This window comes from Microbacterium sp. NPDC057407 (genome assembly GCF_042803895.1).
In the GTDB taxonomy this organism is placed as follows: domain Bacteria; phylum Actinomycetota; class Actinomycetes; order Actinomycetales; family Microbacteriaceae; genus Microbacterium.
Genome location: NZ_JBHVCA010000003.1, coordinates 1 through 676,184 on the forward strand (window position 1 = coordinate 1; position 676,184 = coordinate 676,184).

Genomic DNA, 676,184 nt, shown 5'->3' on the forward strand with positions numbered 1-676,184 from the left:
GCGTTCCTCGACGACGCCAACACTCTCTATCTGATCGGCTCCGCCTCAGGGGCATCAGCAATGGGCGGGTGGCTGTCCGCGGTGCTGGACGACATTGTCGAAGTCGCCCGCATCCGCGCCCTCGCCTCCCCCGGCTCGAGACTCCAACACCCGCTCGGACTGATCCTGGACGAGATCGTCAACATGTTCCGGTGGGGCAACCTCCCCCGCATCATGGCCGACGGCGGCGGCCGCGGCATCTGCACCTTCGTCGTCCTCCAAGCCCTCTCCCAAGCCGAGACAGCCTGGTCCCGCGCCGAAGCCGACACCATCTGGGCCGCCGCCACCGCCAAAGTCATCCTCGGCGGCGCGAGCCACGTCGACCACCTCCGCGACATCGAAGCGCTCCTCGGCACCCGCGAAACGCGCCGCACCACCCGGTCCTGGTCCACCCGCGACCCCGGGCACTCCACCAGCGAACAACGAGAGCGGGTCCCGCTGATGTCGGTCGACGAGATCCGGAGGATGCCGCACAACACCGGGCTCCTCGCCTACCGCAACCGCCGCGGCGTACTGCTCGAGCTCACCGGCTGGGACCAACGCCGGGACGCGAACGACATCCGCAGTACCAAAGCGGCCACCGAAGCCGAACAAGCTCAAGTGTTCCGCACGCCCACCCCAACTCCCGCGCCGGAGGCCGAGGAGGTGCCCGAATGAGCAACACCCGCCGACCTACCACCTCCGGCGATTCCTACCGCAGCGGCTATCTTCGATCGCCCGTGTGGTTCGCGCGGCGCGACCGGTGGTTCCGCGCGCACGCCCGGACCGGCATCCCTCTTGTCTGCCAAGGCTGCGGGCATCCGGCACCGGCGGCTGAGCTCGAGCTGCACCACACCGACTACCACGGCGTCTACAAGGTCGGCGGGCAGTGGCGCGCCCGAGAGCGCCACCGCGACCTCATGCCCCTGCATCCGGGGTGCCACGAACTGCTGCACCGGCTCATCGACCGGGACGCCATCCTGTCGCGCGGCCGCGACCGGCGGACCGCTTCGACTCTCGCCCTCAACCGTCTCCGCGCCAAACTCGCCCGACCGGACGGTGCCGCATGAGCGGCGACGACGACTTCAGCGACGCCGAGCGGGCCTTCGCCGCCGGCTTCACCGCGCCCTACACGAGCCGCGACGTCTCGTCCGAGGCGATCGGGGCGCACATCGTCGATTGGTACACCCTTCCCGACACCGACGCCGCCGCCGAGTGGGATGCGCTCCGCCGGTGGGTCGAGTGGGCGACGGTCCGCTACAACATCCCGCAAACAGTGATCCCCGCCTGCTGGTACCAGCACGGCGCCCTCGTCGAGGAACTCTCCGCATTGCACACCGCTCACCGTGCCGCGTTCGACTCCTCTGACGCCGGCTACGGGCCCATCGGATGGCACGAACGCCTCACCATCGCCGTCCCCCGCCTCGCCAAGGCCTACGGCGGCGGTTGCAACAACGGTCACCAAACCTCCAAGCCACGCACCTGGCTAGAACCGGGCGCGGACTGGGACGCGTGGACCAGCCAGGCCCACGCCCACCGAGACACCCAAGCGGGGTGACTCCCAACGAAAGGAAACCCACCCATGACGACCAAGATCCCGGTCACCATCGAGGGCAACCTCACCGGCGACCCCGAACACGGCACCGCAGAATCCGGCACCGACTACGCCCGGTTCACCGTCGCCGTCAACGACCGACGCCTCAACGAGACAACGCAGCGATGGGAAGACGCCGGCACCGTCTTCCACCGCATCGTCGTCTTCAACCAGCAGGCCCGCCACGTCGCCGACTCGCTCCGCAAAGGCGACAGCGTCCTCGTCGCCGGCGACCTGCGATTCGGCACCTACGTCGACAAGGACTCCGGCCAGACCCGCGAAACCCGCGACATCGTCGCGGACAACGTCGGCGCCTCACTGAAGTTCACTGGCATCGCCGTCGAGCGCAGCCCAAAAGCTGACGGCCCCGCAGCAGACACTACGGGGCCGTACACCGCACCGGTAGCAGCCGGCGCAGCAGTCACTCGCTGAACCCTCCACAAGGAGGAGCGGGTGGGAGTCACAGTACTCCCACCCGCTCCGCCATCTCCAGGACCGCGCTACGCCACACCCAACACCGCTGCTCCTCACACGCCACACGGAACCGGACTACGAACGCCCGACCGGTCCACGCACACGCCTCAGCCAGCACGCGCCCGAGTGTTCCCCCGAACGGTGCCCGCGCCTCCACCAACGCCGGCTGCGGATCTTTCGTCATCGGAAGACGATCAAACTCGAGCTCGCTGCCGGTCAGCGTCTCCAGGCGCCCCGACCTCGCGAGCCGTTCCAGAATGCTCTCAGACCTCACGCGAAGTTAAGGGATCGTCACGCAATTGAGTCGCCTCCTCCACCCAGGCACCCTGACGACCGGACATTCAGGCAGCGAAACGCTCCGGCGAGCACCCTGCGACAGCACCTGTCATACATCGCAGGCGGCCGGGCCTCATGTTGAGTGGCCGATTGCGCAGGCCGACGCGCGTCCTGTTCCGCGCTGACCCCGATGCCGTGCGGCTAGGCCGGAAACCGTGCCCGGGGTTTCGCCGCTTGTTCCTGTTCCTCAAGGAGCCCGGCACGTGCAGACCTGCGGCAGCTCAGAAGTGTATCGCCAATAGTTGGGCATCCAAGCATCTGTACGGGTCCGTTTTCGGGCTCACTGGGTTAGGGGGTGAATCGGATCGCCCAGTCCTCTATCTCCTCGAAACCACCCGATCTGAGCCAATGCTCTCGCCTCTTTCCGGACCACGCGGTAGTGATGAAGCCTGCAGTGGCCAGGTCGTCGAGATGCCGCGATGCGGCGAACCTGTCTATGCCGCAAACTGCGGCAATCTCCCCGATTGAAGCTCCGTTCGCGTTCCTGGTCGCGAGTAATGCTTCCAAGATGTAAAGGCGGTCTGGATGGCCGAGAGCTCGGAACGTCGAAGCGAGGGGAGTCACTTCGCCGCCCGCGAGGGGGCGTTACTTCTGACATGAGGGTGCGCCTGCTCCAGCCATTGCTCGATGCCCGCGATGTGCACCTGCGCGGCTGCCTCTGCCAACGCGAGGTCACGGTGCCTAATCGCCTCTAGAATGGCGCGGTGCTCGGCAAGGGTGCGCTCTAGAGCGCCTACCTGGGTGAGTCCCCGCCACACGCGTGCACGGACGGTTTGGCTCGTCAGGCTGTCCAGCAAGCTAGCGAGATAGTCATTGCCCGCCATTCGCGCAATTGCGCCGTGGAATCGGACGTCGTGCTGCACCAGTGTCTCAATGTTGGTGTCGACGCGTACGTCCGAGATCTCTACGGCCAGATCGGCAATGTCCTGGTCCGTTGCACGCTGGGACGCGAGACCCGTCGCGTGGGACTCCAGTAAGCGGCGTACGGAAAATATCTCCAGCAGCGAATGGTCGTCGTGAAGATCTACGACGAACGAAATCGCTTCAAGCAAGAGCCTCGGCTCGAGACTCGTGACGTAAGTCCCGTCACCCCTGCGCACGTCGAGTACGCGGATTACCTCGAGCGCCTTGACAGCTTCGCGCATGGAACTGCGGGAGAGACCCAGACGCTCCGCGAGGTCCTTCTCAGGGGGCAACCGTGAACCCGGGGCGAGTTCACCTCGAACGATCATGTCCTTGATCTTCTCGATAGCTAGATCCGTCACCGCCATACGATCATCATAAACATCGGATGAAAGATATGGTGTCGGGGGACGGGCAATTAGAGTGGGAAGGAGGCTTCATTGGAGATCGTTGACGCGCACCTCCACCTTTGGGACCCGAGCGTGCTGTCGTATCCTTGGCTTGAAGGCCCGCTCCTCCGACCATTCCACTTGCGGGATCTCGCAGAAGAGCTCTCCGGATCGAGAGTCCGGGCCGGCAGCTTCGTCTTCGTTCAAGCAGAATGCGCGCCCCATCAGTCCATCGACGAAGTGGACTGGGTGTCTTCGATCGCGACGGTGCAACCGGAAATACGAGGCATCGTCGCCTTCGCGCCGCTCGAGCGGCCACGCGCCACAGAGGACCACCTGACGGCATTCGCACAGAGACCGCTCGTGAAGGGAGTCCGTCGACTTCTGCAGGACCAGTCGACCGGCTTCTCTTCTTCCCCCGACTTCCGCATCTCCGCCCGCGCCGTGGCGCGGGCCGGTCTTGTGTTCGACGCCTGCGTGCGGTGGCCACAGATCGCGGACGTTTCTGCACTCGCCGATGCTGTGCCCGAGCTGCCGATCGTGCTCGACCATGTCGGTAAGCCCCCGGTGAGGTCAAGAGCAGACACGACCGCCGAGTTGAGTTCGTGGGCCGCAAGTCTCCTCGCCCTGGCATCACGGCCCAACGTCGTCTGTAAACTTTCGGGCCTGCCTGCCGAAGCCGGTCGCAACTGGGCGTCGCGCGACCTGGAGCCCTTCCTGGATGCCGCCCTCGCGGCGTTCGGGTCGGAGCGATTGCTCTTCGGCGGGGATTGGCCGGTTTCGGCCCCTTATGTGAAATGGATCGAGACGGTGCAACACTGGGTGGCGGATCGCCTCAGTGCTGCGGAGGGAGAAGCTGTCCTGTCCAAGAATGCCGAGCGAGTCTACCGACTTCCGCGTTCTGAGGCGACAGTGGAACGCAGCCTTAGCCCTGACATCCCCCCGTCCACCTCGATGAAGGTGCCGGTCGTAGAACCCGAGGCGGGGCCCACCAGGTAGAGGACTGCGCCGGCTACTTCCGCGGGCGTGACTAGCCGCCCGTGCGGCTGCCGCGACTCAAGGGCTGCCCGCTCCGCGATCGGGTCAGGAGCGCTCTGCAGGAGCCGCGCCACCCACGGCGTATCGACCGTTCCGGGGTTAACGGCGTTGACCCTGATCCCTTCGGCGACATGGTCCGCCGCCATGGCACGAGTCAGCGAAAGAACGGCGCCTTTGGACGCGCTGTACAGGGCCCGCTGGGGCAGACCAGCGGTGGCGGCGATAGACGAGATGTTGCACACTGCCGCGGCCGGAGAACGCCGAAGCCAGGGGAGAGCGGCCGAGGTAACGCGGCTAATCCCCGTGACGTTGATAGAGAGTACGCGCGCCCACTCCGCATCGTCATTCGCCGCGATGTCCCCTTGTGCACCGATCCCCGCGTTATTGACGACGATATCGATGCGTCCGAAGCGGTGACTCACCTCTGCGACTGCTCGATCGATGGCGGCACGATCTCCGACATCAGCCGACACCTCGGTCAGTCGAGAATCGAGCGAGCGAGAATCGCGATCGAGAACTGCGACCGTCGCGCCCGCATCCGCGAGGGTTGATGAAATAACCGCCCCGATGCCTGACGCGCCCCCAGTGACGATCGCGACGAGGTCAGCGAGTTGGTTCACCATCACAGCCTCTCCCACGCTCTGAATTGCTGCCGCTGTCGCCCTAACCCAGTGACCTCAATCTCTACGACGTCTCCTGGACGGAGGAACGGATATCGTCCCGACAAAGCAACTCCTTCCGGAGTCCCGGTTAGGAGCAAGTCGCCTGGCTCGAGCGTGACGAACTGCGACAAGTGCCACACGATCTGTTCCACCGAGAAGATCATGTCCGCGGTGGTCGAGTCCTGACGGACCTGACCGTTGACACTGCTCCGCAGCCCCAGGGCCCGATGATCCACCTCGTCGGGAGTAACTAGCCAAGGCCCAATCGGAGTGAAGCCTGGCGAACACTTTCCCTTCGACCACTGCCCACCGGAGACCTCGAGTTGAAATGTCCGCTCCGAGACGTCATGTGCCGCGACGAATCCGGCGACATGACCCATCGACTGGCCCGGGGAGTCTAGGTACGACGCGCGCCTGCCAATCACAACACCCAGTTCCACCTCCCAATCCGTCTTCTCGCTGCCTCGCGGAATCGTTACTGGATCATTAGGCCCCGCGACAGTGTTCGGCGTCTTGAGAAAGAGGACAGGCGTCGTCGGCGGCGGGGATCCGGACTCGGCCGCATGAGCTACATAGTTCATCCCTACGCACAGAACCGCGCTAGGTCGGGCGATAGGAGCTCCGAACCGCGTATATGGGCGCCAATCGAGCAGGGGTAGCTGCCCGCGTGAGATTGCGCGCGATGTTGTCGCCACCGGTTCGGACTTGAGGAACCCGCCATTTACATCGGATGTCAATGGCCTCAAATCCAGAAGACGATCTTCGTGGACGACGACGGGTATCTCCGCTCCCGCCTCACCAACTCGGGCGAACCGCATATCTCTCCCTCGATAGACCAATCGTGTGGACAAGCGTTGACAGTATAGACATCGGATGTTTGAATGCGATAGCAGCTCGCAGCTGAGCTGCCCCCAAGGAGAAATCGTGCCCCGGATCCTCGCGATCGAAACCACCGACATCCGTTTTCCGACGTCGACCCGACTCGACGGCTCGGATGCCATGAACCCCGACCCGGACTACTCCGCGGCCTATCTTGAGATCCTCACGGACGCTGCTCCGGCCCTGTCCGGACATGCGTTCGTCTTCACGATTGGCCGCGGAAATGACGTGCAGGTGGCGGCGCTGGAGGCGCTGAAAGGCCACCTCGTAGGTCGCGAACTGGAGTCCGTTGTGAGCGACATGGGTTCGACGTATCGAGAACTTGTCGGCGACTCCCAACTGCGATGGCTGGGTCCAGAGAAGGGCGTCATGCACATGGCGATCGGCGGTGCCGTCAACGCGCTCTGGGACATCAAGGCCAAACAGGCCGGCCTGCCATTGTGGCAACTCCTTGGGCGGATGACACCTGAAGAGATCGTCGACTTGGTCGACTTTCGATACCTGAGTAATGCGCTCACCCCGGAAGAAGCCTTGGCCATCCTCCGCGAGGCGGTGCCCGGGCGCCCGCACCGAGAAGCCCAGTTGCTCGCGATCGGGTACCCGGCATACACCACAAGCCCAGGGTGGCTCGGCTATTCGGACGAGAAGCTCGCGCGGCTGTGCCGGCAGGCCATCGCCGACGGGTTTCAGCAGATCAAACTCAAGGTCGGCGCGAACCTAGCCGACGACATTCGTCGACTTTCGGTGGCCCGCGACGTTTGCGGGCCTAACTTCCCGATCGCCATCGACGCAAATCAACGCTGGGAAGTATCCGAGGCCATCTCATGGGTGAAGGCGCTCGCCCAATTCCATCCAACCTGGGTGGAGGAGCCCACAAGCCCTGATGACGTACTGGGTCATCAGCAGATTGCGCGGGCCATCTCGCCGATTCGGGTGGCCAGCGGCGAGCACGCGCACAACCGCGTGATCTTCAAGCAGCTCCTACAGGCCGGCGCCATCGATGTCATGCAGATCGACGCTGTTCGAGTGGCGGGAGTCAATGAGAACATCGCCAATCTTCTGCTGGCCGCGAAGTACGAAGTCCCGGTATGCCCGCACGCCGGTGGGGTCGGGCTCTGTGAGGCGGTCCAGCACCTCTCGATGTTCGACTACGTCGCAGTCAGCGGCACCACCGAGAACCGGGCAATCGAGTACGTCGACCACCTGCACGAGCACTTCCTGGCTCCGACCGAAATCCGCCAGGGCAACTACATCGCTCCGCGCGCCCCGGGCGCCGGCTTCGAGATGAAGCCCGAAAGCCGCGCTCGATTCACCTGGAACCCCGATGATGTCGTCGCCTAACTCCCCAGCGCTTGAGCTACCCCGCCTGGGCTATGGCGCGGCGAATCTCGGCAATCTCTTCCGTGAGATTTCGGACGAGGCCGCGTCGGAAATACTCAGTGCTGCCTGGGACAGCGGTGTCCGCTTCTTCGACACCGCCCCCCACTATGGTCTGGGCCTGTCGGAGCGGCGACTCGGCGCGTTCTTGCGTACTAAACCCCGCGATGAGTTCGTGATTTCGACCAAGGTCGGAAGGCTGCTCCGGCCTAATCCGGATGACGACGGCGGACTGGACCTGGCACACGACTTCCACGTTCGGGCCGATATGCGGCGGGTTTGGGACTTCTCGGAGTCAGGAATTCGAGCGAGCCTCGACGAGTCTTTGGAACGCCTTGGCTTGGACCGGGTGGACGTCGTGTATCTGCACGACCCGGAACGATTCGACTTGGAGGCTGCCCTGCAGAAGGGCCTTCCCGCGCTTCTCGAATTGCGCACCGAGGGCCGAGTGACCGGCGTCGGTATCGGCTCGATGGAGTGCCACGCGATCACAGCGGCCGTCGCGCAAGCGGATCTCGACGTCGTCATGGTCGCGGGACGCTATACGCTTCTTGAGCAGCCCGCGAACCGCGATGTGTTGCCCGCGTGCAACGAACGCGGCACAGCCGTCGTGGCCGCGTCCATCTTTAACTCGGGTCTTCTGGCGAAGGATCAGCCGACCAAAGACGGCAGATACGAGTATGGTCGCGTCCCTGAGCAGCTGTGGCAGCGATTGCAGCGCATCGCGGACATCTGTCGCGCCTACGACGTGCCACTCCCCGCCGCCGCTACACAGTTTCCGCTCCGAAACTCGATCGTCACATCGATCGTTGTAGGCGCCAGCCGGCCGGAACAGATTCGCCGGAATGCGGAACTTCTCGCGGTCGAGATTCCGCACGAGATGTGGAACGAGATGATCGCCGAAAGACTAATCGAGTAACGAAGGAGCCGACGCATGCTCACCGGCATCAATCCATTGCTGAGCGGAAAGCTCCTGCTTCATCTGGACAGGATGGGTCACTCAGACGCCGTCGTTATCGCGGACGCTCACTTCCCCGTCTACCGGCTGGGTCTTCGCCAAGTGGAGTTGCCGAACGCTCACTCACCAGAGGTTGTGGCGGCCATTCGCTCGGTGCTCCCCCTTGATGCGGCGCCAGCTCTTGATCTCATGGCGACGCCTGGCGGAGAAGAGCTCGATATTCACCTGGAGCTGACGCGGGCCGCCGGCGCAACCGACAAAAGGCTCATCGAGCGTTACAGCTTCTACGCCTCAGCACGGGACGCTTACCTCATCGTCCGCACGGGGGAAATCCGTCAATACGGCAACGCGATACTTCGCAAAGGGATCGTAACCCCGAAGGCCTGAGCGACCTCCGCGTCCGGGATGGTCACTCTTTGGTGATTCATTCGTCCATATGATGACCCGATACTGCCGCAGTAGAGTGTGGAACCGCCCCATAGATTGTCCATATGACGATCGCTCGTGCTTTCACCTATAGTTCGTTCACCGACGCCACGACCTTGCTCGGCGACCCGCTCGCGCTGCGGGAACAGGCCGCCCGGGACGGATATCTGTTCTTCCGTGGGCTTCTACCCCGGTCCGCTGTGGAGGACGTCCGCGCCGACATCGCTCGGGTGCTGACGGACGACGGAACGCTGTCGGACCAGGACTCGGGCGAGGTTAACCGGGAGACGGTCGACTCAATCCCTTCAACCGCGATGCGCTTGGATATCGGGGTATCTGAGGCATCCTACGTACGGATCCAGCAGGTGGAGAGCCTGCATCTGCTTCCTCACCATCCCACTCTCGTGGGTTTGTATGAGCAGCTGTTCGGCGAAAGCGTCTTCGTCCATCCCCGCCATATTGTTCGCGCGATGACGGGTCATCCGGCACTCAGACCCACTCCGCCTCATCAGGACTTTCCACTTATCCAGGGGAGCCAGAACACCTGGACTGCTTGGTTCCCGCTGGCCGACACCCCTTTGTCCCGAGGTCCGCTGAGTGTCCTCCGCGGCTCCCATCGCGAAGGGTACATCCCCATCGCGCCGGCAGAAGGGGCCGGACTTATTGAGGCGCTTCTCTGCCGAGATGAAGACGACTGGATCACTGGCGCTTTCGAAGCGGGCGATGTGCTTACCTTCCCCAGCTTGACGGTTCACCGAGCCGTGCCCGCGACCGACCGCGCCCATATCCGGCTTTCGATGGACATCCGCTTCCAACCGGCATCCGAACCGATCGAGGCCCGGTCTCTGACGAATCACTCAGACCGTGACTGGGAGGAAATTTACGCCGACTGGACCAGTACTGACATGCAGTACTACTGGCGAGCCGATAAGCCATCCATCTCGCCGTGGGACGCGTCCCTCATTCAGCCGGGGCAGCGTATTTGCTAACGCCACGAGTTATTGCTGTTCAACCTCGGGGACAGGAAGGCTGGGCGCACTCCGGGATTGCGGTGCTGCCGGACGGCACCGTTGTTATGGCCAGCGCCGACGCGACGGAACTGCTCCTTATTCACCGCCGTATCGGTCTTATCGGTGTGGTGCCATTCGACGGCGCGGAGGCCCACTGCCTTGCCGTCCTCCGTGACGGTGGGCGAGATCTGCTATGGGTTGCCGACCCGGGGTTCAAGCACGCAGTCTCGGGCGGTCGAGTACGTGAACGGCTGCAGGACGGGCGGCTCGTCCTGCTTGATTTTGAAGGCAGGGTTGTCCGGCGCATCGCAAATCCCTATCGGGACGTCACGCAGCCCTTTCGTCCTACAGCCATCGCAGTCGAGGATCCCAGTCTCGGCGCGCGATCGCCGGTCTGGGTCGCGGACGGTTACGGGTCCAATAGCGTGCTCAGACTGTCTGCGGAAGGTGACGTTCTCTTCCGATTGGATGGAGCGGCGGGCAAACCGTTCGACTGCCCACATGGCATAGCGGTAAGCATCGGTGCGCATGGGGGCGAAGTCGTGATCGCTGACCGCGCTAATTTTCGTCTTGTAGTGCTCGATGGCACGGGCGCCGTCACTCGAGTGCTGATTCACCCTCTGTTCACAGCACCCTCCTCCCTGGCATATTGGCGGTCCGGCCTGCTGGTCACCGACTTGGATGAGGGTCTTTACTACGTCGAGGGCGGCGCAGTTGTTCCCCTTGTAGCCGGCGACGGCGAGCAAGGTCCAGGATGGCCGAACCGGGTGACAGATGCCGGCGTGGAGCCACCGCTATTGTTGGGCAGCGCTCCGCGCGCAGCGCACGGACTTGGCGTCGACGCTGCTGACGGAATCGCGTACCTCAGCGAATGGTGTCTAGACGGACGGCTGCTCGAGGTTCGACTCGAAACGATGCACCCCTGAGGCAACCTGCCTACCCGTGCCCCAACCCGGAAGCATGATTGTCGCAGTTGAAGTCGGCGGCACCTCTACCTCGAGGGAGAACACGCTTCCGTTGAGATTCCACGAGGTCGCGATCTGGCCGCGGCGAGACATGAATCGCGCGCGAGATGAGCTCAGGGTGCCACCTGGCTCAGGAGTGATAAGGAGCTGCCCATAACCGCGAGAACTTTCGGTCTGTTGGATTCCTCCGACTGTTTCGAAGATCCAACGGCCGATGCCTCCAAGAGCGTAATGATTGAAAGAATTCATCTCCGGATTCTGAAAGCCGCCGGTTGCCGTCCAGCCGTCCCAACGCTCCCACATCGTCGTTGCCCCCTGCTCTACCAGGTACAACCAGGATGGGAAGTCGCGCGCCTCGAGAAGCTGATACGCCGTCGCCGTTCGCCCCGCACGCGTGAGCGCGGTCAGCAAGAGCGACGTGGTGATGATCCCGGTGGTCAGCTTCCCGCCAGCCGCGGCGATGGACTCGTCGAACTGCTTTTTGACAGACGGCATCAATTCGTGGGGGATCAGATCGAACGCCACGGCGAGCGCGTATCCACCCTGGGACCCCGACCCTACCCGCCCCTCACGGGAAACGAAGCTTTCCTCAAAGGATCGGGCCAACTTCTCCGCCAGCTCGGCGTAGATCGCGGATTCCTCAGGACAGCCCAGCTCGGACGCGGTATGTGAAACGAGGCGCGTGCTGTAGGCCCAGTACGCCGTAGCGAGCAACTCGCGCGGAGTCGGTGTCCGCTCCAGCCAATCGCCGTAATCGTTTCCCCGGCGACGTTGCCATAGTAGATCCGGGTTGTTCCGGTACACGTAGTCGACCCAGCGTCGCATGGAGTCGAACGAGTCCGCCAGGATCCGTCGGTCGCCCCACCGCCGGTAAAGCTCCCACGGGATGATCACGCCGGCGTCGCCCCATCCGGGGGCGGCCGAATCGGGGAAGAAAGTCGAAATGTGGGGCGCGATGTCCTTATACGCGCCCTCTTCTGTTTGGGTTGCGCGTACATCCTGCAGCCATCTCGCCCAGAAGGATCGCGCGTCTGTGAGGAAGGCGGCCGTGGGCATGAAGGCACCCGCGTCTCCCAACCAGCCGAGCCTCTCATCCCTCTGGGGACAGTCTGTGGGAACGGCGACCAGGTTGCCGCGAAGACTCCATTCGATGTTCGAGAGGAGGCGGTTCACGCCGTCATGAGAGGTCTCCACCGAGCCCGTCCACTCGACGTCGTTCGACATCACGGCGGCCGACACCGCGTCCTCGGCCAAGGGGTCTTCAAGTCCCGAGATCTCCACGAACCGGAAGCCGTGAGTGGTGAAAGTGGGTTCGAAAGTGTCTGATAGACCTGCGCTGATCCAGACATCCGTCGCCTCAGCGTTGCGAAGGTTAGCAACATAGACAGACCCGTCTTCGTCGAGCATTTCGCCATGACGCAGGAGGATCCGCGTGCCTTTTGGCAGCGCGGGGAGCGCTAGCCGTACCCGTCCGGTGAGATTCTGCCCGAAATCGTAGATGTGCTTGTGGGCAGCGGAGGCGACATACCTGCCGCGCAGCCGCCTGACGACCCGGACGTGCGGCTCAATGCTTGAGCGCAGATGATCGAGATCGCTACCTACAGCGCGAGCGGGTCGCCATGATGCGTCGTCGAAATCGGGCGAGGACCAGGCTCCCGGGTCGAGTCGCCTATCGACATATTCCCCAATCAGCAGATCTGCGTAGACCCGATCGCCGGTGGAGACGTTCCAGGTTTCGTCTGTGGCGCACTGCAGGTGTTCGCCATCGATCATCTCGACCACGAGCTGGGCCCACAGGTGGGGAGAGTTGCCGTAGTGGACCGCTGGTTGCCTCGGGTCGAAGCCCACGTAACCGCTCCACCATCCGTGCGCGAGTTCGACTCCGATTGCGTTGCGCCCTTCCCGAACGAGGGATGTGATGTCGTAGGTCTGATACCGCTGGTGGACGCGATAGTCGGTCCAGCCGGGCGTGAGTTCGTCCGCACCGACTCGGGCCCCGTTGATCTGAGCCCGGTACAGTCCGCGCGCTGTGACGAGCAATCGAGCTCGGGCGACCGCGGCGCGTAGGTGGAACGACTTGCGCAGTAGAAGTGGAGCCGGCAGCAAACCTGCTCGCCACGAGAGACCGCGGAAGTCCGGCGGATCTTGCGGTTGGGTCTCTCGCTCGTCCACGGTGATCCAATGTCCCGCTCTCGTGGTGCGGGATAGGTATGTGGTCTCAAACCAGTCCGAGGCGATTGCCACACCGTCCGTCTCGTCCTCGACGCGAACGGACCAGCGGTACGCGGATCCAGGATCGAGACTTGGGCCGTCGTAGGTCACCTCCAACGTTTCAGCGGCAAGGCGGGGAGACCGCCAGATTTCCGTTCCGTGAGCGTCCTCCACGTAGACGTGTGTGAAGGTCGAGCCGCGCTGTGCTCCGTGGAAACGCCACTCGAATACGGGCCTTCCGGTGTCTACTCCGAGCGGGCGTGGCATGCGCTCGGTTCTGAGGTCACGCGGTGTCAGCACGTCAGCCCTTCGTGGCCCCGGCTGTGAGGCCTGCGACGAAGCGCTTTTGAAGCAGCAAGAAGAACACGAGGATCGGGAGAACAGCGAGCAGCATAAGGGCGAACATCGTGCCGAAATCTGTGTTGAACTGGCCGATCGCGACGTACAGACCCGTGGTTATGGTTCTTCCGCCCGAAGGACCGAGCAACACCAGCGGGTTCAAGAAGTCGTTCCACACCCACACCCCTATGAAGATCAGCACGCTCGCGGTAGTGGGCTTGAGAAGCGGAACGACCACCTGCGCGAACGTACGAAGTCTGCCGGCCCCATCGATGGCGGCGGCCTCCTCGAGCTCTCTGGGCACGCTCTGGATGAACCGGGCGTAGACGAAGGCAGCGAATGGAACGTAGAAGGCGACGTTGAAAAGGATGATCCCGAACAGCGTTCCCTGTAAGCCGAGTTGTTTGAGGACGATGGAGAGCGGAAGGAGGAGTACTTGGAACGGCAGCATCAACCCGATGAGCAGGATCGCTCCTGAGAGTCGTGAGACTAAGGAAGTGCTGCGGGCGAGGTAGTAGCCGCCCAGCGCACCGAAGACGCTGGTCGCCGCCATTGTCGGGATGACGATCACAAGACTGTTGAGGAGGCCCTGCCAGAACAGTCCGCTCGGGGCGGTGAGGACGTTGATGAAGTTGTCGACGGTGACGGGGTCGGGAAGCGCGGCTGGCGAAAGCTGAATCTGAGAGTTCGGCTTGAAGGCGTTCACCAGTGCAAGGTAGAGAGGAATGGCAAAGACAATCGTCACTACACACGCAATGACGACGCGCGCGGCGTTCTTCATCGTTCCAACTCTCTCTTTCGCAGGTACCCGACCACGATGAATGTGGCCACCGCGGTAACGACGAGCATCACGACGGCCATTGCCGAAGCGGACCCGACCCGGTTCAAGTTGAAGCCCACGCGAATCACCTCGGTGGCCACGGTCGACGTCGCCCCTCCGGGACCGGTGCCCGTGAGAACGACGGGGATGTCGTAGGTCTTGAATCCGTTGATCAACAGCAGCGTCGTGTTGATGGTGAGTGACGGGGCGAGCAGGGGCCAGGTCACGTGACGGAACTCGCTCCACGCGCCCGCCCCGTCGATCTTCGCGGCGTCGCGGAGCTCTGAGGGAATCGTTTGCAGCCCAGCGAGGTAGATCACTGTGCAGAGTCCGATCGCTTGCCAGGATGTGACAGCGATGACGGACCCTTGTGCGGTGACAGGGTTGCCCAGCCAACTCTGCGCCAAGAACCCAAGACCCAGGTTGTCCAGCGAGGCGTTGAGGAGACCCTGATCCGTGAGGATAGTCGACCAAATGAACGCGACCACTACACCGCTGAGGGCGACCGGGACGAAGAATGCGATCCGGAGCGCGCGGAACAGAAGCGCGGTGCGGTTCAGGAGCAACGCGATTCCTAGCCCGGCGGCGTTGACGACGATCACGGTGACGATCGTGAGGGTGGCTGTGAACGCAAAGCTTCCGAGAAAGGTGGGGTTGGTGAGCAGACGAACGTAGTTTTCCGCTCCGACGAATTGTTCTCCCGGGTAGAGAAGATTCCGGTTCGTGAATGAATAGTAGAAGCTCAGAACGAGCGGGACGAGCACAAAGACGAGGTACATCGCCCCACCCGGCACGAGGAAAGCCGCCGTGGATCGGGTGAGAGGCTTTCGGCGGGAAGGGCCGAACCCTCTCGTGAGGGTTCGGCCCTTCCCTACCCAGGTCTCGCTACTGGGCATTGAGCTCATCGAATTGCCTATCGATCTCGACGAGGAAGTCGTCAACGGAGCCTCCGCCGATGACTCGCTGCGCGGCAACGTTGAACTGATCCGCGAATCCGGAGGGCAGAGCGGCTCCTCCCTGCTCCCAGCCAAATGGAAGAACACGTGTCGCGTCGGCCGTGGAGTATGCGTCGACCGTTTGGGCGATCAGTGGCGCTACGTCGGCCGGGACCTCGTAATCGGACGCGACGGGAATGAGACTGTCGGACTCGAGCTGTGCGGTGATGGCGCCCTCTCCCGTGGCAAGCGCGACGGCGAAGGCCTGGGCCTGCTCCGGGAACTCGGAGGTCGCCGAGACAGCGAGCGCCTGACCGAAGTTCACTCCGAGGACCGTGTCCCCGGAGTCGGTGGGGAACGGAACCACGCCGGCGCTGAAATCGGTCTGTACCGCCCCCGCCCAGCTCCCCATGGGGTAGAAGACTCCCTCGCCGTTCTGGAACTTGGCGAGAAGTTGCGCATAGTCGACGGTCAACGCATCCGAGTTGATGTAGCCGCTCTGGATGAGCGAGGCCCACTTGTCCACCGCGCTGGCGAACAGATCATCTTGGAAGCTGACCTCGCCAGCCTTTCGCTTTTCCATCCACTCAGGATCCTGTCCGTACACATCCGCCGTGATGATGCCGTCCAGCAGCAGCGTCGATGCCCACGGGTCCGCGCCGCCGCCCACGAGGAAGGGAACCTCCCCAGCCGCCTTGGCCGTCTCGGCTGCATCCAGCAGCTCGTCGAATGTTGACGGCGGCTCGATGCCGAGTTCGTTCAGCTTGTCCTCGTTGAAGTACAGCATCGGAATCACCTGAGCACCGACAGTGATTCCGTAGTACTTGTCGTCAATCGCCAAAGCTGAGGCATCTGCATCGATGCCCGCGAGGTCCTCGTCGGAGTATGGCAGGATAGCGCCGGCCTCGGCGAACTCCTGAAGTGGCGCATCCCAGATCACGTCGGGAAGATTGCCTGTCGCAAGGAGCTGTTTGGCGTAACCCTGGCGGTCCAATCCCGGGGTGTACTGGATCTCCACGTCCAGGTTCGGATACTCCTCCTCGATAGCCGCGACCTGCTCCTCCCAGAACTCCTCGGTCAGCGCCGGGCTCGTGAAAGTGAGGAAGGTGATGTTGGCGGGCTCGTCCGGGTCACCGCTCGCATCCGGGGTGGCGGACTGCGAGCAGCCGGCAAGGACCGCCGCGCTCAATCCGAGCGCCATCACCGCTGCTAGTCGTGAAGTCTTCATGACACTCCTTCGTGATCATTGCCGCTATCGCAGCATCGGGCTGCCGCCATCATAAACATCCGATGTCTGAGCTCGCGAAAACCTGAGTCAAAAGTCCATGTTTTGAGCCAGCCCCACCGCTAGCAGTACGGACGACTTCTCTACGTTGTCTATTGCTCAGTCAATGACGAATGGGATGAGACATGAGAATGAAGACCGCAGGCGCCGCGCTGATCGCCTTGCTGCTGGTCGGCGCGAGTTCGGCCGCGACGCCCCCGCCTGCTCACGCCGCAATAGAGGTGGCGCGCGCGGATGACATCCTCGCAGACAAGTACGGAGTGTTTGTGCACTACGTGCCGGGCCTGACAGTGAACGGCTCTGGCGCTGTCGTCTCTGACGTCAACACGCTAGCGAACAACTTCGACGCGACTGGTTTCGCCGAAGACCTCGAAGACTTCGGGGTTGAGTACGTGAAGTTCACGGCCTGGCACGCCAACATGATTCCTCTTTATCCCAGCGCCGTCCAGACCGCTTGGCGAGGGTCGGGGACATCCTCAACCCGTGATCTTATCGGCGACATGATCGATGCCGTGGCGGCGAAAGGAATCAAAATCATCCTGTACACCCACCCGCGTGTGGGCCATTCATTCAGTGAAGCCGACATGGCCGCGACCGGCTGGGGAAGTGGAGGGACGACATGGTGCAGCCCTCCGTCAGGTCAGCTCTGCCCCAATCCGAACCCCTCGACCTTCAGCTTCGCGACCTGGAACGATTTCATCCTGGAGGCGTACGACGAACTGCTGGACCGTTACGGAGACGACATCGACGGAATCTATGTCGATGAAGGGGATGGCGCTGCGCAAAGCCAGAACGTGGTCGACTACCCAGCCCTGCGTGCACTCATCAAGCAGTACAACCTGCCCATGTTCCACAACTACTACGGCAACCTCTACTCTGCGGATATCGCCGACAAGGAGTACTGGAACTGGGAAGAGTTCGCCAGCACCGATGGTGACACATGGCCAGCAAGCGCCTATCGAAGCGTGTCCGCCACTGTCACCACGAACTGGTGGACCAGCCACTCCTCGACGGCGACCGCGTTGCGATACACCGCGGACGACATGTATCGCTATACAGTTCTCCAGGCCGCGACCAACCGAGTAGGCGGTGGCGTGGCATGGTCGGCGGGCGTCTATCCCGGCGGCGGATGGGAAAAGGATGTCGCGTCCGCGCTCACATCAGTCGGAACGCGAATCAAGGCCGTCGACCCGTCGATCCGCGGGGCCTTCAGCAGCCCTTCCTATCCCACCGCAGACGGAACAGCGGTGGAGGACTTGACCTGGGGAGTCGCGACCCGTAGCCCCGACGACCTGCGCACCTTTATCCATGTGCTCAACCCGCCGTCCGGCGCAACCTTGACGCTCCCTGTCCCGGCGGATGGCAAGCAATTCCTCAGTGCCCGACTCCTGTCAACCGGACAGGCAGTCACGCTGTCGCAAACGAGCACCGGCGTATCACTCTCCCTGCCTTCCGGGGCGTCCTGGGACCCGGTGGACACTGTGCTTGAACTCACTTCGACCACACCCTCGGTGGGTGGAAGCGCGACCGCCACGAGTTCCGTGGAGAACTCAGACTGGGGATTGAGTCGAGTCGTCGATGGGAATCTCCGCTCGGTGTCAGGCTCGCGAGGGTGGACAAGCGCGTCGAACCTCACGGTGTCCCACACGGAAGCCCTCACCATTGATCTCGGCTCTACGCAGTCCATCACCGATGTCGTCCTGTCCCCCCGGACAGACCCCAGCGACCTCGGCCAGGGATTCCCGGTCGACTTCACCATCGCGACATCGACCGACGGGTCCACGTGGACGACGCAGGTCACCGTCACGGGCGCTGCAGTGCCCTCCAGACCTCAGCAGTACGCCTTTGAGCGCGCTTCCGCCCGGTATGTGCGAATCGAAGGTACCCAGTTGCGGCCGAATCCCAACGACATGAATCAGTATCGGATGGTTCTCGCAGAGGTCAGCGTCAGAGATCGGCCGCCCACAGGTTCCGACCTGATCATTAACAATCTGTACCACCACCGGGACCTGCAGGGGACGCAAGTGGTGGTGTCCACGGGGGTTAACGATGTCGTTATCACCCCGGCACCCAAGTCGGGAGCCGAAACTACGTGGACGATTGCCCACAGCAGCGGGCAGTGGTACACCATCACCAATCAGTACAGCAATCGACGACTCACCGGCACATCCGACTACTTCCCAGGGCGAACCGACGTCAACATGGTAAGGCAGTCGTCGGCCACGGTCAGCGATGCGCAGCTCTGGAGGTTTGTGCCGGCTGGCGATGGAACCTACAGGATCGAGAACAAACAATACGGAATGGTCCTTCATGGGACTGGAAGCCGTTACCCCGGTTTGATTGATATCAACTCCGTTGTGATGGTTCCGACGTCATGGGACTCCGACGAGCAGCGCTGGACGATCTCGAAACAGTAGAGCACCAGAACCGCCGCGAGTCGGCGGCCGTCATCTCCCGGGATGGGGCCGTCGGCTTGCTGCTATGCGCGTGCTCCGAGCGAGTGGTCCAAGTTGATCGAGGTGAATTTCGCCGCACGAGTCTCGGCTCATCCGTTTCCGGGACCACAATGGTTGTCGGCCGAGTTTTGGGCTGACGGACGCCTAAGTGACCGTCTGCGCCGGCCGCTGTAAACCGTACCAGCATGGGGTGTGGGTGGGCATGGAGCTCGAACGCAGAAGAATGGACTTGCATACACGCCAGGGCGGGCCCGCCTTAGTCCAAGCGAACCGCTACCGATTCCGCGCGGGCGAACGAATTCGGCACCGGCTCGTCACCAGCGTCTCGATCGTGAGGTGCGCATCCGGGTCAGGCACGATTCTGACCGGCGATCGAAACATCCCAGTCCGCCCCGGGGTAGTCGTTCAGTTGCCCTGGAAGCACGATATCGAGTACGTGGCCGACACACAGGATCCCTTCGCAGTAGCTGCCGCGCACCTCCTTCCATGGCACGACGAGGCGAATACGATAGTTCGGCGGGCGGCCCACGGTTTCGATGACGAGCTCAACGAGAACCTCGCCCGCCAGGCGCCCGAGGGCACAACTCAACAGAATTGGAGCGGCCAACCTTCCGTTCACGAGGATGATGACCGCGTGGCTGCTTTTCTCGAGTTCGCGGTTCAATTGTTCGACGATCGCTCAACGACCGATCAGGCTTTGAGAGCGGCTGGCTACCTCGGTCTGCAAGAAGCGCACCGCCTCTCCACCAACCAGCGGGAGCGCCCCGTGCCCGTTCCCTTGCGGGATATGCAGGCGTTCATTCAGCGGTCCCTCGCCTCACGCCTCACGGTGCAAGACGTCGCAGCAGCCGGCGACTGCAGTCGAGCGACTGCAGAGCGACTGTTCAAGCGGCACACGGGCCACTCGATACAGACGTACGTCAGAAACCAGAAGATGGAGCGCGCGGCGCATCTCCTCCGATTCACCGGGCACCGAGTAAACGAAGTGGCTCGGATGGTCGGGTTCTCCGACCCCCTCTACTTTTCAAGGATCTTCAAGCAGACTTTTCACGCTTCCCCTCGGACATTCGCCTCGGAGCGTGTGAGGCCCTGAGACATGGAAGGCGGTTGGCGCGCCTTGCGTCCGATGGCGTTTGTAGTTTCAGCTCGATGAGTGTCCCCCCGCGCCCCGCGGCTGCATCCGCACATGTTCGCCGGCGCGATGAGATTAGCGATTGTCCTAATCTCATCCGTGAGTTCGGCTGGCCCGCAACATCCATCAGGTGTCGGAGGAGGTCACAGTGCTTGCGCTTTTCCATCCGTCAACTCATCTCTGTAGTGCGCCAGGGGCGGCTAGTTGTCCCCCGTGCCCCTCAGCTCCCTTGCCCCGTGGGAGCAGCGGCGCTCATCGGCGAACGGCCCAGCACTCTACGGCTGGAGGTTTCAAGCCACCGACGAAGACGGCGCCGCCTACTTGTTCGACGTCTGCAGCCAGGAAGCGGGCTGGCACGAAGAACGGCATCCTTTGAGCGGGCGAGGAACGGGCACGCCGCCGCTACCCCGGCTGACCTAGTCACTGTCAACCCGTCATGCCGCCAGCATCGCCTCGGCAATGGCGTTACAAGCCGAGACCCGGGGCGCGCGGAACACCGATCCCCCCAACGAACTCGGATGGCGTTGCGGACTCCGGTGCCGGGCTCGCCGTACGTGCCGCGCGCTGAAGATCGGTCCGCGCCGCTGCTCGCGAGTCTTCGACGGTCGATTCAGGGACGCCTCGGGCGAGGGTGTCTGCGATGGCCTCCCTTGCTGTGTCGGCAGATGCGGCGATGACGATCGCGTGGTTGTGCTGTCGTCCTCGCGTCAGGCCGACGTAGAGGCCGGCGGCATCCACGTCCGGGCCCACGAGGCATTCATCTGTCGTTTCTCCTTGGATGCCGTGAACTGTCGTGGCATAGGCGAGGTGAACGTGGTCGGCGACATAGTCCAGCGAGATCCTCCGACGGTCGGTGGAATCGTTGACGTTCCGGAGTTCAATCCGGTCGGGTCGAATCCGGCCGATGACCCACGTGGCACGGTTTTGAACACCCGCGTGAGTGTGGTTGCGCCGAGTTTGAACAACGTCGCCCTCGAGCAGGCGTTGACCGTTCTGACCGAATGCCACCCGGTTCGGTAGAAGCTGATCCGCCTCGACCCGTCGTTGTTGGATGGCTTCGTTCACTGCGTCGGCTTCGTCGTTGCTGCCGACGACGAGGGCTGTTCGCATCCTTGCGTGCTGGGCAGCGAGCCATGCGTCGACCATCGTTCCGCGGGCTTCGTCGGCGCTCTCGACTCGGACGACGTGGCCGCCGGCGTCGAGGTCGGCCGCCACCGCGAGGGCTTCCTCGTATGTTGCGGCGTTGCGGAGTCGGAGGGTGAGGTCGGCGTAGGTCGGGTCGTCGAACCGGTGAACGTCGGTGAGTTCGACGACTCTGTTGGCGTGTTGGTGCATGAGTGCCATCGCGCCGGCGTGGCCGACGGGTGCGGCTTGGTGCGGGTCGCCGACCATCGCGATCCCGGCGCCGGTCTGGAGGGCGAGCTCGGCGAGTGCGCTGGCCGACTGTAGGTCGACCATGCCGGCCTCGTCGACGATGACGCGGTCCCCATCTTGTAGCGGGAACTGTCGCGGGCCGGAGTAGATCGAGCCACCGTCGTCGACGTCACCTGAGGCTAGCTGGCTCCACACTTGCACTCCGGTCTCGTCATGTCTCCATCGGTAGCCGTGATCGTGGAGAAGGGCATGAAGGCTGGATGCGGTGGCGCCGATCTCGCGTTCGGCGACCGTGGCCGCCTTCTTCGTCGGCGCCACGACGATCATCCGTCGTTGCTGAGCGGCAAGGCCCTGTGAGGCGATCTTCAAGATGGTGGTCTTGCCGGCGCCCGCGGGACCGATCACGGTCACCAGACGGTCGGTGCCCACCAGAGCAGTGACAGCCTCCAGCTGTCCGTCGGTGAGTCCTGTTTCTGGCTGGAGGGCGCTCGCGAGCCGCCCAATCGTGTCGCGAGTGGGCACGCGTCCGGGCGTGGAGAGGTGGGCGAATAGTGCGGCGACGCGGAGCTTGAGCATGACGGTGCGCTCAGCCATGAGCGCTTTGATGTGCGCTGGCTTTTCTTCATCGTCCGGAATGAGGTCGATGGTCTGCGCGAGCGCGCGCTCGGTGATGTCATCGATCAGCTCCTCGACGACCGCGCGGTCGGCGACGATACCGCTTTGCGCAAGCGCCCTGGTCGCGCCGGCCCGGAGATCCCACAGGCTGAGTCTTCCGCTGCTGGATACCGAGCGATCGTCGGCGTCCACGAGCGCGACGCTGGCGAGCCGCGCGCGATCCACGCTTCCCGCGGGCACTGCCGGGGCGGACGTGGGAGATCTGCGACACAGCAATGTCGAGTCGATCGCGACGAGCTCCTCACGCACCCGCTCGGTCCAGCTGTTTTCGTCGAGACGGTCCGGTTTGTTTGGGCGGCCGATCGCCCACGCCCGTTCGTCGATGTGGTGCAACTCCTCCGCGCCCGGCTCGGCATCTGGATGCGACTCCTTCCACGCCGCGATGAGGGAGAGGCGGTTGGCCTCGATCTGGTTCGAGCGTCGGGAGAACGGTCTGACCGCTTCCATGAGTTGCGAGATCTCGCCGGCGCTGTTGAGCGTGTACCCGTGGGCCGCCAGGGCGGCGATCCATCGCGGGTCTGTCCGTGACGCCAGTTCACCCTCGGCGTTGATGACGGTGTGCAGCTTCATCGCGACCCGTGAGTCGACGTTCGACCACTTCCCGTCGGCGCCCTGGACTTTGATGTTCAGCCAAAGGTGTCGATGCACGTGCGGATCCAGGGCACGTGAGCGACGATGCTGCAGCTCGACCACTTCCAGCCTGGCAATATCTTCCCGGATGCAACCACCGGCACCACGTCGGGCGTTCAGCTCACGCTGCCAAATGGTGATGATGCGATCGCGAAGCCGGTCCTGCAGCGCCTCGAACTCCGCGGCGATCTCCGGATTGATGATCGCGGCGATGCTGTACGACTTAGGGAAGTTGATGGTCCCGTCGAGCATCAGGTCTGCGTTCGGCGAATGCATCTTCCGGCCGCGGGGTTCACCAGATGCGGGATCTTCCCCGGCGATCCAACGGCGCAGTGCGCCGACACTCAGCGCGTCGGTGCGGATCCCATCGCTGGTCGCGACGAACCGCGTGACGGCGGCGCCCCCGCCGTATCCGAGCGCTGCCTCGACACCCTGCAGAGTGCCAAAGTGTGCATCGCAGCTTGCCTCCGTTGCGTATGCGACCGCGTTGCTCACGCCGCGCGAATCAACCCCGCGCTTCCATCTCCGCAGCCCGCCGCGCATGCTGCCAGGCTACCCGCATTTGCTCACTCGCGACACACCTTCGCAAGAAGTGCCTACGTGCATTGCAGAAGTTGGACAAATGCATCTCTCGCGGCTAGCTGGGGGTCTGCGAGCGCGAGCTCAATGGGGACGCGCTGCGCGCGCATGTGGCGCCGCTATCGCGCGCGTTCGCGGTCGGGCCTTATGCAACCTCGCCAACCCGGCCCTCCTTCGCAGACTGCCGGCGCACGAGTCGCCCCTTCGCCGTAGGCGTGCGCCCACGTAGCCGATGCGGACCCGTGAAACCCTGCTCGCACAACGTGGGCGCTCGAAGTCGAGCAGTTCCACAGTCCGCATCGGTGAGCTATCCTGCGCCAAGCCTCCGACATCAAGCGAGTCGGTTGACCTTTGTCGACCGTTTAGTAGCCCTTGCGGTTGTCTTGCGTTTGTTTCGCCAGGATCGATCTTGCACCACGACAGTGGAACCGCCGGGGAAGCGGCTCAGACATGTCGAGGGGCGGATGAGGGCCGCGGTATCGGCCCGGACCGGTCGCCATCTGCTGGGGAGTAGGAAGACCGGTCTTCACCCGCGGATGGCTGCTTCTGGGGAGCGGCCATCCGCGGCCCGCCCCGAAGGCGTGGACACTCGATCCAGGTGACCTCCCTGCGCGGAGGTGGGAGCGCCCGCGCAGGGAGGGAGACACACGCACCATCCCCTCGGGAAAGAGAGGGTGTGTTCTCGCCGCAGACCGTAGCGGCGCCGCGGCGTTCTGTCGCTTGCTTCGTAACGTGAACGAAACTTTCGCCTCGGCGTTCATGTCTCGAACCGACCCATTCTCGAACAACGAATCGGTTGCGGGAACGGCTGGCGCCGCCGGGAGCGATCCTCAGCTTGTACAGGATCGGCGGGACTCTTCATGGCCCACCTGGCCGCAGGTACAACGGCGGAAGACCGCCGACCCTACGTGCGTTGCCCCAGCCTTCCGACTCAGGCGCCTCAGTGGAGCGGCCACCTTTCGACTGAGACGTGGGGCTCGGTCGGTCCAGGCTGCCGACTCTCCCGGGCGCACTTCAGATCGCGCGTGACTGTTCTTTTCGACGCACCAACGATTTCGCCGATAGCCGTGTGCTTGACTCTATGCTCTGCCAGCTCGAGGCATAGATTGCGCCGTCGATCTATGTCCACCATCAGCGGCGCGTCCCGCATAGCGGCAGTCACGTAGTCGGTCCAGACCCTCCTGTCGAAGCGGTTCATCAATCCGCTCTCGCGCGCCGCACGCAATGCGCCAGACACCTGCTCTGGCTGCACGCGAGTATCCGGGATGTTCACGAACTCGAACGGTTCGCGGCCTGTGTCGTCGAGGACGAGTTGCTGCGCGACATCGGGTTGCCAGACGATGTCGAAGCGCGCTGGATCGAACCGCCGGCCGCCGGGGATGCCCCTTCGTACCGCAATATGATCGATAGCTCTTCTCAGCAACTGGCGGCGTCGCTCCTTGCTGGTTTCGGCTTCTTCCCAGGCCGAGCGAAGAGTTTCACCGGCGTCGACCAGTTTCACCCGTGTTGAGGGTGCGTTGGCTTCGAGGTGGCGAATCCGTTGCCGCAGGTCGCGCTGCTGACGAGACAGTCGCTCAGCCTCCTCTTCGTCGATGTTCGCCACTCCAAGGCGCGCGGAAACGGCAGCGAGCGACGCCCGAGCGTCGGTGAGCTTGACGGCGGGAACCTCGACGACGATGGAGCGTCCAAGGGAGACATGACCCGCGACTCGGAGGAACATCTTCGCCACCCACGCTTCGAAGCGCACCGCGTGTATGGAGGGTGCGCCGGTGCCTCCGTCCTGCGGCACGCACGGCACCCCACGGTTCCGGCTGGAACACATGTAACTAGGGGTGCCGAACGAGCTCGTCACGTAAAACGGTCGCCCGCAGTACCCACATGTAAGGAGGTTCGCGAGCAGACGCCTTTCGGTCGGGTGCGCGACGGCAGGTGCTGACGTCAGCGGAACTTTGCTTCGGAGGACTGTCCGCACCGCCTGCCACAAATCAAGCGGGATCACGGGCTCCCAAAATTGCTTCGGGTCGCCATTCTCGTCTCGGAGCACGTCGAACACCCGCTTTGTCGTATCGGCGCTCGGAACCTGCACAGAGACGCGACCCACGATGGCGGTACCCGTGAAGGCGTTCTTTAGCGTCTGAACCGTCCAGAACTGGGATGCCGAAGGCTTCAGGTTGGTCGCGTTCAACATCTTTGCCGCAGCCCACAGAGACTCGCCGCCTGCGAGGCGACGCGCAGCCTCGGTGAGCAACTCCGCGGCGAGAGGGTCCGGCTCCAGAACCCGGCCCGCCCCACTCGGATGCGGCACCGACCGGTAGCCCACCGGCAACCTCCCACCCGGCCACCGCCCTTCCTCTTTCGCGTGACGCACGAACGACGACACCCGTAAGCGCGTGTTCTCCGACTCCATCCGCGCAACCTCCGCAAGAACGCTCGCGATGATGCGCCAGGCCGGTTGATCGGAGTTCAGGCCGTCTTGCAGTGCCACAAATTGCGTTCTCGGTGCCGCATCCAGTGTCTCGATGAGCCGGGCCACGGCAGAGATCCCTTGCCGGCTCCACCGGTCAAACTTCCACACCAACAACACTTCGGCCTCACCGTCGCGAAGCATACGCAACGCCTCGCTCGCGTTCGCGCGGTCCTTGCGTCCGCTGAAGCCGTTATCGACCTCCTCTCCGACGATCACCAGATCGCGTCGTTTCGCCTCGGCGGTGAGATCCGCGCGTTGGCGGACGATCGATGTGCTCGCTTCATCGCGAGCATCGCTCAGCCTCAGATACAGGACAGCCGTGCGTCGTGGTGACCGTGGAGAGGTTGCGGAACGTGTCATGACCGACGACAGTACGTGGCTCCCGACCGTCGCATAAGGGCACACCTGGTCGGCGCGCTCTCTGGATGCTACCGACACCGACACCGACGTCGGCGGACGGTCGCTATAGTGCTGGCCAGGGCGTTGGCGAACGCCTCAGCGGCCACCCTCGCCGTCGGACGGGCACTGCCCGTGGCCTGGGTGGCCGCGCTCAGGATCGCGCCTGACGGACTGCTATCTCACGCATATTTCACGAGACTTTGTCGGCGACATAAGGCTCCCGGATCTCCGGGGGTTTTGGTGTGCGCGATACCGGGATCGAATCAGCTCCGGATTGGCGACCCGGTTGCCTCGGCGACCTATCGCTCCCGAGAGCCGACTTCCCCGCACTGCCCGGAAAAGGACCGGCTTGGGGGCTGGGTCGTGGGGTTGGCGACCGCGCGGCTCTGGCGGCTTGGATAGCGTCGCGGGTCACCCGACCCGGAACTCTCCGATGACGGTGACACCGTCCGATTCGTACACGGGCACGGTCCATCCGTCCGGGTACTTCTCATCACGTTCCCTCTGCCATTCGACCGCCTGCGTTGGATTTTTCGGCTGGCCGGAGTGGTCCGGGCTGAAGTCAGTGAGATCGGAAGTGCGCGCGTAGCCGTCGACGAGGCCGCCGTCCGGGGCAAGCCCACCGACGAAGACGAGGTCGAGCTCTCCGTCCTCAGGGTTTCCGGCGCCGTAGGTCTCCCCATTCGCATTGACCTCGTAGCGGGTGGGAGTGATGGTGATGTACTGGACGGTGGCGATGGCCTCGAGCCCTGTGGGCTCCAGGTAGAGCTTGTCGACAGAGTCATTGAGCTGGAAGTCGTACCAGACGGGCGATGATGGCCCGCCCGCCACATCGGCTTCGCCCCAGGATCCGGATGGATTGTTGCCCCCGGCGTCGGTGCCCCATACGAGCGAACCGGGAGTGAGCGCGGTGATGGTGACACGAGCGTGCGTCGCGCCGTCCGGACGATCTCCCAACGGCACCTTCGTGGCCGAACTGAAGGGGATCGTCACCGGCTCACCGAGCAGGGCCGTGAGGGGTTCGCCGGGGATCACGCCTGGGGGAGCTTGAACGGCGTCAGGCAGGTCGGGCGTCGGCTGCGCAGAGGGCGGCACGGGAGCAGTGATTGGGGCGAGTATCCCGGTCGCTGCGAATGCACCCGCAGAAGCTCCGGCGCCCACGAGGACGCCGGTGAGCACGAGCCCGGTGCCCCACGCGGCGCGTCGCCGTCGTGACCTGCTCGCTCCGACGTTCTGGACCAAGATCGCTCGGATAGCCGCTGATCGTCCGGGAGTAAAGCTGTTCACGATGAACCTCCGTCGAGGATGGGCCGCGTCTCCAGTGACGATCGAAGATCTGCGCGCAGGCGTGACAGACGCATCTTGGCGGCGGATTCGGTCAGCCCAAGAGCGGTTGCGGCTTGACTGACCGTGAAGCCTTCGATGACCGTCAACGCAAGAAGTTGCGCGTCGGCCGGCTTCGCATCGGCTAGCCCCGCCCGCAACTTGGCTGTCCGCTCATCGTTCTGGTCGGCATACCGCTCAGCATGATCGGGCACGGCCGGGGGCGGTGGCAGCAGCGCCAACAGTCTCCGGTAACGACGCTGCGCACGCCCCGCGTTCCGGGCGACATTTTGCGCGGTCACGATAAGCCACGGCAGGAGCGAGCCGTCCACGAACCGGACCATGGCACGCCGCCGCCACAGCTCCAGGAACACCACAGCAGTGAGGTCTTCGGCGTCGGCAGACGAAATCACCCGCGAAGCCAGATGCCGGAAGACGCGGTCGCGATGCCGATCCCAGATCTCGGCGTAGGCGCGGTCCTCACCTGAGACCACCCTGCGCCATATCGCGTCATCGGACTCTTCAGTCACACTTCATCATGTCCGACCCCCACCGGAAGGTAACGAAGAAGTGCCGGGACGCACCGGGCCCGGGCAAGGTAGGCGACAACCTGGGCCGGACAATCAAATTCATAAGTCGCACGCTGAGCGAGCGCGCGAGGGCTCGCCTCGCAGATGCGACTCACCACCACTCGCTACGCGTGGCGCGTGTGGTGACCGCTGTCTAGCGGCGGGATCGAGTGCTGGTCAGTAGCAGGGCCCCACCAGCTGCGCAGACCAGCAGTCCGCCATACACCCAGGCGGTGGTGCTCCAGTCGTTCTCCGGAACTATCAGGATCTCGCCGTCGGATGTCTCGTACTCACACCGATGACCCAATGGCCACAACGTGACTTCACCAGTGGGCATCATTTGCAAGTCGTACTCGGCAGCGGGTGCCTCCCGAAACCACGTACAGTGAAAGCTCGGCGCAAATCAGGGCTTTGGCCACTCGGGCGGAATCTGCCCGACTGGGGTCAGCTCTGTGATGCCCTGAACCGGGCTTAACGTGCTCCAGCCGCTCTCGTTCTCGACGAGAAAGAGCCCTGAGCCGCTATGTCCAGTGGCAGCCTCGAGGGGATCACCGTCGCCGAGATACGGATCCGCGTCGCCGCCACATGCCTGCGGCGTTGAGAGAACGTTGATCCGCTGCGGACCGCTGCCCTTGCGCCAGTCGCTGACGTCGACGCTCCACACGTTCGCACTTGCCCCGTTGATGGTGGCCGTCGACACCTTCTCGACAACGCGTCCGGTGACGACAGCGTCGGCGCTCTTCGCTGCCTGAGCCGGCGAGTCGTACGCTGCCCAGCTCGGACACGCCTGCACGCTGACGCACCCGGTCAGTGCCAGCGCTGCGCAGAGCAGCACGATCCCTAACGCGAGTGATCTCATCGGCTGCCTCACGATCCCGACACCTCGAATGTAACGGGCGAGGCGGTGGACATGTTGTCGCACCCTGGCCCGTTGGGTCGGGTCGTGATCTGCCAGTTGACCGTGACGGGTGCGGATGAGAGTTCCGTCCCTTCCGCGTCGAACGCGGTGACTTCCGGCTCCGGCGGCGCCTCGAGCCCGAGGTCAAACCACCACTCATCCGGGTCGGCAGTGCGGGTTCCGTCGACGCACCCCGCATCGCTGCAGAGTCGAAGAGCGGTGACGTCGGCGGCCAGCTCGCCGGTGACAGTCACCCCAAGCACATTCGAGTACCCGATCTCGGTGCACGCTAACCCGCTCGTGCATGCGGAGGTCGCAACAACGACCGCCGCCGCGACGACGACCGACTTCACGAGGCGATCGCCGACTCCCATGGACGAAGTCTCGGGGGACACGCAACATCTCGCAACAGCCAGCTGAACCGAGTGCGCACTCATGGACTCTGCATCCCCGGGCGAGCTTTCTCAAAGCCCGAGGATGTACAGCGGAATGCGACGAAGCGCACCGCGATCACCCGCGGCCTCGCCGAGGACACTCTCGCGTCCTGGCCGCTCGAGGGTCACGTCTTCGACGAGCGTGACATCCGCGACGCTGAGGCGCTGATCGCCGGCGACATGACGCCCGCTCAGCTCATCGCCCAACTGCAGTCCGAGTACGCCGTCGCACCACGTATGACATCGCCATGAGCGCGCTCGCTCACCGCTCGTGTCGGCTGAGGCCGAGCGGAGCATGGCGGCCCGCGGGACGGTGTGTCAGGATGACGCAAAGGAGGCCGTCATGACCGCGAAGCCGTCACTGTGGACCCGCGTTCGCCACGCCCTGTTCGGCAGGCCGCTAACCCTCGAGGAAGGACGCGCCCGCCACGAAGCGCAGGTCGCCCGTTCACGGGGCGCGGCACCGGGACAAGCGCATTCGCGTTCCCAGTCGATCCTGCACCAGAGCTCGTTCGGGAATCACGGCTGACGCCGCCCGCTCGCACGCAACCCGGCCTAGCGGGCTTTCGCGTTCAGACCAGAATTCGTCGCCGATTGGCACTTCGAGCAGACGGCGCGTTTCCGCACCACCCGTCGACTCCGCCAGATGCTGTCGTGGAAGTGATCTCAAGCTTCATCACGCGTCCCGGATCCGTCCTGCAGTCCTCTCGGCGCCTTCTATGGTGCTCGACGGTCAGAGGATCCCGTCGAGTACTCCATCAGCCGCTGGGTACCTCGGCCTGCGGTCTGCATCGGCCACGGGGAAGCTTGCGCCAGCGGCCGTCAGCTGACTCATGGACAGCGGCGCAGAGGCCGCCATCACCTCAGCCAGAAGTACAGATTGCGCATCCTCGACCTCGGTCAGCCTGCGCAGGGCAGTGAGAAGCTCGATTAGTTCGACCGTCCACGCGTGCTCCCACTTCGTCGACTGGATGTCATCGAGAGGGCTGGTGCGCTTTCCGGCGGCCTCCTTGGAGCGGTACCCGACCCAGGACTTCAGCACATTGCGGCCGCCGACTTCGTAGTCGAACATCTTCTGCGTCACAGGGCCGAAGCGTCCCCCGCCGAGCTGGATGTGCTGCTCGGTGGCGTCGAACGTCACTCCGTCCGGCATCTCCGCGATCGCGATGTGGTTCAGTACGCGACGCGGATCTCCGATCGCATATGAGATGTCCGAACCGGAAATGCCCGGCGCAGAATGCTCGCCGTAGGTCTGCACCCAGATGACTTGCCGGCCGAGTTCGACCGCCCTCGCCCACAGCATTGGATCCGAGGTGATCGGGATTCGCACACCCGGGGTGTCGAGTTCGTCCTCGAATGTATCCCGGAAGGACGGGTGAGAACTGATCCCGGCGACATAGGCGAGCACGTCTTGGGCTGACACCTCGAGCCCGAGGATCTGACTCAGTGCTCCCGTCAGACCGAAGGCGAGATTGGCTGTTCCGTCCGGGTGCATGAACGGCAGAGTGCGGCCGCCTCGGTTATTGAAGTGGTGGAAGTCTGGCATCAGCGCACTGAAGACGAGCGCTGAGCCTTGGCGGAGGGTTTCGCTGTGTTGCTCGACCACGTAGACCTGACCAGGGACGGAGGCCGCCGCCCAGAGGCCTTCTCGAGCTCGGTGGATTAGCCGTGGATCCGCGATAAGCCACTGGCGGTCCAATGTACGGAAGCCGACGCGGACGGCTGGCTCCATTGCAGTGCCAGGCAAGAGCGACGAGATGCTGGGAAGCCGCGCTGCGTGTTCGTACCCGGGAAGATCTTTGAACTGGGTAGCTGCAGCGCCGATGTTGTCTTTCATGAGCGCTGCCCGCTTCTCGGAGTTCTGCTCAGCGAGGAGCCGAGCCCAGCGCTGCTGCAGGACCTCGGGGGAGGGATCGTAGACCCATGCGCGCGTCGGGAACACGCCTGGTGAGTACCAAGGGAAGAGGTGAGCAAGCGAGGGCCACTCGTCCCAGTCGGATGCCGCGGCAGCCGTCAGCGGGTCGGTCCACCCCACGCGGGCCGCCTCCCACCGCGCGCTGTCGGCCCCCAGCTCAGCGAGGGCCGCGAACTTCTCCGCTCGCGTTCCCCGCACCGCCGTGTACCGGATGTTCGCCGGGGTGTCAGTTGACGTGTCCGGGCGGCGCACGAAGATGCCGATCGCGAGGGTTTGGCGAACCCCGGGGAACACACGAGTGGGAACATCCGGCGTCTGCCCCTCGGGAGTCAGATCGATGATCCATCCGTCGGATGCCGTCTCTCGCAGGTATCGGCGCATGGCTGTGAAGGCCGAGCCGCGGAGGTATCCAGAAGTCGTGATGAAGCACACCACTCCGGTGTCATTGGCAGGTGTCGACTCCCAAACCTTCCACGTGGCCCAGCGCCAGAAGAAGACGTATAGATTCTTCAGTTTGGCCGCGAGCTTGCCGGGCACCCCGTCGAGGAAGCGCGCGAAGATCGGGGGTGCGCCATTGCCGTCGGCGTGCCCGGTCTCCACCCATGCGCCGGCGCCGGCGGCGAGTTCACGGTACGGAGGGTTGCCGATCACGACGTTCACCTTGCGGGAGCGCTTGAGCTCGTTAGCCTTCTCGCGGGACTTCGCGATCGTCTGCAGGCCCGATGCGATGTGGGTCAGGTCGGCGTAGGGGTCGTCGAGAGTGTCTGTGACGTAGAGCTGAAGGCCGCCCTTAGGGATGCTTGCACCCCCCTCCGCGAGGAGCTCGGTGACACGCATCTCGGCCACGGCGAACGGTCCCATCTGAAGCTCGAAACCGGCGAACCTGGTGGCAAGTTCGGTGAGCGCACCGGACGCCGCTCCCGCGCCTGCAGTCTCGGTGACACGGTTGCGCACTCTCTCGATGACCGACTGCAGGAAGGTGCCGGTGCCCATCGCTGGATCGACGGTGAAAACGTCGGGCGACGCGAAGCCCTCGGGGATACCGAGGGACTCTCGGAGCACGTCGTCCGTGAACCGCACCATCTCTTCGACGAGCGCGACCGGTGTGTAATAGGTGCCCGAGTCTTGCCTCAGCTGGTCGTCGTAGCGAGCGAGGAACTCCTCGTAGAGGTAGAGGTAGACATCGCGGCTTGTGCGCCGGATCCGGTCCCACCGCACTGCGCTGATGGAGGTCACCAGAAGGTCGAGCGAGACCCGGAAGTCGCTTGCGACGTCATTGGTGAGCAGCTGCAGCGCGCGACCCATCAAGGAATGCTCCACGCCAAGCTCGGCACCCACCTCGTGCAGGCTCCGGTGAACGAGGTCGATGCCGCTCGTGCGCGCTAGCAGGAGCGCAAAGGTCACAGACTGGGCGTACCCGTCCGCGAAAGTCTCGTCGGTCGCCAAGGGGAAAAGCAGGCGTCGCCAGTCCTTCGAGAGGCCGATGAACGGCTGCTCGCCCTCCGGCTCGCCCTGACGTACCTTGCGGCGCTCGCCCTCGAGCTGATCGAGGACCTCTCCGCGCAGCAGACGCGTGCGGGGCGCGATCGCGCTCACTAGTGCTGTGATCGAGGTGATGTCCGCGACCTTCCAGCCCAGGAACGCGCCGAGCAGCGTCTCGAAGGCGGGAGTGGAAGTGAGCGCTCCTCCAACCTCCTGTAGCGGCTGATCGGTCAGCGTCGCCTCGGCGACGAGCTCTCCGTCCAGATAGTGCCGCCATTCGGTCCCGTTCGTGTAGATGAGGTTCGGGAGGTCACGCTGTCGTTCCCACTGCTTGAGGTCGTGACCGGTCATCTTGATCGGATCGATGCCCACGCCGGGGGCCTTCACTTCGACGTATCCCATCACGACACCGTCGATGCTGACGCCGAAGTCGGGCCTAACGCGGCGATCGAAGTCGCTCACCTCGTCGTGCAGGACTGCAGGTCGGCCTAGGGCCTTGCCGATGGTCGATATCAGCACGTCGAGGGGTGCGCGAATTGCCGCTTCACGCTGGCCAGTCCCCGACAGCTTCGCTGCAGCCGTAGCCCCGAAGGTGGAGACGGCGGCTGTCCAGATACTTGGCGCGCTCACAGCGCCAACTCTATGGGTGGGCTACGACGAGTGTCGGCGACATGCACTAGGGGGCGCACGGGGTTCCGGGGAATCGGCGCCGCGCACGATAACTCCAGCATCGGCCCCGCGCCAGGGAACCTCCAGCTCCGACCGTAGGACAAGCCCGGTGAGTGCACGCGTGGCACGCTTCCCCTACCCGGCAGTCGCGACACGCTGAGCTCACGGCGGATTCCCGTTGCGATTTTCGCATCGTGGGGTATCGTTCAGCTGTATGGATACCGCAATCGCAGATCGGGTCCGCGCAATCATCACCAATCTCGGCGTGTCCGACAAGACGTTTGCCGTCACGATTGGCATGCCCGTTGACCAGCTATCAAAGTCGTTGAACGGCAAGCGGAAGTTCTCGGCATATGAGCTTGCCGTCATTGCTGAGGCCGGCAATGTGTCGGTCGACTGGCTTTCGACTGGCGTTCAGCGCCATCGCCTTGGCCTTGCCGCCCGCACGGTTGGGCTCGGGCTTCTGGATTACGAGTCAGAGGCGCGGGCGCTTGCCGAGCGATATGTTGACGCCTCCGATGTGCTTCTCGAACTTGACCGCAGGAGCCCTCTTCCACCGCTGCCAACCCTGCCCACGTCCGGAAGGTTTGTGGAGGAGGGGCGTAAGGCCGCAGAGTGGGCGCTCGGACGGATCGACGCGACCGTCTTGCTTGGTCCTACGGCGGAACTGGTCGAGGCGATTGAGACCAGCTTTGGCGTGGATGTCGCAAATGCCAGTGAGATGCCGGTGGGCTTCGACGGGCTGGCCTTCCAAGATGATTCAGTGCGACTCGTCCTCCTTCTGACGACCGAGAACTGGACCCGTAGGCGATTTACGATCGCGCACGAGCTGGGGCACATCGTTTGGGGCGACGCGCATGAAGTCATCGCGGAGTCGCTGAACCCCGGCGGAACGGCTGACTACAAGGAGAAGCGTGCCAATGCCTTCGCGGCGGCGTTCCTGATGCCCGAGACGCTGCTCAACGAGGAGCTCGCGGGGCGCGTGATTGACCACCCGGTCTTTCACGAGCTTGTGGTCCGATTCCGTGTCTCGCCGAGCTCTCTGGCGGTGCGCTTGAAGTCCCTTTCGTTCATCGACGAGGCGACGTTCAATCAACTGCGCCATTTCCGAACGCGTGACTCGATCGCGGCAATTGACGGTGCCGCGGCTATCGAGATCCATGAGATTGCCGGAGCGCAGGTCCCCCTAGCCCCGGCAAAGATGGTTACGGAGTTCCTCGCTGCCTATAGGGAAGGAATCATTTCGTCGGCGCACCTGGTCAACCTCACCGGTCAACCGGAGTCGAGCTGGCGCGAACTGCTCAACGACTCTTTGCCGAGCGATGACCTCGAAGATGGTACTTCCGGTCCGATCGACGCAGACACAGAACTTGCTTTTGCCCCGTAGGGGAGCTGCGTAGCCGTCGCCCTCGGATGTTTCAGTTCCCCGACACGACAGTCCTCTGCAACTTCGCAGCGGTAGACGAGATGGCGTTGTTGCGCGAGTACGTCGGGGACCGCGGCCGTTGGGTGCAGAGCATCGAGGCCGAACTCAAAAAGTCGGCGGGTATCCATCGCGCTCTTGAGGCGATCTGGCGCGATAACTGGTTCGGCGATGCCGTCGTGCTGAACCGGGGCGACGAGCCTGAGCGGGTAGACCGGTTTCGGCGGCTCAACATGGGTGGCATCAGGGACCGGCCAACGCAGCATCTCGGCGAGTCCGAGACGTTCATCGCGCTCACCAATCGTGACGACCTGCGTGGGTCCGTATTCCTGTCAGACGACCATGATGCGTTCCGGGTCTTTTCAAGGCTCGGAGTACGGGTCGCCGACACGTTCGACGTGCTCGCCGGCCTTGTGGGTCGCCACAGCATCTCAAGTCGGGACGGCGTCGAGCTCGCGATCCGCATGGATGCGGCCGGCCGTTGTCTCCGTCGAGTTCCCACAAGGCAGGGCGATCTCGAGACGTAGTTGCGATTATCGCAATAACGCTGGTACGGTTGCGATTATCGCAATCAACGTGATGGCGATCAACGGCACCGAGTGCGCCGTCGTCCTAGCAGTGCAAGGAGATGTGATGAGCGAAGCTGAGGTTTTCAGCAACGGCCGCGGGAAGCCGGCGACCACGATCTACGTGAACACTCGCGAGTTCGAGTGGTCGGAGAAGCAGATCTCGTACGAGCAGGTGTACGCGCTCGCCTTCCCCAATGAGCCGCTCAACGATGGCGACGTCGTGCGGATCGAGTACGCGCGTGGTCACAACGGTGGCGGCGCCGGCTCTCTTCAGCCGGGCGAGGAGGTCAACGTCAAGAAGGACATGGTCTTCGATGTCTACGTCACCGTTCGCAGCTGATCCCTCGACCTCGCGGCTACTCGCGGAAGACTACTGCCTCACATTCGAGGGCAACCATCTGATCGTCGAGCACGTCCCCTACGTCACGCCTGCAATGGTCGTGGCCTACGGGCGACTCGCCCTTCCCGTCGTGATCAGCGGCGAGCTTGTGCAGGATGAGTCCGGGGACCACCGCATCTGGTTCATTGGCGAGCAGCCATGCGATTCGCTCGGCAACGCGCTCCCAGGGCCGAGCCCAGAGGCGCACGCGATCACGCCTGAACTAGTGGCCAACTTCATGATCTCAAGCAAGCCAAAGGGTACTCAGGTCTTCGCCGACACTTATGAAAAGGTCGCATCCTACGTGCGCGTGCTGAGCCACCCCGCGAAGACACTCGATCCAACGGTGACCGCCACACCCGGCGCCGGGTGGAGTGAGGTGCCTGACGATCTCCCGTTCGTCTACCCGGACACGGGTACGGCACGAGCCGGCCTCGCTGCGATGAATGCGGTCTTCCGCGGACTCCGAATCGGCATCATCGGGCTCGGAGGAACTGGAAGCTACATCCTCGATCAGGTCGCGAAAACCTGGGTTGACGCGATCGAACTGTTCGATGGGGACACCTTCGACAACCACAACGCCTTCCGATCACCTGGCGCGGCGGATATCGTCGATCTTCAGTCGCGACCGAACAAGGCCGAGTACTTCGCCCGCCAGTACGCCCATATGCACACCGGGATCACGGCGCACGCCACTCACGTGACGGCTGACAACCTCGAGGAACTCACCGGCTGCACCCACGTCTTCATGGCGGCCGCGGACGCCGATGAGAAGCCGGAGATTCTTTCGTGGCTTCGGGCTCGCGGCATCCCCGCCGTCGAAGTCGGGATGGGGATCAGAGACGAAGGCGGACATCTGTCTGGTCTGCTTACTGTCGTGAATCACTCCCCCGCCGGGGATGAGCAATCAACCTCCACCGCCTCCGTCGGCGCCAACGAGTATGACCGCAACATCCAGGTGGCCGATCTGAACAGCCTCAACGCAATGCTCGCGGTCATCAGCTGGAAAAAGGACCTCGGCTACTACGCCAGCCCCCAGCCAATCAACGAAACCATCTACAAGGTCTTCACCGGCACGATTCGAAACGGAATCGGAAACGCAGCGGTCGACGCAGACGAGGCAGCAGCTTGAGTATCCAGAGTGTGGAACCCTGCTTCGTGAAGTCGTTTCCATCGAGCTTGGAGCCCGGCATCCTTTACGTCTCGCCCCAATTTGCCACGGCGGCGCACAGTTGCGCGTGCGGATGCGGACGAGAGGTCATCACGCCGCTTTCACGAGCGCAATGGGTTCTGACGTTCGACGGATCAGTTTCGCTGTGGCCGTCTATCGGTAACTGGGCGCTGCCGTGCAAATCGCATTACATCATCGACCACGGCCAGATCCGCTGGTCCCGCCGCTTCACCCCCGACGAGATCCGGAGCAATCAGGCCGAGGACCTTCGTGAACTTGAAGCAAGGCGTCCAAGGCGACGCAGCTGGTGGCGGCGCCTGCTCGGCAGCCTGCGCATTGCAGCACGAACGGAGCCGTCGGACCGTCCGACCCAGCCTCAACAGCGCGGCGGGAACGAGTAGAGAGACAAACAGCACGGTGAGCGCGATCCTCGAGTGGTGGGCGGACAACGGCACCCAGGTACTGACACAAGCCGCTGCCGCTGTGGGCGCGACGATCGCCATTGCGGCGCTCGCGATTGTCCTCCGGGTGGTCCGTACGCTCGTTGTGGGAATTGGTCGAGTCGCATACGTGCTCCTGATGTCCTGGTGGGTGGCGCCGCTGAGACGGTGGTTGACGGGTTCGCCGTGGTAGCTGGACGTGCTCCCAGGTGCGCGTCTACCCCATCCCAACGCCGCCTAGAAAGACGCGGCCGCCGGCTGGTTCGGACGCTTTCTAGCGTGGTCGTGCTCAACCCGATCTTCGCGAAAGCCATCGCTTCGCTTTCTCCACGGAACGATCCGCAAACGACGTCAGCCGTTCCTAGCCCAGCCTCTGGCCTACGCGATCGAAGCGACGACCCTCGGGGCCATCCATGCCCGAGGCGTCGGTGATCGCGCTGGTTGCTCGCTGCTTGATAGGCGGTTCTCATTTCGCCACGCTGGTCACGAGTCGCGCGAGTGGGTGCCTCTTCCGGACACTGCCCGTTTGGGGATCCGCCATGACGCGGCCTCGCACTCCGCTCTTGCTCCGACAATTGGCCATACAAGCGGGGAGCGGACGACGGAGTGCCCGAGGGAGCGGTTGCTAAGCGGAGCTCGAAGCGCAGCGGAGAGCGGAGTCTGCAAATAGCGAGCGAGAGGAACGAAGTCGTCCACGCCTCGCTATCCTCTCGCCGTCGGAGAAAGCATCCGCGCGCACAGCTCGGCTGGCGTGACTCACGACCCGCCATAGCGATGACCGTGCTCCCTGAGGTCCGCCGCGAGCCCGCGGCGTGGTGAATCGGACTGTGCAGATGAGCCCTTTTCGGGTGGCGGATAGACTTGGGACAGGAGGCATGATGCGACCCGATTCATCGGCCTGGCGAGTGAGTGATGCCGTCGCGTACGACGTCGCCCTCGATACCGCGGACGATGGTCTCGCCGCAGGTTTCGGTTCGAGTCGTGCGGTGGCCCACCGCTTGCGCGTCCTCCAGACGGACGGATTCGACCGCTCCGCCGTTGACTCCCTCGATGCGGCGCCTGACACACTGGCGGACACCGCGAGCACTAGCGACGATCCTCAGCTAATCCTCGACCAGCGGATCTTGCCCGCGGTCTTCGTTGATGCGCGACCCACGGATTCACCCCGTCTCGTGCTCCTCACGGGCCAGCCGGGGTCCGGGCGTTCTCGCGCGATCAGCCACCTCGTCCGTGAGGATGCGGGCGGGATGGCGGTGATCTCGGCCAGCCTGCTTCGCTCGTTCGTTCCGCGCGCGGAGAAGGTCGACGCCGACCCCGATCAGATCGCCGCGACCTCAGCTTCTTGGCTGATCGCTTGCATGCGGCATGCTCGGGAGCACCGATCCTCGCTCCTCCTGGACGGGCCGATCCCTGCGGCTGCGGCCGAAGGCATCCTGACGACATTCCGACAGGCTGGATACCGCACGCACGTCGCGGTCGTCGCTTCAGCGCGTGCGGAAAGCCTCTTGGCCGCGGCGTCGGCGTACGCGTCGAGCCATCGCGGGAGGCGCCCGTCAGAACTGTCCCCCGTCGAGCAGCACGATCGCGATCTGGAAGAAGCGCGCGCACTGCTGGCCAAGGCAGGGGCAGCGGGTGCCCGACTGACCGTGTTCGACCGAGACGGCGGCGTTTCCGCCGATCAGGTGGACGGACCTTCCGCGGTCCGGGCGTTCAATGGAGCGAGCCGCACCCCGATGTCCACCCTTCAATCGGTGCAGTGGTTGAGCGAGCTGAAGCGGGTGACCGCGTACGCCCGTCAGCCCTCGTCGCCTTTGCCGGAGCTGGCGCCGCATCTCCTCGCTCTCTATGAGGCAGCGATCCGGGAGGTCGTGCCGAGGCTTCGAGTTCCGAATGGCTCGGTCGTGACACACAACCTGGAGAGTCGTCTTGCGAGCGAACTCGTCGTACTCCGTCAGCCCATTGCGGGCGGGCTGGCGCAAGAGTCACCTGCAAATGTTCCCGCGCCCCAGCCCCCACACACTGACGGGCCGTCGCGATGAGCCGCTTGGTCGGATACTCGCGACCTTGGTGGCCGGGTGAAGACCTCACTGCCGATATCGAGCACCTCGCCGAGGCGGGTGCTACGGCAACTCTGACCGACGCTGGTGTCTTTGAGGCACCCTTGGATGACGGGAGCGCGCTGCGCTCGCTCGAGCCGGGTGACACCCTGCTGGTGTTCAGCGCGGCGCGGCTCGGATCCTCACTTCCGCGAGTCGTTCAGACCATCGCTGAGTTGGGTCGTCGCGGCATCGGATTTCGTTCGCTCGCCGAGCCCGCCCTGTCCACCGATGCTGGCCCGGCCGATCCCGCGCAAGTGTTTGCCGCATTGGAGGGTCTCCGCCGGAGGCTGGCGAGCGTGAGAACACGTCAGGGGATGCTGCACGCCGAAGCTGCCGGCCGGCGGCCCGGCCGACCCTCGGTGATGACTCCCGATCGCGTCGCCATCGCGGAGGAGTTGCGCCGCCAGCACCGTTCAATCGCACACATAGCTCGCGTCATTGGCGTCAGCCCGAGCGCCGTGCAGCGCGCCCTCGCTGTGCCAGCGTAATGGCGTGTGAGTCAGGTGGGGGGCATGAGTCCATCTGCGTGAGCGACGATCGTCGCTGCGACGAACGTCCCGACCGCGCAGACGGAAGAGATCACGGTCAGGAACGTAGCACGGCGAAACCCGCGACGAACAAGGGTGATCACAGCGACGACTCCGAAGATGATCGCCGCGCAGGGCAACACTATGGTCGCGATCATCGCCATCGTCGGCTCGAACGTCAGCATCTTCAGTACCTCCTCAGCGCCGTTTACCGATCGGCGAGGCGTTCGAGTTCCTTCGTGAGCGCAGTTCGGGTTGCGGTCGGGTCCACGATTGCGGTCGCCACGAGATCGGATAGCCGCCCAACAGCGGTGGGGTCAACCTCGCTGAGCGGCTCGAGGCACCATGCGACGTCCTCGCCGACCGTGTACCCGGGCTCGTCGATGTGCTTGGTCGGGTAGTAGCTGAACGCGGACACCGCAGTCCGCCAGAGCGTAGTTTCGGTGTGTGCTCGGTCGATCATGATGTGCCTTTCGAGAAAAGTCTTGCGGCTGAGATGTGAGCCTGCCGAGTCAGCGGGGGATGTGTGGACTGTTGGAGATCGCCCCGGAATGGTGTGGAGCGGCAGGATCAGGGAGCTGCGCGGCACTGCCGCGCTGGCTTCGAAGTCGCACGTTCACCGCTAGTCCGACTGCGTCCAGGCGGGCATCCTCTGCTGCCTTCGCCGTTAGTCGCGCGATCCTCAGTTCTTCGCGGGCGCTGGGCGGGGTCGCAGGATCCGCGGTCGCTAGGTAATGGGCCGCGCGTGCACGGAGACAATCCCGCTCCCATGCAGCGATGAGTCGGGGTGGAGTAGGTTCCATGCTGCCAAGCCGCATGTTGGCGACGGCCAACCGGTCGAAGCTGCGCGAGAAGAATTCGTCTGCAGCTCGCTGATTCGCATCACGCTCGGTCGGCCGGACGACGTGGAGCCGGTTGGGGGGCAGTCCCACTTCGCGGCGTCTCCGCTCCCGAGCCTCGTAGGCATTCGCCTTCGCGCGCGCGGTCTCATGATTGGCGGCATACCGCTGTCGCGCCCGCTCGAGGATCTGCTCACGATTCTCCTCGTAGTATCGCCGGGAGCTTTCTACGCGGGAGCCCGGGTTCTCCCGGCGCCGGTCGCGGACGCGCCGGTTGTATTCCTCGCGATTCTCGTCTCGCCACCGTTTCATCCGAGCGGCAGCCATCGCCCGGAAAGCTTCTGGGTCTTCCGCCTTGCGGCGTGCACGCGACTCTCGCTGCTGCTTGCCGTACCGCTCTCGATTTCGCGCGTACCAATCATGGGCATACGCACGTCGCCGCTCACGCTTCTCCTCCTCGCGCTTCCTCTTCTGGCTCTGTCGACGCATGGAGAGGCGGTTCAGCTCCCGAGCGCGCTCTAGGTTTCGTTCCCGCCATGCTCCGTTGTACGCCCTGAGATGGTCACGATTCCGCTCCCGCCACGCCCTCATCGCATCCTTGGCGCCGGGACTGTTGTTGCCTGCCGTCGGGTCGCCCTGTTCGTGGTCCGGCCGTCGGTCGCTCACTTGAGCGCTCCCGTGACGAGGCGATCGATAAGATCAGGCCGGAACCCGTACCAGTGGTTCTCCGGCTCGTCATCAACGACGACAACCGGCGCCTGCGAATAGCCGAGCTGATCCGTGACGTACTCAAGAGCCGCGACCTTCGTACGCAGATCGACCTTGGTGAACTCAACGCCGCGGCGCTCGAGGTGGTCGAAAGTCTGCTTGCACTGCACGCACGCCGGCCCCGCAGAGTAAACGGTCACGCTGGTCATGACTCACCGCCTCGCATCCGAGCCGTGCGCCTGCGATTCGACCCAGTCGTCCAGTTCGTCGAGCGGGTAGACGATCCGGGCGCCGAGCTTTCGATACGGCGGCCCGACCTGCCGGTATCGCCACATCGCGAGCGTGCGCAGGGTGATGCCCGGAAGCATCGCGACCACCTGCGCTGGCGTGACGAACGTGTGCGAAAGGCTCTGAATCGCCGTGTGATCCAGTGTGCTCATCCCGACCTCCGTTGCGTATTTGCGTCTCAACTTGACATGAGTGAAGCATTTAGAGATACACTCGTCAAGAGGAAAGCGCGAACCCCTGACGCGACTAGACATAATGGGGAGGTGAAGGTCGACGTGAAGACTCTCGATGGCAGCCCCATGTCCGCAACAGCGGCAGTCCAGCCGCTGGGATCCGGGCTTCGCATCGCGCCAGGGTTCGCTGCCAGCACCACCGATAAATCGACTGGCCTCGCGACGCGCATCGAAGCGAAGTACGTCCGCAGCACGGGCCGCTACGTCGTCAAGGCGGTCACCGTGGAAAGCACCGTCGACGCGGTCGAGGTGAACGCGAACACGCTGCGCCAGGTCACCGTGCAAGCGATCATGCAAGCGGCGGCACCACACTGCATCGCGCTGACGCTCGACGACAGCACCCACGCCACTTGGTTGAGCGTCTACGAACTCTCCACCCGAGACGGGCGCCTCATTCCCGAGTGGCTCGCGACCGACGTGGTCAAGCGCGGATCATCCGAAGCCCGTCTCGACGTCGTCGAGATCCTCTACGGCGTCGCGGCCCTTTCCGGGCAAGCCCCCCTCCGTATGATCATGAACGAACTCGGAATCCCCCACCGCACCGCCTCCGACTGGACCCGGAAGGCCAGAGCAGCAGGGCGCCTCGAAGGAATGACAGCAGCCGCCGGCCGAAAGGCCGATGGGTAGCATCCACAGCTACAACACCAAGGCAGGCAAGCGATACCTCGTCCGGTACCGGAAGCCCGATCGATCGCAAGCATCCAAGAAGGGGTTCGCGACCAAACGCGATGCCGAGCGGTTTCTCGCCTCCACATCGGTCTCAATCGCGGAGAAGCGATACATCGACCCCACGGACGCCCGCGCAACAGTGGGCGAGTTGGGAGCGATCTGGATCGCCGATCAACAGGCAGTCCTCAAGCCATCATCGGCGCACCCGTTGGAGTCAGCGTGGCGGATCCATGTCGAACCCGCGTGGGGCAATCGCCAGGTGGGCGACATCCGGCACAGCGACGTTCGTGCTTGGGTATCGGAAATGACCAGCACGCGAGGACCGACGACGGTGATCCGGTCGTTCGGAATCCTCGCCGCCATCCTCGACATCGCGGTGCGCGATCGGCGACTCGCCGACAACCCCGCTCGGGGCGTCAAGCTTCCCAAGAAGCTCCCCAAGCCCCGTGTCTACCTCACACACCGACAGGTCGCTGAGCTCGCTCAACGAGCCGCCCACCCTCACATCGTCTACTTCCTCGCCTACACCGGTTTGCGGTGGGGTGAAGCGACCGGACTTCGACTTCGAGACGTCGACCTTACTCGTCGACGCGTCACCGTCTACGAGAACGCGGTCCTCGTGAATGGACACATCCACGTTGGGTCGCCGAAGACTCACCGCACCCGGGCGGTGCGGTACCCGGACTTCCTCGATCCGATGATCCGATCCCTGTTCGTTGGAAAGGACTCCGCTCACCTTCTGTTCGGCGACGGGCTTCATCACCTCCGACTGCCCAACTCCAAGGACGGCTGGTTCGCCAAAGCGGTGCGACGAACTCAGAAGGAAGATCCGACCTTCCCCCGGGTGACGCCGCACGATCTCCGCCATACTGCGGCGAGCCTGGCCATCAGTGCCGGCGCGAACGTGAAGGCCATTCAACGGATGCTCGGTCACGCCTCGGCGGCGATGACCCTCGACACCTACGCCGACCTCTTCGACGACGATCTCGACGCCGTCGCAACCGCGCTCGCACAGGCCCGAAACCGATCGATCTACCCGCCTAGCGAGACGCCGATGGTGCTCCCGCCGGAGGTCCCCGGCATCGGGATCTGAGTCCGTTCCCGGGACCAGTTGTTCCCGATTTGTTCCCCCGTCGCCGCTTCACGAAAGAGAAGAGCCCCGCGATCCCAGTGTTTGCAAGGGTTCGCGGGGCTTCGACGTGGCGGTGACGGTGGGATTTGAACCCACGGTAGGGGGTTACCCTACACAACTTTTCGAGAGTTGCACCTTCGGCCGCTCGGACACGTCACCGCCGAAGAGTTTACGTCACGCCGCGCCGAGCCGCCAATCGACGGCGGATCGGTGCCGGCGCCCGGGCACCCGTATCCGACGTCCGAGGTCGGGGATAGGTTGAGGCCATGAGCCAGACCATGTCGGGGCGCGAGCGCACGATCCTCACCATCGCGGTGCTCGCGTCGTTCGTGGCGTTCCTCGACGGCACCGTCGTGAACGTTGCGCTCCCGGCGATCAGCGACGAGCTCGGCGGCGGTCTGGCGACGCAGCAGTGGGTTGTCGACGCCTATCTCATCACGCTCGGCGCGCTCATCCTCGTGGCCGGCTCGGCCAGCGACGCCTACGGCCGGGCCCTGGTGATGCGCATCGGCCTCATCGGGTTCGGAGTCACGAGTGTCGCGATCGCAGCAGCCCCGACGGCCGAGTTCCTCATCGTGGCGCGAGCTCTCCAGGGCGCGGCGGGCGCGTTCCTCGTCCCGAGCTCGCTCGCGCTGATCACCGCCACGTTCCGCGGCGCGGCGCAGGGTCGCGCGATCGGCATCTGGACGGCGATGACCACCACCGCGATGATCGCCGGCCCCATCCTCGGCGGTCTCTTCGTCGACTTCCTGTCGTGGCGCCTCGTCTTCCTCATCAATGTGATCCCGATCGCGATCACCCTGTGGCTGCTGGCGCGAGCGCGCGTGAGTGACGATCGAAAGCCGGATGCCGCGATCGACTGGTTGAGCGCGGCGTTGTGCACCCTCGGCCTCGGCCTGCTGGTGTTCGCCCTCATCGAGCAGCCCAGGCTGGGCTGGTCGTCGCCGCTCATCTGGCTGCCCCTCGTCGTCGGCGCCGTGCTGTTCACCGCGTTCATCGTGCGCCAGCGGTTCACGAGGCATCCCGTGCTCCCCCTCGATCTGTTCCGGGTGCGCAACTTCTCGGTCGGCAACATCGCCACCACGTTCATCTACGGCGCCCTGTCGCTGAACGGCTTCGTCGTGGTGGTGTACCTCCAGCAGGGTGCGGGACTGTCGGCGACCCTCGCCGGGCTCGCGAGCCTGCCGGTCACGATCCTGCTGATCCTGCTGAGCTCGCGGGCGGGCGCCCTCGCCGGAAGATGGGGCCCGCGGTTCTTCATGACGGTCGGCCCGATAACGATGGGGGCGGGCGCCCTGCTGCTGCTCACCGTCGCCCCCGACTTCAATTACTGGTGGCAGGTGCTCCCCAGCATGATCCTCATGGGTTTGGGGCTCGCACTCACCGTCTCGCCGCTCACCTCCGCCATCCTCGGCGCGATCGACACCGAGCGCTCCGGCATCGCCTCGGCGGTGAACAACGCGGTCGCCCGTGTCGCCGGGCTCGTCACGATCGCCGCCCTCGCCACCATCGCCGGCGGAGAACTCGACCTCGACGGGTTCCACCGTGCCGCCCTGTTCACCGCGGCGCTGCTCATCGCCGGCGGACTCGTCTCGTGGGCGGGCATCCGCAACACCGCGCCGTCGACCGCGCCGGCTGCAGACGCGTCGGGTCAGGCGGGCAAGAACTCCGCGTGACGGTAACCGTCCGGCTCGACCACCGCCACCGTCGACTCCGGCACCTCGAGAAACACCCCGGGCAGGTCGTTCAACGGCTCCGACACCACCACCCGCGCGTGATCCCCGAAGTCGTTCAGGCGCGCGACATCCGGATACATCTCGCGAAGCGTCGGGATGTCGGCCGAGTGGAAGAGACTCCGCGAACGGCCCTGCGTCGAGTAGCGGAACGCCCACACCGTGACCCCGTCGGTCACCGCGAGAGTGCCCTGCATGGGGAACTGCTCACCCGCCGCCTGGCCCGCCTTCTCCACCCTCCGGATCGCCGCACCCACCGCCGCCACCGGGTCATCCATCAGGCCGTAGGTCAGCGCGAGGTGGAACAGCACCTCCGTGTCGGTCGTGCCCTGGATCGACGGATACAGCGACGGATCGACATCGAGCACCAGCTCCCGCTTGAACGACTCGAAGCCGTGGATCGCGCCGTTGTGCATGAACAGCCAGTTTTCGTGCCGGAACGGATGGCAGTTCGTCTGCTGGATCGGCGGCGCCGCCGCAGCCCGCACATGTGTGAAGAACAGCGGGGTCCGCACCGCACGACTGATCTCGCGCAGGTTCTGGTCATTCCACGCCGGCTCCGTCGACCGGTACACCGCCGGACCGTCCGCGGCCGCGGCATCCGTCGAATACCAGCCCAAGCCGAAGCCGTCGCCGTTCACCGTCTCAGCACCCAGCGGCGAGTTCAACGACATCGCCACCACCGAATGCTTCGTGTCGAGAATCAACGACGAGGGCTGCAACGCCTCGCCGGAATACGCCAGCCACCTGCACATCTTCGTCCTCCCGTCGCCGCCGGAACGGCCCCAGGCTACGACCGGCCGATTCGACCCGGCATCAGCCCCGGCGGGTGACGTTCCCCGCGCTTCGCCTCCTCCCCAGGCGCAGGTGCGGTGCCGGACTACGGAGAGGGGCGGATGCCGGTGGTCGAGGCATCCGGCGACTGCAAGACTGGCGGCATGGCCGTCATCGAGAACTCGAAAGTCACCATCGTCGGAGCCGGAAGCGTCGGATCGAGCGCCGCCTACGCCTCGCTGATCCGCGGATCCGCCCGGCACGTCGCGCTCTACGACATCGCGACCGAGAAGGTGGAGGCCGAGGTGCTCGACCTCGCCCACGGCACCCAGTTCACCGGCACGAGCGACATCGTCGGCGGCAGCGATATCTCGGTCGTCGAAGGCTCTCACGTCGTCGTGATCACGGCGGGAGCCAAGCAGAACCCGGGGCAGACGCGCATCGAGCTGGCGGGCGTCAACGCCGGGATCATGAAGCGCATGATGCCGCAGCTGCTCGAGGTGGCCCCGAACGCGATCTACGTCATCGTCACCAACCCCTGCGACGTGCTCACGGTGCTGGCGCAAGAAGAAACAGGCCTGCCGCCCGAGCGGATCTTCGCGTCGGGGACCGTGCTCGACACGTCGCGCCTGCGGTGGAAGCTCGCCGAGCGCGCGGGCGTCTCGACGTCCAGCGTCCACGCGTACATCGTCGGCGAGCACGGTGACACCGAGTTCCCGCTGTGGTCCAAGGCGACCATCGGCACGGTGCCGATCCTCGAATGGGTGACCCCGCGCGGCGATCGCATGACTCCCGACGAGCTCGACCAGATCGCCGTCGACGTGCGCGACGCCGCCTACAAGGTGATCCAGGGCAAGGGAGCGACGAATTACGCGATCGGGCTCTCGAGCGCCCGCATCATCGAGGCCATCCTCCGCGACGAGCATGCGGTCATGCCCGTCTCGCCGGTGCTGCGCGACTTCCACGGGGTCGACGGCGTCGCGCTCTCGGTCCCGTCGGTCGTGAGCGCGGCCGGAGCGCGGCCGATCCTCGAGACGCGGTTCGACGACCGCGAGCTCGAGCTGCTGCACCGGTCGGCGGGCGCCCTGCGCGAAGTCGCCGACTCGCTTCGCGACTGAGCGGGCGCGTCGCCGCCGCCGCGCCGAGCGGGGGCCGGGGGATGTCGGGGGCCGCACGTACGCTGAATCCATGGCCGCCGCCCGACGACCCACGCAGACCGCGCCCTACCGCTGCACCGAGTGCGGCTGGACGACGATCAAGTGGGTCGGGCGCTGCGGCGAATGCCAGCAGTGGGGCACGGTGGTCGAAGCATCCGAGCCCCTCGGTCTCACCCGTTCGGTGACGCCGCTCGCTCCCGGCGCCGGCCGGTCGGCGCAGCCCATCACGAGCATCGACACGTCCGAGGCCCCGCGCCGCACGAGCGGCGTCGGCGAGTTCGACCGCGTGCTGGGCGGCGGGGTCGTGCCGGGTGCGGCCATCCTGCTGTCGGGCGAACCCGGCGTCGGCAAGTCCACACTGCTGCTCGAGGTCGCGGCGCAGTCCGCCAAGGCCGGCCGCCGGGTGCTGTACGCCAGCGCCGAGGAGTCGACGGCTCAGGTGCGGCTGCGCGCCGAGCGCACCGGGGCGCTGCACGACGAGCTCTTCCTCGCAAGCGAGACCGACTTGGCGACGATCCTCGGGCACGTCGACGAGGTACGGCCCGATCTGCTGATCGTCGACTCGGTGCAGACGGTGGCCTCATCGCTGTCCGACGGCATGGCGGGGCATCCGTCGCAAGTGCGCGAGGTGGCGTCCACCCTGATCCGGGTCGCGAAAGAGCGCGGTCTTCCGGTCATCATCGTGGGGCATGTGACGAAGGACGGGTCGATCGCGGGTCCCCGCATCCTCGAGCATCTCGTCGACGTCGTGTGTCACTTCGAGGGCGACCGGCAGACCTCCCTGCGGTTCGTCCGGGCGCTGAAGAACCGGTTCGGGCCGACCGACGAGGTCGGATGCTTCGACATGACCGGTGCCGGCATCGCCGAGGTTCCCGACCCGAGCGCGCTGTTCCTCGGCCACGGCTCCCCCGAGCCCGGCACCTGCGTCGCGATCGCCCTCGAGGGCCGGCGGGCACTGCCGGTCGAGGTGCAGGCACTGACGATCAAGGCGTCGTCGCCGAACCCGCGGCGCATCGTGAACGGCGTCGACTCCGCCCGTGTCGCCATGGTGCTCGCGGTGCTCGAGAAGAAGGCCGGCATCGTCACGAGCGACCAGGACGTCTACGTCTCGACCGTGGGCGGCGTCCGGTTCACCGAGCCGGCGGCCGACCTCGCGATCGCGATCGCCGTCGCCGGGGCGCTCCGCAACGAGTCCACCCCGAAGACTCTCGCCGCCGTCGGCGAACTGAGTCTCGCCGGAGAGGTGCGCCCCGTCACGCAGGCGACCCAGCGACGCAGCGAGGCCGCCCGGCTCGGCTACAGCGAGCTCGTCGACAACCGGTCCGGAACCCTCCGCGGGGCGCTCGGCGACGTCCGCGCCCGCCTCAAGCCCGGCCCGCGAGACGACGTTCCCGCGTTCTGAGCCCGCGCCCGAGCACGGCCGCCTGACGCGTCGAGGGCGACCGGCGTCAGGCGTCGAGCGCGGCGATGAGGTCAGCGGCCGACGCCTGCAGAGGGTGAGGCCCGGCGATGTCGAAGAACACCGTGGTGATCTCGTCCTGGTGCGCCCCGAGGAACGCGCGCAGCCACGCCGGCGACTGCAGCGCCACACCCGGAGGAAGGGTCGCCGGCTTGTGGACCGCGTCACTGAACAGGAGCAGCGCCACATCGCCGGTGCGCGGGTCACGGTAGGTCCACACCTCGCCGGTGTCGAGCGGATTGTCGCGCTGACCCGGCCGCATCAGCGGCACCACGGTGGGCCCGTGCCGCAGCGCGAAGGCCACCGCCGCCATGTCCTGCGTCTGCAGCGCGTCGGACAGCTGGGTGTTGCGGAACTCGAGTTCCTTCTTCGCGCGCTTCTTTCCGGCCATCGTTACAGGGTAGACCGGCGCCTCAGGTGAGGAAGCCGCGCAACAGCGCCTCCGACCCGGCCAGATGGTCGAGCATCGCCGACTCCGCGGCATCCGCTCTCCCCGCCATGATCGCGGTGACGATGTGCTCGTGCTGGGCGTTGGAGTGCTCGATGTTGCGCGGCAGCAGCGGGAAGGTGTCGAGCCAGGCGTTGACGCGGGCGCGGTTCTCGGCGGCCAGGGCGACGAGCGACGGGATGCCGGCGACCTCGGCGATCGCCAGATGCAGCAGGGTGTCGAGCCGGCGGTAGTCGGGTTGGGATGCCGCCGTCACGGCCTCGTACCGGGCCCAGAGCTCGTCGCGCTGAGCCGGATCGAGGGTGCGCGACGCCGCCGCCCGGGCGGCTCCGGCCTCGATCACCCGGCGCAGTCCGAGGACGTCGTCGAGTTCCGAGGCGTCGACGGTTCCGGGGTGGGGCGGCTGCGGTAGCGGGTCGGCGACGAACGTGCCGCCGTAACGGCCGCGGCGGCGGACCAGGTAGCCGGTGTCGGCGAGCTCGCGGATCGCCTCGCGCACCGTGTCGCGGCTCACGGCGTAGAGCGTCGCCAGTTCGCGCTCGGACGGCAGGGACTCGCCGGGCGCCACGACGCCCAACCGGATCGTCTGCACCAGGCGGGCGACGGTGTCTTCGAGCGCGTTCCCCTCGCGGACGGGTCGGTAGACGGCCCGGCGCACTTCCCGCAGCGGTGTCTCGGTCATGTCACCGCCGCTCCGCGGGCACACCGTCGGTGATCCGCGGCGAGGGCGCGGCCCCCTGCTCGATCCCGCCCCTGCCGGGCCCCGATCGCCGACGTTGTGCACACCCGGCGCTGCGGCCCGGCCCCGCCGCCCCGAGCCGCGGGCGGCCGCAACTCAGGCTGAACGGCCGCCGGCCCGGCAGAACCGGGGTGATTCCGGGACCGGGCCCGCGAGCCGGCCTGAGTTACGGCATCCACGACGAGCTCACAGCGGGGTCACGTACGCGTTGGTGATGCCTCCGTCGACGACGAAGGCGGTCGCGGTGATGAACGACGCGTCGTCCGAGGCCAGGAACGCGACCGCGGCGGCCATCTCCTCGGGCTCGGCGAACCGGCCCATCGGCACGTGCACGAGCCGGCGCTGCGCGCGCTCCGGGTCCTTCGCGAACAGCTCCCGCAGCAGCGGCGTGTTCACCGGTCCGGGGCAGAGGGCGTTCACGCGGATGCCCTGCCGCGCGAACTGCACCCCGAGCTCGCGCGTCATGGCGAGCACCCCGCCCTTCGAGGCGGTGTACGAGATCTGCGACGTCGCCGACCCCAGCAGCGCGACGAACGACGCCGTGTTGATGATCGAGCCCCGGCCCGCGGGAACCATGTGCCGCAGCGCCGCGCGCGAGCACAGGTAGACGCTCTTGAGGTTGACGTCCTGCACCCGATCCCAGGCGGGCAGTTCGGTGGTCTCGATCGAGTCGTCGTCGGCCGGCGAGATGCCGGCGTTGTTGAACGCGATGTCGACGCTGCCGAAGTCGGCCGCGACCCCGTCGAAGAGGGCGTTGACGGATGCCTCGTCCGCGACGTTCACGTGACGGAACACCCCATTCACCTCCGCCGACGCAGCCTCTCCCGCCGTCGGGTCGAGATCGGCGATCACGACTCGCGCGCCCTCTGCGGCGAAGCGGCGGGCGGTGGCGAGCCCGATGCCCGAGGCGCCGCCGGTGACGGTGGCGACGCGGTCCTTGAGGCGCTGGGTCAGGTCCATGGGTGGGAGGTTCCTTTCTGGGGGCAGGTCGCGCGTTCGCCGGTGAGGTCAGGCATCCGTCGCGAAGAAGACGTTCTTGGTCTGGGTGAAGTGCTCGGCGGCGTCGGGGCCGAGCTCGCGCCCCAGGCCGGAGGCCTTCATGCCGCCGAACGGCGTCCAGTAGCGCACCGACGAGTGCGAGTTGACCGACAGGACTCCGCTCTCGACGGCGCGCGACACGCGCACGGCGCGACCGAGATTCTCGGTCCAGATCGAGCCGGCGAGGCCGTAGATCGTGTCGTTGGCCAGCGCGATGCCGTCGGCCTCGTCGTCGAACGGCAGCACCGCGACCACCGGGCCGAACACCTCTTCCTGTGCGATGCGCGAGCCCCGGTCGGCGAGCACGACGGTCGGCGCGAACCAGAATCCGTCCCCGTCGGGCGCCTCACCGCGGAATGCGACGTCTGCTCCGTCGAGGAATTCGGACACGGTGTCGCGGTGCGACGCCGAGATCAACGGCCCCATCTGGGTCGACTCCGACCCGGGGTCGCCGACGCGCCAGGCGCGCACGGCGGGTTCGAGCAGCTCGAGGAACCGGTCGTACACCGACCGCTGCACGAGGATGCGGCTGCGGGCGCAGCAGTCCTGCCCGGCGTTGTCGAACACGGCCGCGGGCGCCGACGCGGCTGCGGCCTCGAGGTCGGCGTCGTCGAACACGATGTTCGCGCTCTTCCCGCCGAGTTCGAGCGTGACCGGCTTCAGCCCCCGGGCGCACCCGGCGGCGACCTCGACGCCCACCTCGGTCGAGCCGGTGAAGACGACCTTGCGCACGTCCGGGTGCTCCACGAACCGCTGGCCGACGACCGAACCCGAACCGGTCACCACCGTGAAGAGCCCGTCGGGCAGCCCGGCTTCGGCGGCGAGTTCACCGAGGCGCACCGCCGTGAGCGGGGTGAGCTCCGCCGGCTTGAGCACGACGGCGTTCCCGGCGGCGAGCGCGGGAGCGAAGCCCCACGAGGCGATCGTCATCGGGAAGTTCCAGGGCACGATGACGCCCACGACCCCGTACGGTTCATGGAAGGTCACGTCGAGGCCGCCGGCGACCGGGATCTGCTGGCCGCTCAGTCGTTCGGGCGCACCGGCCGAGAAGTTCAGCACCTGCGCGACGTGCGACGCCTCCCACCGCGCGGACTCGATCGGATGCCCTGAGTTGAGCACTTCGAGCTGCGCGAGCTCTTCGACATGATCCTCGACGACCCGCGCGAATCGTCTAAGCGCGTCCGCCCGCGCGACGGGCGCGAGCGCGGCCCACGACCTCTGCGCGACCTTGGCCCTCGCGATGGCCTCGTCGACCTCGTCTGCCGTGGCGCGCCCGACCTCGCGGATGGGCCGAGCCGTCGCGGGGTTGATCAGGGTGAAGGTGCTGCTCATCCGTGTCCCACTTCTGCGTGCATCGCGTCCCGCTTTCGCTCGGCACCGGGGTCGCCGGCCGCCGAAAAGTGGGACACCTCGGGCAAGCGGCGGGACTGGGAGAAGACGGATGCCTCGGCCACGAGCCCCGCGAAGAGCCGGCGGTCCTCGGCGTTCTCCTCCGGGTGCCACTGCACCCCGACGAGGTACTGGTCGCCATCGCCCTCGAACGCCTGCACGAGGCCGTCGTCGGTGCGCGCGCTGACGACGAGCCCGTCGCCGAGCCGATCGACGCCCTGATGGTGGTAGCTGTGCACGTCGAGCGGGCCGCCGCCGACGAGGCCGGCCAGCTTCGACCCGTCGTCGACCGTCACCTCGTTGGTGGCGAAGACCCCGCCGCCGATGCGGTATCGCTCGGTGCCGAGCGCCTCGGGGAGGTGCTGGTGCAGCGTGCCGCCACGGGCGACGTTGACGAGCTGCAGCCCGCGGCAGATCGCGAGCACCGGCATCCGCCGCTCTTCCGCGCCCCGGAAGAGCGCGAGTTCCCAGGCATCCCGGTCGGGGCGAGCGGGATCGGTGAGCGGATGCCGCGCCGCTCCGTACAGCTCGGGTTGGACGTCGAGCCCACCGGTCAGGATGAGGCCGTCGAGTCCGTCGAGAACGGCCGGGGCCGCGGCATCCGGATGCGGCTGCGGCGGCAGCAGCACCGCCACACCGCCCGACGCGCTGACCGCATCGAAGTACTGCTGGGGAAGGAAGGCGGCACGGACGTCCCACACTCCCTGCTTCGCCTGCTCGAGGTAGGTGGTCAGGCCGATCACCGGGCGATCAGAGCCGCTCAAAGCCACGCACCCTCTCCCAGTCGGTCACGGCGGCGTCGAAGGCTTCGACCTCGATGCGCGCCTGGTTCAGGTAGTGCTCGACCATGTCGTCGCCGAACGCGGCTCGAGCGATCGCGGACTGATCGAAGAGCTGGGCCGCCTCGCGCAGCGTCGTCGGCAGGTGCTCGACGCCGGCCGCATAGGCGTTGCCGGTGAGGGCATCGGGCAGGGGCAGCTCGTGCTCGATGCCGTGCAGCCCTCCGGCGATGATCGCCGAGATCGCGAGGTACGGGTTGACGTCGCCGCCCGGCACCCGGTTCTCGACGCGCAGCGAGCCGCCGTGTCCGACCACCCGCAGCGCGCACGTGCGGTTGTCGATGCCCCATGCCACGCCGGTGGGCGCGAACGTGCCCTTCGCGTACCGCTTGTAGGCGTTGATCGTCGGGGCGTAGAGGAGCGTGAACTCGCGCAGCGTGGCGAGGATGCCGGCGATCCAGTGCTCCATGAGCGGACTGAAGCCGTGGTCGCCGTCACCCGCCATGACCGGCTCGCCGCTCTCGGATCGCAGCGAAAGGTGGATGTGGCAGCTGTTGCCCTCGCGCTCGTTGAACTTGGCCATGAAGGTGATGGCCTTGCCGTGGCGGTCGGCGATCGACTTGGCGCCGCTCTTGTAGATCGTGTGCTGATCGGCGGTCTCGAGCACCTCGGCGTAGCGGAACGCGATCTCCTGCTGCCCGAGGTTGCACTCGCCCTTCACGCCCTCGGTGTAAAGGCCGGCGCCGTCCATGCTGAGACGGATGTCGCGCAGCAGCGGCTCCAGCCGGCCCGACGCGAGCAGGTCGTAGTCGACGTTGTAGTCGGTCGACGGGGTGAGGTCGCGATAGCCCTTGGCCCAGGCATCCCGATACGAATCGTCGAAGACGATGAACTCGAGCTCGGTTCCCGAGTAGGCGACGAGCCCCCGCTCGGCGAGGCGGGCGCGCTGGGTCTTCAGGATGTCGCGCGGCGACTGCACGACGGGTTCGCCGCCCTCCCACGCGAGGTCGGCCATGACGAGCGCCGAGCCGGGCTGCCAGGGCACACGACGAAGCGTCGCGGGGTCGGGCAGCAGCATCATGTCGCCGTACCCCTTCTCCCAGCTCGACATCGCATACCCGTCGACGGTGTTCATGTCGACATCCACCGACAGCAGGTAGTTGCAGGCCTCGGCGCCGTGGGCCAGCACCTCCTCCTGGAACAGGCGCGCCGACACCCGCTTGCCGACGAGGCGGCCCTGGGCGTCGGCGAACGCCACGATCACGGTGTCGATGTCACCCGATGCGATGCCGGCGTTGAGGTCTGGGACGGTGAGATTCCCGGGCATACGGCCATCCTCCTGTCTCACGCGTCGCGAGCGCGGTCGGTCGGCCGCGCTCAGCTCCACTGTAACGAGCAATTCACATCCAAAGGTAGACACAGCCCACCAATAAGCGCCACAATCATGCGCAAGACGCAGCCCCCGCGTCCTACCCGAGTGCACGGAGGACCGATGTCACAGTCGAGTAATGGTGCCGCCAAGGTCGCTGGGGCGACCTATACGCGTGCCGGCCAGGAGTACTTCCAGAAGCGGACGCTGAAGAGATCCGCCGGGGTATGGGGATTGTGGGGACTCGCCGTCGCCGCCGTCATCTCGGGCGACTTCTCCGGCTGGAACTTCGGCATCGACTTCGCCGGGTTCGGCGGCATGCTGATCGCCTTCGCCATCTTGGTGGTCATGTACTACGGCATGATCTTCTCGATCGGCGAGATGGCGGCCGCGATGCCGCACACGGGCGGTGCGTATTCGTTCGCCCGGTCCGCGATGGGCCCGTGGGGCGGCCTCGTCACCGGTCTCGCCGAGACGATCGAGTACGTCGCCACCACGGCCGTGATCGTCTACTTCTCGGCCTCCTACGCCGACGCGATCACGAGCGAGCTGCTGAACTTCTCGATGCCGACCTGGGTGTGGTGGATCATCCTGTACGCGTCGTTCATCGCGCTGAACGCGGCCGGGGCCTCGATCTCCTTCAAGTTCGCCATCGTCGTGTCGATCATCTCGATCGCGATCATCCTCGTCTTCTCGGTGATGGCGCTGTTCTCGGGCCAGTTCAGCTGGGACAAGCTCTTCGACATCCCGCCGGACCCCGGCCAGACGGCGTTCCTCCCGCACGGCGTGATCCCGATCCTGTTCGCGCTGCCCTACGCGATGTGGTTCTTCCTCGGCATCGAGGAGCTGCCCCTCGCGGCGGAGGAGTCGCACAACCCTCAGCGCGACATCCCGCGCGCCGGTTTCATCGCCCGCACCACCCTGATCATCACGGGCCTGCTCGTGCTGTTCCTCAACACCGGCGTCGTGGGCGCGGCGGCCACGGGGGTGGCGGGCGAGCCGCTCCTCGACGGGTTCCGGGCGATCGTCGGCGACGAGCTCGCCGCCGTGCTGGCGCTCTTCGCGCTGATCGGACTCCTCGCGTCGCTGCAGGGCATCATGTTCGCCTACGGCCGCAACATGTACTCGCTCTCGCGGGCCGGCTACTACCCGCGGTTCCTCTCGCTCACCGGCAAGCGCGCGACGCCGTGGGTGGCGCTCATCGTCGGCGCCGTGATCGGCTTCGTCGCGCTGGTGCTCGTCGACGCGCTCGGCGGCACGGGCGGCGTGGCCGGAGCGATCGTGCTGAACATCGCCATCTGGGGCGCGGTGATCGCCTACGCGCTGCAGATGGCGTCGTACGTCATCCTCCGCCGCAAGTTCCCGAACGTCGAACGCCCGTACCGCAGCCCCTGGGGCATCCCGGGCGCCGTCATCGCGGGCGCCGTCTCGGTGCTGATCTTCTTCGGCTTCTTCATCAACGAGCCGGCCCGTCCCGCGATCGTCGCCATCGCGATCGTCTACGTCGTGATCCTGATCGGCTTCGCGCTGTTCTTCCGCCACCGCCTCGTGCTGTCGCCGGAGGAAGAATATGCGATCTCCGGCGGCGAGCACCGCGACCCTCAGGCCGAGGGGTACGACGCCATGGAGTCGGAGGTCTTCGGCGGCGACAAGTCCGCGTAGCCAGGCGGGCGGGGTCGGAGCGATCCGGGGGGATGCTCCGACCCCGCCGCTTTCCGCCCACCCGGCAGATACTCTAGATCCATCCAATTTGTCCCCCATTTGGGGGACAAATATTCACTCGCATGGACGAATTTGCCAGGTTTTGTCCTCCGAAGTGGGGACAGACAAGGTTCAACCAATCCACGTAATCTTGTACGCGAGGTGTCCCCAGCACCTCAGAGAGTGGTGTCCCCAGCGCCCTCTCACATCATCGTCGAGGATCCCGCGCCTTGGGGGCGCCCGACTGATCGACGATGCCAGGCCCCCGGGAGTCCCCAACCCCGGGGGCCTTCTCTGTGCCCGTGCACAGCCGGTCTGCGTGGCAGCGCACCCTCAGAGGCGGCGCACGTACACCGCGACCTCATCGCCGTCGACGTCGAGTTCGTACTCCTCGCCTCGGTACCAGCTGTGCGGCGGCGTCGATCCGTCGTCTTCCCGTTCGCGCTGCTCGACGGCCAGGGTCACGCGGCGACCGGCGCGGTCGACCTCATCGAACTGCGCGCGGTACGACTCGACCCTGTCCATCCGCTCAGTAGAGCAGGAATTGGGCCGTCGTGGTGGACGGGATCCCGCCGACCTCGACCGAGAGGTGGTACGAAGCGCCTCCGCCGGGCGCGCGGGGCCGAGTCGTGTCCTCGCAGGTGCCGACCGCTGACCGCGTGCGATCCCACACCAGCGGTGACGCGCTCGACACGGTCTGCCCGGCGGAGAGCAGGACGACCATGTCGCTGGGCTTGCTCTGGCAGTCGGTCGACCGCCACCACGTGTCGGCGCCGCTCGTGACCGTGAACACCTGCGCGCTCGTTCCCACGTTGAGCGTGCAGTCCGTGGCGCCGTTGTTCGTGAGCTTGATGGTGAACGCGGGCTGCTGGTCGGCGGTGTACGAGTCGCGGTCGGTGACGGCCTCGACCGTCACATCCCCCGTGGCGCAGGCCTTCGCGGCTTCCTCGGCCGAAGCGGACGGGCTCGGCACGGCCCCTTCGACCGTGCCCGGGTCGGCGGTCGGGGTCGCGCTCGGGGTGGCGGCGGGAGTCGGCGAGGCGGAGGGCGAGGCATCCGCCGTCATCTGCACGACAGGCGGATTCTCGGTCGCCGACCCGCTCCACGGCTGGGCAACGAGCAGCCACACGACCACCGCGACGACGGCCAGCACAGCGAGCAGCGCGACCAGCCGGCGACGTCGATACACGGCCGGCGAGTGCCGCCTGCGACGCGTCGTCCCGCTCATGCTTCCAGGGTAGGCCGGGGCATCCGTCGTCCCCCGTCGGCGCGCCCGCAGCCGGCGCTTCCCAGCCGATGCCGAGGCTGCGCCGATAGGTTCGGGGCAGACCCCGAGGAGGACCCATGAAGTGCCCGACCGATGGCTCCGTGCTGGTGATGAGCGAGCGCTCCGGCGTCGAGATCGACTACTGCCCGACCTGCCGGGGCGTGTGGCTCGACCGCGGCGAGCTCGACAAGATCCTCGAGCGCGCCGCTCGCGAGGCGACGCCGGCGCCGGCAGCGCCCGCGGCCCCTTCGTACGGGACTCCGCAGGCCGCGCCGCAGGGCTACGCGCCGCCCGCGCAGGATCCGTACGGCCAGCGGTACGACCCGCGGTACGGCCAGTCCGGATACGACCAGGGACACCGCCGCAAGAAGAAGGAGCACTGGCTCAGCGAGCTCTTCGACTGAGCCGAGACCGCCCGGCGGTCCGCCCCCCCGCGGTCGCGTCAGAGGTTCTTGAGCATGCGGGTGTTGCCGAGAGTGTTCGGCTTCACGTGGGCGAGGTCGAGGAACTCGGCGACGCCCTCGTCGGGCGAACGGATGAGCTGCGAGTAGACGTCGGGGTCGACGACCTGCTCGCCGATGGGCGAGAAACCGCGCCGGGTGAAGAAGTCGACCTCGAACGTCAGGCAGAACAGGCGCGAGAGCCCGAGGGTGCGCGCGTTGCTCTCGAGCGCTTCGACGATCGCCCGGCCGACCCCGCGGTGCAGCCACTCGTCGACCACGATCAGCGTGCGGATCTCGCCGAGGTCCTCCCACATGACGTGCAGGGCCCCGCACCCGACGAGTTCGCCCTCGGAGGTCTCAGCGACGACGAACTGCTGCGTCGCCTCGTACAGCACGACGAGGTCCTTGCCGAGCAGGATGCGTCGCTGCACGAACGGCTCCAGCATCGCCTGGATCGCCCGCACGTCGCGCGTCGTCGCCGGACGCACCCTGAACTCGCTCATCCCTCCAGCGTAGAACGCCGACCTCGCCGTCCGTTCGCACCGAGTCGCCAAGACACGCCGCCCCGCATGCGAGGCGTCGGCGTGTCTTGGCGACTCGGGGGTGTGGAGGGCCAGAAACGAACGAAGAGCGGATGCCGCAGCATCCGCTCTTCGTCCAGTTCAGGGTCTACGCGTTCGCAGCCAGATCGGGCGTCGCGGTGATCTCGCCGTTGTGCACGACCCCCACCGCCACCTTCTCGCCGCGCGGACCGTGCTCGAAGACGAACTCGCCGCCGACCGCATCGACCTTCACGTGGTCGCCCGCGTCGAGCTCGCCGTGGAGGATCTTCTCCGACAGGCGGTCCTCGATCTCGCGCTGCATCGCGCGGCGCAGCGGCCGGGCGCCGAGCGCGGGGTCGAAGCCGATCTCGATCAGCTTGTCCTTCGCGGCATCCGTCAGCTCCACCGTCATGTCGCGGTCGAGCAGACGCTCGCCGAGGCGCTTGGTGAACAGACCCACGATCTGCCGCAGTTCGTCCTTGTCGAGCTGCGGGAAGACGATGATGTCGTCGACGCGGTTGAGGAACTCGGGCTTGAAGTTGCGCTTGAGCTCTTCGTTGACCTTGCCCTTCATCCGCTCGTAGGTCGTGCCGCTGTTGCCCTCGACCTGGAACCCGACCGGGCCCCCGGCGATCGCCGACGAACCGAGGTTCGTCGTCATGATGATCACCGTGTTCTTGAAGTCGATGACTCGACCCTGGCCGTCGGTGAGGCGACCCTCTTCGAGGATCTGCAGCAGCGAGTTGAAGATGTCGGGGTGGGCCTTCTCGATCTCGTCGAACAGCACCACCGAGAACGGCTTGCGGCGCACCTTCTCGGTCAGCTGGCCGCCCTCTTCGAATCCGACGAATCCGGGAGGGGCGCCGAACAGACGCGAGACCGTGTGCTTCTCACCGAACTCCGACATGTCGAGGGAGATCAGGGCCGACTCGTCGTCGAACAGGAACTCGGCGAGCGCCTTGGCGAGCTCGGTCTTTCCGACGCCGGTGGGACCGGCGAAGATGAACGAGCCCGAGGGGCGCTTCGGGTCCTTGAGCCCCGCGCGCTGGCGGCGGATCGTCTTCGACAGGGCGGCGATGGCCTCTTCCTGGCCGATGACGCGCTGGTGCAGCGCCTTCTCCATGAAGACGAGGCGGCTCGACTCCTCTTCGGTCAGCTTGAACACCGGGATGCCGGTCGCCTGGGCGAGCACCTCGGCGATGAGACCTTCGTCGACGACCGCGTGAGCGGCGACGTCTCCCGAACGCCACTGCTTCTCGAGGCGCAGACGCTCGGCGAGCAGCGACTTCTCCTCGTCGCGCAGCGACGCGGCCTTCTCGAAGTCCTGTTCCTCGGAGGCGACTTCCTTCTGCTCGCGCACCTTGGCGATCTTGTCGTCGAAGTCGCGCAGCTCGGGCGGGCTGGACAGGATCGACAGGCGCAGGCGCGCGCCGGCCTCGTCGATCAGGTCGATCGCCTTGTCGGGCAGGAAGCGGTCCGAGATGTAGCGGTCGGCGAGGTTCGCCGCGGCGACGATGGCGCCGTCGGTGATCTGCACCTTGTGGTGCGCCTCGTAGCGGTCGCGCAGCCCCTTCAGGATGTTGATCGCGTGGGGCAGGCTGGGCTCGGCGACCTGGATGGGCTGGAAGCGGCGCTCGAGCGCGGCATCCTTCTCGAAGTGCTTGCGGTACTCGTCGAGCGTGGTCGCACCGATCGTCTGCAGCTCGCCGCGGGCGAGGAGCGGCTTGAGGATCGAGGCCGCGTCGATCGCACCCTCGGCGGCACCGGCCCCCACGAGCGTGTGGATCTCGTCGATGAAGACGATGATGTCGCCGCGGGTGCGGATCTCCTTCGTGACCTTCTTCAGACGCTCCTCGAAGTCACCGCGGTAACGGGACCCGGCGATGAGCGAGCCGAGGTCGAGCGAGTAGAGCTGCTTGTCTTTGAGCGTCTCGGGCACGTCGCCCTTGACGATGGCCTGAGCGAGTCCCTCGACGACGGCGGTCTTGCCGACGCCGGGCTCGCCGATCAGGACGGGGTTGTTCTTCGACCGGCGCGACAGGATCTGCATGACGCGCTCGATCTCCTTCTCGCGGCCGATCACCGGGTCGAGCTTGTTGTCGCGAGCGGCCTGCGTGAGGTTGCGGCCGAACTGGTCGAGCACCTGGGATCCGCCCTGGGCGCCCGTGGTCTGCTGCTCGCCGGCTCCGGTCGAGACGCCCGCGGGCTCCTTGCCCTGGTAGCCCGACAGCAGCTGGATGACCTGCTGACGCACCTTGTTGAGGTCGGCGCCGAGCTTGACGAGCACCTGCGCGGCGACGCCCTCGCCCTCGCGGATCAGGCCGAGGAGGATGTGTTCGGTGCCGATGTAGTTGTGGCCGAGCTGGAGCGCCTCGCGCAGTGACAGCTCGAGCACCTTCTTGGCGCGGGGTGTGAAGGGGATGTGGCCGGTCGGCTGCTGCTGACCCTGGCCGATGATGTCCTGCACCTGCTCGCGCACGGCGTCGAGCGAGATGCCGAGGGACTCCAGCGCCTTGGCGGCGACGCCCTCGCCCTCGTGGATCAGGCCGAGCAGGATGTGCTCGGTGCCGATGTAGTTGTGGTTCAGCATCTTCGCCTCTTCCTGGGCGAGGACGACCACACGACGGGCACGATCGGTGAATCTCTCGAACATCGTTCACTCCTCCGGGGCGCTGCTGGTGCGCGGATGCACTCCTGGCGCCTTGTAAACGAGCGTAAGGGGAGCCCGGATGCCGCACGCCCGTGTTCGCCATGGGCATAGCGCCCGCGTTCGGCCGCCCGCGCGCGAAGACCACGAACGGAGCGGATGCCGGGGGCCGAGGCATCCGCATTGCCGGAGCGACGCTCAGTTCGGGAGGATCGGGATGCGGATGTTGTCGAACTCCGCGCCGGTGAGGATCGCGAACACCTCGGAGTCGTCGTCGGGTCCTTCGAGCACCGAGGCGACGGTGCCGCGCGGCGCCATGTCCATCGTGCACACCTGGTCCTCGGGCGGCGTGGCGAAGGTCACCGTGATCTCGGTGTCGCTGGTGGCCTCGGTGCTCTCGACCACGGGCGGGCATCCCGACGATCCCCAGGTGAGGATCACGAACTGGCCGTCGACCTCGGTCCAGCCGGCGCTGGGCAGGTAGTCCGTCTCGCCGCCGGTCGTGAGTCCCGCCACGCCGGAAAGCTCGGTGTCGCCGGTCCAGCCGTCGCCGGTCACGGTGATCTCGAGGTCCTGTGTCGGGTCGACGTCGCCCGGAACGCTCACCACCGACGCCCGCGGCACCAGATCGGCGGTGCACGCGGTGTCGCCGTCGACGTCGATCAGCGTCACGTTCAGCACCCCGTCGGCGTACGTGGCCTCCTCGGCCGTGGGGATGCACGTCGAACTGCCCTGCGTGACGATGCCGATCGCTCGCCCGCCGTCGAGCCAGGCGGCGCCGACCTCCTGCTCGCTGGTCTCGTCGCCGTCGTCGTCCGAGGCGGCGGACGCGGAGGGTGTGCCCCCGGTGGCGGTGGCACAGCCGGCGAGCAGGCCGGTGAGGAGCACGGCCAGGCCGAGCCCGGCGATCGCGTGGCGAGTGCGAGGGTTCATGCGAGGATCCTTCCTGCGGGGAGCGGATGCCTGGGACCGCGGCATCCGTCAGGACAAGAGTGTCGCAACCGGTCCACGCGTCTCAGGGTGCTCCCTCTTTCTCGGGTCACCATCACCCGCGCGGGGTGACTACTGCAGCGCGGACGTGAGCCGGGCGAGGTTGTCGAGGACGGTCGATCGCAGCGGCTGCTTCTCCCATTCCTCGAGCGTCAGTTCACGGCTGAGCGAGCGGTAGCCGTCTTCGATGGAGCGCATTCCGCGCACGAACTCCTCGCCGCGCACGAGCATCGAGATCTCCATGTTGAGACCGAAGGACCGCATGTCCATGTTGCTGGAGCCCACGATGGCGACCTCGTCGTCGATCGTCATCGACTTCGAGTGCAGGATGAACGGCCGCTGGTACATCCAGATCTTGACGCCCGCGCGCAGCAGGGCCTCGTAGTAGCTGCGCTGCGCGTGGTACACGAGCGCCTGGTCGCCTTCCTCCGACACGAACAGCTCGACGTGGATGCCCCGCTGGCACGCGGTCGTGATCGCGAGGAGGAGCGCCTCGTCGGGGACGAAGTACGGGCTGACCACGATGATCTTTCGCTGCGCCGCGTACAGCAGGCCGGCGAAGAGCTTGAGGTTGTTCTGGAACTCGAACCCCGGCCCCGACGGGACGATCTGGCAGTCCAGATCGCCCGGACCGGTCTTCACCGCGAACAGGTCGATCTCGTCGGTCAGCACCTCGTCGGTCTCGCTGTACCAATCGGACAAGAAGACCGCGTTGACGGATGCCACGACCGGCCCCTCGATCCGAACCATGAGGTCGACCCAGTGCAGGCCCCGCTTGATGTTCTTCTTCAGGTTGTACGTCGAGTCGGTGACGTTCTGGGAGCCGGTGAAGGCCACCGTGCCGTCGATGACGAGCAGCTTTCGGTGGTTGCGCAGGTCGGGTCGCTGGTACTTGCCCTTGAGGGGCTGGACCGGGAGCATCAGATGCCATTGGGCGCCCATGGCGTCGAGCCGTTTGAGGGTCGCCTTGTAGAAGGGTTTGCCGCGGTTGGCCCAGTGATCGAGGAGCACCCGCACCGTGACCCCTCGGGCGCTCACCTCTTCGAGCGCGCGGAAGATGGCGTCGGTCGAGTCATCCGTCTGGAAGATGTAGAACTCGACGTGCACATAGCGCTCGGCCGCCCGGATCGCCTCGGCCATGGCGTCGAGGCTCTCCTGGTACCCGCCGATGATGTGGGCGTGGTTGTCGCCCGCGAGCGGCATCGCGCCCAGGTTGCGGTTCAGCGTGACGAGCGAGGTGAACCAGTCGGGTGCGTGGGGGCGGAGGGTGCCGAAGTCCAGCGAGGCGCTGGTGTCGCGGATGTACTCGTTGATGCGCTCCTGCTTGCGGCGGCGCTTGCGCGGCAGGCGCGGGTTGCCGATCAGCAGGAAGAGGAAGACGCCCACGATCGGGATGAAGTAGATCGCGAGCAGCCACGCCATCGCCGCGGTGGGTCTGCGGTTGCGGGGGACGATGATGATCGCCGCGATGCGGATGGCGAGGTCGGTCACGAAGACGAGCACCAGCCACCACGTCGCGTCGAACGTGATGCTGATCACACTGGCTCCTCGCGCTCCGGGGAAGGCGTGAGCCCAGCGTAGCGGGGGGCGGGGTCAGCGCTCGGAGGCGGGGGCGCCCTCTGTGGACGGCGCGACCGGCGGGAGGCCGCGGCGCGCGCGCTCCTTCGCCTCGTAGCGCGCGTAGAGGCGGCGCTCGGTGCGGTCGGCCCGGATGATGCTGCGGAGCACGAAGAAGAAGATCGCGCTGACGACGAGGGTCGGAAGCAGCGTCCATATGACGGCGACCCAGTAATCGGTCATGCCTTCCAGGATACGCGCCCGCGCAGCCGCCCCTCCTTCACCGGGCCTCTCGCCCCTCGGCTTTCCCCAGACCTGCGGCCACCGCTCGATGCCGGGTCGAAGGCGATCAGAGTCGATCGACATGAACACCATCGTCAAGGCCGCGAGCGCCGCCGAGTTCCTCTCCCTCGTCCCCCGCATGCTCGGGTACGTGCCGACCCGCAGCCTGGTCCTGGTCGCCTTCGAGGGGTCGCGCAGCCTCGGCGCGCTGCGCTTCGACCTGCCCGACGGCTCCTCCGATTCGGTCGATCGCGTGGCGGCGACCGTCGTCGGGATGGTGTGCCGGCTGGCCGCGGCCGACGCCGTCGCGGTGATCGCCTACACCGATGAGAGCTTCGACGGGGGACGGATGCCGCACCTCGACGTCTTCGACGCGATCCATCGCCGCACCGATGCGTGCGGGCTGCGGACGAGCGACGCGCTGTGCGTGGCGGCCGACGGGTGGGCGTCGCGGTTCGACGCCGACACGCCTGCGGGCGGGCGCCCGCTGGCCGAGCTCGACGCCGTGCCGGTCGGGGCGGAGGGCATCGACGTGGCGGCGCACGATCAGGCCGGCGGTGCCGACCTGCCTGCCGTCGACTTCGCCGAGAAGGAGCGCGTCGGCCGCGCGCTGCGCGACCTCGAGCGCGCGGTCGCGGTGGTGTGCGGCGGCAGCGAACCCGGTGCCGCCGGCGTGACGGGCGCGCGCAACGATGTCGGCGACGAGTCGGAGGCGCCGGGCACGCTCGAGGAGGAGGACCGCGTCGACCCGCTGGCGCTTTCCGCCGTCGGCGCGCTCGACGACCTGCCCGCCCTGTTCGACGAGGCCCTGGAGTGGCGTCCCGACGCGCTCGATCCGTACGAGGCCGCGACGCTCGCGTGGTGCCTGGCGCGCCCGGCGCTCCGCGACGTCGCGCTGGTGCAGTGGACGGGGACGATCGTCGACGGCGACGAGGCCCTCGACGGGCAGCTGCGCTGGGAGTCCGGTGAGGAGTACCCGACCCACCTCGCGATGAGGCTGTGGGGTGAGGGCGACCGGCCCGATCCGGATCGGCTCGAGACGGCGCTCGAGCTCACACGACGTCTGGCGGCGTCCGCCCCGCGCGCGGCCAGAGCGGGAGCGCTGTCGATGTGCGCATGGCTGTCGTGGGCGCTCGGGCGCTCGACCCACGCCGACCGGTACGCCGCCGAGGCGTGCGCGATCGAGCCGGAGCACGGGCTCAGCGAGATCGTGCGGTCCTTCGTCGCGGCCGGGCATCTTCCCGACTGGGCGTTCCGCGCACCGTCCGCGTCGGGGGCGCGATGAGCGGACTACTTGACGAGCGGGAAGAGGATCGTCTCGCGGATGCCGAGCCCGGTGATCGCCATGAGCAGCCGGTCGATGCCCATGCCCATGCCGCCGGTGGGCGGCATGCCGTGCTCGAGCGCCCGGAGGAATTCCTCGTCGATGCGCATCGCCTCCAGGTCGCCCCGGGCGGCGAGCTTCGCCTGCTCGACGAAGCGCTCCCGCTGGATTACGGGGTCCACCAGCTCGGAGTATCCGGTGGCGAGCTCGAACCCGCGCGTGTAGAGGTCCCACTTCTCCACGACCCCGGGGATGGAGCGGTGCTCGCGGACCAGCGGGCTGGTGTCGACCGGGAAGTCCATGACGAAGGTCGGCCGGGTGAGCCCGCCCTTCACGAAGTGCTCCCACAGCTCTTCGACGAGCTTGCCGTGCGTGGCGTGCGGCGGAGCCTCTACTCCGGCCTCGGCCGCGAACGCCAGCAGCTCGTCGAGCGGCGTCTCGGGAGTGATCTCCCGCCCCGACGCCTCCGAGAGCGAGCCGTACATCGAGAGCCGCTCCCATTGGCCGCCCAGGTCGTACTCGGTCCCGTCGGCCCACGTGACGGTGGTCGAGCCCGCGATCGCGACGGCGGCGTTCTGGATGAGTTCCTGCGTGAGATCGGCGATGCCGTTGTAGTCGGAGTAAGCCTGATAGGCCTCGAGCATCGCGAACTCCGGGCTGTGCGTGGAGTCGGCGCCCTCGTTGCGGAAGTTGCGGTTGATCTCGAACACTCGGTCGATGCCGCCGACGACCGCGCGCTTCAGGAAGAGCTCCGGGGCGATCCGCAGGAAGAGGTCGGCGTCGAAGGCGTTCGAGTGCGTGACGAACGGACGAGCGGATGCCCCGCCGTGCTGCACCTGGAGCATCGGCGTCTCGACCTCGAGGAACCCGTGCCGTGCGAATGTGTCGCGCAGGCTCGCGTTCGCCTTGGCCCGCGCCACGACGGTCGAGCGGGCGCGGTCGCGCACAATCAGGTCGAGGAAGCGGCTGCGCACGCGGCTCTCCTCGTTCAGTTCGGAGTACATGTTCGGCAGGGGCAGGACGGCCTTCGAGGCGACCGCCCAGTCCGACACCATGATCGAGAGCTCGCCGCGGCGGCTGGAGATGATCTCGCCCTCCACGAAGACGTGGTCGCCGAGGTCGACGATCTCCTTCCACCGCTGCAGCGACTCCTCGCCGACCGCGGCGAGCGATACCATGGCCTGGATGCGGCTGCCGTCGCCGGACTGGAGGGTCGCGAAGCAGAGCTTCCCCGTGTTGCGGCTGAAGACCACGCGCCCCGCGACACCCGCGGTCTCCCCCGTCTCGGCGCCCGCCTCGAGGTCGCCGAATCGCTCGCGCAGCGACGGGATCGTGTCGGTGATGGGCAGGCTGACCGGGTAGGCGCCGCCCGCGGCATCCGCCCTCTCGTCGATCAGACGCTCGCGCTTCGCCAGGCGCACCGCCTTCTGCTCGAAGATGTCTTCTTCGGTCGGCTCGGCGGGCTCGGCGGGCGTGTTCGCCGGGGTGTCGGTCATCGGTGGGGGCTCCTCGCACAGGTCGCCGCCAAGTCTATCCGCGCCGTCCGGGGAGCCATCCGGCGGCAGGGGGCGGCCGACCCTTCGCCGGGGGTCGGCCGGCGGCGAGGGCCGACCGCGGGCTCAGCTGATGTAGATCTGCGCGTTGTCGATGAAGCGGTGCCCCGCCACGGTCGCCGCGATCAGCGCGAGCGCGCGCCCCTGGTGGCCCTCGTCGACGGGGAGGAACGTGTCGGGGTCGACGACGCTGAGGTACTCGAGCCGGATGCGCGGCTCGCCCATCAGGGCGGACTGGGCGGCGGCGATGCATGCGTCGACGCCGCGGTCGGCGTTGGAGGCGGCGGCGTCCAGAGCGGCGGGAAGGAGACCCGCCGCGGCGAGGTCGCGGTCTTCGAGCATGCCGACCCGGGTCGAGATGGGGAGGCCGTCGTCGCCGCGCACGGTCTCGACCGTGACGACCTCCACATCGAAGAAGAGATCCCGGATCATACGGCGCACCAGGAAGATCCGCTGCGGGTCGCGCTCACCGTAGACGACGACGTCGGGGCGCACGAGGTGGAGAAGCTTCGCCTCGACCGTGAGCAGGCCGTCGAAGTAGAACGGACGCGCGCGACCCTCGTACCGCAGCCCCAGGTCGCCGGCGCTCACTTTGGTGGTCGCCGAGCCGTTGGGCAGCAGCTCGGAGGTCTCGGGTGCGAACACGACATCGACCCCGAGGGACTCGAGCAGGCGCTCGTCTTCTTCGGGGGTGCGCGGATACGCCGCGAACTCCGCGGACGTGGCGAAGCGGAGGGGGTTCACGAACGACGAGACCACGACGATCTCGGCGACCTCCCGCGCCCGGTGCACGAGGTCGATGTGACCGTCGTGGAGAGCGCCGATCGTCGAGATGAGCGCCACCCTCGCGCCCTGCGGTGCGGCGGCGCGCGCCTCGGACAGGCGGGTGCGCAACTCGGCGACCGTGCTGATCATCCGTCGATCGTAGCGGTGGGGTCGTCCGGCGTCCCGGAACCCGCCTCGGCGAGCGCGTGGTCGATGGTCGAGTGCACGAGTGCCGAGAGGTACGCCCCGGGATTCGGCACGCCCGATTCGCGCAGCAGACCGGCCGCCTGGCGAACGATGGATCGCGAGAACTCGGTCGCCGCGCCGACCGCCTCGGCGTACGTGGGCCGATCCGCCTCGGCGACGACGACCGGCTCGCATCCCAGTTCGACCGCGAGCGCCTGCGCGATCGGAAGGACCGGACCCGGCGCGGTGACCGCGGCATACGCCGTCGAGAGCTGCCGCAGGTCCATCGACGTGCCCGTGAACACCACCGCGGGATGCACCGCGAGCGGGATCGCGCCGAGAGCGACCGCGGGAGCGAGCACGCTCGTGCCGAACGCGGGGTCGGTGTGCAGCACCAGCTGCCCCGGCTGCCACGCCCCCAGCGTCGCCAGGCCTGAAACGAGGCCCTCCAGCTGGTCGTGCGGCACGGCGACGATCACGAGCTCGCTTCGACGGGCGACCTCCGTGGCGTCGAGTGTCGGAACCCCGGGGAGGATCGCTTCCACGCGCTCCGGATCCGACCCAGGGGTGACGCCGACGAGGGCGTGCCCGGCGCCGGCGAGTGCCGCGCCCACCACCGGTCCCACACGTCCCGCGCCGATGATGCCGACGCCGAGGCGTCCGTCGCGCCTCACCGGTCGCCCTGCCTGTCTTCGACCGCAGGAGTTGTGCCCGAAACAGGAGCAACTGCGCCGGAACGTCCTGTCGCCGGCGGATCTCCTGGGGCGCGAGAACCACCGACCCCCGCCGCGACGCGCCCGGGCGCGGCACCCGCCTCGGCCGCCTCCGCCCAGCGGTGCGTGCGGTCGCTGGACGCTGCGCGCACGGCGCCCGCCGACACCTCCACGAACGCCCGCAGCGCCACCTCCCGGTCGATGGCGGAAAGGTTCGGCAAGACGGGGCCGCTCACGACGTGGGCGCGCAGCGTCGCGACGTTCGAGGCGCGGTCCAGGGGTCCCTGATGCACGGCGAGACTCTGCAGGCGCGCAAGCGGGAGGATGGTCAGCTTTCGCCACAGGATGCCCCGGCGCAGCAGCAGCAGATCCGGAGTCAGCAGCAGGCCGTTGCGGCGCCACGACAGCGGACGGATCCACCAGGCGCGCCGGGGCGTGTTCGTGAAGGGGTCCGTCGCCACCGGCCCCAGCACCCCCTGCTGGACGATGAGCGGCCACTCCGCCTCGGGCACGTGCGGCTGGAGAAGCCGGAGCACCCGTTCGACGTCCGTCCGCGTGCCGACCGGCAGCACGGTCGTGAACTGGTCGGTGGTGCCGTCGGTCGAACTGCGTCCGGTGAGCCGGTTGATGCGGATCGTCCACCACCCGGCGGGCCGCCACAGGATCGGCTGGGTCACCTCGAGCGCGTGCACCCGACCGGGCGGCACGATCTCCGTCACCGTCGTCAGCAGGCCGAACGTGATCCGCACGCCGTCGGCGGTCGGCGCGATCGAGTACCGCAGCGACCGCACGATCGAACGCACCCAGTACGCCGCGAAGCCGATGAGCGCGGGCACGAAGCCGAACAGCATCCACGTCGCGCCCATCGACGTGCCGACGACGACCGCGAGCGCGGCCAGCACGAGCATCACCGTCGAGAAGCTGACGACATGGGATGCCACGAGCCGCCCCACCGGGATGTCGACGACCGACTCGGGAACGTCGACGGGCGCCTCCGGGCCCTCGATCAGCCCTGTGATCTCGCGACCCACGGTCTGGCCCAGCGAAGCGAGACGACCGTCGGGCTGCGACGACGGCGCTGCGGCCGCGGCATCCGCCAGCCGTCGCCCCGACGCGAGACGCAGGATGTCCGCGCGGACGGCTTCGGCGTTCGACGTCGACAGGTACTCGAGCTTCACGTTCGCGTCGGCACCGGCGCCCACCACCTCGAGCTTGGCCGTGCCCAGCAGCCGCGCGATCATCGGGCGGGTCAGGTTCACGCCCTGCACGCGGTCGAGCGGAGCCCGGCGTTGTGTGCGGAACAGGATGCCGCTGCGCACCTCGACGTCGTCGTCGGTGATCCGGAAGGTGTGGAACCGCCACGACGTGTAGAAGACCGCGACGATCACGATGAGCGCACCCAGGACGGCCAGCACCGCCACCAGATACAGGTTGTTGGCGATGACGAAGTCGACGGGGTCGCCCGAGCCCTCCCACTCGGCGACCTCCTCCTCGATCTCGGGGTCGATGCCGGGAGCGAGCCACGGAAGGAAGAGGAAGATGAGGCGGTCACGCAGGTTCGCGACGACGACGCCGATCACCACGATGAGGAACAGCCCGCCGCGCAGCAACGGCGTCAGGGGGTGCAGCCGGTGCCACTCGCCGTCGCTGAGCGGAGAGCGCACCAGGTTCTGCGGCGGCGCGCTGGGCGAGAGCGAAGGGTCGGTCATAGTCCCGTGCGGCGGCTCTCGGCGACCGCCACCAGGTGGTCTCGCAAGGTCTCGGCGGTCGACTGATCGAGACCCGGGATCACCACGCCCGTCGACGCGGCCGCCGTGACGAACTTCAGCTGCGCGATCCGGAACCCGCGGTCCAGCGGACCGTGCGTGATGTCGACCAGCTGCATGCGTCCGTACGGCACGGCGACGAACCGCTGCCACAGGATGCCCCGGCGGAACACCAGGTCGTCCTCTCGCAGCTGGTACCCGATCGACCGCGCCTGACGCGGCAGGATCACGAGCGTCCACACGAGGATCACCGTGAGGATCCCGCCCGGGATCCAGGCCCACGTCTGCCCCATCAGCAACGCCAGGACCAGCGTCGCCACGATCACGACGAGAAGGAACGAGCCGGTCGAGATCAGCTGCACCCACACGTACTTCGGCGAGATCTGATGCCACACCCCCGGCTGGATCAGCCGGTTCGGCGAACGAGGCTCCGCCAGCCGGTCGAACGTCGGAGCCGGCGGAACCGTGCCCTCCGCGAGAGGCTCCGGCCGCACCGGCGCAGCCGGCGATCCGGGCGCGACTGCGTCAGGCAGCGCCTCCGGGCTGTTCGTCATCGTCGTCCTTCCGGATCGTGCACAGATGTTCCGCGACGAGCGCCGCCGCCACCAGGAGAGCGCCGCAGACCGCCGTCGCGATCACGGTCGCCATCGAGCCTAGCGAGGGAGTGACCGGCCGGCTCGTGAGGAACAGGAGCAACCCGACGGCCAGCCCCCCGATCGCCGCCCCCACGATGCTGGCAGCCTTCGCGAGCATCGCGACCCGTACCGCCCGGAACGGGTTGACCCCGCGACCGGAACCCCGGGTCGACCGGCGGATGGGTACCGCCAGCGCGACGACCGCCGCGCCCACGAGCAGGAGCAGGATCGGGAGCGACCACATCGGCGTGAACGTCGGCCGCCCGGCAGAGGTCAGCAGCTGGTCGACGAGGAAGCCGACCGCCGCCCCCAGCCCGGCGGCGACGATCAAGACCGCGGGACCGGTGCGCTTCACCGGTCCCCCCGCAGACGGGCCAGCGCCCGGTCGACACGGCCCACCCCGGGGAGCACCGCGTCCGGGTCCACCGCGAGCCACGGGCCGAGCACGAAGTCCCGTTCCCCCGCCCGCGGATGGGGCAGCTGCAGCGCCGGGTCGTCGCTGCGCAGGTCGCCATACGCGACGAGGTCGAGGTCGAGGGTGCGATCCCCCCACCGCACTCGCCGTTCCCGGCCGTGCCGCTCCTCGATCGCATGCAGGTAACCGAGCAGCACCGACGGGGCCAGACGGGTCGTCACGATCGCCACCGCGTTCAAGTAGGCGGGGGCCGAGGCATCCGGACCATCCAGTGTCACGGCGACGGACTCCACCGGCTCCGACGCGCGCACCCCGTCGACCAGCGGAAGTCGGCTCAGCTCGTCCACCGCAGCGGCGATCGTCGCGTGGCGGTCGCCCAGGTTCGCACCGAGCGCGACCACCGCCTCGACCGGGACGTGCCGCACGCGCGGCGCGTCGCCGTGGAATCCCTGAGCCAGTCGCCGGTTCACCGGTCACCTTTCGCACGATCGATCGTCACCGACACGTCGGAGAACGTCAGAGGGATCGGGGCCTCGGGCTTGTGCACGGTCACGCGCGCCGCGTCGACCAGCTCGTGCGACAGCACCTGATCGGCGATCCGTGCCGCGAGCGTCTCGAGCAGATTCACCGGCTCGCCCGCCACGATCGCGGCGATCTGCTCGGCCATCTCGCCGTAGTGAACGGTGTCGGCCACGTCGTCGCTCGCGGCCGCGCGACGCGTGTCGACCCGCAGCGTCACATCCACCACGAAGTCCTGTCCGTCTCGACGCTCCTCGTGGTAGACGCCGTGGCGTCCGAACACCCGCAGTCCGCTCAGCGTGATCTCGTCCGCGCCGCCCACCGGCTCTCCCCTTCCCACGCCTCGGCGACCCGCAGCGCGTCGCGTGTCGCGGCGACATCGTGCACCCGCACCGCCCACGCGCCCGCCTGCGCCGCCAGCACACTCGTCACCGCCGTCGCCAGATCGCGGCGACCCTCGTCGGGTTCGCCGTGCTCGGCGAGCCGGTCCGCGAGGAACCGCTTGCGGCTCGTGCCGACCAGCACCCGCGGGCCCAGACCGGCGATCCGCTCCGTGCCGCGCAGGACCGCCCAGTTCTGCTCGCCGCGCTTGCCGAAGCCGATCCCGGGGTCGACGATCACGCGCGACGGAGCGATCCCCGCCGCCGCCGCCGCCTCGACCCGCGCGGCCAGCTCAGCGAGCACCTCCGCCACCGGATCGTCGTACTCGGCCCGCGCGTACATCTCGGCCGACGGACCCCGCCAATGCCCGAGGACGACCTCCGCGCTCGTCGCGGCCACGGCGTCCAGCATCTCGGGGTCGGCCAGGCCACCCGACACGTCGTTCACGATCCGCGCCCCGGCCTCCACCGCCGCGACCGCGGTCGAGGCGTTCATCGTGTCGATGCTCACCGCGCACCCGGCGGCGGCGAGCTCGCGCACCACCGGCAGCACACGCTCGCGCTCCACCGCGGGGTCGACCCGCTCAGCACCCGGACGCGTAGACTCCCCGCCGACGTCGAGCAGGTGCGCGCCCTGATCGCGCAGCCACAGGCCGTGCGCCACGGCGGCCGAGGCATCCAGATACCGGCCGCCATCGCTGAAGGAGTCGGGCGTCACGTTGACGATGCCCATCACCAGCGTCATTCGCGACCCCCGCCGAGGCCGCTCGACAGCAGCGCGATCAGCTCGGCGCGGGCCACCGGGTTCGCCAGCTCGCCCCGCGCGGCGATCGTCACCGTCGACGTATCGGACTGCTGTCCGCCTCGCATCGTCACGCACTCGTGCGAGGCGTCGAGCACCACCAGCACACCGCGGGTGTCGAGGGATGCCGCGATCACGTCCGCGATCTGCTCCCCCAGGCGCTCCTGCACCTGGGGCCGCGACGCCAGGATCTCCACCACCCGCGGGAGCGCCCCGAGCCCCACGACCTTCTCGCCCGGCAGATAGGCGATGTGCGCGTGACCGCGGAACGGAAGCAGGTGGTGCTCGCAGACGGAACGGAACCGGATGTCGCGCAGCATCACCGCGCCGGACGGGAGCGTGTCGGGCGCCGGTCCGCGCGTCACCGAGATCGTGTGCGCGAGCGGTGCCGAAGCATCCGCCCCCACCCCCGCGAAGAACTCGCCGTACGCATCGGCCACCCGCTCCGGGGTCAGCCGAAGCCCCGGACGATCGGGATCCTCGCCGATCGCCTCGAGCAGCTCTCGGACGAGCGCGGCGATGCGCTCACGGTCGACGGCCACGGGCCGAGCCTACGCGGTCGCGGGACGCGCCTGACCGCTCGGCCGACGCTTGGGCGCCTTCTCGGGCGCCGGCTGCTCGGCCTCGGTCTGCGCCGCGGTGCCGATCGGCTCGCCGCGCACCGGCACCTGCACCGGAGGCAGCACCGACACCGGCCGCTGCTCGCTCGACAGCCACTGCGGGCGCGGGGGGAGGCGCTTGACGTCCTCGAAGATCTCGGCGATCTCGAGGTGGTCGAGCGTCTCTTTCTCGAGCAGCGCCAGCGCGAGCCGGTCGAGGATCTCACGGTTCTCGTTGAGCACGTGGTACGCCTCGTTGTGCGCCTGCTCGATCAGCCCGCGCACCTGCGCGTCGACCCGCTCGGCGATGCGCTCGGAGAAGTCGCGGCCGTGACCCATGTCGCGGCCCATGAACACCTCGCCGGACGACTGGCCGAGCTTCACCGGACCGACGTCCGTCGTCATGCCGTACTCGGTGACCATGCGCCGCGCGATGCTCGTCGCCTTCTCGATGTCGTTCGACGCGCCCGTGGTCGGGTCGTGGAACACGATCTCTTCGGCGACGCGTCCGCCCATCGCCCACGCCAGCTGGTCCTGCAGCTCGTTGCGGGTGACGGAGTACTTGTCGTCGAGCGGCATCACCATCGTGTACCCGAGCGCCTTGCCGCGGGGAAGGATCGTGATCTTCGTGACCGGGTCGCTGTGGTTCATGGCCGCCGCGACGAGGGCGTGACCGCCCTCGTGGTAAGCCGTGATCAGCTTCTCCTTGTCTTTCATCACGCGGGTGCGCCGCTGCGGACCGGCGATCACGCGGTCGATCGCCTCGTCGAGCGCGCGGTTGTCGATCAGCTGCGCGTTCGAGCGCGCCGTCAGCAGCGCCGCCTCGTTCAGCACGTTCGCGAGATCGGCGCCCGTGAAGCCCGGAGTCTTGCGCGCCACGACCTCGAGGTCGACGCCGTCGGCCAGCGGCTTGCCGCGACCGTGCACCTCGAGGATGCGCTGCCGGCCCTTGAGGTCGGGAGCATCGACACCGATCTGCCGGTCGAAGCGCCCGGGGCGCAGGAGCGCCGGGTCGAGGATGTCGGGACGGTTCGTCGCCGCGATGACGATGACGTTCGCCTTCGGGTCGAAGCCGTCCATCTCGACGAGCATCTGGTTCAGCGTCTGCTCGCGCTCGTCGTGCCCGCCGCCGAGACCCGCACCACGGTGACGACCGACCGCGTCGATCTCGTCGATGAAGATGATCGCCGGGGCGGTCTCCTTCGCCTGATTGAACAGGTCGCGCACCCGGCTCGCTCCGACGCCGACGAACATCTCGACGAAGTCCGACCCCGAGATCGAATAGAACGGCACGCCCGCCTCACCCGCGACCGCGCGGGCGAGGAGCGTCTTGCCGGTTCCGGGAGGGCCGTACAGCAGCACGCCCTTCGGGATGCGGGCGCCGACGGCCTGGAACTTCGCCGGGTCCTTCAGGAAGTCCTTGATCTCTTCGAGCTCTTCGATCGCCTCGTCGGCCCCGGCGACATCGCCGAACGTGACCTGCGGCATCTCTTTCGTGACCAGCTTCGCCCGCGACTTGCCGAACTGCATCACCTTGCTGCCGCCGCCCTGAGCCGACGACAAGAGGAACCAGAACAGCACACCCAGCAGGAGGATCGGGAGCAGCAGCGAGATGAAGCCGTCGAACCACGTCGCCCGCGGCACCGCGTCGTTGAATCCGTCGGCCGGCTCCGCCGCGTTGATCGCGTCGACGACCTCGTCGGCGCGCGCCGACACGTAGTAGAACTGCACGTCGGTGGCGCCCTCGTACTCCTCCGAGAGCTTCATGTCGACGCGCTGATCGCCATCGGTGTTCAGCACCTCGACGACCGTGCTGCCGTCGAGCAGCTCGAGCCCCTCCTGCGTGGAGATCTGCTTCGCGCTGTTCAGGCTCGAGATGAGCGAGAACCCCACGATGAGGAAGACCCCGATCAGCAGGACATAGAAGAGCGGGTTGCGGGTGATCTTCTTGAAGTCCATGGTGCGGGCGCCGGCCCGGTCCCTTTCGTCGAAAAGCCCGCTGCAGGGCGGACGGATGCCTCGGCAACGGTGGAATCAGGGTATCGCGGCGCTCCTATGACCAGTCTGTGCATTCGCCGACGGCGTAAGCCGCCGCCGAATCGGTTGTTGAGTAGCGCGAAGCGCGTATCGAAACACGCCGACGGCGTAAGCCGCCGCCGAATCGGCGACGCGGACCTCAGCTGTAGACGTGGGGCGCCAGCACCGCGACGTCGCGCAGGTTGCGGTAGCGCTCGGCGTAGTCGAGGCCGTAGCCCACGACGAACTCGTTCGGGATGTCGAACCCGACGTACTTGCAGTCGACCTGGACCTTCGCGGCATCCGGCTTCCGGAGCAGGGCGAACACCTCGATCGACGCGGCGCCGCGCGACGCGAAGTTCTCCAGCAGCCAGCTGAGCGTCAGACCGGAGTCGATGATGTCCTCGACGATGAGCACGTGCTTGTCGTGCAGGTCGGTGTCGAGGTCTTTGCGGATCTGCACCACACCGCTCGACTTCGTGCCGGCACCGTACGACGACACGGCCATCCAGTCCATCGGCGCGGTGGAGGGGAGGGCGCGGGAGAAGTCGGCCATGACCATGATGGCGCCCTTCAGCACGCCCACCAGCAGCAGGTCTTTGCCCTCGTAGTCGGCGGCGACGCGTGCGGCGATCTCGTCGAGCTTCTCCAGGATCTGCTCCTCGGTCACGAGGATGTCGGTCAGGTCGCTCTGGATGTCGGCCGCTCGCATGCAGCGATTCTAGGACGCTCCGCTGGGTGGGCCGTCCCCCGGTGCGCTGCGGGCGGTGAACTCGATCACGGCGCCGACGCGGCGGGCGCGGCACCCGGGCAGGTCGATGGGCCCCTGGCCCGACCAGTCCGTGACGAGCCTGGCGACCTCCAGCGTCTGCGACCGGGTGAGGCTCTCGTGGAACTCGCTGGCCACCACGTGCCGGATGATGCGGTGCCGCAGCGCCGCCGGGTTCGCGGCGAGCGCCCCCACCGACACCGCGATGCCCGCCTCGACGTGCTCGACGATGTCTTCGATGGTCTCCTCGATCATCTCGTCGAACGCCTCCGCGTCCTCGCGCAGCTGGGCGGCCGTGCGGGCCAGCGCCTCGGCGACGCCGGGGCCGAGTTCGGCCTCGAGCACCGGCAGCACCCTCTCGCGCACACGTACGCGCGCGAACCGCGGGTCGGAGTTGTGCGGGTCGTCCCACGGCGCGAGGTTCTGCGCCGTGCACGCCGCGCGCGTGGTCGCACGCCGCACCCCGAGAAGGGGGCGCAGCAGCTCGATCCCGTCGAGCTGTGCCGACGGGGCCATCGCCTGCAGGCTCGCGGCGCCGGCGCCCCGCGCCAGCCCGAGGAGGACGGTCTCGGCCTGGTCGTCGAGCGTGTGGCCCGTCACGATCGCCGCCGCGCCCTCCTGTCGCGCGGCTTCCCGCAGCGCTCGGTATCGGGCGTCGCGCGCGGCGGCCTCGGGACCGCCCGAGACGCCGACTTCGACGCGCACGACGCGAGCCTCGAGCCCGAGGGCGCCGGCGGCGCGTGCGGCGGCGGTCGCGGCATCCGCCGACCCTTCCTGCAGCCCGTGGTCGACGGTGACAGCCACCGCCCGCAAGCCGCGTTTCGGCGCCTCGAACGCCGTCGCGGCGGCGAGCGCCAGCGAGTCGGCGCCGCCCGACAGCGCGACGATCACCGTTGCACCCGCCGGGAGCGGGTCCAGTGCCGCCCGCACGGCGCGCCGCACCTCGGCGACCGCGGGGTCGAGTCCGGGGCGACGCTCATCCACCCGCCCACCGTACCGGCGGGATGGCGTGCACAACGTCGGCGTTCCGCCCACCGCGTGCCGCACCGGCCGCCGATGCGACCGGCCCGTCGACCAATCACCGACGTTGTGCCCGCGCCTGCTCCGCGACCATCGGCGCAGCGGGCGACGGGGCCGCCGCGACTAGGCTGGTCGGCGGCATCCACCGTCTTCAAGAAGGAGCACCACATGGGCGCTTACGACGCCGTCATCGAGATCCCGCGGGGCAGCCGCGTGAAGTACGAGGTCGACCACGGCACGGGCCGGGTGTTCCTCGACCGCATCCTCTACACCGCCTTCGGCTACCCGACCAACTACGGGTTCTTCGAGAACACGCTCGGTGAGGACGGCGACCCGCTCGACGTGCTGGTGCTGCTCGACTTCGACCTGGCCCCGGGCGTGCTCGCCTCGGTGCGGCCCGTCGGCGTCCTGAAGATGAGCGACGAGGCCGGCGGCGACGACAAGGTCGTGGCGGTGCTCGCCAAGGACCCGCGGTGGGCGCACATCCAGGACGTCGCCGACATCCCCGAGTACACCCGCAAAGAGATCGAGCACTTCTTCGAGCACTACAAGGACCTCGAGCCCAACAAGTGGGTCAAGGTCGACGAGTGGGCGAGCGCGGCCGAGGCGGAGCGTCTCGTGAGCGAGGCGTTCGAGCGCTTCGCGCAGCACGAGGGCGAGACCCGCACGCAGGGTGAGGGCGTCGCCCCGAACACCCTCTGACAAGCTTCAGATGCGAAGAGCGGATGCCGCGGCATCCGCTCTTCGTCGTTTCCGGCGTGGGACGACTCAGACCGAGATTCCGCGGTCGCCCATGAAATAGATGGGGTTGACGGTGCCGCCGTTGACGTAGACCTCGAAGTGCAGGTGGCAGCCGAAGGAGCTGCCCGTGTTGCCCTCGCTCGCGATGAGCTGACCGGCGCTGACCCGCTGGCCGTAGCCGACGAAGATGCCACCCGGGCGGATGTGGGCGTAGCCGGTGCCGATGCCGCCGCCGTGGTCGATCTTGATGTAATTGCCGTAGCCGCCGTTGCCGCCCGCGTAGACAACGACGCCCGCGGAGGCGGCGTAGATTCCGGCACCGCATCCGGCCGCGAGGTCGACGCCCGCATGGAAGCCGCTCGAGCAGTACCCGTTGCCGCACGTGACAGGACGGGGGCCGTAGCCCGAGCTCCGCCACCCCGCCGACGGCCGGGCCCAGCCGGAGCCGCCGACCGAACCGCCGCCACCGCCGCCGCCCTGGTTGAGCTTCTCGGCTTCTTCGCGCGCGCGGCGCTCGGCCTCTTCGCGAGCGCGGCGCTCGGCTTCTTCACGCGCCCTCACACCGGCCTGGTACTGCTTCACGGTGCGATTGGTGTTGTCGGTGAGAGCGGCGAGCTGCGCTTTGAGCTCGACCTGCTTGGCACGCTGCGCCTCGAGTGCGGCCTGCGCTTCGTCGGCGGCGCGCTGCGAGGCGATCATCTTCTCTTCGGCGATCTTCTGCAGCCGGTCGCGTTCGATCCGCTGCTCTTCGGCGAGGTTGCTGAGGCTCTGGGCCGCGTCACGAGCGGTGACCGCTTCGGCATAGACGGCCTGGTTGCGCTCGACGAGCTTGTCCATGGTGCCGAGGCGCGCGAGCAGGTCGTCGGCGTTCGCGGCCGATCCCGCGAAGAAGAGCTGGAGGGAGGTGTCGTCGCCGCCGTTGCGGTAGAGCTGCGCGGCGACGCGTCCCGCCTTGTTCGCCGCGTCGACGGCGGCGCGAGCCTGCTGGTCGGCTTCGCCCTGCAGCTGCTCGGCGCGATAAGCGGCGTCGAAGTACTCCTGCTGGGCGACGTAGAACTCGCCGGCGGCCTGCTCGGCGGCGGCCTTCTTGGCGGCGACGTCGTCGGCGAGGGCCCGGATGAGTCCCTGGATCTTGGTGACCTGAGCCTGCTTGGCGGCCTGGTTCGACTTGGCGCGCACGACGTCGTCCCACGAGGGATAGTCGACGGCGAATGCCGGGGCGATGAGCGGCCCGCCGATCGCACCCAGCGTGGCGAGGCCGATGGCGCCGAGCCCGAGCGCGCCGCGGCGGCTCATCGACGGCCAGAGCAGACGGCTTTCACGCGGAGACGGTGCGCAGCCGCACTCGTCGAGGGCGTCGTCGGTTTCCACCGGACCTCCCCTCGAGCCGTCGACGTGTTTCACAGTAGCAACATCAGTCACATCTGCAAACGGTCGGTTTCCACACCTGGTAGAGCCGCAGGCAGGCGGCCGTTCCGTCAGTGTCGCTCCGGAAAGGGCGGGATACAAGGACGCCACGCCCTCGATTGGCGCATTCGTTCGTCATTGCGTATGCTTGACCCTCGGTAAGCGTGAGCCCCTGGGGTTCATCCGGCCCCATCGTTTAGCGGCCTAGGACGCCGCCCTTTCACGGCGGTAGCACGGGTTCGAATCCCGTTGGGGTCACTCCGAAGCCCACAACTTAACAAGCATGGCCCTGTAGCGCAGTTGGTTAGCGTGCCGCCCTGTCACGGCGGAGGTCGCGGGTTCAAGTCCCGTCAGGGTCGCTCCAAGCGACGGGCCCTTTCTCGAGAGGGCCTTTCGTCTAGGACGCGGCGATCAGGTCGCCGCGCGGCTCTGTAGCTCAGTTGGTAGAGCGTTCGACTGAAAATCGAAAGGTCACCGGATCGATGCCGGTCGGAGCCACACGGGTGATCGTTACAATCACCCCAGGAACCCTCGCGTAGCTTCTACATCGCGGGGGTTTCGTCTTTCCCCGACGTTCCGTTGAGCGCTCCTGTCACGGCTGCGGGAGGTGCCCCGGAGAACCTGGCGAACGCCGTCAGCCCGCAGGCGCGTCCGCGACAGTCAGCACGATGAGCGGACTGTAGGCGATCATCTCGTCGACATCGTCCCTGCGCCACCGGCGGGCGGCGGCCTCGATAAGCGGCCGTGCCTCGCGGGGATCGGTGATGACCCGCGCTGTGGCAGGAACGTCGGCCGTGATGCCCTGCTTCAGATGCACGATGACGTGGGGGTCCGCGGTGATGTTGCGTATCCAGTCCCTGGTGCGGTCTCGCCGCGGCATCCCGGTGATGAACAGCACGCCATCCTCGTCGTGCAAGAAGATCTCGATGCGCCGCGGTAGCCCGGTACGCCGCCCGGTCGTCGTCAGGTCGATGAGCTGACTGCGGTGCAGAGCCTCGTTAACGTCGTTGTTCACACGTGGTGAAGCAATCTCGCCGCTGCGGGCATTCCAGTGGATTCGGGCCGCATGGCACCGCGAATCGGCGAAAACCCGCGCCGCACGGGAAGCGCCGTGATGACATCTGCTAGTCAGGACTGAGAATGTCGACACCCGAGAGACCCACGACGTCGCGCAGCACGCGACTGGCGAACGCCTTTGCGCTCAGCATCATCCAGGTGACGATCTGGCCGTTCGCGTACTTCTGGATGACCCTCCTCGGCATGTCCGTTGCCGGATGTGACGGGCAGTGCAACTACGTGGTGCTGGATCTCACTTACAACGGGGTCTGGTTGGTGTTTCTTCTCGTCGCGGCCCTCACGTTCGCTGTCCTGATGATCTGGCAGAAGCGAAGCCGGAAACTGTGGCCGATCGCGGTCTCCGGTTACGTCCTCGCGCTCCTCGTGGCATTTACGGCCGACAGGGTGATCTCCTGGGCGCTCAACGTCATCTGATCGCCGGACGAGCACCGAACCCACCGCACCCGAACAGCTCGGTTACGAGGACAGTCCGCGACCCATCGGTCCGAGTTCTTGACGGTTACATCGGACCGGCCGCCTTTCCCGAGGTGGAAAAGCATCAGCTGGGTGTCGCCGGCGGGCACGCCCTACGCGACCCGCACTTCCTTCCAGAAGGCGACGTAGTTCGAGAAGTCCTTCCCGACACGATCGAATGCCGTCGGATACGGCTCGGGGTAAGCCCACGCCCGGTCCTTGAGCGTCTCCCCGTCGACGACGACGTCGAAGTACTGGCACTCCCCCTTCCACGGACACAGATAGGGAGTGGGGCTTTCGACCAGCAGCTCGCGGTTCACCGCCTCGGGTGGGAAGTAGGCATTGCCCTCGATCCGGATGATCTCGTGGTCTGCGGCTTCCGCGATGACGACGTCACCGAGAGTTGCTTTCATCGTGAGCTTCCTTCCTCTGATCGATTCCTCCACGCTAAAGCGCGCCCAGACCGCGAGGGCCGTTCGGAGGAAATCGTCATCCTGAAACGCCAGAAGCGCCTCTCGCCGCAGCGGGAGGCGCTTCTCGATCGTGGGCGCTGCTTACTTGAAGGCGTCCTTGACGTTCTCGCCCGCCTGCTTGAGGTTGGCCTCCGTCTGGTCGGCGCGGCCCTCGGCTTCGAGGCGCTCGTTGTCGGTACCCTTGCCGACGGCCTCCTTGGCCTTGCCGGTGGCTTCTTCCGCAGCGTTGCGCAGCTTGTCGTCGAGTCCCATAATCGTTCCTTTCGTCACGGATCCGGGCCCCTCCCGGGTCACTTCACGGTAGAGCGATCCCGCCGTGCGGCCGAGGGCTTGCGCCGCGCGCGATAATGCGGCAGTCGGATGCGAGCGGTGGTGCGCCAGGGGCGGCCGGATGCCTCGTGAGACGATGCATCCGATGGACAACGCAAACCTCGCCGAACTGCACGAGCTCCGCGCTCGCGCGTACGGGCCGGCAGCCGATATCGCCGACGATCCCGCGGCGCTCCAGCGGCTCGAAGAGCTCGAACGGGCGGTCGGCACGACAGCTGGCGCCGCCCCCGCCGAGCCTGTCGCGGCGACCGCCGTGGAGGTTCCGGAGGCGGGGGTGGAGGCATCCGAATTCACCCGTCGACCGGCGCAGGAGCCTGGCTCGGCGCCGGAGGCCCAGCCGGAGGCGGCCCCGGCGAAGGAGCGGTCGAAGAGGCCGAGGTCGCGACGACTGAAGCTGTGGTGGGCGCTGTCGCTGGTCGCGGCGGCCGCGCTTGCCGCGGGCGCGACCTACGCCCTCACGTATGTCGCGCCGATCGCGACGTCGAACGACGCCGAGCAGGTCGCGACGCTCGAGCCCGGTGCCCCGCTCGATGTTCCGGCGGGCTGGTTCGGCATCGGCCCCAGTTCGGCGACCTACGAGTTCTACGGGATGACGCTCTTCCAGACGACGTACGGCCCCACCGGCCCCGGCAACGACTGCTTCACGGTCGTGCCGACCGCGTCGCTTCCCGAGCCGGACGCCGACCCCGACAACTGGTCGTACAGCGGGCAGATGTACTCCGGCTGCCGTGTGGGCGATTTCCCCGCCACGATCGAGATGCCGATCGACAGCAACGCCCCGCGCGAGCTGACCGACGTCTACCCGATGGGCGGCGCGATCCAGTTCGTGCTCGACGGCGAGCGCGTCGGGGTGTTCGTCGACCGCGGGTGACTGAGGAAACACGCCGAGCGCGACGGCTTCCACGCGTCCGACCGCGGCGTTTCTCCTACCTTTCCGACACCGGGGAGCGGGCACAGCGCTCCCGCACCCGCACGGGCGAAGACAACGGATGCCTCGGCCACCGCGGGCCGAGGCATCCGTGTTCTGCGGCTCAATCGCGAACCGGGGCGATCCCGATCGCTCTCTCGTGCAGCTTCTCGAGGGCACCGGCCGCGGGCAGGCCCTCCCAGTCACCGACGGTCGCCTCGAGGCCGATCGCGAGCCCCAGTGCGTAGTCCGCGTAGAAGTCGGGCACGACCTTCAGCGCGGTGCGCCACGGGATCGGGTCGGGCGGGTCGGGCAGCGGCGGCAGCGGCTCCGGCTCGGGCGGGCAGATGTCGGGGATGTCGTCGAGCGCCACCCCCAGCAGCCGGGCGATGCCGGCCGCGCGGACGACCGCGAAGGCAGTCTTGAGCCCGTATCGCACCCCGAGGGCCACATCCGCGGGCGGGTCGGTCTGCGGATCGAAGTCACCGGAGCGAACCGCGTACGCCCCGATCTCCTTCGGAGGGAGCGGCTGCGGGTTGAGCGCGACCTTGCCCAGCGGACCGCCCGGTCCGATGATCTCCTCCCAGAGACTGGGGTGACGGTCGGCGAGGATCGCCCAGAGGGCGGTGTTGCGGAGAGATGTGCGAGGTGCCATGGCGGCTCCCCCCTTCCGGGCCCTTTCCCGTGGGCCCACCCGGCCCTGTCGGGCCACGACGACCCGACCTGCTCGGGTCATGGGGGAAGAGAGCGTCGCGGGCGATCGAGATACAGCCGGCGTCACGAACGCGCGACGTCAGCCGCCGGCCCGACTCGCCTGCAGCGCACGCTCGAACGCGGCCACCGAGCCGTCGAGTCCACGCAGCAGCTCGGCGGTGAGCGCCACCGTCATCGACCCGTCGGCGCGGTGGGCGATCACGACGGGAAGAGGGATGCCTCGTGTCGCCGATCGCAGCGGCTCGTCCAGCTCGTTGCGGTGCATGACGACGAGCGGCACGCTCAGTCGGCGGACCATGCGATCCCATTCCGGCTTGCGGCGGAGCGGAGAGTGGGTGATGTCGCAGAGCGCGCACTCCGCCGACCCGAAGAGGTGGCCGAACACATAGCGGATCTCGCCGGCGAGCCCGCCGTCCGCGTTGTAGATGCCCGAGTACCGGGTGATCCGGGCGTCGTCGGGCGGCTGAGCCGCGTCACTGTTAGGCACACTCGACACGATACGGCTCCTACGCAGGGCGAGGGCGGTGGAACGGATGCCGCGGCCGACGCGCGACGGTCAGTCCCGCGCGGCTCGTTCCGCGGAAGAAGCGGATATCGCCGCACTGACGGCGATATCGAAGTCCTCGGCCGCCAGCATGCCGTTCGCGCCCGCGCCGGCCATCGATCCGGACCCCATCGATACCGGGACATTGGCGAAGGGCGCGATGACGTTGCCTGCGGCGAAGACACGCCTATGGCTGGTCCCTCCTCTGAGGTCGGCGGCGAGGGCGCTGCCCGGACCATCGACACGAGCCAGATCCAGCCCGTCCGCGAGTTCGATGTTCAGTACCGGCGAACCACCGGCGAACAGGGCGTCGACCAGGTGCTCCTCGCCATCGTCGGTCACGACCGCAAGCCCGTCCGGACGATGATCAACGCGGACCACCGTCGCGGAGACGACGCCCACTCCGCGCGCGGCAAGCCGTGAGTTCGCCGCGTCGTCGAGCGGCTCGACCGAGGCGGTGAACGCCGTCACATCGTCGGAGAGCTGTCGTACGAGTTCGAGCTGGTGCTTGCTCGCCTCTGACATCAGAAGCACTCCGAGCCGTTGCCCCGCGACCTCCCAGCCGTGGCAGTACGGGCAGTGCAGCACTGTCCGTCCCCACTGCCCCGCAAGTCCCGGCACGTCCGGCAGGTGATCGATGATGCCGGACGCGATGACGACCGCCCTGGCGCGATCCACCGAGCCGTCTTCGCGGGTCACGGTCATCCGGTCTCCACCGTCTGACAGCTTCGCAACGGTCCCCACTGCGAACTCGACCCCGTAGCGCCGGGCCTCGGCGCGACCGGTTTCGAGCAGAGCCATCGGGTCGACCCCGTCGTGTCCGAGCACCCCATGCATGCGGGCCGCGAACCGGTTGCGCGGCAGCCCCGCGTCGATCACGAGCGTGCGCCGCTTCGAGCGCCCCAGCATCTGCGCTGCGCTGAGCCCGGCGGCGCCGCCGCCGATGACCACCGCATCCCATTCATCCGTCATGTCTCCAGCGTTCGCGGGTCGGGGCCGAGGAGCAAATGCGCTTGCCGAAACAGCAAGATAGGTTCATGGATGCAGCATTGGCGCAGATAGGACCACGTCTCCGTGCCGCTCGGCGCAAGCGGGGCTGGACTCTCGACCACTTGGCCACCCGCGCCGGCATGTCGATGAGCACTCTTTCCCGGCTCGAGTCCGGCAAGCGACAGGCATCGCTCGAGCTGCTCCTGCCCCTGACGCGGGAACTCGGCATTGGCATCGACGACCTCTTGCCCGATCGCAACGCAGACCCGAGAGTGCGGCGAGCGATCGAGCGCCGCGCCGGCATGATCGTCGCGCCGCTCACGCTCGAGCATGCGCCCGTCCGCACCTACAAGATCACCTACGCCCCAACCGCGAGCGCACCGCCCTCCCGCGTTCACGAAGGCTACGAGTGGCTCTACGTACTGAGCGGGAGTCTGCGGCTCGTGCTCGACGACCGCGAGCACATCATGGAGCGGGGCGAGGCAGCGGAGTTCGATACGCGGATGCCGCACAGCCTCAGCGCGACAGCGGACGGCCCCGCCGAGGTGATCAGCATCTTCAGCGAATCCGGCGAGCGCATGCACACACACGCCACCCCGTGAGCGACGCGTCGCCGGTCAGTCGCGCGCGGGCAGCTGTTGCAGCGTCCAGCGGTTGCCGTCGGGGTCGCTGAAGGTCACGAACCGGCCCCAGTCCTGCTCGTCGACGCCGCTCGCGTCTACTCCGGCCTCACGAAGCTGCGCCAGCGCGGCATCCGCATCCGACACCACCACCTGGATGTTGTCGAGGCCGCCCGGCTCGATCGTGCTGCCGAGCCCCGTGCCGATGGCGATCGAGCATGCCGAACCCGGCGGGGTGAGCTGCACGAACCGAACGCCGTCATAAGGCACGGAATCGTGATCGGCGTGGAAGCCGATGCCGGTGTAGAAGTCCTTGGCACGGTCGACATCCGACACGGGCACGAAAATGAGCTCGATCTTCCAGTCCATGACGTCTCCTCCGATCCACATGGCGGCGCGGTGCCGCCTTGAGGCCAGGGTAGGAGGCGACCCGGACAGATCCTGTCCGCGAACGTACCCGTTACAGACCCGGCGGCAAGCCTTTCCCGCGGGGTGCTGACGGACTGCTACGCTGGCCCGACAGCCCCACCGCATCTTCGCCGGAACGGGTCCTGTTCTCCTCTCAGCGCATCACGGCCGACGGCATCGAAGCGGCCAACCTCAAGAAATGCGCAAGACCTTGAAAATGAGGCTGTCCCCCATATGGGGGACAAGGTACATTGTTCCTGTTGCGAATCCCGGGCATCTGGGGAAACGACTTCTGGGGAGTCAGCCCGGGTTCGCATCGACAATGGGGGAACGCGATCTGGGGTCGCGGAAACTTTCCGCAATGGGGATGCGGACGGCCTCCTCGGGAGAGACGGAATCACCGATCTCCCGGGGAGGTCGACATCGTTAACGCCATCACGGCGCCCGGCCGAGGCATCCGGAATCGGGGCGACGGCGACCGCCTACGAGACGCTGACGTCCACCTGGATCTCGGCCGCCAGCCGCTCGATCACCGCCGCGACGGCCGACACGTCCACGTCGGCGGGTGCAACGGCGACGACGGATGCCTCGAACAGGCGTCCACCGGCCATGGCGGCGTCGCGCGTCTCGGTCGCCATCCGCTCGATGCTCAGACCCTGCGAGCTGAGCGCCGACGACAACTCCCGCACGATGCCAGGGTGATCGTTGCCGAGGACGTGCAGTTCGAGGTGCCGGCCCTCGCGGGGCGGTCGGCCCTCGGCCGCGGGCACGGCCACCGTGTGCAACCCGTCGAGCGCCGCGAGCGCCTCACGCAGCGCGTCGGCCCGTTCGGCGGGCACCGCCACCTCGACGATGCCGGCGAACGCGCCCGCCAGTTCGGCGAGCTCGCTGTTCTCCCAATTGCCGCCGTGGGCTGCGACGACCTCGGCGACCGAGGCGACGATCCCTGAGCGGTCGCTGCCGACGAGCGTGAGCACGAGAGTTGTCATGCGCCACAGCGTAGCGAGCGACTCCGTCCCGGGTCAGGCCCGCTGCAGCTCCGCCGGCGCGGGAAACGGCAGGCGATATCGATCGAGGTCCGCGCCGACCGCGGAGGCTGCGCCGAACTCGTCCGCCACCACGGTGACTCCCCGCGGGCTGGCTTCGGCGATGCGCACCGGACGACGGGTGCCGTCGGGCAGGCGGAGCGTCCACCGCTCGGCCAGGTAGCCGATGCCCAGGTCGTCGAGCAGCTCCTCGGCGTCGAGCCAGTCGATCGGCTCACCGGTGAGCTCGCGGCCGAGCAGATCGTGCACGCGGAACCCCTCGCCGTCGGCCACCATCCACCCGAGGACCTCACCGTCGCCGCGGCGATGTTCGATCCAGTCGGAGGGGAGCACGGCGGCGAGCGTAGCAGGCGGCCGGGACGCCGGGCGCATGTTACAGCCTCGTGACCGCGACGCACCGCGTCCGTTACATCTCTTTCGCCCGTCTGGGATTTCTGGCTAGAATCATGGAGCGTTCACTGGCCGTTCATGGTCGGCGTGCGTCATCCGCTTTGGGAGCGAATGACGCGCTGATGTATCACCAGCGTCACCATGGTGTTCAGTGAATGCATCCGCGGGGGGGCCTGCGGATCACTGGGGAACAATCTGGGGATGCATCGATGATTCGATGGCTGCGCGATTTCGCGCTTTCGCAAATCGGGGACAGGCTGTGAGCGCCGTCGAGAGCGCTCTTCCGGCCACGCTGCGCCCGGTGCCGGCATTCGGCACCGTCGCGGCACCGCTGCCGTTCGACCGCGCTTCGACCGTCACGCGGGTCACCCCGCGCTCGACGCCGACGCTCGAGCGACGACTGCTGTGGGAACGGCGGTACGTGAGGCGTCTGCGCTTCACCGACACCGCCATCGTGGTACTGGCCACGGCGCTCACGCCTGTCCTCCAACTCTCACTCATCGCGCCGGAGCTGCTCGCCGCCGATCCCTGGATCGTCGCGCGGATCCCGCTGATGACCGCGGCCTTCTGGCTGCTGGTGCTCGCGGCGTTCCACACCCGCGACCTCGACATCACCGGGTCGGGCGCGACCGAGTACAAGCGCGTGGCGCACGCCTCGGGACTGACCTTCGGCATCCTGGCGATCGCCTTCGTCGTGTTCCAGTGGCAGGGCATCCGCGCACAGCTCATCTTCGCGGCACCGATCGGCCTGCTCGCGCTGCTCATCGGCCGCTGGTCGTGGCGTCGCTGGCTGCACCACCAGCGACGTTTCGGTCACTACGTCTCGCGCACGCTGGTCGTCGGCAGCCACGATGACGTCAGCTACGTCGTCCGCACGCTCCAGCGCGACGGGCAGCTGGGCTACCTGGTGGTCGGTGCGACCGTCGCCGACTCGGACGACGAGTCGATCGTTGTCGACGGGCGCGCGTACAACGCGGTCGGCGACATCGAGAGCGTGGCACGCACGGCCGTCGAGCTCGGCGCCGACTCCATCATCATCGCGAGCCGGCCCGACACCGACCCGCAGTACATCAAGCGGCTGAGCTGGGAGCTCGAGGGGACCGCGGCCGAGCTGATCCTGTCGAGCCGTCTGGCCGACGTCGCCGGCCCGCGCATCTCGCTGCGCCCGGTCGACGGCCTGCCGCTCATCCACGTCAAGATCCCGCGCTTCGAGGGCGGCCGTCTCGCGCTCAAGCGCACGATGGACATCGCCGTGGCGAGTGTCGCACTCCTGGCCTTCCTGCCGTTCGCCATCATCATCGCCGCGGCGATCCTGATCGAGGACGGCGGACCGGTGTTCTTCTCGCAGAAGCGCATCGGCCGCGACGGCCGGGAGTTCCGCATCCTCAAGTTCCGCTCCATGCGCACCGACGCCGAGCAGCAGCTCGACGCACTGCTCGCCGCAAACGAGGGCGCCGGGCCGCTGTTCAAGATGAAGGACGACCCGCGCGTCACCCGCGTGGGGCGCATCCTGCGCAAGCTCTCGCTCGACGAGGTTCCGCAGTTCTGGAACGTGCTCGTCGGCGACATGAGCATCGTGGGGCCTCGTCCGCCGCTGCCGCGCGAGGTGCGGGCGTACGAGGGAACGGTCTTCCGTCGCCTGTACATCAAGCCCGGCATCACCGGACTGTGGCAGGTGAGCGGCCGCAGCGACCTCTCGTGGGAGGAGAGCGTCCGGCTCGACCTGCGCTACGTCGAGAACTGGTCGGCGATGAACGACCTCATGATCATGTGGCGGACCGCCCGAGTGATGGTCCAGCCGAAGGGAGCGTACTGACCGATGGCGACCACGACGAGCGAGGCGGCCGCGCCTGCAGCCGCCCACCCGCTCACGATCGCGATGATCGGCACGCGCGGCGTCCCCGCTGCCTACGGGGGCTTCGAGACAGCCGTCGAGGAGGTGGGCCGCCGGCTGGTCGAGCGCGGCCACCGAGTGACCGTGTACACCCGCGGGTCCGCCCTGCACGACCGGACGTACCTCGGCATGGACGTCGTTCACCTGCCGGCGCTGCCGGTGAAGCAGCTCGAGACGCTCAGCCACACCGGTCTGTCGGCCCTGCACGCCCTGTTCCACCGTCGGCCCGATGCGGCGTTCGTGTTCAACGCGGCGAACGCTCCGTTCCTGCCGGTGCTGCGGGCTCGCGGCATCCGGACCGCCCTGCACATGGACGGTCTGGAGTGGCGCCGCTCGAAGTGGGGCGCGCGAGGCAAGGCCTACTACCGCTGGGCGGAGCAGTTCGGTGTGCGCACCGCCGATGCCCTGATCGCGGACGCGCCCGGCATCTCCGACTACTACGCCGACCAATTCGACGTGCCGACGGAGCTGATCCGCTACGGCGCTCCGATCCTCGAGACGGCACCCACCGAGGGAATCCGCGAGCTCGGACTCGAGCCCGGCGGCTACCACCTCGTCGTCGCGCGCTTCGAACCCGAGAACCACGTTCTCGAGATCGTCGAGGGCTACCAGCGCAGCAGCGCCACGAAGCCGCTCGTCGTCGTCGGGTCGGCGCCCTACAGCGCCGGCTACACGCAGGCCATCCGCGATGCGGCCGCCGACGACCCGCGCATCCGGTTCCTCGGCGGGGTGTACGACCAGAACCTGCTCGACGCCCTGTACCTCCACGCCTACACGTACGTCCACGGCCACTCGGTCGGCGGCACGAACCCGTCGCTCCTGCGGGCGATGGGTGCCGGGACCGCGGTGATCGCGTACGACGTCGCATTCAACCGCGAGGTGCTCGACGACGAGGCGTGGTTCTTCGCGGACTCCGGCGACGTCAGCATGCACTTCTCAGGGATCGAGTCGGATGCCGCGACCGTCGCGCGCCTCGGACAGCGTGCGCGCGCGCGTGCCCGCGACGAGTTCCGGTGGGACGACGTCGCGACGGCCTACGAAGACCTGGCACGCCGGCTCGCGGCCGGGGAGTCCGTGCACCGCCAGGCGCGCCGCGCCACCCGAGCGGCGGAGGAGTGGGACTTCGGGGTGCGGCAGCCGGTCCTCGTCGGGTGAACCGGGGAACGCGGTCCCGGCGAGCGGTGAGCGCACCGTCGTGCCCCTAGGCTCGGAGCACGGCGGGTCCCGGACCCGCGAGAAGGAGTGGCAGGCTTGATGAAGGCGGGCACCGACACGAAGCCGCTGACGTTCGTCACCATCACCTATCGCGCCGAGGACACCCTTCTGCTGCTGCAGGCGCGCTCTCTCGCGCTGTTCGCCCGGCCCGAGGACGTCGCATCTGTCATCGTGGTCGACAACGGCACGCCCGCGCTCTCCACCCGCGCTCAGCGCCGCCTGCGCGACGCGTACGGGCCTCTGGCCGCGCGGGTGCGGATTATCCGGCGCTCCGACCTTGGGGGCGACGTGGCATCGTCCGGCTGGATGAGCCAGCAGGTCATCAAGCTCACGGTGAACCGAGTGGTGCCCACCCCGACGTACGTGCTCCTCGACGCGAAGAACCACCTGATCCGCCCCGTCGGCGTCGGCGACTTCCTGTCGGACGACGGGCGCGCCCGCACCGGGTTCCACAGTTATCGCAGTCACCCGCTGCTCCCCCGACTGGAGCGCGTGCTGACCTACCTCCAGCTCGACCCGAGCGCCGCAGATCACTTCCCGCCCACGTCGACCCCGTTCGTCATGCACCGCGACGTTGCCGCTGCACTCATCGACGATGTCGAAACGTCGTCGGGGAGACCCTTCGCCGACGAATTCGTCAGCGCGGACCTCACTGAGTTCCCGCTCTATTCAGCCTGGCTGCTGCGCCGTGACGGCGGGTGGGACCGCACCTACGTCGACGCGGCCATCCAGGCTCCGACGGTGTGGGGCGGTGCGGCCAGCCGCGCCGGAGTGACGGCGGCGGTCGAAGAGGCGGAGCGATGGGATGCCCCGGCGTTCGGTGTCCACCGGCGAGCTCTTCACCGCCTCGATGACGACGGCGCGGCGTTGCTCGCCGACTTCCTCGCCGAGCGCGGCCTCGTCGCAGGCCCGGAAGACTTCCGGCGCGTGAGGCGCACCTTCCGCCGCCAGTACGGTGCGGAGATCCTTCGCGCCCGCGTCGCGTCGCGCCTGCGCCGCCCAGGCCGCTGATCAGGAAGGCTTAGGCGTGAGCGCCGACGGAGAGACGGATCTGCCGGTGGAGCGCACGCACGAGCTCGCGCGACTCCTTCAGCACGCGCGTGTGTCGTCGAGTCGAGTCGTGGTGGACGTCCGGAACGTCACGCGGGTCATCATGCGACGACCACGGGAATCGCGCCCGCGGTGCCGGAGCGAGTTGGATGCGTCCGCGCCGCTGGTCGAGGAACGCCGCAAATGCGGCGAGCGTCTCCAGGTGGAGGCCGTCGTCCGCGTCGAAGCGGCGACGCTCGGCGGAGTCGAGAGGCGGTTCGCCGAGCGCCACCGCCTCCTTCAACGTGAAGGTGCGGCCCCGCGCGTCAGGACGCATGCGAGCGATGAGGCCCCGTTCCTCGCGGGACGCGACGATGACGAGGTCGGCCTCCTCGAGGTCGGCCTGCGCGATCTGCGTGGAGACGTGAGCGGCGGCCGACGCCGAACCCGGCGTGTCTGCATCGAGCAGCGACGCCGCAAGCCGGCACATCTGGTGCTCACGAACCACGGAGATGCCCCTGCTGACGGCGATCAGGCCGGCGCCGCCGTCAGTGCCGGCACCACGGGAGTCCTCCTGGAGGAAGGTCGCCGCCATGAAGGGGGAACGACACACATTGGCCGCGCACACGAAGAGCACCCGATTCGACATGTTCCTCCTCTATGTCTGACGCCCACCGTACCGCCCCGCGACCGGAGCGCCATCGATGCTCTGGCAAACTGACTCGATGACGTCGTCCACCGTGCTCGTCGCCCATCCGGGGTCCGAACTCTACGGATCCGACCGCGTCCTCCTCGACAGTGTGATCGGCCTGGTCCGTTCCGGCGAACGGGTCGTCGTCACCGTGCCCGAAGCGGGTCCGCTCCGAGATGCGATTATCGACGCCGGGGCGGAGGTGGTCATCGCGCCGGCGTTCGTCCTGCGAAAGCGCCTGATGCGTCCGTCAGGCTGGGGCGAGCTCATCCGGACGTCCTGGGCGGGCGGACGCGCGGCCTGGGCGCTTCTCAGCGGAACGCGGCCGAAGGCTGTGTATGTCAGCACGATCACGCTTCCCCTCTGGCCGCTGCTCAGCCGCCTGCGCCGGGTACCGGTCGTGCTGCACGTGCACGAAGGCGAGGCGTCGGCGGGCCGCCTGACGAAGGGGGTTCTGTACGCACCGGCACTCGCCGCCGACCGCATCGTCGTCAACAGCGCATTCAGCTCGGCGGTGATGACGTCGACGTATCGGCGACTGGCGTCGCGCGCCGAGGTGGTCCCGAACGCGGTCCCCGGACCGGACGCCCCGTCGCCGCCGCGGGAGTCGACCGCCGACGGCGTCAGAGTCCTCTTCGTCGGCCGCCTGTCTCCTCGCAAAGGCGCCGACCTGGTCGTCGAGGCGGTGCGCATCCTCGACGAGCGGGGCGTGCGAGTGACGCTCGACATCGTGGGCTCCACCTTCCCCGGGTACGAGCCGTACGAGCAGTCGATTCGTGACGATATCGCCCGACACGGGCTGGACGATCGCATCACTCTCCACGGTTTTCATTCCGACATCTGGGGCTTTCTCGACCGCGCAGACGTCCTCGTCGTGCCGTCCCGACTCGACGAGCCATTCGGCAACACGGCGGTGGAGGGCATCCTCGCAGCGCGTCCGGTCATCGCCAGCGACACCTCGGGGCTGCGGGAGGCGACCGAAGGGATCCCCACAGCCACACGCGTGGAGCCCGGTTCGGCTGCCGCCATCGCGGACGCTCTGATCGACGTGGGCGTCCGGTGGGATGAGCTGCGCGGTCAGGTGGAGCAGTCGCGGGTCATCGCGGCCGAACGCCACTCACCGCGCCGTTATCAGGACCGGATCGCCGAGATCGTCACGAGTCGCCTCGGTCGGCGGTGATCCGGGCGTCTTCGATCGCGTCGTCACCCGCCGCGGCGTCGTCCTCATCGTCGAACAGCAGCCCGTCGCCGTCGGAACGCCGGGTGTCGGCGATCGACGCGTCGTCCGGGGCCGTCGCGTGCCGGTCGTCCGCCAGGGCCGCCTCGTCGATCGCACCGACCTGGGCGTCGCCCCGAACCTCCGCCGCCGCAACGGCGGCGCGGTCATCGGCGGGTGGCATCTCGACGGGGACCGACGCCGGTTTGCCGCCACGCCGTTCGCGCCGGCTCTGCGGCGCGGCCGTGCGCTGGCGCCGGCCGCCCGACGGGCCGTAGTAGTAGTAGTTGTAATCGTCGCCGCGCTGTCGCTTGACCCGGCTGAACAGCACTCCGGCGACCTGAGCGCGAGCCCGGTCCAGCGCCTCGAGCGACCGCCCGAGCTGCGCGAGGTGCACCTTGGTCACGTCCGCCACGACGATCGTCGTGTCGACGCTCTGGGCGATGATGGTCGCGTCCGAGACGCTCAGCAGCGGCGCGGTGTCGACGATCATGACGTCGAACTGCGCACGAAGCTCACGCAGAAGCTCGGTCATCGCGACGGACGCCAGCAGCTCGGCCGGGTTCGGCGGCACCTCGCCCGCGGGCAGCACCCACAGCGACGTGTCGCCCCAGGGCAATCTGGCGCCCTCGAAGTCGACGGCGCCGACGAGCATCGTGGTGAGGCCGACCGAGTTCTCCAGCCCCAGGGTCTCGGCGACCATCGGACGACGGAGGTCGGCGTCGACGATCAGAACGCGAAGCCCGGCTTCTGCGTACGTGAGCGCCAGATTCACCGCCGTGGACGTCTTGCCCTCGCCGGGGATCGACGAAGTGACCGCGATCGCGGAGATCTCATGCTCCACCGCGGCGAACCGGAGGCTCGATCGCACGCGCCGGTACGCCTCGGCGCTCGTGCTGTTGGGCTCGGAGACCACGAGAGCGCGGCGCGACTTGTCCTTGCGACGAGGGATGCCGCCGAGGACGGGAAGGTCGGTGATGCGCCGCAGGGCGTCCTCAGAGCGGACGCGCGTGTCGAGCAGCGTCCACACCGCGATCCCCAGCGCGGCGAGGAGCGCACCGGCGAACGCGCCCAGCACGGCGTCACGCTGCTTGTTCGGAGAGGACTGGAAGGCGGCGGGCGTCGCGGGCTCGATCACCCGCGCCACAACGGTGGCATTGCCCGCGTCATCCTTCGGCGAGATCTCGTCGACGACCTGCGCGAGGTTCTCGGCCACGCTGTTGGCCACCTCGGCCGCGAAGTCCGGATCGGTCGAGCCCGCCGTCACGTCGAGGATCACCGTGTTCTGCGGGATCGTGACCGTGGTCATGTTGCGGATCTGCGAGTTCGTGAGATCGGCGTCGAGGTCGGCGCGGACTTCATCGAGCACCACCGACGACATCGCGAGCTGCGCGAACGACAGCATCTGGCTCTGCGTGTAGGCGGAGCCCTGATTGATGTCGGAGCCGCTGCTGGCCGACCGCATCGAGAAGTAGGTCGACGCCGTCGACTGGTAGACCGGGGCGAGAGTGCTCGAGTAGCCGAAAGCGAGCAGTCCTCCGAGCAGGCCGGCCAAGACGATCACCCACCACGCGCGCAGAAGCACTCTGAAGATGCGCCCCGGCGTCACCTGCGTCTTGATGTCGGCCATTCGCCCTCGCTCCATCCACGCGCTGCGCGAGTACGCGAACGCACAGGGCGACACGGTGGTCGCCACTCCCCTGGGTACAGATTACCGACGACCGCGCTCATTTCCGTCTCTCACCGGCTCACTCCCGCTCGGAGGAGGCCGCGGGAGGGCGTCGGCGTGTACTCGATCCGCTCTGGCTCCACCGACAGCAGCCCGGCGTATGGCCCGTACCGCACGGCGTAGGCGCTCACCGCCAGCCCGGCGGTGAACCACACGAAAGCGGCGTACTGGGTGATCAGCGCGACCGTGGCGAACGCCGGGATCTGAGCGACCAGGGCGACGCTCGCCGGCGTCGCGCGCCCCAGCGCGACGCTGACCACGAGGATCACGAGGAGGAGCAGGACGACCGCGAGCGGGAGCATCCCGAATCGCAACCCGATGAGGATGAGGGCGCTGTCGATCGATCGGAAGCCAGCCCAGTAGTCCTCGCCGGTCGGCAGCACCTCACGATCGGGCGAGATGCCGAGCACGACCATCGAGTTGGTGAGTCCGAGGAGATCGACCCGGTAGTTCGCGCTGCCCTCCGCCTCGGACCCGGCCTCGCCGAACACATCGAGGATCACCGGGACGACGGCGACGGCGCCGACGACGAGCATCGAGAGGACACCGATCCGCAGTCCTCGCCCGATGTACCTGCCGAGGAAGATCACGCCGAGGACCACTGTGAGCGCGAAGCCGATGATCCCCAGACGACTGAACGTCAGCACCGTGGCCGCACCCACCACGACGAGGCACACGGCTCGAAGCCAGGGACGCCAGCGGGCGGTGAGGACGAATGCGGCCGAGATCGCCAGGGCGCCGCCTAGCGCGATCGAGTGCCCGAAGGCGCCCTCCACCCGCAGCAGGCCACCCCGCACCTGGACAGCGCCCCAGATCGACGAGGAGGCTCCCGGAAGGAGGAGGAAGAAATTCTGGCTCGTGAGGAACTCGAAGACGGCCAGAAGAGATGCGGCGACCGCCGCCGTGGCGATGCAAGCCGCCACCCAGTCCTCGGACACCCGTGAGAGGACGATACGGCCCCAGACGTATGGCAGGAACCACATCACCACCGTGTCCTGCACATGACCGGTGATGGATCCGCCGAAAGCGAAGGCCAGCAGGATCACCAGGAGCAGGACGAGCATCACGGTGTCGACCTGCGACCACCGAAGACGAGGGCCGACCCCCGAGATGATCGCGATCACCGTCATCGCCGTCAGACCGCTGACGAAGATGCTCATCACTCCGGCTCCCAGCCAGATGGGCGTGAAGAAGAAGGCGAGCGTCCACAGTGCCATGCCCCAGCGCGGATGCCGGCGGATCAGGAGCACGAGCCCCAGCACGGCGACCATCGCCGCCGCGGCGAGCGCCACGAGCTGTATCGGATTCGATCCCACGCCGGGCCCCCTGAACTCCGTCGCCCGATTCTACGGCGGAATCCCGCCCTGCAAGGGAGTGCGTCCCCCTCCCCATAGGATGGACGCGGGGAAGGGGCTCGGGTGAACGGGCCGAAGGGGGATAGAACGAGTGCGCGTACTCGTCGGCTGGGCGGGGGATTCATCTCCCAACCTCGGCGTGCGCGCGCTCGGCCGCGGTTCGGCCGACCTTCTGCGTGCCGCCCTCCCCGACGCCCGGATCGAGTTCATGGACTTCGGCGCCCGGCCGGCCGCCCTGCCGTGGGGTCGACCGCGCTCGCTGGTGCGGGAACGCCTCACCGGCCGCGCCGGGATGATGGAGTGGCTCGGACAGTTCGACCTCTACTGGGACACCCGCTCGGGCGACAGCTTCGCCGACATCTACGGCATCCAGCGTCACGCGAAGATGTCGCTGGTCCACGAGTTCGCCGCGCAAGCGGGAGCCGTCACCGCCCTCGCGCCGCAGACCATCGGCCCGTTCCGGACCAGACGGGGTCGTCTTCTCGCCCAGCGCAACCTCCGGCGGTCGGCGCTCGTCTTCGCTCGCGACCCCGCCAGCGCCCGGGCGGCGCAGGGCCTGGGCCGCCCGGCCGATCGCACGACCACCGACCTCGTCTTCGGCATCTCCCAGCCGGAGCCCACCGGCGACCACGACGTCCTGCTGAACGTCTCAGGGCTGCTGTGGAAGGCCAGCGACCACGTCGATCACGGCTCCTACCGCGCGGCAGTCCGAACGATCATCTCGCGGCTCCTCTCCGACGGTCGCAGAGTCACGCTCCTGCCCCACGTCCTCGACAGTCATGACCCCGACAACGACGTCCCGGTCTCCCGCGCCCTTCAGGACGAGTACGACGGGCGGCTCGGGCTGCACGTCCCGGCAGACCTCGATGACGCGCGGTCGGCCATCGCGGCCGCGCAGCTCGTCATCGGCGCGAGGATGCACGCGTGCCTCAACGCCCTCTCCACCGGAACGCCGGCCGTCGCGATGGCCTACTCCCGCAAGTTCCAGCCGCTGATGGCGGAACTGGGGTGGTCGCACGTCATCTCGCTGGCAGAGTCGACGGATGCCGCGGCCGACGTCCTGCGAGAAGTCGCGGCGCCCGGACTGTCCGAACGCGCGCTCGACGCGAGGGCGCGTGGCCAGGAACTCCTCTCCCCTGTCGGCGAGCTGGTGCGGAGCGTGATGTGACCGAGCTGCGCGATCGGGTTCAGGACGTCCTCGCTCGGGACGCCTGCTCGGGGTGCGGCCTGTGCCCGCGGCTCGACCGCGGACTGGAGATGCGCCTTGACGCGGCGGGGTACGTGCGGCCCGTGGCGGTCGGCGCGCCCGCAGAGGTTCCGGATGCCGCGCGCACGTTCGCGCGCTCCTGCCCCGGCGTCCGGGTCGATGCGCAGCGCCCGGCCGGCTCCCAACGCCATCCCCTTCTCGGCTCGTTCTTCGCGGTGTGGGAGGCGTGGGCGGTCGATTCCGACATCCGCCTCGCGGGGAGCAGCGGAGGCGTGCTCACGGCACTCCACGCCTGGCTGATCGACAGCGGGCGGGTTGCCCGGATCGCGGGCGCCGCGGGCGACGCGGCTCGGCCGCGGCGCAGCATCCCGGTCACGATCACTTCGCGCGAGCAGGCGCTCGCCGCCGCGGGCTCGCGCTACGCGCCCGTCGCGGCGCTCAGCAACCCGGACGCCTTCGCAGCCGGGACCGCGGTCACGGCGAAGCCGTGCGAGATCGCGGCCGCGCGCGCGGCGCAGGGTTCTCTCGGCGACGAAGCTCCACTGCTGCTGTCGTTCTTCTGTGCCGGGACCCCGAGCCAGCACGCCACCGACACTCTTCTCGACGGCCTGGGCATCGCGCCGGATCGGCAGGTCGACGCGCTCCGGTATCGCGGCAATGGCTGGCCCGGGCGCTTCGCCGCACGCTCCGGCGACACCGAGGTGAGCGCCGACTACGAGGAGTCGTGGGGAAGCACGCTGGGGCCCACGACCCAGTGGCGATGCAAAGTGTGCCCCGACGGTGTGGGGGAGTCGGCCGACATCGTCGCCGCGGACTCGTGGGTGACGGATGAGCGGGGTTACCCACAGTTCGTCGAGGAGGCGGGCGTCAGCGCGCTCATCGCCCGAACGCGGCGGGGTCTAGAGATGATCGAGGCGGCGATCGCCGCGGGCGTGATCGCGGTGCGACCGCTCGACATCGACGGCCTCGCCAGCGCCCAGCCGCTTCAGACTGCGCGCCGCAGGTATCTTCTGGCGCGACTGTGGGGATCGGCGCTCGCCGGCCGCCGGCCACCGCAGTACCGCGGCTTCGGACTGGCACGCCTCGGTCTCGCGCACCCTCGTCGGTTCGCCCAGGTGCTGCGAGGCACGCTTCGCCGGGTGCAGGCGGCACGCGGACGACGCGGATGAGCTCGGACCTCGCGCACTCCGCGGCCCGGGGCGTGTTCTTCACCCTCGCGGCGCAGATCGCCAAGCTCGTCCTGCAGCTGCTCTCGGTCGTCATCCTCGCCCGACTGCTGACTCCGCACGACTACGGCCTGCTCGCGATCGTCCTCGTCGTGGTCGGCGTGGGAGAGATCTTCCGCGACTTCGGCCTGACGACGGCATCCATCCAAGCGCCCGTGCTCACCACAGGCCAGCGTGACAACCTCTTCTGGATCAACTCGGCGATCGGTGTCGTCCTCACCGGAGTGATGTTCGCCCTCGCCTGGCCTATCGAGGCCGTCGTCGGGGAGCCCGAGATCGTGGGGATGGTCCAATGGCTGTCGCTGCTCTTCCTGCTCAACGGCCTCGCGACGCAGCACCGCGCCAACCTCGCGCGGGAGCTGAAGTTCAAAGGGCTCGCCGTGATCGACATCACGGCGGCAGCGGTCGCGCTCGCCGTCGCCATCGTCGCCGCCGTGGCAGGAGCGGAGTACTGGGCCCTGGTGCTGCAGCAGCTGGCAAGTGGTGTGGCCGTGCTCGTCGGCTGCGTCATCGCCGGCAGATGGCTGCCGAGGTGGTACTCGCGCAAGGACTCGGTCCGCGAGCTCATCGGGTTCGGCTGGAACATCGTCGCCACCAACCTCCTCGTGTACGGCGGGTCTCAGATCGACACGATCATCGTTGGACTCAAGTTCGGCACAACCCCTCTCGGCCTTTACAACCGGGCCTACCAGCTCGTGATGACTCCGCTGAGCCAGGTGCGCTCCCCGACCAAGAACGTCGCCCTCCCCGTGCTGAGCCGCGTGCAGGAGGACCCGCCGCGGTTCGACAACTACGTGACCTCGGCTCAACTGATGCTCGGGTACGGGCTGGGGATCCCGCTGATCCTCGTGACGGCACTGGCCGACCCGATCGTGCGCATCATGCTCGGGCCGCAATGGCTCGACGCGATCCCGATCGTCGCTCTGTTCGCCGTAGCGGGCCTCCTCACGACCCTCGCCTTCGTGGGCTACTGGGTATACCTGTCACGCGGGCTCGGCAAGCAGCTGTTCCGGTACACCATCGTCACCACGATCATCAAGATCACCTGCATCGTCGTCGGCTCGTTCTACGGCGTCCTGGGCGTGGCCATCGGCTTCGCGATCGCTCCGGCGATCTCATGGCCGCTGTCGCTGTTCTGGCTCTCCCGCATCACCCCGATGCCCACCGCGCGGCTCTACGGGGGCGCCGGCCGGATCCTCGCGGTCTGCGCGTGGACCTGCGCCGCCGCGTGGGGCGCGTCGATGCTCGTCGCCCGGTGGGGCGTCTGGGCGATGCTCGTGGTCGGCGTCGCGGCGGGCCTCGCCGCCGCAGCATCCGCTCTCGTCATCCCGATCTGCCGCCGCGACGCACGCAGCATCACCGCGTTCCTCAAGTTGATGATCAAGCGCCGTCCGCGCGCCTGACGCTCAGCGAACCTCGAGATCGTCGACCGTCACGACGACGGGGACGTTCGTGGTAGATCCCGACAGGTACGAGAGCACGCCCACCTGGCCCGCGCCCTGCAGCTCTGCCTGGGAGTCGTTCGCGGTGACGAACCACCCGCCCGGCTCCGCCGCCCCATCCGGCCACACGTTGGCGTTGAGGGTCGTGACACCACCCGCAGTGGACGTGACGAGGTGCAGCCGCAGCTTGCCGCCCGCCGTGTGGGTGTAGCCGCCCAGGCTTCGGTTGACGAGGAGCGTCTCGGTGGTGCCGACGAGCTTCGCGATCGAGACCGTCACCACTCCAGCGGACGAGATCCGCAGCTTCAGCCGGTACTCGCCTGCGGCTGTCTTGTGCACCTGGTAGTTGAAGTGGACCCCGCCGCCGTTCGCGACGCTGGCAGTGCTGAACAGCGCTCGGGCGTCGACGTTCTGCGCCGAGACGCCGGCGAGGGTGGCGCTGCGCGTCTGTCCTGCGTTCAGCGACATCGAGCCGACTCCGCCCCCGACGGAGAACGAGGCCGCGCTGTTGACAGTCCAGGCGCCGCCGACGACAGCGGAACCCCAACCTCCCGAGACGGTGCGCGCGAAGTCGTCCTGCGCCACGAACACCTGCGCGGATACCGTCACCGGCTGCGAGGCGGGTGCGCTCGTCGCTCCCATGCTGTCGGTCACGGTGAGCGTCACCGTGTAGGTTCCCGGTGCCGCGTACGTCTTCGTGGGGTTCGCCTGTGTGGAGGTGGAGCCGTCGCCGAAGTTCCACGCGTATCCGGTGATGGTCGCGCCTCCCGACGCGGTCGAGCCGCTCCCGCTGAAGTTGACCGTGAGTCCCGACGCGCTCGCGCCGATCACCGCCGTGGGGGCCTGATGCGGTCCCGAGGCGTTCACGGTGCGCGTCGTCGACGCGGTCATCCCCGCACTGTCGGTCACCGTCAGCGTGACGGTGTAGGTTCCCGGCGCGGCGTAGGTGCGATTCGCGTTGACACCGGTCCCGGTGGACCCGTCGCCGAAGTTCCAGGCGTACGACGTGATGGTGCGCCCGCTCGGCGCGGTGGATCCGCTCGCGTCGAACGACCATGCGAGGTTGGATCCGGATGTCGTGAACGACGCCGTCGGAAGGCTCTGGCCGCGCCCGATGGCGTAGTGAGACGCGATCTGCGAGGCGGTCAGGATGTGCGGGTAGATCGCGACCTCGTCGAGCGAGCCGTTGAAGAAGTTCGACGTCGGACGGTTGGGCCAGCCGTTGATGTTGTCGCCGCCGATGCGCCAGAAGCCGGTGAAAAGCCGCCCCGCGGTAGCCGACGGGTCGGATGCGACGAGCGACCCGTCCACATAGAGCTGGATGCCCGACCACGGGTTCAGCTGTGCGACGGCGTGATGCCACTGGTTGTCACGGTAGGTCGCCGGAGTGGAGATCACCTTCTGAACTCCGGGGAAGACACCGAAGGCCAGCGAGCCGTCATTGCGCATGTACAGGTGCCGGTCGAAGTTGCTCGAGTTGCCCGACGCGCCGTCGCCATAGCCGATCAGCTTCCCGCCCGTCGTCGTCGAGGTCTTGAACCAGAGTTCGACGGCGAACGCCTCCTCGACCACCGTGGTGTTCGTGGAGCGGGCGAATCCGCTCGTGGAGCCGTTGAAGGTGCCGGACCCGTTCGCCTCAGCCGCCAGCGAGTCGTCGGACGTCGTGCCCACGCCGCCGAAGGAGACCAGGTTGTTGCCTCCGGCGAGGTCTGTGCCGCCGCCCGAAGGGCCGAGTCGCCAATAGGTCGTCGCTCCATCGTCGAGGACCGTGTCGGCGTAGGACGATGTCGAGCTGCCGTTCACCGTCACGGTGACGTTCGCGCTCGTCGCGCTGTTGTCGTCGCCGTCCCGCGCGATGACCCGGTAGGTGCGACTGGAGCCCGCCGGAACACCCTCGGCGGCGAAGGTGATCACGGGAGTGAACCAGTAGGTCGACTTCACCGTCTTCGTGGCGATCGGCGCGGCTCCACCCTGCGCCCACAGCTCGTACGTCAAGTCGAGGTCGTCGCGGTCCCAGTTGGCCGGGATCTGCACGTGAGCCGTTCCGGCGGTCACGGAGCGGGCCGTCGGCGTCCAGTCCGCGCCCGACAGACGCGGACCCTGGTTCGCACCGGTGGACGGCGTCCGGGCGAAGCGCGCGATCCCCTGGTTGCGCTGTCCGTTGACGAGGGGGAACTCGCCGCCGAACACGACGTACTGGCTGTTGCCGGTGACTGTCCACGCAGCTTGACCCGAACCGGAGGCGGTCCCGGTCGTCCAGTTGGGATACCAGTTCACGGCCGCCGGAGCGGGGTATCCGGTCCAATCGGCGTAGATGCTGTTGACGTAGGGGCTGCGGGTCAGCGTCCCCTTCGCAGCCGCCGTGTACACGCTCGAGTTCCGCATGTTCCCCGGCGAGGGGTAGGCCTGCGGCATCCCGCCCGCCGTCTGGCAGTCATGCTCGTGACCGGTGGAGTACACGTTCGTACCGTCTGAGAAGACCCCGTAGTGGTCTCCGTGGCAGTCCGCGATCCAGCTGACCTGCCCGGTCTGTCCGTCCGCTGCGAAGAGTCCTTCCAGGTTGCCGATGGTCGCGTTGGAGAAAACCCATCCGGTGCCGTACACCTTCGAGCCGTCGGCTGCGAGAGCCCAGATTCCGGCTCGACCCGCGAGCGTCCCGGTGGCCATGCCGTTCTTCACGACAGACGTGACCGCCCAGGGAAGAAGGGCACCTGTGGTGAGGTCGAGGGCACCCAGACCGCGGGAGGTCGTGCCATTGATCGTCTCGAACCGGCCCGCGACGATGAGCTTCCCCCCACCGGGCGCCAGGACCATGGAGTCGACCTGCAGATCCGGAGTCGGCGCCCACCCGAGCACGGCACCGTTCGATGCGTTGACGGCTGCCAGGTTCTTGCGGGTGACGCCCCCCGCGGCGCCGATGAGCCCGCCGACGTACACCGTGCTGTTCGTGGCGACGATCGCGTTGATGTAGGAGCCGCCGATCGCCGGCTTCACACTCTCGAGAAGCGCCCCGGTCGCCGTGTCGAAGACGGCGAAGTTCCATCGCGTGAGGCCGTTCACCTGGTTGAAGGATCCGCCGACGTAGAGGCGCGAGCCGTCGGGCGAAACAGCGAGCGCCTTGACCGTGCCGTTGATCGTCGGCGCGAAGGAGGTCGCGACGCCGGTGTTGATGTTGTAAGCCAGGATGTTGCTGCGCGGGAAGAGGTTCTGGCCCGGGCTGGAACCCGCGGGGCGGGCTTGAGAGAAGCTGCCGCCCGCGTACACCGTCGTGCCGTTGACGACCTGCGTCCACACGATGCCCGAGTCGATCTGCACCGTGGGGAGGGCGTCGGCGGTGACGGTCTGCGCGTTGCGCTGCTCGATCGGTGCCGGTCCGGGGGCCGCCGCCGCCGGGCTCGCCACCGTTGCCACGAGTCCCGCGGCGACCAGGACGCCCACGGTGAGAATGCCCACGGCTCGGGTGCGCCGACGCCGAGGCGTGGTGGATGGTGCGTGGTGCATCGGGAACCTCCCCTGGTTCCGGTGCCGCAGAGCGGCTACCCCAGACTGCTCGCCAGCTCAAGAGGCGCCAGACTCCCCAGAGATACCAGGCGCTCTTCCGGCAGAGACTAGCACCGGGCCCCGCGGGACGCGAGGGGATCGGTCGGATCCGGGGCGTATTCCGCGGACGGAATAAGACACCCGCCTCCGACCTGGGACGGAGGCGGGTGCCTGGGTGCTCGATGTGCGCTGTGGGGCTGTTAGCGCACCTCGAGGTCATCGACGCTCACCACGAGGGGAGCGTTCGTCGCGGAGCCGGAGAGGTAGGCGAGCACGCCGATCTGTCCGGGGCCCTGCAGTTCGGCCTGTGCATCGGTCGCGGTGACGAACCAGTCCACCGGCTCGGTCGCGCCGTCGGCCCACGCCTTCGCGGTGAGCGTCGTCGCGCCGCCTGCCGTCGTCGCCTGCAGCCGCAGCCGCAGCTTCGACCCGGCGGCGTGCGTGTAGCCGGTCAGCGTCCGGTTCGTGATGATCGTCTCGGTCGAGCCGACCACCTTCGAGATGGACACCTGGACGACGCCTGCCGACGATACCCGGAGCTTCATCCGGTAGTCCCCGGCCGCGGTCTTGTGCACGAGGTAGTTGAAGTGCACACCACCCCCGTTCGCGACCTTGTCCGTCGAGAACACCAGGCGCGCATCGACGTTCTGGGCGTTCACTCCGGTCAGCAGGTTCGAGCGGGTCTGGCCCGCGGCGAGCGTGACCTTTCCGGCTCCGTCGGCGACCGAGAAGCCGGGGGCCGTGCCCCACGCGCCTCCGGTGACCGCCGTGCCCCACCCTGCGGCGACACTGCGCTCGAAGTCGTCCTTGGCGACGAACGCGTCTGCGCTGACCGTCACGGACTGCGACGTCGTCGCCGACGAGCCAAGGCTGTCGGTCACCGTGAGAGTCACGGTGTAGGTGCCGGGAGCCGCGTAGGTGTGCGAGGCTGTCGCGCCTGTGCCTGCGGCGGTGCTGTCGCCCCAGTTCCAGGAGTGCGACAGCGTCGCGCCGTCGGACGCGGTGGAGCCCGACCCGTTCACCGAGAGCGCGAGGCCGGTCGCCGAGGCCGTGAACGACGCCACCGGAGCCGCATGCGCAGCCGTGATGGAGACCGTCTTCGCCGCCGAGGTCGCCCCCGTGCTGTCGGTGACGACGAGCTTCGCCGTGTAGGTGCCGGCCGCATAGGTGTGCGTCGGCTTGGCCTCGGTCGAGGTCGCGCCGTCGCCGAAGTCCCACGCATAGCCGGTGACCGTGGCTCCGCCCGAGGCGGTCGAGCCGGTGCCGTCGAACGCGGTCGTGAGACCCGTCGTGTTCGCACCGATGACCGCGACCGGGGCCTCGTGCGGCGCAGGAGCGCCGAGCGAGGTGACGCGGATCTCGTCGACCGAGACCACGACCGGGCCGTTGGTGACCGTGCCGGTGGCGTAGGCGATGACTCCGACCTGGCCGGCGCCCTGGAGTGCGGCGACGTTGCCCGAACCGGTCACGGTCCAGTTGCTCGGCTCGGTGGTGCCATCGGGCCACACCTTGCCGCGCATGGTGGTCACGTCGCCAGTGCCCTCGGTCTCGAGTCGCACCCGCAGTTTGTCGCCCGCCGTGTAGACGTAGGAGGGAACGTTCTGCGTTGCGAAGACCGTCTCGGTCGTTCCCACCAGGCGGGTCATGCTCACCTGGACGACTCCCGTCGACAACGTGCGCACCTTGAGTCGGTACTCGCCCGAGGTCGACTTGTGCACCACGTAGCTGAAGTGCAGGCCACCGCCGTTCGCCACCTTGTCGGCCGAGAAGACCAGGCTCGCGGAGAGGTCGTCGATGGAGACGGAGCCGAGCGTCAGCGCGCGAGTGCGGCCGGCGACGAGCTCGATCTTGCCGGCACCGCCCGACACCGACGTGTTGGCCGCGGAACTCCATGCCCCGCCGACGGTGGCGCTGCCCCAGCCGGACCCTACGGTCCGGTCGAAGTCGTCGCTCGCGACCACCGTCTGCGCGGCCACGGTGACGGTCTTCGACGTCGTCGCGGTCGCACCCAGGCTGTCGGTGACGGTCAGCGTGACCTCGAAGGTGCCGCCCGCCGCGTAGGTGTGCGTCGCCGTCTTGCCCGATCCTGCCGCAGAGCCGTCTCCCCAGTTCCAGGAGTAGGCGAGAGTCGCGTCGTCCGCCGCAGCCGAGGCCGAGGCATCCACCGACACCTCCAGCTGGTTCGTCTGCGTCGTGAACGAGGCCGTCGGGTCGGCGTGGGTCGCCGTGACGGTCGCGGTCTTGGTCGCGCTCGCTCCGAGGCTGTCGGTCACCGTGAGGGTGATGGTCCGCTCGCCGGGAGTGGCGTAGGTGTGCGTCGCCGTCTTGCCGGAGCCCGCGGGCGAGCCGTCGCCCCAGTTCCACGAGTACGTCAGCGTCGCACCGTCCGAAGCCGCCGAGGCGCTGGCGTGGACCGAGACCGACAGGCCCGAGGCATCCGTCGTGAACGCCGCCGTCGGAGCTGCGTGTTCGACCGACACCTCCGCGGTGGCCACCGTGCTGGTCGCCCCCTCCGAGTCGGTGACCGTCAGCGACACCGTGTAGGTGCCCGCCGCGGCGTAGACGTGGGTCGGATCGGCCTGCGTCGAGGTCTGACCGTCGCCGAAGTTCCAGTCGTAGGCCGTGATCGTCGCGCCGCCCGACGTGGTCGAGTCATCCGAGTCGAAATCGACCGTCAGGCCCTTGACGTCGGCGCCGATCTTCGCGACCGGAGCCTGGTGCGGCGGATTGATGACCACGCTCGACGTCGCCACGCCCTTGCGTCCGGCCGAGTCGGTGACCGTGAGGGTCGCCGTGTAGGTGCCGGGCTGGTTGTACGTGTGCGACGCCGTCGCTCCGGAGCCGGTGCTGCCGTCGCCGAAGTTCCACGCGTAGTCCGTGATCGTCCGACCCGGCGTCGGCGTGGAGGCCGTGCCGTCGAAAGTGCGCGACGGGCCGGTGCCGGTGACCGAGAACTGCGCCTGCGTCGTGGCGAGACCCTTCGCGATCCGGTAGTGGTCGTCAACCTCGTCCGCCGACAGCGTGCGGCTGTACGCGGCGAAGTCATCGAGCTGGCCGGCGAAGTAGTACGACGCGGGCTGTCCCGGCCATCCGCCGATGTTGTCACCGCCGATGCGCCAGTACCCGTCGTACGGCTGCGCGCCGGTGACCCCGTTGTCGGATGCCACGAGCTGGCCATCGACGAAGAGCTGCTCGCCGTTCGCCCCGACCTGGGCTACCGCGTGGTGCCACTGACCGTCGTTGTACGAGGTCTGGGTCTGCACGATCGCGGCGAATCCGAGCCATACGCCGAAGACGAGGCGGCCGTCGTTCGTCATGTAGAGGTGCCGGTCGTAGTTGCCGGAGTTGCCCTCTGCCGAGCCGCCGTAGCCGAAGATCTTCCCGCCGTTGGTGGTGGTCGTCTTGAACCACACCTCGGCCGAGAACGGCGTGTTCGCCGAGATCGTGCGCGAGGTCCGGCCGAAGGCCGAGCCGCCGTCGAAGGTCGCCGATCCGTTGGTCGCTCCCTCGTAGACGTCGTCCGCCGACGAGCCCACACCCGCGGTGAAGATCGCGTCACGGTCGCTCACCCAGTCGACGTTCCCCGTCGCGCCGCCCAGTCCCCAGTAGACCTGGGCGCCGTCGTCGAGCACACGCTGCGTATACTTCGCCGCCGGAGCGGTCGGCGGGCCGACGGTGATCTGCTTGGTGACGATCTGGCTCGTCGACCCGAGGGTGTCGGTCACGGTCAGCGTGACCGTGTAGTCGCCGGCGGAGGTGTAGCGGTGGGTGGGCGTCGCCTCGGTCGAGGTTGCGCCGTCGCCGAAGTTCCACGCGTAGCTCGCAAGTTCCGCGTCGCCCGACACCGTGGAGCTCTTGCCGCTGAAGGTGACGGTCTGCCCCGCCGCCTCCTGTTCGATCACGGCGACCGGGGGCAGGTGCGGGCCCTTGCCGAGCTCGTAGTGCTCGCCGATCTGCGTCTCCGTCAGGGTCGACCCGTAGACGGCGAACTCGTCGATCGCGCCGCGGAAGTACAGCGAACCGGGCTGGTCCGGCCATCCGCCGAGGTTGTCGCCGCCGATGCGCCAGTATCCCGTGTAGGCCTGCGCGCCCGTGACCGTGGACGACCCCACGAGCTTGCCGTCGACGTACAGCTGCTGCCCGCTCGGACCCTGCTGGGCGACGAGGTGGTGCCACTTGTTGTCGTTATAGGACTTGCTGCTCTGCACCGTCGCGGTGTAGCCGGGGTAGGTGCCGAAGACCAGCTGCCCGTTGTTCTTCATGTAGACGTGGCGGTCGTAGCTGCTCGAGTTGTCGGTGTTCTTGTCGCCGTAGCCGACGAGCTTGCCACCCGAGGTGGTGTCGGTCTTGAACCAGAGCTCGGTCGCGAACGACGAGCCGACCGTCGAGGTCGAGGTCGTCGAGGCGAAGCCGTTGCCGCCCGGCATGGTCGCCGAGCCGTTCTCTTCGCCCGCGAGCGCGTCGTCGGTCGTGGTGCCGACGCCGTTGTTGAACACGGCGTCGTTCGTCCCGGCCCAGTCTGCGCCGCCATCGGCGCCGCCGAGGCGCCACAGCAGCGAAGCGCCGTCGTCGAGCACCGCGTTGGCGTAGTCGGATGCGTCGGCCGAGCTCACCGTGACGGTGACGTTCGCGCTGTTGGCGCTGTTGCCGTCGCCGTCACGGGCGACCACCCGGTAGGTCTTCGTCGCGCCGGCCGCGAGGCCCGTGGCGGTCAGGATCACGTTCGGGGTGTCCCAGAAGGTCGAGGACTTCTGCGCGGTCGCGACAGGCGTCGCCTTGCCCTGCTCGTAAAGCTCGTAGGTGAGGTCGCGGTCGTCGCGGTCCCAGTTGGCCTTGATGGCCACGCGCGCGGTGCCGGCGCTGACCGAGCGAGCGGTCGGCGTCCAGTTCGTCCCAGACAGCCGGGGACCGGACTTCGGCCCACCGGGCGGGGTCTTGGAGAAGCGGGTGATGCCCTGGCTGCGCTGGCCGTTCACGAAGGTCTGCTCGCCGCCGACGAGGAGGTACTGGCCGTTGCCGGTGGCGGTCCATCCGGCCTGCCCCGAGCCGGAGGCGGTGCCCGTGATCCAGTCGGGGAACCAGTTGACCGCGGCGGGTGCCGGGTAGCCCTGCCAGTCCGCGTAGATGTCGTTCACGTACGGGCTGCGCGTCAGCGTGCCCTTCGCGACGGCCGTGTAAACGGTGGCGTGACGGATGTTGCCCGGCGCGGGGTAGGCCTGGGGGAGTCCGCCGGCCGTCTGGCAGTCGTGCTCGTGACCCGTGCTGTAGACGTTGGTGCCGTCGGAGTAGATGCCGTAGTGGTCGCCGTGGCAGTCGGCGATCCAGCGGATGTCGCCGGAACCCGCCTCGGCGGCGAACATGCCCTCGAGGTTGCCGACCCACTTGTTGGCGAAGACCCAGCCCGTGCCGTACACGGCGTTGCTGTCGGCGGTCAGGGCCCAGATGCCGGCCTTGTTCGCGTTCGCGTCGGTCGCGGGAACTCCGTTCTGGACGGTGGCCGGCGCAGCCCACGGGAGGATGCTGCCGTTGGCCAGGTCGAGCGCCGCGAGGCCGCGCTGGGTGGTGCCGTTGAGCACGGCGAAGCGGCCGCCCACGATGAGCTTGCCGCCGCCCGGTTCGAGCACCATCGTGTCGACCTGAAGGTCCGCGGTCGGGGCCCACGACACGATCGCGCCGTTCGATGCGTTCGCCGCTGCGAGGTTCTTGCGTGCGATGCCGCCGGCGGCGCCGATGAGACCGCCGAAGTAGACCGTGGTGTCGGTGGCGACGATCGCGTTGACGTACGACCCGCCGATCGCGGGACGGAAGGTGTTGAGCAGCGCGCCGGTGGCCACGTCGAAGGCGGCTACGTTGTAACGCGTCTGGCCGTTCACCTGGTTGAAGGATCCACCCACGTACAGTGTCTTGCCGTCCGGCGAGACGGCGAGGGATTTCACCGTGCCGTTGATCGTGGGGGCGAACGAGGTCGCGACGCCGGTCTCGATGTCGTACGCCAGGATGTTGCTCCTCGGCATGAGGTTCTGCCCCGGGCTCGCTCCGGCGGGGCGAGCGTTGGAGAAGCTGCCGCCCGCGAAGACAGTGCGGCCGGCGATCACCTGCGCCCAGACGATGCCCGAGTCGATCTGCACGGTCGGCAGCGGGTCGGCCGTGACCGTCGCGGCGTTGCGCTGCTCGATGGGCGCCACCCCCGGAATGGGATCCGCTGCAGCGGCCGGGGCGGCGGCCCCGAGCGCGAGTCCGCCGATGACGACGGCGGTCACCGTCACGCCGGCGATGGCGCTCCTCAGTCTCGATCCCCAGCCCGTGGCAAACGACGTCCCACCCATGTGACTGCTCCCCAGATTTCTGACGTCTCCCCAGACGTCGTTCGTGTAAAGACTGCTTTGTCGTCCTGCAGCAGAGGCGGACCGCCGAGGGCCGCTCGGCGGTCCGCCTCTGCCTGTTACTTCACTTCGAGGTTGTCCACGCTGACCGTCACCGGCACGTTGGTCGCCGAGCCGGACAGATACGTCAGCACGCCCACCTGCCCGGCGCCCTGCAGCTCGGCCTGCGCGTCGGTCGTCGAGACGAACCAGTCCGTCGGCTCGGTCGTCCCGTCTGCCCAGACCTTGCCCTTGAGAGCCGTGGAGCCCCCGGACGTGACGGCCTGGATGCGCAGCTGGAGCTTTCCACCCGCGGTGTGGGTGTACCCACTGAGCGTGCGGTTGACGATCAGGGTCTCGGTGGTGCCGACCACCTTGGCGAGCGACACCGTCACCACGCCCGCCGACGAGATCCGCAGCTTCAGGCGGTAGTCGCCGGCCGTGGTCTTGTGCACGAGGTAGTTCATGTGGAGACCGCCGCCGTTCGCCAGGACGTCCGAGCTGAAGACGAGGCGTGCATCGACGTTCTGAGCCGAGACCGAGGTCAGCAGGTTCGTGCGGGTCTGGCCCGCGTTGAGCGTGGCTTTGCCCACGCCGTCCGCGACCGAGAAGCCCGTCGTGGTCCCCCACGAGCCCCCCGTGACAGCCGTGCCCCAGCCCGACGCGACCGTGCGCTCGAAGTCGTCCTTCGCGATGAAGACCTCCGGCGGAGCGGTCACCGTCACCTGCTGCGTCGTGGACGCGGTTCCGCCCATGGCGTCACTCAGGTTGAGCGTCACCGTGTACGTTCCCGGCGTCGCGTAGGTGTGCGACGCGGTCACGCCGGATCCTGCGGCCGTGCCGTCACCCCAGTTCCACGCGTAGGTGAGGGCGGCGCCCTCCGACGGAGTCGAGCCCGAGGCATCCACGTTCACACCCAGGTTGCTCGTGGACGCGGTGAACGCGGCCACCGGGTTGGGGTGGACGTGCTCGGTCACCGTCACCGACTTCGATGTGGTCGCCGTGCCACCCAGGCTGTCAGTCAAGGTCAGCGTGATCGTGTAGTCGCCCGCCACCGCGTAGGTGTGCGATGCGGTCGCCCCCGATCCCGCAGCGGAGCCATCGCCCCAGTTCCACGAGTAGGTGAGCGTCGCGCCGTCGGATGCGGTGGAAGCGGATGCATCGGCCGAGACCGCCAGGTCGTTCGGCGTCGCCGTGAAGGACGCGACCGGATCGGCGTGCACGGGTGCCGCCGATGCGACGGTGTCGATCACGACCAGCTCCTCGAGGGACACGGTCACGGGGACGTTGGTCGTCGAGCCGGACAGGTAGGACAGTACGCCGACCTGGCCCGCGCCCTGGAGCTCGGCCTGAGCGTCCGACGTCGAGAGGAACCAGGCGGAGGGCTCGTTCGTGCCGTCGGGCCAGACGTTCGCCGTGAGCGCGGTGCTGCCGCCGGCCGTCGACACCACCCAGTGCAGGCGGAGCTTGGCGCCGTCGGTGTAGGTGAAGCCGGCGAGGTTCTTCGTCACCAGCGTCGACTCAGTCGTGCCCACCACCTTCGTGATGCTCGTCGCCACCACACCGGTGGAAAGGGTGCGCACCTTCAGGCGGTACTCTCCCGCGGTCGACTTGTGCGCCGTGAGGTTGAAGTGAAGGCCGCCACCGTTCGCGAGTTTGTCCGCCGACACCAGCGCTGTGGCGTCGATGTCGCGCACCGAGACACCCGTCAGCGTGCTGGTACGCGTCTGGCTGGCGTTCAGCGTGACTTTGCCCGCCCCGCCGGATACCGAGAAGCCGGTCGTTCCGCTCCAGGCGCCTCCGGTGGGCGCGGAGCCCCACCCGGTCGCCACCGTGCGCTCGAAGTCGTCGCGGGCCGCGAAGACCTGAGCGGCCACCGAGACGTTGATGCTCTTGCTGGCCGTCGCCCCGAGGCTGTCGGTCACCGTGAGCACGACCGGGTAGATCCCGTTCGACGGGAAGGTGTGCGTCGGGCTGATTCCGGAGCCGGCGGCCGATCCGTCGCCCCAGTTCCATGAGTACTGGAGAGTCGCGCCGTCCGATGCGGACGAGGTCGCGGCATCGAACGACACCGTGAGGCCCGCAGCAGAACTCGTGAAGCCGGCGACCGGTGCCGCGTGCGTGACCGTGACGTCGTGGCTCACCGGGGTGCTGACCGCGCCGAGGTTGTCCGTCACGGTGAGCGTCGCGGTATATGTTCCCGCGGCGGCATACGTGTGCGTCGGCGCTGCCTCGGTGGAGCTCTCGCCGTCACCGAACGTCCACTCGTACGACGTGATGCTCGCCGCGCCGGACGCGGACGACGCCGAGGCGTCGAACGTGACGCTGAGACCCGCGACGTTCGGAGTGAACGCGGCGACAGGAGGCTGGTGCGGCGGCGTCGCGGTCACCGACGCCGTCTTGGTGGCGCTGAAGCCGGCGCTGTCCTTCACCGTGAGGGTCACCGAGTACGTGCCGGGGTTCGCGTACGTGTGGCTGGGCGTGGCGCCGTTGCCTGTCGTACCGTCGCCGAAGTCCCACGTGTAGGTGGCGATGGTGCGCCCGGACGGTGCCGTGCTCGCCGTGGCGTCGAAGGTCTTCGCCATCTCAGCGCCGCTCGTGGTGAACGACGGGGTGGGCAGCGGGATGCCCGCGCCGAGCGCGTAGTGCTCCGAGACCTGGGCCGCCGTCAGCGTCGCGGGATACACCGCGAACTCGTCGATGCGCCCGTTGAAGTAGCCCGAGCTCGGTGCGCTGGGCCAGCCGCTGACGGTGTCGCCGCCGACTCGCCAGTAGCCGGTGAGCGCGCGACCGGTGGCCGTCGTCGTGTTGTCGGACGCGACGAGCACGCCGTCGACGAAGAGCTGCATACCGGCCGTCGGGCTCAGTTGAGCGACCGCGTGGTGCCACTGGTTGTCGCGGTAGGTCGCGGGCGATTCGATCGTCCTGTTGCTGCCCTGCCAGACGCCGAACACGAGCGCGCCGTTGTTGCGCATGTAGAGGTGACGGTCGGGGTTGGTCGAGCTGCCCGAGGCCGCGTTGCCGTATCCGACGAGCTTGCCTCCGCTGGAGGTCGAGGTCTTGAACCACAGCTCGGTCGCGAACGACGTTCCTACCGGCGTGACGGAGGTCGTACGCGCCAGTCCGCTCGAGGTTCCGGTGAACGTCGCCGAGCCGTTGGCCTCGTTGGCCAGGGCGTCATCCGTGTTGGTGCCGACGCCGCTGCTCATGACGGCGTTGTTGGCACCGGCCAGATCGGTGCCGCCGGTGGCGTTGCTGCCGCCCAGACGCCAGTAGAGGCTCGCGTTGTCGTCGAGGACCGTCGTGGCGTAGGCCGAGCCCGCCGTCCCGCTGATCGTCAGGGAGACGTCGGCGCTTCGCGCGGAGTTTCCGTCGCCGTCCTTGGCGACGACATAGAACGTCTGCGTGGAGCCCGGCGTGAATCCGCCGGCCGAGAGGACCTGGGTCGGGCGGTTCCAGAACATCGACTGGGCCGTCGACGTGGCCAGCGGCTGCGTCCCGCCCTGCGCCCACAGCTCGTACGTGATGTTGAGGTCGTCACGGTCCCAGTTCGCGGGGAACTGGATGCGGGCGGAGCCGGACTCGACCGACTTGGCGGTCGGCGTCCAGTCGACGCCGCTCAGTCGCGGTCCCTGCTTGGCGCCGCCGGGAGGGTCGACGGCGAAGCGCGCGATTCCCTGGCTGCGGATGTTGTTCACCAGCGGGAACTCGCCGCCGACCAGGAGGTACTGGCTGTTGCCGGTGGCGGTCCAGCCCGCCTGGCCCTGGCCGGTTGCCGTGCCGGTCATCCAGTCCGGGTACCAGTTGATCGCGGCCGGTGCGGGGTAACCGCTCCAGTCGCTGTAGATCGATCCGGTGGACGGAGAGCGCGTGAGCGTGCCCTTCGCGGCTGCCGTGTAGACGGTGGCGTTGCGCATGTTGCCGGGGTTTCCGCTGGCCTGCGGGAAGCCGTTCGCGGTCTGGCAGTCGTGCTCGTGGCCCGTGCTGTAGACGTTGGTGCCGTCCGAGTAGATGCCGTAGTGGTCGCCGTGGCAGTCGGCGATCCAGCGGATCGAGCCGGTCTCGCCCTCGAGAGCGAAGAGGCCCTCGAGATTGCCGACCGTGACGTTCGAGTACACCCATGCGGTGCCGTAGACACCGCCCTCGGCGTCAGCGGAGATGTTCCAGATGCCCGCGCGACCGGCGAGGGTCCCCGTGGCCAGACCGTTCTTGATGGTGGCGGTGGCGTTCCAGGGCAGCAGGGCACCCGTCACCGGGTCGAGGGCCGCCATGCCGCGAGAAGTCACGTCGTTGGCCTTCTCGAACCGGCCTGCGGCGATGACCTTCGACCCCGACGGGTTGAGCACCATCGAATCGACCTGCAGGTCGGTGGTGGGCGCCCACGAGAGCACGGCGCCGTTGGATGCCGACACCGCGGCGAGGTTCTTGCGCGTCTGCCCACCGGCAGCACCGATGAGGCCTCCGAAGTACACCGTGGAGCTCGTCGCGACGATCGCGTTCACGTACGAACCGCCGATCGCGGGCTTGAACGTCGTGAGCAGAGCTCCCGTCGCGACGTCGAACGCGGCGACGTTGAAGCGGCTTTGACCATCGACCTGAGTGAACGACCCACCGACGTAGAGGGTGTTGCCGTCGGGCGAGACCGCGAGCGCCTTGACGGTTCCGTTGATGACGGGCGCGAACGAGGTCGCCACGCCGGTGTTGATGTTGTAGGCGAGGATGTTGCTGCGCGGCATGAGGTTGTTCCCCTGGCCGGCACCCGCGGGCCGTGCGTTGGAGAAGCTTCCCCCGGCGAAGACCGTGTCACCGGCGATCACCTGCGCCCACACGACACCCGAGTCGATCTGCACGGTCGGCAACGGGTCGGTCGACACCGTCGATGCGTTGCGCTGCTCGATCGGCGCCGGACCGGTGGTCGACACGGCCGACGCGGGCGCCGCGATCCCCACCACGGCCCCAGCGGCCACGACGGCCGAGACCGCCACGCCTGCAACGATCTTGCGCAGATTCCACGCCCCAGCGTTCATCTTCTTTTCCTTCACCCCAGTGGAAGTCCGTCAGCTCACACGTCGCCTGTGAAGAGCGCGATCGGCGCTCCGGCGATGTATTCGACGGTGACCTGCAGAGAGTCCCGCTCTTCGGCGGGGAGTCGGAACACGTAGATTCCGGAGGCCTCCTCACCCGGCTCGAGCGAGCCGAGGAAGGGGCTATACGGCTCCGACGTCGTCGCCTGGCCGTAAGAGTCCTTTGATCCGGTGACCGACACCATCGCCGTGCTCAGGTCGATGGACTCGCCGGAGTCGTTCTCGACGGTCAGCGTCAGAGCGACCGCGGGACCGGCGATCTCGCCGGGCGTCTCGGCCTTGACCTCGAGCTGCTCGACCTCGGAGACCGTGACGTTGACGCCCCCTTCGAGTTCGGCGGTGTCGCCGAGCTCCGCCTCCTGTGTCGGGCCCGGATCGACCGGCTCGACCGTCTCTTCGATCGAACCGCCGTTGGGCGCCGGAACGGTCGCCGTCGGCAGCGGATCGGAGTTCTGCGTGCCTGGCGTCGGCTCAGCCGGCGCGCACGCGGTGATCGCGAGTGCGCAGAGGGTCGCCCCCGCGACCACCGCACTCAAACGAATAGAAAGACGCCTCAGCGTCGCTCGCTGCCCCACGTTCATCCCCCAGATGCACTTCGCCACGTACGCACCCAACGCACGAGACGATCCCAGATGTGTCGCGCAAGCCAGTTCCCGCTGGCATGCGCCTATATCCCCGCGTTGACTATATCAGCGGAGGACACTTCGTGAACCTCAGGAATTGCGCAAGGAAATCCGGAGTTACACGGGCACGCGCACGGACGGACGCAAGGGGTCCGAGACCACCACCGGGTGATCGTCCACTCCGAACCGGGTGCTCGCGTCAGTCATCGAGGTCTCCAGTCGGAGCGTCGGACCGGCGAGCTGTTGCGCGATCTCGGGAAAGCTCGAGTAGTGCGGCGCGAGGAGGTGCGTGCTGCTCGCGAGGAGGTAGAGGTCGACGACCGATGAGATCAGGGCCGCCTTCGTGTTGTAGCCGCCCTTGTCACTGAGCGCGACCGTCCCCGGCACCGCGTCGAAGACCTGCTCCTGCGCTTCTGCGGTGTCGGCGGAAAGGAAGAACCGGATGCCGGGATGCTCGTCGCTGACCTGCTTCATGCGCTCGATGTACCAGCTCACGGGCGAGTGCCGGAGTGTCTCGGTGTTCGACACCGCGTGCGCGCGCACCATCACCCCGACGTAGGGACCACCCTCGAGGTGCTGCGAATAGAACGACTCGACCCGCCCCGCGATCGAGGGCACCGGAGTGAGCGACTGCAGCTCTTCTCCCCAGGCCGTCGCGCCGGGCGGAAGATGCAGCGCGTGCGCGGTTCGCACCTGCCAGACCCGATCATCGCGACCGGCTGCCAGCCAGGTCAGGTCGTGAGATCGATACGGATGCCGCGCCGAGAGCAGACGCGAACGGAGGGTGCTGATGCGCTTCTCGCCGAATTGCCACAACTCGTCGAAGGTGGCGCCGAATGTGTCGCCCGTAGGCCAGACATACGCGAAGTCCCGCTGCGCCCATCGAGCGAGGGAGCGCGAGCCGAGCGTGACGCGCAGCCGGTTGCCGAGGCCGTGACGCTTGCGCGTGACCGCGACCACCGTGCCGGCAGTCAACGCGTCACCGCCGGGACCCGCCGCTGATGCCGCATGTACGCGAGACCCGACAGGGTTCCGCGCGCCGCGGGGACGATCGTGCGCCCGGGGTGAAGCAGCTGACGGCGGCCGCCGCGCATCAGGATCTCCCACGCCGCCGGCACCGCGCGCCGGGTCCACCGGCGCTGCCCGGCACGGTCCAGATGCTGTGCGGCGAAGACGAGCCGATTGCGCACGTTATAGAAGTAGTACACCGCCGACTTGCCCTCGGCGCGGCCTTCCTCGGACTGCGTGCCGCCCGCGCTGTGGACGGCCCGCACCCCGTGGTCCACCCGCAGATGCGCTCCGGCACGTGCCGCCCGGACCGACAGGTCGACGTCTTCCCAGTAGAGGAAGTAGTCGTCGTCGAAGCCGCCGACCCGCTCCCACAGTTCACGGCTCACCGCGAAGCACGCGCCGCTCAGCCACAGGGCCGACTGGGCGTAACGCCGGCCGTCCCGGATGCGTCGCATCGACCCGGTCTCGAGGTCCAGCTCCATCTCGGACGAGAAGTGGCCTCCGTCGGGGCGCACCACGAGGGGGGCGATCACGGCGTCGGGCTCGGCGAGCACGGCGCTCGACAGGCGCTCGACACCATCGCCTTCGAGGTAGGCGTCGGGGTTCAGGAGGACGTAGGCGGAGGCATCCGATTCAGCCGCCCTCTGCGCGGCGGCATTCATGCCGGCGCCGAACCCGAGGTTGTGCTCCGGACACACGAGCTGCCATCCCTCGCGGGAAGCGATCTCGCGAATCGCCGCGCGCTCGTCGTCGGTCGTGTAGTTGTCGACGACCACCACGACGGCGTCGTCGGGCAGCGCGGTGCGGCGGAGATTGTCGAGCACCATCCCTGACGAGCCGTAGCTCACCACCAGGACGGCGGTCCGTCCGGCCGTCACGGCGCGACGGTCTCGCGGTCGAGGCGCACCATCTGCCGGAACCAGGTGACGGCGGCGAGCACGAGAAAGGCCGAGCACGCCACGAGCAGCAGCGAGTACACGCCGAAGAACACCACCGGCCAGCCCCAAAGAACGAACGCAAGCATCAGGATGCCGTAGTCGGTGGGTAGCAGGAGGACTGAGCGCAGTGCACCTCCGCCACCGGTGCTGTGCGCCGACGCCACACCTTGCTTGCCCTTCAGCAGGTCGTTGAGGATCATCGCGAAGAAGGTCGTGTTCGCCACGATCGTGAACGCCACCGGCACGAGCAGCCAGGTCTGCGGGATGTCGTCGGATCGGCTGAGACCCACCAGGACGGCGAGGTGCAGCGACGAGATCTTGATGGCGTCGACGAAGTGGTCGAGCCACTCGCCCGCGAGGGAGCCCCCTCCACGCAGGCGCGCGACCTGTCCGTCGGCCGAGTCGAGGGCGTACCCGATTGCGAGGAGCAGCCAGACGACGACTCCCAGCACGACCGAGGCCGGGACGATCGCGAGGAGAGCGATCCCCGTGAAGGTGAAGAGAGCGCTGATGAGCGTGACCTGGTTCGGCGTGAGTCCGATCCGATAGGCCACTGCCGCGAAGAGCCGGCCGACGGGCCGGTTGACGAACACCGAATAGGCGGGCGCCCCCCGCGCCCGGCCCTTCTGCGCGAGCCGCAGCCGCGCATAGGTCTGTGAGATGGATTCCACCCGGGACCTCCCCGAAAGTGACGGGCGTGATGGTGACAGTATGCCGGTTGCGCGCGGCGGCTCGCGCCACCGCTACATTGGCCTGGGGTGATGCGGATGCGGCAGATCAGGGTCATGCAGTCGTTCGGCGCACCCCGACCCACCACCAATCCGTACATCGTGATGCTCCAAGACGCCCTGCGGCGGACGCCCGGGATCGAGCATGTGCCTTTCTCCTGGCGCACGGCGCTGCTGGGTCGGTACGACGTCTTCCACGTCCACTGGGGCGACACGCTCCTCGCGGGACGCAACGCCGCCACCCGCGCCGGCAAGCGCGCAGCCTTGGCGGTGCTGCTCGGTCGACTGACCTTCACCCGCACCCCTGTCGTGCGGACCGTTCACAACATCACTTCGCCCCAGGGCACCCGCGTCGACGTCGCTCTGCTGAGGGCACTGGAGCGGAGGACGACACTTCGCATCCGCCTCTCGCCGACGACGCCCGACCCGCCGGGTGTCCCGTCCGTCCTGATCCTCCATGGGCACTACCGCGACTGGTTCGCCACGATGCAGAAGAAGGAGGCGGCGCCGAGTCGCCTCGCGTACGTCGGTCTCATCAAGCCGTACAAGGGCGTGGAGCAGCTGCTGGCGGCGTTCGAGGACGCGGCAGCCCAGCGCGAGGAGTTGCGGCTGACCATCGCGGGGCGGGCCGCCGACCCCGACCTGCGCGCGTCGATCCTGGCCGCGGCCGATCGCCTGCCCTCACTCGACACCGATCTGCGCTACGTCTCCGAGGAGGAGTTCGTCGAGATCGTCTCCGGCGCTTCCGCCGTGGTCCTGCCCTATCGGCACATGCACAACTCGGGGTCGGCCCTCGCCGCTCTCTCCCTGGACCGGCCGATCCTGGTCCCCGAGAACGAGACCACTCGGCTGCTCGCCGACGAGGTGGGGTCGGAGTGGGTGCACTTCTTCGCGGAGGACCTCACCGCCGACGCCCTGATCGGCGTCGCCGATGCCACGGCTGCGGGCATGGCCGGACGCCCCGATCTGTCGGGGAGAGAGTGGGACGCCGCGGGCTCGGCGCACGCCGACGCCTACCGCCAGGCGGTCGCCGTCCGTCGACGCTCGCGTCGGCCCGCCAGACCCGAAGGACACTGATGCTCGTCGTCGTCGCCATTCCGACTTTCCAGCGGCCCGCCGCTCTCCGCAGCGCGCTCGACGCCGTGGTGCCGCAGGCGCGAGAGGCGACCGGCGAAGACGTGTCCGTGCGAGTGCTGGTGGTGGACAACGACGCGGCGGCGAGTGGCCGAGCGGTCGCCGAGTCGTTCGCGGTGGCGTACGTCGTCGAGCCCACGCCGGGCATCGCGGCGGTCCGCAATCGCGCGGTCGAGGAATCGTCCGACGCAGACGTGGTGGTCTTCATCGACGACGACGAGGTGCCCGAGGAGTCGTGGCTGCACAATCTCCTGCGGGCCCACGCCGAGACGGGGGCGCACGCCGTCGCCGGACGTGTCGTGACCCGCTTCCCGGACGAGGTCGAACCGTGGGTGCGCTCGAGTGGCGCTTTCATCAGGCCGACGCGCGCGGATCGGCAGGCGATGACGGAGGCTGCCACCAACAACCTCCTGCTGGACCTTCGTCTGATCCGTCCGCTCGGACTTCGCTTCGACGAGCGGTTCGGGCTGACCGGCGGGAGCGACAGTATGTACACGCGACTGCTCGTGGCACGCGGGGGCACGATCAGATGGGCTGAGGACGCTGTCGTCGTCGAGCAGGAGGAAGCGGCGCGCTTCAACCGCGCGTGGGTGCTGATGCGGACGTTCCGTTTCGGCAACACAGCCGCCCGCGTCGACATCGCGCTGGCGGGCTCGCCGTGGCGTCGGCTCGCCGCGAGGGTGCGCATGTGCCTGCGGGGCGGGGCTCGGGTCTGCGCAGGCGGCGCCCGCTGGGCGTGGGGCGTGCTCTCGCGCTCGCTCGTTCATCGCGCCCGGGGTCTTCGCACGGCGTATCGAGGCGCGGGGATGATCGCGGCCGCCGTCGGATACGCACACGATGAGTACGGGCGTCGACGCAAGGCGACCGCCTGACGTGGCCGAACGCACTGATGGCCCCCGCTCGAGAGCGGGGGCCATCAGTCGCAGACGGAGTCTTTACCTCCGCACGTAGGTGTTCATCGGGAGGCCCGTCGCGCCCCACACGTTGGACGTGAGAGCGGGAGCGTTGGCCGAAGGAGCGATCACCGCGCACGACGCGTGCTCACGCTCCGGCCCGAACACGTTAGCCGAGAGAGCCGGTGACACCACGCTCGGGGTGGGCGCGATGTTGACCGTGCAGGCACCACCCTGGAGGTAGTTGTCGACGATCTTGATCGAGCCGAGCTTGGCGCGCGACGTGTCCTGCGAGATCATGATGGCCGCGTTGTGCGCGTCCTCCATGCGGTTGCCCTGGAGCACGATGTTGGTTCCCGCCTGGATCTGCACCGAGTCGTCATGCGTCGGCGTGCCGTCCCGCAGCGGATCGGTCGACGAGTACGTCGTGTCGTGGAGCCACGAGTCCTTGACGGTGACATTGCTGCCCAGCACGCGGATCGGGTCGACGACGCGATGCACGTCGACACGGATCGCCGTGAAGTTGCTGCCGAAGATGCCGTTCCAGGTGGTGTTCTCCACCGCCGCCGCGATCTCGGAGTCGACGATCGTGAACGGCGCACCCGACACGATGTTGTTGACCAGACCCACCGAGCGCGGCGTGGACGTGCCGACGATCTTGGAGTTCTTGATCACGACGCCGGGGGCGTTCACGGTGATGATCCCGCGAACCTCGAGACCGTCGATCACCGTGTTCGGTTCGTTGATCGTGAGGTCACCGTTGTGGACCTTCAGCGTGACTCCCGCGGGGACACCCGTGTTCGAAGCATCCGGATACCCGGTCGACGGAGCCGGAGCCGGAGCGGGTGCAGGCGCCGGGGTGGGGGTCGGCGTCGGGGTCGGCGTCGGCGTCGGGGTCGGCGTCGGGGTCGGGGTCGGCGTCGGCTCCTCGGGGGCGCTCGGCGACGGGGTCGGCGTCGGCTCCACCGGGGTCGTCGGCTCCGGCGTGGGGGTCGGCTCCGGGTCCGTCGTGGGATCCGGCTCCGGGGTCGGCGCGGGGGACGGCTCAGCCGGCGCGGCGGGCGCAGGCGTCGAGAGCGACGCGGAGCGATCCGTGACAGTGGCGGTCATGCCGGGCGTCGACGTCGAGACGTAGAAGCTGTAGTCCGCTTGTCCTGCCGCGGTGAGGGGCTTGTTGGAGTCGGAGTAGGTGACGACGGTCGTCTGACCCGCGACCTTCACGGCCCCCTTGAGCGCCGTCGCAGAGTCGCCGGAGATGCGGAAAGACAGCTTGACGGCCTTCCCGGCTGCCAGCTTGCCCGCCGCGAGCCGGGCGCTGCCGAGCGGAGTGAGCGTCTCGGTGCTGCCGCTTCGCGTGGACTTCTTCAGAGAGACCTGAACCACGCCGGTCGGGTAGACCCGCGACTGCAGGACGTATGCGCCGGCCGTGTTCGACCGAAGTCGGAGTGCCGTGTAGGTTCCACTCCCCGACTTCGGGAGCTTCGGGAGGACGTAGGTCACGGAGGCGACACCTTCGGTGCCGTTGCCTCCGATGGACACGACCTTCGTCGATCCGGGCTTCAGTGTGAGAGTCGTCGAGGCCGTCGCCGCATTCGAGATGCCGAACACACCGCCTGTCGCGAGAGCGACGGCGGTGATGATGGCGATGATGCGGGAGTTTCTCTTCTTCTTCTTCTGGATTTGGCGTAGGGACGATCGAGTAAGCACAGGCCACCTGGGGAGTCGTGCGCGAGGTTTCGGGTTCTGCCTGGGGAGCAGCTATCGCGCGTGGTCGGGTCGTGGAAGCGTAACTGAATCGTGACTGTTTTCCCGAATAGCTGAGAGAAATCTCATTGTCAAGCGTTTACCGCGCGCGCCGCAAGACATTCCTGAAAAATCGATGGGAATTCCTGAGGTAACCCCAAGGAAGTCTTCCTGTATCGCACGCCCCGTGGCATGTGTACGATGCTCGCCAATGGCATCCGGTCACCCTGGGGAGGTGCATCGATGCGAACGCATCCGATGTGGCGTGCACGTGCAGCGGCAACGCTGGGGACGCTGGCACTGAGTACGGCGCTGATTGCGGCGCCCGCGGCGGCCCAGGCGAGCGGTGCTCCACCGGCGACGCCGGTCCTGGTGGCACCGGCGAACGGCGGCACGTCCGCGCCCAGCTCGTCGCTCAGCGTGCGAGCGAACGACCCTGACGACACATCGCTCCAGGTCACGTTCCATGCGGCAGCCCGGGGCACGGTCGAACCGGGCGCGGGTGGCGCACCGTTCACGTTCCTCGTCATCCCCGACACGCAGAACTACGTGCTCACGACCACGAACACACCCCTGCTCCAGGCGCAGCTGCAATGGATCGTCGACAACAGGTCGTCGCTGAACCTCGCGTTCGCGGCAGGGCTCGGCGATATCGTCGACAACCGCCTTTCCGACGCACAATGGGGCCGCGCGACGACGAGCATGGCGATCCTCGACAATGCGGGCATCCCGCATTCCGTGATCCCGGGCAACCACGATTACGACCTCGCCACCGGCGACTTCTCGAAGTACAACCAGTACTTCCCGGTGAGCCGGTACCGGGATGCCTCGTGGAACTCGGCCAACGCCTCCTACGGCGGCTACTACGGGCAGAACCAGTTCGGCCCCGACGCCGCCGACCGCCAGAACATGAACAACTTCGCGCTGTTCCAGGCGGGCGGCATGAAGTTCCTCACCCTGAACCTCGAGCTGAACCCGCCCGATGACGTGCTGGCCTGGGCCCAACGCGTGCTCGATGCGCACACCGACCGGCGCGTGATCGTGAGCACCCACAGCTACGTCACCGTCGCGGGGGCCCTCAGCAACCAGCAGCTGCGAACGGATGTCGCGGGCAACAGCGGCGCGCAGATCTGGCAGAAGCTCGTCCGAAAGAACTGCAACATCTTCCTCGTCGTGAACGGGCACTTCACGGACGGCCTCGACGGCGAGGCGAACCGCACCGACCTCAACGACTGCGGGACGCCCGTGCAGGCTGCGCTGAGCGACTTCCAGGGGCGACCGAACGGCGGCGACGGCTGGCTGCGGTGGTACACCTTCACGCCCGCGGCGGGGACGATCACGGCCACCACCTACTCGCCGACGCTCAACCAGTACGAAACCGACGCCGACAGCGCATTCTCCTGGAACTACGACATGACCGCGCCGGCCGACCTGCCGGTCGTCGGTCAGCAGAACGTGTCCGCCGGTGCCGTCGCGTCGGCCCCCCTGCCCGACGTCCCGGCGGGCACCGTAGTGGACTGGTACGCGACGGTGAGCGACGGCACCAGCACCACCCGGGGGCCGACCTGGTCGACGACCGTGCAGAACCCCACGGCGGCGCCCCTCGTCTCCGACACCTTCACCCGCACCGTCGGCGCGGGCTGGGGAACGGCCGACACGGGCGGCGCGTGGACCGTCAACTCCACGACCAAGCTGACGGCAGCCGGGGGCGTCGGGCGGATCTCGTCGAACGCCGGCTCGACGCTCACCGCGACCCTGCCGGCCGTCGACACTCCGACGGTCGACGCGCAGGCGACCATCGCCCTCGACCGCATTCCCGATCGAGCTCTCACCCTGACGACGGCGGCGCGCCAGGTGGGCTCGAGCGCCTATGCCGCGCGGGTCATCGTGAACCCGAACGGCTCGTTCAGCGTCCACGCGATGCGCGACGGCACGGCACTCGCGGGCGGAACCGTGCTCGGGTCGACCCTCACCGCCGGCGCCAAGCTGCGCGTGCGGGTGCAGGCCGAGGGCACGAACCCGACGACGATCCGGGCACGTGCCTGGCTGGATGCCGCGGCCGAACCGACCTCGTGGACCGCAACCGCCACCGACGCAACGGCAGCCCTGCAGCAGCCAGGCGGTCTGCGAGTGACGAGCTACCTGAGTTCGTCGGCGACGAACGGGCCCGTGATCGTGTCGGTCGACGACGTCTCGGTGAAGCGGATCGGTGAGGAGCCGCCGCCTCCACCGCCGAACGTCCCCCCGACGGCCGACTTCACTTGGCAGGCGGACGGGCTCACCGTGACGGCGAACTCGTCGGGATCGTCCGACACCGACGGCACGATCACCGCACGCGCCTGGTCGTTCGACGGCGCCGCAGCGACCGGAACCACCGCGACGCACACCTTCGCGGCATCTGGAACCTACCCGGTCACCCTCACCGTCACCGACGACGACGGCGCCACCGGGACGATCACGAAGAACGTCAATGTGACCGCACCGCCACCGCCTACGGGCGCCATCGCGAGGGACCAGTTCACCCGAACGGTCGCGAGCGGCTGGGGCACCGCCGACACGGGCGGGGCCTGGACCGTCAACTCGACGGCGAAGCTCACCGTCGGCGGGGGTGGAGGTCGCATCTCGGCGAACGCCGGATCGACGCTTCTCGCCACCCTGGGCGGCGTGAGCTCCTCGGCCCTCGACACGACCGTGGCGGTATCGCTCGACCGGATGCCGAACCAGTACATCAACCTGTCCGTCGTGCCACGCGTGGTGGGCACCTCGTCGTACGGCGCACGGCTGCGGGTGAACCCTAACGGCACGGTCCTGCTGCAGAACGTGCGCGCTGACACGGCGCTCACCGGCAGCTCCAGCGCCGGTGGCCTTCTCGTCACCGCCAACGCGCGCGTCAACGTGCGGGTGCAGGTCGAGGGCGCGTCGCCGACGACCATACGTTCGCGCGTCTGGCTGGACGGCACGCCCGAGCCGTCCACCTGGCAGGTGACGAGCACGGACTCCACCGCCGGATTGCAGACCGCCGGGTCGCTGCGCCTCGGCGCGTACCTGAGCTCGTCGGCCACGAACGGGCCCGTCATCGTCTCGTTCGACGACCTGACCGCTTCTGCGATCCCCTGACCGGCGTCGGCCCGGCAGCACACGGCGAGAACAGTGCTGGCGGGTCGGCGCTTCCACCCGCTATGCTGGCGGAGTCGCGGTGGGGACCGCGGCATAACTGGGGAAACAGGCGATGGGGATCGCCGAGATGAGTTCTGGGGGCTCAATCAATGGCTCAGCGTATCGGCTATGCCGCGGGTGCATTCGACCTCTTCCACGTCGGGCATCTGAACATCCTTCGTCACGCGAAGGAGAACTGCGACGTCCTGATCGCAGGCGTCGTCAGTGACGAGATGCTCCGCGCGGTGAAGGGCATCGAACCGGTCATCCCGACCCTCGAGCGCGCTGAGATCGTCCGGCACGTCCGCTTCGTCGACGACGTCTACATCGAGACGGTGCCCGACAAGCTCGACGTCTGGCGCGACGTGGGGTTCACCCACTTCTTCAAGGGCGACGACTGGCGCGGCACCGAGAAGGGCGACCGTCTCGAGCGGGAGTTCGCCGAGGTCGGCGTCGAGGTCGTCTACTTCCCGTACACCGTCCACACCTCGAGCACCGCGCTGCGGCGAGCGCTCGAGACCATCTCCGGCCCCGATCGCGGCGAGCTCGCCGCGGCGGGCCGGCACTGACCTTCCGCCCCAGGCGGCGGAAGCCGGCAGAGTCCTCTCGCACGAACTGACTCGGCCCCAGACGGCTCCACCCCGACGCGCCCCGCGCCCCTCCCAGAGCGCGGCGGCTGATCCCCCACCGTCGGGGTGGGGCCGTTCTTCACGCGCTGGAGATTCCGGATGCCGCGGGCCGCGGCATCCGCTCGATCACAGCTCGCCGGGCGACATCGCCTGCGCGTCGAGCTCTTCGACGAACCGGCGGGCCCGCGTGGTGTCGGCCCCCGCCTTGCGCGGCGCGTACACGACGAGGGAGTGGAAGACGAAGCGCACCACGAACGCGACGACCAGCGTGAGGCCGGTGGCGAGCACCGCCGAGATGTGCCACGTCTCGACCAGCAAGGCCATGATCGGGATGCGGATGAGCGCCTCGGCGTTGTTGAAGCCGAACGACTTCGCGAAACGCATCCATCCGCCCGATGCCGCGGCCCTCATGTCGTGGAACACGAAGCGCTCCATCAGCAGGAAGTTGCCGATGATGGTGGTCTCGGCGGCGACGATCGCCGCGACGATGTAGTCCACGCCGAGCTGGGTCAGCGCCCACACGATCGCGAGGTTGACGACCGCCCCCAGCGCGCCGATGACGGCGAAGAGCGACATCTTGCCGAACCGCAGGGCGGTGAGCTGCGCCACGAAGTGCAGGCCCTGACGCATCGACGCCTTCGACTCGCCGGCGTGACGGTCGGCGAAGTCGAACGGCACCTCGGCCACGCGCAGGTTCTTGCGCGCGAGGATCTCGAGCAGGATCTTGAAGCCGCGCGGCCGGAGGTGGGCGGCATCGACGGCGCGGCGGTCGACGAGGAAGAATCCGGTCATCGGGTCGCTGACGTCGCGCAGCCGGATCGGGAACATCGCCCGCGTGAGGGCGGTCGCCGCTCTCGACACCATGATGCGTGTGCGGTCGGCCAGACCCGTCGCCGTGCCGCCGCCGGCGTACCGGGAGGCGACGACGACGTCGGCGTCGCCGTCGAGGAAGCGCCGGTACAGCACGGGGATCAGCTCGGGCGGATGCTGCAGGTCGCCGTCGATGACGACGCACACGTCGGACTCGGCCAGCGCGAGACCCTCGACGACCGCCGTGCCGAGGCCCCGCGTGCCTGACGACCGGTGAACGAGACGCACGGGAAGGGACGCGGATGCCGCGACCGCCCGGATCTCATCGGGAGTGTCGTCGGTGCTGTCGTCGACGAAGACGATCTCGGCCTCGATCCCCTCGATGGCCGCCGTGACACGACGCACCAGCTCCGCGACGTTGGGAGCCTCGTTGTACGTGGGAACGATGATCGACAGGTGCACCGCGTCCCATCGTCGCATGCCGCGGCTGAGAGGCGGATGCGGTGTGGATGGCCGTCGCGCCGTGGCGCGGGCGTCCGGCGCCCGTCCAGGCTGGGTCCGGGAGAATAGAGGTATGACTTCCCCTTCGACGATCACGATGTTCGGCGCCGATTGGTGCCGTGACTGCGTCCGCACCAAGCGCCAGCTCGACGACCTGGGCATCTCGTACGAGTACGTCGACCTGGTCGCCGACCCCGCGGCCGCCGACGTCGCCCGCGAGATCTCGGGCCGCACGAACATCCCCGTCGTGGTGTACCCGGATGCCTCGCACCACGTCGAGCCGTCGAACGCCGACGTCGAGGCCAAGCTGCGCGAGCTGTCGCTGATCTGACCCGTCCCGCACCGCTGCGGCCCTGACGAAGCCGGCGACCGCCTCGTTAGGGTTGTCTGCGTGAGCGAAGGCGTCGAGCGCAACACCCGGACCATCGAGGGAACGGTCGTCACCGACTTCGCCGACCGCATGAGCTACGGCGGGTATCTCGACCTCGACACGCTGCTGTCGGCTCAACGCCCGCTCAGCGACCCCGAGCACCACGACGAGCTGCTGTTCATCATCCAGCACCAGACCACCGAGCTGTGGCTGAAGCTGGTGCTCCACGAACTGGCCGCCGCCTGCCGACTGTTGCGCGGCGATGAGCTCGCCCCGGCCCTGAAGTGCATCGCGCGGGTCAAGCACATCCAGAAGACGCTCACCGAGCAGTGGTCGGTGCTCGCCACCCTGACGCCCGCCGAGTACGCGCAGTTCCGGGGTGTGCTGGGAAACGCCTCGGGCTTCCAGTCGGCCCAGTACCGCGCGGTGGAGTTCACCCTCGGCAACAAGAACGCCGCCATGCTGCGCGTGTTCGCGTCCGATCCGCTGTCCCACGAGCTGGTGGAGCGGGCGCTCCGGGCGCCGAGCCTCTACGACGAGTTCCTCGGGATGCTGGCCCGCTCGGGCTACCCCATCCCGGCGGAGGTGCTCGAACGCGACGTCACGCAAGCCTGGACGTTCACCCCCGAGCTCGTCCCGCTGTTCGCCGAGATCTACGCCGACCCGCAGTCGCATTGGGCGGCGTACGAGACGTGCGAGGAGCTGGTCGACCTCGAGGACAACTTCCAGTTCTGGCGCTTCCGTCATCTGAAGACGGTCGAGCGCATCATCGGCTTCAAGACCGGCACCGGCGGGTCGAGCGGCGTCCCCTTCCTGCAGCGCGCCCTCGAGTTGACGTTCTTCCCCGAACTCTTCGCCGTGCGGACGGAGATCCGATGAAGACGCCAGGATCGAGCCGGTTGTCGAGTAGTGCCGCGCAGCGGCACGTATCGAGACATGCGGTACGGACCGAGATCCGATGAGCGACCCACAAGCGGTGCGCGATCTGCTCGGTCCGATGGCGGCCCTGTGCCACCGCGCGATCACCGGCGAGCACGGCGTCTCGCTGCCGCCGCTCGCCGACCACCACGTGCACCTGCACCTCATCGACGAGCACGCGCTGCCCGGCGGCGGAATCGCGGCGGTCCTCGACCTGGGCGGCGACCCGGTGCAGCTCGCCCGGCGCGGGCACGGCCTGCCGCACGTCGCCTACGCCGGCGCGTTCCTCACCGCCCCGGGCGGTTACCCGTCGGGCCGTCCCTGGGCGCCCGACGCGATCTCGCGGTTCGTGACGGGACCCTCGACTCACCCCGGCGAGCCCGGCGGAGCGGCCACCGCGGTCGACGAGCAGGCGTCGTTCGGGGCATCCGTCATCAAGGTCGCCCTCCACGCGGCCGCCGGGCCGGTCTTCGACCCGACCACGCTCGCCGCCGTGGCCGCCAGCGCGCATGCGCGGGGGCTTCCGGTCGTGGCGCACGTCGAGGGCGACGGGATGACGCGGCTCGCGCTCGATGCCCGGGTCGACGTGCTCGCGCACACGCCGTTCAGCGAAGACCTCGACGCCGACCTGATCGCGCGGGCCGCGGCATCCGGTCAGCGGTGGATCTCGACGCTCGACATCCACGCCGGCGACCCCGCGGCCGCCGAGCGAGCCGTCCGCCACCTGTCGGCGTTCGTGTCGAGCGGAGGCTCGGTGCTGTACGGCACCGACCTCGGCAACGGCGACCGTCGCGTCGGCGTCCTTCCCGCCGAGCTGGCCGCGCTGCACCGGGCCGGACTGCGCGGCCCGGCGCTCGTCGAGACGCTCACCGACCCCTGGCCGGGCTCCGCCGTCGAGGGGGTCTCGACCTTCGTCCCCGGCCCGCCGCCCGCGACCCTCGACGACATCCCGGCGTGGCTCGGCGGCGCCGTCGTCGTCCCCACCGAGGAGCTCATCCATGACGACCACTGACCCGGACCTCGCGCTCACGATCGACCTCGAGCGCGAGGCATCCGCCCTCGACGCCGCCGACCCGCTGCGGCGGTACCGCGACGCGTTCGTCGGATCGGAGACGTCGCTCGTCTACTTCGACGGCAACTCGCTCGGGCGCCCGCCGCGCGCCAGCGTCGAGCGCCTGGCCCGCTTCGCGACGGAGGAGTGGGGCGGGCGCCTCATCCGCGGGTGGGACGAATCGTGGATGCAGCTGCCGTTCGAGCTCGGCGACCGCATCGGGCGCTCGGTGATCGGCGCCGCCCCGGGGCAGACCGTGATCGGCGATTCGACCACGGTGCTGCTCTACAAGCTCGTGCGGGCCGCGTTCGACGCGCAGCGGGCCGCCGACCCCGCGCGGGTCGAGATCGTGATCGACCGCGACAACTTCCCCACCGACCGCTACCTCGTCGACGGCATCGCGCGCGAGCGCGGCGGGCGGGTGCGGTGGATCGACGTCGACCTCGCGGCCGGGGTCCGACCCGACGCGCTCCGCGCCGCGGTCGGCCCGCAGACGGCGGTGGTGATCCTCAGCCACGTCGCCTACCGGTCGGGATATCTGGCGGATGCCGCGACCCTCACCGCCATCGCGCACGACGCCGGCGCGCTCGTGGTGTGGGACCTCTGCCACTCGGCCGGCTCCGTGCCGGTCCGCTCCGACGAGTGGGGCTTCGACCTGGCCGTCGGCTGCACCTACAAGTACCTCAACGGCGGTCCCGGGTCGCCGGCGTTCGTCTACGTCGCGGCCCGGCATCAGGAGACGCTCGCGCAGCCGATCCAGGGGTGGATGGGCGCCGCCGACGTGTTCGCGATGGGGCCGGACTATCGGCCCGCCGAGGGCATGCGCCGGTTCCTCTCGGGCACCCCGCCGATCGTCGGCATGCTCGCCATGGAGGACACGCTCGACCTCATCGACGACGCCGGCATGCCGGCGATCCGGCGGAAGTCCGTCGCGCTGACCGAGTTCGCGGTGCGGGTGACGGACGAGGTCCTGGCGCCGCTCGGGGTGACGGTGGCGTCCCCCCGCGATGCGGCGGAGCGGGGCGGGCACGTCACGCTGTCGCACCCGACGATGCGCGCGGTGACGGCCCGCCTGTGGGAGGGCGACATCATCCCCGACTACCGCGACCCGCACGGGCTGCGGATCGGCCTGTCGCCGCTGTCGACCAGCTTCGCCGAGACCCTCACCGGCCTGCGCGCGGTCGCCGAGGCGGTGCGCGCCGAGGCGGGCTGACGTCGCGGCGCCGCGGCGGCTGACGTCGCGCGTGGGCGTGAAAGCGCGGGGACGAACGGGCGGTTCCGCGGCTCGGACGGCCCCCGGACGCGCGGATCTCCCCGCCGTTTCACGCCCGGCGCCTCAGCCGAGGGCCGACTGCCACCCCGGCAGCGTCGGAAACCAAGGAGACACGCCGCCCCGAACCCGCCGGCGACGCGGCGCGGCGGCGTGTCTCCTGCGATCCCGACAGCACCCGGCCACCGGCATCGAGTCGCAACAGCCCTGAGATCGCGTGCCAGGCGCGGGTCGTAGACTGAGACCCCCGCCCGAAGGAGAGCGCCCGTGCCGAAGGCCGCCCCGGTGACACCCGCCCCCGCGAGCGCCCCCGCGCCTGCCCCCGCCGCAACGGCCGCGCCCCGCCGCGCCCCCGCACCCGGCCTTCCCGACAACACCCGGTCCGAGCTCGACGCGGCGATCGCACAGCTGCGCACCGGGTCGCGCACGTGGGCGCAGCTGACCCTCGACCAGCGTGCCCGGCTGCTCGAGCGGGTGCGCGCTGCCGTGGTAGCGGTGGCCGAGGAGTGGGCCGACGTCGCGGCCGTGTCGAAGGGGCTCGAGGCGGGCCACCCGCTTCGCGGCGAGGAGTGGCTGTCCGGTCCGTACGCGACCCTCGTGGCGCTCGACGCCTACCTCGACACCCTCGCGGCGCTCGCGCGGGGCGAGAGCCCGCTGAAGAACGTGAAGACGGATGGCGCGCCCGGCGGCCGACGGCGGGCGCACGTGTTCCCGCTGAACCCGATCGACGGCGTGCTGCTCTCGGGGTACACCGGCGAGGTCTGGTTCGAGCCGGGCGCGACCGAGGCCGAGGTGCGGCGGAGTGCCGGGCTCGCGCAGCTCACCCCCACCGTGTCGGGCGGGGTCGGACTCGTGCTCGGCGCGGGAAACGTCACGTCCATCCCGGTGCTCGACGTGATGTACGAGCTGCTGGCGCACAACCGGGTGGTGATCCTCAAGGTGAACCCGACGCAGGACCCCCTGGTGCCGGTCTTCGAGCGCGCGCTCGCGCCCCTCGTCGAACCGGGCTTCGTGCGGATCGTGCGCGGCGGCGGCGACGTCGGCGCCTACCTCGCGGAGCACCGCGGCGTCGACCACGTGCACATCACCGGCGCGGCGCCGACGTTCGACACGATCGTGTGGGGCCCGTCGTCAGGGCCCGGCGCATCGGCCACCGCCCGCCGTCGCCGCGAGAACCGTCCGCGGCTGAAGAAGCCGATCACGGCCGAGCTCGGCGGGGTGTCGCCGATCATCGTGGTGCCGGGAGCGTGGAGCGACGCCGACCTCACGTTCCAGGCCGAGCACGTCGCCACCATGCGGTTGCAGAACTCCGGCCACAACTGCATCGCCGGGCAGGTCGTGGTCCTCAGTTCGGACTGGCCCCAGCGCGCGGCCTTCCTCGCCGCGTTGCGCACCGCGATCGACGCCGCGCCCGCCCGGCCGGTCTGGTACCCGCGGAGCGACGAGAAACTGGCGGCCGCGGCATCCGACTACCCCGACGCCGTGTGGTCCGGCGACGGCACGCGCGCGATCGTCGAGACCTCACCGGGCGACGGGGCCAGCGCGGTGCAGACGACCGAGTACTTCGCCCCCGTGCTCGGGGTGGTGTCGCTGCCCGGCAACGGCCAGGAGTTCCTCGACCGGGCGGTGGCCCACGCCAACGACGAGCTCACCGGCACGCTGGGCGCGAACGTGCTCATCGACCCCGTGACCCAGGCGGCGCTGGGCGACGGCTTCGAGCGGGCGATCGCCGACCTTCGGTACGGCACGGTGTCGATCAACTCGTGGACGGCGTTCGGCTTCCTCACCCCGACGCTGCCGTGGGGCGGCTTCCCGGGAGCGACGCCCGTCGACGTGCAGAGCGGCATCGGCATCGTGCACAACGCCCTGCTGCTCGACCGCATCGAGCGTGCCGTCACACGCGGACCGTTCCGGCCCTTCCCGCGGTCGGCCGCGCCGCGCTCGCTGGGCGCGTCGAACGGCCGGGCGTTCTCGGTGCTGCCGAAGCCGCCGTGGTTCGTGTCGTCGCGCACGGGCGCGCGGGTCAGCGAGGGCTTCACGCGGTTCCGCATGGACGGCAACCTCGTGAAGCTCGCCGCCACGCTCGTGCAGGCGTTCCGGGCATGAGCCCGCGCCCAACCGGCGCGCTCGTCGCGGACTACGTCGTCGTCGGCGCGGGCTCGGCCGGAGCGGCCGTCGCCGCACGCCTCAGCGAAGACCCGTCGGTGTCGGTCCTGCTGCTCGAGGCCGGTCCGCCCGACACGGCCCTCGAGCTGCACGTGCCCGCCGCGTTCTCGAAGCTGTTCCGGGGCCGGTACGACTGGAACTACGACACCGTTCCCCAGCCGGCGCTCGACGGGCGCACGGTGTACTGGCCGCGCGGCAAGACACTGGGCGGGTCGTCGTCGCTGAACGCGATGATGTGGGTGCGGGGCTTCGCCGCCGACTATGACGAATGGGCGGATGCCGCAGGCCCGGCCTGGTCGTGGAACTCCCTGGTCCCCTACTTCCGCCGCGCCGAGCGCACACAGGACGCGGCCGACGACACCCAGGGCCGCGACGGTGCGCAGTGGATCGAACGCCAGCGCGATCCACGACCCCACACGGCCGCGTTCCTCGAAGCGGCGCGCGAGATGGGGCATCCGGTCACCGCACCCAACCTCGCGCACGGGCAGGGTTTCAGCCAGACGATGGTGTCGCAGCGCCGTGGGGCGCGGGCGTCCACCGCGGACGCGTACCTGCGACCGGCGCGGCGGCGGCGCAATCTGCGCGTCGTGACGGACGCGCTGGTGCGCCGGGTGACCTTCGACACCTTCGGCGACGAGCCGCGGGCGACCGGCGTCTACGTCGAGATCGGCGGCGTCACGCGGCAGGCCGTCGCAGCGCGCGAGGTGGTGCTGTCGGGCGGCGCCGTCAACACGCCGCAGCTGCTCATGCTGAGCGGCATCGGCCCGGCCGCTCACCTCGCCGAGCACGGCGTCCCGGTGCTCGTCGACGCACCCGGCGTGGGGTCGAATCTGCAGGACCACCTCGTCGCCGGGCTCGCCCCCGAGGCCCGCGGCGGAACCCTCCATGGCGCCGAGCGCGTCAGCGAGCTCGCGCGGTACCTGTCGTCGCGGCGCGGGATGCTCACCTCGAACGTCGGCGAGGCGGTCGGGTTCGTGCGGACCGCCGTCGCCGACCGGGCGGGCGTGCCCGACGCGCTGCCCGACATCGAGATCATCTTCGCGCCCGTGCCGTACGTCGGCGAAGGGCTCGTCCCGACGCCCGGCGAAGGGCTCACGGTCGGAGCGATCCTGCTGCGGCCGAAGAGCCGCGGCACGATCCGGCTCGGGTCGGCCGACCCGCACGCCAAGGCCGTGATCGACCCCGGGTACCTCACCGACCCCGACGGCATCGATGAGGCGACGATGCTCGCCGGCCTCGCCGAATGCGAGCGGCTGATCGGCACCCAGGCGCTCCGGGCGGTGACGACCGGACGGTGGGTCCAGCCGGAGGGGGGCGAGTCGATGACCCCCGCCGAGCGCGCCGAGCTGTCGCTGCGCCGCTACTCGCACACGCTGTACCACCCCGTCGGCACGGCCCGCATGGGGACGGATGCCTCGGCCGTCGTCGACCCCGAGCTCCGGGTGCGCGGGATTACGGGGCTGCGCGTGGCCGACGCATCCGTCATGCCCACCGTGATCCGTGGCCACACCAACGCGCCGGCGATCGTGATCGGCGAGGTCGCCGCCGACCTGCTCCGGCGCTGACCTGTCGGTCGGCGCAGGAGATCAGCCGACGACAGGATCATCCCGGCGACAACGTCCTGCACCGGCCGAATCTCCTGTCGCCGACGAACGGCGGCGGATGCCTCGGCCCGGCGTGGCGGGTCAGCGACCGGTGCGGCGGCCGTTCTGACGCACGACCGAACCCACCATGAGCTTGCCCGCGCCGGTGCCTGACGACGAGGCCCGGCGACCCGGCGTGCGCGGGTTGCCCTGCGGCTGCGCCGAGCGGGTGTGACCGGCGCTTTGGTCGGACCGCTGGTGCGCCGCACGCGAACGCTCGCCGCCCTGACCCTGACCCTGACCGCGACCCGAACCCTGACCGCGACCCGAACCCTGACCGCGGCCCGCGTCTGCGCCGCGGCCGGTGCCCGACGGCCGGCCCGAACCCTGACCGCGCCCGGCGTCGCCGCCGCGGCCCGAACCCTGAGCACCGCGGCCGCCCTGGGCCGAGGCATCCGTCGCACGACCGCCGCGCGCCGCGCCGCCGGCGTCGCGTGCGGCGCGCTTGCGCTGGGCGTTGGCGCCCTGGCTGCGTCCGCCGCCCTGGACCGGCTTCTGCACCGGCTCGGGCTTCACGTACGGCGCGACCTCGCCGACCAGTTCGGCGACGGCCGGCGACTCGGCGTCGACGCGCACCGGGGCGGCCGAGATCGCCGCCTTGCGCAACAGCTGGGCGACGTCCTTCTCCTGGCCGGGGAGCACGAGGGTCACGACCGCGCCCTCCGCCCCGGCGCGGGCCGTGCGACCCGAACGGTGCAGGTACGCCTTGTGCTCCATCGGCGGGTCGACGTGGATCACGAGCTCGACGTCGTCGACGTGCACGCCGCGGGCCGCGACATCCGTCGCCACCAGCACCTTCGCGGTGCCCGCGGAGAACGCGGCGAGGTTGCGGTCGCGCTGCGGCTGCGACAGGTTGCCGTGCAGGTCGACCGCCGGGATCCCCTGCGACGTCAGCTGCTTGGCGAGCTTCTTCGCGTGGTGCTTGGTGCGCATGAAGAGGATGCGGCGGCCGGTGCCCGAGGCGAGCGTCTTCACGACGTCCTTCTTCGCGTCGACGTCGGCGAGCGTGAAGACGTGGTGCGTCATCGCCGCGACCGGCGAATGGGCCTCGTCGACGGAGTGGAGCACCTCGTTCTGCAGGAAGCGGTTCACCAGCTTGTCGACGCCGTTGTCGAGCGTCGCGCTGAACAGCAGCCGCTGCCCGCCCGAGGGCGTCGCGTTGAGGATGCGCGTCACGCCCGGAAGGAACCCGAGGTCGGCCATGTGGTCGGCCTCGTCGATGACGGTGATCTCGATCGCGTCGAGGTGGGCGTAGCCCTGCTTCATCAGGTCTTCGAGGCGGCCCGGGCAGGCCACGATGATGTCGACACCGGCGTTCAGCGCCTGCACCTGGCGGTTCTGGTTCACGCCGCCGAAGATGGTCGTCGTGGTCAGGCCGTAGGCCTTGGCGAGCGGGGCGAGCGTCGCGTCGATCTGGGTGGCGAGCTCGCGCGTCGGCGCCAGCACGAGGCCGAGCGGACGGCCCTTGCGACGCGAGCCGCCGGCGAGCGCGCCGCCGAGCCGGGCGACCATCGGGATCGAGAAGGCGAGGGTCTTGCCCGAGCCGGTCTTGCCGCGTCCGAGCACGTCGCGTCCCGCGAGGGTGTCGGGCAGGGTGTCGGCCTGGATCGGGAAGGGAGCGGTCTTCCCCTCCGCCGCGAGCGCGGCGACGAGGGGCTGGGGCACGCCGAGCGTGCCGAAAGTGACGTCAGTCATTCGAGAGTGTCTCCGGGCACGAAGATGCGCCCTGGTCGGTGGCCGGTGGCGGATCTCGCCCACGGGTCGCCGTACGAAAGATTTCAGCCGACGGCGTCTGCGCGGGCGGAACCCGGTGACGGCGGCGAGATGAGCGTTCTACGACGCAAGAAGCGCGAAGTCGCGCTGCAAGTGCTCCCAGCCTACCAGCCGACCATGTGCGTCCGCCGCGAGCGGCGGGTCGGGCTCTCCGGCGGACGAGAATCCAGGAGAAACGCCGGGCGGCGGCACGCGCGGCGGGCCGTGCGCGGCGTGTCTCCTCGTTTCTCGACGCCGCGGGCGTCAGACGTCGGCCGAACCCCAGCCGACCGAGCCGGGCGGGGCGGGCCGGCTCTCGGGCACCTCGACATCGGGTCCTTCGAGCGGTTCGATGTCGAAGGCTTCGCCGGTGACGGATGCCTCGGCCCCGGCCCCGGCCCCGGCCCCTGCCCCGGCCCCGGCCTCGGCCCCGGCCCCGGCCCCGGCCCCGGCTCCGGCCCCCGCCCCGACCGCCCCGGCCCCGGTGGATCCGGCCCCCGCCCCGGCCGCCCCGGCGAACCGGTCGGTGGCGGCCCGCAGGGCACGGGCGATGCCGGGCTCGGACGCCGAGTGCGAGGCATCCGGAACCATCACCAGCTCCGCCTCGGGCCACGCGCGGTGCAGGTCCCACGCGGTCATCGGCGGCGTGCACATGTCGTAACGGCCCTGCACGATCACGGCGGGGATGCGTCGGATCGCGTCGACTCCGGCGATGAGCTGCCCTTCCTCGAACCAGCCGCCGTGCATGAAGTAGTGGTTCTCGATGCGCGCGAACGCGGTCGCCGTCGCCGGATCGGTCATCGTGTCGACCAGGTCGGGGTCGGGCAGCAGGGTGAGGGTCGAGGCCTCCCAGCGCGTCCACGCGACGCCGGCGGGCACGTGCACCGCCGGGTCGGGATCGAACAGCCGGCGGTGGTACGCCTCGATCATGTGCGACCGTTCGAGGACGGGGATGGGGGCGATGAAGTCCTCCCACAGGTCGGGGAAGACCGCCGACGCCCCGCCCTCGTAGAACCACTCCAGTTCGTGACGGCGGAGCGTGAAGATGCCGCGCAGCACCAGCTCGGAGACCGCGTCGGGGTGGGCCTGGGCGTAGGCGAGCGCCAGGGCGCTCCCCCACGAACCGCCGAAGACCTGCCACCGCTGGATGCCGAGATTGCGGCGCAGCAGCTCGATGTCGGCGACGAGGTGCCATGTGGTGTTGTGGCGCAGGTCGGCGCGGGGGTCGCTGGCGTGGGGCGTGGACCGCCCGCAGCCCCGCTGGTCGAACAGCACGATGCGGTAGACGTCAGGGTCGAAGAAGCGCCGATGCCACGCCGACGTGCCCCCGCCCGGACCGCCGTGGAGGAAGACGACGGGTTTGCCGTCCGGGTTGCCGCTCTGCTCGAAGTAGACGCGATTGCCGTCGCCGACGATCAGCTCGCCGGTCGCGTACGGTTCGATCGGCGGGTAGAGGATCCCGTCGAGCTGCTCGTTCACAGCTCGCTCCCCGAGATGCCGAAGGTGTCGCACGCGCCGGGGCCCGAGCGGTACCCGGTCTGGAACCAGCGCTCGCGCTGCTCGCTCGAACCGTGGGTCCAGCTCTCCGGGTTCACGACGCCCCCGGACTCGCGCTGGATGTGGTCGTCGCCCACCGACCCCGCGGCGTTGAGCGCGTCGGCGATCTGCTGCGCGGTCGGCGGCTCGAGGAACGGCACCCCGTTCTCGTCGCGCTGCTCGGTCATGTCGCCGACCCAGGCTCCGGCGAGGCAGTCGGCCTGCAGCTCGATGCGCACGCCGTTGCTGTCGGGCCCCGTGCCGTTGTTCGGGTATCGCTCCATCACCCCGGCGAGGTTCTGCACGTGGTGCCCGTACTCGTGGGCGAGGACGTACAGCTGCGCGAGCGGGCCGGCGGTGGCGTCGAACTGCTGCCGCAGCAGCCCGAAGAACGTCGGGTCGACGTACACCGTCTGCTCCGGCGGGCAGTAGAACGGGCCGGTCTGGTTCGACGCCGTGCCGCACTGCGTGCCGGTCGAGCCGTCGACGATGATCAGCTGCGGTGGCTGGTACCCCTCGGCGGTCTGCTCCCAGTACTGATCCAGGGCGAGGGATGCCGCGGCCAGCCGGCAATCGTCGCGGGCGTTCGCGTCGGCTCCGGTCTGGCAGTTCTCGATCTGCGTCTCTTCGCCGCTGCCCACGGGAGCCCCGCCGACCAGGCCCGAGATGTCGGTGCCGGTGAAGAGCTGGAAAAGGAGCACGGCGATCGCGCCGATCCCGGCGATACCGCCGCCGGCGACCGCTGCGCCGCGGCCTCGACGTCGCGCGGTGTTGCCCCCGACGCTGGCGTTGTCGTTGAACGTCATGCGCAAACCGTACCCCCGGCGCCCGATGCCCACGAGGACGCTTGACACGGCAATAGGCTCTGCTCATGGCGAGCGAACCCCCCACCGGAGCGCCGTAGCGCCCATGGAGCTGCTCATCCTCGCGATCCTGGGCGTGCTCGTCATCGCCCTGGCCACGGCGGTCGCCCCGAAGCTGAACATCGCCGGACCGCTGATCCTGGTGCTCATCGGCATCGGCGTCGGGCTGCTGCCGTTCGTGAGCGTGCCGCAGATCAATCCCGAGTTCATCCTCGTCGGCGTGCTTCCTCCGCTGCTGTACTCGGCAGCGGTGGCGCTGCCGGCGATCGAGTTCCGGCGCGACTTCCGTCCGATCGCGGGTCTCTCGTTCGTGCTCGTCATCCTGAGCTCGGTGCTCCTCGGCCTCTTCCTCATGGTCGCGATTCCCGGGCTCGACCTCGCGATCGCCGTCGCCCTGGGCGCGATCCTGAGCCCGACCGACGCGGTCGCCACCTCGATCGTGAAGCGCCTGGGCGTCTCGGGCCGCGTGGTGACGATGCTCGAGGGCGAGAGCCTGCTCAATGATGCGACGGCCCTCGTGCTGCTGCGGACCATGATCGCCACTGCGGCGATCGCGACCGCGAACTCCGCGACCGAGGACGCCGAGGTGGGCGTCGGCTTCCTGCCGGCCTTCGCGTGGGGAGTGCTGGTCGCCCTCGTGGTCGGCGCGGTCGTCGGCTACCTGAACCTGCGCCTGCGGTCGCTGATCGGCCACTCGGCGGCCAACACGGCGGTCGGGTTCGTGATCCCTTTCGTCGCGTACATCCCCACCGAGGAGCTGGGTGGTTCGGGCCTCGTCGCGGCGGTCGTCGCCGGCATCGTCACCGGTCAGGGGTCGGCTCGCTGGTTCACCCCGGAGCAGCGGATGTCGGACGAGCACAACTGGCGCACCATCGAGCTCATGCTCGAGGGAGCGGTCTTCCTCATCATGGGGCTGGAGCTCAAAGAGATCGTGACGGGGAACGTCGAGCGCCACAACGGCATCGGCACGGGGCTGATGATCGCGGCGGGGGCGCTCGCGATCCTGCTGATCGTGCGCGCAGCCTACGTCGCGGTGCTCGTGGCAGCGCAGGGCAGACGTGCCCGCGGCCGCCGACGCGAACGGCTGGAGCAGATCGGCGAGCGGATCGACGAGATCTCGGCGTCGCCGACGCTGCCCACGCGCCGCGGCCGGCGGTCGGAAGAGCGGTCCACCGACGACCCCCGCGCGCGGCGACGACTGGCGTCGATGCGCAACCGGGTCGCCCGATCCCTCAGCGACCTCGACTACTACCAGGCCTCGCCGCTCGGCTGGAAGCACGGCGCCGTGATCGTGTGGGCCGGCATGCGCGGTGTCGTGACTCTCGCGGCGGCGCAGACGCTGCCCCGCGAAACGCCCGAGCGCGAGCTGCTCATCTTCATCGCGTTCTCGGTCGCCGTCGGAAGCCTGATGCTGCAGGGGTTCACGCTTCCGTGGGTGGTGCGGATGCTGCGCCTTCAGTCGAGCGGAGACTCGCCGCTCGATCGCGCCGAGCAGTTGGAGCTCGACGACCGGCTGCGGGAGGCCGCGGCATCCGCTCTCTTCGATCCCGCGCTCCGGCGCCGCGACGGCCACCCGTTCCCCGAGGAGCTGGTGACACGCGCCGGCAGCCGGCTCATCGACCCGCCCGACGACGAGACGACCGCCGCCGCCCGCGACCTGCTCGAACTGCGCCTGGTGCTGATCGACGCGATGCGTCGACGGCTCAACGAACTCTCGTCGGGCGGCGAGTTCAGCACGGCCGCGCTGCGCCACGCGCTCGCCGAGCTCGACGCCGATCAGCTGAGTCTCGAGCTGCGTCTCGATGACGAGGAGTAGTTCTCACCCTTCCCTCGACTCGCCAAGACACGCCGGTCTAAAACCCGGCGAGCGGCGTGTCTTGGCGACTCGGCCCTTGCCGTACGCACGCTCTCTCGACTCGCCAAGACACGCCGGTCTGAAACCCGGCGAGCGGCGTGTCTTGGCGACTCGGAGCGCTGGGGGAGAGAATGGACGCGGCGAAGGAGCGATCACGATGAACGGTGCGGGAGTGCCTGCCGACTCGGTGGCAGAACGCGACCCCGCCGTGCGCGCCGCCGACGCGGAAGGGCACGTCGATACCGCGCTGACGAGTCCGCTGCACCTGCCGCACGCGGCCGCCGAATGCCCGAAGTGCTTCACCGAGCTGCAGCGCGACCGCGACTGGTGGCTCGCCCGTCCGTCGGGCGCCCGGCTGGTCGGCCTCGTGATCGCCCGGGACGACATGCCGTCGGTCGTCGAGCAGCGCAACGAGCTGACCCGTTTCGGCGTGCCGATCGAGGGTTTCCGGCATCCGGCGCCCGAGACGCTGGAGAGCTGGGAGGAGCGTCTCGTGCGCCTTTTCGGCACGCTCCGCCGCGGCGACGTGCTCGTCGTCGCGAACGTCCATGCCCTCGGCCGTGACATCGACGAAGAGACCCGCACGGTCGCCGAGCTGCACCGCCGCGGCGTGGTGGTGAAGGTGCTCAGCCACGGCGGGCGCCACCTGTACGACGCCGGCCGCTGACCCCGGCGCCGTCGACCGTCGCGCGACGGTTCAGGCCCCGACGTAGGCGCGCAGGTGCTGGGCGGTGAGCGAGTCGCCGCGTGCCACGAGGTCGGCCGGGGTGCCCTCGAAGACGATCCGCCCGCCGTCGTGCCCGGCGCCCGGACCGAGGTCGATGATCCAGTCGGCGTGGGCCATCACGGCTTGGTGGTGCTCGATCACGATGACGCTGTTGCCGGCCTCGACCAGACGGTCGAGCATGCCGAGCATGTTCTCGACATCGGCGAGGTGCAGGCCCGTGGTCGGTTCGTCGAGCACGTAGATCGCACCCTTCTTCGCCATCGAGATCGCGAGCTTCAACCGCTGGCGCTCACCGCCCGACAGGGTGTTGAGGGCCTGGCCGAGCGTGATGTAGCCGAGGCCGACGTCGATCATGCGGGCCAGGGTCGTGCTCGCCGGTCCTTTGGTGAAGAACTCGGATGCCTCGGCCGCCGACATCGCAAGCACCTCGGCGATGTTCTTGCCGTCGAGCGTGTACTCGAGCACTTCGTCGCTGAAGCCGGTCCCGTCGCAGGTCTCGCACAGCGTCTCGACGGTCTGCGTGAACCCGAGCGTCGTGATGATCACGCCCAGGCCCTTGCACGCGATGCAGGCGCCTTCGGAGTTCGCGCTGAAAAGCGCGGGCTTCACGCCGTTCGCCTTGGCGAAGGCGGCGCGGATCGCGTCGAGGATGCCGGTGTACGTGGCGGGGCTGCTGCGGCGGGAGCCCTTGATGGGCGACTGGTCGACGACGACGACATCGTCGAACGCCGGCACGTTGCCGTGGATGAGCGAGGACTTGCCCGAGCCGGCCACTCCGGTGACGACGGTGAGGATGCCGAGCGGGATGTCGACATCGACCTGCTTGAGGTTGTGCTGCGTCGCGCCGCGGATCTCGAGGTGGCCCCGCGCGCTGCGGGTCGAGTCCTTGAGCCTCGCGCGGTCGTCGAGGTGGCGGCCGGTGATCGTGTCCGAGGCCCGCAGCCCCGGGACGTCGCCGGTGTACTGGATCTCGCCGCCGTTGCGTCCGGCCCCCGGTCCGAGGTCGACGATGTGGTCGGCGATCTCGATCACCTCGGGCTTGTGCTCGACGACGAGCACGGTGTTGCCCTTGTCGCGCAGCTGCTGCAGCAGCCGGTTCATGCGCTGGATGTCGTGCGGGTGCAGGCCGGCGGTCGGCTCGTCGAAGACGTAGGTGATGTCGGTGAGCGCCGACCCGAGGTGGCGGATCATCTTCGTGCGCTGCGACTCGCCGCCCGAGAGCGTGCCCGACGAGCGGTCGAGCGAGAGGTATCCGAGCCCGATGTCGACGAACGACCCGATCGTCTGGCGCAGCCCCACCATGAGCGGTGCGACCTCGGGGTCGTCGATGGTGTCGAGCCACGCGGCGAGGTCGGAGATCTGCATGGCCGCGGCATCCGCGATGCTCACGCCCCGGATCTTCGACGAGCGCGCCCCTTCGTTCAGTCGCGTGCCGCCGCATTCGGGGCACGGCATGAACTTCACCGCCCGCTCGACGAACGCGCGGACGTGGGGCTGCAGCGCGTCGCGGTCCTTCTGGAGCATGGACTTCGTGATCTTCGGAACGAGGCCCTCGTAGGTCATGTTGATGCCGTTGATCTTGACCTTCGTGGGCTCTTTGTAGAGGAAGTCGGCGCGCTCCTGCTCGGTGTAGTCCTGGATGGGCTTGGCGGGGTCGACGAAACCCGACTCGGTGAAGACCTTCACCATCCAGCCGTCGACGTTGTAGCCGGGGATGGTCAGCGCGCCGTCGGCGAGCGACTTCGTCTTGTCGTAGAGCTCGTCGAGGTCGACGTCGCTGGTCTCGCCCAGCCCCTCGCACCGCGGGCACATGCCGCCGGTGATCTCGAAGCTGCGGCGCTCCTTGACCTTCTGCCCGCCCTTCTCGAACGTGACGGCGCCGGCGCCCTTCACCGAGGGGATGTTGAACGAGAAGGCCTGCGGTGACCCGACGTGCGGCTGGCCGATGCGGCTGAACAGGATGCGGAGCATCGCGTGCGCGTCGGTGGCGGTGCCGACCGTCGAGCGCGAGTTCGCGCCCATGCGCTCCTGGTCGACGATGATCGCGGGGCTGACGTTCTCGAGAGCGTCGACCTCGGGCCGGTTCAGCTGCCCCATGAACTGCTGCACGAACGTCGGGTACGTCTCGTTGATGAGCCGCTGCGACTCGTTCGCGATGGTGCCGAAGACCAGCGAGGACTTGCCCGAGCCGCTGACCCCGGTGAACACCGTGAGCCGGCGCTTGGGGATCTCGACATCGACGTTCTTGAGGTTGTTCTCACGGGCGCCGACGACGCGGATGACCTCGTGCGAATCGGCGATGTGGGGTGCCTCAGCCATGGCGTCCTCTCGATCGATGCTGACGCTACATTCTGGCGGGCATCGCGGACACCGCGCTTCCTCGATCCTGCTCGATTCGCCGACTAGAGGGCTCTGGGTCACCGTTCGGGGCGTCGTTCGCCCGCGACACGCCGCAGAGCCCCGCGTGTCGTGCCGGGTCCACGCCCCGAACGACAAAAGGACCCGGTAAAGCGGATGCCTTGGCTCAGCGCTCCGCGTCGCGCTCGCGGGCGACGAGCTCGCGGACCGCCGGCGCCACCTCGGCGCCGAACTCCTGCAGCAGGTTCGGGTCGTCGCCGGCGAGGATGAAGGTGCCGATGCCCTCTTCGAGCGCCAGCTGAGCCAGACGCTCGGCGAACACGCCGGGATCGGCGGCGAGGCGCCCCACGTTGAGCAGACGCCGGATCTCGCGCGGGTCGCGGCCGACCGAGGCGGCGGCCTCGTCGATCGCGGCGTTGCCGCGGGCGAGATCGCCGGGCTGCAGGTACCCCAGCGACGGCAGCCAGCCGTCGGCCTTCCGGCCGGTGAGTCCGAGCATGCGCGGTTTGTACGCGCCGATCCAGATCGGGATGTCGTGAGCGGGGCGCGGCCCGCGCTTGGCGCCGTGCACCCGGTGGTAGCGCCCCTCGGTGAAGACACCACGCCGCTCGTCGGTGTTCCACAGCTCGCGGATCACGTCGATCGCCTCTTCGAGCGCCGTGACCGACTGCCCCGCGGTCAGGCGCCCCCCGCCCATCGCCTCGATGGCATCCCAGAAGCCGCCGGCTCCGAGCGCCAGATCGAACCGACCACCCGAGAGCAGGTCGAGGCTCGCCGCCGACCGCGCAAGAACGGCGGGCGGGCGGAGCGGAACGTTGAGCACGTTGGGCGCGATACGGATCGACGTCGTGCGGGCCGCGACGAAAGACATCAGCGTCCAGGTGTCGAGGAACGCGGGCTGGTACGGGTGGTCCTGGAAGGTGACGAGGTCGAAACCGGATGCCTCGGCCGCCTGCGACAGCAGGACGGGAACCTCGGGGTTCGCGGCCGCCGGGGTGATGAATGCGCCGAATTCGAGGGAGTGACCGTAGTCCACGGGGTGTTCAACCGATCGCGGGGGGCGGTTGTTCCGGCGCGATCACGCCGCCCGCCAGCATCCGTCGACATGGTCGTCGACCATGCCCGCAGACTGCATGAGGGCGTACATCGTGGTCGGCCCGACGAAGCGGAACCCGCGCTTGCGCAGCGCCTTGCTCATCGCGTCGGACTCGGCCGTGGTCGCGGCGACCTCGGCGAACGTCGCCGGACGCCGCCAGGTCGCGGGCGCGAACGACCACAGGAACGCGTCGAGGTCGCCGTCGTCCATCTCGGCGACGAGCCGCGCGTTGGAGATCGTCGCGAGGATCTTGGCGCGATTGCGGATGATGCCCGCGTCGCCCATCAGTCGCTCGACGTCGGCATCGTAGTAACGGGCGACGACCTCCGGCTCGAAGCCGGCGAACACCTCGCGGAAGCGCGGCCGCTTGCGCAGGATCGTGATCCACGACAGTCCCGCCTGGAACCCCTCGAGGCTCATCTTCTCGAAGAGCGCCCGGTCGCCGTGCAGCGGGACGCCCCACTCCTCGTCGTGATAGCGGCGGTACTCGGTGTCGTCGCCGACCCACGCACACCGCGCGACGCCGTCGGGCCCCAACCGGATGTCGCTCACCGCGCCAGCCTACGGGCGGCCCGCGACATCGCGCCGGACGGTCGGCGCACTCGGCCGACGGACTACCTCTTCTTCAGCGCCTTCTCGGAGACGGGGGCGGAACCGGATGCCGCGAGCGCGGCGTAGTACTGCCGCGCTTCGTTCTGGCGCTCGAGCTCGGCGCCCGACGCGATCGGCGCGCGGACGTGCTCCGGCGCGAACCCGTACGCATCGACCAGATCCTGCGCGTGCGGACGCAGGCGGGCGGCCAGCCGGTCGATGTAGCGACCGACCGCGGCCGCGCGCTGCGCCGACAGGCGACCGTTGATGAGGTACCAGGCCAGATGCTTCTCGATGAGGTGCAGACCGAAGAGGTCGCGCAGCCATGTCAGCACCCGGCGGGTGCCCGGGTCTTCGACGCGGCGGACGCCGTCGGTGAACGCCTCCCACTGCAGCAGCTCGCCGTGAGCACGCGCGGCCTCGATGAGCTCCGCCTGGTGCCGGTTGAACAGGTCGGCGGCCTCGGCCGAAGACAGCTTCGCGGCCGGACGCAGGGCGGTCGCGACATCCGTCACCATCTGCTGCACGCGGCCGGCGAGCAGGTCGTGCTGCTGGTCTTCGCGAAGGCCCAGCTCGACCGACCGGGCGGTCGACCCGAGGTCGGCGACGGACTGGCCCAGCTGACGCAGGCCCGCGCCGTGGAAGACCTTGCCCGCCGTCTGGCCGACGGCGTAGCGGGCGAGCTTCGCGGCATCCGCCCCCTTGAACTGGGTCGCGAAGTCGGCGAGGAGCCGCTTGCCGACCAGCTGGAGCAGCACGTTGTTGTCGCCCTCGAAGGTGACGTACACGTCGAGGTCCTGGTGCAGACCGACCATGCGGTTCTCGGCGAGGAAGCCCGACCCGCCGCAGGCCTCCCGTGCCTCCTGGATCGTGTCGAGCGCGTTCCAGGTGCTGAGGGGCTTGAGGGCGGCGGCGAGCGTCTCGAGGTCTTCGCGCTCCTCCGACGTGTCGGTGCGGCCCGAGAAGACCCCGTCGAACTTCTGCAGCAGCTCGTCGTGGCTGAAGAACTGTGCGTAGTTCTGGGCGATGAGCGGCAGCAGCCGGCGCTGGTGCTTGCCGTAGTCGAGCAGCACGACCTCTGCCGTGCCGGCGCCCGAGTCGAACTGGCGGCGCTGGTTGGCGTACGTGACGGCGATCGTGAGGGCGAGCGCCGAGGCGGTGGTGGCCGCCCCGTCGAGCGAGACGCGGCCCTGCACGAGAGCGCCGAGCATCGTGAAGAAGCGGCGGCCGGGGCTCGGGATGTCGGAGCTGTACGTGCCGTCCGCGGCGACGTCGCCGTAGCGGTTGAGCAGGTTGGTGCGGGGGATCCGCACCGAGTCGAAGTGCAGGCGTCCGTTGTCGATGCCGTTCAGCCCGCCCTTGACCCCGTCGTCCTCGCCGCCGATGCCGGGCAGGAAGTGCCCGTCGTCGTCGCGCAGGGGAACGAAGAAGCAGTGCACGCCGTAGTTCACACCGCCGGTGATGAGCTGCGCGAACACCGTCGCCGCCTTGCCGTGCAGCGCCGCGTTGCCGAGGTAGTCCTTCCATGCGCCGCGGAAGGGGGTGTGGATGACGAACTCCTCGGTCTCGGGATCGTAGGTCGCCGTGGTGCCGATGGCCGCGACATCCGATCCGTGTCCCGTCTCGGTCATCGCGAACGCGCCCGGCAGGCTCATGTCGATCACCCCGGGCAGCCACCGGTCGTGGTGCTCCTTGGTGCCGAGCTGGAAGATGGCCGAGCCGAACAGCCCCCACTGCACGCCCGACTTGATCTGCAGGCTCGGGTCGGCAAGGACCAGCTCTTCGAAGCCGGCGATGTTCGCGCCGTTGTCGCCCTTGCCGCCGTACTCGGCGGGGAACGCCCGCCGCGACCCGCCGTGCTCGACGAGCAGGTGCAGCTGCGTGAGCACGCGCTCGCGGTGCTCGGCCATCGGAAGGCCGTTCACCTGCCAGAACGCGGGGTCCTTGATCATCTCGCGCGCCTCTCGGCGGGTGTCGGCCCACGTTCCGAGGAGCAGATCGGTGACCGCGGCCACATCGATGCGGGGCTCGGATGCCTCCTCCGGCGTATGCGGCGCGGTCGGGGCGCCGCCGGCGGGCGTGCGCTTGCTGGTGGCGGGCTTGCGTGAGCGGACGGCGGCGTCGGCCATGAGTTCACCTCTCGACAGCGAAGATGGAAGTCTGATCCGACGGTAGGACTCCCACAACGCGGGATCAAACGCCTTGGTGGGCAGACACAAATGGGATGGGCGACGGGTCGAGCGGCCATTGTGCGGATCCCACACCCGCCTGTTCTCCCCCGGGGTTTGGTGCGCGTTTGCGCGTTCGGGGCACGAAAGGGGGCGCCCCGAACGCCAGACATGCCCCGAACCGGGGCGGGCCGGGTTTGTAGCATGGCCGCGACGAGGAGGACGCGTGCGGGTGACACTCGAGCCGTGGACGGATGCCGATTTGGAGGTGCTCCGGCGGGCGAACACGCCCGAGCTGACGCGTCACCTCGGCGGTCCCGAGACGGATGCCGCGCTCGTCGAGCGTCACACCGAGTACCTGACCGGCGGCGACGCGGTGCGGATGTTCCGCGTCGAGGTCGATGGCGTGCCCGCGGGATACGCCGGGTACTGGGAGCAGGACCACGACGACGCCCCGGCCTACGAGGTCGGCTGCGTCATCGAGCCCGAGTGGCAGGGCCGGGGCGTCGCGACGGCCGCGCTGTCGGACGTCGTGGCGAGGGCGGTGGCGGCCGGCGGCGGCCGGCCCGTCGTCGGATACGGAGCGGTCGGGAACGAGGCATCCGCAGCCCTCTGCCGCCGGGTCGGATTCACCCTGGAGGGCGCCGGAACCTTCCCCGCCGGCCCGGACGGCGGCGAGCCCGTCGACGTGAAGGTGTGGGTGATCCGCCGGTAGGCAGTGGGCCGGGTGCGGTCTTCGGGGACCAGCTTGTCGGAGGGTACCGGCAGGATGGGGTCGACGAGAGGGCATCGGGATGGCGATCACACTCGTGCCGTGGAGCGAGCACGACCTGCCGGTGCTCGAGCGTGCGAACACCCCCGAGATGACGGTGCACCTCGGCGGGCCCGAGACGGGCGAGCAGGTGCGGGAGCGCCACGAGCGCTACCTGCGGCTGAACGCGTCGGGCGAGGCGCGCATGTTCCGCATCGACGTCGACGGCGAGCCGGCCGGTGCGATCGGCTATTGGTCGACGCAGCACGAAGGCGCTCCGGTCTTCGAGGCAGGGTGGAGCGTCGAGCCACGGTTCCAGGGCCGCGGCGTCGCCGCCGGTGCCCTCCGCCGGCTGACGCACCTGGTGGCCGCCGACGGTCGACGGCACCTGTTGGTCGCTTATCCGGGCGTCGACAATGCCGCCTCGAACGCCCTCTGCCGCCGCGCCGGGTTCGAGCTTCGCGGGTCGGGCGTGCAGCCGTGGCGGGGTGGCGAGCTGCGCTACAACGTGTGGGCGCTGGATGTGTCGCCGCTCGACGTGGCGGGTCGCACGGCTGACGTCGACGAGCGTTTCGCGGGCGGGCGGCTGGACGAGTCCCGGTGGTGGCCGTTCTACACCCCGCATTGGGCGAGTCAGGATGCCTCCGCCGCCCGCTACTCGACCGGCCAGGGTGGGCTCGAGCTGCGGATCGAGGAGGCAACGGCACCGTGGGCTCGCGACCTGGATGGGGATCTGCGGGTCTCGCACCTGCAGACGGGGCAGTTCTCGGGGCCGGCGGGCAGCTCGATCGGGCAGCACCGTTTCCGCTCGGGCCTGGTGGTGAGGGAGGAGCAGCCCGAGCACCGCGGCTGGCTGGTGCGGCACGGTGTCATCGAGGTGCGGATGGCGGCGATCCGTCATCCCGACGTGATGGTGGCGTTCTGGCCGATCGGCTTCGAGGATCGCCCCGACGACTGCGGTGAGTTGTGCGTCGCCGAGATCTTCGGGAGCGAGGTCGATCGCAGCGGCGGGTGGGTCGGCGTGGGCGTGAAGCCGCAGAACGACCCGAGGCTGCGGGAGGATTTCGAGAAGGTCTGGGTCGAGGGCGACCTGACCGGGATGCACGACTACGCGGTCGAGTGGACGCCCGACCGGGTGCGGTTCTTCATCGACGGGCGCTGGGTGAAGACGTCGGTGCAATCGATCGACTACCCCGTGCAGTTCATGCTCGACGTGTACGAGTTCCCGCGCGCGGACGGTACGCGCGACACCGCAAACCTGCCCCACGTGCTGCGGGTCGAGCGGGTGCGATCGTTCCCGCTCGGCTGAGTTCAGGCGTCGGGGCGTCCGCTCGCCCGGGCTCAGGCAGCGGCAATGACCTCGAGCACGGCCTCGCCGTACGCCTCGCGCTTCTTCGCCCCGATGCCGGTGACGCCGTCCAGGTCGGCGAGGCTCGCGGGACGAACCTGCGCGAGCGCGCGAAGCGTGGCGTCTCCGAACACGATGTACGCCGGGACGCCGAGTTCGCGGGCGACACCGGCGCGCCATTCGCGCAGCGCCTCGAACAGCGGACGGTCGCGCTCGGCGAGAGTGTCGGATGCCGAGACCTTGCGAATCCGCGGGGCCCCGCCCGCCCGCCCGAGGACGTCTCGGCGCAGGGGCACCGGTGTCTCCCCACGGAGGACGCCGGACGCCGGCTCGCCGAGCGCGAGCGTGCCGTACTCGCCTCGGGCCACGAGGATGCCCCGGGCCAGCAGCTGCCGGATGACACTGCGCCAGTCCTGCTCGGACAGGTCGGACCCGAGGCCGTAGGTCGACAGGGAGTCGTGGCCCTGCTGACGGATGCGTTCGGTCGACGACCCCCGCAGGATGTCGATCAGGTGCCCCGCTCCGAAAGCCTGACCGCGCTCGCGCTGCAGCCGGACGATCGTCGACAGCAGCTTCTGCGCGGGAACGAGTCCGTCCCACGTCTCGGGCGCTTCGATGCACGTGTCGCAGTTGCCGCACGGCTCGGAGGGTTCGCCGAAATAGGCGAGGAGGTTCTGGCGGCGGCATCCTACCGTCTCGCACAGCGCCAGCATGGCGTCGAGGTGCTGCCCCAGACGGTTCTTGAACACCCGGTCGCCGGGGCTCTGGTCGATCATGCGTCGCTGCTGCACGACATCGCCGAGGCCGTAGGCCATCCAGGCGACCGACGGGTCGCCGTCGCGTCCGGCACGGCCGGTCTCTTGGTAGTAGCCCTCGACCGACTTCGGCAGGTCGATGTGTGCGACGAAGCGCACGTCGGGCTTGTCGATGCCCATGCCGAACGCGATCGTCGCCACCATGACCACGCCCTCGTCGCGCAGGAATCGCGACTGGTTGGCAGCGCGGACGGATGCCTCGAGCCCGGCGTGATACGGCAGGGCGTCGAAGCCCTGCGTGCTGAGGAACTCGGCCGTCTGCTCGACGGACTTGCGGCTCAGGGCGTACACGATGCCCGCCGACCCCTCGGGCTGGGAACGGATGAACGCGGCCAGCTGGCGACGCGGGTCGGTCTTCGCCTCGATGCGGTACTGGATGTTCGGCCGGTCGAAGCTCGACACGAAGTGCCGGGCGCGGGGCAGCTGCAGGCGCTCGGTGATCTCTCGGTGGGTGGCGGGCGTCGCGGTGGCGGTGAGGGCGAGACGCGGCACTCCCGGGAAGCGCTCGGCGAGATCGCCGAGTGCGAGATAGTCGGGCCGGAAGTCGTGGCCCCACTGCGACACGCAATGCGCCTCGTCGATGGCGATGACGCTGAGCCGGCCGCGGCCGAGGAAGCGCAGCGTCGCCTCGGTGTTCAGCCGCTCGGGAGCGACGTAGAGCAGATCGAGCTCTCCGGCGAGGTAGGCCCGCTCGACCGCCGCTCGCTCGAAAGGCGCCTGCGTCGAGTTCAGGTAGGCGGCCCGGACGCCGTTGGCGACGAGCGCGTCGACCTGGTCGTGCATGAGGGCGATGAGCGGGCTCACGACCAGGCCGGTGCCCGGCCGGACCAGGGCGGGCACCTGGTAGCAGACGCTCTTGCCCCCGCCGGTGGGCATGAGCACGACCGCGTCGCCGCCGCCGATGACGTGCTCGACGATCGCGCCCTGTTCGCCGCGGAACGCGTCGTACCCGTAGACCTCGTGCAGCACCGCACGGGGGTCGGCCCCGGTGAAATCGCGACGGGGCGCCGACGAGAATGCCGGAGCCGAAGCATCCGTCGACCCCGCGTAGGTCGACCCGGGCCCGAACCGCGAGGGCTCGATGAAGGGCGGCTCGTCGAACTCGGGCGGAGGCGCGACATCGTCGGGGCTCCACACGAGGTCGGCGTACGGGTCGCCTGGGGGGATGCTCATCCCGTCCAGCGTAACCGCGGCCCCCGACGCCCGACCCCGGACGATCGCGGCTGTGGAGAGCCCGATAGGGTCGGGGTCATGCAATGCCGATGAGTCGACGATCCCCTGACCAGCGCCCGGCTGCGGCCACGGCATCCGAAAGGCATCGCATGCACCCCTCACACGACCTCCCCCTTCGCGGACGCACCGCCCTCATCACCGGGGTCTCGCGGCGGCGCGGCATCGGCTTCGCCGTCGCGCATCGCTTGGCGACCCTCGGCGCCGACGTCTTCCTCCACCACTTCTCGCCCCACGACACCTCGCAGCCCTGGGGCGGCGACGACCTCGAACTGGTCCGCTCCGAGCTGCGGGCCGCCCTCACAGACGGCGCCGCGCTCGGCGATGTCAGCGCCGACCTCACCGACGCGCGGGCCGTCGAGGAGGTGATCGCGGCGGCGCACGGGCTGACCGGGCGGCTCGACATCCTCGTCTGCAACCACGCGCGATCGGGCGGCGACGGATCGATCCTCGACATGACCGCTGAGACGCTCGACGGGTTCTGGGCGGCGAACACCCGCTCGACCCTGCTGCTCACCCGGTCTTTCGCCGCCCTGCACGGCGGAACGGCTCCGGATGCCCGACCCGGCGAGCGCGTGGAGCGCACCGGTCCGTTCGACGCACCGGTCGGCCGGGTGTTCTGGATGACGTCGGGGCAGATCCACGGGCCGATGCGGGGAGAGGTCGCGTATGCCACGAGCAAGGCGGCCCTCGCCGGGATCACCCCGACCGTGGCCGCGGAACTGCTCGATCTCGGCATCGTGCTCAACACCATCGACCCGGGACCGGTCAACACGGGCTATCTCGACCCGGAGACGACCGACCGGCCGCTGGAGGAGATCCAGGAGTGGATCCGCTCGACGCCGTTCGGGCGCGTCGGCCGTCCCACTGACCCCGCGAACCTCATCGGCTGGCTCGCCACCGACGGGGGCGCGTGGATCGTGGGCCAGGTCCTCACGTCGGACGGCGGCTTCTCCCTGGGCTGACCGGCCGACCCGCTCGGCCCCCGAACCCCTACAGCCGCACGACCTCGGTGATCCGCACGACGGCGGTGCCGGCCTCTTCCGACGCAGCGAGGTCGACGACGCCGCGAATGCGCCAGTCGTGGTCGCCGGCCGGGTCGTCGATCGTCTGCTCGGCCCGCCAGACGCCGGCCGCGGCATCCGTCTCGTCGATGGTCACCAGCCGCGGCGACCTGGCCGCCCCGCCCGTGAGGATCTCGTCGTGGTCGTCGAAGTACGCGTCGAGCGCGGCGGGCCAGTCGACGTCGGGATCGAGCGCGACGAGGTCGTCGTCTTTCTGCAGCGCGGCGAGCTGCACTCGGCGGAACAGCTCGTTGCGCACGAGCACGAGGAACGCCCGGCGGTTGGTGAGCACGGACGGCGGCGCCGGCGGAACCACCGGCTCAGACGGATCGATCGCCGGATCGACGAGCGCTTCCCACTCGTCCACGAGACTGGAGTCCACCTGTCGCACCAGCTCGCCGAGCCACGCGATGAGGTCGAGCAGCGGCTCGGTGCGCGCCTCCGCGGGCACCGTCTGACGGATCGCGCGGTAGGCATCCGACAGGTACCGGAGCACCAGGCCCTCGCTGCGGGCGAGCTGATAGAACGAGATCAGCTCCGAGAACGACATGGCCCGCTCGAACATGTCGCGCACGACCGATTTCGGCGACAGCTCGAAGTCGCGCACCCACGGCTGGCTCGACGCGAACACCTCGTACGCCTGCGCGAGCAGCTCGGCGAGCGGCTTCGGGTAGGTGACGTCCTCCAGCAGCTCCATGCGCTCGTCGTACTCGATGCCCTCGCGCTTCATGGCGGCGACGGCTTCGCCGCGCGCGAGGAACTGCTGCTGCGAGAGCACCGGCCGCGGGTCGTCGAGCGTCGCCTCGATCACACTGACGACGTCGAGCGCGTAATGGCCGGTGCCGGCGCCGCCCGAAACCTCGCCGCGCTCCTCGTTGGGGTCGAGCAGCCCGATCGCCGCGAGCGCGAAGGGCGAGAGCGGCTGGTTCAGGGCGAAGTCGGGTTGCAGATCGACGGTGAGGCGGATGCTTCCGCCCGGCCCCACCTCGACGACCTCCGCCGCGACGAGCGTGCGGAAGATCGCGAGCGCTCGGCGGGCCAGCTCGAAGCGCCGGGCCGGGGGCTCGTGGTTGTCGCGGACGAGCGACCGCACGTTCGCGAAGACGTCGCCGCCGCGCGCGATGACGTTGATCATCATCGCGGCGCTCAGCTGCAGCTGCGGGACGAGCGGCTCGGGCTCGGCCTCGACCAGGCGCTGGAAGGTCGACTCGCTCCAGTTGACGAACCCCTGCGGCGCCTTCTTGCGCACCACCTTCTTGAGCTTCTTCGGGTCGTCGCCGGCCTTGGCGAGCGCGGCGGCGTTCTCGATCTCATGGTCGGGCGCCATCACGACGACGGTCCCGGCGGTGTCGAACCCCGCACGGCCGGCACGCCCGGCGACCTGGTGGAACTCGCGGGCGCTGAGCTGCCGCATCCGCTGCCCGTCGTACTTGGCGAGTGCGGTCACGAGCACCGTCCGGATGGGGACGTTGATGCCGACGCCCAGGGTGTCGGTGCCGCAGATCACCCGCAGGAGCCCGCGCTGGGCGAGCGTCTCGACGAGCCGGCGGTAGCGGGGCAGCATGCCGGCGTGGTGCACGCCGATCCCGGCTCGCACGTACCGCGACAGAGTGCGGCCGAAGGCGGTCGTGAAGCGGAAGCCGCCGATCGCCTCGGCGATGGCGTCGCGCTGCTCGCGCGAGACGATCTTGATCGACGACAGCGCCTGCGCCCGCTCCATGGCCGCCGCCTGCGAGAAGTGCACGATGTACACCGGCGCCTGGTTCGTCTGCAGCAGCTCGTCGACGGTCTCGTGCACCGGCGTGCGGGAGTAGGAGAAGTGCAGGGGCACGGGTCGCTCGACGCCGGTGATGCGCGCGGTCGCGCGGCCGGTGCGCTTGGAGAGGTCGTCGGCGATCGCCGTCACGTCGCCGAGCGTCGCCGACATCAGCACGAACTGCGCCCGGGGAAGAAGCAGGAGCGGCACCTGCCAGGCCCACCCGCGGTCGGGGTCGCCGTAGTAGTGGAACTCGTCCATCACGACCTGGTCGACCGGGGCATCCGCTCCGCGCCGCAGCGCGAGGTTCGCCAGGATCTCGGCGGTGCAGCAGATGATCGGGGCGTCGGCGTTCACCGCCGAGTCGCCGGTGACCATCCCGACGTTCGCGGCGCCGAAGATGTCGACGAGGGCGAAGAACTTCTCGCTCACCAGCGCCTTGATGGGCGCCGTGTAGTAAGTGCGCCCCCCGCGCGCGAGGGCGGCGGCATGGGCGGCGACGGCGACCAGCGACTTGCCGGTGCCGGTCGGGGTCGACAGGATCACGTTCGACCCCGAGACGATCTCGATGACCGCCTCGTCCTGGGCGGGGTAGAGGGTGAGCCCGCGGTCGGCCGCCCACTCCACGAACCCGAGATAGGCCGCGTCGGCGTCGGCGCCGGTCGGCACGGCGTCGAGCAGGGCAACGGGCATCCCTCGAGTCTGCCAGCCCGGGCGGTCCCCGGCGGCGCTGGCGGAACACCCGGGCCCCGACGTACGTTGAGGGAGTCGACGAAAGGATGCCGATGCCCGCCTCCACCGATCAGGTCACCGTCACTCGCAACGACGACGACACCCGCTACGAGATCCACGTCGGCGACACGCTTGCCGGGTTCACCGTCTTCCGCATCGACGCGCGCGGGCGGCTGAACTTCCCCCACACCGAGGTCGACCCGGCGTTCCGCGGGCGCGGGCTCGCACAGACGCTGGTCGCCGAGGCGATGGCCGACACCGCACGACGCGGCGAGACGGTCGTGCCCCACTGCCCGGTCGTGGCGAAGTATCTTCGTGACAACGACGTGCCGGGACTGACGGTCGAGTGGCCGGCGTACGCGCGTCCCGAATGAGGCTGACATGACGAGGCTCGACACCGACGACGAGGTCGTGACGGAGGCATCCGCCCCCTGTGACGGGCCCCGGGCCCTGCTGCTCGATGCCCGCGAGGTGCCGCTGGGCGGGGTGCGCGCCATGAACGTACGGCGCGCCCTGCCGCAGCGCGACCTGCCTCTCGTGGGCGCCTGGTGCTTCCTCGACCGGTTCGGACCGCAGGTCACGACGATGCGGGTCGAGCCGCACCCGCACATCGGCCTCCAGACGGTGACGTGGCCGTTCGCCGGCGATGTGCGCCACCGCGACTCGGTCGGAAGCGACGTCACCGTCCGGCGCGGCGCGCTCAACCTCATGACGAGCGGTCGGGGCATCTCCCACTCGGAGTACTCGGTGGGGGCGGATGCCGCGCCCCTCGACGCGCTGCAGCTCTGGGTCGCCCTGCCCGAGTCCCGGCGCCACGGCGGTCCGGCGTTCGAGCAGCACGCGGTCCTGCCCGAAATTCCCGTGCCGGCGGTGTCGGGCGACGACGGTGCCGCGACGGTGGTGCTCGGCGAACTCGGCGGCGTGGCGTCGCCCGCGACCACCTACACGCCCATCGTCGGCGCCGAGGTGCGCGTACCGGCCGGCTCGCGCGTGCGGCTTCCGCTCGATCCCGCATGGGAGCACGCTCTCGTCACGGTCGACGGCGATGCCGACGTGCATGCGGAGGCTGAGGCGGGGGCCGTGTCGCTCGGCACGGAGCACCTGCTGTACCTGGGCGTCCGCCGCGACCACGTCGAGATCTCGAGCGCCGGCGGTGCGACGCTGTTCCTGCTCGGCGGTGAGCCCTTCGAAGACGACATCGTGATGTGGTGGAACTTCGTCGGCCGCAGCCACGACGAGATCGTCGAGGCCCGCGAGGCCTGGGAGGCGGGCGCCGAGCGGTTCGGTCGCGTCGTCGACCACGGGCCGGAGCGCATCCCCGCCCCGCCCCTTCCCGCCGTCCGGCTCACGCGCCGTCGCCGACGCGTCTGACACACCCGCGCGCGTCCGCCCTCGCGGCGCGCACGCGGAGACGACGAGGGCGCCCGAGCCGCAGCCCGGACGCCCTCGACGTTCAGATCACCTGACCAGGAACACCGTCAGCTGCGAGGACGACCACACCGTGCTCGATCCCGAATAGCTGACCGACACGAGGTGAACACCTCGGGCCTGCTTGGGCAGCGTCACGGTCACCGCGCCGTTGACGAGCTTGCCGGTGTACTTCTTCGAGTCCACCAGCACCGTCACGGTTCCCGTCGCGGGGGCACCGCCCGAGGGGGTCACCGTCACCGCCACCTTGTACGTGTAGTTGGTCGGTCCGACGTAGCGGTTCATGATCGCGACCGTGTTCGACGGGTACTTCACGCGGACCGGCGCACTGGTCGCCGTGCCCGTGTTGACGTTCCCCGCCTGCGTCGCGGTGACCCGCACGGTGAGCTTCGTCCCCAGGTCGGCCTTCGCCACCTTGTAGGTCGACTTCGTCGCACCGCTGATCGGAGAGCCGTCACGCAGCCACTGATAGGCGAACGTCACCTTCGACGGCTTCCACGTGCCCGGGCTGGCGGTGAGGGTGTTGCCCACCTTCGCCGTCCCGGTGATCTTCGGCGCCGTCGTGGCCACCGGCGCCGCAGCCCCGGAGTTGACGGTGAGGATCGTCCGCACGTCCGAGTCGCCGTACTGCACGACGCCGTAGTAGCGCTTCTTGGGTGCGAGCCCCGTCCACGACAGCGTGTAGCCCGTGGGCGTGGCCTCGGTCACGGCCAGCGGGTTGGGCGTCGCGGTGAGCGAGCCTTCGCCGCCCGTGCCCACGACCGCGGTGGTGAGGTTCCACACGAACGGGTCGGTGTAGCTGTACACGTTCGTCTCGACCAGGTAGGTGCCGGCCGTCGGGTCGTCGAGGACCACGGACTCGTCTGCCGACTCGGTGGCCGACGACCACGTCTCGTAGTACCGCAGGTCGTCTGCCGAGATCACGCGGTACACGAACAGGTCGAGGTCGGAGCCCTCGTCGTCGGACGAAGCGAGATCGAAGCGTGCCATCTTCGAGCTTTCGGGCACGTCGACGAGGTAGTACGAATAGCCGTCCTCGTCACCCGTGTTCTGGTTGCCGGTGTGGCCCGGGACGGGGTCTCCGTTCGGGAACAGCGGCTCCGTCTGCAGCACCGCGGGGGCGAGACCGCTGAGGTTCAGCGGCAGCTCGCCCGAGACGCCCGGGGTGATCGTCACCTCGGTGCTTCCCGAGATGCCCTTGCCCGCGACATCCGCCGGCGCATCCGCCGTCACCGGGTACACCGCGATCGGCGAGCGCACCGTGGTGGGTCCGGTCCAGGTCAGGAAACCGGTGGTCCACTGCTCCACGTCGGCCGTCGTCTTGGTGAACGTCACCGTGAACGTGGCCTTCTCGCCCTCGGCGAGCGTGATCGAGGCGGGCTCCACCACCGCGTCGAGACCGGGCACCGAGACCGACGCCGTGTAGGTGCCGGCGGTGGTCGCGCGCACCTCGCGCGTCACCGTCTGCGGACCCGACAGTGCACCGATGGCGATCGAGGCGAGGTTCAGGTCGCTGCCGTCGATCGGCGTCACGCCCTCGTCGTACAGGTTCTTGCCCTGCAGGTACTGCAGCCACTCGAGCGGACCGTTGTCGTACACGAGCCCGGCCTCGAAGAAGCGCGTCGGGTCGACGTGACCGGCGCCCTGCGCGAACGGATCGGTCACGGGCTGGCCTTCGCCGTCCACCGTGTCGTACGCGGTCGTCATCATCGCGGACTTGATCTCGGCGGGCGTCGCGAGCGGACGCTCCCCGAGGTACAGCGCGGCGAGTCCCGCGATGTGCGGCGACGACATCGACGTGCCGGACTTGAAGCCGAAGATCGGGTCAGCACCCTCGGCGTTGTGCTCGGCCGCGAGGATCGCGACGCCCGGCGCCGAGATGTCGGGCTTCAGGATGTCGCTGCCGTCGGCCAGCATGGGCCCGCGGCTCGAGAACCCGGCCACGACCGGAGTCGGCGTCTCTTCGACGGTGGTGTTCTCGCCGACCAGGGTGGCCGTGGCATCCGCCGTGTTCTGCACGTAGTCGAGGAGCGCGTCGCGGTACTGCGCGTCGAGGTGGACCGTCGGCACCGAGTGGAAGTCGTTGTCGAGCGAGCCCGCCGTGACGTTGACGAGGATCATGCCGACGCCGCCGGCCTCGCCGACCGCCTGCGACTTCTCGACGCGCGCGTTCCCGCCCCGGTCGCAGACCACGATCTTGCCGTCGACCTTCGCCGGGTCGAGCCGGTCGAGGTAGCACAGGGCAGCCTCGTCGGTCGAGGCACCGGCGAGCGCCACGTCACCCGCGTAGACGACGGGCGCGGTGATCGACTCGCCGAACGGGACGCTGACCGAGGCGCCCGCCTCTTCGAACCCGTTGGGCAGCTGCACGGTGCCCTCATAAGTCGGGATGGTGGATGCCGCGACCGTCGTGTACCACGGCGACGCGTGATCGGCGGTGGAGGCGTCCGGACCGTCGTTGCCCGCGCTGACGGCGACGAAGATGCCGGCCGCCGCCGCGTTGAAGAAGGCCGCGTCTTCGATCGTGAAGGTGGACGTCGCCGCCCCGCCGCCGATCGAGTAGTTGATCACGTCGACGCCGTCGGCCGCTGCGGCGTTGATCGCCGACATGAGGTCACTGAGGGCGCAGATGTCGTCGGTGGTGAGCAGCTCGTCGGGACCCACGTAGCAGGCCTTGTACGCGGCGACCTTCGCCGCCGGCGCCACACCCGAGATCTGCCCGAATCCGACGCCCTCGACCGATGCCTCGATGCCGTGGTTGCCCGCGGCGGTGCTGGCCGTGTGCGAGCCGTGGCCGTCGGCGTCGCGCGGCGACAGGTGGTCGCTGCTGAAGTCGTAGCCCGCCGCGGCTGCACCGGCGCTGAAGTACTTCGCGCCGATGAGCTTCGTCGAGTAGTCGTCGTTGTTCCACTGCTGTCCGGTGACCCGGGCGCTGCGGAACGTGTTGCCGTCGGCCTTGGCGAAGGTGACCGTGTTGCCGTCGAGGTACGGCTCGGCTCCCGCGGACGTGCCCAATGGCTCGCCGGCGAACGACGGGTTCTCGGGCGCGATGCCGGTGTCGATCACGCCCACGACGGTGCCCGCTCCGGCGGCTTCGATTCCGCCCACGGCGTTCCAGACGCCGGTCTCGCCCTCGAGACCGAGGAACTCGGTCGAGGGGACGGCGTCGGGGTGAAGGATCTCGTCGGGCACGACGGACTGCACGCCCTTCGTGCCTGCCAGCTTGGCGGCCTGCCGTGCGGTGAGGTTGGCCGTGAAGGCGTTGAGCGTGACGGTGAGGTTGCCGTCGGGCGTGACGCCCGCGTCGGCCGCGACATCCGTCTGCCGGTCCTGCAGGAAGCGCGAGTACTTCTTCGATTCGGTCGAGTTCGCGTCGAGCTTCGCGCCCTCATCGGGCTTCGTCGGCGCGAGCCCGGGCTCGCCGCCGTCGTACGTGGCGACGGGCGCTTCGTCGAGCACGACGATGTAGCGGCCGGCCGGCAGGTCGATCGGGATGGGTCTGTTCACCTCCTCCGGTGCCGCAGCAAAGCTTGCTGACGCTGTGCCGGTGAACAGTGCGGCGAGTGTGACGACCGCTACTGCTCTCCTGGAGGATCTACCCATTCGTGGCCCCTTACGAAGGTGTTGCAGGAGTGTTGTCGTGCGACTCCGTCGGCGCACAACGGATCCAAACCTAACTCTCAGCAGGTTTTCAGAAAGTAACGACTCGATGAGAATCGTTGTCTTTCGCGTGAGTACGCTGGGCACGTGGCGACCCGATCCCGACTCTCGACGAGCGTTCTGCTCACGTGCGCCGCGATCGGCGTCGGAACGGGCGTGCTCGGCGGGATCGCGGGCTGGCTCACGGTGCCGCTGCTGGCCGCCCTTCCGGTCGTCTACGGGTTCGTCCTCGGGGTGCACGTGCTGCCCGGGATCATCGCCCAGGAGGTGCTCCGGATGCCGTGGGTCGCGCTCGTGACGCACGTGCTGGCCGCGCTCGTCTCCAGCGCGATCGCGCCGATCTACGCGGCGCAGTTCATCGGCACGGCGATCCTGTTCGGCGGGGTGCAGGAGCTCGTCGCCGCAGCAGTGCGCTACCGCTCCTGGGCGCCGTGGCGGTTCTTCATCTCGGCCGTCGTCATCGGTCTCATCGTGGCCGCGGCGGTCTTCTTCGCGGCGCATCTGGGCGCGCTTCCGCTGTGGGCCCAGATCGTCTACCTGGCCCTCGCGGTCGCGGGCCCGGTCGCCTGGACCGCCGTGGGCCTCGCCATCGGCGCGGGATTGCGCCGAGCCGGCATCGGCCCCCGCACCGCCGCGCGCTGAGCTCCGACCCCGCGGCCAAGGCCTCCCGCGGGCGCGAACTCTTCCCGCTGAGCCCGGCCCGCGCCCATGTCCACTTTTCCCAGCCCATGTCCCGCTTTTCCGGGCCCATGTCCCACTTCTGCGCGCCTGCCGTCCGCGCGAGCGCGAGAAAGTGGGACACCGACCACCACATCGGGGCACCGCCGCCCCGCGCCCATGTCCCACTTTTCCGAGCCCATGTCCCGCTTCTGCGCGCCCGCCGTCCGCGCGAGCGCGCGAAAGTGGGACACCGACCACCAGACCGAGGCACCGCCGCCGCGAGCCGGTGCAGGCGCGCCGGTACAGGCGCGCCGGTGCAGGCGCGCCGCCGGGGTCCGCCGGCAGGTAAGGGTCTACTAAGTTGGGAGGCGATCAGCCCCTCTCCGCCAGGAAGCCCCGTGACCGCACCCGAGCGCGACCCTTCCGCCGCGCTCGCGGCGAACACCGGCAGCCCGCTCGTCCGGGTGCTCGACCTCGGCGTGACCTATGCCGGCGAGGGGGCGGCGGCTCCGGCATCCGTCTCGTTCGATGTGTCGCCCGGCGAGGTCGTGCTGCTACTCGGCCCGAGCGGGTCGGGCAAGTCGACGCTGACGCTCGCGCTCAACGGGCTGATCCCGCACGCGGTGCCCGCCGAGGTGCGCGGACGGGTCGAGGTCGCCGGCATCGACACCTCGCACACGACGGTCGCGCAGCTCAGCACCCGCGTGGCGATGGTGTTCCAAGACCCCGACGCGCAGCTCGTGACCGGAACGCTGCTCGACGAAGTGGCCTTCGGCCCCGAGAATCTGCGGATGCCGGTGGCCGAGGTGCTCGGTCGGGCCGAAGCCGCGCTGCGCAGGGTCGGACTGTGGAACCGGCGGAACGAGAACCCCGATCGCCTGTCCGGCGGCGGGCGGCAGCGGCTCGCGATCGCGTGCGCGCTGGCCATGGGATCGCCGCTCCTCGTGCTGGACGAGCCGACCGCGAACCTCGACCCGCGCGGAATCGAGGAGGTCTATGCGGCGCTCGGCGAGCTGGTCGCGGCCGGCGACCGGGCCGTGCTGCTGGTCGAGCACAACCTCGATGCGGCGGTCGACCTCGTCGATCGCGTCGTGGTCCTCGACCAGAGCGGAAGGTTGGCCGCAGACGGCACCGTCGACGAGGTGCTCCGCGGACGGGCCGACGAGCTGCACGCCATGGGGGTGTGGCTGCCCGTGTCGGCGATCGCCGCGCTGCGGCTGCGGAGGGCGGGTTACCCGCTCGACCCGTTGCCGCTGACTCCGGCCGAGCTGCGGGCCGCGCTCGAGGCGGCACCGGCGTCGGGCGCCATGCCGGGCGCCGTGCCGGGGGCGGGCGAGTCGACCGGACGGCCACCGGCGACCCCGGGCGCCGACCTCTCGGCGGGCGGGCGCGAGCGCACCCGCCGGGCGGAAGCATCCGTCCCCGTGGTCACCGTGCGCGGACTCACCCTCCACCGCGGGCGCACCGAGGTGCTGCACGGGATCGACCTCGACATCGGCCGTGGGGAGTTCGTGGCGATCGTCGGCCCCAACGGCGCGGGCAAGACGAGCCTCATCCAGGCGATCGCGGGCGTCGTGCCTCCTCCGCGCGGATCGGTGCGCATCGACGGGATCGACGTCGGCCGGGCGGACGCGCGATCGCTGTCGAGCCGCGTCGGCTTCGTGTTCCAGAACCCGGAGCACCAGTTCATCGCGCACACGGTGTTCGACGAGATCGCGCACGGGCTGCGGCTGCGCCGCCTGCCGCCGGACGAGGTGCGCGATCGCACCGTGGCCCTCCTGCGCCGGTTCGGGCTCGACGACCGCGCGGACGCTCACCCGTTCCTGCTGTCGGGCGGTCAGAAGCGGCGGCTCTCGGTCGGGACCGCGCTCGTCGCGGGCGCCCCGGTCCTCGTCCTCGACGAGCCCACGTTCGGTCAGGACCGCGCCCGCGCCGACGAGCTGCTCGGCCTGCTCGGCGAGCTGAACGCCGAGGGCACGACCGTCATCGTGGTGACGCACGACATGCAGCTGGTGACGGACCACGCGCACCGCACGGTGGTGCTCGCCGACGGCCGGGTCATCGGGAACGGGCCGACCGCGGACGTCTTCGCCGACGCCGACCTGATCGAGCGAGCGGGGCTGCGCCTGCCGCCGCTGCGTCGCGCTCTGCACGGCCTGGAGCGGCATCCGAGCCTCGCCGGAATCGCGCGTATCGGCGACCTTCCGGACGCGCCGGAGGCGGCGACGTGACCGGGCCGCTCACCGTGGCAAAGGGCTTCGGCGGGGTCGCGGACCCGTACGCGGACCGGGTCGCGGCGTCGCCCGTCCGCTTCCTGTACGGGCTCAACCCGCTGGCGAAGCTCGCCGCCCCGCTCCCGGTGATCGTGCTGCTCGTCTTCGTGCGGGATGCCGCGACCCCGCTCGCGTTCCTGGCGCTGAGCTACGCGATCCTGCTGATCGGGGTGAGATTCACGCCGCGGCTGGCGGCCGTGCTGGTCGCCCTGCCCGCCGCGGCCGCGATCATCGGCCTCGGCTTCGCCGTCTGGACCGACCCGGCCCGCGTCGATCAGACGGCGCCGGTGCTCCAGGTCGGGTCGTGGACCCTGTACTCGGGCGCCCTCGAACTGGGCTGGGCCACGGGTCTCCGCCTGGCCGCGATCATCGGGCTCACCCTCATCGCGGGGCTCTCGACGACCGGACCCGACCTCGTGCGCGCGACGGTTCAGCAGCTGCGCCTGCCGTACCGGATCGGGTACACGGCCTTGGCGGCCTTCCGGTTCGTGCCGCGCTTCGCGCACGAACTCGACGTCATCCGCCAGGCGCACCGCGTGCGGGGAGCGCACGGCGGACGCGGTCCGTTCGCCGCCGTCGCCCGCTGGTTCGGCTACATCGTGCCGCTGATGGCCGGCGCCATCCGCCACGCCGAGCGGGTCGCCCTCGCGATGGACGCGCGGGCGTTCGGCGCGTACCCGGACCGCACCGAGCGCCACCTGGTGCCGTTCCGGGCGCGCGACGTCGTCTTCATCGGGCTGTTCCTCGCGGCCTCTGGCGTCATCCTGTGGGTCTTCTTCCCGTGGGGTCTGGGCTGACGCTTCTCCGCGCCGTGCACAACGTCGGCGATCGGGTCGGCGGAGCGGCCGAGGCGGTGCCTCGCGCCGCGGCTCGCCACGGACGTCCGACTTTGTGCACACCGGTGCCTGATGACTGCCGAGAGCGCCGGCCGATGTCGGGGGTTCGGCCTAGGCTCCGAGGGTGCCCACCCTCGACGACGTGCGCCGTGCCGCGGCATCCCTCCCCGGCAGCGAGGAACGGGCGACGACCGGCGGCGCGGCGTGGTTCGTGCGCGGCAAGCTCTACGCGTGGGAGTGCCACCCCTGGCCGAGCATCCCCGAAGACATGCGCGAGGTCATCGCGAACGAACTCGTCGTCGCCACGAAGGTCGCCGATCCGATCGACGCGGTGGCGCTGGTCGAGATGCGGCCCGACGTGTTCCTGCGCACCACGACCCGGTGGAGCGAGCCCAAGATCGCGTTCCGCATGGCCGGGATCGACCCCGACCACCTCGTCGAGCTGGTGACCGAGGCCTGGCGCACGCAGGCCCCGCGCTACCTGCGTCGCGAGTTCGACGCCGGCTGATCCCACCGACCCGGCACGACGACGGATGCCGCGGCCCGGCGCCTGCGAAGAGGGCGGGGCCGCGGCATCCGTTCCGGCGATCGCTACCGCTTGCCGACGATCTGTCGCGCCACCAGGTCGCGCATGATCTCGTTCGTGCCGCCGTAGATGCGGTGCACGCGGGCGTCGAGGAAGGCGCGGGCGATGGGGTACTCGGTGATGTAGCCGTAGCCGCCGTGCAGCTGCACGCCGATGTCGAGCAGCTCCCACTCGCGGTCGGTCGACCAGTACTTGACCTTCGCCGCCTCTTCGGGGGTGAGCTTCTGGTCCTTGTAGAGCATCATCGCCCGGTCGTTGTAGGCCCACAGCACGTCGACGGTCGTCGCCATGTCGGCGAGCTTGAAGCGCGTGTTCTGGAAGTCGGCGATCGGCTGGCCGAAGGCCTCGCGGCTGAGGACGTAGTCGCGCGTCCACTCGAACGCCGCCTCGCCGGCTGCCGCCGCGGCGACGGCGATCGACAGGCGCTCGAGCGGCAGGTTCATCATCAGCTGGATGAAGCCGAGACCCTCCTTGCCGCCGATGAGGTTCGCCTCGGGCACGAAGACGTCGCTGAACGACAGCTCGGCGGTGTCCCACCCGTGGAAGCCCATCTTCTCGAGCTTCTTGCTGTGGTCGAAGCCCGCCATGCCGTCTTCGAGGATCAGCAGGCTGAAGGCGTCCGGGCGGTTGCCCTCGCCGGTCTTGACGAACGTGACGACCATGTCGGCGGTCTTGCCCGACGAGATGAACGTCTTGGCGCCGTTGACGATGTAGCCGCCGTCGACCTTCTTCGCGGTCGTCTTGATGCCGCGCAGGTCGCTGCCGGTTCCGGGCTCGGTCATCGCCAGAGCACCGAGGATCTCGCCCGTGGCCATGCCCGGGAGCCACTTCTCCTTCTGCTCCTGCGTGCCCATGTGCACGATGTACGGCACCGCCAGGTCGTCCTGGATGCCGAGGGCCCCCGCGAGCGAGCCGAGGCCGGCGCCGATGGTCTCTTCGAGCACGATCGCGCGGAAGCGGTAGTCCTGCAGCATCCCGGCCCCGCCGAACTCCTCCGGCACGGAGAGCCCGATGATGCCCGCCTCGCCCGCCGCGAGCATGGTCGCGCGGTCGACCTCGCCCGCCGCGTCCCACTGCTTGCGCTTCTCTTCGGTCGCGTAGCGCTTGATGAACTCCTTGACGACGTCGCGGAACGCCTCGTGGTCCTCGTCGTAGATGTCGCGCTCCATGCGCGCCTCCTTCTCGTCTTCGAGCGATGCGCCACGGCGGTCGGATGCGACCCGGCCGGGCGTGCCCGAGCTGAATCCTCAGGTCTCCCTCGAATCCTAGGACGGCCGGCGGCGCCGACCGCGCCGATGTGAGATCGGATCCGAAGAATCCTGGAACCGAGTGTCGGACTTTGTGGGATGCCTCCACCCGGCGTCAGGCGTCGGCTCAGCCGTAATCGGGGGCGGCCGGGAGGCCGAAGAACTCCTCGAGCGAGGTCCAGCCGCCCTCGTGGTAGGCGCGGGCGAGGTCGGGCCCGATGTAGCGAAGGTGCCAGGGTTCGCCGAGGTAGCCGGTCACGTCGGTGCCGCCGTCGACGTACCGCACGATCCACCCGTACTCCCACGAGTGGCCCGCCACCCACGCGCCCTGCGCCGTGGCGGCGAGGTCGTCGAGCGTGCCGCACGCGCCGGCGCACGCGACCACGTCGCCGGCGAGGCCGGACTGGTGCTCGCTGAAGCCGGGACGGGCGCTGACCTGGTCGGCCCCCTCGACGCCGCGGGCCGCGACCTGCCGACCGTACGACCCCTGCTGCGTCTCGTAGGACCGGAAGCCGCTCTCGAGGGCGATCTCGCCGACGCCCGCATCCCGCGCGGCCGTCACCATCGAGGTCAGGGCGGCGGCGGCATCCGATCGAAGCGACCCTCCCTCGACGCTGCGCACCCCGTCGGGCAGCATGAGCGCTGCAGGGCGGTAGTCGACCGGGGCGTACGGGCGCCGCTTGTTCACGACGACCCAGATGCGCGAGGGGTCGGCCAGGTCGACGCAGGATGCTGCGCCGGTCGCCACGGCGGCGCGGAACGCCTCCCCGCCGCCCGCCGCCGCGATCGCCGCGGAGTCGTCTCCGGCCTCGAGCGCGGCCCGCACGGAGGACTCGCCGCAGATGTCGGTCGAGGTGGTCGCCTGCTCGAAGGTCGGCACCGGCAGGGCGTCGATGTGAGGGGGAACCGCGAACAGCTTCGCGGAGCCCGCCTCGGGTCCGGAGGCCGATCCCGCGGTCAGCGAGGTGAGCGCCGGGATGCCGGCGAAGAGCAGCCCCGCCGCGACGAAAACGGTGACGGCTGCTCGCCCTCGCCGAGTGGGGCGGACGTGACGGGCCGGTGCCGAGCCCGCGCTCGCCGACGAGGACCGGGCGCCGTGCGCCTGGGCGGGGCGGGTGCGATGCGCCCCCGACCGGCTCGGATCGCCGGCGAGCGTGCGATCGTGCGACTCCGTCCCGACCCGGGCGCGCCTGTCTGCTCCCGCGCGAGCACGCCGAGCAGCCTCTTCGCGCAGCACGCGTGCAGCGCGGCGAGACTCCGGGGGGCGGGGCGGACCGGGGACCGTCACGCCTGCCATTGTGCCCCGTCGGCCGAGGCGGCGCTGGCACCGACCCGTCGCGGCCTGCCGTGTTCGATGCGGGCGCGCGCCGCCTTGACACACTCTCGAACATGTGTTCGCATGGAGTCATGCGTTGGCAAGGTCAAGAGCTCGGGGTGGCGGATGCCTCGGCCCTCCCGGGTCTCGAGCACCTCAACGGCCTCGTCCAATCCGTGACCACGCCCGAGTTCGCCGGGGTGACGTTCCACGAGGTGCTGTGCAAGACGGCCCTGAATCACGTGCCCGGAGCGTCGGCGATGCCCTTCGACTGGACCGTGAACCCCTACCGCGGATGCAGTCATGCGTGCGTGTACTGCCTGCATCCCGACACGGCCATCCTCATGGCGGACGGGCGCACCAAGCCGCTGAAGGAAGTCAGGGTCGGAGACGTCGTGGTCGGCACGCGGCGAGACGGTTCGTATCGCCGCTACACGTCGGCGACGGTGGGTGCCGTGTGGCCGACCCGCAAACGTGCGTATCGAATCCGACTGAGCGACGGCACTGAGGTCATCGCGAGCGGAGACCACCGCTTCCTCACCGAACGCGGGTGGAAGTTCGTCCAGCCTTCCGAGAAAGGGCAACGGCCGTACCTCACCACGAACAACCGATTGATCGGGTTCGGCACGGGCGGGGCGGGGCTCTCATCGGTCGAGACCGACGACTTCCGCGTCGGATACCTGTGCGGCATGGTGCGCGGCGACGGGATGATGCTGCGGCGCGACTATCCGCGAAGCACGGGCGGGACCTACACCGCTCACCGATTCCGCCTCGCACTCGCCGACGATGAGGCTCTCGATCGAGCCCACGCGTATCTGGTGGCCGCGGGGGTGACGCTTCGACGCAGCGCGTTCTCGCCCGCCTCGGCGTCGCGGCGTGCGATGACCGCCATTGCTTCGTCGAAACGGACGGATCACGAACTGATCACCTCCCTGATCGAGTGGCCATCTGAGCCGACCCTCGAGTGGTCTCGAGGGTTCCTCTCGGGAGTCTTCGATGCGGAAGGAAGCTGCAGCAGAGGCATCCTTCGAATCTCCAATAAAGACTCGAACATGCTGGCTGCGATCAGCGGCTGTCTGCGAGCTCACCGGTTCGAGTTCGCGACCGAGTCTCCGCGCGAGAACGGCGTCGTCTCGATTCGCCTTCTCGGCGGTCTGCCGGCTCGTCGACGGTTCTTCGATCTGACTCAGCCTGCGATCACTCGCAAGCTGGACCTGCTCGGAACCGCCGTGAAGGGCGTGGCTCCGCTGCGGGTCGTGGGCATCGACGATCTAGAAGAGTCGATCGACATGATCGACATCACCACCACCACCGGCGACTTCGTGGCGAACGGGGTCATCAGCCACAATTGCTTCGCCCGCGGCACGCACGAATACCTCGAGCTCGACGCGGGTCGGGACTTCGACTCCCAGGTGGTCGTGAAGATCAATGTGGCCGAAGTGCTCGAGAAGGAGCTGCGGCGCGGTTCCTGGACCCAGCAGCCGGTCATGCTCGGCACCAACACCGATCCGTACCAGCGGGCTGAGGGCCGGTACCGGCTGATGCCGGGCATCATCGGCGCGCTGACGACGTCGGGGACGCCGTTCTCGATCCTGACGAAAGGCACACTGCTGCGGCGCGACCTGCCGCTGTTGACCGAGGCGGCGGGTCAGGTAGACATCACCCTGGCCATGTCGATCGCCGTGTTCGACGATGCGCTTCAGAACCTCATCGAACCCGGCACGCCGACCGCGACCGCGCGCCTCGAGACGGTACGCGCCGCCACCGAGGCGGGGTTCCGCGTCACCGTCTTCCTGATGCCGATCGTCCCCCACCTGACCGACTCCATCGCGGCGATCGACGATGCGCTCGCGCGCATCAAGGCGGCTGGCGCGGTCCGGGTGATCTACGGTGCCCTGCACCTTCGCCCGGGCGCGAAGCAGTGGTTCATGCAGTGGCTCGAGCGGGAGCATCCCGAACTCGTGTCGTCGTACCTGGGTCTCTACCCCGGAGCATCCGTCACCGCGCCCAAGGCGTATCGCGCGTGGCTCGCCCAGCGCGTGCGGCCCCTGCTGCGCGCGCATCGGCTCGACGGCCGGGCCGAAGAGGAGAATCCGCGGGGCGGACCGGTGCCGGGGCTCGCGTCACGGGCCGATGCGCGCGCCGCCGGAATCGTGATCACCTCGCGGGGCCGGGCCGCCCGGGCGGCGCCGGCGAACGCGGGGGTGACCCCGTCGTCGGCAGCGGAACCCGCCCGTCTTTTCTGACCGGCGTCGTGCGCCGTCCCGATCAGCCGCGACGGCGCACGGTGCCGCGCTCGTCGCGGGTCACGGCCCGGTCGGGCCGGTCCTCGCTGACGAAGGCGACCACCGCATCGAGCACGGGATCCGCAGTGAGCAGGCGGTTGTGCCCGAACCCACGGGTCACGACGACGCGCGCGTCCGGATGCACGGCGGCGATCCGGGCGAGCTCGCCGAAGGGCACGACCGGGTCGGTCTCGTCGTGGACCGCGAGAAGGGGCACCGCCGCCGTGAGGCTCTGCTGCAAGGGCGACAGCCGCGCGAACGGGTCGGTCTCGCCGGGGAAGTACCGGCGCGCGAACCGGGCACGAAGCGCGGCCGCCGTGCGGTCATCGAACCCGAGCATCGCCTGGAACTGCGCGAGCAGCAGGTCAGGGTCACCGGGTGCCGCGATGGTGACGGCGCGGTCGACGTCGAGCCCGTGCGCCGTGGCGACGAGCGCTGCGAGTCCGCCGAACGAGTGGCCGACGACGGCGCGGAGCCGCCCGTACCGATGAGCCAGCTGCGCGAGGATGTCGGTCCAATCGACGAGGTACGTACCCCGGCCCGCGGTGTCGCCGTGGGCGGGTGCATCGAACGCGACGACCCGGAATCCCTCCGCGACAAGCTCGCGCACGAGGGTCGCGAACTGGCTCGCCCGACCGGTCCAGCCGTGAGCGAGCACGACGGCGTCAGGACCAGCGCCCCACTCGTACACCGTCACGTCGACACCGCGCCGGTCGAGCCCCGGGATGCGGATCGACGACCTGCGCGCACGATCCATCGTCGAGCGGTCATCGGCATGCACCGCCCGCGGGCGCGCGACATGGCCGAAAAGCGGGAGCGCCACCGCCGCACCCAGCCGGGGCGAGAGAACCCCGGCGACGCGGATGGTCGCACCCGCAGTGGATCGGACGGCGTTCATGGCAGCTCCTCGCGCGACTATGCGTACGGTCGTACGTACTTATACGAACGATCGTACGGTAACCTCGTCGCATGGCGCAAGCATCCGTCCGGGACGGCCGCCGTGAGCGCGGCGACGCGTCGCGACGCGCGATTCTGGCGCACGCGATCGACGCCGCTTCGGTCGATGGTCTCGAGGGCCTCACGATCGGACGACTGGCGGATGCCGCAGGCCACAGCAAGAGCGGCGTCGCGACGCTGTTCGGCTCGAAGGAGCAGCTGCAGCTCGCGACGGTGGCCGCCGCGCGAGAGGTCTTCATCGAGCGCGTCGTGGAGCCGGCGCGCGCCCGGTCGGGGCGCGGCCTCGCCCGGCTCTGCGCGCTCATCCCGTCGTGGCTCGACTACTCGCGGGAGCGCGTTTTTCGAGGCGGCTGCTTTTTCGCCGCGACGTCGGCCGAGTTCGACGCCAGACCCGGGCCGGTTCGCGACGCGATCATGGCCGCGTCGTCGGAGTGGGAGGACTACCTCACCATCTCCATCGAGCGCGCGGTGGAACAGGGCGAGCTGCCCGGGCTCGACGACGCCCGCCAGCTCACGTTCGAGATCGTGTCGTTCCTCGAAGCGGCGAACACGCGAAGCCTGCTGCACGGGAGCGATCAGCCCTACGATCGCGCCGCCATCGCCGCGCGGGCGAGGCTGACCGGACTCGGCGCCGATCCCGAGCTCGTCGCGCAGATCGGTCGCGGCTGACCCCGGCGCGCCGCGGCGAAGCCGCGCCCCAAACCCGAGGCATCCGGCCTCCCGCCGCGTTCGGGGCGCGAACCCCTCGCAACACGCCGCCCACCCCGGCGCGTCGCGGCGAAACCACGCCCCAAACCCGGGGCATCCGGCCCGCCCCGACCGTTCGGGGCGCGCTCTGTCGTTCGGGGCGCGAACCCCCCGCAACACGCCGCCCACGCCGGCGCGCCGCGGCGAAGCCGCGCCCCAAACCCGAGGCATCCGGCCCACCCCGACCGTTCGGGGCGCGAACCCCCCGCAACACGCCGCCCACGCCGGCGCGCCGCGGCGAAGCCGCGCCCCAAACCCGAGGCATCCGGCCTCCCGCCGCGTTCGGGGCGCGAACCCCTCGCAACACGCCGCCCACGCCGGCGCGCCGCGGCGAAACCACGCCCCAAACCCGGGAACAGAACGGGGCCCGTGACGGAACCACACCCCAAGCCCGCCGGAACGCCGGCAGAGAGGGCGCCACGCCCGCGCGCGGGGCGCGTGGGGTCAGGCGTCGACGTTCGACAGCTGGCGACCCGAGAGCTCCTCGAGGATGTCGTCGCCGGGACGTGCATCCTCGAACGGCGCGTCGATCTCGGCCCGGTCGAGCAGCTCGGTCATGCGGCGCCGGCGCTGACGCGTGATCAGCGTCACCACTGTCCCGGAGCGACCCGCGCGGCCGGTGCGACCCGAGCGGTGCAGGTACGTCTTGTACTCGTCGGGCGCGTCGGCCTGCACCACGAGATCGATGTCGTCGACATGGATGCCGCGTGCCGCGACATCCGTCGCCACGAGCACCTGCACGCGACCCGACGTCAGGCGCTCCAGGTTGCGCGTGCGCTTGGCCTGGTTCAGGTCGCCGTGAAGAGCGAGTGCGCGGATGCCGGCGTCGTCGAACTGCTCGGCCAGCATCTCGGCGTACGCGCGAGTGCGGGCGAACACGAGCGTCTTGGCGTCGCGGTCGACGAGCGACGTGAGGATCTCGGCCTTGTCGCGGTGGTCGATGACGAGAACCCGGTGATCGATCGTGCCCGACTCCTGGTCCTCGCCGGCGACCTCGTACACGGCGGGCTCGACGAGGAACTCGTCGACGAGCGCCGCAACCTCGCGGTCGAGGGTCGCCGAGAACAGCAGCTTCTGGCTGCCGTCGGCGGTGAGACGCAGGATCCGCTGCACCGGCTCGAGGAACCCCAGCTCGCACATGTGGTCGGCTTCGTCGAGGACGGCGACGCGGATGCCGGAGAGGTCGAGCTTGCCCTGTTCGACCAGGTCCTCGATGCGACCGGGGGTGCCGATGATGATGTCGACGCCCTTCTTCAGGGCGCCCACCTGACGCCCCTGGGGCACGCCGCCGTAGATCTGCGTCGTGAAGAGACCGACACTGCGGGCGATCGGCTGGATCGTGCGGTCGATCTGCAAGGCGAGTTCACGCGTCGGCGCGAGGATCAGCGCCTTCGGCGACCGGCCGAACTCGCGACGCTGCCCGGCCTGCGAGCGCAGCACGCTCTCGACGAGGGGGGCGCCGAACGCGATCGTCTTGCCGGACCCGGTGCGGCCGCGCGCGAGCACGTCCTTTCCGGCGAGGATCGGCGCGATCGTCGCGGCCTGGATGGGGAAGGGTGCGGATGCCCCGAGCTCGGCGAGCGTGCGGACGATGTTGTCACCCAGCCCGAGGTCGCCGAACGTCACGTCGGCGACCTCGCCGGCCCGCACAGCCTCGGCCTGGAGGCGCTCGTGAACCACGTCGACGTGCGCTTCGTGCGCGGCGGTGCGGGCGGGCCCGCGCTCGTCGCGCTGCGCCGGGCGGCCGGAACGGTCGTCGCGGCGGGGCGCGGAGCGGTCGTCGCGGCGGGGCGCGGGGCGGTCGTCGCGGCGGTAGGACGGGCGGGCGTCGCCGAACGACCGACGGTCGTCGCGATTCACGCGGTCGAGACGGGAGGCGCGAGGCGAGTCGTCACGGCCCTGGCGGTCGAAAGACCGGGCCGGACGTTCGGACGAACGCGACGGGCGGTCCGTCGAGCGGGCCGGACGGTCGTCGAAGCGACCCGAGCGGGCCGGACGATCATCGTACGAGCGGGCCGGACGATCATCGTACGACCGACCCGAGCGGGCCGGACGATCGTCGTACGAGCGGGGCGCCCGAGCCGGACGGTCGCCGTACGAACCCGCGGAGCGGGCCGGACGGGCCGGACGGTCGTCGAAGCGACCCGAGCGAGCCGGACGGTCCTCGAACGAGCGAGCCGGGCGGTCGTCGGCGGCGCGGTCGTCGCGCGCGCCGCGCGAGTGGGTGCGGATGCCTCGCGCCTGGTCGCGGCCGGCACGCTCCTGCTCGGTCCACCGGCGCTTGGGCGCGGCATCCGTCGTCTCGGCCCGGTAGCCGCGATGGCTGGGGCTCTTGCTTCCGGGCTTGCCGGACGACGACTCCCCCGGGCGTCGCTTGCGGTCCTGGTATCCGGACTTGGCGGCGTATCGGGGGTCGAAGTTCTTCGCCGGCCGGCCGCCGGCCGGCTTCTTGTTCTTGGGCATGAGGAGGTCCTTCTGGGTTGTCTCGCTGGAGAACAGCACTCCACAGGACGCGCGAGCACGCACGTACGATGCCGCGGCATGCGGCGGGAGAGACCCGGACTCTCGTCGGCCGGGGGCCATTCACGTGATGGTCGTCAAGGCGGAATCGCCTAAACCATCGGCCCCTTGGACTCACAAACCCATCCGCGCAACGGCGCGGTGTCCAGAGCCGACGCGGTCAACAATACCGGACAAGAGTGTACTGTCCGGCCTCAATGACGCGATACCCTATATGTTCTCAAGGTCAGAGCAGTACCATTGACCCAGCGGTGTACCCGCTGACCTGGGGAATCCCGTCCGCGTAGCGCGACGAGACCCCGTAGCGTACCGACTTTGGGGAGTCGGGGGTTGCGGGGGTATCGGCGCACCACCCAGAACGAGAGTCCGTTGAACGCCCTCGCCGCACCCGAAGCTCCGAGCGTCACCCCCAACGACCCGCAGGCCACACACCGCCCCGCGGTCCGTCACCATGCCCACCACTTCAGCCATGGCGCGATGGCGGCCCTGGCCGCCGGCGTCATCGTCGCCGTGCTCACCACCCGCGACCCGCTGTGGTGGCAGCTGCACTTCTCCCGCCTCGGCACCTTCGACGACCTGTCGGGCCATGTCTTCAACGGCACCGCGATCGTCTCGGGCTTCCTGCTCGCCACGTACGGGGTGCTCTCGGTCACCTCGCTGCCGACGAACATCGGTCGTCGCACGGCGCGGGGATTCCGCGCCTCGGTGATCTCGGCGGGCCTGCACCTGACCGTCGTCGGTCTCATCCCGATCCCGGTCAGCACCGTCCTGCACGACATCGCGGCCGCCGGGCTGGGACTGTCGCTGCTCTCGATCGTCGCGTTCAGCCTCGGCATCCCCGGATTCGGGCGGATCTTCCGCTCCGCGTCGCTCGTCATCGTCATCCTGCTCGCCGTCGGGATGGTCCTGCTGACGGCCGGATTCATCACGCTCGCGTGCTTCGAGTTCTTCGGATTCGCGTCGGTCGGCGCGTGGCTGAGCGTGCTTCCCCGCATGCTGGCCGGGTGCCCGCAGGCTCCGCGGCACGCCGACGACCACGACTTCGTGACCCTCGACGAGTCGGCGGATCGTGTGGAATGGACGTCATGGCAGAATCCGCGGCCCATCCCATCACTGTGGCGATCGAACGACGGATCGACCCGGCCCGCACCGTCGAGGCGACGAGTTGGATGCAGGCCGGAACGGATCTCGCGACCGGGTTCGACGGTTTCCTCGGCTCGGGCTGGGTACGCGCCGGCGAGGCGAGCGACCTCTGGTACATGCTCTACCGCTTCCGCGACATCCCGACCCTCGAGGCGTGGGAGCAGTCGACCCAGCGGGCGTGGTGGCTCGACTCGGGTCGCGCGTTCGCGAGCGAGGTTCGCGTCGAACGCCGCACCGGCATCGAAGGATGGTTCGACGCGCCCTTCGCGACACACGTCGAAGACCGCTCCTCGGGTCGCGCCGGCGACGCGACGCCCGACACCGGTCCGATACAGCAGCCGATCCCCGCAGCGCCGCCTCGCTGGAAGCAGGCCGTCGCGATCTGGCTCGGATTCTTCCCGACGAATCTTCTCGCGTCCTGGCTGCTGAGCTTCGTCCCCGGTTTCACCGACTGGCCGCTCGTCCTGCGCGTCCTTCTCGCGACCGTGCTGCTCACGCCGTTCATGACCTATCTCGTGCTTCCGTGGGTGACACGGATGCTGCGGCCCTGGCTGCAACGGGCGCGCTGACCTGACCCGACCGGCCCGCCTCGGGGCGCGGTATCCGCTCGTCGAACGGTCAAGGTCCTTCGGTCCTAGGGCGAGGCATCCGTCAGTCCTACACTGACGCCATGACCTCGCCACACGTCCGCACCGCCGCCGGCGAACCGGCCCCCGAGGGGCCGCCGGCACCGACCCGCCGCCTCGAATCCGAGGCCGTCTACCTCGCCTTCGCCGGCGGCGCCCTGGGAGCCGTATACGGCTACGTCGTCGCCCTCATCGCGACCCGGCTCACGCTCGCCGACGAGGATCCGTTCGCACTGTGGGCGGCTCTCGGCGCGGGGGTCGTCGCGGCGATCTCGTCCACGATCGGCTATTGGCGCGCCCGCGGTCGCCCCGGTCAGGAGTGGCGTCGCAGACTGCCGTCGTGGAAGTTCACGGTGAACACCGTCTCTGTGGTGATCGTGCACACGGCTCTGGCCTTCCTCGCCTGGTACGGGCTCTACCGTCTGCTCGCCCTCGGCTTCATCGGGCTGCCGGTCGTGCCGTTCTGGTCGGTGGTGCTGATGGCCGTCACGCTCGGGCTCACGACGTATGCGGTGTACCTGTCGTCGTCGAACATGACGACGCAGCGGATGTCGTCTCTGCTCATGGCCTTCATCGTGTTCGGCACGGTCACCGCGATGGTCACGACGCCCGACCCACAATGGTGGACGTACCACTTCAGCCAGCTGGGCACGTTCGACAACCTGTCGAGCTGGGTGTTCAACGGCACTCTGATCGCCGGCGGCCTGCTCGTCACCACGTTCGCCGTCTATATCGCGAACGACATGGGCGAGCTCGCCGCGGCCGGGGTGCTGACGAGCGCTCGCGGCGTTCGCGTGGTGCCGGTGCTGTTCGTGGTGATGGGGATCATGCTCGCGTGCGTGGGCATCTTCCCGGTCGACGTGAACATGCCCCTGCACAACCTGTCCGCCACCGGGATGGCGCTGATGTTCCTCGTGCTGCTCATCGCCGGGCCGGCTCTTCTGAAGGGGATGCCGCGCACCTACTTCGTGTCGTCGTGGGCGTTCCTCGCCGCGACGGTGGCGTCGGTGGTGCTGTTCGTCGTCGGCTACTTCTCGCTGACGGCGTTCGAGATCATCGTGTTCGCGCTCATCTTCGGCTGGATCGCCGTGTTCATCCGCTTCCTGGAGGCGTCAGGGCACCCCGACTGAGCGCGGCGGGGGGCCCGAGCGGTCGGGTTCGGGGCGCCGATCCGACCGGACGCGCCGCCCTACCCCGCGCGTCGCGCGGGTTTCGCGCCCCGAACCAGTGTGCGTGGGGGTCAGCGTCGCTCGCCGTGGTCGGGGTCAGCCGGGTCGTCGCCGTGAGCGGAGTCGGATGCCTCGGCCTGCGCCGCTTCCGGCTCGGGCTCCGGCCCCTGCTCTGACTCGGGCTCGGGCTCCGGCGTGGGCTCGGGCTCGGGCTCCGGCGTGGGCTCCGCGTCCGGCGTGGGCTCCGCGTCCGGCGTGGGCTCGGGCTCAGGCTCCGGCGTGGGCTCCGCGTCCGGCGTGGCCTCCGGCGTGGGCTCCCCGTTCGGCGTGGGCTCGGGCTCCGGCGCGGGCTCCGCGTTCGGGGTGGGCTCGGGCTCCGACTCGGGCGCCGCCTCGGATTCGGGCTCGGTCCCGTCGCCGGCGGCGGGCTCGGCCTCGGCATCCCCGCGGGCGGCATCACCCTCGGGCACCTCGATATCCGGCCCCTCCTCGATCACGGGCACGGAGGCATCGGGCTCGACCGCGTGCGACTCCGTGTCGACGCCGTCGGCCGTCGTCGACGCGCGGCCCTCGGGAACCTCGACGTCGGGACCCTCCTCGATCACCGGGACGGCGACCGTCGCCACTGCGACCGCGCCCGACGCCTCGAGCGCGCGACGCTCGCGGCGGGTGAGCGCGGGTGCCGACGCGACCGGCGGAGTCGGGGCATCCGTCAACGCATCGCCGGCGGGAGTCTCGAGGGCGTCGCCGCGCCGCCGCAGAGCCCGCCGCTCCTTCGCGCCCTCGACGAGGTTGTAGAGCGTCGGGAGCACGAGAAGCGTCAGCACCGTGGACGAGATGAGTCCGCCGATGACGACGATCGCGAGAGGCTGCGAGATGAAGCCGCCCTGCCCCGTGATGCCCATGGCCATCGGGGTGAGCGCCGCGATCGTGGCGAGCGCGGTCATGAGGATCGGGCGCAGACGACGCGATCCTCCGGCGATCGTGGCGTCGTGCGCCGACAGGCCCTTCGTGCGGTATTGGTTCACGAGGTCGACGAGCACGATCGCGTTGGTGACGACGATGCCGATGAGCATGAGCACGCCGATCATCGACGACACCCCGAGCGGAACGCCCGTGATGATCTGCAGCAGGATCGCACCGGTGGCCGCGAAGGGCACCGAGATGAGCAGCAGGAGCGGCTGGCGCAGCGACTTGAAGGTCGCGACCATCACGATGTACACGATCAGGATCGCGGCGAGCATCGCCAGGCCCAGCTGCGAGAAGGAGTCCTGCTGCTGCGACACGACCCCGCCCAGTGAGGCGTCGGCCGCTTCGGGAAGGTCGGCGCTCTCGATCGCCGCGGTGACCGAGGCCGATGCGGTCGCGAGGTCGTCGGTCGAGGGCGTCACCGTCACGGTCGCGGTGCGCTGGCCGCGCTGCGTCGTGATCGACGTCGGGCCTTCGCTCTCTTCGACGGTCGCGACGTCTTCCAGCGGAACGGGACCGGTCGCCGTGGGCACCGGCAGCTCGCGCAGCTCTTCCAGCGACGCCGGAGTCTCGGATGCCGCGAGGTACACCGTGAGCGCGGTGTCGTCGATCTCGACCGAGCCGATCGACTGCGGCTCCATCGTGTTGGACACGAGCGCGCCCACCGCCACCTCCGACAGTCCGAGCGCCGCGGCGGCCTCGCGGTCGACCGTCACCGCGATGTACGGCAGCGACGCCGACAGGTTGCTGCTGACCTGGCCCACGCCCTCCGCGCCGTCCACGGCGGCGACGACCTCGTCGGTCGCCTGCTGCAGGGTGTCGGAGTCGGGGGCCGTGATGTCGATCTCGATGTCGCTCGAACCGAATCCGCCCCCGGCCGTCGCGACGGTGATCGTGCCGGCGTCGTCGAGGTCGGCGACGGCCGCCTGCACCTCTTCGCGCAGCGCGACCTGATCGACCGAGGGGTCGGTCGTGATCGAGTACGTGATGCCGCTGCCGCCGCCCGAGAACGCGTCCCGGAGCGCGGAGCCGCTCGACCCGATCGACACCTGGACCGTCTCGATCCCCTCGATCCCGGAGAGGGCGTCTTCGACCTGCTCGGCGGCCGCGCTCTCGGCCTCGAGGCTGGGCGCCTCGCCGATCGACTGCGTCATGGTGAAGGTGTTCTGACCCGAGTCGCCGAGGAAGTTCGTCTTCAGGAAGCCCTGGTTCAGCCCGACCACCGCGAGCACCACCGTTCCGAAGAGAACGAGCGCGGCCAGGCCCAGCGAGATCCACGAGTGCCGCAGCGTCCACCGCAGGACGGGCAGGTAGCCCTTCTGCAGGCGGCTGGGCGGGGCATCCGGGTGCTCCGGGTCGATCTCCTCGCCGTTCTCGTCGAGGAGCGGCTTGCCCGGACGCAGGAACCAGTAGGCCAGCACCGGCACGATCGTCAGCGCGACGAACAGCGACGCCGTCATCGCGATCGTCACCGTCAGCGCGAACGGCCGGAAGAGCTCGCCGGTCACATCGCCGACGAACGCGATCGGCAGGAACACCGCGACCGTGGTGATGGTCGACGCCGTGATGGCGCCGGCGACCTCTCGCACGCCGAGAAGCACCGAACGCGTCTTGTCGGCGTCGCCTACGTAATGGCGCTTGATGTTCTCGATGACGACGATCGAGTCGTCGACGACGCGCCCGATCGCGATGGTCAGCGCCCCGAGCGTGAGGATGTTGAGCGAGTAGCCGAACGCCTGGATGCCGATGAAGGTGATGAGCACGCTCGTCGGGATCGAGATCGCCGTGACCAGCGTCGCGCGCACCGACAGCAGGAAGACGAGGATCACGAGCACCGCAGCGAGCAGGCCGAGCAGCCCCTCCTTGGCGAGGGTGTCGATCGACTCCTGGATGTAGGGCGCCTGGTCGAACACCACCGTGAACTCCGCACCGCCGAGCGATTCCTCGAGCTCGGGCACGATCGCGAGCACGCCGCGGGACACGTCGACGGTGTTCGCGTCCGGCAGCTTCGTGACCGCGATCGTGAGGGCGGGTTCGCCGTTGACCCGCGAGATGGTCGTGACGGGGTCGGCCTCCTGCTCCACCGTCGACACGTCGCCGACGGTGATCTCGCCCGCCTGCAGCTGAGCGGCGGTCGAGGGCACAAGCGGCAGTGCCGCGATCTCGTCGGCCGACGTGATCTTGGCCCCGGTCTGCACCGTGAGCGTCTCGTCGTCCTCGGTGATCTCGCCGCCCGGGAAGAGCACGCCGTTCTGGTCGAGCGCGTCGCGGATCGCCTGCTGCGAGTAACCGGCGGCCGCCAGCTCTTCCTGATCGGGCGTGATCGTCACGCGCTGCCCGACCCCGCCCACGATCTCGGCGGAGTTGACGCCCGCGACATCCTCGAGATCGGGGATGACGGATGCCTCGAGCTGCGCCTGGATCGTGGACTCGTCGTCGTAGCCGGTCACGGCGAGCTGGATGACGGGGAAGTCGTCGATGCTGGCCGAGATGACGTTCGGATCGACGCCCTCCGGCAGCTGCGAGCTGATGCGGTTGATCGCCTGCGTCATCTTCTGCTCGGCGGTGGCGAGGTCGGTGCCGTAGGTGAAGGACGCCTGCACGATCGAGGCGTTCGTCGTGCTGGTGGCGGTGGTCGACTCGAGCCCGGGGACGCCCTGGATCGCGGCCTCGATCGGCGTCGAGACGTCGTTGTTCACGACCTCGGGCGAGGCGCCCGGGTAGGTCGAGACGACGACGAGCGTGGGGAACTCGATCGAGGGGATGAGCTCCTGCTTGAGGTTGACGAGGGCCAGCGAGCCGAAGATGGCCGCGACGATCGTGACGAGCGCGATGAGGGCGCGGTTCTTGAGGCTGAGGACGGCGAGGTTCGACACGGATGCCTTCGCGGGAATGGTGCTGCGGACGCGCGCCGACCGACGCGCGGATACGGAGGTGTATCGGGTTCAGTATCTCATCCGGCCCGCAGCCCGGCGGCCGGATGTGGATCAGCGGAAAGCGTTCGCGAGGAGCCCGCCGAGGGCGACCCCGGCCGCTGCGGCGGCCGCGGCGAGCAGGAGCGTCCCGACCAGGTTGGCGGCGGCATCCCGCCACCGTCTGCGTTCGGCGAGCAGGACCGACTCCACCGAGACGGTGCTGAAGGTCGTGTAGCCGCCGAGAAGCCCGACGCCCACCACCGCGGCCACCTCGGGAGCTACCACCGCGCCCAGCCCGGTGAGCAGACCGAGCGCGAACGACCCGCTCACGTTGACGACCAGAACGCCCAGCGGGAACCCGCCCCGCGACGGCACGAGGCGGTCGAGCGCGTACCGGAGCCCCGCACCCGCGCCTCCGGCGAGCGCGACCACGAGCAGCAGCAGCGGGCGGCTCACTCCGCGGCCTCCGGCGTGGCGCGGCGTCGTCCGCCGAGCGCGCGGCCGATCGCGAGCCCGGCGACGGCTCCCGTGACGCCGGCGGCGACGGATGCCGCGGCCAGCCCTAGTGCCAGCCACGGGGTCGAGAGCCACAGCGCCGTCTCGACCGCGAAGGCGCTGTAGGTCGTGAAACCGCCGAGCACGCCCGTTCCGAGGAAGGCCCGCACGTGCGGACGGCTGTCGCCCAGAGCGCCGACGACCAGCCCGAGCGCGAACGACCCCGCGGCGTTGACGCCGAGCGTCGCCCACGGCAGCACCGCCGGGTCGGTGACGGGGTCCAGCAGCAGCGCCCGGGCGAGCACGCCGAACGCACCGCCCACGACGACGTACCCCAGCGCACGCACGTCGAGAGGCATGACCCTCACGCTACCGGCGCCGGGTCAGCGGCGCGGGTGGATCAGGCGGATGATCGCCGACTCGGGCGACACGGAGAGATCGAGGGTGTCGCCGTCGCGGTACCGGGCGAACACCCGCGGGTCGATGTACGAGCTGCGCGCCACCGCGGGCGTGTTGCCGAGCGCCTCGGCGGTCGCGCGCACGGCCAGCGTCTCGGCGCGCTTGAGGTCGCTCGCGGTGTCGACCGTGCCGATCCGCGCGAGCGCCTGCGCCGCGAAGATCGTGCCCCGGAGCGTGCGGAAGTCCTTGGCCGTGAAGCGTCCGCCGGTCAGCGACCGCACGTAGTCGTTCACCTCGGTCGGGGTGAGCGGCACCCGCCGACGCCCGCGCTCCCACGCCAGGAGCGGCGACCGCGGACGCCCCGCCGCGAGCAGCTCGACCACGGACGCGAGGTCGCCGTCGTCGATCTTCAGCAGCTGCCGCTTGCCGCTCTTGCCGGGGAACGAGAGCGAGACGACGGATGCCTCCACCGACGCATCGCGCCGCTGGAGGGTCGTGAGACCGCGACTGCCGTGCGCCGCCAGGTACCGCTCCGACCCGATGCGCGGCGCAGCCTGGTCGAGCAGGCGGAACGCGGCGGCGAGGACCCGCTCACGGTCGAGCGCCGACCGCCGCAGCGACGTCGTGACCCGCGCTCGTGCCCGGGGCAGGGTCTCGGCCAGCTGCAGGGCGCGGGCGTACTTGCGCCGGTCTCGTCCGGCGGTCCAGTCCGGATGGTAGAGGTACTGCTTGCGGCCGGCGTCATCGGTGCCGACGGCCTGGATGTGACCGTCGGGTCGCGTGCAGATCCACACGTCCTGCCACGCGGGCGGGATCACCAGTGCGCGGATGCGCTCGGCGTCCGCCTCCGGCGCCGGCTTGCCCTTCGCGTCGAGGTAGCGGAAACCGGAGCCGGCGCGCACACGACGGAATCCGGGGTCGTCGAACGGACGGACGCGCGCGAGTCTCGGCATCCGTCCCTCCCCCCCGGGGTCTTCGTGATCAGTGGTTGCGGAGCATGTCGATGAGCTCGGACTTCTTCTTGCCCGAGTAGCCCGAGATGCCCAGGTCCTTCGCGCGGGCGCGCAGGTCGGCGACGGTCCAGTCGTCGTACGACCCGGATTCGCCCCCGCGTCGGCCGACCTTCTTGCGGCCGTCCCTCGCGGCGGCATTCGAGATGCGCGCGGCTTTCTCCTTCGAGGCTCCGTCCTTGCGGAGCTCCTCGTAGAGGTCCGGATCCTTGAGGCTGTTCGAACCGCGTCCGGCAGGCATGATCCCTCCTCGATCGACGATCAGTGAGGCCACGCTAGCCGCCCGGCGCACGTGCGAACGGGGGGCTTGACAGCGGACGGCGACGGGAGACCGGGAGAAACGCCGACCGCGGGCCGCCGAAGCGCGGCGGAGGCGCGCGGTCTGCTGGGTTTTCGACCCATCGGCGCGCGACTACACCCGAGATTCGGCGGTCGTCAAGCCCCTCCCAGCCGACACACAGGCCTGACAACGTGGAGGCGTGCCCAACCCGGCACGGTACGCCCACCCCGCGTATCGCCTAAGGAGAAGGAGAACCTCCAATGAACCTCGCCCTCATCATCATCATCGTCGTCGCCGTCGTGCTCGCCATCGTCGGCGGACTCAACAGCGCCCTGCAGTGGCTGCTGTGGGTGGCGCTGATCGTCGGCGTCATCGCCCTGATCGCGTTCCTCTTCCGCGTCATCAGCGGAAGCCGGCGCGCCTGACGACGGAGAAGGACTCCGGGGCCCTTCCCCCGAGAAAACGGATGCCGCGACCCCTCCAGGTCGCGGCATCCGTCTGTCTGCGCGTCACAGGTGCGCCTCCGCGTAGATGCGGAGCGCGTCGCGCACGAACGCGGCGCCGGCCGTGCCGCCCGCGCTCGTGGCGTAGTTGGCGCCGAACCGGGGGTCGTCGACGTACATGTCGCCGAGTCCGATGACGTACGCCTTCACGTCGCCGCCGGGTTCCGCGGCGGGTGTGCCCGGGATCCCGGTCAGCCACGCGACGTGCCGCTCGGCCAGCCGCTGCGCCTCGACCGAGTCGGGGGCGACGCCGCTCTCGGCGGCGGCGACCCAGTCCCGACCGAGGTCGGAGACCCGCTTCTGCCACGCGGCCTTCTCGTCGGCGCTCATCGAGCGCCACCAGCGGTCGCCGTCGGCGTACGCCTTGGCGCCCCAGCGCTGTTCGACCTCGTCCTTGTACCGGGTGTGGTCGAAGCCGTCGAACATGTTCTCTGCCATCAGTCGTTCACCTCCTCTCAGTGCTGCGATGGTGTTCTCTACCGACGCGGCCTGCCGCGTCAGCCTCGCCTGCTCCTGCCGCAACCAGGCGAGATGGGTCTCGAGGGCGGGGATCTCGGATGCCTCGCGCTCGAGCACCTCCGCGATCTGCGGCAGTCCGAGTCCGAGGTCCCGCAGCAGCAGGATCCGCTGCAGCCGGACGAGCGCGGTCTCGTCGTAGTACCGGTAGCCGTTGCGGCCGACCCGCGACGGCGCCAGCAGCCCGATGTCGTCGTAATGGCGCAGGGTGCGGCTCGTGGCGCCGACGATCTTGGCGATCTGCTGGATCGACCACTCGTTCGCGTTCATGGAATCGACGGTAGAGGTTGACGCTGCGTCAAGGTCAAGCTCGGATCGCCGCATCCGCTTGAATGAACGCGATATATCGTGTTACGCTCGCTCAAACGCGATATAACGCGACTTCAACGAACTCGGAGAACACCATGACCCTGGAGAAGTGGATCATCCACCCGGGCGAGACGCGCGTCATCGACATCGAGACGGTGACCAGCCTGAAGGTCGGCCTCATCGGCGGGCAGATCGACGTCATCGCCCACGACGAGCCCGGAGCCCGCATCGAAGTGCACGGCGTGACCGTCAAAGACCTGCGCATCGAGGTGATCGGCGACGCCGTCGAGATCGACCATCCGCAGCTGCGGTGGGACAACTTCCTCGAGGTGTTCCGCAACTTCACCGCCAGCGGACCGAAGGCCGAGATCAGCGTGGCCGTGCCCCGCACCGTCGCCCTGAACCTCGGCGTGGTCAGCGCCAGCGCCCTCGTCGCCGGCCTGCAGAACGACGCGCGGCTCAACACCGTCTCCGGCGACCTCATGGTCGACGGGCTCACCGGCGACCTGACGGTGAACGCCGTCTCCGGCGACGTGCAGGTGCGCGACCTCGTCGGATCGCTCAACGCCAACAGCGTCTCGGGCGACGTCGCCGCCACCGGCACGCTGGCCAAGGCGACCATCGACACCGTGTCCGGCTCGACGCTCATCGACTCGGCCGGCGACCTCCAGTCCGTCAACGTCAACACCGTCAGCGGCGGGCTCACCGTCCGCATGGACGAGGGCCACCCCGCCAACTACGTCGTGCGCAGCGTCAGCGGCAAGGTGCAGGTCGACGGCGTCATGCGGTCCGGCATCGGGACCGGGCCGACCACGAACTTCGCCGGCTCCGCGGGCGAGCTCAGCGGCAGCTTCGCCGACGTGCGCGCCAATTCGGTGTCGGGAGACGTGACGGTGCTGCGGCGCCCGGCGGTCGCGGCATCCGCGCCCGACCCGCAGGTCGAGGCCGAGGCCGCCGGCACGTCCGGCACCCCCGGCACGACCGGCAGCCAGGAGGAGTGGCGATGAGCCCGGTCTTCTCCCACGGCGACCTGCGCCTGTACCTGCTGAACCTCCTCGACGAGGGACCCCGGCACGGGTACGACATCATGCAGGCGCTCTCGGACCGCACCGGCGGCACGTACACCCCCAGCGCCGGAACCATCTACCCGCGCCTCGCCAAGCTCGAAGAGGAGGGCCTCGTGACGAAGACCGTCGACGGCCGCAAGACCGTGTACTCCATCACCGAGGCAGGGCACGCCGAAGTCCAGGCGCGCGCCGGCGATCTCGAGGGGATCGAGGCGGGACTCGCCGACTCGGTGCGCCTCATCGCCGACGAGGTGCGCGGCAGCGTGCGCGAGGCGATGAAGAGCCTGCGCGCCGACCTCGCGGCCGCACGGTCGCAGGAGCGTGAGACCGCGACCGCGCAGGCCCCGTCGGACGACCCGCGCGTCCTCAGCCGTGAGCAGCTGCATCGAGCGGATGCCGCGATCAGCGAGTTCCGGGTCCGTGTGCGCACCGACCTCCGGTCGCACGTGGCCCGCGGCGGCGAGCTGGCGGCGGGGTTCGTCGACGAGCTCACGTCCGACCTCGACCGGATCGCCCGCGACGTCACCCGCGCGCTCCGAGGCTGACGCCCGTCGCCCGTCGCCCGTCGCCTGGCGCCCCTCGCCCGTCGCCCCTCGCCCCCAGGCCGATCCCCGCTTCCCGCGGGGGTCGGCCTTCGTCGTCCCCCCCGCGAGTCGCCAAGACACGCCGGTCGAACGCACGCGGAGCGGCGTGTCTTGGCGACTCGGCGGGAGTCACGGGCGCACGGGCGCGACGAGCGCACGGGCGCGCGGGCGCGCGGGCGGACGGGCGCGGGTACCCGCTCAGGCGGGCCAGATCTCCTCGTCGTCGGGAACCGGCTCGCCGAGCGGCACGACGAGGATCGGCCGAGGCTGGCGATGCGCCAGGCGTGCGGCGACGGATCCGGTGAAGAACTCGCGGATCGACTCGCCCAGGCCGCGCTTGCGGGTGCCGACGACGAGCAGCTTCGCGTCGACCTTCTCGGCGAGGTGCTTGATCGCCATGGCCGGGTCGCCCACGAGCTGCTGCACCGTCCAACGCACGTCGTGGCTGGCGAGGAACGAGCTCGCGGTCGACCGCACCTTGTCGAGGTCGCCCTCGCCCGCGGCGATGTTCATGTCGATGGGCGCCGAGTGCACGTAGCCGTCGGGATCCTCATAGGTGACGAACCGCGTCACGTCCACGTGCACGACGAGCAGCGGCGCACCGAGCAGCTTCGCGTACCGGGCCCCCTCGGCCAGCACTCGGGTGGACTGGTCGGGGACGACACCGACGATCACCGCTCCCCGCAGGTCCGCGTCCTTGGTGAGGGCCTCGGCCGGGTCAGATGCCTCATCGGTCATATGTCTCGCTCCTCTGCGCTGATGCCACACCCAAGGAGGAGCCCGCCGGGGTGCACAGGCTCCGTGTTATCCTGAATGCTACTCTTACCGGCCTCGAGCCGGCGTCGTTGCGGCGGGCACTCCGAAGCCCGCGACTCACAAATGAGGGGGTCTCGCATGGGGCGTGGCCGTCAGAAGGCGAAGCACACGAAGATCGCCCGCGAACTCAAGTACGACGTGCACAGCGTCAACTACGGTGCACTCGAGCGTGAGCTCGGGCACCCGAGCGACGACGCCTACGTCGACAAGTGGGCTGACCAGTACTCCGACGAGTACGAAGACGAGAAGGCGTAGCCCTCACGCGGCCGCGTTTCTCGCGGCATCCGTCCCCCCGCTTCGCGGGTGAGGCCGCTGTTCGGCGTGCCGTCGACGATGAGCGGATGCCTCACCACGCCCCGTAGCGACGCTCCCACTCGTCTTCGACCGTGCCCCGGCGCGCAGCGACGACACCCGCCGGTATGGCGGCGGCGATGACCACCGCCAGCATGAGCAGCGGCAGCGTCCACCCGTCCGTCGCATCGTGGACGAGCCCGATCCCCACCGGGAAGAAGGCGACGATCCCGTAGCCGACGCTCTGCACGAACGAGCTCAGGGCCACCGCTGTCTCGGGGTCGCGGGCGCGCAGGCCGAGCAGCACCATCGTGAGCGGGAACAGCAGCGGGGCGGTGCCGAAGAGCACCACCCAGAGCACCGGCGCCGCCGCGGGGGCGAAGAGCAGGCCGGCGACGCCCGCGAGGCCCGACACCACAGACACGCCGAACAGCACACCGGTCGCGTGATAGCGCACCACCAGGACGGGCACCAGCAGCGAGCAGGGCAGGCCCATCGCGGCGAACAGCGACAGGAGCGCGCCCGCCGTGGCCGGGCTGACGCCGGACAGGTCCTGGAGGATCGTCGGCAGCCAGGCGAACGCCGTGTAGGCGAGCACTCCCGACACCGTGAAGCCGACCACCAGCGCCCAGGCGGTCGTCAGGCGCCACATGCGCCCGAGGGCGGCGGGGCTCGCCTCCTCCACGTCGACTTCAGCGGTCCCGGAGCGGCGCCGCACCAGCATCGCGATCCACGGGATCGTCGCGAGCAGCGAGAACACCGACCACAGCCCCAGCGAGGCGCGCCAGCCCGCGGCATCCGCCACCGGCACCGCCACCAGCGGGGGCGTGAACGTCGCGACCGCCATCGCGGTCGAGTAGACCGTCGTGAGCAGGCCGATGCGGTCGGGGAAGTACTGCTTCACCAGCGGCGGCAGCAGGATGTTCCCCACCCCGACGGCGGCGAAGATCGCCGTGGTGGCGAGGAGGAGCGTGCCCGCGTCGACCGCCAGGGCACGGAACACCATCCCGGCGGCGGCGACGATCATCGCCGCGAGCGCGAGCTTCTCGAGCCCGAATCGCCGCTCGAGCAACGGCGTCAGAAGGCCGAACACCGCATAGCAGACGGGCGGCGCCGTGCCGATGAGCCCGACGACCACGGCAGGGACGGGGAACTCGCCCTGCACCTGCGGAAGAACGGGCGACAGCGACGCCACCGCCGTGCGCAGCGAGAAGGCGAAGAGGACGATGCCGACGAGGGCGAGTGCTCGCCCCTGCCACAACGGGCGAGAGGCGGAAGAGGTCACTCGATCAAGCCTACGGGCCGCCGAGACGCGCGGTGAGCGCGGGGTCAGGACTCCTGCGACCCTTCGACCCAGGCGAGGTATTCCTCCGACACCGTGCCGGTGACGTAGCGTCCGTCGAAGCAGCTCATGTCGAGGTCGTCGACGTCGGAGCCTTCGAGGATCGCGGCCTTCAGGTCTTCCACCTCTTGGTAGACCATGTAGTCCGCCCCCAGCTCCTCCGCGATCTCGGGGATCGTCCGCCCGTGCGCGACGAGCTCGTGCCGCGACGGCATGTTGATGCCGTACACGTGCGGGAACCGCACCGGCGGGGCGGCCGAGGCGAACGTCACCGTCTTGGCTCCGGCATCCCGCGCCATCTGGATGATCTGCTTCGACGTGGTGCCCCGCACGATCGAGTCGTCGATGAGGAGCACGTTCTTGCCCTTGAACTCGCTCGACATGGCGTTGAGCTTCTGCCGCACGCTCTTCTTGCGCACCGCTTGTCCCGGCATGATGAACGTCCGGCCCACGTAGCGGTTCTTGTAGAACCCCTCGCGGTACTCGATGCCGAGCTTGCGGGCCACCTGCATGGCGGCCGGCCGCGACGAGTCGGGGATCGGCATGACGACGTCGATCGCTCCCGGGGGCGTGTACTTCGCGATCGTGTCGGCGAGGCGCTCGCCCATGCGCAGGCGTGCCTCGTACACCGAGATGCCGTTCATGACCGAGTCGGGCCGCGCGAGGTAGACGTACTCGAACGAGCACGGCACCAGCTTCGGGTCGGTTGCGCACTGGCGCGTGTGCAGGTGCCCGTTGAGGTCGATGAAGACCGCCTCACCGGGGTCCACGTCGCGCACGATCTCGAACTCGCCGTTCTCGAGCACCAGCGACTCGCTCGTGACCACCCATTCGTAGGTGCCGTCGGCGTTCTTGCGGGTGCCGAGGATGAGGGGACGGATGCCGTACGGGTCGCGGAACGCCAGCAGACCGTAGCCCGCGATGAGAGCGATGGCCGCGTACGATCCCTCGACGCGCTCGTGCACCCGGCTGACCGCCTGGAAGATCTGGTCGGGCTCGAGCTCGACGCCCGAGATCGCGCCCTGCAGCTCGTTGGCCAGCACGTTCACCAGCAGCTCGGTGTCGGAGCTGGTGTTGAGGTGACGGCGGTCCTTGTGGAACAGCTCCTGCGTCAGCTCGCGGGTGTTCGTCAGGTTGCCGTTGTGCACCAGCACGATGCCGTAGGGCGCGTTGACGTAGAAAGGCTGCGCCTCTTCTTCGTTCGACGCGGTGCCCTTCGTGGCGTACCGCACGTGGCCGAGCCCCAGGTTGCCGAGGAGCGCGCGCATGTCACGCGTGCGGAACGCCTCGCGGACCTGGCCCTTCTCTTTGTGCACGTGGAAGACCCCGTTGGGCTCGGCCGTCGCGATGCCGGTGGAGTCCTGACCGCGATGCTGCAGCAGGAGGAGTGAGTCGTAGATCTCCTGGTTGACCGCGCCGCGGCCCACCATGCCGACGATTCCGCACATGGGGTGTCAGTTCGCTCCGTTGTTGTCGCCGAATGCGCCGACCAGGCGGACGGCCCCGCCGTCCACGCCCTTCGCGCCTTGCTCGAAATCGCCGTCGGGCCGCGCTCCGCCTCGCACGACTCCGACCTGCCACGTCGCGATGCCGGCGGCGGTCAGGACGGATGCCGCGGCATCCGCCTTCTCGGCGGAGACGACCGCCAGGAAGCCGACGCCCAGGTTCCACGTGCCTTCGGTGGACTGCAGCTCGAGGTCGCCCAGGTCGGCGAGTACGCGGAACACCGGCGGCGGCGACCACGTGGACCTGTCGACCTCGGCCCACGTGCCGTGCGGGAGCACGCGTGCGAGGTTGGCGGCGATGCCGCCGCCCGTCACGTGACTGAGGGCATGGACGGCGTCGCCGGTCTCGGCGATGAGCCGCAGCAGCGGCTGCGTGTAGAGACGTGTCGGCTCGAGGAGCGCCTCGCCCCAGGTCGTGCCGTGCGAGCCGAGGTCGGGGGCGCGGTCGCCGTACTGGATCCCGGCGCCCGCGACGATGTGGCGCACCAGCGAGTAGCCGTTCGAGTGCAGCCCCGAGCTCGCGAGCGCCAGCACCGCATCGCCGTCGCGGACCCGCTCGGCCCCGAGCACGCGGTCGGCTTCGACGATGCCCGTCGCGGCCCCCGCGACGTCGTAGTCGTTCACGCCGAGCAGTCCGGGGTGCTCCGCCGTCTCGCCGCCGACGAGCGCCGTGCCGGTCTCGGCCGCGCCCTGGGCGATGCCGCGGACGATGTCGGCGATGCGCTGGGGGAAGACCTTGCCGCATGCGATGTAATCGGTCATGAAGAGCGGCTGGGCGCCGACGACCACGATGTCGTCGACGACCATCCCGACCAGGTCGAGTCCGATCGTGTCGTGCTTGTCGATGGCCTGCGCGATCGCCACCTTGGTGCCGACGCCGTCGGTGCTCGTCGCGAGCAGGGGCCGCTCGTAGCTCTTGAAGGCCGACACGTCGAAGAGGCCGGCGAAGCCGCCCACGCCCCCGAGCACCTCCGGGCCGTGGGTGCGGCGCACCGCCGACTTCATCAGCTCGACGGCGAGGTCGCCCGCAGCCGTGTCGACGCCGGCAGCGGCGTAGGGGTTCACCGGGGAGGAGGAGTCGGGCGAAGAGGAGGCCACGCCTCCAGCCTACCGGCGGCACGCCCGGCCGGATGCCCGCTTCCGGGCCGCTCTCGGGCGGTCGAGGCCTGTGGAGAACGGCCGCAGCGGCGGGGGCGCCGGATTTAGAATGTGGGTCATGGGCGGCGCTGGGGCTCCGGAGTGGCTGATCCGCGAGGACGCGGGTGAGCCCGTGCTCGTCGCCCTCTACCTGCGCCAGGTGCTCGGCATCCGCTCCCCCGACGAGCTGCCGCATCTTCGCGGCATCCCTCCCCGCACGCATGCCCGGTCCGAGCAGGCGCACCCGTCCCCGGTCCCGCTCGAACTCGTCGAGGGCTTCGACACGCTGATGGCGCTTCCCGCCGAGGGAGCGGAAGAGCTGCACGAGGCGGTCGTCCCCCATGCCGCTGAGGCGCGCGCGTTCGCGCAGTCGGCGCACGCCCGCTACCGCCGAGACGCGAGCTCGGGCACGGGAACGGCCTATCGCGCGTACGCCAGCGCCATCGCCGAGCACGAGCGCCAGGTCGGGCGGCGGGCTCACTCGTTCGAGCTCAACGTGCAGGTGCTGCCGCTGGCTCAGCGGGGGGTGTGGTGGATCGGCTCGCTCACGGTCGCCGTCACCGATGGACTGCGGGGGGATGTGGCCGCGTTCGACGCGGCGATCCACCCGATCATCGCCGACCTCGCCTGACGTGGTCGCTCGGCCCGGTCAGAAGATGTCGGGGTCGGTCTGCACGGACTCGTGATCGACGGTCACCGACTTCGCCCGACTGCGCGAGCGTCGGTCGAAGATGAGGGCGATCACGGCCCCGATGGCGAGCCCGACCGGGATGCAGGTCAGCAGCAGGAACCCGAAGACCTGACCCTGCGAGTAGATCAGGCCGGTGTTCGGGCTGATCCACTGGCTGCCGTTGAAGGAGAACGTGAGGATCATGGCGCCGACGAGACCGAGCGCGGCGCCGGCCGCCAGGAAAACCCCGAACTTCGGCGCGCGGCGCACGCGCACCTTCTCGATGCGGTCCTCGTGGTGCTCGCCCATGCCTTCATTGTCCCACTCCCGGCCGCGGCCGAGGCCGCCGATCGGCACCCGCGAGGGAAGGGCCTGGTCGGTAGGGTGACGGGATGCCTCTCGACGCGACGACGCTGCTGGCCGGCCCCCGGGGCAGGCGCGTGGCCCTCGAGTACGCCCGTCTCTGCGCCGAGCGCGCGCGGGGAGCGGCTCAGCCGACCGCGGACCAGCTCGCCGATCCCTCGGACGCATGGTCGGCGCTGTGGTGGGCGGCGATCCGGCTCGACCCCGACACCCGCGCGCTCCTGACGACCAGCTCGGTCGGCCGGTATCACCCCGGCCCCGATGACGGCCCGATTGTCACCCCGGCAGATGCCGCCGCCGCCCTGGACCGAGTCGACCTCGCCGCTCACACCGCCGACGATCTGCGCGACATGCTCGCGGTGTCCGTCGACGTCGCGCGGTACTGGCAGGAACCGGACGCGGACGACATCCTCGTCGGAACCGATGAGATCCGGCACAGCTTGACGCGGTTCGCCCAAGCCATCGCCGCCGCCCCGCAAGCGCAGTGGTGGTCGACCGGGGTCGATGCAGCCGACCAGTGGACCGTCGGGTGGTCGCCGAGCGTGGGCGCAACGGATGTCGCGACGATGCTTCGCGAGTGGCGCTCGGCGGTCGCCGACGAAGAGTCGGCGGCCGGGCGTGATCGTCCTGCAGATCCGGCGGCCTCCTCCTCGGGCGAGTGGTGGTCCATTCCCTTCCTCCCCCTTGTGACGACGACGCGCTCGCTGCCGGGGTGGGGGCCAGCCGGCCTCTGGTTCGAAGAGGACTCTCTCGGCCCCCAGACAGCCGTCGCCCTCCCTGTGGACGTCTTCGCGACCCGAGTGATCGAGATCGATGCGCCCGAGGACTGGGTAGACCTCTGCCGGCGTCATCCGATCGACGTCACCGCCTCACGCCGTCACGACTGGTTCCGTGCGACGGGCCGCGCGGGACGCTGGGTGATCCCCGACTGGTCGCGCGTGGCGCAGGAGGCGGATGCCGTGCACCTGACCGTCCGCGGATACCTGTCGGCAGCCGGGGTCGCGGTTCCCGTGGCCGACGACACGGCGTCCGTCATCGCCGGGTGGAATCCCGACCAGACGTACTGGTTCCGCGGAGCCGCGGTCCGGCACTCCGACCAGCAACGCTGGGCGCGCGACGACGACGGCATCTGGCATCGCCGCTGACGCCTTCGCCTCGGCGCGCGGGCCGGGTCAGGGACGCAGCGGGAGCAGGTCGGAGATGTCGGCGCGCGTGCCCGAGGCGGCGATGCGGCCCTGGGCCGCGGCATCCGTCCAGTGCTCGGCGCCGGTCGCGAGCGCGATCCACGTCGCGGAATCGGTCTCCACGACGTTCGGCGGGGTGCCACGCGTATGACGCGGGCCTTCGACGACCTGCACTGCACCGAACGGCGGGACACGCACCTCGACGGAGTTGCCGGGCGCCTTCTCGGCCAGCAGCTGCAGCAGGTAGCGGACGGCGGTCGCCATGTCGGTGCGCGACGGGAGGGATGCCTCGCCCGCGGCGCGAACGGCCTCGAGGGCTGCTCGCCCTTCGTCCGTGCTGATCCTGCGGGGCATGTGTCCACGCTACGCCGTGCAGCGGAGGACGGACGCGCCGCGCGCGGTGCGGGGCATGTTCGTGTCGGAAATCCCGGAGAACCGCCGTCTCCCGGCCGGCGGGCGCGGCCGAATGCGTCGTTTCTCCGCGATTCTCGACACGACTCCACGCTGAAACGCGGAAGACGCCGTCGGTAGGCTGGGCGGGTGAAGATCCTGGTCCTCGGCTCGGGCGCGCGCGAGCACGCCATCATCCTCGCCCTCCGCTCGGAAGAGGCGGGCCACCAGGTCTTCGCCGCTCCGGGCAACGCCGGCATCGCCCAGGACGCGACCGTCGTCGACCTCGACCCGAACGACCCCGCGGCGGTGACGGTGTTCGCGAACGACCGCGCCATCGACCTCGTCGTCATCGGTCCCGAGGCGCCGCTCGTCGCCGGCGTCGCCGACGCCCTGCGCGAGCGCGGCATCCCGGTGTTCGGCCCGGGCCGGGCCGCGGCTCAGCTCGAAGGGTCCAAGGCGTTCGCGAAGCGGATCATGGACGCCGCGGGCGTGCCGACCGGCCGAGCGGTCCGCGCCGCCACCCGCGCTCAGCTCGATGCCGCCCTCGACGACCTCGGCTCCCCTTACGTCGTCAAGGCGGACGGTCTCGCCGCGGGCAAGGGCGTGATCGTCACCGCCGACCGCGACGCCGCGGTCGCGCACGCCGAGACCTACCTTCCCTCCGGTCCGGTGCTCGTGGAGGAGTTCCTCGACGGCCCCGAGGTGTCGCTGTTCTTCCTCAGCGACGGCGACCACGTCCTGCCGCTCAGTCCCGCGCAGGACTACAAGCGCCTGCTCGACGGCGACGCCGGCCCGAACACCGGCGGCATGGGCGCGTACTCCCCGCTACCGTGGCTGGCCGAGCGCTTCGGCGGCGAGGACGAGTTCGTCGACCTGGTCACCCGCGAGGTCGCGGAGCCCGTCGTGCGCGAGCTCGACGCCGAGGGCACCCCCTTCATCGGCCTGCTGTACGCCGGCCTCATCCTGACGGAGTCGGGCGTGAAGGTCATCGAGTTCAACGCCCGCTTCGGCGACCCCGAGACGCAGGTGGTGCTGCCGCGGCTGATCGACCCGCTCTCGGAGCTGCTGCTGGCCGCGGCATCCGGTCGTCTCGAATCCTGCCCGCGCCCCGCCTTCGCCGACGCGGTCGCCGTGACGGTCGTGGTCGCGAGCGAGGGCTATCCGCAGTCGCCGGTCACCGGTCGGACGCTGACGGGGACGGATGCCGCGGCCACCGTCGACGGCGTGCACCTCGCCCACGCGGCCACCGCCGCTTCCGAAGCCGGACTGGTCGCGACGGGTGGGCGCGTGCTCAACGTCGTCGGACTGGGGTCGACCTTCGCCGAGGCGCGCGATCGCGTCTACCGCGCTGTCGCCGAGATCGGCCTCGAGGGCGGCCAGCACCGCACCGACATCGCCGAGCGCGTCGTCGAGCGCTGACCCATCCGGCCGGGGTTCTTCCCGGGTCGGGGCGCGTCTCCGCCCCGACACGCCGGAATCGACGGCGCGTCGGGCCCGCCCGGCGCCCCGAACCGGTGGCTCTCGGGGGTTCGGGGAACCGCGCGGGCTACACCTCGGCTTCGGCCGCCTGCCACTCCGCCGTCGCCATCGGGGTCGGCCGCCGCAGGAACAGCACCGCGACGACCCCGATCAGGATCACGGCCGCGGGCAAGAGGATCGTCTGAGCCATGGCGGTCGAGAACTGCTCGGCGATCTGCGGGGGCAGGCCGCCCTCCCCGAAGCCGCCGGGAGCGTCCGCCGCTCCCGGGATGTTGGCCTCGAGCCGCGACTGCATGAACACGGCGATCGCCGCCGATCCCAGCACCGACCCGATGGTGCGGGTGGTGTTGTAGATGCCGGCGCCGGCACCCGCCTGGCGCGGGGGCAGGTTGCGGGTCGCGGTGGTGGCGAGGGGTCCCCACATCCCGGCATTGCCGACGCCCATGATGAACGACGGGATGAGGAACATCCAGATCGGCGTGTCGAGGTTCATCAGCAGCGAGTAGAGGACGAGCGAGGTCGCGACGAGCAGCAGACCCGGCACCAGGAGCACACGCGGGTCGATGCGGTCGAGCAGGCGTCCGGCGAGGGGCGAGAGCACGCCGGCCGCGATCGCCATCGGCACGAGCAGCAGGGCCGCCTCGGTCGGCGTCAGGCCGCGACCGAGCTGGATGAAGAACATCAGCGGCAGCGACATGCTGGTCACCGTGAACCCGACGGTCGCGATGCCGACGTTCGCGATGGAGAAGTTGCGGTCGCGAAACAGGTCCAGCGGCACGAGCGCCTCGCTCTTCGTCTTCGCCTGCTGCCAGATGAACAGCGCCAGCACGATCACCCCGGCGACGATCAGCCCCCACACGGTGATCGGACCCCAGATCACTCCCCAGTCGTAGGTCTCGCCCTCCTGCAGGCCGAAGACGATGAGGAACAGTGCGATGGCGCTCAGGAAGACCCCGACGAGATCGAACTTGTGCGGGTGCGTCTCGAGCTGGGGGACGAGGATCCACGCCAGCACGAAGCCGACGATCCCGACGGGGATGTTGATGAAGAAGATCCACTCCCAGCCGAGGCCGTCGACGAGCAGACCGCCCGCCAGCGGGCCCACGAGCATCGCGACGCCCGAGGTGGCGCCCCACAGGCCCATGGCGGCACCGCGCTGGTTCGGCGGGAAGGTGCGGGTGATCACGGCCATCGTCTGCGGTGTCATGAGCGCGGCACCCAGACCCTGCACGGCGCGGAACGCGATGAGAGCACCGAGCGTGCCGGACAGGCCGCAGGCCAGGGACGCGAGCGTGAAGACGGCCAGACCGATCAGGTAGATGTTCTTGGGTCCGAACCGGTCGCCCAGTCGCCCCGTGATGAGGAGCGGCACCGCGTACGCGAGCAGGTACGCCGAGGTGACCCACACGACGTTGTCGAGGTTGTTGGTATCGGGGTCGAGGGCCGCCTTGATGGCGGGGTTCGCCACCGAGACGATCGTCGTGTCGACCAGGATCATGAAGAACCCGATGACGAGCGCCCACAGGCCCGGCCAGGGGTTTCGCTGGGCGGTGGCGGTGGCGGTGGCGGCCTCGGCCGCCGTTTTCTGTTCGGTCACAGTCGTGCGGCCTCTCTCTGGGCGAGATAACGTTCGGAGGGCTCGGACTCGGGCCCCCAGGTGAAGTCGGGGTGACGCAGCCGGGCGAGGAGGCCGTCGAGCCAGGCGAGGTCGGCCGCGAGCATCGCGGTCTCACGGTCGACCTCGAGCAGGTACTGCGCGGGGACGCTCTTGAGCCGGGCGAGGCGATGCCCCTCCGCGAGCTCGTCTCGGGCCGCGGCGAGGAGGCCGCGGCGCTCGGCCAGCAGCCCGATCACCTCGTCGCGGTCGAGGTTGTGCGCCTCGGCGAGGGCGATGCGGAACTCGGCCGGCCGATCGATGCGCGGCAGCTCGCGGCGCACCCATTCGACGGCGGCGCTGGCCCCGGCATCCGTCACCGTGTACGTGGTGCGCTCGGGACGGTTGCCCGCGCGGTCGACGCCGACCTCGGCGACCATCCCGGCCCGTTCGAGCCGGGCCACCGTGTGGTACATCGTGCCGTTGGTGATCGTCACCAGGCGGTCCTCACGCCGCAGGCGCAGGAGGCGGATCATCTCGTACGGATGCATGTCGCCCTCGGCGAGCAGGGCGAGCACCATGAGCCCGAGGGGGGTCAGGCGGTCCACCGCGTCTCGCATGGGTCACTCCGTGTCGAATAGTCCACATGGACTATACACCCGCTCGCGCACCCGGGCTCTGCCGCGGGGGGCCGGATGTCGGCGGCCGGGCGTACCGTGTCGGCATGACGGATGCCGCGGCTGTCGCCCGAGCGCACGAGATCTTCGATCCGCTCGCCGAGGCGTACCTGGCGCGTCCCGGCGTCGATATCGGGCCGATGTTCGGAAGCGAGGGGCTCCGGGTCCGCGGCAAGGTCTTCGGCTTCGTCGGCTACCGCGGCGCCATGGTGGTGAAGCTCCCTGCGGCGCGCGTCGACGAACTCGACGGGCACGGCGGACTCGAGCGGATGGTCATGCGCGAGCGGGCGATGAAGGAATGGATGCTGGTTCCCGCGAGCGCCTCCGATCAGTGGCGGCCGCTGCTGGCCGAGGCATACGCCTACGTCGACGAACTGACGCCCTGAGCGGCGCCGGCCCTCGCGCATGCCGCGGGTGACCGGCGGATCCCGCGGGCCGGGATAATGGGCGGGTGACGAGCCCCCTCGAGCTGCCCGGCTGGCGCCATGTCTACTCCGGCAAGGTCCGCGACCTGTACGTGCCCGACGGCGCCGAGGACGCGGCATCCGCAGATCGCATGCTCGTCGTCGCGAGCGACCGGGTCAGCGCCTTCGACCACGTGCTGTCGCCCGGCATTCCCGGCAAGGGCGTGCTGCTGACGACCCTCAGTCTGTGGTGGTTCGACCGGCTCGCGGGCGCGGACGGCGGGCGCAGCATCCCGAATCATCTGGCCGCTTCGCACGTGCTCACGCTCGGTATGGACGGCGAGCCGAACACGCACGACGACCTGCGCTCCCTGATCCCCGACGAGGTCGCCGGGCGCGCGATGGTCGTGAAGAGCCTCGACATGCAGCCGATCGAGTGCGTCGTGCGGGGCTACCTGACCGGCTCGGGCTGGGCCGAGTACCGCGAGAACGCGACGGTGTGCGGCATCCCGCTGCCGGCCGGGCTGAACAACGGCGACCGGCTGCCCGAGCCCATCTACACCCCCGCGTTCAAGGCGCCGATGGGCGAGCACGACGAGAACATCACCTTCGAGCGCAGCATCGAGCTGGTCGGAGCGGAGCGGGCGACCGAGCTGCGCGACCTCTCGCTCGAGATCTACGGTCGCGCCGCGCGCACGGCCGAGAAGCGCGGGCTGATCCTCGCCGACACGAAGTTCGAGTTCGGCGTCGACGGCGAAGGCGTCATGACGCTGGCCGACGAGGTGCTCACGAGCGACTCGTCACGGTATTGGGATGCCGCAGCCTGGGCTTCGGGCACGACGCCCGAGGAGCGGATGGCGAGCTTCGACAAGCAGATCGTGCGGGACTGGCTCTCGGCGAACTGGGACAAGCAGGGCGAGCCGCCGGCGCTTCCGGACGGCATCGTCGAGCGCACCGCCGAGCGGTATCGCGAGCTGCTGGAGCGGCTCGCGTCGGCGTGACCCCGGCCCGACCCCGCGTGGCGTAGTGCGCAGCCGCGCAGTGGTCGCGTCCCGATCCTCGAGCGCGGCACTTTGCGGCGCACGCTGCGTCGCGCGACGGCGCGGTCGCCGGAAGATGCAGCGCCGGGGCCTGAGGCCGGGCACCCGGTGCAGGCCCGCGGGCGAGGCGCGGTTAGGGTGAGGGTCGCATCATCCTCGAGCGCAAGGAGCGCGGCATGCCCCTGTGGACCCTTCACGGCAACGGCCGGACCGTCGAGCCCGGCAGAGTCGTGGCTCCCGACGAGCGGCTGAACTGGCCGGCGACGGTCGCGATCGGCGCGCAGCACGTCATCGCGATGTTCGGGGCGACGTTCCTCGTCCCGGCGCTGACGGGCTTCCCCGTGTCGACGACGCTGCTCTTCTCGGGCGTCGGGACCCTGCTGTTCCTGCTGATCACGAAGAACCGCCTCCCCAGCTACCTTGGCTCGTCGTTCGCCTTCATCGCGCCGGTCACGGCCGCGACCGCCTCACAGGGCATGGGCTCGGCCCTCGCCGGCATCGTGGCGGTCGGCGTGCTCCTGGCGCTCGTCGGGTTCATCGTGCAGTTCGCCGGTCTCGGCTGGATCGACAGGCTGATGCCGCCGGTCGTCGCGGGGGCGATCGTCGCGCTCATCGGCTTCAACCTGGCGCCGGTCGCGTGGACGAACTACCAGAAGGCACCGCTCACCGCCACGATCACGCTGGTGGCGGTCGTGCTGTTCAGCGTGCTGTTCCGCGGATTCCTCGGCCGGATCTCGATCTTCCTCGGCGTCATCGTCGGGTACGTGGTCGCGCTTCTCCACGGTGAGGTGAACTTCGGGCCGGTCACCGACCTGGTCGAGGACGGCAAGTGGTTCGGCCTTCCGGAGTTCCAGCTCCCCGCGTTCGGCAACCCCGGCACGTGGAGCGTCATCGCGATGTTCCTGCCGGTCGTCCTGGTGCTGATCGCCGAGAACGTCGGCCACGTCCGCGGCGTGGCGACCATGACCGACGCCTCCGTCAACCGGTACACGGGCCGGGCGCTGATCGCCGACGGGGCGGCGACCGCCCTGGCCGGCACGTTCGGCGGTTCGGGCACCACGACGTACGGCGAGAACATCGGCGTCATGGCCGCGACCCGCGTCTACTCGACGGCGGCGTACTGGGTCGCCGGTCTGTTCGCGATCCTGCTGTCGCTGTCGCCGGTCGTCGGCGCGGTGTTCAACTCGATCCCGGCCGGCGTGCTCGGCGGCGTGACGACTGCCCTTTACGGCCTGATCGGCATCATCGGCATCAAGATCTGGGTCGACAACCGCGTCGACTTCTCACGGCCCGTGAACCAGTACACCGGCGCCGTCGCCCTGGTGATCGCGATCGCCCAGTTCACCCTGCAGTGGGGCGACTTCCAGCTCGGCGCGATCGTGCTCGGGGCGGCCGCGGCGCTGCTGATCTACCACGTGGGCAACGCGATCGCCCGCTGGCGCAAGACCGGCGCGGACGACGGCGGCCCCATCCCCGCGGTGGGTCCCCTCGGCGGAGACCCGCAGGGCCCGGACGTGCGCTGAGCCCGCCGGGGCTCACGCCCTGCGCCTCATGCGCGACAAGTTCCGGCGAGCGCTGCGTCGCGCGACGGCGCGTTCGCCGGAAACTGCAGCGGTCGGCGGTCAAGCCCTTCGAGGCCGGGCAGTCGCCCGTAGCCCGCGCGAGGAGCCGGGGCCGAGGGGGGACGGATGCCTCGGCCGAGGCATCCGTTCACACCGACGCGCGGACGACCAGCTCCGTTTCGAGGATGGTGACGTGGCGGGGGTGCTTGCCGGCGAGCAGGTCGAGCAGGATCGTCGCCATGCGCTCGCCCTGCGCGTAGGACGGCTGCCTCATCGTCGTGAGCTGCGGCTCGACCGACGTCGCGACGGGCGAGTCGTCGAAGCCCATGATGGCGATGTCGTCGGGGACGCGCAGCCCGGCCGCCGACAGCACGGCCAGCGCACCGCGGGCCATGAGGTCGCTCGCCACGAAGACGGCGTCGGGTCGCTCGCCCGACTCGAGGATGCGGCGCATCGCCTCGGCGCCGCCGTCGGCGGTGAAGTTGCCGTCGACCACCATCCCCTCGGGCAGATCCCACGCGGCGAGCGCGTCGCGATAGCCCTGCAGCCGGTCGATGCCGGCGGGCATCGTGATGGGGCCGGTGATCGTCGCGATGTTGCGGTGCCCGCGCTCGATCAGGTACGTCGTGGCGTCGTGCCCGCCCCGCACGTTGTCGACGTCGACGTAGTAGTCGCGCTCGCGGGAGCGGACGGGCCGGCCGCCGTAGACCACCGGGACCGCGTTCGCGATCCGGTCGATGAAGGTGTCGCTGGTGTGGTGCGACACGACGATCGCCCCGTCGACCGCGCCGCTGCGCACGTAGCTCGTCGTCTTGTCGCCGGGGTCGTCGCTGGCGATGAAGAGGTTCAGCACGTAGTCCGAACGGCTGAGGCGGGCGTTGATGCCCGACACGATCGCCGCGAAGAACGGGTCGCCGAAGAACCGCGTGGTGTCTTCGGGCACGATCAGCGCGATCGCGTGGGTCTGCCGGCTGGCCAGCGAGCGCGCGGCGCGATTGGGCACGTAGTTCAGATCGGCGATGGCGCGGGTGACGGCCTCGAGCGCCTCAGGACTCACCGCGGTCGACCCGTTCACGACCCGGGAGACCGTCGATCGCGACACGCCCGCGGCGGCGGCGACCTCTTCGATCGTCACCGTCCCGCGTATCGCCTCGGTCGTCATCTCCCCATGCCTTCCATCTCGGATGCTACGGCCCTCACCGGATGCTAGGGCAACCCCCGGACGCGCCGACGCGCGACAGGCGCTACGACGCGGTCGCGACCGTCGCTTTCGCACGGTCGAGGGCACGGGCGGCGATGATCCGGCTGTACTCGCGTCCGCTGTCCTTCACCGACCGCAGCTGCGTGTCGTAGTCGACGCGCACGATGCCGAAGCGCTTCTCGTAGCCCCACGCCCACTCGAAGTTGTCGAGCAGCGACCAGTAGAAGTATCCGCGCACGTCGACGCCGGCCTCGACCGCGTCGAGGATCGCGTTGAGGTGCGACCGGACGAACTCGCTGCGGTCGGCGTCGTGCACGCGGACCTCGCCGGCCTCCTCGACGCGCTCGTCGTCGTAGGCCGCACCGTTCTCGGTCACGTAGAGCACGGTGCCGGCCGGCTCGGCGTACTCGTCCGACACCCGCTTCAGCAGACGCGTGAGCCCTTCGGGCTGCACCTCCCAGTGCATGGGCGTGCGCGGGAGCCCGCGCTCGTGCCAGTAGATGTTCTCGTGCGACGGGAACGGCGACGCTCCCGGGCGGTCCGTCGGCGCATCGCCGCCGGTCGGGGCGACGACCGGCGGGTGTCCTCCCACGAACTCGCCGTGGTAATAGTTCACGCCCAGCGTGTCGATCGGCGTCGAGATCGCCTCGAGGTCACCCGGACGCACCGCGGCCTGCCACGCGTCGACGGCTGCGGCATCCGTCGTCTTGAAGTCCTCGACGATGTCGGCCGGGTACTGCCCCCGGAAGACCGGGTCGAGGAACCACCGGTTGAACTGGCCGTCGATGCGTCGGGCCGCGTCGAGGTCGGCCGCGTCCTCCGCGTCGACCGGGTCGGCCACCGTGAGGTTCAGCGTGAGGCCCAGGTTGAGCGACGCGTCGCGCGTCCGCAGCTCGCGCACCGCCTGACCGTGACCCAGCAGGAGGTGGTGGGCTGCCAGCATCCCCTCGCTCATGCTGTAGTGGCCGGGCGCGTGCAGCCCCGCCGTGTAGCTCAGGAACGACGAGCACCACGGCTCGTTCAGGGTGGTCCACACGTTCACGCGGTCACCGAGGGCGTCGTGCATGTCGAGCGCGTACTCGGTGAACAGGTCGGCGGTGTCGCGGTTGGCCCACCCGCCCTTCTCCTGGAGCGCCTGCGGCAGATCCCAGTGGTAGAGCGTGAGCCAGGGAAGGATGCCGGCACCCAGCAGCTCGTCGACAAGACGGCTGTAGAAGTCGACGCCCTTCGGATTCAGCGCCCCGCCGTCGGGGCGCACCCGCGACCACGAGGTCGAGAACCGGTAGGTCTGCAGACCCATCGTCTTCATCAGGGCGACATCGTCGGCGTAGCGGTGGTAGTGGTCGCACGCCACGTCGCCGTTGTCGGCGTTGATGACGGCGCCGGGGACCCGGCTGAACGCGTCCCAGATCGAGTCGCGGCGGCCGTCTTCGTGGGCGGCGCCTTCGATCTGGTATGCCGCGGTGGCCGCCCCGAAGAGGAAGTTCGGCGGGAAGGAGCGGGCAGTGGTCGCGGTCATGCGGACAGCGTCCTCTCTGAAGGTTGCGGAAGGGGGGAAGTGCGGGCGTCTCAGCCCTTGACGGCACCGGCCATGATGCCGCTGACGAGCTGCTTGCCGGCGAAGGCGAACAGGATCAGCAGCGGGATGGTCGACAGCAGCACGCCGGCGAGCACCACGGAGTAGTCGACGAAGTAGTTCGACTGCAGCAGCGACAGCGCCACCGGCAGGGTCGGGCTCTGGCGGTCGAGCACGATGAACGGCCAGAAGAACTGGTTCCACGCGCCGACGAAGGTGAACAGGAAGAGCATCGCCGCCGCCGGTCGGGCCGCGGTGGCACCCACCACCCAGAACGTGCGGATCATCGACGCGCCGTCGACCCGCGCGGCTTCGATGAGCTCGTCGGGCACCGACTGCTGCAGGTACTGGGTCATCCAGAACACACCGAAGGCGCTCGTGAGAGCCGGGATGATGATCGCGCCGATCTGGCCGGTCCAGCCGAGGTCGGCGAAGAGGATGTACAGCGGCACGACTCCGAGCTGCATCGGCACGGCCATGGTCGCGACGACGAAGACGAGCAGCGCCTTGCTGCCGGGGAAGCGCAGTTTCGCGAACGCCCACCCCGCCAGCGTCGACGTGATCACGACCGCGGCGGCGATGAGCGTCGAGCTGTAGATCGAGTTCCACAGCGCGGGCCAGAAGTTCACGGCAGGATCGTTGATGACCGAGGCGGCGTTGGCGAGGAAGTTGCCGCCGGGGATCCACGACATGTTCGGGTCGTTGATCGTCGACGAGTCGCCCGAGCCGATCAGGAACGACCAGTAGTACGGGAACACCGCCGAGAGGATCACGACGCCGAGTCCGAGGTAGAGCCAGAGCCCGGCGCGGTGGCCGCGGATCTTCGTGGTCTTCTCGCCGCGACGCCGCTTCTGCGCCTGGGGGATGTTCTCTTCGATGATCGCCAGAGGAGGCGGAGTGCCGATGCTCATCGACGGAATCCCTTCTTGCGCGGCGTGACGACCCCTCGGCCGCCCTCGTCTCGGACGAGCCTGCGGGTCACCGCGAGGTTGATGAGCCCGATGACCAGGATGATGAGGAACAGGATCCAGGCGAGCGCCGCTGCGCGGCCGAAGTTCCACTCCCGCCAGCCGATGTTGTAGAGGAACAGCGTGATCGTCAGCCATTGCTGCGCCGCGCCGCCCTCGCCGACGTTGTCGTACATGCGCGGCTCGTCGAAGATCTGCAGGCCGCCGATCGTCGAGGTGATGATGACGAAGATGAGGGTCGGTCGCAGCGACGGGATCGTGATCGAGGTGAACTGCCGGAAGGCGCCGGCGCCGTCCACGGTCGCCGCCTCGTAGTAGTCGCGCGGGATGGCCTGCATCGCCGCGAGGAGGATGAGCGCGTTGTAGCCGGTCCAGCGGAAGTTGACCATCGTGGCGATGGCGACATGGCTCCAGAACGGGTCCTTGTGCCACGGAATCGGCTGCAGCCCGAGGTCGGTGAGGATGTTGTTCACGAGACCGTGGTTGTCGCCGAACATGTTGCTGAAGATCAGGGCGACGGCGACCGGCGCCATGACGTAGGGAAGCAGGACGCCCATGCGCCAGAAGGTCTTGGCGCGGATGTTGCGGTCGAGCATCGCCGCGATGAAGATCGCGAGGATGAGCTGCGGCACGGTCGACAGCAGGAAGATGCTGAACGTGTTGCGCAGCGCGGTCCAGAACTGCGGGTTCTGGAGGATCCAGATGTACTGGTCGAACCCGACGAACTCGCCCGAGTTGCGGACGAGATCCCATTCCTGGAACGAGATCACCGCCGTGTAGCCGATCGGGAAGAGGCCCACGATCGCGAAGACGATGAAGAACGGCGAGATGTAGAGGTAGGGCGAGAGCTTGAGGTCCCAGCGGCTCAGGCGGTGGGAGAACGAGATCACGCGCGGCTGGCGTACCGGAGTCGGCCGGTCGGCCGGCCCGGATGCCGTGGGGCGGGTTGCGGTCGAGGTCACCGGTGGCTCCGATTCGGTGTGTGAGGTCGGGGTTGAGGGGGGAGGAGCGTGCGCGGGTTCGCGGAATCCGCGCACGCTCCCCTCCGGTGGCGGCGACCGGGCGAGCGGTCGCCGCCGTCATGCTCGGCCTATCAGAAGGCTTCGACCTCTGCCACCCAGGTGTCCCATGAGGTCTGGGCGTCCTCGACACCGTCGAAGACACGGGTGACCGCGTTCTGGAGTGCGTCGTGGTACTTGAAGTAGCTCGCGTCCTTGTACGGAGCGACCGTGACCGCCTCGGCACGGGTGCTGAGGATCTCGCCGGTCGGAGCGTCGTTGAAGTACTCGTTGGTCGCGTCGGTGAGCGCCGGGTCCTCGTACGCCTCGAGCTGGCTCGGGAACGTGCCGGCGTTGGTGAACGCCTTGACCTGCTGCTCGGGAGCGGTGAGCCAGTCGGCGAGCGCGAGGGCCGCGTCGACGTTGGCGCCGTTGGCGGGGACGGTCAGGTACGAGCCGCCCCAGTTGCCGCCGCCGTTCGGGAAGACATCGGCGATGTCCCAGCCGGTGACGTCGGGGGCGTTGCCCGAGATCACGCCGAGCATCCAGCCCGGGCACAGCATGGTCGCGAACTCGCCGTTGGCCATCGAGGCGAACCAGTCGTCCGACCACTGACCGGGGTAGGCCGAGTTCGGCACGGCGCGCTCGGTGACGAGCTCGTAGGCGTCCTGGATCTCGGGGTTCTCGGTGGCGATGACCGTGCCGTCCGGCTCGGTGTAGGTGTACTCGATCTGGTTGACGATGCCCTGGAGCACCGAGTTCGCCGAGTCGATCATCGGCTTGCCGGTGGCCTCGCGGTACTGGTCGGCCACGTCGAGGAAGTTCTCCCAGTCGCCGTCGAACAGCTCGGCGACGCCTTCGCGGTCGCTGGGCAGGCCGGCCGCCTCGAAGAGGTCGGCGCGGTAGCAGATGCCCTGGGGTCCGATGTCGGTGCCGAAGCCGACGAGACGGCCGTCGGGGTCGGTCGCGGCGGCTTCCTTCCAGTCGAGCCAGCGGCCCTTGACGCTGTCGGGCGCCTCGGCGAGGAGGTCGGAGTACTGCATCGCCTCGGCGAACCAGTCGATCTCGACCGCTTCGATGTCGGCGAGGCCTTCCTTGCCCAGCTTCTGGAAGTAGTTGGCGCGCGCGTCGCCGGACTCGGCGGCGCGGTTGTGGACGATGGTCACGTTCGGGTGCTCGTCCATGTACTCCTGGAGGAGCTCGTCGGTGTAGCCGAAGTCGTTGAACGTGGCGATGGTCAGCGTGATGGGCTCGTCGGGGTCGGCGGACGACTCGCTGCCGCCGCCACCGCCGGCGCAGCCGGCGAGGACGATGGCCGAAGCCGAGAAGGCGGCGACCGCCACGGCGCTCCGGCGGAAGGCACGTGAGTTCACTGTCACTCCTTTGTGTTGTCAGATCGGTGTGTGTTGCAGGGGTGCGGCTCGGGACGGGTCCGGCCGCGGTGCCGTGGGAGCGTTCCCACCAGACGAGGCCTCACGCTATGGGATCGCTCCCACGGATGTCAAGAGAGCGCTCCCACGAGCGTGTCACGGTTCGGTCACGGCCGCTTGGCTGGCGACGACGACGGACGGATGCCTCGGCCCGTAGACTGGACGGGACCCCTGCCCGCGACATCCGGAGCTCTCGAATGCCCACCATCGTCGTCGACGTCATGCCCAAGGCCGAGCTGCTGGATCCGCAGGGGAAGGCGGTGACCGGCGCTCTCGCGCGCCTGGGTCAGAGCACGTTCTCGTCGGTGCGCATCGGCAAGCGGTTCGAGCTCACCGTTGAAGGCGAGGTCGACGACGACGTGCTCGCCGCCGCCCGCAAGGTCGCCGACGAGGTGCTGTCGAACTCCGTGATCGAAGACGTCGTCGGCGTCGAGGTGGTCGAGTGACCGCCCGCGTCGGAGTCATCACCTTCCCGGGCTCGCTCGACGATCGCGACGCGCAGCGGGCCATCGCCATGGCCGGCGGTGAGCCGGTCGCCCTGTGGCACGGCTCGCACGACCTCGAGGGCGTCGACGCGCTCGTGCTTCCCGGCGGCTTCAGCTACGGCGACTACCTGCGTGCCGGTGCGATCGCCGCACTGGCGCCGATCATGGCCGAGGTGAAGGACGCGGCGGCCAAGGGCATGCCGGTGCTCGGCATCTGCAACGGCTTCCAGATGCTCGTCGAGGCGCACCTGCTTCCCGGGGGCCTGATCCGCAACGCGCACCAGCAGTTCATCCGCCGCGATCAGCGCCTGCGGGTCGAGAACAACGACACGGCCTGGACCAGCGATTTCTCGTCCGGCCAGGAGATCGTGATCCCCCTGAAGAACGCCGACGGCGGCTACATCGCCTCCGAGTCCGAGCTCGATCGGCTGGAGGGCGAGGGACTCGTGGCGTTCCGCTACGTCGGCGTCAACCCGAACGGATCGCTGCGAGACATCGCCGGGCTCACTAACGAGCGCGGCAACGTGGTCGGCCTCATGCCGCACCCCGAGCACGCGGTCGAACCGGGCTTCGGGCCCGACACCACGGCCGCGATGCGGTCGGGCGTCGACGGACTGCCGTTCTTCACCTCGGCGATCGCCGCCGTCGTGGGCGCCGCGGCCTGACCTCAGACGGTGCCGGCGGGGGGCCAGACGCCGATGATGATCGCCATCACGACCACCGTCACCAGCTCGTGCGCGATGTTCAGCACGGTGAGCGACGTCGGCCGGCCCTCGAACGCGTCGTGGGTGATGAAGCGGGCGGCGGTGAAGCCCGCCCACAGGATCACGCCCGTGCCGAGCGCGGCGAGCAGGTACCCGCCGCCGTAGAAGTGCCACGCGATGTTCGTGGCACCGGCGAACACCCACGCGGTCACGAAGCTGACGAACAGCGTCACGAGGAGCGGGATGAGCGGACTGGTGCCGCGGTTCATGTCGACCTTGGCGAGCTTCACCCAGCGTTTGCCGAATACCCGCATCGAGTACCAGATCGAGCCGACGACCATGCTCGAGAGGGTCGCGAGCAGCACCGCCCAGTAGTTGATCTCGGGGACCATGTCGCCTCCTCCGCCGGGCGGCCCGCGCTGCCCGGTCGTCGCGAGCGTAGCGCTGCCGCGCGGCCGACGCACCACAGCGCGCCGTTAGCGTAGGAGGGTGAGCCGAGGCATCCGGAATCTGATCGTGAGCGTCCCCACCGAGCAGCTGGCAGCCGATCTCGGCGAACTCCCCGCCGGGGTCGAGGTCGTGGTCTGGCCGATGGACGGACCGTCGCCTCGCGACCGGTTCGACCTGGTCGTGCCGCCGTACATGCAGATGGCGACGGTGCTCGAACGGCTCGACGGCGTCGAGGTCGGTCTGGTGCAGAGTCAGTCGATCGGATACGACGGGGTCGCCGACATCCTGCCGGCCGGTCTGCCGTTCGCGAACGCGGCCACGGTGCACGAGACCTCGACGGCGGAGCTCGCGGTCGGGCTCGCCCTCGCGTCGCAGCGGCGCATCGACGACTTCGCCCGCGACACCGCCGCCGGGCGGTGGGCGCCGCCGTTCGCGCAGAGTCTCGCCGACCGGCGGGTGCTGCTGCTCGGCTACGGCGGGGTCGGCAAGGCGGTCGCGGCGCGGCTGGCGCCCTTCGAGGTCGACCTCACCCTGGTCGCCAGCACGGCGCGGGAGGAGGACGGGATGCCGGTGCACGGCGTCGACGAGCTCCCCGGGCTGCTCGGGTCGGCCGAGATCGTGATCGTGACGCTCCCGGGCGGCGACGCGACCCGCCACATCGTCGACGACGCGTTCCTCTCGGCCATGCCCGAGGGGGCGCTCCTGGTGAACGTCGGCCGGGGGTCGCTCGTCGACACGGACGCGCTCGTCTCGCACCTCGAACGCGGGCGCGTGCGTGCGGCGCTCGACGTCACCGATCCGGAGCCGCTTCCTCCGGGGCATCCGCTGTGGTCGCTCCCCGGGGTGCTGATCGCGCCGCATGTCGGGGGCGCCACGAGCGCGATGCGCCCGCGCATCGCGCGGCTGGTCCGCCGCCAGATCGAGCACCTGCTCGCCGGCGAACCGCCCGAGAACGTCGTCCTCGGCGGCTGACCCGCGCTCCCCGTCGTCGAGTCGCCAAGCGCGCGCGAAGAGAGTCGCGAGTCGCCAGAACACGCCGACCGAACGAACGGGCGTCGGCGTGTCTTGGCGACTCGTCGATTCGAGCGGGAGCCGAGGCGGGGGCGGGGCGGGCGGGGTCAGCCGTGGAAGACCGAGTGCACGTCGCCCGCCAGATCGCGGCCGCCGAGCGCGTCGAGCTCCATGAGCACGGCGGTGCCCACGACCGAGCCCCCCAGCCGCTCGACCAGGCTGTGCGCGGCGACGAGCGTGCCGCCGGTCGCGAGCACGTCGTCGACGAGCAGCACGCGCATGCCGTCGCGGATGTCGTCGTGCGCCTCGATCGTCGCGGTGCCGTACTCGAGGGCGTAGTCGACGGATGCCGCGGGCCGGGGCAGCTTGCCGGCCTTGCGGATCGGCACCAGGCCGGCGCCGGCCTCCATCGCCGCCGCGCCCGCGAGGAGGAAGCCGCGCGCCTCGACGCCCGCCACCACGTCGAAGTCGCCGTCGAACGGGGCGATCAGCGCGTGGATCACGGTGCGGAGGGCCGAGGCATCCGCCAGCAACGGCGTGATGTCGCGGAAGAGCACCCCCGGCTCGGGGTAGTCGGGGATGGTGCGGATCAGCGACTCTGCGCGGGTCAGGGCTTCGGACACCGCCTCACGATACCCCCGGATCCCCCGTCTTTCCCGCGCACGGCGGGCGCCCAGGCCGCTCGCACGGTTTATGCAAGCGCTTGCAGTATTCTGGCCCGATGACTTCTTCCCCGATCGCCGAGCTCGCCGACGCGCAGACCACCGCCGCCGGCAGCGAATGGTGGCGCACCGCCGTCATCTACCAGATCTACCCCCGGTCGTTCTCCGACAGCTCGGGCGACGGCATCGGCGACCTCCCCGGCATCACCGCCCGCCTCGACGACCTTCGCGACCTGGGCGTCGACGCGCTCTGGCTGAGCCCGTTCCAGCGGTCGCCGCAGAAGGATGCGGGCTACGACGTCGCCGACTACTGCGACGTCGACCCCCTCTTCGGCACCCTGGCCGACTTCGACGACATGCTGGCCGCGGCACACGCCCGAGGCATCCGGCTCATCGTCGACCTCGTGCCGAACCACTCGTCCGACCAGCACGTGTGGTTCCAGCAGGCGCTGGCCGCCGGTCCGGGCAGCCGTGAGCGCGCGCGCTACATGTTCCGTGACGGAAAGGGCGTCGAGGGCGAGCTGCCCCCGAACAACTGGGAGTCCATCTTCGGCGGCCCGGCCTGGACCCGCGTCGTCGAGGCCGACGGCTCGATGGGCCAGTGGTACCTGCACCTCTTCGACTCGTCGCAGCCCGACTTCGACTGGTCGAACGAAGAGGTGCGCGAGGAGTTCCGCCGGGTGCTGCGCTTCTGGCTCGACCGCGGTGTCGACGGGTTCCGCGTCGACGTGGCCCACGGTCTGGTGAAGGCCGACGGCCTGCCCGACTACACGCCCGACCCCGAGGCGGGCTCGATGGGCGGCGAAGAGTCCGGTGTGCCGTACTGGGGCCAGGACGGCGTGCACGAGATCTACCGCGACTGGCACGAGCTGCTCGCCGAGTACGACGGCGACCGCGCGCTGTGCGCCGAGGCGTGGCTCCCCACCCCCGAGCAGACCGCGCTGTGGGTGCGGCCCGACGAGATGCACCAGGCGTTCAACTTCGCCTACCTCGAGACGGCATGGGATGCCGCGGCCCTGCGCTCGGTGATCGCCGAGTCGATCGCGGCCTATGCCGCGGTCGGCGCACCGAGCACGTGGGTGCTGTCGAACCACGACGTCGTGCGCCACGCGTCGCGTCTCGCGCTGACCGCCGAGAACCCGCAGGGCCACGGCATCGGCCCGGACTCCCCCGGCAAGCCGGTGCCCGAGGTCGGCCTGCGGCGCGCGCGCGCCGCGACCACGCTGATGCTGGCGCTGCCCGGCTCGTCGTACCTGTACCAGGGCGAGGAGCTCGGCCTGCCCGAGGTCATCGACATCCCCGGCGACGCCCGACAGGATCCGACGTGGTTCCGCACGAACGGCGAGCGCTACGGTCGCGACGGCTGCCGCGTGCCGATCCCGTGGACCGCGGATGCCCCGGCCTACGGCTTCAGCCCGACCGGCGCCTCCTGGCTGCCGCAGCCCGGCGAGTGGGCGGGGCTGGCGCGTGACGCGCAGGCCGGCGACCCGTCCTCGACGCTGTCGCTGTACCGGTCGCTGATCGCGGAGCGCCGTGCGCGGCACCTCGGAGCGGGCTCGCTCGAGTGGCTGCAGGGCTTCGGCACCGACGTCGTGGCGTTCCGCAACGGCACGATCACCGTCGTGGCGAACGTGGGTGACACGTCCGTCGCGCTGCCGGACGGTATCGTGATCGCGTCGAGCGGTCCGATCGACGGCGGTGAGCTGCCGGCCGACACCACGGTCTGGCTCGCGAACGACTAGCACACGCGGCCCCGCCACCCGAGGCCCAGGCCGCGGCGAAGGACGGGGACGACGTGGTCAGCATCGACGAGGTGGCACGCCACGCCGGCGTGTCGACGGCGACCGTCTCGCGCGCCCTGAGCGGGCGGGGCCATGTGTCCCAGGCGACCCGCGCTCGGGTGGAGGCCGCGGCGAAGAGCCTCGGGTACGTGGTGTCGGCGTCCGCGTCGAGCCTGGCGTCGGGGCGCACGCGCAACATCGGCGTGCTGGTGCCGTTCCTCGACCGGTGGTTCTTCTCGACGGTGCTGAGCGGCATCGCGTCGGCGCTCATGCGGCGCGGCTACGACATCACGCTGTACAGCCTCACCGCCGACCGCGGTGAGCGCCGGGACGTCTTCGACACGTTCCTGCGCCGCCAGCGGGTCGACGGCGTGATCGCCATCTCGATCGAGCTGGGCGAGGAGGAGACCCACCAGCTGCTCGAGCTCGATCTGCCCGTGATCGCGATCGGCGGCCCGAACCCGGGACTCACGACCCTGACGGTCGACGACCTCGCCGTCGCGCGACTGGCGACCGAGCACCTGCTGGCGCTCGGGCACCGCGAGATCGCGCACATCGGCGCGAGCCCCGAGTTCGACATCGACTTCCACATCCCGACGCACCGTCGCCGGGGGTTCGAACTGGCCCTCGCCGACGCGGGGATCCCGGTGAAGCCGTCGCTGTACGAGCCCGCCGACTTCACGATCGAGGGCGGGTTCCGGGCCGCGAAGCAGCTACTCGGCAAACCGGGGGGCCGCCCGACGGCGATCTTCGCGGCATCCGACGAGATGGCGATCGGCGCCCTGCTCGCCGCCCGCGAGCTCGGATACCGCGTGCCCGAGGATCTGTCGGTGGTCGGCATCGACGGGCACGAGCTCGGCGAATTCTTCCGTCTCACCACCGTCGACCAGTTCCCGATGGGCCAGGGCGAGCGCGCCGCCGACGCGATCCTCGCCGAACTGGAGGCGAAGGACGAGGCGCCGCCGGTGCACCAGCCCGGCGAGCTGCCGTACGAGCTGATCGTCCGCGGGTCGACGGCCCGCCTCCCCGGCTAGATCGGCGCCGGTCGCGCCGCGGATAGGCTCTGACGCATGACCGTCGACCTCGAAGCCCTCTACATCGACCTGCACCGGCATCCGGAGCTGTCCTTCCAGGAGACGAGGACGGCGGGTGTCATCACCCGGCACCTGGACGCCCTCGGCATCGAGTTCGAGGAGGGCATCGGCAAGACCGGCGTGGTCGGGGTGATCCGCAACGGCGACGGACCCGTCGTGTGGCTGCGCGCCGACATGGACGGGCTCCCGGTCCGCGAGCAGACCGGTCTCGCCTACGCCAGCACGGCGCGCGGCGTCGACCCCCACGGGTCGGAGGTGCCCGTGATGCACGCGTGCGGGCACGACATGCACGTCGCGGCGCTGATCGGCGCTCTCGAGCGGCTGCTCGACGCGAAGAGCGAGTGGGCCGGCACCATCGTCGCGGTCTTCCAGCCCGCCGAGGAGTACGGGCAGGGGTCGCAGGCGATGATCGCCGACGGCGTGCTCGACCGCTTCCCGAAGCCCGACGTCGTGCTCGGGCAGCACGTCACCCCGCTCGCCGCGGGCACGATCGGTGTGCGCAGCGGCACCCAGATGGCCGCGTCGGACGGGCTGACCGTGACCCTGCTCGGCCGCGGCGGCCACGGCTCGCGACCCCACTCCACGATCGACCCCGTGGTCATGGCCGCGGCGACCGTCATGCGGCTGCAGACGATCGTCTCGCGCGAGGTGGATCCGCGCGACGTCGCGGTGGTGACGGTCGGCGCGATCCATGCCGGTCTCAAGAACAACATCATCCCCGCCGAGGCCCGGCTCGAGCTCAGCCTGCGGTACCCCGACGACAAGGCGCGCGAGCGCGTGCTCGAGAAGGTCGAGCGCATCGTGCGGGCCGAGGCCGAGGCATCCGGAGCCGAACAGCAGCCCGTGATCGAGGTGCTCCACACTCTCCCGCCCACCATCAACGACATCGACGCCACCGCGCGGCTGCGCCTGGCTTTCGACAACGCGTTCGGCGAAGACACCGTCATCGACCCGGGCATGTTCACCGGCAGCGAGGACGTGTCGTGGTTCGCGCGCGAGTCCGGCGCGCCGCTCGTGTTCTGGTTCTGGGGCGGCGTCGACCCCGAGGCGTTCGCCGCCGCGACCGCCGCCGAGACCGTGGAGCGCGACATCCCGACGAACCACTCGCCGTTCTTCGCGCCCGTGCTGCAGCCGACCCTCGACAACGGCGTCGCCAACCTCGTCGCCGCGGCGAAGGAGTTCCTCGCACGGCCGTGACGCCCGCCGTATGGATTCCGTGAGGATGCCACTTTCGATGAATCCTCACGGAATCCGTGCGAGTAACATCGCCCGCCGTGACGATCGAAAACCGCGAGCCGACCGGCGAGCCGCCGCGCGCGAAACGCCTCATCCTCGGCGACCCGCTGACGTCTGAGGCGCTGGACGACCAGCTGCTGCCGAAGCGCCGCGCGCTGCCGATCTTCGCGTCCGACGCGCTGAGCTCCGTGGCCTACGCCCCGCAGGAGCTGCTCATGATCCTGCTGATCGGCGGCACGGCGTTCCTCACGTTCGCGCCGTGGGTCGCGACCGCCGTCGTCGCGCTGCTGGTGGTGGTGGTCCTCAGCTACCGTCAGCTCATCAAGGCCTACCCGTCGGGAGGCGGCGACTACGAGGTGTCGCGCAAGAACCTCGGTGAGATCCCCGGCGTCGTCGTCGCCGCGGCGCTGCTCGTCGACTACGTGCTCACCGTCGCCGTGTCGGTCGCCTCGGGCGTCGACAACATCATCTCGGCGATCCCCGAACTGAACCCCGCCCGCATCGAACTCGCGGTCGGCTTCGTCATCCTCATCGTCATCGTCAACCTGCGCGGGGTCCGTGAGGCGTCGTTCGCGTTCGCCATCCCGACCTACGTCTTCATCGGGTCGGTCGCCCTGATGATCGTCGTCGGCCTCGCCCGCACGGCGCTCGGCGACCCGCCCGTCGCGTCGAGCGCCGAGTTCGCCGTGCAAGGCGAGGAGCTCACGCAGGCGGCGATGATCCTGCTGGTGCTGCGCGCGTTCTCGAGCGGATGCTCCGCCCTGACCGGCGTCGAGGCGGTATCGAACGGCGTCCCGGCGTTCCGCATGCCGAAGGTGCGCAACGCGCAGATGACCCTGTCGCTCATGGGCGGCATCGCGATCCTCCTCTTCGCCGGGCTCACCGCCGTCGGGCTGATCTCGGGCGTCCACTACGCCGAAGACCCCTGCAACCTCGTCGGCTTCGACTGTGCGACGCAGCCGCAGCCGAGCCTGATGGCGCAGGTCGCCGCGGCCACCTTCGGCATGGGGTCGATCCCGTTCTTCGTCATCCAGGCCGCGACCGCCTGCGTGCTGCTGCTCGCCGCGAACACCGCCTTCAACGGGTTCCCGCTGCTCGGCTCGGTGCTCGCCCGCGACGGCTACGCGCCGAAGGCGCTGAACACGCGCGGCGACCGGCTCGTCTACTCGAACGGCATGATCATCCTCGGCATCGCCGCGATCGCCGTCCTCGTCATCTACCAGGCGAACCTCACGACGCTGATCCAGCTGTACATCATCGGCGTGTTCGTCTCGTTCTCACTCGGGCAGATCGGCATGGTCCGGCATTGGCGCCGCTCGCTGCGAGAGCTGGCGGCGCTGCCGAAGGATGCCGCCGTACAGGAGTCCGCGGCATCCGCCCGCCGCTCGGCCTACACGGGACTCGTCATCAACTCGCTCGGCGCGGCCATGACCGTGTCGGTGCTGCTCATCGTGACGATCACGAAGTTCACGCACGGCGCTTGGCTCGTGTTCATCGCGATTCCCGTGCTGGCGCTGCTCATGGTGGGCGTGCACCGGTACTACCGCGACGTCGAGCACGAGATCCGCGTCGACGACACCACCCACTTCGGGTCCGAGGGCGACGTCGCGCTCATCCTCGTCAACCGCCTGCAGAAGCCGGTGATCAAGGCCATCGACTACGCCCTCGCCGCCAAGCACGACAACACCTTCGCGGTGCACGTCGCCGTCAGCGCCGAGGAGTCCGCCGAGCTGCAGCGGCAGTGGGAGGAGCACCGCATCCCGGTCAAGCTCGTGATCATCGAGTCGCCGTACCGCTCCTACGCCGCACCCGTCGCCAAGTTCATCAAGCAGTACCGCGAGCTGCACGGGTCGTCGGTCGTGACCGTCTACCTGCCGCAGTACATCGTGGGGCACTGGTGGGAGTCGCTGCTGCACAACCGACGCTCCCGCCGGATCGCGCAGCAGCTCATGCTGGTGCACGGCGTCAGCATCACGCTCGTGCCGTGGCTGCTGGACTCGTCCGAGCTCATCTACGGCCGGCGGTCCCGCCCGCTTCCCGGCGAAGATCGCGCCGGACGGCCCTCGGCGCCCGAGATCCACCGCGCCGGTCGCCGTGCGACGCGGCCGGCCGGTCCCCCTCAGAAGCAGCCGGAGACCGCCGGGCGGTCGTAGACCCCTCGTCCGCCGGTTCTCCCACCCAGTCGCCAAGACACGCCGACTCCGCGGCCGCACGCACGGCGTGTCTTGGCGACTGGACGACCGCCGGGGAGGGCCCGGGCCCGGGGCCGGCCGGCACGGCGTAGCCTGGAAGGGTGACCCTCGTGCTCGATGTCGCGGCTGTCCGCGCCGATTTCCCGCTCCTCGGCGAGCGCATCGGCGACGCTCCCCTCGTCTACCTCGACTCGGCGGCGACGAGCCAGAAACCGCAGGCCGTCATCGACGCCGAGGTCTCGTTCCTCACCCGGGCGAACGCGGCGGTCCACCGGGGCGCCCACACGCTCGCGGCCGAGGCGACCGAGCTCTTCGAGGACGCGCGGGCGACCGTCGCCGGGTTCGTCGGCGCCCGGCCCGAGCAGCTCGTGTGGACGAGCGGTGCCACGGCCGGCCTCAACCTCGTCGCCTACGCGATCGGCAACGCGACGCTCGGCCGCGGCGCTCCGGCGAGCGCGCGCTTCGCCCTCCGTCCCGGCGACGAGCTCGTGGTGACCGAGAGCGAGCACCACGCCAACCTCATCCCGTGGCAGGAGCTCGCGGCCCGCACGGGCGCCGTCCTGCGTCATATCCCCGTGCGCGATGACGGGACGATCGACCTGGAGGCCGCGGCATCCGTCATCGGCGGCCGCACCCGCCTCGTCGCCTTCCCGCACGTCTCGAACGTGCTCGGGATCGTGAACCCCGTCGAGCAGCTGGTCGCCCTTGCCCGCGAGGCCGGCGCGCTGACCGTGCTCGACGCGTGCCAGTCGGCCCCGCACGTGCCGCTCGACCTTCCGGCGCTGGGCGTCGACCTGGCCGTGTTCTCCGGCCACAAGATGCTCGGACCCTACGCCATCGGCGGCCTCTACGGCCGTTCCGAGGTGCTGGCCGACCTGCCCCCGTTCCTCACGGGCGGCTCGATGATCACCACGGTGACGCTCGACGAGGCGTCGTACCTTCCGCCGCCGCAGCGGTTCGAGGCGGGCACGCAGCCGGTGTCGCAGGCGATCGGCCTCGCCGCCGCGGTGCGCTACCTCGACGGCGTCGGGATGCCCGCGGTGCACGCGCACGAGCGGGCGCTCGAGGCCCGCATGGGCGAAGGGCTGCGCGGGATCCCCGGCATCCGGCTCCTCGGCGACGCCGAAGGGGTCGAGCGGGTCGGGCTGTGGGCGTTCGAGGTCGAGGGCGTGCACGCACACGACGTCGGGCAGTTCCTGGACTCGCGGGGGATCGCGGTCCGCGTCGGCCACCACTGCGCTCAGCCGCTGCACCGCCGGTTCGGCCTGACCGCGTCGGTGCGGGCGTCCGCCGCGCTGTACAACACCGCCGACGAGGTCGACGCCTTCCTCGACGCCGTCTCGGGCGTGCGCGCGTTCTTCGGAGCCGGGTCGTGAGCGGCCTCGAATCGCTCTACCAGGAGCTGATCCTCGACCACTCCAAGCGCCGGGTGGGCTTCGGCCTCGCCGACGAGGAGGGCCGCTCGGCCACCTCGCACCAGCACAACCCGCTGTGCGGCGACGAGATCACGCTGCGGCTGCGGCTCGACTCCGACGGCGACGCGATCCGCGACGTCACGTGGGAGGGCAACGGCTGCTCGATCTCGCAGGCGTCGGCGTCGATGCTGGCCGAGTTGGTCGACGGGATGCCGCGGGCCGAGGCATCCGCCCTCATCGACGGCTTCCGCGAAGCCCTGCGATCACGCGGGACCATCGAGCTCGACGAGGATGTGTACCTCGACGCCGCAGCGCTCTCCGGCGTCTCGAAGTACGTCGCGCGCGTGAAGTGCGCGATGCTGGCCTGGGTGGCCCTCGAAGACGACCTCGCGCGCGCCTGACGGCGGGCCGGCCGCCGGGATCATCCTTCCGGCGTACGCAGATGAGACGCGGGACGGATGCCTCGCCCGCCGCCCGTTCGTAGCGTCGAAGCATGATGCATTCCGCGCCCTCGACCACCGTCCGTGCACGCTCGGCCGGGCGCGTCGGTGCGGCGCTGCTCGCCATCGCCGGCAACGCGCTCGTCGTGGTGATCCTCGGAGCCGCCGCCCTGGCCGCCGTCGCGGCGGCAGCCGTGGTCTTCGGGGGTGGCGTGCTCGAGCGCCTCTGAGGCCCTCCACGTTCCTCGAGTCGCCAAGACACGCCGATGCCGGCGGCACCGAGTCGGCGTGTTTTGGCGACTCGGGGGCTGGTGGGTGGGAGTGGGCCGGGGCGCGACGTGCGGCGGGGCGTAGGGGCGGCGTGAGGGCCGGGGCATCCGCCGCATGGAAAGCGTGAGGGCGAGCGAGCGGCATCGGGCACCGGTGTTGCATCGGGAGTCGCGGCCGTGACTCGGGCGGCCGCCCGCCCCGCCGGGGCGGCCCGCACACCACTGGAGTCCCCGTGCTCGACGTCATCTTCCTCGCAGCGACAATCGCGCTCTTCGCGCTCGTCGGCCTGATCGCCAAGGCGGTCGAGAAGCTGTGATGGTCCTCTCGCTGATCGCCGCCGCCCTGGGCGTCGCCGCGATCGTCTACCTCGTGGTCGCGCTCGTGAAGCCGGAGAAGTTCTGATGTCCGCCGACACCGTGGGGGCGGGCATCCTGCAGCTCGCCACCGTCGTGCTCCTCCTCGCTCTGCTGTACCGCCCACTCGGTGACGGGATCGCGCACGTCTACACCTCGGCCAAGGACTGGCGTGTCGAGCGCGGCATGTATCGACTGGTGGGCGTCGCGCCCGAGTCTGAGCAGACGTGGCAGGCCTACGCCCGCTCGGTGCTCGCCTTCTCGGCCGTCGGGGTCGTGTTCGTGTACGCGCTGCAGCGCTTCCAGGCGGTGCTGCCGTACTCGCTCGGGCTCCCCGCGGTGCCCGAGGGCCTCGCCTTCAACACCGCCGTATCCTTCGTGACCAACACCAACTGGCAGTCGTACTCTCCCGAGCTCACCCTCGGATACACGGTGCAGCTGGCCGGTCTCGCGGTGCAGAACTTCGTCTCGGCGGCGGTCGGCATCGCGGTCGCGGTCGCGCTCGTCCGCGGGTTCGCCCGCAGCGGCTCGGCGACCATCGGCAACTTCTGGGTCGACCTGACGCGCGGCGTCACCCGGCTGCTGCTGCCGCTGTCGGTCGTCGCGGCGGCCGCGCTCCTCGTCGCCGGCGTGGTGCAGAACTTCAACGGGTTCACCGAGGTCGGCACCGTCACCGGCGGAACGCAGCTGATCCCCGGCGGCCCGGCGGCGTCGCAGGAGGCCATCAAGGAGCTCGGCACCAACGGCGGCGGCTTCTTCAACGCCAACTCCGCGCACCCCTTCGAGAACCCGGCGCCCTGGTCGAGCGTGCTCGAGGTGCTGCTGCTCCTCGCGATCCCGGTCGCGCTGCCCCGCGCGTTCGGCCGAATGGTCGGCGACAACCGCCAGGGGTACGCGATCCTCGCCGTGATGGGCACGATCGCCCTTGCTTCGATCGCCGCTGTGACCTGGCTGGAGTCGCTCGGGCTCGGCACTGCCCCGCAGCTCGCCGGCTCGGCGATGGAGGGCAAGGAGGTGCGCTTCGGCATCTGGGGCTCGACCCTGTTCGCCGGCGCCACCACGCTCACCAGCACCGGCGCCGTCAACTCCATGCACGACTCGTACACGGCCCTGGGCGGCATGGTCCCGATGATCAACATGATGCTGGGCGAGATCGCCCCCGGAGGGGTCGGGTCGGGACTGTACGGGATGCTGGTGCTCGCGGTCATCGCGGTCTTCGTGGGCGGTCTGCTGGTCGGCCGCACGCCCGAGTACCTCGGCAAGAAGATCGGGCCGACGCAGATCAAGCTGGCGAGCCTGTACATCCTCGTCACGCCGGCGCTCGTGCTGGCGGGGACGGCCCTCAGCTTCGGCATCCCGGCGATCCGCTCCGACATCGAGTCGACGTCGATCTGGAACCCCGGCGTGCACGGTCTCAGCGAAGTGCTCTACGCGTTCACGTCGGCAGCGAACAACAACGGCTCGGCCTTCGCCGGGCTGACCGCCGACACGCCCTGGTTCAACACGGCGCTCGGCGTCGCGATGGTGCTCGGCCGGTTCATCCCGATCGTGCTCGTGCTCGCGCTGGCCGGCTCGCTCGCCGAGCAGAAGCCCGTTCCGGCCACTGCGGGCACGCTGCCGACCTACCGGCCGCAGTTCGTCGGCCTGCTCGGCGTGGTGGCCGTCGTCATCACCGCTCTCACCTACTTCCCCGTTCTCACGCTGGGTCCCCTGGCGGAAGGTCTCGTCTGACATGTCCACGTCGCTGTCCACCACCTCTCCCACAGCCCCGGTCGCCGGGTCGACGCATCCGTCGCCCCCTCGCCCCGCCGCACGCGCCTTCAGCTGGGCGCAAATCGTGCAGGCTCTGCCCGGGGCACTGCGCAAGCTGAACCCCGCCGCCCTGTGGCGCAACCCCGTCATGCTGCTGGTCTGGGCCGGCGCAGCGCTGACCACCGTGATCGCGATCGCCGAGCCGTTCCTCGGCGGCGCCGGCGACTCCGGCGGCACCCCCGTCCCCGCCGGGTTCACGTGGGGGATCGCCGTCTGGCTGTGGCTCACGGTGCTCTTCGCGAACCTCGCCGAGTCCGTCGCCGAAGGCCGGGGCAAGGCGCAGGCGGCGTCGCTGCGGAAGACCCGCACGACGACGACGGCGCGGCGAGCCGTGCGCTACGAGGGGCAGCCCGCCACCGCGAGCATCGAGACGGTCGAGATCGCCTCCTCCGACCTGAGGCTCGGCGACGTCGTGCTCGTCGAGGCGGGCGAGCTCATCCCGGGCGACGGCGACATCGTCGAGGGCATCGCGACGGTGGACGAGTCGGCGATCACCGGCGAATCGGCGCCGGTCGTACGCGAGTCCGGGGGCGACCGCTCGGCCGTCACGGGAGGCACGCGCGTGCTGTCGGACCGCATCGTCGTGCGCATCACCTCGAGGCCGGGCGAGACGTTCGTCGACCGGATGATCTCGCTCGTCGAAGGGGCGAGCCGGCAGAAGACCCCGAACGAGATCGCCCTCGGCATCCTGCTGTCGAGCCTGTCGATCGTGTTCGTGATCGTCGTGCTGACGCTCAACCCGATCGCGTCGTACGCCGCGTCGCCCGTCAGCATCGTGGTGCTGGTGGCCCTCCTCGTGTGTCTCATCCCGACGACGATCGGCGCCCTGCTGTCGGCGATCGGCATCGCCGGCATGGACCGGCTCGTGCAGCGCAACGTGCTGGCGATGTCGGGGCGTGCGGTCGAGGCCGCGGGCGACGTCACCACCCTCCTTCTCGACAAGACCGGCACGATCACCTACGGCAATCGCCGCGCCTCCGACTTCGTGACGCTGCCGGGCGTGGACGGCGCCGAACTGGCACGGGCGGCGGCGCTGTCGTCGCTCGCCGACCCCACGCCCGAGGGCGTCTCGGTCGTCGAGCTGGCGGCGGTGCGGGGCATCCGCGTCGAGGAGCCGGAGGGGTCGACGATCGTCCCCTTCACCGCGCAGACCCGCATGAGCGGCCTCGACCTGACGGACGGGACACAGGTGCGGAAGGGCGCCGCGTCGGCGGTGCTGGCGTGGCTCGAGGCATCCGGTGCCGCCGTCCCGGCGCGCACGCGAGCCGATGTCACCGCTGAGGCCGACGCGATCGCGCAGTCGGGGGGCACCCCGCTCGCCGTCGCCACCCTCGCGAACGGCGAGGGGACCGTGCTCGGGGTCGTGCACCTCAAGGACATCGTGAAGGACGGCCTGCGCGAACGGTTCGACGAGCTGCGCGCCATGGGCATCCGCACGGTCATGATCACCGGCGACAACCCGCTCACCGCCGCGGCGATCGCGAAGGAGGCGGGCGTCGACGACTTCCTCGCCGAGGCCACCCCCGAAGACAAGCTCGCGCTCATCATGCGCGAGCAGGAGGGCGGCAACCTCGTCGCGATGACCGGTGACGGCACGAACGACGCCCCCGCGCTCGCGCAGGCCGACGTCGGGGTCGCGATGAACACGGGAACGTCGGCCGCGAAGGAGGCCGGCAACATGGTCGACCTCGACAGCGACCCGACGAAGCTGATCGAGATCGTGCGCATCGGCAAGCAGCTGCTGATCACGCGCGGTGCCCTGACCACCTTCTCGCTCGCGAACGACATCGCGAAGTACTTCGCGATCATCCCGGCGATGTTCATGGGCGTCTTCCCGGGGCTCGCCGCGCTGAACGTCATGCAGCTGAGCTCGCCCGCATCGGCGGTGATGAGCGCGATCATCTTCAACGCGATCGTCATCGTCTTCCTGATCCCGCTCGCCCTGCGCGGCGTCGCGTACCGGGCGCAGAGCGCCTCGGCGACGCTCAGCCGCAACCTGCTCGTCTACGGGCTCGGCGGCGTGATCGCGCCCTTCCTCGGCATCAAGCTCATCGACCTCGTCGTGAGCCTCATCCCGGGCTTCTGAGCCCGAAAGGAGATCGGCATGTCCACCGACACCCGCGCCACCGTGCGCGTCACCGGCGTCGCCCTCCGTGCGATGCTCGTCTTCACCCTCGTCCTCGGGATCGGCTACACGCTCGCCGTCACCGCGATCGGCCAGCTCCTTCTGCCGTGGCAGGCCAACGGCTCGCTCGTCACCGACGCGCGGGGTGAGACGGTGGGGTCCGCCCTGATCGGGCAGGGATTCACGGATGCCGCGGCCCGTTCGCTGCCCGGATACTTCCAGTCCCGCCCATCGGCCGCCGGCGACGGCTACGACGGCGGCGCGTCGAGCGGGTCGAACCTCGGGCCCGAGAACGCCGACCTGGTCGCCGCCATCGAGGACCGGCAGGCCGCTGTCGCGGAGCTCGAGGGCGCCCCGGTCGCCGACATCCCGCCGGACGCGGTGACCGCCTCGGCCTCGGGCCTCGACCCGCACATCAGCCCGGCGTACGCCGAGCTGCAGGTGGCGCGCGTCGCCGCCGAGCGAGGCCTCGCCGAGCAGGAGGTGCGGGGACTCGTCGCGCAGTTCACGGAGCCGCGCGACCTCGGCTTCCTCGGCGAGCCGCGCGTGAACGTGCTGCGGCTCAACCTCGCTCTCGACGAGCTCGCGCGATGAACGCCGGCGATCCCTCTGTTCCCCTCGAGTCGCCAAGACACGCCGCTCCCGCGACGCGCGCACGGCGTGTCTTGGCGACTGGAGGCCGGGGCGGGGGGCGTCGAGTCGCGGCTGGGGGTCGGGGCCGCGAACTGGCGCGCCCGGGCCGTAGGGTGAGCACGTGAAGCGCGGAAAGCTCAGGGTGCTGCTCGGCGCCGCGCCCGGCGTCGGAAAGACCTTCGAGATGCTCGAAGAGGGCCGGCGCCTGTCGGCCGAGGGCCGCGACGTCGTGATCGGCTTCGTCGAGACCCATGGTCGTGCAGCCACCGCCGCGCAGGCCGAAGGGCTCGAGCTGGTGGCCCGGTCGCAGGTGTCGTACCGGGGGGTCGAGCTGCCCGAGCTCGATGTCGACGCGGTCGTGGCGCGGCATCCGGATGTCGCCCTCGTCGACGAGCTCGCTCACACCAACGCACCCGGCTCGCCGAACGACAAGCGCTGGCAGGACGTCGAGCTGATCCTCGACGCGGGCATCGACGTCATCACGACCGTCAACGTGCAGCACATCGAATCGCTCAACGGCGTCGTCGCGCAGATCACCGGCGTCGTGCAGCGCGAGACGATTCCGGATGCCGTGGTCCGAGGCGCCGATCAGATCGAGCTCGTCGACCTGGCGCCGCAGTCGCTGCGCGACCGGCTGTCGGGCGGGCTCGTCTACCCCGCGGAGCGGATCGACGCGGCCCTGTCGAACTACTTCCGTCTGGGCAACCTCACCGCCCTGCGCGAGCTGGCGCTGCTGTGGCTGGCCGACGAGGTCGACAGTGCCCTGCGCAGCTACCGCGCCGAGCACGGCATCGACGGCACGTGGCAGGCCCGCGAGCGGGTCGTGGTGGCCCTGACCGGCGGCGAAGAGGGCGAGACCCTCATCAGGCGCGGCGCGCGGATCGCCGCGCGCTCCGCCGGCGGGCAGCTGCTGGCCGTGCACGTCGCAGGGCAGGACGGCCTGCGGGGTGGCGATCCGGGTGCCCTCGCCGAACAGCGCGCACTCGTCGAGTCACTCGGAGGCACGTACCACCAGGTGATCGGCGACGACATCCCGCGCAGCCTCGTCGACTTCGCGCGCTCGGTCGACGCGACGCAGCTGGTGATGGGCACGAGCCGGCGCGGACGTCTCGCCGCCGCCCTCACCGGTCCGGGCATCGCCACGACGGTCATCCGCGAGTCGGGCGACATCGACGTGCACATGGTCACCCACGCCGCCGCCGCGGGCAAGAACCTGCTGCCCCGGATCAGCGGCGGGGCGTTGAGCGTCAAGCGTCGGCTGCTGGGGTTCGCGGTCGCGCTCATCGGCGGTCCGCTCCTGACGTGGCTGCTCGTGGTGACCCGATCGGCCGAGACCATCACGACCGACGTGCTCGCGTACCAGCTGCTCGTGGTCATCGTCGCGCTGGTCGGCGGCATCTGGCCCGCCGTGTTCGCCGCGGTGATGTCGGGCTTGAGCCTCAACTACTTCTTCGTCGAGCCGTACCGCACCGTGTCGATCGCCGACCCCCGCAACGCATGGGCGCTCGGGCTGTACGTGGTGATCGCGGTGCTCGTGAGCTTCATCGTCGACCGCGCCGCCCGTGCGGCGCGTGCCGCCCGCAGGTTGTCCGCGGAGTCCGAGCTGCTCGCGACGGTGGCCGGGAGCGTGCTCCGCGGTGAGAGCGCCCTGCCGGCGATGGTGAGCCGCACGCGCGAGTCCCTGGGCCTGGCCGGGGTGCGGCTCGTCTCGGCCGACGGACAGGTGCTCGCGACCGACGGCGAGCCGGTGCGCGACGGGCGCTACGAGGCCGTGCCCGTGGGATGGGTGAGCGGGGGCGGACCCCGGGCCACGCTCGAGCTGCACGGGCACACCCTGGACGCGTCCGAGCGGCGCCTCGTCGACGCGATCGTGGCGCAGCTCGCCGCGGCGCTCGAGCACACCGACCTCACCGAGACGGCCCGCGAGGCGGGAGTGCTCGCCGAGACCGACCAGGTGCGCTCGGCGCTGCTGTCGGCGGTCAGCCACGACCTGCGGCGACCCCTGGCCGCCGCGGTGGCCTCGATCGGAGGCATCCGTGCCGCCGGTCCGGGGCTCTCGGCCGCCGACCGCGACGAGCTGCTCGCGACGGCGGACGAGTCCCTCGCCACCCTCTCGGCGCTCGTCACCGACCTGCTCGACGTCAGCCGGGTGCAGGCGGGAGTTCTCGCGGTGTCGCTCACCGCGGTCGATTCGGCGGGTGTCGTCACGGCCGCGCTCGATGAGCTCGGCGCCGGACCGGACGCCGTCGAACTCGCCCTCGATCCCAGTCTGCCCATGGTCACGGCGGATCCCGTGCTGCTGCAGCGCGTGCTCGTGAACGTGCTGGCGAACGCGCTGCGGCACTCGCCCGAAGACCGGCGGGTGCGGGTCGCGACAAGCCATCTCGGCGGCACGGCCGAGGTCCGCATCGTCGACCACGGCCCGGGCATCGCCCCCGACCGCCGCGACGACATGTTCGCGCCGTTCCAGCGCTACGGCGACACCGACAACACCGTCGGCCTGGGCCTGGGCCTCGCACTGTCGAAGGGGTTCACCGAGGGGATGGGCGGCACCCTCACCGCGGAGGACACCCCCGGAGGCGGACTCACGATGGTCATCGCGCTTCCGGTCTCGGCGGCCGGGTCGGAAGCCCCCGCGGGACGGATGTCGCAGCCCGCCGATCCGGAAGGAGCCCGGTGAAGATCCTCATCGCCGACGACGACCCGCAGCTGGTGCGGGCACTGCGGATCACCCTCGCGGCCCACGGCTACGACGTGGTCGCCGCGCCCGACGGGCAGGCGGCCATCGCCCTCGCCGCGAAGGAGCACCCCGACATCGTCATGGTGGACCTCGGGATGCCGCGCCTCGACGGGGTGCGCGTCATCGAGGCGCTGCGGGGCTGGACCGCCGTGCCGATCATCGTCGTGTCGGGGCGCACCGGATCGGCCGACAAGGTGGAGGCGCTGGATGCCGGAGCCGACGACTATGTGACCAAGCCGTTCCAGATCGACGAGCTGCTCGCGCGGCTGCGGGCGCTGTCGCGGCGCAGCGCGGCGAGCGCGAACGAGCCCGTGGTGGTGTTCGGCGACGTGACGGTCGATCTCGCGGCGAAGTCGGTGGTCCGGGCAGGCGAGCGGGTGCACCTCACCCCGACCGAGTGGCGGATCCTCGAGTTCCTGTCGCGCAACGCGGGGGCGCTCGTGACGCGGCAGGCGCTGCTGAAGGACATCTGGGGCACCGAGCAGGTCACCGACACGGGCTACCTGCGCCTGTACCTCTCGCAGCTGCGCAAGAAGCTCGAGCCCGACCCCTCGCACCCCGTCCACCTGCTGACGGAGCAGGGCATGGGCTACCGCCTGGTGGTCTGACCCGCGGATGCGGCCCGGTGCTTCGCGGCATCCGCTGCGTCGCGGCATCCGCTGCACTTCGCGGCGTGGCGCGCGGCATCCGCTGCACTTCCCGGCATCCGCTGCGCCGCGCGACGGCGCGGTCGCCGCGAACTGCCGCGCCCGGCATCCGCGCCCCTCCCGGCGTCCGCGCCACTTCCTGGCCGGGCGCCCGGCATCCGCTCCACTTTGCGGCATCCGCCGCGTCGCGCGACGGCGCGGTCGCCGCGAGCTGCCGCGCGCGGCATCCGCATCACGTTCGGCGCCGGCGCCCCTTTCCGGCGTTCGCGCCCCCTCCCGGCATCCGCGCCCCTTCCCGGCATCCGCGCCACTTCCTGGCCGGGCGCCCGGCACCCGCTGCACTTCCCGGCATCCGCCGCGTCGCGCGACGGCGCGGTCGCCGCGAACTGCCGCGCGCGGAAGGTGGCGGGGGCGCTCGGGGCTTCCTCCCCAGGCCCGGCGCGACGGTCCCTGTCCACGGTTGCTGCGGGCGGCGCTGGTCGGACGACAGCTCTCGCCCACTCTGAGAGGGTGTGGCTTGAGAGACCTCCCCTTGACACCGTGTTCCGGCGTCGCGAGAACGACGGCGAGCCCGTCAACGACCGCAGGCTGCGCCGCCGGATCGCCTCGGGCGACATCGTGCGAGTCACTCGAGGGGTGTATGCCGACGCCCGCGATTGGCGCGGGTTGAGCCCGATCGCCCGGCACGCTCAGCTGGTGTGGGAGGCCGCTGCGCGCTCACGGGGCGCCTCGCTCTTTTCCCATTGGTCCGCTGCGGCGCTCCTCGGCATCGACATCCTCGGCCCGTGGCCGGACGCCATCGACGTCTCGGTCCCGGTCGCTTCCGGCGGACGGTCGAGCGGAGGAATTCGTCGGCACACCCGACGCCTGGCTCGAGTGGAGACGATGGGGTGGGGCGACCATGTCATCACGACATCGGCTCAGACCGCCATCGATCTCGCGAGCGCCCTGCCGTTCGCCGGAGGCACCGCCGTCGCGGATCAGGTGCTGTGGGCCAAACGCTCAGGTGGGCCGCTGTGCGAGGCATCCGATCTTCTCGAGAGAGCGCATAGCCGCAGGGGGCGGGGCGTCGCCCGCGCCATTCGGGCTGCGGAATTCGCCACCCATCTCGCCGACAGCGTGCGGGAGTCGCAGAGCCGAGTACTCACCGCGATGATGGGATTCCCCGAGCCCGAGCTTCAGGCGAGGTTTCAGCTCTCGAACGGGCAGCTCGCGTTCACCGACTTCTGGTGGCCGAGTACGCGGCACATCGGCGAGTTCGACGGCGTCGGCAAGTACATCGATCCGAACATGCTCAAGGGCCGCACCCCGGAGGAGGTGCTCATCGCAGAGAAGGACCGCGAAGACGACCTGCGTCGGCAGTGCGCGGCTTTCTCGCGGTGGCGCACACCGGCCCTGAACTCGCCCAAGCGGCTGTACGACATCCTCAGCGGCGCAGGGCTGCCCACCGCACGAAGTCGTCCTGGGCGATGACCCCCGGCAACAAGTGCGCTCGGCGCTGCATCACGACCGGAGCCACTCGCAGCACGCGGCACATTCCGGCGCCCGCGCCACATTCCCGCGCGCCCGCGTGAACCGCACCGGTCCGGCATCCGCGCCACTTCCCGGCATCCGCTCCACATGCCGGCTGCGGCATTTCGCATCCGCTGCACATCGCAGCATCCGCTGCGTCGCGCGGTGGCGCGCTCGCCGCAAGCTGCAGCGCTAACCGCCGCGCGAAGCGCAGACCGCGGCACGTGCGGCACGTGCGGCACGTGCGGCACTTCGCGGCACACGCGGCGCAAGCGCGAAGCGGTGAGCTCAGCCGAGGCCCTCGCCCGGCGCCAGCGCGAAGCGGTGAGCTCAGCCGAGGCCCTCGCCCGGCGCCAGCGCGAAGCGGTGAGGTCAGCCGAGGCCCTCGCGTTCGGCCGCGGGTGCTTCATCCCCGGCCACCGGTTTGCGCGACAGGCCCACCGAGCCGCTCGAGGCGCGGCCGGCGAGCGCCGTGCTCACGGCCACCGACTCGTCGACGTCGGGGTATTGCGGACGCAGCTGCACCGCGTGGGCGCGGGTCTTCTCGCGCTTCGCCTTGCGCGACGCCGCCCACAGGTTCAGCGCCTCGACGAAGATCGCGAACGCCATCGGACCGTAGATGAACGCCTTGTCGATCTTGATCTCGAAGCCCTCGGCGACGAGGAAGACGCCGATGAGCAGCAGGAACGACAGCGCCAGCATCTTGACCGTGGGGTGCTTGTTGACGAACGCGAAGATGTAGCGCGACGCGAACAGCATGATGCCGAACGACAGCACGACGACGGTGATGATGACGACGAGGTTCTCGGTCATGCCCACCGCGGTGATGACGGAGTCGAGCGAGAAGACGAGGTCGAGCAGCAGGATCTGCACGAGGACCGAGCCGAACGTGACGGTCTTGCGGCCGACGCCGCTGCCGTGCTCCTCCTCGGCTCCCTCGAGCTTGTGGTGGATCTCGGTGACGGCCTTGTAGACGAGGAACAGGCCGCCCGCGATGAGGATGAGGTCCTTCCACGAGAAGCCCATCTCGCCGATGAATAACACGTCGTTCTTCAGCGTGATGATCCACCCGGCGAACAGCACGAGGATCACGCGCATCACCATGGCGAGCGTGAGGCCGAGGTTGCGGGCCCGCGCCTGCTGCTCCTTCGGCAGCTTCGACGCCAGGATCGAGATGAAGATGACGTTGTCGACGCCCAGGACGATCTCGAGCACGAAGAGCGTGAGGAAGACGGCGATCAGGTCCGGGGTGAATTCGAGTGAGAAGTCCACGCAGCAATCGTAGGGGGACGGATGCCTCGCACCCGCCCCCCTTGCCCAGTTCGGGTCAGACCGTCGCGAGCACGCCCTCCAGGCGGGCGTAGCTCGTCTCCATGCCGTCGGTCATGCCGGTGGCGAGCACCATGTCGCGCGTCTCCTTATCGGGGTACTCGATGAGGAGCGTGATGAGCGTCGCGCCGTCCTCCTCCTCGAGGTTGAGGTCGTTGAGCGTCGACGGGTAATCCGTGCCCGTCATGTGCTCGGTCGTGACCGCGCGTCGGGGCGCGTCGGAGAGCAGCGTCTCGCCGTCGAAGCCGAACGGCTCGCCGGGCGTGCCGTCGACCGGCTCCCACGCGTACCGGTAGCGTCCGCCGACGGACGGGTCGACCTCGCACACCGACATCCGCCAGCCGTCGGGTCCGAGCATCCACTTCTCCAGCAGCGCGGGCTCCTGGTGCGCCCGCCAGACGAGATCGATGGGCCCTTCGACCAGCCGCGTGATCCGCACGTGGGTGTCGTCGAGGATCTCGGTCTGCGTGCCCTTGCCGGCGGCGTACTCGCGCAGCCCGGCCAGCACCCGGTCGAGCTGACCGATCGCCAGGGTGGCGCCTTCGACGGCACCCATCGCGACGACCTGCTCGAGCGCTTCGGCCGATGCGAAGTGCGACACGTTGCGCATGCGCGAGCCCGTGGCCGTCGGCTCGAACCGGAACACCATGCGCAGGACCGGCATGCCGTCGAGCGGTGCGCCGTCCTGGTCGGCGAAGGCGTCGAGCACCGTGAAGCCGTGCGGCTGGTCGATCTCGAGGAACTCCCATGAGCCGTAGGACTTCTCACCCTGGGGGCTGGTCATGAAGTAGACCGCGCGGCCGCCGACCTCGAAGTCGAACGTCGGGAAGGTGGCGGGCCAGCCGGGAGGGCCCCAGAACCGCTCCAGCTGACGCGGGTTCGTGTAGGCGTCCCAGAGCCGCTCGACCGGTGCGTCGAACTCGGCCTCGAGGGTCATCGTGAGGGCTTCGGGGTCGGTCGTGACCTCGGTGACGGGCATGTCATTCTCCTTCGGTGTGGGTCTTGCCGGTGTTGTCGTCGTCGGTGGGGTGGACGGATGCTGCGCCCCCGGCAGGCTGCGACAGGAGGGCGTCGAGCCGGTCGATGCGGGCGCGCCACATCTCCTCGTAACGGGCGAGCAGGGCGCGGGCCTTGGCGATCATGGCCGGGTCCGCTCGGACGAGGCGCTCGCGGCCCTCGGCGCGCTTGATGATGAGGCCGGCCTCTTCGAGGACGGCGACGTGCTTCTGCACTGCGGCGAACGACATGTCGTAATCGCGGGCGAGCGCCGAGACCGAGAGTTCGCCCTCGATCGTCCGACGCAGGATGTCTCGGCGCGTCGCCGCGGCGAGCGCGTGGAAGACGCGGTCGATGTGTTCATCGCTGAGCTCGTTTCGTACAACCATTTGGTTGTAGATTACGGCGGGACGCGGCATCCGTCAACCCCTTCATTTCTCGCGAGGTACTGTCCTGTCGGACAGTACTGTGTTATTGTCCTGTAGGACAGGATCCGCGAAGAAAGGAAGAACGATGAGCACGGAACTGAAGATCGACGAACTGCCCGCCGCGGTAGATGGCTTCGTCGAGGGATGGCAGGGCCGCGACCCGCAGAAGGTCGCATCGCTGTTCGCCGCGAACGCGAAGGTCTCGGACGAGGGCCGCACGCACGACGGGATCGACGAGATCCGCGCGTGGATCGACGAGACGATCGGCCTTTACACCACGACCCTCACGTTCCTGCGAGCGCGCGAGGTCGACGGAATGGTGGGCTCGTCCTACCGGCTGGAGGGCGACTTCCCCGGGGGCGTCGTCGAGCTGGAGTACCAGTTCACACTCGACGACGAAGGCCGGATCGTCCAGCTCGATTTCGCTTCGGCGTAGCCCCGACGATCAGCGCGAGAGAGGCTGCCCCCGGCAACGGGAGGCAGCCTCTCTGCGCACAGATGCTCAGGCTTCCGAGGGGAGAAGCCCCCGCTCGAGCATGCGGTCGGCGGACGCGATCGCGTCCTTCACGAACCGCTCGGTGAGCGCGGTGTACCGCCGGATGTCGGCCGGGGACCACCCCTCGAGCACCTCGGCGATCATCCGGTCGCCGAGGGCGTACACGCCTCGCGCCGCTTCCTCGCCGGCCGCCGTGAGGCTGATCAGGGTCGCCCGGCGGTCGGTGGGATCGGTCTTCCGCTCGACGAGACCGTCGCTCTCGAGCCGGCGCACGATCTTGCTGACGTACGAGGGGCCGGTGGCCAGCACCTCTGAGAGCGCGGACGGCCGCATCGGGCCCCACGCGAGCAGGTGGCGCAAGGTCTGGTGAGAGGGCTGGTCGATGCTCTCGCCGCTCTTCGCCAGGATCTCGCCCTGCAGGGCCGGGGAGTCCCAGAGCAGGATCAGAGCACTGAGGTTGGCGAGCAGCTGCGATCTGTAGGGGAAGTCGGCGGCGCTCAGCGAGCGCGAGCCCTGGCCCTTCACGCTGTCGTCCACGTCGCGAGTCTACTGACGCCAAGATCGCCGAGTGCCGGCATTCATCGGCGGTGAGCGCGCGGGGCCAGACAGGGCGTGCGCAAAAGTCGCTAGTTAACCTAGGCAACTAGGTTTACTCTGAGAGTGACGAGCAATCCCGGACTCGTTGCAGTGCTTCCTCGGCAGGACCCCCACATGCCCGTATTCCACGAACTGGTCATCGACGGCGACGCCGTTCCGGTGCCCACCGCGGAGGTCGACGCCGTCCGCGACTCCATCCTCGAACTGGTCCGAAGCGGCGAGCCGACCTTCCTCACGATCCGTCTCGGCGAGCGCCGCCACGTAGCGTTCCTCATCACGAGCAGCACCTCCGTGCGCATCGAGACGACCACGACCCCGGACGATCCCGTGCAGGCACTGGACAATCTCGAGGCGGAGTTCGAGCTCTGACTCCGGTCGACGGCGTCCCGTCGGCTGGCCGGGTCTAGGTCGTGCGGTCGATCAGGGTCAGGCGATAGCATCCCCCCACCTGATCCGATGGAGTGTCATGGCCCGTCTCGTCCCGAACTCGACCACCGATCTCATCGCTGCCACCGCGGCCGCGGAAGCACAGCTCGACGGCGAGGACGACGGCTTCCGCGAGCGCCTGGCGGAGGTGCTTCCGATCCTCCACCCGCTCTTCGCGCAGTTGTACGGCGAGCGCGAGGACGGACGTGAAGCCCTCGCCGCGGTCGTGGCCGCGGCCGCACGCAGCTGGCGCGCCAGACCCACAGACCTCAAGCAGCTCGATGCGCGGCGCACGCAGCATCCGGACTGGTTCCTGTCGGAGAAGATGCTCGGCGCCGTCTGCTACGTCGACCGGTTCGCGGGCGACCTCGCGGGGCTTCGGGATCAGATCCCGTACTTCCAGGAGCTGGGCCTGACCTACCTGCACCTCATGCCGCTGTTCGCCTCGCCCGAGGGCAACAACGACGGCGGCTACGCGGTGTCGAGCTACCGCGAGGTCCACCCGCGCCTCGGCACGATGGCAGAGCTCGCACTCCTGGCCGCCGACCTCCGCAAGGCCGGGATCTCTCTCGTGGTCGACTTCATCTTCAACCACACCAGCAACGAGCACGAGTGGGCGCGCAAAGCCGTCGCGGGCGAGCCCGGGTACGAGGACTTCTACCTCATCTTCCCCGACCGCACCATGCCCGACCTCTACGAGCAGACGGTGCGCGAAATCTTCCCCGACGACCACCCGGGCGCGTTCGTGCAGCTACCCGACGGACGGTGGATCTGGGCGACGTTCTACCACTTCCAATGGGACCTGAATTATGCCAACCCCGCGGTGTTCCAGGCGATGGCTGAGGAGATGCTCTTCCTCGCCAACCAGGGCGTCGAGGTGCTGCGCATGGATGCCGTCGCCTTCATCTGGAAGCGTCTCGGGACCGCGTGCGAGTCGCTCCCCGAAGCGCATCTGCTGCTGCGCGCGTTCAACCAGGTGCTGCGTCTGGGTGCGCCGTCGGTGCTGTTCAAGTCCGAGGCGATCGTGCACCCCGACGAGGTCATCGCCTACATCTCCCCCGAGGAGTGCCAGCTCTCGTACAACCCGCTGCAGATGGCGCTCGGGTGGGAGGCGCTCGCCACCCGCGACGGCAGGCTGCTGCAGAAGGCGCTGGACGAGCGGCACGCGCTGCCCGCCGGCACCTCGTGGGTCAACTACGTGCGCAGCCACGACGACATCGGCTGGACGTTCGCGGATGAGGATGCCGCGGCCCTCGGCATCGACGGATATCCCCATCGTCGCTTCCTCAACGACTTCTACGTCGGCCGGTTCGACGGCACCTTCTCGCGGGGCGTGCCGTTCCAGGAGAACCCGAAGACCGGCGACGCGCGCGTCGCGGGTACGACCGCGTCGCTGGCCGGTGTGGAGGCGGGGGATGCCGGCGGCGAGGACCGCGTGATCCTCGCTCACTCGCTGGCGCTGTCGACCGGCGGAGTTCCCTTGCTCTATCTGGGAGACGAGGTGGGGCAGCTCAACGACTACGGCTACCGAGATGACCCCGCGCACGCCGACGACAGCAGGTGGGTGCATCGCCCCCGCCGCGACGAGAAGGCGTACGCGTCGCGACACGACCTCTCGACCGTCGCCGGCCGCCTCCACTCGCGGCTGACGCAGCTCATCGAGACGCGGCGGCGCACGCCCGAGTTCGCCGGCAACGCGCTCGCGCCGTTCCATACGCCACATGCATCGGTCGTGGGCTATCAGCGGATCGGCTCGGCCCGCACGATCCTCGTGCTCGCCAACGTCGGCGACTCCGAGGTGCTCATCGAGCCGATCACGCTCTCGGGCTTCGCACCCGCGGCCACCGACATCGTGAGCGGCGCGGAGGTGCGCCTGTCGTCCGGGCTCATGCTTCCGGCCCACGGGTTCGTGTGGCTCGGCGTCGAGCCGGTGTAGCGCGGCAGTGACCGTGCGACGCAGGGGCGAGGCATCCGTCAACCCGCCCGCCCGCCCGAACTAGACTGGACCGGTCCGGCATCCCCTGAATTCTGGAGCTGAGCCGCGTGACCACCCCTTCCGAGACCACCGCCGCCGCACGCCCCGTCGCCGACACCGTCGAGAATGCGCAGGCGACGCCCGAGAAGGAGCAGCCCTACGCGGCGCTCGGCCTCAAGCCCGACGAGTACGAACGCATCCGCGAGATCCTCGGCCGCCGGCCCACCTCGGGCGAACTGGCCATGTACTCGGTCATGTGGAGCGAGCACTGCTCGTACAAGTCGAGCAAGATCTACCTGCGCCGCTTCGGCGAGAAGGTCTCCGACGAGATGAAGGAACGGCTCATGGTCGGCATGGGCCAGAACGCCGGCGTCGTCGACATCGGCGAGGGCTGGGCGGTCACCTTCAAGGTCGAGTCGCACAACCACCCCAGCTACATCGAACCGTTCCAGGGCGCGGCCACCGGCGTCGGCGGCATCGTGCGCGACATCATCTCGATGGGCGCCCGCCCCGTCGCCGTCATGGACCAGCTGCGCTTCGGCGCGATCGACAACCCCGACACCGCCCGCGTCGTGCATGGCGTCGTCAGCGGCATCTCGTTCTACGGCAACTGCCTCGGCCTGCCGAACATCGGCGGCGAGACGGTCTTCGACCCGGTGTACCAGGGCAACCCGCTCGTGAACGCGCTCGCGGTCGGTGTGCTGCGCCACGAAGACCTCAAGCTCGCCAACGCGACCGGCGCCGGCAACAAGGTCGTGCTGTTCGGCGCCCGCACCGGCGGCGACGGCATCGGCGGGGCATCCATCCTCGCCTCCGACACCTTCGCCGACGGCGGGCCGACGAAGCGCCCGGCCGTCCAGGTGGGCGACCCCTTCGCCGAGAAGGTGCTCATCGAGTGCTGCCTGGAGCTGTACCGCGGCGAGCTCGTCGAGGCCATTCAAGACCTCGGAGCCGCCGGCATCTCGTGCGCGACGAGCGAGCTCGCGGCCAACGGCGGATCGGGCATGCGCGTCGACCTCGAGAACGTGCTGCTGCGCGACCCCTCGCTGACGCCCGAAGAGATCCTGATGAGCGAGAGCCAGGAGCGCATGATGGCGATCGTCGCGCCCGAGAAGCTCGACGACTTCCTGGCCGTCACCGGCAAGTGGGATGTCGAGACCTCGGTGCTCGGCGAGGTCACCGGCGACGGGCGCCTCCAGATCTTCTGGCACGGCGAAGAGATCGTGAACGTCGACCCCTCCACGGTCGCCGTCGACGGACCCGTGTACGAGCGCCCGGTCGCGTACCCGACGTGGATCGACGCGCTCCGCGACGACTCGGCGTCGGCGCTCCCCCGCGACGTCGACCCCGACACGCTGCGCCGCCAGTTCCTGCAGCTCGTGGCGAGCCCCAACCTCGCCGACACGTCCTGGGTCACCAACCAGTACGACTACTACGTCATGGGCAACACGGCGCTGTCGTTCCCCGACGACGCCGGCATGATCCGCGTCGACGAGAGCTCCGGGCTCGGCTTCGCCATCGCCACCGACTGCAACGGCCGCTACTGCCAGCTCGACCCGTACCAGGGCGCCCGGCTCGCGCTCGCCGAGGCGTACCGCAACGTCGCCGTCACGGGCGCGGTGCCCACCGCCGTCACCGACTGCCTCAACTTCGGCTCGCCCGAGAACCCCGAGGTCATGTGGCAGTTCTCGCAGGCCGTCGAGGGACTGTCGGACGGATGCCTCGAACTCGGCGTCCCCGTCACCGGCGGCAACGTCTCGTTCTACAACCAGACCGGCGACCAGCCGATCTTCCCGACCCCGGTGGTCGGCGTGCTCGGGATCATCGACGACGTCGCGCGCCGCATCCCGTCGGGGTGGCAGGACACCGGCGAGAACATCTACCTGCTCGGCGTGACGGCGACCGAGCTGTCGGGCTCGCAGTGGGCCGGCACGATCCACGGCCACCTCGGCGGACGCCCCCCGGCGGTCGACCTCGCGCAGGAGAAGAAGCTGGCCGAGCTGATCCACGCCGCCTCCCAGCAGTCGCTGGTCTCGTCGGCGCACGATCTCTCGTCGGGCGGACTCGCGCAGGCCCTCGCCGAGAGCGTGATGCGGTTCGGCGTGGGCGCGCGGGTGTGGCTCGACGAGATCCTGGAGCGGGACGGAGTGGATGCCGCGACCGCCCTGTTCTCGGAATCGACCGGGCGCGTCATCGTGTCGGTGCCGCGCGAGGACGACGTGAAGTTCCGCGGGCTGTGCGAAGGCCGGGGCTACCCCGTCCTGCGCATCGGCGTGACCGACGCCGGCGTCGACGCCGCCGCTCTCGAGCTGCAGGGGCTTTTCACGGTCCCGGTGGCCGAGCTGCGCGAGCTGTCGACCTCGACCCTGCCCGACGCCTTCGGCCCCATCGTCACCGAGCACACCGCCTGACCGGCGTCGGACTCCGTGCCTAGGATGGAGGCATGGCGGCCGACGACGAAGAGTACAGCGGTTTCAACGACACCCGGCAGAAGCGCGTCAAGATCGTCGCGTGGGTCACGATCGTCGCCCTCATCCTGGTCGGCGGCGGGGCCACCGTCTTCGCGCTGCTGTTCGGCTGATCGGGCACCCGACCGCAGTCGGCGCTGGAATGCGCGGGCGCACAGCAGACTCCCCGGCACGGCCGGGGGTGACGCGACTACCATGACAGCGTGGAGCCTCTCATCCTGCTCGTGCAGGGCTGGTGGTGGGTCGCTCCGGCAGCCGCCGGCGTCGGAGCGGCGTCGTTCGCGGGCCTGACAACCGGCCGCCGCCGTGCCCGGCGGCTCGAACTCGACGCCGCCCGTCACGAGGAGAGCCAGGCGTATCGCGCCCTCGTCGCCGCGAAGGCGCAGGTGCGCACCGCCCAGGCCGACGTGCTCGCAGCCCGCTCGCAGTCAGCCTTCTCGTCGGCTCCGATGCAGGCCAGACGTGCGCTGCAGGCGGCGCGCGACGCCGAGCGCGCCGCTTCCTTCGCGCTGCGGGCGAGCCGCGCGCGAGTGAAGGCGGCCTACGCCGAATACCGCGCGCACTCCTCGAGCGACCTCCCGATCGAGCGGCTCTATGCCGCTCACGACGCGGTGAACGCCCGCTGGCTCGCGTACGAGACCGACATCGACAAGGCGCTCGCGTTCCCGCAGCTCACCGATCCGCGGCATCCGGCCACCGTCGCCTTCCTCCGCGCACAGCGTGAGGCCCAGTTCGCCCGACCCACGCCCGGTCGGCGCATCACGCCGGCGCAGTTCGTCGCCTACCGGTCGGCGGTCGCCGCGATGGACGCCGCCCTCACCGAGGCGGAGCGGCAGGCGGGGGTACCCGGCGCGGCACGGCCGCCGCAGCAGGCCGGCGTGGCTGGTGTGCTCGGGTCGGTGGCCGACGCGATCGACGCCGCGATCCCGGTCATCGAGGGACTCCGATCGGCCATCGTGCTGCCCCGCCGGTTCTCACCGAAGCCCCCGGATTCCGCGACCCGCTGAGCCCGGCAGCCCTCCCGTCGGGCGTTCGCTGGCAGGCCGCCGGGAGCCTGCCGCGTGAGGCCGCGACGCCGATACCATGGGCCTCGTGCAGCCGATTTTCGAGTTCATCGGCAACTTCTGGTGGCTCGCCTTCCCGTTCATGTTCATCGTGGGCGGTATCGGCAGCGCCTGGGAACGCGCCGCTCGACGCCGTCACAAGCGCCGCCTGGAGGTGCTGCACGCCAAGGCCGAACTGAAGGCGGCCGCTCGCGGCACGGCGCCGGTTCCGATTCAGGGCGCCGGTGCCACCCCGCCGGCGGCATCGATCCCGACCACCGGCGCACCGGCCGGCACCCCGCTCGAACGACTCTTCGCCGCGCACGATGCGGTCACCGCGCGCTGGCTCGAGTACGAGCTCGACGTGGCGAAGATCATCGCGTTCCCGGCGATGAGCGATGGCAGACAGCCGCTCACCGCGGCGTTCCTGCGCGCCAAGCGCATCGCCGACGGACTGCGCCCCGCCTCACCCAAGGCCCGCCTGTCGAAGGAACAGCTGGCCGAGTACCGCAACGCAGTGGTGGACTACGAAGTCGCCTTCGACGTCGCCGAGCGCGACGCCCGCCGCATCAAGGACTCGAGCTTCACCGAGGTCGAGCGCAAGCGCCTCGACACGGCCAAGCAGCTGCTCACCGTCGCCATCGACCAGGCTGCGACCCCGGCGGAGCGCCAGCTCGCGTATCGCCGGGTGCGGCAAGAGCTCGACGGCCTCATCTCGCTCTCGGACGAGGCGATCGAGGTGCTCGAGAACAAGGTCGCCCTCGAACTTCCGTCCACGACGACGGGACCGCGGGCGACGGATGCCTCGACCCCGGCCTCGTCATCGGGCGCCTCGGCATCTCGGCCGGTGTCCACCACCCCGCCTCCCGCCCCGAGCGGTTCGGCTTCCCCCGGCGGCGCGGCATCCCCCGCCGGTTCCGGGCCCGCCGCCCCATGGCCCGTGCCCGCACGGCCGACCGCCGATCCGGCACCGGGTCGCGTCGTGCGCCCCAAGACCCACCCCTGACACCGAGCGTCCGCGTTCGGGGCGTCGATCTCGCACGACTCGCCGTTCGTACCGCGCGTCGCGCCGGGCCGACGCCCCGAGCGCGAAGCGGCATCGGCCGGGCCTCGACGAGGGCTTGCGCCCGACGCGGTTCTGTGGTTACTTAGTCAAGTAGGTAACCGAGAAAGCGGGGCGGGATGATCGAAGAAGGACGGGCGCTGTTCCTCCAGATCGCCGAGAGCGTGGAGGACTCCATCGTCGACGGCAGCCTGCCCGAGGAGGCCCAAGCCCCCTCGACGAACGAGCTCGCCTCCTTCTATCGCATCAACCCCGCCACCGCCGCGAAGGGAGTCGCTGTGCTGGTCGACAAGGCCGTGCTGTACAAGCGCCGCGGAATCGGCATGTTCGTCGCGCCCGGCGCCCGCGAGCGCCTGCTCGCCGAGCGACGCGCCGCTTTCGCCGATCGCTATCTGGAACCACTGCTCACCGAGGCCCGCAAGCTCGGTCTCAGCGCCGAAGACGTGTCCGCGCTGATCCGCGATCGCGCGCTCGCGCCGGCCGCCCCGATGAACGAAGGAGACGCCCGATGACCCACGTGGTCGAGGTGAAGGGACTCACGAAGCGCTACCGCGAGACGACCGCGGTCGACGATGTGAGCTTCACCATTGAGAAGGACACCATCTACGGCCTCCTCGGCCGAAACGGCGCCGGCAAGACGACCGTCATGTCGATCCTCACCGCGCAGAACTTCGCGACGCGCGGGGACGTGCGGGTGTTCGGCGAGAACCCGTACGAGAACCACCGCGTGCTGTCGCGCATGTGCTTCGTCCGGGAGAGCCAGCGGTACCCCGACGACGCGCTGCCCACCCACGCGTTCAAGACGGCGCGCCTGTTCTTCCCGAACTGGAACCAGCACCTCGCCGAGCGCCTGATCGACGACTTCCAGCTGCCGCTGAAGCGCCGCATCAAGAAGCTCTCGCGCGGCCAGCTCTCGGCCGTCGGGGTCATCATCGGCCTCGCTTCCCGCGCCGAGATCACCTTCTTCGACGAGCCGTACCTCGGTCTCGACGCGGTGGCGCGGCAGATCTTCTACGACCGCCTGCTCGAGGACTACACCGAGCATCCGCGCACGGTGATCCTCTCCAGCCACCTCATCGACGAGGTCTCCAACCTCATCGAACGGGTGCTGGTCATCGACCGGGGCCGCATCATCATGGATGAAGACACCGACTCGGTGCGCGACCGCGCCGTCAACGTGGTGGGCGACACCGCCGCGGTCGATGCGTTCGTGGCGGGCCGCGAGGTCATCCATCGCGAGAGCCTCGGTCGCGTCTCGAGCGTGACCGTGCTCGGCGCACTGTCGGCGGGCGACCGCGAGCGCCTGTCATCCGCAGGGCTCGACGTGGCTCCGGTCTCGCTGCAGCAGCTCATCGTCCGCACGACCCAGCACGCCGCCGGCGCGCCGGAACACACCTCCGTCGACGAAGGAGCACTGCGATGAGCCGCACCCTGAACGTCGTTCGCATGCAGCTGATCAACAAGCAGACGTACGTCTGGGTGCCGCTCCTCGTGCTCGGGGGAGCGTTCGTCCTGACGCTGGCGGTGTACGCGATGCTGCAGAACGCGGGCATCACCGGGCCGAAGTACGGAGGCGGGGCACAGGCGCCACTGTGGTACTTCTGCGTCGTCGGCGTGCAGGCCCTCACCCTCACGTTCCCGTTCTCGCAGGCGATGAGCGTCACCCGCCGCGAGTTCTACGTCGGCACCCTGCTCACGGCGGCGCTCTCGGCCCTCGCTCTGGCGATCGTGTTCGTCGTCGGCGGGCTCATCGAGAGCGCGACCGACGGGTGGGGCATGAACGGGTACTTCTTCTCGCTCCCGTGGATCTGGGAGGGTGGCCCCGCTGCGGCCGGGGTGTTCTACTTCACCTTCGCGATGTTCGTGTTCGTCGCGGGGTTCTGGGCGGCCACGATCTACAAGCGCTTCGGTTCGGTGGTGCTCACGGCAGTCCTCGTCGGGATCGGCGCGCTGCTGGTCCTCGCGATGTTCATCGTGGGCCGGTTCGACGCGTGGGCGCAGGTCTTCACCTGGTTCGCCTCGCAGGGCGCCTTCGGCCTCTCCGCCTGGGGACTGCTGGTCGCGGCGATCCTCGCCGGCATCGCGTTCGTCACGCTTCGCCGCGCGGTTCCGTAGGGGCGGGACGATGGACGGATGCCTCGGCCGCCGCGCGCGGTCCGAGGCATCCGTCATTCGTTACCGGCACCCATTCGGGGCGCCGAACCGGCGCGACCCGCCGACGCACACGGCGCGTCATCGCAACATCGCGCCCCGAAACGAGACGCGGCGGTCCCGCCCACTCAGCGGCTGTCGGCGGCCTCGGTGTGGTGGCGGATGACCTCGGCGACGACGAAGTTGAACCACTTCTCAGCGAAGGCGGGGTCGAGGTCGGCTTCTTCGGCGAGGCGGCGCAGCCGCGCGACCTGTTGCTCCTCGCGTGCGGGGTCGGAGGCCGGCATGCCGTGCTCGGCCTTCAGCCATCCGACCTGCTTCGTGGCCTTGAAGCGCTCGGCCAGGAGGTACACCAGCGACGCGTCGATGTTGTCGATGCTGCTGCGCAGGCGCCGCAGCGTGGTCGTCGGATCCTCGGTCATGGCAACCTCCTCGGCCTCCGACGATACCCGAGGCACCGCGCCGCCCCGGCCCACGCGGCCATCGCCCGCGGCGGGTGAAATTGGGGGCCGACCTCCTGTCGCCACGGGGGCCCGGGCCTAGAGTGTCAGCCATGACCGACGCTGCCACCTCGCCCGCCGCGAGCGACGCCGAGACCCTCGCTCCTCTGGCCGCGCCCGCGACGGCGGGAACGGATGCCGCACACCAGTCCGGAGACGCCGTGCCCGACGGGGTCGCCCTGCGATCGGGCGAGGCACCGGTCTCGAAGACGTTCTGGGCCAACCTCAATCATCCGTTCAGCGTCGGCATCTTCCTGACCCTCGGCGGCCTCGTCGCGGTGCTGCTCGGCCTGGCCTTCTGGAACCTGTCGACGATCATCATCTACATCGTGTTCGCCCTGTTCGTGGCGCTGGGCCTCGATCCGGTCGTGCGCTGGTTCGAGCGGCACAACGTCAGCCGCGCGTGGGCGATCGTCATCGTCTACTCGGTGTTCGCCGTCATCTTGGCCGGAGTGGTGCTGCTGGTCGTACCGAGACTCGTGGAGCAGATCGGGCAGTTCGTGTCCGACCTCCCCGACCTGGTGACCCAGTTCCAGGCGTCGGACTTCTACGGCTGGCTCACCTCGACGTTCGGCAGCCAGTTCAGCGACATGGTGACGCAGGCGAAGACGTTCCTCTCCAACCCGGCGAACCTCGCGGCGATCGGCGGGGGCGTGCTGAACTTCGCGGTCGGCGTCGGAACGGCGATCTCGGGCCTCATCATCGTCATCGTGCTGAGCCTGTACTTCCTTGCCGGCCTCCCGACGATGAAGAAGTCGTTCATGCAGTTCGCCGCCGCGCGCAACCGCCCGAAGGCGACCGCGATGACCAACCAGATCACCGACTCGATCGGCGCCTACCTCATGGGCATGGTCGTGCTCGCCTTCTGCAACTCCGTCGTCGCGTTCCTGCTGCACCTGTTCCTGGGCCTGCCGTTCCCGGCGCTCATGGGCGTGCTGGCGTTCCTCATCACGCTCATCCCCCTGATCGGCTCGGTGCTGTACTGGATCACGGCGACGGTGATCGCCCTGTTCACCGGGTGGGTGCCCGCCCTGATCTTCGCGATCATCTACCTCATCTACATGCAGCTGGAGGCATACGTACTGACGCCCCGCGTGATGAACCGGGCCATCTCGGTGCCCGGGGCCCTCGTGGTGATCGGCGCCATGGTCGGCGGCACGCTCCTCGGGCTGCTGGGCGCGCTCGTCGCGATCCCGGTCACCGCGTCGATCCTGCTCATCATCAAGCAGGTCTTCATCCCCCGTCAGGACGCGAAGCTCTGACCCGGCGCGCCCGGATCAGCGCAGCGGCAGGAGGCAGGTCGGCGACGGCGCCGCGGTGCGGTGGCGCACACGCCCTGGCACGCCGGTGCGAAGGTCGAGCGTGAGCGACACGACCTCGTCGGACCGCTGGCCCGCGACGAGCAGGGTGTCGCGCACCACGAGGTGGTGCCGCGGCCAGTCCACACCGGCCTCGACGAGCGCGACCGGGCTCAGGCTCTCGCCCATCCCGCGCACGCGCAGCGTCGCGATGGTGTTGCTTCCGCGCACCCCTGCGTAGAGGAACTCGCCGTCCCGCGACGGCGTCAGCTCGGCGGCGGAGTCGCCCGGCAGCGCGCCGGCGAGCTGCGTGCCCCCGACGACTCGCCACCTACCGTCGGCCGAGGCGGCGAGCGCGAACACCTCGCACGACAGCTCGGTCACGACGTAGAGGTGCCCGCTGGGGTGCAGGACCATGTGCCGCGGCCCGCTCCCGCGGGGCAGCGTGACCTGCTGATGCGGGCGGAGCCCGCTCGGCGTCGACCGCCAGAAGCGCACGACGTCGAATCCGAGGTCGGTCGTCGCGACGAGCCCACCGGGAAGGAAGAGCGTCTGGTGCGCCCGGGAAGGGCGAGCGGATGCCTCGTCCCCGGCGTCGCCCGCCGGCTCGGCGTCGTGCGCGGGCACGAGGTGCGCGTACTCGTCGCCGGCCGCCTCGCGGAGGGCGCGCGCCGCGGCCGCCAGGTCGAGGTCGGCCGCCACCGGCGACCCGCCGGCGCCGCCGTCCCCGCCGTCCCCGGCGTACGGGTCGACCGCGGCGGGCGCGACCTCCGGCGCTGCCGGCCGGCCGTCGGCGGCGAGCGCCATGCGCACGACGCGTCCGTCGCCCCAGCAAGCGGCGACCAGCGAGGCGCCGTCGGGGGCGACGGCGACATGGCAGGTGGCCTCCCCGGCCGCGACCGGGTCGCCCAGTGCCACGAACGACTCTTCGCCGACGCGGCGGAACGCCTGGACGGCCCCACGCTTCTCGAGCGCGGCGTAGACGACGTCCAGCGTCGGGTGAGCCGCGACCCACGAAGGGGACTCGGCCTGCGCGACCGTGCCGGTGAAAGCGAGGGGTCCGCCGGCCGAGGCCTCGTCGACGGCGCCGGCCTGCAGCATCCCGATCCCGGCTGCGGCACCCTCCATGTCGGCGGTGTACCCGCCCAGCAGGAACCGCACGTCAGTCGATCAGGTCGTGGCGCGCGATGACGGCGTCGCGAGACGGGCCGACCCCGATGACCGAGATGCGCGTGCCGCTCATCGCCTCGAGAGCGAGCACGTACTCCTGGGCGGCGACGGGCAGGTCGTCGAAGGTGCGGGCGGACGAGATGTCTTCCTTCCAGCCCGGGAAGTACTCGAGGATCGGCCGCGCGTGGTGGAAATCGGACTGGTTGACGGGGACCTCGTCGAACCGCTCGCCGTCGACGTCGTAGGCGACGCAGACCGGGATCTGGTCGAGGCCCGTGAGGATGTCGAGCTTGGTGAGCACCAGGTCGGTGATCCCGTTGATGCGCGTCGCGTAGCGCGTGATCGGGGCGTCATACCACCCGACGCGGCGCGGGCGGCCGGTCGTGGTGCCGAACTCGAACCCCCGCGACCGCAGGAAGTCGCCGTTCTCGTCGAACAGCTCGGTCGGGAAGGGACCCGACCCGACGCGCGTGGTGTACGCCTTCACGATGCCGACGATGCGGTCGAGCCGGTTGGGGCCGACCCCGGAGCCGGTGGCGGCGCCGCCGGCGGTCGCGGACGACGACGTGACGAACGGGTAGGTGCCGTGGTCGACGTCGAGCATGGTCGCCTGGCCGCCCTCGAAGACGACGACATCGCCGGCGTCGAGCGCGTCATTGAGCAGCAGGCCGGTGTCGGCGACCATCGGTCGCAGGCGCTCGGCGTACGACAGCAGGTCTTCGACGATCTCGTCGACGGTGATGGCCCGACGATTGAAGACCTTCACCAGCAGGTGGTTCTTCTGATCGAGGGCGCCCTCGACCTTCTGGCGCAGGATGTTCTCGTCGAACAGGTCTTGCACGCGGATGCCGACGCGGTTGATCTTGTCGGCGTACGCCGGACCGATGCCGCGCCCGGTGGTGCCGATCTGGCGCTTGCCGAGGAAGCGCTCGGTGACCTTGTCGAGAGTGCGGTGGTAGTGGGTGATGAGGTGCGCGTTGGCGCTCACCCGCAGGCGGGACGTGTCGAGACCCCGCGCGTTCAGGGCCTCGAGCTCGGAGAAGAGCACCTCGAGGTCGATGACGACGCCGTTGCCGATGACCGCGTTGACGCCGGGGGACAGGATGCCGGAGGGCAGCAGGTGCAGCGCGTACTTCTCGTCGCCGATGACGACGGTGTGACCAGCGTTGTTGCCGCCGTTGAACTTGACGACCCAGTCGGTGCGGTCGCCCAGGAGATCGGTGGCCTTGCCCTTGCCCTCGTCTCCCCACTGGACTCCGACGATCACGATGCCTGGCATGGGCTACTCCCCCGTTATCGGACGGTTACACCCCATCCTATCGACGCGGTCCCGACAGCCGCCGATATGGTGACACCGTGCGCACCGCGCCGCAGGGGTGCGGTCAGAAGGGAGCGGCTCATGGGATGGGCTCGGACCTGGTCGGTGATGCGGCTCGCCATGGCCGCCCTGCTCGTCGTCGCGATCGTCGCGCAGCTCGCGGCATCCGTCTCCACCTCGCTGCAGCTGGGCCGCGACGTGCCCACGACGATCGCCAACTTCTTCAGCTTCTTCACAATCCTCTCCAACACCCTCGCCGCCATCGTGCTCGCGTGGGCGGGGATCTGGTACTTCGCGCGCGGGCGGCGCGCTCTCGTCGAACCTCCCGCGCTGGCGATGGCACTCGCATGCGTGACGACGTACATGATCATCACCGGCATCGTCTACAACACGCTCCTGCGCAGCATCGTGCTGCCGCAGGGCAGCCAGCCCATCCCGTGGTCGAACGAGCTGCTCCACCTCATCGGACCGCTCTTCCTCGCGGTCGACCTGTTCGTCGGGCCGCTGCGCCGGGCGCTCCCCTGGCGGGCGGTCTGGGGCATCATCGCCTTCCCCATCCTGTGGGTCGTCTACACGATGATCCGGGGGCCGCTCGTGGTGAACCCCGCCAACGGCGACCCGTTCTGGTACCCCTACCCGTTCCTCAACCCGAACCTCGGGGGATGGACCTCGGTCGTGCTGTACGTCATCGGGATCTCGATCGCGTTCGTCGTGGTCGCGTCGATCGTCGTGTGGTGGGGTCGGCGCGTGGGCGCGGAACGCGAGCTGGACCACGCCACCGGCGACCACCTCGAAGACGAATGGGAGCGTGCGCGCGAGACCGACGCCGACCGCACGTGAGCCGGCTCCCGGCGGCTACGGGAGCTTGCTGAGGTCGTCGACGTCGGATTCGTCCGCGTGACGCTCCTCGTTCGATGGCGCCTCCGCGCCCTCGTCGGGTGCATCGGATGCTTCCGCCTCGGCCTCGGTGACATCCGGGGCCTGGTCGGCCGAGGCATCCGTCTGCGCCTCTGAGTCTGCCGAGGCATCCGGAGCCGGTGCCGACGCCGGGCGATTCAGATCCCCGCGCCGGATGAGGTCGGGTGCCTCCCAAGAGCCGTCGAGGAACTCCGGCCGGGGCCGGTACAGCCGGATCAGGTAGTTCCAGCCCTCGGGGAGCGGGATGCTGTTCGGCGCGGTCGCCTCGCCGGGCGGTGTGAACCGCACCGTGATGGAGCCGTCCTCGTCGCGCACCCCCGTCACGCTGTTCACGCTGTAGCGGTTGTCGGCGTTCGGCTCGAAAAAGCCCTGCGCGTTGTACACCGAGATCGACCAGAAGGCGTCGACGGGGACGTCGCGCATCGTGAGGTCGTAGAACCCGACCGGCTGCTGCGGGTCGACGCCGACATACGACGCCTCGGTGATCGGAAGGCCGCCCCAGCCCGCCGCCGTGCCGATGAGGTGCCGCACGGGATCGACGTCGTCGCGGCTGCCGAACGTGCGGTCGAACCCGCGCAGGCCCGCGGCGAGCGTCAGCAGCGCGCCGCGCGTCGCGTCGAGCGAGGCGCCGTCGAAGTCGGTCCGCTCGAACGGACGACCCGCTCGCGCGTCGAGGTGGATCGCGTCCTGCAGCTCGGCCACCGCGGCGATGTCGTCGCGGTCGGACGGGTCGACGAGGGTGCGCACGGCCACCAGCACGTACTCGGCGCCGGGCGCGAGCTCGCCCAGCTCGTACGTGCCCGCGTCGTGCAGCACCGCACGGACGTAGTGGTCGGTGTCGAGCACCATCACCGACAGGTAGCGCTCGCCCGACTCGGGGACGACGAGGGTCGCACCTTCCGAGAGGTCGACGATCGCGAAGCTGTAGAGCGTGTCGCGGTTCAGGCGGATGACCGTCTGATTGTCGATGGCGGCCGGCTCGCGATTGTGCGTGAAGGTGTTCACGCCGCCCGCGTCGCGCTGGATGTCCGCGAACATGCGGTCCGTCTCCGCGCGCACGAAGTTGTCGGCGTTCACGTGGATGCTCATGGGTCTTACTCTGTACCACCGGCGATCCGGGCGCCATTCCCGGGTCGTCATGCGATCCGGGGGGCCGGATGGCGCTCAGTAGACTGGGGTCATGTCGAAGGTCCTCCAGTCCCTCCCCGTCGGCGAGCGCGTCGGCATCGCCTTCTCCGGAGGACTCGACACCTCGGTCGCCGTCGCATGGATGCGCGACAAAGGCGCGATCCCCTGCACCTACACCGGCGACCTCGGTCAGCCCGACGAAGACGACATCGCCTCGATCCCCGACCGTGCGCTCCAATACGGCGCCGAGGTGTCGCGCCTGGTGGACTGCAAGCCGGCGCTGGTCGAAGAGGGGTTCGGAGCACTCGCCTGCGGCGCGTTCCACATCCGCTCCGGCGGCCGCACCTACTTCAACACCACCCCGATCGGCCGTGCCGTCACCGGGACGCTGCTCGTTCGGGCGATGAAGGAGGACGGCGTCGACATCTGGGGCGACGGCTCGACCTACAAGGGCAACGACATCGAGCGGTTCTACCGCTACGGCCTGCTCGCCAACCCCGCCCTCCGCATCTACAAGCCGTGGCTCGACGCCGATTTCGTGACCGAACTCGGCGGCCGCAAAGAGATGAGCGAGTGGCTCGTCGAGCACGGCTTCCCGTACCGGGACTCCGCCGAGAAGGCCTACTCGACCGACGCGAACATCTGGGGCGCGACCCACGAGGCCAAGACGCTCGAGCACCTCGACGTGTCGCTCGAGACCGTCGAGCCGATCATGGGCGTGCGGTTCTGGGATCCGGCGGTCGAGATCGAGGCCGAAGACGTCAGCGTCACCTTCGACGCCGGTCGCCCGGTGGCCCTCAACGGCGTCGAGTTCGCAGACCCGGTCGCGCTGGTGTTCGAGGCGAACCGCATCGGCGGCCGTCACGGGCTCGGCATGAGCGACCAGATCGAGAACCGCATCATCGAGGCCAAGTCGCGCGGCATCTATGAGGCGCCGGGAATGGCGCTGCTGTTCACGGCGTACGAGCGCCTGGTCAACGGCATCCTGAACGAAGACACCCTCGCGACCTATCACGAGCAGGGCCGCCGACTGGGCCGGCTCATGTACGAGGGCCGCTGGCTCGAGCCGCAGTCGCTGATGTTGCGCGAGTCGATCCAGAAGTGGGTGGGCTCGACGATCACGGGCACGGTGACGCTGCGGCTGCGCCGTGGCGAGGACTACACCATCCTCGACACGACCGGACCGGGGCTGTCGTACCACCCCGAGAAGCTGTCGATGGAGCGCGTCGGCGACGCGGCGTTCGGCCCGACCGACCGCATCGGCCAGCTCACCATGCGCAACCTCGATATCGCCGACTCCCGCCTGCGACTCGAGCACTACGCGTCGGCCGGGATCATCGGCGGCGCCGCGGGCGAACTGGTCGGGCGTCTGCAGGCCGGCGATTCCGAAGGCATCACCGAGCACGCCGAAGCGTACGACGCGGCCCGCGAAGAGCTCGCCGAGGCGCTCGACGAGGCATCCGAAGGCGCCGCGTTCGACTCCGGCACGGACTGACCCGAGAGCGGGTGGTTCGCCGGGCGACCGGGCCCGGGATACGATGCCACTCGGTGCGCGCGACCCGAAAGCGCGAAACCGAGGCTCGCGGTGGTTGACACCGCGTACCGCCCTCCATCGATCTCGAAAGTCCTTCAATGCTGAAGCCCTCCCCCGCGTCTGACGCACCCGACGCCGAGGCATCGCAGCGCCGCCGTCCGCTCGGCAGAACGATCGGCATCACGGTGTACAGCGTGATCGCCGGCCTCGTCGTCATCGCGCTCATCGCGGTCGGAACCGTCGTGTTCACGATCCAGCGGTCGTTCCCGCAGCTCGACGGCGAGATCGCCGTCGCCGGGCTGACCGGCGAGGTCACGGTGCAGCGCGACGTGCTCGGCATCCCGACGATCACCGCCGACACCTCGGAGGACCTCTTCTTCGCGCAGGGGTTCGTGCACGCCCAAGACCGTTTCTGGGAGATGGACTTCCGCCGGCACGTGACCAGCGGCCGGCTCGCCGAGCTGTTCGGCGAGTCCCAGCTGCCGACCGACCGATTCCTGCGAACGCTCGGCTGGCGCGAGGTCGCGGAGCAGGAGGTCGAGGCCCTCGACGAGACCACCCTCGGCTACTACGAGGCGTATGCCGCAGGCGTGAACGCGTTCCTCGCCGAGAACACGGGGGCGGATGCCTCGTTCGAGTACGCCGTGCTCGGCCTGCAGAACAGCGAGTACGAGATCGAGCCGTGGACCCCGGCCGACTCCGTGGCGTGGCTGAAGGCGATGGCCTGGGACCTTCGGTCGAACATCGAGGAGGAGACCGAGCGCGCGGTCATCGCGTCCGACTTCTCCCCCGAGCAGATCCGCGAGCTCTACCCCGCGTACCCGTACGACCGGAACCCCGTGATCGTCCCGTCGATCTCGACACTGCCCGCGGTGGGCGCCTCGTCGGGCGGCACCGAGTCCGCCGAGACGCGGACGGCGGCGGCATCCGTCGACTGGGCGGAGGTGGACGGTGTCGTCGCCGCCGTGAGCGCGCTCGTGGGCGGCGTCGGCGAGGGCATCGGCTCGAACTCGTGGGTGGTGTCGGGCGACCTCACCGAGACGGGACGGCCGCTGCTGGCCAACGACCCCCACCTGGGCGCGTCGCTGCCCAGCGTCTGGCACCAGATCGGCTTGTCCTGCCGGGCGACAACCCCCGAGTGCCCGTTCGATGTCGCCGGCTTCGGGTTCTCGGGCGTTCCGGGCGTGATCATCGGCCACAACGACCGCATCGCGTGGGGCTTCACGAACCTCACGACCGATGTCACCGACCTCTACCTCGAGAAGATCGAGGGAGACGAGTACTGGCGCGACGGCGAACTCGTCCCGCTCGAGACGCGTACCGAGACGCTCAAGGTCGCCGGTGGAGAGGACGAGGAGCTCGTCATCCGATCCACGGTGCACGGCCCGATCATCTCGGGACTCACCGACGACTACACCGCGATCGCCGAAGACCCGTGGACGGGGTCGACGCGAGAGGTCGCGCAGCCCGAGGGCGCCCCGGACGGTGAATACGCGGTGAGCCTCCGGTGGACCGCGCTCACCCCTGCGACCACCCCTTCGGCGATCTTCACGCTCAACCGCGCGCAGAACTTCGCCGACTTCCGGGCGGCGGCGCGGCTGTTCACGGTGCCCGCCCAGAACCTCGTCTACGCCGACGTGGACGGGAACATCGGCTACCAGACCCCGGGCTCGCTCCCGATCCGCGGTGACGGCGACGGGTCGATGCCGCAGCCCGGCTGGGACTCGGCGTACGACTGGCAGGGGTTCATCCCGTTCGACGAGCTTCCCGTGGTCTACAACCCCGACGAGGGGTACATCGTCACGGCCAACAATGCGATCGTCGGCAAGGATTACCCGCACTTCCTCACTCGCGACTGGGACTACGGGTGGCGTGCCGCGCGCATCACCGACCTGCTCGAGCGCAAGGCGGTGAACGGTCCGTTGACGGCCGCCGACATGCTGGACATCCAGTCCGACGATCTGTTCTTCCTCGGTCTGCGACTGTCGGGCGCGTACGCCGAGTTCGAGACGGGCGACGAGGGGGCGGATGCCGCGCTCGACCTGCTGCGCACGTGGGACGCCCAGAACGACGCCGACTCGCCGGCGGCGGCGTACGCGAACGTGCTGTGGGAGGAGCTGGCCCAGAACCTCTTCGTCGAGGGACGCGAGCATCCGGTGCCGCTGACCGACCAGGCGCGCCTGTTCCTCGTCGTCGACGGACTGCTCGACGACCCCGAGTCGGAGTGGTGGACCAACGACGCGCTCGACGTCGACGGCCAGGAGCAGATGCTGAAGCGCTCCGCGATCGACGCCTACGAGCGACTGGTCCAGCTGCAGGGCGACAACCCCGCGCGGTGGAACTGGGGCTCGCTGCACGCGCTGCCGCTGGTCAGCGACACGTTCGGCTCGTCGGGGATCGCCCCCATCGAGTGGCTGTTCAACCGGGCCGCCGTCCCCGTCGGCGGGGGATCGTCGGTGGTCAACGCGACCGGCTGGTCGATGGGCGAGGGCTTCGAGACGGTGACGGTGCCGTCGATGCGCATGGTGATCGACCTGGCGGACTTCGACGCGTCGGGATGGAACCACCTCACCGGCACGAGCGGCCACACGTTCCACCCGAACTACTACGACCAGACCGAGACGTGGCGCAAGGCCGAGCTGACCCCGTGGGCATTCAGCCGTGCCGCGGTCGACGAGGCGACCACCAACACCCTGACTCTCACCCCCGCCTCCTAGCGTCGACGCCGCCCGCGAGGACAGGCGACGGGCGCAGGGTCAGCCGCCGGCGGCGGGGGGCGTGCGGCGCGAGTCGGCGAGTTCGTCGACGTAGAGCGCGGTCTCGTCGATCGTGCCGTTGCGGTAGGCCTGGCGGCCGACCATGTGCGCGGACAGGGGGGCGGTCGCGAGCTGGATGAGCACAATCGGCACCAGGAACGCGACGACCGGCCACGACCGCAGCGACAGTGCCACGGCGAGGCAGATCAGGATGAGGCCCAGCACCTGCGGCTTCGTCGCCGCGTGCAGGCGGGTCGGCACGTCGCGGAAGCGCAGCAGGCCGATCGCCGCGGTGAGGCACAGCACGGCGCCGATGAGGATCAGGATCAGCGCGGCCAGGTCGAGGGCGTCGTCGAGAGTCATCAGGTGTTGTCCCTCCGTGCGACGAAGCGGGCGATCGAGATCGATCCGAAGACGCCGACCGCCGCGATGATGAGCAGCACCGGCAGTGTGCGCGTGTGGTGGTTGATCGCCATCTCGGCACCCAGCACGCACATCACCTCGGTGAGGAGGACATCGGATGCCACGGCCCGGTCGAGGATCGACGGACCGATGACGATCCGCCACAGGGTCAGGAGCGCCGCGACGGCGAAGACGACGTAGATCGCGAGAAGCAGGACGTTCATCCGGCACCGCCTTCGATCGGAGCGGGGCGCCGGGTCGCGGCATCCGTCTTCACTGCCTCCACCTGCGCTCGGGAGCCCACCGCCATGACGATCCGCCTCTCCCAGTGCAGCACCGCCGCGCGCTGCGCCTCGACCCCGGCCTCGGTACGGACCCCGATGACGTGGAGATACAGGATGCGCCGGTCGCGGTCGGCGTCGACGATCAGCGAACCGGGGATGAGGGATGCCGTCACCGCCGTGTGCGTCATGATCAGGTCGTCGTCGGTGATCAGCGGCACCGCGATGATCGCCGCGCCGGGCTGGCGTCGGAGGTCGAGCACCTGCGCCGCGACGGTCAGGGAGCCGCGGACGAGAGCGATGACGAACTCCAGCACGAACAGCGCCCCGTAGAAGACGTTCACGCGACCCGACAGCTCGACCGGCGGCAGCCGGAAAACCCGAGTGACGAACACCGCGACGATGAGCCCGGTGAGGAACGCCAGCCAGGTGAGCTGCCCCCACAGCAGCATCCACAGGGCGATCAGCCATAGGAAGAAGGGCAGCTGCCGCCACAGCTGCGTGAGCAGGGTGCGCTTCACGGCGGTGCCCGGGGGAGGCGGCTCGGGAACATCGGTCACGGCGACACCTCCTCGCCCTTGAGGTCGGTGCCGACCTGCTGCTCGAGCTGCACGAGGGTCACCGGCTCGAGGAGCGCCGCGCCGATCCGCTCGCACACCGCATAGAGGGGGCCGGCGAAGACGGTGAGCGCGACGGTGACCGCCACCATGCCCGCGGTCGACGCCGTCATGATCTTGGGGATGACGCGACGCTCGGTGTCGACACCGCCCGGCGACGCGCCCAGGTACGAGATGCGGGCCTCGGTCTCGGCGGAGTCGTCCTCCTCGCGCCAGAACGAGAGGTTCCACGCGCGCATCAGGGCGTACAGCGTCAGGAGGCTGGTGACGATGCCGCCCACGATGAGGACCATCATGATGGGCGTTCCCACCTCGGCGGCCGCGTCGAAGAGGGCGAACTTGCCGATGAAGCCCGAGAACGGGGGCAGGCCGCCGAGGTTCACCGCCGGGATGAAGTACAGCACGGCGATCACCGGAGCGGCCTTCATCAGGCCCTTCACGCGCAGGATCGACGTCGACCCGGCGCGCCGCTCGACGAGCCCCACCGCGAGGAAGAGGGTCGTCTGCACCACGATGTGGTGGACCATGTAGTAGATCGTCGCGCCGATGGCCGCGGGCGTCGCGATCGCGAGCCCGAAGATCATGTAGCCGATGTGGCTGACCAGCGTGAACGACAGGATCCGCTTGAGCTCCGCCTGCGCGACCGCGCCGAGCACACCGACGATCATCGTGGCCAACGCGACGATCATCAGCAGGAAGTTCACGTCGTTGTCGAGGAACAGCTCGGTCTCGGTCCGGATGATCGCGTAGACGCCGACCTTCGTCAGCAGGCCGGCGAAGACCGCCGTCACCGGCGCCGGGGCGGTCGGGTACGAGTCGGGCAGCCAGAACGAGAGCGGGAAGACGGCCGCCTTGATGCTGAACGCGAGCAGCAGCATCAGGTGGAGCACGAGCTGCGTCTCCTGCGGCAGCTCGCCCATCCGCTCGGCGATCTGCACCATGTTGACGGTGCCGAGCGCGCCGTAGATCATCGCGATCGAGGCGAGGAACAGGATCGACGAGACCAGCGAGACCACGATGTAGACGACGCCCGTGCGGATGCGGGACTCGGTCGATCCGAGCGTGATCAGCACGTACGACGCGACGAGCAGGATCTCGAACCCGACGTAGAGATTGAACAGATCGCCCGCGATGAAGGCGTTGAAGATGCCGGCCGCCAGGATGAGGTACGACGGGTGGAAGATCGAGACCGGCGTCTCGTCGTCGCCGTCCGCCGCGCCCTGTCCCACCGAGAACAGGAGGACGGCGAGCAGGACCACGCTCGACACCACGACGAGCAGGGCCGCGAGGCGGTCGACGTAGAGCACGATGCCGAACGGGACCGGCCATCCGCCGACCGACACGGCGATGGCGCCGTCGGCGGTGTCGACGACGTACAGCAGGACGGCCGAGATCACCGAGACCACCGTGAGGGTCGTGACGGAGACGACGATCTGCACGCGCCGGTGCCGGCTCGCGATGAGGGCGATCGCAGCACCGAGGAGCGGCAGCGTCACGAGCAGCGGGACGAGCGCGGGGGCGAGCTGGTTCATGCGTCGTTCCCCTTCGGCGTGCGGTCGTCGCGGGAGTCGACCGGCGCGTCGTCTCGGAGCCGGGCGAAGTCGCGGCTGCCCAGCACGGTGATGGGGGACGTGTCGAGTCCGACGAAGTCGGTTGTGGCGTCGTCGTCCTCGTCTTCGATGCCGGTCTCCTCGTCGAGCGCGTCGTCCACCTCGGCGCTGCCCTCGCGGACGGCCCGGTCGGCCTCGTCGTCCTCGACGGTGTCGGCCTGGCCGAGCTGCCAGGAGCGATAGATGAGGGCGAGGAGGAACGCCGAGACGGCGAAGGTGATGACGATGGCGGTGAGGGTGAGCGCCTGCGGCAGCGGATCGGACATGTCGTCGGCGGAGTCCGAGGCGCCGAAGAACGGCGCGACTCCGGGGTCGCCCATCACGATGAGGAGCAGCAGGTTCGCCGCATTGCCGAGGAGCAGGAAGCCGATGAGCACGCGGGTGAGGCTGCGCTCGAGCATGGCATAGACGCCGCACGCGAAGAGCACCGCCATCACGACGATGAGGACGGTCGAGACGGTCACGAGACATCCACCCCCTCGCGCTGGCCCTCGCGGGCCTCGACCGCTTGGCGATCCACCTCGGCCCCGAGGCTTCGCAGCACGTCGAGGACGAGGCCGATCACCACCAGGTAGACGCCGACGTCGAACAGGGTCGAGGTGACGAACTCCACGTGTCCGAGCACCGGAAGCTCGGCTTCGAACCAGGCGCTCGTGAGGGGCGCGGCGCCGAAGAACAGCGGGACGATCGCGCAGGCGACGGCGATCGACATCCCGACCCCGAGCAGCCGGCCGGCGTCGGTCGGAGCCGCGGCGCCCAGTTCGTACCGCCCTCCCGCGACGTAGCGCATGACGAGGGCCATCCCGGCGACGAGGCCTCCGGCGAAACCCCCGCCGGGGAGGTTGTGGCCCGCGAACAACAGGTACAGCGAGACCACGATGATCGAGTGGAAGAGGATCCGCACCACGACCTCGAGCATGATCGCGCGGTTCTCGGGCCGCACCCGCTGACCGCCGACCAGCCAGGCCATCCGTCCGCCGGCTGCGCCACGGGGCTTCACGCCGTCGGCGGTCTCGACGAGCGGACGCCCGGTGCGCGCGGCGGCCTCGGGCAGCGGCGCGATGAACCGCGAGAGCGTGTCGGCACGGTGGGTGACGAAGACGAGGGATGCCACGCCCGTCGCCGCGAGGATCAGCACCGACAGCTCGCCCATCGTGTCCCAGCCGCGCAGATCGACCAGCGCCACGTTGACGACGTTCTTGCCATGGCCGAGCTCGTACGCGAGGTCGGGGAACCGGTCGGAGATCGGTTCCGCGGTGCGCGCAGAGGTGGCGACCAGCGCGACACCGGCCATCGTGGCTCCGACCGCCGCGGCGAGGACGGCGCGCGCGACCGGCCACACCGAGGCGTTGTGGTGTCCGAGCCGCGCGGGGATCCGGCGCAGCACGAGCGCGAAGGCGACGAGGGTCACGGTCTCGACGAGGATCTGCGTCAGCGCGAGATCCGGCGCGCCGCTGGTGGCGAACAGCAGGACCATTCCCAGCCCGGTGACCGAGACGAGGACGACGCCGGTGTACCGCTTGCGGGCGCGCACGGCGACGAGGCCGGCCGCGATCATGATCGGCGCGACGAGGAGCTGCGTCGGCGTCTGGAACGCTTCGAGCTGGGCACGCCACTCCGGACTCGCGAACAGCGCCGTCCCCTCCGCGGCGACGAACACCACGAAGATCGTGCCGACGTACACCGGAAGGGAGCCTCGCTGGGTGAGGCTCGTCGTGATGACGGACAGCCGCGCGATGCCCCGGAGCACCCCGTTGTAGACCTCGGCCGCCGTGAACGGCAGCATCCGCTTCGACCAGCCCGCGCGGGCGGTGTACCAGAAGACGGCGGCGCCGAGCGCGATGGTGCCGAGCGAGATCCACAGCGCCGGCTCGAAGCCGTGCCACAGCAGCAGGTGCGCCGGGTACTCGGCCGCGCCGGCCTGCGCCTCGTCGGCGTATCCGGCGAACGCGACGTCGAGGAGGGGCGCGGCGAAGCCGGCGACCACGGTCAATCCGGCGAGCAGCACGGGTGCGGCGAGGAATCCGATCGGAGGGTCGGGCCACTTCGTCGGCTCCAGCACGTCGCCGTCGGCGGTCTTCTTCGTCCAGAACGCGCCCCACAGGAACCGGATGCCGTAAGCCGCCGTGAGCACCGAGCCGATGACGACTCCCGCGAGGGCGACGATGCCCCACGGCTCGCCCGCTGCCGCCTCGTCGAGCAGGGCCGCGAGGGCGCCCTCCTTCGCCACGAAGCCGATGGTCGGGATGACGCCCACCATCGATGCGACGGCGATGAACGAGAACGTCGCCATGACCGGGGCCTGCCGGCCGACCCCGCTGAGCTCGGCGATGTCGCGGGTCGAGAGCTGGCGGTCGATGACGCCGACCACGAGGAACAGAGCGGACTTGAAGAGCGCGTGGCTGAGCAGCAGCGCGAGGCCGGCGAGCGCGGCGTTGCGCGTCCCGTAGCCGAGCACGACGGTCAGCATCCCCAGCTGGCTGACGGTGCCGAACGCGAGGATGCGCTTCAGGTCGGTCTCGCGGAGCGCCTGGTAGCCGGCGAGGATCATCGTGAAGGCGCCGAGCGAGATCACGATCGGCCGCCAGGTCGGCGCACCCGCGAAGACGGGCGCGAGCAGCGCGATGAGGTAGATGCCGGCCTTCACCATCGCCGCGGCGTGGAGGTAAGCGCTGACCGGAGTCGGGGCGGCCATCGCTCCGGGGAGCCAGAAGTGGAACGGGAAGATGGCCGACTTGCTCAGCGCGCCGACGAGCAGAAGCACGAGCGCGGCGTCGATCACCGGTCCCGCCGGGGCCTCGGCCAGGATCTGCGAGATGCTCGACGTGCCGGCATCCACGACGACGAGGACGACGCCGATCAGCATCACGAGCCCGCCCAGGGTCGTGACGAGCAGGGCCTGGAGCGCCGCGCGCCGACTCGCGGCGCGGCGGTTGTAGTACCCGATGAGCAGGTACGAGAGCACGCTCGTGACTTCCCAGAACATCACGAGCACGACGAGGTCGTCGGTCAGCACGAGCCCGTACATCGCGCCGGCGAACGCGAGCAGCACGGCGGAGAACTGCCCGAGTCCCTCGCTCTTGTTGCCGAAGTACCAGCGGCAGTACAGCATCACCAGCGCGCCGACCCCGGTGACGATCAGGGTCATGAGCCACGAGAGCGTGGTCATGCGCATCGAGAGCTCGATGCCGAGGGCGGGGATCCAGTCGTATGACTCGAACGGAATGTCTCCCGCCAGGACCGCGGGCGTGAGGACCGCCGCCTGGACGAAGGCGCCCAGCGGAAGGAGTGCGGCGACGTAGAAGGCGCGGGCGCCGATCCGCCCGACGAGCCACGGAAGCAGAAGAGGAACGACCGCGAACGCGCCGAGGAGGACCAGCATGGCGGCCTCCTCTTGGTCGTCGGCCGGGGGCTCACGCGCGCGGCACGGGCGATCAGGGTGTCATGGGCAGTCTACCGGCGGAGGCGTCCCTCCGGACGGCCGTGCCAGAGTGGAGCCGTGGCCGCCGTCCAACCCCGCACGCCCGCGTGGGCGCGCGAGCTGCTGGGCGTCACGACGGCGGTCGCGATCGCCGTGGCCATCGTGGCGTTCACCGCCTCCACCCCGCGAGCGGCGCTCCTCCTCGACGACGGCGACTCGCTCGTCACCACGCTCGTGATCCGGTCGATCGCCGCCGGCCAGCCGCAGGACTGGGCGATGTCGTCGGTGCTGTTCGTGCCCGAGACGTCGGTGCTCGCACTGCTGACGAGTCTCGGCCTGGGAGTCGACGGCACGTTGCTCCTCGCCGGTGTCGTGAACATGGTCGGGCTGTACGGGGCGCTGCGGGTCGCGTCCGGCGCCCGCGGTCGCGCCGGCGCTCCCGTGGCCGGAGCGCTGCTCGGGCTGGCGGCCTTCGCCGCGCTCGCGGCCACCGAGACGTCCCCAGACCGCGACGCCTTCGAGCCGGCGTCGCTCCTGCTCACCACGACCTATTACAGCGCCACGGTGATCGGCGCGGTGGTCGCGGTCGGCCTGGCGCGACGCGGGCTGGAATCCGGCCGTCGATCGCACGTGTGGCTGCTCGCGGCGGTGGCCGCGGCATCCGTCGCCACCAACCCCCTGTTCGCGGCGTGGGCGGCGGTCCCGCTGGGCGCGGTCCTCGCTCTCGTGGCGGTGCGTGCCGCGACCGCAGGGCCGGTGCGCGGCATCGCGGTGCGGCTGGGGGTCGCGCTCGTCGCCGGCTCGGTCGCCGGCTTCCTCGTTCGGATCCCGCTCGCCCCGCTCATCGCGAACTCCGGCGCGGGCTATGCCGACCCGTCGCGCGCGCTCGAGTCGCTCGGGTACTACGCCGCGCTGGCCGCGGAGCGGATGTCGCACCCGTCCGGCGCCGTCGCCGCCGTCGCCGGCGTGGGTCTGTGGGTGTGGTGCCTGACCGCCGCGGTGCGCCTCCGGAGGCGTCGGCGTCGCGGACCGGCGCTGGTGGCGACCTTCGGCTGGCTGGCGCCGCTCGTCGTCGCGATCGGCGCGGTCGTGCTGGGTACGGAGGCCACGCGCTACCTGCAGCCGATCGCGTTCGCCCCGGTTCTCGGCCTCGTCGTGGTGCCCGACCTCATGCCGCGCTCGCGCCGGTCGCGCATCGCCGTGCCGGTGCTCGCCGTCGCGTCGACGGCCGCCCTCGTCGCTGCCGCGGTGCTGGCGGGGCCGCGGCTCGTGACTTCGGCGACCACGCCCGACGCCGATCTGGACTGCGTCGTGGAGTGGACGGATGCCTCGGCCCGCACGGGCGCCGGACAGTTCTGGACGATCCGCCTGCCGAAGGCGCACGTGGCCGATCCCGGTTCGCTCGTCCAGGTGGATCACGAGCTCCGCGGCTACGCGTGGCTGGTCAACCGAGCGGACTTCGCGGTGGGCGAGGTGAGCTTCCTCGTGGTGGACGCGCAGACGGCCGCGTTCGCGCTCCCCGACGGTCGGGCGATGACGGATGCTGCGGCCGTCGTGCCGTGCGGCCGTTACACCATCGTGGACTTCGGCGACCGGCCGCTCCCGATCGGCCCGCTGCGCTCTTAGCCCTGGTGCGAGCCGGATTCGACGCGGGGCGCGGCGGTCGTATTCCCCTCGCGGAATTCGCAGGTGAAGCGGATGGACGCCGCTTCGGCCCCGTCGAGCATCGCCGCGACGGCCTGACCCGCGGCCCGGCCCTTGTCGGTCGCGGGCTGCACCAGGGTCGTGAGCTCGTAGGGCGCGAGGCCGTCGACGACGATGCCGTCGAACCCCGTGACGCTCACGTCTTCGGGCACGCGCAGCCCCGCCTCCTCCGCCGCGCGGATGACGCCGGCCGCCAGCAGATCGCTCTGCGCGATCACCGCGGTCGGGCGATCCGCCGGGTCGGCGAACAGAACGCGCCCCGCCGCGAGGCCCTCGTCGATGAAGCTGCCGGCGGCCGAGTACGCCGGCGCGTCGGGGTAGACCTCGAGCGCTCCCGCCAGGCGCTCACGCGTCACATCGACGGTGACGGCAGTGCCGTCGAGGATCCAGCCGGCCTGCCACCCGGCGCGGGCGGGCAGCGCGACGATCGCCACGCGGCGATGCCCGAGGGCTCGCAGGTGGCTGGCCGCCTGACGCTGCGCTTCGCGGTTGTCGAGCACGATGCGGGGGACGTCGTCACCGGCGTCCCCCTCGATGACGACGACGGGGATGCCGCGGGCCCGGACCGCGTCGAGAGATTCGCGCAGGTGGCCGCTGCAGCCGATCAGCACGGCGGCGTCGAGCGGTGCCGTCATCAGCGAGGCTCCGGTGCCGTCGTCGTTGGGGTCGTGGTCGCGCAGCAGCAGCAGGCCGGCGCCGAGCGGCGCGACGGCGTCGGACAGGCCGTCCATCATGAGCGTCTTGACCGGGTCGAGGAACGCCGTGCCGAGATGCTCCTCGAAGACGACCCCGACGATGCCCGACCGGCCCCGGCGGAGCGAGGCGGCCCGCGGATCGGGTCCGGTGTACCCGAGCGCGGATGCCGCGTCGAGCACGCGACGGCGCGTGGCGTCGGACACCGGGGTCTTGCCGCTGAACACGACGGATGCCGTCGACGGCGAGACCCCTGCCTCGCGGGCGACGTCCGAGATGGTGGCGCGGCGCATGCTCATTCCAGCGTCGATCGTACCCACCTTCGCCGCCGGCGTCGAATCGATTCGACACGACCGGGCGCCGTGCTCTACCGTTGTCGGGTGGATACGCCTCTCACCCGCTCCCAGCTCGTCAATTGGCGCACCGCGGTCTTCACGATCTTCTTCGTCACCGGCCTCGGCTTCGCGTCGTGGGCCTCGCGCCTTCCCGCGGTGAAGCGGGATCTCGGCATCGACGACCAGCAGATCGGCATCCTCCTCTTCCTGTCCGGCGCCGCGGCGATCGTCGGTCTCTCCATCGCCAACTTCCTCGTCGTGCGATGGGGGGCCCGGCGCGGCATGCTCGCGACGATCGTCACCTTCTCGCTCGGCGTCGTGGTGGTCGGCCTCGGCGTGCAGTTCCTCGGGTCCTATGCGGTCACCGCGGTCGGCCTCGCGCTGATGGGCATCGGGATGAGCGCGACCGACGTCATGATGAACGTCGAGGCCGCTGCCGTGGAGCAGGCCTTCGAGCGCACGCTGATGCCGCTCTTCCACGCGTTCTTCAGCCTGGGCACCGTCGCCGGCGCGGGACTGGGCGTGCTCATGGCCACCTGGGACATCGGTGTGGCCTGGCATCTCTGGGTCGTCGGTGTGCTCGTGCTCCTCGCCGGTCTCGTCGCGCTGCGCGCGGTTCCGGTGCGTGAGGTCGTGCTCGACGATCCCGCGACCACGACGAGCCGTCGCGATCGGCTGGTCGAGCAGCTCGCGGTCTGGCGCGACCCGCGCACGTACGCGATCGGCGCGATCATGCTCGGCATGGCGTTCGCCGAGGGCAGCGCCAACGACTGGCTCGCGATCGCCATGGTCGACGGGCACGGCGAGACCGAGGCCGTCGGCGCGATCGCCCTCACCGTGTTCTCGGTGTCGATGACGGTCTTCCGCGTGCTGGGCGGGCCGATCGTCGACCGGATCGGCCGCGTGTGGACGCTCCGCATCCTCGCGATCGCGGCCGGCGTCGGGCTCGTGCTGTTCATCGTCGCGCCCAACCTGCCGGTCGCCTTCGTCGGCATCGCCCTGTGGGGCGCCGGTGCGTCGCTCGGCTTCCCGCTGGGCATGTCGGCCGCCGCCGACGATCCGGCCAAGGCCGCGGCATCCGTCTCCGCCGCCGCCACGATCGGATACCTCGCGTTCCTGTGCGGGCCGCCCGTGCTGGGCTGGATCAGCCACCAGATCGGCATCCTGCCGACGCTGTGGATCATCGTCGGCCTCATCGCGCTGTCGGGGCTGGCCTCGGGCGCCGCGAAGCCGATCGCCGGCTCGAAGGTCGGCGCCGGCCACGCGCACGGCTGACCCGGCGGCACCGCCTCGCCGTTAGGCTCTTCGAGTGCGTCTCGTCATCGCCCGCTGCTCCGTCGACTACACCGGACGCCTCACCGCCCACCTTCCGCTCGCGACGCGGCTGCTCGTCCACAAGGGCGACGGCAGCCTGCTCGTGCACTCCGACGGCGGCTCGTACAAGCCGCTGAACTGGATGAGCCCGCCCTGCCGGCTGGATGTCGAGATTCCGGATGCCGAATCCGCCGCTGCCGGCGTGGTCGAGCACTGGCGGGTCACGCACGCCAAGACGGGGGATGCGCTGCTGGTGCGGATCTACGAGGTGCTGCACGACTCGTCGCACGAGCTCGGGATCGACCCCGGACTGCAGAAGGACGGCGTCGAGGCCGACCTGCAGCGCCTGCTCGCAGAGCAGGTCGACGTCATCGGCGAGGGGCTGACCCTCGTGCGGCGGGAGTTCCCGACCGCGATCGGTCCCGTCGATCTGCTGCTGCGCGACCCCTCCGGGGGCACGATCGCGGTCGAGGTGAAGCGCCGCGGCGACATCGACGGCGTCGAGCAGCTGACGCGCTACCTCGAGCTGCTCGGGCGCGACCCGCACCTCGCGCCCGTCACGGGGGTCTTCGCGGCTCAGGAGATCAAGCCGCAGGCGAAGGTGCTGGCGACGGATCGCGGCATCCGGTGCGTGACGCTCGACTACGAGGGCATGAAGGGCGTCGAGTCCGGCGCCCCCCGCCTGTTCTGACACGAGCCGCCCCCGCACGTTGGGGAGCCCGCCGCAGGCGGGCGTATCCAAACCTCGCCTCGCACGCCGAATAGGGTGGTCCCATGCCGAACCGATCGCCGTGGACCTGTGTGCTCTGGGACGTGGACGGCACGATCGTCGACGCGTCGGACGGCATCCTCCGCCGGCTCACCATCGCGCTCGAGCACTTCGGCAAGCGCCCGCCGACCCGCGCCGAGCTGGTGCACTGGATCGGTCCGCCGATGTACGAGTCCTTCCAGGTGAACGTCGGCATGACTCCAGAAGAGGCGACCGAGGCCGTCGCCTTCTACCGCGTGCTCGGCAAGCAGGACGGCTACACCACCGGCGCGAAGCTCTTCCCGGGCGTCGGCGAGCTCATCCGCGACCTCGCGACGGCCGGCATCCCGCAGGCGACGGCGAGCTCGAAGCCCGAGATCCAGGTGGCGGCTCTCATGGACCACTTCGACCTCTCGCCCTCGCTGACCGCGATCGTCGGGGCGACGCCCGATGAGAAGACGCTGAGCGCGAAGGCAGACATCGTCGCCGAGGCGCTGCGCCGACTGCGAGCCGCGGGTGCCGACACCAGCCGCCCGGTGCTGATCGGCGACCGCCACCACGACGTCGAGGGGGGCGCCGTCCACGGCGTTCCCGTCATCTTCGTGCGCTGGGGGTTCAGCTGGCCGCACGAAGCGGACGGCGCCCAGGCGGCCGTCGACGACGTGGCCCAGCTGCGGCACCTGCTGCTGTTCGAGGACCCCGATGGATGACGTCGCCGGTCCGATCCTGACGTGGCTCGTCCCCGCCGCGATCGTGCTCGGCGCGACTCTGCTCGTGATCGCGGCGCTCGTCTGGGCGGTGCGCCGCTCCCGGCGCTCGGCGCGTGCGCGAGCGGCTGCCGAGGCCGCGCGCCGCGCGGCCGGCGCCGCCCTCGTCCGGCTCGACGACGCGGTCACCGAGCTCGATCTCGAGGTCGGCCTCTCCGGGGCCCTGCAGGGCGGCGGCGCGCCGGTGACGCTGCGGCGAGCGCGTCTCACCGGACAGCACGCCCGGGACGAGGCGTTCGACGAGTACCTCCGCATCGGCTCGGCGGAGGTTCTCCCGGCGGAGATCCGCCGCTCGTCGCTGCGCATCGCGAAGCGCGCCGACGAGGCCCTGCGCACGATTTCGAACGCGCGCGCCGAACATGCGGCCTGGGTGGCGGCGAACGTCAGCGCGGCGAGCCAGGTGGCGTCCGCACAGCAGCACCTGACGCGGCTGCGCGAGACCATGGGCGACCCCGCCGCGCTGGTGGCCGAACTCTCGGCCCGCTTCGCCGAGGACGAGTGGCGGGAGGCCTCGCGCGCGGCACATGCCGCCGTCGCCGAGGCCGACGAGGCCGAGCGCCTGCTCGCGCGAGCCGCCGAGCACGCCGCCGATCCCGCCCGCGCGCTGGTCGAGTTGAGCGCGGCCGAGCGGGCCCTCCGGCAGTCCGAGGCCGACGCCCGCATCCTGGAGGAGTCGCACCGGCTCGTCATGCAGGCGGCCCAGGCCGTGCCGGGCGAGATCGACGCCGCGCGCACGGCGCTGCGCCAGGCATCCGTCGTCTGCGACCGCCTGGACGGAGCGGCCGCGGAACGCCTCCGCGGCGACCTCGGCGCCCTGGAGCGCGAGCTCGACGAGATCGAGACGGATGCCTCGCGCCGCCCGTCTCGCACGGTCGACCGGATCGCGCGCCTGCGCGAGCGGCTCGATGTCGCACTCGGCGACACGCGCACCGCGCAGCAGCGGGTGCGGGGGTCGCGGACGGCGCTCCCCGGCACGCTGGCAGCCGCCCGTTCGGCGATCGCGCAGGCCGAGGCATCCGCCGTCCATGCCGGGGCGGGAGCCGATGCGCGCGCCCGCCTCATCTCTTCGCAGCGGGAGCTCGCCGCTGCCCGCCAGGCGCAGGATCCGGTGTCGGCGCTGGCCGCAGCGCGGCGGGCGCTGCGCGACGCGGATGACGCGAGGTCCCTCGCCGACGCCGCAGATCACCCCTCGTCCTGACCGCCGCCGTCGGTATGGTGATGCCATGACCGACGCCGTCAAGGTCTCGCGCAATCCGGTCGTGTCCGTGGTGACCCGCATCCCGGCGACGCTGTCGCTGATCGGACTGCTGCTGGTGGTGGGCATCGTGTGGGGTGGGCTGTGGAGCCCGTTCTCGGCGAACCCGCTGTTCGACACCGTCGCGTACGGGTTGCCCGCTCTGGTCGAGGGACGCTGGTGGACGCCCGTGACCGGCACGTTCTTCGTCGACCACCCGCTCGTCTACCCCTTCGTGATCGCGAGCTTCATCGGGCTCGCGTATGTCGAGCACCGGCGCGGGTCCGTCGTCGCGCTCGCGTACTTCGGCATCGGCCAGCTCTTCGCCATCTTCGCCAGTGCGCTCTTCCTCTGGCTGGCCTCGATGCTGCCGTGGCCGTGGGCGCAGGTCGAGGCGACCGTGCTCGACGTGGGCCCCTCCGGCGGCACGATGGCGGGCATCGCGGCCGCCGCGGGTCTGCTGGTGTCGCCGTGGCGGGTGCGCGCCTGGCTGCTCGTGCTCGGGTTCGCGTTCGTGATGCTGTTCTTCTGGGGCTCGCTCGCCGACCTCGAGCACGCGTTCGCCGTGCTGCTCATCCTCTTCGTCGACCGGTCGCTGCGGATCCAGCGCACGACCGTGCGCGAGCAGCGACTCATCGCCTTCATCGCGGCGCTGGTGATCCTGGCCGTCGAGATCCTGACGCTGCTCGTGCCCACCGACGGTCCTTTCGGCCACACCGAAGCCGTCGGGGGTTCGTTCCTCGACGTCGCGATCGACGTCGCGGTGATCGCGCTTCTGGCCACCGGGCTCCGCCGCGGACGCCGCTGGGCGTGGACGTGGACGCTCGTGCTGTCGATCGCCAACGTCGCGACCGGGGTGCTGCTGGTCGTGCTCGTGGTGATCGTCGGACCGAGCGCCGTCGACGAGAACTGGGGCGACTTCAACGTCGCGATCGCCCAGTCGGCGATGTGGCTGCTGCTGCTGTTGTACCTCGTGTGGGTGCGCGGCGCGTTCCGGGCCCGCCGGAAGTCGGTGGTGGGGCAGACCCCGGTGCCGACCGTCGCCGACGTCAAGCAGGCGCTCCACGACCACGGCGGCGGCACGCTCTCGTGGATGACGACGTGGGACGGCAACGACTACGCCCGCACCCGCAGTGGCGGCATCGTCGCCTACCAGCGCCGCGCCGGGGTCGCGATCGTGCTCGGCGACCCGCTCGGGCCCGAGGCATCCCGCGCCGCCGCCGTCACCGAGTTCGTGCGCTCCGCGGAGCAGGCCGGGCTCGTGCCCTGCTTCTTCAGCGCGACCGAGCCCACCCGCGCTGCCGTGCCGTCGGGATGGCGCAGCATGGTCGTCGCCGACGACACGATCGTCGACCTGCCCGGTCTGGAGTTCACCGGCAAGCGGTGGAACGCGGTGCGCACCTCGCTCAACCGCGCCGGCCGCGAGGAGATGACGTTCCGCCTCACGCGGCTCGTCGACGAGCCGTGGGGCATCAAGCAGCAGCTGCGCGCCATCTCGGAGATGTGGGTCGGCGACAAGGGTCTCCCCGAGATGGGGTTCACGCTGGGCACGCTGGATCAGGCCGAGGATCCCGAAGTGCGACTGGCCCTCGCCATCTCACCGGCCGGCGACGTCGACGGATTCCTCTCCTGGCTGCCGGTGTACGGCGCCGGGGGCGCGGTCCGGGGCTGGACGCTCGACCTCATGCGACGGCGCGACGGGGGCTTCGGTCCGGTGATGGAGTTCCTCATCGGCTCGTCGGCGCGGCAGTTCTCCGACGAGGGCGCCGAGATCATGTCGCTGTCGGGTGCGCCGCTGGCGCACGAGTACCCGCCGGATGCCGGAGCCATCGCGCGCCTGTCGGACTGGCTCGCCGGCATGCTCGAGCCCGTCTACGGGTTCCAGTCGCTGCACCGGTTCAAGAGCAAGTTCCACCCCCGGTACGAGACGATGTACCTGCTCTTCCGCGACGAGAGCGACCTCACTCGGATCGGAGCCGGGCTGACCCGGGCGTTCCTCCCCGACGCGACGCTGCGTCAGTTCGCGGGCGCCGGCCTGGAACTCGTGCGCGGTTCCGGCGACTGAGAAGAGAAAGCGCCCGGCGGAAGCCGGGCGCGGCCGAGCCGCGGCATCCGTCCCCGCATCGTCGGCGGAGGCGACGGGGTACCGCGGCGCGACGTCGCATTCGCGGGCCCGGAGGCCCGGGAAGCTCAGAGGGGGCGGATGTTCTCCGCCTGCAGGCCCTTGGGGCCCTGGGCGATCTCGAACTCGACCCGCTGGTTCTCTTCGAGGGAGCGGTAGCCGCTCGCTGCGATGGCGGTGTAGTGCGCGAAAACGTCCGCGCCACCCTCATCGGGAGCGATGAAGCCGAAGCCCTTCTCCGAGTTGAACCACTTGACGGTGCCCTGCGTGCTCATTACTTGCCGTTCTTTGGGGGTGCCCGCGCTCATGCCACGGGTCGAGTCCCAACGTAACGGTCCACGCCTCGCACGGCGAGTGCGGATTTCGATGGTGACGGAAATGTTGCACAGTGCGTCGGCGCGGGGGCCATCGGACGCCCGGGCTGAGCATTGCTCGAAGCCCGGGCGTCGACGGATCCCCCCGGATAGGCCACGCGGAAGCGTGACAGCACCATGGTAGCGATATATCAGTGGCGCGGCGAGGGTCGAACACCGCTCGGGATGCGCCCGGCGATGTCCATGCGCATGAATCCGCGGACGTACACTGGTCGCACTGATGGAGACCCCCCTCGCCCCCCTCGCCCCGGGCGGAACGGTCCTCGGAGATCAGGTCTACGCCCGTCTGGGCGAGGCGATCCTCGACGGGACCCTTCCCCCCGGCTCGCAGCTGCGCGACCACGACCTCGCTGAGTGGCTCGGCGTCTCGCGCACCCCGGTGCGTGAAGCGCTGCAGCGGCTGGAACGCGTCGGTCTGGTCGAAGTCTCGCCGCATCGCTACACGCGCGTGTCGGCGCCGAACGACAAGTCGCAGTCCGACACCCTCGAGTTCGTGGCGTACCTCATGGGCAACGCGGCCCGCATGGCCGTGGCCCACGCCTCCGACGAGGAGCTCGACGACGCGCTGGCGGGGTTGGACGACGTGATCGCGGCATCCCGAGCCGACGATTATCCCGAGCTCATGCGCACAAGCCACGCCTTCTTCGCCCAGCTCACGCGGGCCACCGGCAACGTCGCCATCATGCGGTTCATGCGCGAGGCCGAGCTCGCGATCCGCCGCCACATCTCGACGTGGCGCCCGCTCATCGAGTGCCCCGTGAGCCGCACCGCGGCGTACGAGGACTTCCGCACCGCGATGCACGAGCGCGACGGTGTCCGGGCCGAGGCGCGACTGCGCGAACTGCACGGATTGGCCTGAGCGCAACCCTCTCTGCGCCGACGCGCGGATCGCTACGGTGGGCGTGTGAGTCACATCGAGCTGCGGGATCTGGACGACGACGACCTCGACGCCATCTTCGAGATGATGCGGGATGCCGAGGCCCGCGCCCTCGCCGCGTTCACGGCCGACGACCCCGACGACCGCGAGGCCTTCGACGCCTGGATCGCGCGCGAGAGGGCAGCCGACGACGTGCTCTACCAGGTGGTGACCGAGAACGGCGGGTTCGCCGGAACGGCAGCGGTCTTCACCGTCGACGGCGACCGCGAGGTCAGTCTGTGGATCGCGCGCCACGCGTGGGGCCGCGGCGTGGCGACGGCGGCACTGCGTCTCGTGATGTCGCGTGAGCCGGTGCGGCCGCTGTTCGCCCGGGCCGCCGGGCACAACGCCGCCGCGATCGCCGTGCTGCGCGGTTCCGGCTTCGCCGAGGTGTCGCGCAGCAGCGTGTTCGCCCCCGCGCTCGCCCGTGAGGCCGAAGAGGTGGTGTTCGCCCTCGTGCCCACCCTCGACGGGGTGTGACGACAGCCCACCCGGCGACTCTCCCTTCGCCGGGTGTTCACCCTGACGACACCGGGATCGGATAGCAACGGAGGGCGTGCGCCCGCGCGCAGTACCCGACTTCCGAGGACTCCCATGCCCCTTCGCCTCCGCAGAGCCGCGGTGCTCGTCGCCGCCGCCGCCACGACGTGCGCACTCGCGCTCGCTCCCGCCTTCGCCGCCTCGGCCGAGATCGTGCCCGACCCGGTCGAGTACTCCGCTCCCGACGCCGCCCTCTCCCTCACGCCGATCGGCAGCTACGACACCGGCGTCTTCGACGAGTCGGCCGCCGAGATCGTCGCCCATTACGAGGACCGCCTCTTCGTCGTCAGCGCGAAGGCCGGCACCGTCGAGGTGCTCGACTTCGCCGAACCCGGCGCGATCACCAAGGAGCACGAGATCGCATCCGAGGGGGTCGCGAACTCGGTCGCGATCCGCAAGGACGGTCTCGGCATCGCCGCGTTCGAGGCATCCGTCAAGACGGATCCCGGCCATCTGGTGTTCTTCGACGCGCGCGCCGACGAGCCGAAGATCCTCGGGACGGTGACCGTGGGCGCCCAGCCCGACAACGTTGTGATCACCCCCGACGGCCGCTTCGCCCTGACGGCGAACGAGGGCGAGCCGGCCGACGACTTCTCGACCGACCCGGAGGGGTCGATCTCGATCGTGCGGCTGTCGACCCCGAAGGTCGCGGCGGCGAAGCAGAAGGATGTGTCGACGGCCGACTTCCACGCCTTCGAGAACGGCAACCTGCCCGCCGGGGTGCGGGTGTTCGGGCCGACGCCCAACGGCGCCGACCATCCGGTGTCGCGCAACCTGGAGCCCGAGTACATCTCCGTCGTCGGCAACAACGCGTACGTCGCGCTCCAGGAGGCCAACGCGATCGCCGTCGTGCAGATCCCGTCCGCGCGGGTCACCGACATCCGTCCCCTCGGGTTCAAGGACCACGGCGTCGTCGCGCTCGACCCCAGCGACCGCGACAACCGGTTCGAGCTGCGCACCTACCCCGGCCTGTACGGCGTGTACATGCCCGACGGCATCGCGTCGTATCGCGCCGGCGGCGGCTCGTACCTGGTGACGGCGAACGAGGGCGACGCCCGCGAGTGGGGCTCGTACGTCGAGGGCGCGCGCGCCGGATCGCTGCCGGTCTGCACCACCAGCCCGCTCAAGGGCAAGACCGGGAATGCCGACCTCGGCCGCCTCAATGTGACGAAGGAGCTCGGCTTCGACGCGGCGCAGGGCTGCTACCAGAACCTCTACGCCTTCGGCGCCCGCTCGTTCTCGATCTGGACCACGGACGGCGCGCAGGTCTTCGACTCGGGTGCCGACTTCGAACGGATCACGGATGCCGCAGCCCCCGCCTTCGTGAACTCCAACCACACGGAGGCCAACCGCGAGGGCCGCAGCGACGACAAGGGCCCCGAGCCCGAGAACCTCACCATCGGCGAGATCGACGGCCGCACGTACGCGTTCGTCGGCTTCGAGCGGGTGGGCGGCGTGATCGTCTACGACATCACGGTGCCGGCCGAGTCGTTCTTCGTCACCTACCTGAACAACCGCGACTTCTCCGACAACAGCGGCGATCTGGGTCCCGAGGGCCTGTCCTTCATCCCGGCGGCCGAGTCGCCGACGGGTGAGCCGCTCGTCGCCGTCGCCAACGAGGTGTCGGGTTCGACCACCCTCTTCGAGGTGTCGGTCGACCGCTGATTCGCCCGGCACGAAGCCCCGGGCGACGGTCGGGTCGCCCGGGGCTTCGTCATGGACTCAGGCGACGCGGTCGCTGCGCCGCTCGGCGAGCTCGCGCCCGGACTGCACGGCGGCCGCCTCGGCCGTGCGCTTGAGCTCCGCCGCAGGCTCGGCGAACGCGTCGAGCGCGGGGTTCACGCCGACGAGGGTGAACGGACGGTGGACGACGCGCAGGTCGAGGCCCCACACGTCCTCGAGCACCCGGCGGAGCCAGGCAGTGGAGTGGTCCCAGCCCTCCTTGGGGGTGCCCTCGGCGTAGTTGCCGCCGAGCACCGTGACGAGGGTCGCCGGCTTGCCGCGCAGGTCGGTGCCCTGCGGGTCGACGCCCGGCACGGTGTAGGTGAGGTCGAACCAGGTCTTGAAGTGCTGCGAGACGCCGTAGTTGTAGAGCGGGACGGTGAACAGCAGCGCCTCAGCCGCGCGCAGCTCGTCGGCGAACGTCTGTGCGAGGGCGAGCGCCGCGCGCTGCTCGTCGGTGCGGTCGGCCTCGGGGGTGAACCCGCCCTGAACCGCGTCGCGCCATGCCGTCGCGGGCACCGGATCGGCGGAGAGGTCACGGCGGAGCACCGTGGAGTCCGGGTGGGCGGCGACCCACTCGGCTTCGACGAGGTCGCCGAGTTCGCGGCTCGCGGACGTCGCGGGAAGGATGCTGGCGTCCAGGCGGAAGAGGGTCATGGGGATGCTCCTGTTCTCATTCTCATAGTTGCTCTGTAATTCAGAGCGACTATGGCGAGGGTAGCACGGGTACGATGAGGGCATGGCGCAGGACGAGCACGGAGGGCCCGCGTGCGACGCGGCGGTCACGCTCGCCTTCAGCGTGCTCGGCAAGCGGTGGAACGGGATGATCCTCGACGCCCTGAGCGGGGGAGCGCTTTCGTTCGTCGCGCTCAAGCGCACCGTCGGGGGGATCAGCGACGCCGTGCTGTCCGACCGGCTCCCCGAACTCGTCGAGGCCCGGCTCGTCACACGTGACGTCGACCCCGGACCCCCGGTCACCGTCTCCTACGCGCTGACGCCCCAGGGCGAGCGGCTCATCCCCGTGCTGCAGCAGCTGGGGGACTGGGCGCGAGAGAACCTCGTGCTCACCGCGAACCGCTGACGCGGCATCCGTCAGCAGAGCCGGCGACCCGAGGATCGCCGACCCTGCGACAGGTCAGCCCTTGAGGGAGCCCTGCATGAGCGCCGAGACGAACTGACGCTGGAAGATCAGGAACACGATCAGCGTCGGCGTCAGGATGAGAAGCGACCCGGCGCACAGCAGCGGGATGTCGGTGCCGTACCGGCCTTGGAACGCTCCGAGCGCTCCGGCCATCGTTCGCTTGGCGGGGTCGTTGACCAGGACGATCGCGAGCAGGAACTGGTTCCAGGTCCAGAGGAACAGCAGGATCGCCAGGGACGACAGCGCCGGCACCGACAGCGGGATGTGGATCCGCCAGAAGAGCTGCCACGTCGAGGCTCCGTCCATGCGAGCCGCCTCCGACAGCTCGCTGGGCATCGTGACGAAGTGCGCACGCATCCACGTCACCGCGAACGGCATGAACAGTCCGATCAGCGGCAGGATGATCGCCCACCGGGTGTTCAGGATGCCGAGCTCGCGCACCTGGAAGTAGAGCGGCGTGATGATGCCCTCGAACGGGAGCGTGAGACCCAGGAGGAACACGATGAAGACGACCGACGCGCCGCGCGGCTTGAGGTGCCCGAGCACGAAGCCGGCGAGCGTCGCGATGAGCACGGCGACCGGCACGACCCCGGCCTCGATCAACAGGCTCGACATCAGCAGCTGCCACATGTCGGCCGCCTGGAACGCCAGCACGAAGTTGTCCCAGTGCGGGGTCTCGGGCCACTCCAGTCCGCGCGGATACGTGCCGGGCGGGTGCAGCGCGGTGATGAAGAGGCTCACGAACGGCACGATCGTGACCACCATCAGGACGACGAGGATGACGCGGCCGGCCCACGTCTCGCGGGCGCGGACGATCACGATTCCCTCCCCCGGAGGATCCGCTGCAGCGGGAGGACGACGACGAGCACCAGGGCCATGAGCACGATCGCGAACGCCGACGCCATGCCGATCTCGCGCTCGTAGAAGGCCAGGTAGAAGATCTGCAGACCGGGCACGAGGGTGCTGTCGCCCGGCCCGCCCTGCGTGGAGATGTAGATGATGTCGAAGCTCGCGAGCGCGGCGATGACCGTCACCGTGACGCAGACGGCGACCTCCTGGCGCACGCCGGGCAGGGTGATCGCGAAGAACTCGCGGATCGGACCCGCCCCGTCGATCCGCGCGGCCTCGTAGAGGGCGGTGTCGATCTTCGTCATGCCGGCGAGGATGAGGACGAGGCACAGCCCCACCTGCACCCACGCCCCGATGACGCCCACAGCGGGAAGCGCCGTGTCGAAGTCGCCGAGCCAGGCGCGGGTCAGGCCACCGAGGCCGATCAGGCGCAGGAACTGGTTCACGACGCCGTCGGTCGAGAACATCCAGCTCCACATGATGCCGGCCGCCACCAGCGGGATGACCTGCGGCAGGAAGAGCACCGTCCGCGACACTCCGGCGAGCCGGCCCGTCGCGATCGAGCGGATGAGGTTCGCCGCGAGGAGAGCGATCGCGACCGGGATCACCGAGAAGTACAGGATCAGCTCGAACGCGTTGAGGATCGCCCCGACGAGCTTCGGGTTGCTGAAGACCTGCAGGTAGTTGTCGAGGCCGACCCACGTCGCCGGGCCGATGCCGTTCCAGTCGTACAGCGAGTACTGAGCCGACAGCGCGATCGGACGCAGCACGAAGAACAGGTAGAACGCCGCGGCGGGGACGACGAGCAGGTACGCCCGCAGATCACGGAAGATGCGGGGCCGCCGACGCGCGGCGGGCCGGGATGACGCTGCTGCGCCGGTGGTGGTCACCGGCGCAGCAGCGGTTCGGGGGGATGCCATCTGAACTAGTTTCCGACCTGGCTCTCGTAGTCCGCCTGCACCGACTCGAGCAGACCCTCGGGCGTCTGCTCGCCGGCCACCATCTTCTGCAGGTTGGGCGTCCAGCTCTGCGCGTAGATCGCACCGGTGGCGTTGGCGATGAAGTCCATCGCGCCGTTCGCCTCGCCGATCGTGGCGCCGGCGTCGAGCGTCGCCTCGGTCGTCGAGCCGGGCTCGACCTCGGGCATGAACGCGTCCACGGCGCCCATCGGGTGCGAGCCGCCGACCTCGACGGTGATCGTGCGCGCCTCCTCGTTCGTGGCGGCCCAGTCGAGGAAGAACGCCGCGCAGTCCGGGTTCTCGGCGCCGGCCGCGATGCCGAAGGTCAACGGCGCGGACATCGCACCGAGCGAGCCGCCCTCTTCGAGCGGAGGCATCAGGAAGAAGCCCGCGTTGCCCGGCATCTGGGTGTCGAGGTTGCCCGACTCCCAGTCGCCGTTGAAGATGAACAGCGACTCGCCGCCGATGAACCGGCTCATCATCTGCGCGTAGTCCAGCGAGTTGATGTCGTCGGCGAAGTAGCCGGCATCGATCCACCGCTGGAGGTGCTCGGCGGCCTCGAGGTTCTCGGGGGTGTTGATCGTGGCATCCGGCTGCTGGAAGATCCACTCGTTGATCGCCGCGGGGTCGCCGTACGAGGCCATGAGAGCCTGGAGCGGGAAGGCGAGGCCGCCGGTCGCACCGCCGTTGAACTGCGCGATGGGCGTGATCCCCGCATCCTTCGCCGCCTGCAGGGCCGCGTCGAACTCCTCGAGCGTGGCGGGGGGCTCGGTCATGCCGATCTCTTCGGCCAGCTCCTTGTTGTAGAAGACGCCGGTCATCGAGTAGCTGAGGCCCTGGCCGTAGAGCGGGCCGGATCCGCGGCGCCCGTCTTCGTCGACGCGGAGCTGCACGAGCTGCGACGGCGGCCAGTCGGTCCATCCGAACGCCTCCGCGTACGGGTCGAGGTCGAGCAACAGGCCGTCGCTGGCCAGCTCCGACATCTGCGGGAGGCGCATGAGGTCGGGCGGGGAGTCCTGCAGCACGCGCGGCGCGTTCTGGGTGATGACCGCGAACTGGTCCTCGCGGATGTCGAACGTGACGTTCGGGTACTGCTTCGTGAACTCCTCGGTCAGTGCGGTGGGCAGCGGGAAGCCCGTCTCGAAGTAGGCGTTGAGGACGACGTCCTCGTCGCCGCAGCTCGGAGCTCCGTCGGCGAAGTCGCCGCCTCCCGACGCCGTGGGAGCGGCCGAGCCACCGGGGGGCGCACAGGCCACGAGTCCCAGGGCCGCCGTCACCATGACGCCCGCGATCGCGAGGGGCCGACCCACCCGCTTTTCCATGTGAGACACCTACGTCTCCTCTCTGCTGCAGTGCGATTGCAAACTCTCAGATGCGGTTCGTGCTTGCTGTACATGCTTTGCTAAACCGTGTTAGCAGGTTCATGATGCGTCACGTGGGCAGGCTTGTCAACTGATCGACGGATGCCGCGACCGGCGTCGATAGGATCGGCTCACCAGGAGGCGCCCGTGTCGCAGAACCGCATCACGCTGGCCGACGTCGCCCGCGCCGCGGGGGTGTCGCGCACCACAGCGTCCCTGGTGCTGTCCGACCGCGGCGACGAGCTGCGCATCTCGGAGTCCTCGCAGGATCGCGTCCGCACGATCGCCTCCGAGCTGGGATACCGCCCCAACAAGCTCTCCACGAGCCTGCGGAGCGGGACGAGCCGCACCGTCGGCTTCATCTCCGACACGGTGGCCACCTCTCAACTCGCCGGCGACATGATCAAGGGCGCCCTCGAAGAGGCCCGGTCGCGCGGGTACATGCTCTTCATCGGCGAGACGGAGGGCGACGAGGTCGAGCAGGACCGACTCGTCGAGACCATGCTCGACCACCAGGTGGACGGACTCATCATCGCCTCCATGTTCACCCGCGAGAGGTCGGTCCCGCGCTCGGCACAGGGGCGCAAGGTGGTCCTCCTCAACACTCTCCCCGCAGACTCGGGGCTGCAGGTGCCGGCGGTGATCCCCGACGAGTACCGGGCGGGACGCGACGCCGCCCGCCTCCTTCTCGACGCGGGCCATCGCGAGATCCACCTCATCGGCGCGGGCCCCGCTCCCGGCGATGTAGCCCCCCGCACCGTGGCGGGCCGCGAGCGTCTCGCGGGGATCCTCGACGAGCTGCAGGCTTCGGGGCTGGCCCCGGCGAGCGGCTCCACGTCGGGCGTGTGGCTGCCGGAGGAGGGATTCGAACTGACGAGATCACTCATCGGCCGGGGCGTCCGCGGCGGGGCGCTCATCACGTTCAACGACCGGCTGGCGTTCGGCGCCTACCAGGCGATCAACGAGGCCGGCCTCTCCGTGCCGACGGACTTCGCCGTCGTGTCGTTCGACGACCACCCGCTGGCCGGATGGCTGCACCCGGGACTGACGACCTTCGCCATCCCGCACCGGGAGCTGGGACGCCGCGCGGTGGCGGTCCTGCTCGCCGAGGACGACGCGGCCGAGCCGGCATCGCCGGAGCGCCTGCGGATGCCCCTGCGGTCCCGCGAATCGATCGCGTCGCCCGTCGGCCGGTGAGGCGCCGCCGTCGCCCGCGCGTTTGACACGGCGCGCGGCGTCCCGCACGATGTAGTGCTAACGCGATTTAGCACCGACACCTGCAGGAGCATGACTTGCCTGACGCCCCTGGCGGACGCACCGTCGACACGGCTCGCCGCCGTCCTCCCTTCGACCCCGACGTCGCCCATGCCCTGCAGACGCGCGACGACATCGTCACCACCCTGACGACCGCGGGGATCCAGCCGCTCCGCGCCACCGCCGTGCGGCCCGACGAGGATGCCATCACGCTCGGCGGGGCGTTCGACCTGTCCCGGCATTTCATCCAGGGACCGGACGGCGATCCACTCACGATCGTGCTGCTCCGCCCGACGTCGCCCACCGCCGACGTCCCGGTGATCTATCACGTGCACGGCGGAGGACTCGTCGTCGGCACCGCGTACGACGTCCTGCCCTCGATGGCGGCGTTGGCCCACCGGGTGGGGGCGGCCGTGGCATCCGTCGACTACCGGCTGGCACCCGAGCACCGGTACCCGGCGGCCGTCGAGGACGTCTACACCGGGTTGAGGTGGCTGGCCGATCACGCCGGCGAACTGGGTCTCGACCCGGAGCGCATCGTCATCGAGGGGGTGAGCGCCGGCGGTGGGCTCGCGGCCGCCGCGGCCCTCCTCGCGCGCGATCGGGGCGCTCCCGCGCTGCTCGGGCAGATGCTGATCTGCCCGATGCTCGACCACCGCAACGACTCGGACTCCGGCTGGCAGATGCAGGGCGCCGGCGCCTGGGACCGCACCGCGAACGAGACGGGCTGGGCCGCCTATCTCGGCGACCTGCCCCGTGAGACGGTTCCGGCCTATGCGTCCCCTGCGGTGGCGCCCGACCTCTCGGGGCTGCCGCCCACCTTCGTCGAGGTCGGCTCGGCCGAGACCTTCCGCGATGAGGACATCGCGTACGCCTCGCGCATCTGGGCTGCCGGAGGCGACGCCGAACTGCACGTGTGGCCGGGCGGGGCTCACGGGTTCGAGGCGCTCGTGCCCGAGGCATCCCTCACCCGCGACGCCCGTGAGTCGCGTGTCGACTGGCTCAGCCGGCTGCTGTCGCGAGCAGTGGACGGTCAGGCGGCGCCGGCCGAGCGGTAGTACTGCGCGACCGCACCCGACCGGAAAGGCCGCCGATCGACGAGCTCGAGCGCGATCCGCTCGCGAAGGCCGGCGAACAGCGTCGGTCCGTGGCCGGCGAGCACCGGGTGCACGACGAACACGTACTCGTCGATGAGGCCGAGATCCGCGAGCGCGAGCGGAAGGGTGACGCCTCCGACGAGGAGACCCGCCCCCGGCTGCTGCTTGAGACGCTCCACCGACTCGCCGAGGTCGCCGGGCAGGAGCTCGGCGTTCCAGTCGGGTTCCGCGATGGTCTGCGAGACGAGGTACTTCTTCTTGAGGTCGATCGCCTCGGCGAACGGGATGTCCCAGGGGCTCATCCAGTCGGGCCACGAGCCGGAGGACGGATGCCGCCACGCGGCCTCCATCATCTCGTAGGTCACTCGGCCGTAGAGCAGGGCGTCGGCGCGTGCGATCTCGGCGGTCCAGAAGTCCATCGACTCCTCGTCGGGAGGGAGGCCGGCCTCATGGTGGCAGCTGCCGTCGAGCGTGACGTTGATGGCGTATCGAAGCGGTCTCATCGCGTTGAACCTCCCCGGGGTGGCGCGGGCCCCAGCACGGCCTCAGGATACTTCGCCGGCCGGACGCTCGGCCAGGATCGAGTCCGCCCGAGGCATCCGTGGTGCCCGGCTACGTGTGCGAGGCGCGCAGCGCCGCGATGGGTTCGATCCTGCTCGCGCGGCGCGCGGGGATGCTTCCGGCGACGAAGCCGACCAGGGCCCCGACGACCACGCCACCGAGCGCGACGAGGGGATCGAGGATCGGCACCCAGCCCTGGGCGACCGAGACCCCGATCGTTCCCAGGACCCCGGCGGCGGCGCCGATGAGACCGCCGAGGAGCCCGATGATCACCGATTCGAGGAAGAACTGTGCGGCGATCTGTCTCCGGGTGGCGCCCAGCGCTCTCCGCAGGCCGACCTCGCCGATCCGCTCCATCACCGACAACGTGGTCACGTTCGCGATGCCCAGGCCGCCGGCCAGCAGGACCACGATCGACAGCACGACGAACACCAGATTCAGGTCCGACTGGATGTTCTCGCGGAGGGTGGAGCTCCCCTGCGGAGCGCTGACCTCCATCGTGTCGGGTGCCGCCGGGGCCAGCACCAGGGGCGCCTGCTCTTCGAGCTGTGGTCCGGCCCCGACCTGCACCTCGGCGAAGGCCTCCTGGGGCGACGACAGGGAGAAGTCCTCCCGCGCCGTGCCCATCGGGATGACGACCGACTGCAGCAGTTCGCCACGGTAGTCGACGTCGGCGAAGATGCCGATGACCGCGTAGGTGATGCCGTCGATGAAGATCGACGGCTGGGTGTCCACCCTCTCGATGCCGAGCTGCTCGGCCGCGCGCGCCCCGAGCATCGCCACTCGATCCGCGCGCTGGTCGTGCCCGGTGTCGAAGGCGCGGCCGCTGACGATCCTGCCCCTGAGCGTGGCGATGAGCTCGGGCGAACCGGCCACCAGAGGGGGCGGGGCCGCGGCGGGGGCCGATGGGTCGTTCACCGGGACCGCGGTGATGACCGACCCGCTGTCATTGAGTTCGCCGAGCGCGGCGGCGGACCGGACGCCCGCCAGTGTGACGAGCCGCTCGGCCGCGTCCCACGGGAGCGTTCCGATCGTCACCACACCGTCGCGGTCCTCCGCTTCAGCGGGCGTGACCGCCAGATGCGTGGCGGCCGTCGCGTCGAACTGCTGGCCGATCTGCCCGGCGGCCGTCTGCGCCAGACCGACGGTCGCGACCAGCGCACCGATGCCGAGCACCGTGCCGGCGACGGTGAGCACGAGCCGGACCGGGCGCGACCCGATGTCGGTCGTCGCTTCGGTCAACAGATCGGTGAACCCGAACCGGTCGGCCCGACGCACGGCGGGGCTGATGCGGCGCGCGTCCGCTGATCGCTCGCGCCGGCCCCCACGCCCGCGCCAGAGTCGGATCATGCGGCGACGACCTCGCTGAGACGTCCGTCGTCGATGCGGATGCTGCGGTCCGCGCGCGCGGCGACCCCGAGGTCGTGGGTGATGAGCACGAGCGTCTGCCCTTCCCTGTTCAGCTCCTCGAAGAGCGTCATGATCTCGTCGGTGGTGGCGTGGTCGAGGTTGCCCGTGGGCTCGTCCGCGAGCAGCACCTGCGGCCGCGTCACGAGGGCCCGCGCGACGGCCGCCCGCTGGCGCTCCCCGCCGGACAGCACACCGGGAAGGAACCCCTCGCGGTGCTGCAGGCCCACGCGCGAGGTGGCCGCGCGGGCCCGCGCCTCCCGGAGATGCCGAGGGGCGCCGCTGTACAGGAGGGGCAGCATGACGTTCTCGAGAACGGTCCGCCGAGACAGCAGGTGGAACGACTGGAAGACGAAGCCGAGCCGGTGCGCCCGTAGGGCGGCCCGCTGGTCATCGGTCAGGGTTGCCGTCAGTTCACCGTCGAGGCGGTACTCCCCGACCGTGGGGCGGTCGAGCAGCCCGAGGATGTTGAGCATGGTCGACTTTCCCGAACCACTCGGCCCGACGATGGCGATGTAGTCTCCGGCGTCGACTCGCAGACTCACGGACTTCAGGGCCTGCACCTCGGGGGGCCCGGGGAAGGATCGCGTCACGTCGCGCAGCTCCATGACCGCGGTCATCGTCCGATCACGACCTTGTCGCCCTGGGCGAGCCGACCCTTCACGGGGGTCACCTCGACGATGCCGTCGGCGGCGAGCCCGGTGGTCACGGTGACGAGCCGGGTGTCGGCGTCGGCACCATCACGCGGGTCTCCGTCCACGACCTGCAGCCGGGACTCGCCGGCCGGCCCGGCTGTCAATGCGGCCAGCGGCACCGACAGCACCTTCCCCTTGGTGGAGCTGACCGGAACCTTCACCCGCACGTTGGTGCCCTGCAGGAGCAGGAGCTGCTCGTCCGTCAGGGGCTCCGGCTCGAAGACGATCGACCACCGCTCGCCCTCTTCCGGCGAGGTGATGGTTGCCACCTTCGCCCGATGGGTGCCGCCCTCGGGGAGCTCGAGCTCGGCGGTCGCTCCTACCTTGAGCAGGGTGGCATCTGCTTTCGCCGCCGATCCCGTCACGGCGACCGTTGCCCCCGAGACGGTCATCGCCGGATTCTCGAGGATCGATCCGCGCTGGGCGTTGACCGCGTCGACGCGGCGCGGAAGTTCCGTGAGGTAGAGGACCTCCCCGGCGGGCAGGAACGGGAGCGCGTCCTGTCGCGCCCGCTCCAGCGAGCGCTGCGCATCCTTGACCGCGGTCTCGGCGGCCGCGACCGCTGCTTCTTGGGAACGCGTGTCGGGGGCGGCGTTGAGAGCCTCCCGTCGAAGCTCCGCGAGCGCGAGAGCGTCGGCGAGGTTTCCGATGAGCACCGGATCCTGTGGCGTCGCCGCGCGTGCCGCGTCGAGTTCGCGCCGTGCCGCGTTGACCGCGTTGTCGGCCTCGCGGATGTCGACCGCCGACCGCCCGGCGCGGGCCGCCTCGAGGTCCTGTCGCGCGGACTCCAACGACACCTCGGCGTCGCGCACGCCGGCCTCGGCCGCGCTGACCCCGTCCGCGGCGTCGTCGGCCGTCTCGGGCGGCGGGTAGCCTGCGTGCGCGTACAGCGTGGCGAGGGCGCTGGCGGTCGTGCCGTCGAACACGTCGTTCTGCGGGTCGCCCGCGTCCAGGCCGACGGCGCGCATCGCCTCCTTGAACTGCACGACGTCGGGGCCGGAGACGCCGACACGCAGGTCGCGATACGCCGGCAGAGCGCCCGGCAGAACGATCACCGGCCGTCCCGCGAGCTCCAGCACGACATCGAGCGGCTTCAGTTCGGCTCCGACCTCGGGCACCTTGCCGGTCACCACGGCCGGCCCGGCGAGCGCCGATGTGTCAATGCTCATCTCCACCGGGTCGCTGTATCCGAAATCGCCGCGGATCGTCACGTCGTTCGTCAGCTCGCCGTACTCGACCGGCACGGTCACCAGCCCGGGGTCGGGTGGTGCGGCGCTGGCGACGTCCTGCGGGACGACGAACCGTCCGACCAGCAGCCCGGCGGTCAAAGCGACGGTGGCCACCGCGGCGGTGATCCACAGTCCTCGATTTCGTCTGAGCGCCGACGCGATGGCCGACGTCCGGGCCTTGGCAGCCGAAGACGGGGATCGTTCGTCGGTCTGGGCTGCGCCCATGTCGGCCTCAGGCTCGGTCAGATCGTCGAGCAGCCCGGCGAAGCTCTCCGTCGACGTCGCGCGTGCCCGCGGCATCCGCTTCACTTCCTGCCCTGCTCCGCCGCCGCGACCATCTTGTCGAGCATGGGCTTGTGATCCTCGATGAACTCCTCTTCCACGGCGAACTGCACCCGCTGGAACTCGTCGCGGTAGTTCACCTTCTCCCGGCACTCCAGGTCGACCAGAGCCAGCTCGACCTCGTCTTTCGCGAGCTCGTCCATCGCCGACTCGTCGGGAATGCCCTCCGAGCTCTCAGCGAACAGCTCGTCCGAGCGCTTCATGATCGATTCCGACGCGTCACCCTGGGCGGTGTAGCCGGGGTGCCCGGCGTCGTCCATGCACGCGGCCCACTTCGCGTTGAGGTCGACGATCTCCTTGCGCGACTCGACCTCGGTGTACATCTCGGACAGCGCGTCGTAGACCGGTTGGAACTCCTCGGCCTGTGCGGGGTCGTCGCCCATCTGCGCGTCCGCCTGCCCGGAGCATCCGGCGCTCCAGTCAGTCTCGGACCCGTCGGCGGTCTGCGGGCCGTAGAGCGCCTCGTAGAAGGCGTCCTGCTCCGATTGTGGGAGGCTCTCGACGTAGTCCGCGTTCGGGTCGACGTAGGTCTCCTCGGCGCCAGGGTCCTCCGGCATGTTGACGTAGCCGTACCCGTATTCGGCCACCCATTTGCGGTCGTCCGGCTCCCAGCTCGGTCCCTCGCCGACCTGCCCGGCCTGCGTTTCGGGGATGTAGTCGAATCCCTGCTCGGTCATGCACGCGGCGACGAGTTCTTCGCGTTCGCGCATCTGCCGGGCGAAGTGCTCCTGCTGCTCTTCCTCGCTCATGTCGGTACCCCACACCGCGCCGAGGTACTTCTCCAGGGGCGACACCGGCTCGCCCTCCTCCGCCGCGGGCGTGGCGGCGCATCCCGACAGAACGAGCGCCAGCGCTGCGGAAGCCCACACTCCTGTTCGCCGAAGTCTCATGATCCTCATCTCCGTTTGTTTGCGCCGGTCAGCGCCACGCTGGACGCGTCTCCCGGTCGACACGGGGCGGGCAACGTCGCCGACGACCCCGAGCGAACATCCTGACGCGGCCGCCGGGGCCGAACGTCGCAGACCGGCGAAATGCAGTACTCGACGGCGGGAATTGCGTAGTGACGAGGTGGGATCTACGTAGTCGGGCGACGGTACGGAGAAGCGCTGGGTTGGACCGCGAGTCGCACGCACCTGCCTCTTCCTCGCTCGCAGACCATGCGCCCAGCGCGGTGTTGATAGGCGATCCCGATCTGCGCTTGGGCGCGTGCAGCTTCGCGCTGCCCGACGCTCCCGGCGCCAGTCCGCACGCCGAGCGCCGGGAGCGGTTCTGTCTCGTCGACACATCCTGGCGGCGCCACGCAAACCGGCGCCCTTTCCCCCTGCCTTCGACGGCGGTAGCACTCACGGCCGCCCTGTATGCACGGAAACGCCGCGGTTCGAGCACGTAACCCCTCGGCTTGTGCGCGTATGTTTGCCGCGGGGCTCCCATGATGGGCGATTGGGAAAGACGTCCCAGGGGTGACGCGCCCCCCGCGGGAGGGCCAATGCGGCCAGCGTCGGGATGGATGCACGTCCCCCCAACAGATTCCTTGTGCGGGAGGGACCCCCGATGCTGCTCGGACGCGACCGCGACATCGCATTGGCGTTGAACCTGATCCTCAGTGGCAACAGTGTGGATGTTGTTGGCGGCAGGTCGAGCGGGCGGACCGCGTTCGTGAGAGAGCTGTCCACCAGACTTGAGCAGCTGGGATGGTCGGTCACCCGGCTGCGAGGAGTCGCCTCGCTCCGGCAGCATCCGCTCGCGGCGCTCCAGCTAGTCGGCCTCACGGCTCCCAACGAACAGCGAATAGGGTTGCTTCGCAGTTTCGCGGAACTTCTCGAGAAGCGTCTTGCCGCTCCGCGCTCTGTCGTCGTCGTCGACGATTGGGACGACTTGGACGAAAGCTCATGGGGCATCGTCGAGGGAGTCCGCCGATCCCTTGCTGTCCCCGCCGTCGTGTCGCGCCTTGAAGAACGCGGCGCGAGGCACACTCCCTCCGGTCAGGAGTCATCGACCCTGGAGCCCGCCTTCGTGATCGAGATGTCGCCCCTGCGGTTCGATGACCTGGAAGCGGTGATTGCTGCAGAACTTGGCGGACCCGTCGAGTTGAGCACCATCAGCCGCATCTATGCGAAGTCGGCGGGCGTGGTCGGACTTGCGTTGGCTATCGCGACCGTCGCGGTGCAAGAAGGTCGTCTGCGCGAAGTGGATGGGGTGTGGTCGGCAGCACGCGATCTATGGAGCAGCGGGTTGCGAGGCATCGTGGAGGCTCACCTGGAGCATCTCGGCCCCGATGCGAAGGACGCCTTGGAGCTCATCGGGCTCGTCGGTGGGGCCGACATCGACACGATCCGGAAGCTGGTCGACTGGCCGCTGCTGGAGCTTCTGGAACAGCGTGGCATGATTCAACTGGTCAGCTCCGGTTCACGTCAGTTGGTGAGCGTGGTGCCTCCGTTGCTGGTGGAGTTCTACCGGCATGAGCCGCTGGCCGTGCGACGGATGCGGCTGATTGCCTTCGTCGACGCAAAGCTTGGCTCGGACAAGGGGTCCATCACTCCACAGCGCCCCCCGGAGGCACCGGAGCAAGACGCGGCACTGGTGAGACTCGTGCAGGAGCGTGCACGGACCGGGCACATCGTCGCACGCGCCCAATGGGAGGCGTCCCCCGACCCCGCGACCGCGTTGGACTACCTCCAAGCCCTGATGGCTGTGGCAGCTCCAGCCGACATGATTGAGCACGTCATTTCGACCACGGATCCGGGTACCGGTGACGCGCTGAGCAGGGCGCAGTACGCAGTCCTCCGGGCACGTTGGCGTGCCGCGGCCACGGCGTCTCTGGAGATGGGGCTTGCGGAGCTGAGAGCGCACGGCGACGCTCTCGGAGACTACGGGGGAATCGTCCGCGCCGGCGAGGTCACACTCACATGCGAATGGGCGGCGATCCCCGAAGATTACGCGGACCGGCTGGAAGTGAAGGAGGACATGCCCGACCCTGTTCGAGCAGCGCTTTGGGACGCGCAACTCCTTGTTCTGGTCATGCTCGGACGCTGCAGCGACGCTCTGCGGGTGTACGCCATGTATGAAGCCGATCGGCGGGCGGGTGCGTTGATGGCTCCGGAGACGAGAGCGCTTCACACCACCGCGCTGATGGGCGCGGGTTTTCCCAGTCAGGCCGTCCCACGTGCCATGCGCGACATGGACGAAGCGCTGGGGCTGCTGGACGTCGGCGCGGCGCGCTCGCACGGCGCCGTTGCCGCACTGTGTCAGCTAGCCGCCGGTGACAACGATGTCGTCGATGAACTGGTCGGAACCCTGTTCGCTGCGGGACCGTTCCCGCCCACGGCGGCAGGTCAGCGTCAGATGCTCCTCAGCACTGCAGCCGTAGCGGCGATCCGCCGTGGCAATGTCGGCACCGGAGAAAGCTATATCCGCGAGCTCAACGCCATGAACGCTCCCGACGGCCTTCTGCCCGCGCAGTCGCGCAGCTTCGCGGGAGCTCAGATTCACGCTTTCAATGGACAGCTCGGTCGTGCTGCCGAAATGCTCTGGGAAGACGGGAAGCGCCTGTGGGAGCGCGGCGGACGCTACGCCGGCACCATCAGCATGCTGAATTCGTGCGAGCTCGTTCCCCGTCGCAACCGGCTGCCGCAGGTGGTGGAGGCCGTCGCCGCGCAGGACAGCCCGCTTCTTCAGGCCCATCTCGCCTTCGTCAAAGCCCTCATCGAGGAGGACCCCGATCAGCTCGAGCAGGCGTTTCCGCTTCTGCGATCCACCGGCCGCAACGGCCTGGCCATCGCAGCGCTTCGCCACGCCGTCCGGCTCCACACAGCAGCAGGTGACGACACGCGAGCGGTCGCCGCGGAAGCCGCGCTCAACGACTACGTCCGCGGCCTTCCGCACCGCCGGTTCGATGTGGACCGTTTCCTCTCATCGGCAGTCGCGCTGACCGAGCGCGAGGAGGAAGTGGCGGGCCTCGTGGCAGCCGGATTGACCAACCCGGAGATCGCGAACCAGCTGGTGGTGAGTGTGCGCACGGTCGAAAGTCACATGCACCGCATCATTCGGAAACTGAACGTCGCCAACCGTCAGGGTCTGAAGGACTACATCGACGGCAGGGCCGCCGGTGGATTGCCGTGACCTCGCTGCCCGCTGCCTGTTCGAGGCTCCAGACCCCCGCCGTAGGGCAGCACCCCCTTCCGCTCGCAGCGCGGTGGGGGGGACGCTTGATATCGCGTCATCAGCGGCGTTTGCGCGCTTCCCAGACCGTGCCGTTCCTGCGCAGCAAGCTGGGCAGTTCGCGCTTGTCATCGCATCACGGCACGCGGAGCTCACGGATCGGTTCTCGCTTGGAGGCGACAAGCGCCGGAACCAGCGCGGCGAAAAGTGACGTGGCGATTGCAAGTACGGCAAGGGCGACCGTGAAGGTTGTTCCGGGGAGTGGGTCTCCCATGATGAGAACGCACAGCAGGGACGCCCCGAGCCCGACCGTCACCCCGAACAACGCGAGCACGGCTGTCTGGGTCAGGAGAAGGCTCACGATGAGTGCCCTCGTGGCGCCTAGCGCGCGGCGCCGGCCGAAGTCCTTGCGTCTCATCATTACCAGCCCGTAGAGGATCACGGCGACGAGTAGCCCGGTAACCAGGAGCATCACCAGCACGAGTCCGCGCGAGAACGTGGAGAGCTGCGCTTGCACGAGGGAGCGCAGCCGGGCGAGCGCTTCCGATGTATGAACGGTGACCTCCGACGGGTCGTCCACCGCGAGCACGGACGTCACTGCCGAAGTCAAAGGGGCCACCAGGTCCGGCCGCTCAGCGATAATCACGAGCACGCTGACGGTCTCCATCCCCGTCAGATCCTCCCGAGGCACAAGAACAAGCGGTTCGAACTCCCGGAGAAAGTCCGGCGTCCGGATGCGGCCGACGACCGAATACTCGGCACCGGTATCCACGGTGGTCAATGCACCCGACGAGTCGGTTAGCCCCAACAGAACGAGCGCTTCGGCAGACGCATACCCAGCGATACCTGACAGATTCGGGCCCGGAAGGTCACGAATGCCGAGTTGGTCAAACCCTGCCCCGTAAGCGTGTCGCACGGGCACCCGGGTTCCGTCGGGAACGAGAGCGTTCGTCGCATCCGTGGCCGATGAAAACGCCCCAGCCCACTCGATTCCCTCGATATCGGCTATTCGTCCCAGCACACTACTGGTCAAGCCTGCACCGGACTCCGCGCGCACCTCAATCATGCGAGTACCGGCATCGTCGATTGAGCCCAAGACCGCTTGCTCCGCCCCCACGGTTCGGCCGGTGGTCAGCATCACAGAGATCACCATCCCGGCGACCATCAGCATCGTCACCGCCGACGCGACCGGCTGTGACCGCGCTGCCGCTATTGCCTCCCGGACGACAGCGATTATCGACACCCTCCCCGGTTCGCGGCGGTTCATAACGGGATCACCCGGTCGCAGGAGTCAGCCAGACTCGGTGAGTGAGTAACGATGATAACGGCGGCCCCAGAGTCCGCGTGGTCCCGCAGCGCCCCGAATATCAGCGTAGATGTCTTGGGATCGAGATTGCCGGTGGGTTCGTCTGCCAACAGGATACGTGGGTTAGCGAGGAGCGCACGGCACAGGGCGATGCGTTGGGCCTGTCCACCCGAGACCTGACCTGGCCTTCTCATCTCGGGCACGTCGACCGCAAACCGTTCGAGCAGCTCGCGCGCGTCCCGTTGCGCCTCGCGCCGATTCGCACCGCGATAGAGAGCGGTTTCGGTGACGTTGTCCATCACGGAGCGCGTCGCGTCCAGCGCGGCATCCTGGAACACGAACCCGAAGCACGCCGCTCGCACCCGCGCACGGCCAGCGTCACTGAGTTGCCATGCCGACCGCCCATCGACCGTGATCCTCCCACCGCTGGGCTTGAGCATTAGTCCCAGCAGGTAGAGCAACGTTGACTTGCCGCGACCTGAGCGCCCGGTAATGGCCGTCAGCGACCCAGCCTCGAACGTAGCCCCCCAGCCATGAAGCAGAGGCGCAGCATCATCAGGCTCGTAAGTGAACGAGAGGTCGCGGACAGCGAGCAGCGGAGCAGGAGTCATTTCTCATCGACGGCGGGAAGGCGAACCGCCGTGCCCTTCATCGCGCCTTCGATGACGCTCATCCCCCGCGCGGCAGCGACGACTTTCACCGGGATGCGCTCACCGCGCCTATCGATGACGGCGAGCGCGCCACCCGCTCCCGTCGTCAGAGCGGCGGAGGGAACGACGAGGCCTCGCACGGTCTCCACCGTGACGACTCGGGCTGGCAGCACCGCCTCTCCCATAACACTCACCTCGCCGCACTGATCACCACAGATGCTTGCGTCCCCGTCCCCGACCAGCACGACGCTCACCGCGCCCGACTCGGTTCGGGGCGTGTGCTTCCCGGCTAGAGCAACCCACGTCGCTCCGCTGGGGGATGAGATCTCGACCCTGGTACCAGGAGGAGCCTTGGCCGCCTGCCCTTCAGTGAGCCGGACGGTGAAGCGCGGGGTTTTCGGCAGCCCGAGCAGCACATCTTCGCCGCCTCCAAGGGTGGCTCCACGCGCAACAAGTTCCCCGTTGAGCATGACGCGCGCTGGCAGCGCGTCGACGAAAATCACGTCTCCCGGTTCTACGACACCGGTGGGAGTCACTCCGAGTCCCCGCTGCCACTTCGCAATAGCGTCCACGGTGCCCCCTCCCGCACGCCCATCGGCTGGGCCGGCGTAGAGTCCCAGTTCAGCAAGCATCGTCTGCACTTGTTCGACGTCTGGACCTTCGCTGCCCCGCCCGATTTCCCGGAATGCCGGGACCTTCCCCTGCGCGACCACGACCGGCCTGAGTCCCACCGTGTAGAGGACCGCACCCTGGGTCACTTCATCGCCCGCCGTCACGTCGACACTGGTGACGATGCCTGCCGCCCGGTTCACACCGATGGGACGGGGATTCCACTGTGCGACCGCATTGAGCGCAACACTTGCCCCCACTTCACCGTCCGTGACTTTGACGAACGTGAACGGGGCGACGGCAAGAGCTTCCTCGGCGGGGTGGAGTGCTATTGACCCAGCCCATCCGACCGCGGCGGAGATGCTCGCCAGAAGGAGGGCGATGGCTACCCAGAACAGTGACGGACCGTGTCGTGGTCGTTCCACTCGAGCGCCGCTCACCACGTCTTCATCCTCATGCTCCTTTGTCCGGGGGACGGTATTCGTGAAGCTGGCGACGAACCGTCCATCCGCTCGCACCGCGTCCGCAGTGCGCGAGGTGTCGGGCGATCGTTGTCGCGCGTGATCCCGCTAGGGCTGGGGACAGCGTGTCTGCACCTTGTCGAAATCTGCGGGCGCGAGCTGCTCGGTCTCGAGTAGTTCACCGTACGGGTCAAACGGTGCACCGTCCCTGAACGCCTGCTCTGAGGGGATCCCCGCGACCGTGAATCCGCTGTCGCGGAGGCACTCAACCATCTCGGTGAGCGCGACGTAGAGCTTCCCGTATTGCGCGTCGGTCAGCACGACGGGTTTGTCGTATCCGAACACCGCCTCACAGTCGTGAACCGCGGCGTCGTAGGCACTCTCCGACTCCTCCGGGATGTTGATCTGCACTCCCCCATCGGAGGTGACATCAACATCCCAGCCCGCATCCGCCAGACAAGACTGCATGTTTGTTGCGAAGTCCGGATCGGCGCCAGTCAATCCGCCGGGCCCCGGCTCACTCGGGGCCGCCGGCGCACTCGCGCAGCCCGCCATGCCAAGCACAAGCCCCATCATCGCGGCCGCGAAGACCTGTCTCATCGGTCGTCGACTCATGGACCGATCGCCTTTCGCACTTGTGCCATGAGACAGGGGCGCCCGACCCCTTCCCGCTGGCCTCCGCCCACCGGAACCCTCATACGAAGCTGTAGCTGTGTGCGTACCCGACGTTGCATGCCAGCGAGGACTTCGTGCTGTACGTCGAGCCGTATTGCATTGTCTTGCGGTTCAGAGTCCCCCAGACGTCGGTGCTGCACTTCCAACGAAACTCCGGCGTGTTGATGCATCTGCCGACGAGATACGACGGCGCGCTCCCGCTTCCGCTGAACGAGCTGCATGAACCGGCGGCCGAGGCAGAAGAGGTTCCGAGAAGGAGAAGCGACGTCGCGAGTGCCACGACCGCGCCCCCGGCGCTCAGCTTCTTGAACTTCGTGGACGAGTTGCTCTTGCGTGACATCAGATCTCTCCTGGTCGGCGGTTACGGCTTGCACAGATGCTGTGCGCTCTGCGACGCTCCCACACCGGCGCGACGCCGCCACGAAGCTCAGTGCTCCGGCACGACCGTTTGCGTACCCCGGTCATCGAGTTTGCGTACCGACGGACCCCAGCACCGAGGTGCCACGGAAAGGTTCAGTGGCAAAGACTCAGGACGGCGCGTCAGGCGTCCGCCTCGATTCAGGTCCGCGATCAACACATGAAGGACGACGCGCACGCTAACCTCGGCTCCCCGGACAAGCGTCGCCTCCGCATCTACGCACTCCTCGAGCTGCCCGTCGCGTCCTCCGTGGTCGCGTCCAACATGCGCCCCTCCTCCGAGCTCGGCTCGCCGACATCGTCGACAAGCCCACGCAGCGAGCGCGCCGCCGGCGCGACGCGGCAGGCAACCGCCTGCCCCATCACCCACAGATGGTCAGCCTTCGGCAAGAGCGCCGTTGGCCGTGAGCCGACCCTCCGCACCGAATAGACCACGAGTAGCCCCACGAGGGGCTACTCGTGTTGGTGCGGCGAGCGCGGGGCAGCGGATCCTCCGCGGCTGAGGCGTAGATCACGGTGAGAACGAAGAAAGCCGGTCGGGGATTTCGCCTCCGACCGGCTTCGTCTTGCGCTCTATTCTGTGCGCGAGGGGGGAGTTGAACCCCCACGCCCTTTCGGGCACTGGCACCTGAAGCCAGCGCGTCTGCCTATTCCGCCACTCGCGCGAGCCGCGGCATCCGAAGATCCCGCGAAACTCAACTTCCCGAGGATATCACGCAGTTCACTCGCGCCCGAACGCAGGAGATCTCGCGCCGACAGGACGATTCGCGAGCGATGGTCCTGCCTTCGCCGGATCTCCTGATCCCGGCGGCTTCGACCGCGGCCGACGGCGTCCCCAAGGCCGCCGAACCGGGCGTTCCCGCCCCGCGTCCACCGGCATTCCAGGCTGTGCAACTAGCATGTACCAACCGGCACCCCCCGTCCGAGGAGCCCCGTGGGACTACTTGACAGCTTCGAGAAGGGTCTCGAGCGCGCAGTGAACAGCGCGTTCGCGAAGACCTTCCGCAGCGGCATCCAACCCGTCGAGATCGCTTCGGCACTGCGCAGCGAACTCGACAAGAAGGCCGCTGTGGTGAGCCGCGACCGCATCCTCGCGCCCAACACGTTCACGGTGCGGCTCTCGCCCGCCGACGACGAGAAGATGAGCGCGCTCGGGGGAGCGCTCGAGCACGAGCTCGACTCGCTCGTGCACAAGCATGCAAAGGCGCAGGGCTACTCGTTCGCGGGCCCGGTGACGATCTCGCTGGTGCGCGACGACCAGGTGTCGACCGGCACCCTGCGGGTCGAGTCGTCGACGGCGTCGGGGGGCAAGGTGTCGTGGCGGGGCGTCGTCGACATCGCCGGGAAGAGGCATCCGCTCGTCAAGGGCCGCACCGTCATCGGGCGCGGAAGCGACGCCGACATCACGGTCGCCGACGCGGGCACCAGCCGCAAGCACGTCGAGATCCTGTGGGACGGCGAGCGCGCGATGGTCCGCGACCTGAACTCCACCAACGGCACCATGCTCGACGGACGCAAAGTCACCGAAGCACCCCTCCCACCCGACTCGACCGTGACGATCGGCCGGACCGACATCGTGTTCCACATCGTCGCGCAGGCCGCCACGCCGCCGCGCCCGAACCTGTCGGCGCAGGACGCGACCCGGGTCTACGACCTTCGCGACGGGGGGCCGCTGCCGTGAGCGAACTGACACTGCTGCTGCTGCGCATCGGCTTCCTCGTCGTGCTGTGGGCCTTCGTGTTCGCCGTGATCTACTCCCTGCGGGCCGACCTGTTCGGCGTCAAGGTGCGGCGCATGCCCGAGGCCGCGGCGGCAGCTCCCGCCCCGGCCGCGCCGGCCGCCGCATCCCGCGCCGGAAGCCCGACCGCACCCGTCGCGCCCGTCGCCCCGCGTTCCGGCCCGAAGGGCGGACCGGCCACGATCGACTCGGTGTCGCGCATCGTCATCACCAGCGGACCCAAGGCGGGCATCGAGCTGCCGCTCGGCAACGAGCCGCTCACCATCGGGCGCTCGAGCGAGTCGGCTCTCGTCATCCGCGACGACTACACCTCCAGCCACCACGCGCGACTCGTGCTGTGGGGCGACCAGTGGATGATCCAGGACCTCGACTCGACCAACGGCACCTGGCACGACGGCGTGCGGGTCACCGCACCGGCGCCGGTGACCATCGGCGCCCCGATCAAGGTCGGCGCCACGACCTTCGAGCTGCGGAAGTAGCGGGCGGACCCACCACGTATGGTCTTCCAGGGCTCGAGCGCCGCGATCTCGCACACCGGCAAGGTGCGCTCCAACAACCAGGACTCGGGGTACGCCGGCTCCAACCTGTTCGTCGTCGCCGACGGCATGGGCGGGCACGCCGGCGGTGATGTCGCGTCGAGCCTGGCGATCGCACGCCTCGAGAGTCTGGACCGGCCGTACGAGTCGACGGCCGCCGCTGAGCGCGAACTGCGCGATGCGATCACGGATGCCGCGGCCGAGCTGATCGACACGGTGCAGGTGCGTCCGGAGCTGGCCGGCATGGGCACCACCGTGAGCGCCCTCGTCATGGTCGACGACTACGCGGTGATCGCCCACATCGGAGACTCGCGGATCTACCTGTTCCGCGACGGCGTGCTCACCCAGATCACCACCGACCACACGTTCGTGCAGCGTCTGGTCGACTCCGGCCGGATCACGCCCGAAGAGGCGCGCTACCACCCCCGGCGCTCGGTGCTCATGCGGGTCCTCGGAGACATGGACCCCGACCCCGAGATCGACACGTTCATCATGCCGACCCATCCCGGCGACCGGTGGCTGCTGTGCTCGGACGGCCTCTCGGGCGTCGTCGACGACCCGCACACCGCGAAGGCGCTCGGCGCCGGCCTCGCGCCCGGGCGCACGGCCGACAACCTGCTACGGCAGGCCCTCGACGGCGGCGCCCCCGACAACGTCACGATCGTCCTCGTCGACGTCGGGGGGCAGCATCCGGTGTTCTCGGGAACCCCGAGCGTGGTGGGATCCGCCTCGAACCCGGTGGGAGTCGAGGTGCCCGCCGCGAGGCCCGGTCGCACGAGCTGGCTGCACCCGAACCGGCAGGCCGCGAACGAACCCACCCACTTCGAGCCGGCGGCCGAGTTCCTCGAAGAGCTCATCGAAGAGGACCGGCGTCGCGCGCGCCGACGCCGTCTCGGCTGGATCGTCGGCGTATTGCTCGTGCTCGCGATCATCGCCGGTGCCCTGTGGGTCGGCTACCAGTGGACCCAGACCCGGTACTACGTGGGAGCGGACGACGACTCCGTCGTGATCTACCAGGGCGTGCAGCAGGGGATCGGCCCGATCGCGCTGTCGACCCCGTACGAAGACACCGAGATCCCGCTCGATTCGCTGCCGGAGTTCGCGCGAGCCACGGTCGAGCAGACCATCTCGGCGAGCTCTCTCTCAGACGCACGCCGTATTGTCGCCACGATCGTCGAAACGTCGGAGGGAGGGTGATGAGCAGCTCGACAAGCACCGCGACCGAGGCGGTCTCGGCAGACACGGCCGTCGTGCGCGCGCTCCGCCGCATCCGCGTCCCGCAGACGCAGCGCAACAGAGAGCTGGCGCTCCTGGTGTTCGCATTCGTCATCAACGGCTCCGCGGTCGCCCTCGTGCAGCTGGGCGCGGTCGGCGCGATCGACTGGACCTTCCTCGTCTACTGCGGGGGACTGACGGCGCTGGTGGTCGCCCTCCACATCGTGCTACGACTGCGGGCGAGGGATGCCGATCCCTTCGTGGTCCCGATCGCCACGCTGCTCACGGGTCTCGGCCTCGCGATGATCTACCGGATCGATCTGGCGCGCGACCGCCACGGCTGGGAGGCGTTCTCGACCCGGCAGCTGGCGTGGGCCGCGATCGCCCTCGTCGGAGCGGTCGCGGTCGTGCTGCTCCTGCGCAACTATCGGGTGCTGTTCCGCTACACCTACATCTTCGGGTTCGTCGGCGTCGCCCTGCTGATCCTGCCGATCATCCCGGGGCTGGGCACCAACGCCAACGCCGACGTGTGGGTGTCGCTCGGATTCTTCAGCTTCCAGCCGGGCGAGCTCGCCAAGATCGCGCTCGGCATCTTCTTCGCCGGCTACCTCGTGCGCACCCGCGAGAGCCTCACCTCGGTGGGGACGCGGTTCCTCGGCGTGACCTGGCCGCGGGCGCGCGAACTCGGCCCGCTGCTGGTCATCTGGCTGATCTCGCTCGGCATCATCGTCATGCAGCGCGACCTCGGCACCGGCCTGCTGATCTTCGGCATGTTCGTCGCCATGCTGTACGTCGCCACCGGCAAGACCAGCTGGGTTCTCATCGGTGTGGCGCTCGCGGCGATCGGCGCGTTCATCGCCTCGCAGGTGCTCACCTACGTCAACGGCCGCTTCACGAACTGGCTCGACGCGTTCAACCCCGCCGTCATCGACGCGCCCGGTGGAAGCTATCAACTCGTGCAGGGCATTTTCGGACTCGCCCAAGGCGGCCTGATCGGCACCGGCCTCGGGCAGGGGCGCCCGTACCTCACGCCGGTCTCCGAGAGCGACTACATCCTGCCCGCACTGGGGGAGGAGCTCGGACTCATCGGCGTGTTCGCGATCCTGTGCCTCTACATGGTGTTCACGAGCCGCGGCATCCGCATCGGACTCGCCGGCCAGGACGACTTCGGAAAGCTCCTCGCGACCGGCCTGTCCTTCACCATCGCGCTGCAGGTGTTCATCATGGTCGGCGGCGTGACGCGCATCATCCCGCTCACGGGACTCACCACCCCGTTCCTCGCTGCGGGCGGATCGTCGCTCGTGGCCAACTGGATCATCGTCGCCCTGCTGCTGCGCATCTCGGATGCCGTCCGCAGCCGCCCCCGGGTGGTGATCGGATGACAAAGGAGTTGCGAAGGCTCAGCATCCTGATGCTCGTCATGTTCCTCGCGCTGTTCGGCTCCACCAGCTGGATTCAGGTGATCAACGCCGAAGAGCTGGCGCAGAACCCGCGCAATACGAGGGCGCTGTACGACTCGTACGAAGTGCAGCGCGGCACCATCATCGCCAGCGGCGCCGCGATCGCGTCATCCGTCCCCTCCGACGATGTGTACAGCTGGCAGCGGGTGTACACCGACGCCGACATGTGGGCACCGGTCACCGGCTACATCAACCCGGCACTCGGCTCGGCCACCGGCATCGAGCAGGCCATGAACTCGTACCTGAGCGGCACGGCGGGATCGCAGTTCCTCTCGCGCATCGAGCGCATCTTCACGGGGCAGCCGCCGCGCGGCTCCAACGTCGCGCTCACCCTCGACGCGAACGTGCAACGCGCCGCCTATGACGCGCTCGGCGACCTCGAGGGGGGCATCCTCGCCATCGAGCCCAGCACGGGGCGCGTCCTCGCGATGGTGACCAGCCCGAGCTTCGACACCAATGCGCTCGCCGCGCACAACACCGCCGAGGTGAACGCGACGTACGACGCGCTGGTCGCCGACCCCGCCCAGCCCTTGTCGAACCGGTCGATCGCCGGCGATCTGAATCCCCCGGGCTCCACCTTCAAGCTGGTCGTGGCATCCGCGGCGCTCGCGTCGGGGGAGTACACCCCCGAATCGACGTTCCCCAACCCGGCGACGTACACCCTTCCCCAGTCGACCAGCGTCGTGCGCAACGCAAGCGGAGGCGCGTGCGGTCCCGGCGAGACCGTCACCCTCGCCGACGCGCTGCGGCTCAGCTGCAACATCCCCTTCGCCGAGCTGGCGGTGGAGCTCGGCGACACCGCGATCCGGGAAGAGGCGCAGAAGTACGGCTTCAACCAGTCCTTCGAGCTGCCGCTGGTGTCGACGCCGTCAAGCTATCCCCTCGCGCTCGACGCGCCGCAGACCGCCTTGACCGGATTCGGTCAGGGGCAGGTGACCGCGACGCCGCTGCAGATGGCGATGGTCTCGGCCGGCATCGCCAACGGAGGCGTGGTCATGTCGCCCCGCATGGTGGACAGGGTCATCGGGCCCGATCTGTCGGTGCAGCAGACGTTCGACGACGTCGAGTTCGGGCGCGCCCTCGACGAGGAGATCGCCGACGAGCTGGTCGCGATGATGGTCGCCAATGTCAGTGACGGCGCCGCGTCGGGTGCAAGAATAGACGGGGTCGACGTGGCCGGGAAGACGGGCACCGCCGAGAACGGAACCGGCCAGCCGTACTCGCTGTGGTTCACCGGGTTCGCGCCCGCGGATGACCCGCAGGTGGCCGTTGCGGTCGTCGTCGAAGGCGGGGGCGGGCAAGGGCAGTCGGGCAGCGGCAACACCATCGCCGCGCCCATCGCGAAGAAGGTCATGGAGGCGGTGCTGGGCAGATGAGACCGACGCAGGGTGTGACCTTCGGTGGCCGTTACGAGCTGGACTCTCGGATCGCGATCGGCGGCATGGGCGAGGTGTGGGAGGCGACCGACCACGTCATCGGCCGCACCGTCGCGATCAAGATCCTCAAAGACGAGTACATGGGCGACCCGGGCTTCCTCGAGCGCTTCCGCGCCGAAGCCCGCCATGCCGCGCTCGTGAATCACGAGGGCATCGCGAGCGTCTTCGACTACGGCGAGGAGAACGGCAGCGCCTTCCTCGTCATGGAGCTCGTGCCCGGCGAGGCCCTGTCGACGATCCTCGAGCGCGACGGGTCGCTGTCGACCGACAAGACGCTCGACGTGGTCGCTCAGACCTCCGCCGCACTGCAGGCAGCTCACGCGGCGGGACTCGTTCACCGCGACATCAAGCCCGGCAACCTTCTCATCACCCCGGACGGCCGGGTGAAGATCACCGACTTCGGCATCGCCCGCATCGCCGACCAGGTGCCGCTCACCGCCACCGGCCAGGTCATGGGCACGGTGCAGTACCTGTCGCCCGAGCAGGCGTCCGGCCACCCGGCATCCCCCGCGACCGACACGTACTCGCTCGGCATCGTCGCCTACGAGTGCCTCGCGGGCAAGCGCCCCTTCACCGGTGAGTCGCAGGTCGCCATCGCGATGGCGCAGATCAACGAGCAGCCCCCGCCGCTGCCGCCGACCGTGGCTGTGCCGGTGCAGAACCTCGTGATGGCGATGATCGCCAAGAAGCCCGAAGACCGCCCGGCGTCAGCCGCCGCTGTCGCGCGGGCTGCCACGGCCCTCAGGCGCGGCGACGTCGCCGCCGCCGCTGCCGCCGTGCCCGCCATCGCCGCCGGCTCGGCGGTCGGCGACGACATGACCCAGCTCCTCACGTCCGGTTCCGACACTTCGGCGGCGACGCGGGTGCTGCCCGCCGCGGCGGCGGTGCCGCTCGACGCCGACGGCGAGCCGATCGAGGGCGAGCAGACCGAGAAGAAGAAGCGCAGCCCGTGGACGTGGCCGCTGATCGCGCTGATCGTGCTGCTGCTTCTCGTGCTCGGCGGCACGATCTGGGCGCTGCTGGCGAATCAGGGCGGCGAGCCCGAGCCCACCCGATCGTCGACGTCGGCTTCCCCCTCGCCGTCGCGCACCCCGACCCCGACCGAGACGACCGAGACGCTCGTCGACGTCGGATCGCTCGGACTCATCGACAAGAGCTGCGACGAGGCTCGCGCGATCGTCGAGGGCGCCGACCTGGTGGCGAACTGCGTGACCGGCAACGCCGCCCCCACCGAGGCGCAGCAGGGGCTGGTGTACGAGGTGAACCCGACCGGACGCGTCGCACCCGGCACGACCATCAATCTCACCGCTTACGGTGCACAGATCGCGATGCCCGCGCCCGGCGCGCCGACCTTCAGCGCGGCGACGGTCGCCCCCGGCGGCACCATCCAGGTCAACTGGGGGCAGTACTCCTGCCCCGCGGGCGAAGGCTCGGTCAGCGCCTACAACCTCACCGCGACCAACGGCACGTTCGCCAACGGGCAGTCCACCTCCGCGTTCGGTCAGGCCGACCGCAGCGCACAGGTCACCGTCCCGAGCAACGCCACCGGCAACGTCACCGTCAGCTACACCGTCGACTGCACAGGCGGCCCGTCTCAGACGCGCACGTCGCCCGCCTCTCCCGAGGCGACGGCGACCATCCAGCCCGAAGACAACGGCGGTGACGGCGGCGAAGGCGGCGGCGGCGGCGACGGTGCCGGCGACGGCGAAGGCGGCGGGACGAACCCCTGACCCCGTGCGGAGCGGGCGGCCGTGACCGGCCGTCGGCCTCCGCTCGGATAGTCTGGCTGGAGATCCACGCAGGGAGTGACCGTGACAGCTGAGCCACGCGTGCTTTCGGGGCGCTATCGGATCGACGAGCCGATCGGCCGTGGCGGCATGGCCAGCGTCTATCGCGGCTACGACATCACCCTCGGCCGCGCCGTGGCGATCAAGATCCTCGACCGCGAACTCGCCAGCGACAACACCTTCCGCACCCGGTTCCGCCTCGAGGCTCAGGCGGCGTCCCGCATGGCGCACCCGACGATCGTGCGCGTCTACGACGCCGGCGAAGACACCGAAACGAATCCCGACGGCACGGTGCGCCCCGTCCCGTTCATCGTCATGGAGCTCGTCAAGGGCTCGCTGCTGAAAGACATCATCGCCGCCGGGCCGGTGCCGGTGACGGATGCCGTGCGCTACGTCGACGGGATCCTCGAGGCCCTCGAGTACTCGCACCGCGCCGGGGTGGTCCACCGTGACATCAAGCCGGGCAACGTGATGGTCACCGATGCCGGGCAGGTGAAGGTCATGGACTTCGGCATCGCGCGCGCGGTGTCGGACAGCTCTTCGACGGTCGCCGAGACCACTGCCATCCTCGGCACGGCGGCGTACTTCTCGCCGGAGCAGGCCAAGGGCGAGCCCGTCGACGCCCGCGCCGACCTGTACTCGGCCGGCGTGGTGCTGTACGAACTGCTCGCCGGGCGCCCGCCGTTCCGCGGCGAGTCGCCGGTCGCGGTCGCCTATCAGCACGTAAGCGAGGCACCCCTCCCGCCGTCCGAGATCAACGAGACGGTGCCCCGCTCGCTCGACGCGGTGGCGCTGCGCGCTCTCGCCAAGGACCCGTTCCAGCGGTATCAGGATGCCGCGAGCTTCCGCGAGGCGCTCGACGCGACCATCGACGGCCGATCACCGTCGAAGCGTCAGCTGGGCGCGCTCACCAGCGAGCTGTACGGGCCCAACCCGAAGCAGGCCGCCGAGACGGCGCGGTCGCTGCGACAGCTCAGCACCGACACCACCATGAAGCGGACGCAGGCGGGGCCGCCGGTCGCGTGGATCTGGGCGGGCGTCGGGCTGCTGGCTGTCCTGCTCATCTCGGTGCTCTTCTGGGTGCTGTCGATCGAGTCGCGCACCGACGTCCCGGCGAACGCCCGCATCGTGCCGGACGTCTCGGGCATGACGTACGACCGGGCGAACGCCGAGCTGCTCGACGCCGATCTGCTGGTCATCCGCGTCGACGAGCCCAACCCCGATGTCGCCGAGGGCAACGTCATCCGCACCGATCCCGAGGAAGGATCCTCGGTGAGCCCGGGCCAGGACATCACCGTCTACGTCTCGCTCGGACAGGAGATGGCCACCGTGCCCAGCCTCGAGGGCCTGGGGCAGGATGCCGCGGCGGCCGAGCTGAAGGCGGCAGGCCTCGAGCTGGGCAGCGTCACGCAGCGCAACGACCCCGCGCTGGCGGCCGGGACCGTCATCTCTGCGGATCAGGCGGCGAAGGCCTCGGTTCCGGTCGGCACGGTGGTGAATGTCGTGGTCGCGTCGGGGAAGGTCACGATCAACGACGTGCGCGGCTACACCGTCGAGGCGGCGCAGCGCGAACTGGAAGAGCTCGAGCTCACGGTGTCGACGCAGGAAGACCCGTCGTGCGCGGCATCCTCTCCTCCCACGGTGTCGACGCAGTCCCTGGCACCGGGCGACGTGCCGATCCATTCGCCGATCGTCCTCGGGTTCTGCTCCGGCACCTGAACCGGCTGAGCAACCCGGGTCAGCGCTCCGGCTCAGCGACGTGGACTGAGGGCCGCGCCGCGGGCCGCGGCATCAGTGAACCCCGCTCCGGCGAGCCAGTTGCCGAGAAGCCGGTGGCCGCCCTCGGTGAGCACGCTCTCGGGGTGGAACTGCACGCCGACGATGGGGAGCGTCCGATGCGCGACCCCCATGATCACCCCCGATGCGGTCGCCCCCGTCACGAGAAGCTCGTCGGGCAGGGTGTCGGGCACGATCGCGAGCGAGTGGTAGCGCGTAGCCGTGAAAGGGTCGGCGAGGCCGTCGTAGAGGGCGCTGCCGTCGTGGTGGACGAGCGACGTCATACCGTGCATCAGCTCGGGCGCCGTCGCCACGGTCGCGCCGAAGGCTTCGCCGATCGCCTGATGACCGAGGCAGACGCCGAGCAGCGGCATCCGCTTCGAAGCCGCCGCCCGGACGACGTCGATCGACGCTCCCGCGTCGGAAGGAGTGCCGGGACCGGGCGACACCAACACGGCGCGGTAGGGAGCGATGGCCGCAACGGGGTCGGTGACGGCGTCGGCCTCGACGAGGTCAGTGGCCACCCCCAGTTCGTGCAGATAGCCGACGAGGGTGTGGACGAAGCTGTCGTGGTTGTCCACCACGAGGACGGGCGCCGACGCCACGGGCGCGGAGCTCACGGCCGACTCATTCGACCGTGACCTCTTGCGGGTTCACGAACTGGCTGACCCACGGGAAGACGTAGAACGCGAGCCCGTAGAGCACCGCCGCCACGAGCACCACCAGGATCAGGACCCTCACCCACCACGGGCCGGGGAGCACATGCCACAACGCCGCGTACATCACGCGTTCCCTTCGGTGAGGGATGCCGGAGCCCCCGCCGACCGCGGCGTGAAGGACTCGAACACCCCGTAGGCCACGATGCGCTCCGTCATGGAGTACATCGGGCTGCAACTCGTCATCGTGATGTAGGCCGTGCCGGCGGGCACGTCGGTCTGCTGCGGGACGGGAAGGAGCACGTCGACCTGGTCGGGCCGCACGTACTCGAGCGTGCGGAACCGGTAGGTGTACCAGCCGTCAGGGGTCTCGACCACGATGGGGTCGCCGACGCGCAGCTCGGCGATGCGGTTGAACGGCTTGCCCCAGGTCGTGCGATGCGCGGCGACGGCGAAGTTGCCGGGCTCTCCCGGCATGCTCGTGCCGGGGTAGTGGCCGATGCCGATGGGATCGAGGGTGCGGGCGCGGCTGACGCCCCCCGCCATGGGCACGGCATAGTCCGAACCGAAACGGGGGATGTGCATGACACCGAACCGCTCCGCGTCGGAGGGCTCGGGACGGATGACGGGGTCCACGGCCGTCGGCTGCTCGGGCTCGTCGGGGTCGTTGGTGCTCGGGTACGCCTGCGCCCACTCCTGCGACAGCTGCTGCCCGGTGGCATTGCGCTCGGCGCCGTAGATGAGGTCGCCGACCCACAGCTGCCAGACGACGTAGAGCAGCACGATGACGCCCGCGGTGATGAGCAGTTCGCCCAGGACCCCGACCACCGTGGTGCGGCGACGGGGGCGTGCGGACGCGCCTCGGGTCGCGGCATCCCCCGTACCGCCGGCCAGCGCGTGCATCACACCGCGAGTTTAGCCAGCGCACGCTGGGGGCCGCCTGGCAGATAGACTTTCTGCCATGGCACGACCCGGCAGAGATGACGACCCGATCGTCGAGCGCGCAGAAGGCGAAGCGGCACCCAACCCGGTGTGGTTCAAGCCGATCATGATCGGCCTGATGCTGATCGGTCTCGTGTGGGTTCTGGTGTTCTACCTGAGCGGCATGCAGTACCCGATCCCGGGCATCGAGGGCTGGAACCTCGTTATCGGGTTCGGCATCGCCTTCCTCGGCTTCCTCATGACCACTCGCTGGCGCTGACCGCCCCGCACCCACTCTGAAAAGCCCCGGCCTTGCCGGGGCTTTTTCGCGTCCGGAGTTGTTAACAGGGTTCTTAACACCTGTGAATTACACACGTGTGATTCATCCCCACCTGTGGAGGGACCTGTGGATAACTCAGCCGAGCACGACGCCGGGCGCGGCGACCGGGACGAGCAGAAGCGCGACCAGTGCCGCGGCGACGACGGCGAGCAACGCGATCTGCAGACCTCGCTGCCGGGGCGACCGCGTGCGGGTGTAGATGAACGACACCAGCAGTCCGACGACCAGTCCGCCGACATGCGCCTGCCATGAGACGTTGAATCCCGGGACGAAGCCGATCACGAGGTTGATGCCGAGAACGATCGCGATGCCCCCGATGTTGGCGCCGATGTGCCGTCCGATCACGAGGAGCGCGCCGAAGAGGCCGAAGATGGCGCCGGATGCCCCGACCACCGGAGTTCCGAAAGACAAGATCACGACCGCGACCGAGCCGCCGAGCGCGCTCAGCAGGTAGAGGGTCAGGAAGCGCCACCGGCCGAGCAGAGGTTCGAGACTGCGGCCGATCATCAACAGCGCCAGCATGTTGAGAGCGAGGTGCACGAAGTTGCCGTGTACGAGCGACACGGTGAGCAGACGCCACGGCTCGAAAGCGCCGAACAACTGCGGGTACAGCAGCGGCGCGTAGAAGAGGAGTGCACTGCGGATCGTCTCGCCCACGCCGGGGATGAGGGTGACGAGGTACGCGAGCGCTGTGATCCCGATGATCGCGTACGTGACGAGCGGCCGGGTGTCGCCGATCGTCACGGCCTGCGGTCGCCGTGACCACCGACGCTCCGCCTTCCGCTGCGCGGGTGAGGCGGCCCTCTGCTGATCGGCGAGGCACTCCGGGCAGATCACGCCCACGGCCGCGGGGGTCTGGCACTCGGGGCAGATCGTGCGCAGGCAGCGCTGGCAGAGCACGAAGCTCTGCCGGTCGGGGTGCCGGTAGCAGAAGTTGTCGCGGTTGCGACTGAGGTCGTCGGTGGTCACGAAGGGGCGGGATGCCTAGGCCGACGTGATCGTGACCGACTGCAGCACGACGGGCTCGATGGGCCGGTCGCCCGCCGCCGTCGGCACCTCGCTGATCGTGTCGACCACGGCCTTCGACGCGTCGTCGGCGACCTCGCCGAAGATGGTGTGCTTGCCCTGCAGCCACTCGGGACCGCGACCGCCCTGGCCGGGAACCGTGATGAAGAACTGCGAGCCGTTGGTGCCCTCGGCCTGGCCGGTGATCGCGTTGCGGCGCAGACCGGCGTTCGCCATGGCGAGCTTGTAGGGCTCGGTGAACGTCAGCTCGGGGCTGATCTCGTCGTTGAACGTGTAGCCCGGACCCCCGACTCCCTGACCCAGCGGGTCGCCGCCCTGGATCATGAAGCCCGAGATGATGCGGTGGAAGATGACGTCCTTGTAGAGCGGCCCCTCGCCGGGCTGGCCGGTCGCGGGGTTCGTCCACGAGCCCGTGCCGTCGGCGAGTCCGATGAAGTTCTGGACCGTGCGGGGGGCGTGGTCTCCGAAGAGGTTGACGACGATGTCGCCGTAGTTGGTGTGGAAAGTGGCGACAGCGGTGGGAATCGGCATTGCTACATTCTTCCAGAGTTCTGTGCAACCCCTCCCGCGCCTCGGCAGGTCTGGCAAGATGGGTGGACCACGTCACCGCTCGATTGGGAGGACACCGTGAGCCTCAGCCGTAAGCGCAAGAAGGAACTCCGCAAGCTGCAGACCCAGGCGACGAGCCTGTGGGAGTCGCAGCAGGTCCTCGTCGGACAGGCCGCGAACGTCGCTCGCGAGGCCGGTCGCCAGCTGGGTCACCTCAACCGCGAGGAATTCCGTCCCCGCGTTCAGGCCGGGTACCAGACCTACGCCGCCCCGTACGTCGAGAAGGGCCGCAAGGTCGTCAACTCGACGGTCATCCCTGCAGCCGGTGCAGTCGTCGGGTCGGCGATGTCGGTGTGGGATGCCGCGAACGACACCCGCGCACGTCTGGCGTCGGGCAAGGGCATCAGCCTCCCGGCCGGCTGGGGAAAGCCGGCCCCCGAGCCCGTCAAGAAGGGCATCGGCGCCGGCGGTGTGATCGCGATCATCCTCGGCGTCGCCGCCGCCCTCGGGGTCCTGTACGCCGCATGGCAGACCTTGCGCGCCGACGACGAGCTCTGGGTGGCGGACGACCCGCTGCGCGCACCGGACGCCTGAGGTGACGCAGGCCGATCCCGCTCTCGAACGAGTGCGGGCCGCGGCATCCGCTCGTCATCTCGACATCGAGATCCGCGAGCGGCCCGCAGCGAAGAGCCTCGCTGAGGCCGCCGCGCTGCTGGGCATCGACCCGGCCGGGATCGTGAAGACCCTGGTGGTGAAGCGCAGCGACGACACCTTCCTCTTCGCTCTCGTTCCCGGCGATCGAGCCATCTCGTGGCCGAAGCTGCGCACCGTCGTAGGTGTGAACAAGCTGCAGCTGCCCGACGCGGACCGTGCGCTGGAGGCGACCGGCTATGAGCGTGGCACGATCGTCCCGATCGGCAGCTCTCACGACTGGCCGGTATTCGCCGATGAGCAGATCGTCGGCAAGCGCATCGCGATGGGTGCGGGCGCGCACGGCTACAGCCTGTTCGTCGACGCGGACGACCTGATCGCCGCGTACGGCGCAACCGTCGCCGACATCTCGCAGCCCACCGATTGACCCGACCGAGACGCCTCGATCGGGTCAGATCGCGCCGGCCATCTCGAGCGCGATGTCGACTAGCCTGACGCGCTGCAATTCGGGGACCTCTCGCAGCGGGAACCACTCGGCGCGGTCCGTGGAGCCGTCGATTTCGTTGCGCAGCCGCCCACCCGTCACTCGAGCGCGGTACACGATGCGCAGCGTGTGGAGCGGCTCGGTCGCTCCCGGCGTGAGCCGACGTCCCGCCGGGATGACACGGGAATGGATGCCGAGCAGCTGCCCGATCGCGACCTTGTAGCCCGTCTCCTCCCGCACTTCGCGGCGGACAGCGTGCTCGGGATCTTCGCCGGGCTCGAGGCCACCGCCCGGCATGGTCCACGCGGCGCGGCGACCCTCGTTCCAGTGCGCGAGCAACAGGCGGTCATCGTCGTCGATGATGACGGCATACGCCGCGACGCGAAGGTCCATGCTTCACCCTACCCATGCCGTCCCACCGCAGCCGGACAAGCGACGGCGGCCCGGCTTCCCCCAGAAGCCGGGCCGCCGCGTGGTGACCGTCACCCGTGCAGGACCATCAGGTCCTCCCGCGCCTCGCGGCGGGCGGCGCGGCGGTCGCGGTGGCGACCGATCGCGATGACGCCGGCGCCGATGCCGACCAGGCCGATGAACATCACCGCGATGTAGGTGGCGACCGATGCCCACCCTCCGGGACCGTGCGGGTCGAGGAAGGGGTACGGGTACCACCAGTCGGCCGCACCCGACGGGTCGGTGACCAGCTCGCCGCGGATCATCGTCATCGTCAGCCACGAGAGCGGGTAGACCGCGATGACCGGCAGACCCCACCAGGGCAGTCCCCGTCGCTTCGACGCGAAGAGCAGGTCGGCCAGGAAGTACAGCGGCAGCACCACGTGCAGCACCTCGATCGCATAGTTGTCGAGGAGTGCGATGCCGGCCGAGTCGGCCGCCGCGACCTCGGAGGGCACCCCGCGCAGCAGCACGTTGTACACGACCCCGAGGAGCAGCATCGGCCCGGTCACGATGGCCAGAGCCAGCTCGATCGTCAGCGGTTCGCGCTGGGCATCCGGGTGCATCCGGGCCCAGGTGGAAGCCGCGAACAGGGCCGCGACCGCCAGCATCGTCGTCACGATCGTGAACATGCTGAAGTAGTTGGCGAGAACGAGCTCGAGGCTCTGCCCTTGCCGAGTCGCACGGTCTACGTTGACGACGTAGCCTGCGGTGACCGCCGAGATCCCCAACCCGGCGGCAATGGATCTCATCGCTGTCCAGTGCATGATTTCCCTCCCAGTGATCGACATCCGTCTTCGGTGTCGGTGAGGAAGGTTTAGCGCCGTCCGTGCCGCGTTTGCAGGGATTCTGTCGTCGAGAAGAGAGCCGGATGCCTCGGCAAACGCGGTCCTTTGTATGAGACCTACACACTGTCCACCGTATGGGGGACGTTTTTGACAAACGCTTACATTCCGGGCCGGGAATCGCTTATGGAAGCGAAAGGACCGACCCTACGGGGCCGGTCCTTTTGACGATGTGGAGCCTAGGAGACTCCGTCGCCTGCGCTGCGCTCCGGCTCCTCCTCGAATCGCAGATCCTGAAGATCGCGAAAAGGACCGACCCTACGGGGCCGGTCCTTTTCACGATGTGGAGCCTAGGAGATTCGAACTCCTGACATCCTGCTTGCAAAGCAGGCGCTCTACCAACTGAGCTAAGGCCCCGAAGGGGGTATGTCGGTGGGGCTACCAGGACTTGAACCTGGGACCTCTTCATTATCAGTGAAGCGCTCTAACCGCCTGAGCTATAGCCCCGTCTCGATCGACGCTTCCGCGCCGATCAACCTCCAAGACTTTACCTGACGCTCGCCCTTTTCACGAATCCAGCGACGCGCGAAGGGCGACGCATCCGTCAGTTGGAGGTGAAGCCGACCAGTAGCCCGCCCGTGACCTTCACGGCCAGGTTGTAGATGCCGGCCAGCACGGCGCCGAGCACCGTCACGACCACGAGGTTCAGGATCGCGACGATCGCCGAGAACGCCAGCACCTGCGGCAGGCTGACGAACTGCGACAGCAGGATCGTGCCGTCGGTGAAGTTCCCGAAGAACTCGTCGGCCTGCGAGATGAGACCCGTGGTCTGCACCACCAGGAACACCAGCACGAACGAGACGACCGTGACCACGGCGAGCGCGATCGCCGCGAGGAACGACAGCTTGACGGCCGACCAGAAGTCGACGTACACCAGGCGCAGGCGCACCTGCTTCGCGCTCGTCTTGTGGCTGGACTTCTTGGCGAGCTTGTCGGCTACCGTGCTCATGCGTCAGTACTTTCCTCGGGGGTCTCGGGAGAGGATTCGGCGGTGCCGTTCTCGTCGGCGGCCTCTGCCTCTTCGGCCAGGCCACGCTCTCCGTTCCGCGCGATCGCGATGATGCGATCCTCGTCGGCGGCGCGGGCGAACACGACTCCCATGGTGTCGCGGCCCTTGGCGGGCACCTCGGCCACGGCAGAGCGTACCACCTTGCCGCTGGCAAGAACCACCAAGACCTCGTCGTCCGCCGAGACGATCAGCCCGCCCGCCAGATCGCCGCGATCCTCGCTCAGCCGGGCCACCTTGATGCCCAGGCCACCGCGGCTCTGACCGCGGTACTGCTCGACCGCCGTCCGCTTGGCGTAGCCGCCCTCGGTCACGACGAAGACGAATCCGTCGTCACGGACCACCGAGGCCGACAGCAGGCTGTCGCGCCCACGGAACGACATGCCCTTGACGCCCTCGGTCGCGCGTCCCATCGGCCGCAGTGCCTCATCGGACGCCGTGAAGCGCAGCGACATCCCGTGCCGGCTGATCAGGAGGATGTCGTCGCCCTCATCGACGAGCAGCGCACTGACCAGCTCGTCCTCCTCGCGCAGGCGGATCGCGATGACCCCGCCCTGCCGATTGGTGTCGTAATCGGTGAGGCGGGTCTTCTTCACGAGCCCGCCGCGCGTGGCCAGGACGAGGTATGTCGCGACGTTGTAGTCGCGGATGTCGAGGATCTGGGCGATCTCCTCGTCGGGCTGCAGCGCGAGCAGGTTGGCGACATGCTGACCCTTCGCGTCGCGGCCGGCCTCAGGCACCTCGTACGCCTTCGCGCGGTAGACGCGGCCCTTCGTGCTGAAGAACAGCAGCCAGTGATGGGTGGTCGTGACGAAGAAGTGCTCGACGACGTCGTCGGCCCGCAGCTGCGCGCCCTTCACCCCGCGGCCGCCGCGATGCTGTGAGCGGTAGTTGTCGCTGCGGGTGCGCTTGATGTACCCGTCGCGGGTGACGGTGACCACCATCTCCTCTTCGGGGATGAGGTCTTCGATCGACATGTCGCCGTCGAACCCCTGCAGGATCTGGGTGCGGCGGTCGTCGCCGAACCGCTCGACGATGGCGGTGAGCTCGTCGCGGATGATGGTCCGCTGACGCTCCGGCTTCACGAGGATGTCGTTCAGGTCGGCGATCTGGGCCTCGAGTTCGGCCGCCTCGTCGATGATCTTCTGGCGCTCCAGTGCGGCCAGGCGGCGCAGCTGCATCGCGAGGATCGCGTCTGCCTGCACATCGTCGATCTCGAGGAGGTCCTTCAGGCCCTCGCGGGCGTCGTCCACGGTAGGCGAACGCCGGATCAGCGCGATGACCTCGTCGAGCGCGTCGAGCGCCTTGAGGTAGCCGCGCAGGATGTGCATGCGTTCCTCGGCCTTGCGCAGCCGGTAGCGCGTGCGACGCACGATGACGTCGATCTGGTGGTCGATCCAGTACGAGATGAAGCCGTCGAGCGGCAGAGTCCGGGGCACGCCGTCGACGATCGCGAGCATGTTCGCGCCGAAGTTCTCCTGCAGCTGCGTGTGCTTGTACAGGTTGTTCAGCACGACCTTGGCGACGGCATCCCGTTTCAGCACGATCACGAGACGCTGTCCCGTGCGGCCGGAGGTCTCGTCGCGGATGTCGGCGATGCCGGTGATCTTGCCGTCGCGAGCGAGATCGCTGATCTTCACCGCGACGTTGTCGGGGTTCACCTGGTACGGCAGCTCGGTGATCACCAGGCACGTGCGTCCCTGGATCTCTTCGACGTTGACGACGGCACGCATCGTGATCGAGCCGCGGCCGGTGCGGTAGGCCTCCTTGATGCCGCGGGTGCCGAGGATCTGCGCCTTCGTCGGGAAGTCGGGCCCGGGGATGCGCTCCATGAGCGCCTCGAGCAGCTCTTCGCGCGAGGCATCCGGGTTGTCGAGAGCCCACAGGGCACCGGATGCCACTTCCCGCAGGTTGTGCGGCGGGATGTTGGTGGCCATGCCGACCGCGATGCCGACCGAGCCGTTGACGAGGAGGTTCGGGAAGCGGGCCGGAAGGACCGTCGGCTCCTGCGTCTGGCCGTCGTAGTTGTCTTGGAAGTCGACGGTCTCCTCTTCGATGTCGCGCACCATCTCGAGCGCGAGCGGAGCCATCTTCGTCTCGGTGTACCGCGGGGCCGCCGCGCCCTGGTTGCCGGGCGAACCGAAGTTGCCCTGGCCGAGCGCGAGCGGGTAGCGCAGCGCCCACGGCTGGACGAGTCGAACGAGGGCGTCGTAGATCGGGGCGTCGCCGTGCGGGTGGTACTGGCCCATCACCTCGCCGACCACGCGCGAGCACTTCGAGAACGACTTGTCGGGGCGGAAGCCGCCGTCGTACATGCCGTAGATCACGCGGCGATGGACGGGCTTGAGACCGTCGCGCACGTCGGGCAGCGCGCGCCCGACGATCACGCTCATCGCATAGTCGAGGTACGAGCGCTGCATCTCGAGCTGCAGGTCGACCTGGTCGATCTTGCCGTGCTCGTGGTACGGGGCGGGGCGTTCTTCGTCAGCCATGTCGGTGCTTTCGGTGATCGACGTCCGGCGCGGAGGACCGGGTCATCGAGGTCGGATCAGATGTCGAGGAAGCGCACGTCTTTGGCGTTGCGCTGGATGAACCCGCGTCGGGATTCGACGTCTTCGCCCATGAGGATCGTGAAGATCTCGTCCGCGGCGGCCGCGTCGTCGATGGTCACCTGCTTGAGCGTGCGCGTCTGGGGGTCCATCGTGGTCTCCCACAGCTCGTGGTCGTTCATCTCGCCGAGACCCTTGTATCGCTGGATGCCGTTGTCTTTCGGGATGCGGCGGCCCTGCGCGGCCCCTTCGGCCAGAAGCGCGTCGCGCTCACGGTCGGAGTAGGCGTACTCGTGCGGCGAGTTCGACCACTTCAGGCGATACAGCGGCGGCTGCGCGAGGTAGACGAAGCCGGCTTCGATCAGGCCGCGCATGTAGCGGAACAGCAGCGTGAGCAGCAGCGTCGTGATGTGCTGGCCGTCCACGTCGGCATCGGCCATGAGCACGATCTTGTGATAGCGCGCCTTGTCGATGTCGAAGTCTTCGCCGATGCCCGTGCCGAACGCCTGGATCATGGCCTGGACTTCCTTGTTGCCCAGGGCGCGGTCGAGGCGTGCGCGCTCGACGTTCAGGATCTTGCCGCGCAGGGCGAGGATGGCCTGGGTGTGCGGGTCGCGGCCCTGCACGGCCGAACCGCCGGCCGAGTCGCCCTCGACGAGGAAGATCTCGCTGATCGACGGGTCTTTGCTGGTGCAGTCCTTGAGCTTGTCGGGCATCGCGGCCGACTCGAACACGCTCTTGCGCCGCGCGGTCTCGCGGGCCTTCCGGGCGGCGAGGCGAGCCGTGGCCGCGTCGATCGCCTTGCGGATCACGTTCTTCGCCTGCACCGGGTTGCGGTCGAGCCAGTCGGCGAGCTGGTCGCCGACGACCTTCTGCACGAACGCCTTCGCCTCGGTGTTGCCGAGCTTGGTCTTGGTCTGGCCCTCGAACTGCGGCTCAGACAGCTTGACCGAGATCACCGCGGTCAGCCCCTCGCGGATGTCTTCGCCGGTGAGGTTGTCGTCCTTCTCCTTGAGCAGGTTCTGCGCCCGCGCGTACGCGTTGATCCGCGTCGTGAGCGCCGCACGGAAGCCCTCTTCGTGCGTGCCGCCCTCGTGCGTGTTGATGGTGTTCGCGAAGGTGAAGACGTTCTCGGTGTAGCTCGTGGTCCACTGCATGGCCAGTTCGAGCGAGATGTGGCGAACGGTGTCTTCGGATTCGATCTCGATGATCTCGTCGTTGACGACCTCGGCCTTGCGCACCTTGTTGAGGTATTCGACGTAGTCGACGAGTCCGCGCTCGTAGTAGAAGTCGTCGTGCGGCTGCCGCTCTTCGCTGCCGCCGTCCTCGGTGTCGACGACGTACGTCGAGTCGGGACGCTCGTCGCTCAGGGTGATGCGCAGTCCCTTGTTGAGGAACGCGGTCTGCTGGAATCGCGTCCGCAGCGTGTCGTAGTCGAAGTGGACGGTCTCGAAGATCGTGTCGTCGGGCCAGAACTGGATCGTCGTGCCGGTCTCGTCGGTCGCCTCCTCCTTCGCGAGGGGAGCCTGCGGCACGCCGCCGTCGCGGTAGGACTGCCGCCATGCGTGACCCTGGCGCCTGACCTCGACCTCGAGCCGCGTCGACAGCGCGTTCACGACCGACGAGCCGACGCCGTGCAGACCGCCTGACACGGCATAGCCGCCTCCGCCGAACTTGCCGCCGGCGTGCAGGACGGTGAGGACGACCTCGACCGTCGACTTGCCCTCGGTGCGGTGCATGTCGACGGGGATGCCGCGGCCGTTGTCGACGACGCGGATGCCGCCGTCGCGCATGATCGTGACGTTGATCGTGTCGCAGTATCCGGCCAGCGCCTCGTCGACCGAGTTGTCGACGATCTCGTAGACCAGGTGGTGGAGGCCGCGCTCACCGGTCGAGCCGATGTACATGCCGGGCCGCTTGCGAACGGCCTCGAGCCCCTCCAGCACCTGGATGGCGTCGGCCCCGTATTCGCTGGGAACCGATTCGACGGGTCGCGATTCGGGTTCCTCGGAAACGCTCTCAGGGGTATCGGACGTCATGAGTCAGGGCGCTCCACATCGGTAGGCGGGGGTACTGACAGTCTATCAACCAACGACCGCCCGAGCCGCCTCTGCGCCTCTGTGGCGCGCGGAAATGACCTCGGACGATATCTGACGTGGCTCAGCCGTAGGTATCGCGCGGACCACGCCCTGGAATCGTTCTGGGACCCCATTTCCAAGAGGGGACGTCCGGTCCTATGAAGCGGATGACGTCGACCCCCGCTTCGGGGAACCGGCGAACGATCTCCGAGAGGATGTGCGCGCGCATCAGCTGCAGCTGCTTCGCCCACGCCGTCGAATCCGCCTGGACCGTGAGAGTGCCCTCCGAGAACGCGACCGGGCGGGTGTGCCGCGCGGTGTCTTCGCCGGCGACGTCCGACCAGGCCCGCACGACGTCTTCGCGCGCAAGTTCCTTGTCCCAGCCCGCCTCCCGGGTCAGCTGCGCGAGCACGTCGCCCATTCCCCTCGGGTCGCGCCCCGGCGTGAACGGCTCGTTCTCGTCGTCGTCCGTGCGTCGCCGGCGCTTGCGGAACGACCGGGCCGAGGGCTCGAGCCCGCGCAGACGCAGATAGGTAGCGATCGTCTCGGGAACCGCGGGGTCGGATGCCGCACCCTCCGTCGCCGCGCCGGGCTCAGGCATCCGTCGCCTCCAGGATGGTGCCGGCCTCGACGCGCACGATGCGCGCACGCAGCCCGGCGGGGACATCCTCCTCCACCGCGGCCGTGACCACCACCTGCTCGTAGTCGGACGCCAGGAGCGCGAGCCGCGCCCGCCGGTCGGCGTCGAGCTCGGCGAACACGTCGTCGAGGATCAGCACCGGGTCGCCCAGGCGCGACTCGGCGCGCAGCAGCTCGGCCGACGCCAGGCGCAGTGCGAGCGCGACCGACCACGACTCGCCGTGCGACGCGTAGCCCTTCACGGGCAGGCCGCGCACGCGGAGGACCAGGTCGTCGCGGTGCGGGCCGACGAGAGTGAGTCCCCGATCGAGCTCGGCCGCCCGGCGCTCGGCCAGCGATTGGCGGAAGAGGTCGGCGATGCGGCGCGCGGATCCCTCGGACTCGGGCGCCGAGTCCCCCTCTTCGGGATCGGCACCCGACACCGACAGCGCCCACTGCGCCTCGGGCCGATGGTCGGCGCCGGCAATGGCCGAATACGCGGCGGCGAGCGGCGCGGCCAGATCGTCGGCGAGCGCGAGCCGCGCCTCGATCACCTCGGTTCCGAGCGCGACGAGCTTGTCGTCCCAGACATCGAGCGTGGTGAGGGCGTCGCCCCGGATGCCTCGTGCCTTCGCCGACTTCAGCAGCGCGGTGCGCTGCTTCAGCACCCGCTCGTAGTCGGCGAGCACGCCGGCCATGCGCGGGGCCCGCTGCACGAGGAGCTGGTCGGCGAACCGGCGGCGCGCTGACGGGTCGCCGCGGACGATCTGCAGGTCTTCGGGCGCGAAGAGAACGACCTGGGCGTAGCGAGGCAGCTCGGCCGGCTTGACCGGGGCCCCGTTGACCCGCGCCTTGTTGGAACCCTGGCGGTTGAGCTGCACCTCGAGCAGTACGTGTCGCTCACCGTGCGCCAGCCGCGCCCGGACGATCGCCGAGTCGGCGCCGTCGCGCACCATCGGCGCGTCGTTGGACACGCGGTGCGAGCCGAGGGTGGCGAAGAACCCGATCGCCTCGGCGAGATTCGTCTTGCCCTGTCCGTTGCGACCGACGAAGACGTTCGGACCGGGACCGAGCGTCACATCGGCGACCGCATAGTTGCGGAAGTCGACGAGACTCAGCTGCTCCACGATCACTGGTCAAGCCTAATCAGCGGCGGCGACAGGCCCGGCCGGTGCCGGCCGCCGGCCCTGCAGCGTCAGCGCAGGAGCAGGTTCGGCTGCAGCAGGTAGCGGAACGAGTCCGAACCGGCCCGGTCGACCGAGGTCTGCGGGGTGATGAGCACCGGGCTGAGCTTGTTGGCGTTCTCGCTCGACGTGAAGGTGATGCGCACGAACTCGCTCTTCACCGCGCCGAGGGACTCGAGCAGGTACTGCGGGTTGAGTCCGAGGGTGACGTCCTCGCCGACCAGATTGGCGTCGACGGACTCGGTCGCCCGAGCCTGCTCGGTGCCCGAGGCATCCATCGACACGCTGTCGGTGGTGAAGGTGAAGCGCAGCGGGGCCGACCGGTCGAGGACGAGCGACACGCGGCGCACCGCCTCGGCGAGCTCAGCCGTGTTCACGACCGCGTGGTGCTCGGTCGCCTCGGGGAAGAGACGGCGGACCGGAGGGAAGTTGCCCTTGATGAGCAGCGACGTCACCGTCTTGTTGCCGGCGGTGAAGGCGATGATCTCGCGGTCGCCCGAACCGGAGAACGCGATCGAGATGTCGCCGCCGTGGGCGAAGGTCTTGCCGACTTCGGTGAGCGTGCGCGCCGGAACGAGGGCCGTCGTCGTGTCGTCGGTCGCCGTGCCCCCGCCGTCGAACGGGATCTCGCGGAGCGCGACTCGGTAGCGGTCGGTCGCCACCAGGCTCAGCGCGGTGCCCGCGACCTCGAGCTGCACGCCGGTGAGCACCGGCGTCACGTCGTCGCGCGACGCGGCGAAGGCCACCTGGGCGATCGCGGTCGCGAAGTCGTCGGCCGGAACCAGGCCCGAGTCCCCCGTGACCTCCGGGATCGCGGGGTACTCCTGCACCGGCATCGACGCCAGGGTGAAGCGCGCCGAGCCGCAGGTGAGCAGGATGCCGCCGTCGTCGTCGACCTCGACCTGGATGGGGGCGTTCGGCAGCCGGCTGGCGATGTCGGACAGAAGTCGTCCGTGAACCAGGATCGTGCCCGGGTCGTCGACCGTCGCCTCGATGGTGGTGCGCGCGGATGCCTCGTAGTCGAACGCCGCCAGTGAGAGTCCTTCTTCGCTCGCCTCGATCAGCACACCGGCGAGGATCGGCTGAGGGTTGCGCTGCGGCAGGAGCTTGACCACGAACGACACGGCCTCGCTGAACACATCGCGGTTGACGTGGAACTTCACGAATGCTCCCTCGACTGCTGGCTGGGGGTTCTCATGCTAGTGCCAGGTCGTTCCGATGCTAGTGCCGGAGTGCGAGGCATCCGGTCCACCACTCTTTCCACCGTCAAGGTGATCGGAGCGGGTTTCATCAAAGAGATTCTTGTCATGGTGTTAACCGCTGTGGAATCTGTGGACAAGTCGGCCGACGCCAGGCGGGACACCGGAATCACACGCGTGTGAGATGTGGAACGGCTGCGGATGACGCGTCGGAGAGATTCGGCGTCGGGCGCGCACCATCCCCATGCATCCACAGGTCTGCACGCTCCGCCCACAGTGTTTCCGCAGGCCGCCAGAGTTATCCACAGGTTTTCCACACTGTGAAGAACCGGATCATGGCGTGACGCGGGGGCCGGTGTCAAGCACTTTTTGCGGCATATGACCGCGGGCGACATCAGCGGCCGTTGCGGCCCAGCTGGGTGGTGATCTCGGACACCTGGTTGTAGATCGAGCGCCGCTCTTTCATGAGGTCGCTGATCTTCTTGTAGGCGTACATCACGGTGGTGTGATCGCGGTTGCCGAAGAGCTGGCCGATCTTGGGAAGGGACAGGCTCGTGCGCTCCCGGCACAGGTACATCGCGATCTGCCGTGCCGTCGCGACCGACTGCGACCTGCTCGACCCGTACAGGTCGTCGACGGTCAGCTTGAAGTACTGCGCCGTCGCCGTGATGATGTCGGTCGGCGAGATCACGTTCGCGTCGTCCTGGTCGACGATGTCTCGCAGCACTGTCTGAGCGAGCGACATGTCGAGCGTGGAACGGTTGAGGCTCGCGAATGCCGAGACGCGGATGAGAGCGCCCTCCAGCTCGCGGATGTTCGACGACACCACCGTGGCGATGTACTCGAGGACCTCGTCGGGGATGTGCAGACGCTCGCTCTGCGCCTTCTTGCGAAGGATCGCGATGCGGGTCTCGAGGTCGGGCGCCTGGACGTCGGTGATCAGGCCCCATTCGAAGCGGCTGCGCATGCGGTCTTCGAAACCGGTCAGGTGCTTCGGAGGCACGTCGCTCGTGATCACGACCTGCTTGTCGTGGTCGTGCAGGGTGTTGAAGGTGTGGAAGAACGCCTCCTGGGTCTCGGCGCGACCCTGCAGGAACTGGATGTCGTCGATGAGCAGGATGTCGACGTCGCGGTATCGCGCCTGGAACGCCGAACCCCGGTTGTTGGCGATCGAGTTGATGAAGTCGTTCGTGAACTCCTCGCTCGACACGTACCGCACTCGGATGCCGGCGTACAGGCTGAGCGCGTAATCGCCGATCGCGTGGAGGAGGTGGGTCTTGCCCAGCCCGGAGTCGCCGTAGATGAACAGTGGGTTGTACGCCTTGGCCGGAGCCTCCGCCACGGCGACCGCGGCCGCGTGCGCGAAGCGGTTGGACTGACCGATGACGAAGTTGTCGAAGGTGTACTTCGGATTGAGGCGGGTGTCGCTGCGCGGCGCCGGGGTGGAAGCATCCGACGACTCCTCACGCGGCGGACGGACCACGGCCGCCGGGCCGGGGGCGGGGGCGGATGCCGCGGAGACATCCGCCTGCACCGCGATGGGCGCGGTGAGATGCGCGTCGACGAGGTCGGGGTTGACCACCACGCGGAACGTGTCGGCACGCTGCGGTTCGTCCTGCTCGACGCGTGCGAGGGCCTCCATGATCGGGGTGCGCATGCGCTTGGTGAACTGCGCGGCCGTCAGGTCGTTGGGCACATCGAGGTAGAGCGTTCCGCCCATCACGCCCTGCGGTACGGCAAGGCTCAGGAACCCGTGCAGCTGAGGCGTCACCCGCTCGTCGACGGAGAGCTCGTCGAGCACGCGGGACCAGACCGGGACATCTGGAATTTCGTGCGGTGGCATGGCCCCCCCGGGGTCGTCGATCGTTCCACCGGAGGGCCGCGGGAAAGGCCCGCCGGGGCCTGTGGATAACTGCCCGAGCCACGCTAGTCAGCGGGCGTCTCCGGAGCAAACTCCACTGTAGATCCGGCAGGTGTGTCGTTGCCAGGACGGATGCCTCGGCCCGTGGATAATGCCTGTCGCACTCCGCTCGGTTTGAGTTCTCAGGCGGCTCGGCGTACCCTAAATCGGTTGACTTATGCCTTCACGGCAGTCCCCCTGTACGAGCGTCCCCGGTCTCAGAGTCCCGGTGACACCTGATCCGGAAGTGATCCCATGAGCAAGCGCACTTTCCAGCCCAACAACCGCCGCCGCGCCAAGAAGCACGGCTTCCGCGCCCGCATGCGCACCCGCGCCGGTCGTGCCATCCTCTCGGCTCGCCGCGCCAAGGGGCGCACCGAGCTCTCGGCCTGAATCCGAGCGGTGCTCGCGAGGCCGAACCGACTCACCCGCGGAGCGGAATACAAGGCCGTTGTCCGTCGGGGTCGTCGGTGCGCCGGGGCGCACACCGTGACCTATCTGAAACCCGCCGTGGCCGATGGCCCGGCGCGTTTCGGTTTCATCGTGAGCCGCCAGGTCGGCGGGGCGGTCGTGCGCAACACCGTCCGTCGTCGCCTCAAGGCGCTGTGCGCCGAAGCGCTGCCGACGGTGGCGGCCGGCAGTGAGATCGTGATCCGGGCCCTCCCGAGCGCGGGGACGGCTCCCTTCGGTGAGCTCCGTGCCGACCTCGAGCGCTGCCTGGCCAGAGGTGCCGCATGAGCGTCCTTCCCGCCTACGCCCTCGGCGACGCCCGGCTCGAGGCATCCGACCTCCTCAGATCCGTGCCGCTGCTCCCCCGTAATGCCGTGCTCGCTCTGCTGCACGGATACCGGGCAACGATCTCGCACACGTACGGCGACGTCTGCAAGTACTACCCCTCGTGCTCCGCGTACGCGGTCGGCGCCGTCCAGCAGCACGGTGTGGTGAAGGGCGCGGCGCTCACGGCGGCGCGTCTGGCTCGCTGCCACCCCTGGGCTGCCGGCGGCGTCGACGACGTCCCCGCGCATTCGCACTTCCGGCACGCACTGACCCCGCACGGGTTCGTGGTGCCGTCCTCCACTGGAAAGGACTGATCCTCCGCATGGATCTCTTGCTGGCCTCCACTCCCACACCCGCGGCGTCCACCGGCGGTGGGTTCGACCTCATCGGGATCATCCTGTGGCCGCTGAAGTGGGCGGTCGAGGCCGTGCTGGTCGCCTGGCACTGGCTGTTCACCTGGATGGGGCTTCCGCCCGCGGCAGGTCTCACGTGGGTGCTGTCGATCGTGGGCCTGGTGATCGTCGTCCGCTCGGCTCTGATCCCTCTCTTCGTCCGGCAGATCAAGAGCCAGCGCAAGATGATGGAAATCGCCCCTGAACTGCGAAAAGTTCAGGAGAAGTACAAGGGGAAGCGCGACCAGCTCTCGCGGGAGGCGATGAGCCGCGAGACCATGGCGCTGTACAAGAAGCACGGCACCACTCCGGTGTCGAGCTGTCTTCCCCTGCTGGTGCAGATGCCGATCTTCTTCGCGCTCTTCAGCGTGCTGAACGACGTCACACGCCACTATCAGGCCGGCATCGGCGGGGTCGGTCTGCTGAACGCAGAGCTGACCGCCGAGTTCTACAACGCCAAGCTGTTCGGCGTCGCTTCGCTGCACGAGACGCTGATCCAGGCGATCGAGACGAACAACACCGCGGCGATCGCGATTCTCGCGACCCTGGTCGTGCTGATGATCGCGTCGCAGTTCTTCACGCAGCTCCAGATCATCTCGAAGAACCTGTCCCCCGAGGCGAAGACCGGTCAGGCCTACCAGATGCAGAAGATCATGCTCTGGGTCCTGCCTTTCGCATTCGTCTTCTCGGGCGTCTTCTTCCCGCTCGGCGTCGTCATCTACTGGTTCGTGTCGAACCTCTGGACCATGGGTCAGCAGTTCCTCGTGATCCGCGAAATGCCCACGCCGGGCTCCGAGGCGGCGAAGGCCCGCGAGGAGCGACTGGCGCGCAAGGGGAAGGCGATCGACTCATCGGGCAAGGTCGTCCCGATGGAGAAGTACCTCGCCGAGCAGCAGCGGCTCTACGAAGAGGCCGAGAAGGCCCGCGCCGCGGCACCGAAGCGCCAGCAGCCCGTCAGCAAGCAGCGCGCCAAGAAGCAGGCGCAGAAGCAGCCCCCGAGCCCCAAGAGCGCTGATCAGTCCGGCGCCGGCGGCGCGGCATCCTGACCCCCTCTCCCGTCACGCGAGGACACCATGACCAGCACTCCTGACTACGCCCCTGTCGACACGGCGCGAGGCGACCGTGAACCCGCTTCCGTCGAGCAGCTCGAGGAGGAGGGGGATGTCGCGGCGGACTTCCTGGAAGGCCTGCTCGACATCGCCGACATCGATGGCGACCTCGACCTGGATGTCCGCGGCGGTCGCGCGTATGTGTCGGTCGAGGCGCCCGAGGGCGGTTCGGTCGACCTGATCGCGCACCCGGATACCGTTCAGGCGTTGCAGGAGCTGACCCGGATCGCGGTGCAGAACCGCACGGGCCGCTTCTCTCGGCTGATTCTCGACGTGGGCGGATCACGCGACACCCGTCAGCGCCAACTGGCGACACTCGTCGACCGCGCGATCGACCGTCTCGAAGAGGGCGCGTCGCAGGCGTCCCTCCCTGCGATGTCGAGCTACGAGCGCAAGTTGGTGCACGACATTGTTGCGGAGCGGGGCTTCGTTTCGGAGTCGTACGGCGAGGGCGCCGACCGCCACACCGTCATCCGCCGCGCCTGACTCCGTTTCACGTGAAACATCGAGCGGTGAAGGCGGCGGAAGTCCATGGTTGACGTCGAGTCTGAGCCCGAGGCTGCGGCGCAGGTCTTCGGCGAACGCATCGGGCTGGCGCGACAGTTCACCGCAGCTCTGGCGCAGCACGGTGAGGAGCGCGGGCTGATCGGGCCGTTGGAGCCGCCTCGGCTGTGGTCGCGGCATGTCCTCAATAGCGCCATCATCGCGCCGCTCTTCCCCGCCGGCCGAGTCGGCGACGTCGGTTCGGGAGCGGGTCTTCCGGGTATCGTGCTGGCGATCGCGCGGCCGGACGTGCACTGGACGCTCATTGAGCCGATGGAGCGCCGGGTGGCGTGGCTCAACGAGCAGGTCGATGAGCTGGGTCTCGACAACGTCGACGTTCTTCGAGCTCGGGCGGAAGAGTGGAAGGCGGGGCCGGTGCTCGACGCAGTGACCGCTCGTGCGGTGAGCGCGCTGCGTACGTTGATCCCCCTGACGGCGCCCCTCGTGCGAGATGGCGGTGAGCTGATCCTGCTCAAGGGGGCCAGCGCAGCCAACGAGATCGACGCGGCCGAGAAGCAGTTGCGGAAGTACCGCGTCACGCAGGCGCGTGTTGAGGTCGTCGGTGAGGGCGTTCTCGACGAGCCGTCGCGCGTCATCCGCGCAACCGTCCGCTGACGTCTGCCAACCGTCCAGCGCCGCACCCCGCGCTGATCGAGTAGCGCGTAGCGCGTATCGAGATCCCGTCCGTCGACCTGCGCAGCCCCCGCTGATCGAGTAGCACGCAGCGCTTATCGAGATCTCGTCCATCACCATGTGAACTCCGCCGATCGAGTAGCGCGCAGCGCGTATCGAGATCGGGCGTCCTCTGAGCGCAGCCCCAACCTTCTCCCCCGCCCCGGATGCTCGCCATCGATCCACAGAACGCCGGCGACCGTCCCCCGCCCCAGCTGCCGCCAGGCAGAGTCGTGGGATGGCGTACATGTACATCCTCGAGTGCTCCGACCGTTCGCTTTACGTCGGAAGCCCAAGAAATCTCGAGCACCGCCTAGCGCAGCACGGCGACGGAGAGGGTGCGATCTATACCCGATCGCGTCTTCCCGTGCGCCTTCTCTACTTTGAACGGTTTGACCGAGTAGACGACGCCTATCGGCGCGAGAAGCAAGTTCAGGGCTGGGGTCGCGCCAAGCGGTTGGCTCTCATCAAAGGACAAGGAGAACGTCTTTCGTCACTGAGTCGCAAGAGGTTCTCGAAGCCAGATGTTTCACGTGAAACGACCGAGCGCGACTGACTGCCTGCGCAGCTCGGCTCATAACCCCATAAGGACCGTATGTTTCACGTGAAACGCTCACGACGGGGCGTCTTTGACCCGTGGGCGGAAAGCGCCGTCGAGTAGCGCGGAGCGCGTACCGAGACCCGGGAGTGGGGGGGCGGTCTCGATACGGGGGCTTCGCCGCCTCCCCGACCGGCGGGGGTGGCGTCTTGGCGCCGGTCGGGGAGCGCGGAGCCCGTATCGAGACCCCTGGGGATGCGGGGGTGTGGTGTGTCGCCGGTCGGGGAGCGCGGAGCGCGGATCGAGACCCGGGAGTGGGGGGGCGGTCTCGATACGGGGGCTTCGCCGCCTCCCCGACCGGCGAGGGTGGCGTCTTGGCGCCGGTCGGGGAGCGCGAAGCGCGTATCGAGACCCCTGGGGATGCGGGGGTGTGGTGTGTCGCCGGTCGGGGAGCGCGGAGCGCGGATCGAGACCCGGGGCTCGGTGGGGTCTCGTTACGGAGGCTTCGCCGCCTGCTCGACCGGCGGGTTGGTGTGGGGGTGCCGGTCGGGGAGCGCGGAGCGCGTATGGAGACCCGGTGATTCGGGGTGGTCTCGATACGGCGGCTTTGCCGCCTACTCGACCGGCGGGTGGGGTGTGGGCACAGGGGTCTCGGTACGGCGGCTTCACCGCCTACTCGACCGGCGGGGGTGGTGTGATCTGCCGGTCGAGTAGCGCGAAGCGCGTATCGAGACCCAGCATCCGGGGGGCGCTCTCGACACGGTGGCTTCGGCGCCTCCCCGACCTGCGGAGCGGGGGATGGGGGAGGGGCGGGATAGAGTGGGAGGCGTTGTTGCTCGGCGCGCGAAAGGGAGAGTGTTTCACGTGAAACAGCCCGACGAGACGGATGCCGCAGCATCCTTTTCGTTCGACGACACCCCCCTCGCCCGAGAACTGGCCGACCTCTCCGCGCGCCGCCGCGTTCTCGAGAACACCGAAGTCGCCCTGAGCGGCCGGACTCGAGTGCTGACCGTGTCGAATCAGAAGGGTGGCGTCGGAAAGACGACGACCGCCGTGAACACTGCGGCCGCTCTCGCTTCAGTCGGCGCTCGCGTGCTCGTGATCGACCTCGACCCGCAGGGCAACGCCTCGACAGCGCTCGGCGTTCCGCACACCGCCGACACGCCGAGCGTGTACGACGTGCTGATCGACGAGTTCCCGCTCGCAGACATCGTGCAGACGAGCCCTGAGTCCCCGAATCTGCTCTGCGCGCCGAGCACGATCCACCTCGCCGGCGCCGAGATCGAGTTGGTCTCGCAGGTCGCCCGCGAGCACCGGCTGCGCACCGCCCTCGAGGAATACCTCGCCACCACGCAAGAGCGCATCGACTTCGTGCTCATCGACTGCCCCCCGTCGCTGGGGTTGCTGACCATCAATGCGTTCACCGCGGCAGGCGAGCTGCTCATCCCTATTCAGTGCGAGTACTACGCTCTCGAAGGGCTCAGCCAGCTTCTCGGCACGGTGCGGATGATCCAGAAGCACCTCAATCCCGCGCTCACCCTGTCGACGATCCTCCTGACGATGTACGACGGCCGCACGCGCCTCGCGCAGCAGGTCGCCGACGAAGTTCGTCAGCACTTCCGCAACGAAGTGCTCGACACCGTCATCCCCCGATCCGTGCGCGTCTCGGAGGCGCCGAGCTTCGGCCAGACTGTCATCGCCTACGATGGGCAGTCCGCGGGGGCCGTGGCGTACCGCGAGGCCGCCATCGAGATCATCCGCCGCGACGGCACCGTCACGGACGCCGACGCATCGACAACCGAAGGGAACGCCTGATGGCCAAGCGCACAGGCCTGGGACGCGGAATCGGGGCTCTCATCCCCACGACGGAAGTGGCCGACGAACGGCCCACCGACGTCTTCTTCCCGAGGGCGGTGGTCACCGAAGAGACGCCCGCAACCGAGGAGCCGGCGCCGGACGACCTCGTCGAGGTGCCGGGAGCCCGCCTGACGCACATTGACCCGCACTCCATCGTCCCCAACCCCCGCCAGCCGCGCACCCACTTCAATCCTGAAGACCTCGCGGAACTGGTCCACAGCGTTCGCGAGTTCGGTGTGCTGCAGCCCGTGGTCGTGCGCGCCAATGACGACGGACAGTACGAGCTCATCATGGGGGAGCGCCGCACGCGGGCCGCCCGCGAGGCGGGGCTGACGTCGATTCCGGCGATCGTCCGCGAGACCGCAGACGAGCATCTCCTCCGTGATGCCCTGCTCGAGAACCTCCACCGATCCGAGCTGAACCCTCTCGAAGAGGCGTCCGCCTACCAGCAGCTGCTCGAGGACTTCGGCATCACACAAGAGGAACTCGCCAGCAGGATCGGCCGCTCCCGCCCGCAGATCAGCAACACCATCCGGCTTCTCAAGCTGCCCGTCCCGGTGCAGCAGCGGGTCGCCGCCGGGGTTCTCACCGCGGGTCACGCACGCGCCATCCTGTCGCTCGACACCCCCGAAGCGATGCAGCGTCTCGCCGACAAGATCGTCAACGAAGACCTCTCGGTGCGAGCCGCCGAAGCCGCCGCCAAGATGACGGATGCTTCGCCCACCCGCGCCCCGAAACCGCAGGCCGGATCCCGCCGAGCGCACCTGGACGAAGTCGCGGAACGCCTCGGCGACCGGCTGAACACGCGTGTCCGCATCTCCCTGACCGCCAGAAAGGGCCAGGTCAGCATAGATTTCGCGAGTATCCAGGACCTCAACCGCATCCTCGGCGAACTGGGCGAAACCGAATACGGCGCGGGAGCCGCATAGGGCATCTGTAGACGCGAACGCTGATTGGTGCCTTCGCGCCGCCCCTCACTGCGGTAGCGCTGAGACTGCCGATCCATCACCCTTGAACGCCTCAATCGCCTGACGCTTCCAGCCACCGCAAGACCCGGCGGATTAATCCGAACCTCCGGGCCAGCAAAACACCGCCCGTCCCGAACAACGCTGTCGCGGCGAGGAAAACGATGCTCGTCGCAAGACTCCAGGTGCCGCCGAGGATTTGCATCACTTTCACCGGCGAAGGTCCCAACTCAAAGATCCCGATGAAGCCAAGGCTGAGGGCGATGAGAGCGGCGCATACGCTGCTCTTCAAGGTGTCGGCCCGAATGCAGCAGATAAGGACTATGACGAGACTCGCCACCGCAACACCCAAGAGCAGCGCCATCATGATCAACGCGAGGAGCTCCATCATCGCTAGAGCGCCGCTCGGAGCAGGCTCATACAGCTTCCGATACCCAGGAGATCCCCGAGCATCGAAAGACCCACTGAGACGAACGAAGACAGTGCGAGACGTTGGGTGGAACTGAGGTACTTGCCAACGCGCCCCTCGATAAACCCCCTCGCGGCCTTGTGAATCGAGGCGAGTAGAGCCTTGGCGCCTCCGATCTTCTGGACGATCCTGGCGACCGTGGAGCTCTTTCGGACCAGGCTGTTGATCTTGGTGACTGCGTAAGCCAGTTTGGCCGCTCCAAAGACGAAGGTCGCAACGTTTGCGGCACATGTGGCTGCGGTCCACACCCACCAAGACCAGTGCGGGTCGATAGTGATGGGATACTCAGCGTTCCGGGTGTCGACTACTTGCGTGAGAGCATTTCCGGATAGTTCGTACCTCGTCGGCAACTCTGCGCCGTTGGCATCGACTGCCCAGGGAGTTGCGATCGTGGCGATGGTGTGAGTCTCCATTACCGAGTTGGTCGCCGCCGGAGCGATGGCCTCGAGCGCTTCGACTTGCGCCGGAGTGAGGTCATTCAGGCTCTCCAGATCGCCGACGACCGAGGCAACCTCCCGGTCCAGGCGTTCCTCCTCCCCAGCGCGGACTCTCTGCACCTCTACCTCGTCGGTAACTCGGATGGAACCATCGGCCTGCGGAAGAAGCTCCGCAGTCGCAGGCAGGTCGAACGCGAAAGAAACGCGATCGCCTGCGTCCTCGTCTGCGAGCACAGCCAAGATCTGCGCACCGTCAAGCGTTGCCCGTGTCACCAGGTCTGTGTCGGGAAGGACGCTGGTTTGAACGGCGACGCCGGCCACGATGGCGGGCTCGCCGGCTGCGCCGGCCTCTCCGGCGATGCCGACGCCGACCTGAACGCCGTCACCGGACGAGAGAAGGACGGAACCGTCGTTGGTCAACGAAACCGCAGGCACCGCGGCCCCTGTAGTCGACAAGACAGTATCCAACGGAACTGCCGACTCGGCCGACGCTGCCTCAACCAACGCGGCAGCCGCGACGGCATCGCCGGCCTCGTACTCTCGGGCAACGTCAGCAATCGCCTCGCGATCGCCTGATGGACCGCTCGTCGAACCGTCGTCCTCCACAGGGGAGCCCGGTGGCCGTACTGCAACCGGGAGCGGAGTGGACGCCTCGGCGGCCGTGCCTCCCGAGATCGCTAGGGAGACCGCCAGCGTCATCGCAATCATGCCTCGTCCGGTCGAAAGTATGTTCTTCACTTCAGATCCCTTCGAACGCATCTGAGACGTCAGTATTTCAGAACTACAACAGACGCCGCGTCCGCCAAACGGGGGACGCGCTCGGTTCGACCGCACCTCACACCACGAGCGCGGATCGCGGCCCTTCGCCGCCCACTCGGCGTACCCTTGATAGGTGCCGACAGAAGACAGGACTCCGCGCCGCCGCGCCAGTCTCGAGCTTCTGCGCGCCGAGGCATCCGATGAATTGGCCGTGATCATCGCCGAGCGGCTTCGAGCGGGCGAAGACCCGTGGGACTTCATGGAGGACCTGCCGACGGTCGATGAACTCGTCGTCTTCACCCTGCGCGCCGAGAACATCGAAGCCAACGGCGGGTCCCGCCCCAGCGCCGCTCGGCACTACCGTGTCCTGCGGCAGATCGCCCTCGACTACCCGCAGCTCACCCGCGCGGTCTGGCGTCTGCTCGGCGACGCGAACACGCACCGCCGCTGGGACGCCACCGTGCGTGCGGACGCGTCCTGACCCGACGGAACTGACCCGTTCCCACGGCATGCCGCGGTAGGCATGGAAAAATCCCCTGACCCGGGCACGAAACCCAGGTCAGGGGATGGAGGAGTCAGGGCTGACTCAGCCGATGTAGGGCGCGAGGTCCTTCTCGAGCGCGAACTTCGGCTTGGCGCCGATGATCGTCGTCTCGACCTCGCCCTTGTTGAAGACCTTCATCGCCGGAATCGACGTGATCTGGTACTTCATCGCGAGATCGGGGTTCTCATCGACGTTCAGCTTGAGGATCGTGATCTTGTCGGGGTGCTCCGACTGGATCTCGTCCAGAACGGGTGCGACCATGCGGCACGGTCCACACCACGCGGCCCAGAAGTCCACGAGCACGGGTCCCTCGGCCTGGAGCACGTCCTGCTCCCACGTGGCAGAGGTCGTCGCCTTGGCGGTCATGTTTTCTCCTTCGATGCGAAGCTGTCAGTGGGTCCAACGCCGAGCATGCGCGAGATGTTCCGGCGTTCAGGACTTGCTCAGGCGGCGCTGACCTCGGGCAGGCCCTCGATCTGGTCGCCGACCTGGTCGGGCGCGCCGGCCTCGCCGATCGACGCGAGGTAGTGCTCGACGTCGAGGGCGGCCACCGTTCCGCTTCCGGCCGCGGTGACGGCCTGGCGGTAGGTGGGGTCGATCACGTCACCGGCAGCGAACACGCCGGGCACGGACGTGCGCGAGGAGCGACCGTCGACCCAGATCGTGCCCTCGGGGGTGAGGTCGAGCTTGCCGTGGACGAGGTGCGTGCGAGGGTCGTTGCCGATCGCGACGAACAGGCCGTCCACCGCGAGCTCGCTGCGGCTGCCGTCGACCGTGTTCTCGAGCACGAGTCCCGTGACGGCCTCGTCGCCGAGCACGTCGACGACCTCGCTGTTCCACACGAACTCGATCTTCTCGTTGGCGAACGCCCGCTCCTGCATGATCTTCGAGGCGCGAAGCTCGTTGCGACGGTGGATCACGTAGACCTTCGACGCGAACTTGGTGAGGAACGTCGCTTCCTCCATCGCCGAATCGCCGCCTCCGACGACCGCGATGACGCGCTCGCGGAAGAAGAACCCGTCGCAGGTGGCGCAGTACGAGACGCCGCGGCCCGAGAGGCGCTCTTCGCCTTCGATGCCGATCTTGCGATGGGCGGAACCGGTCGCGTAGACGATCGAGCGCGCCTCATACTCCTTGCCGCTGCCCAAGGTGACCTTCTTGACGTCACCCTCGAGGTCGAGCGACACGACGTCGTCGTACAGCACCTCGGTGCCGAACCTCTCGGCCTGCTCCTGCATCTTGGTCATGAGGTCGGGGCCCTGGATGCCCTCGGGGAAACCGGGGAAGTTCTCGACGTCGGTGGTGGTCATCAGGTCGCCGCCGGCCTCGACGGAGCTCGCGACGACGAGCGGCTCGAGGTTGGCCCGCGCCGCGTAGATCGCGGCGGTGTAACCCGCGGGACCGGATCCGATGATGATGACGTGACGCACGTGCGCCCCCTTCTGTCTCAGGGCTTGATGACCCCGGATGCTTCAACACATGGTAACCGCGCGGCATTCCGTTGAGCGGGTCTGCGTCGGCCCGCCGACGTCAGCGGCGGCCGGGCAGCAACCGGCGCGCCAGCGAGGTCGCCGCCGACAGCTCGGGGACGCGGAACACCGCGAGCAGCGCGCCGTACACGACCAGCACGACCGCCCCGATGATCGCCGCACCGAGCGCCCCGAGGAACTTGTCGGACACCGTCCAGCCGTCCACTCCGCCGAGCAGCTGGAACACCACCCATCCCGCAGCCGCGGCGGGTACCGCCGCGACCGCGAAGAGCGCCAGCGCGCCCAGCCACCGCCGCACCCGCAGAGCGCCCACCTTTCGGCGGAGCAGCCAGGTCGCGAGCACCACCTGCACGATGCTGGCGAACGACTGGCCGAGTGCGACGGCAGCCGCCAGCCGCGAGACCGGCAGCACCTCCGCGGCGACCGCCCACTGGGCGGCGAGGGCCGTCGCGACCACGAGCGTGCACTGCACCAGGGTGAACCAGAACGGCGTGCGGGTGTCGTCGTAGACGTAGAAGGTGCGCTGTACGACGAACAGCACCGCGAGGGGCACGAGGGCGAGCAGGTAGCACAGCAGCACTTCGGCGGCGGCGACGGCCTCGGTCCGGCTGCCGGTGAAGATGCGCGACGCCGGCACGGCGGCCACGGCGAGGGCGGCGGTGGCGGCGACGACGAAGAGACCCAGGATCCGGATGCTGCGCCCCACGTCGACACGGACGTCGTCGTGACGTCCGGCGCCGGCGTGCTCGCTGAGCTGCGTGAAGTAGGGGGTCCCGATCGACAGGACGATGATCGAGTAGGGGAGCATGAACAGCAGCCACGCGTTCTGCGACACGAGGATGCCGGCGTCTCCCTCGGGCGTCGATGACAGCACGCGCGACTGGATCACCCCCGCGCCCTGCCCGGCCAGGACCATGAGGAACGTCCAGCCGGCGAGCCGCCCGATCTGTCCCAGGCCGACGCCGCGCCAGCCGAAGTCCGGCCGCACGTGCAGGCCCGTTCTGCGCCAGAAGAGGAACAGGATGCCGGTCTGGACGACGATGCCGAGGGTCGCGGTGCCGGCGAGCAGCGCGATCATCTCGGGCGTCCAGTCCGTGCCGGTGCGCCCGGGGCCGAAGAGCCAGATGAAGACGAGGAAGCCGGCGATCGACACGACGTTGTTGGCGATCGGCGCCCACGTGTACGGACCGTAGACCCGCCGCGCGTTGAGGGACTCGCCGACCAGCGCGAACAGGCCGTAGAACAGGATCTGCGGCAGGCACCAGTAGGCGAAGGCGGTCGCGAGGGCCAGCTGCTCGGGGGTGAAGTTGGGCGCGTACAGGCCGACCAGCCAGGGCGCCGCGACGGTCGCCACGACGGCGGTGGCGAGCAGCACCACCGTGCCGAGCGTGAACAGCTTCGAGACGAAGGCGCGGCCGCCGTCGTCGTGCGCGGCCGCCCGGACGATCTGCGGCACGACCACGGCGCTGAGCAGGCCGGTGGAGATGATGGCGTAGATGTTGTTCGGCAGCTGGTTGGCGACAGCGAACGCGTTGCCCGCCGAGGTGGTCGCACCGACCGCCCACACGAGCACGGCGGCGCGCAGGAAGCCGGTCAGCCGCGACGCGATCGTGCCCGCGCCGATGAGCAGGCTCGCGCGGCCCACGCTCACGGCTCGCCTCCGCGGTCGGCCGACGGGTCGGAGCCCGCGGGGGTCGAGGCATCCGTCTCCCCGGTGTCCTCGATGGATGCCCCGGACCGCCGGCGCGCCCGGAGGCGGAGCACGGTGCGCACCACCCCGAGCAGCAGAAGGCCGCCCACCACGACGCCGAGGATCGCGAGACCGACCGACTCCCATTCGGCGCGCACGGCGACGTCGACGGACTGCGGCTCGCCGATGGCGACGCTCGCTCGGCTGCGGAGCTGCAGCCCGAGCGTGACGTCGCCGTTGCCCACACGGGCCTGCACCGGCACTTCGACGCGGCTGTTGCTCGCGGGCTGTGCGACGAGCGGGTTGGCGCGCTGCACGTCGAGTCGCAGATTGTCGGGGGTGACGTACAGCACGAGGTTGACCGGGTACGGCAGGTCGTTGCGCACCCAGAAGCGGAGCCCCACGTTGGCGCCGTACAGGTTGATGGGTGCGCTCGGCACCAGCCCCACCGAGTCGAGCGTGCCGCGCGTCGCCGCACGGTGGTCGACGATCGCGGCGGTCCACGAGGTGTCGTCGGGCAGCCAGCCGTTGCCCAGCAGCTGCAGGATCTCGGCGCGCTCCGGTCCTGTCAGCAGCGACGGATCGTCGAGGATGGTCGCGAACCGGGCGAGCTCGCCCTCCTCCTCGAGGAGCGTCGACGTCACCTCGGCGCGCGCGGGCTGAGCGGCGGCCTCGCCGAGCTGCACCTCGCCCACGCTCGAGTTGATCAGGCCGCCGAGGGTGAACGGGGTGACGCCGGGAGCGTCGGTCGCGGCCCCGATCGTCGCGCCGATCGCGACCCGCGACCGGTCGGGATCGCGGCCCAGGGTCACCAGCAGCGGCGCACCGCCCGTCTCAGCGGCGGCGAACGAGAGGTACGCGGTCGCCTCGGCGAGGGCGGCACCCCGCAGGGAGGTGGCTTCGAGACCGGATGCCTCGGCCAGCGCGGCCGAGACCTCGGCGTCGAGCACCAGCACCGGGGACTCCCCGGCGGCGCCGTTCGCGGGGACGGTCTGACCCGCCGCGCCCGCCGACGTGCTCGCCGACGAGATCACCGTCGTGCCGGCTTCGTCGTCGGTGCGGACCCGCGACAGGCGCTCGACGACCTCGGTGCCGGCGGTCCCCTCGACGGGCCAGAAGATGCCCGGGCGCGCGTTGGGCCCGATGTCGAGGAGTGCCGGCAGCGACGGCAGCGCCGGAGCGGCATCCTCGTCGCCCTCGGCCGGGGGTGAGGGCGACGGCGTCGGCTCGGGGCCGGGCGTCGGCTCAGCCGCGAAGTCCTCGGGGTTCATGTACGCCGTCAGCGACGTGGGCACGAGCGGTGCCGACAGGCCGGATTCGAGCTGGGCCGACACGTCGGCGTCGCCGAACTGCAGCGCGAAGCGAGAGTTCGGGAGCGATTCGAGCCGCTCCAGCCACTCGGTGGCGGTGGCCGGTGCCGCCGTGCCGAGCACGCGGATCGACGCAGGCACGGCGGGGTCGACGGCGAGGATCGCCGGTGTGCCCTCGACGCCGTCGAGCTGCGCGGTCAGTGCGCCGTCCGGGGCGGTGAGCGCCGTGAGCTGATCGGCGGTGAGGAGCCCCTCGGTGAGCGCGCCCGCCGTGACGGGGACGAGCACGCCGACGCCGATCTCGTCGGCCCCGGCCCGCGGCACGACGATCGCGCTCGTGGCCGTGACCGGCCCCGACGGCCCTTCATACGTGGCCTTCAGGGGGTATACGCCGGGCGTCAGTCCTTCGAGCGCCGGATCCTCGGCTTCGACACGCGCCGGCGTGACCCGGAAGTCTCCGGCGGGAACCGGCTCGAGGGCGGCCGTCGCGACCGGCTCGGTGGTCACGCCCGAGGTGTCGCCGTCGAGCCAGGCGGTGAGCGCCGTGCGGCTGGCAAGAGGGGATCGGCCCAGCGAGACGGTCGCCGAGGTCGCGGGCGTGGACGTCGCGGTCTCGTTCTGCAGCGTCAGCGACACGGCCAGAGCGGTGCCGGCCGGGACGACGCCGTTCGAGATCGGGGCGAGCGTGAACGCCGTGGTGCCCGGCGCGATCTGCGGCGTGGGCGTCGGCGTCGGAGTCGGCGACGGTGTCGTGGTGTCGGCGAGCGCCGGCAGACCGGGGGTCGCGAGGACCGTCACGAGGGCCAGCAGCGCCGCGGCCACGCGCGGGGCGCGGCGGCGGGCGGGCTTTCCCGGGTGGGTCACGGTCATGGGGTGTGGTTCGCTCCTGTGCGATGTCCGGACCGCACGATCGAGTGCGATTCTACGGTTCGAGCCTCAGAGGTTCCGGTACAGGGCGCCGCGCGGCGACGCACGGTTGAATGGGTTCGTGCTCCCCGAACCCGACCCGGCGCTCTGCCGCGACCTCGCCGCCGACCTGCGTGACGCGGGCTTCACCGCCGAGGCCGTCCGCGGCGCGTGGGGCGGCGCCGCCGACGACGCCATCGCGCGCGGCCTCCGGTCGCCGGCTGCCCGCGCACTCGGCGACCGTCGCGACCCGCTCGCCGTGCTCGGCCGGCTGCTGGTGCTCGGGATGCCGGAGGCCGAGGCATCCGTCGATGCAGCCCTCCCCCGCACCGGCGCCGCAGGCCTCGCCGCCCTCGGACTCGTCGCCGTCTCGCAGGGCCGAGCGGTGCCGACCGCGCTCGTGCGCCCGCAGTCGTACGCCGACGCCGACGGCACCGGCCAATGGTGGATCGCGAGCGACCTCGACGAAGCGGCACTGGGCGGGCCACTCCCCGAAGACCACGTCCTCGGCGTCGGCGGCGCCTCGCTGACGCTGGCGTCGCTGCAACTGCCGACCCCCGCGCGTCGCGGTCTCGACATCGGCGCGGGGTGCGGCATCCAGGCCCTGCGCGCCCGGCGGAGCGTCGAATCGGTGACCGCGACCGACATCTCGCCCCGCGCCCTCGCGTTCACGCGGCTCAACGCACTGCTGAACGGCGTCGACGGCGTCGAGACGCGGCTCGGCAGTCTCTTCGAGCCGGTCGCGGGCGAACGGTACGACCGGGTCGTGTCGAACCCGCCGTTCGTGATCACGCCGCGCGTGGACGGCGTGCCCGTGTACGAGTACCGCGACGGCGGCAGGGAGGGCGACGACGTCGTCGCCGAGTTCGTCCGCGGCGTCGGCGCGCACCTCGAACCCGGCGGCGTCGCACAGCTGCTGGGCAACTGGGAGACCCGGGCCGGGCAGGACGGCCTCGACCGCGTGCGTTCCTGGGTCGAGTCGTCACCGGTCCCGCTCGATGCGTGGGTCGTCGAGCGGGAGGCGCTCGACCCGCTCTCGTACGCCGAGCTCTGGGTGCGCGACGGCGGCACCCTCGCCGGCAGCACGGGCTTCGCACGGCTCGTGGACGCGTGGCTCGACGACTTCACCGCGCGGCAGGTCACCAAGGTCGGGTTCGGATACATCCTGCTGCGCCGTCCGGCTACCGGCACCCCCACGCTGCGGCGGTTCGAGCGCTTGCACCAGGCGCTCGCCGGAGACAGCCTGGGCGGCCACCTCGCCGACGCGCTCGCCGTCCACGACCGGCTCTCGGTGCTCGACGACGCGGGGGTTGCGGCATCCGTCTTCGTCGTCGCCCCCGACGTCACCGAGGCCCGCCATCACGTGCCCGGCCAGGAGGACCCGACGGTCATCGAGCTGCGGCAGGGCGGCGGGTTCGGGCGCGCGCTCGCGGTCGACCCCGGCCTCGCCGCCCTCGTCGGCGCGTGCGACGGCGACCTCCCCGCCGGGGTGCTGATCGACGCGATCGCCGAGCTGCTCGGGGCGGATGCGGCCGCCCTGCGCGCCGATCTCCTCCCCCGCGTGCGCGAACTGGCCTTCACCGGGTTCCTGCGTCCGGCCTGAGCACGCCCAGGCTTCCCCGCTCGCTCGAGCGCTTGACGCGATCTCGCGTGAAACGGCGGGGACGAAACGGGCTCTCCGGCCCGCTGACCGCCGCGGGCAGGGCATCCGTCCCCGCGGTTTCACCCATCGGGCCGCGTCCGTCGTCGCAGAGTGGCCTCGGTAGGCTCGATGCATGCTCAACATGGCCGAGGGCATCGCGCGCCTCGGCGCGCTCGCCGAGTCACCCGTCGTCGCCACCCTGGCCGACGCGTTCGCCGCGGCGGGCCACGACCTCGCCATCGTCGGCGGGCCCGTCCGCGACGCGCTGCTCGGCCGCCCGACCAACGACCTCGACTTCACGACCGACGCGCGGCCCGACGACATCCTCCGCATCGTGAAGCCGGTCAGCTCGGCGCAGTGGGACATCGGCCGCGCCTTCGGCACGATCGGAGCCAAGGTGGCCGGCGAGCAGGTCGAGATCACCACGTACCGGGCTGACAGCTACGACGGCGTGACCCGCAAGCCCACGGTCGAGTTCGGCGACACGCTCGAGGCAGACCTCGGGCGGCGCGACTTCACGGTCAACGCGATGGCGCTCCGCGTGCCCGCCCGCACGCTGGTCGACCCCACCGGCGGCATCGAAGACCTGGTGGCGCGGCGGCTGCGCACGCCGACCGACCCGGCCGTCAGCTTCGGCGACGATCCGCTCCGGATGCTGCGTGCCGCCCGGTTCTCGTCGCAGCTCGAGTTCGACGTCGAGCCGGCGACCGTGCAGGCGATCGCCGACCTGCGGGCGACGCTGTCGATCGTCAGCCCGGAGCGCATCCAGGCCGAGCTGGTGCGCCTGCTCGCCACCGACGACCCGGTGCGCGGCATCCGCCTTCTCGTCGAGACCGGGCTGATCGAGGAGTTCCTCCCCGAGATCCCCGCGCTCCGGCTCGAGGTCGATGAGCACCACCACCACAAAGACGTCTACGAGCACTCGCTCACGGTGCTGCGGCAGGCGATCGACCTCGAGAAGAAGAGGCATCCGGATGCCTCGCCCGACGTTCCGCTGCGACTCGCGGCGCTGCTGCACGACATCGGCAAGCCGGCGACCCGCAAGCTCGAGCCGGGCGGCGGGGTCACCTTCTACCACCACGACATCAAGGGCGCGCGGATGGCTCGCAAGCGCCTGCAAGCGCTGCGGTTCGACTCCGACACGACCGGCGTGGTGGCCCGCCTGATCGAGCTGCACCTGCGGTTCTTCGGATACGCCGAGGGCGCGTGGACGGATGCCGCGGTGCGCCGGTACGTGCGCGACGCCGGCGACGAGCTCGAGCGGCTGCACATCCTGACCCGCGCCGACGTCACCACGCGCAACGCGAAGAAGGCCGGACGCCTCGCCCGGGCGTACGACGACATCGAGCGTCGCATCGCGGAGCTCGCCGCCCAGGAGCAGCTCGACGCCATGCGGCCCGAGCTCGACGGCAACCGCATCCAGGAGGTGCTCGGGATCGGCCCGGGGCGCGAGGTCGGCGACGCGTACCGCTTCCTGCTCGACCTGCGACTCGACGAGGGCATCGTCGGCGAACAGGAGGCCGAGCGGCGGCTGAAGGAGTGGTGGGCCGCGCGCGGCTGATCCGGCACGTTCGACCCGCCCGGTGACGGATCGACGCCTCTACACTGGACGCACGCTCCCCGACGTCGATCGGAGCCGCATGACATCGCCGTGGTCGTCCCGGCGCGAGGTGTCGCCCGAGACCTCGCGGCTGCTGATCGAGCGCGCGCACGAAGAGCTGCTCGCCGGGAACGCGGCCGATCGCCGGCTCGCCGATGTGCGGCAGCTGGTGCGGGACTCCTGGCGCCGGTCGCTCGAGAGCCTCGCGGGCGCCGAGTCGCTTCCGCCGCTCGACCTCGACGCGGATTCGCTCGCCGAGTACCGGCGCAGTCATCCGCTCGTCGGCGTGATCGACATGGTGCGGGGGCTGCTCCTTCCCGGCGGACCCGACGAGTCCGGCGTCATCGTCGCGGTCGGAGACGAGGCCGGCAGGCTGCTCTGGGTGGACGGCGATCGGCGCGTGCGCGCCCTCACCGGCGACATGGGCTTCGTCGAAGGGGCGAACTGGTCCGAAGCCGCGGTCGGCACGTCCGCGCCCGGCACCGCCATCGCACTGGACCGTTCCGTGCAGATCCGTGAGGCGGAACACTTCAACCGCCTCGTCCAGCCGTGGTCGTGCACCGCGGCTCCCGTCCACGACCCGGAGACGCGCCGCCTCATCGGGGTGATCGACGTCACCGGCGGAGTCGAGGCGGCGTCGCCTCAGGCGCAGCTGCTGGTCGACGCCACCGCCCGAGCCATCGAGGGCGAGCTGCTCGTCGCACGCCTGCGGGCCCGCGCCGAGCCGGTGGCGCCGCCGCGCCGGGCCTCGCGACGCGTTGAGGCCACCAGGGCCACCCTTCGCGTTCTCGGTCGTGACCGGGGGCAGCTCGAGGTGGCGGGTTCGGGAGTCGAGACGGTCTCGGAGCTCGCTCCCCGGCATGCCGAGCTGCTGCTGATGCTGGCCCTCCACCGCCAGGGCCTCTCGGCGGAGCGCCTCGGCGAGCTGGTCTACGGCGAACCGGACGCGTCGGTGACGCTGCGCGCCGAGATGGTGCGGTTGCGGAAGGTGCTGGAGAGGACCGCGCCTGCTCTCGTCCCCTCGTCGCGCCCGTACCGGCTCGGGGTGGAGGTGGAGACCGATGCCCAGCAGCTCCTGTCGCTCCTCGACCGCGGTGCCCACCGCGTCGCCCTCGCCGCCTATCGCGGCGACGTCCTGCCCGACTCGGTCGCACCGGGCGTCGAGGAGTTCCGGGAGACGGTGCGTTCGGCGCTCCGCGAGGCGCTGATGGCCGAGGCATCCGTCGACGTCCTGCTCGCGTTCGCGGAGACGGATGCCGCCGCCGACGACCTCGAGCTGCTCAGACTCTGCCTCTCCCTCCTGCCGGCGCGGTCGCCTCGGCGTGCGGGTCTGGTCGCGCGGATCGAGCGCCTCGAGACCGACGCCTGACGGGCGTCCGGAGGCGGTCGCAACGTCTTGCAACGTTCCGCGTCCTACCGTCGACCCACGCGACGACGACCGTCGCGAACGCGTCGAAGGAGACCACCATGACCATCGTCGAAGAAGGCGTCTCGAGCGTCTACGCCGCCCCGGGCCAGCGGGGTTCGGTCGCCGCCTACCGCCCCCGCTACGGCCACTACATCGGCGGCGAGTGGGTCGATCCCATCAAGGGCCAGTACTTCGAGAACATCTCGCCGGTCAACGGCAAGCCGTTCACGGAGGTCGGGCGCGGCACGTCCGAAGACATCGACCGCGCGGTCGACGTGGCATGGCGGGCGTTCGACAGCTGGAAGCGCACCACCCCCGCCGAGCGCGCGGTGATCCTCAACAAGATCGCCGATCGCATCGAGCAGAACCTCGAGCAGATCGCCGTCGCCGAGACGTGGGAGAACGGCAAGCCGGTGCGCGAGACGCTGGCCGCCGACATCCCTCTCGCGATCGACCACTTCCGCTACTTCGCGGGCGTGCTGCGGGCGCAGGAGGGCTCGCTCAGCCAGCTCGACGAAGACACGGTCGCCTATCACTTCCACGAACCGCTCGGCGTCGTCGGTCAGATCATCCCGTGGAACTTCCCGATCCTGATGGCGACGTGGAAGCTCGCGCCGGCGCTGGCCGCGGGCAACTGCGTCGTGCTCAAGCCCGCCGAGCAGACTCCCGCGTCGATCCTCTTCCTCTTCGACATCATCGGCGACCTGCTGCCGGCGGGCGTCGTCAACATCGTCAACGGGTTCGGCATCGAGGCGGGAGCGCCGCTCGCCCAGCACAAGCGCATCCGGAAGGTCGCGTTCACGGGCGAGACGACCACCGGCCGGCTGATCATGCAGTACGCCTCGCAGAACCTGATCCCCGTGACCCTGGAGCTCGGCGGCAAGAGCGCCAACGTCTTCTTCGAGGACGTCGCTCGTGCCACCGACGACGCGTACTACGACAAGGCGCTCGAGGGCTTCACCTTCTTCGCACTGAACCAGGGCGAAGTGTGCACCTGTCCGTCGCGCGCCCTGATCCAGCGGTCGATCTACGACCGGTTCCTCGGCGACGGCCTCGAGCGCGTGGGGAAGATCGTGCAGGGGAACCCGCTCGATCCGGCGACGATGATCGGCGCTCAGGCGTCCAACGACCAGTTGGAGAAGATCCTCAGCTACATCGACATCGGCAAGCAGGGCGGGGCGAAGCTGCTCGCCGGCGGCGAGCGGGTCGACCTGGGCGGCGATCTGTCGGAGGGCTTCTACGTCGCGCCGACCGTGTTCGAGGGCACGAACGACATGCGCATCTTCCAGGAGGAGATCTTCGGGCCGGTCGTGTCTGTGACGAGCTTCGACGACTTCGACGACGCCATCTCGATCGCCAACGACACGCTCTACGGCCTGGGGGCCGGCGTGTGGAGCCGGTCGGGAGACACCGCCTATCGGGCCGGCCGCGCCATCGAGGCTGGCCGTGTGTGGACCAACACCTACCACCAGTACCCGGCGCACGCCGCGTTCGGCGGGTACAAGCAGTCGGGCATCGGCCGCGAGAACCACCTCAAGATGCTCGACCACTACCAGCAGACGAAGAACCTGCTCGTGTCGTACGCGGAAGGCGCGATGGGCTTCTTCTGAGCCCACCGGTGAGACGGGCTCGGGCGGGCGACGGGTTCGCCCGCCCGAGCCGCGTCGGACGAGGAGATGCGATGGTCGATGTCGAGACACCCCGACGGGTCGAGATGACGGATGCTGCGGCATCCCTCGTTCGTGAACTCACGGCACAGCACGGGGCGTTGATGTTCCACCAGTCGGGCGGCTGCTGCGACGGCAGCGCCCCCATGTGCTACCCCGTCGGCATGTTCCTGACGGGACCGAGCGACGTGCGCCTGGGCAGCGTCGACGCGGGCCTCGACGAACCCGTCGAGGTCTTCATGTCGGAGGCGCAGTTCGAGTACTGGAAGTACACCCACCTCACGATCGACGTGGTGCCGGGGCGAGGCGCGGGCTTCAGCGTGGAGGGACCGACCGGCATGAGGTTCATCATCCGGTCACGGATGCTGCGAGAGAACGAGCTCGTGCATTTCGGGCTGCGGGAGCCGGGCTGACAGACGCATTTTGCGCAGGTGAGAGCGTTCTCCGCCGAGATTTCGGTCTCGTTACGAATCGTTCACCGGATTGCCCTTTGGCAGGCGCGGGGTCAGGATAGCCCGAGGGCCGCGCCACCTGGACGCGGCCGACTCGTTCACAGCAGAGGTAGCACTATGTCACTGCACCACAGCAAGCGCGGCCGCATCGGCCTCGCGATCGGGGCCTTCGGCGCCTCGGCACTCCTCCTGGCCGGCTGCGCCGGCGGCGGCGGGACCGACAACGGCGGCGACGCCTCGGGCGAGCCGCTCATCGTCGGCACCACCGACAAGGTGACCACGCTCGACCCGGCCGGCTCGTACGACAACGGGTCGCTCGCCGTCCAGACGCAGGTCTTCCCGTACCTCGTCAACACCGACTACAACAGCAACGAGGTCGTGCCCGACCTCGCCGAGTCGGCCGAGTTCACCTCGCCGACGCAGTACACCGTGACTCTGCCCGAGGGCCTGAAGTGGGCCAACGGCAACGACCTCACCTCGTCCGACGTGAAGTTCTCGTTCGACCGCAACCTCGCGATCGCCGACCCCAACGGCGCGTCGAGCCTGCTCTACAACCTCGACAGCGTCGAGACCCCCGACGAGACCACGGTGGTGTTCAACCTCAAGACCGCCAACGACCAGGTCTTCCCGTTCATCCTCACCAGCTTCCCGGGCGCCATCGTCGACGACGAGGTGTTCGCGGCCGACGCGCTCACCCCCGACGACGAGATCGTCGACGCGAACGCCTTCGGCGGCCCGTACACGATTACGTCGTACGACTTCAACAAGACCGTCGAGTTCACCCCGAACGAGGAGTACCAGGGCCTGCTCGACGCTCCGGTGAACTCGGGCGTCATCCTGTCGTACTTCGCCGAGTCGTCGAACCTGAAGCTCGCCGTTCAGGAGGGCGACGTCGACGTGGCCTACCGCAGCCTCTCGGCGACCGACGTCGACGACCTCAGCGGCAACGACGACGTCCAGATCATCGACGGCCCCGGCGGTGAGATCCGCTACATCGTGTTCAACTTCAACACGCAGCCGTACGGCGCGACCACGCCCGAGGCCGATGAGGAGAAGGCGCTCGCCGTCCGCCAGGCGGTGGCCGACCTGGTCGACCGCGAGGCGATCTCGGAGCAGGTCTACAAGGGCACCTACACCCCGCTCTACTCGTACGTGCCCGAGGGCTTCGCCGGCGCCACCGAGGCGCTGAAGGGCCTCTACGGCGACGGCGAGGGCGGCCCCGACGCCGAGAAGGCGGCGGCGACGCTCGAGGCCGCCGGTGTCGAGACGCCGGTCGCGCTCAGCCTGCAATACAGCCCCGACCACTACGGCCCCTCGTCGGGTGACGAGTACGCCATGGTGAAGTCGCAGCTCGAGGAGAGCGGCCTGTTCACCGTCGACCTGAAGTCGACCGAGTGGGTGCAGTACTCCGAGGACCGCACGGCGGACGTGTACCCGGCCTACCAGCTGGGCTGGTTCCCGGACTACTCCGACGCCGACAACTACCTCACCCCGTTCTTCCTCACGGAGAACTTCCTGGGCAACCACTTCAGCGACCCCGAGGTCGACGAGATGATCCTCGCTCAGGCCGTCGAGCCCGACGCGGACGCCCGCACGCAGATGATCGAAGACATCCAGGGAGCGGTGGCCGAGCAGCTCTCGACGCTGCCGCTCCTCCAGGGTGCGCAGGTCGCCGTGGCCGGAACCGGCGTCGACGGGGTCATCCTCGACGCGTCGTTCAAGTTCCGCTTCGCTCCTCTGACGAAGTAGCCTCTGAACGGTCGATGGGGCGGTCCGCACACGGGCCGCCCCATCGCCGCGATCAGCGGTCCCCCGCTCCATCCCCCACAGTTAGGCTCCCGCATGGTTGACGCAGGGCTCGCCGCGAGTGCCCCGGGCGGCGCACAGAGTCCGTCGCCCGTCGACGAACCGCCGGCTTTCCTGGCCCGCCGCCGCCCGAAGTCCGGCGGCACGCTGGGCCGGTTCATCCTGATCCGGTTCCTCCTCATCTTCCCGACCGTCTTCATCCTCGTCACGGTCGTGTTCTTCCTCATCCGCCTCACGGGCGACCCGATCACGGCGGCCCTCGGCGGCCGGCTCCCGGCCGACCAGCTGCAGGAGCGCATCGCGGCGGCCGGATACGACCGGCCGGTGCTCGTGCAGTATTTCGAGTACCTCGGCCAGATCGCGACCGGCAACTTCGGCACGACCATCACCGACAACCGGCTGGTCACCGAGGTCGTGGTGAACTACGGCATCGCGACCTTCGAGCTCGTCTTCTACGCGCTGATCGTCGCCTTCGTCGTCGGCATCCCCCTGGGACTCGTCGCCGCGGCGAGGCGCGACCGGGCACCGGATGCCGTGCTCCGCGTCAGCGCGATCCTCTTCTACGCCACCCCGGTGTTCTTCGCCGGTCTGGTGGCCAAGCTCATCTTCTCGGTCTGGCTCGGATGGTTCCCGGTGAGCGGCCGCGCGAGCGTTCGCACCGAGCTGGCGCTCACCCGCGAGGACGGCGCGACGGGCATCTACCTCATCGACGCCATCCGTTCGGGCAACCCGGCCTACGTGCAGGACGTCCTGCAGCACGCGTTCCTCCCGGCGATGGTGCTCGGGCTCGTGACGGCCGGCATCTTCCTGCGCCTCGTCCGCACGAACGTGATCGCGACGCACAACATGCCGTACATCGACGCGGCGCGGTCGCGGGGTGTGAGCGAGTACCGCCTGGTGCGCAAGCACGCGTACAAGCCCGCGCTGATCCCGATCGTCACCGTCGTCGGGCTGCAGATCGCGCTTCTCCTGGGCGGTGCGGTGCTGACCGAGACCACGTTCGAGTGGCAGGGCCTCGGGTTCCAGCTCGCGGCCTACCTCGGGTCGCGCGACTTCGTGGCGATCCAGGGCATCGTCGCGGTCATCGCGATCATCGTCGCCCTCACCAACTTCATCGTCGACATCATCGCGGCGTTCCTCGACCCGAGGGTGAGGTACTGACATGGCCGAGCGCCGCCTCTTCGACCGCCTGCCCGTCATCCATCAGCTGCGCCAGAGCGTCGGTCTGCAGCGGGGGATGCTCGTGGCGGGTCTCGTGCTCACCGGGCTGTTCCTGCTCATCGCGATCCTCGCGCCGTGGATCGCGCCCTACAGCTTCAACCAGCTGCGCGGCCCCGACGGCTTGTTCGGATCGCAGGTGCCGCCGAACCCCGAGAACCTGCTCGGCACGACCGTCGGCGGCTACGACGTGCTGTCCCGCACCCTCTGGGGCGCGCAGACGGCTCTCATGGTCATCGTCGTCGCGATCCTGCTGTCGGTGTTCATCGGCATCTTCGTCGGCCTGCTCTCGGGCTACCTCGGCGGCTGGGTCGACCGGGTGCTGGTCGTGATCGCGGACGCGATCTACGCCTTCCCCTCGCTCCTCCTGGCGATCGTCGCGGCGATCGCGATCAGCGGCGGCCAGTCGGGCCTGTGGCCGGGCATCATGGCGGCGGCCATCTCGATCACCGTCGTCTTCATCCCGCAGTACTTCCGCGTCGTCCGCGCCGAGGTCGTGCGGGTGAAGTCGGAGGCGTTCATCGAGTCCGCCAAGGTGATCGGCGCGTCGACCCCGCGGATCATGTTCCGCCACGTGCTCCGGAACGCCACGCGCTCCCTCCCGCTCATCGTCACGCTGAACGCGTCCGAGGCGATCGCCACGCTGGCCGCTCTCGGCTTCCTCGGATTCGGCATCGAGCCGACGGCCGCCGCCGAGTGGGGCTACGACCTGCGTCAGTCGATCGGGGACGTGTCGGCGGGCATCTGGTGGACGGCGATCCCGCCGGGCGTCGCGATCGTCCTCACGATCCTCGGCGTGACGCTGGTGGGCGAGAGCCTCAACGACCTCGCCGACCCGCGCCTTCGCGCCCGGCGCCGGGCGAGCAAGACCCAGACCCCGGCCGACGCCGTCGCGGCGACCCAGCCGGTGTCGCGCGAGTTCAGGGGAGAGGTGGAGTGATGGCGGCATCGACCGACACCGTGGCCGTCGACATCGACGACCTCAACGTCTCGTTCGCCACGGACGCTGGCGACGTCCACGCCGTCCGCGGCGTCACCCTCGACGTGCGCCACGGCGAGGTCCTCGCGATCGTGGGCGAGTCCGGCAGCGGCAAGACCGTGACCGCCCGCACGATCCTCGGCCTGCTGCCCGAGTCGGCGCGCACCGAGGGGACGGTCCTCCTCGACGGGACCGACGTGGTCGGTCTCGACAAGAAGCAGCTGCGAGAGGTGCGCGGCTCGAAGGCCGCGATGATCTTCCAAGAGCCGTCGACCGCGCTGAACCCCGTGTTCACGGTCGGGTGGCAGCTGGCCGAGGGTCTCCGCGCCCACGGGAAGTACTCCAAGGCGCAGGCGAGGGAACGTGCCGTCGAGATGCTGCGTCGGGTCGGCATCCCCGAACCGGAGCGGCGGGTCGACGACTACCCGCACCAGTTCTCCGGCGGGCAGAAGCAGCGCATCGTCATCGCGATGGCGCTCGCGCTCGAGCCGGCCGTCATCGTCGCCGATGAGCCCACCACGGCGCTCGATGTCACCGTGCAGGCCGAGATCCTCGAGCTGCTGCGTCGCCTGCGCGACGAGGACGGCACGGCGATCGTGCTCATCACCCACAACATGGGGGTCGTCGCCGACCTCGCCGACCGCGTCGCCGTCATGTTCAACGGCGAGATCGTCGAGACCGCTCCGGTGCGCGATCTGTTCGCCGCTCCGCAGCACGAGTACACGCGCAAGCTCCTCGCCGCGGTCCCGCGACTCGAGATCACCGACCGGCAGCTCCCGCCCTCAGCGGTGGGAACCGAGCCGGTGGTCGTCGCCGACGAACTGGTGATCGAGTACGCCGGCCGGTTCGGCCGCGCCGCGTTCCGTGCCGTCGACCGAGTGAGCTTCTCCATTGCACCCGGCGAGGTGCTGGGCCTGGTCGGCGAGAGCGGATCGGGCAAGACCACGATCGGCCGGGCCATCGCCGGTCTGACGCCGGTCGCGGGCGGGTCGCTGCGGGTTCTCGGCACCGAGATGCTGGGGGTGAAGGAGCGCCAGTTCCGGCCCCGCCGCAAGGAGCTCGGGTTCGTCTTCCAGGATCCGGCGACGAGCTTCAACCCGCTGCTCACGATCGCCGAGAACGTCGCCGAGCCGCTCATCGTGCACGGCGGCATGAAGAACGCCGGCGACGCGCGGCCGAAGGTCGACGAGCTCCTCGAGGCGGTGCAGCTGCCGAAGGCGTTCGGCGAGCGGTTCCCGCATGAGCTCTCGGGCGGGCAGCGCCAGCGGGCATCCCTCGCGCGCGCCATCGCGCTCGACCCGAAGCTGCTCATCGCCGACGAGCCGACCAGCGCGCTCGACGTCTCGGTGCAGGCGCGGGTGCTCGAGCTCTTCGGCGAGCTGCAGGAGCGCTTCGGGTTCGCCACCCTCTTCATCACTCACGACCTGGCCGTCGTCGACCTGCTCGCGCACCGGGTGGTGGTGCTGCACAAGGGCGAGGTCGCCGAGACCGGTCCCACCGCGAAGGTGCTCGGTGCTCCGACCGACGCCTACACGCGCCGGCTCATCGCCTCGCTGCCGGTGCCCGACCCCGTCGAGCAGGCCGCGCGCCGTGTCGCGTGGGAGGCGGATCAATCCTGACGGTGCATGAACTCCGCAGAACCGCGCCGTCTTCGGCACGAATCGGCCCGATTCTGCGGGCTGCGCGTATCCGGGGAGTCCGGGCGCGCTAGCGCGCGAACACCCCGAGCTGCGTGAGGATCCAGAAGAGCACGACGGCGCCGGCGAGCACGAACGACGCCCACGGGATGCCCTTCTGCAACCGGCGACCCCCCGCCGCGACGCCGGGCGGGGGTCGCAGCGATGCCAGCGGGGCCGCGAAGGGGACACCGGATGCTCCGCCCTCGGCCGGGCGGACCCCGGGGTCGCCCCCGCCGACGTGGGCGGAGGCATCCGGAATCGCGGCGCTCGCGGCCGCGAGGCGTTCGTCGCGCCACCGGCCCCACTGCTGCAGCTTGTCGAGCAGAGCCCCCACCACCGAGAACAGCCACGCCCAGGTCGCGGGGTCGAGCGTGGCGAAGTCGCGCTTGGCGTAGAGGAACAGCCAGTCGTCGACGATCTCGACGTCGAGGGCGGCGGCGTTGTCGATGAAGCGGGCCATGATGTCGGGCGTGAAGAGGTAGAGCGCATCGCGCTCGTAGCCCGCCGGGCAGTACAGCGAGAAGTGGCGGTCGAAGTCGCCCTCGAGGCTGAGCCGCTGATCCTTGTCGAACGTCTGGGGCAGGTTCGACCCGAAGAGCCCGTTGTTGCTCGACGCGTCGAGCACGATGTGCGGCAGCGGCACGTCGAGCCGGACGGCGACATACCCCCAGGTGTGGGTGGTGCGGTTCTTGCCCGAACCCGTGGTGTACCGGTAGTTCGCGAACTCGACGAAGCGCGGACGATCGCCGCGGACCAGATCGGATGCCTGCCGCGAGTCTCCGACCGAGAAGATCATGCCGGGCAGGGCCGGGCCGTCCACCCGCGGAACGTACGCCATGCCGTTGGCGCGCGCGAACCGGTCGAGGCGGTACATGCGCGTCGCGGCGGAGCGCGTCGCGGCGACGATCCCGACCACGACGAGAGCGACGATGATCGCGACGATGACGAACGGGACGAGCCCGAGCATCGCCCCCGCGAGCCCGCTCCCCTGCGACGACGCGACCGAGGCCACCGCGCTTCCCAGGATCGTCAGGAACACCGACCCGAACACGACGACGAAGACGCCGATGACGATCGCGAAGACCACGGTCGCCCCGGTGAACGCGCCCGGAACGCGCCCGGTTCGGCGCAGCTCCGTGACGAAGGCCCGCGCCGCGGCGGCATCGACCGGGTCGGTGAGCGGCCGGGCGTCGAACGGCAGCGTGGGCGTCGTCATGCCGCACACGCTACCGGCGTTCACCCTCCCGCGCCGGGCTCGTGCACAACGTCGGCGACACCGCGCCGGACCGCGACCGTCCCGGACCATCCGCGCGGAACACCGCCGCATCGCCGACATTGTGCTCACCGTCGCCCCGGCAGAATGAGACCGACGACACAAGAGGAGGCGGCGATGGAGCCCAGGAACCCCGACGATCTCGCGGCGCTGCGCGAGGCATCCGACGTCCTCGCGATCGACGGGCTGCTCACCTCCGACGAGCGAGCGACGCGCGATCGGGTGCGGGCCTTCGTCGACGCCGAGATCCGGCCGCACATCGCCGACTGGTACGACCGGGCGCACTTCCCCGTCGAGCTCGCCCGCGCCTTCGGCCAGCTGGGCGTGCTCGGGATGGAGCTGGAGGGGTACGGATGCCCCGGCCGCAGCGCCGTCGAATACGGCCTGGCTGCGCTCGAGCTCGAGGCGGGCGACTCGGGCCTGCGCACGTTCGTGTCGGTGCAGGGGTCGCTCGCGATGGGGTCGATCCACCGCTGGGGGTCGGAGGAGCAGAAGCAGGAGTGGCTGCCGCGCATGGCCCGGGGCGAGGCGATCGGAGCGTTCGGGCTCACCGAGCCGACCGCCGGGTCGGACCCGTCCAGCATGAAGACCTTCGCCCGGCGCGACGGCACGGACTGGGTGCTCACGGGATCGAAGCGCTGGATCGGCCTGGCCACCATCGCGCAGGTGGCCGTCGTCTGGGCGCAGACCGACGAGGGCGTGCGCGGGTTCGTCGTGCCGACCGACACCCCCGGCTTCCACGCCACCGTGCTCGAGCCCAAGGGGTCGATGCGGGCGTCGATCCAGACCGAGCTGCACTTCGACGACGTGAGGCTCGGGGCATCCGCTCTGCTGCCCGGCGCGCGCGGACTGCGCGGGCCGTTCTCGGCGCTCAACGATGCGCGATACGGCATCGTGTGGGGCGCGCTCGGCGCCGCCCGCGACAGTTACGAGGCCGCGCTGCGCCATGCCCTGCGCCGCACCCAGTTCGGCACCCCGATCGCCGGGTTCCAGCTGACGCAGAAGAAGCTCGTCGACATGGTCGTCGAACTGCAGAAGGGGGCGCTGCTGGCCCTGCAGATCGGCCGGGCCAAAGACGCCGGAACCCTCCGCCCCGAGCAGATCTCGCTCGGCAAGCTCAACAACGTGCGCGAAGCCATCGCGATCGCCCGCGAGGCGCGGACCGTCCTCGGCGGCGACGGCGTGCTGCTCGAGCACTCCCCGATCCGCCACGCCGCCAACCTCGAGTCGGTGCGCACGTACGAGGGCACCGACGAGGTGCACACGCTCGTGCTCGGCCAGCACCTCACCGGCATCGGGGCGTTCCGTTGACCGACCCCCACGAGTCGAATCCGGATGCCGCGCCCGGCCCGCTCTCGGGACTCGTGGTCGCCGACTTCACCCGCGTGCTCGCCGGGCCGTACTGCACGATGCTGCTCGCCGACCTCGGCGCCACCGTCATCAAGGTGGAGGGCCCGGACGGCGACGAGACGCGCCATTGGAGTCCGCCCGCGCGAGACGGCGAGGCGACCTACTACCTGTCGGTGAACCGCGGCAAGCGCGCGATCACCCTCGACTTCGAGCGCCCGGACCAGCTCGCGGTGGCCCGCCGGCTCGCCGCCCGCGCCGACGTGATGATCGAGAACTTCAAGCCCGGTGGACTCGAGCGGTTCGGTCTCGGCTACGACGCCGTGCGCGAGACGAACCCCGGCATCGTGTACGTCTCGATCACGGGGTTCGGTGCCGATTCGTCGCTGCCCGGGTACGACGTGCTGGCGCAGGCGATGTCGGGCCTGATGAGCGTGACCGGCGACGCCCAGGGTCCGCCGACGAAGGCGGGCGTCGCGATCGTCGACGTCGTCACCGGACTTCACGCCGGAATGGGAGCGCTCGCCGCGCTGCGGCACCGTGAGGCGACGGGCGAGGGGCAGCGGGTGCAGGTCGACCTGCTGTCTTCCGCGCTGTCGGCGCTGGTGAACCAGTCGGGCGCCTACGCGCTCGCCGGGGTCGTGCCGCAGCGCCTCGGCAACGACCACCCGAGCATCTTCCCGTACGGTCCTTTCCCGACGGCCGACGGCGACCTGGTGCTCGCGGTCGGCAACGACCGGCAGTTCGCGCGTCTGTGCGCGGTGCTCGAGATTCCGGATGCCGCCACCGACGCCCGCTTCGCCCGGGCTGCCGATCGGAGTGCCGGCCGCGACGCGTTGCGGCCGATTCTCGAGCGGGCGCTGGCTCGTCGTCCGGCTCGGGAATGGGAGGAGCTGCTCGTCGAGGCGGGGGTTCCGTGCGCTCGCGTGCTGGCGATCGACGAGGCGTTCGAGAAGGCGCGGGATCTCGGCCTGGACCCCGTCGTCCGCGCGGGCGACGCGCAGACGCCCGGGGTGCGGCATCCGATTCGTCTCTCGGCCACGCCGCCGGACTATCCCTTGGCTCCTCCCGCCGCCGGCGCCGACCGTGCGTGGGTGCTCGACTTCCTCCGCTCCGCACCCCCCTTGTGACGAGTCGCCAAAACACGCCGCTCGCGTGCACGGCAGGCGGCGTGTCTTGGCGACTCGGTGTGGGTCGGTGCGGGCGGGTGGGGCGGCGGGGAGAACGGGAAGGGCGGGGATTCGGCGGGTGACCAGGCATCCGGTACCATGGGAGGGTTGTCCGCACGCGCCCCTGCGCGCGATCAGTCGGATGACGTGCAACACACCCTCCTGCTGTCGGGAAATGCCCGGCAGCCGTTCAAGTCCGAAGGAGGTGGGTTAGTGACGCACCAGTACGAACTCATGGTCATCCTGAACCCTGAGATCGATGAGCGCCAGGTCGCCCCGAACCTCGACAAGTTCCTGAAGGTCATCACCGCTGATGGTGGCTCGATCGACAACGTCGACATCTGGGGTCGCCGCCGTCTCGCCTACGAGATCCAGAAGAAGACCGAGGGCGTCTACGCCGTCGTCAACTTCACCGCGACCAGCGCAGCCACCCAGGAGCTCGACCGCCAGCTGAACCTCAGCGAGCTGGTCATGCGCACCAAGGTGCTCCGCGCCGAAGAGGCGATCGCGATGATCGCGTCCGAGAAGGCCCGCGCCGACGAGAAGGCCGCCCGCAAGGCAGCCCGTCCCGCCAAGCCCGCCAAGCAGGACGCGTAACGACGATGGCCGGCGAGACGATCATCACCGTCGTGGGCAACCTCACGGCTGATCCCGAGCTGCGCTACACGCAGAACGGTCTCCCCGTCGCGAACTTCACGATCGCGTCGACGCCGCGCAACTTCGACCGCCAGGCCAACGAGTGGAAGGACGGCGAAGCGCTGTTCCTCCGCGCGAGCGTGTGGCGTGAGTTCGCCGAGCACGTCGCGGGCTCGCTGACCAAGGGCTCCCGCGTCATCGCGACCGGTCGCCTGAAGCAGCGCTCCTATGAGACGCGCGAGGGCGAGAAGCGCACCGCCATCGAGCTCGAGATCGACGAGATCGGCCCCTCGCTCCGCTACGCGACCGCCCAGGTCACGCGTGCGGCCGGCGGCGGCGGTCAGTCCCGTGGCGGTCAGGCGCAGGTCGCCGACGAGCCGTGGTCGACCCCCGGGTCGTCCAACGCCGGTGGCAGCACCGGTGGCGACGCCTGGGCCGCTCCCGGCGCCTACGGCGACGACACCCCGTTCTAAGAACATCCGGATGCCGAGGCATCCGTTGAATCTCATCTCTCAGTAAGGAAACACCCATGGCTGGAAAGGCAACCGGCGACCGCCGGAAGCCGCGGAAGGGCGCGAAGAACGCCGCCCCCGCGAAGGCGATCCGTGTCGGCGTCATCGACTACAAGGACGTCGCCACCCTTCGCAAGTTCATCTCGGAGCGCGGCAAGATCCGTGCCCGTCGTATCACCGGTGTCTCGGTGCAGGAGCAGCGTCTGATCGCCAAGGCGATCAAGAACGCGCGCGAGATGGCGCTCCTGCCGTACGCCGGCGCTGGCCGCTAAGGAGCACCGCAATGGCAAAGCTGATTCTCACGAATGAGGTCGCCGGGCTCGGTAGCGCCGGTGACGTGGTCGAGGTCAAGAACGGGTACGCCCGCAACTACCTCATCCCCCAGGGCTTCGCGGTGGCGTGGACCCGTGGTGGCGAGAAGCAGGTGGCGTCGATCCGCGCCGCCCGCGACGCTCGCGCGATCCACGACCACGAAGAGGCCGTGGCCCTCAAGGACGCCCTCGAGGCGAACAAGGTGCGTCTGGCCGTCAAGGCCGGCGCCGAGGGCCGCCTGTTCGGCTCGGTGAAGACCGAGGCCGTCGCCGACGCCGTCAAGGCCGCCGGTCTGGGCGAGCTCGACAAGCGCAAGATCCACATCACCTCGCCGATCAAGTCGGTGGGCGAGCACGAGGCGACGGTCCGTCTTCGCGACGATCTGACCGCCGTGATCACCCTGCAGGTGGTCCCCGCGAAGTAGGCGGAGCGCGCCCCGCCGGTCGAGTGCCGCCGGAGGCTGCCTTGCCGGTCGAGTGCCGCCGGAGGCGGTGTATCGAGACCCGCGAAATCAGAACGGATGCCGCGGACCTTCGGGTCCGCGGCATCCGTCTTTTCTGGGGAGAGGCGCTTTCGGTGAAAGCGCGGGGAGCAACCGGCCCTTTCCCGGCCTCGTAGCCGCTGTGTACCCCATTTCTTCCCCGCGGTTTCACCGCCGGGACGCGGCTATCGGGGCTGGGGGCCGTTCGAGCGTCGAGAAATCAGGAGACTCGCCGCCGCGATCCGTTGCCGGGCCGGGATCGGCGGCGTGTTTCCTGATTTCCCGACGGCGTTCGGGGGAGGGGCGGGAGGGCTGTCTGGGGAACGGCCCTCCCGCCTCGCTCGCGTCGCTCAGACCCGAGGCGCACTGGGGACGCCTCGGTCGAGGCTCACGCCGAGCGTCGCCGCGACACGACCGCGAACAGCCCCGCCGTGATGAGCATGAGGCTCATCAGCAGCGCGGGGAACGCGCTCGTCCCTCCCGTCGCAGCGAGGGGTGCGGCGCTGACAGCAGCCGGGGAGCCGATGACGTCAGCGCCTCCCGACGAGATCAGACCGTTGGGATCGGTCGGATCGGCCGGGGTGGACGGGCCCGCAGGGGAGATCGGGCCCGTGGGGTCGGTCGGGTCCGTGGGGGTACCGGGATCCGTGGGGTTCTCCGGCTCGGTGGGGGCCGCGGGATTCGTGGGGTTCTCCGGCTCGGTCGGGGCCGCGGGCGACTGCGTCGAGCTGTCGCCGATGACCGAGATGGCGTTGCCGCCGACCGTGACGGGTGCGCCGATGGGGGCGAGCACCTGGGTGCCGCCGGCGACGGAGTCCGTGCCGTCGGTGTCGCCGCCGGTGTTGCCCGGTGTGGTGGTCCCGGCGCCGGTGGTGCCGGTGGTGGAGCCGTCGGACCGGCTGTCGCCGATGACCGAGATGGCGTTGCCGCCGGCCGTGACGGGTGCGCCGATCGGCGCGAGCACCTGGGTGCCGCCCGCGACGGAGTCCGTGCCGTCGGTGTCGCCGCCGGTGGTGGTCCCGGTGCCGGTGGTGGAGCCGTCGGACCGGCTGTCGCCGATGACCGAGATGGCGTTGCCGCCGGCCGTGACGGGTGCGCCGATCGGGGCGAGCACCTGGGTGCCGCCCGCGACGGAGTCCGTGCCGTCGGTCTCGCCGTCGGTATCGCCGCCGGCGGTGGTGGTCCCGGTGCCGGTGGTGGAGCCGTCGGACTGGCTGTCGCCGATGACCGAGATGGCGTTGCCGCCGGCCGTGACGGGTGCGCCGATCGGCGCGAGCACCTGGGTGCCGCCCGCGACGGACTCCGTGCCGTCGGTCTCGCCGTCGGTGTCGCCGCCGGTGGTGACGGTCCCGGTGCCGGTGGTGCCGGTGGTGGAGCCGTCGGACTGGCTGTCGCCGATGACCGAGATGGCGTTGCCGCCGACCGTGACGGGTGCGCCGATCGGGGCGAGCACCTGGGTGCCGCTCAGGAGCCCGTCCGAGCCGCTCGTCGAGCCGCTCGCCGACGAGCCGGCGCCTCCACCGGTTCCCGTGGCGGTGCCGCTTGAGGCGTCCTCTGTGCTGCTGTCGCCGAGCACCGAGATCGCGTTTCCGCTGACCGTGACCGGTGCGGACACCGGCGCGACGACCTGCGTGCCGCCCGCGACGGAGTCCGTGCCGTCGGTCTGCGCCTCCGCGTCCGATCCGCTGCCGGCGGTGCTCGAGGACGGCGCGACGGTCGCACCCTCGCTCTCACTGTCGCCGAGCACCGAGATCGCGTTGCCCGTGACGTCGATCGGGACGTCCACCGACACGATCCCCTGGGTGCCCGACAGCAGCCCGTCGGAGCCGGAGGTCGTGGCGGGGTCGGAACCGCCGCCGGACGGCGCAGGAGCCGCGGTGGAGGCATCCGTCGTCGTCGAGTCTCCCGCGACGGACACCGAGTTTCCGGAGACGGTGACCGGCGCCGACACCGACACGAGGGCCTGGGTGCCCGAAGCCGTGCCGTCGCTGCCGTCGGTCGTGGAGGCAGCGGGCGCGGGTGCGGGGGCCGGAGCGGCCGTGGACGCCTGCGAGCTGCTGGAGTCGCCGACGACCGAGAGCGACGTTCCGCTGACGGTCACCGGGACGGTGACGTCGACGAGGGCCTGGGTGCCCGAGAGCAGCCCGTCTTCCCCCGTCGTCTCGGCCGCGTTCGCGACCGTCGCGCCGAGCAGCGTGATGCCGCCGGCCATGAGCGTGCCCAGGAGGGCGCGCGTGACAAATGTACGCATGGTGTTTTCCCCTAAGTCGACTGGATCGTGGTCAGCGCGCGACGGCGCGCCGATGGTGTGCCGCGTCGAAGACGCAGCGGCGATCGAGTCAGTCGGGGGAGACGTCGGTGGAGCGTGCGGGCGCTGCCGGCACGCGGTCGTCCTCGGGTCCGGCACGACGCCCCCAGGCACGGAGAGCAGCGAGTGGACCGAGGGCGACGAGCGCCCAAGCGCCGGAACCCGCACCGCCGGGTCCCGAAGAAGAAGCGGTCGGCGGGCAGAGTCCTCCCGCCGGAGAAAGAGGAGCCGGCGTTCCGCCGGGCGCGGCGTGCGCCACCGGGCCGATCGCGCCGGAAGCGGAAGCGGCCACAAGTGCCGGAACATCGGATGCCGCGGCCTCACGTGCCGCGTCGCGGAGGTCTGTCGAGCCGATGTCCGCCGGCTGGGTCGACGCCGCTGACTGTGACGCCGAGGCGCCGGAAATCGCGGGCAGCACGGGCGCTTCGGGAGCGGGCGGAGCGGGCGGAACGGTCACGGTGTCGGCTGTGTCGGCGATCGCTCCGGCCAGGTCGCGGACCGTCTCGTCGACGGTCGAAACCACCTCGGTGGCGGCGGTGTCGAGGCCGACAGCCGAGACCACGTCGCCGACGACGGGAATCCGGGTCACCGTCTCGACCACGGGGGCCACGACAGGGCTGACGACGCCGGACGGCGCGCCTCCTCCACTCGTCGGCGGGGTGACCGGCTGGACAGCCGACACGGCCTCCTGAATGGGCTGCTGCACCGGAGCCGGCGCGACGGCCACCACGGTCGTCACGACCTGCGTGACGCCTGTGGTCGCGGTCGCGACGGTGTCGGTGACGGTCGACGCAGTGTCGTCGACGACGGAAGTGATGGCACCCAGGACGCCCTGATCGTCATCGCCGTCAGCTGCCTGCGCGGTCCCCGAGCCGAGGCCGAGGAGCAGGGTCAGGACGATCCAGGCGAACGCGGTCGCGGCCCCGACAAGGGCCAGCCGCCAGATCCTCGAAAGCTGCGAGGCTGCGATCTCCACGTTCACCTCCCATGACGAACGAACGTCGCACGAACCGAGCGGATCATGCTGAGGGTGCCTGGATCTGCAAGGCTAGCGCTCTCCGCCCGGTCTGTAAACGGCCACTTCGGGAGTCTTCGCGAATTGGACCGCGGGCTCCGCCTGAGCCGCCGACCGTCCACAGGATGGGCGTCCGAGAGCAACCTTCAAGCCACACTTCAACCACATCCCCCTCCACAGGCTGTGGAACCGGAAAAGACTGGTAAAGCAGTAGATTCGGAAGCGGATTTCGTTTCATCCCCGGACTTTTCCACAGGAACTGCTCACAGGTCTGACGGCGTTTCTCGCAACTGTTCCACAGGGTTATCCACAGGCCGTGTTGCGAGTGTCAGAGGCCGTGCCTACCGTTGACCCGGTCGTCGGCGCGCCGCCGAGACGCCGCCGGACGACGTGGAGGAATCTGGATTTTATGTCGATCGCCGACATCTCCGAAGACCGGATGGGCCCGCCCCGCGAGTTCGAGCGGACGCCCCCGCACGACCTTCTCGCCGAGCAGAGCGCGCTCGGCGGCATGCTCCTGTCGAAGGATGCTGTCGCCGACGTGATCGAGACGCTCCGCGGCGTGGACTTCTACATCCCGAAGCACGAGCTGATCTTCGAGGCGATCCTCACCCTCTACTCGCACGGCGAGCCGACCGACGTGGTCGCGGTCACCGACGAACTCATCAAGACCGGGGAGCTTCAGCGCGCCGGCGGCGCGGACTACCTGCACACCCTCACCTCGATCGTCCCGACGGCCGCCAACGCCGGCTACTACGCCTCGATCGTCTCCGAGCGGGCGTTGCTGCGAAGGCTGGTCGACGCGGGCACGCGCATCGTGCAGATGGGGTACTCGGGGCAGGGTGAGGCGCTCGACCTCGTCAACAACGCCCAGGCCGAGATCTATTCGGTGACGGGAGCCGAGGCCGCCGAGGACTACGTGCCCCTGACGATCGCGGTCGACGCGGCCGTCGAAGAGATCGAGGCCGCCCGCGGCCGCGACGGTCAGATGACCGGCATCCCGACCGGGTTCTCGGGTCTCGATCAGCTCACCAACGGTCTGCACCCGGGTCAGATGATCATCATCGCGGCGCGTCCCGCGATGGGTAAGTCGACGCTCGCGCTCGACTTCGCCCGCGCCGCGGCGATCAAGAACGACATGCCGACGATCTTCTTCTCGCTCGAGATGGGGCGCAGCGAGATCGCGATGCGCCTGATGAGCGCCGAGGGATCCATCCCGCTGCAGGCGATGCGCAAGGGCACGCTCGACTCGCGCGACTGGACGACGATCGCCGCCACGCGCGGACGCATCAACGACGCGCCGCTCTACATCGACGACAGCCCCAACATGACGCTGGTCGAGATCCGCGCCAAGTGCCGGCGGCTCAAGCAGCGCGTGGGGCTGAAGATGGTGGTCATCGACTACCTCCAGCTCATGACATCCGGCAAGCGGGTCGAGTCGCGTCAGCAGGAGGTCTCGGAGTTCTCGCGTGCGCTCAAGCTGCTCGCGAAAGAGCTCGGGGTTCCCGTCATCGCCCTGTCGCAGCTGAACCGTGGTCCCGAGCAGCGCGCCGACAAGAAGCCGGCGCTCTCCGACCTGCGCGAGTCGGGCTCGATCGAGCAGGACGCCGACATGGTCGTGCTCCTGCACCGCGAGGCCGCCTATGAGAAAGACAGCCCCCGCGCCGGCGAGGCCGACCTCATCGTCGCGAAGCACCGGAACGGCCCGACCGACACGATCACGGTCGCCTTCCAGGGGCACTTCTCGCGCTTCACCGACATGGCCCCGGGCGGCGACTTCCAGTAAAGCCGCGTCGTGAGTCGCGGGAGCGCTTTGCGCGTCAGCGGCGTGTGTCGACGGTCACGATGAAGATGAGGTCGTGGGATGCCGCGTCCACCGGCTCGCCCGTGTACTGCTCGAGGATCAGCCCGTCGTCGTGGGGATCACACCCCCGCATCGCGTCCCCGCTCGGAATGCGATCGATCGCGACGCGGGTGCCGTCCTGGAGCACCGCCTCGATGTGGACGACGGTGCCGACGACCTCCTCGACGGAGATGCCTTCCAGATCGTGATGCGTCTCGAAGAGGCGCCCTTCGTGCGTCCCGCACGTCCACCGGACCCGCCGGTAACGCTCGATCTCGTCGCCGCAGCACTCATGCTCCCAGTCGCCCACCTCCACCTCGACACGCATCCGCTCACGCTAGCGCTCGGGGCCGCCGGTCCCGCGGAGCCTCGGCCCGCTTCACTCGGGAAGGGGGATGCTGCGATCCGGGATCCGCGCCGAGATCCCGGCGTCGTCGAGCAGCACGCCGAGCGCCCGCCGCAGCACCGCAAGCTGCTCTTCGCCCACGCTGGCGCGGAGCCGCTCTTCGAAAGACTGCCGAGCCTCGCGGGCGACGCGGATCGCCGCACGCCCGTCTTCCGTCAGCCCGACGAGCCGCGCCCGCCCGTCGTCGGGCGACACCCGACGCGCCACGAGACCCAAACGCTCCAGGTCGGCGACGTGCTTCGAGGCACCCTGCTGCGTCATGCCCAGGTCAGCCGCCAAAGCGGTCACGGTCTGGTCCCCCGCGAGGAGCCGCTGGAAGACGTAACCGTGCGCGCGCGTGACGTCGAACCCGCGGTCGCGCATCGCGGACAGAACCGCGGCATCCGCGCTCGCCCCGGCGAGAGACAAGAGGGTCGCGGTGTCGAGGTCGGCGGCGACCCGTGGGGCCGTGGGGCCGGTCGCCGGCTCACCTGACGAAACATCCATGCTCCTAGACTACACAACCAAGGTTGTGCAATCATGGCGACATGACCGATCACGCGCACTCGACCCCACCCACCGAAGACGTGGTCCGCCGGTACTACCGCGTCGTCTCCGACCTGACCTCCACCGAAGACGACCTCAGGCAGGTGCTCGCGCCCGACGTCACCGTGACGGAGCACCCGAACGCGCTGATCCCCGCCGGTGCCCGGCGCGACCTGGCTGAGACGCTCGAAGGCTTCCGGCGGGGCAAGGCGCTCCTCCGCCAGCAGGAGTTCGACGTGCACGACGTGATCTCCCAGGGTCACCGCGCCGCCGTCCGTGCGACCTGGCGTGGCGTCGTCGGGATCGATGCGGGGCCGTTCCGCGAGGGCCAGGAGCTCGTCGCGCATGTGGCCGCGCTCCTCACCGTGCGCGACGGCGTGATCACCGCCCACGAGACCTTCGACTGCTACGAGCCCTTCGCGAAGGCGCCCGCAGCATGAGCGACGCGGCATCCGGGCAGGGAACCGGCGACCTCCCGCCGCTCGATCGCGCGGAGCGCGTCACTCCGTGGACACCGACGACGAGCGCGCAGCAGCTCGACGATCTGCGGGCGCGACTGCGCCGATGGCGTCCGCCGGCGTTTGCGGACGAGGCATCCTGGACCGAAGGGACTGATCCCGGATACCTCGCGCACGTCGTGGACGCGTGGCTCGCCCACGTCGACGCGGCGAGGCAGCCCGACGCGCACTCGCACCCGTGGTTCGAAGCCGACCTCGCCCTCCCACGGACCTCGGAGTCGGCCTCCGGCGCGACGGCCCGTGTCCGCTTCATCCACGTCCGCGGCCGCCGGCAGCCCGGGGCGCCGGAGCCCGTGCCGCTGCTGCTCTGCCACGGGTGGCCGGACTCCGCGTGGCGCTACCAGGAGGTCATCGACCTGCTGGCCGACCCCGGCTCGCATGGGGGTGACCCGCGGGACGCGTTCGACGTCGTGGTGCCCGACATGCCCGGTTTCGGTCACTCCCCGGCACCCGCCGGCGACGCGCTCGACTCGGTCGCCGTCGCGCACCTCTTCGCCGGCCTGATGCACACGCTCGGCTACCGCCGCTACGCCGTCGCCGGCGGTGACATCGGCAGCTCGGTGGCGCGGTTCATGGCGCTGGACCACCCGCGCGACCTCCTCGCCGTGCATCGGATGGATGCCGGCATCCCGGTCTTCACGGGGGACCCCGCCACCCTTACGCCCGAGGAGCGCGAATGGCTCGGGACCGCCGCCGCGTGGGGGGCGACCGAAGGCGCGTATGCGGCTCTGCACCGCACGAAGCCTGCGACGATCGCCGCCGCGCTGTCGGACTCTCCGGCGGGGATGGCGGCCTGGGTCGTCGAGAAGCTCGAGGCGTGGAGCGACTCCCGCCAGGGCCGGTTCGGGGGCATCCCGCTCGACGCCGTGCTGACGCTGCTGACCACGACATGGCTCACCAACAGCATCGGGCCATCGATGCGCATGTATCGCGCGAATGCGCGCATCCCGGCCGCCGAGCACGCCCGCCGGGTGGAGGTGCCGTCCGGGTTCTCGCTCTTCCCCGCCGATCTCCTCAGCCCGCCGCGAACGTGGCTCGACCGGATCGCCGCCGTCACGAGCGTGCGCACCCCGGAGCGAGGCGGCCACTTCGCCCCGCGCGAAGTGCCCGACGTGTACGCGGCCGAGCTGCGGGACTTCTTCCGCCCGTTCCGCTGACCCGTTCCGTTCGTCGGTGCTCCTGACACGCGCGTGACCGTGTGTGGTTCGGATGGACGAAGCGGCAGCGAAGTCGGACCACAACCGCGTTTCCTCGGAGTCGATCCTCCGGGGTGAAGGACGCGAGATCCCCCACCCCGGTCGACGTCAGTCGCGTTCGACGGGAAGCCAGAGTTCGCATGTTGCCGTGCGGAATTCGGGCGAGCGGTCGAGGACGGCCACGATGGCGGGTCCGGGTCGGACTCGCCACGGGTTCGAGGGGAACCACTCGGTGGCCGCCACCCGACAATCGTGGCCCGATCCGATCGGTCGACTGATCCGTCCCCTACGTCTGCATCGCGCGAGCACGGTACTGTGCGAAAGATGCAGTTCACCCACGACTCTGCACTGCTCGCCGCGTTTCCCCACCTGGCCGTCGCCACGCTCACGCTAGACGGCGTGACCGATACCGCAGATGTCGAACGCACCAGCGCCCCCTTCCTCGAACGCGCCGCGGAGCGTCTCGCGGAGCGGCCGGAGAGCGAGCTTCCCGAGATAGCCGCCTGGCGACGCGCATTCAGTCAGATGGGCTTGAAACCCACCCAGTACCGTTGCGCGTCGGAGGCTCTGCTGCGCCGCCTCAGAAGGGAAGGCGAGATACCCGCGATCCACCCTCTCGTTGACCTCTGCAACGCCGTATCCGCCGCCTACGCGATTCCTATCGCGGTATTCGACCTCGACCAGGTGGTCGGTGATCTGACCGTCACTTACGCGGTCGGCACCGAGACCTACCGGACTTTCGGTGGAACCACCGAGACGCCCGAGCCCGGCGAAGTGATCTTTCGCGACGACGCCGGGAACGCCCACGCCCGTCGATGGACGAACCGACAGAGCGCCCTTTCGGCGATCCGCCCCGACACCCGCCGCGTTCTCATCGTGAGCGAAGCCCTCCACGACACCGCACCGGCGGACGTCCAAGCGCTGCGAACGGAGTTGGCCGGAGCCCTCGGACAGTACTGGTAGCCCGTCCCCATCGCGCACGACAGCGCCCCCGACCCTTCGGATCGGGGGCGCTGCACTCTCGCGGTCAGCGGTCGTCGGTGAAGGCGTCCTTCACGTCCTGTCCGGCCTTCTTCAGGTCGGCGCTGGCCTGGTCGGCGTGGCCTTCGGCCTCGAGACGCTCGTTTCCGGTGGCGTCACCGACGGCTTCCTTGGCCTTGCCCTTGATGTCTTCCACGTTGTGCTTGATGTCGTCTCCCACTCCCATGGGTTCTCCCTTCACTCGATGGACAGGTCTGTTGTCGCGGCGGCTCAGACGGCGCCGAGGCCGACGCGGTCCACCTTGCGGTGGTAGCGCATGCCGGCCGCGCCGCCGAGGATCGCGCCCACGAGCGTGATGATCGCCGCGCCGAGGGCGGTCAGGATGCCGGTCAGTGTGGCGGTCTCGGGAGTCACGGGGATCCGGGGGAATCCGTCGAGCGTCGCGAGAATGTCCCACTGCGAGCCGGCGATCGCGGTCACGATCGCCACGACCACGGCGATGATGATCGCCCACAGCCACACGGCGATGCCCTGCTTGACGCCGCTGAAGCGCGCCATCCGGCCGGCCACGTAGCCGCCGGCGAAGTACGAGATGAAGAGGACGAGCCCGATGGCGATGGCGCCGATGATCGTCGCGCCGCCGAGGTTGTCCTGCGCGGCCTGGGCCGCGTCTTCGACGGCTTCCGGGGCGGCGAGACCGAGCGCCCCGCCGATCGCGGCGACCAGCGCGGTCAGCAGCAGCGCCGCGCCCATGGCGGTGAGCCAGCCGAAGAAGGCCGAACCGAAGTGGAAGCCGCTGAAGCGCTCCTCTTCGCGCCGCCGGACCTCGTCGCGCAACGACCCGTCCGAGACGGGTGCCATCACGACGGTGTCATCGCGGTGAGTGTCGACGTCGTCCGCGCGCCGGTTCGCGTCGGTGTAGCTGACGTCCCGGTTGACGTCATCGCGGTACGCATCGGCACGCTGGGCGTCGGCGCGGTTCGCGTCGGCGACCGTCTCGTCGCGCACGGACGGATCGGTGCGGCGGGGCAGATCGTTGCTCATGCAAGGCACGGTAGGACGAGGCATCCGGTCCCGCAGCCCGGTTGCGGAGCAGGTGAGCGAGGCGTACTCTCTGGCCCCGCTCACCTGTGGCGGGGTCTCAGCCGACGGCTCTGCGCACCAGGTGAGTGACCTTCTGCTCGACGTCCGGGGTCCAGGCGCGCACCGCGAATCCCACGGGCCACAGGTCGCCGTCGTCGAGGTTCGCGCGGTCTTCGAAGCCGATGGTCGCATAGCGCGTCTTGAACTTCTTCGCCGGCTGGATGAACACGACGATCTTGCCCTCGTCGTTGGCGTACCCCGGCATGCCGTAGTACGTCTTCGGTACGAGACTCGGCGCCTCGGCGCTCACCACGCGGTGCAGGCCCTCGGCGAGCTCCCGGTCTTCGGGCTCGAGCTTCGCGATCGCGTCGAGCACCGACTTCAGCCCGGCCTCGCGGCTCTTGCCCGCCTTCTCCTGCGCGCGCAGCTCTTTCGCGCGCTCCTTGACGGCGGCGCGCTCCTCGGCGGACAGCCCGTCGGATGTCTTCGTCTCGGCCATGATCGGTTTCCTTCCACGCTCTCCGGTTGGTGTTCGACTCGTGAACGTCACGCTACGCGGGCCGCGCGGCCGGTGCTTCTCCGATCCTGACCGATTCGGCCCGGCATCCCCTGAGGTCTCGTCGTGACAGGCTGGGAGCGTGCTGACTCCCGATGCGCTGGCGTTCCTCTCCGAGTACCACCTCGGCATTCTGTCGACCGTCGGCCGTGACGGCCGGGTCCATGCGGTGCCGGTCGGCTTCACCTACGAGGACGGGATCGTGCGGGTCATCGGCACCCGCGGCACGCAGAAGTTCGTCAACGCCGCGCGCACCGGCCGGGCGACCATCAGCTCCGTCGACCGGATGCGCTGGATCACGTTCGAGGGCCCGGCCGTGGTGAAAGACGATCCGGATGCCGTGGCCCACGCGGTCGCGTTGTACACCGCCCGCTATCGGACGCCGCGCGAGAACCCGCAGCGGGTCGCCCTCGAGCTGACGGTCGAGCGCGTGCTCGGATCTGCAGGGTTCAGACACGCCGACTGACGCGGATGCGGGGGCGAGGCATCCGCTCGGCTTGTCGTCGGGGTCGGCGCCGCCTACCGTGAGGAGTCGGCCCGACCCGTGGAGCAGAGATGACCACCCCCTCGAATCCCGAGAGTATGCACGCGATCTCGGATGACACCCGCCACACCGTCGACGACGTGCTCGAGTACGCGCGTCGCCGCGCGCTGTACGAGGACATCCCGCTCGACAAGCCCATGCGTCCGAACGATCTCGCGCGTCTGGCGTCGGGATCGATCACCGCCGACGGCATCGGCGCTCGCCGTGCGATCGCCCTGTTCGAGAACGTGCTCGCCCCGGCGTGCATCTCGACCGACCATCCCGGATACCTCTCCTTCATCCCTTCGGCCCCGAGCAAGGCCTCGCTGGCGTTCGACGTGGTGGTCTCGGCATCCGCCATCTACGGCGGCTCGTGGATGGAGGGCGCCGGCGCGGTGTTCGCCGAGAACGAGGTGCTGCACTGGCTCGCGCGCGAGTTCGGCCTGCCGGCGACCGCGGGCGGGGTGTTCGTCCAGGGCGGCACGATCGGCAACCTCTCGGCCCTGGTCACGGCACGGGATGCTGCGCGCCGACGCAACGCGGAGGCGGGGCGTGCGAACCCGCCGCGGTGGATCGTGGTGTGCAGCGGCGAAGCGCACTCCTCGATCGTGTCGGCAGCCGAGGTCATGGACGTCGACGTGGTGACGGCCGCGCCGGACGCGAACGGCCGCCTGCACGGAGACACGGTCGCCCGGGCGCTCGACGAGCACGGGGATGCGGTGTTCGCGGTGGTCGCGACGGGCGGCACGACGAACTTCGGCATCGTCGACGACATCGCCGGCGTCGCAGCCGTGACGAAGGAGCGCGGGGTGTGGCTGCACGTCGACGGGGCGTACGGCCTCGCGGCGATGCTCGTTCCCGAGGTGCGGCCGGCGTTCGCGGGGGTGGAGCACGCCGACTCGGTGATCGTCGACCCGCACAAGTGGCTGTTCGCCCCGTTCGACGCGTGCGCGCTGATCTACCGCGAGCCGTCGCTCGCGCTGAAGGCCCACACGCAGAAGGCCGAGTACCTCGACACGCTGACCGACTCGCCGGACTGGAACCCCTCCGACCTCGCGGTGCAGCTCACCCGGCGCTCGCGCGGACTGCCGCTGTGGTTCTCGCTGGCGACGCACGGAACCGAGCAGTACCGCGCCACGATCGCGTACGGGATCGAGCTCGCGCGCCGCATCGGCGACGAGATCTCGCGGCGCGACGGCCTGTCGCTGGTGCGCGAGCCGCAGCTCTCGGTGGTCGTCTTCCGTCGTGACGGCTGGACCGCCGCCGACTACCAGGCGTGGTCGGACCGCCTGCTCGACGAGCAGCGAGCCTTCGTCGTGCCCAGTTCCCACGCCGGCGAGCCGGTGCTGCGGTTCGCGATCATCAGCCCGCTCACGACGTACGAGCTGCTGGTCGAGCTGCTCGACACGCTCGCCTGAGGGTCGTGCGTCGAGCGCCGCGCCCGGGCGATCTCGCGGACGGCCGGGGCTTCCAGCGGCCGGAACTAGACTGGGAGTGTCCCTCCCGATCGGCCAGGAATCCGTCGTGACCTCAGCTTCTTCCGCTCGCGCGTTCGACGTGCGCCACGTGCAGCTCGCGCGTGCCGCCTTCGCCGCGCTCGCCGCCGTCATGATCACGTTCTCGCCCGACCATTCGGCGCTCGTGGGCATGTCGGTGTTCAGCGGCTTCGCGATCGCGTCCGGACTGGTGCTGCTCCTCGCGGTGTGGCTGGTGTACCCGGCGGGGCGCCGCTGGCCGGCCGCCGCGATCGGCGGGGTCACTCTCGTCGCGGGCATGGCCGGTGGACTGACGCCGGTCCGTACGACGACGGGCTTCTTCGTGGTCGTGATCGCCTGGGCGGTCGTGGCCGGCGGGCTCGAACTGATCGCGGGGCTCCGAGGGCTCCGCGGTGCCCGCGCCCGTCGCGAGATCGCTCCGGGCGTCGCGGACGCCCGCCCGGCGATCGACCCGGGTCCGCGCTCCGACAGCCGTGACGCCGTCGTCGTCGGCGCAGCGGGCCTGCTTCTCGCCCTCGGGCTCTCCCTCGTTCCGGCCGGGTACTCGCTGCAGTACACCATCGAAGAGGCGCAGCAGACGCTCACCCTCACCGGCATCACCATCGCCGTCGGCCTGTTCGGCGCCTACGCCGCGATCGTCGCCGTGTATCTCGGCATCGCCGGGTTCTCACCGCGCCGCGATCCGGCCCTCCCCGAGGGCGAAGCATCCGTCCCCGCCCAGCAGAAGGACTCAGCGTGAGCGACGACCGCCCCACCCGCCGTGACTTGATGAAGCCCGTGCAGCTGCTCGGGCTGGCGTTCGGCGCCGCGGCCTTCGCCGGGATCGTCACGCTGGTCTCGATGGGCTTCTTCCAGGCAGGCGGCCCCGAGAAGACGCAGCCGGCACTCGTGCTCGCGCTCATCGTCGCCGGCGTCACCTTCATCGCCGTGCTGCTGATCGTGTCGCTGCTGCTGCTGGCCGTCGACCCGGCGCAGGTGACGAAGACGGTCGACAAGCCCGTGCTGCTCCCCGATCAGGACGACGAGGCACCGGATGCCGCGGCATCCGGCGACCCGAAGGCCTGAGCCGCCCTCAGCCCGCTCACGCGACTGGTAAGGCGGCCCCGCCTCAGCCGAGCTCGTCGACCAGCTTCGACGCGAGCCCGTCGTAGGTCGCGGGGGTGAGTGCGAGCAGGCGCTCCTTCGCGGCGTCGCCGATGTCGAGACCGCGCACGAACTCGGCCAGCTCGGTCGCGCCGACCCGGCGCCCGCGCGTGAGGTCTTTGAGCAGGGCATAGGGGTCGCTGATCTGCGACCGGCCGGCGGCGATCTCTGCGCGCACGACCGTCTGAATCGCCTCGGCGAGCACCTCCCAGTTCGCGTCGAGGTCGGCAAGCAGCACGTCTTCGGCGAGCGAGATCTCACCCAGGCCGCGCTGCAGGTTGTCGAGCGCCAGCAGCGAGTGGCCGAACGCCACCCCGATATTGCGCTGTGTCGTGGAGTCGGTGAGGTCGCGCTGCAGCCGGCTCGTGACCAGGGTCTGAGACAGCGTCGCGAGCAGGCCGCCGGCGATCTCGAGGTTGGCCTCGGCGTTCTCGAACCGGATCGGGTTGATCTTGTGCGGCATGGTCGACGAGCCCGTGGCGCCGGCCACCGGGATCTGCGTGAAGTATCCGATGGAGATATAGGTCCACACGTCGGTGGCGAGATTGTGCAGGATGCCGCCGGCATGCCGCACCCGGTCGTAGAGCTCGACCTGCCAGTCGTGCGACTCGATCTGGGTGGTGAGCACGTTGAAGCCCAGGCCGAGGCCTTCGATGAACTCGCGCGTCAGCGCGGGCCAGTCGACGTCGGGGTCGGCCGCCAGGTGGGCCGACCACGTGCCGGTCGCGCCCGAGAACTTGGCCAGGTAGTCGCCGGACTCGATCTGGTCGGCGACGCGCGAGAGCCGCCACGCGAACACGCCCAGCTCCTTGCCCATCGTCGTCGGCGTGGCCGGCTGGCCGTGGGTGCGCGAGAGCATCGCCGCATCCCGGTGCCGGACCGCCAGCTCGGTGAGGGCGCCGATCACGGCCCGCAGCTTCGGCAGCCAGACCCGCTGGACGGCGCGCTGCACCGTCAGCGCGTACGAGGTGGAGTTGATGTCTTCGCTGGTGCACGCGAAGTGGGTGAGCTCGGCGATCGCGTCGAGTCCCAGCGCCGCCAGCCGGTCGCGCACGAGGTACTCGACGGCCTTCACGTCGTGGCGGGTCACCGCCTCCTTCTCGGCGAGCCAGTCGATCTCGGCCTGGCCGAACTCGAGGTAGAGCGCACGCAGGCGGGCCTTGTCGTCGTCGCTCAGGGGTGACGTGCCGAACAGCGACCGGCCGGTGAGGGCGATCAGCCACTCGACCTCCACCTCGACCCGCGCACGATTGAGCCCGGCCTCCGACAGGTAGTCGGAGAGGCCGGCGACGGCGGCCCGATAGCGCCCGTCGAGCGGGCTGAGCGGCTGCGGCGGAAGGGCGGCGGCGGAGGGGGAAGAGGTCACGAGGCTCCCGTCGGAACGCAGGGGGCGAGGCCGGCGTCAGTGCACCGGACGGATCGCGGGTTCGAGCTGCCGGAAGAGCGCCCGGCTCGCGCTTTCGATCATACCGAGCACCTCGTCGAACATTCCGGGCCCGGCATAGTACGGATCGGGAACGTCGAGAGTGCTCGCGCTTGGGTCGAACGACAGCAGCAGCGCGATCTTGTCGGCGTCGCTCTCGCTGCGCGCCCATCCGCGCAGGATTCGCTCGTGGCTGCGGTCGAGCGCCACGACGAGGTCGCTCTGCGCGAAGTCGGTCTGGGTGAACTGGCGGGCGCGATGGCGCGTGCCGTCGTACCCCGCTCTCCCGAGAGCCTCGATGGTGCGCTGGTCGGCCCGTTCGCCGACGTGCCAATCCCCCGTGCCGGCGCTCGTCGAGGCGACGCGCGAGCCGAGGCCCGCGGCATCCGCGAATCCTCGGAAGACCACGTCGGCCATCGGCGAGCGGCAGATGTTGCCGGTGCACACGAAGATCACGCGGAAGGGATCCCCAGTGCTCGCCGCCATGCAGACCATTCTGACGTGCGACCGAGCGCTGCCCAAGAGCGGGAAGACAGACGCGGAGTGCGGGTGGCCACCGAACGTTAACGAACTCTCCTCCGGCGCGCCTTCCCAGGCGGATGCCTCTGCCATAGCGTGGCGGGGAAGGCCGATCCGGCCTTCTTCCATGTCCAGGAGGTTCCGTGCGCCGTCCCCACCGTGCCATCGTCGCCGTCGCCGCTGCCGGTGCCATCGCCCTGACCGGGTTGATCGCACCACCGGCGACAGCCGCTGAAGCCCCGGCCGAGCTCTTGCTGAGCGAGGTCGTCGAAGGCTCGAGCAACAACAAAGCCGTCGAGATCTACAACCCCACCGGCTCGCCGGTCGACCTGTCGGCGTACACCGTCCGGATGTACTTCAACGGCTCGGCGACCTCGACGCTGAGCGTCCCTCTCAGCGGCACGGTCGCCCCGGGCGACGCCTTCGTGCTCGTGAACGGGTCGGCCTCCGACGCGCTCAAGGCCTTCGGAGACCAGATCACGGCGGGCAACTGGTTCAACGGCGACGACGTCATCGCGCTGTTCCGTGGCGACACCGCGGTCGACATCTTCGGTCAGATCGGCGTCGATCCGGGCACCGAGTGGGGCTCGGGAAGCACCGGGGCAGCGGATGCCTCGCTCCGTCGTCAGGCGAACGTCTGCGTCGGCGACACCGACGGCACGAACCCCTTCACCCCCGCCGACCAGTGGGACGGCTTCCCGATCGACACCTTCGCGGACCTCGGCACGCATGCCGTGGACTGCGAGGGCGAGGAGGAGCCCCCTCCGACGGCCGGCTGCGACCTCGAGAACGTGACGATCGGGTCGGTGCAGGGAGCGGGCGCCGCGTCGCCGAGGGCCGGTGAGACGGTGCTCGTCGAGGGCACCGTGGTCGGCGACTTCCAGTCCGGGGGCTTCAACGGCTACTTCGTGCAGGACGCGGGTGACGGCGACCCGGCCACCTCTGACGGCGTCTTCGTCTACGCGCCCGGCGGCGACGCCGTGGCGGTCGGCGACGTCGTGAGCGTCGTGGGCGTCGTGACGGAGTTCGACGGACTGACCGAGATCGCGGCCATCGACATCGAGGTGTGCACGACGGGGGCGGAGCTGCCGGCGCCGGCCGAGCTCTCGCTCCCGGCCACGCCGGAGCAGCGCGAGGTGCTCGAGGGCATGTACGTCACCCTCCCGCAGAGCCTGGCGATCCTCGAATACTTCGAGTACGGCCGGTTCGGCACGATCGATGTCGGGCTGACCCGCCAGTCGACCCCGACGGCCGTGTACCTGCCGAGCGACCCGCGGGCGGCCGCGCTCGCGGAGTCGAACCTCGCCGAGCGCATCACGATCGACGACGGGCGCAGCAGCCAGAACCCCGACCCCGCGATCCACCCCAACGGCGAGGAGTTCACGCTCACGAACACGTTCCGCGGCGGCGACCTCGTCACCGAGGTGACGGGTGTGCTCGACGAGCGCTTCGGCGGCTACGTCATCCAGCCGACGCAGGGGGCGACGTTCGAGGTCGCGAACCCGCGGCCCGAGGTTCCGGATGTCGGCGGCAACGTGACCGTGTCGAGCTTCAACGTGCTCAACTACTTCACGACCCTCGACGACCCGAACACGAACGCCGACAACGACATCGCCCGCGGCGCCAACACGGTCGAGGAGTTCGAGCGGCAGGAGGCGAAGATCGTGGCCGCGCTCGCCGAGATCGACGCCGACGTGTTCGGCCTCATCGAGATCGAGAACAACGCCGACAGCCAGGCGCTCGCGACATTGACGGCCGCGCTCAACGAGTACCTCGGCAGCGACGTCTACGACTACATCGCGACCGGCAAGATCGGGACCGACGTCATCACCACGGCGCTGATGTACAAGCCGTCCGAGGTGACGCCGGTCGGGGACTTCGCACTCATGAACCAGGCGAAGGATCCGCGCTGGCTCGACAACCGCAACCGTCCGGGCCTCACCCAGACGTTCGAGGACGCGGACGGCGAAGCCTTCACGGTCGTCGTGAACCACCTGAAGTCGAAGGGCTCGGCGTGCACCGGAGAGGCCGCGGATCCGCTGCAGGGCGAGTGCAACATCGTGCGCACGAACGCCGCGAATGCGCTCGCCGACTGGCTGGCGACCGACCCCACCGGCCAGGGCACGGTCGGACGCGAGCTCATCATCGGAGACCTGAACGCCTACGACAAGGAAGACCCGATCCAGGCGCTCGTCGCGAAGGGCTACACCGACCTGATCCTCGAGCACGAGGGGGAGGATGCCTACAGCTACGTCTTCGACGGGCAGAACGGCTATCTCGATCACGCGCTCGCCGGGCCCGAGCTGGCCGCCGAGGTGACGGGCGCGTCGCCGTGGAACATCAACGCCGACGAGCCGAGCCTGCTCGACTACGACATGTCGTTCAAGCAGCCGGCGCAGGATGCGCTGTTCGCTCCCGACCCGTACCGCTCGAGCGACCACGACCCGGTCGTCGTGGGCCTCGAGCTCACGCCGCCCGACACGATCGCGCCGACCATCGAGGCGGTCGCCGTGCCGTCGTTCATCCTCGTGCCGAACAACAAGGAGCGCACGATCCGGGTGCGCATCGACGCCGAGGACGACCGCGGCGACGTGACGGTCGAGCTGACGGATGTCGCGGTCGACGGCAAGCCGAAGGCGAAGGTCACCCAGGTCGACGACCGCACCTTCACCGTCACGGCGGTCAACGGAGCGGTCTACACGTTCACCTATACGGCCACGGACGCCGCGGGCAACACCGCGACCGACAAGGCCTACGTGATCGTCGGGGTGAAGGGCCTGATCGGCTTGCTGTGAGCCGGGGCCGGTGATTCGAGGGGCGGATGCTGCGGCATCCGCCCCTCTCTCGTTCTGTTGCGGACGGGCTCGGTCCCGGTCGTGCCGCTTGTCGAGAATCTCGGAGAAACCCCGCGAAGCGACGCTCGAGCCGCCATCTCGTCGGCGTGTCTCCTGTTTTCTCGAACGTCGGGTTCACTGGCCGCAACTCGTTCACCGGCGAACGGAGCCCGAAGTGGACCAGACCGAATGGTGCGAGCGCTTCCTTCTGGAGATCGAGAAAGCATCGAAGGGCACCGTACTGCCCTTCGTCTACGTGGCAGGCGGCGTCTTCGACGGACACTATGCCGTCGTCATCTATCGCGAGCGACCGGAGTTCACTCCTTCCGGCCGTGTCTATGAAGCACGTGAGGAGATGCGGGCGTTCGAGGGTTCAACGCCCGAGGAGATCGCGGAAGCCGCGGTGGTCGGCGATATCACGGACCCGTCCGGCGTCGGCGAGTTCCACTCCTGGCCGTGGGCCGAGCAGCTGGCGGGCACCTCGGAGCCGATCGGGTGGCACGGGCCGCTGCCGATGGGCCGCTAGGCACTCTTCATGGCCAGCGCTACGGCAGGCGGCGAGTCGGTACGCGTGATCTGACTAAGCGGATGCTCCGGCAGCCGCCCAATTGTCGCCCCAGCGCGATCCCCCGCTCGGTTATCGCTCGCCTCCTCGCGCGTCGGCTACCCGCCAACGGTCGCTTCTCTCGAGGATGAACTCCGTGACATGCATCCTCTTTTCGCTCATGAAGGTCGCCTCTCCCTCAGCCAGCACCTTCAGGTCGCTCGTGTCCAACGTCACCGCGACGATCGCCTGTCGATCGCTGGCTTGAATCAGCACCGCTTCCGCGACGCGCGTCGGGCCCTCGTGCCGGACGTGCCCTTGAAGTTGCCACTGCTGGTCCTCCTCGATCGCGCGCTGCATCGAGTCGTCCACGCGAGCAAGGAGCGCTGCCGGAATGGGGGACGGATAGCCGTCTTGGGCCCAATCGCTGTATTCGTTCACGAAGGCGGTCGCTGTGTCGACCGGATCCTGACCCTGCGCTGGTTCACCACAGGCCGTCATCATCCCTCCAAGAAGAAGCAACCTCAGTGTTGTCGGGCAGCGCGGCCGCGCAAGAGATAGCCGGTCAATCTGTGGATAAGTTCGACATTCGCGCCGCGGCCTCCCTCCCGACGGATGGGCTGGCGCGGCCACTTCCTTCACATGACGGCCCCTTGCGGCGGAAGTGCACAGTGCGCCCGGTTTCTGCGGACCGCGGGCGATCCCCGCGGGAGCCTGGGGGCATGACGAACGACACGGCCAACGCGACGGCGGCTCAGCTCGACATCGTGGCGCGGGAGCTGAGCCTGCTTAGTGAGCGGTTGACCGACGCCGCCGCGCACGCGCGGGGACTCGCCGCCGCGACGGACTGGCGGGCGCGAGCGGCCGAGGTGTTCCACCAGCAGTCCGAGCGTTGGGCAGGCGCCGTGTCGAGTCTCGTGTGCACCGCCGAGACCGCGCGCATCGCCGCCGCGCGGGCGAGGGATGCCGCCGAGCTGCGAACGGCGGGGTGCTGGTGACCGCCGATATCGAGATCATCGGGGGCGGTGCGGTCGCTGTCGACACGACGACCCTCCGTCACACCGCTGCGCGCTTCGCCACGGCGGGCGTTGAGCTCGACGACATCCGATCCCGGCTCGGGGCGCTGCAGAACATGCTGCTGGTGGAGCGAGACGCCGCATGGGAGGCGGCGAGCGCGGCATCCGCCCTCTCTTCGCAGCTGCGCGACGCGTTCGACGAAGCGGACCGCATCGCGGCCGCACTGCGGGAGGCGGCCGCGATCTACGAGTTCGTCGAGCTCAACGCCGAGCACCGGGCCGCCGTCCTCGCAGGTGACCGCGAGGCGGTCGCCGAGCTGGATGCCGCTCGGGCCGCGCTACGCGCGAGACACCCCGACGCCGAGCTCGACGCGATGGGCGCCGAGTTCGAGCGGACGGTCATGTGGCCATCCGACCTCACTCGCCAGGCCACCGAGATCGGCTACTGGGCCGGCGACGAGGTCGGCCCCGAAGGGGCGATCATCGGAGGCGCCTCGCTCGGGCTCGCGACCCTCGGCATGGCGGCGGCGGCGGGGCTCACCGGCTCGGGAAGGATCAGCGCCGGCGCCCGGCTGCGCGGTTCCCCTCCGGACGTGACATTGGTCCCGGTCGCGCCCGCCACGGGCACGTCGGGCGGCCCGACCAGCCTCGCCGCCGTCACGCAGCGGATGCCGGGAGCCGGCGACTCCCGGGTACGCGTCGAGCGCTACACGATGCCCGACGGCTCGCGACAGTACGCCCTCTACGTCGCCGGCACGCAGAGCGCCGCCGTCGGCGGGAAGGACGCGTGGGACAACCGCTCGAACGCCGAGCTCTACACGGGCAACCGGTCGGCTTCGTACCAGGCGACGACCGCGGCGCTCGCCGCCGCGGGGGCGCGGCCCGGAGACACCGTCCACGCCTTCGGCCACTCGCAAGGCGCCATGATCGCGGCGCATGTGGCGATCGAGGAAGGGTACGACACACGCACCCTCGTGTCGTTCGGGTCGCCGGTCGAAGCCGACGTCGGCCGCTCGACCCTCAGCGTCGGCGTGCGCCACACCGACGACCCGGTCGCAGCCCTCGCGGGGGGTGGACACGTCGCCCCCGTCGGCGCACCCGGCAGCTTCGTCGTCGAACGCGAAGCCGACCCCGCCGCCGGGCTGCACGACGGGACGGTGCCGGCGCACCGCATGAGCGCCTACGCCGAGACGGCTGCCCTCGTCGACGCGTCGTCCGACCCGAGAGTCGGCGGCGTCAGGCAGGTTCTCGCTGAACTCGGCACCGCCGTCGAGGTCGACGTGGTCGAATACGCCGCGGTGCGCGAAGAGCGAACGGTCAGTCCTTGCGCTGCGGTCGCAGCAAGATGCCGAACACCCAGTTGATGAGCGAGATGATGACCGCCGCCACGAGGCCGAGCCAGAAGTCCTCGACCCGCAGGCCCCAACTCCAGAAACTCGTGATCCACGCCGTCAGCCACAACAGGAAGGCGTTGATCACGAGCCCGATGAGCCCGAGGGTCAGGATGTACAGCGGAAAAGCGAGCACCTTGATGACGGTGCCGATGAACGTGTTGACGAGGGCGAAGATCGCGGCCACGAGCAGCAGCGTGAGCACGAGCTGGAGCGTCTCGCCCGGCGGGAACGGGATGATCGTGACCTGCAGCGCCGTGATCAGGGTGACCACCCAGATCGCGAACGCGTTGATGACGACGCGAATGACGAAGCGCATAGTGCGCAGTTTGGCACGCCGCCGACCCCGGTGCGAGGACGACGGGGCGTGTGTTCGGACGTCCACGCATCCTCACGCCCGCGCTCGACCCGCTCGTAGACTCGGCAGGGTGACCGACGACTCCGACATTCCCATCAGGGTCCGGCCCGAGATCGCCGCGCTGCCCGCTTACAAGCAGGGCCGCCAGGCGGGGGCGGATGCCTTCAAGCTGTCGAGCAACGAGAACCCGTTCGACCCTCTTCCCGGCGTGCTCGAAGCAGTGCAGGCCTCGGCGACCGCGGTGAATCGGTATCCGGATGCCTCGGCCGGCCGCCTGCGTCAGCGCCTCGCCGAGCGGTATGGCCTCGACGTCGACGCCGTGCACATCGGGGCGGGAAGCGTCTCGATCCTCGCTCAGCTGGTGCAGGCCACGTCGGGCCCCGGAGACGAGGTGATCTACGCATGGCGCTCGTTCGAGGCCTACCCGTGGCTCGCTGTGGTCGCGGGCGCGTCCGCCGTCCAGGTGCCGCTCACCGACGACTACCGGCACGACCTCGACGCGATGGCCGCGGCGATCACCGACCGCACCCGGGTCGTCATCGTCTGCAGCCCGAACAACCCGACCGGACCGATCGTCACCCAGGACGAGTTCGACGCCTTCGCGCAGAAGGTTCCCTCGAACGTCCTCATCGTGCTCGACGAGGCCTACTCGGAGTTCGTCACCGACCCCGCCGCCGTCGACGGCACCCGCATCCTCTCGGCACGGCGCCACCCCAACGTCGTCGTGCTCCGCACCTTCTCCAAGGCGTTCGGTCTGGCGGGGCTCCGCGTCGGCTATGCGCTCGGCCACGCCCGCATCCTTGACGCGGCGCGCACCACCAGCATCCCGCTGTCGGTGACGGCTCCGGCCGAAGTCGCCGCACTCGCCAGCCTCGACGCCGAGGAAGAGCTGCTCGAACGGGTCCGCGCGATCGCCGAGCGGCGCGACCGCGTGGCGTCCGGCCTCCGCGACGCCGGCTGGGACGTTCCCGAGGCCCAGGGCAACTTCGTGTGGCTCCCCGCGCACGACGAGACGCTCGCGGTCGCGCAGGCCTTCGACGATGCGGGGCTGATCGTCCGACCGTTCGCCGGCGACGGCATCCGCATCTCCATCGGCGAAGAGGAGTCCGTCGAGAAGGTGCTGGCGATCGCGGCCCAAGCCGTGCGCGACCTCCCCTCGGGGCATCGCGGCGCGCGGGCGGGGGTGCAGTCATGACCTTCGCCGACCCCGCCGTCCCTTCGCCGACAGGACCCGAAGAGTCCGTCGTCCGCTTCCTCGCCGAGGACGGGTCGTTCACCCCCTCGCCCGCCGCCGAGCCGTACCGCGAGCTCGTCGACAGGCTGAGCGACGCCGACCTCGAGGGCTTCTACCGCGACATGGCGGTGATCCGCGCCTTCGATGTGCAGGCCACCAACCTGCAGCGCCAGGGTCAGCTCGCGCTCTGGCCCCCGAGCTTCGGGCAGGAGGCCGCGCAGGTCGGCTCCGCCCGCGCCGCCCGCCCGCAGGACCACCTCTTCCCGTCGTACCGCGAGCACGTCGTGGCGCGGATCCGCGGCGTCGACCCGGTCGACATCATCCGGCTCATGCGCGGCCTCACGCACGGCGGGTGGGACCCGACCGACCCCAAGAACGGCAACACGCACATCTACACGCTCGTGCTCGGGGCGCAGACCCTTCACGCCACGGGCTTCGGCATGGGCCTCGTCTTCGACGGGCGCTGCGGCACCGGCGACCTCGACCGCGACGAGGCCGTCATCGTCTACTACGGCGACGGGGCGTCGAGCCAGGGCGACGTGCACGAGGCCATGGTGTTCGCCGCGAGCTACCGCACACCCGAGGTCTTCTTCCTGCAGAACAACCAGTGGGCGATCTCCGTCCCGGTTGCCACGCAGTCCCGGGCGCCGCTATACAAGCGAGGCGAGGGGTACGGGATGCCGAGCATCCCGGTCGACGGAAACGACGTGATCGCCAGCTGGGCCGTCACCCGGGTCGCGCTCGATGAGGCGCGGTCGGGACTCGGGCCGCGCGCGATCGAGGCGATGACGTACCGCATGGGCGCCCACACGACCAGCGACGACCCCACCAAGTACCGCACCTCCGACGAAGAGGAGTCGTGGCGCCGCCGCGACCCGATCGCGCGACTCGCGACCTATCTGCGGGCACAGGGGGCGAGCGACGCCTTCTTCGCCGACGTCGACGCCGAGGCGAAGGCCGTCGCCGATGACGTCCGCACCCGCACCAACGCCCTCGGCGGAATCGAGGCCGACTCGATGTTCACCCACGTCTACTCCGAGCAGCACCCCGTGGTCGAAGAGCAGCGCCGCTGGCTCGCCGACTACGAAGCATCCTTCCAAGGAGGCGCCGCGTGAGCACCACGACCACCACAGTACGCGGGCCCGAGGCGACGACGGCGACCGCGCCCGTCACCATGCCGATCAGCCGCGCCCTCAACGCCGGGCTGCGGGCCGCGCTCGCCGCCGACGACCACGTCCTCCTCATGGGCGAGGACATCGGCCGCCTCGGCGGGGTCTTCCGGGTGACCGAAGGCCTGCAGGCCGAGTTCGGCGACCGTCGCGTCCTCGACACCCCCCTCGCCGAGTCCGGCATCGTGGGAACCGCGATCGGCCTCGCGATGGCCGGATTCCGTCCCGTCGTCGAGATTCAGTTCGACGGGTTCGTGTTCCCGGCGTTCGACCAGATCACGACGCAGCTCGCGAAGATGACCAACCGGCACGAGGGTGTCCTGCAGATGCCCGTCGTCATCCGCATCCCGTACGGCGGCCACATCGGCGCCGTCGAGCACCACCAGGAGAGCCCCGAGGCGTACTTCACCCACACGCCCGGGCTCCGGGTCGTCAGCCCGTCCACGGCCAACGACGCCTACTGGATGATCCAGCACGCGATCGCCTCCCCCGACCCCGTGATCTTCCTCGAGCCGAAGAGCAAGTACTGGCAGAAGGGCGAGGTCGACACGTCGGCCCCCGCGCTGCCCCTTCACGCCAGCCGAATCGTCCGCCGCGGCACCGACGTCACGCTCGTCGGTCACGGAGCGATGGTGACGACACTGCTCCAGGCGGCGGCGCTCGCCGAGTCCGAGGGCACGAGCTGCGAGGTCATCGACGTCCGATCCCTCTCGCCGATCGACTACGGACCCATCCTCGATTCGGTGCGTCGCACCGGGCGGATGGTCTACGCGCAAGAGGCCCCCGGCTTCACCAGCCTCGGCAGCGAGGTCGCGGCGACCGTCATGGAGAAGGCGTTCTACGCCCTCGAAGCGCCGGTGCTGCGCGTGTCCGGCTTCGACCTGCCCTTCCCCCCGGCGAAGCTCGAAGGCGCCTACCTCCCCGACGCGGACCGCGTCCTCGAGGCCGTCGACCGCGCCCTCGCCTACTGACCCAAGGAGTCCGCATGAGCACGCAGACGTTCGTCCTGCCCGATGTCGGCGAGGGTCTTACCGAAGCCGAGATCGTGTTGTGGCACGTCGCCCCCGGCGACGCGGTCGCCGTCAACGACGTCCTCGTCGAGATCGAGACGGCGAAGTCCCTCGTCGAACTGCCCTCGCCCTTCGCCGGCACGGTCGGCGAACTGCTCGCCGCCGAGGGTGCGACGGTGAACGTCGGTGCGCCGATCATCACGATCGCGTCGACAGCGGATGCCGCGGGCCCGGCGACCGTCGGGCAGACCGAGCACGGCGCACCTGCCGACGCCCCCGCGCCCGAGGGCGAGGGCGCGGTGCTCGTCGGATACGGCACCGGAGGCCCGGTGCAATCCCGTCGGCGCAAGCCGGTCGCGACGACCCCCCGGCAGCGCGTCCAGTCCTCGGTCGGCGTCATCGCGAAGCCGCCGATCCGCAAGCTCGCCCGCGACCTCGGCGTCGACCTCGCCAGCGTCGAGCCCACCGGGCCCGCGGGAGAGGTCACCCGCGACGACGTCGTGAAGCGCGCCTCGCAGGCCAGCGTCTTCCGCAACATCGAGACCCCCGCCTGGGGCGACGTGCGCGAAGAGACGATTCCCGTCCCCCCGGCGCCGGCCGCGGCATCCGTCACCCCCGCCGCTGCTCCGGAAGCCGATCCTCGCGAAGAGACGATCGCGGTGAAGGGTGTGCGCAAGGCCACCTCGTCGGCCATGGTGCAGTCCGCCTACTCGGCGCCGCACGTGTCGGTGTGGACCGACGTGGATGCCACCCGCACGATGGAACTGGTCAAGCGGCTGAAGGCCTCGCCGGACTTCGCCGACATCAAGGTCTCCCCGCTGCTGATCATGGCGCGCGCCGTGATCTGGGCCGTGCGTCGCACCCCGATGGTGAACGCCGCGTGGGTCGACGCCGACGGCGGTGCGGAGATCCGCGTGCGCCGATACGTGAACCTCGGCATCGCGGCGGCCACTCCTCGCGGATTGCTGGTTCCCAACATCAAGGACGCGCAAGACCTCTCGATGCGCGACCTCGCCCGCGCGCTCGAGAAGCTCACGCTGACCGCACGCGAAGGCCGCACCACCCCGGCCGATCAGCAGCACGGCACCATCACGATCACCAACATCGGCGTCTTCGGGATGGACGCGGGCACCCCGATCATCAACCCCGGCGAGTCCGGCATCGTCGCCCTCGGCACCATCCGGCAGAAGCCCTGGGTCGTCGACGGTGAAGTGCGGCCGCGCTGGGTCACCACGGTGGCGGGCTCTTTCGATCACCGCGTGATCGACGGCGACGGGATGTCGCGCTTCATCGCCGACGTCGCCTCGATCCTGGAAGAGCCTGCGCTGCTGCTCGACTGAACCCTCGCCACACGCGCGCGCGTTTGACTCGCCGGTCGGGCGTGTGTGCAATATGTTGCATGCCGATCCCCGCCGCGTCGCCGAAGAAGAGCCGATCGCTTCTGCGCGACGACGTCTACCGGCAGTTGCGCGACGCGATCGTCGACGGCACGCTCGCTCCCGGTGAGAGCCTCCGCGACGGCGACCTCGCCGAGTGGCTCGGCGTCAGCCGCACCCCCGTGCGTGAAGCTCTCCTCCGCCTCGGCGAGAGCGGCCTGGTCGTCGCGCAGCCCGGCAGGTCGACCGCCGTCGCGGTGGTCGAGGAGAGCGCGGTGCGCGGTGCCCGGGACGTCGTCGCCGCGATGCACGAACTCGCGGCGCGAGCAGGCGTCCCGACTCTCGACGCCGATCGGCTCGAGCAGATGCGAAGCGCCAACGAGCGCTTCACCGCCGCGATCGAAGAGGGCGACTCCGAAGCCGCCGTCGCCGCAGATGACGAGTTCCACGGCGTGCTCGTCGCCGCAGCTGACAACGCCGCACTGAACGCGGTCCTCGAGCTGTACACGCCCGTGCTCCGCCGAGCGGAGGTCCACCGCTTCGTGTCCGTCGACCGGTTCGCTGCAGCCGACCGGCACGCCCGACTCATCGACTTGTGCGCTGCGGGTGACGCCGAAGGCGCCGCGCAGCTGGCCTTCCACACCTGGCACAGCCTGCCGCTCAACAACGACGGCGCGTCCTAGCGAGACGCTCTCCCGGCCGGCCGAGGTTAGGGCCGGCCGGGACCGGTCTCAGCGAACCGCGACGAGCGCGTTCTCCGCGGCGGTCGCGATCACGTCCGCCACCACGGCGGACTGTGTCACGTACAGCGCGTGGCTGGCGGGAACATTCGTGATCTGCGCCCCGATGCGGGTCGCCATGTGCTGAAGCATCGCCTGGTCGAAGGCGCGGTCATCGGTGGCGATGACGGCCCAGCTCGGCTTGTCGCGCCACGCCGCGTTCGTGACCGGCGTCGCGAACACCGACATGTTGATCGGCACCTGCGAGTCACGCAGGAAGGCCGCGTCGGCATCCGTCGTGTCCGCCGCGAATCCGGCCTTGAAGGCGTCCGGGTTGAGATACCCGAACCCGTCGGCGCCGACGTCGATGACGAAGTCGGGCGTCGGTGCGAACCCCTCGTACTGCTGGGCGGTGTTCTCGCCGGCGTCGGGCGCGAGCGCCGAGACATAGACGAGCCCTGCCACGTTCTCGTGCGTTCCGGCCTCGGTGATGACGGTGCCGCCCCACGAATGACCGACGAGGATGGCCGGACCATCCTGCAGGTCGAGCACTCGCGTCGTCGCCGCCACGTCGTCGGCGAGCGAGGTCAGCGGGTTCTGCACGATCGACACGCGGTATCCGCGCGCCGTGAGGTTGTCGTAGACGCCCCTCCATCCGGAGCCGTCGGCGAAGGCGCCGTGTACCAGCACGACGTTCTTGATCGGTGTGGTGTCGCTCATGTCCGTTCCTTTCCCTGGAGAGCCGTTCCGGCTCGCTGGATGTAACGCAATATATTGCATGCAGTATTCCCCGGGGAAGCAGGCGACTTCAAAAAGCCATCGCGTCGCGTGCGCCCCGGTCGACCGACCGGATTTGAGAACGATTATCAATACCCGTAGGGTGGAGCCATGACCCGCCACCACCGCCTCTCGTACGCCGGCCTGGCCGCAGCTTCCGCTCTCGTCCTCGCCGGCTGCGCGAGCGGCAACGCTGCCGGGGGACAGCAGTCGGGCGACGACGCGATCTCGGTGGTGGCCTCGACCAACGTGTACGGGCAGATCGCCGAGGCGGTGGGCGGCGACCTCGTCGACGTCACGTCGATCGTCACCAACGAGTCGCAGGACCCGCACTCGTTCGAGCCGAGCGCACGCGACCAGCTCTCGGTCGCCGAGGCCGACCTCGTGATCGAGAACGGCGGCGGCTACGACGGGTTCATCGACGGGATGATCGAGTCGGCCGGCATCGACGTCCCGGTCGTGACAGCGGTGGAGTACTCGCACGCCTACCCCGAGAACGAGGGGCACGACGCCGAGGCCGAGGAAGACCACGCGCACGACCACGACGCCGACGGGCACGACCACGACCACATCGAGGGGTTCAACGAGCACGTCTGGTACGACCCGCACACCGTCGCCCATGTCGCGGAAGCGATCGCCGTCGAGCTCGGCGAGCTGAGCCCCGACGACGCCGAGGCCTTCACTGCGAACGCTACGGCGTTCGCCGCAGAGGTCGAGGGGCTCGAAGAGTCCCTGGCCGAGATCGAAGCCGCGCACGGCGGTACGGGCGTGTTCGTCACCGAGCCGGTCCCCGCGTACCTGCTTGAGGCGGCCGGCCTCGAGAACGTCACTCCCGAGGCGTTCAGCGAAGCGGTCGAGGAGGGGCAGGATGTCCCGCCCGCCACCCTCCTCGAAGCCATCGACCTCATCGAGAGCGGCGACGTCGCCCTCGTCATCACCAACACGCAGACCGCGGGCGCCGAGACCGCGCAGATCGTCGGCGAGGCCGACGGCCGCGGCATCCCGACGCTCGCGTTTTCGGAAACCGTTCCCGAGGGCCAGACTTACATCTCGTGGATGCAGGCGAACGTCGAAGCGCTCGGGGACGCGCTGGACGCGTGACCACCGCGCCCGTCGCTCTCGAGATCCGGGATGCCTCGCTCCGGCGCGGCGACCGCGAGCTCTGGGCGGGACTCGACCTCACGGTCCGGGCCGGCGAGCTGATCGCCGTGCTCGGACCGAGCGGTTCCGGCAAGACGACCCTGCTGCGGGCCATCCTCGGACTCGAGCCGCTCAGCGGCGGGTCGATCACCGTGCTCGGCGAGCCGGTGCGCACGAAGGGCAGCCGCCGCATCGGCTACCTGCCCCAGTCTCGCCCGCTTCCGCCCGACACGGCACTGCGCGGCCGCGACCTCGTCACGCTCGGGGTCTCGGGTCACCGGTTCGGGCCGCCGATCCCCCGCCGCGGCGACTCCGCGAAGGTCGACGCGCTCATCCACGCCGTCGGCGCCGACGACTTCGCCGACCGCCCGGTCGGGCAGCTCTCCGGCGGTGAGCAGCAGCGCCTGCGCGCGGGCCAGGCGCTCGCCGACGACCCCGGGCTGCTGCTGTGCGACGAGCCGCTCACCAGCCTCGACCTCGCCAACCAGCAGGCCGTCATCGGTCTCATCGATCGTCATCGACGAGAGAAGGATGCCGCGGTCCTGCTCGTCACACACGACATCAACCCCGTACTCAGCAACGTCGACCGCATCCTCTACCTCGCCAACGGGCGGTTCACGCTGGGCACCCCCGACGAGGTGCTGACGTCCGAGACCCTCAGTGAGCTCTACGGCGCCCCCGTCTACGTGCTGCGGGCCGGCGACCGGCTGGTCGTCGTCGGCGCACCGGATGCCGAGGCATCCCACCACCATCACCACGACGAGGACCACGAATGAACGGGGACGACGTCTGGGATGCCATGTTCGGCGGCCTTCCCGTCTACGGCGACATCCTGCTGCTCGTCTCGAACTCGGTGTGGGCGGGCGCCGTGCTCGGTCTCGTCGGGGGACTGATCGGCGTGCTCGTCATGCAGCGCGACATGGCGTTCGCGGTGCACGGCATCAGCGAGCTGTCGTTCGCCGGTGCGGCGGCGGCGCTCCTCATCGGTGTGGACGTCGTGACGGGATCGATCGTCGGCTCGCTCATCGCCGCCGCGCTCATCGGGTGGCTCGGCGCACGCGCGCGGGACCGCAATTCGATCATCGGCGTGCTCATGCCGTTCGGGCTGGGCCTCGGCATCCTGTTCCTGTCGCTCTACGACGGGCGGAGCGCCAACCGCTTCAGCCTGCTCACCGGGCAGATCGTGTCGGTGCAGTCCGGGCAGCTGGGCTGGCTCATCGCGATCAGCGCGGTCGCGCTGCTCGGCCTGCTGCTCATCTGGCGGCCGCTCCGGTTCGACTCGCTCGACCCGCAGTCCGCCGCCGCCCGCGGCGTGCCGACGACCGCGGTGTCGCTCGCCTTCATGCTGCTGCTCGGTCTCGTCGTCGCCGTCGCGGTCCACATCATCGGCGCCCTCCTCGTGATGGCCCTGCTCGTCACGCCGGCCGCGGCGGCTATGCGCATCGCGACCGGTCCGCTGTCGGTGCCGGTGCTCGCGGCCGTCTTCGGCCTGGTGTCGGCGGTCGGCGGCATCCTGCTCGCGATCATGGGCACGCTGCCGGTGAGCCCGTACATCACCACGATCTCGTTCGTGATCTATCTCGTGTGCCGCGTGATCGGCGCCCGCCGCGGCCGGGTGGTCCGCGAGCCGGTCGGCGCATGACGCCCGGGAACCGTCCAGGCCCCGCCGGTAGACTCCCCGGCATGGTCCAGCGCAACACGTGGCAGCGCGAACGCGTGCGCGAGGCGCTCGCCGACGCCCGCGGCTTCGTGAGCGCCCAGTCGCTGCACGCGATGCTGCGCGACGAGAACACGGGGATCGGTCTCGCCACCGTCTACCGCACGCTGGCCGGGCTCGCCGCCCGCGGCGACGCCGACTCGCTGCAGAGCCCCGAGGGCGAAGCTCTCTACCGCGCCTGCACGAGCACGGGCCACCACCACCATCTGATCTGCCGCAACTGCGGGCTGACGGTCGAGATCGAGGCGACCGACGTCGAGCAGTGGGCCAAGCGCACGGCCGAGAGCCACGGGTTCCGCGACGCCGCGCACATCGTCGATATCTTCGGGCTGTGCGCCACGTGCGCAGCCGCCCAGGACGAGCGTGACCCGGACTGAGGTCCGTCCCGCCGCGCCGTCGCGCACGGCCCGCACTCTCGTCGCGCTCTCGATCGGTGCGGCGGTCGTCGCGGCGCTCTTCGCGATCGACGCGTTCGCTCCCGCACTGTTCCCGGCTTCGCTGCCCACCCGCGCGCAGGACGGCCTGACGCTCGCGATCAGCGTCCTCATCGAGTCGCTCCCGTTCGTCATCCTCGGCGTGGTGCTGTCGATCGTCGTGCAGGTGTGGGTTCCGCCGGGCGTGATCGAGCGATGGATGCCTCGGCGCGCGTGGGCTCGCCGTGCCGTGCTGTCGCTGCTCGGGATGCTGGTGCCGGTGTGCGAGTGCGGCAACGTGCCGTTCGCCCGCGGACTGCTGATGCGCGGGTTCACGGTGCCCGAGACGATGACGTTCCTGATCGCCGCGCCCATCGTGAACCCGATCGTGATCATCACGACTCACCAGGCGTTCGGCTTCAGCGACGGGATCCTCGTCGCGCGGCTCGTCGGCGGCTACCTGATCGCCAACCTCATCGGATGGCTCTACAGCCGGCATCCGTCGCCCGACGCTCTGCTCACCGACCGGTTCCGCGACACGTGCGAGCTGGTGACCCACGAACCCGGCGGTCGCGGCCGGCGCACCCTCGCGCAGTTCGTCATCGAGCTGCGGGCCGTCATGCCGGCGCTGGTCATCGGCTCGGCGCTGGCGGGCGCCGTGCAGGTGCTGGTGCCGCGCGAGACGCTCGTCGCGATCGGGTCCGACCCCGCGCTGTCGATCATCGCGATGATGGCGCTCGCGATGGTGGTCGCCATCTGCTCGAACGTCGACGCGTTCTTCGCGCTGTCGTTCGCCTCGACCTTCACCCCGGGCGCGATCGTCGCGTTCCTGCTCGTCGGACCGCTCGTCGACGTGAAGATGATCGCGCTGATGCGCACCACGTTCACCACCCGCACGATCGCCGGGATCGTCGTGGTGGTCATCGTGTCGGCCTTCGCCATCGGGACGGCGGTGAACCTCCTTGCGTAACGCCGGATGGGTGGGCACGCGGTGGCTCGGCGTCGGGCTCGCCGCGATCCTCGCCGTCGTCACGATCTCGCTCGCGATCACTGGACGCCTGAACCTCTACATCAACCCCGACTCGACGTGGTTCGCGGTGTCGATGTCGATCGTCGCGCTCGTGGGCGCCGTGGCGTCGTTCGCTCTTCCGCTCGGCGCCGAGGCCGACCACGGGCACGACCACGGTCCATCCCCGTCGAGTCGCCAAGACACGCCGTCGGGGCCGGCCGAGGAACGGCGTGTCTTGGCGACTCACGCGCACTCGCACAGCGGCCGGATCGGCACCGCGGCGACCGTCGCCGGCGGGGTCGCGGCATCCGGTGTCGTCGTCTTGACGCTGGTGCTGCCGCCCGCGTCGCTGTCGGCCGACCTGGCGATGTCGCGCGACGTCGGCGCCACTCCCCTGTTCGCGGGATCGGATGCCGTCACCCTCGCCTCGAGCGGAGACACGTCGTCGTTCGGGGTCGGCGAATGGGCGACCGTGTTCGCTACGGCGACCGATCCCGACGCCTTCGACGGCGATCCGATCGAGCTCACCGGCTTCGTCACGCCCGGCGAGGACGGCGACTTCGATCTCACGCGCCTCGTCATCACCCACTGCGTCATCGATGCGCAGCCGGCCAGCCTGCCCGTGGCCGGCGGCTCCGCGCCCGCGACCGGCGAATGGGTGACCGTCACCGGCACCGTGCGGGCGACGTCCGACGGGCGGCTGCAGATCGACGCCGATTCCGTGGAGCGCATCGACGAGCCGCAGGATCCGTATGAGTACTGAGCCGGCGACCCGCCGCGCCCGCGGACGGCGGCGGCGGGGTCGGGCGTTCGCCTCCGCCTTCGCGATCGTCGTGGGGGTGCTCGCCGTGATCGGACTCGCCGGCGCGGCGGCGACGGTGGCGCTCGGACCGCGGGTCACCGACGTGCAGGTCGATCCGGCTGCGGCGGTCGAGGCATCCGGGTCCCGGCTCATCGTGACCACCACGCAGTCGCTCGCCGACGTCGACGCCTCTCAGGTCACGGTCACGCCCGACACGCCTTTCGCCGTCGACACAGCGGGGCGCAGTGTCGGTGTGCGGTTCACGCTGCCGCTGTGGGACGACACCGACTACCGGGTCGAGATCCGCGACGTCCAGTCGGTGGCCGGCGGCCCGTCCGCGACGATCACCGAGACCTTCCGCACGCCCGCCGCGCACATCGAGCTGCTGCAGCGCGGCGACGGCGAGGACACGATCTTCCGCACCGACCTGTCGGGTGAGAACGCCGAGCCGATCTTCACCCACGGGCACATCGAGGATTTCCGGGCGACCTCGACGCACCTCGTCATCTCGGTGCGCACCGAGGACGACCAGGCCGGGCTGATCATGACCGACCTCGACGGGGGGAACCCCCGCGAACTTCCCCTGCCCGGGGACGGGTTCGCGTCGAACCTGCAGAGCTCCGATCGCGGCGACGTCGTCGGGTACACCTTCTCGGATGCCGACCTCGACGCCGACAGCGGGCGGGAGAGCCGCCTCTACACGGCGTCGCTGAAGCAGCCAGACGCGGCGCCGCAGGCGGTCGAGGTGGAGGGCGCCGACCCTCGCATCGCCGAGTGGCGCTTCGTGCCCGACACCGACAGCATCCTGCTCCTGTCGTTCGACGGATCGCTGCTGCTCACCGGGTCGGACGGCGCCGGTGCGACCGCCCTCGGCAGCGCGGTCACGATCGAGGGCATCGCCCGCGGCTCGTCCGAGGCGATCATCGAGCGGGTCGACGGCATGGCGACGCTCGACCTCACCGACGCGACGGAGGAGCCGCTGGTGGAGCCGGCAGGTGATGTCGGGCCCGCGACCACCGTCACGCCGCTGCCCGACGGCTCGACGATCCGCACCGCGGCGGTGCTCGACGGTGAGACCCCGACCGGTCGCACGTCGATCTCGCTCGTCGCTCCCGACGGCGAGACGACGCTGCTGTCAGAGGTGCCCGAGACGGATGCCGTGCTGCAGGTGTGCGTGTCGCCCAGCGCCCGCTACGCCGCGGTTCTCGTCGCGCCCGACGCGATCTCGAACCCCTACGACACCTACCAGCTGCCGCTGCCCGAGCGCCCCGAGACCCGTGTGATCGACATCGCCTCCGGCGAGCCGCTCGTCGCGCTCACGGGTTCATCCGTCTCGTGGTGCCAGGTGCCCCCGGTCTGACCTCGGCGCGTTACGGTTCGTGGCTCTCGCGTCGTCGGGTTCGTGCGGTAGCGCCGTCGGTCCCGCGCGGTCGGAATCGGCATCCGCTCCTCGTTTGAGCAGCCGCGAACGCCGGTTCCGGCCGCGGGAGCCCGCCGACGAGGCAGGCACCGCGGGCCAGCTGCGCCAAGCCCGGCTCAGCCCGAGGTCGATCGCTTCGCGGGCTCGGGCACCGGGATCGTCGACGGCAGACCTCGGGCGAGCACGATCCCGATGAGCGTGAGCGCGAACACGAGGAACAGCGACTGACGCAGCGACTGCACCTGCGTGTCGGCGTACGTCTGCGCGACCTCGGTCGCGACCTCCTGGCTGCCGCCCGCGTCGAGCACGGCCTGCTCGGCCTGCTCCTGCGAGATGATCGGGGCCCCGTCGGCCGTGGCTTCGACGACCTGCCGCTTCACGTCTTCCGACAGCGTCGTGCTCGCCGACACAGCCGAGCCGAAGCCCGCCGTCATCAGCAGGATGAACACCGAGCCGACGATCGCGGTCCCGAACGACGACCCGAGGTTCTGGAACGTGCCCTGCAGACCGCCGACCTCTGACGTGTCTTCGGACGAGACCGCCGACATGTTGACGTTGCCGAGCTGCGACGCGAGCAGCCCGAACCCGGCGCCGACGACGAACATGCCGAGCGCGAACAGCAGATCGGTCAGCTCGGGCTGCACTGCGGCGAAGACGACGAACAGGCCGAGACCCAGCGTGAACTGCCCGATCCGTGCGATGTTGCGAGCCGACCGCACGGTCGAAAGGCGCGAGCCCACGACCGAGAACACGATCAGGCCGACCGAGAGCGGCAGGATCTTCAGGCCCGTCTGCAGTGCGTCGTACCCGAGGATCGTCTGCAGGTAGACGGGCACGACGAAGAACAGGGCGGCGATCGCGAAGTACTGGGCGAGGAACATCGTCAGCCCGCTCCGCAGCGCGGGGATGCGCAGCATGCTCACCTTGAGCAGCGGCATCCGTCCTGTGCTCTCGAGCTTCTTCTGCCTGCGAACGAACCACGCGAGCACGAGGATCGCCACGACGATGAGGTACGCGACCGGCGACACCCCGAAGGGCGCGAGGGGGACGCCGCCGATCTCCGGCGGCGCGAGCGGCACGATCCAGCCCCACGTCTTGCTCTGCAGCACCGCGAAGACGAGGATCGCCATCCCGCTCGCCGACAGCACGACGCTGAGCAGGTCGATCCGCAGGCTGCGGTCGCCGGGCTTGTCCTTCACGCGGCCCGAGAAGATCAGGACCAGCACCATGATGACCGTCTCGCCGACGAAGACGTACCGCCACGACGCATAGGTCGTCATCAGACCGCCGATGAGCGGGCCGGCTGCGGCGGCGAACCCCGTGATCGCGCCGAGCGCCGAGAAGGCGATGACGCGCTCGCGCCCGTCGTAGTTGATGGCGGCGAGGGCGGCGATCGCCGGGATCACGAGGATCGCCCCCAGGCCCTCCACGAGCGACCATCCGAACAGCAGCACGGTGAGGTTCGGCGCGAGCGCGGTGGTGAGCGACCCGATCCCGTAGACGATCGATCCGATGCGGAACGCCGCGCTCCGCCCCCACTTGTCGCCGAGCTTGCCGCCGGAGAGCATGAACGCCGCCATGGTGAGCGCATAGAACGTGATCGCGGCCTGCATGCCGCCGATGTCGGTGCCCAGGTCGGCGGCGACGGTCGAGATCGACACGTTCATGACGGTGCTGTCGAGCACCATCACGAACTGCGACACACCCAGCAGGACGAGCACGATCCACCGCTTCATGGCCGGATGCTAGCGACCGACGCCGTCCCGCGGAATCGCCTGACCCAGGTGAGATGCGCGATGCGTAGACTCCCGGCATGTCCGAGCACCGCCCTGCCACCCGCGACGATTTCCTCGGACTTCCCGCCGACGTCGCCCCCCGGCTGCTCGGCGCGCACCTCACCACCGAGGTCGGGGGCGAGACGGTCGTCGTGCGGCTGACCGAGGTCGAGGCGTACCACGGTCTCGGCACGGGCGACCTCGCCGACCCGGGCTCGCACGCGCGCATGGGTCCGACCGCGCGCAATGCGACGATGTGGGGCGAGCCCGGGCACCTGTACGTCTACCTCTCCCACGGCATCCACTCCTGCGTCAACGTGGTGTGCGGACCGGTGGGCACGGCGGGCGGGATCCTGCTCCGCGCGGGGGAGGTGATCGAGGGGACGGATGCCGCGTCCCGCCGCCGCCCCGCGGCGCGCACGCCGCGCGACCTGGCCCGCGGCCCGGGTCGCCTGGGCGATGCGGTCGGGCTGCGGCATCCGCTTCACGACGGCATCGACGCGATCACCGGCGAGCCGCGCCACGGGGCTGTCGCGCGTCTGACGCTGCCGGGCCAGCCCCTGACCGGGATCGCCCGCGGACCGCGCGTGGGCGTGGCCGGCGAAGCGGGAACTGCCGCGTTCCCGTGGCGGTTCTGGATTCCGGGTGAGCCGACCGTGTCGGCGTTCCGGTGGGGTCGTGGCGCCCAGGTCGCGGCCGAGGCCGCCCGTGTCGGGGCCGAAGCACCTGCCGTGCTAGACTGACTCTTTGTCTGCGCGCACTCCAGCACGCAGTTCGTATCCCACTCTCCTCCGGGCCTTCACGGGCCGGGTGAGACGCGGGGTGCAGACAAGGGATCTTGGGTGGGGCCGTCCGGCTCCACGGTACTAAGGAGACATCACTATGGCAGCAGTGTGCCAGGTGACTGGAGCAGTTCCCGGCTTCGGTCACAACATCTCGCACTCGCACCGCCGGACGAAGCGTCGCTTCGACCCGAACGTGCAGAAGAAGACCTACTTCGTTCCGTCGCTGGGTCGCAACATCAAGCTGAACGTTTCGGCCAAGGGCATCAAGGTCATCGACGCCCGCGGCATCGAGGCGGTCGTGCGTGACCTTCAGGCGAAGGGTGTGAAGCTCTAATGGCCAAGAAGGCACAGGACGTCCGTCCGATCATCAAGCTGCGTTCGACCGCCGGCACGGGCTACACCTACGTGACGCGCAAGAACCGTCGCAACAACCCCGACCGCATCGTGCTCAAGAAGTACGACCCGGTCATCCGCAAGCACGTCGAATTCCGAGAGGAGCGCTGATCCATGGCTAAGAAGAGCAAGATCGCGCGCAACCAGCAGCGCCAGGAGGTCGTCGACCGCTACGCCGCCAAGCGCGCCGAGCTGAAGAAGGCTCTCGTCGACCCCAACTCGACCGACGAGCAGCGCGAGGCCGCTCGCGTGGGCCTGCAGAAGCTGCCCCGCAACGCGTCGCCCGTTCGTCTGCGCTCGCGGGACGTCATCGACGGCCGCCCCCGTGGTGTCCTCACGAAGTTCGGCATCTCGCGTGTCCGCTTCCGTGACATGGCTCACCGTGGCGAGCTGCCCGGCGTGACCAAGTCGAGCTGGTAAGCATCACCGCCTGAAGGCCCGGAGTTCCTCGGAACTCCGGGCCTTTCTGCTGTGCGCGGCTCGTTCGCGAACATCGGGCGCGGCACTTTCCTGCGAGCGCTACCTCGCGCGACGCAGCGCTCGCAGGAAACTGGCGCGGCCGGCCGGGGCTCCGCCGGACCCTCGGACGGCGCCTGCTCAGCCGAACGTGTAGCCGTGGCTTCCGGCGACCGCGCGCAGCACCTCGTCGGTCGAGTCGCCCGTGACGTGCGGATACTGGTCCGTCAGCACGCGCCCGAGTTCGTCGAGCGTCTCGGCGAGCACCGCTCCCGCGAGGCGGACGTCGGCATCCTCGGCGCAGGCCGCGGCATCCCGCAGTTCCATCGCATAGCCGACCGCTCGTGCCGCCGAGAGTCGCTCGTCCTTCTCGGCGAAGTAGAAGATCTCGGTGTTCTGGACGAGGTCGGCGGTGAGCTCCGCGATCGCGCGGGCGACGGACGAGACGACGGATGCCGCGACCCCCGACGTCACCGCCGGAGGCAGCGTCGTCATGCCGGCGGCGTGCATGCTCGTCAGCTCGATCGCGAGTGCGCGACGCCGGGCGAGCGCGGGATACAGCTGCATGAACCATGACACCGCCCCCGAGAGCAGCACGAACCCGGTGAGCGCTTCGAGCGGTGACAGCAGCCGGATGAGCGGTTCGGCGGGCACGACATCGCCGAGGCCCAGCGTGGTCAGGGCCACGAGCGAGAACGTCAGCGACTCGAGGAACGGGTGGTACTGCTCGGGATCGACGCCGCTGTAGGAGAATCCATCGGGCACGTGCGGCAGGTAGACCAGCGCCCAGCCGAACGCGAGCAGGACGATCCACACCATGATGGTGAGCAGGACGGTGAGCGGCCCCCCGACCACGAGCAGGGTCCGGCGCCCCCGCGAGAGCCCCCACACCGAGCGGAAGACGAGGGTGGTGAGGCGCCCGGTGGACGCGGGTCGGAGCAGCGTGTGGAAGACGTCGTTCAGTGCAACGACGATCATGACGACGCCGACGACGGTGCTCACGGCTGCCATGGGCCCACAGTATCCGCGAAGTGTCGGCCCGGGGCCCCGGCGGCGGAGTCGATCAGTCGGTCAACCCCCGCCGGACGGTGGGCAGAGGAATCTAGAATCGAGCGCCTGGAGGAGGATGCGGATGCCGCTCGACCCGTTCTTCGAGGAGCGCCTGCGGGTTCACCGCCGGTACCTGTTCGATCAGGCGCTCGGATCGGTGCGCAAGCGCCTCACGGCGCTGTGGCCTTTCGGGCGGGCACCCGTGCCCGCGCCGCGTCCCGCCTCGGGGCCTGCCTCCGCGCCGACCTCGGCGGGCGCGAAGACGAAGAAACCCAAGCGGGCGCTGACGCCGCGCGAGAAGCACCGCCGGGCGGCGCTCGCGTGGGATCGAGCCGAGCTTCAGAACGTGGGCACCCCGGGCCCCGACATCCGCACCACCGAGCACACCGTCGAGGTCGCGGGCCGTCCTCCGGTGCGTGTCCGCATCTATCACCCGCCGGGCGGCGACGAGAAGCCGACGCCTGCGGTGCTGGCGTTCTTCGGGGGAGCCTTCCGCATCGGCGGCATCGACTATCCGACGACGGATGCCGCGTTCCGCCGGCGGGCGGTCGACGCCGAGGTCGCGGTCGTCGCCGTCGACTACGCCCTCGCGCCGGAGCACCGGTATCCGACGCAGGTCGAGCAGGGGTACGCGGCGCTGCGGTGGCTGTTCGAGCACGCCACCGACCTCGGGATCGACCGCGACCGGATCGGGCTGCTCGGCACGTCGGCCGGGGCTGGGCTGGCCGCCGCAGTGACGCTCATGAATCGCGACGGGGCGGGGCTTCCGCTGCGGCTGCAGGTGCTCGAGGTCCCGGTCGTCGACCTCACGGGCGGCAGCCTCGACCTGCGCGCGACCCGGGCCCTCCGCATCCCTCGGTTCCTGGTGCTGCGCGAGCTGCGCTCGGTGGCGCGCACCTACCTGCCGGGCAGGCGATCGGCCCGCGACGCGTACGCCTCGCCGCTGCGGGCCGCGTCGCACGCCGGGCTGCCTCCGGCGGTGATCCTCACGGCCGAGTTCGACCCTCTCCGGGGTGACGGCGACGCGTATGCCGCCGCGCTGCGTCGGGCCGGGGTCGATGCGAGCGCCGTGCGCTACCTCGGCGTCACGCACGACACGCCGATCTTCACGCGCGTCCTTCCCGCTGCGCGACGCTGGCACGACGACGTCGTGGCCGCGCTGCGCCGCCTGCACGTCTGACCGCAGACGGTGGACGGCGCGAGGCATCCGCTCTAGGCGGCGGTCTCCTTCACGGCGTGGGTCGTGGCCCACTCGAGCGCGAAGTCGGCGATCTCCTCCCAGCCGGCCTGGCTGACGAGGCGGTGGGTGCGACCCGGGAAGGTCTTGTAGTCGACGACCGCCGGGCTGCCCGACTTCTTGTACTTCTTCACGATCGCCTCGCCGATGGCCGGGGGGACGACGTGGTCGATCTCACCCGTGATGATGAGCAGCGGCGCGCGGTCGGTGCGGCCGTAGTCGACGTGGGTGACGCCGCCCTTCTCGTTGACGACGGACGTGACGCCCTCGAAGAACACGCGGTTGTAGGAGTTGACCGCGTACTCGTCCCAGAGCTTGTCGGACTCGCTGCGCGGGAGGTCGTTGCCGAAGGTGAAGTGGAAGTGGCGCTTGCTCAGCGGCTTCGCGCCGTTGATGTCGAAGGGGTTCGAGAGGATCGGGGTGCCCGTCCACAGCGTGGAGAGCGGAAGCGTGGTGACTCCGGCGGTCTGTCCGGGCGCGACCCCGACGTATGCCACCCCGAGTCCGCGGTCGGCGAGCATCTGGGTGAGCACTCCACCGAAGGAGTGGCCGATGATGATCGGCTTCTGCGGCAGGTCGCGGATGATGCGCTCGTAGTTGTCGGCGATCTGCTTCAGCCCGATCCCCTTGAGCGCGGCCGGGTTGCGGCGGATGTCGTCGACCGAGCGGTCGTCGATTCCGGGCCAGCCGGGGACGATGACCGGGTGGCCGGCGGCGCGGAAGCGCTCGGCCCAGGTGTCCCAGCTCTTCGGCGTCATCCAGAGGCCGTGAATGAGGACGATGGGGGTCTTCGTCGTGGTGTCCATGTCGATCTCCTGTCGGTGTCTTCGTGATTCTGGGTCCGGCTCGTGATCGCCGGTGTACCCTGATGGTAGACCGAACGTTCTATCTACGCAACGCTATTCCCGTTGACATCCGCAATCGCACGAGGTGGCACGATGGACCCGGAGAACACACCATGAGCACCGCCCCCACCCCCACCGCGACGACGCGCCCTTCATCCGCACGACAGCGGCTGCTGGATGCCGCGACCGAGCTCTTCTACGGCGAAGGCATCCACTCCGTCGGGGTGGACCGCATCATCGAGGCCGCCGGGGTGACCCGCGCGACGATGTACAAGCAGTTCGAGGGGAAGGAAGGGCTGGTGCTCGCCTACCTGCGCGGTGAGGACGACCAGCTCCGGGGGCTCTTCGACGCCGCGGGCGCGGCATCCGACGACCCGGACGTGCTGCTCGAACTCGTGATCGAGGGGATCGCCGAAGACATCCGGCTGCGCCACACGCGCGGGTGCCCCTTCATCAACGCCGCCGCGGAGTACCCCGACGAGGGACCCGTGCGCGACCTGATCGCGGAGCACCGGGAGTGGTTCCGGTCGACGCTCGAGCACCTGGCGACCACCGCCGGGCTCGATGACCCGGCCGGGCTCGCCGCCTCGCTCGTACTGCTGCGCGACGCCGCGCTGGTGGGCGGCTACCTCGACGGTCAGGACCGCGTGGCTCCGGCGTTCGCGCGCACCGCGCGCGGCGTGATCTCGTCGCACCGCCCCTGAGCAGGTCGAAGGTTCGCCGAGGGGTCGCGGGCGACGATCGCCCCCCGCGGACGACGGTCCTCTGCGCCCCTTTGCCGCCCGCTCGGAGGCGCGCCACATCGTTCACACCGGTCACTTTCGTCCCGACACGCCGTGTGGAACGGCCCGAAACCCCGGAAATACGCGGATCTGCGGCCGATGTCAGGTACATTCGAGGCGGTCGATCCGACCAGCCGGGGGGCTTTCGCCGTCCGGTCCGAGCAATGAACAGGGCGGCGTCCCGTCGCCTTCGGAGGACAATCCCCATGGCCGACAAGTCCATCACCAAGACCGAACTCGTCGCGAGCATCGCCAGCGCGACCGGGCAGAGCCAGTCCGCCGTCTCGGGCGTGCTCGACTCCCTCTTCTCCACCGTCTCGGAGGCGGTCGCCAAGGGCAGCAAGGTCTCGATCCCCGGCTGGATCTCGTTCGAGCAGGTCGCGACCTCCGCTCGCACCGGCCGCAACCCGCAGACGGGTGAGGAGATCAAGATCCCCGCGGGCAAGCGCGTCAAGGTGACGGCCGGCTCGAAGCTCAAGGCTGCGGTGAAGTGACGCGAGTCGGATCAATGCCGCGCATGCGGCGTTGATGCGATTCGGGTCAGGTTGAGTAGGGCGCGCGAGCGCCCGTATCGAAACCTCATCGAATCGGGGGATGCCGCGAGCCGCGGCATCCCCCTTCTGCATGCGTGCGCGGGTCGACGGATGATCACGCCGACGTAGGCTGGACGGGTGACCCAGACGCCCACTCGCACCCGCGCCGACGCGCCGCGCGAGACGTCTCGGCGGGCCGACCCCGCGTTCGCGCTGCGGGTCGCGGGGCCGGTGATCCTCGTCGTGACGGCGCTCGTCGTGCTCGTGTGGGCACTGGCCTACGGCGGAGGCGCCGCCCCGCTGGCCATCGGCGACCCCGGCCCGCTCGCCCGGTGGGGCCTGCCCACCGCGAAGCTCTTCGTCAATCTGTCAGCGGCGGGGATGGCGGGCACGCTCGTCACGGCGCTCTTCGCGCTGCGGGCGGGGGAGCGCGAGTTCGACGTCGCTCTCGACACCGCATCGATCTCGGCCGCGATCTTCACCGTCGCGGCGGCCGCGACCGGCTTCCTCACCTTCGTCGACGCTTTCAACCCGCAGGTCGACGCCGGCCCCGAGTTCGGCGCGCAGCTCGGGCGCTTCCTCGTCGAGACCGAGGTGGGGCGCACGTGGCTGATCACCACGGTGGCGGGGGCCGCGCTCACCGTGCTCACGTTCGCGGTGCGCTCGTGGACGGCGACCTTCTTCGTGGCGATCCTCGCACTGGCCGCGCTCGTCCCGATGGGAACCCAGGGCCACTCCGGCGACGAGGCGTTCCACCACGAGGCGATGGCGGCTCTCATCCTGCACATCATCGCCGCGGCGGCGTGGCTGGGCGGACTGCTGCTCATGGTGCTCGTGCGTCCGCTCCTCGGCCGGGATCGACTCGCGGACGTCCTCGCGCGCTATTCCAGCATCGCCCTGGCGGCCTTCGTGGTCGTCGCCCTCTCGGGAACCGTCCGGGCGGCCATCGGACTGCGCGACTGGCAGGCGCTGTTCTCCCCGTACGGCCTGATCCTGATGATCAAGGTCGTCGCGCTCATCGCGCTCGGCGCGCTCGGCGCCTGGTACCGCGCACGGCTGATCGGCCGGCTGCGGGACGATGCGGCATCCCGCACCTTCTGGACCCTGATCGCCGTCGAGCTGGCGCTGATGGGTGTGGCGAGCGGCGCCGCGGCGGCGCTGGCACGCACCCCTCCGCCGGTGGCCGCCGCGCCCCCGGCCGCCCGCACGCCCGCGGAGATCCTCAGCGGAGCGCCGCTGCCGCCCGCGTTGACGCCCGACCGCTGGCTCACCGCCTGGAACGTCGACATCCTGTGGGCGGTCGCCGCGGGCTTCGGGGTGTTCTTCTACCTCGTCGGCGTGTGGCGGCTGCGTCGCCGCGGCGACAGCTGGCCGGCCTATCGCGCCATCATGTGGGTCGCGGGACTGCTGCTGCTGGTGTGGGTGACCGGCGGCGTCATCAACGTGTACCAGGACTACCTCTTCAGCATGCACATGGTCGGGCACATGCTGCTGACCATGGCGGTCCCCATCCTGCTGGTGGCGGGCGCGCCCGTGACGCTCGCGGCCCGAGCGATCCGCAAGCGCGAGGACGGCACGCGCGGCGGGCGCGAGTGGATCCTGTGGGCGGTGCACTCGCCGGTCGCGCGGGTGCTGACGAACCCCTTTGTCGCCGCCGGCCTGTTCATCGGCTCGCTGTGGGTCTTCTACTACACCGACCTGTTCCGCTGGTCGCTGTACGACCACCTCGGGCACGAGTGGATGGTGGCGCACTTCCTCTTCACCGGATACCTGTTCGTGCTCACGCTCATCGGCATCGACCCGGTGCCGTACCGTCTGCCGTATCCGGGGCGGCTGCTGCTTCTCATCGGCATCATGGCTATGCACGCCTTCTTCGGCATCGCGATCATGATGCAGAGCGGGCTGATGGTCGCGGAGTGGTTCGGGTCCATGGGCCGGACGTGGGGTCTGCCGCCGCTCGAGGACCAGTACTTCGGGGGCGGCGTGGCGTGGTCGATCGGCGAGATCCCGACGCTGATCCTCGCGATCACCGTCGCGATCCAGTGGAGCCGCAGCGACGCGCGCGACCAGAAGCGCCGTGACCGCCACGCCGACCGCACGGGTGACGCCGAGCTCGAGGAGTACAACGCGCGGCTCGCCGAGCTGGCGGCGCGTGACGCGCGCACTCTCGGCTGACCGCGGCGCGGGACTACTGCGTGTCGGGTCCGGTCACGACGATCGAGGCCGTGCCGTCCGGGAGGACCGAGATCCGTCCGCCCACCACGAACGGGACGTCCTCGCTCACCTGGCTGACCGACCCGTCGAAGAGCGACCGGATGGCGACGTCGATGTGAGCGACGGCCTGAGCCGGGACGATGCTCCACCCGGCGCCCTCCGGTTCGACCTCGACCCTCGGCTGCTGCGCGATCGACCACTGGGGCAGCGAATCGATGCGGTCCTGCACGACGTATCCGAACGGGCAGGCTGTCGGCTGCAGCACCTGCTGGGTGGCGCACGCGGTGAGGAATTCCTCGACCTTCTCCTGCACGACGGCGACGAACTCCTCGGTCGCCTGCGCCTGGACCTCAACGGGGATGCTGTGAAGCGGCGCGTCGGACAGTACCGCGACCCCCGGGGTCGCCGAGATGGCCGTGTCGACCGCGACGGAGTACACGCCGGGGGAGAACACCAGGAGGGGGAGCGGAGCGAGGGGATCGGCATCCGCCCCCTCGGCGGAGACCTGACGCTTGTCGAGCTCGAAGCCGTTCACGGTGAACTGCATCGAGCCCTTCACCACGAGCTGCATCACGGCGAGCGGGCTGGTCGAGAAACGCCACGTGGGGGCGATCCCGACCGAGCCGTCTCGTTCGACGTGGAAGGTGGTCGTGCCGGGGTACCCGCCGGCCTCGTACCGGACCGTGACGGCCGTGATCGCACCGTCGACGGTCTCCGACACCACCTCGGCGTCGGTGAGCGGAGCCAGGGCGGCCTTGCGGAGCAGGGCTTCGGAGGCGGTGGCGGGAAGCCCGGCCGCCTCCAGCTGCGCGGAGTCGACCCGCACGCCGGGGACGGTGAGCGCTTCGGCCGCGCGCCCGGACGACAGCATCCCCAGGTAGCGCTCGACGAACGCCGTCGGACTGTAGAACTGCTGCTGGATCGCACCGAAGGCCGCGACGGCGGCCGCGATGAGGAGCACGCCGACGATGGCGAGCATCGTCATGTCGAACGCGAGACCGCGCCGGCGACCGCGGGTCGGTGCGGTGTCCACGGCGCCTTGCTCCACGAGCCCAGTCTAGGAACACCCGTCCGAGCGGCTTCTCCCGCCGTCACGGAGGGTGATGCGCGTCCACGGATCGGCGGGGAGGCGCCGGCTCGCGGCATCCGCTGGTTAACATGAATCGGTGACCACGCCCCCGCTGTCCGCCGAACAGGAGGCGCTGTTCCGGCTCATCGAAGACACTCGCGAGCACGTCTTCGTGACCGGTCGTGCGGGCACCGGCAAGTCCACGCTGCTGCAGCACCTGGCGTGGAACACGAGCAAGCAGATCGCGGTGTGCGCGCCGACCGGCGTGGCGGCCCTAAATGTCGAGGGGCAGACGATCCATTCGCTGTTCCGGCTGCCGATCGGGCTCATCGCGAACAGCGAGATCGAGCAGTCCGATGCGGCCCGGAAGATCCTGAACGCCATCGACACGCTGGTCATCGACGAGATCTCGATGGTCAACGCCGACCTGATGGACGCGATCGACCGCTCACTGCGGCAGGCCCGCGGGCGGCGGGCCGAGCCGTTCGGCGGCGTGCAGATCGTGATGTTCGGCGATCCCTACCAGCTGGCACCCGTGCCGCCGCGCGGCGACGAGATGCGGTACATCCGCGATCACTACCGCTCGTTCTGGTTCTTCGACGCGAAGGTGTGGGTCGGCGAAGCGGCGGGTGACGGCATCATCGACGTCGGCGCGTACGGGGCCGACCTGCACATCCGCGAGCTGGTCGACATCCACCGCCAGTCCGACCCCGCGTTCAAGGCGATGCTGAACGCCGTGCGCTACGGGCGGGTCACCGCCGACATCGCGCAGGTGCTGAACGACACCGGCGCCCGCACACCTCCCGACCCGAAGGACGGCGAGCACCCGATCATCACGCTCGCCACCCGCAACGACATCGTCAACAACATCAACCGGCGTCACCTCTCCGAGCTCGTCGGCCGAGAGCAGACCGCGGTCGCCGAGATCAACGGGGATTTCGGGAGGGGGGATGCCGCGTACCCGGCCGACGTCGAGCTCAAGATGAAGGTCGGGGCCCAGGTGATGTTCCTGCGCAACGACACCCAGTCCTACGGCGAACCGCCCCGCTGGGTGAACGGGACGATCGGCACGGTGACCCGGATCGCCGGCGGAACCGTGCGGGTGGAGGTCGACGGTCAGGAGTTCGACGTCGAACCGGCCGTGTGGGAGAGGTTCCGCTACGCGTACGACGCAGGGTCGAAGTCGCTGTCGCGCGAGATCGTCGCCGAGTTCACACAGTTCCCGCTGCGGCTCGCGTGGGCCGTGACGATCCACAAGTCACAGGGCAAGACCTACGACCGCGCGATCGTCGATCTGGGATCCGGTGCCTTCGCGCCGGGGCAGACGTACGTTGCACTGTCGCGTCTGACGTCGCTCGAGGGCCTCTACCTCTCACGTCCGCTGCGCCCGAGCGACATCCGCGTCGACCCCGACGTGATGAGGTTCATGTCCGCCGTCTACCGGGAGCGAGCGCAGGCCAAGCTTCAGGCGACCTGAGCGGCCTTCGCGTCGGCGAGATCGGCGAACAGCTCGGTGTTGAAGCGGTACGCGAGCAGCACTTCGTCGATCACGCGCTCCTGTTCGGCGGCATCCCAGGGCGCGGCATCCAGTTGATCCCGATAGACGTCCTTGAACGCCTTCGGGTCGGCGATGTCCTCGAAGAGGTAGAAGCCGATGCCGTTGGTGTCGAACCCGAACCGCCGGGCCATGAGCCGCCCGATGAACTGGCCGCCGGACAGGTCGCCGAGGTAGCGGGTGTAGTGGTGGGCGACGAAGCCCCCTGCCCACGTCGCGCCGACCTCGTTGATGCGGGCGACGTAGCGCTCGGTCGTGGGGAGCGGCCGGATCGCCTCACGCCAGTCGGGTCCGACGAGGAATTCGAGGTCGGCCTCGAGCGCCGGAAGGCGTGTGAGCTTGTCGCTGATGAACACGGCCGCGACGGGATCGTTCCGCATCTGCTCGGCGGTGCGCTCGAGCGCCTCGTAGATGAACCAGTGCTGGGCGACCAGAGCGATGTAGTCGTCGCGCGTGCCCTGACCCTGCACGAGATCGGCCATGAAGCCGGAGTGCTCGCTGGACGAATGCGCGCGGCTGGAGCGCTCTCGAAGGGCGGTCGAGAACGGGATCGGGTCGCTCATGGCCTCATTGTAGGAGATTTAGGGTCACCTAACCTCTGCGGATTTCGATCAGCCGTGGGGGCGCGGCTCGACACCACGCCGCCGGCACGCCTCGTCGTACAGGGCGACGATCTCGCGCCGCACCTCCGGCCGCTGGGTGATGGCCCCGCCGAGCCACGCGGCGCGGACGATGGTGCGCGAGCCGTCGAAGAGGTGCGCCTCCCAGCTGCCGCCGTCGCCGTCGAAGCCCGTCATCGTCGCGGACACCACGTCGTCACCCGGTCCGAAGGCCTGCGCGATCAGGAGATTGTCGTCACCGTGGTCGCCGTTCATGTGGGCGAGGACCGCGTCGCGCACCGACATATCGAAGACGTGGGTCATTCCACAACCCTACGAGTACCGACTTCTGCCCAGGTCGGCGTGTGTTTGAATCTATGGAGATCATCGGGGGAAGTATGCGGATCCATCGCAGAAGTCGGCGCGCTGTGGCAGCCGTCTCCGCCGTTCTCGTCCTCGGCCTCGCTCTGATCGGGTGCGCCCCGGAGCGCAGTGTCGAGATCGACATTCCTCCCCAGGCCGACGCCTCGCTGCCCGACGCGACGATCGAGCAGCTTCGGGGCGCCGTCGAGAACGCGATGGCTGCGACCGGTTCATCCGGGGCGATCGTGGGCGTGTGGGCGCCGTGGAGCGGCAGCTGGGTCACCGGCCTCGGTACGCAGAAGGTGGGCGGCGGCGACGAAGTGACCGCCGACATGCAGTTCCGCGCGGGTCGCTTCGCGCGCTCGATGACGTGCGACGTGCTCTACGCGGCCGCAGCCGAGGGCAAGGTCGAACTCGACGATCCGGTCTCGGACTGGGTGGCGAGCGTCCCACTCCTCACCGATGTGACGCTCGAGCAGCTGTGCGACGGGACGTCGGGCATCGGGTCGTACACGAATCAGCTTCTCCGCACGTGGCTGGTCAACCCTGATCGTCGCTGGAACCCGCGCGAGCTCGCGAGCTTCGGGCTCGGCCTGCCGCGCACCGGCGAGCCTGGTGCCGCCTACCGCGACTCGGACGCAGGGTACGTGCTCCTCGGCCTCGCCCTCGAACGGGCTCTGCAGGCGCCGGCGGCCGACCTCTTCGAGGAGTACGTGGCGCAGCCCCTCGGCCTCGATGCCACGCGACTCGGAGGGTTCACGAGCGAGAACGTGCTCGAGGGCCTGCACTCCCGTACCGGCGAGGGCGGCAATCTCAACTGCTTCGAACCCGTCGACATCACCGACCTGTCGCCGACCACCGGCTACACCGACAGCGGTGTCGTGAGCGACATCGACGACCTCGCCACCTACGCCCAGGCGCTCGCCACGGGCGCGCTCCAGCCCCAGGTCGACGACCGCTTCGCCGATCCCAAGCCGCCGCGCTCCGGACTCCCGTCCTGGTACACGGTGGCCGGGGGCGCCGTGCAGGCAGGCTCGCTCATCGGCCAGTTCAGCTCGGTTCCCGGGTACACGAGCGCGGCCTTCGCCGACCCGGCCACGGGCCTCACGGTGGCCGTGGTGCTCAACAACTCCGGCGCCGGCGCCAGCTTCGGCGGCTACCTCGCGTGGGAGCTGGCGGCGATCGCCTCGAAGGCCCCGGCGGCGGCCGGCGAGACCGCCCCCGAGGCGGGCCTGCCGTGGACGGCTGAGCAGTACCACCAGACCATCTCCGAACGGGCACGCTGCGCCCCGGCCGCGTGAGCACGCCCACGCCCCGCACGGGGGCGGGCCCCGCGACACTGCTTGTCGTGGCGGGCCTCGCCTGCCAGGAGGTGGGCGCGTCTCTCGCCGTCCTGCTCTTCCCCCAGGTCGGCCCGCTCGGCATGGTGATGCTCCGGCTCTTCTTCTCCGCGCTGGTGCTCCTCGCCATCGCGCGACCGTCCCTGCGCGGACACTCCCGCGCCGCCTGGGTCGCGGTGGTGCAGTTCGGTCTCGTCCTCGCGGTGATGAACGGACTCTTCTACCTCGCGCTGGAGCGACTGCCGCTCGGTGTCACCGTCACGATCGAGGTGCTCGGTCCGCTGGTGCTGTCGATCGTCGCGGCGCGCCGCGCATCGGCCTGGCTGTGGGCGCTCCTCGCTTTCGCGGGAGTGGTGGCCCTCGGCGGCGGGGGATGGGACGACCTCGACCTGGTCGGCGTGCTCTTCGCCCTCGGTGCGGCCGCCAGCTGGGCGTTCTACATCCTCGCCTCGGCACGGGTCGGTCGCGCCTTCCCGAAGCTCGACGGGCTGGCCCTTGCGATGGCGGTGGGCGCCGTCGTGTCGCTGCCGTTCGGGATCCTCGATGCGGGTCCGGCACTTCTGCAGATTCAGCTCGTCGCGCTGGGCGCCGCCGTGGCCGTGCTGTCGTCGACGATCCCGTACGCCTTCGAGCTGATCGCCCTGCGCCGGCTCCCGGCATCCGCTTTCGCCATCTTGATGAGCCTCGCCCCTGCCACCGCGGCGCTCGCGGGCTTCGTGCTTCTCGGGCAGGAGCTCGCGTGGCTCGAACTCGTCGGGATCGGCCTGGTCATCGCTGCGAGCATCGGGGCCGTCCGCGCCTCGGCGCGCGCCGCCCGCGGCACGGCGGAGCCGCTCGCCTGACCGGGGTGCACTCGTCGGTCAGCGCGCGGCGCGCTCGGAGGCGCGAGCCTCGCGCCGCCGCCCGGCCCGGGCGATCAAGAACAGCACCGATCCGACGACGACGTACGCCGCGGCGCCCAGCCAGACGATCCCGGTCTGCTGCGTGAGGAGCACGATGCAGGCGATGATGCCGAGCACGGGGACGATCCGCGGCACCGTGAAGTGCGGGTGGTCGACCTTGTCCTTCTTCAGCACCAGCACGCTGACGTTCGCCGACAGGAACACCAGCAGCAGGAGCAGCACGGTCGTCTCGGCGAGGGTCGACACGTCGCCGACCACGGTCAGCGCCATGGTGACGCCGGCGACCACCAGGATCGACACCCACGGCGTGCGGCGCTTGGGCAGCACGCGTCCGAACGCGCGGGGCAGCAGGTCGGCTTCCGCGAGTCCGTAGCCGACGCGGCTCGCCATCACCATGAACAGCAGGGCGCCGTTGGCGATGGCGACCAGCGCGATGAGGCTGAACAGCCAGGTGGGCACGGCGATGCCGCTCGCGGCGACCACGTCGAGGAGCGGTCCGGTCGACTCCGCCAGTTCGGCCGGCGGCACCACGATCACCGCGCCGAGCGCGATCAGCAGGTAGACGACCGCTGCCGTGGCGATCGCCCCGAACAGCGCCCGGGGGTACGACTTCGAGGGATTGCGCACTTCTTCGGCCATATTCGCGGCGGCTTCGAATCCGAGGAACGAGAAGAAGGCGATGACGGATGCCGCGAACGCGCCCTGCAGCGGAGGCACGTCCGGTGCGAACTCGAGCACGCGCGACGGGTCACCGCCGCCGCTGCCGAAGACCATGGCGGCGAGGACGATGACGATCACGAGCCCGGTCACCTCGATGATGGACGCCACGAGGTTGGCGGTGAGCGACTCGCGCACGCCGCGCAGGTTGATGAGCGTGAGCACGGCGATGAAGGCGATCGCGGTGGGGATCGCCGGCAGGTCGATGAGCTCGCTGAGGTAGTCGCCCGCGAAGGCGTTCGCCAGCGCCGCGGCCGTCGTGATGCCCGACGCCATCATGAGGAATCCGACGAGGAACGACAGGTACGGGATGCCGAACGCACGGTCGACGTAGCGGGCGGCACCGCCCGCATGCGGGTACTTCGTGATGAGCTCGGCGTACGTGCCGGCAGTCAGCAGCGCGACGACGAGGGCGATGAGCAGCGGCAGCCAGATGACGCCGCCGACGTCGGCCGACATGGAGCCGACGAGGGTGTAGATGCCGGCGCCGAGCGTGTCGCCGACGATGAACGCGAAGAGCAGCGGGGTGCCGATGGCGCGCTTGAGGCCGACGGGGGCGGCGTCGGGAGAGGCCGTGGCGAGATCGTTGTTCATGAGTGAAGTCCTTCCCGCCTCTCACCCTGCGGCACCGGTCGGCCTTGCGGGGAGGTCTTGACATTGCCGTGCTCGGTCCGGTCGGGGTCCTCGGCGGGGCTGGCCGCCCGGTTCGGGGCGGGATGCTTCGGGTTCGGGGCGCGGCGGATGCACGGCACGCCGATGCGTGCGGCGGGTCGAAGCCGTTTCGCGCCCCGAACCCCGTCCGCCCGATAGTCTCGCGCCATGACCGCTGCTGACGGCGCCGCTGAGGAGTCGAGCACCCGTCCGGGCGCGTCCTGGCGATTCTTCGTCGGCCTGGCGCTGTGGATCGCGGCCGTTCCGCTCGCCGCGTTCTTTCTGCACACCTCGCTGGTCGCCACGAGTGTCGTGTTCCCGCTCGGGCTGTTCAGCTCCGTCCCCGAGCCGAACCTCGCCGAGACCCTGTCAGGGCGGTTCTCGTGGATCGCCGGCCTCGCCGTCGCCGTCGCCGTCGTCGCCGCCATCGCGCAGCGCTGGGTGCTGCTGTGCCTGGCGGTGCTGCTCGCGGCAGGCGCTGTTCTCGGGGCGACGGTGCTGTCTGCGGTCTAGCTGTCCCCCCCCTCGGCGGAGCGGGACCGCCCACTGCGGACCGGTTCCTACGGCACCCACTCGAGCAGCCGGTGACGACGCGCGAGGTTACCCCCGCGAATTCAGCTTCACGTGAGCCGCCTCAGCGTCGAGCGAGACGCGCTCGCCGTAGACCCACGCCTGAGACCGATCGTTCACCAGATGGCGGAAGACCCAGCGCAGCACCGCGTCTTGGAACACGCGTGCGACGGGACCGGCTGTCTTGCTGCTGCTCGAGCGCGCGCCCGCGGCGACGATCCGCTCGACCCGCCGCCGGCGTTCGGCCTCGAAGGCGGCGAAAGCGGAAGGCGGCGTGCCGGCGTCGCGCAGGCACCGCGCCAGCACCACGGCATCCTCCAGCGCCATCGACGCGCCTTGCCCGGAGCTCGGCGCCGGGGCGTGCAGTGCATCGCCGATGAGCCCCAGGCGACCCCGGTGCCAGCGTCGCACGCGCGGCAGGTCGTACGTGGCGTCGCCCGCGAGCTCCAGCTCGCCGGCCGCGATGAGCTCGGTGAATCCGGAGTGGTCGGGCTCGGCGAGGCTGCCCAGGTGTGCGAGCCAGTCCGCCGGTGAGGTCGCGGATCGCTCCTCGCGCGTGACCGGCGGTCGCGGTTCGTTGACGAACCACACGACGTCTCCGTCGGGTGTCGGCAGAGCCCCGAAGAACGCGCGCCGACCGAAGACGAACGTCCACGCCCCCGCCGGAAGGCCCGAGCTGGTCGCGGCCCCCGGCGAGATGCCGCCGAAGTTGGCGAGCCCGAGGTAGCGGGGGGTTGCGGCATCCGGATCGATCGCGGTGCGCACGACGGAGTGGATGCCGTCGGCGCCGATCACCAGATCGCCTTCGAGACGGGTTCCGTCCCGGAGGGTGACCCGCGCGCGGTCACCGTCATCATGGACATATGCCACGCGCGCGCCGTACCGCACCTGGATTCCGCGGCGCTGCGCTTCGGCGCCGAGCGCAGCCGCGAGGTCAGGCCGACGGAAGGACAGCGCCGGCGTGCCGTCGTCCAGCGTCCCGCCGAGCCCCAGCCGTCCGAGTTCGCGTCCGGTCGCGCCACGCATGAGGTTGTGCCGGGTCGGAATGCCGAGGGCGCGCACCGGATCCAGCGCTTCGATCGCCCCGAGAGCTGCGAGCCCGTTCGGGGCGACCGTGAACCACGAGCCGGCGACGCGCGTGCCCTCCGCCGCCTCGAGGACGATCGCGTCGACGCCCACGCGCTGCAGGGCCATGGCCGCAGCCGGACCGGCGATGCCTCCGCCGACGATGATCGCTCGCATGTAAACTCCGTTCGTCGGTACGAATGTCGTACAGTTCGATAATCGAAAGATACACAATGTCGACGGAACGTCAAGAGGCCATCGGCGAGGCCGGCTCGGCGATGCAGCGTTATCAGCGCAGCGTGCAGGCCTTCGACGACGCCGTCGGCCGCGCGTTGGGTGTCGGCCCCGCTGACATGCGATGCCTCGACTGGCTGAGCGACGGCGCGCGGACGGCGGGAGAGCTGGCGGTCGCGACGGGGCTGCGGCCCGCGGCCACGACGGCGCTGATCGATCGACTGACCGAGCGTGGCTTTGTGCGTCGCGTCCCCTCCCCGGACGACCGCCGCAAGGTGCTCGTCGAACTCACCGAGGAAGGACGCGCGAAGGTGTGGTCGGCCTACGGACCGCTCGTCGATGAGGGCGGCGCGGTCTTCGACGGCGTCGGCGTGGCACAGTTGCGCGCGTGGAGCGCCCTCCTCGACGAGATGACGGCGCTCACCGACCGTCACCGCGCTCGGATCGAAGCAAGCGACTGACTGGCATCACTGGCAAGAGATTCCCACGGCGCCTGCGCCAGGGGGGATGACGGGAATCGGCCACTCCGCCCCTCCACCCGCCGCTGCGCGGCGCGCGGAGCCTCCGCGGAGCGGGACCGCCCGCTGCGGGTCGGTTCCTACGGCACCCACGCGAAAGGCCCCGAGCCGGCACCTGCGGTGCCATCTCGGAGCCTTTGGAGGGGATGACGGGAATCGGCCACTCCGCACTCCACACGCCGCTGCGCGGCGCGCGGAGCCTCCGCGGAGCGGGACCGCCCGTTGCGGGTCGGTTCCGACGGCATCACCACGAAAGCTCCGGCGCACCGCCTGAAGGCGGTCCGTCGGAGCTTTGGAGGGGATGACGGGAATCGAACCCGCGCTATCAGCTTGGGAAGCTGAAGTTCTGCCATTGAACTACATCCCCGAACGCCTGCGGCGCCTGGCCAGGATAACAGAGCGGATGCCGCGAGCCGAGCCGAACGCCGAGCCGAGGCATCCGATGGCCGCCGCTAGGCTGGCCCCGTGCTGCTCAGTGACCGCGACATCCACCTCGAGATCGACGCCGGCCGCATCGGCCTGACGCCGTGGGAGCCCGACATGGTGCAGCCGTCGAGCGTCGACGTGCGGCTCGACCGGTACTTCCGGCTGTTCGACAACCACAAGTACCCCTTCATCGACCCGGCGCAGGACCAGCCCGAGCTCACGCGGCTCATCGAGGTGGCCCCCGAGGAGCCCTTCGTGCTCCATCCCGGCGAGTTCGCGCTCGGTTCGACGTTCGAGCAGGTGTCGCTTCCCGACGATGTCGCGGCCCGGCTCGAGGGCAAGTCGTCGCTCGGACGCCTCGGTCTGCTCACGCATTCCACCGCCGGCTTCATCGACCCCGGATTCTCGGGGCATGTGACCCTCGAGCTGTCGAACGTGGCGACCCTGCCGATCACGCTCTGGCCGGGGATGAAGATCGGGCAGCTGTGCTTCTTCCGCCTTTCGTCGCCCGCCGAGAACCCCTACGGATCCGGGCCCTACGGCAATCGCTACCAGGGCCAGCGCGGACCGACGGCGTCGCGGTCGTTCCAGAACTTCCACCGCACGGATGTCGGATCCACCGACGCCGGAGCGCCCGGGCGCTGACGCCACGACTGCGGGCGATCGGGGTGGCGCCGGCCGAGGTGGCGGCGCCACCCCGATGGCTGCCCCAGCGACATCGGGCGCAGGCTTCGACCATCGGCCGCGCCCGCCCCAGTCTGCGGCCCGTGTCCCCACACGTGCGCGGCCGCATCGACCCGATGGCTACTGCAACTTGCAGTATAGGCACCGGTACCGACGGAGTCGACTATCGTTTTCGGTGTCGGACGACGCCCCGCCGAAAGGCCGCCGTCGACGGCCCGAACGGACGCTGGGGTGGCGTCGCGCGACGCCCGAGGGGACGGCGATGACGCCTGAAGACGAGCAGGAACTGCGGAGGCTCCGCGAGCGCGCGTACGGTCCAGCCGCCGACATCGTCGACGACCCCGCCGCCCTCGCGCGGCTCCGCGAGCTGGAGCGGGAGTACGAGGCGCACGCCGCGGCGAGCGTCAGTTCCGGATGGCCGGCACCCGACGTCGACGACGCCACGGCGAACGGCCGCGACCCGCAGGGTGAGGGGGAGGACCGCGATGAGGCCGCCTCGGCGGAGGAGGCCGACGCCGACGTGCGCGGAGACGACGGCCTCAGTGCGCCGCGCCACCCGGCCGACCCCGCCGACGCCGACGATCCGCCGACCGCGGGGGATGCGGCATCCGGAACCGGCGAAGCCGACGATCCCGAAGACGCTCCCTCCCGCGCGCGACTCGCGATCTCGCGGCGCACCGCCTGGCTGTGGGCGGGCTCGGTGGTGGTCGCCCTCTTCGTCGGGGCGGCGCTCAGCCTCGCGATGTCGTCGTGGTCGGGAGAGCGAGCGGCTGTGCTCGCCGAAGCCGACATCGAGGACTGGCCTTCGCTCAGCTTCGGCGAGCCCGAGGAAGGCTCGCGCATCTTCGAGGACTACTTCGGCCTCACGCCGGTCCTCGTGCCGAGCGCACTCGGATCCGACAACCAGCAGCGGGTGCCGTGCATGTTCGTCGTGATCCTCACCGACTACGACGGCGGCGACCCGCCGGGCACGGCAGGGTCGACGGTGTCGGCCGGGTGCGCGGACGGGGCCTTCCCGCCGGTCGCGTCGTTCACGGTGACGGATGCCTCGCCCGAGGCCCTCCGCGAGGAGCTGCCCGTCGGGACCAGCGTGCAGATCACGATCGACGGCGACGAAGCGCACGTGTCGGTGCGCCGGCCCTGACCTCTCCCGCGGGTCAGGTTCCGACCACGAGGGCGAGCGACGTGTCGCCGCACGGCACCACCGCGGCCCCGCCGGGGAGCGCCGTGCGCGGACCCACCGGGCGGCGCAGCGCGTCGCCGAGGCCGTCCGCCCGCAGGATCGATCCAGGTTCGCGCCGGGCATCCGTCGAGGTCACGACCCGTCCCGACGCGTTGACCAGGGTCGCGGGCGTCGCGCCGGTGCGCATGACCGGAAGCAGCGTGCGCTCCAGGCGGTCGACGAGCGCGTCGGCGCCGACGACGCCGACGATCCGATCCCCGATCCGCACCGGCGTGGTGATCGTCACGGTGTAGTCGTCGGTGCACACGTAGTCGACGTAGGGGCCGGTGAGGTGCCGCGTCCCCGTGGCCGTCGGCACACGCCACCACTCCAACGCCGTGTAGTCGCGGAACTGCTCGTGCGAGGGGTCGTCGATCGTCGCCAGCCGGCGCACCGAGCGGTCGGCACCCGAGCCGCCCAGCCACCAAGCCAGGTGCCACTCGGCGTCGGCCAGGGCTCCGGGCGTCGCGACGAAACCGGCGCCCGTGAGCAGCGTGTCTCCCGAGACGGCGGGCACGGCGAAGGCCTCGACGACCGGGTCGACGCGCACGGCGCTGAGCGAGGCATCCGCTCTCCATCGATCCTCGAGGAGGTCGCGCCAGCCGTCGATCATGGCGAAGATGCCGTCGATGGTCGCGGCGACATGGGTGGCGACGTCCAGGTGCGAGCGGGTCGCGATCGTGGTCATGAGCCCTCCTCCGGCGAGAGTGGAACGGATGCCTCGTCCTGCGCGAGCGCATCGATCCTCGCTCGTTCGTCGACGAGCCATTCGAAGGCGCCGTCGATGTGCGCGATCGTCGCTGCGCGGGCCGCTTCGGGTGCGACATCTCGGATGGCCTCGATGATCCGCGTGCGCGCGAGGGCGCTGCGGTCACGGTACTCCTGTTCGCGCAGGCACATCCAGAGCAGGGGGCCCGCTTCGCTCTGGAGTCGCATCTCCTCGTGCACCAGGCGGGGGGACTGGCTGACGGCGGCCACCTCGAGCTGGAACCTGCTCACGGCACGGCGCGCGCCCCCGGCCGTCTCGAGGTCGGCGCCCGCAGCGATGCGGTCGAGGTTCTCGAGGTCGTCGTCGCTCGCGCGGTTCGCGGCCGTCTCGGCGGCGGTGCCCGCGATCGCCGATACGTGCAGAGCGAGGTCGCGCAGCTCGATGCGGCTGATCTCCCGCAGCCGGCGTTCCAGCATCCGTGCTGCCGTCTCGCGGTCGAAGGTGACGAAGCTGCCGCCGTCGCGGCCGCGCCGCGTGCGCACGAGTCCCTTGTCGCGCATGACCTCGAGTGCTTCGCGGGCGGTGACGAGGGCCACTCCGAGGCTGCGGGAGAGGTCGGACTCGCTGGGCAGCCGCTCGCCGTCGCGCAGCACACCGCTCACGATCGCGTCGGTCAGGCGCTGCTCCACGAGCTCCGCGCGGCCGGTTCCGTCCAGCGGTGAGAACACGACGGCGCGTGCGGCGTCGACGCGTCCTGTGGCATGCGGCATCCGGCGTCCCTCCCGGTCTGAAGGGGCTCCTTCGCAACCGTGACATGACCGTAACACGATGGGTCATCTTTTGACATATGGATCCATATGATTTAGTTGCATCGACGCGAAGGAGCGGTCCATGACCGAGCAGCAGCCCGCCATCCGGCTGACCGGACTCACCAAGGAGTTCGGCACCGTCACCGCGGTCGACCATGTCGACCTCGAGATCGGCGCCGGGGAGTTCTTCTCGATGCTCGGCCCGTCGGGGTCGGGCAAGACCACCGTGCTGCGGCTCATCGCCGGCTTCGAGCAGCCGACCAGCGGCACCATCGAGCTGTTCGGGCAGGACGTCACCAAGAAGGCGCCCTTCGACCGTGACGTCAACACGGTGTTCCAGGACTACGCCCTCTTCCCGCACATGAACGTGCTCGACAATGTCGCCTACGGGCTGCGCGTCCGCGGGGTGGGGCGGTCCGAGCGGCGCGCGCGGGCGATGAAGGCCCTCGAAGCCGTCCGACTCGAGCAGATGGCGTCCCGCAAGCCCGCGCAGCTCTCGGGCGGTCAGCGGCAGCGCGTCGCCCTCGCCCGGGCGACCGTCGTGCAGCCCAAGGTGCTCCTGCTCGACGAGCCGCTCGGCGCACTCGACCTCAAGCTGCGCGAGCAGATGCAGGTCGAGCTGAAGCAGATCCAGCGCGACCTCGGCATCACCTTCATCTTCGTCACCCATGACCAGGAGGAGGCGCTCACGCTGTCCGACCGGGTCGCCGTCTTCCACGACGGACGCATCGAGCAGCTCGGCACCCCGTGGGAGCTCTACGAGCAGCCGGCGTCCCGCTTCGTCGCCGACTTCGTCGGCACGTCCAACCTGTTCGATCCCGACCGGTCGGCGGCGCTCATCGGCCGGGCAGGAGAGCACTCGATCCGGCCCGAGAAGCTCACGCTGCGCTCCGAGGCCGCGAGCGAGCCCGGCCAGCGCTCGGCCCCCGGAACCATCGTCGAATCGATCTACGTCGGCAGCGGCATCCGTCGTGTCATCGACCTCGATGCCGGCATGCGCGTGACCGTCCTCGAACGCAACGACAGCAGCCGCGACGCCGACGACGCGCGCGGCGACCGCGTGCACGTCACCTGGCGCGACGCCGACGTGGTGTCGCTGATCCCGCCCGGCACCTGAGCCGGCGCAAGACCTGGGCACCCGCCCCGGAGAACACAGCAGTTCCACAACACCGAGAGGAACACCCATGATGCACACATCACGCGGCCGCCGGATCGCCGGCACCGCGCTGGCGATCGGAGCGATCGCCGTCCTCGCCGGCTGCGGCACCGCCAGCGGAGGCAGCGCGGCGCCGTCCGAGCAGGTCGACGAACTCGGCGAGTACGAAGGGTCCGTCTCGATCCTCGCCTGGCCCGGCTACGTGGAGGACGGCAGCAACGACCCGGCCGTCGACTGGGTCAGCGGTTTCGAGGAGGAGACCGGCTGCGAGGTCACGTCGAAGACGTACGGCACGTCCGACGAGGCCGTCAACCTGATGAAGACGGGCGACTACGACGTGATCGCCGCGTCGGGCGACGCGACGCTGCGCCTCATCGCCGCGGGCGATGTCGCGCCGGTCAACACCGACCTCATCCCGAGCTACGAGGGCATCTACGACTTCCTGAAAGAGAAGGAGTGGAACTCGGTCGACGGCCAGTCGTACGGCGTGCCGCACGGGTACGGCGCGAACCTGCTCCTCTACAACACGGAGGTCGTCTCGCCGGCGCCCACGTCGTGGGACATCGTCTTCGACAAGGCGAGCGAGTACTCGGGCAAGATCACCGCGTACGACTCGCCCATCTACATCGCCGACGCGGCGGTGTACCTGATGGCGCACCAGCCCGAGCTCGGCATCGAGAACCCGTACGCGCTCGACGAGGAGCAGTTCCAAGCCGCCGTCGACCTGCTGAAGGAGCAACGACAGCACATCGGCGAGTACTGGTCGGACTACCTCAAGGAGATCCAGGCGTTCGAGACCGGCGACTCGGTGGCAGGCACCACGTGGCAGGTCATCCAGAACGTGCTCGCCGGAGGCGACGCGACCACCGAGGTCGTGCTGCCCGAAGAGGGCGCCACCGGATGGTCGGACACCTGGATGATCGCGTCCGAGGCGAAGAGCCCGAACTGCGCGTACGCGTGGCTCGACTGGATCGCCAGCCCCGAGATCAACGCGCAGGCGACCGCCTACTTCGGCGAGGCGCCGTCGAGCCAGGAGGCGTGCGACTACCGCGACGACTGCGAGGCGTACCACGCGGGCGACGAGGAGTACGCGTCGCAGATCTGGTACTGGACCACGCCGATCGCCGACTGCGTCGACGGCCGCACCGATGTCGAGTGCGTCGACTACGCGAAGTGGACCGAGGCCTGGACCGAGATCAAGGGCTGACGCCCTGACGAACCGCCGGGGGCGGCGACCGCGAAGCCGCGCCGCCCCCGGTCTTCACACCGACTCCGCGAGGAACCCCATGACGACGACCGACCTGCAGCGTCCGGATGCCGCCCCGCCACGCCCCGACTCCCCGGCAGCGCGTTCGACGCGCTCGCGGTCGTCGCGGCGGATTTCGTCGTTCCTGACGACGCACCCGCGCACGCGGCTCGCCCTGCTCTTGAGCGCGCCGCTGTTCTGGCTCGTCGTGGTCTACATCGTCGCCCTCGCGCTGCTGCTGGTGACGGCGTTCTGGCGCGTGGACCCGTTCACCAACGAGATCGTCATCGACTGGACGCTCGACAACATCATCACCGTCGTGACCGGCACGCTGTACCAGACGGTCACGCTCCGCACGGTCGGGGTCGCGCTGCTCGTGACGCTCATCGACGTGGTGATCGCGCTGCCGATCGCCTTCTACATGGCGAAGGTCGCGTCCCCCCGCATGCAACGGATCCTGGTGATCGCCGTGCTCATGCCGCTGTGGGCCAGCTACCTCGTCAAGGCGTACGCGTGGCGCTCGGTGCTGTCGCAGGAGGGGATCCTGGAATGGATGCTGGCGCCCTTCGGTCTGCACACACCGGGGTACGGTCTGCCGGCGACCGTCGTGACGCTCTCGTACCTGTGGCTTCCGTACGTGATCCTGCCGATCTACGCGGGCCTCGAACGCGTGCCGGACTCGCTGCTGGAGGCGTCGGCCGACCTGGGCGGCAAGACGTGGCGCACGCTCGGAAGCGTGGTGCTGCCGCTCGTGTTCCCCGCCATCATCGCCGGCACGATCTTCGCCTTCTCGCTGTCGCTCGGCGACTACATCACGGTGAACATCGTCGGCGGAGCCAACCAGATGCTCGGAAACCTCATCTACGCGAACATCGGCGCGGCGGGCAACCTGCCGCTCGCGGCGGCGATCGCGCTCGTCCCGATCGTCATCATCTTCGGCTACCTGGCCCTCGTGCGTCGCACGGGCGCCCTGAACAACCTCTAGGACCCCGCATGCGACTCTCCACGCCGGCCCGGGTCATCCTCGGGATCGTGACGGGCGTCATCCTGCTCGTCGTCTACCTGCCGCTGTTCGTCGTGCTGGTGAACTCCTTCTCGACGTCGACGTCGCTGACCTGGCCGCCGCCGGGTCTCACCCTCGAGTGGTGGGGCAAGGCGTTCCAGAGCGCCGGAGCTCTCGACGCCGTGCTCACGAGCGTGCAGGTCGCGATCATCGCGACGCTCATCGCGCTGGTGCTCGGCACCCTCATCTCGTTCGCGCTGCAGCGGTTCGCGTTCTTCGGGCGTGAGGCGATCTCGTTGCTCATCATCCTGCCGATCGCCCTGCCCGGCATCATCACGGGCATCGCGCTGAACAACTTCTTCCGCACGATCATGGGCGTCCCGCTGTCGATCTGGACCGTGGTCATCGCCCACGCGACGTTCTGCATCGTCACCGTGTTCAACAACGTCATCGCCCGGCTCCGCCGCACCGGCACGAACCTCGAGGAGGCATCGGCCGACCTGGGCGCGGGCGTGTGGACGACGTTCCGGCTCGTCACGTTCCCGCAGCTGCGCTCGGCGCTGCTCGCCGGCGGCATGCTCGCCTTCGCCCTGAGCTTCGACGAGATCATCGTGACCACGTTCACCGCGGGCTCGGGCGTCACCACGCTGCCGATCTTCATTCTGAACAACATGTTCCGGCCGAATCAGGCGCCGATCGTCTCGGTCATCGCCGTGGTGCTGGTCCTGGTCTCGATCATCCCGATCTACCTCGCGCAGCGTCTCTCGGGCTCGGAGCAGACCCGGCGCTGAGCCTTCCCGGCGTCTCCCGTCGTTCGCCCCGAAGCGGATGGGGGAGCGGATGCCGCGGCGCTGCATGTCTCCTGGCGGAGACGAACAACGGCGCCGCTCCCGCGAGGGGAACGGCGCCGTCCAGCGAAGCCGGGGTCAGGCGGCGGTGCCGGGCGCGTGCGGGTCGGCGGGACCGGCCTGGGCCGCACCGAACCCGGCGGCGAACCCGCGTTCGTACGCCCGCTCGGCCTTGCGGTGCCCGCGGCCGTGCCCGTGGCTGTGACCATGCCCGCGGCCGTGCCCGTGGCCGTGGCCGTGGCCGTGGCCGTAGCCTGGCCAACCCGCCGCGTCGGCGTGGCCGTGGCCGTGGCCGTGACCGCCCCAGCCGTGGCGCCAGCCGGGCCCGTGCCCGAAGCGGCCGTGGTGGGTGTGTGGGCCCGGGGCGGGGCATCCGTCGTCGAACGCTTCACCCGCCCACGCGTCGCCGTGCGAGGTGCTGCGGCGAGGGTCGCCGGGCCGACCCGGCCGGCCGGGCCCGAACCCGTGGTGGAGGTTGGGCCCCCACCCGAAGCGGAGGTCGGGGCGGAACGGCCGCGGGCCGCCGAAGCCGCGACCCCAGGGGCCGCGGCCGGGAGGGAATCCGGATGCCTCGTCCCAGCCGAGCTCGCGGGCGATGGCCTCGAGTGAGGCCATCGTGGTGGCGTAGTCCTCGGGCGAGACGGCCCCGGCGACGCGTGCCCGGATGCTGTCGACCGCGGTCGACAGGCGCTCGCGCGCCGCGCGCCCTTCATCGGTCAGGGCCCACGTCCCGTCGCCCTGCTCTTCGACCCACCCGAGGTCTTCGAGGCGGCGCAGACGCTTGCCCTTGCGGGCGAGGCGCTCGGCGGCACCCGGTGCGTCGACGTCGCCCGAGAGCACGTTGAGGATCATCCAGTCGCGGCGCGTCACGCCTTCGCTCTGGAAGGCGGCGGCGAACTCGCGGGTGAGGAGCGCGTCCACGGCACGCAGCCAGTAGCCCAGCGGGCGGCGCTCGCCGGGAACGGGGCCGGGATCGGGATCGTTCTGAGGGAGGTCGTCGTCGTTGTTCATGAGTGGTCCTTTCAGGAGCGGCTGGCCGCCGCGTTATATGTCCAAGTGCATGCATATGCAGTGTGACATGTAATCAGGATCTATGTCAAGACACATGTAAATTGGAGGGCGTGCCCCAGAACCCCGCCGACCCGGTCGACGCGATCGCCGCCGCCCTCGCGCGCCTCCGCGGACGACGGATGCCTCGACCCCCCTGGGACCAGTCCGGTCGGCCGCCGTGGGACCAGGCCGGAGGTCCGCACCCCCACGGCCACCACGGCGGCGGTCCGCACGGGCACGGCGATGCTCCGTGGGGCCGAGGCGGACCGCACGGCCGCGGGCACCTGCCCCCGCCCTGGGCAGGGCCGGCGCGCATCGGCGGGCCGGCGCGCATCCGGCTGCTCGAGGCGTTGGCCGCGGCATCCGACCCCCTCTCGATCGGCGAGATCGCCGACGCCGTCGGGGTCGATCAGCCGCGGGCGTCGCGGCTCGTCCAGCAGGCGGTCGGGATGCAGCTCGTGCGCCGCGAGGTCGACCCCGAGGACGCCCGCCGCACCCGCGTCGCGTTGACGGATGCCGGAGCCGCCCTGGTGCGGGGGTTCCGCGGCGAGCGGCGCGACGCGGTCGACACGGCCCTGTCGGGGTTCACGGCCGACGAGCGGGCCGAGCTGGCCCGGCTGCTCACCAAGCTCGCCGACGCCTGGCCCGGCGCCTGACCCGGAGCGCGCGGGCAGGCGGCGCGACGAGGCGACGCGGCCGGTCGAGGCGCGCGTCGGTGAAACGGCGGGGACGGTTGCGGCGATTTCGCTCTCCGCGGGCCGCAGACCCGGGGTTCGTCCCCGCGGTTTGACGGGGATCCCGTCCCGGCCAGCCCAGCCGGGCTCGCCGTCGGGCCGCGGGCTGCCCGTGCCGCAGGCTGCGGGTGCCGCCGGGCTGCGCGCGCCGCCGGCGCTACCTCCGCGCGGAGAGCCGCTGGTGCTTGGGCAGCCTCACGAACAGCAGCAGCACGAGGCCGAGCACCAGCACCACCGTGATGCCGAGGATGCCCCAGTACGTCGCGCCGAACCACGCGATCATGAGCGACCACAGCAGGGGCGACAAGAAGCTCATCACCCGGCCGGTCGTCGCGTAGAGGCCGAAGATCTCGCCCTGCATCCCGTCCGGGGTGACCCGCGCGAGCAGCGATCGGCTCGAGGCCTGCGCCGGTCCGACGGCCGCCGATAGCACGATGCCGCCGATCCAGAAGATGAGCTTGCCCTCCTCGCGGAAGAAGAAGACGAACAGGCAGCTCACGATCAGCACCGAGAGCGCCGTGATGATGACGGCGCGGGCGCCGAAGCGGTCGTCGAGGCGTCCGGCGAGGATTGTCGAGACGCCCGCGACCAGGTTGAGCGCGATGCCGAAGATGATGACCTCGTTGGGGGAGAAGCCGAACGCGACGGCCGCGAGCACGCCGCCGAACGCGAACACGCCGGCCAGCCCGTCGCGATAGACGGCGCTGGCGATCAGGAACCAGAAGGTCGAGCGGTGCTCGCGGAACAGGGCGACGATGTCGCGTCCGAGGCGGCCGTAGCTCGCGAAGAAGCCCACCGGCTCGACCCCGGCGTGCGCCGGCGCCTCGGGCACGTTCACGAAGAACGGGATGGCGAAGACGAGCGTCCACACGGCGCAGCCGACGGCGATCAGCCGGTACGCGAGACCGCCGGAGGTGTCGAGCCCGAACCACTCGAACTGGTTGAGCACGACGACCAGCACGAGGGCGAGGATGCCGCCGATGTATCCGAGCCCCCACCCGAGACCGCTGACGCGGCCGATCGTGCGCGGGGTGGACACCTGCACGAGCATGGCGTTGTAGTTGACGCCCGCGATCTCGCTGGTCACCGCGCCGAGCGCGAGCACGATCGCGCCGTACCAGAAGAACGCCGGGTCGGCGTAGGCGAAAAAGAGCGCGAACTGCAGCAGGGCGAGCACGACGGTGGCTCCGACGACCCACTTCTTCTTGCTGCCCCGCGCATCGGCGCGCTGGCCGAGCACGGGTGCGAGCACGAGGATCAGCAGCCCGGCCGCGAACGTCGCCCAGCCGTACCACTCCGACAGGTCTGCCAGGCCGCGGCAGTAGGCGGTCGCCTCGTCGGCCGCGGTCGAGCACGCGAGGTCGCCGTTCGCGCCCTGGGCCGCGACATCCGCCGGCAGGAAGTTGGCCGACACCAGATAGAGGGTCGCGAAGACGAAGGTGAGGAGCACGGAGTTGAACGGCTGGGTCGCCCAGTCCCACAGCGCCCACGAGAACACCTGCTTGCGCGGCACGACGCGCTCGTCGGCGGGGACGGCGACGACCGCGGCCGTCGAGAAGCGCGGATCGGTCACGCCGTCGCCCGTCGGGACGGGGTCGGCGGGAGGTTCGGGCGAACTCATGTCGGTCACGCTAGGACCCTTCGGTGAACGGCGCGTGGCGCCGACGGGCGCGTCGCCGCATCGCGACGCCACGCCAGGGTACCGGCTCGCTGTCGTGCGACGACGCTGCGCTCGGCGCGCATCCACGACCGAGCCGCGGCGAAACTTGAGCCGGGTCGTATCAAGTTCATTTGACACGCTCACCACCCGGGAGTAGCCTTGAGTCCCTGCGGCTCAACTCCGTTTCGAGCGGATGCCGCGGCCCAGACTTTTCCATGACCGCAGGGCGAGGCATCCGTCCTCCGCCCAATAAAAGGAGAGATACACATGGCACGTGCTGTCGGAATCGACCTCGGTACGACCAACTCGGTCGTCAGCGTCCTCGAGGGCGGCGAGCCGAAGGTCATCGCCAACGCCGAGGGCTTCCGCACGACCCCCTCGGTCGTCGCCTTCACGAAGGACGGGGAGGTGCTCGTCGGCGAGACCGCGAAGCGCCAGGCCGTCACCAACGTCGACCGCACCGTCTCGTCGGTGAAGCGTCACATCGGCACCAACTGGACCTTCGAGGTCGACGGCAAGAAGTGGACGCCGCAGGAGATCTCGGCGCGCATTCTACAGAAGCTCAAGCGCGACGCCGAGCAGTACCTCGGAGACACCGTGACCGACGCGGTCATCACGGTCCCCGCGTACTTCAACGACGCCGAGCGTCAGGCCACGAAGGAGGCGGGCGAGATCGCGGGCCTCAACGTTCTGCGCATCATCAACGAGCCGACGGCCGCGGCCCTCGCGTACGGCCTCGACAAGGGCAAGGAAGACGAGCTCATCCTCGTCTTCGACCTCGGTGGCGGCACGTTCGACGTCTCGCTGCTCGAGGTGGGCAAGGACGACGACTTCTCGACGATCCAGGTGCGCGCGACCGCCGGCGACAACCGCCTCGGCGGCGACGACTGGGACCAGCGTCTCGTCGACTACTTCATCAAGCAGTTCAAAGACACGACCGGTGTCGACGTCTCGGGCGACAAGATCGCGCTGCAGCGCCTCAAGGAGGCCGCGGAGCAGGCGAAGAAGGAGCTGTCGTCGTCGACCTCGACGAGCGTCAACCTCCCCTACCTGTCGCTGACCGACTCGGGCCCCGTCTCGCTGTCCGAGACGATCACGCGCGCGAAGTTCGAGGACCTTACGAAGGACCTCCTCGACCGCACGAAGAAGCCGTTCGAGGACGTCATCCGCGAGGCGGGCATCAAGGTCGGCGACATCGACCACGTCGTGCTCGTCGGCGGCTCGACCCGCATGCCCGCGGTGTCCGAGCTGGTGAAGCAGGAGACCGGCAAGGAGCCCAACAAGGGCGTCAACCCGGACGAGGTCGTCGCCGTCGGCGCCGCCCTGCAGGCCGGTGTCCTCAAGGGCGAGCGCAAGGACGTGCTTCTCATCGACGTCACCCCCCTGAGCCTCGGCATCGAGACCAAGGGCGGCATCATGACGAAGCTCATCGAGCGCAACACCGCCATCCCGACCAAGCGCAGCGAGACCTTCACGACCGCCGACGACAACCAGCCGTCGGTCGCCATCCAGGTCTTCCAGGGCGAGCGCGAGTTCACGCGCGACAACAAGCCGCTCGGCACGTTCGAGCTGACCGGTATCGCCCCGGCTCCGCGCGGCATCCCGCAGATCGAGGTCACCTTCGACATCGACGCGAACGGCATCGTCCACGTGTCGGCGAAGGACAAGGGCACCGGCAAGGAGCAGTCGATGACCATCACCGGCGGCTCGTCGCTGCCGAAGGAAGACATCGAGCGCATGGTGCGCGAGGCCGAGGAGCACGCCGCCGACGACAAGAAGCGTCGCGAGGCCGCCGAGGTGCGCAACCAGGCCGAGACCCTGTCGTACTCGATCGAGAAGCTCATCAAAGACAACGACGACAAGCTGCCCGAGAACGTCAAGACCGAGGTGCAGGCCGACGTCGACGCGCTCAAGACGGCGCTCGCCGGCGACGACGACGAGGCGGTCAAGACCGCGTTCGACAAGCTGAACCAGAGCCAGGGCAAGCTGGGCGAGGCGATCTACGCGTCGAACCAGGCGTCGCAGGAGGCCCCGGCGAGCGGCTCCGAGCAGCCCGCGGGCGACCAGGCGCCGTCCGGCTCCGATGAGGATGTCGTCGACGCCGAGGTCGTGGACGACGAGGACGAGCGGAAGTAATCATGGCCGACAAGGACTTCGAACAGCCCGACGGCGAGAACGAGGTCCGGCCCGGTGAGGCGGGGTCGGAGGCGCAGGCCCCCGGCCCCGACCCGCAGGACGGATCCGCCGCCGACGGCGACGAGCTGACGGTCGACGACATTCTCGGGGCGACGCAGAACGCGGATGCCGCGGCCGAGGACGCCGTGATCGCCGACCTCGAATCGCAGCTGCTGAACGACCTCAAGCGCCTTCAGGCCGAGTACGCCAACTACCGGCGTCGCACCGAGGAGCAGCGCGAGGTCGAGATCGAGCGCGCCAAGGGGGCGGCGGCCAAGGGCCTGCTCCCGGTGCTCGACGACCTCGACCGCGCCGAGAAGCACGGCGACCTCGAGGTGGGCACGCCCTTCGCGGCGATCGCCGAGAAGGTGCGCGGCGTCGCCGAGCGCATGGGGCTGACCACGTACGGCGAGGCGGGCGAGACGTTCGACCCGCAGCATCATGAGGCGATCTTCCAGGCGCCGACTCCCGGGGTCGACACCCCCACGATCCTCGAGGTCGTCGAGATCGGCTACCGGCTCGGGTCGGTGGAGCTCCGTCCGGCGAAGGTCGTCGTCGCCGTGCCGGCCGAGTAGGCCGGGAAGGAGCATCCATGGCCAGTCAGGACTGGTTCGACAAGGACTTCTACGCGATCCTCGGTGTGTCGAAGGACGTCAGCGACGCTGATCTCAAGAAGACGTACCGCAAGCTCGCGCGGAAGTACCACCCCGACTCCAACCAGGGGAACGCTGCCGCCGAGGCGAAGTTCAAGGAGGTCAGCGAGGCGTACTCGGTGCTCTCCGATGCGGAGCAGCGCAAGGAGTACGACCAGATCCGGGCGATGGGCTCCGGGGCTCGATTCACCGCCGGTGGAGCGGGCGGCGCGGGCGGCTTCGAGGACGTGTTCAGCATGTTCAACCAGGGCCGCGGCGGCGCTCGCTACCAGAGCGAGGACTTCGACGACATCTTCTCGATGTTCAACCAGACCCAGGGCGGCGGGTTCGGCTCCGGCCGGTTCGGTCAGTCGACGGGCGGGTACCGCGGCTTCGGCGGCCCGACCCGCGGCGCCGACGTCACGGCCCGCACGACGATCGACTTCGTCACCGCGACGAAGGGCGAGACGATCACGCTCCAGGGCGAAGACGGCAAGCCGTTCAAGGTGAAGATCCCCGCCGGCGTCGCCGACGGGCAGAAGATCCGCCTGCGGGGCCGGGGCCGCCCGTCCCCCGACGGCGGTGAGGCGGGCGACGTCGTCGTGCAGGTGACGGTGCGGCCGCATCCGGTGTTCACGCGCGAGGGGCAGAACCTGCGCGTGACCGTGCCGGTGACCTTCACCGAGGCCGCGCTGGGCGCCACCATCGAGGTGCCGACGCTCGGCGGCGACCCGGTCAAGCTGCGCGTCGCGCCCGGCACACCGTCCGGCCGCGTGCTGCGCGTCAAGGGCCGCGGTGTCGAGAACGCGAAGGGAACCGGCGACCTCCTCGCCGAGGTGCAGGTGGCGGTTCCGTCGCACCTCGACGACGCCGCCCGCGAAGCCCTCGAGCGGTACCACGAGCTCGAGCCGAAGGAGAACCCGCGCGCCGACCTCATGTCGAAGGCGCGCGGCTGAGGCATCCGTCGCTCATCTCCGTCGAATCGACCCGATTCGCTGGGTCGATGGTCGGTTCGACGGAGCTCAACCCGGATGATGAGAACGAGGAGGTGGATGACATGGGTGAGCAGCACGACATCGACGAAGATGCACCGATCTTCGCCATCGCCGTCGCCGCCGAACTCTCGGGCATGCACCCGCAGACCCTCCGGCAGTACGACCGGCTCGGGCTCGTCGTGCCCGCCCGCACTCCCGGCGGCTCCCGCCGCTATTCGCTGCGTCACGTCGGGCAGCTGAGGGAGGTCGCGCGGATGTCGGCCGACGGCATCGGCCTGCCGGCGATCGCGCGGATCCTCGAACTGGAAGACCGCGTGCGCGAGCTGCACGGCCGCGTGCGCGACCTCGAAGAGAGGGTGCGCGTCGAGCTGGAGCGCCGACCGGGCGCCCGGGTGTTCGCGGCCGGCGCCACCGGCGCGGTCGTGACGCTCCGCAGCGGCACGCGGGTGCGCCGCGCAACCGAGCTGGTCGTCTGGCATCCGCGTCATCAGCTCGAGCGCGCCGACGACGCCGACGACGCCGGCCGGTCCCCTCGGTCGGGTTCCTCGGCCTCCTGACGCCGGCAGCTGCAACCTGGTCGCCCGAGACCCGCGGTCTCGCCGAGCCATCGGGCGTCGGCTTCGATGTCGGCACGAATCCCCGGTTTCGCGATGCGGACGGGGGTGGCGGATTCCGCGGCCCCGAGTCACGATGAAGCCCATGGTGACTCTCGACGACGTACGCCAGATCGCGATGGCGCTCCCCGGTGTGGAGGAGCGGGTCGACGGCCATCGCGGCGGCGCGACCTGGCGCACATCCGCCGGATTGTTCGTGTGGGAGCGGGGCCCGAGCAAGGCGGATCTCGTCGCCTTGCGAAAACTCGGCCGCACCTGGCCCGACGGCACGGTGATCGGGGTGCACACGGCCGGGATGGACGAGAAGCAGGCGCTGCTCGAGACGTATCCGGCGGCGTTCTTCACCATCCCGCACTTCGACGGCAGCCCGGCGGTGCTCGTGCGCCTCGACGCCATCGACCGCGGCCACCTCGAGGAGGTCATCACCGACGCCTGGTTGCTGCGGGCGCCAACCTCCGTCGCGCGGGAATGGCTCGAAACCCACCCTCAATAAGTCCGGTCGGGCGCGGTCGCATCCCGTCGGTGTGCACAACGTCGGTGATTGTCGTCGTCGGGCTGGCCGAGGCATCCCCCGCCGGCCCGCCGAGCCCTTCTCACCGACGTTGTGCACGCGCCGCGGGGAAGCCGCCGCACTCGACCCGGAGCGGGCGGCCGACTCTGCTCAGAGCGCGTCGAAGACGGGCTCGCCCGCGACCACGGTCCGCAGCACCCGCGCCGTGAGCAGCGACTCCGGGCCCTCGGTGAACGGGTCGACGTCGATCACGGCGAAGTCGGCGGCGAGGCCCGTCTCGAGCCGGCCGCGGTCGTCGCCGTCGCCGACCGACGCGGCGGCGTCGCGCGTCGCGTGCCCGATCGAGTCCTCGAGCGGCAACGCGAACTGCGGATGCCTCGGCTCGAACGACGGGTCGAGCGCCGACTTGCGCGTTGCGGCGATGTACATGTTCGGCAGCGCCTCGAACGGAGCGGTCGGGGCATCCGTCGAGAAGGCCAGCAGCGCACCGGCCTCGCGGTACTCCGGCCACGCGAACGCCCGGTCGACCCGGTCGTCGCCGAGCATCGCCGCCCAGTTGTCGAAGATCGCCGGGTCGGCGTGCACGGGCTGCATCGACGCCGTCACCCCCAGCCGGGCCATGCGCTCGGCCGTGCCCGGAGCGGCGTACTCGAGATGCTCGATGCGGTGCCGCCGGACGCCGGCGAGGCCGGGCCGGTCGGCTCGCGAGCCGTTGACGGCAGCTGCCTGCTCCAGCGCGTCGAGGGCGATGTCGCTCGCGAGGTCGCCGATCGCGTGCAGCGCGATCTGCAGCCCGGCTGCGTCGGCGGCGACGACCACCGGCGTGATCGCCTCGAGCGACCAGATGGGGTCGGCGTTCGAGCCGTCGGCATACGGATGCCGCATCGCGGCCGTGCACGCATCGATGACCCCGTCGATCACGAGCTTGATGCCGACGATCCGCAGCCACGGCGAGTCCACCTCGCGCGCCAGCTCGGCCGCACGCTCGACCTGCGCGAGGTTGGCTTCGGCGTCGCCGGTGTTCTCGACGAACCAGTGCGCCGCCACCCGAAGGGGGAGCCGTCCGCCGCGGGCGTCGAGCGCCCGCCGCAGCGCGGCGAGGCCGAGGTCGTCGAACGCCATGTCGATCGCGCCCGTGACGCCGCTCGCCGCGTAGGCCTGCAGCATCCGCTCCACCGCCGCATCGCGGTCGGCGTCGCTCGTCTGCTCGGCGAGGAACGTCCAGACGTGCTGCTGGGCGGCCGTCTCGTACAGCATGCCGTCGGGCTCGCCGTCGGCGTCGCGGCCGATGCGACCGCCGTGCGGGTCGGGGGTGTCGCGCGTGACGCCCATCTCGCGCAGCGCCGCGGTGTTGACCCACACCGAGTGGTAGTCGTTGGCGTCGAGATACACCGGGACGTCGGCGACGGCTTCGTCGAGCATGTGCCGCGTCGGCGTGCCGGCGGGTACGGAGTCGAAGAGCCAGCCCCGGCCGAGCACGCGCCCCGCCGCCGGGTCGGCGGCCCGGGCGCTTCGCAGCCGCTGCTGGATCTCCGAGATCGTGCGGGCGTCGGTGAGACCGACCCGGCCGAGGGCCTCGCCCATCATGACGAGGTGCGTGTGCGCGTCGGTGAAGCCGGGAACGACGAGCCGGCCGTCCAGGTCGACCACCCGGGCGTCGGGTCCGGCGGCCGCGCGGGCCCGCGCGGCGTCGCCGACGAACGCCAGCCGGTCGCCGTCGACCACGAGCGCGTCGGCCCATGGCTCGGCGCCGGCCGTGAAGATCCGGCCTCCGACGTACAGCTGCGCGGTCATGCCGGCACCTCCTCGGTGACGAGCTCGGGCCGGGCCGCGGCATCCCGCTCCACCCGCGATGAGATCGCGGCCACACCGAATGCGGGAACCGCCAGGACGAAGCTCGCGACGCCGAGCGCGATCGCGAAGCCCTCGAAGCCGAGCAGGTCGACCAGCGCGGCGCCGATGACGGGGGTGAGCGCCGAACCGACGAGATACACCGCGAGCAGCGGACCCGACCAGCGCCCGTCGGCGTCGAGGGCCGCCGACGTCGACACGAAGTACATGAAGGCGATCGCGTAGACGGTGTTCCAGGCGATGAACACGACGATGAAGGTCGTCGGGTCGGCGACGAATCCGAGCATGATCTTGAGGGCCCCGCCGACGACGAGCAGCACGGCCAGCGGCACGGCACGACCCAGGCGGTTGCCGACGGCCATCAGCAGCAGCGAGCCGACGAGGCCGCCCGCGGTCGCGCCGCTGAGCGCGAGTCCCAGACCCTCGGGGGTGAGGCCGGTCTGCTCGGCGCCCATGACTCCGGCCATCGCCCACAGCGAGTCCTCGCTCACCGCCCACAGCGCGAAGGTCACGAGCAGCACGAACCCCGCGATCGTCACGAGGCGAGAGGCGCTGCGGGGCCGACGCGCGGCGCGCAGCGCGGCCGTCTCGGGCACCTCGACCGGCATCGCCTCGGGCACGGCCGCACCGGCCTGCGGGTCGGCGACCGGCGCGGCGGGCATCCAGCCGACGGCGACCAGACCGATCAGGCCGAAGAGCGCGAGCGCGCCGAACACGTCGATCGGCGCGAGGCCGATGAGCGGGATCACCGCCAGCACGATGGTGATGACGCCGCGGTTGGCGAGACCGTTGAAGCCGGCGACGCGGTCGGGGTTGCGGAACGCGGCCAGCGCGGCGCCGGCCGACGACACCGCCCCGCCCGCGCCGATGCCGCCGACGAGCAGTCCCGCGATGACGACGGCGGGCGCCGGGGCGAGCGCTGCGGCGAGGAAGCCGATGACGGATGCCGCGAGCCCGACCCGGGCGACCAGTCGCCGGTGGACCCCGGCGCACAGCGGCGCCGTCGCGAGGCCGGTGATCGCGGTGGCCAGCAGTGTGGCGGTGACGATCCAGCTCGCCGAGAGCACATCCATGCCGAGCCCCGTCTGGAGGGCCGTGATCATGTACGGCGAGAGGTTGACGCCGAGGTAGCCGGCGATGCCGATGGCGAAGGTGGCGGCCGCGGTCGGGAAACGCAGCGGCACGCGCGCGGAGATGTCAGTCATGGCGGGTGTCTTTCCTGTCGTTTCGTGCACGACGGTGTGCGGGGGCCAGGCGGCGCGGCCTGGTAAACGAACGGTATTCGTTTATTGTTGCACGCGTGTGACGGCCCGGGGAAGCCCCGATTTCGGCGGCGGACGCCCCGTAGGCTGACGACGAGGAGGAACGGATGCCGCGCCCCAAGGTCGGACTGCTGTCGGTGGACCTCATCGCCGACGCCGCGATCGAGCTCGTCGACTCTGGCGAGCGCTTCGGGGTGAACGCCCTCGCCCGCCGCCTCGGGGTCACGCCGTCTTCGCTCTACAACCACGTCGACGGTCTCGACGGGATCATCGAGCTCATGCGGTCGCGCCTGGGGGAGCGCTACTTCCCGGATCGCGTCGAGGGGGACTGGGAGCAGGTCGTGCGCGTCATCGTCGGCAACCTGCGGTCGCTGTACGCCGACCATCCGCTCATCGTGCCGCTGCTCGTCGGGAAGACGATCACCGCGCCCGTGGTGATCGAGAGCTACGACCTGCTTGCCACCGCCCTCGCCGAGGCGGGCTTCCCCGACGACGAGGTGCTCGCCATCGTCGCGATCGTGGATGCCTTCGCCATCGGCTTCGGGTTCGACGTCGCGTCCCCCGACGAGATCTGGCGCCCCGAGACGCCGACCCGTACGCTCGGCCGGCTCGTCGCCGACGCTCAGCGCGGCCGCGAGCGCAGCGACCGGGCCTTCGACATCGGCCTCGAGATGCTCCTCGACTCGCTGCGCCGGCAGCTCGTGGCCGGCCGGGCGAGAGGCTGACCGCGCACAAAGTCGGACATCGGTCGGCGACGCCGGGCGGCGGCATCCGGTTCTCTTCTCACGCCCGCGCTCGGCACCCGCCGTGCACCGTTATCCCCAGGGCTACATGTCCCACTTTGCGGCGCCCGCGCTGAGCGCAGCCGCGCTAAAGCGGGACATGGCTGGAGTGGGCGTCCCCTGGGGTTTGGTGTCCCACTTTCGGGCGCCTGTGCGCGCGGCAGCCGCGCAAGAGTGGGACATGCCGGTCGAATCTGCACCCGGGGATGCCCTGCCCGGAAGACCGACGTTGGGCACGGGCGCTCCGGGATGCCGGCCCGGAATGCCGACGTTCTGCACGGGCACCGGGCCCGGTCGAGACCGACCTCAGCCGGCGTCGACGCCGCGATGGCGGCGGAACAGCTCCCAGTCGGCGCGTGACAGGTCGGCGTACGCGTACGACCACTCGAGGATCGCCTCGCCGGCCACCCGGCCCCCGCCGACGTACCCCGCGACGACCGACGCATTGGGCGACTGCCCGTGCGCGCGGGCGAGGGTGGTCGCACACGCGTCGGCATACCAGCGGAACGCCGGATCTTCGAGCGTGTCCATGTCGAACCCGCCCTTCTTGTCGTGGAACTGCCGCACGTAGAAGGACCGGTCGGGCCCTCCCTCGGGCGGCGGTCCGCTCAGGTACCCCAGGAACGGGTCGGACACCGCCTGCAAGATCCGCTGCATCCCCACCACGCGACCGCCTTCGCCGTTGCGGTCGATGAAGCGCGCAACCGCCTCGGGCTGCTCGGCTCCGCCGTACTCGATCAGCACGCTCTGCCCCGCCTCTTTCGCCTGCAGCAGGAGGGCGTTCCCGTCTCCGTCGGCGAGGGCGACAAGGTAGCAGCGGGTGCCGACGCTGCCCACCCCGACGACCCGTCGCGCCATGTCGGAGAGGTGATACTTCTGCAGCAGCACACGGATGTCGATGTTCGCCGACTGCTGATACTCGAGCAGCGCCCGCCCGATGAGCTCCTCGATGCGCGGGTCTACGTGCGTCATGGTGGGCGGCTGCTCGACGAAGACGAGGCGACCGGATGCCTCGACGGTGGTGAGCTTGCGGACCGCCCGGACTGCGGTGCGCTTCTCGGCGTCCTTTATCGCCTGGCGCAGGGCATCCCCCGACTCCGGATCGATCGCAGCGGCGGCGGCGTCGGCGTCGAAACGGTCGTAATAGCGCTTCAGCGGGGAGCGCTTCGCGCCGCTGCCCAGGGCGCGCGCGTAGGTGCGGACGGCGCTGAGCGCGGCATCCCGCACCACCGTCTCGTCGCGCGAGGTCGACTGCCCGGCGATGACGATGCTCGTGACGAGGCGCTTGACGTCCCACTCCCAGGGCGCCCAGGCGGCTTCGTCGAAATCGTTGAGGTCGAACACGAGCGTGCGCTGCGGGGAGGCGAACAGGCCGAAGTTCGACACATGCGCGTCGCCGCACGACCCGACGGCCAGGCCGCTGCTGGGGGAGCGAGCGAGGTCGGCGGCCATGAGCGCCGCGGTGCCGCGGTAGAACGCGAACGCGCTCGCCGCCATGCGCTCGGTGCGCAGCGGCACGAGCTCGGGGACGCGGGTGGAATCCTGCCGGTCGAGGATCCCCATGGGGTCGCGCTCGCCCCCCGGGAGCACCGCGAGGTCCTCGCGAGGAGCGAAGGCGCGCGCCCGGCGTCCGTCATCGAGGTGGTCCTTGAGCGTGGGCGGCGCCGACCATGCCTCGGCGATCGGCCGGATGTCTGTCGTCGACATGCGCCCAGTGTGGCACCGGCGCTGCGCGGGCAGGGGGTGACTTCCGGGGTGAAATCCGGTGGCCGGGGTTCGGGCGTGGATACCCTGGCGGCGTGAAGCAGCCCCCTCCGTCGCCTCCGGCTCCGGCTCCGGCCCTCTCCCCGGCGCTTCGGACGCTGCTGACCCTCGCCGCAGCCGTGATCGTGCTGGCGGGCATCTCCTTCGCCCGCGAACTGGTGGGCCCGCTCGCCCTCGCGATCGTGCTGGTCGTGATCTGCGAGCCGGTGCGTCGCCCGCTCGACGGGCGAGGCTGGCCGCGGTGGGCGGGCACGACGGCAGTGATCGCGGTGGCGTACCTGGTGCTCGTGGTGATGGGGCTGCTGCTCTGGCTGGCGGGCACGCAGTTCGCTCGGCTGGTCGGCGAGTTCGCCGACGAGCTGCAGGACACCGTGCGGACGTTCCTCGGGTGGCTGCAGTCGGCGGGACTCGATCAGGAGGCGTCGGATGCCGCGGCCTCGGTGCTCGACCCGCAGACGCTCGCGCGCCTGGCCTCGAGCCTGGGCGGCGCGGTCCTCGGGGTCGCGACCGCCCTGTTCTTCGTGGTCGCGTACATCATCTTCATGGCCGCCGACGCGGCCCGGTACCGCGACGCCGGACGCATCTTCGGTCGAGCGAAAAGCCCGACGCTCGCGCGCATCCGCCGCCTCAACACCGGGGTGCGCCGGTACTACGTGGTGAACGCGACCTTCGGGGCGATCGTGGCGATCATCGACGGGCTCGCGCTGTGGTGGCTCGGCGTTCCCGCGCCGCTCGTGTGGGCGATCCTGGCGTTCGTGACGAACTTCATCCCGAACATCGGCTTCGTGCTCGGGCTCGTCCCGCCGGCGGTGCTCGCGTTCGTCGTCGGCGGGTGGCCCTTGCTGCTGGCGGTGATCGCGATCTACTGCGTCGTCAACGTCGTGCTGCAGGTGCTGGTGCAGCCGAAGTTCGTCAGCGACGCCGTCGATCTGAGCCTGACGCTCAGCTTCTTCTCCGTCATCTTCTGGACCTTCGTCATCGGACCGCTCGGCGCGATCCTCTCCATCCCGCTCACCCTGTTCGTGCGGACGCTCGTGCTCGAAGGCGACCCGGGGTCGCACTGGCTGAGATGGCTGTCGGGTGACCGCACCGCCGTCCCGCCGCCGGCCGACGCCGGCTCCGAGGCATCCCGGAGGAATCGATCATGACGACCACCACCCCGGCAGACCGCACCACAGCAGATCGGCCACTGGCGCGGCTGTTCGACACGACCAGCGAACGGTCGCTGGAGTCCCTCGCCCTGGGCGCAGGGGCCGTCGCCTTCGTCGTCGTCGCGCTCGCCGCGCTCGTCGCGTTCCGGTTCGAGTCCGCCCCGATCTCAGGACCGGGTTCGATCGGCCAGTTCGCGGCGATCTCGTCGGCCGTCGTCGCGTTCGCCGCGGTGCTGGCCGGCCGCTACCTGCTGCACGTCCGAGGTCACCGAGGGCGCCTGCATCCGCTCGACCATCTCGACATCGTCGCGCTCGGGATCGCGCACGCCGTGATCGCCCTGCTGGGGTGGACGCTCATGGCCGTCATCCTCGAGCGCGCGTTCATCGGGGCCGAGGTGTTCGCCCTGCCCGTGCTCATCCTCGCCGGTGCGGCGGCGGGCATGACCGCCTACCTGTGCTTCTACTCCGCCACCCACATGGACCTGCAGCTGCTCGCCGTGGTGCTGGCCGTGTTCCTCGTGTTCGGCGTGCTGGCGAGCATGCTCACCGCGAGCGACCCGAACTGGTGGAAAGACAACCTCAGCGCGCTCGGCATGACCACCAACGTGTCCGCGCTGGCGTTCAACCTCACGCTCATCGTCGCCGGGTTCCTCGTCACGACGCTGGCGCGCTACGCGACCCGCGGCATCCCGACCGACAACCCCGCCGGGATCGGGCGCGTGCGCACATGCCTCATCGTCGTCGGGGTGTTCCTCGCCCTGGTCGGAGTCTTCCCGGTGAACCTGTTCTTCGCGATCCACACCGGCGTGGCATCCGGAATGGTGGTCGCGTACGGCGTGCTCGTGATCGGCCTGCCGAGATGGATCACCGGGATGCCGCGTCCCTTCGTCGTGCTGGGCTGGCTGTTCCTCGCGGTGACGCTCGTGCTCGCCGTGTTCTTCGCCGTCGGGTATTACACGTTGACGGCCGTCGAGCTCGTGGCCGGCATCCTCGTCTTCACGTGGATCGTGCTCTTCATCCGCAACGCGGCGGCCCTCGAGCAGGACGCCCGCACCGCCTGATCCGCGCGCCCTCACGGTCGCGGCCCGCACGGTGCGGCACAATGCGCGTGTGGACGAGACGACCTGGCACCGCCATACGCAGGTGGTTCTCATGGTCGCGTCGCTCGCCTACCTCATCGCGTACTCCTGGCGGGTCATCGCCGACCTGACAGGACCGGCGTTCGTGATCGCGACGCTCGTCATCCTGATCACCTGGGCGGTGTTCATCGTCGACTACCTGGTGCGCTTGTCGCTGGCCGCCGACCGGTGGAAGTGGTTCCGCACGCACCTCGGCACGCTGGCGATCGCGGTGATCCCCGTGTTCCGGCTCGTGCTGCTGCTGCGAGTCCTCACGCGGGTGCCGGGCATGCGGCCGTCGGCGGGCACCCGCCTGCGCACCCAGATCATGGTCTACGGCGCGGGCGCAGGAACGCTCCTCATCTACATCGCGTCGCTCGCCGTGCTCGAGGCGGAGCGGCGCGCGCCGTCGGCCAACATCCACACTTTCGGCGAGGCCGTGTGGTGGTCGTGCGTCACGATCACCACGACCGGGTTCGGTGATTTCTACCCGGTCACCGCCGCCGGACGGCTGGTCGGGGTCGCGGTGATGTTCTCGGGCATCGCGCTGGCCGGCATCATCACGGCGACGCTCGCATCGTGGGTTCTCGAGCGAGCCGCCCGCAACCGCGACGACGCCGAGCCGGCCACGCGGGGCCAAGTGCGCGAGCTGCTGGCGAAGGTCGACGCACTCGCCGAGCGCCCCGGCGGCGCGGCCGACGCCGACTGAGCCCTCGTCGGTCGGGGCGCGCAACACCGCGCCCCGAACGCGGAGGACACACGCCGTGCACAGCGTCGGCAACCCGCGAGCAGAAGCGGGGTGGCGGCATCCCATCTCGCCGGCCACCGGGGCGTCACCCGACGTTGTGCACACGAAGAAGCAGGCACACGACGAAGGAGGCCGCTCCCGAAGGGGTGCGGCCTCCTCGACGGGGCGCGTCAGGACAGGAGCTTGGCCTTGGCGGCCGCGAACTCCTCGTCGGACAGGATGCCCTGCGCGTGCAGCGTCCCGAGCTGCTGCAACTGTGCCATCAGGTCGTTCCCGCCGCCGGCCGCCGGCGCCGCCGGCGCCTGCGCCGCCTGCGCCGCCTGGGCGTTCGCGACGGCCTGAGCGGCGGCGGCGTCCATGGCCGCCTGCTGCTGCTGAGCCTCGTACGCCTGAGCCTCGTACTGCTCGTTCGCCTTGTTCTGCTGGTGCCGGGCGACGCTCCCCGACACGGCCGTGGCCGTGCCGGCGACGACCGCCGTCCGCGCCGCCATCCCGATGAGGCCGGGGCGGCCCACTCTGCGCATCATGTCAGTCTCCTTACTCGGCGTCCACGTTCTCGGCGAGGAATGCGTTCACGATCGGCGCGGGGATGCCCTCGCGGGCGATCACCACGCCCCCGGCGTCGTAGAGCGCGCCGGCGAAGGCCTTCGCCCACAGCAGCTCGACGACGAGGATCGCGGCGGACGAGCCCGGCGGCACCTCGGCGGCGAGCGCCTCGATGTCTTCCAGTCCGGCGAGCCCGGCGAGGTCGAGGGCGGGGACCCCGCCGTCGTCCGTGGTGTCGGACAGCTCCACCACCGTGAGCTCGCCCTCGGGGGAGCGCGTGGCGTAGACGAGGTCGAGCACGTTGATCGTGCCCGCGGCGACCAGGTCGTCGATCGCCTGCAGCACACCCGGTCCGGGCTTGTCGCCGTCGAACGCGATCGCGTAGAACTCGATCGGCCCGTAGTCGAACGTGGTCATGTCATCCTCCCGATCGGATGCCTCAGCCGGCGAGGGCCTTGGCCTTGAGGCTGTCGAACTCGGCCTGCGAGATGGCGCCCGAGTCGAGGAGCGACTTCGCCTTGGCGATGTCGTCGGTCGGGCTCGACGTGCCCGCGGTCGCGCGGATGTAGGCATCCTGCTGTGCTCGGAGCTCCTGAGCCTGCTCGATGCCGCGCTTCTGCATGCCCTGTCCGCGGGCGATGAGGTAGATCAGGGCGGTGAGGAAGGGGACGAAGATCAGGAAGATGATCCAGACGGCCTTCAGCCACCCGTTGAGCGTGTGGTCGCGGAACAGGTCCCCCAGGATCGAGAAGAGCACCATCAGGTAGGCCACGAACACGAAGACCCAGAAGAACCAGGCGAGCCAGTTCCAGAAATCCATTGCAGTCCCAATCGTCGATGGACGGGCCCAGAACCCGTCTCACTCGAAAGCTACGAGCGTCGGGAAACCGCTACGTCACCCGCACCGGGTGAGAATCAGGCGCCTGCCGGATCGTCGACGAAGTTGACCGAGACCACCTCGATGTGCAGCTCGTCGAGCATCCCGAGAAGGCCGATCAGGCGGGCCTGATCGCACACCTGCCCGGTGATGCTCGTCCACCCGTCCGGGGTCACCTCGATGGCGTAGTCCGACAGCGCGGCCACCAGATCGGGCCCGAGTCGGCCCCGCACGATGACCTCCACCGTCTGCGGTCCGGTCATCGATCCTCCTGCGGCGGAGTCGGAGCCGACGTGGTCGAGCCGCCGGCTGTGAGTCATTGTGAAGCGCTGGCTCTCGCGCCAGCGTCACCCCTGTGGAATGATTCCCCCGAAGCCAGCACCCACTCGCCAGGAGGCTGCTCGTGACCGATATCCGTCGGATTCCTCCGCACGCCGTCGACAGGCCGGCGCTGCGGAGACAGCTCGACGCGGGGCTCACCGCGCCGCTGTCGCTGGTCGTCGCGCCCGCGGGGGCGGGCAAGACGGTGCTGCTGTCGCAGTGGGCCCACTCTCGGCCCGACCTCGCCGTGGCGTGGTTCGACATCTCGTCGGCCGACGACGCCGCCCCCACCTTCGCGCGCCGGCTGGTCGCCGGGGTCGGGGCGGTCGCGCCCGACCTGCACCCGCCGGCTGCGCCGGTCGAGGCATCCGTCAACCGTCTCGGCGACGCGTTCCTCGAGGACTTCACGGGGGCGATCGCGGATGCCGGACCCCTGGTGCTGGTCTTCGACGACCTCGATCGGCTGGCGGGGAGCGCGATCCTCGCCGACCTGTGGCGCATGGTCGACCTGCTGCCGCCGAACGCGCACGCCGTGTTCTCGTCGCGTGTCGACCTGCAGCTCGGGTGGAGCCGGCATCGCCTCGAGCACGGGCTGGTCGAGATCCGGCAGCGCGAGCTGGCGTTCGACAGCGCGACGACCGCCCGCGTCATCGCCCGCATCGCCGGCAAGCCGGTGTCGGAGGAGGCGGTCGCGGCGGTCACCGCGCGCACGGAAGGCTGGGCCGTCGGGGTGCAGCTGACGGCCCTCTCGATGCGATTCGCCGAGGATCCGGGTCGCGTGGTCGACACCCTCGCCGACACCGACCGGCTCGTCGTCGACTATCTCAGCGAGGAGGTGCTGGACGCGCTCGATCCCGACCGGCGTGACGCGCTCATGCGCCTGGCTGTGGTCGACGAGGCGTCGGCCGGACTGGCGGAGACGCTGGCCGACGTCGACGGGGCCCGTTTCCTGGCCGACCTCGAGCGTGACTCGATGTTCATCGTGCCCATCGGCGGACGCACGGGCTGGTACCGGTTCCACCGGCTGTTCCGCGACCTTCTGCTGTACCGGCTGCGCGCCCAGGATGCCCACGTCGAGGCCCGACTGCTGGAGGCCGCCGGGGACTGGTACCTCGCGGAAGGCGACGGCGAGACCGCGATGCGCTACTTCCTGCGCGCGAAGCGCTGGGATCGCGTCATGGAGCGGGTGCTCGCCAGCGGACGGGATGTGTTCGAAGACGTGCGCACGGCGACCGTGGCCGCGTGGCTCCGCGAGGTGCCGGCGGAACTCCGTGCCGGCAACGCCGACGTCGAACTGCTCTACGCGATCACCGAGGGGATGAGCGGACGCGCGCTGGTCGCCGTCGACGTGCTCCAGACGCTGATCCTGCGCACCCCGCTGACGACCGGCCAGCGGCAGGTCGCGCTCGCCTACCTCTCCGCGCTCGTGCAGTTCCACCCTCACGCGGAGCTCTTCGTCGACGCGGCGCACGAGGCGCTCGGGCTTCTCGCCCGCGAGCCCGACGCCGAACTGCCCGATCTGCTCGGCCTCACGACCCGGCCCCTGCTCGAATACCTCAGCCAGGGGTCTCTCGGGAGGGCGCTGCTCTTCCTCGGAGACCTGCCCGCGGCGCGGCGCGAGCTGGAGCGCGCGCGGGCGATGGCCGGCTTCTCGTACGCCCCCTACCGCGTGCACCTGCTCGGCAGCATCGCGCTGGCCAACGCGGTGCTGGGCAACCTCGTCGTCGCGGCCGAGCAGGCCGACGAGGCGCTCGCGACCGCCCGTGAGTTCCACCTGCTCGCCCATCCCGCGCCCGCGGACGCCTACCTGGCCCGGGCTGTCGTGGCGATCCAGCGCGGCGAGTCCGACGTGGGCGCACTGGCGCTGGCGGAGGGCACCGTCCGCGCCGGCGCGAACCAGCGCACCCAGCTCATGTGGGTGTCGCACGCGATCACCCTCATGATCGACCCCGGTGCCGAGCATCTCGCGGGAACCGAGCCGCCCGGACCGCCGCCGCCGCTCGTGCGGCAGACGCTGACGGCCGCCGGGCTGCGCCGGGCCCGACTGCGTGGCGCTCCGGCACCGCCGGCGCCCCCGGCCCCGGTCTGGTCGTCGATCGCGTTCGAGGAGGTCGCGCGCCTCCTCATCGACGGTCAGCCTGCCGCGGCGCAGGTGCGCCTGTCGCAGCTGCGTTTCGCTCCGGATGCCTCGGCCCCCGATGCGGCGGTCTCGTTCGGTCTGCTCCAGGCCTGGACCCTGGCGAGCGAGGGCCGCCGCCCGCAGGCGCGGGAACACCTGGTCGCCGCCCTGGAGCGCGCGGAGCCGGAGTGGCTGGTCGACCCGTTCGTGCGCGCCGGCCCGGCCGTCGCGGATCTCATCGAGGAGCTGCTCGGGGCACGCACCGGCTTCACGCGCGTCGTGGTCTCTCGCGTCCGGGCCGCGGCCGCCGCACCGGATCGTGCGCTCGTCGATGAGCTGACGCCGCGCGAGCTGGAGCTGCTGGCGTTCCTGCCGAGCCGCCTGACCATCGCCGACATCGCCGGGCGCTGCTTCGTGTCGACGAACACGATCAAGACGCACCTCGGGCACATCTACCGCAAGCTCGGTGCGTCGGGAAGGGACGCCGCGATCGAGCGCGCGGTCGAACTCGGCCTCCTCGATGCCCGCGACATCGCCCGCGTCGGATGACGACGGGCCCCGGCCGCGCGGCCAGGATGTGCGCATGAGCGTGAACCTCCCGCCGACGACGGGCCCGGTGCCGGACGCGGACGCGGACGGAGTCGTCGTGATCGCCGGGGGCGAGGCATCCGTCCCTCCCGCACGCCCGCGCCGGTTCGCCGGCGTGCTGGCCGCGCTCGATCGGCCGCTGGCGCTCGGGTTCCTCACGACGCTCGGCGTGCTGGGCGCGCTCGTGCTGGGCAGCGCCCTGGTGTCGATCTCGACGATCCTCGTCTACATCGTGCTCGCCATGTTCCTCGCCGTCGGCCTCGACCCGATCGTGCGGATGCTGGAGCGGCATCGGGTCAAGCGCGGCGCGGCGATCGCGATCGTCTTCGGGGCTTTCCTGCTGCTGTTCGCTGCGTTCCTGGTGTGGGTGCTGCCTCCGGTGCTCGCCCAGATCGGCGAGTTCGTCGCGGCCATTCCGGCGACCATCGCGTCGATTCCCGACTCCGACTGGTTCCAGGCCCTCGACCGCGACACCCAGGCGGCGATCCTCGTCGCGCTGGACGAGCTGGCGACCTGGGTGTCGGCCCCCTCGACGCTCGCCTCGCTCGGCGGCGGGGTTCTCGCCGTGGGCGTGGCGTTCGTCAGCGGCATCTCGGCCTCGTTCATCGTCGTCGCCCTCACCCTGTACTTCCTGTCGTCGCTGGCGACCATGAAGAAGGCGTTCTACGCCCTGGCGCCGGCGCACAGCCGGGCCCGCCTGGAAGACCTCACCGAGCGCATCACGGCATCGGTCGGGGGCGCGCTGATCGGCTCGGTGACGCTGTCGTCGCTCAACGCGGCGACGGTGTTCGTGCTGCACCTGCTGATCGGTCTCCCGTTCCCGGCGCTCATGGCGGTGGTCGCCTTCGTGATCACCCTGATCCCGCTCTTCGGCTCGGTGATCTTCCTCGTGATCGGCACGGGCGTGGCGCTCTTCACCGGCCCGACGCAGGCGCTGATCTTCGCGATCGCGTACCTCATCTACATCCAGCTCGAGTCGTACGTCATCAGCCCCCGCGTCATGAACAAGGCGATCGCGATCCCCGCGGCGCTCGTGCTGATCGGGGCGCTGGTGGGCGGTGCGCTCATGGGCGTCATCGGTGTGCTCGTCGCGCTTCCGGTGATGGCGTCGATCCTGCTGATCATCCGCGAGGTGGTCGTGCCGAAGCAGGACCTGAAGGTCTGAGCCGGGGCTGGGCGGTGCCGCCCAGTCGTCGCCGAAAACCGGGGGGCGTGCATCCGACGCCCAGGCGTGTTACACGCATGGGCACAGTGTTACACTATCGTCATGCCCACGAAGCACCACCGCACGTTCGTGACTCACACGCCGCAGGTCGCCCGGGCGCTCGACATCGCGCGCCGGCACTGGCCCGACGAGAAGCGGGAGAGCGCCCTGCTCGTCCATCTGCTCGAAGAGGGGATGAGAGCCGTCGAGGCGACCGAAGCCGCAGAGAGGTCAGACCGTATCGCCCGCCTTCGAGGGCTTGCGCGGCACTCGGACTCTTACGGCGAGGGCTACCTCGAACAGGTCCGCGAGGGGTGGGCCGAGTGATCGTGCTCGATGCGGGCGTCCTCATCGGAGTCCTCGACTCGAGGGACGCCCACCATGGGGCCGCGCTCCGGCTGCTCGAAGACGAGGCGCCGCCCTACGTCGTCCATCCCCTGACGGCGGCCGAGACGCTCGTCGGTCCCGCGCGCACCGGCAAAGAGGACGAGGTGTGGAGAGACCTCACCGCCGCGGGGGTCGTCCGCGCGGATCTCGGCGCCGACGATCAACTGACGCTGGCACGCCTGCGCGCCGCCCATAGCCTCAAGATGCCTGACACCTGCGTGCTGGCGACGGCCGAGCACTACGCGACCGGGCTCGCGACGTTCGACCGCAGACTCGCTCACGTCGCGGACACTCTCGGCTTGCTGCACCCTGCGTCGCCGAGGTTCTAGGAACCGCCCGGATCAGTTCAGCGCGGACGTGAGGCGCGCGAGGCCGTCGAGGAACGTCGCCTTGCCGGGCTGGTTGCGCCACTCCTCGAGGGTGAGCTCGCGGCCGGCGTCGCGATACCCCTGCTCGACCGCACGCATGTCGGCCACGAACGACGCGCCGCGCACCAGCAGCGAGACCTCCATGTTGAGGCTGAACGACCGGATGTCCATGTTGCTCGACCCGATCACCGCGATGTCGTCGTCGATCGAGAAGTGCTTCGAGTGCAGGATGAACGGCGCCGGGTAGAGGAAGATCCGCACCCCCGCTTCGAGCAGCGCCGTGTAGTACGACCGCTGCGCGTGGTAGACGAGCCCCTGATCGCCGATCTCCGACACGAACAGCTGCACCTCGAGTCCGCGCTGGCACGCCGTGGTGATCGCGTAGACCATCGCCTCGTCGGGCACGAAGTACGGGCTCGTCAGGATCACCTTCTCGGTCGCGCCGTAGATGAGCGACAGGAAGAGGCGCAGGTTGTTCTCGGTGGCGTACCCGGGACCGCTGGGCACCACCTGGCACACGAGGGAATCGGATGCCTCGGCCCGCGGCAGCTGGGCGGCGGGAACGTGTTCCGACCCGCTGAGATCCTGCCCGGTCTCGATGAGCCAGTCCGACAGGAACACCGTGTTGACCGCCGAGACCACCGGCCCCGTCAGGCGGGTCATGAGCTCCTGCCACTTCAGCCCGCGCTTGATGTTCTTGGGGGAGTCGTAAGTGCGGTCGATGAGGTTCTGCGAGCCCATGAATCCGACGCGACCGTCGACGACCACGATCTTGCGGTGGTTGCGCAGGTCGGGACGCTGGTACTTCCCCTTCAAGGGCATGACCGGGAGCATCCACGCCCACTGCACGCCGATCCGGTCGAGCTCGGCGAAGGTGGCCTTGCTGTTACCCAGGCGACGGGTGGCGACGTAGTCGGCGAGAAGACGCACCGACACTCCGCGGGCGACGGCGCGCTCCATGGCGGCGAAGAAGCCGCGCGTGGTGTCGTCCCACGCCACGATGAAGAACTCCACGTGCACGAAGCTCTCGGCGGTGTCGATCTCGGCCGCCATGGCATCGATCGACTCCTGGTAGTCGCCGTAGAGGGTGGCGGCGTTCCCCTCGGTCGCCGGGAGGGCGGTCAGGTTCTCGTTCTGCTCGACCACGCGCTGGAACCACCGCGGCCAGTCCGCTCTCATCATGCCGAGGCTCGCGGCATCCACCCGCTCGCGGATGAGTCCGTCGATGCGCTCCTGCTCGTAGCGCCGCTTCCGGGGCAGCCGGAAGCTGCCGATCAGCAGGAACATCAGGATGCCGACGAACGGGAGCAGGAAGATGAGGAGCAGCCACGCCATCGCCGCCGTCGGCTTGCGTCCGCGCGGGATGACGATGAGGGCGACGATGTTGATCGCCACGATGACGACCAGGACGATCGGCCACACGGCGGCGCCGTCGAGCACGCTGACCACAGGGCTCCCTTCCTCAGGCGGGGGTGACGCGGTTCACGGAGACGACTTCGATGTCGAGCTCGTCGAGGAGCTGCATCAGTCCTCGTAGCTCGGAGCGGTCCTCGAAGACCCCGGTGATGCTGGTGGTGCCGTCGTCGCGGGTCGTCACGTCGTAGCGGTCCAGCGCCGAGCGGAGCGTCGGGCCGAGATGACCCGTGATGACGACTTCGACGATGTGCGAGGACACGACGACCCTTCCGTGGCGAGGGGACCGGACACTGCCCAGCGTGGGGCAGGGCGCCGCCGGTTCCGTCACCCGAGGGGGATGATTCCGTTCAGGCGCCGTTCATCGCGGTCCGCCGCCCGGCTCGATCCGGAGCACGGTCGGGGACTCACCCAGTTCGAGGTCGTCGACCACCCGGAGAGTCCGCGCGAGGTCGTCGACGGAGCCGATCACCGTGCCGAAGCGCTCCCGGTCGGGGCAGACCGCGGTGAGCGTGACGAAGTGGGTGCCGGTGTCCCACGTGTAGGTGGCGAAGGGCGGTGTGCGCGGATCGGCGGGGAGCGGCATCTCGAGCTTCTCGCCCGAGCCGAGATACGGATTGCGGAAGTCCTTGGTGTCGTCGTACTCCATCGGCATCATCGCCCGGGCGGTGCGCAGCTGCGGTGTCGCCGCCTGAATCTGCGCCATCACGACGACCAGCTCGGGGTCGGCCTTCCACACCCAGACCAGCACGCGGCCGGCCGCCTTGCGCATGAGGAACGGGGCCGCCTGGCTCACCGCCCACGCCGCGACGCCGCTGCCGGGACGCGCGGATGCGCCGACCGCCGTCCCCGCCTGCGACAGCAGCATCCGGATCGCCGCCTTGCGGTGCCGCCTGCCCCGGAAACCGAAGGACTCGGTCACGGGCACCCACAGAGCGGGGTCGGCGTCGGCCTGAAGTCGAGGCATGCCTCCAGGGTACGGGGCTCGTCGAGGGCCCTCGGGTACAGTGGGGGACGCGCGATCTCCTCCCCCTTCATCGCGCACCCGCCGCACAGACAGGCCTTGCCCCCCGTGACCGAGTCCGCGACGCCCGACGACCATCCCGCCGAAACGCCGGCCCCCGCGCCCGCTGCCGCCCCCGAGCCGGGCGCCGGTACGCGCCGTCCCCTGAAGATCCTCATCGGGGCCGACACGTTCCTCCCGCACGTGAACGGGGCCGCCCGCTTCGCCGAGCGTCTCGCCGCCGGACTCGTCGCCCGCGGGCACGAGGTGCACGTCATGGCGCCCAGCGAGACGCACCGCAAGAGCGGCCGCTTCACCGAGGTCATCGAGGGTCAGCCGATGACGATGCACCGCATCCCGTCCTGGCGCTGGTACCCGCACGACTGGCTCACCTTCGTCATGCCGTTTCGGTCGAAGCACTACGCCCGTCGGGTGCTCGACGAGGTCCAGCCCGACGTCGTGCACAGCCAGTCGCACATCGTGATCGGCCGCGGGCTCACGCGCATCGCCCGGCAGCGCGGCATCCCCGTCGTGGCGACCAACCACGTGATGGCCGAGAACGTGCTCGACTTCACCGTCCTCCCCGCCCCGATCACGAAGTACGCCATCAAGCTCGCGTGGGAGGACGCCAAGCGCACCTTCGACATGACGCGCGCGGTGACGACGCCGACGCGCAAGGCCGCCGAGTTCCTCGAGCACACGATCGACATCGAGAACGTCATCCCGGTGAGCTGCGGCATCGAGGCATCCAATTACACCGCCGACCTCACCCCCCGCGACGCCCACCGTCTCGTGTTCGTCGGGCGGCTGACGACCGAGAAGCAGATCGACGTCGTGCTGCGGGCGGTCGCGCGCCTGGACCCGGCGCTCGACGTGCGGTTCGACATCGTCGGCAAGGGCGACCAGCGCCGCAATCTCGAGGAGCTCACCGCCGAGCTCGGCATCGGCGACCGCGTCCACTTCCACGGGCACACGACCGACGAGGAGCTCCGCGGGCTGCTCACGAACGCGAGCCTGTTCGTCATCGCGTCGATCGCCGAGCTGCAGTCCATCGCGACGATGGAGGCGATGGCGTCGGGTCTGCCGATCGTCGCCGCCGACGCGGTCGCACTGCCCCACCTCGTGCACGACGGCGAGAACGGCTACCTCTTCCGCCCGGGCGACGTCGACGACCTCGTCGAGAAGCTCACGACGGTCCTCACCCAGTCGCCCGAAGAGCGCCTGCGCATGCAGCGGGCGTCGCTCGAGGGCGTCAAGGTGCACGACATGAAGCGCACCCTCGACACGTTCGAAGCGCTCTACCGCGACGAACCGCTGCCGGAGTAGCCCGCGTGCACGTCGTGATGTTCGGCGACCAGCACGTCGAGACGCTCGGCGGCGCACAGGTGTCGATGCGGCTCCAGCGCCGGTTCCTCGAACGCGCCGGCCACACGGTGTCGATCGTGGCCCCGCGCGTGCACGGGCCGCGAGGTCGGTCGTTCGCTCCGGATGCCGCGTACCTCGACATCCCCTCGATCCCGATCACGTCCGACCGCGAGTACTCGATGTCGTGGCCGGGGCGGCGCACCGATCGCTGGGTCGACGCCGCCCTCAGCCGGCGCCCGCCCGTCGACGTCGTTCACGTGCAGGCCGACTTCTGGGGCGCGTTCATCGGGTTGCGGTATGCGCGCCGCCATCATCTGCCGGTGGTCATCACCATGCACAACCGGGTCGAGGTCGGCATCGAGGCGACGGCGCCCTTCCCGCGGACCGTGCTGCGGGTGCTGAACGCCTGGCAGCGTCGCGTGATCGGATCGCGCGCCCGCGGGGCGGACGGCTGGGCGTACCTCGCCGGGCTCGCCGCCGATGCGTCGGCAGTGACCGCGCCCTCGGCGCACTTCGCCCGGCGGCTCGAGCGCCACGGGGTCTTCCCGCGGGTCGACGTCTCGTGGAACGGCATCGACGACGACCTGCTCGATGCCACGCTGGGCGAGGCATCCGGTGTCCGTCCGCCGGGGCGGCCGCGCTTCGTGTGGCTCGGCCGCATGAGCCCCGAGAAGCGGCTGCTTCCCTTCCTCGAGGCCGTCGCCGAGTCGGCCGTCGACGCCGACGTCGAGGTCATCGGCGGGGGCGGTCAGCTCGACGCCGCCCGGCGTCTCGTGGAGCGACGCGGACTCGCGGGCGGGCCCGGGACGACGGGCCCGAGGGTCGTGTTCGCGGGACGGCTGCCCTACGCCGAGACGCTGCGCCGCATCGCCGACGCCGACGCCGTCGTGCAGACCTCGATCGGCTTCGAGACCCAGGGCATGACGCCGTTCGAGGCGGCGTCGCTCGGGACGCCGTCGATCATCAGCGACCCCGACATCGCCGACGAGCTGGGGTCGGGGTTCTGGGCGGTCGGTCAGGACCCGGATCCGGCGGGCGGAGACGCGGCCGTCGCGGTCGGACCGGCGTCGATCCCCGCGCTCGCCGCGGCGCTCCGGCGTGCCGCCGCCGACATCGCCGCGGGCACGCCGGTGCCGGTCGACCCGACGATCCGCGACCGTTTCCGTCAGTCCGCGCGCACGGCCGCCATGATCGACCTCTACCGCCGGGTGACGTCCGCCTGACCCGGCGCCGCCGCCGGGGTCACGTCAGTCGCTCGGGGTGGCGCCGGGGCGCGGCATCCGTCCCCGTGTCGGTCGCGCGGCCGATAGCATCGCACGCGCCCGTCGACGGGGAGAGCGGATGACGCGAAGGACCGCGCGAGCCGGTGGGGCTCACGCGGTCCTCGGTCTCGAGCGAGAGGCTCATCACGGAAGGCGGGCGGGATCGGTGGGGAGACGGTGGTAGCCGTCGTTGCGGAGTGCCGAGATCGTCGAGGCGATCGCGACAGCGGATAGTGCTGCGAGAAGAATCACCATGAACATGGCAGAAACGCTACGCTTGCGTCATGACTGCCACGAGTGGCAGGATGGACACAGCCCGTAGGATTACTGCCACGCTCGATCAGGGCACCTTTATTGGGCCCGACACGGACAGGAGAGGCCGATGCACACCGTCGCCGTCATCGTTCAGGACGGCTTCGCGCCGTTCGAATTCGGGGTCGCCTGCGAGGCGTTCGGTCTCGACCGCACCGACGACGGCATCCCGAACTTCGACTTCCGCATCGTCACTCCCGATCCGGGGGTGGTCCAGTCGAAGATGGGGTTCTCGATCAACGTCGACCTCGACCTGTCGTTCGCGTACGAGGCCGATCTCGTCGTCGTGTCGCCCACGCCCCGCCAGTACTGGTCGCGGAGCGCGTCCGACCACCGGGTGCTCGACGTCATCCGCCAGGCGGTCGAGCGCGACGCGTGGGTGCTGAGCGTCTGCAGCGGATCGTTCGTGGTCGCGGCATCCGGTGTGCTCGACGGCCGCAAGGCCACCACCCACTGGATGTACGCCGACAAGATGGCCGAGATGTACCCGCTCGTCGACGTCGACCCCGACGTGCTCTACGTGCAGGACGGGCGCATCATCACGAGCGCGGGCACGGCTGCGGGGCTCGACGCCTGCCTGCACCTGCTGCGCCAGGAGCTCGGCGCCGAGATGACGAACAAGATCGCCCGGCGGATGGTCGTCCCGCCGCAGCGCGACGGCGGGCAGGCGCAGTTCATCGACAAGCCGCTCCCCGACGTCGCCTCGCTCTCGCTCGCTCCGGTCACGGACTGGATGCTCGAGAACCTCCGCCTCGACCTCACCGTCGACCAGCTCGCCGCCAAGGCCCACATGTCGCCGCGCACCTTCGCGCGACGGTTCAAGGCCGATTTCGGCGCGACGCCCGCGGCCTGGCTCGCGCGGCAGCGGATCATGCACGCCCAGCGCCTGCTCGAGAAGACCGAACTGGGGCTCGACCGCATCGCGTACGAGAGCGGCTTCGGCTCGGCCGCGGTGCTGCGGCAGAACTTCGCCCGCGTGCTCGACACCACGCCCACCGCCTACCGCGCACGGTTCTGCTGCACCCGCGAGGCGATGGACGCGGCCGGCGTGGAGCGCCAGGCCGTTCTCGAGCCCGTCGCCTGACCCTGGTCGCGACGCCGAGTCGCCAAGACACGCCGTTCATCGCGCGCCGCGCCGGCGTGTCTTGGCGACTCGGGTGTGGGTGGGTGGGCGCGCCGGGAACCACCCGCGGCGGGCGACGCGGCCAGGGCGACGGGGTCGGTACGGTACCGGCGTGCGGATCGATCCGAGGCGGTGGTTCTCGCGGAAGACCGTGGGGAAGGATGCCGCGGCCGGCCTCGTGCTGGGGATCGAAGCCGTCCCCGATGGCCTCGCGGCCGGGCTGCTCGCGGGGGTGAACCCGCTCGCCGGGCTCTACGCGTACCTGTTCGGGCTCGTGGGCGCCGCCTGCTTCACGAGCAGCGCCTTCATGGCGGTGCAGGCGACCGGGGCGATGGCGCTGGTCGTCTCGGATGCCGGGCTCGACGCGCGGCCCGATCCGGAGCGCGCCCTATACACCCTCGCCATTTTGACCGGCATCGTCATGATCGCGGCGGGCCTCCTGCGCGCGGGGCGGCTCGTGAGCTTCGTGCCAACGGCGGTGATGACCGGGTTCATCACGGCGATCGGCGTCAACATCGTGCTCGGGCAGCTCTCGAACCTCACCGGCTACACCGCCCGGGGACCGAATCGGCTGCTGAAGACGATCGATGTGTTCGTGCATCTCGGTCAATGGAGCGTCGCGTCGGTCGCGGTCGGCGCGATCACGGTGCTTCTCATCGTCGTGCTGCGCACCACGCGCATCGGCAGCCTCGGGCTGGTGATCGCGGTGGTGGTCGGCTCGGTCTGCGCCCTGCTGCTGAACCTGTGGGTCGCGGATCCCGTGATCCAGCTGCGCGACATCGTCGACGTGCCGCGGGGTCTGCCGGCGCCCGCCCTCCCGAGCGTCCCCGACATCCCCTACCTGATCGTGCCGGCGATCTCGCTCGCCTTCATCGGCCTGGTGCAGGGCGCGGCGGTCTCGGCCGGCATCCCGACGGCGGACGGTCGCCCGGCCGACACCAACCGCGACTTCATTGGCCAGGGCGCCGGCAACATCGTGTCGGGGATCTTCCGCGGCATGCCGGTGGGCGGGTCGATGTCGGGATCGTCGATCATCGTCCAGTCCGGCGCGCGCACGCGGCTCGCCCTGTTCGTCGCCGGTGCCGTGATGGCGGTCGTCGTGTTCGTGGCATCCGATCTCGTCGCCTATGTCGCGATGCCGGCGCTCGCGGGACTGCTCATGGTGGTCGGCGTCGGCGCGATCAAGCCCAGCCGCATCTACTCGGTGACGAAGTCGGGGCCGCTGCCGACCGCGATCATGGCGGTGACGTTCGGCCTGACCCTGCTGATCCCGCTGCAGTTCGCGGTTCTCGTCGGGGTCGGCCTCGGGATCATCCTGTACGTGGGGCAGCAGTCCAATCGCGTGCGGGTGCGGGCGGTCGAGATCGCGCCGGACGGACGGATGCGCGAGGCCGATCCTCCGCCGGTCGTGCCGGGCGGCGAGGTGCTCGTGCTGCAGCCCTACGGCAGTCTCTTCTTCGCCAGTGCGCCGACGTTCGCGGCCCAGCTGCCCGAGGTGGTGCCCGAGTCGGCCGGCTCGATCGTCATCCTGCGGCTCCGCGGCACGGACGAGATCGGCCTGTCGCTCGTGGACGTCCTCCGTCGCTTCGCGCGCGACCTCGCCGCGGTCGGATCGAGCCTGCGGGTCGTCGCGACGGAGGACCGCGTGATCTCGCAGCTCGACGCCGGCGGACTCACGTCCGACATCGGGCCGGACAACGTCCACAAGGGCACGGAGTGGGTCGGCCAGACCCTGCGGCGCGTGCACGCGGACGCGGTCGCCGAGCTCGCCCGCTGACCGGCTGGAGCGGGCGGCGAACGCGGTGCGGGGTGGGATTGCCGCGGCATCCGGTATCGTATAAACTTGAGTCGCAGCGGCTCAAGTTTTGCCGCCCACAGATTTCAGGAGACACATGAACGCCACCCAGCAGCCCGGACAGGAGGACGCGCGGAGCGCCCTCGAGCAGTTCGGCATCAACCTCACCGACCGCGCCCGTCAGGGCAAGCTCGACCCCGTCATCGGGCGTGACAGCGAGATCCGGCGCGTCAGCCAGGTGCTGACCCGACGCACCAAGAACAACCCCGTGCTCATCGGCGAGCCCGGCGTCGGCAAGACCGCCGTCGTCGAGGGCCTGGCCCAGCGCATCGTCGCGGGCGACGTCGCCGAGTCGCTCAAAGACAAAGAGCTCGTCACCCTCGACATCTCGGCGCTGGTCGCGGGCGCCATGTACCGCGGGCAGTTCGAGGAGCGCCTCAAGAGCGTGCTCAAAGAGATCACCGAGTCCGACGGGCGCATCATCACGTTCATCGACGAGCTGCACGTGCTCATGGGCGCCGGCGGCGGCGAAGGGTCGGTCGCGGCGTCGAACATGCTCAAGCCGATGCTGGCCCGAGGCGAGCTGCGGCTGATCGGCGCGACCACGCTCAACGAGTACCGCGAGTTCATCGAGAAGGATGCGGCGCTCGAGCGCCGCTTCCAGCAGGTCTACGTCGGCGAGCCCTCGGTCGAAGACACCGTCGCCATCCTGCGCGGACTCAAGGAGCGCTACGAGGCGCACCACAAGGTGGCCATCGCCGACGCCGCACTCGTGGCCGCGGCATCCCTCTCCCATCGCTACATCCCGAGCCGCCAGCTGCCCGACAAGGCCATCGACCTCATCGACGAGGCGGCGTCGCGGCTGCGGATGGAGATCGACTCGGCACCGCTCGAGATCGACGAGCTGCGCCGCCACGTCGACCGGCTCAAGCTCGAAGAGCTCGCCCTCAAGAAAGAGAAGGACGACGCGTCGAAGGAGCGGCTGGCGACCCTGCGCGAAACCCTCGCCGCCGAGCAGTCCCGCCTCGCCGACCTGCAGGCCCGCTGGGAGCAGGAGCGCGCGTCGCTCAACCGCGTCGGCGACCTCAAGACCAAGCTCGACGCCGCCCGCATGGAGGCCGAGCGCGCGCAGCGCGAAGGCAACCTCGAGAAGGCGTCCCGCCTGCTCTACGCCGAGATCCCAGCGCTCGAGCGGCAGCTGATCGAGGCCGAGCGCGACGAGCCCGCAGGCGACCGGATGGTCAACGACCAGGTCACCGACGAAGACATCGCCGCGGTCATCGCCGCGTGGACCGGCATCCCGGTCGGCCGCCTGCTGCAGGGCGAGACCGAGAAGCTGTTGCACCTCGAGTCCGAGCTGGGCAAGCGCCTCATCGGGCAGCGGGACGCCGTCAAGGCGGTGTCCGACGCCGTGCGACGCTCGCGCGCCGGGATCAGCGACCCGAACCGTCCGACGGGGTCGTTCCTGTTCCTCGGGCCGACCGGTGTCGGCAAGACCGAGCTCGCCAAGGCGCTCGCCGAGTTCTTGTTCGACGACGAGCACGCGATGGTGCGCATCGACATGTCGGAGTACGGCGAGAAACACTCCGTCTCGCGACTGGTCGGTGCCCCTCCCGGATACATCGGCTACGAGCAGGGCGGTCAGCTCACCGAGGCGGTGCGGCGTCGTCCATACAGCGTCGTGCTGCTCGACGAGGTCGAGAAGGCCCACCCCGAGGTGTTCGACGTGCTGCTGCAGGTCATGGACGACGGCCGCCTCACCGACGGTCAGGGGCGCACCGTCGACTTCAAGAACGTGATCCTGATCCTGACGTCGAACCTCGGCTCGCCGATCCTGATCGATCCGACGCTGTCGACCGAGCAGAAGCGCGAGCAGGTGCAGGGTCTGGTGCGCCAGGCCTTCAAGCCCGAGTTCGTGAACCGTCTCGACGACATCGTGATCTTCCAGGCGCTCAGCCAGGACGACCTGGCGCAGATCGTCGAGCTCGCGGTGTTCGCTCTCCAGCGACGCCTGAAGGACCGCCGCCTCACCCTCGCGGTGACGCCCGACGCCCGCGCCTGGCTCGCCGAGCGAGGCTACGACCCGGTGTTCGGCGCGCGTCCGCTGCGACGGCTGATCCAGTCCGAGATCCAGGACCGCCTCGCGATGGCGATCCTCGGCGGCGGGGTGCACGACGGCGACATCGTGCGGGTGGATGTCGCGGCCGACGCCTCCGGCCTCACCCTCGTGAGCGAGGGGCCGGCCCCGGCGCCCGAGGTTCCCGACGACGACGACGTGATCGAAGCCGTGCTCGAGGACTGAGTCCCGCGGTCGGGTCGTCCGAGCGCAGGACTTTCGGCCGGGGCAGGACGCTGTGGCCGGTTTCGTCCTGTCGCGGCCGGATGCCCTGTCGTCGGCGAGGCCAGGGCGGGGGGGCACTGCGCACGCGGGGAAGAGAGCGCTGCGGGAGCGTGAGAGCATCGTGGGGTGCGCACCGTCCGGGCCCTGTGGGGGTCGACCCATCCTGGGCCCACCCTGGTGGTCAGCGTCCTGGCGCTCACCCTCGGCATCGCCGTCGGACTGGATGCCTGGCGGATCGCTCTGCTGACGCTCGCGGTGTTCGCCGGGCAGCTATCGATCGGGATCTCCAACGACGCCCTCGACGCCGCCCGCGACCGCGCCGTCGGTCGCACCGACAAGCCCATCGCACGCGGCGACGTGTCGGTGCGGACGGCGTGGGTGGCGGCATCCGTCACCCTCGCCCTCGCGCTGGGACTGTCGGCGCCGCTCGGCTGGCGGATGCTCGCGGCGCACGCGCTGTTCCTCGGGTCGGCGTGGTCGTACAACGCGGGACTGAAGTCGACGCCGTTCTCGGTGGTCCCCTTCATCGTCAGTTTCGGCCTGTTCCCCTCACTGGCGACACTCGCCGCGCCTCAGCCGACGTTCGCGCCCGGGTGGGCCTGGGTCGCGGGGGCCGCGCTCGGCACCGCCGTGCATCTCACGAACGTGCTTCCCGACCTGGACGATGACGCCCGCACCGGCGTGCGGGGTCTGCCCCACCGGCTGGGTCCGCGGACCTCCGCCCTGATCGCCGCGCTGGCCGTGCTCACGGGCGCGGTGGCGGTGCTGCTCGGTGCGGCGGGCGGCTACCTCGGTGCGGTGAGTCCGCTGTCGTGGGTCTTCTTCGCCGCCGTGGTCGGCGTCGCGGTGGCCACGGTGGTGCGGGCGCTCGCGCGTCCGCCCGCGCGGGTGCTCTTCCGATTCGTGATGCTCGCGGCCCTGCTGCTGGCCGCCCAGCTCGTCGCGTCGGGGTCGGCGCTCACCGCCTGACTCTCGGGCGTGTTGGTCGGGGGCCGGATTCGGGGCGCGGCGGCGGCCGGGTTCGGGGCGCGTGCCCGTCGGGACTCGCCGGGCGGTCCGGCGCGGCGTGTGGTTTCAGCGCCCCAAACGGAACGAGGTCGGGTTTGGGGCGCGATGTGGTGTTTGGGGCTCTCAAGGTCACGCCCCGAACGTCGTTTCCCGCCCCAGAGGGACGAGCCCGGGCGGGGTGCCGGGTTTGGGGCGCGTGCCGGTCGGGACTCGCGGGGCGGCCCGGCGTGTCGTGTGGTTTCTGCGCCCCAAGACGGGGGGAGCTCCACGCCCTCACGCGTCGCGGTCGAGGCCCATCGCGTACGCGCGGGCGAAGCCGCGGTCGATCGGCGGGCGCAGCATGATCCGCACCGCCGCGCGGCGCAGCGCGTCGGCCGGCCCCGGCAGCGGCCGGCCCAGCGCCGTGTTGACGGAGGCCAGCCGGGCCGCGACCCGGGCGGACGCCACCCGGCGGCGCTCCCATGCGCCGAGCGCGGCGTCGGGCGCCGACCCGGTCCGCACCCACTCGGCGAGCAGCGGGGCGAGGCGCACGGCGTCGAGCAGGCCGAGGTTCATGCCCTGCCCGCCGATGGGGCTGACCTCGTGCGCGGCGTCGCCGATCACGAGCACGCGACCGTTGCGCATCCTCGGCGCGAGCACTCGGCGGACTCCGAACGAGCTCGCCTCTGTGACGGCGACGGATGCCTCGGCCTCACCGCGCGCCGCGAGCGCGGCGCGCAGCCGCTCCGTGCGGGCGGCGGGGTCGGGGTCGGCGCCGGGTGCGTCCCAGGCGACGAATCGCCGCCTGCCGCCGGGGAGGGGGAACGACTCGAGCACGCCTCGGCGATCGAGGTGGACGACCGCGACGTCATCCGCCGCCGAGGCGCCGGGGTCGGCATCCGTCATCAGGTACCGGTCGCGGTACTCGTGCACCGGCACGGCACCGTCGCGGAAGACGAGGCCACGCGACCCGGCGCCGCCGGCGACCACGACCACCGGCGCGAAGGTCTCGGTCGCCCGCCCGTCGACGCCGTACTGCACGCGCACCCCGTCGCTGCGGGGGATGACCCGGAACACCGTCGCCCCGCGCAGGGGGATCGGGGCGCGGCCGGCGAGCACCTTCTCGGTCGCGGCCTGCGGCAGCGTCGCGACGAACGGGAACCGGGTCGACAGGCGCTCGAACCGCACGACCCCGACGAGCCGCCCGCCGGACCGCGCCTCGCCGCGCGCGACCCGCACCGCGTCGGTCAGCAACTGCTCCGCGATCCCCGACGATTCCAGCGCTGCGAGAACGGGGGAGTGGATGCCGATCGCCCGCGTGCCCTCGCCGGCGGCCGGCCGCTTCTCGAGCACCTGCACGTCGACGCCTCGGGCCGCCAGGTCTCCGGCCAGCAGCAGGCCGACCGGTCCGGCGCCGATCACGACGACGTCAGGCATGCCCCGGTCCCGCCGCGAGCACGCGGAAGGGCACGGGGGCGTGCACGGTCCACGTCCCCGGAGCGGCGGCGTCCAGCTCGGACTGCAGCTCGAGCGGCGTGAAGCTGCGCCGGATGGACCGCAGACCGTCCGTGCGCAGGAACGTGCCCGGCGCGAACGGCGTCACCGCCACCGCGTACAGCCCGTACGCCAGGCGGCTTCGCGCGATGTCGCCGTGCAGCACGATGCCGCGGGAGAGGAGACGGGATGCCTCCGCGAATCCGCCCACGTCGTGGCCGAGGTGGTGCAGCACATGGTTCGACAGCACGGCGTCGAACACCTCGCCTTCGCTGGCGAGGTCGGCGGCGTCGGCCCGGCGGAAGACCACCCCGGGGGGAGCGTCGCGCGCGACGGCGACCTCGTGCGCGCGAGGGTCGGGGTCAGCGCCCGTCCAGTGCACCTCGAAGCCGTCGCGTGCGGCCAGCTCGGCGAGGCGCACGACGAGGTCGCCGCCTCCTGCCCCCAGGTCGAGCACGCGCGCCGGCCGGTTCAGTGACGCGAGGTGCGGGCGCAGGAATCGGCGGTAGACCGTGCCCCACCCCGACACCACGCGGTTGACCGTGTCGAAACGGCGGAGGGTCGCCGCCAGGCGCTTCGGGTCGCAGTCGGGATCGTCCATGAGCTCTTCGAGCTCGGGATCGCGGGCGGCAAGGCTCATGCCACGGCCACGCCCGACACGACCTCGTCGGTCCGTTCGGCGTCGAGAGGCGGTGCGAGTTCTTCGCGCCCGGCGACCTCGGAACGCTCCGCGCCCTCCGACGCGGGCTGCCCGAGCTTCGTCAGGAGCGCCGATTCGACCGTCAGTCCGGGCCCGAACGCGAGGCCGCCGATGCGGGCTCCGTCTGCGACCGCCTCGTCGTGCAGCAGTCGGCGGAGGATGAACAGCACCGTCGCGCTCGACATGTTGCCGAAGTCGCGCAGCACCCCCCGCGAGGCGTCGAGCGCGGTCGGGTCGAGGTCCAGGCCGGCCTCGACCCGGTCGAGCACGCTCCTGCCGCCGGGATGCACCACCCACGTGTCGGGGGCCTCGTCCGCGCCGAGGAAGGCATCGACGGCGCCGCGGATCTCACGCCCCACGATGCGCGGCACCTCGGCGGAGAGGATCATCTCGAACCCGTGGTCGCCGATCGTCCACACCATGTCGCGCTCGCCCTCGCTGGTGAGGGTGGTCGCGAACCGGTCCAGGCCCAGGCCGCCGGGGCGGCCCACCGACGGGTCGGCGGTCACGATCGCCGCGGCTCCGCCGTCGGCGAAGACGGAGGCGGCGACGATCTGCTGCGGGTCGGCCGACGGCCGGATGTGCAGCGTGCACAGCTCGACGCACACGACGAGCACGACGGCGTCGGGTTGGGCGGCCGTGATCCGGGCGGCCAGCCGCAGGCCCGGCATCGCCGCGGCGCAGCCGATGAATCCGAGGTGATACCGCTCCACGCGGGGCGAGAGGCCGAGGTCGCGCACGAGCCGGTAGTCGGGGCCGGGGGCGAAGAATCCGGTGCACGACACCGTGACGACGTGGGTGATCGCGGACGCGTCGAGCGCGGCATCCGTCAGCGCCGCTCGCGCCGCCCGCTCGTAGAGTTCCGGTGCGGCGGCGATGTAGAGGTCGTTGCGTTCGCCGGTGGTGGGGCGCAGCATCCGCCCGTCCGCCTCCGCGAAGCGGATCTCCCCGTCGTGGCGCACCGCCCCTGCCGGGGTGTCGCCGGGCCCGCCGAGCTGGGAGAGGACCGTGTGCCGCCGCTCGATCGCCGCGGCGTCGAACGCGGCGTGGATGAGGCGCCGGGTGAGCCGGTCGACGTCGGGCTGGCCGGCGAACAGCTCCCGGGCGCTCGCCTGGTCGACGCAGGTCGGCGGGACAGCGGTTCCGATCGACACGATGCGCGGGGTCATGCTCACACCTAAGCACTCCTCGGGGTGTCACGGGGCCGCCTTGCGTCATCTTCTCAGGCATGCTGCACCGGGGCCCGGCGATGGGCGACGCTCGCCCCGCATCTCACCGCTGCGGCTCGATCAGCTCTCGCTTCGCTCCGCGGGGACGGATGCCTCGGCCGTGTGCACGTCGGGGAGTTCGCGCATGCGCCAGAACGGCGCGAACACGACGAACGCGGCCGACAGCAGCTGGCCGACCGCGCCGATCCACATGGTCGCGACGACCCCGAGCCAGGTGCCGAGCGCGCCGGCGAGAAGCGCCGCGATCGGCATGACGCCCCACACGACGAACCGCACCGACGCGTTCATGCGGCCGAGGAGTCGCGGCGGGGTGATGCGCTGACGGAAGGTCACCTGCGTGATGTTGTAGAGCAGCACGGTGAAGCTCGCGACGAACGACTGCGCGACGAGCAGCGGAAAGGCGAAGGCGGGCACCGCTGCGGCGATCGGCAGCAGCATTGCGACGACGCTGAAGCCGATCGCGCTGACCGGGATCGCCCGGGCCTCGCCCAGCAGGCCGACGATGCGCGGCGTCGCGATCGCGCCGAGCAGGCCGCCGACCGCGCCCAGCGAGAAGATCACTCCCATGGATGCCGGCGACAAGCCGAGTTCTCTCAGCAGGAAGATCGGCAGCAGGGTGAACGACATCGTGCTGAAGAAGTTCGACACGGAGGTCGTGCCGACGATGCGGCGCAGCAGCTTCTCGGAGAAGACGAAGTGCAGGCCTTCCCAGATCTCGGTGAGCAGCGGCGCGTGGTCCTCCGCGGGCCGGCGCTGCTCGTGGTCGCGCGTGAAGGCGAGGGCGATCGCCGAGACCACATACGTCACGCCGGTGGCGAGGATGGCCAGCGGGGCGGTGACGAGGGCGATCAGCCACCCGGCGAATCCCGGCCCGGCGATGTTGGCGAGCTCGTAGGTCGACTGCAGCTTGCCGTTCGCCTCGCCGATCTGCGAGGGCTTCACGAGCGACGGGATGATGCTCTGGTACGACACGTCGAAGAACACGGTGGCGATGCCGAGCACGAACGCGACCGCGACGAGATGCCAGATCTGCAGCACCCCGCTGACCCACAGCACCGGCACCAGCGACAGCGCGATGGCGCGTACGAGGTCGGCGGCGATCATGACGTGGCGCTTGCGCAGACGGTCGATCCACGCGCCCGCCGGCAGACCCACGAGGAGGAACGCGGCGACGTTGGCGGCGTTCAGCACCCCGACCTCGAATTCGCTCGCCTCGAGCAGCAGCACCGCGAGCACCGGGACGGCGAGCTCGCTGATCTGGGCGCCGAATTGGCTCAGGGTCTGGCCGCTCCAGAACGTCAGGAAGTTGCCGTTGCGCCAGAGCGAGGGCCCGCTTCTGCGCGTGGCCGCCGCCGGCTCCGATTGGGACATGCCAATCAGTGTGCGCGACTGATCGAGGACTGTCAATCAGTGATCTACGCTGGACGCGTGAGCGACCGCGAAGCGCCTCGTGATGACGCCGAGGCCGAGGCCCGGCTCCGTGCCCTCAGCTCGCCGCTGCGTCTGCGGGTCCTGCGGCTGTGCGCGTTCGAGGCCCGCACGAACAAAGAGCTGGCCGAGCTGCTCGGTCTGAACCCGGGCACCATGCTCCATCACGTGCGCACCCTCGTGCAGACCGGCTTCCTGGCGGCCGAGCCCGAGCGCGCGGGAGCGCAGGGCGCGCGCGAGGTGCCGTACCGTGCCACGGGACTCTCGTGGCGGTCGCCGCTCCCCGAGCGCAGCCGGGTGCTCGTCGAGGTGTTCCTCCAGCAGATCGAGGGCGTCGACCCCGCCGACCTCGACACGACCTGGCTGGGTCTCAAGCTCAACGACGAGCACAGGGAGGAGTTCCAGCGACGGCTATTCGAACTGCTGGTCGAGTTCAAAGACAGGGGGGCGGATGCCGACGGCCAGGCCTACTCGGTGTTCACCGCGTTCCATCCCGATCTGAATCCGCCGTCCCCGCAGCCCTGACGCAGGCGGATGCCTCGGCCCCGGCGGTGGCACGATGGGAGGGGTGCCGCGTGAGCACCGTCCGCCGAAGGAGGCGCCATGACCGAGGCATTCGTGTACGACGCGGTCCGCACTCCGCGGGGACGCGGCAAGGCGACGGGCTCGCTCCATGGCGTCCAGCCCCACAGGCTTGTCGTGGGGCTGATCGATGCCCTTCGTCAGCGGCATCCGGAGCTCGACCCCGCCGCGGTCGACGACCTCATCCTCGGCTGCGTCACGCCGATCGGCGACCAGGGGTCCGACATCGCGAAGGTGGCGGCGCTCGCCGCAGGCCTGCCCGACACCGTCCCCGGGGTTCAGCTCAACCGGTTCTGCGGCTCGGGGCTCGAGGCTGTGAATCAGGCGGCCGCGCGCGTGCGGTCCGGGTGGGAGGACCTGTTCTTCGCCGGCGGCGTCGAGTCGATGAGCCGCGTGCCGATGGGCAGCGACGGCGGCCCGTACGGCCGGGACTCGGCCGCGGCCGTGGCGCCCGATGCGGTCCCGCAGGGTATCAGTGCGGACCTGATCGCAACGCTGGAGGGGTACACCCGCGAGGACGTGGATGCGTTCGCCGCGGCATCCCACGAGCGCGCCGCCCGCGCATGGGCGGAGGGCCGCTTCGACCGGTCGGTGGTGCCGGTGGGGGCGGCGGACGGTTCGGTGCTGCTCGACCGTGACGAGACGATCCGGCCGGGGACGAGCGTCGAGACGCTGGCGGGACTGCCGCCGGCCTTCGCCGAACTAGGTCGCGCGGGCTACGACGAGATCGCGCTGCGGAAGTACCCCGAAGCGGGTGCGATCGACCACGTCCACCACGCGGGCAACTCGTCGGGGATCGTCGACGGCGCCGCCCTCGTCGTCGTCGGCAGCGAAGCGGCGGGCGCCCGGCACGGCCTCGTTCCCCGCGCGCGGATCCGCTCGGCCGCTGTGGTCAGCACCGAGCCGACGATCATGCTGACCGGCCCCGGTCCGGCGTCGCGTCTCGCGCTCGAACGCGCCGGCCTCAGCATCCACGACATCGATCTGGTCGAGATCAACGAGGCCTTCGCCTCGGTCGCACTCAAGCTGATGCGCGACCTCGGCGACTTCCCGCATGAGCGCACCAACGTCAACGGCGGCGCGATCGCGATGGGGCACCCGCTCGGCGCCACCGGTGCGATGATCCTCGGCACGCTCCTCGACGAACTCGAGCGGTCGGGCGGCCGGTACGGTCTCGCCACGCTCTGCATCGGCGGCGGCATGGGCGTCGCGACGGTGATCGAGCGGCTCTAGCCCGGCGTGCCGCGGGGTGTCACCCGGCCGTCCCGGTGTGATGACTCCGGATGCCTCTGGACAACGCGGCGCCGAGGTCCGAGGCTTGGGCGCATGTTCACCTCCGCGCACGCGTTCAGCTCCTTCGCCGTGAAAGACCTCGATGAGGCGACGGCGTTCTACGGCGAGACCCTCGGGCTCCCGGTCGAGAAGCTCGACATGGGGATCATCGAGCTCACCCTCGGGTCGGGCGCGAAGGTCATGGTCTATCCGAAACCCGACCACGAGCCCGCGGTCTTCACGGTGCTCAACTTCGACGTGGACGACGTCGAGACCGCCGTCGACCAGCTCAACGCGCGCGGCGTCGTCACGAAGATCTACGACGACGCCGACTTCCCCACCGACGCGAAGGGGATCGCGAGGGGCAACGGTCCCGAGATCGCCTGGTTCCGCGATCCGTCGGGCAATGTGCTGGCGGTGCTGAAGGCCGGCTGAGCCCCGGCACACCGCTCGGCGTCGAGAAAACAGGAGACTCGCCGCGCCGGCCGCCCCCGGCGACGTCGCCGCCGGCGTGTTTCCTTCGTTTCCGACGGCGCGCGCTCGCCTGGCGCGCGCGAGGCCCCCAGGAGAGCGAGCGGATGCCTCAGCCGCCGATGTACGACATCTCCACGCGGGATCGTGCGAGGCGCAGCTCAGGGGTCAGGCTCGACCGGATCTCGGAGTAGCGGTCGTCGCGCGATTCCCAGATGCCGCGCATCGCGCGCGCGAGCGCGTCGTCGTCGGCACCGCCGCGGAGCAGGGCGCGCAGGTCGTGCCCCTCCGACGCGAACAGGCACGTGAAGAGCTTGCCCTCGGTCGAGACGCGGGCGCGGTTGCAGGTGCCGCAGAAGGCGTTCGTGACGCTCGAGATCACGCCGATCTCGCCGGCCCCGTCGGCGTAGCGCCACCGCTTCGCCGTCTCACCCGCCACGAGCGAGCCCACCGGTTCGAGCGGGAAGACGTCGTCGATCCGCTGCACGACCTCGGCGGAGGGCACCACCTCGTCCATCGACCAGCCGTTGGTGTTGCCGACATCCATGTACTCGATGAAGCGCAGCGTGTACGGGGTGCCGCGGAAGCGGCGCGCCATGTCGACGACCTCGTGGTCGTTCACGCCGCGCTTGACCACCATGTTGAGGCGGATCGGTCCGAGCCCGGCCTCGTGCGCGGCGTCGATGCCGGCCAGCACCCGGTCGACGGGGAAGCGCACGTCGTTCATCTGCTGGAACAGGTCGTCGTCGAGCGAGTCGATCGACACGGTGACCCGTGTGAGCCCGGCCGCCTTCAGCGCCGCCGCCTTCATCGCGAGAGCCGACCCGTTGGTCGTCAGCGCGATCTCGAGCGGCTCACCGCTCGGGGTGCGCAGAGCGGCCAGCCGGGCGATCAGGTCCTCGACCCCGCGCCGCAGCAGCGGCTCGCCCCCGGTCAACCGGATCTTCCTGACCCCGTGCCCGGCGGCGACGCGCGCGATGCGCGTGATCTCTTCGAAGGTCAGCAGCTCGTCGCGGTCGAGGAAGGCGTAGTCGCGACCGAACACCGTCTTCGGCATGCAGTACACGCACCGGAAGTTGCAGCGGTCGGTGATCGAGATGCGCAGGTCGCGCATCGGCCGACCCAGCGCATCGGCCATCGCCGGGGTGACGCCCGTCGAGGGCAGGCGGGTGGCGCGCGGCACGTCGACCTCCGGCATCCCGCTCACCCCCTCACGGTCCGAAACCTAGCATCCCCAGAGGTGTTCGGCGCGGGAACGGAAACGGACGGGGCGAGCCCGAGATCTCACCCCGTCCGCCGGCCGCGTCAGGAAGCGAGCGCCTCCCGCAGCTTCACCCGGCCGCCCATCCGCAGCAGCGAGTTCTCGTAGATGCGCGCGCCGACCAGGATCGCGGCGGCGCACGTCGCGATGAGGATCGCGAGCGACAGCAGCGGCTCCCACCACTGCGCCTCGCCGAGGAACAGGCGCATCGGCATGCCCACCGGCGCGGAGAACGGCACGTACGACATGATCCCCAGCACGAGCGGGTTGTCGAAGAAGAAGATGACCAGGAAGTACGGCGCCATCACGAGCATCGTCAGCGGAGTCGTGGTCGACCCGATGTCTTCCATGCGCGACACCATCGACGCCGCCGCGGCGAACAGCGACGCCAGCAGGATGAACCCGAAGAAGAAGAACACCGCGAACCACGCGATCGGACCGCCGAGCCCCTGCAGGAGCGCCGTCTGGTCGGTGATCGTGAGCCCGACGACCGCGATCGCGGCGAGCAGCAGGATCTGCCCCATCGCGAGGACGGTGTTGCCGATCACCTTGCCCGCCAGCAGCGACCGCACCGGGATCGCCGAGATCAGCAGCTCGACGACACGGGTCTGCTTCTCTTCGACGACGCTCTGCGCGATCGTGCCGCCGAACATCGACGCGGCGAAGAGGAACACGATCCCGAAGCCGATCGCCACGACGTAGCCGAGCGCGTCATCGCCCGAGTCCGGGTTCAGCAGCTCGACCGTGGGCGTCTGCGCGAGCTGCAGGATCAGCTGGGTCGGCGGGCTCGAGTCGGCGATCACCGCGATGCCGACCGGGGACTCCGGGTCGGCCACGAGCGCGGCGTCGACATCGCCGCTCTCGACGAGAGCCTCGGCCTCGGCGCGGTCGGCGACCTCGGTGACGTCGAGGTTCTCGACGTTCGCGACGGCGGACGAGGCATCCGGAGTCACCGCGACCGGGGTTCCCGTGTTGTTCGCCGCCGCGAAGCCGCCCCAGATGACGAGCGCGAGGGCGCCCAGGAGCAGGATCGCCGTCGAGATGACGAACGCCTTGCTGCGCAGCTTCGACCCGATCTCGCGCTCGGCGACGAGCCACACGCTCTGCGCGGTGCTGGGGGAGTGGATGGTGGCGCTCACTGGATGACCTCCTTGAAGATCTGGGCGAGGGTCGGATGCTGCGGCGCGAAGCTCGCGACATCTCCCGCCGCCACGGCCCGGCGCAGCACCCGCTGCGCGGTGTCGTCGCTGTCGGCGTCGAACACGGCATACCCGCCGTCGAAGTCGAGCACGGTGACGCCCGGCTCGGAGCGCAGCCAGCCGGCGTCGCCCGCCGAGACGAGCTCGAAGCGGCGCGTCGAGTGCTCGGCGCGCAGGGTGTCGCGCGGACCCGCCGCGCGGATCGTGCCGCCCGCGATGATGACGAGGTCGTCGCAGAGCCGCTCGACGACGTCGAGCTGGTGAGACGAGAACAGCACGGCCGCTCCGGCCGCGGCACGCTCCTGGAGCACGCCCGCGACCACGTCGACCGCGAGCGGGTCGAGGCCCGAGAACGGCTCGTCGAGGATGAGCACCTTCGGGTCGTGGACGAGCGCCGCGGCGATCTGCGCCCGCTGCTGGTTGCCGAGCGACAGCGTCTCGACGTTGTCGCCCAGGCGCTCGCCGAGTCCGAGCTGCTCGAGCAGCGCGGTGGCGCGGGCCGTGGCATCCGTCTTCGAGAACCCGTGCAGCCGCGCGAGGTACACGATGTGCTCGAGGACCTTCATCTTCGGATACAGCCCCCTCTCCTCGGGCATGTAGCCGAAGCGGCGGCGATCGGATGCCGTGACCTCGGTGCCGTCGAGCGTCACGGTGCCCTCGTCCTTGGCGAGCACGCCGAGCACGATGCGCATCGTCGTGGTCTTGCCGGCGCCGTTTCCGCCGACGAAGCCCGTGAGGCGGCCGGGCCGGACGTCGAAGGAGACGTCGTCGAGAGCCCGCCTGCCCCCGTAGCTCTTGGTGATCCCGCTCAGCTGAAGCATCCGCTCCTCCTGGTCCGTGGTGTGGGGTTCACGCTACGGAACCGGCGCCGGCGCGGCCTCCCCCGTGCGGGGGAGATCGCGTGTCCGCCGGGCGACGGGGTCCGACACATTCCGACACATTGCATTCAATGGAATAGATGTGGCGGCGCGGAGATTGGAGGTGTGTGGAACGTCCACGGTGGTCCCCGCCGGGGACCCCTTTCATTTCCGGAGGAAAGAACCATGACCGATCGGACCATCGGCTACATCGTCGGCAGCATCTCGTCGACGTCGATCAACCGCCGCCTCGCGAAGGCGCTCGAGCGCCTGGCGCCCGAGGGCACGACCCTCGTCGAGATCCCGATCAAGGACCTGCCCTTCTACTCTCCCGACCACGACGCCGACTACCCGCAGGTCGCCCGCGACTTCAAGCAGGCCATCGCCGACGTCGACGGCGTGATCATCGTGACGCCCGAGTACAGCCGCTCCATCCCCGGCGTGCTGAAGAACGCCCTCGACTGGGCGGCGCGTCCGTGGGGCCAGGGCGCCTTTAACGGCAAGCCGACGGCCGTCATCGGCACCTCGGGCGGCCCCATCGCGACCGCCGCGGCGCAGCAGCACCTCAAGGCCGTGCTGAGCCACTACAACGCTCCGACGCTCGGCCAGCCCGAGGGTTACGTGCAGTCGACGCCGGGTCTGTTCACCGACTCCGGCGAGGTCACCAACGACCAGACGGCCGAGTTCCTCGTCGGCTACCTCGAGGCGTTCGGCGCTCTCGTCGACCGCTACGCCCACGTGCCTGTTGCGGCCTGACACGCTGCCCCTCTCGGAACGCCTCGGCTTCGGCCGGGGCGTTCCGCCGTTTCGGCGAAGGCGTTCGCCGTTTCGGCGGGGGCGTTCCGCTGGTTCGGCCGGGGCGTGTCCCACTTCTCTGCGGGGCGTGTCCCACTTCTGCGCTGCCAGTGGGCCGCCGGGCGACGAAAAGTGGGACATGCGTCGCCGGGCCGCACGGCGGGTGCGGAAGGCGCGCGCAGCGGGCGCAGGGCGGCGATCAGGCGAGGCCGTGCCGGTGGGCGTAGACGACCGCGGCGACCCGGTCGCGGGCCCCGAGCTTCTGCAGCACGTTCGACACGTGCGTCTTGACCGTCGCCTCGCCGATGTAGAGGCGCCGGGCGATCTCGGCGTTGCTGAGCGCCTGGGCCATGAGCCGCAGCACCTCGGTCTCGCGTTCGGTGAGGTCGACCGTCACCGCCGGCCCCAGATCCCCCGCGGCGCTTCCGCTGACCGCGACCGGCGTCGCGGGCGATCCGACGGCGGAGGGGGCGGATGCCTCGGCGAAGCGCGCGATCACCCGCCGCGTCACCTCGGGCGAGAGCAGGGCGTCGCCGGCGGCGGCGACCCGCACGGCGTTGACGAGCTCTTCGGGTCCGGCGTTCTTGAGAAGGAAGCCGCTCGCGCCCGCCGTCAACGACGTGAACAGGTAGTCGTCGCGGTCGAACGTGGTGACGATCACCACGGCGGCCGACACCTGGGGGTCCGCGACGATCCGCCGGGTCGCCTCGAGCCCGTCCATGTCGGGCATCTGCACGTCCATGCAAACGACGTCAGGGCGCAGAGCGGATGCCGCGGCCACCGCCTCCGCCCCGTTCGACGCCTCTCCGACGACGACGATGCCGTCGCCGGCCTCGAGGATCATGCGGAACCCCGCCCGCATCACGGCGTGATCGTCGACGAGGAGCACGCGGATCGGCGAGGTCGTCACGCGCCCACCCGCTCGCCGAGGGGTACCCGAAGCCGCACGAGGTAGCCGCCGCGTGCGCGAGGACCGGCCTCGAGCGTGCCCCCTGAGGCGGCGGCGCGCTCCCGCATGCCGACGATCCCGAGGCCGGGGCGCGCCGGCGGTGCGCTGCGGCCGGTGTTGACCACTTCGAGCTCGACCGCGTCGGCGCCGTAGCGCAGCCGGACGTCGGCCTCGGCATCCGGACCTCCGTGACGCCTCGCGTTGGTGAGCGCCTCTTGGGCGACCCGGTAGATGTTGACCTGCGCGACGTCGGGCAGCGGCCGCTCCTCGCCGATGACGGAGAGGGTGGTGGGCAGGCCGTTCTCGGTGGCGTGGGCGACCAGCGCAGACAGGTCGGACAGCCGCACGGTCGAGGCGTCGGGCGCCTCGGCGGGCGACGTGCGCAGCGTCTCGAGCAGGTGCCGCAGCTCGTCGAGCGCGACCCGCGCGGAATGCTCCACGCCGGCGAGGGCGCTGCGCGCCGCGTCGGGGTCGCGGTCCATGACCGCCCGGGCGGCGCCGGCCTGCACTCCCATCGCCGACACATGGTGAGCGACGACGTCGTGGAGCTCGCGCGCGATGCGCACGCGGTCGAGCGCGACGGCCTGCGCGGCCGTCACTTCGCGCTCCGCTTCGAGCTCGCGGGTGCGGTCTTCGAGCGTTGCCCGCTCGATGGCCGACGCGTACGCCCGGTCGCCCATGTAGTACGCGCCGCCGAAGAAGGCCGCGTTCACGAGGAACTGGATCAGCATGAAGGCGACGAAGGGTGAGAAGAGCCCCTCGCGCGACAGCCCCTCGTCGGTCGGCGCGGTGGCCGACTGGAAGGTCGTCACGAGCAGCCAGACGAACATGCCGAGGATGATCGCGACCCGCACATACAGGGCCCGGCGGCGGTCGTCGACCCAGGCGCCGATCGTGTACATGCCGATGAAGACGGCGATGTTGCCGACGTAGAACTCGGGGATGCGGGCCGAGACCCCGACGAAGAAGACCACCGAGACGGCCACGCCGACGAGCTCGGGGAAGCGGCGGCGCACGGCGAGCGGCGCAGTGAGAGCGACCGAGTACAGCAGCGACCACTGCAGCCCCTGCTGAGTGTCGGATCCGTAGACGCCGGCGACCGAGCCGAGCGCCGCGCTGAGGATCGCGCCGAGCAGCAGCCCGGCCGCCAGCCACACATCGCCGCGCAGCTCGGAGGCGGACGGCGGCCGGCGGCGCCGGGCGGGGGAGGAGACGGACATCCCTCCACGGTAGGGGCGAGCGGATGCCGCGGCATCCCCCGCGCGACGGAGACGTGTCCACCGCGGGGTGCGCTCACTCCGGAAGATCCGGCGCGCCGGCCGTCAGGCGCGAAGCGTGTCGCGGACCGTCGGGGTGAGCTCCGCGGTGAGGTCGCGGGCGAGGAAGCCCAGCCCGATCCGGTCGGTGAGCCTCAAGCCGGCGACGGCGTGAGTCCACGCTCCCCACACGACCGCGCGGTGCAGCGGCATCCCCCGTGCGGCGAATCCCGCGATCGCCCCGGCGAGGACGTCGCCGCTCCCGGACGTGCCGAGGCCCGCGCCGCCCTCGTCCACGAGCCAGGTTCGGCCGTCGGGATCGGCGACCGTGCCGTAGCATCCGACCACCGCCTCGTGTTCGCGCGCCGCCTCGCGGACGTCGTCGGTCTCGTCGCCCGGATCGCGCCCGAGCAGAATCTGCAGCTCCTCGCGGTTGGGGCTGAGGATGAGCTCGTCCGGCAGGCTGCGCCGCGGCACATCGGGGAACACTCCGAGCGCGTACGCGTCGAGCACCACCCGCTGGGCCCCCGCGTCGGCCACCGTCCGCAGCGTGGCGCGGGTCTCGTCCGGGTCGGTGAATCCCGGACCGACGAGCACGGCGTCGGCGGAGGCGATCCGCCCTGCCAGCGCGGCGGGCAGGGGGTCGTCGGCCCGATCGGGCAGCGCGAACACCCCCGCCTCGGGCAAGGCGACCCCCACCTGGGCGTCGATCGACGCCGGAACGACCAGCGCGACACGGCCGGCACCGACCCGCAGCGCGGCCTCACCGGCGAGCAGCACCGCGCCCGGGGCGCTGCGGGATCCGCCGACCACGACGACGTCGCCCCGCGCCTTCTTCGAGTCGCCCGGGTCGGGCAGGCCCCATGAGCGCAGCAGTTCGGCGGTGACCGGTTCAGGCCGGTTCGACATCGGGACTCCCGGGATGGACGGTGATGTCGGCGCCCTCGCGCTGCAGGTGAGCGACGTCGGAGAACACCGCGAGGTCCCAGCCGCCCTCGCGACGGACGAGGTGCGTGACCGACGCGTTGAGCACGGTGTGGTCGGCGGCGAAGTCGAGCAGCTCCTGCTCGCGCAGCGGCAGCAGCACGTACAGGATCAGCATCACGACGGCGTCATGGGCGACGACCAGCGCCCGGTCGCCCGGGCCGTCCAGGTGGTCGCGCAGGAACGACCGCAGCCGCAGCGCGACATCCGCCCACGACTCCCCGCCGGGAGGCCGATGGTAGAACTTGCCGAGATGCAGCCGTCGGGCCATCTCCTCCGGATGCCTCGCCGCGGCGCCGCGACGGGTGAGCAGGTCGAGGATCCCGAGCTCGCGATCGCGCAGCCGCTCATCGGTCACCGGCGGCGTGGGCGTGGCGCGGTCGCGGAGGGCGATGCGGAGCGTCTCCTGCGCGCGGAGGTACGGCGAGACCCAGTAGGTGTCGATCGACCCGTGATGGTCGTCGAGCCACTCGCCGAGCGCGGCGGCCTGCTCGCGACCCGTGTCGGAGAGCGGAACGTCGGCGTCGCGGATGTCGAGCGGGATGACGTCGAGCCCCTCGAGCTCGGCCCTCGTCGCCGCCACGTTGCCGACGCTCTCACCGTGCCGGACGAGGAACAGTTCACTCACCGCCATGCGGTCAGCGTAGGCACGGAGCCCCGCCCCGTGACAGCCGTTGACAAGGTCAAAAGATCATCGGGCGATCGTCGTCGTCGGGGCCCTCGAGGTCGAGGTCGACCACCACCGGCACGTGGTCGCTGGGGGCCTCGCCCTTGCGTTCGTTGCGGTGGATCTGCGCCCCCGTGACCGCGTCCGCCAGCGCGTGGGAACCGAGGATGAAGTCGATCCGCATGCCCTCGTTGCGCGGGAACCGGAGCCGCTTGTAGTCCCAGTACGTGAAGCCGGTGGGCACGAGCGGGCGCACGACGTCGGTCACCCCGGCCGACTGCAATGCCGCGAAGGCCTCGCGCTCCGGCGGCGACACGTGGGTCGAGAAGCCGGGAACGACAGCCGGGTCGCCGTTGTCGGCGTCGGTCGGCGCGATGTTGAAGTCGCCGACGAGCGCCAGCGCCTTGTCGGGGTTCGCTTCGAGCGACTCCCGCGTGTACTGCTCCAGCGCCGCGAGCCAGTCGAGCTTGTAGAAGAAGTGCGGGTCGCCCAGCGACCGGCCGTTGGGTACGTAGAGGCTCCAGACCTCGACCCCGCCGACCGTCGCGCCGAGCGCGCGCGCCTCTTGCGGGGCATCCGGACCCTGGTGGTCCTTGTCGAAGCCCGGCATGCCCGGGAAGGCGGTGCGCACATCGGACACCGGCTCTCGGCTGGCGATCGCGACGCCGTTCCACTGCGAGAAACCGTGCGCCTCGACGTGGAAGCCGGCCTCTTCGAACCGGTCGAAGGGGAATTGGTCGACCTTGCACTTGATCTCTTGCATCGCGAGCACGTCGATGTGCTCGCGCACGGCGAAGTCGACGATCCGGTCGACGCGCGCGCGGATCGAATTGACGTTCCAGGTGGCCAGCCGCATGGACTCCAGCCTAGGCGGGGCCGGGGACGCCCTACGCCGTCCGGTCCCGCGACGGCGGCGCGACGCGCTCGAGCCGTTGCGCCCGGGCAGCACGCACGAGCGCCCACGCGATGTCGCTGCCCTCGGCTAGCGTGCGATCGTGCAGTCCGTGGTGTTCTTCCGCAACGTGAATCAGGGGCAGCGCGGTCATCCGGCCGCCGTCGACCTGCGGGGAGCGCTCGCCGACTGCGGCTTCGCCGAAGCGACGCCTTTCCAAAGCAACGGGACGGTCGTTGTGAGGGGTGTCGTCGCCCCCGATGCCCTCGGCGACATCGAGTCGGCGCTCGCCGGGCGCACCGGCCTCCTGCGAGAGGTCTTCGCCCTGCCGCTCGCGCAGGCCATCGAGATCGTCGAAGCCCATGGCGACACCCCCGATGCGTCCCGGCGCGAACTCACGCTCTACGGCGGGGATGCCCTCGACCCGGAAGACGCCGCGACCGCTCGCGAGGCGGCGCACCGTCGCTGCAGGCTGATCGCGTCCGGGGTCGGCTGGGCGGTCTCGGTGAACGAGCGCGAGCGCGAGTCGAACGCGACGCCCGTGATCGAGCGGCTGACCGGTACGCCCGCGACGTCGCGCGGGTTCCCGACGCTGAGGCGCCTCATCGAGCGTTTCGCGTCCTGAGCCCGCGTCGCGATCTCGGACGCCGGAAGATCCTTGCCATCCCGGGCCGTGGATGGCAGGCTCACAACTCACACCCAGGGAGAGGGGTACACCAATGCGCCACAAAGCGCTTGTCGCAGCCGCTGCGGCACTTCTGCTGATCGGACTCGGATCGGCACCGGCACAGGCCATCACCGACGGCCAGCCAGACGGAGACGACCACCCGTACGTCGGGCTCATGGTCGCGCAGACCGCTGACGGCGACCCGCTGTGGAGGTGCAGCGGCACGCTCATCTCGCCGACGGTCTATCTCACCGCCGGTCACTGCACGTTCGGTGCCGAGCACGTGGAGATCTGGTTCCAGAGCGACCTCGAGCCTGACCCGGCGTCGCTCGGATACCCCTACGACGGGCAGGTGGGCGGCACCCCGTACACGCACCCGCAGTACGACGACAACGCCTTCTACCTCTACGACCTGGGTGTCGTCGTCCTCGACGAGCCGGTCTACCTCCCCGAGTACGGCGAGCTGCCGACGCTCAACCAGCTCGACTCCTACGCCAAGAGCACCAAGAAGGACGCCTGGTTCACGGCGGTCGGGTACGGGCTGCAGAAGAGCTTCCCCGACGCCGCGTCGTGGAAGGACGAGGCACTGCGCACCCGCTACGTCTCGACTCCGAAGCTCACGTCGATCAACGGCGGCTACGCCGGTGACTACGCGCTCATCCTGTCGAACAACGCGAACACGGGCGGCACCTGCTCCGGCGACTCGGGCGGGCCGAACTTCATCGGCGACACGAATGTGATCGCCGGTGTGACCTCCTTCGGCAAGAACGTCACCTGCGCGGGAACCGGCGGCGTGTACCGCGTCGACCGCGCCGACGACCTGGACTGGATCTACGCCACCTTCGGCGACCAGCTCTGACAACAGACCGTGTCGTCGACGGATGCCTCGGCCCGGTGCCGTGGCCGAGGCATCCGTAGACTCGATCCCATGACCGCCGCCTCGTCGCCCGAACTCGAGATCGACCGCCAGAACCTCATCGCGCTCATCAAGGCCGAGGCCGTGTTCCACGGAGACTTCACCCTGTCGAGTGGCAAGAAGGCGACGTACTACGTCGACATGCGCAAGCTGACCCTCGACCACCGCGCCGCCCCCGCGATCGGGCGCGTGATGCTCGACCTCATCCGCGACGTGGACGGCGTGGTCGCGGTCGGCGGCCTGACCCTCGGCGCCGACCCGATCGCCAACGCGGTCATGCACGAGTCGGCGCGCACGCCCGCTCCGCTCGACGCGTTCGTGGTGCGCAAGGAGCCCAAAGACCACGGCCGTGGGCGCCAGGTGGAGGGGGCGGATGTCGCGGGCAAGCGCGTCGTGGTCCTCGAAGACACCTCGACCACGGGCCAGTCGGCCCTGAAGGCGGTCGAGGCGCTGCGCCGCGAAGGCGCCGCGCCGGTCGCCGTGGCTGTCATCGTCGACCGCAAGACCGGCGCCCAGGCCGCCGTCGAGGCCGAGGGCCTGCAGTGGCTGGCCGCGATCGACCTCGACGACCTCGGCCTCGCCCCCCAGTAGCCCGCCTCGCCCGGCCGGAGCCCGCCTCGCGCTGCAGTTCGCGGCATCCGCTGCGTCGCGAGACGCCGCGCTCGCCGGAAAGTGCAGCGGTCGCTCGCCCGGGACTCGAGCAGGATCAGTCGTCGCCGCGCCGGCGGCTGCGCACCCACTGCCAGAGGATCACGACGAGCGTGGTTCCGATGGTGAGGGCCGAGATGGCCAGGAGCACGTTCTGCTCGAACTCGGTCATGCCGGACGCTTCCCTTCCGCGGCATCCGCCACGATCTTGGCGATACGCGCGGCGCGGGTCTCGGGGCGCCGCGCCGAGTCGACGGCGGTGATGCCGAACTTGCGCGCCGACGGCGGGAAGCCGTCCCAGGCGGTTCGCGCGGCCGGAAGCGCGTCGAGCGCCGCCCGCAGGTCGTCGGGCTCGATGCCCGCCTCGGCGTTGTCGAGTACCGTCCACGATCCGTTCGCCTTCGCGACCTCGACCGCCCTGATACCGGCCTCGGTCATGAGTCCGGCGGCCTCGAGCTCGATCAGCCGGGCCTTGTTCGTCGCGGCCCAGCCGCTCGAGGGCCGCCGCGGCGCGAACCAGAGCCCGCTGGTCTTCTCGTCGAAGGTGCGCACCGGCCCGTCGATCCAGCCGAAGCACAGCGCCTGACGGATCGCGTCCTCGTACTCGACGAACGTGAGGCCCGAGCCGGGCCGCGCCCGCACGAGCCAGGCGCCGGTGGACGTGCGGTGGTTGGCCTCGAGCCATGCACGCCAGGCCGCGGCATCCGCGACTTCCACCTTCTCGCCGTCATCGAGCGCTCCCATGCCGCGACCCTACCGCGCGCTGCGGACGCCTCCTGTCCGCATCTCGGGGTTGCACTTCGCGACGTTCGCGTCGGAGGATGCCACGAGGGTCGCTCCGCGCGGATCGACGGCGCGGCACCGTTCCCGTCCGGTTCGGGACCCCCAACCCCCGGACGAGCTGTCACCGAGCGAAGGACGCCATGCCTCTCACACTCACCGACGCGACGACCGTCCTTCCGGACGACGGCACCGCGGGCACGCTCGTCGGCCGGGCCTGGGATCCGTCCGTCGGCGGCCCGAGCGTCGTCGTCGTCCGTGCCGACGTCGTGGTCGACCTCAGCGCCGGCTTCGCGACGATGCGCGCGCTCACCGAGCTCGACGACCCGGCCTCCGCCGTCGCGGCCGCCACAGGTCCCGTGCTCGGCACGCTCGCCGAGCTCGTCGGCAACAGCGATCCCGACACCCGCGACCCGAGCCGACCGTGGCTGCTGTCGCCCATCGACCTGCACGTCGTCAAGGCGGCGGGCGTCACATTCCCGGTGTCGATGCTCGAGCGCATCATCGAGGAGCGCGCCCGCGGCGACAAGAACGCCGCGCTCGACATCCGTGCCCGGATCTCGGCCGCCCTCGGCGGCGAGCTCGACACGCTCGTGCCCGGCTCGCCCGAGGCGATGCGCCTGAAGGAGACGCTCCTGGCGCAGGGCCTGTGGAGCCAGTACATCGAGGTCGGCATCGGACCCGACGCCGAGGTCTTCACGAAGGCGCCCGTGCTCGCGACCGTCGGCACCGGGGCGGATGTCGGCGTGCACCCCGCGTCGGAGTGGAACAATCCCGAACCCGAGCTCGTGCTCGTCGTGTCGTCGCGCGGCGACGTGGTGGGGGCCACGCTCGGCAACGACGTGAACCTGCGCGACGTCGAGGGGCGGTCGGCGCTGCTGCTCGGCAAGGCGAAGGACAACAACGGCTCGGCCGCCGTGGGACCGTTCCTGCGTCTCTTCGACGAGACCTTCGGCATCGACGACGTGCGCTCCGCGGTCGTCGAGCTGCGGGTCGAGGGCGAGGACGGGTTCGAGCTGACCGCGACGAGCCCGCTCTCGGCGATCTCGCGCGACCCCGTCGACCTCGTCGCTCAGGTCGTCGGCCCGCACCACCGGTATCCCGACGGCTTCGCGCTGTATCTCGGCACGCTCTTCGCGCCGGTGGACGACCGCGACGCCCCCGGGCGCGGCTTCACCCACCACGAGGGCGACCTCGTCCGCATCGCCGAGCCGCGCCTCGGCGCCCTCACGAACCGCGTGCGCCCCACCGACCGGATCGAGCCGTGGACGTTCGGCATCGCCGCGCTGTTCGACAACCTCAGCGAACGAGGACTGCTCTCATGACCCTTCTCACCACCACCGATCCCCGCTCGGGCGAGACCCGAGACACGACGATCGCCGAGACCGACGACGCGGCCGTCGACGGGATCGTGCGGGCCGCGGCATCCGCCTTCGAGATTTTCCGCTCATCGGACCGCGCATGGCGGGCCGGGCTGCTCGACGCGCTTGCCGACGCGCTCGAGGCGCAGCGCGACGACCTCGTCGCGATCGCCGACCGCGAGACCGGCCTGGGCGTCCCGCGCCTCACCGGCGAGGTCGGCCGCAGCGCGTTCCAGCTGCGCCTGTTCGCCGAGGCGGTGCGCGAGGGCGGCTATCTCGAGGCGGCGATCGACCACGCCGGCGAGACGCCCATCGGGCCCGGGCCCGACATCCGCCGCATCCTCGTGCCGATCGGGCCGGTCGGCGTGTTCGGGTCGAGCAACTTCCCCTTCGCCTTCTCGGTGGCCGGCGGCGACGTCGCGTCGGCGCTCGCCGCGGGCAACCCGGTGGTGATCAAGGCGCACGGGTCGCACCCCGAGACGTCGGCGGCGACCTTCGCCGCTCTCGACCGCGCCGCCCGGGCGCACGGCGCTCCGGATGGCACGCTCGGCATCGTCTACGGCCTCGACGCGGGGCGCGCCCTCGTCTCCGCCCCCGAGCTGCGCGCGGTGGGCTTCACCGGGTCGCTCAGCGGCGGCCGGGCTCTGCTGCGCCTCATCGAGCAGCGCGACGACCCCATCCCCTTCTACGGGGAGCTGAGCAGCCTCAACCCGCTGATCGTGACGCCGGATGCCGCCGCGGCCCGCGCCGATGCCATCGCCGAGGGTCTCTTCGGCTCGTTCACGCTCGGGTCGGGTCAATTCTGCACGAAGCCCGGCTTCGCGTTCGTCCCGCTCGGCCCGGCGGGTGATGCGCTGGTGGCCGGCCTCGTGGACCGCGCCGAGGCCGCGCCGGCCGGCGTGCTGCTGAACGAGCGCATCGCCGAGTCGTTCGGTCAGATCCGGGCGCGCCTGGTCGAGGCCGGCCGTGCCCGCATCGCCGGGGGCGGGGCGGATGCCGCGGAGCCCGGCTTCCGAGCGACGCCGACCGTGCTCGAGCTCGACGTGGCCGACGTCACGGCCGAGGTCGCCGAGGAGGCGTTCGGGCCGCTCGTGGTCGTGGCGCGCTACTCCGACACCGAGGACATCGCTCGCGCGCTCGCCGCCCTGCCGGACTCGCTGACCGCGACGATCCACTCCCAGCCGACCGAGGAGCCGCTGACGCAGCGACTCACCCGCGTGGTGCTGCCGCGCGTGGGCCGGGTGGTCTACAACGGGTATCCCACCGGCGTGCGGGTGGCGTGGGCGCAGCACCACGGCGGCCCGTGGCCGGCGACGAACACGCTCCACACGTCGGTCGGGGTGACCGCGATCCGGCGGTTCCTGCGGCCGGTGGCGTTCCAGGACGCGCCGTCCCACGTGCTTCCCGAGGAGCTGCGCGACGACTACCGCGGCATCCCGCGGCGCGTCGACGGGGTGCTGGTGCTCGCGGGCTGAGCCCAGCGCTCGTGGGTGAACTCGGTGCTCGCGAGGGGCCCGGGCGGCTCAGGTGCGCGGTCGGACGCGGAGGCGGGTGAGGCCGCCGTCGACGTCGAGGGCGGTGCCGGTGGTGGAGCCGGATTCGGGGTGGGCGAGGTAGAGGATCGCGCCGGCGACTTCTTCGGGCGTGACCATGCGGCCGGTGGCCTGGCGGGCATCGAGCGCGGCGCGCTCGGCGACGGGGTCGGGGAAGCGCTGCAGCATGCGGTCGACGAACGGGGTGGAGACCGTGCCGGGGTTGACGCAGGTGATGCGGATGCCTTCGGCGACGTGGTCGGTGGCCATCGCGAACGTGAGGGCGAGGACCGCGCCCTTGGAGGCGGAGTAGACGGCGCGCTGCGGGAGGCCGTTGAGCGCGGCGATGGAGCAGACGTTCACGATCGCCGGATGGCGCGAGCTGCGCAGGTAGGGCAGCGCCGATGCGCACACGCGGGCGGTGCCGCGGACGTTGATGTCGAGCACCCGGTCCCAGTCGGCCTCGGTGGCCTCTTCGACGGTGCCGACGGCGCTCACTCCCGCGCTGTTGACGACGATGTCGATGCCGCCCAGGCTCTGCGCGATGGCGGCGGTCGCGGCATCCACCGACGCCCGGTCGGTGACGTCGGCGCGGAAGCCGGCGAGGCCTTCGTCGAGCTCGTCGACGTTGACGTCGAGCACGGCCACGGTCGCGCCCTGGCCGGCGAACGCGCGGGCCGTCGCCAGTCCGATGCCGGATGCCGCGCCGGTCACCACGACGACGAGGCCGTCGAAGCCGCTCATGCCTGCACCAACCGCTGGCGCGCCCGGCCGAGGCCGTCGATCTCGAGCTCGACCACGTCACCGGCCCGCAGGTAGGGGTGATCGGGCAGCCCGAGCGCGACGCCGGCGGGGGTGCCGGTGTTGATGAGGTCTCCCGGCCGCAGCACCATGAACTGCGACAGGTACCAGACCACGTGGGCGACGGGGAAGATCTGCGACCCGGTCGACCCGTCCTGCCGCAGCCGCCCGTTCACCCACAGCCGAAGCCCGAGCCCCTGCGGGTCGGGGACGTCGGATGCCGCCACCAGATCGGGCCCCAGGGGATTGAACGTCTCGCAGCTCTTGCCCTTGTCCCACTGCCCGCCCCGCTCCAGCTGGAACTCGCGCTCCGACACGTCGTGCGAGACCACGTACCCGGCGACGTGGGCGAGCGCGTCGTCGGGCGAGTCGAGATACCGCGCCTCGCTGCCGATCACCACGCCCAGCTCGACCTCCCAGTCGGTCTTCACCGACCCGCGCGGGATCAGGACGTCGTCGAACGGGCCCACGATCGTCGAGGGGTCCTTCATGAACACGACTGGTTCCGCCGGCACTGCGGCCCCGGTCTCGGCCGCATGGTCGTGGTAGTTCAACCCGATGCACACGATCTTGCCCGGCGACGCGATCGGCGCACCGACTCGCAGACCCGCTGCGCCGGCCAGCTCGGGAAGCTCGCCGGCGGCCACCGCCGCGGCGGAGCGGGCCAGGCCGCCCGAGGCCAGGAACGCGCCGTCGATGTCCGCGGTCAGCGGGCGCAGGTCGTACGTGCGACCCTCGTGCCGCACCACCGGAATTTCGCGGCCCGGGTCGCCGAGGCGTCCGAATGTCATGAACTCTCCTTCACACGAGGATCGGCGCGTCGCTGCGGGCGCCGCGCGCAGGGCGGCGGGCGGGTCAGAGGATGTCGGGCTCCTCGGCCTCGAACGGCTCCGTGGCGAGCAGATCGGCGACCGAGTCGAGCACCTCGTCGGGCCGGAACGGATACCGCTGGATCTCGGCCGGGTCGCTGATGCCGGTGAGCACGAGCACGGTGTGCAGCCCGGCCTCGATGCCGGCGACGACGTCGGTGTCCATGCGGTCGCCGATCATGCCGGTGTTCTCGGAGTGCGCGCCGATGCGGTTGAGGGCCGAGCGGAACATCATCGGGTTGGGCTTGCCCACGACGTACGGCTCCATGCCGGTGGCCTTGGTGATGAGCGCCGTGATGGCCCCCGTCGCGGGAAGCACTCCGTCGACCGACGGCCCGGTCGGGTCGGGGTTCGTCGCGATGAACCGCGCCCCGGCCCCGATGAAGCGGATCGCCTTCGTGATCGCTTCGAACGAGTAGTTCCGGGTCTCGCCGACGACGACGTAGTCGGGCTCGGTCTCGGTCATGATGAACCCGGCCTCGTGCAGGGCCGTCGTGAGCCCGGCCTCGCCGATCACGAACGCGGTGCCGCCGGGCATCTGGCTGCGCAGGAAGTCGGCGGTCGCGAGGGCGGACGTCCAGATCGACTCCTCCGGCACGATCAGGCCCGATGCGCGGAGCCGCGCCGAGAGGTCGCGCGGCGTGAAGATCGAGTTGTTCGTGAGCACCAGGAACGGCGTCCCGGTGTCACGCCACTGCTCCAGCAGCGCGGACGCCCCCGGAATCGGTGTGTTCTCGTGGACGAGCACGCCGTCCATGTCGGTGAGCCAGCATTCGATATCGGCACGCGTCCGCATGCCGCCAAGCCTAGGCCCGCGGGGGTTATGGTCGAACTCGTGCGCACGACGTGGGACCCCCGCAGCCTTCCCGAGCTCAGCGGCCGCACGTACCTGGTCACCGGCTCGAACGCCGGCCTCGGGTATTTCTCGTGCGAGCAGCTCGTCCGCGCCGGGGCCCGCGTTTTCATGACGGGGCGGCATCCGAATCGGCTGTCGGCCGCGCGTGCCGCCTTGCGGCGGCGGGTTCCGGATGCCGCGCCCGACGCCGCCGAGATCCTCGTGCTCGACACGAGCAACCTGGGGTCAGTGCGCTCTGCGGCCGCGAGCGTCCGCGGCCGCGGCGGCCTCGACGGGGTGCTGCTGAACGCGGGTATCGTGCACCCGCCGAAGGAGCGCGAGACGACCGTCGACGGGCACGAGGTCGTGTTCGCCACCAACGCGCTCGGTCACTTCGCGCTCGCCGGCGAGCTGCTCACGAGCCTCGCGGCGCGCGAGGGCCGCATGGTGTGGGTCGGCAGCATGTCGACGTCGCTCACCCCCTACGATCCGGTCGACCCGCAGCTCACCCGCGGCTACTCCGCCTGGCGCGCCTACGTGCAGTCGAAGGTGGCGACGACGGCGCTGGGGTTCGAGGCCGACCGGCGCCTGCGGGCGGCCGGGGTGCCGGTGTCGAGCGTCGTCGCTCATCCCGGGTACTCCACGAGCGGGCGCACGCCGGGGATCGTCGGCGTCAACGCGCCGTCGAAGGGCACCCGTTTCGCCGACAACCTCCAGGCCTTCGTCACCCAGTCGAAGGAGCACGGCGCCTGGCCGCTCGTCCGGGCTCTCGTCGATCCCGACATCGAGGGCGGCGAGTTCTGGGGCCCCCGCACGATCGCGCGCGGCGAACCGCGCCGCCAGAACGCCTCGAGGGTCACGCGCGACGAAGACGTCGCCGCCCGCCTGTGGGCTGCCGCCGAAGCCGCCACCGGCATCCGCTGGCCGTTCGACCGCGCCGCCGTCCCGAGCGGCGGCTGACCCGGCACCCGCAGCACAGCGGCTGACCTGAGCCGCGGTCGACCCGAGCCGCGGTCGACTCCAGCCGCTCGCGTGCGGGCTCCCCGCTTGCCGGGGGCCCTGAACCCACCCCGGCCCATTCATGTCCCACTTTTCGGCGCGAGCGGCACCTCCGCGCGACCAGAAGTGGGACACCCACCGCGGATAGTGGGACACCGCCGCGGCTCGGTCGGACCGACGCGCCGGCCCTGAACCTACCCCGGCCGATCCATGTCCCACTTTTCGGCGCGAGCGGCACCTCCGCGCGACCAGAAGTGGGACACCCCCCGCGGATAGTGGGACACGGCCCCGGATCGGGCGGACCGCCGCGCCGGCGCGGCTCGATCTCCTGTTGCGAGCGAGTGTCGGGGTCAGGCGCTGAGCCAGACGGCGCCGGCCGCGGCGGCGGGAAGGTCGACCTCGGAGCCGTTAATGCGCAGGGTCGCGGCATCCGTCACCGTCGCCTCGGCCCCCACTTCCACCCCGGCCGACTCCAGCGCGCGCAGCAGATCGGGATCACGGTCGCTGACGCGCAGCACCCGGCCCACGTGGCCCGGCGCGGCCTGGGCCAGCAGCACGAAGGCGACGCGCTCGACGTGTCCCGAGGCATCCGGGATCGCATCGCCGTGCGGGTCGAACGCCGGGCGTCCGAGGCGCTCGTCGATGCCCTCGAGCAGCCGGTCGCTGATGGCGTGCTCGAGCACTTCGGCCTCGTCGTGCACCTCGTCCCACGCGTAGCCGAACTCGCGCACGAGCCACGTCTCGATCAGACGGTGGCGGCGGATGATCGCCGCCGCCCGCAGCTCGCCCGCCTCACTCAGCGCGATCGGCCCGTACGGCCGGTGGGTGACGAGCCCCTGTGCGGCGAGCTTCTGCACCATCTCGGTCACGCTCGACGGCGCGAGGCCCAGCTCGGCGGCCAGCTGGGACGGCGTGATGCGCTCGCTCTGCCACTCGGTGTGGTGGTAGATCGTCTTCAGGTAGTCGTCGACGGCGGGGGAAGCCACCGCCCCAGGCTACCGGCCGAGCCTCACGCTCCCGTGAGCACCAGCCACAGCAGCACCCCGTTGAGGACGATGAGGAAGACGGATGCCGCGACCCCCGCCGCCGTCGTCAGCACGCGGTTGCGGTACCGGCCCAGCACGTCGGTCTTCGCGGTCAGCGCGACCAAAGGGATGAGGGCGAACGGGATCCCGAACGACAGCACCACCTGGCTGAGCACGAGCGCGAGCGTCGGGTTGACGCCCGCGGCGAGGATGATCAGCGCGGGCACCAGCGTGACCAGTCGACGGGCGAGCAGCGGCACGCGGATGTGGAGCAGCCCGTGCATGATCTCGGCTCCGGCGTACGCGCCGACCGAGGTCGAGGCGAGGCCGCTCGCGAGCAGCCCCACGGCGAAGAGCGTCGCGACGGCCGGTCCGAGGTCGACGTCGAGCGCCGCGTACGCGCCCTCGAGGGTCGCGGTGCCGGGCACCCCGGCGAGGTTCGCGGCCGCCAGCAGCAGGATGCAGAGGTTCACCGTGCCCGCGATGAGCATGGCGATCGTGACGTCCCACTTCGTCGCCCTGAGCAGGCGGGACGTGCTGATGCCGCGCAGCTGGTCGAGCGGCGCCGGGACGCGAGGGCCGGGGCCGCTGTCGCCGAAGGCCGTCGGCCGTGCGGACGGCGCGAACCGGTCGCGGGCGAGCGCGCTGTGGGCATAGATCGCGTGCGGCATGATCGTCGCGCCCAGGATCGACGCGGCCAGCAGCACCGATGCGGCGTCGTCGAACCGGGGCACGAGCCCCGAGACGATGCCGGCCGGGTCGGGGGGAGCGACGAACACGCCGTACGTGAACCCGATCGCGATGATCGCGACCAGCCCGATGACGACGAACTCGAACGTCTTCGCGCCGCGGCGCGACTGCACCAGCAGCAGCACGATCGACACGGCGCCCGTGATCAAACCGCCCCACAGCAGCGGAACGCCGAACAGCAGGTTGAGGGCGACCGCACCGCCGATCACCTCGGCGATGTCGGTGGCCATCGCGACGAGCTCGGCCTGCAGCCAGTAGGCGCGCCGCGCCCATGGATTGCGGATGCGGCTGCCCAGCGTCTCGGGAAGGCTGCGACCCGTGACGATCCCGAGCTTGGCGGAGAGGTACTGGATGAGCCACGCCATGACGTTGCCGACGACCACGACCCACACCAGCAGGTAGCCGTAGACCGCGCCGGCGGTCATGTTGCTGGCGACGTTGCCCGGGTCGAGGTAGGCGACCCCGGCCACCAGCGCCGGTCCGATCAGCCAGGCGGCCCGGGGCACCGAGCCCGCGCCTCGGCGGGGGCGTCGCTGCGGGGCGCGGTCGATCGTCGTCGAACTTTTCGGCACACCGAAACCGTAGCGTGTTTTCGGTACACCGAAAAGTGGCGTTTCGAGGTGTGTGACTCAGGTGCCGCGGTGGGCTCGGCGCAGGCGCCAGGTGTTGCCGCCGTCGCGCTCGTGCACGAGGTCGTCGAGCGTCGCGAGGGCGATGGCGAGACCGCGACCCGATTCGGCGTCCTCGCCCGGCATCGACACCGCGTCGAGGTCGATCAGGGCGGGGTCGGCCGTGTCGGTGAAGACGGCCGAGAAGGCGTCGGCATCGGCATCCAGCTCCACCGTCACGTGGATGGGCTCTCGCGCCGCGGCGTGCTCGACGACGTTCGTCGCGACCTCGCTCACGGCGAGGCGGAACAGCATGCGGTCTTCCTCGCCCGCGGCCGGAGTGTTCTCGAAGAGCCGGTCGAGCGCTTCGTGCACGCGGTCCACCAGGAGGGGATCGGCGATCCCGGCGAGCCGCTCCGTCGATTCAGTCGACATCGAACGCCGACTCCGGCGTCGGGTGATCGCGCAGCACGCGGTCCAGGTTCGTGAGCTTCAGCACCTTGCGCACCGCTTCCGTGGTCGCCGCGATCCGCAGGTCGCCGCCCGCCAGACGTGCCGCCTTCAGTCCTCCGATGAGGGCGCCGAGGCCGGACGAGTCGACGAACTCCGTGCCGCCGAGGTCGACCACGATGCGCGCGCTGCCCGATCCGACGAGCTCGTCGACGGCCTTGCGCAGCTGCGGCACCGCGGTCGAGGTCAGGCGGCCTTCGGGGCGGATGACGGCGTAGTCGTCGCCGGGGGTGACGGTGAGATTCATTCGGTCTCCTTCGGAGCGGGGGCGGCCGGCCCGCGGTAGAGCGCCGCCTGGATGATCACGCTGAGCACGACCAGGTCGTACACGACCCAGATGGTGTTCACGAGCGTCCCGGTGCCGTCGGCCGTGCCGACCGCGAGCCGCGCGAGCCCGATGAACAGCGCGACCACGAGGATCGCCATCGCGGTCAGCTGCGGCCAGATCTCGCGCCACGGCGGCCCGAGTTCGCTGCGTCCGTCCTTCTTCGTCACGGCGAATCCGAGCGGCCGGCGCAGGACGACGTTCGAGAACGCCGACGTGCAGGCCTTGATCCACACCGGGAAGAGGGCGAGCGAGTATTGCTGGCCGCGCCAGGTCTTGAGTCCGCGCGCGACCACCAGGAACAGCAGCTGGTTGACGATGAAGTACGGCAGGAAACGCGCGAAGAAGTCGACGCTCCACGCCGTGACGGGCATCACGCCGAACACCAGATAGATCACCGGCGCCGCGAGGTACACGACCGCGGTGAAGCCCGAGAGGTAGCTCCACATCGTCGCGAAGTACATGAGCCGCTGGCCCGCCGACAGGCCCTTCTTCAGCAGCGGGTTGTCGCGCAGCATCACCTGCAGGGTGCCCTGCGCCCACCGCAGCCGCTGCGTCAGCATGGTGCGGAGGTCCTCGGGGGCGAGGCCCCGCGCGAGGATCTCGTGGTGGTACACGCTGCGCCAGCCGAGGGCGTGCAGCTGCATCGCCGTCGCCATGTCCTCGGTCACCGAGATGGTCGCCATCGGCTGCAGCGGCTGCGCCTCGTCGGGACGGTCGACCCGGATCGCCTCCATCAGCGCCGACACCGACTCGACGGCGCCGAGGGGCGACAGCTCGCGCGCGGCGAGGGCGTCGAGCCCGGCGTCGTCGACGACGAACGCGTCGAGCTCGGCATCCCGCTGCACCGGCAGCTCGCCGATCGCGGCGAGATCCGCGCGGACCTGCGCGAGGTCGGCATTGACGAGGCGACGGGATGCCGCGTCCACCGCGGAATGCACCCGGAACGTCACATCGGCGATGGGCTCGCCGGCGGCGATGTCGGCGCGTGCCGTCGACACCTCCTCGTGCAGGACCGTCAGCTGGTCGCGCACACCTTGATCGGCCAACCTGTCGCGCGCGGCCTTCGCGAGAAGCGTCTCAGCCGCGCGAAGGGCCCGGACGGTCGACTGCTCGACGCTGCGCACGTAGCCCACGATGCCGAGCTGCATGAGCGCGTCGCGGCGCAGGACGGCGTTCGAGCCGCAGAAGAACGCGGCATTCCAGCCGTCCTTGCCCTGCTGGATCGGGCCGTAGAAGAGCGGCGCCTGGCTGCCGAGCGGGTCGGCGTCGTCGACGTTCACGAACCACTGGGGCGTCTGCACGAGCGCGACCTCGGGGTCGTCGGCGAAGTAGCCGAGCGTCCGGTGGAGGATGAGCGGATCGGGCACCTGGTCGGCGTCGAGGATGAGCATGAACTCGCCCTCGGTCGCGAACAGCGCGTTGTTGAGGTTCCCGGCTTTCGCGTGGCGCGGCTTGCCCTCCCAGTCGCCCGACCGGGTGATGTAGCCGATCCCCGCCTCGCGGGCGGCCGCGGCCATGTCGGGCCGGGCGCCGTCGTCGAGGATCCACGTCTCGTGCGGGTAGGCGATCTGCTTCGCCGCGCGCGCCGTGGCGAGCACCATGTCGACGGGCTCGTTGTAGGTCGTGATGAGCACGTCCACGGTGCCGGTCGGAGGAGACACCGGTGCGGGACGCTCCCGAGCGCGCCACATCGTGAGGCAGAAGAAGAAGGTGTCGATGAGGCTGTACGTCTCGGCGATCACCAACGGCACGGCGATCCACCACGCCGACCAGTTCACCGAGTCGAGCCAGCGCCAGACGACGTAGTTGACGCCGAGCAGCACCGACAGGAGCGCGAGGATGCGGATGGTGACGAAGCGGGCGGTCATCGGTCCCTCCTGACGACGACCACGGTGACGTCGTCCGGTGCTTTCTGGGCGCGCGCGATGCGTGCGGCCTCGGCGACGGCGCCCGCGGGATCGAGCGTGGTGAGGACCCGGTAGACGTGGCCGTACGGGTCGTCGGGGTCGAGCACGTCGATGAGGCCGTCGCTGCACACGAGGTAGCTGTCTCCGACGTCGAGGTGGTTGTCGGCCGGCTCGCGCACCTCGTCGAAGCCCATGCCCAGCGGGAGGCCGGTCGACTCGAGGAACTCCCACCGCCCGTCGGCGCGGAGGATGAACGCCAGGCTGTGCCCGGCGTCGACGAACGACAGCCGCCCCGTCGCGACGTCGATCTCGGTGTGCACGGCGGTGACGAAGATGTTCGACCCGCCGATGTCGTCCTCGAGCATGCGGTCCACCTCGGTCACGGCATCGCCGAGCGACCGCGACGGCGCGGTGCGCAGCGACGCGCGCACCTCGGCCGCGATGATGGCGGCCCCCGCGCCCTTGCCCATGACATCGGCGAGCGTGACGCGCAGGCGACCGTCGTGGATGTACCAGTCGTAGACGTCGCCCATGAGCTGTCCGGCCGGGGTGGCCGACGCGGCGAGCGTGTAACCGGGAACCTCGGGGGTGCGCGCGCTGTACAGGCTGCGCTGCACCAGCGACGCCTGGTCGAGTTCCTGCACCTCGGTGAGCTCGTTCTGCACCCACTGGGCGAGTTCGCGCAGCAGTTCGAGCTGTCGGTCGTCGAGCGTGCGCGGCTTGGTGTCGAGGATGCACAGCGTGCCGAAGTGCTCGCCCCCGGGCGCCGCGAGCGGGTGGCCGGCGTAGAACCGCAGGTGCGGGTCGCCGGTCACGAACGGGTTCTCGGCGAAGATCTCGTCGGTCGAGGCATCCTCTACCACCAGCGTGTCGCCCTTGCGGACCGTGACGTCGCAGAACGCGCCTTCGCGTGGAGCCTCGTTGCCCCCGAGCCCGATCTCGGACTTGCGCCATTGCCGGTCGCGGTCGATGAGCGTGACGCTGACCATCGGCACGTCGAACAGTTCCTGAGCGAGACGGGTCACCCGGTCGACACGGGCGTCAGGCGGCGTGTCGAGAACACCGAGCGCTTCGACGGCGCGCTGGCGCCTTTCGTCGTCAAACAATCGGCCCCTCCTGATCAACGGCGACCCTCCCAGTATGTGCGGCCGATCCTGCTCCGTCGAGCGAACCGCGCCGGGGAGGACGGGAAGTCCGGCCGCTGGCCGGATTGCGTCGGTCCCTGTTCGGAACCGAGCGTCGGACGGATGCCTCGTCGACGGTCTCCGACGCCCGGTGTGCACACCGTCGGTCTTCCGCGCCGGCGGCGACGGGAACGCATGCCTCGTCGCCGAAACGCCTGGGTTTCTCCGACGTTGTGTACGGCGGGGGTGCGCGACCGGCCCGCCGGCTCGACAGCCCGGTACCCTGAGCCGGTGACCGGCACCCCCGACGACCCCCGCTCGGCCGGCCCCGCCCCCGCCGCCGCCGCCGAGCCGACGCTGCCGCATGGCGTGGGCCCCTGGCCGGGCGGTCCGGCGGCATGGCCGGACGACCCGCGCTACGACCGCGAGCTCCTCGCGCACGGCGACACCCGCAACGTCGTCGACGAGTACCGGTACTGGTCGATGGAGGCGATCGTCGCCGACCTCGACCGCCGCCGGCACGGGTTCCATGTGGCGATCGAGAACTGGCAGCACGACATGAACATCGGCTCGATCGTGCGCAGCGCCAACGCGTTCCTCGCCGCCGAGGTGCACATCGTCGGCCGCCGCCGCTGGAACCGCCGCGGCGCCATGGTCACCGACCGCTACCAGCACGTGCGGCACCACGAGGACGTCGCGTCGTTCAAGGAATGGGCGGATGCCGCGTCCCTCCCGATCATCGCCATCGACAACGTCGACGGCTCGGTGCCGCTCGATCGCGCCGAGCTGCCCGAGCGGTGCGTGCTGCTGTTCGGGCAGGAGGGCCCGGGTCTGTCGCCGGAGGCGCTCGCCGCGGCATCCGCCGCCGTCGAGATCACCCAGTACGGCTCGACCCGCTCGATCAACGCCAGTGCGGCGGGCGCCGTGGTGATGTACGAGTGGTGCCGGCGCTGGGCCTAGCCCGCCGTCACGGGTTCAGGCTCCGGCGGTCATCCAGGCCGCGCCGCGCACGCGCCACCCGAGGGTCGCCAGGCGGGCGAGCATGTACACGCCGAAGAAGGCCACCGAGAGCCAGGCCAGTCCGGCCGCGCCGGTGGGCTGCAGCAGAGCGACGACCACGAGCGCGGGCAGGTACGGGACGAGGTTGAGGCCGCCGGCGATGGCGAGGTATCTCGCGTCGCCCGCGCCGATGAGCACCCCGTCGAGCACGAAGACCACGCCGCACAGCGGCTGCGTGATCGCGAGCACGATGAGCGCCGGCTGCACGAGCGCCGCGATCGCCGGGTCGCCCGTGAAGAGCAGTCCGATCGATCCGCTGAACGCGCCGATCACCGCGCCGACGACGACACCGAACCACGCACCCCACGCCAGCGTCCGCCCGAGCACGCGCCGGACCGTCGCCGTGTCGCCGGCGCCGAGGCCCTTTCCGATGAGCGCCTGGGCGGCGATGGCGAGGGCGTCGAGGGCGAAGGCGGCGGTCGAGAAGATCGTGAACGCCACCTGCCACCCGGCGAGCTCGTCGGTGCCGAGGGCCGTGGCGACGCCGACGGTCGCGAGCAGCGCCACCCGCAGCGACACGGTGCGCAGGAACAGCCACCCGCCCGATCGGGCAGACCCGCGCACGCCCTCGCGCTGCGGACGGACGGATGCCTCGTGCCGGCGCGCCAGCCGGCCGACCACGACCACGTACGCTCCGACCATTCCCCACTGCGCGAGCACCGTGCCGAAGGCCGAGCCGGCGATGCCCCAGCCGAAGCCGTAGATGAAGAGCCAGTTGAGCAGGGCGTTGGCGCCGAAGCCGAGGCCGGCGATCCACAGGGGGGTCACGGTGTCTTGCATGCCGCGGAGCAGGCCGGTCGCGGCGAACACGACGAGCATCGCGGGCAGGCCCCACATCGAGATGCCGAGGTAGGTCTCGGACTGCTCGGCCACGGCCGGGGCGGCTCCGAAGAGACCGACGAGGAACGGCGTGGCGAACGAGCCGAGGAAGGCGAGCACGGCGCCGATGCCGAGGGCCAGCCACATGCCGTCGATGCCCACGCCGACCGCGCGGGACAGATCGCCGGCCCCGAAGCGTCGCGCCACCGCCGGGGTGGTGGAGTACGCGAGGAAGACCATGAGCCCGACGATCGTCTGGAGCACCGCCGAGGCGATGCCGAGGCCGGCGAGGGGAGCGACGCCGAGGTGGCCGACGAGAGCCGAGTCGACGATCAGGAAGAGCGGCTCGGCGATGAGCGCGCCGAGCGCCGGGACGGCGAGCCGCAGGATGTCGCGGTTCAGCGTCTGCGGGCGGCTCGTCACGCCTCCGAGCGTAGGCGAGGGCCGCGACGTCATGGCCCCGCGTCGGACCGGACGCCTATTGTGGAACGCATGACCGACGCCCCCCGCTCCGGTCTCGCGCTCGACGAGCTGAGCGACGAGATCCGCCCGCAGGACGACCTCTTCCGTCACGTCAACGGCGCGTGGCTGGAACGCACCGAGATCCCCGACGACAAGGCGCGGTGGGGCTCGTTCCACCTCATCGCCGAGCAGGCCGAGAAAGACGTCCACGCGATCGTCGAGGAGTCGCAGTCGGCCGAGCGCGGCACCGAGGCCCGCAAGATCGGCGACCTCTACACGAGCTTCATGGACGTCGACCGCATCGCCGGGCTCGGCGCCACGCCGCTGTCCGGCCCGCTCGCCCGCGTCGACGCCGTCACCGACATCCCCTCGTTCCTGCGCACCGTCGGCGAGCTCGAGCGCGACGGGGTGGCTGGCCTGATCCACCTCTACATCGAGCCCGATCCGGGCAACCCGCAGCGCTACGTCCCGTTCTTCATCCAGGGCGGCCTGTCGCTCCCCGACGAGAGCTACTACCGTCTCGACAACTTCGAGGCCACCCGCACGGCCTACCGGGCGCACGTGCAGAAGATGCTCGAGCTGGCGGGAGTGGCGGATGCCGCGGCATCCGCCGATCGCATCTTCGCGCTCGAGACCGAGCTCGCCACCCACCACTGGGACAACGTGAAGAGCCGCGACGCGGTCGCGACGTACAACCTCAAGACATGGGACGAGGTGCAGGCGCTGATCGGCGTCGATCTCGACCCGTGGCTCGAGGGCACCGCTCCCGAGCACCGGGCGGCGTTCGCCGAGGTCAACGTCTACCAGCCGAGCTTCGTCGAGGGGCTGGGCTCGCTGCTCACGCCCGAGCGGCTCGAGGACTGGAAGGCGTGGCTCCGCTGGTCGATCGTCCACGGCTCGGCGGCATTCCTGTCCGACGAGTTCGTCGACGAGAACTTCGCGTTCTACGGCACGCAGCTCACCGGCGTGCCCGTCAACCGCGAGCGGTGGAAGCGCGGGGTCGGGCTCGCCGAGGCCGCGATGGGAGAGGCGATCGGCAAGGTCTACGTCGAGCGGCACTTCCCGCCCGCCGCGAAGGACGCGATGGACGAGCTCGTCGCCAACCTCATCGAGGCGTACCGTCAGTCGATCACCGGCCTGGAGTGGATGAGCCCCGAGACGCGTGAGCGCGCGCTCGCCAAGCTCGACGCCTTCACGCCGAAGATCGGCTATCCGGTGAAGTGGAAGGACTATTCGGCGCTCGAGATCGACCCGACCGACCTCGTCGGCAACGTGCGCCGCGCCCACGTGTGGGAGCACGACCGGCAGCTGTCGAAGGTCGGCCAGCCGATCGACCGCGACGAGTGGTACATGACGCCGCAGACGGTCAACGCGTACTACAACCCCCTCATGAACGAGATCGTCTTCCCGGCGGCGATCCTGCAGTACCCGTTCTTCGAGGCCGACCGCGACGCCGCCGCCAACTACGGCGGGATCGGCGCCGTCATCGGTCACGAGATCGGGCACGGGTTCGACGACCAGGGCAGCCGCTTCGACGGCGACGGTTCGCTGCGCGACTGGTGGACCGACGACGACCGCGCCGCCTTCGAGGAGCGCACCAAGAGCCTCATCGCGCAGTACGACGCCCTGACGCCCGCGGGACTCGACGGCGAGCACAAGGTCAACGGCTCGCTCACCATCGGCGAGAACATCGGCGACCTGGGTGGCCTCGGCATCGCACTGAAGGCGTACCGGCTCTCGCTCGGCGGCGCCGAGGCGCCCGTCATCGACGGCTACACGGGGGTTCAGCGCCTGCTGCTGAGCTGGGGTCAGATCTGGCAGCAGAAGGGGCGGGATGCCGAGACGATCCGCCTCCTCACGATCGACCCGCACTCGCCGAACGAGTTCCGGTGCAATCAGATCGTGCGCAACATCGATGCGTTCTACGATGCATTCGGCGTCACCGAGTCCGACGCTCTCTGGCTCGACAAGGAGCAGCGCGTCACGATCTGGTGAGCGTGCGGGGCGCGAGCCCCCGTCGCCCTCCGTCATCCGTTCTCCACCCCATTCTCCGAAAGGAACCTCGCCGTGGGCACCGAGCCCCGAAAGGATGCCGAGTCGTTGCGGGGGTCGCGACGAGGCACCAGCAGACGGCTGCCGAGGAGGGCGGCAGCCGGACGCCGATCGTTCACCGCGACCCTGAAGGCACTCGACGACCTCGCCGCGTCCGGCGCGAAGGTCTCGGTGCGGCTCACCGACCTCGATCGCGGGCATTCGGTGCTCGCCGGCGACGACTTCGTGACGCTGCCCGTCGGTGGCCTCGGGGTCGTCCCGCTGCTGATCGAGGTGGCGGCCGGATTCGAGTCCGGCCAGCTCGACCCGCTCGAGATCGTCGACCGATCCGGCCTCGAGGCGGTGACGGTGGCCGGCGTCTGGCAGCACCTCAAGGCTCCGGCGCTGCCGCTCGCCGACCTCGCCGTCCTCACGGCGTCGACCGGCGACGCGCTCGCCGCGAACGCGCTGCTCTCGCGCGTCGGCCTGCCCGCGGTGCGCGCGCGGATCGAGCAGCTCGGGCTGACCCACTCGGCGATGCTCGATCGGTTCCGCGACGTGCGCGGCCCCGACGACGCGCCGCACGTCGCACTGGGCTCGGCCCGCGAACTGGCCGAGGTCTTCGCCGCCCTGGTCAACTCGAAGGTCGTGTCGCCGGGGGTGAGCGCCCAGGTCGCCGAGTGGCTGAGCCTCAACCACGATCTGTCGCTGGTCGCGTCGGCGACCGGGCTCGACCCGTTCTCGCACGACGACGACGTGCACGGGCTGCTCTTCATCAACAAGACGGGCCGGGATGCCGGCATCCGCGCCGAAGCGGGAGTGCTGGCGGGCCCCCGTGCCGGTGTCTCGTACGCGCTGATCGTCTGCTTCGACGACCTGTCGATCATGCACCGGATGCGCGCGCACGAAGCCTTCCGCACGCTCGGCATGGAGCTGATGGAGTACGTCTTCTAGCGAACCACGCGCGCGCGGAGGCGCGGCGGCCGAGGTGAGCCGCCGCGCCTCCGTGCGCGTCACCCGCCGACGAGGCTGATGATGAGCCGCACCGAGAGGGCGAGCACCGACAGCAGACCGATGACGCCGAGGACGTTCTGCCACCACTTGTTGCGCAGCGGGCCCATCAGCGTGCGGTTGTTCGCCATCACGATGATGAGGACGGCGAGGATCGGCGCGAACAGCACCGTCAGAGCCTGCGCGATGATGATCAGCTGAACCGGCGACGAGCCGGAGAAGATCATGGTGATCACGATGCCGAAGCCGAGGATGAAGGCGGTGCCGAGGCGGGCGGTGAGGGTGTCCGCCGAGGCGCCGCGGCCCACGGCATCCGACAGCATCGTGCCGCCGGCGATGCAGTTGGGGATCATCGACGAGAACGCCGCCCCGAAGAAGCCGAGCGCGAAGATCCAGGCGCCGACCGGCCCGGCGATCGGTTCGAAGATCGCCGCGAGGCCGCCGAAGGCTCCCGGCGCGTCGGTGCCGGTCGCGTTCAGCACCGCCGCCGCGACGACGATCACGAGCGCGGTCATGATCCCGGGCGCGATGATGCCGGGGACGGTGTCGACGACGGTGATGTCGCGGTACTCGTCCTCGGTCCGCTTGCGTGCCTTCGTGCCGTACGAGGTGTAGAACGCGGCGTTGATGGAGAAGTTGGTCCCCACGAGCCCGATGATCAGCAACCAGGCACCGTCCGGGACGACCGGGATGAGCCCGGCACCGGCCGCCGCCCAGTCGGGGTTCGCGGCGAACGCCGAGACGATGAAGCAGAACGCCATGAGGGCCACGATCACGATGAGGATCTTCTCGACGATCCCGTAGATGCCCTTGAACAGGAGGATCGCTCCCACCGCCACGGTGCAGATCACGGTCCACATCACCGGGGAGGTGCCGGGGATGAGCATCGCGAGCCCGACGCCCGACCCGACGGCGTTGCCGACCGAGAAGCACAGCGTGATCAGGAAGACGCCGATCCCCGCGACGACGCCGACCCAGCCGCCGAGGGTCTGCTTGATGGAGCTGATCAGCGACACGGGGGTGCGGATGCCGAGCCGCACGCTCATGTCGGTGAGGAAGATCATCAGCACCGTCGAGACGATGATGACCCAGATGAGCGCGTAGCCGTACAGGGCCCCCGCGTTCATGGCCGTGGTCAGGTTGCCCGGACCGAACTGCCAGGCGCCCGCGACGAAAGCAGGGCCGATGAGCGCGAGCTGCTTCCAGAAGCTGCGGCGTGTGTTCTTGGTCTCGACGATGGTTCTCACTGTCTCGGTCGAGATGCGTCCGTGTCCAGTGCCGGGGGTGGCGGGCGGGCGCGTGGCTGAGGTGCGATTGCTGGTCATTGCTGTCTCCTTCGTTGGAGCGGCCGGATGCCGGACGTCGTCGTTGACGGATGACCCCGCGTGCTGCGGGGGAGTGCCGGGGCGGCGGCCGGGTTGTGCGGCCACCGCCCCGGGCGCGATCAGGCGGGGACCGCGACGCTGCCGAGCTCCGCGGAGGCGAAGGCGGCGGCGATCTCGGCGTCGGCGCCGGCGGGCAGCGGCAGGAGCGGCTCGCGGACGGTGGCGTGGTCGAGGATGCCGCGGTTCACGAGTCCCCACTTGAGCGCCACGGTGCCCTCCATGTGCGATCCGCGGTGGTAGACCGCCTTCGTCACGGGGAGCAGGCGCTCGTGGATGGCGTGGGCGGCGGCGTAGTCCTTCGCCTTGCCGGCCTCGATGAGGTCGACGAGCAGCTCGGGCGCGATGTTGCCGTAGCCCACGAGCAGACCGTCGACGTCGAACATCGTGGGCAGCAGGTACTCGTCGTGGCAGGAGAGCACCTGCAGGTCGGGGTACGCGGCGCGCAGAGCCGGGATCTCGGTGTACCAGCGGCGCATGTTGCGCACGCCGTTCTTGGTGTGGTTCACGCCCTCCTGCCCGGCGATCTCGAGCTGGGTGTCGAGGTCGTACGACGCCTTCGTGTTGTCGGGGTACTGGAACAGGATCTCTTCGAGACCCGACTCCTCCCAGATCGCGCGGTAGCGGGTCTGCGGGGCGCCGGGCTGGAACCCGAAGCGGAGCCAGCCGTGCGACGGGTAGACGAGCGCACCCTTCGCGCCCGCCGCCGCGGCATCCTTCGCCTCGAGCGCGGCGGTGAGGTTTCCCTCCTTGGTGATGCCGGCGATGATCGGCAGCCGGTCCTCGACCGAGTCCCGGAAGGCGCGGATCACGTCCAGCTGCTCGGCTTCGGTCAGGAAGGTGCCTTCGCCCGCGTGGCCGAGGACGACGAGGCTCTTGACGCCCTCGATCGATCCGAGCCACGAGCCGAGTCGCTGGATGGCGGCGTAGTCGACGGCGCCGTCCTCGGTGAAGGGGGTGACGGGGGCGGGGTTCAGTCCGCGAAGGTCGAGAACCATTTCTTCTTCTCCTTGTCTCCTCATTGAGGCGGTCGATACTCGGGATCGTTCCCGGGAACGTTTGCAAGAACGATTGCAAGTATGCGGAAAGCACGAGAGGATGTCAAGAGTCGAAAAGGAGCGTGCAGCGCCGATGGAGTCCGGAGCACAGGCGGAACGTCGATCCGTGGTCACCCTGCGGGAAGTCGCGGAGGCTGCGGGAGTGAGCGTCTCGACGGTCAGCCGCATCCTCGACGACCGCGCGGCGCCGTCGAAGTCGGCCACCGCGGAGAGGGTGCGATCGGTCGCCGAGCAGCTGGGGTATCGCCGCAACGTCTTCGCGTCGAACCTCCGCCGCGGCGCCACGGCCACGATCGGCGTCCTGGTGCCGCGGCTCACCGACGCCGTGATGGCCCTCATGTTCGAGGCGATCGAGCGCGCCGCTCGCCGGCAGGGGTACTTCGCCGTCGTCGCGACGTGCGGGGACGACGCCGAAGAGGAGCGCCGCGCGACCGAGACCCTGCTCGACCGGGGCGTCGACGGCGTGATCCTGGCGACCGCCCGCCTCGACGACTCGCTCCCCGCGTCGCTGCGCGAGCGAGGCGTGCCGCACGTCCTCGTGCTGCGCACCGACGGTGTGAGCGCGTCCGCTCTGGGCGATGACGAGACCGGCGGATACCTCGCCGTGCGGCATCTCCTCGATCTGGGCCATCGCGACATCGGCGTGGTCACCGGCCCGTCGTTCACCTCGAGCGGTCAGGATCGGCTGCGCGGCGCCGAGCGTGCGATGGCGGAAGCGGGCGTCGACCTGCGACCCGACCGGGTCATCTCGACCGGTTACGGCGTCGATGACGGCAACGCGGCGGGCCTCGCGCTCCTCGGCGCAGACGACCGTCCGACCGCGATCTTCGCGGCGAACGACAACCTCGCGATCGGCGTCATCGGCGCCGGACGCCGGCTCGGCATCCGACCCGGTCTCGACTTCTCGATCGTCGGCTACAACGACATCCCGCTGGCCTCGCGGCTGTCGCCGCCGCTCACCTCGGTCGCCACGCCGTTCGACCAGATCGCCACGACCGCGCTTGACCTGCTGTTCGCGCCCCGCTCGGCCGATCCGATCCGCCGCGCCCTGCCCACCCTGATCCCGCGGGCCTCGACCGCCCGCAGGGAGGCCTCCGCGGCGGGCGCTTAGCCGGGCCCGCCGTCCGCCGGCGGGACGGTCAGCCGCGAGCCGCCGAACGCCACGCGTCGAGGTAAGGCGGCAGATGAATCGTGAGCGTGTCCCAGAACAACTCATCGTTCATGGATCGATAGCCCGAATGCGACACGATGTCGCGGGTCGTGACGATCCCGCGCACGACTTCCTCCGGCACGTCACCGCGAAGCTGCTGGAACTCGTCAGCCTCGAACAGAGCGGCTGTGCGGATGATCGCCATCGATCCCGAAGCGTAGGCGGGAGAGTTGCGACCGAACGCCGCTCGGCCACCTTCTACCGCATGGTCGAGAAAGGTCTGTATCGCGTCCAAACTGTCGTTGAACTTGACGCGCGAGATTTCTTCGGCGCCGCCATCAGCGGCAGCGCGAGGTACGCGGGTGAATCGACTCTTGCGCCTGGCGCCTTGATCACTCAAAGGGACACCACCTGAGCGTGGTCCAGGAATGCCGGCCGAGACGAATCGTCGACGATGAGATCAACGGGGAACCCAGTAAGCGACTCGACAGCGTTCTGAAACATCGCGATGTCGAAGTATCCGCGACCTCGATCTACGCGCGCCAAGAGATCGATGTCTGACGAGAAATGGTCTGCGCCCCGCGCGATTGAGCCGAAGACCCGGATGTCATGTATGCCATGCCTCTCGCCTGCGGCGATGATGGCGTCCGCAGACTCTTCGAGAGGAATGCTGGGTCGGTAGTCCGCTGCCCGAAGCAGACGTTCGAGCACCTCAGCGCTCACGGTTCGGCGCCCGGCCTCGATTGCCGCGACATTCGGCTGGCTCATGCCAGCGGCGCGCGCGAGCTCCGTCTGGGACATCCGGCGGTCAGCACGCGCGGCAGCAACGAGCTCGCCAGCGCGGTCTGTGTCGAATTGGTGAGCCACGAGATATACCTCCGTGATATAGCCTATCTCCGCTCGAGCCCGTTGGCAGAGATCGCTCGACGAGTCGATGACACTCGTTGCTGTCAACTCCATACCCTGATCGCGCGGGGCATGGGAGCATCGCATGGCGGAGCAGACAGCCCTTGCCCCGTCCCGCATTCGGGACTCCACGGACTACTTAGGCCACGCCCACGATAGATCAGGGACTCTATTCTCATGAGTGCACAGCAGGATTCACCCGCCGGCCCCTACCGAACGCTGGGTCGCAGCGGTGTGGTCGTCTTCGAGCAAGCGTTGGGGACGATGACGTTCGGCGCCGAGGCGGATGAAGCGACGTCGCACGAGATCATCGACGCTTACGTCGCCGGCGGGGGAAACTTCATCGACACCGCAGACGTCTACAGCGCCGGCGCCAGCGAGGAGATCATCGGTCGGTGGCTCGCGACGCACCCGACGGACGCGGCCGGGATCGTGCTGGCCACGAAGGGCCGGTTTCCGATGGGCGCGGGGCCGAACGGTCTGGGAACGTCTCGACGTCATCTGCGTATCGCGCTGGATGACTCGCTTCGACGTCTCGGTGTCGAGCACATCGATCTTTATCAGCTGCACGCATGGGACCCGATCACGCCGCTGGACGAGACGCTGCGATTCCTCGACGATGCGATCCGTCAAGGCAAGATCGGGTACTACGGCTTCTCCAACTTCCTCGGCTGGCAGCTTGCGAAGGCGGCAATGCTCGCCGAGCGGCACGGCTGGAGTCCACCGGTGACTCTGCAGCCGCAGTACAACCTCCTTGTGCGTGGCATCGAGCACGAGATCGTGCCCGCGGCACTCGACGCGGGCGTCGGACTGCTGCCCTGGTCACCGCTCGGTGGGGGCTGGCTCAGCGGCAAGTACCGTCGCGACGTGCCGCCCACGGGTAGCACGCGGCTGGGCGAGAATCCTCAGCGCGGCATGGAGGCATGGGAGCAGCGAAACGCGGACGACCGCACCTGGCACATCATCGACACTCTCACCGATGTCGCGAAGGCCCATGACGTTTCGCCGTCGCAGGTCGCGCTCGCTTGGCTCGGAGCGCAGCCCGCGGTCACGTCGGTGATCCTCGGCGCACGATCGGTCGAGCAGCTTCGCGACAACATGGGGGCCGTGGAGTTGGTCCTTGAGCCGGCCGACCTCGAGAGGCTGTCGCTGGTCAGCGCTCCGCAAGCAGACGACTACCCGTATGGCGCGCCCGGCGTCGCACAGCGGCATCGCGAGATACAAGGAGGCCGTTGAGCGCCTGCGAGTCAGCCACGGGCGCCTAGCCGCGGGTCAGGCGCATCCTCCGGGAGAATCCCGGCGAACTGCCGAACTTCGCGAGACGATCCTCGCCGGATAGCCACCCGCGGAGCGCCCGTCGCCCGGTCCTTGCCCGCGCTCTGAGCGGTACCGTTTACGTACTACCCAACCGGGGAGTCAGCATGTCAGCCATCACCGCATCCGAAGCCCGAAAGCGCCTGTTCGGGCTCATTCAGCAGGTCAACGATGACCACACCACTGTCGAGGTGGTCTCCCGCCGCGGCAACGCCGTGATCATGTCCAAGGATGACTTCGACGCACCGACTGAGACTGCCTATCTCCTGCGCAACCCTGCGAATGCCCAGCGGCTGCTCGAAGCCGTCGAGCGCGCCCGTCGGGGAGAGTTCGAGCAGCACGATCTGCTCGACGCGTGACCCGCGCTTGGCTTCGACCCGAACGGGTGGGAGGACTATGTGTACTGGCAGACCCAGGACCGCAAGACCCTGAAGCGAATCATCCTCCTGATTGCAGACATTCTTCGCGATCCGTTCGAGGGCATCGGCAACCCGGAGCCTCTCCGGCACGTGCTATCCGGCGCCTGGTCTCGGCGCATTGACGAGAAGAACCGACTCGTCTACTACGTCACCGACGAACAGATCGTCATCCTGCAAGCACGGGACCACTACTGACGTGACCCCGCTTGGCGACGGGTCGTCGCGCGCTGCCCGGTCCCTCTGCGAAGCACGTGAAGGCGGTGAACACGCCTGTCACCGAGAAACCGAGCAAGGGAAGCACTGCGCTTCGGGCGCGTCGTACGCCCTGGCTCGCGGCGGGCGAGTGACAGGATGATGGCGATGAGCAGCTCCAGTCCGCGCCGGGTGCCCCGTCGAAGGACACGGCGACAGGTGGTGATCTGGACTGCTGTTGCCGTGGCGATCTCCCTGTGCGCCGCGGTACTCCCCTTCCTTGAGATTCGCGGGGTGGCCGCTGTTCCGGTGGCGCAGGCGCTCGTGCCGGTCGGTGCGATGGGTCTCGTCGCGCTCGCTCTCATCGCGGGGGTCTTCCGAATCTGGGCGGCAGCAATTGTCCTCCTCATCGGCGCCGTGATCAGTGGAGTACCCACGCTCACCCCGGTACGCGCCGTGGAGGCGTGCAAGATGAGCGGACAGCTGACCGTCATGGCGTTCAATGCGAAGTTCGCTGGCGCCGATCCTGCTGAACTCTCCGCACTCATCCGCACCACCGGTGCGGATGCCGTCGTCCTGCTCGAGACCGACGAGGAGCTCATCGACGTGATCCTCACCGACCACGAGCTCGCCGACATCCTTCCGTACCGCACTCGCGAGGTTGATCCGCGACCGGCAAGCGGGAGCGTGATCTTATCCGCCTATCCGCTGTCGCTGGAGGAGGACATTCTAGGGAGCGAGTTCGACCAGGTAAGCGCCGTCGCGACGATACCTGGCGCCGGGGGAGTGCGGCTGGCCGCCGTCCACCCGCCTCCGCCGACCTGGCAGCCCAATGGTTGGCTCAACGGCCTCGACGACATCGCAACCTGGGTACAGGAGACTCCCGACGGCAGGCTCATCGTCGCGGGTGACTTCAATGCCTCGTTTGCTCACCCGGTGCTGCGTCGGCTGGCGTCCGACCTACGGACCGGCGCTGAAGCGGCAGGTCCCATTCCCTGGCCGACCTGGCCCGAAGAGAAGCCCGTCCCCGCCTTCACGACGATCGATCACATCTTCGCCCGGGGTGCTACGCCCACGGACTGGGACAGCGCCTACATCGAAGGCAGCGATCACCGAGCCGTCGTCGCGCAATGGAGTCTCTGCGCAGACAACCGCGACGACTGAGCGGGGCCAGTCGAGCGCGGACGCGTGGGGTGGCTGGCCGCGCGAGGATCAGTACTGCTCGCGGGATCTGTTGCTTCGGCCGCTTAGCCGCGTGAGTCGTTGTCGCCGCTGAGGTGCACAAAGTATTCAGGCTCAGGGACGGCGTGAGCGGCATCCGCCGGAGGTTGTTCAGGCTGGATCCAGGCGGCGCTGGAGTCGGCCTCGCCATGCGCGATGATCTCCACCGCGACGGAATCCCAGCGGTACGCTTTCGCCCCGGCCCCGGGGCTCTGTGAGGTGATGTAGTACAGCCCGGGCCACGCGAGTGCGCCGATGGGTGGGCCATCCGGGTCCGGGTTTGCGAGGGTCACGCCCGCGTCGGCGGCGATGTCACGACCAACGTGGAAGGGCAACCCGACGACGTCGGGCACCACGACCACGTCTGCGATTCGCTCGACCATGAGGCCGACAGTACGCCGATAACGACAATCAAGATACGTCCGGAAGCGGGTCCTTTTCCGTTCAGGCGGTGAGCTCGTGGTATCGCCCAGTGTCCTAGTGTGATTCGCGTGATTCGCGACCTGATGAGAGATACGGCGCGCTCATTCCCGATCGATGACTTGGACAGCGAAGTCGTCGCTCTGAGGATCTGGCGCTGCTCCTATCGGTCGCTCAGGTGGCACTGGAACGCTTCAAGTCCGTCCGGACACTGGTCATCGCGAGCTATCCGGAAGAGGATCTGACTCCGGTGCAGGGCCTCACCCAGCTCGAATACCTCAGCGTCACTCACCTCCCCAAGGTCTCGGATCTTGCACCTCTGGACGCTCTCAGTGCCTTGAGGACACTGCGCCTCGCAACCCTGCCTTCGTGGGACTCATACGGCAGGGTGACTTCAATCCGCTCGCTCCGCCCGCTGGCGCACATGCCGGCACTCAAACACCTTGAGTTGTTCGGAGTCGTGCCGGAGGACAGATCGCTGTCACCACTCGAGGGCTCGGGCACGCTGCGATCGGTCCGCGTGTCGAAGTATCCGGGCGAAGAGGTGCAGCGATTTCGGAACGTGACATCGATTGAGGATGCCTGGGCGCCGAAACCGTCTATTGCCGACTGGCGGGTGGCAGTGGAGCGCGTCGATCGCGCCCGCCACGGTCGGTGAACGTGCCAGTTGACGCAGCCGATGAGAGCATGGCGTCGTGGCCGAACTATGCCGCACTCTTCTGATGAGCACCTGGAGGCAGCGAGTCGATGATTCAGTACCCGTGGGCTGACGACGGACTCGTGGCGTGCATCACCGTCACTGCCATGCCTTCAGCGGATGCAGCTATTCACGCTCCTCAGCCGGGCGCGCAGGAGGTGGCGACCTCCGAAGCTGCACAGGAGGCTGCGTGGCCAGCTGATGGTCTGGTCAGCCACACGATCACGATTCAGACTGACCGGCACGTGATCGTCTGGGAAGACAATGGGTTTCTCGGGGCCAGCGAAGAGCAGTTCCTCCGGCTCTGTGAGCCTGGCCCCGCCGGTTCGGTGTTCGTCAACGTGAATGCGGTTTCGCGGCTCCTCTTGGGCGATGAAGGACGGATCGTACGAGAGTTTGACCCGCTGTTCCGCAGCGAGACGGACGAAGGCGAAGGCGATCCCCTGCCCGCAGAGGCAGCCCTGGACTGGCGCATGGGTCGACACATCTCGTCGTCGCTCATTCTGATCGCCAGCTACACCGGCCTCAGCGAACCGTTCGACCCAGGCTGGTTTGAGTCACCGCCCGCTCGGCACTGGCTCCTGCGTTACTGAGCGTGGATCGAGAATCCGCGCAGGGTTCGCAAGCCGGTCCCTGACCGCTCAGCTCAGTGGGCCATCCCATTGTGAGCGTCGGTTGCCTCAACGCAGGACAAAAGACGGGTCACGCCGAGCGCGGCATCCGGAGCACCATCGCCGTCGTGACGGCGAGCACGACCACGCCGACGGTCTCGATCGCGACCGTCTCGGGCACCAGCGTGAAGTCCCAGGTCGATCGGATGCCGAACAACCCCACCGTCAGCGCCAGCAGGAGCGCGCCGAGCGTCGCGACCAGGAACAGCAGGCCGAGCACGGTCGCGATCTGCAGTAGCCGTCCCCGCAGCGCCACCACGGCGACCGCTAATACGAGGCCAGCGACGAAGTTGAGTGTGAACAGCACGCCGAGCATCCCGCCCACGCCGTTGAAGACGAGGTACAGGTGGATGCCGCCGGCCGCGAGCAGGAACAGGGCGCTGAGGATCCGCATGATCCACAGGGCGCGCGAGGGTCGATCGGTCATGTCATTCACTCCTTGCGAGGCCCGCTTCGGCGTGGGCGCGGGGAATCCGTTCGTGGCGGACGAGCCACAGGATGTCGCGGGCGAAGGACTCCACGAGCAGGGCGAGCGCGATCAGCACCACGACGAACTCGGCGGGCAGAGGTAGGAGCGTCGACACCGCGAGCGTGAGCGCGATGCCCGCGACCGCCGTCACCACCTTGCGCCAGTGGCGCGGCGGAAGCGTCGCCCGCATCCACGGCAGTGCCCATCCGGCGGCGACGAAGGCGTAACGGAGCAGCCCGATGGTGAGCACCCACCAGCCCAGCACCGGGGCCACCGCCGCGCTGAGCACCAGCAGCAGGAACGCGTCGACCTCCATGTCGAACCGCGCGCCGAACGCGGTCTCGGTGCGGGTGCGGCGCGCGATCCAGCCGTCCACGGCGTCGAGGGCGAGGGCGATGCTCGTGACCGTGACGAGCAGCGGCACCGACACGGACGCGGTGAAGGATGTCGCCACCACCGCGGTCACCAGCCCGACGAGCGTCGAGCGGGTCGCGGTCGTCGCGTTTGCCCATCCGAACCTGCTCATGTCGTCCCGCCGCAACCCCCTGGCGACGAGGGCGTTCGACACGACAAGGTAGACCACACCGGCCGCCCACCCGGCTGCCGAGAGCGGCGAGACTCGATCGACGGCGATCAGTCCGGCCACCCCCGCGAGCAGCGACGAGAGCGGAGCGAGATGAACCTTCGGCATAGCGTGCTCCGTTTCTCTCTCATAGGTACCACCCGAGAAACGGGTCGGGGGCCGCTTTCGGTTCACTGGGCACCGGTTCCGGTTCGGCGTGGAGGGGCGATCGGGTGAGGGAGGCGACGGCGTTCTGGGTGGAGGCGCCCCTACGCGGGTCGCTGCGCAGCACACCGCTGCCGCCTTCGGGCCCCGGCGAGGTGAGCGTGCGCACCCTGTGGACGGGCATCAGCCGCGGCACGGAGACGCTCGTGTTCAGTGGCCGCGTTCCCGAGAGCGAGTGGCAGCGGATGCGCGCGCCGTTCCAGGAGGGCGACTTCCCCGCCCCGGTGAAGTACGGCTACCTCAACGTGGGCACGGTCGAGGAAGGCGCCGACGACGTGGTGGGCTCCACGGTGTTCACGCTCTACCCGCACCAGTCGGCGTTCGTCGTGCCCGCCGAGGCGGTGGCGGTGGTGCCCGGCGACGTGCCTCCGCGGCGCGCGGTGCTGGCGGGGGCGGTCGAGACGGCGGTGAACGTGCTGTGGGATGCCGCACCCCTCGTCGGCGACCGGATCACCGTCGTCGGGGCGGGCATGATCGGCTGCGCGGTGGCCCGGCTGGCCCGCGGCATCCCGGGCGCCGATGTCGTGGTCGTCGACGTCGATCCCGGCAAGGCCGCGGTGTGCGAACGGCTCGGGGTCGCGTTCGCCGCGCCTGAGGAGGCGCCGGTCGATCGCGACCTGGTCATCGACACGAGCGCGTCCGCCGAGGGCCTGCAGCTCGCCGTGGACACCGCCGCGGTCGAGGGCGAGATCGTCGAGGCCAGCTGGTTCGGCGACCGGCCGGTTCCGCTCCTGCTCGGCGGGGCGTTCCACTCGCGCCGCCTCACCATCCGCTCGAGCCAGGTCGGCGTCGTCGCGCCGCGCCGTCGAGCGTCCCGCACCACGCGGGACCGCCTCGCGCTCGCGCTGGGACTGCTGCGCGACGACGCGTTCGACGCGCTGCTGACGGGGGAGTCGTCGTGGCGCGACCTGCCCGCCACGATGGCGGCCGTCGCGACGGGCGAACTCCCCGGACTCTGTCACACCATCGACTGGAGGGACCACGGATGACGTACTCGCTGACCGTCCGCGACCACATGATGACCGCCCACAGCCTCCGCGGCGAGGCGTTTGGTCCCGCCCAGCGCCTCCACGGCGCGACCTACGTGGTCGACGCGACATTCCGTGCGGGCGCGCTGAGCCACGACGGTGTCGTGGTCGACATCGGACGGGCGGCCCACGCGCTGCGCAGCATCCTTTCGTCGCTGTCGTACCGCAATCTCGACGACGAGCCGGCGTTCGCGGGCGTCAACACCACCACCGAACGGCTGTGCGGCTGGGTCGCGGAGCGCCTCGCCGACACGGTGCGCAGCGGAGGGCTCGGCGCAGCCGACCTGTCGGCGATCGAGGTCACCCTGCACGAATCGCACGTGGCGTGGGCGTCGTACGAGGTCGAGCTGTGAGTCGCGGCCCGCTCTGGCTCGTGGTGCCGGAGGGCATCGACGATCCGGCGCGGGTCAGCGGCGGCAACGTCTACGACCGCCGTGTGCGCGACGGGCTGGCGGCGCGGGGCTGGGACGTGAGAACGCTGGCGGTGGCTCCGGATGCCGAAGCCGACGCGCTCGCGCACGTTCCGGACGGCGGGCTCGTGCTGCTCGACGGACTGCTCGCGATCGCCTCGCCGACGGCGGCCGTGGCGGAGGCCGGGCGGCTGCGCATCGTGGGACTGGCGCACATGTCGGTGGGCGCCTTCCCGCGCGCGTCGGAGGTCGAGATCGACGCCGAGTCGTACGCGCTGCGGGCCTTCGAGCGGGTCATCGTGCCGAGCGGGTGGCTGCGCGACGACCTGGTGCAGCGGGGCGTGACCCGGGCCGAGCGGGTGGTCGTCGCCGAACCCGGAGCGGACGAGGCATCCGTCGCCCGCGGATCCGGAACAGGCGGCGCCTTCCTGTGCGTCGGAGCAGTCTCGGAGCACAAGGGGCACGACACGCTGGTCGAGGCGCTCGCCGGGCTGGCCGCGGATCCGGGCTGGTCGTGCACGTTCGCGGGCTCGGCCGAGACCGAGCCGGTGTTCGTGGCCAGGATCGCGAGCCGGGCGCAGGAGTCCGGGGTGGGCGACCGGATCGCGTGGACCGGGGTGCTCGACCCGGCGGCGCTCGCCGCCGTGTACGACCGCACCGACCTCGTCATCGCGCCGTCCCGCACCGAGAGCTACGGCATCGCGGTGGGCGACGCGCTGCGCCGCGGCATCCCGGTCCTCGCGTCACGTGTGGGCGGGCTCACCGAGGCGGTGCGCCCCGCCGAGGCGGGGATCCTCGTGCCGGCGGGTGATCCGGCCGCGCTGGAGGAAGCGCTGCGGGAATGGCTCACCGACGGCGGCCTGCGCGAGGCGATGACCCGTGCCGCCCGTGAGGCGGCTCCCTCGCGACCACGCTGGAGCGACACGGCGGAGACGATCGACCGAGCCCTGCGGGAGCTGCCGTGAGCGCCGTCATCCCCGTGTCGGCCGATTGGCTCACGCTGCGCGAGCCCGCCGACGCCGCGGCGCGCTCCCGGGCGCTCGCCGATCGTGCGGCGGGTCTCATCGGTTCGCCGGTGACGGTGCACGACCTCGGCAGCGGCACGGGGTCGATGATGCGCTGGCTCGCCCCCCTCCTGCCGACGCCCCAGACCTGGGTGCTGCACGACTGGAACGCCGCGCTCCTCGAGCGCGCCGCACGCACGGCGCCGCCCGGAGCGACGGTGTCGTCCCGGGTGGGCGCCCTCGGCGATCTCGGTGTGGACGACCTCGCACCAGGTGCGCTGGTGGTCACCTCGGCGCTGCTCGACGTGCTCACGGCGGCCGAGGTCGAGGCGATCGTAAGGGCCTGCGTCACCGCGCGCACGCCCGCGCTGCTCGCGCTCTCGGTGGACGGACGCGTCGGCTTCGATCCCGTGGACGAGGATGATCGCGTGTTCGAGCGGGCGTTCAACGATCATCAGCGCCGCGAGGTCGACGGCCGCCGGCTGCTGGGCCCCGACGCGCTCCCGCTCGCGGTCGCGATGTTCCGCGAGGCGGGCTGGTCGGTGGCCGAAGACGAGTCGCCCTGGCGGCTCGGGTCCGCCGACGGTGCGCTCGTCGTCGAGTGGATGGACGGATGGCTCGGCGCAGCCGTCGAGGAGACACCGGCGCTGCGGGCCCGGGCCGAACAGTTCTCGCGCCGGCGCGCGGCGCAGCTCGCCCGCGGCGTCCTTCGCGTCGAGGTCGGTCACCGCGACATCCTGGCGTGGCCGACATGACGGCGGCCGACCTGACCGCCCCTGGGGCCGAGCGCGCCGGGTCCCCGGGGGCGCCTGCCGCTGTCCGCCGCCAACGGCTCGGCCCGCGGGCGGTCCGGTGGATCCGGTTCGCGGCCGGCGGGGCCGTTCTCGCGGGAGTGATCGCGGTCGCCGGCGCCGAGCCGTTCCTCCGCGGTCTGCGCTCGATCTCGCCCGAGGCGATCCTCGCTGCCGCGGCGCTCACCGCGCTCGCCACCGTCGCCGCCTCCTGGCGATGGCGCGTGATCGCGCGGCGACTCGGTCTGCGGCTCGGGTGGGGCGAGGCGGTGGCCGCCTACTATCGCTCGCAGTTCCTCAACACGGTGCTGCCCGGGGGAGTGGTCGGCGACGTGCACCGCGCGGTCGCCCACGGCCGGTCGGTGGAGCAGCTGGCGCAGGCGGGCCGCGCGGTCGCGGGGGAGCGCGCGGCCGGACAGGTGGTGCAGCTCACGGTGACACTGGGGGTGCTGGTGGCGCTCGGAGCTTCGGCCTACGCTCCCGCTATGGGCATCGTGCTCGTCGCGATGGCCGGCGCCACCGCGGTGGCGGCGATAGCGACGGTGAGCAGACGGGCTCGCGCCACGATCGCGCGCGAACTGCGTCTCGTCCGCGATGCCCTCGGCACGCCCGGCGCGGTGGTCCCCGTGGTGGCGGCGTCGGTGCTCGTGATGGGCGCGCACGTCACGACATTCGTGGTCGCCTGCCTGGCGGTCGGTGTGACCGCGCCGTTCGAGACGGTCGCCTTCGCCGCGCTGGTGGCGATGCTCGCCTCGTCGATCCCGCTGAGCGCGGCGGGGTGGGGGCCGCGCGAGGGAGCCGCCGCCTGGGCGTTCGGTGTCGTGGGCCTGGGCGCCGCCGCGGGGATCGCCGCCGCGACCGCCTACGGCATCCTGTCGATGATCGCACTCCTTCCCGGCGCCGTCGTCGTCGCTGCGTCCGCCCGGCGCCGCCCTTCCCCGACCGCCGCTGAACCCGGGAGGGTGTCGTGACCCGACCGTATGTGACCCTCAGCTGCGCCATGTCGCTCGACGGCTACCTCGACACCGAGGCTCCGCAGCGGCTGGCCCTGTCGAACGCCGAGGACTTCGACCGGGTGGATCGCCTGCGCGCGCAGTGCGACGCGATCATGGTCGGTGCCTCGACGGTGCGCCGCGACGATCCGCGGCTGCTGGTCCGGAGCGAAGATCGACGGATGCTCCGCCTCGGCGCCGGACGGCAGGCATCGCCGCTGAAGGTCACGGTGACCGCGAGCGGGAAGCTGTCGCCGGAGTCGTCGTTCTTCCGCGCCGGCGACGTCGACAAGATCGTCTACTGTCCCGGGCCGGAGGCGGACCGCATTGCGAGCGACCTCGGCGCTGTCGCGACCGTGGTCGGCCTCGGCGACGAGGTCACCATGCGCGCGCTCGTCGACGACCTCGGCGCGCGCGGTGTGCGGCGACTCGTCGTGGAGGGCGGCGGGCGCATCCACACCCAGTTCCTCGTGGAGGGTGTCGCCGACGAGCTGCAGCTCGTGGTCGCCCCGTTCTTCGTGGGCGAGCCGCGGGCGCCGAGATTCGTCGCCCCCGGATCGTTCCCGTGGACGGCCGAGCGGCGCGCGCGGCTGGCCGAGACCCGTCAGATCGGCGACGTGGTCCTGCTGCGATACGCGCTGTCGGACCGGTTCGAGGCGGAGGGGATGCTCGACGCGCGCGAGGTCGAGCCGCCGATCCCCGCCCTGGCCCGCCACCATGGCCACGAGAGCTGATCGAGCCGCACCGCGCGGAGGTCCTGCGGCAGCGACCGCGCTCGCGGTGGCCGCCGTCGCGCTGGCCCCGCTCGTGCCCTCTGCACTGGCCGCGCACACCGCGGCGGGTCTCATCGGCCTCGCGGCGGAGTCCCTCGTCATCGTGCTCGTGCTGCTGGTCGTCGAGCAGCGCTGGCTGCGGGGCATTGCCGCCGCGGTCTTCGGCGGCCTGGTGGTCGCTGCGATCGTCCTCGCGGCGCTCGACGTCGCCTTCCTGGCGACGGTGGACCGCGCCTTCAACCCCGCGGAAGACGTGGGCGCCATCGCGGACGGGCTGGGGGTGGTCGCCGACGCCGTAGGCGGCCCCGCCGCCGCGATGGTCGCCGCGCTCGCCGTCGCGGTGTGCGGAGCCGGGGCGTACGGGCTGGCCCGGGCGGCGCTCCGTGTCGGGCGGGCGACGCGAGCGCAGGGCGCCCGGGGCCGCGCGCTGGTCTCGGCGCTCACCGCGGTGTGGATCGTCGCCGCAGCCGCGCACGCGGAGGTCGAACCGGGAGCGCCGGTCGCGGCATCCGGAACCGGCGCTGTGCTCGTCGCCGCGTCGGAGCGCGCGATCTCCAGTGCGCACGAGCTCGAGGCGTTCGAGTCGGCGCTGACCCACGACCCCCTCGCGGACGTTGACCGCGCGGGCCTGCTCGCTGCGCTGCAAGGGAAGGACGTCGTCATCGCGTTCGTCGAGAGCTACGGTCGCGTGGCGGTCGAACCCGCCGGCGTCGCCGACCCGATCACGAAGACCCTCGACGACGGGGCGGCCTCGCTCGAACGCGCGGGCTACTCGGCGCGCAGCGCCTTCTTGTCCTCGCCGACGTTCGGGGGTGTCAGCTGGCTCGCGCACTCGACGCTGCAGACCGGGGTGTGGGTCGACTCGCCCCGCAAGTACGGGCGGCTGCTGGCCGGCGAACGCGCAAGCCTCAGCTCGCTGTTCGGCGCGGCCGGCTGGCGCACGGCCGCCGTCGTGCCGTCGAACACGCGCGACTGGGACGAGGGGACGGCCTTCTACGGGTTCGACACCGTGCTCGACTCCCGCAGCATGGGGTATCGCGGACCCTCGTTCGGGTACGCCGCGATGCCCGACCAGTTCACCTGGCGGGTGGTGCACGATCGCCTGCTCGACGACTCGGCCGCGCCGGAGCCGGAGCCGGGTCCGGTGATGGTCGAGGTCGACCTCGTGTCGTCGCACACACCCTGGACGCCGTCGCCGCGGATGGTGCCGTGGTCGCAGCTCGGCGACGGGGCGGTGTTCGCCTCCCAGCCCGCCGAGAGCGATCCCGCCGGCGAGGTCTGGGCCGATGCCGACCGCGTGCGAGGGGCCTACGCCCGGTCGATCGCGTACTCGCTCGAGGCGACGTTCTCGTACCTCGAGACCCTCGGCGGCCCCGACCTCGTGCTCGTGCTCGTCGGCGACCACCAGCCGTCTCGGATCGTCAGCGGTCCCGACGCCGGCCCCGAGGTGCCGATCACGATCATCGCGCGCGACCGGGCGGTGCTCGACCGCATCGACGCGTGGGGGTGGAATGCCGGGGTCCGGCCGTCACCGTCCGCTCCGGTCTGGCGGATGGACGCGTTCCGCGACCGTTTCGTCGCCGCCTTCAGCGACTGAGGCGAGGAAGCACCGTCAGAAGACGATCGTGTGGTTGCCGTGACGGATGACGCGGTCCTGGGCGTGCCACAGCACCGCCCGCGACAGCACCTGGCGTTCGACATCCGCCCCCCGCCGCACCAGCTCGTCGACGCTGTCGCCATGGGTGACCCGCACCGTGTCCTGCTCGATGATCGGGCCCTCGTCGAGGTCGTCGGTCACGTAGTGGCTGGTCGCGCCGATGAGCTTCACCCCGCGCTCCTTCGCCTTCTTGTACGGCTCGGCGCCGATGAACGCCGGAAGGAACGAGTGGTGGATGTTGATGACGGGCACGGCCAGCTTCTCGAGGAAGTCGGCCGAGAGGATCTGCATGTAGCGCGCCAGCACCACGAAGTCGACGTTGCCGGTGAGGAGCTTCAGGATCTCGGCCTCGGACGCCGACTTGTCGGGCCCCGCCACCGACGGCACATGGAAGAACGGCACCCCGAACGAGCGGACGTCCTCGGCTGCCGTGGTGTGGTTCGAGATCACCATCGGGATCGTGACGGGAAGGTCGCCCCGGCGGTGGCGCCACAGCAGGTCGAGCAGGCAGTGGTCCTGCTTCGAGGCGAGGATCGCCATGCGCTTGGGCACGGACTGGTCGGTGATCGACCACTGCAGGTCGAAACCCTCGCCGAGCGTGCGGGCCAGGTCGTCCTCGATGGCCGGGAGTGCGGCCGCCAGATCAGGGCGGTGGAACACGACGCGCTGGAAGTACGCCCCGCCCGTCGGGTCGTCGGAGTACTGGTCGAAGGCCACGATGTTGCCGTTGTTGCGCGTGATGAGCGCCGACACCGCCGCGACGATCCCCGGCCGGTCGCTGCCGTGCACGATGAGACAGGCGTGATCGGGGCGGATGTGCGGGGAAGCGGCCATGTGTCGATTCTGCCCTGTCGCTGCGGTGCGCACGGGTCAGCGCCCCGCACGAAGATCGTGCGGGGCGCTGGTCACGTCTCACCGGCCGGTGGTCGGGTTCCCGTCGCCCTCGAGGGCGATCTCCTCGCGAATCCGGCGGCGGTGCTGAGGGCGACGGCGGGCCCGCCGTGTTCGAATCCTCTCGTTCGTCCTCTCGCTGGCCTGACCCCCGCCCGGCGGTCCGGACGCTGGCGCACGTCGGCACGTCGCCGCGGGGGCCGCGGGATACCGCACGCCGTTCTATGCGGGGCTCTGCCCCGCACCCCGCGGGGGCGTGCGGTCGTTACCGCACGCCCCCCATCAACCCCAGCACAGGCCTCGTCGCGAACAGGAGCCCGGCGCCCACGAGGATGGCCAGGCCGCCCAGGACCGCGAAGTACGGCACCTCGTTGTCGGGGTTGTAGAGGCCGGCCACGATGCCCGACACCGACGTGCCCAGCGCGACCGAGAGGAAGAACAGCGCCACCATCTGCGTGTGGAACCGCTCCGGCGCGAGCTTCGTGGTCACCGACAGCCCGATCGGCGACACCAGGAGCTCGGCGACCGTGAACACCAGGAGGATGCCCACCATCGCCAGCAGCGGCGTCGAGTTCGGTCCACCGCCCGCGAAGGGCAGGAACAGGAGGAACGCGCACCCCATCAGGATCGTGCCGACACCGAACTTCACCGGAGTCGACGGCTGACGGTCGCCGAGCTTCGTCCAGATCGCGGCGAACACCCCCGACAGCACGATGATGAACACGGGGTTGATCGACTGCACCCACTCGGGCGGCATCGTCCAGCCGAAGATCGTGCGGTCGAGCTTGCTCTCGGAGTAGACCGGCACCACCGTGAACTGCTGCTGGTACAGCGACCAGAAGGCGGTGGAGGTGATGAACAGCGGGATGAAGCCGAAGACCCGTGACCGTTCGTCTCCCGTGATGAGCCGGCTCGTGAGGATCACCGCGAAGTAGGCGATCGCCGCGGCGACCGTCACCAGCGCCACCGTGACCGAGAGGTTGTCGGCCGTGATCACCCCGGTCACCACCAGCACGGCGACGACGGCCAGAGCGGCGATCGCGAGACCGATGATCAGCGGGAACCGCTGCCTTGGGAGCGGGTTGGGCACCACGCGGGACTGCGGCGGCAGCGACTTCCGGCCGAACGAGTACTGCAGCAGGCCGAGTCCCATGCCGATCGCGGCGACGAGGAACGCCCAATGGAAGCCGGCGACGTCGCGCACGGCTCCCGTGATGATCGGCCCGAAGAAGGCGCCCAGGTTGATGCCGAGGTAGAAGAGCGAGAAACCGGCGTCCCGGCGCGGATCCTTCGCCGAGTACAGGGTGCCGACGACCGACGTCGCGTTCGCCTTGAGGCCGCCCGACCCCAGCGCGACGAGGATCAGCCCCACGCCGACGCCGCCGAAACCCGGGATCACCGCGAGCGCGACGTGCCCGGCCATGATCACGATCGCCGAGAAGAACAGCACGCGCTCCGAGCCGAGCAGGCGGTCCGCCAGCCACGCGCCGAGGATCGTGCACAGGTAGACCGTGCCGCCGTACGCCCCGATGATGCCGAGGGCCGTCGACTGCGGCAGCCCCAGTCCGCCCTCGCTGACCGAGAAGTACAGGTAGTAGGTCATGACGACCTGCATGCCGTAGAAGCTGAACCGCTCCCACATCTCCACCCCGAAGATGTGCGCGAGAGCCCACGGCTGTCCGAAGAAGCGGGTGTCGTGGTCGCTCTCGTCGGCGGCGGTGGCCGCGGCATCCGTCCCGCTCGCCTTGGCGGCCGCGGCGCGGCGCCGACCGCGCGCATCACCCGCGGCGGTGGTGCCGTCCGGCGGTCCGACCGGAACCTGCTCGGGCTCTCGCTCGTCGCGGTGGTCCATCGTCGCTCCCGTCGCCGGTCCCCTGGGTTGACGTCAGGCTAGCGCCGGGGCGCACCGCCACGACAGGGGCACGGTCCGGGGAGACGGATGCCTCGGCCCGGCCGTCGCCGAACGCAGGTCACTCGGGGAGGGACGGATGCCTCTCCTTCGCCGCGTGCCGACGCGGGATGAACAGGGCGACCACGAGCGCCACGACCGCGGCCGCGCCGCCGAGCACGAACGACAGCTGGAACGCGGTCGGCGAGGGCACCGCCGCGTCGCCCGCGCCCACGGTGAAGGTGGCGAGCACGGCACCCACCACCGCCGCCGCGGTGCTCGTGCCCAGAGATCGGAAGAGGGCGTTGAGGCCGTTCGACGCGCCGGTCTCGGACTGGGGGACCGACCGCATGATGAGCATGGGCATCGCCGCGTAGCCGAACCCGATGCCTGCGCCGATCAGGAAGTTCGCCACGACGAGGTGCCACACCTCCGACGAGAACAGCAGCGTGAACCCGTACGCCACGATGAGCGAGATCGCCCCGAGCACCAGCAGCAGCTTCGGCCCGACCGTTCGCGCCATGCGGCCCGAGAACGGCGAGAGCACCATCATCACGACGCCCGCCGGCATCACCACGAGGCTGGCGGCCAGCAGCGACAGGCCGAAACCGCCCGTCGCCACCGGCAGCTCGAGCATCTGCGGATAGACGACGTTCGACGCGAACAGCGAGAACCCCATCGCGACCGAGGCGATGTTGGTCAGCAGGACGGGGCGGCGGGCGGCGACCCGCAGGTCGAGCAGCGGCTCGGCGATGCGCAGCTCGTACCACCCCCACGCGACGAGCACGGCCAGTCCGCCGATGCCCAGGCCCAGCACCGCCGGCGACGTCCACCCCCACTCGTTGCCGCGCGACACGGCGAGGAGGATGCCGAGCAGACCGGCGCTGAGGCCCGCCGCGCCCACGAAGTCGAAGCGACCGGCGGTGCGCAGCACGCTCACCGGCACGATCCACACCACGAGCCCGAAGACGACGACCCCGAGGCCGGCGGCGACCCAGAACAGCAGGTGCCAGTCGGCGCGCTCGGTGATGAGGGCGCTGATCGGCAGGCCCAGGGCGCCGCCCACGCCGAGGGTCGCGCTGATGAGGGCGATGGCGGTGTCGACACGGTTCTCGTGCAGCACGTCGCGGAGGATCGAGATGCCCAGCGGCACGACGCCCACGACCGCGCCCTGGAGGGTACGGCCGACGATGATGCCGATGATGCCCGGCGACAGCGCCGCGATCACCGATCCGACGACGAGCAGCGCGAGCAGCACCAGCACGATGCGCCGCTTGCCGTACATGTCGCCGAGGCGCCCCGAGATGGGCGTGACGATCGCCGCGGCGAGAAGCGTCGACGTGACGACCCACGCCGTGTCCTCCCGGCTTGCGTCGAGCAGCTCGGGCAGCTTCGACTGGATCGGCACCACGAGCGTGAACATGAACGACGACGCCAGGCCGGCGATCGCCAGGACCGCGACGATCGCGCCCTGGCGGGGCATCCGGGTGAGTCGTCTTCTCGCGTCCTCATCCGAGCCCATCGTTCCAGGCTATCCGCGGTTCGCCCGGGGTCGGCCCGCGCCCCCACCTCGGGATGAACCACCGCCCGCGCGGTGCCACACTGGGGGCATGGCCGACAGTCCGACACCGCCGGGGATCGACATCCGCCCGCTCGACACCGTCGACGAGGTGCACACGGCGTCGCAAGTGCTCGCCGACGTGTGGGGCGGCGACCGCGGGGGGATGCCGCCGAACCTGCTGCGCGCGCTCGCGCACAGCGGCAACTACGCGGTCGGCCTGTACGACGGCGACCGCATGGTCGGGGCATCCGTGGCCTTCTTCGCCGCGCCCGCGGCGCGCTCGATGCACAGCCACATCACCGGCGTGCTGCCCGGCTTGCAGAGCAAGGGTCTCGGCCGGCTGCTCAAGCAGCACCAGCGCGAGTGGGCGCTCGCCCGCGATGTCGGCCACATCACGTGGACGTTCGACCCGCTCGTGGCGCGCAACGCCCACTTCAATCTGCGCGTGCTGGGGACCCGGGTCACCGAATACCTCGTCAACCACTACGGGCCGATGGACGACGGCGTGAACCGCGGCGACGAGACCGACCGCGTCATGGTGTCGTGGGCGCTCGCCGCTCCGCCCGTGCCGACGCCCCCCGACGAGCGCGTGGTCGCGTCGGTCGCAGTGCCGCACGACATCGAGACGATGCGTCGCGAAGCGCCGGCGGATGCCGCGGCCTGGCGCGTCCGCGTGCGGGAGCAGGTGCTCGCCCTGCTCGCCGACGGCCTGGTCATCGGCGGGTTCGACGACGACCGCGGCTACTTGTTCGTCGCGCGGTCCTGACCCAGGGCGCACCTCGCGGCTGGCCGGAATCCGACGGACCGCGGCAGTCGGCCGCGATCGGCCGGCTCTAGGCTCGGCGCATGCCCGACTTCCGCGCCCACTTCGACTTCGACATCCGCTTCGCCAACGGCGGGGGCCTCTCGGGGACCGGGTTCCGCCTCGACCTGCCTTCGGCCGACGTCTCGGAGGACGAGGTCGGTCGCCTGCTCGTGCAGCACCTCGGCCTCGCGCTGGTGGACGAGGTCGAGCTCCGCGGCCTGCGCATCGTCGAGGAGCCGCACCGCGGCAGCCGCGGCATCGAGACGGCCGCCCCTCCCGTGGGGTCGCGCGTGGTCGACCTCAGCCACCCGATCCGCGCCGGGCTGGTGACCTACCCGGGGCTGCCCGCGCCGACCATCACGCCGCACCTGACGCGCGAGGACTCCCGGTCGAGGTACGCGCCCGGCACCGAGTTCGCCATGGACGTCGTCACGATGATCGGCAACACCGGCACGTACCTCGACAGCCCGTTCCACCGTTACGCCGACGGACCCGACCTCGCCGGGCTCGACCTCGCCACGCTGGTCGGGCTGCGGGCCGAGGTGTTCCACCTCGAAGACGCCTGGACGCCCGAGCGCCGCGGCATCCGCCCCGAGACGCTCGCCGACCGCGACGTGCGCGGCGCCGCCGTGCTGCTGCACACCGGATGGGATCGCTTGTTCGGCCGCCCCGCGTACGGCGCCGGAGCGCCGTTCCTCACCGGCGAAGGCGCGCAGTGGCTGATCGACGCCGGCGCGGTGCTCGTCGGCATCGACTCGGTCAACATCGACGACACCGAATCCGGCGGCGAGCGGCCCGCGCACTCGCTGCTCCTCGGCGCCGGCGTCCACGTCGTCGAGCACCTGACGAACCTGGGCGAGCTGCCGCCGCGCGGCGCCCGGTTCACCGCGGCCCCGCCCGCCTTCGAGGGCTTCGGCACGTTCCCGGTGCGCGCGTTCGCCGAGATCCCCGCCTGACCCCGCGCGTCGAGGTTCCGCGCGACGGCGCACGCGCCTGACCGCTTCCCGCAGTCAGGCCCGGGCCCGAGCGCGCCACTTTCCTGCGAGCGCGCCGTCGCGCAACGCAGCGGTCGCAGTGAACTGCAGCGCTCGCGGTCCGACCGTTCCCAGGAGCTCGTGCCGCGCGGACGTATCTGACGCCCGGGAGTCGGCTCCTTCCCTGCAGACACGCAGCCGAGGAGACCCGACCATGCACGAGCACATCGAAGCCCTGATGACCGCACTGGCGCGCGCGATGGACCGCGGCGACCGCCCCGCCAAGCGCCGCTCCCGCCGGGGCGGACCGCGGCGGGCACGGGGCACGTTCGTCCCCGCCGCGCGCCACCTCGCTGCGAGCCGCGAGGCCCACGGCGTGGCCGTCGCCCACTGACCCGCGCGGACGAGAGCGGATGCCGCCACCCGGCCACGACGGCGGGCGTAGCCTGAGCGCATGCCCATCGCCTCTCCCGCGGCATCCGTCGCCCTCGAGGGATTCGAGCTGCGCGTGCTGCACGTGCCGCTCGTCTCCCCGTTCACCACGTCGTTCGGCACCGAGACGGTGCGCGAGGTGATCGTCGTCCGCGCACGGACGTCGGACGGCGACGGCTGGGGCGAGGTGGTGACCGGAGCCGCCCCGCTGTACTCGAGCGAGTACACGCAGAGCGCGTGGGACGTGGCCCTGCGGTGGCTCGCCCCCGCGCTCCTCGACAGGGGACGCGTCGCCCCCGAGGAGGTCGCCGGCGCGCTGCGGCCTTTCGTCGGTCACCGGATGGTGAAGGCCGGCCTCGAGCTGGCGGTGCTCGACGCGGCACTGCGCGCCGAGGGGCGGGCGCTGGGGGAGTACCTCGGGGCCGTCCGCGACCGGGTGCCCAGCGGCGTCTCGGTCGGCATCCAGCGCGACCCTGAGACCCTGGTCGAGGTCGTCCGCGGCTATCTCGACGAGGGGTACGCCCGGATCAAGATCAAGATCAAGCCCGGTCGCGACGTCGACGACACCGCTGCGGTCCGCGACGCGTTCGGCGGGATCCCGCTGCAGGTCGACGCGAACTCGGCCTACACGCTCGCCGACGCCGACACGCTCGCCGAGCTCGACCGCTTCGATCTCCTCCTCATCGAGCAGCCCCTGCAGGAGGACGACCTCGTCGACCACGCGACCCTCTCGAGGCGCCTCCGCACGCCGGTGTGCCTGGACGAGTCGATCGTCTCGGCGAAGGCCGCCGCCGACGCGCTCGCGCTGGGCGCAGCATCCGTCGTCAACATCAAGGCGGGGCGGGTGGGCGGCTACCTCGAGGCGGTCGCGATCCACGATCTGTGCCGGGATGCCTCGATCCCGGTGTGGTGCGGCGGCATGCTCGAGACCGGCATCGGCCGTGCGGCGAACGCGGCGCTGGCCGCGCTCCCCGGGTTCACGCTGCCCGGTGACGTGTCGGCCGCGAGCCGCTTCTACGCGCGCGACATCGTCACCGAGCCCGCGGTGCTCGAGGACGGCCACGTGCGGGTGCCCACCGGTCACGGCCTCGGCGTCGAGATCGACCCGGTCGCCCTCGACGACTTCACGATCGAGCGCGAGACGATCACGCGGTGACCACGGTGGCGACGGGGTGGAGGCGGCGCGGCGCGGCGGTGACGGCCGCGGCCGCGCTGCTGGTCGGCATCACGGCCGGTGCGCTGACGGCGTGCGCGCCGCAGGGCCCCGGGTCTGCGCAGCCGTCCCCCTCGGCGACGGACCTTCCCGAGGGGGTGTCGGCCGAGCTGCAGCAGGGGCGGTCCGACGTGGCGGCGCGCCAGGCGCAGGTCGTGATCGCGAACGCCACCGACGAGACGCTGGTCGTGGGCGACCTCGAGGTCGCCGACCCGCGCTTCGACGGCGCGATCGTGCGCGTCAACGACCGCGACAGTCGCATCGGCCCGGGGCGATCGGTCGGGGTGCGCGTCCAGCTGCCGGCGGTCGCGTGCGGCGACGACGTCCCGTCGGACGACGCGGCCGAGTCGGTGCTGACCCTCGCCTACGTCCTGGGCGAGGTCTCCGGCGTGGCGACGGCGACGGTCGACGACCCGCTCGACTTCGTCGGCCCTCTTCACGAGCGCGACTGCCGGGCGGCAGCGGTGGCGGATGCCGCGAACGTCACCCTCAGCGACTTCGACCCTTCCCCGCCCGGCGAGCCCGCCACCCTGACCATGAGCGTCGCGCCGACGGGGCGCGGGGCCGTGACCATCACCGGGATCCAGACGACGAACCTCCTCACGTTCGGGACGGTGTCGCAGACGACGGTGGAGACGTGGCCACTCGACGAGGCGGTTCGTCCGGGCGACACCGGCCGGGTGGACATCGCCCTCCCGCTCCTGCCGCTGCGCTGCGACCCGCACGCCGTGCAGGAGGACAAGCGCGGCACGATCTTCGACGTCGAGGTGGAGCTCGACGGCGAGCCGGGCGAGTTCGAGCTCGCGGCATCCGAGGACCTCCGCGGGCAGATCCTCACGTGGGTCGCCGACTGGTGCGGCTTCGGCGGCTGAGGACCATCCCCCGTCGCGGCCGTTTGTCAACCCTCCGCCGCGCGCGGCCAGACGGGTCCAGGGTGGAGGCATGACCGGACTCGCAGTCATCCTCCTGATCGTCGGCATCGTGCTGCTCCTCCTCGGCGTGTTCATCGAGGCGGCCAAGTTCCTGCTGTGGATCGGGCTCGTCATCGTCATCATCGCGGTGATCGCCTGGCTCATGCGCTTCATCCGCCGCCAGACGTGACCCCCTAGAGTGGCGGGATGACCTCCCCCTCCCCGCACCCCTACGCCTCCGCGCCCGCGCCGCAGCCGATGAGCCCGGCCGACGAGAAGACGTGGGCGACCGTCGTCCACATCGGCGCGCTGTTCTTCAGCTTCCTCGTGCCGCTCATCGCCTTCCTGGTCCTGAAGGACCGGGGACCCTTCGTGCGCGCGCACACCGCGACGGCCCTCAACTTCCAGCTCAGCCTGATCATCTACGCGTTCGTCGGCGTGATCCTCAGCTTCGTGCTCGTCGGGGTCGTCGTGCTGCTCGCCATCGCAGTGGTAGACGTCGTGTTCTCGGTGATCGCCGCCGTCAAGGCCAGCCGAGGCGAGTGGTACCGCTACCCCCTCTCGATCCGCTTCGTCTCCTGACTGGACCGACGGGTCCGGGGTCGTAGGCTGGCCCCATGCCAGGCCGACCGCGGCAGGTCCTCGCCGCACCCTCGTCACCGTCGTTGGAGCGCACTCCGAAAGCCGTGCGCCGAAAGCTCGGCGTGGCGGCGCTCGCCGCGGCGAGCATCGTCCTGTCGGCCTGCACCGCGAGCGGCGACCAGGGCGGCCTTGGCGACGGAGGCGACTGGGTCGACGACGGCTGCACGAGCGTCGTCGTCGCGACGTCGTCCGAGAAGGTCAACATGCTCGACGCGCTCGCCGTGGCCTTCAAGGAGTCGCCCGAGCACGAGGCACTCGACGAGTGCGCGACGGTGCGGCCCATCAACGTCTCGTCGGGCGACGCCACCCGGTTCCTCACGTCCGGACAGGACTGGCCCGACGACGACCAGCGCCGGTGGCCGACCATGTGGTCGCCCGCGTCGACGGTGTGGACCGAGCGGGTCGCGGCCGCGGCATCCGCCTCCCTCGTCGGAGAGCCCGAGTCGTTCACCCGCACGCCCGTCGTGTTCGGAGTGCCCGAGACGATGGCCGAGGCGCTCGGCTACCCCGAGACGCCGATCGGGATCAGCGACTTCGAGGCGCTGTGCGAAGACCCCGAGGGGTGGGCGAGCGTCGGCAAGCCGCTGTGGGGTTCGTTCAAGATCTCCAAGACCAACCCGAACACGTCGACGACCGGGCTGTCGGCGATCCTCATGCAGTCCTACGAGGCCGCCGGCAAGACGGAGGGACTCACCGCCGACGATGTCGCTACGGCGGCGGACTTCTCGCGCGTCTTCGAGGAGTGCGTGATCCACTACGGCGACACGACCGGCAAGGTGCTCACGACCCTCTACGACGAGACGCAGAACGGCGCCGGCGGCTCGGGGTACGTCTCGGCGGTCGCCCTCGAAGAGACGTCTCTGCTCAACTACAACCAGGGCAACCCCGACTCGCACACCGTTCAGCCCGGCGAGGAGCTCGAGCCGCCGAAGGAGAAGCTCGTCGCGGTCTACCCCTCGGGCGGGTCCATGTGGTCCGACAACCCGATCACGGTGCTCGGTGCCGACTGGGTCGGCGACGCTCAGGCCGAGGCCGGCGCCGCGTTCGCCGCGTTCCTGCAGACCGAGCCGGCGCAGCGGATCCTGCCTGAGTTCGGCTTCCGCCCGCTCGACGAGTCGGTGCCCCTCGGCGATCTCTTCACCGCCGAGTACGGCGTCGACCCCGCGGGCCCCGCGATCACCCTCCCCCGGCCCGAGGTCGAGGTGGTGTCGGCCGCGATCGACCAGTGGACGCAGATCCGCAAGCCGTCATCAGTGCTCGAGGTCATCGACATCTCGGGGTCGATGGACGAGCCCATCGGCGACGGACGGTCGAAGCTCGACGGCGCCATCGAGGGCGCCCAGGCGACGCTCGGCCACTTCCGGTCGACCGACGAGGTCGGCGTGTGGGCGTTCACCACGGGCGTCGAGTCCGAGGCGGGGCAGAACATCGTCGTGCTGCGCGACGTGGTGCCGCTCGCGTCCGAGCGCGAGTCGGTCGAGACGTCGCTCGACGACCTGCGATTCGCGACCCGCGAGGGCACGCCGCTGTACGACGCGATCGCCGCCGCGTACGACGAGATGTCGGCGCGCGCCGAACCGGGGCGCATCAACGCCATCGTCCTCCTGTCGGACGGTCAGGACACCGATTCGTCGATCTCGCTGGACTCGCTGATCGCGAAGATCGGCGCCGACTCCGACGAGGGCGGCGCGGAGGCGCCGGTGCGGATCTTCCCCATCGCGTACGGCGAAGGAGCCGACACCGGGGCGCTGCAGCGCATCGCGGAGGCGACGGGCGGGCAGTGGTTCGACGCGTCCGACGCCGCGAAGATCGACCTCGTGTTCGCCTCGGTGATCAACAACTTCTGAGTGGCGGCCGCAATGCAGCATGCGACGGATGCCGGTGGCTACATCGACGAGGCGGAGGCCGCTCTCGCCCAGGCGAACGTCTTCGTCTCGTCCGAGGTGGCCGACGCGGACGCGCTGCGCGACCAGCTGTCGCAGCAGGTGGGGGACGCGTCGGTCGCGGTCGCGGTGTTCTCGGACAACGCCGCGTTCGAGGCATCCGGTCCTGAGATCGTCACCGAGCTCGCCACCGCGGATCTCGGATACGACACCATCATCGTCGCGGTCGGCGACGACCTGTCGGCCGGATCGGGCGTGCTCGACTCCGGGCAGGCGATGCGGATCGCCAACGAGGCCGAGTCGTCCGCGGGCGATGTCGAGGGCGCGCTGACGCAGACCGTCCAGGAGGTGCTCGCGGCGACGCCCGTCGAGGCGTCCGGCGGCATCGACGCCGGGCCGTTCGTGGGGATCGCGATCGCGGTGGCCGCCCTCGCCGCCGCGGGCGGGACTCTGTTCGCCGTGGTCCGGTCGCGACGCCGGCGCGGCGCGGGGCACCGCCCCATGCCGGACCGCGTCCGCCCTCTCGTCTCGCGGCTGCGGGGCCTGAGCGCCGAGTACGCGGCGGCCGGGGCATCCGGCGATGCCGTCGCGACCGCGGTGGCGCAGGACATCGTGACCATCGCGAACAACACCGCCGAGCTGTTCGAGCGCCTCGACCGCAAGGGCGACGAGAGCCAGCGCGACACCGCCGCGATCGAGTACGGCGAGACGCTGCGCAAGCTCACCGCGGCCCTCGACCGCGACTACCTGCTCGACATCCTGCGGCACCCCGACCTGTGGGACGACCCCGCCGACCGGGTGCAGGAGGTGCGGGCGGCGGTCTCGGCCTTCTCCGTCGAGCTCATCGAGAACATCAAGCAGGTCAATGCTCGACGCGGCCTGCACTTCCAGGTCTCGCTCGACGGACTCATCGGCCGGCGCAAAGAGCTGCAGGAGTGGGATCGGGCCTTCGATCAGGCCGCGGCCCCGGACTCCGACCCGCGTCCCTGACCCGGCTGCTGCGCGGAAAGTGATGCGGGTCGCCGGATAGAATCGACGGATGCCGCGATCCGCGGCGATCTGCCGGATCGCGAATCCGCACCCCCTCTCCCGACCATTGGAGCCACCGTGGCCGAGCAGTCCCGCCTCGACAAAGTCATCGCCCTCGCCCGTCACCGCGGGTTCGTGTTCCAGGCGGGCGAGATCTACGGCGGATCCCGGTCGGCGTGGGACTACGGTCCGCTCGGCACCGAGCTCAAGGAGAACATCCGCCGCCAGTGGTGGCAGACCTTCGTGCGCGGCCGCGGCGACATGGTCGGTCTCGACTCGTCGATCATCCTGCCCAAGCGCGTGTGGGAGGCATCCGGTCACGTCGCGACGTTCACCGACCCGCTCGTGGAGTGCCTGCAGTGCCACAAGCGGTTCCGAGCCGACAACCTGCTCGAGGACTTCGAGGCGCGCAAGGGTCGCCCGGCCGAGAACGGCCTGGCCGACGTGCCGTGCCCGAACTGCGGCACGAAGGGCCGCTACACCGAGCCGAAGGCGTTCTCGGGTCTGGTGAAGACCTACCTCGGCGTCGTCGACGACGAGGCCGGCCTGCACTACCTGCGCCCCGAGACGGCGCAGGGCATCTTCGTGAACTTCTCGAACGTGCTCACCGCGAGCCGCAAAAAGCCGCCGTTCGGCATCGGCCAGGTCGGCAAGGCGTTCCGCAACGAGATCACGCCCGGCAACTTCATCTTCCGCACGCGCGAGTTCGAGCAGATGGAGATCGAGTACTTCACGCCGCCCGCCGAGGCCGACACCTGGTTCAAGGCCTGGGTCGAGGACTGCTTGAACTGGTTCATCGAGCTCGGCATCGACCCCGGCAACATGCGCCGCTACGACGTTCCCGAAGAGGACCGCGCCCACTACTCCGCCGGCACGATCGACGTCGAGTACCGCTTCGGCTTCCCGGGCAAGGAGTGGGGCGAGCTCATGGGCATCGCCAACCGCACCGACTACGACCTGCGCAGCCACACCGAGGCCTCCGGTCAGAGCCTCACGTATTTCGATCAGGCGTCGGGCGAGAAGTACATCCCCTACGTCATCGAGCCGTCGTTCGGTCTGACCCGCGCGATGATGGCGTTCCTCGTCGATGCGTACCACGAGGAGGAGGCGCCGAACGCGAAGGGCGGCACCGACACCCGCACGGTGCTCAAGCTCGACCCGCGTCTGGCGCCGGTGAAGGCGGCGGTCCTGCCGCTGTCGCGCAACGAGCAGCTGTCGCCGATCGCGCGCGAGGTGGCCGAAGACCTGCGCGGCGAGTGGAACATCGACTTCGACGACGCGGGCGCGATCGGCCGCCGCTACCGCCGCCAGGACGAGATCGGAACCCCGTTCTGCGTGACGGTCGACTTCGACTCCCTCGACGACCGGGCCGTGACCGTCCGCGATCGCGACACCATGGGCCAGGAGCGCGTGCCGCTCGAGGGCCTGCACGCCTACCTCGCCGAGCGCCTGCGCGGCGCCTGACCTTCCGGTCGCCGGACCGGGTCGGTCGTCGAGAACAGGAGATCGGCCCGACGCAGGACAGTGCGGGGCGGATAGTCCTGTTTCCGGCGAATGCCCTGTGCTCAGTTCGCGTCGCGGCTCAGCCCGCGTGGCGCGGTGCGTGGCCCTGGTGGACGACGATGCCACCGGATGCATCGGCCGCGGCATCCAGGATCGCGACGCCCACCGCACCCTCCGCGTGCCACGGCATGTAGGCATCCGTCCACCACCGGGCGCCCTCCGGCGCCTCGGTGCCCGGGAGGAGTCGGCCGACCTCGCCGAGGCTGGGGAGGAGCCGCGGCCGCAGGACCGACAGGACGACGGCGTCGCCGGCGACGAGCTGCAGCACGGCTCCGTCGTCGAGCACTCGGGCTTCGAGCGGTCGTTGCTCGCCGCCCAGCTGCTCGGTCCAGACGCGGCCGGCTGCCGCGACGACGGCGTCCCCGCTCAGTGGCTCGGCGGTCAGTGCGACGCTGCTGCGAGGCATCCGTTCTCCCTGCTGTCGGTGTGGCGCGAAGTGAGTCTACGAAGTCTCCGTCGGCTTCTCGTCGCCTTCGCGCTTCATGGACAAGATGGCCGCGCGGTCAGCGCGCGGAGAAAGGGCGGTACCTGCGCTCCGCGACCATCTTTTCGAACTCTTGCGCCTGTGCGGCGCTGATGGGCTCGACGTCGGACTCGAGCGGATTCGCGAACGAGGACCATACGACCCGGTTGCGATCCTCCCGCCAGGTCCCGACATCTTCGAGCACCGAGTCGACGATCGACGTCCCGTCGTCTTCGCGGCGGTATAGGGCCGAGGGCACCTGCCGGCCGTTCTCGTTCGCGAATCGCGCGAAGTATCGGACCCGCGGATGCTTCGCCTCGGCGGGGAGCCCGAGCCACAGTCGACGGTAGAACCATCGGTTCGCCAGCGCGGCGATCGCATCCCCCGTGAGGTCGGGGCGGAGAGAGTGGAGGCGCGAACGGTACGCGTCGCCCGCCGTGTCGCTGGGGATGGGGATGTCGCTCATGTCGAGAGCTTCCGCGTCCTGCAACGCAGCCTCAACCGCGGGAAACACTTCGACGCCCCGCTCCACCGAGAGCCGGTCGACGGCCTCGCGGTCGTCGACCGGCCGCTTGCTCGTACCGTGACCCGTGTACGCCACGATCGCCTCGGCGAGCAACTGCGGGTCGATGCCAGCGGACATAGGAACTGAGGACCTCCTCGGTCTCTGCACTAGCCGGTCGCCCGAACGCTCCGTGCCCAAGATATGCGGCCCGTGCGGCGACCGGGCACGGCACTGCGGTGGATCCCGACGGCCTTCTCCACTTCACTCGAGAGCTGGCCGTTCACCCCCCCGCCCGGTGTGCTCAGCTGACGAATTGCTCGAGGAGCGGAGCCCCGAGCGGGTGATCGAACGACGCGATGAGGTCGGTGATCGGGGCCGAGGCTACGTAGGAGAACATGATGACGGGGTGCACCACTTCTTGGTCGACCATTGAGACCACCAACGCTCCCGTCGTGTCGTGTCGCAGACCCGCCCACCCGTGTTCCAGTTCCAGGGGGGTGTAGCCAGCGGCCGGCGCCGACCAGTCGAACGGCAGCCGGATCGTCGTCAGACCATTCGCCGCCCGGTGGTCGTAACCGAGCACCGTCACCAGGTGACGCACCGCATCGTCGACGTCGGCGGCAACGAGGACCGGGGCCGGATCGTCCGCGCGCTCGGCTCTCAACAGCTCCACTCCTCCGGCCCGCTCCCTGAAGGAGTACCTCAGCTCGCCGCCCTCGTTAGCGAGGACGAGCGTGGCTCCGTCGGCAGAGGCGGAGTATCCGAGCCTCGCAGCCCACTCGACGAACACCGTCGGCAGCGACACGGTCACGGGGTCACGCTCCGGTCGACTTTGAGCACACCGGCCGCATCGAGGGTGCTCACCGGCAGCTTGTTTCCCGCCGCGTCACGGATGAGGAGCTGCAGTCCGCCCCCTGGCTGGCCGAAAGCCGGCGCGATCTCGCTGATTTCGATGCTCCAGTTGTCTGGCAGGTACCCGGTAAGTTCGCAATTGAAGACCTGCTTCTTGAGCGAGCTCACGGGCAGGCCGCGCTGCTCGAACGTCGCGGGAACCCCGTCTGGCCGTAGTCCGAGATAGTCACCGGACGGAGGGCCGATACGGTCGAGCGAAACGCCGTAGTCGCGCACGAATGCGTCGATGTCGGTGTACTGCACTCGGGAGCCTCGCACCGCTCCGGCGTTCGGCGGATAGTTGTCCCAGTTGTTGCCCGCGAAGACGTACCGGGAGTCGTAGTCTGCCTGCGTGAGCGGCGCCCCGCTGGCATCGCGGCCATAAGGGGCCGCCGGGTCGTCGACGAGCGCGAACCCGGTGTGGCCACCGGGATTCGCCGGGTACGTGGACGTTCCGTGCGCGGACATGGGTTCACCGTAGTGCAGGTCTTTCGGCGTAAGCGGGTCGTCGGCGACTCGTTGCCACTCGCCCGGGACCCCGGATGATGCAGAGTGGACGGGATCGGTGCCCGCGGCGATGCGCTCCGCGACCGTGGCCGGGGCGGGCTCGTCCGCACCCGTCGGGCCGTCGCCCTCACCGGTCCCGCCGGAGTGACCCGAACCGTTGCCGTGGCCGAACTCGCCGGCGCCGCCGCTTGTGGAGTCGCCCGAACTCTCGGCGCCCGAGTCGCCGTCGCCGAGCCTGCCTGAGCCGCCGTGCCCGGAGACGCCGTCGCCCCCGGACCCGCCCGAGCCGCCCGTCGTAATCTCCGGGTCGCGGACGGGCGCCGTGCCCGAGGCATCCGCCCCTCCGTCGCCGGACCGGCCCGTCTCAGTGCGCACGGGTGCCTCGTCGACCACCGCGTTCGCCGCGCCGGGCCCCGTTTCGCCCCGCACACCCCCGGCCGCGATCAGCTCGGGCTCGCGAACGGGCGCCGTGACCGAGGCATCCGCCCCTCCGTCGCCCCCGCGCACGCCACCGAGGTTGTCGAACGACCCGGGCGGCAGCTCGACCCGCCCGCCCGGGAACTCGAGCACCGGCACGCCGTCGTCGACGCGGGCCGTGACGGAGTTGAGGTCGACGCCCCACCCGTCGAGGGTGTCGAGAGCGGATGCCGCGTCCGTCGCCGTGTACACCTCGATGTTCGGCGCGTCGAGCTTCGAGCCGAGGTCGAGGTTGCCGATGAGGTTGTCGAGCGATCCGAGCCCGAGTCCGCCGAGCCGCACGGTGCCGTTGAGCGCGAGCGCCGCCGGGTCGACCAGGTCGACCACGCGCGCCATTTTGGAGAGGACGGATGCCGCGGTCCCGGCCGTTTTCACGCCCGCGACCGCCGCGCCGCCGGGGATGAGGATCGTGCCCACGTTGAACACGGACTCGCCGAGCGCGGTGCCCGGGTCGTCGGCCCACTTGTCCCACGCGATGAGGGCCTTGCCCGTGTTGATCGCGGCTTCATCTGCCTGCGCCTTGAAGTCGCGCACCTCTTGCGGGAGGAATCCGCCGCCGCCGAAGGCCTCCATGCCCTGGTCGGCCAGCAGGATCGGAGCCAGCACGGGCGAGTTCATGACCCCGGAGGCCGCGAGCAGGCCAAGGTTACCCCAGGCCGCACCGTAGGCGTCGCCCGAGAACCAGTCGCCGGTGGCGGGGTTGTAGCCGAGCACGAGGGTGCCCAGGCCCTCGATCGTGCCCCAGATGCCGCCGACGACGATGCCCTCCCACAGGAAGTCCTTGACGACGAAGTTGACGGTCGCCTCGCCGCAGCCCTCGGTGCGCTCGACGGGAGCGCCCCACGGCATCTCGGTGCCCTCGGGGATCTCGCCGAGCCCGTAGCCGAGCGGGTCGTTCTCGGACTCGTACGCGCGGAGCGGCGCCCCGCCGAACAGTGCGCGGATGGCGTTGGCGCACGTGCGCTCGGCCTCCCACAGCGCGACCTGCTGAGCGTTGACCTGGCTGAGCAGCTCGTTGTTGCGGTCGACGTACTCCTGGACCTCGTGCCACTCCTTCGTGACCGTGCGGTACTGGGGGATGTCGCTCGCCGACGCATCGGTGCCGGCCGCGCCGTACGCGTTCCACGAGCCCTGATAGGTCTGCGTGTTGACGTACGCGGGGTTGAGCTCACGGACGCTGACGCCGCCGTCGATCTCGGCGCGGAAGGACTCGGCCTGAAGGCGCAGGGAGTCGAGCTCGACCTTGATCGGCCGGACGTCGGACGCGAACCGGGTGAGCGCGCCGGAGACGACCTCGAGGTTGTCACCGGCCGTCGTCGCCTGCGTCGACACCGGCTGCATGAGCCCGAGCAGCGTGCCCGACTCGGGCGCTTCGTAGACCCCGGCCATTCCCTGCCACTTGAGGTGGACGTCGGAGCCGTTGTCGCGCACCTGTCCGCCGATCGTGCGGATGGTCGCGGCGTGGGCGTCGATCGCGTCAGGATCGATGTCTTTGCCGGGGATCTGGGTGGGGTCGATGGCGGACGGCACCTACCTCACCCCCGGTGGCAGGTGCGGCGGGTAGACGGCCGCGACGGAGGCGGACTGCGCGTTCGCCGCCATCTCGAGATCGCCCGTGACGTACGCTTCGGTCGCCTTCACGACGCCGGATGCCGCGGCCCCGATGCGCGTGTTCATCGCCTCGAGGCGCGGCCCCTCCTCAAGCGTGAAGTACGACTGGATCGCCTCGGCGATCGCGGGCGACTGGCTCGCCGTGGCGGCCCCCTCCATGGCGGGAGAGAGCCCGTTGAGTGCCTCGCCGAGGGCGGTCGCGGAGGTGTTGACGTCCGTCAGCACGGCCACGACTCCCGACGGCTGGATGCTCCAGTGCGTCATCGATCAGGAAGCGGCCGGGATCAGCCGATCGACTCGACGGCCGCGCGCGCCTTGCGCAGCGCGTCCTGCGCCGACTCGTCGTTGCGCTCGAGCGAGGAGCGGAGGGTCTGGATGATGCCGCGGACCTCGGCCGCGGCGTTCTTCCAGCGCGTCTCCTTGGCGCGGTAGTCCTCGGACACGCCCTCGGCGGCGTAGTCGGCCATCGCGGCCTGCACGTCGCGATCACGCTGGTCGATCAGCGCTTCGAGCTGCGCCGCCACGCGGTTGAAGTTGTCTTGCGCGTTCTGAGAGGCCGCGATGTCGTAGTCGCGACGGTCGCCCTGGTTGGCCATGGTGTTCGTTCCTCTCGACTCAGCGGCCCGCGCCGAAGCGCGCGGCGTCGAACGACGAGCCTGCTTCGAGGCTCTGGGTCTGGTCGACCATCGCGGACTCGCCCTCGATGAACGAGCGGTTCATCCCGCCGATGCCGGCGAGGACGCCGTCGAGCGCCGCCTTCAGCTCGGCCGAGATCGCGTCGGTGCGGCCCTTGAACCGGTCGAACGCGGCGCGGACGGCACCCTGGAAGCGGCCCTCCAGCGGCTCGGCCGCCTCGAACAGCTGTCGCACGAGCACCGACAGCTCGTCGCTCGACCCGGAGGTCGCCTTGGTCAGAACGGTGAGGGTGTCAGCACCCATCGCGAACTTCATCCGTCGTCATCCCTTCCTGGCGGTTCCCGATCCCGCCGGCCTGATTCGACCCTGGACCCGAACCAGGGTAACCGATTCCCCGCTCGTTCCACGGGGCCTTGCGGAATCTTCCCGCGGCACTACGATCCGTCTCACCGGCGGCGGCGCCGGGTGGTAGGTGGGACGGTGACGGGTGCCGGCGGGGCCGAGGCATCCGTCCCCTCCGTCGCGGGGAAGCGCGCGACCTGCACCAGCGTGGGGCGTTCGCCGCGGCGGGCGAGGCGGCCGCGGCCGGCGACCATCGGCTCGGCGTACAGCTTCGGCAGGAGCTGCCCCTCGGCGCGATCGCCGGACATGATCAGGGCCGTCCCGCCCGTGTCGCGCACGCCCTGCAGCGCAACGTCGAACATCGCCCGCGACGCCCCCGCGACCGGCCGGCTCACGACCACGTTCAACCGCAGGTCGCGGGCCGACGCCAGGTAGGGCAGCAGAGGACGCAGCGGCTCGGAGCCGCCCGCGGCGAGGATGTCGAAGTCGTCCGCGATCACGAGGATGCGCGGTCCGCTCGCCGCGCGGTCGGCGGCGCGCTTCTCGAGCTCGGACGCGATCGACTCGGCGAGCAGCCGCGCCTGCCGGCCCGATGTCGCGTGTCCGCCCAGATAGTCGTCGGGGATGTCGCCGGCCAGGTCTCCGCGGGCGTCCATGAGCCCGATGACGAGCTCCTCCGGCGAGTGCCGGTCGATCGCGCCCTGGATGAGCCCGCGCAGCACCGTGGACTTGCCGCAGCGCGAGTCGCCGAGCACGAGCAGGTGCGGGTCGCGGCCGGCGAGGTCGATCGTGACCGCCGCCATGGTGTCCTGCCGCAGGCCGAAAGGGATCTCCTCGGGCTCGTCGAGCGCGTCGGGGAGCTCGGATGGCGCGAGATCCTCCGGCAGCAGCCGGATGGGCGCGGCGCCCGGGCCGCCCCATTGCGCGGCGTTCTCGCGCGCGATGCGCTCCAGCGCCTCGCCGATATCGGTGTCGTCCACCTCTTCGAGGAGCGGCAGCGCCACCTGGGCGAACAGCTTCTCGTCGGTGAGCACCCGGCCGGGTTCGTCGGCGCGGAGGGCGGACGACAGCTTGCGGGCCACCTGCGAGTCGGCGGGGTCGTTGAGCTTCAGCTCGAGGCGCGTGCCGATGAGGCCCTGCAGGTTGAGGCGCAGCTCGTTCCAGCGCGAGAGGGTCACGACGACGTGGATGCCGAAGCTGCCGCCGCGTTCGAGCAGCTGGCCGAACGCCGGCTCGAGGTCTTCGAACTCGGTCCGGAGCGCCCCGAGGCCGTCGACGAGCAGCACGACGTCGGCGCTGGGAAGCTCCGGGAGCCGGCCGTCCGCGTGCTGGCGGCGCATGTCAGCGAGCGAGTCCAGGCCGTGCTCGCGGAACACCCGCTCGCGCACGGCGAGCATCGACGTCAGCTCCTCGAGAAGACGCGACAGGCGCTCGCGGTGACCGCGGGTCGCGACACCGCCGACGTGGGGGAACGCCTCGATCCGGGTGAGGCCGCCCCCGGTGAGATCCATGCCGTACACGCTCACCTCGCGCGGCGAATGCGTGAACGCGAGCGAGGCGGCGAGGGTGCGCAGGAACGTCGACCGTCCCGACTGCGGGGCGCCGGTGATCGAGATGTGGCCGCCCGAGCGGGTGAGGTCGAGCAGCCACGGTGCCTGCCGCTGCCGGCTCGGGTCGTCCAGGAGCCCGAGGGGCGCACGCAGCCCGCCGCGCTCCTCGGTGGCCGACAGCACACCGCCGAGGGTCAGCGACGGCGGCAGCGGCGGCAGCCACACCGGGCGCGTGCGGGCCACCCCGCGCGACAGGCGCGCGGCCGCAGCCTGCACGAGCGTGCGTCCCGTCGCGGGGACCGCCGGCTCCCGCGGCACGAGGTCCTCGTCGCCTGCGGGCTCGACGAGGTCGTACGGCGGCAGCTCGACCAGGGGCGGCGCGTCGGGCCGAGCGGGGCCGGCGTCGGTCGGCACCGGTGCGGGACCGGAGACGTAGCCCGCCCGGAACCGCGTGTACACGGACGTGTCCACCTTGAGGTAGCCGTACCCGGGGATCGCGGGCAGGTGGAACGCGTCGGGGGTGTCGAGCACCACGGCCGATTCCGACTCCGAGAACGTACGCAGTCCGATGCGGTACGACAGGTAGGTGTCGAGGCCGCGAAGCCGGCCGCCTTCGATGCGCTGGCTCGACAGCAGCAGGTGCACGCCGATCGATCGCCCGATGCGGCCGATCGTGAGCAGCAGCTCGACGAAGTCCGGTTCCGCGGTGAGAAGCTCGCCGAACTCGTCGATGACGAGGAACAGGTGGGGGAGCGCGGGAAGATCCTGCTGCTCGCGCCGCAGCTGACGATAGTGACCGATGGACGCCGCGTTCCCCGCGTCCTTCAGCAGCCGCTGGCGGCGCACCACCTCACCCTGGATGCTCTCGCGGGCGCGCTGTGTGAGCTGCGGGTCGTCGGCCAGGTTGTCGATGATGCCGGCGACGTGCGGCAGACCGGCGAACGGTGCGAAGGCCGCGCCGCCCTTGTAGTCGACGAGGATCATGCTGAGGTCGTCGGGCGAATGGGTCAGCGCCAGTCCGAGGATCAGGGTGCGCAGCAGCTCGCTCTTGCCCGAGCCGGTCGCCCCGATGCAGATGCCGTGCGGACCCATGCCGAGCTGGGCCGACTCCTTCAGATCGAGCAGCACGGGAGCGCCCCGGTCGTCCACCCCGATCGGCACCCGGAGGAAGTCGCCGCCGGGTCGGGGCCGCCACGCGTCCGTCAGGTCGATCGCGTCGACGTCCGCAATGCCGAGGAGCTCGGTGACGTCGGGGGCGAGCGTGGTCTGCGCGTCCACGGCGGCCGTGCGGGTCAGCCGGAGGCCCGCGAGAGGGCGGGCCACGACTTCGAGGAGCTCCGGCGACACCGGATCGGGCGCGACGTCGTCGACGGCGTCGATTCCCGAGCCGGGGTATTCGATCACGGCCGACGCCCCGGTCACCGTCACGCGCGCCATGACCGCCGACGGCTCCTTGAGCCGGTCGTCGACGACGTGCACGACCGTGATGCCGAGGTCGGCGAGATCGAGCGCCGAGTCGAATCGGGGCAGCGGGGTCGCGGCATCCGTCCCCTCGTCGATGAAGAGGATCAGGCGACCGGGCTTCGTGCGCCGGCCGCTGCGGCGGCTCGCGGCGGCCGCGGCGATGCGGTCGCGCAGCTCATCGCCGATGAGACCGAGCAGGTCGGGGAGCGTCGGCGCCACCCGGCGGGCGGCCACCGCTCCCGGCGCCGGGACGGCGGCCGAGGCGTGGGGGAGCAGGTCGAGTCCGCGCCAGGAGTCGCGGGCCGATTCGGGCACCACCGCCGCGACGTGGACGTCGTCGGGTGAGTGGAACGCCCCGATCTGGGCCGCGATCGCCCGGCACACGCGCACGGCTTCGGCGCGCTCGCCGACGATCGAGACCTCGCCGCCGCGCTCCAGGTCGAGGACCGCAGGCATGCCCTGTGCGACCCCGGCGAGCTGCACCAGCCGCTGGGCGGCGCCCTTCATCACCGGGTCGAACGGCTGGACCGGGTTCTGCTCGGGCGGCAGCCGCACGTCGACCGCCCGCAGGTCGGCGACCCCGATCCGCACGCGGAGGAAGTCGGGATCGCCGGGCCGTCGTTCCCAGCGCCGCGCCGGGTTCGCGCCGATCTCGACCAGCGCGCCAGGCTCGGGCTGCAGCGCGAGCGTCGCGGTGCGGTGGGCGTCGGCGACGGCGCGCACCGTCGCCCGGGTCTCTTCGAGGTAGTCGAGGTAGCGCTCGCGCTGGAGGCGGCGCTGTCGGGCGGCGTTGCCGCGGGCGGTGAACGCCATGCCGACGCCGCCCACCAGCGCCACGACGAGGATGACGGCGCCGACCACCACCATGACGGGGTTGTTCCGCAGCAGCACGATCATCGTGATGGACGACAGGCTGCCGACGATCGGCAGCAGCGACTGGAGTGGGAACCCGGTGGTGCCCTCGCCGATCGGCGGGGGCGGCGCGAGCACGACCTCGGCCGGCGGCTCGACGGGCTTTGTGATGCGCGCGGGCCGGTGGACGATGCGCACGGTCACGAGGGCACCGCCTCTCCGCCCGACACGAGGGTGGCCGCCAGGCGGAGCACCGCCTGACGCGTGGCTGAGCGCCGCGGGGTTCTCCCGGCATGCAGCCCGGCATCGAACGGGATGCCGACGACCGGCCACGGGTCCCCGGCGAAAGCGCGCGCGACGCCGCCTCCGTCGCGGCCGTGGTCGACCAGCGCGAGAACCGGCCGGGGCCGCTCGGGCAGCGCGGCGATCGCGGGAGCCACGGCCCGCGCGAGTTCCGCGGGCGTGCGGCGGGCGTCGGCCACGAGACACACCACGTCGGTCAAGGCGGCGCACGCGGCGAGGTCGACCCCCGGGTGGCGCGCGCCGAAGTCGGTGATCGAGACGTCGAAGAACCGGGCGATCGGGGCGGCCTCGCCGAGCCAGGCGGCCACGGGACCGTCGGCGACCGCCGGCCGCAGGGCGCGCCAGCCCGGCCCGGTGGGGAGGCCCGCGAGCGCGTCGGCGGTCGTGCGGGCGCCGGCGCGAGTCTCGTCCGGCGCCGTCACTCCGACCCCGAGCCGGGCGCCGAGGTCGTCGGCGCCCCCGGCCGCGTCGACGGCGAGCAGCGGGTCCGCCCGCCTCCCGGCGACCGCGGTCAGCACCTCGCGCGCGAGAGTGGTCGTTCCGACGCCGGGCGCGAGCGAGACGAATCCGATCCGCCGGGCGGTGGGCAGGATGCCGCGGATCGCGGCATCCCATCCCGTCAGCGCCACTCGGCGGGCGACGCCGCTGCCGAACACGGCACCGGGCAGCTCGCGCAGGTCGAGTGCGCTCACGAGCCGCCGCCGAACATGCCCAGGAGCTCGCCGTACACGCCGAGAGTGCCCAGCAGCAGGGGAAGGAGCGACACCACGGCGAGCGTCTCGATCACGTTGCCGATGCCGCGCAGCCGCGCGCGCACGTGCGGAGCCGGCCGAGCGAGCACCGCGCCCGCGATCGCGACGGCGGCGAGCAGCGCGACCGCCGCGCCCACCCAGCCGGAGGAGCCGCCGAGGTGCGCCGCGATCGCGACCGCGGCGATCAGGGCGACGGCGGCCCACAGCGCCCAGATCTGGGCGCGGAGGGGGAAGGCGCGCGAGCGGAGCGCGGCGGTGAGCGCGAGAGCCAGGGCGAGAAGCCCGCTCCACAGCTCGTCCGCCAGCACCAGCGCGACGCCGCACGCCGCGATGACGGCCGCGAGTGAGGCGACACTCCAGGTCAGCGCGGCGTAGGCGTCGTCGATGGACGAGAGCGCGCGAGGTCGCGTGACACGCTCGCCCTCCGCGACGCGTCGGTCGAGCGCCGTCAGCCCGGCCGCCGACAGTGCGATCCACGGCAGCGGCCCCGTCGCGAATGCGGCGACCGTCCCCGCTATGGCGGCGGTGGTCGCCGCATTGAGCCCCGCCACGACGAGGGCGACGATGAGCGTTCCGGCGACCGCGCCGACCGCGCCGCCCGCCGCGGCGCCGGGGCGCCGCAGCCCCACGCCGAGGCCGAGCAGCACGACCGTCGCGCCCGTCGCGATCACGACTCCCGCAGCCAGCAGAGCCGCTTCGCCCACCCCGTAGCCCGCGCCACCGGCACCGGACAGCGCCGTCGTCGCGAGAGGCAGGGTGAGACCCGCCGCAGCGGCCGAGAGGCAGGCGGAGACGCGGTGAAGGCGCAGGAGTCCGAGTGCGGCTGCGACGACCAGCAGCACGGCGACTGCGCCGAGCAGCGCCCAGCCCGCGACGAGCGGGTCGCGCCACGGGGGGAGCCACCCGGCGAGGGCGGTCGTCGCGGCTACGCCGACCCCTCCGGCGACGGCGCGCGCTCGATCGTCCCAGCGGTCGGCTCTCGCCCCGTGGGCGTCCGCCGCGGCATCCGTGACATCGATGACGACCGGCGGTGGAGGCGCCGCGTCCAACCGCACGAGTCGCAGGACCGAGCCGTCGGCGAGGTCGAGCTGCTGCGGTGACCGCGCGATGTCGAGCTGCTCGCCGTCGGCGGCCACCAGGACCAGCGGCCGCGCGACGGTGCCCGATGTCTCTCCGAGCAGGTCGAGCAATCGGGGCAGTGCGGTTCCCAGCGGCTCGTCGCTCGCGACGACGACCTCGCTGCGACGCGTGGCGCCGGCCACGGTCAGGCGGGTGTGGATGCTCATGACACCTCCGGGAAGGTCCAGACGACCGCGGACGGCGTCGGAACGGTGGCCGCCTGCTGCTGGCCGGACAGCAGTTGGACCACGAACGACACGCCCACGCACACTGCGCAGGCGACTGCGGCGACGATCAGCGAGCCGATGAGCCGTCTCAGGTGGTCGTTGACGACGCGGCGCTCGTCGATGCGGCCGTACAGAAGGGCGGCGCCCAGCCGCATGCGCTGGAGCTTCGCCTGGTCGACGAGGACGGCATCACGCTGGTCGGGCATCACGCACCGCCTGTTCTCTCGGGGGATCCGCCGAGGCCCCGAGTGCGAAGACGTGCCGCGACGGAGGGCGCGATCGCGAGCAGCTGGGCGAGTCGGTCGGGGTCGAGCGTGCCCAGCACCTCGGACAGGCGCGCCCACCCGCCGCCCGACGCTCCGCCGAGCGACACGAGAACGCCCGGGAGCCGCGGGCTGCCGACCATCGCCGCCCCGAAGTCGGTCGCCCAGCGGCGGGGGTCGAGATCCAGCGCCCGCACCCCGGCGGGGCCCACGAGCAGCGCCAGGGGCTCGGGCGGTGGCGTCGCGATCGGCCGCCGCGTCAGGTCGGGTGCACCGATCGCCGCGAGCGAAACGCCGAGCAGAGGCATCCCGATTCCCGCCGCCTTGGCCAGCAGCGCGCGTGCCTCGGCGCCGACCGCGTCGATCCGCGCGTCGCCCGCGCCGGCGACATCGGCCCACACGTGCGTCGTCTCCTCGAGCCCTTCGCGCGTGCGGGCAAGGTGCATCGTGCCGATCAGCGGGCGCTCGCCGTGCGCCACCGCCGCCCAGCGGCTGTCGGACGGCATCCGTCGTCGCGAGTACTCGGTCAGCTGGTCGCGGTCCCACGGGGCGACCAGCGGCTCGGTGGGCCCCCACGCGTCCGGCGCGTGTCCGGCGAACGCGTCGGCGGCGGCCTCGAGCACCCCGCCGAGCCGCACCGGCCGGCTCACGCGATGGCGCGTCGACACGGTGGTGACCACCTGCAGGCGGGTGGCGACGGCTCCGCGGAGGAACGCCGGGTGCACGTCGGTCGCGCGCGGTCCGAGCACGTCCTCCGGTCGGCGGAGGCGTGCTCCGGTGGCCGCGTCGTAGCATCCGTCGTCCGAGGTGCGGATCACCCAGTGGCCCTGCAGCGCCGACAGCACCTCGGCGAGCGGCCGGGTCATCCTCGAGAACTCGCCGGAGACCACGAGGGGCCGGTCGCCGTCCGACGCGACGCGGCCGAGCAGATCGCTCATGCCCACGTTCAGCCCGACGATGTCGGCGCGCGTCTCGGTCGCCACCCATCCCGGCCCCGAGCCGTCCACCAGAGGGTGGGCCGCGGTCGCCGCAGTCATGCGGGAACTCTCACGGTGACGATCCGATCGCCGAGCTCGAGCACGGCGTCGCCGGGGATCGGCGTCCGCTGATGGGGAAGCAGCGGCTGCGGCGCGCCGTCGGTGCGGAGCACCGTGCCGTTGGTCGAGGCGAGGTCCGTGACCCACACGAGCCGGCCGTCCCATTCCAGCCGGGCGTGCGACTTCGACAGGGTGCGCGACAGATCGGCCCACTGGTACACCGTGGCGGGGGCATCCGCCGGTGCAGACGGGCTGCGGCCGAGCACCAGCGCCGTCTCGAGCGAGAAGCGCTGCCCCGAGTCGAGCTGCACGGCCGGTGCCGCACCGCGCAGCGACGTGCGGGCGGGGGGTGCGGCCTCCGCCGTGTCGGGGAACGCGAACGGCGACAGCGCCGGGGCGAACGGGTCGCGGCCACGGCGCAGGTCGCGGATCCGCAGGCGTCCGCCGAGAAGGGCCGGGAGAAGGGATGCCCCGGCCGCCGCTCCGGTCGTCGCATCGACCACGCGCGTGGCCGCCGCCACGCCGCCGAGCGACTGACCGGTGCGAGCGAGCAGCGCGATGTCCGCGCCGACGAACGCGACCGCGAGCAGCACGACGACGACGCCTGCGGCGGGGAGGCCGGTCGCGAACAGCACCGCCGCGATCGCCCCGAGCGAGACCGGGACGAGCACGTCGACCGCCAGGGCGCCCAGCGTCTGGCCGGCGCGGGCCGGGGCGGTGAGCACGAGCGGGTCGACGTCGGCGGTGCGCGTCTGATCCGGTGTCGTCATCCTGTTCCCGTTCCCCCCAGGCCCGGTCGAGTCTAGACGGAGAGCGTGTGCCGACGCGGCGCGTTGCGCGAGCGCGCCACTTCGCGGCAGGCGCTATGTCGCGCGACGCAGCGTTCGCCGGGAACTGGCACGCCGCATCCGGCTGGGGCGCTCGCCGGTCAGTCGGTCACGGTGTAGGTCGCGTAGCCGGTGTCGCCGTCGAGCACGCGGCGGTAGTCCGTCTCGATCACGCCGCGCAGCACGTCGAGATCGACCTTCTCGAGGTCTTTGAGGTAGAGGCATCCGGCCCCCGTCTCGTGGGGACCGAGCTCGGCCAGCTCCGCCGCGTGCGCGCCGGCGTCGAGGAGGTAGACGGTCGTCGCCTGCTTGCGGGGGGCGAAGGCGGCGATCGGCACGTCGCCCTCGGTGCCCGTCGGGTAGCGGTAGTGGCACGACCCGAAGCCGACGATCGTGCCCCACAGCTCCGGCTCACGGCCCGTGATGTCGCGCAGGAGCGCCACCATCGTCTCGGCGTCGCGCCGCCGCTTCTCGGGAGCGACGTTCGCGATGAACGCCGCCACGCTGCCGCCGCTCTTCTTCATCGGACGCCGCCGTCCCCGGATTTCGCCGCCGCCTTCATGGCACGTTTGTGCTCGCGCACCTTCGCCAAGGAGTCGGGCGAGACGATGTCGGCGACGCTGCGGTAGCTGCCCTCCTCGCCGCAGGGCGCGGATGCCTCACGCCACCCCTCGCCGTCGAAGCCGTACTGCTTGCCCAGGAGCGCGAGGAAGATCTTCGCCTTCTGCTCCCCGAAGCCGGGAAGTCGCCGCAGCCGGGCGAGCACCGTCGGACCGTCGGGAGAGTCCTGCGTCCAAATCGCCGCGGCCTGGCCGCCCCAGTCCTGTTCCACCGCCGCGCACAGCGCCTGCACGCGCGCAGCCATGGATCCCGGGAACCGATGCACGGCGGGCGTCGCCTTGAACAGCTCGGCGAACGCGTCGGGGTCGAAGCCCGCGATCGCCGCGGCGTCGAGGGTGCCCGCGCGCTCCGAGATCTTCAGCGGACCCGCGAAGGCGGTCTCCATCGCGACCTGCTGATCGAGGAGCATGCCGATCAGCAGCGCCAGCGGGTCGTCGGTGAGGAGCCGGTCGGCCGTCTCGTCGCCCGTGATGTGCAGCGTCATGCGCCCCATCCTGGCACTGCGTCCGCACGTCGGCGACCCCGCGTGCACCGTGCCCGCGATGGGAGGATGGGGGCCATGGATGCCGCGTCCGAACCCCTCGACGAACTCGTCTCGCACGCCCGCGCGACGCGGGTGGTGGTCGTCGGCGGCGGGATCGCCGGGCTCGTCGCGGCCTGGGAGTGCGCGAAGGTGGGCATGCCGGTGACGCTGATCGAGGCGGACGACCGGTTCGGCGGGACGATCGCGGCGGCCGACCTCGCGGGACTGCGGACCGACCTGGGCGTGACGTGCTGGTCGGCGGGATCGGCGGCGCGCGCCCTCGTGGACGAGCTGGGCCTCGCCGGCCGGGTCGTCACCCCGCGCACCGACCGCACGTGGATCGCGGGTGTCGGGCGGGGCGGCGCCGCGCCGGTGCCGCCGGAGACGGTGGTGGGCATCCCGGCCAACCCGTGGGACGAATCGGTCCGCCGGTTCATCGGGTGGTCCGGCGCCTGGCGCGCCTATCTCGACCGACTCCGCCCGCCGCTGACGATCGGCAAGGAGCGCAACCTCGACCGGCTCGTGCGGACGCGCATGGGCGCTCCGGTCGCCGACCGCATGGTCGCGCCTCTCAGCGTCGGCCGGTTCGGGATCGCGCCGGCGAAGGTCGACGTGTCGGCGGCCGCCCCGGGACTGAGCACGGCACTCACCCGAACCGGATCCCTCGGCGGCGCGGTGGCCGAGCTGCTCGTCGACCGGGGTGACCGGCCCGCGGTCGAATCGCTGGAGGGCGGCATGACGGTGCTCGTCGACGCCCTCGTGACCCGATTGGCCGATCTGGGCGCGGAGCTCCGGCCGTCGACCCGCGTGGCGTCCCTCGCTCGCGCCGACGACCGCTGGACGGCGACGGTCGAGGGTGCCGACGATCCCGACCTGCTTCCCGCCGAGATCGTGATCGTGGCCGCGGGACCGCATGAGGCGGCGCGCCTGCTGACGCCGCACGTCGGCGAGGCGGTGGCCGAGATGACGGATGCTGCGCTCCTCCGCGAGATCGTCACGCTCGTCGTCGACGCGCCCGCGCTCGACGCGGGCCCCCGGGGAGCGCAGGTGTACCCGCTCCCCGCCAGGCGCCGAGCGTCCGGGCTGGTGCACGAGACGGCGCGATGGGAGTGGCTGGCGCGCGAGGCGGGACCCGGGCGCCACGTGCTGCACGTCGCGTTCGACCGCGCTGCGGGAGATCCGGAGTCGGTCTTCTCGGACGGCGACGACCCCGCGGTGATCGCGAGGCAGGAGGCATCCGCTCTCCTCGGTGTCGCACTCGAGCCGTCGGCCGTGCGCGCGTCGCACCACGCGGTCTTCCCCCTCGCGCTGCCCGCCTCGGCCCTCGGCCACGACGACCACGCCGAGGCGGTGCGCACCGCGGTGGCCGGCGTGCCCGGCCTCGCCGCGACGGGCGCCTGGTTCGCGGGGAGCGGGCTCGGCCGGGTGGTCGCTGCGGCGCGGGACGAGGCCGAGCGCGTGCGAGCCGCCGCACTGTGGGGACCGCCCTCGTCGCCGTGAGCTCGTCGCGAGCGCGGCGGCGCCCGTCTTGTCAAGCGGATGCCGGAATCGGCATACAGGGCTAACCTGGGACAGTCATTAGCGCACCACCGAGCGTGAGGAGACCCCATGAGGGGCAAAGCAGGACTCGTCGTCGGACTCGCCATCGGCTACGTGCTCGGCACGCGGGCGGGCCGTGAGCGCTACGAGCAGATCAAGACGCAGTGGCTGAAGGTCTGGAACCTCGACCCGGTGCAGGAGCAGGTCGGCAAGGTCAAGGACTTCGCGAAGTCCAGCGCCATGGCGCTGCCCAGCACGCTGTGGGACTCGGCCGTGAAGGTCACCAAGGCCGCGACGACCCGCGGCACGCCCGGCGAGCGCCTCGACGCGGCGCTCGAGGTCGGCAAGGATCAGGCCGACGAGGTCGGCCGTGCGGCCAAGACCTCGGCCCAGGCCGCGAAGGACGCGGTCGACGATCTCGTCGACGACGCGTCCGAGACGCCGGGCCCCGGCCGCGGCGGAGCGTGACGTGAGTTCGCCGCGTGGGTTCCGCGACCGCGCCGACGACAGCCTCCTGACGCTGCTCGGCGAGGTTCCGGAACTGGTTCGCAACCTCGTCGTCGCCGAGATCGAGGCCGCCAAGAAGTGGGCGGCCCGCACCGCGAAGGACGGCGGGTGGGGCGCGCTGTGGATGTTCGCCGCCCTGTTCGTGCTGTTCTGGTCGGTGCCCGTGCTCGGCACGTTCGTCATCGCCGGGCTGTCGTCGTGGTGGCCGGTGTGGCTGTCGGCGCTCGTCGTCTTCTTCGCCATGCTCATCATCACCGCGGTGCTGGCGCTTCTCGGCGTCGTGCGGTTCCGCAAGATCGGCGAGCGCAAGAACCCGGTGCAGGCGATCGCCCAGGATGTGAAGGAGGTGCGCGATGAGCTCTGACGCGCCCGTGCCCGTCTCCCGCGACGCCGTCTCGGGCGCCGCCGTCCCGATGCCGCGTACGGCCGTGCCCCTGGGCATCTCCGACCCGGTCGAGAAGGCTCGTGCCGAGCTGAAGGCGGCCCTGGCCGCGATCGAGGTCAAGGCGAACGTCCCGCGACGCCTCGCCGTGTCGATCGACAACGGCGTGGAGAAGGCCCGCACCTTCTCGCGTCGCAACCCCGTGGCGGCGGTCGCCGCCGTCGTCGCCGGTGCAGCCGCCGTGGGTGCTGCGGTGTGGGCGTTCGTGCGCTCGTACTCCCGCTGACGTCCGTGGCCCGCCGCGCGGGCGGCGAACGCGGGGCAGGCGGCGCACGCCGGGCAGGACATACTCCCGAAACCTGGGGGTATGCTCGAACGAAGGCAGTGCAATGGTGCGAATGCTGCCGAGAGCGCGAGCCCGATTCGAATCGCGCATCGGCTGCTCGACGTCAAGGGCGGCCGACTGAGCACCATCGAGAGTCGACCCCATGAACACAGCCTCACACCCCGTGACCGTCAAGCCCCTCGCGGGTTGGCGCGTCCTGGTGCCCCGCGGCGGCCCCTGGGGCGACGGCGTGGCCGCGAGCCTGCGTCGCCAGGGCGCGACGCCGGTCATCGCGCCGCTCATAAACTTCGCGCCGACGAACGACCAGGAGACGCTGGAGCAGTCGCTCGCCGATCTCGCCGCCGGGGCGTTCGACTGGCTGACCGTCACCAGCGCCACGACGGTCGACGTGCTCTACGCCTACCGGGCGGTGGTGCCCCCGACGACGAAGATCGCCGCCGTGGGCGAGACGACCGCGGCCGCGCTCCTCGCGGTCGGCTACCGGGTCGACCTCGTCCCCGAGCAAGACAACTCGGCGGCCGGCATGGCCGAGCAGCTCATCGCGCTCGAGCCCGAGCCCCGCGACATCCTCACCCTGCGCAGCGAGATCGCCAAGCCGGTGCTCACCCGCATGCTGGCCGAGGCGGGCCATCGGGTCCGCAGCGTCGTCGCGTACCGCACCGTCGGCGTTCCGGTCACCGACCGCATCGCCGAAGACGTCCGGTCGGGTCGGATCAACGCGATCCTCGTGACGAGCGGGTCCGTCGCCGAGCAGGTTCACCTGCAATTCCCCGAGATCCCGGCGGCGACGCTGATCGCCGCGATCGGCCCGCGCACCGCGAAAGACGCGCGCCGCGCCGGCCTGCCGGTCGACGTGGTCGCCGAAGCTCAGACGGTCGACGCGCTCATCGACGCGGTCGCCCGCTTCTCGCTGCCGCACGCCGCCGACGAGTTCGCGCCCCGCACCGGCGCCGTGCCGCTGCCGCGGCGGGACTGACCGGCACACGATGACCCCGGGCCCCGACCGGTGACGCCGCCGCCGCGCATCGTCGTGCTCGCGGGCGGCGTCGGCGGATCGCGCTTCGTCCTCGGCGCACGCGAAGCCCTGCGGCGTCGCGGGGTCGATGACACCGCCGCTGCCCTCACGGTCGTGGTGAACACGGGCGACGACCTCTGGCTCTCGGGGATCCGGCTCCAGCCCGACATCGACTCGATCACCTACGCGCTCGCGGGCGTCAACGACACCGAGCGCGGGTGGGGGCGCGCCGGCGAATCCGAGCGCGTCAACGCGGAGCTCCAGGCCTGGGGCGCCGGGTGGCCCTGGTTCACCCTCGGCGACCTCGACCTCGGCACCCACCTCGCGCGCACCGGCTGGCTCCGCGAGGGTCTGACGCCCACTCAGGTGCTGGAGCGGATGTCGCGGCGCTGGCATCTGGGAGCCCGGCTGCTGCCCATGACCGACAGCGAGGTCGACACCGTCGTGACGGTGCGGGAGGGTGGCGGCATCCGCTCGATGCATTTCCAGGAGTGGTGGACGCGTCACCGTGCGACGCTCGAACCGGTGGGCTTCGAAAACCCCGGCATCGCCGAGGCGGTGCCTGCCCCCGGGGTAGGGGAAGCCATCGCCACGGCCGACGTCGTCCTGATCGCGCCGTCGAATCCCGTGGTGTCGATCGGTCCGATCCTCGCCGTGCCGGGTGTCCGCGATGCGCTGCGCGAGACGGGAGCGCCCGTGGTGGGCGTGTCGCCGATCATCGGCGGCCGGGTCGTGCGCGGCATGGCCGACGTGTGCCTCACCGCGATCGGCGTCGAGACATCGGCGTCGGCGGTCGCGGGACTGTACGGCGCCCGCGGCGACGGCGGGCTGCTCGACGCCTGGCTGCTCGCCGAGGAAGACCGCGGGCTCGCCGACGAGGTTGCGGCACGAGGCATCCGTCCGTCCGTCGTTCCGCTGTGGATGACGGATGCCGCAGCCTCGGCCGGCATCGTCGAGGCCGCGCTCGCGGCGGCTCGGCGCTGACGTGCCCGATCTGCTCTGGTACGGGTGGGCGCTGCTCGCCTTCGCGTCGATCGTGATCGGGCTGTCGAAGACCGGAATCCCTGGCGCGGGGACCGTGGCGGTCGCGATCTTCGCGGCGGTCCTCTCAGCGCGCCAGTCGACCGGCACGATCCTCCTGCTGCTGATCGTGGCCGACCTCTTCGCGGTGACGATGTATCGCAGGCACGTGAACTGGCGCGAACTGCTGCGGCTCGCGCCGGCCGTCGTCGCCGGCGTGCTCGTGGGGGTCGTGTTCCTCGCGTTCGCCGACGACACGTGGGTGAAGCGGGCGATCGGGGTGATCCTCCTCGCGGTGATCGCGATCACGCTGTTCCGCCGCCGGATGAGTGCGGGCGTCGAGGTCGACCGGCCGCACCCCGTCGCGGCCGCGGCCTACGGCTCGACGGCCGGGTTCACCACGATGGTGGCGAATGCGGCGGGCCCGGTGATGTCGATGTACTTCCTCGCGGCGAGGTTTCCGGTGAAGGAGTTCCTCGGGACGGCGGCCTGGTTCTTCGCGATCATCAACGTGTTCAAGGTGCCGTTCTCCGTCGGCCTCGGGCTCATCACTCCCGCGGGGCTGCTGATCGACCTGCTGCTGGTGCCCGCCGTCGTGGCCGGGGCGCTGCTCGGCCGCTGGATCGCCGGACGCATCGACCAGCGCGCGTTCGAACGCTTGGTGATCGGCTTCACCGTCGTGGGGGCGGTGTACCTGCTGGTCGGGTGAGGCGGGGCCGGATGCTGCCGGCCGGATGCGGTCGGGGCTGTTGTGGGGTGTGGGTTCCGCGGTCTCCGCGCCAGCGGTCGTCGGAAATACAGGAGACACGCCGCGCAGTGGCGCTCGGCCGTGCTCCGGGGGCGCGCATCTCCTTGCTTTTCCGTTCCGCTCACGGGTGGGCGCCCACAGGTCGGACGAGCCGGTGGAGGGCGACCGAGTGCTGTGCGGAGAACATATGCACGAATCTTGTTCGACCGCGCGTCCCGCAGGTCAGAAGGAATGTCGGACGCCCCTGCGACAATGGACTCATGCTCGCCCCCGACCCCGACACACTCGACCCCGACGTCGAGGAGTTGCTGTGGGCTGAGCGCATGGCGATCGCTGATTCGTGGGACGAGCCGGCGGAGCACGCCCCGGTGGCCCTCGCGGTACCGGCGGCGGAGTACCGCCATCGGTGGGATGTCGCGGCCTCCCGCCGCGAGGAGCTCCTGTTCGAGTGGGAGAACGCCGCCGAGCAGCTCGCCCGATGGCAAGGGGTGCAGGTGCGGCTGCTCGCTGAGGCGCTCGAGCTCGCGCTGGAAGACGGCACGCGGCGCGACGACGCAGCGCTCTCGGTGCGGAGCGCCGCGGCTGAGCTCGCGTGCGCGGTGGGTCTTGCCGACCGCACGGTCGAACAGCGGATGAACGATGCGCTGGTCATGCGCGACCGCTTCCCGCAGACGATGGAGGCGCTTGCGAGCGGTCGGCTCTCGTTGCCCCACGCGCGCGTAGTCGCCGATGGCGGCGCCCGCCTCGACTCAGACGACGCCCGTGCCTGGTACGAGACGGCGGTCCTCGATCGAGCGACCGGACTGACGACAGGCCGGCTGCGGGTGGTCGCTGCGTCGATCGCAGAGGAGGCGATGCCCACCTCGATCGCCGAGCGTCACGTCCAGGCAAGGGGCGCGCGCCGCGTGACGGTTCGCGACGTCGAGGACGGCATGTCCGAGCTGTGGGCGCTGCTCCCTTCTGTTCTCGCCCACGGCATCCACGATCGCCTGACGCGCATCGCGAAACCCCCGTCTGCCTCTGCCGATGAGATGGACCTGTCAGCGACGAGAGAGGGTTCCTCGTCGACGCGCATCGGTTCTGAGCAGTCCCCGAGCGACGCCCCGCACGATGTGCTCGACGACCGCACCACGGATCAGCGTCGCGCCGATGCCCTCTGCGACCTCCTGTTGACGGGCCTCCCGACGATCGCAGACATCGACCGCCACGGCGGGGAGGGGGTCGATGCGCTCAGGGCTGTCGTGCAGGTCACCGTGCCGTTCGAGTCGCTCGTCGGCGACGCCGGCCCGGCGCCGGTGCTCGCCGGGCGGTCGCCGATCGACCCCGCGACGGCTCGGCGCCTGCTCGGCGCGGCCACGCTGTGGGATCGGGTGCTCACCGATCCGGTAACGGGCGACGTCCTCGCCGTCGACCGGCGCTTTCCGACCGAGGCGCAACGCCGCCACCTCCGCGCACGTGACGAACACTGTCGCTTCCCGGGCTGTCGCATGCCGGTGTGGCGCTCCGACGTCGATCACACGGTCGACCATCAGCACGGCGGGCCGACTGCCGCCGAGAACCTCGCGCACCTGTGCCGTCGGCATCACACCCTCAAGCACCACACCGCCTGGCAGGTGAGGCAGGATCCAGGCGGCGTTCTGGAGTGGACCAGTCCGTTGGGCCGCACGTACATCGATCGCCCACCGCCTCGGACGAGATTCGTGCCAGCTCACCACCGGCCCCCTTGCGGCCGGTCCGCGGCGGGCGCGCCTTCCAGCGGATGAACGAAGCGATGGCTGAACCAGGTCGCCGGGGCGGCGGCCTAGCGGCGGCCTAGCGGCGGCGGCCTAGCGGCGGCGCGGTCGGCGCGGCCGGCGTGGGCGGCGGGGCCGGCGTGGGCGCGCCCACAACCACGTCCCCGCCACCAGCACCGTGGTCGCTGCGAGCCAGAGCCAGATGCTGGTGTCAATGCCGACGATCGAGCGCGTCCATGTCTCGCAGTAGCTGGCTTCGGCCAGCGGAGCGTCAGCGCACCACCCGCCGCCCAGGACTGGGGCGAACAGAACCGCGGCAGCGACCGCCGCCAGAAGGCACCAGAGAACGGTCCGCTTCACAGAACAGTCCGCATCACAGAACAGTCCGCATCACAGCACAGCACGCATCACAAGACAGCACGCATCACAGCACGGCCCAGATCACGCCCAGGGCGACGGGCGGTCGGGGTCGCGCCGGCTGTCGTCGGGGAAATGCGGAAGCTCCTCGCCACCCGCGCGGATGCACAGCCAACGAAGCTCCTCCGGGCTGTCGGGAACCGCCCGCCAGGTGCGCCATACCCGCTGGCCCACACGCACAACCGTCCCCGGCCCGACCTCCACGATCTCGTCGTCGAGGCCCATCTGCCCACGCCCCGCGAGGAAGACGTAGAGCTCCTCGACCCGCGCGTGAGTGTGCCAGTAACCGGCCTCTTCGCCGGGCGCGAAGGCGTTGGCCGTCATCCCGATGAACTGCATGGTCAGCTCGTGATCGACGACCCGGCGCCCCTCGCGCGACGTCTCCGGCTTGAATCCGCCGTGATGCGAGCGCCACTCGTCGAGCCCGCCGATCCTCAGAACCTGGTAGTCAGCCACCCGCTCAGGCTAGCGCGGCAGCCGCACACGGCGACCCCGCCGTCCGCTGCGCGTTCAGCCGCGCAGTCCCGCCGTCCGAGGACCCAGGCCGAGCGCCGCAGCCGCCCCGAGCTGCTCGGCGGTGTCGACGTCGCGGCGGAGGGTCGAGGCATCCGGAATCTCCAGCGCGGTGCACCCGAGCGCGACGTGCCGTGCGAGCGACCCCTCACCGAACGACGACGCCCACTCGACCCCGGCGCGGGCGGTCACCAGCGTCGAGCCGGTCCCCTCGGCGTCGGCGACGACGGCACGGTCGACGGATGCCGCGGCCCGCAGCGCGTCGGCGAGATCGGCCGGTCGCAGCGCGGGCAGGTCGCCGAGGAGTGCGGCGCGCGGCATCCGTCCTCCCGGGTCGATCGCCGCGATCCCGGTCGCGACCGCGGCGTCGAGGCCGTGCGGCTCGCCCTCGGGCACGAACCGCAGCGCCGGGATCGTCGCCGACTCGCGCGCGAGCTCGGGATCGTCCGACACGACCACGACCTGCAGCACGGCCGCGCACCGGCTGGCCGCGTCGATCGTGTCGAGCGCGATCGCCCGCGCGAGCGCCGCACGGTCGAGCCCCGGCACATCCAGCCGCGACTTGCCGCGCGACGAGCGCTTGACCGGCACCACGACCACCCACCGCCGCGACACCGACTCCTCCGTCCCGGCGGCGGCGCCCGCCGAAGAGGCACCAGCTGCCGCCTTTCGCTCCGACTCGGCGGAGTTCGCGCTGCGCCGCCGCCCGAACAGCGGCGTCACGCGCCGTACTTCGCCCGCAGCCGCGGCAGGATCTCGTCGCCGTACCGCCGCAGGAACGCCTCCTGGTCGTGCCCCGGGTCGTGGAACACGAGGTGACGGAAGCCGAGGTCGATGTACCACCCGATGCGCTCGACGTGCTCGTCCGGGTCGTCCGACACGATGAACCGCGAAGCGGCGCGCTCGATCGGCAGCTGCTCGCCCAGGCGCTGCATCTCGATGGGGTCGTCGACGCCCATCTTCTCCTCGGGCGACAGCGCCAGCGGCGCCCAGAACCGGGTCTTCTCCTTCGCCGCCTCAATGGTGTCGTCCAGCGAGACCTTGATCTCCATCAGCGTGTCGATCGCGTCGGGGGCGCGCCCCGCCTTCTCGAGACCCTCGTGCAGCGCCGGGAGCAGCGTGTCGGTGTACAGCTCGCGCTTCTTGCCGCTGGTGGTGATGAAGCCGTCGGCGATCCGTCCCGCCAGGCGGGTCGCCGCGGGGCCGGCCGCGCCGATGTAGATCGGCACCGGCTGGTCGAGCTTGTCGTAGATCGTGATGTTCTTTGCGTGGTAGTACGTGCCGTCGAAGTTCACCCGGTCTTCCGACCACAGGCGCCGGATCAGGCCGATCGCCTCCTTCAGCCGCTGGAAGCGCTCCGGCGGGTCGGGCCACGCGATGCCCAGGTTCGCCTCGTTGAGCGCCTCGCCGGTGCCGACGCCGAGGATCACCCGCCCCGGATACAGCACGCCGAGGGTTGCGAAGTCCTGCGCCACCACCGTCGGGTTGTACCGGAAGGTCGGCGTCAGCACCGAGGTGCCGATCAGCACCCGCGACGTGCGCGCGCCCAGCGCCCCGAGCCACGGAACGGATGCCGGGGCATGCCCGCCCTCGTGCAGCCAGGGTTGCAGGTGGTCCGAGATGAACACCGAGTCGAAGCCCACCTCTTCGGCGAGCACGGCGTAGTCGAGCAGCTCCGTCGGGCCGAACTGCTCCGCCGACGCCTTGTATCCGAACCGCAGGGGGATCATGCCAGTCTCCTCTCGAGGGGGGCGGGAAGCGCCTCGAACTCCGAGCCGTCGGCCCGGGCGAGGCGCGCACGGAACGCGTCGACGGTGTCCGGCCACAGCAGCGTCAACCGCCCCGACCGTTCGTCGACGTACCAGTTTCTGCAGCCGCCGGTGAGCCAGGGGGTGGATGCCGCGGCCGCCGCGATCTCGTCGGTGTACGCGGCCTCGGCGGCGGCCGACACCCGCAGGACGCCGCCGCGCTCGGCGCGGTCGGCGAGGGCGCGCGCCACGTACCCCGCCTGCTCCTCGATCATGAGGACCGACGAGGAGTGGCCGAGCGACGCGTTGGGCCCGTTCAGCACGAACAGGTTCGGGAACCCCGCCACCACCGTCGACGCGAACGACGTCATGCCGAGCGCCCAGTGCCGCGACAGCGTCTGCCCCTGCTCCCCGCGCACGAGCTCGGCGTACGGCTGCTGCGTCGAGGCGAAGCCTGTGGCGAGGACGATCGCGTCCACCTCGTGGCGGCTTCCGTCCGCGGCGATCGCGGTCGGCCCGTCGACCGCGGTGAGCGCGGCGGGCACGAGTGTCACGGCGTCGGACGCCACGGCCGGGTAGAAGTCGTCCGACAGCAGCACGCGCTTGCAGCCGAACGCGTAGTCCGGGGTGAGCGCGGCGCGGAGGGCGGGGTCGGGCACCGACGAGGCCAGGTGCGCCAGGGCGAGGCCTCGCGCCGAGGCGGCGGCCGCGGCATCCCCCGATCGCGACGCGAAGCGATCCTCGCCCTCGGCGTACAGGCCCGCGCGGAGGGCGGCGAGCGTCTGCGGGTCGCGCGCGAATCGGTCGCGGTCGGCCTCGCTGTAGGCGCCGCCGCCGCGCGGAACGATCCAGGCCGGGGTGCGCTGGAACAGGGTCACGTGGGCCGCCGTCTCGGCGAGGCGGGGAAGCAGCTGCACGGCGCTCGCGCCGCTCCCGACGAGCGCCACGCGCTTTCCGGCGAGGTCGGCCGTGTGGTCCCAGCGGGCCGAGTGGAACAGCGGCCCGCCGAACGTGCCGAGACCGACGATGTCGGGGATCGACGGCTCGGTCAGGCGCCCGCACGCGAGCACGAGCGCGTCGGCGAGCACCGTCCCGCTGGACGTGCCGACACGCCAGGCCTCGTGCTCGGCATCCCAGTCCGCCGACTGCATCCCGGTGCCGAGGCGCACCTTCGGCCACAGGGCCTCGGAGGTGACGACGCTTTCGAGATAGGCGCGTATCTCGGCCCCCGGCGCGAAGGTCTGCGACCAGAACGGGTTCGGATGGGTGGCGAAGCCGTACAGGTGCGCGGGCACGTCGCACGCGACGCCGGGATACGTGTTGTCGCGCCACGTGCCGCCGATCGACGGCGCTCGTTCGAGCAGCATGAAGTCGCCGCGACCCGCCCGCTGCAGCGCGATCGCCATGCCGATCCCCGCGAACCCGGCGCCGACGATCGCGACCTCGACCCGCGTCGTCGACGGGATCACGTCGCGTCCTCGGGGGTCGCGCGAGAAGCGGGTGCGGCCGGGGATGTCCGGAGCGTGCGGTAGTCGGTCGTGCGCAGGCGGAACGGCCGGAACATCCGCGCGGCGAGGGCCGCGGCATCCGCCACCGGCAGTTCGAGGCCGTGCTCGATTCCGGCTTCGGGCTTCACGCGGCCGTCGAGCAGGGTGCCGCCGAGGTCGTCGCCGCCCGATCGCAGGAGAACAGCGGATGCCTCGAGCCCGACGCGCGTCCACGGGATCTGCACGTGCGGGATGCTGCCCGACAGGGCGAGCCGTGACACGGCCACCATCGCGCGGTGCTCGTCGAGGGGTGCCCGGCCCGGCACGAGCGGGACGCCGCCGGACGGCCCGGGGAGGGGGATCGGTACGAACTCGGTGAACCCGCGGGTCTGGTCCTGGATGTCGCGCAGGGCCCGCAGGTGGGCGATCCGCTCGGCCGCCGTCTCGACGTGCCCGTAGAACAGCACCGACGTGGAGCGGAAGCCGGCGCGGTGCGCGGCCGTCATCGCCTCGACCCAGAGGTCGATCTCGAGGTCGCCGGGCGCGACCAGTCGCCGCACGCGCTCGCTGAGGATCTTCACGCCGGTGCCGGGGACGGTGTCGACGCCGGCCTCGCGCATCGCCGCGAGCGCGCCGTCGAGTCCGAGCCCGCCGCGGTCGGCGAGGTCGCGCACGTCCTGCGGCCGGAACGCGTGCAGGTGCAGTTCGGGGGTCGCCGCCTTCACAGCGCGCGCGATGTCGAGGTACCCGCCCGGCTCGAGCGCGGCCGGGAGCAGCCCCTGCACGCAGAGCTCGGTCGCGCCGAGCCCGGCCGCGTCCGCGGCGATCTCCGCCACGTCGTCGAGCGTGAACGTCGCCGGATCGTCGTCCGGCGTCGCCCGCAGGCCGGACGAGGTCAGGTTGCGGTTCACGACGAGGGTGACCGCCTCGCCCACCGTGTACCGGCGCACGTCGTCGGCGGTGGCGGCGAGGTGGTCGAGGTCGGCTCCCGTCGCCTCGAGCAGCGTCACCCACTCGGCGTCGTCGAGCGCGAGCGGATCCGACGCGGCCTTCTCGGCCAGGTGCCGGACGCCGGTCGGTGAAACGGCGGGGACGAACCGGGCTCCGGACGGTCCGGAGGAGCCGTCAGAGGCAGTTCCTCCCGCCGCCTTGACCGCAGGCCGCCGAGAATCGAGGAGATCCGTGGTTCCGGCCGTGCGGGCGAGGCCCGACTCGGGGTCGGCGAGCGCCGCGACGGGTGCGTGCATCGCCGGGTCGAGCCAGGTCCGGGGATCGCGGACGTACTCGGGGTGGGCGGTGAGGCGCTCGCGCAGCTCGAACCCGAGCTCGGCGGTCCGCGCCGCCAGGTCGTCGAGGTGCGGCCAGGGCCGCTCCGGGTTGACGTGGTCGGCGGTGAGCGGCGACACCCCGCCCCAGTCGTCGACGCCGGCACGCACGAGCAGCTCGAGCTCGGCCGGGTCGGAGAGGTTCGGCGGCACCTGGATCCGCATGCGCGCGCCCATCACCAGCCGCGCGACGGCGACCGCGGTCACGTAGTCGAGCAGTTCGGCGTCGGGCGCGCCCTGCATCGCGGTGCGCGGCTTCGCGCGGAAGTTCTGCACGATCACCTCCTGCACGTGCCCGATCCGCTCGCCCTGCTCGGTGTCGATCGCGTGGCTCTCGTTCAGGTCGCGCAGCGCGATCAGCGATTCGGCGCGGTCGTGCAGCGTCTCGCCGATCCCCACCAGGATCCCGGTGGTGAAGGGGATCCGCTCGCGCCCGGCGTCGTCGATCACTCCGAGACGCAGCGCCGGGTCTTTGTCGGGCGAGCCGAAGTGCACCTGACCCGGCTCCTCGAACAGCCGCCGCGAGGTCGTCTCGAGCATCATGCCCATCGACGGTGCGGTGGGGCGCAGCATCCGGAGCTCTTCAGCGCTCATGACGCCCGGGTTCAGGTGCGCGAGCATGCCGGTCTCGGCGGTGACCAGCCGCGCGATGTGGCCGACGTACTCGAGCGTCGACGCGAACCCGTGCTCATCGAGCCAGGCGCGCGCCTCGGGCCAGCGGTCCTCGGGGCGGTCGCCGAGCGTGAGCAGCACTTCCTTGCAGCCCAGGGCGCGACCCTGCCGCACGACGGCGAGCACCTGGTCGGGCGACATGAACGCGGGCTTGTGCTTCTTGAGCAGCTGGCCGGGGGTGTCGACGAACACGCAGTAGTGGCAGCGGTCGCGGCACAGGGTGGTCAGCGGGACGAAGACCTTGCGCGAGTAGGTGATGACGCCGGGGCGACCGGATGCCGCGAGCCCCGCATCCCGCAGGGACGACGCGATCTGGAGCAGACGCTCGAGATCGTCGCCGGTGGCCGCGAGGAGCGCGACGGCGTCGACGATCCCGAGGCGCTCGCCGGCGGCGGCGCGGTCGAGGGCCCGGGCGGTGTCCGGCGGCGAGACGACGGAGGATGCCACGGAGGTCACCGGTCAAGTCTTGCACCGTGCGGCACCGTGCGGCGCCGTGCCGGGCCGCCGATCGTTGCTGTCCCGTAAGCAAATCGTCCCGCGCGCGCCCGTGGGCGCTGGCAGACTAGTCGCATGGTGACCCTGCTGCTCGATTCGACGCGGCTCGAGGTCGTGCTGTCGGGCGCCGAGCGGGTGCTGGCATTCCGCAAGGGGAATGTCGAAATCGAGCGCTCCGCGATCAGCAAGGTGCAGCTCACCGACGACGCGTGGACGTGGCTGCGCGGCGTGCCGAGCCCCGGCACGCACGTGCGCGGCGTGATCGCGATGGGAACGTGGCGGTCGGCGGGCGGCGACGACTTCGCGATCGTGCGCCGCCGACGGCCGAGCGTCGTGATCGACCTGGACGGTCATCCCGAGTTCGAGCGGATCATCCTCACGACCCGGCACGGCCTCGCGCTCGTGCAGGCGCTCCGCGTCGAGGGCGCCGACGAGCCGGCCGACGTCGTCGAGATCGCGGCAGAGACCGGGACGACGCCTGTACAGCCCGCGGCCCCGGTGCGCAAGCCGCGCACCCGCAAGGCGCCGACCGCGGCGCCGGTGGTCTAGGGGGTCCTTCAGCCGTCGGCGCGCACGCCGACCTCGGCCAGCCAGGAGGCGATGACCTCGCGCTGCGCGGCGTCGCACACGCGGCCGTAACCGAGATCGTTCTCCCAGTACTCGTACGAGTTGATCCACACCTGGCGGTGCAGGCTCCACGCGTTCAGCTCGCGCAGCGCGTAGCAGTCGGCCATGAACTCCCAGTCGTCGTCGAACGACGACTCGACGGCGGCGGTCGCCACGGGGTTCGTGTACTGCAGCACGTGCGCGAACTCGTGGAGGGTCACGTAGTGGCGGGCCCAGTCGTCCATCGACGGGTGGAACATGTCCGCCTGGTCGAAGTGGACGACGTACGGGTCGTCGGAGGTGACGCAGCCGACCACGTCCCTCTCGCAGAGCGCGTCGACGTCGTCGAACGTCAGGCGCGCGTACCCGCGACTCACCTGATCGAGCACGCTCTCCATGAGGGTTCCCGAGGCGTTGGTGGCGGCCTCGGCCTCTGCGGCCGTGCGGAGCTCCGCGATGTCGGCCGACAGTGCCCGCAGGCGCTCGGCCCTCGCCGTGCCCGACCCGGCGGTGCGGCGCTTCTCCCACGCCGTCTCGCTCAGGGCCTGCACCTCATCGGCCGGGACGATGTCCGCCATCGGCACACCCTGCACCGAGGCGACCGTCTCTCGGTACTCGTCCATCGCGGCGGAGAACGCGTCACGCTCGTCGACGAGGTCGTTGAGATCCGAGATCTCGTCCTCCTGCTGCTCGATCCGCTCGGTCTGGCGCTCGATGACGTCCTGCAGCTGGATCACCGTCACCACGAGCCAGGCGAGCGCAGCGATCACGACCGCGCCGATGAGCGCGAGCACCACGATGAGCAGGGGCGAGCGCCGGCGCCGGCTGCGCGCCGGGGGCTCGGCGGCCGGAGCCGGGCCGGTCGGAAGGGGGTCAGCTGACGTCACGACGCCAGCTCAGCAGGTGACCGAGGACGACCAGCACGATCGCGTACCCCAGCAGCACGGCGCCACCGGCCCACCACTCGAGGCCGCCCGTGGGCTCGGTCCCGGCGCCCATGGTCAGCACGCTCGCACCCACGAGGGCGTCGCTGGCGGCGCCGGGCAGGTACTGCGTGACCTCGGAGAGGCCGTCGACGAACGAGGCCGCCGTGCGTCCGACCGGCTCCAGGAACTGGGTGAACACCAGCACGCCGACGATCGCGCCGACCTGGTTGCGCACCAGCGCCCCCACGCCGATGCCGATCAGCACCCAGAGGACGTAGGCGAGCAGCATCCGTCCGATCTGGGCCCACGTGTCGGCCGTGGTCAGCTCGGTCTCGAGGCCGTACCCCGACAGCAGGCCGGCGGCGGGACCCACCGATGCGGCGATGCCCACGACGCCGTAGATCACGCCGAGCAGTACGCCGACGAGCAGCTTCGCCCACAGCACCAGCCCGCGCCTCGGAGTGGCGAGGAACGTCGGGGTGAGCGTCTTGTGACGGAACTCCGCCGTCACCATGAGGGTGCCGATGAGCAGCGGGAACACGTACCCCACGGAGGTCGCCACGCTGTAAAGGGTCTCTGCGAGGCCCTCTTCGGGAAGCTCGGGCGCGTTGCCGGGGAGCGTGCCGGTCGCCGACGCCGCGAACACGAACGCGAGCACGGCGGCGGTGAACCCGACGTAGACGGCGAGCACGATCGCCAGCACCCACCACATCGCCGTGCTGAACTGCTTCGTGGTCTCGGAGCGGGTCGCAGCGGTGAGGCTCATCGCGTCTCACCCCCTTCGTCGTCGCGGTCGGCATGGTCGTCGTCGGAGTGCGCCGCTTGATCGTCGTCCCGGGGTTCGCGATCGTCGGTGTGGTCGGACGGGACGTCGTCGGGTGCCCGGTTCGCGGCGTCGTCGAACGCCGCGAAGAACCGGTCGGCGTCGAGGTCGGCGTCCGTCTTGACGTACGGGTCCCAGGGGCGGTCGTCGACGGGATCGGATGCCTCGCCCCCGGCGGAATCGTCACCGCTCGCGGACTGCTCGGTCGAGGCCTGCGCCTGCTGCTCGGCGGTGACGATGTCGATGACCCCCGTGCTCGCGACCGCGAAGGCGGGATGCTCCGGCTCGGGAGTCGGCTCTTCGTCGTCGACCGTGACGATGTCGATCACGCCCGTGCTGGCCACGGCGAAGCCCGAGTGCCGCGACGCGGGGGCGGGCCGGTCCTCCGCCCCCTCGGCTCCCTCGGCCCAGTCGGCTCCCGCGGCGGCGCCCATCGCGGCAGCGGGAGCGGCGCCGGAGCTCTCGGCGTCGAGTTCCGCAGCCACGGACGAGACCGCGTCGGCATCGGCGACCGGTGCGCGATCGGAGTCGGATGTGTCGTCCGAGCCGGGCTGGGAGTCGGGGGTGTCGTCCGAACCGGGCAGGGAGGCGGGCTGGGAGTCGGGGGTGTCATCGGAACCGGGCAGCGTCTCGGCTGCGGCATCCGTCCCGCCCACGGGCAGCGCGGGGATGGTGTCGCCGGCCGTCGCGCTCGTGTGCACGCGCGTGCCGTTCACCAGATCGAGGAAGACCTCCTCGAGCGCGGGGCCGCGCTTCTGCAGCACCGTCAGGGCGACTCCGGCGGCGGCCGCGGCACGACCCACCGATGCGGTGTCGATGCCGCGCACGGTGAGACCCGACCGCAGCACCTCGAACGGGATGCCGTCGGCGGCCAGGGCATCGGCGAGCGCCTTGCGGTCGGTGGAGTCGACGACGGTCGCCTGCTCGGCCGGGTCGGACAGCTCGTCGAGGCCGCCCTGGAACACCAGGCGGCCCTGCGAGATGATCAGCAGCGAATCGACGGTCTGCTGCACCTCGGCGAGCAGATGAGACGACACGAACACCGTGCGCCCCTCGCGCGCGAGCTGGCGGAGGAAGCCGCGGATCCACCGGATCCCCTCGGGGTCGAGACCGTTGGTCGGCTCGTCGAGCACCAGCACGCCCGGGTCGCCGAGCAGCGCGTACGCGAGGCCGAGGCGCTGCCGCATGCCGAGCGAGTATCCGCCGACCTTGCGGCCCGCGGCATCCGACAACCCCACCAGTCCGAGCACCTCGTCGACCCGCGCCCGGGGCAGCCCCGCGGCCTGCGCGTAGACGGTGAGGTGCGCTGCTCCGGAACGTCCGGGATGGAAGCTGGATGCCTCGAGCACCGCACCGACCGTCTGCAACGGCCGCGGCAGCTTGGCGTAGGAGACGCCGCCGATCGTCGCGGTGCCCGCCGTCGGGCGGACCAGGCCGAGCAGCATCCGCAGCGAGGTGGTCTTGCCGGCGCCGTTCGGGCCGAGGAATCCGGTCACCATTCCGGGCTGGACGCGTGCGGAGAGCTCTGAGACTGCGGTGACGCCGCCGAAGCGCTTGGTGACCGCGGAGAATTCCAGCACCTGTCCTTCGGGCATGCCGAACCTCTCGTCGTCGTGAGCTTTTCCCATATCTTTGCCGAAAGTTCGCCTCGGAAGTGAGCAGATGTCTCCGACGCGCCGGACGACGCCGCCTCTCCGGCCGCCGAGACAGGCGCCGAAGGTAACCTTGCCCGCGTGACAGACGACTCCGAGCCGACCGTCCTCGCCCGCACCGCCGGAGGTCTCGGCCGCCTCACCCTCAACCGCCCGCGCGCCCTCAACGCGCTCGACCTCGACATGATCCACCGCCTGCACGCGGCGCTGGATGCGTGGCAGGACGACAGCGACGTCGACCTCGTGCTGCTCGACGGCGCCGGCGAGCGCGGGCTGTGCGCCGGCGGCGACGTGCGCGGACTGGCCGAGCGGGTCTCGAGCGGCCGAGCCGCCGACACCGCGCAGTTCTTCCGCGACGAGTACGCGCTCAACGCCCGCATCGCCGAATACCCGAAGACGTTCATCGCGCTCGCCGACGGGATCACGATGGGCGGCGGCATCGGGGTCGCCGGGCACGCGGCGGTGCGGATCGTCACCGAGCGGTCCCAGCTCGCCATGCCCGAGACCCGCATCGGGTTCACCCCGGACGTGGGCGGCACGTGGCTGCTCGCGCACGCTCCCGGACGTCTCGGCGAATACCTCGGTCTCACCGGCGCGGTGATGGACGCCAGCGACGCGATCTACGCCGGCTTCGCCGACCACTTCGTGCCGTCGGAGCGCCTCGACGGACTGCGCGACGCCCTCGAGACGCGCGCCGACCCGTCCAGCCCGACCGAGCTCGTGCTGCTGTTCGACGAGACGCCGCCGCCGTCGAAGCTGGAGCGCGCGCGGGAGTGGATCGACGTCGCCTTCGCGGGCGAGACGGTGCTCGACATCGTCGAACGGCTGCGGGCACGACCCGAGGCCGAGGCATCCGCCACCGCCGACCTCCTCGGAGAGCTCGCGCCGACGGGGCTCGCCGTGACTCTCGCGTCGATCCGCCGGTCGCGCGGGCTGCCCGGGCTCCGCGCCGCGCTCGAGCAGGAGTACGGGCTCGTGATGTGGTTCGCCACCACCCAGCCCGACCTCGTCGAAGGCATTCGCGCGCAGGTGATCGATAAGGACCGGTCGCCGCGGTGGCGGCCGGCGACGCTCGCCGACCTGCCACCGGACGTCGCGGCATCCGCTCTCGGCCATCGTCCCGACATCCCGCTCTGGAGCTGACCCGGTGTTCGACAGTCCCGTCTCTGCCTCCGCGTACGAGGTGCTCGGCGTCGCCCCCGACGTCGACGACGAGGCGCTGCGCCGTGCCTACCGCCTGCGGCTGCGCCAGACCCACCCCGACACCGGCGGCGACGCCGCGGTCTTCATCCAGGTGCAGCGGGCATGGGAGCTCGTCGGCACGCCGGAGGCGCGCGCGGCGTACGACCGCGGCCACGGCTTCGGCGACGCGCCGGCGCCCGAGTGGTCCGGGTGGCGCGCCCCCGCCGCTCGCCCCGACACCCGCCCCCGGGCCCGCTCCTACGGGCACCCCGGCGGCTGGCGTCGGGAGCGCTATCTCGCGCTGATCCGCGAATGGGCGGGCCGCGGGGTCACCCTCGACGATCCGTACGATCCGGCGCTCGTACGGTCGGCGCCGCAGCACCTGCGCCGTCTGCTCGCCGACGCGCTCGCCGAAGAGGCGACGGCCCGCATCGTCGCCGACCTCGGCATGGGCTACACGGTCTGGCACGATGTGGCGCCCGCGGGCCGCGACAGCGACCCCGACGCGAAGATCGACCACATCGTCCTCGGGCCGAGCGGGGTGTACGGCATCCTGTCGGAGGACTTCGGCGGCCCGGTGGGCGTGCGCCGGGGCGAGCTCGTCGGGGACGGGGTGGTCGGCACCCCGATCGCGACGCTCGTGGCACGGATGCGCGGGCTCGCGCGGGCCGCGGGGGTGCGCTTCAGCGGCGCGATCGTCGTGCTCCCCGACGACGACGTCCTGCAGGTGATCGACGAGATCGGCAAGGTGCGCGGCACGCCGGTCGCGGTCGTGGCGCGCGGGGCGCTGTCGACCGTGCTGCGGCGGGGCATCACCGGCGGCCGGCCGATCGGCGGCAACGAGGTCTTCGACGTGCGCACCCGCCTGCAGCAGGCCGTGCGGTTCGCCTAGACGCCGGCGTCGGCTCGGGCCTCGGACACGGCCTCCGACCACACGGCGAGCTCATTACCGGCAGGGTCGGCGAAGTGGAAGCGGCGCCCGCCCGGGAATCCGTAGATCTCGTGCACGATCGTGGCACCGGATGCCTCCACCTTCGCCCGCGCCGCTTCGAGGTCTTCGACGTAGATGACGGTCAGAGGCATGGCCTGCTTGTGGGCGTCGGCGACACCATTGAACCCGGCGACGACCCCGCTGTCGTGGGTGTCGTAGTAGTCGCCGTAGTCGGTGAAGCTCCAGCCGAAGGCGGACTCGTAGAAGCGCCGCGTCGCCTCGAGCGACGCGCTGTCGCTCGCGGGGAACTCGATCAGGTCGATCCGGTTGTGCGTGGGCATGCGACCGGTCTACCAGCGGGGCCCGACACCGGGAAGCACGGAGGCCGACCGGTCCGTCAGTCGGTGATGCCGAACAGCTCCAGCGGGTGCGTCAGCCGCCACCAGGCGTCGGGACCCTCGACGTCCTCGGCCAGGCGCAGGTCGACCGTCATGTCATCGAGGGGCCCGGTCACCGTGAGATCGCCGACGACGTCGCCCTCGTCGCGGTTGTCGCCGAGAGCGTACGTGCTCGTCACCTCGCCCGCGCCGCCGTTCCACAGCACGACCGACGCGTCGTCCGAGACCTCGATGTCGACCTCTTCGCCCCAGGCCGTCTCGACGATGCCCGCCACCGTTCCCGCCGTGACCGACGGCTCGAGCTGAAGCTCCTGCTCGAGCTGGGCGTACAGTGCCCGCGAGGCGGCCAGGCGGCTCGCGTCGTCGGGCTGGCCGAGAACCGACGCGAACAGGCGCACGGGCGTCTCGCCGACGGTGATGTCCTTCGCCGACAGCAGGTTCCAGGTCGCGAGGGTGCCGGTCTTGATCCCCACCACCCCGGGGTCGGCCAGAAGGCCGTTCGTGTTCTGCACGAGGCCCGCGCCGGGCAGTTCCACCGACGGCTTCGCGACGATCTCGGCGATGACCGGGTTCGCGAGCGCCTTCTGCGCCAGCACGATGAGGGCCTCCGGCGTCGCGGAGTTGCCCGGGTCCATCCCGGTCGGCTCGACGATCGTGATCCCCGGCACGCCGTGCGTCTGCAGCCACGACATCGCAGCCCGCGCGAACACCTCGTCGGACGGGAAGAGGTTGCCGGCCAGCCGGTCGGCATAGTTGTTCGCCGACCCGATCAGCATCCCCTCGAGCATCTGGTACTGGGTGAGCGCGCCGCCCACGGGCACGTCGAGCGCGGACTCGCCGGCGTAGCGGTAGTCCCAGTACGACACCGAGTCGCCGTAGCCGAAGCGGAACTCCGGACCCTGCTCGCCCACTGCGAGGGGCATCTCATCGAGCACGACGAGCGCGGTGACCACCTTCGTGATGCTGGCGATCGCGTCCGGATCGGCCGCCGACGCCAGCGTGCCCGGCACGCCGCCGACCGAGATCGCGGCGCTTCCGGCGGCCGGCCAGGCCGGTTCGGCGGCGGCCGCCGCGACCGGCTGCACCTGGATCGCGGTGACGGTCGGGGCCACGGCGTGCAGCGGCCACGCGAGAGTCGTCGCGGCGTAGGCACCGAGAACGCCCGCGATCACCAGGGTCGGCACGATGACGCCCGCCCGCAGGGGGGAGCGGGGCGGCAGGTCGGAGAGCAGGTCGCGCTCGACGGGGACGTAGGCCGACGACGCTGCCGTGAGGTTCTCGGGCGCCGGCGGTCGCGCAGCGGTGCGCTCGTCGACCCACGCCAGCGCGCCGGTCGGCGCAGACGTCGCGGCCCCAGCGGCCGGGGCCGCGGCATCCGGAGCGGAAGCCGACCCGAGGGGCGTGGCCGTGCCCGGCACGCCCGCTTGCGTCGGGCCCGCCGCCACCGAAACCGCGGCCGGCGAGCCGGCCGCCGACATCGACGGCACGTCCTGAGGCGCGAGGGTGAGCACGCCGTCGGATGCCGCACCGCGCGGTTCGGTGACCGGGAACTCGCCCGTGTTCCCCCGGCGCGCGCGGCGCGTCGGGGCGGGGGCGTCGTCCAGGGTCACTCGCACAAGATACCGCGCACCCCGGCGTATACTCATGCGCACAACCACGGGAGTCCGGTGAGCCGGGCTGAGAGGAAGCGACCCACGCTTCGACCGTCGAACCTGATCCGGATCATGCCGGCGCAGGGAGGAGTTCACATGCACGCATCCGCGTCCGCCCCCACGTCCACGCCCACGACCGCGTCCGCACCATCGCGGAACTTCCGCTGGCGCGTCGTCGACATCGTCGTCGCCAGCGTCGTCGGCGTCGCCTCAGGCCTCATCTTCCTGTTCTGGAACATCGGCTACCTCGGTCCGAAGACCCTGCTCGAACCGCTCGCGCCCGGACTGCAGGGTCTGCTCGACGGCCCGTGGCTGTTCGCCGGGGTGCTCGGCGCGCTCATCATCCGCAAGCCGGGAGCGGCGATCTACACCGAGACGCTCGCCGCGGTCGTCTCGGCCCTCGTCGGCAACACCTGGGGCGGATTCCTCACCATCGAGGCGGGACTCGTGCAGGGACTGGGCGCCGAGCTCGTCTTCCTCCTCTTCTTCTACAAGCGGTGGAGCCTCCCCGTCGCCGTGCTCGCCGGTGCGGGGGCTGCCCTCGCCGGCGGCATCAACAACCTGCTGCTGTGGTTCGCCGGCGCAGACACCCTCTTCGTCACGATCTACCTCGCCAGCACGCTGCTGTCGGGAGCGGTCATCGCCGGCGCCGGGTCGTGGCTGATCGCGCGCGGCCTCGCGGCGACCGGGGCGCTCGACCGGTTCGCGGCGGGCCGCGAGGCCCGCGCCCGAGTCTGACCCGTGGGCTCGCCGGCGGTTCGCCCCGCCGCGGTCGAGGCGCGCGGGTGGGGCTGGCGGCACGCGTCGCGTCACGCGTGGGCGGTGCGGGATGCCACGTTCCGCATCGAGCCCGGTGAGCGCGTCCTGCTGCTCGGGGCGTCGGGATCGGGCAAGTCGACCCTGCTGCACGGCCTCGCGGGTGTGCTCGGCGGCGACGAGGAGGGCGAGGCCGAGGGGTCGCTGCTCATCGACGGCGTGCCGGCGGCGCAGGCGCGCGGCCGGGCCGGACTGGTGCTGCAGGACCCCGACTCGCAGGTGATCCTCGCCCGGGTCGGCGACGACGTCGCCTTCGGCTGCGAGAACCTGGGGGTGCCGCGCGACGAGATCTGGCCGCGCGTCTCGGCCGCGCTCGACGCCGTCGGACTCGACGTGCCGCTCGACCGGCCCACGAAGGCATTGTCGGGCGGTCAGAAGCAGCGGCTGGCGCTCGCCGGTGCGCTCGCGATGCAGCCGGGCCTCGTGCTGCTCGACGAGCCCACGGCCAACCTCGATCCCGTCGGCGTCGCCGACGTGCGGGATGCGGTCGGCAGGATGCTCGACGAGCGCGGGTCGACGATGGTGGTCGTCGAGCACAGGGTCGACGTGTGGCTGCCGATCGTGACCCGGGTGATCGTGCTGGGCGATGGCGGGGTGGTGGCCGACGGCTCGCCCGAAGCGGTGCTCGGCGCCCGCGGAGCCGAACTCGCGGCCGGCGGCGTCTGGGTGCCGGGTATCCGGCCCGCGTGGCCCGACCCGCCTCGGACCGCGGCCGGCGAGGTGCTGCTCCGGGCGGAGCGGCTCGGGGTCGCGCGGGTCAGGGGTCACACCGTCGCCCGGGGGATCGACCTGGAGGTGCGGGCGGGTGCGGCGACGGCGATCACGGGACCGAACGGCGCCGGCAAGTCGACGCTCGGCCTGACCCTCGCCGGGCTGCTGCCTCCGGCGGAGGGCGTGGTCGCGGCATCCGCTTCCCTCGCCGCCGGCGCCGGGACGTCGCCGATCCGGTGGCGGTCGCGCGAGCTGCTCTCCCGCATCGGCACCGTGTTCCAGGACCCCGAGCACCAGCTGCTCGCCCGCACCGTGCGGGACGAGCTGGAGGTTGGGCCGCGCGCCCTCGGGCTGGCGGACGCCGAGATCGGGCCGCGGGTGGAGGAACTCCTGGAGCGACTGCGCCTGGACCGGCTTGCGGCCGCCAACCCGTACACGCTGTCGGGCGGAGAGAAGCGACGGCTCACGGTCGCCGCGGCGCTGGCGACCGCCCCGCGCGTGCTCGTGCTCGACGAGCCGACGTTCGGACAGGATGCGCGCACCTGGTCGGAGCTCGTCGCGCTGCTCGCCCGGCTCCGTGACGAGGGCTCCGCGATCGTCGTCGTCACGCACGACGCGGACGTCGTCGCGGCGCTCGCAGCCCGGCGGTTCGAGCTGCGCGGAGGCGAGGCATCCGGATGACCCTCCTCGACAGCCATGCGCGCACCGGCGCCGTCGCGCGCATCAACCCGGTCGCGAAGCTCGGCGCGAGCGCGGCGGTCGCGCTGCCGCTGATCCTCACGCTCGACGTCGTGTCGGCGGCGGTGGCACTCGGGCTCGAGCTGCTGCTCTTCCCGCTGGCCGGGCTCACATGGCGCGAGTTCTGGGTGCGCACGTGGCCGGTCTGGCTGGCCGCGCCGCTGACCGGCCTGACGATCGCGCTCTACGGCGAGACGAGCGGGACGGTGTACGTCGACTGGTTCGTGGTGCGCATCAGCGAGGGGTCGCTCGAGCTCGCCCTCGCGACCACCCTGCGCGTGCTGGCGATCGCGCTGCCGTCGGTCGTGCTGTTCGTCACCGTCGACCCGACCGACCTCGCCGACGGGCTCGGCCAGGTGCTGCGGCTGCCGGCACGGTTCGTGCTCGGCGCACTCGCCGGGCTGCGCATGGTCGGGCTGTTCCTCGACGACTGGCGCGCGCTCGAGCTCGCGCGCCGGGCCCGGGGCGTGGCCGACCGGGGTCGACTGCGCCGGTTCCTCGGGATGGCGTTCGCGCTGCTCGTGCTGTCGCTGCGCCGCGGATCGAAGCTCGCCACCGCGATGGAGGCGCGGGCCTTCGGCGCGCCCGGCGAGCGCACGTGGGCGCGGGAGTCGACCTTCGGCGGACGGGAGTGGGCGCTGATCGGCGTCGGCCTCGCGGTCGCGCTGGTAGCGACCGCGGCGGCCGTGGCCGCGGGAACCTGGAACTTCATCCTCGGCCCGTCGGCGTGACCGGCCCGAGACGTCAGCCCGCGGCGACCAGGCGCTGATACGCCGGCTGCAGGGCGGGGAAGTACGCGCTCCACGGCACGGTCGCCGCATCCCGTCCCTTGTGCACGGCGACCAGCCGGTCGAGGTAGTACTCCCACCCCGGACCGATCGAGCCGACGTCCGCGGTGGGATCGAGACGCTGGCCGAACACGAGCAGCGTCGACTCGCCCTTGTCGACGAGCTCGAACCACAGGTGCCACGAACCCGTCGCGGCCGACGTGTCGCCGGCGAACCGGCGGGGCGGGTCGCACTCGAGGATCGTGTACTCCTCGGGCGGGGCATCCTCGTCCTCCGCCGTCATGAAGAAGGCGATGCGGCCCGACCGCGGGTCGCCCTCCCATCGGCCGATCCAGCGTTCGAGTCGCGCCGACTCGGTGAGCTCGCGCCACACCTCGGCCGCCGGGGCGGCGAAGACCCGGGTGAGCACCAGGTTCGGGTGGCCGTCGATGTCGGTCACGGTGCCCGTGATGTCGGTGCGTTCGGTCATGTCGCGTTCCACAGCTCCCGGTAGTACGAGAGGCGCTCGCGGTCGGGATCGACGCCGTACGCCTCGATGAGCGCGTCCTCCCATCCCGGTCCATAGTTCCACTCGGTGCTCATCGCCGCCACGGCGATGTCGGCCCAGCGGTCGGCGACTCCGAGGGTCCCGAGGTCGACGTGGGCCAGCCAGCGGCCGTCGTCGCCGATGAGGGTGTTCGGGCAGCAGGCGTCGCCGTGGCAGACGACGAGCCGGTCGACGGATGGCGGCGTGCCGAATCGCCTCGGGAGCCGGATGCCTCGCCCCGCGGCGTTCTCGATGCGCGCGGCCACTCCCCAGTCGAACGGGCAGTCCTCGACGGGGAGCGCGTCGTGCAGCGCACGCAGACCTTCGCCGACCGCGCGGACGGCGATGTCGGGCTGCGCGACCCAGCGCGGGGCGACGGCGCTTTCGCCCGGCAGAGCCCGGGTGACGAGCCACTCGTGGGTGTCGTCGTGGCCGACCTCGATCACCTGCGGCACGCGGCTGTGGCGTCTGGCCCACTCCAGCCTCGCCGCCTCCCCGGCGAGCGACGACTCGGCGTTGCGCGGTCCGTGCTTGATGTAGCGGCCGTCGTCGGTCGCGAACGTCAGCCCGCCGTAGTCGTTGCGCCAGACGGGCGCCAGCGAGGCGCCGCGCGCGAGCGCGCGCACGCGTGCGGGTGGTTCGACGAGGTCGGCGGGGATCGACATCCGTCACTCGTCCAGCACCGCGAGCAGGATCGCCGCGTGGTTGCGTTCGGGGTCGTGCGCACCGTACAGCAGGGTGGCGTGCGGATGCTTCGCGAGTTCGGCGCGCAGCGGCTGCAGCGCAGGCGCCGCGGTCAGCTCGGCACGGTACGCGTCGGCGAACTCCTCCCACGGCAGCCCGTCCTGGTGGAAGGCCCGTCGCAGCTGCGTGGAAGGGGCGACGTCCTTGGCCCACAGGTCGACCGCCGCCCGGTACTTCGTGAGGCCGCGCGGCCAGAGCCGGTCGACCAGCACCCGGAACCCGTCGCCGGGGGCAGGGTCGTCGTACACACGCTTGAGCCTGAGCGCCATGTGCCCATTAGACACCGTGGAATGTGCAGTCGGTCTAGCCTGAGTTGCGGCACCCCGCGCCGCGCTGCCCTCGGCGGCGACCGGCGCATCTGACACTGAGTCCCGCGTAAGGTGGGATGCAATCTCGCAGTTCGAAGGAGAACGCATGGATCTGACGGCTCAGACGGATGCCTCCGCCCTCGTCACCGGCGGCGCCAGCGGCCTCGGCCTCGCCACCGCCCGGCGCCTGGCCGCCGCGGGCGCGCGGGTGACGATCGTCGATCTTCCGACGTCCGCCGGAGCCGACGTCGCCGCCGAACTGGGCGGGACCTTCGCCTCGGCGGACGTCACCGACCCGGCGCAGGTCGCCGCCGCCGTCGAGGCGGCGGCCGCCGCCGGGCCGCTGCGGGTGGTCGTGAACTGCGCGGGCATCGCGCCGCCGGCGAAGGTCCTCGACCGCGAGGGAGCGCCCACGCCGCTCGACGGCTTCGAGCGCATCGTGCGCGTCAATCTCATCGGCACCTATAACGTGCTCTCGCAGGCGGCGGCGGTCATGGCCCGCACCGAGCCGACCGAGGACGGCGACCGCGGCGTGATCGTGAACACCGCGAGCGTCGCCGCGTTCGACGGGCAGATCGGCCAGCCGGCCTACGCGGCGAGCAAGGGCGGTGTGCACGCGATGACGCTTCCCGTGGCTCGCGAGCTGGCGCGGTACGGGATCCGGGTGCTGACGATCGCGCCCGGCATCATGGAGACGCCCATGCTGATGGGACTCCCGCAGGCCGCGCAGGACTCGCTCGGTCAGCAGGTGCCCTACCCGCAGCGCCTCGGACGCCCCGACGAGTACGCCCGGCTGGTGATGGCCATCGTCGACAACGGCTACCTCAACGGCGAGACGATCCGCCTCGACGGCGCCATCCGCATGGCGCCGAAGTAGCGCCACGCGATCCCGCCCCGAAAACCGACCCGACCTTCAGGAGAGACATGAGCGACTCGATCCTCGTCACGAGAGACGGCGCCCTCGCCCGGGTGACGTTCAACCGTCCCGCATCGCTCAACGCGATGGGCTTCGAGATGGGCCGGCGGTGGCGCGACGTGGCGCACGAGCTGACGTCCGACGACTCCGTCGGCGCGGTGATCCTCGATGCCGCGGGGCCGGCCTTCTGCGCCGGCGGCGACGTGCGCGAGATGGCCACGTCGGGGGCGTCGGGTGCCGACGTGACCGGCGCCGCGCAGACGATCCACGACGGCATCCGCACCTTCGTCGAATCGTCGATCCCGATCGTGGCCGCCGTGCAGGGCGCCGTGGCCGGCGGAGGACTCGGCCTGATGCTCACCGCCGATTACATCGTCGCGTCGGACCAGGCTCGTTTCGTCAGCAAGTACGCCAACATCGGGCTCACCCCCGACCTCGGTGTCTCGACCCTGCTCCCGGCCGCGATCGGGCAGCGCCGGGCGCTGCAGCTGCTGCTGCAGGACGTGACGATCGACGCCGCCACCGCCCTGGACTGGGGTCTCGTGAACGAGGTCGTCGCCGCGGATGCGGTCGCCTCGCGCGCGGCGGAGGTCGCGGCGTTCTGGCTCGGAGGCGCCACCGCGGCCTTCGGGCAGGCGAAGCGACTGGTCCGCACCGGGGCGGCCCGGTCGTTCCGCGAGAACCTCGACGATGAGGCGGCGTCGATCGGCGCCCGCTTCGACACCGACGACGCGAAGCACCGCATCGCGGCGTTCGCCGCCGCGCGACGGCCCCAGTAGGCGCGACCCCGCAGGCCGCCACCCCCGCGACGCCCCGCCCCCGACCCTCCCTCACATCCACCGGAGCAGCACAGTGACCGATTCCCCGAACTCCGCGCCGACTCTCGCCGGCAAGACGATCCTGATGTCGGGCGGCAGCCGCGGCATCGGCCTCGCCATCGCCCTCCGGGCAGCACGCGACGGTGCGAACATCGCCCTGCTCGCCAAGACCGACACCCCCCACCCGAAGCTCGAGGGCACCGTGCACTCGGCGGCCAAGCAGATCCGCGCCGCCGGAGGGCAGGCGCTGCCGATCGTGGGCGACGTTCGCAACGACGACGACGTGACGGAGGCCGTGCTCAAGACGCAGGGCGAGTTCGGGGGCATCGACATCGTCGTGAACAACGCCTCGGTGATCGACCTGTCACGCTCGCTCGATCTGCCCGCGAAGAAGTACGACCTGATGCAGGACGTCAACGTGCGCGGCACGTTCATGCTGAGCCGCGCGGCGGTGCCGATGCTGAAGGATGCCCCGAACCCCCACATCCTGTCGCTGTCGCCGCCGCTCAACCTGTCGCCGACCTGGCTCGGCGCCCACACCGGCTACACGCTCGCCAAGTACGGCATGACGATGGTGACGCTGGGACTGGCGGCCGAGTTCGGCAAGGACGGCATCGCCGCGAACACCCTGTGGCCCGCGACGACGATCGCCACGGCGGCGGTGCAGTTCGCGCTCGGCGGCGACGCGATGATGAAGGTGAGCCGCACCCCGGAGGTGTACGCGGATGCCGCGTACGAGGTGTTCGTGAAGCCCGCCGCCGAGTACACCGGCCAGACGCTGATCGTCGAGGACGTGCTCCGCGATGCGGGTGTCACCGACTTCTCGCGCTACGCCGCCGTGCCCGGGACCCCCGACTCCGCGCTCTTCCCCGACATCTTCTTGGACTGACCCGCTGGTTGAGTAGCCGCGCCAGCGGCGTATCGAAACCCCCACCGAGCAACCTCGACCCCCGACCCCCGACCCCCGACCCTCGCCCTCTCGCCCGCTCGGAACGGCGGGCGTAGGGTGACGGCATGGCGGTGCGCAGCCTGTTCCCGATCCTGCTGACGCGCGATCTGCCGCGGCTCGTACGGTTCTACGAGCATGCGCTGCACGGCCGTGTCACGTACCGGTTCGGCAGCCCCGATCAGGACGACTACGTCTCGCTCACGATCGGTGAGGCGTCGCTGGGGATCGGCCGCGACCCGGTCGCGCCGACGGCCGGCGACCGGGTGGCGCTCTGGTTCTACGTCGACGACGTCGATGCGGCGTACTCCCGCTGGGTGGCGGCGGGCGGCGACGCGGTGCAGCCGCCCGCGGAGACGCCCTGGCGTGAGCGCGTCGCCCAGGTGCGGGATCCCGACGGCCATCTCGTCAACCTCGGGGCCGAGGCATCCGTCTCCCCTGATTGATCCGGGGGAGAAAAGGCCGATGGGTCAGTGCTCTCCGCCGGTGAAGAGGAGGATGCCGCCCAGACCGATCATGAGGCCGCCGCCGGTCGCCGAGAGGCGCGCGATGCGCTTCGGCGATTTGCCGAACCAGCTGCGGGCTCCCGCGGCCGCGAGCGCCCAGATGCCGTCCGAGACCAGGGCGATCCCGAAGAAGACGAGCCCGAGCTGGATCATCTGCAACGGCACCGCGCCGGCCGACAGGTCGACGAACTGGGGGAGCACCGCGACGAAGAACGCGATCGTCTTCGGGTTGGTGATGCCGACGAGGAAGCCTTCGCCGAGCTGACGCCACGCCGACCGCGGCACCACGCTTCCGCTCGCCTCGGCGGCGGCGCGGTTGCGGTGCCGGATCGCCTGCACCCCGAGGTACACGAGGTAGCCGGCGCCCACGACCTTCACGATCGTGAACAGCACGACGGACTGCGCCACGATCCCACCGACGCCGAGCGCGACGAGCGCGATCACCGGCAGCAGGCCGAGGGCGTTGCCGAGCACGCTGAGCAGCCCGCCGATGCGGCCGAGCGCGAGGGCGCGGCCGATCGTGAAGAGCACGCTCGGTCCGGGGATGACGATCAGCACGAGGGACGCGAGGGTGAAGGCGAGGAGGTTGTCGGCAGGTACCACGAGCAAACCCTAGCGGCGCCGGGTCACGGGGCGTCGCCCAGGATGATCGTGACCGAGCGGTCGTGGTGCCACCAGAAGCCGAGCCGCTGGTCGGCGGTCATCCCGACAGGGCGCTCGTCGGCGCTCACCGACGCGAACGGCACCGAGACGAGCAGCGCGCTCTGGGCGCGGACCGCCGCCGGAACGCAGCGGCTGTGCGCGGCGTCGTCCCGCTGGATGAGGATGCAGTGCTCGCGCTGCAGTCCCGTGGACTCCACCGAGGCGCCCGCGATCCAGACGTTCCACCCGAAGTAGGTCCCCAGATCGGCGACCCACTTCACCGAGCCCGTCGAGGGGAACCCGGGCACCGGCTGGCCGGTGGGAAGGTCGATGTAGGTGCCGAACGACCCGTCCAGCGGGATGTTGAGCAGCGTGACGACATCGCGATCCCACGCGAACGAGTACGCCGCGCGCGCGTCCAGGACGGCGGGGGCGAGTCGGGCGGGGCCGTACGGCGCCGGATCGGGTGCGGCGGTCGGTCGCACCAGCCCGAGCGCTCCGATGACGACGGCGACGAGCGTCACCGACGCGGCGGAGAGGAACGCGAGGCGGCGCCGCGCGGGGGGTCTCGGGGCGCGCGCGGCCGCGGCGGGGGCGGACGCCTCGGCGGCGGGTGGTGAGGCCGGAAGGGCGGATGCCTCGGCCGGCGCGGCATCGGCGGGCGCCGGGTCGGCCTGCGCGGGATCCGACGCCGAGGGTTCGGTCGGCGCGGGCTCCGCATGCGGTATCGGCGCCGGTGCGCCTGCGCGGGCTTGCACCAGCGCGTCCTCGAGTTCGATGAGGCGGCGGAGCGCGCGCGGGTCGGCGGCGATGTCGGCTGCGCGGCCGAAGGCGCGGCGGCGCAGGTTCGCCAACTCGGCGCGGGTCGCGGCATCCCATCTGCCGCTCTCGCGGACCACGGTGTCCACACCACCACGGTACGCCCGATCCGGGCATCGTTCAGGTGCCGTCCCCTACCCTCGAAGGATGGACACTCAGCCTCCCGTGCGCGCCACGAAGCCTCGCCAGGTTCGTCCGGCGACCGAAGGCTGGACACAGCAGAAGGATGCCGAGGGCCGACCCCTCCTCCAGTTCGCCTCTCCGAAGCGCGGCAAGCCGCCCGTGCACCTCGCCGACCTCACGCCTGACGAGCGGGTGGCGAAGGTGAAGGAGCTCGGCATGCCGGGCTTCCGTGCCAAGCAGCTCGAGAAGCACTACTTCCAGCACTGGACCCACGACCCGGCCGAGATGACCGACCTGCCCGCCGCGGGGCGCGAAGAGCTGGTGCACGGCATGCTGCCGCCCCTGCTCACCGAGGTGCGACGCCTCGAGACCGACCGGGGCGACACGATCAAGTTCCTATGGAAGCTGCACGACGGCGCCCTCGTCGAGTCGGTGCTCATGCGGTATCCCGGCCGCATCACGCTGTGCGTGTCGTCGCAGGCCGGGTGCGGCATGAACTGCCCGTTCTGCGCTACCGGTCAGGCCGGCCTCACGCGCAACATGTCGGCGGCCGAGATCGTCGAGCAGGTGGTCCGTGCGAACCGGCTGATCGCCGAGGGGCAGCTGGGCGGCAAGAAGAAGGACGACCACTCCGCCGAGCGCGTGTCGAACATCGTGTTCATGGGCATGGGCGAGCCGCTCGCCAACTACTCCCGCGTGATGCAGGCCGTGCGCGTGATGACCGACAAGACGCACGGGCTCGGCATGAGCGCGCGCGGCATCACCGTCTCGACCGTCGGACTGGTGCCGGCGATCACGAAGCTCGCGAACGAAGACATCCCGGTGACCTTCGCGCTCTCGCTCCACGCGCCCGACGACCGCCTCCGCGACGAGCTCATCCCGGTCAATTCGCGGTGGAAGGTCGACGAGGCCCTCGACGCGGCCCGCGCCTACTTCGACAAGACCGGCCGGCGCGTGTCGATCGAGTACGCGCTCATCAAAGACATGAACGACCACGCCTGGCGTGCCGACCTCCTCGCCGAGAAGCTCAACGCCCGCGGCCGCGGCTGGGTGCATGTGAACCCGATCCCGCTCAACCCCACGCCCGGCTCCATCTGGACCGCCTCCGAGGTCGAGGTGCAGAACGAGTTCGTGCGCCGGCTCAACGAGGCGGGCATCCCGACGACGCTGCGCGACACACGCGGCAAGGAGATCGACGGCGCGTGCGGTCAACTGGTCGCCACCGAGGACGACCAGGCCGTCGCCGCAGCGACGCCGCTCGAGGTCTGACGGCCCGGGACGCAGCGCCTCGCCGGGGCTCAGCGGTCGGGTGACGGACGGCGGTCGGGATCCGCGCGGACGAGGATCGACGCGGATGCCGCGTGCCCGGCGGTGGAGCCGTCGTGCGGCGTCACCACGACCGTGAGCACGTCGCCGGAAGCGACGACCCCGGAGAGGTCGAGCGTCGGATCGTCCGCCCCGCGGATCGGCACGCCGTTGCGCGACCACCGGTACGTCAGCGCCACCGAGTCGCCGTCGGCGTCTGCGCCGGCCGCGGTCGCGGTGACCACGCCCGACGCGCTCGCATCGCCGTCGAGGGCGACCGTCGCCGTCGGCGCGGTGTTCGAGGGGAGCACCGTCAGCCCGAACTCGACCGCGTCGCCGCACAGCGATCCGCTGCAGACCGAGAGTTCGACGGTGTACCGCCCGGGCGTCTCGACCACGGCATCGAGCTCGGCGCGCATCTCGCCCTCGCCCGCCGGCTCGACGGCGAGGGCACCGGTGCCCCGGACGGCCGGGGCGTGCGCGGCGCCCTCGTCCTCGCCCGGAACCGCCTCGCCGCGCTCGTCGTCTCGTGCCAGCAGCCGGTAGACGCCCGTGACCTGGGCGCCGGGAGCCGCGGTGACCGACAGTGTCCGGCGGACCGGCTCCCCGGCGGTCACCGTGAGCTCGGCGGGGTGGGCGTCGCCTTCAGTCGCGTCGTCGTCCGCGCCGAACTGCGGGGCCTCGGCGGGCACCACGCCGATGCGACCCTGCGCGGTGTCGACGGCGACGTTGCCCGCGGCATCCGCCACCTGCACGATCCAGCGGTAGCCGGTGCTCGCGAGGTCGGCCGGGATGTCGGCCGCCCACGCGCCGTCGGCGTCGAGGGCGAGGTCGATCGCCTGCCAGGGCCGCTCGGTGCCGGCGGCAGGGGCCGCGGCTTCCTGGATCAGCAGGAGCGCCCGTGAGATCGACCCCGACCCGGCGTCGTCGGCGTGCACCACGACGCGGTCGGCGCTCGCAGCGGTCGAGCGGATCACCGGCGCGACGGTGTCTTCGGACGAGCCGTACAGCACCTCGAGTTCCATCGCGGGGAACAGCTCGACCCGGCCCTCGCCGCCGGCGGCGGTCTGGACGCTCGCGGGCGTCGTGACGAGGGTGCTGTGGAGTCCGCCGGGCGTGCGCTCGCGGCCGATGGCCGTGAAGGTGGACGGGAACGCGATCCCGTCCGCAGGAGCAGCATCCAGCACGGTGCCGGTCGTCGGGACGGCGACGGCGGGACGGATGCTGTCGCTCCAGGTCGACGTCAGACCGGTGATGAGGGCGCCGCGGGGCACGCCGCCGGCTCCGTCGGTCGAAGGGATCGGTGTCACCACCTGTGGCAGCAGCGGCCGGCCGGCCGCCGCGAGGGGAAGCTCGCCGTCGGCCGCGACGTAGGTCACCTGCCCGCCCGACGCGTCGGAACGGGTGATCGTGGCGAACGAGGGCGCGAGGCTCACCGGCGCGCTCGCGGGACCGGCGCCCGCTTCCGCGGGGGCGAGCTCCGGCGGGGGCCCGCTCGTGGGCTGCTTCGTCGAGTCGGCGAACGCATACATGGGGAGGCCGTAGTACACGGTCTGCAGGAGGGCCTTCTCGTCGTACCCGGTCGACATCGCCGCGCGGCCCAGGTACGCCTGCTTGGCGAACATCAGCGCGCTTCCCGCGGAGACGGGGCCATCGCTGCCCTGCACGCCGATCCCTTCCGCGTACAGGCGGAACAGCCGCTCGCTGAGCGCCGTGGTCATCGGGTCGGCCAGCCCGTATCCGCTGTGCGCGATGAGCGCGCCCGCGGGAGAGAACACGTCGGCCCAGTCGGTGGCGTCGCCGTAGACGGTGCCCGGCAGGTGAGTGCCCGCGTGGCCGCCGAGCAGGAAGACGATCGAGCCGTCGAGGGAGTCGACCGCCGCGTTCGGGTCGAAGGGGGCGTCCGCCGACGGGACGGTCGGAGGCTCGTGGTCGTCGGCCTCCCATAGCTCGGCACTGAGCCCGCCGGCTACGGCATCGTCGGCACCGGGAAGCAGGCGGCGCTCGTCACCCTGCACCCCCAGCGCGATCAGCCGGGGAGCCGGGGTGCCGGCGGAGAACAGGAGGGCCTCCACATCCGCTGTCGTCCACGGCTCGGCCAGCTCGACGTCGCCCGACCCGAGCCGCCACGCGAGCGTCTCGCTCACGACCTGCGGCAGCTCGGACCATGCACCGTGCCCGGCCGACACGGCGGAGTCGCCGTCGAGCAGCCCGTCCGCGAGCCGGAAGCGGTCCAGCTGCCCCCGGATCTGGTCGGCGCCGTCGACCAGCCGTCCCACCGCGACGGAAGGCACGTACACGTACCCGCCGACCGTCCGGTAGGCGTCGGCGAGGCCGTACGGGTCGTCGGTGAGGATCTGGTTCGCGGCGGCCGCCGACGACAGCGGCGTCGCGCACGGGTCGATCGCGTCGGCGGCGACCGTCGCGGGGCACGCGGTGCCGTCGGCCTGCTCGGCCCGGCGGAGCGCGTCGGCGTGACCCGCTTCGACGAACCGGTCCGCTCGCTGCGGAACGGGCGCGAACGGGATGACGTCGTCGCCTCCGACGATGACGATCGACGCGATGTGGTCGCGCTCCGCTCCGATCGCCCGGGTCACGTACCCGGTGATCGCCGCGGCGAGCGCCCGCCGGCCGCTCACAGAGCACGGCTGCGCGTCGAGGGCGGTGCGCGCCGCGGCGACAGCGGGGTCGCTGTCGACCGAGAGGATGGCCCCGGCGACGGCGTCTCCGCTGACCGAGCCGGAGCCGTCGAGGGCGCGGATCGCTGCGATCACCTCCTCGGCCGCGTCGAAGCCGTGGATCGCCCGGAAGCGTGACGTGTCGACGACGAAGACGGTGTTGGTGGCGTCGGTGACGGGATCGCTCGCGATGGGCGGCGGCGCGATCGGCGCGAGCGGATCGGTGAGCAGCGGGTCGACGCCGAGGGGGTCGGTGGGCGCGAGCGGCGGGGGAGCGAGCGGGTCGAGCGGGTCGATCGGGTCGATCGGGCTCAGCGGGCTGAGCGGGCTGATCGGGGAGGGTGCCGGATCGACGCCGGCGGGCGGCGCCCACGGCGCGCACCGCTGGTCCTCACGCTCGCGCTCGTACGTCGCCCGCAGAGCGTAGAGGCCGCCGCTCGTCTGCCCGTCGGCGCTGCGCACCCGCACGAGCCACGCCCCGGAACCCTCGATCTCGGACGAGGGCGCCTCGACGGCGACGGTCCCGTCCCGACCCGTCGTGCCGTGGGCGACCAGCGCGAGCCCGACCACACCCGGCTCCGGGCCGGGCCCCGCCTCGGGCAGGGGCGCGCCGGGCAGCTCGCCCGAGACCGGCACGCCGAGGGGGGTGACGGATGCCGCGGGCCCGAACACCGCCACCGCGACGCGGCCTCCCGAATCCGCGTCGCCGCCGGCGTCCGCGGTGACCATGAGGCGCTCGCCGGGCTCCGGTGGCGCGACGGCGTACCAGTCCTCGTCGTCGGCCGCGCCGACGACCGGCCGTGCCTCGGCGTCGGGCTCGACCGGGGCCGGCGAGATCGACTCGTACCGGACGATCCCCGCGGGCAGCGTCTCGGCGTCCGCCGGCGCGTCGGCCGCGGCATCCGGATCCGCATCGCGCGCCTCCGGGGCGGCCACGGGGATCTCGTCGCGCGCCGTACGCGCCCCGCTCGTGAGGACGGCGCGGGAAGGGGCGGCCGACGGTTCGCGGCTCGCCGAGTAGCCGACGGTCACCGACCGCACCGTTCCGGCGGGGGTGTCGGCGAGCGGCAGGCGCACGAGCGACCCGTCGATCTGCAACGAACCGCGGTAGGAGGCATCCGTCGCACCGGCGTAGCCCGGACCCGATCCGCCGACCCTCACCGACTCGGGCTCCGTCGCGGCGGGCAGCTCGATCGCCGCCGTCGGCGCCGTGAACGAGGCCGGACCGGCCGGGCCCGGGTCGAATGTGAACTGGAAACGCACCGCCGCGGGGCAGCCGTCGGCGCAGTCCGGTGCCTCGGTCTGCTGCACGTCGACGGTGCCGGGGATGGCGCCGGGGTCGAGCAGCTGCCACGGCAGCGACGCCGGGTCGATCAGCGAGACGAGTTCCGTGTCGTCGAGCCCGGCCTCCTCGCGTGGGCTCTCGTCGAGCCTGGCCGCGCCGACGGCGACCGACGAGAGCGGCAGCGCGTCGAGAGCCGTCGCGTCGGCGATGTCGGCGAGGGTCAGGGCGCGGATCCGGCGCGCAGCCTCCGCCTCGTCGCCGCCGGTCGCGTCCGAGGCCGCCTGTTCGGCCCACGTCAGCACCTCGGCGAGCGTCACGGTGTCGGCGCTGCGGTCCGCGAAGTCGGTGCGGGCGAGCAGTTCCGTCCACCCGCCGGGGTCGTCGGCGCTGCGGACGGGCAGGTCCGCGATCGTCGCCCCGCGGAGGACCGGCGTCGCCTGATCTTCGCCCCGGGCCGGTTCGGCCGGCGGCTCGCCGAGCGCCGGGAGCAGCGTGCGCAGCGGCAGGCGGGTGAGGGGCGCGTCGCCCGACAGCAGGCGCGACACCGGCGTTTGCGCGAGCTCGGAGGCGGACTCGGCGAGGGCTGCCACAGGCACGTCGTCGGTGGCCACGCCGGTGATGCGGCCGGGCGCGGCGAGGGTCCCGAGCGTGTTCGTCACCGACAGCCCGTCGTTCGTGCGGCGGTCCACCGCCGTGACGGAGCGTTCGGCCGAGGTCATGTCGCTGGGTCCGCTGAAGATGACGGTGCGCCCCGACGCCGAGATCCCGGATGCCTCGCCCGCACCCAGTTCGGCGGTGCCGGCCCCGACCCCCGGCTCCGTGCACGCGTCCGACGGGGCGGCGTCGCGCCAGGCGGGCTCGGCCACACGCACGACCGGCTCGGCGAGCTCTGCCGCATCGCCGGGGGAGGGCTGCGTCGACGACCAGGCGACGGTCGACCCGTTGGCCGAGATCACCGGCGACTGCACCTCGCCGACACCCCGGACGACGTCGGCCGATCCGAGGCCGACCGCGAGGACGACGCCGTTCGCGTCGAGGGTCGCCGCCGCGACGACCGGCCCACCATCGCAGCCGTCGACGACCGCCGCGAAGGCGTTGCCGACCGCATCGACGGCGCCGCCGTGCGCGCGGTCGAAAAGACGGACCGAGTTCCCACCGGCGCGGTCGCTGCGGTAGACGGCCGAGGTCGCCCCCGGGTCGGCGGCGCCGCCACCCGTCCACCCCGTGAACACCACCCACGCGCCGTTGCCGCTGATGGCGGGCTGCGACATCCCGCCCGTGACCCCGGGCGGAGCGGGGAGACGTGTGAGCGCGAGGTCCCCGCGGGTGCCGTCGCCGTCGGCGTCGAGGTCGGCGACGAACACACCCGCGCCCGCGGCGCCGACGCCGGCGACGAGGTTCGTCGCCTCCGACGTGAAGACGACGTACCGGCCGTCGTCGCTGATGTCGGGCTCGGTCGACTCGCCGTCGGGCTCGACCCCGGCGTCGAGGCGGACGGTGGTCCCCCGCACCGTGTCGCGCACGTAGACGCTGGCCCGGTCGGTCGTCCCGCCGGCCGCGACGAGGTTGGTCGCACGGCTGACGAAGGCCACCATGCGGCCGTCGGCGCTGAGGGCCGGACCGTAACTCAGGCCGTCCGCCGGTTCGGCGCCGAGCGAGGCATCCGGTCGGCTCACCAGCATCGGCGAGCCCGAGAACGGGTCGCCCGACCCCGCGACCGCTTCAGCGAGATACACGTTCGCCGTGTCGTCCCGCGCGCCCCGGGCCAGGTCGCGGGCCGTCGACACGTAGGCGACCTTCTGCCCGTCCGGAGTCATCGCGGCCTGGGTCGACGCGCCGTCGTCCGTGCGCGAGACGAGGTACACACCGGCGTCCGCGGGGAAGGAGGACGGCAGGGCGGATGCCGTGGCCGGCGGCAGCGCGACGAGTCCCGTCGCGACGACGGCCGCGCCGGTGAGAGCTGCGAAGAGCGCGCGCCACCGACCGCTCGTCGTGCCGCCGAGACGACGGCGGACGAGCGTCTGCGCTGCGTCGCGAGCTTCCATGCGACCCGCCCCCAGGAACGCGCTCCGACCACCGCCCCGAAACGGGACCGTGGTGCAGTCACTATGCCACCGCGACGACCGATCCGCCATGGGGGTTGCGGAGGACCGACGGGGCGCCCCGCAACCCCCGTCCGAGGCATCCGTCCCGCCGCTAGCGTGGAGTGATGGTCAACTATCGGTATCTCGGCAACAGCGGACTCAAGATCACGGAGATCACGTACGGCAACTGGGTCACGCACGGCTCGCAGGTCGACGACACGGCGGCGATCGCCACCGTGCACGCGGCTCTCGATGCCGGCATCACCACGTTCGACACGGCCGACGTGTACGCGAACACCGCGGCCGAGACCGTGCTCGGCAAGGCGCTCGAAGGGCAGCGCCGCGAGTCGCTCGAGATCTTCACGAAGGTGTACTTCCCGACCGGCCCCCGCGGGGCCAACGACACGGGCCTCAGTCGCAAGCACATCATGGAGTCGATCAACGGCTCGCTCCAGCGCCTCGGCACCGACTACGTCGACCTCTACCAGGCGCACCGGTTCGACTACGAGACGCCGCTCGAAGAGACGTTCCAGGCGTTCGCCGACATCGTGCGGCAGGGCAAGGCGCTCTACATCGGGGTCTCGGAGTGGACCGACGAGCAGCTGCGGCACGGACACGCCCTGGCCCGCGACCTCGGCGTGCAGCTCATCTCGAACCAGCCCCAGTACTCGATGCTGTGGCGGGTCATCGAGGGACGGATCGTGCCGACCTCGAAGGAGCTCGGCATCTCGCAGGTCGTCTTCTCGCCCATGGCGCAGGGCGTGCTCAGCGGCAAGTACCTGCCCGGTCAGCCCTTGCCCGAGGGGTCGCGCGCGACCGATGAGAAGAGCGGCGCCGGCTTCATCAAGGGATTCCTGCGCGACGAGGTGCTCACCGCCGTGCAGCGGCTCAAGCCCGTCGCCGAGCAGGCCGGACTCACCCTGCCGCAGCTCGCGATCGCCTGGGTGCTGCAGAACGACAACGTCGCGTCGGCGCTGGTGGGGGCGTCCCGTCCCGAGCAGCTCGCCGACACCGTCAAGGCCTCGGGCGTGAAGCTCGACGCCGACACGATGTCGGCGATCGACGCCGCCGTCGGCGACGTGGTCGAGAGCGACCCCGAGAAGACCCACGAGTCATCGCCGAAGCGGCGCCTCACCTGAGGCGGGTCCGGGGTCTCGGATGCCGGTCCACAGTGCGGGGCTGCTGCTGTATCGGGTGACGGATGCCGCGCCCGAGGTCTTCATCGCGCACATGGGCGGTCCGTATTGGTCGTCGAAGGACGAGGGGGCGTGGTCGGTGCCGAAGGGCGAGTACGACCCCGACTCCGAGACGGCGCTCGACGCCGCGCTCCGTGAGTTCGAGGAGGAGCTCGGGGTGGCGCCGCCGCCCGAGCCGTACGCGGAGCTCGGGACGTGGTCGTACGCGTCGGGCAAGCGCATCACCGTCTTCGTCGCCGATGGGGCGGGGTTCGCGCCGGACGAGTTCGTGTTCGGCGAGTTCGAGCTCGAGTGGCCGCCGCGGTCGGGCCGCACGGCGTCGTTCCCCGAGGTCGACCGGGCCGAATGGATGCCGGTCGCCGACGCCCGCGCGAAGCTGGTGAAGGGTCAGCGGCCCGCCCTCGACGCCCTCGAGCAGCGGCTGTCGGCCGCCGGCGCCTGATCCCGGCGCCTGACCCGAGCCGGTCAGCGCCCGTTCTTCGGAGCGACCGAGACGTCGATCGGATCCTGCGCGCCGAGCGACGACCACGCGCTCTCGATGCCCTTCGCCGCGTGCTCGGACGCGCGCACGGCCCGCTCGTCGGCCCACGCGTTGAGGACGTGGCCGGAGTGTCCGCGCACGTGCTCGAGCACGACGTCCGGCAGGCCCGCGGCCCGGCGGGCGTCGCGCGCCGCGATGAGCTGCTCGAGCAGGTCGACGTTCTTCGTGGGCGCACCCGTCGAGGTCTTCCAGCCTCGGCGGCGGTGGCCGTCCATCCACTTCTCGTAGGTGTCGATCGCGTACCGCGAGTCGGCCTGCACCACGAGGTTCTCGACGTCGCGGTGATCCTCGATGGCCTTCAGCAGGCCCATGAGCTCGCCGATGTTGTTCGTGCCCACGGCGATCGACCCGGCCGCCCACTGGCCGTCCTCACCGACCCACGCCCACCCGGTCGGTCCCGGGTTCCCTTTGCAGGCTCCGTCGGTGGCCACGATGTATCGGGGGGAGGCGTCGGTCACTCGGGCAAGGCTACCCGGGTCGGGTGGGCTGACGCGGCCTCGACCCCGGCTCGCGCTCGGCCCGCCACTCGTCGGCGAGGCGCGGCATCCGCTCGGCCAGGTACCGCAGGAAGTCGGCGACGTCCCTCGCCCGGGCGACCGACACCGGAGCCCCGTCGTTGTCGTCGGCGATGGCGTCCATGTGCGCGGCGAGCCCGGCGTACAGGGGAGCGTTCGCGGTGATCATGCCGGCCCACGCGTCGTCGACGAGGTCGTAGCGGTCGCGACGGTCGCCCGGCCGCGACACCCGCTGGATGAGGCGCATCCCCACGAGATACCGCACCGCGCCCGACACCGCCGCGGCCGAGACGCCGAGGCGCTCGCCGAGCTCGGCCGCCGTGTAGCCGTCGTCGGGCGAACCCACGAGCGCCATCATGACGCGGGCCGGCATGCGGGCCATTCCCGCGGCGGCCAGCATCGCCGCCGCCTGCTCGGCCGCCTCGACGCCCGGATGATCGCTCGCCATCGTCCCCCCGCCCTCGAACCTATCCCGCCGGCGCGAGCTCGCGGCGCTGCATCAGGCCGAGCGACAGCGCGGCGCCCGCACCGGTCGCGGCGACGAGCCACCACAGTCCCGCGAGGTCGACGTCGTCGCCCTCGACGACGGGTGCGACGGCGACCGGCGAGAGGTTCGTCACCCACTCGGGGAAGCCGAACAGCGGCCCGAAGAGGCCCAGCGTCATGGCGAGCAGCACGAGCGTCCAGCCCAGGCCGATCGTGAGCCGCGGTGCGATGACGAAGATGAGCGCGGTGATCGCGAGGAACACGGATGCCGCGACCACCTGCCCGCCGCCGGTCACGAGCACGTCCCGCATGAGGTCCCAGTCGCCGTCCTGCCCCGCGATCCCCGCGGCGGCGCCGACGACGGCGGCCGCGACCACGAGCACGATCGCGAGCAGCGCGACGACGAGGTAGTCGGCGAGCCACCGCACCCGCGCGACGGGGGCGGCGAGCACGGGCTCGGCGGTGCCGTGCGCCTCCTCCTGCCGGGCGTGGCACACCACCTGCACCGCGGCGCACGCGGCGAGGATGCCGAGCATCGTGAAGAACACCGTGACGGTCGCCTGCGTGATGTCGCCGCCACCCGCGATCCGGTCGAGGATCTGCTCGACCGACGGGTTCGAGGCGCCGACCTCCGCGACGATCGAGGCCAGCGACGTCGACAGCAGCCCGGTCAGCAGGCCGCCGACCGCCCACCCGAGCACCGCGCCCCGCGTGAGGCGCCACACCAGGCCGGTCGTCGACGACAGCACGGCCGACGCGTGCTCGCGCCCGTGCCGTTCGGCGACGAAGCCCTCGCCGACGTCCCGCGCCGACGTGAGGGCGAGCGACACGACCGCGAGCGCGAGCCCCACGCCCAGGCACACGAGCGCCGGCCACCAGGCGTTCTCGTCGAACGCCCGCGTGTTCTCGCCCCACCCGAACGGCGACAGCCACGTGAGCCACGAGCTCTCCATGCGGGTGAGGTCGTCGCTCGGAGTGCCGATGGCGTTGCCGATGCCGGCGAGGACGAGAGTGCCCACCGTGATCCACACCGCCAGGCTGTTCGCGCTGCGCGCGGTGCGCATGAGCTGCGCCGCGACCAGCCCCACGCCGAGGAAGGTCACGCCCACCGCGCCGACCGCGAAGCCCGCGAGCAGCGAGCCCTCGACGGGAAGCCCGACCGCGAGGTACGCCAGCGCGACGAGCGTGCCGAGCACGGCATTCGCCGCGAGCCCCTCGACGGCGGTCGCGCCGGCGGGGAGCAGGCGGCCGGCCGGCGTCGCGCCGACGACCTCCGCGCGACCGGTCTCCTCCTCCGCGCGCGTGTGCCGGACGGCGAGGAACGTGCTCATCATGGCGGCGAGGAACGCCAGCCAGGGGAAGATCAGGAACACCATGAAGGCGCCCTCGTCGGTGCCCGACGGCAGTCCGCGGAACAGCAGGATGACCGGGTTCGCGAGGGCGGCGGCCAGCAGCGAGGTGCGGTCCTGCTCGGTGCCGTACGACTCCGAGACGCCCACGAACGAGCTGTAGGCGAGCAGCGCCGTGCCCGCCGTCCACAGCACGAGCTGCACGCGGTCGCGGCGGACCCGCTGCGCCAGCAGCGCGCGGAAGCGGCTCATCGCCGGCTGCCCTCGAGCGCGGCGAGGTCGTCGCCGTAGTGGCGCAGGAACAGCTCCTCGAGCGAGGGCGGGTTGATGCGCAGGCCGGCCACCTGGTGACCGGCAAGGTCGGGCAGCATCGCCGGGACGGCGTCGCTGTCGACGGTGAACCGCACCCGCCCCTCCTCGACCAGCAGGTCGTGGACTCCCGGGATGCCGGCCGCGGCCGAGGCATCCGTCCCCTCGAACGAGACCTCCGTGCGCGTGAGGTGCCGCAGCTCGGCCAGGGTCCCCGACTCGACGATGCGGCCGGCGCGGATGATCGACACCCGGTCGCACAGCTGCTCCACCTCCGACAGGATGTGGCTCGACAGCAGCACGGTGGCGCCGGCATCTCGCACCCGCGCGATCTCGCGCCGGAACATCACCTCCATGAGCGGGTCGAGGCCGCTGGTCGGCTCGTCGAGGATGTACAGGTCGGCGGGCACCGCGAACGCGGCGATGAGCGCGACCTTCTGCCGGTTGCCCTTCGAGTACGCGCGGCCCTTCTTGCGGGGGTCGAACTGGAACGCCTCGCACAGGCGGTCCCGCTCGGCGCGGTAGGCGGCGCTGCTGCGGGGCGTCCCGCGCAGTCTCGCCATGAGGTCGATCGCCTCGCCGCCCGACAGGTTCGGCCACACGCTGACGTCGCCGGGCACGTAGGCGATGCGCCGGTGCAGCGCGACGGCCTCGCGCCACGGGTCGGCGCCGAAGACGGATGCCTCGCCCCCGGTCGCTCTCGCGAGCCCGAGCAGCACGCGGATCGCCGTCGACTTGCCGGCGCCGTTGGGCCCGAGGAACCCGTGGATCTGCCCTTCGTCGACACGGAGGTCGAGACCGTCGAGCGCGTGGACGCGGCCGTAGAACTTGGTGAGTCCGGTGGTCTGGATGACGGTGCTCATAGCGCCGGAGCGTACGCCCGTTTCACGAATTTCTGAATCGGCCGTAACAAAATCCTCACGCCGCGTTGCTCAATGGATACGCTCGGCCGATGGGAAAGGGGCCGGATGCCGCGATCATGCGGTTTGTGTATACAATAGCCTCGCACGGTGATCGGAGGTGAGGCGATGCGAGCCAGCGACCGCGCGTACGCCACCCTCCTCGACGAGATCCAGCACGGCACACTGCCGCCGGGCGCCGTCCTCGCCGAGGTCGAGCAGGCCTCTCGCCTGGGGGTCAGCCGCACCCCGCTGCGCGAAGCGCTCAGCCGGCTCGCGTCCGACGGGCTCGTCGCACAACAGTCGCCGCGGGTGACCGTCGTGACGCCCATCGACGCCGACGACATCCGCGAGATCTTCGAGGTGCGTCGCGCGCTCGAGGAGTCCGCGGCCCGCCTCGCGGCCGAGCGGGGGGACGCCGCCGCCTTCCGCGAGCTCGCGCGCGAGTTCGCCGCCACCGACGTCGAGGCCGAGGACGGGCGCGAGGCCTACTACGCTCTCATCGGGAGGTTCGATCGACGACTCGACGAGTCCGTCGCCAACGACTACCTCACCTCCGCGCTCCGCACCGTCCGCACCCACCTCGTCAGGGTGCGACGACTCGCGCGCGACAATCCCGACCGGCTCGCGGCATCCGTCGCCGAGCACCGGCTGATCGCCTCGGCGATCTCCGCGCGGGACGCCGACCTGGCAGCGCACGCCACGCACGTGCACCTGCACAACGCGCTCACGAACATCCTCGAGTCACTGAAGTAAGGACGACCATGACCGTCACCCACCACCTGCGGGTCCACCGCAGCGACGAGAACCTCGCGCGCGAAGGCCAGCTCGCGTGGCACATCGCGCAGGTCGCCGCCGACCCGGTCGAGGTCGACCCCGACGTCGTCGACATGATCATCAACCGCGTCATCGACAACGCCGCGGTGGCCGCGGCATCCCTCACCCGTGCGCCGGTGAGCGCGGCCCGCCAGCAGGCCCTCGACCACGCCGTGTCGGTCGGCGGCTCGGGAGCCACCGTGTTCGGGTGCTCCCTCGACCGCCGCACCTCGCCCGAGTGGGCGGCCTGGGCCAACGGCGTCGCCGTGCGCGAACTCGACTACCACGACACCTTCCTCGCCGCCGACTACTCGCACCCGGGCGACAACATCCCGCCGATCCTCGCCGTCGCCCAGCACGTCGGCGCCGACGGCCGGGCCCTCGTGCGCGGTCTCGCGACCGGGTACGAGATCCAGATCGACCTCGTGCGGGCGATCTGCCTGCACAAGCACAAGATCGACCATGTCGCCCACCTCGGCCCGTCGGCGGCCGCCGGCATCGGCACGCTGCTCGGCCTCGACGTCGAGACGATCTACCAGGCCGTCGGGCAGGCGCTCCACACCACCACCGCCACGCGCCAGTCCCGCAAGGGAGAGATCTCGACCTGGAAGGCGCACGCCCCGGCCTTCGCCGGAAAGATGGCGGTCGAGGCCGTCGACCGCGCGATGCGCGGCGAGACGTCGCCCAGCCTGATCTACGAGGGCGAGGACGGCGTGATCGCGTGGCTGCTGGACGGTCCGGATGCCTCGTACGACGTGCCGCTGCCCGCCGAGGGCGAGCCGAAGCGCGGCATCCTCGACTCGTACACGAAGGAGCACTCGGCCGAGTACCAGGCGCAGGCGTGGATCGACCTCGCCCGCCGCCTGCACGGCCAGCACCCGGTGCTTCGACAGGCTCAGCAACCGGGTTCTGAGGTGAACGTCGAGTCGATCGTGCTGCACACCTCGCACCACACCCACTACGTGATCGGCTCCGGCGCGAACGACCCGCAGAAGTACGACCCGACGGCGTCGCGCGAGACCCTCGACCACTCGATCCCGTACATCTTCGCGGTCGCGCTGCAGGACGGCGGCTGGCACCACGTCGACTCGTACACGCCCGCCCGCGCCGGCAGGGAAGACACCGTCGCGCTGTGGCACAAGATCACGACCGCCGAAGACCCGGAGTGGACCCGCCGCTACCATTCCGACGACCCGAACGAGAAGGCGTTCGGCGGACGCGTGGTCATCACGCTCACCGACGGCACGGTCATCGAGGACGAGATCGCCGTCGCCGACGCGCACCCGCTCGGCGCCCGGCCGTTCGTGCGCGAGGACTACGTGCGCAAGTTCCGCCTGCTCGCCGAGCCGGTGCTGTCGGCCGATGAGATCGAGCGCTTCCTCGCCCTCGCCGAGCGGCTGCCCGAGCTGACGCCCGAAGAAGTGCAGCAGCTGACCGTCGTCGCCGAGTTCGGCGTGCTGGCCTCGGCGCCCGCGCCCAAGGGGCTGTTCTGATGCTGTACTCCACCGTGCCGGCGCACGAGAAGCGCCGCCTCTTCCGGGAGCGGCTCGCTAGCGGCGAGCTGCTGCGCTTCCCCGGCGCGTTCAGCCCGCTGTCGGCCCGGCTCATCGAGCGGAAGGGCTTCGAGGGCGTCTACATCTCGGGCGCCGTGCTGTCGGCCGACCTCGGCCTGCCCGACATCGGCCTCACGACCCTCACCGAGGTCGCCGGGCGCGGCCAGCAGATCGCGCGCATGACCGACCTGCCGGCGATCATCGACGCCGACACCGGCTTCGGCGAGCCGATGAACGTCGCCCGAACGATCCAGACCCTCGAAGAGGCCGGCCTCGCCGGCACGCACATCGAGGACCAGGTCAACCCGAAGCGGTGCGGCCACCTCGACGGCAAGGCCGTCGTCGACGAGGACACCGCGATCAAGCGCATCCGCGCCGCCGCCGACGCGCGGCGCGACCCGAACTTCCTCATCATGGCGCGCACCGACATCCGGGCCGTCGAGGGACTGGATGCCGCGATCGACCGGGCGAAGGCGCTGGTGGATGCCGGAGCCGACGCGATCTTCCCCGAAGCCATGCGCACCCTTGAGGAGTTCGCCGCTGTACGCGCCGCCGTCGACGTGCCGATCCTCGCCAACATGACCGAGTTCGGGAAGTCCGACCTCTTCTCCGTCGACCAGCTGCAGGGCGTCGGCGTCAACATCGTGATCTGGCCCGTCTCGCTGCTGCGGATCGCGATGGGCGCGGCATCCCGAGCGCTCGACACCCTGAACGAGGAAGGCCACCTCACCTCGAGACTGGGGGAGATGCAGCACCGCGCCGACCTCTACGATCTGATCGACTACGAGCAGTACAACCACTTCGACCAGGATGTCTTCACCTTCACGCTCGACGCACCCGGCCGCTGACCATGTCCCGCATTTTCGGTTCCATGTCCCCATCTGCGTCGCGTGAGCATGGCTTGAGCGACAGATCGTGGGACATGCTTCACCTCGAAGGAGAGCAGCAGTCATGACCGACATCAAGAAGGGGCTCGCCGGAGTCGTCGTCGACCACACGGCGGTCTCGAAGGTCAACCCCGAGACGAACTCGCTGCTCTACCGCGGCTACCCCGTGCAGGAGCTCGCCGCGACCCAGCCGTTCGAGGCCGTCGCGTACCTGCTGTGGCACGGCGAGCTGCCTACCGACGTGCAGCTCGCGCAGCTGCGCGCCACCGAGCGGGCGTACCGCGCGCTGCCCGCCGACGTCCGCGCCGCGATCGACCTGGTGCCGATCGACGCGCACCCGATGGACGAGGTGCGCACGGCCGTCAGCCTCATCGGCGCCCGCGACCTCGCCGGGGGCGGCTCGGTGCTCGATGCCAGCGGGAGTCCCGAGGAGAACCTGGCCCGCAGCATCCGCCTCTTCGCCGTCCTACCGGCGATCGTCGCGTACGGCCAGCGGCGCCGGCGCGGTCAGCAGCCCATCGCCCCGCGAGACGATCTCGACTACTCGGCGAACTTCCTGTGGATGACGTTCGGCGAAGAAGCCGACCCGGTCGTGGTCGACGCGTTCAACCGCTCGATGATCCTCTACGCCGAGCACTCGTTCAACGCGTCGACGTTCACCGCGCGGGTCATCACGTCGACCCTCAGCGACCTGTACTCCGCCGTCGTCGGAGCGATCGGCGCGCTCAAGGGGCCGCTGCACGGCGGTGCCAACGAAGCCGTGCTGCACATCTTCGACGAGATCGGCACGGCCGAGAACGTCGGGCCCTGGCTCGACCAGGCCCTCGCCGAGAAGCGCAAGATCATGGGGTTCGGCCACCGCGTGTACAAACGCGGCGACTCCCGGGTTCCGACGATGAAGGCCGCGCTCGACACCCTCGTCGCGCACTACGACCGCCCCGACGTGGCCGCGCTGTACGACGCGCTCGAGTCGCAGTTCGTCGAGCGCAAGGGGATCTATCCGAACCTCGACTACCCCTCGGGTCCCGCCTACAACCTCATCGGCTTCGACACGCTCACCTTCACGCCGCTGTTCGTCGCCGCCCGGGTCACCGGGTGGACGGCTCACGTCATGGAGCAGCTCGCCTCGAACGCGCTGATCCGGCCGCTGTCGGAGTACAACGGGCCCGACGAGCGGCACATCGAGGGTTACGTCCCGGACGAGGCGGCGCTCGCCGCCGCCGACCGCGCGGAGGAGTCGGACGCGTGAGCGTCTGGTTCGGCGACGTCTCCGGCATCGCGCTCAACGCCATGTCGGAGTCGACGCTGATCGCCACCCTCGGGATCGAGATCACCGAGCTGCGCGACGACGCCCTGGTCGGACGGATGCCGGTCGACCCGCGCACCGTCCAGCCGGCGGGGGTGCTGCATGGCGGGGCGTCCGTGGCGCTCGCCGAGACCCTCGCCTCGTGGGCCGGCTACCTCGCCGTCGATCGCGAGCGGTTCCACGTCGTCGGTCAGGAGATCAACGCCAACCACATCCGGCCGGTGTCGTCGGGGTGGGTGACCGCGACCGTCACCCCGGCCGCGATCGGCCGGCGGTCGCAGGTGTGGGAGATCCGCATCGTCGACGAGGCCGGGCGCCTCGTCTGCATCTCGCGCTGCACCCTCGCCGTGATCGAGCAGCGCTCGACCTACGCGACGGCCGCCGAGCGCGGTTAGGCCGGGGCGCTGGGCGCCAGCCTCGCCTCTCCCGCCTCGCCGAGATCAGGACATCTGGCCGGTACAGGAGAATCCGCTCTGATTCGTCCTGCGTCGGCGAGATGTCCTGATCCGGCAGAACATGCGGCCTGCAAGCGGTTGCGAACGGAACGTTCCAAGGCGGATGCCGCGACCCGCGGCATCCCTCGAAGATGAGCGCATTCTCATCTGTGTAAGCGCTTGCAGTTTCGCACCCCTGCCTGCTAGCGTCGGCCGAACACTGCAACCGGCACGTCGTCGTGCCAGCTTTCCCCAGGAGCAATTTTGTCGAAGCCGACATCCGCACGTGTCCGTCGTTTCACCGCCACCATCGCCGCCGCGGCGCTGGTGCTCACCGGAGGCCTGATCGCCACGGCGCCGGCCGCAGCCGCCGAGCGCACGTTCGCCCTCGTCGGCAGCCTGCAGAGCGAGCTCGGCTGCTCGGCCGACTGGCAGCCGGAGTGCGCCGCGACCGAACTCGCCGCCACCGGCACCGCGGGCGTCTACGCGGCCGAGTTCGAGGTGCCCGCCGGCACGTACGAGTACAAGGTCGCCGTCGACGACGCCTGGACCGAGTCGTACGGCCTCAACGGCGGCGGCGACAACATCCCGCTCACGGTCGCCGGGCCGGCGACGCTGCGCTTCGTCTTCGACGACAACGTCAAGCGGGTCGGCGTGGAGGCCACGGCCCTCGCCGGCGAGTACACCGGCGCCGACGACGCGCTCGTCGCCGCGCCCGTGCGCCAGCCGGGCAGCGCCGAGCAGTTCTACTTCGTGATGACCGACCGCTTCGCCAACGGCGACACCTCGAACGACACCGGCGGCATCGCCGGGGACCGGCTCGCGAACGGCTTCGACCCGACCGACAAGGGCTTCTACCAGGGCGGCGACCTCGCGGGCCTGCGCTCGCAGCTCGACTACATCGAGGGCCTCGGCACGACCGCGATCTGGCTCACCCCGAGCTTCAAGAACCGGCCCGTGCAGGGCACCGGTGCGAACGCGAGCGCCGGATACCACGGCTACTGGATCACCGACTTCACCCAGATCGACCCGCACCTCGGCACCAACGAAGAGCTCGAAGCACTCATCGCCGACGCCCACGACCGCGGCATCAAGGTCTACTTCGACATCATCACCAACCACACCGCCGACGTCATCGCCTACGAGGGAGGCCAGTACACCTACGTCGACCAGGCCACGAAGCCGTACAAGGACGCGGCCGGCCAGGTCTTCGACCCCGCCGACTACGCCGGCACCGACACGTTCCCCGCCCTCGACCCGGCGACGAGCTTCCCCTATAAGCCGGTCGTCCCCGACGCCGACAAGGACGTCAAGGTCCCCGCGTGGCTGAACGACCCGACGCTGTACCACAACCGCGGGGACTCGACCTGGGCGGGCGAGTCGGTCACGTTCGGCGACTTCGTCGGTCTCGACGACATCATGACCGAGCACCCGACCGTCGTCGACGGCTTCGTCGACGTGTACCAGGGCTGGGTCGACCTCGGCATCGACGGCTTCCGCATCGACACCGCCAAGCACGTCAACTTCGAGTTCTGGGAGACCTGGTCGACCGAGGTGCTCGACTACGCCCACAGCAAGGGCAAGGACGAGTTCTTCATGTTCGGCGAGGTGTACGACGCCGACCCGGCCAAGCTGTCGCCGTACGTGCGCAAGACCGACATGAACTCGGTGCTCGACTTCACGTTCCAGAGCGCCGCCACCGCCTACGCGAAGGGCACCGGCGCCGCCGCCAAGCCGAGCGGCCTGCAGACCCTGTTCGCGGGCGACGACATGTACACGACGCCCGACTCGTCCGCCACGGCACTGCCGACCTTCCTCGGCAACCACGACATGGGCCGCATCGGCTACTTCCTCGCCGGCGCCGACGCGCTGCCCCGCGACGAGCTCGCCCACGAGCTGATGTACCTGACCCGCGGCCAGCCCGTCGTGTACTACGGCGACGAGCAGGGCTTCGCCGGGACCGGCGGCGACAAGGACGCCCGCCAGACGCTGTTCGCCACGCAGACCGTCGAGTACGCGAACCAGCCGCTCGTCACGGGCGGCCAGCTCGGCCAGGTGGACCGCTACGACACCGACGCGCCGCTGTACCAGCACATCGCCGGCCTGGCCGAGCTCCGCGCGAGCCACCCCGCGCTCGAGACCGGTGCCCAGATCGAGCGGTTCGTGGACGATGCCGCGGCCGGCGTCTACGCTTTCAGCCGCGTCGACCGCACCGAGAAGATCGAGTACCTCGTGGCGACGAACAACGCCACGTCGGCTCGCACCGTCTCCATCCCGACGCTCACCGCGAACGCGTCGTTCGCGCCGCTGTACGGCGGCGGCCAGGCCTTCAGCACCGACTCCGCCGGGGTCGCCTCGGTGACCGTGCCCGCGCTGTCGGCGCTGGTGTTCACCGCCGACAAGACCGTGACCGCCCCCGGCCAGGCCGGCGAGCTGACGGTCACCGTGCCGGAGGCGGGCGCGGGCGTCACCGGCGTCGCGCCGGTCTCGGCCGACATCGCCGACGGCGTCTGGGCCGAGACGAGCTTCGCCTGGCGGGTCGTCGGCGACGACGAGTGGCACGCGCTGGGCACCGCCGAAGACACGTCGCCCCGCGTCTTCCACGACACGGCCGGCCTCGCGGCGGGCACGCTCGTCGAGTACCGGGCGGTGTCGACGGATGCCGCGGGCAACCGCTCCGCCGGATCCACCTACGCCTCGATCGGCAACCGCGTGAACGTCTCGGTTCCCGAAGAGCCGGAGGAGCCCGCCGAAGAGCCCGAGCCGCAGGAGCCGACCGACTACGAGTTCGTCAGCGTCCCCGGCAGCTTCAACAGCGAGGCCGGATGCCCCGGCGACTGGCAGCCCGACTGCCAGAACGTGCAGATGGAGCTTGTGAACGGCACCATCTGGCGCCTGAAGCTCACCGACCTCGCGGCGGGCGACTACGCCTACAAGATCGCCGTCGAGAAGTCGTGGGACGAGAACTACGGCGCCGGCGGCGTGGCCGGCGGACCCGACATCGTGCTGAACCACGACGGCGGACCGATCACCTTCTACTTCGACCCGCGCACGAAGAACATCTGGTCCACCGCCGACGGCCCCGTCATCACCCTGCCCGGCTCGCTGCAGAGCGAGCTCGGCTGCCCGGGCGACTGGCAGCCCGACTGCCTCGCGACCATGATGTTCGACCGCGACCGCGACGGGGTGTTCCAGTACACGACCGACGACCTGCCGACCGGCTCCTACGAGGTCAAGGTCGCCCACAACCTTTCGTGGGACGAGAACTACGGCGCCGGCGGTGCCGCGGGCGGTGCGAACATCACGTTCAGCGCGAGCGAGGGCAAGGTGACGACGTTCCGCTACGACCTCGAGTCGCACGTCCTGACCGTGAGGTCCAGCGACCCGCCGCTCGCCGGAACGGGCGAGCTGCGCGCGCACTGGATCGACGTCGACACCATCGCGTGGCCCGCCGACCTCGGCAGCACCGCCGCGGACGCCACCTGGCAGCTGCACGCGTCGGACGAGGCATCCGTCGCTCTCGAGGACGGGGCGATCACCGGTGGTGAGGCGATCGACCTCGCGCGCATCGACGGTGGGCTCACCGCCGACCAGAAGGAGCGCTTCCCGGCACTCGCCGGCTTCACGGCGCTGCGCGTCGAGGGCGTGGACCGGGATGCCGCGGCCGACCTGCTCAAGGGCCAGCTCATGGTGTCGCAGCGCGACGCCGCCGGCACCCTCCGGGCGTACACGGGTGTGCAGATCCCCGGCGTGCTCGACGCGCTCTACGCCGACGCCGTCGCCGACGCCGACCTCGGAGTCGCGTTCACCAACGGCAAGCCGACGTTTCGGCTGTGGGCGCCGACCGCGCAGACGGCGACCCTGCTGACCTGGGACGCCGGCACCGACGGCGACCCGACCCGCCACGAGGCGGCCTGGGACGAGGCATCCGGTGTCTGGACCGTCAAGGGCGCGAAGTCGCTGAAGGGCGACGAGTACCTGTGGGAGATCGAGGTCTACGCGCCCAGCACGGGGAAGATCGAGACGAACCGGGTGACCGACCCGTACTCGGTGGCGCTCACCGTGAACTCGGAGCGGTCGGTCGCCATCGACCTCGACGACAAGTCGTGGAAGCCGAAGCAGTGGGAGAAGACCAAGGCGCCGGTGATCGACCGACCTGTCGACCGGGCGATCTACGAGCTGCACATCCGCGACTTCTCGATCACCGACACGTCGGTGCCCGAGGCGGAGCGCGGCACCTACCGGGCCTTCACGCGCGACAGCGCGGGCACGAAGCAGCTGCGCCAGCTGGCCGACGCGGGCATCAACACGGTGCACCTGCTTCCGTCGTTCGACATCGCCTCGATCGAGGAGGACCGCGCGAAGCAGGCCGTGCCCGACTGCGACCTCGAGTCGTACGGGCCGGCGGGCACCGAGCAGCAGGCGTGCATCGAGAAGATCGCCGACGCCGACGGGTTCAACTGGGGCTACGACCCGTACCACTACTCGGCGCCCGAAGGCTCGTACGCCGTCGACCCCGAGGGCGGAGCGCGCGTGCACGAGTTCCGCGAGATGGTCGGCGCACTGCACGGCATGGGCCTGCAGGTCGTCCTCGACGAGGTCTACAACCACACCGCCCAGTCCGGGCAGGGCGACAAGTCGGTGCTCGACCAGGTCGTGCCCGGCTACTACCACCGCCTGAACCTGGCCGGGAACGTCGAGACCTCGACGTGCTGCCAGAACGTGGCCACCGAGCACGAGGTGGCGCAGAAGCTCATGGTCGACTCCGTCGTGCTGTGGGCGAGCCAGTACAAGGTCGACGGCTTCCGCTTCGACCTCATGGGCCACCACTCGAAGCAGAACATGCTCGAGATCCGCGCGGCGCTCGACGAGCTCACGCTCAAGCGCGACGGCGTCGACGGCAAGAGCATCTACCTGTACGGCGAAGGCTGGAACTTCGGCGAGGTCGCGAACAACGCCCTCTTCGAGCAGGCCACGCAGGGACAGCTCGGCGGTACCGGCATCGGCACGTTCAGCGACCGGCTGCGCGACGCCGTCCACGGCGGCAGCCCGGTCGACGGCTCGTCGATCTTCTACCAGGGCTTCGGCACGGGCCTGTACACCGACCCGAACGGACGCCCGGGCGTTCCCGGTGACCCGGCGGGCGACCTCGCCCGCAAGACCGACCTGGTCAAGCTCGGGCTCGCCGGCAACCTGCGGGACTTCTCGATGACGGCGGCCGACGGCACCGTCAAGGCGGGGAAGCAGTTCGACTACAACGGCTCGCCCGCCGGCTACGCCGACCAGCCCGACGAGGTCATCACGTACGTCGACGCGCACGACAACGAGACGCTCTACGACCACCAGGTCTTCAAGCTCCCGGTCGACACGTCGATGGCCGACCGCGTGCGCATGAACACGCTGTCGCTCGCGACGGTGACCCTGTCCCAGACGCCCTCGTTCTGGCACGCCGGCACCGAGCTGCTGCGCTCGAAGTCGCTCGACCGCAACAGCTACAACTCCGGCGACTGGTTCAACCGCATCGACTGGACCGGCACCGAGTCCACGTTCGGCTCGGGTCTGCCGCGCGAATCCGACAACAAGGACAAGTGGCCGATCATGAAGCCGCTGCTGGAGAACCCCGCCCTCAAGCCGCAGGCGGCCGACATCGCCCAGGCCGAGGCATCCGCTCTCGACCTGCTGCGCGTGCGCGAAGAGGTGGGGCTGCTGCGCCTGGGCTCGGCGGAGCTGATCGAGCAGAAGGTCTCGTTCCCGAACAGCGGGCCGAGCGCCACGCCGGGCGTCATCGTCATGCTGATCGACGACCTCGTGGGCGACGACGTCGACCCCGCCCTCGAGGGTGCGCTGGTGGTGTTCAACGCCTCGCCCGAAGCCACGACGCAGACGGTGCCCGACCTGGCGGGGCGCGGGTTCGCGCTCACGGCGGCGCAGGCGAAGGGCTCCGACCCGGTCGTCAAGACGACGACCTGGGATGCCGCGACCGGCGCGGTCACCGTGCCGGCGAGGTCGGTGGCGGTGCTGGTCGACAAGGCCGACGTGCGCACGGCGGTGCTCGCGGGGCCGGACACGCTCGTCGCGAAGGCGGGCGCGACCGTGAAGGTCACGGGACGGATCGCGGCCGCCGACGGGACGGCTCCGGTCGGCACGGTCACCGTGACCGATGGCGGGAAGGTGATCGCCACCGCGCAGCTCACCGAAGCCGCCAAGGGCAAGGTGTCGATCACACTGCCGAAGCTGTCACGCGGTCTGCACCTGATCCGCACGACCTTCGACGGCACGTCGGGATACGCCGACTCCCGGTCGGTCGTGCCCCTGCCGGTGCTGATCCGCTGACCGCACACGACGGAAGGGCCGCCCGGTACGATCCCGGGCGGCCCTTCCGTATGTCTGCGCTTTCGGCGTCAGGCGACCGTTGCCAAGCGCTCGCGCGGGTTCACGGCCAGCTCGTCGAAGGTCACGACGAGCCCGCTGGCCGACGTGGCGCGCTGAGCCATGTCCTGCAGCGCCGAGCCGTCGAGCTGCTCGGGCTCGGCCTGGTCGAAGACGAAGCGGAGCGGAATCGATTCCTGCAACCAGATCGACGAGCGGCCCGCGGGTCCGTCGTCGGGGTGGCGCCAGCTGAGCGTGAAGCTCTCGGCGCGGCGGAGCTTCGTGGTGATGACCACCTTGAGGTGTGCGAGAAGACGGTCGGGAAACTCGATCGGTTGGTCCGTATCGCCGTAGTAGAGGTATCCCATGGCTTCACTGTACATCTACTTCACCGATCTAGATAAACAATTTAATTTCTCGCTCATCGAAGCGTATGAGTAGGATGTCACGCAGGATTGACGACGGAAGGGGTTCTCGTGCGTTCCAGCACCGGCCGCGCCCGCGTCCGTGAGGCGCTCCTGCGCTACGTCGAGGCCAGGGCCGACGCGCTGGCGTCCGCGCGACGCGAGCTCGGACTGGGCGAGGGTGACGCCCGGGCGCTGCTGCACATCTCCGACAATCCCGGCATCCGCCCCACGCAGCTGCGCGACCATCTGGGCATCACGTCGGCCGGCGTCACGGCGCTGATCGACCGGCTCGCCGAACGCGGCATCGTGCGACGTGAACCCGACGAAGACGACCGGCGCGTCAGCCGCATAACGCTGACCGTCGACCTCGCCGAGGATCCGTGGTCGGTGCTGACCCGTTTCGACTCCGACTTCGACGTCGCCGTGGATGCGGTGGCCGAAGACGAGTGCGTGACCTTCAGCGATCTTCTCGAGTCCCTGACGAGCGCGACGCTCGAGCGCAGCCGGGCCTAGCGGCGATCGAGGGTCAGGCGCGGCCCTCTTCGAGCAGTGCGGCGGATTTCGCCTGAAGGAACGCGCACAGCGCCGAGACGGTCGCCAGTTCGTTGGACAGCTTGAGCAGCCCGGCCGAATCGAGCACCACGGCGACCTCACGGGGCTCCATCGTGACCACCCACCGCGTCGACATCGGGGACTCGGGCTGCACATAGGTCACGGTGGACGCGTGGGCGAGCTGCACGCCCACGAGGCCCGCATCGCCGCCGTCCTCGTTGTCCTGCTCCATGACCTTCAGCGAGCCGGCGGTGGGGTAGCCCAACCGCTCGAACTCCTCGAGCCACGTCTCGAGGGTGCGGCGACTGCGAAACGGCATTCCGTCCCCTTCTGACGATCGGTTCGCTTCTCCGGCAAATGTAATTCACGGGGGCCCGGATACCTATCCGAACGCACTAACCCCTACGGAAGGCGCGCGCAACACCCTGACGTTTACGGTCCACGCGGGCGTACGGTGCTGGTCATGGCGTACGTGCTGCGGGGAGGCCCCAGGGATCGACAGCTCGTCGACGACCTCCCGATCGGGTACCGTGCGGTGGGGGATGCCTCACCCGAGGACGGCGTACGCGTGCAGGGCATGCCGTTCGACGCGGCCGAGTGGATGCCGAGCGAGGCGCGCATCCGCACCAGCGATCCGGTCAGCTCACCGCCCCGGCTGACGGCTCTCTGATTCGGCGGGTCCGCCTCGTGCTACGCAGCGGGTCGGATCGCTGTAGCCAGGTAGCGGCGCACCTCGCCCGACTCCAGCGCGACCGTGACGACGCGGACGATCGTGTCGTCGTCGAGTGCGTCGAAGAACTCGACCGGTGGGCCCACCATCGGCACGATCACGCGACCCGGAGTCCCTTCCGGCGTGAGGACGCGCTCGCCGTGCTCGTAGAGGGGGACCGATTGCATGCCGTCGATCCTCGCCCGCCGGCGGACCGTTGTCGACGGGTCGACCGGAAAACTCAGCAAGTGCTGAGGAAGTCAGATCCACTCGTCGATGAACTCCCCGCCGGCGGCGGGCCTCAGCCGGCGGATGCGGGCCCGCAGCTCCTCCGTGACGGCCTCATCGACGAGCTCGTCCTCTTCGGGTGACGGAACCCGCTTCGCGACGAGCTGGCTCGCGGGCCCGACCAGGAACACGGCGGAACTCGTCTGGCCGTCGTCGTCCCGCACGGGGACCTCGACGCTCTCGGCGGTGTTGACCCGAGCCAGTGCCTGGCTGTAGTCCACCAGGGCGAGCGCAATGTCGTCCCCGGTCCGGAACTCGTTCCCCGCGTAGACGATCACCATCACCCTTCCAGGAGTACACCTCGCACTCGCACTCGTCCTGACCGTTGTCCGTCAGGAAACCGGGTGCTACCGTCCGCCCCCGCCGGCCTCCGCCACTTCCTTGGAATGCCTCGCAGATACGTGGACGTCCATGTAAAATCACCAGTGTGCCAAAGGCGGCACGGTGACTTTCATCAGGATGCCTCACAAGGGCGTGCCGGTGAGGCCGAAGGAGCAACGATGTCCATGACGATCACCACCCCCAGTGCGCAGCTCACCGACGAGGAACGCGCAGCCATCCTCGAAGCGGTCCGCGACTTCGCGGACCAGGAGCTCGCTCCCCACGCCCTCGAGTGGGACGAGACCAAGACGTTCCCCGCCGACACGCTCCGGCGCGGCGGCGCACTCGGGCTGGGCGGCATCTACATCCGCGAGGACCTGGGCGGCAGCGGCCTGAGCCGGCGCGACGCGGTCGCGATCTTCGAGGAGCTCGCCGCCGGGGACCCCGCGATCGCCGCGTACATCAGCATCCACAACATGGTCGCGTGGATGATCGACACCTACGGCTCCGATGAGCAGCGTCGGGCCTGGCTGCCGACCCTCACCTCGATGCAGGGCTTCGGCAGCTACTGCCTCACCGAGCCGGGCGCCGGCTCCGACGCCGCCGCGATCACCACGAGCGCCATCCGCGACGGCGACGAGTTCGTGCTGACCGGCGTCAAGCAGTTCATCTCGGGTGCGGGCGCGGCATCCGTCTACATCGTCATGGCCCGCACGGGAGAGCCCGGCGCTCGCGGGATCACGGCGTTCCTCGTGCCGGCCGACACCGCCGGACTGTCGTTCGGGGCCAACGAGAAGAAGATGGGGTGGAACGCCCAGCCCACCCGGCAGGTCATCCTCGACGAGGTCCGGGTGCCGGTGTCGAACGTGCTCGGCGTCGAGGGCCAGGGCTTCAAGATCGCGATGTCGGCGCTCGACGGCGGGCGCATCAACATCGCGGCCTGCTCGCTCGGCGGCGCGCAGTGGGCCCTCGACCGTGCGGTGCGCTACGTGCACGAGCGGTTCACCTTCGGCGAGCCCCTCGCCGAGAAGCAGTCCGTCGTCTTCACCCTCGCCGACATGGCGACCGAGCTGCGCGCCGCGCGAGCGCTGCTGCGGGATGCCGCCGCCGCCCTCGACGCGAAGACTCCGGATGCCTCCACCCAGTGCGCGATGGCGAAGAGATTCGCCACCGACGTCGGCTTCCGCGTGGCGAACGACGCGCTGCAGCTGCACGGCGGCTACGGCTACCTGCACGAGTACGGCATCGAGAAGGTCGTCCGCGACCTCCGGGTGCACCAGATCCTCGAGGGCACGAACGAGATCATGCGGGTCATCGTCGGCCGCGATCTGCTGGGAGCCTGACATGCGCATCGCGTTCCTCGGCCTCGGCCACATGGGCCTGCCGATGGCGACCAACCTGGCTAAGGCCGGTCACGACGTCGTCGGATTCGACGTGTTCGAGGCAGCGACGGATGCCGCGGCCGCCGCCGGTCTCACGGTGGCGTCATCCGGACCGGACGCCGTGCGTACGGCATCCGCCGACATCGTGATCACGATGTTCCAGAAGGGGTCGCAGGTGCTGGACGCCTACCGCGGTGCGGACGGCGCCGACGGACTGCTCGCCGCCGCGGCGCCCGGCACGCTGTTCATCGACTCGTCGACGATCGCCGTCGACGAGGCCCGCGCCGCCCACGCCCTCGCGACGGAATCCGGCCACCGCGCTCTCGACGCCCCGGTGTCGGGTGGTGTGGTGGGGGCCGAGAATGCCACGCTCGCGTTCATGGTCGGGGGCGGCGCCGACGATTTCGAGGTCGCGCGACCGGTGCTCGAGGCGATGGGCCGCCGGATCGTCCACTGCGGCGGCGCCGGGCTCGGGCAGGCGGCGAAGGTGTGCAACAACATGATCCTCGCGGTCTCGCAGATCGCCGTGGCGGAGGCGTTCGTGCTCGGCGAGCGGCTGGGGCTCTCGCACCAGGCGCTGTTCGACGTCGCCTCGAACGCGTCGGGGCAGTGCTGGGCCCTCACCACCAACTGCCCCGTGCCGGGCCCCGTGCCGACGAGCCCCGCCAACCGCGACTACCAGCCGGGCTTCGCGGGTGCGCTCATGGCGAAAGACCTCGGCCTCGCCGAGCACGCGATCGGGTCGACCGGGGTCGAGGCGCGCATGGGCCTCCTCGCCCGGGAGATCTACCGCGAGTTCGCCGAAGGCGACGGCGCCCGGCAGGACTTCTCGGGGATCATCCACACCATCCGGGATCACAGCACCTGATCTGGTGAGATGTCAGAGACCCGACGAGGAAGCAGGCACGCGATGACCGAGTACGAGACGATCCTGGTCGAGACGCGGGGACGCGTCGGCTGGATCACGCTGAACCGCCCCGAGGCACTCAACGCGCTCAACACCCAGGTCATGCGGGAGGTGGTGGCCGCGGCATCCGCTTTCGATGCGGACGAGGGGATCGGAGCCATCGTCGTCACGGGGTCGGATCGCGCCTTCGCCGCCGGGGCCGACATCAAGGAGATGGAGTCCAAGTCGGGCCTCGACATGCTGATGGCCGACCACTTCGGCGGCTGGTCGCAGTTCGCGGCAGTGCGCACGCCCGTCATCGCCGCGGTGGCGGGGTATGCCCTCGGCGGCGGCTGCGAGCTGGCGATGATGTGCGACATCATCCTCGCCGCCGACACGGCGCGGTTCGGCCAGCCCGAGATCAACCTCGGCGTCATCCCGGGGATGGGCGGCTCGCAGCGCCTCCTCCGCGCCGTCGGGTACTACAAGGCCGCCGACCTCATCCTGTCGGGACGCATGATGGACGCCTCGGAGGCCGAGCGCTCGGGCCTGGTGTCGCGGGTCGTGCCCGCCGCCGACCTCCTCGACGAGGCCGCGAAGCTGGCCGAGGGCATCGCCGCGAAGTCGCTGCCGTCGCTCTACGCCGCGAAGGCCGTGCTGGATGCCGCGATGGAGGTGCCGCTCGCCGAGGGTCTGCGCCTCGAGCGCCACGTCTTCGCGAGCCTGTTCGACACCGCGGACCAGAAGGAGGGAATGGCCGCCTTCCGCGAGAAGCGGTCACCCGACTTCACGCACCGGTGACCCGGGTGGCATGGGGTCAGTGGGGGTCAGAGGGGGTCGGGCTGGGGTCGCGGATCGGTGAAATCGCCCGCGTCCTTGCGGAACCGGGCGATGATGCGCACGAGTTCGGCGGTGTCGTCGTCGCTCAACCCCACCTGCTCGAAGACCTGCTCGTTCAGCGCGGCCGTCGCGTCTTCGACCAGGTGGACGCCCGCCGGGGTGATCACGAGCATCGCCGCGCGGCCGTCGATCGGGTGCGGCTCGCGCGACACCAGCCCGTCGCGCGCCAGCCGGTCGACCGTGTTGGTGACGCTGGTCGGATGCACCTGCAGTCGCGCGATCGCGCTGGCCATCGGCATCCGTCCCGTGCGCGTGAAGGCGAGGAGCCGCAGCATCTCGTACCGCGCGAACGACAGGCCGAAGGGCTTGAGAGTCGCGTCGATGCGCGCGAACAGGAGCTGCTGCGCGCGGATGATCGACGTGACGGCGGTCATGCCCGCGGCGGCGGGCTCCCAGCCGTGCGCCACCCACTGGCGCTTGGCCTCGGCGATGGGATCGACGGGCAGTCGACGGGGCGCAGACACAGGGAACCTCCTGCGTCCACCGTATCGCCGCGCCCCCGTTCGGGTGCGCCGTTTGGCGGGTCTGTGGACAACCCGGAAGGTCGCCGCGGCCGCCGTTGTGGGCGTTCCACCGTCGATTCGGCGCGCGAACGGGCGCGCCCTAGACTCGTGCGCATCGTGAGGAGATGGCAATGAAGATCGTCGTCCTGGTCAAGGAAGTCCCGGATACGTACGGGGATCGCAAGCTCAGTCTCGAGACGGGCCTCGCCGACCGCGCCGCCAGTGAGTCGGTTCTCGACGAGATCGGCGAACGCGCTCTCGAGGTCGCCCTCTCGTACGCCGACAACACCCCCGGAACCGAGGTCGTCGTCCTGTCGATGGCGCCCGAGTCGGCCGTGACCACCATCCGCAAGGGCCTGGCCATGGGGGCGGCGTCGGCCGTGCAGGTGGTCGACGAAGAGCTGCTCGGCGCCGACATCGGACTGACCGCCGAGGTCATCGCCGCCGCGCTGCGGCGCACCGGCTTCGACCTCGTGATCGCCGGGAACCAGTCGACCGACGGATCGGGCGGCGTGCTCCCCGCGATGGTCGCCGAGCTGCTCGACGTCCCCGCCGCCACGTACCTCAGCTCGATCGAGATCGCGGAAGGCTCGGTCACCGGTGTTCGCGCCTCGGACGGCGCGACCGCGCAGGTGTCTGCCGAGCTGCCCGCGGTCGTGTCGATCACCGAGGCGCTGCCCGACGCCCGGTTCCCGAACTTCAAGGGCATCATGGCCGCCAAGAAGAAGCCCTTCGAGACGGTGTCGCTCGCCGACCTCGGCATCGACCCGCACACGGTCGAGAGCTCGCGGTCGATCGTCCTCGCCCTGAGCGAGAAGCCGCCGCGCCAGGCCGGGGTCAAGATCGTCGACGAGGGCGACGCCGGCGAGAAGCTCGCCGAGTTCCTCATCCAGAACCGCCTCGCCTGAAGGATGCCCGACATGACGTATGCCGACGACTCGATCCTCGTCCTGCTCGACGTGACGCCCTCCGGCGCCCTCGCCAAGTCCGCGGCGGGCCTCCTCGGCGCGGCCGCCCAGGTCGGCACACCGGTGGCGCTCATCGTCGGGGATGAGAAGCTGGCAGCCGACGCGGCGGCGCTGGGCGCGGCATCCGTCATCGTCGCGTCTCCCGGTGAGGGACTCGTGGTTCCCGTGGTCGACGCGCTCGTGGCCGCGGCCGACGTGGTGCGGCCCGACGCCGTGGTGGCGTCGCACTCGATCGAGGGCCGCGAGGCGGCGGCGCGGTTCGCGGTGCGGACGCGGTCGGGGCTCGCGTACGACGCGGTGGGACTCTCGCGCGACGCCGAAGGGGTCGTCGCGCAGCACTCGGTCTTCGGAGGCGCGTACTCGGTCGACTCCGCCGTGACCTGGGGCGCGCCGGTCATCACGATCCGCCAGGGTGCGATCGACGCCCGCGCCGAGGCGGTCGCGTCGGCGCCGGTCGAGAAGCTGTCGGTCACCCCGTCGGGCCGCAAGGCTGCGGCGGTCGCGTCGGTCGAAGAGGCGGTGGTCTCGTCGTCGCGTCCCGAGCTGCGCGGTGCGGCGAAGGTCGTCTCGGGCGGCCGGGGGCTCGGATCGGGCGACGGGTTCGCGCTGGTCGACCAGCTCGCCGATGTGCTGGGCGCGGCCGTGGGCGCCTCCCGCGCGGCCGTCGACGCCGGATACGTGCCGCAGTCGTACCAGGTCGGGCAGACGGGCGTGTCGGTGTCGCCGCAGCTGTACGTCGCCCTCGGCATCTCGGGCGCGATCCAGCACAAGGCGGGCATGCAGACCGCGAAGACCATCGTGGCGATCAACAAGGACGCGGATGCCCCGATCTTCGAGATCGCGGACTACGGCGTCGTCGGCGACCTGTTCACCGTGGTGCCGCAGCTGATCGCGGCCCTCGAGGCGAAGAAGGCGTAGGGCGCGTGGCGACCTTTGGAGCGACCCTTCGCCGCGGGCTGCCCCGGCGTCCCGGCGGCGAGCCCTGGCCGCCCGCCGCCGACGCGCCCGAGGCTGCTGCGGCGGTTCCTGCGGTTCCGGCGGACGTGGCGGTTCTCGGCGACGAGAGCGCCGATTCGCGGCATTCGCTGCAGAAGCAGACGCCGCAGTTGCAGGAAGGTGCAGCGCAGCCGCATCCCGCGCCCGCCGCCATCTCCGCAACGCCCGTGGGTGCCGGGGGTCCGGGTGCTCGGACGCTGCGTCGCGGCTTGCCCCGTGTGCCCGGGGGCGAGCCGTGGCCCCCCGCCGCGGCTGCCGCGGCGGCGGTTTTCGAGGCGCCGGCATCCGAGGCATCCGTCGCCCCCGCTGCTGGCGAGGCGCTGGGTTCTCGCGACGAGGCGCAGGTGCCACCGCACGAGACGCCCGATCCTGCGCCCGTTGCCACCCCGATGGGTGCTGCCTCGACCGGCACTGCTTCGACCGACGCCGCCGCGGCAGGTGCGCGGCCGCTGCGGCGAGGCCTGCCCCGCGTCGCCGGCGGCGAACCGTGGCCAGCCGCGGGGACGGCTCCCGTCGCCCACGCCGCGCGCGGGGCGCTTTCGGCGGGGGGTGCCGTGGTCAGTGACGTGGCCGAGGCATCCGTCGCCGTGGCCGCCGAGGGGCGTGCTTCTCGCGAAGCGGCGCAGGTGACGGAGCGTCAGACGGCGGATGCTGCGCCCGCAGCTCACTCGACGCGCGCAGCCGACGAAACCGTCGCCGTGTCCTCGGCTTCGCCCGGCGTCGCTGCAACCGCTGCGTCACCGGATGCGCCGCGGGCCGTCGTCGTCGCGGCGGACGGACCCCGCGCGCCCCTTCCGTTCACGCCGACCGTGTGGCCGGGAGCGGCGGCTCGGTCGCGGCCGGAACCCCGTCCCGAGCCGACCCGCATCGGGCCGTTCACCCGCCTGCAGTGGGCGGGCGCGGTCATCGTCGGCGGCGCGGGCCTGCTGTACGCCGCCGCGCTGGCCGTCTTCGCGGTGCGGTGGCTGCTGAGCACGGGGTGGGGAATGGACTTCCTCGCCGCCTATCCCGGCGAGTACCACCTGCCCGAGGGCGCCCCGGTCGGATTCCCCGCCTGGCTCGGGTGGCAGCACTTCTTCAACGTGTTCCTGATGGTGCTCATCATCCGTTCGGGCCTGCAGGTGCGCACCGAGAAGCGGCCCACCGCGTTCTGGTCCCCGCGCCGCGACGCGAAGCGCAAGATCAGCCTGAACCTGTGGTTCCACCAGTCGCTCGACATCCTGTGGATCGTCAACGGCGTGATCTTCGTGATCCTGCTGTTCGTCACCGGTCAGTGGATGCGGATCGTGCCGACCTCGTGGGAGGTGTTCCCCAACGCGGTGTCGGCGGCGCTGCAGTACGTGTCGCTCGACTGGCCGACCGAGAACGGGTGGGTCAACTACAACTCGCTGCAGCAGCTCGCGTACTTCGCGACCGTGTTCCTCGCCGCGCCGCTCGCCATCGTCACCGGGGTGCGCATGAGCGGCGTGTGGCCGAAGAACGCGACGGCGCTGAACAAGGCCTATCCGGTGGAGTGGGCTCGGGCCGTGCACTTCCCCGTGATGATCTACTTCGTCCTGTTCATCTTCATCCACGTCGTCCTCGTGTTCGCGACCGGGGCGCTGCGCAACCTGAACCACATGTACGCGGCGACGGACGAGGTGAACTGGGTCGGGTTCTGGATCTTCGCCGTCTCGATGCTGGTCATCGCGGCGGCCTGGGTCGCTGCGCGCCCGCTCGTCCTCGCCCCCATCGCGAGACTGTTTGGGAAGGTCAGCGGCCGCTGACCGAGCCCGACCCGGATGCCGCGCCCGCCGCGAAGCCCTCGGCGTAGGCCTCATCGGTCCCGAGCCGGAACATGTCGCGCTCGAGCGGCCTGACGATGGACCGCGCACCGGGAAGATCGAGCGACCCGACGAGGTCGCCGCGTCCGCGCACGACCGCGACCGGCAGGCGGGCGGCCTTGCCCTTCACGAGGTCGGCGGCGGCGGCGAGCTCGTCGGCCACGCACGGCATCGTGACGACGAGCGCGCGGCCCTCCGCGTCGGTGCCTCCTCGCAGGTCCTCGAAGACGTGCACGCCACCGGCGCCGATCGCGTGGTCGGTCTGCCCCTCGCGCCAGGCCCGGCCCAGCGTGTCCGACACGAGGACGCCCACCTCGACGCCGAGCCGTTCCCGCAGGCCGGCGGCGATGGCGCGGGCCGAGGCATCCGGATCCTCCGGCAGCAGCAGGATCGTGCCCTCCGGCGTGTTCGACGCGTCGACCCCCGCCGCCGCCGACACCATGCCCAGCCGGTTCTGCACGATGCGGGTCACGTGACCGCCCGGCGTCGGCCGCGTCGCCACGACCCGCACCGTCTCGGCGGTGATCGCGTCCTCGCGGTCGTCGGCGGCGACGATGCGTCCCTCGGCCTTCGACACGATCTTCGACGTCACGACCAGGATGTCTCCGTCGGCGAGGCCGCCGGCCGCGGCATCCGCGATCACGGACACGAGGTCGGTGCCGGGCGTGATCTCGGGGATCCCCGCGAGCGGCCACACGGTCAGGGGAGCGGACGTCGAAGACACCCTCCCAGCATCGCTCACCGGAGCGCCGGCGGACGAACCGCGACGGCCGTCAGCGGACGAACCGCACCTCGGTGAGGGTCTCGCCCAGGAACGGCTCGGTGTGCGTGGCGCCGTCGAGGGTGAACCCGTTGCGCGTGTAGAACCGGTGCGCGCGGGGGTTGTCTTCGGCGACCCACAGGTACACCTGCTCGTCGGCGCCGATCACCGCGTCGAATAGCTTCTGGCCGATGCCGGTGCCGTGGTACGCGTCGAGCAGGTAGATGAAGTACAGCTCGCGGAAGCGCGGCGCATCGCGATCGCGGGCCGGACCCGACCCCGCGAAGCCCACGATCTCGCCCTTCACGAGGGCGGCGTACATCTTGAACTCGGGACCCTGGACGGCCCAGTGGGTCCACAGCTCCGCCATGCGGCGGGGTGAGACGGCTTCGAGCGCCGCCTTGCTGATGAGGTGGTCGTAGGTCTCGTGCCAGCAGGTGGCGTGCACCCGCCCGAGGGCTTCTGCGTCGACGTCGCGCACCGGACGGACGACGATGTCGGTCTGGAGTTCCGCTTCCATGGCCAGACTCTACGCTCGGCGTCCCGCGACGCGAAATCGAGCGGACACCGCTTGACGTGCGGGCCGGCAAGGGTCCGGATGCCGCGCCACGGGCCTGTCGGGAATTTACAACGGAATGTCGATCACGGTCGAGGATCGCTACCATCGCTCGTCGTGAACGTGATCTGGCGCACCATTCTCGTGATGCTGAGCGCGCGGCGACGGACGCGCCGCGAGGGCCGGCTCGGACCGACCGCGATCAGCCGCATCCGCCTGACCACGCTCCCCACCGACATCGACCTGCTGCTGCACATGAACAACGGCCGCTACCTGTCGCTGTTCGACCTCGGGCGGTGGGACCTGCTCGTGCGGACCGGCCTGTGGGACGTCATGAAGGCGAAGGGCTGGTACGCGGTCGTCTCCAGTGAGACGGTGACCTTCCGCAAGTCGCTCCAGCTGTGGCAGCGGTTCGACATCGAGTCGCGCATGGTCGGCCACGACGACAAGGCGGTCTACCTCGAGCATCGAGCGGTCGTCGACGGCGAGGTGTACGCGCGGGTGATCGTGCGCGCCCGCATGATGAAGCGCAGCGGCGGGACGCTCTCGCACGAGGAGCTGTTCGGTGCCGTCGGGTACCCCGACGGGATCCCCGAGGTGGAGCCGTGGGTGCACGACTGGGCCGCGGCATCCGCTCTCCCGCCCACCCGTGCAGAGGCGCCGAGCGTCTGGAACTGACCTCGGGCTAGCGCACCCCCGGCGGGCGCGCAAGGCGTTTGCCGGTAGCCGGCCGGCCGGGTTGCCTGGGTTACGGGAGCGTCGGCACCCTCGCCGGCGCGGGAGGGACAGGGTCGTGGACACCACAACTCTCATCTGGATCATCGTGGGCGTGCTCGTGGTCGCCGTCATCGTCGTCGTGGTGCTGCTGCTCACGGCGCGCGGCCGCAGGGAGAAGAGGGCCGCCGCCCAGCACGAGCGGGCCGAGAAGCTGCGCGCCGAGGCGCGCGAGGCCGAGATGGCCGCGCGGGAGCGCGAGGCGCAGGTCGCCCAGGCCCGAGCCGATTCGGTGTCGGCCGCCGCCGCGGCGGAGCAGGCGAAGGCGCGTGCGGCGCAGGCGTCGATCGACGCCGAGAAGCGGGCCGCGGCCGTCGACGAGCACGCCGCCGACGCCGAGAAGCACCGCGCCGAGCAGGCCGAGCGCCTCCGCAAGGCGGACGAGGTCGACCCGTACGTCACCGACGAGCGGACGGATGCCTCGGGGACGCAGCGATCGGGAACGGATGCCTCGGCCCCGGTCTCGGCGAGCGACGACCGGCGCTCATACCGCGAGTCGGCGCAGGACCCGCAGGAGCGGGTCGTGGAGCGTACCGAGGACCGCACGCAGGACCGGTCGGGGACCGATCGGGTCTGAGTCCGCGATCAGGTGCGGCGGCGCCGGAGGAGGGCGTCGCCCAGCAGGAGGATGCCTCCGAGCGTGAGGGCGAGCCCGCCCGCATAGGGCACCCAGCCCACGACCCCGCCGCCGGTCGCGGGGAGGGCCGGGCCGGTCGGGCCGTCCGGTCCGACCGGGGGGTTCGTCGGGGACTCCGGGCCCAGCGTGGGGTTGGGCGTCGTGGTCGGGGTCGGCTGCGGCGAGAGCGTCGGCGTCGGCGTCGGCGTGAAGGTCGGCAGGGGAGTCGGCGAGACGGTCGGGGTGGGCGTCGGCGAGATGGTCGGGGTGGGCGTCGGCGTCGGGATCCCGTCCTCGACACAGCTCACTTCGGCGGAGAAAGGGAAGTCGTGCACCTCGCGCGGAGCGCCGACCGGAGTGATCACCGGAACCCCGTGGATGAACTCGCGCGCGATGACGTTGCCCTCGATGTTCTGGGTCACCTGCCAGTTCACGGTCGCCCGCGGAGCGTACAGCGTGCCCTCCATCGTGTCGCCACCGGTCACGACCACGGAGGCCGCGTCGACGAAGTTCCACAGGATGAAGGGCGCCTGGGCTCCGCCGATCCCCGCGCTGTTGGGGAAGGTGCCGTTGTAGTCGCCGGTGATGTTGACCACGAGCGGCGAGGTCGCCGTGAGCGGCGCGCCGGCGAAGGTGATCTCCGAGAGGTTCGCCAGGTCCTGAGCGGTGATGTTCAGCACGTTGGTCTGACCGGCGACGATCTCGACCCGTCCCGCGGCGCCCGGCGGTACGGGCGACTCCAGTGGTGGGAAGGGGTTGTCGCGCGACTGCAGCTGGAGAGTGGGCGCACACGTGCCGAGAACCGTCGCCGTCTGCTGATACAGCTCGAAAGCGGCCGGGATGTCGATGAGCCCGTCCGGAACGAGGCTCGCGATCGACGCCGGCGTCTGCGGCTCGGTGCCCTCGATGCGCGGCGTCGTCTCGTAGTTCCCGCCCGGAGGCACGATGCGGAAGTCGCGCACCGCGTTGTTCTGGTCGGTGTTGAAGGCGACGTACGTCGACGTGTCGCCGACTTTCGCGTAGCCGTCCTGCAGGATCTTCAGCACCGACCCGTTGGCCGGCCACTGGATGCCGCCGCCGACGTACAGGAACACCGGCCGCGCATCGCCCGGCACCGTGAACGTGTCGCGCGAGCTGAAGATGTTGTACGACGAGTTGAAGGCGAGGTCGCCGCCGACGGCGACCGTCCCCTCCGCCTCGTCGGCGTTGAGCTGGGCGTCGCCCTCCACGAAGACGAGGAAGTTGCTGTTGGCAGCGTGACCGTCGACGAGCTGTCCGAGGGGATCGATCACGGGGTTGAACGGGCCGATCGGATCACCGGGTGCCGCGAGGGCCGGCGCCGAGACCGCGACGAGTCCCAGCCCGAGCGCCAAAGCGCCCGTGCCCGCGATGATTCTCATGCCCGTCTGGTGAGGGCCGCGCATGGATACAGCCTGACACGGAATGGGGCCGACCGGACCGGATCGCTCCCCCTTAGGCTTGTCGCATGGTGACCGACCCTTACCGGGGAGACACCGACCTCACGGCATCCGGCGACGACCTCGCAGCGCGTGCCGTGGTGCTCGCGCAGCGGTGGACCACCGAGAGCGCACAGGTCGACGTGGACCCCGCCGCCGAGCGACTGGCCGGCGTGCTGAAAGACCCCAACGGACTTCCGTTCACGATCGGCTTCGTCGACGGGGTGATGCGGCCCGAGAGCCTGACGGCCGCGGCATCCAATCTCCGTCGCGTCGCCCCGCTGGCGCCGGAGTTCCTGCCCTGGTACCTGCGGGGCGCGGTGCGCCTCGGCGGCACGGTCGCCCCGGTGCTGCCGTCGCCCGTCGTGCCCATCGCGCGCCGCGTGCTGCGCGAGATGGTCGGGCACCTCGTGGTCGACGCCCGCCCCGACAAGCTGGGCCCGGCGATCGCCGCGATCCGCGAGACGGGCGCGCGCCTCAACCTCAACCTGCTCGGCGAGGCCGTGCTGGGCGAGCAGGAGGCGCTGCGCCGCCTCGACGGCATCCACGAGCTGATCCGCCGCCCCGACGTGGACTACGTGTCGGTCAAGGTGTCGGCGATCGCGAGCCACATCTCGATGTGGGCGTTCGACGAGGTCGTCGACAAGGTCGTCGAGCGGCTGCTGCCGCTGTACGTCACCGCGGCTTCTGACGGCACCTTCATCAACCTCGACATGGAGGAGTACCGCGACCTCCACCTGACGATCGCGGTGTTCACGCGCATTCTCGAAGACCCGCGGCTGCGCGACCTCGAGGCGGGCATCGTCCTCCAGGCGTACCTGCCCGACGCCCTCCCCGCGCTGGAGCAGCTGACCGATTGGGCGCGCGGACGCGTCGGGTCGGGCGGCGCCCGCATCAAGGTGCGGCTCGTGAAGGGCGCGAACCTCGCCATGGAGCGGGTCGACGCGGTCATGCACGGGTGGTCGCTCGCCACGTACGACGCCAAAGTCGACTCGGACGCCAACTACGTGCGGTGCCTCGATTTCGCCCTGCGCCCCGAGAACGCCGCGGTCGTCCGGGTGGGCGTGGCCGGCCACAACCTCTTCGACATCGCGTACGCCTGGCTGCTCGCCGGCGAGACCGGGGTGCGCGAGCACATCGAGTTCGAGATGCTCCTCGGCATGGCCCAGGGCCAGGTGCAGGCGGTGGCCCGCGAGGTCGGGCACGTGCTGCTCTACGTGCCCGTCGTGCGACCCGACGAGTTCGACGTCGCGATCAGCTACCTCGTGCGCCGGCTCGAAGAGAACGCGTCCAGCGACAACTTCCTCTCCGCGGCATTCGAGCTGGCCGACGACCCGGCGATGTTCGCCCGCGAGCGCGACCGCTTCCTGGCGTCGCTCGACCGCGCGGCCGACCCGGCGCTCGCGTCGGGACCGCACCGCACGCAGAACCGCGACGCCGAACCCGGCGGCGAGGGGCTCACGCGCTCCCGCGAGCCCGGCCAGGCTGACGAGACGCCCGGGCTCACGCAGGCGGTGCTCGGCATCGCCCGGTCCGCCGCCGCCGACCCGGCCGACACCACCCCGATCGCACCGTCGGCCGAGGAGCAGCTCTTCGCCGGCGCGTCCTTCGTCGAGACGGCCGTGTTCGCCGCCCGGCAGACGTCGGGCCCGGCATCCGGAGCTCCCGGGTTCCGCAACGCCCCCGACACCGACCCGGCGCTGCCCGCCAACCGCGCCTGGGCCCGCCGCATCCTCGACCGCATCGCCGACTCCCGTGCCGGCGACGACACGATCGCCGCGGCCCGCATCGACGACGCCGAGGCGCTCGAAACCGTCGTGACGACGGTGACGGATGGCGCGGCCCGCTGGGGCTCGCTGCCCGCGGCCGAGCGGGCCGACGTGCTCGCTGCGGCCGCGCGCGCCCTCGAGGCCCGCCGCGGCGAGCTGATCGAGGTCGCCGCCTCCGAGACGGGCAAGGTCTTCGCCGAGGCCGACGTCGAGGTCAGCGAGGCCGTCGACTTCGCCAACTACTACGCCGCGACCGCGCGCGAGCTCGACCGGGTGAGCGGGGCGGTCTTCGAGCCGGCACGGCTCACCGTCGTCACGCCGCCGTGGAACTTCCCCGTGGCGATCCCCGCCAGCGGTGTGCTGGCGGCGCTCGCCGCCGGATCCGGCGTGGTCTTCAAGCCGGCCCCGCAGGCGCGGCGGTGCGCCGCAGTCGTCGCCGAGGCGCTGTGGGAGGCCGGTGTGCCGCGCGACGTGCTGGCGCTGGTCGACATCGACGAGGGCGGCCTCGGGCGGGCGCTGATCTCGCATCCGGCCGTGGACCGCGTCATCCTCACCGGCTCGTTCGAGACGGCCGCGCTCTTCCGGTCGTGGCGTCCCGATCTGCCGCTGCTCGCTGAGACGAGCGGCAAGAACGCGATGATCGTCATGCCGTCGGCGGACCTCGACCTCGCGGCATCCGATCTCATCAAGAGCGCCTTCGGGCACGCCGGCCAGAAGTGCTCGGCGGCGTCGCTGGCGATCCTCGTGGGTCCCGTCGGGCATTCCAAGCGGTTCGCGCGGCAGCTGGTCGACGCCGCCACGTCGCTGCGGGTGGGCCCGCCGACCGACCCGCTCTCGGAGGTCGGACCCGTGGTCGAGCCGCCGCGGGGCAAGCTCGAGTGGGCGCTCACCACCCTCGACGCGGGCGAGAAGTGGCTCGTCGAGCCGAAGCCGGTCGACGCCGGCCCCGAGTTCGCGGGTCGCATGTGGTCGCCCGGCATCCGCGCCGGGGTGCGCCCGGGTTCGCGCTTCCACCAGGAGGAGTTCTTCGGGCCGGTGCTCGGCGTCATGCACGCCTCGTCGCTGGCGCAGGCGATCGAGCTGCAGAACGCCGTCGCCTACGGCCTGACCGCGGGCCTCTACACCCAGAACCCCGACGACCTCGCCCTGTGGCTCGACCGGGTCGAGGCCGGCAACCTCTACGTCAACCGCGGCATCACCGGCGCGATCGTGCAGCGCCAGCCGTTCGGCGGGTGGAAGCGCTCCTCGGTCGGACCGGGTACGAAGGCCGGCGGGCCGAACTACCTCATCGGGCTCGGCTCGTGGCGGGCGACCTCGGGTGCGCCCGCCTCGGCGACCCTGCACCTGCGCGGACTCGACTCGCGCATCACGTCGGTGATCGAGGCGGCGCAGCCGTCGCTCGACTACGAGGCGTTCGAGTGGCTGCGCCGTGGGGCGCTGTCCGACGCGATCGCCTGGGACCGCGAGTTCGGCCAGGTCAAGGACGTGTCGGCCCTCGGGGTCGAGCGCAACCTCTTCCGGTACCGGCCCGTCGAGTCCGTGGCGCTGCGGGCGACCGGCGACGCCGCGTGGCAGGCGGTGCTGCGCGTCGTGATCGCGGGAGTCCGCGCCGGCACGAGCCTCACCCTCAGCGCACCCGTCGGGCTGCCGGCCGGGGTGCGCCGGGCCCTCGGCGACCAGGGGGTGACGGTCTTCGTCGAGTCCGACGACCAATGGCTGCAGCGCATGGCTGCGCCCACGCCGGACATCGTCGCCGCGGCGGCGGACGAGGCATCCGCTCCCCGTCCGTCGCGGGTGCGACTCATCGGCCCGCGCGGATCGGTGGGCGCGCTGCACCGGGCGCTGGCCGAGGCCGTCGCCGGTGATCCCGACCTCGCGGTGTACGACAACGAGGTGACCACCGCCGGTCGGCTCGAGCTGCTGCCGTTCCTGCGGGAGCAGTCGATCACGATCACCGCGCACCGGTTCGGCAACCCCGACCGGTGGTCGGAGTCCGTGATCTGAAGCCGGGCGATGTAAAGAATCCTTGACACGGTTCCGACCCCGACGCTAGCCTCGGGATGTCAAAGATTTTAGACATCGACGGAGGGCGGCGGTCATGGCCTACGAAGAGCGGAACGCGTGGGTCGGGCTCGTCATCAGCGTCATCGCGATGACCGTGTACACCGTCATCGTGCTGCAGCAGGCGTCGAGCGGACCCGTGGACGAGATCGACTGGGTGCCGCTCATGCTCTGGATCATCGGCGCCGGCATCGTCGTCTCGATCCTCGTCAGCATCGCGTGGGGACTCATCGCCGCCCGACGCGACCCCGACGGCATCGGCAAGTCCGACCAGCGCGACCGCGACATCAGCCACCTGAACAACCGCGTGGGGCAGGCGTTCCTCGTCCTCGCGGGACTCGCCGTCATCGTGCTGTGCGCGCTCGAGGCCGACTGGTTCTGGATCGCGAACACCATGTTCTACGGCTTCGCGCTGTCGTCGATCGTCGGCGGCGTCGCGAGCGTCATCGCCTACCGCCGCGGGCTCGTGTGATGGTCAAGCCCACGCGCGTCACCAACTCCATCCGCGCGCTGCGCGAACAGGCCGGTCTCACCCAGGCCGACCTCGCCCGGCAGGTCGGCGTCACCCGCCAGACCCTCATCGCCATCGAGCAGGGGCGGTACTCGCCGACGCTCGAACTGGCGTTCCAGATCTCGCGCGTCTTCCGCGTGGGACTCGACGACGTCTTCCACTACCCGGAGGCCTGACATGTCCGAACTTCCCGGCGGCCCCGCCGCCACGCCCGCGCTGGGCACCGACACGATGCCGGCCTGGAGCCAGTCCCGGTACGGGGGGCCCGACGTCGTGGGGCTCGCCCGCATCGACATCCCCGCCCCGCGCCGCGGCGACGTGCTGGTGCGCCTCCGCGCCACCGGACTCAACAACGGCGACACCCGGGTGATGCGCGGCGAGCCGCTCGTCGTGCGCACCGCGTTCGGGTGGCGTCGGCCGAGACAGCCGGTGCGGGGGATGGATGCCGCGGCCACCGTGGTGGCGCTCGGCGACGCCGTCTCGGGGTTCGCGGTGGGCGACGAGGTCGTGTGCGAGCTGCCCGGGGGCGGCGGTCTGGCGACCTATGCGGTCGCTCCGGCGAAGCGGCTCGTGCGGCGGCCGGCGGCTCTCGATCCGGTGGTCGCCGCATCGCTGCCCATCGCCGGCGGCACGGCGTGGCAGGCGCTCGAGAAGGGGCGGGTCGCCGCGGGTCAGCGGGTTCTCGTCATCGGGGCGTCGGGCGGCGTCGGCTCGTTCACGGTGCAGCTCGCAGCCCTGCGGGGCGCGACGGTGTGGGCGCTCTGCGGCGAGCGTTCGCGCGGCACCGTCGAGGGCCTCGGGGCAGAGCGCACGTTCGACTACCGAGCCGTCGCCCCGGGCTCCGCCGAGCTCGGGGGCGGGTTCGATGTCGTCATCGACATCGCGGGCACGGCGCCGCTGCGCACCCTGCAGGGGATGGTGCGCGACGGTGGATCGGTCGTGCTCGTCTCAGGCGAGGGCGGACGGGTTCTCGGTCCGATCGGGCGGATCGCCGCGGCATCCGTTCGCTCCCTCGGCTCGAAGCGCCCGCTGCGTCCCCTCGCCGCCGTCGCGAAGCCGGACGTGCTGGAGCGGCTGCTGGGGCTCGCCGCCCAGGGCGCGCTGCGTCCGCTGATCGACCGAATCGTCCCGTTCGCCGAGGCCGGGGACGCCCTGGCGTACGTCGACGACGGCCATGCCGTGGGGAAGGTCGTCGTCGCGGCGGCCTGACGCGAGTCGGGTTCCGGGGGCTTCGTGAGACAATGGGTGGCGGCGTGCCCGGTTGCCGGCTTCTCGCAGCTCCGCCGGGCCTCAGGACAGCGTCCGCCGCCCCTTGTCGAGGAGCAGAATGTCCACGCAGAACACCGCGCCCGCCACCGAGGTCGAGGCATCCGCCACCCGCATCCAGCAGCACCGCAGCTACCTGATGTGCCGCCCCGAGCACTTCACGGTCAGCTACACCATCAACCCCTGGATGGAGCCGGCGAACCCCACCGACACGGCCAAGGCGGTCGCGCAGTGGCAGACGCTGTACGACACCTACATCGCGCTCGGCCACGACGTGCACCTGATCGACCCGATCGAGGGCCTGCCCGACATGGTCTACACCGCCAACGGCGGCTTCCTCATCGACGGTGTCGCGTACGGCGCGAAGTTCCGGTTCCAGGAGCGCGTGCCCGAGGGACCGGCCTTCATGGACTGGTTCCGGGCGAACGGCTTCACCGTCGCCGAGCCCGTCGAAGTCAACGAGGGCGAGGGCGACTTCCTGCTCGTCGGCGACACCATCCTCGCCGGCACCGGCTTCCGCTCGACCGGCGACAGCCACCGCGAGCTCGGCGAGGTGTTCGGCCGCGAGGTCATCAGCCTCAACCTGGTCGACCCGCGGTTCTACCACCTCGACACCGCCATCTCGGTGCTCGACCCGGTCGAGGGCCCCGGCGGCGTCGACAAGGCGAACATCGCCTACCTGCCGGGCGCGTTCGACGACGAGAGCCGCCGCATCCTCGAGGAGCGCTACCCCGACGCGATCCTCGTCGCCGACGAGGACGGCGCCGTGTTCGGCCTGAACTCGGCGAGCGACGGCTACAACGTGATCATCTCCCCGCGCGCGAAGGGTTTCGAGGCCCAGCTTCGCGAGCGCGGCTACAACCCGGTGCTCGTCGACCTGTCCGAGCTGCTGCTCGGCGGCGGCGGCATCAAGTGCTGCACCCTCGAGCTGCGCCGCTGACAGGAGCCTCCCGCATGTCCGCCACCTCGCCCGACGTCGACACCGCGATGGCCCGCATCATCGCCGACGAGCACGACCACGTCGCCCACAACTACCACCCGCTTCCGGTGGTGATCTCGCGCGGCGAAGGAGCCTGGGTCACGGATGTCGAGGGCCGGCGCTACCTCGACCTGCTCTCGGCCTACTCGGCGCTGAACTTCGGCCACGGGCATCCGGCTCTCCTCGCCGCCGCGCACGAGCAGCTGAACCGCCTGACCCTCACCAGCCGCGCTTACCACAACGACCGGCTGGGCCCGTTCGCCGAGGCGCTCGCCGAGCTGTGCAAGAAAGACCTCGTGCTGCCGATGAACACCGGCGCCGAAGCAGTCGAGACGGGCATCAAGGTGGCGCGGGCGTGGGGCTACCGCGTGAAGGGGATCGCTCCGGATGCCGCGACCGTCGTCGTCGCGCACGGCAACTTCCACGGCCGCACCACCACCATCGTCGGCTTCAGCGACGACCCGCAGTCGCGCGACGGGTTCGGCCCGTTCGCGCCCGGGTTCGTGCACGTCCCCTTCGGCGACGCCGCGGCGATCGAGGCCGCGATCACGCCCGAGACGGCGGCGGTGCTGATCGAGCCCATCCAGGGCGAAGCCGGCGTCGTGATCCCGCCCGAGGGATACCTGCGGGCGGTCCGCGACATCTGCACGGCGCACGACGTCCTCTTCATCGCCGACGAGATCCAGTCGGGCCTCGGCCGGGTCGGCGAGACGTTCGCGTGCGACCGCGAGGGTGTCGTGCCCGACGTCTACCTGCTCGGCAAGGCGCTCGGCGGAGGCATCCTGCCCCTCTCGGCGGTCGTCGCCGACGCCGACGTCCTCGGCGTGATCCGCCCGGGCGAGCACGGGTCGACGTTCGGCGGGAACCCGCTCGCGTCGGCGGTCGGGCTGCGGGTGGTCGAGATGCTCGCGAGCGGCGAGTTCCAGAACCGCGCCAAGGCGCTGGGCGAGCACCTCGAGGCGCGGCTGACGGCGCTCGTCGGGCACGGCGTCACCGGCGTCCGGGTCGCGGGGCTGTGGGCCGGCGTCGACATCGACCCGGCCGTCGGTACGGGCCGTGAGGTCGCCGAGCGGCTGATCGCGCGCGGTGTGCTCGTGAAAGACACGCACGGCCACACCATCCGCATCGCCCCGCCCCTCGTCGTCCGTGCGACCGAGCTGGACTGGGCGATCGAGCAGCTGCGGGTCGTGCTCGCCGACTGAGGGTCAGCCGTTGACGGTCCGGCGCTCGGGCTGGTCGTCGGCGATGCCGAAGTGCCGGCGCATCGCGTAGCGCGCGGCTTCGGGATCGCCGGCGACGATCGCCTCGACGATGTCTTCGTGGGAACGATCGAACGCGATGCCGGCCCGTTCCCGTGCGGCCGACTCCCGACGGGCGCGCATGTCGTCGGCCAGAGCGCGGCGCAGCCCCTCCTGCAGGAACTTCAGCACCGGGTTGTCGACGATGTCGAGCAGGCGCCGGTGGAAGTCGGCGTCGGCCTCGTGGATGCGGGCCGCGTCCCCGTCGCGCTCGCCGGCGTACATGCGGTCGAGCGCCTCCCGCAGACCGCCGATCTCCTCCTCGGTGGCGCTGCGGGCGGCGGCCTCGGCGACGGCTTCCTCGACCATCACCCTCGCCTCGGTGACGTCCGAGTCGGCGATGTAGCCCAGCGAACGCGCGATGGTGAAGTACGTGCGCACGAAGCCGTACGACGGGGTGTCGAGGTAGGTGCCGCGGCCCTGCGTCCGATGCAGGAATCCGAGACGCTCGATCACGGCGAGCTGCTCCCGCAGCGCGCCCCGGCTCATGCCGAGGGCCTCGCACAGTTCGCGCTCGGGCGGCAGTCGTCGCGCCCCCGTGTCGCCGTCGACCGTGGCCAGCGCGAGCAGGCGCTCCACGAAGCTGTCGAGCGAATCCGCCACCGGGCCTCCGTCTCAGGTAAAGGTTTCCCCGCATGCTACAGGCCAGATTGCGCAATCGCCGTTCACTCGAAGACGGTGAGGAATCGCTCGTGCCACCCGGTCGCGCCGTCGGGCGCGGGACGGGCGCGCTCGGAGGTCTGCACCTCGCCGTCCGCGCTCGTGGCCCGGCAGCGGATGAGGTGGTCGCCGACGGTCGCCGTCCACGGCAGGCTCCACTGCACCCAGGTGTCGTCCGAGATCGCCGTCGCCAGCTCCGCCGGCACCCACTCGCCCTCGTCGATCTGCACCTCGACACCGCTCACGCCGACGTGCTGGTGCCATGCGACCCCGGCGATCACGGTGTCGCCGGCCTTGAGCCCCTGCCCGCGCCGGGGCACGTCGATGCGGGACTGCAGCTTGATCGGTCCGCGCTCGGACCAGCCGCGGTCGGTCCAGTATGCGCGGGCGCGGTCGAACCGGGTGACCTCGAGCTCGGTGACCCACTTCGTCGCCGACACGTAGCCGTACAGTCCGGGCACGACGAGCCGGGCAGGGAAGCCGTGCTCCTGCGGAAGCGGCTCGCCGTTCATGCCGACGGCGAGGATCGCCGCCCGATCGTCGGTGAGCACCTCGAGCGGCGTGGAGGCGGTGAATCCGTCGATCGAGCGCGAGAGGACCATGTCGGCCTCCGCCGTGGGCCGGGCGCGGGCCAGCAGCTCCCGGACCGGGTAGCCGAGCCACAGCGCGTTGCCGATCAGGTTCCCGCCGACCTCGTTCGACACGCAGGCGAGGGTCGTGTAGCTCTCTTCGAGCGGAAGGGCGAGCACGTCGTCCCACGTGAGCGTCACCTCCTGCTCGACCATCCCGTGGATGCGGAGAGTCCAGGTGGCGGGGTCGATCGAGGGGACGATGAGGGCGGTGTCGATACGGTAGAACCGCTCGTTGGGCGTGATGACACGGGCGAGTCCCGGGATGCCGAGCTCAGCCGTCGATGGGACGGGCGGCGCCGTCGCCGCCGGGCGGGGGAGCACGACCGTGCGGAGCGCCGTCACCGCGGCGTTGCCCGCCCGGATCGCGCTCCCGGCGATCGCCGCGAGCACGCCCGTCGCGGCGGCCGCCCCCGTCCACACGAGGAAGGTGCGCCGGCTGGGAGCGGCGCCCGGTGTCTCGCCCGGTGGGCCGCCCCGCGCAGCGTCCGTGCCCGCGGGCGCCGGGAGCAGCATCCGGAGCAGCCACCACAGGACGACCGCACCGACCACGCCCGCGATGATCGACGGGAGCCATGCGAGCGGGCCGGCGTCGGCGCGGGTGATCGCGGTGATCGCGCCGACCGCGCCGAAGGCGACCACGATGACGCGGCCCCACGGCGGGCGGCGCGACTCGACCCAGCCCGCGAGGGCCGCGAGCACGGTCACCACGATCGCCATGCCCGTGAGGAGCGCGATCTTGTCGGCGGTGCCGAACAGCGCGATGGCGGTGTCCTTCGCCCAGGCCGGGGCGAGATCGATGAGCGCGCCGCCGACGGTGGCGAAGGGTCCGGATGCCGGTGCGACGACCGCTCCGAGGAGCTCGCCGAGGCCCGCACCGAGCGCGACCGCGCCCACGCCGGCCGCCCAGGTCAGGGGAGCCGCGATCCGGGTGTCGCCGCGGGTGACGCTCACGTTCACAGCGTACGACCCGGGTGAGGGGTGAGGGCGGGTCGGGTGAGCGCCGATCGGCTGCGCCGGCGGGGACGGGTGAAACATGGCGGCAACACGGCCGCGACTAGGCTCTTCGCATGGGTGATCTGTTCGACGGCTACGGCTCCACGTTGGCGCCGCGCAAGACGCCCTCCGGGGTTCCGGCGTTCGACGAGATGTTCGGCAGTCCCGCGCACCCGGGTGCGCCCGCCGAGTCGCGCGAGGCGTACCGCGAGCTGTATCAGGCGCTCGCCCAGATGACGCAGGAAGAGCTGCGCGGCCGCACCGATTCGCTCGCCAGCTCGTACCTCGCGCAGGGCGTGACGTTCGACTTCGCGGGCGAGGAGCGCCCGTTCCCGCTCGACGCGGTGCCGCGGGTCGTCGCGTACGACGAGTGGTCGCGCATCGAGGCGGGCGTGAAGCAGCGGGTGCTCGCGCTCGAGGCGTTCCTCGACGACGCGTACGGGCATCAGCACTGCGTGCGCGACGAGGTGCTGCCGGCCGGGCTGATCGCGTCGTCGCAGTACTTCTATCGCCAGGCCGCCGGCATCCACTCGGCCAACGGCGTGCGCATCCAGGTGTCGGGCATCGACCTCATCCGCGACGAGCACGGCGAGATGCGGGTGCTCGAAGACAACGTGCGCGTGCCGTCGGGCGTCAGCTACGTCATCTCCAACCGCCGGGTGATGGCCCAGACGCTCCCTGAGCTGTTCGTCTCGATGCGCGTGCGACCGGTCGGCGACTACCCGAACAAGCTCCTCGCCGCGCTCCGCGCGTCGGCCCCGGCGGGCATCGAAGACCCGAACGTCGTCGTCCTCACACCCGGCGTCTACAACTCCGCGTACTTCGAGCACACGCTCCTCGCCCGCCTCATGGGGGTCGAGCTCGTCGAGGGGCGCGACCTGCTGTGCGTGGGCGGCAAGGTCTTCATGCGCACCACTCGCGGACCGAAGCGGGTCGACGTCATCTACCGCCGCGTCGACGACGACTTCCTCGACCCGCTGCAGTTCCGTGCCGACTCGATGCTCGGTGCTCCGGGGCTCATGCTCGCCGCGCGGCTCGGCAACGTCACGATCGCGAACGCGGTCGGCAACGGCGTCGCCGACGACAAGCTGCTCTACACGTACGTGCCGGACCTGATCCGGTACTACCTCGCCGAAGAGCCGATCCTGAAGAACGTCGACACGTGGCGCCTCGAAGACCCGAACGCGCTCGAAGAGGTGCTCGACCGCCTCGACGAGCTCGTCGTGAAGCCGGTCGACGGCTCGGGCGGCAAGGGTCTGGTGGTAGGGCCGGATGCCTCGCCCGCCGAGCTCGAGAAGCTCCGGCAGCGGCTGCTGGCCGATCCGCGCGGCTGGATCGCGCAGCCGGTCGTGATGCTGTCGACGATCCCGACGCTGGTCGAGGACGGGATGCGCCCGCGCCACGCCGACCTGCGCCCCTTCGCCGTCAACGACGGGGAAGACGTGTGGGTGCTGCCGGGCGGCCTGACCCGCGTCGCGCTCCCCGAGGGGCAACTGGTGGTGAACTCGAGCCAGGGCGGCGGGTCGAAAGACACGTGGGTCATCGGCGGATCCGCGCCGTCGCACGTCGAGTACGGCCAGGGGCAGGGCGTGTCGGGGCTCGTCGCCGACCAGGCCGCCACCATCACCGCGTCGATCCCGATCATCTACGACGGGCAGCCCGAGCCCGCCCACTCGCCTCGCGATCCCGCCCGCGGCGATCGCGAGCAGCACGAGCAGCAGCAGCAGGAGCACGCGACCGGGATGCCGCACGCCGCGCAGTCCGAGCAGCAGCAGCAGACCCGTGCCGAGGCATCCGCTCTCCCGACCGACGATGTCCGTGTCCCACCTTCGGCGGAGCGTGTCCCACTTTGCAGCGAATCCGAGGAGCTGGGGCGACGAAAAGTGGGACATGTCGGCCGTCACGGGTTCGGATCGGGGCGTGATCACGCATGCTGAGCCGCATCGCAGAGTCGCTGTTCTGGATCGGGCGCTACATCGAGCGCAGCGACGGCACCGCCCGGATCCTCGACGTGCACCTGCAGCTGCTGCTCGAAGATCCGTGGATCGACGAAGACACGGCGTGCCGGTCGCTGCTGAGCGTCATGGGCTCGCTGCCGCCCGAGGGCGTCGAGCACGTCCGCCGGTCCGACGTGCTGGCGCGGCTGGCCGTCGACCGCATGAACCCGTCGAGCATCGCGTACGCGCTGACCGCCGCGCGCGAGAACGCCCGCCGCGCGCGCGAGATCGTCTCCACCGAGCTGTGGGAGACCCTCAACACCACGAACGCCCGGATGCCCCGCAGGCTTCAGGCCGACCGGGTGCACGAGTTCTTCCAGTGGGTGCGCGAGCGCGCGGCGCTCGCCGTCGGCATCGTCGACTCGTCCACGAGTCGCGACGAAGCGTGGCAGTTCTTCACCCTCGGCCGCAGCATCGAGCGCACCGACATGACGGCGCGTCTGCTCGCCACGCGATCGCTGACCGAGGCATCCGGACCCTCGTGGACGACCATCCTGCGATCGTGCGGCGCCTATGAGGCGTACCTGCGCACCTACCGCGGCATGCCCAGCGCACGCAACGCTGCGGAGTTCCTGCTGCTGGACCGGCTGTTCCCGCGGTCGATCATCTACTCCATCCAGCGTGCCGAGGAATGCATGAGCGCCATCGATCCGCGCGCCGACCGGGTCGGCCATTCCAACACCGTGCTGCGCGCGCTCGGGCAGATCCGCAACGACCTCGAGTACCGGCCGGTGTCCGAGATCCTCAGCGAGCTGCCCACCCACATGGACCGCGTGCAGAAGGTCACCCGTGAGGCGTCGGAGGCGATCCGCGGCCGGTTCTTCCCGACCCAGGCCGAGCCGAGCTGGATCGGAGAGATCTCATGACGGTTCGCGCGATCCACGCCGCAGGATGCAGCGCCGATGAGCGGGGGTGGCGTCGATGAAACGGCTGCGCATCGAGCACCAGACCGGCTTCAGCTACCAGGGCGACGTGTCGGCGTCGTACAACGAGGCGCGCATGCTGCCCGGGTCGACCGACAGCCAGTTCGTGCTCAACTCGTCGCTCGACATCGAGCCGTCCACGTCAGTGAACCAGTACGTCGACTACTTCGGCACCCGCGTGGCCGCGTTCGATGTGCTGTCGCCGCATTCGGCGCTCACCATCACCGCCAAGTCGCTGGTCGAGGTGCGTCCGCGTCCGCTCGAGCACGTCGACATCACCTGGCACGAACTCGCCCGCGAGTCGGGACGCTCCATCGAGACCGTGGAGCAGCTGACCCAGACCGGGCGCACCCGTCCGCACCCCGAGGTCGCGGAGCTCGCGCGGTCGATCGCGTCGCAGCACGACCATCCCGGCCGGGCGGCGCACGCCATCGCGACGGGCATCGGCGACGCCGTCGAGTACATGCACGGCATCACCGGCGTGCACTCCACCGCGCAGGAGGCGTGGGAGGCGCGCAAGGGCGTCTGCCAGGACATCGCGCACATCACCCTGGGCGCGCTGCGCGAGGTCGGGATCCCGGCCCGGTACGTCTCGGGTTACCTGCACCCGCGCCCGTCGGCTGAAGTGGGCGTCGCGGTGACGGGCGAGTCCCACGCCTGGGTGGAGTGGTTCGCCGGCGAATGGCAGGGTTTCGACCCCACCAACAACATCGAGATCGGCGACCGGCACGTGCTCGTCGGACGCGGCCGCGACTACGGCGACGTCCCGCCGCTGCGCGGGGTGTACGCCGGCCCGTTCAAGAGCCACCTCCACGTGAAGGTGACGATCACGAGAGAGGCGTGAGCCTGTCTCGTGAACGGCGGATCGGTTCCCGCGGAGTTCTAGGCCGGCGGCGCGCCCGGATCGAGGGTCTTCAGCATCTCCTCTTCCGCCGGGTTGTCGGCTTCGAGCTGCTCCTCGGTCGTCTCGTCGCCGCCGAGCGGCGAGTCCTGCTCGACGGGCTGGTCGCCGGGTTCACCCTCGGCGGGGTCGGGTCGGTCGTCACTGTGCGATGCATCCATGGTCGTGACGCTAGGCCCGCCGGCCGCCCACGCACAGGGGTTGACGAACGTCGCGTGAGGGGAGACGGATGCCGCGGCATCCGTCTCCCGGCCGTGCCGCCGCCGAACGGCGGCACTTTGCAGCAGCCGCTGCGTCGCACGACGCCGCGCTCGCCGGAAAGTGCCGCGCCGCGCGGGCTGCAGAGGATCGCGCCCTCACGTCAGCGGCCGCGCGGGACACCGGCCCGGAGCGTGTACAGTTCTGCGCGGACGCAGAGGGGGCGGTCATGACCCGCAACTGGGCTGGGACGTACGAGTACACCGCACCCATGATCGTGACGGCGCGCACCGAGGACGAGGTGCGCCGGGCGCTCGCCGGCGGAGGACCCGTCCACGCGCTCGGCACCCGTCACTCGTTCACCGACCTTCCCGACACCGGCGGCACCCTCATCGACGTGTCCGGACTCGAAGGGGGCTTCGAGCTCGGCGACGGCACCGTGCGCGTCGCCGGCGGGACGCGCTACGGGGTGCTCGCGTCGTGGCTCGATGAACGCGGACTCGCCCTTCACAACCTCGGCTCGCTGCCGCACATCTCCGTCGCCGGCGCGACCGCGACCGGGACCCACGGCTCGGGAGACGCCCACGGCGTGCTCACCACCGCGGTGCGCGGCATCCGGTATCTCGACGCCCACGGCGCACTGCACGAGGTCCGCCGCGGCGACCCCGACTTCGCTGCGGTCGCGGTCGGCCTCGGCGCGTTCGGGGTGGTGGTCTCGCTCGACCTGGCGACCGAGCCGACGTACCGGGTGCGCCAGGACGTGTACCGCGACGTGACGTGGGATGCCGCGCTGCACGCTCTCCCGGCGGTGACGGGCGCGGGGTACTCGGTGTCGGTGTTCACCCGGTGGGACCCCGAAAGCATCGGGTACGTGTGGGTGAAGACCCGCCTCGACGACGACCGGCAGCCGGTGCCCGAGACGCTGCTCGACGGGGTGCGCGACGTCGACGCCGAACCCCTCGGCGGCCTGGCCGACGTCACCGAGCTGCGAGGAGTGCCGGGACCGTGGATGTTGCGGCTGCCGCACTTCCGACTCGACGGCACTCCGTCGTTCGGCGACGAGATCCAGAGCGAGTACTTCGTGTCGCGTGAGCACGCGGTGACGGCGCTGCTCGCGATGCGCGAGCTCGGCGAGCTCATCCGTCCGGTGCTGTTCGTGAGCGAGCTGCGCACCGCCGCCGCCGACGACCTCTGGCTCAGCCCGGCGTACGGGCGCGACATCCTCGCGATTCACTTCACCTGGCGCAACGATCCCGACGCGGTGGGACGGGTCATCCCCGAGATCGAGCGCGCGCTGGAGCCGTACGCCGCGCGCCCGCACTGGGGCAAGCGCCACGGGTTCGGGCGCGAGCGGCTCGAGCGGGTGCATCCGCGCCTCGCCGACGCGCGCGAGGTCTTCGAACGCCTCGACCCGGACGGCCGCTTCGTGAACCGCCACCTCATCCGCGTCGGAGCCCGCCGGCCCCGCTGACGCGGCGGCCGGCCCGGCGCCGGGTCAGCTCGCGCGGCGCTCGCGCGCCTGGTCGGGCACGCGGACGGGCGTGGTCGCGGCGACCTCGTCGGAGAACTCCTCGGGGTTCGCCTGCACGACCGACAGCGGACGCGTCTCGTCGATCGTGAGCAGGAAGCGCTTCTCTTCGCTGCGGTGTAGCCGGCCCGAGACGATCAGCCAGGTGGCGCCGATCGCGAACGCGACGAGCGCCGCACCGGCACCGAGCAGGATCGCCTGCCGCGGCCCGAACTCGGCGGCGACCCAGCCGACGATGGGAGCACCGATCGGTGTGCCGCCCATGAGGATCGCCATGTACAGCGCCAGCACCCGGCCCCGCAGCGCGGGATCGGTGGTGGTCTGCACGTAGCCGTTCGCCGTGGTCAGCATCGTGACGACCGCGAACCCGGTGAACATGAGGGTGATCGCATAGAGCCAGTACGACGGCATGACCGCCGACACGGTCGCAGCGGCTGCGAACAGCAGCGTGCCGCCGATCACCACCCGGATCCGCGCCCGGTCGCGGCGGGCGGCCAGCAGCGCGCCGGCCAGCGACCCCACCGCGAGGATCGAGCTGAGCAGCCCGTAGCCATCGGCCTGCTGACCGAACTCGAGCGCCATCGTGGAGGCGAAGATCGGGAAGTTCATGCCGAAGGCGCCGACGAGGAACACCATCGCGAACGTCACGATGAGGTCGGGGCGGCGCGCCACATAGCGGAAGCCGTCTGCGAGGCGCGAAGCGCCGGTCGCCTTCACGCGCGGCACGAGCTCGTCGGTGCGGATCAGCATCAGCGCGATGATCATGCCGAGGAAGGTCACGCCGTTGACGAGGAACACCCACCCGGTGCCGACCGCGACGATCACGACGCCGGCGACGGCGGGCCCGATCATGCGCGCGCCGTTGAACGAGGCCGCGTTGAGCGCGACGGCGTTCGAGGCGATCTCGCGCGAGACCAGGTCGGAGACGAACGCCTGGCGTGCGGGGTTGTCGAACGCGGCCACCACTCCGAGCGCGAGGGCGAAGGTGTACATGATCGGCAGGGTCATGACGCCCATCAGCAGCAGCACGCCGATCGCCACGCCGAGCACCAGCAGCAGGCCCTGGGTCAGCATGAGCAGCCTGCGCCGCTCGAAGCGGTCGGCGACCCAGCCGGTCACGCCGACGAGCAGCAGCGGGGGAGCGAACTGCAGCGCCATCGTGACGCCCATCGCCGCCGCGTCGTTGTCGGTGAGCTCGGTCAGCACCACCCAGCTGAGCGCGGTCGCCTGCATCCACGCGCCCACGTTCGAGACGAGGGCGCCGATGAACCAGACGCGGTAGTTGAAGATCGAGAACGAGCGGAACATCGAGCTCATCGGGCGGCCATCCGCTCCATGATCTCGGCGGCCCGGGCGAGCACGCCGCGCTCGTCGTCGGTGAGGTCGGCGAGCGCCGCCTCGACCCACGCGTCCCGTCGGCGGGCGGTCTCGTCGACGACTGCGCGGCCCTCGTCGGTGAGGGCGATGACGACCTTGCGGCCGTCGTTCTCGTCGGCGGACCGGCTGATGTAGCCGAGGTCCTGCAGGCAGTTCACCGTGCGGTTCATCGACGGCGCCGAGACGCGCTCGCGATCGGCGAGCTCGCCGAGGGTGTGCGGGCCGTGCACCCAGAGGGCGGCGAGGACGGCGAACTGGCCGTCGCTCATGGAGTCGACCGCGCGCTGCGTGCGCAGGCGGCGCGCGAGCCGGAAGGTCGCAATGCGCAGCTGTGAGGCCGCGGCGGAGTGGTCGTCGGGGGAGTCGTGGGGTGTCGTCGTCAGTTCCGTATGTGCGCTCATGCCGTTATTTAGCATAGCTCATTAGTTTTGCTAAGGGATTCGGATGCCGCATCCGGCCGTTCCTTCGCGACCCCTAGACTTCTGCGCATGCCCGAGTTCATCGATGCGCACGGCATCACGATCGTCTACGACGTCACCCCGGCCAAGACCGAACCCCGGGCCGTGATCCAGCTGCTGCACGGTGTCGGCGAGCACGCCGGGCGGTACAGCGCGCTCGTGCAGGAGCTCACCGGCGCGGGATACACCGTCTACGCCGACGATCGCCGCGGCCACGGACGCACGGGCATGGGTCACCACGGCGGCGACGCCACCAAGCTCGGCCGCCTCGGGCCCGGCGGGTTCCGTGCGGCGCTCGCCGCCTGCTGGCAGCTCACCGAGCTCATCCGCGCCGAGAACCCCGGTCTGCCGCTGGTGATCCTCGGCCACTCGTTCGGGTCGTTCATCACGCAGAAGCTGGTCAACCAGCATCCGGATGCCTTCGACGGCGTCGTGCTGAGCGGTTCGGCGCTGCTGTGGCCGGGGTCGATCAACTCGGGCGACCTCAACGCGCCCTGGGCGGGGCCGGACGCGATGGGGACGGAGTGGCTGGCGTCCGATCTCTCGGTCGGCCGGGCTTTCCTCGACGACCCGCTGACCACCACGACGCCGCTCCCCAAGCTCTTCGGCCCGATCGACACGCTGCGCCTGATGGGCAAGCCGAAGCGCAACCTCGGGCGCGACATCCCGATCCTGCTGCTGGTGGGCCGCGACGACACCGTCGGCGGACCGCGCAGCGTGCACCGCCTCGCCGACGCCTACCGCTCGCGGTCGGGGCTGACCGACGTCACGACGCTCGTGTATCCCGACGTGCGGCACGAGGTGTTCAACGACGTCTCGCAGGCCGAGGTGCGCGCCGATCTGCTGGCTTGGCTGAACCGGCGTTTCGCGTCCCGCGCCTGACCTCTTGCGGCCTTCGCCGTTGACGTAGGCAGGGGTCGTGGGCGATGCTGGGCCCAGCGTGCGTTGTGGGAGCGCTCCCAAAGCTTCCGGCGCCGCTCCCCGGGCGAAGACGCCCGGCGGTCGACGAAGACCAGGAGACCCCAGATGACCCAGGACTTCCCCCGTCCCCACCATGCACCGCCACGGCGGCGCGCCCTCGCCTTCGCAGCGGCCGCGGCCCTCGCCGCCGGAGTCGCCATCCCCCTTGTTGCCGCGCCCGCCGCGGCGGAGGAGCCGGCGTTGCCGGGCTCGGACCTCTACGTCAACCCGTGGAGCACGACCCTCGAGGCCGCGCAGGAGCTGCGCGGGCAGGCGCGGGCGGATGCGCAGCTGCTCGGCTCGATCCCGTCGGCGAACTGGTTCACCGACGGCACGCCCGCCGAGGTGCAGGACGCGGTCGATGAGGTGGTCTCGGCGGCAGCCGAGGCGGGGCAGATGCCCGTCCTCGTCGCCTACAACCTGCCGTTCCGCGACTGCGCGCAGTACTCGGCCGGCGGCGCCCTCGACACCGCGGCCTACACGGCATGGATCGACGGATTCGCCGCCGGCGTCGGCGACCGCCCCGCCACGGTCATCCTCGAACCGGACGGCCTCGGCATCATCCCGCACTACACCACCCTCGACGGCACCATGGAGTGGTGTCAGCCCGCCGAGGTGCCGGCGGCGACCGCTGCCTCCGACCGGTTCGAGCAGCTGAACCACGCCGTGGACGCGTTCGGTGCGCTCGCGGCGACCTCGGTGTACCTCGACGGCACGGGCTCGAGCTGGCTGAACGTCGGCGAGATCTCCGACCGCCTCATCAAGGCCGGCGTCGAGCGCGCCGACGGGTTCTTCCTGAACGCGTCGAACTACCAGTTCACCGCCAACTCGACGGCGTTCGGCCGGTGGATCTCGTCGTGCATCGCCTACGTCACCCAGGTGGCGCCGGGCGACTTCGCGTCGTGCGGCAACCAGTACTGGAACGGCGGGCCTGCCACCAACTGGACCGGCGTCGCCATGTCGCCCTACGGCGAGTGGAGCTCGGGCAACCCCGATCCCGCGCTCGACACCGCGGGCGTCGACTCCCGCTACGAGTCGATCCTCGGCGGCGTGCAGCCGACGACGCGGTTCGTCATCGACACGAGCCGCAACGGTCTCGGCCCGTGGCAGTACCCCGAGGGCGTCTACCCGTCGCCGGAGGACTGGTGCAACCCGCCCGACCGCGGGCTCGGCCTGCGCCCCACGACCGAGACGGGCGTGCCGCTCCTCGACGCGTACCTGTGGATCAAGGTGCCGGGCGAATCGGACGGCAAATGCCTGCGCGGCACCGCCGGCCCGCTCGACCCCGAGCGCGGCATCGAGGACCCGGCCGCCGGGCAGTGGTTCGCCGAGCAGGCGCGTGAGCTCATCGCCCTCGCCAACCCGCCGATCGCGCCGCTCGACTGCCACGTGAAGGCCCACGCCAAGAAGACCGGCAAGGGCTTCGTCGCGACGCTCGTCGTGCGCAACAACGGCACGGCGACGCTGAGCCCCTGGACCGTGTCGTGGACGTTCGACGGGACGCAGACGGTGCAGAAGGTCGTCGGCGGCTCGTTCGTGCAGGACGGCGCGACGGTGACCGTCACCGGTGCGAAGGCGCACAAGGCGCTGCGACCCGGCAAGACGGCGGCGGTCGTCGTCACCGGCAAGGGCGCGGCCGTCGAGCCCTGGCAGTTCCTCCTCAACGGGAAGGCCTGCACCTCCTCCTGAACCAGTGCGGCGGCGCCGGATGCCTCACCCCGGCGCCGTCGCACGCCACGTCGTCTCCGTCGAACCGGCCCCCGCCCCCGCCCCCGCGCCGGTTCGGCGGAGACGATCGTTCCTGGGCGGATGCCCCGGCCCGTGGCCGGCGACGACCCCCGGGCGCGTCCGCAATAGGCTGAACCCATGCACGGCGAATACAAGGTGCCCGGGGGCAAGCTGGTGGTCGTCGACCTCGAGGAGCGCGACGGGCGCATCGCGGACTTCCACCTCGCCGGCGACTTCTTCCTCGAGCCCGACTCCGCCCTCGACGACATCGACGCCGCCGTGAACGGCCTGCCCGTCGAAGCCGACGTCACGACGATCGCGGCGGCCGTGCGCGCGGCTCTCCCCGACGGGGCCCAGCTGCTCGGCTTCACGCCCGAGGCCGTCGGCACCGCCGTCCGCCGGGCGCTCGTCACGGCACCCGGCTGGCGCGACTTCGACTGGGAGATCGTGCACGATCGGCCCGTGTCGCCCCGCATGAACCTCGCGCTCGACGAGGTGCTCACCGGACGCGTGGGCGACGGCCGGCGCCGCCCCACGCTGCGGCTGTGGGAATGGGATGAGTCGGCCGTCGTGATCGGCTCGTTCCAGTCGCTGCGCAACGAGGTCGACCCCGAGGGAGCCGCCCGCCACGGCTTCGACGTCGTCCGCCGCATCTCCGGCGGCGGCGCCATGATGATGGCCGCCAACTCCATCGTCACGTACTCCCTCTACGTGCCGGCATCCCTCGTCGCCGGGCTCACGTTCGCCGACTCGTACGCGTTCCTCGACGACTGGGTGCTGCAGGCCCTCCGCTCGCTCGGGATCGAGGCCACCTATCAGCCGCTCAACGACATCGCCTCGCCGCAGGGCAAGATCGGCGGAGCCGCGCAGAAGCGCCTCGCCAACGGCGGCGTGCTCCATCACGCGACGCTGAGCTACGACATGGACGGCCAGGTCATGACCGAGGTGCTGCGGATCGGCCGCGAGAAGCTCAGCGACAAGGGCACCGTGTCGGCCGCCAAGCGCGTCGACCCGCTGCGGCGCCAGACGGGGCTCCCGCGGGAGGCGATCATCGAGCGGTTCATCGAGACCTTCGCGCGCCTCTACGGCGCCGTTCCCGGTCATATCACCGAAGAGGAATACGCCGAGGCGGAGGCGCTCGTGCAGTCCAAATTCGCCACCGACGCGTGGCTGCGCCGCGTGCCGTGACCGGCGCCGGTCGAGTCGTGACCGAGTCCCCGCGCGACGGCGAGGGCGAGGCATCCGGGTCCGTCGAGATCCACCAGGGCGACAACCTCGACGTGATCCGGCAGTTCGCGGACGGGTCGTTCACCCTCATCTACCTCGATCCGCCCTTCAACACCGGCCGCACCCAGGAGCGCGCTCTCGAGGTCGCCCGGCCGGTGGCACCACCTCAGGCTGAGGCGGCGGGCGAGGCATCCGCTCTCCCGGAAGCACGGCCGACGGCCGAACCCGAACGGTCCGGCAGCCTGAGTCATGGCACCGGCGGCGGGACCTCGGTCGTGCGACGCGGTTTCCACGGTCGCGAGTACGAACGGCTCCGCGGCGATCTGCGGGCCTACGGCGACCGGTTCGACGACTACTGGGGATTCCTCGAGCCGCGCCTCACCGAGGCATGGCGTCTGCTGGCCGACGACGGCACGCTCTACCTGCACCTCGACTACCGCGAGGCGCACTACGCGAAGGTGCTGCTCGACGCGCTCGTCGGCCGCGACCGCTTCCTCAACGAGCTCATCTGGGCCTACGACTACGGAGCGAAGACCCGCAGACGCTGGCCCACCAAGCACGACACGATCCTCGTGTACGTGAAAGACCCCGATCGGTACTGGTTCGACTCCGACGCCGTCGACCGCGAGCCCTACATGGCCCCCGGTCTCGTCACGCCCGAGAAGGCGGCACGGGGAAAGCTGCCCACCGACGTCTGGTGGCACACCATCGTGCCGACGACCGGACGCGAGAAGACCGGCTACCCCACGCAGAAGCCCGAGGGCATCCTGCGCCGGATCGTGCAGGCGTCGAGCCGCCCCGGCGACCGCGTGCTGGACTTCTTCGCCGGCAGCGGCACCACCGGTGCGGTCGCGGCGGCGCTCGGGCGGCACGCCGTGCTCGTCGACGACAACCCCGAGGCGATCGCCGTCATGAGAGAGCGGATGCCTCACGCAGCCGTTTTCGGGTCGGGCGCCGCCGATCGCTCCTAGGCCGGGCCGGCGCTCTTAGGCTGGGGGAATGCGCTTCGGAACCTTCATCCCCCAAGGCTGGCGATTCGACCTCGTGGACATCGATCCGCGCGACCACTGGCGGGTGATGGCGACCCTCGCCCAGCACGCCGACGAAGGCCCGTGGGAGTCGCTGTGGGTCTACGACCACTTCCACACCACCCCGGTGCCGAGCCAGGAGGCCACCCACGAGGCGTGGAGCCTGATGGCGGCGTTCGGCGCTTCGACCGAGCGCATCCGCCTCGGCCAGATGTGCACCTGCATGGGCTACCGCAACCCCGCCTACCTGGCGAAGGTGGCCGCCACCATCGACGCCGTCTCGGGCGGACGGGTCGAGATGGGCATCGGCGGCGGCTGGTACGAGCACGAATGGCGCGCGTACGGCTACGGCTTCCCCGAGGTGCGCGACCGGCTCGGGATGCTGCGCGAAGGCGTCGAGATCATGCACCAAGCCTGGACCACCGGCACCGCGACTCTCGACGGCACCTACTACCAGGTCGACGGCGCGATCGTGCAGCCGCTGCCGCTGCAGGACGGCGGCATCCCGCTGTGGATCGCCGGAGGCGGTGAGAAGGTCACGCTCAAGATCGCGGCGAAGTACGCCTCGTACACGAACTTCAACGGCTCGCTCGAGCAGTGGGACCACAAGAGCGAGGTGCTGCGCGGCCACTGCGAGAACCTGGGGCGCGACTTCGAGTCGATCACTCGCTCCGCGAACTTCAACACGATCGTCGCCGAGACCGAAGCCGAGGCATCCGACCGCCTCGCCGCCGTGAAGGCGCGTCTGCTTCCGCACGTGGGTCAGGAGCGGGCCGACGCGATCGAGCAGGACTACCTCTCGTCGCCGACCTTCGGCACCCCCGAGCAGGTCGTCGAGCGGCTGGCTGAGCGCGAGCGCCACGGCCTCGGGTACGCGATCCACTACTTCCCCGAGGCGGCCTACGACCTCTCGGGCCTGCAGCTCTTCGAGCGCGAGGTCATCCCGGCGCTGAGCTGACCCGGACGGCCGGCCGGTGCCGTTTCACGGCCGGTTCACGGCCGTTCGCCGTGAAACGGTGGGGCTGTTTCGGCTTTGCCGAGGGTGTATGTGCCCTGGAAGGTCGATCTAGCCCCGCCGTTTGACGCGCGCCCGACATCTGCCGGCCGGTCGGCCCCCGGCGCCGTCCCTCCCCAGGCCGCTGGTGAACAGCTTCGTGCACAGATGTCGTGCCGTCGCGCTCGTCGGTGGGCGTCCCGTCCGACGCTCGGTGCATGCCCTCGTCGCCGCCTCGTCCTGTCCTTGCCTCCAGCCGCAGCAAGATGCGCGCGAGGGGGTGGACTGACCGTCAGCTGGCACAGGCGGTCGCGACCGGCGAACTCCTGCGGCCGCGCTCGAACTCTTACCTTCCCGCTGACACCCCACCGGAGGCGGTTGTGGCCGTAGCGTTCGGGGGGCGACTCGCATGCGTCTCCGAGCTCGCTCGTCTCGGCGTCTTCGTGCTCGACCGGGGCGAGCTTCACCTGCACCTCAAGCAGAATCGCTCCGGCGCCCCGAAGTCGGCCCTGCGGGTGCGTCGGCATTGGCGACGCTTGCATCGGTCGCCAGAGCCGGGCGCCACCTCTGTCGAACCTTTCGACGCGGTGCTGCAGTCTGTGCTCTGCCAGTCGCCTCGGGCGGCGATCGCGACGATCGACTCGGCATTGCGGCTGGGTCTGCTCCGCGTCGATGACCTCGACGACCTCTTCGACGCCCTGCCGAGACGGCATTCGGTGCTGCGCCGCCTCGTCGACCCGCGCGCGGAGTCCTGCCCTGAGTCGCTGATGCGTCTGATCCTCCGGGCGATCGGCGCCCACTTCGAGGTGCAGGTGTCGATCGACGGAGTCGGCCGCGTGGACTTCCTCGTCGACGACTGGCTCATCGTCGAGTGCGACAGCTTCGCCCATCACTCGTCCTGGGATGAGCAGCGGCGCGACAGGCGGCGCGACCAGACCGCAGCCGCGCTCGGGTTCGCGACCTACCGGCCGATCGCCGAGGACATCATGTGGCAGCCCGACCTCGTTCGGGCGGCGCTCGTCGGGCTGATCAGCGGGCGAGCACCAAGGCGCCGGCGGCGGGAGTGAAACGGCGGGGCTCGATCGCGCCCCTGGTGGTCAAAACTCGGCGTGGATGCGGATTCGTCCTCGCGGTTTCACACTCGACAGGTTCATCCGCCGCCGGCCGGGTCAGAGCAGAGCGCGGACGCTGCGGTAGCCGTCGGCGATCACGTCGGGGCGGGATGCCTCGCCCCCGAACACCCGGGTGGTGCCGGGTCGCCCGCCCCAGGTGGGCCACCCGGGGTCGCCGTCGCGGATGAAGCCGACGGCGGCGCCGTGGACGGCGTCGGCGAGACGCCGCGGCGGCGACTCGCCCGCGATCTCCGGCACCCCGGGGGCGTCGAGGCCGTCGAACCAGAACGGCACGTCGAGGCAGTGCAGCGCCCACCCGCGCACGGGCGAGGCCCACGAGAACCGGTACACCCAGGTCGGCGCGGGGCCGCGGGCGTCGGCGACCCGCACGACGTCGGAGCGGAACACCACGTCGGTGACGAATCGGCCGATGACGGCGGCGGTGCCCTTGCGGCGTTGGAGCGCGTTGTCGGCCAGGTAGGCGCGGCGCGTGGCGGCGGGGACGTTGAGCTTCGCCAGCGCCAGCCCCGGCGGGACGAGTCTGAGCTTGCCGCGCGCCGAATCGGTCACCATGGTGAACTCGTCGTCGGTCGTGCCGAGGACGAGCGGCTTGTCGGCCCCGATCCCGGAGCCGAGGGCGGCGATCGTCGGCTGGGCGATGAGGTCGCCGTCGATCGCCGGGCCCCACGACAGCCCGTCTTCGAGGATGACGTGCACCCCGGTGAGCGGGTCGTCCGAGTCGGGCCGCGCCGCACGCTCCTGGAACGAGATCAGGGTCTCCTCGGGCACCGCCGCGAACCCGTCGCGGTTGGGTGCGACACCGGCGAGGTTCGCGAGGCGCGCCGCCAGAGTGCGGGCGCGCTCGGGCGAGACGTCGGCGAGAGCCGGCGACATCGCCCACACCGCGTGGAAAAGGTGCTGCGCCGCGGGCATGCCGAGCAGCGTGAGCACGGCCCCGCCGCCGGCCGACTGCCCCGCTATGGTGACACGGCCGGGGTCGCCACCGAACGCCTGGATGTTGTCGCGCACCCACTCCAGGCCGGCGAGCCAGTCGCGGACGCCGCGGTTCGACGGCGCGCCCGGGATGTGCCCGAACCCGCCGAATCCGAGTCGGTACGAGAGGGTGACGGTGACGACGCCGTCGCGGTTGAAGGCCCGGCCGTCGTACCAGGGGCTCGCGGGCGACCCGGCGGTGTACGCCCCGCCGTGGATGTACACGAGCACGGGCAGCCGGGCGTCGCGCTCGCCCGGCGCGGGCGTGAAGACGTTGACGTTCAGCGTCGCGTCGCCGGGGATCGCCGGCTCGGGGATGAGCGTGTCGCCGGGGTCGTGCCGCAGCGCGGTCGCCCCGTACTCGAGCGCGTCGCGGACGCCGTCCCACGGATCGGGCGGTGCGGGCGCGGCGAAGCGAAGGTCGCCGACGGGCGCTTTCGCGAACGGGATGCCGAGGAAGGCCGCCGACGCGCCGGGGTCGCCGGGCGTCCCGCGCCAGAATCCGCGGACCCGACCGGGTGCGATCGCGACGACGGCGGTGTCCGGATGCTGCGCCACGGCGTTCCTCTCCATCCCAGGGGACTCCTCCCCACGATACGGTGACCCGCCCGCGCCCGGCGCGGACGCGCACGGGGAACGCCTCGCTCCGCGGCGCGGGCTCAGGCGGCGGGAATCTCGGCGAGGGAGCGGTACACCGGGATGCCGCGGGCCTCGGCGATCGCGACGTCCTGGTCGGCGCCACGCGACTCGCCGGGGAGGCGAAGGACCGCGTCGCAGTGCTGCAGCAGCCGCTCGGCCGTCGGATACATGACGTCGGCGGCGAGCGGGTCGGTCGGCCCGCTCGCGCCGGCGCTGGAGAGGACCGGCAGCGCCACCCACTCGCCGATCATGGGGATGTGCCCGGCGCGGAAGATCGGCCAGGCGGCTTCTTCGAGTCGGGTGAGGTTGCGGGCCATCAGGGCGGGGTCACCCCCGGTGCCCGAGGCGTAGGGGCCGGCGATGAGAATCAACATGGGCTTGCTCATGTCTGGCACAATAGTGCACAAACATGCACAAACGGGAAGGAATGTGGATGCTCGCCGCGTCGCGCAAAGATCTGCTCCTCGAGAGACTCCGCCGAGATGGGCGTGTCGTCGCGAAGGAGATCGCCGCCGAACTCGGTATCTCCGAAGACAGCGTCCGGCGCGACCTGCGCGAGCTCGACGCGGCGGGCCTGGCCGTCCGCGTCTACGGCGGCGCGCTTCCCGCATCGCCCGCCGTCGCCGATTACGCCACCCGCACGCGGGTCGCACCCGAGAGCAAGCACCGGGTCGCTCAGGCGGCCGCGGCCCTCGTCGAGCCCGGTGCGACGATCGTCCTCGACGGCGGCACGACCACGCTGGCGATGGTGGACGCGCTTCCCCGGTCGCTGCCGTGCACGATCATCACCCACAGTCCGACCGTCGCCGCGGCGCTCCTCTCGCATCAGGCAGATGTCTTCCTGATCGGCGGTCAGCTGTTCAAGCACTCGGCGGTGGCGTGCGGCGCGGCTGCGGTCGAGGCCGCGAACCGGGTCAGCGCCGACCTCTTCTTCCTCGGAGTCACCGGCGTCCACGCCGCCGCGGGCCTCACCACCGGCGACGCCGACGAAGCGGCGATGAAGCGCACGCTCGCTTCGCGGGCGGCCGAGACGTACGCGCTGGCCAGCGAAGAGAAGGTGGGCGCGGCATCCCGTTTCACCGTCCTGTCGCTCGACGCCGTCGCGGGCGTCGTCACCGACGTGGTGGGAGACGACCCCGCTCTGCGTGCGATCAGCGACCTGGGGGTCCGGATCGTCGCCGCCTGACGCCGGTCGCCCCGTCTTGGACCAGCCGGTACGACGGCTGCCGCAGCACGCGGATCCAGCGGTACCAGCCTGCGCCGGGAAGCGAACGGCGCACGGCGTCGAAGCGCAGGTCGGTGTCGTCCTGATCGGGTGCCGCGCGCAGGATCACGTCGGCGAACGGATGCCACGGCCCCGCCGGCGTCGCGAACGCCAGGGTCACCCGCCACGGCCGGGCCGCCAGCTCGCGGCGCAGCGCGGCGAGGTTCGCGGGGAGCGTGTCGGGCTCGACGGATCGGGCGCTGACGAGCACGGGTCCCCGGCTGCCGCGATAGGGCAGGAGGGTGTTGAACGTGCCGCCTGCCGCCGACCAGCGGGGTGCGAGCAGGAACCGGCCCGGCACGCCGGTACCCGAGGACGAGAGCTCGATGTCCGCGGGCGTGCCGCCGATGTCGACGCGAAGCGCCAGGCCGATGACGTCGGGCAGCCAGGACGGCAGTCCGACCGACCGCGAGACGCGCGCACGCACCGCGAGGGAATCGCCCGGGATATCCGAGTGCGGGATGCCCGCGCCGTCCGCAGTCGCAGTGTCGAGACCGTCGATCCAGGCGATGCCCGACGGCACCGCGGCTCGCGTGCGACGCACCTCGCCGATGAGTACGAGCCCGCGGGAGTGGATCGGCCGCGGGTGGCGGAAGAGCTGCAGCACCGCGAACACGCCGCGGAAGACGACCCCGAGGAGCGCGGCGACGAAGGCAGGCATCCGGCCAGTATGGGCGGGCGAGGTGTCCTCCGGTCCGCGGTGGCGTCTGGCCCCGGCGGTCGTTACGATGCGCGCCGGGAGGTCGTTGGCTGCGGCACGTGGGTCACCGCCGGCCGCGGGCCGCGGCGAGGGACTCGCGCATGGCCGCTCCCCAGAAGCGGCCATGCTGCGAGGGAAGACCGCGCCGCCTGCTCCCCAAACGTCAGTCGACGGGTCGAGCCGCCCCCACGGCCCTTGTCGCCCTCCACGAGTCTGAACCGTTTCCCCGGCGGTTCGGCCTCGTCTCGGTGCGATATCGATCTTGCCGAAGCAACCGCAAGAGAAACGCAAGGGAGATGCAACAGTCGGCCAAGGTCGTGATCGATGCATCCGGACCCGGTTCCCGGGGCATGCGGAAGGCGGCCGGGCGGCCGCGAGAAGGCGTCGCCCGACCGCCTCGGATCACGCGCGGAGGAAGGCGAGGAGCGCCTCGTTCACCTCTGCCCCGTGGGTCCACAGCAGCCCGTGCGGGGCGCCCTCGATCTCGACGTAGGTCGCGTCGGGGAGCAGCTCGCGGAATCGCCGCGCGGTGGCGTCGATCGGCAGGATGTTGTCGGCCGTGCCGTGCAGGATCAGGGCCGGCACGTCGATCGCCGGGATGTCCTGGCGGAAGTCGGTCGGCCAGGTGAGCGGCGCGGCCGCGAGGCCCGTGTTGCCGGCGAGATTCGCGACCTGCACGCTGGCGTCGACGGCCTCTTGCGAGATGCGCGTGCCGAGGTTGTCGTCGAGGTTGTAGAAGTCCTTGTAGAACCCCGCGATGAACGCGTAGCGGTCGTCGAGCACCGACTGCCGGATGCCGTCGAAGAAGGCCTGGTCGCCGGCGCCGTCGGGGTTGTCGTCCGTCTTCAGCAGGAACGGCTCGAGCGACCCGAAGAACGCGGCCTTCGCGACCCGCGAGCTGCCGTACCGCGAGAGGTAACGCGCGACCTCGCCGGTGCCCATCGAGAACCCGACGAGCACCGCATCCTTCAGGTCGAGGTCTTCCATGAGCGCGTGCAGGTCGGCCGCGAACGTGTCGTAGTCGTAGCCCGACCCAGTCTTGGACGACGCCCCGAACCCGCGGCGGTCGTACGCGATCACGCGGTAGCCGGCGTCGAGGAGGGCGGCCTGCTGCTTGCCCCACGACTCGCCGTTCAGCGGGAACCCGTGGATGAGCACGACCGGCTGCCCGCTGCCCTGGTCGGTGTAGTACAGCTCGATGTCGGCCGAGTTCTCGGTTCCGACGGTGATGTATGCCACGATCTCTCCTTCCGGCCGAAGGCGGACGGATGCCCCGGCCCGATGTCGACGCTAGGGGCGGGCCGTCGCTCCCGCCAGGCCTTGACGGCGTCGGCGGGGTGAACGCGGGGGTTCAGTCGCGGTGCGCGCCATCGGACGGGGCGACGGTGAAGATGGTGGGGGCGGAGAACCCGGATGCCTCGAAGGCGGCGGTCGCGGCATCCGTCACCTGCTTCACCCGGTCGTGGGCGACCAGCGCGATCGCCGCGCCGCCGAAGCCGCCGCCGGTCATGCGGGCGCCGACCGCACCCGCCGAGAGCGCAGCCTCGACGGCGGTGTCGAGTTCGGGGACGGAGATCTCGAAGTCGTCGCGCATGGACCCGTGCGAGGCGACGAGCAGGTCGCCGATGGCCGCGGGGCCCGCCTCGCGCAGCAGACGCACCGTGTCGATCACCCGCTGATTCTCGGTCACGACGTGCCGCACACGGCGGAAGGTGACGTCGTCCATGAGCTCGGCGGCGCGCGGAAGGTCGTCGACGCCGAGGTCGCGCAGCGCGCTCACCCCCATGAGAGCCGCACCGCGCTCGCAGGCGGCGCGGCGCTCGCCGTAGCCGCCGGTCGCGTGCGAGTGGCTGACGCCCGTGTCGATGACGACGATCTCGAGGCCGGCGGCGGCGAAGCCGAGATCGACGACCTCGACCTCGAGCGAACGGCAGTCGAGGAACGTCGCCGCATCCGCGCGGCCCAGCATGGAGGCCATCTGGTCCATGATTCCGGTGGGCGCGCCGACGGCCTCGTTCTCGGCGGTGCGTCCGGCACGGGCCAGCACGGTCCGGTCGAGGTCGAGCGCCCACGTCTCGGCGAGGGCCACGGCGGTCGCGCCCTCGATCGCCGCCGACGACGACAGGCCGGCCCCGACGGGGACGTTCGAGGCGAAGGCGAGGTCGACGCCCGTGAGGCTCCCGGCCTGCTCGCCCGCCAGCTCGCGCAGCGCCCAGGCCACGCCGAGCGGGTAGCGAGCCCACTCCGCGACCTCGTCGCGGCGTGCGGGGAACACGTCCGTGAGATCGTCGAGACCGAGTTCGACGGTCTCGTCGTCGAACGTGGACGCGACGCGGATCACGCCGTCGTCGCGTATGCGCAGCGCGACGTGCGTGCGGTGCTGGATCGCGAACGGCAGCACGAAGCCGTCGTTGTAATCGGTGTGCTCGCCGATGAGGTTCACACGTCCGGGCGCCGACCAGGTGCCGGCCGGGGCGGTGCCGAAGCGCTCTTCGAACAGCGCGCGGGCGGCGGCGGCGGTGTCGGAAGTCGAGGATGCCTCGGGGTTCGCGGCCGGCGGGGTCGCGGCATCCGGATTCGTGCCGTCCGGGGTCGCGGCGTCGGGGTTCACAGGGACTCCTCGGGGATGGAGGCGACGGCGTCGCGCAGGCTTGCGGCCGCGGTCTCGGGCGGGATGTCGCCGATCCAGGCGCCCATCGCCGCCTCGGAGCCGGCGAGGAACTTCAGCTTGTCGGCGGCCCGGCGCGGAGAGGTCAGCTGCAGGTTCAGGCGCACCGTGTCGCGCCCGCGGTGCACGGGGGCCTGGTGCCAGGCCGCGATGTAGGGCGTCGGGGAGTCGTAGAGCGCGTCGACGCCGCGCAGCAGACGCAGGTAGAGCGGGGCGAGCTCGTCGCGCTCGGCGTCGGACGTCTCGGCGAAGTCGGGCACGTGCCGGTGGGGGAGCACGTGCACCTCGAGCGGCCAGCGAGCGGCGAACGGCACGTAGGCGGTCCAGTGCTCGCCGGCGAGGATGACGCGCTCCGACGCCCGCTCGAACTCGAGGATGCGGGCGAAGAGGTCGTCGCCCTCACGCTCGATCGACCGCAGCAGTCCGGTGGTGCGCGGTGTGATGTACGGGTAGGCGTAGATCTGACCATGCGGGTGAGGGAGTGTGACGCCGATCGCCTCGCCCCGGTTCTCGAACGGGAACACCTGCTCCACGCCGGGGAGGCCCGACAGCGCGGCGGTGCGGTCGGCCCACGCCTCGATCACCGTGCGGGCGCGCACGGTCGTCTGCGTGCCGAACGAGCCGGAGTGCTCGGGGCTGAAGCAGACGACCTCGCAGCGTCCGACCGAAGTGCGTGTGCGGCCCAGGCCGGGAGCGTCGAGGTCGTCGATGTCATGAGGCGGGTCGGCCGCCGCCGGCGCTTCGCCGAACGCGGAAGCCAGGGCGGGACCGAAGGCCGGGGACTTGTTCTCGAACACCGCCACGTCATAGAGCGACGGGATCTCGGACGGGTTCGTCGCCGTCTGCGGCGCCAGGGGGTCGAGTTCGGCCGGGGGCAGGAACGCGCGGTTCTGGCGGGCCGCGGCCACCGACACCCAGTCTCCGGTGAGCACGTCGCGGCGCATCGTCGCGGTCTCGGGCCGTGGGCCGAGGTCGCGGGCGTCGATCGCGCGGTCGGGGCCGAGCGTCGTGCCCGGGTCGTCGTAGTAGATCAGCTCGCGTCCATCGGCGAGACGGGTCGAACGCTTGACGACGCCGGCGCCGAGCTCGTGGGCGCGCAACTGCTGCATGTTCACGTCAACACGGTAACAACGGTGGCATGGTAACGTCAACATCACCAGGTACATTGGCGCCCCGGATTCGAGGAGACTGATGGAACGACGCGTGTCGATGGCCGACGTCGCCGCCGCCGCCGGCGTGTCGGGCCAGACCGTCTCGCGCGTCGTCAACGACAGTCCCCGGGTCGATCCGGCCACCCGGGCGCGCGTCGAGCGTGCGATGACCGAGCTGGGCTACCGTCCCCACCGCGCCGCCCGCGCGCTCCGGACCGGCCGCACGCACACCATCGGCCTGCTCGCATCGACGCTCGCGACGGTGGGCAACTCCCGCATGCTGCAGGCGCTGGCGGATGCCGCGGCCACCCGCGGCTACGCCCTCACGGTCGTCACCCTCGGCGCCGAGCCCGATGTCGCCGCCGCTTTCGAGCGTCTGAGCGAGCAGGGCGTCGACGGCACCGTCGTGCTCAACGAGGCGACCGCCGCCGTGAGGGACGCGTCGCTCGACCGAGGGGCGCGGCTCGTCGTGGTGGACTCTCCCCCCGACGACCGGTTTGCGATCGTCCAGACCGCGCACGCGTCCGGGGCTCGGGCGGCGGTGGAGCACCTGCTGGCGCTCGGTCACGAGACCGTGCACCACGTCGGCGGCCCGTCCGACTCCTACGCGGCAGCCGAGCGCGAGCGCGGGTGGCGGGAGGCGCTTCGCGACGCCGGCCGGACGGTGCCCGACGTCGCGCGCGGGGATTGGGGCGCAGCATCCGGTGCCGTCGTCGCGACCGAACTCGCCCGTGGTGGCGCGACCGCCGTCTTCTGCGCGAACGACCAGATGGCGCTCGGCGTGCTCGGCGGGCTCGCCGACCTCGGCCTCGACGTGCCGAGAGACGTCAGCGTCGTCGGGTTCGACGACGTCGCCGACGCCGCCCACTACCGGCCGCCGCTCACCACCGTGCGGCAGGACTTCGACGGGCTCGCCGAGCGCGCCGTCGCACGGCTCGTGCACGCGATCGAGACGGGCGAGACGGGCGGGACGGAAGTGGTCGAGCCGGCACTCGTCGTGCGCCGCAGCACCGGGCCGGTGGGGTAGCACGGCCGCGCCGTCGTCCCGAGCAGGACTAGGACCCCGAACCGCCCTGGAGTTGCCGCCGCGCCTCGTCGATCTGCGCCGTGAGCTCCCTCGCGCGTTCGTTGAACCACCCACCCGCGATGGTGCTCGACAGCATCGCATTGAGTATGGCGTCCTCCCGCTCACGCTCCAGCTGCTCGATCATTCTCATGAGCTCGGCGTGACGTTGCGGCTCCATGAGGCGATCGTCTCACGCGGGAGTCACCGGTCGCCCTCACGTCCCCCGACTCAGCCTCGAGACGGCGTGCTCCCGCGCAGCACGACCTCCAGAGAGAGGGCTGGGTCGGCATCCGGAGTCCACTCGGTGTCGACCGCGGCGCGCAACGCGCGGTGACCGAGCTCCTCGAGCGGGACGCGCACCGTCGTCAGACCCGGATGGATGTCGCGGGCCGCAGCGATGTCGTCGAACCCGGCCACGGCGACCTCCCGCCCGACATCGCGCCCGGCGTCGCGCAGGGCCGCCATGACGCCTATCGCGATCACGTCCGTGACCCCGAAGATCACCGTCCCGTCGGAGAGGGATCCTGCCGACAGCAGCTCGCGCGCGGCCTCGAAGCCGGCATCGCGGGAAAAACCGGCGTGATGCACCGCGGGCGGCGAACCGCCGCCGGCCGTGAAGCCCTCGGTGAAGCCCGCGACGCGATCATCGGACAGGCGGACGCCCTCGGCCGCCGCCACGACGACCGCATCGCGGTAGCCGATCCGTGCCAGCTCGGCACCGAGCGCCGCCGCGCCGCCCCGGTTGTCGATCGAGACCGTCCGCTCGACGGGTGCACCCTCGCCGACCGACACGACGCGGCCGATGCCTGCAAACGTCTCCAGCTCGGCGGCAAGACCCGCGGCATCCGGACCCGCCGTCCGAGAAGACGCCAGGATCAGCCCCCTCGGACGCTGGCCGCGCAAAGCGCGCACCAGGCGGGCCTCGCGCTGCTCGTCGCGGTCCGTGATGCCGATCGTCATCATGAGGCCCGTCTCGTCGGCCCCGCGCCCGACACCTGCGGCGAGCTCGCCGAAGTACGGGTCGGCGATGTCGGCGACGAGCAGGGCGACCATCGCGGTGTTGCCCCGCGCGGTCGCCTGGGCGGCAAGGTTCGCGGTGTAGCCGAGTTTCTCGGCCGCGGCTTCGACGCGCTCCCGGTAGCTCTCGGCCACCTTGCGTGTCGAGCCGTTGAGCACACGGGACGCGGTCGCCAACGACACGCCGGCCTCGCGTGCGACGTCATGCAGTGTTGCTGCGCCTCGGGCAGGCGCGTGCGACTCGCTCACGCGGCTGAGTCTAGGCCTGTTTTCCTTTGAGCGAACCGGGGGTCGTGCGCAGCATCCGCACGGTCGAGAACGGGATTCCGGATGCTGTGACACCCGGTTTCATCGGAACCCCGAGCGGTCAGGATCCGAGCGCAGCCGAGACGACCGCGCGGGCCTCCTCCTGCACCTCGGCGAGGTGCTCGGGACCCCGGAGCGACTCGGCGTACAGCTTGTACACGTCCTCCGTGCCGGACGGACGCGCCGCGAACCACGCGTGCTCCGTCTGCACCTTGAGCCCGCCGATCGCCGCACCGTTGCCCGGCGCGTGCGACAGCTTCGCCGTGATCGGTTCACCGGCCAGCTCGGTCGCCGTCACCGCCTCGGGCGACAGCTTGCCCAGCGTCGCCTTCTGCGCGGGCGTCGCCGGTGCATCCACCCGCTGGTATGCCGACGACCCGAACTGCGCCTCCAGCTCGGCGTACCGCTGCGAGGGCGTCTTGCCGGTGACGGCGAGGATCTCGGCGGCGAGCAGGCAGAGCAGGATGCCGTCCTTGTCGGTCGTCCACACCGTGCCGTCCTTGCGCAGGAACGACGCGCCCGCCGACTCCTCCCCGCCGAAGGCCACCGAGCCGTCGAGCAGCCCGGGCACGAACCACTTGAAGCCCACCGGCACCTCGAGGAGCCGGCGACCCAGCGACTCGGCGACCCGGTCGATGATCATCGACGACACGAGCGTCTTGCCGACCGCGGCATCCGTCGGCCACTCCGGCCGGTGCGCGTACAGGTAGTCGATCGCGACCGCCAGGTAGTGGTTCGGGTTCATGAGCCCGGCGTCGGGGGTCACGATGCCGTGGCGGTCGGCGTCGGCGTCGTTGCCCGTGAGGATGTCGTACTCGTCGCGACGGGCGACGAGCGCGGCCATCGCCGACGGCGACGACGGATCCATGCGGATCTTCTCGTCCCAGTCGAGCGTCATGAACTTCCACGTCGGGTCGACATCGGGGTTGACCACGGTCAGGTCGAGCCCGTGCACCTCGGCGATGAGCGCCCAGTACTCCACGGATGCGCCCCCGAGCGGGTCGGCCCCGATCCGCACCCCCGCCGAGCGGATCGCGTCGACGTCGATGATGTTCGCCAGGTCGCGCACGTACGCGTCGCGGAAGTCGTAATCGCCGAGCGCGTCGCCGTCGAGGTCCTTGAACGGGGTGCGGGCGACGCCCTCCAGCCCGGCGGCGATGAGCTCGTTCGCGCGATTCGCGATCCATCCGGTCGCGTCGGTGTCGGCCGGGCCGCCGTTCGGCGGGTTGTACTTGAAGCCGCCGTCGCGCGGCGGGTTGTGGCTGGGGGTGACGACGATGCCGTCCGCGCGGCCGGGGTCCGCGGCATCCCGCCCCCGGTTGTAGGTCAGGATCGCGTGGCTCAGGGCCGGCGTCGGCACCCATGAGTCGCGGGAGTCCACCCGCACGTCCACGCCGTTCGCCACCAGGACCTCGATCGCGCTGCGCTCGGCGGGAAGCGACAGGCCGTGCGTGTCGCGGCCGAGGAAGAGCGGACCCTCGATGCCCTGAGCCCGGCGGTAGTCGACGATCGCCTGCGTCGTGGCGAGGATGTGCACCTCGTTGAAGCTCGACGACAGCGACGACCCCCGGTGGCCGCTCGTGCCGAACGCGACGCGCTGCTCGGGCACGCTCGGGTCTGGTCTGCGGTCGTAATACGCAGAGATCAGCTCATCGATGTCGATGAGGTCGGAGGGTTCGGCGGGCTGTCCGGCGCGACTCATGGGTCCAGTCTGCCCCGTTCGGGTGCCCGGTGTCCTGCCTTGACAGCGGAAGTCGGCGGCCCGGCGTGCACAACGTCGGCGATCCGCCGCGAGGCCGGGCGGATTCCGGCCCGGTTCGCCCGAAGCCGTCCGTCCCGCCGACGTTGTGCCCGGCCGCGGCCGGCCGCGGCGGGCCGCGACGAGCCGCGGCGGCCACAACTCAGGCTGGGAGCGGCCGGGGGCCGGCGGGCTCCCCGCCGTTCCGCGGCGCCCCGGGCGACTGCGCGGCGGCCAGCCTGAGTTGCGGCACGCCGTTCCGCGGCGCCCCGCCCGGGCCATGGCCCGCGGGTCGGGGTGCACAACGTCGGCGATCCGCCGTGCGGCCAGGCGGATTCCGGCCGGGCTCGCCCGAGCCCGGCCGATCGGCCGACGTTGCGCCCGGCCGCGCGGCCGCGCCGGCCGCCGCACGTCCGGCGGGGGGCCTCGCGGCAGCCGGGGGTGGCTAGGCTGGCCCCCGTGACTTCCGAGGCGCTTCCGACCGAGGCATCCGCTCCTGCCCGCCGCACGTACAGCTTCCTCGGCCCGGCCGGCACGTTCACCGAGGCCGCGCTCGCGCAGGTGCCCGAAGCCCGCGGCCACGAGTGGCGGCCGGTGCGCAACGTCGGCGAGGCGCTGTCCGACGTGGTCGAGGGACGCTCCGACGCGGCCATGATCGCGATCGAGAACTCCGTCGACGGCGGGGTGTCGACAGCCCAGGACGCGCTCGCCACCGTCCCGGGCCTGCGGATCGTGGGCGAGTACCTGGTCCCGGTCGAGTTCGTGCTCGTGGGCCGGCCCGGGGCGAAGCTCGACGACGTGTCGCTCGTCGCCGCCCACCCCGTCGCCTACGCCCAGTGCCTGCAGTGGCTGACCGCGACGCTGCCCGGGCACGCCCACATCCCGGCGGCGAGCAACGTCGCCAGCGCGATGGGCCTGATCGACGGTTCGAGCGACGCGGATGCCGCGATCGCGCCGCCCGGGATCCTCGAGCACCACGAGCTCGAACTGCTCGCCTCGGCGATCGGCGACAACCCCAACGCGGTGACCCGGTTCGTGCTGGTGAGCCGGACGGTGTCGCCGCCCCCGCCGACGGGCGCCGACAAGACGTCGCTCATCGCTGAGCTGCCCGACGACCATCCGGGTGCGCTGCTCGAGATGCTGGAGCAGTTCGCGACGCGCGGCATCAACCTGTCGCTGCTGGCCTCCCGGCCGATCGGCGATGCGCTCGGCCGGTACCGCTTCGTCATCGACGCCGACGGGCACATCGAGGACGAGCGCATGGCCGACGCGCTGCTGGGCCTGCGCCGGTTCAGCCCGAAGGTGGTGTTCCTCGGGTCGTACCCCCGGGCCGACCGCGCGGTGGTGCGCTACCCCGATCGATACTCCGACGACGTGTTCGTCGAGGCGCGCGACTGGCTGCGCGGCCTGCTCAGCGGAGAACCGGAGGAGTCATGAGCTTCGTCTTCGACCCGTCGAACGAGGTCCACGCCCGGGTCCTGGCCCGGCTCGAGAGCGAGACGGTCGCGTGGATCGGCAGCAACGGCCGCGACGGCTACCCGCACGCCGTGCCGGTCTGGTTCCTGTGGCTGGGTGATCGCGCGGTCGTGCTGAGCCAGCCCGAGACGGCCAAGGTGCGCAACCTCCGCGCCGACCCCCGGGTGCTGCTGCACCTCGAGGCGGGGGCCGACGGCGAGCAGCTCGCGGTGCTGCGGGGCGTGGCGACGGTGTCGGACGGCGCCGGCCCGGCGTGGCTCGACCGCATCGGCGAGCGGTACCAGGACAAATACGACGAGTGGATGCAGCGGCTCAAGCTGTCGCTGGAGGACATGTTCACGAGCTACAGCACCGTCATCGAGGTCGTGCCGCATAAGCTGATCGCCTGGTAGCGCCTCGCCGCGCGGCATCCCTAGGACGACGAAGGAGTCGAGTGAGCGGTATCGAGGTCGGCGGGCGCGTCCTGCGCGCGCGCCTGAAGCTGGTCGATGCGGACGGCGAGGCAATGCGCCGGGGTCCGGTGGTGATCGAGCAGATCGCGCACGCGTTCGGCTTCGGCAACATCGGCTTCGACTTCGTCGGGCTGCTGGGCGGCGAGCCGTCCGGGCCGGACGCGGACGAGCGCGTCTTCGGCGGCGCGGATGCCGATCGGGCCGCGCCGCTGCTGCCGGCACTGCTCGACGTGTTCGACACCGTGACGCTGCCGTTCTACTGGCGCGGGTTCGAGCCGGTGCGGGGCGAGCCCGACACCGAGCGGCTGCTGACCACGGCCCGGTGGTTCGCGAGCCACGGCGTGCGGGTGAAGGGGCATCCGCTGGTGTGGCACACGCTGACTCCGCACTGGCTCGACGATCTCACCGACGCTGAGGTCGAGGCGGCGATCCGTGCGCGCATCGAGCGGGACGTGTCGCGCTTCGCGGGCGTGATCGACCTGTGGGACGCGATCAACGAGGCCGTGATCCTGCCGGTGTTCACCGCCGAGGAGAACGCCGTCACGCGCCTCGCACAGCGCAAGGGCCGCGTCGAGATGGTCCGCATGGCGTTCGAGACGGCCCGCGCCGCGAACCCGTCGGCGCGGCTGGTGCTGAACGACTTCGACCTGTCGGAGGACTACGAGCGCCTCATCGCCGAGTGCCTCGACGCGGGCATCGCGATCGACGCGATCGGTCTGCAGACCCACATGCACCAGGGGTACCGGGGCGAGGAGCAGGTCGCCGGCATCCTGGACCGCTTCGCCCGGTTCGGGCTTCCGCTGCAGCTCACCGAGACGACGCTCCTGTCGGGCGATCTCATGCCGCCGCACATCGTGGACCTCAACGACTACGTCGTCGACTCGTGGCCCTCGACGCCCGAGGGGGAGGCGCGTCAGGCCGACGAGGTCGTCCGTCACTACCGCACCGTGGTGGGGCATCCGGCTGTCGAGTCCCTCACCTACTGGGGCCTGACCGACGACGGCGCGTGGCTCGGGGCGCCGGCCGGGCTGCTGCGCGCCGACGCGTCGCCAAAGCCCGCCTACCTCGCTCTGCGGGAGCTGATCCGCGGCGAGTGGTGGCACGCCCCGCGGGCGGTGGAGACGGATGCCTCGGGCCTGGTCGACGTGCACGGCTTCGCCGGCCGGTACCGTGCGACGACTGCGACCGGCGTCACCGAGTTCGACCTGACCCCCGGCGAGGCTGAGCTGACCGTCCGGGTCTAGGCGGCGAGGCCGAGCTCGGCGGCGAGCAGCTCGAGGGTCTGCACGCGGCCGGCCGCGGCATCCGTCGACTCCGCCTCGTAGCTGCCGGCGATCGGCGAGATCATGACCTCGTCGACCCCGTGACGGCCCGCGAAGTCGCGCAGCTCGGCGGCGACGGAGTCGCCGGTGCCGACGAACCAGTTCGCCCGCGCCGACGCCATGAAGGACTCGCCGAGCCCGTCGAAGTCGGCGGCTCCCGCTACCGCCTGCTCGACCGTCTCGAGCGGGATCAGCGGCCGGTTCGTACGCAGCCGCGCCGTCATGCGCAGGTTCGGGAGTGCGCGGGCCTCGGCCTCGTCGGCGGTCGGTGCCGCGATCACATTCGCCGTGACGAACGTGCGCGGCTCGGGGTGCGCCTCGCTCGGCTGGTACCCGGAGCGGTACACCTCGAGCGCCCGCTCGAGCCCTTGACCGGAAAAGTGGTTCGCGAACACGTAGGGCAGCCCGACGGCCGCGGCGAGCTGGGCCGAGTAGTCGCTCGAACCGAGCAGCCACACCTCGGGCACGGTGGTCGCCGCCGGTGTCGCGTGCACGTCGTAGGTTCCGCCCGAGGTGAAGCGCACGCTGGCGCCCTCGGCGGAGACGAGCGACAGGATGTCGCGCACGTGGTCGGGGAACCGCTCGACGTCGCTCGTCGTGCCGCTCTGCCTGAGCAGCTGGGTGATCACGGGGTCCGAGCCCGGCGCCCGCCCGATGCCGAGGTCGATGCGCCCGGGCGCGATGGCCTCCAGCGCGGCGAACTGCTCGGCGACCACGAGCGGCGAGTGATTGGGGAGCATCACTCCGCCCGACCCCAGCCGGATGCGCGACGTGCGCGCGGCCGCGGCGTCCGCCAGCACGGGCGGGGTCGTCGAGGCGACCGCCGGCATGTTGTGGTGCTCGGCGAACCAGTAGCGGCGGTACCCGAGCTCGTCCGCGCGGGAGGCGAGGGAGAGGGATGCCGCCACCGCCTGCGCGCTGGTCTGCCCGGCACGCACCGGCACGAGGTCGAGAACGGAAAGGGCCGGGGTCGCGATGCTCATCCTCGGGTGCAACCGCGGCGCTTGCGGGCGCATTCCGCACGAGGGACAGGCCCCCGAGGCGGCGGCGGCTCGCCGCGGCTCAGCCGCCGACGGACGGCGCCGTGTCGCCGCCCGCGGCGCGGCGGTACTCGCGCGGCGTCGCGCCGACGGTCGCCCGGAACGTCTCGTGGAACGCCGTCGCCGACGCGAACCCGCTCGCCCGGCGCACCGCGTCGACGGGGAGGCTCGACGTGAGGAGCAGTCGCTGCGCCTCGGCAAGGCGGAACTGCGCGATGTAGCGGGGGATCGACGTGCCCATCACCTCGCGGAACTCGCGGGCCGCCGTGTTCGGGTGCACGTGCACCGCCCGCGCGACGTCGGTGAGCAGGATCGGCTCCGCGAAGTGCTCGGCGACGAAGCGGGCCATCGCGCCCACCCGGGCCGGATCGTTCCGAGAGCGGCCGCCCGGCGCCGACGCCTCGGCCGTCTCGGCGATCCGGCGCACCAGCGCCTCGATCTCGAGGTGCGCGGCCCGCTCGCTCTCGGTGCTGCGCCGTCGCAGCTCGCCGCTCCACCTCGCGGCGGTCTCGGCCAGGGCAGGTGGCAGGCTCTCGGCGCCGCCCACGACGACGTCGCCGCTCAGGAGCCGATGGCCGAGCCTCGGCGCCCACGACAGCACGGTCGCGGTGGGCACGGTGATCCACATCAGCCGGACCGCGCCCCCGGTCACGAGCTGGTGCGGCCGGGACGCCCAGAACAGACTGGGCCGCCCCGCCGGGATGTCGAGCGTCCGCCCGCCCTGCACGTAGACGAGGTCGGACTCTCCGATGTTGATCTCGATGTCGTCGTGCTCGTGCGGCGCCGACATGGCGTACGCGGTGTCGTACACGCATCGCCACCCGAAGGATCCGGTCAGAATAGTGGAAATTCGTACTCACCCCCTCGGAACGCGCAACTTCACCAGGAAATCCCTCCCTAGCGTAGAGCGTGGAAAGGGACCCCATGTCAACCACGTCACCCCTCATCGCGACCTCCAGCCCCCTGGCGCTCACCGCCGAGCAGGTCGAGCAGTTCGACCGCGACGGATACCTCGTGCTGCGGAATCGCATCCCCGCCGACCTGCTGTCGCGCCTGCAGACCGCGTCCGAGCGGTGGATCGCCGACGGGCACGAGCAGAGCGCGACCGCCGGCGACGACCCGGACTACAACTTCGCCACACGCCCCGACGGGCCGTTGCTCTTCCGCGTCAACTACCTGCACGCCAAGCACGAGCGAGCCTCGCTCGAACTGCTCGGCAGCCCCGAGGTGCTCGAAATCGCCCGGAGCCTCGCCGGTCCGAACTTCGTCCCGACGTACGAATCGCTCGTCTTCAAGGCCGCGGGCGACGGAGCCGCGATCGAATGGCACCAGGACGCCGTGCACCCGCGCACCCACCGGATCTTCAACATCGACGTGTACCTCGACGCGTCCCGCAAGGGCGCGGGCGCCCTGCGGGTCGCGCCGGGATCCCAGCGCGGCCCGGTCGAGATCTGCCAGCTGCGTGACGAGTACGGGTGGGACGCTCCCGGCGTCATCCAGGTCGAGATGGAGCCCGGCGACGTCCTGGTGCACGACGTCATGGTCGTCCACGGGTCGGAGCCCACGCTCGACAATCCGCTGCGCCGCACCGTGTACCTCGAGTTCCGCGCCGCCGAGCAGATCGAGGCCGAGGGCCCGTGGGACGCCGAATGGATCGAGCGACGGCTGCGGCTCATCCCGCTGGCCCTGCGCGAGTGGGGCGACCAGCACCCCGGCGAGCACGGGTTCGACTGGACGGTCTCCGAGCGCTACGCGCCCGCGACCTCCGGTGACACGCAGGAGGAGCTCAAGGTGATCCACGGCGTGCACAACGCCGGCTCATACTGCAGCGCGGGGAGCGTTCCGCTGACCCCGGCCCCGTGAACGGAGACGAGAGGGGCGGATGCCGCGGCATCCGCCCCTCTCGTCAGGCGGACTCGCGCCACACCACCGGGCACTCCAGCAGCACCGGCGACGAGATCGGCTCTCCGCGCAGCTGCGCCAGCACCGACTCGGCCGCCGCGCGCCCGAGCTGATCCGCCGGCTGGTGCACGGTCGACAGCGGCGGGTCGCACCGCAGCGCCCAGGAGCTGTCGTCGAAGCCGACGATGCCGACGTCGCCCGGCACCGAGCGTCCGGCTTCGCGGAGCGCCTCCATCGCGCCCGCGGCCACCGCGTCGCTCGAGGCGAACACCCCGTCCAGGTCGGGCGCGCGCTCGAGCAGCTCCTGCATGCCCGCCTTGCCGTGCGAGAACGAGTAGAACGGCACGCTCTGGATCAGCTGCGGATCGAGCTTGGACCCCATCGCGTCGACGAAGCCCGCGAGACGGTCGGCCCCGGAGTCGCGGTCGAGGGCCGCCGCGATCATGCCGACGCGCCGCCGTCCGGTCTGGAGGAGCCGACCGGTGATCGCCCGGGCCGCGCCCCGGTTGTCGATGGCGACGTACCCGGCGGAGCCGATGTCGCGGGGATGGCCGACGAAGGCGGCGGGAAGCCCCAGTTCGGCGACGGCCGCCGTGATGCGGTCGCCGACGCGCGCCGACACGACGATCACTCCGTCGATGAGACCGCCGCTGAGATACCGGGCCAGACGCTCGACGTCGCGGGGCGTGTCGGCGATCAGGCACGAGAGCTGGTAGTCGGCCTCGGAGAGGGCCGCGTTCGCGCCGAGCAGGATCGAGGCGATGTTCGGGTCTTCGACGAAGAGCGAGTGCGGCTCGTGGACGATCAGGCCGACCGCCTGCGAGCTCTGCATCACGAGGCTGCGGGCGGCGCGGTTCGGGATGAACCCGACCTTCGCGATGGCGGCTTCGATCGCCGACCGCGCCTCGGCGGAGACGTAGGGCTGGCCGTTGAGGACCCGGCTCACCGTCCCTCGGGAGACACCGGCCTCGCGGGCCACGTCTTTCACCGTCGCTCGACGTCTGCGGTCGGTCATCGTCTCCACATGCACATGGTATGTGCACGAGAACACCTCGCAAGAAGCATGTTGACAAAGAAATCCCGCGGTGGGACGCTGTACACGTTCACAGAACTCAGCGCTGAGTACATCTCGGTCTGGGGTGTGCACGTTCACGGACCGAGGAGCAGATGATCGACCGCCCCACCTTCGCCCACGACGGCATCGCATTCGGGTGCGACTACAACCCCGAGCAGTGGCCTGCCGAGGTGTGGGACGAAGACGTCCGGCTGATGGTCGAAGCCGGCGTCGACCTGGTCGCGGTCAACATCTTCGGGTGGTCGCACATCGAACCCCGCGAGGGACGGTTCGACTTCGCGAAGCTCGACGACATCATCGAGCGTCTTCACGCGGCGGGGATCCGGGTCAACCTGGGCACCGGCACCGCGACGCCGCCGGCGTGGCTGACGCGACAGCATCCGGAAATGCTCCCCGTGGCCGAAGACGGCACGCGGCGATTCCCCGGGGGCCGGCAGGCGTACTGCCCGAGCTCACCGGAGTTCCGCGCGGCGTCGCTGCGCCTGGTCGAAGCCGTCGTGGCGCGCTACGACCAGCACCCCGCGGTGGAGATCTGGCACGTGTCGAACGAGCTCGGATGCCACAACGCGCTGTGCTACTGCGACCAGAGCGCGGCGGCGTTCCGCCGGTGGCTGGAGCGCCGGTACGACACGATCGACGCGCTGAACACCGCCTGGGGCACCGCCTTCTGGAGCCAGACCTACACCGAGTGGGACGAGATCCTGCCTCCGCTGGCGGCGCTGTCGGCGCGGAACCCGGCGCAGCGGCTCGACTTCCACCGCTTCAGCTCCGACGAGGTGCTCGAGCAGTATCGCGCCGAGGCCGAGGTCATCCGCGCGCGCAGCACCAAGCCCGTGACGACCAACTTCATGGTGACCGCCCACATCGAGAACATGGACTACTGGTCGTGGGCCGCCGACATGGACGTCATCGCCAACGACCACTACCTCGACCACCGCCTGGGCGACCCGGGCGCCGAGCTGGCGTTCGCCGCCGACCTGTCGCGCGGCCTCGGGCAGGGCGCACCGTGGATGCTGATGGAGCACTCGACGGGGGCGGTCAACTGGCAGCCGCTCAACCGGGCGAAGGAGCCCGGCCAGATCGTCCGCAACTCGCTCACCCACGTCGCCCGCGGCGCGGACGCGGTGTGCTTCTTCCAGTGGCGGGCCTCGGTGCAGGGCGCCGAGAAGTTCCACTCGGCGATGCTCCCGCACGCCGGCACCGACTCGAACGTGTGGCGCGAAGTCGTCGACCTGGGCCGCACGCTCCGTCAGCTCGACGAGGTGGTCGGGTCGCGTGTGGTGGCGGATGCCGCGCTCGTCTTCTCGTGGGAGTCCTGGTGGGCGGCCGACTCCGAGTCCCGCCCCAGCCAGCACCTCGGGTACCTCGACCAGGTGCACGCCGCGTACCGGTCGCTGCACGACCAGCGCATCACCGTCGACATCGTCGCCCCCGGCGCCGACCTCTCGGCCTACCGCCTCGTCGTCGTCCCGGGACTCCACCTCATCCGCGAGGCCGAGGCGAAGACGATCGTGGACTGGGTCGAGGCCGGCGGCACCGCCGTCGTGACCTTCTTCAGCGGCATCGTCGACCAGGACGACCGGGTCTGGACCGGGGGCTACGGCGGCCCGCTGCGCGGCGCGCTCGGCGTGCACATCGAGGAGTTCGCGCCGGTCGCGCCGGGCGAGTCGCTCGCGCTCTCGGACGGCTCGCGCGGGTCGCTCTGGTCGGAGCGGGTGCGTGCGACCACCGCGCACGTCGTGGCCGCGTTCGAGGACGGCCCGTCCGCCGGCTCCGCCGCGACCACCCGCAACGCGCACGGCGAGGGGACGGTCTGGTACGTCGCGACGCACCTCGAGCCCGGGGCATTCCAGGCGCTGATCGCCGAGGCCGCCGCATCGGCCGGCGTCCGCCCGCCGGCCGAGGTGCGCGGCGCGAACGGCCCGATCGAGCTGGTCCGGCGCCGGAACGCCGACGAGAGCTTCCTCTTCGTCGTCAACCACACCGACGCCCCGATCTCGGTCGACACCCGCGGCGTGGAGCTGGTCGGCGGAACCCGTGTCACCGACACCCTCGACGTTCCGGCCGGCGCCGTCCGGATCGTCCGCGAGAGAGAGGACGCCTGATGTCCGCAACCGCAACAGCCGCCGCATCGCCGCCGGTGCCGAGGCCGCGCCGCCGACGGGTACCGCACAAGGGCGCGATCCTCGCCTTCACCGTGCCCTTCGTCGTGCTCTTCGTGCTCTTCTATCTGATCCCGATCGCGTACGCGGTCTGGCAGTCGCTGCTCGTCGTCGAGCGCGAGGGCACGTTCGGCGAGGCCCGCGAGGTCTTCGGCGGTTTCCAGCAGTATCTCCTCGTCTTCCAGAACACGGCGTTCTGGACCTCCGTGGGCCGGGTGCTGCTGTTCGGCGTCGTGCAGGTGCCCGTCATGCTGGGCCTCGCCCTGCTCTTCGCGCTGCTGCTCGACTCGCCGCTGCTTCGGGGCAAGAAGTTCTTCCGCCTGGCGTTCTTCGTCCCGTACGCGGTGCCGGGCGTGATCGCCGCCATCATGTGGGGCTTCCTGTACTCGCCGAACCTGTCGCCCTTCGAGGCGCTGACCTCGAACGTCGACCTGCTGTCGGCCGACCTGGTGCTCTGGTCGATCGCGAACGTCGTCACGTGGGTGTTCGTCGGCTACAACATGCTGATCATCTACTCCACGCTGCTGGCGATCCCGCAGGAGGTGTACGAGGCGGCGCGGATCGACGGCGCCGGGCAGGCGCGCATCGCGTGGTCGATCAAGATCCCGCTCGTGCGGCCGGCGCTCGTGCTCACCGGGGTGCTCTCGATCATCGGAACGCTGCAGCTCCTCGCCGAGCCGCAGACCTTCCGGTCGTTCAGCTCGGCGGTCACCAGCACCTACACGCCGAACATGACGATCTACGCCACGAGCGCCATCCCCAACGTCTCGCTCGCCGCCGCCTTCTCGGTGGTGCTGGCGTTGGCGACCTTCATCCTGTCGTTCACCTTCCTGCGACTGAGCCGGCGAGGAGCCGCATCATGACCGACTACGCGACGCGGACCACCGACACCCGGGTCATCACGACCGGTCGCCGGGGCGGCAGGAACGTCTCGGCCGGCCCGCGCGAGAGCATCTTCTCGCGCACCGCCGCCATGGTCGTCATGGGCGTGTTCACGCTCTACTTCCTCATCCCGCTGTGGTGGCTGCTGGTCGCCTCGACGAAGAGCCGCGGGCAGCTGTTCACGACGAACCCGCTGTGGTTCGCCGATCCCCAGCTGTTCCAGAACATCGCCGGGCTCTTCACGTACCGCGACGGCGTCTACCTGCGGTGGCTTCTGAACAGCGTCGTCTACGCCGGCTTCGGCGGCGTCGTGGCCACGATCATCGCCGCGATGTGCGGATACGCCTTGGCGAAGTACCGGTTCCCGGGGCGCGAGGCGCTGTTCAACACCGTGCTGGGCGGCGTGCTCGTCCCGGCTACCGCTCTCGCGCTCCCGCTCTTCCTGCTGTTCAGCCAGATCCAGCTCACGAACACGTTCTGGGCGGTCCTCCTCCCGAGCATCGTCAGCCCGTTCGGCGTCTACCTGTCGCGGGTGTTCGCCGAGGCATCCGTCCCCGATGAACTGCTCGAGGCGAGCCGGCTCGACGGCGCGGGCGAGGTGCGGACCTTCTTCACCGTGTCGATCCGCCTGATGTTCCCGGCGCTGGTCACGGTGTTCCTGTTCCAGTTCGTCTCCATCTGGAACAACTTCTTCCTGCCGCTGATCATGCTGCGCAGCGAGGAGCTGTTCCCGGTCACCTACGGGCTCTACGCCTGGAACTCCACGATCAACCAGTTCCCCGAGCTGCGCACCTTCGTGCTCGTCGGGTCGCTGCTGTCGATCGTGCCGCTGATCATCACATTCCTCTTGCTTCAGAGGTACTGGCGCACGGGCCTGGGCACCGGCGCCCTGAAGTGAGAACCACCCCGCTGGCACCGTCAGCGGATCAACCGAGAGAAGGAATCATGCAGCACATGAAACGAGCGGTCGGTGTCGCCCTGCTCACTGCGGGAGCCCTGGTCGTGGCGGGTTGCTCCGCCTCGGGCGGAGACTCCGGCGGGGGCACGGATGCCGGAGCCTGTGAGCCGGCCGGCGAAGACGTCACCCTCACGTTCACGTCGTGGATCCCCGGCATCGAGGACGCCGTGGACATCTGGAACGAGGCCAACCCCGACATCCAGGTCGAGGTGCAGACCGGACCCTCCGGCAACGCCGGCACGTACCAGAACTTCTTCAACCAGCTCGAGGCCGGCAACGCCCCCGACCTGGGCCAGATCGAGTACGACGCCCTGCCGAACTTCCGCGTGCAGGACGGCCTCGAGAACCTCGCCGCGTGCGAGGACGTCGTGGCCGCCGGCGACCAGTTCGTCGACTGGACGTGGGGTCAGGTGACCCTGGGCACCGAGGACGAGGTCTACGGCATCCCGCAGGACTCCGGCCCGATGGCGCTGTTCTACCGCAGCGACCTGTTCGAGCAGAACGGCATCGAGGTCCCCACCACCTGGGACGAGTACCGCGAGGCTGCGGTCCAGATCCGCGAGCTCGGTGGCTACATCACCAACTTCTCGCAGACCGACATCAACCAGTTCGCCGGCTTCGTGTGGCAGGCGGGCGGGCAGTGGTTCGCCAACGACGGCGAGGCGTGGACGGTCGAGCTGACCGACGAGACCTCGACCAAGGTCGCCGACTACTGGCAGGACCTCATCGAGAACGACCTCGTGTCGACCTACCCGGCGTGGACCGACGAGTGGAACAACGCCTACAACTCCGGTGAGGTGTGGACGTGGAACTCGGCCGTGTGGGGTGCGAACTCCATCGCGAGCGGCGCTCCCGACACGGCGGGCAACTGGCGCGTCGCGCAGGGTCCGCAGTGGGAGGCGGGTGAAGCCGCCGCGGGCAACTGGGGTGGCTCGTCCATCGCCGTCTTCAAGGGCACCGACCACCTCTACGAGGCCGCCAAGTTCGCGCTGTGGCTCAACACCTCGGAGGAGGCGCTGACCTCGCTCAACGAGACGGCCGCCATCTACCCGGCCACGACGGCGGGTCTGCAGCTCCCGGCGCTGCAGGAAGGCGTGGAGTTCTACGGTGACCAGGCGATCTACGAGGTGTTCGCCGAGGCTGCGGGCGAGGTCAACCCCGACTTCGTGTGGGGCCCGACGATGACCCAGACGTACGCCGACGTCTCGGACGGCTTCAAGGCGGCCGTGTCGGGTTCGGGCACGCTCGCCGACGCCCTCGCCTCGGCGCAGGAGTCGACGATCGCCGCCCTCGAGGCGCAGTCGATCCCGGTCGCGGAGTAGTCTCCCCGAGTGATCCATCACCTCCGTGCCGCGGGAGTCAGCCTGGTGCTCGACTCCCGCGGCGCGGGCGTGCCCGCGGTCGTCCACTGGGGACGAGACCTGGGCGCGCTCGCCGAATCAGACCTCCTCGCTCTCGCCGACGCCGCGGTTCCCGCGGTCCCCGCCAGCTCCATCGACATCCCGCTGCGGGTGTCGCTCCTTCCCGTCCTCGCCGACGGCTGGTCGGGGCATCCGGCCCTCTCGCTCATCGGCGCACGCGGCACCCCCCGGCGGCTGTCCACCACCCGCGACGGCGACGTCGTGCTGACCGTCAGTGCGTGGGCGGATGCCTCGATCACGACCCGGCTCGAACTGACCGAGCAGGGCGTGCTCGTGGTCTCGCACGTCGTCCGCAACGAGGGGGCCGCGCCGATCGTGCTGACCGCGGCCGACGTGGCGCTGCCCGTCCCCGACCGCGCACGCGAACTGCTGGACTTCTCGGGCCGGTGGGCCGGCGAGAGGCGCCCCCAGCGCGTGACGTCCGGTCAGGGGGCGTGGCTGCGCGAGACCCGCCACGGCCGGGGCGGGCACGACGACCCCTTCCTCACGATCGCCGGCACTCCGGGCTTCGACTTCGGCTCGGGCGAGGTGTGGGCGGTGCATGTCGCGTGGAGCGGCGACAAGCGCGTGCGGTTCGAGCGGACCGACCTCGGCACGGCGCTGCTCGCCGCGGGGGAGCGGTTCACCACCCTGACGCTCGAGCCCGGCGCCTCGTACGAGTCGCCCGCCGTCGTCGCGACCTGGTCGGCGGCCGGCATCGACGGGCTGTCGGACCGCCTGCACCCCTGGGTGCGCTCCTGGTCGACGATCGACCGCCCGCGGCCGCTGTCGCTCAACACGTGGGAGGCGGTGTACTTCGACCACTCGCTCGCGCGCCTCGAACCGCTCATCGAACGGGCGGCCGAGGCCGGTGTCGAACGATTCGTGCTCGACGACGGCTGGTTCCTCGGGCGCACCGACGATCGGCGGGCGCTCGGCGACTGGACGGTCGACCCGGTCCGGTGGCCCGACGGGCTCGCACCGCTCATCGAGCGCGTGCAGGCCCGGGGCATGGAGTTCGGGCTGTGGGTCGAGCCCGAGATGGTCAGTCTCGACTCCGACCTCGCGCGGCAGCATCCGGAATGGCTCCTCAGCGAACCGGACTCGGTGACCTGGCGCTGGCAGCACGTGCTCGACCTGTCGCTGGCCGAGGTCGAGCAGCACCTCTTCGAGCGGATCGATGCGCTGCTGAGCGAGTACCCCATCGCGTACCTGAAGTGGGACCACAACCGGGATCTGCTCGTCGACGACACGGGCGCGCAGACCCGCGGCCTGTATCGGCTGCTCGACCGGGTGCGCGCAGCGCATCCCGATGTCGAGATCGAGTCGTGCGCGTCGGGCGGCGCGCGCATCGACCTGGGCATCCTGCGCCGTGTCGACCGCGTGTGGCCGAGTGACACGAACGACCCGCTGACGCGCCAGCGCATCCAGCGGTGGACGGGCGTGCTCGTGCCGCCGGAGTACCTCGGCTCGCACGTCGGCGACGCCCGCGCCCACACCACCGGCCGCGTCGCGCAGCTCAGCTTCCGGCTCGCGACGGCCCTGTTCGGGCACGCCGGGGTCGAGTCCGACCTGACGCGGCTCGCCCCCGCCGACCTCGAGGCCGTGCGCGCCTGGGGCGCGGTCTACCGACGTCACCGCGACCTGCTGCACTCCGGGCGGGTGGTGCGAGCGGATGCCGCCGACGACGCCCTGACGATCCACGGGGTGGTCGCGCCAGACGGCGGCGAAGCGCTCTTCTCCTACGCGGTGGTCGACGACACCGCGGCCGCGCTGCCGGCGCCGCTGCGCCTGGTCGGGCTCGACCCGGAGCGACGCTATCGGGTCGACGTGGTCGACCTCGGGGCACCGGTCGCCACGCTCCAGGACGCCGCGCCGCCGTGGTTCGCCGACGCGGCTGCGGCCCGGGCGGCCGGCGCCACCGGCGCGGGGATCGAACTGCCCGGGGCGGTGCTGGCGGAGGCGGGTCTGGCGATGCCTTTGCTGCTGCCGGGCAACGCGCTCGTGCTGCACGTCACCGCCGTCTGACCTGACTCCTGGGGTCGCGCCATCGCGAGCGCTGCAGTTCGCGGCATCCGCTGCGTCGCGAAGAGCCGCGGATGCCGTGAAGTGCCGCGGACGGCGGGCCGGCCGAGGTGACGTCAGGCCCGGGCGGCCCCCTTGACGACGTCGTAGGCGGCGAGCGCGGCCTTGCGGGACTCGCCCAGATCGACGATCGGCTCGGGTGGGTTCTCGGTCAGATGCTCGGGAGCCCACTCGCGCACATAGTGCCCGTCGGCGTCGAACTTCTTCGCCTGCAGCTCGGGGTTGAACACGCGGAAGTACGGGGCGGCGTCGGCTCCCGAGCCGGCGACCCACTGCCAGTTGAAGGCGTTGTTCGCGCCGTCGGCGTCGACGAGAGTGTCCCAGAACCACTCCTCCCCGTGCCGCCAGTCGATGAGCAGGTTCTTGACGAGGAACGACGCCGTCACCATGCGGACGCGGTTGTGCATGTATCCGGTGTGCCACAGTTGCCGCATCCCGGCGTCGACGAGCGCGACGCCGGTGCGGCCCCGCTGCCAGGCCTCCAGGTGCGACGGCTTGAGCCGCGGCCACGGAAAGGCGTCGAACTCGCGCCGCAGGTTCTTCGTGGCGAGATCGGGGAAGTGGAACAGCGTGTGCCAGGCGAATTCGCGCCAGCCCAGCTCCGAGAGGAACTTCCCGGCGCGTCCGGAGTCGACCGCCTCGTGCCACACGGTGTACGGGCTGACCTCGCCCCAGCGCAGCCGCGGCGACAGCAGCGACGTCGCACCGGCCGCGGGTTGATCGCGCGCCGTGCCGTACCCGTCGAGGTCGTCGTCGAGGAACTCGCGCAGGCGCCGCCGGGCCGCCGGCTCGCCCGGCTCCCACGTCTCGCGCAGGCCGCCGGCCCAGTCGGGGTGCGTCGGCAGCAGACCCCAGTCGTCCAGGTCGTCGGAGGCGATCGGATGCCTCGGCCCCGGGATCTCGCGCGGCTCCGGGAGCGGGGGCCGGGGTGCCGGCTGGTTGAGGCAGGCGCGCCAGAACGGCGAGTAGACCGAGAAGTGGGTGCCGGTACCGGTCTGCACCGTCCACGGCTCGAACAGCACGGAGGCCGCGAACGAGGCCGCCTCGACGCCGTCCGCCCGCAGGGAGGCCTTGAGATCGGCGTCGATCGCGCGCTCGGGGCCGCCGTAGCGGCGGTTCCAGAAGACCGCGGTGGCCGAGGCATCCGTCACCGCCTTGCGCACCTCGCGCGTGGCCGGACCCCGCCGGAGGACCAGGGTGCCGCCGCGCTCGGCCAACCGCTCGGCGAGCGAGGACAGCGAATGGTGCAGCCACCACCGGGCCGCGCCGCCGAGCGGCCGGATGCCCGGAGACTCCTCGTCGAGGACGTACAGCACCGTGACGGGGTCGTCCCGGTCGAGGGCGGCGCGCAGCGCGGGGTTGTCGGCGAGGCGCAGGTCGTCGCGCAGCCACACGAGGGAGGTGCTCGGCATGCCCCCATCCTGCCGCGTGCCGCCAGGGGGTCGGGCGGCTTGTGTCGGATCCGTCTGTGCGGGAGAGTTCGCGCTCGCGGGTCAGACGTCCCGTCGGAAACCAAGGAGAGACGCCGGATGCCGGCTCGCGGCGAAGGCCGATCGCGCTTGTTTTCCTGGATTTTCGACGTTTTCGCATTAGGTCGTTCTCATGCGGGCACGGCGTCATCGACGACCGTCGCGCGGCCTCAAGTCGATGACCGAGCGCGGCCGGAGGCCCGCGCATGCGCCCATCCGGATCGCCAGGGGGCGGGAATGCCGGGACTTCCGTCGCGTTCGGCACCAGAGTGCGGCGACGGGAACCAAAGGGTTCTTCCTGAGCGGCGAAAGTCCCCGCCGAGCCGTCTCGGGAAAGCGTTGACACTCCGTCGGAGAGACGCGTACGGTCGGACCTCACCGATATGTCGCCTGAAGCAACATATTCCGTCGCCGACGACGACCGGTTCCACTCAAGGGGGAGAAAACCGTATGAAGAAACAGCTCGCACGCGCCGTCACGGGAGTCGCGGCGCTCGCCGTCGGCCTCGCGGCCGGCATCGTCGCGGTCCCGGCCCACGCCGAGGACGAGTACAAGGTGCTCGTCGTCGGTCAGACGCTCGGGTTCCGCCACTCGCACATCGACGACACCACCAACGCCATCATCCAGCTCGGCGAGGACAACGGGTTCACCGTCGACGTGTGGGACAGCCGTCAGCCCGCGCTCACTCTCACGAGCACGCCGTTTACCTCGGCCGAGAGCCTCGGACAGTACGCGACGATCATCTTCGCGTCGCCCGTGGACGCCACGAACAACCTCGACCCCAACCGCCCCCGGCTGCTGAACGACAGCGAGCTGGCGGCGTTCCAGGGGTACATCCGCTCGGGCGGCGGGTACGTGGGCCTGCACGCCGCGACCGACTCCATGCACACCGTCCCCTGGTACAGCGAGCTCACCGGCGGCGGCGCGCGGTTCCGCAACCACCCGGCGCAGCAGACGGCGACCATGCGCGTCGAGAGCCCGGGACACCCGTCGACGACCATGCTGCCCGCCGAGTGGACACGGTTCGACGAGTGGTACAACTTCACCGCGAACCCGCGTGAGGACGTGCACGTGCTGATCACGCTCGACGAGTCGACCTACAACCCCGGCAACGGCGCGATGGGCGCCGACCACCCGCTGGCCTGGTGCCACAACTTCGAGGGCGGCCGCTCGTGGTACGAGGGCGCCGGTCACGTCGACGCCGCGTGGAGCGACCCGCTCTTCCTCGAGCACATCCTCGGCGGCATCGAGTGGACGGCGGGCGTCGTCACCGGTGGCGGCGACTGCGTCACCTTCGGCGAGGTCGACGGCGTCGTGGGCGGCCTCTCGACCGGGTCGGTCCGCAACGAGAAGCTGTCGGCGCAGGTCGCGGAGTATCTGACGGATGCCGAGGCCGCCGCCGATGCGGGAGACCACGCCGGTGCCATCGCGACGCTGAAGCAGGCCTTCGGCAAGGCGCACGGGCTGCAGGACGAGGTTCTGGTGGAGAAGATCGCCGACCTCATCGAATGGCAGGAGGCGCTCGTCGGCTGACGACCGCCCCGTCGAGACGGCCGCATTCCACCCGGGGTGCGGCCGTCTTCGGCGTCGGGGTTGTCAGAGGCCGGTCGTGTCGTGCCCGGTCGGCACGGTGATGAGGAGCGACCCGGCGTCGACGCGCGTGCGGACGTGCACGGCCTCACCGAACTCGTCGCCGTCGAGCTGCACGGGCTGCGCGTCGGAGGTGGCGATCTCGATGCCGGTTCCGCGCGAGTAGCGCACGGCGTTGTCTTTCGTCCGCAGCGCGAGCACCCGGCGTCCGGTGCGGAACCGCCGCAGCACGCTGTTGTCCCACGCCACGCGGCGCCACACCAGGATCCACCCGAAGGGCCCCTTGGGCTGGAAGATCACGATGTCGAGCGCGCCGTCGGCGACCGACGCCTCGGGAATCAGCTCGAGTCCCGCGGGAAGCGACCCGCAGTTGGCGAACAGCACGCTCTGCACCCGCGCCGAGTGCAGCCGCGAGCCCGCGAGCTGGTACATGACGCGGAAGGGCTTGGCGGATGCCAGGGACCGGGCGGCCCCGTCGACATAGGCGACCCAGCCCACGCTCTTCTTCAGCTGCGGGTTGGTGTTGGCGATCATCGCGGCGTCGAGCCCCATCCCGCCCATCACGACGAACGCGTGCTCGGCGGTCGTGCCGTCGGTGCGGCGGAGCGATGCCCAGCCGACGTCCATCGCGAGCCGCTCGCCGTCGAACGTCGCCCGGATGACCGCGTCGGGGTCGTCGAGCGGCAGGCGCAGGTTGCGGGCGAGGAGGTTGCCGGTGCCGCTCGGCACGATCGTCAGCGGCACCCCGCTGCCGGTCATCGCCTCCGACACGGCGCGCACGGTGCCGTCGCCTCCGGCGACGAGCACGGCATCCACACCCTCTTCGAGCGCCTGCCGCGTCACGTCGTCGCCGAGATCGTCGACGGTCGTCTCGTAGAACAGCGGGTCGGACCAGCCGGCCTCGCGCGAGAGCCGCTCCACCGTCTCGCGGAGCTCGTCCGCGTCGACCTTGATCGGGTTGTACACGAGCGCCGCCTTCGGCGACGGCCGCTCCTGACCGCCGGTCATCGGTCGCTGCTCGCCCTCGGTGCCGACGCGGCGGGCCTCGCCGCCCTCGCCGTCGGCGGTGTCGGGTTCGACGTCGTCGGGCTCGCGGATCACGCCGTCCGGCTCGGCGGCCTTCGCCGGCTCCGGGGCGTCCGCGTGGGAGCCGGGACGGGGGACGGATGCCTCGCCCCCGCCGTCGTCGGAGCCCGCCGCGCCGTCGGCGCTCGACTCGTCGGTCGCGCCCGAGTCGTCGGTCGTGCCCGCGCCATCCGCCGAGTCCGCGACTTCCTCGGCGAGGGCCGCATCTGCGATCTCGATCTCGGTCGTCGACGGGCCGTCGGAGTAGATCTTGTCGGCCGGATGCGGCGGGTCGACGTCGTCGGGACGATCGGGAGCGTCGTTCGATCCGGGTGCCGAAACCATGCGTCTTACCTTAGGGGGCGGCGCCTCGCCGGGGGTGGGGGTTGCGCCGGCCGTCGCGATCCGCCCGGCGGATAGGCTTGCAGGGTGATCGATCCCGTCCTTCTCCGCGAGAATCCCGAGCTCGTCAAGCGCTCGCAGGAGGCGCGCGGGGAGTCCGCCGCCACCGTCGACGAGGCGCTCGAGGCCGACCGCGCCCGTCGTGCCGCCATCACCGCCTTCGAAGAGCTCCGCGCCGCGCAGAACGCCCACGGCAAGAGGGTGGCGCAGGCGCCGAAGGACGAGAAGGCGGCGCTCGTCGCCGAGGCGAAGGAGCTCAGCGAGCGGGTGAAGCAGGCCCAGCACGCCGTGACGACGGCGGAAGAGGCATCCGCCCTCGCCCTCGCCGCGATCGAGAACATCGTCATCGACGGGGTCCCCGCCGGCGGCGAAGACGACTTCGTCACCCTGCGCACGCACGGCGAGCCGCCCGCGTTCGGCTTCGAGCCGCGCGACCACCTCGAGCTCGGCGAGCTGCTAGGCGCGATCGACATGGAGCGCGGCACGAAGGTGTCGGGCAGCCGCTTCTACTTCCTCACCGGCATCGGCGCACGCCTCGAGCTCGCGCTGATGAGCCTCGCGCTCGACCGGGCGCTGCAGGCCGGCTTCACCCCGCTCATCCCGCCGACGCTGGTGCGACCCGAGGTCATGCGCGGCACCGGCTTCCTCGGGCAGCACGCCGCCGAGGTGTACCACCTCGAAGAGGACGACCTCTACCTCGTCGGGACCAGCGAGGTGCCGCTGGCCGGGTACCACATGGACGAGATCCTCGATCTCGGCAAGGGGGCCAAGCGGTACGCGGGATGGTCGACGTGCTACCGCCGCGAGGCCGGCTCGTACGGCAAAGACACCCGCGGCATCATCCGCGTGCACCAGTTCAACAAGCTCGAGATGTTCGTCTACACGACACCGGCGGATGCCGAGGCCGAGCACCTGCGGCTCGTCGAGCTGCAGGAGGGCATGCTGCAGGACCTCGGCCTCAGCTACCGCGTCATCGACGTCGCGGCCGGCGACCTCGGATCGAGCGCCGCGCGCAAGTACGACGTCGAGGCGTGGGTGCCGACGCAGAACGCCTACCGCGAGCTGACGTCGACCTCGAACTGCACGACGTACCAGGCGCGTCGGCTCGACATCCGCCACCGGCTCCCCGCCGAGCCGGGCAAGGGCAGCGGCAAGACCGAGCACGTGGCCACGCTCAACGGCACGCTCGCGACCACGCGGTGGATCGTGGCGATCCTCGAGACCCACCAGCGCGAGGACGGCTCGGTGACGGTGCCCGAGGTGCTGCGCCCGTACCTGGGCGGGCTCGAGGTCATCGAGCCGGTGGCGTCATGAGCGACTCCCGTCTGCCCTCCACCGGGTCGATCGAGGTCGAGACCGAGGGTGAGGTCGAAGAGCTCGTCGAGCGGGTCGCCCACGACGCCGACGACGCGTCCGTCGCCACCGAGCGCCTCCTCATCGTGCTCGACATCGACGGCACGGTCATTCTCGAGGACGAATCCCTCAGCCCCGGCGTGGTCGACGCGGTCGCCGACGCCCAGCGGGCCGGGCACGAGGTCATGATCGCCACCGGGCGCAGCTGGGAGGGCACCCGCGGCATCCTGCGCGTCCTCGGCATCGCCCCCGAGTACGTCGTGTGCTCGAACGGCGCGGTCGTGCTGAAGCGCGTCGACGCCGACGAGCTCGTCTACGAGCGCGACCACGTCGAGACGTTCGACCCGACCGAGGTGCTGACGTTGCTGCGCGAGCACCTGCCCGACGCGCGGTACCTCGTCGAGCTCCCCGACGGCAGGCGCCTCTACACCGAGTACCTCGAGGACTGGAACCTGGTCGAGGCGATGCGGGTCGACTTCGACGAGCTCTCGGCCCAGCCGGTGTGCCGCATCGTCGTGGTCGCGCCCGAGCAGGGCGAGCAGGACTTCATGGACCTCGTCGCCCGCATCGGGCTGCACCAGGTGTCGTACGCGGTCGGCTGGACGGCCTGGCTCGACATCGCCCCGCAGGGCGTCGACAAGAGCACCGGACTGGAACGCGTGCGCACCGAGCTCGGCATCGACCCCGGGGACGTCCTCGTCATCGGAGACGGCCGCAACGACGTCGGCATGTTCCGGTGGGCGCTCGAGAACGGCGGGCGGGCCGTCGCGATGGAGCAGGGGCCGCAGGAAGTGCGCGATGCCGCGGGCGAGACCACCACGTCGGTGTCGGCCGGCGGCGTGGCGGACGTGCTCCGCAAGCTCTGACGGGGCGGATGCCGGGATCCGCGGCATCCGGAGTGCCTTTCAGAGCTTGCTCAGCCGCTGCTGGAACAATGGGCCGACAGTGCTGTCGGCTAGACTCGACGCCTGTTCGACGGATGCCCCGGCTGGGGGATCGGTCGGGAGGGTTGTCCGAGCGGCCGATGGACCTGGTCTTGAAAACCAGTGGGCAGCAATGTCCCGTGGGTTCGAATCCCACACCCTCCGCCAAGGTGTGAGGGGACCCCGTCCGCCGAGAGGAACCGAGTGGCCCAGACGACCAAGCCCGCCAAGCGCGGCCGTCGCACCGTCGCACGGCACGGCGAGCTGCGCTCCCCCCACCCGTTCTCGCTGATCATGAAGATCATCGGCGTGATCGTGGCGGTCGTCCTCGTCTCGGGCCTCGGCGTCGCCTCGTACGCCCTCTACGACCTGACGTCGAGCGTCGCCTCGAATACGGTCGCGCTCGAGGGGCAGGACCCGGTCCCGCCCGACATCGGCGCCATCGAAGGCGGCGTCAACGTGCTGCTCGTCGGCACCGACGAGTGCGAGCCCGAGTACGCCGGCTACTTCGGCGACAGGTGCACGGGCGCCGACGCGGGCGGACAGCTCAACGACGTCAACATGCTGGTGCACATCTCCGACAACCCGCGCCGGGTGACGGTGATCTCGTTCCCGCGCGACCTCATGATCCCGATCCCGGAGTGCACGGGCGAGGACGGCTCGACCAGCTCGGCGATGTCCAAACAGCAGATCAACACCGCCTGGTCGTACGGCGGTCTGTCGTGCGTCACCAAGACGATCTCCGAGCTGAGCGGCATGAACATCCCGTTCGCCGCGAAGGTGAGCTTCGGGAACGTCATCAACATCACCGATGCGATCGGCGGCGTCGACGTGTGCATCGGCAACGGCGGCATCCGCGACCGCTACACGGGCATCGACTGGCCGGCCGGCAACCGCAACGTGCAGGGCATCGAGGCGCTGCAGTTCCTGCGCACCCGCCACGGCCTGCAGAACGGCAGCGACCTGGCCCGGATCAGCAACCAGCAGCAGTACATGTCGAGCCTCGCCCGCAAGCTGACCAGCGAAGAGGTGCTGTCGAACCCGGCGACGCTGTACAAGCTCGCCACGACCGCCGTCGACAACATCACGCCGAGCGAGTCGCTGGCCAACCCCACGACGCTGGTGCAGATCGCGCTCGCGGTGAAGGACGTGCCGCTCGACGAGATCGTCTTCGTGCAGTACCCGGTCGCCGGCGACCCCGACGACATCAACCGGGTGGTGCCCGACTGGAACTCGGCCGACACGCTGTGGCAGCTTCTCGAAGAGAACAAGCCCATCGCGGTCACCGCCGACCCGAACCGCGGCGGCGGCGTCATCGCCGTCGAAGAGCCTGAGACGACGCCCGAGCCCTCTGCCACTGCGACGCCCGACCCCGCGGCGACCCCGGGTCCGAGCGGCACGCCGGCCCCGAGCGAGACCGCCGTCGCGCTGCCCGACACGATCCCCGGCACGTCCGGCGCCGACCAGACCTGCTCCGCCGGCAACCTCTCGGCGGGCGGTTGATGGCGGACCGCTCCGCCACGCGCCGCGTCCGCACAGGCGGCGTCCGCACGACGGTGGCGCGCCACGCGACCGGCCGGGATCGGCATCCGCTCGTCTCGTTCCTCGCGATGGTCGCCGTCGTCGTGGGGGTCGTCGGGGCGAGCGCGGCCGGGCTCGTGGCGTTCCACGTCTGGGATGCCGCGAACTCGTTGAACGCGAACGCCGTCGCGCTCGGCGACGACGACGTGCTGCCACCCTCCCTGGGAGCGATCGAGGGCGGCGTGAACCTGCTCGTCGTGGGCACCGATTCGTGCGAGGGAGCGAACGCCGCGCTGTCGGGCGCGTGCCAGAACGGCGACACCGACGGCGAGCGCAACGACGTGACGATGCTGGTGCACATCTCGGACGAGCCCCGCCGCGTGACGGTCGTCTCGTTTCCGCGCGACATGATCGTGCCGATTCCGTCATGCCCGTACCCGGACGGCACCGGCAGCTACTCGGCGATGAGCGCGCAGATGCTGAACGCCTCGTACATGTACGGCGGGCTCGCCTGCACGGCCGCGACGGTCGAGCAGCTCATCGGCGACGAGATCGACTTCGCCGCGGCCATCCGCTGGACGGGCGTGATCAATATGTCGGACGCGATCGGGGGCGTCGACGTCTGCGTCGCCGGCGATGTCAGCGACCCGCACACCGGCCTGACGCTCGCGGCCGGAAACCACACGCTCCAGGGCGCGCAGGCGCTCCAGTTCCTCCGGATGCGTCACGGCATCGGCGACGGGTCGGATCTCGGCCGCATCTCGAACCAGCAGCAGTTCATGTCGTCGATGGTGCGCAAGCTGCAGTCGGGACAGGTTCTGGCCAACCCGAGCGTGCTCCTGAATCTCGCGACGACGGCCGTCGACCAGGTGCAGCAGCAGCAACTCGTGCTCAGCCAGTCGCTGGCGAACCCGACGCTGATGGTGCAGATCGCGATGGCCGTCAAGGACGTGCCCTACGAGGACATCGTGTTCGTGCAGTACCCGACCGAGTACTCCTACGACTACGGCGCGAGTCGTGTGCTGCCCGTGACCGCTGCGGCCGACGTGCTCTTCAGCGCGCTGCGCGAGAACAAGCCGCTCACGCTGACGGGCGAGGCGAGCCAGGGGTACGGCGTCGAGGTGACGGGCGAGGCCGCTCAGCCCGGGGCGTCCGCGACGCCGGATCCCTCCGCGACGCCGTCGCCGTCGGACGGTGCCGCCGGCGAGGCCGCGGGGGAGCCGGGCGGCGCTGCGGGCGAGGAGCGGGTCGACCTTCCGTCCGACATCGCCGGGCAGACCGCGGCTCAGACCACCTGCACCGTCCCCGGGGGCTGAGGCGCCCGGGACGGCGGCCGGCCGTCTGGGCTGGCCGGGCTGGCGTGTCTCCTGGTATTTCGACGCCGGCGGCCCGGTGGTACGCCTGCCCGGTGGTGAAACGGGCGGGAGATTCCCGCCGGTGCGGTGTGCCTGGCGGCCGCGGAGGCCGGAATCTCCCCGCCGTTTCACGCGAAGGACCGCCGTCGCCGTCGCGGCCGTCGAGAAAACAGGAGACACGCCGCCGCATGCGGGGCGGCGGTGTCGCCGACCGGCGTGTCTCCTGGGTTCTCGACGAGGCGCGGCCACCACCACGCGAGCGCTCGCTCGGAAGAGCGCTTTCCAAACCGGGCTCGGCGTGAGAGGGTGGCCGCCATGGGTCTCCTCGCCGACGTCCGGAACAGCTGAGTCGCTCGGCGATGACGACGCAGACTTCGTCCGACGAGTTCGCCGGTCTCGCCGACCTGATGCGCGACGAGTACGATGCGCCCGATCCCCGGGACCCGACCCTCCGCCGTCGCCGCCTCCGCGGAGTGCTCATCGCGATGCTGGTCGTGCTCGCGCTGGTTGCGGCCGTCGGCGGCTACGCGGCGTGGGCACTGACGGCCCCTCTGCCGGCACCGGTCGAGTCGGTGCGGACGCCGGTCGTGACCGCCCCCGAGGCGGTGACCCTCGATCTTCCGGACGCCGGCTCGTCGGCGGTGAGCGTCGCGGGCGCGGAGGAGTATCTCGGCGCCGAGGCGAACGGCATCTGGGCGACATCCGGCGACAACTCGCCCAGGCCCCTCGCGAGCATCACGAAGCTCATCACCGCCCTGGTGATCCTCGACGCCCGGCCCCTCGCCGACGAGAACGACCCGGGCCCGACGATCACGTTCACGTCGGCCGACAACGACCTCTACGACGAGTACTACGTCAAAGGCGCGACGATCGCCGCGATGCCGACGGGCAGCAGCATGTCGCTGCGCGAAGCCCTCGCGGCCATGCTCATCCCATCGGCCAGCAACTACGCCGACGTCGTCTCGCGGTGGACGTTCGGGTCGCGGTGGGCGTTCCTCGAGGCCGCGCGGGCGTGGCTCGCGAAGAACGGCCTCACCGGCACGACGATCGTCGAGCCGACCGGAATCGACCCGGGCAACACGAGCACCCCGACCGACCTCATCGCCCTGGGCAGGCTCGCGGCGCAGCATCCGGTCGTCGCGCAGATCGCGAGATCGGCGTCGGCCAATCTCCCGGGCGTGGGCACCGTGTACAACACCAACAGCCTGCTCGGCACGAGCGGGATCACCGGCCTGAAGACCGGCAACCTCGGCGGCGACACCCACAACCTGCTCTACACCGCGAAGGTCGACATCGGGACGGGCACGCCGCTCTCGGTCGTCGGGGTTGTGATGGGCGGAGCGTCGAGGCAGTCGGTGAACGACGCCGTGGTCGGGCTGCTGGACAGCGTGCGCTCGGGCTTCCACGACGTGCCGGTCGCGACGCAGGGGCGGGTGGTCGGCACGTACTCGACGGCGTGGGGCGCCAGCGCCGACATCGTGATGGCTTCGGATGCCTCGATCTTCACGTGGTCGGACACCCCGATCGAGGTCTCCCTGACGACCACCGAGCCGAAGACATTCGCCGACGGCGAGGTGGTCGGCACGATCACATGGACCGCGGGGCCGAAGACCGCGACGGCTGAGCTCGTCATCGACGGGACGATCGAGCCGCCGTCCGAGTGGTGGCGGCTGACCCATCCGGGCGAGCTCGGGGGATAGCGCCGGGTCATCCCGCTGGCCGATGCGTGGGCGGCGGGCCGGGCGGGTTATGATTGCGGGGTGTGTCCGCCGTGCAAGCGGCCGGATGCCTGGAGACGTCGCATAGTCAGGCCTAGTGCACCACCCTGCTAAGGTGGAGTCCCCTCACGGGGACCGAGGGTTCAAATCCCTCCGTCTCCGCCATACATTTCGGCCCGCAGTCCCTTGACAATACTGGGGAGTCGGCGGATTCTGGCCGCCCGCGGTGGCGCCGGTGAGAACAGATTGAGAACACTTTCTGGCTGCCCGCGCCGAATCGGGCGTTCGCGCGGGAACTTGTCCGGTTCGCTACACGGCTCAGCCGGTTGGCAGTTCGGCTTACAGTCCGCGCTGTGGCCAGCTGGCGGGAGCGATCGGTTGCGCGATGTCGTGATGTGGCCGGGCGGCCGCGTCGAGCGCGTGTGCGACGTTGTCCAGGTCGCCATCGAAGAGGTCGGCATAGACGTCGAGAGTCATAGCCGCGGACGCGTGGCCAAGCATGCGTTGAATGGTCTTGACGTGTGCACCCGATTGAACGGCGAGCGATGCGGCGGTGTGACGAAGGTCGTGAAGGGTCATCGGAGGCAAGCCGGCCCGTTTGAGTGCAGCCTTGAACCAGGACTTGGAAGCGTCGCTGGTGCGCACCCTCCGCATGTGGCCTCCGTCGCGACCCGGGAAGACAAGGTCCGTCAGCGGCTTGCCTCGGCTTACACGGTCGAGGTCTCGCATGATGAACGCAGGGACCGGAACCGAGCGTGCGATGTGTGACTTCGGCGTTCCGACATGGATGACGCCGGCCACCTCGACGGCGTTCTGCGAGATGTGGATTCGGCCTCTTCCGACGTCGAGGTCGCCGATGCGGAGCCCAGTCACCTCAGCCCACCGCATGCCCGTGTAGGCGAGGACGAGTACGAGTAGACGCTTCTCGCCGGCAGCGTCTGCGAGCTCACGAACCTGCTCGTGGGATAGGTAGCGGTGAAGCGACCGCGTCTTCTTCGGCTTCCCGATGTCTCCGCCCCTTGCCGGGTTCCGTGTGATGCGTTCGTCCTGAACCGCATCGTCCAAGATGCCGGCGAGAACTCCGATCGTTCGGAGGACGACGGTCGCGCCAGCTTCACCGCGCAGTTCGGCCACCCACGCGCGGACGTCGGTGAACCGGATCTCGTTTACAGGCCAGTTCCCCCATCTGGGCTTGACCCGTAGCCGCCACGCGATCTCGACGGGTGCGAACGAGGATGGCTTGAGGATGCCGCGCTTCGCCTGCAACCAGCGCTCACCCAGGACCGCGATGGTGACTCGTCCCGAAGACGGATCTACTTGGCTTCCGCTCGCCCGACGAATCTCATACTCGCGCAGCCAGGTCTCCGCCTCTCGCTTGGTCTTGAAGCCGCGCTTGGCACCTTGCGACCTATCGGGGCGGCGGAATCGCACTTGGTAGCGTTTGCCGCCCCCCGTCTCGTACGAGTGGACGCTACCCATCTCCCTGTCGGCCGACGGGATAGTTCATGCCTTCGAGTCGCCCGACAGCGCGAGCTTTGCGGATCCAGTCCGAAGCGGTGCGGTGGGGGACCCCAAGTTCGTCTTGGATGAGCTTCGTGGGCGGGTTGCCGGCAAGAGCTGCCGTGCCATAGAGAATCTCGACCACGTCCATCCGCGCATCGGAGCCGCCGTGCTTGATGACTTGCTCTGCGAGCCACACCGGGATGATCCTGCCTTCGGTGCTGGACAGCTCGGCTGCCGGAAGCCATCTGGCGTCCTTCGCGCTTGAGTCCTCGAGTGTAAGGGTGATGCAGTGCGGCGCAGCGGCTTGGACGAGTCGCCCGATGGGCAGGGCTCTCATGAGGCGACTGTTGACCTCGACGCCTTCCCGCGTTGCGTCCGCGGTCACGCGCGTTGCGACGTAGCGACCCTCGGCCGCGTCGTAGCGGGCACTCACGGTGAGCGCCACTCCGGCGTCTTCGAGCTCGGCGATGGCTTGGAATGCAGGGGCGATTCGCAACTCGGATCCGACCGGGAGTGTGGCGGCAGATGCCGTCATGCGTTCGCCCTCGAGTGTTCTCACGTCGACCTTCACCCCCTTAGTTTGCCTGGCCGTGTCGCGGAATCGCGCACCCTCTTGAAGAGTGTATCCCTAAAATCTACACTATAGCGAAAGCAGGACGACATTTCGCAAAGGAGGCGATAATGATCAAAACACTGACGGAGCTCCCGCTCGACAGCGGCGCCAGCTTCATCACCCCAGCCGACGTGTGTGCGATGGTTCCCGGGGTGACGCCGAACACGCTCGCTATTTGGCGGCACTACCGACGCGGGCCCGACTTCCTGAAGGTGGGCAGGCGAGTCTTCTACGAGGCCACCGCCGTGAAGGCGTGGCTGGACGAAGTCACCAACAAGTGTGACCCCGACGTCACCCACCTGCCACGGCACTAATCATGTCCGTCACCGTCTACTCCGCCGGACCGACGTGCCCACAGTGCACCGCTACCTTCCGCCACCTGGGGGCGAGGGGGATCGAGTTTACGAAAGTAGACATCCGAGACGTCGAATCGGCGCGCGAGTACGTCACCGACGAGTTGGGATATTCGCAGGCACCGGTCGTCGTCGTTGATGATGAGCCGGAGAACCACTGGTACGGGTTCCGGCCTGATCTCATCGATCGGCTGTCCATTGAGGCCGGGTCATGACGGGCGAGCCCGACGGGAGCGCTGAGCGCGCGAAGAAGTGGGTGCCACACACCGACGCTCAACGCGAGAGGCGCCGCCTCACCAACAAAGCCTGGCGCGAGCGCAACCGTGATCATGTTCGTGCTCAGAGGAAGGCGTGGCGCGAAGCCAATCCGGAGCGCTTCCGCGAGCTCAACCGCCTTTCGATGCGGAGGCAGCATCGAAAGCACACGCGAGAGGCCGCCCGCCGCGAACGCAAGCGAGCGAACGCGCGAAACTACTATGAGAGGAATCGCGAACGCATTCTCGCCCAGCACAAGGAGGGGCGAGTCCGACGCCAGGCTGCTGATCCGGATCGCTTCCGAGAGATGGCCTACGCCCGTACACGTAGGTGGCGGGATAGTCACCGAGAGGCGCTGAACCAGACCCAGCGCGACCGCCGGCAGGCCAACCCCGGCGCGGCAGCGGATGCTTCGCGTCGCTATTACGAGAAGAACCGCGAACAGGTTCTCCAGCGCAAGCGCGAGCGGTACGCCGCGAATCACGCACAGGCGCGCGCGAAGGCGAACGCGTACTACACACGAGAAGCGCGCCGTCGAAAAGCGGGACTTCCGCCGCGACGGTTGCACCCAGTGAGCCGGGCTGATCGTGTTGCGAATGGAGTTGCCGCGGACGAGTTCTTCTCCCGGACCTATAGCGGGCGAGCCCTTGATGAGATGCTGCTCGGCAGCAAGCAGCCCACCCCTCCCGAGCTTCTGGCCGCATGGAAGCGAGACTGTCTCCGGGCCCGCGCCGCACACCACCAAGCGACCACGGAAATCGCGACGCCACCCGGTGCGGGCGATGAACTGAGGATCGCGCGACTCGCGGCAAAGGCCGCAGAGGATGCCCGCCTGGACACCATCGGAAGAACGGTGAACGCGCGACTTCGACACGAGCGCGCCGCCGCGCTTCTGCATGATCCCACTGCTCCCCACCAAGTAGCCGCGAGCCCCAATAGTCCACACCTCGCCCGCTGACGCGGCGGGCTGACGGCTCAGCCGCAAGACTTCCCTCGAAAGGAACATCATGATCGATCGAGCACACACCGAAGGCACGCTGTGGCGGACCGCGGTGTCGGCGTTCAGTTACTACCCGACCAAGCACATCGACGAGCCCGGGTACACCGTCGGCGAAGACATCACATGGTGCCTCGAACCACTCAGCGGAATGGACCACACCGTGCTGGCCAGGCTCTCCGATCTCGTGGCGGCCGCGATCGTGGACCCCACCGTGAACCGTGCTGCGCTCACAAAGGAACTGGAACGCCTCGCTGATGGGTAGACGGCATTGAGGAGGTCGAGGAGATGTCGACGTTCGAGCCATCGGTGGCCATAATCGCGACCATCGTGTTGCCCTGTGCGGCGATCGTCTTGGGGGTGATTGCGGTGATCACTGTTGTTCGTCGTCGGTTTCGCCGCGCCACGTTCCTGGCTGTGATCTCTTTGGTGTGCATGCTCGGGACATTCGTCGCGGCGACGATTGTCGCCCATGCGGATGGCCTAGTGCCCTCCGCGTGATTTGTCCCCAGTTCAGACCGGTACCGAGAGGGCGCGCTGTACGGCGCTCGGGCTGACGCCGATGACACGGGCGATGTGCGCGATCGAGCGATGCTGGCGGCGCAACTCTTCAGCTACGGCCACACGCTCGGGAGTCATCACCGACGGCCGACCGGGTCGCCGGCCAGCAGCCTCGGCCTGCAGCATCCCCTGACGTGTTCGCAAACCCGCCAGCCTCCGGCGGAGACCCTCCAATGTGGCAAACACTTCCGCGGGGTCGGCCGGGCCGGCATCGGTGGAGAGCGCAGGCTCGATAAGCGAACGAAATCCGATGCCGCGGCGGCCCAACTCGGCGATCGTCTGCACGACTCGCGGAAGTGAGGACCCGAGCCGCGCCGCACTCGACACCAGCAGGATGTCGCCCGCCTCGAGCGAGTGCAGCGGGCTCTCGTCGTCCAGGGGACCCTCACCGACGCCGGAGTCGGTCAGAATTGCCGTGGCGCCTGCCTCAGCGAGATTGTCGATGTCGATGGAGAGGTCGTCGCCCGGCCACCATGGGCGCGAGTATCCGATCAGGCGGCTCATCGCGAGGGCCCGTCAGTGCTCGCCGCTGGCGGCGCGGGGACAATTGCGGGCGAGTCTTGCTCCAGCCTCCGCACCGCGCGCCGACGGAGCGTGACGAGTTCACTCGCGAGGCGACTCTCCAGGTCGTGTGTCACAACCGATCCGGCAGGGATTCGAAGGTTGGGAACGACTTCTCGGATCGCCGCTTCATGGAGTGCGACCAGATGGGGCGCCAGCTCCGGCAACGTCGACGACGGTTGACGGGCGTACACGGTCACCCGCTTCAGCTCGCTCAACCATTGCACCGATTGGAGCGTGGACATCGGCGTCCTGCTGGCTCGATTGAATGCTCGGACCGCCGAGGTTCCGTCCACCTGATCGGCAGCGACACCGCCGTCTCGGTCGAACACAGTCAGCCGGGCATCTGCCGCTCCTGCGGCCGCCAGCAGTGCGCGGGCTTCTTCCAGATCGCGGTCATGTTGCTCGACGGGAACCAGTTCGGACGGGCGCCTCACGCGAGCGCTCGATGCGTAGGCCGACGCCAAGGCCAGCAGGCTCTCCGTGCGGGACGCGGCGACGACTGCGACCTGGGTGCGGTATCCGACCTGTTCGAATGTCGTAAGGATGCCTTCGGCCGCAGCCGCCGGAACAGGCCCGTCGAGGAGGAGCGAGAATCGGTGTTCACGAGCGTGCCGCATGCAGGCGATCAGCCACGAGGCCGACGTCGTGGCGGCCAGATCGGCGTCGGGACTCTCGTTCGCCGCGCGCGGGACGAACGAGCGAAGCAGGTTGGCCGAGATCACGGCCATGCCGTCTGGATCCTCGCCCCGGAGGTGGCTGATGGCGCGAGAACGACCTGCCCCCGGTTGCCCACTGAGGAGAACTAGGCGGGGTGTATCCGTCGGTTGAGCGTCACCAAACACCGCCGGCAGGATGCGCTGCTCGAGGATCACCTGTGGGTCATCGCTCGTGCTCGCAGTCATCAGCTGTGGCTCGGACGCCAGGCCGAGGGAGTCAACAGCGAGGCGGTCGAACCCGTCCGCCTCGAGGACGTTCGCGCGACGGGCCACCGCGCGACTCAGATCGGAATCTCCGGCGAGACCATCGTCTGCAGCACTGAGCGCCGCGTCGTACGCGACGGCATCGCTGACTCGCCAGGCCGATGAATCGGGTCGCATCATGCCTCCTGATGCAAGTGTATCGACCACCCGAAAAGGCTCGTCGGCGCATTTCGAATCGCCACGCCGCCCGGCTGCAGGTCTCCTGTCGTTCAGATGGACGTGGCGAGAAAATCGGTTGCTATCGCACTGAGGTCCGAGGCGCAGTTGACGAGCGAAACGCCGTGACTTGGTCGTGACCGCCAGCTCTCTCCGACGGCGAGAGTGTAGCGGGGTCGGGGACGACTCCGTTCCTGTCGATCGCTATTTGCAGACTCCGCTCTCCGCTACGCTGCGAACTCCGCTTATCAACCGCTCACTCGGGCACTGCGTCGTCCCCGCCCCGCGTGATTAGCCGATTGTCGGAGCGAGGGCGGAGTCTGAGGGGCTCAGTTGCCTGCCGATGGAGGGGGTTGCCTGACGATCCACGGTTGCTAGCGAGGCGGGCCGATCCACTTTTCTGGATCGGTGCCGTACGTACTGAGAAACGCATCGAGGTCACCGCGGTGGTACCACGACCGACTTGTGCCTTGGCGGCTGATCGGTTCGCCGACCCAACTACGCATCTGGAGGAACCAGTCCTTAGAGATCGGCTCAGTGAGTCGCTCATTGAGGTAGTCGACCGCCTCGCTAGTAGTAATCTGGCCGGGGAACGCGCGATCCATGCGACGAGGGTACTCGTCGGGTGAGGACATTCCGCATGACAAGAACTGATCGCGACCGACCTATGCTTCCGCCCTGCGATGACAACACCATGGTTGTCGGCGCGATAGCAGACGGCGAGGCGGCACTATCTCGGCTCCTCATACGGGCAACGCGCGATAGCGGACCGGTTCGTGCGCAGGCTCCTCAGCGACGACGACGCCGCGATTGCACGAACAGATATGCGGCATCGCGACGAGTGTTTCTTCGCGCGCCGACGTACGGCACAAGTCCGGCGAGTCCTCCAATGACAGCGCTGGCGAGTCCAGGGAGTCCGCCGGCCGACCCGACCACGAGGCCCGCTCCGCTGAGAAGAAGCGGAGCAATGCCGGAGTAGGTGCGCTCCGTGCGCATCCGACGTTCGAGCACCTTTGACGCGTGATCAATGTCGGCGGTGATGTCGGCGATCGCATCTGCCTGCGCAGCGAGATCTGGAGCCTCAGCCACGGCTAGCCGCACTTGGTATCGGAGGTCCTCAACTGCCTCGTCTTGACTCAGCAGCCGCACCAGATCGTTCGCGTTGAGGCCCCGGAGCGTGGGAACGTCCGCCCATACGGACGCGGCGGCAACATTCTTCGGCAGTGGCAGGGAACGCCGGGCAAGCATGCGTGCTTCAAACGGTGACGCCGCTACGTAATCTGCGGCGAGCGCATCCGCGACGGCGAGTCGATGAGCTGTTCGCTGAACGTATCTGCCGATCGCGTCCGACCGAACTTGCTCTATCCAGGGGCCGTAATCGAAATCAGGATCGTAGCTTTGGAGCATGCTCCCTTCGAAGCGTCCGTCCGAGGTGAGCGTGTCGCGATCTATCCGGCTGAAGAACCAAAAGTGAGGCCCGTACGAGAAGTCGTCCTTGGCGTTCACCAGAAGGGCCTCGCGAGCCGTGGGCCCCTCCAGCACGAGCTGGCTCTGGACGAACTCCACGATGGCCTGGTTCGCAAGGTCAGATGCGGTGACTTCGTCCGCTTCCGCAGCCGCTTCTGCGAGCGCAGCTCCCGCCGGGATAGGAATGACATGTCCCGATGCGAGAAGCGCAGCGTGCTCTAACTCTTCCAATGACGCTTCTCGAACGCGTCGTCGAGTTGGTTCACCGCCCAAGAGCCCAAATAGGCGATCAGGAACGAGGACGTGGTCGGCGAGCAGGACAGTTCGTTGCACGAATGCGGCCGGCGGGAGCTCCTCGTTGTACACGATTGTCGGTCGCGGCGTTGCGGTAGACAGGGCACCGACCGTTTGCCAGGAAAGCGCGGCGACCTCCGCAATCTTCTCGAGCACCACGTCGGGAACTGGAGTGTCGTCGGCCGGAAGGCTCGCCAACTCTCGGAGTGTGGCCGCACGGACACGTCCGAGCTCAGCCGGAGTGAGATGCGAGCCCCCTGATGTCCACTGAGCAATACCAGCCTCGATCGCGCTCACGACCACGGGCCGCGCGGCCGGGCCTGGTGGCCGCATTATGATCGGCGTGTTGCGGGGCATGATGCCCGCGATGGCAGCGTTGTTGAGCTTCGTCGTGGGAGCGATGTACACGTAGTCATCGCCGTCGGGTGGCGTCGGAGCCCCTGGCATCGACCGCGGACGGGACCAGCGCTTGTGGCATTGGTTGTAGGTCCGCCCGGACCCGCACCAGCACGGATCCTGTCGGCTGAAGGGCGCGAGCGGGTCCACTGGACAAAGTTATACGCGCCGACCACTTCTAGGGACATCGGGTAAGACCGTCGATGACGCGCGCTCGCCGGCATGGGTCCAGGACCCTCACCCCTGTCCTGCCGATACCGGCCGATCGGTCCGCATACGAGCGGTGCCGGTGGTGGGCGTCAGCGGTCGTAGCGGATCCCCAAACGGGCAGTGCACGGAACGGGCACCATGCGGACGACACGAGACGTGCGTCCCTGTCAGATTCGAGTCCGTTTCGTGTCCGTTGGCACGGCCGGATTAGTCCAACTGGCTAGTGGTGGCGGTGATCGTCGTCGTGGTCGTCTTCGAGGATCATGCCGACGGAGGTGGCGCAGGCGTCGCCGCGCCATGCTTCCAGTCCTTCGCGCAGTGCGAAGCCGGCGATGACCAGTCCTGCGATCGCATCCGCCCACCACCATCCGAACAAGCTGTTGAGGATGAGGCCGATCAGCACTGCTGCCGACAGGTAAGTGCAAATCAGGGTCTGTTTGGAGTCCGCGACCGCGGTCGCGGAGCGGAGATCGCGACCGGCGCGGCGTTCGGCAAGAGAGAGGAACGGCATGATGATCACGCTGAGCGTGGTGATAAGGATGCCGAGGGCGCTGTGCTCGACCTCGATGTGTGCGAACAGCGCGATCAGTGACGTGGCGGTCACGTAGGCGGCGAGGGCGAAGAACGCGATCGCGATGACCCGGAGGGTGCCCTTCTCCCAGCGTTCCGGATCGCGGCGGGTGAACTGCCAGGCGACCGCGGCGGCGGAGAGCACCTCGATGGTGGAGTCCAGCCCGAACGCGATCAAAGCGGTCGACGATGCGAGAGTGCCTGCCGTGATGGCGACGACGGCCTCGATGACGTTGTACCCGATCGTTGCGGCAACGATCCACCGGATGCGGCGCCGCAGTACCTGCTTCCGGTCGTCAGAGAGAGTCGCGGTGGTCATGCGCAGGTGCATTCGGCTCCGGCGCAGCAGCCGGGTTCGACGTAAAGGACGGTCTGCAGCAGCTCGTTCAGCGCGGCGGTCAGATGCGGGTCGGCGAGGTGGTAGCGGGTCCGGCGTCCGTCGGGGACCGCAGTCACGAGACCGCAGCCGCGCAGACAGGCGAGCTGGTTGGACATCACCTGCCGGGAGACGCCCAGCGCGTCGGCGAGATCGGACGGGTACGCGGGCGCCTCGCGCAGTGCGAGTAGCACCCCGACCCGGGTCGGGTCGGACAGCGCGTGCCCGAAGCGGGCCAGCGCTGCGGTGTGCGTCACGGTCGCGGTCGCGGTAGGCATGCGCTCGACGATACAGTGAAACGTGAATTAACGCGATCCTGAACAAACGGGTGGATCCCTGTCTTGTGGGGAACTGCCGAGGGAGAATCACCGGGGTGAACTGGATACCGATCGGAGGAGTGCGATGCCTGACTGGCTGATCGTCGTGCTGGGTATGATCGGCGGCATCGTGCTGCTGTGGGTCGTGTTGATCCTGCTGCTGTGGGTCCAGCAGCGTCGGACGGGTTCAACGGTGGACTGGCGGGCGATGATGCGGCTCGTCCCTGATGTGATCCGGTTGGTGAAGCGGCTCGCGACCGACCCCTCGGTGCCACGCGGCACCCGGTGGTGGCTGCTTGCGCTGTTGGGCTACATGCTGCTGCCGTTCGATCTCGTGCCGGACTTCATCCCGGTGCCACGATCGCGACGACGCCATCGTCGTCGCGATCGTGGTGCGGTTCGCGATCCGTCACGCCGGTATGGCTGCCATTCAACGCCACTGGCCCGGCACGCCAGAGGGCCTCACCAGCGTGCTCACCCTCACGGGACTGACCACCAAATCCGTTCCGAATGCAGAGGAGCTCGCCCAGCGCGCCCCTCGCGAGGTGCGAGCGGTGAGAGGCTATATCCCACGACGGACCGGAGGGTGAGATGAGGGCAGAGATCCTCTATATCGATTCGTGCCCGTCCTGGCGGACCGCGCAGGAGCGACTCCGCGGCGCGCTCGACGACCTGGGCAGGACGGATGTGTCGATCGCCCGCACTCTCATCGAGTCGGCGGAGCAGGCCGCCCGCCGTCCCTTTGCCGGATCGCCGACCATCCTCATCGACGACGAGGACCTGTTCCCGGTCGAGACGGATGTCCACGAACTCGCCTGCCGGCTCTATCCGGGCCCGGATGGTCCGGGTGGCGCGCCGGTCGAGACGGCCATCAGAGAGGCGCTACTCGATCGGCGTTCCTCGGAGCACATGACCTGCGCTTGCTGCGGCCGACAGCGAACCCGCCGTCAACTGCACGCTCTGCACGGCGGCACATACATATGCCGGCGCTGCGGGTTGTGGGTCGCACTCAGGCTGCGATCGGACAAGTCGTAGCCGATCCGTATCCGGACACTGCGCGTTGAGGGGGTGCCGCGTGCAGGGTCACCCACGTTGCGCAGGGATCTCTTTCGGGCGGTACCGGAGCTTCCCGTGCCGATAGGTTGTGGCGCATGCCTCCTAACACCGATGACATCGTCGACAGGCTCGACGAGCTCACGACCGTTGTCTCGTCTTTAGCGCAGCCCTTCGGAATCAGCGACCTGATCCAGTTGCTCGCCATTGTCGTCGCACTCGGCGTGGGTATCGCGGCGATCGTCATCGCGACGAAAGATCGCAAGACGCAGCTCGAGATCGCGCGACAGAACCTGGAGCACAGCCGCCTGGCGCTCGAGCTCGAGTATGCAGTCCGTCTAAGCGCAAACATGAACATGGGCGGCTCGTCTGACGCACAGGAACGCAAGCGCCTCGGAGCGGAGGCACTTGCATTGGCGAGCGTAATCGGTCCGCGGTGGGCGCCACGCCAGTACGCCAGAGCGATGAATTTTCGTACGCCCGACGAACTCCGCGAGCGACTCAATGACACGGATAGAGACCGCACTCCGCGCTGGGTTCGGGAGAAGATCGAGGCGGGACTCGCCGTGCAGGCGATCATGGCCGCGATGTATGGCGAGGAAGCAGACGCCGAGATTCGTTCGGCTTTAGCGCTAGACCCGTCAGACCGGGTCGACGATGGATGGCCGTCGCCCGATCAGGACCGTGAGCCCGCGGATGACAGCGCCGACCGAGAGACCTGACTGTCCGCCCGGCGGCTGGGGCGATTATCCACGACGCGGTGATGCTCGTAGAGGTCTTCGGGACGGGCAGCGCCCCCGGTGAACGTCGTCGCGCCTCTTCGGTGAGTGGGCGCCGAGGCGGACCATCCCCTTCCGGACCGTGCGGGTCAGCGGTGCGTCGAGAGGGTATCTGATGGTCGGGCATCTCGCACTTTCTGCGCAGCGCGCGACGGTGCATGATCGGAGCGTGCCCACTCCTGACCAGGCGGCCGCGCAGAAACTGCTGGCTGACAGCAAGCGGATCGTCAACCTGAAGCTGCCCGATCCAACTGTCGAAACGGACGCACATACCCGCGAAGCCCAGAACGCGGTTCGGGCTGCTCGCGCCTCCAGTACGGATGCGTTGGAGGCGGGTGCCCTTCTCAATCGAGTGGGAAAGCTGGCGCAAGAGAAGAAGGTGATTGGCACTTGGACCGCTCAAGCGCAAGACTCTCTGCGGGCTGCGATTCTATTTGCTGGCGCCGGTCTTGACCGTTCTCTTAAATCCCTTGTCGAGACAGCCATCCCTCGACTTATCGATCACGACGATGTCGTGCGTAAGAAGTTCACCGAGTTCGCCGAGGTGACGCTCACAGACAAGACCACGCAGTCGATTAACCCCGGCGAGTTTGTTCGCCTGTTTCTTCAGAGTGGCAAGAACCCCGAGGACGTACTTCGAACACGATGGGTAATCGAGCTGACCTCGGGCTCAGCCCAGTCTGCCGAGAGAGTGGAAGAACTGGCCTCTGCGCTGGGAGTGACCGAGTCCACGTTGCGTGCACGAATGAAGCCAAACGCCAAGACGCGCACTGCGTTGCAGCTGGCGTTCGACGCCCGGAACCTCGTTGCCCACGAACTCGACGTGACCCTCCCGAGCGAGGAGTCGCGGAAGCCACTCGAGCGGATCCGCGCTGTTCGAAAAGTGCAGGAGACAGAGCGACATGTTTCAGAGCTACTTGCCGTTGCTCAATTGGTCGTCAACGATGTTGCGGTGCGTCTAGCGCTGAAATGAGGCTGTGACGACCCGGAGCCCTTCAGCACGCATCTCAGCCGTGAACTCCTCGTCCGCACCAAGGACCACTCCACGGAGTGCGTGCTGCGCGCGGCGTACCGTTGCCGTGGTCGATCCTGCGGCGATTGTGTGAACCGCTCGGTTCGGTAGCAGCACTCGAGCTTCGAAGGGCGTGATCTCAACTGTCCACAATGTGAATTACATGTGTGTAAGTCTGTGGATGGTGCCATCGGTTGGCAGGAACGGCCCTCAAACGCCTCTGGAAGCCAGCAGAAGGGCATGGAAGAGGCGGGCTGACCTTCCGGGGGCACTCGATGCGCTTTGCCGCTCAGAGGGGCGTGTGTCGGCGCTGAGCGCTAGACTGTGAGCCCACAAACAGAGCCCCGATCGGCCATCTCGAGCGGAGCTCTTATATGGCAGATCGGGGCTGAGTTGTCTGTGGAAGGACTTCTCGACTTTAGAGGCTCAGTAGCCTCTACGCGAGCTGAGACGCGCGTCTTCGTTTGGGTGTATCTGCTTCCTCATCAAGTCGGAGAGGAGCGCACCATGGCGAACTCGTCACGGTCGTCCAAGCCCTCGAAGGCCGCGCTGAGCAAGGCGGGAAAGACGCTTGCGTCGAACTCGTCGAGCAAGCCGGCCAGGTCGAAGGCCGGCTCGACGCTCGGAAAGGGCTAGAGCAGTGCGGGGAGGTCAGGCGAACCCGATGTCGCCGACCCTCCCTACACTGGGCGATCCACAGCGACTCGCTTATGGTGCGCGCCGCTTCCGCACTATCGACCCCGAGTGGGGCGAGAAAGCGTTCCAGCACTATGAAGGTTTCAATCAACTTCGACGAACGTCAGTTCCGACGAGCCGTCGAGTCGCAGGTCCAGTCCGACGTCGACAAGATGGCAGCACAGTGGAGCCGCGAACTCGAGAATCTCCGAGAGCGGATGGCTGGTCATCCCATCGACGAGATCAAGCCGCAGCTGCAGGTGCTGTTCCGGCGCGGCGGTGGCACGATCTCCGATCCGGAACTCACCGAGTGGGCCCAGCTCATCTCGGACAACACCCGCATCACCTTCAAGCCGGAGAAGATCCGGTGGTGAGGCGGGTGAATCTGTCTCAGCTGAAGAGTCAGCTCCGGCAGATCGAGCAGAAGCAGCGCCAGGCGATCAACAACTACAACCAGGCGGCGCGCAACTTCAACCAGGCAGTGAACAACTACAACAACGCTGCGCGGGCCCACAACGCTCGAGTTCGCGCCAATCAGCAGCGGCTTGCTCACGAACTGGCGCGGCTTCGGTCCCAGCCGACCTCGCCGCGGTACGTCCGCTACACGACGTCCGTCCAAACGGTGCAGACGTCGTTCCGCCGAGTCGAGGCAACCGCCGAGTCTGGCGCATGGGCAGATGATCGCGGTCTGTTCGATCTCGCCGAGAGCGAGGCAGCGAACAGCGCCGCCGCCCTAAACACCCTCCTCGCCGCACCGGACTCCGAGGCAGCGGAGGACGAGCGGCTGCGCGACACGGTGCTCACGAGCGAGCTGAACGAGATCGATCCAGAGCTCGATAGCCGGTGGCGCGGTGCGCTGTTCTCGCTCAGCCCGAGGAACCCGGATGCCGCGCGTCACTTTTGCACCAGCGCTCGCGAGATCCTGACCAGCATCCTCAGCGACCGCGCACCGGATGCTGCTGTCAAGCAGGCGCTGCCGGGGTTCGCCCCGACGCCGAACGGGGGAGTGTCGAGGCGGGCGAAGATCCATTACCTACTCCGCCAGACCGGGAACGACGTCGACGGACTCGCCCAGTTCGTCGATGACGACATCAACAGCGTGGTCGCACTGTTCGATGACTTCAACGGCGGCACGCACGGACCTGCCGGACGCTTCGACTTCGTCCAGCTGACCGCGATCAAAACGCGTGTCGAAGGCGCCATCCAGTTCCTTCACCGCATAGTCGTCCACTGACACAGCAGCGCACAGAAGGGCCATCCCCGTCGTGGGGTGGCCCTTCTGCCGTCCGTGTCTAGCTGTGATGTCCAGGCAGGTTGTTGAGTCTGGTGATGGGTGGGGCTCCGATTGCGGAGTGGCGCCTGTGGTGATTGTAGAAGTGGATCCA

625 protein-coding genes, 10 tRNA genes, 6 pseudogenes and 1 riboswitch are annotated in these 676,184 nt (G+C 70.2%); of the genes and pseudogenes, 340 read left to right on the forward strand and 301 right to left on the reverse strand.

The genetic code is table 11. The features are described from left to right. From ACFUTX_RS08795 to ACFUTX_RS08810, 4 genes are all read left to right on the forward strand, one after another. The coding region (locus ACFUTX_RS08795) for a type IV secretory system conjugative DNA transfer family protein (RefSeq protein WP_378862922.1) at positions 1-696 on the forward strand (696 nt) is incomplete at its 5' end. Then, positions 693-1,088: a hypothetical protein gene (locus ACFUTX_RS08800; RefSeq protein WP_378862925.1), complete on the forward strand. Its 396-nt coding sequence runs from the start codon at positions 693-695 to the stop codon at positions 1,086-1,088. The genes ACFUTX_RS08795 and ACFUTX_RS08800, both read left to right, overlap by 4 nt. Beyond that, on the forward strand, positions 1,085-1,576 hold the full coding sequence (locus ACFUTX_RS08805) for a hypothetical protein (RefSeq protein WP_378862928.1): 492 nt from the start codon (positions 1,085-1,087) through the stop codon (positions 1,574-1,576). The genes ACFUTX_RS08800 and ACFUTX_RS08805 overlap by 4 nt, the downstream gene beginning before the upstream one ends. 24 nt (positions 1,577-1,600) lie before the next feature. Further along, a complete protein-coding gene (locus tag ACFUTX_RS08810) occupies positions 1,601-2,044 on the forward strand; it encodes a single-stranded DNA-binding protein (RefSeq protein WP_378862931.1) in 444 nt (147 codons plus the stop codon). A 666-nt stretch (positions 2,045-2,710) separates the two neighbouring features. Here the strand turns inward: ACFUTX_RS08810 and ACFUTX_RS08815 are convergent. After that, positions 2,711-2,986 (reverse strand): ArsR/SmtB family transcription factor, encoded by a 276-nt coding sequence (locus ACFUTX_RS08815; RefSeq protein WP_378862934.1) that lies wholly within the window; start codon positions 2,984-2,986, stop codon positions 2,711-2,713. Next, positions 2,983-3,693, reverse strand: coding sequence for a FadR/GntR family transcriptional regulator (locus ACFUTX_RS08820; RefSeq protein WP_378862937.1), 711 nt, complete (start codon positions 3,691-3,693; stop codon positions 2,983-2,985). Before ACFUTX_RS08820 ends, ACFUTX_RS08815 begins: the two co-directional genes overlap by 4 nt. 72 nt (positions 3,694-3,765) lie before the next feature. On the opposite strand from ACFUTX_RS08820, the gene ACFUTX_RS08825 reads away from it, so the two are divergent. After that, entirely contained in the window at positions 3,766-4,713 is a 948-nt protein-coding gene (locus ACFUTX_RS08825; protein WP_378862940.1) for an amidohydrolase family protein, read from the forward strand. On the opposite strand, the gene ACFUTX_RS08830 is transcribed toward ACFUTX_RS08825, so the two are convergent. Together ACFUTX_RS08830 and ACFUTX_RS08835 are read right to left on the reverse strand one after the other, a co-directional pair. Beyond that, positions 4,599-5,375: an SDR family NAD(P)-dependent oxidoreductase gene (locus ACFUTX_RS08830; protein WP_378864618.1), complete on the reverse strand. Its 777-nt coding sequence runs from the start codon at positions 5,373-5,375 to the stop codon at positions 4,599-4,601. The two genes, ACFUTX_RS08825 and ACFUTX_RS08830, sit on opposite strands and share 115 nt — an antisense overlap. Then, positions 5,375-6,232: a fumarylacetoacetate hydrolase family protein gene (locus tag ACFUTX_RS08835; RefSeq protein WP_378862943.1), complete on the reverse strand. Its 858-nt coding sequence runs from the start codon at positions 6,230-6,232 to the stop codon at positions 5,375-5,377. Before ACFUTX_RS08835 ends, ACFUTX_RS08830 begins: the two co-directional genes overlap by 1 nt. A 106-nt stretch (positions 6,233-6,338) precedes the next feature. Between ACFUTX_RS08835 and ACFUTX_RS08840 the strand changes: the two genes are divergently transcribed. From ACFUTX_RS08840 to ACFUTX_RS08860, 5 genes are all read left to right on the forward strand, one after another. Beyond that, positions 6,339-7,634 carry an enolase C-terminal domain-like protein gene (locus ACFUTX_RS08840; RefSeq protein ID WP_378862946.1) on the forward strand — a complete coding sequence of 432 codons (1,296 nt, stop codon included), beginning with the start codon at positions 6,339-6,341 and terminating at the stop codon, positions 7,632-7,634. Beyond that, complete coding sequence (locus tag ACFUTX_RS08845; RefSeq protein ID WP_378862949.1) at positions 7,618-8,589, forward strand: aldo/keto reductase; 972 nt, start codon at positions 7,618-7,620, stop codon at positions 8,587-8,589. The genes ACFUTX_RS08840 and ACFUTX_RS08845 overlap by 17 nt, the downstream gene beginning before the upstream one ends. 15 nt (positions 8,590-8,604) lie before the next feature. Next, positions 8,605-9,015, forward strand: a complete 411-nt coding sequence (locus ACFUTX_RS08850) for an RbsD/FucU domain-containing protein (protein ID WP_378862952.1) — start codon at positions 8,605-8,607, stop codon at positions 9,013-9,015. A gap of 104 nt (positions 9,016-9,119) precedes the next feature. Further along, positions 9,120-10,043, forward strand: a complete 924-nt coding sequence (locus ACFUTX_RS08855; RefSeq protein WP_378862955.1) for a phytanoyl-CoA dioxygenase family protein — start codon at positions 9,120-9,122, stop codon at positions 10,041-10,043. Positions 10,044-10,105: 62 nt separating this feature from the next. Then, on the forward strand, positions 10,106-10,990 hold the full coding sequence (locus tag ACFUTX_RS08860; RefSeq protein WP_378862957.1) for a hypothetical protein: 885 nt from the start codon (positions 10,106-10,108) through the stop codon (positions 10,988-10,990). Here ACFUTX_RS08860 and ACFUTX_RS08865 read toward each other — a convergent pair. From ACFUTX_RS08865 to ACFUTX_RS08880, 4 genes are all read right to left on the reverse strand, one after another. Then, the gene (locus tag ACFUTX_RS08865) at positions 10,943-13,351 is read right to left on the reverse strand and encodes a family 78 glycoside hydrolase catalytic domain (RefSeq protein WP_378862960.1); all 2,409 of its coding nucleotides are present in this window, start codon (positions 13,349-13,351) and stop codon (positions 10,943-10,945) included. The two genes, ACFUTX_RS08860 and ACFUTX_RS08865, sit on opposite strands and share 48 nt — an antisense overlap. Positions 13,352-13,541: 190 nt before the next feature. Then, positions 13,542-14,360 (reverse strand): carbohydrate ABC transporter permease, encoded by an 819-nt coding sequence (locus ACFUTX_RS08870; RefSeq protein WP_378862963.1) that lies wholly within the window; start codon positions 14,358-14,360, stop codon positions 13,542-13,544. Further along, positions 14,357-15,304, reverse strand: a complete 948-nt coding sequence (locus ACFUTX_RS08875) for a carbohydrate ABC transporter permease (RefSeq protein ID WP_378862966.1) — start codon at positions 15,302-15,304, stop codon at positions 14,357-14,359. Before ACFUTX_RS08875 ends, ACFUTX_RS08870 begins: the two co-directional genes overlap by 4 nt. Then, positions 15,285-16,562, reverse strand: coding sequence for an ABC transporter substrate-binding protein (locus ACFUTX_RS08880; RefSeq protein WP_378862969.1), 1,278 nt, complete (start codon positions 16,560-16,562; stop codon positions 15,285-15,287). The genes ACFUTX_RS08875 and ACFUTX_RS08880 overlap by 20 nt, the downstream gene beginning before the upstream one ends. Positions 16,563-16,744: 182 nt before the next feature. Here ACFUTX_RS08880 and ACFUTX_RS08885 point away from each other — a divergent pair, with 182 nt between their 5' ends. Further along, the gene (locus tag ACFUTX_RS08885; protein ID WP_378862972.1) at positions 16,745-19,036 is read left to right on the forward strand and encodes a discoidin domain-containing protein; all 2,292 of its coding nucleotides are present in this window, start codon (positions 16,745-16,747) and stop codon (positions 19,034-19,036) included. A gap of 388 nt (positions 19,037-19,424) precedes the next feature. Here the strand turns inward: ACFUTX_RS08885 and ACFUTX_RS08890 are convergent, their stop codons facing one another. Then, positions 19,425-19,739 (reverse strand): hypothetical protein, encoded by a 315-nt coding sequence (locus ACFUTX_RS08890; protein WP_378862974.1) that lies wholly within the window; start codon positions 19,737-19,739, stop codon positions 19,425-19,427. 123 nt (positions 19,740-19,862) lie between these two features. On the opposite strand from ACFUTX_RS08890, the gene ACFUTX_RS08895 reads away from it, so the two are divergent. Then, positions 19,863-20,168: a helix-turn-helix transcriptional regulator gene (locus tag ACFUTX_RS08895; RefSeq protein WP_378864621.1), complete on the forward strand. Its 306-nt coding sequence runs from the start codon at positions 19,863-19,865 to the stop codon at positions 20,166-20,168. 504 nt (positions 20,169-20,672) lie between these two features. On the opposite strand, the gene ACFUTX_RS08900 is transcribed toward ACFUTX_RS08895, so the two are convergent. The 6 genes from ACFUTX_RS08900 to ACFUTX_RS08925 all read right to left on the reverse strand — a co-directional run bounded on the left by ACFUTX_RS08900 (position 20,673) and on the right by ACFUTX_RS08925 (position 29,495). Further along, entirely contained in the window at positions 20,673-23,429 is a 2,757-nt protein-coding gene (locus tag ACFUTX_RS08900; protein ID WP_378862977.1) for an AAA family ATPase, read from the reverse strand. Positions 23,430-24,405: 976 nt separating this feature from the next. Then, a complete protein-coding gene (locus ACFUTX_RS08905) occupies positions 24,406-26,292 on the reverse strand; it encodes a recombinase family protein (RefSeq protein WP_378862980.1) in 1,887 nt (628 codons plus the stop codon). A gap of 450 nt (positions 26,293-26,742) precedes the next feature. Further along, on the reverse strand, positions 26,743-27,324 hold the full coding sequence (locus ACFUTX_RS08910; protein ID WP_378862983.1) for a hypothetical protein: 582 nt from the start codon (positions 27,322-27,324) through the stop codon (positions 26,743-26,745). A 290-nt stretch (positions 27,325-27,614) separates the two neighbouring features. After that, complete coding sequence (locus tag ACFUTX_RS08915; RefSeq protein WP_378862986.1) at positions 27,615-28,184, reverse strand: RNA polymerase sigma factor; 570 nt, start codon at positions 28,182-28,184, stop codon at positions 27,615-27,617. Positions 28,185-28,626: 442 nt separating this feature from the next. After that, the gene (locus ACFUTX_RS08920) at positions 28,627-29,082 is read right to left on the reverse strand and encodes a hypothetical protein (protein WP_378862989.1); all 456 of its coding nucleotides are present in this window, start codon (positions 29,080-29,082) and stop codon (positions 28,627-28,629) included. Between the two features lie 8 nt (positions 29,083-29,090). Beyond that, a complete protein-coding gene (locus ACFUTX_RS08925) occupies positions 29,091-29,495 on the reverse strand; it encodes a hypothetical protein (RefSeq protein ID WP_378862991.1) in 405 nt (134 codons plus the stop codon). A 51-nt stretch (positions 29,496-29,546) separates the two neighbouring features. On the opposite strand from ACFUTX_RS08925, the gene ACFUTX_RS08930 reads away from it, so the two are divergent. Further along, the gene (locus ACFUTX_RS08930; protein ID WP_378862994.1) at positions 29,547-29,807 is read left to right on the forward strand and encodes an antitoxin VbhA family protein; all 261 of its coding nucleotides are present in this window, start codon (positions 29,547-29,549) and stop codon (positions 29,805-29,807) included. Positions 29,808-30,288: 481 nt separating this feature from the next. Here ACFUTX_RS08930 and ACFUTX_RS08935 read toward each other — a convergent pair whose 3' ends face one another. Further along, a complete protein-coding gene (locus ACFUTX_RS08935) occupies positions 30,289-33,414 on the reverse strand; it encodes a type ISP restriction/modification enzyme (protein WP_378862997.1) in 3,126 nt (1,041 codons plus the stop codon). A gap of 421 nt (positions 33,415-33,835) precedes the next feature. Here ACFUTX_RS08935 and ACFUTX_RS08940 point away from each other — a divergent pair, with 421 nt between their 5' ends. From ACFUTX_RS08940 to ACFUTX_RS08970, 7 genes are all read left to right on the forward strand, one after another. After that, positions 33,836-35,008: a helix-turn-helix domain-containing protein gene (locus tag ACFUTX_RS08940; protein WP_378863000.1), complete on the forward strand. Its 1,173-nt coding sequence runs from the start codon at positions 33,836-33,838 to the stop codon at positions 35,006-35,008. A gap of 26 nt (positions 35,009-35,034) precedes the next feature. Beyond that, the gene (locus ACFUTX_RS08945; protein WP_378863003.1) at positions 35,035-35,571 is read left to right on the forward strand and encodes a hypothetical protein; all 537 of its coding nucleotides are present in this window, start codon (positions 35,035-35,037) and stop codon (positions 35,569-35,571) included. Positions 35,572-35,677: 106 nt separating this feature from the next. Further along, entirely contained in the window at positions 35,678-35,953 is a 276-nt protein-coding gene (locus ACFUTX_RS08950) for a multiubiquitin domain-containing protein (protein WP_378863006.1), read from the forward strand. Continuing rightward, a complete protein-coding gene (locus ACFUTX_RS08955) occupies positions 35,928-37,124 on the forward strand; it encodes a DUF6791 domain-containing protein (RefSeq protein ID WP_378863009.1) in 1,197 nt (398 codons plus the stop codon). Before ACFUTX_RS08950 ends, ACFUTX_RS08955 begins: the two co-directional genes overlap by 26 nt. Further along, on the forward strand, positions 37,121-37,564 hold the full coding sequence (locus ACFUTX_RS08960; protein WP_378863012.1) for a DUF6527 family protein: 444 nt from the start codon (positions 37,121-37,123) through the stop codon (positions 37,562-37,564). The genes ACFUTX_RS08955 and ACFUTX_RS08960 overlap by 4 nt, the downstream gene beginning before the upstream one ends. Positions 37,565-38,478: 914 nt before the next feature. Then, complete coding sequence (locus ACFUTX_RS08965) at positions 38,479-39,642, forward strand: zeta toxin family protein (RefSeq protein ID WP_378863014.1); 1,164 nt, start codon at positions 38,479-38,481, stop codon at positions 39,640-39,642. Further along, entirely contained in the window at positions 39,639-40,190 is a 552-nt protein-coding gene (locus ACFUTX_RS08970; protein WP_378863017.1) for a recombinase family protein, read from the forward strand. Before ACFUTX_RS08965 ends, ACFUTX_RS08970 begins: the two co-directional genes overlap by 4 nt. Before the next feature lie 11 nt (positions 40,191-40,201). Here the strand turns inward: ACFUTX_RS08970 and ACFUTX_RS08975 are convergent, their stop codons facing one another. From ACFUTX_RS08975 to ACFUTX_RS08990, 4 genes are all read right to left on the reverse strand, one after another. Next, complete coding sequence (locus tag ACFUTX_RS08975; RefSeq protein ID WP_378863020.1) at positions 40,202-40,414, reverse strand: hypothetical protein; 213 nt, start codon at positions 40,412-40,414, stop codon at positions 40,202-40,204. A 23-nt stretch (positions 40,415-40,437) separates the two neighbouring features. Then, positions 40,438-40,647, reverse strand: a complete 210-nt coding sequence (locus tag ACFUTX_RS08980; protein WP_378863023.1) for a hypothetical protein — start codon at positions 40,645-40,647, stop codon at positions 40,438-40,440. A gap of 1,083 nt (positions 40,648-41,730) precedes the next feature. Then, a complete protein-coding gene (locus tag ACFUTX_RS08985) occupies positions 41,731-41,985 on the reverse strand; it encodes a glutaredoxin family protein (protein WP_378863026.1) in 255 nt (84 codons plus the stop codon). A 3-nt stretch (positions 41,986-41,988) separates the two neighbouring features. Further along, positions 41,989-42,216 carry a helix-turn-helix domain-containing protein gene (locus ACFUTX_RS08990; RefSeq protein ID WP_378863029.1) on the reverse strand — a complete coding sequence of 76 codons (228 nt, stop codon included), beginning with the start codon at positions 42,214-42,216 and terminating at the stop codon, positions 41,989-41,991. A gap of 111 nt (positions 42,217-42,327) precedes the next feature. Between ACFUTX_RS08990 and ACFUTX_RS08995 the strand changes: the two genes are divergently transcribed. Further along, complete coding sequence (locus ACFUTX_RS08995) at positions 42,328-42,924, forward strand: hypothetical protein (protein WP_378863032.1); 597 nt, start codon at positions 42,328-42,330, stop codon at positions 42,922-42,924. Further along, positions 42,917-44,059: a tyrosine-type recombinase/integrase gene (locus ACFUTX_RS09000; protein WP_378863035.1), complete on the forward strand. Its 1,143-nt coding sequence runs from the start codon at positions 42,917-42,919 to the stop codon at positions 44,057-44,059. The genes ACFUTX_RS08995 and ACFUTX_RS09000 overlap by 8 nt, the downstream gene beginning before the upstream one ends. 107 nt (positions 44,060-44,166) lie before the next feature. On the opposite strand, the gene ACFUTX_RS09005 is transcribed toward ACFUTX_RS09000, so the two are convergent. Continuing rightward, a tRNA-Ser gene (locus tag ACFUTX_RS09005) sits at positions 44,167-44,257 on the reverse strand. A gap of 107 nt (positions 44,258-44,364) precedes the next feature. Here ACFUTX_RS09005 and ACFUTX_RS09010 point away from each other — a divergent pair. Next, the gene (locus ACFUTX_RS09010; RefSeq protein WP_378863038.1) at positions 44,365-45,774 is read left to right on the forward strand and encodes an MFS transporter; all 1,410 of its coding nucleotides are present in this window, start codon (positions 44,365-44,367) and stop codon (positions 45,772-45,774) included. On the opposite strand, the gene ACFUTX_RS09015 is transcribed toward ACFUTX_RS09010, so the two are convergent. Then, positions 45,750-46,586, reverse strand: coding sequence for a class II glutamine amidotransferase (locus ACFUTX_RS09015; RefSeq protein ID WP_378863041.1), 837 nt, complete (start codon positions 46,584-46,586; stop codon positions 45,750-45,752). The genes ACFUTX_RS09010 and ACFUTX_RS09015 overlap by 25 nt on opposite strands. 183 nt (positions 46,587-46,769) lie before the next feature. Between ACFUTX_RS09015 and ACFUTX_RS09020 the strand changes: the two genes are divergently transcribed. Both ACFUTX_RS09020 and radA read left to right on the forward strand, forming a co-directional pair. Then, on the forward strand, positions 46,770-47,723 hold the full coding sequence (locus tag ACFUTX_RS09020) for an L-lactate dehydrogenase (RefSeq protein ID WP_378864624.1): 954 nt from the start codon (positions 46,770-46,772) through the stop codon (positions 47,721-47,723). 70 nt (positions 47,724-47,793) lie between these two features. Beyond that, positions 47,794-49,164 (forward strand): DNA repair protein RadA, encoded by a 1,371-nt coding sequence (gene radA, locus ACFUTX_RS09025; RefSeq protein WP_378863044.1) that lies wholly within the window; start codon positions 47,794-47,796, stop codon positions 49,162-49,164. Positions 49,165-49,210: 46 nt separating this feature from the next. Here the strand turns inward: radA and ACFUTX_RS09030 are convergent, their stop codons facing one another. The 6 genes from ACFUTX_RS09030 to ACFUTX_RS09055 all read right to left on the reverse strand — a co-directional run bounded on the left by ACFUTX_RS09030 (position 49,211) and on the right by ACFUTX_RS09055 (position 54,941). Next, positions 49,211-49,612 carry a dehydrogenase gene (locus tag ACFUTX_RS09030; protein ID WP_378863047.1) on the reverse strand — a complete coding sequence of 134 codons (402 nt, stop codon included), beginning with the start codon at positions 49,610-49,612 and terminating at the stop codon, positions 49,211-49,213. A gap of 22 nt (positions 49,613-49,634) precedes the next feature. After that, a complete protein-coding gene (locus ACFUTX_RS09035) occupies positions 49,635-50,351 on the reverse strand; it encodes a FadR/GntR family transcriptional regulator (RefSeq protein WP_378863050.1) in 717 nt (238 codons plus the stop codon). A gap of 243 nt (positions 50,352-50,594) precedes the next feature. Further along, entirely contained in the window at positions 50,595-51,368 is a 774-nt protein-coding gene (locus ACFUTX_RS09040; protein ID WP_378863052.1) for a 3-oxoacyl-ACP reductase, read from the reverse strand. Positions 51,369-51,416: 48 nt separating this feature from the next. Continuing rightward, positions 51,417-52,778 (reverse strand): aldehyde dehydrogenase family protein, encoded by a 1,362-nt coding sequence (locus ACFUTX_RS09045; protein WP_378863055.1) that lies wholly within the window; start codon positions 52,776-52,778, stop codon positions 51,417-51,419. After that, positions 52,775-53,599 carry a gamma-glutamyl-gamma-aminobutyrate hydrolase family protein gene (locus tag ACFUTX_RS09050; RefSeq protein WP_378863058.1) on the reverse strand — a complete coding sequence of 275 codons (825 nt, stop codon included), beginning with the start codon at positions 53,597-53,599 and terminating at the stop codon, positions 52,775-52,777. Before ACFUTX_RS09050 ends, ACFUTX_RS09045 begins: the two co-directional genes overlap by 4 nt. Further along, positions 53,586-54,941, reverse strand: coding sequence for a glutamine synthetase family protein (locus ACFUTX_RS09055; RefSeq protein WP_378863061.1), 1,356 nt, complete (start codon positions 54,939-54,941; stop codon positions 53,586-53,588). The genes ACFUTX_RS09050 and ACFUTX_RS09055 overlap by 14 nt, the downstream gene beginning before the upstream one ends. 165 nt (positions 54,942-55,106) lie before the next feature. On the opposite strand from ACFUTX_RS09055, the gene ACFUTX_RS09060 reads away from it, so the two are divergent. Continuing rightward, entirely contained in the window at positions 55,107-56,645 is a 1,539-nt protein-coding gene (locus tag ACFUTX_RS09060; protein WP_378863064.1) for an amino acid permease, read from the forward strand. 372 nt (positions 56,646-57,017) lie between these two features. Here the strand turns inward: ACFUTX_RS09060 and ACFUTX_RS09065 are convergent, their stop codons facing one another. Then, positions 57,018-57,209: a hypothetical protein gene (locus tag ACFUTX_RS09065; RefSeq protein WP_378863067.1), complete on the reverse strand. Its 192-nt coding sequence runs from the start codon at positions 57,207-57,209 to the stop codon at positions 57,018-57,020. 4 nt (positions 57,210-57,213) lie between these two features. Next, a complete protein-coding gene (locus ACFUTX_RS09070; protein ID WP_378863070.1) occupies positions 57,214-57,912 on the reverse strand; it encodes a hypothetical protein in 699 nt (232 codons plus the stop codon). A gap of 116 nt (positions 57,913-58,028) precedes the next feature. Here ACFUTX_RS09070 and ACFUTX_RS09075 point away from each other — a divergent pair, with 116 nt between their 5' ends. Next, positions 58,029-58,355 carry a zf-TFIIB domain-containing protein gene (locus tag ACFUTX_RS09075; RefSeq protein ID WP_378863073.1) on the forward strand — a complete coding sequence of 109 codons (327 nt, stop codon included), beginning with the start codon at positions 58,029-58,031 and terminating at the stop codon, positions 58,353-58,355. Positions 58,356-58,393: 38 nt separating this feature from the next. On the opposite strand, the gene ACFUTX_RS09080 is transcribed toward ACFUTX_RS09075, so the two are convergent. The 5 genes from ACFUTX_RS09080 to ACFUTX_RS09100 all read right to left on the reverse strand — a co-directional run bounded on the left by ACFUTX_RS09080 (position 58,394) and on the right by ACFUTX_RS09100 (position 64,373). Then, the gene (locus tag ACFUTX_RS09080; RefSeq protein WP_378863076.1) at positions 58,394-58,897 is read right to left on the reverse strand and encodes an amino-acid N-acetyltransferase; all 504 of its coding nucleotides are present in this window, start codon (positions 58,895-58,897) and stop codon (positions 58,394-58,396) included. 166 nt (positions 58,898-59,063) lie between these two features. Beyond that, entirely contained in the window at positions 59,064-61,589 is a 2,526-nt protein-coding gene (locus tag ACFUTX_RS09085) for an ATP-dependent Clp protease ATP-binding subunit (protein ID WP_378863078.1), read from the reverse strand. 192 nt (positions 61,590-61,781) lie between these two features. Next, complete coding sequence (locus ACFUTX_RS09090) at positions 61,782-62,516, reverse strand: hypothetical protein (RefSeq protein WP_378863081.1); 735 nt, start codon at positions 62,514-62,516, stop codon at positions 61,782-61,784. A gap of 129 nt (positions 62,517-62,645) precedes the next feature. Next, a complete protein-coding gene (cls, locus tag ACFUTX_RS09095) occupies positions 62,646-64,112 on the reverse strand; it encodes a cardiolipin synthase (protein ID WP_378863084.1) in 1,467 nt (488 codons plus the stop codon). Between the two features lie 54 nt (positions 64,113-64,166). After that, positions 64,167-64,373 carry a hypothetical protein gene (locus ACFUTX_RS09100; protein ID WP_378863087.1) on the reverse strand — a complete coding sequence of 69 codons (207 nt, stop codon included), beginning with the start codon at positions 64,371-64,373 and terminating at the stop codon, positions 64,167-64,169. Between the two features lie 121 nt (positions 64,374-64,494). Between ACFUTX_RS09100 and ACFUTX_RS09105 the strand changes: the two genes are divergently transcribed. Beyond that, positions 64,495-65,697 carry a DUF4192 family protein gene (locus ACFUTX_RS09105; protein WP_378863090.1) on the forward strand — a complete coding sequence of 401 codons (1,203 nt, stop codon included), beginning with the start codon at positions 64,495-64,497 and terminating at the stop codon, positions 65,695-65,697. 5 nt (positions 65,698-65,702) lie between these two features. Here ACFUTX_RS09105 and lysS read toward each other — a convergent pair whose 3' ends face one another. From lysS to tilS, 13 genes are all read right to left on the reverse strand, one after another. Then, entirely contained in the window at positions 65,703-67,232 is a 1,530-nt protein-coding gene (gene lysS / locus ACFUTX_RS09110) for a lysine--tRNA ligase (protein WP_378863093.1), read from the reverse strand. Between the two features lie 123 nt (positions 67,233-67,355). After that, positions 67,356-68,204, reverse strand: a complete 849-nt coding sequence (gene panC / locus ACFUTX_RS09115) for a pantoate--beta-alanine ligase (RefSeq protein WP_378863096.1) — start codon at positions 68,202-68,204, stop codon at positions 67,356-67,358. Beyond that, positions 68,201-68,914, reverse strand: coding sequence for a DUF2520 domain-containing protein (locus tag ACFUTX_RS09120; RefSeq protein ID WP_378863099.1), 714 nt, complete (start codon positions 68,912-68,914; stop codon positions 68,201-68,203). The genes panC and ACFUTX_RS09120 overlap by 4 nt, the downstream gene beginning before the upstream one ends. Beyond that, the gene (locus ACFUTX_RS09125; protein WP_378863102.1) at positions 68,911-70,662 is read right to left on the reverse strand and encodes a PH domain-containing protein; all 1,752 of its coding nucleotides are present in this window, start codon (positions 70,660-70,662) and stop codon (positions 68,911-68,913) included. The genes ACFUTX_RS09120 and ACFUTX_RS09125 overlap by 4 nt, the downstream gene beginning before the upstream one ends. Next, a complete protein-coding gene (locus ACFUTX_RS09130) occupies positions 70,659-71,273 on the reverse strand; it encodes a PH domain-containing protein (protein ID WP_378863105.1) in 615 nt (204 codons plus the stop codon). Before ACFUTX_RS09130 ends, ACFUTX_RS09125 begins: the two co-directional genes overlap by 4 nt. Then, the gene (locus ACFUTX_RS09135; protein WP_378863108.1) at positions 71,245-71,709 is read right to left on the reverse strand and encodes a DUF3180 domain-containing protein; all 465 of its coding nucleotides are present in this window, start codon (positions 71,707-71,709) and stop codon (positions 71,245-71,247) included. The genes ACFUTX_RS09130 and ACFUTX_RS09135 overlap by 29 nt, the downstream gene beginning before the upstream one ends. Next, complete coding sequence (folK, locus tag ACFUTX_RS09140; RefSeq protein WP_378863111.1) at positions 71,706-72,239, reverse strand: 2-amino-4-hydroxy-6-hydroxymethyldihydropteridine diphosphokinase; 534 nt, start codon at positions 72,237-72,239, stop codon at positions 71,706-71,708. Before folK ends, ACFUTX_RS09135 begins: the two co-directional genes overlap by 4 nt. Beyond that, positions 72,236-72,610: a dihydroneopterin aldolase gene (gene folB / locus ACFUTX_RS09145; RefSeq protein WP_378863114.1), complete on the reverse strand. Its 375-nt coding sequence runs from the start codon at positions 72,608-72,610 to the stop codon at positions 72,236-72,238. The genes folK and folB overlap by 4 nt, the downstream gene beginning before the upstream one ends. Beyond that, positions 72,583-73,413 (reverse strand): dihydropteroate synthase, encoded by an 831-nt coding sequence (gene folP / locus ACFUTX_RS09150; protein WP_378863117.1) that lies wholly within the window; start codon positions 73,411-73,413, stop codon positions 72,583-72,585. The genes folB and folP overlap by 28 nt, the downstream gene beginning before the upstream one ends. Then, complete coding sequence (gene folE / locus ACFUTX_RS09155) at positions 73,410-74,012, reverse strand: GTP cyclohydrolase I (protein ID WP_378863120.1); 603 nt, start codon at positions 74,010-74,012, stop codon at positions 73,410-73,412. The genes folP and folE overlap by 4 nt, the downstream gene beginning before the upstream one ends. Before the next feature lie 9 nt (positions 74,013-74,021). Next, complete coding sequence (ftsH, locus tag ACFUTX_RS09160; protein WP_378863123.1) at positions 74,022-76,028, reverse strand: ATP-dependent zinc metalloprotease FtsH; 2,007 nt, start codon at positions 76,026-76,028, stop codon at positions 74,022-74,024. A gap of 217 nt (positions 76,029-76,245) precedes the next feature. Further along, positions 76,246-76,797 carry a hypoxanthine phosphoribosyltransferase gene (hpt, locus tag ACFUTX_RS09165; RefSeq protein WP_378863126.1) on the reverse strand — a complete coding sequence of 184 codons (552 nt, stop codon included), beginning with the start codon at positions 76,795-76,797 and terminating at the stop codon, positions 76,246-76,248. Positions 76,798-76,806: 9 nt separating this feature from the next. Next, positions 76,807-77,838 (reverse strand): tRNA lysidine(34) synthetase TilS, encoded by a 1,032-nt coding sequence (gene tilS, locus ACFUTX_RS09170; RefSeq protein WP_378863129.1) that lies wholly within the window; start codon positions 77,836-77,838, stop codon positions 76,807-76,809. A 204-nt stretch (positions 77,839-78,042) separates the two neighbouring features. On the opposite strand from tilS, the gene ppa reads away from it, so the two are divergent. Beyond that, positions 78,043-78,576, forward strand: a complete 534-nt coding sequence (gene ppa / locus ACFUTX_RS09175; RefSeq protein WP_378863132.1) for an inorganic diphosphatase — start codon at positions 78,043-78,045, stop codon at positions 78,574-78,576. Positions 78,577-78,642: 66 nt separating this feature from the next. Here ppa and ACFUTX_RS09180 read toward each other — a convergent pair whose 3' ends face one another. After that, the gene (locus ACFUTX_RS09180; protein WP_378863135.1) at positions 78,643-79,986 is read right to left on the reverse strand and encodes a peptidoglycan DD-metalloendopeptidase family protein; all 1,344 of its coding nucleotides are present in this window, start codon (positions 79,984-79,986) and stop codon (positions 78,643-78,645) included. Positions 79,987-80,207: 221 nt separating this feature from the next. On the opposite strand from ACFUTX_RS09180, the gene ACFUTX_RS09185 reads away from it, so the two are divergent. From ACFUTX_RS09185 to ACFUTX_RS09195, 3 genes are all read left to right on the forward strand, one after another. Continuing rightward, a tRNA-Glu gene (locus ACFUTX_RS09185) sits at positions 80,208-80,280 on the forward strand. A gap of 27 nt (positions 80,281-80,307) precedes the next feature. After that, a tRNA-Asp gene (locus ACFUTX_RS09190) sits at positions 80,308-80,381 on the forward strand. Between the two features lie 66 nt (positions 80,382-80,447). Continuing rightward, positions 80,448-80,520: transfer RNA gene (locus ACFUTX_RS09195), tRNA-Phe, on the forward strand. A 136-nt stretch (positions 80,521-80,656) separates the two neighbouring features. On the opposite strand, the gene ACFUTX_RS09200 is transcribed toward ACFUTX_RS09195, so the two are convergent. Further along, on the reverse strand, positions 80,657-81,172 hold the full coding sequence (locus tag ACFUTX_RS09200) for a nitroreductase family deazaflavin-dependent oxidoreductase (protein WP_378863138.1): 516 nt from the start codon (positions 81,170-81,172) through the stop codon (positions 80,657-80,659). Here ACFUTX_RS09200 and ACFUTX_RS09205 point away from each other — a divergent pair. After that, the gene (locus ACFUTX_RS09205) at positions 81,163-81,513 is read left to right on the forward strand and encodes a hypothetical protein (RefSeq protein ID WP_378863141.1); all 351 of its coding nucleotides are present in this window, start codon (positions 81,163-81,165) and stop codon (positions 81,511-81,513) included. The genes ACFUTX_RS09200 and ACFUTX_RS09205 overlap by 10 nt on opposite strands. Before the next feature lie 152 nt (positions 81,514-81,665). On the opposite strand, the gene ACFUTX_RS09210 is transcribed toward ACFUTX_RS09205, so the two are convergent. Beyond that, a complete protein-coding gene (locus ACFUTX_RS09210) occupies positions 81,666-81,965 on the reverse strand; it encodes a DUF427 domain-containing protein (RefSeq protein WP_378863144.1) in 300 nt (99 codons plus the stop codon). A gap of 141 nt (positions 81,966-82,106) precedes the next feature. Further along, on the reverse strand, positions 82,107-82,277 hold the full coding sequence (locus ACFUTX_RS09215; protein WP_378863147.1) for a CsbD family protein: 171 nt from the start codon (positions 82,275-82,277) through the stop codon (positions 82,107-82,109). Positions 82,278-82,440: 163 nt separating this feature from the next. Here ACFUTX_RS09215 and ACFUTX_RS09220 point away from each other — a divergent pair, with 163 nt between their 5' ends. Continuing rightward, on the forward strand, positions 82,441-83,226 hold the full coding sequence (locus ACFUTX_RS09220; RefSeq protein WP_378863150.1) for a hypothetical protein: 786 nt from the start codon (positions 82,441-82,443) through the stop codon (positions 83,224-83,226). Between the two features lie 160 nt (positions 83,227-83,386). Here ACFUTX_RS09220 and ACFUTX_RS09225 read toward each other — a convergent pair whose 3' ends face one another. The 3 genes from ACFUTX_RS09225 to ACFUTX_RS09235 form a co-directional block, all read right to left on the reverse strand. Continuing rightward, the gene (locus ACFUTX_RS09225; RefSeq protein WP_378863153.1) at positions 83,387-83,917 is read right to left on the reverse strand and encodes a hypothetical protein; all 531 of its coding nucleotides are present in this window, start codon (positions 83,915-83,917) and stop codon (positions 83,387-83,389) included. Positions 83,918-84,055: 138 nt separating this feature from the next. Further along, positions 84,056-84,463 (reverse strand): hypothetical protein, encoded by a 408-nt coding sequence (locus ACFUTX_RS09230; RefSeq protein ID WP_378863156.1) that lies wholly within the window; start codon positions 84,461-84,463, stop codon positions 84,056-84,058. A 69-nt stretch (positions 84,464-84,532) separates the two neighbouring features. Further along, the gene (locus ACFUTX_RS09235) at positions 84,533-85,492 is read right to left on the reverse strand and encodes an NAD(P)/FAD-dependent oxidoreductase (protein ID WP_378863159.1); all 960 of its coding nucleotides are present in this window, start codon (positions 85,490-85,492) and stop codon (positions 84,533-84,535) included. 65 nt (positions 85,493-85,557) lie between these two features. Here ACFUTX_RS09235 and ACFUTX_RS09240 point away from each other — a divergent pair, with 65 nt between their 5' ends. Beyond that, positions 85,558-86,112, forward strand: a complete 555-nt coding sequence (locus ACFUTX_RS09240) for a helix-turn-helix domain-containing protein (protein WP_378863162.1) — start codon at positions 85,558-85,560, stop codon at positions 86,110-86,112. A gap of 15 nt (positions 86,113-86,127) precedes the next feature. Here the strand turns inward: ACFUTX_RS09240 and ACFUTX_RS09245 are convergent, their stop codons facing one another. The 3 genes from ACFUTX_RS09245 to ACFUTX_RS09255 all read right to left on the reverse strand — a co-directional run bounded on the left by ACFUTX_RS09245 (position 86,128) and on the right by ACFUTX_RS09255 (position 87,917). Beyond that, complete coding sequence (locus tag ACFUTX_RS09245; protein ID WP_378863165.1) at positions 86,128-86,499, reverse strand: VOC family protein; 372 nt, start codon at positions 86,497-86,499, stop codon at positions 86,128-86,130. A gap of 521 nt (positions 86,500-87,020) precedes the next feature. Beyond that, positions 87,021-87,527 carry a glycine cleavage system protein R gene (locus ACFUTX_RS09250; protein ID WP_378863168.1) on the reverse strand — a complete coding sequence of 169 codons (507 nt, stop codon included), beginning with the start codon at positions 87,525-87,527 and terminating at the stop codon, positions 87,021-87,023. Between the two features lie 33 nt (positions 87,528-87,560). After that, positions 87,561-87,917: a hypothetical protein gene (locus ACFUTX_RS09255; RefSeq protein WP_378863171.1), complete on the reverse strand. Its 357-nt coding sequence runs from the start codon at positions 87,915-87,917 to the stop codon at positions 87,561-87,563. Positions 87,918-88,233: 316 nt separating this feature from the next. Between ACFUTX_RS09255 and ACFUTX_RS09260 the strand changes: the two genes are divergently transcribed. The 3 genes from ACFUTX_RS09260 to ACFUTX_RS09270 all read left to right on the forward strand — a co-directional run bounded on the left by ACFUTX_RS09260 (position 88,234) and on the right by ACFUTX_RS09270 (position 92,094). Then, a complete protein-coding gene (locus tag ACFUTX_RS09260; RefSeq protein ID WP_378863173.1) occupies positions 88,234-89,790 on the forward strand; it encodes a sugar transferase in 1,557 nt (518 codons plus the stop codon). Positions 89,791-89,793: 3 nt separating this feature from the next. Next, the gene (locus tag ACFUTX_RS09265; protein ID WP_378863176.1) at positions 89,794-91,023 is read left to right on the forward strand and encodes a DUF1972 domain-containing protein; all 1,230 of its coding nucleotides are present in this window, start codon (positions 89,794-89,796) and stop codon (positions 91,021-91,023) included. Between the two features lie 99 nt (positions 91,024-91,122). Beyond that, a complete protein-coding gene (locus ACFUTX_RS09270; RefSeq protein ID WP_378863179.1) occupies positions 91,123-92,094 on the forward strand; it encodes a DUF6492 family protein in 972 nt (323 codons plus the stop codon). A gap of 10 nt (positions 92,095-92,104) precedes the next feature. Here the strand turns inward: ACFUTX_RS09270 and ACFUTX_RS09275 are convergent, their stop codons facing one another. Then, positions 92,105-92,761, reverse strand: a complete 657-nt coding sequence (locus ACFUTX_RS09275; protein WP_378863182.1) for a hypothetical protein — start codon at positions 92,759-92,761, stop codon at positions 92,105-92,107. Between the two features lie 76 nt (positions 92,762-92,837). On the opposite strand from ACFUTX_RS09275, the gene ACFUTX_RS09280 reads away from it, so the two are divergent. Further along, positions 92,838-93,983, forward strand: coding sequence for a glycosyltransferase (locus ACFUTX_RS09280; RefSeq protein ID WP_378863184.1), 1,146 nt, complete (start codon positions 92,838-92,840; stop codon positions 93,981-93,983). On the opposite strand, the gene ACFUTX_RS09285 is transcribed toward ACFUTX_RS09280, so the two are convergent. Both ACFUTX_RS09285 and ACFUTX_RS09290 read right to left on the reverse strand, forming a co-directional pair. Further along, positions 93,958-95,649, reverse strand: coding sequence for a polysaccharide biosynthesis tyrosine autokinase (locus ACFUTX_RS09285; protein WP_378863187.1), 1,692 nt, complete (start codon positions 95,647-95,649; stop codon positions 93,958-93,960). The two genes, ACFUTX_RS09280 and ACFUTX_RS09285, sit on opposite strands and share 26 nt — an antisense overlap. Positions 95,650-95,759: 110 nt before the next feature. Next, on the reverse strand, positions 95,760-97,064 hold the full coding sequence (locus ACFUTX_RS09290; protein WP_378863190.1) for a hypothetical protein: 1,305 nt from the start codon (positions 97,062-97,064) through the stop codon (positions 95,760-95,762). Positions 97,065-97,194: 130 nt separating this feature from the next. On the opposite strand from ACFUTX_RS09290, the gene ACFUTX_RS09295 reads away from it, so the two are divergent. The 3 genes from ACFUTX_RS09295 to ACFUTX_RS09305 are packed head-to-tail and all read left to right on the forward strand — an operon-like array spanning position 97,195 to position 100,939. After that, on the forward strand, positions 97,195-98,271 hold the full coding sequence (locus ACFUTX_RS09295; protein ID WP_378863193.1) for a polysaccharide pyruvyl transferase family protein: 1,077 nt from the start codon (positions 97,195-97,197) through the stop codon (positions 98,269-98,271). After that, entirely contained in the window at positions 98,268-99,479 is a 1,212-nt protein-coding gene (locus tag ACFUTX_RS09300; protein WP_378863194.1) for a Coenzyme F420 hydrogenase/dehydrogenase, beta subunit C-terminal domain, read from the forward strand. The genes ACFUTX_RS09295 and ACFUTX_RS09300 overlap by 4 nt, the downstream gene beginning before the upstream one ends. Continuing rightward, positions 99,476-100,939, forward strand: a complete 1,464-nt coding sequence (locus tag ACFUTX_RS09305; RefSeq protein ID WP_378863196.1) for a lipopolysaccharide biosynthesis protein — start codon at positions 99,476-99,478, stop codon at positions 100,937-100,939. Before ACFUTX_RS09300 ends, ACFUTX_RS09305 begins: the two co-directional genes overlap by 4 nt. Positions 100,940-100,942: 3 nt before the next feature. Here ACFUTX_RS09305 and ACFUTX_RS09310 read toward each other — a convergent pair whose 3' ends face one another. From ACFUTX_RS09310 to ACFUTX_RS09340, 7 genes are all read right to left on the reverse strand, one after another. Next, positions 100,943-104,479 carry a PKD domain-containing protein gene (locus ACFUTX_RS09310; protein WP_378863199.1) on the reverse strand — a complete coding sequence of 1,179 codons (3,537 nt, stop codon included), beginning with the start codon at positions 104,477-104,479 and terminating at the stop codon, positions 100,943-100,945. Positions 104,480-104,718: 239 nt separating this feature from the next. Next, the gene (locus ACFUTX_RS09315; protein ID WP_378863202.1) at positions 104,719-110,784 is read right to left on the reverse strand and encodes a PKD domain-containing protein; all 6,066 of its coding nucleotides are present in this window, start codon (positions 110,782-110,784) and stop codon (positions 104,719-104,721) included. A 176-nt stretch (positions 110,785-110,960) separates the two neighbouring features. Then, positions 110,961-115,907: a PKD domain-containing protein gene (locus ACFUTX_RS09320; protein ID WP_378863205.1), complete on the reverse strand. Its 4,947-nt coding sequence runs from the start codon at positions 115,905-115,907 to the stop codon at positions 110,961-110,963. 35 nt (positions 115,908-115,942) lie between these two features. After that, on the reverse strand, positions 115,943-116,566 hold the full coding sequence (locus tag ACFUTX_RS09325; protein WP_378863208.1) for a DUF4352 domain-containing protein: 624 nt from the start codon (positions 116,564-116,566) through the stop codon (positions 115,943-115,945). A 138-nt stretch (positions 116,567-116,704) separates the two neighbouring features. After that, positions 116,705-117,562: a hypothetical protein gene (locus ACFUTX_RS09330; RefSeq protein WP_378863211.1), complete on the reverse strand. Its 858-nt coding sequence runs from the start codon at positions 117,560-117,562 to the stop codon at positions 116,705-116,707. Beyond that, a complete protein-coding gene (locus ACFUTX_RS09335) occupies positions 117,559-118,476 on the reverse strand; it encodes a glycosyltransferase family 2 protein (protein WP_378863214.1) in 918 nt (305 codons plus the stop codon). The genes ACFUTX_RS09330 and ACFUTX_RS09335 overlap by 4 nt, the downstream gene beginning before the upstream one ends. Then, positions 118,473-119,207: a CDP-alcohol phosphatidyltransferase family protein gene (locus ACFUTX_RS09340; protein ID WP_378863217.1), complete on the reverse strand. Its 735-nt coding sequence runs from the start codon at positions 119,205-119,207 to the stop codon at positions 118,473-118,475. The genes ACFUTX_RS09335 and ACFUTX_RS09340 overlap by 4 nt, the downstream gene beginning before the upstream one ends. A 96-nt stretch (positions 119,208-119,303) precedes the next feature. On the opposite strand from ACFUTX_RS09340, the gene ACFUTX_RS09345 reads away from it, so the two are divergent. Beyond that, the gene (locus ACFUTX_RS09345) at positions 119,304-120,341 is read left to right on the forward strand and encodes a glycosyltransferase (RefSeq protein WP_378863220.1); all 1,038 of its coding nucleotides are present in this window, start codon (positions 119,304-119,306) and stop codon (positions 120,339-120,341) included. Then, complete coding sequence (locus ACFUTX_RS09350) at positions 120,341-121,270, forward strand: glycosyltransferase family 2 protein (RefSeq protein WP_378863223.1); 930 nt, start codon at positions 120,341-120,343, stop codon at positions 121,268-121,270. The genes ACFUTX_RS09345 and ACFUTX_RS09350 overlap by 1 nt, the downstream gene beginning before the upstream one ends. Before the next feature lie 63 nt (positions 121,271-121,333). Here ACFUTX_RS09350 and ACFUTX_RS09355 read toward each other — a convergent pair whose 3' ends face one another. Then, positions 121,334-122,998 carry a hypothetical protein gene (locus tag ACFUTX_RS09355; RefSeq protein WP_378863226.1) on the reverse strand — a complete coding sequence of 555 codons (1,665 nt, stop codon included), beginning with the start codon at positions 122,996-122,998 and terminating at the stop codon, positions 121,334-121,336. 279 nt (positions 122,999-123,277) lie between these two features. Between ACFUTX_RS09355 and ACFUTX_RS09360 the strand changes: the two genes are divergently transcribed. Both ACFUTX_RS09360 and ACFUTX_RS09365 read left to right on the forward strand, forming a co-directional pair. Further along, positions 123,278-126,151, forward strand: coding sequence for a PKD domain-containing protein (locus tag ACFUTX_RS09360; protein WP_378863229.1), 2,874 nt, complete (start codon positions 123,278-123,280; stop codon positions 126,149-126,151). A gap of 149 nt (positions 126,152-126,300) precedes the next feature. After that, positions 126,301-126,759 (forward strand): adenylyltransferase/cytidyltransferase family protein, encoded by a 459-nt coding sequence (locus tag ACFUTX_RS09365; protein WP_378863232.1) that lies wholly within the window; start codon positions 126,301-126,303, stop codon positions 126,757-126,759. A 186-nt stretch (positions 126,760-126,945) separates the two neighbouring features. Here ACFUTX_RS09365 and ACFUTX_RS09370 read toward each other — a convergent pair whose 3' ends face one another. Further along, positions 126,946-128,109, reverse strand: coding sequence for a glycosyltransferase (locus ACFUTX_RS09370; protein ID WP_378863235.1), 1,164 nt, complete (start codon positions 128,107-128,109; stop codon positions 126,946-126,948). Positions 128,110-128,203: 94 nt separating this feature from the next. On the opposite strand from ACFUTX_RS09370, the gene ACFUTX_RS09375 reads away from it, so the two are divergent. The 6 genes from ACFUTX_RS09375 to ACFUTX_RS09400 all read left to right on the forward strand — a co-directional run bounded on the left by ACFUTX_RS09375 (position 128,204) and on the right by ACFUTX_RS09400 (position 135,470). After that, positions 128,204-128,461: a glutaredoxin domain-containing protein gene (locus tag ACFUTX_RS09375; protein WP_378863238.1), complete on the forward strand. Its 258-nt coding sequence runs from the start codon at positions 128,204-128,206 to the stop codon at positions 128,459-128,461. Positions 128,462-128,521: 60 nt separating this feature from the next. Further along, positions 128,522-129,379 (forward strand): tryptophan 2,3-dioxygenase, encoded by an 858-nt coding sequence (gene kynA, locus ACFUTX_RS09380; protein WP_378863241.1) that lies wholly within the window; start codon positions 128,522-128,524, stop codon positions 129,377-129,379. A gap of 79 nt (positions 129,380-129,458) precedes the next feature. Further along, on the forward strand, positions 129,459-130,430 hold the full coding sequence (locus ACFUTX_RS09385; RefSeq protein WP_378863244.1) for a hypothetical protein: 972 nt from the start codon (positions 129,459-129,461) through the stop codon (positions 130,428-130,430). Next, positions 130,417-131,682, forward strand: coding sequence for a kynureninase (locus ACFUTX_RS09390; RefSeq protein ID WP_378863247.1), 1,266 nt, complete (start codon positions 130,417-130,419; stop codon positions 131,680-131,682). Before ACFUTX_RS09385 ends, ACFUTX_RS09390 begins: the two co-directional genes overlap by 14 nt. Before the next feature lie 324 nt (positions 131,683-132,006). Next, the gene (locus tag ACFUTX_RS09395; RefSeq protein WP_378863250.1) at positions 132,007-133,845 is read left to right on the forward strand and encodes an aldehyde dehydrogenase family protein; all 1,839 of its coding nucleotides are present in this window, start codon (positions 132,007-132,009) and stop codon (positions 133,843-133,845) included. After that, positions 133,842-135,470, forward strand: a complete 1,629-nt coding sequence (locus ACFUTX_RS09400; RefSeq protein ID WP_378863253.1) for a GMC family oxidoreductase — start codon at positions 133,842-133,844, stop codon at positions 135,468-135,470. Before ACFUTX_RS09395 ends, ACFUTX_RS09400 begins: the two co-directional genes overlap by 4 nt. 120 nt (positions 135,471-135,590) lie before the next feature. Here ACFUTX_RS09400 and ACFUTX_RS09405 read toward each other — a convergent pair whose 3' ends face one another. From ACFUTX_RS09405 to ACFUTX_RS09415, 3 genes and pseudogenes are all read right to left on the reverse strand, one after another. Continuing rightward, positions 135,591-137,243 carry a DEAD/DEAH box helicase gene (locus ACFUTX_RS09405; protein ID WP_378863256.1) on the reverse strand — a complete coding sequence of 551 codons (1,653 nt, stop codon included), beginning with the start codon at positions 137,241-137,243 and terminating at the stop codon, positions 135,591-135,593. A gap of 564 nt (positions 137,244-137,807) precedes the next feature. Next, positions 137,808-138,779 (reverse strand): annotated as a pseudogene (gene pip, locus ACFUTX_RS09410) (prolyl aminopeptidase); the annotation flags it as partial. After that, positions 138,776-139,642, reverse strand: a complete 867-nt coding sequence (locus ACFUTX_RS09415; protein WP_378863259.1) for a neutral zinc metallopeptidase — start codon at positions 139,640-139,642, stop codon at positions 138,776-138,778. The gene ACFUTX_RS09415 and the pseudogene pip, both read right to left, overlap by 4 nt. A gap of 103 nt (positions 139,643-139,745) precedes the next feature. Here ACFUTX_RS09415 and ACFUTX_RS09420 point away from each other — a divergent pair, with 103 nt between their 5' ends. Both ACFUTX_RS09420 and ACFUTX_RS09425 read left to right on the forward strand, forming a co-directional pair. Then, on the forward strand, positions 139,746-141,515 hold the full coding sequence (locus tag ACFUTX_RS09420; protein WP_378863262.1) for a cation:proton antiporter: 1,770 nt from the start codon (positions 139,746-139,748) through the stop codon (positions 141,513-141,515). A gap of 196 nt (positions 141,516-141,711) precedes the next feature. Next, positions 141,712-142,221 (forward strand): recombinase family protein, encoded by a 510-nt coding sequence (locus tag ACFUTX_RS09425; protein ID WP_378863265.1) that lies wholly within the window; start codon positions 141,712-141,714, stop codon positions 142,219-142,221. 30 nt (positions 142,222-142,251) lie between these two features. On the opposite strand, the gene ACFUTX_RS09430 is transcribed toward ACFUTX_RS09425, so the two are convergent. The 4 genes and pseudogenes from ACFUTX_RS09430 to ACFUTX_RS09445 all read right to left on the reverse strand — a co-directional run bounded on the left by ACFUTX_RS09430 (position 142,252) and on the right by ACFUTX_RS09445 (position 148,455). After that, positions 142,252-144,600 (reverse strand): ATP-binding cassette domain-containing protein, encoded by a 2,349-nt coding sequence (locus ACFUTX_RS09430; RefSeq protein WP_378863268.1) that lies wholly within the window; start codon positions 144,598-144,600, stop codon positions 142,252-142,254. A gap of 214 nt (positions 144,601-144,814) precedes the next feature. Then, positions 144,815-145,675, reverse strand: a pseudogene (locus ACFUTX_RS09435) (LLM class flavin-dependent oxidoreductase); the annotation flags it as partial. Positions 145,676-145,717: 42 nt separating this feature from the next. Beyond that, entirely contained in the window at positions 145,718-146,287 is a 570-nt protein-coding gene (locus ACFUTX_RS09440) for a DNA-3-methyladenine glycosylase I (RefSeq protein WP_378863271.1), read from the reverse strand. Between the two features lie 62 nt (positions 146,288-146,349). Then, a complete protein-coding gene (locus ACFUTX_RS09445) occupies positions 146,350-148,455 on the reverse strand; it encodes an acyl-CoA dehydrogenase (RefSeq protein WP_378863274.1) in 2,106 nt (701 codons plus the stop codon). A 265-nt stretch (positions 148,456-148,720) separates the two neighbouring features. On the opposite strand from ACFUTX_RS09445, the gene ACFUTX_RS09450 reads away from it, so the two are divergent. Then, the gene (locus ACFUTX_RS09450; protein ID WP_378863277.1) at positions 148,721-149,209 is read left to right on the forward strand and encodes a GNAT family N-acetyltransferase; all 489 of its coding nucleotides are present in this window, start codon (positions 148,721-148,723) and stop codon (positions 149,207-149,209) included. Between the two features lie 79 nt (positions 149,210-149,288). Beyond that, positions 149,289-150,554 (forward strand): GNAT family N-acetyltransferase, encoded by a 1,266-nt coding sequence (locus ACFUTX_RS09455; protein WP_378863280.1) that lies wholly within the window; start codon positions 149,289-149,291, stop codon positions 150,552-150,554. Between the two features lie 32 nt (positions 150,555-150,586). Here ACFUTX_RS09455 and recQ read toward each other — a convergent pair whose 3' ends face one another. Beyond that, positions 150,587-152,581, reverse strand: coding sequence for a DNA helicase RecQ (gene recQ / locus ACFUTX_RS09460; RefSeq protein WP_378863283.1), 1,995 nt, complete (start codon positions 152,579-152,581; stop codon positions 150,587-150,589). A gap of 149 nt (positions 152,582-152,730) precedes the next feature. Here recQ and ACFUTX_RS09465 point away from each other — a divergent pair, with 149 nt between their 5' ends. Further along, positions 152,731-153,603, forward strand: a complete 873-nt coding sequence (locus ACFUTX_RS09465) for an SDR family oxidoreductase (RefSeq protein WP_378863286.1) — start codon at positions 152,731-152,733, stop codon at positions 153,601-153,603. Positions 153,604-153,631: 28 nt separating this feature from the next. Here ACFUTX_RS09465 and ACFUTX_RS09470 read toward each other — a convergent pair whose 3' ends face one another. Continuing rightward, positions 153,632-156,151, reverse strand: a complete 2,520-nt coding sequence (locus ACFUTX_RS09470; protein WP_378863289.1) for a DEAD/DEAH box helicase — start codon at positions 156,149-156,151, stop codon at positions 153,632-153,634. Positions 156,152-156,243: 92 nt separating this feature from the next. On the opposite strand from ACFUTX_RS09470, the gene ACFUTX_RS09475 reads away from it, so the two are divergent. Then, entirely contained in the window at positions 156,244-156,564 is a 321-nt protein-coding gene (locus ACFUTX_RS09475) for a GNAT family N-acetyltransferase (RefSeq protein ID WP_378863291.1), read from the forward strand. A 7-nt stretch (positions 156,565-156,571) separates the two neighbouring features. Further along, the gene (locus tag ACFUTX_RS09480; RefSeq protein ID WP_378863294.1) at positions 156,572-157,561 is read left to right on the forward strand and encodes a pirin family protein; all 990 of its coding nucleotides are present in this window, start codon (positions 156,572-156,574) and stop codon (positions 157,559-157,561) included. Positions 157,562-157,648: 87 nt separating this feature from the next. On the opposite strand, the gene ACFUTX_RS09485 is transcribed toward ACFUTX_RS09480, so the two are convergent. Further along, a complete protein-coding gene (locus tag ACFUTX_RS09485) occupies positions 157,649-161,125 on the reverse strand; it encodes a S8 family serine peptidase (RefSeq protein ID WP_378863297.1) in 3,477 nt (1,158 codons plus the stop codon). Between the two features lie 240 nt (positions 161,126-161,365). Here ACFUTX_RS09485 and ACFUTX_RS09490 point away from each other — a divergent pair, with 240 nt between their 5' ends. The 4 genes from ACFUTX_RS09490 (at position 161,366) to ACFUTX_RS09505 (ending at position 165,555) form a co-directional block, all read left to right on the forward strand. Continuing rightward, positions 161,366-161,920, forward strand: a complete 555-nt coding sequence (locus tag ACFUTX_RS09490) for an ECF transporter S component (RefSeq protein ID WP_378863300.1) — start codon at positions 161,366-161,368, stop codon at positions 161,918-161,920. 416 nt (positions 161,921-162,336) lie between these two features. Next, complete coding sequence (locus ACFUTX_RS09495) at positions 162,337-164,169, forward strand: ABC transporter ATP-binding protein (protein ID WP_378863303.1); 1,833 nt, start codon at positions 162,337-162,339, stop codon at positions 164,167-164,169. After that, positions 164,166-165,008: an energy-coupling factor transporter transmembrane component T gene (locus tag ACFUTX_RS09500; RefSeq protein WP_378863306.1), complete on the forward strand. Its 843-nt coding sequence runs from the start codon at positions 164,166-164,168 to the stop codon at positions 165,006-165,008. The genes ACFUTX_RS09495 and ACFUTX_RS09500 overlap by 4 nt, the downstream gene beginning before the upstream one ends. Positions 165,009-165,171: 163 nt before the next feature. After that, positions 165,172-165,555 carry an MmcQ/YjbR family DNA-binding protein gene (locus tag ACFUTX_RS09505; protein ID WP_378863309.1) on the forward strand — a complete coding sequence of 128 codons (384 nt, stop codon included), beginning with the start codon at positions 165,172-165,174 and terminating at the stop codon, positions 165,553-165,555. Between the two features lie 83 nt (positions 165,556-165,638). Here the strand turns inward: ACFUTX_RS09505 and ACFUTX_RS09510 are convergent, their stop codons facing one another. Beyond that, complete coding sequence (locus ACFUTX_RS09510; protein ID WP_378863312.1) at positions 165,639-166,802, reverse strand: acyl-CoA dehydrogenase family protein; 1,164 nt, start codon at positions 166,800-166,802, stop codon at positions 165,639-165,641. 205 nt (positions 166,803-167,007) lie between these two features. Beyond that, a complete protein-coding gene (locus ACFUTX_RS09515) occupies positions 167,008-168,168 on the reverse strand; it encodes a M15 family metallopeptidase (RefSeq protein ID WP_378863315.1) in 1,161 nt (386 codons plus the stop codon). A 119-nt stretch (positions 168,169-168,287) separates the two neighbouring features. Here ACFUTX_RS09515 and ACFUTX_RS09520 point away from each other — a divergent pair, with 119 nt between their 5' ends. Then, positions 168,288-170,441 (forward strand): intein-containing Rv2578c family radical SAM protein, encoded by a 2,154-nt coding sequence (locus tag ACFUTX_RS09520; RefSeq protein WP_378863318.1) that lies wholly within the window; start codon positions 168,288-168,290, stop codon positions 170,439-170,441. Between the two features lie 22 nt (positions 170,442-170,463). Here ACFUTX_RS09520 and ACFUTX_RS09525 read toward each other — a convergent pair whose 3' ends face one another. Continuing rightward, positions 170,464-171,378, reverse strand: a complete 915-nt coding sequence (locus tag ACFUTX_RS09525; protein ID WP_378863321.1) for an alpha/beta hydrolase — start codon at positions 171,376-171,378, stop codon at positions 170,464-170,466. 71 nt (positions 171,379-171,449) lie between these two features. Between ACFUTX_RS09525 and ACFUTX_RS09530 the strand changes: the two genes are divergently transcribed. Continuing rightward, the gene (locus tag ACFUTX_RS09530) at positions 171,450-172,106 is read left to right on the forward strand and encodes a TetR/AcrR family transcriptional regulator (protein WP_378863324.1); all 657 of its coding nucleotides are present in this window, start codon (positions 171,450-171,452) and stop codon (positions 172,104-172,106) included. A gap of 522 nt (positions 172,107-172,628) precedes the next feature. Here the strand turns inward: ACFUTX_RS09530 and ACFUTX_RS09535 are convergent. Together ACFUTX_RS09535 and ACFUTX_RS09540 are read right to left on the reverse strand one after the other, a co-directional pair. Further along, positions 172,629-174,647: a DEAD/DEAH box helicase gene (locus ACFUTX_RS09535; RefSeq protein WP_378863327.1), complete on the reverse strand. Its 2,019-nt coding sequence runs from the start codon at positions 174,645-174,647 to the stop codon at positions 172,629-172,631. A gap of 503 nt (positions 174,648-175,150) precedes the next feature. Continuing rightward, on the reverse strand, positions 175,151-175,582 hold the full coding sequence (locus ACFUTX_RS09540) for a hypothetical protein (RefSeq protein WP_378863330.1): 432 nt from the start codon (positions 175,580-175,582) through the stop codon (positions 175,151-175,153). A gap of 198 nt (positions 175,583-175,780) precedes the next feature. Here ACFUTX_RS09540 and ACFUTX_RS09545 point away from each other — a divergent pair, with 198 nt between their 5' ends. Then, entirely contained in the window at positions 175,781-176,416 is a 636-nt protein-coding gene (locus ACFUTX_RS09545) for an antibiotic biosynthesis monooxygenase (RefSeq protein WP_378863333.1), read from the forward strand. 101 nt (positions 176,417-176,517) lie between these two features. Beyond that, positions 176,518-177,603 (forward strand): DUF998 domain-containing protein, encoded by a 1,086-nt coding sequence (locus ACFUTX_RS09550; RefSeq protein ID WP_378863336.1) that lies wholly within the window; start codon positions 176,518-176,520, stop codon positions 177,601-177,603. A gap of 692 nt (positions 177,604-178,295) precedes the next feature. Here ACFUTX_RS09550 and ACFUTX_RS09555 read toward each other — a convergent pair. The 5 genes and pseudogenes from ACFUTX_RS09555 to ACFUTX_RS09575 form a co-directional block, all read right to left on the reverse strand. Continuing rightward, a pseudogene (locus ACFUTX_RS09555) lies at positions 178,296-181,487 on the reverse strand (efflux RND transporter permease subunit); the annotation flags it as partial. A gap of 111 nt (positions 181,488-181,598) precedes the next feature. After that, the gene (locus ACFUTX_RS09560; protein ID WP_378863339.1) at positions 181,599-181,982 is read right to left on the reverse strand and encodes a fluoride efflux transporter FluC; all 384 of its coding nucleotides are present in this window, start codon (positions 181,980-181,982) and stop codon (positions 181,599-181,601) included. Continuing rightward, positions 181,979-182,380 carry a fluoride efflux transporter FluC gene (locus tag ACFUTX_RS09565; protein ID WP_378863341.1) on the reverse strand — a complete coding sequence of 134 codons (402 nt, stop codon included), beginning with the start codon at positions 182,378-182,380 and terminating at the stop codon, positions 181,979-181,981. The genes ACFUTX_RS09560 and ACFUTX_RS09565 overlap by 4 nt, the downstream gene beginning before the upstream one ends. A gap of 24 nt (positions 182,381-182,404) precedes the next feature. After that, the gene (locus ACFUTX_RS09570; protein WP_378863344.1) at positions 182,405-183,373 is read right to left on the reverse strand and encodes a DNA topoisomerase IB; all 969 of its coding nucleotides are present in this window, start codon (positions 183,371-183,373) and stop codon (positions 182,405-182,407) included. Between the two features lie 28 nt (positions 183,374-183,401). After that, the gene (locus ACFUTX_RS09575) at positions 183,402-183,671 is read right to left on the reverse strand and encodes a Rho termination factor N-terminal domain-containing protein (protein WP_378863347.1); all 270 of its coding nucleotides are present in this window, start codon (positions 183,669-183,671) and stop codon (positions 183,402-183,404) included. 299 nt (positions 183,672-183,970) lie between these two features. Here ACFUTX_RS09575 and ACFUTX_RS09580 point away from each other — a divergent pair, with 299 nt between their 5' ends. After that, positions 183,971-184,135: a hypothetical protein gene (locus ACFUTX_RS09580; protein WP_378863350.1), complete on the forward strand. Its 165-nt coding sequence runs from the start codon at positions 183,971-183,973 to the stop codon at positions 184,133-184,135. Positions 184,136-184,219: 84 nt separating this feature from the next. Here the strand turns inward: ACFUTX_RS09580 and ACFUTX_RS09585 are convergent, their stop codons facing one another. Next, on the reverse strand, positions 184,220-184,999 hold the full coding sequence (locus tag ACFUTX_RS09585) for a MerR family transcriptional regulator (protein ID WP_378863353.1): 780 nt from the start codon (positions 184,997-184,999) through the stop codon (positions 184,220-184,222). Positions 185,000-185,133: 134 nt separating this feature from the next. Between ACFUTX_RS09585 and ACFUTX_RS09590 the strand changes: the two genes are divergently transcribed. Both ACFUTX_RS09590 and ACFUTX_RS09595 read left to right on the forward strand, forming a co-directional pair. Continuing rightward, entirely contained in the window at positions 185,134-186,045 is a 912-nt protein-coding gene (locus tag ACFUTX_RS09590) for a DUF4097 domain-containing protein (protein WP_378863356.1), read from the forward strand. Next, positions 186,042-186,650 carry a helix-turn-helix transcriptional regulator gene (locus ACFUTX_RS09595; RefSeq protein WP_378863359.1) on the forward strand — a complete coding sequence of 203 codons (609 nt, stop codon included), beginning with the start codon at positions 186,042-186,044 and terminating at the stop codon, positions 186,648-186,650. The genes ACFUTX_RS09590 and ACFUTX_RS09595 overlap by 4 nt, the downstream gene beginning before the upstream one ends. A 237-nt stretch (positions 186,651-186,887) precedes the next feature. On the opposite strand, the gene ACFUTX_RS09600 is transcribed toward ACFUTX_RS09595, so the two are convergent. After that, the gene (locus ACFUTX_RS09600; RefSeq protein WP_378863362.1) at positions 186,888-187,427 is read right to left on the reverse strand and encodes a universal stress protein; all 540 of its coding nucleotides are present in this window, start codon (positions 187,425-187,427) and stop codon (positions 186,888-186,890) included. A 156-nt stretch (positions 187,428-187,583) separates the two neighbouring features. On the opposite strand from ACFUTX_RS09600, the gene ACFUTX_RS09605 reads away from it, so the two are divergent. Continuing rightward, a complete protein-coding gene (locus ACFUTX_RS09605) occupies positions 187,584-187,760 on the forward strand; it encodes a DUF3073 family protein (RefSeq protein ID WP_378863365.1) in 177 nt (58 codons plus the stop codon). Between the two features lie 91 nt (positions 187,761-187,851). On the opposite strand, the gene ACFUTX_RS09610 is transcribed toward ACFUTX_RS09605, so the two are convergent. The 3 genes from ACFUTX_RS09610 to purM are packed head-to-tail and all read right to left on the reverse strand — an operon-like array spanning position 187,852 to position 191,741. Continuing rightward, positions 187,852-189,081 carry a CynX/NimT family MFS transporter gene (locus tag ACFUTX_RS09610; RefSeq protein WP_378863367.1) on the reverse strand — a complete coding sequence of 410 codons (1,230 nt, stop codon included), beginning with the start codon at positions 189,079-189,081 and terminating at the stop codon, positions 187,852-187,854. Between the two features lie 44 nt (positions 189,082-189,125). Then, positions 189,126-190,586: an amidophosphoribosyltransferase gene (gene purF, locus ACFUTX_RS09615; protein ID WP_378863370.1), complete on the reverse strand. Its 1,461-nt coding sequence runs from the start codon at positions 190,584-190,586 to the stop codon at positions 189,126-189,128. A gap of 6 nt (positions 190,587-190,592) precedes the next feature. Further along, a complete protein-coding gene (purM, locus tag ACFUTX_RS09620) occupies positions 190,593-191,741 on the reverse strand; it encodes a phosphoribosylformylglycinamidine cyclo-ligase (RefSeq protein WP_378863373.1) in 1,149 nt (382 codons plus the stop codon). A 118-nt stretch (positions 191,742-191,859) separates the two neighbouring features. On the opposite strand from purM, the gene ACFUTX_RS09625 reads away from it, so the two are divergent. Beyond that, entirely contained in the window at positions 191,860-192,411 is a 552-nt protein-coding gene (locus ACFUTX_RS09625) for a zinc-binding alcohol dehydrogenase (RefSeq protein WP_378863376.1), read from the forward strand. Between the two features lie 18 nt (positions 192,412-192,429). Here ACFUTX_RS09625 and ACFUTX_RS09630 read toward each other — a convergent pair whose 3' ends face one another. Further along, entirely contained in the window at positions 192,430-192,759 is a 330-nt protein-coding gene (locus tag ACFUTX_RS09630) for a potassium transporter Trk (protein WP_378863379.1), read from the reverse strand. Between the two features lie 83 nt (positions 192,760-192,842). Here ACFUTX_RS09630 and ACFUTX_RS09635 point away from each other — a divergent pair, with 83 nt between their 5' ends. Beyond that, positions 192,843-193,958 (forward strand): hypothetical protein, encoded by a 1,116-nt coding sequence (locus tag ACFUTX_RS09635; RefSeq protein ID WP_378863382.1) that lies wholly within the window; start codon positions 192,843-192,845, stop codon positions 193,956-193,958. A 27-nt stretch (positions 193,959-193,985) separates the two neighbouring features. Here ACFUTX_RS09635 and ACFUTX_RS09640 read toward each other — a convergent pair whose 3' ends face one another. Next, a complete protein-coding gene (locus tag ACFUTX_RS09640) occupies positions 193,986-194,351 on the reverse strand; it encodes a sterol carrier family protein (RefSeq protein WP_378863385.1) in 366 nt (121 codons plus the stop codon). Between the two features lie 186 nt (positions 194,352-194,537). On the opposite strand from ACFUTX_RS09640, the gene purD reads away from it, so the two are divergent. After that, a complete protein-coding gene (gene purD / locus ACFUTX_RS09645; protein WP_378863388.1) occupies positions 194,538-195,809 on the forward strand; it encodes a phosphoribosylamine--glycine ligase in 1,272 nt (423 codons plus the stop codon). 127 nt (positions 195,810-195,936) lie between these two features. Here the strand turns inward: purD and ACFUTX_RS09650 are convergent, their stop codons facing one another. Both ACFUTX_RS09650 and ACFUTX_RS09655 read right to left on the reverse strand, forming a co-directional pair. Continuing rightward, on the reverse strand, positions 195,937-197,466 hold the full coding sequence (locus ACFUTX_RS09650) for a DHA2 family efflux MFS transporter permease subunit (RefSeq protein ID WP_378863391.1): 1,530 nt from the start codon (positions 197,464-197,466) through the stop codon (positions 195,937-195,939). Continuing rightward, positions 197,463-198,083: a PadR family transcriptional regulator gene (locus tag ACFUTX_RS09655; protein ID WP_378863395.1), complete on the reverse strand. Its 621-nt coding sequence runs from the start codon at positions 198,081-198,083 to the stop codon at positions 197,463-197,465. Before ACFUTX_RS09655 ends, ACFUTX_RS09650 begins: the two co-directional genes overlap by 4 nt. A gap of 26 nt (positions 198,084-198,109) precedes the next feature. Here ACFUTX_RS09655 and ACFUTX_RS09660 point away from each other — a divergent pair, with 26 nt between their 5' ends. The 3 genes from ACFUTX_RS09660 to ACFUTX_RS09670 all read left to right on the forward strand — a co-directional run bounded on the left by ACFUTX_RS09660 (position 198,110) and on the right by ACFUTX_RS09670 (position 201,107). Next, a complete protein-coding gene (locus tag ACFUTX_RS09660; RefSeq protein WP_378863398.1) occupies positions 198,110-198,526 on the forward strand; it encodes a hypothetical protein in 417 nt (138 codons plus the stop codon). 65 nt (positions 198,527-198,591) lie between these two features. Next, positions 198,592-199,545, forward strand: coding sequence for a phosphoribosylaminoimidazolesuccinocarboxamide synthase (locus ACFUTX_RS09665; protein ID WP_378863401.1), 954 nt, complete (start codon positions 198,592-198,594; stop codon positions 199,543-199,545). Positions 199,546-199,760: 215 nt separating this feature from the next. Next, positions 199,761-201,107, forward strand: coding sequence for a uracil-xanthine permease family protein (locus tag ACFUTX_RS09670; RefSeq protein ID WP_378863404.1), 1,347 nt, complete (start codon positions 199,761-199,763; stop codon positions 201,105-201,107). A gap of 187 nt (positions 201,108-201,294) precedes the next feature. Here ACFUTX_RS09670 and ACFUTX_RS09675 read toward each other — a convergent pair whose 3' ends face one another. The 5 genes from ACFUTX_RS09675 to ACFUTX_RS09695 form a co-directional block, all read right to left on the reverse strand. Next, positions 201,295-202,308: a LacI family DNA-binding transcriptional regulator gene (locus ACFUTX_RS09675; RefSeq protein WP_378863407.1), complete on the reverse strand. Its 1,014-nt coding sequence runs from the start codon at positions 202,306-202,308 to the stop codon at positions 201,295-201,297. 82 nt (positions 202,309-202,390) lie between these two features. Continuing rightward, positions 202,391-203,866 carry a glycoside hydrolase family 1 protein gene (locus ACFUTX_RS09680; protein ID WP_378863410.1) on the reverse strand — a complete coding sequence of 492 codons (1,476 nt, stop codon included), beginning with the start codon at positions 203,864-203,866 and terminating at the stop codon, positions 202,391-202,393. Between the two features lie 50 nt (positions 203,867-203,916). Continuing rightward, positions 203,917-204,834, reverse strand: coding sequence for a carbohydrate ABC transporter permease (locus ACFUTX_RS09685; RefSeq protein WP_378863413.1), 918 nt, complete (start codon positions 204,832-204,834; stop codon positions 203,917-203,919). Beyond that, complete coding sequence (locus ACFUTX_RS09690) at positions 204,831-205,853, reverse strand: carbohydrate ABC transporter permease (RefSeq protein ID WP_378863416.1); 1,023 nt, start codon at positions 205,851-205,853, stop codon at positions 204,831-204,833. The genes ACFUTX_RS09685 and ACFUTX_RS09690 overlap by 4 nt, the downstream gene beginning before the upstream one ends. 131 nt (positions 205,854-205,984) lie before the next feature. Next, a complete protein-coding gene (locus tag ACFUTX_RS09695) occupies positions 205,985-207,262 on the reverse strand; it encodes an extracellular solute-binding protein (protein ID WP_378863419.1) in 1,278 nt (425 codons plus the stop codon). Between the two features lie 254 nt (positions 207,263-207,516). Between ACFUTX_RS09695 and purS the strand changes: the two genes are divergently transcribed. Together purS and purQ are read left to right on the forward strand one after the other, a co-directional pair. Beyond that, complete coding sequence (gene purS, locus ACFUTX_RS09700; RefSeq protein WP_378863422.1) at positions 207,517-207,765, forward strand: phosphoribosylformylglycinamidine synthase subunit PurS; 249 nt, start codon at positions 207,517-207,519, stop codon at positions 207,763-207,765. Further along, positions 207,762-208,469 (forward strand): phosphoribosylformylglycinamidine synthase subunit PurQ, encoded by a 708-nt coding sequence (purQ, locus tag ACFUTX_RS09705; protein ID WP_378863425.1) that lies wholly within the window; start codon positions 207,762-207,764, stop codon positions 208,467-208,469. Before purS ends, purQ begins: the two co-directional genes overlap by 4 nt. A 2-nt stretch (positions 208,470-208,471) precedes the next feature. Here the strand turns inward: purQ and ACFUTX_RS09710 are convergent, their stop codons facing one another. Next, positions 208,472-208,900, reverse strand: coding sequence for a DUF1761 domain-containing protein (locus ACFUTX_RS09710; protein WP_378863428.1), 429 nt, complete (start codon positions 208,898-208,900; stop codon positions 208,472-208,474). A 97-nt stretch (positions 208,901-208,997) separates the two neighbouring features. Here ACFUTX_RS09710 and ACFUTX_RS09715 point away from each other — a divergent pair, with 97 nt between their 5' ends. After that, positions 208,998-209,930: a 2-hydroxyacid dehydrogenase gene (locus ACFUTX_RS09715; protein WP_378863431.1), complete on the forward strand. Its 933-nt coding sequence runs from the start codon at positions 208,998-209,000 to the stop codon at positions 209,928-209,930. A 146-nt stretch (positions 209,931-210,076) separates the two neighbouring features. On the opposite strand, the gene ACFUTX_RS09720 is transcribed toward ACFUTX_RS09715, so the two are convergent. Beyond that, on the reverse strand, positions 210,077-210,592 hold the full coding sequence (locus ACFUTX_RS09720; protein WP_378863434.1) for an adenine phosphoribosyltransferase: 516 nt from the start codon (positions 210,590-210,592) through the stop codon (positions 210,077-210,079). A gap of 98 nt (positions 210,593-210,690) precedes the next feature. On the opposite strand from ACFUTX_RS09720, the gene ACFUTX_RS09725 reads away from it, so the two are divergent. The 14 genes from ACFUTX_RS09725 to ACFUTX_RS09790 all read left to right on the forward strand — a co-directional run bounded on the left by ACFUTX_RS09725 (position 210,691) and on the right by ACFUTX_RS09790 (position 228,842). Then, positions 210,691-212,373 carry a glycoside hydrolase family 13 protein gene (locus ACFUTX_RS09725; RefSeq protein WP_378863437.1) on the forward strand — a complete coding sequence of 561 codons (1,683 nt, stop codon included), beginning with the start codon at positions 210,691-210,693 and terminating at the stop codon, positions 212,371-212,373. A gap of 53 nt (positions 212,374-212,426) precedes the next feature. Next, positions 212,427-213,446 (forward strand): LacI family DNA-binding transcriptional regulator, encoded by a 1,020-nt coding sequence (locus ACFUTX_RS09730; RefSeq protein WP_378863440.1) that lies wholly within the window; start codon positions 212,427-212,429, stop codon positions 213,444-213,446. 36 nt (positions 213,447-213,482) lie between these two features. Further along, positions 213,483-214,703, forward strand: coding sequence for an amidohydrolase (locus tag ACFUTX_RS09735; RefSeq protein WP_378863443.1), 1,221 nt, complete (start codon positions 213,483-213,485; stop codon positions 214,701-214,703). A gap of 77 nt (positions 214,704-214,780) precedes the next feature. Further along, the gene (locus tag ACFUTX_RS09740) at positions 214,781-216,895 is read left to right on the forward strand and encodes an APC family permease (RefSeq protein ID WP_378863446.1); all 2,115 of its coding nucleotides are present in this window, start codon (positions 214,781-214,783) and stop codon (positions 216,893-216,895) included. Between the two features lie 140 nt (positions 216,896-217,035). Then, positions 217,036-218,310 carry an aminotransferase class V-fold PLP-dependent enzyme gene (locus tag ACFUTX_RS09745; protein WP_378863448.1) on the forward strand — a complete coding sequence of 425 codons (1,275 nt, stop codon included), beginning with the start codon at positions 217,036-217,038 and terminating at the stop codon, positions 218,308-218,310. Then, positions 218,307-218,750 (forward strand): Fe-S cluster assembly sulfur transfer protein SufU, encoded by a 444-nt coding sequence (gene sufU, locus ACFUTX_RS09750; RefSeq protein ID WP_378863451.1) that lies wholly within the window; start codon positions 218,307-218,309, stop codon positions 218,748-218,750. Before ACFUTX_RS09745 ends, sufU begins: the two co-directional genes overlap by 4 nt. A gap of 92 nt (positions 218,751-218,842) precedes the next feature. Then, positions 218,843-219,019, forward strand: a complete 177-nt coding sequence (locus tag ACFUTX_RS09755; protein ID WP_378863454.1) for a hypothetical protein — start codon at positions 218,843-218,845, stop codon at positions 219,017-219,019. A gap of 355 nt (positions 219,020-219,374) precedes the next feature. Continuing rightward, positions 219,375-219,461 carry a potassium-transporting ATPase subunit F gene (locus ACFUTX_RS09760; protein ID WP_378864627.1) on the forward strand — a complete coding sequence of 29 codons (87 nt, stop codon included), beginning with the start codon at positions 219,375-219,377 and terminating at the stop codon, positions 219,459-219,461. Further along, positions 219,461-221,143 carry a potassium-transporting ATPase subunit KdpA gene (gene kdpA, locus ACFUTX_RS09765; RefSeq protein ID WP_378863457.1) on the forward strand — a complete coding sequence of 561 codons (1,683 nt, stop codon included), beginning with the start codon at positions 219,461-219,463 and terminating at the stop codon, positions 221,141-221,143. The genes ACFUTX_RS09760 and kdpA overlap by 1 nt, the downstream gene beginning before the upstream one ends. Position 221,144: 1 nt before the next feature. Beyond that, positions 221,145-223,310, forward strand: coding sequence for a potassium-transporting ATPase subunit KdpB (gene kdpB, locus ACFUTX_RS09770; protein WP_378863460.1), 2,166 nt, complete (start codon positions 221,145-221,147; stop codon positions 223,308-223,310). An 18-nt stretch (positions 223,311-223,328) separates the two neighbouring features. Then, the gene (kdpC, locus tag ACFUTX_RS09775; protein WP_378863463.1) at positions 223,329-223,943 is read left to right on the forward strand and encodes a K(+)-transporting ATPase subunit C; all 615 of its coding nucleotides are present in this window, start codon (positions 223,329-223,331) and stop codon (positions 223,941-223,943) included. A 160-nt stretch (positions 223,944-224,103) separates the two neighbouring features. Further along, positions 224,104-226,662, forward strand: coding sequence for a DUF4118 domain-containing protein (locus tag ACFUTX_RS09780; protein WP_378863466.1), 2,559 nt, complete (start codon positions 224,104-224,106; stop codon positions 226,660-226,662). Then, the gene (locus ACFUTX_RS09785) at positions 226,659-227,330 is read left to right on the forward strand and encodes a response regulator (RefSeq protein WP_378863469.1); all 672 of its coding nucleotides are present in this window, start codon (positions 226,659-226,661) and stop codon (positions 227,328-227,330) included. The genes ACFUTX_RS09780 and ACFUTX_RS09785 overlap by 4 nt, the downstream gene beginning before the upstream one ends. Before the next feature lie 579 nt (positions 227,331-227,909). After that, a complete protein-coding gene (locus tag ACFUTX_RS09790; protein WP_378863473.1) occupies positions 227,910-228,842 on the forward strand; it encodes a hypothetical protein in 933 nt (310 codons plus the stop codon). A gap of 411 nt (positions 228,843-229,253) precedes the next feature. Here ACFUTX_RS09790 and ACFUTX_RS09795 read toward each other — a convergent pair whose 3' ends face one another. Genes ACFUTX_RS09795 through ACFUTX_RS09805 form a run of 3 tightly spaced genes read right to left on the reverse strand, consistent with a single transcriptional unit; the run spans position 229,254 to position 231,595 of the window. Then, entirely contained in the window at positions 229,254-230,153 is a 900-nt protein-coding gene (locus tag ACFUTX_RS09795; protein WP_378863476.1) for a TerC family protein, read from the reverse strand. A gap of 55 nt (positions 230,154-230,208) precedes the next feature. Then, positions 230,209-231,189, reverse strand: a complete 981-nt coding sequence (locus ACFUTX_RS09800) for an SRPBCC domain-containing protein (RefSeq protein WP_378863479.1) — start codon at positions 231,187-231,189, stop codon at positions 230,209-230,211. 1 nt (position 231,190) lies between these two features. Continuing rightward, complete coding sequence (locus ACFUTX_RS09805; protein ID WP_378863482.1) at positions 231,191-231,595, reverse strand: ArsR/SmtB family transcription factor; 405 nt, start codon at positions 231,593-231,595, stop codon at positions 231,191-231,193. Between the two features lie 124 nt (positions 231,596-231,719). Between ACFUTX_RS09805 and ACFUTX_RS09810 the strand changes: the two genes are divergently transcribed. Next, positions 231,720-232,070, forward strand: coding sequence for a nuclear transport factor 2 family protein (locus ACFUTX_RS09810; RefSeq protein ID WP_378863485.1), 351 nt, complete (start codon positions 231,720-231,722; stop codon positions 232,068-232,070). Between the two features lie 66 nt (positions 232,071-232,136). On the opposite strand, the gene ACFUTX_RS09815 is transcribed toward ACFUTX_RS09810, so the two are convergent. Beyond that, positions 232,137-232,667 (reverse strand): MarR family winged helix-turn-helix transcriptional regulator, encoded by a 531-nt coding sequence (locus ACFUTX_RS09815; protein ID WP_378863488.1) that lies wholly within the window; start codon positions 232,665-232,667, stop codon positions 232,137-232,139. A gap of 174 nt (positions 232,668-232,841) precedes the next feature. Between ACFUTX_RS09815 and ACFUTX_RS09820 the strand changes: the two genes are divergently transcribed. From ACFUTX_RS09820 to ACFUTX_RS09860, 9 genes are all read left to right on the forward strand, one after another. Next, positions 232,842-233,096 (forward strand): hypothetical protein, encoded by a 255-nt coding sequence (locus ACFUTX_RS09820; RefSeq protein WP_378863490.1) that lies wholly within the window; start codon positions 232,842-232,844, stop codon positions 233,094-233,096. 97 nt (positions 233,097-233,193) lie between these two features. After that, positions 233,194-235,089 carry an alpha-amylase family protein gene (locus ACFUTX_RS09825; protein ID WP_378863492.1) on the forward strand — a complete coding sequence of 632 codons (1,896 nt, stop codon included), beginning with the start codon at positions 233,194-233,196 and terminating at the stop codon, positions 235,087-235,089. A 107-nt stretch (positions 235,090-235,196) separates the two neighbouring features. Continuing rightward, positions 235,197-237,539, forward strand: coding sequence for a phosphoribosylformylglycinamidine synthase subunit PurL (purL, locus tag ACFUTX_RS09830; protein ID WP_378863495.1), 2,343 nt, complete (start codon positions 235,197-235,199; stop codon positions 237,537-237,539). 32 nt (positions 237,540-237,571) lie between these two features. Further along, positions 237,572-237,709, forward strand: a complete 138-nt coding sequence (locus ACFUTX_RS09835; protein ID WP_378863498.1) for a hypothetical protein — start codon at positions 237,572-237,574, stop codon at positions 237,707-237,709. 90 nt (positions 237,710-237,799) lie between these two features. After that, on the forward strand, positions 237,800-238,603 hold the full coding sequence (locus ACFUTX_RS09840; RefSeq protein ID WP_378863501.1) for a hypothetical protein: 804 nt from the start codon (positions 237,800-237,802) through the stop codon (positions 238,601-238,603). 85 nt (positions 238,604-238,688) lie between these two features. Then, a complete protein-coding gene (locus tag ACFUTX_RS09845; protein WP_378863504.1) occupies positions 238,689-239,645 on the forward strand; it encodes a hypothetical protein in 957 nt (318 codons plus the stop codon). A gap of 176 nt (positions 239,646-239,821) precedes the next feature. Continuing rightward, positions 239,822-240,214: a GntR family transcriptional regulator gene (locus ACFUTX_RS09850; RefSeq protein WP_378863507.1), complete on the forward strand. Its 393-nt coding sequence runs from the start codon at positions 239,822-239,824 to the stop codon at positions 240,212-240,214. Next, complete coding sequence (locus ACFUTX_RS09855; RefSeq protein WP_378863510.1) at positions 240,211-241,125, forward strand: ABC transporter ATP-binding protein; 915 nt, start codon at positions 240,211-240,213, stop codon at positions 241,123-241,125. The genes ACFUTX_RS09850 and ACFUTX_RS09855 overlap by 4 nt, the downstream gene beginning before the upstream one ends. Beyond that, complete coding sequence (locus tag ACFUTX_RS09860; protein WP_378863513.1) at positions 241,122-241,817, forward strand: hypothetical protein; 696 nt, start codon at positions 241,122-241,124, stop codon at positions 241,815-241,817. The genes ACFUTX_RS09855 and ACFUTX_RS09860 overlap by 4 nt, the downstream gene beginning before the upstream one ends. A 164-nt stretch (positions 241,818-241,981) precedes the next feature. Here ACFUTX_RS09860 and ACFUTX_RS09865 read toward each other — a convergent pair whose 3' ends face one another. After that, positions 241,982-242,275: a chorismate mutase gene (locus ACFUTX_RS09865; RefSeq protein WP_378863515.1), complete on the reverse strand. Its 294-nt coding sequence runs from the start codon at positions 242,273-242,275 to the stop codon at positions 241,982-241,984. A gap of 131 nt (positions 242,276-242,406) precedes the next feature. Here ACFUTX_RS09865 and ACFUTX_RS09870 point away from each other — a divergent pair, with 131 nt between their 5' ends. Then, entirely contained in the window at positions 242,407-243,615 is a 1,209-nt protein-coding gene (locus ACFUTX_RS09870) for an AI-2E family transporter (protein WP_378863518.1), read from the forward strand. Between the two features lie 15 nt (positions 243,616-243,630). Here ACFUTX_RS09870 and ACFUTX_RS09875 read toward each other — a convergent pair whose 3' ends face one another. Together ACFUTX_RS09875 and ACFUTX_RS09880 are read right to left on the reverse strand one after the other, a co-directional pair. Further along, positions 243,631-244,812, reverse strand: a complete 1,182-nt coding sequence (locus ACFUTX_RS09875) for a lactonase family protein (RefSeq protein ID WP_378863521.1) — start codon at positions 244,810-244,812, stop codon at positions 243,631-243,633. A 1-nt stretch (position 244,813) separates the two neighbouring features. Beyond that, on the reverse strand, positions 244,814-246,100 hold the full coding sequence (locus ACFUTX_RS09880; protein WP_378863524.1) for an adenylosuccinate synthase: 1,287 nt from the start codon (positions 246,098-246,100) through the stop codon (positions 244,814-244,816). Between the two features lie 120 nt (positions 246,101-246,220). Here ACFUTX_RS09880 and ACFUTX_RS09885 point away from each other — a divergent pair, with 120 nt between their 5' ends. Further along, on the forward strand, positions 246,221-246,979 hold the full coding sequence (locus ACFUTX_RS09885) for a Pr6Pr family membrane protein (RefSeq protein WP_378863527.1): 759 nt from the start codon (positions 246,221-246,223) through the stop codon (positions 246,977-246,979). 15 nt (positions 246,980-246,994) lie between these two features. Here the strand turns inward: ACFUTX_RS09885 and ACFUTX_RS09890 are convergent, their stop codons facing one another. Next, positions 246,995-248,146: a DUF1214 domain-containing protein gene (locus ACFUTX_RS09890; RefSeq protein ID WP_378863530.1), complete on the reverse strand. Its 1,152-nt coding sequence runs from the start codon at positions 248,144-248,146 to the stop codon at positions 246,995-246,997. A 91-nt stretch (positions 248,147-248,237) separates the two neighbouring features. On the opposite strand from ACFUTX_RS09890, the gene argG reads away from it, so the two are divergent. Continuing rightward, positions 248,238-249,680, forward strand: coding sequence for an argininosuccinate synthase (gene argG, locus ACFUTX_RS09895; RefSeq protein ID WP_378863533.1), 1,443 nt, complete (start codon positions 248,238-248,240; stop codon positions 249,678-249,680). Positions 249,681-249,817: 137 nt separating this feature from the next. Continuing rightward, positions 249,818-252,436: a penicillin acylase family protein gene (locus ACFUTX_RS09900; RefSeq protein WP_378863536.1), complete on the forward strand. Its 2,619-nt coding sequence runs from the start codon at positions 249,818-249,820 to the stop codon at positions 252,434-252,436. Between the two features lie 39 nt (positions 252,437-252,475). Here ACFUTX_RS09900 and mnhG read toward each other — a convergent pair whose 3' ends face one another. The 6 genes from mnhG to ACFUTX_RS09930 are packed head-to-tail and all read right to left on the reverse strand — an operon-like array spanning position 252,476 to position 258,767. Beyond that, positions 252,476-252,838, reverse strand: a complete 363-nt coding sequence (gene mnhG / locus ACFUTX_RS09905) for a monovalent cation/H(+) antiporter subunit G (RefSeq protein WP_378863539.1) — start codon at positions 252,836-252,838, stop codon at positions 252,476-252,478. Next, complete coding sequence (locus tag ACFUTX_RS09910; RefSeq protein WP_378863542.1) at positions 252,838-253,101, reverse strand: monovalent cation/H+ antiporter complex subunit F; 264 nt, start codon at positions 253,099-253,101, stop codon at positions 252,838-252,840. Before ACFUTX_RS09910 ends, mnhG begins: the two co-directional genes overlap by 1 nt. Beyond that, the gene (locus ACFUTX_RS09915) at positions 253,098-253,679 is read right to left on the reverse strand and encodes a Na+/H+ antiporter subunit E (RefSeq protein WP_378864630.1); all 582 of its coding nucleotides are present in this window, start codon (positions 253,677-253,679) and stop codon (positions 253,098-253,100) included. The genes ACFUTX_RS09910 and ACFUTX_RS09915 overlap by 4 nt, the downstream gene beginning before the upstream one ends. 35 nt (positions 253,680-253,714) lie before the next feature. Continuing rightward, on the reverse strand, positions 253,715-255,307 hold the full coding sequence (locus tag ACFUTX_RS09920) for a Na+/H+ antiporter subunit D (RefSeq protein ID WP_378863544.1): 1,593 nt from the start codon (positions 255,305-255,307) through the stop codon (positions 253,715-253,717). Continuing rightward, positions 255,304-255,849, reverse strand: a complete 546-nt coding sequence (locus ACFUTX_RS09925) for a Na(+)/H(+) antiporter subunit C (protein WP_378863546.1) — start codon at positions 255,847-255,849, stop codon at positions 255,304-255,306. Before ACFUTX_RS09925 ends, ACFUTX_RS09920 begins: the two co-directional genes overlap by 4 nt. After that, positions 255,846-258,767 (reverse strand): Na+/H+ antiporter subunit A, encoded by a 2,922-nt coding sequence (locus tag ACFUTX_RS09930; protein WP_378863548.1) that lies wholly within the window; start codon positions 258,765-258,767, stop codon positions 255,846-255,848. The genes ACFUTX_RS09925 and ACFUTX_RS09930 overlap by 4 nt, the downstream gene beginning before the upstream one ends. Before the next feature lie 117 nt (positions 258,768-258,884). On the opposite strand from ACFUTX_RS09930, the gene ACFUTX_RS09935 reads away from it, so the two are divergent. Further along, on the forward strand, positions 258,885-260,432 hold the full coding sequence (locus tag ACFUTX_RS09935; RefSeq protein WP_378863550.1) for a hypothetical protein: 1,548 nt from the start codon (positions 258,885-258,887) through the stop codon (positions 260,430-260,432). Here the strand turns inward: ACFUTX_RS09935 and ACFUTX_RS09940 are convergent. Next, positions 260,429-261,502, reverse strand: coding sequence for a LacI family DNA-binding transcriptional regulator (locus ACFUTX_RS09940; RefSeq protein WP_378863553.1), 1,074 nt, complete (start codon positions 261,500-261,502; stop codon positions 260,429-260,431). The two genes, ACFUTX_RS09935 and ACFUTX_RS09940, sit on opposite strands and share 4 nt — an antisense overlap. 81 nt (positions 261,503-261,583) lie before the next feature. Between ACFUTX_RS09940 and ACFUTX_RS09945 the strand changes: the two genes are divergently transcribed. The 5 genes from ACFUTX_RS09945 (at position 261,584) to ACFUTX_RS09965 (ending at position 267,666) form a co-directional block, all read left to right on the forward strand. Continuing rightward, entirely contained in the window at positions 261,584-262,813 is a 1,230-nt protein-coding gene (locus ACFUTX_RS09945; RefSeq protein ID WP_378863556.1) for an MFS transporter, read from the forward strand. Positions 262,814-262,847: 34 nt separating this feature from the next. Further along, a complete protein-coding gene (gene nucS, locus ACFUTX_RS09950) occupies positions 262,848-263,543 on the forward strand; it encodes an endonuclease NucS (protein ID WP_378863559.1) in 696 nt (231 codons plus the stop codon). An 83-nt stretch (positions 263,544-263,626) separates the two neighbouring features. Next, positions 263,627-264,310 (forward strand): HAD hydrolase-like protein, encoded by a 684-nt coding sequence (locus ACFUTX_RS09955; protein WP_378863561.1) that lies wholly within the window; start codon positions 263,627-263,629, stop codon positions 264,308-264,310. After that, entirely contained in the window at positions 264,303-265,565 is a 1,263-nt protein-coding gene (locus tag ACFUTX_RS09960; protein WP_378863564.1) for a hypothetical protein, read from the forward strand. Before ACFUTX_RS09955 ends, ACFUTX_RS09960 begins: the two co-directional genes overlap by 8 nt. A gap of 25 nt (positions 265,566-265,590) precedes the next feature. Further along, positions 265,591-267,666 carry a bifunctional lysylphosphatidylglycerol flippase/synthetase MprF gene (locus ACFUTX_RS09965; RefSeq protein WP_378863567.1) on the forward strand — a complete coding sequence of 692 codons (2,076 nt, stop codon included), beginning with the start codon at positions 265,591-265,593 and terminating at the stop codon, positions 267,664-267,666. Positions 267,667-267,791: 125 nt separating this feature from the next. Here the strand turns inward: ACFUTX_RS09965 and ACFUTX_RS09970 are convergent, their stop codons facing one another. Further along, positions 267,792-267,998: a cold-shock protein gene (locus ACFUTX_RS09970; RefSeq protein WP_274647570.1), complete on the reverse strand. Its 207-nt coding sequence runs from the start codon at positions 267,996-267,998 to the stop codon at positions 267,792-267,794. A 319-nt stretch (positions 267,999-268,317) separates the two neighbouring features. On the opposite strand from ACFUTX_RS09970, the gene ACFUTX_RS09975 reads away from it, so the two are divergent. From ACFUTX_RS09975 to ACFUTX_RS09985, 3 genes are all read left to right on the forward strand, one after another. Further along, positions 268,318-268,956, forward strand: a complete 639-nt coding sequence (locus ACFUTX_RS09975) for a GntR family transcriptional regulator (RefSeq protein ID WP_378863570.1) — start codon at positions 268,318-268,320, stop codon at positions 268,954-268,956. A gap of 45 nt (positions 268,957-269,001) precedes the next feature. Beyond that, a complete protein-coding gene (locus ACFUTX_RS09980) occupies positions 269,002-269,493 on the forward strand; it encodes a GNAT family N-acetyltransferase (RefSeq protein WP_378863573.1) in 492 nt (163 codons plus the stop codon). Positions 269,494-269,607: 114 nt separating this feature from the next. Then, complete coding sequence (locus ACFUTX_RS09985) at positions 269,608-271,218, forward strand: choice-of-anchor I family protein (protein ID WP_378863576.1); 1,611 nt, start codon at positions 269,608-269,610, stop codon at positions 271,216-271,218. A 57-nt stretch (positions 271,219-271,275) separates the two neighbouring features. Here ACFUTX_RS09985 and ACFUTX_RS09990 read toward each other — a convergent pair whose 3' ends face one another. Continuing rightward, the gene (locus tag ACFUTX_RS09990; protein WP_378863579.1) at positions 271,276-271,932 is read right to left on the reverse strand and encodes an FMN-dependent NADH-azoreductase; all 657 of its coding nucleotides are present in this window, start codon (positions 271,930-271,932) and stop codon (positions 271,276-271,278) included. A gap of 82 nt (positions 271,933-272,014) precedes the next feature. On the opposite strand from ACFUTX_RS09990, the gene ACFUTX_RS09995 reads away from it, so the two are divergent. Next, positions 272,015-272,356: a winged helix-turn-helix transcriptional regulator gene (locus ACFUTX_RS09995; RefSeq protein ID WP_378863582.1), complete on the forward strand. Its 342-nt coding sequence runs from the start codon at positions 272,015-272,017 to the stop codon at positions 272,354-272,356. Between the two features lie 54 nt (positions 272,357-272,410). Here ACFUTX_RS09995 and ACFUTX_RS10000 read toward each other — a convergent pair whose 3' ends face one another. The 3 genes from ACFUTX_RS10000 to ACFUTX_RS10010 are packed head-to-tail and all read right to left on the reverse strand — an operon-like array spanning position 272,411 to position 275,546. Further along, a complete protein-coding gene (locus ACFUTX_RS10000; protein WP_378863585.1) occupies positions 272,411-273,235 on the reverse strand; it encodes a carbohydrate ABC transporter permease in 825 nt (274 codons plus the stop codon). After that, entirely contained in the window at positions 273,232-274,185 is a 954-nt protein-coding gene (locus ACFUTX_RS10005) for a carbohydrate ABC transporter permease (protein ID WP_378863588.1), read from the reverse strand. Before ACFUTX_RS10005 ends, ACFUTX_RS10000 begins: the two co-directional genes overlap by 4 nt. A 5-nt stretch (positions 274,186-274,190) precedes the next feature. Then, complete coding sequence (locus ACFUTX_RS10010) at positions 274,191-275,546, reverse strand: ABC transporter substrate-binding protein (protein ID WP_378864633.1); 1,356 nt, start codon at positions 275,544-275,546, stop codon at positions 274,191-274,193. 186 nt (positions 275,547-275,732) lie between these two features. Here ACFUTX_RS10010 and ACFUTX_RS10015 point away from each other — a divergent pair, with 186 nt between their 5' ends. Then, on the forward strand, positions 275,733-276,782 hold the full coding sequence (locus ACFUTX_RS10015) for a LacI family DNA-binding transcriptional regulator (RefSeq protein ID WP_378863590.1): 1,050 nt from the start codon (positions 275,733-275,735) through the stop codon (positions 276,780-276,782). A 95-nt stretch (positions 276,783-276,877) separates the two neighbouring features. Continuing rightward, the gene (locus ACFUTX_RS10020) at positions 276,878-277,897 is read left to right on the forward strand and encodes an alpha/beta hydrolase (protein WP_378863593.1); all 1,020 of its coding nucleotides are present in this window, start codon (positions 276,878-276,880) and stop codon (positions 277,895-277,897) included. On the opposite strand, the gene ACFUTX_RS10025 is transcribed toward ACFUTX_RS10020, so the two are convergent. From ACFUTX_RS10025 to ACFUTX_RS10045, 5 genes are all read right to left on the reverse strand, one after another. Further along, entirely contained in the window at positions 277,873-278,439 is a 567-nt protein-coding gene (locus ACFUTX_RS10025; protein ID WP_378863596.1) for a dihydrofolate reductase family protein, read from the reverse strand. The two genes, ACFUTX_RS10020 and ACFUTX_RS10025, sit on opposite strands and share 25 nt — an antisense overlap. 109 nt (positions 278,440-278,548) lie before the next feature. Beyond that, on the reverse strand, positions 278,549-279,847 hold the full coding sequence (locus ACFUTX_RS10030) for an ABC transporter permease (protein ID WP_378863599.1): 1,299 nt from the start codon (positions 279,845-279,847) through the stop codon (positions 278,549-278,551). Continuing rightward, positions 279,844-280,524 carry an ABC transporter ATP-binding protein gene (locus ACFUTX_RS10035; protein WP_378863602.1) on the reverse strand — a complete coding sequence of 227 codons (681 nt, stop codon included), beginning with the start codon at positions 280,522-280,524 and terminating at the stop codon, positions 279,844-279,846. Before ACFUTX_RS10035 ends, ACFUTX_RS10030 begins: the two co-directional genes overlap by 4 nt. Continuing rightward, positions 280,521-282,128 (reverse strand): hypothetical protein, encoded by a 1,608-nt coding sequence (locus ACFUTX_RS10040; protein ID WP_378863605.1) that lies wholly within the window; start codon positions 282,126-282,128, stop codon positions 280,521-280,523. Before ACFUTX_RS10040 ends, ACFUTX_RS10035 begins: the two co-directional genes overlap by 4 nt. Positions 282,129-282,133: 5 nt before the next feature. Further along, positions 282,134-283,060 (reverse strand): hypothetical protein, encoded by a 927-nt coding sequence (locus tag ACFUTX_RS10045; RefSeq protein ID WP_378863608.1) that lies wholly within the window; start codon positions 283,058-283,060, stop codon positions 282,134-282,136. 661 nt (positions 283,061-283,721) lie between these two features. Between ACFUTX_RS10045 and ACFUTX_RS10050 the strand changes: the two genes are divergently transcribed. Continuing rightward, positions 283,722-286,289 carry a LuxR C-terminal-related transcriptional regulator gene (locus tag ACFUTX_RS10050; protein ID WP_378863611.1) on the forward strand — a complete coding sequence of 856 codons (2,568 nt, stop codon included), beginning with the start codon at positions 283,722-283,724 and terminating at the stop codon, positions 286,287-286,289. A 175-nt stretch (positions 286,290-286,464) separates the two neighbouring features. On the opposite strand, the gene ACFUTX_RS10055 is transcribed toward ACFUTX_RS10050, so the two are convergent. The 6 genes from ACFUTX_RS10055 to ACFUTX_RS10080 all read right to left on the reverse strand — a co-directional run bounded on the left by ACFUTX_RS10055 (position 286,465) and on the right by ACFUTX_RS10080 (position 291,111). Continuing rightward, positions 286,465-287,595 (reverse strand): ABC transporter permease, encoded by a 1,131-nt coding sequence (locus tag ACFUTX_RS10055; RefSeq protein ID WP_378863614.1) that lies wholly within the window; start codon positions 287,593-287,595, stop codon positions 286,465-286,467. Beyond that, the gene (locus ACFUTX_RS10060) at positions 287,592-288,245 is read right to left on the reverse strand and encodes an ABC transporter ATP-binding protein (protein WP_378863617.1); all 654 of its coding nucleotides are present in this window, start codon (positions 288,243-288,245) and stop codon (positions 287,592-287,594) included. The genes ACFUTX_RS10055 and ACFUTX_RS10060 overlap by 4 nt, the downstream gene beginning before the upstream one ends. Beyond that, positions 288,242-289,411 (reverse strand): peptidoglycan-binding protein, encoded by a 1,170-nt coding sequence (locus tag ACFUTX_RS10065; RefSeq protein WP_378863620.1) that lies wholly within the window; start codon positions 289,409-289,411, stop codon positions 288,242-288,244. Before ACFUTX_RS10065 ends, ACFUTX_RS10060 begins: the two co-directional genes overlap by 4 nt. A 51-nt stretch (positions 289,412-289,462) precedes the next feature. Beyond that, positions 289,463-289,954: a hypothetical protein gene (locus ACFUTX_RS10070; RefSeq protein WP_378863623.1), complete on the reverse strand. Its 492-nt coding sequence runs from the start codon at positions 289,952-289,954 to the stop codon at positions 289,463-289,465. Positions 289,955-290,048: 94 nt separating this feature from the next. Further along, a complete protein-coding gene (locus ACFUTX_RS10075) occupies positions 290,049-290,369 on the reverse strand; it encodes a hypothetical protein (protein ID WP_378863624.1) in 321 nt (106 codons plus the stop codon). 658 nt (positions 290,370-291,027) lie between these two features. Continuing rightward, positions 291,028-291,111 (reverse strand) — tRNA-Leu (locus tag ACFUTX_RS10080). Between the two features lie 269 nt (positions 291,112-291,380). On the opposite strand from ACFUTX_RS10080, the gene ACFUTX_RS10085 reads away from it, so the two are divergent. From ACFUTX_RS10085 to pknB, 7 genes are all read left to right on the forward strand, one after another. Then, positions 291,381-292,127 (forward strand): FhaA domain-containing protein, encoded by a 747-nt coding sequence (locus tag ACFUTX_RS10085; protein ID WP_378863627.1) that lies wholly within the window; start codon positions 291,381-291,383, stop codon positions 292,125-292,127. Next, positions 292,124-292,663, forward strand: a complete 540-nt coding sequence (locus ACFUTX_RS10090; RefSeq protein ID WP_378863630.1) for an FHA domain-containing protein — start codon at positions 292,124-292,126, stop codon at positions 292,661-292,663. The genes ACFUTX_RS10085 and ACFUTX_RS10090 overlap by 4 nt, the downstream gene beginning before the upstream one ends. A gap of 18 nt (positions 292,664-292,681) precedes the next feature. Continuing rightward, positions 292,682-293,917 (forward strand): PP2C family protein-serine/threonine phosphatase, encoded by a 1,236-nt coding sequence (locus ACFUTX_RS10095; protein ID WP_378863633.1) that lies wholly within the window; start codon positions 292,682-292,684, stop codon positions 293,915-293,917. Continuing rightward, entirely contained in the window at positions 293,917-295,317 is a 1,401-nt protein-coding gene (locus ACFUTX_RS10100; RefSeq protein WP_378863636.1) for an FtsW/RodA/SpoVE family cell cycle protein, read from the forward strand. Before ACFUTX_RS10095 ends, ACFUTX_RS10100 begins: the two co-directional genes overlap by 1 nt. Beyond that, entirely contained in the window at positions 295,314-296,771 is a 1,458-nt protein-coding gene (locus tag ACFUTX_RS10105; RefSeq protein WP_378863639.1) for a peptidoglycan D,D-transpeptidase FtsI family protein, read from the forward strand. The genes ACFUTX_RS10100 and ACFUTX_RS10105 overlap by 4 nt, the downstream gene beginning before the upstream one ends. After that, positions 296,768-298,561, forward strand: coding sequence for a serine/threonine protein kinase (locus ACFUTX_RS10110; protein WP_378863642.1), 1,794 nt, complete (start codon positions 296,768-296,770; stop codon positions 298,559-298,561). The genes ACFUTX_RS10105 and ACFUTX_RS10110 overlap by 4 nt, the downstream gene beginning before the upstream one ends. Positions 298,562-298,642: 81 nt before the next feature. Further along, positions 298,643-300,337, forward strand: a complete 1,695-nt coding sequence (gene pknB / locus ACFUTX_RS10115) for a Stk1 family PASTA domain-containing Ser/Thr kinase (protein WP_378863645.1) — start codon at positions 298,643-298,645, stop codon at positions 300,335-300,337. Positions 300,338-300,369: 32 nt separating this feature from the next. Here pknB and ACFUTX_RS10120 read toward each other — a convergent pair whose 3' ends face one another. From ACFUTX_RS10120 to ACFUTX_RS10130, 3 genes are read right to left on the reverse strand one after another with little or no spacing between them, the layout of a single operon-like run. Then, complete coding sequence (locus tag ACFUTX_RS10120) at positions 300,370-301,014, reverse strand: anthranilate synthase component II (protein ID WP_378863648.1); 645 nt, start codon at positions 301,012-301,014, stop codon at positions 300,370-300,372. Between the two features lie 7 nt (positions 301,015-301,021). Further along, positions 301,022-301,177 (reverse strand): hypothetical protein, encoded by a 156-nt coding sequence (locus ACFUTX_RS10125; RefSeq protein WP_378863651.1) that lies wholly within the window; start codon positions 301,175-301,177, stop codon positions 301,022-301,024. Next, positions 301,177-301,953: a class E sortase gene (locus ACFUTX_RS10130; protein ID WP_378864636.1), complete on the reverse strand. Its 777-nt coding sequence runs from the start codon at positions 301,951-301,953 to the stop codon at positions 301,177-301,179. The genes ACFUTX_RS10125 and ACFUTX_RS10130 overlap by 1 nt, the downstream gene beginning before the upstream one ends. A gap of 58 nt (positions 301,954-302,011) precedes the next feature. Here ACFUTX_RS10130 and ACFUTX_RS10135 point away from each other — a divergent pair, with 58 nt between their 5' ends. After that, positions 302,012-302,251, forward strand: a complete 240-nt coding sequence (locus ACFUTX_RS10135) for a cell division protein CrgA (protein ID WP_378863654.1) — start codon at positions 302,012-302,014, stop codon at positions 302,249-302,251. 135 nt (positions 302,252-302,386) lie between these two features. Here the strand turns inward: ACFUTX_RS10135 and ACFUTX_RS10140 are convergent, their stop codons facing one another. Next, positions 302,387-303,280: a rhomboid family intramembrane serine protease gene (locus tag ACFUTX_RS10140; RefSeq protein WP_378863657.1), complete on the reverse strand. Its 894-nt coding sequence runs from the start codon at positions 303,278-303,280 to the stop codon at positions 302,387-302,389. A gap of 15 nt (positions 303,281-303,295) precedes the next feature. Continuing rightward, positions 303,296-303,868: a peptidylprolyl isomerase gene (locus ACFUTX_RS10145; RefSeq protein WP_378863660.1), complete on the reverse strand. Its 573-nt coding sequence runs from the start codon at positions 303,866-303,868 to the stop codon at positions 303,296-303,298. Positions 303,869-303,964: 96 nt separating this feature from the next. Between ACFUTX_RS10145 and ACFUTX_RS10150 the strand changes: the two genes are divergently transcribed. Both ACFUTX_RS10150 and ACFUTX_RS10155 read left to right on the forward strand, forming a co-directional pair. Next, complete coding sequence (locus tag ACFUTX_RS10150; RefSeq protein ID WP_378863663.1) at positions 303,965-304,480, forward strand: DNA helicase; 516 nt, start codon at positions 303,965-303,967, stop codon at positions 304,478-304,480. A 1-nt stretch (position 304,481) separates the two neighbouring features. Next, on the forward strand, positions 304,482-304,964 hold the full coding sequence (locus ACFUTX_RS10155; protein WP_378863665.1) for an aminoacyl-tRNA deacylase: 483 nt from the start codon (positions 304,482-304,484) through the stop codon (positions 304,962-304,964). A 24-nt stretch (positions 304,965-304,988) separates the two neighbouring features. Here ACFUTX_RS10155 and ACFUTX_RS10160 read toward each other — a convergent pair whose 3' ends face one another. From ACFUTX_RS10160 to dnaA, 11 genes are all read right to left on the reverse strand, one after another. Then, positions 304,989-305,414 carry an NUDIX hydrolase gene (locus ACFUTX_RS10160; RefSeq protein ID WP_378863668.1) on the reverse strand — a complete coding sequence of 142 codons (426 nt, stop codon included), beginning with the start codon at positions 305,412-305,414 and terminating at the stop codon, positions 304,989-304,991. Between the two features lie 89 nt (positions 305,415-305,503). Further along, positions 305,504-306,223, reverse strand: a complete 720-nt coding sequence (locus tag ACFUTX_RS10165) for a Pr6Pr family membrane protein (RefSeq protein WP_378863671.1) — start codon at positions 306,221-306,223, stop codon at positions 305,504-305,506. Between the two features lie 377 nt (positions 306,224-306,600). Then, positions 306,601-306,673: transfer RNA gene (locus ACFUTX_RS10170), tRNA-Ala, on the reverse strand. Between the two features lie 16 nt (positions 306,674-306,689). Further along, positions 306,690-306,763 (reverse strand) — tRNA-Ile (locus ACFUTX_RS10175). 97 nt (positions 306,764-306,860) lie between these two features. Further along, on the reverse strand, positions 306,861-307,265 hold the full coding sequence (locus ACFUTX_RS10180; protein WP_378863674.1) for a DUF3566 domain-containing protein: 405 nt from the start codon (positions 307,263-307,265) through the stop codon (positions 306,861-306,863). After that, positions 307,262-309,814, reverse strand: coding sequence for a DNA gyrase subunit A (gyrA, locus tag ACFUTX_RS10185; RefSeq protein WP_378863677.1), 2,553 nt, complete (start codon positions 309,812-309,814; stop codon positions 307,262-307,264). Before gyrA ends, ACFUTX_RS10180 begins: the two co-directional genes overlap by 4 nt. Before the next feature lie 56 nt (positions 309,815-309,870). Further along, positions 309,871-311,910 (reverse strand): DNA topoisomerase (ATP-hydrolyzing) subunit B, encoded by a 2,040-nt coding sequence (gene gyrB / locus ACFUTX_RS10190; RefSeq protein WP_378863680.1) that lies wholly within the window; start codon positions 311,908-311,910, stop codon positions 309,871-309,873. Between the two features lie 121 nt (positions 311,911-312,031). After that, positions 312,032-312,550 (reverse strand): DUF721 domain-containing protein, encoded by a 519-nt coding sequence (locus ACFUTX_RS10195; RefSeq protein ID WP_378863683.1) that lies wholly within the window; start codon positions 312,548-312,550, stop codon positions 312,032-312,034. Then, on the reverse strand, positions 312,543-313,700 hold the full coding sequence (recF, locus tag ACFUTX_RS10200) for a DNA replication/repair protein RecF (RefSeq protein WP_378863686.1): 1,158 nt from the start codon (positions 313,698-313,700) through the stop codon (positions 312,543-312,545). The genes ACFUTX_RS10195 and recF overlap by 8 nt, the downstream gene beginning before the upstream one ends. 62 nt (positions 313,701-313,762) lie before the next feature. Then, on the reverse strand, positions 313,763-314,914 hold the full coding sequence (dnaN, locus tag ACFUTX_RS10205) for a DNA polymerase III subunit beta (RefSeq protein WP_378863689.1): 1,152 nt from the start codon (positions 314,912-314,914) through the stop codon (positions 313,763-313,765). Positions 314,915-315,344: 430 nt separating this feature from the next. Continuing rightward, entirely contained in the window at positions 315,345-316,793 is a 1,449-nt protein-coding gene (gene dnaA, locus ACFUTX_RS10210; protein WP_378863692.1) for a chromosomal replication initiator protein DnaA, read from the reverse strand. A 312-nt stretch (positions 316,794-317,105) separates the two neighbouring features. Here dnaA and rpmH point away from each other — a divergent pair, with 312 nt between their 5' ends. The 9 genes from rpmH (at position 317,106) to ACFUTX_RS10255 (ending at position 323,667) form a co-directional block, all read left to right on the forward strand. After that, a complete protein-coding gene (gene rpmH, locus ACFUTX_RS10215; RefSeq protein ID WP_022879826.1) occupies positions 317,106-317,243 on the forward strand; it encodes a 50S ribosomal protein L34 in 138 nt (45 codons plus the stop codon). A gap of 9 nt (positions 317,244-317,252) precedes the next feature. Then, the gene (gene rnpA / locus ACFUTX_RS10220; protein WP_378863695.1) at positions 317,253-317,588 is read left to right on the forward strand and encodes a ribonuclease P protein component; all 336 of its coding nucleotides are present in this window, start codon (positions 317,253-317,255) and stop codon (positions 317,586-317,588) included. Beyond that, on the forward strand, positions 317,585-317,941 hold the full coding sequence (gene yidD / locus ACFUTX_RS10225; protein WP_378863698.1) for a membrane protein insertion efficiency factor YidD: 357 nt from the start codon (positions 317,585-317,587) through the stop codon (positions 317,939-317,941). Before rnpA ends, yidD begins: the two co-directional genes overlap by 4 nt. 8 nt (positions 317,942-317,949) lie before the next feature. Then, the gene (yidC, locus tag ACFUTX_RS10230; RefSeq protein ID WP_378863700.1) at positions 317,950-319,065 is read left to right on the forward strand and encodes a membrane protein insertase YidC; all 1,116 of its coding nucleotides are present in this window, start codon (positions 317,950-317,952) and stop codon (positions 319,063-319,065) included. A 27-nt stretch (positions 319,066-319,092) separates the two neighbouring features. After that, complete coding sequence (locus ACFUTX_RS10235; protein ID WP_378863702.1) at positions 319,093-319,614, forward strand: protein jag; 522 nt, start codon at positions 319,093-319,095, stop codon at positions 319,612-319,614. Positions 319,615-319,659: 45 nt separating this feature from the next. After that, entirely contained in the window at positions 319,660-320,286 is a 627-nt protein-coding gene (gene rsmG, locus ACFUTX_RS10240) for a 16S rRNA (guanine(527)-N(7))-methyltransferase RsmG (RefSeq protein WP_378863705.1), read from the forward strand. A 295-nt stretch (positions 320,287-320,581) separates the two neighbouring features. Continuing rightward, positions 320,582-320,899, forward strand: a complete 318-nt coding sequence (locus ACFUTX_RS10245) for a GIY-YIG nuclease family protein (RefSeq protein WP_378863707.1) — start codon at positions 320,582-320,584, stop codon at positions 320,897-320,899. An 846-nt stretch (positions 320,900-321,745) separates the two neighbouring features. Next, positions 321,746-322,696, forward strand: a complete 951-nt coding sequence (locus tag ACFUTX_RS10250; protein WP_378863710.1) for a ParA family protein — start codon at positions 321,746-321,748, stop codon at positions 322,694-322,696. After that, positions 322,696-323,667, forward strand: a complete 972-nt coding sequence (locus ACFUTX_RS10255; protein WP_378863713.1) for a ParB/RepB/Spo0J family partition protein — start codon at positions 322,696-322,698, stop codon at positions 323,665-323,667. Before ACFUTX_RS10250 ends, ACFUTX_RS10255 begins: the two co-directional genes overlap by 1 nt. Before the next feature lie 91 nt (positions 323,668-323,758). Here ACFUTX_RS10255 and ACFUTX_RS10260 read toward each other — a convergent pair whose 3' ends face one another. Together ACFUTX_RS10260 and ACFUTX_RS10265 are read right to left on the reverse strand one after the other, a co-directional pair. Beyond that, positions 323,759-324,094 carry a hypothetical protein gene (locus tag ACFUTX_RS10260; protein ID WP_378863716.1) on the reverse strand — a complete coding sequence of 112 codons (336 nt, stop codon included), beginning with the start codon at positions 324,092-324,094 and terminating at the stop codon, positions 323,759-323,761. Positions 324,095-324,096: 2 nt separating this feature from the next. Beyond that, positions 324,097-325,347 (reverse strand): hypothetical protein, encoded by a 1,251-nt coding sequence (locus ACFUTX_RS10265; protein WP_378863719.1) that lies wholly within the window; start codon positions 325,345-325,347, stop codon positions 324,097-324,099. A gap of 154 nt (positions 325,348-325,501) precedes the next feature. On the opposite strand from ACFUTX_RS10265, the gene ACFUTX_RS10270 reads away from it, so the two are divergent. After that, positions 325,502-325,849: a tryptophan synthase subunit alpha gene (locus tag ACFUTX_RS10270; protein WP_378863722.1), complete on the forward strand. Its 348-nt coding sequence runs from the start codon at positions 325,502-325,504 to the stop codon at positions 325,847-325,849. A gap of 105 nt (positions 325,850-325,954) precedes the next feature. Here ACFUTX_RS10270 and trxA read toward each other — a convergent pair whose 3' ends face one another. The 4 genes from trxA to ACFUTX_RS10290 all read right to left on the reverse strand — a co-directional run bounded on the left by trxA (position 325,955) and on the right by ACFUTX_RS10290 (position 331,272). After that, positions 325,955-326,278, reverse strand: coding sequence for a thioredoxin (gene trxA / locus ACFUTX_RS10275; RefSeq protein WP_378863725.1), 324 nt, complete (start codon positions 326,276-326,278; stop codon positions 325,955-325,957). A 77-nt stretch (positions 326,279-326,355) separates the two neighbouring features. Next, positions 326,356-327,342, reverse strand: a complete 987-nt coding sequence (trxB, locus tag ACFUTX_RS10280; protein WP_378863728.1) for a thioredoxin-disulfide reductase — start codon at positions 327,340-327,342, stop codon at positions 326,356-326,358. Between the two features lie 100 nt (positions 327,343-327,442). After that, entirely contained in the window at positions 327,443-329,053 is a 1,611-nt protein-coding gene (murJ, locus tag ACFUTX_RS10285) for a murein biosynthesis integral membrane protein MurJ (protein ID WP_378863731.1), read from the reverse strand. Next, entirely contained in the window at positions 329,050-331,272 is a 2,223-nt protein-coding gene (locus tag ACFUTX_RS10290) for a DUF6049 family protein (RefSeq protein ID WP_378863734.1), read from the reverse strand. Before ACFUTX_RS10290 ends, murJ begins: the two co-directional genes overlap by 4 nt. Before the next feature lie 118 nt (positions 331,273-331,390). On the opposite strand from ACFUTX_RS10290, the gene ACFUTX_RS10295 reads away from it, so the two are divergent. The 9 genes from ACFUTX_RS10295 to ACFUTX_RS10335 all read left to right on the forward strand — a co-directional run bounded on the left by ACFUTX_RS10295 (position 331,391) and on the right by ACFUTX_RS10335 (position 343,699). Then, on the forward strand, positions 331,391-332,911 hold the full coding sequence (locus ACFUTX_RS10295; protein WP_378863737.1) for a methyltransferase: 1,521 nt from the start codon (positions 331,391-331,393) through the stop codon (positions 332,909-332,911). 172 nt (positions 332,912-333,083) lie between these two features. Further along, positions 333,084-334,511 (forward strand): CCA tRNA nucleotidyltransferase, encoded by a 1,428-nt coding sequence (locus ACFUTX_RS10300; protein WP_378863740.1) that lies wholly within the window; start codon positions 333,084-333,086, stop codon positions 334,509-334,511. Between the two features lie 79 nt (positions 334,512-334,590). Then, positions 334,591-335,919: a transcriptional regulator gene (locus ACFUTX_RS10305; RefSeq protein WP_378863743.1), complete on the forward strand. Its 1,329-nt coding sequence runs from the start codon at positions 334,591-334,593 to the stop codon at positions 335,917-335,919. A gap of 98 nt (positions 335,920-336,017) precedes the next feature. After that, on the forward strand, positions 336,018-337,568 hold the full coding sequence (locus ACFUTX_RS10310; RefSeq protein WP_378863746.1) for an aldehyde dehydrogenase family protein: 1,551 nt from the start codon (positions 336,018-336,020) through the stop codon (positions 337,566-337,568). Positions 337,569-337,639: 71 nt separating this feature from the next. Continuing rightward, complete coding sequence (locus ACFUTX_RS10315; protein WP_378863749.1) at positions 337,640-338,038, forward strand: DUF779 domain-containing protein; 399 nt, start codon at positions 337,640-337,642, stop codon at positions 338,036-338,038. A gap of 156 nt (positions 338,039-338,194) precedes the next feature. Next, positions 338,195-339,826, forward strand: coding sequence for an ABC transporter substrate-binding protein (locus ACFUTX_RS10320; RefSeq protein WP_378863751.1), 1,632 nt, complete (start codon positions 338,195-338,197; stop codon positions 339,824-339,826). Positions 339,827-339,919: 93 nt separating this feature from the next. Then, complete coding sequence (locus ACFUTX_RS10325; protein ID WP_378863754.1) at positions 339,920-341,044, forward strand: ABC transporter permease; 1,125 nt, start codon at positions 339,920-339,922, stop codon at positions 341,042-341,044. A 1-nt stretch (position 341,045) separates the two neighbouring features. Next, entirely contained in the window at positions 341,046-342,041 is a 996-nt protein-coding gene (locus tag ACFUTX_RS10330) for an ABC transporter permease (RefSeq protein ID WP_378863757.1), read from the forward strand. Beyond that, complete coding sequence (locus tag ACFUTX_RS10335) at positions 342,041-343,699, forward strand: ABC transporter ATP-binding protein (protein ID WP_378863760.1); 1,659 nt, start codon at positions 342,041-342,043, stop codon at positions 343,697-343,699. Before ACFUTX_RS10330 ends, ACFUTX_RS10335 begins: the two co-directional genes overlap by 1 nt. 88 nt (positions 343,700-343,787) lie before the next feature. Here ACFUTX_RS10335 and ACFUTX_RS10340 read toward each other — a convergent pair whose 3' ends face one another. After that, a complete protein-coding gene (locus ACFUTX_RS10340; protein ID WP_378863763.1) occupies positions 343,788-344,975 on the reverse strand; it encodes a hypothetical protein in 1,188 nt (395 codons plus the stop codon). 174 nt (positions 344,976-345,149) lie between these two features. On the opposite strand from ACFUTX_RS10340, the gene ACFUTX_RS10345 reads away from it, so the two are divergent. The 6 genes from ACFUTX_RS10345 (at position 345,150) to rplI (ending at position 349,432) form a co-directional block, all read left to right on the forward strand. Continuing rightward, positions 345,150-346,343, forward strand: a complete 1,194-nt coding sequence (locus ACFUTX_RS10345; protein WP_378863766.1) for an acyl-CoA dehydrogenase family protein — start codon at positions 345,150-345,152, stop codon at positions 346,341-346,343. Next, the gene (locus ACFUTX_RS10350) at positions 346,340-347,509 is read left to right on the forward strand and encodes a CaiB/BaiF CoA transferase family protein (RefSeq protein ID WP_378863769.1); all 1,170 of its coding nucleotides are present in this window, start codon (positions 346,340-346,342) and stop codon (positions 347,507-347,509) included. Before ACFUTX_RS10345 ends, ACFUTX_RS10350 begins: the two co-directional genes overlap by 4 nt. Positions 347,510-347,761: 252 nt before the next feature. Then, a complete protein-coding gene (rpsF, locus tag ACFUTX_RS10355; RefSeq protein WP_378863772.1) occupies positions 347,762-348,145 on the forward strand; it encodes a 30S ribosomal protein S6 in 384 nt (127 codons plus the stop codon). Between the two features lie 5 nt (positions 348,146-348,150). Further along, positions 348,151-348,657 carry a single-stranded DNA-binding protein gene (locus ACFUTX_RS10360; RefSeq protein ID WP_378863775.1) on the forward strand — a complete coding sequence of 169 codons (507 nt, stop codon included), beginning with the start codon at positions 348,151-348,153 and terminating at the stop codon, positions 348,655-348,657. Between the two features lie 56 nt (positions 348,658-348,713). Then, the gene (rpsR, locus tag ACFUTX_RS10365) at positions 348,714-348,968 is read left to right on the forward strand and encodes a 30S ribosomal protein S18 (RefSeq protein ID WP_005054609.1); all 255 of its coding nucleotides are present in this window, start codon (positions 348,714-348,716) and stop codon (positions 348,966-348,968) included. Between the two features lie 11 nt (positions 348,969-348,979). Next, positions 348,980-349,432, forward strand: coding sequence for a 50S ribosomal protein L9 (rplI, locus tag ACFUTX_RS10370; protein WP_378863778.1), 453 nt, complete (start codon positions 348,980-348,982; stop codon positions 349,430-349,432). Between the two features lie 445 nt (positions 349,433-349,877). On the opposite strand, the gene ACFUTX_RS10375 is transcribed toward rplI, so the two are convergent. Both ACFUTX_RS10375 and ACFUTX_RS10380 read right to left on the reverse strand, forming a co-directional pair. Further along, complete coding sequence (locus ACFUTX_RS10375; RefSeq protein WP_378863781.1) at positions 349,878-351,740, reverse strand: chaplin family protein; 1,863 nt, start codon at positions 351,738-351,740, stop codon at positions 349,878-349,880. A gap of 88 nt (positions 351,741-351,828) precedes the next feature. Next, on the reverse strand, positions 351,829-352,773 hold the full coding sequence (locus tag ACFUTX_RS10380; protein WP_378863784.1) for a hypothetical protein: 945 nt from the start codon (positions 352,771-352,773) through the stop codon (positions 351,829-351,831). A 448-nt stretch (positions 352,774-353,221) separates the two neighbouring features. Here ACFUTX_RS10380 and dnaB point away from each other — a divergent pair, with 448 nt between their 5' ends. Beyond that, positions 353,222-354,598, forward strand: coding sequence for a replicative DNA helicase (gene dnaB / locus ACFUTX_RS10385; protein WP_378863787.1), 1,377 nt, complete (start codon positions 353,222-353,224; stop codon positions 354,596-354,598). Between the two features lie 34 nt (positions 354,599-354,632). On the opposite strand, the gene ACFUTX_RS10390 is transcribed toward dnaB, so the two are convergent. Both ACFUTX_RS10390 and ACFUTX_RS10395 read right to left on the reverse strand, forming a co-directional pair. Beyond that, positions 354,633-354,983 carry a hypothetical protein gene (locus ACFUTX_RS10390; protein ID WP_378863790.1) on the reverse strand — a complete coding sequence of 117 codons (351 nt, stop codon included), beginning with the start codon at positions 354,981-354,983 and terminating at the stop codon, positions 354,633-354,635. A 51-nt stretch (positions 354,984-355,034) separates the two neighbouring features. Further along, positions 355,035-355,547 carry a MarR family winged helix-turn-helix transcriptional regulator gene (locus tag ACFUTX_RS10395; RefSeq protein ID WP_378863793.1) on the reverse strand — a complete coding sequence of 171 codons (513 nt, stop codon included), beginning with the start codon at positions 355,545-355,547 and terminating at the stop codon, positions 355,035-355,037. Positions 355,548-355,588: 41 nt separating this feature from the next. On the opposite strand from ACFUTX_RS10395, the gene ACFUTX_RS10400 reads away from it, so the two are divergent. Next, on the forward strand, positions 355,589-356,026 hold the full coding sequence (locus ACFUTX_RS10400; protein ID WP_378863796.1) for a nuclear transport factor 2 family protein: 438 nt from the start codon (positions 355,589-355,591) through the stop codon (positions 356,024-356,026). Next, positions 356,023-357,261, forward strand: coding sequence for an epoxide hydrolase family protein (locus ACFUTX_RS10405; protein WP_378863799.1), 1,239 nt, complete (start codon positions 356,023-356,025; stop codon positions 357,259-357,261). The genes ACFUTX_RS10400 and ACFUTX_RS10405 overlap by 4 nt, the downstream gene beginning before the upstream one ends. Before the next feature lie 147 nt (positions 357,262-357,408). On the opposite strand, the pseudogene ACFUTX_RS10410 reads toward ACFUTX_RS10405, so the two are convergent. Next, positions 357,409-357,537, reverse strand: a pseudogene (locus ACFUTX_RS10410) (AraC family transcriptional regulator); the annotation flags it as partial. Positions 357,538-357,624: 87 nt separating this feature from the next. Here ACFUTX_RS10410 and ACFUTX_RS10415 point away from each other — a divergent pair. Next, on the forward strand, positions 357,625-358,263 hold the full coding sequence (locus ACFUTX_RS10415; protein WP_378863802.1) for a B3/4 domain-containing protein: 639 nt from the start codon (positions 357,625-357,627) through the stop codon (positions 358,261-358,263). Between the two features lie 64 nt (positions 358,264-358,327). On the opposite strand, the gene ACFUTX_RS10420 is transcribed toward ACFUTX_RS10415, so the two are convergent. The 3 genes from ACFUTX_RS10420 to ACFUTX_RS10430 all read right to left on the reverse strand — a co-directional run bounded on the left by ACFUTX_RS10420 (position 358,328) and on the right by ACFUTX_RS10430 (position 359,863). Further along, complete coding sequence (locus ACFUTX_RS10420; RefSeq protein WP_378863805.1) at positions 358,328-358,507, reverse strand: CsbD family protein; 180 nt, start codon at positions 358,505-358,507, stop codon at positions 358,328-358,330. Positions 358,508-358,551: 44 nt separating this feature from the next. Continuing rightward, entirely contained in the window at positions 358,552-359,325 is a 774-nt protein-coding gene (locus ACFUTX_RS10425; RefSeq protein WP_378863808.1) for a hypothetical protein, read from the reverse strand. Positions 359,326-359,422: 97 nt separating this feature from the next. After that, positions 359,423-359,863 (reverse strand): hypothetical protein, encoded by a 441-nt coding sequence (locus tag ACFUTX_RS10430; protein WP_378863811.1) that lies wholly within the window; start codon positions 359,861-359,863, stop codon positions 359,423-359,425. A gap of 139 nt (positions 359,864-360,002) precedes the next feature. Here ACFUTX_RS10430 and ACFUTX_RS10435 point away from each other — a divergent pair, with 139 nt between their 5' ends. From ACFUTX_RS10435 to ACFUTX_RS10450, 4 genes are all read left to right on the forward strand, one after another. Beyond that, positions 360,003-360,386, forward strand: a complete 384-nt coding sequence (locus tag ACFUTX_RS10435) for a PPOX class F420-dependent oxidoreductase (RefSeq protein ID WP_378863814.1) — start codon at positions 360,003-360,005, stop codon at positions 360,384-360,386. A gap of 89 nt (positions 360,387-360,475) precedes the next feature. Continuing rightward, complete coding sequence (locus tag ACFUTX_RS10440; RefSeq protein ID WP_378863817.1) at positions 360,476-361,861, forward strand: pyridoxal phosphate-dependent decarboxylase family protein; 1,386 nt, start codon at positions 360,476-360,478, stop codon at positions 361,859-361,861. Between the two features lie 106 nt (positions 361,862-361,967). Beyond that, positions 361,968-362,678 carry an acyl-CoA synthetase gene (locus ACFUTX_RS10445; RefSeq protein ID WP_378863820.1) on the forward strand — a complete coding sequence of 237 codons (711 nt, stop codon included), beginning with the start codon at positions 361,968-361,970 and terminating at the stop codon, positions 362,676-362,678. Further along, the gene (locus ACFUTX_RS10450) at positions 362,675-363,004 is read left to right on the forward strand and encodes an amino acid transporter (RefSeq protein WP_378863823.1); all 330 of its coding nucleotides are present in this window, start codon (positions 362,675-362,677) and stop codon (positions 363,002-363,004) included. The genes ACFUTX_RS10445 and ACFUTX_RS10450 overlap by 4 nt, the downstream gene beginning before the upstream one ends. 43 nt (positions 363,005-363,047) lie before the next feature. Here the strand turns inward: ACFUTX_RS10450 and purB are convergent, their stop codons facing one another. Further along, positions 363,048-364,448, reverse strand: coding sequence for an adenylosuccinate lyase (gene purB / locus ACFUTX_RS10455; RefSeq protein WP_378863825.1), 1,401 nt, complete (start codon positions 364,446-364,448; stop codon positions 363,048-363,050). 36 nt (positions 364,449-364,484) lie between these two features. Beyond that, a complete protein-coding gene (locus tag ACFUTX_RS10460; protein ID WP_378863828.1) occupies positions 364,485-364,991 on the reverse strand; it encodes a low molecular weight protein-tyrosine-phosphatase in 507 nt (168 codons plus the stop codon). Positions 364,992-365,167: 176 nt separating this feature from the next. Between ACFUTX_RS10460 and ACFUTX_RS10465 the strand changes: the two genes are divergently transcribed. Then, positions 365,168-367,819 carry an ExeM/NucH family extracellular endonuclease gene (locus ACFUTX_RS10465; RefSeq protein WP_378863830.1) on the forward strand — a complete coding sequence of 884 codons (2,652 nt, stop codon included), beginning with the start codon at positions 365,168-365,170 and terminating at the stop codon, positions 367,817-367,819. A 214-nt stretch (positions 367,820-368,033) separates the two neighbouring features. After that, on the forward strand, positions 368,034-368,384 hold the full coding sequence (locus ACFUTX_RS10470) for a hypothetical protein (protein ID WP_378863833.1): 351 nt from the start codon (positions 368,034-368,036) through the stop codon (positions 368,382-368,384). A gap of 111 nt (positions 368,385-368,495) precedes the next feature. Here the strand turns inward: ACFUTX_RS10470 and ACFUTX_RS10475 are convergent, their stop codons facing one another. Next, the gene (locus ACFUTX_RS10475) at positions 368,496-368,906 is read right to left on the reverse strand and encodes a hypothetical protein (protein WP_378863836.1); all 411 of its coding nucleotides are present in this window, start codon (positions 368,904-368,906) and stop codon (positions 368,496-368,498) included. Positions 368,907-369,124: 218 nt separating this feature from the next. Between ACFUTX_RS10475 and ACFUTX_RS10480 the strand changes: the two genes are divergently transcribed. Further along, entirely contained in the window at positions 369,125-369,400 is a 276-nt protein-coding gene (locus tag ACFUTX_RS10480) for a hypothetical protein (protein WP_378863839.1), read from the forward strand. Continuing rightward, positions 369,397-370,782, forward strand: coding sequence for a hypothetical protein (locus tag ACFUTX_RS10485; RefSeq protein ID WP_378863840.1), 1,386 nt, complete (start codon positions 369,397-369,399; stop codon positions 370,780-370,782). The genes ACFUTX_RS10480 and ACFUTX_RS10485 overlap by 4 nt, the downstream gene beginning before the upstream one ends. On the opposite strand, the gene ACFUTX_RS10490 is transcribed toward ACFUTX_RS10485, so the two are convergent. Continuing rightward, positions 370,736-371,128 carry a phage holin family protein gene (locus tag ACFUTX_RS10490; RefSeq protein WP_378863843.1) on the reverse strand — a complete coding sequence of 131 codons (393 nt, stop codon included), beginning with the start codon at positions 371,126-371,128 and terminating at the stop codon, positions 370,736-370,738. The two genes, ACFUTX_RS10485 and ACFUTX_RS10490, sit on opposite strands and share 47 nt — an antisense overlap. A gap of 109 nt (positions 371,129-371,237) precedes the next feature. Here ACFUTX_RS10490 and hisC point away from each other — a divergent pair, with 109 nt between their 5' ends. Genes hisC through ACFUTX_RS10515 form a run of 5 tightly spaced genes read left to right on the forward strand, consistent with a single transcriptional unit; the run spans position 371,238 to position 376,639 of the window. Next, positions 371,238-372,362, forward strand: a complete 1,125-nt coding sequence (hisC, locus tag ACFUTX_RS10495; protein WP_378863845.1) for a histidinol-phosphate transaminase — start codon at positions 371,238-371,240, stop codon at positions 372,360-372,362. Then, entirely contained in the window at positions 372,359-373,516 is a 1,158-nt protein-coding gene (locus ACFUTX_RS10500) for a thiamine pyrophosphate-dependent dehydrogenase E1 component subunit alpha (RefSeq protein ID WP_378863848.1), read from the forward strand. Before hisC ends, ACFUTX_RS10500 begins: the two co-directional genes overlap by 4 nt. Positions 373,517-373,575: 59 nt before the next feature. Beyond that, complete coding sequence (locus ACFUTX_RS10505) at positions 373,576-374,541, forward strand: alpha-ketoacid dehydrogenase subunit beta (RefSeq protein WP_378864639.1); 966 nt, start codon at positions 373,576-373,578, stop codon at positions 374,539-374,541. A gap of 14 nt (positions 374,542-374,555) precedes the next feature. After that, the gene (locus ACFUTX_RS10510; protein WP_378863851.1) at positions 374,556-375,920 is read left to right on the forward strand and encodes a dihydrolipoamide acetyltransferase family protein; all 1,365 of its coding nucleotides are present in this window, start codon (positions 374,556-374,558) and stop codon (positions 375,918-375,920) included. Between the two features lie 59 nt (positions 375,921-375,979). After that, positions 375,980-376,639 carry a GntR family transcriptional regulator gene (locus ACFUTX_RS10515; RefSeq protein ID WP_378863854.1) on the forward strand — a complete coding sequence of 220 codons (660 nt, stop codon included), beginning with the start codon at positions 375,980-375,982 and terminating at the stop codon, positions 376,637-376,639. A 48-nt stretch (positions 376,640-376,687) separates the two neighbouring features. On the opposite strand, the gene ACFUTX_RS10520 is transcribed toward ACFUTX_RS10515, so the two are convergent. Continuing rightward, positions 376,688-377,395, reverse strand: coding sequence for an alpha/beta fold hydrolase (locus ACFUTX_RS10520; RefSeq protein ID WP_378863856.1), 708 nt, complete (start codon positions 377,393-377,395; stop codon positions 376,688-376,690). A 168-nt stretch (positions 377,396-377,563) separates the two neighbouring features. Between ACFUTX_RS10520 and ACFUTX_RS10525 the strand changes: the two genes are divergently transcribed. The 7 genes from ACFUTX_RS10525 to ACFUTX_RS10555 are packed head-to-tail and all read left to right on the forward strand — an operon-like array spanning position 377,564 to position 383,893. Then, positions 377,564-378,553, forward strand: coding sequence for a metal ABC transporter solute-binding protein, Zn/Mn family (locus tag ACFUTX_RS10525; protein WP_378863859.1), 990 nt, complete (start codon positions 377,564-377,566; stop codon positions 378,551-378,553). Beyond that, a complete protein-coding gene (locus ACFUTX_RS10530) occupies positions 378,550-379,368 on the forward strand; it encodes a metal ABC transporter ATP-binding protein (RefSeq protein WP_378863861.1) in 819 nt (272 codons plus the stop codon). Before ACFUTX_RS10525 ends, ACFUTX_RS10530 begins: the two co-directional genes overlap by 4 nt. Beyond that, positions 379,365-380,234, forward strand: a complete 870-nt coding sequence (locus tag ACFUTX_RS10535; protein ID WP_378863864.1) for a metal ABC transporter permease — start codon at positions 379,365-379,367, stop codon at positions 380,232-380,234. Before ACFUTX_RS10530 ends, ACFUTX_RS10535 begins: the two co-directional genes overlap by 4 nt. Positions 380,235-380,275: 41 nt before the next feature. Next, the gene (locus tag ACFUTX_RS10540; RefSeq protein ID WP_378863867.1) at positions 380,276-380,686 is read left to right on the forward strand and encodes a Fur family transcriptional regulator; all 411 of its coding nucleotides are present in this window, start codon (positions 380,276-380,278) and stop codon (positions 380,684-380,686) included. After that, positions 380,673-381,692, forward strand: a complete 1,020-nt coding sequence (locus ACFUTX_RS10545; RefSeq protein WP_378863870.1) for a permease — start codon at positions 380,673-380,675, stop codon at positions 381,690-381,692. Before ACFUTX_RS10540 ends, ACFUTX_RS10545 begins: the two co-directional genes overlap by 14 nt. 10 nt (positions 381,693-381,702) lie before the next feature. Beyond that, positions 381,703-382,494: a TIGR03943 family putative permease subunit gene (locus ACFUTX_RS10550; RefSeq protein ID WP_378863873.1), complete on the forward strand. Its 792-nt coding sequence runs from the start codon at positions 381,703-381,705 to the stop codon at positions 382,492-382,494. Beyond that, a complete protein-coding gene (locus tag ACFUTX_RS10555; protein WP_378863875.1) occupies positions 382,484-383,893 on the forward strand; it encodes a hypothetical protein in 1,410 nt (469 codons plus the stop codon). Before ACFUTX_RS10550 ends, ACFUTX_RS10555 begins: the two co-directional genes overlap by 11 nt. A 176-nt stretch (positions 383,894-384,069) precedes the next feature. Here ACFUTX_RS10555 and ACFUTX_RS10560 read toward each other — a convergent pair whose 3' ends face one another. After that, the gene (locus ACFUTX_RS10560; protein WP_378863878.1) at positions 384,070-385,689 is read right to left on the reverse strand and encodes an MFS transporter; all 1,620 of its coding nucleotides are present in this window, start codon (positions 385,687-385,689) and stop codon (positions 384,070-384,072) included. A 77-nt stretch (positions 385,690-385,766) separates the two neighbouring features. Here ACFUTX_RS10560 and ACFUTX_RS10565 point away from each other — a divergent pair, with 77 nt between their 5' ends. The 4 genes from ACFUTX_RS10565 to rpsN all read left to right on the forward strand — a co-directional run bounded on the left by ACFUTX_RS10565 (position 385,767) and on the right by rpsN (position 387,326). Further along, a complete protein-coding gene (locus ACFUTX_RS10565) occupies positions 385,767-386,471 on the forward strand; it encodes a DNA-3-methyladenine glycosylase (RefSeq protein ID WP_378863881.1) in 705 nt (234 codons plus the stop codon). Between the two features lie 139 nt (positions 386,472-386,610). Then, a complete protein-coding gene (rpmB, locus tag ACFUTX_RS10570) occupies positions 386,611-386,847 on the forward strand; it encodes a 50S ribosomal protein L28 (protein ID WP_013584774.1) in 237 nt (78 codons plus the stop codon). Beyond that, entirely contained in the window at positions 386,847-387,017 is a 171-nt protein-coding gene (gene rpmG / locus ACFUTX_RS10575; protein WP_005051772.1) for a 50S ribosomal protein L33, read from the forward strand. The genes rpmB and rpmG overlap by 1 nt, the downstream gene beginning before the upstream one ends. Positions 387,018-387,020: 3 nt before the next feature. Then, on the forward strand, positions 387,021-387,326 hold the full coding sequence (gene rpsN, locus ACFUTX_RS10580) for a 30S ribosomal protein S14 (RefSeq protein ID WP_204981132.1): 306 nt from the start codon (positions 387,021-387,023) through the stop codon (positions 387,324-387,326). Between the two features lie 177 nt (positions 387,327-387,503). Here the strand turns inward: rpsN and ACFUTX_RS10585 are convergent, their stop codons facing one another. Then, positions 387,504-388,373 (reverse strand): ion channel, encoded by an 870-nt coding sequence (locus ACFUTX_RS10585; RefSeq protein ID WP_378863884.1) that lies wholly within the window; start codon positions 388,371-388,373, stop codon positions 387,504-387,506. 121 nt (positions 388,374-388,494) lie between these two features. Here ACFUTX_RS10585 and ACFUTX_RS10590 point away from each other — a divergent pair, with 121 nt between their 5' ends. After that, the gene (locus ACFUTX_RS10590; protein WP_378863887.1) at positions 388,495-389,592 is read left to right on the forward strand and encodes an alpha/beta hydrolase fold domain-containing protein; all 1,098 of its coding nucleotides are present in this window, start codon (positions 388,495-388,497) and stop codon (positions 389,590-389,592) included. Positions 389,593-389,624: 32 nt separating this feature from the next. Here ACFUTX_RS10590 and ACFUTX_RS10595 read toward each other — a convergent pair whose 3' ends face one another. Next, positions 389,625-390,455, reverse strand: coding sequence for an alpha/beta hydrolase (locus ACFUTX_RS10595; protein WP_378863890.1), 831 nt, complete (start codon positions 390,453-390,455; stop codon positions 389,625-389,627). A gap of 152 nt (positions 390,456-390,607) precedes the next feature. Here ACFUTX_RS10595 and ACFUTX_RS10600 point away from each other — a divergent pair, with 152 nt between their 5' ends. The 3 genes from ACFUTX_RS10600 to ACFUTX_RS10610 all read left to right on the forward strand — a co-directional run bounded on the left by ACFUTX_RS10600 (position 390,608) and on the right by ACFUTX_RS10610 (position 393,984). Next, on the forward strand, positions 390,608-391,198 hold the full coding sequence (locus ACFUTX_RS10600) for a TetR/AcrR family transcriptional regulator (RefSeq protein ID WP_378863893.1): 591 nt from the start codon (positions 390,608-390,610) through the stop codon (positions 391,196-391,198). A gap of 284 nt (positions 391,199-391,482) precedes the next feature. Beyond that, entirely contained in the window at positions 391,483-391,770 is a 288-nt protein-coding gene (locus ACFUTX_RS10605) for an HU family DNA-binding protein (protein ID WP_378863896.1), read from the forward strand. 270 nt (positions 391,771-392,040) lie between these two features. Next, positions 392,041-393,984 carry a cytochrome c oxidase assembly protein gene (locus ACFUTX_RS10610; protein WP_378864642.1) on the forward strand — a complete coding sequence of 648 codons (1,944 nt, stop codon included), beginning with the start codon at positions 392,041-392,043 and terminating at the stop codon, positions 393,982-393,984. A 13-nt stretch (positions 393,985-393,997) separates the two neighbouring features. Here the strand turns inward: ACFUTX_RS10610 and ACFUTX_RS10615 are convergent, their stop codons facing one another. Then, positions 393,998-395,008, reverse strand: a complete 1,011-nt coding sequence (locus tag ACFUTX_RS10615; protein WP_378864645.1) for a hypothetical protein — start codon at positions 395,006-395,008, stop codon at positions 393,998-394,000. Positions 395,009-395,189: 181 nt separating this feature from the next. On the opposite strand from ACFUTX_RS10615, the gene ACFUTX_RS10620 reads away from it, so the two are divergent. After that, positions 395,190-396,569, forward strand: coding sequence for an ATP-dependent RecD-like DNA helicase (locus ACFUTX_RS10620; RefSeq protein ID WP_378863899.1), 1,380 nt, complete (start codon positions 395,190-395,192; stop codon positions 396,567-396,569). Here the strand turns inward: ACFUTX_RS10620 and ACFUTX_RS10625 are convergent. Continuing rightward, positions 396,557-397,210, reverse strand: coding sequence for a heme oxygenase (biliverdin-producing) (locus ACFUTX_RS10625; protein ID WP_378863902.1), 654 nt, complete (start codon positions 397,208-397,210; stop codon positions 396,557-396,559). The genes ACFUTX_RS10620 and ACFUTX_RS10625 overlap by 13 nt on opposite strands. 48 nt (positions 397,211-397,258) lie before the next feature. Beyond that, complete coding sequence (locus tag ACFUTX_RS10630) at positions 397,259-397,570, reverse strand: DUF2470 domain-containing protein (protein ID WP_378863905.1); 312 nt, start codon at positions 397,568-397,570, stop codon at positions 397,259-397,261. Positions 397,571-397,674: 104 nt separating this feature from the next. On the opposite strand from ACFUTX_RS10630, the gene ACFUTX_RS10635 reads away from it, so the two are divergent. Together ACFUTX_RS10635 and ACFUTX_RS10640 are read left to right on the forward strand one after the other, a co-directional pair. Continuing rightward, positions 397,675-398,910 carry a serine hydrolase domain-containing protein gene (locus ACFUTX_RS10635; protein ID WP_378863907.1) on the forward strand — a complete coding sequence of 412 codons (1,236 nt, stop codon included), beginning with the start codon at positions 397,675-397,677 and terminating at the stop codon, positions 398,908-398,910. Next, on the forward strand, positions 398,907-399,791 hold the full coding sequence (locus ACFUTX_RS10640) for a DMT family transporter (RefSeq protein WP_378863910.1): 885 nt from the start codon (positions 398,907-398,909) through the stop codon (positions 399,789-399,791). The genes ACFUTX_RS10635 and ACFUTX_RS10640 overlap by 4 nt, the downstream gene beginning before the upstream one ends. Positions 399,792-399,809: 18 nt before the next feature. On the opposite strand, the gene ACFUTX_RS10645 is transcribed toward ACFUTX_RS10640, so the two are convergent. After that, positions 399,810-401,162, reverse strand: a complete 1,353-nt coding sequence (locus ACFUTX_RS10645) for an APC family permease (protein ID WP_378863913.1) — start codon at positions 401,160-401,162, stop codon at positions 399,810-399,812. A 225-nt stretch (positions 401,163-401,387) separates the two neighbouring features. On the opposite strand from ACFUTX_RS10645, the gene ACFUTX_RS10650 reads away from it, so the two are divergent. Then, positions 401,388-401,732: a hypothetical protein gene (locus tag ACFUTX_RS10650; protein WP_378863916.1), complete on the forward strand. Its 345-nt coding sequence runs from the start codon at positions 401,388-401,390 to the stop codon at positions 401,730-401,732. An 87-nt stretch (positions 401,733-401,819) separates the two neighbouring features. Here ACFUTX_RS10650 and ACFUTX_RS10655 read toward each other — a convergent pair whose 3' ends face one another. Further along, positions 401,820-403,031, reverse strand: a complete 1,212-nt coding sequence (locus tag ACFUTX_RS10655; RefSeq protein WP_378863918.1) for an FAD-dependent monooxygenase — start codon at positions 403,029-403,031, stop codon at positions 401,820-401,822. Positions 403,032-403,087: 56 nt separating this feature from the next. Between ACFUTX_RS10655 and ACFUTX_RS10660 the strand changes: the two genes are divergently transcribed. After that, positions 403,088-403,549 (forward strand): MarR family winged helix-turn-helix transcriptional regulator, encoded by a 462-nt coding sequence (locus ACFUTX_RS10660; RefSeq protein ID WP_378863921.1) that lies wholly within the window; start codon positions 403,088-403,090, stop codon positions 403,547-403,549. Positions 403,550-403,899: 350 nt separating this feature from the next. On the opposite strand, the gene ACFUTX_RS10665 is transcribed toward ACFUTX_RS10660, so the two are convergent. Further along, positions 403,900-403,973 (reverse strand) — tRNA-Gly (locus ACFUTX_RS10665). A 98-nt stretch (positions 403,974-404,071) separates the two neighbouring features. On the opposite strand from ACFUTX_RS10665, the gene dcd reads away from it, so the two are divergent. Then, complete coding sequence (gene dcd, locus ACFUTX_RS10670; RefSeq protein ID WP_378863924.1) at positions 404,072-404,677, forward strand: dCTP deaminase; 606 nt, start codon at positions 404,072-404,074, stop codon at positions 404,675-404,677. A 301-nt stretch (positions 404,678-404,978) separates the two neighbouring features. Next, entirely contained in the window at positions 404,979-405,860 is an 882-nt protein-coding gene (locus ACFUTX_RS10675) for a hypothetical protein (protein ID WP_378863927.1), read from the forward strand. Positions 405,861-405,873: 13 nt separating this feature from the next. Here the strand turns inward: ACFUTX_RS10675 and ACFUTX_RS10680 are convergent, their stop codons facing one another. Together ACFUTX_RS10680 and ACFUTX_RS10685 are read right to left on the reverse strand one after the other, a co-directional pair. Beyond that, a complete protein-coding gene (locus ACFUTX_RS10680) occupies positions 405,874-406,626 on the reverse strand; it encodes a cache domain-containing protein (RefSeq protein ID WP_378863930.1) in 753 nt (250 codons plus the stop codon). Next, positions 406,623-407,417, reverse strand: a complete 795-nt coding sequence (locus ACFUTX_RS10685; RefSeq protein WP_378863932.1) for a FadR/GntR family transcriptional regulator — start codon at positions 407,415-407,417, stop codon at positions 406,623-406,625. Before ACFUTX_RS10685 ends, ACFUTX_RS10680 begins: the two co-directional genes overlap by 4 nt. A gap of 121 nt (positions 407,418-407,538) precedes the next feature. On the opposite strand from ACFUTX_RS10685, the gene ACFUTX_RS10690 reads away from it, so the two are divergent. From ACFUTX_RS10690 to ACFUTX_RS10705, 4 genes are all read left to right on the forward strand, one after another. Continuing rightward, positions 407,539-408,573, forward strand: coding sequence for an ABC transporter ATP-binding protein (locus ACFUTX_RS10690; protein WP_378863935.1), 1,035 nt, complete (start codon positions 407,539-407,541; stop codon positions 408,571-408,573). Positions 408,574-408,640: 67 nt separating this feature from the next. Beyond that, entirely contained in the window at positions 408,641-409,819 is a 1,179-nt protein-coding gene (locus tag ACFUTX_RS10695; protein WP_378863938.1) for an ABC transporter substrate-binding protein, read from the forward strand. 79 nt (positions 409,820-409,898) lie between these two features. Further along, positions 409,899-410,843: an ABC transporter permease gene (locus ACFUTX_RS10700; protein ID WP_378863941.1), complete on the forward strand. Its 945-nt coding sequence runs from the start codon at positions 409,899-409,901 to the stop codon at positions 410,841-410,843. An 8-nt stretch (positions 410,844-410,851) separates the two neighbouring features. After that, positions 410,852-411,652, forward strand: coding sequence for an ABC transporter permease (locus ACFUTX_RS10705; protein WP_378863944.1), 801 nt, complete (start codon positions 410,852-410,854; stop codon positions 411,650-411,652). A gap of 135 nt (positions 411,653-411,787) precedes the next feature. Here the strand turns inward: ACFUTX_RS10705 and ACFUTX_RS10710 are convergent, their stop codons facing one another. Then, a complete protein-coding gene (locus tag ACFUTX_RS10710; RefSeq protein WP_378863947.1) occupies positions 411,788-412,720 on the reverse strand; it encodes a MarR family winged helix-turn-helix transcriptional regulator in 933 nt (310 codons plus the stop codon). 110 nt (positions 412,721-412,830) lie between these two features. On the opposite strand from ACFUTX_RS10710, the gene ACFUTX_RS10715 reads away from it, so the two are divergent. After that, positions 412,831-413,415 (forward strand): MarR family winged helix-turn-helix transcriptional regulator, encoded by a 585-nt coding sequence (locus ACFUTX_RS10715; RefSeq protein ID WP_378863950.1) that lies wholly within the window; start codon positions 412,831-412,833, stop codon positions 413,413-413,415. Between the two features lie 235 nt (positions 413,416-413,650). On the opposite strand, the gene ACFUTX_RS10720 is transcribed toward ACFUTX_RS10715, so the two are convergent. Continuing rightward, positions 413,651-415,123 carry an MFS transporter gene (locus tag ACFUTX_RS10720; RefSeq protein ID WP_378863953.1) on the reverse strand — a complete coding sequence of 491 codons (1,473 nt, stop codon included), beginning with the start codon at positions 415,121-415,123 and terminating at the stop codon, positions 413,651-413,653. A 297-nt stretch (positions 415,124-415,420) separates the two neighbouring features. Between ACFUTX_RS10720 and dnaK the strand changes: the two genes are divergently transcribed. The 5 genes from dnaK to ACFUTX_RS10745 all read left to right on the forward strand — a co-directional run bounded on the left by dnaK (position 415,421) and on the right by ACFUTX_RS10745 (position 420,062). Further along, entirely contained in the window at positions 415,421-417,289 is a 1,869-nt protein-coding gene (gene dnaK, locus ACFUTX_RS10725; RefSeq protein WP_378863956.1) for a molecular chaperone DnaK, read from the forward strand. Between the two features lie 2 nt (positions 417,290-417,291). Then, positions 417,292-417,903: a nucleotide exchange factor GrpE gene (locus tag ACFUTX_RS10730; RefSeq protein WP_378863960.1), complete on the forward strand. Its 612-nt coding sequence runs from the start codon at positions 417,292-417,294 to the stop codon at positions 417,901-417,903. 17 nt (positions 417,904-417,920) lie between these two features. Next, positions 417,921-418,916 carry a DnaJ C-terminal domain-containing protein gene (locus ACFUTX_RS10735; RefSeq protein ID WP_378863962.1) on the forward strand — a complete coding sequence of 332 codons (996 nt, stop codon included), beginning with the start codon at positions 417,921-417,923 and terminating at the stop codon, positions 418,914-418,916. A gap of 101 nt (positions 418,917-419,017) precedes the next feature. Then, on the forward strand, positions 419,018-419,512 hold the full coding sequence (locus ACFUTX_RS10740; protein WP_378864648.1) for a heat shock protein transcriptional repressor HspR: 495 nt from the start codon (positions 419,018-419,020) through the stop codon (positions 419,510-419,512). A gap of 142 nt (positions 419,513-419,654) precedes the next feature. Next, the gene (locus ACFUTX_RS10745; protein WP_378863965.1) at positions 419,655-420,062 is read left to right on the forward strand and encodes an MmcQ/YjbR family DNA-binding protein; all 408 of its coding nucleotides are present in this window, start codon (positions 419,655-419,657) and stop codon (positions 420,060-420,062) included. 168 nt (positions 420,063-420,230) lie between these two features. Here ACFUTX_RS10745 and ACFUTX_RS10750 read toward each other — a convergent pair whose 3' ends face one another. Both ACFUTX_RS10750 and ACFUTX_RS10755 read right to left on the reverse strand, forming a co-directional pair. Beyond that, a complete protein-coding gene (locus tag ACFUTX_RS10750) occupies positions 420,231-421,874 on the reverse strand; it encodes an amidohydrolase (RefSeq protein WP_378863968.1) in 1,644 nt (547 codons plus the stop codon). After that, complete coding sequence (locus tag ACFUTX_RS10755) at positions 421,871-423,136, reverse strand: MFS transporter (RefSeq protein ID WP_378863971.1); 1,266 nt, start codon at positions 423,134-423,136, stop codon at positions 421,871-421,873. Before ACFUTX_RS10755 ends, ACFUTX_RS10750 begins: the two co-directional genes overlap by 4 nt. A 164-nt stretch (positions 423,137-423,300) precedes the next feature. Between ACFUTX_RS10755 and ACFUTX_RS10760 the strand changes: the two genes are divergently transcribed. Then, a complete protein-coding gene (locus ACFUTX_RS10760) occupies positions 423,301-423,918 on the forward strand; it encodes a TetR/AcrR family transcriptional regulator (RefSeq protein WP_378863974.1) in 618 nt (205 codons plus the stop codon). Positions 423,919-424,281: 363 nt separating this feature from the next. Here the strand turns inward: ACFUTX_RS10760 and ACFUTX_RS10765 are convergent, their stop codons facing one another. Continuing rightward, positions 424,282-425,682 carry a DUF2252 domain-containing protein gene (locus ACFUTX_RS10765; RefSeq protein WP_378863977.1) on the reverse strand — a complete coding sequence of 467 codons (1,401 nt, stop codon included), beginning with the start codon at positions 425,680-425,682 and terminating at the stop codon, positions 424,282-424,284. 92 nt (positions 425,683-425,774) lie between these two features. Between ACFUTX_RS10765 and ACFUTX_RS10770 the strand changes: the two genes are divergently transcribed. Genes ACFUTX_RS10770 through ACFUTX_RS10780 form a run of 3 tightly spaced genes read left to right on the forward strand, consistent with a single transcriptional unit; the run spans position 425,775 to position 428,717 of the window. Beyond that, positions 425,775-426,887: an AI-2E family transporter gene (locus ACFUTX_RS10770; protein WP_378863980.1), complete on the forward strand. Its 1,113-nt coding sequence runs from the start codon at positions 425,775-425,777 to the stop codon at positions 426,885-426,887. Continuing rightward, positions 426,884-427,951 (forward strand): DUF998 domain-containing protein, encoded by a 1,068-nt coding sequence (locus tag ACFUTX_RS10775; protein WP_378863983.1) that lies wholly within the window; start codon positions 426,884-426,886, stop codon positions 427,949-427,951. Before ACFUTX_RS10770 ends, ACFUTX_RS10775 begins: the two co-directional genes overlap by 4 nt. 49 nt (positions 427,952-428,000) lie before the next feature. Continuing rightward, a complete protein-coding gene (locus ACFUTX_RS10780) occupies positions 428,001-428,717 on the forward strand; it encodes a potassium channel family protein (protein WP_378863986.1) in 717 nt (238 codons plus the stop codon). A gap of 209 nt (positions 428,718-428,926) precedes the next feature. Here the strand turns inward: ACFUTX_RS10780 and ACFUTX_RS10785 are convergent, their stop codons facing one another. From ACFUTX_RS10785 to ACFUTX_RS10800, 4 genes are all read right to left on the reverse strand, one after another. Continuing rightward, positions 428,927-429,283 carry an SHOCT domain-containing protein gene (locus ACFUTX_RS10785; protein ID WP_378863988.1) on the reverse strand — a complete coding sequence of 119 codons (357 nt, stop codon included), beginning with the start codon at positions 429,281-429,283 and terminating at the stop codon, positions 428,927-428,929. 10 nt (positions 429,284-429,293) lie between these two features. Beyond that, the gene (locus ACFUTX_RS10790; RefSeq protein WP_378863990.1) at positions 429,294-429,719 is read right to left on the reverse strand and encodes a DUF6325 family protein; all 426 of its coding nucleotides are present in this window, start codon (positions 429,717-429,719) and stop codon (positions 429,294-429,296) included. A gap of 22 nt (positions 429,720-429,741) precedes the next feature. Next, positions 429,742-430,122 (reverse strand): SHOCT domain-containing protein, encoded by a 381-nt coding sequence (locus ACFUTX_RS10795; RefSeq protein WP_378863993.1) that lies wholly within the window; start codon positions 430,120-430,122, stop codon positions 429,742-429,744. Positions 430,123-430,217: 95 nt separating this feature from the next. Continuing rightward, positions 430,218-430,442: a hypothetical protein gene (locus tag ACFUTX_RS10800; protein ID WP_378863996.1), complete on the reverse strand. Its 225-nt coding sequence runs from the start codon at positions 430,440-430,442 to the stop codon at positions 430,218-430,220. 140 nt (positions 430,443-430,582) lie between these two features. Here ACFUTX_RS10800 and ACFUTX_RS10805 point away from each other — a divergent pair, with 140 nt between their 5' ends. The 4 genes from ACFUTX_RS10805 (at position 430,583) to ACFUTX_RS10820 (ending at position 435,127) form a co-directional block, all read left to right on the forward strand. Continuing rightward, the gene (locus ACFUTX_RS10805; RefSeq protein WP_378863999.1) at positions 430,583-433,168 is read left to right on the forward strand and encodes a LuxR C-terminal-related transcriptional regulator; all 2,586 of its coding nucleotides are present in this window, start codon (positions 430,583-430,585) and stop codon (positions 433,166-433,168) included. A gap of 34 nt (positions 433,169-433,202) precedes the next feature. Beyond that, the gene (locus tag ACFUTX_RS10810; RefSeq protein ID WP_378864002.1) at positions 433,203-434,372 is read left to right on the forward strand and encodes an AI-2E family transporter; all 1,170 of its coding nucleotides are present in this window, start codon (positions 433,203-433,205) and stop codon (positions 434,370-434,372) included. A 102-nt stretch (positions 434,373-434,474) separates the two neighbouring features. After that, positions 434,475-434,738 carry a hypothetical protein gene (locus ACFUTX_RS10815; RefSeq protein ID WP_378864005.1) on the forward strand — a complete coding sequence of 88 codons (264 nt, stop codon included), beginning with the start codon at positions 434,475-434,477 and terminating at the stop codon, positions 434,736-434,738. Beyond that, positions 434,735-435,127, forward strand: a complete 393-nt coding sequence (locus tag ACFUTX_RS10820; RefSeq protein WP_378864008.1) for a type II toxin-antitoxin system VapC family toxin — start codon at positions 434,735-434,737, stop codon at positions 435,125-435,127. Before ACFUTX_RS10815 ends, ACFUTX_RS10820 begins: the two co-directional genes overlap by 4 nt. Positions 435,128-435,139: 12 nt before the next feature. Here ACFUTX_RS10820 and cls (ACFUTX_RS10825) read toward each other — a convergent pair whose 3' ends face one another. From cls (ACFUTX_RS10825) to ACFUTX_RS10835, 3 genes are all read right to left on the reverse strand, one after another. Beyond that, positions 435,140-436,615 (reverse strand): cardiolipin synthase, encoded by a 1,476-nt coding sequence (gene cls / locus ACFUTX_RS10825; RefSeq protein WP_378864011.1) that lies wholly within the window; start codon positions 436,613-436,615, stop codon positions 435,140-435,142. 13 nt (positions 436,616-436,628) lie between these two features. Further along, a complete protein-coding gene (locus tag ACFUTX_RS10830; RefSeq protein ID WP_378864014.1) occupies positions 436,629-436,841 on the reverse strand; it encodes a hypothetical protein in 213 nt (70 codons plus the stop codon). A gap of 99 nt (positions 436,842-436,940) precedes the next feature. Further along, positions 436,941-437,546: a hypothetical protein gene (locus ACFUTX_RS10835; protein WP_378864017.1), complete on the reverse strand. Its 606-nt coding sequence runs from the start codon at positions 437,544-437,546 to the stop codon at positions 436,941-436,943. Positions 437,547-437,651: 105 nt separating this feature from the next. Between ACFUTX_RS10835 and ACFUTX_RS10840 the strand changes: the two genes are divergently transcribed. Then, the gene (locus ACFUTX_RS10840; protein WP_378864020.1) at positions 437,652-438,908 is read left to right on the forward strand and encodes a glycosyltransferase; all 1,257 of its coding nucleotides are present in this window, start codon (positions 437,652-437,654) and stop codon (positions 438,906-438,908) included. A 5-nt stretch (positions 438,909-438,913) separates the two neighbouring features. After that, complete coding sequence (locus ACFUTX_RS10845; protein WP_378864022.1) at positions 438,914-440,170, forward strand: glycosyltransferase; 1,257 nt, start codon at positions 438,914-438,916, stop codon at positions 440,168-440,170. A gap of 19 nt (positions 440,171-440,189) precedes the next feature. Here ACFUTX_RS10845 and ACFUTX_RS10850 read toward each other — a convergent pair whose 3' ends face one another. Beyond that, positions 440,190-440,354 (reverse strand): hypothetical protein, encoded by a 165-nt coding sequence (locus ACFUTX_RS10850; protein WP_378864025.1) that lies wholly within the window; start codon positions 440,352-440,354, stop codon positions 440,190-440,192. Positions 440,355-440,591: 237 nt separating this feature from the next. On the opposite strand from ACFUTX_RS10850, the gene ACFUTX_RS10855 reads away from it, so the two are divergent. The 4 genes from ACFUTX_RS10855 to ACFUTX_RS10870 all read left to right on the forward strand — a co-directional run bounded on the left by ACFUTX_RS10855 (position 440,592) and on the right by ACFUTX_RS10870 (position 446,749). Then, positions 440,592-441,605: a GlxA family transcriptional regulator gene (locus tag ACFUTX_RS10855; RefSeq protein WP_378864028.1), complete on the forward strand. Its 1,014-nt coding sequence runs from the start codon at positions 440,592-440,594 to the stop codon at positions 441,603-441,605. 151 nt (positions 441,606-441,756) lie between these two features. Further along, positions 441,757-443,421, forward strand: coding sequence for a SulP family inorganic anion transporter (locus tag ACFUTX_RS10860; RefSeq protein WP_378864031.1), 1,665 nt, complete (start codon positions 441,757-441,759; stop codon positions 443,419-443,421). A 115-nt stretch (positions 443,422-443,536) separates the two neighbouring features. Further along, positions 443,537-445,741 carry an ATP-dependent Clp protease ATP-binding subunit gene (locus ACFUTX_RS10865; RefSeq protein WP_378864034.1) on the forward strand — a complete coding sequence of 735 codons (2,205 nt, stop codon included), beginning with the start codon at positions 443,537-443,539 and terminating at the stop codon, positions 445,739-445,741. A 165-nt stretch (positions 445,742-445,906) separates the two neighbouring features. Further along, positions 445,907-446,749 (forward strand): UbiA family prenyltransferase, encoded by an 843-nt coding sequence (locus ACFUTX_RS10870; protein ID WP_378864037.1) that lies wholly within the window; start codon positions 445,907-445,909, stop codon positions 446,747-446,749. A gap of 312 nt (positions 446,750-447,061) precedes the next feature. On the opposite strand, the gene ACFUTX_RS10875 is transcribed toward ACFUTX_RS10870, so the two are convergent. From ACFUTX_RS10875 to ACFUTX_RS10890, 4 genes are all read right to left on the reverse strand, one after another. Next, positions 447,062-448,204 (reverse strand): FAD-dependent oxidoreductase, encoded by a 1,143-nt coding sequence (locus tag ACFUTX_RS10875; protein ID WP_378864040.1) that lies wholly within the window; start codon positions 448,202-448,204, stop codon positions 447,062-447,064. Continuing rightward, the gene (locus tag ACFUTX_RS10880; RefSeq protein ID WP_378864043.1) at positions 448,197-448,901 is read right to left on the reverse strand and encodes a methyltransferase domain-containing protein; all 705 of its coding nucleotides are present in this window, start codon (positions 448,899-448,901) and stop codon (positions 448,197-448,199) included. Before ACFUTX_RS10880 ends, ACFUTX_RS10875 begins: the two co-directional genes overlap by 8 nt. Then, positions 448,898-450,130: a type III polyketide synthase gene (locus ACFUTX_RS10885; protein ID WP_378864046.1), complete on the reverse strand. Its 1,233-nt coding sequence runs from the start codon at positions 450,128-450,130 to the stop codon at positions 448,898-448,900. The genes ACFUTX_RS10880 and ACFUTX_RS10885 overlap by 4 nt, the downstream gene beginning before the upstream one ends. Positions 450,131-450,250: 120 nt before the next feature. Continuing rightward, entirely contained in the window at positions 450,251-451,561 is a 1,311-nt protein-coding gene (locus ACFUTX_RS10890; protein ID WP_378864049.1) for an MFS transporter, read from the reverse strand. Positions 451,562-451,618: 57 nt separating this feature from the next. Between ACFUTX_RS10890 and ACFUTX_RS10895 the strand changes: the two genes are divergently transcribed. The 3 genes from ACFUTX_RS10895 (at position 451,619) to ACFUTX_RS10905 (ending at position 453,907) form a co-directional block, all read left to right on the forward strand. Further along, complete coding sequence (locus tag ACFUTX_RS10895) at positions 451,619-452,143, forward strand: ArsR/SmtB family transcription factor (protein ID WP_378864052.1); 525 nt, start codon at positions 451,619-451,621, stop codon at positions 452,141-452,143. Between the two features lie 78 nt (positions 452,144-452,221). Next, the gene (locus tag ACFUTX_RS10900) at positions 452,222-453,433 is read left to right on the forward strand and encodes an acetyl-CoA C-acetyltransferase (RefSeq protein WP_378864055.1); all 1,212 of its coding nucleotides are present in this window, start codon (positions 452,222-452,224) and stop codon (positions 453,431-453,433) included. A 93-nt stretch (positions 453,434-453,526) separates the two neighbouring features. Beyond that, on the forward strand, positions 453,527-453,907 hold the full coding sequence (locus tag ACFUTX_RS10905) for a VOC family protein (protein WP_378864058.1): 381 nt from the start codon (positions 453,527-453,529) through the stop codon (positions 453,905-453,907). A 148-nt stretch (positions 453,908-454,055) separates the two neighbouring features. On the opposite strand, the gene moaA is transcribed toward ACFUTX_RS10905, so the two are convergent. From moaA to ACFUTX_RS10920, 3 genes are all read right to left on the reverse strand, one after another. After that, positions 454,056-455,081, reverse strand: a complete 1,026-nt coding sequence (moaA, locus tag ACFUTX_RS10910) for a GTP 3',8-cyclase MoaA (protein ID WP_378864651.1) — start codon at positions 455,079-455,081, stop codon at positions 454,056-454,058. Between the two features lie 167 nt (positions 455,082-455,248). Next, positions 455,249-456,343 (reverse strand): ABC transporter permease, encoded by a 1,095-nt coding sequence (locus ACFUTX_RS10915; protein ID WP_378864061.1) that lies wholly within the window; start codon positions 456,341-456,343, stop codon positions 455,249-455,251. Beyond that, complete coding sequence (locus ACFUTX_RS10920; RefSeq protein WP_378864064.1) at positions 456,340-457,224, reverse strand: ABC transporter ATP-binding protein; 885 nt, start codon at positions 457,222-457,224, stop codon at positions 456,340-456,342. The genes ACFUTX_RS10915 and ACFUTX_RS10920 overlap by 4 nt, the downstream gene beginning before the upstream one ends. 222 nt (positions 457,225-457,446) lie before the next feature. Between ACFUTX_RS10920 and ACFUTX_RS10925 the strand changes: the two genes are divergently transcribed. Continuing rightward, complete coding sequence (locus ACFUTX_RS10925; RefSeq protein WP_378864067.1) at positions 457,447-458,016, forward strand: NADPH-dependent FMN reductase; 570 nt, start codon at positions 457,447-457,449, stop codon at positions 458,014-458,016. 238 nt (positions 458,017-458,254) lie between these two features. On the opposite strand, the gene ACFUTX_RS10930 is transcribed toward ACFUTX_RS10925, so the two are convergent. The 5 genes from ACFUTX_RS10930 to ACFUTX_RS10950 form a co-directional block, all read right to left on the reverse strand. After that, entirely contained in the window at positions 458,255-458,917 is a 663-nt protein-coding gene (locus ACFUTX_RS10930; protein ID WP_378864654.1) for a response regulator, read from the reverse strand. A gap of 44 nt (positions 458,918-458,961) precedes the next feature. Continuing rightward, a complete protein-coding gene (locus ACFUTX_RS10935; protein ID WP_378864070.1) occupies positions 458,962-460,224 on the reverse strand; it encodes a sensor histidine kinase in 1,263 nt (420 codons plus the stop codon). 102 nt (positions 460,225-460,326) lie between these two features. Further along, a complete protein-coding gene (locus ACFUTX_RS10940) occupies positions 460,327-461,169 on the reverse strand; it encodes an NAD(P)H-hydrate dehydratase (protein ID WP_378864073.1) in 843 nt (280 codons plus the stop codon). Next, positions 461,153-461,878, reverse strand: a complete 726-nt coding sequence (locus ACFUTX_RS10945) for a histidine phosphatase family protein (protein ID WP_378864076.1) — start codon at positions 461,876-461,878, stop codon at positions 461,153-461,155. The genes ACFUTX_RS10940 and ACFUTX_RS10945 overlap by 17 nt, the downstream gene beginning before the upstream one ends. Positions 461,879-461,927: 49 nt before the next feature. Next, positions 461,928-462,767, reverse strand: coding sequence for an exodeoxyribonuclease III (locus tag ACFUTX_RS10950; RefSeq protein ID WP_378864079.1), 840 nt, complete (start codon positions 462,765-462,767; stop codon positions 461,928-461,930). Between the two features lie 139 nt (positions 462,768-462,906). On the opposite strand from ACFUTX_RS10950, the gene ACFUTX_RS10955 reads away from it, so the two are divergent. The 3 genes from ACFUTX_RS10955 to pyrE all read left to right on the forward strand — a co-directional run bounded on the left by ACFUTX_RS10955 (position 462,907) and on the right by pyrE (position 464,977). Next, complete coding sequence (locus ACFUTX_RS10955; protein ID WP_378864082.1) at positions 462,907-463,428, forward strand: DUF1697 domain-containing protein; 522 nt, start codon at positions 462,907-462,909, stop codon at positions 463,426-463,428. A gap of 94 nt (positions 463,429-463,522) precedes the next feature. Continuing rightward, entirely contained in the window at positions 463,523-464,329 is an 807-nt protein-coding gene (locus tag ACFUTX_RS10960; protein WP_378864085.1) for a S1 family peptidase, read from the forward strand. A gap of 69 nt (positions 464,330-464,398) precedes the next feature. Continuing rightward, positions 464,399-464,977, forward strand: coding sequence for an orotate phosphoribosyltransferase (gene pyrE, locus ACFUTX_RS10965; RefSeq protein WP_378864088.1), 579 nt, complete (start codon positions 464,399-464,401; stop codon positions 464,975-464,977). A gap of 225 nt (positions 464,978-465,202) precedes the next feature. On the opposite strand, the gene ACFUTX_RS10970 is transcribed toward pyrE, so the two are convergent. Continuing rightward, positions 465,203-465,778, reverse strand: coding sequence for a YdeI family protein (locus ACFUTX_RS10970; protein ID WP_378864091.1), 576 nt, complete (start codon positions 465,776-465,778; stop codon positions 465,203-465,205). 179 nt (positions 465,779-465,957) lie between these two features. Between ACFUTX_RS10970 and ACFUTX_RS10975 the strand changes: the two genes are divergently transcribed. Together ACFUTX_RS10975 and ACFUTX_RS10980 are read left to right on the forward strand one after the other, a co-directional pair. Beyond that, positions 465,958-467,139 carry a fumarylacetoacetate hydrolase family protein gene (locus ACFUTX_RS10975; RefSeq protein ID WP_378864094.1) on the forward strand — a complete coding sequence of 394 codons (1,182 nt, stop codon included), beginning with the start codon at positions 465,958-465,960 and terminating at the stop codon, positions 467,137-467,139. Further along, positions 467,136-468,650, forward strand: a complete 1,515-nt coding sequence (locus ACFUTX_RS10980; protein ID WP_378864097.1) for an aldehyde dehydrogenase (NADP(+)) — start codon at positions 467,136-467,138, stop codon at positions 468,648-468,650. Before ACFUTX_RS10975 ends, ACFUTX_RS10980 begins: the two co-directional genes overlap by 4 nt. Before the next feature lie 48 nt (positions 468,651-468,698). On the opposite strand, the gene ACFUTX_RS10985 is transcribed toward ACFUTX_RS10980, so the two are convergent. The 3 genes from ACFUTX_RS10985 to ACFUTX_RS10995 form a co-directional block, all read right to left on the reverse strand. Then, complete coding sequence (locus ACFUTX_RS10985; RefSeq protein ID WP_378864100.1) at positions 468,699-469,451, reverse strand: SDR family NAD(P)-dependent oxidoreductase; 753 nt, start codon at positions 469,449-469,451, stop codon at positions 468,699-468,701. Then, positions 469,448-470,299, reverse strand: a complete 852-nt coding sequence (locus ACFUTX_RS10990; RefSeq protein WP_378864103.1) for a fumarylacetoacetate hydrolase family protein — start codon at positions 470,297-470,299, stop codon at positions 469,448-469,450. Before ACFUTX_RS10990 ends, ACFUTX_RS10985 begins: the two co-directional genes overlap by 4 nt. Before the next feature lie 64 nt (positions 470,300-470,363). Then, positions 470,364-471,173, reverse strand: a complete 810-nt coding sequence (locus ACFUTX_RS10995) for an HAD-IIA family hydrolase (protein WP_378864106.1) — start codon at positions 471,171-471,173, stop codon at positions 470,364-470,366. Between the two features lie 39 nt (positions 471,174-471,212). Here ACFUTX_RS10995 and ACFUTX_RS11000 point away from each other — a divergent pair, with 39 nt between their 5' ends. Next, positions 471,213-472,172, forward strand: a complete 960-nt coding sequence (locus ACFUTX_RS11000; RefSeq protein WP_378864110.1) for an SDR family NAD(P)-dependent oxidoreductase — start codon at positions 471,213-471,215, stop codon at positions 472,170-472,172. A gap of 389 nt (positions 472,173-472,561) precedes the next feature. Here the strand turns inward: ACFUTX_RS11000 and ACFUTX_RS11005 are convergent, their stop codons facing one another. The 6 genes from ACFUTX_RS11005 to ACFUTX_RS11030 form a co-directional block, all read right to left on the reverse strand. After that, positions 472,562-473,197: a metal-dependent transcriptional regulator gene (locus ACFUTX_RS11005; protein WP_378864113.1), complete on the reverse strand. Its 636-nt coding sequence runs from the start codon at positions 473,195-473,197 to the stop codon at positions 472,562-472,564. 23 nt (positions 473,198-473,220) lie between these two features. Beyond that, complete coding sequence (locus ACFUTX_RS11010; RefSeq protein WP_378864657.1) at positions 473,221-474,537, reverse strand: Nramp family divalent metal transporter; 1,317 nt, start codon at positions 474,535-474,537, stop codon at positions 473,221-473,223. Positions 474,538-474,615: 78 nt separating this feature from the next. Continuing rightward, the gene (locus tag ACFUTX_RS11015) at positions 474,616-475,029 is read right to left on the reverse strand and encodes an ATP-binding protein (protein ID WP_378864116.1); all 414 of its coding nucleotides are present in this window, start codon (positions 475,027-475,029) and stop codon (positions 474,616-474,618) included. Beyond that, positions 475,019-475,351, reverse strand: a complete 333-nt coding sequence (locus tag ACFUTX_RS11020; protein ID WP_378864119.1) for an STAS domain-containing protein — start codon at positions 475,349-475,351, stop codon at positions 475,019-475,021. Before ACFUTX_RS11020 ends, ACFUTX_RS11015 begins: the two co-directional genes overlap by 11 nt. Next, a complete protein-coding gene (locus tag ACFUTX_RS11025; protein WP_378864122.1) occupies positions 475,348-477,300 on the reverse strand; it encodes a glycosyltransferase family 2 protein in 1,953 nt (650 codons plus the stop codon). The genes ACFUTX_RS11020 and ACFUTX_RS11025 overlap by 4 nt, the downstream gene beginning before the upstream one ends. Next, positions 477,297-478,445 carry a PP2C family protein-serine/threonine phosphatase gene (locus tag ACFUTX_RS11030; RefSeq protein ID WP_378864124.1) on the reverse strand — a complete coding sequence of 383 codons (1,149 nt, stop codon included), beginning with the start codon at positions 478,443-478,445 and terminating at the stop codon, positions 477,297-477,299. The genes ACFUTX_RS11025 and ACFUTX_RS11030 overlap by 4 nt, the downstream gene beginning before the upstream one ends. Positions 478,446-478,754: 309 nt before the next feature. On the opposite strand from ACFUTX_RS11030, the gene ACFUTX_RS11035 reads away from it, so the two are divergent. Continuing rightward, positions 478,755-479,423, forward strand: coding sequence for a TrmH family RNA methyltransferase (locus ACFUTX_RS11035; RefSeq protein WP_378864126.1), 669 nt, complete (start codon positions 478,755-478,757; stop codon positions 479,421-479,423). 15 nt (positions 479,424-479,438) lie between these two features. Here the strand turns inward: ACFUTX_RS11035 and ACFUTX_RS11040 are convergent, their stop codons facing one another. Further along, entirely contained in the window at positions 479,439-480,797 is a 1,359-nt protein-coding gene (locus ACFUTX_RS11040; protein ID WP_378864128.1) for an MATE family efflux transporter, read from the reverse strand. 36 nt (positions 480,798-480,833) lie between these two features. On the opposite strand from ACFUTX_RS11040, the gene ACFUTX_RS11045 reads away from it, so the two are divergent. Then, a complete protein-coding gene (locus tag ACFUTX_RS11045) occupies positions 480,834-482,798 on the forward strand; it encodes a M13 family metallopeptidase (protein ID WP_378864129.1) in 1,965 nt (654 codons plus the stop codon). Positions 482,799-482,870: 72 nt separating this feature from the next. Next, a complete protein-coding gene (locus tag ACFUTX_RS11050) occupies positions 482,871-483,788 on the forward strand; it encodes a serine hydrolase (RefSeq protein ID WP_378864132.1) in 918 nt (305 codons plus the stop codon). 59 nt (positions 483,789-483,847) lie between these two features. Here ACFUTX_RS11050 and ACFUTX_RS11055 read toward each other — a convergent pair whose 3' ends face one another. Together ACFUTX_RS11055 and ACFUTX_RS11060 are read right to left on the reverse strand one after the other, a co-directional pair. Beyond that, positions 483,848-485,170: an Nramp family divalent metal transporter gene (locus tag ACFUTX_RS11055; protein WP_378864134.1), complete on the reverse strand. Its 1,323-nt coding sequence runs from the start codon at positions 485,168-485,170 to the stop codon at positions 483,848-483,850. Between the two features lie 119 nt (positions 485,171-485,289). Further along, complete coding sequence (locus tag ACFUTX_RS11060; RefSeq protein ID WP_378864137.1) at positions 485,290-486,225, reverse strand: dihydrodipicolinate synthase family protein; 936 nt, start codon at positions 486,223-486,225, stop codon at positions 485,290-485,292. Between the two features lie 100 nt (positions 486,226-486,325). On the opposite strand from ACFUTX_RS11060, the gene ACFUTX_RS11065 reads away from it, so the two are divergent. After that, entirely contained in the window at positions 486,326-487,396 is a 1,071-nt protein-coding gene (locus tag ACFUTX_RS11065; protein ID WP_378864140.1) for a LacI family DNA-binding transcriptional regulator, read from the forward strand. Positions 487,397-487,424: 28 nt separating this feature from the next. Here the strand turns inward: ACFUTX_RS11065 and ACFUTX_RS11070 are convergent, their stop codons facing one another. Both ACFUTX_RS11070 and ACFUTX_RS11075 read right to left on the reverse strand, forming a co-directional pair. Next, entirely contained in the window at positions 487,425-487,640 is a 216-nt protein-coding gene (locus ACFUTX_RS11070) for a hypothetical protein (RefSeq protein WP_378864143.1), read from the reverse strand. Between the two features lie 191 nt (positions 487,641-487,831). Continuing rightward, on the reverse strand, positions 487,832-488,302 hold the full coding sequence (locus ACFUTX_RS11075; protein ID WP_378864146.1) for a helix-turn-helix domain-containing protein: 471 nt from the start codon (positions 488,300-488,302) through the stop codon (positions 487,832-487,834). 216 nt (positions 488,303-488,518) lie between these two features. Here ACFUTX_RS11075 and ACFUTX_RS11080 point away from each other — a divergent pair, with 216 nt between their 5' ends. The 4 genes and pseudogenes from ACFUTX_RS11080 (at position 488,519) to ACFUTX_RS11095 (ending at position 491,430) form a co-directional block, all read left to right on the forward strand. Then, complete coding sequence (locus ACFUTX_RS11080) at positions 488,519-489,577, forward strand: aldo/keto reductase (RefSeq protein ID WP_378864149.1); 1,059 nt, start codon at positions 488,519-488,521, stop codon at positions 489,575-489,577. Between the two features lie 185 nt (positions 489,578-489,762). Beyond that, on the forward strand, positions 489,763-490,014 hold the full coding sequence (locus ACFUTX_RS11085) for a type II toxin-antitoxin system Phd/YefM family antitoxin (RefSeq protein ID WP_378864152.1): 252 nt from the start codon (positions 489,763-489,765) through the stop codon (positions 490,012-490,014). A 24-nt stretch (positions 490,015-490,038) separates the two neighbouring features. Then, positions 490,039-490,269 (forward strand): annotated as a pseudogene (locus ACFUTX_RS11090) (Txe/YoeB family addiction module toxin); the annotation flags it as partial. 291 nt (positions 490,270-490,560) lie between these two features. After that, on the forward strand, positions 490,561-491,430 hold the full coding sequence (locus ACFUTX_RS11095) for an endonuclease/exonuclease/phosphatase family protein (RefSeq protein WP_378864155.1): 870 nt from the start codon (positions 490,561-490,563) through the stop codon (positions 491,428-491,430). Positions 491,431-491,513: 83 nt separating this feature from the next. On the opposite strand, the gene ACFUTX_RS11100 is transcribed toward ACFUTX_RS11095, so the two are convergent. Next, positions 491,514-491,870: a hypothetical protein gene (locus tag ACFUTX_RS11100; protein ID WP_378864157.1), complete on the reverse strand. Its 357-nt coding sequence runs from the start codon at positions 491,868-491,870 to the stop codon at positions 491,514-491,516. A 215-nt stretch (positions 491,871-492,085) separates the two neighbouring features. Between ACFUTX_RS11100 and ACFUTX_RS11105 the strand changes: the two genes are divergently transcribed. Further along, positions 492,086-492,565, forward strand: a complete 480-nt coding sequence (locus ACFUTX_RS11105) for a hypothetical protein (RefSeq protein WP_378864160.1) — start codon at positions 492,086-492,088, stop codon at positions 492,563-492,565. An 89-nt stretch (positions 492,566-492,654) separates the two neighbouring features. Then, entirely contained in the window at positions 492,655-493,197 is a 543-nt protein-coding gene (locus ACFUTX_RS11110) for a DUF6461 domain-containing protein (RefSeq protein WP_378864163.1), read from the forward strand. Between the two features lie 109 nt (positions 493,198-493,306). Here ACFUTX_RS11110 and ACFUTX_RS11115 read toward each other — a convergent pair whose 3' ends face one another. Next, on the reverse strand, positions 493,307-493,702 hold the full coding sequence (locus tag ACFUTX_RS11115; RefSeq protein WP_378864166.1) for a hypothetical protein: 396 nt from the start codon (positions 493,700-493,702) through the stop codon (positions 493,307-493,309). Position 493,703: 1 nt separating this feature from the next. Then, positions 493,704-494,435 carry a CDP-alcohol phosphatidyltransferase family protein gene (locus ACFUTX_RS11120; protein ID WP_378864168.1) on the reverse strand — a complete coding sequence of 244 codons (732 nt, stop codon included), beginning with the start codon at positions 494,433-494,435 and terminating at the stop codon, positions 493,704-493,706. Positions 494,436-494,539: 104 nt separating this feature from the next. Here ACFUTX_RS11120 and ACFUTX_RS11125 point away from each other — a divergent pair, with 104 nt between their 5' ends. The 7 genes from ACFUTX_RS11125 to ACFUTX_RS11155 are packed head-to-tail and all read left to right on the forward strand — an operon-like array spanning position 494,540 to position 501,126. Further along, positions 494,540-495,520 carry a zinc-binding alcohol dehydrogenase gene (locus ACFUTX_RS11125; RefSeq protein ID WP_378864171.1) on the forward strand — a complete coding sequence of 327 codons (981 nt, stop codon included), beginning with the start codon at positions 494,540-494,542 and terminating at the stop codon, positions 495,518-495,520. Further along, a complete protein-coding gene (locus tag ACFUTX_RS11130) occupies positions 495,517-495,912 on the forward strand; it encodes a 6-pyruvoyl tetrahydropterin synthase family protein (protein ID WP_378864174.1) in 396 nt (131 codons plus the stop codon). Before ACFUTX_RS11125 ends, ACFUTX_RS11130 begins: the two co-directional genes overlap by 4 nt. Next, a complete protein-coding gene (locus ACFUTX_RS11135; protein WP_378864176.1) occupies positions 495,909-496,934 on the forward strand; it encodes a glycosyltransferase family 4 protein in 1,026 nt (341 codons plus the stop codon). The genes ACFUTX_RS11130 and ACFUTX_RS11135 overlap by 4 nt, the downstream gene beginning before the upstream one ends. Beyond that, entirely contained in the window at positions 496,931-497,728 is a 798-nt protein-coding gene (locus ACFUTX_RS11140; protein ID WP_378864179.1) for an SAM-dependent methyltransferase, read from the forward strand. The genes ACFUTX_RS11135 and ACFUTX_RS11140 overlap by 4 nt, the downstream gene beginning before the upstream one ends. Beyond that, positions 497,725-498,735, forward strand: a complete 1,011-nt coding sequence (locus tag ACFUTX_RS11145; protein ID WP_378864660.1) for a YbhN family protein — start codon at positions 497,725-497,727, stop codon at positions 498,733-498,735. Before ACFUTX_RS11140 ends, ACFUTX_RS11145 begins: the two co-directional genes overlap by 4 nt. Beyond that, positions 498,732-499,490, forward strand: a complete 759-nt coding sequence (locus ACFUTX_RS11150) for a RibD family protein (protein WP_378864182.1) — start codon at positions 498,732-498,734, stop codon at positions 499,488-499,490. Before ACFUTX_RS11145 ends, ACFUTX_RS11150 begins: the two co-directional genes overlap by 4 nt. Then, a complete protein-coding gene (locus ACFUTX_RS11155; protein WP_378864185.1) occupies positions 499,474-501,126 on the forward strand; it encodes a CDP-alcohol phosphatidyltransferase in 1,653 nt (550 codons plus the stop codon). The genes ACFUTX_RS11150 and ACFUTX_RS11155 overlap by 17 nt, the downstream gene beginning before the upstream one ends. A gap of 15 nt (positions 501,127-501,141) precedes the next feature. Here the strand turns inward: ACFUTX_RS11155 and purU are convergent, their stop codons facing one another. The 3 genes from purU to ACFUTX_RS11170 form a co-directional block, all read right to left on the reverse strand. Continuing rightward, positions 501,142-502,020 carry a formyltetrahydrofolate deformylase gene (purU, locus tag ACFUTX_RS11160; RefSeq protein WP_378864188.1) on the reverse strand — a complete coding sequence of 293 codons (879 nt, stop codon included), beginning with the start codon at positions 502,018-502,020 and terminating at the stop codon, positions 501,142-501,144. A 322-nt stretch (positions 502,021-502,342) separates the two neighbouring features. After that, positions 502,343-503,929 (reverse strand): peptide MFS transporter, encoded by a 1,587-nt coding sequence (locus tag ACFUTX_RS11165; protein WP_378864191.1) that lies wholly within the window; start codon positions 503,927-503,929, stop codon positions 502,343-502,345. Positions 503,930-504,047: 118 nt separating this feature from the next. Further along, entirely contained in the window at positions 504,048-505,448 is a 1,401-nt protein-coding gene (locus tag ACFUTX_RS11170) for an MFS transporter (RefSeq protein WP_378864663.1), read from the reverse strand. A 127-nt stretch (positions 505,449-505,575) separates the two neighbouring features. Here ACFUTX_RS11170 and ACFUTX_RS11175 point away from each other — a divergent pair, with 127 nt between their 5' ends. The 10 genes from ACFUTX_RS11175 (at position 505,576) to ACFUTX_RS11220 (ending at position 514,879) form a co-directional block, all read left to right on the forward strand. After that, positions 505,576-506,292: a GNAT family N-acetyltransferase gene (locus ACFUTX_RS11175; RefSeq protein WP_378864194.1), complete on the forward strand. Its 717-nt coding sequence runs from the start codon at positions 505,576-505,578 to the stop codon at positions 506,290-506,292. Positions 506,293-506,372: 80 nt separating this feature from the next. Beyond that, positions 506,373-507,287, forward strand: a complete 915-nt coding sequence (locus ACFUTX_RS11180; RefSeq protein ID WP_378864197.1) for a cyclase family protein — start codon at positions 506,373-506,375, stop codon at positions 507,285-507,287. 232 nt (positions 507,288-507,519) lie between these two features. Beyond that, entirely contained in the window at positions 507,520-507,699 is a 180-nt protein-coding gene (locus ACFUTX_RS11185) for a hypothetical protein (RefSeq protein WP_378864200.1), read from the forward strand. A gap of 60 nt (positions 507,700-507,759) precedes the next feature. Beyond that, the gene (gene menC, locus ACFUTX_RS11190) at positions 507,760-508,893 is read left to right on the forward strand and encodes an o-succinylbenzoate synthase (RefSeq protein ID WP_378864203.1); all 1,134 of its coding nucleotides are present in this window, start codon (positions 507,760-507,762) and stop codon (positions 508,891-508,893) included. Then, entirely contained in the window at positions 508,890-509,822 is a 933-nt protein-coding gene (locus tag ACFUTX_RS11195) for a hypothetical protein (RefSeq protein WP_378864206.1), read from the forward strand. Before menC ends, ACFUTX_RS11195 begins: the two co-directional genes overlap by 4 nt. 70 nt (positions 509,823-509,892) lie before the next feature. Beyond that, positions 509,893-510,051, forward strand: a complete 159-nt coding sequence (locus ACFUTX_RS11200; protein ID WP_164743453.1) for a hypothetical protein — start codon at positions 509,893-509,895, stop codon at positions 510,049-510,051. A 17-nt stretch (positions 510,052-510,068) separates the two neighbouring features. Beyond that, a complete protein-coding gene (locus tag ACFUTX_RS11205; protein ID WP_378864210.1) occupies positions 510,069-510,443 on the forward strand; it encodes a DUF4870 domain-containing protein in 375 nt (124 codons plus the stop codon). Between the two features lie 35 nt (positions 510,444-510,478). Continuing rightward, positions 510,479-512,350, forward strand: a complete 1,872-nt coding sequence (locus tag ACFUTX_RS11210; protein WP_378864213.1) for a substrate-binding domain-containing protein — start codon at positions 510,479-510,481, stop codon at positions 512,348-512,350. After that, positions 512,351-513,376: a hypothetical protein gene (locus ACFUTX_RS11215; protein ID WP_378864216.1), complete on the forward strand. Its 1,026-nt coding sequence runs from the start codon at positions 512,351-512,353 to the stop codon at positions 513,374-513,376. A gap of 117 nt (positions 513,377-513,493) precedes the next feature. Continuing rightward, on the forward strand, positions 513,494-514,879 hold the full coding sequence (locus ACFUTX_RS11220; protein ID WP_378864219.1) for a glycine--tRNA ligase: 1,386 nt from the start codon (positions 513,494-513,496) through the stop codon (positions 514,877-514,879). Between the two features lie 118 nt (positions 514,880-514,997). On the opposite strand, the gene ACFUTX_RS11225 is transcribed toward ACFUTX_RS11220, so the two are convergent. The 15 genes from ACFUTX_RS11225 to ACFUTX_RS11295 form a co-directional block, all read right to left on the reverse strand. After that, complete coding sequence (locus ACFUTX_RS11225; RefSeq protein WP_378864221.1) at positions 514,998-515,384, reverse strand: hypothetical protein; 387 nt, start codon at positions 515,382-515,384, stop codon at positions 514,998-515,000. Between the two features lie 97 nt (positions 515,385-515,481). After that, entirely contained in the window at positions 515,482-516,084 is a 603-nt protein-coding gene (locus ACFUTX_RS11230; protein WP_378864224.1) for a hypothetical protein, read from the reverse strand. 163 nt (positions 516,085-516,247) lie between these two features. Next, the gene (locus ACFUTX_RS11235) at positions 516,248-516,757 is read right to left on the reverse strand and encodes an Imm61 family immunity protein (RefSeq protein WP_378864227.1); all 510 of its coding nucleotides are present in this window, start codon (positions 516,755-516,757) and stop codon (positions 516,248-516,250) included. Beyond that, a complete protein-coding gene (locus tag ACFUTX_RS11240; RefSeq protein WP_378864230.1) occupies positions 516,754-519,351 on the reverse strand; it encodes a TNT domain-containing protein in 2,598 nt (865 codons plus the stop codon). Before ACFUTX_RS11240 ends, ACFUTX_RS11235 begins: the two co-directional genes overlap by 4 nt. Beyond that, positions 519,352-519,696 (reverse strand): DUF6507 family protein, encoded by a 345-nt coding sequence (locus ACFUTX_RS11245; RefSeq protein WP_378864233.1) that lies wholly within the window; start codon positions 519,694-519,696, stop codon positions 519,352-519,354. Between the two features lie 20 nt (positions 519,697-519,716). Further along, positions 519,717-520,028 (reverse strand): pore-forming ESAT-6 family protein, encoded by a 312-nt coding sequence (locus ACFUTX_RS11250; RefSeq protein ID WP_378864236.1) that lies wholly within the window; start codon positions 520,026-520,028, stop codon positions 519,717-519,719. Positions 520,029-520,047: 19 nt separating this feature from the next. Further along, positions 520,048-520,371, reverse strand: a complete 324-nt coding sequence (locus ACFUTX_RS11255; protein ID WP_378864238.1) for a hypothetical protein — start codon at positions 520,369-520,371, stop codon at positions 520,048-520,050. 143 nt (positions 520,372-520,514) lie between these two features. Then, positions 520,515-524,480 (reverse strand): type VII secretion protein EccCa, encoded by a 3,966-nt coding sequence (gene eccCa / locus ACFUTX_RS11260; protein ID WP_378864241.1) that lies wholly within the window; start codon positions 524,478-524,480, stop codon positions 520,515-520,517. Continuing rightward, on the reverse strand, positions 524,477-525,271 hold the full coding sequence (locus ACFUTX_RS11265) for a hypothetical protein (RefSeq protein WP_378864244.1): 795 nt from the start codon (positions 525,269-525,271) through the stop codon (positions 524,477-524,479). The genes eccCa and ACFUTX_RS11265 overlap by 4 nt, the downstream gene beginning before the upstream one ends. After that, the gene (locus ACFUTX_RS11270; RefSeq protein ID WP_378864247.1) at positions 525,268-526,617 is read right to left on the reverse strand and encodes an EsaB/YukD family protein; all 1,350 of its coding nucleotides are present in this window, start codon (positions 526,615-526,617) and stop codon (positions 525,268-525,270) included. Before ACFUTX_RS11270 ends, ACFUTX_RS11265 begins: the two co-directional genes overlap by 4 nt. Continuing rightward, entirely contained in the window at positions 526,614-526,883 is a 270-nt protein-coding gene (locus ACFUTX_RS11275) for a hypothetical protein (protein WP_378864250.1), read from the reverse strand. The genes ACFUTX_RS11270 and ACFUTX_RS11275 overlap by 4 nt, the downstream gene beginning before the upstream one ends. Beyond that, entirely contained in the window at positions 526,883-527,977 is a 1,095-nt protein-coding gene (locus ACFUTX_RS11280; RefSeq protein WP_378864252.1) for a DUF6177 family protein, read from the reverse strand. Before ACFUTX_RS11280 ends, ACFUTX_RS11275 begins: the two co-directional genes overlap by 1 nt. Then, positions 527,974-528,747: an FHA domain-containing protein gene (locus tag ACFUTX_RS11285; RefSeq protein ID WP_378864255.1), complete on the reverse strand. Its 774-nt coding sequence runs from the start codon at positions 528,745-528,747 to the stop codon at positions 527,974-527,976. The genes ACFUTX_RS11280 and ACFUTX_RS11285 overlap by 4 nt, the downstream gene beginning before the upstream one ends. A gap of 158 nt (positions 528,748-528,905) precedes the next feature. After that, on the reverse strand, positions 528,906-529,328 hold the full coding sequence (locus ACFUTX_RS11290) for a DUF1801 domain-containing protein (RefSeq protein ID WP_378864258.1): 423 nt from the start codon (positions 529,326-529,328) through the stop codon (positions 528,906-528,908). Continuing rightward, positions 529,325-529,909, reverse strand: coding sequence for an HhH-GPD-type base excision DNA repair protein (locus ACFUTX_RS11295; RefSeq protein WP_378864261.1), 585 nt, complete (start codon positions 529,907-529,909; stop codon positions 529,325-529,327). Before ACFUTX_RS11295 ends, ACFUTX_RS11290 begins: the two co-directional genes overlap by 4 nt. Before the next feature lie 75 nt (positions 529,910-529,984). Here ACFUTX_RS11295 and ACFUTX_RS11300 point away from each other — a divergent pair, with 75 nt between their 5' ends. The 8 genes from ACFUTX_RS11300 to ACFUTX_RS11335 all read left to right on the forward strand — a co-directional run bounded on the left by ACFUTX_RS11300 (position 529,985) and on the right by ACFUTX_RS11335 (position 537,268). After that, positions 529,985-531,448 carry a protoporphyrinogen/coproporphyrinogen oxidase gene (locus ACFUTX_RS11300; protein WP_378864264.1) on the forward strand — a complete coding sequence of 488 codons (1,464 nt, stop codon included), beginning with the start codon at positions 529,985-529,987 and terminating at the stop codon, positions 531,446-531,448. 108 nt (positions 531,449-531,556) lie between these two features. Then, complete coding sequence (locus ACFUTX_RS11305; protein WP_378864266.1) at positions 531,557-531,955, forward strand: hypothetical protein; 399 nt, start codon at positions 531,557-531,559, stop codon at positions 531,953-531,955. Between the two features lies 1 nt (position 531,956). Continuing rightward, a complete protein-coding gene (locus ACFUTX_RS11310; RefSeq protein WP_378864268.1) occupies positions 531,957-532,358 on the forward strand; it encodes a phage holin family protein in 402 nt (133 codons plus the stop codon). After that, the gene (locus ACFUTX_RS11315) at positions 532,348-532,662 is read left to right on the forward strand and encodes a hypothetical protein (protein ID WP_378864271.1); all 315 of its coding nucleotides are present in this window, start codon (positions 532,348-532,350) and stop codon (positions 532,660-532,662) included. The genes ACFUTX_RS11310 and ACFUTX_RS11315 overlap by 11 nt, the downstream gene beginning before the upstream one ends. A gap of 202 nt (positions 532,663-532,864) precedes the next feature. Further along, positions 532,865-533,698, forward strand: coding sequence for a uroporphyrinogen-III synthase (locus tag ACFUTX_RS11320; protein ID WP_378864273.1), 834 nt, complete (start codon positions 532,865-532,867; stop codon positions 533,696-533,698). A 30-nt stretch (positions 533,699-533,728) separates the two neighbouring features. Beyond that, positions 533,729-534,721, forward strand: a complete 993-nt coding sequence (cofD, locus tag ACFUTX_RS11325; RefSeq protein ID WP_378864276.1) for a 2-phospho-L-lactate transferase — start codon at positions 533,729-533,731, stop codon at positions 534,719-534,721. 1 nt (position 534,722) lies between these two features. After that, positions 534,723-535,466 (forward strand): sulfite exporter TauE/SafE family protein, encoded by a 744-nt coding sequence (locus ACFUTX_RS11330; RefSeq protein WP_378864279.1) that lies wholly within the window; start codon positions 534,723-534,725, stop codon positions 535,464-535,466. 299 nt (positions 535,467-535,765) lie between these two features. Further along, positions 535,766-537,268: a DUF222 domain-containing protein gene (locus ACFUTX_RS11335; RefSeq protein ID WP_378864281.1), complete on the forward strand. Its 1,503-nt coding sequence runs from the start codon at positions 535,766-535,768 to the stop codon at positions 537,266-537,268. Positions 537,269-537,679: 411 nt separating this feature from the next. Here ACFUTX_RS11335 and ACFUTX_RS11340 read toward each other — a convergent pair whose 3' ends face one another. The 5 genes from ACFUTX_RS11340 to cofG are packed head-to-tail and all read right to left on the reverse strand — an operon-like array spanning position 537,680 to position 543,856. After that, positions 537,680-538,111, reverse strand: a complete 432-nt coding sequence (locus ACFUTX_RS11340) for a cupin domain-containing protein (RefSeq protein ID WP_378864284.1) — start codon at positions 538,109-538,111, stop codon at positions 537,680-537,682. A gap of 54 nt (positions 538,112-538,165) precedes the next feature. Continuing rightward, positions 538,166-538,891 (reverse strand): 2-phospho-L-lactate guanylyltransferase, encoded by a 726-nt coding sequence (gene cofC / locus ACFUTX_RS11345; RefSeq protein WP_378864287.1) that lies wholly within the window; start codon positions 538,889-538,891, stop codon positions 538,166-538,168. Beyond that, positions 538,888-539,898, reverse strand: coding sequence for a glucose-6-phosphate dehydrogenase (coenzyme-F420) (gene fgd / locus ACFUTX_RS11350; protein WP_378864290.1), 1,011 nt, complete (start codon positions 539,896-539,898; stop codon positions 538,888-538,890). Before fgd ends, cofC begins: the two co-directional genes overlap by 4 nt. After that, positions 539,895-541,385: a flavin-containing monooxygenase gene (locus ACFUTX_RS11355; RefSeq protein ID WP_378864293.1), complete on the reverse strand. Its 1,491-nt coding sequence runs from the start codon at positions 541,383-541,385 to the stop codon at positions 539,895-539,897. Before ACFUTX_RS11355 ends, fgd begins: the two co-directional genes overlap by 4 nt. Continuing rightward, on the reverse strand, positions 541,382-543,856 hold the full coding sequence (cofG, locus tag ACFUTX_RS11360; RefSeq protein ID WP_378864296.1) for a 7,8-didemethyl-8-hydroxy-5-deazariboflavin synthase CofG: 2,475 nt from the start codon (positions 543,854-543,856) through the stop codon (positions 541,382-541,384). The genes ACFUTX_RS11355 and cofG overlap by 4 nt, the downstream gene beginning before the upstream one ends. 114 nt (positions 543,857-543,970) lie before the next feature. Here cofG and ACFUTX_RS11365 point away from each other — a divergent pair, with 114 nt between their 5' ends. Continuing rightward, positions 543,971-544,444 (forward strand): hypothetical protein, encoded by a 474-nt coding sequence (locus tag ACFUTX_RS11365; RefSeq protein WP_378864299.1) that lies wholly within the window; start codon positions 543,971-543,973, stop codon positions 544,442-544,444. An 8-nt stretch (positions 544,445-544,452) separates the two neighbouring features. Here the strand turns inward: ACFUTX_RS11365 and ACFUTX_RS11370 are convergent, their stop codons facing one another. Genes ACFUTX_RS11370 through ACFUTX_RS11380 form a run of 3 tightly spaced genes read right to left on the reverse strand, consistent with a single transcriptional unit; the run spans position 544,453 to position 547,845 of the window. Further along, on the reverse strand, positions 544,453-545,388 hold the full coding sequence (locus ACFUTX_RS11370) for a hypothetical protein (RefSeq protein ID WP_378864302.1): 936 nt from the start codon (positions 545,386-545,388) through the stop codon (positions 544,453-544,455). After that, positions 545,375-546,193, reverse strand: coding sequence for an ABC transporter permease (locus ACFUTX_RS11375; protein WP_378864304.1), 819 nt, complete (start codon positions 546,191-546,193; stop codon positions 545,375-545,377). Before ACFUTX_RS11375 ends, ACFUTX_RS11370 begins: the two co-directional genes overlap by 14 nt. Continuing rightward, entirely contained in the window at positions 546,190-547,845 is a 1,656-nt protein-coding gene (locus ACFUTX_RS11380; RefSeq protein ID WP_378864307.1) for an ATP-binding cassette domain-containing protein, read from the reverse strand. The genes ACFUTX_RS11375 and ACFUTX_RS11380 overlap by 4 nt, the downstream gene beginning before the upstream one ends. A gap of 138 nt (positions 547,846-547,983) precedes the next feature. Here ACFUTX_RS11380 and ACFUTX_RS11385 point away from each other — a divergent pair, with 138 nt between their 5' ends. Further along, on the forward strand, positions 547,984-549,045 hold the full coding sequence (locus ACFUTX_RS11385) for an enoyl-CoA hydratase/isomerase family protein (RefSeq protein ID WP_378864310.1): 1,062 nt from the start codon (positions 547,984-547,986) through the stop codon (positions 549,043-549,045). Positions 549,046-549,049: 4 nt separating this feature from the next. Then, a complete protein-coding gene (locus ACFUTX_RS11390; protein ID WP_378864313.1) occupies positions 549,050-549,976 on the forward strand; it encodes a DnaJ domain-containing protein in 927 nt (308 codons plus the stop codon). Here the strand turns inward: ACFUTX_RS11390 and ACFUTX_RS11395 are convergent. Next, positions 549,973-550,356: a VOC family protein gene (locus ACFUTX_RS11395; RefSeq protein WP_378864316.1), complete on the reverse strand. Its 384-nt coding sequence runs from the start codon at positions 550,354-550,356 to the stop codon at positions 549,973-549,975. The two genes, ACFUTX_RS11390 and ACFUTX_RS11395, sit on opposite strands and share 4 nt — an antisense overlap. Positions 550,357-550,412: 56 nt before the next feature. Then, positions 550,413-552,023: a D-alanyl-D-alanine carboxypeptidase family protein gene (locus tag ACFUTX_RS11400; protein ID WP_378864319.1), complete on the reverse strand. Its 1,611-nt coding sequence runs from the start codon at positions 552,021-552,023 to the stop codon at positions 550,413-550,415. Between the two features lie 36 nt (positions 552,024-552,059). Continuing rightward, positions 552,060-552,171, forward strand: a riboswitch (TPP riboswitch). Between ACFUTX_RS11400 and ACFUTX_RS11405 the strand changes: the two genes are divergently transcribed. The 3 genes from ACFUTX_RS11405 to ACFUTX_RS11415 all read left to right on the forward strand — a co-directional run bounded on the left by ACFUTX_RS11405 (position 552,162) and on the right by ACFUTX_RS11415 (position 555,061). Further along, complete coding sequence (locus tag ACFUTX_RS11405) at positions 552,162-552,803, forward strand: ECF transporter S component (protein WP_378864322.1); 642 nt, start codon at positions 552,162-552,164, stop codon at positions 552,801-552,803. Its footprint overlaps the riboswitch before it by 10 nt. Positions 552,804-552,887: 84 nt before the next feature. Then, positions 552,888-554,273 carry an ABC transporter ATP-binding protein gene (locus ACFUTX_RS11410; protein ID WP_378864666.1) on the forward strand — a complete coding sequence of 462 codons (1,386 nt, stop codon included), beginning with the start codon at positions 552,888-552,890 and terminating at the stop codon, positions 554,271-554,273. Continuing rightward, positions 554,270-555,061, forward strand: coding sequence for an energy-coupling factor transporter transmembrane component T family protein (locus ACFUTX_RS11415; protein ID WP_378864324.1), 792 nt, complete (start codon positions 554,270-554,272; stop codon positions 555,059-555,061). The genes ACFUTX_RS11410 and ACFUTX_RS11415 overlap by 4 nt, the downstream gene beginning before the upstream one ends. Before the next feature lie 13 nt (positions 555,062-555,074). Here ACFUTX_RS11415 and ACFUTX_RS11420 read toward each other — a convergent pair whose 3' ends face one another. From ACFUTX_RS11420 to ACFUTX_RS11430, 3 genes are read right to left on the reverse strand one after another with little or no spacing between them, the layout of a single operon-like run. Then, positions 555,075-555,587 carry an SRPBCC family protein gene (locus ACFUTX_RS11420; RefSeq protein ID WP_378864327.1) on the reverse strand — a complete coding sequence of 171 codons (513 nt, stop codon included), beginning with the start codon at positions 555,585-555,587 and terminating at the stop codon, positions 555,075-555,077. Next, a complete protein-coding gene (locus tag ACFUTX_RS11425) occupies positions 555,584-556,309 on the reverse strand; it encodes a phosphotransferase (protein WP_378864330.1) in 726 nt (241 codons plus the stop codon). Before ACFUTX_RS11425 ends, ACFUTX_RS11420 begins: the two co-directional genes overlap by 4 nt. A 3-nt stretch (positions 556,310-556,312) precedes the next feature. Next, positions 556,313-556,657, reverse strand: a complete 345-nt coding sequence (locus tag ACFUTX_RS11430; protein WP_378864333.1) for a DUF488 domain-containing protein — start codon at positions 556,655-556,657, stop codon at positions 556,313-556,315. 145 nt (positions 556,658-556,802) lie between these two features. On the opposite strand from ACFUTX_RS11430, the gene ACFUTX_RS11435 reads away from it, so the two are divergent. The 4 genes from ACFUTX_RS11435 (at position 556,803) to ACFUTX_RS11450 (ending at position 559,822) form a co-directional block, all read left to right on the forward strand. Continuing rightward, on the forward strand, positions 556,803-557,573 hold the full coding sequence (locus tag ACFUTX_RS11435; RefSeq protein ID WP_378864336.1) for an SDR family NAD(P)-dependent oxidoreductase: 771 nt from the start codon (positions 556,803-556,805) through the stop codon (positions 557,571-557,573). Positions 557,574-557,620: 47 nt separating this feature from the next. After that, positions 557,621-558,391: an enoyl-CoA hydratase/isomerase family protein gene (locus ACFUTX_RS11440; RefSeq protein WP_378864339.1), complete on the forward strand. Its 771-nt coding sequence runs from the start codon at positions 557,621-557,623 to the stop codon at positions 558,389-558,391. A 73-nt stretch (positions 558,392-558,464) separates the two neighbouring features. Beyond that, on the forward strand, positions 558,465-559,319 hold the full coding sequence (locus ACFUTX_RS11445; protein ID WP_378864342.1) for an SDR family oxidoreductase: 855 nt from the start codon (positions 558,465-558,467) through the stop codon (positions 559,317-559,319). Positions 559,320-559,444: 125 nt separating this feature from the next. Further along, entirely contained in the window at positions 559,445-559,822 is a 378-nt protein-coding gene (locus ACFUTX_RS11450) for a VOC family protein (protein ID WP_378864345.1), read from the forward strand. 24 nt (positions 559,823-559,846) lie between these two features. Here ACFUTX_RS11450 and ACFUTX_RS11455 read toward each other — a convergent pair whose 3' ends face one another. Both ACFUTX_RS11455 and ACFUTX_RS11460 read right to left on the reverse strand, forming a co-directional pair. Continuing rightward, entirely contained in the window at positions 559,847-560,485 is a 639-nt protein-coding gene (locus ACFUTX_RS11455; protein WP_378864348.1) for a LysE family translocator, read from the reverse strand. A 23-nt stretch (positions 560,486-560,508) separates the two neighbouring features. After that, on the reverse strand, positions 560,509-561,432 hold the full coding sequence (locus ACFUTX_RS11460; RefSeq protein WP_378864351.1) for a hypothetical protein: 924 nt from the start codon (positions 561,430-561,432) through the stop codon (positions 560,509-560,511). 58 nt (positions 561,433-561,490) lie between these two features. Here ACFUTX_RS11460 and rlmN point away from each other — a divergent pair, with 58 nt between their 5' ends. After that, positions 561,491-562,735 carry a 23S rRNA (adenine(2503)-C(2))-methyltransferase RlmN gene (gene rlmN, locus ACFUTX_RS11465; RefSeq protein ID WP_378864354.1) on the forward strand — a complete coding sequence of 415 codons (1,245 nt, stop codon included), beginning with the start codon at positions 561,491-561,493 and terminating at the stop codon, positions 562,733-562,735. A 29-nt stretch (positions 562,736-562,764) separates the two neighbouring features. Here the strand turns inward: rlmN and ACFUTX_RS11470 are convergent, their stop codons facing one another. Then, positions 562,765-568,779, reverse strand: a complete 6,015-nt coding sequence (locus ACFUTX_RS11470) for a hypothetical protein (protein ID WP_378864357.1) — start codon at positions 568,777-568,779, stop codon at positions 562,765-562,767. Between the two features lie 164 nt (positions 568,780-568,943). Here ACFUTX_RS11470 and ACFUTX_RS11475 point away from each other — a divergent pair, with 164 nt between their 5' ends. Beyond that, positions 568,944-569,957: an aldo/keto reductase family protein gene (locus tag ACFUTX_RS11475; protein ID WP_378864359.1), complete on the forward strand. Its 1,014-nt coding sequence runs from the start codon at positions 568,944-568,946 to the stop codon at positions 569,955-569,957. A gap of 19 nt (positions 569,958-569,976) precedes the next feature. Continuing rightward, the gene (locus ACFUTX_RS11480; RefSeq protein WP_378864362.1) at positions 569,977-570,456 is read left to right on the forward strand and encodes an NUDIX domain-containing protein; all 480 of its coding nucleotides are present in this window, start codon (positions 569,977-569,979) and stop codon (positions 570,454-570,456) included. 23 nt (positions 570,457-570,479) lie between these two features. Here ACFUTX_RS11480 and ACFUTX_RS11485 read toward each other — a convergent pair whose 3' ends face one another. Genes ACFUTX_RS11485 through ACFUTX_RS11500 form a run of 4 tightly spaced genes read right to left on the reverse strand, consistent with a single transcriptional unit; the run spans position 570,480 to position 574,077 of the window. Beyond that, the gene (locus tag ACFUTX_RS11485; protein WP_378864365.1) at positions 570,480-571,013 is read right to left on the reverse strand and encodes a ribonuclease H; all 534 of its coding nucleotides are present in this window, start codon (positions 571,011-571,013) and stop codon (positions 570,480-570,482) included. A 10-nt stretch (positions 571,014-571,023) separates the two neighbouring features. Continuing rightward, positions 571,024-571,518, reverse strand: a complete 495-nt coding sequence (locus ACFUTX_RS11490) for a GbsR/MarR family transcriptional regulator (protein WP_378864368.1) — start codon at positions 571,516-571,518, stop codon at positions 571,024-571,026. Between the two features lie 19 nt (positions 571,519-571,537). Further along, the gene (locus ACFUTX_RS11495; RefSeq protein WP_378864371.1) at positions 571,538-573,157 is read right to left on the reverse strand and encodes an ABC transporter permease; all 1,620 of its coding nucleotides are present in this window, start codon (positions 573,155-573,157) and stop codon (positions 571,538-571,540) included. After that, the gene (locus ACFUTX_RS11500; RefSeq protein ID WP_378864374.1) at positions 573,154-574,077 is read right to left on the reverse strand and encodes an ATP-binding cassette domain-containing protein; all 924 of its coding nucleotides are present in this window, start codon (positions 574,075-574,077) and stop codon (positions 573,154-573,156) included. Before ACFUTX_RS11500 ends, ACFUTX_RS11495 begins: the two co-directional genes overlap by 4 nt. Positions 574,078-574,242: 165 nt before the next feature. On the opposite strand from ACFUTX_RS11500, the gene ACFUTX_RS11505 reads away from it, so the two are divergent. The 6 genes from ACFUTX_RS11505 (at position 574,243) to pulA (ending at position 585,442) form a co-directional block, all read left to right on the forward strand. Next, positions 574,243-574,869, forward strand: coding sequence for a GntR family transcriptional regulator (locus ACFUTX_RS11505; RefSeq protein WP_378864377.1), 627 nt, complete (start codon positions 574,243-574,245; stop codon positions 574,867-574,869). Between the two features lie 8 nt (positions 574,870-574,877). Next, positions 574,878-576,422 (forward strand): MmgE/PrpD family protein, encoded by a 1,545-nt coding sequence (locus tag ACFUTX_RS11510; RefSeq protein ID WP_378864380.1) that lies wholly within the window; start codon positions 574,878-574,880, stop codon positions 576,420-576,422. Then, positions 576,422-577,330, forward strand: coding sequence for a methylisocitrate lyase (prpB, locus tag ACFUTX_RS11515; RefSeq protein WP_378864383.1), 909 nt, complete (start codon positions 576,422-576,424; stop codon positions 577,328-577,330). The genes ACFUTX_RS11510 and prpB overlap by 1 nt, the downstream gene beginning before the upstream one ends. Positions 577,331-577,433: 103 nt before the next feature. After that, a complete protein-coding gene (locus ACFUTX_RS11520; RefSeq protein ID WP_378864386.1) occupies positions 577,434-578,618 on the forward strand; it encodes a bifunctional 2-methylcitrate synthase/citrate synthase in 1,185 nt (394 codons plus the stop codon). Further along, complete coding sequence (locus ACFUTX_RS11525) at positions 578,615-579,070, forward strand: hotdog fold thioesterase (protein WP_378864389.1); 456 nt, start codon at positions 578,615-578,617, stop codon at positions 579,068-579,070. Before ACFUTX_RS11520 ends, ACFUTX_RS11525 begins: the two co-directional genes overlap by 4 nt. Positions 579,071-579,373: 303 nt before the next feature. Continuing rightward, complete coding sequence (gene pulA / locus ACFUTX_RS11530; protein WP_378864393.1) at positions 579,374-585,442, forward strand: pullulanase-type alpha-1,6-glucosidase; 6,069 nt, start codon at positions 579,374-579,376, stop codon at positions 585,440-585,442. A 68-nt stretch (positions 585,443-585,510) separates the two neighbouring features. Here pulA and ACFUTX_RS11535 read toward each other — a convergent pair whose 3' ends face one another. Beyond that, positions 585,511-585,846, reverse strand: a complete 336-nt coding sequence (locus ACFUTX_RS11535) for a hypothetical protein (protein WP_378864396.1) — start codon at positions 585,844-585,846, stop codon at positions 585,511-585,513. Between the two features lie 108 nt (positions 585,847-585,954). Between ACFUTX_RS11535 and ACFUTX_RS11540 the strand changes: the two genes are divergently transcribed. Further along, positions 585,955-586,398: a MarR family winged helix-turn-helix transcriptional regulator gene (locus ACFUTX_RS11540; RefSeq protein ID WP_378864399.1), complete on the forward strand. Its 444-nt coding sequence runs from the start codon at positions 585,955-585,957 to the stop codon at positions 586,396-586,398. A 13-nt stretch (positions 586,399-586,411) separates the two neighbouring features. Here the strand turns inward: ACFUTX_RS11540 and ACFUTX_RS11545 are convergent, their stop codons facing one another. Continuing rightward, positions 586,412-586,756 carry a hypothetical protein gene (locus ACFUTX_RS11545; protein WP_378864401.1) on the reverse strand — a complete coding sequence of 115 codons (345 nt, stop codon included), beginning with the start codon at positions 586,754-586,756 and terminating at the stop codon, positions 586,412-586,414. Between the two features lie 144 nt (positions 586,757-586,900). On the opposite strand from ACFUTX_RS11545, the gene ACFUTX_RS11550 reads away from it, so the two are divergent. Next, positions 586,901-587,107 carry a hypothetical protein gene (locus tag ACFUTX_RS11550; protein ID WP_378864404.1) on the forward strand — a complete coding sequence of 69 codons (207 nt, stop codon included), beginning with the start codon at positions 586,901-586,903 and terminating at the stop codon, positions 587,105-587,107. A 20-nt stretch (positions 587,108-587,127) separates the two neighbouring features. On the opposite strand, the gene ACFUTX_RS11555 is transcribed toward ACFUTX_RS11550, so the two are convergent. Continuing rightward, on the reverse strand, positions 587,128-587,334 hold the full coding sequence (locus ACFUTX_RS11555) for a hypothetical protein (RefSeq protein WP_378864406.1): 207 nt from the start codon (positions 587,332-587,334) through the stop codon (positions 587,128-587,130). Positions 587,335-587,406: 72 nt separating this feature from the next. Then, positions 587,407-587,715 (reverse strand): hypothetical protein, encoded by a 309-nt coding sequence (locus ACFUTX_RS11560; protein ID WP_378864409.1) that lies wholly within the window; start codon positions 587,713-587,715, stop codon positions 587,407-587,409. Positions 587,716-587,934: 219 nt separating this feature from the next. Here ACFUTX_RS11560 and ACFUTX_RS11565 point away from each other — a divergent pair, with 219 nt between their 5' ends. The 3 genes from ACFUTX_RS11565 to ACFUTX_RS11575 are packed head-to-tail and all read left to right on the forward strand — an operon-like array spanning position 587,935 to position 590,824. Then, positions 587,935-589,098: an acyl-CoA dehydrogenase family protein gene (locus ACFUTX_RS11565; protein ID WP_378864412.1), complete on the forward strand. Its 1,164-nt coding sequence runs from the start codon at positions 587,935-587,937 to the stop codon at positions 589,096-589,098. Position 589,099: 1 nt separating this feature from the next. Further along, positions 589,100-590,005: a 3-hydroxyisobutyrate dehydrogenase gene (gene mmsB, locus ACFUTX_RS11570; RefSeq protein ID WP_378864414.1), complete on the forward strand. Its 906-nt coding sequence runs from the start codon at positions 589,100-589,102 to the stop codon at positions 590,003-590,005. Between the two features lie 42 nt (positions 590,006-590,047). Next, positions 590,048-590,824, forward strand: a complete 777-nt coding sequence (locus ACFUTX_RS11575; protein ID WP_378864416.1) for an enoyl-CoA hydratase — start codon at positions 590,048-590,050, stop codon at positions 590,822-590,824. Positions 590,825-590,850: 26 nt separating this feature from the next. On the opposite strand, the gene ACFUTX_RS11580 is transcribed toward ACFUTX_RS11575, so the two are convergent. Beyond that, positions 590,851-591,387 carry a MarR family winged helix-turn-helix transcriptional regulator gene (locus ACFUTX_RS11580; protein ID WP_378864419.1) on the reverse strand — a complete coding sequence of 179 codons (537 nt, stop codon included), beginning with the start codon at positions 591,385-591,387 and terminating at the stop codon, positions 590,851-590,853. 170 nt (positions 591,388-591,557) lie between these two features. Between ACFUTX_RS11580 and ACFUTX_RS11585 the strand changes: the two genes are divergently transcribed. Genes ACFUTX_RS11585 through ACFUTX_RS11595 form a run of 3 tightly spaced genes read left to right on the forward strand, consistent with a single transcriptional unit; the run spans position 591,558 to position 595,156 of the window. Continuing rightward, positions 591,558-592,334 carry an electron transfer flavoprotein subunit beta/FixA family protein gene (locus ACFUTX_RS11585; protein ID WP_378864422.1) on the forward strand — a complete coding sequence of 259 codons (777 nt, stop codon included), beginning with the start codon at positions 591,558-591,560 and terminating at the stop codon, positions 592,332-592,334. A gap of 12 nt (positions 592,335-592,346) precedes the next feature. Continuing rightward, entirely contained in the window at positions 592,347-593,312 is a 966-nt protein-coding gene (locus ACFUTX_RS11590) for an electron transfer flavoprotein subunit alpha/FixB family protein (RefSeq protein ID WP_378864425.1), read from the forward strand. 5 nt (positions 593,313-593,317) lie between these two features. Beyond that, entirely contained in the window at positions 593,318-595,156 is a 1,839-nt protein-coding gene (locus ACFUTX_RS11595; protein WP_378864427.1) for a cytochrome b/b6 domain-containing protein, read from the forward strand. Here the strand turns inward: ACFUTX_RS11595 and ACFUTX_RS11600 are convergent. Then, entirely contained in the window at positions 595,143-595,937 is a 795-nt protein-coding gene (locus ACFUTX_RS11600; protein WP_378864430.1) for a coenzyme F420-0:L-glutamate ligase, read from the reverse strand. The two genes, ACFUTX_RS11595 and ACFUTX_RS11600, sit on opposite strands and share 14 nt — an antisense overlap. A 49-nt stretch (positions 595,938-595,986) precedes the next feature. Then, positions 595,987-596,493: a GNAT family N-acetyltransferase gene (locus tag ACFUTX_RS11605; protein ID WP_378864433.1), complete on the reverse strand. Its 507-nt coding sequence runs from the start codon at positions 596,491-596,493 to the stop codon at positions 595,987-595,989. A 153-nt stretch (positions 596,494-596,646) separates the two neighbouring features. Here ACFUTX_RS11605 and ACFUTX_RS11610 point away from each other — a divergent pair, with 153 nt between their 5' ends. After that, complete coding sequence (locus ACFUTX_RS11610; protein WP_378864436.1) at positions 596,647-597,207, forward strand: thioesterase family protein; 561 nt, start codon at positions 596,647-596,649, stop codon at positions 597,205-597,207. A gap of 115 nt (positions 597,208-597,322) precedes the next feature. Further along, entirely contained in the window at positions 597,323-597,880 is a 558-nt protein-coding gene (locus ACFUTX_RS11615) for a hypothetical protein (RefSeq protein ID WP_378864439.1), read from the forward strand. A gap of 8 nt (positions 597,881-597,888) precedes the next feature. Here the strand turns inward: ACFUTX_RS11615 and ACFUTX_RS11620 are convergent, their stop codons facing one another. Beyond that, complete coding sequence (locus ACFUTX_RS11620) at positions 597,889-599,319, reverse strand: collagen-binding domain-containing protein (protein ID WP_378864442.1); 1,431 nt, start codon at positions 599,317-599,319, stop codon at positions 597,889-597,891. 86 nt (positions 599,320-599,405) lie between these two features. Here ACFUTX_RS11620 and ACFUTX_RS11625 point away from each other — a divergent pair, with 86 nt between their 5' ends. From ACFUTX_RS11625 to rocD, 6 genes are all read left to right on the forward strand, one after another. Further along, positions 599,406-603,149: a proline dehydrogenase family protein gene (locus ACFUTX_RS11625; protein WP_378864445.1), complete on the forward strand. Its 3,744-nt coding sequence runs from the start codon at positions 599,406-599,408 to the stop codon at positions 603,147-603,149. A gap of 94 nt (positions 603,150-603,243) precedes the next feature. Next, complete coding sequence (locus ACFUTX_RS11630; RefSeq protein ID WP_378864447.1) at positions 603,244-603,678, forward strand: hypothetical protein; 435 nt, start codon at positions 603,244-603,246, stop codon at positions 603,676-603,678. Then, the gene (locus ACFUTX_RS11635) at positions 603,678-603,893 is read left to right on the forward strand and encodes a helix-turn-helix transcriptional regulator (protein WP_378864450.1); all 216 of its coding nucleotides are present in this window, start codon (positions 603,678-603,680) and stop codon (positions 603,891-603,893) included. Before ACFUTX_RS11630 ends, ACFUTX_RS11635 begins: the two co-directional genes overlap by 1 nt. Position 603,894: 1 nt before the next feature. Further along, positions 603,895-604,926, forward strand: a complete 1,032-nt coding sequence (locus ACFUTX_RS11640; RefSeq protein ID WP_378864453.1) for an NAD(P)-dependent alcohol dehydrogenase — start codon at positions 603,895-603,897, stop codon at positions 604,924-604,926. Positions 604,927-605,044: 118 nt separating this feature from the next. Continuing rightward, complete coding sequence (ddaH, locus tag ACFUTX_RS11645; protein WP_378864456.1) at positions 605,045-605,923, forward strand: dimethylargininase; 879 nt, start codon at positions 605,045-605,047, stop codon at positions 605,921-605,923. A gap of 14 nt (positions 605,924-605,937) precedes the next feature. Further along, a complete protein-coding gene (rocD, locus tag ACFUTX_RS11650) occupies positions 605,938-607,164 on the forward strand; it encodes an ornithine--oxo-acid transaminase (protein WP_378864459.1) in 1,227 nt (408 codons plus the stop codon). 3 nt (positions 607,165-607,167) lie between these two features. Here rocD and ACFUTX_RS11655 read toward each other — a convergent pair whose 3' ends face one another. After that, positions 607,168-607,863 (reverse strand): FadR/GntR family transcriptional regulator, encoded by a 696-nt coding sequence (locus ACFUTX_RS11655; protein ID WP_378864462.1) that lies wholly within the window; start codon positions 607,861-607,863, stop codon positions 607,168-607,170. A gap of 62 nt (positions 607,864-607,925) precedes the next feature. Then, the gene (locus tag ACFUTX_RS11660) at positions 607,926-609,503 is read right to left on the reverse strand and encodes a molybdopterin-dependent oxidoreductase (protein WP_378864465.1); all 1,578 of its coding nucleotides are present in this window, start codon (positions 609,501-609,503) and stop codon (positions 607,926-607,928) included. Positions 609,504-609,619: 116 nt separating this feature from the next. Here ACFUTX_RS11660 and ACFUTX_RS11665 point away from each other — a divergent pair, with 116 nt between their 5' ends. Genes ACFUTX_RS11665 through ACFUTX_RS11675 form a run of 3 tightly spaced genes read left to right on the forward strand, consistent with a single transcriptional unit; the run spans position 609,620 to position 613,309 of the window. After that, on the forward strand, positions 609,620-611,482 hold the full coding sequence (locus tag ACFUTX_RS11665) for a circularly permuted type 2 ATP-grasp protein (protein WP_378864468.1): 1,863 nt from the start codon (positions 609,620-609,622) through the stop codon (positions 611,480-611,482). Further along, positions 611,476-612,408 (forward strand): alpha-E domain-containing protein, encoded by a 933-nt coding sequence (locus tag ACFUTX_RS11670; RefSeq protein WP_378864471.1) that lies wholly within the window; start codon positions 611,476-611,478, stop codon positions 612,406-612,408. Before ACFUTX_RS11665 ends, ACFUTX_RS11670 begins: the two co-directional genes overlap by 7 nt. A 55-nt stretch (positions 612,409-612,463) precedes the next feature. Then, entirely contained in the window at positions 612,464-613,309 is an 846-nt protein-coding gene (locus tag ACFUTX_RS11675) for a transglutaminase N-terminal domain-containing protein (protein ID WP_378864669.1), read from the forward strand. 38 nt (positions 613,310-613,347) lie between these two features. Here ACFUTX_RS11675 and ACFUTX_RS11680 read toward each other — a convergent pair whose 3' ends face one another. Then, positions 613,348-613,527 (reverse strand): hypothetical protein, encoded by a 180-nt coding sequence (locus tag ACFUTX_RS11680; RefSeq protein WP_378864474.1) that lies wholly within the window; start codon positions 613,525-613,527, stop codon positions 613,348-613,350. A gap of 266 nt (positions 613,528-613,793) precedes the next feature. Here ACFUTX_RS11680 and ACFUTX_RS11685 point away from each other — a divergent pair, with 266 nt between their 5' ends. Next, positions 613,794-615,035 carry a D-arabinono-1,4-lactone oxidase gene (locus ACFUTX_RS11685; protein WP_378864477.1) on the forward strand — a complete coding sequence of 414 codons (1,242 nt, stop codon included), beginning with the start codon at positions 613,794-613,796 and terminating at the stop codon, positions 615,033-615,035. Between the two features lie 24 nt (positions 615,036-615,059). Here the strand turns inward: ACFUTX_RS11685 and ACFUTX_RS11690 are convergent, their stop codons facing one another. Both ACFUTX_RS11690 and ACFUTX_RS11695 read right to left on the reverse strand, forming a co-directional pair. Then, positions 615,060-616,400, reverse strand: a complete 1,341-nt coding sequence (locus ACFUTX_RS11690; RefSeq protein ID WP_378864672.1) for an MFS transporter — start codon at positions 616,398-616,400, stop codon at positions 615,060-615,062. A gap of 5 nt (positions 616,401-616,405) precedes the next feature. Further along, the gene (locus tag ACFUTX_RS11695; RefSeq protein ID WP_378864480.1) at positions 616,406-616,870 is read right to left on the reverse strand and encodes a MarR family winged helix-turn-helix transcriptional regulator; all 465 of its coding nucleotides are present in this window, start codon (positions 616,868-616,870) and stop codon (positions 616,406-616,408) included. Positions 616,871-616,957: 87 nt separating this feature from the next. Between ACFUTX_RS11695 and ACFUTX_RS11700 the strand changes: the two genes are divergently transcribed. The 6 genes from ACFUTX_RS11700 (at position 616,958) to ACFUTX_RS11725 (ending at position 623,931) form a co-directional block, all read left to right on the forward strand. After that, positions 616,958-617,809 (forward strand): alpha/beta hydrolase, encoded by an 852-nt coding sequence (locus ACFUTX_RS11700; protein ID WP_378864483.1) that lies wholly within the window; start codon positions 616,958-616,960, stop codon positions 617,807-617,809. A 144-nt stretch (positions 617,810-617,953) separates the two neighbouring features. Further along, positions 617,954-619,576 (forward strand): glycoside hydrolase family 6 protein, encoded by a 1,623-nt coding sequence (locus ACFUTX_RS11705; protein ID WP_378864486.1) that lies wholly within the window; start codon positions 617,954-617,956, stop codon positions 619,574-619,576. A 177-nt stretch (positions 619,577-619,753) separates the two neighbouring features. After that, the gene (locus tag ACFUTX_RS11710; protein WP_378864489.1) at positions 619,754-620,803 is read left to right on the forward strand and encodes a biotin/lipoate A/B protein ligase family protein; all 1,050 of its coding nucleotides are present in this window, start codon (positions 619,754-619,756) and stop codon (positions 620,801-620,803) included. 17 nt (positions 620,804-620,820) lie between these two features. Next, positions 620,821-621,813, forward strand: a complete 993-nt coding sequence (locus ACFUTX_RS11715; RefSeq protein WP_378864492.1) for a DNA-methyltransferase — start codon at positions 620,821-620,823, stop codon at positions 621,811-621,813. A gap of 28 nt (positions 621,814-621,841) precedes the next feature. Further along, entirely contained in the window at positions 621,842-622,828 is a 987-nt protein-coding gene (locus ACFUTX_RS11720; protein ID WP_378864495.1) for an LLM class F420-dependent oxidoreductase, read from the forward strand. Between the two features lie 623 nt (positions 622,829-623,451). Further along, on the forward strand, positions 623,452-623,931 hold the full coding sequence (locus ACFUTX_RS11725; RefSeq protein WP_378864498.1) for a DUF559 domain-containing protein: 480 nt from the start codon (positions 623,452-623,454) through the stop codon (positions 623,929-623,931). Between the two features lie 102 nt (positions 623,932-624,033). On the opposite strand, the gene ACFUTX_RS11730 is transcribed toward ACFUTX_RS11725, so the two are convergent. Then, positions 624,034-625,542 (reverse strand): carboxylesterase/lipase family protein, encoded by a 1,509-nt coding sequence (locus tag ACFUTX_RS11730; protein WP_378864501.1) that lies wholly within the window; start codon positions 625,540-625,542, stop codon positions 624,034-624,036. Positions 625,543-625,628: 86 nt separating this feature from the next. Then, positions 625,629-625,994, reverse strand: a complete 366-nt coding sequence (locus tag ACFUTX_RS11735; protein ID WP_378864503.1) for a DUF4406 domain-containing protein — start codon at positions 625,992-625,994, stop codon at positions 625,629-625,631. Positions 625,995-626,041: 47 nt separating this feature from the next. Here ACFUTX_RS11735 and ACFUTX_RS11740 point away from each other — a divergent pair, with 47 nt between their 5' ends. Then, complete coding sequence (locus ACFUTX_RS11740) at positions 626,042-626,794, forward strand: DeoR/GlpR family DNA-binding transcription regulator (RefSeq protein ID WP_378864506.1); 753 nt, start codon at positions 626,042-626,044, stop codon at positions 626,792-626,794. Here the strand turns inward: ACFUTX_RS11740 and ACFUTX_RS11745 are convergent. The 4 genes from ACFUTX_RS11745 to galT form a co-directional block, all read right to left on the reverse strand. Further along, complete coding sequence (locus tag ACFUTX_RS11745) at positions 626,760-627,533, reverse strand: hypothetical protein (RefSeq protein ID WP_378864509.1); 774 nt, start codon at positions 627,531-627,533, stop codon at positions 626,760-626,762. The two genes, ACFUTX_RS11740 and ACFUTX_RS11745, sit on opposite strands and share 35 nt — an antisense overlap. A gap of 441 nt (positions 627,534-627,974) precedes the next feature. Continuing rightward, on the reverse strand, positions 627,975-628,811 hold the full coding sequence (locus ACFUTX_RS11750) for an alpha/beta fold hydrolase (RefSeq protein WP_378864512.1): 837 nt from the start codon (positions 628,809-628,811) through the stop codon (positions 627,975-627,977). A gap of 112 nt (positions 628,812-628,923) precedes the next feature. Then, a complete protein-coding gene (galK, locus tag ACFUTX_RS11755) occupies positions 628,924-630,072 on the reverse strand; it encodes a galactokinase (RefSeq protein WP_378864675.1) in 1,149 nt (382 codons plus the stop codon). 107 nt (positions 630,073-630,179) lie between these two features. Then, positions 630,180-631,349 (reverse strand): galactose-1-phosphate uridylyltransferase, encoded by a 1,170-nt coding sequence (gene galT, locus ACFUTX_RS11760; RefSeq protein ID WP_378864677.1) that lies wholly within the window; start codon positions 631,347-631,349, stop codon positions 630,180-630,182. Positions 631,350-631,431: 82 nt separating this feature from the next. Between galT and ACFUTX_RS11765 the strand changes: the two genes are divergently transcribed. Then, positions 631,432-632,418 carry a LacI family DNA-binding transcriptional regulator gene (locus tag ACFUTX_RS11765; protein ID WP_378864514.1) on the forward strand — a complete coding sequence of 329 codons (987 nt, stop codon included), beginning with the start codon at positions 631,432-631,434 and terminating at the stop codon, positions 632,416-632,418. Between the two features lie 28 nt (positions 632,419-632,446). Here ACFUTX_RS11765 and ACFUTX_RS11770 read toward each other — a convergent pair whose 3' ends face one another. The 3 genes from ACFUTX_RS11770 to pgm all read right to left on the reverse strand — a co-directional run bounded on the left by ACFUTX_RS11770 (position 632,447) and on the right by pgm (position 635,482). Next, complete coding sequence (locus ACFUTX_RS11770; RefSeq protein ID WP_378864517.1) at positions 632,447-632,635, reverse strand: hypothetical protein; 189 nt, start codon at positions 632,633-632,635, stop codon at positions 632,447-632,449. 50 nt (positions 632,636-632,685) lie between these two features. Further along, positions 632,686-633,723 carry a LacI family DNA-binding transcriptional regulator gene (locus tag ACFUTX_RS11775; RefSeq protein ID WP_378864520.1) on the reverse strand — a complete coding sequence of 346 codons (1,038 nt, stop codon included), beginning with the start codon at positions 633,721-633,723 and terminating at the stop codon, positions 632,686-632,688. A 118-nt stretch (positions 633,724-633,841) separates the two neighbouring features. Next, positions 633,842-635,482: a phosphoglucomutase (alpha-D-glucose-1,6-bisphosphate-dependent) gene (gene pgm, locus ACFUTX_RS11780; protein ID WP_378864523.1), complete on the reverse strand. Its 1,641-nt coding sequence runs from the start codon at positions 635,480-635,482 to the stop codon at positions 633,842-633,844. 495 nt (positions 635,483-635,977) lie between these two features. On the opposite strand from pgm, the gene pheA reads away from it, so the two are divergent. Genes pheA through ACFUTX_RS11795 form a run of 3 tightly spaced genes read left to right on the forward strand, consistent with a single transcriptional unit; the run spans position 635,978 to position 638,690 of the window. Beyond that, positions 635,978-636,955: a prephenate dehydratase gene (pheA, locus tag ACFUTX_RS11785; RefSeq protein ID WP_378864526.1), complete on the forward strand. Its 978-nt coding sequence runs from the start codon at positions 635,978-635,980 to the stop codon at positions 636,953-636,955. Further along, positions 636,952-637,386 (forward strand): pyridoxamine 5'-phosphate oxidase family protein, encoded by a 435-nt coding sequence (locus ACFUTX_RS11790; protein ID WP_378864528.1) that lies wholly within the window; start codon positions 636,952-636,954, stop codon positions 637,384-637,386. The genes pheA and ACFUTX_RS11790 overlap by 4 nt, the downstream gene beginning before the upstream one ends. A gap of 50 nt (positions 637,387-637,436) precedes the next feature. Beyond that, positions 637,437-638,690, forward strand: a complete 1,254-nt coding sequence (locus ACFUTX_RS11795) for an endo-1,4-beta-xylanase (RefSeq protein WP_378864679.1) — start codon at positions 637,437-637,439, stop codon at positions 638,688-638,690. On the opposite strand, the gene ACFUTX_RS11800 is transcribed toward ACFUTX_RS11795, so the two are convergent. After that, a complete protein-coding gene (locus ACFUTX_RS11800) occupies positions 638,687-639,751 on the reverse strand; it encodes an LLM class flavin-dependent oxidoreductase (RefSeq protein WP_378864531.1) in 1,065 nt (354 codons plus the stop codon). The genes ACFUTX_RS11795 and ACFUTX_RS11800 overlap by 4 nt on opposite strands. Positions 639,752-639,830: 79 nt before the next feature. Then, positions 639,831-640,619 (reverse strand): helix-turn-helix domain-containing protein, encoded by a 789-nt coding sequence (locus ACFUTX_RS11805; RefSeq protein WP_378864533.1) that lies wholly within the window; start codon positions 640,617-640,619, stop codon positions 639,831-639,833. A 113-nt stretch (positions 640,620-640,732) separates the two neighbouring features. Between ACFUTX_RS11805 and ACFUTX_RS11810 the strand changes: the two genes are divergently transcribed. Continuing rightward, complete coding sequence (locus ACFUTX_RS11810) at positions 640,733-641,671, forward strand: phytanoyl-CoA dioxygenase family protein (RefSeq protein ID WP_378864536.1); 939 nt, start codon at positions 640,733-640,735, stop codon at positions 641,669-641,671. A gap of 43 nt (positions 641,672-641,714) precedes the next feature. On the opposite strand, the gene ACFUTX_RS11815 is transcribed toward ACFUTX_RS11810, so the two are convergent. Beyond that, the gene (locus tag ACFUTX_RS11815; RefSeq protein ID WP_378864682.1) at positions 641,715-642,725 is read right to left on the reverse strand and encodes a LacI family DNA-binding transcriptional regulator; all 1,011 of its coding nucleotides are present in this window, start codon (positions 642,723-642,725) and stop codon (positions 641,715-641,717) included. A gap of 152 nt (positions 642,726-642,877) precedes the next feature. On the opposite strand from ACFUTX_RS11815, the gene ACFUTX_RS11820 reads away from it, so the two are divergent. The 5 genes from ACFUTX_RS11820 to ACFUTX_RS11840 are packed head-to-tail and all read left to right on the forward strand — an operon-like array spanning position 642,878 to position 650,215. Then, positions 642,878-644,890 (forward strand): beta-galactosidase, encoded by a 2,013-nt coding sequence (locus tag ACFUTX_RS11820; protein ID WP_378864539.1) that lies wholly within the window; start codon positions 642,878-642,880, stop codon positions 644,888-644,890. Next, positions 644,890-645,810: a carbohydrate ABC transporter permease gene (locus ACFUTX_RS11825; protein ID WP_378864541.1), complete on the forward strand. Its 921-nt coding sequence runs from the start codon at positions 644,890-644,892 to the stop codon at positions 645,808-645,810. The genes ACFUTX_RS11820 and ACFUTX_RS11825 overlap by 1 nt, the downstream gene beginning before the upstream one ends. Beyond that, entirely contained in the window at positions 645,807-646,727 is a 921-nt protein-coding gene (locus ACFUTX_RS11830) for a carbohydrate ABC transporter permease (protein ID WP_378864544.1), read from the forward strand. The genes ACFUTX_RS11825 and ACFUTX_RS11830 overlap by 4 nt, the downstream gene beginning before the upstream one ends. 47 nt (positions 646,728-646,774) lie before the next feature. Beyond that, positions 646,775-648,109, forward strand: a complete 1,335-nt coding sequence (locus ACFUTX_RS11835; protein ID WP_378864547.1) for an ABC transporter substrate-binding protein — start codon at positions 646,775-646,777, stop codon at positions 648,107-648,109. Positions 648,110-648,118: 9 nt separating this feature from the next. Next, positions 648,119-650,215, forward strand: a complete 2,097-nt coding sequence (locus ACFUTX_RS11840) for an alpha-galactosidase (RefSeq protein ID WP_378864550.1) — start codon at positions 648,119-648,121, stop codon at positions 650,213-650,215. A gap of 113 nt (positions 650,216-650,328) precedes the next feature. Here ACFUTX_RS11840 and ACFUTX_RS11845 read toward each other — a convergent pair whose 3' ends face one another. Then, positions 650,329-651,684 (reverse strand): cryptochrome/photolyase family protein, encoded by a 1,356-nt coding sequence (locus ACFUTX_RS11845; protein ID WP_378864552.1) that lies wholly within the window; start codon positions 651,682-651,684, stop codon positions 650,329-650,331. Between the two features lie 507 nt (positions 651,685-652,191). On the opposite strand from ACFUTX_RS11845, the gene ACFUTX_RS11850 reads away from it, so the two are divergent. Beyond that, positions 652,192-653,274, forward strand: coding sequence for a ThuA domain-containing protein (locus tag ACFUTX_RS11850; protein WP_378864555.1), 1,083 nt, complete (start codon positions 652,192-652,194; stop codon positions 653,272-653,274). A gap of 63 nt (positions 653,275-653,337) precedes the next feature. Here the strand turns inward: ACFUTX_RS11850 and ACFUTX_RS11855 are convergent, their stop codons facing one another. Beyond that, positions 653,338-654,741 carry a diacylglycerol/lipid kinase family protein gene (locus ACFUTX_RS11855; protein WP_378864558.1) on the reverse strand — a complete coding sequence of 468 codons (1,404 nt, stop codon included), beginning with the start codon at positions 654,739-654,741 and terminating at the stop codon, positions 653,338-653,340. An 84-nt stretch (positions 654,742-654,825) separates the two neighbouring features. Here ACFUTX_RS11855 and serS point away from each other — a divergent pair, with 84 nt between their 5' ends. The 7 genes from serS to ACFUTX_RS11890 all read left to right on the forward strand — a co-directional run bounded on the left by serS (position 654,826) and on the right by ACFUTX_RS11890 (position 661,833). Further along, positions 654,826-656,112, forward strand: coding sequence for a serine--tRNA ligase (gene serS, locus ACFUTX_RS11860; RefSeq protein WP_378864561.1), 1,287 nt, complete (start codon positions 654,826-654,828; stop codon positions 656,110-656,112). Continuing rightward, complete coding sequence (locus ACFUTX_RS11865) at positions 656,109-657,017, forward strand: HAD family hydrolase (RefSeq protein WP_378864564.1); 909 nt, start codon at positions 656,109-656,111, stop codon at positions 657,015-657,017. The genes serS and ACFUTX_RS11865 overlap by 4 nt, the downstream gene beginning before the upstream one ends. A 137-nt stretch (positions 657,018-657,154) precedes the next feature. Further along, positions 657,155-657,242 (forward strand) — tRNA-Ser (locus ACFUTX_RS11870). A gap of 36 nt (positions 657,243-657,278) precedes the next feature. Further along, positions 657,279-658,577 carry an LCP family protein gene (locus ACFUTX_RS11875; RefSeq protein WP_378864567.1) on the forward strand — a complete coding sequence of 433 codons (1,299 nt, stop codon included), beginning with the start codon at positions 657,279-657,281 and terminating at the stop codon, positions 658,575-658,577. After that, entirely contained in the window at positions 658,577-659,911 is a 1,335-nt protein-coding gene (locus ACFUTX_RS11880; RefSeq protein ID WP_378864570.1) for an LCP family protein, read from the forward strand. Before ACFUTX_RS11875 ends, ACFUTX_RS11880 begins: the two co-directional genes overlap by 1 nt. Positions 659,912-660,309: 398 nt before the next feature. Beyond that, complete coding sequence (locus ACFUTX_RS11885) at positions 660,310-661,650, forward strand: D-alanyl-D-alanine carboxypeptidase family protein (protein ID WP_378864573.1); 1,341 nt, start codon at positions 660,310-660,312, stop codon at positions 661,648-661,650. Positions 661,651-661,741: 91 nt separating this feature from the next. Then, positions 661,742-661,833: transfer RNA gene (locus ACFUTX_RS11890), tRNA-Ser, on the forward strand. A gap of 174 nt (positions 661,834-662,007) precedes the next feature. On the opposite strand, the gene ACFUTX_RS11895 is transcribed toward ACFUTX_RS11890, so the two are convergent. After that, a complete protein-coding gene (locus ACFUTX_RS11895) occupies positions 662,008-663,147 on the reverse strand; it encodes a tyrosine-type recombinase/integrase (RefSeq protein WP_378864576.1) in 1,140 nt (379 codons plus the stop codon). Further along, the gene (locus tag ACFUTX_RS11900) at positions 663,140-663,742 is read right to left on the reverse strand and encodes a hypothetical protein (RefSeq protein WP_378864578.1); all 603 of its coding nucleotides are present in this window, start codon (positions 663,740-663,742) and stop codon (positions 663,140-663,142) included. Before ACFUTX_RS11900 ends, ACFUTX_RS11895 begins: the two co-directional genes overlap by 8 nt. A 110-nt stretch (positions 663,743-663,852) precedes the next feature. On the opposite strand from ACFUTX_RS11900, the gene ACFUTX_RS11905 reads away from it, so the two are divergent. Genes ACFUTX_RS11905 through ACFUTX_RS11925 form a run of 5 tightly spaced genes read left to right on the forward strand, consistent with a single transcriptional unit; the run spans position 663,853 to position 665,890 of the window. Beyond that, entirely contained in the window at positions 663,853-664,098 is a 246-nt protein-coding gene (locus ACFUTX_RS11905; protein ID WP_378864580.1) for a helix-turn-helix transcriptional regulator, read from the forward strand. Positions 664,099-664,100: 2 nt separating this feature from the next. Further along, on the forward strand, positions 664,101-664,352 hold the full coding sequence (locus ACFUTX_RS11910; RefSeq protein WP_378864582.1) for a glutaredoxin family protein: 252 nt from the start codon (positions 664,101-664,103) through the stop codon (positions 664,350-664,352). Continuing rightward, the gene (locus tag ACFUTX_RS11915; protein WP_378864583.1) at positions 664,349-665,350 is read left to right on the forward strand and encodes a hypothetical protein; all 1,002 of its coding nucleotides are present in this window, start codon (positions 664,349-664,351) and stop codon (positions 665,348-665,350) included. The genes ACFUTX_RS11910 and ACFUTX_RS11915 overlap by 4 nt, the downstream gene beginning before the upstream one ends. A gap of 49 nt (positions 665,351-665,399) precedes the next feature. Beyond that, complete coding sequence (locus ACFUTX_RS11920) at positions 665,400-665,654, forward strand: hypothetical protein (protein ID WP_378864585.1); 255 nt, start codon at positions 665,400-665,402, stop codon at positions 665,652-665,654. A 23-nt stretch (positions 665,655-665,677) separates the two neighbouring features. Next, complete coding sequence (locus ACFUTX_RS11925; RefSeq protein WP_378864587.1) at positions 665,678-665,890, forward strand: hypothetical protein; 213 nt, start codon at positions 665,678-665,680, stop codon at positions 665,888-665,890. Between the two features lie 12 nt (positions 665,891-665,902). On the opposite strand, the gene ACFUTX_RS11930 is transcribed toward ACFUTX_RS11925, so the two are convergent. The 7 genes and pseudogenes from ACFUTX_RS11930 to ACFUTX_RS11960 all read right to left on the reverse strand — a co-directional run bounded on the left by ACFUTX_RS11930 (position 665,903) and on the right by ACFUTX_RS11960 (position 671,241). Next, positions 665,903-666,454 (reverse strand): recombinase family protein, encoded by a 552-nt coding sequence (locus ACFUTX_RS11930; protein ID WP_378864589.1) that lies wholly within the window; start codon positions 666,452-666,454, stop codon positions 665,903-665,905. Beyond that, positions 666,451-667,614 carry a zeta toxin family protein gene (locus ACFUTX_RS11935; protein WP_378864590.1) on the reverse strand — a complete coding sequence of 388 codons (1,164 nt, stop codon included), beginning with the start codon at positions 667,612-667,614 and terminating at the stop codon, positions 666,451-666,453. Before ACFUTX_RS11935 ends, ACFUTX_RS11930 begins: the two co-directional genes overlap by 4 nt. Positions 667,615-668,024: 410 nt before the next feature. Beyond that, the gene (locus ACFUTX_RS11940; RefSeq protein ID WP_378864592.1) at positions 668,025-668,255 is read right to left on the reverse strand and encodes a hypothetical protein; all 231 of its coding nucleotides are present in this window, start codon (positions 668,253-668,255) and stop codon (positions 668,025-668,027) included. Between the two features lie 184 nt (positions 668,256-668,439). Then, positions 668,440-669,570 carry a hypothetical protein gene (locus ACFUTX_RS11945; protein WP_378864685.1) on the reverse strand — a complete coding sequence of 377 codons (1,131 nt, stop codon included), beginning with the start codon at positions 669,568-669,570 and terminating at the stop codon, positions 668,440-668,442. Between the two features lie 309 nt (positions 669,571-669,879). Further along, positions 669,880-669,957: pseudogene (locus tag ACFUTX_RS11950) on the reverse strand (SEC-C metal-binding domain-containing protein); the annotation flags it as partial. A 280-nt stretch (positions 669,958-670,237) separates the two neighbouring features. After that, on the reverse strand, positions 670,238-670,906 hold the full coding sequence (locus ACFUTX_RS11955; RefSeq protein ID WP_378864594.1) for a cation transporter: 669 nt from the start codon (positions 670,904-670,906) through the stop codon (positions 670,238-670,240). Continuing rightward, on the reverse strand, positions 670,903-671,241 hold the full coding sequence (locus tag ACFUTX_RS11960) for an ArsR/SmtB family transcription factor (protein ID WP_378864596.1): 339 nt from the start codon (positions 671,239-671,241) through the stop codon (positions 670,903-670,905). Before ACFUTX_RS11960 ends, ACFUTX_RS11955 begins: the two co-directional genes overlap by 4 nt. Positions 671,242-671,365: 124 nt before the next feature. Here ACFUTX_RS11960 and ACFUTX_RS11965 point away from each other — a divergent pair, with 124 nt between their 5' ends. The 7 genes from ACFUTX_RS11965 (at position 671,366) to ACFUTX_RS11995 (ending at position 676,033) form a co-directional block, all read left to right on the forward strand. Beyond that, positions 671,366-671,875, forward strand: a complete 510-nt coding sequence (locus ACFUTX_RS11965) for a DUF1232 domain-containing protein (protein WP_378864598.1) — start codon at positions 671,366-671,368, stop codon at positions 671,873-671,875. Continuing rightward, complete coding sequence (locus tag ACFUTX_RS11970; RefSeq protein WP_378864600.1) at positions 671,872-672,315, forward strand: hypothetical protein; 444 nt, start codon at positions 671,872-671,874, stop codon at positions 672,313-672,315. Before ACFUTX_RS11965 ends, ACFUTX_RS11970 begins: the two co-directional genes overlap by 4 nt. A 116-nt stretch (positions 672,316-672,431) precedes the next feature. Beyond that, entirely contained in the window at positions 672,432-673,055 is a 624-nt protein-coding gene (locus ACFUTX_RS11975; RefSeq protein ID WP_378864603.1) for a hypothetical protein, read from the forward strand. A 172-nt stretch (positions 673,056-673,227) separates the two neighbouring features. Continuing rightward, entirely contained in the window at positions 673,228-674,085 is an 858-nt protein-coding gene (locus ACFUTX_RS11980) for a hypothetical protein (protein WP_378864606.1), read from the forward strand. Between the two features lie 546 nt (positions 674,086-674,631). Further along, entirely contained in the window at positions 674,632-674,760 is a 129-nt protein-coding gene (locus ACFUTX_RS11985; protein WP_378864609.1) for a hypothetical protein, read from the forward strand. A 134-nt stretch (positions 674,761-674,894) separates the two neighbouring features. Then, positions 674,895-675,173 carry a hypothetical protein gene (locus tag ACFUTX_RS11990; RefSeq protein WP_378864612.1) on the forward strand — a complete coding sequence of 93 codons (279 nt, stop codon included), beginning with the start codon at positions 674,895-674,897 and terminating at the stop codon, positions 675,171-675,173. Beyond that, positions 675,170-676,033: a hypothetical protein gene (locus ACFUTX_RS11995; protein WP_378864615.1), complete on the forward strand. Its 864-nt coding sequence runs from the start codon at positions 675,170-675,172 to the stop codon at positions 676,031-676,033. Before ACFUTX_RS11990 ends, ACFUTX_RS11995 begins: the two co-directional genes overlap by 4 nt. Positions 676,034-676,184: the final 151 nt, after the last annotated feature.

Excerpts from the sequence above, each read along its gene's own strand:
- ACFUTX_RS08800 (WP_378862925.1), top strand. The coding sequence starts at position 693 with ATGAGCAACACCCGCCGACCTACCACCTCCGGCGATTCCTACCGCAGC.
- ACFUTX_RS08805 (WP_378862928.1), top strand. The coding sequence starts at position 1,085 with ATGAGCGGCGACGACGACTTCAGCGACGCCGAGCGGGCCTTCGCCGCC.
- ACFUTX_RS08810 (WP_378862931.1), top strand. The coding sequence starts at position 1,601 with ATGACGACCAAGATCCCGGTCACCATCGAGGGCAACCTCACCGGCGAC.
- ACFUTX_RS08820 (WP_378862937.1), bottom strand. The coding sequence starts at position 3,693 with ATGGCGGTGACGGATCTAGCTATCGAGAAGATCAAGGACATGATCGTT.
- ACFUTX_RS08830 (WP_378864618.1), bottom strand. The coding sequence starts at position 5,375 with ATGGTGAACCAACTCGCTGACCTCGTCGCGATCGTCACTGGGGGCGCG.
- ACFUTX_RS08835 (WP_378862943.1), bottom strand. The coding sequence starts at position 6,232 with ATGCGGTTCGCCCGAGTTGGTGAGGCGGGAGCGGAGATACCCGTCGTC.
- ACFUTX_RS08845 (WP_378862949.1), top strand. The coding sequence starts at position 7,618 with ATGATGTCGTCGCCTAACTCCCCAGCGCTTGAGCTACCCCGCCTGGGC.
- ACFUTX_RS08850 (WP_378862952.1), top strand. The coding sequence starts at position 8,605 with ATGCTCACCGGCATCAATCCATTGCTGAGCGGAAAGCTCCTGCTTCAT.
- ACFUTX_RS08855 (WP_378862955.1), top strand. The coding sequence starts at position 9,120 with ATGACGATCGCTCGTGCTTTCACCTATAGTTCGTTCACCGACGCCACG.
- ACFUTX_RS08870 (WP_378862963.1), bottom strand. The coding sequence starts at position 14,360 with ATGAAGAACGCCGCGCGCGTCGTCATTGCGTGTGTAGTGACGATTGTC.
- ACFUTX_RS08875 (WP_378862966.1), bottom strand. The coding sequence starts at position 15,304 with ATGAGCTCAATGCCCAGTAGCGAGACCTGGGTAGGGAAGGGCCGAACC.
- ACFUTX_RS08880 (WP_378862969.1), bottom strand. The coding sequence starts at position 16,562 with ATGAAGACTTCACGACTAGCAGCGGTGATGGCGCTCGGATTGAGCGCG.
- ACFUTX_RS08885 (WP_378862972.1), top strand. The coding sequence starts at position 16,745 with ATGAGAATGAAGACCGCAGGCGCCGCGCTGATCGCCTTGCTGCTGGTC.
- ACFUTX_RS08895 (WP_378864621.1), top strand. The coding sequence starts at position 19,863 with ATGCAGGCGTTCATTCAGCGGTCCCTCGCCTCACGCCTCACGGTGCAA.
- ACFUTX_RS08900 (WP_378862977.1), bottom strand. The coding sequence starts at position 23,429 with ATGCGCGGCGGGCTGCGGAGATGGAAGCGCGGGGTTGATTCGCGCGGC.
- ACFUTX_RS08905 (WP_378862980.1), bottom strand. The coding sequence starts at position 26,292 with ATGACACGTTCCGCAACCTCTCCACGGTCACCACGACGCACGGCTGTC.
- ACFUTX_RS08920 (WP_378862989.1), bottom strand. The coding sequence starts at position 29,082 with ATGAGATCACTCGCGTTAGGGATCGTGCTGCTCTGCGCAGCGCTGGCA.
- ACFUTX_RS08925 (WP_378862991.1), bottom strand. The coding sequence starts at position 29,495 with ATGGGAGTCGGCGATCGCCTCGTGAAGTCGGTCGTCGTCGCGGCGGCG.
- ACFUTX_RS08940 (WP_378863000.1), top strand. The coding sequence starts at position 33,836 with ATGGATACCGCAATCGCAGATCGGGTCCGCGCAATCATCACCAATCTC.
- ACFUTX_RS08945 (WP_378863003.1), top strand. The coding sequence starts at position 35,035 with ATGTTTCAGTTCCCCGACACGACAGTCCTCTGCAACTTCGCAGCGGTA.
- ACFUTX_RS08950 (WP_378863006.1), top strand. The coding sequence starts at position 35,678 with ATGAGCGAAGCTGAGGTTTTCAGCAACGGCCGCGGGAAGCCGGCGACC.
- ACFUTX_RS08955 (WP_378863009.1), top strand. The coding sequence starts at position 35,928 with ATGTCTACGTCACCGTTCGCAGCTGATCCCTCGACCTCGCGGCTACTC.
- ACFUTX_RS08965 (WP_378863014.1), top strand. The coding sequence starts at position 38,479 with ATGATGCGACCCGATTCATCGGCCTGGCGAGTGAGTGATGCCGTCGCG.
- ACFUTX_RS08970 (WP_378863017.1), top strand. The coding sequence starts at position 39,639 with ATGAGCCGCTTGGTCGGATACTCGCGACCTTGGTGGCCGGGTGAAGAC.
- ACFUTX_RS08975 (WP_378863020.1), bottom strand. The coding sequence starts at position 40,414 with ATGCTGACGTTCGAGCCGACGATGGCGATGATCGCGACCATAGTGTTG.
- ACFUTX_RS08985 (WP_378863026.1), bottom strand. The coding sequence starts at position 41,985 with ATGACCAGCGTGACCGTTTACTCTGCGGGGCCGGCGTGCGTGCAGTGC.
- ACFUTX_RS08990 (WP_378863029.1), bottom strand. The coding sequence starts at position 42,216 with ATGAGCACACTGGATCACACGGCGATTCAGAGCCTTTCGCACACGTTC.
- ACFUTX_RS09000 (WP_378863035.1), top strand. The coding sequence starts at position 42,917 with ATGGGTAGCATCCACAGCTACAACACCAAGGCAGGCAAGCGATACCTC.
- ACFUTX_RS09010 (WP_378863038.1), top strand. The coding sequence starts at position 44,365 with ATGAGCCAGACCATGTCGGGGCGCGAGCGCACGATCCTCACCATCGCG.
- ACFUTX_RS09015 (WP_378863041.1), bottom strand. The coding sequence starts at position 46,586 with ATGTGCAGGTGGCTGGCGTATTCCGGCGAGGCGTTGCAGCCCTCGTCG.
- ACFUTX_RS09020 (WP_378864624.1), top strand. The coding sequence starts at position 46,770 with ATGGCCGTCATCGAGAACTCGAAAGTCACCATCGTCGGAGCCGGAAGC.
- radA (WP_378863044.1), top strand. The coding sequence starts at position 47,794 with ATGGCCGCCGCCCGACGACCCACGCAGACCGCGCCCTACCGCTGCACC.
- ACFUTX_RS09030 (WP_378863047.1), bottom strand. The coding sequence starts at position 49,612 with ATGGCCGGAAAGAAGCGCGCGAAGAAGGAACTCGAGTTCCGCAACACC.
- ACFUTX_RS09035 (WP_378863050.1), bottom strand. The coding sequence starts at position 50,351 with ATGACCGAGACACCGCTGCGGGAAGTGCGCCGGGCCGTCTACCGACCC.
- ACFUTX_RS09040 (WP_378863052.1), bottom strand. The coding sequence starts at position 51,368 with ATGGACCTGACCCAGCGCCTCAAGGACCGCGTCGCCACCGTCACCGGC.
- ACFUTX_RS09045 (WP_378863055.1), bottom strand. The coding sequence starts at position 52,778 with ATGAGCAGCACCTTCACCCTGATCAACCCCGCGACGGCTCGGCCCATC.
- ACFUTX_RS09055 (WP_378863061.1), bottom strand. The coding sequence starts at position 54,941 with ATGCCCGGGAATCTCACCGTCCCAGACCTCAACGCCGGCATCGCATCG.
- ACFUTX_RS09060 (WP_378863064.1), top strand. The coding sequence starts at position 55,107 with ATGTCACAGTCGAGTAATGGTGCCGCCAAGGTCGCTGGGGCGACCTAT.
- ACFUTX_RS09065 (WP_378863067.1), bottom strand. The coding sequence starts at position 57,209 with ATGGACAGGGTCGAGTCGTACCGCGCGCAGTTCGATGAGGTCGACCGC.
- ACFUTX_RS09070 (WP_378863070.1), bottom strand. The coding sequence starts at position 57,912 with ATGAGCGGGACGACGCGTCGCAGGCGGCACTCGCCGGCCGTGTATCGA.
- ACFUTX_RS09075 (WP_378863073.1), top strand. The coding sequence starts at position 58,029 with ATGAAGTGCCCGACCGATGGCTCCGTGCTGGTGATGAGCGAGCGCTCC.
- ACFUTX_RS09080 (WP_378863076.1), bottom strand. The coding sequence starts at position 58,897 with ATGAGCGAGTTCAGGGTGCGTCCGGCGACGACGCGCGACGTGCGGGCG.
- ACFUTX_RS09085 (WP_378863078.1), bottom strand. The coding sequence starts at position 61,589 with ATGTTCGAGAGATTCACCGATCGTGCCCGTCGTGTGGTCGTCCTCGCC.
- ACFUTX_RS09090 (WP_378863081.1), bottom strand. The coding sequence starts at position 62,516 with ATGAACCCTCGCACTCGCCACGCGATCGCCGGGCTCGGCCTGGCCGTG.
- ACFUTX_RS09100 (WP_378863087.1), bottom strand. The coding sequence starts at position 64,373 with ATGACCGATTACTGGGTCGCCGTCATATGGACGCTGCTTCCGACCCTC.
- ACFUTX_RS09105 (WP_378863090.1), top strand. The coding sequence starts at position 64,495 with ATGAACACCATCGTCAAGGCCGCGAGCGCCGCCGAGTTCCTCTCCCTC.
- lysS (WP_378863093.1), bottom strand. The coding sequence starts at position 67,232 with ATGACCGACACCCCGGCGAACACGCCCGCCGAGCCCGCCGAGCCGACC.
- panC (WP_378863096.1), bottom strand. The coding sequence starts at position 68,204 with ATGATCAGCACGGTCGCCGAGTTGCGCACCCGCCTGTCCGAGGCGCGC.
- ACFUTX_RS09125 (WP_378863102.1), bottom strand. The coding sequence starts at position 70,662 with ATGACCGACCCTTCGCTCTCGCCCAGCGCGCCGCCGCAGAACCTGGTG.
- ACFUTX_RS09130 (WP_378863105.1), bottom strand. The coding sequence starts at position 71,273 with ATGACGAACAGCCCGGAGGCGCTGCCTGACGCAGTCGCGCCCGGATCG.
- folP (WP_378863117.1), bottom strand. The coding sequence starts at position 73,413 with ATGACGCTGGTGATGGGCATCGTCAACGTGACGCCCGACTCCTTCAGC.
- ftsH (WP_378863123.1), bottom strand. The coding sequence starts at position 76,028 with ATGGACTTCAAGAAGATCACCCGCAACCCGCTCTTCTATGTCCTGCTG.
- hpt (WP_378863126.1), bottom strand. The coding sequence starts at position 76,797 with ATGCGAGCGGCCGACATCCAGAGCGACCTGACCGACATCCTCGTGACC.
- ppa (WP_378863132.1), top strand. The coding sequence starts at position 78,043 with ATGGGCGCTTACGACGCCGTCATCGAGATCCCGCGGGGCAGCCGCGTG.
- ACFUTX_RS09205 (WP_378863141.1), top strand. The coding sequence starts at position 81,163 with ATGTCGACACCCGAGAGACCCACGACGTCGCGCAGCACGCGACTGGCG.
- ACFUTX_RS09210 (WP_378863144.1), bottom strand. The coding sequence starts at position 81,965 with ATGAAAGCAACTCTCGGTGACGTCGTCATCGCGGAAGCCGCAGACCAC.
- ACFUTX_RS09215 (WP_378863147.1), bottom strand. The coding sequence starts at position 82,277 with ATGGGACTCGACGACAAGCTGCGCAACGCTGCGGAAGAAGCCACCGGC.
- ACFUTX_RS09220 (WP_378863150.1), top strand. The coding sequence starts at position 82,441 with ATGGACAACGCAAACCTCGCCGAACTGCACGAGCTCCGCGCTCGCGCG.
- ACFUTX_RS09225 (WP_378863153.1), bottom strand. The coding sequence starts at position 83,917 with ATGGCACCTCGCACATCTCTCCGCAACACCGCCCTCTGGGCGATCCTC.
- ACFUTX_RS09235 (WP_378863159.1), bottom strand. The coding sequence starts at position 85,492 with ATGACGGATGAATGGGATGCGGTGGTCATCGGCGGCGGCGCCGCCGGG.
- ACFUTX_RS09240 (WP_378863162.1), top strand. The coding sequence starts at position 85,558 with ATGGATGCAGCATTGGCGCAGATAGGACCACGTCTCCGTGCCGCTCGG.
- ACFUTX_RS09245 (WP_378863165.1), bottom strand. The coding sequence starts at position 86,499 with ATGGACTGGAAGATCGAGCTCATTTTCGTGCCCGTGTCGGATGTCGAC.
- ACFUTX_RS09250 (WP_378863168.1), bottom strand. The coding sequence starts at position 87,527 with ATGACAACTCTCGTGCTCACGCTCGTCGGCAGCGACCGCTCAGGGATC.
- ACFUTX_RS09265 (WP_378863176.1), top strand. The coding sequence starts at position 89,794 with ATGGCGACCACGACGAGCGAGGCGGCCGCGCCTGCAGCCGCCCACCCG.
- ACFUTX_RS09270 (WP_378863179.1), top strand. The coding sequence starts at position 91,123 with ATGAAGGCGGGCACCGACACGAAGCCGCTGACGTTCGTCACCATCACC.
- ACFUTX_RS09275 (WP_378863182.1), bottom strand. The coding sequence starts at position 92,761 with ATGTCGAATCGGGTGCTCTTCGTGTGCGCGGCCAATGTGTGTCGTTCC.
- ACFUTX_RS09280 (WP_378863184.1), top strand. The coding sequence starts at position 92,838 with ATGACGTCGTCCACCGTGCTCGTCGCCCATCCGGGGTCCGAACTCTAC.
- ACFUTX_RS09285 (WP_378863187.1), bottom strand. The coding sequence starts at position 95,649 with ATGGCCGACATCAAGACGCAGGTGACGCCGGGGCGCATCTTCAGAGTG.
- ACFUTX_RS09305 (WP_378863196.1), top strand. The coding sequence starts at position 99,476 with ATGAGCTCGGACCTCGCGCACTCCGCGGCCCGGGGCGTGTTCTTCACC.
- ACFUTX_RS09310 (WP_378863199.1), bottom strand. The coding sequence starts at position 104,479 with ATGCACCACGCACCATCCACCACGCCTCGGCGTCGGCGCACCCGAGCC.
- ACFUTX_RS09320 (WP_378863205.1), bottom strand. The coding sequence starts at position 115,907 with ATGAACGCTGGGGCGTGGAATCTGCGCAAGATCGTTGCAGGCGTGGCG.
- ACFUTX_RS09345 (WP_378863220.1), top strand. The coding sequence starts at position 119,304 with ATGCGGCAGATCAGGGTCATGCAGTCGTTCGGCGCACCCCGACCCACC.
- ACFUTX_RS09350 (WP_378863223.1), top strand. The coding sequence starts at position 120,341 with ATGCTCGTCGTCGTCGCCATTCCGACTTTCCAGCGGCCCGCCGCTCTC.
- ACFUTX_RS09360 (WP_378863229.1), top strand. The coding sequence starts at position 123,278 with ATGCGAACGCATCCGATGTGGCGTGCACGTGCAGCGGCAACGCTGGGG.
- ACFUTX_RS09365 (WP_378863232.1), top strand. The coding sequence starts at position 126,301 with ATGGCTCAGCGTATCGGCTATGCCGCGGGTGCATTCGACCTCTTCCAC.
- ACFUTX_RS09370 (WP_378863235.1), bottom strand. The coding sequence starts at position 128,109 with ATGCGACGATGGGACGCGGTGCACCTGTCGATCATCGTTCCCACGTAC.
- ACFUTX_RS09375 (WP_378863238.1), top strand. The coding sequence starts at position 128,204 with ATGACTTCCCCTTCGACGATCACGATGTTCGGCGCCGATTGGTGCCGT.
- ACFUTX_RS09385 (WP_378863244.1), top strand. The coding sequence starts at position 129,459 with ATGAGCGACCCACAAGCGGTGCGCGATCTGCTCGGTCCGATGGCGGCC.
- ACFUTX_RS09390 (WP_378863247.1), top strand. The coding sequence starts at position 130,417 with ATGACGACCACTGACCCGGACCTCGCGCTCACGATCGACCTCGAGCGC.
- ACFUTX_RS09400 (WP_378863253.1), top strand. The coding sequence starts at position 133,842 with ATGAGCCCGCGCCCAACCGGCGCGCTCGTCGCGGACTACGTCGTCGTC.
- ACFUTX_RS09405 (WP_378863256.1), bottom strand. The coding sequence starts at position 137,243 with ATGACTGACGTCACTTTCGGCACGCTCGGCGTGCCCCAGCCCCTCGTC.
- ACFUTX_RS09415 (WP_378863259.1), bottom strand. The coding sequence starts at position 139,642 with ATGACGTTCAACGACAACGCCAGCGTCGGGGGCAACACCGCGCGACGT.
- ACFUTX_RS09420 (WP_378863262.1), top strand. The coding sequence starts at position 139,746 with ATGGAGCTGCTCATCCTCGCGATCCTGGGCGTGCTCGTCATCGCCCTG.
- ACFUTX_RS09425 (WP_378863265.1), top strand. The coding sequence starts at position 141,712 with ATGAACGGTGCGGGAGTGCCTGCCGACTCGGTGGCAGAACGCGACCCC.
- ACFUTX_RS09430 (WP_378863268.1), bottom strand. The coding sequence starts at position 144,600 with ATGGCTGAGGCACCCCACATCGCCGATTCGCACGAGGTCATCCGCGTC.
- ACFUTX_RS09445 (WP_378863274.1), bottom strand. The coding sequence starts at position 148,455 with ATGGCCGACGCCGCCGTCCGCTCACGCAAGCCCGCCACCAGCAAGCGC.
- ACFUTX_RS09455 (WP_378863280.1), top strand. The coding sequence starts at position 149,289 with ATGGCGATCACACTCGTGCCGTGGAGCGAGCACGACCTGCCGGTGCTC.
- recQ (WP_378863283.1), bottom strand. The coding sequence starts at position 152,581 with ATGAGCATCCCCCCAGGCGACCCGTACGCCGACCTCGTGTGGAGCCCC.
- ACFUTX_RS09465 (WP_378863286.1), top strand. The coding sequence starts at position 152,731 with ATGCACCCCTCACACGACCTCCCCCTTCGCGGACGCACCGCCCTCATC.
- ACFUTX_RS09470 (WP_378863289.1), bottom strand. The coding sequence starts at position 156,151 with ATGCCCGTTGCCCTGCTCGACGCCGTGCCGACCGGCGCCGACGCCGAC.
- ACFUTX_RS09475 (WP_378863291.1), top strand. The coding sequence starts at position 156,244 with ATGCCCGCCTCCACCGATCAGGTCACCGTCACTCGCAACGACGACGAC.
- ACFUTX_RS09480 (WP_378863294.1), top strand. The coding sequence starts at position 156,572 with ATGACGAGGCTCGACACCGACGACGAGGTCGTGACGGAGGCATCCGCC.
- ACFUTX_RS09510 (WP_378863312.1), bottom strand. The coding sequence starts at position 166,802 with ATGGAGCGCGACATCTACGACGAGGACCACGAGGCGTTCCGCGACGTC.
- ACFUTX_RS09520 (WP_378863318.1), top strand. The coding sequence starts at position 168,288 with ATGCGTTGGCAAGGTCAAGAGCTCGGGGTGGCGGATGCCTCGGCCCTC.
- ACFUTX_RS09525 (WP_378863321.1), bottom strand. The coding sequence starts at position 171,378 with ATGAACGCCGTCCGATCCACTGCGGGTGCGACCATCCGCGTCGCCGGG.
- ACFUTX_RS09530 (WP_378863324.1), top strand. The coding sequence starts at position 171,450 with ATGGCGCAAGCATCCGTCCGGGACGGCCGCCGTGAGCGCGGCGACGCG.
- ACFUTX_RS09535 (WP_378863327.1), bottom strand. The coding sequence starts at position 174,647 with ATGCCCAAGAACAAGAAGCCGGCCGGCGGCCGGCCGGCGAAGAACTTC.
- ACFUTX_RS09540 (WP_378863330.1), bottom strand. The coding sequence starts at position 175,582 with ATGACGAGCGACGCGGAGCGGAAGATCCGCCCGAATCCGGGGATGCCG.
- ACFUTX_RS09545 (WP_378863333.1), top strand. The coding sequence starts at position 175,781 with ATGGACGTCATGGCAGAATCCGCGGCCCATCCCATCACTGTGGCGATC.
- ACFUTX_RS09550 (WP_378863336.1), top strand. The coding sequence starts at position 176,518 with ATGACCTCGCCACACGTCCGCACCGCCGCCGGCGAACCGGCCCCCGAG.
- ACFUTX_RS09565 (WP_378863341.1), bottom strand. The coding sequence starts at position 182,380 with ATGCCTCTCGACGTGCGTGCGCTGGGGTACGTCGTCGTGGGCGGTGCG.
- ACFUTX_RS09570 (WP_378863344.1), bottom strand. The coding sequence starts at position 183,373 with ATGCCGAGACTCGCGCGCGTCCGTCCGTTCGACGACCCCGGATTCCGT.
- ACFUTX_RS09575 (WP_378863347.1), bottom strand. The coding sequence starts at position 183,671 with ATGCCTGCCGGACGCGGTTCGAACAGCCTCAAGGATCCGGACCTCTAC.
- ACFUTX_RS09580 (WP_378863350.1), top strand. The coding sequence starts at position 183,971 with ATGAACCTCGCCCTCATCATCATCATCGTCGTCGCCGTCGTGCTCGCC.
- ACFUTX_RS09585 (WP_378863353.1), bottom strand. The coding sequence starts at position 184,999 with ATGAACGCGAACGAGTGGTCGATCCAGCAGATCGCCAAGATCGTCGGC.
- ACFUTX_RS09590 (WP_378863356.1), top strand. The coding sequence starts at position 185,134 with ATGACCCTGGAGAAGTGGATCATCCACCCGGGCGAGACGCGCGTCATC.
- ACFUTX_RS09595 (WP_378863359.1), top strand. The coding sequence starts at position 186,042 with ATGAGCCCGGTCTTCTCCCACGGCGACCTGCGCCTGTACCTGCTGAAC.
- ACFUTX_RS09600 (WP_378863362.1), bottom strand. The coding sequence starts at position 187,427 with ATGACCGATGAGGCATCTGACCCGGCCGAGGCCCTCACCAAGGACGCG.
- ACFUTX_RS09605 (WP_378863365.1), top strand. The coding sequence starts at position 187,584 with ATGGGGCGTGGCCGTCAGAAGGCGAAGCACACGAAGATCGCCCGCGAA.
- purF (WP_378863370.1), bottom strand. The coding sequence starts at position 190,586 with ATGTGCGGAATCGTCGGCATGGTGGGCCGCGGCGCGGTCAACCAGGAG.
- ACFUTX_RS09625 (WP_378863376.1), top strand. The coding sequence starts at position 191,860 with ATGGGCGGCGCTGGGGCTCCGGAGTGGCTGATCCGCGAGGACGCGGGT.
- ACFUTX_RS09630 (WP_378863379.1), bottom strand. The coding sequence starts at position 192,759 with ATGGGCGAGCACCACGAGGACCGCATCGAGAAGGTGCGCGTGCGCCGC.
- ACFUTX_RS09635 (WP_378863382.1), top strand. The coding sequence starts at position 192,843 with ATGCCTCTCGACGCGACGACGCTGCTGGCCGGCCCCCGGGGCAGGCGC.
- ACFUTX_RS09640 (WP_378863385.1), bottom strand. The coding sequence starts at position 194,351 with ATGCCCCGCAGGATCAGCACGGACGAAGGGCGAGCAGCCCTCGAGGCC.
- ACFUTX_RS09655 (WP_378863395.1), bottom strand. The coding sequence starts at position 198,083 with ATGCGAGACGCGGTGGACCGCCTGACCCCCCTCGGGCTCATGGTGCTC.
- ACFUTX_RS09660 (WP_378863398.1), top strand. The coding sequence starts at position 198,110 with ATGGACTATACACCCGCTCGCGCACCCGGGCTCTGCCGCGGGGGGCCG.
- ACFUTX_RS09670 (WP_378863404.1), top strand. The coding sequence starts at position 199,761 with ATGCCCCTGTGGACCCTTCACGGCAACGGCCGGACCGTCGAGCCCGGC.
- ACFUTX_RS09675 (WP_378863407.1), bottom strand. The coding sequence starts at position 202,308 with ATGACGACCGAGGCGATACGCGGGACGGTGACGATCGAAGAGGTCGCC.
- ACFUTX_RS09680 (WP_378863410.1), bottom strand. The coding sequence starts at position 203,866 with ATGACCGCGACCACTGCCCGCTCCTTCCCGCCGAACTTCCTCTTCGGG.
- ACFUTX_RS09685 (WP_378863413.1), bottom strand. The coding sequence starts at position 204,834 with ATGAGCATCGGCACTCCGCCTCCTCTGGCGATCATCGAAGAGAACATC.
- purS (WP_378863422.1), top strand. The coding sequence starts at position 207,517 with ATGCCCACCATCGTCGTCGACGTCATGCCCAAGGCCGAGCTGCTGGAT.
- ACFUTX_RS09710 (WP_378863428.1), bottom strand. The coding sequence starts at position 208,900 with ATGGTCCCCGAGATCAACTACTGGGCGGTGCTGCTCGCGACCCTCTCG.
- ACFUTX_RS09725 (WP_378863437.1), top strand. The coding sequence starts at position 210,691 with ATGACTTCTTCCCCGATCGCCGAGCTCGCCGACGCGCAGACCACCGCC.
- ACFUTX_RS09735 (WP_378863443.1), top strand. The coding sequence starts at position 213,483 with ATGACCGTCGACCTCGAAGCCCTCTACATCGACCTGCACCGGCATCCG.
- ACFUTX_RS09755 (WP_378863454.1), top strand. The coding sequence starts at position 218,843 with ATGATGCATTCCGCGCCCTCGACCACCGTCCGTGCACGCTCGGCCGGG.
- ACFUTX_RS09760 (WP_378864627.1), top strand. The coding sequence starts at position 219,375 with ATGGTCCTCTCGCTGATCGCCGCCGCCCTGGGCGTCGCCGCGATCGTC.
- kdpA (WP_378863457.1), top strand. The coding sequence starts at position 219,461 with ATGTCCGCCGACACCGTGGGGGCGGGCATCCTGCAGCTCGCCACCGTC.
- kdpB (WP_378863460.1), top strand. The coding sequence starts at position 221,145 with ATGTCCACGTCGCTGTCCACCACCTCTCCCACAGCCCCGGTCGCCGGG.
- kdpC (WP_378863463.1), top strand. The coding sequence starts at position 223,329 with ATGTCCACCGACACCCGCGCCACCGTGCGCGTCACCGGCGTCGCCCTC.
- ACFUTX_RS09800 (WP_378863479.1), bottom strand. The coding sequence starts at position 231,189 with ATGCCCGTCACCGAGGTCACGACCGACCCCGAAGCCCTCACGATGACC.
- ACFUTX_RS09805 (WP_378863482.1), bottom strand. The coding sequence starts at position 231,595 with ATGGTTGTACGAAACGAGCTCAGCGATGAACACATCGACCGCGTCTTC.
- ACFUTX_RS09810 (WP_378863485.1), top strand. The coding sequence starts at position 231,720 with ATGAGCACGGAACTGAAGATCGACGAACTGCCCGCCGCGGTAGATGGC.
- ACFUTX_RS09820 (WP_378863490.1), top strand. The coding sequence starts at position 232,842 with ATGCCCGTATTCCACGAACTGGTCATCGACGGCGACGCCGTTCCGGTG.
- ACFUTX_RS09825 (WP_378863492.1), top strand. The coding sequence starts at position 233,194 with ATGGCCCGTCTCGTCCCGAACTCGACCACCGATCTCATCGCTGCCACC.
- ACFUTX_RS09835 (WP_378863498.1), top strand. The coding sequence starts at position 237,572 with ATGGCGGCCGACGACGAAGAGTACAGCGGTTTCAACGACACCCGGCAG.
- ACFUTX_RS09850 (WP_378863507.1), top strand. The coding sequence starts at position 239,822 with ATGATCGAAGAAGGACGGGCGCTGTTCCTCCAGATCGCCGAGAGCGTG.
- ACFUTX_RS09855 (WP_378863510.1), top strand. The coding sequence starts at position 240,211 with ATGACCCACGTGGTCGAGGTGAAGGGACTCACGAAGCGCTACCGCGAG.
- ACFUTX_RS09860 (WP_378863513.1), top strand. The coding sequence starts at position 241,122 with ATGAGCCGCACCCTGAACGTCGTTCGCATGCAGCTGATCAACAAGCAG.
- ACFUTX_RS09865 (WP_378863515.1), bottom strand. The coding sequence starts at position 242,275 with ATGACCGAGGATCCGACGACCACGCTGCGGCGCCTGCGCAGCAGCATC.
- ACFUTX_RS09870 (WP_378863518.1), top strand. The coding sequence starts at position 242,407 with ATGACCGACGCTGCCACCTCGCCCGCCGCGAGCGACGCCGAGACCCTC.
- ACFUTX_RS09880 (WP_378863524.1), bottom strand. The coding sequence starts at position 246,100 with ATGCCAGGCATCGTGATCGTCGGAGTCCAGTGGGGAGACGAGGGCAAG.
- ACFUTX_RS09885 (WP_378863527.1), top strand. The coding sequence starts at position 246,221 with ATGGGATGGGCTCGGACCTGGTCGGTGATGCGGCTCGCCATGGCCGCC.
- ACFUTX_RS09890 (WP_378863530.1), bottom strand. The coding sequence starts at position 248,146 with ATGAGCATCCACGTGAACGCCGACAACTTCGTGCGCGCGGAGACGGAC.
- argG (WP_378863533.1), top strand. The coding sequence starts at position 248,238 with ATGTCGAAGGTCCTCCAGTCCCTCCCCGTCGGCGAGCGCGTCGGCATC.
- ACFUTX_RS09900 (WP_378863536.1), top strand. The coding sequence starts at position 249,818 with ATGCTGAAGCCCTCCCCCGCGTCTGACGCACCCGACGCCGAGGCATCG.
- mnhG (WP_378863539.1), bottom strand. The coding sequence starts at position 252,838 with ATGACTCTCGACGACGCCCTCGACCTGGCCGCGCTGATCCTGATCCTC.
- ACFUTX_RS09910 (WP_378863542.1), bottom strand. The coding sequence starts at position 253,101 with ATGAACGTCCTGCTTCTCGCGATCTACGTCGTCTTCGCCGTCGCGGCG.
- ACFUTX_RS09920 (WP_378863544.1), bottom strand. The coding sequence starts at position 255,307 with ATGAACCAGCTCGCCCCCGCGCTCGTCCCGCTGCTCGTGACGCTGCCG.
- ACFUTX_RS09930 (WP_378863548.1), bottom strand. The coding sequence starts at position 258,767 with ATGCTGGTCCTCCTCGGCGCGTTCGCGGTCGTTCCTCTTCTGCTTCCG.
- ACFUTX_RS09940 (WP_378863553.1), bottom strand. The coding sequence starts at position 261,502 with ATGAGCATGCGCCGCGCCACCATCTCGGACGTCGCCCGCGAGGCAGGG.
- ACFUTX_RS09955 (WP_378863561.1), top strand. The coding sequence starts at position 263,627 with ATGCCGAACCGATCGCCGTGGACCTGTGTGCTCTGGGACGTGGACGGC.
- ACFUTX_RS09960 (WP_378863564.1), top strand. The coding sequence starts at position 264,303 with ATGGATGACGTCGCCGGTCCGATCCTGACGTGGCTCGTCCCCGCCGCG.
- ACFUTX_RS09965 (WP_378863567.1), top strand. The coding sequence starts at position 265,591 with ATGACCGACGCCGTCAAGGTCTCGCGCAATCCGGTCGTGTCCGTGGTG.
- ACFUTX_RS09970 (WP_274647570.1), bottom strand. The coding sequence starts at position 267,998 with ATGAGCACGCAGGGCACCGTCAAGTGGTTCAACTCGGAGAAGGGCTTC.
- ACFUTX_RS09975 (WP_378863570.1), top strand. The coding sequence starts at position 268,318 with ATGGAGACCCCCCTCGCCCCCCTCGCCCCGGGCGGAACGGTCCTCGGA.
- ACFUTX_RS09985 (WP_378863576.1), top strand. The coding sequence starts at position 269,608 with ATGCCCCTTCGCCTCCGCAGAGCCGCGGTGCTCGTCGCCGCCGCCGCC.
- ACFUTX_RS09990 (WP_378863579.1), bottom strand. The coding sequence starts at position 271,932 with ATGACCCTCTTCCGCCTGGACGCCAGCATCCTTCCCGCGACGTCCGCG.
- ACFUTX_RS09995 (WP_378863582.1), top strand. The coding sequence starts at position 272,015 with ATGGCGCAGGACGAGCACGGAGGGCCCGCGTGCGACGCGGCGGTCACG.
- ACFUTX_RS10005 (WP_378863588.1), bottom strand. The coding sequence starts at position 274,185 with ATGGCATCCCCCCGAACCGCTGCTGCGCCGGTGACCACCACCGGCGCA.
- ACFUTX_RS10010 (WP_378864633.1), bottom strand. The coding sequence starts at position 275,546 with ATGGAAAAGCGGGTGGGTCGGCCCCTCGCGATCGCGGGCGTCATGGTG.
- ACFUTX_RS10025 (WP_378863596.1), bottom strand. The coding sequence starts at position 278,439 with ATGAGACCGCTTCGATACGCCATCAACGTCACGCTCGACGGCAGCTGC.
- ACFUTX_RS10030 (WP_378863599.1), bottom strand. The coding sequence starts at position 279,847 with ATGATCCGACTCTGGCGCGGGCGTGGGGGCCGGCGCGAGCGATCAGCG.
- ACFUTX_RS10035 (WP_378863602.1), bottom strand. The coding sequence starts at position 280,524 with ATGACCGCGGTCATGGAGCTGCGCGACGTGACGCGATCCTTCCCCGGG.
- ACFUTX_RS10040 (WP_378863605.1), bottom strand. The coding sequence starts at position 282,128 with ATGCCGCGGGCACGCGCGACGTCGACGGAGAGCTTCGCCGGGCTGCTC.
- ACFUTX_RS10045 (WP_378863608.1), bottom strand. The coding sequence starts at position 283,060 with ATGAGACTTCGGCGAACAGGAGTGTGGGCTTCCGCAGCGCTGGCGCTC.
- ACFUTX_RS10050 (WP_378863611.1), top strand. The coding sequence starts at position 283,722 with ATGCTGCTCGGACGCGACCGCGACATCGCATTGGCGTTGAACCTGATC.
- ACFUTX_RS10055 (WP_378863614.1), bottom strand. The coding sequence starts at position 287,595 with ATGAACCGCCGCGAACCGGGGAGGGTGTCGATAATCGCTGTCGTCCGG.
- ACFUTX_RS10060 (WP_378863617.1), bottom strand. The coding sequence starts at position 288,245 with ATGACTCCTGCTCCGCTGCTCGCTGTCCGCGACCTCTCGTTCACTTAC.
- ACFUTX_RS10070 (WP_378863623.1), bottom strand. The coding sequence starts at position 289,954 with ATGAGACAGGTCTTCGCGGCCGCGATGATGGGGCTTGTGCTTGGCATG.
- ACFUTX_RS10075 (WP_378863624.1), bottom strand. The coding sequence starts at position 290,369 with ATGTCACGCAAGAGCAACTCGTCCACGAAGTTCAAGAAGCTGAGCGCC.
- ACFUTX_RS10095 (WP_378863633.1), top strand. The coding sequence starts at position 292,682 with ATGGTCTTCCAGGGCTCGAGCGCCGCGATCTCGCACACCGGCAAGGTG.
- ACFUTX_RS10100 (WP_378863636.1), top strand. The coding sequence starts at position 293,917 with ATGAGCAGCTCGACAAGCACCGCGACCGAGGCGGTCTCGGCAGACACG.
- ACFUTX_RS10105 (WP_378863639.1), top strand. The coding sequence starts at position 295,314 with ATGACAAAGGAGTTGCGAAGGCTCAGCATCCTGATGCTCGTCATGTTC.
- ACFUTX_RS10110 (WP_378863642.1), top strand. The coding sequence starts at position 296,768 with ATGAGACCGACGCAGGGTGTGACCTTCGGTGGCCGTTACGAGCTGGAC.
- ACFUTX_RS10125 (WP_378863651.1), bottom strand. The coding sequence starts at position 301,177 with ATGTACGCGGCGTTGTGGCATGTGCTCCCCGGCCCGTGGTGGGTGAGG.
- ACFUTX_RS10130 (WP_378864636.1), bottom strand. The coding sequence starts at position 301,953 with ATGCACGCGCTGGCCGGCGGTACGGGGGATGCCGCGACCCGAGGCGCG.
- ACFUTX_RS10135 (WP_378863654.1), top strand. The coding sequence starts at position 302,012 with ATGGCACGACCCGGCAGAGATGACGACCCGATCGTCGAGCGCGCAGAA.
- ACFUTX_RS10145 (WP_378863660.1), bottom strand. The coding sequence starts at position 303,868 with ATGCCGATTCCCACCGCTGTCGCCACTTTCCACACCAACTACGGCGAC.
- ACFUTX_RS10160 (WP_378863668.1), bottom strand. The coding sequence starts at position 305,414 with ATGGACCTTCGCGTCGCGGCGTATGCCGTCATCATCGACGACGATGAC.
- ACFUTX_RS10165 (WP_378863671.1), bottom strand. The coding sequence starts at position 306,223 with ATGAGATCCATTGCCGCCGGGTTGGGGATCTCGGCGGTCACCGCAGGC.
- ACFUTX_RS10180 (WP_378863674.1), bottom strand. The coding sequence starts at position 307,265 with ATGAGCACGGTAGCCGACAAGCTCGCCAAGAAGTCCAGCCACAAGACG.
- gyrA (WP_378863677.1), bottom strand. The coding sequence starts at position 309,814 with ATGGCTGACGAAGAACGCCCCGCCCCGTACCACGAGCACGGCAAGATC.
- gyrB (WP_378863680.1), bottom strand. The coding sequence starts at position 311,910 with ATGACGTCCGATACCCCTGAGAGCGTTTCCGAGGAACCCGAATCGCGA.
- ACFUTX_RS10195 (WP_378863683.1), bottom strand. The coding sequence starts at position 312,550 with ATGCCTGAGCCCGGCGCGGCGACGGAGGGTGCGGCATCCGACCCCGCG.
- dnaA (WP_378863692.1), bottom strand. The coding sequence starts at position 316,793 with ATGCCACCGCACGAAATTCCAGATGTCCCGGTCTGGTCCCGCGTGCTC.
- rpmH (WP_022879826.1), top strand. The coding sequence starts at position 317,106 with ATGAGCAAGCGCACTTTCCAGCCCAACAACCGCCGCCGCGCCAAGAAG.
- yidD (WP_378863698.1), top strand. The coding sequence starts at position 317,585 with ATGAGCGTCCTTCCCGCCTACGCCCTCGGCGACGCCCGGCTCGAGGCA.
- yidC (WP_378863700.1), top strand. The coding sequence starts at position 317,950 with ATGGATCTCTTGCTGGCCTCCACTCCCACACCCGCGGCGTCCACCGGC.
- ACFUTX_RS10235 (WP_378863702.1), top strand. The coding sequence starts at position 319,093 with ATGACCAGCACTCCTGACTACGCCCCTGTCGACACGGCGCGAGGCGAC.
- rsmG (WP_378863705.1), top strand. The coding sequence starts at position 319,660 with ATGGTTGACGTCGAGTCTGAGCCCGAGGCTGCGGCGCAGGTCTTCGGC.
- ACFUTX_RS10245 (WP_378863707.1), top strand. The coding sequence starts at position 320,582 with ATGGCGTACATGTACATCCTCGAGTGCTCCGACCGTTCGCTTTACGTC.
- ACFUTX_RS10255 (WP_378863713.1), top strand. The coding sequence starts at position 322,696 with ATGGCCAAGCGCACAGGCCTGGGACGCGGAATCGGGGCTCTCATCCCC.
- ACFUTX_RS10260 (WP_378863716.1), bottom strand. The coding sequence starts at position 324,094 with ATGATGGAGCTCCTCGCGTTGATCATGATGGCGCTGCTCTTGGGTGTT.
- trxA (WP_378863725.1), bottom strand. The coding sequence starts at position 326,278 with ATGACCGCCAAGGCGACGACCTCTGCCACGTGGGAGCAGGACGTGCTC.
- ACFUTX_RS10290 (WP_378863734.1), bottom strand. The coding sequence starts at position 331,272 with ATGACCGTGACCCACCCGGGAAAGCCCGCCCGCCGCCGCGCCCCGCGC.
- ACFUTX_RS10300 (WP_378863740.1), top strand. The coding sequence starts at position 333,084 with ATGCTCAACATGGCCGAGGGCATCGCGCGCCTCGGCGCGCTCGCCGAG.
- ACFUTX_RS10305 (WP_378863743.1), top strand. The coding sequence starts at position 334,591 with ATGACATCGCCGTGGTCGTCCCGGCGCGAGGTGTCGCCCGAGACCTCG.
- ACFUTX_RS10310 (WP_378863746.1), top strand. The coding sequence starts at position 336,018 with ATGACCATCGTCGAAGAAGGCGTCTCGAGCGTCTACGCCGCCCCGGGC.
- ACFUTX_RS10315 (WP_378863749.1), top strand. The coding sequence starts at position 337,640 with ATGGTCGATGTCGAGACACCCCGACGGGTCGAGATGACGGATGCTGCG.
- ACFUTX_RS10320 (WP_378863751.1), top strand. The coding sequence starts at position 338,195 with ATGTCACTGCACCACAGCAAGCGCGGCCGCATCGGCCTCGCGATCGGG.
- ACFUTX_RS10325 (WP_378863754.1), top strand. The coding sequence starts at position 339,920 with ATGGTTGACGCAGGGCTCGCCGCGAGTGCCCCGGGCGGCGCACAGAGT.
- ACFUTX_RS10330 (WP_378863757.1), top strand. The coding sequence starts at position 341,046 with ATGGCCGAGCGCCGCCTCTTCGACCGCCTGCCCGTCATCCATCAGCTG.
- ACFUTX_RS10335 (WP_378863760.1), top strand. The coding sequence starts at position 342,041 with ATGGCGGCATCGACCGACACCGTGGCCGTCGACATCGACGACCTCAAC.
- ACFUTX_RS10340 (WP_378863763.1), bottom strand. The coding sequence starts at position 344,975 with ATGACGACGCCCACGCTGCCGTTCGACGCCCGGCCGCTCACCGACCCG.
- ACFUTX_RS10345 (WP_378863766.1), top strand. The coding sequence starts at position 345,150 with ATGGAGCCCAGGAACCCCGACGATCTCGCGGCGCTGCGCGAGGCATCC.
- ACFUTX_RS10360 (WP_378863775.1), top strand. The coding sequence starts at position 348,151 with ATGGCCGGCGAGACGATCATCACCGTCGTGGGCAACCTCACGGCTGAT.
- rpsR (WP_005054609.1), top strand. The coding sequence starts at position 348,714 with ATGGCTGGAAAGGCAACCGGCGACCGCCGGAAGCCGCGGAAGGGCGCG.
- rplI (WP_378863778.1), top strand. The coding sequence starts at position 348,980 with ATGGCAAAGCTGATTCTCACGAATGAGGTCGCCGGGCTCGGTAGCGCC.
- ACFUTX_RS10375 (WP_378863781.1), bottom strand. The coding sequence starts at position 351,740 with ATGCGTACATTTGTCACGCGCGCCCTCCTGGGCACGCTCATGGCCGGC.
- dnaB (WP_378863787.1), top strand. The coding sequence starts at position 353,222 with ATGTCGATCGCCGACATCTCCGAAGACCGGATGGGCCCGCCCCGCGAG.
- ACFUTX_RS10390 (WP_378863790.1), bottom strand. The coding sequence starts at position 354,983 with ATGCGTGTCGAGGTGGAGGTGGGCGACTGGGAGCATGAGTGCTGCGGC.
- ACFUTX_RS10395 (WP_378863793.1), bottom strand. The coding sequence starts at position 355,547 with ATGGATGTTTCGTCAGGTGAGCCGGCGACCGGCCCCACGGCCCCACGG.
- ACFUTX_RS10400 (WP_378863796.1), top strand. The coding sequence starts at position 355,589 with ATGACCGATCACGCGCACTCGACCCCACCCACCGAAGACGTGGTCCGC.
- ACFUTX_RS10405 (WP_378863799.1), top strand. The coding sequence starts at position 356,023 with ATGAGCGACGCGGCATCCGGGCAGGGAACCGGCGACCTCCCGCCGCTC.
- ACFUTX_RS10415 (WP_378863802.1), top strand. The coding sequence starts at position 357,625 with ATGCAGTTCACCCACGACTCTGCACTGCTCGCCGCGTTTCCCCACCTG.
- ACFUTX_RS10420 (WP_378863805.1), bottom strand. The coding sequence starts at position 358,507 with ATGGGAGTGGGAGACGACATCAAGCACAACGTGGAAGACATCAAGGGC.
- ACFUTX_RS10425 (WP_378863808.1), bottom strand. The coding sequence starts at position 359,325 with ATGAGCAACGATCTGCCCCGCCGCACCGATCCGTCCGTGCGCGACGAG.
- ACFUTX_RS10430 (WP_378863811.1), bottom strand. The coding sequence starts at position 359,863 with ATGGCCGAGACGAAGACATCCGACGGGCTGTCCGCCGAGGAGCGCGCC.
- ACFUTX_RS10440 (WP_378863817.1), top strand. The coding sequence starts at position 360,476 with ATGACCACCCCCTCGAATCCCGAGAGTATGCACGCGATCTCGGATGAC.
- ACFUTX_RS10460 (WP_378863828.1), bottom strand. The coding sequence starts at position 364,991 with ATGGCGGCGAGCACTGGGGATCCCTTCCGCGTGATCTTCGTGTGCACC.
- ACFUTX_RS10475 (WP_378863836.1), bottom strand. The coding sequence starts at position 368,906 with ATGATGACGGCCTGTGGTGAACCAGCGCAGGGTCAGGATCCGGTCGAC.
- ACFUTX_RS10480 (WP_378863839.1), top strand. The coding sequence starts at position 369,125 with ATGACGAACGACACGGCCAACGCGACGGCGGCTCAGCTCGACATCGTG.
- ACFUTX_RS10490 (WP_378863843.1), bottom strand. The coding sequence starts at position 371,128 with ATGCGCTTCGTCATTCGCGTCGTCATCAACGCGTTCGCGATCTGGGTG.
- ACFUTX_RS10500 (WP_378863848.1), top strand. The coding sequence starts at position 372,359 with ATGACCTTCGCCGACCCCGCCGTCCCTTCGCCGACAGGACCCGAAGAG.
- ACFUTX_RS10505 (WP_378864639.1), top strand. The coding sequence starts at position 373,576 with ATGCCGATCAGCCGCGCCCTCAACGCCGGGCTGCGGGCCGCGCTCGCC.
- ACFUTX_RS10510 (WP_378863851.1), top strand. The coding sequence starts at position 374,556 with ATGAGCACGCAGACGTTCGTCCTGCCCGATGTCGGCGAGGGTCTTACC.
- ACFUTX_RS10515 (WP_378863854.1), top strand. The coding sequence starts at position 375,980 with ATGCCGATCCCCGCCGCGTCGCCGAAGAAGAGCCGATCGCTTCTGCGC.
- ACFUTX_RS10520 (WP_378863856.1), bottom strand. The coding sequence starts at position 377,395 with ATGAGCGACACCACACCGATCAAGAACGTCGTGCTGGTACACGGCGCC.
- ACFUTX_RS10525 (WP_378863859.1), top strand. The coding sequence starts at position 377,564 with ATGACCCGCCACCACCGCCTCTCGTACGCCGGCCTGGCCGCAGCTTCC.
- ACFUTX_RS10535 (WP_378863864.1), top strand. The coding sequence starts at position 379,365 with ATGAACGGGGACGACGTCTGGGATGCCATGTTCGGCGGCCTTCCCGTC.
- ACFUTX_RS10540 (WP_378863867.1), top strand. The coding sequence starts at position 380,276 with ATGGTCCAGCGCAACACGTGGCAGCGCGAACGCGTGCGCGAGGCGCTC.
- ACFUTX_RS10555 (WP_378863875.1), top strand. The coding sequence starts at position 382,484 with ATGAGTACTGAGCCGGCGACCCGCCGCGCCCGCGGACGGCGGCGGCGG.
- ACFUTX_RS10560 (WP_378863878.1), bottom strand. The coding sequence starts at position 385,689 with ATGAAGCGGTGGATCGTGCTCGTCCTGCTGGGTGTGTCGCAGTTCGTG.
- ACFUTX_RS10565 (WP_378863881.1), top strand. The coding sequence starts at position 385,767 with ATGTCCGAGCACCGCCCTGCCACCCGCGACGATTTCCTCGGACTTCCC.
- rpmB (WP_013584774.1), top strand. The coding sequence starts at position 386,611 with ATGGCAGCAGTGTGCCAGGTGACTGGAGCAGTTCCCGGCTTCGGTCAC.
- rpmG (WP_005051772.1), top strand. The coding sequence starts at position 386,847 with ATGGCCAAGAAGGCACAGGACGTCCGTCCGATCATCAAGCTGCGTTCG.
- rpsN (WP_204981132.1), top strand. The coding sequence starts at position 387,021 with ATGGCTAAGAAGAGCAAGATCGCGCGCAACCAGCAGCGCCAGGAGGTC.
- ACFUTX_RS10585 (WP_378863884.1), bottom strand. The coding sequence starts at position 388,373 with ATGGCAGCCGTGAGCACCGTCGTCGGCGTCGTCATGATCGTCGTTGCA.
- ACFUTX_RS10590 (WP_378863887.1), top strand. The coding sequence starts at position 388,495 with ATGCCGCTCGACCCGTTCTTCGAGGAGCGCCTGCGGGTTCACCGCCGG.
- ACFUTX_RS10595 (WP_378863890.1), bottom strand. The coding sequence starts at position 390,455 with ATGGACACCACGACGAAGACCCCCATCGTCCTCATTCACGGCCTCTGG.
- ACFUTX_RS10600 (WP_378863893.1), top strand. The coding sequence starts at position 390,608 with ATGAGCACCGCCCCCACCCCCACCGCGACGACGCGCCCTTCATCCGCA.
- ACFUTX_RS10605 (WP_378863896.1), top strand. The coding sequence starts at position 391,483 with ATGGCCGACAAGTCCATCACCAAGACCGAACTCGTCGCGAGCATCGCC.
- ACFUTX_RS10615 (WP_378864645.1), bottom strand. The coding sequence starts at position 395,008 with ATGACGATGCTCGCCATCGTCGGCGTGCTCCTCATCGCGGCCGCCGTC.
- ACFUTX_RS10625 (WP_378863902.1), bottom strand. The coding sequence starts at position 397,210 with ATGAGCGACCCGATCCCGTTCTCGACCGCCCTTCGAGAGCGCTCCAGC.
- ACFUTX_RS10630 (WP_378863905.1), bottom strand. The coding sequence starts at position 397,570 with ATGACCCACGTCTTCGATATGTCGGTGCGCGACGCGGTCCTCGCCCAC.
- ACFUTX_RS10645 (WP_378863913.1), bottom strand. The coding sequence starts at position 401,162 with ATGAACAACGATCTCGCCACGGCCTCTCCCGACGCCGCCCCCGTCGGC.
- ACFUTX_RS10650 (WP_378863916.1), top strand. The coding sequence starts at position 401,388 with ATGACCGCTGCTGACGGCGCCGCTGAGGAGTCGAGCACCCGTCCGGGC.
- ACFUTX_RS10655 (WP_378863918.1), bottom strand. The coding sequence starts at position 403,031 with ATGCGAGCGATCATCGTCGGCGGAGGCATCGCCGGTCCGGCTGCGGCC.
- ACFUTX_RS10660 (WP_378863921.1), top strand. The coding sequence starts at position 403,088 with ATGTCGACGGAACGTCAAGAGGCCATCGGCGAGGCCGGCTCGGCGATG.
- ACFUTX_RS10675 (WP_378863927.1), top strand. The coding sequence starts at position 404,979 with ATGACGCCTGAAGACGAGCAGGAACTGCGGAGGCTCCGCGAGCGCGCG.
- ACFUTX_RS10680 (WP_378863930.1), bottom strand. The coding sequence starts at position 406,626 with ATGACCACGATCGCGACCCGCTCGCACCTGGACGTCGCCACCCATGTC.
- ACFUTX_RS10685 (WP_378863932.1), bottom strand. The coding sequence starts at position 407,417 with ATGCCGCATGCCACAGGACGCGTCGACGCCGCACGCGCCGTCGTGTTC.
- ACFUTX_RS10690 (WP_378863935.1), top strand. The coding sequence starts at position 407,539 with ATGACCGAGCAGCAGCCCGCCATCCGGCTGACCGGACTCACCAAGGAG.
- ACFUTX_RS10695 (WP_378863938.1), top strand. The coding sequence starts at position 408,641 with ATGATGCACACATCACGCGGCCGCCGGATCGCCGGCACCGCGCTGGCG.
- ACFUTX_RS10700 (WP_378863941.1), top strand. The coding sequence starts at position 409,899 with ATGACGACGACCGACCTGCAGCGTCCGGATGCCGCCCCGCCACGCCCC.
- ACFUTX_RS10705 (WP_378863944.1), top strand. The coding sequence starts at position 410,852 with ATGCGACTCTCCACGCCGGCCCGGGTCATCCTCGGGATCGTGACGGGC.
- ACFUTX_RS10710 (WP_378863947.1), bottom strand. The coding sequence starts at position 412,720 with ATGAACAACGACGACGACCTCCCTCAGAACGATCCCGATCCCGGCCCC.
- dnaK (WP_378863956.1), top strand. The coding sequence starts at position 415,421 with ATGGCACGTGCTGTCGGAATCGACCTCGGTACGACCAACTCGGTCGTC.
- ACFUTX_RS10730 (WP_378863960.1), top strand. The coding sequence starts at position 417,292 with ATGGCCGACAAGGACTTCGAACAGCCCGACGGCGAGAACGAGGTCCGG.
- ACFUTX_RS10735 (WP_378863962.1), top strand. The coding sequence starts at position 417,921 with ATGGCCAGTCAGGACTGGTTCGACAAGGACTTCTACGCGATCCTCGGT.
- ACFUTX_RS10740 (WP_378864648.1), top strand. The coding sequence starts at position 419,018 with ATGGGTGAGCAGCACGACATCGACGAAGATGCACCGATCTTCGCCATC.
- ACFUTX_RS10745 (WP_378863965.1), top strand. The coding sequence starts at position 419,655 with ATGGTGACTCTCGACGACGTACGCCAGATCGCGATGGCGCTCCCCGGT.
- ACFUTX_RS10750 (WP_378863968.1), bottom strand. The coding sequence starts at position 421,874 with ATGACCGCGCAGCTGTACGTCGGAGGCCGGATCTTCACGGCCGGCGCC.
- ACFUTX_RS10755 (WP_378863971.1), bottom strand. The coding sequence starts at position 423,136 with ATGACTGACATCTCCGCGCGCGTGCCGCTGCGTTTCCCGACCGCGGCC.
- ACFUTX_RS10760 (WP_378863974.1), top strand. The coding sequence starts at position 423,301 with ATGCCGCGCCCCAAGGTCGGACTGCTGTCGGTGGACCTCATCGCCGAC.
- ACFUTX_RS10765 (WP_378863977.1), bottom strand. The coding sequence starts at position 425,682 with ATGTCGACGACAGACATCCGGCCGATCGCCGAGGCATGGTCGGCGCCG.
- ACFUTX_RS10775 (WP_378863983.1), top strand. The coding sequence starts at position 426,884 with ATGACGACCACCACCCCGGCAGACCGCACCACAGCAGATCGGCCACTG.
- ACFUTX_RS10785 (WP_378863988.1), bottom strand. The coding sequence starts at position 429,283 with ATGATGCGCAGAGTGGGCCGCCCCGGCCTCATCGGGATGGCGGCGCGG.
- ACFUTX_RS10790 (WP_378863990.1), bottom strand. The coding sequence starts at position 429,719 with ATGACCACGTTCGACTACGGGCCGATCGAGTTCTACGCGATCGCGTTC.
- ACFUTX_RS10795 (WP_378863993.1), bottom strand. The coding sequence starts at position 430,122 with ATGGATTTCTGGAACTGGCTCGCCTGGTTCTTCTGGGTCTTCGTGTTC.
- ACFUTX_RS10800 (WP_378863996.1), bottom strand. The coding sequence starts at position 430,442 with ATGACCGGACCGCAGACGGTGGAGGTCATCGTGCGGGGCCGACTCGGG.
- ACFUTX_RS10810 (WP_378864002.1), top strand. The coding sequence starts at position 433,203 with ATGAGCGTGAACCTCCCGCCGACGACGGGCCCGGTGCCGGACGCGGAC.
- ACFUTX_RS10815 (WP_378864005.1), top strand. The coding sequence starts at position 434,475 with ATGCCCACGAAGCACCACCGCACGTTCGTGACTCACACGCCGCAGGTC.
- ACFUTX_RS10835 (WP_378864017.1), bottom strand. The coding sequence starts at position 437,546 with ATGCCTCGACTTCAGGCCGACGCCGACCCCGCTCTGTGGGTGCCCGTG.
- ACFUTX_RS10850 (WP_378864025.1), bottom strand. The coding sequence starts at position 440,354 with ATGAGCCTCTCGCTCGAGACCGAGGACCGCGTGAGCCCCACCGGCTCG.
- ACFUTX_RS10855 (WP_378864028.1), top strand. The coding sequence starts at position 440,592 with ATGCACACCGTCGCCGTCATCGTTCAGGACGGCTTCGCGCCGTTCGAA.
- ACFUTX_RS10865 (WP_378864034.1), top strand. The coding sequence starts at position 443,537 with ATGAACGCCACCCAGCAGCCCGGACAGGAGGACGCGCGGAGCGCCCTC.
- ACFUTX_RS10875 (WP_378864040.1), bottom strand. The coding sequence starts at position 448,204 with ATGCCTGACGTCGTCGTGATCGGCGCCGGACCGGTCGGCCTGCTGCTG.
- ACFUTX_RS10880 (WP_378864043.1), bottom strand. The coding sequence starts at position 448,901 with ATGAGCCTTGCCGCCCGCGATCCCGAGCTCGAAGAGCTCATGGACGAT.
- ACFUTX_RS10885 (WP_378864046.1), bottom strand. The coding sequence starts at position 450,130 with ATGACCCCGCGCATCGTGTCGATCGGAACCGCTGTCCCGCCGACCTGC.
- ACFUTX_RS10890 (WP_378864049.1), bottom strand. The coding sequence starts at position 451,561 with ATGTCCCAATCGGAGCCGGCGGCGGCCACGCGCAGAAGCGGGCCCTCG.
- ACFUTX_RS10900 (WP_378864055.1), top strand. The coding sequence starts at position 452,222 with ATGACCGAGGCATTCGTGTACGACGCGGTCCGCACTCCGCGGGGACGC.
- ACFUTX_RS10905 (WP_378864058.1), top strand. The coding sequence starts at position 453,527 with ATGTTCACCTCCGCGCACGCGTTCAGCTCCTTCGCCGTGAAAGACCTC.
- moaA (WP_378864651.1), bottom strand. The coding sequence starts at position 455,081 with ATGGCCGATGCGCTGGGTCGGCCGATGCGCGACCTGCGCATCTCGATC.
- ACFUTX_RS10920 (WP_378864064.1), bottom strand. The coding sequence starts at position 457,224 with ATGCTTCAGCTGAGCGGGATCACCAAGAGCTACGGGGGCAGGCGGGCT.
- ACFUTX_RS10925 (WP_378864067.1), top strand. The coding sequence starts at position 457,447 with ATGACCGATCGGACCATCGGCTACATCGTCGGCAGCATCTCGTCGACG.
- ACFUTX_RS10930 (WP_378864654.1), bottom strand. The coding sequence starts at position 458,917 with ATGCGGGCGGGGTTCCGCATGATCCTCGAGGCCGGCGACGGCATCGTC.
- ACFUTX_RS10935 (WP_378864070.1), bottom strand. The coding sequence starts at position 460,224 with ATGTCCGTCTCCTCCCCCGCCCGGCGCCGCCGGCCGCCGTCCGCCTCC.
- ACFUTX_RS10940 (WP_378864073.1), bottom strand. The coding sequence starts at position 461,169 with ATGTCGAACCGGCCTGAACCGGTCACCGCCGAACTGCTGCGCTCATGG.
- ACFUTX_RS10945 (WP_378864076.1), bottom strand. The coding sequence starts at position 461,878 with ATGGCGGTGAGTGAACTGTTCCTCGTCCGGCACGGTGAGAGCGTCGGC.
- ACFUTX_RS10950 (WP_378864079.1), bottom strand. The coding sequence starts at position 462,767 with ATGCGGCTGGCCACCTGGAACGTCAATTCGATCCGCGCGCGCGTCGAC.
- ACFUTX_RS10960 (WP_378864085.1), top strand. The coding sequence starts at position 463,523 with ATGCGCCACAAAGCGCTTGTCGCAGCCGCTGCGGCACTTCTGCTGATC.
- pyrE (WP_378864088.1), top strand. The coding sequence starts at position 464,399 with ATGACCGCCGCCTCGTCGCCCGAACTCGAGATCGACCGCCAGAACCTC.
- ACFUTX_RS10970 (WP_378864091.1), bottom strand. The coding sequence starts at position 465,778 with ATGGGAGCGCTCGATGACGGCGAGAAGGTGGAAGTCGCGGATGCCGCG.
- ACFUTX_RS10975 (WP_378864094.1), top strand. The coding sequence starts at position 465,958 with ATGCCTCTCACACTCACCGACGCGACGACCGTCCTTCCGGACGACGGC.
- ACFUTX_RS10980 (WP_378864097.1), top strand. The coding sequence starts at position 467,136 with ATGACCCTTCTCACCACCACCGATCCCCGCTCGGGCGAGACCCGAGAC.
- ACFUTX_RS10985 (WP_378864100.1), bottom strand. The coding sequence starts at position 469,451 with ATGAGCGGCTTCGACGGCCTCGTCGTCGTGGTGACCGGCGCGGCATCC.
- ACFUTX_RS10990 (WP_378864103.1), bottom strand. The coding sequence starts at position 470,299 with ATGACATTCGGACGCCTCGGCGACCCGGGCCGCGAAATTCCGGTGGTG.
- ACFUTX_RS10995 (WP_378864106.1), bottom strand. The coding sequence starts at position 471,173 with ATGCGGACGCGTGCCGATATCGAATGCTGGCTCACCGACATGGACGGC.
- ACFUTX_RS11015 (WP_378864116.1), bottom strand. The coding sequence starts at position 475,029 with ATGTCGACTGAATCGACGGAGCGGCTCGCCGGGATCGCCGATCCCCTC.
- ACFUTX_RS11020 (WP_378864119.1), bottom strand. The coding sequence starts at position 475,351 with ATGAATCTCACCGTCACCCCCGGCGACGACTACGCCGTCATCCGCCCC.
- ACFUTX_RS11025 (WP_378864122.1), bottom strand. The coding sequence starts at position 477,300 with ATGACCGCCCGCTTCGTCACCATCCGCATCCTCGCGCTCCTGTCGGTG.
- ACFUTX_RS11040 (WP_378864128.1), bottom strand. The coding sequence starts at position 480,797 with ATGACGTCGCGGCCCTCGCCTACGCTCGGAGGCGTGACGAGCCGCCCG.
- ACFUTX_RS11045 (WP_378864129.1), top strand. The coding sequence starts at position 480,834 with ATGACCGACGCCCCCCGCTCCGGTCTCGCGCTCGACGAGCTGAGCGAC.
- ACFUTX_RS11055 (WP_378864134.1), bottom strand. The coding sequence starts at position 485,170 with ATGACCAGCAATCGCACCTCAGCCACGCGCCCGCCCGCCACCCCCGGC.
- ACFUTX_RS11060 (WP_378864137.1), bottom strand. The coding sequence starts at position 486,225 with ATGGTTCTCGACCTTCGCGGACTGAACCCCGCCCCCGTCACCCCCTTC.
- ACFUTX_RS11065 (WP_378864140.1), top strand. The coding sequence starts at position 486,326 with ATGTCAAGAGTCGAAAAGGAGCGTGCAGCGCCGATGGAGTCCGGAGCA.
- ACFUTX_RS11070 (WP_378864143.1), bottom strand. The coding sequence starts at position 487,640 with ATGGCGATCATCCGCACAGCCGCTCTGTTCGAGGCTGACGAGTTCCAG.
- ACFUTX_RS11080 (WP_378864149.1), top strand. The coding sequence starts at position 488,519 with ATGAGTGCACAGCAGGATTCACCCGCCGGCCCCTACCGAACGCTGGGT.
- ACFUTX_RS11085 (WP_378864152.1), top strand. The coding sequence starts at position 489,763 with ATGTCAGCCATCACCGCATCCGAAGCCCGAAAGCGCCTGTTCGGGCTC.
- ACFUTX_RS11100 (WP_378864157.1), bottom strand. The coding sequence starts at position 491,870 with ATGGTCGAGCGAATCGCAGACGTGGTCGTGGTGCCCGACGTCGTCGGG.
- ACFUTX_RS11110 (WP_378864163.1), top strand. The coding sequence starts at position 492,655 with ATGATTCAGTACCCGTGGGCTGACGACGGACTCGTGGCGTGCATCACC.
- ACFUTX_RS11115 (WP_378864166.1), bottom strand. The coding sequence starts at position 493,702 with ATGACCGATCGACCCTCGCGCGCCCTGTGGATCATGCGGATCCTCAGC.
- ACFUTX_RS11120 (WP_378864168.1), bottom strand. The coding sequence starts at position 494,435 with ATGCCGAAGGTTCATCTCGCTCCGCTCTCGTCGCTGCTCGCGGGGGTG.
- ACFUTX_RS11130 (WP_378864174.1), top strand. The coding sequence starts at position 495,517 with ATGACGTACTCGCTGACCGTCCGCGACCACATGATGACCGCCCACAGC.
- ACFUTX_RS11145 (WP_378864660.1), top strand. The coding sequence starts at position 497,725 with ATGACGGCGGCCGACCTGACCGCCCCTGGGGCCGAGCGCGCCGGGTCC.
- ACFUTX_RS11155 (WP_378864185.1), top strand. The coding sequence starts at position 499,474 with ATGGCCACGAGAGCTGATCGAGCCGCACCGCGCGGAGGTCCTGCGGCA.
- purU (WP_378864188.1), bottom strand. The coding sequence starts at position 502,020 with ATGGCCGCTTCCCCGCACATCCGCCCCGATCACGCCTGTCTCATCGTG.
- ACFUTX_RS11165 (WP_378864191.1), bottom strand. The coding sequence starts at position 503,929 with ATGGACCACCGCGACGAGCGAGAGCCCGAGCAGGTTCCGGTCGGACCG.
- ACFUTX_RS11170 (WP_378864663.1), bottom strand. The coding sequence starts at position 505,448 with ATGCCCCGCCAGGGCGCGATCGTCGCGGTCCTGGCGATCGCCGGCCTG.
- ACFUTX_RS11175 (WP_378864194.1), top strand. The coding sequence starts at position 505,576 with ATGGCCGACAGTCCGACACCGCCGGGGATCGACATCCGCCCGCTCGAC.
- ACFUTX_RS11180 (WP_378864197.1), top strand. The coding sequence starts at position 506,373 with ATGCCCGACTTCCGCGCCCACTTCGACTTCGACATCCGCTTCGCCAAC.
- ACFUTX_RS11185 (WP_378864200.1), top strand. The coding sequence starts at position 507,520 with ATGCACGAGCACATCGAAGCCCTGATGACCGCACTGGCGCGCGCGATG.
- menC (WP_378864203.1), top strand. The coding sequence starts at position 507,760 with ATGCCCATCGCCTCTCCCGCGGCATCCGTCGCCCTCGAGGGATTCGAG.
- ACFUTX_RS11200 (WP_164743453.1), top strand. The coding sequence starts at position 509,893 with ATGACCGGACTCGCAGTCATCCTCCTGATCGTCGGCATCGTGCTGCTC.
- ACFUTX_RS11205 (WP_378864210.1), top strand. The coding sequence starts at position 510,069 with ATGACCTCCCCCTCCCCGCACCCCTACGCCTCCGCGCCCGCGCCGCAG.
- ACFUTX_RS11210 (WP_378864213.1), top strand. The coding sequence starts at position 510,479 with ATGCCAGGCCGACCGCGGCAGGTCCTCGCCGCACCCTCGTCACCGTCG.
- ACFUTX_RS11225 (WP_378864221.1), bottom strand. The coding sequence starts at position 515,384 with ATGCCTCGCAGCAGCGTCGCACTGACCGCCGAGCCACTGAGCGGGGAC.
- ACFUTX_RS11230 (WP_378864224.1), bottom strand. The coding sequence starts at position 516,084 with ATGTCCGCTGGCATCGACCCGCAGTTGCTCGCCGAGGCGATCGTGGCG.
- ACFUTX_RS11245 (WP_378864233.1), bottom strand. The coding sequence starts at position 519,696 with ATGACGCACTGGAGCATCCAGCCGTCGGGAGTCGTGGCCGTGCTGACG.
- ACFUTX_RS11250 (WP_378864236.1), bottom strand. The coding sequence starts at position 520,028 with ATGGCCAACCAGGGCGACCGTCGCGACTACGACATCGCGGCCTCTCAG.
- ACFUTX_RS11255 (WP_378864238.1), bottom strand. The coding sequence starts at position 520,371 with ATGGGTGCTGACACCCTCACCGTTCTGACCAAGGCGACCTCCGGGTCG.
- ACFUTX_RS11270 (WP_378864247.1), bottom strand. The coding sequence starts at position 526,617 with ATGAGCATCCACACCCGCCTGACCGTGGCCGGCGCCACGCGTCGCAGC.
- ACFUTX_RS11275 (WP_378864250.1), bottom strand. The coding sequence starts at position 526,883 with ATGCCCGACCAGCGTGATGCCGTCCTCGTCGACCAGGCGAAGCTCCAG.
- ACFUTX_RS11280 (WP_378864252.1), bottom strand. The coding sequence starts at position 527,977 with ATGACTGCGGCGACCGCGGCCCACCCTCTGGTGGACGGCTCGGGGCCG.
- ACFUTX_RS11285 (WP_378864255.1), bottom strand. The coding sequence starts at position 528,747 with ATGACGACACCGGATCAGACGCGCACCGCCGACGTCGACCCGCTCGTG.
- ACFUTX_RS11290 (WP_378864258.1), bottom strand. The coding sequence starts at position 529,328 with ATGAAGAAGAGCGGCGGCAGCGTGGCGGCGTTCATCGCGAACGTCGCT.
- ACFUTX_RS11295 (WP_378864261.1), bottom strand. The coding sequence starts at position 529,909 with ATGACGCTGCACATCACGGGCGACGAGACGGCCGACCGGCTCCTCACC.
- ACFUTX_RS11300 (WP_378864264.1), top strand. The coding sequence starts at position 529,985 with ATGGATGCCGCGTCCGAACCCCTCGACGAACTCGTCTCGCACGCCCGC.
- ACFUTX_RS11305 (WP_378864266.1), top strand. The coding sequence starts at position 531,557 with ATGAGGGGCAAAGCAGGACTCGTCGTCGGACTCGCCATCGGCTACGTG.
- ACFUTX_RS11315 (WP_378864271.1), top strand. The coding sequence starts at position 532,348 with ATGAGCTCTGACGCGCCCGTGCCCGTCTCCCGCGACGCCGTCTCGGGC.
- ACFUTX_RS11320 (WP_378864273.1), top strand. The coding sequence starts at position 532,865 with ATGAACACAGCCTCACACCCCGTGACCGTCAAGCCCCTCGCGGGTTGG.
- ACFUTX_RS11335 (WP_378864281.1), top strand. The coding sequence starts at position 535,766 with ATGCTCGCCCCCGACCCCGACACACTCGACCCCGACGTCGAGGAGTTG.
- fgd (WP_378864290.1), bottom strand. The coding sequence starts at position 539,898 with ATGATCCCCCTGCGGTTCGGATACAAGGCGTCGGCGGAGCAGTTCGGC.
- ACFUTX_RS11365 (WP_378864299.1), top strand. The coding sequence starts at position 543,971 with ATGGTGACCCTGCTGCTCGATTCGACGCGGCTCGAGGTCGTGCTGTCG.
- ACFUTX_RS11375 (WP_378864304.1), bottom strand. The coding sequence starts at position 546,193 with ATGAGCCTCACCGCTGCGACCCGCTCCGAGACCACGAAGCAGTTCAGC.
- ACFUTX_RS11380 (WP_378864307.1), bottom strand. The coding sequence starts at position 547,845 with ATGCCCGAAGGACAGGTGCTGGAATTCTCCGCGGTCACCAAGCGCTTC.
- ACFUTX_RS11395 (WP_378864316.1), bottom strand. The coding sequence starts at position 550,356 with ATGCCCACGCACAACCGGATCGACCTGATCGAGTTCCCCGCGAGCGAC.
- ACFUTX_RS11405 (WP_378864322.1), top strand. The coding sequence starts at position 552,162 with ATGCACGCATCCGCGTCCGCCCCCACGTCCACGCCCACGACCGCGTCC.
- ACFUTX_RS11415 (WP_378864324.1), top strand. The coding sequence starts at position 554,270 with ATGACCCTCCTCGACAGCCATGCGCGCACCGGCGCCGTCGCGCGCATC.
- ACFUTX_RS11420 (WP_378864327.1), bottom strand. The coding sequence starts at position 555,587 with ATGACCGAACGCACCGACATCACGGGCACCGTGACCGACATCGACGGC.
- ACFUTX_RS11425 (WP_378864330.1), bottom strand. The coding sequence starts at position 556,309 with ATGTCGATCCCCGCCGACCTCGTCGAACCACCCGCACGCGTGCGCGCG.
- ACFUTX_RS11430 (WP_378864333.1), bottom strand. The coding sequence starts at position 556,657 with ATGGCGCTCAGGCTCAAGCGTGTGTACGACGACCCTGCCCCCGGCGAC.
- ACFUTX_RS11435 (WP_378864336.1), top strand. The coding sequence starts at position 556,803 with ATGGATCTGACGGCTCAGACGGATGCCTCCGCCCTCGTCACCGGCGGC.
- ACFUTX_RS11440 (WP_378864339.1), top strand. The coding sequence starts at position 557,621 with ATGAGCGACTCGATCCTCGTCACGAGAGACGGCGCCCTCGCCCGGGTG.
- ACFUTX_RS11450 (WP_378864345.1), top strand. The coding sequence starts at position 559,445 with ATGGCGGTGCGCAGCCTGTTCCCGATCCTGCTGACGCGCGATCTGCCG.
- rlmN (WP_378864354.1), top strand. The coding sequence starts at position 561,491 with ATGGACACTCAGCCTCCCGTGCGCGCCACGAAGCCTCGCCAGGTTCGT.
- ACFUTX_RS11470 (WP_378864357.1), bottom strand. The coding sequence starts at position 568,779 with ATGGAAGCTCGCGACGCAGCGCAGACGCTCGTCCGCCGTCGTCTCGGC.
- ACFUTX_RS11475 (WP_378864359.1), top strand. The coding sequence starts at position 568,944 with ATGGTCAACTATCGGTATCTCGGCAACAGCGGACTCAAGATCACGGAG.
- ACFUTX_RS11480 (WP_378864362.1), top strand. The coding sequence starts at position 569,977 with ATGCCGGTCCACAGTGCGGGGCTGCTGCTGTATCGGGTGACGGATGCC.
- ACFUTX_RS11490 (WP_378864368.1), bottom strand. The coding sequence starts at position 571,518 with ATGGCGAGCGATCATCCGGGCGTCGAGGCGGCCGAGCAGGCGGCGGCG.
- ACFUTX_RS11495 (WP_378864371.1), bottom strand. The coding sequence starts at position 573,157 with ATGAGCCGCTTCCGCGCGCTGCTGGCGCAGCGGGTCCGCCGCGACCGC.
- ACFUTX_RS11500 (WP_378864374.1), bottom strand. The coding sequence starts at position 574,077 with ATGAGCACCGTCATCCAGACCACCGGACTCACCAAGTTCTACGGCCGC.
- ACFUTX_RS11505 (WP_378864377.1), top strand. The coding sequence starts at position 574,243 with ATGCGAGCCAGCGACCGCGCGTACGCCACCCTCCTCGACGAGATCCAG.
- ACFUTX_RS11510 (WP_378864380.1), top strand. The coding sequence starts at position 574,878 with ATGACCGTCACCCACCACCTGCGGGTCCACCGCAGCGACGAGAACCTC.
- prpB (WP_378864383.1), top strand. The coding sequence starts at position 576,422 with ATGCTGTACTCCACCGTGCCGGCGCACGAGAAGCGCCGCCTCTTCCGG.
- ACFUTX_RS11520 (WP_378864386.1), top strand. The coding sequence starts at position 577,434 with ATGACCGACATCAAGAAGGGGCTCGCCGGAGTCGTCGTCGACCACACG.
- ACFUTX_RS11535 (WP_378864396.1), bottom strand. The coding sequence starts at position 585,846 with ATGGGATACCTCTACTACGGCGATACGGACCAACCGATCGAGTTTCCC.
- ACFUTX_RS11545 (WP_378864401.1), bottom strand. The coding sequence starts at position 586,756 with ATGCCGTTTCGCAGTCGCCGCACCCTCGAGACGTGGCTCGAGGAGTTC.
- ACFUTX_RS11550 (WP_378864404.1), top strand. The coding sequence starts at position 586,901 with ATGGCGTACGTGCTGCGGGGAGGCCCCAGGGATCGACAGCTCGTCGAC.
- ACFUTX_RS11555 (WP_378864406.1), bottom strand. The coding sequence starts at position 587,334 with ATGCAATCGGTCCCCCTCTACGAGCACGGCGAGCGCGTCCTCACGCCG.
- ACFUTX_RS11560 (WP_378864409.1), bottom strand. The coding sequence starts at position 587,715 with ATGGTGATCGTCTACGCGGGGAACGAGTTCCGGACCGGGGACGACATT.
- ACFUTX_RS11565 (WP_378864412.1), top strand. The coding sequence starts at position 587,935 with ATGTCCATGACGATCACCACCCCCAGTGCGCAGCTCACCGACGAGGAA.
- mmsB (WP_378864414.1), top strand. The coding sequence starts at position 589,100 with ATGCGCATCGCGTTCCTCGGCCTCGGCCACATGGGCCTGCCGATGGCG.
- ACFUTX_RS11575 (WP_378864416.1), top strand. The coding sequence starts at position 590,048 with ATGACCGAGTACGAGACGATCCTGGTCGAGACGCGGGGACGCGTCGGC.
- ACFUTX_RS11585 (WP_378864422.1), top strand. The coding sequence starts at position 591,558 with ATGAAGATCGTCGTCCTGGTCAAGGAAGTCCCGGATACGTACGGGGAT.
- ACFUTX_RS11590 (WP_378864425.1), top strand. The coding sequence starts at position 592,347 with ATGACGTATGCCGACGACTCGATCCTCGTCCTGCTCGACGTGACGCCC.
- ACFUTX_RS11605 (WP_378864433.1), bottom strand. The coding sequence starts at position 596,493 with ATGGAAGCGGAACTCCAGACCGACATCGTCGTCCGTCCGGTGCGCGAC.
- ACFUTX_RS11620 (WP_378864442.1), bottom strand. The coding sequence starts at position 599,319 with ATGAGAATCATCGCGGGCACGGGCGCTTTGGCGCTCGGGCTGGGACTC.
- ACFUTX_RS11625 (WP_378864445.1), top strand. The coding sequence starts at position 599,406 with ATGGTGACCGACCCTTACCGGGGAGACACCGACCTCACGGCATCCGGC.
- ACFUTX_RS11630 (WP_378864447.1), top strand. The coding sequence starts at position 603,244 with ATGGCCTACGAAGAGCGGAACGCGTGGGTCGGGCTCGTCATCAGCGTC.
- ACFUTX_RS11635 (WP_378864450.1), top strand. The coding sequence starts at position 603,678 with ATGGTCAAGCCCACGCGCGTCACCAACTCCATCCGCGCGCTGCGCGAA.
- ACFUTX_RS11640 (WP_378864453.1), top strand. The coding sequence starts at position 603,895 with ATGTCCGAACTTCCCGGCGGCCCCGCCGCCACGCCCGCGCTGGGCACC.
- ddaH (WP_378864456.1), top strand. The coding sequence starts at position 605,045 with ATGTCCACGCAGAACACCGCGCCCGCCACCGAGGTCGAGGCATCCGCC.
- rocD (WP_378864459.1), top strand. The coding sequence starts at position 605,938 with ATGTCCGCCACCTCGCCCGACGTCGACACCGCGATGGCCCGCATCATC.
- ACFUTX_RS11665 (WP_378864468.1), top strand. The coding sequence starts at position 609,620 with ATGGGTGATCTGTTCGACGGCTACGGCTCCACGTTGGCGCCGCGCAAG.
- ACFUTX_RS11670 (WP_378864471.1), top strand. The coding sequence starts at position 611,476 with ATGCTGAGCCGCATCGCAGAGTCGCTGTTCTGGATCGGGCGCTACATC.
- ACFUTX_RS11675 (WP_378864669.1), top strand. The coding sequence starts at position 612,464 with ATGAAACGGCTGCGCATCGAGCACCAGACCGGCTTCAGCTACCAGGGC.
- ACFUTX_RS11680 (WP_378864474.1), bottom strand. The coding sequence starts at position 613,527 with ATGGATGCATCGCACAGTGACGACCGACCCGACCCCGCCGAGGGTGAA.
- ACFUTX_RS11685 (WP_378864477.1), top strand. The coding sequence starts at position 613,794 with ATGACCCGCAACTGGGCTGGGACGTACGAGTACACCGCACCCATGATC.
- ACFUTX_RS11690 (WP_378864672.1), bottom strand. The coding sequence starts at position 616,400 with ATGTTCCGCTCGTTCTCGATCTTCAACTACCGCGTCTGGTTCATCGGC.
- ACFUTX_RS11695 (WP_378864480.1), bottom strand. The coding sequence starts at position 616,870 with ATGAGCGCACATACGGAACTGACGACGACACCCCACGACTCCCCCGAC.
- ACFUTX_RS11700 (WP_378864483.1), top strand. The coding sequence starts at position 616,958 with ATGCCCGAGTTCATCGATGCGCACGGCATCACGATCGTCTACGACGTC.
- ACFUTX_RS11705 (WP_378864486.1), top strand. The coding sequence starts at position 617,954 with ATGACCCAGGACTTCCCCCGTCCCCACCATGCACCGCCACGGCGGCGC.
- ACFUTX_RS11710 (WP_378864489.1), top strand. The coding sequence starts at position 619,754 with ATGCACGGCGAATACAAGGTGCCCGGGGGCAAGCTGGTGGTCGTCGAC.
- ACFUTX_RS11720 (WP_378864495.1), top strand. The coding sequence starts at position 621,842 with ATGCGCTTCGGAACCTTCATCCCCCAAGGCTGGCGATTCGACCTCGTG.
- ACFUTX_RS11730 (WP_378864501.1), bottom strand. The coding sequence starts at position 625,542 with ATGGAGAGGAACGCCGTGGCGCAGCATCCGGACACCGCCGTCGTCGCG.
- ACFUTX_RS11735 (WP_378864503.1), bottom strand. The coding sequence starts at position 625,994 with ATGAGCAAGCCCATGTTGATTCTCATCGCCGGCCCCTACGCCTCGGGC.
- ACFUTX_RS11740 (WP_378864506.1), top strand. The coding sequence starts at position 626,042 with ATGCTCGCCGCGTCGCGCAAAGATCTGCTCCTCGAGAGACTCCGCCGA.
- ACFUTX_RS11745 (WP_378864509.1), bottom strand. The coding sequence starts at position 627,533 with ATGCCTGCCTTCGTCGCCGCGCTCCTCGGGGTCGTCTTCCGCGGCGTG.
- galT (WP_378864677.1), bottom strand. The coding sequence starts at position 631,349 with ATGCAGCAGTTGCGCGCCCACGAGCTCGGCGCCGGCGTCGTCAAGCGT.
- ACFUTX_RS11765 (WP_378864514.1), top strand. The coding sequence starts at position 631,432 with ATGGAACGACGCGTGTCGATGGCCGACGTCGCCGCCGCCGCCGGCGTG.
- ACFUTX_RS11770 (WP_378864517.1), bottom strand. The coding sequence starts at position 632,635 with ATGGAGCCGCAACGTCACGCCGAGCTCATGAGAATGATCGAGCAGCTG.
- pgm (WP_378864523.1), bottom strand. The coding sequence starts at position 635,482 with ATGAGTCGCGCCGGACAGCCCGCCGAACCCTCCGACCTCATCGACATC.
- ACFUTX_RS11790 (WP_378864528.1), top strand. The coding sequence starts at position 636,952 with ATGAGCTTCGTCTTCGACCCGTCGAACGAGGTCCACGCCCGGGTCCTG.
- ACFUTX_RS11800 (WP_378864531.1), bottom strand. The coding sequence starts at position 639,751 with ATGAGCATCGCGACCCCGGCCCTTTCCGTTCTCGACCTCGTGCCGGTG.
- ACFUTX_RS11810 (WP_378864536.1), top strand. The coding sequence starts at position 640,733 with ATGTCAACCACGTCACCCCTCATCGCGACCTCCAGCCCCCTGGCGCTC.
- ACFUTX_RS11815 (WP_378864682.1), bottom strand. The coding sequence starts at position 642,725 with ATGACCGACCGCAGACGTCGAGCGACGGTGAAAGACGTGGCCCGCGAG.
- ACFUTX_RS11820 (WP_378864539.1), top strand. The coding sequence starts at position 642,878 with ATGATCGACCGCCCCACCTTCGCCCACGACGGCATCGCATTCGGGTGC.
- ACFUTX_RS11825 (WP_378864541.1), top strand. The coding sequence starts at position 644,890 with ATGTCCGCAACCGCAACAGCCGCCGCATCGCCGCCGGTGCCGAGGCCG.
- ACFUTX_RS11830 (WP_378864544.1), top strand. The coding sequence starts at position 645,807 with ATGACCGACTACGCGACGCGGACCACCGACACCCGGGTCATCACGACC.
- ACFUTX_RS11835 (WP_378864547.1), top strand. The coding sequence starts at position 646,775 with ATGCAGCACATGAAACGAGCGGTCGGTGTCGCCCTGCTCACTGCGGGA.
- ACFUTX_RS11845 (WP_378864552.1), bottom strand. The coding sequence starts at position 651,684 with ATGCCGAGCACCTCCCTCGTGTGGCTGCGCGACGACCTGCGCCTCGCC.
- ACFUTX_RS11850 (WP_378864555.1), top strand. The coding sequence starts at position 652,192 with ATGAAGAAACAGCTCGCACGCGCCGTCACGGGAGTCGCGGCGCTCGCC.
- ACFUTX_RS11855 (WP_378864558.1), bottom strand. The coding sequence starts at position 654,741 with ATGGTTTCGGCACCCGGATCGAACGACGCTCCCGATCGTCCCGACGAC.
- ACFUTX_RS11865 (WP_378864564.1), top strand. The coding sequence starts at position 656,109 with ATGAGCGACTCCCGTCTGCCCTCCACCGGGTCGATCGAGGTCGAGACC.
- ACFUTX_RS11880 (WP_378864570.1), top strand. The coding sequence starts at position 658,577 with ATGGCGGACCGCTCCGCCACGCGCCGCGTCCGCACAGGCGGCGTCCGC.
- ACFUTX_RS11885 (WP_378864573.1), top strand. The coding sequence starts at position 660,310 with ATGACGACGCAGACTTCGTCCGACGAGTTCGCCGGTCTCGCCGACCTG.
- ACFUTX_RS11895 (WP_378864576.1), bottom strand. The coding sequence starts at position 663,147 with ATGGGTAGCGTCCACTCGTACGAGACGGGGGGCGGCAAACGCTACCAA.
- ACFUTX_RS11905 (WP_378864580.1), top strand. The coding sequence starts at position 663,853 with ATGATCAAAACACTGACGGAGCTCCCGCTCGACAGCGGCGCCAGCTTC.
- ACFUTX_RS11910 (WP_378864582.1), top strand. The coding sequence starts at position 664,101 with ATGTCCGTCACCGTCTACTCCGCCGGACCGACGTGCCCACAGTGCACC.
- ACFUTX_RS11915 (WP_378864583.1), top strand. The coding sequence starts at position 664,349 with ATGACGGGCGAGCCCGACGGGAGCGCTGAGCGCGCGAAGAAGTGGGTG.
- ACFUTX_RS11920 (WP_378864585.1), top strand. The coding sequence starts at position 665,400 with ATGATCGATCGAGCACACACCGAAGGCACGCTGTGGCGGACCGCGGTG.
- ACFUTX_RS11925 (WP_378864587.1), top strand. The coding sequence starts at position 665,678 with ATGTCGACGTTCGAGCCATCGGTGGCCATAATCGCGACCATCGTGTTG.
- ACFUTX_RS11930 (WP_378864589.1), bottom strand. The coding sequence starts at position 666,454 with ATGAGCCGCCTGATCGGATACTCGCGCCCATGGTGGCCGGGCGACGAC.
- ACFUTX_RS11935 (WP_378864590.1), bottom strand. The coding sequence starts at position 667,614 with ATGATGCGACCCGATTCATCGGCCTGGCGAGTCAGCGATGCCGTCGCG.
- ACFUTX_RS11940 (WP_378864592.1), bottom strand. The coding sequence starts at position 668,255 with ATGGATCGCGCGTTCCCCGGCCAGATTACTACTAGCGAGGCGGTCGAC.
- ACFUTX_RS11955 (WP_378864594.1), bottom strand. The coding sequence starts at position 670,906 with ATGACCACCGCGACTCTCTCTGACGACCGGAAGCAGGTACTGCGGCGC.
- ACFUTX_RS11960 (WP_378864596.1), bottom strand. The coding sequence starts at position 671,241 with ATGCCTACCGCGACCGCGACCGTGACGCACACCGCAGCGCTGGCCCGC.
- ACFUTX_RS11965 (WP_378864598.1), top strand. The coding sequence starts at position 671,366 with ATGCCTGACTGGCTGATCGTCGTGCTGGGTATGATCGGCGGCATCGTG.
- ACFUTX_RS11970 (WP_378864600.1), top strand. The coding sequence starts at position 671,872 with ATGAGGGCAGAGATCCTCTATATCGATTCGTGCCCGTCCTGGCGGACC.
- ACFUTX_RS11975 (WP_378864603.1), top strand. The coding sequence starts at position 672,432 with ATGCCTCCTAACACCGATGACATCGTCGACAGGCTCGACGAGCTCACG.
- ACFUTX_RS11980 (WP_378864606.1), top strand. The coding sequence starts at position 673,228 with ATGGTCGGGCATCTCGCACTTTCTGCGCAGCGCGCGACGGTGCATGAT.
- ACFUTX_RS11985 (WP_378864609.1), top strand. The coding sequence starts at position 674,632 with ATGGCGAACTCGTCACGGTCGTCCAAGCCCTCGAAGGCCGCGCTGAGC.
- ACFUTX_RS11990 (WP_378864612.1), top strand. The coding sequence starts at position 674,895 with ATGAAGGTTTCAATCAACTTCGACGAACGTCAGTTCCGACGAGCCGTC.